Origin of the sequence: Pollutibacter soli (assembly GCA_029269725.1) — a bacterium.
Classification (GTDB): Bacteria; Bacteroidota; Bacteroidia; order Chitinophagales; family Chitinophagaceae; genus Pollutibacter; species Pollutibacter soli.
This window is the reverse complement of the sequence record JARJHS010000001.1, coordinates 403701-1175171: the sequence shown is the minus strand read 5'-3', so window position 1 is coordinate 1175171 and position 771471 is coordinate 403701. Positions and strand designations below refer to the sequence as shown.

Here is a 771471-nt window from a genome sequence, read left to right as displayed (position 1 = left end):
AGCAGGTGGAGAAAATTTCTGAATTGACTTGTAGAAACTTTTAACAATGCTGAGCTTTCGCTTCGGCACCACAGCCTTTTACATAGCAGTAGTAAGTAGTAAGAAGTAAGTAGTAGTGAGTAGGAGTTAATAGTTATAAGTTAATAGGGCCCGGCATTAAGACAGAGAAAGAATACGGAATACAGAAAACAGAGAAAAAAGATTCGTCAAATCCTGGTTGCCAGAAACAAAGACGAGAATCAAATTTTATTCCAGCAATTGATTCTCGTCTGTATTATATTGACTAACTGCGCCTGATCTGCTGCCTGCTCACTGCTGTCTTCTGCCTGTCACTGCACTTTCGTAATCTTCAGCATATTCGTCGGAAGATGTAATTCAACAGGAATACTACCCGTATTAACGACCACGTTACCAGGTTTAAGAAAACCACGTCCCTGCAGGATCTGAATCTGGTCAGAAACGATATCATCGATACTTTCTTCTTCAGCATAAAAGAAAGCACGGACTCCCCAGCTAAGACTCAATTGTTTTACGAGGCTTTTCTCTTTGGTATAGATATACAACGGTGCACGTGGACGATAACTGCTAAGCATAAACGCAGTATATCCTGTTTGCGTCATACCGATTAAAGCATCTGCATTTGTATCTTCAGCGAGCTTACATGCATTATAGCAAATTGCGTCGCTAAGGAAGGTTGGAGAGTGAGGCAAAGGTTTTAAATCTTCTTCGCGATTGTAGCGGTATTCGTTTCTTTCAACTTCCAGGATGATTTTTTTCATCGTCTGTACCACCAGCACCGGGTGAATACCAGTAGCTGTTTCACCACTCAGCATTACCGCATCAGCACCTTCGAGTACAGCGTTTGCAACGTCTGTGCTCTCACTGCGGTTGGGCTTGGATCGTTCCATCATACTTTCCATCATCTGTGTAGCAACGATAACTGGTTTTGCACGATGGAGACATTTACGGATGATCTGTTTCTGAATCAGCGGAACCTGTTCAACAGGAAGTTCAACTCCGAGGTCACCACGCGCAATCATGATGCCATCCGATTCCAGAATGATCTCCCTGATATTAGTAAGGGCTTCCGGCTTTTCTATTTTCGCAATCACTTTTGTTTTGCTTCTTTTCTCCGCCAGCTTGCTCTTGATTATTACGATGTCTTTTACACTGCGCACAAACGACAAAGCCACCCACTCAAGGTCCTGGGCGATGATAAATTCGAGATCCACCAGATCTTTTTCTGTGAGCGCAGGAAGAGAAATTTTTGTGTCGGGAAGATTGATACCTTTTTTGCTGGAAAGGATACCACCGAGGATTACCTGTACTTTTACGTCACCTTCCTTTGTGATATCAACTACTTTCACTTCGATCTTTCCATCATCAATCATGATGATATTGCCGAGTTTTACATCTCCTGCAAGGTTGGGGTAGGAGACATAAATTTTTTCCAGGTTACCGACCACTTTTTCATTAGTGAAAGTGAGAATATCGCCTTCTGAAACCAGGAGTGAATTGCCTTCGATTTCCCCGATACGGAGTTTTGGCCCCTGAAGGTCACCAAGAATAGCAATGTTATAGGGTTCGGTCGAATTTATCTTGCGGATAAAATCGATGATTTTCGCTTTATCATCATGAGTGCCATGACTGAAATTGAGACGGAATACGTTTACACCGGCTTTAACGAGTTCGAGAAGCTTTTCATAAGTGTCGCATGCCGGGCCGACTGTTGCAACAATTTTTGTGCGGTGCACTGTATGTTCGAATCCAGCTTGCCTGTCCATACTCTGATGGAGATACTTCGATAAATTCTTGCTCATAATCGTAATTCGGTTAATATGCTACTATAAATGACTTAATAGCGTAATTGGTTACGCGGGTTGATGCTTTTTTTTCTGATTCGGCAACTAGCTGGCGAGGATCTTAACGATCTTCATCCATTCTTCGCTCACTTTTTGTTTCGCCTTTACTGCATTATTCAGGGGTGTATAATGCATTCGATTGTTCATGATGCCCACCATGACATTGTGTTTTCCTTCCATGAGGCATTCTACAGCAGAGTATCCCATGCGGCTGGCAATGAGGCGGTCGAGACAGGTAGGAGAACCGCCGCGTTGAATATGTCCTAATATGGCAACACGAACATCGAGGTTCGGCAATCGGCTTTTTATCGTTTTGGCTACTTCATTGCCGCCGCCGAATTCATCACCTTCGGCAACAACTACCAGGTTCACCAGTTTTTTTCTTTTTTCTTTTTCTTCCAGGGACGCCACTAACGCTTCCATATCAGTTTTCCTCTCAGGAATAAGGATATGCTCAGCCCCGGTGGCAATCCCACTATGCAAAGCAATATATCCTGCATCCCGGCCCATCACTTCGATAATGAAAAGGCGATCATGTGCATCCGCCGTATCGCGGATTTTATCGATGGATTCGATAGCTGTATTAACTGCTGTATCAAAACCTATCGTGAAGTCAGTTCCGGCAATATCTTTATCAATTGTACCGGGGATACCGATACATGGAATATCATATTCATTTGAAAAAAGCTGAGCACCGCGGAAGGACCCGTCGCCACCGATGATTACCAGGCCGTCAATGCCTTTTTTCTTCAGATTTTCGTAGGCTTTTTTCCGGCCCTGTGGTTCGTAAAATTCGAGGCAGCGCGCTGTTTTTAGAATGGTACCGCCACGCTGGATGATGTTGGCTACACTGCGGGAATCCATTTCATTGATGTCCGAGTCCAGCATACCCTGGTAGCCGCGAACGATGCCAAAAACATCCATTCCATAATAGCGGCTGGTGCGGACAACGGCTCTGATACATGCATTCATACCCGGTGAATCACCGCCAGACGTCAATACACCGATTTTCGTAACTTTCTTATGTGTTCCTTTCTTCGAATTCAATGGATCGATTTAAAGTATGCTAAATCGTTTAGAATATCTCCTATTTTTAAGGCGCGGCAAAAATACAGTTTTCCACAACTCCACCGGCTGAAGATACACCGGTTTTTAAACATAAATATACCCAAAGGGAGGGGAAGTGATATATTAAAAAATTAAATATTAGTGTTTTGTCAGATCAGAAAAAGAAGATTTTAGTGACCGGCGCAAACGGTCTGCTGGGCTCAAGCCTGGTTCCTTTGCTTGTCTGGCGCGGATTTGATGTGGTTGCCACCGGTCGCGGCGAAAATCGTGTGCTCGATCCACAATTGATTCGTTCCGGCAATATCCAATATGTTCCGCTGGATCTTCTTGATGGTGTTGATATCGAAAAAAAAATAATTTCGATGGCTCCCGACCAGATTGTACATGCCGGCGCGCAAACCCAGGTCGATTTTTGCGAACAAAACCCGGTCGAGTGCTGGAATACCAATGTAACGGCTACAAGGTTCATTATTAGTGCTGCTGAGAAAGTTAATGCCGGCCTGGTGTATGTTTCGACTGATTTTGTTTTTAGTGGAGAAAAGGGAATGTACAGGGAAGAAGACGATCCGGGACCGGTAAACTATTACGGTAGTTCAAAGCTTGCTGCAGAGAAATCGGTTATGGGTAGCTGTTTGAACTGGTCCATTGCAAGAACTGTTTTGGTGTATGGTAATTCAAAACTCTCCCATCGCACAAATATCCTGACCTGGGTCAGAGATGAGCTCACCAGGGGAAAAAGTATAAAAGTGGTAAATGACCAGGTGCGTACACCCACATTTGTTAACGATCTCGCAGAAGGTATATGTTTGATGATCGAAAAAAATGCTTCCGGTATTTTTCATCTATCCGGGAAGGATGTACTCACTCCCTATGAGATGGCTATTGCTGCTGCAGAATATTTTAGCCTCGACACAAGCCTCATTACTCCTGTGGATGCGTCCACCTTTTCACAACCTGCAAAACGGCCTTTAAAAACGGGATTCAATATTGATAAGGCAAAAAGAGAACTGGGTTATTCTCCAACAGCATTTTCTCTCGCGATAAGTAAAGCGTTTAACGTTTTACGTTCAACGTTCAACGTTTAACGTCAAGAAACACTTCCGCAATCATACACCTCGCACTGCCGCCACCGTTGGTTTCTATATTTTCCAGAGGAGAATGAATGATGGGATTGAAATGCTCAAGCTCTTTTACCTGCTCAGGATTCAATGAGTAATAGGCCTGTGAAGACATCACCAGGAATTTTTTGCCTTCCGCATTTTCTACCTGGAGCATATTGCCGGCAAATGACTCCATTTGTTTGTAGCTGATGGCAATGATTTTTTTACCTGATCGGTTAATCGATTCCGTTACTTCTGTTTTTTGTTTTTCATCCCTGATGGAATCAAGACAGATCACTACATATTTATCTGCCACACACATCATCACATTGGTATGATAAATTTCTTTACCCAGCGCATCAACTGAAATGAATGGTATGATATCAAAATCCATCTGTTCGCCAAAATCATTCAATACTTTCAGATCTGTGCGTGGAGAAAGACATGCATAGGCAATTTTATTGTCGCGATCAAGTACCATACTGCCAGTGCCTTCAAGAAATAAGTTATCCTCTTCGTAACCAGTCAGGTCAATGGTATCCGTTACCTGGAACCGACTTTTGATAGAGTCAATAACACCCTGCTTTCTTTCCTTTCTTCTGTTAGTCGCGAACATCGGATACAAACAGATGGTTCCTTTCGTATGAAATGAAATCCAGTTATTAGGGAAAATCGAATCAGGAGTATACGGTTCGGGTGTATCGTCAATAACATTTACATCCATACCATGACTTCTCAGTTTTTCCACAAGCATATCAAACTCCTTCACCGCAAGATCCTGTGCATTTGCGTCGTGCCCCGCCACCTGGAATGAATTATTCACTGCAGTTTCTGGATTATAGCCGAAATTAACCGGCCGGATCATCAATAAGTGAGATGTTGTCTGCATCTGAGTTAAAAGTTTAATGTAGAAAGTTGAAAGTTAGTTCATCGTTCATCGTTGAACAGCCCTTTGATGATTAAACGGAGCTGACTGAAAAGTTATTCATAGTCTATTAATCGTATGGTTGTAATGGTACGTTTGTAATCGTATGGTTGTATTGGTACGTTTGTAATTGTAAGGTTTTAATCGTAAGGTTTTAATCGTAGAGACGCCATGCATGGCGTCTCTACGATTAAAACAACATCAGCATCTCGTATACAATTACTACAACGTCAACATCTCGTATACGATTACTACAACATCATCTTCACGAATACGATTACTACAACATCATCTTCTCGCATACGATTACTGCAACATCATCTTCTCTTATACGATTACAACAACATTAAATTCTCGAATACGCTTACAACCACATCAGCATGTCGTATATATTAAGTTACCTGGAAATCGTATCTGTCAGAAAAACATCAACAACCTGGAATCAGGGTATAACGTTATACGTTAAACGTTATACGTTATACGATTAACGCATCACGTAACAACGGCATACTCATGCAATGAAATCCTCCTCTCGCACGTGAGAGTTCTGCAGAAGGCATCAGTATCAGGGTGTCTTTGATTTTATCTGTTGTTGTTTTGCCTGATTCAAGATCATCGATAAGTTCATCAGCTTTGATTACTGAGAAACCGTTTTCTTTAAACGCTTCGACTGTTTTATCATTCCTGTCATAACCTAACACTACGCCTTCTTTTAACGCCAGCAGGTTGCATGAATCGGTCCATTGTTCTCTTGCATCAAAGGGAAATTCATTGTTGCCTGAATAAATGAACTTCACTTTCTCCTTACAGCCAAGGTCGTTCTTACTCACATCAATCAACAGATCTTCCAGACTTTCAAAATGTTTCGGATGATCGATGTCCTTTTTGTTGAACTGAATGATCCGCAGTTTATCTTCTTTTTTACTTTCGGTAAGGATACGTTGTAAGGTATCCGCATCTTCTCTCCGCAAATGTTTTTTCGAGAAGTGACCCAGCATCACCCAAACATTTCTTTTTACCTGGGTAAATACAGTATCGATATGCATATAATCCCTTTTCTTGGGAATTCTTACAATGCTGATTTTCTTAACAACATTTTTTTCAAAGAGAATTTTAACCACCTGGTAAGCTGCTTCGAGACTCGTTCGTTCACTAACGCCTACGAGCAGGTGATCTTTCGTGACCACCATTACATCGCCACCTTCCAGTGTTACTTTACGGTCATCGCCATCTTTTGGCATCAGGAAATAATGAAACGTCTCCGGTAATTCGATGATATTATTCCTGTATTCTTTGAACAGCGGATGATTGAAGAATATATATTTCACCAGCAAGGCTTCCCTTGTCCGGGCTTTTTTTGCAGGCTTATTCAATAAAATAAAATCATTGATCACAATGCCGATATCCCTTGTAAAAATCAGGTTGGGTACAGGTGGAAACAACATCCTGTCATTGTCAAACGAACCTGTAATGAATATTTTAGCCAGGTGTTTTGCGTCTACTCCCGCAAGTTCTTTTTCCGTTTCATAAGAACAGCTTTCAATGGCACAAACAGAAGCAACCAATTTTCCTTTGATATCTTCCTGCTCCAATATTTCTGCAAGCAGCCATTGTAATTCGACTACTTTTTCGGACCGGAAAAAATCTTCATGATCCGGTTTATAGAAATTTCGTTTGTTCTTCGCCGTATCTACAGATTTTAATTTTCCTTTAATCTTCTCAGGATCCAGGAAATACAGCAGGATCTTGGTATAGAAATCATATTCTTTTCTCCGGATGGTATCCAGGTGAACGATATCTTCAAAAAGCCAGTCCTGTGCCTTTGATGGAACTACTTTGCCCAGTCCGCTATCCGGACTATGTACGAGCAGTCTTTTTAATGTACCGATTTCAGAAGCAACGCCGATTTGAAAGGATTTAGATTTTGACATAAAATGAAAAAATAAAGGGAAAAATAGAAAGTCAGGAACAGCAGATTCTTACCCTAGTCGGGAGAAAAACAAAGAGCGGCGATGCAGGGAGCCGCTATTAAATATGTGTGATGGCTGTTCAGCATTTCTGTTGATGAAGAACAAATGTAGGATTTTTTTAGGATACAGTAGAAGGTAGATAGCAAAGGTCATAGGCAATAGGTAATAGGTAATAGTGAACACGCATAGTAACAGCCAGTTGATAGTTCATAGTTGGTTAACATTAACGACAGTCAATTTTGCAAGGACTTTTTATCCCGCAGATATCGCTGATTTAAATACACACAGATGGACGCAGAAGCTGTCGCGCAAATAACCGTTTTAAATTGTAGAGATGTCATGCATAACTTCTCTGCGATTTAAAACAAGCTTTATGATTTAAAACAAGTTGATTTCACTTGCGCACGATTTATATTTCTGATTTCTTTTTTCATTTTTCATTTTTCAGTTCAGGATTTCCTTCCTGTATTACGTGTCCTTTATTCTGTATCATTCCCATGTCTTTTCCTTTCACAGATCCATAAGCAGAAATCAGTTTCATCCGCAAAAACATCTCTTCAGAGTACCATCCTTCTTCTCTTGTTTTGCGAATGACATCGAGGTGTTCTTTCGTTTGATATGCATAACACTTCATGTGATTTAATGACCGCCATATACTGAACGTGGCTTGTCGGATTGCAGGTGCTTCACCTGTACCTATTGAGAAAAGTAAACCTTCTGCCTCCCTGGATTTTTGATTTGTTTTTGGCACTTCTTTCCAGAATGCACGAAGTTTATTTAACCTGATGGTAGCCCGCGTAAATACAGCCAGCAGTTCAGTATTGTTTACATCGTCGCTTTTCTCCGCCGGTAATACTTTTCCGTCCCAGCTCCCATGACCGGAAAAAATTTTTAAGTGAAATATTGCCGTCTCACATCGGAAGAATTTTATCCAGCCGGAAATCGCTTTTCCGTACAATTTGCGGATCAAAGTATTTGAATCTTTGTCAATTCCGTATAGCACATCAGTTTTTGAAAAAGACATGATCACCCATTGCCTGGTATCGGGACGGAGATCGAAACTGCCATTCAGGCCGGTTCCCATCAATTTATAAAAAACGAAATCGTTTCTGCCGGAAAGAAAAAATCTGAAAAACATCATGGAGAAAAAGCCAGCGATCCCTGACAGTCGGGGATAGTTAATTATCGTGAAATGTACATACATGAATTATCGTTAAACACAATTTTACTAAAAGCATAAAAACAAAAAGCAGAAACGCTTGTGGAGATCATTTCTCCGGCGTTTCCGCTTTTGTATAAGTAAATATTAAAAATCAATTGTTCATTCTGAACATCATCCGGCCACCATTCTGCATTTCGCTCATCGGTTTAATGTCGTATCCCTTAGGAATATCGAAAACTTTGGCATCAATCTGAGGGTCGAGCTGCACTTTGGTAACGACTGAATGCATTTTCATGCCGTTGGATCTTTCGAACTCGTATTCCATCGGGAAACCAGGCAGCTGATCAAGACCGTTCATTCCGGCCATCATCATCATTCCGCGACCACTGCCGCCGCCGAGGCTGAATCCTTCCGGAAGTTTGAAATCGGGACAATACCAAACAGTGGTTTCGTTGATCTCCCCACGCTGCCCTTTGTTTTTCAGGATCGCTTTCCTGCAGGTATAGCCGGCGATTTTTTTGGTTTCATCAACATATTCAATTTCCGGTTTTGAAGGCTGACTTACCGGAATGCCAAGTTTGCGCAGGGAATCTGCACGGGCAGCGCGCACGGAATCCATACGACCACGCATGGCAGCTTCATCAGATTCTGTAGAATAGAAACCTGTTTTCCGACCCATAGCTTCGATCAGCGTCGTTGTCTTTTTATTTTTACGATCAACAATCGTGATATTATTTCCAAAATCTGAGGTGTTCTCTGTCTTGGTCATATCCGGCGTGTAATAGACTATAGTTGTTGCCTCCATTCCACCAGGCCTGGCCAGCATCACATTACCATCGCCCCCACCTCCGCCCGGGTTAGGATTTTCCGGGAATACAATCTCGGTCTGCATTTTAATGATTGCTTTATCAACCGTTTTTGTCTGACAATAAGCATAGGCGGCAAGAAACATACATGCTATCGTCAACAGGTATTTGCTCATCTGGATAAGTTTTTAACTTGAAGATTTCAAAGCTACAATTTGCAGACGTCATGCCAACCATATTTATGTAAAAGGCAGGCTGAATCGACAGCCTGCCTTTTAAAACCGTGCAGTTTTGTTATTTCATTGACGAATTACTCTGACAAAGCCAGTAATGGTATATGCGTGTGGTAAGCCAGTTTTTTTGTATGACTGGTTTTGAATAACCCTTCCAGGAAACTATGCCTTCGGGGCACTGTAATAATAATATCGGCCTGACGGTCCTGGGCAAAAGTGTTGATGGAATCAACAAAATCATACATTCTTACGAATGCATATTCCGGGTTGAATCCGTCGAGGATCTTATTCAGTTTGGCTTTCTCCAGCTGATATTCTTCAGTCAGTTCAACGTAGTGGTCGACATCAACATTAACCACATGTACTTTCGCTTTCACCATTTCGAGGAATTTTCTAAGTTCGGTTACAGGTGTCGTGTCGTCGACATTCTTGAAATCACTGGCGAATACGACATTATCAATTTCCCTGTACACATTATCCGGAGGAATTACCAGCACAGGCGCAATGCGATGGTTGATCACACTTAATGTCGTGCTGCCAATAAAAATTTCTTCCAGTTTTGTGGCTCCGTTAATACCCATAATAATCAGGTCAATAGACTGGTGATGGACCAGTTTCTCAAGGTTGTCGATCAGATCGCCCTCATGTGCAAGAATGGCGATATCCACGCCGGTACCCAACGATTCCAATTCAGCCTTCTGGGTTTTCAGTGTGGCGATAGCAAGATTATTCTTAGCATCTTCATCACTGTATACATCAGTACCTTCTTCTCCGGTGGTAACACCATCGAATACGTTGTATAGTACAACAGACGCATTTTTCACATCCCTTGCGAGCTGAACTGCATAGCGGGCGGCATTTTTCGCTGTGTCTGAAAAATCAGTAGGAACAAGGAATTTTTTCATGCTAGCTAGATTTACCTGGTTTAGTTACTGTTTAAAATAAAAAATTAAAATAGGTCAGATTCTACAAACTGCCAATGTCCGGCGAAAAAATTACCATGACAATTTTCCGGTCCGGAATAGCTTAAAAATTTCAGTACCCGGAAGGTAATAAAATCATTCACTATTTTCGACCCATAATCGATTGTCATGAAAAAGATTTTTCTCCTTTTTTCTCTTTGCCTTTCTTTACACGGTTTTGGTCAGCAGCCGGTGATCCAGGTGATTCCCGAACCTGCGGAGATCAGGACTGGTGAAGGTTTTCTTGTACTCAACCCGTCCTCGTCAATTTCCGTTCCTGATGGTAACCCCGCTCTTGCCAAAGCTGTTGAAAATTTTGCTTTACAGCTATCCGGCGCTACGGGGTTCCGTATTCCTGTGAGATCTGGTGGTGCGAATACCCGTAATGTGGGTAATATTAATATCGAACTGAATAAATCTGCTGATGCGACCCTCGGAAATGAAGGATATAAACTTTCTGTGACCAACGCCGGCGTGAATATTACGGCCAACAAACCGGCAGGAGCATTTTATGCGCTCCAGACGATTCTTCAGCTATTGCCAAAAGAAGCGGTGAGCAAAACACAGGTAAAAGATATCGAATGGAAGATCCCGGTAGTTGAAATCACCGACTACCCACGTTTTGGATGGAGAGGCCTGATGTTCGATGTATCCCGCCACTTTTTTACCAAACAGGAAGTAAAAGATTTTATTGACGATATGGTTCGTTACAAGTACAATCTTCTTCACTGGCACTTAACCGACGATGAGGGTTGGCGCATTGAAATTAAAAGCTTGCCAAAATTAACCGAGGTGGGGGCATGGAATGTAAAACGTACCGGCCATTTCGGAAACTTCGTACCTCCGACAGATGCAGAACCCCGCAATTACGGCGGATTTTACACCCAGGATGATATTAAAGAAGTCGTTCAGTACGCTGCTGACCGTTTTGTAAATATTCTTCCTGAAGTAGATATCCCGGGCCATAGCCTGGCGGCCATTGCTTCCTATCCTGACCTCTCCTGTACACCAGGAGCTGACAAGTACCGCGTACGCTCAGGCGAAAAGATCATGGACTGGCATGCGAACGGATTTACAGCTTTGATCGACAATACACTTTGTCCTGCCAATGAAAAGGTGTATGTATTTCTTGATAAAGTATTTACAGAAGTAGCTCAGATATTCCCGTTTGAATACATACATATGGGGGGTGATGAGTGCGCAAAAAACTTCTGGGAAAAAAGTCCGCAGGTAAAAGCACTCATGCAAAAGGAAAAGTTGAAAGACATGCATGAAGTGCAGGCTTATTTTGTAAAAAGGGTCTCAAAAATCATTACATCCAAAGGAAAGAAAATGATCGGCTGGGATGAAATACTGGAAGGTGGTGATCTGCCAAAAAGCGCTACCGTGATGAGCTGGCGTGGAATGAAAGGTGGAATTGAAGCCGCGAAAATGGGTCATGACGTGGTGATGACGCCAACCACTTTTGTTTACCTGGATTATATGCAGACAGACCCTGCTATTGAGCCACCGGTATATGCAACTCTTCGTTTGAAAACAACCTATTCTTTTGAGCCGGTTCCGGATGGCATCGATCCAAAACTGATCCGGGGCGGCCAGGGTAATATCTGGACAGAACAGATCTACAATACGCGTCATCTTCAGTATATGGTTTGGCCGCGTGCATTTGCCGTTGCCGAAGTGCTGTGGTCTCCAAAAAGCAAGCGAAATTTTGAAAGCTTCGTTCCTAGAGTAGAAGCGCAGTTTGCGAGATATGATCTATTGAACATGAAATATTCACCGGCACTATACGATCCGCTGGTGAAAGTGAAAAAGGGAAGTAATAATGAAATGCTGGTGGATTTTGACCGGGAGCTGAATAACCTGGATATCTATTACAGTTTTGATAATTCCTTCCCGGATAAGTTCTATCCAAAATACGACGGCACTTCTATTCCGGTTCCAGTCGATGCATCAAATCTGAAACTGATAGCGTACAGGGATGGAAAGCCAGTCGGAAGGTTGATTACCCTGACGTCGGCCGAGATGAGGAAAAGAGCAGGAATTAAATGATACAGTTGACGGTAGGCCTAGGAGTGGATAGTCTTTTAGTAAATAGAAAATGCTTTTGCAACCCAAAAACTGTAATGGTAAGGGTTGGCATTTCATAACCGGCCTGCTCATTGTTTACTTTAAACTTCTGCTGCCTGCAGTCTACCATCTGTTAAAAAAATATGGATTTTAAAAACAAAGTAGTTTGGATAACCGGCGCTTCCTCCGGCATAGGAGAAGCATTGGCAAAATCGTTTGCTGATGCCGGAGCGAAGCTTGTGCTTTCTGCAAGACGTATTTCAGAACTTGAAAGGGTAAAAAACGCCCTCAGGTTAGACGATGACCGCTGCCTGATCATTCCGATGGATCTTACTGATCTGACAGGTGCGGAAAACATGGTTCAACAGGTAGTAGAAAAATTCGGATCGATCGATGTGCTTGTGAACAACGGCGGCATCAGTCAGCGTGCAATGGCCATTGATACTGCAATAGAAACCGACAGGGAAATCATGGAAGTAAATTTCTTTGGTGCAATCAGGTTGACAAAACTGGTGTTGCCTGTAATGATTAAACAGCAATCAGGCCAGATCGTAGTGATCAGCAGTGTCGCTGGAAAGTTTGGGTTTTATCTGCGTTCCGCTTACTCGGCATCGAAGTTTGCATTGCACGGATTTTATGAATCCCTGCGGATGGAAGTTTTCAAATATAATATCAAAGTGTTGTTGGTCTGTCCCGGAAAGATTCATACCAATATTTCCGTGAATGCTTTACGTGGGGATGGGCAGAAAAATAATATCATGGACAAAGGGCAGGAGGAGGGTATGCCGGCTGAAGAGTGTGCAGAACGCATACTAACGGGGATCCGTAAGGGAAAATATGAATTGCTGATCGGGGGAAAGGAGGTGATGGCCGCCCAGATTAAAAGGTTTTTCCCGGATTTTTTTACAAATTTTATAAGGAAACAAAAACCGGAATAGACAGCGAAATATAAAATACAGGGCTCAGAATACAAGATACAGGATAAACAGAAACAGGAAACGGAAAGATGGCGGAAAACTGGTAAACTGAAAATCAAAAAAGGACCAGTGATCCCAAATAGTGCGAAGTATTGAATTGGCTCTGACAACCAACCTGCGGGCAGGCTGGTCGACAACTAACAACTTCTGCAGACTTACAATTGAATCCTCAAACTAAGAACTAAGAACTAAGAACTATGAACTCGATAGCAGGTATTCAACAAATCGGAATCGGTGTACCCGACGTCCATAAAGCATTCGAGTGGTATCGTAAAAATTTCGGAATGGATGTTCCCGTTTTCGAAGAAGCTGCAGAAGCTAACCTGATGTTGCCGTATACTGGTGGAATGCCTCACAAGCGTCACGCTATACTGGCAATCAATATGAAAGGTGGCGGCGGATTTGAAATCTGGCAGTATACGAGTCGAACCCCACAGCCTGCAAATTTTGAGATTCAGCTTGGTGACCTCGGATTCAATGTTGCCAAGATCAAATCGACTGATGTCAGGGGCAGTTTTGAATTTCTGCAATCACAGAAAGCTAACTTGCTTAGCCCCCTGGTAAGCTACGCAGGCGGTGCGATCAATGCCTTTTACCTGAAAGATCCATGGGGAAATATTTTCCAGGTGATGGAAGGAAAAGATTGGTTCCCGGGAAAAGGATATCAACTGACAGGTGGTGCAGCCGGATGCATTATTGGTGTTACCGATATTGAAAGGTCAAAACAATTCTATTCAAAAATCCTGGGTTATGATCAATTGATTTACGAAGGAGAAGGAAGTTTTGAGGACTTTGCCGGACTACCCGGCGGGAACAGCAGGTTCAAAAGAGTCATCCTCACACACAGCAAAGAAAGAGTTGGTGCATTTTCGAAATTGCTTGGCTCCAGTGAAATTGAATTAATACAGGTGCTGGACCGAACCCCACGAAAAATTTATGAGAATCGCTTCTGGGGTGATCTCGGATTTATTCATTTGTGTTTTGATATAGGAAGTCAGAAGGAAATGAAACAGCTCTGTGAATCTTCAGGACATCCATATACTGTCGACAGCGGAAATATTTTTGATATGGGTGAAGCTGCAGGGCATTTCAGTTATATTGAAGATCCGGATGGAGCACTGATTGAGTTTGTTGAAACAAAAAAGATTCCCATTCTGAAAAAAATCGGCTGGTATCTTGATCTCACCAAACGTGATCCCACGAAGCCACTGCCGAACTGGATGTTGAAGGCATTGGGACTGACGAGAGTTAAGTAAATAGTAAGTGGTGAGTGGTAAGTAGTAAGAAGGGAACAGCCCGCCAATGGGGATGCAGTGAGCGGGTGTTTATAATGACAGTTGAAAATAAGCAGAGATTCCTGATATGAATTTCTGATTGCAATAATTTACGAGACTTATAAACGACATTAGACCCTCGATCCTGTGTTCATGGTGCGAATGTTTTTAAAGGTTTTTTCATTCTTTGTATTTCTCAGTTTAATGATCCCTTGTCTTTCGCTGTTTGATCTGTTTGTTTACGACAAATCACACACAGTAAGCGTAATTGTAACTTTTGGAACATCGGTTCTCTTTTTCTGCTGACGGGTAAGTATTATAAGAAGTCAATTATACATAAATGACTTTTTACAATACAGGAGAGATATCAGAAGAAACCATTGCCTTCATTTATTGTATATGCAATTATGATTCCGGTAATTACATTTCATGTTTCTTCGTCCGACAATAGCCACATTGCTTGCCCGTGGGAAGATGTTGGGGAGCAGATGTTGAGGGTGTAATTCATTAAAGCAATTAGTAACTCTCCATTATTGGTAGATGAACCCTCACAAATCAAACTTACTGCGTTAACAAATCTGGTTGCTGTTACGCTCACTTCTCACTACTTACTACTTATTACTTCATACCATCTGCTCAAAATATCTGCCAACCAAGCAACGATACTTCTTCTCCGATAATACCTGAACTACTTTTACACAGTCAATCGGAGATAAGAATTATTAAACAGGAAAAAAATGAAAACAACAGGAATTATCGCACTCTTCATTGCAGTGCTGGCAGGATTTAGTTCATGTAAGAAAGATGATATTGAAGCAAAGGTGGGAATCAATGGCGTATGGACAGGAAATTACACAGTAGACCCCTCAACTGAGAAAGGATTTTTCAGTTTGAATTTTAAATCAAATGGTGTTTTGGAAGAGTTGTCTTCAGCAGGCGCGGTTAAAGGAACAGGGACTTGGGAGATGGATAGCAACAATATCATTACCGGATCGTACAAGATGACTGCATCTGGTAACAGATATTCAATCGTGGGTGCTTTCTATCCGCAGCAGAAAAAAGTTTTAGGTAACTGGGGTTATGATGATAGTGCAACTGATGGTGGAACTTACGAATTGTCGAAATAAGTTGGTTATAATTGGTTACAGTTGGTTTAAAAATTCAAGGTGGTGCCGGCGCTGAATATAGAGCGCCGGCTTCTTTATTTTTTATATGAGTCAAACAGAAAAATTAATCTAACCCTTGTCTGCATCATACACCAATCCTGCTTTTGCCCTGATAGCATCGAGTGTGTTCATAAGTTGCAGACTATCTTTCAGCGACATCACGGGACTTTCGTTCAGGCCTTTGTGTAAGCAATCATGCGCGTGACGGATCTGGTACTGGTAACCCCAGCCCGATTCTTTTTCGAAAGGAATATTTTCTTTACTGTCTGGCCTTCCCGGGAAAAATTCAATCGACGTGGATATGGGTTCGTAGAATCTTGAAGTCAGTTTGATCCTTCCTTTTTCTCCGTTGATATCAGCTTCTGTACCCAAATTGGTAAGAAAACTGGAAAGCATCTGTGAGAAGGAACCATCATTGTACCTAAATACAACAGCCATCTGTTCATCAATTCCTTCTTTTGATGGCTTCATCCATGCATCGATTTCATCAGGCATACCCAGCACAGAAAGGGTAAGGAACACATTGTATATGCCTATATCCATTAACGTGCCTCCTCCTAATGCAGGCTTAAACAATCTTTGTGGAAATGATGGATCAGTTGCGAAACCAAAATTCACCTGCATACTCCGGATCTTTCCCAGTTTACCCTCGTTGATCATCGACATGGTCGTGAGGTAATGAGGCACAAACTTAGTCCACATGGCTTCCATCAGGAATACATTATTCTTCCTTGCCGCATCGATCATTTCAGATACCTGCCTGCTGTTCATCGCGAAAGCCTTTTCACATAACACCGCTTTTTTATGATTGAGACAAAGCAATGCATGTTCGTGATGAAGTCCGTGCGGCGTTGCGATGTAAATGATGTCAACATCAGGATTATTTACTAGTTCTTCATAGTTCCCATGAATATATTGCGCGGGGAATTTTTCGGAAAACTCTTTCGCATTTTCCAGCGAACGCGATGCTAGCGCAGTAAGCTTCCCACCACCTGCCAGTTGCAGATCATTTGCGAATTTGTGAGCGATGCGGCCACAGCCCAGGATGCCCCAACGGATATCATTCATGATTGATATTTTTTTGAAGATAAGGCATAAGGTTGAACGTAGAACGTTGAAAGTTGAACGTTAGCTTATAACGGGGCAGTTGTCTCCCGGATTGGCTACAGCGTTTAATGCCGCCTTTATTCGACGTAAAAATTTTGACTATGCAAAACAGAGTCTCATCCGAATACTTTGAAAGCGTCTCAATATTTAGATTTTGTGAGGCTGACCGAAAGTGAAGCCTCCAACGTTTTACGTTCTGCGATCTATGTTGTGCGTTTTACGTTTAACCGATCATTAGTTAGATTCTTTTAGTTCGTCCAACTCAACAGATCTTTTATTTAAAGGCTGGGTTGGTCTGTTGTTGGGCCCGATCCTTGAAGAAAAAGCTTTTATCTGATCGGTAGTCAGAGAAATTTTTTCTTTCAGTATCAGCCATTGAACATTTTCAGTACAAGGTGGAGTGGTCAGCGATCCGATATAATGATAAGCATGGTGGTCCGTTGGAATATGCAGACGAATACTCAGACTGTCTGATGCGTTATGAATACTTTCGCCTTTTTCATCCGGAAGATAACTGATGATTTTATTGAAATTTTCATTTGCTTTTTTCCCTTCGACAAAAAATACGCCGATTACCGCCAGTGAGCCGTCACTTGCCTGGTGAACCATATGCATTTCCATGGGCAAATGTTCACCATCAAGTGTGTGTTCACTTGGTGTATGAAAATGAAATTGCTTGAGTTGATAAGTTTTATTGCCATACCGAAGCGAACTTCCTTCATCAACAGAAGCCTGAATCGTATGGCCATTGTCAATGATTTCATTCATGTGCTCGTTATATGCAATACGCACAGAGGTATTTTTGTATTCGAGGTTCCAAACCGAACCAGTGGTAGTGCCTGATTCTTGAATATCAATTGGTGATTGTGTTTTCCCTTCGCCGCAAGCAGCGTATACCGGCGAAAGAGCGGCCCAGTGTTCTGGTCCGTCATCTCCGTGATATCCCCAATGAACCGGCCGTGGTGATCGATGCGATGAATCTGTTGAATGTAAAGCTGCTTTTTCGTTTGTTTCTTTTTGTTTCGGGGACGAGCAACCGAATAAGTTCAATATTACCGCCGTTATCAGGAAAGAGAAGAAAAGCTTTTTCATTAATTTGAATGACTTCAGTAAATTAATAAGATTTTTCAGATTTAAATTCCGGATACTTATTTTTAAAAACAACACATCGCAGCAGGGTCTGCAAATTCATTTATGTTTGAATTGAATACATATGTTGAGAGAAGGAGAATGTTGGCCGAACAGGTGGGTGAGGGCATTCTTTTCTTCCCGGGTAACATTCAAAGTTCGATGAGTTATAAAGACAATCACTATCCTTTTCGGCAGGACAGCAGTTTTCTTTATTTCTTCGGAATTGATCTGCCAGGATTGGATGCAACGATCGATGCAGCAACCGGAGAAACAATTCTCTATGGTGAAGAACCCACAGAAGATGACCTGGTATGGACGGGGCCGGTAACTCCACTCACAGAAATGGCTGAACGGGTTGGCATAAAAAAAGTTCGTCCATGTGTTCAGCTTCATCGCGACCTGGCTGGCCTAAAGCAGAAGCATAACCGAATCCACTGGCTGCCTCCTTATCGCCCGGAAACATTTTTAAAGATCCAGGAATTGCTGCAGGTCGAAGCAAATGTTGTAACTCTTCTATCATCGGAAGCTTTTATCAAAGCAGTAGTAAGGTTGCGTTCAACAAAATCCGAAGAAGAAGTCAGGGAAATTGAATCGGGTGTAGACTTTACAGTTGATATGCTTCTGCTGGCAATGAAAAATGGTGCTGCGGGTATCCGTGAATGTGAGCTGGCTTCAGCTATGCATAGTTCAGTTATTGCGAAAAATTCTCAGCTCGCGTTTCCAACCATACTCACGGTCCATGGAGAAATACTGCATAACCACTATTCAAACGCCACAGTGAAGCCAGGACAACTGATCCTCTCTGATTGCGGCGCAGAATCACTTATGCACTATGCAGGTGATATGACGCGAACATTTCCTGCGGATAAAACCTTCAACAATCAACAAAAAGAAATCTATCAGATCGTTCTTAATTCCTTCAGACATGCATCGGGGTTATTGTCGCCAGGTATACTTTTCAGAGATGTTCATCTTGCCGCTTGCGAACAGTTGGTCACTGGTTTGAAGGAGCTGGGGATTTTTAAAGGAGATACAAAAGATGCTGTAGCGGCCGGCGCTCATACATTATTATTTCCCTGCGGTCTTGGTCATATGTTGGGACTCGACACACACGACATGGAAAATCTTGGAGAAAAATATGTTGGCTACACTGAGGAGCTTGTACAGAGTAAAGAATTTGGTTTGAAATCATTGAGGCTTGGTCGTGCTTTGGAAGAAGGATTTGTGCTGACTGTTGAGCCCGGCTTATATTTCAATCCCTTTCTAATGGATCTCTGGGAATCGCAGAAAAAGCATGTCGATTTCATTAATTATGGTGCACTAAAAAAATATCGCGATTTCGGGGGTGTCCGAGTAGAAGAAGATTTTTACATCACGGCACAGGGAGCGAGAAAATTAGGCAAACATTTACCGATGGAGATTAGTGAGATTGAAGAATACAGGCGATAAGTGGGGATACAGAATACTGATTGGAGAATACGGAATACAGGAAAGCTGGAAAATGAATTAAAAAGCAGAAACAGAAAAACAGTGTGAAAAAGGCCAATCTGCTGACAATGGTAGGGAGTCATGCTTGACTCTCTACTATTATATTCTATAAACTTCTGCCTGTTGCCACATACATACATTGTAATATTTCTGATACTTTCTGGCTCTGCAAGCTGACGTTTTGAAAACCTGGCAGGTCTATTAGACCTCGCAGGTCTTTTAAACCTCGCAGGTCTATTAGACCTCGCAGGTTTTTTAAACCTCGCAGGTCTATAAACCTTGCAGGTCTTAGACCTCCAAGGTTGTCACTTTAGGTGGTCAATTTCTTCTGCTTTTGGCGATTTACGTAGTTTCAAAAGATAGTGATTCCCTTCTTACAGACCTGGCAGGTCTTTTAAACCTTGCCCGTCTATTAGACCTCGCAGGTCTATAAACCTTGCAGGTCTTAGACCTCCCAGGTTGTCACTTTAAGTGGTCAATTTCTTCAGCTTTTGGCGATTTACGTAGTTTCAAAAGATATTGATTCCCTTCTGACGACCTGGCAGGTCTTTTAAACCTTGCCCGTCTATTAGACCTGGCAGGTCTTTTAAACCTTGCAGGTCTTAGACCTCCCAGGTTGTCACTTTAAGTGGTCAATTTCTTCTGCTTTTGGCGATTTACGTAGTTTCAAAAGATAGTGATTCCCTTCTGACAGACCTGGCAGGTCTTTTAAACCTTGCCCGTCTATTAGACCTCGCAGGTATATAAACCTTGAAGGTCTTAGACCTTCAAGGTTGCCACTTTATGTGGTCAATTTCTGGCAAACATCTGCTTTTGGCGATTTACGTAGTTTCAAAAGATAGTGATTCCCTTCTGACAGACCTGGCAGGTCTTTTAAACCTCGCAAGTCTTTAAACCTTGCCGGTCTATTAGACCTCGCAGGTCTTAGACCTCCCAGGTTCAATTTCCGGAAAAATACCTCAACCTGTACGCATTCATCGCTGTCTCTCCGAGATGATCCGTTAACCGGTGATTAACATAGGCACCGACAACGGCGCCAATCCCAGGTACCAGTTGTAACAGTTTTGCCAGATCGATATAATCGCGGTATTCCTGCTGGAAAGTTCGCCAGTCGAGTGAATTGAGATCTTCAGGCAATTCCGGTGCTGAAGCCCATGACGCCAGTTTCTGGTAAACGAGGTTGCGGTGTTGCTGACTTGAAAAACAGAGTTGAAAAATTCCGAGGATATACAGGCGTTCACGGGTATCCCTGACGTCGTAGCCATACACTGCCGCTATTTCAAGCAGCATCTTCATCTTTATACTCAACCATAACGGAAAGTCAGCCAGTCCCAGTAAAATGCCGCCTGCTCCGGTAATTGCACCCTCTGCAGCAGCCGTGTTTTTATACAGTTTGATTTTCCCTCTTGCCTGTTCCTCCCGCCCTTCAAGATCGATTCCCGTGAGCGGCGGAGGGTTTATGAGTCCTGCGCCCGTCATCATACCTTTTACTGTTTCCCGGATCGCGGCCGTCACCACCTCGTGTACTTTTTCAGGGATATAGGAATTGATCCTGGTCTGTAATTTTTTTGATACTCTTGCCCGCAGGGACGGTTTACGCTGCATCTTCTGCTGCCAGATGCGCATATCCATCGCCGCTTCTTTTTCGTATCTACTGAGTTGATTTAACAGTGCCATACACTTCAAGTTAAACTTTAAATAGAATATTCTTCTTCACATTACAAAATTCGGCAAATTGTACGGCCGGATCCACTCTCTTTTTAACAAATAAAACAACACAAAGTTGAATACTTTTTCACATATTGTGTATAACTCGTATCCGCTGGAACCCGCGCTGGGATTGAGTTTCAGACCGGCTGGATTTTTGTTAATAAAATGGGAGTAATAATGAACACTTAGCGGTGCAGCAAGGTTAATTTGGAAACCTGTTCTGTTATATTTGCCTCCCATCATTTTTTAAAAGGACGACACGTGAGACTAAAGAGTTTAGAAATTAAAGGATTCAAAAGCTTTGCTGACAAAACCACGATCAATTTCGACGAAGGTATTACCGGCATCATCGGACCTAACGGGTGTGGTAAGAGTAATATCGTTGATAGTATACGTTGGGTAATCGGGGAACATAAGATCAGTAACCTTCGCAGTGAGAACCTGGAAAGCCTCGTGTTTAACGGCTCGCGCTCGCGTAGCGCCAGTGGTCTCGCGGAAGTGAGTCTTACTTTCGAGAACACACGTAATCTCCTGCCCACGGAGTTCAATACAGTTACTGTTACCCGTAAGTTTTATAAAAGCGGCGAAAGTGAGTACCGCCTGAACGACGTTCAGTGCCGTTTAAAGGATATACATAACCTGTTCCTTGATACTGGTGTGAGTACAGACAGCTATGCTATTATCGAATTGGGCATGGTGGATGATATTATTAAGGATAAGGATAACAGTCGTCGTAAAATGCTGGAGCAGGCGGCGGGTATATCTATCTATAAAACCAGGAAAAAAGAAGCACGTCTCAAACTAGACGCTACGGAACAGGATCTGAATCGTATTGAAGATTTGCTGTTTGAAATAAATAACCAGCTGAAGATGCTGGAAAGCCAGGCAAAAAAGGCTGAAAAATACTACGAGATCCGCAAGGCATACAAAGTAGTAAGTGTTGAACTGGCGAAAGCCGCTTTGGAAGGATTCAATCTTACGTATAAAGATCTGACTGAGCAACAGCAGACCGAAACTGACCGCAAGCATCAGCTGGAAGCCGCCATCGCAATGGAAGAAGCTGGTTTGGAACAGGAAAAACTGGAGTTCGTTGAAAAAGAAAAGGAATTACAGCGCATGCAACATGCGTTCAATGATTTCCTCGGAACAGTGCGTACGCGTGAGAATGAAAAAAGTCTTGCAAAACAGCGTTTGCTATACCTTAAAGAAAGAGGTCAGTCGTTGCAGGATTTTCTCCAGAAATCAGAGGGCCAGCTGAAAGGTATCGATGAAAGTATTCGTTTCACGAAGCAACAGATGATCGATGAAGAAGCAAAAAAAGTTGCGCTTCAGGACAGGCTGGAAACGCTTCGTGATGAGGTGGATGAAAAGAGGAAGGTGTTTGATGAAAAACGTGCCGGTATCGATATACTGAGAAAAGAAAACCAGGCTTTACAACGTATGCAGTTCGATTCTGAAAAACGTGTAGCCGTTGGTGATACTTCCATTCAGAATTTACAGCGTGCAATACATCAGCTTAGCGATGAACAGAACCAGCGCCAGTTGCAGATACAGCAGGTGGCTGCAGATAAAGATCAACGCGAACAGGAGCTGGAAGAAAAAAGAATAGATCTTCAGCAGCTACAGGAAATTCATGAGCAGACACGCGAACAGATACTCCTCACCCAGGAAGTACTCGAACATTTGCGAGCGCAACTCGCTGATGAAAGTCGCAGGCTTGATGCAAAAAAGAATGAACACGCACTGTTGAAGAGTTTGATAGATTCAATGGAAGGTTATCCTGAAAGCGTAAAATTCCTTCACAATAATCCCAATTGGAACCATACAGCACCGATCCTTTCTGATATCATCTATGTAAAAGAAGAATACAGAACCGCTGTCGAAAATGTACTGGAACCCTACCTGAGTTATTATGTTGTGAATGATCTGCAGGAAGGTTTGCAGGCTGTCCATCTTTTGGATAGTAACCAGAAAGGAAAGGCGAACTTTTTCCTTATGGATAAACTGAATGGTACGCCCGCTAATTACGATATGCATGGGATCGATGGAACCTTCTCCGCAATGGACGTGGTTGAATTCGATCCGAAATATAAAAATCTCGTGAATTACCTGCTGGGTAATGTACTCATCGCAGAAAATGAAGAAGCACTGGCCAATTCAAATGGCCACGTCGTTCTTGAGAAACATGGTAAATATGTAAAGGGCAAATACGCACTCACGGGAGGAAGCGTAGGTCTGTTTGAAGGAAAGAAAATTGGTCGTGCAAAAAATCTCGAAAAACTCGCTCAGGAAATCAGTGCACAGGAGATAGTGGTAAACGATCTGCGTGCAAATATCCAGGCCAAGCACAATGAAGTAATTGGCTACAACGAAAAGCTGAAAGAAAACGCGATCAAACAGACACAGGACCAGATCAACCTATTATCTAACCAGGTGTATGGACTTCAGAATAAACTGGAAAGTCTTCATCAGTCTGAAGAAGCAGCATCGCGCAAGAAAGAAGACCTGGAAGGCCAGTTGCAGGACAATACAGATTCGATGGCTGATGTTCGCGCTGACCTTGATAAGCTGAATGGTCAGCTGGAAGAGCTTGCAGATCAGCTGCGTACTTCTGAAGAGCAATATTCACAGGCGGAACAGGAATATGCATTTTCAAATACAGCATTCAATGATATTAATCTGCAGTACACACGTCAGCAGAGTGTGTTGAATGCATTGCAACAGGAAGCAGAGTTCAAAACAAAACAGATCAATGATCTGCGCCAGCAGGTGGAAACCAGTGGAGTACAGTTGCAGGAAGCGATTGGAAACATTACTGAAACAGAGGTTAATCTCGCGGAAGTAGAGACCAGCCTGGTGGAAATGTTGCATCGCAAAGAAGAAGAGGAACGTAGCCTTAACGAGGCAGATCAGCACTATTACCAATTGCGTAATGTATTAAATGAAAAAGAAAGTGCTGTTCGTCATAAGGTAAAAGAGAAGGACCAGGTGGATCAGTTGCTGAACCTGATCAAAGACAAGGTCAATGAACTTCGTTTACAGCTCGCCGGTATTAAAGAACGCCTGAGTGTTGAATTCAAAGTCGAGCTGGATAACATTATTGATGAAGCGAGGCAGTCAACAGATAGCCAGGAAGAACTTCAGGCAGAAGCTGATAAGATGAAAAAGCGCCTGGAAAATATGGGCGAAGTAAATCCGACAGCTATCGAAGCGTTTACTGAAATGAAGAAGAGATATGACTTCATCGTAGAGCAAAAGAATGACCTGGTAACAGCAAGAGATACATTGATCCAGACCATAGAAGAAGTCGAGTCTACTGCGAATCAGAAATTCCTTGAGACCTTTAACCAGGTTCGTGAAAACTTTCACAGGGTATTTAAAGCCTTGTTTACAGAAGATGATACCGCTGATATGGTCATGATCGATCCGCAGAATCTGGCAGAAACCGGGATTGATATCATCGCCAAGCCAAAAGGTAAAAGACCATCTTCGATCACACAGCTGAGTGGGGGAGAAAAGACGTTAACTGCCACCGCATTGTTGTTTGCGATTTATCTCATCAAACCAGCGCCGTTCTGTATCCTTGACGAGGTTGACGCACCGCTGGATGATGCCAACGTAAGCAAATTCACCAACATGATCCGTCAGTTCAGTAAAGAGTCACAGTTCATCATTGTTACACATAACAAAACAACGATGTCCACAGTGGATATTATTTACGGTGTAACGATGCAGGAAGCGGGTGTTAGTAAACTTGTGCCGGTAGATTTCAGAAATCTGGCTGCGAACTAGTGAGAAAAATTGGTGCTAAAAAATAAAAGATTGACAGCAAATTTGTCAATCTTTTTTTATGCGTTGAACGGAGGAAAATTCTTTGTGAAGAGGAGAATATTCTGCCGCAGGAATGTTTTTTCTCTTGTTTTTTTTCAGAATCGATTTCAAAATTGCTGAAAGCTCCCAGGTATCCCGTCTGCCGCGGCGGATCGGATACCTGGCTAAAAAATTCGCAAACCGGCGTTAGTACTTCAGCTTCCCAAGTCTTCCATTTCCACCCGCGAGAAAAACAGCATTTCCTTTTTTAGCACGACGCACCACATGAAATGATTCTTTACTTATATTCTTCCAGTTTTCTGCGCCGTCAAATGACATATCCACACCAGTTGTACCGCAGGTAATCAATATTTTTTTGTCAATAAACTCAACACAGGAACGATAACCGAAAGGACCTGTTACTGGTTTTTTCCAGGTTTTTCCAAGATCAGTAGAGTAAACACACACATCATTTGCCAGAGCTGGTTTACTAAAATCGCCGCCGGTAACAACAATACGATGAGTTCCGTTACCACGAAACCAGACCGCCACCGAGTTTGCACCACTGCTTTCGGTGCCTTGTTGTAACGGAAGATCATACAAAACGCCACTCAGTAAAATACGCGATTTCAAACCGCCTGTAACCATAACTGCATAGTCACGGTTGAGTTGCCTGATATTTGTTCCGCTGGAGGCAAAGAAAGCTTCACCGGTAACAGGCTTATCGAGTTTGTCGGATGGAAATTTTTTCCAACGGTTGCCGTTATCAATCGATTGTACGATATACAGTTTTCCATCTATCGGATCGCCAACTGCCATACCATGTCCATCGTCCCAGAATTCCATCGCATCCAGGAAAACACCTTTTGTACTGTCCGAATAAACAAGCTTCCAGTTTTCACCTCCATTGAACGTTTTGAGAATATAAGCTGGTTCACTGATACCAAGGATAACTGCGGTCTTTTCATCAAAAGCTTCAATATCACGGAAATCGGTTTTCTCAAATCCTTTCACTGTCATCCAGTTCCAGGTTTTTCCGCCATCGACGGAACGGCCGACAGTTCCATTGCTTCCGCTTGCCCAGATGACCCTGTCGTTCACTATACTGAGTCCGCGAAACGAAGTTTTCAAACCACTTTCAATAATTTCAATCTCCTGCGCATTTCCTTTGAAAACTGAAAGGATTAGGGTAAGAATCGATAATAAAAAAACATTTTTCATAAGACGACAAGATAATAAAGTTCCGGCAGCATAAGCCACTTGTTATATTTGCGACATTCTTGCATATGAGCTACAATTATCTTCCTCTGGACCGTTCCTGGCTGAGTTTTGATCAGCTTCGTAATTATCTTGAATTCAGACAGGAAGTGTCTATCACCTATGATGCACACATGAAAATTGTGCAGTGTCGTGAATACCTTGACAATAAACTCGCGAACAGCGATGAATTGTTTTATGGCATCAATACCGGTTTCGGATTTTTACAACATGTACATATCGACGATTCACAAACGGAACAATTGCAGTCGAATTTGTTGAAATCACATGCCTGTGGGATGGGGGATGAAGTACCGAAAGAAATTATACGAATGATGCTGATGCTTAAAATAAAATCTTTGAGTTATGGTCATTCAGGTGTGCAGATAGATACCGTTAAGCGCTTGATGGAAATGCATAACCAGGAAATTTTTCCTGTAATTTATACCCAGGGTTCACTCGGTGCGAGTGGCGACCTCGCTCCACTAAGTCATATGTGTTTGCCATTGATCGGGCTTGGCGAAGTATATTATAAGAATCAGAAAACAGAAACAGAAACAGTGTGGAAAGGTCTCGGTTGGGAAAATATTCAATTGAAAAGCAAAGAGGGACTTGCCCTGATCAATGGTACACAGTTCATGAGTGCCTACGGGATTTATTGCCTTATTAAATCAAAACAGTTACTGGCCTGGGCAGATTTCATCAGCGCGCTTTCACTTGATGCATTTGATGGAATTACACAACCTTTTGACGCAGCGATTCAACGCATTCGTCCCCACGCCGGACAGGTGAGTACAGCCACCAACTTACGTCAATGGCTAGACGGTAGTGAAATCTGTGTTCAGAAAAAGAAACAGATACAGGATCCTTATTCTTTCCGATGTATTCCGCAGGTACATGGGGCTTCTAAAGATAGTGTTGATCATATACTCGGTGTTTTCCTTCGCGAGATCAATGCGGTTACTGATAATCCGAATATATTTCCGGAAGAAGACCTGATCCTTAGTGGTGGTAACTTTCATGGACAGCCGTTGGCATTGAATCTGGATTTTCTTGCGATTGCGATGAGTGAGATGGCAAATATTTCCGAACGCAGGACGTATCAGTTGATCAGTGGTCAACGAGGTTTGCCGATGTTTTTGGTGAAAGATCCTGGATTGCATTCCGGGTTTATGATTCCGCAGTATACCGCCGCGGGTATTGTTAGTGAGAATAAACAGCTGTGTACTCCGGCCTCGGTAGATTCTATTTCCAGTTCCAATAACCAGGAAGATCATGTGAGTATGGGCGCAAATGCAGCAACGAAATGTCTTCGTGTGATAAATAATGTTGAACGCGTATTAGCGATTGAATTATTGACTGCTACACAGGCATTGGATTTCAGAAGGCCTCTTAAGTCTTCCCCTCAGATAGAAAAAGTAGTTTCAGCATTTCGTGAGAAAGTAAGTTTTATTGCAGAAGATCGTGTGCTGCATGACGACATGATCTCGGCGGTTTCGTTCATAAGGGACTATCCGTTGGTATAACGTAGAACCTGCCTCCGCCGGCAGGAAGGCGTAAAAAGTTGAATGTTTAACGTAGAAAGTTAGCTGTTGAGATTGTAGCAGGTTGTGTGATTGTTATTTCCCGTTTTCTTTCCGGTCTTCCCGACTTTCCGTCTACCGTTGATTAATATCATTGTCGTTGCGTTAAAAAGTATTAGACGGTAAGGCGGCAAGGTCGGGAATGAAGAGGCGGTAAAAATATCTAAGTGAGTTTCTGTTGAATTTATTGAACGGAAGTTACTTGCCTGACTTTTTGATCTTAGATATTACGTTCAACCTAAGTAGTAAATTTATAATCTGATTCTTTTTGTATTCGTAAATAAAAAATAAGAGATCATGGAAACGGCCGCAGCAAGAGGATACGACAAATCAAAATATAAAACACCAACAGGTTCCTCTATTTCATGTAAGGGCTGGATACAGGAAGCCGCATTACGAATGCTTCTGAATAACCTCGATCCGGCTGTTGCTGAACGACCTGATGATCTGATCGTATATGGCGGCAGAGGGAAAGCGGCAAGAAATTTTGATGCACTGGATAAGATCATCAAGGGACTGAAAATTCTGGAAAACGATGAGTCGCTGCTGATACAAAGCGGGAAACCTGTTGCGATTGTAAAAACACATACAGATGCTCCGCGTGTGTTAATCTCCAATTCGCAGCTTGTACCCAACTGGGCGAACTGGCAACATTTTGATGAACTGGAAAAGAAAGGCTTGACGATGTACGGACAGATGACGGCTGGTTCATGGATTTATATCGGCTCCCAGGGAATTGTACAAGGTACTTATGAAACCTATGCTGCAGTAGCCGACAAACATTTCGGCGGAACGTTGAAAGGCACTTTGAATGTCACTGCTGGTCTTGGTGGCATGGGTGGCGCACAGCCGCTTGCGATAACGATGAATGAAGGTGTAGCACTCATTGCAGAAGTGGAACAATGGCGAATTGAAAAAAGGATTGAGACGAGATATTGTGATGAAATGATCCTTGATATCGATACAGCTATTGATCGCGCACTCGAAGCAAAAAAGAAAGGTGAGGCAGTTTCAATAGGAGTATTATGCAATGTCGTTGATCTTCTGCAGAGGTTAATCGATAGGAACATTACTCCAGATACCTTGAGTGACCAGACTTCTGCGCACGATCCGTTAATCGGATACTGGCCGCATGAAATTTCACATGCTCAGGCAAAGCTGCTGCGGGTTGATCATCCGGAAGAATATCTTTCTTATGCGTATCGTTCAATGTATTTGCATGTGCAACTTATGTTGCAATTGATGGATAGGGGAGCAGTCACTTTTGACTATGGAAATAACATACGCGCACGGGCAACCGAATTTGAAAAACGTGCAACAACTGATGATGATGCAGAACTGAGAAGTCGGTTTATTCCTGGTCGTTGTTTTCATTTTCCCGGATTTGTCCCGGCCTATATCAGACCTTTGTTCTGCGAAGGAAAGGGACCCTTTCGCTGGGCCGCTTTGAGTGGCGATCCTGGTGATATCACGGTCACTGATGAAGTTATCAGTAAAATGTTTCCGGATAACAAAGGTTTGCAGCGATGGCTGCGTCTGGCAAAAGAAAGAATTGCTTTCCAGGGATTGCCTGCCCGCATCTGTTGGCTTGGTCAGGGAGAAAGAGAAAAAGCAGGGCTTGCATTCAATGAACTTGTGCGGACGGGAAAAGTAAAAGCACCTATTGTTATTGGTCGTGATCATCTTGATACAGGATCAGTTGCATCACCCAACCGCGAGACAGAAGCCATGCTGGATGGAAGTGATGCAGTCGCTGATTGGCCGGTTTTAAATGCGTTGATGAACACTGCTGGTGGTGCATCGTGGGTAAGTCTTCACCATGGCGGTGGAGTGGGAATGGGATACAGCATTCATGCGGGTATGGTAATCGTTGCAGATGGCACTGCGGAAGCTGAGGCTCGGCTCGCTCGTGTCTTACGCAATGATCCGGGCATTGGCGTTATCCGTCATGCAGATGCGGGATACGAATTGGCGAAAGAGACCGCGGAGAAGAACGGTTTAACGTTGAACCTGCCTTAGCCGGCAGGCAGGCGATGAACGTTGAAGGTAGAAATGTTGTCGCAATCTACCTCAGAGATTGTCGCTTTTCCACATTTTCATTTTCGTACTAATTGGAGAAGTTTGTATTGTCAACGATTAATAACAAAAAAACGGAAACAAATGGCAACAAAGGAATACACCGTAGTTACGACAGAAGCAGAAATCAATGCACCAGTAGAAAAAGTCTGGAAATACTGGACTGAACCAGATCATATCACTCAATGGAGTTTTGCTTCAGATGACTGGCACGCGCCCTGGGCAAAAAATGATTTGCGTATTGGCGGTGCATTTTCTTCCCGGATGGAAGCAAAAGACGGATCTTTCGGATTCGATTTCGGAGGGGTATATGATGATGTACAGGTTCATAAAAAGATTGCCTACACAATGGGCGATGGACGAAAAGTGGAAGCCACTTTTTCTCCGGATGGAGGTAAAACCCGTGTAGTACAGCGCTTCGACGCGGAAGAAGAAAACTCAGTAGAAATGCAGCAGATGGGCTGGCAGGCGATTTTGAATAATTTTAAAAAATATGTTGAGACTAAGTAGGGAGGCAGGGGATTTAGCAGGTAGTGAAAAGTTACAGCGTTTAATTTTTAGAAATTCTGCAATAGTCAACCATCAATTTTTTTATTTTTGGATGGGCGATAAAAAAAATGGTCGGAAATTTTCCCGACCTTTTTTTATTTGGTAATAGTCTGCCGATTTTTTAGTGATAACCGAATTGAAAGCTTGTTACTCCTATCAGACCACTAATTCTCCTGCCTCCTTACTCCTGCCTGCTCACTATTGTTTAGCAATAACAAACATCTTCCCTCCATCAGTCACCGTATACAACTTACCATCTAAATAAGCTACATCCCGGAAACGTTCTTTCTTATCTGCAAGCAGTATTTCTTCTCCCACCACTTTATTATTTTCATCAATCACGATCCTTGCAATGTGCATACTGCTTAAACCACCTATGAAAAGATTGTTCTTCCATTCCGGAATAGCATCTCCGGTATAAAATACAATACCACTTGGAGAAAGCACCGGATCCCAATAATATACAGGCTGCTCCATGCCTTCTTTTTGCTGAATAGCATCACCTATTTTTCCGCCGCTGTATTCAATTCCGTAAGTAATAGTCGGCCAGCCATAGTTTTTACCGGCTTTTATGAGGTTAAGCTCATCGCCACCGCGCGGACCAAATTCCACTTCCCATAAATCACCGGTCACAGGGTGCAATGCAATACCCTGCGGATTTCTATGCCCATAGCTGAATATTTCTGGCATCGCATCTTTCTGATTCAGGAACGGATTACCAGGAGCTGGTTTTCCTTCTTTGGTCAATTTATAAATTTTGCCAAGGCCTGAATTCAGCCACTGTGCCTGCTTCCGTCCTTCGAGAATAGAACGTTCCCCGGTACTTACATACATATTCCCGTCTTTATCAAATGCGATCCTTGATCCATAGTGAAGTGTACTTTTCAGATCAGGGGTTGCCCTGAAAATGACCATCGGATTTTCAACTTTTGATTCATCTGCAGAAAGCTGGCCTTTGGCTACCGCCATCAGATTTCCTTTCCCGTGATCTTCAGAAAAAGTCCAGTAAATAGTTCTGTTCTGAACGAAGTCTGGATCGAAAGCAACATCAAGTAAACCGCCCTGCCCATTGGAGTTGACTTTGGGAAAACCAGTCACTTTTTTCTGCACTTTTCCGTCAGTTCCGAAAATCTGCATAAAGCCGGTCTTATCAGTCACCATCAGTCTTCCGTCGGGCATGGGGACAACGGCCCAGGGACTGCCGATTTTCGTTGCAATTTCATCAACCTTATATGCAGTTTTTGTTTTTACACCACCGATGCGTGTTTGGCCCGCAAATGCCGGTTTGTACTCCGTATTCGCAGTACCTGTTTCAACGGGGGGCAATTGAGTTGTATCCGCAGACGAATTGCTTTTCACGACCTGTGAAGTATCTTTCGCTTCATTGGAAGTTGTTGCATTGCCACAACTGCTCAGCATAAGCGAAACCGTCAAAGGCACGAGATAACTGAAGGATTTGATATCCATTGTATTTTATTTAGTTAAGGCGCAAAAATAGGGAAGCAGAAGTATAACAGTAATCTTAAAACAATTTTAAACAGTCGTTTAACATCAATTGTGAATTATTACTTGTACTGTGCTGAAATCTATACAACCCGCGATCCATGACCACTTACTCAAAATTGGTATAATCTTTTTTTTCATTCTGAAACGGCACAACCCTGCTACTGAATAAGTATGAATTTTTGTTATCTTTTGATCTCAACCGATGTCAGCCATGATAAAATTCCTATCTTCTTTTTTATTTCTTTCAATAACTGTTGCCCTTTTCTCCGGATGCAATGATCATGGCAGCAAAACTGATACCACAGATCCTGCTGCAAAAGAACTGGTACTGGAACAGGATGAGACGGCAGGAACAATATCTGTTTATAAAGCGGGTAGCGACAAACCGATCATAGTTGAAAATGCAAAAGAGAATTTTCGGCCATTTCTTCATCCCATTACCGCTCCTGATGGAAAAGGAGTGCTGACAGAATACAGTCCTGGGCACCATAAACACCAGACAGGTATTTACTGGGGTTTCACAAGAGTAAATGGTAGAGATTTCTTTCACAATCCGGGTGAAGGATACTGGAAGAAAATTGGTGCAAGTATAGTAGAGAAGAAAGGTGAAGAAGTAAAATGGCAAACGATTTATGATCTTTTGAATGAGAAAGGAGAGCCTGAGTTGCGTGAAACGCAGAACTGGAGCATGAAACTCGATAGTGGAAATTATGTACTTACACTGGAATGGAAAGGCGAAGCAAAAACGGATGTGACCATCGGCAAATACGATTATGGCGGACTCTTTGTGAGAATGCCATGGAAAGAAGGAATGAAGGGAGAAGTGATCAATGCGGCGCGTGAAAAAAACGAAAGGGCAGAAGGTAAGCAGGCACTTTGGGTGGATGTTGGTTTGCAGGTAGAAGGTCGCGATGATCTTGCGCATATTGCTGTTTTTGATCATCCCTCCAACAAAGCGTATCCACAGCACTGGCGTGTTGACGGACAGTTAGGATTGGGGGCTGCCCGTTCACGTTTGGCAGATTGGTCGATCCCCAAAGGAGAAACAGAAACTATAAAGTATCAGCTGTATATCTATTCCGGTGAATTGAATGATGTCGTGATGACTGATCGATGGGCAGCATTCAGCGGCCAGAATTCAACTTATGCGCAATGGCTCATCGCCCGCCAGGAAGGTCTTGATGCAAAATTTTTAACTCCTGAAGAAGCAGTAAAGAACATGACGATGAAGCCCGGCTTTGAGACCAATGTATGGGCCTCCGAACCTATGATGACTCAGCCAATGGCATTCTGCTGGGATGATCGCGGACGGTTATGGATAGCCGAAAATAAAGACTATGAGAATCGTGGTCATGGGTTTTCAGATTCCGGAAATAGCCGTATCCTGATCCTTGAAGATACCAACCATGACGGGCGCGCAGATACAAGAAAAGTATTTCTTGAAGGGATTGCATTTCCTGCAGCAATTGCAGTTGGTTTTGATGGAGTTTTCCTTGGTGCACCGCCTAACCTGCTGTTTGTACCAGACAGAAATCAGGACGATAAGGCTGATGTGAAGGATATTGAGGTCAGGCTAACGGGATGGGGTATCCGGGACAGGCACGAAACGTTGAACAGTTTGCACTGGGGGCCCGATGGCTGGCTGTATGGATGCCAGGGTTTTGCAACTCCATCAAAAGTTCGGAAACCCGTTGGCAAAGGCAAATTGTACAGGCACAAAGACCCGTTTCCTGAAAATATTTTAGAAGGAGCGGGCGTAGATATTAACGGCGGTGTCTGGCGTTATCATCCGACAAAAGATATCTTTGAAGTGGTAGCTCATGGTTTCAGTAATCCATGGGGGATTGATTACGATTCCAAAGGACAATTATTCATCAGTGCCTGTGTTATTCCGCATATGTGGCATGTAATTCCGGGAGGAATTTATCACCGGCAGGGTGGACAGCATTTTAACCCTTATGTATACGATGACATAAAAACGATTACTAATCATAGTCATAGATCAGCACATGGTGGCGCAAGGATTTATCAGTCCGATGCATTTCCAGCTGATGAAAGGGGGCGGATTTTTATGGCAAATATTCATGAGCACGGTGTATTATCGGATAAACTTCAACCTTCAGGTTCTGGATTTATTGCCAGTCATGCTGATGATTTTGCGATGGCTAATAATGGTCAATGGGTTGGTTTCAGTATGGAGATAGGGCCTGATGGCGGGGTCTATGTACTGGACTGGCATGATGCCGATATCTGCGGAAACCAGGTAAAGAATTCAGAGACCGGTAGAGTATTCAGAATCATGCCGGAAAAATCGCAAGCAAAAGATTTTGCAGAACGTTATGGTGATCTGAATAAACTGAGTGATGTGGCTCTTGTACAACTGCAGACCAGCGAAAGCGACTGGCATGCGCGAAGAGCGAGGGTAATACTGCAATCGCGTGCGTCAAAAAATACATTGAATCCAGCCGTGAAGCAAAAGGCCATGGAGATTTTCAATTCATCACAGAATCCTGATTATCGTCTTCGTGCATTATGGACATTGCATGTAACAAAATCGCTTTCTGAATCTGAATTGCTGAATGCACTGGATGACAAAGATCCTTATGTACGGGCATGGGCAGTGCAGTTATTATGCGAAGACAAAAAACCTTCAGCAAATTCAACGGCGAAATTTCTGACAATGGCAGCAAATGACAATTCGCCGGTTGTTCGGCTCTACCTGTCCTCTGCTTTACAAAGAATGGATAGGTCGTCCGCATGGAAAGTGGGAGAAGCACTTGCAAAACATGGTGAAGATGCACAGGATCATAATCTTCCGAAAATGGTGTGGTTCGGTATTGAACCATTCGTTGCACAGGAGCCCGCACTGGCATTGAAAATGGCTTCCGAAACACCAATTCCATTGCTTGCGCAGTTTACAGCAAGAAGAGCTGTTGATGCCGGCGCGATGGATGTACTTGTGCAAACGATCAGATCAAACCCAAAGAATAAAGTGCTGATTATGGAGGGCATGTTGAATGGGATGGAGGGACGTACCGATATTAAAGCACCAGCAGGTTGGCAAACCATTTATGCATCCTTGAAAGATGGAAAAGATCGTCAGAGCCAGCTGGCTACAGATATTACTGCTTTGTTTGGAGATACCGAAGCGGCACAGCTGGCTTTGGCAACACTGAAAAATAAATCGCTGACAATTGAACAACGCCGGAAAGCATTGCAGGTACTCACTGCTCAGCAAAGAAAAGAACTGGCAAAAGAACTCCCTGTGCTAATTGACGATCCTCAATTACGAACAGATGCCATCAGATCAATCGCTGCATTCAGCGATAACGGTCTCGGTCAGCTGCTTCTGGCAAAGTACCCAACGCTGAGTGCCACAGATAAAATTACTGCAATTCAGACACTGTATTCGCGACCAGCCTACGGCTGGATTCTTACACAGGCACTGAAAGATGGAAAGATTCCTAAAAAAGATGTTTCTGCAAATGCGGCTCGTCAGCTACGCAGGGTGGTGGGCAGCGGTTTTGTTGAGGTGTGGGGACCCATCGATGAAGCGCCGCGAGACGAAAAAGAATTTCAGAAATACAGGATGATGTTGAATGATGATGCACTGAAAAAAGCTGATATGGTAAAAGGGGCAGCATTATTTCAGAAAACCTGTGGAACCTGTCATAAAATGTATGGAACAGGAGGGGTTGTCGGCCCGGATTTAACCGGTTCGAACCGTTCAAACCTGGAATATCTTCTTTCGAATATCCTGACTCCCGGTGCTGATGTACCAGACAATTACAAACTGGTGGTTGTTACAACGCGAGACGGGCGAACTTATTCAGGTAATATCATCAATGAAAATCAGCGGCAGATCACCATGCGGATTGTAGGTCAGGATGCCGTAGTTATTAATAAATCGTCTATTCAATCCCGTGAGGTCACTCCGGATTCAATGATGCCGCAGGGATTGGTATCTCAGTTGAGTGAGGCAGAGGTAAACGACCTGGTGGGTTATTTACGAACAGCGACGAGGTAGACGGTAAGTAGTAAGTGGTAAGTAGTAAGTAGGGCTTAATTGCTAAAATTAGAAAACAGAATACAGTATACAGAATAAAGGGAGAAAAAAATGAAAATAGAAAACAGTGAATAAATGATTTCGGTTTACGGTATTGTTCCTGTAAATTGTAAATCGTAGAGACCGTGCGTAGCGCCTCTACGATTTACAGTTTACTTATCTGGAATATGATCGTGGCTGTACATTTCCCTCCAGCTTATTGATTTGAAAATCAAAAAACCGCAACATAAGGCTGTTCCCTTCTTACTACTTACTACTTACTACTCACTGATTTCCCAGCGCTTCCTTCACCAATATCACCACTTCGGATCTATGAATTTCGCGGATTATAACGCTAAGTATTCCATTATCGTAATACCTTACCGGCGCAGTTGAACCAACCGGATGTGTTCCTGTATAGTTTCTTCCTTCAGCTTCGGCTGCAACCTGAGCAGTATTCAGGACAACCCGAAATTTTTCTCCCGGGTTGAAAATCTCTGAAGCAATAACAACATCGGCACCACGGAACTCATCCGTTTCAATGCATGGATTTACACAAATGAGGATCTCCTGGTCGTCAAGTATTCTTGACCATGCGATGAGCTCGCGACTTTCCGGAAAACTGAACGGTTTTCCGACAACGCTGGTCTGGCGGGTATATTGACGTCCTTTCCGCAAAGCAGGCCAGTTCTTTCTCGTTTCGCACATAGCTGCTATGCGCACATATGCCGGACTATCCTTATTAAAACAATGTTTTCCTGTAATTCCAAATGCGGCAAAACCGGGAAGTGATTCGTCAAGATTGTTCAACTGATCTCTTATAGGAAGTTCAAAATGCGCTCGTGGATGTTCCGGACCAAACATGGCTTCACGCAAATAACGATCACCCCAGTTTCTGGAATCATTCCATCCAGGAGTATACATCTGTTGCGATTCCGGTGGCCCGGAAAAAGCCTGTTCAGTTCCGTAATAAATACAAGGAATGCCCAGCGTATACAACTGCATGGCAATTGGTGCAACAACTGCATAGTTTTTAACGGATGATTTATCCGGAATAGATGCACTGAACCGGATCTTTTCCCCGATAACATGATCATGATCGTCCAGTATCGAAATATGCCGGTTACCAAAACTGCGATGAGAATCAAAACCTGTTGATTCAGCTTTAAAACTTTCGAGGTACCAATCGCCCGGAACATATCCTTTGCCAGCATATTCCAATGCGACCCGAGCGGAACCAATGTCCAGCGCGGCTTTCAAATTTCGCTGCATTAATGCAGTGTAATCGAGTACATAATCCTGGTTATTGTCGCCACCAGCGATTTCACCAGCCATAAGAAAATTTTTCTTACCTAACGCATCCGCATACTCGAGAATCGATCCGCAGAAATCCCTGGCTTCTTCGAGTGAAATATGTTTGATGGTATCTATCCTGAATCCGTCACAGTCGGTAATTGCTATCCAGTATTTAAAACAGTCTGCCAGGTAATTTAATGTGTCTGCATTATCCAAAGCGAAATCTTTCAGCGAATAGAAATCCGTTCGCTTATGCTCTGCGTGTACGTTTCCGAGATCGTTGTCGTCCAGACTTCCATGGCCTGCACGGGTATAGTTGAACTCCTGCTGTAATTCCCGTGGCCACACACCATCGTCTGGCTGCTGTATATCGCCTGTATAATTGGTAAAAGCAATTTCATCGGCGTTTCGCCAGGAGATCGTCCAACCCTTTGAATCCTCGCGGAATGGATTGCCATAGAAATCTGGAAAATATTTATACGGCGTGTAGCTGACAACTTCGTTTGGAGCAGAATCAGGTTGAAGATAACCCCAGTTATCTCCGGAATGATTGATGATAACGTCAAGGATCACGCGGATACCAATGTTATGTGCATCCTTCACCAGTAACTGCAGATCTTTCCGTGTTCCGAAACGGGGATCAACCTCCAGGAAGTCCTGTATCCCATAGCCATGATAGGTGTCTTTTTTAACCCGTTGTTTATATAACGGACCAATCCATAATGCAGTTATGCCGAGGCCTTTAAGATATTCAAGTTTTGAACGGATTCCATTAATGGTGCCGCCCTGCCATCGCTTCCCTGATTCTGCCCAGTTTCCCCAATGGATATCCTGGCGATTCGTTTCCTTCCGCTTTGCGTCTATTTCGGTTGTAGTTAACAGTTGCCTTGTTTCTTCTTTTCCATCGGAAAAGCGATCTGGCAAAAGAAAATACAGGATCTCGTCGCGCCAGTCCGAGGGGGAGGAGTGATAAGTGTATTCGCCACTGGCGGCTTTACTCAACATCCTGTTGACATCAATCAGGCTGGAAGGCCTTTCTTCATTAATCAGATCAGAAATAGATGGCATAGCGGGTTACTGTTTTGCAGAAATTATTTTCACAAGTAGATAAATTTCCTGCATAAAACCCAATAGCTGGCAGATTGTTCAGCACATTTTTTGAAGTCTTTTAGATCAGACAGCCCCCATCTCCATATACAATTGCAGGAAATCCCAGTGATTCCAGCCCTCAACAATTTTTCCATCTTTTATCCTGGTGATGCTCACGCCGGGAAATGTATACGAGCGCCCGTCCGGTGACGATTTTTTATTTGCCGAAGTCTGAAAATCTGTACCGGTATGTGTGAAACGTGCTTCACAACGAGTTACTACCATATCACCCTCGGCAATCAGATCTTTTATCTCAATCTGAATATCCGGAAATGATTGGAGAAAACCATCATAGAACTTCTTGAAACCTGATACCCCTACGATAGGTTTACGATTCTCGTCGGGAATGCCATGCGGGATACAATCGGGTGACATCAGTTTGTCAATAGCAGATACGTTTTTATTGTTCCAGACTTCCTGAAACCAGGTTTGAACTACTTCAGTGTTAGTCATGATAGTTAAGATTTGGTGTTCTATGAAAGTTACTGAAACATATCATGTATACCTAAAATATCTAAGTTCGTCATTGCCTGAGAGTCAGCGCATCAGGAAGAAAGAGGCAATTTGACATTCAGAAAATCGTTTTTGCTTTATCCGTGTATCGCTAAGTTCAATCTATCCCTATGAAAAAGATTTGTCTTTTCGTTTTTCTCAGTGAAATATTCATGTCGTGTTCAAAAGACAATGACAGGAATTCGAATGGTGAATCGTCTGTTTTTGAAGCGAAAGTGAATGGTATTGATACAAAGTTTGACATCGAATCGGCATCACTTATCCACTCAAAAAATTATGACCGGAAGCGTATGGATATCACGGTTGCATCGATGGATAAGAAAACCAAACTGATACTTACACTAACACAAACGCCTGCACAGGGCCGGGGTATGTCGCTTAAAAATTACCCTATCCGCTTTGGATTAAGTGATGATCCCCTAACCACTGAACTGGATGAAAGCATTGCGCTAATAGATGGTCAGCTGATGCTAGGTGAACAAAAAGATAACGGTTATGCTCTTTTTCCTCATCCGCAAAAAGGAAATGTCATCGTGCTATCATGCGATGAAATTGTCTCTGTTATTTCAGGATCTTTCGAATGTAGTTTACTGAAACAGGGAGATGAGATAATGAACATCACTGAAGGAAAATTTTCAAACATCAGGTACCTGTTTTTGCATGAATAATTATTGTTCAGACAGCATTGTACGACTGAATAGATTGCTGCACAACAAAATCTTTTAATTAAAAAAGGCTGCTCTGGAAGAGTCAGCCTTTTTAATTTGAAGGAAAATTATTTTATAAAGATGCTTTGTCCGCAACTATCACTTCTTTTTCATAAGGACCTCTGAACGATTCTATATCCATCGGGAAATGCCTGGTATACCTGTTGGTCTGATCGAAAAGGTCTTTTAACCAACGCGCAGTCTGTTCAAATCCTTTTCCATCTTTTGCGTCAAAGTCGTTCAATACAAGTCCTTTTGCCTCTTTCATCATCATTTGCGGATCGTCAAGATAATAGTACAGTACTGCCAGGTTAAAGTAACTGGCGTACCTGATCTTACGGTCATGTTTTGAAGATGAAGAATAAACCCTTTTTATTTTTTCGAAGTAATCGATAACCGGTTTTGCTTCTTTCCTCAGACTATCGACGGGAGAATCAGCAGTCATCCTGAAAAAGATATCATTCAATTTAAGAAACGCCTGTCGGTGGGCGTCGTATTCCGGATGTTTCCTGCTATCGACGATCCACATATGATCATTTACATTAACAACCCGGTATCCGAAATTAGAACTGATCCTGTCGCTCAGGTTATGCAATGCATTATTCAGATTACTCTTGAAAAGATCTTTGGTGACTTTTATTGAATTCAGTAAAAAATATCCGGAGGCGATTTGCCTGTTGGGAAACTCAGGGCCACTGTATGTTTTCTTCGATTGTCTGGTGACCAGTTGTTCTTCCCTGATATGTGCACCTTTGTAATCGGTTATTTGTGCAGTGACCGCAAACGTATACACCACTTCCTGGCGATAATAAACTCTTTGGCCGGTAATTTTTCCGTTTTTGTCTTTTATCTGTTCTACTCTTTCTTTTACCTCAACTGCTTCCGGAAGAATATCATCCACTTTTACGTCGACTGTGATATGTCCTCTTGAAGAAAGCTTTTTCCATCCTTCAAGTTCAACAGTTTGTTCGGCATTCATTTCATTGATTATTGACTGCATCATTGATGTACCGGAAACTTTCACATTGTACGTCCGGTAATTGGTATCGAGTCGAATCTGTGGTAATGCCCGGAACTGCGCTGTGAAATTGTAACGATCCAGGTCGACTTTCTTTTGGGCTGTAGTTGCCAATGGCAAGACGATAACAAAGGCCAGAATGAAATTTTTCATGGTATGGAATACTTACCTATAAAACGTCTGGCGGAGGGAAAAATTTTAAGGAATTAATTCAACTAACTAGCGAATACTTAATGAGTTAGAAATTGTAATGGGTTTTTAATGCCAGTAGGGGATCGATTTGGCATAACTTTTTTCAAGGTGGGAAGACGAAAATCAAAATAATTGTAGCTGTTTTGCAGACTGATTTACGGCTGCAAATCCGTTACCAGTAATGGAAAAAACGGGAGATGCCTGGTCACGTGAAGCCACGATGATTTTTGTTGAACCGGCATAAGGAGAGAATGTTTTTTCAACAATTTCCGGGTGATTATTTTCTCTTGACAAATGTGACAGTAAAAGATGGCTGAGTTTTTTTGAGCGATGCTGCAGGAATAATTCGAGCGCCTGGGTATTGGAAAGATGTCCATGACCGCTGCGGATTCTTCTTTTTAAAACAAGAGGATAGGACCCTGTCTCCAGCATTTGCTCATCGTAATTGGTTTCGAGAAATGCTGCATCACATTTTTTAAAATAGTGAATCAGATTTTTACAAACCTTACCGATATCTGTAAAAATTCCAACAGTTAAACCCGAATAACTAACCACAAAGCTGTGCGGATCACAGCCGTCGTGAAATTTAGTGAACGGAGTAATATTGAGTTGACCCGCGGTGATGGTTTGTCCTTCTTCAAAATGGCGACAAAGATTCGCCTTCAATCCTACGCAATAGTTTGCTGTTTTGTTGGTGATGTAAACAGGGATATTAAATTTTGAAGAAAGTGTTGCTACGCCTTTTATATGATCGGTATGTTCATGCGAAATGAAGATGGCCTTTACACTTTTCAGTGACAGACCTAATGAAAGCATTCGTTTTTCTGTTTCCCTGCATGAAATGCCAGCATCGATCAGCACTGCACCTGTCGCGCAGCCGACATAATAGCAATTTCCGTTGCTTCCGGAATTGAGTGATGAGAAGAAGAGAGACATTGAAGAGTATAATGTGTAAAGTTAAACGTAAAACGTATAACGTCAAACGTAAGAGCCCGATGTTGAAAATTATTTACGGAAGTGGAAAGCCAATTCTCCATCTTTTTGTAATTGTATGCTCAACGTTCAACGTTCAACGTTTTACGTTCTGCGTTTCACCTCTTAGCTTCTATCATAAAACGCCGGCGGCTCGATATTTAATGACCTGAGATAAACATATCCCTGGCCGCGGTGATGAATTTCATTATCTATCCAATATTGTACGAATGAATATACCGGTCCTTTCCATTGACCAAAGGCAATATCATTTTCGATGAATCTTTCGTCGGCAGTTTCCTTCCACTCCCGGTTTATCTTTTCTGTTGTTTCATCCCAAAGTGAAAGTAGTTCTGCCTTTGTCGTTGGCTTTGAAGGGACACCTTCGTGTGCAAATTTCATCGATTTCCATTCACCTGTTCTAACGCCAGTTACACCCGGATGAGCCATTCCGATAAATTCTAAAACCAGTTCGGAGAAAGCACGCATTCCGCCGATGGAATAAGTGAAAAGTTTGTCTTCGGGGAATACTTCGATCATCCTGCGCGTCACCCGGCGATGACCTTGCCAGTGTTCGAGAAGTTCCGCAGGAGTATAAATAACGCCTGCTGTTTTTGGGCTTTTGTTGGTTTCTGTCTGTGTCATGATGAGATGATTTTGATGAATAATAATCAAAGTAAAACAGGGTGGGTGACAACCCTATGGCAGCCATTAAAAGTTAGAAGTTATAAGTAGAAAGTTAAAAGTAACAGCCGGCGTCCGGGAGGGTCGTCGTATTTCAAAAATGTCAAAAGATCAACGCTCACTTACTGGTTACCACCGGAGACTGGCTTTCAGAAAAGCTATTCAAATGGCTGAATAAAAAGGGAGTGGCGATTGTGCCACTCCTTGCATTTTGGGAAATCAATTTGCATTTTCTCTGGAAAAATTGCATCATCACACTTCTCACCTTATACCTCCGGATGTTTCCAGGGTCCCCGATAAGCTCTTCTCAGCTTCTCGGTAGCTTCAGGATCATTTTTTACAGTCCGGGTAACAGGATCATACACCAGTGGTCTTTTCAGTTCCATCGACATATTTGCGAGAATGCAGCTGGAAGTTGAGATATGACCCTCTTCGATATCTGCAACGGGTTTTGTTTTGTTGTCGATCGCTTTCAGAAAATCCAGCATATGCAAACGCGTTGCAGGTGCAGCATTTAATTCGATGTCCGCTTCTTTCAGATCCTCCGGATATTTTTCTTTTTCAAACACGCAATCAAAATGAATTTTTTCACCCTTGCCCTGCGGGATGAAATCAGCCTGCATGGTACTTCCTGACAAGGTGCCTTTGTCGCCAAATAATTTAAACGACCATGGATATTCGGGATCAGCAGGACCTCCCCAGGAACGATGTGTCCATACACAATTCAATTCTTCATATTCGAATAATGCACTTTGGGTGTCAGCGATATTACTCTTGCCGGATTTGTCTTCGAAAATTCCGCCCGTGGAACTGATGCGTATCGGCCATCCCAACTTGAGCATCCATCTCACGGTATCCAGCATGTGCACACACATATCCCCCATGATGCCATTTCCATATTCCATAAATGTTCTCCACCAACGCTTGTGTGGCAATCCATCGTACGGACGAAGCGGGGCAGGGCCCGTCCACATTTCATAGTCAAAATATTCAGGAACAGCTTCCACGGGAGGATTACCGTTTGCGCGCATATGATAATAGCAACACATTTCTACATAAGAAACCTTACCCAGTAATCCCGCGTCAACGATTCTCTTTTTTGCATCTATCAAATGTGGCGTGCTTTTTCTTTGTGTGCCTACCTGTACCACTTTGTTATATTTCCTTGCTGCCGCAACCATCGCCTCACCTTCGATAACATCAACACTTATCGGTTTCTGCACATACACATGCGCGCCGGCCTGTAATGCAGCAATGCACTGTAACGCATGCCAGTGATCAGGAGATCCTATCAGAACGATTTCAGGCTTTGTTTCTTCCAGAAGCTTTCTGTAATCGCTATACAGCTTCGGTCTTTTCTTAACCTTCTGCCTTGCTACCACAAGATCAGCTGCACCTTCAAGCATTTTTTTATCCGGGTCGCAGAGCGAAACAACTTCCACCGGTGCAACCTGCATCAGCCGGAAAAGATCACTTTTACCATACCAACCAGTACCGATCAACGCCACGCGACGTGGTGTTGACTGCTTGAAAAAATCCATTCCCTGAACTTCTAAAGCAGTGAGCGCAAGGGTAGCGGAAGCACCGCGCAGAAAATGCCTTCTGTTAATAGTCATATGAGCTGTAGTAAATAGTGTTTAATGTATCGTGACAATTAAAGATAAGTCAGAATTAAAAACAGGTGTTAAAATGATTGTAAGCCAGTTAATGCATATTTAAAAAAAACTGTTTTGTATCTTTTTCAAGCAGGTAAAAGTCGTTCAGATCTTTTAACCACTTTTTAATTCAAAAGTGAATAACTACTGGTGGTGTATTCAAATATTAATTTTAATTTCATTTGATTCGATTATCATCTGCCTCACCAACCACCGATTGAATTTTCCTCTCTCACAATTTTTTTTCTGAACGTTAGGGTATTTCTGATATCTAAAAAGGATTGTAATGAACTTAATTCTGTTAATTTCATTATCGGTCGCAAGTTTGCTGGCCGTGGTGGATTTTCTTTCCGGCAATAAAAAAATGTGGATACGGTTCAGCTGCTGTATCCTTTCCATTGTTTCATTAACCGCGGTCTATCTTATATACAAAGAGGATGCCGGGCGGCTAATTAAAAGCAGATCAGAAGCATCGAACTCGAAACAGCTTTTAGAAAAAGCCGGGACGGTAATGTCGGAGAATTCAGATATACTTTCCGGTGAGCTGGAAAAAATGCATCAGGCCATCATTTCGTATAAGAAATCCGACACAACGGTGAAGCATAGCCTGCTCCGACTGGAGCACCACGTCAGGGTTCTTCAAAACAGTTCCAGGCAGTTACAGGCTGAGATGAAAGAAGTTTATTCTGATAAATCGGCGGATTCGCTCTTTTTACTTCTGCCGGAGCCCTCCGGTGATGATGCCCGCAACTCAAATGTACAGGAGGTGTATTCGGAAGGGAATAATTAGGGGAGTTCATAGTTCATAGTTGTTAGTTGTCAGAAACAGCCAGGCAACAAATACATATATTCTGTCTCCAACTTTATTTAATTTTTGAATTTTAATTGCTGCAGCAACTCTTGATGTACTCGAATCAGTTTTTATTTTTTCAAACCCCAGTCGCAATAGGCAACAAGTGCCTTTCATACACGCAGGTTACGGAGATCTGCTGCCTCTTACAATTTTGATTTCATAGGGGGAGTTCTTAGTTCATTGTTCATAGTTCAGTTGAACAGCCGGGCAACAGGCAGCAGGCAACAGATACATTCATAAAGGCTGCAATTTTATTTAGGTATTGAATTTTGAAGAGCTAAAATCGTTTACTGTTTTGCATGCAATTTTGTTTTCAGTAAAATCAACTTCGAAAAATCATAGCTACTATCAGGGTATGCAGGTCGCGGAGATGAGTTGACTCCTGCCCGTTGCCTGCTCACTATTGCCTCTTTTCCACTATATTCGAACCCGATAATTTGTCATATATGAAAATGAAATTGCTTCCATTGGTAGCCTTAACTGCGTTAGCTTCTGTAATCATCAGTGCATCACCATTTAAAAAATCAGCTTTGCCTGAAGAAAAGTTAGAAGGCCGATGGGATATGACCCTCACCATCGACGGAAAGCCCCGCCCATCCTGGCTCGAAGTACAACATTCAGGAATAAAAACCCTTGTCGGGTATTTTGTGGGAACGGGTGGAAGTGCCAGGCCGGTTTCGAAAATAAATTTCAATGCCGGTAAGTTCAATTTTACAATACCTCCGCAATGGGATGAAGGAAATGATATGGTTATTGACGGGGAATTACAGGGCGATCGTCTCGTGGGTACGGTACTGAACCCGGATGGTAAAACTGTTCCTTTTACAGCTGTCAGAGCTCCTGAGCTTCGTCGTACCAAAGAACCGAAATGGGGAAAACCAATCACACTGTTTAATGGTAAAGACCTAACTGGCTGGTTACCATTGGGTCCGGACAATCAGTGGGTTGTTGAAAACGGTGTGTTACGAAATCCCAGGTCGGGCGTTAATCTTCGTAGTGAAAAGACTTTTGAAGATTTCAAGCTACATGTCGAAGTAAGAATTCCTAAGGAGAGTAATAGCGGAATATATCTGCGTGGACGATATGAAATCCAGATCACCGATAGCAAAGGACAAGCACCTTCAAGCGGTCTTATGGGTGGCATCTATGGATTTATAAAGCCGAGTGATAATATGGCGAAGGATGCGGGTGAGTGGAATGTAATTGATGCTATCCTGATCGGACGTATGGTAACGTTAACGATCAATGGAAAAACCATCATTACTAACCAGGAAATCCCCGGTATTACAGGCGGTGCGCTGGACAGCAATGAAGGCGAACCCGGGCCGATTTATTTCCAGGGTGATCATGGCGCAGTTGAATACAGGAATATCGTGATTACACCTGCTTTGTAGGCATACGATTTGATGCATTCTGATTTCAAAAGGAATCCGGCTGCATCATGGTGGAAATTCAAAAATTACCCGACAATAAAACATTAACAGAAAGCAGGTATGCGATAAGGCATGAGATCGTACATAGTGTCATACATGCGTTTGGCATTATGTTCGGTATCATCAGCATACCTATATTAACAGCATTGGCTGCGCACGAAGCAAATATGCGCGGTATAATCGGCGCGAGCATTTACGGTTTTTGCTTCCTGATGTTGTTTACGTTTTCAACACTCTATCATGCATTTCGTGAGAAGACTGTTAAACGAACGCTTGAAATCTTTGACCATATCAGCATTTATTTTTTAATCGCAGGAACATATACTCCGTTCCTGCTGATTTTTTTATTCAACAGTTTTGGAATAACGTTGTTAGCTGTCCTCTGGGGGTTAACCTTCCTGGGTGTGGTTTTCAAAATATTTTTGACCGGTAGGTATGAAATACTATCTGTAATAGTTTATTTTCTTATGGGATGGATATTGGTAGTGGGGGGGAAAAGATTTTTTCGCGCAATTCCTGCAGATGTGATGACTTTTATCCTGATTGGTGGTGGTCTGTATAGCGTTGGTATTATTTTTTATCTCTGGCAGAAATACAAATGGAACCATGCGATCTGGCATTTCCTGGTGCTTGCTGCTGCCGTTTGCCATTATGTAGCTGTGTTACTGGCGGTGTAATCTCAGGGAGTTTATAAATCATCATAACCGCGTTTCAGGCAGATATAGACAAGATATTCCTGCGGGATGATGGAAATTCCCGCTTTTCGCAACTTCAGGGTTTTTTGGTTCTCGAAAAAACTGTCTTATATCTTAGCACCTAACACTTTCATAGGCTCACGTTCAACTTTAAACGTTAAGCCCCATACATCACCTGACATCTTCCCACCATTTCTTAAACTGTTGCTGCCCATTCTTTAGATAAACAGGTTCGCCGATAATCGGCGTCACCAGCGGTATATGATAGTTGTTGTTTGCCACCGTTATTTTTCTCAGCGGATCATCCCATGCGTGGTTGGACATTGCAAATTTTGAGTTGTGTATGGGGAAAAGACGCTTCGCATGTAAATCTCTCGCGGCTTTCAGCACTTCTTCGGGAAGGAGATGAATGTATTTCCACTTAACATCGTACTGGCCATCTTCAAGTATTGCCAGGTCAAACGGACCAAACTTCTTTCCGATTTCTGCAAAATGTGTATCGTAACCACTATCACCGCCAAGGAAGAGTTTCATGTTGGGCGTCTCGAGAACAAACGACAGCCATAAACTTTTATTCCTCGTAAATCCTCTTCCTGAAAAATGCCTTGCCGGAGTAGTATTGATAATAAAATTTTCGGAGCGGTATTCTTCATTCCAATCCAGCTCAATGAATTTTGAAGGATCAAAACCCCAAAGCTCGAGATGCTCACCTACACCAAGACCAGTGATGATTAATTTCGCCCGGTCTTTTAACTGAACAACAGTTTTATAATCCAGGTGATCATAATGATCGTGTGTAAGAAAAAGAATATCGAGATCAGGAATGTCTTCTGAATGAAAAATATCCGCTCCCGGGAAAGCTTTGTTTGTACCCCTGAGTGGAGATGCATTTCCACTGAATACAGGATCAACCAGCATCCGTTTTCCAGCCAGCTGAATATAATAAGAAGAATGTCCGAACCAGACGAGTATATCTTCCTTCAGCTCGAATTTTCTCAGATCTGGTTTTATTGAAGGAATGACGGAAGCCGGTAATCGCCTTTTATCTTTTTTAAAAAAATACTGATACAGTACTTCGAGATAACTATGACCTTCTGCAAGTGCGGGTGTGTTGCTCAGATTTTGAAACTGTCCTTTGCCGTAGTTAGGAGATTTCATAATCCTGTCAAGTCTTTTACCCTCCGGAAGCCTGCCATAAATCGGATTCTTCATTCGCCTGTTTTTATGGTTCAAAGTAACAGATGGCCATTAAAAATGTTTGTCCGGTAAAATACATTGGCATACTATTTTGAACTGATGGCACGCACGGTCCGTTGAATCAATCCATTCAATTTTGACCCATCCAGCCACCGGGTTACAATCACGAGATCGTGTTCGTTATCGATCACGATATAATTTCCGCCAAAACCATTCGAGTAGTATACTTTTTGGGATACTCCTTTAAGTTCGTCTGTGAGATTAGTCCACCATAGCAAGCCGTAGCCTTTTTCAGCTGCTGAAGGTTGATGTGCTTCGTTCACCCATTGCGAAGAAATCACCTGTTGATCTTTCCATTTACCATTACGTAAAAAAAGCAAACCAAATCTACCCATATCATAACAGTTGATAAACAGACCGCCGCCAAAGTGGCCGCCACCACTGACCGATTGAACTGATAATCCGTCCATAGTCACAAATGAATTGTCGTAACCATACCAGCGCCAGGTAGTACTTGCACCAATAGGATCCATGAATTTTTCTTTCAGGACGATCGGTAGCGGCTTACGCCAGACCTGTAAAAGCGAGTAGGCGAGCAGGTTAACACGAACATCATTGTATTCGAATACAGTTCCTGGTGCATTCCGTTTTCTGTTTTTCCAGTCTTCGATGGTGCCTTCTTTCGGTGGCCGATCGGCCCAGTCGCAAAAACCAAACTGGCACCCGGACCAATCCGATGATTGTGTTAATAAATGTCTCCAGGTAATCAGACTGTTTGTTTTTTCATCAAAACTTCCATCCCATACATAAGGCTGCACACGATCATCGATATTTCTGATTAATTTGTTGTCTACAGCAAGACCTGCAACTGTCGACAAAAAACTTTTAGTAACACTGAATGTCATATCCACCCGCGATGGGTCGCCCCATTCAGCAACGATATACCCTTTGTGTATGATCAGTCCCGCAGCTTTACCTCTTGGTCTTACTGGGCCTGCAATCCGGAAATCCGGCTCATTTGTATATGCTTTTGAAATCGCAATGCGGAGATCTGTTTCCATCTTATTTTCATTGTTGATGGCGAACTGTATTACCGAATCGAGCAGTGCTGCGTTCATTCCAGATTCAGATGAATTCTTTTTTGCCCAGATACTGTCCGGATAATATTGATTCTGCGCAAGCACCATCGTATACACGAAGCCGGACAAACAAAAAGCGAGGATTGAGAGACATCTGGTCATAAACGGGAATTGAAATTCGGAGATCGTGTTTGTAATTGCGTACACGAATTTAATGAGCATGTTTCAATGAACGATAACTCAGGGATAATATAAGCAGATCAAAACCCTGACTAGTCCGAGTGCAAAGAGAAATTAATTGTGGAGGCATTGATAAGCCTTGTCTTTCAACTGCTGAAAGAATTTCGAACGATCCCTTTCTCCGGTACCGCTGATCATGATTGCGCGGCTGGCCAGCATATCAAAATTTTTGAACGCTTTCTCAGTGAATCGAGTATCACTGGTATGCATGGTATGCAGAATATTATAGGAGATGAATACAATTTTCGTTTGATCGAGCTGAACCATGATGGTATTGTTTCCAATGATCAGTTCGTTGATGAAAAACTGGAAGGGTGCCCGGTAACTGAGATCGGTTCCACCGGGGAGAAATTTCTGACCTTTCTCAGCCTGCTGCTGGAGATGCTCCAGCATTTCAATCAAGGATTCAACAACACGTACAAGATCATTTCGAGTTGCAAATACACCTGCCGTGCGATAATACTCTATTTGACTAATGGTACTATTGATACTCTCGTAATTCCATAACTCCATTGAAGGAATCTCATTGTACTCACGCAAAATCTGCAACCCGAATTTGTAATATTCTGCTGATTCCGCATCGTCCATGCTGAATTTCCGCTGGCTGAAAACCGGATCATTTAAAATTGATCTTGACCAGAAAAAAGATTTGAAAGCAGCCATTGCCGGGAAAAGATAGAAATGAAAAATCGGCGCGTCCTTACTGAGGTATAACATTTTTCTTTCACGGAAACTGTTGAAATATTTTAATTGATTCAATAGGCCATTGATATAAGAATTAAAATCGATCTTGTCGTAATTGAGTTCGTTTGCAGTGAATACAACCGAATCATTTTTGAGTTGGAGTATCTGATCAAGAGAAAGCTTGAAATGATTGCAAAGTTTTTGGAGCTCAGAAAAACTTAATTCCGTTTCACCCCTGATCCTGCGGTACGCACTATCATTCCCGATATTTAATAAGCTACTTATCTCGTCAGTAAGTGAAAGGTGTACAGGAAGAAAGGATTTAATATGCGAGAAAAGTTTCTGCTGAATTTCATTGTTTACCATAACGGGGGTGTACTATTTACCGGTCAGTTCACAGGTTCATCAATATTTCAGTTCATTTATTTTCATGACTTTCTCTTACCCTGTCTCTCAACCGGTTGAAAAATTGTCTTCTTAGTTTTTCGCCTGTTCCACTGATCAGGTCAGATCTTTTCATCACCTCCTGTATTCGCTGTTTAACATATGTACAGAATTCAGGATCCTCTGTACGCAGGTAGTTCATTATACTGTGATTGATATAGGCCATCCAGTGTTCGCCGGCACGCACAAGAATATTGTTGCCCCCATGCATGAATTCATTGATGTATAAGTTGAAGCGTCCGGAGTGTTCATCAGGCGCCTTGCCGCTGAAAAATTTCTTACCTGCATCAGCCTGCATTTCGATGTGATCAATCATCCTGATCAACGCATGATATAATTTACTCAGCTCCGAAGGGTCAGAAAAAAGTTGCAGTTCTCTCAGATAACGAAATTGCTGAAGAATCTGGCTGATGTTTTCAAGCGACCATATTTCTGTGCCATCGATTTCCGTAAAACTCTTCGCAGCTTTTACACCCATCCCACTGTATTTGTTCAACTCATCATTGATAGCGAATTTCAGTCGCTGATAGTCAGGATGACCAAACACAGACTTCATCCAGTAGAAATATTTAAATGCCAGTAATTCGGGGAACTGGTAGAAGTAAAAAATCGAAATATCTCTCGTAAAAAAAAATAATTCTGCAGATGATGATTTTTTTATCTGGCTGAGTTCGGCAAAATGTAATTCGAGTTGTTCATTAAAACTCAGGTTACCTTCGCCGATACCATGATCCTGGAAAAGGTAATTCTGCGATTTCTGATGCATCAGTTGGTCAACAGAAATCCCAAAACGAACACAAACACTTTGAACTTCTTCCAGTGTAATGGTTTTCTCACCACGCATCCTTCTGTAAGCACTGTCCTGGCTGATGTTTAATATAGTAGCCAGTTCGCTTACCAACGACTTGTTTGCAGGGTACCTGCTTTTGATTGTGTCGAAAAGTAATTGCTGTATGGACTGCTGGCTCATGGTTTGGCGGAAATCCCGATTTATTAAAATCGCTTTTGCGAAAATTACTAATCACACTAAAAGTAGTATGATTTTTTGCAAAATACCCCCGCGTTTTAACGGCATGGCCTTTTGAATGGACAGTTTTCACCAATTCCTGACCGGAAAGCGCAAAAGGCAGTTAGGGTTCGCCTTTCAGCGACAATAGCTTTGAGTCAGCAAACAAATTGATCTCTCCCGGAAACTTCCAAATCTAACCCGCGTGAATGGAAACATGTAAAACTTCTGTTATGAGAAAGATGGTTGTCAACTCGCTCGCGATCTTCCTGACGGTCAATAATTCCATCGCACAGAATACTGCCTATGGAATTCAGGGTGGACTAGTCATATCAAATATCTCTTGTAATGCTGAGACCAGTCATGGCCACACAACCTATCTCACCGGGTTTTCCGGGGGGGTCTATACAGATTTACAGTTTTCAGGACATCTTTCATTTCAACCCGGATTAAATTTTACAACCAAGGGGGGATATGAAAAAACAAGTGATACTATTGGTGAACTCCGGATAAGAACCCGGACAAATTATATAGAGTTCCCTTTCAATCTGGTTTATCATTTTAAGGAAAAGCAATCGGGATTTTTTACTGGTGTCGGTTTATCACTTGCTTTTGGACTTACCGGCAAAATCGACTATGACTGTAAAGAAAATAGTAATGTATGCACGGACAGATCTGAAAAAGTAAAGTATGGCCTGTCCGAAACTGACCATTTTAAGAGCCTTGATTGTGGGCTCAACATGATTGCAGGTTATGGTTTTCGATGCGGTGTTACGATGAATGTGACTTACTGCTTAGGATTGGCAAACATAGCAACGCTTGAAGGACTACGAAAAACAAATACCTACTTCGCTCTGAAAATCGGGTTTCTGCTCAGACAAAAACACTAGAGTTTTAATCACCTAATATATAGAAACAATGAAAAAGTTCAATCTGCTGCTAACAGCAGCCATGGCATTCTTTTGCAATTTGCATGCACAAAAAACAAATGTTGGTCTTTTCGCAGGTCCCGTTTTTGCCAAAACTAATATGAAGGTTATCGACGAAAAATCGGATTTTACATTTCTTCCTGGCATTTATACAGGTGTTTTCCTGGATATGCCAGTTGGTAAAAAACTGACTGTTCAGTCCGGAGTTAACTATGTACAGAAAGGATTTATGGAAAAATTCGATGACGCCAAGGTAACAATGCGTCTGCATTATCTTGAAATTCCCGTTAACCTGGTTTGGTACTCAGCCTTACAACAGAAGGGTTTTTATGTTGGCGCAGGACCCTCGTTTTCTTTTGGTGTTGCCGGCAGAGCAAAATATAAAGATGGTGGGGAAGAATATTCAGAAAAAGTGAATTTTGGTGAAGATGATGATATGAAAGGCGCTGACATCGCGGGGAATGTCACTACCGGATATACATTCGAAAATGGAATTAGCTTAGGTGCTGTTGCCAATTTTGGATTGATAAATCTTGGAACTTCAGCAGATACAAAAATCCATAACAATTATTTTGCTCTTAAGGTGGGATATGTTTTCAGACAAAAATCAAAATAGAAAACTGTAAAATCTGTACGAATAAAAACGAACCACGGGTCTCTTGCAGCAGTTGCTAACCTCAGCGGCAACCGGAAATTTTCCGGTTTTCCGCGTTTATGCAAGTCGTCAAGTTTTATTGAATTGACTTAACTATATCCATCAGTTGGATTTCAGAGTGCGTTCAAAAAGTTTGTATATCCTTTTGTACTCATCTGTCCAGCTGCTTGGTTCAACAAAACCGTGATCTTCCATAGGATAGGAGGCCAGCTCCCAGTTGTCTTTGCCAAGTTCAATCAGTCGTTGCGCCAGCTTAACAGCATCCTGGTAATGTACATTCACATCAACCATACCATGGCAGATCAAAAGATTTCCTTTGAGACCGGAAGCAAAATAATAGGGTGAGCTTCTCCGGTAGGCGAGGCTGTCCTGGGCTGGTTCATTAAGAATATTTGCTGTATATCCCTGGTTGTAATTTGCCCAGTCGGTTACCGGTCGCAATGCAGCTCCTGAAGTAAAAATGCCGGGTTCATTGAACAAGGCCATCAGCGTGATAAATCCCCCATACGATCCCCCATAAATACCAATGTTTTTAGGATTGACACCATATTTGCTGACGAGGAGTTTTGCTGCATCGACATGATCGCTCAGATCTTTTCCACCCATATGGCGATATATTCCTGTTCTCCAGTCGCGGCCGTAACCTGCACTACCGCGATAATCGATATCAATGACCGTATACCCGTTATCAGCCAGCAAATTGTGAAACATGTATTCCCGGAAATAACTGCTCCACCATTTGTGCGCATTTTGCAGGTAGCCGGCACCGTGAACAAAAATAACTGCAGGCTTCGAAGGATGCGGATGTGCAGGCTGATACAACCTCGCCCAGACTTCAGCTCCGTCTGCTGCTTTAAAACTGATGAGCTCGGGATCGCGCCAGGAATATTTTTTGAATTCTTCGCTCTGCGCGATGTCAGTGATCTGTGTTGCTGCAGATCCGGGTTTGTTTTCCTGGATATACAATTCCCAGGGCTTGTTAGCATATGAATAAAGAATGGCCAATTGTTTCTGATCGGGCGAAATGGTAACCTGGTTAGCACCCGTCATGGTGGTGATGCGCTCCTTTTTACCATCGGCTATTGTTAACCGGTAGTAATGCTTTTCACCTGGATGCACTTCGTTGGTAGTAATATAGAAATATTTTTTATCGAGACTGAGGATCGCCTGCTGTACTTCATATTTCCCGGAAGTGAGCACCATTTTTGATTTTGTTGATTGATTCCAGATGTATAGGTGAGAATATCCGGTGACTTCCGATTGGAACCAGAAATTGTTTTCGTCAATCCATCCGGTACTTCTGAAAAATCCGATGCCGGGTCCACCGATCCAGGCTTCGTCGCGCTGACGATCAATTATACTAAGTTTTCTTGAGGACGTGTCCCAGGAAAGCAGCCAGCGATCTTTGTTGTCCTGAGCGCGGATATCCAGGATGGCGCATTTTCCCGAAGTCGACCATCTGATTCCCGAAACATCCACATCGCGGTTCACGGTTTTTTCTTTTGCCTTTTCGAGTAATTTCGGGTAGTCCTTTACGTAATCAGGCAAATCATGGATACCGGCAATCGAATCCATCCTGATTGCGTACACAGTATCACGTACAGCATCGTATATAAAAAAGTTCGACTTGCCCTGCGGAGCTCCGACTTTTGTCCGACCATTAATATCTGTTGTAAATCCTGATTCTGTTACGAAGGATGGTATGATAGTTCTTTTAGCGCCTGTTGCTGCTTTGAATAAACTGTAACTGATAAATCTTCCGTCAGGGCTGATCTGTAAACCCAGTATCGTTTGATCTTCAGTATAAATGGCTTTGGGTTCACGCATAACGGGAAGTGATTTAGTCCAGGCTTCCTGTGCATCCCGGTTTTCTTTTCGTTGCTTTAATACTTCAAATTGTTCCAGCTGATCGCGCTCGAGCCAGGTTTCCTGTTCATTTGGTTTAATTGATTTTCCGGAAGGCGGAGCGGTGCCTTGTCTGAAATTTGTGAGTTGAGTGTATGTGCCGGACGCAATCGTCCATGAATACAATTGCCGGTCTTTTTGAAAGACAATTTTTGTCTCGTTGAAGCTAAAATCAGGCGCCGATTCAGTGTCCGAGGTTTGAGTGATTTGTTTTGTTAAGCCGGTTTTTTTATCGTGATAAAAAACATCTCCATTGAAAGTATAGGTATAGGCAGTACGTGCCTTATTGTACATGCGGACACCGGTCAAATTAATTGCTCTGGTTTGTTCTGGCGTGGCTTTCTGCGGTTTGTGATTTTTCAGAGTAAAAAAGTACAGTGAATCTGAGGTGGCTTTTTGCGGATTCCAGCGGAAATATATAGTCTGACCGTCTTCGCTCCATTCCGGGTCAGAAGGTGAAGTGCCGATCCATTTTGGATCCTGCATGATTTTTTCGACCGTTAGTTTAACCTGCGGGAAAATCGATAGGGTAGATATCAACGCCATCAGCGTAAAACAACATTTCAACATTTTCAAAAATTAAAGGGATAAATATATTGATAAAAAATGTTGATGCGCGGGTGAAATGATGAGTAGTGTTATCCAGTCAATGAACCTTTATTTAAAGAGTCATTTATTGGAAAATGGGGGCAATATGATTATGCGATTCTCCTGCTATATCGGAGTTACGGCTTTTGACAGGACGCTCCTACGGAGCGATGAATCGGTTCGATGTTCGACATTTCTTGCTACAAACAGGTCGCTCCGCCGGAGCGGAAGAAATGGTGTCGAGTTCCTTATTAAATGCAATTATTTCTTAAAGGTTTTTAAGGACTTTTAATCGTTTTTAAAAGATTGGGTTGAAAACAGACATTTACTCAAGTCTATTTTATTCAGGTTGAAAGGTGTTCCTTTTAGCAACAGAAGGTATCGGCTATTACAGGATGTTTTTTGCTGAACGCCGGGCTGTTTTCCTGTTTGAAATGCCTGCTACAGACAGGGCGCTCCGATGGAGCGGAAGAAATGGTGTCGAGTTCCTTATTAAATGCAATTATTTCTTAGAGGTTTTTAAGGACTTTAATCGTTTTTAAAAGATTGGGTTGAAAACAGACATTTACTCAAGTCTATTTTATTCAGGTTGAAAGGTGTTCCTTTTAGCAACAGAAGGTATCGGCTATTACAGGATGTTTTCTGCTGAACTCCGGGCTGTTTTCCTGTTTGAAATTCCTGCTACAAGCAGGGCGCTCCGATGGAGCGGAAGAAATGGGATGTACTACATATTTGTATTTGGGGGATTCAATTTTTAAATTATTTTGATGAAAACTGATGAGAGACGGTTACGTAAGTTTATAACAATCATTTTATAAGCTGATGCTAAAATTGCGACGTATCTTTCTATAAGTCCTTGCCTTTTCCTTCATGGGAGCATCCTGTTTGTAGAAATATTTATCTAAAACAAGCATCATGTTTGAAGAAAAAATAACCAGGAGGGCACCCCTTTTATCGCTCCGTCAGGATTGTGCAGTGAAATGAACATCAGGATTTAAAACTTCTCCTGCGAAGCACAAAAGAAAAACCTTGCAGTCAAATTTTGAATTACTAAAGGACCTGCCTTTTGCTCCGGAGGAGCATCCTGTCTGTAGAAATATTTATCTAAAACAAGCATCATGTTTGAAGAAGAAATAACCAGGAGGACACCCCTTTTATTGCTCCGTCAGGATTGTGCAGTGAAATGAACATCAGGATTTAAAACTTCTCCTGCGAAGCACAAAAGAAAAATCTTGCAGTCGAATTTTGAATTCGTATGGAACTGCCTTTTGCTCCGGAGGAGCATCCTGTTTGTAGAAATATTTAAATCAAGGCGACCCAATTTATCGCTCCGTCAGGAGCGTCCTCACATCCGTAGGATATATTCGAAATCCGGAGATTTTTCCCGCAGTTCAGGAGAAAAAAAGCAATCTATCAGTTAGGAGATATTTAGAATATCGGCAAATTTTGTTTTTACAAAAAGCCATAATGCCGAATACCAACCATCAGATCTATCTTCAATTTGTATTTGCGGTAAAATTCAGATATGCATTGATTCCTAAACAAAACAAAGAGGAAATTCATAAATACCTGACCGGACTTGTGCAGCATCGAAACGCTAAAATGCTGGCGGTGCATTGTATGCCGGATCATTGTCATTTATTCGTAGGATATCATCCCGCAAAACACATTCCCGATTTTGTAAAAGAAGTAAAAAATGAAAGCAATGAATTTATAAACCAACGTCGATTATCACGAGGAAAATTTGCATGGCAGGAGGGATATGGTGTGTTTTCATATTCAAGGTCTCAGATCGATAGTGTAATCAAGTACGTGAATAATCAGGAAATTCATCACCGAAAGAAGACATTCAGAGAAGAGTATTTGCAATTACTTCAGAAGTTTAATGTCGATTTCGACGAAAAATATCTTTTTGATTTTATTACCGTTTAGAATGTTTGTATGGTTGGCCATTCCCAGAAATCATACCTGTTGTTTTAACAGGACGCTCCTACGGAGCGATGGATCGGTTCGATGTTCGACATTTCTTGCTACAAACAGGTCGCTCCGCCGGAGCGGAAGAGATGATGTCGACTTCCTTACAAATTGCAACTAGAGTTTTTAATAGTTTAAAAGATTGTCGAAAACGATAGTTCGATTTCCTGGTTGACATTCCTGCTACAAACAGGTCGCTCCGCCGGAGCGGAAGAGATGATGTCGACTACCTTACTAATTGCAATTAGCGTTTTTAATAGAGTTTAAAAGATTGTAGAGAACGATGGTTCGACTTCCTGGTTGACATTCCTGCAACAAACAGGGCACTCCGGCGGGGCGGAAGAGATGATGTCGACTTCCTTACTAATTGCAACTAGCATTTTTAATAGTTTAAAAGATTGTCGAAAACGATGGTTCGATTTCCTGGTTACAATTCAAGCAACAAACAGGGCGCTCCGCCGGGGCGGAAGAGATGATGTCGACTTCCTTACTAATTGCAACTAGCGTTTTTATTAGTTTAAAAGATTGTCGAAAACGATGGTTCGATTTCCTGGTTACAATTCAAGCAACAAACAGGGCGCTCCGCCTGAGCGAAAGAATCATTTTCGAACTCATGATGGATTGGAATCAGTTAAAAATAGGGCGGGGACGTCATTTTTAGTTTTTCTATTCTTTACAGGCGTTTACGAATTTGGCGAATTTCTACTTGCGCGGGTTCCAGCCTTTTGCTCAATAAGAGCATCCGGTTTGTAAAAAAAAATCACGAGGACGCCAAACTTATCGCTCTGTCAGGAGCGTCGTGTAAAATTGAACGACCGAATTAAATTTTAAAGATGCGGGCCCGAAAATAAAAAATGCCGGACTTTTTATCCGGCAATTTTCTGGTGGGAAATCAGGGCCTTAAGGTATTTATTTGTCGTTTTTGTAAAGTCTATCCAGCAATATATAACGGGAATCATCAACCGATTTTAATTCTGATTTTGTATCCAGGATCATCACCGGTTGCATCACATCGCCGGCTTTCCCGGCCTGCCACTCCGGCAAACTACCACCATTGGGGTTACCAGTCTTTATAAAGTTTGCAAAATAGTTCTGCATGGTTGTTGACACTTTATAATCATCAGGCGTCCATGCAAAATCGGTCATCAGGTGGAGATTGCCCATGCAATATTCGATCTCGGCAGCGTGTGGCGCACCAATCGGTGGTGGCGCCTTAAATCCACCCGGATCGGCTGAAGTTCCGCCTGCTAATCCTTTGGTGAGATTTTTATCGATCAACGGCGCGGGCAATTTGCTGAACAAATACCTGTACGCAGGCTTTGTACTGTTTTTCAATTGCAACTCATACCATTTCCATGTACTGTAAACAATGAATCTATCAGATCCCAGGTTGGTTGCTGCCCATTCTGCTTCTTTATCGGTCTGATAAGGATATACTTTGAGCACTTCTGCAAAATCCTGTGGATATACCTGCTTAACTTTTTTCTCAAAATTTTCAGCTGAATATGGCGACCCTTGCATGAAAGCCATGCCTGGTATTTCAGCACTGTTCCAGCCTACCAGCAACGGCACCTGAGACTGTTCTTTCGCGCGGAAGATTTCGTTTATGCTTTTGGGTAAAAAATATCCATCAATCACCAGCGGAAATCCAAATCTTTTTGAATCCTGGTAAATCTCAAACAAATCTCTTGTACTTAATTTGCGTAATTCGGCGAGCGTGGGATATTTTGCTTTCTGTGCAAATTCCAGCCCGATCTTTTCAGCATCCTTTAGAGGGACCGGTGCAAGTGTCGGTTCAATTCCTGCACCACTTTCACCGATGGCGCCGGCTATCAGATTTTTTGATAAGGGCGAAGCCATTTGCGCGCTGACGGAAATAGATCCAGCCGATTCACCAGCGATCGTAACTTTTTTAGGATCTCCACCGAAGGCATCGATATTTTCCTGCACCCATTTCAAACTGGCAGCCTGGTCAAGCAAACCGTAATTGCCGGATGCTTTGTACGGCGACTCCGCACTCAGCTCGGGATGCGAAAAAAATCCGAATATGTTCAGACGGTAATTTACCGTCACCACCACGATTCCTTTTTTCGCCATGCTTTCACCATCATATCTTGGCTCTGCACCATCTCCGGCAACAAATCCACCACCATAAAAATAAACCAGTACAGGAAGGCCTTTTGTATCGCGCTTTGCAGGCGTCCATACATTGAGGTACAAACAATCTTCACTCAAACCTTCGGAACGACTTTTCATATCACCAAATACAATTCCCTGTATGGCGCGCGGGCCGAATTTCTTTGTCAGCTTTACGCCCTTCCAGTTCTCCAATGGCTGAGGCGCTTTCCAACGCAAATCACCAACGGGAGGTTTTGCAAATGGAATTCCAAGGTAAAACTGAACTCCGGACCTGGTGTCATAATCACCTTCAATGATTCCGTTTTTGATTTTTGTCTGTACAGCAAAAAAGTTGTTCGTCTGTGCTTCACTCATAGCCAAAGTAAATGTGGTAAGGACGATCAGTATGACTCGTTTCAACATAAATGATCTGTTTATTGTCTCAAAAGGAGACAATAATAAGCATTATTCTGATTCTCTGAATTATTTTTACATTCATCAGACAAAATGAAGAAAAAAATAAAACTCAATCCGGCCATCCGGGCCGATGGCAAAGGCTTCCTTAAAAACCTGGCTTATGATTCAGTGATCTTTGGCTTTTCTGATGGTCAACTGAAGATCCTTTTGATGGAATATCACAATACCGGGCTCTTTGCATTGCCTGGAGGTTTTATTCAGGAAGATGAAGATCTGAATGAAGCAGTAAAGGAGGGGTTAAAAGAAAGGACAGGATTAGATGATATTTTTCTTGAGCAATATTATGCATTTGGTGATCGCAGAAGATTTGATGCATCAGTATTGAAGAAAATATTACTGGCTAATGGAATAAAGCCCGATCCGGATCACTGGATGCTGGGACGATTCGTTACGGTGGCTTATTACGCACTGATCAACTACAAAAATGTTCAGCCAAAACCCGATGTTCTTTCCGATTCCTGTACATGGTACAGCTTAAATGAGCTACCGCTGTTGATACTTGATCACAAGGAAATAGTTGAAAAGGCTTTGAACACCCTTCGCCATAATCTGGACAGGAAAGTAGTGGGAGGCAACCTGTTGCCACAGAAATTCACAATGAATGAATTGCAAAAGGTGTACGAATCCATTCTTGGCCAGGAACTGAGACGTAGTACTTTTCAGCGGAAAATGCTCGGCATGAAAATTCTTCGCCGGCATCAAAAGCAGTTTTCCGGAAAAGCGCACAAGGCACCCTATCTCTACAGCTTTCTGAAAAGGTAATGCCCTGTTATCTATTGCTTTCTTCCGGAAACGCCTGGATCGAAGGTTTTTCATCAGTACCAGTTCTTTCCACATATAATGTCTGTGTCGGATAGGCGAAACCAATCTTTTCGTTTTCAAATTTTTCAAAAATCCGGAACAGTATTTCCTGCTGAGAATTCATATAAGTCATATAATCGGTAGACTCAATAAAAAATACAATTTCAAAAACCAGGCTGAAATCGGCCAGGCTTTTCAGGTGTACCCTGTCAAATGTTGCTGACGGTTGAGACCTGATAATTTCTTCAATCATCTGTGGAATTCTTCTTAACTGCTCAGCGGGAGTTTGATATACCACGCCGATATTCATCAACACTCTTCTTCGCTCGAGTCTTTTGAAATTCTGGATGGTTGATTTCACCAGTTCAGCATTGGGCATGACCAGTTGCTGGCCATCAGGGCTGCGTACATGTGATGTCTTAATACCGATTCGCTCAACAGTTCCGCTGCCATTATTTGTTTTGATAAAATCTCCGATCTCAAACGGTTTATCAAAAAAGATGACGAGATAACTAAAAAGATCCCCCAGGATATTTTGCGCAGCAAGTGCAACTGCGATACCTCCCACGCCAAGCCCTGCAACTATCGTAGTGATATCAAACCCAAGGTTGTCGATCATCATAATTATACCTGCAATCCATACGCAGGTATATATCACCATCAAAATTCCACGAAGTTGCCTGATTCTTTCCTTAGGTTCATTTTTTCTCTCCATGTACACATGCACAGCGCCATGGATAACAAAATTTATCAAACGAACGAGATAATAGGTTGCAATTACAATCAGTGCAACGTTCAGCACATTGTCAAGTTTCGCTGGCAGATTAAGATGGCGGATGATCACAATGTTTCCTGCGAGAAATACAAATGGGAGTGCAAGGTTGCTGATACCTTTTATTATCAAATCATCAAATATGGTATCTGTCTTCTCAGAAAAAGATTGCAGATAATGAATTACCCGGTTTTTAAAAATCCGGACTATAATCCACAACAACAAAATACTACCGAGTGCAATTGAATAATCAAGCACTGTATTTCCCCAATAAACACGCTTTAAAAATTCATCCATAGTCAAACAGTTTACCCCGAGAATTACGTGGTCTGGTACTCCCAGACTGGATCGCAAATATAGACAAAGCCTTTCACCTGTTCAGATGGTGGATTAGCTGTGATGAATTATTTTCGATGTATGCCGAAGCTTCGTGTTGATCGTCTTTTTAAAAAATTGAATACTACAATTGCTGTTGATGGAGTAAGTTTTATTGTTCCTGAAGGCGAAAAATTAGCTATCGCCGGAAGTACGGGCTCCGGAAAAACAACTTTGTTAAAAATAATTGCAGGCTTTTTACAGAGTGATGGTGGAGAGGTTTTTCTTCACGATAAAAAATTATTGGGCCCGGATGAAAAGCTGATGCCCGGCCATCCTGAAATAGCATATCTGTCGCAGCATTTCGAATTGAGAAATAATTATCGTGTCGAAGAAGTTATGGAGTATTCAAACAAATTATCCGGTGATGAAGCTGACGAAATTTTACATATTTGTCGCGTTGATCATTTACTGAAGCGCAAAACAAATGAGTTGTCCGGCGGGGAACGACAAAGAGCCGCGCTTGCAAGATTGCTCCTCACCAATCCAACGGTCCTGCTTCTGGATGAGCCTTTCTCGAACCTGGATAACATCAGTAAAAAAGTGATCCGGGAGGTGTTGGGGGATATGAGACAAAAGCTCCAACTCACTGAAATAATGGTTTCGCATGATCCTGAAGAAATTCTCGCATGGGCTGATCAGATACTGATCATGAAAAACGGAAAACTGATTGAACAGGGAACACCCGAACAATTGTATCGATATCCTTTGTTTGAATATACCGCCTCACTGCTGGGTCGTTACCAGGTGATCCCTGAAAACATTGCTTCCCATCTTGGCCTTAGTCCAATCGATCCCACACAGAATGTTAAATGGATGATCCGGCCCGAAAAAATTAAACTCAGCTCATCACAGATCATCTCACTTACGGGCAAAGTGATATCCCGCCATTTTTTTGGATTACATTTTATAATAGTAGTGAGGGTAAATGATGAACTCTTATCTGTTTTTAGTGTTGATGATTTTAATACCGGAACTATTGTTGAAATCTATATTGACCCTGCAGATTGTTGCAGAATAAGAATGAATAATTAACGATTTTATTCCGGTTGGTGAAAGGATGGACTTTGGTCATAAGTCGTATATTTAAAAAAAATGGAATATGAAAGGTCTGTTGCGCAACAGTTTGTTTCTGTTCTTTTTAGTGATGTCTTCCCGGTCGGTTGGGCAATCTCCGGGCGAAGTTGAGTCTTTGGGATTACCCGGAGATAATCTGAATCTGTATGCGGTATTGAAGATCTTCCAGGAGTCGGAGACGCTTGAAGAGTTTGAGAAAAAGCTGAACGACCCTGAAAATAAAATCAACAATCTCGACCTTGACGGGGATAACAATGTCGACTATATCACTGTTAACGACGAGGTCGAAAATAATGTGCATTCCATTTCACTCAAGGTGGCGACCAACAGGAATGAAATGCAGAATGTTGCTGTATTTGTTGTAGATAACAGTAGCGGACAACCGCAGATCCAGGTGGTGGGTGATGAGGATCTGTATGGGAAGGATTATATTATTGAACCCAACTACGATAACAATGATGATAAACCGGATGCAACACCCAATCCGGGTTACAAGGGAAGTTCAGCTGTGAATAGTGCCGCACCCCAGCAACAGACACAAACTGTAATTGTACAAAAGGAAATTATTACACCTGTACAGATAGCAACCTGGCCCATTATTGTTCACATATACAGGCCTGCGTATGTTGCCTGGCGTTCTCCCTGGTACTGGGGATATTATCCATCCTATTGGCGCCCTTGGCATCCTTATTTCTTCCACTATTATTACGGATATCATTATCATTGGAATTATTATTATCAGGGCTATTATCGCCGCTGGTATCATTATCGTAACCCATGGTGGTATAACCGGTACTATCATCAGCCGGGGTGGCGATACAGATCCAATGTGTATTATAACAGGTATAACCGTGGTGATTTCAGGATGACATATAACCGTCCGGATATGCTTCGGGATGGATCTAATTACTACAGAAAAACATACCCGAATTCACCGGGTTATAACACGAAAGTGCCCCCGGTAAAAGTGCCCGATCGCCGGCCTCCGATTGCAAAACCAAGGCCCTTACCCGTAAATCCTGGTAATGGAAATGTCGGAATAAGGCCGGGCAATAGGCTTCCGCCTTCAACAACCAATCCCTCAAGGCCCGGAAACAAACTGCCTCCGCCGACAACGAATCCGACAAGGCCCGGGAATAAATTGCCACCTTCGACTACAAAGCCGGCAACACCTCCCGGAAATAAACTGCCGCCAGCATCAAGACCGGGTACGAGGCCGCCGACAACAACAAGGCCTGTGACAAAACCGCCGACTACAACAAGACCATTGCCAACGCCAGCTCCAAAACCTGCAACACCGAGGCCTGCTCCGAAACCGGCTCCAAGGCCGGCTCCAAAACCGACGCCCAGGCCTGCACAATAGCGAAGAATAATATTGACATCAATGCCGATTAGTAAAAAAAACATCCGGATAGCCGGATGTTTTTTATTGTTATCAGATTCTGCTATTTATTGTGCGAATCCCATTCAATTTTAAATTACAATGGAATTCTGGTGTCAGCACCTGCACTGACTTAAAAGTGACAAACGCAACGGTTCGACGAAAAACGAACAACGAACAACGATAAACGAAGAACGCCCTCAGCGCTCAGTTATTCAGCGCGCCCTAATTATCAATAGGCACTAGTCCTTGAGTTGCAGATATGCTTTTACCTCGTTATAATTTTTCCAGTCAATTTTTTTACCGCCGGCCATAACACGTGCGGTTTCTTCACCAGGAATTAGCACATAACGGTATTGATTTACTTTAACACCTTGTACGGTGAATGTTGAATAATCATCATCACCGATCAGTTCAATGGTATTCTCATAAAATGCAGAGAGGATATTTACACCATAAGGAATGGACACTACCACGGGATCATTTGAAGCTCCGATATTAAGATATACATGAACTGCGCCTGAATTCATTATTGAAGCGGTCAGTTTTGCAGCGGGTATGGTAGCTCCATAAAAATCCGGATCACCATCACCATTGTCGTCATCACCTTCCGCATATGTAACATCCAGCCACGGTGAATAGATCACATTAGCACCGGGTGGACCTTCTGGTCCCTCAGGTCCTTCTGGTCCTGCGGGACCTGTATCGCCTTTTTGACACGATAAAACAATCATGCTGATTAAAATGATTACAGCGGAAAAGCGGATTGATTTTTTAAGCATAGTAATGGTTTTTGTTATTAGAGATTGAGTCGATGTCTGCCTTACTAAAATACTACACAATCATCAGAGCTGATATTAGTTTGTTGAGATCATGCATTCAGCCCGATAAAATAGGATTAGTAATCGATGAGCAGTTCGCCGGGATATATCTTGCATATGATAATCGAAGGAGAACATCGTATGCTTAATCGATGATCAACAATGCTGATATTTCATTATTTTCCCTCATGCTAAAGCGAAGTATCCGTAAATACGAGATGGTTTTGCTGATGATCAATGGTGTCATCGGTGCTGGAATATTCGGACTTCCTTCAAAAGCGTTCCGGGAAACTGGAAGCTGGAGCCTGGTTGCATTTCTTGTCTGTGCAATCGCTGTATATTTTATCATATTATGTTTTGCAGAAGTAAGCAGCAGATTTGATAAGACCGGTGGGCCTTATGTTTATGCTTTGGAAGCGTTCGGGCCATTGCCGGCATTTGTGACTGGTTGGTTGTTATTGCTGTCACGTTTCCTCACCTATGCGGCACTGATCAATCTTCTTGTTACTTACTTAACTGTGTTTAATCATTGGTTTGGTACGGACCAGGGAAGAGTAATTACCATTACCGGACTAACGCTTATGTTTGGGTTGATCAATCACGTTGGTATCCGCAATACAACTTCAGTAAATAATTTTCTTGCTGTTGGAAAGATGACTGCATTGATCATATTCATTCTTGCTGGATTATTTTTTATAAATCCAGATTATTTTCCAGCTTCTCCGCCTCCTTCCTTTACTACATTTTCTGCCACGGTACTGGTATTGATGTTTTCTTTCGGCGGATTTGAATCTGTACTGGTAAACAGCGGTGAAGTTCAGAATCCCGGAAAGACGCTGCCTTTTGCGTTGCTTGTTGCTCCGTTAATCATTGCAACAACATATCTGTTGATTCAGTTTGTATGTATTGAAACTCTGCCTGATCTTGCCACATCAGAAAAACCACTTGCGGAGGCAGCGGAGAAATTTATGGGCAGGGGTGGAGCGATATTTATTGCCATCGGCGCGCTGCTATCCATAGCCGGCACTCTTAATGCAATCATGCTTGTAGGTTCGCGATTACCTTATGCCTTCAGCCAGGAAGGGCAATTCCCAGGTGTTTTTTCGTTTGTGCATCCGCGATACCATACTCCCACGTGGTCATTGTTATTGTTTCTCGTTGTGACCATCATTGTTTCATTGTACAATACTTTTATTGACGCTGCGACAATCAGTGCTATTACCCGGGTGATGATCTATGCAATTGTCTGTATTGCTTTGATCAGACTGAGAAGAAGATCAACCACAGAGGCAGTTTTTCGTGTACGTTATGGTAATGTGGTGGCTGTTATTGGTTTTATATTGACCATCTGGTTGCTGTCAGGTTCTCCTTTGAATAAAATGCGGGATGTTATTATTTCTGTAGCCGTGGGGATCGTTATTTATTTTTTTGTGAGGAGGAAGAAATGATGGGTAGATAGCAAAGGGCAGCAATTTGTGAATTTTGAAAATAGCGCACATTACCCAATGATGTAATAAAAATAATCAGCGCCATTATTCTTCTCAACCTCTCTTAAGAAAAAAACTTTATTTTAGCATGATTCAATTTTAATATATGAAATCCTTCATTGCCATCATACTAATAATTACTTTTTCAGTTTCCTGTGACTCTTCAAAAAAATCAACGACGGAGTCAGCTTCCGGAGCTTCATTGAAAGGTACTTACTGGAAACTCACTGAACTCGCAGGTACAGCAGTTACCGCAAGGGAAGGTGTGAAAGAAGTGTACCTGAAAATCAGTTCAACAGATTCTACCGTACAAGGCAACGGCGGATGCAATGGATTCGGAGGTAATTACACATTGGGTAATGGCGACCGTATTAAGTTTTCCAGAATGATCAGTACCATGATGGCCTGTGATGGTCTTGATGTTGAGAACTCACTCTACCGCGCACTCGAAAACACCGACAGCTACGTTATCAAGGGTGATACACTCCAGTTAAACCGCGCAAGAATGGCTCCGCTGGCAAGGTTTGTTGCCGTTGCAGGTAAATGAAACGTTTTAGGTATAACGTTACATGTTAAAGGTCCCCGTATTCGGGCATCTCTCTCTCTATTTCGGTGATTTCTGCTCCTTGATTATTCCTGCAGTTTTATGACTTAAAGATGTGTCATGAAACAGAAGCAGATCCATCTGATTAATCCGCTTGCGTCACCACCAGGATTGGATTTCAACTGCGTTATGGCGACACCATTCTATAAGTTAATAAACTGATTTTATGCCTACTCCATTCGATTTGCTGACCGACCCGGTGTCAGTTGCCATTATTGCGATGTATATATTTCTCATGGTATGGGAAGCTGTTTTCCCGGGACGAATATTGCCGCGTATAAAATTCTGGAAGCTCCGGGGTCTTATAGGATTTTTTGTATACTTTTTTCTCTCCGCTTATCTGCCCATCTGGTGGGCGAACTGGCTCCCGGATGCTGCATTGATCAATCTTTCCCGATGGGGTGATATTGGCGGAGCTGTTGCGGGAATACTGCTTTACGAGCTTGGCATGTATGTATGGCATCGAACCATGCATCGAAGTAAATGGCTCTGGCGGATGTTTCATCAGTTACATCACAGTGCGGAACGCCTGGATACCTATGGTGCTTTTTTCTTTAGTCCACTGGATATATTGGGATGGACGGCCCTTGGCACATTGTGTTTTTCAATTTTACTCGGACTCACGCCACAGGCTATAACGATCACGTTATTGTTCACCAATTTTCTCAGCATTTTCCAACATGCGAATATAAAAACCCCGCAATGGCTGGGCTATTTTATTCAGAGACCCGAGAGCCATACAGTGCATCATGCAAAAGGGATACATGCCTACAATTATTCTGACCTTCCATTATTTGATATCATTTTTCGCACGTTTCGTAATCCTGAGAAATACCAATACGAAACTGGTTTTTATAACGGTGCCTCATCGAGGATCGGAGAGATGCTGATTTTTCATGAAGTGGACAAACCGGGGAAAGTAAGTAGAAAGCAGGAGAAGCAGTACGAGGGAGGCGAAAAAGTTGATAGTAGGTAATCGGCAGACAAAGATCGTACGTTGTAAGAGTTTACAGGCCACAAGCCAAATCCGAGGAACGGAAGAAGAAATGATTGGCTCTGATACAACAGAATGTGTCAGGAAATAATAATTGAAGTTCTTCAACAGAGCTATTCATTATGCTATTCTGAAATTATCTTTTGCCTGTTGGCTGGCTGTTCAAACCTGCCTGCAGGCGGGCACGCTAAGAACCATGAACTATGAACTTGTCGTTCCGTACATTTGGCAGGTAACACAAATATGCCAAACGAATTCCTTTTCAACCCTACTGTACTCAACTGGTTCCTGATCTGTCTTGCGGCTTTTATTATAGGTCTCGCCAAGTCCGGGATCAAAGGTCTGGACATGATGAATGTAGCCCTGATGGCCATTGTTTTTGGAGGGATGAGATCCACTGCTATCGTGCTCCCTCTTTTGATTATCGGAGATATTATCGCCGTCTTTTATTATAACCGGCATGCACAATGGTCGCATTTCTGGAAACTCATGCCCTGGATGGTGATCGGAATTCTGCTGGGCGTATGGATTGGTGCTGATCTGAACGAAAAGATTTTCAGCCGGATCATGGCCATTATCATTGTCCTGGTAGCTGTAATTATGATAATACTTGAACTGAAAAAAGATATTAAAATCCCAAATAATCGATTGTTCGTTGCCGTTATGGGACTGATTTCCGGATTTACTACCATGCTCGGAAATCTCGCAGGCCCTTTTGCCAATATTTATTTTCTTGCTTTGAGAATTCCGAAGAATGATTTCATCGGTACTGCTGCATGGATCTTTCTTATTATCAATATTTTCAAACTCCCATTCCAGATAATCTTCTGGAAAAATATCGACGGCAATACCCTGAGACACGATCTCTATCTTCTTCCCCCTTTATTCCTGGGTTTTTGGCTGGGATTGAAACTTGTGAACAGGATCAAAGAAGAAAGCTACCGTAAAGTGGTACTTACGTTAACCTTGTTGGGAGCAGTATTTATTTTTCTGAGATAAATTTTTACTTAAATATTCCCCATAGTCCATCTTGAATGTATTTATATGTTAGTGTACCGCTAATTACTATCCAGAATACAGAAGCGAGAACGGAAACGCCCAGCGCTTTTAATTTATATTTTGTGCCCTTCTGGTTCATAAACTGGTAATAGGCGATCCCGCGATACACTATTTCGAAAAGAAAAAATACTGCAAGAAATATCCGTCCCCATAAAAAAGAATTACTGAAATAGGATAGAGGTATAGTCACTAAAGCATAAAAAATCATAACTGCTCCGACAAAATACATATTAGCTACCAGGTGTTCCAGATAGCTATAAGGCCTTTTTAAATAAAAAAGAAAAACGAACAAAGTAATTAATGGCGTCGCAAATATTTGTATGACGTTTGTATACTTTGTTGTCACTTTATTGAGATTGGCATAACGGGCCGCATACACTTTTTTCTGCTCTTCAGTTAATGAAGATGATTGTCCTGCCGACCCGCTTCTCCCGGGAGGCCGCTGATTCTGGCTGCTTAAGAACGACGTCATGAAAACTGTAAGTGCCGCAACAATCAGCAAAAAATTCAGGGGCTTAAAATATTGCGTCCTTTTACCAGCAAGATATTCGCGGGCCACAACGCCGGGTTTTGTTGCCAGTTTTTTCAACAGAAAAAAGATACCCCTGTCAGCATGCGTAAAATAGTGAACCGCATCATGCGTGATTTCATGAGCACTGATGCGATGTATCTCCATCTTCTGACCACACTGACCACAAAATTTATTGCCGGGAGGGTTAACTGTTTCGCAGTTCAGACAAAAATGATCTGTTAGTTCTTTTACCATATATTTTGGTCAGTAATCCGGGCCTGCTGTTTAAAGTGCGAACCCTATCTTATATTGAATTACAAAGAAAATCTAATATCAACCCCAACAAGGATTTAAAAGTCAATGCGTGAAATTTCTTCCGCCAGGTTTTTTTCAGCTTTCGGTTAAAATTCATACCGCTCCGGGTTGCGTTTCTGTAAAATGCAACAGTTCAACGAACAAGGAAGAACGATGCCAGTTCTCACTTAATCAGCCATCCATAATTAAATGTAAATAAAAAAAGCGATTGGATATCCCTTAAAAAGCTATCAGCCGCATGCAATTAAGCAGCGGCTGAAAAAGCTATAACGGATGGTTCTAAACGATGGATGCTAATTTTTCAATATCGTAAACTCAACGCGACGATTCAATTGCCTGTTTTCATCAGTATCATTTGCAACAACGGGTTTTGATTCACCATAACCGATGGAAATAATACGTTTCGCATTGATGCCTTTCGAAAGAATGTAATCGCGTACTGATTTTGCACGATTATCACTGAGCGTGATATTGTACTGATCTGTACCCTTGCTATCGGTGTGTGCACTCATTTCAATTTCAATAGTCGGATTTTCAGTCAACAATTTGACAACCCGATCAAGTTCAACAAACGATTCCGGCCGTAGATCCCATTTGTCAAAATCGAAGAATACATTATTCAACCTGACCACCTGGCCGATCTCAATCGGAACGAGATAAAGATCTTTATGAATTTCTTTGTATCCGACTTTGATCAGTGAGTCGAGGTTCAGATTTTCTGAAATAGCAAAGAAATGATCCGCAGTTGCCCTGATACTGTAGTTTTTGTCATACGGCAACACAATTTTAAACGCACCATTTCCTGGATCTGAAATTCCGCTTCCGGCTAAATTTCCGTCAGGCAGGGTTTCATATACCAGGTCAGCACTCAAAGGCTCTTTTGTTTTCGCATTGTACACATTGCCACTTACGAGTACGACAGGATTTGGTTTTTCTTTTTCAAGAAGCTTTACACGTACTATATCACTTTCTCCCAGTGATTTGAATTCGCTGGCGAGATAAGCATATTCACCTCCTGCATCCATAGTAAAAAATGCATCCCAGCCGTCCGTATTGATCGGTTCACCGAGGTTAACAGGATCGCTCCACTTCAGCCAGGTTTTGTCCAATCTCTTTGTCATCCAGATATCGTTATCACCAAACCCACCTGGTCTGTTGCTGCTGAAATAAAGTGTTTCTCCATCAGCTGCGAGATATGGCGCCAGTTCATTCGTTTTCGGATTATTTATTTTTTTCCCGAGGTTTTTAGGCTCAGTCCATGTGCCGTCTTCCACCTGAAAACTTACATACAAATCATTTAGTTCACCTTCCACCTGCTCGGACATGTACAACAAAAGTGTTTTACCGTCGTGCGACATAGTTGCGCCTGAAGCGCGGCCACGATCGTAGTTGCCGTAATTTTTTATTCCCAGCATTTCAGGTTTCCCCCAGCTACCATCTTTCTGTTTGTTGCAGATACTGAGTCCGTCACCAAGATATTCACCATCTACAAAGGCGCCTTTGATTAACAGCTGGGTATTTCCCGGACTGATCCAGTATACAGCATTGTAGTGTGTGGTGTTCAGATAGCCGCCCATATGTTTGGCATTTTTCCATTTTCCGGTGATGGTATCCCGTTCGGAAAACCAGATATCCTGGGAATTTTGTACGGATCTGAATTTTGTATTTGCCGGATGATTTTCGCAGATAAAAAACAGCAGGTTGCCATCCGGGGAAACTGTTGGGCGTAACTCTGCCAGCTCAGAATTTACACGGAATCCAAGGTTCTCGATTTTGATAATCGTTCCTTCAGTAATCGTAAGATCTTTTTTCGGTTTGAGAATGTCTCCCGTTGTATCCAGCGCCATTTGTCCATAGGCTGCAGGGAAACAAAGGATAGCAAGTATCCAGATTTTTAGGGTTTTCACAAGAAGGGTTTTAACTCAGCATATAACGGTAAAACCCTGGCTAATCATGTGTTAAATTGTAAGTTTTAAACAATTTTCAGCATTACGTTGAAACGTAAACGCTTATATATTAAATCAATGCACTGAAGTTGTGATTTCGCATTATTTCTTTACACCGGCAAGCCAGAAAAGAGAATTAAGTACGAACTTATTTTGAACGGTGTTGGCAAATTGATATGAAAGTTCCCTGTTTGTTTTTCCTTCATAATCAATATCATTATGACCCATATTGGAATAGATCATCTTGTATTTTTTATTCGTCCACGCCACCGGGTAATATCCGCTATGCCATATCTCATGTTTCTTCGGTCCCGTACCCAAAGGAAAACTTGTTGAATCAATTGAGAGGAGAATCTGGATATCCCTGTTCTGCGTAATGTCTTTTTCCCAACTATACCATTCGTTCGGTGATGACTTAAAGACTTTTGGAAGTCCTTTCAATGCCGGATGCTTTCGGGCTTCCACTTTCAGGTTTGCTGATGTTGGTCGCCATGTGTTTCCTTTATACTGACCCGAACCGATAAATTCATTGTGATACCAGTCCCAGTTTTGTGGATATGCAGATGGCGTTAATGCAAATCCAGCAAAATGAAATCCCATCCAGGCCCCTCCATTTTTCATATACTTTTCAAATGCGGCTCTTTGTTCTGGAGCTTCCGGCCTGGTGTCGAAAAACAATATTACCTGGTATTTAGCGAGAAATTCTGCATTGAGGTTTGTCCAGTCATCAGTGGAGTCGTAAACAAAATTATTTTTTTCTGCCTGTTCAGCGAAAAAACGATTCGCCTCATGCACGAAACTAATATGCGCACGATCCTGTTTCGCTGTAAAAAATCCAACTACACTGAATTTCGGTTGTGCAATTGCGTTTGCCGATAGTAAAGACAATAAAATGGCTATTGCAAATAACCTCCTGGTGAGGGACGGGCATGCGAATCGTTTCATGCGTTAAACGGTTTACGCTTAACGTACAACCTGCCTCTGCCGGCAGTCAGGCGTTAAACGTAATTTCTATTATTTGGTAATAAATTTTGTCAGTGTTTCCGTCTGGGTCGGGTTTGCGCTGGTCACCGGCTGAAGATAGTTCTTTACTTCAGCATAACCACGAAAGAGCGGACCGGAAAGTACTTTCTCAACGCCGCTTCTTTTCACTGTAATCGAAAGTGTTGTAATGGTTGAATTGTTCAGGAAATATTTCTCCCATAACTCCTCGAGGTTTTCATCAGTTACCTGGATATTCTCGACTGAAACAAGCTGATCATCATTCTTAATGCCAAGCGCATTTTTAGATTCTACTTCCGTGAATGCAAATGCTTTTGCATCTTCAACATATTTCAATCCCATACGTCCGGCAAAATATGCGTCTACGCGTTTCACCGGACTGAATTCATAACCCAGCTTCTGGAAGTACTGCGTATATGGAAGGGGCTCTTCACCATCGATATAACGGTTTACAAAATCCTGCATATCCGGATGGGAAGCTTCGATAAATTCAGCAAGAAATGCTGAATCTTTAAATGGCTTACCCGGACCATATTTTTTTGTCAGCGTGGTGATCACCGATTTCAGATCCTTCTGATTGTCTGTTTTTTCCCTGATTAATACATCCAGCATTAACCCGATCAATGCTCCACGGTTATAAACACTGGAATATTTTTTCTGGTTATCACTATCCAGTACATGCTGACTCATGGTAGTCATGGAAAAATTGCCATACTCTTCTGCCTGTTCGATTTTTTCCTGCATGTTTTTGAAAAACTTCTTTTCCGTGATCAGTCCGCTTTTCAACTGAACCAGGTTGGAGAAGTATTCTGTAACGCCTTCGTACAACCAGAGATGGCGCGACATTTTTGGTTCAACAAAATTGAAATACTCTATCTCTTCGCTATGCAGATTTAATGGTGTAAGAATGTGCAGAAACTCATGACTTGCCACATCATTTACCATTGACTTCAACTGGGGTTCGAATGATGTTTCCGGCAGAAAGTAAAGAGAGGAGTAATTGTGTTCCAGAGCGCCATATCCACCACCGTCATTATCTTTCCCTGTCAATGCATTGTCCGGATCTTCAAAATAAAACAGGAACTGGTAGGCGTCAACCGGTAAGCCATTGAAAAATTGCTGCAGGGCTGTTGCTATGGGTTTCAGATAACCGGCTACCTGTTCGCTCGTCACTTTACCTGTTGCCGAATAAACGGAAACATTGATTTTTGTTTCTCCAGCGATAAAAGATGTTGTATCGGGCTTGCTGTAAATAACCGGGTTGTCAGCTAGATAATGATAACCGGGTGCGGTGAATTTATCCTGCTCCGGACTTGCGCTTTCTTTTGTCAGATGCGTACTACCAAAAAATTCTGCAGGTTTATTTACAATGACTTCAAATGGGTTTTGCATGTAACCTTCGAAATAACCAAAAAATGCATGGTTGTTCATCACCACATTTTTCCCTGACTCAATATTGGAACCACCAGGTTGAAACACAAAATCTTTTTCTCTGGTGTCCCAGGTATCATTTACCCGGTAGTTGATCTTCGTGATTTTTGATGCATTCGAAATGCGAAATTGATTTTCATTGATCCTCTTCGTTTTAAGTTCCTTCCCTTTTTCATCCGTCACTTTAAAATCGACAATATACTTGCCGTAGTTCTTCTGACTATAAGATCCCGGAATCACTTTTGGAAAAGAGAAAACGATTTCGTTCTCTTTAATTTTCGGAGTGACCAGTTCAATTTTAACCTGGTCGTTGGTAATATTTTTAATGTCAGCTGTATAAACATATTTTTCCTGTGCAGACAAAATTTGATTTCCCAAAAGGAGGGCCACAATCAAGAAGGCGTTTCTCATGAACAAATTATTTTTTTGCATAAACCGGTCGATGGATAAAATTATATGTAATGTATGATTTGGGCAAGCTTCGGTTGCAGCATATTCATGCGGGTAATGGTTTTAACAGATTTGATGTAATGAAAGTGTCAGGGTTGGCTGAAAGAGTTAAAATGATGCTTGTGAACAGCCAGTTCATAGTTGATTGTTCATAGTTCATAGTTTGAACAGCCAGGCAAAAGGCAAAAGGACCAGCCAGCTGATAGTTTGAAAAGGTTGCGGTCCATTGTTCTTAAAAGGCCCCAGGCCTTGCAATCCAACTGGTCCGATGGAAAATTTCGAAACAGAAGTATTGAATTCAGGTGTTTCAATAATTTCAATTGTTCCTCAACTTCTACTTACAAGTTTGAAACGAACAATTGTGAATCCGTTATCTGTTGCCTGAAGGGAATACAGAATACTAAATGCCGGAAGAAATAACCCGTATTATCTGTTCCTTTTGCCTTCTGCCGGCTTACTATGTGGCTGTTCCCTTCCTACTCCATACTTCTTACTTCTCACTATCTTTGGCTGCTTATGCCTGATAATCCATTGCCTTTTCAGAAGATATTTTTTATCGGTATCGCGGGTACGGGAATGAGTGCGATAGCACAATACCTGCATGGAAGCGGTAAAATCGTCAGTGGTTCTGATCGTTATTTTCAGCCGGGCGTGTTTAACGAAACAAGAGATAAACTGGAAGCAGAAGGTATCAGATGTTTCGAACAGAATGGAGACGGAATAACTGCGGATACTGATCTTGTAGTCGTATCCACTGCGATTGAGGAGACGGTTCCGGAAGTCATTAAAACACGTGAACTCAACATTCCGATTCTGAAAAGGAGCGAATTGCTGGCACGGATAGCCGAAACGAAGAAAACAATTGCTATTGGCGGAACCTCAGGAAAGAGTACGACGGCGGGCATGCTGTATGATATTTTACTTCATGCGGGGCTGCAACCAGGCATCATCAGCGGTGCCGGGTTGATTTCGCTAATCGAGCAGGGCAAAATAGGAAATGCTGCAGTCGGTAAAGGAGAATGGTTGGTGATAGAAGCTGACGAAAGTGACGGTTCAATTGTGCAGTATAAACCTGCCATCGGGGTGCTGCTCAATGTCGATAAAGATCATAAAGACCTGGATGAACTGATGAAGGTGTTTGGCATTTTTAAAAACAACAGTGCACAGTTTATTGTTAACCGGTCCCATCCGTTGGCTGCATCACTGGGTGTAGATGCCGGGAGAGATTTTTCTGCTGATCCGCATATCAGGGCAGGCTACAATGCTGACTTTTTTCATCCGGACGGATTGAGCAGTCGTTTCCGGATTAACGAAACTCCTTTTGTGATTCATACGATCGGGAAGATCAATATGGAAAATGCGTTAGCTGCAGCGGCAGTGGCAAATGTAATTGGTGTGAGCCTCGGGACGGCAGCGGAAGCAGTCAGTGACTATAAAGGCATTTACCGTAGGCACCAGGTGCTTGGAAAGAAGAATGGAGTGCTGGTGATCGATGATTATGCGCACAATCCGGTAAAATGTGCCGGTTCCATTGCTGCGTGCCAGGCTTTGGCCCCAAAAGTTATTGCCTGGTTTCAACCGCACGGATACGGACCGACGAAGTTTCTGAGGAATGATTTTGTGCATGAGATTTCTTCTGTATTAAGGCGGGAGGATGAAATCTGGATGAGTGAGATTTTTTATGCAGGAGGTACCGCGATAAAAGACATTTCTGCGGCTGACCTGATCAATGATCTGAAAGAAAAAGGCAGTCATGCATATTTTGTTTCTGATAGAAAAGATTTGCCTGCTGCCATCCGCGAACATCTGACCGATGATTGCGTTGTACTGCTGATGGGAGCGCGCGATCCTTCGCTCGAAAAATTTGCTGCCTGGTTTTGGGAACAGCTTTAAATTACTTCCAAAGCAGGAAAAAATCATATGGCTGTATTAATTACCGATGTTAAACAACTTGTCGGCGTTCGTCCGGACTCACCGGTTCTTCGTGGATCAGAACTTGCCAATCTGCCTGTCATAGACAATGCATTTCTTGTTGTTGAAGATGATCATATAGCTGATTTCGGAACGATGAAGGAACTGCCGGTGAAGTATGGCCTGAATGATTTTAACGAGGTGATCCCGGCACATCATGGATTGGTAATGCCTGCATGGTGCGACTCCCATACACATCTAGTATTTGCAGCCAGCAGAGAGAATGAATTTATCGATAAGATTAAAGGAATGACCTATGCCGAAATTGCAGCAAGGGGAGGAGGTATACTGAATTCAGCAGAAAAAATCCGTAATGCAGGCGAGGACGAGCTGTTTAATCAAGCTTGGAAAAGACTTGAAGAACTGAAGCGATTGGGTACGGGCGCTATCGAAATAAAAAGCGGTTATGGTTTAACGGTAGAGGCGGAATTGAAAATGCTTCGTGTAATAAAGAGAATTAAAGAAAAAGCAAATATTCCTGTAAAAGCTACTTTTCTTGGCGCGCACACTTATCCACAGGAATTCAGGAATAATCACCAGGGATATATCGATCTTATCGTAAACGAAATGTTGCCGGTAATTGCAAAAGATAAACTTGCTGATTATGTCGATGTGTTTTGTGAAAGGGGCTTTTTCTCGCCGGAGGAAACGGAATTGATCTGTCGTGCAGGCATCAGCTATGGACTTAAACCCAAAATTCATGCGAATCAGCTGAATGTTTCCGGTGGAACTGAGGTTGGCGTTAAGTTAAATGCTGTCAGTGTCGATCACCTGGAAACAATGGATAAAAATGCTATCGAGACACTTGCCGGATCTTCCACCATCGGCACGCTGTTACCCAACGCTGCATTTTTTCTGCGCATGCCGTTTCAGCCTGCAAGGGAATTGATTGATCATGGCTGCGCCATAGCCCTGGCAAGTGATTTCAATCCGGGCTCAGCGCCTTCCGGTAATATGAACCTGGTAGTATCAATGGCCTGTATCCAGATGAAAATGCTTCCGGAAGAAGCCATCAATGCAGCAACAATTAATGGTGCCCACGCTATCGAACTTGGGCATATTACCGGATCAATTACCATTGGGAAGAAGGCAAATCTGATTATTACAAAGCCAATTCCTTCAATTGCATACCTTCCCTATGCCTTCGGTTCAAACCTTGTTGAAAGAGTGATACTTAACGGTGAACCTGTATGACCATAGTTTGTTATTGAATCTTTATCAGTGGGAATACAGATATTGTCCGCATCACTTTTTCATACTGATCCTTCTTTAAATAGTAATTAACTTTCAGGAATCAGATTAGAAATAATCATCCCGGCTGGTGACAGGTATTTTTTATGGTTGAACAGACAAAAAGGAAAACAAATCTGGTATATCATTTCAGGGACAATAAACTTGAAATCCGCGCCGGGGACCGCTCGAACAGCCTTGCCTACCTGAGAGATTTTATTGCATTGATCCGACCGCGCGCTCGCAGATTTGATGATGCGGAAGCAAATATGCAGCTAACATTGAAACTCCTCTATGAAGAGCCAGGTGTTGTTTCCAATCTAAGGCGTGCATTACTTATTAATCTGGTCAATGCAGATATGGTGCCCACATTGACTGACAGTGGAATGGCGCTGTCACGTAGTGTCGGTAAAGAATTGTATGGACGACTTAAGCATAAGTTTATCCCGCCGGTCACGAATCAGAATGATTTTCTTTATGTAATCGATGTTATTTTTTATAAGAGCTATGATTTCAAATGGGTCGAAAAAATCGAGCGTGAGTCATGGCTGAAATTTTTTGAGTTACTCGGGTTGAGTTTTCGTGGTGCTGAGTCCGGCCTGGTAAGGCAGGTAATGGTATCGCTGGAAGTTTTATCTGCACGGGTGGCACAACTTGGATGGGAGAAAGATCTGGCAGACCATCTTCCCATAAATGAAAAAGCGAACCCCTTTATGGTTCAGCTTTACCTGCTGCGGGAATTAAAAATCTGTTATGAAAATGAAGCTCCATGGATAGTAAATGAAAAAGCAGAAGAATTGCTCTCAGCGCTTAAATACTGTCGTGAAACAATCGATCAGATAAAAAAAAATTCCGATCAGTTTGGCGCAAGCCTTGCTCAATCATTTATTTTATACCAGCTGGAGCAAAAGATAGAACGTATGCTATTGCTCGTTGATCTTATTGACACGGATCAGCGTTTTAATATGTCCCGGTTAGTGAATTATTTTTTAGACGTGGTAAGAAATGAAACGAGGAGAAACAGTATTCGTGAACTACTTTCCCAAACTACCGGATACCTGGCCTACCAGATTGCAGAGCAAAAAAGCAGAAAGGGCAGCAGCTATATAACTTCTTCGCCTGCGGAATACCGTAAGATGATTTATAGTGCGATGGGCGGAGGATTGATCATTTGCTTTGTTGCAGTATTCAAAAATCTGCTGGCCTTTTTCAAGATGGCTCCGTTCTGGCAAGGCTTTGCTTACAGTATAAACTATAGCTTAGGTTTTATATTTATAGAGGAAACCAAATCCACCCTGGCAACCAAACAGCCCGCCTTTACTGCAAGTGCTGTTGCTGTTTCTATGGATTCCCGGAAAGCTGACCATCAACCTAATCTTTATAATCTTGCTGTAACGATTTCAAAAGTATCGCGCAGTCAGATTGCTTCATTTGCCGGTAATCTGCTGATAGTTTTCCCGGGAACGTACCTGCTGGCCTGGGCATTCGATGCGATTTTCAAAAAGAAAATTGCGTCCGGACCTGCAGCATTTGAGCTTCTGAAAGCTCAGCATCCATGGGAAAGCCTTTCATTGTTGTATGCCTGCAATACCGGAGTATTCCTGTTTTTAAGTGGCATCATTGCCGGCTATGTACAGAACAAAATGAAATTCGGTAAACTTAGCGAACGAATTATACAGCATCCATTACTTCGATTCAATCTATCAAAAAACAGGCTTGCCAGTATTGCTGCATATTGGGATTCACACGCTGGCAGCCTTATCGGTAATATCACGCTGGGATTTTTTTTAGGTATGGCATCTTCAATAGTAAAAATTTTTGGTATTCCATTCGATATTCGTCATATTACAATTTCAGCAGGTAATGCTTCCATAGGATTATACGGCGTCGGATGGGATCATATTGGTAAGTCATATTTGCTTATAGTATTTTTTGGCATTCTTGCTATTGGCTTTTTCAACTTTTTAGTAAGCTTCACACTTGCCTTTTTTGTAGCTGTGCGTTCCCGTGGCATAAGGCTGAATGAGTACCCTGAGTTTTTCCAGATTCTATGGAAATATTTTAAGGCTAACCCTTTGGATTTTATTCGTCCCCGTAAAAGAATTTCTGAAACGATTGAAACAACAGATATCTAAATTTATCTTCTAAATTGCAAGCCATTGAAATATTTCAAATTCTACAACAGGCAGGACCTGCTCAATCATACCCGACTCCGACGGTACGAAACGAAGCTGGGCGAGAAGCTCAAGGTATTTGACCAGGATCAAAATTACGCAGAGCAACTACGAAATTCTTCAGCAAAATTTGTATTGTTTGGAATCCCGGAATGCATTGGAGTAATAGCCAATCAGGGGATTCCTGGTACTGAAACATTATGGCCTGCGTTTTTCCCTTCTTTTGTAAATATCCAGAGTACGGATAAATTCAATGGCCCGGAGGTTTTACTCGCCGGGCATTTTGATTTTAGTGAGGTACTCGATGTGATCAATAACAATTCCAAAAGCCAGGAAGAAAAGGTAGATGCCTGTCGTCACGCAGTGGCGAATATTATCGATGAATCAGTGGAAGAATTTGTGAAGATGATTGTGGCAGCGGGAAAGATCCCGATAGCTATCGGTGGTGGTCACAACAATTGCTACCCGCTGATCAAAGGAACAGCAAAAGCGCTGGCAAAATCGGGTAACATTCCGCAATCAAAAATAAATGCCGTCAATGTCGATGCGCATGCAGACTACCGGATCATGGAAGGGCGTCATAGTGGTAACGGTTTCCGATATGCGATGGAGGAATCTTATCTCGGTAAATATGCGGTAATCGGGTTGCATGAAAATTACAACCCGCAAAGCATGCTTGATGATTTGTACAGCAATATCAATGCGCAGTATGTTTTTTATGAAGATATTTTCCTGCAGGAACGTTTAAATTTCACGCAGGCGGTCGCCCAGGCGTTCAGCTTTACTGATGATAATATCACCGGTGTTGAGCTGGACCTGGACGCAGTCGAACGCATTCCTTCCAGTGCATCTTCTCCATCGGGCATTTCGGTTATGCATGCCAGACAGTATATGTGTTTCGCAGGGCATCATGGCAAAACCGGGTATGTTCATATTTGCGAAGGAGCGATGATGCTTCAACAGGGTATACTTGATCCGCTGATGGGAAAACTTCCGGCATATCTTGTTGCGGATTTCGTAAAAGCGTCCTTGGATTAAACCTGACACGTCTTAGAGACTGGTAGGTCTAATAAAACGAAAAGCCAATATTGATATAGGTCTGAAATTGTTTTGACTGATCCCCGTACATCACACTGAATTCAATCGGCCCAATAATCGAAAGATATCCTATACTGAGTGCGTGCCCGGAAAGAAAACTGGATTTGACATCCAGGTATTGATGATCGAGCAGATCGTAAAACATGGCATTGGATCGCCAGATCAGGAACAGGTTATTGAATAACTGAAAACGATAACCCAACTGAAGTGATGCGTAGCTGGATGTAGTATTTACTCCTTCAGGATAGCCAGCGAACACCACCTGGTTTCTGAACTGCCTGGTAAGACCGCCGATGTAATAATCATTCTGAAAAAACAAATTGTAATCGTAATTCATTCCTGACTCAGCAAGCGCTGTAATTGTTCCACGCTGACCAACAGGTATGTATCCTTCGAGATAAAAATTAGTCCTCAGATAGTTTTTGTCTTCTAACGAAATGGTATCCGTATTCAGAATCTCCTGACCATTCTGCAGCAGCACGATATTTCCTTTCTGACCATATACCCATTCTACCGAAGCATCTCCGCGCATACCTCGTCGCGGATAGATTTTTCGATCAACAGTATTGTACTTGAACATCAGGTACGATGTGAAAAACCTGGTTCTTCCCTTGGCATCGATATAAGCTTTTATCGACGGAGTATAATCCAGGTATTCATATCTTGAACCAAGACCGATGGTAAACCGATAGTCCATCGAATACATCGCATGAAAGTCTACATTAAAATATCGCTGTCGGTATATCCCGGTTTCCGAATAATTCTGGTATGAAGTAAAGTCCAGGAATTCATAATAAGCAGAAAGTTTTGTTGCAAAATTTTTATGTTTTCCAAAAAACTCCATATGTTCTGCTCGAGCCCGCAGTCGTTCCCCGAGGTTTGCAGTGATCAGTGAACGCGAAGCATCAGTAATAAGGTTGCGAATCGTAAAGTTTACGATCAATGCGAGCCCACTGAATTTATTAAAGTGAACACTCATCTTCGCTGTGGCCAGTGGATTCTCAGAAACTAAAAATTTAATTTTTGTTTTTCCGTCGGGCAGTGATTCCAGTTCATAAGTAATGCGATCATAATACCGGTGACCAAAGCCACGCCTGATCATTAATCCAATATCGTCAGGGCCGTACTCTTTATTAAGTTCGAAACCCATAAACTCCAGGAAAAATTCCTTACTTGTTTTGACCAATCCTTCAATTTCAACTTCTGAAATCAGAACTTCTTTTATTTCCGGAAGGCGGGGACCCGGAGGCGGTTGGTATCCGTAGATAGCATCCAATGAATCTTTCAATTTCTTAAACATCGGATATAGCCTGTTTCCTACGTCAACACCTGTATCGATGATTGCTGCCGACCTGTTGAAAGACCCGGTAGAAAAATTTTCGACCGGCATCGGGATATAGATATCACATAACGGAATTTCTTTTTTTGCATCTTCTGCTGCTTTAAAAAACACTGCATTCATCAGGATAGCAATCGGATTATTCAGTTGGGAGGTGGGGGCTAAACCTGCGGACACATTCACACCGATAACAAAATCAGCACCCATTGCTTTGACGTCTTCCACCGGAAAATTCCGCACTACGCCTCCATCTACCAGCTTCATACTGTCCAATCGAACTGCAGTAAATATAGATGGTATGGCCATACTTGATCGTACAGCCGTAACGATTTCTCCTTTGTCCAAAACAACAGCCTGGCCATTGGCAGCATTTGTGGCAATACATTTGAATGGAATACTAAACTGGTTGAAATCCTTGATACCGAAAACCGGATAAAATACATTCGATAATTTTAACCATAACTCTTCCGACTCCAGTATCCCTGTTTTTATTTTGAATTTACCGCTACGGTAAGGTATTTCAACAGCATATTTTCCATACTCTTCTTTTTCTTCCATGATGATTTCATCCTGGTTGGATTGATTGGTGAGGAGAGTACTCCAATCCATGTCACCGGCCATTTCTTCAATCTGTTTTCCGGAATATCCAATCGCATAAAGTGCTCCGACAATACTGCCCATACTCGTTCCCGTTAAATAGTCCACTTTGATACCGGCGGAATCGATCGCTTTTAAAATTCCGATATGAGCAAGTCCTTTGGCGCCACCGCCACTGAGTGTCACACCAATTTTCGGTCTCTTGCCTTTGATATCCTGGCAGAATGCATCATTTGCCTGCGAGCAAAAGGCCACGAGAAGGATCAGGTTGAATTTGAATTGCTTCATCATAATGTAATGAAGACCTGTTTATGTTTTACTATTTACTGTTCAGCTGATCGATCATGAATGCATATTTCAATGCGGTCAGTTTCTGTCGTTCAAATCTTCCCGATGCACCACCATGACCCGCGCCCATATTGCATTTGAATAAAACAGGCGCATCGCCGGTATTATTATCCCTGATTTTCTGAACCCATTTTGCCGGAGAATAGTAAGGTACCTGCGTGTCATTCAATCCACCCGTAGCCAATATTGCAGGAAACTTTGTTGGCTTAATATTGTCGTAAGGTGACCAACTCAGCATATAGCTGTAAAAAGCATCATCATGCGGATCGCCCCATTCTTCATACTCGAGTGTTGTCAATGGAAGATTGGGATTGTACATATCGGTGATCACATCCATCCACGGAACTTCTGCCAGGATACCTTTGAATAATTCCGGCCGAAGGTTCGTAATGGCGCCCATCAGCATTCCACCGGCGCTTCCACCATTGGCAAACATGCGATCTGCGGAAGTATATTTTTCTTTTTCAAGAAAAGCTGCGCAATCAATGAAATCAGTAAACGTATTTTTCTTTTTTAATTGACGACCATCTTCATACCAATACCTGCCCATTTCCTGGCCACCGCGGATATGCGCAATTGCGTATACAAAACCACGATCAAGTAATGAAATGACAGAGGCATCAAAATCAGCATCTGTACTATATCCATACGATCCATAGGCATATAGTAACATCGGATTGCTCCCATCTTTTTTGAAAAGATTTTTCCTGTATACCAGTGAAACCGGAACAAGCACGCCATCTGTGGCAGGTGCCCAGATTCTTTCAGTCTGGTATAAGGAAGCGTCATAGTTTCCGCCGACTTTTTGTTGCTTCAGCAATTTTTTTTCTTTGGTTGAAAGATTGAAAGTATAGTCGGAAGATGGAGTGGTTAATGAGGTATAACTGTAACGTATACTGTCCTGGTCAAATTGGTCTGTGGCTGACTCAACGTAAGCGACATACGATTGCTCGCCAAAATCTATTTTATACGAACTGTTATCTTTCCGGTTCATTACTGTAACAACTGCAAGACCTTTCACCGTATGTTGTATTACCAGGTAATCGCGGAACATTTCAAAAGATACCAACAGGCCCGAATCCTGCACAGGAACAATGTCTTTCCATGAGTTTATTCCAGTTGATGCAACAGGTGTCTGAGATAACTTGAAATTCTTTGCTTTGTCATTATTAAAAATTACAAACTGATCACCATCAAAATAATCAGGGTAATAGAGAAGATCTTTTTTGCGTTGCTGAATGAGCACAGGAGCGGCATCAGGATTGTCTGCAGGTAAATACCTCGCCTCGGTTGTGTTTGTACTTCCGGAAATAATAAAAATGAATTTATGATTCTGGGAAGCAGATACGGAAACATTGAAAGTGCTGTCCGTTTCCGTATACAACAATTGATCACGCCCAGGATCTGTGCCTAAAACGTGTTTCCATACTTTACAGGGCCGGACGGTATGATCGTTTGTAACATAATAAATTGTCTTGTTATCATCCGACCAGGCAAAATCCCCACTGATATCCGCTAATTTTTCGGGCGAGTAAGTTTGCGTTTTCAGATTAAAAAACTGACCACGGCACTGCCTTCCACCCGTAGTATCTTCTGCATAAGCCAGCCATTGATTATCTCTGCTGATTTCTCTTCCATATACCGAATAAAACTCATATCCTTCGGCGAGGTCGTTTACATTCAGTATGATTTCCTCCGGAGCAGCAGTCGTTTCTTTTTTTCTGCAGTACAGGGGATACTGTTTACCCTGCTCATATCGGGTATAGTACCAATAGCCATTGGATTTTTCAGGAAGAGATGTGTAATCCTGCTCTATCCTGCTCACCAGTTCATTGTAGATCGTGTCCTGCAAAGCCGCCGTATGCTTCAGATATTGTTCAACATAATTATTTTCTGCTTCCAGTTGCTGAATTACAGCGGAATCATCAGGGTTGCTCAACCACTTATAAAAATCTATGCGTTCTTTACCGTGTTCACGAAAAGTGTCTGCGATTTTTTTTGCTCTCGGCTCAACAGCCTGATCTGCTTTGACATCCGGCTTGTCTTTACAGGAAATGAAGGAAAGAAAGAGTATAGCAACGGTCAGAATATATGGGCGATAGAGTTGTTTAATGACAAAACCGTTTGAAAAATACATCTATAAAATTCATTTATATAAAATCTGAAATATACGATGCTTATTATAATTGCATGAATCATTTTATTCTGTAATTTTCCTGCTTACCTGATTTTCACCTTCATTTTTACAATGATTTTCTATTTTCGGCAATCGTAATTTTTTAAACAGATTCATTTCTTCTTATAAATACAATTTCTCTTCTCATGCCAGATTTCCAGGTTAAAAAGAATGCAGAAAAGTTTGATGCAGTAATTGTCGGTTCAGGAGCGGGTGGTGGAATGGCCGCCTATATCCTTTCGAAAGAAGGATTAAAGGTATGCCTGATCGAAGCAGGCCCGATGTATGATCCGGCAAAGAATGTTACACAATTAAAGAATCCCTGGGAATCGCCCAGGCGCGGTGCGAGTACAGCTTTCAGACCTTTCGGTGATTTCGATGCCAGCTATTGGGGCTGGCAGATTGATGGTGAACCTTATACGACGGCAAAAGGCACACAGTGGGACTGGTGGCGTGCACGTATGCTTGGGGGACGTACCAATCACTGGGGCCGGATATCACTTCGCTTCGGACCAAAAGATTTTAAAAGACGCAGTATCGACGGGCTTGGAGAAGACTGGCCCATCAGCTATGACGATATTAAACCATACTATGATCGTATAGACAAGTTGATCGGTGTGTTCGGTTCTGTGGAAGGAATTGATAATGAGCCCGACGGTATTTTTCTTCCTCCTCCAAAGCCCAGGCTGCACGAGCTGATGATCAAGAATTCCGCTACCAAAATGGGTGTTCCGGTTATCCCTTCCCGTTTGTCGATTCTTACCAAAAAAATAAATGATGATCGCGGGCAGTGCTTTTACTGTTCTCAGTGTAACAGGGGTTGTACTGTTCACGCCGATTTCTCTTCCTCCTCTGTACTGGTTCTTCCAGCGATGAAAACAGGAAACCTCACGGTCATCAACAATGCCATGGCCCGTGAAGTTTTGACCGATAGCAACGGACTCGCCACTGGTGTATCTTATGTCGATAAAAATGATTTATCTGAATACCAGGTTTTTGGTCGTTCAGTGATCCTCGCTGCAAGCGCCTGCGAATCGTCAAGGCTTTTGCTTAATTCCAAATCTTCAAGATATCCGAACGGTCTTGCCAACAGCAGCAATGTGGTTGGTAAATACCTGCATGATTCTACCGGCGCAGCAATGGGAGGTTATCTTCCGCAGCTCTTCGGTAGAAAACGTTACAACGAAGATGGAGTCGGTGGTATGCACGTATACTCACCCTGGTGGGGAGACAATAAGAAGCTCGATTTCCCAAGAGGTTATCATATTGAATACTGGGGCGGAATGGGGCAGCCGGCATATGGATTCGGGATGGGTATTGAAGGACAGAATGGTTCCTATCCGGTTAACGGGAAGAAAAAAGAAGCGGGTGGCTATGGCGCATCGCTGAAAGAAGATGTCCGCTTTTTCTATGGTGCAGGTGTAGGTATGGCAGGAAGGGGAGAAGCAATTGCGCTTGAATCTAATTATTGTGAAATCGATCCCAACGTGGTTGACAAATATGGTATACCGGTACTTCGTTTCAATGTTAAGTATACGGATTATGAAATCAAACAGGCCAAACACATGAAGGAGACATTTAAAGAAATCATGCATGGCATGGGAGCAGTGATCACCTGGGGTGATGACGGACCGGACAACAATTATGGTCTCGAATCTCCTGGTAAAATTATTCACGAAGCGGGTACTGCAAGGATGGGCTCTAATCCAAAGACTTCGGTTCTGAACGGATACAACCAGGCACATGATTGTAAAAATCTATTTGTGGTTGACGGCGCGGCCTTCACCTCTCAGGCGGATAAAAACATCACCTGGACGATCCTCGCACTTTCTATGCGCGCTTCGGAATACCTCGTTGATCAGATGAAAAAGAAAAACATCGCCTGATCATTTTAAATGCTACAATCTTTTATCACTTTAAATACTCATTATTGTGGACAGGAGAAAATCGTTAAAAACCCTTGCCGTAGGAACCCTTTCTGCAGGTGTATTGCTTGATGCCTGTAAACCAAAAGATGGTGCTGAAACAGCTGCGAAAGCAGATGCAAAAGCCGCACCTGGTGGATTTACGCTGGACAGGCAGCCTCAGGAGATAAAGCAGTACGAAGAAGTTACTTCATATACTTATTTCACTCCTGCAGAAATGGCGATCATCACCGTTCTTGCAGACATCATCGTACCAAAAGATGAAGTCAGCGGTAGTGCCACTGACGCAAAAGTTCCTGAATTCATCGAGTTTATTGTAAAAGATCAGCCCAGTCACAAAACACCCATGCGAGGAGGACTTCGCTGGCTTGAACTTGAAACATACAAACGTTATCAGAAATCATTTACTGATATCACACCCGAACAGCGTATCGCGATCGTGGATGATATCGCGTATCCCAAAAAAGTAAAACCGGGTCTCGAACAAGGCGTTGCATTTTTTACATTGATGCGCAACCTGACGGTAACCGGTTTTTATACTTCTGAAATCGGCGTGAAAGATCTGGGTTATGTTGGCAATACTCCGAACCAATGGAAAGGTGTTCCGGATGATGTATTGAAGCAGTATAATCTTGCCTACTCAGAGAAAGAACTTAATGAGACTGTAAAATTCGATTGATATTATTAGCAGATAAAAAAATCAATGATCCAGCTATGTCAAAGCAAAAAAAGAACAGATACGAGCGTCGTCAGTTTATCCGTGATGCATCTATGGGCCTCGCAGCATTTACTATTGTACCCCGGAATGTTTTAGGAAAAGGATATATTCCTCCGAGTGACCAGCTCAATATCGCAGGTATTGGTGCCGGTGGAAAAGGGGAAAGTGATCTTGCGGAGTTTGCAAAGAGTCCGAAAGCAAGAATTGTAAGTCTTGTTGACGTTGATGATCGCCAGGCGGTCAAATCCCGCGAGCGTTTCCCTAAAGCGACCTACTACAAGGATTTCAGGGAGATGCTGGAAAAAGAAAAAAACAATATAGATGCTGTAAGTGTATCAACGCCTGATAATACACACGCTGTCGCAGCTTTAGCGGCTATGCAACTGGGTAAGCACGTGTATGTACAAAAACCGCTTACACACGACATCTATGAAGCGCGAATTTTAACTGAAGCGGCTAAAAAATACAAAGTGGTTACACAGATGGGTAACCAGGGTGGTTCCGGCGATGGCGTTCGCAGAACACAGGAAATCATCAATGCCGGTTTGATCGGAGATGTTTATAAAGTGGATTGCTGGACGAACAGACCTGTATGGCCACAAGGTATACCAACGCCTACAGGAAGTTTTGAAGTTCCGAAAGAACTCAACTGGGATCTCTGGCTCGGCCCTGCAAAACAAATGGAATATAATCCTGCATACCTGCCATTCAACTGGCGCGGATGGTGGGCATTTGGTACAGGCGCACTGGGCGACATGGCTTGTCATATTATGGATCCGGTGTTCCGCTGCTTACCGATTGATTATCCTACCGAAGTTGAGTGTAGTGTAGTTACTATCTGGCGTGAAATGTGGAACGACAAACCCTATCTTGACAGCTGTCCTCCTGCATCAATCATACATCTTAACTATCCAAGAAAAGATGGAAAAGGAAATGTAAAAGTGTCCTGGCACGATGGAGGCCTGTTGCCTGAGCGTCCTGATGAACTGAAGCCGGAAGAAGCTTTTGGTAACTGGGATGGTGGTGTTTTATTTGTTGGAACAAAAGGAAAACTGCTCGCAGATTGTTATGGAGCAAACCCAAGATTGTTGCCTACAAAACTGATGAAAGAAAAAACATTACCAAAAGAAACCATCAAACGCGTACCTGAAGGACACTATGTACAGTGGGTGAATGCCGCTATTGATGGATATGGAAAAGGAAAAACGAGTTCGCCGTTTGAATTTGCCGGTCCTTTCACTGAAAGTATCCTGATTGGTAATCTCGCTATCCGCAGCTGGATGATGCAGAATCCGAATCTGAAAGGTTGGGAAGACAAATATCTCGGAAGAAAAAAATTACTCTGGGATGCGAAGAACATGAAGATTACGAACTTCGATGAGGCGAACCAGTTTGTGAAGAGAGATTACAGGGATGGTTGGAAACTGGTGATGTAAGAAGCTACGAACGACGATAGTGAAAGCCGAATGGAGAGCTTAAAATCTCTGGAAATTTTTGGGTACTTTTTGTATCTTTCTCTTATCACAGATATCCATCAGTATCTTTTATAAGTCATTACTTAGCACACAGCAACTACGGGCCGGAGAAATCCGGCCTTCTTTATGCGGGTCTCTGCTTCGCGTTTTATCGACAGCATACCAAATCGACCGCACCCGCGAAGCAGGACTCGCATATCTCTGAATCGCCTGCGGCGAGATTCAAATGAATCACGCGGAGTACGCGAAGAAACAGCCCGCGGAGTACGCGGAGAAGTTTATAGTTGTTAGATTTTTCAATTGCAATTGTTTTTTGAATTTCCTCCGGGGACTTTGCGTGTATTTCCATTGCGTCCTCCGCGTGAAGGTTGTTCGACTCGCCGAAGGCGATTGATTGAAGGCCGAAGGCCAGTTCGCGAATAACGAATTGCCGACACTTATAAATTAAAATTTGAGTAAAGCAATTATATAGAAGTCGTTCTGAATATTTTATGCAATCCTCATATAATGCGAAAATCCTGCACAAGGCAGGATTTTCTATTACAGTTGGTATTGGTTCTTAGTCTTTCCTGTGTAACATCCACAGGAAGAAAAATAAAAAAAACAGCAACAATCCGGTAAAACTATAGAACAGGAAAGTGAGTACCTGCTGCACGGGTGTAAATAACGTCATGGTCAATGCCACGATAAAATATATCACGAACAAAAATATCAGGGTAGAAATTCTTTTATCCATATAGAATTTTAACGGGTCAAATATCTAAAATTATTTTGAAACAAACCAATTATTAAAAAACAGGGCCCGCCGGGTTAAAATTTTTGTTCTGAACATCAAGCTTAGCCTTAGTCAAAACAGTTTTTGCCGCTGCGGATTTTCCTTGTCCCTCGAGTGCTTTTGACAGGCCAATGGTCGACCAACCATTACCGGGATGTATGACGAGGTCTTTACGGAACACCCGTTCAGCATCTGCAAATTTTTTATCCTTCAGCAAAACATTTCCCAGGTACGCTCGCGCAGGAAGGATCCAGTCGCGCGGTTCGTTGTACACCAGTTTTGTTTCTGAATCCACTGCCATAGTCAGCAACTCAGCAGCCTTCATGTATTGGTTTTCAGATTCAGCAATAAAGCCTGACAACATGTTCTCTGCAACTTTTCCAGCGTCATATGCGGAATTAAATGCACCCATTTTGATTTTTAATTTGGGAGTATTTTCCAGGATTTGTTGCATTTTAGTCAGCTCCTGTTTTGCAGATAAGGTTTGCTGCTGTCGGGCGAAAGCCGTACCCCGGCTGAAATGAAAAATTATTTTCGCATAGGCAAGACTGTCAGGGATTTCCGCCATCTGCAGAATATCATTCCATTTACCATACCTGATGAGATCAAAAGCGGGCGTCATGTACATATACTGGATATATTCACCGAATGGTGCATCCCAGGAAAGGTATTCCACCGGAATGTCTGATCTGCAACCCGCAGCTGTCTCTGCACTGAGTTGCGCATCCCCAAACATCATTGCACAGTTAGCCTGCATATGTACATTGTGCAGCTGGTAGAGAAATGCATTGTTAACTACTTCAGGCATCAATCCCAGGTATTCACTATAGCTTTTATTTGCAGCGATGTTTACCTGCATTCCTTTCTCGAAATCACCTGTGCGTATATAAATATGAGAAGGCATATGCACGGTGTGTGAAACTTTCGGGGTAATGCGGGGTAGAACAGTTGCGCTGTGATTTGCTTTTTCTGGATTCAGCGATGCTTCCACCGCATGAATATAATAGTGATTTGCTCCCGGATGATTCGGATTCAGTTTGATCATTTTTTCAAGAACGCCGGTCAATTCAGGTGTCCAGGGTTTGGGCAACGACTGATCATCATACAGATCCCAGGGATGAACGAGCATGATAGCGTCCGCATAAAGAGTACCAACTTCTGCATCATTCGGAAACTGTTTATAGAGGCTTTTCATCGAATTAAGGTACCTGTTGTTCAAATCAGCACGGGAAACTGATGTGTCATTCGTATACCTGACCATCATTGCATTGATCAGGCCTTTTTCTCTCGCGGAAGCAGCTGTTGAAAGAACGCTGGCTTTTTGTGCAGCAAACAATGCATCAGGTGCAGCAGCATATTCAACGTCATTGATGTTTGGTCCATAGGAGAGTGCTTCGCCCCACCAGCACATCGCCGAAGTGGAATCAATTGTTCTTGCTTTTTTAAATGATGCAAGCGCCTCTATGATATGAAAGCTGTAATACATCGTCACGCCCTGGTTAAAATAGAACTGGGCACTGTCACTCTTTGTTGAGATCTTCCATTGATGTTTTCCCCAATCAGGCAGCGGGATCATGGACATGGCATCCTCAGGTAAAAGATTATCCTGGGTAAGGTCCGGATAACATTTCAGGGCCTGTAATTTTTTCTTCTGAATACGGAACAACGGATCTGCATCGGTGAAAGACTGATTTCTGTTGTCCGGTATGAACAGGAAAAAAAACAGGATAAAAAATCCGTGAAAGAAAAAGGTTTGTCTCATTACGGTGAGGTTTATCCGTAAAAGATAATTCCACCTGTCTTTATCACAAAAAAAATCTGGGTGAGCGCCCGGGATGTAAAAAAATTACTACAAATCAGAATTCAACAACAGCATAGGCTTTATTGTCGACATAAGGACCGCCGGGATGGCGTGCGGTGTAATCAAGATTAATCCAGTACTGGCCATTTTCTTCGCGGTAATACAAACCTGAGAACGGCTGATCATAAAATAAATCAGTGATTGCATTCTGAAATTTCAGAAAACTTTGTTTGTCTCCGCAATGTAATTCCGGGTAAACGTGGTCAACTGATAAAACCATTCTGCATTTTGCACCGATGGATCTCATCGTAGAGATCATCAGGATGGTATGGTCATCGCAATCACCCCCAAGGCCGGATTCAATTGTTTCGCGCGCTGTTGCATAATATTCATCACGCTGCGCATCTGAAACATATTTGAAATTGCTGTTGATGTATTTAAAGAGCGAAAGAAATCTTACATAGAAACCATACTTAGGATATGCTTCGTCAAAATTTTCAAGTGAATGTTTCACCGCAAAATTCCGCACCACCGAATCCTTGTGGTTCATTTTTGATTTCATTCCCTTCACCGCCATTTCCACATCGGTGTCGAAAAGGGAGGATTTTATCAGGAATAGCTCTTTCTCTTTCTTGTCCTTGTTCTTCCAATTCTGCATTACCAGGTTCCGGTAATCATTCACCATGCTTTGCAGGTTATAGCTATGGGTAAATATCTGAAACAGGACTACCACCACGACCATGATGAATGACGGGATGATCAGGGGACGAAAAATCCAGAGAATAAAACGTACGAAGAGAAAAGAAATTAAGATGGCGATAAGGAGATCTGCATTGAAACTCCCGATAAGAATAGGGGGAATGACTCTGTTCACCAATGGGGCGAGTGGAATTACGGTTAAAAGCCCGAGTAAGTTAAAGAAGAAATTTCTAGCCAGTTCCCTGTTCTGTTCGTTTGGAGCCATACCTTTTACGTAACGAAAAGTTAGCAACTAAATTTATGGAACACCTGTTAAAATTGGAGGCTAAAACGTTAATCATTTTAGCCTCCTGATCAGTTATCATACTGAATGGCAAACTATTCTGAAACAGGTTTGAAAGAATTTCAGAGATTTTAGTCAGTAGAGCCTACACACTATTCATCCTCCTCCTCTTCTTCATAATTGAAAGCATCCTTATTATAAGTTGCTTCCCATGCTTCAACAGCTTTGTCATCCAAAAGTTCAACTATATCCAGAATCGGGTCAGACTTCCGTTTCCAGATCAGTTTTTCTTCATCTCCGTATTGCGATATGAAAACGCAATGATCACTATCCATGTTAATCCTTATCAGACTCAGGGGAGTATTTTCTTTTTCCTGAATCAGGTAATAACATCCAGACTCCAGCAGGGCAAACGAGTACATACATCTACTGTTTTAAAAGTAAAGATTTAAATTATCAACAGGCCAGCAAGCGATAAATAACGGGTTCGTAGAATTTAACGGGTAGTGCGCAGCTGAGTAGATTGGATATCAGAATCCATAGGAATTCCTGATTTGTATTTGCAATTTACAATTTCAAATGAGTAATTTCCAATCCTTTTAGTTAATTAATTTTTATCCTCAAATCTTATATGTAAGTGGTTGATATACAATTTTTAGCACTCGCGTTTAAACCATTTCGTACATTTACTGATGGATATGTGGTAGAAATTTATTACTAAAGAACTTATCAGTAAGCAGTAGGAGGTAGTAGTGAGCAGGTACAGGCCGGCCGATGACTCCCCTGAATCACGGCTTGTTTGAAAAATTGCACGCGTATTGTTTCGGGTAGAGGCAGGGCCTGACTTAAGAAATACTTATTTTGATCATAATTCTGTTTTGTATTGGTATTAATCCCGCTTCATTCTCTTCACTTCATAATCCTCACTAATTATTAACATCCCGTTGAAAACCGACCGAAAACCGCCCATCTGGTTTTACTATATTTGCGCGCCGGATTTTTTGCTAAAAAAATTAGCGATACATTCGCGGTTCACTTCCTTTAAAAAACCTGATTGAGACTATGGCGAAGGAAAAAGAGTCCACCCTTTTTGAATATAACGAGGAATCCATCAAAAGCCTTGACTGGCGTGAGCATATCCGGCTCAGACCCGGAATGTATATCGGTAAACTTGGCGACGGAAGCAGTCCGGATGATGGAATTTATGTGTTATTGAAAGAAGTACTGGACAACTGTATCGACGAGCATATGATGGGTTATGGCAAGCAGATTGATCTTACCATAGAAGATAATACGGTAACAATTCGCGATTATGGTCGCGGAATTCCCCTCGGAAAGCTGGTTGATGTTGTCAGCAAAATCAATACCGGTGCTAAATACGATAGTAAGGTTTTCCAGAAAAGTGTCGGACTTAACGGTGTAGGTACGAAAGCAGTAAATGCCCTCAGCAGTTCATTTCGTGTTACTGCATTTCGTGACGGAAAAGAAAAGTCTGCTTCGTTTGAAAAAGGTGTTTTAATAAAAGAGGAAAAGGAATCAAAATCAGGGCAATCCAATGGTACGCTGGTAACATTCATACCTGACAATACTGTTTTCCGGAATTTTCATTTTATCCCGGATTACCTGGAAAACCAGCTCTGGAATTATTGTTATCTCAATGCCGGCCTGCTGATCAGTTTCAATGGAAAAAAATTCATCAGTAAAAACGGATTACTGGATTTGCTGAAAAGGAAAACCAATGAAGATGAGATCAGGTACCCGATCATCCATCTCAAAGGAGAGGATATCGAAATAGCGATGACCCACAACAATGAGTATGGTGAAGATCTGTACAGTTTTGTGAATGGTCAATACACGACCCAGGGAGGAACACATGTGGCGGCGTTCAGGGAGTCCCTGGTAAAAACAGTAAGGGATTTCTATAAAAAAGATTACGAGGCATCAGATATACGTGCAAGTATCGTTGCGGCAATTGCTGTTCGGGTGCAGGAACCGGTGTTCGAATCACAGACAAAAACAAAACTGGGTTCATTGACGATTTCTGAGGGAGGTCCGAGCATGAAGAATTTCATGTCGGATTTTCTTACACGTGAACTGGATAATTACCTGCATAAGAATCCTGCTGTTGCAGAAGCGTTGAAAAAGAGAATTGAGCAAAGCGAGAAGGAAAGAAAAGAGCTTGCAGGGATTAAAAAGCTTGCTAACGAGCGCGCAAAAAAAGCCAACCTGCACAACAGAAAACTCAGGGATTGCCGTATCCACATGAATGATGATCCTCCGAATAAAGGCAAAGAAGAATTCATCGCACGTCAGCTTCAGAGTACCATATTTATAACCGAAGGAGACTCTGCCAGCGGATCCATAACCAAATCACGTGATGTAGAAACTCAGGCCGTTTTCAGTTTGCGCGGTAAACCTTTGAACTGTTTCGGGCTTACCAAAAAGATTGTTTACGAAAACGAAGAGTTCAACCTCCTGCAGCATGCGCTGAACATCGAAGATGGCAATGAAGGGTTGAGGTATAAGAACATCATCATTGCTACCGATGCTGATGTCGATGGAATGCATATCCGTTTATTGCTGATGACTTTTTTTCTGCAGTTTTTCCCTGACCTGATTCGTGACGGACATGTATACATTCTCGATACGCCTTTATTTCGGGTGAGGAATAAACAGGAAGTGATCTATTGTTACAACGAACAGGAAAAAGCTGCAGCCATTAAAAAGCTGGGAGCAAAAGCGGAGATTACCCGTTTCAAAGGCCTGGGTGAAATTTCTCCCGAAGAATTCGGAAAATTTATCGGACCGGATATCCGCAAGCAACCTGTATTTCTGGAACAGCATACACATATCCAGTACCTGCTGGAATATTATATGGGGAAGAATACGCAGGAGCGCCAGGAATTTATTGTTTCCAATCTGAAAGTTGAACTGGATAAAGTGGAAGATAACGCTGAGCTGCCAATGGCTGAAGCTTAGGCTGGAATTTCAATTTGACAAAACACAAAACGATTAATCTGTCCATAGATGATACATATAGTATTCAATGCTGCTGATGTTGAGACGCTCGAAAAAGCGATTGAAATGGATGAAAGTCTGAAAGGCGAAGTCTTGCAGGTAAAAGATGATTTTGCAGTTGGCCCTCTGCAGGATATTTTTTCTGAAGTAGGAATTGTTGCCCGTTCTAATTGGTGGGCAGAGATCCTTGCCAACAGCGAATTCAGCGGACTGGCAAAAGAGAATAATATTGATGATCCGTTGCTGGTTTCCTCTTTAAAGGAAAAACTGAATGCTGATGAGAAAGAGGTTTTGTGGATCTGGGCGGCACAGAATAAACATGATGTGAGTGGATATTACTGGCTGATGTCGCAGCTGAAAGATTACCAGGGTAGGGTGTACATTTTGTACCTCAATAATCTTCCATTCATCAATGAAAAAGGGCAGATTTTTTATCCTGAATGGCTGAGCCAGATTCCTCCGAAGGAATTTATTAAAGCAAAAAAACTGGCCCGCCCGATAACGCTGAGCGAGTTTGAAGTTGATCCCGATGAATGGGCTCGTATCTGCAACGAGGGGAAAATGGTGCGAATTCTTGAAGGTGGAAAAAAGCTGGTGCAGTTTGATGAAGATTATTACGATGCAACATTATTAAAACACATTACCGCTGACTGGCAAAAAGCAAGCAAAGTAATACACCACTTTCTTTCAAAAAATAAAAACGCTACCGGTGACGCCTATTTGTTGTGGCGGTTAAAGAAGAACATATCAGAAGGATCTGGCTTTGACGTACAGGGCGAATTGAAAGGAATGAAAGACTTTGAGATCAAATCAAAAGTAGCAGAACAGGTTTAATGAGTAGCTGATATAAAAAGTGTATGACGAATTCGAAGCAATTATTGAATGAAGTAACAGGGATGGAATCCGGTATCCATGGCCAGTACAAAAGCTGGTTCCTGGACTATGCATCTTATGTAATACTCGAGCGTGCGGTACCGGCGATTGATGATGGATTGAAACCCGTACAACGCCGCATCCTTCATGCCATGAAGGAAATGGATGATGGCAGGCTGAATAAAGCGGCCAATATTATCGGGCAGACCATGCAATACCATCCGCATGGAGACGCGAGTATCCAGGACGCGCTGGTGAATTTGGGTCAGAAAGAATTACTCGTTGAAACCCAGGGAAACTGGGGCGATGTAAGGACGGGAGATGATGCGGCTGCACCCAGGTATATTGAAGCGAGACTGAGCAGGTTCGCGTTAGAGGTTGCCTTCAATGCCAAAACAACAGAATGGCAGTTAAGCTATGATGGCCGAAAAAAAGAACCGGTGTCGCTGCCGATGAAGTTTCCATTGGTGCTCGCGCAAGGTGCTGAGGGCATTGCAGTGGGGTTGTCAACAAAAATTCTGCCTCACAATTTTAATGAACTGATTGACGCATCGATCAAATACCTGCGTGGAAAAAAGTTTGAACTGTATCCTGATTTCCAAACGGGAGGAATGGCCGATACCAGCATGTACAATGATGGTAAAAGAGGAGGAAGAATCAGGTGCCGTGCGACAATAGAGGAAGTTGATAAGAAAACACTCGCTATCCGCGATGTGCCTTATGGCGTTACCACAACACAGTTGATGGACTCCATTGTGAAAGCCAATGACCAGGGCAAAATAAAAATAAAAAAGGTAACCGATAACACGGCAAAGAATGTAGAAGTGGCGATCGAATTAGCACCGGGGATTTCACCGGATATCACCATCGATGCGCTTTATGCGTTCACGGATTGTGAAGTGAGTATTGCGCCGAATGCATGCGTTATCGTCAATCAGAAACCTTTGTTCCTGAGTGTTTCTGAACTGCTTAAAATTTCAACTGACCGTACCAGTGAGCTGCTGAAAAGAGAGCTGGAAATTAAGCTGGCAGAACTGCAGGATCAATGGCACTATTCTTCTCTGGAAAAAATCTTCTTCGAAGAAAAGATTTATAAAGAGCTCGAGAAAAAACACGCTACCTGGGACAAAGTGATTGAAGCGATCGCCAAAGCCTTTGAACCGTTTCTGAAAAAACTTAAAAGAGCAATCGCGAAAGAAGATATCCTCAGGCTTACGGAAAAGCCCGTACGAAGAATTTATAAGCTCGATATCGATGAACTGAATGAAAAGATTAAGGGTATCGAGAAAGATATTAAGGACACGAAAAATAACCTGGCCAATCTTGTTGATTTTGCAGTTGCTTATTTCGAAAACCTGAAATCGAAATATGGTGCAGACAGAAAACGCAGAACTGAGCTTAAACCCTTCGACGTCATCAAAGCGAGACAGGTGGCGATTGCAAATGCGAAGCTATATGTTAATCGTGCTGACGGATTTATTGGTACGTCATTGAAAAAAGATGAGTTTGTAGTTGAATGTTCTGATCTCGATGACATCATCGTTTTTACCAGGCGCGGGCAGATGAAAATCGTAAAAGTAGGAGAGAAGGTGTATATCGGAAAGGATATTATTCACCTCGCGGTATTTCAAAAGAATGACGATCGCCTTACTTACAATATGATCTACACCGACGGCGAAACGGGAATTGCATATGCAAAGCGTTTCAATGTCACCGGTATTACTAGAGATAAAATTTATGATCTCACGCGTGGTCATGAAAAGAGTAAAGTCAACTATTTCAGCGCAAATCCCAACGGTGAAGCTGAATCAGTAAGCATTACACTAAGTGCAAACAGTTCAGCACGCAATAAGAATATTGATTTCTATTTTGAAGAAATGGAAATCAAGAACCGATCTTCAATTGGAAACCAGGTAACGAAATATCCGATTCGTTCTATTAAACTGAAGGAAGCCGGGGTATCTACATTGGGAGCATTGAAACTCTGGTTTGATGATCAGTTCGGAAGATTGAATACAGAAGAGAAAGGGGAGTTCCTGGGAAGCTTTCAGCCTGATGAGAAAATTCTTGTCATTTACCAGGATGGTACTTACGAGATTACCGATACGGATCAGAATCAGCGTTTCGATATAAAGCAAATCATTCTTATAGAAAAATTCAATCCTGAAAAACTGCTAACAGCTATTTATCGCGACATGGAAAAATTGCAATTCAATGTCAAGCGATTCAAGATTGAAACAACAACGTTACACAGCAAATTCAGCTTCATCAAAGAAGGCGAAGGGAATATGCTCGAGGCTGTGACAACAGTCGACAAACCGATTGTCGAAATCAAATCCGGTCGGGGTCAGCAGGCGCGCACGACCAAGGTTAAACTGGATGGATTTGTTGAAGTAATGGGATGGAAAGCCGTAGGTAATAAGCTTGCCGATTTCACTAAGAGCACAGAGATGGAATGGGTGCATAAGCCTGAGAGTCCGCAGGGAGAGTTATTTTAGTCCAGGCGTAAAGAAAAAAGAATGTATAGAGATGCAAAGCTTTGCGTCTCTTTTTTTTGCCGTAAGGCAGGATTAAAATGAAGTTGATAAAACAATTGTGTTTGATGGGCTAAAGTCTGGTTTCTTTTTATTGTCGGCATCACCCAGCTAAAGCCGGAAATAGTTGAAATCACCAGTGATTATCATCTCTATTAATAGTTCACACTTTATCAATCACGGGATCGTCAGTTAATAAGCGAAAAACTGAAATCGCATCGATCTGATCATTATTGTGAGAATTCAAAATTGGTTTTTATTGAGGGGCTAAACCAAGTTTCTTAAAATCTTGTATATCCCCAGCTGAAGTTGGGATAATTGAAATAATTATTGACTGAAATTAATCTTAACAAATCTTAGCCTTTCAATTCCCTTGCTTGAGCCAGAGGCTAAAGTGCAAAAAAAGAAATCGGGCTTCAGCCCATCTGATGTTCCCTGGTAAACAAAGATGTTCTTCACTTTTATTTCTGTGCATTTGAATCGCTATCTCATTAAACTGCTGCCATTAAAATTCATAACAAACAATTAAAACACATTATTTAGCTGCATTTTGCAGTCTTTTTTACGACCTGATGCTGACTATTTTGCCATTATCCAAACTTTCCCTGGCAGAAACTGTTTATACCCAGGGTTTCAGCCAATTTCAGTCTTCCACTGCTGTTCAATTCTAATTGTCTTCTAACGCAGTCAGGACCTCTCTTCCCGGTTTGGTTAAACAATTGCTGTATAATTGCGCTGATCCGGGTCAGCTGGAACAATATTTACATAATGAATTGGTGATATCTATGGTAAGTATAATTATACCCGCTTTAAACGAAGGTGCCACAATAAGAAAAGTGATCCAGAGAATCAGGCCCACAGCTTTCGAATATGAAATCATAGTGGTGGATGATAACTCTACGGATAATACTGTGTCAGAAGCGTTAAAAGAAGGCGCTCGTGTTATTACCAGTTCTCACAAGGGGAAGGGTATTTCTATGCACGAAGGCATGATTGCTGCCCGTTACGATATAATCGTATACCTCGATGCTGATATCCTCACCTATCCTCCTGATGTTGTATCCATCTTATCGGATCCGTTGATCAATGATGAAGCAGATTTTGTAAAATCTTTTTTTGACAGGCAGGCTGGTCGTGTAACCCAGCTCGTTGCCAAACCTTTACTCAGTATTTTTTTCCCCGAGCTGGAAAAATTTACCCAACCGTTGAGCGGCATGATCGCTTCAAGAAAAAAATATCTGGAGAGACTTGAATTTGAAAACGACTATGGTGTGGATATCGCGCTGCTGATCGACGCATACAATATGCAATTGCGCATAAAAGAAGTTAGTATCGGATTTATAAAAAATGATATGCAGAGCCTGGAGTCACTGAGTAAAATGTCACGCCAGGTCTCGAGAACAATTTTGCAACGTGCCTCTGTATCATCGATTGAAAACCTGGAAACACTTTCCAATATCCATGCGATCAGCGACGAGATGGATTTCGCAATTAAGGAATCCATTTTGAATCTGCGAAAAATAATGATCATTGATCTGGATATTATTTTAAAAGCAGATTTTAATGAGATAGCGGCATATCATTTTGGCATTGAAGATGATCTCAGGTATATCAATGACACAGCAAGAGATTCAGCAACGAGACTGAGAAAGATTGCTGAACTTTTCAGAGGAATTTCTCTCCCGGAATTGCAGGCTATCGCAGATGAAGTAGATACAATAAAACATGCGGAAGAAGTAATAAAACTGCTTCGACAAAATGGTTATATCACCATTCTTCTTTCAGAAGGATTTGACGTCGTTGCAAACCATATCAAAAACAGATTGGGTTTTGATTATTGCTTTTCCAACAAACTGCAGATGAAAAAAGGTCTGACTACCGGGGTGTTGGAATTTCCAAGATATTTCAGTCACCCTGAGCATGGATTTGACCGCACAAATATCCTTACTTACCTCACGGAGAAATTCAGTATTCCTGAAAAGAATATTGTATTTATCAGCAATTCACTTGAAGATGTTGCTATGCTTCAATCTGCGGGGTTGGGGCTTGCCACACAAACCGCTCCGGAAGAAGTCAGGCTTTGTGTTGATAAGATTTTACCGGATAACAGTTTGTTACCATTGCTTGACTATGCCACATTGGTGGATAAACGAAAACTCGCGTTAAACCGTACCCTGAAAAGATATATGGCCGGAGCCGGAGCTTTGGCGATTGGCGCTATTGCCGGATATTACCTCTATAGAAGAAAAAACGCCGTAGTACTTGCGGGGAAAAGCTGACATCAAATGAGTGAGTCTGCAGGCTGAAAGGCCGGATGTTGTAAAGAAATCACTCCTTGCATACAAAAAGATATGGCTTTAGAAAAGTTTACTTCTCATAGGCTTCAGCAATTGCGTATAGGTTTGCAAATCCTGTTGCAGCAATTCAAACAAACAACGAAGAACAATTAACGAAAAACGATCAACGAACAACGAAAAACGAACAACGAACTATTAGTTCTGCACTTTCTTTCGCCTGATATAAACTGTTCCGTTCCTTGCAAAGTCAGCCGTAGAAAATAGCTCGAACCTGTTGATGCCATCCTCAATAATGACAAGGGCAGTATTAGGCGGGATTGTACCAAGACTTTCTGCGAAAACACTCAGTTCATTCAGTTCAACATTCGGATCAAGACCAACATACAGGTTTATGCCCTGAACGGAAAGGCCACGACTTGTCAATACCGGAACTTTATTGAAGAAAACAGAAATCGTATCGCCATCGATAGTTCCGTTATCGTAAAAAGTCATTCGCAGCGAATCCGATTCGACCTGAAGCTCCTTTATAACCAATGGCTTTCTTTTTTCAAACGCCAGCTGAAGCGGAGTAGGTTCTATTTTTTTCTGTTCGACAATAAATTCGGGGGTAACGACAGGTTCTTCCTCGGCGGGTTTCCAGATTCTTTGCGCGGCTATGCCATCACGTAAGACGCTGTCCGGATTTTTTTCATCAAGATCTTTTGTAAAATTAATGCTAAGGTCAGGACAGGTGTATTTGTATTGCGGATCGCGCAGGAAATAACCTTTCAGGTATGTTCTTTGCTGACTGCTAACCAGGGTTGCTTCAAAATCCATCCTGCAATCCACCGTAGCTTTAGCCATCGAGGTTCTGAAATACATGATCGGAACGTTCTTCAATTCGATCAACCGTGTCTTTGGATTGTAGCGACCACGAACAAAAAAACTCTGGTAACTATTTTTAAAATAGTATCCCATAATACCCTGTACTTCAGACCCTTTCTGTTTTATCGTAAGTTCAGCGAGGTAGTTGTTGTGAGACCCTTCCAATAAAACATCAGCACGACCATACCAACTTCCATCGATTTTTTGTGCAGAAACTGTAAATGTGAGAAGGATGAGGGTAAGGGTGATTGTTGATCTCATAAATGGAGAATGAGTGAAAATATCATGCCATCTGTATAAACCATTGATACTCTGTCGTGTGATCATGCAGATCATCTTTTCAGGTGGCGTTTGATTTCCCTGGCTGCGTCTTTCTGTTTAATGCTTTCTCTTTTATCATGGGTTTTCTTACCTCTCGCGAGCCCTATCTTCATTTTTGCAAACCCCTTATCATTGAAAAAGATTTTCAGGGGAATGATAGTAAATCCTTTCTCCCTGGTTTTGGTATCAAGCTTTTTCAGTTCTCTTGCCGTGAGCAACAGCTTTCTTTCTTTCACCGGATCATGATTGGCATATGTCCCAAACTCATACGGTGCGATGTGCAGGCTCTTTACCCAAAGCTCACCTTTATGGAGAAAGCAATAGCTATCATTGAAGCTTACTTTTCCTGCCCTGATGGATTTTACTTCGGTACCGGCCAATACCATCCCCGCATCGAATTCATCATCGATGAAATAATCAAAATAAGCGGAGCGGTTTTTTAATTCCATCAGTCACGTTGAACGTTTGACGTTTAACGTTCAGCGTTAAACGTTAAGGGTTAATGTTTAAAAAGAAGCAGGAGAGTGCTGATCTTTTCTTTGAGTTGTTTTCTATTGATGATGAGATCCAGAAATCCGTGATTCATTACAAATTCAGAACTCTGGAATCCATCCGGCAGATCTTTCTTAATGGTTTCGCGGATAACACGAGGACCTGCGAAACCAATCATTGCACCAGGTTCGCCGATATTGATGTCACCCACCATGGCGAATGAAGCGGTTGTACCGCCATAGGTGGGATCAGTGCATAAAGAAATATAGGGAACGCCGGCTTCTGCAAGCAGGGTAAGTTTTCCAAGTGTTTTTGGAAGCTGCATTAAAGAGAAAGCGCTTTCCATCATTCTTGCTCCTCCGCTCTTACTGATGATCATCAGTGGTACTTTGTGTTCCCGGCAGTAATCCGCCGCGCGCGCAATTTTTTCTCCCATCACACTTCCCAATGACCCACCGATGAAATTAAAATCCATACAACAGACCATCAGTTCAAAACCATTTACTTTTCCCAGTGCCGCCGTGAGTGAATCATGCAGCCCGGTTTTGTAATAGGCTTCCTCCAACCTTTTCTTATAAGGCTTTAGGTCATTGAATCCGAGATAGTCGATAGATTTTACACCTGCGAAAAACTCAGTATACTGTTTATCGTCAAAAAGTATTTCGAAATAATCGGTACTGCCAATACGGTGATGATATTCACATTTCGGACATACGTACAGATTTTCTTTCAGGTCAAGGGTGGTGCAGGTATACTTGCATTGCGGACATTTGGTCCACAACCCGTCCGGAGCCTCTTTTTTCTCGGAGGTAGACGTGTTGATACCCTTTTTCATCCTTTTAAACCAGCGGCTGGTAGAAGCGTCTGTTTTCCCCGGCTCTCCAGAAAGCTGATCGTCGAAATCTTCCTCAATTTTTAAGGCCATATCACATTTTTATTTGTACCGGAATCACACACTTTCGTACTTCCCGGTAATACTATCAAAGACAGTTCCGGTCCCTAACCAAAACAAATGTAATTAAAAATACTGCAAAAACCGCTTCGGCGATTATTGCATCCAGGGCAATAAAAATAGTCTAGGATCTTGGTTGTCAGGCTATTGTGATATCCTTGTCGAGATACACATCCTGAGTTGCCTGTAGGATTTCCACACCTTCTTTAAATGGGCGCTGGAAGGCTTTTCGTCCAAGGATCAGCCCCATACCGCCAGCTCTTTTATTGATAACAGCCGTATATACTGATTCAGCGAGGTCAGAAGTTCCTTTGGATTCTCCGCCTGAATTGATCAGACCTACACGACCGTTGAAGCAATTCAATACCTGGTAACGGCAAAGATCAATAGGGTGATCAGTAGTCAGTTTTTCATACACCAGTGGTGACGTTTTACCATGCTTGGTTGCCAGGTATCCACCATTATTGGTAGCGAGTTTTTGTTTGATGATGTCTGCCTGCAGTGTTACACCCAGGTGATTAGCCTGTCCGGTAAGATCTGCAGAAGTATGATAGTCTACGCCATCAACTTTAAATCCGTTATTGCGGGTATAGCACCAGAGGATGGTTACCATTCCCAGCTCATGTGCATATTCAAAAGCCTCAGCTACTTCCTTCAGCTGGCGAGCGCTTGGTTCAGAACCCCAATAAATGGTAGCGCCGATCCCTACAGCACCCATATTCCATGCGCTTTTGATGGTACCAAACATCGTTTGGTCGTAGCGGTTAGGAAGGCTTAAAAATTCATTATGGTTAATCTTTACAATGAAAGGAATTTTGTGTGCGTATTTACGGCTCATGATACCCAATACGCCATAAGTAGATGCTACACCATTACAGCCACCTTCGATAGCCAGTTTAATAATTGATTCAGGGTCGAAATAAATCGGGTTAGGAGAGAAGGCGGAGCCTGCACTGTGCTCGATTCCCTGGTCTACAGGGAAAATTGAGCAATAACCTGTATCGGCCAGACGCCCATGACCAAGAAGATCCTGGAAATTGCGTAATACCTGGTTGCTCCTGTTACTGTTGATCCAGATCTTATCAATATGATCCGGTGAAGGAAGGTGAAGGGTGGATTTATCTATAGCGGTGGATTTATGATTGAGGAGGTATTCGGCTTTATCACCTAAAAGATCAAGGAGTCTCTGATTGGCCATGATGGAGTTGGTTTTAGATTTTGGGGCAAATATAGGGGATATGTAGGTTTTACGTTCAACCTGCCTTTGCCGGCAGGCAGGAGTTGAACGTTAAACGTCCAACGCGGGAACATGCAAGGTTCGGAAGTATGCAGGAGCATATAGCAGCCGGCTTCCATACCAACTGAACATTTCACCGGCTACCAATACTATTGCAGATGCAGGAAAGAGCAGCTCAAACTCGCGTTTATGTTTTTCTGAAAAAGGAAATGGTTCAGAAGATAGAAAAATGAGTTCGGGAGAGAATTGCCTGATTTCTTCAATATCAATTTTGGGATATCTCGACTGATCGGAAAAGCAATTTCGGAAACCGGCTTTACTTATCATATCGTTTATAAAACAGTCGCCCCCTGCCACCATTATCGGGTCATACCAGATCAGGTAAGCAACAGATGGCTTGTATTGAGCCTGTTTCAGATTGGAGAAGTTTTCAGAAATAACCTTTACGATCTGATCCGATTTGTTTTTGCGACCAGTGAGCTCTCCAATCGAAGTGATCATTCTTAAAGCGCTTACCAGATCTGAAACATCCGACGTCCAAACCGGCGCAATTTCTCTAAGCAGTTCAACCTGATCTTTTTCATTTTCTTCCTTATTTGCAAAAATCAGATCAGGCCCCAGATCCCGGATTTTTTTGATATTCAGATTCTTTGTACCGCCTATTTTAATTTTTTGATGAAACCATGAAGCAGGCATTGTGCAAAATTTCGTGATTCCCTTTACCTGTTCGTTTAATCCGAAATCATAAAGTAATTCCGTTTGTGACGGCACCAACGAAACAATTCTTTCAGGAAAATTCTGCAATTGAATTTTCTCGCTAATCTGGTCGATGGAAGTGATCATTCAGGCAAAAGTAAGGGGGCAAAAGGTACAGCCAGGCAATAGTTAAGGTAAAAGGCATTCAGAAAAGCCGAAAAAAACGGAAAACGGTAAACTGGGCGTTTCACCGAACAACGAACAACGAACAACGAAACTTTATCCATCCGGTTATTTTCAATGATCTGTTGCCTTCTAAGAACTAAGAACTAACAACTAGCAACTATAAACAAAAAAAAGTCCCGCCTTTTGAGCGGGACAATTCATTTGTCAGAAGCCTTAAATTCTACTGGTTTTTAATAGGATTGATTTTCGTTACCAGGAATTAACCTGAATCTGACAATTTTTTTTTCGGATGGTGTGTACAGGACTTGGATTTTTTTCTTTTGGTTTCTCGGATAAATTGGATACCTGGTTTTTCTGGATAGTGTCAAACAATTCCTATTAGATTGTTTGTGGTTTCTTTCAATGGTAATTGGATTTGTGGTTTCTCAGAATAAAGGGTTTGTTTTGGTTTTTCCGGAAATTGAATCAAACAATTTTTTGTTTGAGGTTTCTGGTGGTTTGGTTCAGTGGAATTGGATTTCAAATTTGGTTTCAGGATAATTGGAAAACTTGGTCTTCAAAATAACATTGGATTTCTCTTGGTTTGTCTAAGACGTTGGATTTTGTTTTGGTTTTTTGGATCTTGGATAATTCTGGTTTTTCGAACTCAACTCAAGTTTTACTTTAAGTCGAATCAGGAATTGGTTTCGGTCTTTCTGGTCAGCAGGAATGCTTAGGATGATATTGGATCTTTAAAAACGGTGCCCGTGGAACGAGCTATTTGAAGAAGATTGTAGAGGAGTAGCTTCACCCTTTCATTGATATTGGATGATAACTTTTTCTTGGATGGTTTTGGATATTGGCGGTTAAGGTGTACTTATCCTTTCAATCAACTTCTGGAACAAAGATAATAGCCCATACATGCGTGTGCAAGAGCATTTTCACTCATTTTTAACACCGCATTTTTTACCTCTGGGATAGGAGATATACAGTATTTACCATTCGTAAATCTACGCGAACAGCTGTTCCTATTTGAATCACCTGAAGCAGTAAAGCGGCTTAATGTTATGATAATGAGCGATGTAAAATTTTGGAACCTATTTGGCAAGAGCCTGCAGAATATCGTACTTGGTTACAATGTGAAAATTCCCACTCTCATCTTTTCCTAATACTGCACCGTTTTCTTTATTGATTAGTGTACTGATTCTTTCCACCGGAGTATTAAAATCAACTAATGGATAAGGTGATTCCATTACCGCTTTAACTTTTTCGTTTCTTATATCAGGGTTGGAGAACACTTTTTGAAACAGTCCGTTCTCACTAATCGCACCTATAGGTTCACTTTCACTGATCACCGGAATATGTTCAATATCATACTTTTTCATTAACTCAACAGTTTCTGCGATTGTGCGATCTGGTTCCACTGAAACCAATCTCTGTCTTACTCCACGACCATTGATGATATCCTTGAATGTTTTCACTTCGAGGAAACCACGTTCCATCATCCATTGATCATTATAAATTTTCGCAACATACCTGCTGCCATGATCATGAAAAATACACACCACAAGATCTCCTTTTTTCAAAGATGATTTGAGTTGCATCAATCCCTGTAAACAGCTACCCGCGCTGTAACCACAAAACAAACCTTCTTCCTTAGCAATCCTTCGCGCCATAATAGCGCCATCCTTATCCGTCACCTGTTCGAAATGATCGATGACCGACATATCATAATTTTCAGGAACAAAATCTTCACCGAATCCTTCCGATATGTAAGGATGAACTTCATTCATATCAATCTCACCGGTATTGAAATATTTTGTGAGCAATGAACCATACACATCGATTGCCCATACTTTAATATCGGGATTCTTCTCTTTCAGAAACTGTGCAGTACCTGTTACCGTACCACCGGTACCTGCAGTACAAACCAGGTGAGTGATTTTTCCATCCGTCTGGTTCCACAGCTCAGGTCCGGTTGTTTCGTAATGCGCTAAGCGGTTTGCCAGGTTATCATATTGATTAGCATGAAATGAATTGGGAATTTCTTTCGCCAGTCTGCGTGCTACAGAATAGTAACTTCTTGGATCATCAGGTTCCACGTTAGTCGGACAGACGATTACTTCGGCACCTACAGCCTTCAGGATATCCATTTTTTCTTTTGACTGTTTATCGGTGGTAGTAAAAATGCATTTGTATCCTTTTACGATAGCTGCCAGAGCGAGACCCATACCTGTATTTCCACTTGTGCATTCTATAATGGTTCCACCAGGTTTCAGCAAACCCTGTTGTTCCGCAACTTCAACCATTTTCACAGCCATCCTGTCTTTGATTGAATTGCCGGGATTGAAATAATCAACCTTGGCAACCACATCACAGGGGAAATCGCGTGTTATTTTATTTAATTTGATCAAAGGAGTATTGCCAATCGTTTCCAGAATATTGTTCCTGATATCCATGCGTGGAATTTTTTTTATAAAGTTAGGCAAACAGGATTCGTTTTCTGAGGTTGATTAAGTCACGAAACACAGCAACGATAAAAAACCATTAGTCGGATGTGTTTTTCGCAGGTGTATTCGTGTTTTACACTTGGAATCGCAGGTTTGAAATTGGATCTTTGAAGTGTTGATGGTATTATCGTTAACAAGGCATGACTGATTGCCCGGGAATGAAAGTCATGCCTGCTTTGCAAAGCATCTTTTGGTGCTGAAATGGATTTGTCAGGATCTTCCCACCAGAAGATCATTCTTCAGCCATTTTCAGCACCACCCATTGGACGGCTGGCAGGTGGGGGAGGGAGGGAGCCCGGCACGGGCTCTGGATATTTAACAGATGTCGATTATCGCAAAATTCCCGACATGTTAACTTTGGTATATGAAAGCATACTTGATTGGAGGGCTTGCCGCAGATGAAAGAGTATTCCGGCACATCCGGTTTCCGGACAACTATGAACCTGTATTCCTGAACTGGATTGTACCTGAAAAAAATGAGAGTCTCGTAAGCTATGCGCGTCGTATGGCCGGGCAAATGGATACCAGTGTGAATTTTATTCTGGTTGGTGTTTCTTTTGGCGGTATGCTTGCTGTCGAAATCAGCAGACTTTTTCCTTCCGATAAAACCATACTCATTGCGAGCGTTCCTGAACACAAACAATTGCCCGGTTATTTCAGATGGATGTACAAAGCAGGTCTGCCTCGTTTCGTTCCCATCAGCCTGATAAAAAATGGTGTGATGTTTCGGCGCCTTTTTACTGCAGAAACCAATGAAGACAAAGACATAATTCGTTCAATGGTGCGGAATGCAGATCCTGGTTTCATTCGCTGGGCTATGATTGCAGCATTGGAATGGGAGGCTGTATCCGAAAGCAGCAATTATGTGCATATCCACGGAACAGATGATTTTGTTTTTCCGCATCGATATACAAAGCCATCACACACGATCATTAAAGGTGGTCATCTAATGGTGATGGACCGCGCCGATGACATCAACTCAATAATTGCTGAAGTTTTATTGGAGAAGCCCGTTTAATCAATGCTGGAGCTTGTTGATCGCAGCATTTTTTCTTTTCGTAAGAAACCTGTCCAGGAGCATCAATCCGAAAACAATATCAGCCATCAGGAACAATTGAACTGAAGTTGAATTGATCCATTTCTTCCAGTCAAGTTTTAATTCAGGAAGTTCAACAGGCATCGGCGTTGATGAAGATGCACTGAAATCAATCTGGGTAAATAAATATATAAGGAAGCCGGCGATTAATACGAGGAAAAATCCGGCAATACCAAAAACGATCTTTTTATTGACATACGATTTAGTCGCTGGAGCAATTTTATACCGCGCAATTTCATCCATTACATTTTTTGAAAAACGCATGGACGGTTGTTCGGTCTCACTGCTCATGAGCAAAGCATTCATCTCTTTTATTTCAAAAAATGTTTTCTTCCATTCTGCGTCCTGGTGAAGTAGTTGTTCAACTCTTATTTTCTCTTCGCCGGAAAGTTGTCCGTCAATATATTCCCACAAGAGCAACTCCATGTTTTTTTCCTGGTCCATATACTCAATTTAAAAAATCCTTTTTAATTAATCAGAGCATTTTCAATTCCGCCGATAATGGCTGTTTAACCTACAAGTTTTACCTACAACTTATAACCTAAAACTTACAACCTTCAACTTTTACCCAAATACGCTAGCTGAATCAGCAATTCCATCTACATACTCGTCAGCGATTTAACCTCTTCTGCGAAATAGCGTTCCATCTTTTCTTTCAATCTTTGTCTCGCCCGGAACAACCTTACTTTAACAGTATTCGGTTCTACCGCAAGTATTCGCGCTATTTCTTCAAGCGTTTGTTCGCCTTTATAAAACAGCGTTATTATCTGGGCGTCTTCAGGCGAAAGCAATTCAATTGCCTTGTTTACCATTTGCCTCCGATGTTTTTCTTCTATCTGATTCGCCTTAAAATCCGATTCCTGGTTCTCCACCTGGATAAAAGTTCCTTCCTGATCTAACGATTGAATGGATAATTTTTTCTTTCGGAGATGGGTAATGCCGGTGTTATGAGCTATGGTATAGAGCCAGGTACTGAATTTGGCGGTGAACTTGAAGTCGGCCAGTGAACGAAATGCTTTTACAAATACATCCTGAGCTATTTCTTCTGAATCCTCTCTTGATCCGGTGAGGCGCATAGCCAGCGTGAAAATATAATGCTGGTATCGCTCCACCAATGTTTTATATGCCTGATGGTCACCCGATAAAACAACTCTGATCAGCTCGTTATCTGTTTGTCCGTTCTGCATGTCCTGCATATATGACTACAGCTTGTTTTTAGAGGTTACATGCTTTATTAAAATTAAACTTTTCAAAAGAGACCTGCGAGGTCTTCAAACCTGCCGGGTCTTAAAACCTCCCAGGTCTTAAAACCTGCCGGGTCTTAAAACCTGTTAGGTCTTAAAACCTGTTAGGTCTTAAACCTGCGAGGTCTTAAACCTGCGAGGTCTTAAACCTGGGAGGTGTTTGTAGTCCAAACACCGACGCCGCCAATTAAGTTGCTGAAAATCAGCGACCTGAAAATTCTTCCAAAATTCTGTAACCTTCCCGAACCACGCGTAGTCTGATATTTCGTAACAAGTTTTTACAAAAACACTAAACACAAATTTTATGGATAGCGGAGAAGTACTTATTCCGATATTGGTTCCACTCGGCGGTATGGCTTTAATATTTGGCATTTTTTACCTGAAGAACAGAGAAGCAACGGCAATGATTGAAAAAGGAATGAACCCTAAGGAATTTGCCAACAGGCCCGCACCTTATCGCAACCTGAAAAATGGTCTTTTATTGCTCGGCGCAGGCATAGGTCTCGCACTCGCCTACCTGATCACACAGTATATCCTGCACGATGACGAAAATCCCGCACTGTGGTTTGCTTTCATCGGCATAGGCGGCGGCCTCGGACTGATCAGCTCCTACAGGATCGAAAAGAGAGAATTACTGGACAAAGAGCGGCTGTAGTTTATAAGTCTGGAAGTCGGAGTTGTTTTATATCAAAGTCATTTCGTAAGAGATGACTTTTTTGCTTTTATATGGCTTATCATAACATAATGCGGGTACGCAGCTATCCCTTTACGGTTGTTGCGAAATAATTTGTTAACTTAATGGCCGAAACCAGAACCCTTTCGAAACTGACCTGCTGATTCCATATTTCTTCCACTTTCACAGACAGTCGTTTTGCTGTTTGTCTCTCAGCACAGATATGGTTCTGTTTCTGTAGTAAGAAAATCACGGAATTCATTGTGGATCCCAAGGCTTAAAAGATTGCTTTTCTGGATTTATTTACCGACCCACCATGTATTCCCGACCTGTGATATTATATGCGCGATATCGGACTAGATACGCTTACCGTCAACGGAGCTGAGAAACCAAAAGACCTCAGGAATTATCTTTTTGTCATCGCTATAGACAATTATGATGAAGCCGAGTTTCCACAAATTCCGCTTTCAGAAGGACCGGTCGAAAAATTCAGGTTTAATAAACTTGATAATGCAGTTTCTGATGCCAATGCTGTAACGAAAGTATTGCTGTCGAAATACAAATTCAATTCGCAGGCGACGGGTAAAAAGCTGGAAGGTTATAACGAAGAAATCATCGAATACGATTCACCGGATGTAAAATGCCTTTACAACAGGAATGCAACTTCTGTCAATATTTCGAAACACATTCAATTCCTTTCTCAGACCCTCACAGAAAAAGACAACCTGCTCATCTATTTTGCAGGTCATGGAGTTGACAAAGGCGGTACTACCGGTTTCATCATCCCTTTCGATGGAATTAAAAGTGACTTGTACCGAAACACATGGGTACGCATTGGCGATCTCTACGAATCTTTCTACGATTTTATAAACAGAAAAAATTGTCTGGATCTGTTGCTCATTCTTGATTGTTGTTTTGCAGGATCGGGAAGTTTAGGTTTTGCATTGGCCAAGCCTTATTTTTTCTCCAGGAGGGCATTGGTTTCATCTTCATTACACCAGAAAGCAAGCGATGGCGCACCCGGCCAGGGCAGTCCGTTCGCTAAAGCACTTTGCAATTTGCTTCAGACAAATACTTATCCGAAATCAGCCATCGATAAAAAACTGTTACAGGAAAAATTCAGCAGGTATTATGTTGAAATGCTGGAAGAAAATCCGAGCCAGGAAATCAGTTACTTCACACTTCCGACAGAATACGGTCAGGGTGAATTTATCTTTGAATTAAAAGATCCTGATGTGCCGCCCGTGGATCAGCTTTCGGTTTCATTCATCAGACATCTGAATTTTATACGTCAGCGTGATGATCTTCTTCGCGATTATAGCCAGGGTGGCAACGATGATTTTATCATCATCACCACCATGTGTTCCAATTTTAACATACACAAACTGCAGGGAAAAGTTTTTTTCGAAGAATTGCGCTACCAGCAAAATATAGATCTGAAATTCTCGCATCATATCGTCCTCGAGCCGGACAAAACCAGCAGCGGTGCCTGGGAGGCATTGGCTGCATCTAAAGGAATAATTACAACGGAAAGCAATTTCAGGCAGCAATGTGCAATAAGTATTTGCGGACAAATACTAAGAGATGAAACGCAGAAAAATCCTGATAAACCATTAATTATCTACCTGGGTTGTAATTTTCAATCTGCTACGCAAAGTGAAAACATCATTCAATTCTGTAAGGAGTTATATGAAGAAATCAATATCGTAAAACAATCAGCGCCCTATCTCAATAAATCCTTCGACAGAATAATACTCGTAATTGCAGAAACAAGAATTGCTGAAACGCCTTTCTTTAAAAGAGATCATTTTGTAAACAAAGTGGGTAATTCAGTAAAAGTGGTGATCTCAGCACCTGTTGAACCGTTGTTTCTCGGCCATGCAAAAAGATGGCTCGATCTATCCAAAAGAGAGATTCAATCGAAAAATCTGCAGTCTGTTGACATGAACTGGTATTTCCAGGATGCACGTAATTATGAGATCGAAAATTTTATTGTTGAAGTGAGTACCAAAATGGGCGTGGACAAATTGAAACTCGAGGAACAACTCTGGCTTTTCTAACGATTAAATGCGCCTTATGCCAAATAATGATGTTTTGATCAGACCATTTCCAACACCGAATCCCGGCATCAAAGGTTCCACCAGCAGGTTCACGGTTGAACTGATAAAAGCAAAAGACAGCAGCGGCAATGAAATTATCCGTGAAAGACTGATGCCAGCTACTCCGGTGATTCCCGTGTCTGAACTTGAATTTGATAAAACAACTGAGACATGGAGTTATGTCCAGCAAAAAGACCATGCCGGTAATCCAAAATTCACAAAGGCAAGACCGATCCCGCCTTACCTGCCTTCGCCGGAGATTAAAGAACTTGTACGTCTCGCACAAATATTGAATCGTCCTGTATTGATTAAGGGGGAACCGGGCAGTGGCAAGACCCAACTGGCACGGTCACTCGCTTTTGAGTGGTATGGCGACGAATACAAAAATCATTTTTTTGAATGGCAGGTCAAAAGCACGTCGAAAGCAGTTGATGGCCTTTATTACTTCGATCATATTGCAAGGTTGCGTGATGCGCAGATTGCGAAAAATCTTTCAACCGACCCAGCGCCGGTAGAACAGGATCTGAAAAAGTACAGAACTTTTGGTCCTATGGGGAAGGCGTTTCTTACATCAACAGCAGAAAATCCTTCCATTTTACTAATCGATGAAATTGACAAAGCAGATATTGATTTTCCGAATGATCTGCTGCTGGAACTCGATGAGCGGCGTTTCACTATTCCTTCTTCGGAAACTGGCGAAGTTATTGAAGCCCGTTATCCGCCAATTATATTTATCACCAGTAACGATGAACGGGAATTGCCCGAAGCTTTCCTGAGAAGATGCCTTTTTATGTACATCCGATTTCCTGATGATTCACAACTGGTCGAAATCATCCGTGCTCATATGCCTGGATTGCTTGAAGAACAGTTTGCCCTGGTCAATATGAGCGCCGATCCCGCCAACGCAAACGGACATCCGAAACAAATGTCGTTTGTCGACCTGGCCATTCGCCACTTTAACCAGCTGAGAGAAGATATCAAAAATGATCCTGCTGATAATAAACGCGTTTCGACTTCAGAGTTACTTGACTGGTTAAGAGCATACCAATTCGATTTAGAGAATCCTGAAAATATTCAATCGAAAGAGGTACGTGATTGGATAAACGATTATAAGAAAAACAAGGCGAATGGTTTGAGTGAAGATTTTGCAGAGAATGGTTTAAAACATCTTCCATTCTATTTCCAGGCGCTGTTAAAAACATACGCTGCAGTGAACAGGCGTGAGCAATCAATAAAAACCACCAAACCTGCATGAGCCTTGCAAGATTACCCTTCTGGAATTTTTTTCATGAGCTCGAAAAGAAGCTCAGCTACGAGCGTTGGATCGACAAATACCAGCAATTCCTGAAGTCATTGGAAGGCGGCCATGTGTCATACGACGAAGACTGGAAACAGTTCAGGCAATTCTGCAAATTCATGTTTCTGCAGGATTTCCGGGATGAGCGTCAGTTTGATACGTTACTGGATGTTGCCATTGAAAAAGAAAAAATTTTCCTGGAGTCGCTTGTGGCAAAAACAAGCCAGGCGACAGATGCTTCAAAAATAAAGCCGGAGCCGAAAAAAGAAAATCCTTCACCTGGTTCTCCGGTAAAAGATAATGTATCCCAACACCATCCACAAATGGATAATGCAGCCGATACATCCATCATGCCGGAGCCCATGGAGCAGGAGGAAACACTTCAGCTTCAGTTCCTGCCGATCCAGGTGGTTGCACATGAGCAGCAGGTTCAGTATTCATCTTCTGAAACAGAGTTTCTGCAGACAGATGAATATTTCCCGGTAACGAGAAGACAAATGGTAAAAGGCTGGCAGTTTTTAAGACTGAAAGAAAAAAGTGATGCAAGAGAGGGAATCGATGTAGAAGAAACTATAAAGCAAGTTGCAAAAGATGGATTATTTCTGAATCCGGTATATAAATCAGGTGAACGTAACCGTGAGGACACATTAATCATTTTTGCCGATTACCGTGGATCGATGGCTCCTTTTCATGAACTCACCAACCGGTTAATCGAAACTGCAAGAAAGGGTGGTGGGCATCCCAGGGTTCCGGTGTACTATTTTCAGAATCATCCCGTCGGATATGTTTTTACCAATCCGAATATGAGCGGGCCGGTAAAGATCAAAGAGGCATTACTGAAAACAAATAGGAATTTTACACTCGCTGTTGTGATCAGTGATGCAGGCGCTGCAAGGGGAAACAGTAATCCGGAAAGACGAAAGTCAAGAACAGAAATCACTGGTGCATTTCTTGATTTTCTTGATGAGACCTGCGCTCATACCATTTGGTTGAACCCCATGCCGATGCACAGGTGGAAAGGAAATGCGGCAGAGCTAATCAGCAAAAAAGTTTTCCTCATGGCACCGGTGCTGGATAGATATGGTGATAAATTCCAGGAAACACTCCGAACAATTTTGAAACATCAGAAACCCGCTTTAATGAACTAATGGTAAGTCAGCTTCCGCCAAATTTTCCAACTGAATCACTTTCCAGTGGCGATCAGAGTAAGATCGAATGGTTCTTTCAACGTTATGTCGATGGCTATTTTGAAGAATATCGCTACGGTCATTTTATTATGGCTGCGTATGCTTCGGTACCTGCCTTGCTGACACCCGACCTGTTGTACAAGACCTGGCAGAATTTCAACGGTTACCGTTGGGCGGGAGCGCCGGTTTCCATCCATCGGGTGGCCGTTTCCGATATACTACTTTCTCCAATGTGCAGGGAAGTGGGGTTGGAGTTGTATGAAATGAGCAGTGAAATCAGGCTTGCATTTTTGAAATGGCTGGAACAGGAAGGAGCCAATCCCATCTGGAAAAAAAGAGAATTGAGGTCGATCGCTGAGATCGCTGCTTTTGTTGAAGAGTATCATCATCTGCCAAATTCAGCTTTATATCGTTGGGGGCCGGAATTCAGTGAATTACAGATTTTGGAGGCGATATCATACACGCGTCCAGAGCAAACTGCTGCCATTCTTCTTTCACGTTTGCAGAAAGCTGCTGAACAGCAACAGGAAACGGAGATGATGCGCACGCTTGACCGGTTTGTCAAAACAGGTAAGCGTCTACGTTACCTGAGTAATGAAGACTCAGACCAGAGCGTTTTGGAGTTTTATGATAAGCATAGTCATATTCTCGAGGCATGGTCGGAACTCGTTCAGGAAAACAGTGAAGGTTTTGTTGAACGGCTTCGAAAAGATAAAACGCTTCTGAGTTACCTGAGTAAAACAGGAAAAGAAGGAATTCCTGTCAGGATCAGTGGAACAGCTGCTGAGAAATTCAAACAGCTTACCAAAAAAAATACCTGGCTGATTGTCGCAGGCGGCACTTCGAGAGAGAAACAAAATCCTGATCAACAGGATATACATCTGAACAACACAACATTTGTACTCGAATCATTAAAAAAACATTTTGATCCGGATGAAGATCACCTGATAAGTCTGACTGATGCAAACTTTATCAAACACTCAGTACTGCAGACCCTGGTTTCAGTTGCGGGTAAGGCAGATAAAAACGATGATGTCATTATTTACTTTTCTGCGGAAACAAAATTCAATGATGATGGCGACCATCTCGAGTGTTTTGATTCCGATCCCGCCTTTGGTGATATGAATGGATGGCTCAGTGCTCAGCAAATCTGTACGATGGGTAAAAGTTTCAATTGTAATTCCGTTACTATGGTTTTACAGATTGATGCTGAAGGTTCCGATCGCTGGCTGGATCCGGCAAATAAAACCAACCTCGTGATTCAATCAGGTGTGAAAAATGCTCGTGATGTAAAAATCGGCGACAAAGTCTGTAGTCTTTTTACCAAAGAACTTTCCATTGTACTGGTGAGTTACGGGCACATTGAAAACATCCGGCAGGTCTTTCTTCGCACACTTGAGGCCGTGCAAAAACATACACCGGCAGATGTGAAAGCAAGGCCTGAAATGATTGGAACGAAAGAAGGGTACAGGAGGATTTTTAAGACGGATAATCCCAGCATGGGCTACCTGCAGGATCTCCTGAGAGACACCGGTTTTTTCCAATTTCATTCCAACGGAAAATGGGATGCTGCTACAGCAGAGGCGCTGACCAGCTTTGCCAGGAGTAAAAATTTCAGTAAGAAAGAATCGCGGCAATTTTATATCTCGGAGTTAGAGCATCTTAAAAAAATAAAAATGGAATCCGCCATTCCGGTCTGGGGATTTGTTTTTTCTGATCCTGAAAAAAAACTGCCTTATATGGCAGAAGAACAACAAAGCCTTCGTCAACTTCTTGAAAGCAGAAAAGAGCAATACGCTTTTGAGCCGGTTTTTTTAGAAGATCCCGATAAAGCAAAAATGGATAAGTTTTTCATGGATTCAAATAACAGAAACAGAATTCAATTGCTTTATCTCGCTGGCTTCGATTTAAATGGTGACCTGGTGTTAAAAGATGGAGCATTCACAATTCAGGATTTCGGCAGAATTATTGACTACCAGGATCAACTGGATATGCTGGTGCTGAATACCTGCAGATCCGACTATTTCGCTGAAATGTCCACCAAGATCGGAGTGAAGTATGCCTTTGGTGTAAAAGGAAGTATCGATGATGATCTCGCCATGCGTAGCGGAATTTATATTATGCAGAAATTGCTGGATGGCCAGCATCTGAACGAAATATTTCCTCAATACTATCGCTAGTTCAATATATGGGAGTAGTATCAAACGATAATAACGGTACTTATGTTTTGAAAAAGGCCATCTGGGCCGCGGAACCGCACATATTTGCATTGAAAGAAAAAAGCGCGGATCTGGGTAAAGAAATCAAAACCAAAAGAAGAATTTTTTTCACCGGAGTAGGTATAGGTTATGCTGATTATCTTCCCTCAGGTGATCTGACTTTTGGAAAAGCAAATGTTGAAAGAATAAACGCTGCCTTAAAAAAATACACCGAAAATCAGAATGGTAATGTCGACTATCTTCCGGGACTATTCTGGGGCGCTGTTAGCAGGAGGGATATGTATTTGCATGGTTTTAGAGAAGCCGGTGAAAATGACATCTGCATAATTTATTATAGTGGCATTTGTCTTGCAAACCCTGTTCTGGAGAAAGGATTTATTGATTTGCTTTTCAGCAACGACAGGGTTGAAGCAGGGAATTTACTCGAAGGAGATAATGAAAGCTTCGGAAGTCATCTTCAACGGGTAACCGAAGGGTTGTCTACAAATATTGTCCTGATCCTGGATTTCGCCAGATCTGTTTTTCTTCCGGATGATACAAGAGAAGTAGTGTTTCCTTCACTGGGAGATAACCGATTATTATGCATTCAGAACTGTTCTCCGCATAAAGTGCGACCGGCGGTTGCTGAAGAAGCCAGTTTTGATGACAACAATATTTTTTCAGAAACGCTGATTGGGTTGCTCGAAGGAGAAGGATTCCATTATTCTTACAAAGAATTTTTTGAGCGCATTGTTTTACGTATGTCGCAATCAGAGGAAACCCGAAGGCCGAAACTCACAGCAATTCCTGAAAGTATTCTTCAATACCGATTGTTTTCTCCAACCATAAAAAATTCATCAGCATATAAAATATATTTTGATGGCTCTGATTCGAAATGGAAGTTAAATGCAGGGGCTAACCAGGGGCTGAGAAATTCTTTGCCATTTATGTCAACGGTTTTCGGATTGCCTGATGGCTCAGAAGTGACTGTCGAGCAAGTGGAAGCAGATCATAGTGTTGTTAGCTTTCCCCCATACTATACTTCAGGTGAATATACTGCGTCATTGATCCAGCAATCTTTCTCGAAAATAAAAGTTGCTATTGCTGAAACAGTTCCCGTGGAACAGAAGCAACAATTACTGGAGATTTTTCATATTGCTGAAATTCACCTGATCGAACTGACAAAAGAGGTTCAGCAGGCGAGATTCCTGATTCATTATATTGAAGGTGGCTTTGCACTGACCTGGCCAACGTATGAAACAGAACATTTCAGTATCAGGTCGATATTCCGGCCGCAACCAGATCCCCATTTGTTTATTGAGGAAATGGAGGCCATCGCCAAATGGCAGGGTGTACTTGAACTGGAAAATCCCGTTTCAAAATTTAGTGATCAGAGCATAGATGTAATTTTCGAAATTGTTGAAGGATACCCATATGATCATTCGATTGATCAGCAACCTGCGATAGATCAAGCAACAAATCCGGATCGGGTTATTCTGCATTATATACGACCCGCTCAGGTTTGGGTTTCACCATCATTCAGATGCCGGATAAAAGTTAATTCAGAATACCGAATTCAGAATACAGGAGCAGGAGGAGAAGCAGAAACAGTGGAGGAGGCAGTGATGCAAAACTATCCGGCTTCGAAAAACTTTTTAAATGAAAGTCCTGCTGCAAATTCCGAAGATGATCCGGCATTGAATGCCGATTGGGAACTTGCTGACAGAATGCACACTGAGACTTTACAATCGGCACCTTATCCAGGTAGGCGAGGATCCCCGGTATCAGCAAAGCCGCAGTTGAAATTGCATATAGCTCAGTTGTATCTCGGTAATCAGTTCAGCATTGGAGGAGGTGATTTTTCGCTTGCGAGAAAAGAAGGGACCGATTATTTTGACTTAAGGTATCAACCTGCAGGACAAACAGTTCAGAGGAATACTATTCCTGTGTCCGTTTCAAATTACCAGATCAGTCATAATATTTTTGAGACGTATAATTATCTCAAGATTTTCATTTCAGAAGAACCAATCGATCTGAAACCGTTATGGCAGCTACCACTGAAAAATGGTAGTGAGCCTGGAACAAAAAAAGAAAGTGTCGCGCCTGAGGTAGAGTCCATACGTTTCCCAAAAGGAGGATGGCATTCGGTGACGATTCCGATTAAGATAACTTATGGGCAGAAGGAGGATATATACCGGTAGTGAGGAGGCAGGCTATATAAGCGATAGAAAAACAGAACAGTTTGATTGTTTGAGATCATTTGAAATTTTCAACTTTTAAAATTGGTCGAGCCTACGGCTCTCTGCTAGTTACTTCGCCATTTGCGGCGGATTGAAATCCGCCGTTATAAGATCGTCGAGGCTCCGCCTCTTTTCCAGAATGATGGAACATTTTTAATTCAATTTTGAAAAGTATATTAAGGACGGCTTTACAATAGAGCCGTAGACTCTACGATTTTTACAGAACATACCGCAGGTATTAGATCATCAATAAAGCGCATGTTCTTTCAAAAATTTAAGACCATTTTTAATTCAGATTTTTTTGAAGCCAGAACCAGCAATACAGGAGAGCTGATGGCCCGACGATTGTATAATCACCGAATATATTACATGGCAAAAGGTGAATCATAGAAGTTTAGAGCCGTATGCCCGATGATTTATACAGAACATATCGCTGGTACTAGATCATCGATAAAGCGCATGTTCTTTCAAAAATTTCAGACCATTTTTAATTCAGGTTTTTTGAAAATAACACCAGCAATACAGAAGGGCTGATGGCCTGACGTTTGTATAATCACCGAATATATTACATGGCATAAGGTGAATCATAGAAGTTTAGAGCCGTATGCCCGATGATTGTTTTAGTACATCTGTTGTTATAAAAATGGGGACGTTGTCCCTTTTCTGAGAATTGCGATGCATGCTGACTCAATCTTTAAGTCGGCGTTACACACAGCAATCTACCAAGGGCGATAAGCTCGGCGATTTTATGGCCACAGAATTTATTCCGTGGCAGAAGGTGGACTATAAAAGTTAAGAGCGATAGGCCAGGTGATTTTTTTTAAGACATTAGTCAAAAATCGGGAAAGTATTTTGCTGAAATAATCAGCAACAAATTCCTTTCACTTTACACCAACCATCTTCCCGAAAGAGGACCTGTATTGGATTTATAGCTTTAGATAACTGAAGCTTGATAATCATCACTACACGCTAACACTCCTGCTATATAACTTTCTTTTGCCGGTAAAAGCGATGTGCTAATAATGGGACTGCATCCTTACACCTGCCTGATAAATACTTGATATCACTGATCAACTCCGCGACTGTTCTGACAACCTGCCTGCCCTGCCGACAGGCAGGCTGACAACTCATAAGTCAGCCACTAACCATCGCGCAGACTTGTTTCTATACGGGAGTGTGCGGTTATTACAAAGTCGCGACAATTTTAGATTTACTCTCCTGCAGTTTTTGAAATCAGCATCAAAGATCCTAGCTTTTCAACCTAATTCAACAAATGCGAAAAACACCGGTATTGATAAGGTCTGCAGCGAGAGTGGCTCTAGGCTTAATGCTCATCTTTGCCGGGTTAAGTCATTTGTTTTTTGCGCGTCATGAATTCATGGCACAGGTACCCCCCTGGATACCTGTTGATCCTGGCCTGGTAATTTTAATATCAGGGGTTGTTGAAATAATCCTTGGGTTTTGCATGATATTCTTTATCAGACAAAAGAAAAATATCGGTTGGATCATCGCAGCATTCTTCATCGCTATTTTCCCAGGAAATATTTCGCAGTATGTAAATGGTATCGATGCTTTCGGATTGAATACTGATGGTCTCAGACTGGCCAGACTTTTTCTTCAGCCGGTATTTGTGTTTTGGGCACTTTGGTCAACGGAAGTGATTTTTGCGGGTACGGACACTAAATGGTAAAACGTCAAACGTATAACGTTGAAAGTTTAACGTTTAACGCCTGCGTGCCGGCAAAGGCAGGTTCAGCGTTTAATCGTATACAGGTTCCAGACAAAACCCAGGTAAAGATTATTCTCATAAAGTTTTTGGTCACTATTCAATGGTAATCTGGTAATATAAATGAATGCAAATTCTGTTTTGAGCCTTGGCGATAATTGAAATTCCGTCTGTACAGCCAACCGGTTATGATCGAAATAATGTTTACCCTGAACACCTGTCATATTTAAAAAAATTTCTTGATAAATCCCGGTTTTAAACTTTGTATTGAAGTCATAGCGCAAACCAATGCGGTTGCGAAACCGTAAAGCATCAGGCTGTGCACCAGTAAACATTCTGTTCTCCACGGCCAGTCTGTCAATAAAATGTAACTGTCGGATCAATTTGTGTTGAAATTCTGCAGATGCAGAAAACCTTATTTCCTCGATCGGTTTTGCATTTTCATCATACCGGTTCCGGATAATGCGGTAATTGGAATAGTATGCAAATGGTGAAATGGAGAATTTCAGATACTTGCTATGCTGATAATGTATCCAGCTTCTGAAGCTATACATCAGGTTCTCATCGATGATATTTCTGTTATCTATTCCGCTTTGGCGCCGATGTTGTAGTTCTGCATCGACTTTCCACTTTGTAGTGGCGGCCAGGCTTACTGTTCCCCTGAACCAGCTATTGTTGTGTTGCGCCTCACCGGTTTGAAGAAAAAATACGCTGGCGAAAATAATGGGCAGTCTTTTGACCACAAGCATGTTCGGATCAATGAGGGAGTTTTTCCCTTAAGAATCCATATACCCAGGTACCTGCGATTGCACTGAACAGTGTTGCCAGGATAACTGTTGTTCCTGCACCGATCTGGGCAAATAACGGTCCCGGACAGGCGCCCGTGATAGCCCAACCGAATCCGAAGATCAATCCTCCATAAACCTGGCCTTTATTGAACTTTTTTGGAGTTATGCTGATGGTTTCGCCATAGATAGTCCGGATATTCTTTTTCTTAATTAACCACACAGAGATCATACCTACCAGTATTGCACTACCAATGATGCCGTACATGTGAAATGATTGCAAACGGAACATCTCCTGGATACGAAACCAGCTGATAACCTCAGCCTTAATTAACACAATCCCGAATAAAATGCCGATCACCAGGTATTTCAGGTTGTGATACCAGCGATGTTGCAAATGACTTTCATTTACACAAATCGTATCCAGGGAACGTGTTGCGAAATCCTTGTCGCTGACTATCGTTTGTTGTAACATGTTTATTTTTTCAGAGGGATAAAACAAAGGGTAATATAAGATTGGCCATGATAAAACCGCCAATTATAAAAGATGCTGTAGCAATCAGGGAAGGCATCTGGAGGTTGGACAAGCCCATAATCGCGTGCCCGCTGGTGCAGCCTCCTGCATAACGGGTTCCGAAACCTACCAGGAATCCACCAACAACGATGAGTACAAAGCCTTTTATTGACAGCAAAGACTTCCAGTTGAATACTTCTACCGGTGCCATATAGTCGAAGTTGGTGATGCCATAGCTGCTCATTTCCTCCACCAGTTTGGGATTGAGGTTAATCGGTGCGGGACCTGACAGATAATATGTGGCTAATCCTGCCCCCACTATAATGCCGATCACAAAAACCAGGTTCCATATTTCTTTTTTCCAATCATATGTAAAGAACGGAATCCGGGCAGGCATGCACGAAGCACATATATGTCGTAGAGAGGAGCTGATGCCGAATGATTTGTTTCCAAGTATTAAAAGTGCGGGTACAATTAAACCAATCAATGGGCCGGCGACATACCATGGCCAGGGATTTTTCAGAAATTCCATCAGTATATATTCCTTTAATTAATTTTTTCCAGTGAAGTATTTTTCAATCCGTCGTTTGCAACTTGTCTTCGGACTTCGTCAATTGGTCCTTTGTCATGCATGTCCCGGACTTTGGTAAAGCGCAGCCTGATGTTCCGCAGCAACCGACGCTCATCAGGGACATCACCGAAAACACCAGCCCCGCGAAAGCGAATAGCCATTCACCGGAAACAATGCCATCTACCGTAATAAATGTTCCCAGCGTCAGTCGCAACACTTTTACCGTGTTCCAGTCCGTAAAGTATTTTCTTAAGCTATTCATAGTGTAACTTTCTAATTAACCACGGTAAGGCGTTGGTTCTTTTTTCTTTTTCAATGTGCTGATCCCGAACAAAGAATACAATGGACAGGTGCCGATCAATGCGGTAACTACAAAGATGACTGCCAGCATACCAGCTACTATGGCGATGGTTCCTGAAATGATACCGGTGAAATACAATACGGCAATGAGCGCTGCAATGATTATTCGAATGATTTTGTCGGATGAGCCCATGTTCTTTTTCATATGTTTTGTTTTGAGTTGACAACCTGATGGACATTCTGCCATGTTCCGCCGTTGATGACATGTTCAAATCCATTGCGCTCCAATATTCTCTTTGCCTCGCTGCTGCGGTTTCCGCTTCGGCAGAAGACTACAATGTTTTCTTTCCCTTTAAATTTTGAAAGTTGTGCAGGAATTTTATCCAGCGGAATATTTACTGCTCCAGGTACACTGCCTGACAAGAATTCAGAGGACGAGCGGACATCAACCAGGAATGGATTTTTCGCAACCGCTTTTTCAAGCTCGCTGTTGTCCTGTTTTCCGAAAAAGTTTTTTAGTATGTCGAACATAATTTAAAGTTTTATTTTAATAATCAGTTGTAGACCTTACTCTGACAGGCGAATGTCGTTACCGGGGTGCTTGTCCTGGCAATAGCGGCAAATCCCCCGGCGATTTCAGTAAAATTTCTGATACCACGCGATTGAAGAATACTGGCCGCTATCATGCTGCGGTAACCACCTGCACAATGGAGATAGAAATGTTTATCGGGGTCAATTTCACCGATCCAGTCATTGATATAAGCAAGTGGTTTATTATACGCATTTTCTACATGTTCAGCAAGGTATTCACTTTCCTTTCGTACGTCAAATACCACGCTTTTCTCAGGTTTGAACTCATGCGCGAACTGTTCGGCGCTAATACGTACAACGGCATCAAATTCTTTTCCTGCATATTCCCATGCAGGGAACCCGTTTTCCAGGTACCCGATCACGTTATCAAAACCTACACGACTTAACCTGGTTACTGCTTCTTCCTCTTTCCCCTGATCTGTAACCAGCAGAATGGGCTGTTTTACGTCAACGATCATGGCGCCGACCCAAGGTGCAAAATCACCTGTCAGGCCGATATTGATGGATCTCGGAATAAATCCCGTAGCAAAATCTTTATTAGACCTGGTATCTAAAATGAGCGCACCGGTAGTTTCCGCGGCCAGCTCAAATGCGTCTGCATCCAATGCATTCAAGCCGTGTTTGAGTACTTCATCGAAACTGTCATATCCTTTTTTATTCATGGCTACATTCATTCCGAAATAAGCAGGAGGTGGCAAAAGACCATCCGTGACAGCTTTGATGAAAGAATCTTTGTCGGGCTGTTTCAATGCATAATTGGTTTTCTTCTGGTTCCCCAGTGTATCCACGGTTTCTTTCATCATGTTCTTTCCACAGGCAGATCCTGCGCCATGTGCCGGATAAATGATAACGTCATCGGCCAGGGGCAGAATCTTATTGTTAATACTGTCATATAGCAACCCGGCCAGGTATTCTTTACTCATATTGGCTGATTTCTGAGCGAGGTCGGGGCGACCAACATCACCCAGGAAAAGAGTATCCCCACTGAATAAAGCCGTTTCCTTTCCATTTTCATCAATAAGCAGGTAGCAGCTGCTTTCCATGGTATGACCGGGAGTATGTAAAACTTTTATTTTTACATCACCGATATTAAAGACCTCGTTGTCTTCAGCTATCACTGCACCGAACTCCGGTTTTGCAGTTGGGCCAAATACAATAGGAGCATTTGTTTTTTTGCTCAGATCAATATGGCCGCTTACGAAATCGGCATGGAAATGCGTTTCAAAAATGTATCGGAGTTTTACCTGATCTTTTTTCAGGCGATCGAGATAAGGTTGTGTTTCGCGCAGAGGATCGATGATAGCAGCTTCGCCGTTGGAGCTGATATAGTAGGCACCCTGTGCGAGGCATCCGGTATAAATCTGTTCCAGTTTCATTATTTGTATTTATAAAGATTTCTAAATGGTTAAAACAAAATTGCGATTTGATTTTTTCGTGTACGGCTACTTTTGTTACACAACCGAATTTATTTTACAATCGTTTCCCTGATAATGATATACAAACCCATCACCAGCACAAACCAGCCAAATACCGGTTTGAGTTTCTGCGCCTGGATCTTTGTTGAAAAATAACTGCCTATAAGAATACCAACGATGGCAATAGAAGCAACGATCAGCAGGAAATGCCAATGAATCTCAGCATGTTTTACTGAGAAGAAAAAGCCGGCAAGTGAATTGACTGCAATGATGAACAAGGATGTGCCCACCGCTGTCTTCATCGGCAGTTTTAACCAGTGAACCAGTGCAGGTATTACGAGAAATCCGCCACCTGCTCCAACGAGCCCGGTAATCAGACCTGTAAACAATCCCTGTAACAGAACAGGCAGAAAACTTATTTTATGAATCGGATGTGCCATTTGTATCGAGTGATGATCCGTTTTAATCATGCTGTAAGACGCCCCGATCATAAGCAAAGCAAAAAGTAGCAGCAGCAGCATGTTTTTGGTGACCATAATATCGCCAATACTGAAAACATGTTCCGGTATTGCAGGGAGTACAAATGCCCTGGTGAGGAATACGGCCGCAACTGATGGCAAACCGAATACAATTGCTGTTGGAATATGTACCAGGCCCTTTCTGAAGTAGGAGAGTGAACCAACTACACTGGTCGCTCCCACAATGAAGAGTGAATTTGTGGTAGCCAGTCCCGCATCAATATGAAAAAGATAAACAAGAACCGGAACGGTGAGGATACTTCCCCCGCCGCCGATCAGCCCCAGGGAAATACCGATGAGTATTGAAGCCAGATACCCTGCTAATTCCATAGACATAATTGATGCAGCAAATTGCATCAACTAATATCCGCAGACGGTAACTTAGGTTACAGAAGCGTAATATTGTTTCTTCCCAATTGAACAAGGTGGTTTTCTTCGAGTTGTTTTAAAAGGCGGGATACCACCACCCGGGCCGTTCCCAGCTCATTGGCAAGCTGCTCGTGAGTGATCGGAATGGTTCTTGAATGCGTCAGTTCGGATTTTTTTCTGAGGAGATTAAGCAATCGCTCATCCACTTTTTTAAATGCTATGGCATTCACCATTTCGAGCAGCTCTTCGAAACGTTTATGGTATAGACGAAAAATATAATCCAACCATTCCGGGTATTCTTTTATAAAAAGAGAAACTTTATCCACGGGCAAAAAGAGGATTTCGGCATCTTCCTCCACTTCAGCTTTTACTTTGCTGGTATCATTGTGCAGTCCGCCAAGGAATGACATGATACAGCTTTCACCGGCTTTGATATAATAAAGCAGAATCTCTTTACCATCTTCATCTGTTCTTATGACCTTCAATGTACCACTCATTACAATGGGTATGGCGCGTATATGCGCATTTTCATTGAGGATGATGCTTCCTGCTTTATAGCTTTTTACTTCTCCGTGCTGATATAATTTTTCAACCAGTTCGGGAGATGTGCGGAACTCGGATATCGCCTGCAACTCTTCCATACATCAAATTTAAAATAAATCAGTACCGGGCAATAAAATCGTAAAATGAGTTAAAGGCTTACCCGGAGAATAAACGTATTGGATATTCCATGCTGGTTCCTAAGATAGACTGTATGGCAAAATTTCCTTCTGAATCCAAAAATAATTCTACCTTTTATAGGCTGGCTATCCAGGGATAACCGGTGTTCCTGCCAAACCAATTCTTCTAAACCTAACATTTACGTTATGAAAAAAATCCTTTCGGCAATTCTTGTAATTGCAATTCTCTCCTGTAACAATAGTAATACAGCTCCGGAAGAAAAAGCAGTTCCGGCCGCTGAAGTTAAATCCAGCACTCCTGCAAATCTGCATGGTTTCAATATTGATTATTCTGCGTCCTTTGAAATGGATTCTGCTGCGAATGTAGAAACTGTTCTTGCACTATGGCGGGAATTTGTAGATGGGGATCTCTCCAAAAGCAGTCCGCATTTTGCTGATACAGTTTCATTTTTCTTTGCAGACGGATCAATGGCAATGGGAGCGAAGGACAAGCTGATAAAGGAAATGCAGCAATACCGAAACTCCATCAAAAAAGTTGAAACAAAAGTGGAAGCGGTGATGGGAGTGAAAAGCACAGATAAAAATGAACATTGGGTGTCGATCTGGGGAGTTGATTTCCGCACAGACGACAAGGGCAAAACAGATACGGTAAGTCTGCAGGAAACATGGGGTTTCAATAAAGACGGCAAGGTGACAATGATGTTCCAGGCTCAACGAAAGGGAATGCTACCACCGCCACCACCCGGGCAATAATTGAATTGTAAATTTTTAAATTGATTTTTGCCGCGGAATTTTCAAACGATACTGCGCGGTTTTCTTTTTGGAGTTACAGGTGATAGGTTATTGGATTGGCAATGAAACGGCCTCCGACCGGGAGAATCTGAACCACATAGTTCACCAAGAAATCATAGGCACATAGAAAAGCCCTATGTGCCTACTGTGCCTTTATGATCTATGTGGTTCAAAATGGCTTAAACGTATTTTAGAAGATATCTCACAACTGTATTCTAAAAACGTCTGCGGATTACTGTCTGCCGTCCAGTATTTTCTCGTATGCCTTCCTCGGTGCGCCATGAAAAAACACCTCACCACAATAAGTATATCCCAGCTTATCCATGATTTTCAACATCGGTACATTATCAAAATTAGTATCCACTTTTATACTGTAGACACCGTGTTCGATGCTGAGTTCTTCAATCTTTTTAAACAGGAGGGTAGCAATTCCCTTCCCTTTCAAAGAATCCGAAACGGCCACACGATGTATCACAACATAATCCTGGTTACTTAGCCATTTTCCTTCGATCTCTTCATACGCCTGTTCAATTCCGAAAATGATTGCCGCATAGGCGATGATTGAATTTTCGTAAATCAGCACATACCCATGACCATTTGCAATATCATCGTCAACTGTCTGTTCATTGGGATAACCCTGTTGCCATTGCTCGCTGCCATCCAGCCTTCGTTGTTCAATGGCCTGCTGAAGAATGTTCCAGATGATACTCCGTTCCGCTATATCTGCTTTTCTTAAAATCATATGGCAAGGTATTTAACGATTGCGATTCTGTTTTTGCTTTTTTGGAGATCGATTCTTTTTCAGGCGATAGATCTTGTCCATATAAGTAAAAGGCAGGAGGGTGGCAAGACCGGAAATATATTTGATTGTTGCAGTGAAGAAATATTTGCAAAGAAAGGGATTTGAATTATTGACGAATACAATAAGCAAGTGATTTTTGAGGGAAAAATCTGAACCACATGAGTTAACATAGGTCACATAGACACATAGAACAGCTTATGTGCCTCCATGTCCTATGTGGTTCAAAAAAACTCACCACCAGAAAAACCCGCCATTTAGTTTTGCTCATTCCTGCATATAGAGGTTGACCTGATGTGCCTTCGTGGCCTATGTGGTTCAAAAAATCCTACACCAGCAAACTCTAGCATAGCAGGAAACGTTTAACTCATTCTTTCAATTCCACTTTCCTGTAATTATCCTGCAACTTCCAATCTATGAACAAATGGCGTGGATCAACATCTACTGCAAATGGCTCTTCAGGAACGGTCACCTGGATGGTTTGCGAACCCGATTTAACCAGGTGTTTCTGCAGATATATTTGTTTGCCTTTTGTATTTCCCACACTGCCGGAAAAAATTCCGATCTCGACCCAGTCCTTCATAGGTGATATTTTTTCATTACCGATACTATCTATAACCAGCTTTTTCGTGTGCAATTGAATCGTCACCTGCCATAGACTGTCACTGATTCTTTTGGCGGCAGCATCGTCCGTCTTAAGCTCCCAAAAAGTATTCGCCTCAAACAAATCGTACAGCAAAGGTTGGAGAGAGTCTGCAGTTACTTCCTTAAACTCACGGTAAAGGTCAAGTGAAGTTGGAAAAGGTATTGTTCCGGCAGGGTACTTTGCAAGAAAATTCCTTAAAGCCTTATCCATGTTATCTCTGCCGATGTACTGTCTGAGCGTATATAACGCAAGAGGACCTTTGCGATAGTTCTGGTACCAGTCATTTGCCTGCAGCAGCGGCAACGCAGCGCGTGTACGTGGGTTTTCATTCTCTTCCCTCATAAAATCCAGTAATTGACGGAGAGCGTCAGCACCATATTTTTCTTCAAAAACACACATGGCGGAATACCATGCCAGGCTTTCCGTAATCAGACCGGCTCCTTCAACACTTGCTGCCTTGATCATATTTCCCCACCATTGGTGCGCCACCTCGTGTGCGACTACAGCACTGACGAGGTCAAAACCTCGTGGGTCAGCTGCTGGTTTCATGAGAAAGAATCCTTCTTCTGTTGTGATATTGATTGGTGCTGCATGGTTTCCAAATGAATTTCCCGGATGAGCTATAAACCGGAGCTGTTGATGAGGGTAGGGGCCAAAATGGGAGGTGTAATAATCCAGGGAAGCCTGCACACTCCGGATCATACGTGTAGGATTTTCGGTTAGCCCCGGAGGATAGTAGATCAGGATCGAAACGCCTTTTGCCGGTTCCGATCTGTTTTCACATTTTCCTTCTGCAAGCGCATAATTTGCTGAGAAAAATGAATACTCATTTCTGATGGGAGCATCAGTCATGTAATGAAAATATCGGCGACCATTTTTTATCCAAACCCTACGCAAGGTTCCGGGTGCTACCACCTGCTGATCCGCATCAGTTCCTATGGTTGCTTCAAACCTGATCTGTTCGGGGAACGGTGCATACTTACGCGCTTCTATATCGTAGAGTGACGGTGAAGCGGCACGTGCCTCCAGGCCAAATTTTTTACGCGAACCAGCGTCATCCAATTCCCGGTAAGGCTGGTAGCCAATTGCGGGGAGCCATTTAATATTTGAAAAGCTGCTGCCATTATCCAGAATATGTGCATCTGCGCCATTATTTGAAAAGCCGCGTGATTTATAATTTACGTCAAAAAAGAGGCGAACAGAATCGCCTGGTCGCAACATGTCAGCCAATCTGTATATGTGGTGACCGTGAATTGTATCGCGTAGCAGTTCTGCCGAAGGCTGGTCAAAATTCTTTAGATGCGTTTCCACACCATCTGCGGTAGCGATATGGATCGAGTCTATGCTTTCCGATGTTTTGTTGAGGAGAACATATTCACCCGTTATCGTTACTTCGTTTTGCTTCGGGTATATCTCAACCTGTAACTTTACCTCTTTCAGCATGGGGCTAGCAGCGTCTATGTACTTCCGGTAAAGTTTTTCATAATCAGCACGCTGCTCACTGAGATCAAAAGCGGTTCTGTATTCATTGACTACATTTGTGTTATAAAAAATGAAGCTTCCGGTCAGAACTAAACAGCAAACCACTGATAAAGTAAACAGCGCTTTTGAGCGCGTGATACGGCCCCGGGCCAGCCGAATTCTTGTAATAATTTTTTTTTCATTTCCACGCATCCAGAATAACTGAACAAGAACTCCCAAAAGCAATGACCACGATATCCAGTAGATTTTAAACCAGAGCCATGGCTTCACGCTTGAACCGAAACCGGCCATGTCCGTGTAGGTCCATCGCGGGCTCGCTGAAAATATAAGAAGCTTGTGTTCAATTCCAAGGCTTGCGGCAGTAGCTATGGAGACATAAGCCAGCAGTGACACTAAATAGGCGAGGTATTTGTGATTTATTAATACCTGCAGGAATAATGCGAGGAGTGCGAAAAGCAGGCAATCCGGCAATTGCATTCCGAACAATATTTTAAAATATAATAACAATTCTATGTTGGTATCCCGACTGGTGATCTGCGTTAGTATTCCTGCGATCATTAACAAGGTCATCCAGATCATCAATACTAAACTCACAGCCAGGAACCGACCCACAAAGAGCTGCCATTCCCTGACCGGCGCGGTATTGGCGATTTCATTCAGACCTGCTTCACGCTCCTGCCAAATCAATTCTCCTGCATAGTAAATCGTCAACATTACGATGATGATCCAGAAGCTTTCCGGTTGAATCACTGGCGCCGTCAGATAATTCAGTATCACATCGGTTCTATGTGTCAAAGGCACATTTCTCGCTTCAAGGTTTGCGGGCAACACGGCCCAGATGATCAGCGCCATGATTACCAACAAGGGAATTCCTGCTTTATTTTTTGCGATCTGCAAAAAAGCTTTACTGGTGATCGTGAGCAACTGTCGCAGCTGACTCACAAAACCAAAATTTCCCCTGATCTCCGGCATCGTTACCCATAGTCCAGGATTTAGTCGTTCAAGAAGTCTTGAACCAGGGTGCGGATGTCTGGTTGTTTTTTCTTTTTGAATATTTTCGTTTGTCCGGAACCGAAAGCGGTAACAGGTAAAAGCCAGGGCGCTGATTGAAATGACGAACCATAGCAGTCGGTTTACCAGGAAGGTCTCCCCATCGAGTATAAGTCGCGAGTTTTTTTCAAGCGGGCTCCAGCTGCTCGTATAACTCATTACAGTGGTGAAACACATTGGATCAATGAGTTCTCCCCATTTTCCCGAATCCGGCATTGCTTGTGCTATAATAAAACCCGCTGTAAAAAGTATCATACCGCCCAGGTAACCTCCTGCTGCACGACGTGTAAGAGTTGCCACTGTGAATTGTATAGCCGTAGCAAAAAATATATTGGGTAATATGATATAAAAAAAACACGCCAGGTAAGCATCGGTGCGCAGAGGCCCCAGAATTTCTTTTTCTGCTCCGGACAATTCCATAGCGGCAAATAAGCCCGCCGGGATAGCGAGAAGTATGATCACATTGAGAGCGAAAGCAGCAAGAAAACGTCCTCCCAGGTAAGCGGTTTTTGCAGTAGGTAATGTCCAGGTAAGTGGATACATGCGTGTGGCCAGGTCCCGGGCTGATGCATCGCCAGCGACTGATGCACCGATCAGCAACCACATCACACAGCATAAAACGGCAACTGAAGCAATAACCAACGGGGAATTCAATAAAAAATATCCTTCCCTTGCGTCATAAATATAATTTCCCATAACCCACAGGTATGCGAATGCAAACACCGTCGAGAAATAGATCCAGGTAGATTTGCGTCGCACCTGGTAATTGAATTCCATTGCAAAAATTCTTTTTAATATCATGGCACGATCTGCTTTGTTTTCTGATGGTAAATGTCCATGTCATAAAATCCCTTTAGTGTACTGAAATAAACATCTTCCAGGTCAGGTTGCACAACTTCAAAACCACTTCCAGGCCTGCTGAGGCTGTAAACATTTACCTTCCCTTTTCCACCCAGCAATCTGGAAGAAACCACCGGGTATTCCTGTTCAAGCACAGGAAGAGAATCTTTATCTGTCAGCTTTTGCCATATTCGTCCCTGTAACATATTTACTGCATCTGCAGGTTTGCCTTCCAGCAGGATTTCTCCTTTGCTGATGATGGCCATGTTCGAGCATATTTCCGCTACATCTGCGACGATATGAGTAGAAAGAATCACTACACTGGTTTCACCAACTTCACTCAGCAGGTTAAGAAATCGCAGACGCTCTCCAGGGTCGAGACCTGCTGTTGGTTCATCTACAATCAGTAGTCCCGGATTGCCTAACAATGCCACTGCAACACCAAAGCGTTGGCGCATTCCTCCAGAGAAGCCGCCTAAACGTTGTTTCCTTTTGTCCCAGAGATTGGTCTGCAGAAGTAAGGCGGCTGTTACTTCCTTTCGTTCGGCACGATTGGTGATTCCTTTGAGGATTGCAAAGTAATCCAGCAGTTCTTCTGCTGTGGACCGCGGATAAACTCCGAATTCCTGTGGTAAGTATCCGAGTGTCCGCCGTACGGGATCCTTTTGTTTCACGACATCTATGTCACCTAAAAAAATCTGGCCTTCATCAGGTTCCTGCAACGTAGCCAGTGTTCGCATGAGTGTTGATTTACCAGCGCCGTTGGGCCCAAGCAGTCCATACATTCCGGGTGGAATGTTTAATGAAATATTTTGTAACGCCTGCACACCGTTGGCATATTTTTTCGAGACGTTTCGAATGACCAGGCCTATTGGATGATGCACCATCTTTTTTAATTTGAATCAGTTATGTGTAAGAAAAAGATTCGAACACGTTTCCATGTTTTCTTAATTGAATTACAAAACAATTGTCAACGGTTGGAACTTAAAAAGGCGATATGCCGGAATGGTAAAGTAATCGGCGAAGCGCCTGATTTCTTCTGTCTTTGTACTGGCAGTTCATTTTGTACCTTTCATAGATCGATAGCGGGTGCCTGTCGATCTGCCGGTCAGAAGAAGACTGAAAAAAATAACTTTGCTCTATGAAGAGAATCAAAAAGGTGTTTGTTGCAGTGCATAGTGTTCTATGGTTTTTGTTCACCTTTTTGGTAGCTATGCAATTATTTGATGACAATGAACATTGGGTTACCATTACAGCTGGTGTAATTGCAACATGCCTGTACGTTTTTTACAATCATTTTAACCTGCTGACCCGATATTCGGGCAGGAAAAAAAATGTTGCTTATTTTCTCAGGATAGCTGGCATCACATTAACCGGTCCGATTCCTTATCTGGTTTTTAATTACAGGAAGCTGGAGAATGGGGAGGCTGCATTTGAGAGTTACATGATGATCCTGGTTTCTTTTGTTATCATTTTTTTATTTCTTGGCTGGCTGGCAAGGGTAACCGAAAATCTGGTGATCAATACCGTCAAAAAAGAACAGCTGGAGAAACAGGCGGTGGAAGCTGAGCTTTATTATCTTAAATCGCAGATCAACCCACATTTTCTGTTCAACACACTTAATAATATTCATACACTCGTTTACAAACAGGCGCCGACAGCTCCGGAGGCAGTCATGCAGCTGGCTTCGCTTATGCGTTATATGAGTTATGAATCAAATGCACCAACAGTTCCGCTGAAAAGAGAGTTGGAATATCTTCAGGATTATATGAGCCTGCAGCAACTCCGGTACAAACAAAATCCGGTCGATATGAAAATTGAAGGAAATACAGAAGCCTGTCATATCGCGCCGTTACTTTTTATCCATTTACTTGAAAATGCATATAAACACAGCCACGCACAGTTAAATCCTGGTGATATTAAGGTGAGCGTGCTGGTAAAAAACAGCGTACTCAGCTTTTCTGTACAGAATCGTATTGGTAAGAAAATTGCCAATACACTGGGTGAACAGGGAGGTATTGGATTGTCCAATGTAAGGAAAAGGTTAGCCCTGCTTTATCCTGAACAGCACCTGATGGAAATTCACGACACCGGTGACCTGTTCACCGTGGTTCTTAAAATTCAAGGTCTTCAAATACAACCTGATGAAAGAAAAGCTCACCTGTTTTATCATTGATGATGAACCTCTGGCACAGGAGATACTGGAGACCTATATTGCGAAGGTTTCCTTTCTCGATTTGAAAGGAAGTTTCTCTGGCCCACTGGAAGCTGCAGGTGCGCTTAAGTCGGACAAGCCGGATATTCTTTTCCTTGATATCAATATGCCAGACGTGGACGGACTCAGTTTCATTCCGATGCTCAATCCCAAACCAGGTATTATTCTTACAACGGCATATGATCAATACGCAATCAAGGCTTTCGAACTCGAGGTGAAGGATTATCTATTGAAGCCTTTTACGTTTGAAAGGTTTTACAAATCTGTGCTTCGTTTATACCAGGAAGAGATTGGGAAAATACAGCATGTCAAAGCAGAAACAAAATCAGAACAGAATAACGGGCAGGATTTTGTTTTTCTGAAAGTGGGTCATCGCATGCAGAAGATAGCTGTTCGTGATATCATTTTTGTTGAGGCCGTGAAAGATTATCTGCGGATACATACGAGTGAAGAAAAGATCATGACGCTATTGAGTTTTGCAAAGCTGGAGGAGTTGCTGCCGCAACGCAATTTTGTGCGTGTGCATCGTTCATTTCTTGTAGCGATTGACAAGATTGATCATATCGAAAAAAACAGGATCCGTATCGGAGAACAGGTGATACCGATCAGTGATACTTATGCAGATGCTTTTCAAAAAAGGTTGAAAGGTTACGGGCAGGAGTAGGGAAGTTATAAGTTGTGAGTTGTAAAGTGGAAAGTTATCTCTTAGTGGCTTGAAAGGTCGCTAAAATAATTGCCTTGCAATTCGTTTTTCGTAGTTCGGCCTTTTTAAAGTCAAACCGCAAAGGAAACAGCCGAGATACAGCCCGCAAAGTAAATACAAAGAGGTTAGATTCTTTACCGGATATTAAAATCAGCCGTTGCGATAACATTATCCCAGCTGAAAATGATTTGCCCTCCGGATTTCGTTTCGTTCAATTCGATAGTGAATACTTCCTGTACTACAGTTCCTTTTTTTACCGGAATTGAAATCCGATAAAGGTCCTTCGTACGATCCGGATTGGTAGGCCATCCGCTCAGATCTGAACTAAGAATCATGAGCCATTCATTCGGTTTGGGTATAGTGTAAACTGAATAAGTCCCTTTCGGAACTGTCGTTTTCCCAAACCGGATATCTTTTTCAAAACCGATGGTGGTTGGACCATTGGCTCCTGTACGCCATAGTGAATCATAAGGTACAATGCCCCCGAATATTTCCCTGCCCCGCTTGTGGGGTCGTCCGTACGTGACTGTTATTTTTGAATTTTTAATGGTCGAAGAGATGGTTTCCGTTTTCGATGGGATCCCGATGCCGGTTGTTTTTGTCATGCGCCTGGCGATCTCGTCGATATTTATCGGAGCATGTTTTTCAACAATATAATTCCAGGGTGTACCGGTACCATCGGCAGAACTGATAAGACCTTCACTATTTGTTGTAAGCTTTGTGTATTCCAGGAACGGCCCCCCAAAAATCATGATGCCATTTTCTTTTTTCTGAATACCTATATCATATACGCCTATGTTATGGTTGATCATTTTCATGGGAAGATAGGAAGATGATGTTTTTGCAAGTCGCATACAGTTCCATTCCATCAATGAGATCAACGGCACCCAGCCACCAACAAAGTCCATATGCTTTGCTGCATGCCTGACAATCCTTTCTGATTCTTTCTCCGGATCGGAGTTGTAATAAGTGCAGGTATCGTCCCGGCAATTCATATTCAGCCGGTATTCGAAAGCGCGGGATTTTGCTTCAAACGGGAGAGAACTGTTCGACGGATTCATTGCTGTTACGTTAAACTCGCGGATCGTTCCGTTGGGATAAAAATGAATGCTGAACTCGCCAATATAATCTTCCGGCACACGTGTAAAAGCTTTGCCGTAGAGGTGATTATTAATTCGCGTATAGGTTTCCACCAGCACGGTATCAACACCCATTCGCCCAATAAAAGTTGCGGTGTATGGTTGATTCTGCTGCGCATTCGTTTCGTAACAGCAAAGGAAGAGAGACAGAACCAATATCTTGATTTCCGGTTTTATGCAAAAAGTTTTCAGGATCATTGCCAGTTATGATTGAGTTTTAAACTTCAGCTTAGCTTCATCACTTGCTAAAAAGTTGCTTCCAGGCATCTTCATATTTATCACCTGCAGTCCAGGTTGGTTGCACCGGATTATCAGCGATGAGTTTCGCAGCAAGAATATATGATCTGATGTATTTCAGAATATAATTCATATCGATGTCGCCGATTTCATCGCTGAGCTGGTGATAACGTTTCATGATGTTTGCATCGAGTTTTGCAACACCCATTCCGTAGGACGGGGCAGGAATGCCTTTGGCTGCAAAACTGACGTTATCGCTTCGGTCAAAAAGGCCCTGTTCCGGTGCAGGATCGCCTGCAAGTGTGAGCCCATAGGCCGCAGTTGCTTTTTTAAGATCAGCATCCGCAGACGTTCTTCCAAGACCAATAACATTCACGCGACCAGTATCATTGTAACCTCCATTGTCAATGTTCAGGTTGTAAACGATTTTATCTAACGCGATGGTAGGGTTTGCAGCATAATACTTACTGCCAAGCATACCCATTTCTTCAGCAGTGAATGCAATAAACAGAATAGAACGTTTTGCCGGATGCTGAGAAAAATATCCTGCAGCATCGATCATTCCTGTAACACCGATTGCATTATCCCGTGCGCCGTTATAAATACTGTCTGACTTTCTTTCTTCCATTTTCGGTGTTGGTGACACACCAATATGATCATAATGAGCGGTAAGAACGATGAATTGATTTTTCAGTTTCGGATCAGTGCCTTCGACCCAGCCGATCACATTTTTTGCACCCAGGTTGAAGGGATGATTGCCACTCACTTTAATGCTGGCAGTCGCTGCATTTTTTACGGCATCCGGTAGTTCGCCGGCAGGGTCATGAACAATGAAGACCGGCAATGAAGAATCCAGCGGATTTTGCGGACGCTGAGCCCTGAAATTCTGTCTGGGCAATTCCCAGTCTTCGGCAGTATGCCAGTATCTTTCCACCAAAGCCAGTGCGCCCAGTTCTTTGAGACGTTTTTGTTTTGCATCCATGAATCTCCTCATTGTCATCACCGGTGAAGAATTGTTTTCACCCATGTTTACCACAACGATTTTACCTTTTACATCGATGTTTGTAAGATCAGCATCAGAGCCAAAATTGGCAAACACTACCGGTGCGTCGATCTCGCTGGCAAACCCACGCGCTTGTACAAAATCTTTTCCGATAGTGTATGTCTTGTTTCCGGCAACAAATGATCCACTGGTCGGAGCGCTGATAAACGGAAGATGAAAAACCTGGAAGTAGTCCTGTGTACCCGGTGTTTCTTTTAATCCAAAACTGCGGAATTGTTCGCTGATGTATCGCGCGGCGATATGTATTTCAGGTCTCGTTGTTCCTCTGCCCATGAGCTCATCCGAAGCAAGGAACCGGAGAGGGGCGAGTGCATGGTTAAAAGGAGTTGAACGGTTGATATCCTTTACAGTTGCTGATTGTGAATAGGTGAAAAGTATAGCAAAGGAAAACAGGAGGGAGAGTGTGGCTCTTCTCATATATGTGGTGCAGTTTGGTGGGAAGATACGATTTTGGCGGTAGGAGCGTCCTGCGAAATGAATCGCATCAATTTAAAAGGACGTTGGTGGATAAATTGCGGACACGATGCTGACGCAATCAAACGGGACGCTCCGCCGGAGCGATATGTTCACTTCAATTTCAATGATCATGCTACAAACAGGGCGCTCCGATGGAGCGATAGAATTCTATTGCGCTGTTGCAAATGACGATCCTAAATTATATGGTTAGTGGAAGATACATTGGTGATGTCAAACCAGGCGCTCCGATGAAAAGGAACAGTGTCGATTGCGTTGCGGGTAAGACCTTTCATAATTCTAATGAATGTTGAATTTCAGGCTGCTGGCAAATAAATTCTTACACATCCCATCATTTTCTGACAATCATTTACCTGCCTTTTTGCTTCATCGGAGAGTCTGTGAACTGAATTGAATTATTTGAACAACCATTGGCTGATAAACTGCATGCACAACCCTGATGAAATCAAACGGGACGCTCCGATGGAGCGATATGTTCGCTTCAACTTCAATGATCATGCTGCAAACAGGGCGTTCCGCTGGAGCGTTAGAAGTCTATTGCGATGTTGCAAATAAAGATCCTAAATTAAGTATCCTGCCTTTTTGCTCCATCGGAGCATCCTGTTTGTAGGAAAAATTGATTCGAGATTTCCCGTTTATCGCTCCGTAGGAGCGTCCTGTAAAATAAATCGAATCAAAAAATAAGAGAAGAAAATTGTCTTTTGGAAAACGTCGATATTCTGTTTCAGTTCATACAAGACGCTACGATGAAGTGGCGTAAACAAATTTCATTTCATGATCAAAAACACCATTTGTTTTTGATATCATCATTTATTTATCTGCCCTCTGCCTCAATGATGATGCACATGTGTAACTGCCTTCTCCTCATACTTCGTACTTCCGTCAATAACTTTAAACATCGCCATCATTCCCGCGGCATGATGCTCAAGGATATGACAATGATACATCCACGTACCCGTACGATGATCCGGCATCCAGGCAATCTTTACTTTGCTTTTTGGTTTTACATTGTAAGTATCCTTCCAGGAGATGAATGCCGGCGCTTTGCCATTCTCCTCAATAACCTGGAAGAAAAATCCATGCAGATGAAATGGATGATCCATCAGACTGGTATTGGAAACTTCCCATACCTGGAGTTCGCCGGCAATCACCGGTTTGTCATTCACATGTGCATGACCATTGATCCGAAAATCTTTACCGTCCCTGAGCCTTGGATCAACAGACATGATTACTTTTCTGGTTATCGCTGAGTCCTGTTTCGCCAGTGGTTCTATCATTCTTAATCGTTCAGGTAAATTCAGTTTTGTTGCCCGACCTTCTCCGACGATGACATTGGCAAATGTTTCCCGTTTTGGTGTCAGAAAAGTGGTTCTGTTATACGCCAATGATTCCATCGGAAATTTTTCGCCCTCTGCAAATGGGCCGACCGCGATATCCACGCGCTCTCCTGGTGTGACTAATATTTCGTTCATCGATACAGGATGTTCCAATAATCCTCCGTCTGTACCAATGAGTTTGAAAGGTTTACCGTCGAGATGCAAATGAAAATACCTGGCGCTTGATGAATTGATTAAACGCCATCTTTCAGTCTGACCACCCTGCATATTTATGACCAGGTTTTCTCTTCCGTTTAACAAAAGCGTATTGCCCTGGCGTCCGTCATGTCTTTCCATCATACGCGGAAGAAACCAGGACGGTTTTGTAAACTCATTCCTGTTATTCAGTTTCATATCATCAATCATGAAAATTCTTTCTTCATCAAATACCGGATCTGTTTCATCATCCACTATTAATGCGCCATACATTCCTCTTTCCATTTGTACTGTCTCATTGGTATGTGCATGATACCAGAATGTACCCGCGTCCGGAACAATAAAACGATATTCAAAAACGCCACCAGGTTCAATCATTTGCTGTACTCCATCAGTCCCATCCATCGACGCAGGCAGACGTATACCATGCCAGTGAATAGTCGTAGCTTCTTCGAGATTGTTCACCAGATGAATGACAAGTTCATCTCCAACATTTGCTCTAAGTACAGGACCGGGAAGTTGTTTATTAAAACCCCAGGCATGGATTGATTTACCCGCAGCAATTTCCCATGTGAATTCACTCGTGGTCAGATGGTATTCGACCGTCTTATTTTTCTGTTTCATAATCGATGGTTTTTTAGTTAAGAAGATTGTTTCACAAAATTGAATTGAATTGTATCGGGTATAAAGACAGTGAAGCGTCAAAAACAGACAAGGTAGTTGTCGGTGGTCAGTTGTCAGAACAGTTCCAGACTGATTGAGCAATTGGTAACAATATCTCATTTACCCTTGCTAAAGAATGATTCTATTGAAATTGAAAACACAAAGTCTTTTTTCTCCTACTGCCTAAACTCATTTTACCCTCTGGCCATTCTTGTCCTTTTCTGACATCATGCTGTCTTTATCATCGCCTAAACCCGACATTAACTTTGATTATCAAATTCACAATAAAAATTATTCAAATGAAAATCATGACCGCATTTTTCAAAAAACCGCAGATGACTGCAGCAGTATTATTTCTTACGCTGTTGTTACATTCCTGTACCAAGGAAGTATTTAATTCCGGTATAACGAAGGAGTTTGTTTTACGGGCCGACTTGTATGGGGCATCTTACAGCATCAAAGTAGGGCTGCCTGATTCCTACAACCCAGCCGAAAAATATGCAACGATCTACGTTCTGGACGGTAAAGAGATTTTTGGATTCGTTGCCAACAAGTGCAAAGAGATTTCTGGTACTTATAACAAAAAGAATGTGCTGGTGGTAAGCATAGGGTATGGTCGCGACCGTAGCATCGATTATACGCCAACAAAAATGAGTTCAGTAACAGGTGGCGCTCCACAATTTCTGCAATTCATCGAAACACAGCTAATTCCAAAGATGGAGCAGGATTTTAACGCAGATACTACCAGGGAAAGTCGCGTGATCCTTGGTCATTCGTATGGTGGTTTGTTTGGAGCTTATGCTTTCGCAATCAATGGCAAAGTGTTTGGTAATTATATTATACTAAGTCCATCACTTTGGTTTGATAAGTATGTGATGCTGGACATGGAAGAAGAAAACAGGATAAATAATAAATACAAAAAACAACTTGTGTTTATGGGTATTGGTGAAAATGAAGAAAAAGACAGAATGCTTGCTCCCTTTGAAACATTTTACCAGGTGTTGCAAAACAATTACTCCAATATTACACTTTCAAAATATTCCGAGAGCAATGCGGGGCATATGCCATCAAGAAATCCAAATATTGTTAAAGGATTGAACTTCTATTTTCAAAATAGATAGGGGATTGGAGTTGGCAGTTTCTATTAGCTATACTTAAAATATTTTTCGCTTCTGCAAAGCCCCCCGAATCCCTGTCCGTATCTGACGCTTAATAGTCCTGTGAGGACAATCAGTCGGGTATAACTTCGTGTCAATCCATTACCTGTAAGTATAGGAGAAACAGAGATCAATCATTTTACTTTTAAAAAGCAATTCTTAAAAAGTGAACGGCTTTCTAATCGACACATGGATTAAATCATAAATAAAATTTGTTACAATGACTTCTTCAATCATAGGAATTTCCCTGGGGTTCATCATCATACTGCTTTTTACAGGTTTGAAGCATATGGACAAGAAACTGGTTTACGGTCTGATACTAACGGCAATCGGCTTTCTGTATGTGGGATTTGCCTGGATGGATTGGCAGGCGTTGATAATAAATATCGTACAGGCAGTATTCTTTCTGTTTTTATCCTACTATGGGGTGAGAAAAGGACTTTATGTACTGGCGGGAGGATTTTTTCTTCATGGTATCTGGGATTGGTTGTATTCATTATTTCAGAATCCAGGTTTGATTCCTCCGCATTATGACTTGTTTTGTTTGTCTATCGATTTCACTTTTGGAATTTACCTGGTCGTTTTACAGCAGGGAGTTGTCAGAGATTCCCGTAAGGAAACATTAGGCAGTTCCGGGCTGTCATTGTAATCTTTGAGCTCAGAATATCGTCTGATTTTATTTAAAACAATTTTTACATTCACTATATGAAAAAGGTCGTTTTTATTATTCCTCCCACGGTTGAATTGCTGGATTTTGCGGGGCCGGTACAGGTTTTTACTGAGGCTAAAGTTCATGGTTATGAAATTGAAATAGAGTTTTACCAATACCAGGAGAATCCCATCAGTACGGCTGGTCTTGGATTTGAAAAACTCAAACATTTCAGTGAAGCAAAATTAAAAGAAGGTGATTTTATTTTTGTGCCAGGGATGGATAATGAATATGTAAACAGTTTTGAATTCAAGGGAGAAAGAGCCTTTTTCAAATGGCTGAAAGAATGTTCTGACAATAAAATTACCTGTTGTTCTATTTGCACGGGCGCATTTGCATTGGGTCATGCAGGGTTGCTGAAGGACACGGAATGTACCACCCACTGGCGAAGGGTGAAAGCGTTACAGGTGCAATTTCCAAATGCAAAAGTGTTAGCGGATATTTTGTTTGTGAAGAGCAATAACGTGTATACCAGTGCAGGCATCAGTGCAGGTATTGATCTGGCATTGGCTATTCTTGAAGATTTAAAAGGACCGTTTTTCACTCATAAGGTGGCAAGAGGCCTGGTGGTGTATCATCGGAGAAGTGGTTCACACAAGCAGCAAAGTATTTATCTTGATTACCGCAATCATATTCATCCGCAGGTGCATGAAGTGCAGGATTATTTGATTGACCATCTTTCCAAAGAAAATAGCATTGAATCTCTTTCGTCACTTGTGGGCATGAGTCCCAGGAATCTCAGCAGGGTTTTTAAAGAGAAAACGGGTTGTACGATTCTCGAATACCTGACGCAGCTGAGACGAGAGTATGCAAATACAATGTTGAATAACCCGGAATATACGATTGAGTATATCGCTTCTAAATGCGGGTTCAAATCGGCCAGGCAATTGCAGAGGATTCTGAAGCAATGATTTTTGAGTTTTAATGCCTTTTCGAAACCTCAGATCGTATTCTTACTTAGCAACTTTTTTCTGAGCCACATAGTTATCATAGTAAAACATAGGCACAAAGAAAATTGCCAGGGCTATCCTTTTGGCTGATCGTTCAGCTTTTGCTTAGATGAAACTTTTTCAATTATACGTTGCTGGAGCTACGTTTATCAAAGTCAAACCGCAATGAAAACAGCCAAGGTACAGCCCGCAAAGAAAATACAAAGAAGTTATAAGTTATAGGTGATTATGTTATAAGTTATCGCTTGCGGTTAAATCAGAATTTCCAATTTGGATAGCTTTCACTTCGTCATTCGAATTTCCTTGGCTGTTCCTTTGCGCAAAGCTTGGCTGTTTTCTTTGCGGTTTGATGTTCCGCAACTGCAGTTAATGTAAAATGGAGAAAAATAAAAAGTATAATGCCGGAATATCTATGTGCCCTATGTTTTTTGCTTCAACAAAATGGCTGCGACCGCAAATCGCTTTCTATACGTCCACAGCACTCTTCTAAAAATTTGTATTTATGGACCGCTGATCACAAAATTACAAGTGGCCTGTCGAAATTCCTGTAGCTGTTCAAGCTCATCAGTTATCTTAAGCAACCAAATAACTAAGCTCAACAGATGCGGAGTTAAACACCTTGTGATCAAATAAATCTTTAACCCATGTTTCGGAATTTTTTAAAGACCGCCATTCGCAATCTCATCAAGAATAAATTCTTCACGACCCTGAATGTGATCGGCCTTGCGCTGGGGATGTCGCTCACTTTGCTGTTTATCGGACTGCTGGCATTCCTGTCGAGGTTCGATGATTTTCACCCTGATGGAGACCGCATATATCGTGTTACCTCACAACTCTACGATAAACAGGAAAACCCAAAGTTTGCATCAGCTCCCGCAGCGCTGACTGAGTATATCAAAGGATTTACCGGGGTGGAAAAAGTAGTCAGGATCCACCGTTCGCTCTATGCCAATGCCGTGTATGGTGATAAGAAAATTGAACTCAACGGGTATTTTGCGGATCCTGGATTTTTTGACATGTTCAATTACCCCTTTTTGAAAGGAGATAAAGCGACCGCTATCAATAATCCAAACACAATCGTCCTTTCCGAGACAGAGGCGACGAAAATTTTTGGTGACGAAGAGCCGACAGGTAAAATCATCGACCTGGAAGGCTATGGGAGCTTCCTGATCACCGGGATTTTCAAAGACCTGCCTGAAAACACCCACATGCATTTTGGCGCTGTTGCATCCTACAGCACTTTGCAATCGTATGGAAAACTGCCTTCTGTGCAGAATATTGATGAATGGACATCCTTCCGTGGATCGTTTGTGTACATGCTTCTCCGGAAAGACGCTAACAAAAATAATATCAACAGTCTCCTGAATCGCATAGCGAAGGAAAGATATGAACAGAAGAATGTTTCCGCCGCTTTTAAATTACAGGCGTTGAATGATATAACCCCGGGCCCTGAATTATCAGATCCTATCGGAGCAAACTGGAGTTACCTGATGCTGTTTATCACGGGCGCCATTACACTGATCGTACTCGTTCCTGCGTGTACCAATTATATCAATTTATCCATCTCTAAATCGCTTGAACGGATGAAGGAAATTGGAGTGAGAAAAGTAATGGGCGGGCGAAAGAAAGAGACCATCATGCAGTTTGTTATCGAATCAGTAACCATTGCACTATTGGCACTCATACTTTCCTTCCTCATTTATGAAATTGTAAGAAAACATTTCCTCGCACAGATGGTAGAAACATCACCGGTCGATCTTTCGCCTACATGGGAAACTTTTGCAGGTTTCCTGGTTTTTGCTGTAATGGTGGGAGCACTGGCAGGGTTGGTTCCTGCGTCTTATTTTTCTAAAATTCCGGCAACAGTGGCGTTGAAGGGCAAAGAAATAAAAACCAGCGGCCGCTCATTGTTTAAAAAATTTGTACTGACGCTTCAGTTTATTATTTCATTAGGGTTCATCATGTCCGTGGTGATCTCGATGCGACAGTATAAATATTCTGTGAATTATGATCTTGGTTTTGACCAGGCGCAGGTAGTGGATGCGAGTTTACAGAATCTCGATCCGCAGATTTTCAAAAATGAGTTTCAGAAACTACCCATGGTTCAACGCGTATCATTATCATCGCATATCCTGGGTATCGGCACCTCTGCAGAACGATATATTAAAACTGCTGATGGACTGGATTCGGTGATGGTCAATTCCATGTCGGTAGATGATGCATTTATATCAAATGTTCAACTACCATTTCTTGCAGGTAATAATTTCAGTGGCAATGCATCTGACAAGTCAAGATTTATTATCGTCAATGAGGAATTTGTGAAAGCGCTGCACCTGAACGAACCTGCAGCTGCAATTAATAAGATAATTACGTTAACAGACAGCAGCGAATTTCGCATTGCTGGTGTGCTGAAGAGTTTTCACTATGCCGGACTGAAAGATGTTATTGCACCATTTTTCTTCGAATATGATCCTGAAAAATTCGCCTATGCCAATATCAGGCTGAAAGCAGATAACGGCGTCGAAAGTATAAAGGCGATGGAACAATTATGGAAAAAAATAGGAGGGCAGGGACCATTCACTGCGCAGTTATTTTCAGACGAGATCAAAGAAGCATATAATTTTTATATCATGGTCATGAAGCTCTGGGGATTCTTAGGGTTACTCGCCATCACCGTAGCCTGTCTTGGGTTATTGGGTACTGTTTCCTTCACCATCAAAAAGCGTGTTAAAGAAATTGGTATCAGGAAAGTGTTAGGGGCTTCAGTAAACAATCTCGTTGTTCTTCTATCCAAAGACTTCGTGATGCTCATGGTTATCGCCAGCATCATTACAACGCCAATCATGTATTTTCTGTTTACACATGTGCTGGCGAATACACAGTATTATAGTATTTCGATCGGATTTTTTGAGGTGTTTGTCAGTTTGCTGATCATGTTGTTCTTTGGACTTCTTACCGTTCTGTCGCAGACACTGACGGCCGCAAATGCAAATCCGGTGGAGAACCTGAAGACGGAGTGATTGTGATGGTACTGATTTGCGCGACTATTTTTGAACCACATAGTTATCATAGAAAAACATAGGCACATAGGAGAATGCTATGTGTCTTCTGTGCCTTATGTGCCCTATGTGGTTCAAATTCCTGAATAAAGTGATCTTAATTTCTTTTGCAAATCGTTTATCAGATTCCTGCGGATTTTTCGAAGTGTTTGTCAGCCTTATCATCTTGTTGTTTTTTGGGCTACTCACTGTTTTATCGCAGACGCTGTCGGCTGCAAATGCAAATCCGGTGGAGAACCTGAAGACAGAGTGATTGTAATGGTGGTGATTTACGCGACTATTTTTGAACCACATAGTTATCATAGAAAAACATAGGCACATAGAAGAATGCTGTGTGTCTTCTGTGCCTTATGTGCCCTATGTGGTTCAAATTCCTGAATAAAGTGATCTTAATTTTTTTTGCAAATCGTTTACCAGATTCCTGCGGATTTTTCGAAGTGTTTGTCAGCCTTATCATCATGTTCTTTTTTGGGCTACTCACTGTTTTATCGCAGACACTGACGGCCGCAAATGCAAATCCGGTGGAGAACCTGAAGTCAGAGTGATTGTGATGGTACTGATTTGCGCGACTATTTTTGAACCACATAGTTATCATAGAAAAACATAGGCACATAGAAGAATGCTGTGTGTCTTCTGTACCTTATGTGCCCTATGTGGTTCAAATTCCTGAATAAAGTGATCTTAATTTCTTTTGCAAATCGTTTACCAGATTCCTGCGGATTTTTCGAAGTGTTTGTCAGCCTTATCATCTTGTTGTTTTTTGGGCTACTTACTGTTTTATCGCAGACGCTGTCGGCGGCTAATGCAAATCTGGTGGAGAACCTGAAGCCCGAGTGATTGTAATGGTGGTGATTTACGCGACTATTTTTGAACCACATAGTTATCATAGAAAAACATAGGCACATAGGAGAATGCTATCTGTCTTCTGTGCCTTATGTGCCCTATGTGGTTCAAATTCCTGAATAAAGTGATCTTAATTTTTTTTGCAAATCGTTTACCAGATTCCTGCGGATTTTTCGAAGTGTTTGTCAGCCTTATCAACTTGTTGTTTTTTGGGCTACTCGCTGTTTTATCGCAGACGCTGTCGGCGGCTAATGCAAATCCGGTGGAGAACCTGAAGACAGAGTGATTGTAATGGTACTGATTTACTTTACATTTTTGAACCACATAGTTATCATAGAAAAACATAGGCACATAGAAGAATGCTATGTGTCTTCTGTGCCTTATGTGCCCTATGTGGTTCAAATTCCTGAATAAAGTGATCTTAATTTCTTTTGCAAATCGTTTACCAGATTCCTGCGGATTTTTTGAAGTGTTTGTCAGCCTTATCATCTTGTTGTTTTTTGGGCTACTCACTGTTTTATCGCAGACGCTGTCGGCGGCTAATGCAAATCCGGTGGAGAACCTGAAGACGGAGTGATTGTGATGGTACTGATTTGCGCGACTATTTTTGAACCACATAGTTATCATAGAAAACATAGGCACATAGAAGAATGCTATCTGTCTTCTGTGCCTTATGTGCCCTATGTGGTTCAAATTCCTGAATAAAGTGATCTCAATTCGTCTTTCGCAATTTCGGCCTTTTTTAAAGTCATACCTCAAAGAGAACAGCCGGGATGCGGACCCACAAAGGGAATAAAAAGAAATTGCAGGTCTTTCTTTGCTGTTCCTTCGAAAATCAGGCTGTATACTTTGCGGTTGGTTGTTCGAAAAGTCTGAATTTAAACTCCCTTTTTAGCCGTCTCTCTTTTCCCTTTGATCAGCATGAGAAAGCTCACCATTCTACCGGATCCGCATAGCCGATTAGTGGTATTGCTGATATTTAAATTCTGCTTACATTCATGAACTGCATGACATGAAGGCCTTTCTCGCCTATGATCCCTTCCCTTTTAATGACCGGAGTGTAACAGAATTTCTATTTGCAATTTTTTGCAAGACCTGATTTTCTGATCGTCGGTGTCGGACATTTAGATTTGATCAATAAAGTGTAATAAAATGAAAAGGCTGTTATTACAAATCTCATTTCTCGTCACTACAGGCTTTTTGTTGAGCTCACCGCTAAACATTGAAGCTAAAGCCAAAGCAACCAACCTCGTCATCTTCAACCCTGGAATCGGAACGGATACACTACCTCCATCGATTGCTGATACCACCCGGTTTCTGAAAGGAAGAAAACAAATGAAAGCATCAAAAATTGTACTGATCACCGGCGGTGCGCTTGCCATCAGCGGAACCATTTTAGCGGCTTACGCTTATTCAGAAGGCACGGATGCGCAAGGCTGGACCGGCCTTGTGCTATTGGTCACTGGTTTGCTTATGATGGTTATTGCTGTACCCATCAGTATTGCGGGGCGTCAGAATGTAAAGAAAAGCGGAATAAGTGTTAAGGCTTATAAGGAATCGCAACGCAGTACGGGAAATGTCCCGGGTAAGCAACCTGCGAGTGTAGGATTGAGCCTCCAATGGAACTCAGGATCGGAAAAGAAAATTGTCAACAAAGCACTTTTTTGATGGCAATGCCAATTATCCTTCTATTCCAGGCTACTCCTCTGTGAATCATCCGTCCTTTGCTTTGTGGTTTGCTGCTGGTTTGGTGTGAATTTATATGCCCGATCTGTTCGTACTTCTGCCATTCAGCATTCGGTATTTTTATGGTCAAAACCAGAGAATAAAAAATAGATAATAAAGTCAATTGTTTCAAAAGCGATACCAGGTATGAAAATCCGGCAACTCCACACATCTTCGGCTGGTAGTTAATATCCGACAAGTACGCACACTTCATTCTTCGGTTGATACCGGACGCTCAACTCGAGCGATATGTTGGTTTCAAATTCGAGGATAGCTGCTACATACAGGGCGGTGCTCTGGAGCGAAAGAAGACGTTGAAATTTGGGAATGACCATAATTAATACACATTCTTAGGACGTTGAATGGAATGTTCATTCAAAGTGTAGGTCGCGATACTTCCTGTCGTAACTGTGCATTCATGTTCCTGTTTTTTGTTCCTCAGGAGCATCCGGTTTGTAGGAAAAAATATCATTTGCTGAGAACCAGTTTTCCGCGCCGCAGAAGCGTTCTGAATGAACGGAATTTATAGAAATGTCATCGTGTCACTGACATAACCAATACGTCGCGAAAGATAAACCAGCAAACAACTTTTGCGTCACTTGCATATTCTTCATGCGCAACTTGTGTTTTTTATTAAGCTTTCAAAGCAAACAACGTTGATGCTAAGGTAGGAGGGGATCGGGTTCATACATTTATATGAGCATCGATATTCATCAACCTAAGTAAAATTACCTGCTGCCTGTTGCCTGTTGCCACTCACGTATCTGCGCCAGGAAAAACTTGATCACTTCCAGGTTCATTTGCCCCGTCGTCCAGTGGCCGATGTTTTCCCATGTTTTGAAAGTGGCATTGATGTTATGCTCTTTATACATCCTTTGACACGCAAGATATCTTTGCTGTACATTATCAGCGATATAGTTGTTGATGAGTCTTCTTTCACTTTCGCTGTAAGCATCATCATACCGGACAGCATCGTTTTCGTCCAGCTTTCCCATGTAGATATATTGTGGAATTGATCTGTAGCTGGCTTCGTCAAATTTTGTTTTAAACAATTTATTGAAGTCGTAGATACCGATAGGGTAGTTGAGCGGGACGCCCCTGAGGTCTTTTACCGGGAACATCAGTTCGCCATTGAATCCGCCGATAGCAAGCGCCTGTATTTTATCAGGATGAATAAATGAAAATCGATTCGTAAATGTTCCGGATGCTGAAAAGCCACTCATGAAGAATTTAGTTTCCATCTGGATATGCATCGATGCCAATACTGTACGTGCATCTTCTACCATGGCTAACAATTGCAGATCCAGTCTTTTCAGGATTGGCGATTTTTCCACCATGACGTCTCTGTCGAGCGCATGTGTGTACATCAGCGAATCCTTCAATGGCCTCGGAAAAATTGGTACCAGCAATGGAATCCTGAGTTCGGTGGAAATATTATTCCCGACTGAACTTTTGGATGCGAGATGAATGGCGTGTTCTGTATGTACTTCAATGCTGTCGGACAATTTGCCGGTGTTGTTGGGTTCCACCAGCAGGAATAGTTTTTTACCTTTAGGTGCTCCTTTCGGAATGAATAAGATGTAGTCGTTATGAAATCCTTTTGCAGGATTTTTTTTGATGATGAGGAGCGTATCTGAGATGAATTTTTCAGGTGTTGTATTTTGGGCTTTTGCAATTGTGCAGGCGAAAAGCAGGATGAAAGCGGTGAGAACTGATTTTAAAAACATGTGTTCAGGTGTTGATACGGAACGAAAATAAGATACAGGTTTTATCTGGAACCGGGATTAGTGTCTATTTGATATTACAGGGTAATGTATTGACCAAAAGCGTGCATCAATTGCAAACATGGTAAAGTCAGAACACAGAGAGATCAGCCGGGGTAAAGCCCACTGAGAAGTACATGAGTCTCGGGCTGCTCCTCTGTGAGACACTCGGTTGTTTCCTCTGTGTTATGAGGTTTTGCTGACAGCTTAAAAAGTCAAACCGCCCACCTGCGCTTCGCTTCGGCGGGCAGGCAAGGAGAACAGCCAGGATACAGCCCGCAAAGGGAATACAAAGAAGTTATAAGTTATAGGTGATGAAGTTATAAGTGATCTCTTGAGAATAATATCAGAATTTCCCTTGTGAAGACATTTAATTAATAGACCATCATACGTCGTCCTCTTGGCTGTTCCTTTGCGAAAACCTTGGCTGTTTCCTTTGCGGTTTGATGTTCCGCTGGTTGATTCCAAAGGCAAACCGAAAATCTCTATTGTGTCCTATGTTCCTTAAATGCCCTATGTGATTCAAAAAAAACTACAAGCTTTGAACCACATAGCGCACATAGGAAACATAGACACAAAGGATAATGCTATGTGTCTTCTGTGCCTTATATGCCCTATGTGGTTCAAAAAAAACTACAAGCCTGAACCACATAGCGCACATAGGAACCATAGGCACATCAGAAGAAACTAATTCGAATCTTCTTCAAAAAACTCCTGCGCTGTGCCCGCCCTTGCATGCTCCTGCAACTGATATATAATCCGCGAAGCCCTGGTGCCATGATGATGTATTTTCTCCAGGTTGATAGCCAATGTATGAATCGCTTCTTTTTTCTCTTCTTCGGAATGCGGATGTTCGATTTCCTCCAGCAAATGCTTTGACACATCCGAAAAATTATTCACAAAGTTCAGCGGGTTCTGAATCTCATGCGCCATGCGGGTAGCCATCACACCAAAGGCAGCCATCTTTTCGGATTGAATCAACTGCTGCTGCGTTGCTTTAAGATTTTCGTATGCCGCAGCGAGCTCTTTATTCGTTTTTTGTTTGGAGCGGTAACGTTCAATAAATACGATAAGCAATAACAGCAATACAACAGCCCCCGCAACAATGGAATTCCGGATATTCCGTTGATGAATATCTTTTTTCTCCTGTTCAGCTTTGGTAGCGGCTTCTTTTTTATCAAAATCATATCGCATGGCCGTTTCCGTGAGCTTCTTGTCTTTTTCCATGCTGTACACAGAATCCTTGATCAGTGTAAAGTTCCGGTAACTTTCCAATGCGCCTTTGTAATTGTTTTCCTGCTCCTGTATTTCACTCAACCGCTCATAGCTCCGGAACAGATTGTTCAGATCACCGATCTCTTTCAAAATGATAATGCCGCGGCTGGTATAATCATTTGCCTGCTGCAACAGAATCGATTTCTTTCGCGGCAGATCACCTGAAATTCTGGGGTTGCTCATGATTATACTATCATTGGCCATCTTCAGGTAAGTGCCGCCGATATTTCCCAGCACCCGGCCGACGCCCATTTTATTCCCGATGTCTTCATTCATCGCCAACGACTCGCGGTAGTAATCGAGTGCTTTCGGAAATTCCTTTTTACTGGCATACACAGCGCCGAGATTACCGAGCGTCCGGGCGATGCCGTTTTTGTCGCCCAGCTCTTCATTCAACTGCAGCGCTTTCAGGTCGTATTCCAAGGCTTTCGCCGTATCGGATAAGTTCATATACAACTCTCCGATATTACCTAAGTTCGAAGCCACCCCGGCTTTATTTCCCAGTTCCTCATCAATCTTATTGGCCCGGAGAATATATTCCAGTGCTTTATTTAAATCTTCCTGGCTGTAATATACCAGACCAATATTGTTGAGTGTCGCCGCGATTTCATTTTTAATATCGAGCTCTTCATTGATCCGCAACGCATCAAAATAATATTTCAATGCATTCGGATAATCGGATTGAAACCAGTACACCACACCGATATCTCCCAGGATCTTTGCTTCGCCGATTTTATCTCCGATCGCCCTGAACTGTTCCCATGATCTTAGTGCATATTCCAGCGCTTTTGCATAATCCGATTTTCCAAAACCATAATTCCCTGCGATCACTTTATTGGCAAATGCTTCTCCTCTTTTCCATTTGATTTTCTGCGCCAGCTGAAGGGCCTGGTTGCCATACTTCAAGCCTTCATCAGGATTGATGGAATAATAACCAAGGCTGATGTCATTCAGCATCATCACTTTGGCGGAATCGTCTTTTGATTGCGGGAGTTGTTTGATGAGTGAATCGATGAGTTGCTGACCTTGCTGGGAGAATGATGTGAAAGCACCAGTGATCATTGCCAGGAGAAGAAAAAACTTTTTCATTATAGTAGCGTGTTTGACTGAGCCATCATTGAATGACGCAAAACTGGTGAATTTTGTGACATTCAGCGATTGAATATCTCATTTTAAAATCAAAACACAGAAAGCACCGAGGAACAGCCCACAGAGTAATACCGGAGCGACGCTCACAGACCTAACAGGTTTTGAAAACCTGTTAGGTCTCATCCTCGGCTGATCCTCTGTGAAACACTCGGCTGTCGCCTCTGTGTTTTGCCTTTTCGCTGGTTAAAATTTCAAGCTGTTTCAATTCGGCCTTTGGCATTCTAAAGTCAAACCGCAAAGGCGAACAGCCGGGAATACAGCCCGCAAAGGAAACAAAAAGAAGCTATAAGTGATAGGTTATAAGTTGTAAGTTTTTCTCGGCTGTTCCTCTGCGCTTCACTTGGCTGTTTCTCTGCGGTTTGATGTTCATTTGATTTTAATCTAAACGCATTCAGCATTCGTCCTTCGCCATTCGTATCTCGACCTTATTCAAAAATTCATTCCACAAAGCGCAAGTCTGCCGGAATCAATGCTGAAGCAACTGCCGGATTGGGAATGTTTTCCCCAGCGAGAAAAAGTTGTCGAGTACCTGCAACTGGCGATCTGCGATAACCCGTGTCCGGCTTATGAAGAGTTACGAAAAAAGGTGGCACCTGCCGTTGAGAAAATATCTGACAATCAAAAAAGCTGGTACAGAAATAGTACTGTGAGAACTCCGATTGATTCTGTGGAGAGAAAGGTGCCTGATTCAGATGAGGAGAATATCTGGTGGTGACTTTCTCATTTATCTAGTTACAAGCAGGTCATATTCCTCATTGAATTTACAAAAGTAGAGCAATTCATTTTCAAATTGGATGAACATTCTAATACGTGAAAGTTTATACTTTTTGTATTCAATTTAATGTCATCGATTAGAGCTAACATCGTTTACGCCCTACTAATTTTTCACTCTTGTTTTCCTGGCTAAAATTTTCAACTTATTCTTGTCAAAGCTTCAAATTAAAATGTACAAATAGTTTGAGATGTTTCCTATGTTGATGCTACATATTTGTTAATAAAATGCACTATTAATATATTTATAATAGAAAATAATTATTACAACTTTATAAAGAAATAAATATATAAATACTCACCTCTCAAACCTCACCGTCCCTACATTCACCACCCCGTTATCTGGTTTACTCCTTTTCACCACCACAAAATACAGATCATGCCTTCCGTCCATCGCCGAAGTCAACGGCGCAGCTACCCAGGCCTTGGTGCCTTTCGCTGTTGTATCAAACGTTGCCGTAGCTATGATGGGCCCGGCGTATGAATCTTTACGGACTTCAATAGCTCCGCCTTTGTCGGAGCTGAGTTCGAAAGAGATCTTTTTGATATGGGTGAGGTCGATATTCTTCAACAGTATATGCGCACCATGACCGCCGCCGCTGAGGTTACGACCGAAGCGCCCAAAGCCGGGATGCGCATCGGCCTGCACAGGTTTGACATCCGCACTGCGCAGACTGATCACTTCATAACCAGTGAGTGCACCTACCAGGCCGGCACCTTTGTCGGCATAGGTTGCAACGATGGTGTACATCCCTGCAGGATCATCGGCCTTGCCTGCATTGAGCTGCAGGTTACCATTCGGTGCAATGTTTTTCGGTTGTACCCGGGCGTCAGCAAGCGAGAGAATATATTTCACCATCTCGCTCACATCCGAAGGCGCGAGCTGCGGATGCGCAGCCATGACATGCTCCTTACCCCAGTTACCACCGCCGCCGGCGATGACTTTCTGACTGAGTTTTGCCAATGCTCCTTTATCATCCTTATACCTTTCCGCTACGGCAGTGTAGGAGGGACCTACGGAAACACTGTTCACGGTATGACAGGCCTTGCAATCATTCGACGCAATCAGTGCCGCACCAGGATGCGGATTCTCTGCGGTTAGTCCTGCACGTGATTTTAATGTGGCTGCGTCATTAGATAAATTGCCTGCATCTTTGTTATAGCTGTAATACACCACAGCTTTACTGCTCAGGTCAGCACCATCTTCTGCATCCGACACTTTTACCGCATAATCAAACACTTCACCCGGCCAGTAAAAACTCTTGTTCTGTTTAGAAGCAATCTCCACTACGGGCATCGCGTTACCTACGCGCACCTGCACGGTATCAGTTGCCTTTCCGCCGTTCAGGTCTTTGGCAGTGAGCACTACTTTGTAATTTCCGGGCTTCGTAAATACATGTACGGGATTAGCCGATGTTGATGTGTCATTTGCATTTTCAAACTGCCATTCGTAGCTCACCACATCATCATCGTCCGGGTCACTGGAACCCATAGACGAAAACAATACACGCAACGGCGCCGGACCGGCAATCTCTTTTGGTTTGGGATAGGCGCGGTTCTCGGAAGTAAGATATACACGCGCAGCAAGACTCGCCTGTGCAGCACTGTCGCGGATAAATGCATTCGCTACCGGCGGACGGTTACCTGTTTTGTATTCGATTTTCACCAGTCGTGCATCATCATTGTCTGCGCCATATACAGAACCGTATTCGAGCATGTACATCACGCCGTCTTTACCAAAGGCAAGATCGATCGGTCTGCGGAAATCACCATTCGCGGCCATGAAGGGTTCGCTGCGCAGATAGTTTTCATCCTTATCGAAACGCAAAGCCAGTACCCAGTTGCGCATCCAGTCGAAAACAAAGAGGGCGCCATTGTAATACTCGGGGAATGCTCCCGCAGATTGCGCTGATGACGCAGATGAAGAAGATCCCGAAGATGTCGCGAATGATGCAGATTTATCGTAAGTGTAAAATTGTCCGGCCATGGCACTGCGACCACCGGCACCCAGCTCAGGAAAACTATCGGAAGCTGCGTAAGGATAAAAGATCATTGCAGCACGTGCAGGTGGTAATTTATTCAGACCGGTATTGTTGGGTGAATTGTTTTCCGGTGCATCAGCAACGAATTTCGGTCCGCCTTTTTTGGTCGCGAAATCCCAGTCGGCATAGGCCTGGTTATTACCCACAAAATAAGGCCAGCCATAGAATCCCGCGGTTTTTGCCTGGTTGAATTCATCATAACCGCGCGGACCACGCTCGGGACTATCATTACCTGCATCCGGACCAATTTCGCCCCAATATACAGTAGATGTCTGCGGATTCACTGCAATACGATAAGGATTGCGGCAGCCCATCACATAGATCTCCGGCTTTGTTTTTTCTGTACCCGGTGGAAAGAGATTGCCTTTCGGTATCGTATAGCTGCCATCGGGTTCGGGATGTATCCTTAATATCTTTCCTTTGAAATCATTGGTGTTGGCGGAAGAACGTTGCGCATCCTGGCTGTAAAATTCTTTTTCGGGCCGTTCATCCATCGGCGAATAACCATCCGAGGGAAAAGGCGTGGTGCTGTCGCCGGTAGAGAGATATAAATTGCCATCCTTATCCCAGGCCAGCGAGCCGCCATGATGCGCGCCGCTGTTGATCTGCACGGGAACTTTCAGCAATATTTTTTCAGAAGCGGTGTCAAGAGTGTTGTCGGCCTTCACCGTAAAGCGCGACAAATAAAAATCGATCGGTTCTGTTTCGGTGGGTGGTGAATAGTAGAGATAGATAAAACGGTTTTTGGAATAATTGGGATCCAGGGTTACGCCGATCAGTCCGGTGCCACCTTTATTCGCAACATCAAAACGATGCACGAGTTTGTTCTTACCGGATTTAACATCATACATGTACAGGTTCGCTGTACTGAGCTCCGTATAAAATACTTCGCCTTCATCAGATACGGCGAGTTCCATCGGAACGCTGAGGTCGTTGACCAGTACGGTTTTTACGAAACGGTTTTCTTCCGGTACTTCAACAGCGTAGGCTTTGTCGTAATCCAGTTTCCCATTGCCCATCGCATACTGCAATCCGCCCCAGAGATGATTCAGAAAAGCGGGATCGGTATAGTTGCTGATCTCATGACCAAGACCGGTATAAAACGCACGACCGCCATCAAAATCATGGTACCAGGAAATGGGGTGGTCGTTGCCGTTAGTGCCGCCTTCGTAGGTTCCTTCATCGAGATTGGCAACTACCTTTATGCCTGAATAAATATTTTTATAGTTGTACCATTCGTCGGTGCGTTCCCAGACGGCAGGTAAACCTTTGGTAGCGATGAAAGACGTATCAGTGATGTGTACATTGGCTTTACGCACATTGGAATTTGATGGATGACTGCTGAACCAGGCACCCACTAGTTTGCCGTACCAGGGCCATTCGTATTCGGTATCGGCGGCAGAGTGAATACCTACATAACCGCCACCGGCCTGGATAAAGCGTTCAAATGCGGCCTGCTGTTTGGCATTCAGGACATTTCTTGTCGTATTCGCAAAAACTACAGCGTCGTATTTTTTTAATTTATCGTCGGTGAAGAGGGTAGCATCAGTGGTGGTATCCACGGCGAAACCCTTTTCTTTTCCCATTTTGATCAGTGCATCATTGGCTGCGGGGATGGAAGCATGCTTGAAGCCGTTTGTTTTGGAGAAGACGAGTATGCGGGGACCTGAATCAGAATTGCAGGCGTCGGCGAAAACGAGGACACTCAGGGTCAGTAAAATAAAGGCAATAGACTTCAGGGCAGAAGAATTAAAATGCATGGCAGCAGTCTGGTTTAGGGATAAATATATCAAAGAAAAGCCAATAGGCAAAAGGCAGGAGGCAATAGGAACAGCCTGGAGGGGGCTGCGGTTTGCGACGAGTGCGTTACGGATGCGCGGCTTCACAAAACATTACCAGTTGTCAACTGCTCAAATTTTGTAGCGAGACGCGCCTTAGATGTCAACAGGTGAATAATTGCTTTTCGTCACGTGCGAGGCAGTCTTCGCTTAATTGCAGGAAATCTGCAGCAAGTAAAGTATCAATTATAATACAAAAAGTCGCGGGACTCGCCGGCTCAGCTTTTGGCAGGTCAAGCAAAATTGCTATTATAGAAATCTGATAAATATTCAGGATATTGCACCAGGAATACACCGCTATCTGAACATCAATTTCAGGACTCACACGACAGAACTGTAAACAGGATTTCTTTCACCTGATTTTCCATACCAGATCTGAACTTGAAAATCCGGAAATCACAAAAGCCTCATTGTTCGTACTTGTCGAACATTCAGAGATTTCTAACCATACTAAATGCTGTTAACATGAGACAGCTGTTTCTTATCATCCTCGCTGTTACTGTACTCACCTGCAGGAAAACAGACAAGTACAACCCTTACAACCGCGCTACGCCATTGCCGTATGTCGATGCAAAAGTGATTGCATCGATCCAGGGGATTGTCGTCGATGAGAACGGGCGACCGTTGGAAAATGCGTACGTACATGCAGGAGCAAAATTTATGGCGACCAATGCTTCCGGGAATTTTTTCTTTGATCATGTGCAGACCGGTAAAAATGCCTCATGGGTTTCGGCTGAGCATGAGGGTTATTTCAAAGGTATCAGGACGTTTATGGCGACGGACGATGGGGTGTATTTTGTAAAAATCCAATTGATACCGCAGACTGTACGGGGTCGGTTTCAAACATCATCGGGCGGTGGTGCCAATATCGGGAACGGAAGTGAAATACAAATTGCTTCCGGAAACCTTTTGTACAAATACTCTGAAGTTGTTTATACCGGAGAAGTAACTGTGACTGGTGCCTATATCGATCCCACCGATCCGAAAATCTCATCGATCATGCCGGGTAATCTCATGGGGCTGGATAGTATCAACAACCTGCAGCAGCTGAAAACTTATGGCATGATGGCGATTGAATTGAAGAGTTCAACAGGAGAGACCCTTGATCTTCCCCCTGGAAAAACAGCAACAGTTAAATTTCCGGTGCCACCATCCATGATTGCTGATGCACCTGCAACGATACCGCTATGGAATTTTGATGATACCACCGGATTGTGGAGAAAAGAAGGTTTTGCAACAAAAGAAGGAAATATGTATGTCGGCAAAGTTGCGCATTTTAGTTTCTGGAACGCTGACGTTCCAGGAGATTTTGTGACACTTACGATGAAGTTAACTAACGGTAAAGGATACGCTCTTCCATTTTACCTGGTTAAACTGGCAGACATTCAGACCGGTGCATTTTCTTTTGGTACAACGGACTCCAGTGGTACCGTCAGTGGTGCTGTGCCACTGAATGCAATATTAAAATTGGATGTTTATAATTTTTGCGGGCAAATTGCCTATAGTCAGCAGATCGGGCCGTTGACAAGGAATACTGATCTTGGAAACATGATGTTGAACATCACTGGTCGCAATCCGATAAAAATCAGTGGCGCAGTAAAAAACTGTTCGGGAGCAAAGGTGAATAATGGCTTTGCAGATATTTTTATTGACGGAATTTATTACCGGTCAAAAGTTTCAGATGGAAATTTTTCCATCGTTATCAATCGGTGTACTCCTGGAAATGTAAATGCGGAAATTACAGCAACAGATCTTGATGCTGGTCAGCGTGCAAATACTTTCACTGCTGAAGTGGGAACCAGTGATCTGTCTCTCGGAAATTTACTGGCGTGCGGTGTGACGTTGGGACAATACGTAAACTTTACGATCAGCGACACCATTTTTACCGGTTTTTCAGATACGGTGGATTCCATCTCGTCTTACCTGTATCCAGGTTTTGGCGGAGGAATATCGGCTTTTCGAAAAAATCAGCCGCGCATCCGAATGTCATCACAGTTAACTCCAAATACTATTCCCGGCAGCAATTATGTTCATGACGTTTACATCAACAATGGCCTATACAACCTGGTAGGAACCGATGGCAGCGTTTATCTCGAAGAAACGGGCGGCAGAAACGAATATTTTTTGGGTGCCATTTCGATCAATATGGGTGATAGTGGTACGTCTTCCGCAAGGTATAAAGTCAGGGTGAATTTTTTGGTGAAGAGATATTGAAGGACGAATGAGTAAGCAGGAAGAAGTAGTGAGTAGGAGCTTCGAGGCAGGAGCCTGCCTGCCGGCCGGCATGTATGGAGGCAGGAACATTAGTTTTTAGTTTATTGCAGCAAACATCCATTTTAAAAATATCTGGTTTGTATGATATCATTCTTTTGTTTGTGCAATGATTTTACAGCATTCGCTGCGTATCACGCATCTAAAATGCACCTGACTATTAAATAAAATGTTGCTGTTGGCAGTGACACTTGCTTTAAGCATTGTCTCAAGGTTAGTTAATTTAGAGCACGTCAGAGGTGAGTCTCCGCTGAATTGCAGGGATCTTATAGTTTGTTAGAAATAGTATAGTCAAAAGTCCGCAGGTTGCCATCATTATAAAAAAAAATCGCAGGCCTGCTGCGATTTTTAGTTCATCATACCAGGTGTTTATTATCTCGAAAATCTTATTCTACTCAGAATATTCTGTGCGACTTTAAATCCCTGCTGTTCACTTTTATCAAGGGTAGCCTGATAATGCAGTCCTCCGTAAAGTCTACTGGTAGAAATATCCTTCATCAGTTGTGTGAAACCGGTATAACTCCTTGTTGGATAATTCAGGTAATCATATGTGTGCAACGTGAACCTGATTTCTTCGCCATAAATGAGATGCAACATCCCCAGTGCAGCACCACCTGTTGTGGAATGTCCTGATGGAAATTCAGGGTGATTAGGTGTTGGAATATAAGTTACGTATGCAGGATCAATATGAGCTTGTATATAAGTCACCGGACGTATCAGGTTGAAAATATACTTATTGGTAAATAGCACATTAGTCGCATCATATTGTGCAATTCCTACTTTCGCATAAGTGAGTGCAGCCTGATCCAGTTTGGGGTTCGTCTGCTCCAGTATCTGCGCCATCAAAGCAACATAAGTGCCGCCGGGTGCATAACCGGGCACATCTTTGAAATAATCCACCAACGCTTTCTGATCATTGGTCAGATTTTTTGAGTTGACATAGACATCATTCACCATGTTCCAGAAATCAGAGCCAACCCTGGTTGAAAATGGAGGGGGTGGCACCAGCTCAGTTCCGTCGTCACTTCCACGCACAAGATCTCTTCGTTGGAAAGTGTATGGCCCGGCAGGAGGAGTTGATGCTGTCGGAACCCATAGTCCATCTCCGGTAGGTGGAACGTAAGGCGGGTTTACATTTGCAGAACCGTCTGTAGCGGCCCATTCAAAAACTCTTTTTGCCACTTCTTTTCCGAATGCAACAGAACGCTGTAATGTAGAAGGACCAGCTTCATCGGCAAAATCGGCCAGCCATTTATTTTCGAGATCGTTGATAGCCGTTTTGTTTGCATCAGCCGTTGATGGAAACAGTTTGCGGTTGATATCAGCAAGTGCCGCATTGGCAGCAGCGCCCCAATGATAGGCTCTCCCTTTTTCGGGATAAGGCATTTCCGGGAAATCGGTCAGCTGACCAACAAGGCTGCGATAAGAAGGCATTCCCGGTACTACTGATTCATACAGAGCAATACCACAATATGCCTGGCAGCGGTCATTGGCCTGGCCCGCAGTTCCGGTGGGGAGCGGAATTTTTTGCATCTGAAGTTGTAAATTGATCCAGTCAACAACAACTGCTGATGAAAAAGTTTTTGTTTGTTGCAAATGGCCGTGATCATCTTTTGGTGGCCAGTATTTCGGATCAAGCGTCCCATCTTTCTGACAGGAATATAATATGCATGCAAAAATTACTGCTACCGTAATTAACGGAGTGATCTTTTTCATATACTCAATTTTTATAGTGACAATCGAACATTTTCATACGATCCGATTTTACCTGCACTGACGTTGATGGCGATGGATGTCTTTTAGGGAGAGAGAGTTTTATTCGACTTCAGCTAACTGCATGACTATTCAGTTGCCGATCTGTAAGCAGACAGGGCATACAATTCGCCATCATTTCCTTAAGAATAGGGTTCAAAATGTTTATCACAAGGCGATTAAATCAAACGCTAAGGGCGTTTTTTGCTAAAGTCTTAAACCGGAGAATCGATAGGGCATGACCCGATAAGTGAATAGCAGAAAAGAACTATTTCTAAATTAGAAAGAATAATCCGATAGTATACCGTTTTTCTTTTGCAATCTTTACTAAAATGAAATTACTATACCACGTTAGTGGTACTGTGAAATCTCACTTAGTAATTGTCATGGCCTGTGTATTTTAACTTTTGACCATAATAGAACGTTCTATAATGTGTGTTGCCGGATGTGCAATGACTAAAATATTTTCTTATGAAGTTTATGAATCTGGTAATAGGAAATGCTTACCAACAGGTATCAGGTCAGAAATGATTTTTTTTCACAACTGCACTGACATTCCGGAAACACAAAAACGTGAAAGTTTAATCTGATTTTTTTTATTGGTTTTGATTGAGTTAACGGGGGATATGAAACAGATTTATCGCTTTTTTATTCTTTCGGTTGTTTTTTCGATTTTAAAAGATAGGGTCTGGATTGCGGCTCTCCAATCGCACAAACCCATTATTCCGATAGTGAAAGTAAAAGCTTTGTATAGAAAATGCAGTGAAGTAAATCAGCCTGCCGGGGTTGCAGAATTCCGGTCTGGTTCAAATTTCGGTTATGCCACATAGGTAGTTTATTTTTTCTTTGATGGTACTTGGAACAATAAAGTCATTTGCACAAAGTAAGGCCGGATTGCGGATTTGAAGAAGAATGGTGAGTCGGTGAAAGTTTACCAGACAGTAACAACAAACCGCCCTTCTGGGCTTCTCTTCGGCGGGCAGGCAAGCATACAGCCGGGGATTTCGCAAAGGAGCCGCCAGGGAATGCTTTCATCATATCGATTGAAAGCTCTTTGTATTTCCTTTGCGGGAAATATACCTGGCTTTTTCTGTTTCCTGTTCCTGATTATTTCCTATGTGTGTTGACTTTTCATTTTGTGATTGTAAAAGTTGACTGAACCTTCCGCCATTAATCTACCGCCTGATACCTTAAAACGTACCCCCAACTCCCGATTTTTAAATACATTTATCCCTGATTTATATCGGATGAGAGAAAATATTCAACAGATCATAGAATCAAGGCAGATAGCTGCGGTCATATTCGACCTGGATGGTACGCTTGTCGACAACAATGCCTTTCATCTTAAATCATGGATGAAATACATTTCCGATCTCGGGATTGTAATTACTGAAGAAGAGTACAATGCAAATATCAATGGTCGCACCAATCACGATGCGGCGGAATATATTTACAAAAGAAGTTTAACAAAGGAAGAAGGTGCGACTTTTGCGCTTGAGAAGGAAGCCGTGTACCGCGAGATGTATGCGCCGCATATCGCGCCGGTGCCTGGATTGATGGAACTTCTGGAGAAATTAAAGCAACTCGAAATACCGATGGCGATTGCTACATCCGGAATTCAGCCCAATATTGATTTTCTGTTTGAGCATATTCCGATCAAAAAATATTTCAGCGTCATTGTCAACTCGGCTCATATTATAAAGGGCAAACCTGATCCAGAAATTTATTTAAAAGCGTCTGCATTACTTGATGTAAGACCGTACAATTGTCTTGTTTTTGAAGATGCTGTTGTTGGAATAAAATCGGCAAAAGCTGCCGGGATGGAGGTCATTGCTTTGTCGACCACTCATCCGAAGGAGGAGCTTTTTCTCGCGGACAGGATAATTGCTGATTACAGGGAGTTGTGACTCATCCCCGGCCCTTTCTCGCTGCGCGAAAGAGGGGAGAAGTTGTTGCGAATTGCTATAGGTTTATTTGTTGGTGTTACGACGGGTGCATTGATACTCTTTGATAATTATAATCGTAGTCGAACACCAACAGATCAGAGTCATCCCCGGCTTCTCTCGCAGCGCGAAAGAGGGGAGAATCTGTTGTGAATTGCTATAGATTTATTTGTTGCTGTTTCGACGGGTGCATTGATACTCTTTGATAATTATAATCGTAGTCGAACACCAACAGATCAGAGTCATCCCCGGCCCTTTCTCGCTGCGCGAAAGTGGGGAGAAGCTGTTGTGAATTGCTATCGGTTTATTTGTTGGTGTTACGACGGGTGCATTGATACTCTTTGATAATTATAATCGTAGTCGAACACCAACAGATCAGAGTCATCCCCGGCCCGCTCTCGCAGCGCGAAAGAGGGGAGAAGCTGTTGTGAATTGCTATAGATTTATTTGTTGGTGTTTCGACGGGTGCATTGATACTCTTTGATAATTATAATCGTAGTCGAACACCACCAGATCAGACTCATCCCCGGCCCTTTCTCGCTGCGCGAAAGAGGGGAGAAGTTGTTGCGAATTGCTATAGGTTTATTTGTTGGTGTTTCGACGGGTGAATTGATACTCTTTGATAATTATAATCGTAGTCGAACACCAACAGATCAGAGTCATCCCCGACCCTTTCTCGCTGCGTGAAAGTGGGGGGCGGACTTGGTTCCGTTGTTGCTGTTTCGACGTGCAAAAGTTAGAATCATACTTTTTAATAAGCCAGGCGAACACCAACAAGATTTCGCTACTGACTCGAATGTTGTTGTTGGTGGGAAATGCTGAAAAGCCGGAATAATCAGAGGGTGTTTCAGTATAAAGTCACCTACGCATTTTATTGAGTGTCTACATGAACCTGTTACCAACTTTACCTGATTTTCGATATCCGGTGTTCCGTTCACCAATACGTGGCCGTTAATAAAAAATGCTCCCGGAAAAGGCAATATTCCGGCTGCTTTTGGGTTTATTAGTGTGCTGAAAATCTGTGATTTAATTAAAACATGATTAGACCGTACCATGAAAAAGTACCTTATCTATCTTTCAATGCTGATACTGATTCTGGGCTGCAGGAAAACAGACCATGATGGTGAACCTGTCCCTCCGCCTGAACCGCCGCCAAATCCCTTTATAGATGTAAAAGTGACTGCATCAGTGCAGGGACGGGTGCTTGATGAAAATGGAAAACCTGTAGAAAATGCGTCTGTGCGTTCAGACCTCTCAACCACCACGACAGATGCGAATGGCATTTTTAATTTAAACAATATTCAGATCGGCAAAACAGCTGGCTCGGTCACTCTGGAGAAAACAGGTTATTTTAAAGGCACCCGCACTTTGATGGTGCAATCGGGAAGTGTGAACTACGTCAATATTGAATTGATTCCGAAGGTCAACAAAGGAAGTTTTACCGCGAGCGCAGGAGGTCTGGTTACAATTGACGGTGGGAGCACTGTAGAGTTCAGTTCCAACAGCATAATCAATACTTCAGGCAATACGGCTTATAACGGAACTGTAAAAGTGAATGCGGCCTGGCTTGATCCAACTTCGAGCGACCTTAATTCCAGGATGCCCGGCAACCTGACGGGTCTTGACTCTGCAAGTCAATTGAAATTGTTGCAGACTTTTGGTATGATTGCCGTCGAGCTGGAAGGAAGTGGCGGAGAAAAGCTGAATATCGCTTCAGGTAAAAAAGCCACCATTAAATTTCCAATCCCTGCTTCACTGTCGGCACAGGCTCCTGAAACTATTCCCCTCTGGTTTTTTAATGACACTACAGGTTTATGGATTGAACAGGGAATGGCTGCCAGGCAGGGAAATTTCTACATTGGGGAAGTGGCTCATTTTAGTTTCTGGAACGTTGACAAACCTGGAGAATTCGTTTCCCTGAAAATGAAACTGACTGATAATGCTGGTCATTCACTGCCCTTTTTTACTGTTCGACTTACAAATACACAAAATAATTCCTCATCGTATGGAGTGACAGATTCAGCGGGTGTAGTCCAGGGACCGGTACCATCAAACTCGCCATTGCGCCGGGAAGTATTAAATTCCTGTGGCGCTGTGATTTCAGAATCGAATATCGGACCTTTCGGCACTGATTCTGATCTTGGTATTGTAGTCTTGACCGTACCTGAAGCGAAGCAGGTAACCATCTCCGGTAGTGCCGTAACATGTTCAGGTAATCTGTTACAGGAAGGTTATACTGATGTTTTCCTGGATGACATGTATTACCGTGCTAAAATCGAAAATGGAAATTTTTCAGTGCTGATCAGTCGTTGCAGCAACTTTAAGGCAACTGCATTAATAACGGTAACGAACACAGAGACGGGCGAAAAAAGCGAACCTTTTAGTTTAGAAGTTGAATCCGGTGAATACCAGTTAGATTATCAGCGGGCTTGTGGCAATACCGCTGATCAGTATATCAACTATACCATTAGTGATACTCTTCAATTCGGCTTTTCGCCTCCGGTAGATTCATTTCTTTCTGGTAGGTATACGGGTGGAGCAACAGTCATAGATGTGAAGCGAAAAGATCAGCCCAGGCCCAATACGTATATTTCATTTACCGGTGAAGCTGCTCCGGGTAAATATCCATTGCATACAGTCAAGGTGAATAATGGAACCTTAAAGCTTGTAATGAAAGATTCGGCCAAAGTGGAAGTTAATCAATACGGAGTGCGGGGCGAATTTATTTCCGGTGGTTTCAATGCGATATTAAGAGATAGTGCCGGTGGACCGAAGACTTATAACGCTAAAGTAATTTTTCGGGTTAAACGAGGCTGATAAGTCCTGAATATATTAAACACCAATCCCCGGTCAAAGCCGGGGATTGTGCATTTCCAGGGAAGAATAGCTGTTTCAAACTTCAGCGATCAGTACTGTACTGCTGATGCCTACTCACATCATTCAGCTATTCTTTTTCACTTCTGTGGTTTTTACACCATCATCCGCTATTTATGGTTACAACAGTAAGTCTGCGTGTTCATCAACAGCCTGCTGTTTATCGCCTGTTAAGCTAAAAACGGCGTAACAATATCCAGCACCGCTTCCATCGTCAATGGTTCATCAAAAGCTTCAGAGGCAGCATTGGCACTGATACCGCTAAAACCAGCGATGTTTATGTTTGCCTGCGTGGTTATTTCTTCTCCATTATACACAGGCTGAACAGCGGCTCCGATTCCTCCGGTATCCTTACCCGTTATCCATGGTTTATTTGTAACACCTGTGTTACGTGCCTGGCGCATCTGGCGAATATGCGATGCATGACGCGCTTCCACCGAATGGATCTGCAATGCAGCAGTAAGTACATCATTGTTGGAAATAAGTTTAGCTGCCTGTCCTTTATAGGCACGCACACCTGTATCCTCGAATGCCTGGGCCACTGCGAGAAATGTATCGTAGTTGGTAAACACATTGGCAAATGCACCACCCGCGGTAAAATCAAAATCAGGTTTGTCGACAGCTGTTCCGTTCAACGCCGCAATCGTTGCTTTGAGTGCAGCTACATGTGCAACTTCGTGATCCCGGATGGTCATGATGGCACCTTGCGCAGGACCAGCAGGGATAAGTCCTGCCGCTGCATAGCCCATCGTATAAAACTCTGACTCGAGGTATTCGAGGGTGAGCGCATAATTCAATACATCAACTATCGATGTGGTTGCCTGTCCATAAGATTTTTTGAACAGACCGCCGAGCGCCAGCGGTACAGCTGTAAGCGCAAGCTTAGCTCCAAGCTTTGCAAAGCCTTTCATCGCAGTCCGGCGTGAATCCATCCTGTCATAAACTTCGGGATCTATTTTTTCAATTTCAGTAATGATATTATTGATATTCATTTTTTCAGATTTTGGGAATTTCGAAAATTTCGGTTATGCTAGGCAGTGGGAAGGTTGCCGCCGTATATTTTTGATGTCAGGAAACCTGAAGCTGCCATCAGCACTTCAGAAGGCGGTAAGGCTTTATCAAGACCATTTGCATCCACAGCGGTATTATCTGCAAAACTGCCGTTGCTGATCAGGTCGCGGATGTAAGCAGCATGGCGTGCTTCAACAGAAACGATTTTCCCGGCGAGGAGAAGATAGTCTTCGGATTGTATCAGTTTACCTGCGCCGTTATAAGCGGCCACACCAAGATCTTCGAAGGTTTTTGCTGCGCCGAGTACCGAACTGCGATCACCGAAATTAATTGAGGAAAAATTCGGTGTAAGCGCAGGAATTGCTGCAGAGCCAAGTGCGGTTTTGAAAAACTCCCGGTGTGCAATTTCATGATCGCGGATATCGGTAAGTAACGCGGTTTCGGACGCGGTTATGCCGCTGAAAGGAGAGGAGATCACCTGGGTGTAGAATGCAGCTTCCAGCTGCTCTAACGCATAGGCATAGTTGAGAATTCCCGGATCGCCGCTGCCCAGGTCGATGGCATCATCTGGTTTGTTATTATTATCATCATCTTTTTTACAGGCTGCAAGAAATGCGGCAGCGGAAGCGCCGAAACCGAGTTGCACAAGGAAATTCCGGCGATGCATTGCTTTCGGCATTTCAATAATGCTGGCTTTTTCAGGAGTGATCAATAGTTCAGCGGACTTTTTTTTCATAACTGAATATTTTTTTGTGGAAAATTGTAACCGTGCAGTTCAGTTTCTTTTCGTGCACATGTCTTCAGTTACGAAAGCCGTTTTGAAATAGTTTCAGCAGCACGGTATTAATTCAGAAAAATATTTCGAAAGTATTTCTGTGCGGAGATTTATACGCGTTGTGGTGATTAATAGCGCACCGAGTACATAGAAAAACAACATTTAAAATCATACCAGATATAACGTACACGCACAATGCTAAAATAGGGAAGCCACCCTGGAAAAGGCGGCCTCCTTTCTGATTCTGCTCTTGAAAGCTTTAACGTTATTATATACGGAGGGAATTTGTGTATGGTTTTCTTCAGGTAAAAGTTAAAAAGGAAAAAAGATCAGCCAGGCCATAGTAAGTAGCAGCAGGCGCCAGGAACAACCGAATACAAGGCACCAGTAAGGAGGCAGAAAGCAAAAGGGAACAACCAGGAAATGGTGAGTATGCAGCAGCAAGCAGGACCAGCCGGCACTTGCGGGTTGGACCAGTGCAACAGAGGGAAAGAAAGAGTGAATTAACTTTGTGAACTTTGTGCCTTCCCGGTGCAGATTTTTTGCACCAAAAAAAACAAAAGGCACACAGATCAATAAAAAAAATCTGTAAAATTTTAGTGTAGAGTATAGGGCTGGCGAAAGATGAATGAACACTAAAATCGTTCTGAAAACCTGCCTATCGGACAGGCAGGCGGTAGCCAGGCTGAAAACCGACAACCAACAACTGCCTTTGCCTTCTGCCTATCCTCCCACTTTCCCAATCACCATCAACTGACTCAGATCCGGCGTAGGACTGCCGCCGGTATTTTCAAGCGTAATTGCAAACTGTTGTGCTGCAGGAATATTTTTCAATTTGCAGATGGTGGCGCAATCGCCAATCATCCCGGCATCGATCGGTTTGCCATCAAGTAATGCCCAGAGCTGGTACTGTTTGCCTGATGGCGGAGGAGGAAGTTTATTGCCGGCGATATACACATCTTTGGTATCCTGTTTCCAGAAGACGATAGCGGAATTGCCGCCCTTCCCTGGAATGCCGGTGCCGCTGAGATCAACTTTTATCATCGATGTATCAGCAAGCATCCGGAAATCGTTTTCCATTTCGCGCATACGGGTATCATACACATCTTTTTGTACATACATCGAACTACGCTCTGCGATGAGATCAGCATTTTCTTTGGCAACAGAACGATACTTCGAGATGTAATAAACATTCAATGCCGCACTTCCGAGTAAAAGCACAATTGCTGCAGCTGCCACTTTTCTTAAAAAAGAATAACGATTAACAACAGCATCTTTCATCTCTACCACAGGTGCAACTGCAGCCTGTTGTTCCTTCGGACTATTCAGCAGCAATTCAGAAAATATTTTCGCCTTAACATCAGGAGGTACAGGAACAGCATTCGCAGCAGCACTGTTTTCCAGTGAAAGCTCGAAATCAGTAATGGCCTGCTGGATCTCGGGGTGTTGCAGCCGGAGCTTTTGCAGCTCCGCTACTTCCGCCGGATCAGCCAGTCCGAGAACATAGCTTTCGATCACGCCACTTTGTATGTATTCCTTTATATCCACTTTACATTTTAATCATTGTTCCCAATTCAGCAATGGCTTTTCTCAACCTCGTTTTCACAGTACCGATAGGAATGCCTAGTTTTCTTGAAATTTCATCCTGGGTATGACCTTCAAAATAGGAAAGTTCCACCAACACCCTATACTCCTCGCGAAGCGAGTGTACGATTTTTCTTAGTCCGATGGTATCTGTATTGGGTGATGCTGTAACTCCGCCTGTGATCAGATCTTCCGTAAGTTCATTGTTTCTTTTATTGTTCTTCCAGCTCTTGCTGCGCATGGTATCGATCGCAGTATTTCTTGCAATAGTCAGCATCCAGGTGAAAAGGCGGCCTTTTGAATCATCATAGGCACTGATCTGTTTCCAGATTTTTACAAACACTTCCTGGAGAACATCCGGCGCAGACTCCACATCCGGCAGAATAGCTACAATCGCTCCGTATAATGAAGCTGAGTAATTATCATAGAGATAACTGAATGCGGTCTGGTCATGCTGCTTCAGCATAATGATCAATTGCTCTTCGCTATATCTCTCGATCGCTTTCAATAAACAAATTTATAGAATCAGGTATCTACAAATACGTATTTGCATACCCGATGGTTCTGTAACCAGGCAATTTTTTTTAAGGAGGCTCTGAAGCTGGTTTACACCATATTATCAAATTGCAGACCACCTTGCTGATTTTTTCTTCCGGTGGTTTTCACGCGTGCCTGCCAGGTGTACACGGTTCCGTCGGCTGCGCGTGTTCTGCGTATCACCTGACTGACATGTATACCTGAAAGCGGGATCTCTTCCTCGCGGATATCGTAGCGTTTATTGCCCGCTTCTTTGTTTTTCAGGATCTGGGTACGCGGTCTGATCCGACTCGCCCCATAGTCCCTGCTGAATCGCGGCATGGCACTTCTCCGGAAAACAATTTCCGCCGAACCCGGGTCTGGCCTTATTGGAATAAACGGTATCCAGTTGGGTGGAACCGTATTTGCGATTTCATAGCGGTAATTGCTTTTCACATCTGCCGGTGGAGGATTATCGGGAGCGGGACCTTCAATACCCGAAAGAAAAAGTTCCAGCGATCTGGCAGCATCATCTGCATCAAGACTTTCACCTGTACCATCCTGGATGGTTTCCTCTATTGCCCATACCAGGTTGCCCATTTCATCGCGGAAGAAAAACACATCTTCATTTTTTAATGACTCGATGGTGTGTTCTGCAAGGACCGGCAAATATAATGAACCCATCATCTGCGAAGAATGCGATGAATCATTTCCAAAAAGCTCCCAGAAGTTATTTTGTTTTACCCCCGGAACAGAAGTTTGCACACCAAAAACATCTGTAATATCAAGCGCTTTTATTTTCGTAATACTTCCTGCGATTGTAGTCAATGGAATGAGCAACCAGTCGTTGCTGAAAATGAGACCGAATTCTGCGAGCAGCAACATCCCAAAATCAGTATTGTCTGTTTTTATATTACTGAAATCAATACTTGTGTCTTCAAAAGCCCACCAGCGCGGTGATGGCATTCCCGGGAAGCTTACTGGTGTCGGGATATAGTTATGCCGTTCAATTGCACGTGCAGGGCTGGTTACATGATCATGCATCTTTTCCTGCCATGAATAATTACTCATCATCTGTCCGTGATATTCGGGCATCTGCACGTAAGGCTGACTGTTATCATCCTGCGTAACGATCATTTCTGCGCTGTATTCCAGACGCGAAGCATCCCAGGCAGATAATGTTTTCGGCGTCGGAATTCCTACCAGTTTTTCTACCCAGGCCGTCCAGGCAACACCCAATTCATCAAGTTTCGGATCCGTTGCGCCGGCAATGACCGATGCTTTTTTCTTTTTCAATGCCTCATACAAAAGAAAACCATCGATCATCCTGCCATTACCGGTGGCAGCTAACCAGGAAGAAAAGTTTTCATTAGAAGATGAAGTCAGTACTTCATTATCGGGCTGATAAATATTAGACGGAGTAGCAAATTGCAAGGCTGGCAATGCCAGAAATTTTTTCCAGATGGTTGTTTTTGCAGCTGACGCCAGCATCGACTTCCATTTCTTTGCAGCCTCGATCCGGATATGCAGCGTAAACAACATCGGCACCGTTTCGATGGTTGTATTCATCGGAACATCCAATGCGGGTTTGAGTTTTGTGCTGCCATTATTTATCCCATATATGCTGTCAGGATAAAATGAAATGGAATCAACAGCTGCAAACGCAGCCGTGCCGGCGTCTTCCGCTCTGAACTCACCCACCTGCCATTGGCGGCCAATCATCCACAGCGGGTCATAAATTTCACAGCGCAAAGCTTCCGCCACATCAGTTATTTCCGCAGATGGTTTGATCTTTTGCCAGAATAATAATGCACTTTCGTCGGCCATGTGATTTAGTTGTTCGTTGTTCGTTGTTCGTTTTTCGTTCGTCGTTGTTTGTTTTTCGTTTATCGATCATCGATTAGACTACCTGTTGTTCTTTCTATTTTCAGACCTTACTTATTATCTTGTTTTTTTCACTATTTCACTGCATACATCCTGATGCTTCAATCATCATTCCCTTTTTCGGCTGTTCAACGAACAACGAAAAACGAACAACGAACAACGCTCTCAAAGTTTTTGCGCAACGGGAGTAAACGAATTTTTCTCAGCAAACGGAACCATTACCGCCGGCAGCAGATGTTTCAACCCCGGATGCAATGTTTCAATTACTTCAGGCCTCACCAACCTGATCTTTGCCAGCTCAAGCGCATCTTCAACAGCTCCGGTTAAAAATTCCCAGGTCCAGTTGCCTTCTGTTTTCGGACACACGGCCAGCAACAACGACTGCGGTGGTTCAGTCCCCGGCTGATCATATTGAAAACTTACTCCCGTATCATTCATTTTTTCGGGAATGAATTCCGGCCATTCATCAATCAATATTCCACTGAATGCCTTTTGCGGAGCAAAGCTTGCGTCGGCTTCCAGCACCAATGACACCTGTGGAAAATCAGTTTCACGCATCGCATCACTGATCTTTCCCCCGATCCAATCCTGGTCGGCATTGTTGAAAGGCAACTGAAGCACCATCGGCGTCAGCGTAATTTTTTCGGGAGAAAGAATCTCTGAAAAATTTAATGCTGATCGATATGCATACATGTTTTTTCTGACAAGAGAAGCTTCCGTGATCCATTGCTCCATTTCTTCTGCACCACAATTTTTGATTTTGCTTCTATTGGTCACAAGCGTTTTCAGATCAACACCATTGACAGGCAGAATCTCCGGCACAGCCAAAACTGTATTTCCCATAAGCGCATTGTATGCCTGTGCCACTTTATCATACACATCAATTTCAGTCTGCCCGGCAGCAATCGAATTGATAATGCCGATGGATTTCTGAAGATTAAATTCAAGTGCAGCTTTCATCTTCTTTCCAGTATCAATTAGTCCGGTTACAGCGGCCGGATCGATTCGAAACAATGCAGGCGCGACTACATCCCTGAGGTTCGCCTGCCAGCTGGTGATGATTGCAGTAAGAAGATTCTTTACAGGTGTTTCTAAGGCGGCTCCGGTTTTATTGGTTCTTGCAGCTGTCTCCACCAGTTTAATATTGCTGTCAAGCGTTTTGATCAATCGCCCAAAAACACCAGCGGCACCTGTTTGCGCTTTTAATAATGCAATCAGCTTTTCAGGTTTAATGGATGGGTAAGATGATTTCTGCACAGGTAATGTGAAATCTTCAGGTAATAATGCCTTGCTGCTTTCCAGCAGTTTTTTTAATGATCTCACAAGCCCTGCACATTCAAATATGCTGATTTCCGTTTTCAGCAATTTCGTACGGTCTTTATAATCAATAACAAATTCAGTTGCCTCAGCAGGTATTGGAAGCGAATTTTTTTTGGTGACAGCCAATTGTATCATCAGATCAAGAGGACTTGCTGTATTTCCTGAAAACTGAGTTGGGAAAAACAAAAGGAAATCATACGGACTGATATCCATTTCCGCCATGCTTAATTTGAAAGTCTGACCACCGGTTTGCACGACGGCGACAATCTTTTCGGGTGCCGGTAACTGTGAGCCCAGCCATTGATTGATCAGAGGGCTCATCGTACTGCGGATATTTCCTTTTTTCGTCCAGCTCGTACCCGAAGCTTTTAAAATGATGCCAACGCGTTGTACGATCGCTTTTCCTTTCTGGGGATTTTTTATGAATTCAGGTGATGAAGGCTGACCTGCATTATTCAAAGTACGCAACGGAGCTGCCATTCGCGCTTTGTTGCCACGAACCGTCTGGTATACACTTTCAGTTAGCAAAAGATCATTTAAAGCATCGAGATAGGATTCCAGTAACAATGCTATTCTTTCAATGATTGGTTTTGACGATACCAGGTCGGGAAATGCATTCAGCCAATTGACCGGATCGGTAGCTCTTTGTTTCAACAGATCCATACCATCGATGGTGGTCATCGGTGAGATGCCGGAATTTCCATCATTACGAACATGTACCGGGAAAATATTCCGCAGATCCTGGAGAATATGATCTGCATTGTTTTCGTGCAGCAGTCTTTCAAAATAATATCCCATTTGCGTTCCGAGAGGAATACCCCGCTGCAATGCTTCCAGCAGGGACATAGCAGTTCGCACTCTTTCTGCATTGAGTTGTATAGAAAGCAATGAAGTTTTGTCATCGTTTTTATGATTGTTGTAACCACTACGCATAATCGCAGCTGCGGATGCATGTGCAAGTGTCGGCGCATGCAGGTATCCATCGGATGCATTGGTATTTACTCCTGGTACCGGTTCAACAATGCCTGATGATATATCTGTTGTCAGATCAGCAGCACTGGATTCTCCTAAATAAAAGAAAGCCCTGTTCCATGTTTTGTTCTGGATGACGCCATTTGCTTTTGCCTGAGGGAAATGAAACAAAGGAATTGCAGCATCTTTCTGGTTTGCAGCAGACGACAACATATATTCCGGTTCGGTATCTTTTATTATGATAGCTGGTTTAGCTGATGGTTTCAGATTCAACAGGTACCCATAACCGCCAAGATAAATCCCTGTGGGCTTTTTCTTTCTGAATGAGTTCAAACGTTGCTGAAATAAACCAGTGACCCATGCGTCCAGTCTGTGACTGCACAGGTCAAAATGCTCACCAAATAATTTTTCAAGATCAGACACGGGCATTTTGCCGAAATAAGACAAAGCATCATATGCTTCCTTCGTGGGTGAGCTTGCTTTGTTTTTTTTGTTTTTATCGATCCAATCAGCAAAACTCAGTCCACCCGTAAAATCAAGTGTGCTTTGCAGCAAGGTCTTTTTATCGGGTTCTATTTTTATTGTACCCGTTAAGGCATATCTATTGATTATGGGTTTTAAGTTCTGCAGGAAAAGATTGGGGCCGTTACTATCTGCGGCATTGAATTGCAAAGCTGTTTTGTGCAGGGGAAGCGCGTCAAAATCTTTTAGCTTCAAAAGTCGCAGACCTTCATTCTTCTCAGCAAGGACCAAGCCTGTTTCCAATACTGTTCTCAGTAATGCCTGGCGGCAAAGTTCTTCAAATAGGGTAGGCTTATACGTTATCGGAGCTGTACCATCAGAAGGATAGTTGTTGTTCCATACATCAATGATCTTTGCTGTAGTCAGCCATTCGAGGTAATTTATTTTCTGACCGGGTAGTGCTGTTATTTTTTCACCAGGAATTCCTTTAATTTTTCCCAATGGAAATTCGATCTGCTGATCCACTTCAGTCTGGTATGATCTTGTCGCTTGCGGGAAGGCATCCATACGCATATTTGAGGCGAGCATGCTACGTTCTACAACAGCAGGTCGGTACAAGGGATCTTCAATCAGGATACCAGCGTCCACCGGACTTTTTGAAAACTGCAGTACAGATAGAAATTGCAGCCCGATCTGCCATGATCGTTCCATTTTGCCGGTAACGGCAGTCGTACCAATCATTTTGAGGAAGGCTTCATCAATCCCTGTACTCTGGCTTGTTGCATTGAGATTTTCAATATTGCTGGTCGCGGCTCTATATATGGGAAGAAGAGCCTGTAAGAAACGTTGCCAGAGTCTGCTGAGCATTTTTTCCTCAGGAGTGGTAGTCGATTCAGCATAAGACCAGTCTTTTAAGGAACTGACAGGAAGCACACCATAAGGTTGATTATTGACTTTCAATACAGGTAGCGTGCCTCGTCCGCTGACATTCGTCACAAAGAATTCCCTAAGGAGATTTCTTGTGGGTTCATCCAGCTCCGGACTAAACAACTGCAATAAATAATAGCCCCATGTTGCTGGCCAGAGTAAACGGTTGAATGTAGTCGCATCATTCAATTCCATCAGGCTGCCATTGGGTAAAGCAAAGTTATTATGTATACTGATGGCACTCTTCAATTTCGCTTCATCGGTATTTGCAGGCAATGCCGTTTTACGGCTGAAATCTGTTTTAAAAAACAAGACTGCTTCTTCTTCTTTTCGCTGCTGTTCACTGTTTTCTTTTTTTACTACGTTGGTTGGAGTTCCCCTGGCTATCAGTTGTGTGCCCGATTCCTGGTATTTATGATTTTCAAAAAGAGTTTCGAGTATCGCGGCAGAATCATTTTCATCTGCTGAACATCGTACACCGGTGACAATGATCTTATCAACTCCTGTTTTATATTCAGGAAAGTCGTTAAGATTGATCCGGATCGCCATCCCGATTTTTTCAGCTGCTCCGAAATCGTGTATCCATTGCAGGTACTCCGGAGTCTGAACTGATTTCCCACTGATCTGCATACCGGAACCAGCTTGTTTGTTCAGTGGATCTTCGACCGGGTCAATGCCAGTCCTGACGGTTTGCGGAATGATATTGCCGATAAATTCTTTGAAAGTGTCATTCTTATAGAGACGTACAACGAACCGCTCTGGTAGGGTGGTAGCAGCAGGTGCATTGGTATAGGCGCCATCCTTCAATTTTCTTACGGGGAAGGCCGGTGTTGCAGGAAGTGCTCCTCCGATGGTGTAGTTTGTTGGAGTCGTCTGTTTCACGATCCAGGCTGCGCGCGGCGCAGTGCTTTTTAACGTAAGCTGTATCCATTCTTCCTGTGCCTCTTTTCCTGCACAAACATTTTTCCAGAACAGCTCTCCGCTTTCCCATTCGCCCATCTGTAAAAGATCATCCCTGTTTTCAATGGAAATTTCATCAGGATAAAAACGGATCCGCAATTCCGGAATATCATTTTTCTTCCGGATGTATTTTCTGCTTACGGGAACCGGTAGAAAAGAGAAGTCATTCAATGCGCCATCAGCATTTCTGAATACGCGATGATGAGAGGGTAATGAGTATGAAAATGTTCCATCAGCATTCTTCACAAACCCGGTATTTTTGAACTGTTCGCTGATCCTGGGAATCGGGTCGATGAATATCACGTCTTTTATATTGATGTTCCGTATTACGTGCTTCACAACAACATAACGCGTTTCGATTCGAATGGGCATGAGCAGGATCGGGATATTGCCGTTGATTTGTTGCAAAGCATCTTTCGGTGAAAGATTATTACCAAATAGCCGTACTGCCTCTTCAAGATTTTGTTTGGCTACAGTTCTTTTCCCTTCCAGAGATTCAAGAACCGCAATTGCTGGTGTTGTTCCATTGGACAGCGACCATTGCTGCAAAGCATCATAATATGCTGCTGTTGCCGCATCAAGCGTTTTTTTTAGCGGCGCAATTTTTTTCTGATGTTCAGTAATGTTTTCCATGAAATATTATTGAATCAGCCTTGCAGCATGTACGAATAATGAAAAAGGTTTTTGATAGAGTAAGGAAGCGATACCATCTGATCTGGCCCGCAGTAATGCATTTGACTGCAGTGCTTTGAAACGGTTGGTACTAACATTGATGCAATGATTCAATGGTACTTCCGTTTCGATAGAAGTCCAGGCGGGGCTATCTGTATCATCCGTATAATCCAGTCCGAACTGAATTTCGCCTGCGCGTTCACGTAACACGAAGTAATAACCGGCACCAGCGTTTTCATTAAGCGCCTTTTCTTTGGTCACATTAAATCCGAAGAACTGGTAGTCAGGATCGATCCTCGCCGAGAATATGGGGCGCTTTAGTGTACCACCGGGAGTTGGCTTTCGTTGTATTCCCACCTGGCCTTCAAGCCATTCAGCTTTCTGCATAAACACCTCGGTATAGGGATATTTCCGGAACAGTTCTCCACGCACAAGCAATACAACTCCATCACCTGTATTCGCAGGACGATTATCACCCAGGTGTTTTTCGTTCCAATTGCGAATGATTTTGATGTCCTTGTATTTCTCCGGGTTATTTGCCGCATCCGGTACGTTCCTGGTATCCCAAAACTGTCTGAACGGTGTTCCATTCAATGGTGCCGGAAATTCCCGCCATAGAAATTCGCGTGAAATCTCATGATTCAATCCCAACATATACGATTCAATAAACTCCTTGTTACTAATCATCATAGCTACACGGTCTACAGGAATTTCACTCAGGCCCGGTAAAATGAAATCAGTAGAAATATCTGCCAGCGGCTCAAACATTGGTTCCGGAAATACCGGACCGGTCTCCTGTGGCTTCGCCCAATCGTCAGGAAGACTTTGCTCGGCATTGAGTCCGGCGACTGCTTTTACCTTCACTGCGATTGTTGATATTGGTTTCACCTGCGAGGCTACCTTGCTGTACAGGAAAGCATCAGACATGATCGGAGGGATAAACGGAATTTGTTTCGGTTCAAAAAGTTTTGCCAGGTTGAAAAGTGCAGATTTGCATTCACTGTAACCTGCATATCCCAATGAATTCAGAAGCGCATCTTTTTGTTTCAAAGGAGAAAGAGGATTAATGATGGGCGAGTGTTGACCTTTTAATAACCGATGCAGGTCATCAAATACCTGCTGCAGCAGATCATGTAGAAAATTTGTTCTTGTTGGGTTATAGAAAATAATTTTCGGCTGTGTTACGATAAAACTGGTATTGATAGCCACGAGATCGGGCGCAGCAGCACGCAAAACAGTTGTATTTCCACCGGGTGGAGGCGCAGCACCTGTTTGCGCCTTGTTAACCGATGTTCTTGATTTTACATTTTTATTTTTTGTAACCAGTTTTCTAAATGAAGCGCTGAATATGTTGGCAAACGTTCTTTCCTGGAAAGCCGTGTTGAAATTTTTTCCATTGGCTGACAAAAAATTATTCATCGGAGCGATAAAACTTAAAGCTGTCCAGGTTTTATCCGCATTTGCCGAAGCATCACTGATGAGCGGCTCAATTTTCCTTGCAAACAATTGGTTACTGAGAACGACGGAATAGTGCCATCTTTCAATTACCTGCTGCAATGCATATCCGGCTTCACGCTGATCCCATGCGCGATCCATCAATGCGTCCTGGTCTTTTTGTACAACAGATGTTCCTTTGCTTGCCGCCACACGAAACACAGGATTCAGGTTGAGTTGATGATACCAGGATTTTGTGTTTGGTTGAGTGAATAAACTTCCGGGATCTGTTTTGCCCAACGCCGGATTTCTGTAAAATGCCCCATACAAAGGCGGAGTAATGATCGGATCATCTTCCAGTGAACCATCTGCATACCATGGATGATCTTCGTCTGGAATTGTCCCGTTCAGATAGGCACCAACGCCCAGGTTCAAAAGGTCGGCTATTGCCTGCACAAACTTTTTATCAGCAGGATTGGTTTCATCTGTTATTTGAGTTACAAGATTGTTGCTGTTATTATTATTCGGATTTCCTTCGTCATCATCCATTCGCAACGCGCTTTCAACTTCCAGTTCACGATCAGGAACGGTATGTGTTAAACCCCAGCCCGGGTTTGTAATCGACATTGTCTTTTTCGCGGCTTTGAGTTTTTTCTTTTCTTCATCGGTGAGGGGTGCAAGTCTCTTCGCCAATGATTCAAAATCCCCGGCACTGTCAGTGGTGAATTGCCATTCGTAATACACAGGAAATTTTACGGAACCCGACTGGTCTTTTGTCCAGGACGGCTGAACATTTGGCGTGTTGTCAATTACAGATGCATCCGCACCCAAACCCGCGAGCCTTCCTTTTTCAAAAGCCGGGACAAGAAAAGCTGTGTAGGTGGTGAGTGGTTTCAGGTGCCGCGGACAAAGTAATCTGGAGCAGCCGGATTCAGGATTATTTCTTAGTCGTTCGGTAACAGTATTTCGTTTGTCCGTTAGCGTGGCTCCTTCAATCTGAAAATTAAGATGCGTATGTGCCCATGCCCACGTGGTTGCAGGGTCAGGAAATGCAGTTTTCATCGCGTCTCCGATGATCTCAATTACAGGAAGCTGTTCGTTTATGGGTGCATTTCTAACGAATTCGTCTGTTTGCAATGCGACAAGCCAGATCCAGGGAGAAAGCTGTAGTGTTTTGTTTTTTAAAGGTGTGTATCGCCATGGAAAATCTTCATCATAAAATTCAATTCCGCATAGAAAATTGGATTCAAAAGTTTTAGTACCCATCCTGGGAATGGTTCGTACTACCATTCTTCGGTCAATTCCTGTTATATCTCCAGGACCATAGAGCTTCACTTGTTTCTCTATCTTATGTACAGTCGCTCCCTGCGGTGTGATGTCCAGGCGCAATGGAATGGAAACAGCAGCATTAGCAGGTGTTTCAGCCGATTGCTGCAGCCCCATAATGCCTCTTCGGAACCACGGAAGAAATGTATATTGAGCAGAAGCCATGATCTTTTTCGTTATTCAGTTACCGTTTGAATAAAAAAATGCTGTGTGGTTTCATTACCATCTACTTTATTTCTTTTTCTTATTTCCCTTGCTGCCACTGCCTTACTGGTAAATGAAGTCGGCACGGGTGACGTGTTCGTTGATGCGTCTACGATAGTATATTTTTCCCGGACAGTCTTTTTCTCCCGGAGCGCAGCCGATTTTTGCATTTTTGTAAAGCTGGCATTTACCAGTGAATTATTAAGCAGCGCAAATTCGAATTCTCCGGCAACCGCGTCGTTTGTTTGTTTCGGTGGGGTGGTCATGCCTTCGAGATCGAGTATATCTGACTCATATACTACTTCAACCGGAGTGAAACCATCAAAAAACGCAATGTCGAGGCCATCAACGCTTACCCCGTTGTCAAACAATTCATATGGTGGAAGATGCAATTGATCCTCTTCTGAAAGCTCGATGAATTGCGCTGCAGCAAAATGATGCTGTACATTTTTTGATGCGATGCCATTGCCGGTTTTATCTTTAAGCGCAACTGTAAAATGGGAAGCTCCGGATGGCCTGCGCCCTCCAAAACGATCCAGCTGAACACCCAATGGCAATGTATGCTGATGAATGATCAACGATTGATTCGGATGAATGATGAGTTCTTTGAGCTCTGTCTTTTTAGGATCCTTCCGGAGACTTACGCCTGGACTCACTTGGAGTTCCAGCGTTTCCCAATGTGCTATGTCGCTGAGATCGGCAATAAGCAATGGCAATACATCCACCTGTTCAATCCTGGTTTCATCATCATCACCCCAGGTTTCTTCCAGTGAAACAGTTTTGCTGAATATCCAGACAGAAAGTCTGAGACTTCCTTTGATATGCCAGGGCGATGGGCCGGAGAAACTTCCATTCACTTCGATCGATGCAAAATCATATCCTTTCCACGATGCTGATAGCAGAAAGTGTACATCGGTCCGGAACTGGAACGGACTCAGCTGGAAGATTGCATCAAAAGAAAGTTCACCACGGATCTGTACACCCCATTTTTTAAACAGGAATAATCCGGCAATACCAAATTGTACGGAGTTACTCGTGATGGCGAAATAACATTCGGCCGTTATCTCCGGATTACCCGAGCGAATAATCACTTTCAGCCTTCTGATAATTGCAGGCAGGTTCAATGCCGGCGGTTCAAAATCCGGATGGAATCCGCCAATCGTTACTGCGAAATCAGGATTGTCATCATACTTAATACGCAGACAGATATCACCTTCAATTTTCAGTTGAAGTAATTTCGAATTAAATAATGTAGCGTCAAAACTGATGAATCGTTTTTCAAAATCGATCGTTGCTGCAAAATTGACCTGCAATTCAAGCACATTGAATTCAGCACCTGCGAGTTTTTTCTTAATTACCGAACGCAGTACACCTATGATGGCGATATAAACAGGTGAGGGGAATTTCAGAATAAGGCCCAGCTCAAGGGAAATGATATTCCGTGGCCCCCAGTTGAGTTTCGCCATCAATCCAAAAACATACTGACCTTCAGCAGGTGGGAAGATGGTATTGATATTGCTGATGATGCCATAGGCATTTTGCAACACATTCTGCGGAAACAGAATATCATCAACAGCATTATTGAATAGACCCTCGCGAAGTTTTTCCAGCTGCAGGGATCGGTTAATTCCAACAATTCCACCTACACCTGAAAGAGTAAAGCCCATGCCCAATTGAATCGGTGGAAATTCAGTACTGATGAGTAACAGGAAGGAGTACCCGCTGTTGTTGCCGGGCAGGCGGGTCTGAATGATGCCAATGGCCGATACCTGGATTTTATTTTTTATTGTGAGTGCCGCAATACCGAAATATTCACCTCTGTCGCGATCGATATACAGGTATCCACCTCCGGTCACAACACCTGCTGCGTTCACTTCGATTCCGATTCCATCCGGTGGTTTGAAATCGAAATCTGCTGTAAGCTCGAGAAGATTTGGTGTTTCCCCGGGCTCCGGTGTTCGTATGACCAGGGCCATACCGGGTTTATCCACCATCAATTTCACCGGGCCAAGTTCTAATCGCCCGGATAAGGAAGCATACAACGACCATTTATCTGCATCAGGCTTTTTTCTGAAACCCAACTGCAACGCGGGTATTGAAACCTTGCCGAATTGCTTATTTAATGGAATGGTAATCTCACCACCGCCGGAACCATCAAGATAAAATCCCCTTTGGTTATTATAACCCATTGCCAGACTGAAATTGATGGTAAATCCTTTTTCCGGAAGTATCCTGTTTAAAAAATTATCACCATCGGTGGGTTGCAGTATAAATTTTCCATCGGATAATTTCAATTCGATGGTTGCTTTTTTCGCTGATCCCTGTAAGTCTATTTCGGCAACAAAAGTGATGGGACCTGTTTCCAGCCGCGTACCTTCCGCCGGACCAACGCTATCCGATTTTTTTTTCTGATCGCCGTTTGCAGATGGCTGATTGAAACCACCGGTAAACCGGATACTTACATTCTGGGGAGTTCCATCGGGATAGTCAATACCTTTCTCCGGAGATATGATGAATGGATTCGATTCTCCTGTTGCCGCGAGTGACCATGACCATTTCCCGCAAGTGAATGATTGATCACTTGCAGTACCTTCAAAAATTGGTGTCACCAGGATGTTTTCACCTTTGCGAAGCAAACTAAAGGCGATGGTACTTTCCGTGCCGGGAATGCGAAACCAGGTGGAAAGAGTATGATTGAGCTCAGCAGCATAATCGGTTACAGAGTCATCTGCATCAAAATTATCAGTAAGATTAAAACCATATACCGCAGGAATATTCAGACTCAGCAAAAAGTCCCTTAGCCTGACCAATAGCAAATCATCCGGTTCGGCTACTATTGCCCGTGAGCGTGATTTCTGTTCAAGGTATTTCTTCTTCAGACTTCCGCCAGGATCATCAAAAAATGCTTTGACTCCTTCTTTGTTGAAATCCAGTCCGCGATATGGGTAACGAATCACCTTTCCGGTGGTGTCTTTTTCGGGACCGGCTCCTTCATTTTCATTTCCAACCTTCAGCCAATCCAGTAATCGCAATCCCTGCACCAGCCACGGAAGAAATATCGCACCGCTTCTCAGCAGCAATTGTTTTCCGAGATGTTTACCCAATAATTCCCATTCCACATCAAGCCCTGCTTCTTCACCCGCAAGCTCCATTGCTTCCTGCCATTTTTTATATTCCTGGTAAAGATCTTTGGCAAGGATTGCACGGTCTTTTATATCATCCCAGGATTTCCAGCTTCCGCGAATGAGTTCTGCAATATTCTCGTACGCAAGTTTAACTTCGTCGGCAGTGTCCATCACTTTATCCAGGCTCGTCATACCCGTATTATCAGGCTTATCCATTTTCCCAAGATCATAACCTGCCATCGAAATGCTGTCGAGCAATAATTTATTTGCCGACATTAAGGAGATGAACAGGTCCATGAAGGTTAAAAACTCTTCAAGAAAACTACTTTTTGATTTTGGTTTTTCTTCTGCCAATTCAAATGGTTTTTACAGTTGGTTTTGGAAACTGCAGATCTTCTGACGAAAGCGGTACTTTAAAGCGGTTCAGCGGAGTGACATTCAATTTCTGCACAGTATCTTTTTTTGAAGGCTCGATATGTACCCAATTGGTTTGAGTTACACCCTGGCGTATTTTCACAATTTTATCCTTGATATGCGCCGCTTTCTTTGAATCACTTTTTCCACGAGTCACCGTCATCGTTATTTTGTTATCGACCGGAGTTGCCGATGTTACGTACATGATTTCATTTTCAACCGTTACATAAAAAGGAGCCGGGGGAAATTTCTTTCCGGCGCCAGTGTCAACCTCCAGTGTTTTTTCTTTATCGTTAACAGCTTTTATCAGTTTTCCTTCGCCTTCCCAATCAAAACTGATCTCCGCAAAGCTGCTTCTGCGCAGGATTTCTGTTGATGGCTTCTGATCAGTGACCAATTTGAAATGTTTGATATCGGTAATATTGGGCACATCTTTTACATTGATAGCACGGAAGAAATCCAGCCGATACATCCACTCCGGTTTTGGTAAAGAGACATCCGGATGAATTTTGTGAGCAGGCAGTAACAATGGTGTATCGATCATCATAGCTGGCTTGAAATTGGGAAACCAGCGTGTACGTGTAACTACTTCGTCTGTTTTTGTCTTATTAAATGCTGCCGGCTTTTTTGCATACCCGATCATGATATCAGGCTCGGGTAACCGCAAACTGCTGTTACCGAAATCGGAGAATTCATATCCGAGTTTGTCGAGTTGCAACAGCTTCCATGCACCAGGCTCATTTCTGAAGCCGCTTGATGTAAGATGAGCAGCGACGAGGTCATGTTGCTTTGTTTCGGTGGTGTTGAGAGGCTTTTCAGCATAATAGGCAACTCTTCCGGCAAAGCTGAAATGCACATCACCTGAAAGAATGACGACTTTTGATTTCCGTGGTTTATCGGGGAAATTTTTGAAAGTCCGTGTTGCAAGTCTCGCAAGCAGTGTCTCGAATAATTTTGAAGCAACCTCCCATGAATCAGCCTGGTCGGGATCATATGCCGTCATCTTCCATCTTGATCCATCAAATCCCATCATATAATGTGCCATCGGAAGTGCAACGGCGCTCAGGTAATTTCTGAACATCGGTATGGTCAATACATTGCATGGCGATATAACAATAGTTAACTCAGGAGGGTCTTTATCGAACGGTGCCGCAAGTTTTATGGGATTATCAGTCTGGGCCGTTATCGATTTTTCGCTGACATGATCCGCGGGACCATAGAAAGACCCGGGAAAACTTCTGAAGGTTCTTGCATCCATCACGATCACTTCGTATTTCGGGTGCCTGTAGGTGAAATGCCATTCCAACGGCTTATCATAAATATCAGGAAATGTATCACCTGGCGTGATCTGTTTATATTTTGCGACCTGCGATCCGAAAGGAATTTTCAGCAGGTTGGCGATGATTTTTTCCTGTGCCTGGTCATTGTAATTTTTATTGATCCAGGCGGAAACCGCATTCAGTAGTTTTGTTCCTGATGAAGTACTGTCCGATAAATTAAATTTTTCAGGCGTGTTTCCCCAGGCCTGGAAAACAGCAAATGATGCAAGCCCATTCTGCATTACACGTCTGCCCATAGGGAATGAATACGCGCGGCGAACCCATTCACGCGTCATGTGCCAATCATCCGTCACCTCATGATCATCAAAAATCATATAGGTAGGAATATTGGCCATTGCTCTGCGTAAGTCCTTTAGATTCGAAACAAAAACAACTGTACTTACAAAATCACAAAGACTGTTGAGGATCTGCAGAAATTTCTTAAATCCGAGTAGTGTTTTTAACTGTGTATCAAATTCTGTGTTTTTTGTTTTTAGCTTTTTTAAACCGAGTTCATAATCCTTTGCAATATCACTCACTTTTGATATCGCAGATTTGAGTTCTGTTAAAAGCGATTTCGAACCCGATGGAATTCCGCTGCCTTCACCCTGTTTGTGCAGGATAGTAAGTTTTGTGGCCCATTGAATGATGGCATCGCTTTTAAAATAGATGGGCCAGATAACGTCCGTCCAGTTCATCAGGTAGGTAGAGAAATAGTCAGCAAGAGAAAAAAGATGAAATCGGGAGGTGGGTGTAAAACCACAGAAATCGTGAATGAAATCCCGGGTTTCCGGCGTTTCACCGTTCACAAATTTCCTCACGAGTTCCGGAAAATTATATGGAATACTATCTACAATGAATGGTCTTGTGGATGTATTGATGCCGCGTTCTCCGGGTTTGACTTTGGATGGATCTACAGTGGTCGTTTCTCCATCTTTAAGAATAATCTTCTCTGCATTTGCCGCTGCAGGCATCAATGCATTTCCAACTTCGATTGTAACATGTTCCAGTATTTCATTAGATTCGTCAGCATAGATCTGATCCCCGCTGAGGAACATCTGGTGCGGTCTGCCAGAGAAATTGTCTTTGATCAGCGTATTGATGCCTGGCAGATTATCCAATGCATCGCTCGACATATTCCTGCAGGATCCATGTATAATATGCAGTTTATTCAGATCCAGCGGAGGCATTACAAATGACGGAAGCTGGTGTCCGGAATAAGTGAATTCATTTCCGGTAAATGCATTCAGGTTTTTATGTAGGTTGAATTTGAGATCATACAAATAAGTGTCGCCGTAATTTGCTTTTTTACCGGAGAGAATTTTTGCCGTAACTAAAGCGATATGCAGTTTTGGACCAAAAGGGAGCGTATTGGCAGTTCCTTCCATGATCTTATCTCCCGCATTACCTCCATTATTTTCAAATACTGAGCAAATGACTTTATCGGATTTTGGTAATGCGATCCAGACGGACGCTGATGTTTCGTCCACCTTGCGTAACAACGGGCCGCAGATGTATTCGTTTACAGGAGGAGCGGGAATTGTCGGTGTTGTTTTAAAGAAATCCGGTTTTAACAGGCGAGCTTCAGTGAAAGGAGCATCTTTACACATCTCCCAACAGGCGGCGATGGCTTTTAAGATTTCCCTGAGATGATCTTTATCGGTGTTATTAATCAGGTTGAATGAGGGCGCCAGAAAAGTGGTGTAATTAGGAATAGCAGTAAGATCATTATTGTCTTCTCCCGCCTGGATAATATTTGCAAGTCCGCTGATAAATTCGTTAAAAAGCATTTTTACTGATGTGTTTTCAGTGGTTGAATGATACCATCAAGCCTTGCTAAACGCTCCGGCGTTGCCGGATTCAGTGAAATTTGCTACTGAGCCAATGAAAATCAGGAAGGGAAGGAGTTGTAGTTCTTTTTTATAACGTGTACAGATCTTCTGACACTTATCTTATCCGCAAGAATTTTCTAAAATAGGCAAATTTCAAAAAATGTTGAAATTTATTTTGAACCCAGATGTACCGCAAACCGGGTAGTAAAAAAAGCAGGGAATATTTCGTGTATCCTATAGCGTTACAATATATACAGGTTTGTATTGGTTTTGATTTGCCGTACTTAATACGATATTTAAATTAAATCTGCGAATTTAATTTTAAAGGGCATTCGTTAATGCACATGCCTATTTTGGAATTTAAACACAGGTAAAAGGAGATTGAGTCCAGACTCCCGTCGATTCGCAGGATGCTCCTGCGGAGGCCACCTCCTTCTTGAATGTAGCTTCAGGAAATGTCAGGGCGGGAGTTGAACTCATTTATCTTCTCAAAACGTCCACAGTCATTACTAAGGTGTTGAAAGGTTGATGGAAAGAAATAATGTTATCACTGTTTATCCTGAAAGGGTGAAGGCAGTATCCGGCCGGGAGAATTTAATACCTGGGCGATACCCATTCCCGGCAACAATTAATGTGAAAAGTGAAATCAGGTGGCACTGCTGTGTTACCTACGTTTTACCGTAAAACACTTATCCGGGCCATCTATTTGGTTTAATCTTGCCACAGGTTTCAAGGAATGGAAAAAGTATTCTAATTCATGTTGTCAAAATTTCCTGGACACCGCTCGGGAATTGTTGCTTTGTATAACATGGACGAAGATTTTCTGGGTTTGTGTGAAGACAATCTGACGAGCATTGAAGCTATGGAGAAGCGTAGGAAAGATCTGATTAAGGACCGGGAGATGGAGCGTGGGTATCTTCAGTTGAACCGTGATCTTGAGAAAGAGATCCTAAATTTCCTTGGTAAAAAATGTTGAAATGCAGTCTTCTTTTTTATTGATTTCTTATCAGGAATTGCTGACTTAGAAATATTCTGTTCTGAAAAGATTCTAATTGTAATTACAGTTTTTACAACAATACAGTGCAATCAAAACCTGCTTATGAAATTAAGACTGATCAATGCAAAATGGCTGGCTGGTTTGTTTATTTTCTTTTGTGCCTGCAATACGGCAGACAAGAAAGCATCAACAGATAATGCAGGGACGCCTCTTGCCGCGTCGGGTGAGTTAGACAGAACGAGCCTGCCAATTAAAGAGCCTATACGACCATTATACAAAGAGCTCGACGCCGCGAAGGCACAGGCTCCGCCGAGATTCCAGGTAACAGCGCCGAAAGGTTCACCGAATGTACTTGTGGTGCTGATCGATGATATCGGGTTTGGCGCGTCTGCTGCGTTTGGCGGTCCGATTAATATGCCTACACTGGACAGGCTTGCAGCCGGCGGATTGAAATACAATCGTTTTCACACCACTGCACTTTGTTCTCCTACACGGGTCGCTTTGCTGACAGGTTATAATCATCACAGCAACAATGCGGGTTCTATTATGGAAACCGGAACCAATTTTCCGGGTAATACGGGAGTACGTCCACAGTCAATCACCCCGATGGCAGAGGTTTTGAGACAAAATGGGTTCAGCACCGCAGCCTTTGGAAAATACCATGAAACACCGCCATGGGAGATCTCTGTTTCGGGTTCGCTTGACCGTTGGCCGACGCATTCGGGATTTGATAAATTTTATGGATTTATCGGTGGTGAAACCAACCAATGGTCGCCCTTGATTTATGATGGTGTTACGCAGGTGGAACATTCAAAGGATCCGGATTATCATTTCACAACTGATATGACTGACAATGCGATCAGTTGGGTACGTTTCCAGCAGGCGCTCACACCGGAGAAACCATTCTTTATGTATTTCGCTACAGGTGCATGCCATGCCCCACATCACGCACCGAAAGAATATATTGAAAAATACAAAGGCAAATTTGATGCAGGTTGGGATAAATTGAGAGAGGAAACACTGGCGAAACAAAAGCAACTGGGTCTTGTACCACAAAATGTGAAACTTGCTCCGAAACCAACGGATATCAAAGACTGGGATAAGCTGTCTGCAGATGAAAAGAAATTGTTTGCGCGCCAGATGGAGACCTTCGCCGGGTTTGGAGAACATACAGATCATGAAATAGGTCGCCTTGTTTCGGCAATCGAAGGACTGGGCGAACTCGACAACACTTTAATTCTTTATGTGGTTGGGGATAATGGCGCAAGTGCCGAAGGACAGATGAATGGCATGTACAATGAAATGACGTATTTCAATGGCGTTCCGGAAACTGTGCCTGACATGTTGAAACATTACGAGGAATGGGGTGGACCATCAACTTATCCGCATATGGCTGCAGGCTGGGCTGTTGCACTGGATGCACCTTTTGCCTGGACGAAACAGGTGGCGTCAGATTTCGGTGGAACCAGAAATGGGATGGTCGCACACTGGCCAAATGGAATTAAGGCTAAAGGAGAAGTCCGATCGCAGTTTACACATGTGATAGATATTGCACCAACTGTTTATGAGGCTTCTCATATCCCTGCTCCCAGAACTGTTGACGGCATCAACCAGGATCCAATCGAAGGCACCAGTTTCTTTTACAGTTTTGATGACGCTGCTGCAAAAGAAAAGCATACGGTGCAGTATTTCGAGATGTTTGGTAACCGGGCCATTTACAGCGACGGCTGGTATGCAAGAACAATTCACCGTGCGGCATGGAACCAGAAACCATACCAGACTTTAGAAGCAGATACCTGGGAATTGTTTAACTTAAACGAAGACTTCAGTCTCGCGACAAATATAGCGGCACAGAATCCTGAAAAATTAAAAGAGCTGCAGGCTTTATTTATGAGTGAGGCCGAAAGGTTGCATGTGCTTCCGATCGATGACCGCCTGTTAATTCGCGCAGATGCAGCAGCAGTGGGCCGGCCAACGATTATGGACGGTCGGACTTCGCTTACTCTCGGGGAAGGTATGAAAGGCATGGGGCCTGACATATTCATCAATCTCAGAAATACATCTTATTCCATCACGGCCGACGTAGACGTAAAAGCCAACGCTAATGGCGTGTTGATTTGTCAGGGTGGACGATTTGGTGGCCTCTCATTTTATATCAGAAACGGAAAACCAGTATTTACATATAACTACCTTGGTTTGGATCAGTATCATGTAACCTCATCACAGGTTTTAAAACCAGGGAAACATTCCATTGTTTACGACTTTACATATGATGGCGGTGTAGGCAAAGGTGGCATCGGAACAATTTCTATTGATGGTGCTAAAGTGGGAGAGGGAAGAATTGAAAAAACACAGCCGGGATTATTTTCTGTGGATGATCTGGCTGATGTCGGAATCGATGAAGGAACACCGGTCGCAAATTATGGCAGCTCAAATAAGTTTAACAGTAAGCTGGAAAAGATCACACTTCAAACTAAAAAATAGTTCTGCAAAAAGTCTCTATTGATTAACCTTCAATTAAGTTAAAATGAAAAAAATACAATTAATTATCTGCGCTTTATTTTGTTCTGTAATCGTCAACGCACAATCAAACAAAGAAGACATCGCATTGATCCAGGCCATGTTTGGAAAAGAAAAGAAAGCGCTGGTGAGCGAATTCATGACTATTCCTGACGCGAAAAAAGATGCATTCTGGAAACTGTATGATGAATATGAAGATAAACGGAAAGCACTCGGTCAGGAAAGGATCAGTCTTATTGAAGCATATGCCGGGGATTACACGTCTTTGGATGATAAGAAAGCTACATCACTAATGACCAGGAAATTTGCGCTGCTGGATAAATTCACAAAATTGCAGCAGACCTACTATACCAAATTTTCAACAGTGATTGGTGGTTTGCAGGCTTCAAAACTTTTCCAGCTGGAAGATTATCTTGAAAATAATATCCGTCTGTATATCCAGGAACAAATTCCTTTTGTAGGTGAACTTGATAAAACAAAAGTCGAACTTCCTGCACCGAAACAATAAGCACTGTTCACTTTTATAAATATAAAAAATGACTTCAAAATTTTCGCGGAAGTTAACCATCCGGTATTTACTGCTCGTAGTCTTTTTAATTTCTGCTCATATTGTTTTTGGACAGGCGCCGCCAACCGTACCAGACACTTCAAAAATGACATATAACCAGATCTCGTCCGGATTGAAGCTTTATGTATTTCCTGCAAAAAATCAAACGCAGCAACAACAGAAAGTGGATGAATTCGAATGTTATAAATGGGCAATGGAACAATCGGGGATAGATCCATTGAACTTACCCAAGGTGGAAGCTCCACCTGCGCAGAAAGGTCCTACCGGCGGAGCTGTTAAAGGCGCAGCTAAAGGTGCTGCCGCAGGTGTTGCTATTGGTGCCATCGCAGGAGATGCGGGGGAGGGTGCCGCTATAGGCGCAGTAGCCGGTGGCCTGGCAGGCAGGCGTGCTGCAAAAAAAGGACAGGCCCAGGCCAACCAGAAAGCAGAAACAGATGCAGCCAATAAAGAACAGGAATTGAAAAACAGTTTTGTCAAAGCTTTTTCGGCATGTCTCGAAGGAAAAGGTTACACTATAAAATAACTGTGTAACCGTGAACCGTAGCCGAAAAAAAATCCGGTTATAAATCATTAAATGTTTTGAATTATGAAGCAATGCATCTATCTGCTGGCGGTTTGTGCCAGTCTTATTTCATGTAATTCAGCTGTTAAGAATAATAATGCGGCAAGTCTTGAAGTTGCTAAAAAATATATGGAAGCTGTTGAGACAAATAATATCGCATTGATGGATTCCCTTCTTGCTGATAACTATATGGGATACGGCCCATCAATAAATGATTCGACGAACAAGGCTGATGCGCTGGCTAACTGGAGATACAATGCGGAAAATATTTATGAGTCCATTAAATATACAAGGCATCAGAATATCGCCGTAACAACAACAGAAGCAGATGAGGCCGATGCGGGCGACTGGGTCGCCAACTGGGCTTATCTCACCATAAAGTACAGGGGCGGAGGAAACGATGTAAATCTTTGGGTGAATGCTACTTACAAAATTGAAAATGGAAAGATTGCCCGGAGCAGAACATTTTATAATGAAGCAGATGTTTTACGTCAGAAAGGCTTTGTATTCGTCCGGGCGGATGAAGTGGAGTAACTGAATGTCCTACTTTAGGAATCGCGCCAGGATTGATGTTCCGGGGGAATTTGTTCCATACCTTTACCGATTAATTGTGCAACATCACGAACTGCTGATGAATTCTGGAATGTTCAAGTTAGGACTGATTTTATGTAGTGCGGTTTTACCTCTTTTAGCCCTGTCACAGGATCAGGTGCCCGTTGATTCTACAGATTCTGTAAATATAGAAACAGTCGATACTATCTGTACTCAACGGGATTTGCCGGATCTGTTACGCAAATGGTTTAACAAGCCTCCGAAAAATTCTGTCAGTGCCGGTTCAATTCTTCTGATACCTATTATCGGATCAAACCCTGCAACAGGATTTATGTTTGGGGTTGGAGGCCAGTATGGATTCAAACTGAAAGGAGCCGAAACAAAATTTTCACTTATTTCAGGAAGTGTCCAGGCGACCACCAAAAAGCAGGCACTGTTTCTTTTGAAAAACAGTGTCTACACTAAAAATAATAAGATCTTCCTGACTGGTGACTGGCGGTACCTGATCTATTCCCAATCTACTTATGGCTTAGGAACAAATGCACCAGAAGGAGGCATACTGGATTACCAGTACGGCTTTGGCGGACAGGAAACATCCATTGATTCTCTTGCTCAGCCTCTCAAATTCAACTTTCTCCGGGTACATCAATCGGCATCCATGCGGATACTGAAAAAATACAAGGGATTTTTTGTTGGAGTTGGGTACTTTCTTGATTACTATTTCAAAATAAAAGATGAAAAGCTAAAACTAAACCCCGGCGATTCACTTATAACCAGTCATTACGCCTACAACAAACTGTATGGGTTCAGTACAGAGAAATACAGTGCCAGTTCTTTCAACCTGAATATTATTTCTGATACCAGGGACAATCAGATCAACGCTTATCATGGGCACTTTTTGATGCTGAGCTGGAGTGGTTCTGCAGAATGGCTGGGAAATAAAAAGAATGCAAGTTTCCTATCAGCTGAATGGCGGAGTTTTCATCCTTTGTCAAAAAGAAATCCCCGACACCAGATCGCTTTCTGGGCCCTGGGTGATTTTTCACATTCCGGTCATTATCCATACCTGATCTTACCTGCAACAGCATATGATCAGCGTAGCCGTAGCGCAAGAGGTTACACGCAGGGCAGGTTCAGAGGTAACAACCTGGTGTATGGTGAAACGGAATACCGGTTCCCGCTCTCTTCCTGTGGTGGCATTCTTGGTGGCGTATTGTTCGCCAATGCAACTTCCGCGAGTTTTCCTGGTCAGTCTCCGAAACTTTTTGAATCCATTAAACCGGGATATGGTTTTGGCCTTCGGGTGATGGTCGACAAAATGACAAGGACCAATCTTGCCATTGATGTTGGTTTCGGCCAGAAATCTTTCGGATTCTACCTTGCAGCATCGGAAACTTTTTAGTAATACCTCAGCAACCCCGGAAGTCATTCCCGAATCGACTGCTGATACACCCACGGGTATTGCGTCGGTATACAGTTAAATGATTGTTGCCTTACTCAGATTTTGTAAACTAGTCAGACAATTCTTTAAGGCCATATCGGGTATTACCAGCCATGAAGAAAAAACAGAATGCGCAAATTGTGGGAACGTATTTGACCCTTCGAAGATGCATAGCTGACAGGTGAAATCTTCATCTTTTCCTTTCAGGAGATCTGTGCCCGGAAAACCGTAAAAAAAAGTCAAGGTCCGATTGACCTGCTGATCAGTTCTGATCAATACAACATTCAAGTGATTATATGACAACTGCGATAAAAATGGATTGATTGATGTCTTCGCAGATGTTTAAGTATACAAAAACTAAGGTTAGAAGGGAGAAATCACCATGAGTCGAAGATATTTTATGGTCAGGAGTAACCAAAGTAGTAAGCGACGGACAATGCCGGGCTTATCAGCTGTATTCAGAATGGGGGTATCGTTTGCTTTAATCAGCACTAATTGTACAGATTTAAGAGCGCAAGACCTGGAGCCGCGGATTTATGCCAACACGCCCAAAGGGATGAATGCAGTTGCGGCTGTTTATGCTTATGTAAATGGCAATGTTGTCACAGATCCGAGTCTCCCGGTAGAAGATTTCAAGATTTCCAGTCATAACATAGGCCTTGCTTATGTACGTACGTTTGGATTTTTTAAAAAATTATCCAGGGTACAGATTTCACTTCCTTATACAATGATGAACGGAAATCTCAAAATCAACGGTAAAGATACCAGCGGTGCCAGGAATGGTTTCAATGATATGCGCATACGCCTGAGCGTCAATGTTATTGGTTCACCGGCACTCGATAAAAAGGATTTCAGGTTTTTTCAACAGAAAACAATTTTTGGTGTAAGTCTTGTAACCTCTGTTCCGACAGGACTTTATTATCCGGAGAAACGAATCAATCTTGGTGCCCATCGTTGGGGATTTAAACCGGAAATAGGTTTGTCGCATCGTTCTAAACGTTTTTATATTGAAGGCTATACGGGCGTCTGGTTTTATACAAACAATAATCAGTTTCTCAGCAATAAAACACTTGAGCAGAACCCAGTATTCAGTATACAGGCCCATGCCAGTTATTATTTTAAAAACCAGATGTGGGTCGGAATTAATGGGAATTGGTTTGATGGCGGACAAACAACCGTTGATGAAGTGCCAGCGGGAGATCTTAAAGACAATTGGCGTTTTGGAGCTACCTGGTCGGTACCGCTGGGAAAATTTCATTCATTAAAATTACAATACCACACGGGTGCATTTACCAAAAGTGGTTTGGATTATGATATGATTTCCGTTTCGTACCAGTATATCTTTTTTTAAAAGCGGAGATATTAACAACACCATTGAGTTAATTTCCTTTACCCCGGTTGACATTACCCCCATTTTTTTTTAGTTTGTGTTCCGGATCTCTGCAATTGGTTTTTTTTACAAGCGCGGAATTTCACTCTGGGTAAAATGCAGAATTTTAAAAGAGTTTATTTTCTGTTGTCAGCAATTCCGTTAGTATGGTTTATCGCTGTGCTTACTTCATTTTTTACAGGTGCTATAATACTCGGACATATACCCAGCGAAGGTTGGGATGATCCAGGTAAGATAGGTATAGACTGGTTCACACCAATTATTTTGTTTGGTATTCTCATTGTTTATATGGCAATCATATCCTGGTTAATGCTTACTGTGGGATTATTATTTTCAAAAGAATCAAGGAACCTTATTTCAAAAAAGGCAATACTGATTTTCGGTGTAGGTGTGATCGGTTTTTTAGTCGCCCGAAATAGTTTTGATGGAAGACTTTTATGGATACTGGATTGATACCTGTGTATGATCGCGTGATCGTGTCAAAAAATCTATTGGTAAATTTTAAAGCTTTAAAAAATTGAAACTGGCAATTCACTATTGAAAATGTTTCCCGAATTGAAATGATCCTATGTAATGAAGGGGCGTAAGATCTTCTAACTGACCTAACAGGTTTTAGAAACCAGTTAAGTCTCATTTCATCCCCACCAACTCCATCAATCCATCTTTATAATTTATACCAACCGGCAAGGTTTTGTTCGTCAACTCAACACTATTACCAAACACTGATTTGATCCTGGAAATGGAAATGATATACGATCGATGTATCCTGATGAATTTTGTTACGGGAAGAATTTTTTCCATCTCGGCCATGGTCTGATGCGTAATCAATGTACTTCCGTCGAGATGGACTTTGAGGTAATCTTTCATCCCTTCGATGTACTGGATATCCTCGTATCTAACCCGGAAGAATTTGCTGCTGGAACGAATGAACAAATGATCTGATGATGGGTTATCTGCTTTTGCATTGCCTGCAAATAGTTTTACATCTTCTATTTTACTTACTGCTTTGGCAAATCGTTCCGTAGAAATGGGTTTCAATAAATAATCAATGACATTGAACTCATAACTCTCCAATGCATACTCCGCATAAGCTGTAGTGAGCACTACTAACGGCGGATGAACAAGTTGCCTGAGGAACTGAAGACCTGTCATCCCTGGCAGCCTTATATCAAGGAACATCAGATCCACATTATTTTTACTCAACGCTTCTGCTGCCTCTCTCGTATTGCGATATACACCGAGTAATTCAAACTGAGGATATCCGGCAAGATGCATTTTGATAACTTCCTGCGCGAGTTCTTCGTCTTCAACAATAATACAGCGGATCAAGCAGCTTTTGTTTTTATCATCAGAGATACTGTAAAGGTATTATTGCTGAGGATAACATCAAGCGTATGCGAATCAGGGTACAGGGATTCGAGTCTTTCGCGCGCATGCACCAATCTTAGCTCACCATTGCGTTCGGTATTGCGATCCGTCTGAATAATATTGAGGTCATATCTGTCGGGGTACAATAACTCAAGCATATTCTTACTTGTGGTAATTCCTTTGCCATTGATCCTTTTGGCTTGCTGCTCAAGGTCTGCATTGCTGCTGTTAATCACATTGAGCAGCAGGTAATCCTCTTTCACCTTTAGCGTGATATAAATAAAAGGCTCGTCAAATGAATTGTCAATCGCATGTTTAAAACCGTTTTCTATATACGATATAAAAAGAAATGGTTCTATCATTATACCGTCCGTATTACCTTCTACATTAAACCGGATATCCGCTTTGTGCCGGATTTTTTCAATCTCGATATAATTATTGATGAACGCAATTTCACGGTTCAACGGAATACGGTCTTCATTGCATTCATAAATTAAATACCTCACTGTATCTGCCAGGCGTACTACAACCTCAGGCGTTTGTTCTGATTTACGAAGACTCAATGCATAAATACTATTGAGTGTGTTGAAAAGAAAATGCGGGTTCAATTGGGAACGCAGATAGCGAAGCTTGAAATACATATTTTCGCGACGTGTTTCCCGTGTGGTTTCAACTGCTTCATCGGTTCTGACGATATAATTGATGGCAACTGATACACTCATGTTCATTGCGATCCATAATGTTTCACGCAGGATAGTCGCCAGATCGAAATGGAAATATTCGAAATAGCCTGGCTCGAGTTGAAACCGATGCATGAAGGTATAGATGCCTAAAAGAATCGTCAGGGCAATCCCGTAAAACAGCAATGTAACTGCAATACTCAGCAATACGCGGTTTTTCACCAGTCTTACGGTTTCCAGTACACGACTATAAAGAAAATATAAGGGAAACAGTATTGCACTTATCAGCACAAGTACAAACCAGAAAGATGGCGCTTTGGGAAAAAAGATAACAGCATTGATCGCAGGGTAGAAGAGGAAAATAAAAAGCCTGTAATAATATATGGCCTTGTTTGCTGGTCTTATGATCCGGTCATTATCGTATTCCATAGTTTTTGGTCGTATGACATTTCAGTAAAACTACATTTGTACCAATACCAGGGAAAAAAATTCGACCAATTTTGTTTTTTAACGGACGAATTACATTCAACGTTTAACGGTAAACGTTGAACGCACAGCGTTTATACCTCCATCAGCTCGCGGTATTTCTTCCGGTATTCCGATGGCGTCAGATGTGTTACTTCCCTGAACTGTTTATTGAAATGAGAAAGGGTTTTGAATCCACATTCCCAGGATACGTCAGCCACACCCATATCTTCTTCAGTCAATAACCTGCAAGCCTGGTGTATACGCAGGTTGATTACAAATTTTGAAAATGGCTGATTCGTTTTCATCGTGAAATAGCGACTGAACGAAGTGGGGGTCATGCACAATTCCGCGGCAATCTTATCTAATCTTATTTCCTGTTTGAAATGATCCATTACATAAGCATAGATCTGACTCATCCGGTCGGCTTCATTCTCGCGGAACGTATTTTCATAAGGTGCTGCAGATATATAGGTGAGGTCCCTGGATGATGAAAGCATGTCCAGTACTTCAAGTATCCTGATCAGCCCTTTGGCGCCGGTGAGATGAAACAGGTCCTGCATCATCTGAATAACGAGTGTTCGGGTTTCTCCGCCGATTTCCAGTCCGCGCACAGATTTCTCCATTAATTTCTTCAGACCGATCAGTTCCTCCTTTTCCAGCAAGCCATGCCCGGGAAATTCTTCTTTTAAATAAAGCACGATTCCGCTGCAGCGCGACTGATCATTTTTATCAAAGAATTTTTCGTCACTTCTCCACAAATGAGGAAGATTGGGCCCGGTAAAAACCAGTTCACCCTTATTGAAAGGCCTTACATCGTCTCCAATAAAACGCGTACCTGACCCTTCTTCTACAAAAAACAACTGGTAATCCGAGTGAAAATGCCAGACAGGATCGAAATGCTTATCCTCCAGTTTCCTGATCAGGAAAAGCTGGTGGGAAGGGATCACCGATTTGCGGACTGCCTGCCTCATATAACTGCATATTTGCCTAAATGTATCATAAAATCGTAAAAAATGGTAAAATAGAGTTAGAATTGGACAAAATAAAGAAATCAGTTCTCGTAAACTTTCGTGACATTGTATCCTTAAACTCCGATAATTGCCATGCGATTACCCCAACTGTTAGCCGTAACATTATTCTCATGTCTCCTGTTTTCCAACTGTAAAACGAAAGACAAACAATCCTCAGGTACGGGCCGGCTGGAAATACTTTTCCTCGGTCACGACAGCAAACATCACGAATCAACATTCCCCGCAGAACAAGTAGCGCGGGAATTGTTTAATGATGGAATCAATCTCTCTTACACAAGCAATCCCGATGACCTGAACAAAGAAAATCTTGATAAATATGATGCGTTGGTACTATATGCCAACTACGACAGCATCACTGACGGCCAGGCAAAAGCGTTGCTGGATTTTGTGAATGGTGGAAAGGGATTTATTCCCGTGCACTGTGCGTCATGGTGTTTCAGAAATAATCCGGAAGTCGTTGAGCTGATTGGTGGTCAATTCAAAACGCATGGTGTTGATTCATTTCCTTCCCATATCATCAAGCCTGAACACCCTGCCGTAAAGGGATTGCAGGAATTCACGACATGGGATGAAACATACGTTCATGATAAGATCAGCAAGAACATCGAAGTACTGATGGAGCGCGTAGATTCATCACATAAGGAGCCTTATACCTGGGTTCGCAATTATGGAAAGGGTCGCGTGTTTTATACTGCTTATGGTCATGATGACAAAACCTGGAAAAATCCGGGCTTTCTGCAATTGCTCAAAGGTGGAATCCTGTGGGCTCTTGGCGAGGATGCCAATGCACGACTTGCACAGGTTTCAAAGCCCAAACTAACTTTCACGGATGCTATCATTCCTAATTATGAAAAAGTAGACCCGCCACCGCAATTCCAGGCGCCGTTACCTGTTGATCAGTCGATGGCATTGATACAGGTTCCGGTTGGATTTGAACTGAAACTTTTTGCTTCAGAGCCGCAGATCCGTAAGCCGATCTATATGAACTGGGATCACAGAGGAAGATTGTGGGTAGTGGAAACGGTTGATTATCCCAATACTGTAAAAGATGATCAGAGCCAGGGTGACGACAGAATTTCGATTCTGGAAGATACTAACGGCGACGGTCAGGCTGATAAATTCACGGTGTTTGCTGACAAGCTGAATATTCCCACCAGTTTTACTTTTTATAAAGATGGTATCATCGTTTCACAGGCGCCTCATTTCCTTTACCTGAGAGATACTGATGGTGATGATAAAGCGGATAAAAGAGAAAACCTCATCACAGGCTGGGGCGTTTTTGATACGCATGCAGGACCATCAAATCTGAAATACGGATATGATAACCAGATCTGGGGTGTACTGGGATATTCAGGGTTTAACGGTGTGATCGGCAGCAATCCCGATACGATGAAATTCAGCCAGGGCGTGTATCATTTCACTCCAGATGGTAAGAATCTGGAATTCCTAGGCAATACGAGCAATAATACCTGGGGGCTTGGTTTCTCGGAGGAAAATGATGTTTTCATTTCAACGGCCAACAACACACACAGTGCATTTTATGCAATACCTAAAACTTACTATAATAAGGTTGCCGGTATGAATGAGACCGGAATTGAAAAACTGGATGGCCATTATGCCATGCACGCCGTAACAAAACATCTGCGCCAGGTGGATGTGCATAATGGATTTACTGCAGCAGCTGGTCATAATCTTTACACAGCGAGAAATTTCCCTAAGGAATACTGGAATAGGATTGCTTTTGTGTGCGAGCCTACCGGTCGCGTGATTCACAATGCCATTATGGAGAAAAGCGGCTCCGGTTTTAAAGAAAAAGATGGATGGAACCTACTCGCCAGCTCGGACAACTGGGTTGGACCCGTGCAGGCTGAAGTAGGTCCTGATGGCGATGTTTGGATCCTTGACTGGTACAATTTCATTATTCAACACAATCCTACGCCAGTAGGTTTTGACAATGGAAAGGGTAATGCCTATATCAATCCTATGCGTGATACCACACGTGGCAGGATTTACAAACTCGTATATACCGGTGGAAAAGAGTCAAAACCATTGAGTCTTGATAAAAAAGATTCAAAAGGTTTGATCAAAGCATTGAGCAACGACAACATGTTCTGGCGCCTGACTGCACAGCGTTTACTTGTTGAAAATGCTGATGCTTCAGTATTGAAAGATTTGTATGATGTGGTTCGTAACAGCAAAGCAGATGAGATCGGGGTGAATGCTGCTGCCACACATGCACTTTGGACGATTCATGGTTTAGGAGCCTTGGATGGCAAAAACGCGGATGCAAATAACCTGGTAATTGAAGCATTGAAAAATCCTTCAGCAGGTGTTCGTAAGGCTGCGATACAAGTGTTGCCTGCAGATGCTTCATTAACTTCGGCTTTCCTGAGCTCTGGTGTTTTGAATGATAAAGACTTACGTGTACGCCTGGCCGCAATTCTGAAAACAGCAGACTTCCCTGCTAATCCGGAAATTGGAAAAACCCTTTTCACACTTGCTGAGCAACCTGAAAATGCAAATGATAAATGGATCGCAAAAGCACTTTTCATTGCGGGTTCAGTACAATCGGATGGATTTATGGAAGCTTATCGTGCCAAAGGCCTTTCTGAAGATGCAGCAATCGGCCAGGCTAACCTGATGCAACGTATTGCGATGAGAAGCAGGTTGAGTGCTATTCAGCTTTCCAAATGGAACAATGTCCCCGTCGGCCGTGCCCCGGAACCAAAGGGTAAGGAAATATTATTCTCATCCAATCTTGACCTTTATAATAAGGACAGAATGTTCGGGATGGTTATCGCGCAGGGAGACAAAAACAACGGTTATGCATTTTATGTTGAGGATGGAAAACTAAAATTCCTTGTCAATCAGAACGGTAAATCAACACAAATTGCAACAAAAGATCCGTTGCCACAGAAGTTTAATGCAAAAGCAAAACTGCTCAATGGTGGTGTGATGCAGATCCTTATTGATGATAAAATTGCAGCAGAAGGGAAAACAAAAGGTTTGATTACTGCTGATCTTGCGCAAGGCATCCGGGTTGGCTTTGACAATAAGAAAGGCAATGAACGTCCGGGTACTTATCCTGAGGATTTCAATTTTGGTGGATACATCAATGATGCATCGCTGGAATTACTTGCACCTGGGGGCGCTGCCGTGGCAGATCTCGGCCCTGCTGCTCAAACCATACTCCTTAGGCCCATTCAGAATGCCATGAAGTTTGATAAAACAAAACTTTCAGCAAAAGCAGGAACTGTCATTGAGATCGTGTTCGACAATATCGATTTCATGCAGCATAATTTCCTGCTGTTGAAACCGGGTAGTCTTGAAAAAGTGGGAGCGGCTGCAGATAAGCTGGCGTCAGATCCAAACGGAGCAGAAAAACAATATGTACCCGCAATGCCTGAAGTGTTATACTCGACTCCGCTCGTTAATCCGGAAGGGAAATTCACCTTGAAGTTTAAGGTGCCGGATACCAAAGGTGACTATCCTTACATCTGCTCTTTCCCAGGTCACTGGAGGATCATGCAGGGAGTGTTAACTGTCAACTAAACACTGACATTCTATGTTGAGCGTATAACGTTGAACGTGGAACGCAGAGGCTGATTAATTTTAAAAAAGTTTCGATTGAGCATACAGTTTGGAGTTAGTACCTGGGTCTGGACATCACCATTTAATGATGCGATTACAGAATCATTATTTGAAAAGATTTCATCGATCGGATTTGATGCAGTAGAGATCGCGGTGGAGGATCCTGGCACATTTGATCCGGTAAAGGTGAAGGCTGCGTTGAAAAAGTACAATTTGAAACCGGTGTTGTGTGCAGCGTTCGGACCTACGCGTGACCTGACACACGAGGATCCCGCTGTGCATGAAAATTGTTTCAGGTATATAAATGCATGTTTTGATATAGCCAATATATGGGAGGTTGATTTTGTAGCAGGCCCGATGTATTCTGCAGTTGGGAAAGCAAGGTTGTTGCCGCCTGAAAAAAGAAAAGCAGAATGGGACCTGGCAGTGAAAAACCTTCGTCATGTTTGCAAAATGGCTGAAGCTAAAGGTCAGCAGATTGCTTTAGAACCTTTAAACCGGTTTGAATCCGACCTGGTGAATACAGTGAAAGATGTATCGCGACTGGTAGATGAAATTGGTCATCCTGCAGCGAAGATCATGCTCGACGGATTTCACATGAATATTGAAGAGCCGGATATTGAAGAAGCTATTGTCACAGCAGGTGATCGATTGATCCACATGCAGGTTTCGGAAAATTTCAGGGGCACTCCCGGTAAAGGACAGACGAACTGGAATGCCTATCGGAAAGGTTGGGAGAGGATAGGATACAAGGGAGTAGTATCGATTGAAAGTTTTACTACAGATAATAAAGAGCTTGCAGGAGCTGTGTGTTTCTGGACACCAAAAGCAGAGAGCCAGGATAAACTCGCAGTTGATGGACTAGCATTTCTTAAAAATCTCATGCAATAGGATCACTCGTTCTGAAAATATCTACAATCGAAACATATGAGTAAAAAAATCAGGGTTGCAATTGTCGGTTTGGGTTTTGGTGCGGAATTTATTCCGATTTACCAGAAGCATAAGGATGCTGAAATGGCGGCTATTTGTCAGCGTAATGCGGAAAAGATGAATGCGGTTGGTGACGCTTTCGGAATAAAGAAAAGATATACAGATTTTGAAGAGTTGCTGAAAGATCCGGATATTGACGCTGTACATATCAATACCCCGATCCAGGAACATGCATGGCAGTCGATAAAAGCCTTGAAAGCCGGCAAACATGTAGCTTGTACAGTACCAATGGCAACCTCCGTAGAAGAGTGCCGCCAGATTGTAGAAGCGGTAAAAGAATCAGGCAAGACTTATATGATGATGGAAACGGTGGTGTATAGCCGCGAATTCCTTTTCGTAAAAGAGATGGCAGAAAAAGGTGAATTGGGAAAAATACAGTTCCTGCGCGCTTCACATCAGCAGGAAATGGCAGGATGGCCCGGCTATTGGGAAGGTCTTCCTCCCATGCACTATGCAACACATTGTGTAGGCCCCGTTCTTGCGCTCGCAAAATCCGATGCGGAATATGTTTCCTGTTTTGGTTCCGGCAGAATTGATGATAACCTGATTTCGAAATACGGATCTCCATTCGCGATTGAAAGCTGTCATATCAAAATCAAAGATTCAGATCTTTCTGCAGAAGTAACACGATCATTGTTCAATACAGCGCGTCAGTATCGTGAAAGTTTTGATGTATATGGCTCGAAAAAATCTTTCGAATGGACGTTGATTGAACATGAACCTTCTGTGATCCACACAGGTGAAGTTCCATCACGTGTAACTGTTCCTGATTATGCCCACCTGCTGCCTGAAGAAATACAGGCTTTCACCACCGGCGGCGTTTATGATGCTGACAGCAACCAGCACTTATCCTTTATTCAGGGTTCTGGTCATGGTGGATCGCATCCGCACCTGGTGAATGAATTTTTATCTGCGCTGCGCGATAATCGTGAGCCTTATCCGAATGCAAAGCAATCAGCCAATATCACCTGCGTGGGTATTCTCGCACATGAATCAGCTATGCAGGGTGGAAAGCTGATACCGCTTCCTGAATTTACATTGAGCAACCAGGTTAAATAAATATTTATTTAAAGGTTAAAGTTGAAGGGTGGCCTGAGAGATTTTTTCTCTTGGGCCAATTTCTTTTGACAGCTGGGTTGCGAACGACGAATTAAGTGAGGAGGCAGGAGGTCACTATGTTTTTTCCAAAATAATTTGAAAATTTAAACAGTTGATTTTCAAATGCAAATTTTCAAGTTATATTCTAAGAGAATTAGTGAATAGTTGCTTAGTGCCAAGCTTTTTATTATAGGTTAAAACTGTTTTTTGGAAGAACGAAAGATAAATTGAAAGCTGTTTTGAGTGCAAGAGCAAATGAAAGTCAAACCGTAAAGAAGCAGCCAGGCAAACAGCCCGGAAAGCAAATACAAAGTTCAAAAAATTAATTTTACAAACACAGTGATAGTTGTTGATCTGGCTGGGCTGTTTCTTCGCGAAACACCTGGCTGTTTGCTTTGCTGTTTGATGTTATGCCCCGGAATTGAAAACTTAAAAGAGAAACTGGCTAAAATACTTACAACTCCACCTTGATTTTCCTCTTTTCTTTGTTCAACACGTATTGCCGTGTTAATTTGTGATACCCAGAATTAATACCGTCTGCAATGAACATCCGGTTTTGCCATATAACTATTTGCATCTTATCGCTGCTTGTACTTTCAGCATGTAACACCGCTGACAAACCTGTGGCGGCGAATGCCGGAGTTGATACTATTTACTCCGGACCAAAATTCAATGAACATATCCGGTCGACAACTGCGCGAACACCTGAAGAAGAGAGGCTGGGATTCAAAGTACCTGAAGGATTTGAAGTCAGCCTGTATGCATCTGAGCCGGATATCGGCAAGCCGATAAATATCACTTTTGATGAACGCGGTCGCATGTGGGTTACTCAATCTTATGAATACCCTTTTCCCGCAACGCCAGGAAAAGGTCGGGATCGTATCACCATCCTGGAAGACACAAATCATGATGGTCGCGCTGATAAATTCAGCGTGTTCTCAGACACGTTGAATATTCCTATCGGAATTCTTCCTTATCGCGATGGAGCATTTGCATTCAGCATTCCCAATCTTACCTTTTATGAGGATAGTGATAACGACGGAAAAGCCGATCATCAGAAAAAACTGATCGGCCCGTTTCAACATCGCGATACACATGGAATGGTTAACAATTTCATCCGCGGATATGATGGTTGGATTCATGCCTGTCATGGATATACCAATCGTTCTACCGTGGCCGGTTCTGATGGTGATTCGATAAGAATGATTTCGGGTAATACATTCCGTTTTAGTCCGGATGGAAAACATGTAGAACATATGACCCATGGAAGGATCAATCCCTTCGGTCTGGCATGGGACGAACGCGGTTATCTGTATTCAACCGATTGTCATACTTCACCGTTGTACCAGCTGATCAAAGGCGGTGACTATTATCAATGGGGTAAGGAAGAGGACATGGGATTCGCACCGGATATGAAACCTATGGAAGACGAAGCAACAGCACTTTGTGGAATTGCCTATTATGGCGACAATCTTTTTCCGGAATCTTACCAGAAAAATTTCTACATAGGTGATGCGGTTTCCTGTCGTGTCTACAGAAATTCATTTTCGTTTAATGGCAGTAGCCCTGCAGGAAAGAAAGAAGAAAATTTTGTGTTGAGTGCTGATCCGTGGTTTCGTCCGGTGGATATAAAACTTGGCCCGGATGGTGCGTTGTACATCGCAGATTTTTACAACAGTATTATCGGGCATTACGAAGTGCCTTTGGATCATCCGAAAAGGGATAAAGTGAGAGGCAGAATCTGGAGAATAACCTACAAAGGCAAAACCAGTCCTTCAATCAATTTATCAACAGCAAACACTGAAGAACTTATAAAATCACTCGACGCAGAAAATATAACGGTTCGCATGAAGGCTGCTGATCAGCTGACGGACAGAATCGGCAAACCATGTTCAGCAACTGTACTGAAGCAATTAAGTTCGCCGCAGGCAAGTGTCAGGGAAAAGGTGATGTTATTATGGGTCTTACAACGAATCGACGCACTTGATGGTGCTGTATTGAATCAGTATACCCGTGATGCCGATGCGTTGTTGCGGTTACATGCGCTTCGGATTGTTGCAGAAAGAAAAAATGAAAGCAATAAAGTCTGGCAGGAAATTGCATTTGTGAACCTCGAAGACCAGGATCCGCATGTACGTCGGGTCGCCACGGAAATTCTTCAGCAATATCCTGACATGGCGTCTGTCGAAAAGCTGATCGACTTCCGTCAAAGCGTACCCGAAACTGACAATCACATGATCTATTCGATCCGGCTCAGTTTGCGGAATATGCTCAGGCATCCTGAACTTATGCACCAGGTGGCATCAAGAGCATGGACACCTGAACAATCAGCAGTGCTTGCCTCAGTGTTGGTAGGTGTGCAAACGAATGAATCAGGAGAACTGATGTATACTTATTTGCAGAAACAGGCGATCCCCGGTGATGAACTGTCAAAAGTAGTTTCGCACATCGCACGATTTACATTGCCAAACCAGGCAACAGAAGTGGTTGACCTTGCAAGATCAAGAAGTGGAGAAAGTATGCAGGCCAACTGGACGGTGTATACGGCTGTTCAAAAAGGGATATCGCAACGGGGAGGTAAAGAGCCGGAGAATATGGCGCAATGGGGCAGAGAAGTAGCATCGAAGATTCTGAATTTTAAAAATCCCGATACTTCAACAGAGGCAAAAAAAGATCAGTATCTCGACATGCGGCAGTTTGCTGTTTCGCTTGCAGGTAAATATAATATCCGTGAGCTTGCGCCTGCAGTAATAGCAACTGCAAACGATACGCTCGCAGATCAGTTTATAAGGATAGAATCTCTGCGCGCACTGGTCAAAATGGATGTCAGTAATGTGAGTCTTGTTCAACAGAATCTGAACAATGCTGAAGCAAAGCCTGATTTTAAAAGACGTTTGGTGACATTGTTGGGAGAATTTCCCGGAGATCAGGCATTAAAAATATTAAGTGGGCTGAACGCACCACCTCCGGATCTGCAACAGCCTTTGATTATGTCCCTTGCATCGATGAATGGTGGGAAGGAAATCGTTTTCGATAAAGTTCGAAAGGGAGAGATATACCCGAGGATTCTCGCACAACCACAGGTGAAGGAAAGAATGTTACTTAACAGTGACGAAAAAATAAAGTCAACTTATGAGAGTTTAATTGCCAATGTTGCTGAGATCAATCGTGAAAAACAGAGCATGATTACCGGCCGCGTTTCCGATTTTAATGCTGCGAAAAACAATACATCACCTGAAGCTGGAAAGACAGTGTTCCAGAAAAACTGCGCGTTATGTCATAGTATCAATAACGAAGGTGGAATGATCGGCCCACAATTAAATGGAGTGGGGAAATGGGGAGCACAATCACTTGCGGAGAAAATACTTGATCCCAACAGAAATATTTCTGAATCGTTCAGAACTTATTCCATCACATTAAAAAACGGAAAGCTATTGTCCGGACTCTTCAGACGTGAGGAAGGGGAGACGATAGTTTTCGCTGATGCCCTGGGAAACGAGTTCTCTGTAAGCAAAAAAGATATTAAAGAACGAAAGGCATCGGTACTGACATTAATGCCGGATCAATTTGAAAATACCATCCCGCAGACGGATTTCAACAATCTGCTTGCATATCTGTTGACGATAAAAAATTAACCAGTCCATATGAAGCTGAAATTAATGTCGATACTGATTTTATCCTGTACTCTGAATAATATTAATGCGCAGGCTGTTAAAGGAAGTAAATCCAATTTTGAAAAGATCACTTTAAGCAATGAGTTTCTTTCGGAGGGTGTGGCAACCGGAGATTTAAACAAAGACGGGAAAACGGATGTCATTGCCGGATATTATTGGTTTGAAGCGCCTAACTGGACGCGACATGAGTTATATCCGTCTCGTGTGTTCAATCCAAGAAAAGAATACAGTAACTCTTTTCTCAATCTGGGAATGGATGTCAATAATGATGGCTGGACAGATGTAGTACTGATTGATTTTCCCGGATTAAAATCTTACTGGCTGGAGAACCCAAAAAATAAACCAGGCCATTGGGTAAGACATGTGATTGCTGATTCCATGGGTATTTCCAATGAGTCGCCTGGTTTTGTTGATATCGATGGTGATGGCAGAATGGATATTCTTTGTGGTGATCCGGCGAAGAGGCAGGTTGTATGGCTTAAAGCTCCCGGCAAAGGACAAACGAACTGGAAAAGATACCCGATCAGTGATACGGCTGCTCCCGCTACTAATCGGTTTTCCCACGGTATCGGCTATGGCGATATCAATATGGATGGTAAAAAAGATATTGTAATTAAAGAAGGCTGGTGGGAAGGACCTAAGGATCCTAAACAACCTGGCTGGGTTTTCCATAAAGCCAATCTTGGTGAGGATTGCTCGCATATGCTGATCCTCGATGTAGATAATGATGGATTAAATGATGTCGTGTCAGCTTCTGCGCATCGGCTTGGCATCTGGTGGTTTAAGCAAACGCGCGATGCCTCCGGTAATATTGATTTTGCCAGAACAACGGCCAGTGAAACAGTTTCTCAGACGCATTCGAATATCCTTGCCGATTTCAACCGCGACGGCCAACCGGACTTTGTGGTTGGAAAACGCTGGCTTGCACATCACGACAGCAATGATCCGGGCACTAACGACCCTGCCTACCTGATCTGGTTTGAATCTACTCCAACGAAAGCTCCTTACTGGATCGAACATGAAATCGATAATGATTCAGGCGCCGGTTTAAATATCGCTGTTGATGATGTCAATAAGGATAAGAAACCGGATATTATTATTGCTAATAAGAAGGGAGTGTTTGTGTTTTTGAACAGGCAGTAGGCAGAAGACGGGTGAGTAGTAAGTAGTAAGTAGGAAACAGCCGGCGTTGCTGTTGAAGGAGATTTGCCTGGATAGAAACAATTACTCTTGTGATAGCAGTTTTATTCATTACGGATGTTATCAAAATAAATTTTAACTCGCAGTTCCTCGGCTGTTATTCATGGCTGCTCCCTCTGCGGTTTGCTGTTCCAATGATTTGAATTTAAACGCTTATACAATTCGCCATTGGACAATATACCCTGCTACTTCCTTAAAATACGGGCTTCAGTTTAAAATAATGGATCATTGTTGATGGATTAGCCTGGGGTAAATATATCCGGTTATAATCTTTAGTAGGAAAGAAGATAGAAGTCATTGTCGATAATCCTTCATCTGCAAAAAGTTCGATAGAACTTACATCAAGAATCACATCAAGATTTATCATCGAAGAGTTTCCAAAACGCGGTACTGTGTGTTTAGCAGCAAAACCTGCATTGAAATTCGACTTACCGGATTTGGTACGATCGATATAAAACTGGTTGGCTGTTTTATCATAGCCAATTACAACGCTCTCACCTGATTCATTACCAAACAACAGACTGAAATCACTTTCTGCAGAAATGGTTGTTTTTATCCGACAAGGTAAACTCATTTTGTCCATTCCTCCTGGTTTCAACGTATGTACTTCCGCAGTGGATGTATATTTTTCGATTTCATCTACCGGTGTTGAAGTGATATATAATTCTGAACCTGTCTTTTTCAATTTTAACTCACGTGCGATAGTTGCTGCACTTCTCCATCTCAACGTAGGAACCACCTGTGCGTAATCCCAGTTACTCATCCATCCGATAAAAATTTTTCTGTCGCCGGTATTCGACCATGTAATTCCCGCATATTCGTCCGGACCATAATCGATCCATTTTGTACTATCAGCGTATGCTTTGAAATTTTTACCATCGAAATCTCCGAGAAAGTATTGCGTGGCCGAACCTTTGTTAGGACCACCGGGATTGATGTTTACAATCAGCACCCAAACATTTTTTCCATTTTCGTCTTTTAAAGAAAACAGGTCCGGGCATTCCCAGACTCCTCCGTGTGCGCCCGCGTTTTTTCCATATTCACTTTCGCGTGTCCAGTTTTTGAGATCAGGGGATGAATAGAATTCAATTTTGTCAACTACTGCCAATGCCATAATCCACTTCGAACTTGGTTCATGCCACATTACTTTCGGGTCGCGGAAGTCGCGGATACCCGGACTTCTCAACACCGGATTGCCGGCAAATTTTCTCCAGGTTTTCCCATCATCAGTACTAAAAGCCAGGCTCTGATTTTCGAAACTATTGCTTCCACTTTTTTCTGCTTCCGCGCTATGACTTGTAAAAATGGCGACAAGCGGCGGATTAGTAGCAGATCCAAATCCTGAACTGTTTCTTTTGTCAACCACTGCGCTGCCGGAAAATATCATTCCTAAAGTATCGGGAAAAATGGCAATCGGTTTTCGTTCCCAGCGAATCAGATCAGTACTAGTAGCATGTCCCCAATGCATGGGCCCCCATACGGTACTATCCGGATAATGCTGGTAAAACAGGTGGTAAATTCCTTTGTAAAATACCATTCCATTGGGATCGTTCATCCATCCTTTTTCCGGAGTAAAATGAATTTTTGGACGATGCTGATCATTTTGTGCAATGGAAGTCAATGAAGAAATGACTAAGATCGACGCAAGGCAGAATCGTAGTATCATAAGTGAACGATGTTGGATGAAAGTTTAAGATAAGATTTTTTAGGCAGCGGGCAGCAGGCACTAGGGAAGATGTACTGTGAACTGAAACTGAAAACTGAAAACGAGGTGTTCAAAACGGACATTCAACATCGATGAGCTATGAGCCGACTGGCTACAAAAAAATACGCTTACAACAACGTGCATGATGCATTTAACCGCAGAGATAGATTAATACAACCTTCGGGAAAGTACACTATTTACTAAAAGTAAACTATTTACTATTTACTGAATCTCCTGCCTTCCTACTTCTAACTCCCCACTTATCAATGACTCACAAACTTCAACCCGACAATCGACATAATCAACGTACAAATAAAAAATATCCTCCAGAAATCTGCAGGTTCTTTGAAGAATAAAATACCTACCAATGCGGTACCTACAGCGCCGATGCCCGTCCACACAGCATATGCAGTGCCGATGGGTAATTTCTGAGTGGCCTTTACAAGCAGAACCATACTCACGGTAAGGCATACCAGAAAACCGGCATACCAGTAAACTGATGCTGAACCCGTGGATTGTTTCGCTTTACCAAGACAGGCTGCAAAAGCAACTTCAAATAACCCTGCAACAACGAGTAAGAACCACGGCATAACAATGAATTAAGCGCACAAAGGTATCAAAGATCAACTGCTTTGGTGCGCTTTTTATATTACAAAACGATGTTCATAGTGGTAATGATCAACAGGTAATTTGGAATTTCAGGTTAATATCGTAACTTCTTAAAAAAGTATTCTGTGCGCAGTCTCTTTCAAATAATGGTGCTGTCCGTGTCAATAACTTGCTTCGCAGATAACAAAACAGTTGTATCCGGATCTGCTTCTGATATACCAGATGTTGCGACTACATATGTCGGTAGAACACCTTGCAGTGAGATATCCAGCGATATTGGTTTGAATCCTCCTGCTGAATGTTTCAAACTCAAATGGAAACTTATTTTGTACCGCGATGCAAAAACATTGAAGCCGACAACCTATCTTCTTCAATCAACATTCAATAGACAAAAAGATATCACCGGAACCTGGTCGGGCGAAACGATTCGCAACAATAATATTGAGCAACCGATGTACTCACTGCATAATGTATTAAATGGAAAAAATCTCACGCTTCTGGTGGGAGATGAGAATGTTTTGTTTTTCGTCGATCCAACAGGTAATCTTTATCCGGGTAATGCAGAATTCAGCTATACGTTAAACAGAAAATAAGAAATCAGCTCCTCACTTTTTTCCGAAAAAATTAGGTAATCCCGAATTATGGCTTAATTTTATTATGTACTACATAAGTATAAAACAACATAATATAGCCAAAAACGATCGCCATGAACTTTTTGACATCCAGATGGAAACGGGTCTCATTTTACCTTCTTTTTTTCCTGCTTATATATGTCACCGGAACGTCGGCTTTTGCACAAAAAGCGTTCACCGACTCCAGCCTCGTTTTTGACCCGGGAGAGAAATTCGCGACGGTAAGAATTCCGGCATTGGTGATGACAAATAAAGGTTCGCTTCTTGCATTTGCAGAAGGTCGTTTAAATGGTCATGGTGATTGGGCGGCGATTGATATTTTATTGCGCAGAAGCACCGACGGCGGTAAAACCTGGGGTGATGTGATAACACTTGTGGAGCATGATAGTAAGAATACGCCGACAAGTAACGCGACCCCGATTGTCGATAAAGACGGTACTATTCATTTTTTGTACCAGCGCAATTATGATCATGCATACTATATAAAATCGACTGATGATGGAAACACATGGTCTGAACCCATTGATATAACTTATGTATTCGAAACTTTCCGTAAAGATTACAATTGGAAAGTAATTGCGCCCGGACCTGGTCATGCGATCCAATTAAAGAATGGCAGATTGCTTGTTCCGGTATGGCTTTGCGAACCGGATAAATCAAGGCCAGGCGGCGATCACCGACCGTCCTGCATCGCAACTATTTATAGCGACGATCACGGTGCAACTTGGAAAAGGGGAGATATCGTTGTAAATAACGGTGACACCGTGCAGGGAATCCGCGTAGTAAATCCCAGCGAAAACGTCGCCATCGAACTTGCTGATGGAAGAGTGCTTTTGAATATGCGTACAGAATCAGTTAACCATGAACGTTTGATTGCTTACAGTAAAGATGGTGCGACGGGCTGGACTAAACCGGTTTTTGATCCTGAATTGTATGATCCTGTTTGTATGGCAAGCCTGATACGTGTTTCAGGCGTGCCAAAAGGAAAGACAAGAATATTGTTTGTTAATCCTGACACCAAAAATGACACGACTGTCGTGAATAAAAACAACTTTCGTAAGCGTGAAAATATCACCGCGTTCATGAGTTATGATGAAGGTGAAACATGGCCCGTAAAAAAATCATTGTTCCCCGGTATATCAGGTTACTCTGACCTGGCAGCCGGGAAAGATGGTACGATCTATTGTTTATACGAACGCCGCGATTCATCGGAGGGTGTTGGTTACAGTAAGTTCAAAGTGGTATTGAAAAAATTTAATGTAGCCTGGCTTACTGATGGAAAGGACAAATAATCATTTTTTAATTCGTCTATAGCAATCAACAATCGCCTGTTGGATGTCGCCCTTTCAGGGCTTCAATTTTCAATTCATCCATTTCGTTGGATGTCGCCCTTTCAGGGCCTCAATTTTCAATTCATCCCTTTCGTTGGATGTCACCCTTCCGGGCTTTTATTTTCGATTAATCCATTTATGTTGGACGTCGCCCTTTCGGGGCTTCAATTTTCAATTCATCCATTTCGTTGGATGTCGCCCTTTCAGGGCTTCAATTTTCGATTCATCCCTTTCGTTGGATGTCACCCTTCCGGGCTTTTATTTTCGATTAATCCATTTCTGTTGGACGTCGCCCTTTCGGGGCTTCAATTTTCAATTCATCCCTTTCGTTGGATGTCGCCCTTTCAGGGCTTCTATTTTCGATTCATCCCTTTCGTTGGATGTCGCCCTTTCAGGGCTTCAATTTTCGATTCATCCATTTCGTTGGATGTCGCCCTTTCAGGGCTTCAATTTTCAATTCATCCCTTTCGTTGGATGTCGCCCTTTCAGGGCTTCTATTTTCGATTCATCCCTTTCGTTGGATGTCGCCCTTTCAGGGCTTCAATTTTCGATTCATCCATTTCGTTGGATGTCGCCCTTTCAGGGCTTCAATTTTCAATTCATCCCTTTCGTTGGATGTCACCCATCCGGGCTTTTATTTTCGATTAATCCATTTCTGTTGGACGTCGCCCTTTCGGGGCTTCAATTTTCAATTCATCCATTTCGTTGGATGTCGCCCTTTCAGGGCTTCAATTTTCGATTCATCCCTTTCGTTGGATGTCACCCTTCCGGGCTTTTATTTTCGATTAATCCATTTCTGTTGGACGTCGCCCTTTCAGGGCTTCAATTTTCGATTCATCCCTTTCGTTGGATGTCACCCTTCCGGGCTTTTATTTTCGATTAATCCATTTCTGTTGGACGTCGCCCTTTCGGGGCTTCAATTTTCAATTCATCCATTTCGTTGGATGTCGCCCTTTCCGGGCTTCAATTTTCGATTCATCCATTTCGTTGGATGTCACCCTTCCGGGCTTTTATTTTCGATTAATCCATTTCTGTTGGACGTCGCCCTTTCGGGGCTTCTATTTTCGATTAATAAATACAACCGCAAAGGAAGTTACCAAACCTGATGAAGTGATCAAGCATTTTGCTCCCAGCCCTGAAAGGGCGACATCCAATAGACAGCAATTCACACATAGTCCCAGCCCTGACAGGGCGGCATCGCCATCGCCCCTGTAAACGTGAAACACGTTTTAACCCCAATCTGCCATCATTATTCTTGGCGAAAACGATCTCTGTTTTTTCACCGACAATATTTCAGAAAAATACGTCCCGACTACGATGATTATACCGTGGCCTGACGACCAATGCCTGTTATTTTTATGATCAATTACAAAACATTGTTATGGGACAATCTCTGGTGCAAAATTATATTCACATTGTTTTCAGTACCAAATTCAGACAACCTTTGATCAAATCAGAATTCCAAGAGGAGCTATACAATTATCTTGGTGGCACATGCAATCAGTTAAATTGTCAATCATTACAGGTAGGAGGGTATTACGATCACATCCACATACTGTGTATGTTATCAAAAAATATAACATTGGTTGATCTTTTGGAGAAAGTGAAATCAAGTTCCTCCAAATGGATGAAACAAAAATCACCAGCACTTAAAAACTTTTGTTGGCAAAACGGATATGGCGCATTCTCGGTAAGCCCATCCCTGGTTAACACAGTCATAAATTATATTAAGAATCAGTATCAACATCATTCCAAAAAAACATTCCAGGACGAATTCCGCGATTTTTTAAAAAATTATAATACTGAGTTCAATGAAAAATATGTCTGGGATTGATATTCCAAATAAACTAGAGCTTCACTATTTTTTTGACTGAATGTGCTTTCTCTTTCTGCCTGGTTTCTGTTGAATATCTTCGACCCAAACCGACACACCTCCCGGCGGACAAAAAAACTCGGCCCAGCCGTCATTGCCAATCTTCACTTTTTCAGGGCGTTTGCCGAGAATGTCAATAAATGTTTTACCTGCGTATCTACCGCCGATTTCCATATATTTCGTTCCTGCGTCCCCGTTAGATAACACTACGGCACAACCGCTGTGCTGATCATCCCCCTCACGCGTCCATCCAATACAGTTGGCATGGTCGAAATAGTCCCGCTGCATTCCATAGGCAGCTTCTTTACGCAATTTTATCATCGTTTCAAGTCCATCCACAATATTCATGAAAATCTCATACTCATATCCATCCTTACCTTTATCCTTATAGATAGATCCGAAAAGATCCGGGTAAAATACACATGGGTAACCTTTTTCCCGAAGAAGTAATAGTGCGTAAGCAATAGGTTTGAACCACGGTTCCACCGGTGCTTCCAGCGACTGCAATGGTTGAGTATCATGGTTAGCGACCAATGTAACCGCTTTGTCGGGACGCACAGATACAAGTGTGTCGTCAAATATGGTCCGCATATCGAAATTGTTCCCCATCCTGGAAGCCCGATGAATATTATGATGAAGCGACGAATCAAAAAGGCTCATGACATTTTGCGTAGCCTCCAGGTATTTCAAAAGCAGGTGCAAAAAGCCGGGCGCCCAGTATTCACCGACAGTAAATAGTTCCTTACCCGTCTGTTCGCGTATATAAGTAAGCCATTCAAGATAAAATCTTGGTGAAATGTGTTTTATTGCATCCAGCCGGAAACCATCGATATCGGTGGTGTCAACATACCATTTTCCCCATTTGTCCAACTCTTCTCGTAGCGCCGGATTACGAAACTCAATATCATTATACATCAGGTAATCGTAATTCCCTTTTTCGTCATCGATCACTTCATCCCAATCGTGTCCCCATTCCTGCAGAATATTGAAAATGGCAGTCTCATTATTTTTTTTATCGAAATCAACACCGGAAAAACACTGATGATCCCAGATGAATTCTGAATATTTTCCTTTGCGCCCTGGAAAATAGAATTTTGTATAGGCTTCTATTTCGTACGGATCGGAAATAGGATGCAAGCGGTTTCCCGGATCCATTTTTACAGCATTGACCATTTCAGTTTCATCACCACCGGCTTTGTGATTGAGCACAATGTCAGCCAGCACCTGGATGCCGTTCTTTTTCAGTTCCTGTATCGCATGCAGATATTCGTCCTTCGTACCGTATTTCGTAGCAACGGTACCTTTTTGGTCAAATTCACCAAGATCGTAAAGGTCATAAACATCATATCCAACACTGTATCCTCCGCCGTTCGCTTTGTATGCGGGCGGAAGCCAGACAGAAGTGATACCAAGAGAGGCAAGGTGTGATGCTTTTTCTGCTACTTCTTTCCAAAGTTTTCCTCCACCCGGCGTATACCAGTGAAAAAACTGAAACATTGTTCCGTTCTGCATATCAATTTGTTGTTTAGGGCAGCAATCGCTCGAATTTTTTCTTTCGGCAAACGCACTGCAAAACCAATACCAGCGGGTTTACTCAGGGAAGTTCTCGGGGAAAATAATCAGCGATTTGTATAGCAAATAGCTGGATTTAAGCTTCAAGGCGGAAAGTGTAGAGTAAAAACATCCGGGGTGTGCGTGTGCATTTTTTTTCCCGCCGGGACGGCTGAGTAAAAGGTTTTCGATCCTCGTAAATCTGCGGAAAAGTAAGTTGTTTAAAGTTGAATGTTTAGAGTAGAAGGGGAAACAGGGCCTTGTTTGAGGTTTTGACTCCCGCGGATGTTCGCAGATACGCAGATAAAATAAGTAATGCGGATCTGCGCCGGTCAGCAAAATCTGCGGGAGCATCCTAAACTTTTTCCCGGAATTCTTCAAAACCCATAATCTCCTCAGGAACACCGCGTGCAAGCCTGATTACTTTTTGTATCCCATCCGGCAGTTCCGACCATTGATGGGTAACATAAATCAAGGTGATATCGGGATTTGAACTTATTTCCGTGATGATAGATTTCAACTGAAGCTGCTGTTCGTCGTCAAGTCCCTGTGCGGGCTCATCTAGCAAAAGCAGTGGTGGATTTTTGATCAGGGCCCGTATCAACAATACCATTCGCTGCACCCCGGCCGGCGCCTGCCTGAATAACTGCCGCGCATAACCGTAAATCTGCAACAACTCCATCCATGCTTTTATTTTTGGGGAATGTGCAGCCTGCTCCATCCGGAATAAACCTATCGTATCATAAAAACCGGATTCGATGATTTGCAGACAGGTCTGATCTGACGGGAAATACTGGTACAATTCTGCTGAAACAAAGCCCGTGTTTTTCTTTATATCCCAGATGGATTCTCCGGTTCCACGTTTTCTGTCGAACAAAATAATGTGATTGGCATATGCCTGTGGATGATCCCCATTAATGAGGCTTAGTAATGTCGATTTCCCGGCACCATTTTCGCCCACGAGTGCCCATTTCTCACCCTGTTTTACCTTCCAGTGCAGTCCGTTAAAAATCACCGCATCGCCATAACGAATCACCACATCTCGCATGTAAGCGATCTGATTGAAACAGCTTTTCCTTCCGGATGCAAGCAGATGATGCAACTGAGTGGCATCAGGTACAAACTGTTCTTTAATTGTTATCCTGAATTTTTCGAATTCATTACGGTTAAATACTTTTTCGAAGCTTCCATTTTTCATTACGGCAACAGCTCCGATATGTAACGGGACTGCTGATGCGGTTGTCGTTATTATTACTGTACATCCTTTCTCGGTCAGTTCCAATAACAACTTGTCGAATACTGCTTTTCCTTCGGTATCAAGCCCCGTGATGGGCATGTCAAGCAGCAATAGTTTCGGATGTTTCAGCAATGCACCTGCGATCAGGAGTCTCCTGGTCTCGCCGGACGACAATTGAATCAATAATTTTTCTTTGAGCCTGTCCGTCTGGAGATATTCATTCAGGTGATTGATTTCATTTTCATCAACATCATGTGTGTACATTAATTTTCCGAGGTACTCTCCAACAGTGATCGTATCAGTAATATCACCTGCATTGAATCGCTGCTGATAATAAAACCCGGTTACACCATCATTGGTTTTGAATCCATGCTTGGTATCCACCAGGGTTGAAATTTTCCACCATTTTTTTGTACCGAAATCATTACCGGCTTTTCCTGCAGCTGTCCCGGCATTAAAATGAAGCTGCCCGGCAAGCAGCTGCAACAGACTTGTTTTTCCCGAACCACTGGGGCCGATGATTGCCCAGTGTGTACCTGGCTTTATCTCCATAGAGATCTTATCCAGGATCTTTTTCCCATAAGCGCTCACCCCAACATCATTCAAAACCAGGAAAGCTTCGTTTCCATCCGTTTCAACCTGTTCTCCGGCATGATTCATTCCGGAAAGTTAACCATTGGAGAATTGCTTAAGCATTTTTCGTAAAAACGAATATTGATTATTTTGCCTTAGCGTCCGATGGCTACATTTCTTAAAAAATATAAACTGATCATTCTTTACGGCTGCTCACTGGCATTGCTATTGGTGATCCTGCGGTGGCTGGAATGGAAAGTGGTGATCATGGATCATTACATGGAAATTTACCTCGGTCTGATCGCTCTGCTGTTTACCTGTCTCGGCATCTGGATCGCTGCAAAACTGACCCGCCCGAAAATTAAAACTGTTATCCAGGAAAAAACAGTAATTGTGCGTGAAGAGATTCCGTTCAAGCAAAACGAAAAAGAACTGGCAAAACTGAATATCTCGAAACGCGAACTGGAAGTGCTCGAACTTATGGCTGGTGGTTTGAGCAACCAGGAAATTGCTGAGAAGCTCTTTTTATCACTCAGCACCATAAAAACGCATAGCTCCAGTCTGTTCGAAAAACTTGATGTAAAGAGACGTACACAAGCCATTGAAAAAGCAAAAGCCCTTAGGCTGATTGCCTGAAATCTCATTCTTTGGTAGGAATTTTAAGGGGAGAAAGTCAAAACCGTACTTTAGTATGAGGGATTTTTATTGAAGTCATTCTAGATTTCCGTAAAATTAAAATTTATGAAAAGAATTATCTGGGTTTACGGAATTATTGCAGGATTGATCGTTGGCGGCTGGTTGTTTGTGGCAACAGCAATAATTGGTCATGAAAGGATAGAGAATGGCATGTTCCTGGGCTACGCCTCGATGGTGCTGGCATTCTCCATGATATTTGTTGCGGTCAAAGCATATCGTGATAAACATCTCGACGGAACCATCAGTTTCGGAAAAGCATTCAGGATCGGACTATTGATAACCCTGATCGCATCAACGATATATGTTCTCACCTGGGAACTGAGTTTCCATTATTTTGTACCGGACTATATGGAAAAATATACCGAAAAAACAATTGAAGATTTGAAGACTTCCGGTACTGACCAGGCCACCATCGACAAACAGGTCACCGAAATGAAATCCTTTGGTGAAATGTATAAAAATCCTTTGATACGCCTGGGATTTTCGTATATGGAAATATTACCCGTTGGTTTGCTGATCTCACTGATAGTCGCATTGATACTGAAAAGGAAACCGGGATCGGTCAGCAGCGTTCCTGCATAGGCCTGATGTCAAAATGTATTACTTAGGGCTTGCTGATTAAGTGATGGCGGGGAGAGTGTTTCGCCTGCCTGCCGGCAAAGGCAGGTTTTTCGTTCATCTTTGTTCGTTGAAGAGGTGTGATTTCCGGAAATGTAGATTAAAGAATTCAAAGTATAAATCTGACGCGGAAGCCAACCAGATTCAACGGGTTTCACCTTTTGACTTTTACATCGATGCATGCACTGGCATCAAAATTCTTTTGTAATTCAATATCCATCAGGATTTGTAAAACAGACAGGAAGTCCAGCTTACCTAAAAATATATTTCGTTGCCTTTCCGCATGTATGTTCCTGCGCAGCATTTTACTTTTAACCTGTAACGTTGAACTTTAAACTTTTAACCTTGAACTTTCACCTCACTGGTGTTTGTTTTCGTATAGCGATAATGGTGATGATCGCGCTCAGGAATAATGATCCCGACATAAAGAGATAGGAAGCCCCAAAATCGCCTTTCAATCCATTGAGATATCCGACCAGGTAAGCCCCGATAAAGGAGCCGAGTGCACCGAAACTGTTGATCAAAGCCATAGAAACACCGGCCACATTTTTGGGGAGTATTTCGGTGATGATAGCGAAAAATGGTCCATAAGGGGCATACATACTGGCGCCAGCGATCACGAGCAAAACAAAGGAAACCCAGAAGCTTTGTGCACCGAGCAGATAGGAGAGATAAAACGCGATAGCGCCAATGGCCAGTAATGGCCAGACGAATATTTTTCTTAGTTGTAGTTTATCTGAGAAGTACGCGGTACAAAGCATGGATAACACAGCAAAGACATACGGAACTGCACTTAACCAACCAGTGGTAACAATGTCCATGTTGGGTGCCGACTTAATAATTGTCGGGAGCCACATCACAAAACCATAAACGCCGATGCTCCAGAGTGCGTACTGTAAACTCAGCAGGATCACAGTCTTTGATTTGAATGCTTCAAGATAATTTTTGACAGGTTTGATGGCTTGCTGCTCTTTTGCCAGTTGATTCAGCAGAGTTTCTTTTTCATCGGCAGGAAGCCACTTTGCATTTTTAGGATCGTCATCGATCCATCGCCACCAGAAAAATGCCCAGATGACAGCAGGTATTCCCTCCAGAATGAACATACCGCGCCATCCCACGGACTTAATGAGATAGCCGGACAGGACGGACATCCATAGAATAGTGACCGGGTTGCCAAGAATAAGAAAAGTATTTGCACGCGATCGCTCGTTTTTTGTAAACCACCGGCTGAGCAGAATTAGCATTGCAGGAAATACAGCGCTCTCAACTACTCCCAGCATAAACCGGATAACGATCAACAGGGTTATGTTTGAAGTGAGGCCAGTTGCGGTAGCCAGTGCGCCCCAACCAATAAGCGACCAGAAGATCAGCTTTTTTGCGCTCCTGTTTGATGCAAATGAAGCTCCTGGAATCTGGAAGAAAAAATAACCGAGGAAGAATAGCGAACTGAGTAAAGATGAAACTGCCGATGTGATATGGAGGTCCGTTGCCATGCCGCCAGCGGCACCAAAACCAAAATTCGCTCGATCAAGATAAGCGAGGCTATAGGTGATAAATGCCATGGGGATCATTCGGTACCAGCGGGATGCGGAACTTGCACTTTTCATTATGGCGGGTTGATGAAGTTTAAACTTACTGAAAATTTTGTCATGACCGATCTCTGCTTTCTTACATACATAGATAAAATTCCAGATCGTAATTTGCGCAACAACATTCATATAGTAATTCAATGCAGACGATCGAACAAACAGGAGATGGTTCCATCACAATCAGGAATACCGGATCGGGTGTAACCTATCACTCAGTTCATGGAGCGATCAGTGAATCTATGCATGTGTTTATCAATGCAGGATTGGATTTTCTGGCAAAAACCAAAACTTCAATCAGCATTTTAGAATTGGGTTTTGGTACAGGATTAAATGCATTGCTAACGTACAGGTATAGTGTTGAAAAAAGCCTTTCCATCTGCTACGAAGCCTTTGAACTATTTCCATTGAAACTGGAACTCGTTGAGCAACTAAACTATTGTTCGTTAGATAACCTGAAGAGCTGCACCTCAGTTTTCAATGAGATGCATAAGGCAGACTGGGGGAGGGTGCGCGTATTTGGAAAAAATTTCGAACTCAAAAAACGAAATGAGGATATTATTGAAGCTGAACTGAATAATAATTTTGATTTGATTTATTTCGATGCATTCGATCCTGTGCATCAACCCCAGCTATGGACTGAAAGCGTATTTCGAAAAATTTACAATGCGTCCAATGAACATGCTGTGCTGGTAACATACAGTAGCAAGGGCGATGTTAGAAGAGCGTTGACTGCTGCAGGCTTTACTGTTGAAAAATTAAAAGGAGCTCCCGGAAAGAGAGAAATGTTGAGAGCGTTGAAATAGGCAAAAGGGAAAAGTAAGGAGGTAAAAGGGAACAGCCAGGTAGGTAATAGTCGCAGGCAATAGGAACAGCCGGCCGCAAACTCTGAGATTTCACCAATCAGCCTGAGCAATACTGAGAGCAACTTTCCACTATTATCGGTAAAATCTTATTGCCTGCTTACTTTTGCCTAACCAGCTTAGAAAAAGGAATATCCATCACCGGGTAAGCTCTCCATCCGGAGAAATCAAAATGCCACCATTCATCCGGATAGATATCAAAACCATTTTCAGTCATTAGTTTTTTCAACAGCTCACGATTTTTAAATTGAGTTGCTGGTAATCCGGGATAATTTGCCGCTGCGCGGTTTTCAAATGCATCCCATGCTGTTGGCATTTCAAGTTCTTTACCCGATTTAAGATCGATAATCGTGAGATCGACTGCGCATCCGCGGTTATGTCGCGAGCCCGAGTAAGGAGATGCAACAAAAACAGTATCTCGAAATGTCTCATAAAATTTTACCGTGACACTGTAAGGTCTGTAAGCATCATAAATTTTTAATCCGAGTCCTTTCTTTTTCAATTCCGCCTGTACTTTTTTCAGAGCTTCAGCTGCAGGTTTGCGTAAATATGCCGCTGCGATATTGTACACTGGTTCCTTCATCAGGTTTTTTGAAGTGGCGTAACGAATATCCAGCGCAATTGTAGGAATGTACTTGTCGAGAGCAACCAGTTCCTGTGATGGATCCTTCTCAACCATGGTAAGATACTCCGCAGGCTCGTTGATTGTCTTCAGTTTATACTTGTTATAGTTCGCGTTGTTCTGTGGTTTTTCCCAGATATGGTATTCCTGAATTTTAGGATCAGCCTCAGGTGATAAAGTGAAGCGAACCATGAGGTCAGCATTCTCACCTTCAAGTATGAAATTTCCTCGTAGTTGATTATCCGGAATCATTTTGGTGACACTAAGAATCTTTCCTGATTTCTTAAATAATTGTGCAGCCTCTTTTCTGAGTGTATCAATAAAATAGTCGGCGAAAAAATTCTCTGCGAAAATGCTGCTCTTTTCTGCATTCTTCCACTCAGGCAGAAATGTTACGAGTTGTTCTTTTCGTTTTTCAAGAATAGATGAAGATGGAAGTTTCCTGGGCTGCAAATCTGCAATCGAAATAATCGTATCAATTATCGCAAGATTAAGGCCTGAAGTTGCCGCATAAGTAAGACTGCTGAATGATACTATGCCAATGCCATAATGTGGAAGAAAAGTCCAGTGAGAACCAAACCCGGGCAATCCTCCGCTATGTCCGATCAATTCTTTTCCATTACAATCCTTTGACCAGCCGAGTCCGAAATTGTAGGAGCTTATGCGCGGGCAAGGTATACCATTCATCTTCTTCGCATAGGCATGGAGGTTACTGATCGGGCCGGGTGCATGCATCTCTCTGACTGAACTTCTGCGAACGAAACCATCATCAGCATCTGTCCGGGGAGGCCATGCCGAGATGTGTAAACTCATATACTTTGCAAAATCCTCAATCGAAGTAAGCATCCCCCCCATGATTCCGTAAGATCCGCTATGAAGCATTTCTTCTTCCTGCCATACATTGTTCACTAACCGGTATCCATGTACCAACTGATCACCAGGAACTTTACTATATTCCCACCAGGTATTATTCATGCCCAATGGCTTAAGAATTTCGTCATTGATATATTCTTCATAATGCCTGCCGGATGCATTGGTGATGATTTTTCCCAGCATCGCAAAACCAAGATTACTGTACTCATAAGATTGTGACGGAATATTTGAAAGACTTAATCCTTTGCTTATAAAGTCCGAAAGCTCTTTATCTGAATCCTGCAATTGCCTGTCACCCCAGGGATTGTCTTCCGGAAAACCGGCAGTATGTGAAAGGAGATTTCTGATGGTTACCGGAGGCGCATCAGAAGTCAACCAGTTTTGATTTGACAATTCAGGAATGAATTTAGTCACAGGATCGTCCAAACGAAGTTTTCCAGCATCACGAAGTTTGATTATAGCGAGCCCTGCAAAACTTTTACTCATAGAAGCAATGCGAAAAACAGAGTTGGTTGTTACCGCTGTTTTTGTCTGCTGGTTATTGGTACCAAACGTTCCGGTATGTATAAGTTTCCCATCGACCACTAAACCATAAGCAAAGCCAGGGATTTTTTCTTCATCTACTTCCCTGCGATACATATCGTCAATAACAGAGAACGCAGACGATATACGTTTGATGCGCAAACTGTCTGTAAATGCTGGCGGTTGAAAGTTATTAATGGAAGTATCTGAAGGATGCAAATAAAACAATACACCTAACATTACCGATGCTATCCCCATTTTTGACAGGATTTTAGTTTTTGTAATTTATTCAAATAAGGAAAGCAATCGTAAACTAAATTGCCTGTCAGGTCAGATAAAAAACAGATATAATATTTCAATTATCCGAGTGGAAAAGTGATTTGTCAGGCTCATGGAACTAATAGGTGCCATTCCAGCTTTGATTCGGGATGACGGTCAGTAACCAACAGAACTCCGTTTCTGAACCGCATTATTCCTTCCCAATTGTCGTTTTCAAACGAAATATCTCTTATCACATTAAAACTTACTTGTTTCTTTCTCACATCTAATACAACAATTCGAGAAAAGCAATCTGTCCTCCAATCAGCAAATCCATCACCTTTTTTTATTTTTTCCTGAGGTTCAAATAACCCGAACTCGCCCTGATAATAATAGTTGATTCCATAGGTCCGCTTGCCATCGTTAAACAAATCCGTTATTCTGAAATCAATAGGATCAACATCGATTCGTTTTCGCTTTTTCAGATGTCTGTCAATTATATATCCGGTTGATTTTCCTGGGTAGCGATTGTATTCAAAAAGCAGCAGTAAACGTTTTTGCTTTGGCAACCATGCCATACTCTCGAAGCCGATATTATGAATAGTGATTGTTGAATCGCCCTGTTTCTTTCTGAGTTTAGGCAAAGCTAATATGGTTGCCGTGTCAAGAATGATTGAACTATCGTTGATGTTTCCACGAACCAGGTAACAGTTTCTGTCTTCATCCAATGTCTCGATTGACAGAAAAATGTCATTATCGACTACAGTCACAGCTTCGAACCCCTGGTAGTAAGGCAACCTGCTTTTTATCTGTTCCAGATAGATCAGTTTCCAGTAATGAATAGTTGCGGTTAACGATTTTCCATCTAATATCTCACCAATGTACGAGGTGTCAATTCCTGGTAATGTGGTTGCAGGATATTGCTGTAGCAGGATCAATTTTGATTTATAGATGCCTAGCCCGGAATATTCATACAGCTGATCATTTAGTGGTTCCGGTAGTGGAATGCGTTTCCCCTGCGCATGCAGATCTGTATGCAGCAGAAAACAAAAACAACTCAAAATGGGGAGCAAAAATTTTGCTGAAGATGTTGGAATCCGCATCGGGTGCTCTTTTATCCTGCATAAATATCTGATTTTATTCTTCCCTCCTTACTGTCTTCCTGTTTAAAAAATAGAAGTACCTGCTCAGGAATAGTTTTTGAACCAGATTGGGCGATAGTTATGTACCTGGTAAAAATATTTTCAATCGGGTAACAAAACAAACCACACAACGATTGCCTGCAGAACATCAATTCCGCGGATGTGGAATTTTTTTCCCGAAATGAATACTTCTTAAATAAAAAATGAATTTCCGCTATGAACATGAAAATGTGGATGGATAAGCTATATCAATGGATACTGGAGTACGGACCCAGGATCGCTTTGGCCATTATACTACTGCTTATTGGATTATGGGTTATCCGGCTGATCAGGAAATGGTTCCATAACAGGTTCCTGAAAAGAAGAGTCGATTCTAATTTCAGGCCTTTTATAGTCAGTTTGGTATCAACAGTTTTGTATATTTTCCTTGGATTGGCAGTACTACAGACGGTAGGTATGCGCATGACAATCTTTGCTGCATTGATTGGAGCAATTGGTGTTGCAGCGGGCCTGGCGCTATCAGGTACAATGCAGAATTTCACTTCCGGAATATTGATTCTTGTTCTCCGACCATTTGAGATAGGCGATACCATTATCGCTCAGGGACAAACCGGAGAAGTAACTGCCATCAAAATATTCTATACGGAAATCATCACAGCTGATAACAGAACAGTCATCATCCCTAACAGCAAACTATCAAATGAACTTATAGTAAATCTCAACAGAACGGGCACCCGCAGAATAGATATCGAAATGAAACTGAATTTCGGGCAGGATCCGGTAAAACTTGAGAATATTGTGAAAGATGTTTTCAGATCAGTACCCGAAATTTCAAAATTACCCGAACCTAAAATGGAAATAACATCGATGGAGGCAGATGGATATAAAGTGATGATGAACGGCTGGGTGAAGTCAGAACATTTTAACGAATACAAATCTGTTGTTCAGCAGCTATTGATTGATCGGTTGAAAGCTGAAGGATTTAAGTTGCCGGGGATGGCATAAAACTGTCAGCTCTTGCCAGATGAATTTTTGGGCAAACTGGCTTTTTCATGATGCTCATTTCTTCGGATTTTTCCCCAGATGTGGTCATGCAAGGTGATGAGCTGCCCGAGGATATATTTTTCCTTCAGACTATTTTTGATAGAGCTGCGCATTACTTTCATTACCACATCTTTTTCTACTTCACCGGTTTCTTTCACGGCAACTAGAAACTCGAGAGCAATAAACGCGACGAACGCACCGATCAGGAAAAGAAAATTCCATTCATGAAGTGAAACTACATGTAATACTTTGTTGAATTTCGGACCGATCCATTGCGCATTGATAGATAAAGAACGTTTTTCAAAATAATCAGCCAGTATACCACCCACCAGCGGACCAAGTGCAGAAAAGAATGAAGTGATGATATTCTTTACTGATAAATACACTATGGAAAAATTAGCCGGAGCAAGTTTGAGTCCGATATTGGTAAGGGACAAATTTATGCCACCGGTGGCAACACCGGTTATGATGTGAATGATAACCAGCAGAATAAGGTTGGCATAGAGTTGCGAATAAATTCCAACAAAGCACCAGGCGATAAGAACGATAATATAAAGCGGCGCATTGATCGCAATGATGGTTTTATTCGAATATCTATCTGCGAATTTTCCCCATAGACGAATTGTAATTATTCCACTGAGCTGACTGATGATTGTTAGTCCGAGTACATATGAAATCGATAAACCCATTGATTTCATAAGAAATACTGTAAAAAATGGCATTGCAATATTCATGGCGAAAACCCAAAGGGAGTTAAAGACCATCAGCCTTTTGAAATTTCCATCTTTCAGCGGTCTTTTGAACAGTTTAAAAATATTTTCACGCGCAAGTACAGATTGTGGCTCGGGCACTTTCGACAAAAGTATTACTCCGAATAAACCAACGATTCCCGCAATAGTGTACATGATGCCGTAGGTATTCAGTTCAGTTCCCGGAAATTTTCTTCGGGTAAAATCCAATGCTAAAGCAAGCATTAATCCAAGTCCTGCATTAAGCATCTGGTTGTTTCCGCTTCGTTTTGCAAAGAAACTGGCCAGTATATTTTCCGGAACCAGGTCTTTCATCCATGAGTTCCAGCTCGGGCCTGCAATCGATCCACATAAATAATAGACAAATAGCAATGATACCAGCAACAGGATATTCATTGTTCCCGTTAACACAATCACAATCCCAATGGATAAAAGAGGAATCCTGGCAAGAATGGAAAAAATAACAGATACAGCCCGCCGGTTGTTGTATTTTCTGACAAGCCAGATGGACACCAATTGAAATATATTGGTAAGCGTTGGAAGGGCCGCCAGAAAACCAATCTGGAAATTTGTTGCTTTGAGAAGGATGGCCATTGCTACAAGGAAAGTACTTCCGGCCAGGGAGCTTCCGGTGATCGTATTCATTACCTCTGTGGCAAGTCCTTCCCACAGGGTAATCTTCATTCCCTTTTTGCGTTCTTCTTCTGTTAACTGTTGTTGCGGAATCAACGGCATATGATATGATAACCGATCTCAATTATCATACCCGCTAAAAAATTGGGTGAAGATTTAATAAACCCTTTAGAACCACATGGCCTATTCAACTCATTCCTGCTGCAGAAGCAAATCTGGTATTGTTTGACAACCAGAGAATCAGTAATGTTTCAAAAATGATGGTAAAAGGAATAACGGAAATGTTCTTAAGGAAAAGAAGCATTGACCACTCAGAAGCAGTCGTCTCCAGTATATTGTTCGTTTTCAGGTGCAATAAAAAACAGGTTTGATAGGCGCTTGCATCAATCAGGTAATTCATCAGAAATGCAAAAAAGCTGTAACCTGAAAGACTAACAATAATGATCAACCATTTCTGCTTAAAAGTTGTAAGTGCGGATCGCAACTGCAGTTTGCGGGATTTTTTCTGTGTAAAAAACCTCAGGATCTGGTTCCACCCTTTCCAAATATTTGATTCGCCAAGTACAAATACAAATAAGAATATTCTGGACGACTGAATAACAACTTCAAGAACGCTGTTAAAGACCGGACTGATCTGTCCAAATCCACCTAATTGCAGAACGCGACCAAAAGCAGCAATTAACCCCAGTGCCAATAAAGTAGAGAAATGATTACGGATAAAGTGGAATGTTTTATAAAGCACAGGCATGTCCTTCGTATACTTTACGGAGATGCTCAGCATATTTTTCATCGGCAAATCTGGGTGAAATGTACTTGCAATTTACCGAAACCAGATTTTCTTTTCTTGTGAAATTTAATTCAGCCAACCGGAAAACCAATCCCCTGTAATCGAATTTGAAATCCTGTTCAACTGAATTGAATATTCATCCTTTGTAATTTAAAAATGATGAATTTTTTCAACCACCACATAGGCCGTCAGAACGGTAAACATCAACACTGAAATCGAGATGAGAATGAGTTGTGGCAGAGATGCAATCCTGAGATTGATTGTCTTGAGAAAGGGAATATTAAATTTCTTCTGTGTGTTGGTAAGATTTAAAGCAACTGCGACAACAATCCCTCCGATAAATAACATGGGTGAAAAGAAATTGAAATAGCTTTTCCTGATACTCGATCTTTCGATCCAATCAATAAGAGTAAAACTATTGGCAATGCCTAATTCAGAAGTCACAATAGACCCGATAACGAAATAACAAACCGGCGTGATTACGATTGCACTGATCAGAAATCTCAACAGGTTATCTTCTCTTGAAGTTGTTTCCAGAATATACATCCCGGCGACAATTCCTACGGGCACAAGTAACAGACTCAGTAAGGGAATAACGGGTGAGCCCAGGTTGGTTACTGCGAACAAAACAGCAATACTAAAAAAAACCAGTCCGGATAAAAATAACACCTGGCGATGTTCCTGTTCAATTAATTTCACTTTTGCTGCAATCGCTAATGATGAGAATATTCCAATGGCGCCTCCAACAAATGCGCCGGCAAACAATATGGTATTTCCGAATGCGAAACCAATAACAGAGCCGATAAAAGTCAGTAATCCACAAAACAGGAGGGAGAGGGTAGCGGTATAAATATACTTTTTCATTGATCGGGCTTTGGTTGATGAAATAATTCAGTTCACATATTTGTCGAAAAATATTTTCGGACAGGTGGTTCACAAGGATATTCTATTCGAAAACTGAACGGTTAAATCAAAGGAGTTAATCGAATGCTACTGGAGTGGAGATCAGGGGATATGGCTATTTGGTGCTGGCGCAATTTTCCCAGAGAAAATTTTCGCGTCTGAAACCGGATGGACGTAGGAGATCGAACCGGAATTCTGACATCAAGATAATGCTGTTTTTCAAAATTTACAATTATCGGGCGAACGCTTTTTCCAGGGCCGGAAATACCGTATTTATTCATCTGTAAAAATGAATTGGTGACCCGTTTCACTTTTTTCCTTGTCCGGACCAGGAAGCATATCTGTAAGGCGAACAGATTCCACCTGCCATTACACGCCGAACTAATCCTTTAGCCATCCGCATGGTCCTTCTTCACCGTCTTTCGAGAGCGCATTCCAGTAATAATCAATCTCTTGCTGACTATCGCGACTAATGGTGATGGCTACTGCTTCATAGAAAACAAATTTGAGTGGCGCAATGCTGTCCATTGCTATGAAAGTTTGATCAAGCAGCCGGAACTGCGCATCACCGATGCTCCGGGTCTTTTATGATATTCAAATTCTTTTTTGCCATAGCGGGTAATAGCGCCCTTTTTCCAGCAAAGATTTCGATATAAGAGTTCGGAGCAGCTTCTGCTTCATTATCGAACCACAGGCGTTGGGTGAGTTTATGACTTGTTTCTCCCATCTTATTTTTTTATCAGTTGTCGGTTATCAGACTTCGGCAGTGTTAATGTTTATATGCAGAAAGTTTCCATCATCCTCTGCATAAAGTACATGAATCTGATCTTTTAAATTGTTAACGTCCTGCAGCTATCCATTTGCATTTCGCTGAATCATCTTATCTATTTCCGGTTTGAAACGATCTGGTATCAAAAGCCTCACAAGTGTATCCTGCAGACGGGTTCTTCTTAAGATGCGGTAAACTGGCAAAGCCATTCTTACTGGCACAGAGCGTTTATAATTTAATAGTCCTCCCACTTTTTTGCTAACCAATTCTTTTTGTATCTCACGAAGTAAAAAATACCTGAAAAGGCCCAAATGTTTGCGATACTGTTTGAATAATTCAAGAGTATGACTACTTAGCACCAGGTTAGTTTCAAGATGTGTTTCATAAGATGATTTCCATTCTTCGTAAGTGGAAGACATATTGGTTAACCGCATATGCTGACCAATGATTCCGAATAGCCGGACAATCTGATCTTTCTCTTCAGTAGTCAGTTTTCTCTTGAGCAATTCGTAGGCGGAGATGGAATAATGGATCAATAAGTACAATACGTCCTTGTATGCTTCAGGAGGAATTTGTCTTCCGCGGCTTGCTTCAACCGATCCGTGAATCGCATTGATTTTACCGATCGCGTGATGCGCCTTATCTCTGTGCGAAAAAATAATCTGCTGTGCATAGCTAACGGTCGAGAATAGCCGACCAATTGGATCTGCAGGCAATTTTCCGGTATAGAACAGCCAGTCGACTTGTTTGTTCAATGCGAATTCAGCTGAAGCTCCAGCAAAAATAAAAAGTGTGATATCAGTAGTCCCCCATATTTCAAGGAGGATTGAGTCGTCGTTTACAAGCCTGTTCATCACCATAATCTTATTTTTTACACGATTAATAATTATACGCTCAAGCGTTGGGCAAGCGTTTTTTTCAGTGCCTTATTTTGCTCGTTTTGAAGGAGCTCCATTTTTTTGGTTTTATTATAACAGATGGTTAAGGGTATAATTCCGATGATGCCAAAAGAGCAATCGAGTATGCGCCAATACATAGGAATGCCCCTGACTTCTCCCGCGATCAGAGCTAAAGGAATGATCAGTATACACGCGATACTTCCGAATTCTATTACCCAGATATTTTTCACCGGATCTTTCAAAGGCCCGATAAATGCGATGGCAATGACGATGTGTGCAAATGCGAGCCAGTCGTACCCATATGCCAGGAAAGGATATTTCTGATTGATATCACGAATTGCATTGTAACATTTCAAGAGCCACAAATAAAATGAGGAGTCATTTTCGGGCCACCAGGAGCAAACCCACCGAAGTTCTGTTTCAATAGGTGATGCAGTAATCCCACTTAAAATAAGAGCAACAATAAAAAAGATGAGCCAGCGCCGGATGGATTTCTGCAAGGTTACCGTACTCATATCTGATTTATTAAAAGTACTTTGAACTACAAAGTAACTTACAAAATCTGAGATTTGCAAGAAATTTTATGCGGGAATATTTCTGCTGATTAATAAATGACTTGCAACTGATTGCAAAATCCATGGCAGAAGAGGCGGTAGGGAGAGCGTCATAGCTACGGGAGTCCGCTGCAAAATCGCAACATCTTTACGGCGAGTCTGCTGCAAAGGTTTTATTTGACCGCTTTGATTATTTGCCAGCCGGATCAAATGCAGCAGCGAGACGAGCCTTGAGCACAACGGAGATGAAAGTTCAGCTATTACTCATCGCCAAAGGCGAGTCTCCGCTTATATGAAAGCTGGTTCCATTTATTTAATCAAACGAGTACTATTAAAACAAACTTCGGGACTCGCAGCGCAAATGATGCTATGATTCCTATGAGGCCGTCTACCTCGTCACCATTATTTTCTTCGTCACGCTGATTCCATCGCCAACGGCCCGTACGAAATAGATCCCCGAGGCCAGCCTGGAGAGGTCAATGGTTTTAGTAACGCCACGCAGATCAGGCATAACAGGTATCTGCATCATCCGCTGACCGGTACTGCTGTATATTACAAGATTAAAAATTACTGAAGAACGGTAGTTGATATATACCGTACCACTGACGGGGTTCGGATAGAATTTCATGTAAAAGAAATCCGGCTGCATTGGATTGGGTGGGGGCTCGATATACCGTTCCTGGCAAATCTCACGGATACTGCAGACTTTCTGCATATCGGTAGATGAATCAGTCATCGCTTTAAAAGCATCGATTTTTCCCCAGCCGGATATATTGTTTGGCAATGCGCCTGTTGTTTGCGTATACGCATCTCCGTAAGCCGTCGATTTTATACGGTGTATAATGTCTTCTCTCGAATACTCTGGATTATATTCCCATAACAACGCAACAATTCCAGCAGTTATCGGGCTTGATGCGCTGGTTCCGGTGAAAGCCTGCGTCGATGAATCAATAATAAAATGATGTCCGAGAAAATCATCAAATCTGCTCCTGCTGGTAATTATATTTTCACCAGGGGATATGATATCGGGTTTGATCCTCCCATCCTGCGTCGGACCATGACTCGTAAAATAAGTGAGCTGGCAACCCGGATAAGTTCTTACCACATCGTTATGAATCGGGCTATAATAACAGTCTCTCGCATTATATGCACCACTTGACAACACTGTAAAAGCGTGTGAAGGAATATTAGTTGTAAAGGAATTATCCGTGGTGATATAAGTTGATTCATTTGGGTAAGGGTTATTTCCAAAGAAATAAATGGGATGTAGATTCATAAAGGGCATCCATCCATGAAGTTCACCTTTGCCTTTAAAAATAAACCTATAAAGATGATCATCAAAGGGTAATCCTGAAGATCCTGAACTGAACTCTTCCACTTTAACGATGAGTTCATCATAATCCGAATTTGCATGTGCCGCCGAAAAAGTAATCCGGGAAGAACCAACCCCGTTTTTAAAATGCGTTGTATAACTTGCCGGTGTCAGCTGTTTGATAAGGTCAGAAATTTTGAAATAAGGTGTTTGTCCAAGTATTGAATCTCTGTCAATATTCGGGTCGCTGAGATTTTTCAATTTTGAATCGGTAAGCGAGACTCTAAGACTATCCGAATATTTATTAGGTATTGAAAAGTACATTTTGCCTTCATAGGCACATCTGAAAAAACCAAAACTGGAGTCTTTATGTACAGGCTTTGCTGACCAATGTTTCCAGGAATTTCCATTATTACCTGCGGAGACACTGACAAGAATATCCGGTTTTTTTTCACAGAATGCGTCAATCGCTCTTTCCACCATCGAATTTCCGTCATGCGGTGCTCCATCCTGTACGCCGAAACTCAGGTTAACTACACATTTCTTCCCGGCTTCTTTCGCTTTTGAATAGATATAGGCAATCCCATCGATTACCCTGTCTGAACGAAGCACCGTATCAGCAAATGTGAACAAAGAAACAACCACGATATCTGCTCCAGTGGCAATGCCGTTTTTGCCGGCAGCCAATCCTGTTACAGAGGTACCATGAAAGGCCCCTCCAAACATTTTTTGAATCTCATAATGAGGCAATGACTTATTTGCAATTTTAATTGCATAATGTTGAAGAGAATCCTTTACCCACTCGTGTCCATAATTAAAACCAGCAGGAGCAACTCCGGCATAGTCCATATTCCAGATTGATTTGATTCTTAGATTTCCTGCACTGTCATAAAAATCGGGATGCGTAAAATCAATACCGTCATCGAGTACTCCGATTAACGTATTCTTACCGGTGAAAGACCTCCCCAGCGGCTGATCTCCCTTATGAATCCGATCTACAGTAACCAGCTTTTTCATGAGCGTGTCCGTCTTCGAAAACAGCAGGGGTAGTTCAATCTTTCTGATCGCCGGGTTTTCAGCGATAGCCATGATGTGAGCCAATGGAATATCTGCTGTCGAAATGCTTCCCGTCTGTGTCCTGATCCGGATACCTGTTTTACCGATCGATTGATAATCTGCTCCTTCCTGCAATTCAATAAAGACAGCAATATAATCCTGCCCGTTTACACTGGTAATGAAACGTTTGTCTTTGACGTTAGAAGACAGATATAGTTTCAGAGAAGCCCCGAATTTGGATTCTGCTTTAGTTTGAGCATGTGTAAAGCCACATAGAAAAATAAGGATTGCGACAATCAGCGTAAATCGCATCAGGGTTGATTTGCAGGTTCAGACAAGAGGCAGGTCATTCATGTTGCTTCTGATCTGGTTTAATTTTCACCATACCCGGCTACCTGCGGTATTTGCCAGAAATTGAGCGGACTATCATATCTTCAAAAAACCACCATTTATATACATGTCAACAGTCATTAAAATGAAAACAATTCAGACCTTTTTCGTTGCGATAATTACCATTTTCCTCGCTGCATGTGCCGGTTCAGAAAACAGGAATGCAGAGAAAACAAAAGTAAAAGATGCAGGATCTCCAACGGAAAATATTCCCTTTACCATAGCGCAAAACTATTTCGTAAAGAGTACATTTACCGGTGAGCTCGCCAATCCGAAAATCACTACAGAAGCGGAATTCAATTCAATTTTCGGAATGGCAACTACCATGGGTTCCGGAGGCAAGCCTACTCCGATCGATTTTGCAAATCAGTTTGTCATTGCGGTTATTCCATCCAAATCTGATTCAACGATATCAATCAGTGCAGATGACCTGTCCAAAACCGGAAACGAAATTCTTTTAAAATATTCTCTCACAAAAGGCGAAAAGCAGAGTTTTATTTCACAATCTTATTTATTACTTGTTGTCGACAGCAAATATTCCGGTGATGTAAAATCGGAGCGCGTCAACTGATTATTCGTATCAATCGATGCCTTCCGACCTTATTGAGCTATCATCGGTTTCTGATCAGTATTTCGCCTCACCATTCAACCTGATTTTCTTCTTCTCTGTTTGCTTTTGAATGCTTTTGAAAATCTGGTTTGAAAAAGAACTATCGACTTTGCCGGATCCTTTCGTTTTGAGATCTTTTACGATATATTCCTGGCGAAGCTTTGAATAATGAGTAAGTTCCTTTTGAAGACTGTCCCGTTTGGCAATTTTTTTGTCAATAAAGACTTTCTTTTCAGCGTCTGAAAGATTTTTCATCTCATCAGGTAATTCTTCTGCTTTGATATTTTCCAGAGTAATGTTTTTGTTTTTGAAGTCTTCAATAAGTTCTTTCCTCCCATAGTAAGTTGTTTTCCCTGATTTGGTGAAGTTGTATTCAGCGCGACGGGCTTTAACGCTCGCTTTGGCTGAATAACTTATGTCCCTGCTTTTTGATTTTTTTATTTCAGATGCAGATCTTTCCTCATCATTGCCATAATATACCCTGGTATCGTCCAGTCCATCCGAAATAAATGCAATAATGGAGTCAAAAGGAGTATTGATTTCAAAATCGTTTGCATCCATATTTACCTGGGAAAAATTTCCCTGGCTGCAGGTGGCAATTTCTTTCCATATTCTCTTCGCGACAGCATCGTTACCCATCAGAATGGTGTTCAAAACAATATCCTTATTCAGTGCATTCTTGCAGCTAACAGGATATTTCACATCATCGCGGTAATTCATGTGCGGGGGACAATCACCTACTAGGAACACCGTACGATAGGTAGAGCCGGCAGTATCCCATTTGAAATGAGATACCGATTCAAATAATGCCTGATTAACACTTTCGGGAGAATCGCCGCCACCATCGGCTACAACTTTCATTAGTTCCGCATAAACAGAATCAAAGTCTTTCGACATTGGAATTTTCCTGGTAACGAATTCATCGCCTTTATCGCGATAAAAGAGGAGGCCCATTTCAATATCAGGTGACGGTTCGGCCTGTGCAAGACTTCCGGCAATGGACCAGATTTTCTCTTTTGCAGCACCGATCAGACCTGCCATACTTCCGGTGGCATCCAATGCAAATACGATCTGAATTTTTGGATTGACTGCAGCAGGAGAATCAGGAACAGGCTTCTTCTCTTCGGGTAGCGGTACCAGTAGACCACTTGCATTTTGTTTGGCTTGTTTTTCAGAGTAGTGAGAAGCGGAGATAATTGCCACGCCTGCGACAATAACAATGATCAGAAATAACCTTTTCATAAGCTGAAGTTTGAGATTTTTCAGCTTTGATTCAACATCAGTTATTTTTGCATAAATGATTCTGTTAAGGATAGATTAAAGCAATGTAACCTTCCGCAAATACATTAGTCAGGCTGATTCCTCGGAGACCTTCTTGAACTTTAAGGCCTGTCAAAACTTCCCGGAACACCATCAGAAGTGGAGTCGGTATTATCAACACTATTGCTTTCTGTGACCGTCAATTTTGAATCCCGGCGACTTTCCTGCAACAATGCAGTAAAAACCGCCATCACCAGGATAGCCATTATGTAAAACAGCAACCGTTTCATAAACCTCTTTTTATCAAAGACGGGTGAGGGCAGGAATTAGCACAGATAAAGCTGTTAAAAATACTCTAATGTGAAGTTGAAACTGAAACGGTGGCGAAATTATGCAGTTGATTATGACTTCAGTTTACCACGTCGTCTTTTAAAGGGAGAATACCCTTTGTCAGAATTTCTTTTCGTTGGCCGGCTTACATTTATTCATGTATTTTTTCTTAGGCTCATCACTAACCAGGTTCAGATGCGCACGTGCATAAGCAATACTCATCTTTACTGCCAGTTCGATACAGTAAATCTTACCAGCTTCAAGTTCCACCTGCAATTCAGAATTGTTTTTTGCCTTAGACCTGAATGTATAAGAACCTCTTATGGCAGTGTTGGCTATAAACCTGGCAGGTCTTAGACCTGCCAGGTTTGATGGTAAGAATCTCCCGGGGCACAGAATTCAATCGTTTTAATGCCATAAAAAAAGTTGCTGAAAATCAAATGGTTGATAAAAACCAGGTTAATTGAACCATGCTTTTGACCACCAACCTCGGGGGTATAAGACCTGCCAGGTTGGGTTTTTATCCTGGCACCAACCAACGGAAGACGATAGCGGCGGCAGCTGTAAATGTTTCACTGAATATCAACTGTTTAAATACAGTTATTGAACGAAGCCTTTATTGGGGCTGGTTAAGCTTTCAATACCAACCTGGCAGGTTTAAGACCTACCAGGTTTCAGACCTGCCAGGTTTTTAAAACCTGCCAGGTTTTATTAAGAAATCTTCAACACCACATGCTTTATATTTTTCCGATCCGCCGTATAAACAATATGCACCAGCCCATCAGAAGTTTGGATTACAGCTGGATAACTGTACTCACCGGATGCATTATTTTCCAGCGTATAAATCTCACGCCAGTAGTAGCCATCAACAGAAATCGTCACCGCAAGTTTATTACGACCTGCTGACCAGTCTTTCCCTTGCCTTGTTGGATTAAACACGAGCACCTGCAGGCCATTACGAAGCGTGACTGCATCTATCCCTGAATTCGGATTGGGCACATCAATCGGACTGAGTCTTGTCCAGCTTTCGCCATTATCGAATGACCATGTCGAGATAACTGCGTTTTGTTTACTGCGACTCAGCATCTGCAATCTTCCTTCTGGGTAAGTGAGAATTGTTGGTTGTATCACTCCAAAATCATTGCACTCAATCTCAACTGTTTCCCAGTTACGGCCAAGGCTATCCGATTTTTCCAGATGGATAGTCCATACTGCTTCATCCGTCGATTCTGTACTGGAGGGATGAAGTATTTCGCCGGTTCTTAGTTGTATCGGTTTGTTTTTTATCGGGCCGAGGATGCCTTCCGGTAATTGTTCCGCAGCAGACCAAGTTTTACCACCATTTGTTGATTGTTTCATCATTCCCCACCATTCTCTCGGATTCGGACCCACTTTGTAAAACAGCATTACGCGATTGCTTTTCGTTAAAAATAATACCGGGTTCCAGCAAGCATATCGTTCTGTTTTGCTCACAATACCATCAGCCACTTGTATAGGCTGCGACCATTTTCCCTGGTCATACCTGGCCATCCAGATGGTTACGTCGGGACTTGATTCAAACGGCCCGCCAAACCAGGCTGCCAGCAGTTGTTTCCCTGGTAATTCGATAATTGTGGCTGCGTGAGAAGCCGCCATCGGCGGGGCATTCATGATCAATTCACTGGACAGCAGTTTTGCCTGCACACTGCTTTGTGAATACACAGAAGAAATGATTGTGTAAAGAATAATAAAAAGGGACACCATTTTTCTGCTCATAAGTGGTCGGGGTTATTCAGGATTGAAAATACTGAACTTATTAAAACTGATGTTTTACGTAAGAATGGGAAGGTTATTGTTTGGAGGCGAGGAAATTTATGCCGCAGAGCGAGACGGCAGACCGTAGAAGTCTTTAGAAAATAGCGAGTAATTCCAGGCTTCATAAATAAAGGGTTTTGGCCAGTCAACCGACAAACAACTGGGAGGCAGGCAGACAACTAACAACGCATCCTGTAGTCATCCTTAAATTCTTAAATATTCAATATCAACATCAATATTGTTCTAAAATTACCTTTTCCTTTCATCGCTTTCAATTCCACATCTTTCAAAAACTGCATTGGCGTTTTTCTGATCAGCCGTATAAAATCCAGATATGAATATATCAGCGAATGGGCGGGTGACGATGGAAGCGCGTGTGCAAAAGGCAGCTCCAGATATTTCCTGCTGGTGATAGAATTTATTAGCCTGGCTGCCTAAAATTTTGGCGAGCCTTGTAAGACCAACAATGGAAATCAAAAATTTGATTAGATTGAAAGATGGTGCCAAATCAGGATTGTTATCGATTGTTTCCATATTTCAGATTTTTCAAACTAATCTCCATTTGTTTTCTCTATATTTTCTTTTCCGGTTGCAGGCAAAGCAATAAGGAAGCTGATACGGACTGGAAAGAATATAATGGTGATCTTTCACGAAGTCATTATTCTGCTTTAAAGCAAATCGACAGCAGTAATCTTCCGAAACTAAAACTTGCCTGGACATATCATTCTGTTGGCAATGACAGCGCTTTGAAAGGAACACAGATGCAGTGCAATCCGATTATTATTGACGGTATTCTCTATGGAGTATCAGCAGATATACAATTGTTCGCATTGAGTGCAGCTACTGGTGTACAGATTTGGAAAACGAATATCCAGGGTAATGAAGGGACACTGAGCAGGGGAGTAACTTATCATTCCGCAAAAGAGGGCGGACAGCTTTTTTGGGGAGCAGGAAGTTATTTGTACTGTATCGATGCAAAATCAGGAGAGTTGGTTAAATCTTTTGGAGCCAATGGACGAATTGATTTGCGTACCGGATTGTATCGAACAAATGCAGGCAATTATCTTCGATCGAATACACCGAATGTAATTTACAAAAACCTGATCATTGTCGGGATGCGTGTAGCCGAAGAAGATGATGCGATATTAGGCGATATAAGGGCATTCGATATTGAGACTGGAAAATTGGTTTGGACTTTTCATACTATTCCTGACTCGTTAGAATTTGGAAGAGACAGCTGGCAGACTGCTGATCCCCGCGTTAGTACCGGCGGAGCAAACTCCTGGGCAGGCATGGCACTTGACGCCGAAAGAGGAATCATCTTTGCTCCCACTGGTTCAGCAACATATGATTTTTACGGGGGAGATAGAAAAGGCGACAATCTGTTTGCAAATTGTCTGCTGGCGCTGGATGCCAGTACTGGAAAACGGCTCTGGCATTTTCAGTTTGTACATCATGACCTCTGGGATCGTGATCCGCCATCGCCGCCTAACTTACTAGCTGTAACGCACAACGGCAGAAAAGTTGACGCTGTGGCCCAGGTTACGAAACAAGGGTATGTTTATATTTTCGATCGCGTAACAGGTGAACCATTATTTCCCATTGAAGAGAGAAAAGTGCGAACAGATGGAATAGATGGTGAATATTATAGTCTGACTCAGCCGTTTCCTTTAAAGCCTTTGCCATTTAACCGGCAGGCTTTTCTTGAGAAAGATGTTAATGAGTGGTCGGCAGATGCTGTAGAAATAAAAAAGATACTGGCAGCTTCAAGAACAGGAGAAGCTTTTATTCCGGTTACTTCTCAGCGGACGATATTTTTCCCGGGAACGGATGGCGGCGCTCAGTGGGGTGGGGCAGCAGTGAGCCCGGATGGCATCATGTTTATTCCATCCAAGCAGATTCCTTGTTACACGACACTTGAGTCTGTATCCAATAGGTTAGAAATTTCCAGCGGAGGTACTCTGTATGCGACCGTATGCGCCAGTTGCCATGGAAAAGATCAGAAAGGAAATGCCGATGGAAGTATTCCATCTTTGATAAATGTTTCGAAAAAATATTCAGCAACGGAGATTGATAAAATTATTGTGACCGGCCTGGGTATGATGCCTTCCATTACAAGTTTGAATGCTGACGAACGTAAAACCATAACCGAATTTTTATCAGGAAAACCGGAAGATGATCATATCATTCAATCGGAAAGAAAATCTGTTTCACCGTACAAACATACCGGCTATAATCGCTGGTTTGATTCTTCGGGATACCCTGTCAGCAATCCTCCCTGGGGATTGCTGACAGCGATCGACATGAACAGCGGTGATCATTTATGGGAAGTGCCATTGGGCGAGTATCCCGAGCTGATAAAGAAAGGAATTCCTCCCACAGGTACAGACAATTATGGCGGGCCTTTGATCACCGCAAGCGGATTGATTTTTATTGCCGCCACGAAGGATGAAAAGTTCCGTGCCTTTGATCAGCGCACCGGAAAGCTCCTATGGCAAACGAAACTTCCGGCTGCAGGATTCGCATCACCATCAACTTATTCTGTTAATGGCAAGCAATACATTGTCATCGCCTGCGGAGGAGGAAAATTGAAACAACGTTCAGGTGATCAGTATGTCGCTTTCAGCCTGGACGAATAACGACACCCATCCTATATTCTTCCGCATTATAGCAGCAGGTAATTTTTATTTCCATCCACCACCAAGAGAGCGGTACAGATCAACAACAGCGTTCAGCCGGTTGCGTTGTACTGCTGCAAGATTCAACTCCGCGAGAAGAGCACTGCTTTGCGCAGTAATCACCTCAAGGTAATTGGCCATATCGCTTTTGAATAATAATTGTGCATTGAAAACCGCACTATTAAAAGTAGACACCTGTGAAGTGGCTATCAGTTGTTGTTGTTTCAATTTCTCATTCTGCACAAGTGCATCTGATACTTCGCGTGTTGCATTTAACACAGATTGTCTGAACTCAATGACTGCCTGTTCGCGTTCCAGTTTCGCAATTTCGTATTGTGTCTTAAGTTCTCTCCTCTTAAAAAGTGGCTGTGCGATTGTACCGGCCGCTAGTCCGAAAAGCGAACCCGGAATGTTGAACCAGTTGCTTGCTTTGAAAGATTCGAGTCCTACACCAGCGGTGATATTCAACGCCGGATACATATTCGCCTGTGCAATTCCAATCCTTTTCGTTGCGATCTGCAATTCAATTTCACTGGATCGAACATCTGGTCGCCTGCTCACCATCGCAATAGGAAGACCAGCAGGCGGATTGTCAGGAATGTCGATATCATTGAGCGAAGCACTGCGCCGAATTTTTCCCGGAAGCTGACCTGTCAGCACCTGCAATGCATTTTCCTGCAATGCAATTCGCTCTTCCAGTTGTGGTAACAACAATTCTGTCGACTGTTTCTGTGCCTCCGCGCGTTGTACTGCAAGCATATTTGCGATGCCTGCATCTTTCAGCAATTTTGTGGCGGTTACAAAAGTGTCATTGAGCGCAAGCGTTTTTCTACTGATCTCCTCCTGCTTATCGAGCATCAGCAATTCATAATACCCCTGCGCAACGGAAGCAATCAGCTGTGTTTGTACAGCCTTTGCTGCTTCATTTGTCTGGAGAAATTGAGCCAGAGTTACTTCTTTCTGCGCCCTGATCTTCCCCCAGATATCTGCTTCCCAGGATAAACCTACCGCCGCCTGGTAGTTTTCGAGATAACTGGAGTTCAGAAAATTTTTTATACTGATCCCATTCAGGCTGTTATCCGAAGGTCGGGTATACTGTCCCGTTACTCTTAAATCAAATTCCGGCAACTGCAGCAACTTCGCCTGTTTCACCTGCTGTTTCGCGATTTCAATTCTTTTTACCGCAATCAGCAAATCCTGGTTATAAGTCAGACTTTTCTGAATCAGATTAAGCAGTGTGGTGTCTGTAAAAAATTGTCTCCATTCGATCTCAGCAATACTGCTGGTGTCAGCAAAACTGACCTGCTGAAATTGCGTTGGTAACTCAAGTTCAGGTCGCTGATATTCTTTCGACAGGTTACAGGAAATGGCAATCATAAATGCAACGAGTGTCGTGATCCGTATATAATGTTTTGATATTTTCGTTTTCATCATCCTTCAAATTGAACTTTAATCAATCGGTTTTCATCTAATCTGCAAAAGCCAAACCTTTCTGTATCCCTTTATTTCTGTTTTTTCTGTAACTGTATAAAAGCACCCTTAATGTCCTGAGCAATTTTTTTCCTGAATTAGTGTTGGATTTCATGGTTGTGATTTAGTTGTTAATCAATTCAGTTTGATTGTGTACCGGAATTGCATCTGTCGTCAAAACTTTCCTATTGCTGACTTTTTCCTGCAGGTATTGAAATACAACAAAAAGTACCGGGATCAGAAATACGCCCAATAAAACTCCGGTCAGCATTCCACCGACAGCTCCGATACCTATAGAATGATTTCCCAATGCAGAAGCACCGTGCGTCCAGATCAGTGGAAGCATACCAACGATGAATGCAAAGGAAGTCATCAAAATTGGCCTTAACCTGAGCCGGGATGCTTCAAGTGCAGCGTCAATCAGACTCATTCCTGCCTTTCGTCTTTGGATTGCATACTCCACAATCAGGATTGCATTTTTCGCCAGCAGCCCGACGAGCATGATCAATCCAACCTGCACATAAATGTTGTTTTCAAGACCAGAAAGAGAAATCAAAAGAAAAACTCCAAAGATTCCTGTCGGTACAGAAAGAATTACAGCAAGTGGAAGAATATAACTTTCATATTGTGCTGCCAGAAGGAAATAAACAAAGAGTATACTCAGCAAAAAGATATAGGCTGTCTGACTGCCGGTATTGATTTCTTCTCTTGTCATACCCGTCCATTCGTAAGTATATCCTCTCGGCAACACTTCTTTGGCAGTTTCTTCGATTGCTTTGATCGCATCTCCTGTACTGTACCCGGGTTTTGGAATTCCGTTGATGGTAACAGCATTAAACAGGTTATTCCTGGTAACGGTTTCGGGGCCATACACACGCTTCAATGTTACCATAGTATTTGCAGGTACCATTTCACCTGCCGCATTCTTAACATAGATATTGTTTAAAGAAGCAGCATCGGCCCTATAGGATACATCTGCCTGCGCCATGACCCGATAATACTTCCCAAAACGATTAAAATCAGAAACAAAACTGCTACCATAGTAGATCTGAAGGGTTTGCAGTAATTCGCTGACGGAAACGCCTAACTGTTTTGCCCTTGCATTATCAATCTCCAGCAGGTATTGTGGATTGCCTGTCGCAAACGTGGTAAATGCATATCCAATTTCCTTTCGCTGCATCAATGCGCCGATAAATGCATTGGTATTGTTTGCCAGTTTATCCAACGGATCATTATTTCTGTCCTGTAACATAAATTCAAATCCGCTGACGTTACCAAAACCCTGGATGGTAGGGAAGGTGAAAAAGAAAGTATTAGCCCCTTTCACCTGGCTTACTTTCTGCGCAAGAGAATTGGAGATCTGGTTGATATTTTCTACCGGCCCGCGTTCACCATAATCTTTGATGCGAATAAAACCTGCACCATAAGAAGAAGCGTTTGCGTTGGTTATGAAATTTAAACCATCAACAGTGTAACGTTTGTATGCCGCAGGTTCGGTTCTGATGATACTATCAATTTCCTCCATGGCCTTATTGGTTCTGTCCAGGGAACTTCCAGGCGCAGTATTTACAGCATATAAAATAAAGCCCTGGTCTTCTGTCGGAATAAATCCTGTAGGTGTTTTTCGTGCAAGGAAAAATGTAATTGCCGAAATGACGACCAAAGCACCAAGAGCAACCCATTTTTGTTTGGTCAGAAACCTCAACGAGCCAACATATCGGTCTGTCATAGATGTAAACCCGGCGTTGAAAGCTTTGAAAAATCTTTTTCCGAAACTTTTTCTTTTCGACTGACCATTCGTTGCTTCATGGGGACTTTTCAGGAACAATGCACACAATGCAGGACTCAAAGTCAGTGCATTTAATGCGGAGATCAGAATAGCTGTCGCAAGTGTGAATGCAAACTGTCGGTAAAATACACCAGCCGGGCCCTGCATAAATCCAACAGGAACGAACACGGCAGCCATGACAAGGGTGATTGAAATGATAGCGCCGGATATTTCATTCATAGACTGAACCGTTGCCGCACGCGCTGATAAGTTGGTGCTCTCCATTTTTGTATGTACCGCTTCAACTACAACGATTGCATCATCCACCACAATTCCGATGGCCAGAACCAATGCAAACAGCGTTAGAAGGTTGATGGTAAATCCAAACAGCTGCATAAAGAAAAACGTTCCTATAATAGCGACCGGCACTGCGATTGCAGGAATCAACGTTGAACGCAGATCCTGAAGAAAAATAAATACAACAAGGAATACCAGTACGAACGCAATCAATAATGTTTCCCGAACCTGGCCAATAGAGGCATCCAGGAATTCTTTTGAATTGTACATGATGGTCGCCTGCACGCCTTTCGGAAGATTATCAGAAAATGTTTTGATCTTCTTTTCTGCAATCGTAAGAATATCATTGGCATTGGAGCCTGCCGTTTGGAATACAGCAAACCCTGAAGTAGCTCCTCCGTTCAATCTGCTGTTTGAAGAATAAGTATAAGATCCAAATTCTACACGGGCAACATCTTTGAGTCGAAGCAGTGATCCATCATTATTGGCTTTGATGATGATGTTCTCGTAATCTTCATTCTTATTCAGCTTGCCTTTGTACTTCAAAACATATTCAAAAGTTTCAGTACTGCTTTCTCCAAACCGCCCTGGAGCTGCTTCCAGGCTTTGATCTCTTATGGCGCTGGTAACTTCTTGTGGAGAAACATTATTTGCAATCAGACGATCAGGTTTCAGCCAGATCCGCATGGAATAGTCGTGAGCGCCGAATATCTGTGCCTGTCCTACGCCCGGAATACGTTGTATTTCAGGAATCAGGTTGATTTTGATATAGTTCTGTAGAAAGGTTTCATCGTACAGACTGTCCTGGCTGGAAAGAGCAACAAACATGATGATACTGTTCTGCGACTTCTGAGTGGAAATACCCGCCTGAACCACTTCCTGCGGAATCTGACTAACGGCCTTAGATACCCGATTCTGAACGTTCACTGAAGCGATATCCGGATCGGTACCCTGTGTGAAAAAAACGGTGAGCGACATCGTTCCATCGTTACTGGAATTAGATGTCATGTACGTCATATTTTCTACACCGTTGATCGCTTCCTCCAGCGGAGTGGCGACTGAACGCGCTACGGTCTCCGCATTCGCTCCGGGATAAACAGCTGTAACCTGTATGCTCGGTGGAGCAATATCCGGAAACAATGTTATCGGTAAAGCGTAGAGGGATATCAATCCAAGAAGTGTAAGTATGATAGAAACGACGGAAGATAATACCGGTCTTTCTATGAATTTCTTTAACATGTGTGCGGTTTAAATTTATTTTTTGAGCATAAACTGCCCGGTCTGATAACATGAATAAAATTTTCATGATCAGAATTAATTGAGATCGAAATCTGTTTTTTTCTTAATCCCTGCTTTATTCGCAGGGTATCAATTTCCTCGAAGGGAATTGATATTTAGATTTACAGCGGTCGCGATTTTAAAAGACTATCGACAGAAACAGGCTCTGGTTTTATGACCACTCCATCTCTGAGTCTTTCGAATCCGGAATAAACAATTTTAGCATCAGGTGCTATGCCGCTTCCCACCAGATAATAATTTCCTGATTTACCAGATACCTGTATGGGTGTACTTACAACTTTATTGCTGTCTGTAAGGGCAAATACAAATACTTTATCCTGCAATTCGAAAGTTGATTCAACAGGAACAATCAAGGCAGTATCAACCAATTTTGGTAACCTGATTTTTCCGGTATTTCCTGATCGCAATAACCCGCCACTGTTTTCGAATGATGCACGAAAACTGATGGAACCCATCTGATCGTCAAACTGACCAGAAACCGTCTCCACTTTTCCTTTCATCGGATATACATTATTGTCGGCCAGTACAAGTTCGACCTCTGGTAATTTTTTAATTTTCTCTTCAATGGTATTGCCCTTGAACTGTTCAGAAAATTGAAGAAAATCTTTTTCGCTGAAAGAGAAATACGCATAGATTTTTTTAATCGACGACAGAACAGTCAGCGCATTTGTTGTTGTAACACCTACAAGGCTTCCGGTTTTAAAAGGGATCCTTCCGATATATCCATCGGCAGGTGCTTTTATCAAAGTATATCCAAGGTCTATCTCCGCGTTGTGCACGAGGGCAACGGCCTGGCTTACAGAAGCGGTTGCAGCATCGTAAACCGCTTTTGCAGTTTTCAGCTGAACTTCGGATATCACATTTGCTGTTACAAGGGGTTCCAGTTTCGACACATTGATTTCTGCATTCAATTGGTTTGCCTTTGCGGCGACAAGACTCGCTTTTGCGTTATTGAGCTGTTCGCGATAGGGGCGATCATTAATCAGAAATAAAGGCTGCCCTTTTTTAACTGCCATTCCTTCGTCGATATAAATTTTTTCAATATACCCATCGACTTTGGGGCGTATCTCTATATCCTGGCTTCCTTCCAGTGTTGCAGAAAATTCCTGGTATATTGTTGCAGGATATTTTGACAGACTAATCACGGGCAATGCTGGTGCCGGAGTTTGTTGTACCATTTCTTTTCCCGTAGAAGAGGTGCACGCATTAACAGTAATCAATATAATGAGAATAATAAGCACCGATAACACACGAACACCGGTAAATGGCTTCATTGTAAGTAGGTTATTTGTTGTTTGTTGATTTCGCATAAAACTTTTTTACACCGGTTTCCCGGAAGGGTTACATTTTCAAATACATATGAGGTTTTTTCAATGCAGGAAATCCGTTACCGGAAAATATCCGCAATTATGGCAAGTGATCATAAATTGGTAACACAAAAATAAAACCTAACACCGTTAACCGAATAGAGCAAAAAAAAATTACTTGCCCAGGTTTTTAATAAGACCTGAAACGGCATCTTCGAGCACCATTTTATTCAGTTCTTCATCAATTTCTGTGTTACCAAGCATTTTGATAGAGATGAGCCCGTGCATCACCGACCAGAATGTGTGATACTTCAGGCAGGAATTAACTTCTGCTTTTTTATTTTGTTTGAGGATTTTTTCAATGGGTTCCTGAACGAGTTCTCTAAATACGGACTGCTGTGGAATACACTTCTCCATTTCACAACCTGATATACCGACCTGGAACATCAACTGATAATATTCCTTGTTTTTGAATGCAAAATTCCAGTAAGCATCAGCGATCGCCATTAACTGTTCGGCCGGATCTTCTGATTTTTTCTTCGCCTGCTGTAATTTTTTTGTCAGTAATTCAAAACCCTGCTTTCCGAATTCCAGAAGGATTGCTTCCTTGTTTTCAAAGTGGTCGTAAACGACAGGTATGCTGTATTCTATGGCATCTGCGATTTTCCGGATGGAAAGCGACTGCCAGCCCTCCTCCTTCACTATCTTCCAGGCAGTAGTGAGGATATCACTACGCATCTGGTCTTTTTGTCTCAGCCTTCTTTCTGCAATACCCATGATATTTACCTAACAGTGTTAGCAAATATAGTGATGTTTTTAAAACCGCAAATAAATTTTCTTTTACCCAATCGGATATTAAGAAAATTTAACAAACAGGAAAATGGATTTCGAAAGAGAACTTTCCCGGTTGAGAGCAGCCCGGTTATTTAGAAAGGATATTTGCCGGCAAGCGCAGGCCCTCTTCATCTTCAAGCACCTTTGCCATAGCTTTCTGCAGTTTTTTCGGAACAGTTGAGGTTTCATCCTCACTGAGGGTCCTCTTTATTTCAACAAAATCGTCATCTTCATCGTAATATCCATAGGCCAACACATACTTATCCTCTGCGTGAAGTCGCAAAGAGATTTCATTATCATCTTCGGTATGAATCCTTACAACTGACCACTGATCGTCATCATCATCAAAATCAAAATGTATTTCAATAGCTTTTTGTTTCTTCAGGTCATTCAACAATTTCCCGACCAGTTCCGCGGGTTGACTTTCGATCAGATTTTCGTATTTCATACACACAGTTTAATACGGCGAAGGTATAACAGGGCGGACAAATTATTTATTATAATATAGTTAGGTCATTAATGATCCAGGCAGTTTTATTGAAGGGGAACCGTTCTATAGAAAGGTTAACGATGTATTCAAATACATCGATTTACTTATCTTTAATTTTCCTCAAATAAGACGAACACATGGCAAATGGGAATGAAATTTCACGACGCATAGCATCGCAGATTTTAATGGCTACGGAGCATAACATCAATTTCAATGCTTCACTCGATCAGGACGACCTGGATTTTGAGAAAATCGATAGTCATGGTGGCGAAAACGACGAGGAAAGATTAAAACGTGAAATGAGTATTTTCTTTGCAGGATATGTTGCTGGTATGTCTGCAGCTGACAACAGGCACAATAGCTATACACGGGGACTGGTGCACGCCTATACACAGGTACTTCCACCTGAAAGAAGAAAAAAATTCAGTGATCTGATTGAATCCGTGTATCATTCTACTCTTGCTCACATTTCAAATCCATTGAATCAGAAAAGAATATCCAGGATTGCAGAAGGTCTGGATCAGGATAAGAAGATGACGATGGAAAGGGCGAGAGAGATATATGATTCGGTAAAAGAGTAATAAGTCTATTCGAAGATTTTCGAAAATTGAGATTTTGCTTATTTCATCTACCGATTGTTACCATACGTATAGATTTTGTAACAATCACTGTTGCCTGTGGTTGTGAGAGATCCTGACCATTAAAATGCGTAACACTATTCTCTTCAGGATCATCGGCAAAGCGATTAAACTCCAATTTGTATTTAGAATTTTCCATTTGCCAAAATTGAGTGCCATGAGTATAATTGAATGCGTTTTTACCTTCTGACTTACTTCAACACAAAACGGTGGATTCTGCATGATTTCGAACAAGCCATTTTTCTTAACGTTACAGTTATTAATCATTTGGATTGAAACTGCTTCCTGAATAATGACCTTGTGCATTAAGTCTACCCGAAGCAATTAACAAACAAAACAGGATTAAATTCGCTCCGGATTTCATAGTGAAAATTTAGTCCTTTGATTGTTCTCCTAACCGAAGTGTACCTCCTTCCTGCCTGGGTGGAAACAAACTAAGGGTCTTATAATGTTCTGTCAGTAAGTCTTGTATCTGACCTCCCCAGGCTACTCCAAGTCTCATCGCGACATCCCTGGACTTCCATTGATCGTGACGTTCAAATGGGTCTGATCGTAAATTGAACAGCAGTGCACTGGGTTTGTTGTAATCAAAAAAACCATCGCGTGTCATCATGTGTGATTTCCAGTTTCCTATCCGTACAGCTGTCAATTCCTTTTCGTTGTAATAAATTTCAAATTTGCGACTCGATGGACCCTGGCCCAACCAGTGGTTGAGGTTATTCACACCGTCAATGAAAACCTTATGGCTTTTCATCAGTTTATCGTGAAGGTCATCAATACCGGCTGCCGCAGCAAGTGTGGTAAAAAGATCAGTATGATCCTGTATGCCGTTGGAAACGGACCCTGCCGGGATTTTTGAAGGCCAGCGAATTAATAATGGGACACGTACGCCGCCCTCCCAGGTTGTTGCTTTTTCACCTCTGTAAGGCGTTGTACCGGCATCGGGATACCAATCGACCATGGCCCCGTTATCGCTGGTGAATACCACGATGGTATTTTCAGCAATCCCTAAATCATCAAGTTTTTTCAGCACTGCACCAATCATCATATCCAATTCCATCATACCGCTGCCATAAATGTCAAATTCGGAAGAATAAGGTGTTGCGAGATTTCTGCGTTCCGGCCGCAAATGCGTGTAAATGTGCATGCGCGTGGGGTTGAGCCACACGAAAAACGGATAACCGGCTTTGACCGACCGTTGCATGAATTCCATTGCACGGTTGTTAAAGTCATCATCTATTGTTTCCATTCGTTTTGGATCAAGTGGCCCGGTATCTTTGATTGTTTGTTTTCCCACTTTGCCAAACCGGCCATCAACTGTTGTATCATCAACACGAGTTGCTTTGCAATCGAGCACACCGCGGGGTTTGTAGCGCTGATCGAATCCGGAGTCTTTCGGCCAGGAAGCCAGATAAGGTTCCTCTTCCGTGTTCAGGTGATACAAATTGCCAAAGAATTCATCGAAACCGTGCACGGTAGGAAGGTGCTCGTTTCGATCGCCCAGGTGGTTTTTACCAAACTGGCCAGTGCGATAACCAACGGATTTAAGTACCTCTGCAAGTGTTGGATCTTTTTCACTTAATCCAACAGGTGATCCAGCCATACCAACAGTAGTTAACCCGGTTCGAATGGGCAATTGACCGGTTATCAGCATTGCCCGACCTGCCGTACAGGAAGGCGCTGCATAATGGTCAGTAAAAAGAATTCCCTGATTGGCAAGACGATCAATGTTAGGGGTTGGTACCATCATACCGTGACTATACGCTCCTACATTCCATATCCCTACGTCATCGGTACAGATGAGAAGTATATTGGGTTTTTTGGATTGCGTTTTCTGTTTTTGTGCCTTACCTACCAGGGGAGTGAGGAACAGCAATAATGCAATTAGTCGTACCATAAGAATTTTTTATTGAGAATAGGATGAAATTGAAGGCACGTAATTTTTGTCGTTTCAGAGGGTGAACAGTCGGAATAGCTTTCGTTCATATTTACTTACCAGATCAAAACTTGATTTACAGCCTGACAGAAAATAGCCATACTGCTGACACAAAGGGCCTTGCCGGCCTGAAGTAATTCTCTATGCCATCAGGTACACAATTGTTGACGGAACAGGCAGTTGAAAACTATCTAAACATGGTTAGAATTTTACTGATTTTGATCAGGTGCGATTATTTTCCGGTGCGGGAAGATGGATGATATTCGTCAGGTATTAATATCTTTTACAAAATTGAGCAGCCTGTATTGAAAGTGGGTTTGAGAAAGCCTGGCATTGATTTGCAAACATGATTTTTTTCGTGTAATCCTTAAAGAAATGCGTATGCCTGCAAAGTGCAGTAAGCTATCAGATACAAAGACAGGATAAAGAATATGTTGGAGCGGTCGTCACATCAGGAAACGCTGTCGAAAGATTATAATGAAATGAAAACGAAATAAGACAGGTAGATCAGAAATCCCCAAACGGAATCATCAAAATCGGAAGGCAGTAATAAGGAATTTACTGAGGAGAATTTTCTGCTTTCAATTATTTAGGGGCAAGATTAAATATTAAGATTCATCGGACCTGATTTGTAAAGTCCCGCTACCACAAACGCACCGGAAACTATTTTGCTATCAGACTTCACTAGGTCTTTTTTCGCCGCAAAGGATTTTATGATTCTCCAATGAACAATTTCACTATTGTTAAAGATGGTTTTCACAGTAAGGTCCTATACGCAAGAAGCGAGATCAAAAAGGAATATCAGACTTGAATTTTAAAATTAGAAGGAGAAATAGAGATGTTGATGAAAAAAATTTATACAACCTGCTGGTCAGGCAAAGTTTCGAAGGGAAAGTGGAATAAAAAAAGCTCTGCAATACAGAGCCTTTCAAACTTGTGCCCAGGACTGGATTCGAACCAGCACACCCTTGCGAGCGCTGCGACCTGAACACAGTGCGTCTACCAATTTCGCCACCTGGGCAGGTGACAAGCCGGAAATCATTGTCAGTTAAACAACGAGCCCCTTCTCGTATTCAGGGTTGCAAATATACGGCTGCAACAGATACGAAAAAAGGAATTTTTGAGGCTTTATAAAGCCGGGGCCTCATACTATAATTCTATCCTCGAGCCTTCCACGGCTATATCAAAATCCACTGCAGAATTATACTTTTCCCTGAGTTGTGTTTTGAGAAGATTCAATTGCTCATCAGAATGCATCGGATCATGATGCGTCAGCAATAACTTTTTTACTTGATTCAGTTTCCCATAGTGAATGGTATCATCCATAGAACTGTGCCCCCAGCCTTGTTTTTTCTGATACTCATCTGTGGTATATTGAGCATCGTGTAATAACAAATCTGCACCGTCTGCAAGGGTTCGCCCGGATAACCAGCGGAGATCTTTCAGTTTTAGCGGATTTGAACCCAGGACAAATTCGTGATCGGGGATATAAGTGAAAACGCTGTCCTGGTTTTGAATTCGAAATCCAACAGTCGGGCCGGGATGAATGACATAATCCGACGACACAGAGAAAGGTCCGATTGTGAACTCGCTCTTTTCAATTTCATGCAAAATCAAATTACATGTCAGGTTGCGAAAGTAAACAGGAAAAAGGGGAGGCGAAAAATACCGTCCCAGTCGCGCCCGCAAACTCTGCGAATTCCCGGCGGGTCCCCAGATATGTACTTCTGCCTCAGGATCGAAAAGCGGTTGAAAAAAACCAAGGCCCTGGATATGATCAATGTGTAAATGCGTCAGTAAAATATCAATTCTTCCCTTCCGCAAATTCTTACTTCGGTTCAGGCCCTGTATACCGGTACCTGCATCAAGCACAAGCATCCAATCGTCCGCATCCACTTCTACGCAGGAAGTATTTCCTCCATACGCAGCTGTATCAGGACTGGTCGTGGGTATGGATCCACGTACGCCCCACAACGTTATGTTCATGCAGTTGAATCTGATCTCCAGAAAATCGCGATGGCACCAAGAAATGTTTTGGCCCTGCCAATAATCGGAAAAGATGTTACAGATATACGTTCAGCAGTTCCCTGCAGACTTTCAATCCAGAAGGTCAGGTGATAGGGCAGTTGAGTCATTAAAGTTTTAACGAGCGGAAGATCTTCTGATGGAATAGAATTACCGTCGTCGTCCTTATTCTTAAAAATAGTTCCCCATTCTTCAACACTCATTTCTCCCGTGTCTTCAAATCGTTTCCCAAGAATATCTTCTGCCGGCTCATTATAAAACAGGAGATTTCCTGTAGTATCCGTTAAAAAAACCGGCGTCGCCAGGCTTTCCGCAAGGTGGCGGGAAAGAATCAGTTCTATGGGATATGCCATAGCTGAAGTTAACAAATTACCAGAAGTAAAAAAGCAACTTTAAACAATCAGAATAAATTGATGCATAAACGAAAAAGCAGCTGACAATTCAGCTGCTTTTTTCAATGGTTTAATCGATGAACGATCAACGAACAACGTCACCGGTTTTATTTTAACCCTATCAATATCTACTTCAAATCAAATCTGTCTGCATTCATCACCTTAGTCCATGCGGCTACAAAATCCCTGACAAATTTTGCTTTTCCATCCGAACTGCCATAAACTTCGGCTATGCTTCTCAGTTCGGAATTAGATCCGAACACCAGGTCCGCACGTGTTGCTGTCCATTTCGGCTGACCGGTTTTCCGGTCGCTTCCTAAATATACTTCGCGGTCTTCGCCTGTGGCTTTCCAGCTTGTGTTCATATCGAGGAGGTTCACAAAGAAATCATTCGTAAGCATGCCTGGAGTTTGTGTGAACACACCATGTTTCGATCCATCAAAATTGGTATCCAGCACACGCATTCCGCCAACCAAAACTGTAAGTTCAGGTGCGGTAAGCGACAGCAACTGGGCTTTGTCGATCAGCAACTCTTCTGTGGATACAGCAATCTTTGTTCTGCGGTAATTTCGGAAGCCGTCAGCCAGTGGCTCGAGATAACCTACAGATTCAATATCCGTTTGCTCCTGCAAAGCATCCATACGGCCAGGGCTAAACGAAAGCTTAACTTCGTGACCGGCATCTTTTGCTGCTTTTTCAACCGCAGCATTACCTGCGAGAACAATCAGATCGGCCAAAGAAATTTTCTTTCCGCCGTTCTGCGCTGAATTAAATTCATCGCGGATTTTTTCAAGTGCACCCAGTACTTTATTCAATTGTGCCGGATTATTTACGGGCCAGTTTTTCTGTGGCTCCAGACGCACCCTCGCACCGTTCGCTCCACCACGTTTATCTGAACCGCGGAAAGTAGAAGCTGAGGCCCATGCAGCAGAAACCAATGCTGACACACTCTGACCTGATGCAAGAATTTTTGTTTTAAGATTTTCTACATCATTATCATCGACCAGTTCGTGATCGACAGCCGGGATCGGATCCTGCCAGATCAGTTCTTCAGCGGGTACATCGGCGCCGAGATAACGTGAACGTGGTCCCATATCACGATGCGTCAGTTTAAACCATGCCCTTGCAAATGCATCAGCAAACGCATCCGGATTATCAAGAAACTTCCTGGAGATTTTCTCAAATCCCGGATCCATGCGCAATGCGAGATCAGTCGTCAACATTGTCGGACGATGCTTCTTACTGCCATCATAAGCATCAGGAATAAATGGGTCAGCATTTTTTGCCACCCACTGGTGCGCACCTGCCGGGCTCTTAGTGAGTTCCCATTCGAATGCGAAAAGATTTTCAAAGAAGTTATTGCTCCATTGTGTAGGAGTTTTTGTCCAGATGACTTCAAGGCCGCTGGTGATGGTATCAGCACCGCGACCGCTGCCATAGCTGTTTGACCAACCCAACCCTTGTAACTCTACATCTGCTGCCTCAGGCTCTTTACCCACATGCGTTGCCGGAGCTGCTCCATGGGTCTTTCCGAAACTATGTCCACCGGCAATTAAAGCAACGGTTTCTTCATCATTCATCGCCATTCTTCCGAATGTATCACGGATATCCTTAGCCGCAGCTATCGGATCAGGATTTCCATCAGGTCCTTCCGGATTTACATAGATTAATCCCATCTGAACAGCCGCCAGAGGTTTCTCAAGATTTCTTGAATGAATTTGACCATCAGCATCGTCATCAGATACTACTACTCCGTGTTTCTTGTCTTCACCGGTAGATCCATTGGCATAACGTATATCACCTCCGAGCCATTTTGTTTCTGAACCCCAGTACACATCTTCATCCGGTTCCCAAACGTCCGGGCGTCCGCCTGCGAATCCAAATGTTTTGAAACCCATGGATTCGAGTGCAATATTTCCTGTCAGGATCATCAGGTCAGCCCAGGATATTTTGTTGCCATATTTCTGTTTAATGGGCCATAATAAACGACGCGCTTTGTCAAGACTTACATTATCCGGCCAGCTGTTCAATGGAGCAAAACGCTGCTGACCAGCACCACCACCGCCACGTCCATCATGTACACGATATGTACCCGCACTATGCCATGCCATACGAATAAACAACGGACCATAATGTCCAAAATCTGCGGGCCACCAATCCTGGGAATCAGTCATCAGCGCATGCAAATCCTTTTTCACCGCTTCGAGATCAAGACTTTTAAACGCCTCGGCATAGTCAAAATCTTTGTCCATTGGATTTGACAATGATGAGTGCTGACGCAGAATATTCAACTTCAGCTGGTTTGGCCACCAATCCTGATTCCTGGTTCCGCCACCACTTACTTTGTTTTTCAGACTTCCGTTGTGGAACGGACATTTACTCATGTCTTGTGAATCTTTTTCCATTTTTAATGTTTGTAGTAACTATTTTATGCGCTTATTCTAATACTCAAAGGCCCGAAAGGCCGACAAACTTATGACATTAGTCAAATAATTACAATCGATATATTTTATTCTTTGATAGACAAAATCTATATAACTGATTTAGGAATTCAATTCCGGAATTTACAAATGAGTAAGGATCGATAGTCTTCTGACAGAAAAAGATGCGCTTAGCCGCAGGCAATTACTGCGTTATAGTCCCATGAACTTAAATGGCTTCGTAACCTGGAAACTCTTTGAAGATTCACCGGAATAATTTTCGTTATTCTGAAGGGATAATTTTTTTACGGGCGCATTCTCTTTAAAATCGAGTTTGCTGAATTCAACCCAGACTACATTTGGATTCAAAACATTTTCAAAATAGTACACGAGATTCTTCTGATCGGAAACAGTACGCCAACGGGTAGACGAAATATTGGGCTCCGTGGGAGAAGAGATGCCGAGCGGAACGGAGCAATTGCGTATGACGCCGAAGACGCTGGCGAGCGCAACTCTTGTATTGTCTGTTTGTGGAATCGCGTTGATATAATAAGATGCGCGAACAAAACGGTCTGCGGCCCGGTTCGTACCTGGCAGCATAATCGTGCCCGGAATATTTTTCCAGTATTGATTTATCGCCAACTGTTCCTCGAAAACAGGTGAATTCGTCATCACGTGATATTCCTTACTATGATGAATAACGAGTTTTCCATTGATGTACTCGAAAATGGCATTATCGCCACTGGGGTCGGAAATAGACAAATGAATGGTGGCAAATTGATCAGAGCCCGGGATCATATCAGAAACAACAACAAACTTTTCCTTTTGTAAATCATCTACTGCTTCAGCAACCGTCGCAAAATTGTCCAGCACATATTGCAGCCAAAGTGAAATCGCCAGCCCTTTCACCTTTCCATTCTTTTCGAACTTTGCATACTGCGATTCCGCCAGCCATAAGAGGTTACCGACAAGCCCTTTTTCATTCATTCCATCCGTGCTTGCGATATCCCATGAACTGGTAATTACGCTTCCATACTTTGATTTCCAGCTGATCGTGTTCATGCCCACTTCTCCGGTTCTCGCGATTCCCCTGGGCAGCACCCATAGATTAGCCGGTATCTCCTCCCGCCAATCCATAGATCTGGCTGTTAGTACGGTTCCGTTCGGTCCGGTATATACCACCCTGGTGCAGGAATGAACGGGCTGGTAGATCAACAGAGAGGCTGTAAGCAGTAGGATTGCCTGGCTGAGTAATCGCATAAGATGGAGTTTTGAGGTTTTGTTAAAGTTATACATTAAATATATTCAACAAATAGTAGGCTCAAAACAATAGATAACTGGAAATAAATAGGAAATTGAAAACAGAAACCGGGAAACTGAAGCGGAAACAGGCTGAGGATGGAGAAGAGGAGTATAGACATACTTTCCACTAAAACCAAGAAACCCTTTCAACCGATAAGCATAAGCGTTGAACTCCCAACCACCTCTTACAACTGGCTTTTCATCTCTTACTTCCCAAAAGATTAACCTGCCTGTTCTCGGCAATGATCTTTTCGAAATCGGGTTTATGCAGACCGGTTTCAGTGATTTCGCGGAGTTTGAACCCGGCTTCCTGAAGAAGATTAATATAGTCGAAGGGCTCCTGGCCGATATCCCGCATCAGGTATGGGCTGAATTCTGTCAAAATATATTCGGTACGCGATAAAAGCTGCTTTGCAGCTTTCAATGCGGTGTACTCATATCCTTCAATATCAATTTTTACGAGTTTCACGTTCCGTTGACCGAATCCTTCTTTGTTTAAAAAACCGTCCAGTGGCACAATAGGTACTTCCGCGGTACCAATGGAATTTTTTTGCCTGATAAAAGAATGCCGTCCTGGATTATAACCCTTATAGAGATAGAGTGTCAGCGTACCTTCTTTGTCACTCACTGCTTTATTGTAGGCCTTAACCGTTGTACGCTTATTTCGCCTGATGTTTTCAGTGAGCAGATCAAAATTGGTTTTGTCCGGCTCAAATGCAAGGATAGTAGGCTTGGTGTCGCGTGTTAGGACAAGAGAATACCAACCGACGTTTGCACCGATATCGATGATCAGATCATCGTTATTAATATCAAGATTACTGGTCAGCCATTTGTTGATATAATCCTCTCCGTAGACACCCTGTTTGTAGTAAACATCTTTGCATGAGCCGTCCCGGATCAGAAATTTCATTTCCAGGTCGTATGGTTCGCTCCTGGCAACAAGAAAACGCTTCCCGCTCAGTCGATGGAATATATACTTTATCCGGTTGAGTGCAAGATTTGTTCCTGGCAATGGATATTTTTTCGTTTATACGGACACGTTAAAATCGCGAAGTGCATCGTTCAGGCTCGTCTTCAGGTCGGTACTTGGCTTACGTTGACCAATGATCAGGGCACAACTTACGTGATATTCGCCCGCTGGGAATTTTTTCGGGTAAGTGCCGGGAATCACGACGCTTCTTGCCGGTACGCGACCTTTATGTTCGACGGGCTCAGATCCGCTGACATCAATAATTTTTGTTGACTTTGTAAGCACAACATTTGCTCCAAGTACCGCCTCTTTCTCCACGATCACCCCTTCCACGACGATGCAGCGACTGCCGATAAAGCATCCATCTTCTACAATTACCGGGCTGGCCTGCAAAGGCTCCAGAACGCCACCTATACCAACACCACCACTCAGATGAACGCCTTTGCCAATCTGTGCGCAGCTTCCCACAGTCGCCCAGGTGTCAACCATTGTACCCTCATCAACATAAGCACCAATATTCACATATGATGGCATAAGCACAACATTCTTTGCTATATAAGCTCCATAACGTGCCACTGCGTGCGGAACTGCTCGCACGCCGAGAGATTTATAATCCTGTTTCAGCAACATTTTATCATAGAATTCCATCGGCCCCACAGTCCAGGTCTGCATCTGCTGAATACCGAAATACATCAGGATAGCCTGTTTCACCCATTCATTTACCATCCATCCATTGGCACCGGGTTCGGCTACACGAAGCTGACCTTTATCAACAGACTCGATTACCGCACGCACCGCAGTTTCATAGGTTTTATCTTTCAATAACTCCCGGTTCGCCCAGGCTGATTCGATCTGTTGCTTCAATTCCATTGCAGATTTTTCGCGAAAATAGGGAAAAGAAGTAAGTAGTGAATAGTAAGCAGTAAGTGAACAGCCAGACAATAGACAACGGGCAGCAGATAATTTCATAATACCCTGATTAATTGCAGTCTTTCCTTAGTTTATTTCTAATTGAGCATAGTCGACACGCTAAAAGACAATAGCTAAGATTGGCATCTTCATATCCTTTTAAGTCATTCAGGAGCTAAAGAATACCTTGCCCTGTTTTTCATAACTTCTTCGTTGATCCTCAACTTCAATGTCTGCAGCTTGTAGAATTGCAGACTGCTACCTATGTGCTACCTCGTGCTTAATTAGAATCCCTACCGACTACTTACTACTACTTCTTACTATTTTCGTTCCATGAAGCAATTCCTCATCATCCAGACTGCTTTTATAGGCGATGTGATCCTGGCGACAGCGTTGATTGAGAAGCTGCATTCATACTATCCTGATGCATCCATTGACTTTCTGTTGCGGAAAGGGAATGAAGGAATACTTGCCGGTCATCCGTATGTAAGAGAACTCATGATCTGGGAGAAGAAAAAAGATAAGTTCAAAAACCTGTTCAGGTTACTATCGAAAATCCGGTCGAAACGATATGACGCGGTGATCAATGTTCAGCGTTTTGCAGCAACAGGGATGCTAACGACATTTTCCCGGGCGAAAACAAAGATTGGATTTGACAAAAATCCCTGGAATCATTTTTTTGATATTCGTGTGCCCCATATCGTGAGTACATCTGACAGGCCCATCCATGAAGTCGATAGAAACCAGGCGCTGATCGAATCTTTCACAGATAAGATTTACGCAAGACCCCGGATGTATCCATCTGCAAATGATTTTGAAAAGGTTTCAAAATATAAAAGACAACCGTTTATTTGTATCGCGCCGGCATCGGTGTGGTTCACCAAGCAATATCCTGCTGGCCAATGGGCTAGTTTTATCGATTCAATACCGAATCCTCCGGAAATATTTCTGATTGGTGCACCGAATGATAAAATTCTGGCGGAAGAAATTATTGAAGCTTCAGGAAGAAAAGGTCGCATTTTTAATCTTTGCGGTCAATTGAGTTTCCTGGAATCCGCCGCGTTGATGAAAGATGCTGAAATGAATTATGTTAACGATTCTGCACCTATGCATATCGCTTCGGCTATGAATGCGCCGGTTGCCGCAGTCTACTGTTCTACTGTTCCTTCATTTGGGTTCGGACCATTATCGGATAAAAAATTCATCATCGAGATTGAAAAAAAACTCGACTGCAGGCCCTGTGGTTTACATGGACATAAAGTTTGTCCGCTTGGCCATTTTCATTGTGCGACGGGAATAAGGGATGAACAGTTGGTGGAGGTCCTGACAGGCAGCGTGCAGCAGGCATCGGGTAACAGACCGAATCAGTAAACTTGTTTTTGGTCAATTTTCAAACGTCATCTGCTTCGACATCATCGGACTATAATTTAATCTTTTGAATTTATTTCATCCCTTTTCTCAAAGCGTCCCATACAGATAAACATTTCTCATCGCAAAAGCCGGCTGTCCTACTTACTACTTACTACTTACTTCTTACTATTTTTGCTCCATGCAAATCGATCTAACCACAGAAGAGTCCGGCTTGTTGAAGAAAATTGCACAGGCGGCTGAAACAATACATGTTCCGGCTTATCTGATCGGTGGTTTTGTGCGTGATAAACTGCTCGGTATACAAGTGAAGGATATGGATATTGCTTGTGTGGGAGATGGGATCAGATTGGCAGAACAAACCTCCGGCCTGTTTTCAGGAAAACCGAAAGTGTCATTTTTTAAAACTTATGGTACAGCGCATATCCGTGTAGGTGAGTATGATATTGAATTTGTTGGCGCCAGGCAGGAAAGTTATAATCGCGATTCCCGCAATCCGCAGGTTCGCCCGGGTACTTTAAAAGATGATCAGCTCCGGAGGGATTTTACGATCAATGCGCTGGCGATTGATCTTACCGGAACGAATTACGGAAACCTCATAGATCCGTTTAATGGAATAGGGGATCTCATATCAGGTATTATACGTACACCACTTGAACCAGGTCAGACGTTTAATGACGATCCGCTTCGTATGCTGCGCGCGATACGATTTGCTTCAGGTCTTGGATTTGTAATAGAGGCTGGTACATTCCAGGGAATAAAAGATCATGCAGAAAGGATAAAAATCATCAGTCAGGAAAGAATTACAGATGAGTTTAATAAAATACTGCTGTCGTCCAAACCTTCTGTCGGACTGGATCTATTGTATAAAAGCGGATTGTTGAAATACATCTTCCCGAAACTCATTGAACTCGTTGGTGCAGAATATATTGATGGCATGGGGCATAAGGATAATTTCTATCATACCTTACAGGTGGTAGATAATATCTCCATGCATACGAAAGATCTTTGGTTAAGATGGGCCGCATTGCTTCATGATATTGCAAAGCCTGACACCAAACGATTTGAGGAAGGCGAAGGCTGGACTTTTCATGGACATGAAGTGGTTGGTGCCAGAATGGTTCCTAAAATATTTTCTGCCTTCAAATTACCCACAGGTGAGAATATGCGTTTTGTGCGCAAACTGGTGGAAATGCATTTGCGACCCATTAGTCTGACAAAAGAAGACATCACGGATTCCGCTATACGAAGGCTACTTTTCGATGCAGGGGAGGACCTGGATGCTTTAATGACCTTGTGTGAGGCTGATATCACTTCAAAGAATAAATTCAAAGTAAAAAAATATCTCTCCAATTTTCAGCTGGTACGTGAGCGATTGAAAGAGGTGGAGGAAAAAGATAAGATCCGTGCATGGCAGCCTCCGGTGACCGGTGAAATGATCATGCAAACGTTTGGACTAGGTCCGTCGCGGGAAGTGGGCGAAATAAAAAATGCAATCAGGGAAGCCATCCTCGAAGGTGACATTCCGAATGATTATGAAGCCGCTTACATGTATATGCTGGAAAAAGGGAAGGAGTTGGGACTGGCTCAGGTTAAACGCAAAACGTAGAATGTTAAACACAAAACATGAAGCGATTAACGTACGCTTTTGAGGTAGTAATCTTTCATGTTTACCGGATTGAACCTGACAGACTAAAAAAACTTTATATCAAGGGGAAGCAAGATCCACATCTTATTTGCATTAAGTTTGATTTTGATAAGCCTGTCAGAGAAGGGCCGTTTCCTTCTGACTCCCTACTTCTGCCTTCTTACTTCGTAATATTTCCTTATTTTGCAATCTATTGTATAACAGCCTGCGGGCTTTGATTACCAATAAACTATGGCCATATTAAAATTCAGGGTATATTTTGAAGAAGATGATAGTGTCTACAGGGATATTGCAATTCGTCATACACAGCACTTTTATGATCTCCATACATTGATCCTGAAAAGTTTTGAATTTGATAATAAACACCAGGCGACATTTTACAGAAGTAACGACAACTGGCAAAGGGGTCGTGAAATCAGCCTGGAGAAATATGACAAATCTTATAAGGTCGATCCGCTGATTATGTCTGAAACCACTATAGGTTCAGAAATAAAAATTCCCAATCAGAAGTTTGTCTATGTATATGATTTCACAAGGAACTGGCCATTCCTGGTGGAGCTGATCAATGTGTCAAAAGAAGAAAATCCTAAACTTACTTATCCTGCACTGGTAAGATCAGAAGGTATTGCACCAAGTCAGTATGGTACACGCAGTCTGCTGGGTGATCGCTTTGTTGATGTCGAAGAGAAATATGATCTGTCTGCAAATGAAGAAGGTTTTGGAAGGGAAGGTGACAGTGATTCAGATACAGAAGAGGATACTACGGGTGGAGGAGAAGAAACCGAGAATACAAACGAAGAAGAATTCTGATAAAAGCCACCGGACGGATCAGACGAAAGTGTGTAAAACGAAATGTGAAGGATGAAATGAAAACAGTTATCCTTTTTTATTGTTGAGGGAGTTGGCTGTTTCTCCTGCCTCCTTTCTCCTTACTCCTGCCTGAAAAATGTCCACAAAAACAGTAATCATCATCGTTGGGCCAACGGCCGTTGGAAAGACCAGTTTATCAGTGTCGCTGGCAAAACATTTCAATACCGAAATTATCTCCGCTGATTCCAGGCAATGCTTTAAAGAACTGAACATCGGCGTCGCCAAACCAACAATTGAAGAGCAACAGAATATACCTCATCATTTTATCAGTTCCCACGCCATCAATGATTTTATTACTGCAGCCGACTTTGAAACCTATGCACTCGAAAAACTGGAAGAAATATTCAGGTCAAAAGATACCGCGATCGTGATAGGTGGTACAGGTTTATACATAAAAGCATTGATGTACGGATTTGATAATATTCCCGAAGTACCACAACTGGTGCGTGAAGATGTACAGGAGTTGTATCAGCATTCAGGTCTTGAAGCATTAAAGACAGCTTTAATTACCGAAGATCCTGAATATGCAAGAACAGGAGAGATGTTGAATCCGCAGCGAATGATGCGCGCTCTGGAAGTAAAAAGAGCAAGCGGTTATTCTATCCGACATTTTCAGCAGGCGTTTCGAACCAAAAGGAATTTCAGGATGATCGAATTGGGACTTGAACTTCCAAGAGAAACTCTCTATGATAAAATCAACCGACGTGTCGATGAAATGATCAGATCCGGTCTGCAACAGGAAGTTCGTGATCTGTATTCATCACGCAATCTCAACGCTCTCCAGACAGTAGGTTATCGCGAACTTTTTGATCAGATGGAGGGACGCCTTACCATTGATGAAGCAATCAACAAAATCAAACAAAATACCAGGCACTATGCAAAAAGGCAGATGACGTGGTTTAAAGCAGACCCGGTGATCACCTGGTTTCATCCGGAGGAACTTGAAAAAATTATAGAATTTCTTGATAAAGAAATTGGGCCGCCGAAAAACGAATAATTATCAAATATAAATTTGTCGTTTGTGTCTTTAAAATCGTAGAGACGTCATGCATGACGTCTCTACGATTTTTGGGCTACCATAGGATAAGTTTATTGCCTGGGTCATTATGCATAAAAGACTCCGGACTAAAATTTAAATCCTACAGTAAGTAGTATATTTCCCACTCCTGATTTTGCAGTAACTGGAGCGAAAAATCCCTGGTCAAGCAGGTATGGATAAAATCCATCAGTAATGATCTGATGCACATAGGTAAGATCGACAAATTTTCCTTTGTTGCGCCAGCCCAAACCACCGCTGATGTTCATCCTGCTTCCGTCAAAACCAATATCATCATATGGATTCGAAAACCACGCAAAACCCCCACGCATCATAAACGTATTGAATTTTAGTTCACCCCCGATTTTCGCGTTGATTGCCGATTTAAATGTCTCATCAATTGATTTATTCAGCGTATTAAAATATTCACCCGCGTTCGCATAATCAGCTTGCGCATCTTTAAATTTATTTCCACGATAATTGATAAACTCAACATCAGCAGAGATAAATCCACGCTGCTGTGTCACATCAGCATTCTCCCTGAATACATAGGAAAGACCTCCGATAAATTTCCAGGGATTAAGATAGCTGTATTGAAAATCTCCGGGATATCCATCATTAAAATCTATCGATGACTGAGATTTTACACCTCCACCTCCATAGTTCTCTACATCAGTCGTGATTTTTGTAGTATACTCATCTTTCAGATTGTAAAATGTCGGTGTATGAACAGCCAGGCCTACACGAAGTTGTTCTACCGGTTTTAGAATCAGACCCAGTTTGAGGTTAATTCCGAGGCCCTTCGTTTTCAGATATTCTTCGGTAATGAAATAGTTGAAATCATTATTTGGATTGTTGCTTTCATCACGTTCTTCGTAAGTACTGTTGCGTTCATATCTTAAATCACTGAAGCCAAGTGTCGCACCGAAATAAAATTTATCCTGCAGGTTTGCTCCCATCGCGATTGCATATTCGGTTATACCGCCGCGTGTTTCGATGCCCTGCTGCTGGCTCAAACCCGATTGAGGCGTTGCCAGGCTCTTATACCCCGCTACGCCACCGCCTGCATTTTGCACCGTATCAATCAGATAAGTATTGAAAGCGAGACTGGCGCCATAAGGAAAATCCGTTGCTGCCTGGTTGGGATCAGTAACATTATTCCTGATGAGTTGCTCAAGATATTTTTCGGAATAAGAACTCTGGTTATTGGAACCCTGGTAAAATTCATTGTTATTGTAGTCGGCAATCCTGTTCACAGCAATACCGACAGTAAAGTTCTTCCATTTGCCATTTCTTGAACCAGGGGCTGCAAAAACAAAACCTGTTGTCCCGAAATTGAACTTGTCCTTGCTGACCGTATTTTCAGTTCCGAGATAACCCAGTTTGTTTTTTGAAAAGCTGTAGCCTGGTGTCAGAACAAATTCATTTGTCTTATACAATCCTAGCCCGGCTGGGTTTATAAACGCAGATGTCAGATCCCCACCTAATGAACCAATGGCGTTACCAATCGCCTGTGAACGGGCAGTACCGCTGGGTTGCGTCCATGAGTACCGAATTGCATCGCTGGGTTCCTGGGCAAGAAGAGTTGAACCGATCAATAAGGTTGAAAAAAACGGAATAATCTTTTTTATCATTGTCGATGATGATTAGATAAGATATTGAAGAAAGAGCGGTACCTGAATACCGCTCTTCAACATTTGATAATTTCCGCAGAATGAGTTTTGGATTATCTGCCGCCACGAGGGAATGACCTTACAGGAGCACTACCGCCACTGCTACCGGAACTGCTCCCTGAAGAGCTTCCGCTGCTGCGACTGCCACCGCTGTTGTTGTCAAAAGTGCGAACGGGATTTGAATTCCTTCCGCTGTTGCTGTTGTTATTATAGCTGCGACCGGAAGAGTTACTGTTTGAATTCGTGTTAATATAACGCCCACCCCTACCTGCATTGCTGCCTGATCCGGTGCTTCCAAATACACGCACCGGTGCATTACTGCCGGAACGTGCAGGATTGTACCTGCCACTATTATATTCGCTGTATCCTCTTTTACCGGTATTGGAATACGTGTTCAGATTGTACACACGTGGTCCGTTAGCGACCGGGTTACGATAAACCGGTTTTGGATTGATAATGATCACAGGATTTCCGTAATAGAACGAGCCAAAGGGATTATTCCACATCCATGGATTATAGCTTCCATATCCGTAATAGCCCCCGTATCCCTTATGACCATAACCCATGCCATAGCCCATTCCGTATCCCATACCATAATACCCCATTCCATAACCCATGCCATAACCAAAACTTAAAGAACTCATGGGCCCGCCATACCAGCTGTTAAGCATGTATGAATTGTTCCAGCGATTATCATTCCAATACATATAGTCATCGTCGAAAGCAGACCAGCGATTTCTATTTACCGCTTTCATACGGAGATAACGACTGCTGACATCTGTGTAACCGTCGTTGCGATCGCCATTATCACTTGTGCTCACATATGCCGCCTTTTCTTTTCCGGGAGAATAATACACGTCATCCGGCGTTTGGCCTGACTTGTATGCGGTACTGCAACTTGTTAAAATTGAAACACCAGCAACCAGGAGTAGAATTCGGGTATTCATCGTACTAAGGTTTAATTGATTAACTATTTCGAAGTTACTACATTTGCGCCGTCTTTTTTGTTAAAAGATGGCCTTCTAATTCTCTTGTAATTGAGTGATTTTTTTCGTTGGCCATTGCACCACAAATGTTAAAGATTCAATAAACATGAGCAAGGAAATAACTTCGAGGGCTGCTGACTATTCACAGTGGTATAATGATCTGGTAATTAAAGGTGGACTGGCAGATTATTCAGCAGTCCGCGGATGCATGGTGATAAAACCCTATGGATTCGCCTTATGGGAAAACATGCGGGACCAGATGGACAGAATGTTCAAGGAAACAGGCCATGTCAATGCTTATTTCCCTCTTTTTGTTCCGCGAACTTTTCTTGAAAAAGAAGAAGGTCATGCCGAAGGGTTTGCCAAAGAATGCGCAGTTGTAACACACTACCGTCTTAAAACTGATCCGTCAAAAAAAGGTCAGTTGATGGTTGACCCTGATTCCAAACTCGAGGAAGAACTTATTATACGCCCTACCAGTGAAACGGTGATCTGGAATGCCTACCGCGACTGGATTAATTCATATCGTGATCTTCCGCTGCTGATCAACCAATGGGCAAACGTTGTCCGATGGGAAATGCGTACAAGGCTTTTTCTGCGCACAACAGAATTTCTCTGGCAGGAGGGGCATACTGCTCATGCCACAGCGGATGAAGCGGTGGAAGAAACACGAAAAATGCTTGATGTATATGCTGAATTTGTTGAGAACTGGATGGCTTTACCGGTGATCAAAGGTGTAAAAACACCCAACGAAAGATTCGCAGGTGCAGTGGATACGTACTGTATTGAAGCACTGATGCAGGATGGTAAAGCTTTACAGGCAGGAACATCCCATTTTCTTGGTCAGAATTTTTCAAAAGCATTCGATGTAAAATACCTGACCAAAGAAAACAAACAGGAATTCGTCTGGGCCACTTCCTGGGGTACATCCACAAGATTGATAGGTGCCCTCGTTATGGCACACAGCGATGACCAGGGCCTTGTTCTGCCTCCGAAGATTGCTCCGCTGCAGGTGGTGATCGTACCGATCTACAAAGGCGTGGATCAGAAAGCGGTCATCGATGAGAAGGTGAAAGAAATTATGCTTAGCCTGAAAAACTATGGCGTGCGTGTTAAATATGATGATTCTGATAATGCAAGACCCGGATGGAAATTTGCCGAGCATGAAATGAAAGGTGTACCTGTTCGCCTGGCTATTGGTCAGAAAGACCTGGAAAATAATTCTGTTGAAGTTGCACGCAGGGATACTAAAGAAAAACAGCAGGTGATTATGGATGGATTGCCCATCTATATCGTACAGTTGCTGGAAGAAATTCAAAACAATCTTTTCGAAAGAGCGAAACAATACCGCGAATCGCATATCACGGAAGTAAACAGTTATGAAGAATTCAAAACTGTACTAAACGAAAAAGGCGGATTTGTTTCCGCACATTGGGACGGCACCGCCGCAACGGAAGAAAAGATAAAGGAAGAAACAAAGGCAACTATTCGTTGTATCCCTCTCAATAATAAGCAGGAAGAAGGCAAATGCATTTACAGCGGGAAAGTGAGTAAGGAGAGAGTGCTGTTTGCAATCGCATACTAGGGGTTTAACGTTAAATGTAGAACGTTGAACGTTTGTCGCTACGGACGTGGATTTCTTACAATATCCGGAAAATACGATTAGTGATAAATGACTGAACACACTTAGGCTCACGTTTTACGTTCAACGTTATACGTTCTACCTTTAACCTACTCCGCTTTGCCCGTGATCATATTAAAATCCTTAATCACTGTTTCCAGAAAATATAGAGGGTCGTAATCCTCGTAGACCATCAAAACCGATTTTGTTTTGATATATGCTTTTTGTAAAACCTGCGCCTGTCCTGTAGGATCGGACTGGTAACGATTGATGACTTCTCTAAGCAGTGAGATATCCATCTCGCTCAGATTGCCCGCAACTTCAAACTGGGGAATATAGTCGAGTGACGCTTCAGAATATATAGTCTCATTGAATCTCGTGGAAGCCTTTGTTCTTACCACTGTAGTACCGGCGAGCATATCACCGACACGTTGTGCACGTTCGGAAAGTGCGACGGTGAGAACGGCTACAACACCGCTGCTCATGGTCAGATCAACCAGGCGAAACATCCAGCGGATGAGGTACTGAGCAAGATTAGGTTGGTTGCCATTCAGACTGATGACACGAATATTTTTAACTTTCTTCCCCAGGCTTTGTCCATTCAGAAAAACCTCGCAAAGCAGCTGATAAAACATGATCGGCAACAAAAGAAAGAAAAAAACAACCACATCATTCCCGAATTGTCTTGCAACACCGAGCAACATGGATACAGTAAAAAAATATGCGATATAAACCGATGCATCCACGAGATAGGCAATAATCCTGTCGCCAATACCTGCAAGTTCATACTCCAGTTCAATATTCTGCGTTGTTTGTATCTTGATTGTTTGCATGCAGATGCAATTTATATCACCTTATGCAGTTGAAACCATTTGTACTGCTGAAAGTTAATGGCGATATAACGAATGGCTTTTCAATTAATTGGTCGGAACGATGATATAGATATATTCCGGAAAATTTCAACGCCGGACTAATATTATTTCGATTGGTGCTTCTGCCTGGCAGTCAATGAGAAAGCAAAAAACAGCTAACAGTTTTTATCTATATTCGTTTTTATGCGTGAGGCTTTATTTCTGAAACTGAACAGGGAGCGTTGGGATCAATATGATAAGGTCCCTACCGAAGATCCGGACGAGCTGGCTGAACGTTTTGTAAGGCTCACAGACGATCTGGCTTTTGCGCGCACATTTTATCCGAAAAGTAAAACTGTAAAGTACCTCAACGGGCTGGCCAGCCGTATTCATCTTTCCATTTATAAAAACAAAAAAGAAAAACAGAGCAGAATTATTACTTTCTGGAAATATGAGTTGCCTTTACTAATGGGCAGTTACCAGAAACAATTGCTTTATGCTTTCATTTTCTTTGTATGTTTTACTCTGATCGGAATTCTTTCAGCATATTACGATGATAATTTTATCCGCCTGATTCTTGGCGACGGTTATGTGGATATGACGAATGAGAACATCGAAAATGGCGATCCTTTCGGGGTATACAAGCAACAGGACCAGACGACGATGTTTATCATGATCGCGGTCAACAATATTTTTGTCTCTTTCAGGGTTTTTGTGATGGGTCTTTTATGGGGCGTAGGTACGGTTTATGATCTGTTTAGAAATGGAGTCATGCTGGGATCTTTTGAATATTACTTTTTCTCAAAAGGGGTAGGCTTCGAGTCAATATTGGTGGTTTTTATTCATGGTACCCTGGAGATATCTGCAATAGTCATTGCAGGCGCTGCGGGGCTTGTGTTGGGGAACAGCGTTCTGTTTCCGAGAACGTATACCAGGATACAGTCCATGATGCTTGGTGCAAAAGATGGAATAAAAATTATGATCGGCCTGGTACCTGTATTTATAGTGGCAGCATTCTTTGAAGGTTTTGTGACGAGATATACGGGAATGCCTTTGGGACTCAGCCTTTTTATCCTTATCGGTTCCCTGACATTTATCATATTATATTTTGTAATTTACCCTATCCGGCTGCGGCGAAAAGTATTGGGTAATCACCAATTAAATTCAAATCATGGACACAGTGCTTACCCTTCGTAAAGTCAGGGACTTCGGGCAGTCGCTCGGTGATACCATTCAGTTTATAAAATTGAACTGGAAAAAGCTGTTTACGCTCTATCTGGTTTTTGCTGTTCCCTTTTTACTGGTGGCAGCATTGGTGGGCGCCAGTGCGTTTGCTGATTTCTTTCAGAACATCGGTGGTTTTACTTCACCTGTCCTGGAAGGTGTTTCCGGCAATTCCATCATTGCTTTTTTTGGCGCAATGCTGCTGTATGCTTTATCTGCAGGTGCATTCGGGACTTCCGTATACCTTTATATGAAGCTGTATGATCAAAATCGGGGCAAACAACCCGAGATTAACGAAATTGGCAAGTTGTTTTTCCCTAAGCTTTTATCCAACTTTGGATACACCGTCATAGCAGGAATTATCTTTTGCGGATTTGCATTCATCGCCATCATCCCGATTATTGGTTTCCTTGTAGTTTTCTTCGGATTTTTTTATGTCGCGATTTCACTGAGTCTCTTATACCCAATCAATACCATCGAAACCAATGGTTTTGGTGTTCCGTTACAAAGATGCTTTTCACTGATCCGGGGGAAATGGTGGTATACTTTCGGATTCCTGATCATACTAATGCTGATCTTTTATTTTTTCTCAATGATTATCGGTATGGTCGTGAACCTGATATTCGGCATTTCATCATTAAACTTTCTCGAACCAGATAAAAGTCTTTTCACAAAAAGATATTTCCTCATTACCGGTCTTTCATCCGTTGTACAGCAGATTTTTTACCTGCTGATTTATGTAGGTATCGGCATTCATTATTTTTCACTCCGCGAAGAAAAAGAAGGCACAGCTCTTGATGAACGACTCGACCAGCTGGGCAGCAATGATGCTCATGGACAGATTGAAGAACAATATTAAGATTACATGAGCCAACGCATTTTTTTGTTTTTCTTTTGCTGTGTTGTTGTTTTTTTAACAAGTCTGCCCGGGAAAATTTCGGCGCAGCCTGTGTTGAAAAAAGATTCGAGTCATCTTACGGTTACTACATTTTCAGAAGCCAACCTGGAAGATTACCGCAGCAAAAGAGAATTTCAATACGAAGTGAAGGAACCCACGCTGAATGCATGGGATCGTTTCTGGATCAGGTTCTGGGACTGGGTTGCAAAGCAGTTCGACAAAAAAGGTGTTTTACTGAGTTTTAGAATTCTGTTCTGGTCGATTATAGCAGCAATACTTTCTTTTGCAGTAGTGAAAATTGTGGGTATGGAAAAGATCAGGTTGCTGATCCGTGGGGAAAAATCCGGGCTTGGAGAATTTACCGTTTCAGAAGAAGATATTCATGGTATTGATTTTAAAAAGTCTATTGCCAAAGCTGTTGAGGAAAAAGATTATCGCGAAGCTGTTCGTTTGCAATACCTGCAGTCACTGAAACAATTGTCTGACAGATCATTGATCAGCTGGGCTGCACATAAAACCAATATCGACTACGCGTCAGAGTTATCTCAGTCAGGACTTTCAGGTGGGTTTAATCAACTCACCCGCTTTTATGAGTTTGCCTGGTATGGAGAATTCATGCCTATCGAAGAAGACTATCATAAAATAGCAGGTATATTTCATCACTTCAATCAACAGGTCAGCTGATGAAATGGATGAAATGGTATATCATCATTATCCTGGCTATACTGGCCCTGTATATCCTGGCAGAGTATAAACGTCCTCAACCCATTGATTGGACAGAATCATTTGATAAGCGTGATAAAATCCCCTATGGTACTTACGTTTTACATAAGGAAGCAAAATCACTTTTTGGAACGGACCTTATTGACGTTTCAGAGCCGATGTACAACCACATGAATGAAAATGAAGATAGCGGGGAAGTGTATGTGGTCATTACAAAAGATCTGAAAACTTCGAAGGCCGATGAAAATGAATTGTTGAATTATGTTGCCAACGGAAACACAGTTTTCCTCAGCGCTTTGTCATTTACAAGCAGTTTAGAGGATACGCTTGGGTTTAAACAGGAAGAATATTATTTCACCGATTCATCCGGAAAAAATCCGCCAGCTATTTCACTTGTCAATCCTGAATTCAGCCAGGATTCATCTTTTAGTCTGGCCGATCATGCGATTGATGGACATTTCTCCAGATTTGATACATCAAAGAGTCTGGTATTGGGAATGACCAGCTTTAATAAAGTGAACTTTCTCCGGATAAACATTGGTGAGGGGGTAATTTACATTCATGCCGCCCCAAAAGTTTTTACAAACTACTTTATACTGAAGGATAATAATGTTGCCTATGTCGAGGGAGTGCTCGCTTATCTTCCGAAAGTGCCAGACTTATTATTGTGGGATGATTTTTATACCAGCGGAAGATATGGCAATGGTCAGTCGGTTGAAAATTCGGATACGCCATTACGGGTGATCCTCTCCAGGCCCGCATTACGAAATGCGTATTTTGTGGCGTTGGCAACGATCCTGATATATCTGCTTTTTCAATCCAAGCGCAGACAAAGAATAATACCGATTGCGTTACCAGTGAGAAATGCAACACTGGATTTTGTAGAAACTATATCCAGGGTTTATTACAATCAAAGAAATCACCTCAACATTGCGTTGAAGAAGGTAACATACCTTCTTGATCACATACGAACCAATTACAATCTACAAACGCAAAACCTGGATGATGCTTTTATTGATCAGCTCTCAGCCCGGTCGGGGGTGGAGAGAGAAAGGGTGTCTGCAATCATTCAACAAATACACATGCTTCGGGCATCAACTTATATTTCCGGACAAGAATTACTACAATTCAGCAAAGCTGCTGATGAATTTAAAAAAGCAATAACAGGATGATAGAACAACAGGACGAACCCGTTTTCGAATCAAGAACAGATCTTTCGGTTCTATTTGAAGCGGTAAATAAAATCAAACAGGAAGTTGGAAAAATCATTGTCGGCCAGACGCAGATGATCGATCAACTCATCGCTGCGATACTAAGCAACGGACATGTGCTGATTGAAGGCGTGCCGGGAGTTGCGAAAACGCTGACTGCAAAATTGCTCGCGCGATCATTGGAAATTCCATTTTCCCGGATACAGTTTACGCCGGATCTTATGCCGAGTGATGTGTTAGGCACTACTATCTTCAACCCGCGCGATTCAGGATTTGAATTCAGACCTGGTCCGATTTTCAGCGGTATCGTTCTGATCGATGAGATCAACCGGTCACCGGCCAAAACGCAGGCCGCATTGTTTGAAGTGATGGAGGAACGTCAGGCAACAGTAGACGGAAAAACACACCCGATGCATTTGCCGTTCATGGTAGTTGCAACCCAGAATCCTGTTGAACATGAAGGTACTTATCGTTTACCTGAAGCGCAGCTGGACAGGTTTCTCTTCAAGATCAACGTTCCTTATCCTAACCTCGAAGAGGAAGTTGGCATCCTGAAAGGACATCATGAAATGCAGCACGGAACCCAGCTCGATCAGATCCAGCCTGTCTTGAACAGAGACCAAATTCTTTTTCTTCAGCAACAGATACGAATGCTGCATGTAGAAGAGAAACTGCTGCGTTTTATTGCAGGACTGATCACATCAACAAGAAATAACAAAGCCATATACCTGGGTGCATCGCCGCGTGCCACCATTGCGGTGCTGAATGCTTCAAAAGCAATGGCGGCTATGCATGGGCGTGATTTCGTCACTCCCGATGACATTATCAGTGTGCTTCCACCGGTTTTGCGTCATCGTATTATTCTGACACCTGAGAAGGAAATGGAGGGTGTTACTACAGATGATGTCATAAAATTGATGATCCAGTCTGCAGAAATCCCACGTTGATGAAAGGTTTCGCACGGGCATATATCAAACCACTTTACTTCAATGGCAGGTTTTTCCTGGTGATGGCCTTTGTTGCCATCCTGTATACCTGTTCATTCTTTTTTCCGTGGATGACTATCCTGCCGCAGCTACTACTACTTACTGTTGTTGTGCTCACACTGGTCGATTATATTTTCTTATTTCGTTTGCGTGAGGGTGTCAGTGCCTCAAGAATTATTCCTGACCGGTTGAGTAATGGCGACGAGAATCCGATATCAGTTCATGTAGAAAACAGGTATCCATTTGCAATCAAAGCTGGTATCATTGACGAATTGCCGTTTCAGTTCCAGGAAAGAAAATTTTTCTATGAGATTACAGTTCCAGGAAATCGTGCAAATAAGTTGAACTATTCTTTGCGCCCGGTAAAGAGAGGAGAATACAGTTTCGGTAACCTGAACATATTTGTGACTGGCCCACTAGGATTACTGAAACGGCGATTTCAGTTCGAGGCGGACAGGATGGTGGCGGTATATCCGTCGTTTCTACAAATGAGAAAATACCAGCTTCTTTTTATCAGTAATCGATTTGCTGAGATCGGGCTCCGAAAAATCAGGAAGCTGGGACACAGCATGGAGTTTGAACAGATCAGGGACTATGTAAAAGGAGATGATATCCGAACCATGAACTGGAAAGCAACAGCCAGGAGAAACCAGCTCATGGTAAATGCTTTCACTGACGAAAAAAGTCAGCAGATATATTGTGTGATTGATAAAAGCAGGGTGATGAAAATGCCCTTTGAAGGTCTGAGTCTTCTGGATTACGCAATCAATGCATCTCTTGTGTTGAGCAATATCGCTTTATTGAAAGAAGATAAAGCCGGGCTGATTACCTATTCTGAAACACCAGGAACTTTTTTACAGGCAAACAGGAATTCAGCGCAGATGAATGCCATCCTGGAAGTATTGTACAAACAGAAAACAAGATATCTGGAAAGTAACTACGAAAAGTTATATGGATTGATCCGCCAGAGAATTACTCAACGAAGTTTAATCGTGCTATTCACCAATTTTGAATCGGTATCTTCTCTTCAGCGTCAAATGAAATTTCTTCGAAAGATTGCAATGCATCATTTGTTACTCGTCGTGTTTTTTGAAAATACTGAACTAAGTACATTGATCAACAGCGATGCCAATGACCTGGAACAGGTATATAACAAAACCATCGCAGAAAAGTTTGCGTTTGAAAAGAAGATGATTGTACGCGAGCTGCAACAGTATGGTATCATGTCGATTCTCACTGCTCCGAAGGATCTTACGATTAATACGGTAAATAAATACCTGGAGATTAAAGCGCGCAAGGGAATCTAAATAAAGTATGAGGTAAGAAGTCAGAAGGAAGAAGTACTGATTTCTATCTTTACTTCTCCAATTCGGAAAAGTTTAAGAATAAGTTTTCAAACTCGGTGATTCAAGAAAATTGTTCGATTCAAATTCAATTAAAATCAATCAATTGGTTTTTACACAGAGAAAAGTCGACGACTCAAAGCAAGTTACGTTTTTCTTTTTTTTGCTTTTTTGATTTTAATTTCAGGATGCAGACATTCAAAACAAAAGACCTCCCGGGTAAATCCCAACTTAAAAACGCCTGCTAATTTTCCCGAATGATATGGGTCACCATACAATAGAAAATCGTCAACAGACACCTTGTATTGGCTATCCTGCCTCCCAACTCCTAACTCCTCACTAAATAATAAACACACGTCGTTACAAAATCCCGGAACCACGGAATTCCGGCAATAATGTCAGCCTGTTTGCGAGGTTTAATTCCAAACTTGTATTTATAGATCGGGTTGAAAAGAAAGAATGTTTTATTGGTAATTGAATATCCGGAAGTCTTTACCAGTTTCTCAAAACGTTCGATTGAAATTCCAGTGGATTTAACTTCAATCAATTCATCAATAATCGCCTGGTGTTCTCCAAACATTCTCAAAACACCTTTGTATAATGGATTCGGCAGCAGGTGTACATAGGGGAGCATGGATAGAAATTTATTGTTGCATACTTGCTGATGTCCGCCATGCGGCATGTACCATGGAGGAAATCCAAAGAAGACCTGGCCACCAGGCTTCAGAAATTTTTTCATGTAAGGGATGAATATTTCCTGGCGTGGTATGTGTTCGATCACATCTTTCAGAATGATCAGGTCAAATTTTCCGTGATATTCCTTCAGTGCTTCATCATCGTAGATGTTCTTATTGATGATTTCTACTTTATCATCAGTGATATAGTTCGCAAGTAATTCCCTGGCATAACCTGCTTTTATTTCGTCGAGTTCAATACCCACAGCGGTGTTTCCTTGTTCCAGAAAAGGAATGAGAACGCCACCTTCACCACATCCTATATCAAGGATGTGCAGGTCCTTCTTTTTTTCAAGTCCTGAAAGAATAAAGGGAATAAGGAATTCCCGGGCATTATCTACCTGCTGCTGGTATCGGACTTTATAATCTGTATGCTGGGCTAATGTCATAGGATCTGCAAAAAAATGAAGTGCAAAATTATAAAGCAAAAGGCAGTAAAAAAAGATTGACGGGTTACATTTGCAGAAATTCCCGAATTGACACTCCCACCATGGCAGTTGCCCTATGCTGAGGGCCAGATGTTGCTGATCGATAAACCGATGCGCTGGACCTCATTTGATGTTGTGAAAAAGATCAGGATCCTGACAGGAATCTCAAAAATCGGTCATGCAGGAACCCTAGATCCCTTAGCCACCGGGCTTCTTATCGTTTGCACAGGTAAATTCACTAAAAAGATCAATGAATATATGGCACAGGAGAAGGAATACACCGGGAGGATTATCCTGGGGGCCACAACACCTACCTACGACCTTGAATCGGAACCCGAGAATTTCAAATCCCTGGAAGGAATCACAGAAGAGGCCATTCATTCGGCTACAAAAAAATTCCTGGGTACGATCGAGCAGGTGCCGCCTATTCATTCTGCGATAAAAAAAGAAGGTAAGCCAGCATACCTGATGGCAAGGAAAGGCCAGGATGTGAAACTGGAACCTCGAAAAATAACCATTTCCGGGTTTGAGATCACGAAGATTGATCTTCCTGTGGTGGAATTCAAAGTAACGTGCTCCACGGGAACGTATATCCGAAGTCTTGCTTTTGATTTCGGAAATGAACTCGGCTGCGGAGGCTATCTGGGCGGCCTGGTGAGAACAAGGATAGGAGGGTATAAACTCGAAAATGCACAAAGTCTTACCGATTTCGAAGCCAATCTGAAGCTGAGGCAATAGTAAGGAGGAAAAAGGCAAAAGTGAACAGCCAGAAGATAGTTTTATGATTTCAACTGCCAGCTTGCTTTTGATATTTCTGAGGTGATTTTAAACCTGATGGTGCAACGTTCTACGTTTAACGTTTTACGTTAAACATTTTAAATTCGGCCACCGGCCTTAGAATGGATATCCAATCGCAAACTGCAGTGTCGGCCGGTTCCATCGCCCTGGGATGAACCAGCCATAAACTTTGTCGGAGTAGAACTTTTCGGCGTTGGCACTCCCCGTATTATAGGGCCCGTATCGCGAGTCCTTGATCGGGAAACCAAGATCAAATCGCAATAGAAAATATTTGAAGTCCATACGAACGCCGAAACCTGCGTCCATACATAGGTCTTTATAAAAACGACTAAAATTCAATTCGGCTCTTGGCAGACCACCATTCAGGTTTTTGCGGTACCAGATATTTCCAACATCAGCAAATACAGCACCATTGAACCAGAATCCAAACAACTGGAACATCGCGAATCGATATTCGACATTTCCCTCCATTTGAACGTCAGCATATTTATCACTGAAATTTCCATTTGCGACAGTATCGTAAAATATATTCGACCCGATACCGAGTTTACGGATCTGCCATCCCCGCATACTGTTAGGCCCGCCTCCAAAATAGCTTTTGAAGAAGGGTAGTGTTACGTCATCTGTGCGGCTTTCCGTTTTGAATGCGATACCATACCCGCCAAAAACACGGAAATGCAGACTCGATTTCTTATATGCAAAAATCAATCGGTAATCTACATCCATCTTTATAAATCGGTAGAGATTACTTAAAGATTTACCCTCTGCAGTCGCATTCTTGAAAATTGCTCCCGCCAATATGCCGGAGGTCTCAGCATAGATACGCAGGAGGTTAATATTCGTTTTGCGGTATGGATTGAAATTCTTGTTCCAGCTCGCATTCGATCCAATAATCAAACCATCGTTATAAGTGTACAATAACAATGGATAGTCCAGTATCGCATCAATAAATAAACTATCCGGACGGAAGCGTGTAAACTCAACATTCACAGGCTTGAAAGTCCAGGTGACACCCGGTTTAGGCTTCCATTCATATGCAAGGAAAGTGTTGATCGTTCTCAGACGATAGTATTGAAACCTGTCGATATAGGAAACATCTGCAGAAATGATGGTTCGCGCATTGCGATCATTCCAGGCGAGCTTCTTTTTGAAGGGCGCAACTACCCAGGGAATGATTAACCTGTTGGTAAGCGTAACTTCTGAAGAAAGAATTTTCGTGAAATCATTAAACTCGATACCTGTGCGCAGATTATTTTCCAGCTGAATGGTTTTGTGCGCAATGTTGCGGTGACGCAACGCGAAGTTTAGCGCCAGTCCGATTCTTCCGGATCCGACCTGTATCAATTGCGAGCTGTTTAATAAACTACTTCCTTCCAGATCCACACTAAAATACTTTTTCTTTTCACGATACAGTAACATCGAGTAATTGATGGTTCGATTGCTGTCAATAACTGTTGAATTGAGGTTGATATTAGACCATGCACCAAGCCTGTTGAAATTGTTTAATGTACGTCCATAGTTTAACAGGGAATACATTTCTCCCGGTCGCAGTTCGATTTGCTTTGATACAAAATGTGAGTTGAAGGTCCGGTGATAGGAGATTACTTTTATTCCATCAAAGTTTCTGACTCGCCCTTTTCCGGACAGGGAATCATTGGATTCCAGATCGGGATAAACGGTAAATTCCCCGACAGAGTACACGTCCATATGTGTGGAATCCCTGATCGCATTAAGCCTTATGAAAATATCTACTTTGGGATCCTGCTTTCTCTGTTCTTCAATTTCAGCAAGGCGCCTCACATATTCAAAAGGGTCGAGTGTCGGATCGATAAGTTCATTATAACTGGTATCAACTTCCGCGATAATGTCATCTCTGCTGAATTTATAATATCCGTTGTTGTGAAAAGTATCAACGATACGACTCAACTCCTGGTCAATCGCACCATATTCAAATGCAGCACCCTGTTTTAGTTTTGAATCCTTTCTGTATTTAAGTACCAGGTTCAGCAAACTTGAATCATAAATATTGTAAACGATTGTATCGATGCGATATAATTTTCCCGGCTCGACAGTATAAGTGACTTTAATCCGTGATTGCTTCTTATGCTTTTTGAGCGTGGTGTCGAAAGTGATCGTACTGTTCCTGTACCCGATACTGCTCATCAGGTTGGTCATATTGACGACAGACTGCTTAATCGCATTACTATCAAACCTGACAGGTTTTGAAATAACAGGAACGGGTATAACCCATGGAAATTTTGGCCAGGGAATTTTGCTAACGGCATTTGTAAGTGCGCTGTCTTCGATCTGGCCTTCAAGGGACCGGCGCATATCCGTTTTTTTATCGCCCTTAACATTACCCTTGATTTTTACGCTATTTTCGAAAATAAACGGAACGCCCGGAGTGGATTTTTTTACAACGGTACATGAAAAAACCGTAACTATCAGGAGCAGGAAAGAAAAGGTCTGGATAATTGGTTGCTTCATGTGCCGGAATGGGGCTTAACATTAAAACCCTATGCTGGTTAAATCAAAAATCAAATATATTCAAAGTTTATCCCATAAAAAATTCAGGGACGAATATGGTGCATTTGTAATTGAAGGGCCAAAAATAGTTGAGGAATTTATTCATCAATCACCTGAACGGGTACTGGAAGTATATAGTTTAGTTAATTGGCTGAAGGAACAGAAAAGTCTGTTAAAAAAGCTCGGAGAAAATCAGGTAATCGAAATTGATCAATCGCAGCTGGAAAGAATTTCGGCTATGCCTGCCCCCAACCAGGTGGTAGCCGTTATTAAGAAAGATAAGGAATTATTTTCTCCTCCGGCTACGGATAAAATAAGCATTGCTCTCGATGGTATTCAGGATCCGGGAAACCTGGGTACCATCATAAGAACTGCCGACTGGTTTGGAATAACGGATATCTATTGCAGCGAAAACAGTGCAGACGTTTATAATAATAAAGTTGTACAGTCCTCTATGGGCAGTTTGTTGCGGGTTAAGGTACATTACCTCGACCTGGTGAAGTTGCTGGGAGAAAACAAAGTACCGGTATTCGCGGCTACGCTTGATGGTAAGGATATCCGGGAAACGATCAGCGGAAAAACCACAGGGCTGATCATTATAGGCAACGAATCTAAAGGGGTCAGAAAAGAATTGCTAAGGCTTGAAGTAACACAGATCCGAATTCCTTCTTTTGGCAATGCTGAATCGCTCAACGCAGCAGTTGCTACGGCGATTATTTTATCCAAAATAAAATTGTGAGATTAATTACCTGAACTGAACCGCTTTGGCCGGGCTGATCTTTCTGCTGATCAACGAAGGAATAAGAAGAACTAGAAAACATACGAAAAAAGTGCCGACGACGACTGCTGCGATCTGCCACCAGATCAACTCTATCGGAGCTTCGCGCATATAGTAAGCCTCTTCATCCAGCTTAATAAAACCGGTTTTCTTTTGAAGAAAACTAATGCCCAGCCCAAGTATCAAACCGCCGATTACGCCAGCAATCGTTATCAAAGATCCGTAGAACATAAAGATCCGCTGAACATTCCAGTCAGTAAATCCAACAGCTTTCAATACACCGATCATTCTTGTTCTTTCTAATACAAGAATAATCAGGCAGGTGATGAGATTGATGAGTGCAACAGTGATCATCACCGCAAGCAATATATACTTGTTTGTATTTTGAAGATTCAACCAGTCAAAAATCTCAGGATAGATTTCCATCATTGTACGGCTGTTCCATCCGATCGGAAGAATCTCGTAAATCTCATTTGAGTTTTCTGCCATACGGGTATAATCCTTCAGGCGAACTTCATATCCTCCGATCTGATCAGAACTCCAATTGTTGAGGCGTTGGATCAAACGAAGATCTCCTAATGCAAATGTTTTGTCGTATACGTCTATCCCGGTTTTGAATAAACCAGTTATTTTAAGTTTACGTGTCCGCGGCTTTTCTTCGCCCGGCTGGATGAAATAGATCAGCAGTTCGTCATTGGTTTTTAACCCCAGCCTGTTGGCTATATATTCTGAAATCACGATCTCCGTAGCATAGGAAGTATCAGAAAATTGCATCCAGCGGCCATGCGTCAGGAACTGATCCAACTCTTCAAAATGATAACCGGAATCAATGCCCTTAAACAAAACACCTTCAATGGACCCGTTGGCGTTGAGAATAGCAGACTTGGTTGCGAAACGCTGAACAAAAGCGACGTTGTTCATTGCCGCAATTTCCTGTTCAATGGTATCATTTTTATTGATAGGACTTTCTTCTGCAATACTCACTTTCAATGGTTCAAAATGCTGAACACGTATATGTCCCCAGAAGCTGAACACTTTTTCGCTCACTACTTTCTGAAAGCCATTGATGAACGCCAGAGATAAGATCATGGCAGCTACGGAAATAAGTGTGGCTGTGATGGCTAAACGAATGATAAACCTTGAAAATGACTTTTCACGATTGAGAGCGATTCTTTTAGCAATAAACAGGGAGGTATTCAAACCTTTGTAATTTTATTTACGCCGGCTAAAGCAGGCATTTGATTTGAAGTAAATTTGTGAAGATAAATGTTTTCTGATGAGAATAATTCTAATATCAGTGCTTATTGCTGTTTCTGTGCCGTCCTTACTGTTAGCCCAGCGGGACCCCGAAAAGATATTTATGTCGAATATTCATACGGTAAAACTCAACGGATTTGGCAACCAGCTTGCTTACCCTATACTGGCTTTAAACAGTGCTGATAAACTGGAACTGAATTTTGATGATCTCGATGCAGACGTCAAATATTACTATTATACATTCGAGCTTCGGAATGCCGACTGGAGCCCGGTACAGATGAGTTTCTTTGATTATGTAAAGGGATTCACACAGGTAAGAATAAATACATACAGGAATTCTTCGATTTCTCTCACCAGGTATACACACTACCAGGCTACTTTACCCGACAGAAATTCTGTTCCGACAAAATCCGGCAACTATGTACTCAAAGTTTTTCTCAACGGAGATACGTCACAACTGGCCTTTACAAAACGAATTCTCATTGTCGATAACAGGCTGCCGGTAGGAGCAACAATTCTTCAGCCTACCAACCAGCAATATTTCTATACACATCATCGGTTACAGGTGCAGGTAAGTACTGCGGGGATGGACATCCGTTACCCGCAACAACAATTGAAATTGTTGATTGTGCAGAATTATCGGTGGGATAACCGGCTGATGATTTCTTCACCTACATTTCTAAGGCCGGACATGGTGCAATACAACAATGAACTGGAAATGGTAATGCCCGCCGGCAAAGAGTGGCGCTGGCTTAACCTGAGAAGTTTCCGGTTACTGGGGGATAGGGTGTCTTCTCAGAAAAATACAGACAGCAGTTATAATCTTTTTGTAAAGGAAGAAATGCCGCGACCAGCTAACCAGTATATGTTTTTTAATGATATCGAAGGTATGTTCATCAGCGAAACAACAGAAAATATCAATCCTTACTGGAACGCCGACTATGCACATGTACATTTCACTTTTCTTCCGCCGAATGGAGTACCGTACCAGGGGAAGGATCTGTATGTATTTGGAGAGATCACCGGTTATGGTAAAAACGAAGGTGCGAAACTGAATTTCAACGAAGAAAGAAAAACATACGAAACCACTTTGTTTCTAAAACAAGGATACTACGACTATATCTATACCCTCAGAGATAAGAACGATGCCTCCGGAGCTTTCAGTTCCGATCTCACCGAAGGAAATGCATGGCAGGCAGAAGATATTTATTATGTCCTCGTATATTATCGCGAACTCGGCGGCAGATATGATCAGTTGTTGGGCTTTGCGAAACTGAATAGTCAGTTTAATCGTCCGGGAGCATTTTGAATTTAGCAGGGAGGCAGAATTTGGCAGGCAGTTTCATTATTTACAAAAACGCCAATGTCTTTTATGGCAATAACCTATCAGAAATATCACAGTAACAACCTCATTTGAAGACGCAAAGCCTGCCCGAAGTTAATCTTTGAGCATCCTTGGAGCCCTGGCTTCTTCCAGGCAAAAAAAGTTATATAACAGCTGACTTAGTAGAAGCAGATATTATCAGGAAATTGATGTTGATTGCTGATAAAATGCAGATTTAATAATTGCAAATTGGTTTTAGTCAAATCTCATTTCTTCAAACAAGACATTGGCTCTGTTTTGAAAATTTCATAATGGATTTTGAAACGGAAGCTGGTTTCTGAACTATTGACTACTAAACTTCTGCCTGCGAACTCCTGTCACTTTACCTGGCTTTATTGTTTGTTTGACTTTCCCTATATTTGCGCCCGGCAGGTCTTACACGACCAGCTCCTGCTGAACTCCCCCAGGGCCGGAAGGCAGCAAGGGTAGGTGGTTGAGCGGTGCGATGTAAATCACCTGCCGTTTTTTTCTTATTTTCCGCTGTAAAACAGCTTTAAATACGCTTCAACCAGTTTGCGATGAAATTTTTTATAGACACTGCGAATCTCGCTCAGATAAAAGAGGCTAATGATCTTGGAATTCTTGATGGTGTTACTACCAATCCATCACTGATGGCTAAGGAAGGCATCAATGGAAAGGACGCCATCTACAAGCACTATAGTGATATTTGCGAGATTGTTGATGGTGATGTAAGTGCTGAAGTTATCTCCACCGATTTCAAGGGCATTGTAGAAGAAGGAAAAGTTCTCGCAGCAATTCATCCAAACATTATCGTTAAGGTACCGATGATCAAAGATGGTGTGAAAGCTATCAAATGGTTTTCTTCCAACGGGATCAAAACGAATTGTACCTTAGTTTTCTCTGCCGGGCAGGCTATACTTGCTGCGAAAGCAGGCGCCACTTATGTTTCACCTTTCGTTGGTCGTATCGACGACAGCGGATGGGATGGAATGGAACTGATCTCCCAAATGTCCCATATCTACACGCTCCACGGATATAAGACAGAAATCCTCGCTGCTTCAATCCGTTCTGCTTTACACATCATCAAAGCCGCCGAAGCCGGAGCTGATGTTTGCACCTGTCCTTTGGATTCCATCCTTGGATTGCTGAAACATCCGCTGACTGATATTGGATTGGCAAAATTCCTGGAAGACGCGAAGAAGTTATAAGATTGAACGTATAAAGTTTAACGTAAAACGTTCAACGTAATACGCCAGCTTAAGCGAAGGATAGCTGTTTCCTTTTTTTTGACCATTGCCTAAGCGGATTCTGGCATTCAACTTTTAGCAGTCCCAAGCTAACCCGAGAGTACCTTTTCCCTTATATTGACATTTCCACTTTCGGATTCTGACGTTCCATCTGTAACGTTCAAGATTAAACTAACCTCATTACAGCTTTTCCATTTTATCAATCATTTCCAAAAGGGAACTCCAGCGTTCTACGTTCAACGTTCCACGTTTCACGTAAATGAAAAAAGGCCGCCCTGATCAGAGGCGGCCTTTGCTAAATTAATATTTAATGCGTTAGAAATTGATGAAAGCTCTTATTCTTTAAGCCATCTGAATTCTACGCGCCTGTTTAACCAACGAGCTTTGCGATCGTCCTTGCCGTTCACAATTTCCTCAGCTACCGGGCAACATTCACCATACGCTTCACCTTCAATTCTTGCCCTGTCTACTCCTTTTTTAACCAAATAATTTATACATGATTTCACACGCTCATCTGCAAGCTGCAGGTTATAAGCAGCAGATCCTTTCGAATCAGTATAACCATTCACTAATAACCGCAACGAAGGAGATTCGAGCATCAGTTGTGCTAATGTATCGAGGCTCCGGTAATAGCTGCTGTTAATAACTGCTTTGTCAAACGAATAATGTACTGTCGTTGCAAACTCACTGGCGTCGTAATTCAAAAGTCTTCTTTCCACCGGATTTCCTGTTTTCCGCCTTTCCCTCGAAGTCATCTCACGTTCACTTTCATCCCGGTCCGGAGATTTTCGGCTCCCCTTAACCGATAGCTCGTCTGATGTTCTTTGCAACGCATTCTGCCCTGCACTGTTATCTACAAAAGGCGGAATGGCCGATTCACTCCTCACGATTCTGAACTCCACACGCCTGTTCATAAATCTTCCTCTCGGATCATCAAGTCCATTTCTTGTTTCTGAAGCAATTGGCAGTGTTTCACCATATGAGGTGCCGGTAACACGATCTGCATCAATGCCTTTATTCACAATATACTGTACAACTGCCTGCACCCGGTCCTGGCCTAAAAGCCCGTTGAACTCATTGGTGCCCAGACCGTCGGTATGGCCACCCATTTCTATTTTTAATGAAGGATATCTTTCCATGATACTAACTATTGAATCTAAATAAGGATAATATTTTTCTTTGATGTCTGATTTTCTGAAGTCAAAATGGATCATCTGTCTGTTGATGTCTCCAATGAACTTGTCTAAATCGGGGTCATGAATCGGCGGAGGTTTTCCGACGTCAGGGTCATGATCGGGTGGTGGTTTTCCTACATCCGGATCATGAATTTCCCCGTTTGTTGAATCAGGCGGATCCGTTCCGGTTAAATCCACGTCTGGATTTTTCCGCGTTTCCGTTAAAAACATCGTGTCAACCGTTAAGCTGTCGCGACCTGTTTTTATCCCGATGTTATACTCACCGGTTACAGAATCAAAACCAGGATTGTTCGCTTCAATCTGAATCTTCTTTGTGTCAGTCAGATCAAAATGATAGTGCCCGTCTTTGTCTGTAATGGCAATTGTTTCTTCGCCGTTTTCTTTTCCTACATCTTTTAATGTGATGGTAGCACCAGGGATCGGATGCCCGGTTACCCGGTCAATTACAATACCGGTAATGTGCTGTTCATTGTCTCTGTTGAAAGCGAATACTTCCAGGCAACAATCAGATCCGCGGTCAGAACTGAACCAACCATTTTTCCACAACTCATCGTCGTCAGTACTGATAAAATACATATCATCTTTCGGAGAATTGACGGGACTTCCAGGGTTGACTACTGACTGCCACTGACTTGCCGGAATTTCTCCCTGCGCAGCATATATATCGAATCCACCCATTCCTGTGCGTCCATTACTTGAAAACACCAGGTTCTGTGTATTCTGATGATAGTATGGTGACATGTCATCACCACTGGTATTAATTGACTTTCCAAAATTAATTGCTTCCGTAGCAGACAAACTGCTATCGAGAGGAGCGTACCAGATGTCGTAGTTACCTGATCCACCTGGTCTGTTCGATGAGAACAGCATGTATTTTTTATCGGGAGTTATAAAAGGCTGGGTGCTGTTAAACCCGGGGAGATTGAAAGGTGCTCCTAATTTTTCAGGCTTGCTCCATCCACTTGCGGTTTTGTCACTGCGGTACAGATCGGAAATTCTCTTTCCTTTCTTGTCCGTCCACCGGGTAAAGAACATGGTACGACCTTCATTAGTAAATGTGGCGAGGCCTTCATGATAACCTTTCTGGGATTGGATCTGAAGCATTTGCATGCTATCCATAATTGTTCTGCTTTCAACAGAACTGTACAACCTCGCGAAATAGGCATATTTTCCTTTTCTCATGGCTGCACTATCTACATAGATGGAAGTAAAAGCTACCGCTTTCGCACCGGGTACAACAAGCGCATAAGCAGATTTATTCTTCTCATTAATTTCAGGACGGACGAACACATTCACAGTTTGATTTTCCTCCTGGCCCTTGATGAACTGAAGGTTACTCAGTTCCAGTTTTGCACTTTCTTTCCATTCATCTTCATTAGGATATGTTTCAACAAAAGTGGTTAGGACGTGGAATGCTTCTTCAAATTTCTGATTCGTTCTGAGTGTTACACCATACCAATATTCAGCGAGTGGGTTGTGATCAGGAAGTGCAATTACTTCTTTATACCATTTTTCTGCCTGGTTAAAATCATGTGTTAAGCGATGACTTTCTGCGAGGTAAAAAAGTGCTTCCTGGCGGGTAACATTTTTTGTACTCGCTTTTTCTTTTCCTCTTTTGCTCACCGCAAATGGATCGGTGACAGCGGGTGGTGGCTCTTCCGCTGATAAATATTTTTCATACAGCTGAGCTGCTTCAAAATACTTTTTGTCATTAAAGTATTTCTCGGCTTGCGCATAGGTGCTGTTGGTAGGCATCACCTGCGCATGGGTTGTAAAGCAGATAAATCCAAATGCAATCAACAGCAATTTTTTTTGCCACCTCCTGTTGATTGTTTTGTTTTTACAGCGTATGAAAAAAGGGTGCATAGAATATTGGTTAGATCGCGATTATTAGAAACGAGGGCAATAGAAGGGCTTGGTCTCAGGAACATCATTACCACGCCATCCCGTAAACGAAAGTGAGACTTCCATACTGTTTCGGCCGGTACTGTTAACGTTTTTATCTAATGAACTTACATCGTAACTAAGGCCTACAGTCAGTCCCTTGTGATAAAAACCTGCAAAAGGTGAGAATGCATCATTCAAACGCACATTCGCTCCAAACATTATATCCGTAGTTGGACTTGCTGATAGCTGGATATATGCACCGAGCATCTTTTCCTGTGCATTTCCCTGTCTCATATACAATGCATTGGGTACGATATCAAACATCTCGTTCACATTGATCCGCGCACCTGCATGTATGCTGTGCCGTATGGGAAGTCTTTGTTTTCCATCATTAGATAGATAAGGATCCTGTGGCCGGGTGAGATGAAATGCAGAGTAGCCTCCAAAGAAGTGTACTCGTTTATTCGGCGATCCGTCATAGTATACAAGCCCTGCCCCTGCATCAAATGCTGTTGCTGCCGATGTATAAAATATCTCACCTGAATTTGCTGCGGGGTTGTATCCCACACCAGCCGTCCACTGATCACCAAACTGCAAAGCATTGATATTAAAACGGCGGTCCAGTACGCCAGCCTGTAAAGCCATAACGATGTGATGATCGCCAAACTGAACTCCGGTATATGCAGCAGTTATATATCCATTGGTAAACTTATAGGCTTTACCAGCCGAATACTGATGGAGAAGGTTGACACCAAAATTGATATTTTTATCGGTTACCACTTCACCTGCTACACCCATCGTCGTCAGTGTATTTCCATACTGACTGCGCCATATAGCAGATGCACGATATGTACCGTCAACCGCGCCCGTCAGAGCCGGATTTAATGTCATCGGCTGAATAAAATACTGCGAGAAATGTGGATCTATCTGGGCCTTTACCACACGTGGTACCAGGGCTGTAAACAGCCAGGCAGCAACAATGACGGGGATCCGGGTTTTCATATTGAATATTTTAGATATTGGATTATCGTATCAGGTTGATCGTTCCCTTCCTGGTGATTACAGCATTATTGTACATAACCGCTCTCACTGTATACACATACACTCCGGATGGTTGTGCTTTTCCTTTGAATGTGCCATCCCATCCTTTCTGATTATCTGTAGTGAACAGTAACAGTTCACCCCATGAATTATATACACGTATTTCAACTGCTTTCACCGAAGTGCCATATACCCTGAACACATCATTATGTCCATCCTGGTTTGGTGTAATCGCATTAGGAATAAAGAAGTCTTTCAGGTCATGGTTAATCTTGATCCAGATGGAGGCAGTATCTATACAACCTTCAACCGATTTCGCAACAACAGAGAAATACTTCGCACTGTCATTCATTACAAACGATTGTGTCGTTGCAGTCTGGTTCGGTAAAGACTGCTGAGGCAGCCATGCAATTACTGAATATGATTGATTTGATAATGTAGTCAGCAATACTGTTGAGCCGATCGGCACATTGGTATTATCAGCATTCAGCTGAATATCGAAACTCCTGATCTGCACTTTGGCCGATGCTTCACTTGTACAACCTTGCGGACTGGTTGCGATTGCAGTATATGTCGTTGTACCTGAAGGACTCACCGTGACGGGATTTCCTGAAGGCAGATTCTTCCATGTGATGGTGTTTCCTGGTGAGTTGGCCAGCAGTGTTGCTGTTCCGTTTTTACAAATGATCGTATCGTTGCTAACAGTAATCTTTGGCAGGTCATTGATAGCAACTTTCACTGCTTTAAGATCTGTCTGGCAGCCTGCCGCGAGATATCCCCTGATATAATAAGTACCACTTATTTTTACTGCAGCTGGTTTATCAAGTACTGTTGTTCCTCCTGCATCGCTGTAGTAACGGAAGCTCAAGCCGCTTGTGCTTCCGGTGGTGACTGTCGCTGCAGTCAGATCGACTGTATTCGGTGCACACACCGCAGCAGGGTTTACAACTACCAGGACGGGAATACCTTCAATCGTAACTTCTGTTGTAGCAGTGTTTGAACAGGTTCCATTGGAGAAACTATAGGTAACCGTGTATGTACCTGGTGTACTTCCGGAGATATTCAACGCTCCTGTAGATGCATTTATCTTCAATCCTGCCGGCGCGCTGTACACACCACCTGTTTGCCCTGTCTGTGTCACTGTTGCTGTAGTTGTATTGGCAATACAGAACGGACCTGCATAACTGATGGTAGCTTCAGGGAGACTATTGATATTTACTGTTACAGCCTCCAGCGAAGATTCACATCCATTCGCTGCAATTCCACGGATATAATATGTGCCGCTTACACTGACAGCATCAGGATTCGAAAGAACATTGGTTCCCGCAGCATTGCTGTAATATTTATAGGTTAATCCTGCAGCACTGCCCGTTGTGACTGCAGCTGCAGTGAGATCCACTGTTGCAGGTGAACAAACTGCTGCCGGGTTGGTGATTACCAGTGTTGGTTTATCCTGGATAGCGATGCTGGTTGTGGCAGTTCCTGCGCAGGTCCCATTGGTAATACTGTATGTTATTGTATAAGTGCCAGGTGAACTGCCAGCAATGTTGACTGCTCCGGTTGCTGAATTTATCAACAAACCTGCAGGACTTGCACTGTAAGTTCCACCGCCCTGGCCGGTTCGGCTAACGGTCACCGTTGTTGTGTTGCTTATGCAATAAGGCGAACCTGCGTAACTGATGGTAGCTGTCGGCGCTGCATTAATCGTCACTGCCACCGCCTGAACGTTGCTGAGACATCCGTTTGCTGCTTTACCTCGGATATAGTAAGTTCCGCTTGTGCTGATAGATGCCGGGTTAGTTAGTACAACTGTTCCTGCTGCGTCGCTATAATACTGGTAAGTCAAACCTGCCGTACTTCCTGTTGTAATTGCAGCCGATGTGATATCCACAGTTGCAGGTGCACAGACGGCAGCAGGATCTGTAATTACCAATGTTGGCAAATTCTGTATCGTCACGCTTGTAGTTGCTGTATTTCCACAGGTTCCATTGGAGAAATTATACGTAATGGTATAAGTTCCAGCAGAACTGTTTGCAATATTGAGTTCCCCGGTATTGGTATCGATCACCAGTCCTGCAGGACTTGCGCTATAAGTTCCGCCACTCTGACCGGTGCGGTTAACGCTCACCGTTGTTGTGTTGCTGGTACAATACGGTGAACCCGCATAACTGATAGTGGCTGTTGGTGCTGTATTGATTACAACAACAACAGGTTTAATAACAGAGCATCCTGTTGCTGATATTGCTTTAATGTAATAGGTTCCGCTCGTACCAATTGCATTTGGATTTGCAAGGGCAATAGTTCCTGATGCATTTGTATAGTATTGCAGTGTTAATCCAGCTGAACTTCCTGCTGTGATTGCAGCCGAAGTAATGTCTACCGTTACTGGTGTACATACAGGCACCGGATTAGTAATCACCAGTGTTGGTAAATCCTGAATGGTAATGCTGGTGACAGCAGTATTTGAACAGGTTCCATTGCTGAAACTATAGGTGATGGTATAAGTTCCAGGTGTGCTGTTCGCAATATTTAATTCACCAGTACTGGAATTAATTACCAAACCTGCAGGACTTGCACTGTAAGTTCCCCCTGACTGGCCAGTGCGTGTAACGTTCACCGTTGTTGTATTGCTTGTGCAATATGGCGAACCTGCATAACTGATGCTTGCAACAGGGGCTGCATTGATCACTACTGTAACCGGTTTAATATCGGCACATCCGGTTGATGATACAGCTTTAATATAGTATGTTCCGCTGGTACTGACAGATGTCGGGTTTGAAAGAGCTATCGTGCCAGCCGCATTGGTATAATACTGGAGTGTCAAACCAGCTGAACTTCCTGCTGTAATTGCAGCCCCAGTAATGTCGACCGTTGCAGGTGAACAAACAGGAGCGGGATTCGTGATGACCAATGTCGGTTTATCCTGGATAGTAATACTTGCTGTTGCTGTGTTTGCACAGGTTCCATTGCTGAAGCTATACGTGATGGTATAGTTACCGGGTGTACTGCCAGCAATGTTAAGCGCACCTGTTGTTGTATTGATCACTAAACCTGCAGGGCTGGCGCTGTAAGTACCGCCACCTTGTCCGGTACGTGTAACGTTCACCGTTATTGCATTGCTTATGCAGTAAGGAGAGCCATCATAGCCGATATTGGCTATCGGTGCAGCATTAATGGTTACAACGACTGGTTTAATATCTGAACAACCTGATGCTGAAATAGCCAGGATATAGTATGTTCCGCTGACACTGATGGCAGTTGGATTTGCAAGGGCTATGGTACCGGCAATATTGGTAAAATACTGCAATGTCAGTCCAGCTGAACTACCTGCGGTAATCGCAGCCGCGGTTATATCAACTGTTGCAGGTGCGCAAACCGGGGCAGGATTAGTAATGACCAATGTTGGTTTATCCTCGATGGTTATACTTGTGGTGGCTGTTCCCGGGCAGGTACCGTTAGTAAAGCTATATGTGATAATATAATTACCTGGAGTACTTCCAGCGATATTGACTGCGCCTGTTGTTGAGTTGATCAACAACCCTGCAGGACTCGCACTATAAGTACCACCGCCCTGGCCGGTTCGGGTAACGCTCACCGTTGTTGAACTGTTTATACAGAATGGTGAACCAGGGTAGCTGATGTTGGCAACAGGAGGAGTATTGATTGTTACAACGACTGCCTTTATATTGCTGAAACATCCGTTTGCAGCGCGGCCACGGATATAATATGTTCCGCTGGTGCTGATCGATGTTGGATTGGTCAGAACGATTGTGCCAGCAGGATCTCTGTAATACTGATAAGTCAATCCTGCTCCACTTCCTGCAGTGATCGACGGAACGGTAATGTCAACTGTTGCTGGCGCACAGACGGGTGCGGGATTAGTTACCACCAGTGTTGGTACATCCTGTATGGTGATACTGGTTGATGCTGAACTTACACAGGTTCCGTTGGTAAAGTTGTACGTGATGGTATAGGTTCCAGGTGTACTGTTAGCAATATTGAGTTCACCGGTATTGGTGTTAATTATCAGACCGGCAGGACTTGCAGTGAAAGTTCCACCACTCTGGCCCGTTCGGTTAACGCTCACCATTGCTGTATTACTTGTACAATATGGTGAACCGGAATAGCTGATAGTTGCCGTTGGTAAAGTATTTATCGTTACCATGACAGGTTTAATAGTAACACATCCTGTCGCTCCCGTCGCTTTGATATAATATGTTCCGGCAACATTGACTGATGTTGGGTTGGTTAGTACAATCGTACCTGCTGCATCCCTGTAATACTGCAATATCAATCCTGACGCGCTGCCGGCGGTAACCTGTGGCAGGGTAATATCTACACTTGCCGGCGGACACACCGGTGCCGGATTATTCACGACCAGCAATGGCGGAGCCAGGATGGTAATGCTGGTTGTTGCGGTATTTGAGCAGATGCCGTTTGTGAAGCTGTAGGTAATTGTATAAGTTCCGGGCGTACTTGCTCCGGGATTAATTGCGCCGGTAGTTGAATTGATCACCAGGCCCGAAGGACTTGCACTGAAAGTTCCACCGCCCTGACCGGTTCTTGAAACGTTTACAGTTGAAGCAGGACTGGTGCAATATGGCGAACCAGCATAACTGATGGTGGCAGTTGGTAAGGAGTTGATCGTAATGGTTGTTGATGCTGTTGAACTACATGTACCATTTGAAAAACTATAAGTTACAACATAAGTACCCGGAGTACTGCTCACGAGGTTCACTTCTCCGGTTGTTGGGTGAACAACCAGGCCAGATGGACTCGCACTGTATGTTCCCCCGGTCTGACCTGTTTGTGTAACACTCAATGTTGTTGCAATATTTGAGCAGTACGGCGTACCAGGGTAACTGATTGTTGCGACTGGTAATGCGTTGATAGTCACCACAACAGCCTGCAGATCCGTATAACATCCATTGGCAGCTCTTCCCCGGATATAATAGGTTCCGCTGGTACTGACAGATGTGGGATTTACAACCGGAATTGTTCCTGCCGCATCGCTGAAGTATTGGTAAGTGAGTCCTGAAGCACTTCCTGAAGTTATCTGAGGACGGGTAATATCAACAGTCGCCGGCGAACAAACCGGTGGCGGATTGGTGACTACTAAAACCGGTACGTTTTGGATCGTAACACTGGCCGTCGCGGTGCCATTGCATATGCCGTCAGAAAAACTATAAGTAATTGTATAGGTACCTGGAACGCTGCCTGCAGTATTGATTTCACCCGTAACTGAATTGATCACTAACCCTGCCGGACTTACCGTGTAAACCCCTCCGGCCTGGCCGGTTTGCGTTACGCTTATCGTCCTTGTCGGATTTATGCAGTAGGGAGATCCCGCATAGCTGATGCTGGCAGTTGGAAGAGTCCTTATCGTAATCGTTGCAGTTGTGGTACCGGTACATGTCCCGTTGGTAAAACTATATGTAACAACATAAGTTCCCGGGGTGCTGCTGGCCAGATTAATCTGACCTGTTGTTGAGTTGATATTCAATCCTGCCGGAGTTGCACTATAGATACCGCCTGCTAGTCCTGTACGCGTAACATTAATCGTCGCACCGCTATTGATACAATACGGTGTTCCGGGATAATTGATGGTGGCGAAAGGAGCAGGGTTAATAAGTACCGTAACAGGTTTAATATCAGTGCAACCAGCAGAAGATGTGCCTTTGATATAATATGTTCCGCTTACAGAGATTGAAGTCGGGTTCAGCAATGCCACAGTACCTGCAGCATCTGTGAAATAAGTATAAGTTAAACCAGGAGTACTGCCGGCAGTCACCTGGGGTTGGGTGATGTCAACCGTAGCGGGTGAACAAACAGGCGAAGGTGAGGTGATCACCAATACAGGTTTGTTGAAAGTATATGCCGGATCCTTGCTGTAAAGGATCGTTGTAGTCTGATTGGTTGAAAGGATCAATACCGTTACAGGACATGGTGTTCCGGTTGATGAACATGTACCGCCGTATTTTATAATCGCGTTTTCAACGATGGCAATACTGTTACCAGCTGATAGGGTAGGAACGTTTGCCGCAGGTACAGTAAGCGTTACAGTGAACACAACGGAATCACCGATAGCGAGTCCAGCGCCAGTTACAAATTCATAAGCCCCATCGGAGTTAATGCCAGAGTAAGAACTTCCGGAAGGGTTATGCAGATAATTGGCCGAACCAGTATTCATTTGCCATGGACCGGGAAGATCAATCGTAAATCCATCTGCGCTGGTAGTTGCAAATGCTCCAAGGTTGACAATTTTAAATCTGTAAGTGCTTGTCAATTCGCCGGTTGCACAATTTAAAAGAGCTGTATTAGCGCTTGAATTGATAGTGTACCGATTTGTTGAGGTGGGAATACCGGTAATATTTACCATCTGTGCCTGCTGGATTGGAGATCCGATAGCAAGGCCGCAAAATGATTGTCCGGTTGAATTGAAACGGAAACTACCACCACTTGCAAAATCACAGGAAGTTGTCAGGCCAAATTTCACCCGGAAGCTTTCATTATCAAATAATTCAGCTATTTCATCTGAAGGAATTGTGAAGGTAACAGTGGCTCCATTGACGCTCACCGAGGCATCGGGAATGCTTATAAATGCGCCGGAACCCGCAGGGTATTGAAGCTGAAAACTACCCGGAACATATGATGAACCTGTACCTCCGGGCAGAAATGTCTGTACTGCCAATGACTTAACAGCACCCATTCCGGTATTTACCGTTTCCAGTTCATAAGTAAGTACATCACAGAAATCATGCGTTGGTAGGCTTGAAGGTCCGGACACCAGCGTTGTTTGTAAACTTGGTTGAAGCCCGGTCACATTTAATGATAATTCTTTTTTATATACCGCAGAAGCTGCCGAAGTGGGGTATCCGGTATTAGCGCAATCATACCCGTAGTAAAGTTTCAGACTCTCTTTAGCACAACTGTTGTAAGTGGCATTGATCCGGTAATAAACACTTGTTTGCCCGAAAGTGCCCAGCTGGTAAATCCCGTTTCCATTTGCCGTAACCGTATTCAACACAGTTCCGCCAGCACCAGATAAGCGTTCTACCCGGGTGATTGTTATATTCCCACCGGATGCTTTAGCCATCCAGACGCGTAATGCCTGGGCATCGGAAGCATTTGCGATCTGTACCTCCCAGTTTACCTGGTTGTCAATGGATACTGGCTGAGTGTTGGCTGATGTTCCGGATATTGATGGAAGAGAGTTATAAATGCTATCTGTCTGATCCACAGTGAAGTCAGGAAGTGAAGAGCCACCGGTCGCCGTCTGACGAAGCGTGAAGCGTGGCACTAATGTGCTGATTGCCTGACAATTAGGACGAATTATAACAGATCCAGTCAATTTACTGCCCTGGTCGCCCCTGATGAAAGTTCCGTTCTGGAAAAGGGAGGCGATATCAAATACCAGTAATCCACCTGACGTGCTGGAAGGTAAAATAGTTACTGTTTTACTGGCAGTTTTGTTGATTCCTGTTGTATATGTATATGTTAATGAAGCACTTACAAAATCATAGCCGGCTGGAAGAGTATATGTCATCCGCTCATAAATACTCAGTGGTCTGTATTCAAAGGCAAATGGTTTGTTTCCTGCATCATTTTGTGCGGGGGAAAGTTGAAGAAGATTATCGATTACAGTGGTGATGGTGCCGCCACCGATCGAAGAAGAAATCCCTGTGGTGGATTGGGTGAAACCTACCAGGTTAATTACACCAGATGGTTTATTTCCACAATGGTATTGACTGGCCGGGGCCGGATCGGCCAAATCGCTTACATACAGGCCGTTATTGAATTTTACCGAATTCAACACCGAGCCGGCATTGCCTGAAATTTTATAGTAGATAGAGATTACAACAGAATCATTATCAACAAATTTTGTATATCCGGCAGGGAGTGGTTTGCTGGCCTGTAAAGCCGGTATACTGAAATCAACCTTTCTGACTGCGGAACTGATGTTACCGACAGATAGGTTGTTGCTGGTGTAAAATGGCACATTGCTTCCCGAACTGAATAACTCAACCCGGGCATATAAATTTGTAAAGAAGTTATCCTGGCTCGTAATGGAGTCGATGGCATATCCATGAGTAAATCCGCCAACAGGTGAGGAGGCACCCATCTGAATCCTTCCACCAAAAGCTGCAACTATTGTATCACCCTGCATTGCCAGATCTGAACGGACTTTGGACATATCTACAGAACCTGATGGATCCGGAGCGCCATTATTATTATTGTCGGGGAGTCCGAAATTCCTGCGATTTAGCGTGAATGAGCTGAATCTGATTCCACCATTTGGTCCGCAAATAGGGGCCGGGCAATTGGTATTCAGAGGATCATGACGTGAAAAGATAAGTTCCTCCTGGGCGCAGGAAGACAAATTTTTGAGATATGCATTTAAAACCAGGGGCGTACCAGAAGAAGCAACTGCGCAGTTCAGACTGATTTGTCCAACATTCAGAAAGCTGTTTTCAAGATCTCCAAATGAAAAACCGGAACTGAAAGTATAGGTGGCCCGGATGGTTCGTGTGCCGGGGTTATAATTGAACAGGGATGGACTGGCAAGCGTCGCACCAGACCCCTTGTTTAAATTAAAATTTGAAATATTTCCTGTAAACAAAACATTTTCAGGTAATTGAAACTCAAAGCGGATAGAAGACGCTGTCGCACCGGTTTGTTGATAAAGGTCAGATTCTGCAAAAGGAATATGATAGCTTAAAGTATAATTGGTTGCTGCTTCAAGCTTTGTCGGGAATATAGGCAGTGCCGTCAACTTTGTTTCCTGTGGCAGTCTTACAAAGGACGATACAGTGCTTGTGCGCGTGTCGCATCGTCCTCTGAAGCTATAACTCAATACAGATCCTGCCGTATACATCACATCGTTAACGGCTGAATTTACCATCGGTGCCTTTTCATTATACCGTACATAGAAGGTATCGCCTGGATTGAGTTGGGTAACTCCAAATCGAATGTTTGAATTCATCCCGCTCAGAGAAGCAGCAGGAGTTGTAAAAGTTTGAGATTGGCTTAAAGCCAGGTTACTCCAGGTTCCATTAACTCCCAATTTGAACTGAAAACCCTGGAAACCAGACTGGCTGCTTTGAATATCGTTAGCCGCATTAAAAGTCTGCAATGCAGGCGAGCTGGTTTGTGTTGTCGAAAATAAGTTTACCACAAGGTCGCGCATGGGGGCACTTCCGGTATTCACAAACCTGATGGTCTGTGGGTATACTACACCACGGCAACTTAAATCCTGTTGTTCCGGAACAATCTTCAGTTCGGGTAAATATGAAAAATTCAGCGTTGCCCCCGCTGTTGAATTACTCGAAATATTGCCGGTCGAACAGACCATATTGTCACACCCGAACCATGCACCAAGCCTTGATTCCAAAAGACAGTCATTGACGAGCGAAACGTTTTCTATGAGTGAAATGCTTTGATCCTTAGCCAGTTCTGCACCAGTAAGGGTGAAAATCGAGACCGTGTCTGTTCCTATAACTGTTTTGCTGGTTAGGAAATTCCAGCCGCCACTAACTGAAATGCCTTTTACAAACAACCCGTTTCCACTGGTGTCAGCGAGCGTAATATTGGATACTGTTCCGAGTCCCTTATTGGTAATGGTGATCGTACGTGTGTACATATCGCCAACCGCACCGATATAACTTTTGTTGGTGACGTTGCTAATGCTGAGTGCAGCACTTTTTATATTGAAACTGTTGGTAGTCGAGTTACTCTGAGGGCTACATGCTGAATTCAGCGTGTATACAGCCTGGTTATTAGCTGTTGAGGGATTGGCCAGCGCATCACAACTTGCATAAGCACGATAGCTGATAATGGTGAAACCCGGTGTTTTTGGGATATTGGTGACAGTAAAGTTTGCTGTATTCCCGGACACCGCAGATTCGCTCACAGTTCCTGTTCCCCCGGAAATAGCAGCAGATCCGGCAACATAAACAAATCCTGCCGGTAACTGAACGCTGATCGTTCCAGACGGGCAGGCATTGAGTCCGCCAACTACTTTCACACTAAAAGTTGCTGAGCCGTTGCAAACATTGATAGGAGTTGCAGGAGCACCGAAACCAGGCTCTAAAGCCTGGGCTGCTAGTTTTGATGCACATAAAAGCATCACGGCTCCCATTAATATGGTAGTCACAATCTTCCTCATCTAAACAGTATGGATTTAAACAATACCTTTTTTGAAAAAAGCTATTGCCCACAGGCCAGAGTTAAACCTGTGCAGTGTTGAAAAAAAATCTCTAGATGATCGTTAACGCCGATGAAGAACAGACTGGTGACTTAAATCTAAACCTGTAGTCTTTTTCATGGAGAAAACTGCAGTAACATGATACAGCAGCGGCAGGTAAATTTTTTTCATTTTTTCAAAAGATTTGGATTCGGGATTTGATTTGCTTTCCAATCTAAACATCACGTGGATGATTGGGTTGGAAACAATTAGAAAATTTACTTCTATTGTAAAAAACAACTTTAGGTAGTAAATTATTGCAGAATATCATTTTTTTTATAAAAAAATACCATTAGCAAAAATAAATTCACACAAAAATCCCCGACTAACACCCAGCCGTACCTGAAATTGTTGATTAATGTCAAACTTAGTTGCTCTTGCTTCCCTGGGCGAGCTGATTAAGTGAGGGCTGGCGGTGTTTTCGTTCATCGTTGTTCGTTGTAAAGTTGTGATTTGCTGAAATGTTGAATAAAAGGATCCGAAGTATGAATCTGATTGAACGCCAACCAGATGCAACGGATTTCGCGCTTTGACATTTGCATTCATACAGACATTGCATCAAAATCCTTTAGTTTAAATTGATGAGACACAGGCGGAGAAACTTTTCCAAACATCACTTCTATAAATGCAATCAATATTAAGATAAGAGGCAAATAAATTGATTCCATTACCGAATTCTGTAACCGAAAATAAAAACGACTTTGCAAAGAATATGCTCTGCAAAGTCGCGACTATCGTTTGAGGCTCAACGCTGAATTCTAAAAATTGAAACTTTTTCCGGCTGTTTTTCCTGGCCAGGTGTCTGATCTGAAAGGAGCAACAGGCAAACCCGATTTATCAAAAAGATTCAGATCAGAAGGGTCATCTGCCCAACCATAACGCACAGCAACAGGACTGTTGACGTTATCACTCATGACGATGATATCACCATTTTCAATCCATGCACGTGCATAATGCCATTGTTTATCAGCACCTGCAAGTTCAAAACCATTGATGTAGCCATACTTGTTATCAACCTTCCAACCACCATTGACGTTTTTGAAATGAAGTTTTGCCTGTGTTCCGTTTAAATCGACTTTATCTATTTCCGGCGACGCATACGCAACTGTCTTATTGTAGGTTTTGGCCAATGCAATCGCAGCAAGTCGCTTGCCTACGTCCTGTTTATTACGCGGATGGATATCTTTTGATTCACCAATATCAATAATTACGGCCATACCGGTATTGGGTAAACGCAATGTATAAGTCTGTGCTTCACGAAGTTCTGCCCATTCGCTGCCGCCATTGCTGCTGGTGCCACCACCCGCCTGGTAGTTGGCAAGCTGAACAAAGTAAAATGGAAACGCATAACCCCACTGTTTACGCCAGTCTTCGATCATCAATGGAAAACTTGTTCTGTACTGTTCCGCGCGACCAGCGTTTGATTCCCCCTGGTACCAGATGGCTCCTTTTATTTTTGCATGTAAGAGCGGATAAATCATTGCATTATATAAAAGGGTAGGGTAAGCGTTGGGATCAACTCCAGCAGTAGCATTATACATTTTTTCAATCCGGTACCTCCAATCGCCTGCAAGTGAAAGTGTTGTTACTCCAAAATCAACATAAAAATCACCTGGCTCACCATACATTCCACCACCACCGCCGGTATCACTTATTTTTACAACAATCACGTTTCCAGTGCCTTTGATAACGCCTGGCGGCACTTTATATTCTCTCGGTTCGATATAAGAGCTTGTTGCACCGACAAATACGCCATTAACGAAGGTGCTGTCCGTATCATCGATTTTTCCCAGCCTGATTTTTACATTGGAAAGATTAATATCAGCCGGAACATTGAAAGTTTTTCTGAACCAGATCTCTCCATCGAATTCACCAAGCCCGTTACCGTTCCAAAGACCGGGAGCTTGCATTACTGCCCAGGAATTATCATTGTAATCCATCATTTTATATTCATTCACTTCTCCGCGTGTGGGGAGTGTGCCTTGAACGCGGGCCAGTAATTCTTCAGCTTTCTTTTTTCTTTCAGCAATCAATCCATCGAAACTGGTTGGTAATTTAGATTTCATAGATGCAAATTCCGGCGTTGAAAAAAATGAAGAACCGCTGGTCCACGTTTCGACATGTGTTCCCCCCCACGATGAATTCAATAAACCAATGGCTACATGTTCAGAGGCTAACAGATCTCTTGCAAAAAAATAACCGACTGCAGTAAAATTTCCAACCGTTGATGGACTACAAACCTGCCACTCACCTCCGGTTACATCATTTTCGGGTGTGAGACTCACAGTATTGCGCACCTTGAAATGCCTGATCATCGGGTAATTTGCCGCGGCAATCTCTTCCTTCGCATTTTTGGATGCACTTACCGGCCATTCCATATTTGACTGCCCGGAACAAAGCCATACATCTCCCAACATAACATCACTATACTGCACGGTTGTTTTTCCTTTAACCTCAAGGGTGTACGGTCCACCCGCTTCCATTGCCGGCAATGTCAGTAACCAGTTTCCTTCTTTATCAGCTTTCCCGCCTGAGGTTTTACCATTCAGAGTGACAGTCAGCTTCTCATTCTTTGACGCTGTACCCCAAACGTTTATCGGCTTCTGCCGCTGGATGACCATATGATCACTGAATAACTTTGCAGGTTTAGGTTGCGAAAAAGAAGTAATAGCAATAAATAAGGCGAATATCCAGGACATGCATTTTTTCATATGTCAAATTTGGGCATTGAATGTATTGATTTCTGATTGAAGTTGAGATTTGAAAATGGTGATATGCACTTATACCGGGATTGCGGCTCAGGTACTTATTTAACAGCTTGTGAACTGAACTTGCGTTGCTTTTCGAAACCTTCTGCTTTCAACTTGGTGACTGTCAAAACAAAACTTCTATATACTGTTACTCCTACTATATAACTACCTTTTGCCGGGAAGTCTCCAAGACTCGAAGGTTGCTCAAAGATTTGCTTCGAGCTGCCTTACAGTCTTTGAGTCTTAGAGGCTATCGGCAGGATGATCTATGTTATTTTTTAAGAAACATTGGCGTCGCGCTAATAGTGAGACTGCCTCCGTTCTCCTGCCTTGTGCCTATAGATTCCACCAATAATTAAGCTTCAGCACAATTGCCCTGTTACGAACACTGAACGGTGTTTGAAAATAATTATCAGTATAAACAATGAACAAATCCGACGCGGGCCTGTAGCGCCATTGAAACCTGGTGTTGATGTTGACGTTCCGTTGTTGGTTATTGTACTGAACAAAAGTGGTGAAGAACAATGTGTTAGTAAACGTGATATCCAGCCTTGGGCCGATTAGCCAGAACTGCGTTTTATTCCACGGAGCCGGCATCCTTATATCATTATATGATGCACTCACAATAAAACTGACGTAAGGTTGAAACCGGTAACCGATATCTGCCGTCAGGTTCAATCTTGTTCCGTCATTAAAATAACCACCATATCGACCTGTGAATGTATATGTAAATAACGCTTGTGGTTTGGAATAGAACTCGAGACCAAAAGCCTGCCATTGGTGAACGGTTCCGCGCGCCAGTGTATCTTTTCCGGAATTGGTCGGATCGAATGGAGCGAGTAATTTGATATCATCATATGAAACCCAGGCATTGAACATCGCCTGGTTCCTGAAAGTCACCGGGTAATTCAGGATCAAACCCAGGTCAGTTTTCTTCCATGCCTGGTCAAAGAATTCCAGGTAAGTCAGCTTGGGTCCATGACTTACAACAGAGCCCTTGGTGAAAAACAATCTTCCAGCAGTGGGATTTATTTTGATGTATCCCCGCCTGGGTACATAACCCACTTCAGCCGTATAATTCTTTCCAACATATTCGTGAGCCCAGCTGATCGTCCATCGCTTGTCACCATATTGCAAATTCGCTGCGTGTACCCAATCGTCACTATTCACTCCCGGAGAAAAGGACTTGACAATGATGGCCTTACCTGTCCATAAATTATTAGCGGATGCCAGGTTATATTCTAGCCCGATGTTTCTGTTATAGGCTGCCGGACTTGCTTTTGAAGTATCCACAGGCAATCTTCCAACAAAATTCTCTTTGTTGATCATGAGCACGCCAAAATTCGAACGGGCGAAAACTTTGCGTTGTAATGCAACTACTGTGAAATTCTGTGCCGGAAGGCGAATGGAATCCACTTTGCCCGTTTGCATATTCATTATACCCAGCCTCCAGTTCTTGTCAAGTTTACCACTCAACCGAGCTCCAAAAAGTATCGGGGCATTCAATCCTATTCTACGTGAAAAGAATGGCCGGATGGTCGCATATCCGAAATTGGAAAACTGATCTCCGTTTTCAAGGAAAAACTGTCGCCGCTCGGGAAAGAATAATTCAAAACGGTCAAGATTGGTAACCTGCCTGTCCACTTCCACCTGGGAGAAATCCGGATTGACTGTCAGGTCCAGGTTCAGAGATGAAGTGATACCGATTTTTGCATCGACACCAGCCTGAGATTTGTACCTGGCATCGGCATTGTGTTCATAATCCTTTACAACACTGCCGAGCACATAGGGAATCACAGAGATATTGGTACCTGCATGTGGCGGCTCTTCATCCCATTGAAGTATACCGGTGTAGGCGAGCGACGCGCTCGGGAATTGCCTGGGCACCGGAGCCCATCCTGATTTCTCAGCAACGGTAATATCCAACCTGCTGAAATTAACACCCCATCGTTTAATTCCTTTTTTATAACGGATGGTCTTAAAAGGAATCGCCATTTCAAAAATCCAGCGATCCGGATAATTCTTTACATCGGACACCCACTTATTGTCCCAGTTCAGATCTACCTTTCCGCCATCATACATCGTTCCATCCCACTGCGCTCCGGCGGCATTGGCTCCAAACGAAAAACCATTGGTCTGATCATCAAACGGATCGATGAAAACGAGGAAATTATCGTTCTTACTAAAATTGAAATCCCGTCGCAGCGATTCAACGCGATATGGAAAATTATTTTTCTTGTAACAAACCGCGAGCAGATAAATGTTGTGATCATCGTAACACATGCGAACATCAGTGGATACTTTAGCAAAGCTGGTATCCATTGGCGTGATCATAAAAAAATCAGTAGCGAGATCAGCAAAATCCCATTCGAGTGAGTCAGCAACACCATCAATTTTTATTGGCCCTGGAGCCTTTCGCATGTGTATTACGAATTGCTCATTCTTTTTTTGGGCTACCAGGGTACAGACCATAAAAAAAAGCAATACCACTAATCCGGATTTCTTCAGCAAGTTTCGGTGAGTTGAAAAACAAATGTAAAAAAGAATCGGCCTCGTGCAAAAATGAAAACCATGACTCGGTCCCTTTTACCTCGCCATGGTTCATCTTCTGTGTTGTCGTATGTAGAAGTCGTTTATAAAAATTTATTTCTGCACATCCACCCTGAAAAAAAGCACGACAGGTAGCGCGTTATGCACTACCTGTCGTTAGATGCTGATTGTACCTTTATCCTTTTACCGTTCTAAACAAAATTTCCAATCTTTCTTTTATTGACGCTTTTGTGGCGAGCTGAAATCTGTTGTTTGTTATCCTGTTCTGATACTTTGTTCGTTTGCTGCTTATTTCCGTTCTCTATTTTTTTAACGCTCTGGCAACGCTTGCGTTGTCTATACAACATCATCATATTTCAATTCGTTGTCCGCCATTCTTCTTTTTTATTGCATTCCCTCCATCGCATTCGTCTGGTTCTTGTTGCTCTGCCTTTTGAAAATTGACATATCCATTTTACCAAAACGGTACATCAATGATAGTCTTACCATCTGAGGGTTGTTAAGTCTTGCATAGTTCTGTGTGAAATAAGGACTATAGCTATACTGACTTACTGTTCTTGTTCTGAAAATATCAGATACTGTCAGTGTTGCACTCAATGCATTTCCTTTGAAGAAAGATTTTTTCACTGCAATATCAGCACCCCAGTAAGGGCGGATATAACCCTGTGAAGCTGATTGCGCCACACCCATACCGGGAGGGCCCATCTGACCACCACCGCTGTTTACCGGCAGCACAGATTTTGATTGATAATCAGCAGTGACCTGTACTGAAAATTCCTTCTTCATTTTAAAAGTAGTGTTCACTTTCGCAAACCAGCTCCACATGGCATCCTGGCTGGCTTCGTTTACATTCTCAGAATTGATCTTTGAATTATACAGGTTGATATTGGTAGTCAGATCCCACCATTTTTTGATCGGGTTTACTGATGTGAACTCAGCGCCTGTCATATAACTTGAGTTCGCATTGATAAAAGTTGATACGATATCTTCCTTACCAGTTACCGGATTGATCATTGTTGTCAGGTAACGTGTGATCAGATCAGTTGTGTGTTTGTAATAAACTGAAGTCATGATCGTGTGATTACCCTTCATTTTTTTGCTGTAAGAAGCTTCGATGGAAGATGTAAACTCAGGTTTCAGATTGGGGTTACCGACGGAGATATTCAAACTGTCAGTATAATCGACATAAGGAATCAGCTGAAAGAAATTCGGACGATTAACCCTGCGTGTTACACTCATCTGTAATTCCTGGCTCTTCTCGAGTTTGTAAGTAAGGAATAATGATGGGAATAAGCTTATAGGATAATTGTTTTTGAATTCTTCACCAGTATTATGCAAGGTTCCTTTATAAGACGAACTTTCTGCGCGTAAACCTACCTGGTATCCGAGCTTTTTGAAATTACTGGTGAAACTCAGGTAACCTGCATATACGTTATCGTTATTGGAATAATTGTTAGTTGCAGAGGGTACTTCAACATAATCCGGAGCTCCAATGGGTTTGATCAGCGTTTCGTTATTACTCTTTGTAGTTCTCAGCTGTGCCCGCAAACCTGCTTCCAGTTTTGTTGTTCCTTTAAAAGGATGTACATAATCCGTCTGGAAAGTGAAGTTGGTGTTCTTACCATCGCTCAACACTTTCTGATATGATGTACCGTCGACACCGCCGGTTTTGTCATAATAGTTGGTGGTGTACAAACTGTTGCCTTCATTTTTCCCACCGAAAAAGTTGAAATCAGCTGTGAGTTCCTGGCCTTCTTTAGGAAACAACTGTTTGAAACTTCCCTGAACACCATTGGCATTAAACTCACGACTTCCGGAAGTTATGCGCTGACTATTGCTGCTGATGGTTCCGGAAGGATAGAGGCTATCTGTCTGCATATCAATCACATCATTTGGATTGAATTTGCCATGTACTTTTATTCCTGACAGAGAGAATGTTGTTCTGTTCGTCACGAAATAATCGATACCCAGACGTCCAAATAAAAAGCCACCTTTTGTTTTGCTCAGGTTATCCTGGTTAACTGTGGTCAATGGATCTCCTGTCAGATTATTTCTTTCCACTTCGCCAGTATTGCGGTTGCGCATCTGGTTACCCATTGCAGTAGCTGAGATATTAATCTTATTCTGACGAACATTGAAATTACCGCCACCATTCATACCACCGAGTCTGTCCACACCTGCCATCACCATACCGTTATAACCAGATTTTTTGTTTTTCTTCAACACAATATTTAATATACCCGCATTACCACCGGATGCATCATATTTTGCAGAAGGGTTGGTGATTACTTCTACAGTTTCGATTGCATCCGCAGGTATCTGATCGAGCTGAAGTGTTGAAGGGCGACCGTCAACAAAAATCTGTGGTGCTGCATTACGAAGTTTTACATTGCCGTCGATATCCACCTGCACAGTAGGTACATTTTTCATAACGTCAAGTGCTGTACCACCTGTTGTAACGAGGTTCTTTTCAACATTGAATACTTTTTTATCAATCTCCATTTTCACCAATGGTTTCGTTGCAGTAATTACGATTCCCTGGAGTTGTTTTACATCCTGCTTAAGTTGAATATTACCGAGATCTTTATCAAACGCATTCAACATTCCGGAAGGCATTCCACCACCAGCGTTTCCGCTTGCTCCGGGCGTACTACCGCCAGGCGCACCGCCACCCATTTTCATCTGGAAAACGACATCCTTGTCAACAGGTTGAAATCCTGTAGCTGAAATTTTCAATTTCAGTTTCCCCATAATCGGCAGGTCGCTAAAACTGAACTCTCCATTACCACGGGTAGTGAGTCCTTTTATCAGTACTTCCTTTGTTTTCTTTGAAACTGAATCATATTGGTTTCCCATAAGCATCACCGATGCTTCGCCAATGGCCTTTCCGCTGCTGTCCACGATCTTTCCATACACGTGCCCGATTTTCGGAGGAGCTGCTGCACCTTTAGCGGCACCGCCTCCCATGGGGAATTGTGCGCTAGCAGTTAATCCGGTGATGGCTGCGATCAGTAAGAAGATTATTTTTTTCATTTCGGTTGATTTAACGATACAAAAGTATTTCGGATGCAACCCCATTTTTTTCAATTGAGACCAGAGGTGAAAATGTTGCGACGAAGCAGGCAGGAGGCTAAAGGAAGAAGACAACGAGAAGAGCCGGCTCTTGATTATGGAGTGTATTGCCGAGGCGAAAGGCAGCAAATATTAAGCAGTATTATCTTTTTCCTGTATGCCGGATCCTCTATTCCTGCTAAGGCAACAGATAGCAGACCTCCGCAATCATTCATTCAAAATATCAAGTGGTATTTCAGGTAGACTGAAATTACTGAGACACCGAAATTAATGCAGTTGATTTGACATTATCTGTTGCCTGCTACCGTATAACTCAAAAATTGGCGGTTAACAATCAACGGTTTAAATTTTCAAGTTGTGTTGAACAAAAATATTGGCGTCGCGCTGATAGAGAGACTGACTGTTACCTTCTTTGAATTTTTTTATCGCAACCCTGAAATTCATCTGGTTGACCTGAATTTGTCTGTTGCCCGCTTTAAAATTAGCGATACATCGAAATTTATTTTGCCATTGTGAAATTATAGGCTGCATGCTGCCCGCTGCCTGTTGCCTTTTGTGAACTAATAAACTGCAACTATCAACGCCTACTGTCTGTTCCCCAGCAACGCCTGCAGTTCATCCCGGTAATTATCACTAACAGGAAGTTCCAGGTCATTTAAAAAAACGCTGCTTTTACGGACGGCCGTAATAGCGGAGACGGCAACGATATAAGATTTATGGATTCGGAGAAATTCCCTGGCGGGAAGCAAATCTTCGATATTCTTCATGGTAAACCTCGTAATAATTGGTTTTGAAGAACTGAACAAGTTGATGCGTATATAGTCTTTTAATCCTTCGATCCAACGGATATCACCGATCACTACTTTCAGCATACTGTAGTCAGAAGGAACAAAAATAAAATCAAAAGTTTGAGTAGATTTTCCGGCAGCTGCGGTTTTCAGCGAATGTAATTCTTTTGCTTTCTGACAGGCTTTGATGAATCTTTCCAATGGCACAGGTTTTACCAGGTAGTCAACAACGTCCTGGTTAAAACCTTCAAGCGCAAATTTTTCATATGCCGTAATCATAATGATCATTGGCTTTTCGCGCATGGAACTGATCCATTGAAGGCCCGTAATGCCTGGCATCTGTATATCGAGAAAAATAAGATCTACCGTGTTTTTTTCCAGCACAGCCATGGCTTCCATAACATTATTGCAACTTGCTACCAGTTCCAGGTAAGGGACTTTGCTGATATTATCTTCCAGCAATTCAAGCGCTAGAGGCTCATCATCTACTGCTATACATCGGATCATCAGTGCAGTTTGACTTCAAGTAAGATAGTAAAATAATCGTCTTTCGTATCAATTTTCAGCGAATGTTGATTTTGGTAAAGCAGATTCAGTCTGCGTTTGACATTGGTCAACCCAATGCCTGAAGATTTATCTTTTATCTCGGAGCTTTCCGGATTGAATTTATTCTTTACTGTGAAATAGAGTATACCCTTATCCACATTCAGATCGATATGAATCATAGCATTCATGATCATACCAGTGCCGTGTTTAAAAGCGTTTTCCACAAACGGGATAAGCAACATCGGCTCGATCTCATAAGCTTTATCAAAGGGTGAAACATTCACCTGCACATGAACATTTTTCCCAAATCGTTGCTGCTGCAGATCGATATAACTCTGCAGGTATTCTACTTCTTTTTCCAGTGGAACTTTTTCTTCATCAGCTTCATATATCATATAACGCATCAGCGAGGATAATTTGATCAATGAAGGTTCCAGCAGATCTGATTTTTTCCTCGCAAGCGCCACCATATTATTTAATACGTTGAACATAAAATGCGGACTGACCTGCGAACGTAGTAATGATAATTCTGTTTTTAAATTTTCGGTTAGTTTCTCTTTATTTTTTCTGTCAGTCTCCTCCCGATCCCGTATTAATTGATACATTGTACTTACTGCGAAGTAAAAAATATATACCAGGCCCATGATGATGAAATGGCCAACCCATGCGAAATACTCCTTCGGCGTAAGCAGGTCGTGCATCAGTTTTCCCAACAGCAACGTAGCCAGGTAAATCGCTACATGACAAGCTGTAAAAACGGCAAATTTTTTCTGGTAGAAATATCGTGGTATTAAAAAGAGCGCATTGAAATAAAATATAAAAATCCATGACAGAAATCTTACTACATAGGAAGTCATATAGCCAGGATCAGCAAACCTGTTTGCTGCTTCTTTTGGATTTGGACCTCGTAATAAAAACGGAAGTGAGAAAATAAAAACCCACACGACAACGTGAAGGAGTACTGTAAACCATTTTTTACTATACCATGGAGATTCCATCCGCTAAATTTAGCAGGATTTCCGGTTGATTGGCGTGATGAACGGAAATGTTGCGACGAATGGGGAGATATCCGAGAGGAATAATGCGTTGAACGTTAAACGTAGAACGTGAAACGTTCTACGTGAATTACTTTTTCGCCAGATCAGCCACCGTCTTCTTCTCCAGTATCTTCAGTTCAGCATCACGTACGAGAAGCATTGTATCGTGAAGACCGCAATTTTTCTCATCGCAGTTTTTGCAGCGTTCGTAGAAGTAAAGGCTCACACAGGGAAGCATCGCAATCGGTCCGTCGATTTTGCGTATGATGCGTGCGAGTGGAATTTTTGATGGGGGAAGTTTCAGAAAATATCCGCCGCCTTTCCCTTTTTTGCTGTCGAGAATACCATCATTCTTTAGTTCAAGAAGGATATTCTCCAGGAATTTGAGTGGAATATTTTTCTTTTTCGCAATCTCGGAGATAAGAATAGGCCCGTCATTCTGATGTTCCGCGATATACATCAGCGCTTTAAATGCGTATTGGGTCTTTTTATTCAGCATGAAGTTTTCCCTATGTTATTATCGGACAAATTACGTTTTTTATGTTAAACGTTCAACGTTATACGTTCAACGTTATACGTTTAACGTCAGATTCCTAATACTTCCTTCATCCCAAAAACTCCTTTTTTCCCAGGCAGAAACTCAGCGGCCAGCACAGCACCGAGAGCAAATCCGTTGCGACTGTGAGCAGTGTGTATGATCTCGATATCATCAATCGCCGAGTGGTACCGGATATGATGAGTGCCCGGGGCAGGATCAATTCGTTCGCTCGTGACTGATAGCTCATCCGGATTTTCAGTATCGCGATTAACCCAGTATTTTTTGCTTCTGATATTCGCCAAAACTTCTTCAGCCAGGGTAATGGCCGTTCCGCTGGGGGCATCTTTTTTCTGCGTATGATGTACTTCTTTTAATGAAACATCATACTCCGGATGAGAAGCCATCAGTTGCGCAAGCTTCTTATTCAATTCAAAAAATATATTAACGCCAACACTGAAATTACTTGCATATAAAAAGCTTCCATCGAGCTTTTTTGTGAGATTGACAATTTCATCAAACTTATCAAGCCAGCCTGTCGAACCACAAACGAGCGGCACCGATTTTTCGATGCATTTTTTCACGTTCTCAAAAGCGCTGTGTGGCCCGGTGAATTCTATTGCCACGTCGGTGTTTTCCGGAGAGAGATTGTCCCAGGCTTCAGGATTATCAAGATCAATTTTGTGAGATATTCTATGCCCCCTGGAAATCGCAACCGATTCAATGGTTTTGCCCATTTTCCCATAGCCGATCAACGCAATATTCATACTGTCAACCTTATTTTTTTGAAGCGTGAAAGTAACAAAGAAAAAAGAAATCAGCGACCGGCAGAATATCCATTACCAGGTCTTTTCCCGATATTCAGTACGATACTTAGCCCGTTGGTATTGGCCATAGGAGAGTAGCCGGGTTTTATCCTGATGGAGAGATCATCGTTTACGTTAAAATCTTTAAGGTGACCATCCACGGCAGCATCTACAACGTTCAGCCCCCAGAGGATCAGAAAAGCAATCACCGAATAATCCATATTTCTTCTGAAGTCATCCCGGTATACCCGCAGAGATTCTGTAGATAAAGGTTGCAATTGAGGATCAATATTGGAGAAGTTGGCAGTATCTTTTGTATACTTTACGGTATATGCATATCGCGTTTTCTGGTACCAGTTCAGGTTATAAGTGAATGTTACCACGGGCACTGCAAGCGCACCGTAGACAATCGGGATCTTCCAGTATTTTTTGTTGTACGCCTGTCCCCAGCCAGGGATAATAGCAGATCGCAGTGCCGCTTTGGAAGCCGGTGATCTTTTTTTAGCCGTATCGATTTTTGAACTGATGATCGTGTCACCACGGAACCGGAGAGAATCCGGAGTCTTTACATTTTTTTTCAGCGAGTCAGTCGTTGCAATAACAGCCAGCGTATCCAATGGAATCACCTGTGCTTTCAGGCTGATGGTTCCGAGGGATGCAAATAAAATCAGCAGTAGACAACGAAAGAGAAATTTGCTGAACATGATCAGTTGACGGTTACCTTCATCTTTTCGAGAAGGGCATTCAGTTCTTCGAGCGAATAGTAATCGAACAGAATCTGACCATGCCCCTTTTTCTGGTGAACGAGTTTAACTCTCGTGCTGAAATGAGAAGCTAAATTATCTTCAATTTTTTTGAAAGCCGGTGCCAGCGTGGGTTTTACGGTTTTTTTAACAGGCTTTCCATCCTGGTAAAGATTGCGCACCAATTGTTCTGTTTGCCTTACTGACAATCCTTTATTTTGTATTTCATGAAAAACATATAATTGTTTTTCAACTTCGTCTACATTAATGATCGCTCTCGCATGACCCATGCTCAGACTTCCATTACGAACCGCAACAATTATTCCCGGAGGTAATTTCAGCAACCTGATGTAGTTGGTCACCGTACTTCTTTCCTTACCCATGCGCTCCGCCACCTGTTCCTGTGTGAAATTAAGCTCGTCCATGAGTCGCTTATAACTCAACCCGATTTCAATTGCGTTGAGATCCTGGCGCTGGAGGTTCTCCAGTAAAGCGAGTTCCAGTAATTGTTGATCATTGGCTTCACGGATATACACCGGCGCATCCTTGAGGCCTGCAAGTTTTGCTGCACGCAAACGTCTTTCACCTGCAACCAGGCGGTAACGGCCACCCGCAGTTTTTACTACGGTAAGCGGTTGAATAATATCATGCAGTTTTATGGATGCAGCCAATTCCTTCAATGCAGTTTCATCAAAATCCTGCCTTGGCTGTTTGGGGTTGGTATCTATTTCTTCCAGGGGAACGCGGCTCATGCCCAACGTTTTCTGTACTACTTCTTCCTTAAGCGCTCCGGCAGGGGTTTTAAGATCAGTATCTATGCTTTGCAGCAATGACCTGATACCTTTACCGAGCGCATCCTTCTTATTCGTCGGGTTACTACTCATCATTCAGCGTTAAAATTCTTTCTGATTGCTTTATCCGGGTCATGTTATTCTTCTGCAGAATTTCCTTTGCAAGGTTAAGGTAATTGATCGCACCCTTGCTGTCTGCATCATAAAGAATAGCTGGTTTACCCACACTAGGAGCTTCACTCAGCCTCGTATTTCTATGTATGATCGTATCAAAAACCATTTCTTCAAAATGCCTGCGTACTTCATTTACCACCTGGTTGCATAACCGAAGACGGCCGTCATACATCGTCATTAAAATTCCTTCAATTACCAGCTCCGTATTTAGTCTCGACTGTACTATTTTGATTGTATTCAATAATTTCCCTAAACCTTCCAATGCGAAAAACTCCGCCTGTACGGGTACGCATACGCTATCTGAAGCAACAAGCGCATTTACCGTGATCAGACCCAGGGAAGGAGAACAGTCAATGATGATGAAATCGTATTCATCTTTTACGTCACCAAGAATTCCCTTAAGTACAGATTCCCTTTGCGGATGACTGATCATTTCAATCTCGGCACCTACGAGGTCGATATGTGAAGGGATAACAAAGAGATGTGGGATTTCTGTTTTAAGAACCACTTCGCGGGCCTTTACATCATTGATCATGCAATCGTAAAGACTCTGCTGAATATTATGCAAGTCAAAACCAACACCAGTTGTACTGTTGGCCTGAGGATCGGCATCTACAAGCAATGTTTTATACTCCAGCACAGCCAGACTGGCAGCGAGATTGATCGCTGTAGTCGTTTTTCCGACCCCACCTTTTTGATTTGCGATGCCTATAATTCGCCCCATGTATTCGAAATATTTTCAGATAAATTTTTAAAGATCCATCCCGCTTCCAATTTCCGGGAGGATTAATTCAAGTCCGTTACGATTGAACAATTCAAATGCCTTGTCCTTATCGAGCTCTATCGTCCCCCAGGTGTTATAATGTACACCAATTACTTTGTGGCAACTGAGCATATGTGCTGCTCTCACTGCATCTTCGATACCCATCGTGATAACATCGCCAATCGGCATAACAGCGTAATTCAACACTGCAAATGAAGGTATCAGTTGCATGTCAAGACTTAATCCGGTGTCTCCACTATAATAAAGATTTCCCTCCTGCGATTTTATCACAAAGCCCATCGCCGTACCCCCGTAGCTCCCATCAGGAAAACTGGAAGAATGCTGAGCAATCACACATTTAAGTGTTCCGAAATCAAAGTCTGCTTTACCGCCGACATTCATCGGAAAGATCTTTTCAAATCCTTTCTTTTTGAAATATTCATAAATTTCCCAATTGGTAATGATCGTGGCATCGGTGCGTTTAGCAATTGCTTCCGCATCAGCAAGGTGATCAAAATGTGCATGGGAAATCAGGATGAAATCAGCCGGAACCGTCTGAGGATCTATCGCTTTCGCCAGTTCATTCGGTGAGATGAAAGGGTCAAACAGAAGGTGCTTACCTCCAATCTCCAGCGCAAAACAGGCATGTCCGTAATATATAAATCGCATTCCGTTGAACTTCCTTAAAATGTTGGCTAACAAAGATATCGCACTGTACAGTCGCAGATCATACGATACAGAGCAGGTTTTTCTGCTCGTCCTGACAGGTTGACAAAATTACGCTATCGGCACCATTTTAGGGAACAATATATCCACAATAGTTCAGCCCTCCAATCAAAGACAACTAACATTTTATGCGTCGACTTCTTGGCTCCGGAATTTTTGTTCTGATCATACTTCTGATCGACTGGTATGTTTTCCAGTCGGTAAAACTGGTAAGTCAGCATCTTTCTATCAGGTGGAAGACGATTATTTATGGAGCTTACTGGGCGGTTACAGTTTTGGTAGTCGCCTTTATTTTGTTAGGACCTGTGATCAATTTTGATAATATACCGAAGCTGCTTCGAACCTATTTACTGGCAATTGTGATTGGCCTTTTCCTTGCAAAGTTTGTAGCGTCTATCGTTTTTATAGTGGATGATCTTCGTCGTCTGGTACAGTGGGGTGGAGGAAAATTGTATTATGGACTGGTGGCGGATGAAAAGTTTGAAGGTCTCAGTATCAGCCGTTCTGTTTTCCTTTCGTGGCTGGGCCTTGCTGTCGGCGGCAGCTTATTCGGAAGCCTGCTGTATGGATTCGGAAACAAATACAAATACAGAATTGAAAGGTTGAAACTGAGTTTTAAAGATCTTCCGGAAGCTTTTAAAGGAATGAAGATTGTTCACATTTCCGATATCCATTCCGGAAGTTTCACTGATGTCAAAGCCGTTGAAAAAGGAGTGAAAAAAATCCTTGAAGAAAAGCCCGACCTGATTTTGTTTACCGGTGACCTGGTGAATGATCGGGCAGCGGAAATGGATGAGTATATCGAAGTCTTTTCACAACTCACTGCACCGCTTGGTGTATTCAGCACACTCGGTAATCATGACTACGGCGACTATAAACCATGGAAAGATGCTGATGAAAAAGTCGCGAACCTGAATCAGTTGAAAAAAATTCATGCAGACATGGGATGGAAGCTGATGATGAATGAACACGTTCCGCTCGAGAAAAACGGAGAAAAGATCGCATTACTCGGTATTGAGAACTGGGGCGCGAAAGGAAATTTTCCAAAATACGGGCGCATGGCTGATGCCTACGCGGGTACAGAACAATATTCATTTAAAATTCTCATGAGTCATGATCCGAGCCACTGGGATGCTGAGGTGAGAAAAGCCTTTAAGGATATCAATCTTACGCTAAGTGGTCACACGCATGGCATGCAGTTCGGAATTGAAATTCCCGGCTTCCGCTGGAGTCCGGTTCAGTATATGTACAAACAATGGGCAGGTCTTTATGAAGATGATCACCAGAAGTTGTATGTCAATCGCGGATTTGGCTTCCTGGGCTATCCGGGCAGGGTGGGTATTCTTCCGGAAATAACTGTCATTGAACTGGCCTGACCGGCACTTCATCCAATAATAAATTTTTACTGCCGTTAAACCCCGGTAGTTACCGCCCGTCTGAGGCTCTGAAAACTGCAGGGAAACTTATGAAAATGGTCGCTTTACTCGTGGTGATGATGGGTTTGAATATATCCGTCTTCTCTCAAACAGATAGTTTATCGGCGACTAAGGATTCAATTGAACTGGACATGGATCTTCTGAAAGATTTCAAAGCCATGCTTGATTCCATCAGCAACAAAACAAATTTTTTCTCTGTAAGTATCTCTGGTGGCAACCGGTTATTCAGTCTGAAGAACAACAATTTTAATGCTCAGCAGCCAGAGAACCGACTTGCAATAACACCATCGGTTTTTTATTATCATCATTCCGGATTCGGTATGAACGCGACTGCCTATTTCAGCAAACTGGATGGCAAGTCGCAATTCTATCAATATGCTTTTACTCCCTCATATGATTATCTGAAAGGAAAAGCAATTGCTTTCGGAATTTCATATTCCTATTATCTCAAAGAAAAAAAGCTTGAACAATATGCTACGCCCTTCAGTCATGAATTATTCGGCTATATACAAACGAGAAAAGGCTGGCTACGCAGCGGTTTCTCCATCGGATGGGGAAAGGGACAGTATGTAGAAGTACGTCGGCTGGATACGGTTATTTTTACCATACCCCGAAGCATAACCGATACCACCACTGTCGGCCTCCAGGATTTTTCCTTTACCGCTTCTGTGTCTCACCCGTTCGAGTGGAACGGATTGTTTAAACCGATAGATGGACTTTCCGTAATCCCTCAGCTCATGTTGGTGGCAGGCGCACAGCACTTCGACGTCAGCTCAAGTAAAAGATTAACCAGTTCACGCAAATTTGTGACCATCAGCAGAAACTATATTTCTTCAGATCAGGAGAATACCGGTTTGAGAATTCAGTCGGCAGCTTTCGCACTCAGTGTTTCCTATTTCATAGGTGGATTTTCCCTTACACCAAATTATTTTATCAGCTATTATTTCCCCGAAACTGATCGTCCGTTCAGTAATATTTTTTCGCTCACAGCAGCGTATATGTTTTAACAATTGCCTGTTTAACAAATAATTGGAACGATTTTTTCCTGTATTCTGGCAGTTGTTGCGTTATAACTGAAATCAACGAACATGAAAAGATTAATCAGCCCATCGATAATTATCATTCTGCTGTTCTCTGTTTCTGTCCCTGTTTCTTCTTTTGCCCAGGGTTTGAAGTTTGGAATCAAAGCAGGTGCGAGTATGTACAAAATTGACGGCACATCTTTCAAAGACGAATTCCGTTACGGTTATCATGTCGGTGGAGCAGTTGAAATAATGCTTGGCGAAAAAATCGGAATTCAACCAGAAGTGTTGTTCAATCAAAGTAATGTACAAACGGGCTATGCATTTGATACACTTTATCATTCCATCAATGCCGGAATGGTGAAAGATGTAAAATTGAATTACATGACAATTCCTGTTTTGTTAAACATCCGACCAATACCTCTTCTCTCATTTCAAATCGGGCCCCAGTTTGGTATACTGATGTCAAAAGAAAAGTCATTACTGGAAGATGGAAAATCTGCATTCAAAAGCGGAAACTTTTCCATGGTGGGAGGAGTACAGTTGAATATCAGTTTTATTCGCGTGTATGGTCGGTATGGTATCGGATTGAATAATCTGAACGATATCGATGGTAGAGATAAATGGAAAAGTCAGACAGCTCAGTTTGGAGCAGCTGTCATGTTCTAAAAAAAGACGGGAGACGGTGGACAGCAGATGTTAGTAGTCATAGAGGGCGACATTAATCATTGCACTAGTCGGACAAAATATTTGCCTTTAAATAATTAGTTCCCGGATTATTTAGTCGGAAATTTGTTATTAGTTAAGGTGTTCAATGTTTGTCCTGGATATTGATTTCGGATCTGAATACCGTTGACAAGTATTAAAAAGATTACTTGTCACACATGTTGAATTTTGGATATATAAGATATTTACTTTTCGCTGCTGATCATCGTTCTTATACCATCTGCTTTCTAAAAATTTCTGCCGTCTACCTCCACCATCTGCTGTCTGCGTAACACAATAATTTTCTTAGCCCTCTTTACAAAATATCTCAGCAGATTAAGCGATTTTAATTCGGCTCTGATGGCTGGCACCAAACTTGACTAACTATAGTTCCTTATAGTTTTATTAGAGTTTTACCTAAAAAGTGACAGCCTGACGTTAACCAGAGGATTATGAACAAAAGCTCTGTTTTTTTTACCCCGGAGGAAGATATTGATTACATGCCGATCATCCCGCTGAACGACCAGGACGGCGAAAATGCAGATGACACGGCCATTCCAGCTGAACTACCGATACTACCGCTTCGAAATACGGTGTTGTTTCCCGGTGTTGTGATTCCGATCACCGTGGGGCGCGATAAATCCATTAAGGCTGTAAATGAAGCATATAAGACTGACAAAATGGTGGGTGTGCTGTCACAAAAAGACAGTAATATCGAAGATCCCGCTTTTAAGGATCTTGTTAGCCTGGGTACTGTAGCCCGCGTGATCAAAATGATCAGGATGCCCGACGGTGGAACCACTGTGATCATCCAGGGGAAGCGACGCTTTGAAGTGGAGGAGGTTGTCACAGAAGAGCCATTTTTCAAAGCGAAAATTAAAGTCGTTGAGGAAGATGATATCAAAAACGATCAGCAGTTTGACGCTACCGTTAGTTCGATTAAAGACCTGGCCGGACAAATTATACAACTCTCTCCGAATATACCTGCAGAGGCAGCGATCATCCTTAAGAATATTGAGAACCCTTCCTTTCTTGTACATTTTGTAAGCAGTAACCTGAACAGTGAACTTGCCGAAAAACAGCAATTGCTGGAGATGAAGGATACGCGTGCCCGCGCGGAAACGTTGCTGCATATGTTACAGAAGGAACTGCAGTTTGCGGAATTGAAAAATAAGGTTACAACGAAAACCAAAACAGAACTCGATAAACAGCAGCGCGAATATTTTCTGCAGCAACAGCTGAAGAGTATTAAGGATGAGTTGGGTGGAGATGCGAATGATCGTGAGCTGCAGGAAATGAAGAAAAAAGCCGAGGCAAAGAAATGGCCACAGGCTGCAAAAGATCTTTTTCAGAAAGAGATCGAAAAGCTGGAGCGTATGCATCCGGGTACTCCGGATTATTCCATCGTGTTTAATCATGTTGACCTGCTGCTCGATCTTCCATGGGAAGAATATACCGAAGATCACTACGATCTTAAAAAAGCAAAGAAAGTTCTTGATGCAGATCATTATGGTATGCATAAGATCAAAGAAAGAATACTCGAATATCTTGCTGTATTAAAGCTGAAAGGAGATATGAAGAGTCCGATCCTTTGTTTTGTTGGTCCTCCGGGAATTGGAAAAACATCCCTGGGTCGTAGCATATCAAATGCGATCGGAAGAAAATATGTAAGACTGAGTTTAGGCGGTTTACATGATGAAAGTGAAATCCGCGGACACCGTAAAACGTATATCGGTGCGATGCCTGGCAGGGTGGTACAGTCGCTGAGAAAAGTAAAATCCTCCAACCCCGTAATGATCCTCGATGAGATTGACAAAGTGGGCAAAGATCAGCGCGGCGATCCTTCTTCTGCATTGCTTGAAGTTTTGGATCCTGAGCAGAACAACACCTTTTACGATAACTATCTCGAACTCGAGTATGATCTGAGCAAAGTGTTGTTCATTGCTACTGCAAATGATATCAACAATATTCAACCGGCGCTTCGTGATCGTCTTGAAATTATAGAGCTTAGTGGATATGCTGTCGAAGAAAAAGAAGAGATCGCAAAAAGGCATTTGTTCCCCAAGCAAAAAGAACTGCACGGGTTGAAGAATGTCCCTTTGAAAATAAACACTCCTGTACTTGAAGATATCATAGAAAACTATACACGCGAGAGTGGTGTTCGTGAACTGGATCGTCAGCTGGCATCCATTATGCGGGCTACTGCGAGGGAATATGCTGAAAAAGGAAAGGTAAAACCCACCATCACTAATAAAGATGTTCAGCGTATCCTGGGTAAACCGAGATACAATAACGAGATCTACAAAACGGCGAATATGCCTGGAGTGGCTGTTGGTCTTGCATGGACGTATGTTGGCGGTGATATTCTTTTTATCGAGTCAAGTCTTAGTGATGGTAAAGGTGAAATGAAACTGACGGGAAACCTTGGAAATGTGATGAAGGAGAGTGCTTCAACTGCATACACCTGGCTTCAAACTAATGCGAAGAAACTGGGTATCGATCCTGAATTATTTCAGAAAAAGAATGTACATGTGCATGTGCCCGAAGGTGCTGTTCCGAAAGACGGGCCCAGTGCAGGTATTACGATGATGACATCCATCGCATCGGCACTCACCGGTAAAAAAGTAAAACCTTATTTCGCGATGACAGGTGAGAGTACGTTACGCGGACAGGTCCTTCCCGTTGGTGGGATCAAGGAAAAAGTTCTTGCAGCAAAGCGTGCGGGGTTAAAGGAAATCGTTCTTTGCTGGCAGAATCAACGTGATGTCGACGAGATCAATACAGGATTCATCAAAGGTATCAAATTTCATTACGTAAAGACGATGCAGCAGGTGTTTGAGATAGCGTTGAACGGTGAACGTTAAACGTTAAACGTTGAATGCTGAACGTAAAACGTTAGCCCTTGCGGTGAATGGAAGTATATTGTTTTGTGAGAAGCACAAATGTTCCGATGGGATAAGATTCAGGATTTGAATCGGTTGCTACAAACGTTCGCAATAAAAGTATGTTCCGTAGGAGCATATTGTGCCATGGAGACAAACAATAATTGATTGATTGATATCAGGAATTTTCCTGCAATTCAAAATATCTGACTCTGGATCTTTTGAAACTTCGCACCGGATAAGCCTGCGTTTAACGTTCAACGTTATACGTTAAACGTGCATGGTTTCCTTAAACGCCGCCCTGGGTTTCAATCCAAACAATTCAAACATCGAATGGTCATCGTCAAAAGATGGATTGGGCGTAGTCAACAATTTATCACCGGCGAATATGGAGTTGGCTCCTGCCATAAAACAAAGCGCCTGGTCTGACAAACTCATCTCTGTTCTGCCTGCGCTTAGGCGTACCATCGCTCCAGGCATAAGGATCCTCGCAGTCGCAATCATCCTGACCATATCCCAGATATTTACTTTGCCCTGGTTTTCCAGCGGTGTTCCTTTTACTGCCACGAGTGCATTGACCGGAACTGATTCGGGATGTTCCGCCATTGTACTCAGCGTATGCAGCATTTTGATGCGGTCTTCATGCGTTTCGCCTAAACCTACAATTCCGCCACAGCAAACGGAAACACCTGCTTTGCGCACATTATCTAATGTTTTCAAACGATCATCATAAGTGCGGGTAGTGATAATCTCAGAATAGTATTCGTCAGAGGTATCAAGGTTATGATTGTATGCGTACAATCCAGCATCAGCGAGTCGTTGTGCCTGGTTTTCAGTCAGCATACCAAGAGTACAGCAAACTTCCATTCCAAGCTTATTCACCTCTTTCACAAATTCAATCACTCTATCGAAATCACGATTGTCGCGAACCTCTCTCCAGGCAGCGCCCATACAAAACCGTGTTGATCCTGCTTCAGCAGCTTTTCTGGCATAAGAAATAACTTCATCAGTCTGCATTAATGCATGCACGTTTACACCAGTATGATATCGAGCTGCCTGGGGACAATAAGCGCAGTCTTCTGAACATCCGCCGGTTTTCACGGATAGCAGCGTACAGACCTGCACCTCATTACTTTCCTGGTATTCGCGATGCACAGTAGCAGCACGATACACGAGTTCAAGCAGGGGAGTATTATAGATATCTTTTATTTCGTTGAGGGTCCAGTCATTCCTGATTAATGATGCCATAATCTTCTGTTGATACTATTTGAGGGTTGAAAACTAAAAATAACTAAGATTCGTTTTAGGTGTAATACCCAGCACCGTATCATACATCAGCCTGATGGTATTTTCAATATCATCTTTATGGATCATCTCAACAGTGGTATGCATATAACGCAAAGGAATCGAAATCAACACAGAAGGACATCCGTCATTTGCGTATGCGAATGAATCTGTATCCGTACCTGTTGAACGACTCACTGCGCGAAGCTGTACATGAATGTTTGATTTGTCTGCTGTTTTTCTTACATAATCAAGCAGTTTATTGTGAACCGCCGGCCCGAATGCAAGTGAAGGACCTTTGCCGCATGCCACGTCACCTTCGATGATTTTATTAACCATCGGTGTGGTGGTGTCATGGGTCACATCAGTAATGATCGCGACATCTGGTTTTATCCTCCTGGCGATCATTTCCGCACCACGCAATCCCACTTCCTCCTGCACGGCATTTACAACGTATAAAGCAAATGGTAATTTCTTTTTATTTTCTTTGATCAGCCGCGCAACTTCTGCAATCATAAAACCACCAATGCGATTATCCAATGCGCGGCCAATGATATAATCGTATGCAAGTTCATCGTACCCTTCTTCATAGGTAACTACTGCACCGATATGGATACCAAGAGCTTCAACATCCTTCTTATTTCTTGCGCCGCAATCAAGAAACAGATTTTCCACTTTGGGCGCGGGCTCTTTTGTTTCCGGATTACTTAAACGTGTATGTATAGCCGGCCATCCGAAAACTGCTTTCACCGGTCCTTTCTTTCCATGGATCAGTACTCTTTTTGCAGGGGCGATCTGGTGGTCAACGCCGCCATTTCTTTTTAAATAGATCAGGCCTTCACCGGAAATATAATTGACAAACCAGCTGATTTCATCAGCATGAGCCTCTATAACGACCTTGAATTTTTCCTGTGGATTTATAATCGCTGAGGCTGTGCCGTAAGGATCGGTCATAATCTCATCAGCGTAAGGCTTTACATATTCAATCCACAATTTTTGCCCCCAACTCTCGAAACCCGTGGGCGATGGATTATTGATATACTCTCTTAAAAATTTCCATGATTTATCATTCGTGATTTTCTTCGATGCCTTTGGAGGTTTTGCCATAGTTAAATAGAATAAGTTTCAAAAATAATCAAAAACCAATCAGTAACGTCAGCAGGGAACTGAACATCATCATCCCGTCCAATATAAAATAATACAGATAATCAGAGAAATGATTGCGGGCATAATTGTAAAGCAGTGCAACAATGATTCCTGGTATCAACATAAGCATCACATCGACTCCCTGCCAGCTTTTAAAATACAGGAGGGTAGTTACTATTATAAACAATAGTGCAGACCCGTAGAAAAATATTGCGAGCGTTGAACTGTTTACATTTACCGGCAGGCTGCTCAATCCGTTTTTCCGGTCATCTTCATGGTCACGATAATCAAACAATATACAAATGCAATAGATCAGGAAAAATCTGCTCAAAACAAACAGAAACTGCTCCTGCGTATAAGGTATCTCATTCACCAGGAAATATAGTACGGATGTCACATACACCCATACTGTCGTAAGAAAGAGCGTTTTTGCAACTGCAATTTTATTGAGCCGACTGAATATTGGAATTTTTGGTGCGGAATAAATGAATGTAATAAACACTATAAACCCAATCGGGAGCCAGTGTTTCATCAGCGGAATAAAAAAAATAATGGAGCCCGCAATACCGATCATGAGCATAACTAATAACACGCCCCGATGTTTCAGGGTCCAGTCGCCACGTTGGGAAGTCCCTGGTTTTGGACGTGTAAGGAACCAATGAAAATTATAACTGACTAGGGTAGACGAAACAATAAAATAAAGAAAAGTGGAATTGTGTTTTCCTCCGGGGAAAAATTGCATGGTCTGCATCACCATTAATGCAGCACAAACGGCAATATAAATATTTGAGAAGAGTAAGAAATTGAATATCCTTTGAAGCACGGCGACCTCTTAAGGCCTCAATATAATGATTTGCGGAGTTCTTGCTGTGTCGCTTATATTACCCTTTTCATCCTTCATCCAGAAACTGAATACCGCTGTATCCGGCTGCGTACAGCGGGGCTGAAGTTCGAAAGCATAAGTAAATGTAACGGTCACATCACCATCAAAATTCTTCGTTTTGGGAACGTCGCCGGGAATTCTGTATAAAAGAGAATCAGCGAAATTGCTGGTAGGGCATCGCGTAGTCACTTTTTTAACCCAGATGGTATCCAGGAAATCACCTTCTTTGTCGGTAAGTCTCATATTAATGATAAGACCACCGTTCGGAGGAACTATTGTAGAGCTCACATCTTTAAGAGTAAGCTGTGGTTTGCTTTGAAAAGTATCTTTGCCGCAGGAAAACAAAACAATCAGACAGAGGATGATGGATACGCGTTGGAGCATATTGTTTTATTAAACAGCTCAAAAATAACCGATCCGGGGTGAAAAACCTAAGTCAGCCACTGAATCCGGAAATACTATGGTGGATTTTAACATTTTTTCTTTCCCTCAAAAGGTGCAGGAAACTTTTGATTTCCAGTACCATCATAACGCTTTATACAAGGATTATATACACAGGGTATTCGGCGAAAAGCCTGAAATAACAGGACTGACCGACCTTCCATTTCTTCCGATACAGTTTTTTAAATCCCACGAAGTGAAAACTACGGTGTTCGACGCCGAAGTGATTTTTGAATCCAGCGGAACGACCCGGGCGGGGAACAGCAGGCATCATGTAAAATCGGTTGCAGTTTATCGTGAGAGTTTTCTCGCCGGATTTGAACAGTTTTACGGCTCTCCTGAAAATTTCTGTATTCTCGCGTTACTCCCGTCTTATTTGGAAAGATCGAATTCATCATTGATACTGATGGCCGATGATCTCATAAAACGATCGAGTCACCCTAAGAGTGGATTCTATCTCGATCAGCTGAAAAACCTCAGCAAAACAATTCTCGAACTTGAATCATCCGGGCAACCAACAATTTTGCTGGGGGTAACTTTTGCCCTGATGGATTTTGCTGCAGTTTTTCCGATGAATTTAAAACATACAATCATTATGGAAACGGGGGGCATGAAAGGCAGGAGAGAAGAGCTCACCCGAAATGAAGTTCATGCTTTTCTGAAAAACGCCTGGGGATTAAAGGAAATACATGCTGAGTATGGAATGACGGAATTACTGTCCCAGGCATACTCAAAAGGCGATGGGATATTTTACTGCCCACCCTGGATGAAAATTCTCTTACGTGCTGAAGATGACCCCCTGAGCACAACAGATCGTCACGGTAATCCTTTGAAACAAGGCCTGATAAATATTATTGACCTGGCCAATCGTTTTTCCTGTTCATTCATAGCCACCGATGACCTGGGCATATTGCACGAGGATGGCGGCTTTGAGGTTATCGGCAGGATGGACAATAGTGATGTGAGAGGTTGCAGTTTGATGGTGGTCTAATTGAGAAAAAAGAATACCGGATACAGAATATCAGGCATGAAAATCGAAAACTGACTCTTCAAACCTGCCTGGCCGAAGCAAGCTATGGACCATGAACTTTGAACTGGCTGTTCAAACTGAACCGTGAACGGTGAACTATGAACTTTTTCCGTATTTTTCCAGATCTATGATGCTTGCAGAGATTGTCCGGAATATTTTCGCAGATCGGTTCGCGGCACCGGCCCTGGTATTTCGTTCTCCTGGACGGATAAATCTGATCGGTGAGCATACGGATTATAATGAAGGTTTTGTACTTCCCGCCGCTATTGATAAAGCCATCTACCTTGCAATTGCTCCGGCAGAAACCGAAACAGGCACCTGGATCTCGGTGGATTTTGGAGAATCGATTGAAGTCAACCGGTGGCACGATGGCAAGCTCTCTCAGGCATGGGCAAATTATATCCAGGGTATAGTACATGAATTCCGGATTGCAGGACATAAACCTCCCGCATTTAATCTGGTTGTTGCGGCAGATATTCCGATTGGAGCAGGCCTTTCATCTTCAGCTGCCCTGGAATGTGTGGTGGCTTTTGCATTAAATCATTTTCTACGTACCAATCTTGACAGAAAATCACTGGCATTCCTGACCAAAAAAGCCGAGAATGAATTCATCGGTCTGCAATGTGGTATCATGGACATGTTTGCCAGCTTGCATGGAAGAATGGATCACGTGTTGCGACTGGATTGCCGGACACTTCAATACGATTATTTTCCGCTGGAATTAAATGATTATGTACTCCTGTTGCTGGATACCGGAGTGAAACATAGTCTCGCTTCATCAGAATACAATACGCGAAGAGAAGAATGTGCAGCAGGTGTTTCAGGAATAAAAATACGATTTCCTTCTGTTTCCAATCTCCGGGATGTTAATCTCGAAATGTTGGAAGAATCTGCAGAATTCCTTGATAAAATTGTTTATCGCCGTTGCAAATTTGTGATCTCGGAAAACAAACGGGTATGGTTAACCTGCGACGCATTGACCAAGGGTGACTTCGATACCGTTGGAGAATTGATGTACGCATCACATGAAGGTCTCCAACATGATTACGAGGTCAGCTGCACCGAGCTTGATTTCCTGGTGGATGCGGTGAGAAATGATCCGGCAGTTGCAGGAGCACGCATGATGGGTGGCGGATTTGGTGGATGTACCATTAATCTTGTACTTAAACAGGAAGTGCCCGCGCTTGTAAATAAGTTAGCTTCGGCATATCAGCATTTCTCCGGAAACGCTCTTCGATATTATGAAGTAGTTACCGGCGACGGTACCCATGCAGTAAAAATTCAATCGCTTGTATAATGATAAAAAACAGAATTCTTCAATTTGTAATTTTATGTTTCGCCGGTGTTGCATGTGTGCTGCCGGAATCTGAAAAAAAGGATATGGAAAAAAAGACAGAGTCGTCGTCGCTATTTACGGATTCTCTCAATGGAAAAAAAGTCGAACTGTTTACATTGAAAAACAGTTCCGGTATGCAGGTATCTCTCACCAATTATGGCGCAACTATTGTAAGCATTCTTGTGCCGGATAAGACCGGGAAGAATGCAGATGTGATTCTTGGATACGACAGCATACAGGGATATTATAATGGAGGGGCATTTTTCGGATGTGCAGTTGGTCGTTATGCGAACCGTATCGCTAAGGCACAATTCAGCCTGAATGGAAAAACTTACCAGCTTGCAGCAAACAACGGTCCTAATTCATTGCATGGAGGCAAAGTAGGGTTCAATAAATATGTATGGGATGCGAAACAAACCGGCAATGCTGTTGAGTTCAGCATGACCAGCAAAGATGGTGATGAAGGTTATCCGGGTACGCTGAAGGTAACGCTTACGTATACACTTACTGACAGCAATGAACTGAAATTGGATTATACTGCATCAACCGATCAGGCAACAGTACTGAACTTGTCGAACCACGCCTATTTTAATCTTGCTGGTATTGGCTCGGGAAAAATCCTGGATCATAAGATGCAGATTTTTGGTAACTCTATTACACCTGTTGACAGCACTTTGATTCCGACAGGAAAATTGATGCCTGTAAAGGGAACCGCTTTTGATTTTCTTGAACCCCATACCATCGGTGAAAGAATTGATGCAAAAGAAGAGCAGATCATTTTTGGTGGAGGTTATGACCACAACTATGTACTTAAAGAAAAAGATGATCTCGAACTAAAAAAAGCGGCAGTTGTTATAGAGCCGAATTCAGGCAGGGTAATGACGGTGTTCACAACGCAACCTGGTGTACAGCTTTATACCGGAAATTTTCTGAATGGAAATGAAAAAGGAAAAGGTGCGACTTATGATCACAGGACCGGTTTTTGTCTGGAGACCCAGCATTTCCCGGATTCGCCAAATCAGCCACAATTTCCTTCTGTAGTTCTTCAGCCTGGGGAAAAATGGGCCAGTCAGACCATTTACCAGTTCTCAGTTCAGAAATAAATTTTAAAAACAAAAGATTGTTTAGTTCTGTCAAATTTTGACTAATGAAATATTTGTTGGGTTACGATATAGGATCTTCTTCGATAAAAGCCTCATTACTGGATATTGAAACAGGCAAAGCAGTTGCTTCTGCTTTTTCGCCCTCTGTCGAAATGGAAATGATGGCGCCTAAACCTGGCTTTGCTGAGCAGGAACCTGAAAGCTGGTGGAAGGAAGTACAAAATGCTACAGCACTACTTAAAAAACAAATTGCGTTTGCTCCGGAAGAGATCGCGTCGATTGGCATTTCCTATCAGATGCATGGAATGGTGGTTGTCGATAAAGATCTCCATCCTGTAAGGCCATCTATCATTTGGTGCGATGGCAGAGCTGTGGAGATCGGAAACAAAGCATTTAAAACGATAGGTGAGCAGTTCTGTCTTGAACATTACCTTAATTCACCGGGAAATTTCACCGCTTCAAAATTGAAATGGGTGCAGGAGAATGAACCGGATAATTATAAACGCATATACAAAGTGATGTTGCCGGGAGATTATATCGCTTTAAAACTCACAGGCGAAGTGTCTACTACGGTTTCCGGGTTATCTGAAGGCATTTTCTGGGATTTCAAAAACGCAGCAAAAGCCGATGATTTATTGAAATATTACCAGATTGATGAATCGCTGTTGTCACCACTGGTTCCCCAGATGGGTGAACAGGGTCGGGTGTCAAAAACGGCTGGAGACATCCTCGGAATAAAAGCGGGTGTGCCTGTCAGTTATCGCGCAGGTGACCAGCCAAATAATGCATACTCGCTGAATGTTTTACAGCCTGGCGAAATCGCAGCAACAGCAGGTACATCCGGAGTTGTTTATGGTGTTACGGATAAAGTATCCTGGGATCCGCAATCAAGGGTGAATAGTTTTGTACACGTAAGTCATACTGCTAAAGATCCGAGATATGGAATCCTGCTTTGTGTAAATGGCACCGGAAGTCTGAACAGCTGGCTTCGCAAGAATTTTTTCAGTGACCTTTCCTACGCACAAATGAACGGCCTTGCCGGGAAAATTGCACCGGGAGCAGAAGGGATCAAATGTTATCCTTTTGGCAACGGCGCGGAACGCGTTCTTGTCAATGCTGACCCCGGAGCTGCTTTTGAGAAAATCAATTTTAATATCCATAACCGTGCTCATATAGCGAGGGCAGCGCAGGAGGGAATCGTATTCGCTCTTCGGTATGGTGTGGACATCATGAAGGAGATGGGAATGGAAGTGAAAAAAGTACGCGCCGGATATACCAATATGTTTTTGAGTGAAGTGTTCTCGACTGCATTCGCAAATACCATGGGATGCGAAGTGGAACTGTATAATACCGATGGTGCGCAAGGCGCAGCCCGCGCAGCGGGTGTTGGTGCCGGAATTTATACATCTTTCAGTGAATGCTTCACCGGAATGAACAAACTTTACAGTTTTGCACCGGAGGCGGGCATGCATACCCGCTATGAAGAGTTGTATAGAGATTGGAAAGCAGGGTTAAAGTTTTAGCCTGCTATGACTACCGAAAATGTAACCGGATTCGAAGGTAAATGGGAAAAACGATGGCATCCATTGCGAAGGGAATGGATCGTTTATGCAGGTCATAGAAACAACAGACCCTGGAACTTTGGATTGAAATCTGCAAGTACTAAGTCCGAGGCTTACGATCCCGGATGTTATCTCTGTCCACGCAATAGTCGTGTACACGGAAACGCAAATCCAGACTATAGGGATGTTTTCATTTTTGATAATGATCATCCGGTCGTTGGATTAAATGCTCCTGCTATTGATGAACATCATGCCGTTCTGCACAATGGTTTGTACCAGCGGGCTGCTGCAACAGGCATCGCGCGGGTAGTCTGCTACGATCCCAGGCACAATCAATCATTAACTGATCTTGAGGTTGACCAGATAGCTACTGTATTTTCTGCACTTCGCGACCAGATGAAGTTCTTTGCAGAACATCCCGCTATAAAATCTGTGCTGATATTTGAAAATAAAGGAGAGATTGTCGGTGTATCGAATCCGCATCCGCATTGCCAGATCTATGCAACCGATTTTGTATTTAATCTTTTTCAGAAAGAACTGGATGCAGCAAAAGCATGGCGAAATGAAAAGGGATCCAACATTTTTGCCGACATCATCGCTGCTGAGCAAAAAGATGAGATCAGGATCATTGCAGAAAATGAACATGCCATTGCCTTCATTCCTTTTTTTGCCCGGTTTGCTTATGAAGCATATGTTTTTCCAAAGCGAAAACATGCAACACTGATCACGATGAGTGATGATGAATTGAAAGGACTGGCGGCTGCATTTCAGATATTAACCAGGAAGTACGACGCAAATTTTAATACTTCATTTCCCTACGTGATGGCTTTTGCACAAGCGCCTGTTGATGGTGAATTGTATGATGACTATCACATGCATCTGCTACTTTGTCCACCGTTGCGACAACCGGGACTTCAGAAATTTCTTGCTGGTCCGGAAACAGGAGCAGATACCTTTATGGCCGATACAATCCCTGAAGAAAAAGCCGCCGAACTTCGGCGTATAACGTTGAACGTTGAACGTTAAACGTAGAACCACAAAATTGAAATGCACATTATTTAACGCAGAGTTTTTTATGGCAACTTTTTTTTCAACTGGAGGGAAAATATATACGGCAGAAGCATCCGGCAGAATGGATGTGATGGGAGGTATTGCTGATTATTCCGGCTCGCTGCTGTTGCAGATGCCTATTTCAGAAAAGACAAAAGTGCAGATGCAGCCTGCAAAAAATAAATTATTCAGGATTCTTACGGAGACTTCGGATGGCAATGAGAGAAGATTTGAGTGGATCTGGAACATTGATGATGAAGATGATTTCGCAACAGCCGGTCAGAAAATACGGAAAGAAGCCGGCGCTTCATGGCCGGTATACATCCTGGGATGTTTTGTTCTTCTCAGGAAAAAGAAAAATCTGGAAATTACAGGTGCCGATATCCTTATCAGCTCACAGATTCCTTTGGGAAAAGGAGTGTCTTCATCAGCAGCTATCGAAGTAGCTGTCTTAAGAGCTATATCCGCTGCGTGGGATGTTTCTATCGATGCGATGGAAATGCCGCTGTTTGCGCAGGAAGTAGAAAATGCAATTGTGGGAGCAGCCTGCGGGCTCATGGATCAGCTTTCTGTTTGCTTCGGAATAGAAAATCATTTACTGCCGATTATCTGTCAACCTGCAGAAGTTTATTCGCCTGTGAGAATTCCAAATGAAGTTCGTTTTACCGGAATTGATAGTGGTGTCAGACATGCCGTTGGTGGAAGTGATTACCGCACGGTCCGCACGGCAGCGTTTATGGCATATTCGGTTATAGCACACAGTGAAGGTGCGAGCGTCTCAGATATCCAACAAGCAAGGGACAGCAGGAATTGGACGGCACTTCCCTTCAAAGGATTTCTTGCCAATATCAGTCCTTCAAGATTTGAACAGGAATATGCATCGATTTTACCGGAAAAAATAAGCGGAGAAGAGTTCATTATCAGGTATGGCTCAACTCCCGATGCAGTGACCCGGGTGGAACCGGAAAGAGAATATGCTTTACAAAGTTGTGCCCGTCATCCGGTTTACGAAAATCACCGGATTCAAACTTTTCTCCAGCTCCTTCTGCAATTAGATCCAGATCAAAATCCTGCGTCAACTTTAGTGTTACTCGGAGAATTGATGATGCAAAGTCATGCAGGCTATAGCTCCATCGGTTTAGGGAATAAACACACCGATCATATCGTTGAACTCGTAAGAAAATCCGGAGTAGAAAACCAGGTCTATGGAGCGCGGATCAGTGGGGGTGGAAGCGGTGGAACAGTAGTGACGCTCAGCTATGGAGAAGAGGGCTTTCTGGCTGTGCAGGATATTTATCACCGGTGCCAAAATAAATATGGTCAAAACCTTTTTTTCTTCTCCGGGAATAATGATGGATCAGTATCTTTAGCGCCTTAAAAATTCATCACAAGGCAGCTGAATAATTTCGGTAGAAATTTCTTTCCGGTAAGTCATTCGAATGTTTGCTGTTGAAAAAAAACCTATATGAGTGTAACAATTGGTAACAAAGAGTATTTTCCTGGCATTCCACAGATAAAATATGAAGGCCCGGAATCAGACAATCCACTGGCGTTTAAATGGTATGATGAAAACAGAAAGATAGCCGGTAAATCGATGAAGGAATATTTTAAATTCGCTATTGCTTACTGGCATAGCTTCTGTAATACGGGTAACGATCCTTTTGGCCCCGGTACAAAAACTTTTGCGTGGGATGCTGCTCCTGATGCCGTTACCCGCGCTAAAGATAAAATGGATGCAGCTTTCGAATTCATTACCAAGATTGGCGCTCCTTACTATTGCTTTCATGATATTGACCTGGTAGATGAAGGCAGTTCACTGAATGAATATGAATCGAACCTCGCGGCTATCGTTGACTACGCGGCAAAAAAACAATCTGTAAGTGGTGTAAAACTATTGTGGGGAACTGCAAATGTTTTCTCGAACCCGAGATATATGAACGGTGCTTCTACCAATCCTGATTTTACTGCTCTTGCATGGGCCGGTACCCAGGTAAAAAATGCTCTCGATGCAACGATAGCATTGAAAGGTGAAAACTATGTTTTCTGGGGTGGTCGTGAGGGTTATATGTCTTTGCTCAACACCGATATGAAACGTGAACAGGAACATCTTGCACGTTTCCTGCATATGGCAAAAGATTATGCTCGCAGCAAGGGTTTTAAAGGTGTTTTCTTTATCGAACCCAAACCATGTGAGCCAACAAAACATCAGTACGATTTTGACAGCGCAACTGTAATCGGATTTCTCCGTCATTTCGGTTTGGATAAAGATTTCAAAATAAATGCTGAAGTGAACCACGCAACGCTGGCAGGTCATACTTTCCAGCATGAACTCCAGGTAGCCGCTGATGCAGGCATGCTCGGCAGCATCGATGCCAACCGTGGTGATGCGCAGAACGGCTGGGATACTGATCAGTTCCCGATGAACCTGAATGAGCTGACGGAATGCATGCTGATCATCCTGGAAGCTGGTGGCTTTGCTGGCGGAGGGGTAAATTTCGATGCAAAAACCCGTCGCAACTCAACGGATCTCGAAGACCTCTTCCACGCACATGTTGGTGGTATGGATGCATTTGCACGTGCAGCAATTACAGCTGAAAAAATTCTGAATAATTCTCCTTACAAAAAATTCCGGAAAGACAGGTATTCTTCATTTGATTCCGGAAAAGGTAAAGAATTTGAAGAAGGAAAGCTTAAACTGGAAGATCTGCGTGATTTCGCTATCGCCAACGGCGAGCCGAAACAAACCAGTGGACGCCAGGAGTGGCTGGAGAATATTGTTAATCAATATATCTAGGCAGGAGTAAGGAGGCAGAAGGAGTTGTTAGTGACCACTGACCAGGTAGTTTGCACAGGAATTCAACATCGGCAGCCCTTTACTTTTAACCTTCAACATTATACTTTAAACCCGAAAAGTGAATAGTTTGTAGATTGCAGCTATTCACTTTTTTTATTTTGATCGTGCCTTAATTACAATATGATTCCTATGTCCAGGTCAAATTTCCCATTCCGTTTTGTATCGGTTTTTATTGCTTTGCTTTTGTTTGTGAATGCTTTTGCTCAGCAGGCTACGCTGGTTATAAAAAATGCAAAGGTCAGTACACTCGATCCTAAACAACCGGACGCGGAAGCGATCGCTGTGGATGGCGATAGAATTGTTTTTGTAGGCAGTGATGCAGATGCAGCAAAATTTATTTCCCCGCAAACAAAAGTGATCGATGCAAAAGGCCAGTGGGTAACTCCGGGTTGGATCGAAGGTCATGGTCATATCCATGGTATGGGAGAATCTATGATTGCCCTCAACCTGATGAATGTAAAAAACTGGGATGAAATTATTGCTCTTGTAGACAGTGCTGTGAAAAAAGCAAAGCCCGGCGACTGGATTGTCGGAAGGGGATGGCACCAGGAAAAATGGGTTCCCGCTCCGGTAAGAAATCATTTAGGATATCCCTATCATGAAACACTCGATAAGGTATCACCGAATAATCCGGTACTCCTTTCCCATGCCAGCGGACATAGTGTCTATGTGAACAATGCGGCCCTTCAACAGTCAGGCATAACCAATAAAACAAACAATCCTTCCGGCGGAGATATTGTTAAGGATGCAGATAAAAAGATTGTTGGTGTTCTGGAAGAGCGGGCTCAGAATCTTGCGTGGATTGCTTTTGAAAAATGGAACAACAAACGGCCTTTTGAAGAAAGAAAAGCGGAGTGGGTGAGAAGTATCGGTCTTGCGGAAAATGAATGTCTTCGCAATGGCGTCACCAGTTTTGTTGATGCGGGATCTTCATTTCAGCAAGCGGAAGGGATGCGACAGCTGGCCGAAGCTGGTAAGTTGCAGATTCGCCACTGGCTGATGATCCGTAGTGGAATTACGGCCCTGGAATCAAACTCAAATGTGTTCAATATCAAGAATGCCGGCAATCATCATCTTACAATAAAAGCTATTAAAGTTTCTCTCGATGGTGCATTAGGTTCTTATGGCGCATGGCTCCTGGCACCTTATGCAGACAGAAAAGATTTTTATGGACAGAATACTTTTGACACAACAGAGCTGAAAAAGATCGCCGCTTTCGCCTGGAAAAATAATCTTCAGCTTTGTGTGCATGCGATCGGCGATAAAGCCAACAGGAAAACGATTGATATTTTCGAGAGCCAGATCAGTATCGCACCTTCGCGCGACCATCGCTGGCGTATCGAACACGCGCAACACGTTAATCCGCTTGAAATACCAAGATTCAAATCCAACCATATTATAGCGTCTATGCAAGGCATTCATTGCACCAGCGACGCGCCTTTTGTTCTGAAAAGACTTGGTGCAGAACGAGCTGAATCCGGTGCATACATGTGGCGTAGCTTTATTGACGAAGGCGTTTTGGTAAACAGTGGCACCGATGTACCGGTGGAAAATATTGATCCCATTGCTAATTTCTATGCATTGGTTACGCGCAAACTCAAAGACGGATCAGAATTTTATCCAAAACAAAAAATGACAAGGCAGGAGGCATTGTATTCTTATACTCTTGCAAATGCAATTGCCGCTTTCGAGGAAAAAGACAAAGGCTCATTCGAAAAAGGAAAACTTGCAGATATCGTTATTTTCTCAAATAATTTGTTGACCTGTTCTGAAGAAGAAATACAAAAAACAAAAGTATTGACGACAATCGTTGGTGGAAAAGTTTTATATGAGCAATGATGGTATGAAATTTTTACTGCCGGAAATGTAAGAGTTCTAAAGATTGTTGATAAAAATTCTATAGAGAAACAAAAAAATGCAACTCAGTATACATGCTACTTACGAAGAGATGAGTCAGAAAGCGGCAGAAGCTGTGATCCGTTTGGCGGAGACTTTAACAGAACCATTGATCTGTTTCCCATCAGGAAATACACCTGTTCTTTTTTTGCAAAACATCGTGAATCATTTCAAAGAAAAAAATGAAACACCGAATTGGTACTTTATAAGTTTAGATGAATGGCTTGGTGTTCCCGCAACAGAAAAAGGCAGTTGCCGCCAGTTCCTTGATGAGCATTTTTTCCAACCTTTAAGCATACCCGAAAACCGGATATTCTTTTTTGACGGACTTTCTCCTGATCCGGAAGCTGAATGCAGAAAAGCAGAGCAGTGGCTCGACATCAGGGGAAATATAAAGATTTGTGTTTTAGGATTAGGTCAGAACGGCCACCTGGGTTTGAATGAACCTGGCTCCGATTTTGGTTTAAAAATGCAGATTGTTTCGTTGACAGAAAGTACCATAGTCGGTGGCCGGAAATATTTTTCAAATCCCGTAGAGCTCAACTCCGGAATTACTCTTGGATTAGCCACAATAATGAATGCAGGCACTGTATTTCTCCTTGTAAACGGCTCCAAAAAGGCCGCTATTCTTCAACATGTACTGGAAGGAACCGTTACTCCGCAGATACCGGCGACCATTTTAAAAGAACATCCTGATTGCTGGGTTTACATGGATGAAGAAGCAATTCAACAGCAAAATCACGTATACTGACCATCCGTCAGATCGTGTAGTATTTTCTACACTATTTCCATTTGACTTTTCATTTTCCAGTTTCATAAAACGATATGCGCAATAGCGCGCGCTCAGATTTATTTTGTCGGGCTGGCATTTCATTTATTGTAAATGATGCTATACAATTTGCGTTGCATGAAAACAATCAGATCCATTTCACATAAACAATATGTAGCAATCCATAAAGACCCGAAGAAATCAGCTGACCTTGCCGACCTTAAATATGTCACAGAAGGTGAAAAAGGAATCAGCAGGATAAAAAAAGCAAATGGGTTTCAATACTACTACAAAGGAAAAACGGTTAAAGATGAGAACACCCTGATGCGTATAAAAAAACTCGCTATACCACCATCCTGGACAGATGTTTGGATCTGTAATTCAGCGGGAGGCCATATACAGGCGACGGGAAAAGACCTGAATGGAAGAAAGCAGTATCGTTATCACGCCAATTGGAATTCGCTCAGAAACGATACTAAATTTCACAAACTGATTGAATTTGGAAAGGCGCTACCATTGTTGCGTCGCAGGATACGAAGAGATCTTAGAAATAAAGACCTGAATGCTGAAAAGGTTATCGCGGCTGCCATCTCCACAATGGAAGAAACATCGATCAGGATAGGAAATGCAGGATATGAAAAATTATATGGATCGTATGGCCTTACAACGTTAAAAGATCAGCACGTTGATATAAAAAGCGAGTCGGCAGATTTTGTTTTCAAAGGGAAAAAGGGGATCTCTCACCGGCTGAAACTTAAGAACAGGCAACTGGTCAAGATCATCAGGCAATGCCGGGATATTCCTGGTAAAAATTTGTTTCAATATTTTGGAGAAGATGGCAGCAGGAGAACGATAGATTCGGGTATGGTGAACAATTATATAAAAGAGGCTGGGCAGGGAGATTTCTCCGCAAAAGACTTTCGAACCTGGACAGGAACAGTAAAGGCATTGGAGTCGTTTTGTTGCATGGATGAAGCACATACCGAAAGTACAGTCAAAAAAAATGTATTATCTGTTCTCGATGATGTCAGTAAAAAGCTGGGCAATTCAAGATCGGTTTGCAGAAAATATTATGTACATCCTAAACTTATACAATTGTATGAAGAAGGTAAACTGATGTCTTATGTACAGAAACTCAGTTGTAAAGAAGCTGGTACATTGGCGGGGCTCCAAAAGAATGAAAAGGTTTTAATGAAAATTCTTTCAAAAATGTAATTCAGATTTTACCGTTTGAACTTCCAGCTTTCAGGAATGCGGATTTTTCTTTTTTTAAGAAAGATTTTTCTTCCTATTGTTCGTTTTCTTCACTTTCATTTTTCTGTTCTGAAGATAAATTTTGATGGCGGATCCGGTGAATGTCAAAACTCACTGAAAGATGTTCTATGTTCTACCGTCAGAAATATTTTCAGAAACTAAGAAGGCTCACAGAAATGTACAGGCGCGAATACCTTGCAAAACAAAAGTCGAAAACAGCAGGTATTCCAAAAACGGATGTGTACAGAAAACAACCGCCACCAGGTTCTTATCTTTGCACGATGTCATATTTCAGGAATTTGCTTGAGTTGTTAAAGATTGAACAGGATGCAGATCGAAATGCATATGAGGAACTGACGAAAGGGATATCTGTTCAGAACAAACGAGCCGAAGGGGTTTGCTGGTACCCTATTGCCATCCGGGATACTGTTCCCGGCAGAGGCGATTATCTCACTATCGAACTTGAAAGAACCACGCACCAGGAAATTATACATCAGCTCAGGTCAGGTGTACCGGCAAAATTGTTTTCCAATCATAATCCTGAACAGGATTTTATTGAGGGCGTAATTGGCTGGCAAAGTGGTGACCGGATGAAATTATCGACGCAGGAAGAAGAATTACCAGATTGGTCGCGCGATGGAAAACTCGGAGTTGAATTGTTGTTTGACGACAACAGTTATACCGAGATGAAAAGAGCTATACAACTGGCTGATTCGATCTCGGAAAAAAAGTCAGAAGGAAAACTGATACGCATCTTAACCGGCACAGAATATCCGGGTTTTTCAAAATCAGAGATTACGTACGCAAATAATTTGCTTAACGAGGTACAGCAGATTGCCGTTCAGAAGATACTTGATGCAGATGAACTGGCCATTGTACACGGACCTCCGGGTACCGGCAAGACAACGGTACTTGTCCAGGCAATTAAAGCTTTGTTGAATAATTCTGATCAGCAGATTTTGGTCACAGCACCAAGTAATGCAGCAGTTGATCTTCTTACTGAAAAAATTGCTGATGAAGGAATCGAGGTTGTTCGCATCGGTAATCCTGTTCGTGTGTCGGAAAAAATGCAACAATATACGTTGGATCAGAAGCTGGTAAATCATGCTATGTACAAAGAGATCCGCAAGATGCGGAAGCAGGCCATAGAGTATCGTGATATGGCACAGAAATACAAAAGAAATTTCGGGAAGGCTGAACGCGAACAGCGAAAAGCTCTTTTTGATCTTGCAAAGACAATTCTGAATGATGCATATAAATCGGAGCAGTACATACACAACGATGTGCTTGACAAAGCGAAAGTAATTACATCAACACTGGTAGGTGCAAATCATTCTACCATCCAGGATCGGGTGTTCCACACCGTTATTACCGATGAGGCAGCGCAGGCGCTTGAACCTGCTGCCTGGATACCCATCCTGAAAGCAAAAAAGATAGTAATTGCCGGTGATCATCAGCAATTACCACCGGTAGTCAAATCAGAAGAGAAAGCAGGAGAAGGGTTGTTTGTTACTCTGATGGAAAAGCTGGTAAATCTTCATCCGCAGGCAGTCATCATGCTCGAAGAACAATACCGGATGAATGAGAACATAATGCATTTTCCATCGAGGGAATTTTATAATAATAAGCTGAAGGCACATCCTTCAGTAGCAAGACAATTGCTTTTTCCTGACGATCATCCTTTCGTTATGGTAGATACTGCAGGATGTGGTTTTGAAGAAAAAGATGAGGCCGCAAGCCGATCCAATCCCGAAGAAGCGGATCTTCTTATCCGCCACCTGGCGGGCACGATTGAACGTTATTTTCAGTATAACCCTTCAGGTGAGTTTCCTTCTGTTGCCATCATTTCCCCTTATAAATTGCAGGTGGAATTTCTTCGACAGCAAATGAATCATACTCCGATGATGAAAGTGCACGGCAGCAAAATAAGTATTAATACGATAGATAGTTTCCAGGGACAGGAACGGGATATCGTTTATATCAGTATGGTGCGTTCTAACAGTGATGGGAAAATTGGTTTTCTCTCCGAATTGCGCCGCATGAATGTAGCCATGACACGTGCAGCAAAAAAACTCGTCATCATTGGTGATGGAGTAACTCTTGGACAGTTCCCTTTTTATGAGGATATGATCAGTTATACCCAACAGATCGACGGGTGGCAAAGTGGCTGGGAGGTCATGACTTGAAAGTGAAAAGTTGAAAGTTAAAACCGGGTTATGATTATTTCATCTTAGGTTTCGGGAAAGGGTAGTCGAAGAATGGCTGGTAAACTCAATTCATTTCAATGATCTCCGGAGCGAGGAGATCAGGATTTGAAGGTAGGTATTACTGGATCTTTCAGGGTCGCTACCATTCCAGTAACGACCCATCAGCCGGATTTTCAACAGGATTAATTCGGTTTAATGACTTGCCCGGTACTTGCGCCAAAGACACTTTTCCTGAAGCCAAATTCAAGCTGTTTCATTGTCACTGGCATTTCACCGGGAAAGAAGGGAAAATATTGAGGTGAGTTTTCAATCACAGTAGGACTAACTGCATTGATACGAATACCATTTTCAAGTTCAATCGCTGCTGCCCGCACAAATCCTTCAACTGCCGAATTTGCTGCGGAGGCATTGGCAAAATTCTTTTGAGGTTCGCAAGTTAGTGCACCTGTAATAAGAGTGAAAGAGCCTTTTGGATTGATGTAGTGCTGCCCAATCAATACTAAGTTGATTTGCCCCATCATCTTGCCTTCTACACCTACCCGGAAAGTTTCTTCGTTCAGGTTCTTCCACGGACCGACATATGTAGGACCTGCGGTACAAATCAGTGCATCGAAAGCACCTATTTTTTTGTACATCTTTTCTATTGCTGCCGGTGACGTTATATCCACCTGCACATCCGGACTGTTCCTGTCCGCACGAACTACCTGATGCTCTTTTTCAAATGAATTGGACAAATAAGTGCCCATAGTGCCTGAGGCACCTACAATTACAATTTTCATACTTAATTTTTTAATGATTTACTATAGAATAGCTTTTTCAAAGCTTCAATACGTGGCAGGTTCATTAGGAGTAACGACCTTCGGAATAACCCGCCAACGGTAAAGAATAAATGTTGTGAGAACCACGGATACCAAACCTGGAATGCTTGCTTCCAATCCAAAATTTCCACCAGAAAGCCAAACCGGAGCATTATGAAATAACGGCTTCATTATACTTGCCTGCACATTACCACTGACACCAAACCCCAATAGTGTTCCCTGCACCCAATTTGCCATGAAGTGAAAAGTTATTGGCATGATAAGGCTGTTGGTTTTTACATAAGCAAGACCAAACATCAACGAGGCAATAAAGATGTTGACAGACGCCAGTATTTTGATGTTACCAGTCATACCTGGATTATTAATATGGGTGAGCAGAAAATATGCTGCTATAATTAGCTGAGCTATCCATAAACCAGTGCTCTTTCTTAATCGTTGAAATACGAAACCCCTGAACAGAAACTCTTCAGCAATTGCAGCTGCAATCAACGACCAGGTGGTATTTAGTATAGAAGAAAAGTCGCCGCTACCTTGCTGCCAATGAATGTATCCGAACATGGATAGACAAGCTGCTGGCACTAACATTAACAGGGCTCCGGCAACCAACCCAAATAAAGCGTTTTTAATCAGCGTAAAATTCATATAACCCAACAATTCAGACATAGGCTTTCTTCGCATACCCTGGCTAATCCAGGTGGCGAGGATTACAACAACCGCCTGCTGAGTGATGGTTACTTCCCTGCTAAAGTGCTGTGAAGCTAATATCAAAGGGAAGGTGAATGCCGCCAAGACAAGGAAGAAAATGCCTATCCACCACATATCTCTTAGTTTCTTCTGGTTGTCGAAAAAAATATTCATACGATTGGTTTTCCTGTTGTTTGAATAGGTGTGAATACTATCCCCGCTTCTGCCTGGAATTTCTTACGCCAGCTTTTGAAACCTGGACACTGATGTTGAGCATCCTGTTATACCGCACGACATCGTTTGAGATGTTTGCCAGGCCATACCCGTAACGAACATCTAAGGTCAGTGTTGATTGCTTCATGGTAAAATTATAACCAACGCCTGCCTGAAAGCCAAAATCCCAGCGTTTAAAATCTGCTCCTGAATTACCAAATGATACTTTAGTCGTTGTTTCTGATGATGTGCCTGAAGCAGCTGTCTTCAGCAGACCACCAACATTATAGCCCGCATAAGGACCTGCATTCAGATATAGTTTGTTGATATGTAAGCGTGCTAACAAAGGCAGCTCTAAACTGGTTATCCGTAATGTTGACTTTGCACCGGTAAGTGGATTATTTTCTTTTAATGCGCCGCCTTTGATAGCGAAATAGATTTCGGGGACAATCGAAAACATGGGTGTAATACCAGCCTGGTAAGAAAAGCCTGCCTGCACTCCCCGATAATTTTTTTTATACGGATTAAGTCCGGCATTTGCCGTGCCGTAATTGAAATTTGTTGACAGGGAATTGATTGAAATACCAAACTTGTTCGTCTGTGAATACGAGCTGAACATAAGTAACAATGACAGTATCATTACTGATATTAGCTTTGCCGGTTTAATTGTTTGTTGCATGACTATTTGTTTTTTTGTTATGTTGATTTTTTTGTAAGGGCAATAATTTCCCAGCCCATTTTGTAGGTCATTTTTTTGAGTAAGTCTTTTGGGCTTGATTTCTGAAAGGCTAATCCCGAATCAGGTGGCAGCCGTTAAATTAATAGGACAAAGCTAATATCAGGAACCGGGCAGGTGGTAGGACGATTTTGAGTTAGAACAGCACTTATGTCAAGTTGGTTTGATAAACGTGTTTGGTAATGTCAATCCATCCACTGCATCACTACTTTTCCTCTTGTGCGCATGGCCTCGATATAGCGCAATGCCTCTGGTATTTCTGTATAACTGAATAATTTATCAATCTTAGTTTGGACTTTCCCCTGTGCTACCCATTCGGCTAATGTCTGTAAGTCTGTTGCTTCTGCTGTAAACTGGAATAATGGAAACCTGCCAAACAGTTTACGTATAAGAGTTGAAAGCATATGGGACATTGTTGTAAATCCGACCATTACGCCTCTTTTGCCCATTCTCTTATAATCAGCATAAGTAAGGTTGCCGTTTGTATCTATGATTAAATTGTAACTACCATTATGCTGATGAATGTTTTCCTTGTCATAAGGGATGACCTTATCGGCACCTAAAGACTTCACGAAGTCCGCGTTCCTGCTGGAACATACAGCTGTTACAGTTGCGCTATGTGCCTTTGCAATCTGCACAGCAAAATGACCAACGCCACCAGAAGCTCCATTTATTAGAACGGTTTCTCCCGCTGTTATCTTACCCTGTGTAACAACTGCCTGCAGTGCAGTTAAGCCGGCAACAGCAACACCTGCCATTTGTGTAAAGCTGATGCTGGCTGGTATTTGCCCACACACTGCCTCGGTTACACTTACGTACTCTGCAAAAGCACCGCCCATCAATGTCTCACCAAATACACGATCGCCAACTTTACATCTGTTTGTTTTAGCACCGGTTTCTACTACAATGCCAGCAAAGTCAGCTCCGGCAATTTTTTCCTTTGGCTTGAAAAGACCAGAGGTAAATCTTGCAAAAAAAGGCTTACCCCGTAAAATATGCCAGTCAGCTGGATTGGCAGAATTAGCAACCACTTTTACCAAAATGTGATCATCTTTCACAATTGGCTTATCGACTTCCTCTAATTGAAGGACTTCAGGACCGCCGTATTTTCTTTTTGTAAAGGCTTTCATTTTACTATTTTTTTGCGCCATGGATCAAACTCTGTTTTAACTATCACAGCTGGTGGGAACTCTTTAAAGTCTTCCATCAAAATCAGATAGACCAAAGGGTCATTGGCCTAACCAGGAGCATAGTTTCTACTGCGAAATAACAGATTGCTTTTGTTTGAAAAAATCTTTACTCGCCCTGTTGATATGAAAAAGATTTATCCATGTTCCCAGGGCGCAGATCGGCAGATGGTCCATTCAACACCGCAGGTCACCTCTTAATGTGCTATCTCCTTGTGTACACATTCGCCTGCTCTTCCCATTTGCTTTACCGCTTTATTTCCGATATATGCTTTTGATTTTTCTACTGACATTACATCAAAGCCCTGTTATCTGGTGACCAGGCATGGAACGGTACGTATAGGAATCAAAAGGGTCGTTTATGTGCATATTTCTAATTTCAAACCTTGCGGTTTTAATATTTAAGTAGTCAAACTACATTTCACTATACTAAAATTTATTTTCAAGTACTTTTAGTTTATTCCGGGTCTCCGGTACTTCTGCGATTTCAAGCGCTTTTTTATACCAGACTACAGCATTTATTTTATCATTGGTTGCTGAATAAAAGTCACCGAGACCATCATAGACATTTGAGCTTTTTGGATAACTTGAAACATTCATCCTGAACAGATATTCAGCCTTTGTATACTGCTTTGTATTCAATGAGTAGTAAGCAAGACCATTCACTAAACTTTCTGGCGGCTTGACGATGTAACCAAGCTGCCTGGATACAGATTTATAATGAGCATCCAGCAATGTATCTAACCTCAGGTTTTTGTTTTCCAAAAAGCTGGGATACAGATCAAATTTATAATAGCTGAAAATATAGCGGAGGGCATCGTATTCAGCTATGAAAGAAACTGAGTTGTGATTGTCATCAGCATAATATTTATAATCAAAGACTAAGTTGTTTTGAAGATTATCCTTTATGCTCCTGATCAGTTGCATATTGTATCTTATCAATTCTGTGTTTTCGGTTGTGTCTTGCTGCACAGCACTTGTATCTACGCCTTTTTCCATGCGATTGGCAATCGCTAAAAACAGTTTTTTATCAGCGAAATTATTTGCCGTAAGGGCTGCTTTACTTTCATTTAAAAGACTGTGATTATCCCACCATAAGCTTGCATCTATTGAAACGTATGCGTTAAATAGATCCTTATGGTGTACCAATGTATTCATTACCGTTAACCCACCTAAAGAGTGCCCCATAAGTATGCGATAAGGAGCAGCCGGATATGTTGATTGAATAACAGGTAAAAGCTCACTTTCGATAAACGACATAAATTTATCACCGCCTCCGGAATTTTCCTCACGACCATCGATTACGGTGTTTTTGATAGCTGGAGTCAAATCCTTTATCCTGTTCGTATGTAAAATCCCGACAACAATCATTTGCGGAATAATGTTGGCGCCACTTAAATAATCAACCATGGCAACAACAGACTTGAAATGAATTTCACCATCTAAAACAAAAATAACCGGATATATCCTGGTTCCCTTTTCTTTATCGGGATTGTAAACCCAGGCAGTTCGTTCTTCCTGAAGAATTTTTGATTTAACGCTAACAACATCGGCAATGATTATTTCTTTTTTTTCCTGGGCAAATAAGTTAGAAGAAACAAGCATTAAGAAAAGCACTATTAAATATTTGTTGTTCATTTTACTTGTGTTTTAAAACCGATATTTAATCAGCTGAACACTCTTAGGAAATTCTTTTCTGGTCAAGTGCAGAAATACATACCCTGGAGCTCATGATCAGGAATAATAAGAACGTACTGCAGCAAAAATTTAAGGAAGATGAAAAGGGATAATATTATCGTTTTTGTTTCATGGAAAATCCATTAACATAATTGTGCCTTCCTGAATTATTACTGCTTAAATAGCAGGAGCTGAGCTGTCTGCATTATTCAAAAATCCTCTTCTATCAGCTCCTTATTTACCATCAAACCAGTAGTTGTACCCATTGACACTGCATTCGCTACCGTACGGATACGGGTTGTGTTATCACCGCAGGCATACAAGCCATATACGGTAGTGCGGTGTGCCGGATCAATTTTAATGTACCCTTCCTGGGTCAATTCGCATCCTGACTCTTGCGGAATAGAAGTGTGCTGAACGAAAGGAAGACGGGCATACATTGCTCTTAACGACGCATTAGTACCATTGGTAAACAAGATGTTTTGGATGTAGCCGTTGATGTTTTCCAATTTACTGATTTCCGATTCAATAATTTTGATACTATGCGCAGTAAGCTTAGTCTGCTGTTGCTCTGTCAGCGTTGACTTTCCATTTGTGTAAACAGTCAGGTTATTTGTCCAGTTTGAGATCAAAGAAGATAGCTCATATGCTGTATCCCCATTGGCAAAAATGCCCGTTTGTTGATGCCTTACTTCGTAGCCATGGCAGTATGGGCAGTGAAGCACACTAATACCCCAACTTTCTGCGAAGCCAGGAATAGACGGCATGATGTCCCTGATACCGGTTGCAAATACTAATTTACGAGCGGTGAATTCCTCGCCATTGTGAATTTGAACGCCAAAGCCTCGTTCAGTTTTGAAACAAGCCGTTGCTAAACCTTCGAGAAAACTCACCGAGCTATACATCCGCACCTGTTGTTTGGCAAGACGGGCAATTTCTTCAGGTGTTTTACCATCATTGGTCAAAAAATTATGTGAGTGAGGCGTTTGCTTATTGCAAGGACTTCCACTGTCTATTACTAGTACATTTCTTAGTGCTCTGCCTAATGCCATTGCCGCTGCAAGTCCTGCATAACTACCTCCGATAATAATGACATCAAATATTGCCGGCTGCTTCATATTTCATTATTTGTAGCACCTGATAATGGCATCGGGACCGTTATTCCACTTAATGCAATTCCAGGTTGCTTTATAAAATCACTTACCATCCAAACCAACCAAAATAGTATTAATGATTTTAACGTCATTGCGTTTCTATTTTGAAGATTTTTTACCTGTGGCTTTTTGAAGAAGCAAATCCACGAATGGCACGCCGACAAACATCATCCAGGGAACTAATGAGATCGTGAGAATGAATGTTCTCTGATACAAAGGGAGAGAAGACAGTTGTTGACCGAACAGGAACAGAAATAGTGTGATGGAAGGATAGATTACCAACCAAATTTTAAGTGACATCAGAAGTCTTGCTTTTGCTTTCATTTTGATTGTTTTTTGGTTAACTGAACGAACACAAAATTAGGACTGGCAATTAGGCCTTTGGCAGGACGCCTATGAAGTTGAACAGGACTTATTTGAAGTTCTTCCTGAAAGCCTCGGGGGATTGCCCTGTATGTTTTTTAAAAAAGCGGATGAAGTAAGATGGGTCTTCATAGCCCAGCTGGTCTGCCACTTCCTTCACCTGGGCGGGTGTTGCAATCAGGTGACGTTTCGCTTCGAGGATAATTTGGTCATTTATAAGATCGGATACAGTTTTCCCTACAGAAGTCTTCACTATTGAATTGAGTTGGTAAGGCGAAAGGCTCAGTAGGTCAGCGTAATCAGAAACATTTTTCATGCCGGCAATGTTTGTTTCCAACAAACGAACAAATTCTTCAAATCGCTCCTGAATGTATCCGCTTTCGCTTTTTACAATGCTGTTTTGATTTTTGCTTTGCCGTATATACTCAAGGAAGAAAAGGTCAAGGTTTGCTTTGATGGCTTCGATATATCCTTCCTGCTTCAAAAAATATTCATCAAAGATGTTCGCCAGGATTACATGTAGTTTTTTAAACCTTGCGTCTTCTATCTCGCAATAGTTTTTCCCCGATGCCTTTTTCCATCGATGCTCTGCAATAGTATTCTTTGGCTGATAAAATGATAAATCAAACTCGAGCAAAAAACCTGTCGTGTCAGCAGTAAGTTCAAGCCTGTGTACCTGGCCCGGACGTAGAATGAAGACAGCATTGGATTGAACGGGATACTGCACAAAATCTATTTCATGAATGCCACTTCCGCTGTGTACTGCCAGAACAAAATAGAAATCATGTCTATGCAGGTCATGAACCAGGTCTTTGCCATTTAGTACCTGTTCCAGGTCACGTACACTGAAACGACCGGCACCGTTATGCAGCCTCTGCGCAGATGCTATATGCCTGACTGGTATGGTTTTCATGTCACAACTAAGTTAACCTTTTTATTTCCTTTTAGCACTTTGATGGACCACGCTTGCCTGTAGTGCTGGCAGAATCTATCGGATCGAGTGCTATGCCAACATGCGACTTTCATATGTTGCTGAGTTGACTTATTACAATTTGCCGATCATCTTAACTATGATTCTCAAAACCAGGGGCATCAACTATCCGGTCACGTTAGCAACCGGGCGCTGATCTCCACTTCCTGCATTCGAAACCGCTTACTTTTCAGGTCAGTTGTACGCATTAAACTTTATTCCTTACATTAGCTTATCCGCTTGTCATCTCTTTTCCGATAGATCGACCCCGCTTAAACTTTGATATCTGTACCCGGCTCCGATTGGATTCTGTTCACGTTTTTTTCATATTAAGCTAAATGAAAGTGAAATACTATTCCTTACGCAAGCCGTTGTTTTGTTCTTTATTTGTTATAGCGCCGTTTGTTGCTGCCGTTGCACAAAAATCAAAGAAAATGGCCGCTTCTCCAGCAGCCTGGAAAGCAGAATTGGTGAAGGAAATTGATGGTAAGCAAAAGATGGCCCAGGAGATGGTGGACATGATTTTCAGCTTTGCTGAACTAGGGTTCCAGGAATTTGAAACTTCGGCTTATCTTAAAAAGATTCTTCGGGAAAATGGGTTTACCATAGATTCAAGTATTAATGGAATACCAACTGCATGGATAGCGAAATGGGGCAACGGAAAGCCTGTCATCGCCATTGGAAGTGATATCGATTGTATTCCGAAAGCTTCTCAAAAGCCAGGGGTAGCTTATCATGATCCGATTATACAAGGTGCACCAGGGCATGGGGAAGGCCATAATTCCGGTCTGCCGCTGAATATTCTTTCTGCCCTTGCATTGAAAAAAATAATGGAAAGGGAAAAGATTCCGGGAACGCTTATGTTATGGCCTGGAGTTGCCGAAGAACAGTTGGGAACCAAAGCTTATTATATCCGGGATGGATATTTCAAAGATGTCAACGCCTGTATTTTTACCCATGTTGGAAGTAATCTCGCGACGGGCTATGGCGACAATGGTTATACGGGTCTGGTCTCTGTAAAATTTACTTTCAAAGGTCAGGCAGCGCATGCAGCGGGAGCACCCTGGCGCGGAAAGAGTGCACTGGATGCTGTTGAGCTTATGAATACGGGATGGAACTTTCATCGGGAACATATGGAGCCCACCCAGCGTTCTCATTATGTAATCACGGATGGGGGTGATCAGCCGAATGTAGTACCATCAGAAGCATCGGTCTGGTATTTTATCAGGGAACGTACTTATCCCAAAATCATGCAAAACTTCAGGGATTGTATTAAAATCGCTGAATCATCTGCAGCGATGACGGGAACAACAATGACATACCAGGTGCTGGGCAGCGCCTGGCCGACACATTTCAACCAGCCGATGGCGGAAGCAATGTATGAGAACATAAAGCAGGTAGGCCTCCCCGTATGGAGCAGGGAAGATCAGACACTTGCCGTTGCTATTCAGAAAGAAGTGCGGTCGGGAGCACCAACAGATAGCTTTCCAGGGTTACCAACACAATTATCTCCACTGTTTTTACCCAGAGATCCAAGCTTTAACCTGATGGGCGGCTCGGATGACATCGGAGATATTTCCTGGAATATACCAACTGTCTCTCTGTATTATCCATCCAATGTACCCAATCTTCCGGGGCATCATTGGGCAAATGCCATCACCATGGCAACGCCTATTGCCTATAAAGGTGTGATCTCCGGAGCAAAGGCTGAAGCGATGACTTTACTGGATCTTTTTATTAATCCTGTGCTGCTGGATTCCGCAAAAGCTTATTTCGTTAACGTACAAACGAAAATGACAAAATACGAACCCATCATTTCTGAAAAAGACAAACCGGCCAATGGTTTGAACAGGAAAATCATGGAAGAGTACAGACCGGAGATGAAAAAATATTATTACGATCCCTCCAGGTATAAAACATACATGGAACAATTGGGCATAAAATACCCAACAGTGAAACCAGGTTCTGATCAGTAGGTTTTTAACAACCGCTTATCCAACAACAGCTGTGCCGTTCAGTGCAATCGTAGTGAAATCTGTAACTTGCACAGTTTTACACTGATATGAAGACCTATTTTCGCCTGCTTTCTTTTGCAAAACCATTGGGCAGATATGCCATACCTTATATTCTGTTTACAATCCTTTCAGTAATATTTGGTACCCTGAATCTTGCATTGGTAGCACCATTACTGAATACGCTTTTCAATCCGGAAAAAAGCCAGGTCGTAAAAAAGCCTTCGGGTTTTTTCGACATTTTCAACCAGTTCAACTACTACGCTTCGCTTGCCAACCAGCATTTTGGGATCTATAAAACCCTGATGATTGTATGCGGTGTGATCATTCTGTCGGTTTTTCTTGGCAACTTCTTTCGCTATTTATCGCAGCGAACCATGGAAAATCTCAGGATACAGACCCTGCTTAATTTAAGGAAATCAGTTTTTGACCACGTTATGAATCTGGACATCGGATACTTCAATAATGAACGAAAGGGAGATATCATTTCCAAAGTTGCATCTGATGTGCAGGTGGTGCAGTTCTCGGTTACAGGTACCCTTCAGGTGATATTTAAGGAACCTTTAACACTGATCGCCTATCTCGTTGTCCTGTTCGTAATCTCATACAAACTGACATTGATGTCAATGCTGATCATTCCGATTGCAGGTTTGGTAATCGCCAGGATTGTAAAAAGATTGAAGCGTGACGCTGCGGATGCGCATATCAGTTATGGTACGATGATCAGTTACCTGGATGAAGCGTTGAATGGCATCAGGGTGATCAAGGCTTTCAATGCCAAAGACTTTATCACCAAACGATTCGACGATGAAAATGAAAAGTATTCCCGTATTGTAAAATCGATGGCCAGGCGTCAGCAGCTGGCTTCGCCTGTGTCGGAATCGCTGGGGGTATTGATGGTAGGAGGAATTGTATTGTATGGAGGGTGGCTTATCCTCGGCGGTAACGAAGGATTGAATGCAGCGAGTTTCATAGCATACATTGCCATCTTCTCGCAGGTGATGCGTCCGGCAAAAGCAATCACTGATTCATTCAGTAATATTCACTCCGGCCTGGCTGCAGGGGAACGTGTTTTGGGTTTGATTGATGAAAAACCTGTGATCAGGGATAAGCCTGGTGCACGTGAACTTACCTCATTCAACGAGTCAATTAAATTTGAGAATGTCTCATTCAGATACAATGAAAGAATAGTTCTAAACAACATCAATCTTGAAATTCCGAAGGGTAAAACGATTGCGCTGGTAGGTCCTTCTGGTGGAGGTAAATCAACATTGATGGATATGATTCCGCGCTTCATTCAACCATACGAAGGGAAAATACGTGTTGATGGTACAGATATCCAGGATTACAGTTTGCGGTCTTTACGTTCGATGATGGGTATAGTGAGCCAGGATTCAATTCTTTTTAATGATTCTATCTACAATAACATCGCTTTTGGACAATCTGGCATTTCAATTGATCAGGTAATTCAAGCGGCGAAGATTGCCAATGCCCACGATTTCATCCTTTCCACTGCCAATGGTTATGAAACAAATATTGGTGATAGGGGAGTGAAGTTGTCTGGAGGACAGCGGCAAAGAATTTGCATTGCTCGTGCTGTACTCAATAATCCACCTGTAATGTTACTGGATGAAGCTACGTCAGCACTGGATACTGAATCAGAAAAAATAGTGCAGGAAGCACTGAATAATTTAATGAAGCAACGAACCAGTCTGATTATAGCTCATAGGCTGAGTACAATTCAACACGCGGACGAAATTGTAGTAATTGAAAACGGAAGAATCGCGGAAAGGGGTACTTACCTCGAACTGATCGAAAGACAGGGGCTATTCAGACGGCTAACAGAAATGCAGGCTTTCAGTACAGCCCCGGTTTAATTCCAATTTTAAAGAACGAATGCGGCCGCCAATGGAAATACACCTTTATGACAAAAAGAAAAACGGTCGGATTATTATTAGCGACGTACAATTGGCCTCAGGCATTGAATCTGGTTCTGGAAAGTGTATTGAAACAAACACGGCTACCTGATGAAATCTTAATTGGCGATGACGGTTCCAATGAAAAAACATGGGAGGTTATTGAACAGTTCAGCAGAAAGGCAAACATTCCCATACACTACGAATGGCAGGAGGATCGCGGTTTTCGCAAATCCATCATCTTAAATAAGGTGATGAAAAAAGCAACGGCGGACTACATCATCCAGATCGATGGAGACATCATCCTACACAGGAAATTTATTGAAGATCATTTGCGCAATGCGGAAGAAAATCGTTTTGTGCAGGGATGTCGCGCACTTCTCGGTGATGACCTTACAAGAAATCTTTTGAGAGGTAAGGAGCAACCGCTACACTTTTTGAGTTCGGATATCCACAATCGATTCAACGCGATGCGCGTTCCCGCTCTTTCCTTTCTGATGCGCTCCGCCGGGGATCAGCCACAGAATATTAAGGCATGCAATATTGCTTACTGGCGCGAAGACTTTGTATCAGTAAACGGATACGACAATGCCTTCGACGGCTGGGGATGGGAAGACGATGAGTTTGCTGCAAGACTGATCAACAAAGGCATTTATAAAAAGAGATTAAAGCTCGCTGCTGTTTGTTATCATCTTCAGCATGGATGTCATTCACGATATTCTCTGGAAAAGAACCAGGGAATGTTTTTTAAGACGCTTCAGCTGAGGAGAACGATGGCGGAGAATGGACTGGCGCAGGTGTAGATTGAACGTAAAACGTATAACGTTGAACGTTAAACGTTGGCTTCTTATGACGCAGTTTGTTTTCTAGATACTTAGCGCATTCTGTTTTAACGTTTGCCTTTTTTCAGCAACTCTTCTATCGCTATACGTCGGCGTTTTACGTTCCACTTTTAACGTTGAACGTAAATGGCTGCCAGCATCGCGAGCGGATACAAGATCCACTTCACAATCCGATAGGTATTCGTCTTGTAAAAACCTGATTTGTTTATGGCTCCATCATAGTGAAAACGCAGGCCAAGCTGATCAAATCTGCCTCGTTTTATTTTTCCCCATACCACACCGGTTTCCTGCGCCAGTCGCATGAGTGTTGTGTACAAGATGACGGCGAGTGATGCACCAGGTTGTCGTTTTTGAACCTGTGCCAGGTTGGCTAGAAATTCAATGATGATCGACATGGCAGTGAACAACAAAATAACGGGTACCCAAGATGGTTTGATTATAATTGAAAGGCACAGGGCAATGAGTATTATTAGAATCGTTTCTGGCGTGTTAAAAAAATCGCGGTAAGTATTTTTAGGATTGAGCTGAACAAGCCAACTGTTGCCAATCCCATAACGGAAGGGTTTATACAGATCCGGTTTCCCATCGTTCCACCAGGGATGCCAGGCTTTTGCTTCGGGTAATGTTTTGAAATTTTTGAAGCCATTATTTTCGCGGATTTTAAAACAAAAATCTACATCTTCGCCACCGCCGGTCTTGGGAATGATTGTTGAGTAACGGATATTTTTTACTGCCGACCTTCTGACCATGAAACTTGCAGTTGCTGCCCATGCAAAAGAAGTTTTGTGTTTCGAAATAAAGAAAATATCAACGGCACCACTCGCTAACTGGGCAGCAGCAAATGCAGTGGGAGCCGGCGGCAATTCGATCAGACCGATAAACCCAATTTCTTCCGGCTGGTTCAGTGCAGCGTCCATATAAATACTGAGCAGGTTTTTTTCCACCCGGATGTCATCGTCGAGAAAAAGCACCCAGTCTCCATGACCGGCTTCCATACCACGGTTACGCGTAGCGGCAGATCCAAGATTCCGGTCATTCACAAGAACTACCAGTTCAAAATTTCCCCTGGCATACCTTATCGAGTCGGGAACGGGCCCCGGTTGATCTTTAACAAGTATAAATGTAGTCTTCACCTGGGGAGGAATATCCATGGCCAGCATCGGAAGTATATATTCCGGGTTCATTCGAAACGACGGAATCACAACATCAATACTGCTGATATAGTCACTCATATCAATTGCGCAGGATTTTTTTCTTTATCATTTTAAAACGATACCTCAGGTACATACCGAGGCCCATACTTTCTTTGATGATATCCGGTTTGTCCTTTTCAAATAAAGAATCTGAATTGACAGAAGAAAATCCGGTTACGTTGTACCGTGCAATCAGTAAGGGCACATACTTTCTTCTGAAATCCTGATCACCCCAGGCCCTTATATTCAAAGCATAATCTGCGGATACTTTATATTTCAGTTCATACTGATATTTTTTAAAAATACCGGCAGGATAGAGAATCACCTGGTGATTCATGCAATGTTTTGCAAGGCGGTATTTGGAGAATTTTCCGATCAGCAATATGAAATTAACGGGTCCGGGTAACCGATGAAAAGGTTCGCTATCGCCATAATAAATGGTTTTAGGATCTCTCATTTGCTTTGCAAGCTGACTGAAACCCGGCAACAGTAAATCATCACTTCCCATAAAATAAAACCAGCGGCCATTGGCCAGTTTTGTACCCCGGTTCAATGCATCGTAAATACCTCTATCTTTTTCCTGGTGAAAAATGACAGGGAAAGAGGTGAAATTGCGCACGAGTTTTTCCGTATCGTCTGTGCTTCCACCATCAACTATTACAATTTCGATTGACCGGAATGTTTGAGATGCAATAGAGGCAAAACACTCAGGCAGAAGTTCCGCCGAATTGTAAGTTGCAATGATAATACTAACCGCAGGTTGATACTGATGTGCCATTGTTGCGCGTGCAAAAATACGTTTCATAACGCAGTTCAGTTCATTTCAACAATCTGTTAATGACTTTCACAACTCGGCATCTGTTCTTGTTTTAATTTTACGGAATGCAGGATGGAATTGCTGTAATAGTCTGTACTTATAATGGGGCAGCCAGGATTGAAAAAACCCTGGAACACCTGGCTGATCAGAAATTTTCTGCACCAATTTCATGGGAAGTAATTGTTGTTGACAATGCCTCAACAGATCATACCGGGCAGCTGATTGACAGCTTCAGAAATATTTTTCACGAACGAGGTGTCGCGTTCAGGACAGCCACTGAACGCAAAACCGGAAAGATTCACGCGCTGACGCTCGGTGTTTCAAAGATCAGTTTCAGCAATTTTATTATCTGCGATGATGACAACAGGTTAGCTGCGGATTATGTTGAAAAGATGTATCAGCGACTCAATTCAGATGATAAAATTGGTGCAGTCGGCGGACAGAGTGATCCCATATCCGAAAAAGAAATTCCTTCATGGTTCTGGAGCACTGCAGGTGATTATGCTGTCGGAAAACAGGGGAAGCATACAGGGGATGTTACAGTACGGGGGTATCTCTGGGGTGCGGGACTCGGTTCTAAAACCAGGCTTTTTCATGAGATGTATGAGGGCTTTCCGTCCCTGCTGACAGGAAGAAAAGAATCAACACTGTCGGCCGGAGAAGATGGCGAATACTGCATCCGGTTGGTGGCTAAAGGTTACAGGCTTTTCTATGATGAACAGCTGCACTTCGACCATTATATTCCTCCGCACCGCCTTACTGAAGATTACCGGAATGCGGTAATAAAGGGAATTCAATCTTCGATGGATATAATAGATAAGTATGCTGAGGCGATCAGTATGCGGCAGAAAACAACTCACCGGCCTCTGAATAGGTGGAGACTGAACCTGGTTACTCCATTCAGAATATGGCTGACTAAAAGTGAAATAAAAAAGAAACGACAACGAAATAAATGGCAGTTTTTGCTGCCAATGGAGCAGACAACAGATCAGGACATGCAGCAGATCAAAAAATTCATGGGCATCATGAGATGATGCAACGCCACAACAAAAGAGCGTATCATTGCCAGCGACAGTCGATTTGTACTGAATTACTGCATTCACCAATACCTTAGATTTGAAAATATGATCACAGTAACCAAACCTTTTTTTCCGCCGATCGAAGAATTTTTCGGTTACGTGAAACAGGTATACGACAATAACTGGCTAACCAATAATGGTCCGCTGCTTGTACAACTGGAAACCAAACTGAAAGAAAAGCTGGATGTTCCACATTTATTGGTAACATCAAATGGAACAATCGCCATCCAGATTGCGATCAGGGCTCTTGAACTGGAAGGAGAGATTATCACCACTCCTTTCAGTTATGTTGCTACAACATCTTCGATTCTTTGGCAACATTGTACACCAGTATTTGCCGATATTGATCCATTTACATTTAATATGGATCCATCGACGATAGAAAAACTGATCACTCCCGAAACCACAGCAATATTGCCGGCGCATGTATTTGGTAATTCATGTGATATTGATGCGATACAGGAAATTGCGGACAGACACAGTCTCCGCGTGATTTATGACGGAGCGCATTGCTTTGGAACAAAATACAAAGGCGAATCGGTTTTTAAATCCGGAGATATTTCTACAGCAAGTTTTCACGCTACAAAACTGTTCAATACTGCAGAAGGTGGTGCGGTAATTACCAATAACCCGGACCTGAATGCGAAGATGGAATTTCATAGAAATTTCGGACACAATGGTCCGGGAATATTTGAAGATGTAGGTATCAATGGAAAGAATTCTGAACTGCATGCGGCTTTTGGCCTGGCAAATCTTCCTTATGCCGATGAGATACTGGGTAGATTGAAAGCACTTTCGATATACTATGATGTACAGTTGAGCGGAATACCTTTGCAAACCCAAACCATCAATCCCGACTGCGAATACAACTACGCCTACTATCCAGTAATTTTTCCTACGGAAGAAATTTTGCTGAAAACATTCAATGCTCTCCAGGTAGAAAATGTGTTCACGCGCCGTTATTTTGCACCATCGCTAAACAGACTAAAATTTGTCAAGGGTAATCCTGCTCCTGTTTCAGAAGACATCAGTAGGCGCATACTTTGTCTTCCATTATATTTTTCATTGACAGAAAAAGAGATTGAACGAATTACATCAATCATTCGTAAATCCTGGAGGAACTGAAGATGAAGGTTGGAATCATGCAACCATACTTTTTTCCTTACATCGGATATTTCCAGTATATCTGTGCAGTCGATAAGTTTGTCTTTTATAATGATGTTGCGTTTATTAAGCAGGGATGGATCAACCGTAATCGTATTTTGGTCAACGGAGAACCATCTTTATTTACAGTTCCTGTTGAACAGATCAGTTCTTTCAGATCGATCAGGGATACAAAAATTCACACTTTGAGTTTTTCCAGATGGAAAAACACCTGGTTAAAAACAATTGAACAGAATTATAAAAAGGCAATAAATTTCAGGGATGTTTTTCCATTGATAAATGCGGTGATCAATGAGTCAACTGGCACAATCGGAACCCTTGCTGAAATTTCTGTAATGAAAGTTCTTGACTACCTGAATATTCCATTACCGGAATTCCTGCAAGTGGAATCGTTTCAGAATGATCATTTGCATGCGCAGGAAAGAGTGCTTGATATCTGCAAACAATTAAATGCTGAAGTCTATATCAATCCGATGGGCGGTACGGACCTGTACAGCAAAGAAGATTTCAGAAAAGCAGGACTTGAATTGTTCTTTATCCAATCAAAACTTACACAATACCAGCAATTCAACAAAGCCTGGACGCCGTCACTTTCCATTATTGATGTTTTAATGCACAACACTTCCGAAGAAATCAACGGGATGTTACTCAATTATGAACTGGTATGAAAGCAATCGGGGGATATTTCGAATGGGAAGAACCGCAGCAAGGTAAAGAGTGGCATTCAAAAGCGCTACGACTCAACAGCGGAAGAAATGCGCTTGAGTACCTTCTTCGAACAGGAAAGTTCAAGAGTATTTTTTTACCGGACTATTGCTGCGATGTGCTCAGCAAGAAAGCTGAACACCTTAACGTAAGAATAATTAAATATGAAGTCAACGAAAGAATGGAAATCGCGGGCACGATACAGACGCCCGGCGATAAAAGTCTTTTCCTGGCAGTTAATTATTTTGGATTAAAAAATGAATACATTGCCGGATTAAAAGCGAAATTTCAACACCTGGTTGTTGACAATGTGCAGGCCTTTTTTGCAGAACACATCAATGGAACATCGTCTTTTAATTCAGCGCGAAAATTTTTTGGTGTTCCTGATGGTGCATATCTCTATCCATTTAATGATCCTGATTTGTACCTGGAAGAAGATGATTCTTCCGCCCGCATTCAGCATTTATTTGACCGCCTGGAAAAATCTCCTGAAGCAGGATATGAAAAATACCTGGCTAATGAACAACTGATGGGAAATATTCCTCTGCGAAAGATGTCTGCTATAACCAGCGGAATTCTTCAGTCATTGGATTACAATAGGATTATAAAAAAGCGAAGGGAAAATTATCAGTTTTTGCATGAAAATATTGGTCAGCAAAACGAATTCTCTGCTTCATTGCCCGTAAATGCAGTACCCATGGCATATCCTTTTCTCAGTATCCGAAAAGGAATTCGTGAAAAAATGATCAAGGATCGGATTTTCATACCAGTGTTATGGCCAGAGCTGAGAACAAACGCTGCGGAAAAAAGTCAGGCATATAGATTTGCAGAATATCTTTTGCCATTGCCGATAGATCACCGGTTAAATATCAGTGACATGGATCGAATCATCAAACTGATTGCATGAAAAGAGTCTTTTTTATAGGGAATCGTCTTCCGGTTTTCCAGGTCCTGCTATCAAGAAAAAGCAAATATCATTTTGAACAGTTGTGGGTACCTGAAAACAGTATATTGCACAGGCACTTGCCACATTTTGATGTACCGTATTTTCAATTTGCTGAAAATGAAAACTCGAAAGCTGCGCTGGAGAAGGCGCTTCTGGCAGGTGGATATGATATGGTTATTTCCAATGGATGTCCCTTCATTCTCCCTGTGGAAAAAATAAAATCAACATTTCCGGATGCATTGCTGATCAATACTCATCCAACTTACCTGCCTGAATTGAAGGGAAAAACTCCGTTGAACGGAGTGTTGTATCTGGACTATGATTTCATTGGAGCAACCACACATTTTATGAATGCTCATGCAGACGAAGGCGATATTATTTACCAGGAGAAAGTTGATATTACACCCGATATAGACCAGGGTTTGATTTATTTTATGTCATTTAAACTGGAAGGCACGGTTTTTTCATCAGCGCTGGATTTACTCGAATCCGGTAATTTTATGATAACAGGCAATCCACAACAGGGGAGAGGTACCTATTTCAACCGCAGGTCCCCTCTGTTTTTACCCGATTTCAATCAGGATTCCGACGCAGATATCGTAAAGAAGATAAGATCTGTGGGAATAAATACACAAGGCGTGACGATCGAAATCCACGGTCAGCGGTGGAGACTTTTTGAGGCCGACATTATTTACAACAGCTGGATACTGGATAATTTTAGAAATCATCAACCAGGTGATTTACTTTTGGAATACAGTAACAAGATTCTTGTAAAAACCCGTGAAGGGATTGTTCGCTTCAGCGTCGAAAAAGACAATTTATGAAACCGGTGATCAGTGTAATGATGCTCGCTTATAATCATCAATCGTTTATAAGAGAAGCATTGGACAGTATCCTTATGCAGATCACTGATCTCCCATATGAAATCGTTATAGGCGATGATGCCTCACAGGATAATACCCCGATCATTCTCGAAGAGTATCGTGAAAAATATCCAGATATTATCCGGGTCATCAGCCATTCCAAAAACATCGGTGCAATGAATAACCACAAACAGACCATGCAGGCCTGTCGCGGTGAATATATTGCCATTTGCGAAGGAGACGATTACTGGTCAGACCGCCATAAATTAAATAAACAACATGCGTTACTGGATTCAGTTCCGGAATTAAGTTTTGTCTGTCATCGTGTTGACTACTATTACCAGAAGGAAAAAAGAATGGAACCCTGGGGCGCCGAATATTTTACTCCAGGTCAGCAATACAGAAAAATCACTCTCGATACTTTATTTGAACCCTACCTGGTGCGGACAGTCTCCGTTATGTATCGTGCATCTGCGATCAACAATGATGTTGCAGTCAATCAGGATTTTTTCAAAGATCTTTTTCTTTTTGCAATGCTGCTTGCCAATGGAGAAGCATGGTTCGTCAATGATAATATGGCTGTGTACCGGATTCATGACCAAGGCATCTGGTCAGGACAAGGCAGTGTCAGAAACCTCTACTCTAATGCGATGACGGGCATTCATCTCAACCGGTATTTCAAAGGAGAAAATGCCACCATAAATCTTTACACATACCACCAGTTGAAAAATCTTTTTGCCGCATTGGAAAAAGAAACTTCTCCAAATTACAGGATGATCGATGAAATAAGCAGGCCTCTGCTTCAGCATTTTGGCCATCATCTTCGCTGGAATAAAAAATTAAAGCACAGGTGGATCTGGTTGAGGAGCAAAGCTGCACTTATGCTACGTTAAACGCAGAAAGTTCAACGTTTAACCCAATAGTCCTGTAACAGGAATTTGCTTTTTTAATTCACTGCTTTCGAAAGCAAGTTCGATTATCCGGATTACATTATGTGCCTGTGATGCTTTTTCCGAAACAGGTGCACCATTGCGAATAGCCTGGTAGAGATTACGGTAGTAATCTCCAAAATCCCCTTTCAATGATGGATATATTTCACGTACGACCTTACCATCGATTTCAGTATGAATGATACCGTATTGTGATTCAGGTTCATGGCACCACTCGGCTCCAACTGGTAATTCACCGGCTTTTAATCTTTCCTCCTGCGGATCTTCGCCGCTTTTTATATAAGATCCTTTTGTTCCATGCATCATGTATCTCGGACCCATTTCGCGGATAAGCATTCCAGAATGCAAAGTCACTTTCAGAAAACCATAATCGAGATCAACAGCGAAATAGTCATCAACAAGCGAATAAGATTTCTGCCTGCGGATATCCGCATAAATATTTTTAGGATGACCAAATAAAACAAGCGACTGATCAATCAGATGAGAACCCAAATCATAAAATACACCGCTGCCCGGTACTGCTTTCTCCCGCCAGATTCCAATGGTTCTGGGATCCGGCCGGTACCGGTCGTAATGGGAAACAAATTCATGCAATTCGCCCAGTAAGTTTTTCTCCAGGATATCCTGCATTGTACGGAAATCTGCCACATAACGGCGGTTATGGTATACAGATAAAATCTTTCCCGAACGTTCTGCCAACTCTACCAGTTGTTTCGCTTCAGCAGAAGTATTTGTAAAAGGTTTTTCTACCACCACATTTTTACCGGCTTCCAGTGAAGCCTTTGCATATGGAAAATGAGTTTCGTTGGGTGACGTGATAACGATCAACTCCACTTCGGGATCGTCAAGAAGAGTCTCAAAACTATTGACTACTCTCACTCCTGGATATTTTGATTCTGCTTCTTTGGTTTTTCGCTCAACAACGCGGATCAGTTGGTATTCCGGTTGGGTCGTAAGAAAGGGTGCATGAAAGGTTTTAGAAGATATTCCAAAACTAACCAGTGCGGTGCGGATGGGGTTGATCGCCATGCTTTTTGTGGTAAAAATAAGGAAGTGGTGTGAAGGATAATGTCGCCGTGTTCAGCCTGCAGGTTTTAGTTGAAAAATATGTCCCCTAATTAGTAAGTAATCAGAATTAATATGTAGCTATACGCAAATTCAATCCCTTACATTCAAGATTTTTTTTTAAAATATTTTAATTTAATTTTAATGCAGAATAATTAAGCGAACTAATTGTAACCCAAATATTAGTGACATTTGCCTCAACCAAGGGTTTATCAACTGGCCTTTCAAAAAATATTATTTCGCACAAAATTTCGGAAAGGCAAATTTTAGGATTAATTTTTTTAGATAGCTTTACGCACCTTTTTTCGCCGTACTTTATTTTCACTACCGTAGCATCCCTCTTATTCTCCGCAAAAGCTTTTTCTTTTTTTTAATGCCTGGATCCGGACCTTTTTATGCAATCTGCATCCGTGATTGCTATTAGCCATTATCCTAAATGGTCCCGGTTTCCAGCCTGAGGCTAACAACAACCAACTAACTGTATTTTATGATGAATATATTGAGGCAATCAATGCAATTTGCAATGAGGAAGGCGTTCCTCGTCGTCAGTATTCTAATTTCCACTTTCTTTTCCTTAAAAGCCCAGTTCAGCTTTAATCTCGCGCAGCTCCAGGGTACATCGTCCCAGGTTCCGACTACATTGGATTTTGGTCCGGACGGGAAGTTATATGTCGGCGAACAGTACGGCACGATCAAAATTTATACGATAAGTAAAAATGGCAACAGCTATTCGGTTACCAATACGCAGACGGTAACATTGATTCTGGACATGCAAAACCACAATGACAATGGTGCCAATTTTAATTATAACGGTAGCGGCTACAAGGCGAGGCAAATTACCGGTTTGATGGTATTGGGAACGGCTGCAAATCCTGTAATGTATGTTGCCTCCAGCGACGCGCGAATTGGCGGAGGTGGTAATGCAAACGACGAACAACAGGACACCAATTCGGGAACCATCTCAAAACTTACCTGGACAGGCAGTGCATGGGATAAAGTAGATCTGGTCCGTGGCCTTCCAAGATCTGAAGAAGCACACGCGCCAAACGGAATGCATCTTGATCCTTCCACAAATACATTATATGTGTCAGTAGGTGGAATAACCAATGCTGGCAGCCCGTCGAATAATTTTGTGTTTACCTGTGAATACGCTTTATCCAGTGCGATCCTGAAGATCGACATGAACGTCATCAACAGTCTTCCAGTGAGAGGCTCAGGAAACAGCAAATACATTTATGATCTGCCCACACTTGATGATCCTACCCGTACTAACATTTCAAACCCTGATTACAATGCATCATTGCCAGGTTCGCAGCAAACCATTGACCAGGGCGACCCGTGGGGAGGAAATGACGGACGCAACATGGCCAAACTGGTACCGGGTGGTCCGGTTCAGATCCATTCACCGGGTTACCGAAATGCTTATGATATAGTGGTGACCCAAACACCAGGTAAAGAAGGAAGGATGTACACCATCGACAATGGTCCGAACCAGGGATGGGGTGGTTATCCGAAAAATGTCAATACACTAAATATCACTAATGAATATCAGTCTTCCGAGCCAGGTTCTACCAACCCGACCGGAAGTCTTCCCACTGTAAACAACCTCGATAATCTGCACCTGGTGTCAAAACCAGGTATGACACCTATTTACGGAGGACATCCAAATCCGTTACGGGCAAATCCTGCGGGCGCCGGCTTATATTACAAAACGGGCGGTTCGAGAGTTTTCAGCAGTTCCCCAACATCAGATTGGCCACCAGTACCCCTGAATATGGCCGATACCCGTGAGGCAAATTACCTTGTTGCAGGCCAAAACGATGGTTCCCTAACTACTTTTATCTATTCCACGAATGGAATGGCCGAATACGTATCTCCCAATTATTTTAATGGAGGTATAACCGGCGATATATTCACCGTTGATCTTAATGGCACCGTATGGCGTTTAAAATTTAACGCTGCGGGAACTGCCGTTACCACAAAAGAGTCATTTGCTTCAGGCTTCGCTACAAATCTCCTGGACATTACTATACAGGGTGCAGGTGAAGCTTTTGATGGAAGTATCTGGGTAACAGATTACGGCGGAAACAAAATTTTTGTTTTTACTCCCGCAAGTGGCGCCACCGGAAACTGTACTGGTAATAATACCAGCTGGACATTAGATGATGATGGTGACGGATTTAAAAATGCCGACGAAGCGGACAACGGAACAAATCCTTGCAGCGCAATCAGTTTCCCGCCAGATCTTGATGGTGATAAGCTCTCCGATAAAAATGACCCGGACGACGATAACGATGGAATTAATGATATCAATGACGCATTCTACCGTGATGCCACAAACGGCATGAACACCCCAAATACTATTCAGTATCCATTCCTGAATGGTAATCCCGGCACCGGTCTCTTTGGGCTTGGGTTTACCGGACTGATGATTAATAATTCTGCTAATCCTGCTCAGTTATTCAATCCTGAAGATCCGGGATTGATTATGGGTGGTGCGGTTGGATTAGCCAGCTTCCCGGCTGATGCAGGAAAAGCTTCTTCGAACAACCAGATGAATGGCTTCCAGTTCGGTTATACCATACCGGCATCTCCGATACCCTTCTCTGTACAGTCCAGTCTTATCGGGCCATTCTTCAACAGTCAGAATGCATCATCACTCAATTCAAACCACAGACAGGGAATCTATATTGGAAATGGCGACCAGGATAATTTCCTTGCTATCGCTCTTTCCGGAGCAACTGGCGGTGGCACACCAGGCCTGAGGTTGTTTGGTGAGAGTGGTGGAAACGAAACGATAAATTTATTTACACCGGTCTCAAATATACTTTCTGCAACCAACATCTATTTATACCTCGATGTTAATCCTTCTTCCAGCCTGGTAACTGCCAGCTACAGTACAAATGTCAATACGAATAAGGTAATACTCGGCAGCTTCACGGTTACGGGTAACCTGGCTTCGAAATTGAATGGCAACGCAGCCATTGCAGTTGGGCTGATTGGTTATTCTGGAACATCTTCTACCTACCAGGCACAATATGATTTTCTTGATATTCTGCCGATCAACGGTCCCACAGTTGTAACTCCGGTACCAAACCAGGAGATTACATTGGGGACTGCAAGTAAAGACATCAATATTGCCAATACATTCGCTGACCCTGGTGGTGTTGAAAATCTAACATTCAGCATCAGCGGAAATACCAACACTTCACTGGTGACAGGCGCATCCTTTAATGGCACTACTCTTACCCTTAATTTTTCAAATTCAACCGGTACCAGCCTGGTAAAAATTAAAGCAACGAATGGAAGTGGCCAGACTGCGGAAGATGAATTTTTAGTGACTGTTTCAGATCCGTCAAATCCAGCGCCACAAGTTGCCAATGCAATTTCTGATCAGAATGTAAATGCAAATACGCCAAATGTGGTGGTTTCATTTGCCAATACTTTCTCTGATGATGGCGGGCCGGGCAATCTTTCCTATAGTGTAACTGCAAATAGTAATTCAGCTCTGATAACAGGAACAACAATAAACGGCACTGATCTTACTTTGAATATTGCCTCTGGCATGACGGGCGCATCGACCATCAGGCTGAGAGCTACAGATGCTCAGGGTCAGTTTGTGGAAGATGAATTCATTGTGTCGGTAAGTCAGTCCAATTCAGCGCCAGTTGTTTCAAATCCGATCACCGATAAATCAGTGACCGTGAATACAGCAAGCCTGGTAGTTTCGTTTTCGAATACGTTCACTGATAACGGAGGTGCAGGCAACCTGAACTTTGGTGTTACGGGCAATACCAATACTTCACTCATCACGAACACTTCGATCAGCAGTACAAATCTTACACTGACAATAGCGGCAGGCCAGACCGGATCATCAACCATCAGGCTGAGAGCAACTGATGCAGGAGGTCTTTTCGTGGAAGATGAGTTCGTCGTAACTGTAACCGGTGGTACCGGTACTGCAGTGAAACTGATCAACGCAGGCGGCTCTTCGGTTACTTTCAATGGACAAACCTGGGGAGCCGATAACAGCTTCAGTGGTGGTTCAACTTATTCAGTGGGCAATGCAATTGCCGGAACAACCAACGATGCGATTTATCAGACAGAACGGTTCGGAAACTTCAATTACTCTATACCGTTAACGAATGGTAGTTATACCGTGATACTTCATTTCGCTGAGACCTATTTCACTTCAAACAACGCACGGGTGTTCAACGTGTCGATAGAAGGGCAGACCGTTCTGTCCAACTATGATATCCATGCGAAAGCAGGAGCGAATACTGCCACAACTGAGCAGTTCAATGTGAACCTGACTGATGGAACGATCAATATCAACTTCACCACAGTCACGAACAATGCAAAAGTCAGCGCGATTGAAATCCTCAGCAATACCGGTGGGCCAGCAAATACCGCTCCCGTAATTGCAAATGCAATAACAGATAAATCGGTAACGGTGAATACGCCAAGCCTTGTAGTTGGCTTTGCAAATACTTTCTCTGATGACGGAGGAACAGCCAGTCTGGTTTACTCTGTAACAGGCAATACCAACACATCGCTGATCACCAATGCTTCCATCAACGGTACGAATCTGACGCTCACAATAGCAGGAGGTCAGACGGGTATGTCGGCCATTAAACTGCGTGCCACAGATGCACAGGGATTATTTGTGGAAGATGAATTCAACGTAGCTGTAAATTCTGCCGCCAATGCGGCGCCTACGGTAGCGAATGCTATTACGGACAAATCAGTGGCGATAAACAGCGGAAGCCTGGTTGTTGCCTTTGCGAATACTTTCAGTGATGATGGTGGTACTGGCAGCCTGACTTATAGTGTCACAGGAAATACGAATACATCCCTGATCACAAATACTTCGATAAACGGTACCAATCTTACGCTCACCATAGCTTCCGGTCAGACTGGCTCTTCAACCATCAAACTCAGAGCGACAGATGCAGGAAGTCTTTTTGTGGAAGATGAGTTTATTGTTACTATGACCGGCGGAGGCCCGGGCACTGTCGTGAAACTGATCAATGCTGGTGGCCCGGCAGTGACATTTAATAGTCAGACCTGGGGAGCTGATAACAGCTTCAGCGGTGGTTCGACTTATTCAGTGGGTAATGCAATTGCGGGAACAACCAATGATGCCATCTACCAGACGGAACGGTTCGGCAATTTCAATTATTCGATACCGTTAACCAATGGCAGCTATACGGTAATTTTGCATTTCGCCGAGACCTATTTCACGACGAATAATTCGCGCAAGTTTAATGTTACCATTGAAGGGCAAACCGTGTTGTCCAGCTATGATATACATGCAAAAGTAGGCGCCAACACTGCAACTACAGAGCAGTTCAATGTCAACTTAACTGATGGAACGATCAATATCAATTTCACCACAGTTACGAACAATGCGAAGGTCAGTGCGATCGAGATTCTCAGCAATTCGGGCGGACCAACAAATACAGCGCCCGTGGTTGCCAATGCGATCACTGATAAATCGGTAACGGTGAACACTCCAAGTCTTGTTGTAGCCTTCTCAAATACTTTCAATGATGATGGCGGAGCAAACAATCTGACCTATAGTATAACAGGTAACACGAATACAACACTGATTACCGGTACTTCAATCAACGGCACCAATCTTACGCTCAACATCGCAAGCGGCCAGACGGGTATGTCGGCCATTAAACTGCGTGCCACAGATGCACAGGGATTATTTGTGGAAGATGAATTCAACGTAGCAGTAAATTCTGCTGCCAATTCAGCTCCAATAATTGCAAATGCAATAACAGATAAATCAGTAACCGTTAATACAGCGAGCCTGGTAGTAGCTGTTGCCAATACTTTCAACGATGATGGAGGGGCAGCTAATCTCGTACTAAGCATAAGTGGCAATACCAATACTGCTTTAGTGACCGGTACATCGTTCAACGGAACAAACCTTACACTCACATTTGCAGCAAATATTACAGGTTCTGCGAATATCAAAGTGAAGGCAACGGATGCGCAGGGATTGTTTGCAGAAGATGAATTTGTTGTAACGGTGACCAGTGCGCCTGTAGCAAATTCTATTCTCATCAACAGCGGAGGACCTGCAGTAACCCTGAGTGGAAGGAGCTGGGCGGCAGATAAAAACTTCAGTGGTGGCACCTCTTATTCTTATGGTTCAGTTGCCATCAATGGCACAGTGGATGATGCCCTTTACCAGACTGAGCGATTTGGCAATTTCAATTATGCAGTGCCTGTGACGAATGGCAGTTACACAGTTAAGCTGCATTTTGCCGAGACCTATTTCACTACCAGCAATTCACGTAAGTTCAATGTGAATATTGAAAATGGTAAAGGAACGCTTAGCAATTACGACATATATGCTCAGGCTGGTGCAAACACTGCAAAAGTCGAAACCTTTAGTAACATTTCGGTAACCGACGGAACGCTGAATATCGCGTTCACCACTGTCACGAATAATGCGAAAGTCTGCGCGATTGAGATCATTCCAAACAGCAGTACACGTATAGCCGCACCTGATGCATCATTTGATGCAATACTAACTGCCGACGAAGTGAAGCTGAGCTGGAAAAACCTCCCGGAAGATCAAACGGGGGCGGTGACAATCGAACGTTCACCGGATGGCATTCAATTTGAAGAACTCGAAACGATTGAACCATCAGCAAGAAAAACGCAACATTCAGGTGAGTATGTTGATATACGTCCGTTCAAAGGAATATCATACTACAGGCTGAAAACGCACAGCACTGATGGAATAATACGCTATTCCGTTGTTCGTTCAGTGGTATTCAACCTGGAATCATCAGCGTTCCTGATTTATCCGAACCCGAATACGACCACCGGTCTCGTGTTTATGGAATTCCCACTGAAAAGTCCGAATGAAACAATTTCAATAAGGATCCTCACCGTACAGGGTGCTGAAATTTATCGCGGGTTAAAGATTGAACGTGGCACACGCACGATCATGAGTTTCCGACTGCCACCTTCACTCAGGCCTGGCACCTATATCGTTGAAATCGATCAGAACGGTACAAAACGACATGCAAGGCTGGTGGTAAATTAGAACCGGGCATTAACACTAATATTCGTCAAAGGCTATTGCAGTTAAGTGCAGTAGCCTTTGACGTTAGATAAGCCTGTCATGTCTTTTGTAAAATAATAACCCTGCTGCGGTTGATCTGAAAAAGTATCGCCCGGTTTCAGAAATTCATGTTCCCTGGTTTTGCAAAATTTTTCAATTTGCTGATAAAAATACCGGCGATTATTTGCTAATCAGGATATCTTCCACTTACTTTGTACTTCAAAGTACTTTAAATGTCGACCACGCAACAAAATCTGGAAGCCCTCAGGGATATCCGGAAAATGATGGAAAGAAGCAGCCGTTTTATAAGTCTGAGCGGATGGAGTGGTATTGCTGCCGGCACCTGTGCACTGATTGGGGCGGGAGTAGCCTTACAGCGAATCAGGGACTTTTACAATAAAGAAATCCAGTCTCCTGATGCCTGCATGGAATGCCTGCAGAAGGATCTGATAACAATAGCTGCACTTGTTCTTATCGGGGCAACTGTTACTGCATTTTTTTTCACATTTTTAAGGAGCAAAAGAGAAGGCGTTCCTATCTGGGGTACCGCAGCAAGACGTCTGGTCTGGAATACATTGTTGCCAATGGCTGCCGGTGGTTTTATCATTCTCAAATTGCTCGATGTACAACAATATGAAATGATTGCAGGATCATCATTAATCATTTATGGTCTGGCGTTAGTAAATGGCAGTAAGTACACTCTTGGTGAAATACGTTTTCTTGGTTACGCAGAAATCCTTCTTGGTATTATATCTTTATGGCTTACTCCACAGAATGGAATTTATTTTTGGGCAGTTGGTTTTGGTGTGATGCACATTTTATACGGAGTAGCCATGTGGTGGAAATATGAAAGAAAAACAAACAGCTGACCAAACGGAATATAGATTTGTATCGATGAAGAATCCGATTGAAAATCTTAATAAAGTTTTTGACAGCAGGATACGCCTTGGAATTATGAGCGCCCTGATGGTGAATCCATCTGTTAACTTCAATGAACTAAAGGAAATTATCCAGGTTACAGATGGCAACCTCGCTAGTCACCTGAAAACACTCGAAGAAAACGCGTATGTCAAGGTGCAGAAAGGATTTATTGGTAGAAAAACAAACACATTATATTCCGTAACAAAATCGGGTGAAAAAGCATTTAAATCCCATCTTGATGCACTGGAACAAATGATCAAAAATATCGGGTAATATTTTTTTGCCATTACACTTTGAATTACAAAGTACTTTTAAATATGATAAACTGGAACCTTGTAGGCATTGTTGCACGGCTTTGGTTTCTGACCTGCCTGTTTTCATCCATACTATTTTCGATATCGTTGCAATTCATGCTCGATGGCGAATGGAGCATTGCTCTGCTGGTATTTCCCATGGTGTATATCGCATCATCACCAGTACTTCCAATATTATTGATTGCACTGTTTCTGATCAACAGGAAAGTTTCATACTCCCATCGAAAGCCATTTATCTTCCTGATATTATGCATGACAATCTGTTTTTTGTATGGCATCACTGCAGCTGTGCTGCTTAACTCATTGAGTTCGCAACACGAAGATGGTTTTCACTTTTTCAAGACCGCTCTTTTGTGCTGCGCGATACTTTGTTCAAGTGCAAGACTCGCAATATTTATTAATGCTACACTCATCGGAAATTTTTTCAACTCATTATCAGCTCCAATCAATTATTTACAAACATTACATATGGAAACATCACACCCGCAGGCACAACGACCTGCACCGCAAGAGCCTGTAAAGTCCAATCCCCTGATGAAAGCCATCATCACTGCATGTCTCATTGTTGTACTCATGATCCCGACTTTGCTGATCGACAACCTCGTTTCTGAAAGAGAAAAAAGAAATGAGACCGTGGTTACTGAAGTGAGCAATATGTGGGCCTCTTCACAAACCATTTCCGGGCCGTTTGTTTACGTTCCCTACAAAGCCTGGGTCACAAACGATCGTGGTGTTCGTGAAATTGAGGAAAGACATTTCTGGTTGATTCCCGAAGATCTCAGCATCAGTGGAAATGTGAAACATCTCATCAGGCAAAAATCGATTTACAAAGTGATGCTGTATAATGCCAGTCTGTTATCGCAGGGCCAGATCAAATTTCAACTACCGAAAGATGTTCCCGCTGAATTTGTCGATTGGGATGACACAAAAATCTGTTTTGGCCTGACAGACTTTAAAGGCATTGAAGAAAAAATTATTGCTGAAATCAACGGTAATTCTCTCGAATTTACACCGGGCCTGCCTTCCCACGATCTTGCGAAAACAGGCCTTTCTGCTCCGTTAGATCTGAAAAATCTGAGTAATGGAATCATCAGTTTTAAAATGCCCCTGAAAATAAAAGGCAGCGAACAATTACATTTTATCCCTCTTAGCGGGAACAGTTCGTTTGAACTCAGTTCCGACTGGAACAGTCCCTCATTTGATGGCAACAATTTACCAGCGGAAAGAACAATCACTGATAAAGGATTTACGGCGAGCTGGAAATTTAACAGAGCGAATCTTCCGTTCAATACCATACTAAGTTCAGTTGGCTTCGAACCCGAAAAACTAGCATTTGGTGTAACACTTCTTCAACCATCAGATCAGTATGTAAAGACAGATCGCTCAGTTAAGTATGCGATACTCGTTATCGGTCTTACGTTTGCCCTGTTTTTTATTGTTGAACTGTTGCAGAAAAGACCAATGCACCCTGTTCAATATATCCTGATCGGATTGGCCCTGGTGATTTTCTACACCTTACTTCTTTCATTCAGTGAGTTCATCGAATTCGATTCCGCTTATGGTGCCGCCGCCATTGCGACAATTACATTGATTACATGGTATTCGGCTATGCATTTCCGTAAACTGATGCCGTCAGTAATTCTATGTGCAGCCATGACGACACTCTATGGATTCATCTTTGTTCTCATCCGTTTGGAAGATACTGCATTACTGATCGGAAGTATCGGACTATTCATCATCCTGGCCGTTGCTATGTACTTCAGCAGAAAAGTGAACTGGTACAATAAGGAAACACTTTCAACCGCTGCTGCCTGATATTAAAAACCCATGAAGCACACGAAACAGCCTGCATGTCATTTGCAGGTTGTTTCTTAACCCAACTGCTGCATATCCTAACTTTAGTCAGTAAACCGACTTTACCCGGACAAGAAAAATAAATCTATGCAACGCAGTTATAACTTCTTTTATGCTTTCCGATATGCTTTTAACGGCCTGCTGCTATTCTTCAGAAAAGACACAAATGGAAAAATTGAATTGTTGTTGGCATTGGGTGTAATTGTCGCCGGATTTTTATTGAAAATATCCTCAATGGAATGGATAGTACTGTTGATTTGCATTTCCATTGTTCTTGCAACTGAAATGCTGAATACAGCAATTGAAAAACTCTGCGATCTTGTAGAACCGAATCTGCATCCTGTAATCAACCAGGTAAAAGATATTTCTGCAGCTGCTGTTCTTCTGGCTTCAGTGATCAGTGCAATCGTTGGTATCATTATTTTTTTACCTAAACTTTTTTCGATATGAAACAATCCAAATACAATGCACTTTTGCGGATGTTATCGGTGTCGGTGGTGTTTACATTTGTCATTCTGATTATCCGGATATTTTTTACCGGTAATCTGCATTACGCAAATTATTTCTGGAACATTTTCCTGGCTTCCATTCCGGTACTATTTGCATCTCTTTTATTGAAACGGAATTGGCATTTGCTCTTAAGCGCGTTTTTCTTTGTTTCCTGGCTCTTATTTCTCCCGAATGCTCCTTACCTTATCACCGACCTGATTCATTATGAGCCACGAAAGGATTTCCCGGGATGGGCAGATATTTTATTGGTAACATCTGCAAGCTGGAACGGATTGTTACTCGGATTTATATCGATTATGATGATTGAAGATTGGTTATCAATCTATTTCAAAAAAAATTTGCAGAATTTAATAGTCATAGTATGTCTTGCCCTTACAGGTTATGGCATATACCTTGGACGGTACCTCCGATACAACACCTGGGATATAATCACAAATCCGGTTCCATTATTTTATGATACGATGAGCACTATAATGGCACCTTTTCATCATCCGAGAGCCTGGGGGTTCACAATTCTGTTTGGCTCAATGTACGCAATCTTCTATTACACTTTAAGACAACTGTCAACCATGCGAAATCCGTGAATGCTTCTAATTAATTCATATTCAGGGATTAACTTGTATTGATGAAATAAGCACCCTGAATTTGGGATCAATTAATCAGGATGAAACGAAGTGGCGGATGTCTTTATAAATCAGGCATTCGTCAACGTTAATGTGGATAAATCCATTATTATTATTTTTTCGCACATTTAATTTCTCATACCACTTCCTACAATCATATTTTTTTTTAATTTTACCGAACCTGTCCAATCCACGCGAAACGCCCTACCTAAGTGCTCCTCTTTAGTTCGCAAATTTTCACCTGATTTCTGATTCTTGTTGGCTCCAATCCTAGTTCAGTGTCTACAAACTGGTGGCATCTGGATAAACCATTTTCCTAAAACTAGCTGTTACCATGATTAAATTATACCAATCCGTCAACTGTAGAATGAAAAAAATTTACCTGCTACTGGGAGTAATATTTTTATCTCTCACATCACTCCAGGCACAATACAATTTTACGCTCGCACAATTACAGGGAGCTAACAATCTTCAGAACCCGACTTCGCTGCAATTCGGCCCGGATGGCAAATTGTATGTGAGTATGGATGTGGGAAGAATAATGGTGTACTCTATCAGTAAAAATGGCAACAGTTATTCAGTAACAAATTCGCAAACCATCGATCTTGTTCTGGCGATTCAAAACCATAACGACGATGGGAGTAATAATAACAACCAGTCCGTCCGCCAGGTTACCGGTATACTTGTGGTAGGTACGGCCTCAAATCCTGTTATTTATGTTACATCAAGTGATCCGAGAGTTGGGGGCGGTGGTACTGCGGGAGATGTAAACCTGGATACCAATTCAGGAGTCATTTCAAGGCTGACCTGGAATGGAAGTTCCTGGGAGAAGGTCGATATAGTGCGTGGGTTACCGAGATCCGAAGAAAATCATTCTAACAACGGTTTACAGCTCGACGCTTCAACAAATACACTATATGTAGCTGTTGGTGGAAGTACCAATGCAGGAGGCCCTTCAAACAATTTCGCTTTTATTACTGAATATGCTCTTTCGGCTGCAATTCTCAAAATAGACCTGAACACTATTAACAGCCTCCCGGTAAGAGGTTCCGGCAATAGCAAATACATCTATGATCTTCCTACTCTGGACGACCCGACAAGGACAAACATTTCTAATCCAGATTATAATCCTTCTTTACCAGGTTCACCCCAAACCATTGATCAGGGTGATCCCTGGGGCGGCAATAACGGAAGAAACCAGGCCAGGCTGGTGGAAAATGGGCCTGTACAGATACACTCTCCAGGGTATCGCAATGCATATGATATCGTAATCACAAAAGCGCCTGGAAAGGAAGGAAGGATGTACACCATCGATAATGGCGCGAACCAGGGATGGGGAGGATATCCAAAAAATTTCAACTCATCAAATGTAACCAACGAATACCAGTCTTCTGAACCAGGCTCCAATGGGTCCACCAATGGATTCCCTGGTGTAAATAACCTGGATAATATGCACCTGGTGTCGAAGCCCGGAATGAGTCCGATTTATGGTGGCCATCCAACGCCGATTCGCGCTAATCCCGATGGTGCAGGTTTATACTACAGATCCGGATCTTCAGGTACATTTAGTCTTTCGCCAACTTCCGACTGGCCTCCGGTTCCTTCAAGCATGGCTGATCCGCGCGAAGGCAATTTTTATATGCCAGGCGTTGATGATGGTGCATTGACTACGTTTACTGCTTCCACTAACGGAATTACAGAATATCTCTCGCCAAATTATTTTAATGCCCAGTTGGTGGGTGACATTTTTACAGCTGATTTTAATGGTAACATCTGGCGGATGAAGATGAGCAATGATGGTACCTATATTGTGTCGAAAGAAGTATTTGCTTCCGGTTTTGGTTCGAATCCGCTGGATATCACCGCACAAACCGCTGGTCAGGTTTTCGATGGAAGTATATGGGTTGCTGATTACGGATCCCAGAAAATTTTCATTTTTACACCGGATGGAAGCAGCACGGGAAATTGTACCGGAAATACGACGAGCTGGTCGCTGGATGATGATAATGATGGATATAAAAATGCAGATGAAGCCGACAATGGAACCAACCCGTGTAATCCATTAAGCTTCCCTTCAGATTTCGACGGTGATTTTGTGTCAGATAAGAATGATACTGACGATGACAATGATGGTAAACCTGATATTGTTGATCCATTTCATCACGATGCAACAAACGGATTAAACACTCCGACGACAATACTGTATCCATTCCTTAACGGAAATCCCGGTACCGGCCTTTTTGGAATGGGACTAACCGGGTTGATGGTCAATAATAGTACAGATCCTGATGCGCTGTACAATCCAAATGATCCCGGGCTGATCATGGGGGGTGCAGTGGGTCTTGCCAGTTTCCCTGCCAATAACGGAAAGGCATCAACGAATCAGCAGATGTACGGATTTCAGTTCGGGTATGCTGTTTCTGCCAGCTCTCCACCATTCTCAGTTCAATCGAGCCTGATCGGGCCTTTCTTTAGTGGTCTCTCAGAAGGTTCCCTGAACGACAACCATCGTCATGGTATTTTTATCGGAACCGGTGACCAGGATAATTTTCTTGCGATTGCACTTTCAGGCGCTACGGGTGGCGGTACTCCGGGTATCCGGATATTTGGAGAAAATGCAGGTGGCACAACTTTCAACACTTTTTATTCCGTATCGGGAATTCTTTCTGCAAGTAATATATTCCTGTACCTGGATATAAACCCTGCGACGAAGGTAGTTACTGCCAGGTATAGCACGAATGTCAATCCAACCATTGTAACATTGGGAACATTTACTGTAACTGGCGCACTTGCAACAAAACTGCAGGGTCCTGATGCAATCGCGGTAGGTTTGATTGCCCATTCAGGCACAACAACAACTTTCCAGGCTCAGTATGATTTCATGAATATTGTTACTACCGCACCAGCGTTGGTCAATCCGGTTATCGACCAGGAAATCCTGTTGGGTACAGTTTCTAAAGTGATCAGCCTGGCAAATGTGTTTACCGATGACAATGGTGTTGCAAACCTTAGTTTCAGCGTCAGCGGAAATACAAATACAGCGCTTATACCGAGCGCAACTGTCAGTGGAACTAATCTGACATTGACCTTTGCTTCCAATGCACAGGGTACTGCAAAAATCAAAATAAAAGCCACAGACAACACCGGACAGTTTGCCGAGGATGAATTCAATGTGAATGTATCCGCAAATGTTCCTCCTGTGGCAAAAATAAACGCCGGTGGTCCGGCGCTCACCCAGGGAAGCTGGAGTGCTGATCAATATTTTAGTGGAGGTAACACATTTGGTACAAGCGATAATATTTCCAATACAGATAATCCAGCTTTATATCAGACGGAGCGATGGGGAAATATGTCTTGCAATATACCTGTGGCCAACGGAAGCTATACTGTAAAACTGCATTTTGCAGAGATATTCTTCACTACCACAGGAAAAAGGGTGTTCAATGTGAGCGCAGAAGGGCAACCGATGCTGACTAACTACGACATTGTAGCAGATGCGGGTGGTGGTTTTAAGGCAATCATTAAATCATTGACCAATATTAATGTCAGTGATGGAACACTTAATCTCGTGTTCACAGGCGTTGTCGATAATGCGAAAATCTCTGCTATTGAAGTGGTACCGCAAATAACGGCTAACACGCCTCCGGCTATCACGAATCCGATTCCTGATCAGCTGGTAGTGAAGAATACGGTAAATGTAGCGATGAGTTTGGCAAACACGTTTAGTGATAATAACGGTGTGGGTAACCTGATTTTTACAGTTACAGGAAATACAAATACTGGTCTCATCACAAATGCAGTTGTCAACGGCACAAACCTGACATTGACGATCGCTTCAAACCTTACTGGTTCATCGGATATAAAAGTAAGGGCTACTGACGCACAGGGATTGTTTATCGAAGATCAGTTCAGGATTACTGTAACGAACACGCCACCGGTGGCTACAAAACTCATCAATAGCGGCGGAACTGCAGTTACTTTTAGCGGGCAGACCTGGCAGGCAGACAACAGCTATTCCGGCGGAAGTACATTCTCCACCACCGAACCCATCGCCGGAACAACCAGCGATGCATTGTACCAGAGCGAACGTTTTGGCAACTTCAGCTACAGCATTCCTGTAGAAAATGGTGGCTATACAGTTAAGCTGCATTTCGCAGAGGTATTCTTCGAGGCATCCAATCTGCGTAAATTCAATGTCAATATTGAGAATGGCCAGGGCACACTTACCAACTATGACATCTTTGCAAAAGTCGGCAAGAATGTAGCGACTACAGAACAGTTCGTTGTAAACGTTTCTGATGGTGCAATAAATATTTCATTCACTTCAGTACTTGATAATGCAAAAGTTTCAGCCATAGAAATAATCAGCACCACTCCGGCAAATACTGCTCCGGATCTTACAACACCAATACCCGACCAGGTGGTGACTGGGGGAACCGCTTCCAAAGTCATCAGTCTTGCAAACGTTTTTACTGATGATGCTGGCGCTGCTAACATGACACTTTCTGTAAGCGGAAATTCGAATACGGCCCTGGTCACTGGTGCCGTAATCAATGGTACGAACCTGACATTAACTTTCGGAAACGGTGTGAATGGCATTTCTACTATTAAAGTGAAAGCAACTGATGCAGGTGGATTGTTTGTTGAAGATGAGTTTGTGGTAACTGTTACTGCAGTCAATACTGCTCCGGTTGTCAGTGTCCCGATTCCGGATCAGCAGCTTATCAGCGGTACAACGAACAAAGTGATCAGTCTCTCAAATACTTTCACTGATAACGGCGGACCGGCCAATATAACGTTGTCGGTTACCGGAAATACCAATGCAGCTTTAGTGACAGCGGCGACGATCAGTGGTACCAACCTTACAATTTCCACTGGCGCTGGTAAAACCGGTACTGCAACCATTAAAGTAAAAGCTACAGATTCCCAGGGTCTTTTCGTTGAAGACAACTTTGTGGTAACAGTAGCAGCGAATACAAAGCCAGTGATTGTATCGCCTTATCCGGATGTAGTTTTTGGTTTAGGGCAACAGACATCCGCAGTGATTAACCTGGCTAACGTGTTCGACGATGATGGTGGAAAAGGCAATCTGGTATTATCAGTTCCGGCTTATACAAATCCTGCGATGATTCCGACTGCCCAGATCACCGGAACGAGTCTGACCATCACGTTCGCTGCAGGAGTATCAGGTGCATCTACATTCAGAATTCGTGCGACGGATGCGCAAGGTGCAATGGTCGAAGATGTATTTATCCTGAGAGTGTTGACAGGCCCGCCGACGGTTGCCAATCCCATACCTGATCAGACGGTAACGCAAGGCACAACTTCTAAAGTGATAAGTATTGCAAACACATTTGCAGATAACGGCGGTGTGGCCAACCTCACATATACGATCGCAGGTAATACAAATACGGCGATGATCCCGACAGTCACTATCAGCGGAACAAATCTTACACTCAATTTTGCCGCAGGCCAAACAGGTGTAGCTAATGTGAAAGTGAAAGCAACTGATCTCGCCGGGCTATCAGTAACTGATGAATTTAAAGTTACGATCAGCGCTCCTTTGGTTCCACCAGTAGTTACTACGCCAATTCCGGATCAGTCTGTAAACATGAATACACCTTCACTGGTTCTTGGTTTACCAGCTAACTTCAGTGATGACGGGGGAGTCGCAAATCTCACATTCAGTGTGAGTGGAAACACAAACACTGCGCTGGTAACATCTGCATCATTCAGTGGCACCAATCTGACGCTGACTTTTGCTGCAAACCTTACTGGTACAGCGAATGTGAAAGTAAAGGTGACCGATGCGCAGGGACTTTTTGTTGAAGATGAATTTAAAGTTACGGTCGTAAGTATACCTGTTGTCAACCCGACACTTATTAATGCAGGCGGACCTGCTGTAACATTCAGTGGACAAACATGGTCGGCAGACAAAAACTTTAATGGTGGTTTGCTTTACAGTTATGCCAACGCCATCGCAGGAACAACAAACGATGCAATTTATCAGACCGAGCGCTTCGGTAATTTCAACTACGCTGTACCTGTTACAAATGGCAGTTATACAGTCAAGTTGCACTTTGCTGAATGTTTCTTCTCTGTTGCGAATGCCCGTAAGTTTAATGTCAACATTGAAAACGGCCAGGGTGCATTGACTAATTATGACATCTATGCACAGGCCGGCGCCAGCACTGCAAAAGTTGAAACCTTCAGCACAATAAATGTTACTGACGGCACATTGAACATCACATTCACCAGTGTGATAGACAATGCCAAAGTATGTGCTATCGAGATTATACCGAATAATAACACCCGGGTAGCAGAACTGAACGCTTCGTTCCAGGCAAATCCTGCAGCCGACCAGGTATTATTGAGCTGGATCATGCCGGATCAGCAAACGGATATTCTAACGATCGAGAAATCAAGAGATGGGGTCCAATTCGAAGTATTTGAAACATTACAGACTTCTCCGAGAAAAACTGTGAATTCAGGAGCTATTACAGATATTCTGCCATATCAGGGAGTATCATATTACAGGTTAAAATCATTAGGTAAAGATGGCGTCACGAGGTATTCATTAACCAGGTCCGTCGTGTTCAACATGAAAGCATTAGGCTTCATGTTGTATCCAAATCCAAATACAACCGGATTGGTCTTTATGGAGATCCCGGCGGTAACTGGAAAAGAAAACCTGAATATCAGGTTGCTCACTATACAGGGAGCTGAAGTATACCGCCAACTTAAAGCAGATCGCAGCAGTAATCTGTTATTGAGAATGCAATTGCCGGGATCAATAACTCCAGGTACTTATATTCTTGAAGTGGATCAGAATGGCAAAAAATATCACTCGAGGTTAATCATTAATTAATGGGTCTGTTCAACCAGGTCAAAGGCTGCCTATACCGGCAGCCTTTTTTGCTGTTTAAAGTTTAATGTGAATAGTTCAAAGTTTAGTACTGGCCGAACCATCAACTTTAAACGATACACTATTATAAACTATGAACTATAAACCTTTTTACACTTTCAACTTTCGACTTTCAACCTTCAACTTCCATCTTTTTTCCTAAATTGATGTCTGTCGAAATCGTTTGCTATAATGAACAGAAGAAAATTTATCAGAACTGCCGCCATGGCTCCGGCAGCATTTACCATTCCCCTATGGCTTAATGCAATGGGTTCTGCTCAGAAATTTAAGATCGGCGCCTGTGACTGGTCTCTTGGGAAAAACAGCAATATTGAATCCTTTGCTTTAGCAAAACAGATTGGCCTGGATGGCTTGATGATCAATATGGGTTCAGCCTCCAACAACCTGCATTTAAGAAAACCCGAAGTACAGAAACAGTTTCGCGAAAAATCCAAAGAAACAGGCGTTAAGATATCAAGTCTCGCTATTGGAGAACTTAACCAGGTTCCGTATAAGTCCGATCCTATAACAGAGGAATGGGTGTGGGACAGTGTACTTACTGCAAAAAACCTGCAGGCCCCCGTTGTATTACTTGCTTTCTTCAGTAAAAATGATTTGAGGAACGATCCTTCCGGAAAAGCTGAAGTGATACGGCGTTTGAAGAGAGTTGCTCCGCATGCCGAAAAACATGGTATCACCCTAGGCTTGGAAACCTATTTGAATGCGGCTGAGCATATGGAGATCATTGACCGCGTTGGTTCAAAAGCAATCAAAGTATATTTTGATTTCAGAAATACCGAGGATGCCGGTTATGATCCTGTGATCGAATTCAAAAAATTGGGCAGGGATCAGGTTTGCGAATTGCATATGAAAGAAAACGGTTTGCTTTTGAGTGAAGGTACTGTTGACTGGAAACGTGTTGCCGATTCCATCGGCGAGATGAATTATTCAGGCGATGGCTGGATGCAGATCGAATGGGCAAAACCGGACAAAGCCGACCTCATTGAATCTTATAAACATAATCTCGCGTTCCTTAGGAATTTTTATTAATCAAAACCGATGTCATCATCTTCGTTGCGTATACCAGCTGTTGCTTACTTGCTGTCTTTCATTTTTATTTTTAGCTGTACGCAAAAGGGAAAAGATCATAATCAGACCGGGCTTGTCCTTCCGGATGATCTTGAAGCAACTTTATGGGCCGAAACTCCACTGCTTTATAATCCTACCAATATCGATGTTGACGGTAGGGGACGGGTATGGGTAACCGAAGCTGTCAATTACCGGAATTTTAAAAATGATAGTCTTCACCACCTGCATCGAAACGGTGGTGATCGGGTAGTGATACTTGAAGATACTGATGGCGATGGGCACGCCGATACATCAAAAGTTTTTGTACAGGATAGCGACCTCGTAGCCCCTGTTGGTTTAGCCGTAATTGGAAATAAAGTTTATGTTTCCTGCTCCCCGAACCTTATTGTATATACTGATACTAACGGTGACGACAAACCGGACAGCAAAGAAATTTTTCTCACTGGCTTCGGTGGATTTGATCACGATCACTCACTACATGCGGTATATGGCGGAGCGAACGGAGCTCTTTATTTCAATACAGGTAATGCAGGACCACATATCGTAAAAGATAAATCCGGTTTTACACTGCGTTCAGGTAGCATGTACACTGGTGGCACTCCGTATAACAAAAAGAACGAAGCAATGATTAGTGATGATGGAAGCAAATGGGTGGGAGGGCTCGCGCTGCAGATTCAACCTGATGGTACAAAGCTTAAAGTGCTCGGGCATAATTTCCGGAACGCCTATGAAGTATTTCCGGATAGTTATGGAAATCTATGGCAAAATGATAACGACGACCAGGTATTAACCTGTCGTTTTTCGTGGATTCCGGAATCTGGTAATGCCGGATATTTCAGCACTGACGGTAGCCGATCATGGCAGGCCGACCAACGGCCTGGCCAGGATATGTTTACTGCGCACTGGCACCAGGATGACCCGGGAATAATGCCTGCAGGATTCAATACCGGCGCAGGTTCCCCGACTGGCGTACTGCGGATTGAAAATTCAGAATTGGGAGAAAAGTACAGGGGAATGTTGCTCAGCGTAGATGCAGGAAGAAACGTGGTATTCGGATTTAATGCAGCAATAAATGGATCAGGATTAATGCCGGTGAATAAACAAAATCTGGTGACGTCTTTACCAGCAGATAATGAACTGTATGTATGGGACGATAGTTCCGCCAATAGTAATAAAACCAATTGGTTCAGGCCCAGTGATGCCGCTCTTGGAACAGACGGAGCTTTATTTATTGCCGACTGGTACGATCCGGTAGTAGGAGGTCACCAGATGAATGATAGCCTCGGATATGGTCGCATTTATCGCATCACACCCAAAAACAAAAAACTTACTTCACCACAGATCAACCTTGAAACTGTTGACGGACAGGTAAAGGCACTGGCAAACCCGGCTATACATGTGCGTTATCTCGCAGCGGCAAGGCTACGTAACGAAGGAGACAAAGCGAATAAACAACTCAGCACATTGGTAAATGGTAATGACCCTTTTCTCGCCGCAAGGGCGATATGGATTCTTGCCGCAGGAAGTGATGATGCAAAAAAGATGGTACATCTGTCATTACAAAATAAAGATCCAATGCTTCGTGCAACTGCGCTTCGTGCATTGAGATATTACGGAGTTGATATAAAGCCCATGGTGACTCAACTTCAGCATGACAGTTCCGCCTTTGTTCGCAGAGAGTTGATTGTTGCAATAAAAGATTCGGGGTTATCAGTAAAAAGAGAATTGCTGGTACCATTAATCAAATCATATAAAACCGGTGATCGCTGGTACCTTGATGCGCTTGGCCAGGCGATGGATGACAATTCCTCCTGGTGGTATGATACTTTACAACAGGTGTATTCAGTATCAGAACGGAATCAATGGCCGCAAGAGATGTCAGACTTAGCCTGGAGATTGCATAGCAGTAATGCATCAGACGATATTGCAAAGAGAGCTTTGGATTCAACATTGCCGGTGGATAAGCGCCAGCAGATGCTTACTGCACTGGCGTTCATTCCAACGAAAGAGTCGGTGGATTATATGTTGCAACTATCCAAAAGCCCAGATTCAACGATTGCAGCTGATGCGTTGTATTGGCTATCATTCAGGCAGGGCAATGAATGGCTTGCACTTACTGACTGGTCGAAAATTCCCCTCAATACCGCAGCAGAGAGAAAAAAAGCGATACTTAAAGTGAAACAGCAGATCATGATGGACGAACGTCAGTCGGATTATGAGAGAAGGGCGGGAGTACGTTCACTGGCACTTGATTCGGTAGGTGGAAAACAATTAATTGCGATGGTTGCCGGCGAAACGCTGCCGGCTAAGCTTTCAAAATTTGTACAGGAATTTATTTTTTATAATCCTGATGCTGCAGTTCGGATTCAGGCAGGGCGATATTTCACGCGTCCGGGCCAGGTGAAGAGTTATAATATCGATAGTATTCTTATGCAGCAACCTGATGCAGCAAAAGGCAAACTTTTGTTTCAGCAAAACTGTACAGTATGCCATAAGGCAGGTGATATAGGAAACAGCATTGCACCGGATCTTACGAAGATCAGTAAAAAGATGGATCCTCCCACCTTGCTTGATGCAATTGTCAACCCGAACGGTGCGATTGTTTTCGGTTATGAACCATGGCTGGCAAATACAAAGGATGGTCAGTCAATCTACGGTTTCCTGGTTTCTCAGGATTCAAATTTTGTTGTGATAAAAGATATTTCCGGCGAACAACATCGGTTAAAAACCACTTCGATAACTTCATTAAAAAAACAGGATAAAGGATTGATGCCTGATCCGGGTTCAATGGGTTTAACCAATAAAGATCTGGCTGATATTACCGGATATCTGAAATCAATGGCCAATTAAAAAAATCAACTCAATAAATCCCTCGTAAGTTTTTCGATATACTTGCTGATCCTTACGATATATCGGTATTGCATTTCATGGTTATCAGACACGGGCTCAATGCCGGTAATTATTTTCTGTTCTTTCATTTTTTTACCCGGGATGGTACCTTCGATAATAGTGCCGGCATTTTTTTGCATGAGGTCTTCATCAATCAGCCGCGACGCTGTCAGAAGATGATGCTTTGCTTCCCTGAGCAAAGTTTCTTTATGATGCACGTTTTCAGCCACTGTATTCTTCAATAACCGGGTAATCAGCATATTCGTATGGGCAAAAAGCAGGTTGTGAGCAGTTATACAACGATATACTATAATCAGTTTTTCCTGTCTGCTGTTAGAAGCATATTGTAGTCGCTGAAATGCATCGTTTAAGGAATCCAATGCCTTTGATGTTTCTTTTTTTAGAATTTCGTAGTTGTTATCGATAATGATTCTTTGTTCGTCGGAAAAACTTATCGCACCTATATATTTTCTGTTTGCATCAATGACACTTTTAAGAATCATCTTTGTGCGACCTCGTTCACCAATCAGTGGAATTGAAAGAACAGCAATAAAAGCAATTGATGAGCCAGTTAAGGTGTCAACAATTCTGTCGATTGCAATTGTACTGAGATCGCCGGGATTTAACAGGTGAAGTCCGATTACAATGTATACCGTAATAAAAAATGAACTGAAAAAATAGCGGATCCGCATCAGGCTGTATGCAGCCGTCATGCAGAGAATGATTATTGCAATAAGTGCTATGCTATTCTTTAATACTATCAGGATGGCAATAGCAACAACAGCTCCCGTCAACGTTCCCGTTAGTCTCTGTAAATTTCTACCTTTTGATAAATGGTATGTCGGCTTAAGTATGGCCAGTACCGTGATCAGGATCCAATAGCTGCGATCTGAAGGAAAGTAAAGTGACACTATGTATCCTAAAAGCACCGCCAGTACCAATCTTAATGCATGTCTGAAATAATCAGAACTAAAATTGAGATTTTCAAGAAATAGTTGAACTGCCGGCTTCTGATCGACAATTGACTCGTGATAATCGTCGTTAAGTTTCCCTTTCAATTCACGCATAACTTCAGGATCTTCGTAATCAGGTCTAACAGCCACATAATTATGTACATTGATGCTATCGTTCAAGCCGAGTTTGCTTTGATCTGGATTTTCATATGAACTTATATAGGATTTTATCGGGTCAATCTGATTGTAGTATTGTTCAAGTTTTTCCAGCCGGGCCGTTATCTCAGCCATAGATCCGGCATCTTTTCTTCCCTGGATTTCGATACCGATTTGATACATCTCATCGGCCATTAATAAAAATGTGTCCCTGAACTTTTTTCTGGCTTCTGGCGAATAACCTTCGTATAATATCCTGTACTCCCGTTGCGCAGCAACAATTTTTGCGAACAATCGCTTTGTTTCCACGAAACCAACAAGCGCAATTTTAGCTTTATCATTAACCGCGTGAACAGAGTTAAATTTTCTGTACAATAACTCCCGCGAAAGAATTTGTTTAGTATAGATCTGCGACTGATTATTGAAGAGCATCTTATACATCTTCGGATCATTCAGTTCTGCATTATAAAAATTCGCGTTTAGCTTAAGGTAGGCCGCCATTGAACTGATATAATCACCTGTCGATTGATGCATCAAACGGAATGGATTGGTGCTGTACAGGAAAATACTCCAAAGGAAATACCAGCACCCACCCAGCAAACCCATGGTAGCATTGATCAGTGACTGTTCCGCACCCGCGTGGTGACCCAGCGCAATCACCATAACGAACATCACCACCAGGCCGATAGTACCTGCCCGTGCGCTGTATATTCCCCACATAGCAAAAAAGAATGTGAAAACCAGCAATTCGATAGCCAATAACCAGGGAACAACCTGGCTGATGCCAACCAGGGTTGTAAAAATGAAGGTCAGCACAATGGTTAGAAGTACTCCTGCTCTTCGTTGATCTGAAGGGCCTGGAATATCAGAAAGGCTTGTGAATAATGCACCAATGGCAAATGCAATTCCGGTTGTTATCAGTCCAAATGAAGAAAAAATCAGGATAGGAATGATCGTTGCGGATGCAATCCGCAAACCTTCTGCAAAATAATAACTGCTCGTGAAATGATAGTATCGGTCAAAATACCCTTTCAATCATTTTGATTTGGTTGATCAAAATCAGGTAAGGCTGGCTATCGTTGTTCGTTGATCGTTGTTCGTTTTTGGTTCAGGATCGGCAGGTTGTCCCTTTTGCCTGGAACAGAAAAAGAAAACTGAAAACTTAACAGTATAATATTCAGACACCGGCTGTTTTCTATCGGCTATTGCCTCCTGCTATTGCCTGGCTGTCCCCTCCGAAACCCGGCCTTTCCTTACCCCATCGCATACACGATAATATTCACTCCAAACTTAGTATTGTCTTCTGCGAGGAAACGTTTGTTACGAAAATCATAATCCCATTCGCAACCATAGTCTTTGTTACTATACAATACGGCCATGCGTCCATTGATTTCAATTGCTTTCAGATAATCATGGATCAGATCATCACCCCAACCATTGAGCTCGAAACCGGTATTGGGCGGTCCTTTTTCGAACTTAAAGAACGATGAATATATTTCGTGGTTATTGGGGATCTTCTTTAATGCATCATTGCCAAACAGTCTGCCCATCTGTGATTCAAATGATTTAGCAAATAGTCCATCAATATCATGATTGCAGTCGTCAACAAAAACAAACCCTCCATTCTCTACATATTTTTTAAAATTCGCGGCTTCCCCGGAATCAAACTGAACGAGCTTATGACCACTCAGATAACTGAATGGATATAAAAAAAGATCATTTCCATGAAGTTCTACCACTTTTTCCTGCGTGGCAATTGGAATAGTTGTGTATTCCAGAAGGGAATTAAGCATGTTCGCAGGCATGCGCTGATCTGTATCCCAGTCGCCGGAACGGTATTTTATTCTTGTAAAAGTGAATTTCGATCCCAAAACTGGTACCAAAATTAGGTTTGGAACCGGCTATAAAGAGAATTTATTTTTAAACGCTCAGTTAAATACCATTACCTGATAGCATAAAGGCTATTCAATAAACATGTTAAATGTGAAGCCGGGATCATCGGATTCTATTTTTAAACTTTATCTCCATAAAGGTGATTTCAATTCGCTCTTCGTCCTTCTTTCCCGCCCTTCCTATCCCCGTTCATCAGAATTCGCCAAACATTGCTGATTTTTTTCTAATTTTCTCCCTTCGCATTGTCGATTTACTTAATGAAAACTGACGTCATTGGAGAACCTTCAGCAAACTGTGGAATCATTACTGGAAAAGCTTTCCGGTCTGAAAAAAGAAATACAAAAAGTAATTGTAGGTCAGGACTCTGTTATTGAAGAAATACTGGTAAGCCTGCTCGCTGGCGGCCACTGCTTACTTGAAGGGGTGCCCGGTCTGGCGAAAACATTAATGGTGAGAACGCTTTCAAGATCGCTTGATTTGTCATTTCGCCGCATTCAGTTCACACCCGATCTGATGCCTACAGATCTGATCGGTACAGAGATTCTCGAGGAAGATCATGCCACCGGCAAACGTTTTTTCAAATTCAATAAGGGTCCGCTTTTCGCACATATTATCCTGGCTGATGAGATCAACCGAACTCCACCAAAAACGCAATCCGCTTTGCTGGAAGCCATGCAGGAATTCGAGATTACCTATGGCGGACAGACTTATGCTTTGGAGCGACCATTCTTCATCCTGGCAACACAAAACCCCATTGAACAGGCGGGTACTTATCCGCTCCCTGAAGCTCAACTTGACCGATTTCTCCTGTACATAAAAATCGGATATCCAACAGAAGCAGAGGAAATTGCGGTGCTGGCAAACACCACAGGTAATAAATTCACTTCTGTGCAAACGATACTCGACGGGAATGAAATCAAAACAATCCAGAAGCTCGTAAGAGATGTCAGTATCAATGATGATCTCATCACTTTTGTAAGTCGCCTCATCAGGGCGACAAGACCTGATACCAGTTCATCATCATTTGTAAAGGAATGGGTGAGGTGGGGTGCCGGTCCAAGGGCAGGGCAGAGCCTGATACTGACTTCAAAAGCCAGGGCTTTGCTTCGCGGGCGATATAGTGTACTTATGGAAGATATTCATGCGATGGCTTACCCTGTATTACGACATCGCATTTTGATGAATTTCAAAGCAGAAGCTGAAAACCTGAGTTCCGATGCTGTTACAAGGGAACTGATTAAATCCGTTCACCGGCCGGAAACGGTTATACGTTGATGTTATCGATCTTATTGACTCCTGAACAAACTTCATTGCCATCTGAATCGGAATTAATGATCCTGTTCAATTATTTTTTATATGAGCCGATTACTTGATCCTGCTGTAATGATGTCATTAAAAAACCTGCCGCTCGCGGCCAGGACAACTATCGACGGATTCACTTCAGGTATCAACAAGAGCAAAGTGAAAGGGCCGGGTCTTGAGTTCAGCCAATACAGAAGCTATGAACCTGGCGATGATCTTCGCTGGCTGGACTGGAAACTTTACGCGCGCTCTGATCGGTATTACATACGTGAGTCTGAAATCGATACCAGTATATTTGTTCGTTTTGTGGTCGATGCCAGCGCGTCTATGCTGCACCGTGATGGCGATTTTACAAAGATTGATTATGCGCGATACCTTGTAGCAACACTCGGATGGCTTGCCTATCAACAAACTGATGGTATCGGTTTATACGTTCTTCAGGATAACAAATTATTCAGCCTCCCGGTGAAAAATGATTTTCAGCATCTGAACAGGTTTTGTCATCGGCTGGAGCAGATTGAACCCGGCGGAAAGTTTACGACTCCTGTTCAGTATCGTGATCTGTTCAGCGGATCTTACAGAAGAGAACTGTTGATTTTCGTTACCGATCTGTACCAGGAAGAAAATGAGATCATGCAAATGCTGGATGGACTTTCTGCGCAGCGGCATGAAATAATTGTATTTCACATTATGGCTCAGAATGAACTGGAGTTTGACTTTAATGATTATAACGCACTCGAAGATCTGGAAACAGGCCAGCAGGTAGTCTATGATGGATTGCAGGATAAAACACAAATGAAGCACCAGATGCAGGAATATTTCACACGAATGAAAAAAAAGATGGTCGAAAAAAATATTTATTACAGGATGATGCGAATAGATGAACCCCTGGAAGTTGCGATGCGTGATTTCCTGAAGCAAAGAAATCAATTTAAATCCTGATCGTTGATTAGTTTTTTACAACCACAATGGTTATGGGCGACAGCTGCAATCGCTGTTCCTGTACTGATTCATTTCTGGAACGTCAGCAAGGGTCGTGTGCTCAAAATCGGAAGTATAGCATTCATACCTGCTTCATCGAGAAAATCGAGTAACCGTCTTCAACTTTCGGAGTTGCTGCTGTTAATGCTTCGATGCCTGTTCATCCTGCTGATCAGTTTTTTCATGGCGAAACCTTATCTGACGAATTCATCTACAGAAAAAAAAGAAGCAGGATGGATAATTGCAGGTTCCGATGTATACGAACAAACTATTTCCAATCACCAGGCACTTATCGATTCCCTCCAGAGAAACGGGTATGTTTTTCGTAAATGGGATACTTCCCTTTCCGTCATGAATCAAAAAAAATGGAGTGAAGATCTTAAAAACCATAATAATGAAGTTGCCATCAAACCATGGGAATTGGTTCAACTGATCAATAAGAAAGCTGCAAAGGATTTTCCTGTTTTCATTTTTTCAAATAATCAATTGAATCTATACCACGGGAAAAGACCGCCTTCCCATGCAGCTATCCATTGGATTTTTAGTCAATCACCGCCACGTTCAACAAAATACATCAGTGGAGCAAGATTGATTTCAGAAGATAGTGTTGATGTTGTGATAGCGACTGGAACTTCAGGTGAACTCAATAAGACAAAAGATAAAATCAGCTTGACAAATCCACCGTCCTCTTATAAAATAAAAACCGAAGCTGATCAGATTTATTTATCCTATGATGATAATGCTCCGGTAATTGCTGACACCGCTCCCGGAAAAATGATAATCGTAGATGAGCCAGGAAAAACTGATGGGAAATATCTGAAAGCGGCCCTTGAAGCCATTGCATCCACTACGGGAGTCAGGATGGAAATTACATCAGTTACGACTGGCCAATCAATTGCTGATCATGCAGATTGGATATTCTGGCTCAGTGAACAAATAATTCCAGAGGAAATAAAGGCAAAGCAGGTACTCGTATATGCGTCCGGCGAATTCATTGAGAACAATTCTGTTCTTCAAATAAATGGAGATTATAAATCAACAGGAGGCGAAGTACAATTGTTCAGGGCTTTTAAAGATCGGATGGAAAACAATGCCGGAAATATGCTGTGGTATGATGCTTCAGGAGATGCAGTGCTGTATCGCGATTCAGCCAATGCATCGAAATATATCCTTCGCACAAAATTCAACCCGGCATGGACGGATCTTATCTGGAATGAGTCTTTTCCGTACCTCATTTATTCGTTGATACTGAAAGAGCCCGGTCAGGAAATTAATCAGAAATACGATCCGCGAATGGTTGATACAGGGCAGGTAAAAACGTCATCAGCGTATACAGGAAAGGGTATTTCTGAATTTTCCGTTACGGAATCAGTTCTTCCGCGATGGATATGGTGGATACTATTGGTCACCATCTGCATTGAAAGAATAGTGGCATTACATTCAAAAGCCAGACTGCAGTGAACAAGGCTCCGGTAAATATCATTTTTCAGAAAATACGTGACGCATGGGTGCGAAGCACGTGGCTGGCATGGATCATCACCGCCATCAGCATCAGTCTGGTTATGGGATTTTTTTTATCGTATTTATTTGGCATATCATATCTCTGGCTTATTCCTGTGACAATTATCCTCGCCGTCCTGCTGATCAGAATTGACAAATCCTGGAAAATTGATGTAATCGATGTAGCGAGATTCCTGGATAGAGAATATCCGGAACTGGAAGAAAGCAGCGTGCTGTTACTTAATAACACAGATGATCTGAATTTTCTTCAACAGATACAGATGCAGAAGGCAATGAGCCGGCTACAACGGATTTCGCATCCGCAGCGAACAAATCCAAAACTGAAACTTGCATTTGGAGTATTGGCTATTTCGGCGCTTGTAATTTCTGTAATGGCATTTGCAACAAAAAATTCACTCCCCAAAATAACAGGTGAATCGCCAGTAGCTGAAGCGAAAACTGAAACAGTTAAAAGACCGTTGATCGTAAAATCAATTGATGTTTGGGTAAGACCGCCAGCATATACCGGGATAAAAGAGCAACACCAACGAGGCGGTTCAATTAAAGCCTTACCCGCTTCTAAACTCCGATGGGAAATCAATGTTTCGGGTACTATCCACGCAATTGAAATTGTCGTCAATGATTCAAAACGAATTTCTGCACAATCATCGGGCGGTGCTGAAAATTGGGAAATCAGATCTGAGATGCCCGGACAAGGTTACTACCAGGTTAATTTCAGTGGACAATCCTCGCCGCTTTACCAGATCGAATTAATCACAGATCAGTCTCCGGAAATCAAAGTTCAATCACCGGCCCCTGATTTATTAATCCGTTATGGAGATCCTGAAAGATTTAAACTTAATGCGCTGATAAAAGATGATTACGGGATATCCGCAGCAAAAGTATCCGCAACTGTTTCGCGTGGAAGTGGAGAAGCTGTAAAATTTGAACAAAAGAATATCCCGACCGGCATTCATTTTTCAGCTCACGCACGGGAATATCAAATCAACCAACAGATAGATTTGAAAAGTCTTGGCATGATCCCCGGAGATGAACTTTACCTGTTTGTCAGTGCTGTTGATAATAACAAGCAGGAAAAACGTTCTGATATATTCAGGGTAATTCTTGAGGATACAGCGCAGCTTTTCAGTATGGAAGGACTGAATTCAGGTCTTGATATCAAACCGGAATTTTTCAGAAGTCAGCGGCAGATCATTATAGAAACAGAACAATTGCTTCGTGATCAACTTAATATTTCAAAAGAGCAATTCCAGGAAAAATCCAATAGCCTCGGAATAGATCAGAAGCTGTTACGGCTCAGGTACGGGAAATTTCTCGGTGAAGAATCTTCTACATATGAACATGAAGGAGATGGTCACGAAGATGATGCTACCGGAATACCTGATAACAATGCTGATATCCTGAGTGAGTATGGTCACTCACATGATAATGCCGAAGATGCAACTTACTTTGATGCTGAAACTAAAAAGCAACTCCGTGCGACGCTCAATGAAATGTGGAAGTCTGAATTGCAGCTGCGAACCTACAAACCAAAAGATGCTTTACCCTTTGAATATGAAGCATTGCGTTTATTGAAGGACCTGCAGCAGAAATCAAGAGCTTATGTAGCAAAAACAAATCTGAAAACAACACCGTTAAAACCAGAAACAAGGCTAACCGGCGACCTTAGGGAAATTGTACAACCGGTTTACAGCATTTTTAATGAATATAAGCCATCTCCAGACGACCCCGTACGTAATGCTCTTGGCACTATGAATGATTTGATGGCCGGAAAGTCATTTAATTCTTCGGACCTGGAAGAGTTAAGAAAAGCCCATCTTGTATTAAGCAGGAGAGCGATGGATGCCCCGGCTGACTATCTCGCCGCATTAAAATCTCTCAGGACAATTTTACCGGCGCTGGAATCCAATCAACCTGTTCAATCCGCAGATGTAATTAAAGTATCAAAGGCCTTTCAATTGATGTTGACCGATCCGTCAGCAACGCCGTCTTTGAAAACACCAGTCGATAAAATATTATCTGACATTTATTTCAGCAACCTGAAAAAACTGCAGCACTGATGGAGATGATGCAGATCATTTCAGCAATCGTTATTCTCGCGGCCATCATTTACTTCTCGTGGCGGGAACACAGGAGAAAAAATCCGAAGCGACGCGTTTTTCGCATGCTTGCCACTCTTGTTTGCTTTGCATCAATATATTGTTTGTTGTACCCGGTTACCTGGACGGGTAAAAAATTTACCGATGGAAAAAGGTTGGGCATCATTTTAACTGAGGGTTATTCCCAGGACAGTATTCAATCTGCAATTGAAAATAACGAGAGTGCATTGGTAATTGAAGGAGCAGATCTTTTCAAAGCACCGGCAGATATTTCCCATTTTCAATTGTTCGGATATGGGTTTCCGATAGGTACCAGGTTTTCCGAAATGCCGTCGGTTATTTCATTCAATCCCACCCGGGAAAGCGAGGGTGTTACTGCTGTCTACTGGAATCAAAAAGTAATCACAGGTAATGAATTGCGGGTTCAGGGCCGGTACCGGAATTCCTCTCAAAATATGGTTACGTTAAAATTATCTGTATTCGGCAAAGTTGAAGATTCTGTTCTGATACAGCCATACGCCGCTTTTAATTTTACACTGAAATCTATCCCGCGTTTTAATGGTCGTGCAGTGTACCAATTGTTTGCCTTATCTGGAAAAGATACTCTTGAGTCAAACGCTGTTCCGGTAAAGGTTATCAGCGCAGATAAGCCAACGATCATTATGCTTTCATCGTCACCAGGCTTTGAGCAGAAATTTTTCCAGGATTGGCTTTCTGGCGAAAGTTTCTCAGTGATCTCGAGGGTCCGTACCAGTAAAGATAAAATTGAAAGAAAATACCTGAACGTTTCAAAACAAACACAGCAACAAACACTGCTGAATCAAATCAGATCTGCAGATGTATTGATTTGCGATACGGAAGAATTCGATCGTCTGAGTTCATCAGACAGGCAATCGGTCTTCAATTATGTTTCTGAAACCGGGCTCGGACTTCTGATCACTGCCGATAGTATTTTACCACGGCAAGATATATTGAGGAAATCATTTTCATTAACTGCTGCAAATAAAATATCAAATAGTATCAAATTCAAACCGGGAGAAAATAAAAGTCTTGTTGCTGTCCCTGCAGATGGCCACGCCCGATTTTTAAAACAGTCAGAAAATAGCATTTCTATAATCAGGGATTCTGCTGACAGGGTATTAGTTGGTCAAATAAAATACGGCAGAGGAAGCATAGTGATCTCTCTGATGCCTTCATTGTATCCACTTGCACTCAGTGGAAATCAGTTTGCATTTGCTAAGCTATGGACTACAATTATCAACGCTGCTGCGCTGAAAGACAACAGACGCGAAAGAATTGGCACCGACACACGTTTTCCGGTTGTTGATGAAGAGATGAGTTTTACATTGATTTCCGGCGATAATAACGCAAAAAAATTGTCTGTAGATAATGTTAACATTGCACTTGAGCAGGATGCAGATCCTGGTGGATTTTACAAGGGAAAATACTGGCCAGAAAAGGAAGGATGGCTCGATAAGATCACCAGTAATTCAGACACTGCAAGCGTATATATTTACAGCGACAAGGATTGGAAAAATATCAGGATGCAGGAACGGATTAATTATACAAAACAATTGATTAAAAATAATGCTGATAAAAGGGAAACCCTTTCGCCGGCAATCAGCCATAGAAAAAAATTACCGGATGTTTTTTTATATCTAATGCTTATATTGAGTACTGTTTTTTTATGGATTGAAAAAAAGTTTGCCTGAGCAAAGGTTTTTCAATTCTGATGACATCCAACCTGCTGCGGAAAGTATTGTTCTGTTTTTCTTATCACCCAAAAGATTATACATTGAAAAGAAAAGAATTTCTTCAATTGTCTGCTATGAATGTCGGGGCAATTATGATTCCCCGGTTTATGCAGGCTGGAAAGCAGATTGATGAATCTGCTTTATTAAACGATGGTATCGATGTAAAGGTTAAAAAAGAACTTTCGGATACCGCTTTGAATGCTGCTAAATCAAAGGGAGCAACATACACTGATGTAAGGATCGGAAGATACCTCAACCAGTTTGTTATTACCCGCGACAAAAGAGTGCAGAATGTCGCTAATACCGAATCTTTCGGCGTTGGTATTCGGGTAATTGCCAATGGCTGCTGGGGATTTTCTGCAACCAATGAGGTTACCAAAGATGGTGTAGCCAAATGCGCGGAAAGAGCAGTTGCCGTTGCAAAGGCAAATTCAAAAATCAAAGCGAATGTGGTGAATCTTGTACCACAGAAAGGTTATGGACAGGTTTCATGGAAAACACCGATCGAAGTCAATGCGTTCACTGTTCCCGTAAAAGATAAAGTCGATCTTTTATTGAAAGTAAATGATCTCGCCGTACAGGGTGGTGCAAGTTTTATCAATGCAGCAATTCTTGCTGTAAATGAACAGAAATATTTTGCATCTTCTGACGGTTCTTATATTGACCAGGACATACACAGGATATATCCAACATTTACAGTTACCGGTGTAGACAAAGCCAGTGGAAAATTCACAACACGTGCTTCGTTCAGTTCACCGGTAGGTATGGGTTACGAATACCTGACTCCAAGTGATTCAGAAAAAGTAAAAGGAATTGTAACAAGGTATAAAGACCGTTATGATATCATCGAGGACGTGAAGGCAGCAACTGAAGATGTAAAACAAAAACTGACAGCACCTTCGGTTGAGCCCGGTAAATATGATCTCGTTCTTGATCCTTCGCATCTCTGGCTCACTATTCATGAATCTGTAGCGCATCCGACAGAACTGGACCGCGTACTTGGATATGAAGCAAACTATGCAGGAACAAGTTTCCTTACATTAGATAAACTGAAATCCGGCAATTTCAAATTTGGTAGTGATATCGTAAATATCAAAGCCGACAAACTGCAGAAGGGATCTCTTGGAGCAGTTGGTTACGATGACGAAGGTGTTGGTACCAAAGAGTGGGACATCATCAAAAACGGCGTGTTGGTTAATTTCCAGGCCATACGCGATCAGGCTCATATACTCGGCCTAAAGGAATCACAGGGTTGCTGTTATGCGCAGAGCTGGGCTGATGTTCAGTTCCAGCGAATGCCGAATATTTCGCTGCTGCCGGGCAAAGAAAAGAAATCAGTCGATGATATCATCAGGGGAGTCGAAAAAGGAATATATATCATCGGCAACGGATCATTCAGTATTGATCAGCAACGCTATAATTTCCAGTTCGGCGGACAAACATTCTACGAAATCAAAAACGGAAAAATTACAGGCATGCTGAAAGATGTGGCTTACCAGGCCAATACGCAGGAGTTCTGGAATTCCTGTTCTGCAATAGCCGACAAATCAGATTATCGTTTGGGTGGTGCATTCAACGATGGCAAAGGTCAGCCTGGTCAGTCAAACGCTGTTTCACATGGTTGTGCAACAACGCGTTTCAATGGGGTCAACGTAATTAACACAGCAAGAAAAATCTAAAATTCTTATGGCAATATATTCAAAGGAAGACGCGCAGAAACTATTGAAAAAAGTGTTGTCGTACTCGAAAGCCGATGAGTGTGAAGTAGCGCTGAGTGGCGATGAAAGTGGCAACATCCGTTATGCATTGAATGCAGTTTCAACGGCTGGAGATATTTCTACACTATCCCTATCCGTTACTTCAACTTTTGGAAAAAAATCCGGCAGTGCATCCATCAATGAATTTGATGATGCTTCGCTGGAAAAAGTAGTAAGGCGTTCCGAAGAACTTGCGCAGCTCGCTCCTGAAAATCCGGAGTACATGCCGCTGCTCGGTCCGCAAACATTTAAAGACAGCATCACTTATAACGCAAACACGGCAGCAATGACGCCGGATACACGTGCTGAAGCTGTTGCAAAAAGTATTAAGGTTGCAGAAGAAGCAAAACTGGAAGCTGCAGGATTTCTCGAAAATTCAACTTCATTCAATGCAGTTGCGAATTCAAAAGGTCTGTTCGCATATAATACAGATACGAATGTGAATTTCACCATCACCATGCGTAATTCTGCGGGTACGGGTTCAGGTTATGCTGCCAGAGGTTTTAATGATGTAAGCAAACTGGACACTTATTCCGCAACAAAAATTGCTGCACAGAAAGCAACGGGATCTGTAAACGCAAAAGCGCTTGAGCCAGGAAAATATACGGTAATTCTTGAGCCTGTCGCCGCTACCTACATGATGGAAAATATGTTCCGGAGTCTCGATGCACGAAGTGCAGATGAGGGGCGGAGTTTTATGAGTAAACCGGGTGGTGGCAACAGGATAGGAGACAGACTGATGGATGAAAAAGTAACGATCTACTCAGATCCTTTTCATCCTGAACTTCCGGCCGGTACCTGGACGCGCGATGGACTGCCTCTGGAGAAAACTACCTGGATCGATAAAGGTGTGGTAAAAAATCTTTCTTATTCCCGTTACTGGGCCCAGAAGAAAAATGTGGCGCCTGTTCCTTTTCCTTCCAATATCATTATGGAAGGTGGAGATGCTTCACTTGAAGATCTGATCAAAAGCACAGAAAAAGGAATTCTTGTTTCCCGCTTATGGTATATCCGTATGGTGGATCCACAAACACTTTTACTCACCGGGCTTACCCGCGACGGTACTTTTTATATCGAAAACGGACAAATCAAATACCCGGTAAAAAATTTCAGGTTTAACGAAAGCCCGGTGATTATGCTCAACAATGTAGAGGCGCTCGGTAAACCTGAACGCAGCATCAGTGTTGAGTCTTACAGGAGCTACCTGGTACCTCCGATGAAGATCAGGGACTTTACGTTTACGTCGTTGTCTGACGCTGTGTAAAGTATTACGTTGAACGTTGAACGTTAAACGCTGGCCTATGCAGATGCGGTGTTCTTCCAAAAATTGAAAGAATTCCTTTCTCGCATACGCCAATTATTTTATGATGGTAACTGCATCGGATAAGCATTCGTTATACGTTCAATGTATAATGTTGAACGTATAACGAAGGCCTATGTGGGTGCCGCGATTCTTCATTAATTGAAAGAATGCTCGACCAACACAGGCGGATCTTTTTATGATGTTAGCTACATCGGATAAACATTCGTTATACGTTCAATCTACAATACAAATGTTGGACGTATTACGCAGGTCTATGTGGGTGCCGCGATTCTTCATTAATCGAAAGAATGTTCGACTAACACGGGCCTATCTTTTTTGATGTTAGCTACATCGGATAAACATTCGTAATACGTTCAACGTACAATACAATGTTCAATGAATAACACAGGTCTCCGTGGGTGTTGCGATTCTTCATTAATTGAAAGAATGCTCGACCAACACAAACCTATCTTTTTATGATGTTAGCTACATCGGATAAACATTCGTAATACGTTCCATGTACAATACAAATGTTGAACGTATTACGCAGGTCTACGTGGTGCCGCGATTCTTCATTAATTGAAAGAATGCTCGACCAACACAGGTCGATCTTTTTATGATGTTATCTACATCGGATAAGCTTACGTTCAACGTTTAACGTCTGACGTTTTACGTTCTACGTTTTCCCTTTTCTGGGTATTCTACATTGTCTGTCATTTTTGTCATTACCACTTGTCCTGCTTTAACAATAATCGCCAGCCGCAGCTACCCAGGCTTTCCGCATCCTTAAAGGCCAGCGTTAAACGGTCAACGTTTTACTTCAGGCCTCCTGCGGAATGCTTGCGTCTTCCTGTTCCCTCTTCCGCCTTTCGTAAAAAAAGCCTGACCAAAACATACTTCTCATTAAGCCATTACCTAAATTGTACGTCTGATCGTATTCACAAAAACTATTAACCATTGAAACGTAAAGAATTTCTATCCATGGCTGGCATGGGTCTGGGGTCATTGATGATTCCTGGACGGGCATTGCTCGGAAACCCATTGCCACTTGATGCTCCCTGGTATTACGGGGATCCAGCCGCAAAAAAACTTTTAGCAGATGTGGCCTTGAATGCAGCCCGGTCCAAAGGTGCCACCTACACCGACGTTAGAATCGGCCGCTACCTGAACCAGTTTGTCGTTACCCGCGAAAAAAATGTGGAGAACGTCGTTAACACCGAGTCCTATGGTATCGGAATAAGGGTTTTGGCAAATGGTGGATGGGGCTTTGCTGCGACTGACCGTATGGACAAAGATTCGATCGCAAAGACAGCCGAGCTTGCCGTGGCCATAGCAAAAGAAAATTCAAGACTGTTGTCTGAACCAGTGCAGCTCGCACCACAGAAAGGATATGGAGAAGTCAGCTGGAAAACGCCGATCAAAAAAAATGCATTCGAAGTTCCTATCAAGGAAAAAGTCGACCTGTTATTGTCTGTTAATGACGCAGCAATGCAAGGTGGTGCAAACTATATGAACAGTATCCTGTTCTTTGTCAATGAACAAAAATATTTTGCATCAACAGATGGCTCATATATCGACCAGGATATTCATCGCATCTGGCCAACATTTACCATAACGAAGATTGATGAGAAGTCAGGAAAATTTGAAACAAGAAATGCATTGAGTGCTCCTGTAGGTCGTGGTTACGAATATGTAATTCCGCAAGCCGCCGATAAGATCAAATTGCCACAGGCAACTTTGTATCGCGATAGCTATGACATGATGGAAGACGCACGCGAAGGAGCGAAACAGGTTGCTGAAAAAATGAATGCCAGATCTGTTGAGCCGGGTAAATATGATCTCGTTATCGATCCCACAAACCTGTTCCTGACGATTCATGAATCTGTCGGTCACCCGTCAGAGTTAGATCGCGTTTTAGGCTATGAAGCAAACTTTGCCGGAACCAGTTTCCTGACCCTTGACAAATGGAAATCCGGCAATTTCAATTTTGGTAGTAAGAATGTTAATATCAAAGCGGATAAAACGGAAGTGGGAACGCTTGGTGCTGTTGGATATGATGATGAAGGCGTACAAACCAAACAATGGGATATCATTAAAAATGGGATACTCGTAAACTACCAGGTGATCCGTGACCAGGCTCATATTCTTGGGTTGAAAGAATCACAGGGATGTTGTTATGCGGATAACTGGAGCAGCGTTCAGTTTCAGCGAATGCCGAATGTTTCTTTACAGCCCGGTGCTGCAAAAATGAGTCCGCAGGACATCATTAAAAATGTGAAAAAAGGAATTTATATCATTGGAGAAAGTTCCTATTCCATAGATCAGCAACGTTATAATTTCCAGTTCAGCGGACAGTTGTTCTATGAAATTAAAGATGGTAAAATCGTTGGAATGCTGAAGGATGTTGCCTACCAGGCAAACACACAGGAATTCTGGAATGCCTGCAGTGCAGTTGCAGACAAATCTGATTATCGCACAGGTGGTTCCTTCTTCGATGGGAAAGGACAACCCGGACAGATTAGTGCAGTATCGCATGGAGCATCCACCGCAAGGTTTGATGGAATCAATGTTATTAACACAGCAAGGAAAATTTAATTCTTATGCCCATCTTAACAAAAGACGAAGCAGAAACATTATTGAAAAAAGTACTCAGCTATTCAAAAGCTGATGAATGCGAAATAAATCTCAGCGGTGGCGACAATGCCAATATCCGCTATGCACGTAATTCAGTTTCCACCAGCGGCGCGACTAGTCAATCCACATTGCAGGTAGCATCTGCATTTGGCAAAAAGCTCGGTATAGCGACGATTAATGAATTTGATGACGCCTCACTGGAAAAAGTAGTGAGAAGGGCAGAAGAACTGGCCAGGCTCGCTCCTGAAAATCCGGAGTATGTGCCCTTCCTGGGTCCGCAGCAGTATCAGCCTGCATCAAAAACATTTGTAGATGCAACAGCTGCAATGGATCCTAAAATGCGGGCAGATGCTGTAGAAAAGAGTTTGAAAATTGCAAAAGATAATAAGTTGATTGCAGCAGGATTTATGGAGAATAGCGCCGGCTATTCAGCTATGATCAACTCGCATGGGCTGTTTGCATACAGTACCGCGACCAATGTTAATTTCAACGTCACTCTGCGCACAGAAGATGGTAAGGGTTCCGGATATGCATCCAAAGGTTATAATGATGTAAGCAAACTGGATGTGGAAGCGGCAACAAGAATTGCTGCACAGAAAGCCGCCAATTCAGCTAATGCAAGAGCGCTCGAGCCCGGAAAATACACCGTGATTCTTGAACCGGAAGCAGCAATTGTTCTGCTTGAAAATATCTTCTTCAACATGGATGCACGATCTGCAGATGAAGGAAGAAGTTTTATGAGTAAGCCGGGAGGTAAAACTAAAAAAGGGGAGAAGCTGGTGGATGAACGCATCACCATATATTCAGATCCTTCTAATCCTGAATTGCCCACCCGTAGCTGGAATGGCGACGGGATGCCACAGGAAAAAGTGTACTGGATCAATAAGGGAATCATGCAAAACCTCTACTATTCCAGGTACTGGGCCCAGCAAAAAAATGAAAAGGCCATTGCTTTTCCTGATGGTGTAATTGTCGCGGGCGGTACTTCTTCACTGGAAGACCTGATTAAAAGCACAGAAAAAGGAATTCTTGTTTCGAGATTATGGTATATCCGTTCTGTTGATCCGCAAACATTGCTGGTAACTGGTTTAACACGCGATGGAACTTTCTATATTGAAAACGGACAGATCAAATTCCCGGTGAAAAATTTCAGGTTTAATGAGAGCCCGATCATCATGTTAAATAACCTGGAGGCACTCGGAAAATCTGAAAGAACCGTTAGCGGAGAGTCGGGTATTCATGCGTTGGTACCACCGATGAAGATCCGAGATTTTACATTTACATCTTTGTCGGATGCAGTGTAGAAAGTTCTTAGTTCTTAGTTCTTAGTTCTTAGTTCTTAGTTCTTAGTTCTTAGTTAAACAGCCAGTTCACAGTTTACAGTTTTCTGTTTCTGTGGACTGGTTTTTTTTTCAAACTGGCTGTTTTCTCCTACTATATAACTTCCTTTTTGCCGGGAAGTCTTTAAGACTCAAAGATTGCTCTAAAATTTGCTTCGAGCTTCCTTACAGTCTTTGAGTCTTAGAGGCTATCGGCAGGATGATCTGTGTTATTTTTTAAGAAACATTGGTGTCGCGCTAATAATGAGACTGCCTCCTGACTAAAAAGGCGGAGATAGAAATCTCCGCCCAACCAACTATTAACTGTGTTTGGTTTGTATGAAACTCAGTACCCGGGATTCTGCACAAGGACATTTTTACTCAGGTCAATCTGCCTTTGTGGAATGGGATAAACTTCGTGTTTGCCCGCCGTGAAAGAAGCTGATCCAAAGAATGGACGAATGTTCCTTTCAAAGTCGAGGTATTTATTTAATACTGTTGCAGCATCACCCCAACGCACCAGGTCGAAGAAGCGATGGCCCTCCATAGCAAACTCAAGCTTTCTTTCAAACTTCAGTGCTTTTAAAGCAGCTGCTTTATCAGTCCATGTATCGTTATACAGCCCGACTTTATAGTTGGCTGCCGGTGTTGTTGTTCCATCTAGTACCACCCAGCTGGAAGGTTTTGCAGCTCTTGCACGAACTTCATTTACCAGGGCTCTTGCTTTTTCTAAAGAACCCGCTTCGATTTCCGCTTCAGCCAGCATCAGAATAACATCAGAAAAACGAATCAGGTTGGTGTTGATAGCGGTAACGGTACTCGCCCAGAATGAACCATCAGTTAATGTTCCTTTCTGAGATTTATAATACACGTTCTTCTTAGTATTGTAAGGTCCGCCATAAGCCTGGTCACGCTGCCAGGAAATACCCTGGTGCAGTCCCCAATCGAGGTAAGGAATTCCTCTTCTGCCTACTGCCCAGTCCAGACGGGAATCTATTGTTCCTGCATAAGGAGTAAATGGTTGAGTGATCTGGATGCCTTCGTCACTCGTAACCTGTGGTGCAGCGTTATAATTATCAGGATTTGGCAAACCGGAAGTCGCATCAACTTTAAAAGAATTTACCAGGTCCTGTGAAGGCTGGAAAAATCCACAACAGTCAAAAGGACCACCATAAGGGGCGTTCAATACATCACCGTAGTTTGCATTGGCAGCGCCTGCAGCATCGTTTACAGAACTCTGTACTGCAAATACTGACTCGCGGCTGTTTTTGGTTGCGGCATTAAAATTGTCCTGGTATTTATCCAGCAACATATATTTCAGGCCCAATGACGTCGTACCGTTGGTATACACATCATTGAGGACTGTCAATGCATTTGAAAATTTCTTTTCAAACAAAAGCGTCTTTCCAAGATATGCACCAGCTGCCCATTTGTTTGCGCGGCCGACATTAGGCATTGTTCCCGGCAGGTTATCGTAAGCATACTGAAAATCTGCTTCGATTTGAGGCCAGATATCGGATGTGTTCGGAACGTTAACTTTTTCATTTGGCACGGTGAACTCAGCCATTGTTTCGTCTATATATGGCGCATTACCCCACATCTTTTTAGCTTCGAAGTGATAGTGACCACGAAGGAAACGCGCTTCAGCTGTAATCCTTACCCTGTTGGCATCTGATACGTCCGTTGCCTGTGCAAGAATTTTCAGTACTGTGTTTGTACGCATTACACCTTCATAAACTGCTTTCCATTTTACATTGAAATAATTGTTGGTAGCGTTGGCAGTGAACGTTTCAATGGGGCCGATATCCGGCTGATCACCTGCCCATGTACCCTTATGGGCATCTCCGCCAACTATACTACCAAACACCCAGTTGGATGCCGCTGATTCCCAACCACCGATACCATTGGAGTTCTGATATCCGTCCAGCAAAGAATATGCACCGATCAATAATTGGTCAACACCTTTTTGGTTGGCCACCACCGGTTCACTAAGTGCACCAACCAACGGTCGGTCGAGGAAGCTTTTGGAACACGCATGGAACACATACGTCATTACAGCTCCCGATACTATTAATAATATGATGAATGATTTTTTCATACAAGCTCAGGTTTAAAATATCAGAAATTAATATTGGCTCCGAAGATGATTTGTTTAACAGCAGGGTAAGTGCTCGCATCAATAAAAGCAGCCCTGTCATCTGTACTAATAATCTCAGGATCCAAACCAGTGTACTTGGTTATAGTGAACAGGTTTACCGCCTGTACATAGAAGCGCACCCGATCAATTCTAACCTTGCTGGTCAGATTTTGTGGTAACGTATAACCGAGACTCAGGTTGCGCAAACGCAGGTAAGAACCATCTTCCATATAGTAAGAAGTCGGGTTTGCATTAGAGCTGAAAGTACTGGTCAATTCCTGCATTGGGATTTTTGCATTCGGGCGGCTACCATCAGGGAGCCAGCTTTCGTACAAAGTAGATTTGAGTTTGTTACCCAGACTTGATTGATAGAAATCAAGACCAAATTTTGAATAGTTGATTACGTCACGTCCCTGTACACCGTAGAAGAAGGCAGTAAGATCAAATCCTTTATAAGTGAATGCAAGGTTCAAACCATACGAGAATTTCGGATTTGGATTACCATAGAAAACTCTGTCGTCGGGAGTAATTGCGCCGTCACCATTGGTATCCTGGTATCTTAAACGTCCCGGAGCTTTATCTGTCTGAGTAGGAGCTTTTGCCACTTCATCAGCATTCTGGAAAATACCGAGCACTTTATAACCATAAAAAGAGTTCATCGGGTGACCCACAGCGTTACGTGTGAACACACCGCTGATCCTGTTCTGCTCGTTCAGGGGGCTGTTGTAGTCGAAGAACGTTACGCCATCAGCAATTTTAGTGATTTCGTTTTTATAAGTTGTAAAGGTCAATGTTCCTTCAAAACGAACACCAGATCCTTTAGCACCAAACCATGCACGCTGTGTAACAGACAGGTCAACACCTGTATTCTTCATACTTGCAATGTTGATGAAAGGAGGATTACCTGACGCAGTACCGCCGGAAGTTGCAAGCTGTTCCACCTGGAAGAGAAGATCCTGTGTTTTCTTAGCATACCAGTCGAAACTGATATCAGTGTTTCCATTGAATAAAGTCGCATCAAAGCCAATATTTGTTGTGATGTTGGTTTCCCATTTTCCTTTCTGGTTACCGATGAACTGAAGATAGAAACCTGTAAGTGTTGATGTGCTGGTTCCGTTCAGATCGTAGTTAGCAGCACCGTTGCTGTTTACGAAACGGGTGTACTGGTTCGCCGGATCGATACGTTGATTACCCATTGTACCATAGCTTCCCCTGATCTTTAAATCGTTGATCCATTTAACATCCCGAAGAAATGCTTCTTCAGAAACCCTCCATCCGAGTGAACCGGAAGGGAAGATGGCATACCTGTTGTCAGAACCAAATCTGGAAGAACCATCACGACGGATAGTAAAGCTTGCGAGATATTTGTTTTTGAATGCATAGTCAACTTTTCCGTAGATGGAAAACAGCGCAGATGGCTGGCCCATTCCACCACTGGAAAGCTGATTTGATGCACCAGTATTAGTTGTGATATAATCGTAGTTGTTGTAGATAAAGAAATTGTCTCTTGAACCTGTGAGTGATTCAGCAAGTTCTTCAACTGCTTCTGTACCTGCGAGAGCCATGATATCATGATCTCCGAAACTCTGTTTGTATGTGACCTGGTTTGTCCACGTCCATGAACGTGAGCGGCTGAATGTTGTAGTCAACCTTGGATTTCTTGCATTCTCTGCACCTTCATACTCAATGGTGGGATAAGCGCGGGAGTTGAAGTTGCCATAACCACCACCGAAGCTGGAACGGAAAGTGAAGTTTCTAAAGAAATCGATTTCCGTGTAGACGTTACCAAAAATGTTGAAGTTCTGGTTACGGTTCTGTGCATTTCGTTTCCTTATTGCATAAGGATTATCAGCGGTACCTAATCCATTACCTTTTGTACCTGCAAAATCACCTTCTTTAATAGTATAAACAGGAATAATAGAAAGAATATCGCGGGACAAGGCGATAGTTGATGCTTCAGTATTGTTATCAGCTGTATTTGCATCAGAGAAAAGTATCTGGAGATTCTCACCGATCCTGATGTGACGACCAACAGCGAATTCTGTGTTCATCCTTGCCGTATAACGACGATAGAAATTCTCTACAACGATACCATCCTGGTTGAAATAGTTCAAGCTGAAGAGGTATCGACTTTTATCTGCAGTACCGCCGGAGATATTGATATTCTGATCAATGATCGGAGCAGTCTGTGTGACCTGGTTCCACCAGTTTGTTCCTTGCTTATTTGCCTTAACAATCAGGTAAGGAATATAAGACGCATCACCCAGGTTTGCATAATTCAGATCATAAAGAGCAGGATTTGCAGCTGGGTCTCCTTCCATTACACCTGAAAAAGTACCGGCAAGAATATAATCCGGGAGCCTTGGTGTTGCACCATTTCCGTACTGTACACTGCTTGGGGTGCCACCAGTTGAGTTCTTGGTAGCGAGCCACAACAGGTCAGCCTGTTCCTGTGGATTGAGGAGTTTTTCAGAGTATCCCTTTCCAGGGAACTGCAAACCATAATAACCGCTGTAAGAAACACGCGCTTTTCCGGACCTTCCTCTTTTGGTCGTAAGGATGATCACACCATTTGATGCACGTGAACCATAGATCGATGCAGAAGCTGCATCTTTCAGAACCTGCATTGATTCGATATCATCAGGGTTGATACCGTTGATGGAACCTGTCGGCACTCCATCTACAATGTACAAAGGATCATTTCCGGTGAAAGATGCGTAACCGCGGATCCTCACTTTGGAAACCTGGCCCGGTGCACTGTTGGAAACAACAGTAACACCTGCAGCACGACCCTGAAGCTGGTTCTCAGCAGAAGAAGCTGGAATTGAAGTAAGATCAGAAACCTTTACCACGGCTACCGATCCTGTGATGTCTTTTCTTCTCTGTGAAGAGTAACCTGTTACCACTACCTCATTGAGGTTATTGGTAACTTCCACCAGCGTAACATTGGCAGTGCCCGAACTGGCGTTCACTTCAACAGTCTGAAATCCTACAGAAGAAATAACAAGTGTTGTGGATCCTGCAGGAAGTGAAATCTGGTAACTACCATCGTCACCCGAAGTTGTGGCGACGTTGGAGCCCTTTACGGTAATAGTTGCACCGGTTACCGGCTTGCCGGTATTGTCGGTCACTTTTCCACTAACCCGGGTCTGCGCATGTACTGTGACCTGGCACAGCACAAACAGCAACAGCAGTAGCGGATTGATTAGTTGTTTGAATTTAATTGACATAAGCAGCAATTTTTCGTTTGATAGTTTTGGGTTAAGAAATTGGTTTATGATTAACTACTAAGTCCTGCATTTTGCGGATGACAATCCCCGCCACATTATCGAGTTCTTTTCCTGTCACTTCGATTTTCAGTATTCCGTTTTTCCAGGTCCAGTTTATAGTTGATTTTTTTGCTCCGATTCCTTCACCGTTGACTGATGATGGTTTTGCATTCATAGGAATGCTGATCCAGCCAGCATCGTATGGCACTACAACCAGCGCATTCGTTGAAAAAAGATCAGCACCTGTTTGAGATACCACCGACCATCTTCCCTGCCATTGCATTTCCTTCAATTCTTTTGGCGCATACGGTTCCGGAGAAGTTCTCAGCGATACGGCTGTAAGCCGGCCGTTCTCCATCCTTCCCCAGCAATTCAATACCGGTGGTTGATTTGGATTTCCTGTTGTACTGTTCAACCACAACGGCTGCCAGTTCCTGGTTTTTCGATACCAGGTGTTAATTGCGTATCTGCGATTGAGAAATTTTAACGGCACAGGATTATTATCGAGATGACTCGGTAAAACTGATCCCGGATGACCGAGAACAAAACTGTTAAGTATTACTTCATCATCGTCAACCCATGAGTAAGAAGAAGAACCGCTGACGACAGTATTCCAGTCAGCTAACAGTGACGCCCACACGCTCCATTCTGCATGTCCGCCTTTTACATCATAACCAAGATCTCCCTGGTCGTCCATGGACACTACGTCTGTATAGGGCAGATACATGGGGTTGATGCTGTAATACATGATTGCCACCTTCGGATCAACCGATTTTGCAGCAGCGTAAATAAGCTTAAGCAACTCAAAAGAATATTTCTCTCCACGATAAGCAGGATCTGCAGGTACACCCATATTAGGATCCGGCAACCCATAACCGAAATCGAGCTTGATAAGAGAGGGACGGATCGCTTTCATGATCCGGATGGTTCTTTCAGTTATAAAAGCGCGTGTTTTTGCAGAACTGATGTCAAGGCAATAATAGCCTTCACCCCAGGGGTTGAAGGCCCAGTTACCCTTGGCCGGTTTTCCATATTTATTCAGGATCAGATCCTGGTTGGTAAGACCAGCACTAAAGGGATCGGCAATCCAGGCAACAGTCTCCCAAATGCCTACCTGCATTCCCTTGGATCTGATAAATGAAATATCCTCATTGAACTGAGGAAAGCGTTTTAACGAGGGAGTACCCGAACCCTGGCTGTCTTCCCACGGATCATCCAGCACAACCATGCCCGAATGCAGCGAATCTGCGAGTTCGGCAATAGGGCGTATAGGATACTTCCTATCCTTCCACATGCCCCATGTATTCCATACCGAAGCAACAGAATCTACAGAAGCAGTGCGGTTCGGTTTTGAAAAGGAAGAAAAGTATTGCCGGATGGAACTGTAAGCATCTTCGCCTACCGTTAACCGTAATGGATTCTTCCAAACGCGTTTTGAACTGGTCTGTGCTCCCCAAAGATCTTCGCGATAGAGAAGCTGAATGCAACTGCTGGTAGCTGCGAGTGTGAGCCCAAATGCAGCATCAGGTAATTCACCTGCGCCGATCGTTACAAAACCCTTTTCCATACCCATAGAAGCGAAAAGGGTAGGACGCGGAAAAGCAGCGCCGTAAGGCGCGCCGATCGATGTGGCAAAAGATCCCAGGGAGATTGTGGTATTTCCAAAATCCCACATCCTGAAATAGCTCTGTACCGGGCCTTCTTTAGCTCCCGGAATGCAATAATTCCCTGCACGCCAGTCAGGCATGAAAGGTCTGTCCCATACGGGCATCACAGCCGCAGCGGAAGTATCCATCTTTGACGTTCCGAAATACATTTCTATAATAGCAGGTGCTTTCGTTTTCCAGTTAATTTCCAGCGATTCGATCTCCAATCCCCAAAAGGCTGAATTCACTTTTAAAACCCCCTCTCCAAACGCCGGTAATACAATCGGAATCAATTGAGAGGTGCCTGGTGATACTGAATAACCTGGCTTTATACCAGCTTTTACATAAGCCTTACCACCGCTTGTTTGTAACCAAAATGACGGCATCAGACTTCCCTGCCACAACACAGCCCCGGAAGCAAGGTCTTTTACACCTGCTTTGTCACTCTCTACATCCCAATCCAGGCGCCACTTCTTATCTGCGGAATTCCAAACAATATTTTTTTGAGCATGCCCTTCTTTAAAAACAAGAAAGGAGCTCAGAATCAAAACAGTACAATAGAAAAAAGATCCACGGCAAACAGTCTTAGTCATCTTCCCCGGTCAGTTATTTTTGAGTGTTACATCTTCTTCTTTTACCAGAAAAGAAGCATTGTCGGTAATCTTCTCCGGAACTATATACATGAATGCATCGTCCGGTACCATTTCAATCGGTGAAATACATGAGGTTGAAGTTTCATTATATGGTTTGTTGTTCTGGCGGTTGTAAACCGAGATCAATGACCATCGTGCTTTATCTGATAGGTTAGCTTCCGAACGATGAAGAATATTCGGATGAAAAAAAAGTGTGTCCCCGGGCTTAAGCTCTACATAAACCAATGGCATTTCTTTTAATGCCAGTTCGACATACCGCATGGAGGCACCCACCTGTTCTCCCGAAAATCCATGCTCTATGCGTCCCATTTTATGCGACCCCGGTATCACCTGGAGGCACCCGTTTGCTTTATTTGCTTCTGTCAGCGCAACCATTACGGAACACATCTGTTCCGGAAAAAGAAATTCATTTTTATACCAGTACCCGTAGTCCTGGTGCCACTCCCACGCTCCGCCTGTTTTTGGTTGCTTTTGCATCAGTTTGGAATGAAAATGACAAACCAATGAATCACCATCCATAAGAGAATCAACGGTTTCTACAATTCTCTTGCTTCTGGTAAGTAAACCGTAAATATCATTTCCGGGAGTGAACCAAAGTGTCAGCTTTGTCTTTTTGCCCGTTTGATCATTAAGGTCATAGGCATGTTGTGCCATTACCTGGTCTTCCATTGCTACTTTATAGAGTTTTTCGATTTCTTCCTCAGTAAACAAGGAAGGAACAATGATATATCCCTGCTCCTGGTAGGTCTGTACCTGTTCAGGACTGATTTCAAAACCCATAAAGCAATTTCGTTTTTGGAGATAATCCGATAAAAATAGCCAGCAACCGGACTTTATTTTTCCATCTGATTATCCAAACATTGTATTTTGTTTTCCTTATTCCCTTAATTTGGAGTCGAATCGGGAGAATATTTCACCAATTGAGCCATTATGAAAGCAATGTTCGAGCATCTTCCTGTGGGAAAGGAAGAGTCATTTTTTGTCGCCGCCTTTGAATGTCCCTATTTTGCGACGCCCTGGCATTATCATCCGGAATTCGAGTTGGTACAGGTGGTGGAAAGCGTTGGAAAAAGATTTGTCGGCAATACGACCTCGGATTTTTCACATGGTGATATCTCGTTCCTTGGACCGAACCTTCCTCATCTGTACAAAAATCCGGCGGCCTATTATGAAAAAAATGAGGACCTGAAGGCCCGGTCGATCGTTATACATTTCACCAGGGATTCAATCGGGAAGGATTTTCTTAGCCTGCCACAATCCAAAAGAGTAAATCAATTGCTTGAAATGTCGGCCCGTGGACTCGATCTTCGGGGAAAAACAAAAAAGGAAATCAATGAAAAAATGCACAAGATCGTTGAGGCGAATGGTTTTCAAAGATTGATCCTGCTTCTTGAAATACTGGATATTCTTTCACAATCGGGCGACCTGGATTTTATTTCAGATGAATATTTCTGGCGATCAAATCTCCAGGATGCCGACAGGCTCAATAAAGTATTCAATTACATACTTCAGCATTTTCATGAAGATATCAGGCTGGAAGATCTTGCTTCACTTGTGTACATGACAAGGACATCTTTCTGCAGATTTTTTCTCGAGAGAACAAAAAGGACTTTTTCAGATTACCTGAAAGAAGTGCGTTTGAATCACTCAGTAAAATTATTGCTGGAGAAAAATCATACCGTTGCCATGGCGGCAAATAAAAGTGGATATAATAATCTGTCCAATTTCAACCGGATGTTTAAGGTGAAATTTGGAATGAGCCCACAAAAATTCAGGCAACATTATTTCGAGAAGAATTAATGAGTATAAAATGTCGCCCGCAGATATTCGCGGATGGACGCAGATTTTTTTAATTTGGATAGGTAAACGCCATCCGTGAGAAAATTTTCTTGACCAGGAAGTCGCAATTAAATAAAGCTGTACTAAATATTTTATCTGCGTATATCAGCGACAATCTGCGGGCGAAAATTCTATTTAGCCGGCGTAGGAGGGGGACGTTTTATTACAAGGCTATCAGCAGGATATTGTGCTTTGAGCATATCCATCTGAGCCTGCGCCCAATTAACAAGTGTCTGACGTTGCTCATCACTGAGTTTTGCTTTCGGATGCATTCCGAGCCAGGTATAAGAACTTAAAGGCATTTCATGTTCCTTTACCGTTTCGATAATTTCTTCAAACTTGTGATTCTGCCCTGCGATTTTCCTTTGTGTAAAGTTTGAAAAATTCAATTCACTTTTCCCTTCCTTAACATGATTATTCATCCATGCAGCGACTGGTTGTACCTGCGAATACCACGGATATTCTGTATAGTTGGAGTGACAATCGTAACATCCGTCCTTCAATACCTGCTCCACATTTGCCGGTAGAGCATATTTGGTTGAAATATGATAAGTATTATCGTTTGATTGATTTTTTTCCGGCCTGAAAAATTGTGCGATTATCAACAGGACAATCAATACAATGAGGATTTTTCTGATCATTTTGGAGGGTTGATATTTTTCAGAAATTGATATTATTCAAGATAGGATTTTTACCCGTAATCATGCAACCACAGGATCCTCATCAGTCAAAGTTTTCCAGATAATGTCATATACCTGTGTAGCATCAATCTCAGCCTTGTTCTGCAATTTGTCAGCCGCAATAACTGCATGATATTCTGACGCCTCACCAATATTTCCATGCGAGCCTTTTATCAGTTGCGCATCGAGCGGAATCACATCCATCACATAACGAAATCCTGCTTTTTTCCTGAGAAGTTTATACCCTGCACGAAGTTTGGAACTCATGAACATTTCCACCGGATCATATCCAGGCTTCTTATGAATGTCTACACACCTCGCATAGTCAGGTGCTTTGTTATCATCCAGCCAGAAATAATAGGTAAACCAGCTGCCGTTTTCTGCAACAAGTACAAAATCCCCCGAACGCTCATGATCGATATGATATGCTTTCTGTGCCTCTTTATGCAGGATATGTTTAATTCCAGGTATGGTACTAATCTTGTCAAGCAACTTGCCCCGAACGGAGGGATCATTGATATATATGTGCGCAATCTGGTGATCGGCAACGGCGAATGCTTTTGAACCACCAGCATCCAGCAACTCAAGACCTCGTTCTTCACGGATCTGCAATAGCCCTAAATCACGCAACACACGATTGATATGAATCGGATTGTTGACGGGTGCGATTCCATATTCAGAAAGTAAAATCACTGAAGCACCATGGCTTTCATAATAGCCGACCAGCTTGCTGACAACCTGGTCTATTTCCTTAAGATCCTTTGAAATTTTTGAAAAATCAGGTCCGAATTTCTGCAGACAATAATCCAGATGAGGGAGATAAATAAAAGTAAGTGTCGGGTTGTATTTCTGATCAGTGTAAACCGAAGCTTCGGCTATCCATTGGGTTGATTTAATATCTGCCCCTGGCCCCCAGAACTGAAACAATGGAAACTGACCGAATTTTTGCTGCAGTTCATCCCTGAGCCCAGCCGGATGTGAATAACAATCCGGCATCTTTCTTCCATCTGCAAGGTAGTTAGGTCTTGGAGTTACATTGTAATCCGTAGTTGAATACATATTGTACCACCAGAACATATATGAACAGGTGAAAGAAGGATCGAGCTTTTTTGCTTTGTCCCATATCTTTTCACCATTAACAAGTTTGTTTGACTGTTTCCAGAATTTAATTTCTGAATCAATACGATCGTACCAACCGTTTCCAACGATGCCTGTTTCAGATGGCCAAAGCCCTGTTACGAAAGTGGATTGGACAGCAGTAGTCACTGCAGGTAACATAGGACGAATGGTTGTTGCAGGATGATTCGCCATGTACCCGGAAATAAAAGGTGTGTATTCTCCGATTACAGAATTTGATAACCCTACAATATCAATAACGACGGTTTTCTTCATGTGCAATGATGCAAGGTTTAGTTTTCAAGGATTGATTTTGCCCAATTCAGTTCTTTGATGATGGATTGTTCAATAGGTAAACGGAGCTGCCCCGGAATAACTTCCCAGGTATATGTTTCTACTTCCAACTGATGAGTAAAAGGAGATTTTTTTTGTAATTCCAAAACTTCTGTAATCGCATCCTGTGTGGATTCCAGGTCACCAAATTTCTTTTCGGCTATGGGTACATGAAAGTGTGCCCGCCATTCAGTTTCGGTCGCTGGTTGAGCATCGTTTAGAGCATCAGGAAGATCCCTGTATCTTTTGATATGCCCATTATTCTTTGCAACGACCTGGTGGAGGTACACAGGTTCGTTAAATTTTCTGAAAGCATCAATAACGGATTTCCTTGTATCTGGATGCGCAGGAAGTATGGCTTTCAAAGCGGCACTCACCTGGATCTTTCCAATCTTAATTCCATTCTCCCTGAATTTTTCAACCATCTCTGTCAGGGGTTCATACCCAACAGCGAAATGACAAACATCATAACAGATACGGATATGCGTTTTCACCATTTCTTCTGCGTGATGGGTCGGAACATCAAATTCAGTTTGTATCAGAGGCACCGCTACTGCTAGCAATTCATTATTAAACCACTCGAGAAATTCTGTTCCGGTTTCTAAAATCCCATCGGGCTCAGGTTCGATATCCAGATGCATAACCACTCCTGAAAAATTGGCAATCTGGACGAGATACAGGGCTATTTCAGCAATGCAGGCTGTTCCGGTTTCGCGTGCTTTTTGCTGCGCAGCATCGTTTTCAAACCAATAACGATAACTGATCGGAGATGTAGATACGCCACCCTCCATTCCTTCCGGCAAAAGATTCATGAGTATATCAAATAACCGTTTCGTATACGTTACCCGTTCCCGGGTCGTCCAATCGGGTGCATGCACCTGTTCTTTAACCCTGGTATGATGAAATCCACCATAAGGGAAACCATTCATCGTGAATACATACGCTTTCTGATCTTTCAGCCAGTTGCGGAACTCTTCAAGATTTGCCGTCTTGATCAGTTCTTCGCTTGCAATATTTGATAAACGAAGTCCAATGCCCATGGGCTCATCAGGAGAAACTGCTTGTTTTATTTCCGGAAAATATTTTGTCAACGCATCAAAATGATCGGTCCAGTTTTCACCCGCATGTATATTGGTGCAATAGCTGAGATGTCCGTGTTTGGTGTACATAAACAGGAATAGAATGAATTTCTGAAAAAAAGTACCAAGAAAAAACCGGAAAGGAATCAGGCTGTGACCTTTCTTGAATAACCGGCTCCACTGATGGCATGAAGTTGTTCTCCCGCCTGTTCCAGCAATCCCGGATCCATTTCATTTACTTCCACGCCTTTACCGATATCACTAAGTAACATTATTGTCAATCTACCGCCAAGGTGTTCCCTGAATTCTTCCAGGCCCTGCAGCAGGGGAGAACCGGACTCTTTCACCTGCATCAATGGATGAGTTATCTCGAACCCAAGATCGCGGATCAACTGAATAATTCGTTGCGCCTTGTCACCGTCAAGCCTACCCGAAATTGCAGAGTACAAAGTGTCCAGTGCAATTCCCATGGCTACTGCTTCCCCGTGAAGAACAGTAAATTGAGAAAGCTGCTCAAGCTTATGTGCACTCCAGTGACCAAAATCCAATGGGCGCGAAGAGCCTAACTCAAAAGGATCTCCGCCGGATATATGTTCTAAATGTAATTCCGCACATCTCTTCACCAGCTGGTTCATCACATTCAGATTACGGTCTTTTAATGCTGCCACATTATCCTCGATCCAGTAAAAGAAGTCAGCATCTTTTATCAGGGCTACTTTTATGGCTTCTGATATCCCCGAACGCCAGTTGCGGGTATCGAGACTCAATAACAATTGTTCGTCATTGAAAACGGCAACAGGCGGAACAAAACTTCCCAAGAAATTTTTCTTTCCAAAATAATTGATGCCATTTTTCACGCCAACGCCGGAATCATTCTGAGATAATACGGTTCCTGGCACGCGGATATGTTTTATACCTCTGTGAGCAACAGCTGCGGCATAACCAGCTAAGTCCAAAACAGCTCCACCACCAACTGCAATGAGGTAGGAGTGTCGGTCAATACCATGATTGTGTACGGCTTCCAGAATCTGGTTAAAATAGATATTATTGTTTTTTGCAGCCTCACCACCGGGAACAATGATCAGATCAGAAACCAGTTGAAAAGAATCAGCATTACTGAAATAATTCCTGATTTTTTGTGGGATGGAAGGGTTGGCAGTGACCAGGCCTTCGTCAAGGACAAATAAAATTTTCGCCTCAGTGCCACTTTCTTTTCTTTCAGCAAGAAAATTCTCCAGTAATTTGTTTGATTCTGCAAACAAGTCCGAAGTAAAAAAAACCTTGTAATTGAATTGAACACTAAATCTCTGCTCGAGGTAATTCATACGCAAATTTACAATTCAGCACATTTTTTTCGAATAGTATTCTGTTAATTGCCAAGCTCAGGTTACGGCAAATGCCTTAGCCAAAATTATTGAAAGCGGCAATAACAATAACATGATAAATGCAAGCGGCAGTTGACCTACTGCACAAGCCCAGGATGCATTCATCAAAATCAGCCCGAGTACTCCTGCCTTTACGGATTTTCCGATATTAGGACCATTTGGTTGCTTCATCGCTTTGACGAGCGGTATATATATCATCATACTAAATAAAGCCAGAAACAAAATAGTAAAGGCCATTGGTTTCCACCAAACAAAATTTGTGATGTCCCAACCCCATCCAATTTTTTTATTCAAATTCTCTTGCCCCGCATAATTACCAGCAAATAACGCGATACTAATAATCACAGCAGCATACATAACGGCAGCCAGGTAAATATGTTTTCTGGAGCCGCCATGAACCTCGCCGCGGCTGATTAAAGTAATTGCTGCGATGTAAATTATGGGAATGGTACCCAACCACCACCAACTCTGCACCCCAAGTGGAACCACACTGATCCCAAGCAACAAATTCAGGCCTCTGCAAAGCCCCATATTCAACGGACCTGCAATCTTATGATGTTTTGAATATTTGTCATAAACCAGGGCGGCAACAGCAATTCCCGTAGCGAGCAGACCAGAGGTCAATTGCCATCGGAAGGCAGCCAGAATGCCTCCTACAAGCAATAATAATCCTAAAATTGAAGCCTGGTTTATGGTTACGTCACCACGTGGGATAGGTCGCTCAGGTCTTTCTTTTTTATCGAGTTCTGCATCAAAAACATCATTAAAAACAACTCCGCCTCCGTACAACCCAATCGTCGATAGACAAAGAAGCAACACGGGTTGCCAGCTGACGTCCTTCTCCATGTCCAAAAGCAAAAAGCCGGAAATGGCGATTCCGGCAAGAACATCTGAAACTGCGGTAACAATATTGGCTGGCCGCATCAGCTGAAGCATGGCTTTAATCCTGCTCAATATTTTTTTTAATTTATGATGATGGAAGATTTATCGATTCTTGGAGCCTGGCCACCTCGCAAAACGGTGTTACCACTGAACTTTTGCGACTGATCAATATATTTTACCAAAGCGAAATCAGCTTCGTCGATCTGACCGCTTTGTCCAAAAGCGGTTATGGCATTCCGATAGGTAACCATTTCAATATCTGCATCAGAAATTCCTCTTGACTTCATCAAAGAAGCTGTTTTGGGAATTGCAAGCGGATCGCTTATGCCCCAGTCTGCAGCGGAATTGATCATGATTCTTTCCGTACCGTACTGTTTTACTATTTCAACCATTCTTTCATTACCCATTTTTGTAAACGGATATATGGTGAATGCAGCCCAGAAACCACGGTCCAATACTTCCTTTACTGTCTCTTCATTATTGTGGTCGACAATTACCGTATATGGGTCAAGACCATGCTCAACAGCGATATCCATGCTTCGTTGCGTTCCTCTTTTTTTATCGCGATGCGGCGTATGAATCTGTACAGGTAAAGAAGCTTCTTTCGCCATGTCCAGTTGAATGCGATAGTATTTTTCTTCTGCTTCCGTCTGATCATCAAACCCGATTTCTCCAATTCCAACAACACCTTCTTTATAAATGAAAAGTGGGAGCAACTCTATCACCTGCTCGGCAAGAGAGACATTGTTTGCTTCTCTCGAATTCAATCCGATGGTAGAATAATGTTTGATACCAAACTGGGACGCCCGAAATCTTTCCCAACCCAGCAAGCTGCTGTAATAATCACGGAAAGTATCGATCCCGGTTCGTGGCTGGCCGAGCCAGAAAGCTGGTTCGATGATCGCAGTAATGCCCGCATCTGCCATTGCCTGGTAGTCATCTGTCGTCCGCGATGTCATGTGGATATGCGGATCAAAAAACTTCATCCCGCGGATATTATCAAAATTGGCAGGAGTATATGTTTCTTCAGTTTCCTTTATTCTTTTGGAAGGGTCGTGGCACATCGCAATTGAATTAATTATTTGGAGATTATAAACTTTCGTTGATCAGGCTTTTCCAGCTTAGTGTTTCGAGTATATTAGTAGTTCCGGCAGCCTCTGCTACCAGCTGCTTCGCCGGCGCAAATTCGCTTTGCGAACAGGCAAGTATAGCCGCTTTTTTCTCTACGTGGTCGCCTTCACTGTACACTTTGCGCAGATCTGAAAAATTATTGTTATTAATGAAACGACTTACCAGGCGCCAAAGCTGTGGATTCACCTTGCGGTGGGCCTGCCAGCGTTCATGCGCATAGTCGGTCAAAATATCAGCTAGATGTTGATTTGCGCGCTTGTCCAGGCCCGTTATCCTGTCAACATTTTTATCTGTAAAAAATGCTTTCATCACCAACTGGTTCCAGGCGGATTCAGAAAGCCATTGCGCAGGGTAGGGGTTTTCGTACATCACAGCTTCCAGCACAGTCGCTATATTATTCCTTATTCCTTCGGAACATCTAAGCACCCAACGCTCAGGAAACTTCAAGTACGGCAATGCACTGTACAACGCAACCAACTCATTCATTTCCGCAGTGAGAAATAATTGCTCGATCTTTCGAACATAGGTGTCGGAACTGGAAGTATCGATCTGCGTCAGTATCCACACACGAGCCAGACGATCAGCTGTCCAATCCTGTAATCCAGCTCCGGGAAGATTTTTCTCCAGTTCAACCAGTTGAGCAGAAGTTGGAGTGATTGGTTTTTTACCTGTTTTCCTGGGGATTAAAACAAAACAATGATTCAGTTTGGCAGCACCGGGTTCAGTTCTGATTTGTTGTGCCTGGTCTTCGAGCCAGGTCCATGCATCCGGTGATACTTGACTTTTCAGAATTTCGGCGAGCAAATGTTCCATAATTCCGCGGTTAAGCAGCTGGTAATTAAGCTGATACTAATCAATGGCCGGTAAAGTTAGGATTTATCAGGATTACTGTATCTGACTTTAATTCTGTTACCTGCTGATTTCTATCAAACCATTTTCAGGTTATCAACGGTTATCATGAAGGATAATTGTTGATTTTATACAATCTCCAGCCAATGAAACAGTTGCAAGTGTAGCTCCTCCCGGCAAGTTTAATTTCAAAGTTCAGAGTTAATACTTCCAGGCATAATCTTACCTGGACTCGGCGAATTGAAAACAATCTTAATTTCATTTCATGAAAGCAGAAAAAGCAATTTTGGCCGGGGGATGTTTTTGGGGCGTGGAGGAATTAATTCGGGCATTACCGGGTGTCAAAAAAACTGTAGTGGGATATACCGGAGGTAATGTTCCAAATGCAACTTACCGTAATCACGGAAACCATGCGGAAGCAATTGCAGTGACATTTGATGCGGATGAGATTTCCTACCGTGACTTACTGGAATTCTTTTTTCAGATCCATGATCCTACCACCAGAAATCGCCAGGGTAATGATATCGGGACCTCTTACCGGTCTGCGATCTTTTTTCAGAATGAAGAGCAACAGAAGATTGCCAGGGAACTAATTTCAGAAATGGAAGCTTCGAAAAAATGGCCTGGTAAGATTGTTACTGAAGTTGTCCCGGCAACAGACTTCTGGGATGCAGAAGAAGAACACCAGGATTATCTGCAGAAACATCCGCATGGGTATACCTGTCACTACATCCGTCCGGAATGGCAACTTGGATGATAGCTTTTTGAGTGTTTGACAATACCATCGAGTCGACAACATCAATTAAAACTTTTCAACCAGATATTTCTAAAAAGTAATACAGACCAATAATCAAGTAATTCAATATGGCCGTTAGTATTTTTATTCCGTCATAAAAATGGCTTTGCAAAAGCGTCAATTACCCTGATTTAAATTATGAATGATTATCCGAATCCTAAAAAGAATGGAAAAAACCGAGATTGAATTACTGGAAATTATCGCGGTCCAATCCAAACATTAACCGCCAAAACCAATTTCACAGTCACAGAAAATTTTTAGTCGTCGGGATTTTGGACTAGAATTTCGTATTGTGGATTGATACTAATACTTTGATAGATGCCTTCACCAGAAACCGATTGACAAGGGAAGGCCATATCAAGTATTGGGGCTGGAGGAAGTCTCAAAGGTTTGAAAATTAGGATTATTTCATCTCCCTTTCAAAGTTCTCTTGTTTTGACCCTGCTTCAAAGCTAACTTCCCAAAAGTTCAAGTTTCTATTTTTTATTTCAAATTTTTCTGCTCTGGTACCAAAGAAGTTATTGCGATTATCAAACTGAATGTTCCAGTTATGTATTCAAATGTTGTATGTGTTTTAGGTTCAGCCATTTTTATTACAACATAAAAATAAAATCCAAACACAATCAAACAATTGGAAAAACTAACAGATAATAACAATTAATACAGCAAAAAAACTGTAGACAATGAAGATGAAAAGGCACAAATATTGTTATAAAAATGCAAAACTATGCGGTGACTTAACTTTGACGATTTGCAACCGTCAAATCTGATATCGAATCAGCAAAAACCATATCTATCGATGAAATCCTTTTTCTGCATTTTACTATCCCTTTTATCTATACAGGTTTTTTCGCAGACTTCGAAGAAGGACAATACAACTAAGAAAACAGATCAGTCTGTAACCCAGAAACCACCGGTAAGGGTTGCTAAACCAAAGGATACACTCTTTGTCGATGCTGGAAATGATCAATCTTTGTCTCCCGATACAAAGTCCACATTGCTTTGCGCAAAAGTGAAAACTCCGACAGGTGAAATTAAATCATATTCCTGGGCACATTTGTATGGTCCGGGAACGCCGGCATTCAGCAATGCGGAGGATTCGTCTACAAATCTCACAAACCTTAAACCTGGAACTCATCGGATAGAAGTGACCGTAACTGATGCAACCGGTCATATTGCGAAAGATCGCATGAATATCGTCATTCCTTCGGGCCCTTTCGTCGATACAGTTTTCGTATACATTTCAGGAGGGCAATCGAATGCAGATGGTCGAGCACATGGCGATTCGCTTCCTTATCGAAATAAGCTTGGACAGGTGCCCGGCGTTGAAATATTTAACTGGCCTGATCGCACAATGCGTCCTTATGAAGTTGACAGGTATAATGGAGGAGCATCCGTTGGTGTACCGAGATTCTGGGGCGGAGATATCGTAGTAAAAAAAGTTTTTGATTCAATAAGGCTCGGAAATTTCGGTGATAGCGTTGTCCATTTCAAATGCACACTGGGTGGCACATCGATAGGTCCTTATCGTGGCGCCACCGGGAATTGGATTGTACCCCAGGACTCCGTAGTTCCTGGAAAGATCCGAATTACAGATTCACTTGTTACCCGTTGGGCAGCATTCAAAGCCATGTGGAACGGGCGTGGATACTTTGTAAAACCCGTAGTACTGATGTGGCACCAGGGGGAAGGTGATGTTGCGATGGGATCATTGTATCGGGAAAGAACGGATCGATTGTTTACATTTTTCCGGGAAAATGTATTTGAAGATCCACACTTACCAATTGTAATGGGAAGCATCCCATCGAATTCCAGGGCATTTAACCGGGAAGTTGAATCGGCCAAAAGATCTATGTCAGTTAATGATCCGAATATCTACACAATCAATCTTGATGGGGTGCCGATGCATCCTGATAACCTGCATATCACCGCTGCAGGTCAGATTTATTTTGGCAATGAAATGTATCGGATTATTAAAAATTTTGCCCGATAGGTTGAACTTCTTCAGTCGATACTCTTTCCCGGTATGATATCAATCCATGCTCTTCACCCTTATATTTCTGAATCGCACTACTGATCCATGACCAAGAAATCCGATATGGCCTTTCGCTCTTTTTAGCCCGGGATGATTTTGTTTATCCATCGTACCATTTGCACCAGCATCAGCAATATCGCCGTCGAGTATCACTTCATTGTTCAAAACAACTTTGATTTTCGTTCCGCGAACAGTCACTTCTTCATAATTCCATTCACCCAGTGGTTTAAGATATCCTCTTTTCGCTGGTATAACACCGTAAACAGACCCATGATATTGATAGGGCTTCAGATTCTTGTATATCTCAGCTTCGTTATCGAGAATCTGTAATTCCATTCCCGTATAGGCTGCGTCACCTTCCAAAGGTGCACGAATACCCAAACCATTATTTGCACCTGGTGTCAACTGAAATTCGAAACGGAACACAAAATCGCCATATTCATCTTTTGTAAAAAGATTTCCGCCACTTCCATCACCGGGTTTTACAACAAGGTCGCTGCCTTCAATAACATAATCTTTCACATTGCCAACCCACTGACTCAGATCTGAACCATCAAACAATACTTTATATCCCTCATTGATTTCTTCAGTACTCAACTTAAATGGCTCCGGTCTTGTAATTTCTTTTATGTAGATATTTCTGTAAGCCACATAAGTTCCGTGTGCCTGTAATTCTATCTGCTCTTTTGCAAATATGGGCAGGCTTCTGTCCCAGTAATTTTCTAATTGAACCTGGTCAACAACAAGTTTGCCATTTAGATAGACGGTAACCTTATCACCCTTCATGATGATGTGAAAATTATTCCATTCACCAATCGCATTGTCAGCAACAACCAATGGTTTTGAAGAATTTTTCTGATTGTTGTACAGGCCTCCGGAACCTACCTGTGCTCCAACATCCCTGCGCGTAGTGTCCCAGATCTGCACCTGCGGAGTACCACGGAGATAAATACCAGCGTCGCCTTGCGGCGTTATTTTCCAGTCAACAAACATTTCAAAATCGCCGTACATTTTTTCTGTTGCAAGATTGTCCCCATGGCCGGTAAAAATCAGCAGTCCATCTTTGACAGCCCATCCTTCTCGCATTAATTTGTCTGCTGCAGCCTGTTTTTTCAGCAGGGTATCTTTTGGCATAGTGGCACGCTGATGTGGATTGCCCACTAAACCTTTCCACCCTGTAAGATCTTTGCCATTAAACATGGCTTCAAAACCATTTGATTTAGGGAGTTCAGCAAGGTGGGCTCGGATAGCTTTCTTTTCATAATCACTATCCTGGCCACTCAACAACTGGATACATTTGTTGAGGTAGGCTTCAACGATAGGCCCATTAAAAGATTTATCTGATAATGCGATTCTCATCACCGCATTCGCTGCCTGTTGCTGAACAGCCGTAGTATCGAGCCATTGCCCGGCGAACACGAGAGCAGGGAAGGTGCGTATGCGTGCAGTTTCCCGCAGAATACGCTGACGTTGCCCATCATTAGTGGTTAATGCCATGGCATCAATCAGCATTAACACTTTCTGATCAGGAGGATAATTATTTTTTGCCACCAGGTCTATATAACCATTAAGCGCCTGTTGAGCGATATCACCTGATGTGTTTTGTCTTGCTATATTCAGAAGAAAAAGAGGTGCTTCGGGAAACGTTGATTTCGACAATGCTGCCACAGCAGCAGCTTTCGCCTGATCGTTTCCGGTAGAGAACGATTGGGAGATTGCTTTGTATGCATCTGAACCTCCAATACCAGCCAATACTTCCAGATAATAAATCTGCTTTTCAACTGATTCAGATCGCATTTGTTTAATGATAATCGTACTTCGTGCAGCAGTATCCTTCATGCCGGATGTGGCTTCACTCATTGCTTGTTGCAGATAGGGAATATTCGCCGGGGATGCCGTTTTAACAAGATTGAAAACAGCCTGTTGATCGTTTGCAGAAACAACCGAAGGCAAAGCTTTTACTGCAGCAGTTCGGACTATCTGACTGCTACCGTTCGCAAGACCGATTATTTTTCCTGCGGACTTATCTGCTTTCCTGGCAGCCAACACCTCAATCAGAGAAACCTTGCCCGCATCCGGTACTGCATCAAAATCATTTAAGACGGGAATGGAAATATCAGCAGATGGTATCCCCAGGAGAGCATTTTTAACTGCATTCGTTTCGGCTTCTCCGGAATTTTTGAGTTGATTGATTAATACGGGAATTGCTGCCCCTTTTCCTGTGAGCGCAACTGAATTAATGGCCGCTAGCCGAACTCCTTCATCCGAGGCTGATAAATATTTCTGCAGTTCCGGCATTAATGACGGATCTCCCGACTTGCCAAGATAATTAAGAAGTTGAATTGCCGCACCCGGAGAAGCCGAAGAAAGTTGTTTTAGCCATTCAGATTTTGTACCCGGGCTTTTCATTTTTTCTGTGGCACGCAATGCTGCTGTCCTGTAAATAACATCTTCACTTTTAGCTGCATCATACAACACCGGTAGTGCTTTATCTCCTTTAGCTTCAGCAAGTAATTGCATTGCAGCAACTTTTACAGGCAGCTGATCTTTACCGTTAGCATTATTCATCAGCTTCTCTGCGAAAGTGGCTGCAATATCTTTGCGACCACTGTTGCTGACTTCACGGATATAATTGAGATAGGCGGCAGTTGCACCCGTCTGGTCATATCGATATCCCTGTTTCGCAGCTGCAGCTTCCAACACACCCGATGCTGTAGTGTCTCCGATAGATGCAAGGGCATATAACGAAACTTTTGCAACATTTGCATCAGTTGATTTTGTCAATGCAATAATCTCTTTAACGGCAGGGGAATATTTTGCATATCCCAGGGCTTCAATCACAGAAAGTAAAGCCTTTCCTTTCGCCTGTTTTAAAGCAGTCATTAAAGTTTTCTCGGCAAGAGGAGTATTGATTTGAGCTAATGCCCTTGCCGCATTTCCGGCCAGTGCAGAATTTGTTAGTAATGGTTTCAGGCATGCAACGGCATCATCCTTTCCGATCAGCTGAAGTTGCTGAATAATAAAATCAGCCGCCAAAGCATCTGGCATTTTTGATAATGCCTGGCAATAAGTTTTTACTGCTTCTGCTTTTTGTTTTTCATTTCCAGGAAGTGAAACATAACTTGTATAGCCATTCAAAGCATACTGTAATCTCGTATTATCTCCCTTGCCCTGCGCGGACAACATCATAGTCATTTCCAGCAGACCACTGCCTCCGAGAGCAGCCATTTCCTGCATAAGATTATTCTGCTGGTATTTATTCTGCACAGGAAATTTTGCCAGCAGATCAGCAATTTTTGTGCTCTGCGCACGTCTGTCCCCCTGGGCAAAAAGAATAGACTGAAAAGACAGCAACAACAATATAAGGCTGATTAATTTTTTCATTTGAATATCAATGACTATAGTACTGTAATTGAAAAATATTTTTTCCGGAAGCGAGAAAAATCAGACGAGAGATAGAAAGAGGAGACAGGTGTAATGTAATACTTCGATAGTTAACATAAAACCTATTACTTACGCCTTACAACTTTAAACTCTCTTTCATACTTCGTCATTCGTACTTCGAACTTTTAAATGACCCATGGTGCTCTCAGCGGCGGACTTAACAAACGATTTGCTGCTTCATCATCAATAAACTCCTGCTTCACCGGATCGAATTTCAACGAACGTCCGAGCTGTAAAGCGATCTTACCCATGTTTACAATGGTGCAGGATCTGTGACCGTTTGTTTCATTCAATGCAAAAACTTTTCTGGTTTTTACTGACTCCGTGAAACTGGTGATCTGCGGCTCCGAATCCGGAAAGGCAGCCAGCTTTTTCCAGATGTCCGGAATATCTGATTTGAAACCAGGATATAATTTGCCTTTCGGTCCTTCGATGTAAGGAACATTTACATCTCTTCCTTCTCCATCCAGAATAATTTTACATCCATCTGCATACGTGTACTCGATCCGTCGCCAGGTACCAACAGCATCATAATGCTGTTGCTCGGCATCGATCTCAACACTAACAGGACTTGTGTCATCTTTATCGAGAAAGTACTGGATCGGGTCAATATAATGTTGTCCCATATCGCCTAATCCACCACCATCATAATCCCAATATCCGCGAAAGGTTTGATGCACTCTATGCTGATGATAAGGCTTGTAAATGGCTGGTCCGAGCCACATTTCGTAATCCAGTTCTTCGGGCACAGGCATGGCTTCCAGGTTGGTTTTGCCTACCCAGAAAAATTTCCAGTCGAAGCCGGTATGCCGGCTCACGGTCACTTTCAGCGGCCAGCCAAGCAATCCACTCTGTACCAGTTTTTTGATGGGTTTCACGGTTGTACCCATCCCGTAGAAATTATCTTCAAACCTGAACCAGGTATTCAGCCTGAACATTCGTCCATATTGGTTAACGGCTTCGACTACACGCTTTCCTTCCCCAATGGTTCTTGTCATCGGCTTCTCACACCAGATGTCTTTACCGGCACGAGCAGCATCGATGGCCATAATTCCATGCCAGTGTGGAGGAGTGGCAATATGTACGATATCCACTTCAGGCAGAACAATCAATTCCCGGTAATCGGAAAAAGTTTTCACACCCTTATCTACCATAGCGGCTGCTTCCTGTAAGTGTTTTTTATCGACATCACAGATAGCTACCACGCGCGTTCCGGCATAGGGAATATGACCCCGACCCATTCCGCCTACTCCAATGATGGCTTTGGTAAGCTGATCACTCGGCGCGAGAAATCCTTTTCCCAACACATGGCGGGGTACAATAAAGAATCCCGCAGCCGCAAGGGCACCTGATTTAATAAATGACCGGCGCGATGACTGTTTTTTTTCGTTCATATAATCAAGACTTAGACTTCGAAAATTTTTGAGGGTGAATTCCAGGTGAGATGGCGCGGCAATATAAGGATTCGTCGGCTAGAACAATAGACATTGCGTATTCAGATGTCTCTATTGTAAAAAAACTATAGCTCCCGGAGACTTAATGGCCGGAACAGGAATCCCGTCCGACAGGCTGTAGTTTGATCTGAACAGCTTGCGCCTTATCAGCGGGGGCGGGGAACCTGAACAACTTTACATCAAATAGAAAAACCCCTGGAAACCAGAGGTTTTTTGTGCCCGGAACAGGAATCGAACCTGCACATCCTTGCGAATACCAGATTTTGAGTCTGACGCGTCTACCAATTCCGCCATCCGGGCTTAATGGGGGTGCAATATTAGGAAATTGATGGTTAAAACAGAAATAACGGGTAAAGAATCGGGAGAATTCTATGTGACAGGTGATAACCTTGGCAAAAATACCTGCCAGGTTTAAGACCTAGGAGGTTTTAAACCTGGCAGGTCTTAGACCTCCCAGGTTGGGCATTCGAAAGCAAGATTTTTAATCGAGCTCAGGGGTTAAGAAAGTCCGGCACGCATTTTTTCCTCACAAAAGGCCAACCTTGGTACAGCTAAACCTCCTAGGTCTAAGACCTAGAAGGTTTTAAACCTGGCAGGTCTCAGACCTCCCAGGTTGGCACCTTTCGAGGTTTGAGGTTACGGCTGCAAGCGCTATTTTTATCCCTTATGACTATCATAGGACTTATCCGTGAAGAAAAAATTCCGGCAGATAACAGAGTGGCTCTTACTCCCGCGCAATGTAAGTGGATTCATAAAAACTCAAATGAGGTAAAAGTAGTAGTTGAAAGTTCTGAAACTCGGTGTTTTTCTGATAAGGAATATCGGTCGGCAGGTGTTGAAATAGTTACCAACCTCGATCACTGTGATATCCTTCTTGGGATTAAAGAAGTGCTCAAAGAAAAACTGATCCCTGGCAAAACCTACCTGTTTTTTTCACATACACGAAAACAGCAACCCTATAACCGCAAACTTTTTCAAACCATCATCGATAAGAAAATTACCCTGATCGATTATGAATGCCTCGAACACGACGATGGAACGCGAATTATCGGATTTGGCTTTTTTGCAGGCATCGTAGGAGCGCATAACGGATTAATGGCCTACGGAAACAGAACCGGATCATTCACGCTCAACCGCGTATTCAAACAACGCGATTTCCGTGAACTGATACACACTTATTTCGGCCTGAAAGTGCCAAATATCAGGATTGCCGTAACCGGATCGGGCAGGGTGGCACATGGTGTTCTGGAAATCATGAATCTTGTCGGCATACACGAGGTTGAACCGGATGAATATCTGGAAAGAGATTTTAACTACCCCGTATACGTGCAATTAAAAGGCGCTGATCTTTATCGTCAGAAACTGTCAGGAACTTATAACCGAAATCATTTTCATGAGCACCCGGAAGAGTATGAATGCATCTTTAAAAAATATGCATTCTGCACTGATATCCTAATGAACGGAGTGTACTGGGACAAAACGATTCCGAGGCTTTTTGAAAAAGAACTGATCCGCGACGCAAAGTTTAAAATAACAACGATCGCTGATATCACTGATGACGCTGATGGTTCCGTGCCCATCAACCTCGGTGATCAAACTATTGAAGATCCTGTTTACGGAGTGAGTAAAACAGATTTTTCAAAAACAAAACCCTATATCGATGGATCGATTGATATTGTTGCTGTAGGGAATCTACCGAACGAATTGCCCAGAGATGCTTCAAGGTATTTCGGTGAACAGCTGATAAAATATATTCTTCAGGATCTGGTTAGCGGAGGTAACTCAGTCATTGAAAAAGCAACGATGGTTAAAGCCGGTAAAATCACGGAACCTTTTGAATATTTAACCGAATATGGAAGTTCTAAGGAATGATGATTACAGATGGAGGTAATAATCTTTCAACAAAATTGAGAATTCTGAAGTATAATTCCGCTCTGCATCTTTTATAGTGATTTCACTTTCGATAGTCTTATCACCTTTTTTATTCTGAAATACGAGTATCGAACGAAAGTAATTATGGGCTGGCGTTTGTTTTAATTTCACTTCTTCAAACACAGATAGGGAAAACCGAAAACCGATATTTTTTATGGAGCCTGTTTCTGACGCAGGAACCAGCACTGCGAAAAATCCATCTGGCTCCAGCAGAGAAATTACTTTCCAGAATAGATTCTCAAAATTCAGTGAAGACTGATGATGAGCAATATTTCTTTTTGCATCAGGACTTTTCAACTGGTTATCGTAAAAAGGAGGATTGGAAATGATTAGTCCAAACTTTTTTTCTGTAGTATAATTTTTTATGTCAAGATGAATTACGTGCAGTCTTTCAGACCACGGAGAACTTTTGATATTTCCGATGCACTGATTACATGCATTTTCTTCAATCTCAATCCCTGTAATTTCAGCACAGGATTTCTGTGCAATCATCAGCATCAGCAATCCTGTACCAGCTCCGATATCAAGGATGTTTTTAGTCTGTGAAAATTCCTGAGCAGCTATCCAACCTCCAAATAAACAGGCATCAGTCGTAACCTTCATCGCGGATCTGTCCTGATTGACTGTAAATTGTTTAAATTGAAAATAACTGTTAGGCATAGACTAAGATAACCTTTCAGAATTACCAGGAGGCTTTTGCTGATGGCGATACCGAAAGATCGCTGAATTGCTCATCAAGGTATTGATAGTACCCTGTCATTGCGATCATAGCCGCATTGTCGGTGCAATATTCCAATGGGGGAATAAAAGTTTTCCAACCAGATTCTTCACCTAACGATTTAAAAGCATTTCTCAGACCTGAGTTTGCAGCTACTCCGCCCGCAAGACAAACCTGTTTGACGCCAGTTTGTGCGACTGCTTTTTTTACTTTTTTAAGAAGTATTGTGATAATTCTTTCCTGTATTGAAGCAGCAAGATCCGGGAGATTTTTTTTAATAAAATCTGCATCCTTTTTCTCCTGGGCCTGTAAAAAATACAGGATGGAAGTTTTTACGCCGCTGAAACTAAAATCCAGGTTGGGGATTTGCGGTTCTGCAAAAATGAACTCAGGTTTGCCGGTTTTTGCAAGCTTGTCAATAAGCGGCCCTCCGGGGTAGGGAAGACCTAATAACTTTGCTGATTTATCGAAAGCTTCTCCCGCTGCATCATCGATGGTTTCACCGATCACCTCCATCTGGTTTGGCGCTGAGCACATAACGATTTGAGTATGTCCGCCACTCACCGTGAGACATAAAAACGGAAAATCCGGCTTCTGTTCAGGAATCATGTTGGCAAGAACATGCGCCTTCATATGATGAACAGAAATAATTGGAATATTCAAAGAGAGCGCAAACGATTTAGCAAATCCGGAGCCGACCAGCAAAGCTCCTATAAGGCCTGGGGCAGAGGTAAATGCGACTGCGTTCAGCTGCCGGGCATTTATTCCGGCTTTTTCTAATGCTTTCTGTACAACGGGAACGATATGCTGCATGTGTGCACGTGAGGCAAGTTCAGGCACAACACCTCCGTACTGTCGATGAACTTCCTGGGTTGCAATGACATTTGAAAGTATCGTTCCGTCCTGACAAACAGAAGCTCCGGTTTCATCGCAGCTTGATTCAATCCCTAGTACAGTGATGGGTTTATCAGACATACCTGCTAAGGTACATTGGTCACACTAATAACATGGATTAAGGATTCTGTGCCGGAAATTTTCTTTGCAGGTTCATAACAGATCTTCACTTTGGCTCCTGCAATAAGAATTACATTGCTGTCGTCAATTTTGGGATAGTAAATCCTGTGATCTGCGCTTTCGATAACGAGAATACGACCTTTTTCAATGGTGGTATCCTTTACTATACCTGAAAGTTCGTTATTGCAGACCTTCACAACTTCGCTATTGGAGAAGAGGTACATCGCCGAAGAAACGAGCAATGCCAGTAAGGAGTAAATCAGCTTGATCATAGGTAATGGGTTAATGGATTAAAAGTCTTTTCTTAACGGATCTGATAAGACGCATTTCTCTATGATTTAATTAACGGTGTAATAGCCAGTTAATTTTTCGTCACAGGAAGCCATAAAATAAATACAAAAAATCTGCGAATGCAAGACCCTTTGACCGACTGCCTGAGTAGGTTAACTGACAAACATTAAAATTCTATTGTTAATCAATCAGATAACTGGACCGGTCATTGGATTCTAATACTGTTTTAATCAGTACTTCATAAGGAAGATGGAGGGGAGGAGTTTGACCTTATGAAAAATGCTACTTTCTTAAAACTTAATAGTCAGTAGTTTAATCAGGCCTTCAACTCCGCTTGAAGATTTCTGTAAGATTAGTGATTTTTTTTCAAAAAATGCGAAAATATAATTTCAATTTATTTTGATCGGATGGCCACCACCGGATCCATGCGGGCTGCGATCGACGCTGGTATGATCCCGGCCAATACTCCGATCAGTACACATAGGAAAATGGCCATTCCCAACAGGCCCGTTGAAATGGCCACAGGAAAATTAAATATTGAAGTGGCCAGTTTGGTTATTCCGAACACCAGCATAAGCCCGATAAGTCCTCCAAGAATACAGATGAACGCAGATTCAAGCAAGAATTCTGTAAGTATAGTTCCCTTGTTTGCACCTATTGCTTTTTTTAACCCTATAAATGGCGTTCTTTCTCTTACAGTGACAAACATAATGTTGGCAATACTAAAAGTTCCGACGATCAGACTCAGTAAACCTATAAACCAACCCCCAAGGTTAACCGAACCAAAAAATCCACTTACAGCCTTGCTGAAATCACTAACCGCATTTAAAGTGAAATTGTCTTCATCAAGTGGTCCGAGTTTTCTTAATCCTCTCATTACACCTTTAAGTTCATCACGTAACGCATCGACGCTGATATTATCCTTTCCTAATACCATGATAACGGGATTGGAATATTTCTCTTCGAACATCTGTAAAAAGAAACGATAAGGAACAAGGATACAGCGATCATATTCCCAACCACCAATTATACTTTTACCTTGCTTTTTTATTACACCAACTATTCTTGCATTTTTGCTCTTTAATTTAACCTCTTTGCCCAGCGCATTCTCTGCTTTACCGAAAAGCTTCTCTGCATTTTCATAACCAATGATAATGTTCGGAGAGCCGTAATTGAAATCATATACGTTTAAATACCTGCCGTAAGCAATATCAACTGGCTGAACAGCATTGAACTCTTCTGATACCCCGTAGTACTGGACATCACTCAACATATCGTTTTTGTATTCAACATTGAATGTGGTACTGAGGTTAAAGCATATGTTTTTTATCGCTGATGATTTTTCCTTGATGAAACGCATCTCAGAAAATTTCGGTTCAGGACGTTTTACATATTTCCACCAGGGATAATCGGGACCACCGGAGTAATCCCATTTATCGATGTAAATGGTATTTGAACCAAGCGATTTGATGTCGTTCTGTACGTTTCTTTCCAGGCTCGTCACAATAGAAAGAACACCAATAATGCAGAAAATCCCAAAGGTCACTCCGAGGAGTGAAAGAAAAGTGCGAAGCTTATTATTTTTAAGTTCAAGCAACGCAAGCCTGAAGCTGTTGTAAATAATCTTGAAGGTTTTCCGCATCCTGCAAATGTAGCCGGTCTTTAAATCAACCGGAAATTTTTTAGGTAAATGGAATCAGCAATGGATCAATGGGTAATCAGTCGTGAAGTGGTCTTTTTTTGATCATTCCTCCCTTGGTATCCTTGATGCTCTGCCTTACCACGAAAGCATTCGGATCAATCACCATGATTTCTGTTTGCAACCTTGATATTTCCAACCTGGTTATTACAGTGAAAATGATCTCTATATCCTCTGTCACATAGCCTCTTTTTCCAAAACCACTGGTACCCTTGTATACAGTTATACCGCGTCCCATTTTTTTCGTAATCATCTCAGCTATCTCATGACTTTTGGGTGAGATGATCGTAACGCCCGTATATTCTTCGATACCCTCAATAATAAAATCGACTGTTTTCGAAGCAGCCAGGTACGTTAACATAGAATACAATGCGTTTTCGACGCCTAATATGTAAGCTGCGCTGAGAAAAATAAAGAAGTTGATGATCATGATAATATCACCAATAGTCATGGTAGTCCGCCGGCTCACGAATATGGCCAGGATTTCGGTTCCATCCAGCACTCCTCCACCTCTTACAGCCAGACCGATTCCTGCGCCAAGGAAAAAGCCACCAAATACCGCTACGAGTAGTTTATCCTTAGTGATTTCCGGATAGGGAATAAATGCTACGGCTGCGGCGAGGCCTGCAATGGCGAAGGCTGCCTTTATGAAAAAAGACCATCCGAGGGACCGGAAGCCCATATACAAAAAAGGGAGGTTGATTACAATCAAAAAAATTGAAACCGGAATTCCGGTAACATTATCCAGTATCAGCGAAATGCCCGTTGCGCCACCATCAATAAATTTTGCAGGCAACAGAAAACCTTTCAATCCAAATCCCGCAGCCAGGAAACCACAGGTGAGAAAAAAAATGTCTTTTATTGAAGCCTGCAAAAACACCCGTAATTGAAACGCATTTTTTGCCGCCAGATACTTACTGTCTCCCTCCGGGCCAATAGGATATTTATTTCGGAAAAGCCTTCTATATAGATTTTTTTCGCCGTCCATGACACGTAAAATAATGAATTCATTAAATACTGCATCTACCTTGTTTTAAGTCTTTGTTATTATGTGCATTGGCCGATATAGGCTACCTTTGCCGCCCAAAAGAAAGCTGGTTATATTATGAAGTTTGACGGGGAAATCAATAAAAGGCGAACATTTGCGATCATTTCTCACCCTGATGCAGGAAAGACTACGCTTACAGAAAAATTCCTGCTTTTCGGTGGCGCGATTCAGACTGCAGGTGCCGTTAAGAGTAATAAGATCCGCAAGCATGCTACCAGCGACTTTATGGAGATTGAACGTCAGCGTGGTATCAGTGTCGCGACGAGCGTAATGAGCTTTGAGTACCGGGGTGTATTAATCAATCTTCTGGATACGCCTGGTCACAAGGATTTTGCGGAAGACACCTATCGGACCCTTACAGCTGTTGACAGCGTTGTGCTCGTTGTAGACTCTGTAAAAGGAGTTGAGGAACAAACCCGGAAACTCATGGAAGTATGTCGTATGCGGGATACTCCTGTAATCGTGTTCATCAATAAACTCGATCGCGATGGAAAACAACCCTTCGATCTGCTAGATGAAATTGAAAAAGAATTAAAAATTCATCTGCATCCGCTTTCGTGGCCGATCAATATGGGAAAAGATTTTAAAGGAGTATATAACCTCTACGAAAAAAGTCTTCTCCTTTTTAATCCAAACCAGAAAGCAACGGAAGATGATATTGTTCCTATAAAGGATCTCAACGATCCGATTCTTCCGAAGCTGGTCGAGGAAAAAAATGCAAATCAGCTGAAAGAGGATGTAGAACTGATCGAAGGTGTATACGGAGAGTTTCACTCTGAACCTTACCTTGCCGGGAAAACGGCTCCGGTATTTTTCGGCAGCGCCATTAACAACTTCGGAGTAAAGGAATTGCTTGACACATTCATTCAGATCGCACCCGTTCCCAGAAGCCGCGAAACGAGCGCAAGAGTAGTTGATGTCCATGAAGATAAATTCAGCGGCTTTGTCTTTAAAATACATGCCAATCTTGACCCTCGTCATCGCGACAGGATTGCATTTCTGCGTGTCTGTTCAGGTAGGTTTGAAAGGAACAAATTTTACACGCATGTGCGCCTCGAAAAAGATGTCAGGTTCAGCAATCCATATAGTTTTCTTGCGCGGGAAAAGGATGTAATACAGGAAGCATTTCCCGGTGATGTGGTGGGTTTGTTTGACACGGGAAATTTTAAAATCGGGGACACGCTTACAGAAGGAGAAAAATTTTATTTCACCGGCATCCCAACCTTTTCTCCGGAGATCTTCCGTGAAGTAATCAACAAAGACCCGATGAAGACAAAGCAACTGGAAAAAGGGCTGTTGCAATTGACGGATGAAGGAGTTGCGCAATTATTTACTCAGCATTTTGGCAACAGAAAAATCATTGGCTGTGTAGGTGATCTTCAATTTGAAGTAATTCAATATCGTTTATTGCAGGAATATGGAGCTTCTGTTCAGTTTAACTCACTTCCATTTTATAAAGCCTGCTGGATCACTTCTGATAATAAGGCAAAAATGGATGAATTCACGAGGTTCAAAACTGCGAATGTGGTAATGGATAAAGATGGTCACCTGGTTTATCTCGCACAGAGTGAGTGGTTCCTGAATACGGAGATTTCAAATAATCCGGAAATTACATTTCACTTCTCATCGGAGATACATAAATGAGTTGAACGAAAAACGTATAACGTTTAACGCGGCCCAAGCGCTGCAGTTAGTTCTATTAATCGCAAAAACTAAAAGCAGAAAATTTAAAGCGAAATGTTTAACGTGAGCGTATGCTCCGCGATTACTTTCCCTGTTCAGTAGAATACTTGCAAATGAATGCGCTAACGTTCTACATTAAACGTTCAACCACTCAGAACTTCTGAACCACGCCAGTGTAGTTGAATGGCGTAATTGCTTTCAGTTCCTTTTTCACCTTAGAGGAAATTTTCAGTGAACCGATAAATTCGTGAATGTTTTCTTTCGTGATCTGAGCATTACCGCGGGTGAGGTCTTTTAATGCCTCGTAAGGTTGCGGATAATTTTCCCGGCGAAGAATAGTCTGTATCGCTTCAGCAACTACGGCCCAGTTATTATCCAGATCTTCATGAATCGCGGATTCATTAAGTACTAGTTTGGTCTGACCTTTCTCAATCGATTTGAAGGAAAGTATGGTATGCGCAAAAGGAACACCTAGATTGCGTAGAACGGTTGAATCGGTAAGATCTCTTTGTAATCTTGAAACAGGAAGTTTTTCAGAGAGATGTGAGAATATCGCATTCGCGAAACCAAGGTTTCCCTCTGCATTTTCAAAGTCAATCGGGTTTACTTTATGGGGCATGGCAGATGATCCGACTTCTCCTTTTTTAATTTTCTGTTTGAAATAATCCATGGAGATATAGGTCCAGATATCACGGCAATAGTCGATCAGAATTGTATTGATTCTTTTCATCGCATCGAAATGCGCGGCCAGGTAATCGTAATGTTCTATCTGAGTTGTGAACTGCTGGCGTTGGAGCCCGAGTGAATCTTCGCAAAATGTATTTGCAAAATTTATCCAGTTGATATTCGGAAACGCAACGACATGTGCATTAAAATTTCCGGTGGCGCCACCAAATTTGCAGGAGTAGGGAATTTCATGCATCAGGCGCAGCTGCTGATCCAGCCTTTCAGCAAATACCATCATTTCCTTACCTAATCGCGTAGGCGAAGCGGGCTGGCCATGTGTACGGGCCAGCATCGGTATGTTCAACCATTGCGTTGCAAGCTTCCTGATTTCCATCGCCAGGTTACTTATGCCAGGGAAGTATTCATTTTCCAGCGACTCCTTCCAAAGTAAGGGAATAGCTGTGTTATTGATATCCTGGGAAGTGAGACCGAAATGAACCCATTCTTTCAAGGCAGACAATTTCAGCGCGTCGAGTTCTTTCTTGATAAAATATTCCACCGCCTTTACATCATGATTGGTAATTCGTTCAACATTCTTGATTTCCTGCGCGCGTTCCGGAGTAAAGCTCAGGTACAGATCTCTTAAAGATTTAACCTGTGCGGGCTTCAGAGAAAAAAACTTTTTCGACGACAAAGCAATGAAATACTCAATTTCTATTCTAACCCTGTAACGGATCAGGGCAAATTCTGAAAAATATTCTGCGAGTTGCTGTAATTGGTTCCTGTACCTGCCATCTGCCGGTGAAATAGCTGTCAATGCCGATAAATCCATATATGTCGAAAGTATTGAATGCAGGATGCTGGGTGAGTCTTCCTGCAGTTTTTATCGTAAATTTGCGCCCAAAAATACAGCAAACACATTGGACAGGAAAATAAGGATCGGCGCTGTAAACTATCTGAATACCAAGCCCTTACTACATGGGTTGAAGATTGCGCCCGTACACCATGCCATTTCGCTTACGCTCGACTACCCGGCTCACATCGCAACAATGCTTTTAAATGATGAGATCGATCTTGGTCTCGTGCCCGTCGCCATATTACCCAAACTGAAAAATCCCCATATCGACTCAGACTATTGTATTGGCTGTGATGGCGAGGTTTCTTCAGTGGCCATTTTCAGCGAAAAGCCGATTGAAGAATTAAAAACCGTTTTGCTGGATTACCAGTCACGTACATCTGTTGCACTTGCGAAGATCCTGATAAAGCAATACTGGAAACTGGAACCTGTTCTTGTAGATACCAGGGGCGAAGAATTTCGCCATGAGATCAAGGGCACAACAGGCGGCCTGATTATAGGAGACCGGGCATTGGAGCAACGACATATTTCCGCATATCATTATGATCTTGGACAAGCCTGGAAAACATTTACCGGATTACCATTTGTTTTTGCGGCATGGGTTAGCAACAAACCGCTGGACCCGGAATTTGTAAGGGAGTTTAATGCCGCAAACAAAGCTGGCATAGAACATTTCAAAGACATTATTGACAAAAATCCTTTTCCGTATTTCGATCTTAACGAATATTACTCGAAGTACATCAGTTACGATCTGAATGAAGAAAAACGAAAAGGATTGAATCTTTTCCTTGAAATGTTAAAGACCTCAACAACAAGTTCAGTTTCCGGATTAGTACCATAACCTGGCTTCCACTGCACGTAAGTATTTCCTTGTTGAAGCACATACCGGATTTCTTTTTTCGGTTGCGGGTATACGAAAGATTTTATTCCAGGTACCGATAAATCCGCTGAAGTCCCATCCGGATTTGCGGAGGTATTCAAGCGACCACATGAATGCTGTTGAGTAGAAATAAATCAATGGCAGATGTCGCCAGGCCACTTTTGATTTATTAACCCACATCATCGCCAGTTTTTCTTTTTTAGGTTGACGACCTAATGGAGATTCTTTATGTAACATAATTATCCTGTCAGAATAACGGATACCATAACCTGCATCAAGAAGTCGATAGCTCAGGTCATATTCTTCCATCCCGTAGAAGAAATCTTCAGGATACATCCCAATGTTATTGAGGGCTTCTCTTTTTATTGCGTGAGCACCGCCGGCATAATAGTAAGTAGGGAAGGAATGCAAATTGTTGTACTTACTAAAATTCTTGTGGGGAAGTGCATTCACCTGCATTTCGTGTGTTGAGTAGTATAGTACTTTGAACGAGATGATTGCCGAAGACCTGCCAAGTGTTGGTTTTTCAATTTCCTCAAGCAGGTTTATAAGACAATCCTTGTTTCCCATTTCTGCGTCGTCATCAAGCATAATCAATATTGGCGCTGTACTCTGGGTAATGGCAAAATTGCGCCCGCGGGCAACACCCAGATTTTCTTCTGAGTAGATGTATTTGAAGGGGAATGTCGTGTTCTGTTTGATGAAGGACTCAGCTTCCGAGTAACTAACCTGGGAAGAGTTGTTAATGATGATTATTTCCTCCAATAATGATGCTGCTTCGTTAAGCTGACAGATATTTTTTACCAGCGCCAGGAGATCTTCCGGCCTGTTATAAGTGATGATAATAAACGCCAATGGTTTCAAGCAACATTGTTTTGAGCGTTAACCAGGCTGCGCCACTCAGCTTGAAATTTTTCAATGCTGAAATTTTCCTGGGCTAATCTGTGATTCGATTCGGCAATTTTCTTCCGGTACACTTCATCTTTCAATAACAACTTCAGAAAATCCAATGACTGTCTGACTATTTCGGCCTCGTTGGTGACAGAAGTAAATATTATACCATTTTCCGGTTGTTTAATTCTGTTGGGAATATCACCCACCGGAGTCGCCATTACTATACAACCATAAGCCATACCTTCCATGATTGCCATTGGGAAACCTTCTTCAGAAGAAGTGATCAATATAACATCGCTTTCTCCATAAAATCTATTCATTTCGTCGACCGATATTACCCTACCAACCAATCGGATTGCATCTTTAAACTCCGACGGAACTGCATCTTTTATTTCGCCGACAAAAGTAAACTGAGCGGAAAGTTTTTCTTCTTTTGCAGCCGCTGCGATTTTCGCAGCGAGTTGAACACGTTTCTCCGGAGTAGATCTTCCGGAATACAACACTTTTACTACTTCGAAGGAACGGGTTTTATAATTAGTTTCAGCCGGCACAACAATTCCATTCGAAATAAACTTTATTTTATTTACATATTCCTGTGGCACATTCAGTCGAAGGTATTGATCTTTATACTGCTCTATTGCCTTCGTACTGATCATCACGGTTTGCCTGTAAAAAGGTAGAAAGGGTATTCTGATCGCAGCAAAAGAATTAAATGAATGGATAAGTTCTATCTGGGGAATTTCCTTTTTTATCCAGGGCGAAATCTTATACGCAAAATTGCATTGACCATTGATCACCAGCGGTTTTTTCTTTTGCCTGTTGATATGCGCACTGATCAAGCCACGCCAGACCAGGTTTTTCCAGTACTTTTTTTTGTTGTCAGTGTAGGGAGATATGTCAAGGATTTTGTGACCGGATTTTTGAAACTCTGATTTGAAACCTTCATCATTTGATTTCCTGGTGAACAACACAACACATTTCCTGTCCCTGAAACTATTGACCAGGGCTGCATGCACTTTTTCTGCTCCGCCGGTATGATAAAACGGAAAAAAGAAATAAATATCAAATTCCTCCTGAAGTGGATTCTTTAGCGCAATATCGCGTCCAATACCAACGAAAATCCTGATCAGGATGTCCTCAAGCTTTCTTTTTATAAGAAATATCCTGAAGCTCATCATGACTTTATTAAATTTTTAATTTGCTTTCCTGCTCCGCGAATCACATCATAAAATGAAAACAACATAGTTCGAACGATAAATTCGTTTACATGTTTATGCCGGACTTCATTTTTGAAAAATCTCCATTTGGTATCGGCAAGTTTGAAAAAAATGTTCCGCTGCCTTTTCCGTGTATATGACCCTGCAAGTATCCTGTGCAGCAAAAGAGGTTCTTCTATTTTATGGATTATTTTGCCTGCGGCAAATAATCTTAACCAAAGATCATAATCCTCTGCCTGGTCCTGGTCCTGCCGGTATTTAAAATCTCGCAGCACGCCGGCCCTGGCCATTATGCTCGGATGTGCGATACAGTTGTTAAAAGGCATAAATTCCCTGAGCTGTTCATAGCTGAGCATTTCCTTATCTTCTTTCCAGAAACCAGTCTTGTTTCCTTTATCATCAATAAGCAGAACAACTGATGCAATAAGGTCGACTTCAGGATGCGAGTCGAGGTAGGAGACCTGTCTTTCAAACCGGCGATCAACAGCAATATCATCACCGTCCATCCTTGCGATATACTTGCCTTTCGCTTCATCAATACCGCGGTTCAAAGTAAAAACAAGACCCCGGTTTTTCTCATTAACGAGATGGCGGATACGCGAATCGGAAAACGATTTTATAATTGACGCTGACTCGTCTGTTGAACCATCGTCGATCAGGATCAGTTCAAAATCAGAAAAAGTCTGTTGCAGTATACTATCCATTGCTTCCCGTAACCAGGCAGCACTATTATAAACAGGCATGACCACACTAACTACTGGTTCCTGCATGGATGAAAATTAACCATATTCGAAAAACATTGTCCCGTTCGTTTGATCATAACGGAACTTCCAGTCTTCCTATCAGGCTTTTGCGGAATATTCCGGCTTGTTTTTCCGATACTCCAGGAAAATACCTGCTGCGAAAAGTATGAGCAGGATAAACTGAGTAATGGTAGTAACCCTGCTTCCAAGTGTATATGATGATGGTTCAAACCTGAAAACAATATGATGTTTACCTGCAGGTACTGCCAATCCGCGAAGTACATAATCAGTTTTTACAATAGGTGTTTCCTTCCCATCAATAAATGCTTTCCATCCGCGGTCATAAAATACTTCACTGAAAACGACAAACTGATTTGCGGCAGACTGGAAATTATAAGAGATGACATCATTTTCATTTTTTTCCAGTTTGACCGTCGCGGTAGAATCGGACTGAGGCTGGAATGGAATATCTTTCTTATACATCTCCTGTACAATAGCTGTAGAATCAGGTCTGAAATCATTCAGCGCGAGCATTTCCTCCCGCGGTGAAGGAACATACCGGATATCCTTTACAACCCACGCATTACCCAGTGCTCCAGGGTTTTGCTGCGCAACCGGTTGCCCTTTCTCATCCGGACTGATTACATATTTTGTATTCAGCATATTCAGCACATTCACATTCAGAGGCTGCCTGGAAAGTTGATTCTCCAACAGATCCTGGTAAATGCTCAGCTTTGCAGCATGGTATCCACCGATTGAATTGTGATGGTAAGAAGTTATGGCATCATTGGCAAAGTCTCCACCATTACTCAGATTCAACACCCGATAATAAGGATCCGGATCTTTTTTGATCTGTAAATCGGCTGCTGTCGGCTGAAACATGCCGTCATAATCTTCGGGTTCTATAAAAATGTCGCTGTTTAAAAACCGGGATGCGACGCCAATCGTGTCAATACAAACCAGCAAAGCCATCACTACCATTACAGGCAATGCTTTTAGTTTTCCGCGGAGATAGAAGAACAATAATGCAAACGCGGCTCCGACAAAAAACAACGACCTGAACAGATCTTTTCCGAAAAGGCTTTTTCTATCGGAAACAACTGCCTCCATGATGTCCTTACCCAAGCCTGGATCATTAGGTGAAATCTGGGATAATTGCTGTTGAATCCCTCTTTCAAAGCTGGATTTATAGTCGGCTGAGATGTAAAGAAAACCGGCAAGCAAAAATATTCCTGCCATCACGATGCCGGCTAAACGCAATTGCTTCCAAGCTTCGGCTTTATCATATGTGCCAAAAATAAAACGCTGCAGAACCATCACTCCTATCAATGGGAACGTAAGCTGCGGAATAACAAGAATAATTGACGGTGCCCGGAATTTATTATTCATCGGCAGGTGCTCAAACAAAAATGTGTTAAAGCCCGCAAGATTTTTACCCCATGACATAAACAATGCGAGTATGGTAATGCCCAGGATCCACCATTTGTGGTGCGTTTTCAGAAAGATCATTCCAAACACAAATAAGAAACAGAATATCGCGCCGAGATATACCGATCCTGAATGACCAGGCTGATCCCCCCAATAGGATCTGAATGTTGAGTACAATTGATTCATCAATTGACCAGGCAATCCTTTCTCCTGCATTTTTTCAACCAGCTTTGATTCTTCTCCCAGAGGCTGTGGACTACCGCCATAGGCACGCGGTACCAGCAAGGTAAAGCTCTCGGCTTTTCCCATACTGCCGTACAGGAAAGCATAACCGGTGTCGAGGCCGCCTTTTTTTACTGAAGTCTGAACGGAATCAATAGTATTTATCGATGCCTGACCTCCGCGTATGGTAGCTTTTGAATAATCATAGGTGGTAAAGAGCATTACAGCATTGGTCAGAATCCCCACGACTCCCGCGGTTATTGCAAATGCTGATGCGATAAAAAAATGAGAGAGTTCTTTTCTTTTTAAATAATAAATAAAATTTCCAACGACCATGAAAGCGGCAAGCAACAGGAAGTAATAAACGATCTGGTAGTGATTATGATAAATGAGGATGGAACTGAATAACGCAGTGAACGCCGATCCCAGCCAGTACTTTCGATCATAAACCATAAATAGGCCACCCAGCAATGCCGGCAGATAGGCCATGGACAGCATTTTTGTATCATGGCCGGTAACTACAAGTATAGGACTATAACTGGCATAAGCATATCCAATAGCACCGAGTGCGGCAATCCAAGGATTCACTCTCAGCACAATTCCAAGGAAATAAAATCCGAGACAGGCGAGTATAAAAAAACGATATGGCTTAGGTATAAATAAGGAAAATGCTTCGTTCGCCCAATAGGAGATATAGTTATTATTATTTGTTGCGATCTGAAATCCGGGCATACCACTAAACATGCTTTTTGTCCAGAGTGGTGCAACACCATTATGCGTATCACGGTAATCCTGTATATCCTTGCTCATGCCCTTCCAGTGCATGACGTCGCTTTGCTGAAGCACTTTACCGTCGAGCGCAGGGCGGCAAAAAATCACAGCAATAATTACAAATGATAAAACTGCTACCAGGTGGGGGAGAACATTTTTGAAGCGCACATTTTTCATGCGGACAGGCATTTTAGTGCGGCAAATATAGTCTGTAGTCGGGAGCTGACGAAGCGTCAACAGCCAAAATAGTGGGAAGTCAGGGGTCGAAGGCCCCGGGCCAAAACACAGAACTTGTTAACTCGTTGAAAGGTTGACCTTTTTTATCTGGATAGTTGAGCCGGGATGCAGATAATTTTCTCAATGAAATCCAGGATAATGTTCGGGAGCGCTGATCGCTGCGATCTGCTGCCCGCTGCCTGAATCATAACTACATTCTATCAACTCCTTCTTATTACTTACTCCTTACTTCTTACTATATTTATTTTAATGATACACGCAATTATCAAGGACCGACCAACAAGACTATTCATTATCCTGGCCGGTTTTTTTGTGGCCAATGCAATTATCGCCGAAATCATCGGGGTTAAGATATTTTCACTTGAAGAAACCCTGGGTTTTCCTAAAGCAGATTTCAAGTTGCTGGGAACTGACCATTTGTCCTTTAATCTTTCGGTAGGGGTATTGCCATGGCCGGTAATCTTTGTAATGACAGATATTGTAAACGAGTATTATGGTGTAAAGGGCGTGCGTTTCCTTACTTTACTTACAACGGCATTGATTTCATTTGCATTTATCGTTTTTTATTTTGCGATCAAAGCTGCGCCCGACACCAGTTTCTGGCTGGGATCCTACACCAATGATGGAGTACCGGATATGCAGGCGGCCTACCGCGCAATATTCGGGCAAGGAATGAATATTATCATCGGATCATTAACAGCATTCATCATTGGCCAGCTGATCGATGCATTCGTATTTCGCGGAATTAAAAAACTGACGGGAGAAAAAGCCATCTGGGCCAGAGCAACCCTGAGCACAGTGGTTTCTCAATTTATCGACAGCATTGTTGTTACTTACGTAGCATTTCATTTGTTCCGAGGTGTTCCGGTGGGCAGAACAATGGCATGGGCTTTCACAGCATATGCATATAAATTTATAATTGCTATTGCTTTTACTCCACTGGTTTATATTATTCACTGGGGAGCAGAAAAATATCTTGGTAAGTCTACTGCGATGGAGATGAAAAAGCAGGCACTTACAGGAGTTTAATGTATAAGGTTTAACGTTAAACGCAGACCTAAACGGATGCAGATGGTTTTATTATTGGCAAAAGGTTCAGCATCGAAAAAATCCTGCCGGGTTTAAGTTCCTTATCCAGAAAATCAGTGTTGTCTTGAACTTTCCTTCGCCCAAAAAGAAACGCGCGGTTTGTAGAAAAATAAAAATTAATAAAAACTGTTTTTTCGTTCCGATAGGAGCGGCCTGCCTTAATTACCGAACGATAATAGAGAGAGAGTTAGGACAGTGCGGAAGAAAAATGATAAAATAAAATTAAATCAATACTTCTCCTTAATCATTCGTGCAACAACTTTATCAATCGGCAACGTAACAGCCGCATCGGAAAAATCATCCCATTCGATCAACCGGAATGTTTCTGTTTCTCCGGTTTCCTCATAGATAAGCAACTGCTCCTCATCAAACTGAAAAGCTCCTGAACGCATCGGTTTGGGTATAGGTTCCAGCGCCTTCACGAGGTAATAAATAGAAATGATCTGGTGCTCGGGGTTAAAAGCCGACATCTGGAAAAAATCTGTTGTATACAAATGTTCCAATACTTCAACTTCTATATCCAGCTCTTCCTTAAATTCTCTTTTCAGACACTCACGTGTACCCTCGCCGAATTCAAGCCCCCCACCGGGAAACTTAGTATAATAGCCACCACGGATAAACTCATCACTCACCAATACCTGCTTCTTTTCGTTGATGAGCAAACCATATACCCTGAGATTGAACATATCTTCTGAAGATTGAAATAGTTAGAACCATTTTTTCCTGACAAAGAAAAATGCCATCACTACCGAGATGGTCAATGCAAGAACAATCGGAATATAAAACGCATGCGGTTTGTCCTGGAATGGAATTGGAACATTCATTCCATATATGCTTGCAACAAGCACCGGAAATTGAAGAATGATCGTTATACCCGCCAGTCGTTTCAAAACAAAATTCTGGTTATTTGCGATGATGCTGGCAAACGCATCCATGGTACTGCTCAGGATATTTGTATAAACATTTGCCATTTCAAGTGCCTGGCTCATGTCGATAATCTGGTCGTTCAGGAATTCTCTTTCCTCATCATTAAGCCCAAGGAAATTGGTACGTTCCATCTTAATCAGCACAAGCTCATTGCTCCGCAAAGCAGTTACGAAATAAACAAGGCTTTTCTGAATACGCATCAGCTCAAATAATTCTTCATTTCTGCTTGCTTCATACAATTTTTGCTCAAGCAAATTCCTGCGATGGTTAATTTCCTTCAGGTATTCCATAAAGGTTTGTGTGATCTTTTCAAAGATCTTCAACACCATCATGTTTCTTTTATCGGGATTTCTTTTCTGAAAAGAATACAGGAATTTTTTAATCGCACCATTCTCGAAGGAATTCACCGTTATGATCTGGTTATGTGTAAGAATAATACAGATCGGGATCGTGATATAGAATGCATCACTGTCGTTAAATGAATTATTTTCTGTAGGGGTCTTAATTACCACCAGCTTTACATTATCCGCAAGTTCCATTCGTGGCCTTTCATCGATATCCAGTGAGTCCTGCAGAAATTCGATGGGAACATCCAGCGTTTCAGAAACGTCAGTAAACTCTTCCTGTTTGAAAGGTGGAAGTATATTGACCCAGGTACCATTTTCCGGTTTATCGACCGCTGTGGTAACCCCATTGATATTATGGAAAAGCTGGATCATGGGTGAGTTGATTAAATAAGAATCTCGCCAGCAGCCAAAGGCTTCTGAATCAATTACGATTTAAATGAAAAGAACGATGCTTTTGAAATTGCGCGCTAAGGTATGATTCCCGTGAAATCCCGATGTTAAAGTATTAATCTTTCAACCCGACTTCACCCTTGTAAACGAATTCAGCCGGACCACTCAGCCAGATATTCGTGAATTTATTATCATCGATTCTGTCGAATTCAACGCTCAGTTTTCCTCCAAGGGTCGAAACATCGACCTGGTTAAAACCTGTATCATTATGCGCAGCCATCAATGCACTGGCGGTAACACCGGTTCCGCAACTGTATGTTTCATCTTCAACACCACGCTCATACGTGCGGACAAAAATGGTGTGTTCATCAATATTTTCAACAAAATTGACATTGATGCCTTCAGCAAAATATTTCTTGCTGTTGCGGATAGACTGACCTTCCTTGACAACATCGTAACGATTTACGTCGGAGATAAACTTTACATAATGAGGTGATCCTGTATCCAGAACAAAATGATCGCCGATGTAGTTCACTTGTTCTACATCCTTCATTTTCAGTCTCACTATGCCATTTAAGTCAATCTCTGCCTGATGTACACCATCTACTGCGAGAAACTTATAGGTTGGTCTGTGTATACCCAGATCGTATGCAAATTTTACCATGCACCGGCCACCGTTTCCACACATGCTTCCTTCACGGCCATCAGCATTATAATATTTCATTGAAAAATCATAGCCCTTTGCATTACCCAGCAACATCAATCCATCAGCGCCAATGCCGAATCTTCGTTCACAGAGATGTTTGATTTCTTTAGAACTGAAATGTCCGTTCATTGTTTCCCGGTTATCAATGATGATAAAGTCGTTGCCGGTTCCCTGGTACTTATAAAACGAAATGGTCATATTCAACAATTGTCATTCATTAAAACGTAAGGATAACAAATGCATTATCCAGACGCAAATGGAGTTTAAGCGGAATTCAATATGACAAGGCAGGTAATAGCCCGGTTGCACAGGCTATCTTAATATTTCGTTGAAAAACAGCAAGCTGCCGGCAAAGGTATTCAATAATTTTCTCCCGCAAGAATTGTTAAAGTTTTAACGATCAGATTCTCGATACTTTTCGACGGATTGTCAGAAAACTTCTTTGTGATCCTGTTAGCAACAATTGAACTGATGGACAGACAGCGGTGACCCAGCGCTTTCCCCAGTCCATAAATCGCCGCAGTCTCCATCTCAAAATTGGTCACCCTGAAATTTCCATACCGGAAGGAAGTGAGGTGATCAACAAGATAGGGCTGAGCCAGGCCCAATCGAAGAACGCGCCCCTGGGGACCATAAAAACCAGGACAGGTAACTGTCATTCCATGATGAAACCCTCCGAAAAACAAATTCATCAACCGGGTATTTGCGGGCGTCAGGTAGGGATAAGAGAGATGATTATCGAGTTGAGTCTGTGTCACAAAAGCCTGGAGAATATCATTTTCTGCCACAGAAGTTTCAACGCTGTAAAAATGCATTAGGTTATCGAGACCTATGCCATGAGTACTTACCACAAAACTGTCTGGCGGAATATCTTCCTGCAATGCACCGGACGTTCCGACCCTGATTATATTTAAAGATTTGAGTTGCGTTTTTGGAACCCTGTTGTCGAGATCCATATTATGCAGAGCATCGAGCTCATTGATTACGATATCAATATTATCGGGGCCGATACCGGTCGATACTACTGACAGTCTTTTTTTACCGATGTATCCGGTATGCGTGATAAACTCCCGGTGCTGACATTTATATTCAATGGAATCAAAATGTTTACTCACATTATTGACGCGACCGGGATCACCAACCGTTATAATTGTATCTGCCATTTCTTCGGGGCGTGCATCCAGGTGATACATTGCTCCCCGTTCATTGAGTATCAGTTCTGATTCGCCGATCCTGTTCATATTCAATCCGGATATAGTGAATTCGATTTGCTGAGTAATGGCTAAAAGTACTATTTTTGCGCAGCTTTTTCCTTAAGGAACCGGCGAAAACAACCAGGTGCTGTGGCCGAGTGGTCAGGCAGAGGTCTGCAAAACCTTGTACAGCAGTTCGAATCTGCTCAGCACCTCAAAGCGAAGGATCTTACCTTCGCTTTTTTAATGAAATAATCCCATGGCAAAATATTCCCGATGGATCGGCATCATTTCATTCCTTTTGTTGGTAGCTGCTTGTTTTATGCCCTGGGCGTACTATGCCGATCTGGATAAGAACTTCACGGGCTTTTATTCAGAAAAAAACATCTATGGAGCCCCTGGCAAATTCCTTCTCATCACTGCCGGCATCAGCGTTCTGTTTACTATGCTTCCCGCAGTATGGATGAAAAGGGTTGCCATTTTCACAAGCGCAGTAAATGTTGCTTACGCGATAGTCGTCTATCTCCGTTTCAGTGCTTGTTACCAGGGTTACTGCCCGGAAATAAAAGCAGGTCTTTTGCTTATGATGGTAAGTGTAGTATTGATCCTGACTGCTTGCTTATTTCCTGCCGGGAAGATCAATCCGGAAGATCAGAATGCCATCGTGGTAAAGGAAGAAAAGGCGTAGAAAGAGTAACGTTCACCCCAACACGAAAAGCAGGATTTCTCAGTCCTGGCAGGCGGGTAATTTATTTTTCTCCCGGGGAGCATTTATGTACTTCACATGTTATTCACGCTTTCCCCGGGGCAAGCGTCAATCCGCTGAAATGACCGTATTTTTGCCGACTTATCGTTGAATATGGATCAAAAGGAAACCGAAAGAGTAAATTGTCTGATCATTGGTTCGGGGCCTGCAGGATACACTGCGGCGATTTATGCTTCAAGGGCAAATCTAAAACCCGTGCTCTACCAGGGAATTCAACCTGGCGGTCAGCTGACTATTACAACCGAAGTTGAAAACTATCCGGGTTATCCTGATGGGATACAAGGGCCGGAGATGATGGTCGATTTTGAAAAACAGGCAGTGAGAATGGGCGCTGATATTCGCTTCGGGCTTGCAACAAAAGTGGATCTGACCACACAGCCATATAAAGTCTGGATCGATGATGAAAAGATCATTGAATCATATGCATTGATTATTGCCACAGGCGCCTCAGCGAAATGGTTGAATCTGGAGAGTGAGCAGCGACTGAATGGTAATGGTGTCAGTGCCTGCGCTGTGTGTGATGGATTTTTCTTCCGCAATAAAGAAGTTGCAATAGTTGGTGCAGGAGATACTGCTGCAGAAGAAGCGTTGTACCTGAGCAAACTTTGCAGTACAGTACACATGATCGTGCGTAAAGGTGAAATGCGCGCCAGTAAAGTAATGCAGGAACGTGTTTTTAAAACAGCCAACATAAAAATCTACTGGCATTCAGAAACTGAAGAAGTATTAGGTAATCTTCGTGTAGAAGGTGTCAAAATAAAAAACAACGAAACAGGAGAGTCGCAGACGATTCCTGTACAGGGATTTTTTGTTGCCATCGGTCACCAGCCCAATTCAGACATCTTCAAAGACTGGATCGATATGGATGAAACGGGATATATCAAAACAGTTCCCGGCACCAGCAAAACCAATATAGAAGGCGTATTTGCCTGCGGCGATGTGCAGGATAAAATTTACCGCCAGGCAGTAACGGCCGCGGGTAGTGGATGTATGGCTGCCCTCGATGCGGAAAGATACCTGGGCGAAAAGGGAATTCACTGAAGATCGCACCAGTAACGGCCAGGATTGAAATCCGCGCATGATTTCAAAGCAAACTGATGGAACAACTGATTACTATTGTTTTTATACTCGGGTACCTTGCTATCGCCGGGGAACATTTCATAAAAATCAACAAGGCAGCTTCCGCATTAATTACGGGTGTTTTGTGCTGGACGATTTATATACTTTCAGCAAACGATGTTCACCTGGTCAATGAACAATTGCTTGAACACCTGGGTGATGTGGCAGGAATTCTGTTCTTTCTCCTTGGCGCTATGACGATTGTTGAGTTGATTGACGCGCATGATGGATTTCAGGTGATATCGGAAAAAATAAAGACGACCAACAAAAGGACGCTTCTTTGGATTGTCGGCTTTCTTGCGTTCTTTCTGTCTGCTATACTGGACAATCTCACCACCACCATTGTAATGATTACCTTATCGGGAAAATTAATTGACAGCAGAGAGAACCGGCTGTTTTTTGCAGGGATGATCGTGATCGCTGCTAACGCGGGTGGCGCATGGTCGCCTATTGGTGATGTTACTACTACAATGCTATGGATCGGAGGCCAGATCACGTCCGTGAAAGTCGTTTTTAGTGTGCTGTTACCATCGCTGGTCTGTCTGCTTGTGCCGCTGATTATGACTTCCCGAAAAGTAAAAGGACATGTGACCCCAACGGCAACTGATCCCGATGAGATCGCTGCAATGGCTCCTTCGTCACACCGGAACCTGGTTATGATATCAGGCGTTGCGGCACTGCTTTTTGTACCGGCTTTCAAAACATTTACTCACTTGCCTCCTTTCATGGGCATGTTAATTTCACTGGGGGTGATGTGGATAGTTACTGAAATGATTCATCATGGTCGTGACGAAGCGGACAAACACAAACTGTCGGTAAATTTTGCGCTGAAAAAAATTGATACACCAAGCATCCTGTTTTTCCTGGGCATTTTGTTAAGCGTAGGCGCGTTGCAAAGCATTGGTTTGCTTACCAGGGCAGCTGGCTTTCTTTCGGATGCTATCGGTAATGAAAATCTGATAGTAGTATCCATAGGCTTGTTATCATCTATTGTTGATAATGTGCCATTGGTTGCTGCATCTCAGGGAATGTATTCACTTGCACAATATCCGACGGATGATTCCTTCTGGCATTTTATGGCATACTGCACCGGTACTGGCGGAAGTGTTCTGATCATCGGATCAGCGGCAGGTGTTGCTGCTATGGGTATTGAAAAGATTGAATTTTTCTGGTATCTTAAGAAAATTTCAATTCTTGCACTGTGCGGATATTTAGCGGGTGCAGGTTTTTTTATTTTGCAGAAGATGATTTTAAATTAGCTGAGGATTGCTGATTAAGTGAGAACTGGCGGTTTTGTTCGTTGTTCGTTCTTCGTTCTTCATTGTTCGTTGTTCGTTGAAAAGCTGCGTTTAAAGAAATGCAGAATAGAATGATGCGAGGTTTAAACCAAAGCCGAAGTCAACCAGGTACAGGACATTTCACGTTTTGACTCTTTAATCCACCCAGGTGCTGACACCAGAATTCCTTGGCAATTCAATATCGGTTCGTGTTTGCAAATTACAGCAGACCGTGGCCCGTTTTAAGATCAGGGAACAGGATTATCAATCCACAAATTTCTAATATCCGAAAAGTTCAGTCTTTGTCTTTGGCCTCCTGGATTCCTGCCAGTTAAAATTGCGAAGTTTCTTTTTGTCTTCAGGGATCTGACCCATAGGATAGGTCGTTCCTTCAACCGAATTTACCCAGGCTACTTTCTTTAATTCTTTCTCTGCAAAGTACATACTGATGGCATCAGCTTTTGCATAATTCATCCCAACATAAGCACTGTCAGCGTCCTGCATATAATACACGCTTTCTGCATTTCCTTTTGCACGCATGTAATCAATGTTACCATCTTTAAAAAAACCATTTAACCTGTTTCCACGGATCTGGTTATAAAATGATTGCCTGGTCTTATTTATTGAAAACCCATTTTCAAAAACCATCAGCAAATCCGGTTTTTTATTTTTTGTAAAAAGATAGATTGTGTCTCCGGAAATCTGATTGTCTATCGACCAAAGCAATGGATCGCGGTATAATCTGAATACAGAGTCTTTGGCTGAATAATACAAGGAATCACAAACACCCTGCAGCGAATCTGAAAATATTCTTACATGATGAAATGCCTGGAAAAAACGGATGCTATCAGTCGCCTCTTTACGAATGAGGCGAGGACCAGCAATCGTATCTCTACGGATGGGAGATGTAGAATCGGCTGATACCATCTTTAGAGAAGTGTCAGAAACAATTGTCGGTAACGAATCTTTTTTTGCAACCAGGCTATCTGTTTTTACCGCGCTATCAGTATAAACTGAAATGGAATCCGCCATCATGGCTGAATACAGAGTATCAGCAGCGATATATAGAGAATCGCCGTTTTGTTCCAGTATCATCACCGGCTTTTCTGTCGCAACAACATCCTTTGTATTGCTGTTGAAACGGGTAGCTCCTGCAAGAATAGTTGCACCTTGTGCGGTATCACGATACAGAACATTCCCGGCGGCGATACCTTCTCCCGTTTTCTTATCGTAATTGATATTATCTGCAATGATTTGCTGTGTGCTGTCTTCAATTATCGGCCGCTCACCAAAACTGGCATTGCCGTTTCTCAGATCATAAAATCCACTTGAGGTTTTAATAACAGACTGACCATCGCGTATGGTAGTCGGCGCGACAAATGTCGCCATTTCATTCTCGATACTGTACAACAAAGTATCAGTAGCCATCGTATACTCAGGATCAACAAGCCTTACATTCTTTTTAAAATATACCTCTCTTGTATCTGCATAATAAAATCCTTCCCGGCTGGTGAGTACAGATTTACCATTGACTACTTTACCACCATTGAAATATGTTCCTGTTTTAGAATTAAGATCATACTCCAGTTCATTCGTCGTAAGTACTCCTTTACCATCGGTAAGTTTTACATTCTTTTTCAGATAAGCCACCCGCGTATTTCCAAGGTATTTCAGGTATTGAGAATAAGTATGGATACTATCAGCATCATTGATATGAATATTTCCGAATGCCTCTACCTGGTTAAGAATCTTGTCCTGGATAGCGCTGTCACAGGAAAAAATGGTTTTGCCCTGTTGCATGAGTACATTCCCGGTAAGGATATGCAGCTCTGTTGTGTCGTTGGTTTTGACAAGGCGATATTTATCGGCACGGAGTAACCTTACGATTTTACCTGTATCAGTACCAGGTTTTAATGTATCTGCTGCCGCAGGCACAATCGGAGGCTGTTGAGCACTCAGGTTTTCATTGCTGCAGAAAATGAATAGGAAAAGAAAAATCATTGATTGGAAAACAGACTTCATCACTTCGGTACTTTTGTGGCAGAGTCACTCAATGGAGTCATCAGTGGCTCAGACTTGTCTTTTTTACCAAATACAGAAACGTTTATATAGCGTTTTGGATGAAGCCGGATATCCTGCAATAAAATATTCAGGCTGTTTGAAGTTGAAGTTAAGTTCTGATAAAGCTTTTTGTCATTCATAAGTAATCCCAGTGTACCATCGCTGTTATTTACTTTCGCTAAGGTGCTATTCAGATTACCTATTGCTGCCTGCAAACTTGTTAATGTTTTCTCAAGTTCAAGATGCGCAAGATTACCAGTCAACTTATCGACGTTGCCGATAATCCTCGTGATGGTGTCGTTGTTATTTTTCAGATTTCCGGTAAACGAATTCAGATTGTTTAACGACTTCGCAAGAGCACCCGTCTGTGCATTCAGCAGTGCATTTAATGATGCAGTTGACACGGCGAGATTAGCAACGATTCCCTGGATATTATTTTTTGTTTTCGGATCGAAAATGGCACTTACCTGCTCAAGCAAAGAATCGAGCGATTTCAATGTGCCGTTTACCTGCGTCACTGTCGGACCAAGTGCACCTTTTAATTCTGACAATATTCCGGAAGAGGGATTGGTCTGAATGGTATCTCCATCCCGGGCGTATTCTGTAGATGTACCCAGGATAATATTAATTGATGATGAACCCAGCGGATTTCCTTCGATTACGGCAATGGAGTTTTTAGGAATGTTGATTTTTTTTGTAATGTGCAATCCAACGACTATCGCGCTGATGTTTGGATCTCTCTCTTCCATCTCAGCAACATTGCCTACCGGGAGTCCATTGATTTTTACAGCGTCAGAAGAATTTAATGCATCGACCTTATCAAATACAGCATAGAGGATATCTTTCCTTTCAAAAAGTTTCTTGCCTTTAAGGAAGTTAAAACCGAGAATCAGCAGGGTAATAGCAATTGCCGCCAGGACACCGACTTTAGTTTCGTTAGATATCTTCATAAAAAAAAATATCGCAGGACTTCATCAGCATGGGGTTAAAAAGGAGCTGGTCCTGCAACCTGACAAAAATAGAAAAACTTCTTAAGGCTGCCGCATCTATTCAGCCTTATCAGCGCTTTTTTGATGACGAACTTGTAAGTGCAGCAACTTGTTTTTGTTGCGAGTTGTTTTTTTGTGGTGGCACGGTTTTATTGAGAGACGTAGCGGGACTGGTTTCCACAGCACTATCGGTTGCGCTCGGCCGTGGGCTATCCATTACCGTCTTGTAATTCTTTATTGCATCTGCCATTGCCCTTACCATTTCTTTCTGGCCGCTCTCACTGTTCAGGTATTCTTCTTCTTCAGCATCGGTAATGAAACCTGTTTCAATTAACACAGCAGGCATATTTGTTGCCTGAAGCACCCAGATACCTTTATGATTACGCTGCAACACACCAAGACTTTTGCGTCCGATCTTATCAAATTCTGTTTCAATCATCGAACCCAGCCTTATACTGTTTCTGAAAAATTTCTGCGTCCACAACCTTGCTTTGATGATGGCCTCAGGGCTTTCAGGATCCGGAACATCTTCAACCTCTGCCTCAGATTCGAAACGAACATCATTCTGAATTCCGCTGGCTTTTTCATCACCTCTGTCAGCCGCGAAAACATAAGTAGATGTCCCATGAGCTGGATTTGGAGTTGACCAATACCTGTACACCGGTTCTTTGCGGGTTCTCTTCTTTCTGTTTTTACCTTTGCCGGTATAATAAGTTACCGTTTTGTAACGAACGAGTTCTTTGTGTTGCCTCGGCGGTGCTGCATTCACGTGGATACAGATAAATAGATCTCCGTTTTCTGAATTTGCAATCTTGGCCTTCTCACGAACATTGTGGAATATGTCCGTACGTCTCGTCATCACGATCCGTGTATCAGACATTTCTGATTTAAGTATCTCTTCAAGTTTCAATGCAAGTTCGAGAGTAATCTGAGCTTCTGTGCTGAACTTGCCACGCGCCCCTGCATCAGAGCCGCCATGGCCTGCATCAATAATAATAGTCTTGATCCTTGATGTTGATTTGCCTGTTTGCGTGTATGATATATGCACAAACAGCGCAGAAAATAGCAGCGTGAGGGCAAGGCTTAAAACTTTTTTTTGCATGCTGAACGTCGACTAATAATGGGTTGGTTAAAGATTAATCTTCACAATTACTTACCAGTTTTATATTTATTTTTGTCCGCCTGCTATGACGAACAAGAGAAGCAAAGTTAGACGAAATTTATATTACCTCCTGATTTTGCCGCTCATTGCTTTGACTGCAATAACGTTACAGGTTAAAGGTTTTACACATCCACACACTACAATTGGGAATAATTTAACAGGGGAGAAGGACACGATTCCTCCTCCGGTGAAGGCTGATACGATACCAGTGAAACCTGTGATTTCCGATAGTCTCCGCAACAGAAATGACTCCATCAGGGCAGGTCTTATTGATACAACGATTAAACAAAAAGTTGATACGTTCAATTTTAAAGCTTCCAGGGATTCCATCGATGCACCGATCGAATATAAAGCCACGGACTCGATGGTGCTGATGGTTGATACCAAACAAATTTTATTATATGGAAGATCTGAAGTGAAGTATACCGATGTAACGCTGTCAGCACCTTATATCGCGCTTGACCAGACAACACAAATGGTAACTGCAAGAATGGATAAAGATTCCATTGGTAAGATTGCCGGAATGGCGAAACTAACGCAGGGTGGTACTACAACGGTGAGTGACAGTATCCGTTTCAATTTTGAAAAGCAAAAGGGTATTACCTATAACTCATTTTTTCAACAGGATGAGATATACAATTTTGCCGAAAAGGTTAAGAAGGTGGATGCACAAACTTTTTTTGCAGCAAAAGGAAGGTTTACGACCTGTAACCTGGATACACCCCATTTCGCATTCCGGTTTAAGAAGGCAAAATTTGTAAATAAGAAAGTAGCAGTAACTGGTCCGGTGCATCCTGAATTTGAACAGGTACCGGTTCCGCTTTATCTGCCGTTTGGAATTTTTCCGTTAGCGACGGGGCGACGTTCAGGAATTATACCCCCACAGTTTACCGTAACCGAAGATTTTGGTATAGGTCTCGAAGGGTTTGGATACTATAAAGTGTTCAACGAATATCTTGACGCAAAAGCCTGGGCCGATCTGTATTCGTATGGAAGCTGGAGATTAAACCTGTCCCCGAGTTACCGTATGCGTTACCGTTACAGCGGAGCGTTTACGCTCAGTTATCAGAATACAAAATTTGCATTCAAAGGTGATCCTGACTACTCCCAGACAAAAAGCTTTTTTGTAACCTGGAACCATACCCGCGATAGCAAGGCCCGGCCCGGAACAAGTTTCAGTGCGAGTGTAAATGCAGGAAGCAGTAAATATCTGTCCTTGATTCCAAACAGTGCTTTGGTAAGTGCTGGTGGATCCACTGGTGGTACGGTTGGAGCCAGCGGCGGATATCTGCAGCCAATCAATTTTACCAACCAATTGCAGTCTTCGATAAGCTATCAGAAATCCTGGATCGGAAAACCATACAACCTTACAGTTAACCTCAACCATCAGCAGAATACACAGAAACGATTAGTAAATCTGAACCTGCCTGATATCGGATTTGTTGTAAATACTGTTTACCCATTTCAACCAAAAGAAATGGTGGGTGCCGGAAAATGGTATGAGAAACTCGGTGTGGGTTATAACGGAAGCTATAAAAGTCTGATCTCTTTTTATGATACCGCCTTTCAGTGGAAGCAACTCATTGACACATTACAGTGGGGAGCTTCGCATGATATTCCCATTCAGCTGAGCTTACCTGCATTAGGTCCTCTCCAGATCGGACCAAACTTTTCTTATCGTGAAAGATGGTACGCGCAAAAGTTTATCCGGAACTGGAATAATACCACTGAAAAACTCGACACAATAATTCAGAAGGGATTTTATGCAGCCCGCGAAATATCGATGGGCATATCCCTTAGTACTGCCGTGTTCTCCACCTTCCAGTCAAAAAAGAAGGATGGGAAAGTAGAGGCAATACGGCATACCATGCGGCCACAAATTGGTATCAATTACAAACCAGATCTGGTTTCCCAATATTACTACCGCACCCAGGTTGACACCCTGGGTAGACAAATGTTATTTTCCTATTTTGATGGAAGTATATACGGGCCATTTTCGCCAGGACGAAGTGGTGGTATCAGTTTTGGAATAGATAATAATATTGAAGCGAAAGTGAGATCGAAATCGGACACAGGAGAAGCGGAGTCAAAAAAAGTAAAGATCCTGGATGGATTTGGAATTTCCGGCGGTTACAATTTCCTTGCTGATAGTTTTAAACTTTCCACTTTTAATATTTACGCACGCAGTTATTTATTTGATAAGATCAACATTACAGCAAATGCAACATTGGACCCCTATAAAACAGATCCGTTTACCGGTCAGAGACGGGATATTTATGCCTGGCAGGGCGGAGATGGTTTTTCATTGGGGTCAATCGTAAACGGAAGTCTGAACATATCTACCACATGGCAGAGTAAAAAGAAAGATGAGAATAAGAAATCAATCGACGAACAAATCAAGGAAAGTGGTGAAGATCAGCTGACCCAGGATCAGATGATGCAACAAATGGAGTATGTAAGGCGAAACCCGGCGGAGTTTACAGATTTCAATATTCCCTGGTCGGTAAATATCGGTTTGAACGTCAGCTTTGCGAGGGTACTTCAACCGGATTATACTTTTAATACAGAATTTTCATCCAGTTTAAATTTCAATGGCGACTTCAACCTGACACCGAAATGGAAAGTAGGTGCCAATGGATATTATGATCTCAGAGCACTGCAGATGCAATCTTTCACTATGTTCATCTCCCGCGATCTGCATTGCTGGCAAATGTCGATCAATGTAACACCGATTGGTCTGTATCGTTCTTTTAATATTTCTATCAGTCCAAAGTCGGGGCTGTTGAGGGATTTAAAGGTGAACAGAACGAGGTATTTCTATACTGAGTAAGTAGGGAACAGCCGGTGGTCAGTGAGATAATTTTCTTCGAGATAGTGGTGATCCTGTTTCAGGCACAGCAAGCAGGCAACAGAAAATTGCAGTGAGCATTTTTTATCCGTCAACCGGTTGAACTTTAAAAATTAAGCAGGCGAGAGGTAGAACTGGCGGCGTTCTTCTTTGTTCGATGAACCGCTGCGTTAAGCGAAAAAAACTTTGTATAATATTTAGTGTACAGTTTACATTTTATAAACCTGGTTGCTTCGATCTGCTGCCTGCTGCCTCAGGATCGTGCTCCTCATAATATTGCCACATCGTTTCAAAAACTTTCTTCTTCAAATCGTCGGACGTATCGGTATCGGTTACACGCAATGGAGGGAGAAAATGCATTTCCAGCTTTCCCGGCCAGAAATAAAATGATTTATCCGAGGGCAGCATTTTGGTTGTGCCGTAAATGATGACAGGCAATATTGGTTTGCGCGAATCAGTCGCCAACCGAAAAGCACCATCGTGAAACTCTTTTAAAGGCTTATTCGTTTTATTTCGCGTGCCTTCCGGATAGATCACCATATGCATTCCCAATTCGAGCACCTGGCGCATTTTTAGAAAACTGTCGCGACGGCTATTCGGATCTTTACGGTCAACTAATATCGAACCCCGACGATAGATGATTCCAAAAATGGGAATCTTTCCCATTTCACTTTTTGCGATCGTCATATTGGGTCCCGGAATTCTTGCAGTCGTCAGCGGTACATCCATCAGAGAATTGTGGTTTGAAACCACGATATAATTCTCCCCAGGAGCAAAATTTTTTCTGCCATAAATTTTGAGTCTCACACCTACGAGAAAAAAGAAGACGGACATCCAATGTCTGTATATAGTAGCCATAGAAGCCGTGCGCTTCGGTTCTGGCTGTCCGTTGGTAAGCCAGAGTGGAATCAACACCAGCAACATTGTTGTAATAAAAATGATTGCCACCCAAAGCGCATAAATTCTACCCAGGATATCTTTGATCATAAGCTGTGCAAATGTATATCGCAGGATGCGTTAAAAAGTAAAATTCTGGTAGACAAAACATCCCGGACAATCAAAAAAAGAGCACCTGTAAATTACAATCGAAAATTTAGCTATCAAGCCATGATTCCACTTTGATCGAGGATGTCCGGATTTAAATCGGAAACCTACATGCCTATGCCAACGACCAGTCAATAGGTTGAACTCCGGCTTTTACCAATTGCTCGTTGGTTTTTGAAAATGGTCTGCTTCCTAAAAATCCATAATTCGCGGAGAGAGGTGAGGGATGGGTCGATTTCAAAATAAAATGCTTTGAAGTGTCAATCAGGTTCACTTTCTCCTGGGCAAATTTGCCCCATAAAACAAAAACCACATGTGATTTAAGTGTCGAAATCTTCCTGATGACCGCGTTAGTGAACTCCGACCAACCGGCATTGGCATGACTCATCGGTTCGCCCGCACGTACTGTAAGAGCTGCATTGAGCAGCAGGACACCCTGGTCGGCCCATGGCGTCAGGTCACCATTGCTCATGTTCACCTGCAGGCCGAGATCAGATTGTAATTCTTTAAATATATTGACCAGGGAAGGTGGCGGCTTGATTCCTTTGGGCACTGAAAAACTGAGTCCATGCGCCTGGCCTGGTCCATGATACGGGTCCTGACCGATAATTACCACTTTGACTTTATCGAAAGGAGTATGGTTAAATGCATTAAAAATATTCGTACCCGAAGGGTAAATGGTTCGTCCGGCCTGCTTTTCGGCCTTTAATAATCTAACCAGTTCAGTAAAATAGGGGGCATCGAATTCATCTTTCAAAACTTCTTTCCAGCTGGGTTCAATCTGTACATTCATGAAGTCGACTAAAGGTTTGCCCGCAAGCTAAAAAAAATTATCTTTGCGCCCAACGTAAAACGATTCACGTTCAACGTTGAACGCGAGAGCATGAATTCCGAATAGAAGTTGATTATTTCAGCCACACTGCTTAGCAGAACTTCGTACTTCATACCTCTCACTTCTTACTTGAATTGGTCCGGTAGCTCAGTTGGATAGAGCATCAGCCTTCTAAGCTGAGGGTCATTGGTTCGAATCCAATCCGGATCACGGGAAAAAAGCTCCAGGTATTTTGGGGCTTTTTTCATCCCCAAAACCAGAGAAAAATGCGCTGATGAACATGTAATAATACATTTCCTGGCAGTCGATTTTCTCTTGATTGTCATTAACTGACAAAATAATTTGCGTGTTGTAGTTTGAATCTTGAGAAAAATCCACATGCGCTTTGGAGGAATGGTAATTCCATCGCCAATTTGAGAGATGTCATCATATTGCTACATACTATACAGCGTAAAATTAGACAAGTATTATGTTGGGTCGACTAATGACCTCGAAAGAAGAATGACAGAGCATAACCGTGGTAAAGAAAGATTTACTAAGACGGGATCTCCTTGGAAACTGGTTTACCAGGAAAAATTTGATGAGTTGATACTTGCAAGACGTCGGGAACTAGCTATAAAAAAAATGAAAAGCAGAACAAGCATTCAGAAACTTATTAGCGGTGTTGGATAGAGCATCCCGATTTCTAATCGGGAGGGTCATTGGTTCGAATCCAATCCGGATCACAAAAGTCGTTAAGGGTTTCAAGAAATTGAAACCCTTTTTTATTTTCCTGTTTTTTCTCTCCGGCAGACAAATCGCCAAATTTGAATCTAACCTATCACCTTCAACTAAAAACCTTCCACTCTGTCCTGTTTGTTTTTTGTAACTTTAACCTATGTCATCAGTTCAGACCATCCAGGATTTTTATAAGCAAAAGATGGATTGCGTGCCGGACAATATCAGGAAAGATATCGGCCACTTCAATGTTTTTCGTTCTGAAGATTTTTCAGGAAAAAATGCCGGTCCGGTTCCATACAGTCGGAAGGATTATTATAAAATCTCTCTCGTGCAAAACCGGATGCGGTACCACTATGCGGATAAATCAGTTGAAGTAAAAAAAGCCGCAATGCTGTTTTCCAATCCGATGATACCTTATGCATGGGAACGACTCGAGGATACGCAACGAGGGTATTTCTGTGTATTCACAGATGAATTTCTTGACCAGATACCTAACATCAAGGAATACCCGATTTTCAAACCCGGACAGGTTCCGTTATTTGAATTGAATGAAGAAGATATTCCGGCAATACGTTCAATTTTTGAACAAATGTTTACGGAGATCAATGCTGATTATGCATTTAAATACGATCTACTGCGCGCGCTTGTACTTCAGCTCATACATAAGGCAATGAAGTTGAAACCGCAGGAAGTGATTCAGCAGCAAAATCATTCTGCCAATGATCGGATTACTTCTTTATTTACAGAATTGCTCGAGCGACAGTTTCCAATCGAATCTCCAGTACAACGAATGAAGCTTCGAATGCCTGTCGATTATGCTTCCCATCTTTCGGTACATATTAATCATCTCAACAGGGCACTAAAAACAGTCACCGGGAAAACAACTTCCCAAAATATTTCAGAGCGTGTTTTACAGGAAGCAAGGACATTGCTGAAACATACCAACTGGAATGTTTCTGAAGTGGGGTACAGTCTCGGCTTCGATGAACCGTCACATTTCATTTCTTTCTTTAAAAAAAATATGCAGCAGACGCCCCGACTTTTCAGGTCGGAACCGATTGTTTGAATTTTTATATTATTCGTTTGAAGACGGCTACCAGCCAACCCAAACTCCTTCTGAACTTTGTTCTTCAAATTAATCAGAAGAACAATGAAATACAATTATGTAGGAGAGACAGGCTTGATGGTATCCGAGCTTTGTTTTGGTACAATGACTTTTGGCGGACAAAATGCAGGAGTTTGGGATAATATCGGGAAACTTCAGCAACAGGAAGTAAACTCATTAATAAAAAGCGCATTTGATGCCGGTATCAATTTCTTTGATACTGCCAATATCTATTCCTACGGTCAATCTGAGCAATTACTAGGGCAGTCATTGAAAGATCTATCTGTCCCCAGGGATCAGATTATCGTTGCTACAAAAGTGCTTGGCCGCATGGATGATCATCCAAACAGTCTTGGACTTTCACGTTACCATATATTTAATTCCGTTGATGCGAGTCTGAAACGATTACAGCTGGATCATCTGGATATTCTTTATGTACATGGTGTTGATCCAAAGACTTCTGTTGAGCAGAATGTACATACACTTAATGATATCGTGAATACAGGAAAGGTCAGGTATATCGCCATTTGTAACTGGCCCGCCTGGATGGTTGCTGAGGCACAAACGATCGCGCATTATCGCGGCTGGCAAAAATTTATCGGCTTGCAATATTTCTATTCGGCGGTAACCAGGGATATCGAACAGGAATTGGTGCCGATGGCCCAAAAGCAAAACCTTTCCATATTTCCATGGAGCCCTTTGGCAGGAGGATTTCTCAGTGGGAAATTCACCCGCGAGCAATCCAGCGCTGGTTCAAGAAGAGATGTTTTTGATTTCCCACCCATTGACAAAGAAAAAGCTTACGATCTTGTTGATCTTTTCAAAACAATCGGTGACCAATACAATGCCTCAGTAGCACAGGTCGCATTGGCATGGGTCCGACAGCAACCGGGCATCACGAGTACCATCATCGGTGCAAAAACAATCGGTCAGTTAAACGATAATATCTCTTCTGTAAAATTTGATCTGTCAGCAGATGATCTTCAAAAAATAGATCAGGTGAGTCCGTTGCCTAAATTATACCCTGCATGGATGGTAAAACAGCAGTCATCTTACAGGCAATAACGCAAATTTGTCACGACGAGGGAGATCAGCTATAATAGATTCAATATAATTCTGTTGAAACCCGCATCCCGTAAGGATTTTGTATATTCAATACAAATTAAGCGGACAGATGGAAGCGGTTCAACCTCAACTACCAAAACGACACAGCCGCTGGGTACGTGTAACGCACTGGATTATCACGATCAGTTTTTTTCTACTGACCTTTACCGGATTTATGATCCTCATGGTTCATCCAAGACTGTACTGGGGTGAAGTAGGTAATGATCTTACACCTGCTATTTTTGAATTGCCCATCAGCAGAAATTATAAACACGGAGGCTGGACATCATCTACAGCATTCTTCAATAACGAAAACTCACCGGTGACTGCGGGGCGTACCTATGATATCTTTAACCAGAATGGTTGGGCCCGCAGTCTTCATTTTTTATCAGCATGGTTTCTTGTATTGACAGGACTCGTTTATTTTATTTTCGGATTTACTTCAGGGCATTTTCGCAAAAATTTATTTCCGGGTAAAGATTCATTTTCAGTGTCCAGTATCAAAACGGATGTGAAATCGCATATCAGTTTACAATTTCCAAAACCCAGCGGCGGACCAACCTATGGAAGTTTACAGAAGCTGACTTATAATCTCGTTGTCTTCTTTTTGCTTCCACTGACGATCATGACGGGATTCACGATGTCGCCGGCAATAACTGCGGCATTTCCTTTTCTTTTGAAAATCTTTTTTGGTGCGCAGTCGGCACGTACCATCCATTTTTTCTCCTCTGTAAGCCTTGTGCTTTTTGTGCTACTCCATCTGACCATGGTGGGTATGACCGGATTCAAAAAACATATAAAAGCAATGACCATTGGATCATAATAACAAAGCGAGTCGTATTCTCACAAGAAGAGAAGCATTAATCACCAGCCTGGGAGTGATTGGTGGAATACTATCGCTGCCCGGATGTAAACGACCTGCACCACCCACTTACGGCAATATTCTCCGCATGGGGGATGATTTTACCTATTCAGCTCAACGTTCATTATTGCCGGAATTATCGCTTGCGAAAGAATATAACCTGGGTGATATTTCCTCTTTCCCTGCGACCGGGACAATCAATCCCGGTGATTCTTCAAAGCCCGGTTTTAACGAAAATTACAGCAAAGCTCTGGATACAAATTTTGATCAATGGCGGATGCCAGTGGAAGGAAGTGTCGCCAAGCCACGAAGTTTCTCTCTTCATGAACTGCAGTCATTCCCCGTAAGAAACCAGATTACGAAACATACCTGTGAAGAAGGGTGGACCGCAATTGCGCAGTGGCACGGGGTGCAACTCAGTCGCATTTTGCAGGCTGTCGGAATAAAACCCTCTGCAAGATTTGTAAACTTTCAGACTTATGATGGCTGGACGGACAGTATTGATATGATCGATGCTTTTCATCCGCAGACAATTCTTGCATATGGAATGAATGGAAAGAACCTCCCGATTCCTCATGGTGCACCTGTACGTCTTCGGGTAGAAAAACAAATCGGGTACAAAAGTTTTAAGTACATAGAAAAGATAATTATCACGGATGAATTTGTAGATACCGGCGACAGCGGCTGGGCCTGGTACGTAGGGATGTAGAACGTACAACGTTGAACGTTGAACGTAGAAACCTGATATTTTAGAGAAGAAAGGTATTAGCAACCAGATTCCATCCACAAGAGCTAACGTTTTACGTTTTACGTTCTACGTTTAACGTTATCGTGTCCATAATTTATTCGAAAGTACTTTCCCCAAAACTTCTTCCTTATAATTACGGCTGACAGGAATTCGGTGGTTTGGAAGAACGACCTCATTATTTTCTATCGTTTGGATTTTAGGAATCGAAACGATATATGATTTGTGTACACGGATGAAAGAGTGACCTGCAAGATTCTGTTCCACATTCTTCATGGACAAAAGCGTGATGAATTTTCCTTTGACCGTCACTATGCTGATATAATTTTGCATCGCTTCGATATATAAAATTTCATCGAGAAAAATTCTTTCGTACCTGGACTCACAGCGTATAAAAAAATAATGCCTGTCGAAATTATCCTGCGGGGACACTTTATCTGAGTTTCTATTTTTTAGAAGATAAAAATCCTTTGCTTTTGAAACTGCTTTGAAAAATCGGTTAAACGTGATGGGCTTTACCAGGTAATCTATTACATCAAACTGAAATCCTTCCAATGCATAATTAGGGTATGCCGTTGTAATTATCACCATCGGCAAATCCCTGGTCAATTTCAAAAACTCAATGCCATTCATTACAGGCATCTGGATATCCAGGAAAATGAGATCGATCTTTTCTTCGGAAAGAATTCTGCTTAACTCAACAGGATTATTACCCGTCGCAGCAAGCTCCAGGAAATCGATTTCCCTAAGATAGTTGACCATACATTCCCTGGCCAAAGGCTCATCATCAATAACAGCACAGGCTAAATTCATACTAAATTTTTCACAGCGAGTAAGAATATGATGGTGTAGTTTCTATAATCCGGTTGATCTGTTGCGCTTCTCTTTCCAAAACAATCATCAGTTTCACACTGTATTTTTCATTGGTTTCAAAAATATCAAGCTGATGTTTTTTGTCATACAGGAGCTCGAGCCTTCTGCGAATATTCTTTAAACCAAGACCCTTATACTTTGATGACTCTCCAGGTAAACGGTGATGTTCCGAAACAGAATTTGAAGTTTCCAAAAACAGGCAACTTTCACTTATCCCTATCTGAATATTTATTTCATTCTTCCGGTCATTGAACTTTGAAACATGCTTAAATGCGTTTTCAATAAAAGGCATAAGAATAAAAGGAGCAATCCTTACATCATCACCGCAGGAAAAATTTACATTGATATTCAATTCCACATTCTTTTCCTGCCGGAGTTTTTCGAGCCCGATAAAATTTTCGATATAATTCATTTCCTGTTTTAGTGATATCCATGACTCATTGCAATCATACAGCTGATAACGAAGTAAATCTGAAAATTTCGCCAGCGACTCCGATGCCATATCGGGGTTCTTATGGATTAGAACGAAAATCGAATTGATACTATTGAAAAGGAAATGCGGATTGAACTGTGTTTTTAAAAACCTGAGTTCAGATTCCAGCTTTTCTTTTTCGAGGATCTGTTGTCTATTTTTAGATTGAATCCAGTTTTTTGTGAGTTTAACACTAAGTGCCAAAGTAAGCGCTGCAGTTGCTGACGCCATCGTATTGGTCTTGAAAAAATACATGTATTCGTGCGGTTGTTTTCCATAAAGCTCAAACATGGAAGTTCCGGAAACCCATGAACTGAATGGATAGCCCAATACGATCAGCGAACCCGTGAGTAAGGCTGTGACTGCAAATAAAATTATAAAGGATTTAATCTTCCCTTTTTCCAGAAAGTGCGGCAACAAATAGTATAAAACGAAGTATGCGCCAAGGGCTTCAAAAATAACATAGAAGAGGAATTTGTATACATATGCTGAATGAAAAATATTATTGAATACCATGGTCAGGCTTCCAATGGTAATGGTCCACCAAAGAACATGATAGATAAACCAGAATGGCAGGTGATAGATTTTGTATTTTATCACCCATTCAATCGCTGATCGGTTTTTTTTCATCCATTTCGTTTTTCAAAACGATTAAAAATATTAAAATTCCTGTGGACCATTTGTTTTCAATCACAAACGGTATGAGAATATTGACAAAAGGGTGTTTGGAGTTGACAAAAGGAATTTTCCGGGTATTCGCAGGTACTTGCACAAAAAAAGTAAGCAAATCTGCATTTGGTAAAAAGATGCATGCCGTTGAGCATATAGACTTTCTTACAGCATAAATCCGGCTTTTCTTTAACGAAAACCGACTTATGCGATACCTGGCAATACTGGCATTCTGTACATTTTGCATTCTGAAAAGCTTTGCGCAGGTATCTGGAAGGGTAGTAGATTCATCAGGGTCTGCTCTTTCATTCGCAACGGTTTCCATTTTAAGTTTGCCGGACAGCACGCTGCTCAGTTCGTTAGATACAGATTCAACAGGAAAGTTTACAACCCCGCGATTACATCCGGGGAATTATGTTATCCGGATTTCCTTCGCAGGATTTCAACCTCAGCAACTTGCTGCAATAAGCATATCTACCCTTGATGCAGCGGTAACCCTTGGGGACATTCCGCTGAAAAGAGCCAGCCAATCGTTGCGGGAAATTGTAATCCACAGGAACATACCACAGATATTGCAAAAACCCGAAGGCTTAGTAGTTCAGGCAGGCAATAGTGTGATGACACGTGGAAGCACCGTTTTACGGGTATTGGAACGATCACCAGGTGTTGTAATCAATCCGCGGGATAATGCGATCACTTTAAATGGAAAAACCGGTGTACAGGTGATGCTTAACGGCCGGCAGCTTCGGTTATCCGAAAACGATATTATCGGCCTGCTTTCCGGGATGAATGCTGATGATATTGCCTCAATAGAACTACTGGATAGTCCCGGTGCAAAATATGATGCCGATGGAAGCGCAGGCATCATAAACATCACTACAAAAAAATATTCGCGTGTGGGGACATACGGTAATATTTCGTTCACGGCGGGGTATGGATATCGCGGAAAACTCGCTTCCGGATCCAGCCTGTCTCATGTGAGCAACAAGACACATTTATGGATTTCTTACAATTATGCATTTAACAGCTCCTATAGTGATATGTACATAACAGGAACCCAGTCAATGCCGGTATTCGGGGGTGACGCTTCTACTGTATTTCATGACACAACCAATACGAAAACAAATACCCATAATATTGTCACTGGAGCAGAATATAAATTCACAAAAAAGACGACACTTGGAATCAACTTAAATTTCAGTTCCCGAAGCAATCACAGGAATAACCTGAACGATGCCTACTATAATATTCTTCCGGATTCAATGCTTCATTTCAGAGGATTGAATAAAGGTAATATTCAATGGAAAAACCTGATCAGTTCATTGTATGCAGAACACCAGATCAGCACAGGAAGTAAGCTATCGCTAAATGCTGATTTTTTGTTTTATCATAACGAAAGTCCCTACCAGGTGGAGAGTTTTTTTAAAAATGAAAACAGCGTTCAGGTGGAAAATGAGAATGACCTGTTTGCCCCTGCACAACAAGGATATGCAGACAGCAGAATACAGGTACTCGTAGGTAAAGTTGATTATTCAAAAAAAATTTCCGATAAGCTGCGGCTGGAAACTGGTTTCAAAGGCACATGGACTACCAGTTGCAGTATATCAGGCATGCAGAGCTTTGTGGACAGCAACTGGACTTCAAATCCCCTGATGAATAACAATATCGGAATGAATGAAAACATATCCGCGGGGTATGCAATAGTTACAATGAAATTAGATGAAAACACCAACGTTGCAGCTGGTTTGAGGTATGAATATTCTATTACTGAAATGCGAAACAAATTTTATGATACTCTTCTTTCAGTACGAAAGCTTGGAGTTTTTTTTCCCGATATTTTTTTAACCCGAAGGCTCAATGAAAACAGTGAGTTACAGATTTCATATACGAAACGGATCAGTCGGCCTGCTTATAATGATTTAGCCTCTTATGTAAGTTACAGTGATCCTACCGCAGCCTATACTGGCAATCCTTTTTTGCAACCGGCGATTATTCACAATCTGAAATTCGGATATAGCCACAGGACATTCTCCGCGGCATTGATTTACAGTCGCGAAAGCAATGCGATTTCCCGGTATCAGCTGACCGAAAGCGTGGACGGAAAGATTTTATTTATTTCTCCACAGAATCTATCAAGGCAGGAGTTTTTGAATTTACAAATAACTGTTCCGGTAAACATCGGAAAATGGTGGTTGATGAATTACGGATTTACCGGCGGCTACAGAGCGTACCGTGCCGGTTATACGAGGCAACCACTCCATAACAGTTATTTTGGATATTCAGCCAATGCCAACTGGACCTTTAAATTCAATAAAAGATATTCCTTTGAGTTATCAGGATTTGCCAACAGCAATTCTTTCAATGGAACAGTGAGGCAGCGTGGGTTTGCTGTTTTGAATGCAGGAATTAAAAAAGAATTCAACAAGCAGAAGGGAATACTGCAACTAACGGTTGAGGATATTTTTACTAAACAGCAATACCATGTAAAATATGGAACACTGACGGAAGAAGTGTTCAATATAAAAAGCAACGTAACCTTCAGAACAGAGTCCGCAAGATTTCCGATTTTCAGAATCAACTATAGTATTCCATTCGGAAACAATAATGCCCAAAGAAAAGAGAAAAACTTTTCTGCTGCGGAACAGGAGAGAATAATAAAATGATTATTTGAAAATATTGGAAAGGCTGCACGAATAATAAATAGGATCAAAAAAATTAATCACATCAACTAAGTATTTTTATCAAAAATCGCGGTTATTTCCGGTAGTCAATTGGATTCCGGCTCTACTTCAATATTGATTGACCGTGTTTCTGTTTCGATCAAAATAACGATTGTCTCTTTTTGCTCTTTCGGATGAATTACAACTGCGGGTTTGGACTTTCTGACCGTTGTTACTTTCCTGGGATAACCCTGTACAACTACAGTCGAATTTGATGATGGTGTGGTTGAGACTTTTTTATGGGAATAGGACGTGTCAAAAGTTGCACCCCCATGTTCATCATTCCATTTTGGATAAGCCGGGGTATAAGTATAACCACTCACATAGGTATCAGCATCCTGATTGTATTGATCACTCTTTGATTTTGATCCCTCCGTTTTTTTTGCGCGAGCCTTTTTCGTTCCCCAAACCATGACATCGCCCGGTGTTGCCAGTTGTACAAATGCTTGTCCGTTAACAGTAGTCCTCAAATTACCCATCGCCTCAAATTTTTCGGCAACTTTTGGATCAGCGGGGGGTGCTTCAACATTTTGCAAGGCTTCTGTACTTCCACCAAATGCAGCGGCAGGGGCTTCCGCAATTGCCAGACCTGTTTCGGGCATAAAGAATGAATGAAGTGAAGCCGCTGTCCTTTCAGGGATTCTCCTTATCGCAACGCCTCTTGTTCTCTGCAGGTTTCTTGTATTGTTTAATTCGTTTCGGTAAAGGGCAGTCATTTTCTGAAGGAACCAGGGAGAAAACGCATAACCTGCATCTTTTAATTCCTTTATCTTATCGAGATACGCGTTATACTCTTTACTTCCGATTTTACCTTTTTGAGACTGATAAACTGATCCTAAAACAGAATCAGCATATTTCTGCTGTTTAAAATCGAAACTGTAAGTATAGTTAATATTGTTTTCTAATTCTGCTTCGGTCGATGCGATCCTTGCATCCGGAGAATAAAAACGCAAATTCGTCGATGCCGGTGGTTCGGCTGGTGCTGCAGGTGAGTGCACAAAAATCGAAGGTAGCGGGTTTTGAACGGTCGCTCTTCTTTCAGAAGAAGGTACCAGACTGCCTTCACGAAGTACTGGTTTTATGTTCTTTTTCACAGCAACCATTTTTGAAGAATCAGTCGACGCAAAATCTTTCCTTATAAGATCAACCACAGTTGGTTCAGGCGCAGCGTCAGAGACAGCTACGGGATCAGCATTGTTTATTGATCTCGCATACATTTTTTGATTTTCAGGCATCGGATCCAACCATGCCAGGGTGCTGAGCAAAAGCGAAATAAAAAACAGGGCAACAATTTTCTCTTTATACTGAAAAGTATTCGTCTTAATATTCAAAATTCTTTTCACCCTGTTCAGAAGAACTCCATCATGCCCTGTCGCTGCGACCGCTAACACCAGTTTCTGTTCCTTTCTCATTTTCTCAAGACTAAGCAGGGCAGAGGCGTAATTCTGAGGATTTTTATTATACGACACAACAAAATCATCACAGAACAATTCTCTTTCCTTCTTAAGGCTTACAGTCAAGAGGTGGGCAAAAGGATTGAAAAACAAAATTGTTTCCATGATTGCGACAATCATGTTAAGTAAATAATCCTGTCTGCGTATGTGAGCCAGTTCATGGAGGATAATAGCTTCAACCTGCTCTGCAGAAAGATTTGTGATTGTAGCAACAGGAAGTAAGATTACCGGTTTTATAAAGCCGATGGTTGCCGGCACATCAATTACCTCGCTGAAGAAAAGCTGGATATCAGAAGGTAATTGCATTGAGTCCAAAAAAGAATCCAGCTTTTTATTGAAATATTCTCCTGCACCAACAATACCTGTCGATCTCAGACTTTGCGTGTAGGCATAAGCGTTAATAAATCTGATGGCGAGAAAGAAAAGAACAATGATATATCCTGCGGAAAGAAAAGGAACAAATTTGTCAAAAAGGCTGTACAAGGCTGAAAGGTCAGTCCACCTGGTAGTATCCGTGTTAAGAAGATCGATAACTGCGGGATCTGCACCGGTCAATGGCAGTTGTTCAATGTATTTTGTAAAAAGCTGGTAGTGATTGAACTGTTGTAAAAATGTAACTACAAACCAGATAAACCCGCCAGTAAACAACACCAGTGCGCCACTGTAACGAATGGCCGGCTTTTGATTTTTGTGGAGTCCGAAAAACAATTGAAACACCAGCCACAACGCGCCCATTTGCCAGAGGGAATGAGCAATTGCCCATCCCAAAGCATACAATACAGCTGTTGAATTGAACAGATTCGATTCCATAGAAAAACGTTAGTCCTTTCTGAGATTGTCCAGCAGTTTTTGAATTTCATCCAGTTCTTCACGACTGGTTTTGTGGTTACCGAGGGCCTGCATGACCAGTTGTGTAGACGATCCGGAAAAAACATTATCGATCATCTTACCCAGCAGATGCTTTTGTGTTTTTTCCCTGGATACCGCCGGCATGTATATATGGGTTTTGGAAGAATCATCCCGGCTGACCAGCCCTTTTTCGAACATGATCTGTAAAAGTTTCAGGGCAGTAGTGTAGCCAATATCTTTTGTTTTAGATATTTCTTCATGCACCTCCCTTACAGTGGCTGATTTCTTTTCCCAGAGTACCTGGAGAATCTCCAATTCACTTTCCGTAGGCTTTATTGATTTGCTTCCGCTCATAGTATACGATTTTTATCGTAATCAAATATACGATTGTGTTCGTAAAAACAATTTACCAGTCATACTTTTTTATTTTTTATTGTAAACTGAGTATACTGTAGCTTATACATGAAATGATCTATATTAATACCAAAATAGATTAAATGACGCTCGATAGCATTCTGCATTACATAGATAGAATGATCGTAAAACCTGGTCAGAAAGTGTCTTTGAATAAATTTGCCACAGACTACGATCACGATCAACTGGATAAACCAGTAGGCGAGGCTCTGCTGAAACTGGGAATTCAAAAACTATCAGAATTACAGGATGTTCTTTACGCTGAGAACAAATACAGGGTTCTGATTGTGTTACAGGCAATGGATGCGGCAGGGAAAGACGGTGCAATCAAACACGTAATGTCCGGACTGAACCCACAGGGAGTTAAAGTTCACAGTTTTAAAACACCGTCAACCAATGAACTCGATCATGACTACTTATGGCGCCATGAGTTAGTGCTACCTGCACGTGGAGAGATTGGCATTTTTAATCGATCGCATTATGAGAATGTGCTCGTTACAAGGGTTCATCCGGAATTCATTCTCAATGAAAATATTCCTGGAATTAATTCTGTGCAGGACATCGATGATGAGTTTTGGGAAAGACGTATGAACCAGATCAATCGTTTTGAAAAAAACCTCCAGGAAAACGGTATGGTGATCATGAAATTCTTTCTTCATCTTTCAAAAAAAGAACAGAAGAAAAGATTTATCGAACGCATCGACGACAAAACAAAAAACTGGAAATTTTCTGCATCCGATCTGCATGAACGAGTGCTATGGGATAAATATATGGGTGCTTATGAAAAAATGCTCACGGCAACTTCTACGAAAAAAGCTCCGTGGTATGTAATTCCTGCAGATGACAAGTGGTTTTCCAGGCTGGCAATAGCAGCTGTGATTTATCGTACCCTGGAAAAACTTGATATGAAATATCCGCAGTTAAATGCCAAACAAATGGAAGACCTCAAACTCGCAAAAGAAGCGCTGATGAAGGAAAAAAAATAACGATCAGTAAATAAAAAAGCCTTTCCCGACGGAAAGGCTCTTTTGTTTTCAGACATTGATATTTTAATTCAATGCTGCTTTAGTATTTTCATTTGCTATTGTAACAGTCTGATTTTTTTCAACATTTTTATCTTCTTCATAACGAGCAGAAACTGTTTTCTTTTCTGAAGATATCATTTCAGATTTTTCTTCAGTCTGCGCCTGTACCGGAGTTTTGATCATGATCTCTTTCTTAGTTTCAGTCTTACCATGAGCGCCGCTGGTACCATGCATTTGTGCAAGAGTAGGAGCAATTACCAATGAAACAATGGACATCAACTTGATCAGGATATTCATTGACGGTCCGGACGTGTCTTTGAATGGATCACCAACAGTATCACCAGTCACTGATGCTTTGTGTGGATCGGATTTTTTGTAGTACATCTGGCCGTTGATTTCAACGCCTTTTTCGAATGATTTTTTTGCGTTATCCCATGCACCTCCTGCATTGTTCTGGAACATTCCCATCAGTACACCACTCACTGTTGCACCTGCGAGAAAGCCGCCAAGCGCTTCAGGACCGAGTAAAAATCCAATAATCAATGGAGAAATGATAGTAATAGCACCCGGAAGCATCATTTTCTTGATAGATGCATCAGTAGAAATAGCAACGCATTTATCATATTCAGGGCGACCGGTACCTTCCATAATTCCGGGAATCGTCTTAAACTGGCGACGAACCTCCTCTACCATCGACATTGCCGCTTCACCCACAGCGCGGATGGCAAGAGAAGAAAATATAAAAGGAATCATTGCTCCAACAAACAGTGAGGCGAGAGTTTTGGCTTTGTAAATATCGATTCCATCGATACCTGCAACGCCAACGAAAGCTGCGAAAAGTGCAAGTGCTGTCAGCGCTGCTGAAGCAATTGCAAAACCTTTACCCGTTGCTGCTGTAGTGTTACCTACGGCATCGAGTACATCTGTTTTTTCACGCACTTCTTTCGGAAGCTCACTCATTTCAGCGATGCCACCAGCGTTATCAGCGATAGGTCCGAATGCATCAATAGCCAGCTGCATGGCAGTGGTTGCCATCATACCTGCTGCTGCGATAGCAACACCGTAGAGACCTGCACATTCATAAGAACCCCAGATACCACCGGCAAGTACAAGGATCGGAAGGAAGGTTGATTCCATTCCGACAGCTAGACCACCGATCACGTTCGTTGCATGCCCCGTTGATGACTGGCGAATAATGGACAACACCGGACGTTTACCCATTGCCGTGTAGTACTCAGTGATAATACTCATGAGAGTACCTACTAGCAGGCCAACTGCAATGGCTCCTGCAACGCCCCATTTGGTGAACTCATGTCCGCGAAGCGTCAGTGTTTCGGGAAGTATGTAATACACAAGTACAAAAGATGCAATAGCCGTCAATATGATAGACCCCCAGTTGCCCATGTTAAGGGCTTTCTGTACTGTTTCAGTATTCACACCAGCGGAGTCGCTGATGCGAACAAAAAAGGTACCTACGATGGAAAGCAGAATTCCTACGCCTGCAATCAGCATTGGCAGCAGGATAGGGGAGAACCCACCAAAGTTATCAGCTGCACTGGTCTCCTGCCCGAGTACCATTGTGGCCAGTACAGTCGCCACATAGGAACCAAAAAGATCAGCACCCATACCCGCAACATCGCCCACATTGTCTCCAACATTATCAGCAATGGTAGCAGGGTTTCTTGGATCATCTTCAGGAATACCAGCTTCTACTTTACCTACCAGGTCAGCTCCAACGTCGGCAGCTTTTGTGTAGATACCGCCACCTACGCGTGCGAAAAGCGCGATAGATTCCGCTCCAAGTGAAAACCCTGTAAGAACTTCGATAGTACGAAGCATACCAACAGAATCAACAGAAGCGTCAGCGGCGAAAATCATTTTAAATATTATGAACAAACCACCAAGACCGAGTACAGCGAGACCGGCAACGCCAAGTCCCATGACAGATCCTCCGGTAAAGGATACATTCAATGCTTTGCTTAAGCTTGTTCTGGCTGCATTTGCAGTACGTACATTGGCTCTGGTTGCTACGCGCATACCGATATAACCAGCAACTGCACTGAATACTGCGCCTATTACGAATGATACCGCGATAAGCCAGTGAGAGTTTGGATTGGCACTGGCCATAACGGCGAGTAAAATGCCAACGATCACCACGAAATATCCGAGAATTTTCCACTCTGCTTTGAGAAAAGCCATCGCTCCTTCAGCGATATAATTGCTGATCTCTTTCATCCTGTCATTACCGGCATCCTGGCGGGAAACCCAGTTAAACTTCAAAAGCGTGTACAACAATCCTATGAGCCCCATTGCGGGCACGAGATAAAGCAGTTTGTCCATGTGCAAAGAGTCTTAAACTTTAATGTTATCGGGTCAATTTCCAGAGCTGGTTTTCAGCCTTGGCAGGGCGGCAAAAATATAGCTTTCAAAATGAAATATGCAAGGAAATGTTATTTTTTTTAACACCTGAAAAACGCCTGAAATTCAGGCCGAATCCCTGTTCCCGGACAAAAAGAAGTAGGGACGCATTGATTTGCGTCCCTACAGATTTATTCATTCAACCATGGGAATTTCCCCAATTATTGTTTCATGATTTTTTCGTTGATCAAAGTTGATTTACCAGCAATCTGGAGTACATACACACCAGAAGGCAAGGTGCTGAGATCATTGAGACGAACCTGGTTGGCACCATTGGTCAGATTCTGATTTATTGATTTTACTATTCGTCCGCTTTGGTCGATCAGACGGATTGATACTGTTTCTTTCACATCAGATACCAGATTGATCACGAGGTTGGAAACAACCGGATTCGGAGAGATCACGAACCTGTTGTTGCTGCCAGATGATTTCACCAGGATTGTTTTACTGTATTCAAACTTAGTATCCAGGTCAACCTGTTTCAATCTGTAATACGATACTGCAGACTTCAATGGAGCAGCATCAGTAAATCCATAGTTCTGAGTGATCTGTGAATTACCAGCTGCAGATACTGTTCCGATAGTTACAAAGTTCGAACCATCAGCACTACGCTGTACATCAAAATGACTACTGTTGCTTTCAGTTGCTGTCTGCCATTTCAGGTTAACAACGTTGTTTGCAACCTGGCCGGTGAATGACAGATAAGTAACCGGCAGAACGCTCAATACAAGCGCGCTGAAATCTGATGTATTTGCAGGACCAACAGCAGCATCCATTGCGATCGCTGCAACATTAGCCCCAACTGTAAAACCAGGAACAGAAGCCAGCGGAACAACAAATTCAAAATTATTCAGTGTACATGTTCCACCAACACCATCACTTTCAGAAAGTGAAGTTCCGCCACCGAAATCAATGCCAGGAGTTCCTTCGGTCGCACTGAAAAGATATGTAGTTAATTCACCGAAAGGACGATCTGCATAACCAAAAGTTGTTGCGCCTGTGGTTACATAGAAATCCATTGTAAGTCCTGCGTTTACCCATCCTTTGATGTGCAGGTTTGTTCCGATCACCTGTACTGAATCAATGACTGGTCTGTTCAGATTTTGATTCGGACCTGTTGTTGGGCTTGCGCAATTGATCGGGTTAAGAGTATTAGTTGAGTTAAGTGCAATACTAACGCCCGGCCCACCACTGCCATTGTTGTTTTCAAAAGAATTCGCTGAAATGCGGTTCAATGTGATCGGACCACCTGAAGCATCGTCAATAATGAGCCCGGATCCGCTTGAACTGTTAGTAATTGTATTTCCTTCAAAAACCGCATTGTTGCCTATTCCATCATTACCGATAATGTTTTTAGTAACGGGCACAGTTGCACTGAAATTACTAAACTTGATACCAACAAAGTTTGAATCTATTGTGTTTGCAATGATGCTGTTACTTACCGAAGCTGAAGTGTCACCACCTGCAGTGATGGATGCAGTGACATTGTTCCAGATAAGGATACCTTCAACAGCATGTTCAATAGTGTTACCAACGATAGAATTATTGTGCGTATTTTCGAGACTCATCCCTGAGCCGCTGATAGCTGCTGTTGCACCGGCGGGAGTATTGCCAATCACATTACCGGACACCAGATTAAATTTGGCTATATCTCTAACGGTGATTCCTTCAACCGCGTTACCTACATAATTCGTTAGAAAGGTGCTCAATGTATCATCAGGACTTGCTCCAACCACACCGCCAATAGTATAAGAGTTAAGAAGAATGCCTGCACCGGTTATGGGAACTGCAGTTGTACCATCAGCTGCAATACCGACCCAGTTTCCGCGGATTCGAATATTTTGCTGACCAAGACTTTCGATACCAGTCGCGCAGTTACCAAAGACGTTTCCTTCGTTCGCACGTGTTGCACCTTCGTCGTAACCCAGGTCCTGGGTTCCTATGATGGATCTTCCAAATTGACCCTGCGCACCTGGTGAATAACCAAGGTAGATACCAGAGCCTGCAATTGCAGTGCCGGTACTTGTAACGCCATCAGCAGCCACACCAAAATAACATCCCCAAACCCTGTGGCCATTTGTATAATCAGCAAAGCTGATTCCATGACCGCCGGAATTTACAAGGCTAAGACCTGCGAAATTGCATAGATCAGACTGTACATCGAAAATAGGGTTAGGAAAACCACCTCCATCAATCTGTACAGAGATCGTGCGTGCACCGATGGCTCCTTCCGCAGAAGAAGGTTCTGAATATCCATTAAAGAAAATAGTTTTTGTAATGGCCGGCAATGGAGATGCCAGCGTTATAATAAACGGAGCAGTACCAGGTGAAAAATCAAAATTGATATAATTTCCGGCCGGAGGCGCCGGGTTTGCGTTTATCGTTTCAATGGCCTCCCGTAGAGTACCAGGTCCGGAGTCTGCCGTGGAGGTAACGGTAATGGTTAGCTGCGCATAAGAGGCAGAGCCGATTAACAAAAAAGCAAACAGGAATACCTGGGAACGGAAAATTCTGGTGTAGAACTCTTTCATACTAATTTCTTTTTTTTAGATGTAGGGAAACATCATTGCCTAATCGCAAAAACATTTCGGAAAATGGTTCAGAGGATGTTCGGTGATAATTGGAGGCCTTAAATAGGAAGGATTTGAAAGCACCTGCTGTAAAAGGTCTGAAATAGGAATGGAACTTTAACTTAGCACCCTAGACGAAAAGGTCTAAAATAGGAAAGGGATGAGGCGTAGCACCGTTTAGTATGGCCTACAAAACTAAAAACTTTCGGCTGAAATGCAAATGTTTTCAAAACTTTGTTCTCAAAAAAGCCAATTCTCATCAAATTTTAATATGGCCGTGGAAATGAATGAGATAAGATCAAGGGCCGTCATGGCCTCCTGAGATAACGTTTTCGCTGCCAGGTCCCCGGCCATGCCATGGACATATACTGCCAGCACACAGGCATCGTCAAAAGAATAACCCTGGGCCAGAAAGGATGTAAGCATGCCTGTCAATACGTCCCCCGTACCCGCAGTTGCCATTCCCGGATTGCCCGTACTATTAAAAACCGCCCTTCCATCCGGTAATGCAACCAAAGTCCGGTAACCTTTAAGTATAATATGGATTTTAAGCTCTTTTGCCTTTTCAATTGCCAACTGTATTCTGGCATACCCATTTTCAGATTTGCCGAAGAGCTTCTCAAACTCTTTGACGTGTGGTGTTATCGCAGAATGAGAAGGAATTTCTCGTATCAGACCTGGATGATCTGCGATACAATTAATCGCATCGGCATCGATGACAATGGGCAATTGTTGCCTGAATAGGGTGCCGAGTATCGATGTATACTGGTCATTTTTCCCCCAGCCTGACCCAACTCCGATCGCCTGGAACTTTTCAGATCCGTCCAGAATGGACGCCCATAGATCAGTATTATGAATCTCAAACACAGCTTCCGGCACAGCGACTTGCAGAATAGGGTAGGAGTTTTCTGAACAGAAAACCGAGAGTTTTCCCACACCGGAATGCAGACAAGCGCGACTGCTCAGGATCGCTGCACCTAACATTCCATAAGATCCGTTCATGAGGGCAGCGTGTCCGTAAGTCCCCTTATGCGAAAATGATTTTCTTTTCTTTAAAAGCGGCTGGATTGATTTCCAATCTGAATAACTGTACTTACTATCATTTGATGATTCGAATCCGGCATGCAGGCCAATATCAAGAATCACTGTCTGGCCCGTATAATTTTCATTTTCAGGAATCATGAAAGCCAGCTTTGGGGACTGGAAACTAAGCGTAAAATCCGCCCTGATAATGGCATCTGTACCTGACCATTGATCAGCAAGCAATCCGCTGGGTAGATCAATCGCAATTTTTTTGTTGGGAAGAGCATTGATTTCATTAATCAATTCTGCGATTTTTCCTTCGGGCGACTTGCTTAAACCAGTCCCGAAAATTGCGTCTATTAAAATTGCCTCAGTTGGAATAGAAGGCAGCTGTTCACTATTAATCCCTTTAGCAGCGGTTTCTTTAATTCTATTGAGATTAATTAAACAATCACTTGAGAGTTCCCTGTTTTTTGGATTGATAATGAAGTAGTACACTCTTTTCCCCTTTACACTCAGCATTCTTCCAATGGCCAGGCCATCGCCACCATTGTTACCAGTGCCACAGAAAATAAAATAGTCGTTTTGCCTGGGAAAATGTTCAAGCAGCCACTCAACGCAACGTATGGCCGCTCTTTCCATTAAATCAATGGAACTGATGGGTTCATTCGCGATCGTAAACCGATCCCATGCCCTGATTTGTTCTGCGGAAAAAATTTTCATCAACTCGGAACTGTTCCTAAAAATAGGTCAATCCCCTGATGAAAGATCACTCATCGCCTTCAGCTTCTGTGGAATAGCCATCAAATGCGCTGAAAATTTTCTTTGCATCGTAAATGCGACGATTGTATTTGTTGCCCAATACAATTACAGTTGCAGAATCTCCGGTGAGCCTGCTGAATACTGTATTGTTGCCATGCCACCATCCATTGTGATAGATGATTTTTTTACCATTCGGGTATTGATACATTCGCCAGCCAAGTCCATAATTTTTGATACCTGGTTTTTCGAAACTGTATCCGGCATAAGCGCTATCTAAGGTAGATTGCTTGAAGAGATTGCCATAGGAGAGAGCATAATCCCATTTAAGCAGGTCGCGTGGTGTGCTGTAAATATTTTTATCTCCGTTAACTGCATCGAGGAAAGTAAATGCCTCCTGTTTGTTTCTCCAGTTATATGATGGTAATACATCTTTTGCCTTTTCAATAGAGAAAACGAAAGTATGATTCATACCCAGCGGAAGGAAGAATGTTTCCTGGAGATAGTTTGTATAAGTTCTTCCTGAAACTTTTTCAATGATCAATGCAAGCAACGCATAGTTTGTATTGCTGTATGAAAAACGACGATCAGCTTTTGCAACATTCAGTTTTTGCTTGTTGTCGATCATAAACTGAAGGATATCCTGGTTCTGAACGATCCTCTTTTTATCCCATCCCAGTTCTTCCATGAAGTGCACATAGTTGGGTAAACCACTGCGATGATTCAGCAGTGTTTTGATAGTTACACCTTCAAATGGAAATCCGGGAAGATAATTGGCAACATTGTCATTGAGTTGAAGGCGACCTTCTTCCCAGAGTTTCAGCACCGCCATTCCGGTGAAGGTTTTTGAAACCGATGCCAGGTGAAATGAAGTTGCTGAATCAATCAGTTCTTTGCTCCAATGATTCTGATACCCATCATAGCTTTCAAAAACGATCTGTCCCTTCTTTGCTACCAGGATCCCACCATTGAAACGGGAAGGCTTCAACGATGATTCATAGAAGTTGTCGGCAGCATTAAAAATTTTCCTGAATTCCTGCTGATCAATATTACCGGGGATTATTGCAGGGGTAATGGCCAGCGTATCTGCCGGGTCTCTCTTTAATTCATACTTATCCGTAGTTGCATAACAACCAGATAGTAATACTACAATAAGGGCGGATAGAAAGCGGTTTTGCATATAGGTATCGTTATTGGATAACGACAGATATAGATTATTATTATTTTCGCGCTAAAGATACGTACAACTACTATGCCAGAGAAGAAAAGTACTAGTTACCCAAAGGAGAAGATCAAGATTTTATTTTTAGAGAATATCAGTGAAACCGCTGTTAATCTTTTCAGAGAAGCGGGGTACACAGATATCAGGAAAATTGGCGGTGCTTTAACAGAAGAAGCGCTTATTGAAGAGATTAAAGATGTGCATTTGCTGGGCATCCGGTCGAAAACGCAGATCACAAAAAAAGTTCTCGATCACGCAGATAAATTGCAGGCGATCGGATGTTTTTGTATTGGCGTCAACCAGGTGAATCTGAAAGCGGCTACGCAGAAGGGTGTGGTCGTTTTTAACGCTCCATACAGCAATACGCGTTCTGTGGCCGAACTGGTAATCGGCGCTTCGATTATGCTTATCCGTAAAATACCCGCCAAGAATAAAGCAGCTCATGAAGGTATATGGATGAAAGATGCAAAAGGCAGCTTCGAGTTGCGTGGCAAAACACTCGGTATTATCGGTTATGGAAATATCGGGTCACAGGTGAGCGTGCTCGCCGAAGCTTTTGGAATGAAAGTGATTTTCTACGATACAGTAACTAAACTTCCGCTGGGAAATGCAACCTCAGTAAAGTCACTCAAAGACCTGGTCAGCAAAGCTGATATTATCACGCTTCATGTTCCCGAAACAGCGCAGACTAAAAATATAATCAATAAAAATCTGCTTAAACATTTCAAAAAAGGTTCGATCCTTCTCAACTACGCCCGTGGCGAAGTAGTAGAGCTGGAAGCGCTCCGCAAAGCTATTCTTGATGGAATAGTGGGTGGCGCTGCTATCGATGTTTTCCCTGTTGAACCGGAGAAAAATGGAGATGTTTTCCAGACGCCTATGCAGGACCTTCCTAATGTGCTTCTTACACCACATATCGGCGGTTCCACTGAGGAAGCACAGAAGAACATCGGGGAAGATGTCAGCAGCAAATTGTTTCAGTACCTGGAAATGGGAATGAGTATAGGCTCTCATACTGTTCCTCCCATCAGCCTGCAACCGCAGGAAGGGACACATCGCATCCTGCATATTCACAACAATGTGCCTGGCGTACTTTCCGAGATCAATAGTAAACTGTCTGAACATAAGATCAATATATTGGGTCAGTACCTGAAGACCAACGATGAAATCGGGTATGTGGTGCTGGACGTTGACAAAAAATTGTCCCGGGACGCTCTCAATCTTTTGAAAAATGTTAAGGAAACTATTAAGACCAGGTTGCTGTATTGACCCTTATTTCTGAAAGATCCGGATTTATAAAAGCAAAGGAAAAAATTATGATGCAGGAGGTATTACATTCCTTTGGTTTTGATCCGGAGCAATTTGAACTCAGCCCTTTAGGAAGCGGTTTAATTCACCAAACATGGCTGGTGAAAGCTGGTGGTGTTGGATCCTATGTTTTGCAGGAAGTCAACACCTCCGTTTTTAAAAAACCTGGAGATATTGCCGCAAATATGGACCTGCTGGAACAGCACTTACGCGAGTTTCATCCGGCGTATTTTTTACCGCTTCCTATAAAAACCCTGACCGGTAAGCCGTTTGTGCAGCTCAAAGGCGAAACGTTCAGGATGTTCCATTTTGTCCGGAATTCACACGCGTTCACACGATGTGAAACACCGCAACAGGCCTATGAAGCTGCACGTCAGTTCGGAAACTTTACCGCTGCTTTCAGTCACTTCAATGCAGAAAAACTTAATCTGACGATTCCTGGTTTTCATGATCTTTCACATCGATGGGCTCAGTTCCAGTATGCCATAAAAAACGGAAGTAAGGAAAGATTGAAAAAGAATCAGAACGATATTGATTTGTTTTCAAAAGGGTATTCAATTGTTGAAACTTTCGAATTGATCAAATCCGACAAAGACTTTAAACAGCACGTCATTCATCACGACACCAAAATCAGCAATATTCTTTTTGATGATATGGATAAAGGAATTTGTGTGATCGACCTTGATACAGTGATGCCTGGCTATTTTATCAGCGACCTCGGAGATATGATGAGAACGTATCTTTCGCCCGCTGATGAAGAAGAAAAAGATTTTAGCAAGATCTCCATACGCACGGAATATGTTGAAGCGATACTGAAGGGTTATCTCGAAAAAATGTCAGTTTGTCTTTCGGAAAAAGAGATTCGATATTGCTTTTATTCAGGTGAGTTTATGATTTACATGCAGGCATTGCGTTTCATGACTGATCATCTGAACAATGATCAATACTATGGAGCCAGGTATGAAAATCATAACCTGGTTCGGGCATTGAACCAAATCTGTCTGCTGGAACAATACAGGAAAATAAAGCCGGAATTTCAAAGCGTTATGGCTTCTTTTGGTTCTCCTTCTTAGGCAATTTATAAATTGTTGTGTCTGACGCCAAAATAGGAACCTGGTAACCACCGGTGTCGATACCGGCTTTTGGAAAGAGTAGCTGAGCATTTTGATAACTTGATGGAGTTACACCGGATTGAAAAAGAAATAGCTGTTTTAATGATCTGAGATCTTTAATACTTTCCAATCCTTTATAAGTTACCGGAGTTCCGACAAGATTCAGATACTCCAGATTCTGTAATGAATTCAATTTTGAAATTGTTGTGTCATTGACATCACTATACTGTAAATAAAGTTTGCGCAAAGCCTGGAGTTCTCCGATCTTTTGCACAGAGCTGTCTGAAATTTTTTTTCCACTCAGGTTAAGAAAAAGTACCTGGTCTTTCAGGTCACTCACTAAATGCAATATTGAATCTGAACTACCTCTTGTGTTTAAAAAACTTACTGACAGGTAGTTATTATTGGGATCGATTTTTTGAACAAGAACGCCGCTCTTTTTTAAGCTATCAAGTAGAGTGAGCCGTGCAGCAGCGACCTGTGTTTTTGGGATAATCAATTCTTCTTTTGGCGAAATCTGCCCGCTGGTTTGAAAGCCAAGAAGCATCGATTTGATACTGTCAGTTTGCGCATATTCCATCACCTTTTTGTTGAAATCAGCGCCGGTTTTTATCCACCAATGTAGCAGTTCCAGTTCATCAGGAGTTAATTGTTTTTTTTCTTTTGGCGGCATATGATCATCATCATTCAACGGTAGCAGGATTCGTTTAATCAGTTCGCTTTCTTCAGGTGAACCAGCCTTGATAACCAAACCATCTTTCCCTCCCTTCAAAATAAATTCTTCGCGGTCCAGTCGAAGTTTTCCTTTCTGTTTATCTGGACCATGACAGCTGACGCATTTCTTATTGATGATGCGCATCACAAGATCATCGTAAACTTTTGCTTCCTGTACATTGGTGATAGGGGTTTCCGAAACTTCTGCAACGTCAATTCCTATTGCCGTTTTTACTGATTCCGGCAGATTTTTCGTGAGAAAACCGGAACCGTGAGTAAGCGTTCCACCGAGGTGTCCGGTCACCACAATTGTTGCGAGTAGAAAAATACAAAGCCCTTTATAGATTGTACTGCTATATCGAAATCTGAAATTATCTTTTTTTAATACCCATGCACTTGCTGAAAAAAAGGCTGTGATGATGCCCATCCATTTATGCCTTGTCAGTATTTCAATATCATACTCACCTCCGGATGCAAGTAATAATCCGGTAATACACGAAATGATTGCTGTGATTGCTGAAAGGAAAAGTAGTGGAAGTATGGCTGATTGAAGGGCTCGGTACTTATTAATTCCTGAAATCAATTCAAACAAAATTGCCACCAGCAAAATGCCGATAGGCAGATGGACTATAAGCGGATGAAAACCTCCGAAGAATGCACTCATAACTGATGGGTTGCTTTGGAATCAGGATGCATATCTTTTTCTTAGCAAGTGCATCATGTATGCATTGATCTCCCATTGGGCACCAAGCGGTTGTCGCGTATACGGGAGCGTTGGCATATAATCCGGCGGACCAAATTCCGTGAGTATCGTCATGAGTTTGCCTTCTTTCTTTTTACGCTCGATCACTTTATCCCACCAGCTGAAATGCGCATTTACAGCATTCAGCCATTCGGGTGCACGTGGATCATTTACCTGAGGACCTTCAGGATGACCAATGCGGGCGTGAATATGTTCCACACGAGGCAGAACAATATCCATAGTTTCTGCCTGGTCAGCCAAAAGACTTTCATGAACATTGCACCAGTGGGAAACGTCGAAGGTTAAACGAAGTTCTTTAATCTTCTCAGCGAAATTTCGTGTAATGTGTGCAGCAAACATGGCTCGGCTGCGATGAGTTTCATGATATATCGGAACTCCGGTTTCGGTATTTGCTTTTGTTGTGATATCAACCAGCTGTTTATTCTGATCAAAACTAAAATAATCACGACCGGAATGACAGTTAATATACACCGGTTTCATGGCAGTTGCTGCTTTTATCGCAGCAGAAAATTGTTCCTCGTGTTTCTGAAAAGCAGAATCACTGCCACCGGCAAGAAGTCCCAGCAAAAGTCCGTTGGCTTCAACAATTTGTTTGAGCTCAGTTCTTACTTTTTCTTCACCGGGTACCCACACTTCAATGCCATCATAACCTTCTTTTTTTGCTTTCTTGCAAAAGCTGTCAGTATCTCCTGCAAAGCCCCAATTCGTAGCCATAATTTTCAGTTCAAATCCAGGTCTTTGATCCTCATATCGAATTGGAGACGAAAAACTTTCGAGTTGATGTAAGGCCAGCGATGAACTCACAAGACCTGCACCTTTGATGAATTTTCTTCTTGAAAAAGGCATGCAATAAATTGAATTAAAAATGGGTTGAAAAAGAATTGAATTAATCTATGCAACTATTTCCTGTATCACGTTCCCGGCAACATCAGTAAGCCGGAATGGTCGGCCCTGGAATTCATAAGTCAGTTTTTCGTGATCAAAACCCAATTGATTTAAAATAGTCGCCTGTATATCGTATACCGAAACTTTTCCATCTACAACATTATAACCGATAGGATCTGTCTCGCCGAAGCTGATGCCTTTCTTTATTCCACCACCTGCCATCCACATAGAGAAAGCATCTGCATGGTGATCACGACCTTTGAATGGATTCTGTTTGCCTTCGCGGTTTTCCTGCATAGGTGTGCGACCGAATTCACCACCCCAGACAACAAGTGTTTCGTCCAGCAAACCACGTTGTTTTAAATCCAGGATGAGAGCCGTCATTGCCTTATCTACAGATCTGCACTTGTTGATGAAGCCTACATCAATAGCACCATCTTCACTCGTACCATGCATATCCCATCCCCAATCAAAAAGCTGAACAAAACGAACTCCTTTTTCAACGAGCTTTCTTGCAAGCAGGATATTATTCGCAAATGAAGCTTTTCCTGGTTTTGTACCATACATATCGTGAATATACTGTGGCTCATCATTGATATTCATAATTTCCGGTACGGCGATCTGCATGTTATACGCCATCTCGTACTGCGAAATCCTCGACAGAATTTCAGGGTCACCGAATTCTTCGTATGCTAGCTTGTTTACCTCATTAATTGCATCGATCGAGGCACCACGCAATTCACGATCCATTCCTGCAGGATCTTTAATAAATAATACCGGTTCACCAACAGACCTGCATTGAACTCCCTGATAAACAGAAGGTAAAAATCCACTTCCCCATACACTTTTGCCAGCATCCGGATTGTTTCCACCAGACGTGAGTACAACGAAACCCGGAAGATTTGCATTCTCAGATCCCAAACCATAAGTCACCCAGGACCCCATACTTGGCCTGCCAAGTCTCGGGCTTCCGCTATGCATCATAAGCTGTGCGGGCGCATGATTAAATTGATCAGTAGTTACGCCTTTCAAAATACTCACCTCGTCAACAACACTACGGAAATGCGGAAGATTATCTGATAACCAGATGCCACTTTCACCATACTGTTTGAATGCAGATTGTGGTCCTAACATTTTGGGAACACCACGGATGAATGCAAATTTTTTTCCTTCAAGAAATGATTCCGGACAATCTTTTCCGTCGAGTTTATGGAGATCAGGTTTGTAATCGAACAACTCCAGTTGCGATGGCGCACCAGCCATATGCAGGAAAATAACTGACTTCGCTTTTCCCGTGAAATGTGGCGAACGAGGAATCATCGGATGCGCGGGGTCAAACATGGGTGGTGCGGATATAACATCTTTTTTCGAACCCAACCAATCGCATCCTGCAAGAAATGAACCCAGTGCCATCATGCCGATGCCCGTGCGACTTTCTTTCAGAAAATGACGCCTTGTAACATTGCGAAGTGCATGCTCGCTTGCCTGTTTTAACCATCGTTGTTGTTTATCTTCTGTTCTTCCCATGGGATCAGTTTTTTGTAATCACTTCATCGAGATTCAACATCGCATTAGTGACAACCACCATTGCTGCAGTCACAGGTTCATTGAACTCATTTTGAATTCCAATCATTTCACAGGTACTGACGCTGTCTGCTTTGAATTTAATATATGAAGTGTTGTACAATCGTTCAAGTATCAGGTATCGGTTTGAAGGAATCGGCTTTCCTGCAATTTTTTCGTAACCGGCTGATATCATTTTCTTCACATCATCTTTATATTCTTTTCGAAGATCACACGCAAGGTGTCGGGACGCTTCAACATAAACAGAATCATTCAACGTTGTCAACGCCTGTAACGGGGTATTTGTGCGTACTCTTCTTGCAGTACAAACTTCGCGTGCAGCTCCGTCAAAGCTGATCATAGAAGGATAGGGAGCCGTTCTTTTCCAATATGTGTACAATGCGCGCCTGTATTGGTCTTCACCATAACTTTTTATCCATAAACGACCATTATAAGGAGATAGCCAGATACCTCCGGGCTGATAAGGCATCACACTTTTCCCATACATTTTTTTACTCAATAGACCTGACACCTCCAGCGCCTGGTCGCGAATCTGTTCCGCACTCAAGCGCACTCTCGGCCCACGCGCATACCATTTATTAAACTGATCTTGTTGAAGCAATTCTTTACTCACTCTGGAATCCTGGCGATAAGTGGCAGACATCACCATTTCCTTCACCAGTTTTTTTACACTCCAGTTATATTCGTGTACAAATTGCCAGGAGAGATGATCCAATAATTCGCGGTGCGTTGGAGGAATTCCCTGCGTACCCATGTCTTCAAGTGTTTCTACAAGGCCCTGTCCGAAAATCTGCTCCCATAACCTGTTCACCATCGTTCGTGCGGTTAATGGATTTTTTGGATCGGTGATCCACGCAGCAAGCCCCAACCTGTTGGCTGGCGCATTTTCGGGCAGTGGTGTCAGTGAGCCTGGTACGCCGGGAGTAACTTCGTCACCGGAAACCATCCAGTTTCCTCGTACAAATACATGTTGCTTTCGTTTGAGATAATCCGGGTTATCCAGCATCACGGGGGTAATCTCAACATTTGGTGAACGAAGCAAACTATCATACCACGAACTGGCTGAATCAAAACCTGGTTTATCCTTCCCAGGGAATGGATTCGTGAAATAAAACCAATCGAATTGCAAACCGTTATCAATTTCTTTTTTGAGTTCTTTGCTGTAATATTTCAGATAAACATCATGAATACCCGAAGTTGGAGTAATTGCAGAATTTAGAAAATCCCAACCTTTATTGGCTTTCGGGATCTTGATTTTTGCGATTTCAGTACCATTCAAACTGTCGAGGCAGAGCGTAAGTTCACCATCTTTGGGCCATGCCATGTACCGGATTAACATCTGGTTTTTGTTGGTGAGATCAATATGATTCAAGCGTGCTGATGAAGTTTTCCTCATTAAGAGCCACTTGGTATCTGAAAGCTCACTGTTGACAAACTGATCAGCTGTAAGCCCGTTAATTGCAGGTTGCCATGTTTTTAAAAACCATGTTATCTCATTGGCATCTTCACTGGAAAGATTGCTGGTTGACCAACTTTTCAGTTTCTCAAAAACGGTACTGTCCTTTTTCTTGTACTCATGAAACAACGGATAATCAGCATAGGTATCCTCATCTCGTGAATTATTAAAGTAAGCCATGAACTTGTAATACTCATCATGCTTAAATGGATCGTAAGGATGACTATGACATTGCACGCATGCAAACGTGGAACCCATTAATACTTCCCAGGTGGTATTCACACGATCAATAATAGCTGCGATACGGAATTCTTCGTTGTCTGTTCCACCTTCATCATTGGTCATACTGTTCCGATGAAAAGCAGTAGCAAGAATTTGTTCGTCGGTTGCGTTTGGCAATAGATCGCCAGCTAATTGTTCAGTGAGAAATTGATTATAGGGTTTGTCTTCGTTAAAAGCTTTAATCAGCCAGTCGCGGTAGCGCCAGATGGAACGACTATCATCACGTTCATAACCTTTGGTATCAGCATAACGGGAAAGATCGAGCCACATAGCCGTCCATCGTTCACCATATTGTGGTAATGCAAGCAAAGTGTCAACAAGCCTTTCATACGCTTCTGATGAAGTATCACCAAGAAACTGATCAGCTATTTTTTTGGGTGCAGGCAATCCGGTCAGATCTAAAGAAACTCGGCGCAATAGTGTTCTCTTATCTGCCTCTGCGGTTGGCTTCAGTTTATTTTCTTCAAGCTTTTGTCGAATGAAGGCATCAATATCATTTTTAACCCATGGATCTTTTTTCGAGATCAATCCAAAAAATGATTCCTGCTCCGGCACTTTCTGCTGCTGAACGGGAACGTATGCCCAGTGATCGCCCCATTTTGCTCCTTCTTTAATCCACCTTCTCAGCAAATTGATCTCATGCTCAGACAAAGGCTCCTTATGATAGGGCATTCTTTCATCATCATCCTTTAATGTCAACCTTCGTATCATTTCACTCGCATCGGGATCGCCTGGTACAATCGCCCGTTTTCCAGACTCTGTAGTATCCAGTGCTTCATCTCTGAAGAGCAATGAGAAGCCGCCTTTCTTTTTCACACCGCCATGGCACGTAATACATTTTTTATTCAGGATTGGTTTGATATCCGTATTATAACTTACTGCAGGCGCTGAAAGCAGGAAGGAAAATGCTGCAATAGCAATAACGATGACCAGGGGAATTAACCAGTATTTTCTCTTTAGCACGGCAATCTTTTCTGTACAGTAAATTTAATTTATTGTAAACGAACCTCTAAATATGAGACGTTAAACCTTGGCGTTTTAAAAAGGTTTATTGTTTCTGAACGGATAATTTTCTCAACAGCTCATCAGATATATCCGCTGCACTTACACCATATCCATTGACCAGCAATCCTTTCATTTTTCCATCGTGTGACTCAACAGTATAAACAACTGATTCATCAGCAGGATCGGAGTTGCCTTCAAAACGATGGTAATCTGTTATTTCAAATTGTTCAGGATTCAGACAGATGCCGTTCTGCACGCATTCTATCTTGTCGAAAGCGATATTAAAGTCCAGGCTGTAGCCGTCATTTTTCAAACCGGCGATTGCCTCACTCAAAGTGTCGTATGCCTTCATTATTGAATCTGTTTAAAATCAGGTAATCGATAAAGTAATAATACAGTAAGTTACGTCATGTACTAATTGAAGGGGTGGAATCATTACATTTTCATGATTATATAAACCCGATTTTGGCGGATATTTGCGAACTTATTTACATAGTATATGGCTCGAAGGGGAAGAAGCGATGCTCCGGAAGTAGAAACGGATAAAAAGATAAAGCTCAACAAAGAGAGCTGGAAGGAAGCATTGTTGGTTTTTAAATATGTGAAACCTTACCAGAATAAATTTATACTGGGTTTGGTTGTCATTCTGCTTAGCAGCCTTACAACGCTCGCGCTGCCTTATTTTTTCAAATTTCTTATCGATAGCGCAGAAGCATTAAAACAGGGAAAAGAGGCTACGAGTCCGGGTTTGATTGCAGCTGCGATGTTCGGAATTCTGCTTATTCAAATGGGTTTGTCTTATTCGAGAGTTAACCTGTTTACAATAGTCGGAGAAAATGCATTGATGGATCTTCGCTCTGATGTTTATAAGCGCATTATCCAATTACCAATGGATTTTTTCGCACAACGGAGAGTAGGTGAATTATCAAGCAGGATAACAGCAGATCTCTCACAGATCCAGGATGCTGTGACTTTCATGCTGGCGGAAATTCTCAGAGGGATTCTTACACTGATTGTAGGCATTGGACTGATTTTGTTCCTTTCTCCGAAACTAACGCTGATTATGTTGTCGGTCGTACCGGTTCTTGTGGTGACAGCGGTCCTTTTTGGCAAATACATACGGAAGATTTCAAGAAAAGCGCAGGATCAGCTGGCTGACTCTAATATAATAGTACAGGAAACACTTTCCGGTATAAGTAATGTGAAAGCCTTTTCCAATGAATGGTTTGAAACCAGCAGGTACACCAAAAGCCTGAGATCCGTCGTTGACCTGGCAATTCGAAACGGCAGGGCCCGTGGTCTTTTTATTTCATTCATGCTTTTCAGTTTATTTGGCGCAATCATCCTGGTAGTGTGGTTTGGTGTTGGGTTGATGCAGAAAGGAGAACTCAGTTTTGGCGATCTGACCGCATTCGTAGTATATACTTCTTTTGTCGGGGGCAGTATGGCTGGTTTTGCGGATCTGTACAGCAATCTCCAGAAAAGTTTGGGTGCGACACAACGTGTGAGGGAGCTTTTAAGAGAAGATATAGAAAAGGTGAATATTGTTGAGGAACAGGTTGATCAGAAAAACATAGTGAATGGCCATGTTGAATTCAGGAATGTTGCATTTGCCTATCCGTCGAGATCCGAAGTTCAGGTATTGAAAAACGTTTCCCTGACTGTTCAACCTGGTCAGCAGGTTGCGCTGGTTGGACCTAGTGGCGCTGGAAAATCGACGATTGCTTCATTGCTGCTGCGGTTTTATGAGCCGGATAAGGGTCAGATTTTGTTTGATGGCCGTTCGTCGGATGATATTCCTATTTCTCAGCTCAGGCTCCAAATGGCTGTGGTTCCCCAGGATGTTATGCTTTTTGGAGGAACAATAAGGGAAAACATCGCTTATGGAAAACCGGATGCAACAAACGAGGAAATTACGGAAGCGGCACGAAAAGCATATGCAGATGAATTCATCAATAGTTTCCCCGAAAAGTATGAGACGATTGTAGGCGAGAGGGGCATAAAACTGTCCGGGGGACAACGCCAACGAATTGCGATCGCCCGGGCAATCCTCAAAGATCCTGCGATTTTGATATTAGACGAAGCCACCAGTTCATTGGATTCCGCCTCGGAATTCCAGGTTCAGGCAGCGCTTGAAAACCTCATGCAAAACAGGACGAGTTTCGTCATAGCGCATAGGTTGTCAACTATCCGCAATGCGGATCAGATTGTTGTACTTGATAAAGGCTTAGTTCGCGAAACCGGCACACACGAGGAACTTATGCAGCTCGACGACGGGCTTTATAAAAATCTCAGTCACTTTCAGCTGGAACTGGATTAGACCTGGCAGGTCTAATAAACCTGGGAGGTCTAAGACATCCCAGGTTAGATTCTGGAAAGAAAATTTCTCTTAGAATAAAAATTCCAGTTCAGTTTCACAGAATATTGGCAATCAGATTTCTATCCAATGAATCTGAAGTGAAATTGATTCTTCACAAGCACAGACAGTGGAAATTCTGCTTTATAATTTACCTATAATTTATATTATGTTAAATAGCCTCACGGTCAAGCATTTATAAAAAACTGGCTAAGCTTCTATTCAACAGCCGAATACAGTAGATTAGCTGAAAAAATTATGGATGAATTACTGAGTAATCTGGAAAATCAACTTGAGGGCGCAGAAAATTACAAACAGCTAATCTCCGACAGAATCTGCGAACTTGTCCCGGATGTTGCGCCCTATAAAAAGGGTTTGGAGTTTGTAAAGGCTGAAAATGGAATGTACGCCCTCGATCCTAATTGCCTTCCTCCGGAACTTTTTCAAAAAGTGATGCAGGCACTTGACTAACAAAAAGCTTGTCCGTTTTTATATCGTAACAAACAGTTTTTACTGTCTTTTCTTCCTCGCCTTGCGGCGTACCCAGTAAAACAGTTTTTTCTAAAGGCTTTCCGCTTTCCATACTTATGGCTTTTAAAAAAAACATAAGCCATAAGTACCACAGTGGCCGGAGCTAAGTAACATAATATACCCTTATAATCTCGGGTCTAATACGTTACCCCTTCCCGTCAGATCAAAATATTGTAGTGCTGTCGAACAAATTTTGATCTGACGGGAAGGGGTAAACGAAGGAAAAAGGTAGCTCGCTTATAAGGTCGATTTTATGTTAAACAGGCGCTTCGCTTAGATTCAGAAAATATTTCCCTACGCTCCTGAAGAAAGTCAGACTGATGCAACAGACTCTGCAGGTGCAGGAAAAAATACTCTTAAACATTCAAAAAGCGGTTGAAGATGTGAATCATAATATTCAACTGAGGATCTCAGATTCTACGACTCACAAAGCGAAATAGCTTTGAGTAGTTATTTAATCATTTCCTGGTGGCGCCACAATTCCTTGAAGGCATCGCTTCCCGACATCAGTTCCTGCAGCGATCCCCGTGCAATTACTTCACCATGCTGCATTACATAAATGGTATCAAAAAAGCGCAGCAAATGAAGACGATGTAGTGCTGACACAACCACCTTATCCTTTGCAGCCGCAAAAAGCGCCTCATAAATATGCAATTCCGTTTTTGGATCAACGCTACTGGTTGGTTCATCCAGCAAAATGATATCACTATCTTTTGCTGCAAACCAACCGCGCGCCAATGCCAGCCGCTGTTTCTGCCCGCCAGATAAATTGACTCCCTTTTCCACGATATTGCTTTGTAATCCCTTCGGCAATTGCCGGATGACATCTTTGAAGTGTACTAACTCTGTGATATGATCAATTTCAGCAGCCTCATAGGGTAATCCAAGCGTAATATTATACTCGATTGTATTTTCAAATATCTCAGGTTCCTGTGGAAACAATGTTACATGTTCTGCAATGAGCGATAATCCTTCTTTTTGCACCTCCCCATCTACAGTAACAATTACACCAGGTTCCGGTGAATATAAGCCTCGCAGAATAGCCAGCAGCGTGCTCTTCCCGCTACCACTTTCACCTATCAAGGCAATTTTCTTCCCGCGTTCAAGATCGAGTTTTATGTTCTTTAAACCAGCCATCATGAAATTATCTTTCCCGTTTCCGGAAATCTCCCGATGTTTTTCATGTATAAAATTCAGATGATCGATTTCTATTTTCTGCCATGTTTCAGGCAACGGACCCGGTCGTTCAGGTAAATGATGTCGGGCATAAGCATCAGGAATAATCATGGCTGTTCGTACATCAGTTGCATACCTCACAACATCCGTGTACAAATAAGCCATATTATGAAATACGCTGGTAAATCTTTCAACATAACCAGTAAGTGTGACCAGTCCTCCCAATAAAAAAGTTTGTCCAGGGGTATAATTCTGCCATACATAACCAACAAGAATCACAGCATAAATTACTCCTACCAGCATATCAGTTACAAACCATTTCCATTCATTGATCAGCGTATTCTTTTTAAATGCAGGAAAGATATGTTGTACCCGAACGAGCAGTGTTTTTTCAAGCCTGTCCTGCAATCGTAAAGTGATAACTGTAATTACATTGGAAAGACTATCAAACAATGTTGACGAAACCACATGTTCTCCTTCATTTACCTGGTCAAGCGTTTTTATATATGGTCTGTCGAAAAGCAGGATGATCCAAACGACAATCGAACCGAGCAAAACAGCAACTCCCCCAAACAGTGGGGAAAAATAAAGCATCGCTGCAAATGAAAAGATGAATTTGAACAGCGTGTGCAGGTACTCAAATCCCCTGTCAAAAAAATTACGCAAAGCTTCGTGTGCCTTGCGAACACGATTGATGGTGGACCCGGAATGATGATCCTGGTGCCACTTTACAGGCAAACGAAGTGATTTATGGTAAAGCTCCTGCAGAAAGTTTCTGCCGATATTAAATGCCAGTTTTCTTTCAACTATCCGCGATGGGCCATGAAAAACCCAATCAAAAAATTTCACCGCGAGATATAAGCCAGCATATATCCAGGCATGTTTCAGAACATCAGCTCCGTTAAGTTGTATGTCATTGATGAATATGCCCCATATCACCGGGTATAAGGAGGATACTACATTGCTGAGCATGAAAAAAATATAGATCAGCACGTATTTTCTGCGATCGGCACGGGCATATTTCCATGCTGTCTTAAGCAGGAAAAAATAAGGATTCTCCTGAGTTTTTACCGTGTTTTCCATCTGCAGAAATTAAATTCAAACACTATGCTGTCTGGTGCGCAATAATAAACCGAACCAGGTCTTCGACTGTAATACCTGCCCGGCTTGCAGCGTCCCGGATATCATCACGGGAAACATTCGCAGCAAAAGATTTTTCTTTCAGTCGCTTCAACACGCCCTTCATTTCCATCCCCAGGTACCCTTCAGGTCTCATTAATGAATAGGCGTGTATTAGCCCTGATAACTCGTCGAAAGCATAGAGCATCTGGTCCATCCGGCTTACAGGTTCAACCCCAAAATGTGCAGGTCCATGTGAAGCGATTGCCCGTATGATCTCCGGATCGACGTTTCTTGATTCAAGTTCTTCGATAATCTTTTTACAGTGCTGTTCGGGCCATTGATCCCAATCGGCGTCGTGCAGCAGTCCGGCCATTTCCCATTTCCAGCTTTCAGCTTCATCGAGTCCTTCCTTCTCTTTCGCCCAGCAATTCATAAGATTTCCCACCTGTCTTACGTGCAGCCGTAGACGCTCATTTTTTATCCAGTCATCCAGTAATGCAATGACTTCCATACGGGTCATGACATTACCCGCATTTTCCTTCTTTCCGAATTCTGTTCTTCCAAGGTTGAGTTCTGACATGATATACTTATTGCTGAAATTACAAAAGGGAAAGCAGATCACTTTCCCTTTTGAATTATCTAATTATTTATGATTGTATTAGCCGTGTGCTTTGTCAGCTTCATCATATTTCTTCTGATAGAAATCGGCTTTTGTTTTGTCTTTTTTCTTTTCATAACTGTATGTCAGCAAACTACAGGCAGATTTGAAATTTGACCTTTCGCTCGTTTTCAGTTTACCCTGGGAATCATATGCGTTGAACACTTTTTCCAGTTGTGGAATTGCTTTATCAGCAACAGTTGCAATTTCAGCATTCAGATCGGCTTTCTTTTTCACATCTTCAGGTTTTGCACCTTTGATTTTACTTGCTTCTTCCTCCATGTAAAGCATCTGGTTATAATAGTGCTTTCCAAGAGAGAGCCGCGCTTCAGTCGCATCAGGCTTCAGTTCAATTGCTTTGGTGTACAACGATTCAATTTTCTTTGATTTCTCATTGTAATCAGCCGGCCTTTTTGCTGCATCCGTTACGTGAGTTTCATTGAAAAGTGTTGACGCATAGTCCAGGATAACATCATAATTATCGGGACTTGCAGCAAGTATCTCCTCGTATTTTTTATTCAGAGCAGCAGCATCTCCTTTTCCACGGATATAATCCAGCTCAAGCAATGGCAGGTAATCATCATTTGGATAAAGCTCACGACCCAACCCTATATATTTCATCATGTTTGCTTCATCTTTCTTATCATAATAGTGTTTGGCAAGATAGCGATATGAAGTAACCTGCTCTGGTGTTGCACCAACTTTTGCATCTGCGAGTTTTGCAAAATAAGTCAGCGCTTCGTCATCTTTTTTTGCATTCATTGCAGATAGTGCGCTGTAGTAAGTCAGTGTTGTATCAAGTTTATATAAACCCCAGCCCTGGCTGAAAATATAATCTCCAACAACTCCGGTACTTTTAAAGGTGTTGAGTGCCTGGTCGTATTTTTCTTCATTATATAAACCCGCCGCCTCGTCGAAGCCACTGGAATAGAGAGAGAATATAGGCTGATACTGATCTACGGTCATGTAGAGTTGCGCCTGGTTCTTATCTATTTCAATTGATTTCTTAAAGGCATCAAGTGCAACAGTTCGAGCATCCGGATTAGCTGCCCGTTCGGCGGGGTTTGCAGCGATTGCTGAATACACTTTGCCCTTTACATAATATGCTTCAGCGTTCTTCTGGTTTTTTGGAACTGCGAGAAACTTCTCAATATCAGTTTTTGCTTCTGTCAATTGATTTTTTGTGAGTGATTCCTTGATCTTTTTCAGATCCTGGGCATTCACGGAGAATCCTGCTATAATGAGTAATGATAAAAACAAGCCTTTCTTCATGGCAATGTATTTTAATTAAAAAGTTACTGTACTGTTGGTTCCGTATCACCTGACGGCTCAACAGAACCCTCTCCTGCCGACTGATCCGTCGGTTCTACCGAACCATTGACTGCCGATGCATCAGATAGTTTAACCGAACCATCGACTACTGATTCATCCGTTGGGTTTACGATCTGTTCTTCATCCAACTGGGTAATAGCTGCAATCTGATCTGTTTCATCAAGACGGATCAGTTTCACACCCTGTGTAGCCCTTCCCTGCTCACTGATACTGCCAACCGACATCCTGATCGTTACACCCGACATGCAGGTGATCATCAGATCTTCTTTTTCTGTTACATCCAAAATGCCTACCAGATTTCCGGTTTTACTGGTTACGCTGATGGTTTTAACACCTTTACCACCTCTGTTGGTAATCCGGTATTCTTCGATGGCCGTTCTTTTACCAAATCCTTTTTCGGAAACCACAAGTATTGTCCGGCTCTTGTCCTCTTTGTTTACGCAGATCAATCCGACAACTTCATCATCAGCATTATCAACTTCTATACCAGCTACTCCGATTGCGCCTCTTCCTGTTGACCTTACTTTTTCTTCGGGGAAGCGAATCGCCCGGCCGCTTTTTACGGCCAGCATTATTTCAGAATTTCCATCGGTTAGCCTGGCTTCGAGGAGTTGATCACCATCGAGGATTGTTATGGCATTAATTCCATTAGCACGGGGTCTGCTGAAATCTTCGAGGTCCGTTTTTTTGATGATACCTTTCTTGGTACAAAGTACGATATAATGTGAATTTACAAATGCTTCGTCCTCGAGCTTTTTTACATCTAATATCGCTCTTATCTTATCGTCAGAAGGCAACTGAATCAGGTTCTGTATCGCCCTGCCTTTACTTTGCTTATCGCCGTCCGGTATCTGGTAAACTTTTAACCAGAAACACCTGCCCTTTTCTGTGAAAAACAATAAAGTATGGTGGGTACTGGCTACGAAAAGATGTTCGATCCAATCCTCCTCCCTCGTCCGGCCACCAATACTGCCACGACCACCGCGTTTTTGTGCGCGGTATTCGTCTGCAGGTGTGCGTTTAATATAGCCAAGGTGAGAAACAGTAATTACAACATCTTCTTCTTTAATTAGATCAATTAAACTCACTTCATCATCGAGATAGGTGATCTCAGAACGACGGGTATCGCCGAACTTCTCTTTTACTTCCCTGAGCTCAGTTTTTATCACATCAAAACGCATGGCCTCATTGGCAAGTAACTCTTTCAGATGCGCTATGAGTTTCATTATCTGGTCGTACTCTTCTTTAATCTTATCCCGCTCCATGCCTGTAAGGCGCTGTAAACGAAGTTCAAGTACTGCTTTCGCCTGGATCTCTGACATTCCAAAACTGGTCATCAATCCCTGTTTTGCGGATTCCGGATTGGTCGAGTTGCGGATCAGTGCAATGACCTCATCCAGGTGATCAAGAGCGATGATATAACCTTCGAGTATATGGGCTTTTTTCTCAGCTTCCGAAAGTTCGAACCTGGTTCTTCGAACTACCACTTCATGCCTGAAATCGACGAATTCCGAAATCAGGTTTTTAAGGTTCAATGTTCGCGGACGGCCTTTCACCAACGCCACGTTATTGATTCCGTAGGACGTCTGCAAGTCCGTGTACTTATACAACTGATTGATAATTACTGCCGAGACTGCATCCCTTTTCAGATCAACAACGATTCGCGTACCTTCTTTTTCGGTGGATTCATTGTTTACATGAACAATGCCTTCAATTATTTTATCGTTCACCAGCTGTCCGATCCTGGCTGTCAGCACGTCCCGGCTCACCTGATACGGAACTTCAGTAATGATAATCGTTTCGCGACCACTGGCTTTGGTTTCGACATTTATTTTTCCCCTTAGCACTACCCTGCCCCTTCCGGTATGCATGGCCGCCTTTACACCTTCCATTCCATAGATGATTCCGCCACCGGGGAAGTCAGGTGCCTTTACATAATTCATCAGCTCATCAATGGTAATGTCGCGGTTATCGATATACGCTATACAACCATCAATTGCCTCAGAAAGGTTGTGAGGCATCATGTTCGTTGCCATACCTACCGCTATTCCGCTGCTTCCATTAACTAAAAGTTGGGGCACCCGGGTAGGCAATACCGTTGGCTCCTGGAGGGAATCATCAAAATTGAGTTGAAAATCAACTGTTTCTTTTTCGATATCCTGTAAAAGAAAAGCAGCCATTCTTTCCATACGCGCTTCCGTATACCTCATTGCCGCCGGTCCATCACCATCAGCCGAACCAAAGTTTCCCTGGCTGTCAACCAAAGGATAACGCATGTTCCATTCCTGGGCAAGACGAACAAGAGCATCATATACAGAACCATCACCATGCGGATGGTATTTACCCAGCACCTCCCCTACGATACGGGCACATTTCTTAAATGCTTTGTTGTAGTCAATACCCAGCTCGTTCATCGCATGCAGAATCCTGCGATGTACTGGTTTCAATCCGTCCCGTACATCAGGCAATGCACGTCCCACGATTACACTCATAGAGTAATCGATGTAGGAAGATTTCATCTGCTCCTCAATATTCACAGGTATTATTCTGTCATTGTCTCTGGTCTCTTCCGGCAATAATTGATCGTCCATAATTTTTTCGTTACGATGGTTGACTTTTCAGGTGTGCAAATTTACCTGAAAATGCCCGTAAAACACGGTGAGTCAGGAGCTTTTTGGCTCTATTTTATCCACTCTTGTGAATTTAAAACGGACACTCGTCGATTGAAAAAATCCATTGACAGAAATTCAATCGGCTAACCGGCATAAAAACAACATTTGTTCGTTTTATGAAAAGACACATCCGCACCCTATTTGTAAAGTTTTGCTAGAGACACCCCTGCTGATCAACTAATATTCAGGGAATTATCTTACATTTAAAGTCGGATGGAAATGGATCGATATTTACTGTTGAGAAGTAATGTTCAAACCGGGCCTCATACATTCGAGAACCTGGTGAAACTGGGTCTTAACTCTCAGGACCTGATATGGATTGACGGAAGGAGCAATTCATGGAGATATCCAACCGAAATGGATGAATTTAAAAAGTTTATCTCTTCAACATCAAACACGGACATCGGCTTTGACAAACCACCAATGTCAAGGACAAGGTTGCAGAACGATTATATCTTAATAAAAGGATTAACTGAAAAATCGGTTATAGGTAACCGTCATATACCGGAGCAGGAGTTATTCGAGTTTCCAACGCTAGCCAGATTTTTCATGGCTGAAAAATACCGTGAGATGCCTGCGCCTGTGGCGTTGATACAGGAAACGAAAATGCTTGAACCTTTGTTCAAAGCAGATGATGCGAATATTCCGAAATCAAAAGTCTGGGTCTCATATCCATCAACTGCAACTAAAAAAAGGGTTGTAGTAATAAGAAGTATAACCGAAAAGCAGAAGGAAGAAAAGAAAGCAGCTCCCGTAATCACAATTGCACGACCGGCAGCGGCTGTGCTTATTAAAGAAATCAAAGATAAAGAGGTCGCTGAACTGAAACCAGTGGTAACTACTCCGCCTGTTGTTATACGAATCGGTGAAACTTTTGCGCCGGTCGATGAAGTTCCTGTTTCACAGGCACACGAACCCGCGGGGATGGTTATCAAAAATGGTTTTGCTGCTATTCAGCATCGACCGGAAAGCTTCAGTTTTAGCCAGGAACCGGTTATTGAAAAAATTCATTTTGCAGGCAGTCGTTTCCGTAAGCCGTTTTCGTTTTCGCTTCAATCTCTTGCAGTGGCTGTTGCGCTGGCTTCATTAATGATGGTCGGTTTGCTGATCGCAAATTCAATTATCAATCCTGCATATGAATTGAAAACATTAAACAGCAATAGGTCAACGATTCCGGAAAAGGCTGAAAAAAATAATGCTGGTGCCGCCGTGTCTGCATCAACTGTACCTATAGCAGTTCCTGTGGCAGATCCTCCGCCTTTAACTCCCACTAACTTACAGGTTGAAAATAATGGGCCACCGGCAGCAGAGAATAAAACAACAGCTGAGGAAAAAAAAATCGTGGTTTCAAAAAAAACAAAAGATAAGAAACCGGTACCTGCTATGGTCGCACCGGTAATGGCTCCTACTGAAGAAATAATAACTGCAGACGAATCAGGTACAAAAAAAGAAGAAACAAATAACGAAGCTGTTGAGAAAGAAGGTTCAATAAAGAATATTGCACAACTGGTTCAGGTTAAAATGAGCGAATACAGAACCGGTTTATTTGGCGGAATAAAAGAATTTGACCTTGTTGTAAAGAACAATTCAAATTATCCACTGGACCACGTAACAGTGGAATTGACTTATATACAGGCCAATAAGAAAGTTTACAAAACTGAAACTGTTCAATTCGCATCTATCGCGCCGCAATCTCAAAAGTCAATTGAAATTCCCAAATCAGCACGTGGCGTAAAAGTTGAATCAATGATCAGGAGTATCGCTTCAGGCGAACTTAGTTATTCGAAATAAGTCACTCTCCGCGTATTTTTCCTTCGATTTCATTTCCCCCCACGTTAATCCACTACTGGTATTTTTTCATCAGGTATTAAAAAAGCATTCTTCCGTCTTTCCCTAACTTAGTGATCAGAAAGATTGGAAATGAAACATATTGTACTGTTCGGAGCGGGTAAATCGGCTACAGTTTTAATTGATTTTCTTTTAGGTCGTGCTGAAAGACACGATTTTCATTTACATGTGGTGGATGCAAACCTGGAACTGGCTGTCGCTAAGACCAGGGATAATGCTAATGCATCAGCATATGGAATTAACAGTGACGAAGAGAAGCAGATAGACAGCCTTGTGGAAATGGCGGACCTGGTGATTTCGCTATTACCTCCCCATTTGCATTTGTCGATTGCAAAAAAATGCATAGAGTTCAAAAAGCATTTCCTCAACGCTTCATATGCAACCCCGGAAATAAGGGAGTTGAATGTTGATGCAGAAAAACTCGGACTTATCTTTCTATGTGAAATGGGACTGGACCCCGGGATTGATCATATGAGCGCAATGTGGATGATCGACGGAATTCGCGCACGTGGAGGAAAAATCACCTCTTTTAAATCGCATTGCGGAGGACTTGTTGCGCCTGAAAGTGACGACAATCCCTGGCATTATAAAATCAGCTGGAACCCAAGAAATATTGTTTTCGCCGGAAAAGATGGCGCCTCGTTTCTGCAAAACGGTGTAGCTATCAGGGAGAATTATTACCAGCTATTCAGACCGGAAAGGCAGGTAAGCATTCCTGGTGCTGGTAACTGGAGTTGGTATCCGAATCGGGATTCACTTTCATATATATCGTTATACGGACTTGAAGGTATTCAGACATTTATCAGGACAACTTTAAGGCATCCGGACTTTGCCTTTGGCTGGAAGAACCTCATTGATTTGAAACTAACCGATGAAAAAATAATGTACGATACGGATGGCATGAGTTTATCTGCATTTTTTCAGATTCATTTCGACCGCAATGGTTTTTCCGAATGGCTGCAGGAAACATTGTCAAAGCGTTTCAATAATACCAAAGAACATCTCGAACACCTGATTCAAATGATTGAATCGGGGAAAAGTTTGTCGAATTCCGATACCGATTTACTGAAGGATTTTCTCGTTGTTGATGAGCTTGGAAAACTCCATGACATGAATATGGAAAAAGTAAAAAATTCAGCCACAACCAAGATGGTTTCAGAAATGAATGAGGCCAATCTTGCGCTGAAACAATTATTTTATCTCGGGCTGGATTCGCCGGAACTTATCAATCGCGGAACCTGCAGTGCAGCGGAAGTGCTATTGTACATACTTGAAAAAAGGCTGGCATTATCTCCGGATGACAAAGACATGATCATTATGCTCCATGAAATTGATTACGTGCAAGACGGCGCAAAGAAGTCGATGGCCAGTCATTTTATAGCAAAAGGAAAAGATGGATTATATACTGCGATGGCCAGAACCGTCGGGCTTCCACTGGGTATTGCGGCATTAAAAATACTTGACGGTACGATTTCCAAACCCGGCGTACAGATTCCCATTCATTCTGATATTTATTTGCCCGTGCTTGCGGAACTGGAGAAAGAAGGTATACGGTTTGTACACAATTTTTAAGCGGAACCGGGCGAACAATTGATAACGGAAAAAATTATTTGTGTAGCAAACTGATAAGATCTTTCACTCCTTCCGTAGCAGGTTTCTCTATAAAAACAGCATTGCCTGGGCTAACGATGTCGGGAATTTTTCTATCAATTACATAACGCGGAGTCTGCCTCGCAACATAGTGAATCAGGCCCGCTGCAGGATACACGAGCATAGAAGTGCCCACAATTACAAAAATATCTGCGGCGGAAGCGATCTCAGCAGCAGTTTCAATTAAGGGAACAGGTTCCTCGAACCAAACAATTGCTGGTCTTAGCTGGGCACCATCTTCAGCAAGATCACCTATTTTAATCTCATCCCGGACCGGGTACAAAAGTTGAGGATTTCTTTCACTGCGCATTTTAAAAATCTCACCATGCAAATGAATAATCTTAGTACTACCAGCGCGTTCGTGCAGATCATCGATATTCTGCGTTATTATGGTAACATCGAAATCATTTTCCAGCCCGGCAAGTCCAAAATGCGCAGCGTTAGGTTTTGCTTCACGTACATCCTTCCTTCGTTCGTTATAGAATTGAAGCACTAAAGAAGGATCTTTTCTCCAGGCTCGCGGTGTTGCAACGTCCTCAACTGCATAACCTTCCCATAGGCCGTCAGAATCGCGGAACGTTTTCAGTCCGCTTTCGGCACTGATTCCTGCACCTGTGAGCACAACGAGTTTTTTCTTTTCCATAAGACAAATCGAAAATTATTTCTCACCTGCCATTTTCATAATCGTCTTCCACTCATTATCAGTTACTGGTTGCGTGCTCAGACGACTGATGCGAATCAGGGCCATTTCTGCCAGCGATTTTTCAGCTTTTATCTGATCAAGGGATACTGGCTTCTTTAATGTTTTAACCGGCGCGATGTCAACGGCAACCCAGGCTTCATCAGTAGTTGTCGGATCCTGGTAGGCTTCCTTGATAATCTTCACAATACCGACAATCTCCAGCCCCTTATTGCTATGGTAGAAAAAACACTCATCACCTTTTTTCATTGCTCTCAAATGCAAACGTGCTGCATAATTTCTGATCCCGCTCCATACTGTTTTTTTATCTGCGAGCATCTGGTCCCATGAATATGCTGTCGGTTCTGATTTCAAAAGCCAATGAGCCATGTAGTTTTTGGTTTGTAGTTAACGGTTTATAGAGAGGCCCGAGACAAAAGTAAGGAGGCGGGAGAAATACAATCGCAGGAAATTGTCTTTAATAATTCGTCCTTCGGCCTACCCTAGTATCCGCTCGCCAATACATCTGCCAGATGCAATGATTTCACTTGAATATTTTTATTCTCAATTACTCCCTGAATGTGCATCAGACAACTAACATCTGTGGAGATTACATAACGAGCACCGGTAGCCGAGATATTACCTGCCTTTTGATCTCCCATTGCCAAAGAAATAGATTCAAATTTAACAGCAAAACTTCCACCAAAACCACAGCAGGTTTCAACATCGCTCATTTCTGTAAGTTGAAGCCGTTTCACGTGTTGCAATAGTTTTCGCGGCTCTGATTTAATACCATATTCACGAAGACCGGCGCAGGAATCATGATAAGTAGCTAACCCTTCGAAACTTGCTCCAAGATTTTCGACTTTTAAAATGTTGACGAGAAAATCACTGAGTTCATATACTTTTTTTGTGAGGCGCTGAATGTTCCAGGATAGTGCTGATGAGCTAAAGATTTCATTATAATAATTCCGGATAAACCCTGCACAGGATGCGCTTGGTGTCACAATAATTTCGCTATCGTTAAAATCCGAAAGAAATTTTTCACAGACAGCTCTTGACTCTGCTTTAAATCCGGCGTTGTACGCCGGCTGTCCGCAGCAGGTCTGGTTTGTGTTGTACCCCACGGTACACCCTGCTTTCTGCAGCACTTTCACCGTGTTGAATGCTATATCAGGATATAGCTGGTCCATAAAACAGGGTATAAAAAGAGATACCTTCATTTCGGTAGTTGATTTTTTACCAATCCAGCCAATACTATTTTCCGAATGACTCCACCAGCTCCATCATTGCTATCGCTGTAAGTGCTGCTTCCTCTCCCTTATGTCCGTGTTTACCACCGATTCTCTCCTTTGCCTGTTTATCATTCTCTACTGTCAGAACGCCAAATATTACTGGTACGGGCAAAATAAGATTCAACTGCGAAACTCCGTCTGTTACTGCTTTGCACACATAATCAAAATGCGGAGTATCGCCTCGGATCACGCAACCAAGTGTCACAAATGCTCCTGCTGCATCTTTTTTTCTACCGACTTCCTCATAATATTTTTTGACAGCGAAGGGAATCTCCACAGCACCCGGAACGGTGATCGACCTGAATGGTATTTTTTTCTCTTTCAGAACTTTTATACATCCCTTCTCCAGTTCGTCTACTATTTCAGGATTCCAGTTCGTTCTTACGATAATAACTGCGCGGGCTTTTTCCAGTTTTGATTTTCCTTTATCTGAAGTGAGCCTGCTATTCCCTTTTGATGCCATATAATCTATTAAAATTAACCAACCGTTAAAAATCAAAAAAGGCGAAAAGTGCCAACTCACCCCTCACCTTTTTCTTCTTAAATGTCTATGATTATTCGTTCACACCAAGACGGGCAAGATATTTGTCAACCAGGAATCCTTTTTCAGACTTTGGATATTTCTCTTTTATCTGCTTATACATTTCAGCGGCTTCCTTTGTTTTACCACTCAGTTCAGAAAGCAAACCTGCCCTGAAAAGATATTCAGACGACAAAGACTGGTCATATTCGAAAAGAGTACCCGCTTTCTTGTATGAAGAAATTGCTTCTTCACTTTTCTTCAATTCAGAATATGCATCACCCAGAAGGCCAGCAACTTTCGCTTCAACCTGTTTTGCTCCATTAGCGTTAAAGTCTTTCAGGTATTTAACAGCGTTGTTGAAATCGCCCAGCTGAAGATAACATTCACCTGCATACAATTTTGCCAGGTTGCCTGTTTTGGTACCATCGTATTTTTTGATCATTTTCAAAAATCCCGAAGTGCTTACATCGCCATTAAGAGCAAGTGAGAGTGAGTCTTTTCTGAAATAGGCTTCTGCTTTGAATATTTCCTCCTGCGCTTTCTCCTCTTTTGGCAGCTGAATGAAATATTTATAACCAAGGTAACCGCCTGCAAGAACGATGATCGCGCTACTAATGATCAGGACCAGTTTGCTGTTTTTCTCCCAGAATCCACGGGCACTGCGGACCAGTTCATCCTGTTCCGTATCCTGAACTTTTTTTTCTGACATCTTTAAGTTGAGTTTAAATGAAAAAAGTATAGCCGGAGACTATACGATGGTGTATATTAATTTTTATTAGTCTACAATGAAAGGATAATCTTCCTGTACGTAAACGTCTTTCAGCAGTTCGTTATCATCCGGCCATGGGCTTTCCTCAGCGAATTGTACTGATTCTTCCACTTCCAGCCGAACACGTTCAATGATCTTGTCAATTTCTTCTTCACTTACACCAAACTCGTTGAGTAATGTGGCCTTTGTAACTTCGATGGGATCCTTGCTCTTGTATTCTTCTACCTCTTCTTTGGTGCGGTATTTCTGAGGATCACTCATGGAATGTCCTTTGTAACGATAGGTTTTCATTTCCAGCAGTGTTGGTCCATCACCCGCACGTGCGCGCTTAACCGCTCTCGCCACAGCTTCGTGCACAGCTTCCGGACTCATGCCATCAACTGAATCGCCAGGCATATCATAAGCATCAGCCAGCTTATAAATATCAACAACATTTGAAGTACGGGCAACTGAGGTACCCATCGCATAGTTGTTGTTTTCGCAAATAAAGATCACCGGTAGTTTCCACAGCATCGCCATGTTGAAAGTTTCATGCAGCATACCCTGGCGTGCGGCTCCATCCCCGAAAAATGTAAGAGAGACATTATCAGTGCCTTTATATTTTTCAGCGAAAGCCAAACCTGCACCGGTTCCAATCTGAGCACCAACGATGCCATGACCTCCAAAGAAAGCTTCCTTAAGGCCGAAAAAGTGCATACTTCCACCTTTCCCTTTAGAGCATCCGGTCGCTTTTCCATATAATTCTGCCATACAGGCTTTGGCACTGATCCCTTTAGCAATGGCAAGACCATGATCACGATAAGCAGTAATAAACGGATCTTCAGGACGCGTCGCCGTCATACAACCTGCAGCCAGGGCTTCCTGGCCAATGTACAAGTGACAAAAACCCCTGATTTTCTGCATACCGTACAACTGTCCGGCCTTTTCTTCAAAACGACGTAACAAAAGCATCAGTTCATACCAGTAGAGATAAGTCTCTTTACTGAATTTCACCGTTGAAGTTTTTGTAGTACCCACAGATTTGATTTTGAGGGGCAAATATAGGATGAAAAAGGCAATCCTGCACAAGGATAAAATGCTGTCTGACATAAGAATTTCCACTAATTCAGACATTGTTTTTCCCGGTAACCGGTTAGATAACCATGTATTTCCCGTGTTATTAGAAAAACCATTGATCTGATCCTGAATCGTTTGAAATTTCAGATCGAAAACTGTTGAAGTATACCGCTTAAAATGAGCTTTCAGAAAGCTTAAGTTTGCCAATAATTTACTCTTGCTCCACTTAGAACATATCAGCCTTACTCAATTCCGTAATTATGACAAGGTCTCTTTCGGGTTTCCGGGAAGAATTACGGCATTCTGCGGACCCAATGGTGTCGGGAAAACAAATATCCTCGATGCCATCTATTACCTGTGTTTTACACGGAGTTATTCAGGAAGAACAGATAGTTCATCCGTAAGGATCGACAGTGCCGGTTTCAGGATTGATGGCCGGTGGAACCGTGATGGGCAACATCATTCAACCGTGTGTATTTTGCGGGAAAGCGGAAAAAAAGAGTTTCAAGTTGATAACGAATCCATCACGCGTTTTTCCGGGCATATCGGTCATTACCCTGCTGTAATGATCACTCCCGATGATATCGAACTCATTTCCGGTAGCAGCGAGGAGCGGCGACGATTCATTGATACCCTGCTTTCTCAGCTTTACCGGGAATATCTCGAGCACCTGATCCGTTACGGCAAATTGCTGACTGAAAGAAACAGCCTTTTGAAGCGAATGTCTGAAGGAGTAATGAACGATTCCGGATTACTGGATGTTCTTGATGAGCAATTGATAAATCATGGCAATGCTATTTTTCTATTCAGAAAAAATTTTAGTGCTGAGTTCATCTCGGGAACCAGTCAATACTATCAAAATATTTCCGGTGGAAATGAGAAGATCAGTATTTCTTATCGTTCGGTTTTAACGGAACATTCTTTTGAGCAGGTCCTGAAAACAAATCGTTCAAAAGATCTTGCATTGCAAAGAACTTCCAGTGGTGTGCATCGGGACGACCTGGAAATATTCCTGGGTGAATTTCCGTTTAAAATGGTGGCTTCGCAGGGACAAAGAAAAAGCTTGCTCTTTGCTTTAAAGCTGGCTGAGTTCGAAACGCTAAAGGCTATGAAAGGCTTTTCACCGTTGCTTCTGCTGGATGATATCTTTGAAAAACTCGATGAACAAAGAATGATGAATCTTTTGCATTGGGTTTGTGAGAAAAATGAAGGTCAGGTTTTTCTAACAGATACACACCAGGAAAGAATCAGATCAATAATGAATAAATTCAAAATTGAGTACCAGTTGATAATACTGGAATAGTTTTATTTTTCGGACCTTCATTCAAATTTATTCATGCCTTCAGAACTTTCACTAAAAGATGCCATCAACCTTTACCTCAGGAAAAGCCGCCTGGACAGTAAAGTGCGTTCATATAAAATTGAGGATGTTTGGGGGGAAATCATGGGGAAAACCATTGCCAGGTATACTGATAAGATTCAGATTGTACAGGGCACTTTGTTTATCTCAACTACAGTCGCTCCACTGAAAAACGAACTGACTTATCAGAAAAGCCAGATCATAAAAAGAGTGAATGAAGCTCTGGGTGAAAATGTGATCCATGAAGTGGTAATCAGGTAATCAGATGATATCAACACATCCGAATAAAAAAACCTTCCGGAAATGGGGAAGGTTTTTCTTATTTCCTTACATGCTATACTGAAGCGTGAATATAATGTTGTAATTGCTCAATCTGGTCTTTCTGTGCGAGCATGGTTTCTTTAACAACGTCAATAATGGAAATGATACCGACATATTCTGTTCCCGAAAAAACAGGAATGTAACGGATATTATGATTGGTCATAATCTCCATACAATCCTCCAAAGAACTGTCCGGGCCAACGCGGGGAAGATATTCCGACATAATCTCGCCTACCCTTAGCTCGCTGGAACTTTTACCATGAAGTATCACTTTACGGGCATAGTCACGTTCGGTGAACAGCCCCAGGTAGCTATCCTTTTCCATCACCACGACTGAACCGATATTTTTTTCAGCCATTGTACGGAGTGCTTCCAGCACGAGGGTATCAGGGGTTACTGAAATGTTGCTCAGTCCTTTCCTTTTAAAGATGTCAGAAACTTTTTTCATTTTGGCAATTTTGTTGAAGAATCAGGTTTTAGCTGTTAATTCAATTTACAAAATTTATCCTTTACGGAAAAGCAATTTATCCAGATTTTACCCTCGGGTCAACCACCCGGTAGAGCAGATCTGCCAGGAAATTGATGATAACAAAAATCGCTGCTGTAAGGAGGATGCTGCCCATCACCACGGGATAATCCAGTTTCTCCAAAGCGTCTACGGTTGTTTTACCAAGCCCTTTCCAACCGAATATATACTCTACGAAAAATGCGCCTGCAAGAAGTTCGGCGAACCAGCCCGTTGCCGCCGTGATCACAGGGTTGAGTGCATTTGGTAAAGCATGCCTGAAAATGATCGTTCTCTCTTTTAAACCTTTTGCTTTTGCAGTCCGGATAAAATCCTGGTTCAACGTGTCCAGCATAGCGCTTCTTGTCAGCTGGGTGATGATTGCCAATGGCCTGATACCGAGGGTTATCGCAGGTAGAACAAGGTTTCTTAACTGCAAAACCCTTCCATCAAAAGGATCTTCATCGTAAAGACTGCCGGTCATATGAAGACCTGTGTATTTCGATAGAAGAAAACCAAAAAGATAAGCGAGAATTATTCCGACAAAAAATGACGGAGCCGATATTCCTGCAATGCTGCTGAGTATAGCAGTACGATCAATCCATGTACCCTTTCTTACCGCAGCAAAAACACCCAGAGGTATACCTGCCAGCATTGCGATGATCATGGCTGCAGTAGCGAGAATAAGGGTTCCGGGTAATACATCGATTAAAATATTTCCTACCTGTTTTTTTGATTGATAAGACCGCCGGAGATAGGGAATTTTTATGCCGATTTTTTTTTCTCCACCGATAAAAAATCCCTGGAGAGGTTTTTCCTTTATTTCAGCTGCAGAATGAATACCAATTGGTGATATGTCATTCACATAATACAGGAATTGCAGATGCCGGGGTTGATCCAGATACAGTTCCTTGCGGATATTTTTTAATGTCGCAGAATCCCCTGTCTGCCCAAGTATCATCCTCGCCGGATCACCGATACCCTGGAATAAAACAAACACAAACACCACAACCCCCAGCATCACCAGGATAGCATAGAATAGTTTTTTTAGTAGAAACGGAATCAATTCATTACGGTTATGCCCAACAGTTATTTATTACCAAGTGATTTTGCAGCATCCTTAAAATCAGCCCATGACCACTTATGCATTACTGTTCCTTGATCGAGCAAATAAAGAGCCGGATCTGTTCTTGCCGCAGTTTTTATTGCTACCAGATCGCCCTTCAGCACCTTTAGATCCTGCAGCTTCCAGTAGCTAAGTCCGTTCTGTGTTGCAGTTGCATCAGCAGTTACAACAATTACAGGAATCTGTGCTGATTTTATCGCCGTTGCAATTTGCTGTAGATTTTCTCCAAACTTCCATGCTTTAGGTTCTGCCGGTGGAGTCTTTATAAACAAAACAGCCATCTTTCCTGGTTGTGTCAGTATCGCCTGCGTAGTATCATTACCGCTTTCGGTGATCATTACAAAATCTTTTATCGGCGGCTGCGCATTTCCTTTTCGTACAACTTTGTCATAACGCTTAACGAACTTATATGCCGAATCATTAAAATCTTCCGGGAAATGATCAGCGTCGAATTCAACCTGTTTCGAATCTTTCTCATAGACAAACTGAATCACCGTACTGTCCGGAATTGAGCCTGGAGGTATCTTCATATTTTCAGCAAGGTTGCTTCCTTTGCGGAATGGCAAACAATCAAGAATCGGCAAATGACGAAGAACATATAACTGGATGAGGAATGAAAAAAGCGTCGTTGCTGTAAGAATTACAAAGGAAGCTTTTGAGGTCAATGAAGGCTTTACTTTATCACGGTAATAAAATAGTACAAAGATTAGCGCGGTTAGTATCAGATCTTTTATAAATGATTCCTTCGCTGTCAGTTTTATGCAATCGCCGAAACAACCACACTCCCGGATTTTACCAGACAGTAAGGCGTAACCGGTAAGGAATGTAAAGAATAAAATCAACAATAATAATAACCATGCAAACAACCTGAACCTCCATCCCACCAGTACGGCTACACCGGCAATTATTTCAAATGCGATCATCAAAACAGATAGTGCAAGAGTAAAATCATTAAAAGAATCCCATCCCCACACTTCAAAAAATTCCTGCATTTTATAACTCAATCCCAGGGGATCATTGGCTTTGATCAGCCCGCTGAAAATAAACAGTACGCCAGTGATCAGTCTCGACAGAAATAAAACGATTCTCATTTCAGGACAGGTTTGGTTTTCAAATGATGATTGATATTGAATTTGTCAGTTTGTATGTTTTCCTTCTCCGATCAGGATCAACGCGAACAATGCATAATTAATGATGTCAGTAAAGTTCGAATCGACACCTTCACTGATCAAAGTACGTCCATCGTTTGCAAGAATCTGTCGGATACGTTGAAGTTTCATCAGGATGAGGTCTGTAAAACTTTCCTGGCTCATATCCCGCCAGGCTTCGCCATAATCATGATTTTTTGCAAGCATAACATTTCGTACCTCCCCCGCATAAGTACGATATAATCTTTCTGCTTCGGCTGCGGGCACTTCTTCGATCTGATCAGTGCCTATTGCCAGTTGAATCAACCCAATGATTCCGTAGTTCACTATAGCTATGAATTCGGAATGAATATCGTCACCCACTTTTCTTTCTTTCACTTCCTGCAAAGTCCGTATCCGCCTGGCTTTTATAAAAATCTGATCGGTAATTGAGATCGGTCGGAGTACCCGCCATGACGTTCCGTAGTCTTTTGTCTTCTTTAAAAAAATATCCATGCAGGAATTCAGCGCCTTGTTGTATTGCGATTCAGTATTACTCATCATCTGGATTGTTGAAAACCACGGGCCGGAAAACAAATCGTGGCAGTAGCCGCCTGGTCTTATCTTTATCGTCAAAAATAACGAACTCGGGATAATGTACTCGCTCAATTTAAAGGGAAGATTATGGAAGGTCAACCGGCCTTTGGTGATGGGGATTATTAATATCACGCCTGACTCTTTTTATAGTCACAGTCGCTTTGACAATCCTGATCTTGTTTTGAAAAAAGCTGAACAAATGCTGGCCGAGGGTGCAGATATCCTTGACATTGGCGCGCAAAGCACCAGACCCGCCAGTGACCTGATATCGGCTAAAGAAGAACTCAGACGTTTAATTCCATCAATAGAACTCATATCTGAAAAAATCCCGCGTGTTGTTATTTCTGTCGATAGTTTTTATGCTGAGGTAGCCTCCCGGTCAATTGAAGCCGGGGCATTAATAGTGAACGACGTAAGTGGTGGTACAATTGACAGAGATATGCTGGAAACAGTTTCCGGTTTACATGTTCCCTACATATGCATGCATATGCCAGGAACTCCGCAAACTATGAACACTTTGAATTTTTATGGCGATGTTACCAATGATGTTACTGGTTTTCTTGCACAACGAATCAGTGCTTGCCGAAAAGCTGGAATTGTGGATGTTATTGCTGATCCGGGCTTTGGCTTCGGAAAAAATCCTGATCAGAATTTTGAATTGTTAAGCAAACTTGACCGGTTGCAGGTGTTGCGAGTACCCGTGCTCGTAGGCTTATCGCGTAAGTCAACCATTTACAAAACGCTGGGAATAACTGCAGAAGAATCATTGAATGGAACCACGGTGCTGAACACAATTGCCTTGTTGAAAAAAGCAGCCATCCTCAGAGTACACGATGTAAAAGAGGCTGTGGAAGCTGTAAAACTGGTATCACATCTGATTAACTAGGGATTGCTGATTAAGTGAGAACTTGAGGCATTCTTCGTTCATCGTTGTGCGTTGTTGGTTGAACCGCTGCTTTTGCAGAAACTCAGCATCAGGGATGAGAATTTTAACAGAAAGCTGAGTAAACTGGTGCAAGGAATTTCACGCCTTGAGTTTCAAATCCGTGGAGATGCTGATAACAGATCACCTTTGTAATTCAACATTGAATGGGGTCCGCACATCAGACAGCAGGCCGCAAATAGAAAGACCTGCATCAGCAGAGGCAGGTCTTTTTATATTATGTTACGACTTTTATTCTTTTTCCTGTGGCTGCGGTTGCGGCATCTGGAACTGCGGCTGACGCTGAGGCGCATCCTTTACGTCCACTACCTCGATGTCAAAAATCAAATTTTCATTTGGCTTGATTGAAGGAGGACTTCCCTGCGGACCATAGGCAAGAAGAGAAGGAACAAAAATTCTTCCTTTTCCACCCTGGTTGAATACGGTTATACCATCGAGAATTCCGGCAACAGCACCCTGCTGTTTCGCCACAAAATAGAACGGTTCCATTCCATGTTTATTAATCTGTTTAGTGCTGTCGATATTCGAATCAAAATACTGACCGTCGTAGTTATAACAGTTGTATTTAATACCCACCATTTTACCGGAATCAGCTGCTATACCAGTGCCTTTATTCTGGATCTCAACAAACACTGTATTATTTACTTTCTGTGCATTGATTTTATTAGCAGCGAGGTATTTTTCAATCTTCGCAAGGTCACGATCCTTGAAGTTTTCCATTTCTTTCTGGTAATCTGCAATAGCAGCTTCTCTGCCGGTAATACCATCGAGAATTTTGAAAGTCATTTTCAGCTTGTCACCTTTTTTCATAAAGCCGGGCATAGGCCCTTGTGCACGTGTAGCCAGGGAATCATACAATTGAAAACAAACGCCGCTGTCCCCTACCCTCATCATTGGAAGCAATTCAGAAAAATCATGGTAACGACCTACTGAATCAACCTCATCATATCCTGGAACAAAATTGTAGCTGCTGGTAATAACTGAATCGCCATGGGTGATCTTGTAATTGAATTTTACATAGTCACCTTTCTTCAGTTCCTTTCCCTTCCCATCAGAAATGATTTTATACTCAAGACCAGTCTTGGTTTTCTCATACCCGATGTTCTTGCACGATCCGATACATATGGCCGACAAAACCGCCAGCAACAGCATTGTTTTTTTCATTGTTTGTTTATTGTAATTGTAAAGCGTTTTCTTGTATAGCTTCTTTGAACTGACGTATGTTTTCATCAAGTGAATCGAGGCTGCGACCTCCTGCAGCATTGTAATGGCCGCCGCCGCTGAAATATTTCCGGGCGAAACTGTTACAATCGAAACCGCTTTTGCTTCTGAAAGACCATCTTCTTTCTTCATCGCGGTCGATGAGCAGAGCAGCCATTTTGATTCCCTGGATGGACAATGGATAGTTTACCAGGCCTTCAGTATCACCTGTGCGTATGTGGAATTTCAAGAGATCCGTCTTGGGAATTGCTATCAGTGCTGTATTAAATTCATAAAACACCTGCATCCTGTTCAGCAAAACATGACCAATAAAACGAAGCCTGTTCTCCAGGAAATTGTCATACACCTCTTCATGCACCATAGCATGGTTCAGACCGCGTTTTTTCAGTTCAGCTACCATCAGGTGCACGCTCGGAGTAGTCACGGAGAAACGGAAAGATCCGGTATCCGACATTACACCTGCATATAGACATTCAGCGATCGCTGTGTTGATCCTGTCTCCATGGCCGGAATCGACAATAAAGTCATAAATCATTTCCGCAGTGGAACTTTTTGGGATTATACTGATCCCGTAATCAAAACATTCCGTTTGTGGAGCTTCGTGGTGATCGAGTAAAATCTTTGCAGCCTTGATGGTTTTGATTTTGGCCTCCATCCATTTGGTGCGATGCAGATGATTGAAATCCAGGCAGAAAAGCCAGTCGGCATCCTCCAGGAGACGGTCAGCTCTCTCCTTCTGGGCCTCATAATCAAGTACTGAATCGCAGCCGGGCATCCATTTCAGGAAGTCGGCCCAATTGGTTGGCGATATCACTGTAACCTCATGCCCGAATTGAATCAGGAAATGATACAATCCGAGAGAAGAGCCCATTGCATCGGGATCGGGCTTCTGATGCATTGTAATGACGACCTTGCGCGGCAATGTCAGCAGGGGAAATATTTCGTAGATAGGCTTCATTTGCGAGGCGCAAAGGTAATGATCTGCCTCTAATTATTGCTCCCGCTCAGATTGAATTCCGGATATTTTAACCAGGCACATAAATTCCTTTACCTTTGCGCCCCATATATAAAGACATCAATATGCAAAAAAGAACCTTTACGATGATTAAGCCAGATGCCTTCTCAAAAGGTAATTCAGGTGCTATCCTCCAACAGATCGAGAAAGCCGGATTCAGGATTGTTGCCATTAAAAAAACCTGGTTGTCAGCAGAAAAAGCAGGAGAATTTTATGCGGTTCATAAAGAAAGACCCTTTTATGGTGAACTCGTTGAATTCATGAGCAGCGGACCGATCATAGCAGCTATTCTTGAAGGTGACAATGCTGTTGAATCTTTCAGGAAACTGATCGGGGCAACTGATCCCGCAAAAGCAGCTGAAGGAACCATCCGTAAATTATATGCTGAAAGTGTTGGCAAAAATGCGGTACATGGCAGCGACAGCGATGAAAACGCCAAAATTGAAGGGAACTTCTTTTTCAGCGGACTTGAACAATGGTAATATATTAGGATGTTATAGGGAAAGCGATCCGCCATGGCAGATCGCTTTTTTTTATGCAACTGAAAGCTGACTTCGCCGAAATTCAAATTTGCGCATTTACAGCTGGTTGCAAAATGCGGTGTTTAAGCGGTGCCAGCGGTTGTCGAAGTAAAGTTTCTTCAAAATCAACAATAAACCGGGATGCCGATATTAGATATGTCTGAAAAAATCTCAGGTGGTAATTTGAAGACATCTGAAAGCCGCAGAATCCCCTCTTGAACAGGATTTAAAAATATTGACAGACTTTGAATAGATTAAATCTCTGATACCTATTTGGCTGAAATGCACAAAATCATGTACGTTTTTGGATGCGGTACAATAATACTATCGAAAGATTGTTTTTAACTCTGAAGGTTTGTTCTTAAAGTAATCGTGATAATCATTTAAATATCAACAAATAATCATACGAAAAAATATTTTTCATTTTTGTTCATTGAATTAAACCACTGATTATTTTTATCCGTACAACGCTTACTGAATGAAACACCAACTACTGTGCCTGGTATTCCTGGCATCACTGTCTGTACACGCTCAATATTACTATCCCGACTTCGGTAGTCCATCTATTCCCGATTATGAATTTTCTGTATGTTCTTTTGATAAAGATGCAGAAGCGGTATATCTAAAAAAGGAAGCAAAGGTTCATCCCGACCAGGATTATGGTATGATCACTGTGCACAGGGTAAGAATGAAAATTCTGAAAGAGAGTGGAATAAAATATGCTGATATTAAAATTCTCTACGCCCATGAAAATGATTTTGAAGCCATTTCTGATATCAAAGCAGTCGTGATCAATGGCAGTGGCGGTAATCTGAAAAGATCTGAACTGTCATCAAAAGATATCTACCGAAAAAAAATTTCAGCGTACCACTCAAATGTGATTTTCACATTACCCGAGGTTCACAAAGGAAGCATTATTGAGTATACCTATACCAGTATGCGTAAATCGTATCGGTCTATTGACTACTGGTATTTCCAGGAAGAAATTCCTGTTATTGAAAGCAATTTTCATTTTGTGATTTTGCCCAATGCAGAATTTAATTATCGTGTACGGAAAAGCGATGGCTATACATGTGATGTGAAGAACGATACACAGGAAGGTTCTGTCAGTTTTTCCATGCGAAACCTGCCCGGTGTTCCCGATGAAGTGTACATGGATTCGAGAAAGGATTATTTGCAGAAAGTGGAATTGCAGCTTGCATCATATAACAGCCGTGGTTATAAGGACAAGTTTGTAAGTTCCTGGCAGGAAGCTGTTAAAGAACTTACAGAATCCGAAAGTTTTGGAAAAGCAATCAGGCATTTTTCATCAGGAGATAACGAGGTGAAAACGGCAATGACAATGGCTGATTCCTATGAACGCATGGCCTATCTGTATGGCGTTGTGAAAACAAGACTCAACTGGAACCAGTATGTAGGCATTTATAGCAGTGACCGTCTCAAAAAAGCCTGGGATTCGAAAAAAGGCTCAGCGCAGGAATTAAATATGATTCTCACGAGCATGATGAAATCTGCAGGGCTCAATGCCTCGCCTATGCTTGTCAGTGAGCGGGACCATGGAAAGGTGGATGTAAATATGCCTTATCTCAACCAGTTTAATAAAGTTATCTGCTATGTGGAAATCGGGAAGAGCAGCTATTTCCTGGATGTCACCGACAACTATAATAATCTCAAACTGGTACCGGAAAGTTTGTTGAATACAGAAGGATTTCTTGTAGACAAAAAAGGAGCGGCATTTATTACCATAGGAGATGACAATCACCTTGAGAAAAAGATTGTAAGTATATCAGGCAAACTTAGCAGTAATGGGATGCTGGAGGGGCAGCTGGCGGTATCCGAATACGATTATTCCCGTGCACACGCCAAAAGCTGGATCAATCATGATAAAAGCGGATATGTGAACACCATGTTCATTAAGCCTTATAAGGATAATGACATTGCCATCGACACTTTTTATGTCGAGAATATGGATAACGACAGTGTTGCGCTCAACCAAAAAATCAAATACAGGCTTTCTGTAAAACCCAACGGCGATTATCTGCTCCTCAATGTCAACCTGTTCTCAGGAATGGAAAAAAATCCATTCATCGCGAATCAACGTTATACGGACATCAATTTCGGCAGTAAGAGAGCATACTCGTTTTATATCAATTACGAGCTGGACAATAACCTGAGCGTTGATGCACTACCCAAAAATATGTCTCTTACTACAGAGGACAGATCGATCAGGTACCAGCGTATTCTTGAACTAAGTAAAGATGGCCGGAGAATTTCCGGTGTGGTGAAAATTGAAATATTAAAACCCAATTTCAATGCCGGTGAATATCCCGCATTGAAAGAATTTTATAAAAAGATGCATGCACTTATCGAAGAACCTGTGCTGGTGAAAATGACAACTACTGCGAAAAACTGACCTGAACAAAAGATTTACTTACAATAACAATCACCACAAACACCATGTTATGAGAAAGATTCTATTGCTTGCCTTTACATTTCTTTGTGTACAAAGCATTGCTTTCGCACAAAAAGACAAAGACAAAAACAAAGAACAAGGAGTAATGCCATTCGGGGAAGTAGCCAGGACTGATCTCGAATTGAAAAATTCTGCAATCGACAAAAATGCGGAAGCAGAAGTAATTTTTGAAACACAGGAACAGGAAGTAAACATATTCAGCGGAATCGGTGAAGTAAAGCTCCGTGTTCACAGAAGATTAAAGATCTACAATGAAAAAGGATTGGATGAAGCGAATGTAAAGATTTCCTATATCGCAAAAAACGGTTTACAGAATGTATCAAAACTGGAGGCGCAAACCTATAACCTTGACGCTTCAGGTAATGTGGTGATTACAAAGCTGGATAAAAAATCGATGTACACGAAAAAGCTCGACAATTATGAATCCGAAATAATTTTCGCAATGCCAGAAGTGAAAGTCGGTTCAGTTATTGAATTTAAATACGTACTTGAATCGAGAGAGATCTATGAAATGGATTATTACTTCCAGGAAGCTATTCCTGTAAGGTATAATCGCTTCCGTCTGGACTATCCACAGGAATTCCAGGTAGCGACAAATTTCATGACGAATCAACCTTACGCAGAAGATAAAATTGAAAAAGGCAACCGCGTCGTACATAATATGTCGATGACCAATTTGCCTGGGTTAAAAAATGAACCTTATATCAGTTGTTACAAAGATTACTGGCAAAAAGTTGTGATCGATTTTGTGCGTTATTATAATCCTGCGATTAATATTAACCGCAGTCTTAAAAGACAATGGCCGGTACTTGTTCGTGATCTTATGGAAGATGAAGATTTCGGAGTACAGGTTAAGAAAAATATCCCAAGAACTTCTGATCTCGATGCGCAGCTAAAAACTTTAGATAGCGATTTTGATAAAATGATCGCTATTCACAAGTACGTGAAAAAAAATATGGTCTGGGATAATATGTATAGCATCTGGGCGCTGGAAGGAGTAAAATCTGCATGGTCAGGCAAAAAAGGAAATAGTGGCGAGATTAACCTTATCCTGACCAATCTATTGAAAGAAGCAGGTTTGAAAGCCTACCCGATTTTATTAAGCACGCGTTCAAATGGTGCCATCAATACTGCAAGCCCGGGATACGGCCAATTTAATACGGTGATGGCTTATGTAATTATAGGCGATAAAATATACGTCCTGGATGGAACTGATCAGCATACGCCATCTACCTTGATACCAGAGAAAGTGATGGGTACCGAGGGTCTCGTCATCAGCAAAGTAGATCTTGATAAGAATCTTTCAGAACAGGATTGGGGTTGGGTAACATTATGGGATCCTAATCAGAAATATTCCGCACGTTCTCATGTGACGGCGAAGGTTACGGAGGCAGGTGCTATTGATGGTGAAGCTTTCGTTGATTATTTCGGTTATGCGAAAGTGAAGGAACTGAACAGCTGGAAAGACGGGCAGGAGAAATTTGTTGAAAACCATTACACCAATGCCTACCACGGTATCAGTGTAAAAGAATTTAATGCTTCAAACATGGATAAGGATTCACTTCCCATGAGCCAGAAACTGAAGTTCACGATGCCGCTGAACAACAGTGGCGATTACAGCTATTTTTCTGTAAACCTGTTTTGTGGTTTGGAGAAAAATCCGTTCATAGCCGATCAGCGCGTTTCAGATATTTTCTTTGGGCATAATCAAACATATACTTTATCAGGTACAATTTTCCTTCCCGAAAATTATACCCTGGAAGAGCTGCCAAAAAATACAAAAATGATCATGCCTGATACCAGCATTATTGTCAGCAGGGTTGCGCAGATGTCTGGTAACGCATTGCAATATCGTATTACACTTGAATACAAACGTCCTGCATACGGACCTGATGAATATGATTACGTATGGGACTTCCACAAGAAAATGTATGCGATGCTGAATGAACAGATTGTTCTTAAAAAGAAATCCTGATCACTATGAAAACTTTCAAGACATTATTCGTTGCTCTTGTCACATTGGCTTCCTGGTCCGGTCTAAGCGCCCAGGTCGGTCAGGCAAAAGTGAACCTGTTTGATGCAAGCACCATTCCTGATGATTTGAAAAAGGATGCATATAAAGTAAAGAGAGATGAAAAGGTTGAAATAGAATTATCTCAACCTGACAAAGGATCAATTAAGACCTACAGTATCATTACCATTCTGGATTCAAAAGGTGCCGATGAACTGATCTTTCATGAGTATGCTGATAAATTCAGAATTCTTGAGGATGTGGATATCAGGTTTTTTGATGCCAATGGAAAACTTATTTCCAGACACAGCAAAAAAGATATGATTACAAGCTCGGCTGGTTCCGGACTTGTTGAAGATGGAAAAGGCTATTATCTCCGTCTGAATACAACAAACTATCCGGTGACTGTTGAAGCAACCACTGTCTATACTATCAGGACGTCGTTGCAGCTACCTTCATATTACCCACAGTTGCCTTACCAGGCCGTTGAAAACTCACAGTTCATCATAAAGTATGCGACTTCTTTGGGTGTAAAATACAAAACGTATAATGGCACAATGAAGGCGGAGGAATCATCAACAGATCCGAAATACCTGACCTACCGGTTTAATGTCAGAAATATTCCGGCAAAAAAATACGAAGAGAACTCAGGTCCGTGGACTCAGTATTTTCCGCATGTAAGGTTTAATTCCTCACGTTTTACTTTTGATGGGTTTCCCGGCGATTTATCCAGCTGGAAAGAACTAGGGAACTGGTACAACAGACTGGCATCTTCTGTAAATAAATTATCAGAAAAAAATCAACAGGAAATTCAACAGATGGTAAAGCACCTGCCATCAGATATCGAGAAGGCCCGCTTTCTTTATAACTACCTGCAAAGAAATTTCAGGTATGTAAGCATACAGTTGGGTATCGGCGGTTTTCGCCCCTTCCCTGCTGATTTTGTACATGATAAGAAGTATGGTGATTGTAAAGGCCTGAGTAATTACCTGGAGGCGTGTTTATCGGCTGTGAAAATAAAAAGTTATTCTGCCTGGATAAACGCTGGCGCTGACCGGCCCGCCGTTGATCCGGAGTTCCCATTCGACCAGTTCAATCATCAGATCCTTTGTGTATTGATTGGGAAAGATTCCATCTGGCTTGAATGCACAAGTAATTATAATGATTTCGGACATCTTGGAAATTTTACGGAAAATAGAAATGCTTTGCTCATGACAGAAAATGGAGGTGTATTGGTGAAAACACCAAGAAGCAAACCGGTGGAGAATATGTCCACAATGATTACGAAGGTAAAGTTTGCTGAAGATGGTTCCGGTGATGTTCATGCAACACAATATTCTACCGGTGAATACAAATACGCACAAATAAATATTTCGAAGGAAAGTGCAGAGGTACAGAAAAATGTTATGATCAACAGGATGGGATTTTCCAACCCCGATGAATACGAAATAAAATACCTGGATCAGGATAAGCCCGCAACAAAAACAGAGTACAGCCTTACACTCGAGAAAATACCGGACTTCATTGCCGGATCAAAGATGTTTATTCGTCCGAGGATGTACAAATTCTGGGGAGTAAAAATGCCTGCTGTTGAAAAAAGAAATAACGACTACCTGTTTGATTTTCCCCTCAGTAAAAAAGACACAACCATGTTTGTAATTCCTGAAGGATATGAACTTGATGTACTTCCTGCACCCAAAAACCTCACATTCGAATATGGTAAGTACGAATCAAGTTACTGGTACGATTCTGCCAACAGAACAGTTTATAGTAGTGCAAGCCTGGTTCTGAATCAATACAGGATTCCGGCATTGAGGTACAACGATACGAAGACTTTCATGGATAAAATCCTTGAAGATGAAAACCAGAAACTAATTATCAAAAAGCTATAGATCAAAAAAAAATTAAAACCCGATTCCCGATTTTTCATTTTTGGCATAGTCTTGGTTATATACTTAGCATCTTTCTCAAGGGTTTAGGGTTGAAACTAAAGGGGGCTCATTTCCATGAGCCCTTTTGCTTTTGTATACTTTCTGTTTTCACAACAAATTGATTATAAATAAAAAAGATGGCTCCGATATATCGGGACCATCTTTGCAATGCATTCAAACACGTAATGGATTAAAAAACGGGGCGCGGACAACCGGTGCCGGAACCTCTTCCTCCAAACATATCACCACCCAATCTGAAAGTTGCGGTAACGCCGGAGAAATAGTACCAGTCTTTTGCGGGTTTGCCTCGCGTAGTTCCTTCTGCCGGATATACTGGATTTCCATTTTTAACTTCGCCACCCCGGTAAGCAAGTTCAACAGCCTTGTTCCCTTTTGCTGCCCGGAGTATATCTTCATCAACGTAATTGAGACTCAGATCATCAAGATAATCAGTAAATGTTTTTCTCAAACCAATCTCCCACCCGATATTGATGTTTTCCGTAACCCGGAACTTGATGCCTGCTCCAAACGGAATCACAAACTGGTTCAGGCTATAAGGTTTCCTGTCAGGGTACTGGCTCAATCCCTGACCTTCGGTACTTAATGGTTTTAGATAATACTTCATCCCCAAACTATCATTAGTATATGGATTATGATGAAAGAAACCAATACCTGCTGTTACATATGGGTTGATCCGGGCTTCTTCAATATTTAAAAAGTGATACTGCCCCATAACAGACAGTTCCACGATATTATTAGAAAAATCGAGATTTCTTGCCAGAAGGTAGGGATCAGAATTGTCCTTATCCGTTGCCGATAGCCTCGTGAAAGAAAACAATCCTCTTACGGAAATATGATTCGTAATAGCGTAACTCATACCCAACCCGACAGCTGGTTTTGAGCCATGGAACGTGTATCGCTGTTCCTTTATATCACCCTGGTAATTTGAAAGGCCTCCGAAAAGTTCAACACTAAGGCGTTGTGCTTTGGATCCAACTGCAATACAACAGATTGCAACAAAAACGATTAGTTTTTTCACGCGATCATTTTTTTGAGAACGGATTAAGGTACTAACTAAGTATAAACTGAATTGTTAAGATATCAGAAGGCGGCATTCAGGCAACAAAAATCCTGCCTTTGAATAGAGGATTAAGCACTTATTTATGCACCGGGTGTGCATTACTGTGGTTCGGTGCAAATATAGACACAGGTCCTCAGATTTGCAACCGTAACTGATCAGTTGTTTAACAGTGAAATGCAGAAGTCTCCGTTGTGATTCCATTAACAATCTTCCAAATGGGATATATTTAGATGAGTTCCGGTTTCTTCAACCTTTCAAAAAACCATTTAATATGAAAAAGTATGGTGCTGAATTTCTCGGTACGTTCTGGCTTGTATTTGGCGGATGCGGAAGTGCACTGTTTTCTGCAGCAATTCCTCCGATGGGAATCGGCTATATCGGTGTATCGTTTGCATTCGGGCTGACGGTATTGACGATGGCTTATGCCGTTGGTCCGATTTCAGGAGGGCATTTCAACCCTGCAGTAACTCTCGGCGTATTTGCCGGCGGAAGAATTTCCTCGAAAGAAGTATTACCCTACATTGTTTCCCAGCTCCTGGGAGCTGTCGCCGCTGCTGCACTTTTATATGTGATCGTTACAGGAAATGTAGAGCCATATGTTTTTGATAATACTAAGCCTGGGGCATTTGCGGCGAATGGCTACGGTGATCTTTCCCCACATGGGTATAATCTGAAAGCTGCATTTCTTGCAGAGTTCATTCTGACCATGTTTTTTATTCTCATTATTCTGGGAACTACGGATGCAAGGGCTAATGGAAAATTTGCAGGTTTAGCTATCGGCCTTGCTCTCGTATTGATTCACCTGATTTCAATTCCAATAACAAATACTTCGGTTAACCCTGCCCGTTCTACATCACAGGCGATCTTTGCGGGAGGCGGATTTTTGTCGCAGCTTTGGTTGTTCTGGGTGGCGCCCATCGCCGGAGGTATTGTTGGGGGATTGATTTATAAGGGATTTTTTTCTAAAGAATGATCACAGTAAATCTTATAATAGAAAGCCTTCCCGATGAAGGCTTTTTTTAATAGACTCTGAACACCAGGAGGTATTTAGGCAAATGCTGTTTGTTGCATAAATCCTCGTGGATATTGAATTACACTGGAATTTTTGATGTCAGGTCCTGCATAGATGAAAAAGTCAAAGCGTCAAAACCATTGCATCTGGTGTGCGTCCACATCAGGTTTATGCTTTGAATCCTTGTTATACATTTCTGCAAATCACACCACTTCATCGAACCACGATGAACGAAAAACGTCGTCTGCCCCTTACTCCGGCCCCCATTTAGGTGTATATAATAATTGGTATTTTTTAGGAGTCAGACTGGTAATTGATTTGAACTGCGTTTGCTATATTCCTTGACTAATTTTCTGAAAATCAAAGAAATAAAATCGAGTATCCAGGCGTTTTCTGCCTTTTCCTGTCAGCTACTTAATTGAACACCACCATGAGAAACGTACTCTTATCATTTTGCCTTCTCGTTACATGTTTTGCATGCTCCAAACAAACATCACCAGAGGAGCCAATTGTTCCTCCGCTGGCAAAACCTGAATTAAATCGTAGTGAAATCAATTTCACCGGCATAAAAGGTTCTGTTGATTCAATTTTGATTTCTTCAGCTGGCAAATGGGAAGCAGATCAGCGATCTATTCCCGAATGGATCAAACTCTCCGACAACAATGGTGAGGGAAATAGTAAAATTTATCTTACAGTTATTTCAAATAACGCCGCCGGGATCAATAGGCTGGCATATGTGATATTCAGATTGATTGCAGACACCTCAAAAAAGGTTTCACTTCGAATTCATCAGGAGGCACGCGAATGGAAAAGTCGCACTTCACAATTTCCTGGAAATTTGCGCGAAAATCCATTTGTTTTTGAAGTGGGGAATATGATTTTTCTGGGTTTAGGAAAAGGAAACTTTTCTCCGGAAACCACCTACCAGAAAGACTTCTTCTTGTATAACCCTTATAACAACAGCTGGGCGACTGCCGGAATTTTTCCAGGGCCATCCAGAGGTGAAGGTCTCTCTTTTTCAATCGATGATAAGGCTTATATTTTTAAAGGCAAAACCTTCATCTGTACTGAGCTTAATAATCCGATGGCATGTAAGACAACTTTCTTTCATGACCTTTGGGAATTCACCTGGCAAAACCTTGGCTGGAGAAAAATCGGTGAATTTCCAGAGATAAACGTTGACCAATACTCTCAGGTTCATAAGATCAATGGAAAAATCTACTTAGTAAATCAGACACAGATCATCGAATTCAATCCTTCAACTTATCAATTCACCACGATTAACCTGAGAAACAACATGTCCAACTGGCTTGGTACAGGTTTCGCAATTGATGATAAAATTTTTGTTATTGCCGCTACAAATCCTTCATTCCCAACACCGGATTTTACGAGCAATGTGTATTGTTACGACCTGTCCGAAAATACCTGGACGCAGAAAAATCCATTTCCGGGAAAAGGCCGCAGATATGCCATAGGCTTTACGCTGGAAGGAACAGGATATATCGGATTTGGAGTGGGAAATCATTATTCGCCGGGAAATGTATCCGAGATAGTCGGCGAATATTTAAATGACGTCTGGCAATACAATGCAGACAATGATAGTTGGAAAAGCATTTATACCCACGAAAAGACTTTTTTATATCGGCCCGTTTTTACAACACTATCAGGGGATCGCCTATTTTATGGAGGCATAGCTCAGCCACTATCATCATCAAATGATTGGAATACCTATTGGTATTATTGAGGATTCAGGATGCGGCTTAAAACGACAACTGATTTTGAAAGTCAGATCTGTTTGTTCTACTAAAATCATTCAGAAAATCGCTAAGGGATGACTGTGAGCGACCTTTTAAACGGGACTCGTCCTGTCTGCACGATGCTTTTGCGGTAAAACTTGTCAAAATCGAAAAAAGAAAACCCGCCATCGCTTTCGCTCTGGCGGGCTTTGTCGGGAAGACAAGATTCGAACTTGCGACCCCTTGCACCCCATACAAGTGCGCTACCGGGCTGCGCCACTTCCCGAACTAAAATTCTGAGGGATGGCGAAGTTACAATTTTCTCCAGAAAATTCACCCGATTGACGGATTAATCCAGCTCAGGCGAAGGACTCAATCCATTTTTTCAACAGTCATTTAGGCAACAAGGATTATCTTCGCGCAATTTATTTTCCATGTCGATTCTCATCCGGAAAGCAATAATTGTAGATCCAGACTCTCCTTTTCATCGCTCTGCAAAGGATATTTTTATTCAGGACGGTATTATCCGCAAAATCGCGGATGAGATAACTGATCCCGCAGACCAGCTAATTGAACAGGAATTTCTCCATTTATCTCCCGGGTGGGTTGATATTTTCACCCATTGCTGCGATCCGGGTTATGAGTACCGGGAGACCCTTGAAACCGGTGCAAGAGCGGCGGCTAAGGGTGGGTTTACGCACATATTTGTTGTTCCCAACACCAGGCCGGTAGTTCACGACAAAAGCATGGTGACCTATATCGCTGAAAAGCAGGTATCCGTACCGGTCAGCCTCCATCCATTGGGTGCAATCACGCGCGACGCCCAGGGCAAGGAACTCGCTGAAATGTATGACATGTACGCTGGTGGGGCAATTGCCTTCTCTGATGGCTGGAACCCGATTCAGTCGGCAGGCCTGATGATCAAAGCACTTCAGTACATTAAAACTTTTGATGGGATCATTCTTCAGATTCCTGATGATAAATCGATAGCTCCACAAGGACTGATGAACGAGGGTGTTATATCAACAAGACTGGGTCTTCCTGGGAAACCAGCAATGGCTGAAGAACTGATGGTAGCAAGAGATATTAAACTGGCGCGCTATACAGGTTCTCGTCTGCACTTCACCGGAGTTACAACAGCTAAATCGCTGGAATATATTCGCCGGGCAAAAGCTTCAGGTATAGATATTACCTGCTCCGTAACACCGCAGCACATGTATTTCACCGATACCGATTTGCAGGGATATGATACCAATCTCAAAACAGAATTACCCATCCGCGGTAAAGAAGATGCGGAAGCATTGAAAAATGCCGTACTGGATGGCACAGTTGACTGCATCAGCTCTCACCACCATCCCCTGGCCTGGGACCAGAAAGTTTGTGAGTTTGAATATGCAAAACCGGGCATGACAGGTCTTCAAACATTGTTTGGAGCTGCCGGCGCATTGGAAATTCCTACTGAGACTATCATTCGTAATATAAGTCTTAACCCACGAAAAATATTCAGACTTCCAGCAGCATCCATTGTTGAGGGAGAAATCGCCGACATTACACTTTTCCAGCCCGAAACCCGGTACAGTATTGAACAAAAAGACTTAGTTTCCAAATCCATCAACACACCTTTTCTTGGGAAAACATTGACCGGAAAGGTTTTGGGGATCATTCATAAAAACAAGATCTTGCTTCAATTCTAAACGAACAAACTCTACGTCATGGAAAAAAAACCTGTCACACATTTTATTGCCGGGATTATCATCGCTGCTGTGATGATTGTTTATTCACTCGTGCTAATGTTAATGGACCTATCAACAAATCAGGCCGCTGGTTTTGTCAGCTATGTTATTCTGCTGGCAGGAGTCATCTATTTTGTTCTCCAGTATGCGAAAGCAATGGATAATACGCTGACCTTTGGTAATTTGTTTTCATACGGATTTAAATCTACTGCCATTGCTACGCTCATTCTGTTGGCGTTCCAGGTAATTTTTTTCGTTGCTTTCCCGGAGTACAAAGATAAAATCACCGAAATGAGCCGCGAGAATATGATCAAACAGGGTCAGCTATCGGAAGAGCAGATTGACCAGGCAATGGCGATGATGCAAAGATTTTTCTGGGTGGGTTTGATCGGTGGTACTGTATTTTTCTGTTTGATTATAGGAGCAATCGCTTCATTGATCGGAGCGGGGCTGGCGAAAAAAAATCCCCAGACTCCTTTCCAGAATCCTCTCTAAACCGTTTGAATGGAAATCAGCGTAGTTATCCCTTTGAAGAATGAAGAAGAATCACTGCCCGAGTTATGCGAATGGATAGTTCGCGTGATGAGGGAGAATGGATTTACCTATGAAATTATTATGGTTGATGACGGAAGTACAGACCTCTCATGGCAGGTTATTGAATCACTTACTTCAGCTAATGAAAATATCAAAGGGATAAAGTTCCAGCGCAACTACGGAAAAAGTGCAGCTTTGAATGAAGCTTTTAAAGCGGCGCAAGGAAATGTGGTTATTACGATGGACGCAGACCTGCAGGATAGTCCGGACGAAATTCCTTCTCTCTATAAAATGATCGTTGAAGATGGTTTTGACCTCGTAAGCGGATGGAAGAAAAAACGATACGATAATGTAATTACAAAAAATCTCCCGTCGAAATTCTACAATTCAATTACACGGCGGATGTCAGGAATTGTACTCCATGATTTCAACTGCGGCCTCAAGTCCTATCGTAAAAAGGTAGTGAAGAGTATTGAAGTATATGGGGAGATGCATCGTTATATCCCAGTGCTTGCCAAATGGGCTGGTTTCAGAAAAATCGGTGAAAAGGTAGTTGAGCACCGACCCAGAAAATATGGTGTAACTAAATTCGGCTGGGAACGTTTCATAAACGGTTTTCTTGATCTGACCTCAATTATGTTTATGGGGCGATTCGGAAAAAGACCCATGCAGTTTTTCGGATTGTGGGGCACCATTGCTTTTCTGATAAGTTTTATCTTCATTCTGTACCTGGTCATTTCAAAAATCCTGTACCCTCAATATGCTTTGACCAATAAGCCGGCATTTTATCTGACTATGGCAGGCATGATTTTAGGCACTCAATTGTTTCTTGCCGGATTTTTGGGTGAAATGATTTCAAGGAATTCGGCTGATCGTAACAGTTACCTGGTAGAACAGCGCCGCGGTTTTACCAAATAATTAATATTCCGCCACAATATATTTGTCTGGCAATTTCGTTCTGGCACCTGATCAGCCTTTTCATGCAGCAACAAAAAAAAATTGTGATTATAGGGCCCGCCTATCCCCTTCGTGGGGGATTGGCCAGCTATGACGAACGTCTGGCACGCGAGTTTACTGCTCACGGCTACGAATCAACGATATATACCTTTTCGTTACAGTATCCGGGTTTTTTATTTCCAGGGACGTCTCAATATTCCAGTGAGCCACCTCCACCTGATCTGACTATAAAGGTAGTGATCAATTCCATTAACCCGGTTAACTGGATTATGACAGGGAATGAGTTAAAGGCGTTTAAACCGGATATTATAGTGGTTCGTTATTGGTTGCCATTTATGGGCCCATGCCTGGGCACTATTCTTCGACAGGTAAGAGGCAACAGGTTTACACGGATTATTTGTATTGCCGACAATATCAACCCGCATGAAAAAAGGCCGGGTGATAAAATTTTCACCAGGTATTTCGTTAAACCGGTCGATGCATTTATTACAATGAGCAAGAAAGTAATGAATGATCTTCTGAAAGTAACAAGGTCACAACCGGCTGAATTCGTGCCGCACCCGCTGTATGATAATTTCGGTGAAGCAGTTTCAAAATCAATAGCGAGAAAAGCCCTGGATTTACCCAATGATGGTTCGCGAATAATTTTGTTTTTTGGTTTTATCCGTGCATATAAAGGTCTTGATCTTCTGCTGAAAGCAATGGCTGAGCCAGGTATAATCAACGCAGGAATCAAACTCCTCATAGCCGGCGAGTTTTATGACGATCGAAAAATCTACCTGGATCTGATAAAAGAATTAGGAATATCTGACGAGGTGATATTACGAACTGACTTTATACCGGATAGCCAGGTTCGTTTTTATCTCTGCGCAGCAGACCTGGTGGTGCAACCATATAAAAATGCAACGCAAAGCGGTGTTACTCCCCTCGCCTATCATTTTGAGAAGCCGATGGTCGTCACTAATACCGGCGCATTACCGGATATGGTACCACATGAAAAAGTAGGACTTGTTGCAGAGCCCGATGCAGAGTCAATTGCGAAGCAGATACTTCGATTCTATGAATTAGGCGAAGACTTTTTTTTACCTCATCTTCGCGAGGAAAAGAAAAAATATGCCTGGAGCCAAATGGTAAAGGCAATCGAAGATCTGGCCTATGGTATTCAGAAGTAAAGCTCCCTTAAGGATCGGACTTGCAGGCGGCGGAACTGATGTGAGTCCTTACTGTGATTTATACGGAGGCGCAATTCTCAACGCATCCATTTCTCTTTTTGCAACCGCACATATTGAAACGCTTAATGAACCGGTAGTTATTTTCGAAGCCGCTGATAGAAATGAAAGCGAAACTTATCCCAAAAAGGATTCATTACCATTGACCGGCAAACTTGATTTGCTCAAAGGTGTTTACAACAGGATTCAGAAAGATTATGGCATATCGCAAACGGGTTTCAGACTCACTACGCATGTTGATGCCCCCGCTGGTTCAGGTCTTGGCACTTCTTCAACGCTTGTGGTTGCAATTATCGGTGCATTTGTGGAAATGCTGAAACTTCCCCTGGGTGAATATGATATCGCCCATTATGCATATGATATTGAACGAAGAGACCTGCAACTTGCAGGTGGAAGGCAGGACCAATATGCTGCAACTTTTGGCGGAGTAAACTTTATGGAGTTTTATGCCGATGACAAGGTGATTGTAAATCCCCTTCGGATAAAGAGTCAGTACCTGCAGGAACTGGAAAACAATCTCCTTCTTTACTATACCGATAGCAGCCGCGAATCTGCAATGATTATAAAAGAGCAGCAACTGAATGTGGAAAAGAAGGACAGTCAGTCCGTAGATGCAATGCATATGCTCAAAGAACAGAGCCGCAGAATGAAGGAAGCCTTACTAACCGGAAAGCTGGAGCAGATCGGCGAAATTCTTGATTTCGGATTCAGACAGAAACGCATGATGGCTAAAAATATTTCCAACTCCCGCATTGAAAATATATACAGCGCTGCAATAAATGCTGGCGCTACCGGTGGAAAAATATCGGGAGCAGGCGGTGGCGGCTTCATGATATTTTATTGCCCCGGCACCAAACGCTATACTGTAATGGATGCACTTCGTACTTTTGGTGGCGAAATAAAACCTTATACGTTTAGTAAAAGCGGCCTGGCAACATGGTCGGTGTGATTCTTCGGTGTCTTGTTAATTTCTAATGTATGACAGATAAAATCAAATCACTGATTAAATCGTCTATTGAAGTAAAACAACAACTGTTGACAGACGATGTCATTCTTAAAAATATAGAATACGTAGTTGAAAAAACGATCAAATCATTAAGAAATGGGAATCGCCTTTGGTTTTGTGGTAACGGCGGCAGTGCTTCCGATGCACAACATCTTGCTGCGGAATTCACGGGAAGGTTTTATCTGAACCGCATTGCGCTGCCCGCAGAAGCATTGCATTGCAACACATCATATCTTACTGCTGTTGCTAATGACTATAGTTATGATGTGGTTTATTCGAGATTGGTAGAGGGCGTTTGTAATCCGGGTGATATCCTATTCGGACTTTCAACATCCGGAAATTCCGGAAATATCATAAAAGCATTTGAAGTTGCCAGGACAAAAAATATCATGACTGTTGGTTTTACCGGGGCCACCGGTGGCAAAATGGTTTCTGTTTCAGATGTATTATTTAATATGCCTTCAAAGGATACGCCAAGGATCCAGGAATCACATATCCTGATTGGCCATATCATTTGTCAACTTTGCGAGGAGCTTTATTTTTCATAACTAACCAATGAGGACAGACGAAGTTGTAATACTTGCCGGAGGACTTGGAACAAGACTAAGCAAAACAGTTCCGGGAGTACAAAAATGTATGGCGCCAGTGAATGGCCTTCCCTTTCTTTACTTCCTGATAAAATACCTAAACCAATACAATACCAAACGTTTCATATTATCATTAGGACATCTGCATGAAAATATACAAGGATTTGTGGACTCCCATTTCTCCGGGCTTGATGTGGTGTATTCAATTGAAACGTTTCCGCTAGGTACAGGAGGCGCAATCAAGAAAGCTTTGGGCAAATCGGAGTCAGAATCGGTGATCGTGATTAATGGTGATACATTTTTTAATGTTGATCTCCACAGGCTGAAAACAAAATTCAGATTGGCACATTGCGATTGCATGATCGCGCTGAAACCGATGAAAGATTTTGATCGATATGGAACTGTTGAAACAAGTAACGGGAAAATAATCGCATTCAAAGAAAAACAAAGATATGCTGAAGGTCTGATCAACGGAGGGATTTATATCATGAAGAATGATCTTCTGGCATCAGACAACTTCCCTGAAGTTTTCTCTTTCGAAAAAGACTACCTGGAAAAACAAATCGATACGGATAAAATTTATGGTGAAGTGTTCGATGAATATTTTATAGACATCGGTATTCCTGAAGATTATTATCGGGCACAGGAAGAGCTCAGGCAATTTATATAATTTCTGATCGGATGGGACAAGACAATTTTATACTGCCGAAAATCAACAAAGAATGGTCACTTTTTCTTGATCGTGACGGCGTAATCAATATTGAGAAAGAAGATGATTATGTACGCAACAGTTCTGAATTCCGGTTTTGCTTCAATGCACCAAAAGCAATTGGTCAATTGACCGCGATGTTTGGAAGAATTTTTATTGTTACAAACCAACGTGGAGTAAGTAAGGGTTTAATGACAGAAAATGATCTGATTGAAATCCACCAGGGCATGCTGAAAGAAATTCAAATGGAAGGTGGTTCAATCGACAGGATTTACTATTGTATTGATTTGGAATCCACCAGCCCCAATAGAAAACCCAATCCGGGCATGGGTTTGCAGGCAGTCGCCGATTTCCCTGCAGTCGATTTTAACAAATCGATTATGGTGGGTAATGCAATGAGTGATATGGAATTCGGCAAGAATCTTCACATGCTAACCATTTTCATCCCCTCGGGAAAACCAATGTTGGCGCTGCCAAACAGCCTGATTGATGCAGTGTTTCCTGATCTGTTTTCACTTGCTAAAGCTTTGCAAAAAAAGAAAGATGCACAATAATTTTAGTGCAACTTTGTTGTATGATGCATATGCTGCGTAAACCTTTCTATGTCATAATATTGTCTGCAGTTTTTACGATTGGCACCCTATCATTTTCCTGTGCGCAAACCGGCACTGCTTTTCGTACAGAAATGCGCAACAGGGAAGATTCACTAAAAGTTCTCGCCACAAAAATTGTTCAGGAACGTGAAGCCGGTGACCGGTTTATTGCAGATAGTGCATTCACAAGGATGCTTGTACGCGCACTGAAAGTCCCCTATTCCTTTTCTTATCCTTTCGACTCAGTAGTATCAATCTCTAAGATGTATGCACCGGACAGTACATTCAGAATATTTACCTGGCAGGTATCAAAGGACGAAGCTGTTCATCGCAGGCATGGCGCCATTCAGATGAAGACAAATGATGGCAGGTTAGTATTATATCCTTTGATAGATCGCACCGCAATGATTGAAAATGTAGTTGATACGATTACTAATCATGAATGGTGGGTTGGTTCAATTTATTATCGCATCGTGCTCAAAGAATTCCAGGGAAAAAAATATTACACGCTTCTGGGTTACGACGAACATACCATCAGAAGTACTAAAAAAAGAATTGAAGTACTCACGTTCAACGGAGAAAATAAACCAGTATTTGGAGGAAAATATTTCAGTTTCGCGCAGGATACTGCCAGAAAACCAACACAATCCAGGTTCTGGATCGAATACAAAAAACAATCAAATGCAAGATTGCAATTTGATGATGAGATGGATATGATCATTTTCGACCACCTCATTCCGGAAAATAATGAAGAAGGTAAATTATACACCTACATACCTGATGGTGATTATGAGGGATTCCGCTGGCAGAATGGACAATGGGTTCATATCGAAAAAGTCTTTACACAGAAATTAAAAGATGGTGAAGCACCTGTTGGAGCTCCCGTATCAGAAGACAAACTGGGGAAGAAAGTAACTCCTGCTAAAAAGCCTGCAAAGCAATAACAATTTCGGATCGTTACAATTGAACCTTAAAGTTTTCAAAAAAGGAACGGGTCAGTACTGGTTGGACTGACCCGCTGTGATTTTCCCTCGTTTCTAATTAAAGTTAAGCTTGGTTAGCTACGGCTGATAGAGGCATTGTAAAAATACCATCTCCGGATTTTCAGCAATACGTGAAAAACACCCTATTTCATATATATGTTGAGTTAATGTATTTTCCTGATTTCTGAAATACCTGTGATTTTATCTCACTCATTCATCGACGGAAAAAGTACGCTTATCGAAATCCTGACAACATTCTGTAATCTTTAATAGATTGATTGTGATCGGACTGTAAAAATCCCGTTGACGAATTTCGAACTTCTTCGATTTAGCATCGTTGTATTCCCCATTACGGCAATGTAGATTTGCGTCGTACCAGACGTAAGAATACGATCGCAAAGATGGTAATGTTTCGGTCTGGCAGCTTTACCTCTAAAATTTTCAGAAATGTTCAATTTGTACCCTAACAGACCCGCAGTAAAGATTTTATCTACTATTGTCGCCATTTTCTTTGTTTTCACTTCAATGGCACAATGCCCGTCCGGATCAGTAAGTCCAACACATAATACCACTTATGGATCAGGTATTAAAGTGTGTTTATCCGGTACATTCAACGGAACTATCACTATAAATAACGGTGCAGAACTTATCATTAACAACGGTGCAACATTCACCGGTCGCGTATATGCAAATTCAGGATCGCTGATCACAGTTAATGCCGGCGGCACATTTACACCTGGCAACTTAGCCAATTTTGCCGGAAAGATCGTTAACGCCGGTACAGCTGTTTTTGGAAGCGCTTCCGGTGCAGCCAATGGAGCTATTTTTGAAAATAGTGGTGTGATGTCTTTCAATAATGGTTTCAACTATTATGGTACAGGCACCCAGATAAAGAACCTGGAAAATGCAACGATGTACTACAATTACAATTTCCAGTTTCCATCGGGTGGCGTCTTCTCTAATAATGGAACACTGTATACAAAAAACTTCACTGTGTCTTCCGGCGCACAATTTCTGAACCGTGGGAAGGCTTATATCATCGGTAACCTTTCACTTGATGGCAAACTGGTTAATGATTACCTGATTGTTGTAAAAGGTAATACCAGTAAACAGGCGTCCGACTCACTGATCAATTATAGTATGATGGTGTTCGACGGAAACGCCAATTTCAACGGTGGTGTTCGCAATGAAGGGTTGCTTTGGTTTACTTCAGGTAATACCCGCTTTCACAATGGATCTCTGATACAAAACAATCCAAATGCACTGACTCGTGTAAACAGCCATGTGTTCTATAATAATGCGGCAGTAAGCGGTGTTGGTGGATTTTATAGCGCAATTACACCTGTACATAGTGACGGAAGCTTCAAGGGTAGCAGTGGGACCAATACTTTGATGACAAATTTCCCTGCTTCATCAATCACTAATAATTCATGGAGTCCTTCTTCAAATACAAATCTCAACGGAGTTTCATCGGCAAGCTTCCCTTTGTTTGATACTTTAAATTATATAGGTAGTTGGGCAAATCCGGCTTCTCCCTATGCACAGCCTTCAATGCTTCCCATTGTAATGAGCGATTTCAGTGCATCTCCGCAAGCATCAGCTGTACTTGTGAACTGGAATACACTTTCCGAAGTAAACGGGCAGTATATGGTTCTTCAACATAGTACGAATGGCAGTAAGTTCAATGACCTGTATACAGTTCAGTCAAACGGTTCAAATACGTCAAACAAATACCAGTACAAACATCTTACTCCTTCAGCAGGAACAAACTACTATCGTATCATGATGGTTTCAATGGACAACGGAATTAAGTACACCGGAGTTGTCGCTGTAAAATTCGCGACTGCCTTAAACAAAAGCGACGCTAAAGTGTATCCGAACCCATTCACTACGCAACTCCAGGTGAAATACACCGTTAGTTCGCGTAATATTGTGTCGATAAGATTGATCAGTTCCGAAGGTAAAATTGTAATGAACAAGTTGGTTGCGAATGAAACTACAGGTAATCATACAGTGTCGTTAAATCCTCCCGCAGGTTTAAAACCAGGTATTTATTTCATGGAGATCAATACCGGAGAAGGCATTGTTCAGCAGAAAATAGTGAAGCAATAAGGAAAGTCTAAACAAAAAAACCTGCTCGCGTGAGCAGGTTTTTTTTATTTGAGTTTAGATCCGATTTAAGCGTCTACCAGGAAAGTTCCAAGATCAATCAACTCTCCTTTTCCCATCCTGAATGCCTCTAATGCTTCGATATCAACATCATCCATCACTTTGCTGCGGAAAATCTCTGAGCCGTTCTTAAACAAGACAAAATAAAAATCAAGCGAAGTTTCCCTGATGGGATCATTCCGGTCAAATTTTCCAGGATTGAAACGGATATGAATTTTTCCATTCCCATCCAGCCCCGATTCACCCAGGTAATCATCCTCTATAAAATCTTTATCGAATAACCTGACATTGTATTCTTTCCCTGTTATCGGAGTATCTGTCCCGCGTGCAATAAATCTTGCACTGACTTCAATATCCATTTCTTTTCCAAGAGAGTATTTTGCCATCTGAATTCAATTGAAGTATTAAAGATTAATCATCAAGTTTCAAAACAGCGAGAAAAGCTTCCTGGGGAACTTCAACGTTTCCAATCTGCCGCATTCTCTTCTTACCTTCCTTTTGTTTTTCAAGAAGCTTTCTTTTACGACTGATGTCACCACCATAACATTTCGCAGTAACATCTTTTCGCATTGCAGAAATATTTTCACGCGCTACGATCTTTGCCCCAATTGCGGCCTGGATTGCAATCTGGAACTGTTGCCTTGGCAAAAGTTCTTTCAGTTTCTCACATAATTTTCTTCCAAATTCCTGCGCGCGACTTCTATGAATCAATGCGCTTAATGCATCCACTTTTTCACTATTCAGCAGGATATCCATTTTCACGATATCACTTTCCCTGTATTCCAATGGATGATAATCAAAAGATGCATAGCCTCTCGTTTGACTCTTCAGCTTATCATAAAAATCAAACACGATTTCTGTCAAAGGCATTTCGAAAATCAACTCCACTCTGGTTTGAGTGAGGTAACTCTGGTTAATCAGGATACCTCTTTTACCCAAACAAAGCGTCATGATGTTGCCTATGTATTCCGGCTTGGTGATGATCTGCGCTTTGATAAAAGGCTCCTCGATGCGATCCATTTGTGTAGGATCCGGCATCTCCGTTGGGTTATTAACATTGATCTTCTCTCCGCGTGTTGTATATGCAACAAAGCTAACGTTAGGAACTGTTGTGATCACCGTCTGATCAAACTCACGTTCCAGTCTTTCCTGGATGATTTCCATGTGTAGCAAACCAAGGAAGCCGCAGCGGAAACCGAAACCAAGCGCCTGGGATGTTTCCAGCTCGAAAGTGAGAGAAGCATCGTTCAGCTGCAATTTTTCCATACAGTCACGCAGTTCTTCGAAGTCATCAGTCACCACAGGGAAAATGCCGGCGAATACCATCGGCTTTACTTCCTCAAAACCCTGTATTGCTTCAGCAGGATTAGCGGCGCTGATAATCGTATCACCCACCTTCACTTCTTTTGCATTTTTTATTCCAGTGATGAGGTAGCCAACATTGCCGCAATCCACTATCTGTGTTTGCTGCATTTTCAATTTCAGGATACCGACTTCATCAGCATCATATTCCTGATCAGTGGAAACAAATTTGATCTTTTCGTTCTTGCGTATACTTCCATTAACAATCCGGTAGTACACTATGATTCCGCGGAAGGGATTGAAAACACAATCGAAAATAAGCGCCTGTAGCGGAGCCTCAGGATTTCCCTTTGGCGATGGGATACGCTCAACGATACCTTCAAGAATTTCTGTAATACCGATTCCTGCTCTTCCGCTCGCAAGAAGAATATCTTCTTTTTTACATCCGATCAATTCAATGATCTGATCAGTCACCTCTTCAATCATGGCACCATCCATATCAATCTTGTTGATCACAGGTATGATTTCAAGATCGTTCTCAATCGCCAGGTAAAGGTTTGAAATCGTCTGTGCCTGAATTCCCTGCGTCGCATCCACCAGAAGTAAAGCACCCTCACATGCTGCCAGTGCACGGCTGACTTCATAGCTGAAATCAACGTGACCGGGAGTATCAATCAGGTTAAGTGTATAATCTTCACCATTTTTGTATTTGTAATTGATTTGAATGGCATGGCTTTTTATTGTAATGCCTTTTTCTCTTTCAAGATCCATGTCATCCAGAACCTGATCCATCATGTCTCTTTCACTGATGGTATTTGTTGCCTGCAGCAGTCGGTCGGCCAGTGTACTTTTTCCGTGATCAATATGGGCGATAATGCAAAAATTCCTGATATTCTTCATAACCATGCTCCCGGGTAAAATGATTTGATTTTGTCCCCTCCCGGCCGGGATGCAAAATTAACTCATTTTGGCAGTATTGCACTAACGTAGTTGTTTGCGAATGAGCTTTAACTTACTTTCGTGACAAACCCTTCGGTATGGACCTGAAAGCCCTTTTTGATAAAGCTGTCGACGAAAGCAAATCTCTCAGTGAAAAGCCCAGCAACGACACTTTATTGGCGCTGTATTCACTGTATAAACAAGCCACTGAAGGTGACAATACACTTGATCCTCCGGCAAATCCTTTTGATTTTGTGTCCAAGGCTAAATATGAGGCATGGCTGGGAGTAAAAGGAAAGACTAAAGACCAGGCAATGAAAGAATATGTTGACCTGATTGAAAAACTTAAAAATTAGGCCGGCCGAAAATTTTAACAGGCGTAATCAGCACTTTCTCGAAGCGGTAAAAAGATATTATTATCAGCGCATTAAAGACTACCGTCCCCGTTAGGCTGGCGAGCGCTGCACCGGCAATTCCCCACGCAGGAATCATGATGAAGCAACATAGAGCAGTTACCATCACATTTATAAACATGCAAAATGTTGCTGTTTTCTCTCTGCCGGAAACAATAAAAAAAATTGCAGCAGGACCTGAAAAAGCAGTTACCAGCTGCGATATTCCAAGAATCAACAGTGGTAAAAATGCAATTCTGAAATTAAAGCCATAAAGACCAAGCAGCCATTTCCCAGCAAATAAAATCAGGATAAACAAAATAACACAGCCCGCAAACGTGAGCCTTGCACCATTTTGAATCAATTTGTATGTCTCTGATTTATTTTCCCGGAAATGTTGCCTGGCGAGGAAAGTAGGTGCCACGAGGTTGATGATTATTGCAGGGTAGCCTACAATTTCAGCAATTTTCATCGCAACATTATAATACCCTACATCTTTTACCTCCGATATTAGTCCAACGCTCAGGATATCCAGGCGCGTTGTTAAAAAATATAGTATGGTAAGCAAGAGAAAATATCCATTCCTGCCAAATCTCAATTGTTCAAATGATACCGGATTGGAATAGGGCTTATGTCCTAATCCCTTCTTGGTAAGAAAAAAAAGATAGCAAAAACTGATAAAAAGACTGATTGCCGATATGACAATGAGTTTGTAAATGATATCAGAGCCAGGCCCGAAAGAATTTGCCAAAGGAACAATCAGCAATAAGAAGACGAGTGGCCTGATTACTTTTTCTGCAAGCTGACTTTGAACAATAGTACCATATCCGCGCAGGAAAGAGCTGTAGTTGCTATTTAATGCATGCAGTATTATCAGCCAAAGTCCAACCGAAAATACCGCCGCATTTTCATGTAATCCTGGTATTGGTAACAGATTTATTATGCTGTAAAAAATGACGACTACGATTACCGATGCAATAATAATTCCTGCTGTTGATATCCGGAGAATTTTCCGTAGTGATCCATAGTCCTCACTGAGATGCATAGCCGGCACCACAGCCAGATGATAGTCGTCCATCCCTATCTGCGCAAAAATTGCCAGTACGGCAAGCCAGCTAAATAAAAGACTGTATAACCCATATATTTCATCGCCAAACCATCTTGCAATCAGAACATTTCCACCAAATGTGAGTATCACTGCCAGAAAATGAAGGATAAAAACTTTAGAGCTTTTGTCAAGTACTGTTTGTATGTTAGCGCTTGCAGTATCTTTAAAAAACAGTTTGGTCAGGAATGCTATTATTCTGTTCATGCAAAGAATCTAAATATTTCCTGACACACGAGCACTATCAGTTAAAACAAAAAACTTAGTGGCAGTAGATTTATTGTGAAAATAGCAATTTACGATATTATTCATATTGAACAGGTGATCCCTCTCCTGAAGGTTGCGGATAAACTTAGCCTGGAACTGCTGCTTTTTACAAATGAAGAATTCCGGAATGACTTATTACTTCGTATTCCCGATCTGAATAAAAAATTTTCTGTCTTTTTTAAACCCACCGCAGAACGTGAATATCCATTTATGCAAAGAGCTATCGAAGAAGCGGGGAGGGAAAATGTGCGTGTTTTTTTATTAAACAGCATCGATAGTAAACACCTGCTTTGGTATAGATTGATGAAGACTTTACCGGAAGTTATTTTTTTGAACACACTTCACGAAATAAATAATCTTTTTACTGATATTTTCACAATTCACCCAAAGAAACTGATAAGGCAGTGGGGCAAAAAAAAATTCATACAAAGAATTGATGGTTTTGCACTAAATACGCCAGCACTACTTTCAAACATCAGTACCCGAAATCTTACACAGAAAAAACTCTGGTTATTTCCACAGGCAATATTTGATGAAAATGATATCAGGTATCCTGATCCCGGAACGGCGCTAAAAATTGTTTTACCTGGCACAATAGATGTAAGAAGGCGCGATTATGATTTCGCTCTCAATGTCTATGAAAAATTACTTGCAAAAGAAAATGCCATTCCACAATTGTATATCGCGGGCCCACCAATAGGTGATTATGGTAGAAAGATAATTGAACGTGCCATCGAAATCAATACGCGAGGTGGAATGATTCTTTACAGTAATGAAATAATCCCGGAATATGAATTCGATAATATTGTGAACAATGCGCATCTGTTATGGTCGCCGCAACAACTTAACACTTCCATAAATGACGGGATACAGGAGAGATATGGCGAAACAAAGAATTCAGGCAACACACATGTGGCACTGAGATTTGCACGACCCATGCTTATACCTGCAAAAATGAAAACTGCATTAGCGGAACAAAAAAGTGTCTTGTATTATTCTGGTCTTCAAAACTGTGTGGATTTGATTTCAATGCTGACAGAACATCCTGAAAAATTACTGGAGTTGCACGGGGAAGCAATAATAGAATCCCGGAATTTCAGCGTTGATGTAGTCGCTGAAAAATTCCGGGATATAATAAATTACTATCAGTCGAGGGCGGTTACTTAAACGGATTTCTTTAACGCCCTGATGATCGTTACAAATTCTGATGCCACCAATGATGCACCGCCAACAAGTCCTCCATCAACATCAGGCTGTGAAAAAATTTCCTGTGCATTACTACCTTTTACACTTCCTCCATACAGGATGGAAATCTGATCTGCAATTGGCTGACCATATTTTTTTGCGAGAACCTGCCTAAGCCAGTGATGCATTTGCTGTGCCTGCTCTGCAGTAGCGGTTTTACCGGTTCCGATTGCCCATATAGGCTCGTAAGCAATTACTATTTTCAATACTTGTTCAGCGGACAGATGAAACAGGCTTTCACTGATCTGTCCAGCGACAAATTCATTTTGTGTTCCTGCTTCGCGCGTAGGCAATGATTCACCGCAGCAGAAAATAGGTGTGAGATTATTTTCCAATGCAAGATTAATCTTCTCTGCAAGTATACCGTTGGTTTCATTGAAATATTCGCGGCGCTCAGAGTGACCGATGATAACATATTCGGCACCGACGGACGCTACCATTTCAGCGGAAATTTCCCCTGTGAATGCGCCCGATTTTTTATGATAGATATTCTGAGCACTTACACTATATCCGGGATTGTTCTTAACTTTTTTACGGGCACTGCGTATATAAAGCGCCGGTACTGCAAACACTACTTTTTTACCTGCTTCAGGTGTAGGTTCCTGTGAAATAATTTCTTCAATTAGCTGTTTTCCCTGTTTAAAATCCAGGTTCATTTTCCAGTTGGCTGCTGCGATCTGGGATCTCATGAATAGTTATTGTTTTTGGTAAATATTGGTTAGAGTTTCAATCATTTCTTTTGTCAGGGACTGTCCTTTAAATGCCATCCAACTATTTATTTCTATGACGACTTTTTCAAAATCATACTTTATTTTTCCATCTTTTCCCCAGGAGAAACTGGGGATGAATTTAGGTGTTAATTCCTGGCCATCGAAAATATTTGAACAGATTCCGGTAACGGTCCCGGTATTGAAAGATGTGTTGATGGCCGCCCTGCTGAAATCACCCATAATGAGTCCGCATTTATTTCCGGCAAATTCAAAATCCTTTTTGTACATAGACCATAACTTCACCTGGCCTGCAGTATTCTTCATGTTTGACGAGGTAGTACCCGCCCCCAGGTTACACCACTCGCCTACTACTGAATCTCCGAGGTAACCATGATGGGCTTTATTGGAATTCGCCATCATCACCACATTTTTAATTTCACCGCCTACAACACAATTGTGACCAATCGAAGTTGCTCCATATATACTTGTGCCTGCTTTTACAACTGTCTTACGCCCTATAAACAATGGTCCTCTTAGCATTGCTCCATCCATGATCAACGCGTCCTGGCTGATAAATACAGGTCCGTCTTTTGAATTAATGAAACAATGCTCCAACATGGCGCCTTCTTCTATGAAAACAGGAAATGATCCAATTGATTTTACATGCGATGGCAGCTCAGCAGATATGCGCTGACTTGTGGCAAGCCTGTAATCGAACAGAATTGCTTTTTGGTTCAGCTGGAAAATCTGCCATGGCTTTTCAATAAGTGTGTATTTACCCAGATATTCATTGACTGGAATCGATAAATCAAACTCATTAAAATCAGGCAATGCATTTTCCGGCAACGACAAATCCGAACCTGCAGATGCTGTTTCAAGGCCTTCACTTTCATATCGGCAACGAATACCCGAAATCCTCTCCCATCTTTCACGAAAAGTGAAAAATCCCATGGGGATATCTGCCACCTTTCTCACCAAAGAAAATGGTTGCAAAGAGTTCGAACTTTCATTACAGGAGAATACTAACGAAGGCATCTATATTCAGCGATCGGTTTACAGGTATATCAATAAAAATAACTTAATTCAGAATAAATCAATCGGTCTTGAAAAGTGAAAACCCTCCGGATGGGAGGGTTTTATCTTCAAAAGGGAGCAAATTATTTTTTCTTCTCGTATTTCTTTTTGAATTTGTCAATACGTCCAGCTGTGTCAACCAACACATTTTGCCCGGTAAAGAATGGATGTGAAGTGTTTGAAATTTCCATTTTTATCAATGGATATTCTTTGCCGTCTTCCCATTTCAAAGTTTCCTTTGAAGGAGCAGCTGAGCGGGTGAGGAATGTATAACCGTTACTCATGTCTTTGAAAACCACAAAACGGTAACTTTCCGGATGGATACCTTTTTTCATAATTTTTGTTTTAAGGCCGCATGGATTTTTGCCATGTCGTTTTAGAAATGAGCGGCGAAGTTACGTCGTTAAATTCAGGTAAACAAATGATTTCCAGCCTCAGTTGCGCATATTTTCATACTGGAGAGGAATGCCAATGTCCGAAGCCCTGCAGAGGGCGATAACTTCCTGAAGATCATCGATTTTCTTACCAGTCACACGTACAGTCTCGTCCATAATCTGTGCCTGTACCTTAAGACCAGAATCCTTAATCAGCTTAACCACCTTCTTGGCGTCCTCCATCTTCAGACCATTTCGTACAAGAATTTCATGTTTGAAAGTCTTACCACTGGGGTAAGGTTTTTTGCTTTGGTCAAAAGCCTCAGGTGCTATGCCCTGCTTATGGGCGCGGTTAATCAATACCTCAATCAGCTGACGCAATTTCATTTCATCTTCTACTGTAACAGCGATAGTAAATTCTTTTTTATTCAGATTAATCTCTACCGGTGAACCCTTAAAATCGAACCGGTTGGAAATTTCCTTAGTTGTTACGTTGACTGCGTTGTCTAAAGCCTGTGTGTCAACTTTACTGACGATATCAAATGATGGCATGCCGTTTAGTTTTTTGTAAAATTAAGGCAAGATGAAGAAGTTTGAAGGCAGTCTCACTATTAGCGCGATGCCAATGTTTCTTAAAAAATAACATAGATTATCCTGCCGATAGCCTCTAAGACTCAAAGACTGTAAGGCAACTCGAAGCAAATCTTTGAGCAACCTTCGAGTCTTGGAGACTTCCCGGCAAAAAGGAAGTTGTATAGTAGTAGGGACGCAGAAGAATTAGCAGTAAGTGTTCAGTAACAAGCTTCATGTTTGTAATTTCAAATATTTGAGAACCGACGCACCGGACATTGGCTGTTTCTTTTGCCCCCCACAATACAGTGAGGGCCTGTTTGCTATTGCGTTGCTGTTCCCTTCGCCCCATAAAAAAAGATCCCGTTGAGAACAACAGGATCGCCTAACGTCATGAGAAACGAACAAAAAAAGTTTAGCTGCTGCTACCGTTTTTAATACGATTCAGCTCTTCAGATGCACCACCGGTTTTCCTTGAACGCTGCTCTTTGATCGGTTTTCCAAATCTCCAGGTGAAGGAGATATTAGCTACGCGACTATCACGCACGTTCCTGAATGTGGCCATTGTATTTTCAAAATTGATGCTTCCTTTTACCTTCTGTGTGTAGAATACGTCGCGCAAACTCACTTTCACAGTACCTTTTCCTTTCAACACCTGCTTTGCCCCACCGATATACACCTGTCCCATCGGTTCAATCAGTATCTGACCTTCGATACCTTTTGATCTGTACCATCCACTCATTTCAGCACTCCAACCATTTTTGAACTTAAGCTGGTTATTGAAATTGACCATCCAGTTGGTTGCTTCTACATCGAGCATTTCCTTATTGATCTCACCGCGGTAATGACTGTAATTAACATTTGTGTAGAGCACCATAGTCCACCATTTCTTAATGGGATATTGCACACTTACAGACAAGCCAGCATTCTGACGGAAACCAATATTTCCCTGTCTTACGATCGTTGCATAATTTTCCTCACCATTCGGATTCTTCGCCTGTTCAAAAGTTTCTGTCTGAAAATTCGTCGTGTAACTATAGTTTGCTGTAGTGGTCAGGAACTCTTTGAATGTGTGTGACAGCTCGATGTTGTCGGTGTACTGAGGCAACATAAATGGATTACCAGACTGATAGGTGTATTTATCTAGGAAGAACAGAAATGGATTAAGATCCTGGTAGTTGGGCCTGTCTATTCTTCTGCCATAATTCAAACCTAACTGGTGGTTCTTTGCCACTTTATAACTGAGATAAACTGTCGGGAAGAAATTACCATACGTTCTTTTGAATGATGAATCCTTCACAGTCGGATTACCGTACTGAAGACCATTGATCCTTGTATGCTCATATCTTAAACCTGCCTGTACACCGAATTTTTTGAATTGCCTGTTTACATTGATATATGCTGCATTAATATTTTCCTCATAATTGAACTTATTTGTTTTCGAGAGATCCGGCGCTTCCGCACCTTGTTCAAGAATGTAATAAAAGGCCGAGTTATTGGTATTTACAAAGGATGTTTTTATACCTGTTTCGAATTTATACGACTTAAATATATTCTGTGAGTAATCCACTTTACCGGTGAAAATGTTGATGTTAACCGGAAGATCTCCGCGCAGAAATTCATTGTACATAGGATCCCATTTTGGATCGTACGTAGTATTAACGAGGTTTTGCTTTGTCTTTGAATTATACGTAACATAGTCAAAGTCAGAAGTAATTTCTTTACCTGTACTGTCGAACTGGTGGCGGAGATTCAGGTTGAAGCTGTTATTTGTCCAACGATTATCATTTCTGCTTTTTGCGTAAACTATTGAATCGGTTGTTCCGTGAGGATCCTGCAAATAACTTGTACTGCTGTTAGTGAATAATTCAGGATTGATAAATCCGCTCGCAACAAAACCGATGGTGGTTTTTTTCGAAAGATAATAATCTGTACCAACCTTCAGAGTGAAGTTGTCTGAATTGGTACGCATCCTGTTGTAAGATTCAAAGATTGCATTTAGATCTCCAGTTGCCGGATCCTTAAATTTCCTGTTGATATCAAGATTCTGAAAACCATTCCACTTGCTATAGCCCCCGTTTGCAAATACATTGAATTTGCCGGAGCGATAGTTGATGTTGAAATTGTCATTAGTTTTCCAGTAAACACCCTGTCCGTAGTTTAAAGTCGCGCTACCATTAAATCCTCTTTGTTTATTCTTTTTGGTTTTGATATTGATGATACCGGAGTTACCAGCGGCATCATATTTCGCGGATGGGTTTGTCATGATTTCTATAGTCTCAATCGAGCTCGCCGGCATACTCCTGAGCAGGTTGGCCAGTTCATTTGTTCCCAGGTACGTAGGACGGCCATCCAGCATGATCATCACCTGTTGTTTTCCTTTCAATGCAACAGCACCATCTTTATCTACGGTAACTCCCGGAGATTTTTCCAATACATCCATTGCCGTGGAACCTGCATTCGAAATCTGCCCCTCCACATTTACAATCATCCTGTCGATTTTCTGTTCTATTATTGGCTTTCGCCCGGACACTGTCACTCCCTCGAGCTGCTGAGTTGATTGGGCCATTTTTATCTCACCCGCATTGAAAACCGGTTGCTGATCATTCAGGGTTATTACCTGGCTGCGATATAACTTAAGTCCGGCAGCTGTAATTTGGATCAGATAGTCACCTGCCTCTTTAATGGAAACCGAAAAACCTCCGTCCGCACCGCTCACTTCGTTTTTAATAACTGATGAATCTTTGGTTTTCAATATGCTGATGGTTGCAGCCTCAATTGCCTGTTCTGTTGAATTTGATACTTTCCCTTTAATTACGTAACTCTTTCCCTGGCTGAAACCCAAAAATGTAAGCAATAAAAAAAATCCCGTCGTGATGATAAGTTGCAATTGTTTCATTTTCTCGTGCTTTAGTACCTTTCAATATATATTACAGTTCAAAAGTAAGTACCATGCTATGCATAGTAACTTGTTTAATGTCGGATGGCTGATTTCTGTGATTTCCGGAAGAATTACAGACATGCATGGTACGCCTCTGTTAAAGAGAAGTTACAGAATCCGGAACCTGATTGGATGAAAGGTGAATAATGGCTTTTAATGGAAATATGCCTCTTATTAAGAAATTTCCTATATCAGGCAGTTCTTACCCGGCCCCGATAGAACCAAAGGATAAGTCCGCCAAGAATGAGAAGAGTTGATATTAATTCGGCTTGTGTGGGATGAAAACCAAATAAGTTATAGGTTGTATTGACCCGAATCTTTTCAATAAAAAAACGTTCAAAACCATTGAGCACCAGATATACGGCAAAAAGACGTCCGGAAATCTTAATTCTTTTACGGAGAAACCAAATCGCCAGGAATAAGATTGTGCAGGTAATGATTTCATACAATGTCGTCGGAAAAACTGGTGGGACCAGTTGATTGCAATAGTTACCGGTGCATCCGGGAATAGCAACCCCCACCTCATTTACATTGTGAGGAAAGTTGTATGCCCAGAACCAGTTTGGTAAAAATTCGGAACCATGGAAATAGGCATGAGGAATATTTTTCAGATCTCCGAACTCCGCAATAAGGTATTTGCTGAAGTTGCCTGAAGTATTCAGGCTACTTTCAAAAGCGCCTTTTGCAGCAGGAATGATATCTCCGTCTGCCGAAACAGTATACGCGCTATTAAATATCCCCCAGTCGCCATCACCGGAAACATGACAACCGATTCTTCCGATGGCATAAGCGATCATTAAAACAGGTGCAGTCGAATCCAGAAGATGCCATAGATTGATATGTTTTCTTCTGGCGTAAGTAAGAATGCAAATTGCGGCCAGTATCAAACCACCATAAAATGTAAGGCCACTCGGTGATAAAAGATTCGCTATCGGATTTTGAATGAAGCGATCCCAGTTCTCCAGGTTGTCAAAAATTTTCGCACCGACAAATCCAGCAATCGCCCCGATAATTATGATGTCCCCTACTCTTTCGTGTGGCCAGATCCTGATCTTTCTTTCCTCGGGAGAAGGAAGCTCCTGTTTCTTTTTCTCGCGATACTTAACCCAGGAAAAAAGCGCCGCCAGTAATATTCCACCAATCCAGCTTCCTTTCGAAGAAAATATGTATTCCTGTGGATTGGTATCTGAATTATTAAAAAAAACACCAATGATTTTATAGCCGACTATAAACCCAAAAATGATATTGAAAATAAGATCAGACAGCTTTACTTTTTCACCAACAACAACGGCTTCCTCCTTAAATGAAAGTAATCCCTGTTTCTCCTTTCTTTTTAATTCTGAAGTAAGCATCAGGGCCGAAACAACAAATGCGATTGCAACAAAAAATCCGAAAGAGTTAATGTACTGAGTGAAATTCCAGGGGGTAATATTAAATGTCTCCTTAAGAAAATAGTAAAGGTTGGGATACATGAAAGTCGCAGCTGTTTAATCCACAATGATAGTCGAAAAATGAATAAGTATAAATTAAATAGTCCCTTACCGGGACTATTTAAAACTATTCAACTATAAGACAAAGCAAAAACTAATTACAGTATTCGTCGAATGCTGCTATAAGATTCTGAGCGATCAATTGAGCCGGACGTCCTTCAATCTGATGACGTTCGATCATGTGCACGAGTTCCCCATTTTTAAACAAGGCGATGGCTGGTGAAGACGGAGGATAAGGAAGCAAATGCTCACGCAACTTACTTACCGCATCGATGTCATAACCAGCGAAACTTGTGGTGAGAAAATCAGGTTTTTTAGGACTGTTATGAACAGCCATCAATACGCCTGGTCTCGCAGAACCTGCTGAACATCCGCAAACTGAGTTAATCATAACGAGCGTGGTTCCCTGTTTCTTCAGTGATTCAGTCACTTCCTCAGGCGTCAATAATTCAGAGAAGCCATTCTCTGTCAACTCCTCCTTCATTGGAGTCACTATCTGTGTTGGATACATATGATCGAGTTCTTTTTTATTTGAAATACAAAATTACACGAATGATGAATTGAATGAACAAGCAAATTTGTCAGTAAAATTTATAGCTGAGCGCCAAATTGTCTTCAATCTGATACTGACAATGCCATTCTGAGCATCGATTTTCAAGTGGTATCTGGTTTGTTGAAGAAAAAGAAACAATAAAAATCATCGAGCTATGACACTGGTAAAATTTAATCAAAGACCGTTTGAGAAATCTTTCAATAGCATTTTTGAAGATCTTTTTCAACATTTCCCTGCTACCGGCGCAAACACAAAAGATTGGAGTTTGAACGGAAATGCTCCTGTAAATATTAATGAAACAAAGGAAGCTTATCAGCTGGATGTGGTAGCCCCTGGGTTCGACAAAGCGGATTTTAAAATCAATGTCGATCAGAACATTTTAACCATTTCCGGTGAAAAGAAAACCGCTGAAAAAACAGAAGGCGAAAAGCAGATCAGAAAAGAGTATGGTTTCAAATCATTTAAAAGATCATTTACTCTTGATGAGGCTATCGACGATGCAGGGATTTCTGCAAAATATGAAAACGGTGTACTGAACGTAACGCTTCCTAAAAAAGAAGAAGTTAAAGTAACTCCTAAGGAAATCAGTGTGCAGTAATTGCTGCTGATCCTCATATATAGTTTAAAAACGAAGTGAACAGGATCTGTGAACAGCCCCTCTTTTTCAAGAGGGGTTTATAATTATATTATTTATTTAAGAAAATCGTTGTAGAGTTTGCCTTAATTTCGCCGCGCATTCTTGAACTAAAACCTCACGTATTGAGAAAGCTTTTAATATTCTCTATCCTATTGATGATCCTTGGTTCTGTGCGATCCCAGGAAGTACAGCATAAAGACACGATTCCGCACAAAAGCGATACCATACAGCATGCTTTACCGGTTGACACCACCTTACGGATCATCAACCTCAACCCCTATTTTACCATCCATGTTGATTCGATCTTTCAGTATGGCATGGAGATAAACCGGCCAAAGGAATATTATTACTGGTTCCTGAGAAATGCTCCCGTGGGTGTTCGCATTGACAGAACTTCCGGGCAATTGTATTTCAAGGCTGACAAGTCGTTTTTCCGTAGTGGAAAACTTAAATACGATGAACCCTATCGTGTGGAAATCGGAGTTCAGAATTTGTTCTTTCCTGCTGATCGGGTTGATACAAGTTTTAACCTGTTATTTTACAGCACTGAAATAAATTCATCAAAATTGAAACCGACAATTACCCAGACTCAGTATAATGAGGAGGGCGATTCTATCCGGTTCAAAGTGCAATGCGAAGCGGGTACCTTCCCTTTTGAACAGATTACCCTGAGCACAAATATTCCTATTTCAAATTATACGCTTGTAAAAAGGTGTGATGATGAATTTTCCTGGATGATCCCATATGATTTTATCCGGGATAATGATACTGCAAAATCTAAAACACTTCTGGTTCAGTTTATCGGGTCTGATAAATTTCAGAACAAAGACACGGCTACATTACGATTTGTGATCAGGCCGGGAATTAACTATCCGCAAAAATATGCCGAGCACAAAGTGGTCGCCGATGAGATGGCGAAATACATTAAGAATCTGAAGTTGACTTTCTACGTGATCACCAAGAATGTAAAGACCAACAAAAATGCCCGTGCTACGTTCGACATCACTGGTTCTACAACAGCATTGGCCGGCACCGTACTTTCCACTGCATCAGATGATCCCGGCACTCAGGATATAGGAAAGATTTTACCAAGCATAGGTCTGACGATGGTTCCTGTTAAAGAAGCCGTAGCTCCAAGTAAAGTGCAGGAACAGAATACCGCCGCACAAGTGAGAGCCACCATCAAACGTCTTGAATATGTTTATTCAGAAGGTGCGCTTGTTGGTGACCGTGACCCTGATCTTCTTGCAAAGACAAAAAAACTCCGCGACGAATTAAAGCAGGCGCAATTGCAGCTGGTCGATTTACCAATCGTCGATTTCGATACACGTTATTCCCAGGAAGAAGCAGATAAATACTTCAATAATCCGAAAGTAAATAAGAAGTATAAGCTGAAGGTGAATTAAGTAAGGAAGTAGTAGGTAATTAGTAGAAAGCAGTGAGCAGCAGCAGATCGGTGTAGTCTGTACTTAAAACAATTGATAGTTTTCAGGTTGGTGCCCCTGCTTCTGGTTCCAGATTATTAATAACAATTACTCACAGGGAGTTTTCCTTCGCGTATCGATCAGATACTGAATTTTCCACTGACCTTTAATACGTACAAGGTGAAATGAATTCACTCCGCAATGACTGAAATTTCCATTGAAGTAGAATTTATAGGGCGTCCAGACAAGGGCCAGATCAGCGTCAATTTTTACCGTTTCAAAAACAATACGTTCATCTGCCGCTCCTGATTTCAGACCTCCAATAGAAGTTGCGAATTGTTTCACTGACTCATTCCTGATGTACTTCTCCCCTACTTTATTTTGCGCAATGGTTTGCAGAATAGCACTATCAGCAAATGTTGCCACAAGTGCCTCAGGGTCTGCTGCCTTCATCGCAGCAAAAAGATTATTGACCACAGTTTTCACCGAGTCTTCACTGGATTGTGCTTTGGTTGCAATGGAAATAAACAGAATAGCGGAAAATAAAAGAAATTTTCTCATGTTGATCATTTGATTGACAAATAAAGTCAAATCCAAAAAGTCATCCGCGCATTTGTGTTATGCGGCAATTATTTGATATAACCGAGAATCTTCAACATACTCTGCGCACTCTGTTCTTTTGCATATACCCAATCCACCAGTTTACCGCTTTTATCTTTTTCGATAATGATGTGTTTCGGAGATGGAATCATGCAGTGTTTTATGCCACCATATCCACTGATCTGGTCCTGGTATGCACCTGTATGAAAGAATCCAAGATATAGCGGTTCATTCGGGGTTTCGCCATTGAGCTTTGGCAGGAAAACTTCATTGATATGCTCTTCCGAATCGTAGTAATCATGACTGTCGCAGGTGATTCCTCCCAACACCACACGCTGGTATTCATTATTCCATTTGTTTACGGGCAATAACAGAAATCGTTCACCGATTCCCCAGGTATCTGGCAGTGTCGTGATAAATGACGAATCAATCATGTACCATATCTCGCGATCATTCTGAACTTTCTGACCAATCACACTGTAGATATGTGCCATGCTCTCTCCCACAGTAAAACTTCCGAATTCCGTAAAGATATTCGGCATTGGCACTTTCGCTTTTTTACAGGCTTTTTTAATGTTTCCCACAATTTCGGTGATCATAAACTGGTAGTCATAATCGAATCCCAGTGAATGTTTAATCGGGAAACCACCGCCAATATTTATTGAGTCCAGTTCAGGGCAGATTTTTTTTAGCTGGCAATACAGGTTAACAACCTTATTTAATTCACTCCAGTAATAGATATCATCTTTGATACCCTTGTTCAGGAAAATATGCAGCATTTTCAGTTGAAACTTATTTTCATAGCCTTCAATCTGATCTACATAAAACTCGAGGATATCTTTTGCTCTTAATCCCAGTCTTGAAGTATAAAATGGAAATGTCGGCTCTTCCTCTGCCGCAACCCTGATTCCAAGTTTGAACGGAACTTTCACACTCCGTTTATAAAGATCGAGTTCATCTTTATTATCAAGTACGGGTATCACATTTTTGAACCCATTATTCAGCAGCTTCGCAATACGGCTGGTGTATGATTTCTGCTTGAATCCGTTGCAGATAATAAAAATATCCTTGTTGATTTTTTTCTTTTCATATAGCCTGTTGATAATCTCAATATCATAAGCATATGATGTTTCAAGATGAATATCATGCTTTAATGCTTCTTCCACCACGAAAGAAAAATGGGAACTTTTTGTACAGTAGCAGTAATGATATTTTCCTTCGTATTTGTGCTTTTTGAAAGCATTCACAAACATCTGCTTTGCCTTATTGATCTGCGACTCGATTTTTGGCAGATAGGAAAGCTTCAATGGTGTTCCATATTTTTCAATAATGGCACGGAGGTCAACACCGTTAAAAAATAAATTAGAGTCATGAATTTCGAAACCTTCCTGGGGAAAATAAAAGGTTTGCTTTACAAGGTCCGTATACGTATTGCTCATCCGGAGAATGCGTTATAGAGTTGTTTGCCTGGTTGTTTGTTTACTTTCCGGTGCTGCCGGATTTTTTCTGGGTACAAATGTAAATTTTTGCTGTATCAGTTGCATAAAAAAACCGGATACCTGAGTATCCGGTTTTTTTCAAATTTTCCTGATTATTTAACTGAAGCAACGAGGCTTTTGAAACTTGCAGGCTCGTTCATGGCAAGATCTGCCAGCACTTTGCGATCAAGATCAATTCCTTTTGCTTTTAGTTTGCTGATGAATTCAGAATAAGTCAAACCTTCTTCGCGAACAGCAGCATTGATACGCACGATCCAGAGACTGCGGTATTCGCGTTTTTTCAGTTTACGACCTACATAACGATATTGAAGACCTTTTTCAAGAACGTTTTTAGCAACGGTGTAAACATTTTTCCTTTTGCCATAAAATCCTTTGGCTTCCTTTAAGATTCTTTTTCTGCGTGCCCTTGAAGCAACTGCATTCACTGAACGTGGCATATAAAAATTTTTTTGTTGTTAATGGAAATGGACCCGGTTATTTCAATCTCAGCATTCTTTTTACAAAATCGAGATTAGCATGATTCACCTGACCTTCGATTCTCAAAGCACGTTTACGTGATTTTGATTTTTTAGTGAGCAAGTGACCGCGGGTTGGTTTCCGGTAAGAAATTTTGCCGGTTGCAGTGATCTTGAAGGTTTTTTTGGCCCTTGAATGGGTTTTTACCTTAGGCATAATTATTTGTTTTCCTGTTTACCCTGCTGGTGCCTCCGAACAGACGGAGATCTTTTGGAACCTTTTGGGCTAATACCACTTCTGAATAATCTCAAAAATGGAGCGCAAAGTTAAGGGTTTTACGCATAAAACCCAGCAAAATTCTGGCAGAACTTTTAATTTCCCGCCTTCCATTCATTATTGGATATCTCAAAGTCAGGAAATATAGCATCGGGATCAATTACCACGCTGGTAACTTCTTCCTTTGTAGGCAAAAGGACTTTTATTTCACTATTGTTCTGCCATACTTCCACGGGAAGCGTTTTCCGTCCTTTTTGCCCGCTTTTGGTTGTGTACTCCAATATAACCGGCATGGCCATCTGGTCTAAATTCTGCACAGTTACCAAAGATCCGCTAGCAGGATTGCCCTGGAAACTTTCCACCTTTACTACAGCCTGGTCTAGTTTATAATTCTCCAGGAACATTCCTTTCCAGAACCAGGCTAAATCCTCGCCTAATGAGTTTTCCATACTACGGAAGAAATCCCATGGAGTCGGATGCTTGAACGCCCAGTCAGCTGTATATTTTCTGAAAGCCCAATCAAATCTCTTTGCTCCGACTATATTATTCCGAAGTATACTTAAAGCATAGCCGGGCTTGGCATATAAAGCAATTCCGATGTTTCTTTCTTTCATACCATCAGGCGTATAAAAGATCCCTTCTGTCTGGGGATTAAAGAGGCTTTTGGCATAAGCGGACCCGTTTATTTTACCCTCCGCATACTCACCTTTATTGAAATCCTGCGAAGCAATAGTATTAATGAATGTATTGAAGCCCTCATCCATCCATCCGAATCTTCGTTCGTTTGTGCCCACAATCATCGGGTACCAGGTATGGCCAAACTCATGATCTGTCACCCCCCAAAGGGAAGCGCCTTTTGCATTGGCATGGCAAAAAACAATTCCAGGATATTCCATACCGCCGATATTACATGCTACATTGGTTGCGGCCGGATATGGAAATACAAACCATCTTTTTGAATAGTTTTCTATGCTCGCCTTAGTATACTCTGTACTTCTTCCCCATGCACCATTTCCCGCTGATCCGGGAGGATAAACGGATTGCGCAAGTGCTGTTTTCCCATCAGGCAAATTGATTTTAGCAGCATCATATATAAATGATTTTGATGAAGCCCACGAAAAATCTCTTGCATTCTGTATTCTGAATTTCCAGGTGATTTTTGCTTTATTAGGTCTGGAACCTGCCTGCCCCACTTCCTGTTCACTACGAATAACCACGGTTGCATCACTCTGTTTTGCTTTGTTGAAGCGTGTGACTTGTTCTGCTGTCAATACCTCAGCCGGATTGAGTAGCTCACCGGAAGCAACTACAATATGACTCGAGGGCGTTGTAATATTAACATCAAAATCTCCGTATTCAAGATAAAATTCTCCGGCCCCGAGATAGGGATCGGTATTCCATCCGCGAACATCATCAAACACACACACCCTTGGATACCATTGAGCGATTGCATATATATCTCCCTGTGGTGTGGAATGAATTCCAGTACGGTCGGCACCATATTTTGGAACGATGTACGAATATTCGATAGTGAGCTTAACTACGTCGCCACCGGGTTTCATCGGCTTCGCTAATTTGATCTGCATGCGTGTATCCGTCATTATCGTGTCTGCATTGCCGTTAGTACCAGCAACCTTTACTGATTTAATGCGATACCCGCCATCATTGAAAGGGTTTTTAGGGTCGCCATATCGACTTCTCGACAACGGATTCAGCTTAGCAAATCCCCGCGATGAGGGATTGAAAAGATTCTGGTCCAGCTGAAGCCATATATACGGAACCGTAAGCGGACTATTATTTTTATAAGTGATCGTTACCGATCCCGACACTTCATTTTTTGTATCATCAAGTTCTGCAGAAATCTGGTAATCTGCACGATTCTGCCAATAGGAAGGACCCGGTTCTCCTGTTGCTGTCCGATAACTGTTTGGCGTTTGAGGGTAAAAGCTGGGGGCAAAAAGTTTATGTGGGTCATAGCCCTGTCCCGCTGTCGTATTTGCCACTGTATTCACAGATGTCTGCGCAAGACCGGAGCTTAACAAAATGCTGAGGCCTGCAAAGAAGCCACTCACTACTTTAATCATGGTATTTAACGTTATTGATAGAAAACAAATTCGGGATATTTAAAACGCAATTCAATAGAGCTAAGTGCAATTATAACAAGCTTTCCAGCATTTTTTTCCCTTCGGCTTTCAATGCAGCATCATCCGCAGTCCGGGGAGGTAATTTGATCATTCTGTTGAGTACTTCTATCGATTTATCACTTTTGCCAGCGGCTTTATAGGCTTTTGCCAGTTCCAGGTAGTTAGCAACAAACCATGGATCAAGCCGCCTTACTTTTTCAAAATTTAAAAGTGCAACTTCTAAAGATGCTGAGGGCAAACCACCATATAATACCTTCAGAGCAGCTTTCTCAGCAACATTCTTCGAAGATATATCCATATTCCATTTGCCGAGTAAATGTGTAGCATACACATGGTCCGGAGATATGGCAATCGTCGAATCAGCCTGTGTTTTGAGGTCGCGCATATAGGCAGCCCGCTCTTTTCCGCTTGAAACTGAGGCCATCTTTTCCGCTGCCAGTGCCATTACATAGTGCGACTGAGCACTGTCTTTTGCAACTGCCAAAGCTGATCCGGCATATATTTTAGCCGCTTCAAAATATTCAGATTGTTTCCTTTTGTCTTTTTCTCGCGCCCCAATGATACTATAGGATTCACTGGTTGCCACCAGGGCACTGAAATCATTTGGCGATAGTCTCAATGCTTCCATGTATTTCTGGAGAGCCTCGCCATCTTTCATATTTTTTCTGAGGACATTTCCCTCCGTCACCAGGTATGTAACGCCCTGCGCAACAGAGATGTTGATAAATCCCAGGAGTGCTATCAGAACTATAAATTTCATGCTCACAGGTCGAATTTTTTTTGATACCGGATTCCCGGCTGACCCTGAAAATTAAGAATCGGGGCTTGTAATTTACTTATGGATATGTTAATTTCCAGAATTTGCGGGAAGGTAGTTTTTAAATCCTCTGCAATATCCATGGCAAGGCTTTCCAACAGTTTCCCAGGTGTTTTCAGCCTCGTTTTTATAATCTGGAAAACTTCTCCATAATTGATGGTTTGGTCCAATCTGGAAACTCTTTCCTTCTCTTGATACCGAAGTTCAATATTTACTACCAGCTCATTCCCGGTACGATGTTCCTCATCGAATAAACCCTGGTACGCATGAAACCTCAAATCATGTAAAAAAACTGTAATCATTCCAAGTAATTTATTCCAGCCTGATTTTTTTCTGCATCAGCCAGAAACGCGAAAAATCCGCATCAAGTAAAATGCTGTCTGATTTGATTTCATGATTTAACCTGAAATTAGTGAAGGTTGAATCGTGCAGATTGAAAAGATAAATTTCAGGTATCCATATCTGTCCGGTCTCGTTGGTATTGACAAGGCCGAGCACAAAAGAATTATTGTCCAGCCAGTCTGCGGTTTCCACCACCTGCTGCGTACCATTGTACATCAGTTGCCTGGAAGAATTATGCTTTTTATCTGCAATGATCACTTCCTGATCAGGTCCTCCCCCACGCATGACCTGGTTGCCATTTTCATCAGGCTCTATATTTCGTAAATAAGACCAGAAATCAATCAGCTTTGTACTATCGGGAGAATACGCAGTTACTACTTTAAAAACAGATTCATTCGTAACCCCCGAAGAATTATTCATTTCCTCCATGTGAAGTACGACGCCCGATGCTTTGAAGTTTATTAATTGAAAGGCAGAATCAAACTGCTGATAATAGTTAATCCAACTACTGAGATTTGGTGGAAGCGTCTTTATCGCCAGCGTATCATTTTCTTCGTACGCGGAACTAAGTGTAGGATCTTCTTTCTCTTTATTGTACTCATCATCTTCGTTCCTGCTTTTGCAGGAAAAAATAAAAACTGAAACTGTGATAAATGCGAAAAAAATCAGGCCGGTTTTTCTTAAAAATCTGGTATTGCTAAAAATCATTATTCATTATCAATTCAGGTCCCGAAAAAAAGGTAAGCGACAAATATCGCAGTTATAATTCCTACCAGGTCGGCAAGCAACATGGAAGGTAGCGCATATCTGGTGTTTTTTATTGATACAGATCCAAAATAAACAGCAATCACATAAAAAGTTGTATCGCTTGATCCCTGGAAAACGGCAGATAATCTACCTGGGAATGAATCTGCACCATAAGTTTCCATCGTGGAAATCATCATTCCTCTTGAACCACTTCCGCTGAGTGGCTTCATTAAGGCTGTTGGTAATGCTTTTACAAATTCAGTATCTACCCCCAGCATCGTAAAAAAACTGGTAAGCCCATCAATGATGAAATCAAACGCTCCTGAACTGCGAAGCACACTGATGGCCACCAACATGGCCACCAGGTAAGGGATAATCTTGATGGCAATTTCAAATCCACCTTTGGCTCCATCAATGAATGCCTCGAACACATTGACTTTTTTAATCAGACCTCCGACCAGAAATGCAAAAAAGATGAGTATAATGATTGCATTACTAAGAATCGCAGAAAACCTTTCAATCCCGGGTTGATCAAGGAAAACTTTCATGTACCAGATCAGAGAGGCAATGAGTGCCGAAATCCCGAGTACCCATCCGATAATTACCGGTTGAAGCAGATTTATCTTTTGGCGGAAAGAGATGATGATCAAAGCGGCTACAGTAGCCGCAAAAGTGGCGATCATACAAGGTATGAATATATCAGTCGGATTTGCTGCTGGTGGTTTTACGGCAGCTCGCATAGCAATGATACTAACAGGAATTAAAGTCAGCCCAGACGCATGCAATACCAAAAACATCAGTTGCGCATTACTCGCTTTTTCTTTTTCAGGATTCAACTGCTGTAAGCTTTCCATAGCCTTCAATCCAAATGGCGTGGCTGCATTATCCAGCCCCAGAAGATTGGCTGAAAAGTTCATCATCATATGTCCCATGGCGGGGTGATTTCTGGGAACTTCAGGGAATAATTTGCCGAAAAACGGACCGACGATCCGCGAAAGAAACCGTATGGCTCCTGCCCTTTCCCCGATATTCATAAAACCAAGAAAAAGCGTCATTATTCCTATCAGCTTAAACGAAAGATCAACGCTATCCCCCGCGGACTTGAAGATTCCGTCTACAATTGTTTTGAAAATCAACGCATCGCCCGTAACTATCCACTTAAAAAAAGCGATAATAAAGGCAATGAGGAAAAAAGCAAGCCATATGTAGCTAAGAACCATGTTTCAATATTAATAAGTGTTCAAGATTCGGGTTTTTTAGGGATTAACCAAAACTATTCTTGCATCAACATCGGCCCTTTCGCGTTATCTTTGCCGCCGCAAAAAATAGTTTACCAATAATTTATATACATGGCATTACAAGCCGGAATCGTGGGATTGCCCAATGTAGGAAAGTCAACCCTGTTTAATGCATTAAGCAATGCAAAAGCGCAAGCGGCCAATTTTCCTTTCTGTACAATTGAACCTAACGTCGGAGTCATCACTGTTCCGGATGAACGACTGATTACGCTGGAAAAACTGGTTAAGCCCAATAAAGTTGTACCAACTACTGTTGAGATAGTTGATATCGCTGGTCTTGTAAAAGGTGCCAGCAAGGGCGAAGGATTAGGAAACCAGTTCCTGGGTAATATCAGGAGCACTGATGCCATCATACACGTATTACGTTGTTTTGATGATGATAACGTAATTCATGTCGACGGTAATGTACAACCGGTGCGGGATAAAGAAGTAATTGATACGGAGCTTCAGCTGAAAGACCTTGACAGTGTCGATAAGAAAATTGCTAAAGTTGAAAAAACAGCAAAAGGTGGCGATCGCGAAATTCTTCACAGTCTTGAAATACTGCAACTGATGAAATCGCACCTGGAGCAGGGAAAAAATGCGCGCTCATTATCTCTCACTCCGGAAGACAAAAGCAAATACATCGATGATATGTTTTTGCTTACTATGAAGCCCGTAATTTATGTGTGTAATGTCGATGAGAAAAGTGTGATCACAGGAAATAAACATACAGCGGCTGTTGCAGATGCCATTAAAAATGAAAAAGCAGAAATACTTTTTATAAGTGCTGCTATTGAAAGTGAAATTGCGGTGATGGAAAGTTATGAGGATCGTAAAATGTTTCTTGACGATTTGGGTCTGAGTGAAAGTGGAGTAAATCGCCTGATAAAATCAACCTATCGTTTGTTGAACCTCATTACCTATTTTACCGCGGGTGTTCAGGAAGTCCGCGCGTGGACGATCACGAAAAATATGCTTGCGCCACAAGCGGCAGGCGTAATCCATACGGATTTTGAAAAAGGATTTATCCGTGCAGAAGTAATACGCTATGCTGATTTTGTACATTATGGTTCAGAAGCAGCCTGTCGTGATGCGGGAAAACTTGCGGTACAGGGAAAAGATTATGTGGTGGAAGATGGAGATATAATGCATTTCAGGTTCAACGTTTAGAGTTGAACGCATAACGTTGAACGATAAACGTAAACAGCCGGCTTCAGATGGGGCCGGCTGTTTGTTATATAAGGTTATATGCATCTACTGTGGACGAAGTACCTGATCGATGATGTGATAAACTCCGTTTACCGCATGTCTGTCTTTGGCGACTATATTTGAAAAGGTTGCATTCGCCAGACCTTTGACACCTAAATCAGATGAAATAATGATAGGCGGTGCCGGATTAATGACGGTAGCCAGAAATGTACTTATTGGCGTTGGTGTTGCAGGAAAATTTACAGAAAAAGCTCTCGAAAATTTTACAGAAAAAGCCGGCGGTGGTGTACCACTCAGAATATGTACGTGATAGCCAAGGAGCCCCTGCATTGTCGCCACTGGAATAAAGTTGAATGCCGCGGGATCCGGAGGCAACCCATATGCTGCCAGCAGATTCTGGAATGCCTGGTTGTTGGGTGCAAAAATGGTAAGACTATACAGCGGGTTGGCGAGATAATCAGCAAACTTTGTACCTGCAGCTCTTCCCGAATCAGCCCGGGCAACTGCAGCAAGCAGATATCTCATTTCGGGATCACGTGATAATGTGTCTAACAGCACTCTTGTTGGCGGTGCGATTAACACCGGTGGATTGTGCATGATACCATTAGCAGCTTCAATATCCTTCCCTATGATCGGAATATTATTTACCCATACATTACTCCCGCGCCGCGAAGGATATGTGGTAAATTTTACAAATGGAATAGTATTTGGAGCAGGGAAAGTAAAAGCAGTTGGTAATTCTACATTTGGGTAATTCTCAGAAATATCACCAGTACCTAATTTCAACCCGGGAATGATATGGTATTGCACCAGTGCGGTAACTGTTGATTGAGGTAATAATCCGATCACGGTTTCATTCGGAATACCTGATGCAATGAAAGCATCATTTTTTGGTGCAAATAATGTGAAGGTTCCGGTTTTATTTGACAACGCAGTCAACATACCAGCCCTGGTCACTGCAGCTTTCAAAATCGAATATTCCGGGGCATTCAACAGATCAGCAATGGAATTTCCTTTCGGATCTGACTGTGTAATAGGAACGGGATCCGGCACGTCCTTATTACATGAAAAAAATCCGATTATCATTACAATCGCAGCGATTGCCGCTATCTGTTTATATTGAAATTTCATTTTCATATTCAATGATGTTTTCCTGTACATTGATTAAAAAATATTGTAGCCAAAAGAAACATAGTACAATCCGCCGATTGATGGATTCGCCATGGCTGTGACATAATATTGATTCAAAATATTGTTGGCTCCGATTCTGACAACTGATTTTATATCCGGAATTCTGTAACTGAACTGCGCATCCAGGCAGTGGAATGCGGGGACAGTGCCATTGGCAAGGTCACTTTCATAAAAGAACGCATCCTGCCAACGGTAAGCCAGATTAAATCCAAGTCTTTTGTTTTTGCCAAAAGCATTATTTCCTACAACAACGTTCGCTCTGTAATTAGGTGCATTGAAATACGAAATGTATCCTGCTTCAACATTGGAAAGATGATCGGAAGAAAAATTTGAGTTAACAAAAAATCCATAGTCAAATCTGTAGTCGAGGCTCACACCAAAACCGTAAGTTTTGACTTTTGTAGGTGAGTTGACAGGAACTGATATGTTTCTCCTCGTTGCAGGATTGAGTACATCGGTCGGTTGTGGGTTTGCTGTTGTTGATTGAAGAACAATTATCCTGGTTATGAAATCCTGGTATTGTCCCCAATACCCGTAAGCGTCGATCAACAGCCTTTGGTTTGCTAACAGTCCCCGATAACCGAATTCATAAGAGGTAACCATTTCAGGTTTGAAATCTCCAAAACTCTGCACTTTCAACTGACCGGAATTTTGCAGATCCGTAAGTGAGTAAACAGGGTTACCTGTAAAATTGTAAAATTCCTTCAGCTGAGGCACACCCCCGATCAGGATACCACCACCAACGGCAAGATTGATCCATTGCTGTTGTGTTGACGGGAAACGATATGCCTGCTGATATGAGAAACGAATATTATTGTTATTGGCGACTTTAAATACTGCCGTTGCTCTTGGAGTGAAACGTCCTTTGAAGTTGGAGTTTTTGTCATACCGACCCGACAAGGTGATTTTTAAAAGATCATTAAAAAAGGGTTTGGTTAACTGAGCGTACATACCCCACTCATTGATGGGAATTTTTCCCGCTGAATCAGCAAACAGCGTTCCCTGTGAGTTTAATACGAACCTTCTGTAATTACCACCCACCAGCAGGTCAGCAAATTTCCCTGTCAGGTGTGAGAAATTATACTGTCCTTCCAAAGCATACAGGTCGGTTCTGTCAAGAAATAATCCACCACCCTGGGAAATCGGTCTTGACCTTACTGAATCGTAAATTTTATTGAATCGATCGGACCCAGGTTGAGGTCTCCCGGCATCGGCAACATTTCTAGCCGCAGTATGCGCATCCTGGTCGGACAATCCGTTAAGTTTTGCGGTCAGATAGGCCTGTCCATATTGTGGAAACCATGCAGCCACTGAAGGTTTCCATGCTTCATTAAATATCCTGGTGGTAATCGTTGTATTGTATGACTGACCTGAATTTTCCTGCGTGGTGTATGCACGGAAAAACCAGTTGGTATGATTTAGTTCGAACTTATATTGCCCCATTTTCAGATCCTTCAGGGAATATCGGTCTGAACCGGTGTAAACAGTATTTCCTGTTCCGAAATAACCCATCAAAACGGCTTCGAGTGAATTGGTGATTTTATAGTTTAGTGAGCCTCCGAGTTTAAAATTAACTGTATTCGGATCTGTCACGTCCCGTTCATTGTAACCGGTGCGTGAAACAAGAATCGGGTTTGTTGTAAGTGTGGAAACATAAGGTCCCAGGGAAGGTAACGCTGCTGCTACACCATTCAACACGGCCCTGATGTCACCAGAAGTTTCATCACCGTAAACATTTATTCCATCATAGTTGGGATCTGTTCCCCTGGTGCCAGGAACGACTTCACCACCGGTGCCTGTACGCTTTACATTTCTACGATCTGCTGCCAGCCAGTCTTTTGCCTGAATGAACTCACTGGTTATTTTGAAGGCGAAGCGGTTACCAATTTTTTGAGCCCATCGCAGGTTCCAGTTATGATACATTGATGGATCGCGGTATTTCCCATCGGTATGCATAATTCCTTCCTTTATCTGGAAAGAAAGCCCCTGGTATTTGAATGGATTTTTACTGTTCACCAGGAGTGTACCGTTCATACCCCCCGGACCGTACAAAGCAGATGATGCACCCGGCAACAATTCCATGCTTTCAACATCCAGTTCGGATAAACCAATAACGCTGCCTACGGAAAAATTCAATCCGGGGGCCTGGTTATCCATTCCATCCATGATCTGGTTGAAACGCGTATTACCGCTACCCGCAAATCCGCGTGTAGTAACCGTTTTAAAAGTAAGACTGGAGGCTACCATGTCCACACCTTTGAGGTTGGAAACAACGTCGTAGTAATTAGCTGCCGGTGCATTTCGTAGTGCGGTATTGCTCACCCTTTCTACTGATACAGGCGACTCGAGGATTCTCTGTGGTAAACGAGTTGCGGAGATTACAACTTCCTGGCCCAATGCTGCAGACTGACTCATTGATATATCAGAAATTGCTCCGGGTTGGGTGACATTCAGTTCCAGGAATTCAAAACCTACTGAAGTGAAAACAAGCGTTAGCGGATATTTCTGTGTAGCGGGCAAGGCTAACCGAAAATTTCCATTCTCATCAGTAAAAGTTCCGTAGTCCGAATTCTTAACCGTCACCGATACGGCACTCACAGGATCTTTTGTTGCCGCGTTTCGTACTTTACCGGTAATGATTGATTGTTGGGAAAAAACTAAGGTTGGAAGCAATAACAGCAACACAGCTGCAAGGCCGGTAATTTTATTCATAAGCAAGTTCGTTTTGAGTACAAATCCCAGACAATTTAGGGATTGTTGCAAATACCGAAAAATTAATTTAGCACCCTTTAGCAAACCATTTTCCCGGGCAGTTCCACTTTGCGAAATCAACCCGCAGGCTTATTTTAGCGTATGAGCAGGTTTCAGTTTCCAAATCAAACAAATTACTATAGCGGTAAGGTAAGAGATGTTTATTATATCAAAGATAATTGGTTGGTTATGGTCGCCAGCGACCGAATTTCCGCCTTTGATGTCATCCTTCCCTACCCAATTCCTTTCAAAGGACAGGTTCTAAATCAGATTGCGGCATATATGCTTAAATCGACATCTGATATATGTCCGAACTGGCTCGTGGATACTCCGGCGCCTAATGTCTCCATCGGAAAAAAATGTGATCCCATAAAACTGGAAATGGTAGTTCGTGGAAATCTTGTCGGGCATGCGTGGCGGACCTATAACTCCGGACGCAGAGAACTTTGCGGGGTTACACTGCCTGATGGTCTTCATGAAAATGATTTTTTCCCTGAGCCAATTATAACTCCGGCAACAAAAGCAGAAGCCGGGCATGATGAAGATATTTCTGAAGAAGAGATACTCAATCAAAAAATTGTATCCAGGGCAGACTGGGAGATATTGAAAACATATACACTGGCCTTATTTCAACGCGGAAAAGAAATTGCTGCAAAACAAGGACTTATTCTTGCAGATACAAAATATGAATTCGGCAAAATAGATGGCGTAATTTACCTGATGGATGAGATTCATACGCCCGATTCATCAAGGTATTTTTATGCTGAGGGATTTGAAGAGCGGCAGAAATCAAAAGAGAAACAAAAACAACTTAGCAAGGAATTTGTAAGAGAGTGGCTGATCGCGAATAATTTTATGGGAAAGGAAGGACAGACTGTTCCGGAAATGACGCAAGAGTGGATCAAAACAATTTCTGAGAGATATATAGAACTTTATGAAAAAGTAACCGGATCGAAGTTTGTGCCACAATCACTCAGCAAGGATGAAACTTTTGATCTGGTGGTTGCCAGCCTCAATAAACTTGCTATTACTAACTAGCGGCAACAAGCAAGCGAAGAAATTTTCCAGAAAAATCTCAGGTGTCCTTTTCGGATGCCTTTTTTATTTCTTCCATCCGCTGCCTTGATTTGTTGAAAATATTCCTGCCTTTATCTTTTCCTTTTCTTCTTTCTTTTTGTTCCTCTGACGGAAGATTGATAAAATCAAGGCATTCATTACTGCAACAACCCTGGAGTTTCTCTTTACAACTTTCGCACTGAATAAATAACAAATGGCAACCACTGTTAGCGCAGTTAATATGTGTATCGCATGGTTGACCACAGATATGACATTGAGCGAGAATATCGTCTGTAATACGTTCGCCTAATCTCTCATCGAAAACAAAATTCTTTCCAATGAATTTATTTTCAAGCGACCCCTCCTTTACCTGTTTGCTATAATTAATAATTCCCCCTTCCAGGTGAAAGACATTTTTAAATCCTTTGTGCAACATCCATGCGCTTGCCTTTTCACAGCGTATGCCGCCCGTACAGTACATAATGATGTTTTTATCTTTCTTTTCTTCCAGCATTTCCACTACCATCGGCAGCTGATCGCGAAATGTATCGCTGGGTACTTCAATCGCATTTATGAAGTGACCAACTTCAAACTCATAGTGATTGCGCATGTCCACGATAACAGTTTCAGGATCTGTTGTCAGTTTATTAAACTCTTCCGCATTAACATAACCACCTTTGTTCTGCATATCAAAAGCAGGATCTTCGATCCCGTCAGCAACAATTTTTTTCCTTACTTTAATATCCAGAACATAAAATGAATTTGGACTTTCTTCCACCGCTTTGTTGAGTCTCGTATCTTGAAAACCCGGCTGTGAGTTTAAAAAATCGATGAAATTTTTGTGTTCATTTACCGGCACATTGATCTGCGCATTTACACCTTCAGTTGCAATGTAAATCCTGCCAAAAACCTTAAGACCATTTAGTTTTTTGTACCATTCATCGCGGAGATGTTGGGGATCCGGTATGGCTGTATACCGGTAAAATGAAATGGTTGTGCGGGGTGTGTTGTCCAGAATTGCGCGCTCTTTCAGTTCCTTGCGGGAAACGCGGTTGTGTAATACTGCCATGAGGTGATTTTAATTCCAATCTCGAGGAATCCCGGTTGCATGCCGGGCAAAATCCTAAAGCGCAGCAAAGGTAATGAATTAGTTGGCAGGCAGGGGTCGGGAGGCAGGAGGCAACAGCCGTAGTTATTGGTTGTAAATAAGAAATTGCGTGAACTCACTTCTTACCCAGAAATCCTCTTTTAACGATGCCTGCTATTTATCAGATACATCTGAATTTCATAGCTGAACAATGAACCTTCCGGCCGGAAGGCAGGACATGAACTACTTCTGACCTACCAACGGTTCCTGCTGACTCAGGCAATGAAAACTTCCCAATCCCCATATAATTTCAGTAGAATCGATTCCGATTACTTCCCGGTCAGGGAAACAGGCTTCAATTATTCTGATAGCTCTTTCGTCTTTATCGCTGCGGAAAGTGGGAACAATCACAAACCTGTTGGCGATGTAAAAATTTGCGTAGGATGCAGGCAAACGCTGATCTTCCCAAACCACAGCATCAGGCATGGGAAGTTCCACAATATTGAGTTGTTTGCCATTCAACAAGCGCATTTTTCCCAGGTCTCTCAAATTGGTTTGCAGCAACCCGTAATTTTCATCAGATTTTTTTTCTTCGATAACTGTAATCACCGTGTCTTCATTTACAAAACGAACAGTATCATCAATGTGACCATCAGTATCATCGCCGACTATGCCTTCTTTCACCCAAAGAACCTGTTCCTGTCCGTAGTAATCAAGCAGGAATTGTTCGATCTGTTGCTGAGTAAGATGTGGATTTCTGTTTTCATTTAGTAAACAACAGGTTGACGTAAGTACAGTCCCTGCCCCGTTAAATTCAACCGAGCCACCTTCCATTACGATCCCCGGATGATATACGGGTAAACCCAAAGCCTGTGCAACCAGTGTTGGAATGACATCATCAAGATCGAACGGGGGATATTTATTTCCCCATGCATTATAGCCCCAATCCACCACCGCTTTTTTTTCGCGTGCATTTGGGTTAATAAGAAAGGCAGGTCCATGATCTCTGCACCATGCATCATTTGTTGGGTGCATAAAGAATTCCACTGACATCATATTCACGTCTGCATTCAACAGCTGACTGATCGCAAAGTTTTTCATGTCTTCAGAACCAACATTGATCCTGACTTTTTCACTTTGAGCAAGTTTTTTAACGAAATATGAATAATAGGGAAAGATCGCATCGATTTTTCCGGGCCAGCTCGCTTCCTTATGTGGCCAGCTCAACCAGGTTGCTTCATGCGTAGCGAATTCTGCAGGGAAATAATATCCAGCTGCCTTGGGCGTAATGCTCAGATCAGTTTCCGGAACAAGATGCTTCACTCTTGATTTCAGTTTGAAAATGGTCAGAAAATACTATCGCACTACCCTACCTCTTCATCAATATATCGCTTTGTAATCGGCTGATAGGAATCGATTCTCCTGTCGCGGAGAAACGGCCAGTGTGTACGGTAACGGTCTGTCGACCGGGTATCTATTTCATGAACAATTACTTCCTCATTATCATGGGAAGCCTGGTATAAAATTGTGCCAAACGGATTTGCAATAAATGAACCTCCCCAGAATTTCATAGCGCCATTCTGTTCAAGACCTACCCGGTTTACACTCACCACATGAACACCATTGGCTACAGCATGACTTCTCTGTATCGTTTGCCATGCGCCATATTGTTCCGTGTTTGTAGCTTCATCCTGAGATGCTGCCCATCCGATCGCGGTAGGATAAAACAGGATCTCTGCTCCCATCAGTGCAGTAATGCGTGATGCTTCCGGATACCATTGGTCCCAGCAAATCAACACACCAATTCTTCCGAACCTGGTATCAAATATTTTATATCCGAGATCGCCAGGAGTGAAATAAAATTTCTCGTAATAAGCGGGATCATCAGGAATATGCATTTTCCTGTACTTACCAATGTACTTTCCATCAGCATCAAGAACAGCTGTGGTATTATGATAAATACCTTGTGCTCTTTTTTCAAAAAGGGAAGCAATAATTACAATACCAAGTTCACCAGCTATTTTAGCAAGCGCCTCGGAGGAAGGACCAGGAATTGGCTCCGCCAGTTTGAAATTTTCGTAATCCTCAACATCACAGAAATAAAGCGAGGTGAATAATTCCTGCAGGCAAACGATCTGTGCTCCCTTTGCGGCAGCTTCGCGAACTTTTGCAACTGCCTTGTCGAGATTCGCCTGTTTGTCTGCAGTACAGCTCATCTGCACCAGCCCAACTTTTACTTTTCCCATGATCTGAATTTGAGCGGCAAAAATACAACGTTTTACGTTACACGTCGAACGTTTAACGTTTAGGTTTCATTAAGCACCAGTGCATCCAACCGGCTTATTCCGATCTTTTTTTCTGTGATGAATCCTTCGCCATATTTAACTCCGATGCGTTTCCCCAACATTCGTGCCCTTGCAATTACGCTGTCGAGAAAATCAGGAGTGGAGATATAAGTCTGCGGACCTTCATTCCCTGAAGGGTCAGTGAAGAATTGCGTTGAATACGCTTTAATCGCCTCCATCCTTTCCTCGAAGGACTCACTGATGTCAATGATCAGATCAGGTTCGTGATACCAATCCTGCAGATAATGAAGAACATATTTAGGTCGCCATTTCGTTTGTGCGACACCGTTTTCATCCTTCGTTTCGATTTTTGCAAGACCGGAAAGAAACGCCGCGTCCCTGATCAGGTGCCCTGCGCGTCCATGATCCGGATGTCTGTCGTCAAGGATATTTGCAAGAATGATTTCAGGTTGAAATTTCCTGATTGCGGAAATCAGTTGCAACTGGTGTTTTTCGTCATTGACAAAAAAACCATCACGCATTTTAAGATTTTCCCTCGTCAGCACTTTCATGTGTTGTGCCGCCAGAGCCGCCTCTTTATAGCGTGTTTCAATTGTACCTCTTGTTCCTAATTCTCCCTGAGTAAGATCAATAATTCCTGTGCGTTTGCCCAGACGTTGTTCATTGAGTAAAGTACCGGAGCAGCCAAGTTCAACATCATCAGGATGAACGCCAATGGCGAGTATGTCAAGTTTCATGGTTGAAGACGCAAAATTTTTACGAAGATAAGGCACGTTTAACGTTGAACCTGCCTTTGCCGGCAGGCAGGTGTAAAACATCAGCTATCATGGTACATCCTCATCACTTCCTGAACGATCGGTTCCATTTCCGCATCTTCATCATTGGGATTGTAATGTTGCTTCAGACTGCTGCCGAACAGCCAGGCGATAGATTGCCAGAACTGTGCAGAGGCTCCGCCCTTGTATTCTCTGATGATTTCATAGCAGGTATTTTTTGTCTGGCGATTGATGAGCTTCATCAGAATTTTCCCCTGGTAGACGGAGAGCTTCGTCAGGGGATCACCGAATTCTTTTTTTAATTCTTTTTCACGGCTTCGGATATACGCTTTCCGTTGCTTTGGGTCAGGTATATTCGCGAGATGTTCATTAATGTCGATAAATATCAAACTGGCTTTTCTTGCATAGGGATAAGTAACGTAGACGGCATTACGTAACCGCGTCCACTTCCTGTATTTTTCTCTTTGTTCAGGAGTCATTTTCCCCCATACGTAAACCCCCTGCAATTCTGCATAGGTCATGGTATCCTGTCCAACAATAATAATGGGAACACTTAAAGTATCATTTCGTCCGGAGCTGGTTTCCTGAGCAAAAGATGATGAACCGATGAATAAAAACATCAGTACACATGTGAGGGTTGACATGGTATGTTTCCAGGCTCCAATTTGCATCAGACAACAAATTACTTCAATAACTCAGGAATTCATAACCATTCCACGAAAACATTGAGGTTGAACTGTTAAGATTTTAAGTGGAACGTTACCTGCTCCTCACCCGATCCGCGTACGATTAAATCTGTAAACCATGCTCACCATAAATCCAATGACCATGAAGATCGTTCCTAACCAAAGAAGGTTGATCATCGGGAAATTGAATGCCTTTAAGGTGATATAGCGCATAACAGCATCGGATTCTTTTATTCCGACCTGAATTTCGCCGGAATTCTTTTTAATCAGGTTGAAGATTACGCTCTGAGATATGACAGTATCAGTTTTAACGGTAGGCTGATTGTCCTTTACAAAATAAGCCGGCTGTACCTGGAACTCTCTTCCATCCTTTGCATACACCGATACTTCTGAAAGCCATGCACTGTCTACCACCGGCAAATCTTTGTTGTCATATTTGTTAGCAGAAATAATCCTGTTGACTACGGCAAACCCGTTGGAGTAGAAAACAGTATCTCCGGCTTTGACTGTTCTCATCCTGAATGTTGCAGTATCGGAAATGTTATCAGGATTCAACCATGAGGTAATATAAACGAATACGTCGTGGTGGATATAATGTTTTGATCCGGGGTTCGATGAAAGATTGGTGCCCTCACCTGATTTTACGAGGAAAGCATTGGGCTGTACATAGAAATCCTTTTTGCTGTTGCCCGTAGAATCAAGTTCGCTGAATCGGATCTTGAAATATACCCTGTTGTTTTTCTTTTCCGTTGAATCACCTTCGTAAGTCACCATGTATTTTCCCATTGGCGTTGGTATGCCATGGATCAAAGTGAGGTTTTCCAGTGGATTTTCATCTCTTCCTTTAGCATCCTTTAGTCCAGGCATCGCAATACCTGTACGATTCAAAGAGAGCAATTCCTTATTCGCAGAGGAAATTAAAATGCCTACAATCATCATCCCAAAGCCAACATGGGCGATTGCTGCACCAGCAGCTTTGAGATTCCCTTTGAGTACAGAAAATATGTAAGCTCCATTCGCGATTGCAGCAAAAATGGCCGCCCACAAACAAAGATGAATAGCAACCAGAAATCCAGCGCCATGTCTGTCGTAGTCAATTCCACCAACAAAACTGATGATAGCTGACACAACAATTGCAATAATTGCTGGTAAAGCTATTTTTGAAATAAAGTACTGGCGAGTTGTGCCTTTGTATTTTAAAAACTGACCAAATGCAGAGAGAAATGTGATAACCAATGCCACCATGATCATTACACGGTTGTACACGTATTCTACATTCTCCCCGATCGCCCATTGGGTCCCGAAAAGTTTGTTGATAAAAGGCAGCGATGTAAGTATGATGACGTATATCGCCGCAACAAAAAACAAAAGCGATCCTACAAACATCCAGAATTCACGCGAATGCATGTTTTCTTCATTCCTTACAACAGGTATGGACTTCCTTCTGCGTATGTAAAGTATTACCGGTATTGCGGCAAAAACGCCTATCATTAATAAAAGATGCCAGTAAAGTGAGTTGCCTTCCCCGGTAAAAGAATGTACTGAAGTGTCGCCCAACACGCCGGTACGTGTAAGAAAAGTAGAATAAATGACCAGCAGAAAACTGATCGGAATAAAAAGATAGGTTGCCTTGAGTGAAAACCCGGTACTACGGAAAATCAGCATTGTATGAATGCCTGCAACCAGCGTTAGCCAGGGCACCATTGATGCATTTTCAACCGGATCCCAGGCCCAGTAACCCCCAAAGGTCAGTGATTCATATGCCCATGCTGCTCCCATCATCACACCAAGGCCGAGTACTCCACCACAGAAAAGAGCCCAGGGCATTGCGGGAGAAATCCACCCTTTATGATCATTTTTCCATAGCCCTGCTACTGCATAAGCAAATGGTACCAGCGATGAAGCAAAACCGAGAAACACAATAGGTGGATGAATGACCATCCAGTAATTCTGCAGGAGAATATTTAATCCGTTTCCATCGCGAAGATATTTGATGAGATACTGAGGGTCTTTGAATATTTCGGCGTCGGGAAATTCATTCCTCATCAGTACAAACGGGCTTGAACCCAGCCTTACATCAAAGAAATAGATACCGGTTAAAAATGTTGCAAGGAACAATTGTACCAGTGATGCCATCGTCATTACTGGTGCTTCCCACTGTTTAGCGGTGCGCAACAAAACCAAACCAATCACACTGTTCCAGAAACTCCAGAGCATAAAACTTCCTTCCTGTCCTTCCCAAAAACAACTCAGCAGGTATTGCATATCCAGGCTGCGTTTGGAATGCTGATGCGCATATTTATACTCGAAGTAGTGATTATAGATGATCAGGTAGAGGGTAATAAAAATGGCAAATACAGCAATTGCATTCAGTACAAACGCCGTTCGTCCCATTTTCTTCCAGCTTTCTGCCTCAATGGGTGTTCTGGCAACTGTCGATTTATAGAATGCCATTGTCGCAACCAGTGATGCTGCAAATGCCAGCAATGCGACAAAGTGGCCGATCTGGCCAATAACTAAATGTTCACCTTCGTACGGCATGATATAGGTTCAGGGAGTATAAATTAATACTTCTTTTCATCGGTTGCAGGCGTATTTGCCTCTGATGATGAAGTATTCAATTGCTTCATTTGCTGAGTAGGATCGTCTTTGTATTTGGAAGGACATTTCAGGAGAATTTCCTTACACTGAAAAACCTCTCCCTGCATTTTACCTTTAAGTACAATGCGCTCGCTGTGTTCAAACTCCGTCGGTTTGGAATTAAGATAGACAACTTTTGTTTTTGAACCCAGCGAATCAATGGCGTAAAAGCTCAGGTAATTGGGGTCCTTGATCGGGTCATACTCTACCGGACTGGTCTTATCCAGTTTGGCAATCAGGTGTACAAATTTTCCTTCTTTGTTTCTTGCCGAAGCGATCGAATCATAAGTGGAAATATCCTGCATCATGGTTATTAACCCGGCAATAACCACGGCAATCGCCACGAGCATAATGATCTGCAGTTTCTTCATGAGTCTGCTTTGTTAAAAGCATTGCAAATTTAGTTGAAAAATGCAGTCGAAATTTCAATACATGGATAAAGATTGTTAAAGCTGGGATTAGAATTTAGGGGTTAGTTATTAACATTGGCTTTCCCGGACTCTCCAATTGGAATAACGACGGGGGATTTCCGGGAAATAGACTAACCCTGCAATTTCTATTTTTTGGTGCTTTCCCAATCTAAACTAACTTGCACCCTTTCCTGTAGAAAACCGCAAGATTCGATTTGGCGGAATTGTCAATAATTTTCGAGCTATTATGGCTGATCTTTCGCTATTTGACCACAACGCAGCTGGCAACCCCAATAACAACATATTTGGCCTCCCTTTTACCGAAGATGATGCCAGCCTGGTATTGGTACCTGTTCCCTGGGAAGTTACTGTAAGTTATAAAGCCGGAACTGCCCGTGCGCCGGAAAGGATGTTTAAATCAGGACTTCAGATCGATATATTTGATGAGGATATGCGCGATGTATGGAAAAAAGGTTTCTATATGCGCGAGGCCGATAAGAAGATCCTGCTCAAAAGCGATTATCTGCGCAAAGAAGCTGAACTCTATATCAATTATATTTCCCAGGGTGAAAATATCTCCAATAATAAGTTCATGTGTAAAACCCTTAAGGAAGTCAATGAGGGTAGCATGTTTTTGAACAAATGGGTGTTTGACCAGACCTCAGAGTTGTTAGAAAAGGGAAAACTTGTTGGAATTGTTGGCGGAGACCATAGTACAGCTTTAGGATTTCTAAAAGCACTTGCAGAAAATCACTCATCGTTTGGGATCCTGCAAATAGATGCCCATTGCGACCTTCGCGAAGCCTACGAAGGCTTTACCCACTCTCACGCTTCTATCATGTACAATGTACTTAAGGAAATTCCCCAGGTAACAAAAGTAGTACAAACCGGTATCCGCGATTTCAGTGATGGTGAATTTCAATATATTAACAAAAGTGAAGGTAGAATTTCAGCATTTACAAGTAAACAGATCAGAGAGCGTATATACTGTGGCGAGACCTGGAACAGGATCGCTGAAGACATTGTTTCAGAATTACCGGAAAAAGTATATGTGAGTTTTGATATCGATGGTCTTGATCAGAAACTTTGCCCCTATACAGGCACACCAGTACCAGGCGGGTTTGAGTTTGATGAGATCAATTTTCTTTTAAAAAAACTCATCTCCAGCGGCAAAAAGCTGATCGGTTTTGATCTCAGCGAAACGGGTATCAGCAGTAATGAATGGGATGAGAATGTCGGTGCGAGGGTACTGTTCAAATTGTGTCATTTCATGGTGGCTTCCAATTAGATTTTTATGGCCGCCCATCAATATGTTTTTTCTGTAAGAGATCAATCTGCGAAAAGACAGCGTACTACAATCAATCTTCTTATTATTCTCGGCATTATAATTTTCCTCGTTCGGTATTACAGGGACCTGAGCATTCTCAACCTGATCGCAGCAATATTGATCACCTCAATGTTTTTCTGGAATATATTCACTGTGAAATTCAGGATTCCGGGACATTTCACTCTTCTCATCATCGGACTTGCACTAATATTGATTCCGCTTTTTAACCTCATGGGGATTTTGTTTTTAGTATTGGCTTTTGTTGCTTACAGATTGGCCCGTCCTACAAAAGTGAGTATTGGCGAGGAAGGAATCGAGCTGATTTCTTTATGGAAACGGCAGATCATGTGGCAGGAAATACAACACCTTATTTTAAAAGATGGACTGTTAAGTATTGAGCTGGCCGGAAATAAACTTCTTCAATTGGAGCTGGCTGAAGATTCCCGCGTCAGTGAGCCGGAGTTCAATGCATACGTGAAGAGTAAAAGAAATATTTGATTGGCAGATTGAATTACCGGTTACCCCGGGATTCGTTTGGAAATAATTACATAACCTTTTATGGAATCTGTTACCTAACGCATCACAGTCGAAAAGCTGCATATGAGTCCAATTGCCGTCTCCGTAATCCATCCGGATTTTCAGCAGGTAAAAAAAGCAGGAAGACCTCTGCATCTGTTAGCTGCTATCCTGATTGTTGCAAATGCATTTCTTTACGTTCAGCTCCCCGATGCGAGCAGGTTTTATTTCTGGGCTCAGTTATTGGTAGCTGCAGACATACTTGTGTTGATTGTCGCCGGAAAAGATCTGATGTCGGATTCGCCAAGATTCAACTTGTTTTTCAGACTCACTGAGGTAATTGTATTTTCTACCTTTTGCATTTTGCTTTTAATAAGACAGGATTGGATTGCAGGAATTATCCAGGCCATCGTCGCAGGATCATTTATTTACCTTTTTTACAATGAGAAAAAAACGATCGACAAAGAGAGAATTTCAATACAACACTTAGGCATCAACATTCCCGGGATTCCCAACGATATCTTTATTCCCTGGGTGGAAATTACTGATGTGGAAATAACGAACGCCGAAATCATAATGATCACTCGCTCAGAAAAGATCTACAGGTACGAACTCAATAGAGAACTTTCAGTGGATGACCTGGAGATTATTAGTCAGTATAAAGGATACTATTTGAAGAATTAGTTCATATTTCATTTTCATTTTCTGAGGCACCGGGCAGAGCAGCAGATCATTTTTTCTCATATTAATGAGATTCTGTGTTACTCCAATTTCAAATTGTGCGCTAATATTTTTTTTGATTTTTTTAATCGCTTGTACCGGGATATCTATTGCCTGCCGCGTATTTTTAAAATTATAGTTTTAAAAGCCGGCTGTTCACTCCTGCCTTCTGCCTCTTTACTCCCGCCTTGCCACCAAACTTTCAATTCTAAAAATTAAACTTTGAACTAAATTTGCGCATGAGTTTTTTGCGCAAATCCCCGTTCGTGCTGTATTCTGACGGAAAGGGTAATATTTTTGAAGACAGGTCATTGTACGCGATCGGGCGAAGCGGTTGGGATGCTTTTGAAGTAGAACTCGCTTCATGGATCCCTCTTCCCGAAGGCGGTTCCTTATACGAACTACCCGATCGGCGCGGAATAGGCATTGATGTCAGAACCGGTGAGATGCGGCTTTGCGAAAAAGGATGGGCCGTTGCTGCTTTTATCCCCCCGGCGCACACTGGCCTATACCTCGCAGCTTTTGAATCAAAACCCGAAGCGGAAACATTGCCTTTGTTTTGTTACACTGCAGCCGGATGGTTTAACAATCAATTTTATGTGACTGCGTTGAGGATTGAACAGGATATCCGCCAGGAATCTGCAGGATATCACGAGAATGAGATTGAACACGGTGTGGAAAAATTGCTGAAAGCCTATCCGCATAACAGACTTGTAAAACATCTTGCAGAAAATTGCTGTCTTACTTATCACTGTCCTGCCGCAAGAAATTTTTTTATAGGAAGATGGGAATGTCCGGTGCCTTCATCACCGGCATGTAATGCCAATTGCATCGGCTGTATTTCTTTTCAACCTTCGGATGAAACGATTACTTCGACACAGGACAGACTTCAGTTCAAACCGTCTGCCGAAGAGATCGTTGAATTTACCGTGCCTCACCTGGAGACGGCGCCCTATCCGATTGTCAGTTTTGGACAAGGTTGCGAGGGCGAACCTTTGCTCATGTGGGAAACGATCCGGGAAAGCATAACCGAAATGCGTAAACATACTTCAAAGGGAAGTATCAATATAAACACAAATGGCTCAAAACCCGATGCAGTGCGAAAGTTATGCGAAGCGGGATTGAATTCTATTCGTGTAAGTACCAACTCTGCGCGGAAACATATTTATGAAAAATATTACCTCCCTAATAACTACGTGTTCGAAGATATTGTGGAAAGCCTGAAAGTGGTAAACAGCTTCGGTGGATGGACCTCTATCAACTATTTTGTGTTCCCTGGTATGACTGATAGCGAAGAAGAATATGAAGCGCTGCGTAAGCTGATCCGCGAAACAGGTTTGAAAATGATCCAGTGGAGAAATTTTAACATTGATCCTGATTGGTATCTCGGAAAGATTCGTGTGACTGACACGGGAAATGCATTCGGTATTGCCAATATAATGAAGGAATTAAAAGAAGAGTTTCCTGATCTGAAATATGGCTATTTCAATCCGCCAATAGAGCGGATCAAAGGGGATTTTGCAGCTGATTTTGCGCATTGATGATAAATTGCCGGTTGCCAGTTATCAGCATAAGTGCAGAACGTTTAATATATTGTAAAAAGTGAAGTAAGGATAGGTAATCGGTGCGTCTTTCAAACTATTACCGTTCAGCTGGCTGTTTCAAAATATGAACAATGAACTTTGAACTCACTACCAGCCAACTAATGTCATCTGATAACTTTTTTCGCATACTCCTAACATAATAGGTTTTAGATTTGTACTTACTACCCATCTCATGAACGATTTCGAAAGACAAAAGAATCTGAAAGCCGGCACCATCACAGGTATCATCTGTGGTCTGTTGATTTTTCTGGCCTTAATAATATCCTGGGCTCCTCCTGCACCTCAGCAGATTCCGGAAGAAGAAGGAATTGAAGTAAATCTGGGAAACAGCGAGACAGGGATAGGTGATGTGCAACCTTTAATTCCCGGGCCTCCGGCTGCAGAGGAAAAGGAAGTCAACACTCCTCCCAGGACCCAGGTTACTGCTGCGGATCCTTTGAAAGAAGTGGAAACTAACGATAACGATAAAGAAGCTCCGGAAGCTGTGATTCCCAAACCCGTTAAACCAGAGCCCAAAGCGACAAAAGTTCCCGAAAAGGAAAATGCTGCACCGGTAAAACCAACGACAACAAAGCCACAGGTGGTGGATAATCCAAAGCCGGCTCCGCCAAAACCAAAGAATGTATATAAGGGAGGTGACGGATCCGGAAGCGGTGGTAACAATGCAGATACCTGGAATAACAGTAAAAACCAGGGGGTAGCTGGTGGTAAGGGTGACCAGGGCAAAATAAACGGCAATCCGGATTCTGATAGTTATACCGGGAGTGGTGGCTCAGGTAAGAGTGGTGTTTCCATTTCACGCGGATTGACAGGTCGATCTTTCAGAAGTCTGCCTTCTTTTGAAGATGAGTTTAATGAAAATGCAAAAGTTGCTGTTGATATCCGTGTTGATAAAGCAGGAAATGTTTTAAGTGCAACTTATCAGCCCCGCGGCTCTACAACATCCGACGCAGGCATGCGCGAGATCGCACTTCGCAAAGCAAGGCAGTTAAAAATGAATGCAACTTCAACGGGTAGTGACGAACAACTCGGTACCATCATTTTCAATTTCAGATTGAAAAATTAGTCTTTCAAAAAATCGTAGCAGAGAATTTCTTTTAAATTTTTAAGCTGGTAAAAGGGTTACAGAGCGTATATTTTTGATCCCGTCCTTACTCCAAACTGATACCCGTAACACCTATCACCCACCACTTTAAACTTTCGAGTTTAAACCTTCTACGCTTATCTTTACACTTTTCACTGCTCCTGACTTTTACTCCTTACTGTAAATGACTTATACGGAAACCCTCGATTTTCTCTATCAACGTCTTCCGATGTTCAGTCGTATCGGAACCGCAGCTTATAAAAAAGACCTGGGAAATACAATTGCGCTTTGCGATGCTCTTGGTAATCCGCAGAATCAATTTAGATCAATTCATATTGCCGGCACAAATGGCAAAGGATCTGTAAGTCATATGCTGGCTTCCGTTCTGCAATCAGCAGGATATTTGACGGGTCTGTACACTTCGCCACACCTGGTTCATTTCGGGGAACGGATCAGGATCAATGGTGAAATGATCAATGAAGAATTTGTGGTTGATTTCACGGAAAAAGTAAAGCCACTGATCGATAAAATCGAACCGAGTTTTTTCGAATTGACGGTAGCTATGGCGTTTTACTGGTTTGCGGAAAAGCGGGTAGATGTTGCCGTTATTGAAACGGGCTTGGGTGGAAGACTTGACAGCACGAACATCATTTTACCTGAGTTATCTATCATCACCAATATCAGCTGGGATCATGCAAATATCCTGGGAGATTCGCTGAAAAAGATCGCGGGAGAAAAAGCAGGCATCATAAAACCGCATACACCGGTAATTGTTGGAGAAACTGATGTTCAAACCAAAGATGTTTTTAAAGAAAAAGCAGACGAATGTTCCTCTCCTTTAATTTTTGCCGATCAGCAATATATGGTCGCAGATTGGAAATATGAACATCATCATTTGACAGTGACTGTGGAAGATGAGTTAATTCACGAAAGGCAAAACATCGAACTTGACCTCACCGGATTTTACCAGACCAAAAACTTACTACCGGTACTTTCTGCGATACCGATACTGCACAAGCGTGGATTTAATATCAGCAAAGAGCACATAAAGTCCGGATTGCAAAATGTGAAAAAATTTACAGGACTTCATGGTCGATGGGAACTGATCCATCAAAAGCCCGATATCATTCTTGATGTAGCACACAACGAAGCGGGAGTCAGGCAGGTAGTTACTCAACTCGAGTTAATGAATTACGAAAACCTGCACATTGTGTTAGGCATGGTTCGTGATAAAGATATAAATCCGGTATTGAATCTGTTACCAAAAACTGCAAGGTATTATTTTTCAAAAGCACAGATTCCAAGAGCACTTTCTGAAACTGAGCTTCAACAAAAAGCCAGCGAATACCATCTGACAGGTGACATATTTGCCGATGTGAATATTGCTATTCAGTCTGCAAAAAATCATTCAAAAAACAATGATCTCATTTTAGTTTGCGGCAGTGTGTTCCTTGTTGGCGAAGTTAATACTGCTAAATTTTAATTGATTTATTTCAATTCCTAATATTCCTTGTTCACGTAACTATCAGAGGAACTATTCTGACCGTAACGTTTTCACTGGATTCAATCTTGCTGTCTTGATTGCCTGGTAACTTATGGTGATGAGTGTAATTGCTGTAGCACAAACGGCTGTTTCAACGAATAGCCACCATGAAATTCCTGTGCGGTATTCAAATTTCTGCAACCATTGATTCATCAGCAAATAGGCAACCGGGGCCGAAATCAGACAGGCGATCAAAACCAGCCATACAAAATCAACAGAAAGCAGACGCCACAGTCCTGCAACAGACGCACCAAGTACTTTTCGAATACCAATTTCCTTGACACGGGTTTCAGCCATATATGAAGCTAGTCCCAGTACACCAAGACAACTGATAAGCACAGCAAGTATTGCGAAGAAAGTCGCCAGGTTTCCTATTGTTTCTTCTTTACCGAACTTGCGTGCGTATTCCTCGTCGGCAAACTCGTATTCAAACGGTACTGCTGGTACAATGTTCTTAAATACTTTTTCGACAACCGGTAAAGCTTTACTCATACTAACCTTTGGATCGATTTTAATGTTGATCCAGCTGGTGGACCCATTATGTCCTTTCAGAAAAAATATCGCCGGTTCAGTAGAGCCGTAAGGGGATTCCATAACCGGATCTTTAATCACTCCGAGAATTTTATAATTTAATACACGGCTCTTATCAGTCCACCAATACCAACTAACGGGTTCGCCTATGGGATTTTCCAGACCCATAAATTTTAAAGCGGACTCGTTGATAACAATTCCTGATGAATCTGTGAGAATCGCAGGGTCGAAGTCGCGCCCCTGGATAAATTCCCATCCAATGGTTTTACCATGAAGAGCAGAAACCGCAAGTGTTCCGAAACTTTGATCCCAGTTTGGCTCATGGTTTCCCCACTGCCATCCGTTGTTATTAGAATACATTTGAGTTGCGGGCCCCATCGATTCCGAAACTTCATAAACCGTTCCCGTTTTTTTTAATTCATCCCGGAGAATCTGATACTTGCCTGTAAAATCATCAGTTCTTTTATGTACCATTATCAAGCCATTGCGATCGTATCCAACCGGGCGATCTTTTGCATACTGGATCTGGCGATATACAACCGCCGTACCTATGATCAGGATCACAGATATGGAGAACTGGAAAACTACCAGGACTTTCCTGGGAATAGATGTTATCTTACCCGTTTTAAGTGACCCCTTCAATGCCCTGATGGGGTTAAATGATGAGAGATAGATCGCTGGATAAAAACCTGCGAGCAGACTTGTAATAAAAATGATCAGTATCACCGAAACCCAGAACCATGCACTGGTAAAAGGGATTCGAACCTGGTCAGTTGTAATTTTATTAAATAGCGGAAGAATAAGTATTGTAAGCATTAACGAAACAGCAAAAGAGAGCACAACGATTAAAAATGATTCAGTAAAAAACTGTGTTATTAAACGGCTTCGGTCGGAACCAATGGTTTTGCGGACGCCGATTTCTCTTGCTCTTTTTTCGGCCCGGGCTGTGCTGAGATTTATAAAGTTGATACATGCTAAAAACAATACAAATGCTCCAATCGCTCCTACCAATTTGATCATGAGTAAAGGTTGCATCTGGCCTTGCCGAACGTAAGTTGGATGCAGGTGCCAGTCACTCATAGGATAAAGAGTCAAAGCGGCATTCTCTTTTTTTCTCTGTTCGATATCTTCAGGTGCAAAATGCAGTGCGTTCCTGATTTTACCCGATACAACATCATAGGTCTGATCTTCGGGAACCTCAACATAGATTCTTAAAAAATGATTTCTCCAATCTGTTAAAGCTCTTTGCTGGATCCATTTGTTTTCGGTAACAAACAAACTCCATGGAGTAAAAAATTTTACATCACTGAATGTCGTATTCCCGGGAAAATCTTCATACACCCCCGTTACTTTTACATCACTGCTGTTATTGAGTCGCACGGTTTTATTGATTGGATCCGCATCACCGAACAACGCGATTGCAATTGATTTCGATAATATTATTGAATGCATTGGCTCCAATGCCTTGCGGTTACCTCTGATCATTTTCAATGTCAGCATTTCAGCAATTTCCGGATCAGCAGATAAACCTGCCGACAAAATTTTTGTATCTCCGGCAGTAAGAATTTTTTCCATTGAAAATGTTGTTCTTACAACATGCTTGAAATGCTGATTGTAATTTTCCCTCAGAGCGGTGCTTAAAGGAAATGTCATTGTTGTGGCCAGGTACGGTTCCCCATTTTCCTGCCGGATTCCCGACTCCGCAACCTGAGCAACGCGATCATAATTTTCGAAATATTGATTGTAGGACAATTCGTGGAAGATCCATAATCCATTTAAAATTGCCACCATCATTCCGATGGCAAGACCGCCAATATTAATAGCTGAGTAGCCCTTCTGGCGCAGTAAGTTGCGCCAACCGATGGTGAAATAAGTTTTATGCACGGCGATTGTTTTAAGATTAAACTTTCCAAGCGGTTTTATATATTCCGGTCTGAAATGTTTAATAACGGACCAAACAAATTTCCACCTGGCCCTTTGAGGGAATTGTATTGCCTCTTTATCAAAAATTTCGATCAGGTCACCCTCGACTTCTTCGATACAATCTTCCCGACAAAACCATCGGAGAAATGCAGATGCTTTTGCTGGTGGCCGAATCATCCGAAAGAAATTTTGGGAATGCGTTTATAGATACTGTTTCTCAATTCGTATTGAGTATCCAGCATTTTCTTTCCGAGTGCAGTAACTACATAATATTTTTTCCTCCTGCCACCGCGATCACTGGTAATCCCGCCATAACGGGACCTTACAAATCCCTTGTTCTCCATCCGCTTCAAAGCCACGTGAACGGCGCTTATGTTTAATGATTTCCCAAGTTTTGCCTCGAGCTCATCCAGTATCGAAACCCCATAAGCTTCGTCATGCAAAGCCGCCACCATTAATAAAACGAGTTCTTCAAATTCGCCGAGAGAATGGTCAATCATTTTATAGAATTTGCTTAACAAAATAAATGTAATTCATTTGTTTCACATTTGTTAAGTAAATTTTTACAGGAATGCAGATTCTCTTCCCGGCGGCTAAACAGACGGTTGAACGGAAACGAAAAGTGAAATTCAAAGGCAGTTAAAAATTGAAATAACAGCGTACCGGTAATCAGTAGTCGATTTCACCCAGTTTTTCCAAAGCATAAAACAGCGCAGTCACGTGCATGCTTTGGACAATCTCTTTATTTCTGAGTAAAGATTTCACTTCATCCAGGCTGAGCAGTAGTACTTCGATATCTTCATTCGCATCAAGTTCCTGAACAGTGACTTTTTCACCGCCTGTCGCCAGGAAATAATGCATCAGATTATTATGTGTTGAAGGATTGGCAGATACTCCGCCGAGATACTCCATTTTTTCAAATTGATAACCGGTCTCTTCGAGCATTTCTCTTCTGATAGCATCTTCGAGACTTGCATCCGTATCATCCACACATCCACCAGGAATCTCCAGTATTGTTTTACCTAATGCATGACGATATTGTCTTTCAAAAATGAATTGGCTATCCTTTGTCAAAGCCACAGCCGTCACCCAGGTTGGAAATTCATATACATAATATGGCGACACGATTCTTCCGTCAGGCCTTTCGCACGTGTCTTTGCGCACAGTAAACCATAGGTCTTTGAAGAGGTATTCTGATTTAAGCGTTTTCCATTCCATTATGGTAGTGAGGAGTAAGTAGCAGTTGATAGTTTTAGTTTATAGTTCGTGATCACAATGACAGTGATGAGTAGTTTCAACACCTTTACACAGTCAGGTTTTGAATTCGCACAACGCATGCGTTGTCTCTCCTTCTAGTCTCAAACTTATGAACTTTGATTTCCGTGGTTCAACCCCATCCCATTCTCTCCCTCAATCGATTTATATGTGCCGTGTGATGGCGACCATGCCAGGCATATTGCGTGAACAGGTACCAGACAGACATTTCCTTTTTGCTTTCCGGATGAAATACTTTTCTTTCCCACTCATCCTGCCTGATATTATTCACTATTACAAACCAACGCTGGTGTAGTGCATGTAACAAAGTGAGACTAACGTTGATGGGAACCTCGTCTATATCGGCCAAATTCGCCCAGGCAACTTCGTCATAAGGTTTTATCGTTGGGAAATCTTCAGTCAAACCGAGTTTGATTCTCGTGTAGCCATTCATGTGACTATCCGCCACGTGATGTACAACCTGCTTGACGTTCCATCCTCCTTCGCGATATGGTGTTTGTAACTGATGCTCGTCCAGGTTTTGAACAGCAGCTTCGAGTGCCTGGGGTAAAAACCTTATATCAGCAAGACAGCTCTCGCGGATTTTATCTGAATATGCAACAGGTTGAAAGGTTCCAATAGGATATCTCAGGTCTATCGTTTCAGGCATATTATAGCTTTACAATTTCAACAAGTTCAACATCGAAAATCAATGCTGCTCCTCCCGGGATCGCGCCACTTCCCTGAATACCGTAACCGAGGGGGTAAGGGACATACAGCATATATCTTGATCCGGGAGTCATCAGACCAACGCCTTCAGTCCATCCCGTGATCACATCAGTTAAAGCAGTTTCATATGGTTGACCTCTATCTCTTGAGCTATCGAATTTCTGACCGTTAATCAGTGTACCGGTATAATGTACCTTAACAATGCTCGTGGGTACCGGATGTTCCCCCGATCCTTCTTTTAATACTTCATATTGCAGGCCGCTGGCAGTCTGTTTCACGCCAGGTCTTTTCGCATTTTCAGCGAGAAATTTTTCACCTTCATCAATGGTCGGCTGAATTTTTTTCTTCGCCATTTTTGAGAGCTCACGACGGATCAGCTGATCCGCCTGTTCAGGACTCATTAATGGTTTATTTTTCAGCATATCTTCAAATCCCTGGCCGAGCATTTTGGCATTAATCTCAGTCACCCCCTGCATCTTGAAAAAATTTCCGTCCAGCATACCAATAGCATAGCTACAACTGTCCATAGTCGTTTTCAATCCAGAAGAAGAGCCTGCCACAGATGCTGGCTTTGTTGATCCTGCCGGTTTTGATACGGGTTTATTTGCGGGTTTTGTAGTCTGGGCAAAGAGAGCATATCCTGATACGACAAATACAGAGAGCACAAAAGTTTTTTTCATATTCGATTTTTAAGATCAGATATTGGATAGAAGCCTCCTAAAGGGTAACACATATCCATTTTTAGTCGTTGCGAAAATAATACTTATCAATTTTACCGGTTGTATTTTAACCAGTTTAATAGTTATCCGGATTTTACAGGTACAAAATCATTGAAATATCGGCTGTTTCGAAAGGCGCATCTTTTACTTCACGATGCTCGAAACCATATTTCTCGTAAAGTTTTATAGCTTCTTTCAAACGATGATTTGAAAATAGGCTAAGATGATCAGCACCAAGTTTTTTTGCCTTTTCAATACATTTCTCAATCAGCATTTTGCTTATTCCTTTCCCGCGATGCGCCTCCGCGACAGTCATTTTTGCCAATTCAAAACCATGATCTCCTTCTTTGATAATTGCTGCAGTTCCGATGACTTCATCTTTTTCCACAGCAACAAAAATTGCTCCACCCCGATCGATAATCGTTCCCTGTGGATCATCAAGAATCATCAGGTCATGACTTTCAGTGAGATTAAACTGATCCAGCCATTTCCTGTTGAGATCGTAAAAGGCTTTGGCATGAACTGCGGTATAGTCTGTAATTTCAGGCATTTTCTCTTTGCAAAAAAGATTCAAGTTCTTCCATCATTCCTTTGCTTCCAATAAACAGGGTGCTTCGCTGATGTAATTCTGTTGGCACGATATCCAGTATTCTCACCTTTCCATTGGTTGCTTTTCCACCAGCTACTTCCACAATAAATGCAAACGGGTTACATTCATAAAGTAACCTCAATTTCCCTTTCGGTTTATCTTTTGTTGCGGGGTACATAAAAATACCACCTTTAATCAGGTTACGATGGAGATCAGAAACCATACTGCCGATATATCGTTGCGTATACGGGCCACCGGTTTCTTTTGTTTTTTGCTGACAGACCTGTATGTAATCCTGAACGGGTTTCTCGTATTGAAAAAAATTTCCGTGATTAACCGAATATATTTTACCGAATTCAGGACATTGAATATTTGGATGACTCAGTGAAAATTCCCCGATGGATGGATCGAGCGTAAATCCATTTACTCCACGCCTAGTTGCATAGACTAACATGGTTGATGAACCGTACACAATATATCCGGCTGCAACCTGGTTTATACCAGCCTGTAGAAAATCTTCTCTCGAAACAGGTTGACCTTTTGGCGTTACCCGACGATATACGCTGAAGATGGTTCCGATCGAAACATTTACATCGATATTTCCGCTTCCATCCAACGGATCAAACATGCAAACATATTTTGAATTATTGCTGACGGGATCATCAAAAGCGATAAAATCATCCAGCTCTTCACTACCAATACCAGCGCAGCTGATTCCATGCTTCAGTACTCCCATTACCTGGTTATTTGCATATACATCCAGTTTTTTTACATCTTCACCCTGCACATTGATTTCACCTGCATCTCCCAATATGTCTACCAACCCGGCTTTATTCACTTCTACATTGATTCTTTTTGCAGCAAGACCCAGGTCACGAAGAAGATTTGAGAGTTCTCCTGTCGCGTGAGGAAAGGCCCGCATCTGTTGTATAGTGAATTCATCCAGCGTTAAAATTTTTCGGTTAACCATCATAAACAATCATTGAAGTTTTTTCAGAAATTAAGGGCCATTCACTGGCTTGTGATTACATTATTTATCTGGGATAAGTAATAATTTGCACGATATTACCGGATTTTATCCAACGGTTTAACCATATATGAAAGTATTCAAATTCGGCGGAGCCAGTGTAAATTCTATTGAACGTATTCAGAATGTGGCAAAAATCCTTACCAGTTACAGGGATGAAAAAATTCTGATCGTGGTATCGGCAATCGGCAAAACCACGAACTCGCTTGAGAAAGTGGCTGAAGCGTTTTATTCAGGAAACTCCCAGGAAGCTCTTCAGCTATTCAGACAGGTAAAAAAAGCCCATTCGGATATGGCCAAATACCTGCTTGTAAAAACAGCGTTGAAAGCGGAAGAAAGACTGGAGTCTTTTTATACAGAAGTTGAATGGCTTTTGCATGATAAACCCGTTCGTGATTATGATTACTATTACGATCAGATTGTGAGCATCGGAGAATTATTATCCACTACGATATTCAGTGCGAGCCTTGAAGAAGCTGGTTTGAAAAATGAATGGATTGATGTAAGAGATATTTTCAGAACAGATGATAATTTCCGGGATGCCAGCATCAATTGGAACTACACGTCAAAGCAGGTAATCGAAAAGGTTATTCCGTTATTTGAAAAGTGTCCCTTCGTCGTAACGCAGGGATTTATCGGATCAACCGATGAAAATGAAAGCACTACCCTCGGACGTGAAGGAAGCGATTACTCCGCTGCAGTTTTTGCAAATATCCTTAATGCGGAAAGTCAAACGATATGGAAGGATGTGGAAGGTGTAATGAATGCAGATCCAAAAATTCAACCGGATGCTGTATTTCTGAAAGAACTGAATTATGATGAAGTAATAGAGATGGCTTATTATGGTGCACAGGTGATTCATCCAAAAACCATCAAACCTTTGCAGAACAAAGGAATTCCATTGATCGTAAAATGTTTCCTGGATGCGAGTCTTCCCGGAACGATTATTCATAACAATGCTGTCAACTCACTTCCGCCAATTATTATATGGAAATATAACCAGGTAAAGGTGGATCTTCATACAACTGATTTCTCTTTCGTGAATGAGAAGCCAGCAGGACTTTTGTACCAGATGCTGAATGATCTTAAGCTCAAACCCAACCTTACTCAAAGCGGAGCAGTGAGTATGCATTTATGTATTGATGATAATCCCGAAAGGCTGGAAAAACTCGCTATAAAAGCCTCTGAATTATTTGACGTAGAGCTTGAAAAAAATCTGACACTTTTAACCATCAGGCACTATAGTGATGAAGTAATTCAGAAACTTTCTGCAGGCAAAACAATTTTACTCCGCCAGCAAACTCCAGAAACAATACAGATGCTGATGAAGTAATATCAACGTGGTAGTAAAAAAAGCGACCGGAGAACCGGTCGCTAGTCTGGTAGATACATCATTTATGTGTCAGCTTGATAAGTTTTAAAAATTTCACTATCCGGATGGTTTGTGGATTATGCAAAACTTAAAAACTAGGTTTGGTTTTTCAATATTGAATTTTCAAACGGTGTTCAAAATGATGAATCAAATGGTTTCACGACTACCATGTCGTATGATCAGAGGATATTGGTATTTCCATGTTTAAACGCAATAATTGTACAAGGATTATATAATGTGAATAAATATTCCCAGTTCGTATGGCAACTGAAAATAATGTCGCCTAATTATCAATCATTTCTACAAAATAATATTTTTAAAATGCGTATTTATACGACATGACAATTGTCAATTTTTTTCCACATTTTGTAACGCTGGAAAAGTAATACTATCCATCAGACCAAAATTGCGGGGCAGCAGTTTAGCGATCAGTTTCTTATTAATATTTCCTTTCGAATAAAAAAAACTCTCGGTATAGTCGTCTTGATTTTCATAATGATTGAAAACCATTTTTAATTCCTCGCTATTTTTAAAACTGACATGAACATAAAAAATAAATTTGCCATCGTCTGTTTTCAGCGCTTTGTTCATATAAGCATCCTGAAAATCATCAATTTGGTCGGGACGGCTTCGGATAAGATATTGTAAGTAAAGGATATAAACTTCAGACGTATAGTCCTCCATAAATTCAAGAACCTCTTTGGAGGCCGATATGTTCTTTTTACATAGGATAAAAATTCCCTCCTGCGGAATCGAATCAGAAGGCCTGCAGATTAAAATGCCGCTAACCACATTGATTTCGCCACGCAATTTTTGCATAAATAATCTCTGGGGCAAATCACAATTATTGATTAAAGAATACAAAATACAAAATATAAATCCTGTCATCAGTTAACAAGGTTTATATGCCTCCACTGGCACAGGCATGATGTGGTCTGAGAACCTGTCCGAACAGCAGTTCCAGCAGTGAATAATTTAATGTTAGTATGCAAATTTTCAAGGAAGGTTTCATTTACTTTAATGGAAGGATTTCTTTTCCACATTTTGAATGTTTCGAGTTCGGCAATATTGAAATCTTCTGTTTTTTCTCCTCAGGATTGGGAAAAAAACGTAACCAGATTGATGCAGGATTTGACCAGTTTATGTAATAAAAAAAGCCTGAAAAATTCAGGCTCAAATGGAATTGATAAAGTGTGATATGAAGTTTAATACATCACGTAATCCCCGCTTGTATTAACTGCTATTACGGGAAGTTTTTTTGTTTTTTCAAAATGATCATAAACAAGCTTTAAACGCGCTTCAAATTCTTTCAGCTCGTTATCATTTCTGGTCTGATTATTAAGAAAAGCGACACTCTTGGCTACATTAAACCTCACAGGGAAAATATGAACAGGGATAAAATCCTGTCCTGATCCTTTTGCATGTGACGACAAAATATACAGTTCTTCAATCTGGGAATTAGTGATCGGTATACATCCCTGGGTAACGCAACTACCATGAATATAAATATCACCCCCAGGCTGCGACATATCGGAAAGTACTTTATCTGATGCATTGGGATAATTCAAACCAAGTGAAAGGTGATAGGCACTATTGTGTTTGAATTCGTTGATATAATATATACCCTCCGGAACCTGGTAATCCCCCTGGATTCTTTTGGGTCCCAGTGAACCAGCAAGAGCACAAACTTTATAAACTTTGAACAGTTGGTATTGCTCGTCGGGATTGTTACGTATCCAGACTTCAAGTTCACTGTCATATTTGAAAGACCTGATGTAAATGTCTTTCGCCGGCCACTCTAATTTTTTGGAAGCAAATTGCTTGCGAAGAGTATCTTCTTTTCTGCGGAAAACATCAGCCACCTTATTAAAAGACTTCTGATAATTCACAAAGGAATTTTGCGCATTGCCCTCGCTTATCGCAACAATGAGCACACAAACAATGATTGTCAGTTTTCTTTTCATAATGATGGGTACCTTCAACTTAATCGTGCTAAGCAAAGGAATCGTACAAAAATAGCCGCTAAGCCTCCTTAAATATAATCCCTGATATCCACATTTGAAACTAAAATGTGAATAATCTTGACAATTTTATAAATTTCCTCGCAATTCCTGTTCACGTTCAATAGCTTCGAATAGTGCCTTAAAATTTCCTTTTCCGAAACTTTTTGCACCTTTTCTCTGAATTATCTCGAAGAACATAGTCGGGCGGTCCTGGACCGGCTTAGTGAAAATCTGCAAAAGATAGCCTTCATCATCCCTGTCAACAAGGATTCCGAGCTCTTTCAACGGCTCAAGAGACTCATCGATCTCTCCCACCCGATCCAATAATTCTTCATAGTAAACTGCGGGCACCCGTAGGAATTCTACCCCGCGTTTCTGCAACTCCGATACGGTATGGATAATATTATTGGAAGCAAGTGCAACATGCTGTACCCCTTCCCCATTGTAAAATTCCAGATACTCTTCAACCTGTGATTTCTTTTTCCCTTCAGCAGGTTCATTAATTGGGAATTTCACATACCCGTTCCCGTTACTCATTACCTTACTCATCAGGGCTGAGTATTCGGTAGAGATATCTTTATCGTCAAAACTCAATATGTTCCTGAACCCCATAACATCTTCATAAAATTTCACCCACGGGTTCATCTGGTTCCAGTTTACATTTCCGACGCAGTGATCAACGTGCAATAATCCTGTTTCTTCATTCTTAAAATCAGGGGTTTCCCATTTACGGAAGCCCGGCAGAAATACTCCATCATAGTTCTTTCGTTCGATAAAGAGATGCTCCACCTCTCCATAAGTATGTATTCCGCTGATTATCACTTTACCATCCTTATCTGAGAATTCTGTTGGTGGTATCGATGACTTACCGCCACGGCTTGTTGTTTCCGTCCAGGATTTGGTGGCGTCGTCCACACGCAGTGCTATCACTTTGATTCCGTCGCCATGACGATACACATGGTCGGCAATGGTATTTTTCTCATGGAGTGCTGTAGTAAGCATCAGCGTTATTTTTTGCTGACGCAGAACATAGCTCACTTTATTCTTATCTCCGGTTTCCGGACCGGAGTATGCAAGCGGCTGATAGCCAAAAGCGGTACGATAATAATGCGCGGCCTGCTTAGCATTACCTACATAGAGCTCTATATAATCTGTTCCTTCGAGTGGGAGAAAATCTACATTTGAATTAACGCTCCTGCGAGCATTGGTAATTGATTCCATTTTGGGGTCTTTGATAAATGAAGAAAAACTTACAGTCAGAAAATAAAAGACCGTCAGCTGGCCATCGCGAGGGATTCCATGAGCAGAAAATATCCTCCACGCTTGTCTTCAAATATTTTATATGGATAGTCAGGTACCAAGGGATAACAAAGATAGCATTTCAAACTGCGAAACAAAAGCTGAAGTTGCGGCTGTTTACTATCTTCACGCCCGGAAAAAAGAATATATGACGAAAGCCGGAATTTTAGGTGGCGGTCAGTTGGGACGTATGTTATTACAGCAGGCAGCAAATTATCCGGTGGAAACCTGGGTACTGGAAAACGATCCGCATTGCCCCGCTGCACACCTTTGCAATCATTTTGTGCTGGGGAGTATTCGTTCTTATGATGATGTTTATGCTTTTGGTAAAAACCTGGATGTTCTCACAATTGAAATAGAGAATGTAAATATTGAAGCGCTTGAAACATTAGAGGCGGAGGGATTGAAAATTTTTCCCGCTCCGGCTGCTTTGAGAATTATCAGGGATAAGATTGTTCAGAAACAATTTTATCAGGCCAACAGCATTCCGACACCTGAATATGTAGTCACTCAAAACCTGGAAGAACTCGCAGAGTATCAAGCTTTTCTTCCTGCAGTTCATAAATTATCAACAGGAGGTTATGATGGTCGTGGCGTTCAGGTTCTGAATAAAAAAGAAGAACTGAATCTTGGTTTTAATGAACCGGCAATCCTGGAGAAAAAAGTTGATTTGCAGAAAGAGATCGCGATGCTGGTGGGAATGAATTCCAAAGGAGAAACAGTGATTTATCCACCGGTTGAAATGGTTTTTGACAAATACTTGAACCAGCTGGATTTCCAGCTTTGCCCTGCGGATATTTCAGAGAAGGCCATGTGGAAAGCGGAAGCAATCGCGCTTTCTGTAGTCAGGCAACTTCAATCACCAGGCTTTTTTGCGATCGAAATGTTTATTGACAGGGAAGGAAATGTGCTGGTGAATGAAACTGCACCCAGAGTTCACAACAGCGGGCATCATACCATTGAGGCACATTACAGTTCGCAATTTGATATGCTTTGGAGAATTGTATTGAATCTGCCCATGGGAAATCCGGATGCAATTCTTCCTTCTGTCATGGTGAACATCGTTGGTGAGCCGGATGCTAAAGGACCCGTAGTTTATAGCGGCCTCGAAGAAGTTTTGCAGATCGATAATGCTTTTATTCATCTCTATGGAAAGGCAGAAACTAAACCTGGTCGGAAAATGGGGCATGTGACAGTCATCAGTAAAGAAAGGCAGGAGTTATTGCACCAGGCAAGCAAGATTAAGAGACTTTTGAAAGCCGGCGATGGTAAGACAATTGTTTCTGATCCTGGTTCCAAATAAAAAATAAACGGCTTTAATATTCGTGGCGACAAAAAAGAAAAACGCAGAAATTCAACCAGTGGTTGGAATTATTATGGGAAGCGACAGCGATTTACCTGTAATGGAACCTGCAGCAACCGAGCTTAAAAATTTTGATATCCCCTTTGAACTTACAGTTGTTTCCGCACATAGAACACCCGCCCGGATGGTAGAATATGCCAGCAAAGCTGCGGACAGGGGGATCAAAGTGATAATCGCGGGAGCAGGAGGAGCGGCACACTTACCAGGAATGGTTGCCTCCCTTACTACTTTACCGGTAATTGGAGTTCCGGTAAAATCGTCAAATTCCCTTGACGGGTGGGACTCACTGCTTTCGATTTTGCAAATGCCAAATGGAATTCCTGTGGCAACTGTTGCGGTAAATGCATCTAAAAATGCAGGGATACTCGCTGCATCAATTCTTGCGCTAAGCGATGATAAGCTGGCCGCAAAAATGAAAACTTTTAAAACCGGAATGGAGAAAGAAGTTTTGAAGAAAGCTTCTGTTTTGAAAGATAAAAACTGGCCCAATTATTTTGATCAATGATCAATATTCTGCAATGAAATATACGGTTGCTCAGTTAGCGGGAATGATCGATCATTCGCTTTTGCATCCCACCATGACCTCGGCCGACCTTGAAAAAGGTTGCGCAATAGCAGCAAAAGCAAAAACCGCTTCAGTATGTATCAAACCATATGCTGTGGAAAAAGCAGCTGAATGGCTGGCTGGCAGTGGTGTTCTTGTATGTACGGTTGTAGGATTTCCGCATGGAAGTAACCTTACGTCGATAAAGGTTGAGGAAACAATTAAAGCGTGCGAAGAAGGCGCCACTGAAATTGATATGGTCGTGAATATTGGCAAAGTACTGGGTGAAGAATGGGACTATGTGAGTGCGGAAATACAAGCCATTCAGGCGGCCGCAACAGGGAGAGGAGCCATAATCAAAGTGATTTTTGAAATCGATTATTTGCAGGAAAAGCATAAAATCAAACTTTGCAAAATCTCCAGTGATGCTGGCGTTGCTTTTGTAAAGACCAGTACAGGATATGGCTATGTGAAAAACGCGGACGGACATTTTGCCACAAAAGGAGCTACTCCGGATGACGTTCGATTGATGAGAAAATACTCCTCGCCAAACGTTGGCGTAAAGGCGGCAGGTGGAATTCGTACACTTGCTGACATGCTTTATATCATCGAGTGTGGGGCAACAAGGATCGGTGCAACTGCAACAGAAACGATGCTCAGCGAAGCAGCAAAAGTCATCTCGGGCGAGTTACAATTGAATGATCTTCAGAAAGGTAGTGGTGGCTATTAAATATTAAATTTAATCAAGGCAAAGTATTCCAAACGCCTGATCAAATGCTGAAGAACACTGAACTACCTGGTCGATAAAAGCCTGTCCGTACATTCCAAACCAGGGCATAAAATTGTCAACCCTTTCCTGTAACCCGTTCTTAGGGAAAAGTTCTTCTTTGATTTTTTGAAGCTGACGTTGCTGCGTTTCATAATTTCTTTTTTCCGCTCGCAATAACTTTTTCTCGAGGTTCCTCAGCTCTTTAATCGCCCGGTGTTCGAGAGCGGCGACATGTTGCAATAATGTAGCGTCAACTTCTCCCGCAGCACTTTTAACCTGTTCGTAAAGAGAATGAAGTTTAGATATCTCTTCTTCGAGCGATAATTTTTTGGTAGAATGTTTTTTTACATAACCATTCATCAGATCCAGATCGGGCTTAAACAGATCCGAAATTTCCCAACCCAGCTTATTAACTTTATGCTGTTGCTCTTTTGAGAGCACCAGGAAACTGTTTCGCAAAACGATAACCGGATAAGGAACATGATAATGCTTAAACAAAGGTTTAAGTTCCAGCCAATATGCAATCTCTGAACCACCGCCGACAAACAAAATGTTCGGAAGTATGATCTCCTGGTAAATTCCACGAAGCACAACATTTGGACTGAACTTTCCCGGCTCTTGCGAGATCAACCGGTCGATTTCATCGGTTGAAAATTCACGGTCTGATCCATCGACACAATACCTCTCCCCTTTTTCAGTCAATCGATCCCTTTTATCGTCTTCAAGAAAGAAAAGATTAATCTCCCGGGGATTTACCTGGATCTTATATTGTTTCCCTAACTCTTTATTTGAATTTTCCAGTAGCTGATTTGCGGTGTGTTTGAAAAGATCGTCTCTAAATATATCCACCATCTTCGCCTTCAACCTTGCATCATCCGGCTGCAATACAAGTAACCCGTGATTTCCAAACAGATGATTCAATAAAATAGTAGTAGCCTCCGCGATAGTTTTACCTTCTGCATATGCGTCTTTGATAATAGAAATCAGGTCTGATCCGAAAGGATAGGAAGCCATCTGTCTCAGAATCTCATCTCGGATCTTCAGCAGATCTTTATCTACTTTCATCCTGCCAACTGCACCACGCTGTTCCGTGTTCCAGCGATATTTTACACCATTGACATTGATCTGTCCTAACTCTTCAAGATCATTGTCTTCACTTCCGATATAAAATACAGGTACAAAATGAAATTCAGGAAACTCTTTGGAAAGATCAGCAGCAATACGGATGACGTGTGCTGTTTTGTAAATGGAATACAAATAGCCAGTGAAAATATTCGGCTGATGGGCTGTACAGATTGTAAAGCAATTTTCCTTTTCGAGAAAACTGATATTCACCGTCTGCAATTCAGTCGTAGTGTATTTTGAGTATTGCTCGCGGAAGATTTCCGAAATCAGTTTCCTGTCGGTGCCAAATTGCTGCCTTTCCCTGATGGCGTTTTTTATGCCACTGATATCAACGCTATGCTCAAAAAAAGTTCTGAGCTCCGGCTTATTATCCAGGTAATCTAAAACGAGATCCGAAAACTGAAATGTGTCGCGGTAAGGGATTTGGGTAACCGTACAGTCCACCAGGAAAAAATTTCGGCTAATGTCGCAAAAAAATTGCCTTCCCTGTTTTAATTGTCAAAATATTAACGAGAGCTAATGTATCGTCACAGTCTAACGTTGACGATAAATCGGAAGATATTAATCACACGACTTCACCTTCAAGATCGTGATCGAATGCCCTGGTAATTTTCACGTTTACAAATTCACCGACAGGTAAAAGCTTTTTAGAAGAAATTATAACTTCATTATCAACTTCAACACTATCCATTTCTGTCCTTCCAAGATATCTTCCGGCTTCTTTTCTATCGATAAGTACTTTGAATGTTCTGCCTATTTTTTCCAGGTTTTTCTCATAACTGATATCCTGCTGCACATCCATGATTTCCTGCGCGCGCTCTTCTTTTTCTTCCTGTGTCAATAAATCAGGTAGTGTAAAAGCGGATGTATCATCTTCATGAGAATAGGTAAAAACACCAACACGGTCGAACCTCATCTTGCGGAGGAATGTTTTCAGCTCTTCAATGTCTGAAAGGTCCTCACCGGGAAAACCAGCGATCAATGTTGTTCGCAAACAGATCTCCGGTATACGATTCCTGATCTCTCCAATCAGTTCTTCCATTTCTTCGCGCGTTATCTGCCTTTTCATTGCCTGCAGCATTTTGTTGCTTGCATGTTGCAGAGGCATGTCAAGATAGTTGCAGATATTTTCCCGCTCTTTCATTACATCGATAATCTCAAGTGGAAATTTAGAAGGATATGCGTAATGCAATCGGATCCAATGCAATCCTTCGATATTAGCAAGTGCATTTAATAAATCAGGAAGCGCTCTTTTCCGGTAAATATCGAGACCATAATACGTGAGTTCCTGTGCGATCAGCATGATCTCCTTAACACCGGATTTTACCAATCGCTTCGCTTCAGCAACCAGTTCTTCCTGCGAGCGACTGACATGTTTTCCGCGCATTAATGGAATTGCGCAGAAGCTGCACGTCCTGTTGCAACCCTCGCTGATTTTCATGTAAGCATAATGACGAGGGGTACTCAGCAATCTTTCTCCAACCAATTCCGCTTTGTAATCTGCATCAAATTGTTTCAGGATCAATGGTAATTCCATGGTACCGAAATAAGCATCCACTTCGGGAATCTCATTTTCAAGGTTGGCTTTGTATCGTTCGCTAAGGCAACCCGTTACATACACTTTTTCAAGTCTTCCTCTCTTCTTTAGTTCCACTTGTTCCAGTATCGTCTGAATACTTTCGTCTTTGGCTTTATCAATAAAACCACAGGTGTTTACAATTACGATGTTATGATCCAACTTTTTGTTTTCGTGAACAACATCAATATCATTAGCCCGGAGTTGGCCACTCATTACTTCGCTGTCGACGAGGTTCTTGCTGCATCCCAAAGTAATTATGCTCACTTTATCTTTCTTTATCGTCCGGGTCTTCATTTCTTATCTGTGATTTTCAATAATTTAGAAATATCAAAATATTTAATATAGAAATTTGAACAAAGGATGAAACAAGCGGCAAAATTCTGCTTTTTACGCAAAATTTACGAGGCTGTTTAAAGATTTATGTAAAGAATAACGGAACAGTTCATCAATTCCGCCAAATTTTAACATTTCGCGAAAGTGTTATGCATTGATATTCCAAATGATTATCAATAACTTTACATACAAGACAAAAATCTATAGTGTGTTTTGGTGAAGTGCAGTTAGGCTTATTAATCGTATTGGTATTTCGAATCCCGTCCACGATCTGATTGTCTCCGCTTACCACAGCAAACTACACAGAGGGAATTATTTAGCTCCTTATAAATTTTTGTCCGTATCTAAAATTTAAACCCATGCCCGGATGTCATTATTGGCTTGTCCGGGATCATATGATATATGGTGGGTTAGGTGTCAATCAACTTCAGAAACAGCCCTCTGTTCCCAGGGGGCTGTTAATTTTTATATGACTAGTAATAGGTTTAAGAAAGTTTCTAAATTCTATTCTCTAACTATCACTTCTATTGCCTGTCGTTTAAATTAAACAAGCTGTCTACAAATTCTTTCTTATCAAATACGAGTAAGTCGTCCATTTTCTCACCAACACCTACAAATTTCACGGGAATTTTAAACTGATTTGCGATAGCGAGTACAATTCCACCTTTTGCCGTTCCATCCAGTTTTGTAATTGCCAAAGCTGTCACATCAGTGGTTGCGGTAAAATGCCGGGCCTGTTCCAAAGCATTTTGCCCTGTGGATCCGTCAAGAACCAACAAGATTTCATGAGGGGCGTCTGGTATTACCTTCTGAATTACTCTTTTAATTTTTGCCAGTTCCTCCATCAGGTGCGCCTTGTTATGCAGACGGCCGGCGGTATCTATCAATACAACATCAATATCTCTTGCAACCGCACTATTGACCGTATCAAAAGCAACGGAAGCGGGATCACTACCCATTTCTTTTTTCACGATGGGAACTGCTGCACGTTCACTCCATATGGTCAGTTGATCAACTGCAGCGGCTCTGAAAGTATCAGCAGCTCCTAATAAAACCTGCTTCCCTGCCTTCCTGAAATTGTTTGCCAGCTTCCCAATGGTTGTTGTTTTACCGACGCCGTTTACACCAACCACCAGTATGACGTAGGGTTTTTTGCCGGTTGGAGTATTAAAGTCCTGGTAGGACTTCTCTGGTGCATCAACCAGAAGATTTTCAATCTCTTCTTGAAGTATTTTATTAAGCTCACTGGTATTCAGGTATTTATCCTGAGCGACGCGCTTTTCAATTCGCTCAATAATCTGGATTGTCGTGTCAATTCCAACATCTGCACTTACAAGGGCTTCTTCCAGGTCATCAAGCACGTCTTCATCAACAGTACTTTTTCCCGCGATCGCCTTTGTAATCCTGGAAAGAAAATTTTCTTTGGTTTTTTCAAGTCCTTTATCCAGGCTCTCCTTTTCCTTTTTTCCAAATAACTTGTCGAACAGACCCATAATCTTAATTATAAATACAAGTCATACCTGAGCAAATAATCATTATGAATTTCGCCATAAAAATCGAACAGCGTGGTTTCATAAATAACAAATCCTGACTTTCGGTAAAACTGTACTGCTTTTGTATTTTTTTGCCAGATCTGCAACCAGATCACCTGGTATTTGCTTTTCCTGGCCATCTGCTTAATCACATTCATCAATTCTCTTCCGACGCTATTTCCCTGGTATTCCTTGAGGATATAAATTCGCTCGATTTCAAGGCATTTTAGTCCGCTGATGCCCCTCGGCATACGATCGTTTCTGAGTTTGGTAAATCCTATGGGATTCCCTTCAAAGCGTGCGATATAAAAATGCAGATCCTTGTCGGCTAATTCTTCAGCAATTTTTTCCTCCGTAAAATACTCTTCCATGTATTTTCCCATATTGTTCCGGATGCCCAGTTCAGCATAGGTTTCAACAAAAGTTTTTCTTGCAACATCCATGATCAATGTTGCATCGGCAGGTCCTGCTTTCTCAATAACCAGGCTTTGGCTCATTTGGTTCAGATAAAAACAAAAGCCGTTCCGATGAATTCCGGAACAGCTCGACGTTCATTTTCCCCCAGCCTTAATTAAGAGGCCAGGTATTCCTTAATCTTGTCTTTATGAACAATAGATTCTTTGAAAGTATACGCACCGGTTTTAGGACTGCGTACAGCCTTGATCACCTTTGAGTAGTTTTTTGCTTCGGCTGCTGCTTTCTGATCTTTGGTCTTAATGGCCGTTTTTGCTGCTTTTGCCATGACTATTTAATTTCCTTGTGAACAGTATATTTTTTCAATATCGGATTGTACTTCTTCAACTCCAGGCGTTCCGGAGTATTCTTCTTGTTCTTTGTTGATACGTACCTGCTGGTACCTGGCTGTCCTGAAGTTTTATGCTCAGTACATTCCAGAATCACCTGCACACGTGAACCTTTCTTTGCCATTATTAATGAATTTAACAGATTTTATTTTAGATATGCACGCCTTCAGCACGCATTTCTTTTACCACATTGTACAGACCTTTCTTGTTGATTGTACGGATAGCTTCTGAAGATAGTTTCAGTGTTACCCACTTGTCTTCTTCAGCAAGAAAATATCTCTTCGTCTGCAAATTGGGCAAAAACCTGCGCTTGGTTTTAATATTGGAATGCGATACACGATGTCCCGTGATTGGCTTTTTACCCGTTACCTGACATACTCTGGCCATGATCTGAATTTTTAGGGAGTGCAAAGGTCGCAATATTATTTCAAACTCCCAAATGATTTTATGACAGATTTTCAGCTGAAAATCATTGGTACATGAATTGGTAAACAGCAATAGAGGTCAAAAATAAAACGAATGTCTTTGATCTTTTGCAGTTAATTTCGCGCTCATCTTTCAACAATTAATCAGCAAGATTTATGGCATACGATGTTATCGTTCTTGGTAGCGGACCCGGTGGATACCCGGCAGCTATCCGGGCGTCACAGTTAGGATTTAAGGTTGCAATTATTGAAAAGGAAAGTCTTGGCGGTATTTGCCTCAATTGGGGTTGTATTCCCACCAAAGCTTTATTAAAGAGTGCCCAGGTATTCGATTATCTGAAGCATAGTGCAAGCTATGGCATCAATGCTGCCGAGCCTGCGGTTGATTTTCCGGCCGTGATTAAGAGAAGTCGTGGCGTTGCAGATAAGATGAGTCGTGGCATCCAGTTCCTGATGAAGAAGAATAAGATTGATGTGATCATGGGATTTGGCAAGCTTGTGGGCAAAGGTAAAATTGAGGTGACTGGAGCCGATGGTAATAAACAAACTTTGGAAGGAAAATATATCATACTGGCAACCGGAGCACGCAGCCGCCAGTTGCCTTCCATGCCGATTGATGGTAAAAAGATCATCGGCTATCGCGAAGCGATGGTTCTGCCGACACAGCCAAAATCAATGATCGTTGTGGGAAGTGGAGCAATTGGAGTTGAGTTTGCAGATTTCTATCATACCCTTGGAACTCAGGTTACTGTAGTGGAATTCATGCCCCGTGTAGTTCCGGTGGAAGACGAAGAGATCAGCAAAGAGCTCGAAAAACAATTGAAGAAAAAAGGAATTACAGTGCTCACAAATAGTGAGGTTACCAAAGTAGATACAACGGGGAATGGTGTAAAAGCAACGATCAAATCGGCTTCCGGGGAATCTGTTATTGAGGCTGATGTTCTTTTGAGTGCTGTTGGTATTGCTGCCAACATTGAAGGTATCGGACTGGAAGAACTGGGGATCAAAACTGAAAAAGGAAAGATCTCTGTTGACAAAAGCGGTGCAACCAATGTTGCAGGAATCTATGCCATTGGTGATGCTGCACCTGGCCAGGCGCTGGCGCACGTCGCAAGTAAAGAAGGTATTACCGTTGCAGAAAACATCGCCTACCTGGAAAAGAAATTCCCGCATAAACCAGAGCCGATAGATTATAACAATATCCCGGGTTGCACTTACTGTTCACCTGAAATCGCTTCTGTTGGCTACACTGAGAAAGCGGCGAAAGATGCAGGTTATGAAGTTAAGGTGGGTAAGTTCCCTTTCATCGCGAGCGGTAAAGCAAGTGCTGCTGGTAATACCGATGGTTTCGTAAAAGTTATTTTCGATGCCAAGTACGGCGAATTTCTCGGTGCCCATATGATTGGCCAGGGAGTAACAGAATTAATAGCAGAAGTTGTTGCAGCAAGAAAGCTGGAAACGACTTACCACGAAATTCTTGGAGCGATACATCCCCATCCAACGATGAGTGAAGCAGTGAAAGAAGCTGTTGCAGTGGCGTATGGCGAAGCAACTGATATTTAGGCAGGAGTATGGAGAATGGAGGCAGGAGAGAGAATCTGTGTTTAAAAATAAGCTCCTTCAAAATAAATAAGAAAGCCGGACAATAATCGTCCGGCTTTCTTATTAGACAAATTCGAATTATTGATTTGAGCTGCTGAATACCTTTTTCAGCAATTCGGTTGTTCTTGCAACAGGATCTTTACGAATCAGTTTTTCTTCTTCACCGACCTGGAAGAAAATTCCGGCCAATGCTTTCTCAGTAACAAAAGACACAAGATCCGGATTCACTTTTTCCTTACTGAATTGATTATAGGCTGTAAAAACCGCGTTCCAGTATTTTGTAGCGTCGACTTTTTCCAGTGAATTTTCAATCACAGGACGGAATGCTTCGGTTAATGCAGTTGTTGTTTTTCCTTTCAGATAATTTGTAGCCGCATAATCACCGCCTTTAAGAATCCCCATTGCATCCTGTATGCTCATCTGTTTGATGGCGTTTACAAAGATTGGCGCTGCAGATTTTGCAGCATCCTCTGCAGCACGGTTCATGGATAAAATTGCCTGGTCTACCTGTTTTCCCATGCCGAAACTTCTGAGTTTCTGTTCCACTTTTTTTGCTTCTTCCGGCATCAGGATTTTGATGGCTGCGTTTCCAAAATAACCATCCAGAGCGGACAACTTTCCAGCACCAATTTCTGCCCCTTTCGACAAAGCCTCTTTTAACCCGGATGCAATCTCGTCAGTTGACAAACCTGTTTTACTCCCGGTATTTATTACATTATTCAAGATTGAATTGCCTTCTGATTTAGTTGAGTCGCTGCTTTTACCACCTAATTTTTTAAGTATCTGGGCCGAAGCAGGCTGAAAAGAGAAGGAAGCTAATAAAAGGCTAATACCGAGAATTTGTTTCATTTTCATGATTTTACAGGTTTGGATCCGATACAGAACGCACGGACAAGACTAATTCTTATACAGACGAAATTCTGAATGAAAAGTTTAATCCTTATCTCCGGGAAACCTTGTGTCAAATAACAGATTTCGAACTGATTTACAGCATTTTAAAAAGTTAATCAGATGCTGCCTGCGAAAAAATCGTGCTCAGTATTTGCCTTTATAACTATTGTTTAACAAAACGTGTAGAGAGGTTTTCTGAATCACTTCCAACCCGTATATAGTATACACCGCCAGAAAGTTTTGATACATTAATTGAATGTTGTCTCAGATTCAGTTTTCCGGACATTACCATCTGGCCTGACTGATTAAAAATGAAAAAGTATTTTCCAACCCAGTTTTCATCGTTTGTTGTAGTAAGTGTCAGGGAAGAACTTGAAACAGGGTTTGGATAAACCTTCATTTTACCTGAAAATTCAGAAGAAGTTGTTGGCGATGGAGTCAGGTTCCATGGTTTGTCGAGTCCACGGGATTCCAGCATTGCGTTGCGCGGCATATCTTCTTCAAACATCGAACGCATCATGAAGACCTGGCCGATGGTAAACATTCCCATACAGGCGTCATTGGTGAAATCCATAAAGTTCATGAACATATCACCATTTGCACCATTATCACAACCTGCATTAATCCTGGGAAATGACGGGCAACCGGTATTGTGCGAACGCTGCTTGGGAGTATCAAAAACATCATCATCTCCGCAGGTAATATCACCCCAAAGATGTTTCAGATTCAGCCAGTGACCGACTTCATGTGATGCTGTTCTTCCTTTATTAAAAGTAGGCATTAATTTACCCCGGCTTCCAAAGACATTCGGCCTGATTACTACTCCATCTTTTTCAGCGAGGCCGCCAGGAAATGATGCATAGCCAAGCAATCCGCCACTCAGGTTGGCGACCCAAATATTGAGATAGCTTTTGGAATCCCATGCTGTGCTTCCACCATGTCCGTCGTACTTCACCAGATCATCGTCTAACCACATCATCCTTCCGCTTTTCTTTCGGATTATTCCTGTAGTAGCTCTGCCTTCCGGATCAGCAGTTGCCAGCTGGAAATGTATTCTTGCTTCACCGGCACGGTTTACAAATACGTTCGGCACTTTTGCAAAATCACTGTTTGTCTTATTGAAATCCGCATTGAGAATATCAATCTGTGATTGGATCTGGTCGTCAGAAATATTTCCCGCGTCATCGCTGTACACAACATGAACAACTACGGGGATATAAATCGTATCCCATGAATTAACGGTACGCATCATAAATGATGAAGTACGTAACTGATCCTGTAATGATTTCGATTTCGTTTGAATGCGTGAAAGCTCCGAAGCGATCCCGGGATGTTGCATGCGGATTTTTTCCTGGTATGTTGCAGACTGGCAACGTTCCTGGGCAGGCATCTGAATAGCGATCAGCATTGCTGAAAGCAATATGGCTAAAGTCCTCATGTGTTACAGATTTAGGTAAGTATGAGGTCCTTCAAAGAGGTAATGGAGGAATGATCAACAGGATTGGAAATTCCGATTGTTACGACTGGCGTATCAAAGTATTAATCAAAGGTGGTGTAGTAATTGATAAGATTGGATCGGAATTCGGATAGAGGGGATTTCAACTACACGTCCGATCAACCGGATAGATCCGGTAAATGAAGAATTGATCTGGTTGTCAGAAGTGATAAGCAACACAAATAAAATATTTAATTCCGGCATTTGCAAGTGGTATTCAATGTTTTAATTCACAATACTCCAGCAATTTTCTCAACAGGTTGAAAAGCAAAAGTTTAGATAAAAAATAGTTTGATTTTCTGATTGGATTTCTAAGTTTTAAATTTGATCTATTTTATATGAGACTGTTCCTCCTGTTATCATTCCCGATCCTTCTTAGTTCTATCAGCAGCTGCGGTGGTAACGAATCTAAACCGGCAGATGTAGTACCGAATGCAAGTGGCGTAGCTGAGCCAAAAAACATTGGTTATACTGTCGTTGGAGTTTTTCCTCATGATACTTCTGCTTTCACACAGGGCTTTGAATTGTATAAAGGCAAAATGCTCGAGAGCACCGGGCTGACCGGTCGCTCTAGTCTGAGATATGTAGATTACAAATCAGGGAAAATTCTCAGATCGAAAAAAATACCCGACAGCATTTTTGCCGAAGGTATCACCGTGCTGAACGATACTTTATATCAGCTTACTTATCAGAATAAACAGATCCTGGTATATAAGCCCGATGATTTTACACTAGTAGATAAAAGAAGCTGGTCAAGCGAAGGTTGGGGAATAACCAATGATGGAACGAATCTGTATATAAGCGACGGCTCGGATAAAATTTATGTTGTTCGTCCCGCGGATATGAAGCTGATGAAAGTAATTGGAGTCAGAGATCATTATGGTCCCGTGAATAATGTGAATGAGCTGGAATTCATTAATGGTTTTATCTATGCCAACAGGTGGGGAACTGATTTTATAATGAAAATTGATCCGGCATCCGGCATTGTGGTAGGAAGAATTAACCTTGATAGTATCCTACAGAAAAATACAAAAGACGATCTCTCCTATCTTACCAAACCGGGAACCGTAGCCGACAGTGGCGCAGTACTTAATGGAATTGCCTGGGATCCTGCATCAAATAAAATGATCATTACTGGAAAACTGTGGCCGGCAGTTTTTGAAATTCAACTTTCCGAATAATCATTCCTTCAAAGAAGTATTGCTTACTCTCAGGTATAGTCGTTCCTATTTTAGAATAGAACGACCCGGCCGATTTTGCGATTCGTCATTCATTCAGGAATCAGAAGGGCGAGCTTACTATTAACTGCTTTAAAATTCAATAATAACAGTCAAACAACCTGATTTCGTTATTTTCGCGAACCAACTTTAACTGAAAACCTCCATTCATGAGCCTTGTTGATTCATTCGAAAAGATTCCCGTTGCGATATTCGATAATGATAAAAACGCTTCAGCGTTCGTTGCCCGGGAGATATCAGATCTTATACGACAGAAACAGAAAGAAGGTAAACCCTGTGTCCTGGGACTGGCTACCGGCTCAACGCCAAAAACACTTTATTCAGAACTTATCCGCCTTCATAAAAATGAAGGATTAAGTTTTAAAAATGTAATCACATTTAACCTGGATGAGTACTACCCTATCGAACCGGAAGCGCTGCAGAGTTATAACAGGTTCATGAAAGTGCATCTTTTTAATCATATCGACATCGATCCCGGAAATACGCACGTACCTGATGGTACCATTGATAAAAATGATGTTCGCGCCTATGCGTCAACGTATGAAAAGAAAATTGAGCTCGCCGGCGGGATAGATCTGCAGGTTCTTGGAATAGGTTTGAATGGTCATATCGGTTTTAACGAACCTGGTTCCAGTCGCCATTCTGTTACTCGCCTGGTTGCGTTGGACAATACGACCCGTCTTGCAAATGCTTATGAATTTGCCAGCATTTCGCAGGTTCCGCGACTGGCAGTTACCATGGGTATCAACACCATTCTTCGTGCTAAAAGAATTGTATTGCTCGCGTGGGGATTACATAAGGCACCCGTGATCAGAAGAGCTGTGGAAGGTCACGTAACCGAACAGGTACCGGCATCAATACTACAGGAACATTCTCACTGCACATTTGTACTCGATGAAGTTGCGGCACAGGAACTGACCCGTTTCAAATCTCCATGGTTGACTGGCGAAATTGAATGGAATGAAAAAACCATTCGGAAAGCTGTATGCAATATGGCACTCGCTGCAAAGAAGCCAGTGTTGATGCTAACCAATGATGATTACAACAACTACGGTTTAAGTGATCTTTTAGTTAAGCTGGGTAATGCGTACGATATCAATCTCTATGTATTCAACGGTATGAGGGATACGATCACCGGATGGCCCGGAGGCAAACCGATGGAAGACATTCCGCGTCACCCGGAAAGAAAAGAACCGAACTCAAAAAGAGTAATCATATTCTCACCCCATCCGGATGATGATATCATTTCGATGGGCGGAACTTTTATACGCCTGCATGAGCAGGGTCATGACGTACATGTGGGATACCAGACATCAGGAAATATTGCAGTAAGTGATGAATTTGTAATCAGGCAGATCGATTTTGCAGTTGAGTTTGACGAGATTTTTGGTATCGATAAAAGTCGCGCCGCCGGAATCTGGAAAGACGCGCAGAAATTTATCCGTGAAAAAAAATCACATCAAAAAGACTCCGAAGAAATCAGAACTATAAAAGGACTGATTCGTCGTACTGAAGCAAGAGCAACCTGCCGCTATGTAGGAATAAAAGATGAGAACATTCATTTTATGAATCTTCCATTTTACGAGACTGGGTTAATTGAAAAAAACCCCCCGGGTGAAGAAGATGTCATCCGTCATATGGATCTGATCAGAAAGGTAAAACCACACCAGATTTTTGCTGCCGGTGATTTTGCTGATCCGCATGGGACACATAAAGTATGTTTTGACATTATGATGGAAGCATTGAGGAGATTGAAAGCAGAAAATGATCCTTCAATAAAAGATTGCTGGCTTTGGTTGTATAGGGGTGCCTGGGCTGAATGGGATATCTGGGATATTGACATGGCAATTCCAATGAGTCCCGACCAGGTAATTCAAAAAAGAAACGGAATATTTATTCATCAGTCACAAAAGGATGGAGTCGTTTTTCAGGGAAGTGATAGCCGGGAATTCTGGCAAAGAGCCGAAGAGCGTAATGCATATACCTCTGACTTGTACGACCAATTGGGTCTGCCCAAATATGCGGCGATGGAAGCCTTTGTTAGGTGGGAATACTAGAATCAGTCGGGAGGCAGGTGATCGGAGGCAGGAAACCAAAAGACCCAAACCAAATGCTGAAGTAAGGATGTGAATTTTAATTTATAAGGGGCCGGAAAAGATATAGTTTTTGAGTGTAGTTGTTTTACGATCAAAGTGTTTTATAAACACTTTAGACTATAACTCTAATTGCCTTCTGCCGTCTGACTAATACGTCTTTTTAGTTTTCTGTTTCTCAAAAATCTCCTATATTTGCAACCCCAATTTGAGGGAATGGCCCTGTAGCTCAATTGAATAGAGCATTTGACTACGGATCAAAAGGTTTCAGGTTTGAATCCTGACAGGGTCACAGTACGTTGTGTATAAATAAAAAAGCCCAGGTACGAAACCAGGGCTTTTTTATTTATAATGAAAACTCAAATGCAATTTTTACATCCGAATATCAATTGAATGTTAAGCTGTAGTTTTCCCGTTTATTTTTTTCCCTTTTTATCTATTGTTTCGTTTTTGTCTTTCGTTCCGAATAGTCTTTTAAAGAAAGACTTTTTCTCTTCCTTTTTGTCAACACTGCCGATACTCACACTGTTTTCTAAAGCCGGGTATAAGGCCTCTATAAATGCATTTCGAAGCAGCTGCCCAATCAAAGACCATATATCTATTTCCGGTTTATCAGCACGTCCGACAAATTCAGCGCGCGTTGCAACCTGGTCCTTGATTTTGTTTGTCAGCACCCACCCCACCGCTTCTACCAGGCTTTCCCACAGAAATTTTACCGGGTTATCCTTGTCCTCTTTCCAACTGGCAACTTTTAAATCTTTGATTATCGGTTTGGTATAGCCTGCGATCTTTCCATCCTTAGCAGCAGCTTCTGTGTACAGACTAATGGTTCCTTTTTCAACATCAAAATTTCCATAAGCCTTTAGAAAGTCGTTGAGCTTTACCAGTGTTACCGCTGTCATTTTTGTATTCATATCAAAAGTCGGAACCTTATTCAACGGGTTCAGCTTCATATTCAACGTAACATCTCCGTCGTAGACTCTAGCGGTTGCCAGCGCCGTTGATGGTAAATCGTTTTTTTTCCGTTTAGCATTGGAGAGGTTTTCAGCCAGGATATGAATATTCTCTGGATGTAAATCAACTTTGGGTGAAGAGTGAAAATCACGATAGTGAATTTCACCATTATTGATTTCAAACCTGTTCAACCTGAACGGAATAAGTTTGTCTATAACAATGGTCCAGTCTTTATCAATTTTTGTTTGTGAACTTTCCCTGGAAGGTCCTTTGACAAAATTCAGTTTGGGGTTTTCAGTTTCAATTTCTGCGACAATTTTTCCATGAAACAGAGTTTTCCATTCCACAGATAAATCAATTAAGTCTGCCTGAAAAAAAGGAACGGGCACATTGCCTCCAGTTTTATCCAGCTTGATTTTCTTAATCTGGTAGGCGCCCCTCCATAAAGCGATATCAATATCTTCGACGTGACCAACATATCCATCGATCATAGTCAATTGCCTGTTCACATACTTCAAAACGATTGAAGGAAGAAAAAGGCGAAACACGATCAACGCCGAAATCAACAAACCCAGACTGATGAGAACAATCTTTTTCTTTTTTGAATAATTTTTCCAGCCCATCCTTTTCCTGGAAGGGGTTAAAAAATCATTCCCTGGGTCAGGTTTTTAAGGAACTTATTTTTTCGTGGCTGATGGTGATTTCTTTGGAGCTTTAGGAGTGGTCTTTGCGGCATCGGGTTTAAATGCACCTTGAGGTTCTCCCGGATTTCTTTCGTTGTATCCGCGTTTTACTTCGCCGCTTTCCGATTCGGTACTTGTTGTTCTGGAGTTATTTTTTTTCATAAAAACTTTAATTCCTCCTTTATTCAATTATTATACCGCACCAGAAGAATGTCATCCGAAGTATTTTCAGCTGTTTCAAAGCTGATGATCTGAGATGGATAATACGGGCAAAGAAAATTGTTTTCAGCAGAATGAACGTTGTGAACAAGGCATTTTTCGTCATTGAAGATGACAAAACCATCTTTGTCTGTTCTTTTCCCGCTCAATTGATTTTCTAAAATTACTTTTTGGTATTTTTTAATCGTCCGTGAAGGTTCACCGGCATGCTGTACAAAATCGGCAAATTTTCCGTTGCGAACATTTCCTATCGCTGCAGCCTGGACTGGAATGGCTGTTTCCGATTTATTATACTCTTTGGAAAGCGTCTGATCAGGTTTTGTTTGGCTGTGTGCAATAATAATAAATACGATAAGAGAAAAAAGGACAACAAGATCTTTCATTATAGGAGAATATGATTTTAATAAGCGAAAATTCTATGCCAACATTATAGTGCGAAAAGGATTTAAGAATTCATTCATAATTTCCCCGCATGAGTAAAACTTTCCCCAAAAATCATTTCGCAACTTCGGCTAAGCATCGCGTTATTAAAGATAATTTTTTTTCTAACATGTTAGCCCAAAGGCGGAACAAAATAAATTTTTACCTGCTGTTCCTTTTTCAGACTGAAACCAAAATCACTTTTTCTAAAGCTATACTCTCATGAACCGGATACTATATTTACGTCTATCCGTATACGTTATTTTAACTTTTTCCTGGTGAATCAACTTCGGATCGGCAGATTTTCGTCCCTACATAAATTACTTATTCATGCCTATATTTAATACCAGAATTTTAAAAAAGATAATATGAAGAAATGGTTAGTTGCAATTTTGCCGGCGATGTTATTTTTTACGACAGGAGTTAAGGCGCAGCGGCCTGGCGGCTTCCGTGGACCTGAAGGTCCCAAAAATCCAGTCGTTGAATCTTTTGTAAAAGAGGCCACCGAAAATTCACAACTCGAAGCAATAGCCCAGGAGTTGATGGATTTCATCGGACCTCGCCTGGTGGGTACACCGCAGATGAAACAGGCGCATGATTGGGCGGTATCAAAATATGCAGGTTGGGGAATCACAGCGAGGAATGAGAAATGGGGCGAGTGGCGCGGTTGGGAAAGAGGCGTGACACATATCGACATGATTGCTCCAAGAGTAAAATCTCTTGAGGGAATGCAACTGGCCTGGAGTCCGGGCACGGGTGGTAAAACGGTAACAGGCGAAGTCATTGTTTTTCCTGATCTCGCAGATTCCGTTGCTTATGCCGCGTGGCTTCCGCAGGTAAAAGGAAAATTTGTAATGATATCAATGCTTCAGCCCACCGGTCGTCCGGATTATAATTGGGAGGAATTTGGAAAATCTTCTTCTGTAGAAAAAATGAAAAAAGAACGCAATGATCAGACTGAAGCCTGGAATAAGCGTTTAAGTAAATCCGGCTTTAATCTACGTACGTTGCCCATAGTTCTCGAAAATGCTGGCGCTATTGGAGTGCTTCAATCCAACTGGTCAAGAGGATTTGGTGTAAACAAAATTTTTGGTGCATACACTAAAAAAGTTCCGCAGGTGGATATTGCACTGGAAGATTATGGACTGTTGTACAGACTGAGTGAGAAGGGACACAAACCAAAAGTTTCACTGCGTGCCGATTCAAAAGAACTAGGGGTTCAACCAACTTTCAATACCATAGCAGAAATTAAAGGAACAGAAAAGCCGGATGAATATGTGATGTTGTCTGCGCATTTCGATTCATGGGACGGAGGTACCGGCGCTACTGACAATGGTACGGGTACCATCACTATGATGGAGGCAGCCCGCATTCTTAAAAAATTGTATCCAAATCCAAAACGTACTATCCTTATTGGTCATTGGGGAAGTGAGGAGCAGGGATTAAATGGTTCGCGTGCATTCGTTGAAGATCATCCTGAAATTGTACAGCATATCCAGGTTCTTTTCAACCAGGACAATGGCACGGGAAGAGTAGTAAATCTTAATGGACAGGGTTTTCTGAATTCTTATGATTACCTGAGCAGATGGCTCACGCAAGTGCCACGCGAAATCCGTGATACCATCGATACGCGTTTTCCCGGTAATCCTGGAGGCGGCGGTTCAGACTATGCTTCATTCGTAGCTGTTGGAGTTCCTGCATTTTCACTCAGTTCTCTTAACTGGAGCTATGGAACCTATACCTGGCATACGAACCGGGATACCTATGATAAAATCGTGTTTGATGATGTACGGAGTAATGTTATACTCACTGCGATACTCGCATATATGGCCAGTGAAGATCCGGAAACTGCATCACGCCAAAAAAGTGTCTTACCATTAAATCCCAGAACAGGCAAGCCGGGTAACTGGCCGGAGCAAACCAAGGCCACGAGAAAAGGAGGTCTGTAGTTTATCGAAACTTATACACTAAAAGACCCGGCGCGATCCGGGTCTTTTTTCTGATTGAAGAAATTATTCTTCTGACTTTGAAAGGAAAAGGTAACTGTGATAACGTTGCCCAAGAGTTTTATAAAACAGCAACAATGCTGTAAGAAGTCCAAAATAAAATGAAAGCATATTTGCCGAAGGGTAACAGAGATATAAAAAGATGCCGATCAAAGTGAACCTGATATATTCCAGGAAAAATATCCAGCGGCGCTGTTCAATCATTGCCCCGGTTGTTATCAGGCTCAGAATAATAAAGACCGCTGCTATCCCGAGTTTTATCGGAGTGAGGTAATATTCAAACAAAATCACCAGGAACAAAAGAAAAAGTGAAATGATCGTCTGCCACCGGATGTAATTCTGTTGAGTATTTGTTTGTTGCCAGCATCGTTGCTTACGGGACAGCTTTCTTTCCAAACTGGTTCTGATCCTGGGATCAATATCCTCGGGCTTACCAAAAATGATTTTTAATTTCTGCCTGACATTTTTTGACATCCGGAGGGACACCAGCATCTCAAGTAAAAAATGAAAATGCTGCCATAAGAAACTATGGCTCCCTAGTGGTTTGGTGAGGCCATAAACAGGCTTTGATTTTTCTTCAGCAAAAGTGCCAAAAAGTTTATCCCAGATGATGAGGACATCACCATAATTCCTGTCCAGGTATTCCGGATTTGAACTGTGATGTACGCGATGATGTGATGGCGTAACAAGAAAATATTCCAGCCAACCTAACTTTCCTATCAATTGCGTATGTGTGAAAAAAGGATAAGTACCATGAATCATTAGCATAACTGTAATCATCAATGGAGGAAATCCTAATAAAGGTTGTACTGACCAGAACAGGCAACGAGCCGCTGCCTGGAAAACGGTTATCCTTGCAGAAACTGTATAATTGAAGTCAGTGCTTTGATGATGCACAACATGCACACTCCAGAAGATATTTATTCGGTGTCCGAATCGATGATACCAGTACCAAACAAAATCTGTAGAGATAAATAAGAAAAGCCAGGTTATCCAGCCCGGACTAAAATCAAAGAGGGCGTAATTCTTATACAGCCAGGAGAAAAAGTAGAAAAACAATCCGGTGGTAAAAAGGTCAGATAATCTTTCAGCGATCCCGATGTTGACATTGGCCACTGCTTCATCAAAAGAAAAAAGATGTTGCTTGTTTTTCTTTAGACCTGCATAATATTCCAGCCCCATCAGGCCGGTAAAAATGGATACAGCGAGAGCCAGGCAGTTCAGGTGCATCACCAGTTATTTGGGTTGGCCAGGTACCAATGTTATTTCAAGCTGTTTTGTGCCTGAACTATAGTTTCGGATTTCTTTATTGTACCGGTGATGTTGCACGGTTACCTTTACGGGAAGTTTTTGCCAGGTTTTAATTACGAACTCCCCGGTTGAATTTGTAAAAGTTTCCTCTTCACCCTGAACAACAAAAACATGTGCTCCGGAAATATTCCGGTGTGAAACAGAATCAGTCACTTTACCATACACCGTCACTGGTAAGAACCTGTTGATATCTGAATATGTCAGGATCATACAACAAATAGTCAGGATGAAGCTGTAATTAAAAATCATATAGAATTATTCTTTGGACGCCTGGTAAAGCTCATACCATTCCTGGTGTTCGAGCTTTACGTCGAAAGCATCAGCAATATGCCTGATGCGGCTTTCATTGGTTGAACCAATAAGTGGTAAAGCCCCGATTTTAAGCAACCATGCGATTGCTACACTTTCAAAATGTGTATTGTATTTATTCGCCAGTTCTTCAAGTTTACCACGTACGCGTAAAGGTCTTTTATCCGAACTTTCAGCAATGAATCCCTGCGCAAGGGGCGAAGTCGCCAAAGGACGCATATACCGCTGTTTTATATAATCAATCTGCCCGTTATCGAATGCTGATGTGTTCAGGAGATTCAGTTCAATATGGTTTGTAACAATAGGAATTTCCAGGTAGGCGCTCAATAACTGGTGCTGGAAAACTGAAAAATTCACGATACCAATATTTCTGATCTTTCCTGATTCTTTCATTTTTCTCAACACATAAGCAGTCTCTTCCAGATGACATAAGGGATCAAAACCATTTAACAGGAAAATATCGATATAGTCAGTCTTCAGTTTCAATAAAGAATTATCTATACTGTTTATCACATGTTCCTTTGTGCCATTATTATATTTAATGCGAACATCCGGCCTTGAGGGATGTGGCAGCAATAAACCACATTTAGTAAACAGAACCACATCTTCACGTTTTACAGAAGAAGCTGACAATACCTTACCGAAAACTTCTTCACACTGATACCCTCCGTATATATCTGCATGGTCAAATGTATTAATACCCAAATCCAGGCAGAGGTTGAAAATTTTCTCAATTTTCGCGACTGTAATGTCTTCATCCTTCCAACGATAAAATCCATAAATAGCAGGTGATACTTTAGGCCCGACATCACTCAGATAAATTTTTTCCATGCTGTAAAATATTTCCAATCAAGTTATGGCAATATTGGATGATTACCATAAACGACGAAAAGATATCATTGATTTAATAGTCTACCAAAAATATAGACTATTTTAACAACTTTGTTTTTTATATGAAATTTTTTTTGTCATTTTTTGAAATTATATTTGTCTATCATTTTAGTAGAGTTTTAAAAGTTCAGTTAATCATAAAATACATCAACATACCCGGAATAAATAATTCAGGACCGGAACACTGGCAAACCCATTGGGAAATTTTATACGGAAAGGATATGGTGAGAGTGAATCAAAACAACTGGTCACATCCTGAAAAACATTCCTGGGTAAAAGGCCTGAATGATACAGTGATGAGTCAAAGTGATGATGTTATATTAATTGCGCATAGCCTTGGCTGTATTACTGCAGCTCATTGGGCTGAACAATTCGTTGCAGAAAATATTGTTGCGGCTCTTTTTGTTGCACCCGCAGATGTTGAAAACAGCAGCAGCGAAAAACTGAAGTCGTTTGCGCCTTTACCACAACTGCCGCTGCCCTTCCCTACCATTGTAGTGGCGAGCACAAATGATCCGTATGCGGAGATTACCAGAGCTGCGGAAATGGCTAATATATGGGAGGCTGAGCTAGTAAAAATTGGCAACGTGGGACATATCAATGCATCTTCCGGAATCGGAATCTGGAACCAGGGTCTTGATATCCTTCAATGGCTGGAAAAAAGCAATCGGAACAGACACTTGCTTTCTGCCTGACAGAAATTCGAATCTGTTTCGCCAGATTCGAAGCAGAACTACCTGAGATTCAGTAGAAATTGCGGTTGAAATATACCTGATGCGTACTTTCATGCGTTCTAGTCCGGAACGCATTTTTTATTAAAAAGCATTAACATGCGACAGTTCGCCAGGTTTTTAATCTTTTTGACATTTGTTTTCTACTCTTCCGGACCTATTGCAGCACAGGATTCATTGGCGGTTGATACGGTCGTCAAAACGACAAGACCACTGGAAAGTACCGGCAAACCTGGCAGGTATTTCAAGCCAAAAGCAGTGATTTTACCTGCTACTCTATTACTGTATGGCTGCCTGAAACCAGTAATTCCGGCTATTCAGCATCTTGACGAACAAATCTGGGATGACGTTCAGAAAAATCATCCTGACTTCAGAACACACGCTGACGACTACCTGATGTGGGCTCCCTCCGCGTCATTGTATATCATGGACGCCTTCAAGGTGAAAACAAAAAACAGGTTTTATGAACACCTGATTATTGATGCCAGCTCAATTGCCGTGACGGGAGTAATTGGTTTTGTTATGCGAAAGATTTCCGGTGGAATTGAAGAATATAATACGCATGACACATGGTTTCCATCGGGTCATGCTGCAAATGCATTCAGAGGCGCTGAAATTGTGTTCCAGGAATTAAAAGATTCTCATCCATGGTTGAGTTATAGTGGATACCTGTTCGCCACTACAGTCGGCGTATTAAGGATCTACAACAAAGCGCATTTACTATCCGAGGTTTTAGCAGGTGCAGGACTCGGAATTCTGTCGACTAAGCTTACTTATTTTGTTTTCGATAAAATCAAATACAGTAAAAAAAGGACCGAGAATTATAAATTCTGATCGTAAAACGTAAAACGTTGAACGTTTTACGTTTTAGTACGGTAATGACAACAAAAATCCTATCGTGAAATTTGCATCCCAGTCAAACACAAATGTGTCGGTGCCAGTAGCGTCCTGTATGGCTTTATAGATATTTAATCCACTTTTTTGTTTTGGTGTTTCGGCTTTATAACCAGCGGGAGCTTTCAGTACTGTATACCTTTCTTCTCCCTGGCGATGTTGCTTTGCAAGTTCAAAAGGAACACCACCGATAATAAAACACACTTCCCTGTTGCCTTTTGGGATACCAGAAGCTTTTGCTTTTACATCGTTGTACACCTGGTCATCACTCAATTCCTTTTCATAATACTTGGCACCATTGGTTTCAACGGCGCTGATATTAGTTCCATTCATCCAGGAAATTTTTGTGTTTCCTGAACCAATATCAGTAACAAAAGCGCTGTTTGCATAAGTAGAAGGCAGTGCGCTTTTCAATGCAAACTTGCCCTCCTGTTCAGGTGTAACAAGGTTCACTACAAATCCCATTTTTTTCAGCTCGCTGCTGATAATCCCGGTTTTCGGAATTTTCTGCGCACCAGAACTGATGACAAAGTGCACGTTCCTGGATTTTACACCTTTATCGAACATCCCGCTGATATACTTTTTCAAGCCTGCGCGAATATCATCAGTGGTAGCTAATCCTTCGTAGACCAACGACTGTCCGAAATCTTTTGATTTAATATCCCAACGTCTTTCCTTATCCATTTCAATCACAAAAGAATTAAACCCAGTAGCGCCTACTTCCACCACACCCTTTATTTCTCCGTTTACTGGCTTCTCCGGTTGAAAGGCAAAAATTCTGCTTTCTTCGGGTTTTGTTGTTGAGGATGATGATTCATCAGATTTTGATGGTGTTTTTTCGCCTGATGTTTTTGCTGGTTCAGTAACAGATTGGTCAATCGGACCATTGTTCATAAACCAGCCGTCATTGATTGCGAAATAGCCAATAGCAATAATCGGTGCTGCAATAAGGATTGCTTTAAAAGGCCAACGCAAACGACTCCAGGTGGATGTTGATGCCATGTTTATTTTTCTTTAGTTTTTGTTTCGGTTAAAAATAGTTCGTAGAATTAATTCAATAAAGAAAATCCTTTGTCAATTTTTTCTTCTGGTTTCAGCTCATAGCCAGCACTTCCTACCAAAGGAACATTTAATACGGTGAGATTCCTCTGGTCTACTTTTTTCACAAACTCATCCAGTTCAGCCTGGGAAGGGGTACCCCCAACCGTTATGTTGTTATTCTGGTCAAGAAACTCGAGGTTTGAACGAATCGAAGCAATATTCTGGCTGATCGCCTGTGTTGCGGCAGACATTGCCTCCTGGAACACCCAACCATCTTTTATGTTGAACACATCTGCAAGTCCTTCTGTAGCGTTCTTCATTTTCTGCGTCGCTTCCAGTTTCTTATGCAGAATTCGGATGGAACTATCCAGGGTGCTTACATAAATCCTGGCAGCACTTTCATTGTCCTTCAACACCTCAATCACTTTCGCAAACTGGTTTGCATATTGTGCATAACTGCGTGCATTGTGCTCTTCCGCTTCACCTTCCTTGCCAAGCAAGAATGCTTTTGTACGGGTTTCTTTAGATATGCGGTTCAGGTCATTTGATTTCTCCGGCTGTTGCTGCTTCGCAGCATCTTCTGCCTGCGTTTCCAGTCTGGACGCATCTGCAGCGAGTTTTTTCACCAGTGAATATTTCTCCTCAGCAGTTTTCTGTGCCTGTGTACCACTCTGGATCATATCGATCCTGACGCCATCTACATGGGTAATCTTATCTTTTACACGCCTCAGGGTATCTTTCGCATCGTTGAGCAGAAGCTGAAGTGCCGTAACCGGATTATTTCTCACGATTGCTTTTTCGCTTTTAAACAATAGCATTTTACCGAGTCGATGCAACACCCCAACAATCTTCGGCATAAGCAGTAATAACACCACCAGTATTATACTGAATGTTACAAACAGAACAGACTTCTGTGCAAATGCCAACAGCGTATCCACGTTCTTGAAAAACCACCAGGCACCACCAATGATCAAAGCCCAGTACAATATGGAAGCCAGTGTACGATTTCCTTTTGTCTGTACTTTTTCCGGTGTGGGCAATTTATCTCCGAGCACCTGGAAAATAGGCAACTGATTCTTTAATTCTGCCGGAATAACCGTAAGCGCATTGGATGATTGACTCATATGTTTAATTTATTACCTGTTGAATAATTTGTCGCACTTCCTGCATTTCAGCAAGCACGATATTTACAGAAGCACCGCCTTCACGGATTTTGTCCTCTATGTTTGACAGACGCGGTTGAAAATTTTCGTCGATATTCTGGCGCTCCAATTTCTTTGCTTCCAGTTTTTCTTTCAGGCTGGCTATTTCCTGTTCGAGCCTGTTGATCTCAATGGTCAGATTGGATTTAAACTGCTCTTTATCTTTTTCAAGCTTTGCTTTTTCTTCCTGTCTTTTCGCCGTCTCAGCATCCAGAATCTTCCGTAACTCCGTCATATAAAAATTACCTGACTCCTCCAGTTTCGCACGGTTCAAAGTTGGATCTGCAAAGCGAAGAGAAGTATACGCAGCTTTGATATTATTGCTGTTCACACCTCCCATTTCAACAGAAGCATTCCACACTTCAAAGAAATCACAACCGGGCCGGTTCATTTTCTCCAGAAGCTGGTATACCCGGAGTTTCATATCACTTGAAGGTGCGGCAGTTTCGTTGTTGACTGCAATTTTCGGTTGTTCCTGTACGGGAGCAACATTTACCGGCTTTTCCGGTGATGCAGATGGAGCCTCATTGCCAGTGAAAATTATTTTTTTCAGGCCACGCAAAATTCCTTCTCCGATTCCTGGTTTATTTTCCTGCATAATTTTGATTATTAACTACTCAGAAGAGTTTACGCTTATTTCTAATTTTGAAGCGAACATAAAGACCAAAAGACGTACACCGATTCAAAAACGTTGTAAGTATATTATCAGAATTTTTCCAGCTCCTAATTTCTTTTCAGATAATCGATTACGGTACAGATCAGACAGCGGGTTTTCTTAAGGCAATGTGTGGTTAAATGTACAGGAAATACTAGTAAAAGGCCATTACAGGATACCAGTTTTTCCCGGTCACACAACCTTCATAGAAAATTTGCCGTTAATTAAATTCAGGTGGAAATTGGCAAAACCACCCTTGCGGTTTTGATTCTGAAGCTTTTTAAAATTTATCGTTTACCGGGAGACGCAGCATTGCAGGGGGATCGATAGTCTTGAAACCGATTTACGCGATATCATTTATCCCGTCACATCTTACCAAAGATTTGATATAAAAAAGATGCGTTTTCTCTGGTTCTGAACAAATCTGTTGTAATATTATAGCCTAATAATAAGATTTACCCATGAGAAGATTGTTTTTGTTCCTTTTGCTGCTGTTGGGTTTTTCGGTAGTAAATGCACAACAAAAGAAGAAGGTTGCACCGGAGCATTGTGCGACAATGCCGTACCTGGAAAAGCAATTCAGTCAATCACCAGCATTGAAGGAACGTTTTATCAGGCAACGTGAAGAACTGAATGAGAAACTCAGGAGAGAAAAGAACAATCGCCTGCGGGAAATGAGGGTAAATACCGTGATAACTATTCCCGTTGTATTTCATGTCGTGTTACCAAATCCTAATCTGGTAACTACAGCTCAGCTACTTCATCAACTGGATTCTCTTAATAAAGACTTCAGTGGCACGAATGGAAGTGCAGCAAATATTCCATCCTGGTTTTCCCCTTTAAAAGGAAGTACAGATTTCCAGTTTTGCCTTGCTCAGAAAGATCCCCGTGGTGAAGAAACCAATGGTATCCATCGGGTAACAACGACAGTACAGGAATTTGGGGTAAACAACGGCGTGAAACTAACCAGCCAGGGAGGTACGGATGCCTGGAACACCGAGAAATACCTGAACATCTGGGTAACCGCCTTATCCGACGGGATTATCGGATTCGGAACTTTTCCCGAGTCGACAGATCCTGAATTTCAGGGCGTAGTAATTGATTACAGATCGCTGCCCAATGGAAGTTATGCTGAGTATAACCGCGGCAAAACGCTGACACACGAAATGGGCCACTATTTCGGAATCTATCATATCTGGGGAGATGACGATGGTGAATGTACCGGAACTGATTATATCGATGATACACCGAACCAGGCCGACGCTACAGAAGGTTGCAAAACCGGTAAAGTGACAGACAGTTGTTCTGGTCCGGGCAATGGTATCATGTACCAGAACTTTATGGACTACAGCTATGACCGATGCCTGATGATGTTCACTTCAGACCAGGTATCCCGCATGCACCAGGTTTTTAATCAATACAGGTCAAGCTTATCATTATCAGATGCTTGTTCGCCTCCGGTAATTTATGATGTTGATGCCTGGCTGACTTCGCTTATCAGTCCTGAGCAAAGAATTTGTTCTGAAACTTTCGCACCAGTGGTGGTACTTAAGAACAGGGGAAATCAGACTTTAACAAGCGTGAAGATCAATTTCCAGATCGATGGCCAGGCGCCGGTAGTCTACACCTGGACAGGCTCCCTCGCGAGAACTGCAGAAACAGTAGTAACAATGAACAATATTACAGCTACTGCAGGTAAACATGATTTCCTGATTTATACTTCAAACCCGAACAATACTGACGACCAGAATAAAGTGAATGACACTTTAGGAGGAAGTTTCCAATATTATCCACCAGTGACTGAAATCAGTGAAAGTTTTGAAACTTATGAAGCACTGCCTCCTGGATGGGATGTTGTAAATCCTGATGGTTTGATCACCTGGCAGAGAAAAAGTGGTTATGGAAAGACCGGAACGGCGAGTATGTTTATAAACAACTTTGATTATGAACTTTTCCCAAGTACGGATGATTTGCGACTGCCGGAATTTTCGCTTCCGCCAATGGATTCCGCGTTCCTGAGTTTTTGGGTTGCTGCTGCTGCTTTTTCACCATTAAATACCCAGAATAACAATTGGGATACCTTGGAAGTATTGATCAGTACCGATTGCGGTAAAACTTATACCAGCGTATATAAAAAATGGGGTGAAAGCCTGGTTACCAGAACCACCCCGACGACCATTGCTTATGTACCAAGGTCCAATGAATGGCGGAAAGATTCTGTAAGTCTGCAAAACTATATCAACAAAGGAAATATTCTTGTGGCATTCAGGAATACCACAGGATACGAAAACAATGTGTACCTGGACGATATTAATCTGAGGAAAGTTAACATCAATCCAAATCTGAAAGCAAAAGGATTTTTGGTAACTCCGAATCCTGTCAGGGATCGGGTGACAATACAATTCTATCCTGTTCCTGCGACACTGAAGGCAATACAACTTTTTAATTCTACCGGTCAGAAAATGGCTGAAATAAATGTAGGTGCCAATCCGGGTGTTTACTATCAGTTCCAGACTGCCGGAATGGTCAGGGGAATATATTTTGTGAGGGCTGTGTTCACAGATAAAGTAGAAGTAAGAAAAATATTGAAAGAGTAGTTTTAACGCTTAAACAAATCGTTTTAAACTTAAAAAGTCAACCGGCAAATCGGTTGACTTTTTTTCTATCATATCTGCTATGATTTCTCCGATCACCGGAACAAATTTGAATCCATGTCCACTAAAACCGCAAGCGATAAGGATATTATTATTTGCTTCAGGTAGAAAATCGATTATAAAATTTTCGTCGGGACTATTTGTGTACAGGCAGTTTTTTGTGTGAACAACCGCGTCTCTGAGTTTTGGGAAATAAGCTGAAACGAATTGTCTGATCAATTCCATTTCGGCATGATTTGTTGTAAACGATCTTTTATCGGGATCAACAATTTCACCGGGGAGGTGTCTTGCCATTTTAACGCCCGAAAAATTGCCCTGCTGATCAGTAAAACCGGGAAAGCCATATAATAATCCGAATTTTTTATCACTGATAAACCAGCAAGGCATTCTACTGATATCAAAGGTTTGCTGATCCTGCGGGAAGAACCAGGTAAGCAATTGTTCTGTAACCTTTAAGTCGGGGATGTATTTCCGAATCAGTTTTGACGTCCAACTTCCTGCCGTGAATACAAGCTTCTGGCAGGAAAAAGTTTGCGAATTTGTTTTGACTTCAAATCCTGAATTTCCTTCAGACCAGGATACGACAGGCTCACGGTAACGTATAACTGCGCCATATTCCTGCGCAGATTTTGAATATTGCCGGATCGTTTCTTCCGGCAATACAAATCCAGCATCAGGTTCGAAGATAGAATGCATTCCTGGAGGAATATTTCCTATGTGATCAAATCCTTTTGTTTCGGTCAGTGGATTGGTATCAATGACGACATCGTAAGAGTCTGCGGCATATTTGACACCTTTCAACACAGGGTCATCCTGATCCCCAAAATACAGGATGCCAGTTTTATAATAGAGTTTTGTCCTGGTAGCTAGTTCCAGTTCTTTCCATAGCTCATAGGATCGCCTGAGCAGCGGAACATAATCAGCATGTTCGTAGTATGCTTTCCTGATGATCCTGCTCTGACCGGTATGCGAACCGAATTCGTGAACGCGATCGAATTGTTCAAGGCCGAGGACGCGAATTCCTCTTTTTGCAAGTTGATAACAGGCGGATGTTCCCATAGAACCTGCACCAATAATAATCACATCATATTCATTTCCGTTTCTGGTCATCTGACAGGTTATAATCGCGGCGGCTGTGGTTTGGTAGGATTGGAAAACAGATCACTTCCTTTAGTGTTGAATTTGCGACGATAAACTTTATCAACACAGGTAACATACAGGATATTCCTGTCCTTTCCTCCGAAGCAAAGATTGGACGGCGTCTTCCATGGAAATGGCAGAATCGCATTAACTCTTCCGGTCTGGTCCATAATCTGTACTCCTGTTCGTGTAGTAACCCATACCCGTCCGGCAGTATCGCATTTAAGTCCATCAGACCATGCATTTTCATCTGCATCTGCTACATGTAACCAACCATACTTCTGCTTGTTTGCAAGCGTTCCATCCGGAAGGATGCTGTATACCCAAACCCAGTGTGAAGCTGATTCTGTGACATATAATTGAGTCTGATCCGGCGAAAGTGTGAGTCCGTTTGGAAATCTCAATCCTTTATCAACTTCGATTTTAGTACCACCAGGTTTTATCAGAAATAACCTCCCGGGATTCTGAATACCATCCGGTGAAGTGATGTACATATTACCATTCACAGCAATTGCAATATCATTTCCGGAAAGACTATCGGAAACGATCACCCGTTTGCCGTCTGTTGTATACCTGATGACTTGTTTTGTACCTCCTGCTGTTTCTACGCGTGAACCATCAGGTGCAAATGCAGTTCCGCTGGATTTGTCCGAAGCTGAATTGATTACAACCGGTTGCCCATTTTCAATCACTTTATAGGTTTTTGATGCGGGTATATCCTGGAAGAAAAAAACACCATTCTTATCTGCGATTGTTCCTTCTGTGAAACCGTATCCCTCGCCTACCAGCTCCCAGCCTTCATTTTCTAAAATAACCTGTTGCAGAAAAGCATTTTGTGATTTTCCTTTCTGAACCGGCCTTGGCCAGTCTTTCCATAACCAACGCATCGCATCCGGGAAAACCGCTTTTCCATGTGCACCGTTATGGGCGCCCTCTCCCCAAACATGATTGACTTCATAACCTGCAAATACAAGTGCTCTTTCCATCATTTCATTTGCCTTCCACCAATCCCCGGCGTATATATTTAAATCGTTTGTTCCATCCTGTAAAAAAACACGAATAGGTTTCGGTTCTGTTTTCCTGATAAGTGTGGGATACCGATCTGCTCCGCGCAATCCAACATAGGTACCAATAGCGCTAAACACTCTCGAGAACGCATCCGGACGCTCCCAGGCGGCCGTAAAGGCGCAGACAGCACCACTGCTGGATCCGCCAATCGCCCGATCATTGCCGTTTTTTGAAAGGCGTATTGCCCTGCCGTCTGTAGCCTTTTTCTTTTCCACTTCCGGAAGTAATTCTTCAAGAAGAAAACGCGCATAGTTATCACCCAACCCATCATATTCATAGCTTCTGTTGAAACGATCTAATGCAGTTCCGTTTACTGCCTTAACCTTTCCATGCATCACAAAAACGCCAATAGTAACCGGCATTTCCTTCCTGTGAATAAGGTTGTCCATGACGACAGGCGCATTCCATTGAATGCCGTCCTGGTTTACGTACACGCATGCAGGTTGATCTGCTTTGTATTGTGCCGGGATATATACCCAATATTCCCGGGTAGTCCCGGGGAAAAACTTTGAGGAATCAAATGTGAATTTCAACACCTCTCCTTTCGGTACATCAGCATGCACTACCGATGCCGGATCTTCCGGGTAAGTTTCGGTTTTGGTTTGTGCTGATGATAGAAGGACACGGAAACAAAACAGAACGCAGAATACTTTTCTCATTGGCATATTTTTCTATGGAGTTTAAATGTATTACAAAGTATTGAACCTCAGCAGGCCCATTCAAAGATGATTTGTTTGCTATTAGTTTTCATCAGCCTAAGTCTGATTTTTGCTGTTTTTTATTTCCTGAACTGAAAGATTTTGTAAATTACCAGAGCCGATTGCGATCTGTGAATTCAACCCAAACCTAAATGACAGAAAAAGCAAGAACATTCGGCCTGGTATTAACGGGAGTATCCAACGAGCCGTTTTCAGAAGATGCCGCCTGGCTCAGGCATCACGGTAAGCCACAGTTGTATTTTGTATTCGATCTCCTCAGTGAAATTTGCGAAAAGGTTTTTATTGTTTGCGACAAAATTCAGAAGAACAGGATCTTTTCCTATTACCCAAGTATTGTTGTGAAAAAAGAAAATACGTTGGAATACCTTCCGGTGGTAAATGAATTTTTCAAACAAAATCCGGGGTCCGGATTGCTCGTAACAGGTACGTGCTTCCCTGATCTGACAAGGAAAGAGCTGGGAGATTTTTATGCTGCTATTGATCCATCCAAACCAATTGCAATATTCGATCCAGTAAAAGTTTCATTTCAACCATTGATCGCCTATTATCCGCCGGAATCAAAATATGATGTTGAAAAAAGTATTGCAGACGGAATTTTTTCTGCATCGGAGTTTCTTGAAAAAATCGATGCGATAAAATTTATCCTGCCCTCAGACATTTCAATTCATTCATTCAATAGAAATGAACCTTTAAGCAACAGTTTTTCAATGTTTATTCCTCCCAAAAATTCCGGTACCACTACATCTCCTGGTCTATTGCGCAGATGATCGAAATCGCGGATCCGATTGTATTGAACCCGGATCGATTCCGGTCAATTTGATGGATAATTGTCGAAGACTTTCATAGTTTCCCTGGAAATGACATGTAGTCTGCGTATAAGATGCTGACTGATTTTGTTTCAGATTTAGTGCTGGAGAAGAAGATTCGATCTCGAAGAATGGTCCCATTTGTGAACCATCGCCCAGCGGACCATCATTGTATGCATTAACCGCATCTCCGCTGTAAGGCTCCTTCTGCATTTCCCATTTACTATTTACATAAGGCGCGTCATGATTCACTTCGGGTATAACGACTGTCAATACTAAATTTTTAAAATCAAATGCGGCAGCGATATTTTTTGCAACGACCGGACTCACACCAATTTTCGATCTGAATTTTCCATCACATAAAAAAACCAACGAACTATCTGAGACGAACAGCCGATTACCAGGAATGCTGCCAAAATAGTCATCAGTAATCGAAGCCCTGGACCCCGCGCCGGATCGGAACGGAATCATTACAAAAGTTTCCGGTGAAGGAGTAAACATCCCGAGAAGCCACACTGACAGCAACCCTCTATCGCTCCCCCAATCGTTTCTACCAACATTTGCAATAGTGTTTACTGTTGTGTAGGCAACCGATTTTACATCCGAAGAAATATCTGAATGTAACAACCTATTGATATCTTTTGTCTCCAGTAGCTGAACCTTCCGCGTTATGTCGATGCTGAAATTTTCTCCGGAGTAATTCTTAAATTCCGCATGCTTAAATACGGTAACAGAAAAGCTATCTTTTGACAGAACTTCGTATGGATCAATATCAATGAACGATGGCACCCGCCAATTGCGAAAAATAAACGAGTCATTGTTTTTGAAATAGATCGAATATTGTCCACCTTCGGGCCCCATCCAGAAACGTTCTTCACCTCCCACGGGGTTAAATTGATTACTTTTTCCGGCGCTTTCCAAAAGTTTATAATTCAGCCAGCCAAAACTCAAACCTGTATCACCTGTTGCAGTACTTGTGAATACCCGTCCCTGGTATTCGGGAGAAATCAACACACGTGATTCTCCATCACCAGAAGAAAGCTCCACCAGTTTTTTCCCGCGCTGGATGAGAAAATTCTTATCGTATCCATATGTTCCCTGCTGACGATTAATCACATCTCCACCTGGTTTTTTCACATCAGAAACACAGGCAAAAAGCAGGAAAGTCATGCAGCAACCGAAGAAGAAAAAAATATATTTCACCGGAAAGATTTTTGCTGAAGCTATCTAATTTTTTAAATAAGGCACATCGGCAAGAGAAGACTGTAATGATGGACGCGAGTTAGTCGGTCCCGTTTAAACTCTGAAAAATGTGGATATTGGTGGACAATACTACTGATAAGTTCAGACCATCCGCTCTGGTTATTCATTTCCTGAAGGTTGTCAGCCAGGATTTTTTTAGTAAAGAATTTTATTACGACTCAGAAAAATAATAGTCAGCCAAAGTTGGTATGGTTTATGCGTAACTGATGAAATGGAAAGTCAATTTGCGAATTAACCACAGTTCTGCTGAACTGCTTTTTTAATGATTGACTATCCCGCTAACCTGGTAAACCCGGTATGCTGTGCATTCAGCAGTTCCAGTGCAAACCTCTCCATCATCTGTTTCAGGCTGATGTTTTTCCCCGTTTCCATTCCTTAGAGAAATTTAATTGATATTATCGCGGTTCCGGTCATTTGCTGGTGAAAACTGCTCTATGTCCGAATATCATTCGGATGCTAATTGTCACGCATATTTAACTAACGGTATCGTACAGGCGAATATAGTTTTTTAAATAATCAGTTTGAGTATACTGGAGTCTACAACCTGAGATGAAATTCCACATTTTTTTTATTTCATTTTTACCAGGAATATATATTTCAATGTCTTTGAAAACACTATAAACTCAAATCGAAAATCATTCACAATCAAGTATGTGACTTGAATGATAGAAATGAAAACGTAAATAAAAATGGGTTTCAGATGCATTCGGGTAATTCTTTCTGTCGTGAGGTTTGATAATTGCAAACACATACACAATGCATATTGGTGATGTGTGAATCCGTAGCCATTGAAACATATCTGTTGACCAGCAAACATTCACTTCTAATAAATCAATATTCATGAACCGTTTAACCGTATCCGGTAGCGTCCGGATCCAACGCCAGGTAATAAACTATGATTCAATTTTACTCTCTTTTGTATTTTTCCTGATCTATCTTATTCCTTCAGCAGCTTCATCAAAAAATCATGTTGACCCATATAGCCTATACTTCGGGTTTAGCAGCAGAATGAAGGCTGCAATCGGAAACTGGGAATATGTATATACTTCTGACGGTAGTAATCCGACCGCAAGACATGAATGCAGTTATGTCGAGGCAAATGGTAAATTTTTCCTTTTAGGTGGCCGAGGAAATCCAGGCACCTATATGTATGATCCCGCAACAAATAAATGGACACAGAAAGCCAACTTTCCAAACAACAGGGAAATTCACCATTTCCAGGGTGTATACTACAATGGAAAGATATATGTCATTTGCGCTTTTACGGGTGGATTTCCGGATGAAACACCTGTAGGTGATATTTACATATATGATATCTCTTCTAACAGCTGGTCTGTACTTGCCAACCAGATTCCTTCAGCAAGAAGACGCGGTGCTGCAGGTGCAGTTGCTTATAATAACAAAATATATATCGTAGGAGGTGCCAAAGTTGGCCACATGAGTGGTTGGGTTAGTTATCTCGATGAATTTAATCCTGCAACAAATGCATGGACAACATTGGGAGATGCGCCGCATGCACGTGACCATTTTCAGGCCCAGGTAATCAACGGTAAAATGTATGTTGCCGCAGGCAGAAGATCTAACTATCCAACCAGTACTTACGAACCAACAGAGCCGACTGTGGACGTATATAATTTTGCAAGCCAAAGCTGGACCACTCTCCCATCTTCATCAAATATTCCTACAACCCGTGCCGGTACTGCCACTGTTGCTCTCAATAACGAACTCTATGTTATTTGTGGTGAAAGCGGAACGAACGGATACCACAGAGAAGTACAGGTTTTCAATCCCAATACCGGCGCATGGCGCTCTCTGGCCAACACGTTGCAGGGCAGAAATGGACCCGGTGGTGTTGCTTATAATGGAAAAATTTATATCGTCAATGGGATGGTGAATGGAAATGAAGTAAATACACAGGAAGTATATACCGTTGCTGAAACCGGAAATCAAAGTCCTTATATCAGCAATGAAATAGCGAATGTTTCTGTAACAAAAAATACGGTATCAAGTATGGTGCCGCTATCCGGAGTTTTTAATGATGATGGAGGGGCTTCCAATCTGACATACAGCGTTACCGGAAATACGAATACCGCAGTGGTATCCGGAGTTTCGGTTTCCGGAACAACAGTAACAGTCCGATATGTTCCCAATGCGGTGGGTAGTTCAACCATTACCATCCGCGCCACTGACGCTGCAGGTGCATATGTGCAGGATGCATTTACTGCGACTGTCACCGATCCGGGATCGGCACCGGCTTTCAGCCTGTACATCAATAGCGGTGGAAATGCGGTTACTTATGGAAGCCAGGCCTGGGTTGCTGACAGAAATTTCAGTGGCGGATCTGGCTATTCGACAGGAAGTGCCATAAATGGAACGAACAGCGATGCGGTATATCAAACGGAGCGTTATGGAAATTTCAGTTATGCGATACCGGTATCTTCCGGTTCATACACGGTAAAACTACATTTTGCTGAAATATTCTTCACTTCAGCTGATAACCGATTGTTCAATGTGAATATAGAAAACGGTAAAGGGACATTGTCCAACTATGATATTTTTGCCGAGGGTGGGCAAAATACAATGATCGTAAAAGAATTCCCTGGTATCACAGTAACAGATGGTACTTTGAATATTCAGTTTACATCGGTAAAGGATAATGCAAAAGTTTCAGGAATTGAAATTGTGAGTGAAGGGACAGGAGAAACACCTTCCAATGCTGCACCAAAAGCAAATGCAGGTGCTGACAAAACAATAACACTCCCTGCAAACTCAACGGTATTAAATGGTACAGGTACCGATGCTGATGGAACAATATCAGCTTATACCTGGACGCAGGTGAGCGGACCCAGTACTGCTACTTTCAGTAGTAAAACCGTTGCAGCTCCAACGATCAGTAAATTAAAAGAAGGTACTTATTCATTCAGTTTGATCGTCACGGATAATGATAATGCAAAAAGCGCATCTGATGTGGTTAATGTAACAGTGAATCCAGATAATGGAGGAAACACTCAACCTGCCGCAGGTCTTACATTGGTTAATGCAGCAGAGGATAACGACCTGTTCACTCTCAATAACGGGACAGTAATCAATCTTGCATCCATACCTTCTTCTTCGGTAAATGTGAGGTTGAATGCTTCAGGTGGCGCATCAATAACTAAAGTTGAGTTTGTTCTCAGTGGAAAACAGAGCTACAGCAGTTCTGAATCTGTGGCTCCGTATGCATTATTCGGGGATAATAATGGCGACTATAATAACTGGACAATTGTCGTAGGAAGTTATACGCTCAAATCAACCACCTATATTAACGGTGTGGCACAAACGCCGATCACGATTAATTTTTCTGTTATCAATGATGCTTCCTCTGCGAGAACAATGTCTTCATCTTTAACACAAAGCCAGGTGAACGGATATGTTGAAAATCCATCATTCCGGATTAATCCTGAAACTGGCGGGTTTGATATGAAGGTTACGCCTAATCCTGCAATTACAAACTTCAATATCCGGCTTACCGGAAACACTTCTGAAAAAATGAACCTGCAGGTGGTGGATTTCCAGGGAAAAGTAATTGAGTCAAAATCCGGCATAGTGCCTGGTACTAATTTTTATCTCGGTGACAATTATCCGAAAGGAGTTTATTATATACATGTCATCCAGGGCAGAGACAAAATAGTCAGAAAAGTAATGAAACTCTGAAAACCCCCAGATGTCCGATACTTGCAAGTATCGGACATCTGGCGAAGTTCGACATTTGCAACTCCCGTTTCTCAGTATTTTTCACGAGGAACGGGAGTTTTTTTCTTTTAAATTGCAGTTAGTACACACTGCATTTATTCAACTTTTTTACAATAGAACTTTGCATGAAGATTAGAAATCTGTTTCTCCTGTTTTGTTTTTCTGCTGCGATGCTCACTGTTCATTCGCAACCGACACAGAAGCCAGTATTGCATGGAAAACACTGGATGGCGATCACCGGTAAGCCTCTTGCTGCAACAGCAGGTGCTACGATTTTTAACCAGGGAGGTAATGCAGTCGATGCGGCCTGTGCGATGCTCGCTGCTACCTGCACCATGTGGGATGTACTAAGTTGGGGAGGTGAAACCCAGGCACTGATTTACAATCCGAAGACAGGAAAAGTTATTGGTATTAATGCACTCGGAGTGGCGCCTACTGGTGCGACTCCAGCATTTTTCAAAGGAAAAGGGCTCAACTATCCTCCTGAATATGGACCACTGGCAGCCGTTACCCCGGGCACACCAGGCGGACTTTGCTATATGCTTGCTGAGTTTGGAACAAAGAGTCTGAAAGAAGTCCTTGCGCCTGCAATGCAGCTGGCAGAAGGATATCCGATTGAAGCGCAGACAGCAAATGCGATTGAAAGAGGAAAAGCAAGGATCAAAGAATGGCCGTATTCAAAAGCAGTTTTTCTTACACATCCCGGTGAAAAAAGAGAAGCACCAGAAGCAGGTGAGATTTTCAAACAGCTTGATTTGTTACAAACGCTTTCTAAAATGGTAGAGGCAGAACAACAGGCATTGAAAAAAGGAAAAAGCAGGAAAGACGCTATTTATGCTGCGATGGATCGTTTCTATAAGGGAGATATTGCGAAAGAAATCGTTAGAGGCGCTAGAGAACAGGGAGGTCTGTTCACAGAAGAAGATCTTGCAAAATGGAAAGTGAAGACTGAAGAGCCATTGAAAGTAAATTATAAAGGAATTGATGTGTACAAACTTTCGCAGTGGACACAGGGGCCGATGATGTTGCAGGCGCTGAATATTCTTGAAAATTTTGATCTGAAATCGATGGGTTATAACAGTGCGAGGTATATCAACACTGTTGCACAGGCCATGCAACTCAGTTTTGCTGATCGCGATTTTTATTATGGAGATCCGGCATTTTCTCCGGAAGAACCGATGAAGGGATTGCTATCAAAAGAATATGCCAAAGAGAGAGCAAAACAAATCAATCCGGAAGCCAATGATGAAAAAGCCGGACCCGGCGATCCTTATCCCTTCGAAGGGAAAACAAATCCATACTCCAACTACCTGAGCAAATGGGGTGTCGCTTCGGTTACGCCTTTAAGTGATGAATGGAGAGAACAGCTTCGCCTGGGAACAACTTCTGTTGAAGCTGCTGATAAAGAAGGTTGGGTGGTGTCGATAACGCCCAGCGGCGGCTGGTTGCCGGCTACTATTGCCGGAAGAACAGGAATCGGAATGAGCCAGCGTATGCAGAGTTTTGTATTGGATTCATCTGAAAACCCCTTTAATGTCGTTGAGCCAGGTAAACAACCCAGGGTTACATTAACGCCAACGATGGCAATGAAAGATGGCAAACCTTATTTGTCATTTGCTGTTCAGGGCGGAGATACACAGGATCAGAACCTGTTGCAGTTTTTCCTGAATATGGTTGAATTCGGAATGAATGTACAGGAAGCTGTTGAAGCACCAAATATCAACACCGACCAGCTTCGGTTATCCCTTGGCGGTAACGATCGCAAACCAAAACCAGGATCATTATTGTTGCAGTCTGCCACCCCTGATTGGATCAGGAAAGAACTCCGTAAAATGGGATACAAACTGACTTTTGAAGACCGTACTTCCGGACCAATCAATGCTATTTATTTCGACTGGAAACACGGTAGTTTCTGGGGTGGTTCGAGTAATCATGGTGAAGACTATGGAATCGGCTGGTAACGAAAATCATTGTTGATGGAAACGGAAATTGATGAAATACCTGCCTTTTCTGAATGGACAATACAGTGTTGCACCGGGTTTATTTCCTTTCAGCAGAACGGATCAGGCGCCGTATAACATTTTCTTTCATATCGATCACAATTACAAGAGATATATAACCAACAAAGAAGTATGCAGAAGGGAAAATCTGAAAAAATACCATCCTGATTTTCCTGTTTCAAAAGAAACATTGACTCCGGTTACTGAATTTATACTTTCAAAAATGATCAGCGAAAATCCTGATTCGTTTGAAGCGTTTGAAAATTCGGGTTCTAAAGGAATTTACAACCTGATCACCAATGAAATTATTCAATGGGATACATCATCTGATAAAATTCGCGGTGATAAATACGTGAGTGTCTTAGATGCTTTGTGCTCTCAGCTCCAGGAAGATTTTGCTATATGGCAATTGACCGGAGATGAAAATAAAATGATTGCACTGCACATCTGTGCTCCTAATCACTGGGCGGCTGAAGATAAGATCGGTCGCGGGTTTGACGCTGTTCACGAACCCGTACCCGGCATGGAAAAGCAACGGCCGCATGTACAAAAAATGTTACAGTCGGTTGTAACGAAGGGGCCGTTCTTCAGGTTTGCCTGGGGGATTTCAACGGACGACAGATTGAATCATCATCCAATTGTACCGCACGGCATGTCAGCAGCCCTATGGCATGGCAGAAAAGTAGGTCAGCACAGTCCGCTTTTTATCAGGACGGAGAAGCAAAACCTCATCGGCTTCCCGGAGATCAATGCATTTCTTTTTACGATCAGGACTTATTTCTATCCCGTAGATGAACTTAATGTTCTGGAAAAGCAGAAGTTGATCATGGCTGTAGAAACAATGTCAGAAGATTCGTTGGTGTATAAAGGACTTGTTGGAAAAAAGGATACATTGAAGAGGAGGATTCTGGAATAATGGTGTTTATTCACTTCCATGGTAATTTTTGGGAAGACAATTTAATAAACAACATCGAACCGGCCTTCTCTGATCTGCACTTTTTTACCATATTCATTGGTGGCATCAAACCAGAATCGACCAGCTAAAATTCTCCTTGAAACATCATGTTTTGTGATAAATAGTTGTCCGCTATCTGCATTTCGGACTATAAATTCATTTAAAGATCCATTAGGATAATTTCGAAATTCGCCAATTGGAAAGCCCTTTTCAATTTTAAATGGATATGTGCTATCCTGATCCAGCCACAGACTGTCGGTTCCGATGCTCATGGACGTCAGAACCGTTGCTTTATTGTCAACAGCGGAAATATTCAGGAACCAACCTTTACCATGATTATCGTCCAAGTAAATATATTGTGCATATAACACAATCTCTCCCCAACTATCCCTTGGAACAAAAATTTCACCATTTACCTTACATCCAAAAGCCATTGCTCCATAGGTTGTTTCCGGCGGCAATTGCTGAACCGGTTCTTCCTTTCTGCATTTTGAAAAGGAAAATAAATAGAGGAGAACTAGTAAAACGGGGATTACGGCGATCTTTTTCAAGGCAGCTGAAGCTTGCCTCTGAAATCAGGAAAGTTATTCCGGGCAAAAAATAAGATCCAGGACTCGCAAGAAACAATAACTTTATTTCCGGACCACACCAAAATCAGGATGCTATTCCTGCTGATCTTTAATCATTTTCACTGTATGATCATCCATCCAATCCCAGTCGATCTCCACTCCCAGCCCGGGACCGGTCGGACAATGCTGGTATCCCTCCGCATCAATCTCCAGGGGATTGTTTTTTAAACCAAACCTGAACATGGGATGATGTGATTCCATAAAACGCGTCAGGCGTGTTGCACAGCCTACATGAAGATTGGCAATATCGAGTAAAGGTGCTGCAGCAGTATGAATTTCAAATTCGTAACCCATCAATTCACACATGGCTATCGCCTTCATCACACCGGTAATTCCACTTTTGTGATGTACATCGCCGCGGATGATATCGATCGCGCCATCGGTCATATAGTGTGGTAGTTCAAAAACGCCAACCGTTTCCGCAGCAAGGACAGGTGTTCTAACGGCCTGTGATAATTTTTTCAATTGAAGAATATGTGCATCAGGAAACGGCTCTTCAAACCATTCGTATTTCAATTCATCCAACGCATAACCGATTTTTAAGGCGTCTTCAAAACTGAGAACAGCGGAAGAATCCAGCATTAATGGAAAATCGTCGCCAGCAACTTCCCTTGCTTTCTTCAGTTTTGGAATATCAATTTTTGAACCGCCAGACAATTGCAGTTTCACCCCACGAAATCCCTGGTTGATTTTTTTCAGGATCTGTTCAGCAACATCATCAATAGTCAGAACGGTTTGTGGTGGACAACTGCTGTAAGTCGGAATTTTGTCACGCACTTTGCCGAGTAATGTTGCAATCGACATTCCAGCAACTTTCCCTTTGATATCCCATAATGCAACATCAAGATTTCCCCAGATAGCTTCACGGAAATTATAAAGATGCCGTTGTTTTTTCCTGAACTCCTGCCAGATGGCTTCATGATGCAGCGGATTTTTTCCCACCAGGTCGTGATAATAAATATCATGTACTGCATGAGCAGATGGCCTCCCCTGACCTAATGGTCCATAATCCATTGTATAACCTTCAACACCTTCCGTTGTGTGAATGGTTGTCAACGGAAAATCAAAATACGGTGTATAGCCCGGAGGTATTGGGTTTGGCGCGTACCAAAGGTCTGACGATTGTCTTACGATTCTTGTTGTAATTCCGCTTATCCGCATCCGTTATATCATTTAGATCACCCTGTTGATGAGGGGCTGTTTATTGAAATAGTTGTTGAGATTATTGATTGTGAGCTGGCAGAATCTTTCTGCAAATCCATTGGTTAATCCCGCGCTATGTCCGGTGATCAGTACATTGTCACCCAGCTCCCAAAGCCTGCTATCTTTTGGTAAAGGCTCAATATTTGTAACATCGAGCCCTGCTCCCGCAATTTTGTTTTTTGTCAATGCATTCAACAATGCTTCTTCATCGACATTTGATCCTCTGGAAATATTATAAAAGTATGCAGACGATTTGCATGCACTGAAAAATGCATCACTGAAATGCCCGGCATTTCCGGGACTGGCAGGAATTGTCAAAAAAATATGATCAGCATCTGTGATCGCTTCATGGAGGCGTTCAAAATCAAAATACCTTGTAGCTGAATTCTTGTCTGCATTATTTATAGACCTGACAACAGCAATCGATTTCATTCCAAGTCCCTCACAGCGTTTTTGTATTGCTTTTCCTATTTCACCCATTCCGATGATGCATGCAGTTGCTCCCTCAATCTCGCTTGCATACGGCAAATGTCTCCGGAACTCTTTATGATCTTTATCATGTACATGCACCGGTATTCGACGAACCAATGCAAACATCATTGCAATCGCATGTTCAGCAACACCGATGGTATATAAACCTTTACCTGTACACAATGCAAAATTTTCTTTTGTTTCCAGACCAAGATTCTGATAATTATCCCATCCGCTACTACCAATCTGTAAAAATCCAAGCCTTGAATTTTTTATCCATTCCGGCTTTGGCCAACCGATACAAATATCTGCAGACTTCAATGCTAAAATATATTCTACAGGTGTCGCCCCCTGACTAATGATTTCAATTGTTCCTAAAACATTGACAGAACGACGGATTCTGTCGATTTGTTCTTCGTTAAAATCGTCAACCCCTATTAAAATTTTGAATGACATTTCAATTTTATTTTCAAATCCCCGGATTGAAATCCGGATTCAACATGTTTTTTTCAAACCCCGGATTGAAATCCGGGGCTATAAGATCATCGTCCCTACGGGACTTTATAGTATACGTTTGCTCTGCATATCTAAATGTTGATATTATCTGCTACTCTTTGAATCTACTGCCCAGCCTGCCGGCAGGCTGGCTCCCATCTCCTGCGTACAGCCCTGAAGGAAGGTCTCAGGCTGCATGATGCGATAGATAGAAATCTGCGACATGATACAACCTGATCAGCTTCCAAATACCCCTAAAACTAACCGTTATGACAACAAAAGATTTATTTAGCCGACAACAACGTTTTCTTCGTAGGAAATTTTTTCAGATCTGATTCTTTGACCGTAAAATACACGACACGCTGCCAGCGATGCGGCATAAAAATGTGTATCTGCCCCTGGTCAACAAATGCATCGATATAACTGCACTGATAATTTCTGAAATGCGATGGATATGACTCTGCCAATGCATTCAATAAAAATAATTGCGGCTCCGTCCAGCTATGTCCATTATCATAAGAAAGCGAAAACCACAATTCGGATCTGTCCATCATGATTTCCCTCTTTGTGCCGCTCAGGCCTGTATAATTCAGGTCATGATGCCGATTGTGATGAAAAGCGATCAGTGTTTTGTTATCAGAAAGTTTGTACAGCATTGGCGGCGCATCAGGTTGTACGAGTGGTGTTGGTTTCAGTTCCGACCATGTTTTACCATCATCACCGCTGTATGCTGACCAGAAATGGCCTTCCGGGGTACGCGTCATCAGAAATACGCTATCTCCTTGTAAAGCCAGCGGGCGACCTTCATCCATTCGACCGAAACCTTTTGCATGCCAACCGCCATGTCTTCGGCCGGGTAATAATTCCCAGCTTTTTCCCTGGTCAGTTGAACGAAGTAAATACTGGCGGGTGATCAAAGGCTTGTAGCTCCAGTCGCCTTCATGCGAGCCGAGTATCCAGGTGCCTTTATCGGTCTCGGTCATGCGCATTACCGACATTCCTCGAAAACCGGAGTCGTTCTTCGGTTGAATTATTCTCACTTCGGACCAATGAAACCCGTCATCATCGGAATAACGGAAACCTATAGGCGAATTTTCCTGCAAGCCGTTTTCGGGATTATAAAGTGTAACAATCGGTTGCGTTCCAAAGGCATAAATTCGTGAGCTGCCTTTGGGAATGAAGGGTATAAAGCCATGCTGGTTGTAATCGATATCGAATGCTATGACTGCCGGCTCCCATGTTTTTCCTTTGTCACGGGAGCGCATCGAAAGCATGTCATTTACTTTCTTCCCTTTTGCTGGCCCGTAGTGACCACCATCGGGAAACATCAGTAAATAATCACCTTTGGGGGTTACCGTAGCACGTGTCTCGTAAAGACCTCCCATCCGGTTACGCGCCTGGTGAATTAGTTTCGCATTTACCCAGGGGAAACTTGCTATACCAATGTCTTCTTTCACCTGCAAACCGCCCGGAAGTTTCTTTGTTGAATAATTTTTATCCTGGATATTGATCGTATCCGCGATACGGTCGGTAGTATCGATTGCCTGCGCGACCACAGTATTACTGCATATCATCAACAGAATTGCCTGTAATAATTTTTTTCTCATGGCGGGGTGAGTTGAGTTTTGTTATAACTGTACTTTAAAAAATTCCGGTAGATGGTATTTAGCGCGGTCAGCCACTTTCTTTACCACATCAGGAGGGATCCAGCGATATGGCCAACGCAATCTTGTTCCTATATCAGACCAGCCGCCGACCGCGGCAAGGAGTTTATCGAGCGCCGGATTTGAGAAACCGGCATTCTTAAATGGCACGATACATTCTTCAAAAAAAGCGAGTATCCTTTCCTGCAAGCTGATAGCGCTCCTGATATCGGTTTGCATCTGGTTCCACCAATCCTGTGCTGCTTTGGGATTAATACACGCTACATTCGAATAAGCGCCGTCGGCAACGCCTGTTGCAAAACCTGTAGCAAGAAAATGCCCTGGTACAAACACGGAAAATGAGTCGATGCTCCATTTCATCTGCCTAAACCAATCTTCATTTCCACCTGCTAGTTTCACACCAATCAATTGCGGAAATGTTTTTGATAATTCCTGCAGGTCTGATGGATTCAATACCTGTTTTGCGTGAGGCGGATTATACAGTACGAGTGGAATATCAGCAGCTGCGTCAACCATCCCTGCTATGAAGTCAGTTCTCTCCTTAGAATTTGGTGTTACCCAATCAGGAAGAATGATCTGAAAAGCTGAAGGATTCAATGATCTGGCTCTTCGCAATCTTTCCAATGAAATCAACGGAGAAGGATGGCTCGCACCAATCTGAAAAGGCATTCCGGCACGACGACATTTTTCGGCCATCAATTCCTGTATCTTATCAAACTCTGCTTCTGATTGATTGTGGAACTCCCCTGCTGTACCATTGGAGTATATGCCATCAATCTTTGCTGCGGTCATGTAATCCAGTTCATTTCCCAATCGTCCGAAGTCGATGGAATTGTCTTCGTTGATGGGTAACAGTAAGGTTCCCCAGTTTCCTTTGAGATTTTTAGCTGTAAGCACAATCCTGTTTATTTTTGCGTATACTTTGTTTCCTATGTGCCTATGTGGTTCAAATTTTTTCCGCACTACATCGGATGAACATAGAACACAGGGGTTATTTTTTATTTTTTACAATCTGGAAAAGTCGATTTCTTCGAAAACAATTCCTTCATACGGCTTAGCTACTCCGGCTTCATAAAAGCAAGCGAGATTACCATTGGGAAGTACGACAAGATTTGAATATGCTGATGGACCGGCGTAAAGCTCCACCTTCTTTTTCCAGGATTTACCTTTGTTGGTGCTTAGCTTCACTGTCATATTCGATCTTGATTTTTGATTTGCCGGATTCGAAAAAGCGAGCATTGGTTTTTTCCCTGGATAGTTGTACCAGATCAAACTACCCTGGCAAATGGGTTCAGGCAGTTGCATATCCCAATGCTGATCTTTCCAGGACTCCCCACCATCATCACTGATGGCTACCTGGCGGAATTTTTTCAACTTCCCATAGTTACGCATGTTCAACATCAGCTTACCACCAGGCAATTCTGCTACTGTACATTCATTTACAGAATCCATCGGCGTGGTACCACCGAGTGTCCAGCTGACACCTCCATCATCTGAATGAATAGAATGAGAATAATATTTTTTTGAAGCAGCTTCAATATGATCGCAAGGGATTACAAGTCTGCCTTTATGTGGGCCTTCACGCATTTGAATACCGTTGCACGGACCGGTCGCATACCAGGTCCAGTCTGCTTTCTTTGTAGTTGATGTGATTTCTTTAGCTGCAGACCAGGTCACGCCATCATCGGCAGAATTGAGAACATACACTCTTCGGCTATCCTTGCTCGTTTGAGCGATGATGTCCCTTTCATGATCCGTTCCAAGGTTCCAGGTAGTAACCAGAACAATGTTGCCTGTACTTTCATCCACCACAGGTGCCGGATTACCGCAGGTATTTTCAGCATCATTCCAGACCAAGATGATATCGGACCAGGTTTTGCCTCCGTCCATTGATCGTTTTAGAACGATGTCGATATCACCTGCATCACCGCAATTCTTCACTCTTGCTTCTGCAAAAGCAAGCATTGTATTCTTTGTAGATTTTACAATCGCCGGAATTCTAAAACAATTGTAACCCGCTTCACCTGCCTTGTAAATACTATTCAGCGTTTGTGCATTCAGAAATTGTACGCTGAGCATCAACGAAACAACAAAAAAGAATTTTTTAGTTACAGATATCATCAGATGTTTTTTGAAAAATGAAAAAATCTTTCCTTACCAGCGATCGGCTGTTCTCTCCTGCCTCCTTACTCCTGTCTCCCATCTAAATGTTTGTTTCAAACTCCTTCACCTCAGTAAACCTTGTTTCTCCTTTCACTAATCTGCCCAACCTGGGTCTGCGATTATTATATACTTCCACAGCATCAGCATCGGCATAACGCAGGAACAGAATCCTTCGATCACGATCTTTCGAAAGATTACCATCTGATTTGTGTAACATCCAGCAATTAAATATCAGTGCATCTCCGGCACGCATTTCCATTGGAACTGCGAGACTGTCATCCGCTTCAACAATGATCTCAGATTTCTTTTGTTTTTCTTCTTCCGTCTGATTTACACGTATCTGTCCACCCGCGTGACTACCAGGAATCAACCATAAACAACCATTCCCCTGATCAGTATCATCGAGGGCAGTCAAAGTAGTAAGGGCATTGTACGGTTCAAGCTCACCATAACCATTGTCCTGGTGCCACCCAAATGGTTTTGTATTGCCAGCCATTTTAAAAGTGAGTTGCGATGTAGCACCTTTTATATTCGGCCCGATAATTTGTGCAGCCATATCAACCAACGGACCTTCGAAATAATAATCACGGACAGCAGGCGCCTGGTGATGAATATTTACAAGCAAAGAATTCTGCAACCACGACTTAGCCGGATCGAATGCCTGTTTCTCTGCATTCCAGGCAGTCATACATTCCCTGCGCATTTGATCAAGACCTTCAGCAGTAAGAATATTCTTAATGACGAGATAACCATTCTCCTTGAAGATGGCCAGCTCTTCAGAAGTTAGATCACGATAATTAAAGAAATTTCTGTGCAGTGACATTTTCAATATGATTTAGATTATTTGATTCTTGTAAGTTTCACCGGGTAGGTTTTGCCCGAATTCCATTGGGGTACATAAATATTTTCTTCATCGTCTACGCATACATCATGCGGATGTAGAAAAGTGTGATCTGCTTTTTTCTGCAATTGAAGCACACCGTTAGTATATACAGGTTCAGTACCACCCGGTGTTGAAATCACCTTATTGTTTTTATCAAGGATGGTAATATATCCTGAGTTGTTCAACGTATTCATTTCTGATCTGAAAACAGCGCCGTAAATGTTTTCGCCATGAACCACCGGCCGGCAAATAAATGATCCGGGAAGTTTTGTGGTTGACAGGTATTTTCCATCGAGGGTAAAATGCTTTAACGCATTGTGGTTACGGGATGTAATGATCAGGGATACAGCATCCGGATTTCGATTGTCTATGGCAATACCATGTACGCAATCAAACTGTTCATCTCCATTACCCAGACCTCCCCAATGCCTGATATATTCACCTTTTGAATTGTACTGAATGACAAACTGCAAACCGTATCCATCAGTAACATAAATATCACCATCAGGCGCAACCGCAGTTTCAGTAGGTTTGAATTGCTCACCGGACGTGTATTCCTTTATCTCTTTCGGTACACTCATAACCATCACTTCCTCACCATCCAGCGTAGTTTTGAAAACCTGCTGTCTGTCAGTATCAGTAATGAACAGGAATTCCGTTCCATTTTCGTTACAGATCGATAAACCATGCGCGCCAGGATATGTAGTGCCCCAACTGGCGGTTATTTTTCCTGATTTATCATAGATCAGGATATTATTCCTTGTGTCGTTAGTTAGCATGAACAAACGCCCTTTACTATCCATCACCATTTCGTGGCAATCATTCACAGGATATTTTGCAGGATGCTGTATACCCCAGTTTTTATCAATTGTATATCGATGTGAATTATGACCGATGATTTGTTCCATTACTTTACTTTTTCCCTGATTTCTTTTGCGAGTTTTTCCTGGTATTCCTTTTTTGCTGATGCGTCTTCCTTTGCTTTTTCAGCATAGTATATAAAGCCAAGGGCTTTGCGGCTACGATCCTGACTATTGTTACCGTCTGCACGATGGATCGTCATTGAGTGATGCACCAAAAGATCACCCGCGTTTGTTTCGAACCAGACTTCATTAGCTTTATCATCATCGGTGCCGAAATCCGAAATCCCCTGGGAGAAACCGAGTGTTTGTGTTCTCGTATGCTGACGCATACCTTTATTGTTCGACCCTTTAATATATCTGACACATCCGTTTTCTTCGTCCACATTTTCAAGACCCAGCCACATCGTTACAGCTTCATTCGGTTCGAGCATGAAATAATATCCATCCTGGTGTGGTGGTGTTGGCTTGCCAATCTTTGGAGGTTTGTTGAAATACTGCATGTTTTTTCCAATGACGGCATCTTCCAATAATATCGATGCGAGTTCTTCAAATTTGCTTTCGAACATCATCGAATGAAACAAGGCATCGTCATCATAAAGTGCCTGGATCTGTTTAAGAGAAGTTTTATCTTTGTGATCCTCATAGAAAGCTTTTTCCGGCGGCATGGACGGCACTTTTTCACTGATCAGTTTATCCAGGTGTTCACGAACTTCGCTTAGCTCTGCATCGTTCAAAAATCCTTTCATCACCACAAAACCATCTTCGCGGAATTGTTTGACGAGTTGTTGCTTTTGCAAATCTGAAAACATGATTTATTTGTAAAGATGTTATATCGAAAAAAATCATCGAGCCTCTGGCTCTTAGCATCGGTTAGCATTCGCTTTACCCAGGAATAAATTCCGCGGTTAAAAGAAAATCGAGCCTTCGGCTCTATAAGATCGTCGAGACTACGGCGCTTTATCTATATTAATTGACATTCATTTTTCCCGCGGAATAAATTCCGCGGCTAAAAAATAATCGAGCCTACGGCTCTATGATATGCCGAGCCTACGGCTCTTTATCTATTTTAATTAACATTCATTTTCCGTGGAATGAATTCCGCGGCTATAATATAATCGAGCCTATGGCTCTAAAATATTATCGAACCTACGGTTCTTGCCCATCGCTTTTGATCGATCTATTCACAGAAGTTTACCTAGAACGTATAACGTTTTACTTTTTACGTTTTACGTTTTACGTTCTACATTTAACGTTTAACGTTCATAAAGCACCGGATTCAAAGGCCCTTCAGGTACGCCTCCAATCGGATATCCTGAACACCAACTGTTCCAGTCGTTGACCTGGTAACTATTCGATGGCTTTTTTATGCGTATATCCTTATCCATGTAAATCATCGTCATTACCTCCCGCGGTTTTGTTGATTTATTCGGACCAGCACGATGAAACAACCAGCCGGCATGATAACTGAGTTCGCCTAATTCGAATGGTGTGTCATTCATATTGAAATTTCTCTTCCTCAATTCTTCCTGCAGGATGTTTTCACTTTCATCCGAAATTTCTATATCGCGACCTATTTCAACTGACTGACTTTTTTCTGCAAAAGCAAGCGGGCCCATTTCCATCGGCGTATCCTGGAATGGAATCCATGCAGTGATTGTTTTTGGTGTGTCCAACGGCCAGTAGAACTGATCAGCATGCCAGGGGGTTATACCTCCCGAGGGTTCTTTGTACAATGCCTGGTCATGATAAAGACGAACTCCATTTACCTGCATCAGGTCCGCAGCAATCTTTGCAAGCCTTTTTGAGAATACAAAATCTTTTACCGTGTCATTTTCACGCCAGATATTCATGATCTGAAGAAAAGCCTTTTCATAAGTTGTTCTTTCCTCCATCGGTTTTTCCAGCGTATTCAATCTTTTCACTTCACTCGTTATCACATTACCATAAAACTTCAGTAATGGCGAGCTGAGCACATTTTTGATTTTGATATAGCCATATTCGGAAAAGAAGTCAACCATTTCCGGTGTTATAGTAAAGGGTGCATTCAGTTCTTCGGTGAATGCTTTTTCGGCTGTTGTCGTTGAGGCTGTTGTCATGGCTCTAAGTTTTTGTTATTGATGCGTTATACTGCAGCAATATCGTCATTCTTAATGGTATCGTGTTTTGAACATCCAGGAATGACAATAACAAACAAATCAGCATTAATCATAGGTGCAAACAGTCTTCCCGCTTCACCGGAAAGGAGCCGGATACCTTTTAATTTTTAATAGCCCCGCCCGAAATCCACCGGATTTTTCAGCGGGATATTTTTTTTAAATCTTTCCAGGTTTTCAAGAAAAAATTGTGCGATACCAAAATATTCGCTCACATTTCCACCACCCGAGTGCTGACTCAAAATCGTATTTCGGCAATCCCAAAGCGGATGATCTGCGGGAATAGGTTCTTCGGCAGTAACATCGAGCACAGCTCCGCCCAGCTTCCCTTCATTTAATGCATCGATCAATACCTGCTCATCTTCTACCAGGTTGCCCCTGCCTACATTGCTGAATATGGCGCCCTGTTTCATGGCGCGGATCATCTCTGAAGTAAACAAACCTTTGGTTTCTGCAGTGCCTGGTAAACATCCGATCACGATATCAGCCCAACCCAGTTCTTTCAGCAAATCATCCGTTGTACGGATAGTTGCCTCCGGTGCAGTACGTGCATAGATCTTTATTTCGCAATCAAAACCACTCAGAATTTTTGCAACTCTTTTTCCAATATTTCCGTATCCCAGTATTACTACTTTTTTATCCTGCAGCAATTGCAGATGTGCACGCAAAGTATATCCCACCCATTTTTTCTCTTTCTTCAACACACCGAAATTATCCATGCCTCTATACAGCGCCATGATTCCACCAACAGCAGTTTCAGCACATGGCTGTGAATAATAATCCTGCATATTTGTTATCGCAGCAGGGATTTTTATATTTCTGTAGTATTCAAAGCCCGTTGAATACAATTGCACCCATTTCAGATTATTCGCTTTTTCCAGCCATTCAACGGGTTTCGGATTGCCTAAAAGAATATCCGCCTTTAACAATGTTGCCAGCTGTTCTTCTTTTGATTCAATCTCGTCTTTGAAAACAAAAAGATCTTCAGGCGATCCATAAGTTAACTGGTCCTTTTGCTCTTCATTGAATGGTGTGTCTACGTAAATCAACATAACTGCCGTTTTTAATTTTATACAATTGCTGTTTCAGCAGTTCGTTTGTCAGGAAAGATCAAGCTAAAAATATACCCGATGATTACGCAGCCGAATACTGCGAAAAGAGGATATAAAAAGAAATTGATCTGATCCGATTTCTGAACAAAGTATAAGCCGATACTACTGAACAAAAAGCCCAGTAAGATACCACGGCTGTTGATTTTCGGGAAAAATATTCCAGCCATAAACATTCCGGCAAGACAACCTCCGAAAAGACCAATGATTTTTAAGTACTGATCCCAGATCGATGCATTCTGCAAATACACGAGATACAATGCGATCAGGCTGCCCAGGACACCGAGTACCATCGTAAATAATTTGGCAAACCGCAGGCATTGTTTGTCTGTTGCTTCTTTTTTCCAGTTCTTGTAAAAGTCAGTTGTGACAACAGTCGCAATTGAGTTCATGCTGGAACTGATCGTTGACATTGTCGCTGCGAATAAACCAGCGATAACAAGTCCTGACAGTCCCGCTGGTAATTCCTGGGAGATAAACCAGGGAAACACATCATCTGTGCGACCATGCGGGTTCAGTTCCGTTGGATTATGCCTGAAGAAAACCCAGAGTGCTGTACCAACACCAAAGAAAATCAGTGTTGCAGGAATCACCACCAATGCATTTGTATAGATTGATTTCCGTGCTTCTTTTTCTGTCTTCGTAGTAAGATATCTTTGCACCACCACCTGGTCGGAAGTATAGGTGACCAGGTTTGTGAGAAAAGCGCCGACGGCCACTACCCAGAGTACGGGTTGCGACATCGCCCATCCCATATTCGCTATGCGGAATTTATCATGCGCATTCGCTTCTTTCACAAGAGCAACAAAGCCGCCATCATTGTGGTAAGTAATGAAAAGAAAGCTGGCCAATGCGCCACCGAGTAAAACAAATACCTGCATGACTTCCGTCCATACCACGGCTTCTATTCCGCCCGCAACACTATAAGCTGTGGTGATCAATGTAGTCAATAAAATACAGGCGAAGATGTTGATCCCGGTAACTGTACTTAATACCAATGCCGGAAGATAGATCACAACACCAAGGCGACTCAATTGAAAAAGTACGAACGTCGCGCTGCCGAGCAGCTTTACCTTTTTATTGAAGCGTATTTGCAGATACTCATATACGCTCGTAATTTTTAGCTTCCTGAAATATGGCAGATAGAACCAGGTTACAATGGGCGCCACAACAAGGATCATGATATTATTCATGATAAAGACCCAATCTGTGGCAAATGTTTTTGCAGGAATTGCGATGAATGTAAGCGCACTGAGTTTTGAACCAAATATGCTGAGGCCCGCTGCCCACCAGGGAATTTTTTGTCCTCCGAGAAAGAAATCACCGGTGGTATCACCCATATTTCTTGACACATAGTAACTGATACCAGCAACTGCACAGAAGTATAGCGCAATTACCAGCCAGTCGAAGCCACCGAATTTTCCTTTAGGTTGTTCAGGCAAAGCAACAAGAACCTTATTTGTTCTTACTGCTGGTCTTGCTTCGCCGCCTGCGATGACTACTTTACCATTCCATGTCGTTAACGGTGTTGTCACCGGCGCGTATACGCTTCCGTGAGGATTCGTTTCCGCATCTTCTTTTTTAACCACGGGCATTTTGCCCGTCACCGACCATGTGTCTGTAATCGTATTGTAGGCCAGGATCTCACTTCTGAAACCCGGATGCCCATCTTTTAATTCCTGAACCCTCGATGCATTCTCACCATCATCACCTCCAAATAAAATCAGATGAGATTGACCAGCATTATAAGCCGGAGATGGAGCAGCTGCCAACGGATTCGGAAGGTCAGCAAGCTTTTTCCAGCCTTTCAATTTATCATAACACCATGCATCTTTCAGGTACTCTCTATGTGGAAGCGAATCAGAGGGAGTGATTTCCAGTTTCACGCCGCCAAAAACGTACACCTTACCATCAACGGTACCCGCAGTTGCAAGCATTCTCGAAGCAGCTGGAATTGTATCCAGAATATTCCACTCTTTACCTGATTTCAGATCCAGACTCCAGAAAATATTTTGCGTTAAGCCCGTTGGAGTGGCAATACCACCCTGTACATAAAGAACATCACCGGCAACAACACCACACGCGTTAAGCAGTGGCCCGGGCATGGATGGAAATGTTTCTGTACTTATTTTACCATTGTTATATTTAAGCAGGTATACTTCCGCAAAGTTTTGTTTTGCATCACCACCTCCAATACAAAGAAGCCCATTGTCGTAACTGAGTGAAACACCATACCCCATTGGTTTTGGAAGTTTCCCAACGAGTTTCCAGATTCCTTCGGGTTTATCCAAAGCATAGATATAGTCATACCATGTTTTGGTTCCGTTTGTCCAGGGCCTTTTTCCTCCAGGGAAATTTGTACCGCCAGCTACCAAAAGAGTTCCATTACTCACACCTGCATAAGACCCTGCAAAACCATCGGCATCAGGTACAGGTTCCAATTGACTCCACGAAAAATAGTTTTTGTCCAACTTGTCCTGTGCCTGGTTACGCATACTCTGCAAACAAATCAATAAAAAGAATAAATATTTCAAACGGGGCATTCGTAAATTTTTGTGGCCTACAATCTAAATCATCCACTCTGGCAGATCGGATTATTTTTCGATTAGATATTCAGCCCATTGGTCATGCAAGCGCCTTTTTTGCCTGCGGTACTTTTTCAAAAAATCCGATCGCGCTCAATTCTTTCTGAAATTGCTCATATGCCTGTTGGGATAGAGTTGTCAGTGGCAGACGAGCCGGCCCGAGATCCCACCCCAGCATTTTCATAATCGCCTTTTGTCCGGGGATCGGTGGATATTTGACAAGTATTCTGATGAATTCCACTATCCATGCATGATTCTCCTGCGCCTCTGCAATTTTTCCGCTATTGAAAAGTTCGATCGTTTTCAGGTAGACAGGCGCAGCGAATGTGTATGTACTTCCGATAGCAGCCTTCCCACCGACTACCAATGCCGGTAACAGCAGTTCATCCAATCCGAAAAGAATTTGGAACCTGCCTTTCTGGTAATTCAGACATGCCTGGAATTCATGAATTGTGGAAGCAGTGTATTTGATCCCTGCGAAATTGGGAATTTTTGTTTCAGCGATCTTTAAAAATTCAATCATATCCATACTTACGCCGGTAAGATGTGGAATATGATAATAATAAAAAGGAAGTTTCGGCGCTGCACTGGCAATCTCTGCCATACAATCTGCCAGATTCTGAACGTTGATTGGTTTAAAATAGAACGCTGCAACAGAAGACACGGCATCGGCGCCAATCTCTTCAGCGTGCGCTGCAAGAATTTTTGCATCCGCAATACTGCTGTGACCCACATGAACAACAATCAATAATTTTTTTGCTGATGCCTTTACAAAAGCCTCACTCACTCTCATTCTCTCTTCTGTGGTCATATTCGGACCTTCACCATTACTTCCACATACGAATACACCGGTTACTCCATCGTTGTATAATTTATCAACGAGTTCTGGTATCATACCATAATTAATCGATCCGTCTTCAAAGAATGGTGTAAAACAGGCAGCAATTAAACCATCAAGTTTCTTCATACAGTTTTGTTTACTTAGCAGCGGTGCTATTTCTTTTTGAGATAAAATCTTTTCCTTCCGTCATCCATTCCAGGTTAAACCTTCGAACGACGACGCGGTACACCCAATCATTATCATTTCCATTACGGATTTCGTACAGGGCGTAGATTGTTCCATTTGAATCGACCTGCAGATCAGAATAACCCGATCCTTTTTCATGCAGGACTTTTGAAACAGGCCAGGTATTTCCTTCATCATAGCTCATGCGAACTGTAATGTTTTCCCTCGGCCGATATACTTTTTGAGATTTTCTTGTACTCACTGAATTGTTGCGACTGTCCGGGTTTGCAAAAAGTATCCTGGTCTTATCGTCATTACTTCCGGAAAATCTGACCATGCTGGATTGACAAACAGGTTCGAAAAGATGGTTGTCAAAATATGGCCTAGTCCAGTTGGTAGCGCCATCCGGACTAATGGCAACAACTCTCCGATTAGCCAGCGCTTCATTGCGCATATTGATCATTACTCTTCCATCAGCCAGTTCAATGAGAACTGATTCGCTCGGATTAAATATGCTGTCCGCAGAATTATTTGAAGCGATATCACCGTTATTAGCGATGATGCTTCCGCGCTTCCAGGTGTTCCCGTTGTCATCGCTATATACTGTTACTACACAGCTTGGACGATGATCACCACCCGGGATGTTTTTGTTGGGAATACATAACCATGCCGGCACTACCAGGCGACCTTTTCTTAATTGAATGGCATGTCCCGGGCCGGGCGCAACTACTTTCCAGTTATACTCACTTTTAAATGCATCGAATGCATAAGTAATATCTTTTGCCTTGCTCCATGTTTTTCCTTCGTCAATCGATTTTAAATAGAAGACATTTGAATAGTTATTCTGATAAATCAAATGAACAGTGCCGTTTCTGTCAGCGATCGGAGTGATATTACTGGTTGGTTTGCCCTTGGTGAACGGCATGAGAACTTTCGAATTCTCCCATGATTGTCCCCCATTTGTACTTCGCCTGTATACGAGGTCCATTTCATCATGATCCTTTCCTTTTCCGTACCTGCCTTCTGCAAAAGCGAGTATTGTACCTTTCTTTGTAACCAGGAGGGCAGGGCAATGATATATCGAGTATCCATCGCGGTTAGGCTCAAATAAAAGTAATGTATCTGTAAAGGCCGCCTGTTGAGCATTGGAACCAAGGGTCCAGAAAATCAACAATGAGCACATCATTGCACAACACTTGATATTTGATATTCTCAACATCCGTATTTATACTTGTTACATTCAGGTGTGGTTATCCTGCACGTCAGGCACCGACGTTAAACGTTAAACGTTCAACGTTAGTAGCCTGCAGTCTGCTCAATAAGTTTGTTATTTGCCAGCACGGTCGTGTTCAACGGCCAGAATAACGGTGTCGTCTTTCCGGCAAGGTTGGGTACATAATTGTATACATTGATTGTACCTCCGTAGTGGAAACGTACCAGATCGAACCAGCGCTTGTTTTCGAAAAACAGTTCGCGGGCGCGCTCATCAAGAATCTCTCTTTCCACAGCCGCTTTATCGAGTGAGCCTGTGTACTCTCCTATGCCGGCACGTACCCGCACCTTATCGAGATACGTTTTTGCATCAGTTGTATTTCCCAATGCCGCATAAGCCTCCGCCTTCATCAGGTAAAGATCTGCAAGGCGATAAATGATCAGGTCGTTGTCAGGAACGCGATCTTCAGGATATTTTGTACCCGGATATTTTGTGATCCATGAAATTTTTGTTGTAGTTGCCGTACGTTCAGTAACCCAGGTATATGGAATTCTTTTGTCGGTCGGATTTACATTAAAGATGGACCTTGACAATGGACTGATCTGGTAGGCCCCCTGGCCATTCGCGGAGCTTGCAGTTGTTGGTAAGCTATCAATATTAACAGCACCTGCAACGATATTAATGAATGGAAGTGCATTCACTACATAGTTATTGCTGGTTTCATCACGGTTATAAAATGCTGCGAGAATAACTTCCGGATTTGAAGAGGCACGTAATCCAACAACATTCTTGAAATCTGCATTTAAAGCGACGCCTGTTGTTTCAACTTCTGTAATTGCAGCAATTGCATCATTGAAATCAGCAGCTCCGCCACCCAATACTTTAGCACTCCATAGTTTCGCATCGGCCTTTAAAGCCTGCATTGAACCATAGGCAAAGCGATATTTTGAAGGATAACTATTGGGTGTAAAATTGGGTAGTGATCTGACCAGGAGTATCGCAGAATCAACGTCGCTGATGATTTGTTTCATCACATCTGTAGCAGGTGATCTTGGCAACAATGGTACGTTGTCATTTACAACAGCTGTTAACATCAGCGGCGCGTCACCGATCACGCGTGTGAGGTGAAAGTAAAAATAAGCGCGCAATGCATATGCCTCTGCCATGATCCTTGTTTTGGAATTAGGATCAGTAGTAAATGTAAAGTCCTTTATTTTCTCCAGCAACAGGTTACAGTTACCGATCCCACGAAACCAGGGGTCATTATAATTTATGGCTCCTGATGTTGGTGACAGCTCCTGCGACCAGGCAACAGTGAAACGTGCGTTGGAGGCACTGATCAGCTCCTCGCCTCTTTCCATTCCATAAGTAACGTTGTTGGTTATTGCACGCATGAAAGTGTAGATACCTGTAACGTAAGGTTCAAAATCACCTTCATTCTTAAAGTAATTTTCTTCGGTTATGGCCGACTGTGGTGTAACCGTCAGCATCTTTTCACAGCTGGTCAGGAATACTGCTGATGATAAAATGATCGCTATATCTCTGATAAATTTTTTCATAACATTGTTTTAGGCTCTGTTCTGCAATCGTTTTACAATTAGAATCTGATGGTTGCTCCGAGCGTGTACTGTCTTGGCCTTGGATAACCTACTGCATCAAAACCTGTATAAGTTTCAGGATTGATTCCTGTGTATTTTGTCAGGTAACCGATATTGAAAATGCTTGCGAAAACATTCATGCCGGTTGATTTGATTTTCTTCATGATTCTTGCAGGGATATCGTATGCCAGTGTGATTTCACGGAATGCGAGGAAGTCACCTTTTTCAGTCATTGCAGATACATCAGAACCATATGAGTTGTTGTTGCCGAGTGTACCCAACCTGATGTAATTGCGTTGTCCGAAATCGAAATCAGCAAAAGAGAACCTTGCATATTGTTTATCCTGGTCGCCTTCTTTCTGCCAGATATCCGGACCAACAGCCTGCTCAGGAGCACCTTCGTTAAATGCGCGACCCTGGCCCAGTGAACGTGCCAGCGCACCATTACTGATCATGTGACCAAGTGCATAATCCATATTAAAGCGAAGCGAAATTCCTTTGTAGGTGAAAGTATTCTGCCATCCACCGGTGATATTCGGAGTTCTGTAACCGATGAAAACCTGATCCTTTGTATCGATCACACCATCACCATTCACGTCGTTGAAAATAAAGTCACCGGCATGTTTACCATTGGTAATACCCTGTGGAGATGCCAGGAGATCTTTTGTTTTTGCATTCCATGCCTGAGCGTCAGCTTCAGTTGCAAAAACTCCGAGTACCTGGTAAACATAGAATGCATACGGTCTTTCTCCTTCTGCGATTCCTCCAACTTCAACATTGGCCTTTGCTTTCGGGTCGTAAACGATATCACCACCCTGCCTGTTTTTCAGACGGCCGTTGTCAGGAAGCTCAAGTACTTTCTGATTGTTTTTTGCAAAAACGAAGTTGGTTCTCCAGGTAAAATTTTTCGCTTGTATTACGGTTGCGCCGAGTTCGATTTCGATACCTTTATTCTGCAACACACCATTGTTGTATGTTATAGAAGGGAAAGGAGATTCAGATGGTAATGGTTTTGAGGCTAAACGATCTTTGGTAAGTTTGTTGTACCAGCCGAGAGTCAGAGTGATCCGGTTTTTGAAAAATCCTGCATCAAGAGCGAGATCTGTTGTTTCTGTTGTCTCCCAGATCAAACCAGGGTTTGAAAGGTTGGTACGAAGGATGCCTGCTCCACGCGCATAGTCAACTGCACCATATCCGCCATATGTATCTGTGATGCTCAGGTCACTCAAACCTGCTGTACCCCAGCTACCACGAATTTTCAGCATACTGATCGGCTTCACATTAAACCATTCTTCACGATGGATGTTCCAACCAGCGGAAACCGATGGGAACATTGCCCATTTATTTTCCGGAGCGAAATTCGAGAAACCATCTCTTCTCAACGAAGCACTCGCGAGATACTTACCATCGTAATCGTAGTTCGCCTGGCCAAAGAAGCTCGCAGACCGGGTTTCGCCAAGTGTCGTTCCAAAGTTGGTAACATTGGAAACTGTCTGTCCATTCAAAACTGTAGTGGCTGGTTCACTGATCGTGTACACGTAATCGTTGGTAGCACGTTGTGAACCGATTGTTGTTGTGGACCGCCTGTTAATGGTATAGTTAAATCCAGCAAGGGCAGAGAAGTTGTTTTTCTCGCCGATATGAAAATCGTAGCTCAGGATCTGATCGATCATGAACTGCCGGGTATTATCTGCATTGCTGTTTTTCTGTCGCTGTGTTGAAGGTTGAATTTCGTTTGCCGGTGTAGCATCTCTTTTAAACATGTACGTGTAATCGTTCATCAGATAAGAGAATGAAGGACGGAAATGCAGACCTTTAATAATAGTGATATCTCCTCCCAGCCTTGTTATGAATCTTTCAGTTTTCACACGCAGATCATCATAATAGAGTGTGTGAAAACGATTTCTGGCCGAATACAATTCTCCGAGATGAGGACGGCCATCATCGCGGGTCAGGCGGATCAATGGAGTAAGACGCGTACCGCGCGTAAGATCGTTCTGGAATGCTTCAACATAATTGGGTTGTACATTCTGGTAATTCACCATCGCATCAATTCTTGCATTCTTAGCCACTTTAAAACCGAAATTTCCAAGGATGTCAAATCTTTTATACCGGGTACCTGCGAAAACACCTTTCTGATCGGTATAAGAAGAAGAAATGTTGTAATTGGCCATTTCGCTTCCGCCATCGATAGCCAGTGTGTTATTCTGTGAGAGACCGGTTTCCCATAATTTTTCCTGGTAATGATTATCTGCAAAAATCAATCTTGAACCGGGATTGATCGGATCATCCATAGTTCTCCAGCCACTTGCTAAAAGTTTATCAACATACGCCTGGCCTTCTACTGCCACGAGGTTATCATATAACGCCGTCGTGTATACGAAGTTGCCGTACTGACCTGGTGTTGTAAAGCTTCTGGTACCAGCTGAAAAACCAGCATTGTAAAGCAGGTTATTTTTATCCAGCGGGTCTTTTGTATTGAATACGGTTGTTCTTGCCAATGTCAGGTAACGCTCCGCATCGAGATAATCGTAATCACGCAACTGTGTTTCCCAGGTTGTCCTGTTATTGAAGGTGATGTTCATTTTCTGGTTGAACTTGCCACCTTTTGTTTTGATCACGATCACACCATTCGCACCGCGTGCTCCATAGATTGCCGTTGAAGCAGCATCTTTCATTACCTGGAATGATTCTATATTATCAGGGTTAATATCATCCATGGATCTGAATACACCATCGATTACTACCAACGGACCGGTATTGTCAGCACCACCCACCGGATTACCGCCGCTGTTTCCAAGACCGCTACCATAAACATTGAGTTTTGTACCACCGCGGATGATGATATTTGTTGCTCCCGCACCTGGCTGACCGGAAGTAATGGGAACTGATACACCAGCGAGCTTACCCTGCATCGCCTGCACGGGATTCGGACTTGGCCTGTTCTTCAATTCGTCGACTCCGAGTTTTGCCACTGAAGCCGATGTCTTAGAACGGGTTTGTGTTGTATATCCGATTACCACAACATCTGTTAGTGTCTGGTTTTCGGAACGCAACACGATGGTAGAGATTCCCTGGCTGACAGCCACTTCATGCGGTATAAAACCAACACTCGTAAATACGAGTACAGACTCATTGCCCGGGGCAGTAATTATGAAACTACCGTCGTTGGTAGTGGTGGTACCTGTGTTGGTACCTTTTACTTTCACGCTCACATTGCCGACGCCGTTACCAAGACTGTCAGTAACACGTCCACTCACCTTAACGGATTGTGCATTAGCGATTGAGTGAAAATAAAATAAGGCTGCGATCAGGGGTAATATCCGCAGCTTTAAAAAAAAAGACCATTTCTTTTTCATAAGCAAGAAAGCATTTTGAATCGTTGGTTAATTTTTCGATCGTCTTTTTTGTAGTTATGTACTACATAACAAAGATGGAAAAATATTTTCTTTTTCCAAATTAATTTGAAAAAGACCTTTCTAATCCGGTGCCAAATCACAGTTTAGGCGTTGATAAATAATTAGTTGTATTGGATTAAATTTTCAGAATAATAATGAATCAAAAAATCAAATTAGATATTTATGTAGGACATAAAATGAATTATAAATACTTTTGGGCGCTTATCAGATGAATATGAGATTCCTATCTGTACATCGCCATATACTGCCTGTTATTTTTCTGTTTCTGCTTACTGTTTCTGTTTCTGCTCAATCATCCAGGCCGAATATTATATTAATTGTTTCGGAGGACAACGGTCCTGAACTTTCCTGTTATGGCGAAAAAGTATTGCAAACTCCCTTCCTCGATAAACTGGCGCAGGAAGGTGTACGATTCACCAATGCATACACTACCTATTCGCTCTGCAGCCCTTCACGCAGTTCGATATTCACCGGTTTGTATCCGCATCAGAATGGTCAGACAGGTTTGGCGACACATAAGTATCATATGTATCCCGGTATAAAAACCCTGCCTGTGTTTTTACAGAATGCAGGTTACCGCACCGGGATCATTGGGAAAATTCATGTTAATCCGGAATCTGAAATTCCATTTGATTTCCATGCGATCGACAATGCAAATTTTGCCAGGAAGAATATGATGGAATATATACGCCAGTCGCAAAAATTCATGAATGCTTCAGATTCTCCATTCTTTCTGATGGTGAATTTTCCTGATGCACATTATCCTTTGGTTCGGCAGGCTGAAGGAATGCCAGCAAAACCTATCGATGGGAAGGATCTGAAAACAACATTATCATTTGTCGGAACAAAAAGCGATCGGCTGCTGAACTATACAGCGGATTATTACAACAGCATGGAGCGAATGGACGAATTGTGTGGACGATTGTTTAAAGCAATTGATTCTGCAGGGAAAAGCTCCAACACTCTGATCATTTATCTCGGTGATCATGGGGCACAGTTCTCCAGGGGGAAGGAGTCAAATTATGAAGGTGGGATGAAGATCCCCCTGATTATGGGAGGTCCATTGGTAAAGAATAGAAACAGCGTAAATAATGACCTCGTTTCTGTTGTTGATCTTCTTCCGACGATTATGGATTTTGCTTCAAAACCGGTAACAGAAAAAATTGCTGGTCACTCACTGCGACCTATACTCGAAGATGTACCGGATCCATTGGTGAGGAAATACCTTGCAACTGAATGTGACGGTGGTACTTCAATATTCTTCTACCCTACCCGCGGGATTCGAAATCACCGTTACAAACTCATTCACAATCTTCGTCCGGGTGTAGAAAACCCGAAATACTTTTTATATGCACGTCATTTCAACGAACATTTTTATGGAGGTACGGAAGAACCTGAATTGCGTTCAGCACCCGATTCCGTTCGTCGCGCTTATTATCGCTGGCATTTCCCTCCTGAATATGAATTGTATGATCTTGATAACGACCCGGCTGAATGGAATGATCTGGCCGAAAAACCGGAAATGCAACAGGTGCTTCGTGAATTAAAAAAAGCACTTCAGCAATGGCAGAAAGAAACCCGTGATCCGCTCGCTGATCCTAAATTGCTGAAAGCATATATTGATGAAATGGAAGCGGTGAAAGTGAAGTACCCCAATCATGGATATCAGAAAAATAAGGAGTTTGAGTGGAAATTTACTGAGAGGTTTGAAGAGTATGTGAGGAAAGGCAGGAGAAAGGAGTAAGGAGGCAGGAGAATTAGAAACTAGCAGATAGTAAAGCCTTAGACTCAATTCTTTTATTTGATTTGGCAATAGGTAAATTGAACGTAAAAAAAAATGAATTTCTTAGCCAATTTTTAATCCAAAAATTTGTAGAGACAGACATGCCTTGTCTCTACAAATTTCAATGCAGGTATCGATTGATTTTTCACCTTTTTATTTGTTCAATAGCAACTGAACGATTCTGAAATTTGTATTTGTTCCTTCGTAAAATTGTTTTGACACCATGCATGGCGTGTATACAATTTTAAAAAACCTGACATCTGATGTCTAAGGAATTTGCATAAACTATTTAAATTCGAGTTGATTCTATTTCTGAAGCTTTTCCCTGCTGACTAATTCTCCCGCCTCCCTACTGATGCCTCTCTACTTCAATTTCTTAAAATGATGCTCCAGATGCAAAAACATTCCCTGGCGGAAATCTTCTTTACCGCCTTTGCGAAGTATATTGACAAGATCAAGGTGAGAAACCTTTCCTATGATAGGAACTTTTTCTAACGATACCAGGTAACCGAAAATCGGCAGTAACATATTCTGAAAACGCTGCAGGGTGTCATTTCCCGTCATTGTGTATAACTTTCCGTGAAATGCGATTTCATTCTTAATCCTGAAACTATGCTGGCCTGCAGTAATTTTCTGATTTTTTGCTATTTCTTCCAGTTCGTCAACATCTTCTTTTTTCATCCGGAGATACAGCAAATCGGCAAGCCCCATTTCCAGGGTGAGTCTTAGTTCAAAAATATCGCGGAGTGTGTTTTCATTGATGAACATGGGATCAAGGACGCGCTCGAAGGAACCCATAATGTCGGGACTGGCCAGAACCATCCCGCGTTTACGTTTTGTTTCAATCATTCCCAGCATACGAAGCCTGCTTAATGCTTCACGTACAACGTTCCTGCTCACACCGAGCGACTCGGCGAGTTCAATTTCTTTTGGCAATGCATCACCCGGCTTAAATGCTTTCTTTTTCAGAAAATCACGCAGACGGATCTCTACAATATCCGCCATTGTTTTGTGTGCGATGCGTTCAAGATCGTTGCTTAATCCGTTCGTCTGCATAATGACTGAGTAGTCCGATGTTTTGTTTAAATGTACTACAAAATAGAAAAAACTAAGGTATCGTTAAAACCTCTGCATTACAAAAATACGGAGCATTATACATTCCGATCGCTGAAAACGCTCATGGAGAGCGAGTTTCAGGCTATCTCACGATGCCATAAATTTCTTCGTCGCAGCCGATGGGTGCACCCGGAGGAACCGGAAGAAAAATTGTCGGCTTTGCTTTTTCCGGAGCTTTGATTCTTTCCAGAGCAAGTATTAAATGCCCTGCGTATACAGGATCAGTGGTGGCAGCTTTTCTGGAATTGATCCAGGATTTCAGATTATTCAAAGTTTGCTGTGCGATTGCGGAAGAAGGAAATGCAAGTTTATCATCAACAGTTGCATTCAAAAGATAAGTCAGTAATATCTGTTCCGTCTGAAGCTGAATCAATTTTTCCAGACCGGTTTTCCTTGGGGCCTTCCAAGTATTCTCAATAAGACGATTGAGTACTTCCGTCAGAGAAGGGCCGCCTTCAGTCTCTTGCTGAACAATCCTATTGATTCTTGCCGGATGAAAAATAAATGACAACGGAAAATCTGCGCCTGACTCTGCAGGACTTAACTGATCCAGCATCAGGCCTGTTCGCTTCCTGAAGAGTTCTCTCCCGAAATCGTAGCCCGCCGGCCTTGGCGGTATCAACGCTGCTGCAGGAGCAGGAAGTTTTAATACCGAAGGATCGATACATTTTATCAAAGCGTCAAGTGCCTTCATTTGTTCGGCCTTACTCACCATTTTCGTGTATGGTTGTACGTCACCTTTCAATTTATAAGCGTACATTCTTCCGCCCAATACTTTCACGGCTGATTCTACCTGGTATCTGTGGAAAAAATAAATAGGTACAAGTACATCTTCCAGCATTGACAAAGGAAAACCGTCACGGATATTTTTCTCTCCGAAATTTGCCAACGCTTTTTCCCTGATTTGCAACACACGGAGCAATTCGGAGGAAGCATCTGTTCCATTATCCCAGAGATGCGCCTGTGGATGCAGGCCACCGGGGTCCCGGGAATCACGGTCAGAAATAAACTGTAACCCTTTCTGTGAACCGTCATTAAGAATTTTATTCAATGCCTGCGATTCGTTTGTACCAACCGGGAAATCCTGGTAACCCCAGGTGATGGCCATCTTATCCCACTCACCTATTTTATGATCGTACGCATCAGACAAATCAATTTCACCAGCTGCATTTAGTTTTACCAACGGATGCGGATAATCCATAACGCTCGCACGATTGGAAACACTTGAAGCATAATTGTGCATGATACCCAGCGTATGCCCGATCTCATGTGCCGACAGTTGTTCTAATCTTTCCAAAGCCATTTTCAGCATTTTATCATCAGCCGGAACACCTGTTTCAAAGGGTGCCAATAATCCCTGCGCAATCAGGTAATCCTGTCGGACACGCAACGACCCCAGTGAAACCTGTCCTTTGATAATTTCTCCCGTTCTGGGATCTGTAACAGACATGCCATAACTCCATCCTCTTGTTGATCTGTGCACCCAGTTGATCACGTTGTAACGGATATCCATAGGGTCTGCAGTGTCTGGTAAAATTTTTACCTGGAAAGCATCCTTGTAGCCAGCTGCTTCGAAGGCCTGGTTCCACCAGTTTCCTCCTTTCAATAATGCTGTTCTTATCGGTTCAGGCGTTCCGTTATCGAGATAATAAATGATCGGTTTTACAGCTTCACTTACTGCTGCTGAAGGATCTTTCTTTTCCAATCGATGCCTGCAGGCGAGATATTTTACAATCGGCTCAGGTACCGGTGTACTATAGTCGAAATAGGTGACAGGATAAAATCCGCTTCGCGGATCAAACAACCTTGGCTTATACCCACTGTCAGGTAATTGCACAAAAGAATGATGCATTCTGAGCGTGATAGCTTCCGAAGATGGCGCAACTTCATTCACATAATTGCCTGTGATACCATCTGCATTTACCCAGGTCAGGTCTGCTTCCAGTTCCGCATTCAACGGGAAATTTTTCAACCCGTCTATGTAAATAACCGACCTGCTTTTGTCAAGCGTGTAATTTCCCTGCTGTCCGCGTCTCAGCCGATTAGTCACCTGCATCGCATCACGCATCAGGAAATCAGTTGCATCGACAAGATACCTGCCCGAAGTTTCTGCTTCTACTGTAAACCCCCAGAGCGTTGATTTTGCGAATGAATTTTCAACTGCATTTTTCTCTTTCAGATCGCCACTTACGGCACGAAATCCATAATTGGGCTCAACGAGTAGAATTTTTCTTCCCGTTTTCGTAAACTTCACTACCCTGCCACCACCTAAAAGCCCGCGATCGAGTCCAATATCATTAGAGCCCAATCCACCAGGCAAAGACATCACATATAAAAATTCCTGGTCAAGTCTGCTGATTTCCATCCAGATTTTTCCCGAAATTTCGTCCCAGTAATAGGGAATATACCCCTGAAACTTTTTCATTTTTGCAACCTTCTCATCGATTGAACCAGGAGGCTGTGCAATTGTGAATAGCGGGAAAAGCAAAAAAATCAGCAGAAATTTTTTCATGCAGTCAGTTTAAATGTTCTGTGTTCTGGTTTTGAAAATTGACAATCAGCTCTGATCTTACTCAAAGTTTTCTCAAATGACTAACTGCAAATACACGACGAGGTGATTTGCAGTTACACAGCAAAAATTGAAGCGTGAAAATAAACGAAGAAAATATTAATCAGCCCGTGACTCAGCAATTTTTTTAAACCTGTCCATGATATTAGGCATCATGGAAAGATATTTTTTGCCGATGAGGTTCCACCAGAAAGAACCAAGTGGGCCTTCCATCCAGATCTCATTAGTGATCATGGTTTTCTTGTTGTGATACCCGATCAGGCGACGGATGTATAAATGAGCCAATGGAAGTTTCGTATCCATGGTGTAAGTGAAATTGGGCTTGCAGGACGTAATCTTGAATTTTGACTTCGGTCCCTTGCCAGGTGTTACCACACCCTGGGCATCGGTTGCAAAATCTCCGCTGATGTCCGCATCCTGTACAGAAGCATCCCAGCTCTTCCAGTTTTTCACATCTGTAAACAAATTCCAGATGCGTTCCGGGCTTGCTGTCGTGAGAATTGAATGTACGTATTCCATAAAATCGAATTAAAACAACGCTGCAATCTGTGTCAAATTCCTCAATTAGAATAGCTCTTTTTTGATGATGTTGATAAGTTCTTATTATTTTGTTCGAAATCGTTCAAATTCAATCAAAATCCCGTTAGAAGATTAATTCAGTATTAATTAATTGTTATCAATAACGGGTTTGACAATAGCTAAACCCTTAAATTCCGCTTCGATATGAAAATTCAGTGCTGGACCATCGGTAAAAATAACGAGGCTTATGTGAGCCCGGGAATTGAAGATTTTACGAAAAGGATCAACAGGTATTACCCGTTTCAGTGGGTGATCATTGCGCCACCGAAAAATGCAGCGTCCATGACATCTGAGGAATTGAAAAAACAGGAATCAAAGCTCCTGCTTGACCGGCTTACAAAAGAGGATTATCTTGTTGCGCTGGATGAGAATGGAAGGCAAATGGATTCGGTTACACTAGCTGATTTCGTACAGAAACGCGCAAACGAAAATTGCAGGCAAATGATTTTCCTGATCGGTGGTGCTTTTGGTATTCATGAATCTCTAATTGCAAGAGCGGATTACAAATGGTCATTATCTGCTTTAACATTTCCACATCAGCTCGTGCGTTTAATTTTAGCGGAACAGGTGTACCGGGCCTGTACGATTCAGCGAAATGAAAAATATCATCACTCCTAGAACGGAAAAAATGTAATAGAATGGATTTACCAGTTACTATAGCTATCATAGCCATCACCTGTCTCGCTTCATTTCCCGCTTTCTCCAATGAAAAACTGAAAGATGACTTGTTATTCTGGCCTTACCAGATCAAGAAACGTAACCAGTTTTATCGCTTCATCACTGGTGGTTTTTTACATGCTGATACTGTTCACCTGATCTTTAACATGATCTCGCTTTGGTCTTTCGGAGCCGCGCTGGAGAAATTCCTGTTTCCGAAATTATTCGGCACAATGTCAATAATGCTTTATATCGTTCTGTACCTGACAGGAATTGTGGTCGCATGCATTCCTGATTATTTCAAATACAAAGATCAGTATGGTTACCGGGCCCTTGGTGCCTCAGGTGCAGTTTCGGCAATTGTGTTCGCTGCCATCATTATCGAGCCTACCAGCACCCTGCGTTTTTTATTTATTCCTTTTGATATCCCCGCATATATATTCGGATTGATTTTTCTTGGTCTTTCAGCTTATCTCGCAAGAAAGGGACAGGGAAACGTTGGGCACAATGCACACTTCTGGGGGGGCATCTGGGGGATTGTTTTCACCTGGCTCGCTGCACGCTCGTTCGCACATAAAGATCTTTTCAAAGATTTTCTCGAGAAAGTGTTTTAATAATGAATGCTTATTCTCCTGAATTGAGCAATTCGAATTGAAGAATCGATTCAGATCCTCCGGTTATTTTAAATCGGTTATCAATCCGGTAACCAACAACCCATACTATTCTTTTATCCGATTCAATTACCAGGATTTTTTCTTTTTGATTTTTTGACAATTTCAGGTCGATAAAAAAGCGTGAAAGCTTTTTCTTTTTTGTCATTCCCAGCGGGTAAAAATAATCTCCTGTTTTCCATTTGCGGAGAATCAGGGGATATTTTATGTCCTTTTCATCGACGAAAACAGTGGAGCTATCCTGATCTAAATTATGAATATGTTTTAGTCTTGAAATATTCAACATACCGCCGCTGAATTCAATATGCTCATCACCAGCTTCAATGACCCTGTCATGAAAATGTTCATCTTTTAATGCAGAAATCACCAACCATTTCCTGTTGCGTAACAGCCGGTGAGTCCCTGATGAAATCCATCGACCGGTTTCACTATCCATCAATCCGATTGCATCATTGAGCTGACCAGCACTGAATCCAAATGGAGATATCAACTCAAATAAAATAGTTCTTACCGGATCGGATAAACGCAGTTTTTCCACAGGTATCATCCATTCTTCATCTTTTCTAAAAAGCAATTTTTTTCTGTATTGATCGATAGCCTGTTGATATATTTTTTCCGATTCCTTAAATCTTTGAATATTCGCGGCAAGATTCTGTTCAATGCCAGTGATGATTTTTCCAGCTAAAGGGATTAACTCATGCCGGATGAAATTACGTGTGTATTTTGTTGAAGAGTTAGAAGAATCTTCCACCCATGTTATACTGTTTTCTTTTGCATACTGCTCAATTTCTTTTCTTGAGAAGTCCATTAATGGTCTGATGATAGAATCCCGTTTTCGGGGAATACCGCGCAATCCACTGATGCCACTTCCCTGGAAGAAGTGAAATACCATGGTTTCAATATCATCATCGAGCTGGTGAGCTGTCAGGATAAAGCATCTTTTATTCGGAGGCGATTTCTTTCTACCGACTGCATCCTTCTCTTTGGATTGATCCGTAATCTCTTTTCGTACTTCCTCGAACCACTCATACCTTAATTTTCGCGCAGCCTGCTGGATAGAAATTTTATTTGATACAGCAAACACATTTGTATCGAATTGCTTTACAAAAAACGGAACCTTGTATTTTTCTGCAAGTTGCTTTACGAAATTTTCGTCGCGATCACTCTCTGCCCCTCTCAATTTAAAATTGCAGTGCGCTATATAAAAGTCAAAACCGGATCGGTACAACAGATCGCATAAAACAGTTGAATCAAGGCCTCCGCTCACCGCAACAATTAACAGATCATTTTTAGTGAACAGTTCTTTTTGGTGAACAACATCTTTAAATTCCTGTACTGTCAAAAGAATTTTGATTTATTTTTTATCAGTGTTTATATATGAATCTCCCGTTGCAATTCCTGATGAATCTCATACCAGCAAGAGTCGGCTTTCAACCATAAACTAAAAACGCTTCCTTACTATTTACCTGCGGCAGGCAGGCTTCTTACTACTTACTGATTTCAATCTATCAGATCAATTGCTGTCTGCAACTCTCCTCTTGCATGAAAATCTTTCAATGAATCTGCCTGGTGAATTCCTCTTTCGTAGACCTCAAGCGCTTTTTCCGCGTTTCCTGTTTTTTCATATAAACGACCCAGGTGAAGATAAGAACCGATATACGCCGGATTATCTGCAATTACACTATCAAGTATTTCGATCGCTTCATTAACCGATCCCAACTTGATCATTTCCATCGCCAGCGCATGCCTGCTGAAATAGTCCTGAGGATCAGCAGCTATGAATTTTCTGAGTTGTGAAATCCGATCCATTAGCGAAAATTAATCAGTTCAAATTGTGGAAATCTGCCTTCAACTATTATATTTGTATTCAAATTGGTTGCATAAACAACCTTAATGAGTTTAAGGACATCAACTTAATCGCCTGTCATGAAAATACTCGTTTGTATAAGCAAGACCCCTGACACAACCGCAAAAATAGCCTTCACTGATAACAACACGAAATTCGCTGCGGATGGAGTACAATGGATTATCAATCCTTACGATGAATGGTATGCATTGGTAAGAGCGCTGGAGCTCAAAGAAAAAGATGCATCCACCGTTTTACACCTGATCAATGTTGGTGGAGCAGATGCAGAGCCGGTCATCCGCAAAGCACTTGCACTTGGTGGTGATGAAGCCATCCGCGTGAACTCAGATAGCCGTGATAGTTTCACGATTGCTTCACAGATTGCAACTCACGCAAAATCTGTAGGGTACGACCTTATATTAACCGGAAAAGAAACTATTGATTACAATGGTTCTTCCATTGGCGGCATGGTGGCAGAGCTACTGGACATGCCTTACATCTCCCTGGCAACAAAACTTGAATTGAGCGGTACAACGGCAACGGTCACACGGGAAATTGAAGGCGGCGAAGAAATTGCTGAAGTAAGTCTGCCGCTGGTGGTTGCGTGCCAGAAAGGAATGGCGGAAGCAAGAATTCCCAATATGCGTGGTATTATGGCAGCACGAACAAAACAATTGAAGGTGATTGAACCGGTTGCGGTGGAGGCTTTAACAAGCATCAGTTCTTTCGGCCTTCCACCAGCAAAAGCCGGAGTAAAAATGATTCCTGCGGAGCAGGCAGAGGAACTTGTAAGACTCTTACATGAAGAGGCCCGTGCCATCTGATTTCTTTTTTCAACAAAACCATTATTGCTATGTCAGTTCTGATATATATCGATCACGCAGACAATCAGGTAAAAAAATCTTCTCTGGAAGCGCTGAGTTATGGCTCAGATCTGGCGAAACAACTGGGAACAGAAGCTGATGCATTGATCCTGGGGACAGTTGAAGATGATCTCGCATTACTCGGTAAGTATGGCGTCAGGAATGTGTACCAGGTGTCAAATCCGCAGCTGAATCAACTGGATGCACAGGTTTTCACTGCTGTGATTGCTGATGCAATTTCAAAAACAGGTGCAGACACCATTGTATTTTCAGGGAACGCAACTGGTAAAGCAGTAGCGCCACGTTTGTCGGCAAGACTCAAAGCCGGCCTGGTTACCGGAGCTGTTGCATTGCCTGATACAGCCAATGGCTTTACTGTTAAGAAAACGGTTTTCTCAGGGAAGGCGTTTGCTTTTGTACAATTGCTTTCACCAATAAAAATCATTTCCGTTAATCCCAATTCATATAGTGTAAAAGAGGGATCAGGTTCTGCTGAAATATCCTCTTTAGACATCACCGTTCCTGCACCAAAAGTAAAAGTAACGGCTACGAATAAGGTAAGTGGATCGGTACCCTTGGGCGAAGCTGAAATAGTAGTAAGCGGCGGTCGTGGATTAAAAGGCCCGGAGAATTGGGGAATGATCGAGGAACTCGCGGGATTACTTGGTGCTGCAACGGCCTGCAGCAGGCCGGTAGCCGATTCGCATTGGCGTCCTCATCACGAACATGTGGGTCAGACCGGGTTGGCAATTGCACCGAATCTCTATATCGCTGTTGGTATATCCGGAGCAATACAACACCTGGCTGGTGTAAACAGAAGTAAAGTGATCGTTGTTATCAACAAAGATCCTGAAGCGCCTTTCTTCAAACAGGCCGATTATGGTATTGTCGGTGATGCTTTTGAAGTTATGCCGAAGGTGATCGATGCTGTAAAAAAGCTAAAAGGAAAATAATCATCAGAATTTAGCATCAACAAATTCCCATTCTTTGATGTGGGAATGTTGATGCTCTTTTTTTACAATAGCATCAAACTGTCGCAGGATTTCCGGATGGTCTTTGGCAAGATCAGTTGTTTCAGAAATATCCCTGCTTAAGTCGTACAGCTCCCAAATGGTACCCGGATTTGCTTTCATGTTCCTTTTTACACCTTTCCATTTACCCAGTCTGACTGCAACCTGGCCACCCTTCTCAGGGAATTCAAAATAAAAGCTTCTTTCCTTTGGTGATGAAACCTTACCTACCAGCAACGGGAGAAAACTCAAACCATCGGATTTCTCTGCTTTTACTTTTAACAGGTCTGCAATAGTTGAGAGCATGTCCACCTGGCTCGCCGTTGATTCAATTATTTTCCCTGGAGAAATCCGTCCCGGCCACCAGGCAATCATTGGCACCCGTATACCGCCTTCATACAAATCCTGCTTACCACCACGAAGAGGAAGATTGCTTCCGAAAATTTCCCGGTTGAAACCTCCTGTGTTGAATGTAGCAGCGTTATCGCTCGTGAATAAGACAATGGTATTGTTCAACAGGCTATTTTCTTTTAGAGAAGCAAAGATAACCCCAACCATACTGTCAAGGTAAGAGATCATTGCGGCATAGGTTGAATAAGGGTATAACGTGGAAGCATACCCGTTTTGTCCACGATAGGGTTGTTCGTCTTTAAATGAAGCCTGGTATTGTTTTAGTTTTTCAGCAGGTATCTGCAATGACAGATGAGGTAGAGTAAAAGGCAGGTATAGAAAAAAAGATTTTGATTTGTTTTTCCCTAGAAAATCTTTTGCCTTCAGTATTTCTTTCTCCGGGGCATAATCATTTCCGGTAAAAACTTTGAAACTATCGGGATGGTTTTCTGAACTACTCAAAGTACGATGGACATCAATTTCTCTATTGTTCAAACTATCCCATTTTCCATTTTCCCACAAATGGGTAGGATAATGATTGTGCGCCTGTTTCTGATCCAGGTATCCATAAAAATAATCAAAGCCCATTTTATCTGGTGATCCTGAACTGCCGTAAATTCCCAGCCCCCACTTTCCGATGGCCCCCGTAGTATATCCATATTGTTTAAGAAGATGGGCCAACGTAAAAGTTCCTTCTGCCAATGGCATCTGTCCGCCTTCATGTGCGTCCTCAAATCCGCCCAGTTCATAATTGCCACGGATATAAGAGTGACCGGAGTGTCGGCCGGTTAACATTATACATCGGGCGGGGGCACATACAGGACTTCCTGTATAAAAATCGGTAAACCTCGCTCCAGCCGCGGCCATTATATCAATATTGGGAGTATTGATTTTCGTTTGCCCGTAGACGCCTGTTTCATTGTATCCAAGGTCATCAGCATATATGAGAATGATATTGGGTCGGCTACTCTGAGAATGTGCGTTAAGTGCTGCTGATAGTACAACAAGAAAAACAGGGATCAGGGTGATAAACCGGTGCATAACAGATCTGATAATAGTGTATAAATTTCTACTCAATACGTAACAAAATAGTCTAAATCCCCGATCTGTTTTTATTATAACAGGAATATGAACCCCAGGCAGTTACAGGAGGGAAATTTGCAATACAAACCGCGTGGATATTGATTTTTCTCTTTAGAAATTTAACGTACTTTCGTACACTTATATGAAGAAAATCGAACTGGAAATTGTTGCACTTTCCCACTCCATTACACAGACACATTCCTATGCTGTGGTGTTGGGTGAGGTGAATGGACTACGCCGTTTGCCGATTGTTATCGGAGGATTTGAAGCCCAGGCTATTGCTGTTGCGCTTGAACGCATGCAACCCAGCAGACCTCTCACTCATGATCTTATGAAAAATTTCATGATGGCTTTCAATGTTGAACTTCATGAAGTAATCATTTGTGATCTCCAGGAGGGCATTTTCTATTCCAAACTCCTTTGTTCAAATGAAAATGATACAGTAGAAATTGATTCCCGTACGTCCGATGCACTGGCACTCGCCGTGCGTTTTGGTTGTCCCATTTATACGTACGAAAACATTCTTGAAAACGCTGGAATTCTGATGGAAGATACCGGTACGAAAAAGAAAAAAGCAGTCGTATCCACAACAAGCGAGGAAACGACAGCACATGATGATTTAAAAAATCTTTCTGTTGAGGAACTGAACACATTGTTGAATGAAGTACTCGAGCAGGAAGATTATATACGCGCAATAGCCATCCGCGACGAGATCAACAGCAGAAGAAAAAAATAAACCGGGCATGGTCTTGTTTCCCAATGCAAAGATTAACCTTGGTCTTTATATCACGGGAAGAAGAGCTGACGGATTTCATGATCTTGAAACCATTTTCCTTCCCATTCCTTTCAGAGATTCGATCGAATTAATCAAAGCAACTGATCCTTCAAAAGGTGATTTTCAATTTGGAACCAGTGGCCTTTCAATCGAAGGACCGGAAGAAAAGAATCTTTGTTTCCGGGCCTGGCAAATACTAAAAAAAGAATATTCACATATTCCCGCGCTTGAATTTCATTTGCTGAAACAAATTCCCATGGGCGCCGGCATGGGAGGAGGTTCATCAGACGGAGCATTTACGCTTCTGCTCATCAATAAAAAATTTGATCTGCAGATCCCCCGGAAAAAGTTGATTGAATATGCGTTACAACTGGGTAGCGATTGCCCTTTCTTTATCATCAATCAGCCGGTATTTGGTTCAGGACGTGGCGAAATCCTGGAACCGATAGATATTCCCTCCTTGAAAGGATACCATATTGTTGTTGTATTTCCTTCGATATCAGTTTCTACATCATGGGCGTTCAGCAGAATTAAACCCGGAAAGCCGGAAAAATCCTTGAAAGAAGCCATTCTTTATCCCCTTGCCGAATGGAAATCAATCATCAAAAATGATTTCGAGGCCCCGGTATTCGAGGCCTACAAGGAGATTGCTGATATCAAATCGACACTTTATTCAGCTGGAGCACTTTATGCCTCACTATCTGGTTCAGGATCTACGGTGTTCGGGATCTATAACGAACATGATTTTAAATTGCCGGAATTCCCTGGCCATTATACCGTCCGGACTATGGAACTTTTACCGGGCTGATACCTTTTCCTGATTGGCCAGAAAATTGTATCTTCGGAGCAATTCGTTATCATATCAAGTCTCTGCAGCAAATATCATCCTTTCTTTCATCCAACCTGGATTTACTCAACCACTAACGGTTGCAGATACCTGCTGTCCAGAATTTCCTTTTTAATCAGTTTAAAAATCAGACTATGCAATCGTTAATGCCGGTTACGGCAAACTCACAATATTTTATTGAGCTGGAAGAAAAATACGGAGCTCATAATTATCACCCGATTCCTGTGGTTTTGAAGGAAGGCCGTGGTGTATTTGTGTATGATGTTGATGATAAAAGATATTTCGATTTCCTGAGTGGTTACTCAGCGGTCAACCAGGGGCATTGTCACCCTGAAATAGTTGAAGCTCTAATTTCACAGGCGTCAAAACTTACGCTGACATCGAGGGCTTTTTACAATGATCAATTGGGAGAATATGAAAAATTCATCACAGCGTTTTTCGGTTATGATAAGGTGTTACCGATGAACACCGGTGTTGAAGCCGTTGAAACAGCACTCAAACTTGCGAGGCGGTGGGGTTATAGAATAAAGGGCATCCCTGAGAACAAAGCAAAGATCATTGTTTGCGCAAATAATTTTCACGGCCGCACGAGCACGGTAATTTCTTTCAGTACCGATCCTTCTTCCACAAAAGATTTTGGTCCTTTTATGCCAGGTTTTGAGATCATACCGTATAACGATTTACGTTCACTGGAGATCGCCTTACAGGATCAGGATGTTGCAGGGTTTCTTGTTGAACCGATACAGGGCGAAGCTGGTGTTGTAGTGCCGGATGAAGGGTATTTGCAGAAAGCAAAACAGTATTGCAGCGATGCACGCGTATTATTTATTGGCGATGAAATTCAAACGGGTTTAGGCCGCACCGGTAAAATGCTTTGTTGTGATCATGAGAATGTTCGTCCGGATATTCTGATACTTGGAAAAGCATTAAGTGGTGGAACATTACCTGTAAGCGCAGTCCTTGCTGATAATGAAATCATGATGCTGATCGCACCAGGCGAACACGGATCAACCTATGGCGGAAATCCTTTGGCATGCCATATTGCAATTACGGCTCTTTCGGTTTTAAAAAACGAAGGGCTGGTTGAAAATGCCGCTGCGATGGGCGAACTTCTTCGAAATGAACTCAGGGCTCTTGCATCACCTGCTATTTCTACGGTCAGGGGAATGGGTTTGCTGAATGCGATTGTTATAGACCATGCAGATAAAGAAGCGGCCTGGAGCTTTTGCCTGGAACTGAAAGAAAACGGACTTCTTGCAAAACCAACGCATGGCGACAAAATCCGTTTCGCACCGCCTTTAACTATTACCCGCGATCAGATGCTTGAAAGTGTTGAAATTATTCGCAAAAGTTTGCACGTTCTGGTGTAAAAACTATGCAAAAGCACGCGTCAATCAGGCTAATTTATGGTCTGAAAGGCTTAATTTTTGTAAATTCGCTGCCCAACTGACCAATGATGATTGAAGAAAAGTCGCTGAATTTTCTTGAAGAGATTATAGAAGAGGATCTGAAAGCCGGAAAGCATGTTAGCATCCATACCCGTTTCCCCCCGGAGCCCAATGGCTATCTGCATATCGGGCACGCCAAAAGCATTTGCCTGAACTTCGGTCTGGCTGACAAATATGGCGGTAAAACCAATCTCAGGTTTGACGATACCAATCCCATTACTGAAGAAGCTGAATATGTTGAGTCGATAAAAGCTGATTTACATTGGCTCGGCTTCGACTGGGAGGAAGAAAGATTTGCTTCAGATTATTTTGATACGCTTTACGATTTTGCCATTGAACTGATCCGCAAAGGTCTTGCCTATGTAGATGATTCCAGTTCAGATGAAATTGCTGCTACCAAAGGCAGCCCAACAGTTCCCGGAATTGAAAGTCCTTTCCGCAACAGATCTGTGGAGGAAAACCTGAGCCTGTTTGCAGAAATGAAGAATGGCAAGTACCAGGACGGTGAAAAAGTGCTGAGAGCTAAGATCGATATGTCATCTCCCAATATGCACATGCGTGATCCGATCATGTACAGGATCAGGCACGCACATCATCACCGTACAGGTGATAAATGGTGCATATACCCGATGTATGATTTTGCGCACGGGCAGTCGGATTCCATTGAAAAAATCAGTCACTCCATCTGTACACTTGAATTCGAGGTACACAGACCGTTATACAACTGGTACATTGAAAAACTCGAAATATTCCCTTCTCACCAGTATGAATTTGCCCGATTAAACATGACCTATACGGTGATGAGTAAACGCAAATTACTTCAGCTGGTCAATGAAAATTATGTTGATGGATGGGATGACCCCCGAATGCCTACACTATCAGGTATGCGCCGCCGTGGGTATCGTCCTGTTGCCATCAGAAACTTCTGTGATCGGATAGGAGTTCAGAGGCGGGAGAACATTATCGATGTTGGATTGCTAGAATTTTGTGTACGCGAAGATCTGAACCAGATCGCGTTAAGGCGCATGGCAGTACTGGATCCAATAAAACTGATCATCACCAACTACCCCGAAGGCCGGTCCGAAATTGTGATGGGAGAAAACAATCCCGAAGCTCCCGACCAGGGCGGGTTTCGTGAGATCCCTTTCAGTCGCGAGCTCTGGATCGAAGCTGAGGATTATATGGAAGTGGCAGCGAAAAAATGGTTTCGACTTGCACCGGGAAATAAAGTTCGTCTGAAAAATGCATACATCGTTGAATGTACCGGAAGTAAAAAAGATGAAAACGGAAAAGTAACGGAAGTGTACTGTACCTATATCGAAGGGACAAGAAGTGGTCAGGATAATTCAGGATTAAGTGTGAAAGGAACCATTCACTGGATCTCTGTCGATCATGCAGTACCGGCAGAGATAAGACTCTACGATCGGTTGTTCAAAGTGGAAAATCCAGGTGTTGAAGAGGGCGATTTCAAAGATTATATCAATCCGGATTCATTGCAGATTCTCACCAATGCCTGGGTAGAGCCATCCTTGACTGCTGCAAATCCTGACGATCACTACCAGTTCATCCGCAAAGGATATTTTTCATTGGACAGCAACAAAAACGCAGATGGAAAACTGGTGTTTAATCGCACAGTTACTTTGAAAGATGCCTGGGCAAAAGAGGTTACGAAAACGAAGAAGTAGACATTTCGACCGGTGATTCAAAAAGATATTTTCAAGCCCCGCAGTAAGCTGCGGGGCTTTTTTGCCGGGAAGTCTCTGAGACTCAAAGATTGCTCTAAGATTTGTTTCGAGCTGCCTTACAGTCTTTGAGTCTTAGAGGCTATCGGCAGGATGATCTATGTTATTTTTTAAGAAACATTGGCGTCGCGCGAATAGTGAGACTGCCTTCCAACTGCTCCCCGACATAAATGTCAGGGCTATTTACTGATAACAATCGTCCTGAATTGCGATCCATACCCACCAAAATAACCCAATGCATTGTTGGAAATATTTGAAAGAATCTTTACCGGATTTGAGAATGGATTACCGATACTCTGATAGCTGAATTCAGAAGTTCGCCAGAAATCATATACCGCTTTATCAATTGCAGAAAGTTTCATTGTGACCGTATCTCCCCTGGTAAAAAACACATCGTCTTCTTCCAGCTCCACATTCTTATTGATCCCACGATCAACCGGCAGAATATAAGTGGTTCCATCGATCACCTGGTCATCATACACCGAATTGAGACCCGGGAAGAATGGTTGTGAATTCACCTTGGTGTAATAGCGGACATAATCACCATAACCAGGACGATCCGTTGCTTTGATCATCAGCTTTGTTTTATTGGAATCCTCAGGATCGATGACCGGGATGGGTTCCCACCAAAGGGAATCGATAATCTTGGTTGTGTCGGGGATCGTGGTATTCGCTTTAAAAACCTCACCGCCAGTATTTATCTCTAAGGAATAACTCACTCCCAACTGTCCAAAGATCGCGGTTGAAGGGTCATTTCTATTGTTTGTGTAAAAGTAAAGTGTGTAGCCCTGTACATCGACTATAGAATCTTCAACGAGCTTATGTGTCCTGGTGCCGTCGCTGATAAAAATTTCAGCATTATGTACAAATGAAGCGGCTAGTATCTCCGGGTTAATCTTGCTGAAATAATTCAAACTGTTGGACAGTACAACAAAAGGAGGCTGGTTATTTTCAATGCTGGCCTCGACTACGATTTTGGGTTCAGGATCATTCAGATCGATGGTGATGTCTTTTTCGCAGGAAACGAAAAAGAGAATACACAATACAGTATACGGAATACGGGATAGAGGCAGGAAAAAAGTATTACGAGGATTAAACTTCAGGCGCTTCATATCGATAGATCAACAAAGTTATCTCAAACGGGTTCAAATAAAAAACCCCCGCAACATTGCGGGGGCCAAAAATGTATCTGTGAGATCAGCCAAGATATGCTTTCAAAGCATTGCTGTACCTGGCTTTCTGGAGTCGTTTAATGGCTCTTTCTTTGATCTGCCTGATTCTTTCTTTCGTGAGATCATATTTCTGACCGATCTGCTCAATGGTAACACCATTTTCACCGTCCAGTCCAAAATATGCGTTCACGATTTCCGCTTCACGCGGGCTGAGGGATTTTAGGACCCTTCTGATTTCGGCACGGAGTGAATCCTTAATAACATCGTCGTCAGTATCATCACCACCCTGCAGTAAATCGCCCATCGCTACATCTTCTGCTTCATGCACGGGGGCATCGAGTGAAGTGTGACGGGTGTTGCTCTGAAAGATGTTGTTGATTTCTGTTTCGCTCATTTCGAGCAATTCAGCGAGTTCTTCTGTTGAAGGTTCTCTTTCGTGTTCCTGCTCGAAAGCCATATAGGCCTTGTTCGCTTTGTTATAGGTGCCAATTTTGTTTTGAGGCAGGCGGACTAATCTACCCTGCTCTGCCAACGCCTGCAGGATGGACTGGCGAATCCACCAAACGGCGTATGAGATGAATTTAAAACCCTTGGTTTCATCGAAACGCTGGGCTGCTTTAATCAAACCGAGGTTACCCTCGTTGATGAGATCGCTAAGAGAAAGCCCCTGGTGCTGGTACTGCTTAGCTACAGAAACCACGAACCTTAAGTTCGCCTGCACCAATTTGTCTAACGCCTTCTGGTCATTCATTTTAATGCGCTGAGCCAGAGTCGTCTCCTCTTCAGGAGTGATCATGGAAATCTTGGAGATTTCCTGCAAATACTTTTCTACCGCCTGTGAGTCGCGATTCGTAATTTGCGTTGCTATCTTAAGTTGCCTCATACAAAATAAATAAAATTGAAGTATCCTCTGATACTAAAACGTTTCACTCGATCTTTTAGACGGTTTTCGGGCAGATTAAAGTGTAAACGAAATGTTATAATTCATTTACTTCCGGTGTAGCCAGCAAATGTAAACACTGAATTCTGTTTTTCATAGCGTCGATGTAAAAAAAGGCAAAGATTCTTCAACAATCCGCCAAACCGGTGTTTACGATAACCTTTGCAGTTATGACAAATTTCAAATGAAATTGTTCGTAACATTTTTCGCAAACATTAATTTCGCCGGATGCGAATTGACTTCCGTTCCGATACTGTGACAGTCCCTACCCCCGCAATGCTGCACGCCATGCAGAAAGCTCCCCTTGGCGATGATGTTTTTGGTGAAGATCCTTCCGTAAATGAGCTGGAGCGGTTTGCTGCTGACCTTTTCCGGATGGAAGCCGCCGTTTTCTGTCCTAGCGGTACCATGACCAACCAGATTGCAATCAAATGCCATACCCAGGCCGGCGATGAAGTGATCTGCGATGAAAGCTCTCATATCTATCAGTATGAAGGTGGAGGCATAGCATTCAATTCCGGCTGCTCCGTGAGATTGATCCATGGCGACAGGGGAAGGATTAATGCTGACCAGGTGGCTGCTGCCATCCAGCCAGATGATGTCCATCGACCAGTGACTCGCCTTGTTTCTCTTGAAAATACATCGAATCGCGGTGGTGGTAGCTGTTATGAAATGAAAGAGATGGAAGCCATTGGCGAACTATGCCGTTCTAAAGGACTTTCTTTCCACCTGGATGGAGCCCGGTTATTCAACGCTATGGTAGCCAAAAATGAAAAGCCGGAAACCTATGGAAAATTATTTGACAGCATATCGATTTGTCTGAGTAAAGGGTTGGGAGCTCCTGTCGGAAGTCTATTGTTGGGCAAAGCGCCCTTCATTAAAAAAGCCCGCAGGATAAGAAAAGTTTTTGGTGGAGGGATGCGACAGGCCGGAATGCTTGCTGCTGCCGGATTGTATGCCCTGAATCATCATGTGGATCGCCTGAAAACAGATCATGAACAAGCTGCCTTGCTTGGTGCCGCCATTGCAAAAAAAGATATGGTCGCGGAAATGCTTCCTGTCGAAACCAATATCATCATTTTCAGATTGAAACCTGGTTTAACAGCGCCGGAACTTGTAAAACTCCTCGAAGGAAAGGATGTTCTGGCTTATGCTATCACACCGGAGAAAGTAAGATTAGTTGTTCACCTGGACATCATTCCAGCAATGCTTCAGCAAACCATTAATATTATTGAAAGTATTTAACATATGTTTCCAAAGATCAATCCCACAACCACATCCGCCTGGCAGGAACTTAAAGGACATCGCGAAAGACTCGGTCAGAAAAGAATAAGTGAACTTTTCAAAGAAGATCCGGATCGGTTTTCAAAATACAGTCTGATTGACGGTGATCTGTTGGCTGACTTCTCTAAAAACCTCATTGATGATCGCGTAAGAGAATCGCTTTTTCGCCTGGCGCAGCAATGTCAGTTGCCTGCAGCTATGGATGCGTTCTTTGGTGGCGAACTGATCAACGCAACGGAAGGACGTGCAGTGCTTCATCCTGCACTCCGAAATATGAGCGGAGAACCGGTACTCACCCAGGGAAAAGACGTAATGCCAGAGATACGCGCCGTGCTTAAACAGATGCAGGACTGTTGTACTGCCATCCATACCGGTACATGGAAAGGATATACGGGGAAGAAGATTAAATATATCGTAAATATCGGCATCGGTGGATCTGATCTTGGTCCGGTGATGGTCACTGAAGCTTTGAAGCCATACTGGAAAGAGGGCATCAGCGTACATTTCGTATCAAATGTTGATGGTACACATATCGCAGAAACACTGAAACTGGTAACACCGGATGAGACTTTATTCCTGATCGCCTCTAAAACATTTACTACCCAGGAAACCATGACCAATGCGCAAACCGCACGTCAATGGTTTTTGAGGTCAGCAGGTGATGAAGCACATATCGCGAAACATTTTGCAGCGCTTTCAACCAATGAAACAGAAGTTGTAAAATTCGGAATTGACAAAGCGAATATGTTTGTATTCTGGGATTGGGTTGGTGGTCGATACAGTCTTTGGAGTGCAATCGGCTTGTCGATAGCGCTTACTATCGGTTACGAAAATTTTGAAGATCTGCTCAAGGGTGGTCATGCGATGGATGTTCATTTCAGGACCCGCAGTTTTAAAGAGAACATTCCTGTGAACATGGCTCTGACGGGACTATGGTACACCAATTTCTTTGGTGCACAATCGGAAGCAATTTTACCTTACGACCAGTATATGCACAGGTTCTCTGCCTATTTCCAGCAGGGAAATATGGAAAGTAACGGCAAGTCAACCGATCGGGAAGGAAACAGGCTTCAATATTCATCAGGTCCCGTGATATGGGGAGAACCAGGGACCAATGGCCAGCATGCATTTTACCAACTGATCCACCAGGGAACGGTATTAATTCCCTGTGATTTTATAGCTCCGGCCATCAGTCATAACCCTATCGGTGATCATCACCCGAAATTGCTGTCAAACTTTTTCGCGCAAACAGAGGCGTTAATGAATGGAAAATCGGCTGAAACAGCCGCTGCCGAAATGTCAAAGCTTTCCGAAGAACAAAGAAATGCCCTGGTGCCTTTTAAAATATTTGAAGGGAACAGGCCAACAAATTCATTCCTGGTAAAAAAGATTACCCCTTACGAATTAGGCCGCCTGATTGCTGCTTACGAACACAAGATTTTCGTACAGGGAGTAATCTGGAATATTTACAGTTTCGACCAATGGGGAGTTGAATTAGGAAAGCAACTGGCGAATAAAATCCTGCCCGAATTGCAGGATTCGGCGTCTGTAAGCAGTCACGACAGTTCGACCAATGGACTGATCAATCAATATAAAAAGTGGGTATCCGCTTAAATTAATCTGATTGTAATTATGTAATCTGCCTTTTCTCTGCATCCGTTGTTAACAGGCAACCATTAAACAACAGATTATGAGATATTTATTGATAACTGCGAGTCTGCTGTTCGGCTTCGCGTCGGTAAAATCACAGTCAGGGGTTCCCGTAATTAAAAGAACAGATACGCTGATTCACAGATCAGATGTCATCAGGAATAATTTAAGCGGGCAGCGAATTTTAATTCACCGTGAAGATGGTATAGTATATCAGATGGAGCAGGATGGAATGCCCTGTTTCGCTCCGAAAAAATCCAGGGCTGCAAGCATCCCGAATGTGTTTGCACCGAAATCCCCGTTCAACTCCGATCATCCAATGCCGTCGGTTCCACCGAAAAAAGGTTTGCCCAAATATGTGCCGAAGAAGCCAAAGACTTTCTGATGTGATTATCAGCGATGAATTAGTTTCTCAGTCCATAGCTCATCTCCTATCCTGCACGAAAGAAAATACAAACCTGGTAACAGGGATTTGTTTTCCAGATCGAGATGAATTACACTTTGTTTATCCGGACGAATCTGTTGTTGAAATACCAGTTTCCCATCAGCACTTATCAGCCGGAAAAATGCTTTCTTCGTGAGTGTTTTTTGTAAACGGATACTGATTTTAGTGTCAAATGGATTTGTGATTATTTTGATATTAGCGGACTTCACCTGCACTACTTTAACTTCAGAATAACTGAGCTTTCCATCGTGATCAACCTGCCTTATCCTGTAGTACCAGTTTCCCTCGCCAGGGTCCGTATCATTAATTGAATAATCACTTGCATTGCCTCTTGGATGTACTCGCCTGATCTCTTTGAATTCATTACCAATGGAGGCTCGTTCAATTATGAAAAAAGACACGTTCTTTTCATCTACTGTTTTCCAGCGAAGCACCACATCCGCCTGATGCGCTGATGCACTAAAAAATGAATAATACACCGGCAACACCGTGTGATCATTAATGATCACAGGAAAATCTTCGGCCTGCCCATAGACAGGATTATAACATGCTGAGTTGATACTGAACGCTGCGTTATAAGCTGTCGACAATTCTTCGGTTACTCTTAGTCGTAACACAGTATTTGTCTGTGCAGTCAATGGCACCGTTAATGTGTTGCTCACGGTCAGGTTCATGACATTCGGCGGTCCGATATTATCGCCATAATAAAATCCTTCTGTCGTATTGTCAAAACTATTATTGTTATTGTAATCGATCCATCCGCGTAATTGTTCATAGTTCACAGACAGAGGCTGCATTTGAAAATTGTACGTTTGCCCACGAACAAGTTGGATTAAGTTCATACAATTTGATGAACCATCCACATATCCGCCATCCGCCATGGATGTACCTGATATAATTCGTCGACCCGCAAGATTAAAACTGATCAATCCTGCAAAGTTATTTGCCAGACCGGTAGCAGAGGTTAACGGAGTACATGAAGCTGCTGCCGGCGCAACGAATGGCGACAAAGGGTATGAGGCCGAAATCGCCCAGGATTGTGTCAGAGAAACCCTGTACTGCCCCCCGGTTACTGCCAGCATCCTTGCTTTTTGATCTGCAGTAAACAACGTTGAGCAATTTGTATAGTTCATATAATTGTGCTCGGTATTGATATGATAATTTGTACCTGTACAACTGTTCACTCCTGTTCGGCAAACACCAGTTGAGGGTTGAGTGACGGGATCTGTGTCGCAGATTTCGTCTCCATCATTTAAACAATCCGCATTTGTCGGACAAGTAGCAGTGGTACCGTCCTGGAATGGATGATATAGCCCGAGTGCATGACCAAGTTCATGCGGAAGCGTCTTCCTGTTTACCTGCATTTGTGATGCCAGTATTACTGTACCGTCCAGCGTTGATGGGGCTCCCGGGAGGTAAGCGAATCCACCAATAAAACTACCTCCGATAGTACCATCATGATTATCGATTTCATTGACAACCCAGATGTTGTAATATTTTGCAGGATCCCATCGGATGAGGTTTTTTACTGTTAACTGAGCCGCGCCCCCAGTTAGATTTACGTTCACGCCATTAGACACATAATTCGGAATAACCGATCCATTCGTTCGCGTAATGCCCGAACTCACATTGCAAAGCAAGTCCCTGGTTGCCAGCACAAAACGAATTTCAAGATCTCCGACACCTTCTGTCCCAGCCTTGGTACCACTGTAAATTGCGTTCAGGTCATTAATTGTATTCTGTATCTGAGCGTCGGACGGATTGTAAGCGGTGCCAATAGCACCACCGGTATGAATCACGTGAACCACTACGGGTATAGTATACAGTACCGCCGACGGTGCTAGCGTTCTTGAAGATTTTTTCTTAAGAATCTGGCTTTTAATGATTTGCTTTTGTTCTTCGATCCTTTTGCGGTAGGCCGCATCGGTTTTTAGCGCTTCCTGGTGTAGTTTATCAAATCCGCAGATCTCCTGACCGCTGACGATTCCGTATACACACATGCCTATAAACAAACAGATCAGTCGGTTTTGCATAGTTCGGATTAACGATCCCCTATTACGTAAAAAGAAGAATTTTATTTTGGGGCGGCGGGCAGCAGATATATAGCCGCTCCTTGTTGGTGTTACCCAACACTAAGCTTTGAGGACACTTTGTATCCAGGAACACCAACAAGTATACTAAATTCTACTCCTGTATTCTATATTTCTGTCTCTCTCCTTGTTGGTGTTCCCAACACTAAGCTTTTGGGACACTTTATATCCAGGAACACCAACAAGTATACTAAATTCTACTCCTGTATTCTATATTTCTGTCTCTCTCCTTGTTGGTGTTCCCCAACACTAAGCTTTTTGGGACACTTTATATCCAGGAACACCAACAAGTATACTAAATTCTACTCCTGTATTCTATATTTCTGTCTCTCTCCTTGTTGGTGTTCCCCAGCACTAAGCTTTTGGGACACTTTATATCCAGGAACACCAACAAGTATACTAAATTCTACTCCTGTATTCTATATTCTGTCTCTATCCTTGTTGGTGTTAACCAACACTGCGCTTTTGCGATACTTTATATCCGGGAACACCAACAAGTATACGATGTAGCCGGCGAACGAGAAACGAAGAACGAACAACTGTCTGCTCAAACTATGAACTATGAACGACGTACTGGCTGTTCCTGACAACCGGCAACTAAAAAAAATTCCCGCAGTCGATGCTGCGGGAACCTTAGTTATTTTGTTTAATCAGGCCCGAATTACCATTTGTCAACCTCTTCAGTAGCTGAATTATCAGCAGGAGGAGATACAGTCTCAGGAGCAGTTTCAACAGCAGCAGTAGCTACAGCAGCAGCAACTGTTTCTTTTCCATTTACATGTTCTGCTTCACCTGAATATTCGCCATCACCATCATTATCGTGGTTGAATGCATCAAAATCAAAATCAGGCATCAGATCAGTTTTTACATGATCCACAGCTTCTGTTAATGCTTTAATGAATTTGTTGAAATCTTCTTTGTAAAGAAAAATTTTGTGCCTGTCGTAGCCATCATCATTAAATCGTTTACGGCTCTCCGTGATTGTCAGGTAATAATCATTTCCACGGGTAGTTCTTACATCGAAGAAATAGGTCCTTCGTTTCCCTGCTCTGATGCGTTTACTGTAAACGCTCTCCATTCTTTTGTCGTTATTTTCGTACGCCACAATTATTGGTTTTGTTTGTTGTTTGACAATCACTAAGACGGACAAAGATAAAATTGTTTTTGAATTGTCAAAATTTCAGTGACAATTTATTGCAACACATATAAATCAGCGCTAATCCGCTACAGCACCGTTTTTCGACGGATTGTCAGATTCCTGGTTTTGCAGAAAAAGTTCTGAGTAATATCCATTCATCGCCATCAGCTCCTGGTGGCTGCCCTCTTCAACGATCATCCCATCTTCCAGTACTATGATCCTGTCGAAGTCAGATAAAGAAAAAACACGATGTGTGACAATGATCGCCGTTTTATCATCGAGAAAATCATGAAGGTTATTCAGGATCATTTTTTCCGTTCTCGCATCCACTGCACTAAGACAGTCATCGAACAAAAGAACATCAGCTTTTTTTGATATTGCTCTGGCTATCGAAAGTCTTTGTTTCTGACCTCCACTAAGCGTGACGCCCCTTTCTCCGATCATTGTTTTGTACCCGTCACTGAACCCCGCAATCTCCTTGTCAACCACGGCATAATGCGCTGCTTTTTCTATTTCAGCCGGCGACGTTTTGAAATTACTGAAACTGATATTATTGGAAACGGTATCACTGAACAGGAAAACATCCTGTGGAACATAGCTGATATTTTCCCTCAGTTTACCCAGGTCTAAGTCTCGGATATCGTTGCCATTGATCAGTATAACTCCCTGTTGGGGGTCGTACATACGGAGAAGCAACTGTGCTATGGTTGACTTGCCACTGCCTGTTCTTCCAACCACAACTATTTTTTCGCCGCGTCTTATTCTTAGATTAAAATCACTAATGGCTTTTATGCCAGTATGCGGATAAGTAAACTCTACATTTCTAAATTCAATTTCATTGATCTCGGTGAACTCAGGGGCGTTTTTTCGGTTACGGATCGCAGGTACTGTCAGCAGAAATTCGTTCAATCTTTTTTGCGAGGCACTTGCCCGTTGTATCATACTGGCTACCCACCCGATCGCACTTACCGGAAAACTAAGCATGTTGATATAAACAACAAATTCTGCTATCGTCCCAGGTGAAACTTTATGATTTAACTGATAAATGCCACCGATGAAAATCGTTATCAGGGTACTTAACCCGATCAATAAGCCGATCGAAGGAAAATAGATTGCTTCCACTTTAGCCAGGTTAACTGCACTTTTGCGGTAGGCCTCACTGTTATTTTTGAAAAATCCCAGCATCGCATTTTCCTGGACGAAGGATTTGATAACCCGGATACCGGAATACGATTCCTGCGCATTGGTAGTGAGATCACTCAGTTGAGACTGAATCTGCTCGCTCCTCCTGTTGATAATATTATTGACATAGTAAATCGCAACTGCGAGGATCGGTAATGGTGACAACACATATAACGACAGCTCAACATCTTTGCGCAGCATATAAAAAAGACTCAATGCAATTAACGTAACCAGATTACATAGATACATGATTGCCGGTCCGACATACATTCTAACCCTGCTAACATCTTCTGCCATGCGGCTCATCAGATCACCTGTGCTATGTGTTTTGTAAAACTGCGTGTCCAGCTCCTGGTAATGCCTGTATACTTCATTCTTCTGATCGAATTCGATATGACGGCTCATCACGATCAGCGTCTGGCGCATCAGGAACATAAAAAATCCGCGAAGAAGCGCCGATGCCAGTAAAAGAATACCGCAGAATAAAATGAGTCTTGAAAATCCAATACCTGCGTTTTCAAAAAGGCTTATAAACCATCGGATAACAGGATCGTAATACGTTTTCGTTCCGGCATCAACGGGTAATCCTTTTATTAAACCCAACTGATCCTGTACCTTATCCACCACATAACCTGTCAGTTGTGGCGCCAGAATGCCGAAATAGTTGGAAATGATGACGAAGAAAATGCCCAGCACCAATCGCTTCCTGTATTTCCAGAGATATTTATTCAGGGCCTTCAGATGTTTCATGACGGGCAAAGGTAAGGAGAGAGTAGAAACAGAATACAGAATGCTGGACACAGCATACCGGAATTAAAAAAGAGGTAAATAACAGAAAAATGGAACAAATGCAAAAATTAGAAGGCAATAAGGCAAGATGACGATTTCCTGCAGGGAAAAGGGATGCGTTTTCCTATATAAAACAATCATTAATTAACAACCATTTATCGTTTGTAATTTTCCTTTTTTCATAACGATTGGGACTTCCATCATTTCGATCAATACACCGGCAAAGAGCCTGAAGCAACATGGGAATATGGAGCCAGATATGCGGATGCCTATGCTCTAACACTCATTCGAAGGAATTATGATCTGCATGTTGGTGCTGTCCCCGGCCTTCCCGGAAAGGTCCTTGCTTTTCTTGCAAGCCGGATCGCAGCCAGCCTTCCGGTAACCGGAATTTATACCTGGTGGGGCAGAAAAAACAAATCCCAGATAACCGTCACCGCGAACAACAATGGAGGCGCTGCCTGTATAAGGAATTCTACCTATTTTTTTCCATGCAAAAAGACCATGCTTCCAACGGTATAAGCATCCAGTTGCGAAGCAAACCGGTTGACCATGGCAACGATCGCAGATGAAGACATGCCTATGCCAATCTCCTTGTTTTTTTGCAGAAAAGCAATGTATTTGCGACTGAATTTTCGGTCGGTTGTCAAAGCAGATATAAAAAATTTACCACCGGGTTTCAGTGTTTTGAAGATGCAATCAAGATAATGTTCCTTATTGTCGAACAAGTGTAACATACCAAACGAAAGGAGCGTATCAAAACTCTCTCTAAAGGGAAGATTGAATAGATCTGCAAGTACATAACTGACATTACTGCGATGGATACCTGTATTTTTCAACATGCGCTTCCTGGCAATCTGCAGCATCTCCTTTGAGTTGTCAACCAGGATTAAGTCCTGCTTAAAACTTGAATAAAACCGGGCAGTATGTGTTAAACCACCACAACCGACATCAATGATCTTCCCTTCTGCTTTTTCGACTGCCTGCTTAGCGAACCTCGCATAATCGCAAGGACTCGTTCCCCACGCCAGTTTATTATACCACGTTGTACTTACCAGGAATTCGTATAAACGCGCTTTTGTATCATAAGAACTTCCATCCGGTATATTTCCGTAACGATGAATTCCTCCTTCGACCAATGTCAATTTTTCCAGCATCACATTCAGTTGTTAGTACAAAGCTAACGACTGTTCGCAGCGCGGAACATCAGAAATGATTGAACAGTACGAATACTGGAATGAACTGTAGAAAAAACAACATAAATATCCCCTTTAAAAATGCTGATCAGGTTCTCCAGCGCTTTGCATTCATGAGCAGGATCATTGAAATCATGGTGAAAATGAGATGGGCAACTGCGTCAAGGAGGTAAACAGACCCAATGGTGTTATTGGTGAGATAATATAAATCGATTGTACTAAGAGCAATCGCGCTTGTTAACGAAAGAATCAATATCGGTAACGGATTTCCTCTGAAAAATAGTCCTGAAATCAGGCAGATAGAAATTGCGATCACTAATGCGGCTACTGTTTTCACCAGCCAGAAATCTGTTTTACAACCGGAAATTACCATGAGACTTTTGATGTCTGCAATAGCCCGGAGAGATGCAACAAGTGTGTAAATACTTTGCAGGAGGATCAATAATCAAAACGCTTTCGGATATCCCGCTTTTGAGTTACTGATGCTGTCTCTGTACCATACCGGCTAACCTGGAATCTATTAACCGATTAAGAGTCTGGAGATTTTGAATTGCATCGCCTATTGTATTGTTGAAATAGGCAAAAACTGTTTTCCCGGTTTGAATCCATTGAAAAATTTTCTCCGCCCATTGATTTAGTATTTCCGTAGAATAGCTTCCGCGGTAATCCCCGGCCGGTCCATGGAAACGAATATAAATTGTGTTGTTGTGTAATTGAGATATTGGCGTGATCGATTTCGGCTTATCATGGATGACAAGAGAAATATTTAAACTTTCTAAAAGTGAAAGAACCGGATTACAATACCATTTTATATCTCTGAATTCAACACAAATCCGCCAATGCTGTTCTTCATTTAATTCGGAAATGAAAAACAGAAGCTCCTGCAACAATGCAATATCAAAATCTGTTTTAGCCGGAAATTGTACCAGCAAACAACCTTTCTTATGACCTGCATTACCGATAACAGCAAAAAAATTACGAATTAAATCTTTGTCAGTTCCTGCAGGCTTCTGATGTGTAATTTCCCTGAATAATTTAAAAGTGAATCTGAAAGAGTCCGGTACTGTTGCCGACCAGTTTGCTATCGTTTTCCCAAGGGGAATTTTATAAAACGAACTATTGACTTCAATACTATTGAATAAAGAAGCGTAATAAGTTAACCTGCTCCTGTCTTCAAATTCATCAGGAAAAAATTGCTTATTAGGCACAGGTAGAAGGAGGCCACTGGTACCTGAAAAATATCTGCGGGAGAAATACCCGCTATCAAAACCCGTTGACATTTTCATCAATATTTACCGTTGCATATCATGTGCCAGCCAGTTTATCAGCAAAAAATTCCGGGTGTTCAAGCCTGCTCCGGGAATTCTTCCAGATTTAATGAAAAGTTGAACATTAATGTTGATATTTGAAGCAGTTTCTTCCTCATCCTTGCTTTTAATAGTTTGCCTCATTTGTCTTTCTACAGGATCTTATTAGTAACAACTATGTTTCCCGTGCCCGAATGAACTGAGATTTTCAGCTAATCATCTATTCTTAAAACCATTCCATCATGAAAAGAGTCGTTAACATCGGAGCATTATTAATGTCAATTGCAATTCTTGCCTCCTGCGTCAGTCAAAAAAAGTATAAGTCAGCAGTTGCACAGGCAGCACAACTGCAAACACAGGTGAATGACCTGAACAATCAGATCAGCGGCCTTCAGAAACAGGTGACCGACCTTACTGATAAGAATAAAGCCATCAGTTCCGAATTTGCAGGTTATAAAGCAGGATGTGAAGATTGCCAGCAAAAACTCACTGCAGTAAGGGCTGCACTTGCGGAGCAATATAATACGATGGCCGAAGTAATGAGCAGGTTGAGCACAGCGCTTGATAATTTCAAAGCCAACGGTGTTGAAGTATATTCCAGGAACGGAAATATTTATGTCAGTCTCTCCGAAGATCTGCTTTATAAAAGTGGAAGTTCAAAACTTGGAGAAAGCGGTAAAGCAGCGCTCGGTTCGCTGGCAAAAGTGTTGAACGACTATCCAAAGTTGAAAGTTATTGTTGTTGGGAATACCGACACCGTAAGAGTAAAAGGAGTTGCTGACAACTGGAGTCTCAGCACAGAACGCGCAAATGGAGTTGTGCGGATCCTTGTTAAGGATTATAGCGTAGATCCAGCAAGACTGACTTCAGCAGGACACGGAAAATTTGATCCGATCGGTGACAATGCTACCGATGAGGGCCGCGCAAAAAACCGTCGCACCGATATCATCCTGAATCCGGATATGGAAAGGATCTGGAAAGAGGCAGAAGCACAGAAGCAATAGCTTTTTCAGAAATAATCAGAATAGAAAAGGTCAATGCAATCGCCTGCGATAAACAGGTGATTGCATTTTTTATATCATTAGTGAGAATATCAAAATTTTCATCGACAATATTATTTAATAATAAGAAAACATTTCACAATCCAGACTCTACACTACTACCGACGAACCAGCTTTCAACTTTACACCTTCAGCTGTAAACTTCCATGCTTTTCTGATCATCTCCCTTAATTTTAGCGGATGACATCCACCTACTATCAACTGGCATTGATGATTGCTGGTATCGGTCTGATTGTATGGGCAACGGCTGTAAAAAAATGGAATGCATTTTTTGCGTTACTCATTGCTGCCTTGTTTGTAGCCATTTTCAGCGGAATGCATCTCGCCGATATTGCTGCTTCATTGAAGAAAGGGTTTGGTCAGACGATGGAAAAAATAGGGTTGCTGATCCTTCTTGGAACAACGCTTGGTGTAATACTGGAGAAGACGGGCGCCACAGTCAGTATGGCCAATGCCATTTTAAGAAGAGTGAATGAAAAAAATGCGCCAGCAGCAATTTCAATCATTGGCTTTATCATCGGGCTTCCGATATTCTGTGATAGTGGATTTATAATTCTAAACGGGTTAAATCATTCATTGGTAAGAAAATCAGCATATAAAATGCCGGTGATGGCCGTAGCATTGGCGACATCCCTGTATGCCGTCCATTGTCTTGTACCTCCGCATCCCGGTATAACAGCAGCAGTGGGCACAGCGGGAGCAGATATCGGAATGGTAATGCTGTTTGGAATAGCCCTTTCTATTCCCGCTGCATTGTTTGGATATTTCTGGAGCATACGCCGCAGGAAAAACATGCATTCTGCAGACAACAACTTAATGCATGAAGAGGAAATTTTCCCTCAGCTTCCCTCTGTGACAATGTCATTTTTGCCCGTGATCCTTCCAATTTTGCTGATCAGCCTTAAATCGATTTTATTGCAGACCGGCATTGCAGGTATTGATGCAAACAGCATTCTTCTTCGGATCGTTTCCTTTTCAGGAGAGCCGGTTATTGCGTTGATGGCAGGAATAGTCTCTTCATTATTTCTTATCGGAAAAACAAACAAAAAAGAAATCGGTCATTGGCTGAATGCCGGTGTTGAAAAAGCCGGAACGATACTTGCCATCATTGCCGCAGGTGGGATGTTTGGTGAAATTTTAATGGCCACAGGTATGGGAAAAAACCTGGGTATCCTGCTGAGTGGTTTTTCGTTTGGAATATTCTTTCCTTTTCTTATTGCAGCAATATTAAAAACCGCCCAGGGTTCAAGTACCGTTGCGGTGATCACTTCGGCTTCAATCGTTGTTCCAATGCTTGGTGATCTTGGATTACAATCCTCGATGGGAGTCACTTTATCCGTTCTGAGTATGGGTGCAGGGAGTATGGTGATCAGTCATGCAAATGATGCTTACTTCTGGGTGATCAGCAGGTTTTCACAACTGGATACTTCAGTTACGCTTCGTGTGTATAGTATGGCCACATTGTGGATGGGTGCACTTGTACAATTCTTTATCTGGCTGTTAAGTTTATTCCTGCTTTGATATTTACGCCACGTTTTTATGAAACAAATTCGACTTCCGGCAGATCAAGTTTACATTTCCTGTTAAAAGACTGAACGACGTATTGTGTCAGCTCGGGAGATTTTCCCTCATCGTGCATATGCATGAAAAAATAAATTTCATCGATACCAGTATCAAGCCATTTTTTAATCCGGTTGGCCCATTGATCGATCCGCTTAAAATCTGTCGGATGCAGACTATTGCCGACAAAACGTATAAAGGTTTTTGGAGTCGTCAGATTCATATGCAACACATCTCTTCGTCCTGCAGTATCTGTAATTACTGATCCGATATTCAACTCACGCAGCTTAGCATAATATCGATCCATCAGTTTCCTGTCCCTGTAAAAATCAGCCCATCTTTCCTCAATAAAAAAAACAATATCCTTAGGAAGAGATTCCAGGTAACGAAAAAAATCTTTTTCACCCTGCTCATCCCATTTAATTTTTTCATCGTGCGTAATGAATACAGGCCCCAGTTCATTTTTTAATGTGCGTATATATTTCAAAAAGTCTTTCGTAACTGAATCCCTCGTTGGTGAATGCTTCATAAAACTCATTCCCCTATGAGCTTTGGGACAAAATCTGAAAGCAGGATTGTCCACCTCCTTCATCCACTCCTTAAATTTTTCAGGTCCGTAAATTTTATAATGCGTAGCGTTGAGTTCAATGGAATCATAGTGCTTCCCGTAATAGTGTAGAAAATCTTTCTCTTTTGTACCTTTTGGATATATTTTCCCGATCCATTCCCTTCTTCCCCATTTTGCGCACCCGAGAAATACCTTACCCCCGCCCTTCCCTTTTTTCAGGACGACGGAATTATTTTTAGGTTCTGCCGGAAGTTTGAAAATTACTTTCTCCAGTTCTTTTTTTGTTAAAGCACCAAATTCCATGAGTCAATAATAAGTTGGTCCGAAATTTAAAACGCTTACCAGGTAACATTGGTTTAATACAATATACAAAAATGAAAATTGCAACATTTAACGTGAATGGAATCAACGGAAGATTAGACAACCTGCTTCGCTGGCTGAAGGAATCTGATCCTGATGTTGTCTGCCTCCAGGAACTCAAAACGGTAGATGATAAATTTCCGGAAACAGCGATCAATGATGCCGGTTACCACGCGGTCTGGCACGGACAGAAAAGCTGGAACGGAGTAGCCGTTCTTTCCAAAACCGAAATCAAAGAAGTCAGACGCATATTGCCTGGAGATCCCGCCGATAGTCAAAGCCGATATCTTGAAGTTATCATAAATAATATCCTGCTGGTTTGTATCTATCTTCCTAACGGGAACCCCTATCCCGGTGAGAAATTCGATTATAAACTAAAGTGGTTCCGGCGGCTCACCACGCAGGCAAAAAAATTGCTTACGCATGATGTTCCTGTGATTATTGCCGGTGATTTTAACGTGATGCCTACTGAGCTTGATACATATAAACCACAGAAGTACATCAACGATGCATTGTTTCGTATCGAGATTCGCGATGCATACAAAGCTTTGCTTGAATCAGGATATACTGACGCTATCCGAAAACTTTATCCAAAAGAAGCTATCTATACTTTCTGGGATTATTTCAGGAAAGCCTGGGAGCGAAATGCTGGTTTAAGAATCGATCATTTCCTGTTGAATAAAAAAATTTTAAGCCGCCTGAAAGCGGGAGGTGTGGACCGCGATGTGCGGGGCTGGGAAAAAGCAAGTGATCATGCACCTGTCTGGATTGAATTGAAGTGAAAAAAAATTTTCAAGGCGTACGGGATGCAATGATCGTTTCCAGTTCAACAATCAAAGGAACCTGCCCGGGATTTATTTTCAGTTTCGCAACATCAGCTATAAACCACATGGCTCTGTCGATTTCAGGAAAGCTTTTTTTCTTGCCGGAACGCGGCGGCCATTCCATTTCAAATGAATTGCTTTTGATTCGATTGGCGTCGATATCCATTTCCAGCGCCCAGGCATGAATTATTTTTCCGCCTTTGAGTCTGGCTGGTGCCAGTGAAATAAAGTCACCATCTGCTGTAAACCCGGTCTCTTCAGTAAACTCTCTTTTTGCAGCCTCCAGTACGTCTTCTTTTTCATCATATTCCCCTTTTGGAATCGACCAGGCGCCTGCATCCTTTTTTGCCCAGAAAGGCCCGCCCGGATGAACAAGAAATACTTCGGTGCTCGATTCAACAAAACGATACAATAATATGCCGGCACTGCCTGTTGCCATGTCAGAACATTTTTGATTTTTGCAACCGAACTTTGTAAGGAAGAATATCAGATCCTTTCAGTTCCTGCCCCTGCCTATTTTTTCTGATCAAACGGAATATAGTACTCCCATTGCCATGGAGTGTACATATCACCGATACATTGCTCAAGAAGATATTTGAAAATCCCTTCTGCATTATCACTATTGGACATAATAACCATACCCGTGCCTTTCTCAAAAAACAAAATTGAATAATGCTGGAAGCCATCGCCATGCCCTTCTTTAAATGCGGCCCAGCCATATGGAGATTTTAACAAGCCCCAGCCAAGTCCATAAGACAATTCAATTTTATCATTCCAGTCGCCTTCCGTTTCTGACATGGGCCCAAACTGAGATTTCGATCTGATCCTGATTTGCGGCCTGAACATCTCTTTATAAGAAGCAGCAGAAATTATCTTCCTGTTCAGGACGGCTGTTACAAATTTCGAATAGTCGTCCAGAGTAGTTTCGAGTGTACTGGGGCCCCGAGGCGCATTGTCTTTATCTTTCGGGTATACCTTGCCGGCAGAATCGTGACCACTCGCGTAATCTGCTTCATATTGTTCCTGCCATTTGTAACTGCTGGAATTCATTCCCAGTGGGAGAAAGAGTTTTTCTCTTGCAATATCTTCCAGCGATTTGTTTGTCATCCTTTCAATTACTACCTGCAGGTACACCAGTCCTTCACCTGAATAACTGTATTTGCTGCCAGGTTCAAACCTGATCCGCAATTTCTGATCAGGCTCGAACCATCGCCAGTTGGGAAAACCTGTGGTATGACTCAAACACATCCTGGCTGTTATTTTCTTATATCGTGGATCATCTCTCAACGCGGAAAAGTCTTCGTGCCAGACTTTATGTTCATACTCATATATCGGACGAGGTAAATAATTCTGTAGCGGCGTATCCAACGAAATAAGTTTTTCATCCACCAGTTTCAAAACGATCACGGCGAAAACTGCTTTGCTCAAAGAAGCACCATACATATTGGAAGAAACATTCAGTGTCTTTCCTGTTTTTGCATTGGCAAGGCCATAAGCTTTTTCAAATACAGCTTTTTTCCTGTTATAAATGGCGATCTCCATCCCGGTGACGTTCGCTTTATCTATCAGTGCCGCAACCGATTTTGTGAGAGAATCCTGGCTGATCAGCGAGCCATTCAGCCGTGTGATTCTTATTTGTGAAAAGCATTTCATTGCAATAACCATCACCATTAAAAAAAATACGAATCTCATAGAAACCATTTTTGTGTAAGGTTGAATGTCGCTTGAGAATGGTAGCAACTACCATTGTTCCTGAAGTTAAGAAAGCATACACTGTTATGAAAAATTATAATTTTATAGGAAAGGTGAGATTGCTTGCCAGTAAAACTTTTGATCATAATATTATAAAAACAGAAGTAAACGCAGAAATTCGGTTGTTGGTAACCGTTAATATGGTAAATCACGGCGATTTCCGATGATGGTTGTTGCTCCTGCCCTGAAAAGATCGGAAGCTTCTGCGCCATGGTGGCCGGGTTAAAAAACCCGGCCAGGTGTAAAAAAATGATTATACATTTACGCATGATTGCAGTCACGGTTTCTTCTGCTTTAGGGAAACTTCTTCACCAATCTGAAGACCTCCATAAACCTCCGCACAAGAAGAAATACCACGCATTGCTCCAATGGCTTGAATCACATCGCTCAAAATTAGTTGCAACTTTTCCGGGTATTGAAGATGAGATGATGCAGGTGCATTTTGTGCTTCGTTCCGATGAATACATTACCGATTCAATGCTGGAGGAATTCCGTCGTCTCCCAGGCGTAGAAGCTGCCTACCGTAAGCCGGAAGACAGCTTGCCGGAATAGTTTCTTTAACCTCTAAAATACCGATTATGGCAAAAGCAAAATCGAGCCAGGCCCCGGCGTCTGCTGAAGGCAGTGAGCTTATTGTGATTGTTCAACCCGATTCAAGTCTCCGCTCGGATGGCTTGACAGTCTCCTCTGCGACAGGAAAAAAAGTGAGCGGAATCAATGCGGTACTTAAAAACCACAAAGCCAGTCTCATTCCTATTTTCGGACCGGGAAACCGGTTGTCGCGCAGTACAGTCGCGTCTTCTGCAAGTTTTGAGCAGGCAGGCATTGATCCGGCCTCTTACTATTTCGTTGACGCTCCCGGGAACCTCAACACATTGGCAAAAGCGTTGCTCAGTGAAGGCATCGTTGAAGCTGCCTATGTAAAACCTCCTGCTGAACCTCCTGTGATCATCGATGAAAGTATTCCCGGGCCGGCACTCTCAGAAGATGCACCCCCCGTTACTCCCAGTTTTGTATCAAGACAATTGTACCTGGATCCGGCACCGGGTGGCATTGATGCAGAATATGCATGGACGCTTGCTGGTGGAAAAGGTGACGGTATTCGTATCATAGATATTGAAGGAGCCTGGCGTTTTACCCATGAGGACCTGAAACGAAACCAGGGAGGTGTAATCGGCGGTGTGCAATCAACAGATATCAGCTGGCGCAATCATGGTACGGCGGTAGCAGGCGAATTTGGTGGTGACGAAAATCCCTTTGGCATAACCGGGATCAGTCCAAACTCAAACGTAAGAGCCATCTCCATTTTTGGCGGTCTTGGTTCGGCAGCTGCTATCAGGAAAGCTGCTGATTCTTTAAGTAAAGGCGACATCATTCTTATTGAACTGCATCGCCCGGGCCCCCGTCATAATTTCCAGAACAGAACTGACCAGCTCGGTTACATTGCAGTAGAATTCTGGCCTGATGACTATGCTGCTATTTTGTATGCAGTTGGCAAAGGCGTAATTGTTGTAGAAGCTGCAGGGAACGGCGCTGAAAATCTGAGCGATGTTTTGTACAATACAAGGCCAGTTGGTTTCCCGACGACGTGGAGAAATCCTTTCAATCCAGCCAACCCCAGTTCAAATGCAGTATTGGTTGGTGCAGGAGCGCCACCACCGGGAACGCATGGCCGAAATCACGGAACTGATCGCTCAAGGCTTGAATTCTCGAATTATGGAGCAAGACTGGATGTACAGGGATGGGGTCGTGAGGTAACATCGACAGGATATGGAGATCTGCAGGGTGGAGCTGATGAAGATTTCTGGTACACTGATGTTTTCAGCGGAACTTCCAGCGCATCACCGATTGTAGTTGGTGCAATTGCATGTATCCAGGGAAGATTGCGAAACCGTGCTAAAACGCTACTCACGCCAACGACAGCCCGGAATATTCTTCGCACGACAGGTTCTCCGCAGCAGGACACGGCCGGGAGACCAGCGACTCAACGCATCGGAAACCGGCCAAACCTGAAGCAAATCTTTACAGCACTTGGTATCGGGGGTGTAAGGATAAAAATTGTCAAAGACGTAAAAGAAAAAGAAAGAAAAGAAATTATAAAGGAAGGAAAAGACACCAAGGAAAAAGATACCAAAGAATTGAAGGATGTAAAAGAAAAAGAAATGAAGGAATTCAAGGAAAAGGAAAAGGACACCAAAGAATTAAAAGACAAAGAAAAAGAAATAAAAGAAGTGCTGGAAAAAGTCAAAGACTTCAAAGAAAGAGAAAAACCTGTCGAAACCGGCGGCGGCATTTTACATCCCGAAACGGGAGCATCCACAGAAGAACGATTACAGAATCTCGAATCCCTGGTACAACAACTTTCGCATTTCATAAGTGGCGAGAACAGGCCCGATCTGCAATCGTCTTTATTCGATACTGGCGAAGAAGAAGATGAGTTTCAGAAAAACAGCAATGACTCAAAAAATTACAAGGATAGTAAGGATATAGAAACAATCTGAAATAATGATTTGCATGTTGTTGAATAGTGACGATTTGCCTGGAAGATGGCTTTTCCGTTCGTTGAAAAACGCAGGAACAATGGACATTAAACTGATTTCTGCGGAGGAGTTGGTTTACGCTCCGGTATTCGATTGCGGCTATCAAAACGGGAAAGCTTTCTTCTCAGTTGAGCTTGCCAGTGGATTTGTTTTGTCCGACCAAAACGTTACTGCAACAATCAACAGGATCAGTCATCTCCCATTACAACATGTAGAAAGATTTAAAACGGAAGACCGTGAATATGTCTCCGCAGAGCTTATATCGAATTTTGCATTTCTGTTTTCTATTCTGCCACATATCGTTTTTAATAACACCAGTCCTTCCGGCTTCTGTGGAAGGGTACGTTCTGATATCGAATGGTTGTTGCTGGCAAAGAAAGCCGGCTTTGAAACTTCAGCTTTCGTGTATGAAAACAAAATCACGGATAAGTTGTCACCAGTAAAAAATGATGCCCTGAAAAATCTGTTGTACTTCAATGGACGATGTTATGGAGATAACGCTGTCTTATCTTCCAGCGCTGTAACCATCTGCAAGGAGTTTGGAGAAATCAGTGCCGAAAATATTATTGAGATCTGGTTTTATGAGGATGAGAAAAGACTCCATTTTCATAGCGCAACTGTTCATCCTTCATTTCATAATGCCGGTACCGAATTCATTGATGATCTAAACAGCCTCCTTTAAATGATTTTATTATATGGCATACCAGGAGATGGACCGCTCGAACTGATCGCAGATACGCTCGAAGCAAAAGGCATGGATTTTTTCCTAGTCAATCCCCGACAATTCAAATTACTGGATTTTATTTTTTTCTATGATGGAAAGCATTTCGGAGGGGAGATTTCGATCGGAGCTGATTCATATCCTCTTGATAAAATTACAGGTATATATAACCGTGGCTTTGACTTTGAGCTCGTACCTGAAGCAAAAGATCTGTTTGAAACTGATACTTTCAGCATGTATCAGAAAATGTTTAACCTCTTTAATCAATGGATCGAAGTTTCAGAAGCAAGGGTTATCAACAGGGCTTCTGCCATGGCAAGTAATGCATCAAAGCCGTATCAACTTTCGCTGATAAAATCCTTTTTCAAAATCCCCGACAGCCTGGTAACAAATTCAATTCGATCGCTGAACAGTTTCAGGGAAAAATACAGGGAGATTATTTATAAATCCTCAAGCAGTATCAGGTCAGTCGTAAAATCAATAGAGCACGGAGATACAGGAATGGACTTTCATTCAATCAGAAACTGCGCAACACTTTTCCAGGAAAGATTGGTTGGCACGAACTATCGTGTACATGTTATTGATAAAAAATTGTTTGCCATAAAAGCAGAAGCTGAAACTGTAGACTACAGGTACAGCTCGAGGGAAGGAAAGGAAACAATTTTGGAAGAGATAAAGTTGCCTGCATCTATTTCAAAAAAATGTCTTGCTCTTGCAAACGCATTAGGGCTTGCATTTGCGGGTATAGATCTTTTTCTGACGGATAATAGTGAATGGTATTGTTTTGAAGTAAATCCCAGTCCGGGTTTTAGTTATTTCGAGAATAATACCGGAGTTCCGATTGCGGATGCGGTGGTTGAGTATCTGGCTGGAGTTAAAAGTTAAATGGCGAAAGTTGAAGGTTGAAGGTTGAAGGGTGAAGGTAGGATTAGGTAGTTTGAAGGATAAGTCGCTTTGCTTCTGGATTTTCGGAATGCAATCAGGCAAAATATTTTACCGTTTCTTCATTACCGCCCTTACCGTACCGTCTACGTCTTTTAATAGTAACAAAGATGATATTACTCAGAGGTAGACGGGAAATACGGTAATAACGGAAAGAATACGGGAAGATATATATGCAGGAATCGAGCTACAATGAATTAGACTCCAGCCCAAATCCAGATTGAATTATCACCTACACTACCTATTCCTAGGTTGAAGGTATGAACAGCCGGCGAATGTAATGCATATTCGAAATTGCACTTACAAGTTTTTAATCTTGATATTCCGGAATGAAACGCCGTTGAGCCAATCCTGCAATGCAATATGACCTTTAGTTGATTTGCTGTACTGCGGGAAATTTTTGAAGCCACTGTTTGCTACTGAATCTGTCCAGGCCTGTGATTTGAAATCTTCTATTGCCGTAAGTACATCATTTACATAAAATTCGATTTTGCCATTCTGCTGAAGAATTCTTCCCTTGTTCCATTGTCCGGCAGAAGCCTGCGCTGCAGGATTTTTTTGCGGCGCAAATCCGTACAGACAACCTGACCTCTTTTTAAGCTGATCAAAATCATGATGTGCACTATCCAGAAGCTGGTATTCGGGTCCTGTCGTCCATGCTCTAGGATATTCCGGCTTCTCTACAACATTGATAAATACTCCGCTATTGCCACCCTTGCTGATTTTCCAATCAAAATGAAGATCGAAGTTTTCAAACTCTTTATCCGTGAGCAGATCCGCAGGTGCAGCAGTATCTTCCGGACTGCAATAGAGCTCGCCGTTTTTAACGAGCCAGGCAGTGGTTGTTTTGCTTCCGTTGTACACATGCCAGCCATCAGAAGTAACGCCATCAAATAACAATTCCCAACCTTCAGATTTCTCTTTGTCGGTTAGTTGATTGTTCAATACAGATCCTGAATTACAGGAAAAAATGGCCGGGGAAAAACTGAAACTGATTATAAAAACGGGCAGGAAGATTTTCATATTAATTATATCAATCGTTTAACCTGAAAAGTTAATAACTGCGGGTGGACTGACAAAATGAAATTGCTTTTGGCGTTGAGTCTGACTCTCCTTTATACTTGATTTCATCGGGCTGATTTTTTAATGATTAAGTAAACAATCGTAGAGTAAGAATGCCTGCAAAGATTAAATACATTAGCAATATCATTTTTACACTTCAAATTGCGGAGTCAGACAGAGCGTAAAAGTATTACTAATAACGAGTTAATGGCATGTCACAGCAAACAACCAATACAAGAATAATCCGTGCGACTGCTGAAAAAATTTATGAGGCTCTGACAAATCCCGATGCTTTGAAGCAGTGGCAGGTTCCTGGTGATATGACTGCAAAGATTCACCGATTCGATTTACGTGAAGGTGGCGGATATGAGATGAGTTTATTTTACCCCGAGAGTGAAAGTGCAGTGAAGGGCAAGACATCAACGAAAGAAGACAGGTTCACTGCCCGATATCTCAAACTTATTCCGGATAAAAAAATCCTGCAGGCAATCGACTTTCAAAGTGATGATCCTGCTTTCTCGGGTGAAATGATTCTTGAGATAAATTTGGAGGAAGTTGCTGATGGCACAAAAGTCAGTTTTCATTTTACAAATATTCCTGCTGGAATCAATCCGGCAGATAATGAAGAAGGTACGAGGGAGTCACTGGAAAAACTGGCGGTATATATTGACCATAGTTCTGAATAAAAATATGTAAAGCCTGCTTTCGGAGCAGTTTCAGTTAAAATTGAAGTTCATTATTTGTAATAATTTTTAATCAGCGGAACGATTACTAATAAATAGGTGATTCTTTTCTCTTCTTCAATCGCTTTCATCTTTTAAATATTCTCCGCACTCCGCGTAACGGCTGTTCCTATTGCCACAGGCGATATAAATTAAGTTTAACTTCTTTTGAATTAAATTTGATTCCTTTTGTCGGTACACATGATTAGCATGAAAACACTGCTCACCTTCCTGCTGCTGGCTTCTGTATCCTGTTATGGGAAAAAAGTTTACACTCTTTCAAAAAACGATTTTATTTACCAGTTCAGAGATACAACAAATCTGTTGCAGGTGCATTGTATCAATGAGAAAGGGTTAAAAGTTTGGTTACACACTACCGCACAGACCATCCTTGTTGCAAAAATGCAGGAAAGCAGAGAGAAAAAATTGATTCTTTACAAAGTGACATTGAAAGGCGACGCAATTGAGGCTATCGAGTATAATGTTTGGATACCTTCAAAGAAAATCATCTCAATAAATATCGACAGCGTTCATTCCTTTGAGATAGAGAAAAACGGATTCCAGGAATACGAGCGACCTTATTTTAGTTTAGACAGCGCCAGGGCTCTGTTGAAATTCAAAAATGATTCACTCGCAAACGCGTATACAGGTGGTGAGGAATTTGTGATTTACATGAAAGAAAAAAACAACCCTGCTGCCGATACGATTGCAATTATTGAAAATGCGTGCTATCATTTGAAATTTAAAGACGGCAATGATGCAGAATTCGGCGTGGTATATAAGATAACAAAGGATTCAATATCTGTATCCAATCGATTTAATGAAGCAATAGCAAAAAGAGATAAAAAAGAATACAGGATTTACAATTACGCCATCAGCGATCTGGCGGAATTAAGCGTATTTAGATTCAAAGGACAAAAGTTCAGGACACTGAAATTTACAGATTACGATATCCTGGTCTCAACCGTTCCAAAAGCGGATCATGGTTGCCCATGCTGGTTTTCCCTGGTCCGGTACAACGGTGAAGTTTATTTTTACAGGTACTGGCGAACTGAAAACGGTTTCGCAGGAATATCTGAACAGAATGGAAGACCGATCTGGCTTGAGCGATAATACTCTGACACCATGTAGTTGTTGCAAATAACATAAAATAATACGGCGAAGAAACGGGCATTATTTTAAGTGAGATATGTATATTGAATTGTGGAAGTTGCTGAAAAGGTTGTCGTAATAAAAATTTGTCCTGGTTAACAGCATCGGTAAAGATCCAATGCTGCAGTTTGAATCTTAATAATGAATCAGCACTACTCTGTAAAAATTTAAATAACGATTTGCAATGAATAAGATCCGCTTTTTGTTTGTTTTAATGTTAGCGACCAGTGGTACAATCGCTTTTGCAGCTTCAGTAGACTCGATTGATGTGTCGAGCACGGTGATGAATAAAACGTATAAGGCTGCTGTCGTACTTCCGGAGTCCTATGCAAAAAGTAAAGCTGCATACCCCGTGTTGTATTTGTTGCACGGTGGAGGTGGTCATTTTCGTGACTGGCTGACTTCTACCCCAGACAAAATGCTGGTAAAAAATCTTTCTGATCAATACAACATTATTATCGTTATGCCGGAAGGCGAAACATTCAGCTGGTACCTGGACAGTCCTGTTGACAAAGGCTCCCAATTTGAGACCTACCTTACGAAAGAGGTCATTAATAAAATTGACAACAATTACCGGACTGTGCGCAGCAATAAAGGACGTGTAATTACCGGGCTCTCCATGGGTGGGCACGGAGCACTATTCCTTGCAACCCGGCATCCGGAATTGTTTTGTGCTGCAGGCAGTATGAGTGGGGCATTGGATATGAACACCGAAAACTGGAAAATACAATCTGATTTTTCTTCGCGCGTCAAAAAAGGATTTCAGCAGATTGTCGGCGACACCTTAAACTCAGCGTTGTATGGCAGCTACTCAGTGGTGAATATGGTAGACAAAATTAAATCCAATGGATTGAAATTGATCATCGACTGTGGTGTAGACGATTTTCTCGTCGAAGCAAACCGTGAGCTGCATCGACGCCTGGTCTATAGTCGTACTGCACACGATTATACTGAAAGGCCAGGTGGACATACCTGGGATTACTGGCAAAATTCACTTCCTTATCACCTGGTATTCTTTGGTCGGATACTGAAGGAAAATAGTGTTACCGTACAATAAGTCCCACTCTATATCATAAAATTATTTCTATGCGAATGAAAAACCTTTGCCTTCATATATTTTTTTTTTTTATTGTTTCGTTTGCGAAGGCTTCATCTGTCGATACTATCGAAGTACACAGCGCCGCGATGAATAAAACGCTGAAGGCTGCCGTTGTACTGCCGGCAGGGTATAAAAACTCAACCGAGCTCTTTCCCGTTCTTTACCTGCTGCATGGTGGCCAGGGAAGTTTTCGCGATTGGCTCACACAGCCTCCGGATAAGATGTTGTTACATCGCCTCGCAGATCAGTACAATATTATTATCGTTACGCCGGAAGGCAATACCACCAGTTATTATTTTGACAGTCCACTCGATAAAGGAAGTCAGTTTGAGTCTTTCATTTCAAAAGAAGTCATTGCAAAAATTGAAAGCAGCTATCGTGTTATCAAGGAGAAAAAAGGACGGGTTATAGCGGGACTGTCGATGGGCGGTCATGGTGCGATGTTCATCGCTGCCCGCCATCCTGAATTATTTGCAGCAGCGGGAAGCATGAGTGGTGTAATGAATATTGATACACGAACATGGAAAGTGCCTCCAGCTTTTGCTAAATCAAGGTCTGAAAACTTCGCCCGATTGCTAGGTCCGCCAAAGGACACCGTAGCACCATATATCGATTACACGATTGTTGGTATGGTGGACAAACTTAAGGCCAACGATGTGAAACTCATTTTTGATATTGGCGTCGATGATTTTCTGATTGACAATAATCGTGACCTGCATCGCCGCCTTCTGGCGAATGGTACACCTCATGATTACATTGAGCGTCCCGGAAAACACGAATGGTCATATTGGGAAGCGGCCCTGCCTTATCAGATGCTCTTCTTTAACGCGGTGCTTAAATCTACCGGTGCTAAAGCAAAGAGATAGGACGCCAGGCTGATGTTTGCTGATAGTTAAGGAATAAATGAATTTGCCTCTGGAAAAATGAAACTCGTAGCCATCAGCTACCTCGTCGCCTTTGTTACGGAATATACCAGGCTATAATTTTAACTGGGGATTTAAATTTTTTCGCAAACTTATTTTTATTCAATGGTCAATCCTCTTGGTCCAAAAAGATAGGAGGACGATGCAGGGCCATCTAAAGTGGCTACGCTTTGGGTTTGGCCAGCAATTGGAGAAACCCTCCCAACTGTCGAAACTTTCCTGATTAAATTATTAAAGGCGTCTGCAACATAAATATTGCTGGATTTGTCGACGGCAATTCCATGGGGTTTATTGATAGCGGCGATATTTTAAGATCATTTGCCCTGTTGATTTTCTGAAATTCTTCTTCGGAAAATTTTTCAGGAATGGAAATCATTGTATTCAGTTCTATTGTAATTCGAATTTGACGATGATTTTTCCAGTACCTAATACTTTTTTAAGGCCGGTGACATTTTCAATTTTGCCCAACCGGGTGTAGCTATAAGAACTATTCAGATTTTCATAAAACAAAACCAGACAGTTATTGCCATACAGCATTAAGTCGCCGGCCATAATAGTTCCAGCAGGTGCAGAATCGGTAGGCAGGGTGGATGAAAAATAAAAGAATTTCTCATTGGCATTCAGCTCGCTCATTTCGATAGTCAAAGGCAACATAGATTTGAATTTTCTAACTGTTGGATTATCATTTAGTGATACTATAAACACAGCTGATCCAATGGTAATTTTCATTTTACTTAGTGTTGAATCATTGGGGTTGCCATTGTCGTTATTGATGTAAGTTTCAGTCTGATCATTTTTATAACAGCCCGCATGGCAAAACATAAAGGCTGTCGTTGCGACGACTATAAACAATAAATGCTTCCTAAAATTGATCTTCATCTTAAATACTGTTCTGCACTCACTTTTTCCATCCATGTTACAACCGATCCATTTACTTCTTCCTGTATGGCGATATGACTCATCGCTTTATTTATCGTTGCACCATGCCAGTGCTTTTCACCGGGTTCAAAATAGATTACATCACCAGGCGCTATTTCCAAAACTTCGCCCCCGTCCTTCTGTGCCCAGCCTAATCCGGAAATAACAATCAGGGTTTGTCCCGCAGGGTGAGTATGCCAGGCGGTCCTTGCACCTGGTTCAAAAGTTACCAGCACCCCGGCTGCTTTGGTTGCTTCCTGTTTCGAAAACAAAGGATCTATTCTTACATTTCCCGTGAACCAGTTTTCATTTCCAACAATGGATGCCTGAGTGCCGTTTTTTATGACTTTCATATTATGTCAATTAGAATTTAAAGTATCAAAGACCTGTGTATTCTTCATCCGTTACCGCCTGCTTCCAGTCAACGATTCCCTTACCTGTATTAGGCACGATATACATTTGTTGCATCCCGACATCGGGACTGGCTCCATGCCAATGCAAAACGTTGGGCGGGCATTTTACTACATCACCCTTTTTCAGTTTTTGTTTTGGCTGATCTTTTATTTGATGATAACCTTTACCATCAAGTATAATTAAAATCTGCCCACCGGGATGCAAATGCCAGTTACTTCTTGCACCCGGTTCGAAATATACGTTACCGACAAGGGTATTATAGATACTATCTGGTTCAATTAAACCTGTATTGAATGCATTGCCGGTAAAATTGGTCGAAGGCCCCTTTTTACCCTCAGGAAAAATTCCTTTGCTGATCCTGCCTTCTGTTTTCAATTTCAGATTGCTACAACTATGCAACAACGTTATTGAAACGGCGGAAAAAAGGATTGTCCTTATAGAAATATTATTTTTCATATTGCGTTTTTTCTTGTGAATAAGCCATGATCATTTGAACAATGATATTTTCCTCTCCTTATTTACTTCAGATTTTCCTTAAAAAATGATTCCAGTTTCCCAAACGGTATCTTATTAGTCTGATCATATAAATCCACATGAACCGCGTTTGGAATGATCATTAGTTCTTTTGGTTCTGCCGCAGCTTTAAATACATCTTCGCTGAAATACCTGGAATGAGCATTTTCTCCGGCAATCAGGAGCAACGGCCGCGGTGAGATTTCTTTGATATTACTAAGGATTGGCATATTCATAAAAGACAAAGCATTGGTCGCCGTCCACGAACCATTGGAATTAATTGAACGCGGATGAAAACCGCGATCTGTTTTGTAATAGTCAAAATACTGTTTTACAAAGTCGGGCTCGTTGCCTATCAGAATTTCGGGCAGGCCTCCAGGTGACATTGATGTGGAATCATTAGCAGCATCTTTCCAGCGTTGTTCACCCAACTGTTCAAAAGTACACGTACGTTGTTCTGCTGTAAGCGCATCGAAATATCCTTTCGACATAAGTCTTGTCATGTCGTACATACTGGTCGTTGCAACAGCTTTCACGCGTTTGTCAACTGCAGAAGCATTCAATGCAAAGCCTGCAAAACCGCAGATGCCGATGATGCCGATTCTGTTCCTGTCAATTTTTTTCTGTATCCCGAGAAAATCAACTGCCGCACTGAAATCTTCCGTGTTGATATCCGGTGAAGCGACATTTCGTGGTTCGCCGCTGCTCTCCCCGGTATAGGACGGATCAAAGGCCAGGGCCGCAAATCCGCGCTCAGCCATCTGGTTGGCATAAAATCCTGATGCCTGTTCTTTCACCGCTCCAAACGGTCCGCTGATTGCAACAGCAGCAAAAGAACTATCGCTTTCCATTGGCAGATACAGGTCGCCTGAAAGTACAATACCATAACGGTTTTTAAATTTTACTTTCTGCCTCGTTACTTTTTCGCTTAGCGTAAACGTATATTGTTCTGTTGAATTTATTATAATCATATCATTGGATTTTTCCTGATTCCGCTTCTCCATACATGATTGTCCGGAGAAAATAAAAGCCACAACTGCTGTCACGAATACTTTAGACATTGAATTGTTGAATTAGATAGATTTGATAATTTTTGCGGGAACTCCTGCTGCAACAGTGCCGGCGGGCACGTCTTTGGTAACAACTGCACCAGCAGCGACAACAGCATTTTCTCCTATGGTTATCCCCGGAAGTATAATAGCACCCGCACCAATCCAGGCGTTTTGTTTAATGTGAACTTTGCCCGGTATTAATGATTGCCTTTCAGCGGGTGATAATGGATGTCCTTCTGAAGTAATTTTCACACCCGGACCAATCAGAACATCGTCTTCAATCACAATTCCTCCAAGTGTCAGAAAAGTACAATTGAAATTGATGAATACATTTTTACCGATGCTGAAGTGTTTACCATAATTGATATAGATGGGCGGAAAAATGCCGACTGTTTCATCAATCACAGTCCCGGTAATTTCGCTGAGTTTTGATCTTATTTCCTCGGGATTGAAAGAACTGTTTAATTGCTGCAGCAATCGAATGGTATCGTAGGAAAAATCGCGCAGATCTTTCACGTTGGGATGAGCGGGGCTTACTGTTAACCCACTTTTCAGATCATCAAAAATTGTATTGCCGGTACTCATTTTTTTTGAATTTGATGGTACAAAATTACACTGTATCCACTTCTTATTTGTTACACCAATTACGCCAATAATGTCAAATATGTCTTATCTTGGTTTTCGTAATCAGAGAAAATGTCGAAAGGCGAGTTGTCCCGGATTTTACTTTCAGATATCACAGGAGAAAGAAATCTCCCGCATGATTTTTTCAGATGTTATCATACACACCTGTACTGTCACCGGGGAGATGTAAAGTTTTTATTTAACGATCAATTGATGGTATGCAAAGGCGGACAATTTTTATTCTGGTTTGCCGAAAGCAGGTTATCTGGTCTGCAGTTTTCGAAGAATTTCAAGGCTACTATACTCCTGGTGGAAAAGGATTTTTTGATGGAAAATATTCCTGACCAGAGCTGGAGCATCAATGCACAGCTGCACTCGAGGATGTATCCTGTAAAAACAAATATCAGCAAACAGGACAAAGAAAAAATCCTCACCAATTTCAAAAGACTCAATGAACGCTTCCTCGAAACCAACCACCGCTTTTATGAAGAAACACTGGGATTGCAAATGCAGTTATTCATCCTTGAGATGTGGGACACGTTCGCCAGTGAATATGATCAACGCAAACACAGTCTGCAAACGGGCACTCTTTATGAACGTTTCATTCAATTGCTTTCACAGTTTTGCATGCAACACAGAGAGGTACAATTTTATAGCGAAAAGCTGAATATTACTGCGAAATACCTTAACCACCTTTGTAAAATTCATTCGGACATAACGGCTTCCGAATGGATACAGCGCCATGCTAAAGAACGCATCATTATTCTTCTTCAGAACAGAAATTTCAGTATCTCCGAAATCGCGGATGAAATGGAATTCAGCAGCCGATCCTTTTTTACGCGTTATGTAAAAAAGTTGCTTGGAATGACGCCAAATGAATATCGGGCAAGGTTGAGGTGAGGAGGAACTGAATTCAAACAACCGCAATCCAGCATCTACTTAATCTCATATCAATTATTGATCGTTTTGAACTCAATAAATAATTCGTGCTTTTCCATCGCATTCAGTGCATGTATTGAGTAAAGTTCTAATGAACTACTATTTTCCTGATTTTGCAATTGGCCTGGTCAGCGACAATTATATTTCCTTCATTATCGAAAGCTAAACCAGTAGGCCAGCTGAATTCAGCTTTCTCAACAGGACCATCTAAAAAGCTTCCAAATCCGCTTGCTTGCGTTTTGCCTGTGCCTGCAAATGTAGAAACTACACCAGAAGTGGTGATTTTTCGGATCTTATTATTGCCAAAGTCTGAAAAAAATAAATTGTCATTTTCATCGATGATCAATCCCCTAGGCCCACAAAGAAAAGCCGAAGATGCAGCGCCATCTAAAGTGCCAATACTTTTGGGTTGGCCGGCAATTGTTGATACTATTCCGTCAGCGGAAATTTTTCTTATCAGATGATTGTAATCGTCTGAAACATAAATATTGCCGGATTTGTCAATCGCAATGCCATCGGGTTTATTGAACGAGGCAGAAAGTGCCGTGCCGTTTTTGAAATCAGCTGCGCCATTTCCGGCGATAGTATTTACTGTATTTGTTGCAAGTGAAATGCGTCGAATTCGATTGTTATTGTATTCAGACACAATTAAATCACCATTGGCAGCAACAGCAATTCCAGTCGGACCGCTGAATCTTGACTCGGTCAGGGACCCATCTGCATATCCTGCATCCCATCCCGCTACTGTGGAGACAATTCCATCTGGTGTTATTTTCCTGATCCGGTGATTGGATTTATCCGCCACAAATAAATTACCATTTGCATCAATCGTTATGCCCTGAGGATTATTGAATGAAGCATCTTCCCCCTGTCCATCCGCAAATGTCTGGTAATTGTTACCTGCTAATGTAGTTACCTGCCCTTGAACAGAAATTTTTCTGACTCTATGATTTGCCTGGTCGGTAACATAGATATTTCCGGCCTTGTCAATCGCGACACCGGTCGGGTAATTAAAGGCAGCTTCGACAGTATTACCATTCAAATATCCCCGGCCTGCCCCGGCCACAGTGACGACACTATCGGAGGGTGTACTTGTGCTATCAGGGGCAGAAGATTTGGAACAACTAATAAATAATAATAAAGAAAAAAAGGACGGAATTAAATGATGTTTCATCTGTTCTGTTGTGGTGATCTTCACATGATAAGCACAATGATAGTAAAAAAAATTAACGGCCGAAATGCATCAGCATTGTATTTCGGTGTAAAAAATAATGCATGAGAAATTTTAATCATTCTTGAAAGTATGCATTCTTAATTGTAGTCTGCCACATGCAAATGAAGGTATCTCACGGAAAATTCAGAAGAACAAAAGACAGGCGACCATTTGAGCTGCGGTTACCAGAAAACTTCAGAACAATATCAAAAACATGTGATGACCATCAGTTTTTCAAAAGTCTTAAAGAACAAAACCGGTGGAACTAAAACGGCCATATTTGATAGCTATTCCCTGTTAAACTGAAAATAGGATTCAAACACATTCTAAATCATTTTGAAGTTCAACCTCCGCACCCTATTTTTGCGCCGGAGAGATGGCAGAGCGGTCGAATGCGGCGGTCTTGAAAACCGTTGACTGTCACAGGTCCGGGGGTTCGAATCCCTCTCTCTCCGCACTAAAGGATATCAAAGAGAATCAAATCCCTGCAAAATCAACGTTTGCGGGGATTTTTCATTACTGTGGGTTAATTGACCTGGCCAGTTTTCCGGAAAAATTTTTAATCGAGATCTTCAACCATAGCTTTCCGGATTCAGGAGGACAGCAAGAATTTTTAATTCATTGGTTCTGCGGAAACAAAATTTCTAAAGCAGTTTCTATTCAGGAGATTCGAATAATAATAGAAACCCCAAAAAATCAGCCCGCAAATTGCGGGCTGATGATTTATTTACACACTTTTAGGATAATCTTTCAATACTCATTATTGTAGCAGATTAAGATGGTCCTTGTTTCCAAATACAGGATCTGAGTAAGCAGGAATGCGTGCTCTTAGATCCGCGTTCTCTACTTTATGAGCGCGGAAATTCTGAAACAGTTTGTTTGTTTTTTCTGACAGCGAGATGACCAGGTAATGTTTCAAGTCAGGATTATTAGAAACCGGCTGAATAGTAATGTAATCTTCAAACGTGTCTTTCTCGGTTTTCCAAATGCTTTTTACAACATCTCTCCAGTGAATATTCTTCAGGTAAAAAATTGAAACATTGTTCATAGTTCGGGTTTTTAGAATAAGCCATCAGCAAATTTCATTCCCGCTGTTTTACAGTAAAATTCAGCGGTAGTAGGCCAGAAACCGCGATATTCCCACCATCAACAGAAAGTAATTTTTATAACTGCAGGAAATTTTTAACTTTCAACCTATTTAAAAAACGTTTTTTGCACATCCTTTATCAGAAGAATAAAAATAATTTATGAAACGCAAATACCCGAGCGTAGCCCTGATCGGTTTCACCGTCGCCTTGTTTGCCTGCAATGCTCAACAGAAAGAATCTGCCAGCGTCGTTGACAAGGAACAAATAAAAAAGGAGATCCAGGCCAAAGAAGATGAATTTGCTGCAACTTATAATGCAGCTGTAGTTAAAGACATCGGCTATTATGCAGATGATGCACAAAGCTTTTTTCAAAACAGGCCTGCACTGGTAGGAAAAGAAGCAATCGTGGAATTTTTAAAAGCCGATGTAGAAGGAACGGGTGGAAAACACAAAATTTCTTTCAAGACAAATGATGTATTTGTATCAAACGATGGAAATCTCGTGGTGGAAGTCGGCTATTTTACGGTAGTGGATTCTACCAATACCGGCATTAATAAGGGCAATTACATGAGCGTTTTTGAAAAACGAAATGGGAAATATGTATGCGTGAGAGACATGAGTGCATCAGATATTACACTTCCTGAAGAATAAGAACATAAGAAATATCAAACGGTCAGATGAAAGAGCATTTCATCTGACCGTCGTGATTTTATATTAAAAGTGAATTGACTAAAGAAGATTAGCGTCTCCTTCCTCCCCCACCTCCGCGCATGCCACCGCCTCCCATACTACGACCGCCCCCGGATGAAGGCCTGCTGGACATTGTTGATCTGTTGGAGGTCGTTGCACGGCTGGATGTTGAAGCACGGTTGGACGTTCCTGCACCAGCCCTGTCCAGGCTACCGGTCGATGGCCGATTAGAGGTGCCGGCAGAAGGGCGATTGGAAGTGCCCGCTGACGGGCGGTTGGATGTTCCAGCCGTGGGCCGGTTTGCTGATCCGGTTCCATAGCTCCCATTCTTCCTGTTATTCGCAACCGTATTCGAAGTATTACGGCTGTTATTATAATGATTGATCTGATTTCTGTTTCCCGTATTGATAATGACATTATTGTTACCACCATGGTAATGTCCTCCATAATACCCTCCATGATAGCCCCAATGATTGGAGCGATAAATACCTACAGCCATCACTGTCGCAAATCCAAACCAGGGTGGATAAAATCCATAGTAGTATGGTGGAACATACGGTACATATGCAGGTGAATAAATGTATTGCACCACCGGAGGAGATTGAACAACCGTCACTTGCTGAGCCGGTACGTTTACGGTGACAGGATCAGCCCCGACATATCCAGGGTTTGCTGTGACGGATGAATTTCCCTTCGGCTCAATGACATAATCTTTTCCATATAAATCTTCGTCACCAACCATCTGTATAGACACTTTATCCTTTTTGTCTTTGCTGACCAGTATCACGGCCACATCCTGGGTTTCCGTTTTGGCAACATCTACCTGGAGTATAAATGAAAATGCGTCACCATCCTTCTTGGTAACAACCTTTATAAAATCTACCTTCTTATCGAGGTTTAAGTCGAGATTATTTATGCCTGTTTTTTCGTCGTTTAAAGATTTCTCAAAGGCTTCAATGGTTTTTGATTTCTGAAACAATGTCAAAACTGCATAGAGATCCAGGTTATCTCCAGGCAAGCCTAATAACTCAGTAGAGTCGGCACTGTCCTGGGCGGAAAGAGGCTGACTCAGCAAGCTGATCGCCATTATCAGGAATGGCAACAAACATTTTTTCATTTATAGATTGTTTAATCAAAAGAAAGTGTTACAAGTTAGGCAATACTATTCATACGACAGTAGATTAACCAGGTTGGCGGTGTCCTCAGAATAGGGTTATACTGTTAAATGAAAATGAGTTCAGCGGTTCATTTGCACTTTCCATTTTCAGGTATATTGATCCAAACCCTTTAAAGAAATAGGTTTAATACGACAATTTCAGGAATAGCAGGATCCGGGTTTTTCAACAGATAAAATACTGCCAGATTTGCGTCAAAACTAAATATGATCAATTTTCAAATCACTCCCCTGGACCACACTCTCTTAACTTATTTATTTGAACTCGACGAGAAGGAACTGCAACATCTGGGCGCTGTAAAAATGACTGCAGACAGAAACACAGGTTATCCCTGCAGGATTAGTCTGACCAATGCCGGGATAGGAGAAGAAGTTATTCTTTTACATTACAAACATCATCAGACTGACTCACCATACCAGGCATCCGGACCAATCTTTATCAGGAATAACGTAAAAAGCGCAAAACTGGAAGTAAATGAAATTCCAGCAATGCTCACCGATAAATTACTATCCATCAGAAGCTATACTAACAAGGGAATGCTGAGAAAAGCGGATGTTATTGACGGCAAGGAACTGCGGCAAGCATTAATCACCGCCTTTACGAACGCGGAGATAAACTATATACATATACATAGTGCTAAAGAAGGTTGCTATCATTGTACTGTAAATCGTACAACACCTGAACACAAGAAATCATCTTAACCGGCATGGCCTTTAAACGTTAAATAGTCGCAATACTTTTGATAAACTCCGGTTGCTCCGGGTTTAGTAGATCCCCGATACTGGTATTCATCAAAGTCCGCTGTAAATCCTGTTTAAATGAAACCATTTTTTCATGTAAAGGACATGGGTGACTGGGATTGCATTTTTTAAGGCGAAGGACACAATTATCAAACTGAAGTTCGCCATTGGTTAACGCAACCAGATCAAACAGGGTGATGGACAAGGTTTCCTTATTTAAAGAGAAACCACCATAAGGACCCTTTGTGGAATCAAGAACTCCTTTTTTTACAAGTTTCTTCAGCACCTTGCTCAGAAAATGTTTAGGGACCATCAGTTCCCGGGAAATGTCGTCCACACGAACTTTCGATTTTTCATTGTTGATCAGGGCCAGGTATAGAATCGCCCGGATAGCATAGCCCGATGATTTTGAAAATATCATAAACGCTTGAATAGATTCAGAACGCCAAACCTATAACCGGGACAGTTTTTTCCATCTGATCAAAATCATCCCACCGATTAATGTTCATCAGTTGTAAATGATCCTGATCGGAAAAGGCACGGTAATCTTTTTGTTTAAAGATCCATCAAAGGGGAGTATACAAAAAGAAGAATGAAGTGTTGGGATGTGTAATATGTACATTAAAAAACATGATCTATATTATATGATATCTGGCTTTATTCAGGTTCATTCCAAAAATAATATGACATTGATCATTATCATGTGCACGGTTGATACGGATCAGTTGTTAAATTAGTCATGAAAAATATTTTTGTTTCATAAGAGATATATATGTCTTTTATGATTTCACCTTCAATTCATCACAATGAAACTCCATTTACGATTGACTACTGTATGCTTAGTCGGAGCAATTTTGTTTTTAGGATCATGTAACAATGAAGGGAAGTCCGGGGAAGAAAAATCTTCCGAAGCGCAGGATAAGCCAGCTGATCAGGCGGAAGTGCACGGAACAGAAATGAAAGCGGGAGATATTGAATTGACCACGCCATTAAATCAGCAATGGGTAACCGCTGGTAAAGGCATTTACGAATTAAAATGTCAATCCTGTCATAAGCTTACTGATGAGAGACTGGTTGGACCTGGTTGGAAAGATGTAACTAAAAGAAGACAGCCTGAGTGGATCATGAACATGATCACCAATGTGGATATGATGCTCGAAAAAGATCCTGAAGCTCAGAAATTACTCGAGCAATGTCTTGTCCGTATGCCTAACCAGAATATATCAAAAGACGAGTCGAGGCATATCCTCGAATTTATGCGATCTAATGATGGGATACAATAACATGTAAAGCCATTCTTTTCATTTAATAATTATCAATATGAAATTTCATCACTTCAAAACCTCCGCGGTTTTGATACTGGGCTTCTTTTGCCTTCTATCAATCAACAGTTGTAAACCCAAAACTGCTCAATCGGCCGCTGTAGGTGACGCCACCAAATCATTTATTGCTCCGGGTCAACACGATGAATTCTACAACGTTGTTTCCGGAGGTTTCAACGGCCAGATCGGGATATACGGAATCCCTTCCGGCAGATTGTTCCGGATAGTACCGGTATTTTCTCAATCAGCAGAAAGCGGTTATGGATTCAGTGAAGAAACAAAACCCATGCTTAATACATCACACGGTTTTGTTCCATGGGATGATCTTCATCACATCGCTCTTTCTCAAACAAAAGGCGAACATGATGGCCGTTGGGCTTTTGCGAATGGAAATAACACGCCCCGTCTCGCAAGAATCGACCTCAGCACGTTCCGTACGGCGGAAATCCTGGAGATCCCTAACAGCGCAGGCAACCACGCTTCTCCTTTTATCACCGAAAACTCTGAATACGTTGTTGCTGCTACACGCTTCAGTGTACCGCTCGATGATCAGAACGGTGATGTTCCTATTAATACCTACAAACAGAATTTTAAAGGATCCATCAGCTTTGTATCAGTAAACCCAACAACAGGTGAAATGAACATTGCCTTCCAGATCCGTACCCCGGGAGTCAACTTCGACTTATCAAGAGCTGGTAAGGGCAAATCCAACGGATGGTTTTTCTTCAGCTGTTATAATTCTGAAAAAGCCAACACATTGCTCGAACAGAATGCTTCACAAAGGGACAAAGATTTTGTAATGGCAGTGAACTGGAAAAAGGCAGAAGAATATCTGAAAGCTGGCAAAGCAAAAAAACAAACTGTGAAGTATGCTCATAATATGTATGATGAAAAAACACATGCAGCCACCACTTCCATGAAAACTGATGTTTTTGTTCTTGATCCTGCTGATTGCCCCGGGATGTTGTTCCTTATTCCCTGTCCAAAATCTCCTCACGGAACAGATGTTGATCCTTCCGGCGAATACATTGTTGCGTCAGGAAAACTGGCAGCGAGCATCCCTGTTTTCTCTTTTGCGAAAATTCAGAAAGCAATTGACGATAAAGCATTCGATGGCGACTACGACGGAATACCTGTTATCAAATACGAAGCTGCTTTGCAGGGTGAAGTAACAAAACCTGGTCTCGGCCCTTTGCACACAGAGTTCGATGGAAAAGGTAATGCATACACTTCCATGTTTGTGTCTTCTGAAATCGTGAAATGGAGCCTGAAGGACCTGCAGGTACTTGATCGTGTACCAACGTATTATTCTGTCGGTCACTTGTCGATACCTGGCGGACCAACTGCGAAACCTCATGGGAAATACATGATCGCCTATAACAAGATCACAAAAGACCGTTATCTGCCGACAGGACCTGAACTGACTCAGAGTGCGCAGTTGTATGATATCAGTGGAGATAAAATGAAACTCATTCTTGACTTCCCTACTACAGGCGAACCGCATTATGCTGAGGCATTACCAGCAACCCTGATAAAAGACAAACAACGAAAAATCTTCAGGATCGAAGAGAATTCACATGCATTCGTTTCTAAAGGCGAAGGTCAATCGAAAGTAGAACGAAAAGGCAACCAGGTTCACGTGTGGATGACAGCCATACGTTCGCATCTTACTCCTGACAATATTGAAGGCGTGAAACTGGGCGACGAAGTTTATTTCCATGTCACCAACCTCGAGCAGGACTGGGATGTACCACATGGTTTTGCCATCAAAGGTGCGAACAATGCAGAGATACTGATCATGCCTGGTGAAACACAAACATTGAAATGGGTTGCAGACAGAACCGGAATATTTCCTTTCTATTGTACAGATTTCTGTTCTGCACTGCACCAGGAAATGCAAGGTTATCTCAGGGTATCACCTGCGAATTCAAATGTTGCTTTACTCTTTAGTACCGGTACAAATAAACCTGCTGTATCAGCAGAAGGAGCGCCGGCCGCTGAAACTTCAAAAGCGCCACCAGCAAAATAAATGGCTCCAACAAGGCGCATGAAGCGCATGCGCCTTGTCTATTTTCTTCCACATGAAATGTTTTGAAACCAGGATTATGAAAAAGATGAGTACAGCTTCACGCATGATTATAGCAGTTGGCTCACTGGTCATGTCCGTATTGTTCTTTGTTCCGGTCTGGTCTATTTATCTGATCGCGCCGCAATACCCTGAAGGACTATCCATGCAGATCTGGCTGAATAAGTTATCAGGACAGGTGGACATCATCAACGGACTCAACCACTACATCGGCATGAAACATATCAGGGAAGAAATGTTTCCTGAATTTTCGTACCTCATTTACATTCTGGGATTCTTTATCCTGTTTGGATTGATCATATCGTTTACCGGTAGCCGAAAACTCCTGATTACATACCTCGTTACTGCGATGTTTGCAGGCATCGCAGCGCTGATAGATTTTTACCTGTGGGGCTACGATTATGGACATAATCTTGATCCCGCAGCTGCGATCAAAGTTCCTGGCCTTTCCTACCAACCTCCATTGCTCGGCCATAAGAAGCTGCTCAATTTTGATTCCTACTCCTATCCCGATACCGGCGGCTGGATTATATTGGCAGTGACAGGTATTTTCTTTATCACCTGGTTTTTCGAATGGCGAAAAAACAAAAAACGACAATCAATGACGAGGTCCATTAAAAGCGCTAGTGTCGCAGTTGCCGCAATAGCATGCTTCTTTATTTCCGGTTGTAATCCAAAACCTGAAAAAATAAACCTGGGAAAAGACAATTGTGCTGAATGCAGGATGACCATCATGGACCCTAAATTCGGTGCTGAAATAGTCACCAGGAAGGGCAGGATTTTCAAGTTCGATGATGTCCATTGTCTTGCAACATTTATGCAAAGACGCAGTGTTGAAATGAACGAGATACACCAGACATTATTCGTTGACTATAACAACAATGCTGGATTTATTACAGTATCCTCTGCAGAGTTTGTTGTGAGCAGTCAATTAAAAAGTCCGATGGGAGGAAATGCTGCAGCTTTCAAAAATGCTGCAGAAGCAAAGAAGAAAGCCGAAGAAATTGAAGGCAGTAAACAAACCAACTGGGCCACTCTTTATAATATACTGGTGAAATGAAATGGCCGCTGATCATATTGAATATTTGCCTTTTCGCACAGGCGAGCGGAAACACAATCACAGTTGGGAAAAATGCCCCGATTACTACTCTTCGCCAGGCAATACAGATTGCCAATGCCGGAGATACTATATTGCTTCAAAAGGGCATCTATAAAGAAGGAAATATCCTGATCAGTAAACCTGTTTTCCTATTCGGTATCGGCAATCCGATTCTTGATGGTGAGAATAAAAATGAAATTCTAACACTCACCGGGAAAAATATAGTTATCACCGGAATTCAGTTTGCAAATGCGGGCTATTCTTCCATGAATGACTATGCTGCAATTAAAGTAATTGATGCAACAGGAATTTTAATCGAAAAGAATATAATTACCAATGCATCGTTCGGAGTGCATATGGCCAATACCATTAATTCCGTCATAAGAAATAATCAAATTGTTGGCACAAATAAATCCGAACATCTTTCAGGCAATGGAATTCATCTCTGGAAATGTGATCAGATGCTGGTGGAATCAAATTCTATAAGCGGTCATAGGGATGGCATTTATTTCGAATTTGTCACTGCATCGACAATCAAAAACAATCAGAGCAAAAAAAATGTGAGATATGGCCTTCATTTTATGTTTTCCAACAACGATGCTTACCTCGGAAATACATTTGAAAATAACGGTGCTGGAGTTGCGGTGATGTATAGTAAAGAAGTGCGAATGGAAAACAACTTCTTTCACAAAAACTGGGGTGCTAGCGCTTATGGAATTTTACTGAAAGACATCAGCAACAGCCATATCCTGAACAATCGCTTCGTTCAGAATACAGTCGGCATTCACATGGAAGGAAGCAGTCGCATTGAGATAGGGAAAAATGTTTTTGAATCAAATGGATGGGCGCTGAAAGTACAGGCCAGTTGCGATGATAACAGTTTTTTCAATAACAATTTCTACGGAAACTCTTTCGACGTAGCCACTAACGGGACTATGGCGCTGAACAGATTTAGAGGCAACTACTGGGATAAATATGAAGGATATGATCTCAACAAAGATGGCACTGGTGATGTTCCTTATCACCCGGTCAGTATGTACGCGATGGTGGTAGAGCAAAGCCCTTCAACATTGATATTAATGAGAAGTTTCATGGTCACACTGCTGGACAAAGCAGAAAAAGCCATGCCCAGCCTGACTCCGGAACACCTGGCGGACAATGCGCCTGTGATAAAACCTAATAAGTTATGATCAGGATTGAAAATATTAATAAGAAATTCAAAAAGCTCCAGGCGCTGAATGATATCAGTGCAATCTTCAATCGTGGCCAGGTGATTTCCCTGATCGGGCCTAACGGTTCCGGTAAAACGACGTTGATCAAATCCATACTTGGTCTGGTTAAAGCAGATAGTGGGAATATTTTCATCAACGGAAAACAGATCAATGGTGATCCTTCCTACCGCAGCCAGATTGGATATATGCCCCAGATCGGAAGGTACCCGGATAATATGCAGATTGGTCACCTGTTCAGGATGATGAGAGATATCAGGAAATTATCAGAGTCAGATGTAGATGCTGACCTTCTCGTAAAATTCAACCTGATGTCCATCTTCGAAAAACCTATGCGCACATTAAGTGGAGGAACAAGGCAGAAAGTAAGTGCTGCACTTGCATTCTATTTCAATCCCGCAATACTGATCCTTGATGAACCCACGGCGGGCCTTGATCCGCTTTCATCAGAAATTCTGAAAGAAAAAATCATGCAGGAAAAGAAAAAAAACAAACTGATTCTTATCACATCACATATCCTGAGTGATCTGGATGAACTTACCACGGATGTAATGTACCTGCAGGAAGGCCGCATGGTTTTTCTGAAAGACATCAACGCACTCCGACAGGAAACAGGAGAAGATAAACTGGGCAAAGTGATCGCCCGCGTCATGAGAGACAATAAAAAGAATTCGCTCTGGATCGATGAAGTGCTGGCAATGAAATCTTCCGATTGATGAGTTACTAACTTTTCAGGGGAATTAAAACAATGAAATTATGCTCAAGCTCACCCGATATGTATTGTATGACATTTTACGAAGCAAAATCGTCATCGCGTATACATTGTTTCTGTTCGTAGTATCATTCGGTTTTTTCCAGCTGGAAGAAAATCAAAGTAAGGCAGTGTTGAGTTTGCTGAATATTGTATTAATCGTCGTGCCATTGATAAGCATGATATTTACGACTATTCACTATTACAATTCCTACGAATTTATTGAACTGATGTTGTCTCAGCCTTTGAGCAGAACCAGGATTTTATTAAGTGAGTTCACAGGTGTTTCTTTATCGCTCATCAGCGGATTTTTAATCGGTGTAGGAGTTCCTGTTTTGTTCTTTTCATTCAATTCAATAGGAATTTCGCTTCTTCTTGCCGGAGTTGCATTGACCCTGATATTTACTTCACTGGCTTTTCTTGCTTCAGTAAAATCCAGAGATAAAGCCAGAGGCATAGGAATGGCTTTATTGCTTTGGTTTTATTTTGCCCTGATATATGATGGTTTAGTGTTACTGATACTTTTTAGTTTCAGTGACTACCCCACCGAAAAACTAACTCTTGTGCTGTCTGCATTTAATCCAATAGATCTTGGCCGGATTTTTATCATGCTGCAAATGGATGTCAGTGCGTTGATGGGATATACCGGAGCGTTGTATAAAGAGTTTTTCGGAAGCGGCAACGGAATTCTTTTTACTGTTGGAATTATGTTCTTGTGGATCATATTACCTATGTTTGCGGCCGCAAAGATTTTTAAAAACAAGGATCTTTAGGATGGTCTCCTATCGAAAATATCATCCATTAAAATATATCATCAATTCAGTTTTGATTCTGTTGCTGATGATGCAAACCTCCAATACCTGGTTTGTCGTTATGGCATTCCGGATCAATATTGATTACATCAAAGCAAATCTTTGCGAGAACCGGGATCGTCCAAAACTGAAATGTGGCGGTAATTGTGTTCTGATGAAAAAGCTGAAAGAAAAAGAATCTAAAGAACAGGATCCCTCCGGTTCTTCAAGGGTTGAATTCAGCTTACAGATATTATCTTCAAAATCATTCTTTGCAACAGTAGAAACAGTAGAGCCTGACTCACAGGTTACTTATTGCTCTCCTGCAAATTCAAGCAAGCCCGTTGACAATTCACTGGGTATTTTCCATCCACCATCTGCCTGATCATCTCCATCATTACACTGTTTAGCTTCTAAAAACTATTGCAGCCTTGCATTACCATGCCATTGCGTATGGGTTGCATTGCTTTACTTAAATGTGAATTGTATGTCACGCATATACAGATTTGTTGCTATTGTATTAATCATCTGCCTATCGTCTGGCGCGATTGGACAGGAAATATTCAAAGGGAAAATTATCGATGCAACCACTAAGGAACCAGTTGCGGGCGCTTCTATACATTGCTCTGCTGGTTGTTCCTGTGGATGTATTACAAATTCGCTGGGCGAGTTTGAGTTAAAACCAAGAGCCAATTGTTGTGTATCCTTCCGGATTTCTTCCCTGGGTTACCAGCCGCAAACCATCAATACAAATTCTTCGGCGACCATCGTGAATCTCCAGCTGGAAAACACTGTTTTACAATCTGTAGTGGTAACAGCGAATCGGGAACTGACTAAAAGATCTTCAGCGCCTGTTGCCATCACAAGCATCTCATCAAAAATGATCCAGGATGCGAAACCAATTACGGTTGACCAGGTGCTCAATAAAGTGAGTGGCGTGTACATGGTCAATCTCGGCAACGAGCAACATAGTATGAGCATCAGGCAACCAATGACAACGAAAAGCCTTTTCCTGTACCTGGAAGATGGAATTCCGGTAAGAACTACTGGTTTATTCAACCACAATGCCTTGCTGGAAATGAATATGGCCGCTGTTAAAAATATTGAAGTAATCAAAGGACCATCTTCTTCTCTCTACGGTAGCGAAGCTATCGGTGGCGTAGTTAATTTTATCACTATCGCACCAACTGCGCTACCTGTCGCAAAGTTATCGTTACAGGGAAACACCATCGGCTATAAAAGAGCCGATCTGCAAACTTCATTCAGCTCAGGCAAATGGGGCTTCGCATTGAGCGGATATTATGCAGACAAAAGAAACAGCTTTATCCAGTACACTGATTTCCACAAAGCAAATCTGACTGCGCGTATCGACTACAGATTCAGTGAAAAAACGACTTTGGTAAATAGTGTCACCTGGCTGGATTACTACAGCGATATGACGGGCAGTATCGACAGTGCAGATTATGCAGATAAATCATTCGAAAGTACTCAGACCTTCACCTATCGGAAAGTGAATGCATTGCGCTACCGATCTACACTTACTCACATCTGGAATAACAACTGCAAGACCAATGCGTCTGTTGTTTTCAGAAATAACTCAATCGGCCAGAATCCAGCATATGCCATAAGGAATGATTACCGGAAACTATCCAGTGGAACCTGGGTCGGACAAAAAGATCTTGCACATGGAGAGATCAACGAATCTGCTTTTAAAAGTTATGCAGCCATCATTCAGCACAGGCAAAATCTGAACTGGAAAAAAGCGGTATTCATTGGTGGGATAAATGTTGATTTGAGCCCATCTACTTATTCTGCAGATTACATACGTATCAACAGGGATACTGTTTCAAATATCTATACCAGTTACAAGCCTACTGATAGTGTACTTACCAATTACAGAACAGCCATGAACAACTACGCATCATTTATCAATTTTGAGTTTAATCCGGTGGAGAAACTCAGGGTTGTGGCTTCACTCCGATACGATTTGTTCCGTTACAATTTTGACAATCATCTTAAACCATCTTCTTATAGTGGATCACCTGACACTGTAAATTATTTTAGCAGGGTAAGTACAAAAATTGGATTCACTTATAATCTTTCATCATCGATAGGTTTCTACGCCAACTACAGTGAAGGCTTTGTGCCGCCGCAGGTGACAGAGATGTACAAAGGAGTAAAAGTTCCTGAACTCAAACCATCAGTATTCTACAATTACGAAGTAGGTGGTTGGGCAGAAATCATCAAAGGGAAAATGAGTGCAGACCTCAGTGTGTATATGCTGAAAGGAACCAATGAAATTATCTCCGTACGAATGGATGATGGAAGCACACAAAATATGAATGCAGGTCGAACCCTGCATAAAGGAATAGAATTGGGATTGAACATAAATCCTGTGTCCAGTATCAATATTCGTTTTAGTGGAGCATTGAGCAGACATGAGTTTGTTGACTTTGTAGAAAAAGGCAGTTCATATAACGGCAACCTGATGAACGGCGCCCCTGCCTGGATGCACAATGCTGAGATCTGGTGGAAACCTGCATTTGCAAATGGTCTTAGACTCGGCCTTGAATGGCAAAAACTCGGTAGCTATTTTATGGACCCGTTGAATACAGTAAAATACAATGGATACGATGTGTTTCATTTTCGCGTCGGATACAAATGGCGCGCAATGGAAGTCTGGATGAATGTGATGAACGCAACAGGTAAATACTATGCCTATACAGCGAGCAAAAGCAATTCAGGTTATAGTTACACTCCGGCAGAACCAAGGAATTTCAACATGGGTATCAGTTATGATTTTGGTCACCTGTTTAAAAGCAAATAAGTCATGCGTTATTATTATATCAACATACTCATCGCCTGCTGCATTTTATTTTCTTATTGCAATACTGGCAGCAGTAAAACCAAAACAGCTTCGTCAACAATACAATCCGGAGTGGCTGTGAAAGTCGACACATTCCCCGCAGAGTGTCCGTTTCTGACAAAGGACAATCATAATAATGTTGTTCTTGGATGGGCAAGGTCAATCAACGATTCCGTTTCTGTTTTTTGTTATGCTGTTTCACCCGACGGCGGAAAATCGTTTGGAGAAACCATTGTCATTCCCGGAAGCGACAACCTGAAAGCGCATGCTGAGAATCTTCCCAAGATAATTTACAAACCTTCGGGAGAAATCATTGCGTTATGGGGAGCTTCAAATCCTGACCCGAGAAATAAATACTCTGGTTTGGTTTATTATACTCAATCATTTGATCATGGAAAAACCTGGAACAAAGCAATACCACTGGTAACTGATACTTCAGGTTACGATCAGCGATATTATGATGTAGATCTTCTTCCTTCCGGCGAAGCTGCCATCACCTGGCTGGATAACCGAAAACAATCCGCTGCCGATGGATCTGCATTATATTTCGCCAGTACATCAGGCAGGTCGGGTTTTAAAAATGAAAGGATGATCACTGAAGGATGTTGCCAGTGTTGTCGGACAGATTTGTTTATCGATAGCAGTGGTAGAATTCACGTACTCTACCGTGGAATTATACAGGATAGTATCCGGGATATGTTGCACAGTGTATCAACCGATGGTGGAAATAAATTTTCAGATCCCAGGTTGATCAGCAATGATCGTTGGATACTGCGAGGCTGTCCGCATACCGGACCTGCCATGACTGAAAATAAAAAGGGAATTCATTTTGCCTGGTACACCGGTGGCAATAACAAAGGTTGTTACTATACACTATCCGGAGATAACGGCGAGAGCTTTGTACCAAGGCAACAGGTCAGTAATGCAGGGTCGCACCCCCAGATTACAACAACACCATCTGAAAAGCTGATCATCGTTTGGGACGAATTTGTAAACGCGGGTGATGCACCAAATAAAAGAATCGCTGTTCAGATCAAAAACCCTGATGGAGAAGATGAGACCCGTGGATTTGTAACATCTGACAGTACCGATTCTTCATATCCTGTTGTGGCATCTACAAAAAACAATGGGGCCGTTATTGCCTACCTGAACAAGGAGAACAAAAAAACATATGTGATGTTTCAGCGCGTTGACTGGTAAAAGACCTAACAGGTCTTTAAGACCTGTTAGGTCTGATAAACCTGGCAGGTCTTTTAAACCTGGGAGGTTTAGCACCCCCAAGGTTGTCCATATTTTCACCGAAATTGCGTGCAAACTCCCAAATATTGATGTGTTTTTACCGGGAGTGTCTTCCGGAAAGCAGAACCTGGTAGGTCTAAGACCTACCAGGTTTATAAAACCTCGCAGGTGTTAGTGCCAGATTCCCGCAACTGATTTCCGTTCAGCGGAATGATTAGGAAATATTATCTCCTGGTTATAAATTATTTCCCAGGTAACAGGCATTGCTTTTTTCAGCATATGACTTACACCACATATTTTTTCCTGGGAATCAGTTATTGCATTCAAAACATCCTGTTGATGCCCGGGATCTCCGGATAAGGAATATATCATGTGAATAGCGACATACTCCAGCGGTTGTTGCTTGCTGAGCTCTCCCCTGACTTTCATTTGAAAATCCGATAAAAAAATTCCGGACTTACGCAAAAGCGCGACAACATCCATTCCGGTACATCCGGAAAGGGCTGTCAAAATAAAGGGCTTGGGAATTGGTCCTTTATCCTCTCCTCCCACTCTTGCTGGTGCATCCATAACAATAGTATGTCCATTCACGTCCGCATTGAACTGCATCTTTCCTTTCCAGGTAGTTTCAATTTCATGATGTGCCATAATAAAGGTCGTTGCTGCAAAATTGGCGGTTGACTTTCGTTATGATGCTGACCTTGATCATGTGTTATTTGCCACCTGGATGATTTTGATCAGGAAGTCAAAATTCCCTTTTATTAAAAGCATTTAAATACTTTTATTATCTAGCTTTGTACAAGATCGAAAAACTATTCAATATGATTACCGAAAACGAACAGATACTTAATGTTACGACATTACCTGCAGGTCAAAAACATCCTGCCATTTTTCAACGTTTTGATGATTTGAAAGAAGGAGAAAGTTTTACCATTCACAATGACCACGATCCGAAACCTCTTTATTACCAGTTGCTGGGAAGACAAGGAAATATTTTTACATGGAACTATCTGGAAGAAGGACCCGAATCGTGGAAGGTAATTATAGGCAAGAAAAATGCTGATGAACGCGATGAGACCATCGGGGAAATAGCAGCAAAAGACCTGGCCAAAGTAAGAATATTCAAAAAATATGGACTCGACTTTTGTTGCGGCGGAAGAAAGACGGTGAAAGAAGCATGCATGGAAAAAGGAATTGATGTGGTACAGGTTGAACGGGATCTGACGCAGACATCTGAGATATCGCAGGTCAGTTCACTACCCTATAACCAATGGAAAGCAGATTTCCTTGTGGATTTTATTATCAATACACATCATCGCTATGTTCGAAACACGTTGCCGGAATTACGAATGTATATTTCGAAAGTTGCAAGAAAACATGGCGAAGAACATCCGGAATTGCAAAGAGTTTATGACCTTGTAGAAATGGTAAACGAAGAGCTATTGTCGCATATGATGAAAGAAGAAACTGTTCTTTTCCCATATATAAAGGAATTGGTAACTGCCGGTGAAAACAAAATTGTAAGAGGCCCATTTGGTTCTGTTGAAAATCCTATCAGTGTAATGGAAAAAGAACACGAATCTGCCGGCGAAGCATTAAGTGAAATCAGGGCACTGACTAGCAATTACACTTTGCCAGAGGGAGCATGCGCTAGTTTCAGTGTACTATATAGAATTCTGGAGGAATTCGAAAATGATCTGCATATCCATGTTCACCTTGAAAATAATATCCTGTTCCCGAAAGCAATTGCCCTCGAAAAAGAATCCTATTCATGAAAGACCGTCTCCCACTTAAAAGGCACCAGGCTCTTGTAGAATTTTCCCGTGACCATCATTATGGATTATTACTGGTTTGGAAAATAAAACAGGGCCTGGCCAATGCCATCGATCCGGAGCGGATCGCTAATTATGCTGTATTTTTTTTTGATCACGACCTGAAGAAACATTTCAGCGAAGAAGAGTCAGATCTTTTTCCATTATTACCAGTAGATAATTTACTTAGGCTACAGGCGGAAAATGATCATACACGCCTGACTTACCTTATTGAAAATATTCGTCAAAATAAATCCAACAGGATATTGCTCGCCGCATTTGCGGATGCATTAAAACTTCATATTCGTTTCGAAGAACGGGAATTATTTGAGGCAATACAAACGGTATTACCAGATATTAATTATGAAATCAATTCACCTGGTGCCCATAAATGCAACAGTGATCCTGACGCTGATTGGCCGGATATTTTCTGGATGCCAGAGAATGCAAATACAAAAAAAGAAAAGTAATATTCAACTCAAACTCCAGGGCGCATAGACACCCGTAGTCTACACGGATTACTATAATTTTGTTTTGAGTATCAAATATTTTCAAAGAGATACAGATGTTGAGCCTGACCTGTAAAACAGCTGTGAAAGCAGTATTGTTCCTTGCATCAAGAAACAAAACCGGTACGAATGCAGGAATAAAAGAAATAGCCGAGAATATTGAAGGAAATGAACATACTGTAGGGAAGCTTCTGCAAACCCTGGTGAAAGAAGGTATTATCAATAGTGTGAAAGGCCCTTTCGGGGGGTTTCATATAACAACGCAGCAGCTGAAAAAGCCTATCATAACTATTGTAGAAGCCATTGATGGAAAAAATGTTTTTAAGGAATGCGGCCTCGGATTGAGCAGGTGTTCTTCAACACATCCCTGCCCTATCCATAATGAATTTAAAATTGTCCGTGATCAATTGCAGGCGTTGTTTCTTCAGAAAAAGATTATCGATCTCTGTGAAAATGTAAACCTGGGACTGGCGCATTTATTCTAAAATCAACTCCAAAATACAAGGTGAAAATTTTACCTGTTTCCACTTCTGCCTGTCGTACTCACAGAATCCTGCGGCATAGAATCCTGCGGTAATGTTTGCATCGAAGATGTATCCGGAGATGCCGGCCCAATTGTCGCGGAATCGCTGTTGTCAAAACTTTTATCACCACCTGTACCACATGCAGAGAGGGCCATTATTGCAATGGATCCCAACATTAGAATCTTTTTCATCTCAGTAATTTTTTGTTACTTAATGTTCCTTTTGTTTCTCCTGTCGAAAGAAACATATACCATGCCACCAACGTTTTAACTAATTTCCCTCCTGATATAATCCACAGATTTACCCAGCATGCCGGTTCTGCGTACGAGCTTCATCACAATCGCTGAGTTTTCCCAATGCGATATCACATTTCATTAACGAAAACATTATTTTTAGCCGTTGATGATAACGAGAACGAAGAACAATTTTAATGTCAACTGAAATCCCTGTACAGAATAACAAATCATTTTACTGGATCCTGACAGTATTTTTATTCAGCTCGATTTTACAGGATCTGCTGCATCTACCCCCTCCGTTCGGAAAAATTCAGTTGGCTGAAATTATTTTCGTCCCCTTTCTCTTGTTTTATCCTTACCATATTATTAAACGCTTCCGAACAGGAGGAACCGAAAAGCGTCTTCTCCTATTTCTATCTGTTTATCTATTAGTCAATTTTGCAGGCGCAATAAAAAGCGGCTCGATACCATCTTTATTTGAAACAGCAGGTCGGTTTTATCTTGCACTTTCTTTTGTGATGATCGTCATCTATTTCGATCAGTTTTCCAGGCAGGAACTGATTTTCTATTTCACAAACATTTGCTTCGCGATGAGTTGGATCCTTGCATTGCTTGGTATCAGCGGATATTTAGTGCAATTGTCAGGAATGGAGAATAGTTTTGTTATTCGCCTGGACGACTATCCGTATATCGGTACAGTATTTCGATTGAAAGGACCCACCTTTACTCCGACCATGTTTTGCACCCTGCTCACGCCTGGAATTTTTCTAGGACTATTCAATTTTAAAACTCTGCATTATCGCCCTTCAATAAAAAAAATACTTTTCGCTGTAATTCTGATTGCTGCATTTTTTAGCTTCTCAAAATCATTTTTCATTATTCTTTGGGGAATTTTTCTGTGGTGGCTATACATTAAACAATGGCTTAAGGCTCCGATTGCATTGCTGACTTCTATCCCACTGATCATTTTTCTTTTTATTGCAACACATTTTGTATTTGCAGAACCGGGCACAGAAAAATACGAACGGTATATGCAAACAACTTTCATAAGTGATCAATCCGCGTTTGAAGTTGGAAAATTGAAGGCGCTGGAAACATCTTATTACCTGAATAAAAAAATTGCCATCGGGATATTTCCTCAACATTTTCTTATCGGCATCGGACCCGGAAATTTTAATTCTGTTGTTGATGATTATAAATCGATGGGTATGTATCCTGAAAGATTTTTCAGCTATGATCCACATTCAGCATGGTTGGGCGCAATTGCTGAAAACGGAATTCTGGGTTTTTTTGCTATTTTGCTTTTCATACTTATACTTTATTTACCGTTGACAAAGTTTTCGCGTTTCGCCAAATATGAAGAACGCTGTGCTTGTTTTATCATCTTCAGCTTCTTCATAATCGAAGGAATTGCGACCGATATCTTCAATTTTCGTCACCTGTGGATATTCTTCGCAGTTTGCTTTTTAATACTGAGAAAATCATCTGTAAAAACAGAATTCCAGGACCCTGTCTCATGATGTCTTTTAATTCTGTTTTTATCTCAGAGGAAAGTTGCAGCTAAATTGATTTTCTGCTGAGTTTAACTTATGTTGCGTCTGCGCTCATGAATCATAGTACCATCCAGATAAGACTTGCATTTATTTTTTGCAAATCCCTGATCAGGGAAGCCTGGCAATCACCGCAAAAGTCTGAGCTTCTCGGCCAGCATCCTGTCTCCTGCCAACTGGGGAAAATTCTTCTTCGCATTGCAGATGAAAATCCGGAATTGCAGGACCATGGATTGCTGGAATTAATCACGCTTCATAATCGTTTGCACGAACAACTGAACAATCTTCCGAATACATTCAATCCAGGAGCAATTTCAGATAACCTGATTCAAGCAAATCCCCACGAATCACTATTCATCAGGATGGAAGAATTGGTTGTAAAGTTGGAGGAGTTTATCGGGGAGAAAGAGATTGAATTGTCTGATCATACCGATCTGACGGAATATTCTGCTGAGCAATTGAAAACCTTTTTACTTACGATTGATCAACATCTCAGCGCAAAAGTGCAGGAACTGGAGACGCATAAACGAATTTCACAATTAAAGGATACGGGTCTCAGAAGTATTGTGGAACAGGCTCCTTTTGGAATCGCGATATTGAGCGGAACTGATATGATTGTTGCGATGGCCAACAAAGTATATCTTAAAATTGTCGACAGAAAAGCAACTGAATTTATTGGGCGCTCACTTTATCAATCACTGCCGGAAGTAAAAGAACGAATTGATCCGATCCTGCAGCAAATATCAAAGACCGGCGTTCCCTTTTACGGAAATGAATTTGAAGTAATGCTGAGCCGTTTCGGCAAAACAGCAAAATCCTATTTCAATTTTGTTTATCAACCATTGTTCGAAGCCGATGGTTCGATACACCGCATCATGGTTGTGGCGGTTGACGTAACGCAGCAGGTGGTCGCGAGGCATCAATTATTGGAAAGTGAACAACAATTTCGAAATATGGTAACCAATTCGCCGATTGCGATGACCATATTTCGGGGCAACGATTGGGAGATAGAGATGGCCAACCAAACTATGCTCGAGAAAGTGTGGCGACGCGAACTATCAACTGTACAGGGTCGAAAACTACTTGAAGTATTTCCCGAACTCAATGATCAGAGATTTCCAGCTCTTCTGCGAAGAGTTGAAACCACTGGTGAACCGCATCGCGAATCGGAAGCAATGGCTTTTGTAGAAGGAGATGACGGCCTAAAAAAATTCTTTCTGGATTTCGAGTATGCGCCACTGTTTGGTAAAGATCAGTCGATTGAAGGATTAATGGTTAGTGTATATGATGTCACAGAAAAAGTTGAAGCCAGGAACCAGATCCAGGATGCAGAAAAAAAATACCGCAACCTCATTGATTCTCTCCCTATCGCCGTTTATACCACGGACGCAAACGGATTTATTGATCTATATAATCAAGCTGCAGCAGAGTTATGGATGTACACACCAGAAACGGGTAAAGTCCGTTGGGGTGCATCAAAAGCATTGTATTACACCGATGGGTCAAAAGTGGAACGCGAAAATTCTCCGGTTGCAAAAACACTGAGAAATGAAAAGCAACCACCGACGGAACTGATCATCGAGCGACATGATGAGAGCAAAAGACATGTGATTGTATATCCACAGGCAAGGTATGCCGCGGATGGAAAAATCAATGGAACTTTGAATGTGTTGATTGACATAACAGATCGTATACAGGCGGAAAAAGAATTGCGACTGAGCGAGGAACGTTTTCGTGTTCTGGCAGATGCAATGCCGCAACTGATCTGGACTGCCGATGCGTCAGGAAGTGTCAATTATTACAGTCAGACCTTTTATGATTATTGCGGACTTACTTATGAAGAAATCAAAGGGGGCGGCTGGGTTGTTTTCATTCATCCCGATGACCTTGCCGGAAATATTGAAGCCTGGAGTGAATCGATAAATACAGGAAAGCCATATTATTTTGAACATCGTTTCCGCAGGTATGATGGGGAATACCGCTGGCAGATGACGAGGGCGATTCCATTAAAAGATGAAAACGGCAGCGTGCGACTTTGGGTAGGAACCAGTACTGATATCAATGACAGAAAGCTATTTATCGATCAACTGGAACTACAAGTGCATCAGCGGACAATCGAACTCAAACACGCAAATGAAGAATTGATCCGTTCCAACAACGAATTATCTCAATTTGCCTATGTCGCAGGGCATGATCTGCAGGAACCGCTCCGAAAAATCCAGACTTTTATCTCCTATATTCAGCGTGTAGACGAAGCCAATTTATCAGCAACTGGAAAAAATTATTTCGAAAGAATCCATTCTTCCGCGTGGCGGATGCAGCAGCTGATCATCGATATGCTCACTTTTTCCCAGGTGAACAATAACCAACGCCATTTTGAATCTGTCGACCTCAGCAGGGTAATCGCGAATGTGAAAGCACAGATCCATGAAAGCATCGAGGATAAAAAAGCGAAAGTGGTGGTAGGACAACTTCCTGTCATACGTGCCGTGTTTTTCCAGATGGAACAGCTGTTTACAAATCTGCTGAGCAATGCTCTGAAGTTTGCCAGAAAGGATGTCACGCCGGTAATCGAAATTTCTGCAACAGCTGTCGATGCAAAAGATGTAGCCGGCTCAGATGCTGTTTTGAAGCAATATGTAAAAATTGAAGTAAAGGATAATGGGATAGGTTTTGATCCCCAGTTCAAACAGAAAATATTCCAGGTATTTCAACGATTACATACCAGAGAAGAATTCGAAGGAACCGGCATTGGCCTGGCCATTTGCAAGAAAATAGTCGAAAACCACGAAGGATTTATTCATGCAGAAGGAAAACCTGATGAAGGAAGCATATTTACTATTTATCTTCCCTCATAATTTTAATTTTAAATTTATTCAACCACAACCCGGCTGTCATATGAAGATTACACTGCCCATCACGATCCTTTTCTTTGTCATCAGTTTTTTCATCATTCGTCAGCTATTGAAATGGAACGAGGATCTGAGCAACGGTATGGCTGAAAAGAAAATTCATGCCTGCAACTGGGAGCCTGCCGAAAAATGCCAGGAAGCTGTACAGTACTGGCGCGATGATGCAGAACGAACTTCCATCGTAAAGAAGATCGTTGGACTCGATCTTTTATATATGTGCATCTATGGCAATTTCCTCGCATTTGCTCTTCAAACACAATCCAGGAAACCTCAACCAGAATGGTTGCGCAAGTGGCTCCAGATTGGGATACCTTTTATAATCGTATTTACGCTGATTGCAGCCTTCCAGGGCGTCACCATTTACAGACTCGTCACCGACCTCGACAGCCAGACTTTTGATCGCCGGCTGCTCACAAAAATAAAATGGGTGCTGTGCACCATCGGGCTACTTCCATTGATATTGAGTTTGCTGCCCTTCAAAGCAAAGCAACCATGAAGGAGAATAGAGGATAGACGATACGGAATACAGGGAAAAACATAAACGAAACTGAAAACGGAAAACTGTTGGCCGGTCTTTCCACTGTTACTTTTTTCAGCTTGCGGTTTCACTTCTTTCCCTGCTGCCCAATCAGAAAAAATAAGAAGAAAAAAGAAAACGAAACTTTCCATTTCATCATCAAAGTTGGGCTGCATCCGTTGCCTGCAGCCTCATTTAACGCACCTGATATTTGCTGGCCATTGCCTATCAGGATCGCCTCGCCCGCGTAACTGTGCAGGAGACTATTGAACTGTGTTTTAAAATATCATGTGTATCAAACATGTCACACTTATCTTTTGGTACCACTTCTCAAACCTTCTGCCGCTTTCTCTCAGTACTCATTAAATCCAGGTGGGCTATAGACCGTTGATCTCGCCTGGCTCCCTCAATCTGCCACTGTCCGATTTCAACACAGAATACCGGCAGATGTTTCTTGCCGCTTTTGGGTTCCGGCAAAACATCTTTGTGAATGACCCAGTCCTGCCAGCCACCTTTGACAAGGTCACCAGAAATAATAATGAGCGTATCAATACTCAGCTTTTCAACAATGAGTTTGTTAACTCAGCCGCCATTTGATTTTCTCTAATCCTGACTTTATCTTATGAAAGCGCCGCCGGTAGTGACACGTACTTTCCAACGCGCAAAACTTTCTTTGAAACTCTGCTTCGCATAAAGAGGTAGATCCGGAGCTTATCAAAACTGAACTGTTTTTGCTTTTTAATTGAACCGGGCAGGTCGGGATAACGGTTTTGATCAGTGAATTGCGCGAAAGAAAAAAAGGAAAGAAAAGGATTGAAACCAAAGTAGCCTTTTTCATAACCAGTAACTCTTTTTCCAGGTTTTGAGAAACTGAAATTTTGTATAGACAACCATTTAGAATGTTTTGTTAAGAACAAAATATTCAGCTGGTTTGGCCCGGAGATTGACGTCTACATACACCCCATTTACACCGACACTTTTTTTTTAAATAGCTTGATTTTCATTGGGGTCGGTATGATTTTTTAAAATCATTATTCATGCTGCTTTCTGAAACACATATATCCCGGCTGGTCCCTGAAAAAACTTTTCTGAGACCAATCAAGTCCGAATCAACAAACAAAATTGTGTCGACAACTTTGCATCATCTGAAAGTCTTTTCAGAGGCGACTTTTGAAATAAAACATTTCATAGAAGAGGAGACAATTGTCGAGATAAAGAAAATTGAGCGGCCAATGCTCCTCCCTGAACCGCCTGTTGCGTTTTTGAAGCCGAAGAAATTCGATTATTTCTGATGTTTTACTGTAGAGGCCTTTCACATATTTTATGGTTACCACAGTACAGCAGTGGAATTTTTGCTCAGTGAATGAGTTAGAAATAGATCCTCTTTTATTTGATTTACTTTTCTTACACACCTCAAATAGTACGGGTTACTTCTTATTCGTTTTTAATATTTGCATTGTTTAACTCTTTATATCCTTAACCCAAACAAAACAACTTTCTTTTTCCCGGGAATTTTCTCAGTTTATTGATAACCCTTTTTGCATTGCGCGGGGCATGTGTTTTGTTGATATCCTTTTCAAAATTCCTAACATTCTCAAAATTTACGATTATGCCAAATGCTAAATCTGGGACTGCTAAAAGCAAAGCCAAAAAACCATCAATCAAGAGAGAGCCCGTACGTGGACATTCACAGCTGGAAAAATATTTTATGGATTCGCTGAAAGACATCTACTGGGCTGAAAAAGCATTAACTAAAGCGTTGCCAAAAATGCAGGAAGCTGCCACTACAGAAGAATTGCAGTCTGCAATCGAGGCACATCTTACCCAAACCGAGGAGCATGTAAACCGTCTTGAACAGGTATTCGAAATATTAGGCGAAAAGCCTCAGGCTAAAAAATGTGATGCAATGGAAGGCCTGATTAAAGAAGGTGATTCCATCGTTGAAGAAACTGAAGAAGGCAGCATGACCCGCGATGTTGGCATCATTATGGCCGCCCAAAAAGTTGAACATTATGAAATCGCTACTTATGGAGGTCTCGTACAACTGGCGATAACTATGGGCCGCGATGATGCTGCAAAAATTCTTGCTGCGACATTGGAGGAAGAAAAGCAAACCGATGCGGATCTTTCTGAAATCGCCGAAAATGATATCAACTGGGAAGCTGAACAGGAAGGATCTTCTGAAGAAGAATAATAATCTGTATCAGTATTATATTCGTTCAGCCACCCATTGAGGTGGCTGAATGCTTTTTAACTGATTGATTACATCATTAATTGCTGAGTGATTGATATTAAAAAGACCAGCAATCAGCCGGCCTTACTACTTTAAATGAAGGGATCAATTACGATTATCCTGATCTTCTTCTGCCAGCAGATTTTGTTCTCGTTTGCTTAGATGCTGACTTCTTAGCCGCTCTTTTTCCTGGTGATTTTTTTGCAACACGTTTTGTAGTCGAAGATCCTGCTGTTGATCGTTGTGAGGAATTCTTAGTGGTTGCCCTTTTTGTTGCTGATTTTTTTGTAGCTGACTTCCTGCCTGCTTTTTTGGGAGCGGATTTTTTGGAAATCGCTTTTTTGGGGACTTTTGCACCTGATTTCCTGGCCTCAGAAAGGCCTATTGCAATGGCTTGTTTACGACTGGTTACTTTTTTTCCGCTTCTCCCACTTTTTAGTTTGCCTTCTTTCATTTCATGCATCACTTTCTCGACTTTGTTTCCTGCTTTTTTTGAATATCTGGGCATGTTGTGTTGTTTTTTATTTGTTTTTGCAATGCTTGTGCCATAGCTCGGTTTTAGCAAATTTTTGTACACCTGCAACGGGGTTGGGAACATGTTTTGCATCTATCTGCATGATAAATCAATTACCTAACCACAAAACGCAATTATGAAAAAGCTGATAATGTCTGCTGGTGTAATCGTTCTGATTTCAGTCAGCACCAACGCACAGATCACCGACAAATCAAAGCCGACGGATAAGTCAAAAACCAGTTTAAATTACTATAAGGATATTAAGACGGGTGATCCATTAAACCTCCGGCTGGATTCTATAACGGGTATGGTTGTAAACAAAAGTTCAGGTTTACCTGTGGACTTTTTCGTCAATACACAAACAGGAGATACTGTTTCCTCCCAGGGATATATCGTAAACAACATGTTAACTCAAAAAGATGGTGTTTATAAATTGAACGACACAAAAGTTTCCAAACGTGGTAAACAGTGGATGGATGTGAGCACCAACCAGGAATTGAAATATGATAAAGCATGGCCGATGAAGCATACCGAGAGTGCAGATCCAACAAAACCTTCAGAGCCGAATAAACCATAGCATTTCTTCTACAGGCCGACCCGAAAAGGTCGGCTTGTTTATTCCGCAATTTTGCATTAACGATTAATCGAAAATATACCAGGGATCATTACTTAATGTCAGTTTTTTGATGTTCAAACTTTTCTTCAGACATAGAACGCAGAGCACTGAGCATTAGTTTTTTCTGCACCTTTAGCAGAACGAAGGGATTGGCACAGTTGTGGCAGTAAATATCCATATTGCCATAATGAAATTCGATTATGAAATCCACATTTACCAATCTCAACGATCAAAGCTATCCGGGACATTTCGTGCATCCGGCAGACCAGCGGGAGATCATCGAAGGCGATGATCAGATGACTACTGGTTTGTGGAAGAAATTACCTATAGTGATCCATGAATCTGAAACGGGCATTTCAATCGATGTAACCCTTCCCGGTATGAAGCGTGAGGATTTTCTTGTGACGGCCAGTGATAACGTACTAACTATCGCGGATATCCGAAATCCGAATGTGGAGAAAGAAGCTCCCCGGCTTTCACCGTTCACGAATCATCCGCCAGCTTGTTTTATCCGGCAGATACACCTTCCGGAATCGGCAGATCCTGAATTTTTAAGCGCAGAGTATGCTGACGGTGTATTAAGAATGGTTATCACGAAACATCAATCCCGTTCAGAGAACCGGTATTGTAAAATCGCCGTTTATTGATCAGTTGAAATACAAAAGAGCCAATGCTGGTAGCGACAACTACCGGCATTTTTTATTTGCGAAGTATTCTCAATAGACTCGAACATGCAAGGGCTGTTCTCTCCTGCCCTGCCGGCCGGCAGGCAGGCTCCCATCTCCTGCCTCCTGGCTCTTTAATCAGCTTATGGCCGGTAGATATTTTTCTCTTAGTTTTAACCGGTTTTTCATACCCATGAACTTAAATTGAACCTTATGTCCAACAGGAGAAAGTTTATTCAGCATACAGTACTTGGTTCTGCAGCCATTATAGGCTCCTCATCACTATCAGCGAAATTAAAATCAGGTGCCACTGGACAAAAGCCATTGGTAGTTTCTACATGGGATTTTGGAAAAGCTGCCAATGCAGCTGCCTGGGAAATCCTGTCGAAAAAGGGCTCATCGCTTGATGCAGTTGAAGCAGGAGTGAAGGTTGCTGAAGCCGATGAAAATAATCAAAGCGTGGGCTATGGTGGTTTGCCGGATCGTGATGGCCGTGTTACACTGGATGCATGTATTATGGACGCACAATATCGTTGCGGATCTGTCATGTGTCTCGAGTATATAAAGCATCCGATCTCTGTTGCCAGGATGGTGATGGAGAAAACGCCACATGTGGTATTGGTCGGTGATGGAGCACTCGAATTTGCACTCGCAAACGGATTTACCAAAACGAACCTGCTCACGGAAAAAAGTAAAAAAGACTGGCAGGAATGGCTGAAGACTTCGAATTATAAGCCTGGCATCAATATCGAAAACAAATTGTATAAATCTGATTCTCTACCGGGTGGAAAAGACAATCATGATACCATCGGGATGATCTGCATTGATGCAAACGGCGACCTCGCTGGAGCATGCACTACCAGCGGACTTGCCTACAAAATGCATGGGCGCGTGGGCGATTCTCCCATCATTGGCGCTGGCTTATATGTCGATAATGAAATTGGTGCGGCTACTTCAACAGGCCTGGGTGAAGAAGTGATCAGGATTGTCGGTTCTCATCTTGTTGTCGAACTGATGCGACAGGGATTAAATCCGCAGAATGCCTGCAAGGAAGCGGTTTCGCGTATCCTTAAACGTAGTCCGCAAAAAGCAAAAGAGATACAGGTGGGCTTTCTGGCCATAAACAAAAAAGGAGAATCAGGCGCATTCGCACTGCAACCCGGATTCAGTTATGCAGTCAGGTCTGAAAAAGAAAATACTGTCCTTCCATCTAAAAGTCATTTCTGAAAATATCTTATGAGTGATCAAGCGATACTTGAAGTCTGTGCATTTCATGTCCAGTCCTGTATTATTGCGGAACGTGCCGGTGCAAAACGTGTGGAGCTTTGTGATAACCCGATCGAAGGAGGTACAACACCCAGCTATGGAACAATAAAACTCGCAAGGGAAAAAATCTCTATTGATCTCTACCCTATCCTGCGGCCACGCTCCGGCAATTATTTTTACTCTGATGATGAGTTTAAAATTCTGCTGGATGATATCCGGGTTTGCAAGGAATTGGGCTGCAATGGTATATCTGTCGGGATTCAGAAGATCAATAGTGAAATTGATGTTGACCGGATGAAGAAGGTTGTTGAACTTGCCTGGCCGATGGGTGTAACGAGCAACCGTGTAATCGATGCAGCTCCCGATGCATTCAAAGCTTTGGAAGAACTGATCAACGTCGGCTGCGAAAGAGTACTTACATCCGGTCAAAAATCAGGCGCTCCAACAGGTGCTGAAACTTTAAAGAAACTTGTTGAACAAGCTGGTGGACGAATCATTGTTATGCCAGGTGCCGGGGTTAATTCATCCAACATTGCTGAGTTGATGGCGCATACCGGTGCCCGTGAGTTCCATTCATCTGCACGCCGGGCCATGCCGAATCCCGTGCTGTATCTTAATCCGGAAATCTCTGATTATGGCAATGTTTATATTGCTGATGAGAAAGAAGTGAAAGCGATGGTTGAAGCGTTAAACGTCAAACGTTAAACTTTCCACGTTTAACGTTTCATCTGCCAGGCCTTTGGCTTTGTAAACGCTCTTAACCCCTGATGTGATAAAGTTGCGCCGAAACCGGAATGATGTCGCCCGCTCCAGGGCACAGCAGCGCTTACGCGATCGCAACAGTTCCAGTAACCAGTACCAACATCCAGCTTTCGCAGGATATGCTGAGCGCGGATTTCATCCCTGCTGTAAACAGCGGCAGTGAGGCCGTATTCCGTATCATTCATCAACTCAATCGCTTCATCATCGTTCTTTACTTTCATAATGCCGATGATTGGTCCGAATGACTCTTCTTTCATTACCAGCATATCATGATTGACATTCAGCAATACTGTAGGTTCGAAATAATTTCCTTCCCGTTCTGCGGTTTTTCCGCCTGCCATCAATATTGCACCTTTTTCAACTGCGTCTTTTACCTGCGCTTCAAGCACACGTAATTGCGCTTTGCGCGTTAGTGCACCGATATATACGCCCGAACTCTGGGGATCTCCCATTTTAAATCCACCAACTTCCTTTACAAATTCATCCACATACTTATCGTACACTTTCTCGTGTACATAGATACGTTCCACAGCGCAGCAACTTTGTCCGTTATTGTAAAATGCACCATCGGCAGTACCCGCAGCGATCGCTTTTATATCTTCAATATCATCCGTGACATATAAAGGATCCTTACCGCCGAGTTCAAGCTGACAGGGAACCATTTTCTTCGCTACAGCTTCATAAATTGATTGTCCGGTAGCATAGGAGCCTGTGAAGTAATAACCATCAAAGGACAGGTCGGTGAGAATGCGGCCAACATGACCTTCACCGATAGCTAATTGAAAAACATCATCAGGCACGCCCGCCTTTTTAAGCAAACGTTCGACATGCTGGCCTGTCAGCGTGGCAAATTCTGAAGGCTTGTACATTACTCCGTTCCCAGCAAGCAGAGCTGGTATCCATACATTTACTCCAACCAGCCACGGATAATTCCAGGCGGAAATATTACAGATGACGCCCAATGGTTCGTAAGAAATTTTCTCGATTATGTCCTTTGATTCAGTCATCACTTCGTCAGACAGGTACTGCTTTGAATGATCACACAACCACGTGATCCTCGTACGTGCACCATTGATTTCGTTGACGGCCTGCGATAATGGTTTGCCTGTTTCTTCGGTCAGGCTTTTTGCAATCACCATCCTATCTTCCTCCAGTAACTGGTGAAATTTCCTGATAACTAAAATGCGTTCATCGATGGAAAGCTCCCGCCATGATGCAGCACCTGAACGGAGAATATCCAGTTTTCTTTCCAGTGATTCGCGATCGTCCTCCAGGATGGTAGTGATGATTTTTCCTGTTGCGGGATTTATAATATTCATGAATAATTTCGTTTGATTTGGTTCAGGCTTTCAAAGCATACCTCATGGCTTCATCCATAAAACTTTGCTTTACTGCGGTCACCATTTTGCTTTGCTGATCAAACATCCTTTCGGGATGCCATTGTACCAGAAATATCCATCCGTTTTGTTCGGGGTCTTTTTTCTCAATAGCTTCCACTGTCCCGTCTTCAGCAACAGCGGCAACCACCAATCCGTTACCAATCTTGTCAGCAGATTGATGATGATTGCTGTTAACTGAAGATTCCAACTGGTTACTCAATCTGAACAGGTAAGATGTGGGATCAATTTTTATTTGATGATGACGGTCAAGCCCGTCCGGCAATTTGGAATGATTGAATTTCCCCCACGTGATGACATCAGGGATAAGGGTTCCTCCAAAAAAAACATTTACAAATTGAAGCCCCCTGCAAACTCCCAATACCGGAATATTTTTCGTCGATGCAACCGTCATCACCTTCCATTCAAATTCGTCTCTTCGAAGACTTACATCATCGACATAACAATAATTAATATACTCTGCCTTGTTATACATAGAAGGATGCACATCTTCTCCACCTGATAACAATACCCCGTGACATCTGGCAATATCATCAACATCAGGGTTTTTATAATCCAGTTTGATAACCTCCATATCCGGAAGCTCTGCAATAACCCATCTGTAATAGTTTTCGTATTTGCTGCATTCTGTTATTCCGATGGTTAAGCGCTTCATGGTATTCGTTGTTCGTTGGTCGTTGTTCGTTTTTCGTGTAACGTTAGAGCGCCTCAGTGTATAGCCTCAGGAAGTCTTCCCGGGTTACTGGTTTCGGATTATTGGGATGTGCAAAATCGGCAAAGGCGAGATCAGCGAGTATTTCCAGGTGTTTTTGCTGAACATCAGCGCCGCGCAGTTTTTCGGGTATCCCTAATTGTTCGTTTAGTGAGAACAAATATTCCACAACCGCATCGCCTGATTTTTCTTTCAGACCCAACGCTTCAGCCATACGCGAAAATTTCTCTTCAAAGCCTTTAATATTGAAACGCATACCATAAGGAAGATTGATTGCATTGGCCAGGCCATGATGTGTGTCCAGCAATGAAGACATAGGATGAGCCAATGAATGAACCACGCCCAACCCTTTCTGGAATGCAATTGCTCCCATCATACTTGCCATCAGCATATTACTACGGGATTTTATGTCTGGCCGGAGTACTGCATCAGCAATCGATCTGCTGATCAGGTGCATTCCTTCCAGCGCGATCCCATCACAAATAGGGTGATAGTCTTTCGCGAGATATGCTTCCATATTATGAGTCAACGCATCCATCCCTGTAGCCGCTGTTATAGCGGGTGGTATATCCATCGTCAGTGCAGGATCTGCAAAAACAATCCTGGCTATAAGTTTTGGGGAAAACAGGATTTTTTTCTGATGAGTTTCATCATCTGCAATGATCGCGCTTCTCCCAACCTCTGAACCGGTACCCGCGGTCGTGGGAACCGTAACAAACCAAGGCACATCACCTGTTACATAAACATCACCACCTATAAGATCATCATATTTGAAAAGATCTTCACGATGATACACCCTTAATACGATTGCTCTTGCAACATCGAGCGCTGCCCCACCCCCAATACCAATAATCACATCATGAGGAGAAGCGTCCCAGGCCTCTGTTCCGCGGTACACATCAGATTTTACTGGATTTTTATGGATGTCACTGAATACATCAACGCGAAAACGTTTGTTATCCAACGACTGCAGGATCGATTTAAAAAAAGGCAGACCCGCGATAACGGGATCTGTTACAATCAGCGGATGTTTCAACTGATTTTTTTCCAGATAACCCGGCAGTTCCTCTATAACACCGGGGCCAAACCTGATCGTTGTCGGAAAATTAAACTGGCTGATACCGCTCATTAAGTATTTTTTGTTGTGGACAATGCAGAATAGATACTGATCTGTTCTAATGATCAGATAATTTCAAAATAACGCCTCTTCTCCCAATCAGTCACCGCTTTAGCATACTGTTTCCACTCCCATTCCCTCGTTGCTGTAAAATGTGCGACGAAGTTTTCACCAAAAAGTTCTTTTGCCAATGCAGATTTCTTCATAATGCTGGTAGCTTCGCCAAGGTTAGCAGGTAAAACACCATACTGCTTTTCGGAATAGCCACTTCCTTTCGTTGGAGGTTGCCCGAGTGACAATTTATTTTTGATACCGTAAAGACCAGCTGCAAGACAAGCCGCCATCGCGAGGTATGGATTGGTATCCGATCCCACTACTCTTGTTTCTAACCGGCAGGATTTCTTACCTGCAGGCAATGATCTTAATGCGACCGTTCGGTTATCTACCGCCCAGGTGAGCGTTGTTGGAGCCCAGGCTCCCTCGACCAATCGTTTATAACTGTTAACCGTAGGCGCAACCATAGGAAGTATCTCAGGAAGACATTTCAGCTGGCCTGCGATATAGGAACGCATCAGGCCGCTCATATGATCCGGCTCCTGCTCATCATAAAACAGGTTGATGGTTTTATCAGCATTCCACAGGCTCTGATGTACATGCCCGCTGCAACCCGGCAGAGACTCACTGATCTTCGCCATAAAAGTTGCAGTAATACCAAGCTTTGATGCTATTTCTTTTACGGCTGTTTTGAACAACACCGCCCTGTCTGCCGCGTCCATTATTTCAGCGTAAGCAATAGCAGCCTCATAAACTCCGGGACCCGTTTCCGTATGTAAACCTTCCAGAGGAACATCAAATTGAGCAAGCTGACTGAACAACGCCTCCATGAAATCATTCCGATAGCTGCTTCGCAATAAACTATAGCCAAACATTCCCGGAGTAAGTGGTTTCAGATTAGTAAAATTTTTCTCTTCAATAGTTTGAGGTGTTTCCTCGAAATTGAACCATTCAAACTCCTGCGAAAAAAACGGTGCGAAACCTGAAGAATAACATTCAGCAGTAATTTTTTTCAGCAGTTGCCTCGGGCAAATAAAATGCGCACCATTTTCCTGTATTGCACAGTCACCCAATACAAAGGGCACACCATTTTCCCAGGGAATTTTTCTAATTGTCGCCATATCCAGCTGCACTAACGTATCCGGGTAACCGGTATGCCATCCGGTGAAAACGGAATTATCATATGCGGCATCATTCATATCCCATCCAAATACAACATCACAGAATCCAAATCCATTTTCAGCGACCCCTTCAAATTTTTCGATAGATACGTACTTGCCACGCAACACACCATCGATATCTGCAATGGCCAGTTTTACTTTTCCGGCAGGATGCTGTACTATCCATTCAGGAACCTTGCTCATGCTCTGTTGTTTTCGTGAACAATTTAAATAAGATAAATCCCGTGAGCAGTATTGCAAAATACAACAGTCCTAGGTATAGATTGTAGACCATCATTGCAATAAGCGAAAATATAGCAATCACCAGTGCTATCGCAGGAAACCAGGGATAACCAGGCGTATGAAAAGGCCGGGCCAGTTCAGGAGATTTTTTTCTCAACCTGAACAATGATAACATCGAAATAATGTAAAGCGTCAGTGCGCCGAACACAGAAATAGTAATTATCTGTCCCGTTCTTCCGCTTAGCAGGGCGATGATGCCAATAACCATATTACCCAGCAATGCATTGGCCGGGGTTTGAAATTTCGGCGAAATGCGACCCAGTATTCCGGGAAGATTTCCCGCTTTACCCATTTCATATGTTGATCTGCCTGCCGCAAGAATTAATCCGTGAAATGATGCAATCAATCCAAAAAGCCCTACCGTGATCAGAAGATGATACATCAGGCTGTTATCCCCTGTTATTATTTTTAACGCCAGCGGCAAAGGCGAATCTGAAGTAGTTGTTTTAGATACATCAGTATAAACAATACTCTCCCATCCATTAATAGCAGCAGCCGAGTAGAATACAAGTATACAGAGGATCACCAGCGTGACCAGCGACCAGCCAAATCCTTTACTTATGTCTTTTTGAGGCTGAAGTGATTCTTCAGCTACATTGGCAATTCCTTCTATTCCAAGAAAGAACCAGATTGCAAATGGAACAGATGCAAATACTCCCGCCCATCCGTTGGGAAATGCATTCTGACTAAACTTTTCTGTCGACGTATGCGGCAACGTTAGTCCGCAAAACAAAAGTAATTCCGCAACGGCAAGTACTGTCACAAAGGTTTCAAAATTTGCAGCAGCTTTTACACCATAAATATTCAGACAGGTAAAAATGATGTATGCGATAATTGCAATCAATATCACAGGCACAGAAGGGAAAAAAGCATTGAAATAGGCGCCAACAGCAGCTGAAATTGCCGGCGGTGCAAACACAAATTCAATGATTTGTGCGAGCCCTGCAACAAAACCCATATTTTTTCCAAATGCAGCACCTGCATAGTCAAACACGCCACCGGCTTTCGGTATTGCACAGGCGAGTTCCGCATAGCTGAATGAAAAACAGGTATACATCACGATGATGAATACTGTTGCAATTGCCAGCCCGTAAGTCCCGCCTTGCTCAAGCCCGAGATTCCATCCAAAATACATCCCGCTGATTACATAACCGACACCAAGCCCCCAGAGAGATAGCGGAGTCAGCGTTTTTTTAAGCGAAGTAGTGTTGCTGGCCAATATTCCGGATTTGAATTCTGAATGTCCTTACGGGAATTAAAATTTACTGCAGCAGATCGGGAGTTAAGTAGTACACCCCCCATTCGCTCAACGTTACCGCCACCGGAGATTTTGTTATCCTGACACGCAGCTTATTTGTTGTAACCGGATTTTCAAGATACAGTATTCTGCTCGCACCAATACTCGTTGCAGTTGCAATTTCTTTCCAGCTGCCATCCATCCACGCTTCACAAACTACTTCTTCAATGCGTTGACCAAGAGCAATATTCTCTCTCAGTCGTATGATGTTTACGGTTTGCGCGTTTTTCCATTCAAGTGTCAGCTCAGGATTTTTTGCACTATCATCTGAACACCAGTAAGTCTGCATTTTATTATCAACCAAACCTGCAACACCAAAATTTTTTGAATCCTTATTCCTGGTATTACTGGCAAGTATGGTTGCTTTTGATGCAAGATTTTCCTTGTACATGGAATTGATAATTTTTCCCAGTGCTGCGAGGTTTTTTACATCATTGTTGTGTAATTGTCCGCGCCTGTCGGGTGAAATTCCCAGATCAAGCGCTGCTCCTCGTCCAACGCTTTTGAGGTAGAGATCAAAAAGTTTACGGGGCGATTTTACAGTGCTGTCTTCTTCCGGATGATAGAACCATCCTTTTCGAAGCGGAACATCGCATTCCGCCGGTATCCAGAATTTTCCATTACGTGTGCCCTCCGGAGAAAGATCATCACGAACTTCTCCTGGTCCGACTTTCGTTTTCCCCTCTAGTGGGGTCGGCGTAAATGTTGCCCAGGAAGTTGCCCCGGCTTCACCTCGTTCATTTCCTACCCAACGGACATCCCATCCCACATCGCTGAATATACTTGCACCTGGCTGCATTTTCCGTGTTATTGCCCAGGTCGTATCCCAGCCATAATATACAGACCGATCTATCTTCCTGGATTCCTTAGCTCCACCATAATAACCGTCGCCTCCATTTGCCCCATCATGCCAGCTCATAAACAAATCACCATAGTTGCTGTACAACTCTTTCAATTGATTCCTGTACGTCTGCACATAGGCTTCAGTTCCATAGGCAGGATTATTTCTGTCCCACGGAGAGCAATACACGCCAAACTTTATTCCATTGGCTTTACACGCCTGTTGAAACTCTTTCACCATATCTCCTTTGCCGTTCTTCCATGGGCTTTTTGAAATATTATAAGGAGTCGTTTTCGTCGGCCAGAGACAGAATCCATCATGGTGTTTTGCTACCATGATAAAGCCTTTGAAGCCGCCCGCTTTCACAGATTTTACGATCTGATCAGGATTAAAATCAGTAGGATTAAAAATAGATGGGTCAGCATCACCATAACCCCATTCTTTATTTTCGAATGTTGTAGGCGTAAAGTGCATGATCACATACATTTCGGTTTCATGCCATTGGAGTTGCCTCGCAGAAGGTAAAACGCCGTAGGGTGCTGGCGGGCCGGATTGTGAAAAAACGGAAAGACCTGAAAACAATAGAACAAAAAAAGCTGTATAACGCATCTGTTATTTTTTCTCGGTGAAACTGATCAGGGTACCAATACCAGTAATGGATATGCGAACTTCATCCCCTTCCTGCAGCGTGAAACTGTCAGGAGGTACAATACCCGTGCCTGTCATCAGGTAAGCACCGTATGGAAAATCTGATTCACGAAACAGAAATTCTACCAGCTCCTCATGCGATCTTTTCATCTGATCGATGGTGATATTTCCATCAAACATGTCCTGGCCTTTTCGAATGATGTGCAGGCGGATGGTCGCATCTCTTGGAATTACTCTTTCCTTAACCAGCAGACAGGGGCCCAGTGCAGCGCTGTATTGATACGATTTTGCCTGCGGAAGATATAATGGATTCTCGCCTTCAATACTTCTTGAACTGACATCGTTTCCAACGGTATATCCTTCAATGGTACCTGCTGATGACATAAACAAGGTAAGCTCAGGTTCAGGCACATCCCAGGCAGAATCCCGGCGTATGCGGATCTTACCCCGGTGCCCTGTAGTACGATGCGCCAGCGCCTTGAAAAATATTTCGGGTCTTTCGGCATGATAAACCTTATCATAGAAAGTTCCGCCACCCGCGTCTTTGGACTCTTCCATCCTGGCAGTGCGACTACGAAAATAGGTAACACCAGCGGCCCAGATCTCCTGAGATTGAATCGGCGGCAGAAATGATGTGTCAGGCTCAGGCGCAACAGAAGGCTTAAATGATGCGAGTTTTTCTTTCAGCCACGCAAACAGGCCTTCGCGGTTAACAAACTCATCCCAGTCGGCATTGGATTCATAATACTGACCCTCATGTTCTATCAGAATAGATGAAGACGTCCTGTATAGTTTCATATATTTTAAAATGTCTTCGAAAATATTATAATTTCTGCACTACTCACATGTATATACAATTGGCTATCTTTTTACTAATTTCATCCGCAAAAATTCATCATGATATTTTCTCTTGAAGGCAGGTCGGCAATTATCACCGGTGGTGCAAGTGGAATCGGTCTTGCCATTTCAAAATTGTTTGCGAGCCAGGGCGGAGATGTCCACATCCTGGAATTGAATGGAGCCCTTGCGGAAGAAGTTGCTTCAGAAATAAGAAGTTCTGGATATAAGGCTACTGCACACGAAGTGAATATTGCCGATCAGGAAAAAGTGAAAGCAGTAATTCAAACAATTGCAGATACCGGAGGCGTTGATATTCTGGTTAACAATGCAGGTATTGCTCACGTTGGAAATGCACTCAATACAACAGAAGCAGATTTCGACAGAATCCTCAATGTTAACATTAAAGGGCCATACAATTGTATTCATGCAGTATTGCCGTTTATGCTGGCAAAATCCAGGGGTGTAATCCTGAATATGGCATCAATTGCAGCCACGATCGGCATTCCGGATCGCTTTGCTTACAGCACCAGCAAGGGTGCTGTAATTTCGATGACATTAAGTGTTGCAAAAGATTATCTCAAACAAGGCATCAGGTGTAACTGCATTTCCCCGGCGCGGGTGCATACACCCTTTGTTGACGGATTTATCAGTAAAAATTATCCTGGCAAAGAACAGGAGATGTTTGAGAAGTTATCAGCGACCCAACCCATCGGGCGCATGGCAAAACCGGAAGAAATTGCCTATCTGGCGTTATACCTTTGTAGTGAGGAAGCAGGTTTTATCACCGGATGCGATTATGCTATTGATGGAGGATTTACGAGGCTGAATAATTAGTGAGGAGTAAGGAGTGGGGAGGCAGGATATTTAGAAAATAGACGAAAGTGTCAGGCATCAAATTAAGGATATCATAAACAAGATAAAGCTGGTCACATTGTATTGCAGACAGTATTAAAACTGTTTTTAACGCTTGATACTAATTTCTCTTCGTTAAAAATCCTACTATATAACTTGAAAATTTACAGTTGAGACTTAACGATCTAAATCTTCAAGTTAGTTTAAACAGCAACATTTGCGTCGCGCTAAAGGTGAGACTGCCTCCTCACTCCGGCCTTCTGCCTGGCTCTACTACGTCTCTCGTCCTTTTTCTCTATATTTCCATTTCATTTTAAATAACCTTAAAACAAAATCAACGTGAAGCTATTCCGCTTTGGGAAAGAAGGTGCAGAAAAAACGGGCGTCGTACTGCCTTCCGGAAAATCTATCGATGTAAGTGCATTCGGCTCCGATTATAATGAAAGTTTTTTTCAGAATGATGGTGTCGCCTCATTAAAAGAATGGCTCGAAAAAAATGAACAGAATTGTCCGGAGGTGAGCAGCGCGGAAAGAATCGGCTCATGTGTGGCAAGACCTTCAAAAATAATCTGTGTCGGCCTTAACTATGCAAAACATGCGGCAGAAAGCGGAGCAGACATACCCAAAGAACCCATTCTTTTTTTTAAGAGTACAACGGCTTTATGCGGACCTTTTGACAATGTTATCATACCCAGGAATTCTGAAAAAACAGACTGGGAAGTTGAGCTCGCGGTGGTTATAGGTAAGCGGGCTTTGTATGTCGACGAAAAAAATGCATTGGACTACGTTGCCGGATATTGTGTGCATAACGACTACAGCGAACGCGCATTTCAACTGGAACGCGGCGGACAATGGGTAAAAGGGAAAAGCTGTGACAGCTTTGCGCCCTTGGGTCCATGGCTTGTAACTCCGGATGAAGTAAAAGACCCGCACAATCTTCGGTTATGGCTGGAGGTTAATGGAACACGTGTACAGGATAGCAGTACTTCAGATCTGATCTTTAATATTCCTTTTCTCATCAGTTATATTTCGCAATTCATGACCCTGCTGCCGGGTGATGTAATTACTACCGGTACGCCTTCGGGTGTAGGCCTTGGAATGAAGCCGCAGAAATACCTTGTCGCCGGCGATCATGTAAAACTCGGAATAGAAGGTCTTGGCAAGCAGGAACAGACAGCAGTAAACGCCAGATAAATTTTTTCTGCAATATGACCATCGATTCACATCAGCATTTCTGGAAATTCAATGAGGTCAGGGATGCCTGGATAACGCCCGATATGGAAGTGATCAGAAAAGATTTTCTTCCTGACCAGTTGTTGAAAATTTTTCAGACGAATGCGGTTGATGGATGTGTTGCCGTACAGGCAGATGAATCGGAGGATGAGAATAAATTTCTGTTGGGATTGGCATCGGAATATTCTTTCATAAAAGCTGTTGTCGGATGGTTGGATTTTAAATCCCCTGCGATTGAAGAAAAACTGATCCATGCGAAAAAAGAGAAGAAATTAAAAGGTTTCAGGAATATCATACAGGGGAAACCAGATGAACTTTACCTCACCAATGCTTCATTCAAAAACGGATTGAAATGGCTGAGTTCATTTAACCTGAGATATGATTTACTCGTATACCAGGATCAGTTGCCTTCATTAAACAGGTTTGTCGAGAATTTTCCTGATCAGTTTTTTATGCTGGATCACCTGGGTAAACCTGCAATAAAATACAAAGAGATCAAGCGTTGGCGTGAACAGATCCGGATTCTTTCAAAGCATCCCCTCACCTATTGTAAATTGAGTGGAATGGTTACTGAAGCGGATTGGAAACATTGGAAATATGAAGATCTTTCACCTTATCTTGAAATTGCGGCAGAATTTTTCGGAGTTGAGCGATTGTGTTTTGGATCAGACTGGCCGGTATGTTTGCTTGCAGCATCTTATGGAGAAGTACAGGGAATATTAACGCGTTTTCTTGGCCAGGTTTCAGAGGAAGAAAGAAAAAAAGTGATGGGAGGAAACGCCATTCGTTTTTATCAAATCGATTAATATGGATTTACAATTAGAAGGAAAGATCATTGTTGTAACCGGTGGTGCGAAAGGCATTGGTGATGGAATTGTAAAAGTGCTTGCTGGAGAGGGTGCCTTACCTGTGATTATTGGACGAAATAAAGAAGATAATCTTAAGGCACTCGATGAAATTTCACACAAAGGCAATCATGTTGTTGCGGAGCTCACCAATCCTGATGAATGCAAAAAAGCAATCGATGCCGTATTGAATATGTATGGTCGTATCGATGGTCTTGTCAATAACGCAGGAGTAAATGACGGAGTTAACCTTGAAAATGGAGATTATGATCGGTTCATGGCATCGCTGCATAAAAATCTTGTACATTATTACCTGATGGCACATTGGGCATTGCCATCGTTGATTCAGTCTAAAGGAGCAATCGTAAATATATCTTCAAAAACGGCGGAAACCGGCCAGGGCGGAACGTCTGCATATGCTGCTGCTAATGGTGGCCGTAATGCATTGACAAGAGAATGGGCCGTCGAATTGTTGAAATATGGCGTACGTGTGAATGCGGTTATAGTGGCTGAATCATATACGCCACTATATGAAAAATGGATCCAGACATTGCCTGATCCTGATGAAGCACTGAAGAGGATAACGGATAAAATTCCGCTCGGTCAGCGAATGACGACCACAGAAGAAATCGGATCGACGGTTGCATTTTTATTATCAGAGAAATCGAGCCATACCACCGGTCAGCTGATACATGTTGATGGCGGATATGTTCACCTCGATCGTGCTTTATAATTTTTTAACTCGCTGCGTTTAACGTTAAACGTTAAACGTAATACGTAGAACGTTAAACGTCGCCATATATGAAATCAAAAAACCCTTACCTGCTGGCTCTGATATTAGTAACCAGTTTATTTTTTCTATGGGGTCTCACTTATGGGTTGCTGGATGTATTGAATAAACATTTCCAGGAAGCTTTAAACGTTACCCGGCAGAGATCGACATTATTGCAGGCCGCATATTTTGGTGCTTACTTTACTATCGCATTACCAGCCGGATTGTTTATGAAGAAAGCTGGATACAGGAAGGGAATTATATTCGGCTTACTCTTATTTGCGTTAGGCGCATCTTTGTTTTATCCTGCTGCGGAAATGAGTTCGTTTTCATTTTTTCTTTTGGCGATATTCATCCTCGCATCTGGAATTACTTTTCTGGAAACTGCAGCAAATCCATATGTTACTGTTTTAGGAGATCCCAAAACATCAACCTTCAGGTTGAACCTGTCGCAGAGTTTTAATGGTGTTGGATCTTTTGTCGGACCGATTATCGGAGGTGCTTTGTTTTTTAGTGAGGGTGAACCGACCACTGCCGAAACCAACAACCTGCAATCCGTTCAACTTGTTTATGTTTTGATAGCTGTTGTAGTATTGATCGTGGCATTGATTTTTTTCAGGACACCGATGCCTGAAGTGAAAGAAGAGGAAAAAGTAGAGAGTACGGTGATGAAGGCTGAGACCACTCTTTTTCAGCACAGCAATTTCAAACATGCAGTAGTGGCCCAATTTTTCTATGTTGCTGCGCAGGTTGGAATTGCTGCGTTATTTATCAACTACTGCACTGAAAAAGGATTGGGTATTTCAAACCAGGATGCATCTTATCTTTTGTTTATCAGTCTCCTGCTTTTTACTATCGGTCGGTTTACCGGTACAGCAATCATGCGCGCCGTGCCTCCGAATAAATTGCTCGGTGTTTATGCCATCATCAATATTATTTTATGTGCCTTTGTAGTTTGGGGTTCAGGTAAACTTTCGATTGGTTCGTTGATGGCTATATTCTTTTTCGAATCGATCATGTTCCCGACCATTTTTGCGTTGGGTGTAAAAGATCTCGGAAAGCATACAAAAAACGGGTCTTCTTTTATCATCATGTCTATTGTTGGCGGTGCATTGGTACCTGTGGTTATGGGATACCTTGCCGATCATTACAGTACACCTACTGCCTTTATCGTTCCGTTGATTTGTTTTGGGATCGTTGTGTTTTTTGCATTTTCCGGATACCGTGTAAAAATAAGTTCATGAAAAAATTCTGTCTTGCCCTGGACCTGAAGGATGATGCTGTACGGATAGCAGAATACGAACGAATCCATCGTAATATATGGCCGGAAGTAAAAGAGCATATACAAGTCTCCGGAATTCAGTTGATGGAACTCTACAGGACAGGTACTCGTCTGTTCATGATCATAGAAACCGATGACGATTTCAGTTTCGAAGCGATGGCGGCGAAAGAAGCAAAAGATCCACGCCTGCAGGAATGGGAAAATTTCATGTGGACTTTTCAGCAACCCCTTCCCTGGGCGAAGTCAGGCGAAAAGTGGATTTTAATGGATAAAATATTCAGCAGCAGGTGAACCTTGGCAAAAACACCTGGGAGGTCTAAGACCTCGCAGGTTTAAGACCTTGAAGGTTTTGAAGACCTAGGAGGTCTTAGACCTCCCAGGTTCACTTTCACAAATGACTTTCTGTTATTATCACGCTATTTCCTGAGGATTTACACGAAGTTTTCGTGAAAATATGAACAACCTCGGGGGTGCTAAACCTCCTAGGTCTAGAAGACCTGCCAGGTTTAGAAGACCGGCGAGGTTTTAAAAGCCTGCCAGGTCTTTCGCAGAGCGCGTATCCAAAGCTGGAATTTGCATTTTTACTTCTTTGCCCTTATAGCTTACCACTACGGGCTCGCCGGTAGAGGAATAGATTTTACAATCAGCGAGTTTACCATCTTTCCAGGATAACTCCACAATATAGCCACCACGTGCTTTAAGACCAATAATCCTTCCGGCAGGCCACTCCGGTGGCAACGCAGGAAGCAACTCAATTTTGCCGTTATGCGATTGAATCAACATTTCTGCAATTCCTGCAGTGCCGCCGAAATTTCCATCGATCTGGAAAGGTGGATGATTATCGAAAAGATTGGGCAAAGTCGATTTGTTCAGAAGCTGGCTTAAATGATAATATGCAGTCGGACCGTCCTTTAACCGCGCGTAAAAATTGATCATCCATGCACGACTCCAACCTGTATGACCACCGCCATATTTTAAACGATGCTCGATGGTAACTCTTGCTGCACGCATCAAACTTGTATCTTTTGTTAGGGTTGTGCCCGGATAAAGACCAAATAATTGCGACATATGCCGGTGCCCCGGTTCCTCTTCGCGATAATCCCTGATCCATTCCTGAATGCCGCCATAACTATTGATCTTAGTCGGCGGCAATTTCTTTTCCACTTCATTCATCCTTTGAATATATTCATTAGTCAAACCAGTGACCGATGCAGTTGCGCGCAAAGCGCCAAACAATTCGCGGATAATCTGAATGTCAATCGATGGACCATAGGTAACCACGTTGCGATAGACGGTATCCACGGGAAGATAAAATCCATTCTCGGGAGACATAGATGGCGCTGTTACCAACTGTCCATCGGGGTCATGAACGAGAAAATCCAGTATAAAATCTGTTGCCGACTTCATTAACGGATAAGCATAGTTGACGAGGTATTTTCGATCACGCGTGAAATCATAATGATCGTATATACTCAATGCCATCCAGGCTCCTGCTAGCGGACTCGTCGCCCAGATCGGATCAGTATTGATTGCGGTACGACCGTAGATATCAGTAGTATGATGCATCATCCACCCGCCAGCGCCATACATTTTCTCTGCAGCACTTTTACCGGGTGGAATCATCGCCTGCATAAAATTGGCGAGTGGCTGCGCACTCACGCTAACATTGGCGAGATCAACAGGCCAGTAATTCATCTGGAGGTTGATGTTAGTATGATAATCACTTTGCCAGGGCGCGTTGAAATATGGATTCCACTTGCCTTGAAGATTGGCAGGTAATTTTGCAGGGTAACGACTGCTGGAAAGAAGCAGGTATCTTCCATACTGAAAGTACAAAGGCACTAAACCCATGTCCTTTCCGCCATCATTAAACCACCTTAGTCTTTTATCCGTCGGGAGTTCAGGGTGTGTTTCACCGCCGAGTTGAAACTGCAAACTGCCGAACAAAGGCTGATATTCTGCAAGATGTTCTTTCTTTAAAGCAGTATAATTTTTCCTGCTGTTTTTTGCAATAATGGATTCACAGATTTTCATCGGTTCGATCGCCGGATCCGAATCCAGTTCAGTCAAATTGTAATCCGATGCGGCTGTGAAAACAATCACAAATTCAGTAGCATCCCGAACTTCAAGTTTATTACCTGCAACTGTAATCTTTCCCCCGGTATTCTTTACTTCTGCTATGGCTGCAAATTTCATGTGATCGCCTATCGGTCCGAACTTCACAGGTTCATTCTCATCTTTAATCCGGCCATTCATCAGAAGACGGTTGCCCCTTGCCGTTATCACTGCATCGCGTTCCCTTTCCAGCGATATATTACAATTGATTTTTCCCCCAGGTATCGAAACTCTTATCACCATCATATCCGCAGGTGAAGAAATAAAAATCTCCCCGGTCAGTTTTCTTCCATTTCGTGTAAAACTGGTGGTGTGAACCGACTGCCCGATATCGAGAGACCTTTTATAATCAGTCGTGGCAGCGGCGCTATCCATCCATTCGATAAAAAGATCTCCAAGTGTTTGGTATGACCTGATTTCTGGCGGCGTTCCGAGCATATATTTTTTAGTCAGATCATAAGCTTCCTTATTTTTCTCTTTAAATAGCAATTCCTGTATCTCTTTCAGATGAGATTTCGCGCCAGGGTTGATATCGTCTACACGCGTGCCGGCCCAGATCGTTTCCTCATTCAATTGAATCTGCTCCTTGCCTGTTTTTCCATAAATCATAGCTGCAAGCCGCCCATTCCCAACCGGCAAAGCGTCTGTCCAGATTTTTGCTGGCTGTTCATACCACAATACCGGTTGTTCCTGCGCATGCAATTGTCCTGATAAAACCACTACCAAAAGAATCCAGGAGAAAAAGGAAAATTTCATCTTTTTATAAAAATCAATGGGTTCGAAATCGTGCAGCTGCACGATTTAAGAAATAAATTCATTACCGGGGTAACGCAAAGGCAATATAACTCCCGCCGCTTTTTGTTCCCAGTTTTCCGCCACCGCAGGCAATCAACAAATACTGTGTTCCCTGGTGTACATATACTGAAGGTGTTGCAAAACCTGGTGCGGGAAGTTCATATTCCCATAGTTGCTTTCCCGTTTTTTTATTGAAAGCGCGAATCTTACCGTCACGTGTAGCCGCAATAAATAACAATCCGCCGGCTGTAACAACAGCTCCTCCATAACTTTCAGATCCGGTTTCAATGCCCTTCGCTTTGAATTCTGCATATTCACCAAAAGGTTGTTTCCAGACATACTCTCCTGTGTTCAAGTCGATGGCATTCAATGTTCCCCAGGGCGGCTTCACAGCAGGATATCCTTCTTTACTTAAAAATTTATTATACCCGGTGATACCATAAGGAAGACTGAGAAAACTATCGACAGCCTGCGCAGGGAAAGGCTTTTCATCATCGTCTTTCTTATTCAGCAACATACCGATAATCGCGTTCCTCTCCACTTCTTTCAACTGATTAAAAGATGGCATCATCCTTCTTCCTGTTTTCAACAATCCAGCGAGCGATGCAGCATCATATTTTTTGTGAACTGTATCCAAGGCAGGAAAACTTCCGCTACCTTTTTTATCAGGTCCGTGACAAGTCATGCAATACTGGCTATATAACCGGTTCGCAGCCTGTTTGAAATTTTCCTTTTTGGGAGTGAGCGGTTTGTCAACCATCGTTAGCACCCAGGCCATTTCATTTGAATTGATATAAATGATGCCCGTTTCCGGATCGTACGCCGGACCTCCCCACTCTGCACCACCATCAAAACCCGGAAAAATAATAGTTCCCTGTTTAGAAGGAGGAGCATACATGTGATCTTTTCTGTAACTCGCCCATCGTGTTTTTACATCCTGGAACGACGAATCAGGCAATAAATTATTCAATTCCGATTCAGGAAATGATTGTCTCGCAAATGGAGCAGGCTTTGAAGGCATTGGCTGAGTAGGCGACATTTTTTCACCACTGAGTTCTGTATCGGTAGGTACAGGTTGTTCTGTTACAGGAAACAGTGATTTACCTGTCTCACGATCCAATACCCATAGAAATCCGGATTTTGCAGGTTGAGCAACAGCATCAATTTTTTTGCCGTTATGCGTCACCGTTATCAATGCCGGTGGTGTAGGTAAATCGCGATCCCAGACATCGTGATGGATCTGCTGAAAATACCATTTCAATTTTCCGGTTGTTGCATCCAGTGCAAGTAAGCAATCTGCATATAAATTGTTGCCCGTTCTTTTTCCACCATAAAAATCAAATGAAGCGGAACCCGTAGGAACGAAAACAATACCACGTGTTTCATCGAGGCTCATTCCGCTCCAGTTGTTGGCGCCACCAATGCGCAGGTAGGCTTCCGGATTATCCCAGGTTTCATGGCCAGGCTCACCGGGATGAGGGATCGTATGAAATATCCAGACCTGTTTCCCGGTACGAACATCAAACGCACGAATATCACCAGGCACTGCTGCAGGGCCTTCATCAACGCGACTTCCCATAATGAGAATATCTTTATAGATCATCACAGGAGAAGAGTTCGTGATGAAAAGATCATCTACATTTCTATGAAAGCCGGAATGAACATCAAGTCTTCCGCTGTCAGCAAAACTGCTTACGAGTTTTCCTGTTGTTGCGTCTACACAATGCAGAAAGGAACCCGCAGTATAGAATATTCGTTTTTCTTCTTTGCCATCACTCCAATAGCTTACTCCGCGACTATTGTTCATATTGAAGAATGATCGCTTTGAACCGGGAATAGAATCGAAGGGATTAAAGACCCATTTAGGAAGTCCGGTTCCGGCGTCGGCTGCAAAGAGTTTCAATTGCGGAGAAACGCCATATACGATTCCATCAACAATGATCGGATTACACTGGATCTGGGAATGGTTGACGCTGTCAGCATCGCCAGTATTGTATTCCCAGGCTTTGGTAAGGAGATGAACATTTGCAGTATCGATCTGGGAAGCTTCAGAATAATGGTTTATGGCCCGCTGTCCACCAGCAACGGCCCAATCGAGATCTTTTTGTTTGTTTTGAGAACAGGAAAAGAAAAATCCGGTGAGGATGACAAGCAGTAGTTTTTGCATCAGCCAAAGTACTGATTTTGGGTTAAACGTACAACGCTGAACGTTCAACGTTTAACGTTCAACTTTCCACCTCTCCCGCTTCTTCTTTATCCTTCACCGCAATCAGATCTTTCAACTCAACTGTTATTGGCACAACGCCTAATTGCACAATGGCTTTCTTTCCACGTATCTCCGTAAGTAATCCTACCTGGTTATTTTGTTTCATTAACACCTTTCCCCCTTCGCGCGGTTCTTCATTCAACTCCACGTATTTCTCGTCGAATTTTTTCTTCACTTTTTCGCTGACCTGTTTTTCTTTTTGCTTGAACAGAAGGGCCTGCATCTGGCGCATGATATCTTTTTTATCACTGTCAGATTCTGCGCGGCGCCAGTCGAATACCAATTGACGAAGCTTTCGCTCCATGTCTTTCAAATAGGCGATGCGTTCTTCGGTTATACGGTTCTGTTGTTTGAGCAATTCGACTTGTTGCCTGTGTTTCTCTTTATCCAGCAACTGGGTCATTTCTTTTTTTAACTTCTCATTCTCTTTCAATAAGCTCTGTAATTCTTTTTCCTTCTGTTGAATTTTTCGCAGATCCTGTTCAGTTGCGTTTAAGAGCTTGTCGAGCTTAAAATGATTGTCATCCACCAACTGACGCGCACGATTGATCAACTGTGGATTCAATCCTATTCTCTCGGCAATTGAAAAAGTATAGGAACTCCCGGGCTTACCAATATTGAGTTGGTACAGAGGCAAAAGATTTTTCTCGTCAAATGCCATCGAACCATTCACGATGCCAGCTGTTTTGCTGGCCATTACTTTCAGGTTCAGGTAATGCGTGGTTACAATACCAATCGCATGTTTTTTCAGTAACTCTTCAAGAAACACTTCCGCAAAAGCACCACCCAGATCAGGATCGCTTCCACTTCCTAATTCATCAATAAAGAACAACGTTCTTCCATTCGCCTGCTCCATAAAAGACTTCATATTCTTCAAATGAGCACTATAAGTACTCAATTCGAACTCTATGCTCTGCGTATCGCCTATATGAATCATCAGTTGTTTGAAAATCCCGAAACTGGAATCGGGATGAACAGGAACAAGCAAACCGCTTTGCACCATGAGTTGTAATAACCCAACGGTTTTTAATGTAACTGTTTTTCCACCAGCATTTGGACCAGAAATTACGAGTATCCTGTTTTTATCATTCAGTTGAATATTGACAGGTACTACAGGCTTGCCGTTCTTTTTGTTATAAAGAAATAATAATGGATGATAGGCTTTTATCAGGTCGATTCCTGAGCGATCAGAAATCTGCGGATGAACTGCATGTAAGTCTGAAGCCAGTTTGGCCTTTGCCCTTATAAAATCAAATTCACCTGCGATGGTAAACCAGGTTTTCAATAGAGGCGCATGCGATGAGAGTAGTTCAGTCAGTTTTCTCAGAATGCGATACACTTCTGCGCGTTCTTCGTTCTCGAGAGAAAAAATATCATTATTGAGTTCGATGGTTTCTTCCGGTTCGATATAGGAGGTTCTGCGTGTGTCACTTTCCCCATGGAGAATACCCTTCACCTGTCTTTTGTGCTCGGCATAAATCGCAACAACACGACGGCCGTTAAGAAATGCTTCATCAATATCTGCAGTATATCCTGACTTACTGAGTTTTTGAACTATCCTGTCAAACAATCTCCGGAGTTCCCCACGTTTCCGGTATAAACTCATTCTTATCGACGACAACCCTTCTGAAGCATTGTCTTTTACAACGCCCTGCTCATCGAGTATTTCATCAATCTGCTGAAGAATTATTTTTTCGTAGTGTGTTGAAGAAATCACACGGTATAAAGATTCGTACGCCGATTGGCGGTCAGCATCGAACCATCTGAAAATATCTTTTGTATTTTCAGCGAGACGCCTGACCTGCAAAAAATCTTCTGCACTTAATACGGCTCCTGGAATACCGAGCAGCTGAAGTTCACGGGAAATATTCTGGATAAAATCATTGGGGAATGGTTGCCCCTGCTGAAGAATATATAAGTATGACTGACTTTGTTGTAATTCGGTTTCTATGTATTCCTTGCGTGTGTGCACACGGAGATCCAACGCTTTTTCTTTTGCGTAGATGGTCCTGGTATGTTCGGCAAGGAGGTGCCGTACTTTATCAAACTCCAGTTGAACGCCTGCAGATTCGGGAAATAACTTCATGAAAGTCGATCAGTAAAACCGGTAAAGTTAGTATGAAAAAGGAAAATAATCTGTTCCAGATTATCACCACTGCTCACTTAACGTATTGTTAAAACCGTACATTTACATGGAACATTATATCAGTATTAAGTTAAATGCGTTGGAGATAAGATATCCAACACGGAACTTTGTAGACGCATGAACTAAATTTACTTGAGGCAATGATAAAGTCAGTTTTCGCAGGAATTGCGGTGCTCACCGCAGCTCTTTTTTCGTGCACGCAACACGAATCTCCCGGGTCGACCCAGTTTACAAACGCGAAATATATTTCAAATATGAATACAGAAACCATCACGCTTGGTTCTGGATGTTTTTGGTGTACAGAAGCGATCTTCCAGCAAATGGAGGGCGTAGTGAAAGTACAGAGTGGATACAGTGGAGGCCATGTGGCAAATCCAACTTATGAGCAGGTATGTGAAAAAAATACCGGGCACGTAGAAGTTGTACAGCTTACTTATGATCCTTCAAAGGTTAGTATTGACGAAATTCTTGAAGTTTTCTGGCAGACACATGACCCTACCACGATGGACCGCCAGGGTAATGATGTAGGCCCGCAATACCGCAGCGCGATATTTTATCATAATGAAGATCAGCATAAGAAAGCCGTTCATTATAAAGAAGAATTGGATAAGAGTGGTGCCTTCGGAAAACCCATTGTTACCGTGATTGAAAAGTTCAAAAACTTTTATCCGGCAGAAGATTACCATCAGAATTATTACAAGAACAATCCAAATCAACCGTATTGTTATTTTGTAATCAGGCCCAAGCTGGAGAAGTTTGAAAAGGTGTTTAAGGCTAAAGCGAAACAGTGAGTAGTAAGTAGCAAGTAGTAAGTAGGGAACAGCCGGCGGTTGATTGATTTATGTTCCTGATGTAATGAAAAAAAGTAGCAGATTCAGCTGAATGTTGAATAAATCGGTGCCTTGATATGTTTCAGGACCCTTAAAATCGTAGAGACGTCATGCATGACGTCTCTACGATTTTAAGGGTCAATGATTTTTAGTAATCGATATCATTTTGATTTTTTTATAAAAATGCAGGGACGCCAGGCATGGCATACCTACATTTTTGGGTGAATTGATTGTGATCAATTTGGAAGTGATTATAAACTTTAAACTGGCTGTTCAAACTATGAATTATGAACCTGCCTGACGGCAGGCTGGCTGTTTCAATTGTGAACGGTGAACTGTGAGCTGTAAACTTCACCCGGCCTTCCCTTTCCTCACCCTCCTCAACTCCAGCATATTCAAACCATTCGGTCCAAACCCGCTGATATTGGGGCTTACAAGATGTATTGCCATATCATACCAAAGTGGAATGACCGGAGCTTCGTTCATTGCCAGCTGATCCATTTTTCGGTACAGTTGAAGTCGTAATGAATCGTTGGTTTCCTGTATCGCCTCTTCATATAATTGATCATACTGTTTATTACTGAAGCGTGTGTTGTTGGGAGGCACCGGGTTTTTACCATAGAATACACTGAGATAGTTTTCAGGATCGGGATAATCGCCAATCCAGCTTCCGCGGAAAAACAACACCTGTTCACCGGCGATCTGTTCAAGCAATGTACTTCTCTGTACCGTTTCCAGCTGAACAGGAATTCCGGATTCTTCGAATTGCCTCACGATAAAAGCGCCGAGTTCAGCATATACGGGAGTTGTGATCAACTTGGTAACCGGCAATCCCTTACCGCCAGGAAATCCTGCTTCTGCAAGCAAGGCAGCTGCTTTTGATTTGTCATAAATGTAACCCTGTACCGAACCCTTATCAAACCCCGGTAATGCATCAGGAACAAAACCGTTTTCCGCAGGTGTACCAATGGAATTGCGCAGGTACAACATCATCTTTCTCTTATCTATCGCGTAGTTCATTGCCTGACGAACCTGCCGCAAACGCAATGGTGAATTTTTCAGAAGCGGACTATTGTCGTCCGAGAGAAAACCCAGGTATTCCGTATTCAGATAGGGATGTTTAAACAACTGAATCTTTCCTTCCCACTCTTTCTTCAATCCTCCGTTCCGTGTTAGTATTTCATCTTTAAAATTCGGATCGATATCATTGATAAAATCCAATCGACCCTGCTGGAACTCGAGGAATTCAGCCGTTTTATTGTCCAGGAAAGAAACCTTTACAGCATCGAGATACGGCAAGGTATAACCGCTTTCATCTTTTTCATAGTAATTTTTATTTTTAAGCAGAATCATCGTCTGCCCTTCATCCCAGGACTTTAGCTGAAATGGTCCGGTACCTACGGGATGGCGTCCAAAATCCTTTCCATATTTTTCAACAGCTTCATGCGGAACAATCGAACAGTATTGCATGCTTAATATTCCGAGTATCGGATGACAGGGCCTGATCAATCTCAACTCGAATACAGAATCATTCACGGCAACAAAAGGATCATTTGTTGCAACTCTGCTGTTAAATATCCAGGCACCTGAACTGGCAACTGCAGGATCGATAATTCTGTTGAAGCTGTAAACTACATCTGCAGCAACCAGTTTCCTGCCTCTTCCACCGGCGAAAACAGCATGATCCTGAAAATTAACATCGTTTCGAAGAAGAAACTTATAGATGAGCCTATCCTCAGAAAGTGTCCATTCTTTTGCAAGAGCCGGTACAATATTTAATTGGCTGTCGACCTCAGTTAATGTATTATACAATTGATGTACTGCCCACATCACCGGCTGATTTTTTGCATAGGCAGGATCAAGTGTGCGGATGCCTTCAGGTTGATTGTAATAAAAGGTATCATTTCGGGAATCAGGGTTCCCACTGCATCCGGAAAGGGTATAAATACAAACAATAATTGAAAGGCTGACCGTTCGTAAAAGAATCATTACAGGTATTGTGGATAAGCCCATAAATTTATAGCTTATTCCGGCTGAAAGGTCTGCCGGATAAACAATTTACATCAATGAGAAAACCTTCAAAAATCTGCCGTACCCTTGCAGCTCCATTGTTTTTTCTGAGTCTGACTTTCATCACTACTGGTATACAGGCACAACTTAACGGACAAGCAAAATCATATTCAAAACAGGATACTTTACGTGGTACGATCAATGAAGATCGTGGGTGGTGGGATGTAAAACACTATGCGGTTTCTGTTACGCCGGATTATAACTCCAGAAAAATCTCGGGAAATGTGGTGATGGGTTTCCAGGTGATAAAATCAGGCAATCGAATGCAGATTGATTTGCAGCAACCAATGGAACTCACGGCAGCAACATGGAATGGGCAGCCACTGCAGATCACGCGGGATGGGAATGTTGCTTATCTGCAATTTCCTAACACACCAGCGATAGGTTCAGCACAGGAAGTAATGCTGGAATATGCCGGCGGACCAAAGGTTGCGAAAAATCCGCCATGGGACGGCGGTTGGATTTTTGTAAAAGATAAAGCCGGAAATCCATGGATGAGTGTGGCTTGCCAGGGCCTTGGTGCCAGTGTGTGGTTCCCATGTAAAGATCACCAGAGCGACGAGCCTGACAGCGCTACTTTAAGTATAACGGTGCCGGATACACTGACAGCCGTGGGCAATGGTCGCCTTCGTGAAAAAAAACTGGCTGGCGAAGGAAAGATCACCTGGACCTGGGCGGTCACCAACCCAATCAACAGTTATAATATCATTCCTTACATTGGCAAATATGTAAACTGGATTGAGAATTATGCCGGGGAGAAAGGGAACCTGGATTGCAGCTATTGGGTGCTGGATTATAATCTCGAAAAAGCAAAAACGCAATTTCAGCAGGCACCGCTGATGCTCAAATGCTTTGAATACTGGTTTGGGCCATATCCTTTTTATGAAGATGGATTCAAGCTGGTTGAATCGCCTCATCTTGGTATGGAACATCAGAGTGCAGTGGCTTACGGTAACGGCTACCAGAACGGTTATCGCGGACGCGACCTTTCCGGATCGGGATACGGGTTGAAATGGGATTTTATCATCATTCATGAAAGTGGTCACGAATGGTTTGGAAACAATATCACTTCAAATGATATCGCCGATATGTGGCTGCATGAAGGTTTTACCAATTACAGCGAAACCATTTATACGCAATGCCAGAGCGGGAAAGAAGCAGGATTGGCCTATGTAAGCGGAACAAGGGCTTTGATACAAAACAAGAGCCCGATCATCGGTCCTTATGGAGTAAATGAAGAAGGCTCAGGTGATATGTACTATAAGGGAGGCAACCTGATCCATTATTTCAGGCAGTTCTTCAAAGACGATGAAGCATTTCGCCAGGCATTACGCGAAATGAGTTCGACCTGGTATCATACAACGGCAAACACTGCTGATATCGAAAAATACTGGAGCAAAAAAGCCGGTCGCGATCTTTCAAAATTATTTGATCAATACCTAAGACATATTCTTATTCCAAAACTGGAATACAGTGTGAAGGGAAAAACATTAAGTTACCGCTGGACAGATTGCATTCCAGGATATGATGTACCGGTGAAGATTAGTATCAATGGCGGTGAATCGCAGTGGATTTATCCTGGTACAGCATCAAAAGATCTGAAACTGAAAAGCAATATTCAATCCGTAAAAGTGGATCCGAATTTTTATGTAAGAGAAGAACAGGTACCTGCGGTGAATAGCAAGGTAAAGAACAGCTCACTCAATTAGGTTTAACGTAGAACGTTGAACGTTTAACGTTGAACGTTGATACTCGCGATTGGTTTGTGTTTGATGATTTGCCGGGGGAATTTAATTAAACAAACAACATCCTGATAAGCCTGCGTTTTACGTTCTACGTTTTACGTTATACCCAAAACTTACCACTTAATCCTTAGCTACTGCTTCTCCTTTCGGCCTTCCGGCACCGACATATTTCCTGCTCCAATATTGATCATCAAGATCGCTGATCGTGACTCCGTTGGAGGTTGAAGCATGTACGAACTTATTATTGCAGAGATAGATGCCGACATGCGAAACTCCGCCGCGCGTATTGAAGAATACGAGATCCCCGGTTTGAAGACGGGCAGATTTTATGCTGACGCAGTGCTTCTTCTGTTCGCGGGCAATCCTGGGGATTTCGATATTATAGACAGCAGAAAGCAAACCCTGGGTAAAAGCTGAACAATCGATTCCATCAGTCGAGTTTCCGCCATAGCGATATGGCGTACCCCACCAGGAATCAATATAATCCAGCAGGTCCTGGTTATTAAGTTCTTCCACATCGACATCCAGCAGGATCGCGTATTTGAACTGTTTTGGTAACGATTGCTCAATATTCGCCATATTACCAATTTCCACCTGGTAGCTGTAATTGTCTTTCAGATCGGGCAGGTTGGGCTCCGATTGTTTGGATTTTCCGCTTCCTGATGAGGAAACCGAGATATTTTCAATAAAAGGGGAACCGTTAGTCCGGTGACTGGCAGATGTTCCGGCTGCTTTTTTCTGGGCCGAGCAGCTGAATAGAAATACTGGCAGGACCAGTATGGCCATGTAGGGTTTCAGAAGTTTCAAGACCGTCCGTTTAGTCAAACAAAATAATAAATGCATCCCCGATATGCAAGTTTTGTGGAAAATCAAACGCGACATACGCCTGATTATTACCGAACTTCGTGTGTTTCTGCACAAATTTAAGACCATCTTTAACAAATGAACAGGTTCTCTCATTTGCATGTCCATACCCAGTACTCTTTACTTGATGGTGCTGCCTCAATTCAAGCGTTATATTCGAAAGCGATCAAAGATAATATGTCTGCCCTTGCCATCACCGATCATGGTAACATGTTTGGTGTATTTCAATTTGTTGCTGAGGCATATAAACATAAGGTTAATCCTGATGATAAAAAAAGTCCGCTGAAAGTAAAGCCTATTGTTGGCTGCGAATTTTATATCACCACTGATCGTACACGAAAAACTTTTTCCAAAGAAGAAAAGGATCCGCGTCATCACCAGATTCTTCTTGCCAAAAATGAAACTGGCTATAAGAACCTGGTGAAACTGACTTCATTGGGTTTTATCGAAGGCATGTACGGAAAGTATCCAAGGATTGATAAAACCCTGATACACAAGTATCACGAGGGGTTGATTGCAACCACTTGCTGCCTTGGCGCGTTGGTTCCGCAGACCATTCTGAAAAAAGGAGAGGCAGATGGTGAAAACGAGTTCAAATGGTGGCTGAATATTTTCCAGGAAGACTATTACGTCGAATTACAACGGCATGGCCTACCCGAACAGGAAAAGGTAAATAAAGTGCTGTTAAAGTTTGCGAAAAAATATAATGTGAAGGTGATTGCATCGAATGATTCGCATTATGTTGATCAGACCGACTTCAACGCACATGATATTTTGCTTTGTATTAACACAGGCGAAAAACTGGCAACTCCGGCGTTGAGAGAGTTTACAGATGACGATGTTCTTGCAAAAAACAAACGCTTTGCATTTCCGAATGACCAGTTTTATTTCAAAACGCATGATGAAATGCTTTCCGGGTTTTCCGACCTGGAAGAAGCGATCGATAATACAAGGGAGATTGTTGATAAGGTTGAACTGCTGGATTTGAAAAGAGATATCCTTCTCCCCCATTTCCCAGTACCAAAAAATTTCTCTACACAGGAAGACTACCTGGAACACCTGACCTGGGAAGGTGCCAATAAAAGATATAGCGAGATTACTCCGGAAATCGATGAAAGAATCCGTTTTGAACTGTTCACCATCCGAACCATGGGGTTTGCGGGATACTTTCTGATCGTGTCTGATTTCATTCGAGCCGGTCGCGAGATCGGTGTGTTCATCGGACCCGGTCGCGGATCCGCTGCGGGAAGCGTAGTAGCCTATTGTGTCGGCATCACTAATATTGACCCGATCAAATACAATCTTCTTTTTGAAAGGTTTCTGAACCCGGATCGTAAATCGATGCCGGATATAGATACTGATTTTGATGACGAAGGCCGCCAGAAAGTGATCGATTATGTTGTTGGCAAGTACGGACAGAACCAGGTGGCGCAGATCATCACCTATGGCACAATGGCTGCTAAACTGAGTATCAAAGATGTGGCGCGTGTGATGGATCTTCCGTTGGTAGAGTCGAACATTCTTACCAAAATGGTTCCTGAGCGCCCGGGTATTTCTCTGAAAAGAATTCTGCACGCGCCTATCAGTGGTGAGAAAAGTCTGGAAGAAAAAGAATCACTTTCTGCAGATGAAATTGAGAATGTAAAAAAGATAAGAGATATCTATAAGGCTACTGAAGATGTAAGAAGCCAGGTATTACATGAAGCAGAAATTCTTGAAGGTTCTGTTCGCAACACAGGCATACATGCGGCGGGTATCATTATCGCACCAAAAGATCTTACTGAATTAATTCCTGTCTGTACAGCAAAAGATTCGAGCCTTTGGGTAACACAGATTGAAGGAAGTGTGATTGAAGAAGCAGGCGTAATCAAGATGGACTTTCTTGGATTACGAACGCTGAATATCCTGAAGACTGCGCTCGAACTTATCAAATTAAATTATGGATTGGAAATCGATATCGATACGATTCCATTGAATGATGAAAAGACTTTTCAACTATATCAGAAGGGAGAAACAATCGGAACCTTTCAGTTTGAAAGTCCGGGCATGCAGAAGTATCTGCGTGAATTAAAGCCTGACCAGTTTGACGATCTTATTGCGATGAACGCATTGTATCGTCCGGGTCCGCTTGCTTACATTCCGAACTTTATTGATCGTAAACATGGACGGGAAACGATCACCTATGATCTACCGGAAATGGAAGAATACCTGCGCGAAACTTATGGTATTACAGTATACCAGGAGCAGGTAATGTTGCTTGCGCAAAAGCTGGCCGGTTTCAGTAAAGGTGATGCGGATGTACTTCGTAAAGCGATGGGTAAAAAACAAAAGGCTGTACTGGATAAAATGAAAGGGCAGTTTATTGCGGGTGCTTCTGCTAAAGGTTTTGCGGTAGACAAACTGGAAAAGATCTGGACAGACTGGGAAGCCTTTGCGCAATACGCGTTTAATAAATCGCATTCCACTTGTTATGCATTCGTTGCTTACCAGACCGCTTATCTGAAATCACATTACCCGGCGGAATTTATGGCTGCGGTATTGAATCATGCAGGTAATATTGAAAAGATTACATTTTTCATGGAAGAATGTAAACGAATGGGATTGAAAGTACTCGGCCCTGATATCAACGAATCACTCAAAGGCTTTGCAGTAAATAACAAAGGTGAAATACGTATCGGGTTGGGTGGACTTAAAGGCGTGGGTGAAGCCGCTGTAGAATCGATTATCGAAGAGAGAAAAAAACGCGGTCCGTTTAAAACCGTTTTCGATCTTGTGAAAAGAGTCAATCAGCGTACGGCAAACAAGAAATCGCTGGAGAGTCTTGCAACTGCTGGAGCATTTGATTTTTATCCTGATCTGCACAGGGCACAATATTTTCATGTGGCAGATGGAGAAACGGTTTCTGGCTTGGAAAAAATCATTAAATACGGAAATATCTGGCAGAGTCAGTCCACGAACAATGCCAACACATTGTTCGGTGATCTTCCGGTGATGCATGACATCCCGCCGCCAAAGATTCCTGATTGTCCAACCTGGTCATTGACGGAATTGCTGGATAAGGAGAAAGAAATCACGGGGATGTTTCTAAGCGGACATCCGCTGGATCACTATCGTTTTGAAATGAAGCATTACGATATCACTTCTGTTGCCGCTTTCAATGAATTCAAAGAGTCTATTGCTACGCAGCCACAGCCAACAAAACCTTTCAGGCTGGCTTGTCTTGTCACCGGTTCACAACATAAACTTTCAAGAACAGGTAAGAAGTATGGCGTATTGAACCTGGAAGATTTTTCAGGAAAATTCGAACTGACGCTCTTCGGAGATGTTTATGTGAAGTATGCCAATTATTTCGTGACGGGTACCTGCGTTTTCATCACCGGGAAGTTTGAAAAATGGGAAAGCAGGAATGAATGGAATTTCAGGGTGTCAGAGATCTGTTTGCTGGAGACGATAAGAAAAACGCTTACCCGGCAGATGCAGCTGCATATCAATCCCAATCTTTTCACCGAACAGCAGCTGGAATTTCTTGAAAGAAATGTTAAAACGCATCCCGGCAAAGCGCGCTTAAAGTTTGTTTTTCAAGAACTTAAAGGTGATAAACAAGTGGTATTTCATAGTCGTGACAAAGGCTTTGAAATGAATGACGAAATGGCTGCGTTTTTATATGAGAATCCTGACTTATCTGTAACAGTCGAAACGATATCCCCCAATTGATGACAATGCTTCATGTATGTCAAATTGGACTTAACTTTGATAAATTACAGGAAACAGTAAACAGAAAACTGAATAGAAAAGCAGGACTGTGAACTGATAACAGACAACTGACAACTTAAAAAATTAAATACTCTATCAATGGCAAAAGAATTCAACGACAACAATTTTCAAACTGAAGTTTTATCTTCTGAAAAATTATCCATGATTGATTTTTGGGCTGAATGGTGTGGACCTTGTCGTGCGATCGGTCCGATCGTGGAAGAAATTTCAAAAGAATATGAAGGGAAGGTGAATGTCGGTAAAGTGAATGTTGACCATAATCCTGAATTATCGATCAACTACGGTATAACTTCTATTCCAGCTATACTATTCATAAAAGATGGCAAAGTGGTTGATAAGCTCGTAGGTGCACAACCTAAAGGTAACTTCCTGAAGAAGATTGAAGCACATATGGCGTAATCGACGACATTAAAAATTAATAGTACCCCGGTAGTTGTACCGGGGTTTTTTTATTTCAAGTATTGTAGAAAGTATTAAAGCTATTGCAGGAAGGCCTCAAATATAAAGCGCAACTATTTTATTGGTTGCGCTTTCCATTTTGAAAAATAATTCTGCTTAATATTCTTTTGCCAATTCAGCAATTTCCTGCTCATTCAGCGCTCTGTCATAAATTCTCAGATCATCTAACTTTCCTTTGAAAAACGCGGGAAAGCCTTTCACGAAAGATCCAATCACCAACTGCCCCCCTGTACATTGTTTTAAAGAAGTTGACGGACGTGTTATCGCATGTTTAAGTTCTCCATTGATATACATGCGTTCGCTTCCATTGTCAAAAATGCAGACGATGTGGTACCAGTTATTGGGTTGAATGGACTGCATGGAATAAACAAGATCTTCCGCATTGATACCTGCCGAAGTTGTACAATTGCCGGTGTTGGGTACTACTCCAAACTGTGCTGCATTGAAACCTTCATAAATTCCGCTTCGAGCATTCACGGACCAGCTCAGACCGGTATTACTTTCTGCATCGTTGAGGGTATAGTCTTTTCTTTTGTTAACTAAAGCCTGGATCTCAGTCGATGATGTGTTGTAGTAAGCAGAGATAGTAATTGCAGCAGGTGAAAGATTGCTCGTTTCATTTGCAATCACATAGTCATCAACGCCATCGAATTCAGCAGCGCTGTTAGCTGTTCCCGCTTTATCGGTGGAATAAGCAAGTCCGCCGTGAATTGTACCATGATTGTTCCTGCCACTGGAATCTGCAACATTACCATCGAATTTGTAATATGCAATCAACCCATCTTTTAACTTGACATATTCTACACATTCTTTACAAACTACATCTTCACATTCATCTTTCTTACATGAGAACAGCGCTGCGGTAAGCATTAGAAGTGCGGAATAAAAAATGATCTTTTTCATAGTTCCCTGTTTGTTTTATTAATTACAGTTTTCAATTTTTCTGTTCCTTATTTTATTAGTGTAATCAAACCCTTTTCATTTATGTTTCCGCAATCTGAGATCACCTTAAGGTAGTAGGCGAAATTTCCATTGGGTTGCACATTTCCTTTATAAGTTCCATCCCAGCATTTTAACGGGTCTTTGGAATGGAAGACTCTCTCCCCCCACCTGTTATATATCGCAAGTTCAAACGAAGTTGCGCCGGCGGCAGACTTCACACTGAAGCAATCATTCAAGCCATCTCCATTCGGTGTAAATGCATTGGGTACAAATATTTTTCCTGCCGGGCCAACAATTACTTTGGCAGATAAGCTATCCACACAACCATCGGGGCTGATACCTTTTACAGTATAGTTAGTAGTGAATTGTGGTTTTGCAACAGGATTAGCAATAGATGCATTTGTTAAACCTGACGCGGGACTCCAGGTATAACTCTCAGCTCCTGCTGCACTCAATTGAACTGAGCCACCCGCACACACAAGAGATTCGGAAGGCGAGACATTCAGCTTTGGCAATGGATTCACAACAACTATTACCGTATCCTTTCCTGAACATACGCCAGCTGAAGGTGATGTTACAACATAACTGGTAGTTACCGCAGGATTGGCGATTGGGTTTGCAATACCTGAAGACGACAATCCTGTTGATGGCGACCAGGCGTAGTCAGACGCACCACTTGCAGAAATATTGACTGACTTACCATAACACGTAGTCAGATCCGCGGAGGCTTTTATCGCGACCGTTTGTTTCACATCTATTGTAACAGATCCGGACGACTTACATCCGTTGATGTCCGTCACCTCAACTGCATACGTTGTTTTTATTGCTGGACTCGCTCTCGGATTTGAGATGGAACTGCTTGACAATCCGGTCGCAGGTAACCATGTGTATTGAGATCCGCCACTTGCCGATAACTGAACGGTCGTTCCGGAACAAATCATTGTATCACCCGGACTTAAATTGATTACTGGATTTGCATTAACTGTAACAACAACCGTATCCTTTCCCGAACAGGCACCAGCAGAAGGTGAATTAACAATATAGGAAGTAGTCTGAGAAGGAGTAGCCACCGGATTGGCGATACTATTTGATGATAGACCCAAAGCGGGAGTCCAATGATAATCAGTTCCACCTGTCGCCGCAAGATTTGCAGATTTCCCGGAACAAAGAATTGCATCGGCAGATGCTTTTACATTCGCAAATGCTGAAACTGTAATCTGAACGTCACCTGTATCAATACATCCATTACTACCGGTAACGGACACCCTATAAACAGTTGTCGCCGTTGGATTCGCGATAGGGTTAGCAATATTGACATTACTCAATCCCGTGGCAGGAAACCAATGATAGCTGGCGCCTCCTCCTGAGCTCATTTGAATACCTGCAAAACCAGGTTTGCCTACACAATACAAAGTATCGTTGGTAACTATCACTGCCGGTTTTGTTTTCAGTGTAACAACCACAGTGTCACTGGCCGGACAAATGGAGTTATCAATATTCGATACTACATAAGTAGTAGTTTTCGTAGGAAACAATATTGGCGACAAACTGGTTGCATCAGAAATATCGGTAGATGGAGACCATCGTATTTTTTCCGAACCCGTGACGTTCAGTTGTAAACTTGCTCCCGGACAAATTGCTGTGTCCGGATTCGCAACTAATGCACCGATTTTGTTTTTCACATCAACTGTTACAGAATCCCGGATTAAAGTTGTTGTATTAAAAGAAATATCATCCAGACCAAAATCATTTCCAGTCGACGTAGACAGATTTGTGCTGAATATTGATATTGCTGCTGCAGTCACACTTTCTGAATTCCAGTTGAATGAAACCCGGGTCCATTTATCATTGTTGCCTGCAACAGTGGAATAGCTACCGATAATTTGATTGTTAATTTTTACTCCTACAGCAGGTTGATTGCCTGAGGAATTCGTATAAATCCAGAAGGAGAAACTATAATTTGTATTTTTGAATACCGTTGCATTGCGATACCAAACTCTACTATCCTGCGCCAGGGGTGCATTAACCATAAGCAAATTTCCAGTCCCATTTGTATGGTCACCACAATTTGAACAGAACGCCGTATTCCACGCCTGCGGATTG

The 771471-nt window shown here is 42.3% G+C and carries 595 protein-coding genes, 7 tRNA genes, 1 other RNA gene and 1 pseudogene (1 of these 604 cut by a window edge); 269 read left to right on the top strand and 335 right to left on the bottom strand.

Annotated elements, in window-relative coordinates; genetic code table 11:
• Window positions 1-329: 329 nt before the first annotated feature.
• On the bottom strand, window positions 330-1820 hold the full coding sequence (pyk, locus tag P2W82_RS04710) for a pyruvate kinase (RefSeq protein ID WP_336514690.1): 1491 nt from the start codon (window positions 1818-1820) through the stop codon (window positions 330-332).
• 87 nt (window positions 1821-1907) lie between these two features.
• Window positions 1908-2909 carry a 6-phosphofructokinase gene (gene pfkA, locus P2W82_RS04705; RefSeq protein ID WP_336514689.1) on the bottom strand — a complete coding sequence of 334 codons (1002 nt, stop codon included), beginning with the start codon at window positions 2907-2909 and terminating at the stop codon, window positions 1908-1910.
• A 167-nt stretch (window positions 2910-3076) separates the two neighbouring features.
• On the opposite strand from pfkA, the gene P2W82_RS04700 reads away from it, so the two are divergent.
• Complete coding sequence (locus tag P2W82_RS04700) at window positions 3077-4015, top strand: SDR family oxidoreductase (RefSeq protein WP_336514688.1); 939 nt, start codon at window positions 3077-3079, stop codon at window positions 4013-4015.
• Here the strand turns inward: P2W82_RS04700 and ctlX are convergent.
• From ctlX to P2W82_RS04675, 5 genes are all read right to left on the bottom strand, one after another.
• A complete protein-coding gene (gene ctlX / locus P2W82_RS04695) occupies window positions 4005-4919 on the bottom strand; it encodes a citrulline utilization hydrolase CtlX (RefSeq protein ID WP_336514687.1) in 915 nt (304 codons plus the stop codon). The genes P2W82_RS04700 and ctlX overlap by 11 nt on opposite strands.
• A 512-nt stretch (window positions 4920-5431) precedes the next feature.
• Complete coding sequence (locus P2W82_RS04690) at window positions 5432-6886, bottom strand: arginine deiminase family protein (protein ID WP_336514686.1); 1455 nt, start codon at window positions 6884-6886, stop codon at window positions 5432-5434.
• 469 nt (window positions 6887-7355) lie between these two features.
• A complete protein-coding gene (locus tag P2W82_RS04685) occupies window positions 7356-8129 on the bottom strand; it encodes a spheroidene monooxygenase (protein WP_336514685.1) in 774 nt (257 codons plus the stop codon).
• 109 nt (window positions 8130-8238) lie between these two features.
• Window positions 8239-9069 (bottom strand): DUF4412 domain-containing protein, encoded by an 831-nt coding sequence (locus tag P2W82_RS04680; protein ID WP_336514684.1) that lies wholly within the window; start codon window positions 9067-9069, stop codon window positions 8239-8241.
• A 134-nt stretch (window positions 9070-9203) separates the two neighbouring features.
• A complete protein-coding gene (locus P2W82_RS04675; protein ID WP_336514683.1) occupies window positions 9204-10031 on the bottom strand; it encodes a universal stress protein in 828 nt (275 codons plus the stop codon).
• A gap of 186 nt (window positions 10032-10217) precedes the next feature.
• Between P2W82_RS04675 and P2W82_RS04670 the strand changes: the two genes are divergently transcribed.
• The 4 genes from P2W82_RS04670 (at window position 10218) to P2W82_RS04655 (ending at window position 15536) form a co-directional block, all read left to right on the top strand.
• Window positions 10218-12140 (top strand): beta-N-acetylhexosaminidase, encoded by a 1923-nt coding sequence (locus tag P2W82_RS04670; protein ID WP_336514682.1) that lies wholly within the window; start codon window positions 10218-10220, stop codon window positions 12138-12140.
• Between the two features lie 161 nt (window positions 12141-12301).
• Window positions 12302-13096: an SDR family oxidoreductase gene (locus P2W82_RS04665; RefSeq protein ID WP_336514681.1), complete on the top strand. Its 795-nt coding sequence runs from the start codon at window positions 12302-12304 to the stop codon at window positions 13094-13096.
• A gap of 236 nt (window positions 13097-13332) precedes the next feature.
• Window positions 13333-14391 (top strand): VOC family protein, encoded by a 1059-nt coding sequence (locus P2W82_RS04660; RefSeq protein WP_336514680.1) that lies wholly within the window; start codon window positions 13333-13335, stop codon window positions 14389-14391.
• A gap of 755 nt (window positions 14392-15146) precedes the next feature.
• A complete protein-coding gene (locus P2W82_RS04655; protein WP_336514679.1) occupies window positions 15147-15536 on the top strand; it encodes a hypothetical protein in 390 nt (129 codons plus the stop codon).
• Window positions 15537-15644: 108 nt separating this feature from the next.
• Here P2W82_RS04655 and P2W82_RS04650 read toward each other — a convergent pair whose 3' ends face one another.
• The gene (locus P2W82_RS04650) at window positions 15645-16643 is read right to left on the bottom strand and encodes a Gfo/Idh/MocA family protein (RefSeq protein ID WP_336514678.1); all 999 of its coding nucleotides are present in this window, start codon (window positions 16641-16643) and stop codon (window positions 15645-15647) included.
• A 273-nt stretch (window positions 16644-16916) separates the two neighbouring features.
• Window positions 16917-17774, bottom strand: a complete 858-nt coding sequence (locus P2W82_RS04645) for a carbonic anhydrase (RefSeq protein WP_336514677.1) — start codon at window positions 17772-17774, stop codon at window positions 16917-16919.
• A gap of 102 nt (window positions 17775-17876) precedes the next feature.
• Between P2W82_RS04645 and P2W82_RS04640 the strand changes: the two genes are divergently transcribed.
• A complete protein-coding gene (locus P2W82_RS04640) occupies window positions 17877-19262 on the top strand; it encodes an aminopeptidase P family protein (RefSeq protein ID WP_336514676.1) in 1386 nt (461 codons plus the stop codon).
• A 978-nt stretch (window positions 19263-20240) separates the two neighbouring features.
• Here P2W82_RS04640 and P2W82_RS04635 read toward each other — a convergent pair.
• On the bottom strand, window positions 20241-20978 hold the full coding sequence (locus P2W82_RS04635) for an EcsC family protein (protein WP_336514675.1): 738 nt from the start codon (window positions 20976-20978) through the stop codon (window positions 20241-20243).
• Window positions 20979-21272: 294 nt separating this feature from the next.
• Here P2W82_RS04635 and smc point away from each other — a divergent pair, with 294 nt between their 5' ends.
• Window positions 21273-24803, top strand: coding sequence for a chromosome segregation protein SMC (smc, locus tag P2W82_RS04630; RefSeq protein ID WP_336514674.1), 3531 nt, complete (start codon window positions 21273-21275; stop codon window positions 24801-24803).
• 225 nt (window positions 24804-25028) lie between these two features.
• Here smc and P2W82_RS04625 read toward each other — a convergent pair whose 3' ends face one another.
• Window positions 25029-26042 carry a WD40/YVTN/BNR-like repeat-containing protein gene (locus P2W82_RS04625; RefSeq protein ID WP_336514673.1) on the bottom strand — a complete coding sequence of 338 codons (1014 nt, stop codon included), beginning with the start codon at window positions 26040-26042 and terminating at the stop codon, window positions 25029-25031.
• A 65-nt stretch (window positions 26043-26107) separates the two neighbouring features.
• On the opposite strand from P2W82_RS04625, the gene hutH reads away from it, so the two are divergent.
• The 3 genes from hutH to P2W82_RS04610 all read left to right on the top strand — a co-directional run bounded on the left by hutH (window position 26108) and on the right by P2W82_RS04610 (window position 30247).
• Window positions 26108-27604 (top strand): histidine ammonia-lyase, encoded by a 1497-nt coding sequence (gene hutH, locus P2W82_RS04620; protein WP_336514672.1) that lies wholly within the window; start codon window positions 26108-26110, stop codon window positions 27602-27604.
• 354 nt (window positions 27605-27958) lie between these two features.
• Entirely contained in the window at window positions 27959-29680 is a 1722-nt protein-coding gene (gene hutU, locus P2W82_RS04615) for a urocanate hydratase (protein WP_336514671.1), read from the top strand.
• Between the two features lie 141 nt (window positions 29681-29821).
• A complete protein-coding gene (locus P2W82_RS04610; RefSeq protein WP_336514670.1) occupies window positions 29822-30247 on the top strand; it encodes an SRPBCC family protein in 426 nt (141 codons plus the stop codon).
• A 237-nt stretch (window positions 30248-30484) separates the two neighbouring features.
• On the opposite strand, the gene P2W82_RS04605 is transcribed toward P2W82_RS04610, so the two are convergent.
• A complete protein-coding gene (locus P2W82_RS04605) occupies window positions 30485-31753 on the bottom strand; it encodes a PQQ-dependent sugar dehydrogenase (RefSeq protein ID WP_336514669.1) in 1269 nt (422 codons plus the stop codon).
• Window positions 31754-32003: 250 nt separating this feature from the next.
• Between P2W82_RS04605 and P2W82_RS04600 the strand changes: the two genes are divergently transcribed.
• Window positions 32004-35819, top strand: a complete 3816-nt coding sequence (locus P2W82_RS04600; RefSeq protein ID WP_336514668.1) for a PVC-type heme-binding CxxCH protein — start codon at window positions 32004-32006, stop codon at window positions 35817-35819.
• A 303-nt stretch (window positions 35820-36122) separates the two neighbouring features.
• Here the strand turns inward: P2W82_RS04600 and P2W82_RS04595 are convergent, their stop codons facing one another.
• Both P2W82_RS04595 and P2W82_RS04590 read right to left on the bottom strand, forming a co-directional pair.
• A complete protein-coding gene (locus P2W82_RS04595; protein ID WP_336514667.1) occupies window positions 36123-38201 on the bottom strand; it encodes an alpha-amylase family glycosyl hydrolase in 2079 nt (692 codons plus the stop codon).
• A gap of 105 nt (window positions 38202-38306) precedes the next feature.
• Entirely contained in the window at window positions 38307-38735 is a 429-nt protein-coding gene (locus P2W82_RS04590; protein ID WP_336514666.1) for an ester cyclase, read from the bottom strand.
• 170 nt (window positions 38736-38905) lie between these two features.
• On the opposite strand from P2W82_RS04590, the gene P2W82_RS04585 reads away from it, so the two are divergent.
• Window positions 38906-39463: a hypothetical protein gene (locus P2W82_RS04585; protein WP_336514665.1), complete on the top strand. Its 558-nt coding sequence runs from the start codon at window positions 38906-38908 to the stop codon at window positions 39461-39463.
• A 112-nt stretch (window positions 39464-39575) separates the two neighbouring features.
• Here the strand turns inward: P2W82_RS04585 and P2W82_RS04580 are convergent, their stop codons facing one another.
• The 4 genes from P2W82_RS04580 to P2W82_RS04565 all read right to left on the bottom strand — a co-directional run bounded on the left by P2W82_RS04580 (window position 39576) and on the right by P2W82_RS04565 (window position 43984).
• On the bottom strand, window positions 39576-40673 hold the full coding sequence (locus tag P2W82_RS04580) for a hypothetical protein (protein WP_336514664.1): 1098 nt from the start codon (window positions 40671-40673) through the stop codon (window positions 39576-39578).
• Between the two features lie 162 nt (window positions 40674-40835).
• Window positions 40836-41648: an MBL fold metallo-hydrolase gene (locus P2W82_RS04575; RefSeq protein WP_336514663.1), complete on the bottom strand. Its 813-nt coding sequence runs from the start codon at window positions 41646-41648 to the stop codon at window positions 40836-40838.
• Window positions 41649-41810: 162 nt separating this feature from the next.
• A complete protein-coding gene (locus P2W82_RS04570; protein ID WP_336514662.1) occupies window positions 41811-42329 on the bottom strand; it encodes a DinB family protein in 519 nt (172 codons plus the stop codon).
• A gap of 305 nt (window positions 42330-42634) precedes the next feature.
• A complete protein-coding gene (locus P2W82_RS04565; RefSeq protein WP_336514661.1) occupies window positions 42635-43984 on the bottom strand; it encodes a Gfo/Idh/MocA family protein in 1350 nt (449 codons plus the stop codon).
• Window positions 43985-44309: 325 nt separating this feature from the next.
• On the opposite strand from P2W82_RS04565, the gene P2W82_RS04560 reads away from it, so the two are divergent.
• The 3 genes from P2W82_RS04560 to trhA all read left to right on the top strand — a co-directional run bounded on the left by P2W82_RS04560 (window position 44310) and on the right by trhA (window position 46986).
• The gene (locus P2W82_RS04560; RefSeq protein ID WP_336514660.1) at window positions 44310-44813 is read left to right on the top strand and encodes a hypothetical protein; all 504 of its coding nucleotides are present in this window, start codon (window positions 44310-44312) and stop codon (window positions 44811-44813) included.
• A 509-nt stretch (window positions 44814-45322) separates the two neighbouring features.
• A complete protein-coding gene (locus tag P2W82_RS04555; RefSeq protein ID WP_336514659.1) occupies window positions 45323-46270 on the top strand; it encodes a 3-keto-disaccharide hydrolase in 948 nt (315 codons plus the stop codon).
• A 47-nt stretch (window positions 46271-46317) separates the two neighbouring features.
• On the top strand, window positions 46318-46986 hold the full coding sequence (trhA, locus tag P2W82_RS04550) for a PAQR family membrane homeostasis protein TrhA (protein ID WP_336514658.1): 669 nt from the start codon (window positions 46318-46320) through the stop codon (window positions 46984-46986).
• A gap of 189 nt (window positions 46987-47175) precedes the next feature.
• Here trhA and P2W82_RS04545 read toward each other — a convergent pair whose 3' ends face one another.
• The 4 genes from P2W82_RS04545 to P2W82_RS04530 all read right to left on the bottom strand — a co-directional run bounded on the left by P2W82_RS04545 (window position 47176) and on the right by P2W82_RS04530 (window position 51618).
• Window positions 47176-48216, bottom strand: coding sequence for an MBL fold metallo-hydrolase (locus P2W82_RS04545; protein ID WP_336514657.1), 1041 nt, complete (start codon window positions 48214-48216; stop codon window positions 47176-47178).
• 71 nt (window positions 48217-48287) lie between these two features.
• Entirely contained in the window at window positions 48288-49442 is a 1155-nt protein-coding gene (locus P2W82_RS04540; RefSeq protein ID WP_336514656.1) for a serine hydrolase domain-containing protein, read from the bottom strand.
• 132 nt (window positions 49443-49574) lie between these two features.
• On the bottom strand, window positions 49575-50570 hold the full coding sequence (locus P2W82_RS04535; RefSeq protein WP_336514655.1) for a hypothetical protein: 996 nt from the start codon (window positions 50568-50570) through the stop codon (window positions 49575-49577).
• 52 nt (window positions 50571-50622) lie between these two features.
• The gene (locus P2W82_RS04530; protein WP_336514654.1) at window positions 50623-51618 is read right to left on the bottom strand and encodes a helix-turn-helix domain-containing protein; all 996 of its coding nucleotides are present in this window, start codon (window positions 51616-51618) and stop codon (window positions 50623-50625) included.
• A 269-nt stretch (window positions 51619-51887) separates the two neighbouring features.
• Between P2W82_RS04530 and P2W82_RS04525 the strand changes: the two genes are divergently transcribed.
• Entirely contained in the window at window positions 51888-52544 is a 657-nt protein-coding gene (locus P2W82_RS04525; protein WP_336514653.1) for a porin family protein, read from the top strand.
• Window positions 52545-52572: 28 nt separating this feature from the next.
• Entirely contained in the window at window positions 52573-53199 is a 627-nt protein-coding gene (locus P2W82_RS04520; RefSeq protein ID WP_336514652.1) for a porin family protein, read from the top strand.
• A gap of 141 nt (window positions 53200-53340) precedes the next feature.
• Here P2W82_RS04520 and P2W82_RS04515 read toward each other — a convergent pair whose 3' ends face one another.
• Window positions 53341-55713 (bottom strand): S9 family peptidase, encoded by a 2373-nt coding sequence (locus P2W82_RS04515; RefSeq protein ID WP_336514651.1) that lies wholly within the window; start codon window positions 55711-55713, stop codon window positions 53341-53343.
• Window positions 55714-57198: 1485 nt separating this feature from the next.
• On the opposite strand from P2W82_RS04515, the gene tnpA (P2W82_RS04510) reads away from it, so the two are divergent.
• Window positions 57199-57663, top strand: a complete 465-nt coding sequence (gene tnpA, locus P2W82_RS04510; protein ID WP_336514650.1) for an IS200/IS605 family transposase — start codon at window positions 57199-57201, stop codon at window positions 57661-57663.
• A gap of 951 nt (window positions 57664-58614) precedes the next feature.
• On the opposite strand, the gene P2W82_RS04505 is transcribed toward tnpA (P2W82_RS04510), so the two are convergent.
• Window positions 58615-60246, bottom strand: coding sequence for a carboxylesterase/lipase family protein (locus P2W82_RS04505; RefSeq protein ID WP_336514649.1), 1632 nt, complete (start codon window positions 60244-60246; stop codon window positions 58615-58617).
• Window positions 60247-60330: 84 nt separating this feature from the next.
• Here P2W82_RS04505 and P2W82_RS04500 point away from each other — a divergent pair, with 84 nt between their 5' ends.
• Window positions 60331-61062: an NUDIX hydrolase gene (locus P2W82_RS04500; protein ID WP_336514648.1), complete on the top strand. Its 732-nt coding sequence runs from the start codon at window positions 60331-60333 to the stop codon at window positions 61060-61062.
• Between the two features lie 7 nt (window positions 61063-61069).
• Here P2W82_RS04500 and P2W82_RS04495 read toward each other — a convergent pair whose 3' ends face one another.
• Window positions 61070-62170 (bottom strand): mechanosensitive ion channel family protein, encoded by a 1101-nt coding sequence (locus P2W82_RS04495; protein ID WP_336514647.1) that lies wholly within the window; start codon window positions 62168-62170, stop codon window positions 61070-61072.
• A 120-nt stretch (window positions 62171-62290) separates the two neighbouring features.
• Between P2W82_RS04495 and P2W82_RS04490 the strand changes: the two genes are divergently transcribed.
• Window positions 62291-63283 (top strand): ABC transporter ATP-binding protein, encoded by a 993-nt coding sequence (locus tag P2W82_RS04490; RefSeq protein ID WP_336514646.1) that lies wholly within the window; start codon window positions 62291-62293, stop codon window positions 63281-63283.
• 67 nt (window positions 63284-63350) lie between these two features.
• Window positions 63351-64688 carry a hypothetical protein gene (locus tag P2W82_RS04485; protein WP_336514645.1) on the top strand — a complete coding sequence of 446 codons (1338 nt, stop codon included), beginning with the start codon at window positions 63351-63353 and terminating at the stop codon, window positions 64686-64688.
• A gap of 260 nt (window positions 64689-64948) precedes the next feature.
• On the opposite strand, the gene P2W82_RS04480 is transcribed toward P2W82_RS04485, so the two are convergent.
• On the bottom strand, window positions 64949-65488 hold the full coding sequence (locus P2W82_RS04480; RefSeq protein ID WP_336514644.1) for a hypothetical protein: 540 nt from the start codon (window positions 65486-65488) through the stop codon (window positions 64949-64951).
• 227 nt (window positions 65489-65715) lie between these two features.
• On the opposite strand from P2W82_RS04480, the gene P2W82_RS04475 reads away from it, so the two are divergent.
• The 4 genes from P2W82_RS04475 (at window position 65716) to P2W82_RS04460 (ending at window position 69611) form a co-directional block, all read left to right on the top strand.
• Window positions 65716-66975 carry an APC family permease gene (locus P2W82_RS04475; RefSeq protein WP_336514643.1) on the top strand — a complete coding sequence of 420 codons (1260 nt, stop codon included), beginning with the start codon at window positions 65716-65718 and terminating at the stop codon, window positions 66973-66975.
• Between the two features lie 145 nt (window positions 66976-67120).
• A complete protein-coding gene (locus P2W82_RS04470; RefSeq protein ID WP_336514642.1) occupies window positions 67121-67561 on the top strand; it encodes an META domain-containing protein in 441 nt (146 codons plus the stop codon).
• A 223-nt stretch (window positions 67562-67784) separates the two neighbouring features.
• Window positions 67785-68594, top strand: a complete 810-nt coding sequence (locus P2W82_RS04465; protein ID WP_336514641.1) for a sterol desaturase family protein — start codon at window positions 67785-67787, stop codon at window positions 68592-68594.
• Between the two features lie 261 nt (window positions 68595-68855).
• Window positions 68856-69611, top strand: coding sequence for a sulfite exporter TauE/SafE family protein (locus tag P2W82_RS04460; RefSeq protein WP_336514640.1), 756 nt, complete (start codon window positions 68856-68858; stop codon window positions 69609-69611).
• Window positions 69612-69615: 4 nt separating this feature from the next.
• Here P2W82_RS04460 and P2W82_RS04455 read toward each other — a convergent pair whose 3' ends face one another.
• From P2W82_RS04455 to P2W82_RS04440, 4 genes are all read right to left on the bottom strand, one after another.
• A complete protein-coding gene (locus P2W82_RS04455; protein WP_336514639.1) occupies window positions 69616-70437 on the bottom strand; it encodes a DUF3667 domain-containing protein in 822 nt (273 codons plus the stop codon).
• 353 nt (window positions 70438-70790) lie between these two features.
• Window positions 70791-72404, bottom strand: a complete 1614-nt coding sequence (locus P2W82_RS04450) for an OmpA family protein (protein WP_336514638.1) — start codon at window positions 72402-72404, stop codon at window positions 70791-70793.
• A 141-nt stretch (window positions 72405-72545) separates the two neighbouring features.
• Entirely contained in the window at window positions 72546-73388 is an 843-nt protein-coding gene (locus P2W82_RS04445) for a ThuA domain-containing protein (RefSeq protein WP_336514637.1), read from the bottom strand.
• 69 nt (window positions 73389-73457) lie between these two features.
• On the bottom strand, window positions 73458-75287 hold the full coding sequence (locus P2W82_RS04440; RefSeq protein WP_336514636.1) for a M61 family metallopeptidase: 1830 nt from the start codon (window positions 75285-75287) through the stop codon (window positions 73458-73460).
• A 498-nt stretch (window positions 75288-75785) separates the two neighbouring features.
• Between P2W82_RS04440 and P2W82_RS04435 the strand changes: the two genes are divergently transcribed.
• The 4 genes from P2W82_RS04435 (at window position 75786) to P2W82_RS04420 (ending at window position 81739) form a co-directional block, all read left to right on the top strand.
• Window positions 75786-77219, top strand: a complete 1434-nt coding sequence (locus tag P2W82_RS04435; protein WP_336514635.1) for a UDP-N-acetylmuramate--L-alanine ligase — start codon at window positions 75786-75788, stop codon at window positions 77217-77219.
• 27 nt (window positions 77220-77246) lie between these two features.
• Entirely contained in the window at window positions 77247-78491 is a 1245-nt protein-coding gene (hutI, locus tag P2W82_RS04430; protein WP_336514634.1) for an imidazolonepropionase, read from the top strand.
• Window positions 78492-78634: 143 nt separating this feature from the next.
• Window positions 78635-80662, top strand: coding sequence for a site-specific recombinase (locus P2W82_RS04425; protein WP_336514633.1), 2028 nt, complete (start codon window positions 78635-78637; stop codon window positions 80660-80662).
• Between the two features lie 24 nt (window positions 80663-80686).
• The gene (locus tag P2W82_RS04420; protein ID WP_336514632.1) at window positions 80687-81739 is read left to right on the top strand and encodes an arginase family protein; all 1053 of its coding nucleotides are present in this window, start codon (window positions 80687-80689) and stop codon (window positions 81737-81739) included.
• Between the two features lie 28 nt (window positions 81740-81767).
• Here the strand turns inward: P2W82_RS04420 and P2W82_RS04415 are convergent, their stop codons facing one another.
• Together P2W82_RS04415 and P2W82_RS04410 are read right to left on the bottom strand one after the other, a co-directional pair.
• Window positions 81768-84026, bottom strand: a complete 2259-nt coding sequence (locus P2W82_RS04415) for a patatin-like phospholipase family protein (protein WP_336514631.1) — start codon at window positions 84024-84026, stop codon at window positions 81768-81770.
• A gap of 28 nt (window positions 84027-84054) precedes the next feature.
• A complete protein-coding gene (locus P2W82_RS04410) occupies window positions 84055-86220 on the bottom strand; it encodes a S9 family peptidase (RefSeq protein WP_336514630.1) in 2166 nt (721 codons plus the stop codon).
• A gap of 185 nt (window positions 86221-86405) precedes the next feature.
• Here P2W82_RS04410 and P2W82_RS04405 point away from each other — a divergent pair, with 185 nt between their 5' ends.
• From P2W82_RS04405 to P2W82_RS04395, 3 genes are read left to right on the top strand one after another with little or no spacing between them, the layout of a single operon-like run.
• Window positions 86406-88145 (top strand): GMC family oxidoreductase, encoded by a 1740-nt coding sequence (locus P2W82_RS04405; protein WP_336514629.1) that lies wholly within the window; start codon window positions 86406-86408, stop codon window positions 88143-88145.
• A 46-nt stretch (window positions 88146-88191) separates the two neighbouring features.
• Window positions 88192-88863: a gluconate 2-dehydrogenase subunit 3 family protein gene (locus P2W82_RS04400; protein WP_336514628.1), complete on the top strand. Its 672-nt coding sequence runs from the start codon at window positions 88192-88194 to the stop codon at window positions 88861-88863.
• A gap of 35 nt (window positions 88864-88898) precedes the next feature.
• On the top strand, window positions 88899-90338 hold the full coding sequence (locus P2W82_RS04395; RefSeq protein WP_336514627.1) for a Gfo/Idh/MocA family protein: 1440 nt from the start codon (window positions 88899-88901) through the stop codon (window positions 90336-90338).
• Window positions 90339-90936: 598 nt separating this feature from the next.
• On the opposite strand, the gene P2W82_RS04390 is transcribed toward P2W82_RS04395, so the two are convergent.
• From P2W82_RS04390 to P2W82_RS04375, 4 genes are all read right to left on the bottom strand, one after another.
• Window positions 90937-91113, bottom strand: a complete 177-nt coding sequence (locus tag P2W82_RS04390) for a hypothetical protein (RefSeq protein WP_336514626.1) — start codon at window positions 91111-91113, stop codon at window positions 90937-90939.
• A gap of 52 nt (window positions 91114-91165) precedes the next feature.
• The gene (locus tag P2W82_RS04385) at window positions 91166-92914 is read right to left on the bottom strand and encodes a tetratricopeptide repeat protein (protein WP_336514625.1); all 1749 of its coding nucleotides are present in this window, start codon (window positions 92912-92914) and stop codon (window positions 91166-91168) included.
• Between the two features lie 94 nt (window positions 92915-93008).
• Window positions 93009-93917, bottom strand: coding sequence for a transglutaminase domain-containing protein (locus tag P2W82_RS04380; RefSeq protein WP_336514624.1), 909 nt, complete (start codon window positions 93915-93917; stop codon window positions 93009-93011).
• Window positions 93918-94087: 170 nt separating this feature from the next.
• Window positions 94088-94357 (bottom strand): hypothetical protein, encoded by a 270-nt coding sequence (locus tag P2W82_RS04375; protein WP_336514623.1) that lies wholly within the window; start codon window positions 94355-94357, stop codon window positions 94088-94090.
• A gap of 640 nt (window positions 94358-94997) precedes the next feature.
• Between P2W82_RS04375 and P2W82_RS04370 the strand changes: the two genes are divergently transcribed.
• The 4 genes from P2W82_RS04370 (at window position 94998) to P2W82_RS04355 (ending at window position 102639) form a co-directional block, all read left to right on the top strand.
• Window positions 94998-96914: a DNA topoisomerase IV subunit B gene (locus P2W82_RS04370; protein ID WP_336514622.1), complete on the top strand. Its 1917-nt coding sequence runs from the start codon at window positions 94998-95000 to the stop codon at window positions 96912-96914.
• Between the two features lie 48 nt (window positions 96915-96962).
• Window positions 96963-97787, top strand: coding sequence for a DUF1835 domain-containing protein (locus P2W82_RS04365; RefSeq protein WP_336514621.1), 825 nt, complete (start codon window positions 96963-96965; stop codon window positions 97785-97787).
• A gap of 23 nt (window positions 97788-97810) precedes the next feature.
• Window positions 97811-100324, top strand: coding sequence for a DNA gyrase/topoisomerase IV subunit A (locus P2W82_RS04360; protein WP_336514620.1), 2514 nt, complete (start codon window positions 97811-97813; stop codon window positions 100322-100324).
• A gap of 821 nt (window positions 100325-101145) precedes the next feature.
• Window positions 101146-102639, top strand: coding sequence for a glycosyltransferase (locus P2W82_RS04355; RefSeq protein WP_336514619.1), 1494 nt, complete (start codon window positions 101146-101148; stop codon window positions 102637-102639).
• Window positions 102640-102852: 213 nt separating this feature from the next.
• Here P2W82_RS04355 and P2W82_RS04350 read toward each other — a convergent pair whose 3' ends face one another.
• The 6 genes from P2W82_RS04350 to P2W82_RS04325 form a co-directional block, all read right to left on the bottom strand.
• On the bottom strand, window positions 102853-103782 hold the full coding sequence (locus tag P2W82_RS04350; RefSeq protein WP_336514618.1) for a hypothetical protein: 930 nt from the start codon (window positions 103780-103782) through the stop codon (window positions 102853-102855).
• A gap of 71 nt (window positions 103783-103853) precedes the next feature.
• Window positions 103854-104291 carry an SsrA-binding protein SmpB gene (gene smpB / locus P2W82_RS04345; protein ID WP_336514617.1) on the bottom strand — a complete coding sequence of 146 codons (438 nt, stop codon included), beginning with the start codon at window positions 104289-104291 and terminating at the stop codon, window positions 103854-103856.
• A gap of 50 nt (window positions 104292-104341) precedes the next feature.
• Window positions 104342-105259 carry an acetyl-CoA carboxylase, carboxyltransferase subunit beta gene (gene accD / locus P2W82_RS04340; protein WP_336514616.1) on the bottom strand — a complete coding sequence of 306 codons (918 nt, stop codon included), beginning with the start codon at window positions 105257-105259 and terminating at the stop codon, window positions 104342-104344.
• Window positions 105260-105425: 166 nt separating this feature from the next.
• A complete protein-coding gene (locus P2W82_RS04335; RefSeq protein ID WP_336514615.1) occupies window positions 105426-106484 on the bottom strand; it encodes a class I fructose-bisphosphate aldolase in 1059 nt (352 codons plus the stop codon).
• Between the two features lie 90 nt (window positions 106485-106574).
• Window positions 106575-107366, bottom strand: a complete 792-nt coding sequence (locus tag P2W82_RS04330) for an ABC transporter substrate-binding protein (protein WP_336514614.1) — start codon at window positions 107364-107366, stop codon at window positions 106575-106577.
• Window positions 107367-108481: 1115 nt separating this feature from the next.
• On the bottom strand, window positions 108482-109843 hold the full coding sequence (locus P2W82_RS04325; protein ID WP_336514613.1) for a pyridoxal-phosphate dependent enzyme: 1362 nt from the start codon (window positions 109841-109843) through the stop codon (window positions 108482-108484).
• A gap of 415 nt (window positions 109844-110258) precedes the next feature.
• On the opposite strand from P2W82_RS04325, the gene P2W82_RS04320 reads away from it, so the two are divergent.
• Window positions 110259-110912, top strand: coding sequence for an alpha/beta hydrolase (locus P2W82_RS04320; protein ID WP_336514612.1), 654 nt, complete (start codon window positions 110259-110261; stop codon window positions 110910-110912).
• Here P2W82_RS04320 and P2W82_RS04315 read toward each other — a convergent pair whose 3' ends face one another.
• Entirely contained in the window at window positions 110913-111434 is a 522-nt protein-coding gene (locus P2W82_RS04315; RefSeq protein ID WP_336514611.1) for an anti-sigma factor family protein, read from the bottom strand.
• Between the two features lie 155 nt (window positions 111435-111589).
• Entirely contained in the window at window positions 111590-112186 is a 597-nt protein-coding gene (locus P2W82_RS04310) for an RNA polymerase sigma factor (protein ID WP_336514610.1), read from the bottom strand.
• A 352-nt stretch (window positions 112187-112538) separates the two neighbouring features.
• Here P2W82_RS04310 and P2W82_RS04305 point away from each other — a divergent pair, with 352 nt between their 5' ends.
• From P2W82_RS04305 to P2W82_RS04275, 7 genes are all read left to right on the top strand, one after another.
• A complete protein-coding gene (locus P2W82_RS04305; RefSeq protein ID WP_336514609.1) occupies window positions 112539-112889 on the top strand; it encodes a DUF6249 domain-containing protein in 351 nt (116 codons plus the stop codon).
• 359 nt (window positions 112890-113248) lie between these two features.
• Window positions 113249-114967: a caspase family protein gene (locus tag P2W82_RS04300; protein ID WP_336514608.1), complete on the top strand. Its 1719-nt coding sequence runs from the start codon at window positions 113249-113251 to the stop codon at window positions 114965-114967.
• A 16-nt stretch (window positions 114968-114983) separates the two neighbouring features.
• The gene (locus P2W82_RS04295; RefSeq protein ID WP_336514607.1) at window positions 114984-116261 is read left to right on the top strand and encodes an AAA family ATPase; all 1278 of its coding nucleotides are present in this window, start codon (window positions 114984-114986) and stop codon (window positions 116259-116261) included.
• Window positions 116258-117451 carry a hypothetical protein gene (locus P2W82_RS04290; protein ID WP_336514606.1) on the top strand — a complete coding sequence of 398 codons (1194 nt, stop codon included), beginning with the start codon at window positions 116258-116260 and terminating at the stop codon, window positions 117449-117451. Before P2W82_RS04295 ends, P2W82_RS04290 begins: the two co-directional genes overlap by 4 nt.
• A complete protein-coding gene (locus P2W82_RS04285) occupies window positions 117451-119670 on the top strand; it encodes a hypothetical protein (protein ID WP_336514605.1) in 2220 nt (739 codons plus the stop codon). Before P2W82_RS04290 ends, P2W82_RS04285 begins: the two co-directional genes overlap by 1 nt.
• 8 nt (window positions 119671-119678) lie before the next feature.
• Window positions 119679-121889 (top strand): hypothetical protein, encoded by a 2211-nt coding sequence (locus P2W82_RS04280; protein WP_336514604.1) that lies wholly within the window; start codon window positions 119679-119681, stop codon window positions 121887-121889.
• A gap of 1312 nt (window positions 121890-123201) precedes the next feature.
• Window positions 123202-123618 (top strand): DoxX family protein, encoded by a 417-nt coding sequence (locus P2W82_RS04275; RefSeq protein WP_336514603.1) that lies wholly within the window; start codon window positions 123202-123204, stop codon window positions 123616-123618.
• A gap of 62 nt (window positions 123619-123680) precedes the next feature.
• Here the strand turns inward: P2W82_RS04275 and P2W82_RS04270 are convergent, their stop codons facing one another.
• From P2W82_RS04270 to P2W82_RS04230, 9 genes are all read right to left on the bottom strand, one after another.
• Window positions 123681-124403, bottom strand: a complete 723-nt coding sequence (locus P2W82_RS04270; RefSeq protein WP_336514602.1) for a DUF2490 domain-containing protein — start codon at window positions 124401-124403, stop codon at window positions 123681-123683.
• Between the two features lie 7 nt (window positions 124404-124410).
• Window positions 124411-124914, bottom strand: coding sequence for a DUF6691 family protein (locus tag P2W82_RS04265; protein WP_336514601.1), 504 nt, complete (start codon window positions 124912-124914; stop codon window positions 124411-124413).
• A 10-nt stretch (window positions 124915-124924) separates the two neighbouring features.
• Entirely contained in the window at window positions 124925-125485 is a 561-nt protein-coding gene (locus P2W82_RS04260) for a YeeE/YedE family protein (RefSeq protein WP_336514600.1), read from the bottom strand.
• Window positions 125486-125528: 43 nt separating this feature from the next.
• Window positions 125529-125786, bottom strand: a complete 258-nt coding sequence (locus P2W82_RS04255) for a hypothetical protein (RefSeq protein WP_336514599.1) — start codon at window positions 125784-125786, stop codon at window positions 125529-125531.
• A 15-nt stretch (window positions 125787-125801) separates the two neighbouring features.
• Complete coding sequence (locus P2W82_RS04250) at window positions 125802-126029, bottom strand: YgaP family membrane protein (RefSeq protein WP_336514598.1); 228 nt, start codon at window positions 126027-126029, stop codon at window positions 125802-125804.
• Window positions 126026-126355 carry a rhodanese-like domain-containing protein gene (locus P2W82_RS04245; protein WP_336514597.1) on the bottom strand — a complete coding sequence of 110 codons (330 nt, stop codon included), beginning with the start codon at window positions 126353-126355 and terminating at the stop codon, window positions 126026-126028. The genes P2W82_RS04250 and P2W82_RS04245 overlap by 4 nt, the downstream gene beginning before the upstream one ends.
• A gap of 23 nt (window positions 126356-126378) precedes the next feature.
• Complete coding sequence (locus P2W82_RS04240) at window positions 126379-127791, bottom strand: MBL fold metallo-hydrolase (RefSeq protein ID WP_336514596.1); 1413 nt, start codon at window positions 127789-127791, stop codon at window positions 126379-126381.
• Between the two features lie 89 nt (window positions 127792-127880).
• Window positions 127881-128678 (bottom strand): sulfite exporter TauE/SafE family protein, encoded by a 798-nt coding sequence (locus P2W82_RS04235; protein ID WP_336514595.1) that lies wholly within the window; start codon window positions 128676-128678, stop codon window positions 127881-127883.
• Window positions 128679-128734: 56 nt separating this feature from the next.
• A complete protein-coding gene (locus P2W82_RS04230) occupies window positions 128735-129358 on the bottom strand; it encodes a Crp/Fnr family transcriptional regulator (protein WP_336514594.1) in 624 nt (207 codons plus the stop codon).
• A gap of 225 nt (window positions 129359-129583) precedes the next feature.
• Between P2W82_RS04230 and P2W82_RS04225 the strand changes: the two genes are divergently transcribed.
• On the top strand, window positions 129584-130150 hold the full coding sequence (locus P2W82_RS04225) for a hypothetical protein (RefSeq protein ID WP_336514593.1): 567 nt from the start codon (window positions 129584-129586) through the stop codon (window positions 130148-130150).
• 271 nt (window positions 130151-130421) lie between these two features.
• Here P2W82_RS04225 and P2W82_RS04220 read toward each other — a convergent pair whose 3' ends face one another.
• From P2W82_RS04220 to P2W82_RS04210, 3 genes are all read right to left on the bottom strand, one after another.
• Window positions 130422-130931, bottom strand: coding sequence for a GNAT family N-acetyltransferase (locus P2W82_RS04220; protein ID WP_336514592.1), 510 nt, complete (start codon window positions 130929-130931; stop codon window positions 130422-130424).
• 424 nt (window positions 130932-131355) lie between these two features.
• Window positions 131356-134967, bottom strand: coding sequence for an ABC transporter permease/M1 family aminopeptidase (locus P2W82_RS04215; protein WP_336514591.1), 3612 nt, complete (start codon window positions 134965-134967; stop codon window positions 131356-131358).
• Window positions 134964-135893 (bottom strand): ABC transporter ATP-binding protein, encoded by a 930-nt coding sequence (locus tag P2W82_RS04210; protein WP_336514590.1) that lies wholly within the window; start codon window positions 135891-135893, stop codon window positions 134964-134966. Before P2W82_RS04210 ends, P2W82_RS04215 begins: the two co-directional genes overlap by 4 nt.
• 254 nt (window positions 135894-136147) lie before the next feature.
• Between P2W82_RS04210 and P2W82_RS04205 the strand changes: the two genes are divergently transcribed.
• Together P2W82_RS04205 and P2W82_RS04200 are read left to right on the top strand one after the other, a co-directional pair.
• Complete coding sequence (locus tag P2W82_RS04205; protein WP_336514589.1) at window positions 136148-137182, top strand: sensor histidine kinase; 1035 nt, start codon at window positions 136148-136150, stop codon at window positions 137180-137182.
• Window positions 137151-137885, top strand: a complete 735-nt coding sequence (locus P2W82_RS04200) for a LytR/AlgR family response regulator transcription factor (protein WP_336514588.1) — start codon at window positions 137151-137153, stop codon at window positions 137883-137885. The genes P2W82_RS04205 and P2W82_RS04200 overlap by 32 nt, the downstream gene beginning before the upstream one ends.
• Before the next feature lie 173 nt (window positions 137886-138058).
• Here the strand turns inward: P2W82_RS04200 and P2W82_RS04195 are convergent, their stop codons facing one another.
• The 3 genes from P2W82_RS04195 to P2W82_RS04185 form a co-directional block, all read right to left on the bottom strand.
• On the bottom strand, window positions 138059-139261 hold the full coding sequence (locus tag P2W82_RS04195) for a DUF2911 domain-containing protein (RefSeq protein WP_336514587.1): 1203 nt from the start codon (window positions 139259-139261) through the stop codon (window positions 138059-138061).
• Window positions 139262-139301: 40 nt separating this feature from the next.
• Window positions 139302-140780 (bottom strand): M28 family peptidase, encoded by a 1479-nt coding sequence (locus P2W82_RS04190; protein ID WP_336514586.1) that lies wholly within the window; start codon window positions 140778-140780, stop codon window positions 139302-139304.
• Between the two features lie 887 nt (window positions 140781-141667).
• On the bottom strand, window positions 141668-142993 hold the full coding sequence (locus P2W82_RS04185; RefSeq protein ID WP_336514585.1) for a multicopper oxidase family protein: 1326 nt from the start codon (window positions 142991-142993) through the stop codon (window positions 141668-141670).
• A gap of 338 nt (window positions 142994-143331) precedes the next feature.
• Between P2W82_RS04185 and P2W82_RS04180 the strand changes: the two genes are divergently transcribed.
• From P2W82_RS04180 to P2W82_RS04165, 4 genes are all read left to right on the top strand, one after another.
• Window positions 143332-144153 (top strand): alpha/beta hydrolase, encoded by an 822-nt coding sequence (locus tag P2W82_RS04180; protein WP_336514584.1) that lies wholly within the window; start codon window positions 143332-143334, stop codon window positions 144151-144153.
• Window positions 144154-144409: 256 nt separating this feature from the next.
• Window positions 144410-144838, top strand: coding sequence for a DUF6010 family protein (locus tag P2W82_RS04175; protein ID WP_336514583.1), 429 nt, complete (start codon window positions 144410-144412; stop codon window positions 144836-144838).
• Window positions 144839-144894: 56 nt separating this feature from the next.
• Window positions 144895-145809: a GlxA family transcriptional regulator gene (locus tag P2W82_RS04170; protein WP_336514582.1), complete on the top strand. Its 915-nt coding sequence runs from the start codon at window positions 144895-144897 to the stop codon at window positions 145807-145809.
• 683 nt (window positions 145810-146492) lie between these two features.
• Complete coding sequence (locus P2W82_RS04165) at window positions 146493-148868, top strand: ABC transporter permease (protein ID WP_336514581.1); 2376 nt, start codon at window positions 146493-146495, stop codon at window positions 148866-148868.
• Window positions 148869-149768: 900 nt separating this feature from the next.
• Here P2W82_RS04165 and P2W82_RS04160 read toward each other — a convergent pair.
• The gene (locus P2W82_RS04160; protein WP_336514580.1) at window positions 149769-150239 is read right to left on the bottom strand and encodes a hypothetical protein; all 471 of its coding nucleotides are present in this window, start codon (window positions 150237-150239) and stop codon (window positions 149769-149771) included.
• A gap of 663 nt (window positions 150240-150902) precedes the next feature.
• Between P2W82_RS04160 and P2W82_RS04155 the strand changes: the two genes are divergently transcribed.
• Window positions 150903-151418, top strand: coding sequence for a hypothetical protein (locus P2W82_RS04155; RefSeq protein WP_336514579.1), 516 nt, complete (start codon window positions 150903-150905; stop codon window positions 151416-151418).
• 242 nt (window positions 151419-151660) lie between these two features.
• Here the strand turns inward: P2W82_RS04155 and P2W82_RS04150 are convergent, their stop codons facing one another.
• From P2W82_RS04150 to P2W82_RS04140, 3 genes are all read right to left on the bottom strand, one after another.
• Complete coding sequence (locus P2W82_RS04150) at window positions 151661-151810, bottom strand: hypothetical protein (protein ID WP_336514578.1); 150 nt, start codon at window positions 151808-151810, stop codon at window positions 151661-151663.
• Between the two features lie 393 nt (window positions 151811-152203).
• Window positions 152204-153202 carry a hypothetical protein gene (locus P2W82_RS04145; RefSeq protein ID WP_336514577.1) on the bottom strand — a complete coding sequence of 333 codons (999 nt, stop codon included), beginning with the start codon at window positions 153200-153202 and terminating at the stop codon, window positions 152204-152206.
• Between the two features lie 723 nt (window positions 153203-153925).
• Window positions 153926-155602, bottom strand: coding sequence for a tetratricopeptide repeat protein (locus P2W82_RS04140; RefSeq protein ID WP_336514576.1), 1677 nt, complete (start codon window positions 155600-155602; stop codon window positions 153926-153928).
• A gap of 529 nt (window positions 155603-156131) precedes the next feature.
• On the opposite strand from P2W82_RS04140, the gene P2W82_RS04135 reads away from it, so the two are divergent.
• A complete protein-coding gene (locus P2W82_RS04135) occupies window positions 156132-156377 on the top strand; it encodes a hypothetical protein (protein WP_336514575.1) in 246 nt (81 codons plus the stop codon).
• A gap of 354 nt (window positions 156378-156731) precedes the next feature.
• Here P2W82_RS04135 and P2W82_RS04130 read toward each other — a convergent pair whose 3' ends face one another.
• Window positions 156732-160235, bottom strand: a complete 3504-nt coding sequence (locus P2W82_RS04130) for a ThuA domain-containing protein (protein WP_336514574.1) — start codon at window positions 160233-160235, stop codon at window positions 156732-156734.
• Between the two features lie 181 nt (window positions 160236-160416).
• Window positions 160417-160638 (bottom strand): hypothetical protein, encoded by a 222-nt coding sequence (locus P2W82_RS04125; protein WP_336514573.1) that lies wholly within the window; start codon window positions 160636-160638, stop codon window positions 160417-160419.
• 140 nt (window positions 160639-160778) lie between these two features.
• Here P2W82_RS04125 and P2W82_RS04120 point away from each other — a divergent pair, with 140 nt between their 5' ends.
• Complete coding sequence (locus tag P2W82_RS04120; protein ID WP_336514572.1) at window positions 160779-162527, top strand: carboxypeptidase-like regulatory domain-containing protein; 1749 nt, start codon at window positions 160779-160781, stop codon at window positions 162525-162527.
• A 429-nt stretch (window positions 162528-162956) separates the two neighbouring features.
• Here the strand turns inward: P2W82_RS04120 and P2W82_RS04115 are convergent, their stop codons facing one another.
• On the bottom strand, window positions 162957-164300 hold the full coding sequence (locus tag P2W82_RS04115) for a vanadium-dependent haloperoxidase (protein ID WP_336514571.1): 1344 nt from the start codon (window positions 164298-164300) through the stop codon (window positions 162957-162959).
• Between the two features lie 662 nt (window positions 164301-164962).
• Here P2W82_RS04115 and P2W82_RS04110 point away from each other — a divergent pair.
• From P2W82_RS04110 to P2W82_RS04095, 4 genes are all read left to right on the top strand, one after another.
• The gene (locus P2W82_RS04110) at window positions 164963-165166 is read left to right on the top strand and encodes a hypothetical protein (RefSeq protein ID WP_336514570.1); all 204 of its coding nucleotides are present in this window, start codon (window positions 164963-164965) and stop codon (window positions 165164-165166) included.
• A gap of 417 nt (window positions 165167-165583) precedes the next feature.
• Window positions 165584-166243 carry an HAD family hydrolase gene (locus P2W82_RS04105; RefSeq protein WP_336514569.1) on the top strand — a complete coding sequence of 220 codons (660 nt, stop codon included), beginning with the start codon at window positions 165584-165586 and terminating at the stop codon, window positions 166241-166243.
• A gap of 516 nt (window positions 166244-166759) precedes the next feature.
• Window positions 166760-166966, top strand: a complete 207-nt coding sequence (locus P2W82_RS04100) for a hypothetical protein (protein WP_336514568.1) — start codon at window positions 166760-166762, stop codon at window positions 166964-166966.
• Between the two features lie 366 nt (window positions 166967-167332).
• Window positions 167333-169096, top strand: a complete 1764-nt coding sequence (locus tag P2W82_RS04095; RefSeq protein WP_336514567.1) for a carboxypeptidase-like regulatory domain-containing protein — start codon at window positions 167333-167335, stop codon at window positions 169094-169096.
• A gap of 227 nt (window positions 169097-169323) precedes the next feature.
• Here the strand turns inward: P2W82_RS04095 and P2W82_RS04090 are convergent, their stop codons facing one another.
• The 9 genes from P2W82_RS04090 to P2W82_RS04050 all read right to left on the bottom strand — a co-directional run bounded on the left by P2W82_RS04090 (window position 169324) and on the right by P2W82_RS04050 (window position 189848).
• Complete coding sequence (locus P2W82_RS04090) at window positions 169324-170145, bottom strand: ferritin-like domain-containing protein (protein ID WP_336514566.1); 822 nt, start codon at window positions 170143-170145, stop codon at window positions 169324-169326.
• 38 nt (window positions 170146-170183) lie between these two features.
• The gene (locus tag P2W82_RS04085; protein WP_336514565.1) at window positions 170184-170900 is read right to left on the bottom strand and encodes a ferritin-like domain-containing protein; all 717 of its coding nucleotides are present in this window, start codon (window positions 170898-170900) and stop codon (window positions 170184-170186) included.
• A gap of 762 nt (window positions 170901-171662) precedes the next feature.
• A complete protein-coding gene (locus P2W82_RS04080) occupies window positions 171663-172487 on the bottom strand; it encodes an anti-sigma factor (protein ID WP_336514564.1) in 825 nt (274 codons plus the stop codon).
• Between the two features lies 1 nt (window position 172488).
• Window positions 172489-173031: an RNA polymerase sigma factor gene (locus P2W82_RS04075; RefSeq protein WP_336514563.1), complete on the bottom strand. Its 543-nt coding sequence runs from the start codon at window positions 173029-173031 to the stop codon at window positions 172489-172491.
• A 98-nt stretch (window positions 173032-173129) separates the two neighbouring features.
• Complete coding sequence (locus tag P2W82_RS04070) at window positions 173130-174866, bottom strand: hypothetical protein (protein ID WP_336514562.1); 1737 nt, start codon at window positions 174864-174866, stop codon at window positions 173130-173132.
• Window positions 174867-175088: 222 nt separating this feature from the next.
• Window positions 175089-180197, bottom strand: a complete 5109-nt coding sequence (locus tag P2W82_RS04065) for a hypothetical protein (RefSeq protein WP_336514561.1) — start codon at window positions 180195-180197, stop codon at window positions 175089-175091.
• 6 nt (window positions 180198-180203) lie between these two features.
• Window positions 180204-183161: a hypothetical protein gene (locus P2W82_RS04060; RefSeq protein ID WP_336514560.1), complete on the bottom strand. Its 2958-nt coding sequence runs from the start codon at window positions 183159-183161 to the stop codon at window positions 180204-180206.
• Between the two features lie 11 nt (window positions 183162-183172).
• Window positions 183173-186679, bottom strand: coding sequence for a DUF6603 domain-containing protein (locus P2W82_RS04055; protein WP_336514559.1), 3507 nt, complete (start codon window positions 186677-186679; stop codon window positions 183173-183175).
• Between the two features lies 1 nt (window position 186680).
• The gene (locus P2W82_RS04050; protein ID WP_336514558.1) at window positions 186681-189848 is read right to left on the bottom strand and encodes an alkaline phosphatase D family protein; all 3168 of its coding nucleotides are present in this window, start codon (window positions 189846-189848) and stop codon (window positions 186681-186683) included.
• 799 nt (window positions 189849-190647) lie between these two features.
• Between P2W82_RS04050 and P2W82_RS04045 the strand changes: the two genes are divergently transcribed.
• From P2W82_RS04045 to P2W82_RS04010, 8 genes are all read left to right on the top strand, one after another.
• A complete protein-coding gene (locus tag P2W82_RS04045; protein ID WP_336514557.1) occupies window positions 190648-190866 on the top strand; it encodes a hypothetical protein in 219 nt (72 codons plus the stop codon).
• 123 nt (window positions 190867-190989) lie between these two features.
• Window positions 190990-193371, top strand: a complete 2382-nt coding sequence (locus P2W82_RS04040; RefSeq protein ID WP_336514556.1) for an arylsulfatase — start codon at window positions 190990-190992, stop codon at window positions 193369-193371.
• 43 nt (window positions 193372-193414) lie between these two features.
• Window positions 193415-193915 (top strand): hypothetical protein, encoded by a 501-nt coding sequence (locus P2W82_RS04035; RefSeq protein ID WP_336514555.1) that lies wholly within the window; start codon window positions 193415-193417, stop codon window positions 193913-193915.
• A 28-nt stretch (window positions 193916-193943) separates the two neighbouring features.
• Window positions 193944-194498: a hypothetical protein gene (locus P2W82_RS04030; RefSeq protein ID WP_336514554.1), complete on the top strand. Its 555-nt coding sequence runs from the start codon at window positions 193944-193946 to the stop codon at window positions 194496-194498.
• 63 nt (window positions 194499-194561) lie between these two features.
• A complete protein-coding gene (locus tag P2W82_RS04025; RefSeq protein WP_336514553.1) occupies window positions 194562-195071 on the top strand; it encodes a nuclear transport factor 2 family protein in 510 nt (169 codons plus the stop codon).
• Window positions 195072-195180: 109 nt separating this feature from the next.
• On the top strand, window positions 195181-196491 hold the full coding sequence (locus P2W82_RS04020) for a BamA/TamA family outer membrane protein (protein WP_336514552.1): 1311 nt from the start codon (window positions 195181-195183) through the stop codon (window positions 196489-196491).
• Window positions 196492-196966: 475 nt separating this feature from the next.
• On the top strand, window positions 196967-197881 hold the full coding sequence (locus P2W82_RS04015; RefSeq protein WP_336514551.1) for a transporter: 915 nt from the start codon (window positions 196967-196969) through the stop codon (window positions 197879-197881).
• Between the two features lie 135 nt (window positions 197882-198016).
• A complete protein-coding gene (locus P2W82_RS04010) occupies window positions 198017-198373 on the top strand; it encodes a hypothetical protein (protein WP_336514550.1) in 357 nt (118 codons plus the stop codon).
• A gap of 177 nt (window positions 198374-198550) precedes the next feature.
• Here the strand turns inward: P2W82_RS04010 and P2W82_RS04005 are convergent, their stop codons facing one another.
• The 3 genes from P2W82_RS04005 to P2W82_RS03995 all read right to left on the bottom strand — a co-directional run bounded on the left by P2W82_RS04005 (window position 198551) and on the right by P2W82_RS03995 (window position 201407).
• Entirely contained in the window at window positions 198551-199249 is a 699-nt protein-coding gene (locus P2W82_RS04005) for a LytR/AlgR family response regulator transcription factor (protein ID WP_336514549.1), read from the bottom strand.
• Window positions 199246-200397, bottom strand: a complete 1152-nt coding sequence (locus P2W82_RS04000; protein ID WP_336514548.1) for a sensor histidine kinase — start codon at window positions 200395-200397, stop codon at window positions 199246-199248. Before P2W82_RS04000 ends, P2W82_RS04005 begins: the two co-directional genes overlap by 4 nt.
• Window positions 200398-200528: 131 nt before the next feature.
• Complete coding sequence (locus P2W82_RS03995; protein WP_336514547.1) at window positions 200529-201407, bottom strand: AraC family transcriptional regulator; 879 nt, start codon at window positions 201405-201407, stop codon at window positions 200529-200531.
• A gap of 132 nt (window positions 201408-201539) precedes the next feature.
• On the opposite strand from P2W82_RS03995, the gene P2W82_RS03990 reads away from it, so the two are divergent.
• The 5 genes from P2W82_RS03990 to P2W82_RS03970 all read left to right on the top strand — a co-directional run bounded on the left by P2W82_RS03990 (window position 201540) and on the right by P2W82_RS03970 (window position 211963).
• Window positions 201540-205019, top strand: coding sequence for a PVC-type heme-binding CxxCH protein (locus P2W82_RS03990; protein ID WP_336514546.1), 3480 nt, complete (start codon window positions 201540-201542; stop codon window positions 205017-205019).
• A 75-nt stretch (window positions 205020-205094) separates the two neighbouring features.
• Window positions 205095-205949: a sugar phosphate isomerase/epimerase family protein gene (locus P2W82_RS03985; RefSeq protein ID WP_336514545.1), complete on the top strand. Its 855-nt coding sequence runs from the start codon at window positions 205095-205097 to the stop codon at window positions 205947-205949.
• A gap of 36 nt (window positions 205950-205985) precedes the next feature.
• On the top strand, window positions 205986-207107 hold the full coding sequence (locus P2W82_RS03980) for a Gfo/Idh/MocA family protein (RefSeq protein WP_336514544.1): 1122 nt from the start codon (window positions 205986-205988) through the stop codon (window positions 207105-207107).
• Between the two features lie 581 nt (window positions 207108-207688).
• On the top strand, window positions 207689-210781 hold the full coding sequence (locus P2W82_RS03975) for a PVC-type heme-binding CxxCH protein (RefSeq protein ID WP_336514543.1): 3093 nt from the start codon (window positions 207689-207691) through the stop codon (window positions 210779-210781).
• Between the two features lie 9 nt (window positions 210782-210790).
• Window positions 210791-211963 carry an FG-GAP repeat domain-containing protein gene (locus P2W82_RS03970; RefSeq protein ID WP_336514542.1) on the top strand — a complete coding sequence of 391 codons (1173 nt, stop codon included), beginning with the start codon at window positions 210791-210793 and terminating at the stop codon, window positions 211961-211963.
• 250 nt (window positions 211964-212213) lie between these two features.
• Here P2W82_RS03970 and P2W82_RS03965 read toward each other — a convergent pair whose 3' ends face one another.
• Complete coding sequence (locus P2W82_RS03965) at window positions 212214-213686, bottom strand: glycoside hydrolase family 32 protein (RefSeq protein ID WP_336514541.1); 1473 nt, start codon at window positions 213684-213686, stop codon at window positions 212214-212216.
• Between the two features lie 302 nt (window positions 213687-213988).
• The gene (locus tag P2W82_RS03960) at window positions 213989-214315 is read right to left on the bottom strand and encodes a DMT family transporter (protein ID WP_336514540.1); all 327 of its coding nucleotides are present in this window, start codon (window positions 214313-214315) and stop codon (window positions 213989-213991) included.
• Window positions 214316-214492: 177 nt separating this feature from the next.
• Here P2W82_RS03960 and P2W82_RS03955 point away from each other — a divergent pair, with 177 nt between their 5' ends.
• The 3 genes from P2W82_RS03955 (at window position 214493) to tnpA (P2W82_RS24765) (ending at window position 218131) form a co-directional block, all read left to right on the top strand.
• Window positions 214493-214927: a hypothetical protein gene (locus tag P2W82_RS03955; RefSeq protein ID WP_336514539.1), complete on the top strand. Its 435-nt coding sequence runs from the start codon at window positions 214493-214495 to the stop codon at window positions 214925-214927.
• A gap of 113 nt (window positions 214928-215040) precedes the next feature.
• Window positions 215041-216258, top strand: coding sequence for a sialidase family protein (locus P2W82_RS03950; RefSeq protein WP_336514538.1), 1218 nt, complete (start codon window positions 215041-215043; stop codon window positions 216256-216258).
• A 1420-nt stretch (window positions 216259-217678) separates the two neighbouring features.
• The gene (gene tnpA / locus P2W82_RS24765) at window positions 217679-218131 is read left to right on the top strand and encodes an IS200/IS605 family transposase (protein ID WP_419555691.1); all 453 of its coding nucleotides are present in this window, start codon (window positions 217679-217681) and stop codon (window positions 218129-218131) included.
• A 24-nt stretch (window positions 218132-218155) separates the two neighbouring features.
• On the opposite strand, the gene P2W82_RS03945 is transcribed toward tnpA (P2W82_RS24765), so the two are convergent.
• Together P2W82_RS03945 and P2W82_RS03940 are read right to left on the bottom strand one after the other, a co-directional pair.
• Window positions 218156-219682, bottom strand: a complete 1527-nt coding sequence (locus tag P2W82_RS03945) for an alpha-amylase (protein WP_336514537.1) — start codon at window positions 219680-219682, stop codon at window positions 218156-218158.
• A gap of 394 nt (window positions 219683-220076) precedes the next feature.
• Window positions 220077-221618: an ATP-binding cassette domain-containing protein gene (locus tag P2W82_RS03940; RefSeq protein ID WP_336514536.1), complete on the bottom strand. Its 1542-nt coding sequence runs from the start codon at window positions 221616-221618 to the stop codon at window positions 220077-220079.
• Window positions 221619-221696: 78 nt separating this feature from the next.
• Between P2W82_RS03940 and P2W82_RS03935 the strand changes: the two genes are divergently transcribed.
• Together P2W82_RS03935 and P2W82_RS03930 are read left to right on the top strand one after the other, a co-directional pair.
• Window positions 221697-222167 carry a response regulator transcription factor gene (locus tag P2W82_RS03935; protein ID WP_336514535.1) on the top strand — a complete coding sequence of 157 codons (471 nt, stop codon included), beginning with the start codon at window positions 221697-221699 and terminating at the stop codon, window positions 222165-222167.
• Window positions 222168-222272: 105 nt separating this feature from the next.
• Window positions 222273-222809, top strand: coding sequence for a DUF4199 domain-containing protein (locus tag P2W82_RS03930; RefSeq protein WP_336514534.1), 537 nt, complete (start codon window positions 222273-222275; stop codon window positions 222807-222809).
• A gap of 389 nt (window positions 222810-223198) precedes the next feature.
• Here P2W82_RS03930 and P2W82_RS03925 read toward each other — a convergent pair whose 3' ends face one another.
• On the bottom strand, window positions 223199-224452 hold the full coding sequence (locus tag P2W82_RS03925) for an MFS transporter (protein WP_336514533.1): 1254 nt from the start codon (window positions 224450-224452) through the stop codon (window positions 223199-223201).
• A gap of 122 nt (window positions 224453-224574) precedes the next feature.
• On the opposite strand from P2W82_RS03925, the gene mnmC2 reads away from it, so the two are divergent.
• On the top strand, window positions 224575-225237 hold the full coding sequence (mnmC2, locus tag P2W82_RS03920) for a tRNA (5-methylaminomethyl-2-thiouridine)(34)-methyltransferase MnmC2 (protein ID WP_336514532.1): 663 nt from the start codon (window positions 224575-224577) through the stop codon (window positions 225235-225237).
• Between the two features lie 157 nt (window positions 225238-225394).
• Here mnmC2 and P2W82_RS03915 read toward each other — a convergent pair whose 3' ends face one another.
• On the bottom strand, window positions 225395-227569 hold the full coding sequence (locus tag P2W82_RS03915) for a serine hydrolase (RefSeq protein ID WP_336514531.1): 2175 nt from the start codon (window positions 227567-227569) through the stop codon (window positions 225395-225397).
• A 131-nt stretch (window positions 227570-227700) separates the two neighbouring features.
• Window positions 227701-228672 (bottom strand): hypothetical protein, encoded by a 972-nt coding sequence (locus P2W82_RS03910; RefSeq protein WP_336514530.1) that lies wholly within the window; start codon window positions 228670-228672, stop codon window positions 227701-227703.
• Window positions 228673-228927: 255 nt separating this feature from the next.
• Between P2W82_RS03910 and P2W82_RS03905 the strand changes: the two genes are divergently transcribed.
• Window positions 228928-229716 carry a mechanosensitive ion channel family protein gene (locus P2W82_RS03905; protein ID WP_336514529.1) on the top strand — a complete coding sequence of 263 codons (789 nt, stop codon included), beginning with the start codon at window positions 228928-228930 and terminating at the stop codon, window positions 229714-229716.
• A 5-nt stretch (window positions 229717-229721) separates the two neighbouring features.
• Here P2W82_RS03905 and P2W82_RS03900 read toward each other — a convergent pair whose 3' ends face one another.
• The 8 genes from P2W82_RS03900 to P2W82_RS03865 all read right to left on the bottom strand — a co-directional run bounded on the left by P2W82_RS03900 (window position 229722) and on the right by P2W82_RS03865 (window position 237729).
• The gene (locus P2W82_RS03900; RefSeq protein ID WP_336514528.1) at window positions 229722-231239 is read right to left on the bottom strand and encodes an MFS transporter; all 1518 of its coding nucleotides are present in this window, start codon (window positions 231237-231239) and stop codon (window positions 229722-229724) included.
• A gap of 85 nt (window positions 231240-231324) precedes the next feature.
• Window positions 231325-231918 carry a hypothetical protein gene (locus P2W82_RS03895; RefSeq protein ID WP_336514527.1) on the bottom strand — a complete coding sequence of 198 codons (594 nt, stop codon included), beginning with the start codon at window positions 231916-231918 and terminating at the stop codon, window positions 231325-231327.
• Between the two features lie 156 nt (window positions 231919-232074).
• A complete protein-coding gene (locus P2W82_RS03890) occupies window positions 232075-232788 on the bottom strand; it encodes a hypothetical protein (RefSeq protein WP_336514526.1) in 714 nt (237 codons plus the stop codon).
• Window positions 232789-233208: 420 nt separating this feature from the next.
• Window positions 233209-233355 carry a VOC family protein gene (locus P2W82_RS03885; RefSeq protein ID WP_336514525.1) on the bottom strand — a complete coding sequence of 49 codons (147 nt, stop codon included), beginning with the start codon at window positions 233353-233355 and terminating at the stop codon, window positions 233209-233211.
• 37 nt (window positions 233356-233392) lie between these two features.
• Window positions 233393-233554: a hypothetical protein gene (locus P2W82_RS03880; RefSeq protein ID WP_336514524.1), complete on the bottom strand. Its 162-nt coding sequence runs from the start codon at window positions 233552-233554 to the stop codon at window positions 233393-233395.
• A 125-nt stretch (window positions 233555-233679) separates the two neighbouring features.
• Window positions 233680-234456 (bottom strand): oxygenase MpaB family protein, encoded by a 777-nt coding sequence (locus P2W82_RS03875; RefSeq protein ID WP_336514523.1) that lies wholly within the window; start codon window positions 234454-234456, stop codon window positions 233680-233682.
• Window positions 234457-234482: 26 nt separating this feature from the next.
• The gene (locus P2W82_RS03870) at window positions 234483-235010 is read right to left on the bottom strand and encodes a hypothetical protein (RefSeq protein WP_336514522.1); all 528 of its coding nucleotides are present in this window, start codon (window positions 235008-235010) and stop codon (window positions 234483-234485) included.
• Window positions 235011-235437: 427 nt separating this feature from the next.
• Window positions 235438-237729 carry a S8/S53 family peptidase gene (locus P2W82_RS03865; RefSeq protein WP_336514521.1) on the bottom strand — a complete coding sequence of 764 codons (2292 nt, stop codon included), beginning with the start codon at window positions 237727-237729 and terminating at the stop codon, window positions 235438-235440.
• A 163-nt stretch (window positions 237730-237892) separates the two neighbouring features.
• Between P2W82_RS03865 and P2W82_RS03860 the strand changes: the two genes are divergently transcribed.
• Window positions 237893-238378, top strand: a complete 486-nt coding sequence (locus tag P2W82_RS03860) for a hypothetical protein (protein WP_336514520.1) — start codon at window positions 237893-237895, stop codon at window positions 238376-238378.
• A 54-nt stretch (window positions 238379-238432) separates the two neighbouring features.
• Here P2W82_RS03860 and P2W82_RS03855 read toward each other — a convergent pair whose 3' ends face one another.
• The 5 genes from P2W82_RS03855 to P2W82_RS03835 form a co-directional block, all read right to left on the bottom strand.
• Window positions 238433-239659 carry a vWA domain-containing protein gene (locus P2W82_RS03855; protein WP_336514519.1) on the bottom strand — a complete coding sequence of 409 codons (1227 nt, stop codon included), beginning with the start codon at window positions 239657-239659 and terminating at the stop codon, window positions 238433-238435.
• 140 nt (window positions 239660-239799) lie between these two features.
• Window positions 239800-239967, bottom strand: a complete 168-nt coding sequence (locus P2W82_RS03850; RefSeq protein WP_336514518.1) for a hypothetical protein — start codon at window positions 239965-239967, stop codon at window positions 239800-239802.
• 160 nt (window positions 239968-240127) lie between these two features.
• Window positions 240128-240283, bottom strand: coding sequence for a hypothetical protein (locus tag P2W82_RS03845; protein WP_336514517.1), 156 nt, complete (start codon window positions 240281-240283; stop codon window positions 240128-240130).
• Between the two features lie 435 nt (window positions 240284-240718).
• Window positions 240719-241762, bottom strand: coding sequence for a sialidase family protein (locus tag P2W82_RS03840; protein WP_336514516.1), 1044 nt, complete (start codon window positions 241760-241762; stop codon window positions 240719-240721).
• Window positions 241763-242050: 288 nt separating this feature from the next.
• On the bottom strand, window positions 242051-242335 hold the full coding sequence (locus tag P2W82_RS03835) for a hypothetical protein (RefSeq protein ID WP_336514515.1): 285 nt from the start codon (window positions 242333-242335) through the stop codon (window positions 242051-242053).
• Between P2W82_RS03835 and P2W82_RS03830 the strand changes: the two genes are divergently transcribed.
• A complete protein-coding gene (locus P2W82_RS03830; RefSeq protein ID WP_336514514.1) occupies window positions 242326-244440 on the top strand; it encodes a pyrroloquinoline quinone-dependent dehydrogenase in 2115 nt (704 codons plus the stop codon). The genes P2W82_RS03835 and P2W82_RS03830 overlap by 10 nt on opposite strands.
• A 45-nt stretch (window positions 244441-244485) precedes the next feature.
• Here the strand turns inward: P2W82_RS03830 and P2W82_RS03825 are convergent, their stop codons facing one another.
• The 5 genes from P2W82_RS03825 to P2W82_RS03805 form a co-directional block, all read right to left on the bottom strand.
• The gene (locus tag P2W82_RS03825; protein WP_336514513.1) at window positions 244486-245913 is read right to left on the bottom strand and encodes an efflux transporter outer membrane subunit; all 1428 of its coding nucleotides are present in this window, start codon (window positions 245911-245913) and stop codon (window positions 244486-244488) included.
• A 160-nt stretch (window positions 245914-246073) separates the two neighbouring features.
• The gene (locus tag P2W82_RS03820) at window positions 246074-249253 is read right to left on the bottom strand and encodes an efflux RND transporter permease subunit (protein WP_336514512.1); all 3180 of its coding nucleotides are present in this window, start codon (window positions 249251-249253) and stop codon (window positions 246074-246076) included.
• A 161-nt stretch (window positions 249254-249414) separates the two neighbouring features.
• Window positions 249415-250623 (bottom strand): efflux RND transporter periplasmic adaptor subunit, encoded by a 1209-nt coding sequence (locus P2W82_RS03815; protein WP_336514511.1) that lies wholly within the window; start codon window positions 250621-250623, stop codon window positions 249415-249417.
• 171 nt (window positions 250624-250794) lie between these two features.
• Window positions 250795-251397, bottom strand: coding sequence for a TetR/AcrR family transcriptional regulator (locus P2W82_RS03810; protein WP_336514510.1), 603 nt, complete (start codon window positions 251395-251397; stop codon window positions 250795-250797).
• 145 nt (window positions 251398-251542) lie between these two features.
• Entirely contained in the window at window positions 251543-251902 is a 360-nt protein-coding gene (locus P2W82_RS03805; protein WP_336514509.1) for a hypothetical protein, read from the bottom strand.
• Between the two features lie 179 nt (window positions 251903-252081).
• Between P2W82_RS03805 and P2W82_RS03800 the strand changes: the two genes are divergently transcribed.
• A complete protein-coding gene (locus tag P2W82_RS03800) occupies window positions 252082-252525 on the top strand; it encodes a hypothetical protein (protein WP_336514508.1) in 444 nt (147 codons plus the stop codon).
• Between the two features lie 43 nt (window positions 252526-252568).
• On the opposite strand, the gene P2W82_RS03795 is transcribed toward P2W82_RS03800, so the two are convergent.
• The 9 genes from P2W82_RS03795 to P2W82_RS03755 form a co-directional block, all read right to left on the bottom strand.
• Window positions 252569-252721: a hypothetical protein gene (locus P2W82_RS03795; RefSeq protein ID WP_336514507.1), complete on the bottom strand. Its 153-nt coding sequence runs from the start codon at window positions 252719-252721 to the stop codon at window positions 252569-252571.
• Between the two features lie 234 nt (window positions 252722-252955).
• Entirely contained in the window at window positions 252956-254479 is a 1524-nt protein-coding gene (locus tag P2W82_RS03790; protein ID WP_336514506.1) for an arylsulfatase, read from the bottom strand.
• Window positions 254480-255455: 976 nt separating this feature from the next.
• Window positions 255456-255539, bottom strand: a tRNA-Leu gene (locus P2W82_RS03785).
• Window positions 255540-255667: 128 nt separating this feature from the next.
• Window positions 255668-256504, bottom strand: coding sequence for an MBL fold metallo-hydrolase (locus tag P2W82_RS03780; protein ID WP_336514505.1), 837 nt, complete (start codon window positions 256502-256504; stop codon window positions 255668-255670).
• Window positions 256501-256896: a PAS domain-containing protein gene (locus P2W82_RS03775; RefSeq protein WP_336514504.1), complete on the bottom strand. Its 396-nt coding sequence runs from the start codon at window positions 256894-256896 to the stop codon at window positions 256501-256503. Before P2W82_RS03775 ends, P2W82_RS03780 begins: the two co-directional genes overlap by 4 nt.
• A gap of 167 nt (window positions 256897-257063) precedes the next feature.
• Complete coding sequence (gene katG / locus P2W82_RS03770) at window positions 257064-259340, bottom strand: catalase/peroxidase HPI (protein WP_336514503.1); 2277 nt, start codon at window positions 259338-259340, stop codon at window positions 257064-257066.
• A 228-nt stretch (window positions 259341-259568) separates the two neighbouring features.
• On the bottom strand, window positions 259569-260615 hold the full coding sequence (locus P2W82_RS03765) for a linear amide C-N hydrolase (RefSeq protein WP_336514502.1): 1047 nt from the start codon (window positions 260613-260615) through the stop codon (window positions 259569-259571).
• A 241-nt stretch (window positions 260616-260856) separates the two neighbouring features.
• Window positions 260857-261669, bottom strand: a complete 813-nt coding sequence (locus P2W82_RS03760; protein ID WP_336514501.1) for an FkbM family methyltransferase — start codon at window positions 261667-261669, stop codon at window positions 260857-260859.
• A gap of 15 nt (window positions 261670-261684) precedes the next feature.
• Entirely contained in the window at window positions 261685-262596 is a 912-nt protein-coding gene (locus tag P2W82_RS03755; RefSeq protein WP_336514500.1) for a 2,3,4,5-tetrahydropyridine-2,6-dicarboxylate N-succinyltransferase, read from the bottom strand.
• A 273-nt stretch (window positions 262597-262869) separates the two neighbouring features.
• Here P2W82_RS03755 and P2W82_RS03750 point away from each other — a divergent pair, with 273 nt between their 5' ends.
• The 4 genes from P2W82_RS03750 (at window position 262870) to miaA (ending at window position 267419) form a co-directional block, all read left to right on the top strand.
• Window positions 262870-263907 (top strand): glycosyltransferase family 9 protein, encoded by a 1038-nt coding sequence (locus tag P2W82_RS03750; RefSeq protein WP_336514499.1) that lies wholly within the window; start codon window positions 262870-262872, stop codon window positions 263905-263907.
• Window positions 263908-264085: 178 nt separating this feature from the next.
• Window positions 264086-265513, top strand: coding sequence for a CCA tRNA nucleotidyltransferase (locus tag P2W82_RS03745; RefSeq protein WP_336514498.1), 1428 nt, complete (start codon window positions 264086-264088; stop codon window positions 265511-265513).
• 270 nt (window positions 265514-265783) lie between these two features.
• Window positions 265784-266362 (top strand): IS1096 element passenger TnpR family protein, encoded by a 579-nt coding sequence (locus P2W82_RS03740; protein ID WP_336514497.1) that lies wholly within the window; start codon window positions 265784-265786, stop codon window positions 266360-266362.
• Between the two features lie 136 nt (window positions 266363-266498).
• Window positions 266499-267419 (top strand): tRNA (adenosine(37)-N6)-dimethylallyltransferase MiaA, encoded by a 921-nt coding sequence (miaA, locus tag P2W82_RS03735; protein WP_336514496.1) that lies wholly within the window; start codon window positions 266499-266501, stop codon window positions 267417-267419.
• A gap of 128 nt (window positions 267420-267547) precedes the next feature.
• Here miaA and P2W82_RS03730 read toward each other — a convergent pair whose 3' ends face one another.
• Both P2W82_RS03730 and P2W82_RS03725 read right to left on the bottom strand, forming a co-directional pair.
• Window positions 267548-269092, bottom strand: coding sequence for an OmpP1/FadL family transporter (locus tag P2W82_RS03730; protein WP_336514495.1), 1545 nt, complete (start codon window positions 269090-269092; stop codon window positions 267548-267550).
• A gap of 92 nt (window positions 269093-269184) precedes the next feature.
• Window positions 269185-270078 (bottom strand): hypothetical protein, encoded by an 894-nt coding sequence (locus P2W82_RS03725; RefSeq protein WP_336514494.1) that lies wholly within the window; start codon window positions 270076-270078, stop codon window positions 269185-269187.
• Between the two features lie 145 nt (window positions 270079-270223).
• Between P2W82_RS03725 and proS the strand changes: the two genes are divergently transcribed.
• A complete protein-coding gene (proS, locus tag P2W82_RS03720) occupies window positions 270224-271702 on the top strand; it encodes a proline--tRNA ligase (protein WP_336514493.1) in 1479 nt (492 codons plus the stop codon).
• 146 nt (window positions 271703-271848) lie between these two features.
• Here proS and P2W82_RS03715 read toward each other — a convergent pair whose 3' ends face one another.
• On the bottom strand, window positions 271849-272571 hold the full coding sequence (locus P2W82_RS03715) for an RDD family protein (RefSeq protein WP_336514492.1): 723 nt from the start codon (window positions 272569-272571) through the stop codon (window positions 271849-271851).
• A 222-nt stretch (window positions 272572-272793) separates the two neighbouring features.
• Between P2W82_RS03715 and P2W82_RS03710 the strand changes: the two genes are divergently transcribed.
• The 6 genes from P2W82_RS03710 to P2W82_RS03685 are packed head-to-tail and all read left to right on the top strand — an operon-like array spanning window position 272794 to window position 278938.
• Entirely contained in the window at window positions 272794-273786 is a 993-nt protein-coding gene (locus P2W82_RS03710; protein WP_336514491.1) for a stage II sporulation protein M, read from the top strand.
• The gene (locus tag P2W82_RS03705; protein WP_336514490.1) at window positions 273761-274672 is read left to right on the top strand and encodes a hypothetical protein; all 912 of its coding nucleotides are present in this window, start codon (window positions 273761-273763) and stop codon (window positions 274670-274672) included. Before P2W82_RS03710 ends, P2W82_RS03705 begins: the two co-directional genes overlap by 26 nt.
• 6 nt (window positions 274673-274678) lie before the next feature.
• Entirely contained in the window at window positions 274679-275395 is a 717-nt protein-coding gene (locus tag P2W82_RS03700; RefSeq protein ID WP_336514489.1) for a DUF4129 domain-containing protein, read from the top strand.
• Window positions 275395-276606 (top strand): DUF4350 domain-containing protein, encoded by a 1212-nt coding sequence (locus tag P2W82_RS03695; RefSeq protein WP_336514488.1) that lies wholly within the window; start codon window positions 275395-275397, stop codon window positions 276604-276606. The genes P2W82_RS03700 and P2W82_RS03695 overlap by 1 nt, the downstream gene beginning before the upstream one ends.
• Complete coding sequence (locus P2W82_RS03690; RefSeq protein ID WP_336514487.1) at window positions 276603-277592, top strand: AAA family ATPase; 990 nt, start codon at window positions 276603-276605, stop codon at window positions 277590-277592. Before P2W82_RS03695 ends, P2W82_RS03690 begins: the two co-directional genes overlap by 4 nt.
• A complete protein-coding gene (locus tag P2W82_RS03685; protein WP_336514486.1) occupies window positions 277592-278938 on the top strand; it encodes a DUF58 domain-containing protein in 1347 nt (448 codons plus the stop codon). Before P2W82_RS03690 ends, P2W82_RS03685 begins: the two co-directional genes overlap by 1 nt.
• Before the next feature lie 364 nt (window positions 278939-279302).
• On the opposite strand, the gene P2W82_RS03680 is transcribed toward P2W82_RS03685, so the two are convergent.
• A complete protein-coding gene (locus tag P2W82_RS03680; protein ID WP_336514485.1) occupies window positions 279303-280097 on the bottom strand; it encodes a class I SAM-dependent methyltransferase in 795 nt (264 codons plus the stop codon).
• An 87-nt stretch (window positions 280098-280184) separates the two neighbouring features.
• Between P2W82_RS03680 and truB the strand changes: the two genes are divergently transcribed.
• Window positions 280185-280874: a tRNA pseudouridine(55) synthase TruB gene (truB, locus tag P2W82_RS03675; protein WP_336514484.1), complete on the top strand. Its 690-nt coding sequence runs from the start codon at window positions 280185-280187 to the stop codon at window positions 280872-280874.
• 156 nt (window positions 280875-281030) lie between these two features.
• Here the strand turns inward: truB and P2W82_RS03670 are convergent, their stop codons facing one another.
• Window positions 281031-283421, bottom strand: coding sequence for a BamA/TamA family outer membrane protein (locus P2W82_RS03670; RefSeq protein ID WP_336514483.1), 2391 nt, complete (start codon window positions 283419-283421; stop codon window positions 281031-281033).
• Window positions 283422-283452: 31 nt separating this feature from the next.
• Between P2W82_RS03670 and P2W82_RS03665 the strand changes: the two genes are divergently transcribed.
• Window positions 283453-284199 carry a TrmH family RNA methyltransferase gene (locus P2W82_RS03665; protein ID WP_336514482.1) on the top strand — a complete coding sequence of 249 codons (747 nt, stop codon included), beginning with the start codon at window positions 283453-283455 and terminating at the stop codon, window positions 284197-284199.
• A gap of 6 nt (window positions 284200-284205) precedes the next feature.
• On the opposite strand, the gene P2W82_RS03660 is transcribed toward P2W82_RS03665, so the two are convergent.
• Complete coding sequence (locus tag P2W82_RS03660; RefSeq protein WP_336514481.1) at window positions 284206-285438, bottom strand: ABC transporter permease; 1233 nt, start codon at window positions 285436-285438, stop codon at window positions 284206-284208.
• 76 nt (window positions 285439-285514) lie between these two features.
• Here P2W82_RS03660 and P2W82_RS03655 point away from each other — a divergent pair, with 76 nt between their 5' ends.
• The 3 genes from P2W82_RS03655 (at window position 285515) to fsa (ending at window position 288048) form a co-directional block, all read left to right on the top strand.
• Window positions 285515-286804 (top strand): type IX secretion system plug protein, encoded by a 1290-nt coding sequence (locus tag P2W82_RS03655; protein ID WP_336514480.1) that lies wholly within the window; start codon window positions 285515-285517, stop codon window positions 286802-286804.
• 441 nt (window positions 286805-287245) lie between these two features.
• Window positions 287246-287344, top strand: an RNA gene (ffs, locus tag P2W82_RS03650) — signal recognition particle sRNA small type.
• 53 nt (window positions 287345-287397) lie between these two features.
• Window positions 287398-288048, top strand: a complete 651-nt coding sequence (gene fsa, locus P2W82_RS03645) for a fructose-6-phosphate aldolase (protein WP_336514479.1) — start codon at window positions 287398-287400, stop codon at window positions 288046-288048.
• Between the two features lie 374 nt (window positions 288049-288422).
• Here the strand turns inward: fsa and P2W82_RS03640 are convergent, their stop codons facing one another.
• The 14 genes from P2W82_RS03640 to P2W82_RS03575 form a co-directional block, all read right to left on the bottom strand.
• The gene (locus tag P2W82_RS03640; RefSeq protein ID WP_336514478.1) at window positions 288423-291149 is read right to left on the bottom strand and encodes an OmpA family protein; all 2727 of its coding nucleotides are present in this window, start codon (window positions 291147-291149) and stop codon (window positions 288423-288425) included.
• A 24-nt stretch (window positions 291150-291173) separates the two neighbouring features.
• Window positions 291174-292172, bottom strand: coding sequence for a PorP/SprF family type IX secretion system membrane protein (locus P2W82_RS03635; protein ID WP_336514477.1), 999 nt, complete (start codon window positions 292170-292172; stop codon window positions 291174-291176).
• Window positions 292173-292194: 22 nt separating this feature from the next.
• On the bottom strand, window positions 292195-302376 hold the full coding sequence (locus P2W82_RS03630; protein ID WP_336514476.1) for an Ig-like domain-containing protein: 10182 nt from the start codon (window positions 302374-302376) through the stop codon (window positions 292195-292197).
• Between the two features lie 836 nt (window positions 302377-303212).
• Entirely contained in the window at window positions 303213-305165 is a 1953-nt protein-coding gene (locus P2W82_RS03625; protein WP_336514475.1) for a sialate O-acetylesterase, read from the bottom strand.
• 375 nt (window positions 305166-305540) lie between these two features.
• Entirely contained in the window at window positions 305541-307625 is a 2085-nt protein-coding gene (locus P2W82_RS03620) for a carbohydrate binding family 9 domain-containing protein (protein ID WP_336514474.1), read from the bottom strand.
• A gap of 513 nt (window positions 307626-308138) precedes the next feature.
• On the bottom strand, window positions 308139-310787 hold the full coding sequence (locus P2W82_RS03615) for a TonB-dependent receptor domain-containing protein (protein WP_336514473.1): 2649 nt from the start codon (window positions 310785-310787) through the stop codon (window positions 308139-308141).
• Between the two features lie 623 nt (window positions 310788-311410).
• Window positions 311411-312121: a LytR/AlgR family response regulator transcription factor gene (locus P2W82_RS03610; protein WP_336514472.1), complete on the bottom strand. Its 711-nt coding sequence runs from the start codon at window positions 312119-312121 to the stop codon at window positions 311411-311413.
• Window positions 312121-313158, bottom strand: coding sequence for a sensor histidine kinase (locus P2W82_RS03605; RefSeq protein ID WP_336514471.1), 1038 nt, complete (start codon window positions 313156-313158; stop codon window positions 312121-312123). Before P2W82_RS03605 ends, P2W82_RS03610 begins: the two co-directional genes overlap by 1 nt.
• Before the next feature lie 127 nt (window positions 313159-313285).
• Window positions 313286-313696: an RrF2 family transcriptional regulator gene (locus P2W82_RS03600; RefSeq protein WP_336514470.1), complete on the bottom strand. Its 411-nt coding sequence runs from the start codon at window positions 313694-313696 to the stop codon at window positions 313286-313288.
• Window positions 313697-313782: 86 nt separating this feature from the next.
• Entirely contained in the window at window positions 313783-314499 is a 717-nt protein-coding gene (gene dapB / locus P2W82_RS03595) for a 4-hydroxy-tetrahydrodipicolinate reductase (protein ID WP_336514469.1), read from the bottom strand.
• 50 nt (window positions 314500-314549) lie between these two features.
• Window positions 314550-315242, bottom strand: a complete 693-nt coding sequence (locus P2W82_RS03590) for a DUF5683 domain-containing protein (protein WP_336514468.1) — start codon at window positions 315240-315242, stop codon at window positions 314550-314552.
• 2 nt (window positions 315243-315244) lie between these two features.
• Window positions 315245-316165 (bottom strand): ParB/RepB/Spo0J family partition protein, encoded by a 921-nt coding sequence (locus tag P2W82_RS03585; RefSeq protein WP_336514467.1) that lies wholly within the window; start codon window positions 316163-316165, stop codon window positions 315245-315247.
• The gene (locus tag P2W82_RS03580; protein WP_336514466.1) at window positions 316158-316970 is read right to left on the bottom strand and encodes a ParA family protein; all 813 of its coding nucleotides are present in this window, start codon (window positions 316968-316970) and stop codon (window positions 316158-316160) included. Before P2W82_RS03580 ends, P2W82_RS03585 begins: the two co-directional genes overlap by 8 nt.
• A gap of 27 nt (window positions 316971-316997) precedes the next feature.
• Entirely contained in the window at window positions 316998-317678 is a 681-nt protein-coding gene (locus tag P2W82_RS03575; RefSeq protein WP_336514465.1) for a metal-dependent hydrolase, read from the bottom strand.
• A 185-nt stretch (window positions 317679-317863) separates the two neighbouring features.
• Here P2W82_RS03575 and P2W82_RS03570 point away from each other — a divergent pair, with 185 nt between their 5' ends.
• The 4 genes from P2W82_RS03570 to lon all read left to right on the top strand — a co-directional run bounded on the left by P2W82_RS03570 (window position 317864) and on the right by lon (window position 323762).
• Window positions 317864-319111 carry a metallophosphoesterase gene (locus P2W82_RS03570; RefSeq protein WP_336514464.1) on the top strand — a complete coding sequence of 416 codons (1248 nt, stop codon included), beginning with the start codon at window positions 317864-317866 and terminating at the stop codon, window positions 319109-319111.
• 89 nt (window positions 319112-319200) lie between these two features.
• Window positions 319201-320178, top strand: coding sequence for a hypothetical protein (locus P2W82_RS03565; protein WP_336514463.1), 978 nt, complete (start codon window positions 319201-319203; stop codon window positions 320176-320178).
• Window positions 320179-320259: 81 nt separating this feature from the next.
• The gene (locus P2W82_RS03560; RefSeq protein WP_336514462.1) at window positions 320260-320862 is read left to right on the top strand and encodes a porin family protein; all 603 of its coding nucleotides are present in this window, start codon (window positions 320260-320262) and stop codon (window positions 320860-320862) included.
• A gap of 488 nt (window positions 320863-321350) precedes the next feature.
• Entirely contained in the window at window positions 321351-323762 is a 2412-nt protein-coding gene (gene lon / locus P2W82_RS03555) for an endopeptidase La (RefSeq protein WP_336514461.1), read from the top strand.
• Between the two features lie 288 nt (window positions 323763-324050).
• On the opposite strand, the gene bioB is transcribed toward lon, so the two are convergent.
• The 4 genes from bioB to P2W82_RS03535 are packed head-to-tail and all read right to left on the bottom strand — an operon-like array spanning window position 324051 to window position 327477.
• On the bottom strand, window positions 324051-325028 hold the full coding sequence (gene bioB / locus P2W82_RS03550) for a biotin synthase BioB (RefSeq protein WP_336514460.1): 978 nt from the start codon (window positions 325026-325028) through the stop codon (window positions 324051-324053).
• Window positions 325029-325061: 33 nt separating this feature from the next.
• Window positions 325062-326171: a M42 family metallopeptidase gene (locus tag P2W82_RS03545; RefSeq protein ID WP_336514459.1), complete on the bottom strand. Its 1110-nt coding sequence runs from the start codon at window positions 326169-326171 to the stop codon at window positions 325062-325064.
• A gap of 28 nt (window positions 326172-326199) precedes the next feature.
• Complete coding sequence (locus P2W82_RS03540; RefSeq protein ID WP_336514458.1) at window positions 326200-327033, bottom strand: UbiA prenyltransferase family protein; 834 nt, start codon at window positions 327031-327033, stop codon at window positions 326200-326202.
• Window positions 327034-327042: 9 nt separating this feature from the next.
• The gene (locus tag P2W82_RS03535) at window positions 327043-327477 is read right to left on the bottom strand and encodes a hypothetical protein (protein WP_336514457.1); all 435 of its coding nucleotides are present in this window, start codon (window positions 327475-327477) and stop codon (window positions 327043-327045) included.
• 76 nt (window positions 327478-327553) lie between these two features.
• Here P2W82_RS03535 and P2W82_RS03530 point away from each other — a divergent pair, with 76 nt between their 5' ends.
• The 11 genes from P2W82_RS03530 (at window position 327554) to P2W82_RS03480 (ending at window position 342574) form a co-directional block, all read left to right on the top strand.
• Window positions 327554-328525 (top strand): LuxE/PaaK family acyltransferase, encoded by a 972-nt coding sequence (locus P2W82_RS03530; protein ID WP_336514456.1) that lies wholly within the window; start codon window positions 327554-327556, stop codon window positions 328523-328525.
• A 130-nt stretch (window positions 328526-328655) separates the two neighbouring features.
• A complete protein-coding gene (gene galK / locus P2W82_RS03525; RefSeq protein WP_336514455.1) occupies window positions 328656-329861 on the top strand; it encodes a galactokinase in 1206 nt (401 codons plus the stop codon).
• Between the two features lie 83 nt (window positions 329862-329944).
• On the top strand, window positions 329945-331003 hold the full coding sequence (locus tag P2W82_RS03520) for an aldose epimerase family protein (protein ID WP_336514454.1): 1059 nt from the start codon (window positions 329945-329947) through the stop codon (window positions 331001-331003).
• Between the two features lie 44 nt (window positions 331004-331047).
• On the top strand, window positions 331048-332526 hold the full coding sequence (locus P2W82_RS03515; protein ID WP_336514453.1) for a xylulokinase: 1479 nt from the start codon (window positions 331048-331050) through the stop codon (window positions 332524-332526).
• Between the two features lie 6 nt (window positions 332527-332532).
• Window positions 332533-333591: a galactose-1-phosphate uridylyltransferase gene (gene galT / locus P2W82_RS03510; RefSeq protein ID WP_336514452.1), complete on the top strand. Its 1059-nt coding sequence runs from the start codon at window positions 332533-332535 to the stop codon at window positions 333589-333591.
• 49 nt (window positions 333592-333640) lie between these two features.
• Window positions 333641-334993: a GHMP family kinase ATP-binding protein gene (locus tag P2W82_RS03505; protein WP_336514451.1), complete on the top strand. Its 1353-nt coding sequence runs from the start codon at window positions 333641-333643 to the stop codon at window positions 334991-334993.
• An 87-nt stretch (window positions 334994-335080) separates the two neighbouring features.
• A complete protein-coding gene (gene xylA / locus P2W82_RS03500) occupies window positions 335081-336409 on the top strand; it encodes a xylose isomerase (protein WP_336514450.1) in 1329 nt (442 codons plus the stop codon).
• Between the two features lie 189 nt (window positions 336410-336598).
• The gene (locus P2W82_RS03495) at window positions 336599-338308 is read left to right on the top strand and encodes an amidohydrolase (protein ID WP_336514449.1); all 1710 of its coding nucleotides are present in this window, start codon (window positions 336599-336601) and stop codon (window positions 338306-338308) included.
• A 76-nt stretch (window positions 338309-338384) separates the two neighbouring features.
• On the top strand, window positions 338385-339116 hold the full coding sequence (locus P2W82_RS03490) for a glucosamine-6-phosphate deaminase (protein ID WP_336514448.1): 732 nt from the start codon (window positions 338385-338387) through the stop codon (window positions 339114-339116).
• A 156-nt stretch (window positions 339117-339272) separates the two neighbouring features.
• Complete coding sequence (locus P2W82_RS03485) at window positions 339273-340349, top strand: DNA topoisomerase IB (protein WP_336514447.1); 1077 nt, start codon at window positions 339273-339275, stop codon at window positions 340347-340349.
• A gap of 167 nt (window positions 340350-340516) precedes the next feature.
• Entirely contained in the window at window positions 340517-342574 is a 2058-nt protein-coding gene (locus P2W82_RS03480; RefSeq protein ID WP_336514446.1) for an AAA domain-containing protein, read from the top strand.
• A gap of 203 nt (window positions 342575-342777) precedes the next feature.
• Here P2W82_RS03480 and P2W82_RS03475 read toward each other — a convergent pair whose 3' ends face one another.
• From P2W82_RS03475 to P2W82_RS03440, 8 genes are all read right to left on the bottom strand, one after another.
• A complete protein-coding gene (locus P2W82_RS03475) occupies window positions 342778-343374 on the bottom strand; it encodes a short chain dehydrogenase (RefSeq protein ID WP_336514445.1) in 597 nt (198 codons plus the stop codon).
• A gap of 45 nt (window positions 343375-343419) precedes the next feature.
• A complete protein-coding gene (locus tag P2W82_RS03470; protein WP_336514444.1) occupies window positions 343420-344271 on the bottom strand; it encodes a CPBP family intramembrane glutamic endopeptidase in 852 nt (283 codons plus the stop codon).
• A 37-nt stretch (window positions 344272-344308) separates the two neighbouring features.
• A complete protein-coding gene (locus P2W82_RS03465) occupies window positions 344309-344989 on the bottom strand; it encodes a porin family protein (protein WP_336514443.1) in 681 nt (226 codons plus the stop codon).
• 242 nt (window positions 344990-345231) lie between these two features.
• Entirely contained in the window at window positions 345232-346197 is a 966-nt protein-coding gene (locus tag P2W82_RS03460) for an NAD(P)-dependent alcohol dehydrogenase (protein ID WP_336514442.1), read from the bottom strand.
• Window positions 346198-346662: 465 nt separating this feature from the next.
• Entirely contained in the window at window positions 346663-347871 is a 1209-nt protein-coding gene (locus P2W82_RS03455) for an alpha/beta hydrolase-fold protein (RefSeq protein ID WP_336514441.1), read from the bottom strand.
• A 248-nt stretch (window positions 347872-348119) separates the two neighbouring features.
• Window positions 348120-349028: an NAD(P)/FAD-dependent oxidoreductase gene (locus P2W82_RS03450; RefSeq protein ID WP_336514440.1), complete on the bottom strand. Its 909-nt coding sequence runs from the start codon at window positions 349026-349028 to the stop codon at window positions 348120-348122.
• A 135-nt stretch (window positions 349029-349163) separates the two neighbouring features.
• Window positions 349164-349388, bottom strand: coding sequence for a putative antibiotic biosynthesis monooxygenase (locus P2W82_RS03445; RefSeq protein WP_336514439.1), 225 nt, complete (start codon window positions 349386-349388; stop codon window positions 349164-349166).
• Window positions 349389-349476: 88 nt separating this feature from the next.
• Window positions 349477-350340 (bottom strand): AraC family transcriptional regulator, encoded by an 864-nt coding sequence (locus P2W82_RS03440; RefSeq protein WP_336514438.1) that lies wholly within the window; start codon window positions 350338-350340, stop codon window positions 349477-349479.
• Between the two features lie 491 nt (window positions 350341-350831).
• Here P2W82_RS03440 and P2W82_RS03435 point away from each other — a divergent pair, with 491 nt between their 5' ends.
• The 3 genes from P2W82_RS03435 (at window position 350832) to P2W82_RS03425 (ending at window position 355128) form a co-directional block, all read left to right on the top strand.
• Window positions 350832-352373 (top strand): amidohydrolase, encoded by a 1542-nt coding sequence (locus P2W82_RS03435; protein ID WP_336514437.1) that lies wholly within the window; start codon window positions 350832-350834, stop codon window positions 352371-352373.
• Window positions 352374-352459: 86 nt separating this feature from the next.
• Window positions 352460-354286 (top strand): ABC transporter ATP-binding protein, encoded by a 1827-nt coding sequence (locus P2W82_RS03430; RefSeq protein ID WP_336514436.1) that lies wholly within the window; start codon window positions 352460-352462, stop codon window positions 354284-354286.
• Window positions 354287-354333: 47 nt separating this feature from the next.
• Window positions 354334-355128, top strand: a complete 795-nt coding sequence (locus P2W82_RS03425) for a glycosyltransferase family 2 protein (protein WP_336514435.1) — start codon at window positions 354334-354336, stop codon at window positions 355126-355128.
• A 149-nt stretch (window positions 355129-355277) separates the two neighbouring features.
• Here P2W82_RS03425 and P2W82_RS03420 read toward each other — a convergent pair whose 3' ends face one another.
• Window positions 355278-356399, bottom strand: coding sequence for a glycosyltransferase family 2 protein (locus P2W82_RS03420; RefSeq protein ID WP_336514434.1), 1122 nt, complete (start codon window positions 356397-356399; stop codon window positions 355278-355280).
• 1 nt (window position 356400) lies between these two features.
• Complete coding sequence (locus P2W82_RS03415) at window positions 356401-357165, bottom strand: glycosyltransferase family 2 protein (RefSeq protein ID WP_336514433.1); 765 nt, start codon at window positions 357163-357165, stop codon at window positions 356401-356403.
• Between the two features lie 77 nt (window positions 357166-357242).
• Between P2W82_RS03415 and P2W82_RS03410 the strand changes: the two genes are divergently transcribed.
• The 6 genes from P2W82_RS03410 (at window position 357243) to P2W82_RS03385 (ending at window position 362827) form a co-directional block, all read left to right on the top strand.
• Window positions 357243-358211, top strand: a complete 969-nt coding sequence (locus P2W82_RS03410; RefSeq protein ID WP_336514432.1) for a glycosyltransferase — start codon at window positions 357243-357245, stop codon at window positions 358209-358211.
• A 90-nt stretch (window positions 358212-358301) separates the two neighbouring features.
• The gene (locus P2W82_RS03405; protein WP_336514431.1) at window positions 358302-359381 is read left to right on the top strand and encodes a DegT/DnrJ/EryC1/StrS family aminotransferase; all 1080 of its coding nucleotides are present in this window, start codon (window positions 358302-358304) and stop codon (window positions 359379-359381) included.
• Window positions 359382-359383: 2 nt separating this feature from the next.
• Window positions 359384-360088, top strand: a complete 705-nt coding sequence (locus tag P2W82_RS03400; protein WP_336514430.1) for a WbqC family protein — start codon at window positions 359384-359386, stop codon at window positions 360086-360088.
• Entirely contained in the window at window positions 360085-361032 is a 948-nt protein-coding gene (locus P2W82_RS03395; protein WP_336514429.1) for an aspartate aminotransferase family protein, read from the top strand. The genes P2W82_RS03400 and P2W82_RS03395 overlap by 4 nt, the downstream gene beginning before the upstream one ends.
• The gene (locus tag P2W82_RS03390) at window positions 361029-361895 is read left to right on the top strand and encodes a formyltransferase family protein (RefSeq protein WP_336514428.1); all 867 of its coding nucleotides are present in this window, start codon (window positions 361029-361031) and stop codon (window positions 361893-361895) included. Before P2W82_RS03395 ends, P2W82_RS03390 begins: the two co-directional genes overlap by 4 nt.
• Window positions 361892-362827 carry a glycosyltransferase family 2 protein gene (locus tag P2W82_RS03385; protein ID WP_336514427.1) on the top strand — a complete coding sequence of 312 codons (936 nt, stop codon included), beginning with the start codon at window positions 361892-361894 and terminating at the stop codon, window positions 362825-362827. The genes P2W82_RS03390 and P2W82_RS03385 overlap by 4 nt, the downstream gene beginning before the upstream one ends.
• An 18-nt stretch (window positions 362828-362845) precedes the next feature.
• Here P2W82_RS03385 and P2W82_RS03380 read toward each other — a convergent pair whose 3' ends face one another.
• Window positions 362846-363913 carry an oxidoreductase gene (locus P2W82_RS03380; RefSeq protein ID WP_336514426.1) on the bottom strand — a complete coding sequence of 356 codons (1068 nt, stop codon included), beginning with the start codon at window positions 363911-363913 and terminating at the stop codon, window positions 362846-362848.
• A 523-nt stretch (window positions 363914-364436) separates the two neighbouring features.
• Between P2W82_RS03380 and P2W82_RS03375 the strand changes: the two genes are divergently transcribed.
• The 9 genes from P2W82_RS03375 to P2W82_RS03335 all read left to right on the top strand — a co-directional run bounded on the left by P2W82_RS03375 (window position 364437) and on the right by P2W82_RS03335 (window position 386104).
• Window positions 364437-371021: a malectin domain-containing carbohydrate-binding protein gene (locus P2W82_RS03375; protein WP_336514425.1), complete on the top strand. Its 6585-nt coding sequence runs from the start codon at window positions 364437-364439 to the stop codon at window positions 371019-371021.
• A gap of 251 nt (window positions 371022-371272) precedes the next feature.
• Complete coding sequence (locus tag P2W82_RS03370; RefSeq protein WP_336514424.1) at window positions 371273-371908, top strand: hypothetical protein; 636 nt, start codon at window positions 371273-371275, stop codon at window positions 371906-371908.
• Window positions 371909-371933: 25 nt separating this feature from the next.
• A complete protein-coding gene (locus P2W82_RS03365) occupies window positions 371934-372233 on the top strand; it encodes a winged helix-turn-helix domain-containing protein (RefSeq protein WP_336514423.1) in 300 nt (99 codons plus the stop codon).
• Between the two features lie 44 nt (window positions 372234-372277).
• Window positions 372278-374089, top strand: a complete 1812-nt coding sequence (creD, locus tag P2W82_RS03360; protein ID WP_336514422.1) for a cell envelope integrity protein CreD — start codon at window positions 372278-372280, stop codon at window positions 374087-374089.
• Window positions 374090-374215: 126 nt separating this feature from the next.
• Window positions 374216-374578, top strand: coding sequence for a diacylglycerol kinase family protein (locus P2W82_RS03355; protein ID WP_336514421.1), 363 nt, complete (start codon window positions 374216-374218; stop codon window positions 374576-374578).
• Window positions 374575-375222 (top strand): DUF1361 domain-containing protein, encoded by a 648-nt coding sequence (locus P2W82_RS03350; RefSeq protein ID WP_336514420.1) that lies wholly within the window; start codon window positions 374575-374577, stop codon window positions 375220-375222. Before P2W82_RS03355 ends, P2W82_RS03350 begins: the two co-directional genes overlap by 4 nt.
• Before the next feature lie 406 nt (window positions 375223-375628).
• The gene (locus P2W82_RS03345) at window positions 375629-382129 is read left to right on the top strand and encodes a malectin domain-containing carbohydrate-binding protein (RefSeq protein ID WP_336514419.1); all 6501 of its coding nucleotides are present in this window, start codon (window positions 375629-375631) and stop codon (window positions 382127-382129) included.
• A 228-nt stretch (window positions 382130-382357) separates the two neighbouring features.
• The gene (locus tag P2W82_RS03340) at window positions 382358-383215 is read left to right on the top strand and encodes a sugar phosphate isomerase/epimerase family protein (protein WP_336514418.1); all 858 of its coding nucleotides are present in this window, start codon (window positions 382358-382360) and stop codon (window positions 383213-383215) included.
• A gap of 9 nt (window positions 383216-383224) precedes the next feature.
• The gene (locus P2W82_RS03335) at window positions 383225-386104 is read left to right on the top strand and encodes a PVC-type heme-binding CxxCH protein (RefSeq protein ID WP_336514417.1); all 2880 of its coding nucleotides are present in this window, start codon (window positions 383225-383227) and stop codon (window positions 386102-386104) included.
• 5 nt (window positions 386105-386109) lie between these two features.
• Here P2W82_RS03335 and P2W82_RS03330 read toward each other — a convergent pair whose 3' ends face one another.
• Both P2W82_RS03330 and P2W82_RS03325 read right to left on the bottom strand, forming a co-directional pair.
• Complete coding sequence (locus P2W82_RS03330; protein ID WP_336514416.1) at window positions 386110-388287, bottom strand: FUSC family protein; 2178 nt, start codon at window positions 388285-388287, stop codon at window positions 386110-386112.
• 218 nt (window positions 388288-388505) lie between these two features.
• A complete protein-coding gene (locus tag P2W82_RS03325; RefSeq protein WP_336514415.1) occupies window positions 388506-389135 on the bottom strand; it encodes a DUF4159 domain-containing protein in 630 nt (209 codons plus the stop codon).
• Between the two features lie 283 nt (window positions 389136-389418).
• On the opposite strand from P2W82_RS03325, the gene P2W82_RS03320 reads away from it, so the two are divergent.
• The 9 genes from P2W82_RS03320 (at window position 389419) to P2W82_RS03280 (ending at window position 403800) form a co-directional block, all read left to right on the top strand.
• Complete coding sequence (locus P2W82_RS03320; protein WP_336514414.1) at window positions 389419-390420, top strand: AAA family ATPase; 1002 nt, start codon at window positions 389419-389421, stop codon at window positions 390418-390420.
• Window positions 390421-390501: 81 nt separating this feature from the next.
• Complete coding sequence (locus P2W82_RS03315; RefSeq protein WP_336514413.1) at window positions 390502-391389, top strand: DUF58 domain-containing protein; 888 nt, start codon at window positions 390502-390504, stop codon at window positions 391387-391389.
• Between the two features lie 3 nt (window positions 391390-391392).
• Window positions 391393-392889: a BatA domain-containing protein gene (locus tag P2W82_RS03310; protein WP_336514412.1), complete on the top strand. Its 1497-nt coding sequence runs from the start codon at window positions 391393-391395 to the stop codon at window positions 392887-392889.
• On the top strand, window positions 392886-395009 hold the full coding sequence (locus P2W82_RS03305) for a DUF4175 family protein (protein WP_336514411.1): 2124 nt from the start codon (window positions 392886-392888) through the stop codon (window positions 395007-395009). Before P2W82_RS03310 ends, P2W82_RS03305 begins: the two co-directional genes overlap by 4 nt.
• Window positions 395009-396760 carry a hypothetical protein gene (locus P2W82_RS03300; RefSeq protein ID WP_336514410.1) on the top strand — a complete coding sequence of 584 codons (1752 nt, stop codon included), beginning with the start codon at window positions 395009-395011 and terminating at the stop codon, window positions 396758-396760. The genes P2W82_RS03305 and P2W82_RS03300 overlap by 1 nt, the downstream gene beginning before the upstream one ends.
• Before the next feature lie 20 nt (window positions 396761-396780).
• Window positions 396781-398481, top strand: a complete 1701-nt coding sequence (locus P2W82_RS03295) for a TldD/PmbA family protein (RefSeq protein WP_336514409.1) — start codon at window positions 396781-396783, stop codon at window positions 398479-398481.
• A 7-nt stretch (window positions 398482-398488) separates the two neighbouring features.
• Window positions 398489-399823: a TldD/PmbA family protein gene (locus P2W82_RS03290; protein ID WP_336514408.1), complete on the top strand. Its 1335-nt coding sequence runs from the start codon at window positions 398489-398491 to the stop codon at window positions 399821-399823.
• Between the two features lie 996 nt (window positions 399824-400819).
• Window positions 400820-402457 carry a TldD/PmbA family protein gene (locus tag P2W82_RS03285; RefSeq protein WP_336514407.1) on the top strand — a complete coding sequence of 546 codons (1638 nt, stop codon included), beginning with the start codon at window positions 400820-400822 and terminating at the stop codon, window positions 402455-402457.
• A gap of 5 nt (window positions 402458-402462) precedes the next feature.
• On the top strand, window positions 402463-403800 hold the full coding sequence (locus P2W82_RS03280; protein WP_336514406.1) for a TldD/PmbA family protein: 1338 nt from the start codon (window positions 402463-402465) through the stop codon (window positions 403798-403800).
• A 361-nt stretch (window positions 403801-404161) separates the two neighbouring features.
• Here the strand turns inward: P2W82_RS03280 and P2W82_RS03275 are convergent, their stop codons facing one another.
• From P2W82_RS03275 to P2W82_RS03260, 4 genes are read right to left on the bottom strand one after another with little or no spacing between them, the layout of a single operon-like run.
• Window positions 404162-405913, bottom strand: a complete 1752-nt coding sequence (locus tag P2W82_RS03275; RefSeq protein ID WP_336514405.1) for a RagB/SusD family nutrient uptake outer membrane protein — start codon at window positions 405911-405913, stop codon at window positions 404162-404164.
• A 20-nt stretch (window positions 405914-405933) separates the two neighbouring features.
• On the bottom strand, window positions 405934-409182 hold the full coding sequence (locus P2W82_RS03270) for a SusC/RagA family TonB-linked outer membrane protein (protein WP_336514404.1): 3249 nt from the start codon (window positions 409180-409182) through the stop codon (window positions 405934-405936).
• A 31-nt stretch (window positions 409183-409213) separates the two neighbouring features.
• Complete coding sequence (locus P2W82_RS03265; RefSeq protein WP_336514403.1) at window positions 409214-411460, bottom strand: alpha-amylase family protein; 2247 nt, start codon at window positions 411458-411460, stop codon at window positions 409214-409216.
• A gap of 9 nt (window positions 411461-411469) precedes the next feature.
• A complete protein-coding gene (locus P2W82_RS03260) occupies window positions 411470-412300 on the bottom strand; it encodes a phytanoyl-CoA dioxygenase family protein (protein ID WP_336514402.1) in 831 nt (276 codons plus the stop codon).
• Between the two features lie 150 nt (window positions 412301-412450).
• Here P2W82_RS03260 and P2W82_RS03255 point away from each other — a divergent pair, with 150 nt between their 5' ends.
• Window positions 412451-413320 carry an AraC family transcriptional regulator gene (locus P2W82_RS03255; RefSeq protein ID WP_336514401.1) on the top strand — a complete coding sequence of 290 codons (870 nt, stop codon included), beginning with the start codon at window positions 412451-412453 and terminating at the stop codon, window positions 413318-413320.
• A 170-nt stretch (window positions 413321-413490) separates the two neighbouring features.
• On the opposite strand, the gene P2W82_RS03250 is transcribed toward P2W82_RS03255, so the two are convergent.
• From P2W82_RS03250 to P2W82_RS03220, 7 genes are read right to left on the bottom strand one after another with little or no spacing between them, the layout of a single operon-like run.
• Complete coding sequence (locus tag P2W82_RS03250; RefSeq protein WP_336514400.1) at window positions 413491-414000, bottom strand: heme-binding domain-containing protein; 510 nt, start codon at window positions 413998-414000, stop codon at window positions 413491-413493.
• A 60-nt stretch (window positions 414001-414060) separates the two neighbouring features.
• Window positions 414061-415431: an alkaline phosphatase family protein gene (locus tag P2W82_RS03245; protein WP_336514399.1), complete on the bottom strand. Its 1371-nt coding sequence runs from the start codon at window positions 415429-415431 to the stop codon at window positions 414061-414063.
• A gap of 17 nt (window positions 415432-415448) precedes the next feature.
• Window positions 415449-416657: a metabolite traffic protein EboE gene (eboE, locus tag P2W82_RS03240; RefSeq protein WP_336514398.1), complete on the bottom strand. Its 1209-nt coding sequence runs from the start codon at window positions 416655-416657 to the stop codon at window positions 415449-415451.
• 56 nt (window positions 416658-416713) lie between these two features.
• Entirely contained in the window at window positions 416714-417892 is a 1179-nt protein-coding gene (locus P2W82_RS03235; RefSeq protein ID WP_336514397.1) for a 3-dehydroquinate synthase, read from the bottom strand.
• Window positions 417893-417949: 57 nt separating this feature from the next.
• Window positions 417950-418906: a UbiA-like protein EboC gene (gene eboC, locus P2W82_RS03230; RefSeq protein WP_336514396.1), complete on the bottom strand. Its 957-nt coding sequence runs from the start codon at window positions 418904-418906 to the stop codon at window positions 417950-417952.
• Between the two features lie 8 nt (window positions 418907-418914).
• Window positions 418915-419898: a TatD family hydrolase gene (locus tag P2W82_RS03225; RefSeq protein WP_336514395.1), complete on the bottom strand. Its 984-nt coding sequence runs from the start codon at window positions 419896-419898 to the stop codon at window positions 418915-418917.
• A gap of 25 nt (window positions 419899-419923) precedes the next feature.
• A complete protein-coding gene (locus P2W82_RS03220; protein WP_336514394.1) occupies window positions 419924-420778 on the bottom strand; it encodes an EboA domain-containing protein in 855 nt (284 codons plus the stop codon).
• Window positions 420779-421079: 301 nt separating this feature from the next.
• On the opposite strand from P2W82_RS03220, the gene msrA (P2W82_RS03215) reads away from it, so the two are divergent.
• Window positions 421080-421571, top strand: coding sequence for a peptide-methionine (S)-S-oxide reductase MsrA (msrA, locus tag P2W82_RS03215; RefSeq protein WP_336514393.1), 492 nt, complete (start codon window positions 421080-421082; stop codon window positions 421569-421571).
• A gap of 838 nt (window positions 421572-422409) precedes the next feature.
• Window positions 422410-423603: a sialate O-acetylesterase gene (locus P2W82_RS03210; RefSeq protein WP_336514392.1), complete on the top strand. Its 1194-nt coding sequence runs from the start codon at window positions 422410-422412 to the stop codon at window positions 423601-423603.
• 39 nt (window positions 423604-423642) lie between these two features.
• Here the strand turns inward: P2W82_RS03210 and P2W82_RS03205 are convergent, their stop codons facing one another.
• From P2W82_RS03205 to P2W82_RS03195, 3 genes are all read right to left on the bottom strand, one after another.
• Window positions 423643-427029, bottom strand: coding sequence for a DUF1080 domain-containing protein (locus P2W82_RS03205; RefSeq protein WP_336514391.1), 3387 nt, complete (start codon window positions 427027-427029; stop codon window positions 423643-423645).
• A gap of 185 nt (window positions 427030-427214) precedes the next feature.
• Window positions 427215-428483 carry a Gfo/Idh/MocA family oxidoreductase gene (locus P2W82_RS03200; protein ID WP_336514390.1) on the bottom strand — a complete coding sequence of 423 codons (1269 nt, stop codon included), beginning with the start codon at window positions 428481-428483 and terminating at the stop codon, window positions 427215-427217.
• A gap of 276 nt (window positions 428484-428759) precedes the next feature.
• Window positions 428760-428843: transfer RNA gene (locus P2W82_RS03195), tRNA-Leu, on the bottom strand.
• A gap of 366 nt (window positions 428844-429209) precedes the next feature.
• Here P2W82_RS03195 and P2W82_RS03190 point away from each other — a divergent pair.
• Complete coding sequence (locus P2W82_RS03190; RefSeq protein ID WP_336514389.1) at window positions 429210-430415, top strand: NAD(P)-dependent oxidoreductase; 1206 nt, start codon at window positions 429210-429212, stop codon at window positions 430413-430415.
• A 3-nt stretch (window positions 430416-430418) separates the two neighbouring features.
• Here the strand turns inward: P2W82_RS03190 and P2W82_RS03185 are convergent, their stop codons facing one another.
• From P2W82_RS03185 to P2W82_RS03165, 5 genes are all read right to left on the bottom strand, one after another.
• Window positions 430419-431135, bottom strand: a complete 717-nt coding sequence (locus tag P2W82_RS03185) for a tRNA1(Val) (adenine(37)-N6)-methyltransferase (protein WP_336514388.1) — start codon at window positions 431133-431135, stop codon at window positions 430419-430421.
• Between the two features lie 22 nt (window positions 431136-431157).
• Entirely contained in the window at window positions 431158-432168 is a 1011-nt protein-coding gene (gene tsaD, locus P2W82_RS03180; RefSeq protein WP_336514387.1) for a tRNA (adenosine(37)-N6)-threonylcarbamoyltransferase complex transferase subunit TsaD, read from the bottom strand.
• Between the two features lie 5 nt (window positions 432169-432173).
• Complete coding sequence (locus tag P2W82_RS03175; protein ID WP_336514386.1) at window positions 432174-432479, bottom strand: hypothetical protein; 306 nt, start codon at window positions 432477-432479, stop codon at window positions 432174-432176.
• A 413-nt stretch (window positions 432480-432892) separates the two neighbouring features.
• Complete coding sequence (locus P2W82_RS03170) at window positions 432893-434140, bottom strand: ABC transporter permease (protein WP_336514385.1); 1248 nt, start codon at window positions 434138-434140, stop codon at window positions 432893-432895.
• Window positions 434141-434216: 76 nt separating this feature from the next.
• A complete protein-coding gene (locus P2W82_RS03165; RefSeq protein WP_336514384.1) occupies window positions 434217-435185 on the bottom strand; it encodes a YitT family protein in 969 nt (322 codons plus the stop codon).
• Window positions 435186-435302: 117 nt separating this feature from the next.
• Between P2W82_RS03165 and P2W82_RS03160 the strand changes: the two genes are divergently transcribed.
• Window positions 435303-436889, top strand: coding sequence for a peptide chain release factor 3 (locus P2W82_RS03160; RefSeq protein WP_336514383.1), 1587 nt, complete (start codon window positions 435303-435305; stop codon window positions 436887-436889).
• A gap of 190 nt (window positions 436890-437079) precedes the next feature.
• Here the strand turns inward: P2W82_RS03160 and purB are convergent, their stop codons facing one another.
• Window positions 437080-438426 carry an adenylosuccinate lyase gene (purB, locus tag P2W82_RS03155; RefSeq protein WP_336514382.1) on the bottom strand — a complete coding sequence of 449 codons (1347 nt, stop codon included), beginning with the start codon at window positions 438424-438426 and terminating at the stop codon, window positions 437080-437082.
• An 88-nt stretch (window positions 438427-438514) separates the two neighbouring features.
• Between purB and P2W82_RS03150 the strand changes: the two genes are divergently transcribed.
• Window positions 438515-439291, top strand: a complete 777-nt coding sequence (locus tag P2W82_RS03150; RefSeq protein ID WP_336514381.1) for a menaquinone biosynthetic enzyme MqnA/MqnD family protein — start codon at window positions 438515-438517, stop codon at window positions 439289-439291.
• On the opposite strand, the gene P2W82_RS03145 is transcribed toward P2W82_RS03150, so the two are convergent.
• The 4 genes from P2W82_RS03145 to P2W82_RS03130 form a co-directional block, all read right to left on the bottom strand.
• Window positions 439280-440194 (bottom strand): glycosyltransferase family 2 protein, encoded by a 915-nt coding sequence (locus P2W82_RS03145; protein ID WP_336514380.1) that lies wholly within the window; start codon window positions 440192-440194, stop codon window positions 439280-439282. The two genes, P2W82_RS03150 and P2W82_RS03145, sit on opposite strands and share 12 nt — an antisense overlap.
• A complete protein-coding gene (locus P2W82_RS03140; RefSeq protein ID WP_336514379.1) occupies window positions 440191-441402 on the bottom strand; it encodes a glycosyltransferase family 4 protein in 1212 nt (403 codons plus the stop codon). Before P2W82_RS03140 ends, P2W82_RS03145 begins: the two co-directional genes overlap by 4 nt.
• Window positions 441399-442211: a glycosyltransferase gene (locus P2W82_RS03135; protein WP_336514378.1), complete on the bottom strand. Its 813-nt coding sequence runs from the start codon at window positions 442209-442211 to the stop codon at window positions 441399-441401. The genes P2W82_RS03140 and P2W82_RS03135 overlap by 4 nt, the downstream gene beginning before the upstream one ends.
• A 72-nt stretch (window positions 442212-442283) precedes the next feature.
• Complete coding sequence (locus P2W82_RS03130) at window positions 442284-444782, bottom strand: YfhO family protein (RefSeq protein WP_336514377.1); 2499 nt, start codon at window positions 444780-444782, stop codon at window positions 442284-442286.
• A gap of 309 nt (window positions 444783-445091) precedes the next feature.
• Here P2W82_RS03130 and P2W82_RS03125 point away from each other — a divergent pair, with 309 nt between their 5' ends.
• Entirely contained in the window at window positions 445092-445871 is a 780-nt protein-coding gene (locus P2W82_RS03125) for a queuosine precursor transporter (protein ID WP_336514376.1), read from the top strand.
• Window positions 445872-446158: 287 nt separating this feature from the next.
• Here P2W82_RS03125 and P2W82_RS03120 read toward each other — a convergent pair whose 3' ends face one another.
• The 4 genes from P2W82_RS03120 to P2W82_RS03105 form a co-directional block, all read right to left on the bottom strand.
• Window positions 446159-446617 (bottom strand): NUDIX domain-containing protein, encoded by a 459-nt coding sequence (locus P2W82_RS03120; RefSeq protein ID WP_336514375.1) that lies wholly within the window; start codon window positions 446615-446617, stop codon window positions 446159-446161.
• Between the two features lie 21 nt (window positions 446618-446638).
• Window positions 446639-447577: a magnesium transporter CorA family protein gene (locus P2W82_RS03115; RefSeq protein WP_336514374.1), complete on the bottom strand. Its 939-nt coding sequence runs from the start codon at window positions 447575-447577 to the stop codon at window positions 446639-446641.
• Between the two features lie 133 nt (window positions 447578-447710).
• Window positions 447711-448499 (bottom strand): diaminopimelate epimerase, encoded by a 789-nt coding sequence (gene dapF / locus P2W82_RS03110; RefSeq protein WP_336514373.1) that lies wholly within the window; start codon window positions 448497-448499, stop codon window positions 447711-447713.
• 161 nt (window positions 448500-448660) lie between these two features.
• Window positions 448661-449542 carry a nucleoside phosphorylase gene (locus tag P2W82_RS03105; protein WP_336514372.1) on the bottom strand — a complete coding sequence of 294 codons (882 nt, stop codon included), beginning with the start codon at window positions 449540-449542 and terminating at the stop codon, window positions 448661-448663.
• A 96-nt stretch (window positions 449543-449638) separates the two neighbouring features.
• On the opposite strand from P2W82_RS03105, the gene P2W82_RS03100 reads away from it, so the two are divergent.
• The 4 genes from P2W82_RS03100 (at window position 449639) to nhaD (ending at window position 452638) form a co-directional block, all read left to right on the top strand.
• Window positions 449639-449709, top strand: a tRNA-Cys gene (locus tag P2W82_RS03100).
• Window positions 449710-449753: 44 nt separating this feature from the next.
• Window positions 449754-450182, top strand: a complete 429-nt coding sequence (locus P2W82_RS03095; RefSeq protein ID WP_336514371.1) for a hypothetical protein — start codon at window positions 449754-449756, stop codon at window positions 450180-450182.
• A 171-nt stretch (window positions 450183-450353) separates the two neighbouring features.
• Complete coding sequence (trxB, locus tag P2W82_RS03090; RefSeq protein ID WP_336514370.1) at window positions 450354-451301, top strand: thioredoxin-disulfide reductase; 948 nt, start codon at window positions 450354-450356, stop codon at window positions 451299-451301.
• Between the two features lie 56 nt (window positions 451302-451357).
• Entirely contained in the window at window positions 451358-452638 is a 1281-nt protein-coding gene (gene nhaD, locus P2W82_RS03085; RefSeq protein WP_336514369.1) for a sodium:proton antiporter NhaD, read from the top strand.
• A 297-nt stretch (window positions 452639-452935) separates the two neighbouring features.
• On the opposite strand, the gene P2W82_RS03080 is transcribed toward nhaD, so the two are convergent.
• The 3 genes from P2W82_RS03080 to P2W82_RS03070 form a co-directional block, all read right to left on the bottom strand.
• Entirely contained in the window at window positions 452936-454678 is a 1743-nt protein-coding gene (locus P2W82_RS03080) for an OstA-like protein (RefSeq protein ID WP_336514368.1), read from the bottom strand.
• Window positions 454678-455667 (bottom strand): MlaD family protein, encoded by a 990-nt coding sequence (locus P2W82_RS03075; RefSeq protein ID WP_336514367.1) that lies wholly within the window; start codon window positions 455665-455667, stop codon window positions 454678-454680. The genes P2W82_RS03080 and P2W82_RS03075 overlap by 1 nt, the downstream gene beginning before the upstream one ends.
• A 109-nt stretch (window positions 455668-455776) precedes the next feature.
• Window positions 455777-456808: an N-acetylmuramoyl-L-alanine amidase family protein gene (locus P2W82_RS03070; RefSeq protein ID WP_336514366.1), complete on the bottom strand. Its 1032-nt coding sequence runs from the start codon at window positions 456806-456808 to the stop codon at window positions 455777-455779.
• Window positions 456809-456944: 136 nt separating this feature from the next.
• Between P2W82_RS03070 and P2W82_RS03065 the strand changes: the two genes are divergently transcribed.
• Entirely contained in the window at window positions 456945-459698 is a 2754-nt protein-coding gene (locus P2W82_RS03065; RefSeq protein WP_336514365.1) for a putative LPS assembly protein LptD, read from the top strand.
• Window positions 459699-459932: 234 nt separating this feature from the next.
• On the opposite strand, the gene P2W82_RS03060 is transcribed toward P2W82_RS03065, so the two are convergent.
• Both P2W82_RS03060 and ung read right to left on the bottom strand, forming a co-directional pair.
• Entirely contained in the window at window positions 459933-460703 is a 771-nt protein-coding gene (locus P2W82_RS03060; RefSeq protein WP_336514364.1) for a lysophospholipid acyltransferase family protein, read from the bottom strand.
• 172 nt (window positions 460704-460875) lie between these two features.
• Entirely contained in the window at window positions 460876-461553 is a 678-nt protein-coding gene (gene ung / locus P2W82_RS03055) for a uracil-DNA glycosylase (protein WP_336514363.1), read from the bottom strand.
• 175 nt (window positions 461554-461728) lie between these two features.
• Between ung and P2W82_RS03050 the strand changes: the two genes are divergently transcribed.
• From P2W82_RS03050 to P2W82_RS03025, 6 genes are all read left to right on the top strand, one after another.
• A tRNA-Arg gene (locus tag P2W82_RS03050) sits at window positions 461729-461802 on the top strand.
• A gap of 210 nt (window positions 461803-462012) precedes the next feature.
• Window positions 462013-462264 carry a GIY-YIG nuclease family protein gene (locus tag P2W82_RS03045; RefSeq protein WP_336514362.1) on the top strand — a complete coding sequence of 84 codons (252 nt, stop codon included), beginning with the start codon at window positions 462013-462015 and terminating at the stop codon, window positions 462262-462264.
• A gap of 205 nt (window positions 462265-462469) precedes the next feature.
• Window positions 462470-463378, top strand: coding sequence for a helix-turn-helix domain-containing protein (locus tag P2W82_RS03040; protein ID WP_336514361.1), 909 nt, complete (start codon window positions 462470-462472; stop codon window positions 463376-463378).
• Window positions 463379-463462: 84 nt separating this feature from the next.
• Window positions 463463-464482: an aldo/keto reductase gene (locus P2W82_RS03035; RefSeq protein ID WP_336514360.1), complete on the top strand. Its 1020-nt coding sequence runs from the start codon at window positions 463463-463465 to the stop codon at window positions 464480-464482.
• Between the two features lie 109 nt (window positions 464483-464591).
• Complete coding sequence (locus P2W82_RS03030; protein ID WP_336514359.1) at window positions 464592-465344, top strand: cytochrome b/b6 domain-containing protein; 753 nt, start codon at window positions 464592-464594, stop codon at window positions 465342-465344.
• The gene (locus P2W82_RS03025; RefSeq protein WP_336514358.1) at window positions 465334-466092 is read left to right on the top strand and encodes a molybdopterin-dependent oxidoreductase; all 759 of its coding nucleotides are present in this window, start codon (window positions 465334-465336) and stop codon (window positions 466090-466092) included. Before P2W82_RS03030 ends, P2W82_RS03025 begins: the two co-directional genes overlap by 11 nt.
• 117 nt (window positions 466093-466209) lie before the next feature.
• Here the strand turns inward: P2W82_RS03025 and P2W82_RS03020 are convergent, their stop codons facing one another.
• Window positions 466210-466941, bottom strand: coding sequence for a LytR/AlgR family response regulator transcription factor (locus P2W82_RS03020; protein WP_336514357.1), 732 nt, complete (start codon window positions 466939-466941; stop codon window positions 466210-466212).
• A gap of 10 nt (window positions 466942-466951) precedes the next feature.
• Window positions 466952-468103, bottom strand: a complete 1152-nt coding sequence (locus P2W82_RS03015; protein ID WP_336514356.1) for a sensor histidine kinase — start codon at window positions 468101-468103, stop codon at window positions 466952-466954.
• 245 nt (window positions 468104-468348) lie between these two features.
• Between P2W82_RS03015 and P2W82_RS03010 the strand changes: the two genes are divergently transcribed.
• The gene (locus P2W82_RS03010; protein WP_336514355.1) at window positions 468349-470805 is read left to right on the top strand and encodes a TonB-dependent receptor; all 2457 of its coding nucleotides are present in this window, start codon (window positions 468349-468351) and stop codon (window positions 470803-470805) included.
• 104 nt (window positions 470806-470909) lie between these two features.
• On the opposite strand, the gene P2W82_RS03005 is transcribed toward P2W82_RS03010, so the two are convergent.
• Both P2W82_RS03005 and P2W82_RS03000 read right to left on the bottom strand, forming a co-directional pair.
• Window positions 470910-473126 carry a M56 family metallopeptidase gene (locus P2W82_RS03005; RefSeq protein WP_336514354.1) on the bottom strand — a complete coding sequence of 739 codons (2217 nt, stop codon included), beginning with the start codon at window positions 473124-473126 and terminating at the stop codon, window positions 470910-470912.
• 9 nt (window positions 473127-473135) lie between these two features.
• Window positions 473136-473519 carry a BlaI/MecI/CopY family transcriptional regulator gene (locus tag P2W82_RS03000; RefSeq protein WP_336514353.1) on the bottom strand — a complete coding sequence of 128 codons (384 nt, stop codon included), beginning with the start codon at window positions 473517-473519 and terminating at the stop codon, window positions 473136-473138.
• A gap of 143 nt (window positions 473520-473662) precedes the next feature.
• On the opposite strand from P2W82_RS03000, the gene P2W82_RS02995 reads away from it, so the two are divergent.
• Entirely contained in the window at window positions 473663-474565 is a 903-nt protein-coding gene (locus P2W82_RS02995) for a polyphosphate kinase 2 family protein (protein ID WP_336514352.1), read from the top strand.
• A gap of 63 nt (window positions 474566-474628) precedes the next feature.
• Here P2W82_RS02995 and P2W82_RS02990 read toward each other — a convergent pair whose 3' ends face one another.
• The 4 genes from P2W82_RS02990 to P2W82_RS02975 all read right to left on the bottom strand — a co-directional run bounded on the left by P2W82_RS02990 (window position 474629) and on the right by P2W82_RS02975 (window position 482554).
• Complete coding sequence (locus P2W82_RS02990; protein WP_336514351.1) at window positions 474629-476944, bottom strand: sodium-translocating pyrophosphatase; 2316 nt, start codon at window positions 476942-476944, stop codon at window positions 474629-474631.
• A gap of 239 nt (window positions 476945-477183) precedes the next feature.
• The gene (locus P2W82_RS02985; RefSeq protein ID WP_336514350.1) at window positions 477184-479553 is read right to left on the bottom strand and encodes a T9SS type A sorting domain-containing protein; all 2370 of its coding nucleotides are present in this window, start codon (window positions 479551-479553) and stop codon (window positions 477184-477186) included.
• Window positions 479554-479832: 279 nt separating this feature from the next.
• Complete coding sequence (locus P2W82_RS02980) at window positions 479833-481338, bottom strand: NAD(P)H-hydrate dehydratase (RefSeq protein WP_336514349.1); 1506 nt, start codon at window positions 481336-481338, stop codon at window positions 479833-479835.
• Between the two features lie 46 nt (window positions 481339-481384).
• Window positions 481385-482554 carry a serine hydrolase domain-containing protein gene (locus P2W82_RS02975; RefSeq protein ID WP_336514348.1) on the bottom strand — a complete coding sequence of 390 codons (1170 nt, stop codon included), beginning with the start codon at window positions 482552-482554 and terminating at the stop codon, window positions 481385-481387.
• Between the two features lie 72 nt (window positions 482555-482626).
• Here P2W82_RS02975 and serA point away from each other — a divergent pair, with 72 nt between their 5' ends.
• The gene (gene serA / locus P2W82_RS02970; protein WP_336514347.1) at window positions 482627-483865 is read left to right on the top strand and encodes a phosphoglycerate dehydrogenase; all 1239 of its coding nucleotides are present in this window, start codon (window positions 482627-482629) and stop codon (window positions 483863-483865) included.
• A 47-nt stretch (window positions 483866-483912) separates the two neighbouring features.
• Window positions 483913-484977 (top strand): phosphotransferase enzyme family protein, encoded by a 1065-nt coding sequence (locus tag P2W82_RS02965; RefSeq protein WP_336514346.1) that lies wholly within the window; start codon window positions 483913-483915, stop codon window positions 484975-484977.
• Here the strand turns inward: P2W82_RS02965 and P2W82_RS02960 are convergent.
• The 5 genes from P2W82_RS02960 to P2W82_RS02940 all read right to left on the bottom strand — a co-directional run bounded on the left by P2W82_RS02960 (window position 484949) and on the right by P2W82_RS02940 (window position 492057).
• Window positions 484949-486394, bottom strand: a complete 1446-nt coding sequence (locus P2W82_RS02960) for a c-type cytochrome domain-containing protein (RefSeq protein WP_336514345.1) — start codon at window positions 486392-486394, stop codon at window positions 484949-484951. The genes P2W82_RS02965 and P2W82_RS02960 overlap by 29 nt on opposite strands.
• A 21-nt stretch (window positions 486395-486415) precedes the next feature.
• Complete coding sequence (locus P2W82_RS02955) at window positions 486416-487339, bottom strand: sugar phosphate isomerase/epimerase family protein (protein ID WP_336514344.1); 924 nt, start codon at window positions 487337-487339, stop codon at window positions 486416-486418.
• 45 nt (window positions 487340-487384) lie between these two features.
• Window positions 487385-488905 (bottom strand): DUF1501 domain-containing protein, encoded by a 1521-nt coding sequence (locus P2W82_RS02950; RefSeq protein WP_336514343.1) that lies wholly within the window; start codon window positions 488903-488905, stop codon window positions 487385-487387.
• A gap of 4 nt (window positions 488906-488909) precedes the next feature.
• Window positions 488910-491663 carry a DUF1553 domain-containing protein gene (locus P2W82_RS02945; protein WP_336514342.1) on the bottom strand — a complete coding sequence of 918 codons (2754 nt, stop codon included), beginning with the start codon at window positions 491661-491663 and terminating at the stop codon, window positions 488910-488912.
• An 85-nt stretch (window positions 491664-491748) separates the two neighbouring features.
• On the bottom strand, window positions 491749-492057 hold the full coding sequence (locus tag P2W82_RS02940) for a phosphoribosylpyrophosphate synthetase (protein ID WP_336514341.1): 309 nt from the start codon (window positions 492055-492057) through the stop codon (window positions 491749-491751).
• Between the two features lie 147 nt (window positions 492058-492204).
• Here P2W82_RS02940 and P2W82_RS02935 point away from each other — a divergent pair, with 147 nt between their 5' ends.
• The gene (locus tag P2W82_RS02935) at window positions 492205-494025 is read left to right on the top strand and encodes an ABC transporter ATP-binding protein (RefSeq protein WP_336514340.1); all 1821 of its coding nucleotides are present in this window, start codon (window positions 492205-492207) and stop codon (window positions 494023-494025) included.
• 454 nt (window positions 494026-494479) lie between these two features.
• Here P2W82_RS02935 and P2W82_RS02930 read toward each other — a convergent pair whose 3' ends face one another.
• From P2W82_RS02930 to gyrA, 5 genes are all read right to left on the bottom strand, one after another.
• Window positions 494480-494644 (bottom strand): hypothetical protein, encoded by a 165-nt coding sequence (locus P2W82_RS02930; RefSeq protein ID WP_336514339.1) that lies wholly within the window; start codon window positions 494642-494644, stop codon window positions 494480-494482.
• A 398-nt stretch (window positions 494645-495042) separates the two neighbouring features.
• On the bottom strand, window positions 495043-496851 hold the full coding sequence (locus tag P2W82_RS02925; protein WP_336514338.1) for an ABC transporter ATP-binding protein: 1809 nt from the start codon (window positions 496849-496851) through the stop codon (window positions 495043-495045).
• A 22-nt stretch (window positions 496852-496873) separates the two neighbouring features.
• On the bottom strand, window positions 496874-497470 hold the full coding sequence (locus P2W82_RS02920; protein ID WP_336514337.1) for a hydrolase: 597 nt from the start codon (window positions 497468-497470) through the stop codon (window positions 496874-496876).
• A gap of 78 nt (window positions 497471-497548) precedes the next feature.
• Complete coding sequence (locus P2W82_RS02915; RefSeq protein WP_336514336.1) at window positions 497549-498820, bottom strand: tetratricopeptide repeat protein; 1272 nt, start codon at window positions 498818-498820, stop codon at window positions 497549-497551.
• A 23-nt stretch (window positions 498821-498843) separates the two neighbouring features.
• Window positions 498844-501471, bottom strand: coding sequence for a DNA gyrase subunit A (gene gyrA, locus P2W82_RS02910; RefSeq protein WP_336514335.1), 2628 nt, complete (start codon window positions 501469-501471; stop codon window positions 498844-498846).
• Between the two features lie 300 nt (window positions 501472-501771).
• Here gyrA and P2W82_RS02905 point away from each other — a divergent pair, with 300 nt between their 5' ends.
• Both P2W82_RS02905 and P2W82_RS02900 read left to right on the top strand, forming a co-directional pair.
• Window positions 501772-503343, top strand: a complete 1572-nt coding sequence (locus P2W82_RS02905; RefSeq protein ID WP_336514334.1) for a hypothetical protein — start codon at window positions 501772-501774, stop codon at window positions 503341-503343.
• Window positions 503344-503472: 129 nt separating this feature from the next.
• Window positions 503473-504972, top strand: a complete 1500-nt coding sequence (locus tag P2W82_RS02900) for a saccharopine dehydrogenase C-terminal domain-containing protein (protein ID WP_336514333.1) — start codon at window positions 503473-503475, stop codon at window positions 504970-504972.
• A gap of 34 nt (window positions 504973-505006) precedes the next feature.
• Here the strand turns inward: P2W82_RS02900 and P2W82_RS02895 are convergent, their stop codons facing one another.
• The 6 genes from P2W82_RS02895 to pdhA all read right to left on the bottom strand — a co-directional run bounded on the left by P2W82_RS02895 (window position 505007) and on the right by pdhA (window position 509267).
• Entirely contained in the window at window positions 505007-505693 is a 687-nt protein-coding gene (locus tag P2W82_RS02895; protein ID WP_336514332.1) for an SIR2 family NAD-dependent protein deacylase, read from the bottom strand.
• Window positions 505694-505708: 15 nt separating this feature from the next.
• Window positions 505709-506119, bottom strand: coding sequence for an EVE domain-containing protein (locus tag P2W82_RS02890; protein WP_336514331.1), 411 nt, complete (start codon window positions 506117-506119; stop codon window positions 505709-505711).
• A 113-nt stretch (window positions 506120-506232) separates the two neighbouring features.
• Window positions 506233-506952: a (Fe-S)-binding protein gene (locus tag P2W82_RS02885; protein ID WP_336514330.1), complete on the bottom strand. Its 720-nt coding sequence runs from the start codon at window positions 506950-506952 to the stop codon at window positions 506233-506235.
• Between the two features lie 34 nt (window positions 506953-506986).
• Window positions 506987-507487: a 6,7-dimethyl-8-ribityllumazine synthase gene (ribH, locus tag P2W82_RS02880; protein ID WP_336514329.1), complete on the bottom strand. Its 501-nt coding sequence runs from the start codon at window positions 507485-507487 to the stop codon at window positions 506987-506989.
• 91 nt (window positions 507488-507578) lie between these two features.
• The gene (locus P2W82_RS02875; protein WP_336514328.1) at window positions 507579-508256 is read right to left on the bottom strand and encodes a tetratricopeptide repeat protein; all 678 of its coding nucleotides are present in this window, start codon (window positions 508254-508256) and stop codon (window positions 507579-507581) included.
• A 66-nt stretch (window positions 508257-508322) separates the two neighbouring features.
• Window positions 508323-509267 (bottom strand): pyruvate dehydrogenase (acetyl-transferring) E1 component subunit alpha, encoded by a 945-nt coding sequence (pdhA, locus tag P2W82_RS02870; RefSeq protein WP_419555698.1) that lies wholly within the window; start codon window positions 509265-509267, stop codon window positions 508323-508325.
• Between the two features lie 322 nt (window positions 509268-509589).
• Between pdhA and recF the strand changes: the two genes are divergently transcribed.
• A complete protein-coding gene (gene recF, locus P2W82_RS02865; RefSeq protein WP_336514326.1) occupies window positions 509590-510675 on the top strand; it encodes a DNA replication/repair protein RecF in 1086 nt (361 codons plus the stop codon).
• Between the two features lie 33 nt (window positions 510676-510708).
• The gene (locus tag P2W82_RS02860) at window positions 510709-510993 is read left to right on the top strand and encodes a DciA family protein (protein ID WP_336514325.1); all 285 of its coding nucleotides are present in this window, start codon (window positions 510709-510711) and stop codon (window positions 510991-510993) included.
• 73 nt (window positions 510994-511066) lie between these two features.
• On the opposite strand, the gene P2W82_RS02855 is transcribed toward P2W82_RS02860, so the two are convergent.
• The 4 genes from P2W82_RS02855 to P2W82_RS02840 all read right to left on the bottom strand — a co-directional run bounded on the left by P2W82_RS02855 (window position 511067) and on the right by P2W82_RS02840 (window position 514375).
• Window positions 511067-511501 carry a CBS domain-containing protein gene (locus tag P2W82_RS02855; RefSeq protein ID WP_336514324.1) on the bottom strand — a complete coding sequence of 145 codons (435 nt, stop codon included), beginning with the start codon at window positions 511499-511501 and terminating at the stop codon, window positions 511067-511069.
• 76 nt (window positions 511502-511577) lie between these two features.
• Window positions 511578-512624: an ABC transporter permease gene (locus P2W82_RS02850; protein ID WP_336514323.1), complete on the bottom strand. Its 1047-nt coding sequence runs from the start codon at window positions 512622-512624 to the stop codon at window positions 511578-511580.
• A 23-nt stretch (window positions 512625-512647) separates the two neighbouring features.
• The gene (locus tag P2W82_RS02845) at window positions 512648-513775 is read right to left on the bottom strand and encodes a BT_3928 family protein (protein WP_336514322.1); all 1128 of its coding nucleotides are present in this window, start codon (window positions 513773-513775) and stop codon (window positions 512648-512650) included.
• Window positions 513776-513820: 45 nt separating this feature from the next.
• Window positions 513821-514375, bottom strand: coding sequence for a DUF1599 domain-containing protein (locus P2W82_RS02840; protein WP_336514321.1), 555 nt, complete (start codon window positions 514373-514375; stop codon window positions 513821-513823).
• 91 nt (window positions 514376-514466) lie between these two features.
• Here P2W82_RS02840 and folP point away from each other — a divergent pair, with 91 nt between their 5' ends.
• The gene (gene folP, locus P2W82_RS02835) at window positions 514467-515294 is read left to right on the top strand and encodes a dihydropteroate synthase (RefSeq protein ID WP_336514320.1); all 828 of its coding nucleotides are present in this window, start codon (window positions 514467-514469) and stop codon (window positions 515292-515294) included.
• 288 nt (window positions 515295-515582) lie between these two features.
• On the opposite strand, the gene P2W82_RS02830 is transcribed toward folP, so the two are convergent.
• Window positions 515583-516515 carry an FKBP-type peptidyl-prolyl cis-trans isomerase gene (locus P2W82_RS02830; protein WP_336514319.1) on the bottom strand — a complete coding sequence of 311 codons (933 nt, stop codon included), beginning with the start codon at window positions 516513-516515 and terminating at the stop codon, window positions 515583-515585.
• 7 nt (window positions 516516-516522) lie between these two features.
• Complete coding sequence (locus P2W82_RS02825) at window positions 516523-517530, bottom strand: DHH family phosphoesterase (protein WP_336514318.1); 1008 nt, start codon at window positions 517528-517530, stop codon at window positions 516523-516525.
• 122 nt (window positions 517531-517652) lie between these two features.
• Between P2W82_RS02825 and P2W82_RS02820 the strand changes: the two genes are divergently transcribed.
• The 4 genes from P2W82_RS02820 to P2W82_RS02805 all read left to right on the top strand — a co-directional run bounded on the left by P2W82_RS02820 (window position 517653) and on the right by P2W82_RS02805 (window position 524484).
• Window positions 517653-518069, top strand: coding sequence for a nucleoside-diphosphate kinase (locus P2W82_RS02820; protein ID WP_336514317.1), 417 nt, complete (start codon window positions 517653-517655; stop codon window positions 518067-518069).
• Window positions 518070-518586: 517 nt separating this feature from the next.
• Window positions 518587-520521, top strand: coding sequence for a DUF3857 domain-containing protein (locus P2W82_RS02815; RefSeq protein ID WP_336514316.1), 1935 nt, complete (start codon window positions 518587-518589; stop codon window positions 520519-520521).
• A 49-nt stretch (window positions 520522-520570) separates the two neighbouring features.
• Entirely contained in the window at window positions 520571-522556 is a 1986-nt protein-coding gene (locus P2W82_RS02810; protein ID WP_336514315.1) for a DUF3857 domain-containing protein, read from the top strand.
• A 5-nt stretch (window positions 522557-522561) separates the two neighbouring features.
• Window positions 522562-524484 carry a DUF3857 domain-containing protein gene (locus tag P2W82_RS02805; RefSeq protein ID WP_336514314.1) on the top strand — a complete coding sequence of 641 codons (1923 nt, stop codon included), beginning with the start codon at window positions 522562-522564 and terminating at the stop codon, window positions 524482-524484.
• A 229-nt stretch (window positions 524485-524713) separates the two neighbouring features.
• Here P2W82_RS02805 and P2W82_RS02800 read toward each other — a convergent pair whose 3' ends face one another.
• Window positions 524714-525562, bottom strand: a complete 849-nt coding sequence (locus tag P2W82_RS02800) for a DUF6089 family protein (RefSeq protein WP_336514313.1) — start codon at window positions 525560-525562, stop codon at window positions 524714-524716.
• A gap of 313 nt (window positions 525563-525875) precedes the next feature.
• On the opposite strand from P2W82_RS02800, the gene aqpZ reads away from it, so the two are divergent.
• On the top strand, window positions 525876-526577 hold the full coding sequence (aqpZ, locus tag P2W82_RS02795; RefSeq protein ID WP_336514312.1) for an aquaporin Z: 702 nt from the start codon (window positions 525876-525878) through the stop codon (window positions 526575-526577).
• Window positions 526578-527046: 469 nt separating this feature from the next.
• Complete coding sequence (locus P2W82_RS02790) at window positions 527047-528360, top strand: hypothetical protein (RefSeq protein ID WP_336514311.1); 1314 nt, start codon at window positions 527047-527049, stop codon at window positions 528358-528360.
• Between the two features lie 204 nt (window positions 528361-528564).
• Here P2W82_RS02790 and P2W82_RS02785 read toward each other — a convergent pair.
• A tRNA-Pro gene (locus P2W82_RS02785) sits at window positions 528565-528638 on the bottom strand.
• Between the two features lie 148 nt (window positions 528639-528786).
• On the opposite strand from P2W82_RS02785, the gene P2W82_RS02780 reads away from it, so the two are divergent.
• The 10 genes from P2W82_RS02780 (at window position 528787) to P2W82_RS02735 (ending at window position 538795) form a co-directional block, all read left to right on the top strand.
• On the top strand, window positions 528787-530046 hold the full coding sequence (locus P2W82_RS02780; RefSeq protein WP_336514310.1) for a dihydroorotase: 1260 nt from the start codon (window positions 528787-528789) through the stop codon (window positions 530044-530046).
• A gap of 18 nt (window positions 530047-530064) precedes the next feature.
• Window positions 530065-530580 carry a DUF4199 domain-containing protein gene (locus P2W82_RS02775; protein WP_336514309.1) on the top strand — a complete coding sequence of 172 codons (516 nt, stop codon included), beginning with the start codon at window positions 530065-530067 and terminating at the stop codon, window positions 530578-530580.
• 9 nt (window positions 530581-530589) lie between these two features.
• The gene (locus P2W82_RS02770) at window positions 530590-531537 is read left to right on the top strand and encodes a glycosyltransferase family 2 protein (RefSeq protein ID WP_336514308.1); all 948 of its coding nucleotides are present in this window, start codon (window positions 530590-530592) and stop codon (window positions 531535-531537) included.
• Window positions 531538-531599: 62 nt separating this feature from the next.
• Entirely contained in the window at window positions 531600-532748 is a 1149-nt protein-coding gene (locus P2W82_RS02765) for a glycosyltransferase (RefSeq protein WP_336514307.1), read from the top strand.
• Window positions 532732-533754, top strand: a complete 1023-nt coding sequence (locus P2W82_RS02760; protein ID WP_336514306.1) for a GHMP family kinase ATP-binding protein — start codon at window positions 532732-532734, stop codon at window positions 533752-533754. The genes P2W82_RS02765 and P2W82_RS02760 overlap by 17 nt, the downstream gene beginning before the upstream one ends.
• Window positions 533755-533783: 29 nt before the next feature.
• Window positions 533784-534359 carry a D-sedoheptulose-7-phosphate isomerase gene (locus P2W82_RS02755; protein ID WP_336514305.1) on the top strand — a complete coding sequence of 192 codons (576 nt, stop codon included), beginning with the start codon at window positions 533784-533786 and terminating at the stop codon, window positions 534357-534359.
• A 7-nt stretch (window positions 534360-534366) separates the two neighbouring features.
• Window positions 534367-535068, top strand: a complete 702-nt coding sequence (locus tag P2W82_RS02750; protein WP_336514304.1) for a nucleotidyltransferase family protein — start codon at window positions 534367-534369, stop codon at window positions 535066-535068.
• Window positions 535069-535079: 11 nt separating this feature from the next.
• Window positions 535080-535661 carry a D-glycero-alpha-D-manno-heptose-1,7-bisphosphate 7-phosphatase gene (locus P2W82_RS02745; RefSeq protein ID WP_336514303.1) on the top strand — a complete coding sequence of 194 codons (582 nt, stop codon included), beginning with the start codon at window positions 535080-535082 and terminating at the stop codon, window positions 535659-535661.
• A 20-nt stretch (window positions 535662-535681) separates the two neighbouring features.
• Entirely contained in the window at window positions 535682-536644 is a 963-nt protein-coding gene (locus tag P2W82_RS02740; RefSeq protein ID WP_336514302.1) for a hypothetical protein, read from the top strand.
• A 486-nt stretch (window positions 536645-537130) separates the two neighbouring features.
• The gene (locus P2W82_RS02735; RefSeq protein ID WP_336514301.1) at window positions 537131-538795 is read left to right on the top strand and encodes a T9SS type A sorting domain-containing protein; all 1665 of its coding nucleotides are present in this window, start codon (window positions 537131-537133) and stop codon (window positions 538793-538795) included.
• A gap of 65 nt (window positions 538796-538860) precedes the next feature.
• On the opposite strand, the gene P2W82_RS02730 is transcribed toward P2W82_RS02735, so the two are convergent.
• Complete coding sequence (locus tag P2W82_RS02730; protein ID WP_336514300.1) at window positions 538861-539238, bottom strand: hypothetical protein; 378 nt, start codon at window positions 539236-539238, stop codon at window positions 538861-538863.
• A 25-nt stretch (window positions 539239-539263) separates the two neighbouring features.
• Window positions 539264-541060, bottom strand: a complete 1797-nt coding sequence (gene lepA, locus P2W82_RS02725) for a translation elongation factor 4 (RefSeq protein ID WP_473741690.1) — start codon at window positions 541058-541060, stop codon at window positions 539264-539266.
• 131 nt (window positions 541061-541191) lie between these two features.
• Here lepA and P2W82_RS02720 point away from each other — a divergent pair, with 131 nt between their 5' ends.
• Window positions 541192-541449: an acyl-CoA-binding protein gene (locus tag P2W82_RS02720; protein WP_336514299.1), complete on the top strand. Its 258-nt coding sequence runs from the start codon at window positions 541192-541194 to the stop codon at window positions 541447-541449.
• Here P2W82_RS02720 and P2W82_RS02715 read toward each other — a convergent pair.
• The gene (locus P2W82_RS02715) at window positions 541439-542797 is read right to left on the bottom strand and encodes a lipopolysaccharide biosynthesis protein (RefSeq protein WP_336514298.1); all 1359 of its coding nucleotides are present in this window, start codon (window positions 542795-542797) and stop codon (window positions 541439-541441) included. The two genes, P2W82_RS02720 and P2W82_RS02715, sit on opposite strands and share 11 nt — an antisense overlap.
• 75 nt (window positions 542798-542872) lie before the next feature.
• On the opposite strand from P2W82_RS02715, the gene P2W82_RS02710 reads away from it, so the two are divergent.
• On the top strand, window positions 542873-544024 hold the full coding sequence (locus P2W82_RS02710) for a hypothetical protein (protein ID WP_336514297.1): 1152 nt from the start codon (window positions 542873-542875) through the stop codon (window positions 544022-544024).
• On the opposite strand, the gene tpiA is transcribed toward P2W82_RS02710, so the two are convergent.
• The 7 genes from tpiA to P2W82_RS02675 all read right to left on the bottom strand — a co-directional run bounded on the left by tpiA (window position 544021) and on the right by P2W82_RS02675 (window position 551772).
• Window positions 544021-544791, bottom strand: coding sequence for a triose-phosphate isomerase (gene tpiA / locus P2W82_RS02705; RefSeq protein WP_336514296.1), 771 nt, complete (start codon window positions 544789-544791; stop codon window positions 544021-544023). The genes P2W82_RS02710 and tpiA overlap by 4 nt on opposite strands.
• Before the next feature lie 6 nt (window positions 544792-544797).
• Window positions 544798-545787, bottom strand: coding sequence for a glucose-1-phosphate thymidylyltransferase (locus P2W82_RS02700; protein ID WP_336514692.1), 990 nt, complete (start codon window positions 545785-545787; stop codon window positions 544798-544800).
• Between the two features lie 182 nt (window positions 545788-545969).
• The gene (locus P2W82_RS02695) at window positions 545970-546221 is read right to left on the bottom strand and encodes a type B 50S ribosomal protein L31 (RefSeq protein ID WP_336514295.1); all 252 of its coding nucleotides are present in this window, start codon (window positions 546219-546221) and stop codon (window positions 545970-545972) included.
• Window positions 546222-546320: 99 nt separating this feature from the next.
• Complete coding sequence (locus P2W82_RS02690) at window positions 546321-546812, bottom strand: YajQ family cyclic di-GMP-binding protein (protein ID WP_336514294.1); 492 nt, start codon at window positions 546810-546812, stop codon at window positions 546321-546323.
• A 433-nt stretch (window positions 546813-547245) separates the two neighbouring features.
• Window positions 547246-549729, bottom strand: a complete 2484-nt coding sequence (locus tag P2W82_RS02685; protein ID WP_336514293.1) for a TonB-dependent receptor domain-containing protein — start codon at window positions 549727-549729, stop codon at window positions 547246-547248.
• Between the two features lie 233 nt (window positions 549730-549962).
• The gene (locus P2W82_RS02680; protein WP_336514292.1) at window positions 549963-551243 is read right to left on the bottom strand and encodes a prolipoprotein diacylglyceryl transferase; all 1281 of its coding nucleotides are present in this window, start codon (window positions 551241-551243) and stop codon (window positions 549963-549965) included.
• A gap of 112 nt (window positions 551244-551355) precedes the next feature.
• Entirely contained in the window at window positions 551356-551772 is a 417-nt protein-coding gene (locus P2W82_RS02675; protein WP_336514291.1) for a BrxA/BrxB family bacilliredoxin, read from the bottom strand.
• Between the two features lie 196 nt (window positions 551773-551968).
• On the opposite strand from P2W82_RS02675, the gene P2W82_RS02670 reads away from it, so the two are divergent.
• Entirely contained in the window at window positions 551969-552412 is a 444-nt protein-coding gene (locus tag P2W82_RS02670; RefSeq protein ID WP_336514290.1) for an Hsp20/alpha crystallin family protein, read from the top strand.
• Between the two features lie 161 nt (window positions 552413-552573).
• Window positions 552574-553857 carry a hypothetical protein gene (locus tag P2W82_RS02665; protein ID WP_336514289.1) on the top strand — a complete coding sequence of 428 codons (1284 nt, stop codon included), beginning with the start codon at window positions 552574-552576 and terminating at the stop codon, window positions 553855-553857.
• A 126-nt stretch (window positions 553858-553983) separates the two neighbouring features.
• On the opposite strand, the gene P2W82_RS02660 is transcribed toward P2W82_RS02665, so the two are convergent.
• The 9 genes from P2W82_RS02660 to P2W82_RS02620 form a co-directional block, all read right to left on the bottom strand.
• Complete coding sequence (locus P2W82_RS02660; protein WP_336514288.1) at window positions 553984-554436, bottom strand: nuclear transport factor 2 family protein; 453 nt, start codon at window positions 554434-554436, stop codon at window positions 553984-553986.
• 68 nt (window positions 554437-554504) lie between these two features.
• Entirely contained in the window at window positions 554505-555914 is a 1410-nt protein-coding gene (locus P2W82_RS02655) for a type III PLP-dependent enzyme domain-containing protein (RefSeq protein ID WP_336514287.1), read from the bottom strand.
• Between the two features lie 152 nt (window positions 555915-556066).
• On the bottom strand, window positions 556067-556411 hold the full coding sequence (gene rplT / locus P2W82_RS02650; protein WP_336514286.1) for a 50S ribosomal protein L20: 345 nt from the start codon (window positions 556409-556411) through the stop codon (window positions 556067-556069).
• Window positions 556412-556448: 37 nt separating this feature from the next.
• Window positions 556449-556646, bottom strand: coding sequence for a 50S ribosomal protein L35 (gene rpmI, locus P2W82_RS02645; protein ID WP_336514285.1), 198 nt, complete (start codon window positions 556644-556646; stop codon window positions 556449-556451).
• A 155-nt stretch (window positions 556647-556801) separates the two neighbouring features.
• A complete protein-coding gene (locus P2W82_RS02640; protein WP_336514284.1) occupies window positions 556802-558790 on the bottom strand; it encodes a M1 family metallopeptidase in 1989 nt (662 codons plus the stop codon).
• A 70-nt stretch (window positions 558791-558860) separates the two neighbouring features.
• Window positions 558861-559610, bottom strand: a complete 750-nt coding sequence (locus P2W82_RS02635) for a hypothetical protein (RefSeq protein ID WP_336514283.1) — start codon at window positions 559608-559610, stop codon at window positions 558861-558863.
• A 2-nt stretch (window positions 559611-559612) separates the two neighbouring features.
• Entirely contained in the window at window positions 559613-559969 is a 357-nt protein-coding gene (folB, locus tag P2W82_RS02630) for a dihydroneopterin aldolase (RefSeq protein WP_336514282.1), read from the bottom strand.
• 10 nt (window positions 559970-559979) lie between these two features.
• Window positions 559980-560717, bottom strand: coding sequence for a hypothetical protein (locus P2W82_RS02625; protein WP_336514281.1), 738 nt, complete (start codon window positions 560715-560717; stop codon window positions 559980-559982).
• Between the two features lie 14 nt (window positions 560718-560731).
• Window positions 560732-561976, bottom strand: coding sequence for a nucleoside recognition domain-containing protein (locus P2W82_RS02620; RefSeq protein ID WP_336514280.1), 1245 nt, complete (start codon window positions 561974-561976; stop codon window positions 560732-560734).
• A gap of 129 nt (window positions 561977-562105) precedes the next feature.
• On the opposite strand from P2W82_RS02620, the gene ychF reads away from it, so the two are divergent.
• Window positions 562106-563206 (top strand): redox-regulated ATPase YchF, encoded by a 1101-nt coding sequence (gene ychF / locus P2W82_RS02615; RefSeq protein ID WP_336514279.1) that lies wholly within the window; start codon window positions 562106-562108, stop codon window positions 563204-563206.
• 84 nt (window positions 563207-563290) lie between these two features.
• On the opposite strand, the gene P2W82_RS02610 is transcribed toward ychF, so the two are convergent.
• The gene (locus P2W82_RS02610; RefSeq protein WP_336514278.1) at window positions 563291-564382 is read right to left on the bottom strand and encodes a fasciclin domain-containing protein; all 1092 of its coding nucleotides are present in this window, start codon (window positions 564380-564382) and stop codon (window positions 563291-563293) included.
• A 27-nt stretch (window positions 564383-564409) separates the two neighbouring features.
• Window positions 564410-567148, bottom strand: a complete 2739-nt coding sequence (locus P2W82_RS02605; protein ID WP_336514277.1) for a TonB-dependent receptor — start codon at window positions 567146-567148, stop codon at window positions 564410-564412.
• Between the two features lie 141 nt (window positions 567149-567289).
• Here P2W82_RS02605 and P2W82_RS02600 point away from each other — a divergent pair, with 141 nt between their 5' ends.
• Window positions 567290-568225 (top strand): phosphoribosylaminoimidazolesuccinocarboxamide synthase, encoded by a 936-nt coding sequence (locus tag P2W82_RS02600; protein WP_336514276.1) that lies wholly within the window; start codon window positions 567290-567292, stop codon window positions 568223-568225.
• Between the two features lie 37 nt (window positions 568226-568262).
• Here the strand turns inward: P2W82_RS02600 and trhO are convergent, their stop codons facing one another.
• The 7 genes from trhO to P2W82_RS02565 all read right to left on the bottom strand — a co-directional run bounded on the left by trhO (window position 568263) and on the right by P2W82_RS02565 (window position 576109).
• Entirely contained in the window at window positions 568263-569312 is a 1050-nt protein-coding gene (gene trhO, locus P2W82_RS02595) for an oxygen-dependent tRNA uridine(34) hydroxylase TrhO (protein ID WP_336514275.1), read from the bottom strand.
• 261 nt (window positions 569313-569573) lie between these two features.
• The gene (locus P2W82_RS02590; protein ID WP_336514274.1) at window positions 569574-570653 is read right to left on the bottom strand and encodes an agmatine deiminase family protein; all 1080 of its coding nucleotides are present in this window, start codon (window positions 570651-570653) and stop codon (window positions 569574-569576) included.
• Between the two features lie 41 nt (window positions 570654-570694).
• On the bottom strand, window positions 570695-571576 hold the full coding sequence (locus P2W82_RS02585) for a carbon-nitrogen hydrolase (RefSeq protein ID WP_336514273.1): 882 nt from the start codon (window positions 571574-571576) through the stop codon (window positions 570695-570697).
• A 59-nt stretch (window positions 571577-571635) separates the two neighbouring features.
• Entirely contained in the window at window positions 571636-572373 is a 738-nt protein-coding gene (gene bshB1 / locus P2W82_RS02580) for a bacillithiol biosynthesis deacetylase BshB1 (RefSeq protein WP_336514272.1), read from the bottom strand.
• 80 nt (window positions 572374-572453) lie between these two features.
• A complete protein-coding gene (locus tag P2W82_RS02575; RefSeq protein ID WP_336514271.1) occupies window positions 572454-573083 on the bottom strand; it encodes a DUF4294 domain-containing protein in 630 nt (209 codons plus the stop codon).
• 99 nt (window positions 573084-573182) lie between these two features.
• On the bottom strand, window positions 573183-575639 hold the full coding sequence (ccsA, locus tag P2W82_RS02570) for a cytochrome c biogenesis protein CcsA (RefSeq protein WP_336514270.1): 2457 nt from the start codon (window positions 575637-575639) through the stop codon (window positions 573183-573185).
• Window positions 575640-575662: 23 nt separating this feature from the next.
• Complete coding sequence (locus P2W82_RS02565) at window positions 575663-576109, bottom strand: cytochrome c maturation protein CcmE domain-containing protein (RefSeq protein WP_336514269.1); 447 nt, start codon at window positions 576107-576109, stop codon at window positions 575663-575665.
• A gap of 286 nt (window positions 576110-576395) precedes the next feature.
• Between P2W82_RS02565 and P2W82_RS02560 the strand changes: the two genes are divergently transcribed.
• From P2W82_RS02560 to P2W82_RS02535, 6 genes are all read left to right on the top strand, one after another.
• Complete coding sequence (locus P2W82_RS02560; RefSeq protein WP_336514268.1) at window positions 576396-577436, top strand: agmatinase family protein; 1041 nt, start codon at window positions 576396-576398, stop codon at window positions 577434-577436.
• 6 nt (window positions 577437-577442) lie between these two features.
• On the top strand, window positions 577443-577973 hold the full coding sequence (locus P2W82_RS02555) for a hypothetical protein (RefSeq protein ID WP_336514267.1): 531 nt from the start codon (window positions 577443-577445) through the stop codon (window positions 577971-577973).
• 102 nt (window positions 577974-578075) lie between these two features.
• Window positions 578076-578675: a hypothetical protein gene (locus P2W82_RS02550; RefSeq protein ID WP_336514266.1), complete on the top strand. Its 600-nt coding sequence runs from the start codon at window positions 578076-578078 to the stop codon at window positions 578673-578675.
• 302 nt (window positions 578676-578977) lie between these two features.
• A complete protein-coding gene (locus tag P2W82_RS02545) occupies window positions 578978-580252 on the top strand; it encodes a radical SAM family protein (RefSeq protein WP_336514265.1) in 1275 nt (424 codons plus the stop codon).
• A gap of 235 nt (window positions 580253-580487) precedes the next feature.
• Entirely contained in the window at window positions 580488-581381 is an 894-nt protein-coding gene (locus tag P2W82_RS02540; RefSeq protein ID WP_336514264.1) for a hypothetical protein, read from the top strand.
• A 202-nt stretch (window positions 581382-581583) separates the two neighbouring features.
• The gene (locus P2W82_RS02535) at window positions 581584-582882 is read left to right on the top strand and encodes a bifunctional folylpolyglutamate synthase/dihydrofolate synthase (RefSeq protein WP_336514263.1); all 1299 of its coding nucleotides are present in this window, start codon (window positions 581584-581586) and stop codon (window positions 582880-582882) included.
• Window positions 582883-582933: 51 nt separating this feature from the next.
• Here the strand turns inward: P2W82_RS02535 and P2W82_RS02530 are convergent, their stop codons facing one another.
• From P2W82_RS02530 to fbp, 7 genes are all read right to left on the bottom strand, one after another.
• Complete coding sequence (locus P2W82_RS02530; RefSeq protein WP_336514262.1) at window positions 582934-585573, bottom strand: FtsX-like permease family protein; 2640 nt, start codon at window positions 585571-585573, stop codon at window positions 582934-582936.
• Window positions 585570-585896: a PadR family transcriptional regulator gene (locus tag P2W82_RS02525; protein ID WP_336514261.1), complete on the bottom strand. Its 327-nt coding sequence runs from the start codon at window positions 585894-585896 to the stop codon at window positions 585570-585572. The genes P2W82_RS02530 and P2W82_RS02525 overlap by 4 nt, the downstream gene beginning before the upstream one ends.
• 169 nt (window positions 585897-586065) lie before the next feature.
• Entirely contained in the window at window positions 586066-586614 is a 549-nt protein-coding gene (locus P2W82_RS02520) for an NUDIX hydrolase (RefSeq protein WP_336514260.1), read from the bottom strand.
• Between the two features lie 169 nt (window positions 586615-586783).
• Complete coding sequence (locus tag P2W82_RS02515; RefSeq protein WP_336514259.1) at window positions 586784-587320, bottom strand: YfiT family bacillithiol transferase; 537 nt, start codon at window positions 587318-587320, stop codon at window positions 586784-586786.
• A gap of 1 nt (window position 587321) precedes the next feature.
• The gene (locus P2W82_RS02510) at window positions 587322-588059 is read right to left on the bottom strand and encodes an FKBP-type peptidyl-prolyl cis-trans isomerase (RefSeq protein WP_336514258.1); all 738 of its coding nucleotides are present in this window, start codon (window positions 588057-588059) and stop codon (window positions 587322-587324) included.
• A 133-nt stretch (window positions 588060-588192) separates the two neighbouring features.
• The gene (locus P2W82_RS02505) at window positions 588193-588648 is read right to left on the bottom strand and encodes a GNAT family N-acetyltransferase (RefSeq protein WP_336514257.1); all 456 of its coding nucleotides are present in this window, start codon (window positions 588646-588648) and stop codon (window positions 588193-588195) included.
• Complete coding sequence (gene fbp / locus P2W82_RS02500; RefSeq protein ID WP_336514256.1) at window positions 588641-589660, bottom strand: class 1 fructose-bisphosphatase; 1020 nt, start codon at window positions 589658-589660, stop codon at window positions 588641-588643. The genes P2W82_RS02505 and fbp overlap by 8 nt, the downstream gene beginning before the upstream one ends.
• Window positions 589661-589784: 124 nt before the next feature.
• On the opposite strand from fbp, the gene P2W82_RS02495 reads away from it, so the two are divergent.
• On the top strand, window positions 589785-591047 hold the full coding sequence (locus P2W82_RS02495; RefSeq protein ID WP_336514255.1) for an aspartate kinase: 1263 nt from the start codon (window positions 589785-589787) through the stop codon (window positions 591045-591047).
• 387 nt (window positions 591048-591434) lie between these two features.
• Here P2W82_RS02495 and P2W82_RS02490 read toward each other — a convergent pair whose 3' ends face one another.
• The 3 genes from P2W82_RS02490 to hppD all read right to left on the bottom strand — a co-directional run bounded on the left by P2W82_RS02490 (window position 591435) and on the right by hppD (window position 594310).
• Window positions 591435-591974, bottom strand: coding sequence for a hypothetical protein (locus tag P2W82_RS02490; RefSeq protein WP_336514254.1), 540 nt, complete (start codon window positions 591972-591974; stop codon window positions 591435-591437).
• Window positions 591975-592291: 317 nt separating this feature from the next.
• Window positions 592292-593050, bottom strand: coding sequence for a L,D-transpeptidase family protein (locus tag P2W82_RS02485; protein ID WP_336514253.1), 759 nt, complete (start codon window positions 593048-593050; stop codon window positions 592292-592294).
• A 126-nt stretch (window positions 593051-593176) separates the two neighbouring features.
• Entirely contained in the window at window positions 593177-594310 is a 1134-nt protein-coding gene (gene hppD, locus P2W82_RS02480) for a 4-hydroxyphenylpyruvate dioxygenase (protein ID WP_336514252.1), read from the bottom strand.
• A gap of 121 nt (window positions 594311-594431) precedes the next feature.
• Between hppD and P2W82_RS02475 the strand changes: the two genes are divergently transcribed.
• The 3 genes from P2W82_RS02475 to deoC are packed head-to-tail and all read left to right on the top strand — an operon-like array spanning window position 594432 to window position 597025.
• Window positions 594432-595691 (top strand): 5-(carboxyamino)imidazole ribonucleotide synthase, encoded by a 1260-nt coding sequence (locus P2W82_RS02475; protein ID WP_336514251.1) that lies wholly within the window; start codon window positions 594432-594434, stop codon window positions 595689-595691.
• Window positions 595692-595713: 22 nt separating this feature from the next.
• Entirely contained in the window at window positions 595714-596256 is a 543-nt protein-coding gene (gene purE, locus P2W82_RS02470) for a 5-(carboxyamino)imidazole ribonucleotide mutase (RefSeq protein WP_336514250.1), read from the top strand.
• Between the two features lie 13 nt (window positions 596257-596269).
• On the top strand, window positions 596270-597025 hold the full coding sequence (gene deoC / locus P2W82_RS02465) for a deoxyribose-phosphate aldolase (RefSeq protein ID WP_336514249.1): 756 nt from the start codon (window positions 596270-596272) through the stop codon (window positions 597023-597025).
• 9 nt (window positions 597026-597034) lie between these two features.
• Here the strand turns inward: deoC and bshC are convergent, their stop codons facing one another.
• The 7 genes from bshC to rpmB form a co-directional block, all read right to left on the bottom strand.
• Window positions 597035-598633 carry a bacillithiol biosynthesis cysteine-adding enzyme BshC gene (gene bshC, locus P2W82_RS02460; RefSeq protein WP_336514248.1) on the bottom strand — a complete coding sequence of 533 codons (1599 nt, stop codon included), beginning with the start codon at window positions 598631-598633 and terminating at the stop codon, window positions 597035-597037.
• Window positions 598634-598754: 121 nt separating this feature from the next.
• Window positions 598755-600062 carry a 30S ribosomal protein S12 methylthiotransferase RimO gene (rimO, locus tag P2W82_RS02455; RefSeq protein WP_336514247.1) on the bottom strand — a complete coding sequence of 436 codons (1308 nt, stop codon included), beginning with the start codon at window positions 600060-600062 and terminating at the stop codon, window positions 598755-598757.
• A gap of 563 nt (window positions 600063-600625) precedes the next feature.
• Window positions 600626-601594 carry a signal recognition particle-docking protein FtsY gene (gene ftsY / locus P2W82_RS02450; protein ID WP_336514246.1) on the bottom strand — a complete coding sequence of 323 codons (969 nt, stop codon included), beginning with the start codon at window positions 601592-601594 and terminating at the stop codon, window positions 600626-600628.
• 8 nt (window positions 601595-601602) lie between these two features.
• Window positions 601603-602130 (bottom strand): GNAT family N-acetyltransferase, encoded by a 528-nt coding sequence (locus P2W82_RS02445; RefSeq protein ID WP_336514245.1) that lies wholly within the window; start codon window positions 602128-602130, stop codon window positions 601603-601605.
• Window positions 602131-602204: 74 nt separating this feature from the next.
• Window positions 602205-602375, bottom strand: coding sequence for a DUF4295 family protein (locus P2W82_RS02440; RefSeq protein ID WP_336514244.1), 171 nt, complete (start codon window positions 602373-602375; stop codon window positions 602205-602207).
• Window positions 602376-602377: 2 nt separating this feature from the next.
• Complete coding sequence (gene rpmG, locus P2W82_RS02435) at window positions 602378-602560, bottom strand: 50S ribosomal protein L33 (RefSeq protein WP_336514243.1); 183 nt, start codon at window positions 602558-602560, stop codon at window positions 602378-602380.
• Between the two features lie 26 nt (window positions 602561-602586).
• Window positions 602587-602823: a 50S ribosomal protein L28 gene (gene rpmB, locus P2W82_RS02430; protein ID WP_336514242.1), complete on the bottom strand. Its 237-nt coding sequence runs from the start codon at window positions 602821-602823 to the stop codon at window positions 602587-602589.
• 194 nt (window positions 602824-603017) lie between these two features.
• Between rpmB and lpdA the strand changes: the two genes are divergently transcribed.
• Complete coding sequence (gene lpdA, locus P2W82_RS02425) at window positions 603018-604424, top strand: dihydrolipoyl dehydrogenase (RefSeq protein WP_336514241.1); 1407 nt, start codon at window positions 603018-603020, stop codon at window positions 604422-604424.
• Window positions 604425-604541: 117 nt separating this feature from the next.
• Here lpdA and P2W82_RS02420 read toward each other — a convergent pair whose 3' ends face one another.
• The gene (locus tag P2W82_RS02420; protein WP_336514240.1) at window positions 604542-605312 is read right to left on the bottom strand and encodes a DUF4197 domain-containing protein; all 771 of its coding nucleotides are present in this window, start codon (window positions 605310-605312) and stop codon (window positions 604542-604544) included.
• Between the two features lie 205 nt (window positions 605313-605517).
• Window positions 605518-606792 (bottom strand): M43 family zinc metalloprotease, encoded by a 1275-nt coding sequence (locus tag P2W82_RS02415; RefSeq protein ID WP_336514239.1) that lies wholly within the window; start codon window positions 606790-606792, stop codon window positions 605518-605520.
• 395 nt (window positions 606793-607187) lie between these two features.
• On the opposite strand from P2W82_RS02415, the gene P2W82_RS02410 reads away from it, so the two are divergent.
• The 3 genes from P2W82_RS02410 to P2W82_RS02400 all read left to right on the top strand — a co-directional run bounded on the left by P2W82_RS02410 (window position 607188) and on the right by P2W82_RS02400 (window position 610472).
• Complete coding sequence (locus P2W82_RS02410; RefSeq protein ID WP_336514238.1) at window positions 607188-608030, top strand: glutaminyl-peptide cyclotransferase; 843 nt, start codon at window positions 607188-607190, stop codon at window positions 608028-608030.
• Between the two features lie 206 nt (window positions 608031-608236).
• The gene (nagB, locus tag P2W82_RS02405; protein ID WP_336514237.1) at window positions 608237-610144 is read left to right on the top strand and encodes a glucosamine-6-phosphate deaminase; all 1908 of its coding nucleotides are present in this window, start codon (window positions 608237-608239) and stop codon (window positions 610142-610144) included.
• A gap of 254 nt (window positions 610145-610398) precedes the next feature.
• Window positions 610399-610472: transfer RNA gene (locus P2W82_RS02400), tRNA-Arg, on the top strand.
• Window positions 610473-610596: 124 nt separating this feature from the next.
• On the opposite strand, the gene P2W82_RS02395 is transcribed toward P2W82_RS02400, so the two are convergent.
• From P2W82_RS02395 to P2W82_RS02385, 3 genes are read right to left on the bottom strand one after another with little or no spacing between them, the layout of a single operon-like run.
• The gene (locus P2W82_RS02395; protein ID WP_336514236.1) at window positions 610597-611757 is read right to left on the bottom strand and encodes a DUF748 domain-containing protein; all 1161 of its coding nucleotides are present in this window, start codon (window positions 611755-611757) and stop codon (window positions 610597-610599) included.
• Between the two features lie 54 nt (window positions 611758-611811).
• Window positions 611812-611979 carry a hypothetical protein gene (locus P2W82_RS02390; RefSeq protein ID WP_336514235.1) on the bottom strand — a complete coding sequence of 56 codons (168 nt, stop codon included), beginning with the start codon at window positions 611977-611979 and terminating at the stop codon, window positions 611812-611814.
• 23 nt (window positions 611980-612002) lie between these two features.
• Window positions 612003-612419 carry a hypothetical protein gene (locus P2W82_RS02385; RefSeq protein WP_336514234.1) on the bottom strand — a complete coding sequence of 139 codons (417 nt, stop codon included), beginning with the start codon at window positions 612417-612419 and terminating at the stop codon, window positions 612003-612005.
• A gap of 405 nt (window positions 612420-612824) precedes the next feature.
• On the opposite strand from P2W82_RS02385, the gene P2W82_RS02380 reads away from it, so the two are divergent.
• On the top strand, window positions 612825-614405 hold the full coding sequence (locus P2W82_RS02380; protein WP_336514233.1) for a M20/M25/M40 family metallo-hydrolase: 1581 nt from the start codon (window positions 612825-612827) through the stop codon (window positions 614403-614405).
• 63 nt (window positions 614406-614468) lie between these two features.
• Here the strand turns inward: P2W82_RS02380 and P2W82_RS02375 are convergent, their stop codons facing one another.
• Genes P2W82_RS02375 through P2W82_RS02365 form a run of 3 tightly spaced genes read right to left on the bottom strand, consistent with a single transcriptional unit; the run spans window position 614469 to window position 616913 of the window.
• On the bottom strand, window positions 614469-615692 hold the full coding sequence (locus P2W82_RS02375; RefSeq protein WP_336514232.1) for a sterol desaturase family protein: 1224 nt from the start codon (window positions 615690-615692) through the stop codon (window positions 614469-614471).
• A 6-nt stretch (window positions 615693-615698) separates the two neighbouring features.
• Entirely contained in the window at window positions 615699-615983 is a 285-nt protein-coding gene (locus P2W82_RS02370) for a carboxypeptidase regulatory-like domain-containing protein (protein WP_336514231.1), read from the bottom strand.
• Between the two features lie 45 nt (window positions 615984-616028).
• On the bottom strand, window positions 616029-616913 hold the full coding sequence (locus P2W82_RS02365; protein ID WP_336514230.1) for an aldo/keto reductase: 885 nt from the start codon (window positions 616911-616913) through the stop codon (window positions 616029-616031).
• Between the two features lie 122 nt (window positions 616914-617035).
• On the opposite strand from P2W82_RS02365, the gene P2W82_RS02360 reads away from it, so the two are divergent.
• Both P2W82_RS02360 and P2W82_RS02355 read left to right on the top strand, forming a co-directional pair.
• A complete protein-coding gene (locus P2W82_RS02360) occupies window positions 617036-617668 on the top strand; it encodes an RBBP9/YdeN family alpha/beta hydrolase (protein ID WP_336514229.1) in 633 nt (210 codons plus the stop codon).
• A 135-nt stretch (window positions 617669-617803) separates the two neighbouring features.
• Window positions 617804-618538: a phosphatase PAP2 family protein gene (locus P2W82_RS02355; RefSeq protein ID WP_336514228.1), complete on the top strand. Its 735-nt coding sequence runs from the start codon at window positions 617804-617806 to the stop codon at window positions 618536-618538.
• A 33-nt stretch (window positions 618539-618571) separates the two neighbouring features.
• Here the strand turns inward: P2W82_RS02355 and P2W82_RS02350 are convergent, their stop codons facing one another.
• Genes P2W82_RS02350 through P2W82_RS02340 form a run of 3 tightly spaced genes read right to left on the bottom strand, consistent with a single transcriptional unit; the run spans window position 618572 to window position 621439 of the window.
• Window positions 618572-619600 (bottom strand): hypothetical protein, encoded by a 1029-nt coding sequence (locus P2W82_RS02350; protein ID WP_336514227.1) that lies wholly within the window; start codon window positions 619598-619600, stop codon window positions 618572-618574.
• Window positions 619601-619647: 47 nt separating this feature from the next.
• On the bottom strand, window positions 619648-620763 hold the full coding sequence (locus P2W82_RS02345; protein WP_336514226.1) for a hypothetical protein: 1116 nt from the start codon (window positions 620761-620763) through the stop codon (window positions 619648-619650).
• 4 nt (window positions 620764-620767) lie between these two features.
• Window positions 620768-621439 (bottom strand): hypothetical protein, encoded by a 672-nt coding sequence (locus P2W82_RS02340; protein ID WP_336514225.1) that lies wholly within the window; start codon window positions 621437-621439, stop codon window positions 620768-620770.
• Window positions 621440-621957: 518 nt separating this feature from the next.
• Here P2W82_RS02340 and P2W82_RS02335 point away from each other — a divergent pair.
• The gene (locus P2W82_RS02335; RefSeq protein ID WP_336514224.1) at window positions 621958-624093 is read left to right on the top strand and encodes a M43 family zinc metalloprotease; all 2136 of its coding nucleotides are present in this window, start codon (window positions 621958-621960) and stop codon (window positions 624091-624093) included.
• Window positions 624094-624102: 9 nt separating this feature from the next.
• Here P2W82_RS02335 and solA read toward each other — a convergent pair whose 3' ends face one another.
• Window positions 624103-625260: an N-methyl-L-tryptophan oxidase gene (gene solA / locus P2W82_RS02330; protein ID WP_336514223.1), complete on the bottom strand. Its 1158-nt coding sequence runs from the start codon at window positions 625258-625260 to the stop codon at window positions 624103-624105.
• Window positions 625261-625268: 8 nt separating this feature from the next.
• On the bottom strand, window positions 625269-627017 hold the full coding sequence (locus tag P2W82_RS02325; protein WP_336514222.1) for an SMP-30/gluconolactonase/LRE family protein: 1749 nt from the start codon (window positions 627015-627017) through the stop codon (window positions 625269-625271).
• A gap of 191 nt (window positions 627018-627208) precedes the next feature.
• Between P2W82_RS02325 and P2W82_RS02320 the strand changes: the two genes are divergently transcribed.
• Window positions 627209-627844, top strand: coding sequence for a glycosyltransferase family protein (locus P2W82_RS02320; RefSeq protein ID WP_336514221.1), 636 nt, complete (start codon window positions 627209-627211; stop codon window positions 627842-627844).
• Here P2W82_RS02320 and P2W82_RS02315 read toward each other — a convergent pair.
• Window positions 627830-629086, bottom strand: a complete 1257-nt coding sequence (locus tag P2W82_RS02315) for a DUF6786 family protein (RefSeq protein WP_336514220.1) — start codon at window positions 629084-629086, stop codon at window positions 627830-627832. The genes P2W82_RS02320 and P2W82_RS02315 overlap by 15 nt on opposite strands.
• Window positions 629087-629986: 900 nt before the next feature.
• Here P2W82_RS02315 and P2W82_RS02310 point away from each other — a divergent pair.
• The 3 genes from P2W82_RS02310 to P2W82_RS02300 all read left to right on the top strand — a co-directional run bounded on the left by P2W82_RS02310 (window position 629987) and on the right by P2W82_RS02300 (window position 635794).
• A complete protein-coding gene (locus tag P2W82_RS02310) occupies window positions 629987-632839 on the top strand; it encodes a Kelch repeat-containing protein (protein ID WP_336514219.1) in 2853 nt (950 codons plus the stop codon).
• 164 nt (window positions 632840-633003) lie between these two features.
• Window positions 633004-634839: a gamma-glutamyltransferase family protein gene (locus tag P2W82_RS02305; RefSeq protein WP_336514218.1), complete on the top strand. Its 1836-nt coding sequence runs from the start codon at window positions 633004-633006 to the stop codon at window positions 634837-634839.
• Window positions 634840-634870: 31 nt separating this feature from the next.
• Window positions 634871-635794: a heme-dependent oxidative N-demethylase subunit alpha family protein gene (locus tag P2W82_RS02300; RefSeq protein WP_336514217.1), complete on the top strand. Its 924-nt coding sequence runs from the start codon at window positions 634871-634873 to the stop codon at window positions 635792-635794.
• A gap of 41 nt (window positions 635795-635835) precedes the next feature.
• Here the strand turns inward: P2W82_RS02300 and P2W82_RS02295 are convergent, their stop codons facing one another.
• The 16 genes from P2W82_RS02295 to P2W82_RS02220 form a co-directional block, all read right to left on the bottom strand.
• Window positions 635836-636384 (bottom strand): Riean_0653 family protein, encoded by a 549-nt coding sequence (locus P2W82_RS02295; RefSeq protein WP_336514216.1) that lies wholly within the window; start codon window positions 636382-636384, stop codon window positions 635836-635838.
• 111 nt (window positions 636385-636495) lie between these two features.
• The gene (locus P2W82_RS02290) at window positions 636496-637623 is read right to left on the bottom strand and encodes a mandelate racemase/muconate lactonizing enzyme family protein (RefSeq protein WP_336514215.1); all 1128 of its coding nucleotides are present in this window, start codon (window positions 637621-637623) and stop codon (window positions 636496-636498) included.
• 12 nt (window positions 637624-637635) lie between these two features.
• On the bottom strand, window positions 637636-638592 hold the full coding sequence (locus tag P2W82_RS02285) for a D-2-hydroxyacid dehydrogenase (protein ID WP_336514214.1): 957 nt from the start codon (window positions 638590-638592) through the stop codon (window positions 637636-637638).
• Window positions 638593-638915: 323 nt separating this feature from the next.
• Window positions 638916-640238: a sialidase family protein gene (locus tag P2W82_RS02280; RefSeq protein ID WP_336514213.1), complete on the bottom strand. Its 1323-nt coding sequence runs from the start codon at window positions 640236-640238 to the stop codon at window positions 638916-638918.
• Window positions 640239-640259: 21 nt separating this feature from the next.
• The gene (locus tag P2W82_RS02275; protein ID WP_336514212.1) at window positions 640260-641192 is read right to left on the bottom strand and encodes a dihydrodipicolinate synthase family protein; all 933 of its coding nucleotides are present in this window, start codon (window positions 641190-641192) and stop codon (window positions 640260-640262) included.
• A 108-nt stretch (window positions 641193-641300) separates the two neighbouring features.
• Complete coding sequence (locus P2W82_RS02270) at window positions 641301-642416, bottom strand: sialidase family protein (RefSeq protein WP_336514211.1); 1116 nt, start codon at window positions 642414-642416, stop codon at window positions 641301-641303.
• Between the two features lie 82 nt (window positions 642417-642498).
• Window positions 642499-643281: a phytanoyl-CoA dioxygenase family protein gene (locus tag P2W82_RS02265; protein WP_336514210.1), complete on the bottom strand. Its 783-nt coding sequence runs from the start codon at window positions 643279-643281 to the stop codon at window positions 642499-642501.
• Between the two features lie 17 nt (window positions 643282-643298).
• Window positions 643299-644249 (bottom strand): 6-bladed beta-propeller, encoded by a 951-nt coding sequence (locus P2W82_RS02260; RefSeq protein ID WP_336514209.1) that lies wholly within the window; start codon window positions 644247-644249, stop codon window positions 643299-643301.
• The gene (locus P2W82_RS02255) at window positions 644249-645013 is read right to left on the bottom strand and encodes a phytanoyl-CoA dioxygenase family protein (protein ID WP_336514208.1); all 765 of its coding nucleotides are present in this window, start codon (window positions 645011-645013) and stop codon (window positions 644249-644251) included. Before P2W82_RS02255 ends, P2W82_RS02260 begins: the two co-directional genes overlap by 1 nt.
• Before the next feature lie 444 nt (window positions 645014-645457).
• Window positions 645458-646300 (bottom strand): phytanoyl-CoA dioxygenase family protein, encoded by an 843-nt coding sequence (locus P2W82_RS02250; RefSeq protein WP_336514207.1) that lies wholly within the window; start codon window positions 646298-646300, stop codon window positions 645458-645460.
• Between the two features lie 167 nt (window positions 646301-646467).
• Window positions 646468-647409, bottom strand: a complete 942-nt coding sequence (locus P2W82_RS02245) for a D-2-hydroxyacid dehydrogenase (protein ID WP_336514206.1) — start codon at window positions 647407-647409, stop codon at window positions 646468-646470.
• Between the two features lie 17 nt (window positions 647410-647426).
• On the bottom strand, window positions 647427-650009 hold the full coding sequence (locus tag P2W82_RS02240; protein WP_336514205.1) for a sodium:solute symporter family protein: 2583 nt from the start codon (window positions 650007-650009) through the stop codon (window positions 647427-647429).
• Between the two features lie 82 nt (window positions 650010-650091).
• Window positions 650092-651018 (bottom strand): dihydrodipicolinate synthase family protein, encoded by a 927-nt coding sequence (locus P2W82_RS02235; RefSeq protein WP_336514204.1) that lies wholly within the window; start codon window positions 651016-651018, stop codon window positions 650092-650094.
• Window positions 651019-651028: 10 nt separating this feature from the next.
• A complete protein-coding gene (locus tag P2W82_RS02230) occupies window positions 651029-652243 on the bottom strand; it encodes a sialidase family protein (protein ID WP_336514203.1) in 1215 nt (404 codons plus the stop codon).
• A 110-nt stretch (window positions 652244-652353) separates the two neighbouring features.
• A complete protein-coding gene (locus P2W82_RS02225; protein ID WP_336514202.1) occupies window positions 652354-653829 on the bottom strand; it encodes a RagB/SusD family nutrient uptake outer membrane protein in 1476 nt (491 codons plus the stop codon).
• Window positions 653830-653867: 38 nt separating this feature from the next.
• On the bottom strand, window positions 653868-657227 hold the full coding sequence (locus P2W82_RS02220; protein ID WP_336514201.1) for a SusC/RagA family TonB-linked outer membrane protein: 3360 nt from the start codon (window positions 657225-657227) through the stop codon (window positions 653868-653870).
• Between the two features lie 274 nt (window positions 657228-657501).
• Between P2W82_RS02220 and P2W82_RS02215 the strand changes: the two genes are divergently transcribed.
• Entirely contained in the window at window positions 657502-659031 is a 1530-nt protein-coding gene (locus P2W82_RS02215) for a sulfatase family protein (protein ID WP_336514200.1), read from the top strand.
• Window positions 659032-659433: 402 nt separating this feature from the next.
• Here the strand turns inward: P2W82_RS02215 and P2W82_RS02210 are convergent, their stop codons facing one another.
• The 3 genes from P2W82_RS02210 to P2W82_RS02200 form a co-directional block, all read right to left on the bottom strand.
• Window positions 659434-660126, bottom strand: a complete 693-nt coding sequence (locus P2W82_RS02210) for a FadR/GntR family transcriptional regulator (RefSeq protein ID WP_336514199.1) — start codon at window positions 660124-660126, stop codon at window positions 659434-659436.
• 142 nt (window positions 660127-660268) lie between these two features.
• Window positions 660269-662698 (bottom strand): zinc-dependent metalloprotease, encoded by a 2430-nt coding sequence (locus tag P2W82_RS02205; protein ID WP_336514198.1) that lies wholly within the window; start codon window positions 662696-662698, stop codon window positions 660269-660271.
• Window positions 662699-662854: 156 nt separating this feature from the next.
• On the bottom strand, window positions 662855-663274 hold the full coding sequence (locus P2W82_RS02200) for an SRPBCC family protein (RefSeq protein WP_336514197.1): 420 nt from the start codon (window positions 663272-663274) through the stop codon (window positions 662855-662857).
• Window positions 663275-663478: 204 nt separating this feature from the next.
• Between P2W82_RS02200 and P2W82_RS02195 the strand changes: the two genes are divergently transcribed.
• Window positions 663479-663952 carry a 23S rRNA (pseudouridine(1915)-N(3))-methyltransferase RlmH gene (locus P2W82_RS02195; RefSeq protein WP_336514196.1) on the top strand — a complete coding sequence of 158 codons (474 nt, stop codon included), beginning with the start codon at window positions 663479-663481 and terminating at the stop codon, window positions 663950-663952.
• 20 nt (window positions 663953-663972) lie between these two features.
• Window positions 663973-664605 (top strand): rhomboid family intramembrane serine protease, encoded by a 633-nt coding sequence (locus tag P2W82_RS02190; RefSeq protein ID WP_336514195.1) that lies wholly within the window; start codon window positions 663973-663975, stop codon window positions 664603-664605.
• 10 nt (window positions 664606-664615) lie between these two features.
• Here P2W82_RS02190 and tilS read toward each other — a convergent pair whose 3' ends face one another.
• Together tilS and P2W82_RS02180 are read right to left on the bottom strand one after the other, a co-directional pair.
• Complete coding sequence (gene tilS, locus P2W82_RS02185) at window positions 664616-666004, bottom strand: tRNA lysidine(34) synthetase TilS (protein ID WP_336514194.1); 1389 nt, start codon at window positions 666002-666004, stop codon at window positions 664616-664618.
• A 158-nt stretch (window positions 666005-666162) separates the two neighbouring features.
• Complete coding sequence (locus P2W82_RS02180; protein WP_336514193.1) at window positions 666163-666471, bottom strand: tetratricopeptide repeat protein; 309 nt, start codon at window positions 666469-666471, stop codon at window positions 666163-666165.
• A 117-nt stretch (window positions 666472-666588) separates the two neighbouring features.
• Here P2W82_RS02180 and P2W82_RS02175 point away from each other — a divergent pair, with 117 nt between their 5' ends.
• Entirely contained in the window at window positions 666589-667332 is a 744-nt protein-coding gene (locus P2W82_RS02175) for an electron transfer flavoprotein subunit beta/FixA family protein (protein WP_336514192.1), read from the top strand.
• Window positions 667333-667361: 29 nt separating this feature from the next.
• Window positions 667362-668324: an electron transfer flavoprotein subunit alpha/FixB family protein gene (locus P2W82_RS02170; RefSeq protein WP_336514191.1), complete on the top strand. Its 963-nt coding sequence runs from the start codon at window positions 667362-667364 to the stop codon at window positions 668322-668324.
• Between the two features lie 3 nt (window positions 668325-668327).
• Here the strand turns inward: P2W82_RS02170 and P2W82_RS02165 are convergent, their stop codons facing one another.
• Window positions 668328-669812, bottom strand: a complete 1485-nt coding sequence (locus tag P2W82_RS02165; RefSeq protein ID WP_336514190.1) for an arylsulfatase — start codon at window positions 669810-669812, stop codon at window positions 668328-668330.
• Window positions 669813-669996: 184 nt separating this feature from the next.
• Here P2W82_RS02165 and P2W82_RS02160 point away from each other — a divergent pair, with 184 nt between their 5' ends.
• The 4 genes from P2W82_RS02160 (at window position 669997) to P2W82_RS02145 (ending at window position 674609) form a co-directional block, all read left to right on the top strand.
• On the top strand, window positions 669997-670590 hold the full coding sequence (locus P2W82_RS02160) for a bifunctional nuclease family protein (protein WP_336514189.1): 594 nt from the start codon (window positions 669997-669999) through the stop codon (window positions 670588-670590).
• A gap of 7 nt (window positions 670591-670597) precedes the next feature.
• The gene (gene ispE / locus P2W82_RS02155; RefSeq protein WP_336514188.1) at window positions 670598-671437 is read left to right on the top strand and encodes a 4-(cytidine 5'-diphospho)-2-C-methyl-D-erythritol kinase; all 840 of its coding nucleotides are present in this window, start codon (window positions 670598-670600) and stop codon (window positions 671435-671437) included.
• 173 nt (window positions 671438-671610) lie between these two features.
• A complete protein-coding gene (gene rocD / locus P2W82_RS02150) occupies window positions 671611-672846 on the top strand; it encodes an ornithine--oxo-acid transaminase (RefSeq protein ID WP_336514187.1) in 1236 nt (411 codons plus the stop codon).
• Between the two features lie 83 nt (window positions 672847-672929).
• The gene (locus tag P2W82_RS02145) at window positions 672930-674609 is read left to right on the top strand and encodes a glutamine--tRNA ligase/YqeY domain fusion protein (RefSeq protein ID WP_336514186.1); all 1680 of its coding nucleotides are present in this window, start codon (window positions 672930-672932) and stop codon (window positions 674607-674609) included.
• Between the two features lie 236 nt (window positions 674610-674845).
• Here the strand turns inward: P2W82_RS02145 and P2W82_RS02140 are convergent, their stop codons facing one another.
• Window positions 674846-675778, bottom strand: coding sequence for a DUF4249 domain-containing protein (locus P2W82_RS02140; protein ID WP_336514185.1), 933 nt, complete (start codon window positions 675776-675778; stop codon window positions 674846-674848).
• Window positions 675779-675863: 85 nt separating this feature from the next.
• On the bottom strand, window positions 675864-676721 hold the full coding sequence (locus P2W82_RS02135) for a sigma-70 family RNA polymerase sigma factor (protein ID WP_336514184.1): 858 nt from the start codon (window positions 676719-676721) through the stop codon (window positions 675864-675866).
• Between the two features lie 285 nt (window positions 676722-677006).
• On the opposite strand from P2W82_RS02135, the gene ltaE reads away from it, so the two are divergent.
• From ltaE to P2W82_RS02120, 3 genes are all read left to right on the top strand, one after another.
• The gene (ltaE, locus tag P2W82_RS02130; protein ID WP_336514183.1) at window positions 677007-678023 is read left to right on the top strand and encodes a low-specificity L-threonine aldolase; all 1017 of its coding nucleotides are present in this window, start codon (window positions 677007-677009) and stop codon (window positions 678021-678023) included.
• A gap of 3 nt (window positions 678024-678026) precedes the next feature.
• Window positions 678027-679676 (top strand): glucose-6-phosphate isomerase, encoded by a 1650-nt coding sequence (gene pgi, locus P2W82_RS02125; protein WP_336514182.1) that lies wholly within the window; start codon window positions 678027-678029, stop codon window positions 679674-679676.
• A gap of 76 nt (window positions 679677-679752) precedes the next feature.
• Window positions 679753-680097, top strand: coding sequence for a hypothetical protein (locus P2W82_RS02120; protein ID WP_336514181.1), 345 nt, complete (start codon window positions 679753-679755; stop codon window positions 680095-680097).
• 8 nt (window positions 680098-680105) lie between these two features.
• Here P2W82_RS02120 and P2W82_RS02115 read toward each other — a convergent pair whose 3' ends face one another.
• The 3 genes from P2W82_RS02115 to P2W82_RS02105 form a co-directional block, all read right to left on the bottom strand.
• Window positions 680106-682190 (bottom strand): M43 family zinc metalloprotease, encoded by a 2085-nt coding sequence (locus P2W82_RS02115; RefSeq protein WP_336514180.1) that lies wholly within the window; start codon window positions 682188-682190, stop codon window positions 680106-680108.
• A gap of 718 nt (window positions 682191-682908) precedes the next feature.
• Window positions 682909-683352, bottom strand: coding sequence for a DUF3276 family protein (locus P2W82_RS02110; RefSeq protein ID WP_336514179.1), 444 nt, complete (start codon window positions 683350-683352; stop codon window positions 682909-682911).
• Window positions 683353-683463: 111 nt separating this feature from the next.
• Window positions 683464-685317: an ABC transporter ATP-binding protein gene (locus tag P2W82_RS02105; RefSeq protein ID WP_336514178.1), complete on the bottom strand. Its 1854-nt coding sequence runs from the start codon at window positions 685315-685317 to the stop codon at window positions 683464-683466.
• A gap of 312 nt (window positions 685318-685629) precedes the next feature.
• Here P2W82_RS02105 and P2W82_RS02100 point away from each other — a divergent pair.
• Window positions 685630-685878 (top strand): annotated as a pseudogene (locus P2W82_RS02100) (PepSY domain-containing protein); the annotation flags it as partial.
• On the opposite strand, the gene P2W82_RS02095 reads toward P2W82_RS02100, so the two are convergent.
• The 3 genes from P2W82_RS02095 to P2W82_RS02085 form a co-directional block, all read right to left on the bottom strand.
• Complete coding sequence (locus P2W82_RS02095; protein WP_336514177.1) at window positions 685836-686513, bottom strand: class I SAM-dependent methyltransferase; 678 nt, start codon at window positions 686511-686513, stop codon at window positions 685836-685838. The pseudogene P2W82_RS02100 and the gene P2W82_RS02095 sit on opposite strands and share 43 nt — an antisense overlap.
• A 127-nt stretch (window positions 686514-686640) precedes the next feature.
• The gene (locus P2W82_RS02090) at window positions 686641-686994 is read right to left on the bottom strand and encodes a hypothetical protein (protein WP_336514176.1); all 354 of its coding nucleotides are present in this window, start codon (window positions 686992-686994) and stop codon (window positions 686641-686643) included.
• 34 nt (window positions 686995-687028) lie between these two features.
• On the bottom strand, window positions 687029-687832 hold the full coding sequence (locus P2W82_RS02085; RefSeq protein WP_336514175.1) for a DUF72 domain-containing protein: 804 nt from the start codon (window positions 687830-687832) through the stop codon (window positions 687029-687031).
• Between the two features lie 269 nt (window positions 687833-688101).
• Here P2W82_RS02085 and P2W82_RS02080 point away from each other — a divergent pair, with 269 nt between their 5' ends.
• Together P2W82_RS02080 and P2W82_RS02075 are read left to right on the top strand one after the other, a co-directional pair.
• Complete coding sequence (locus tag P2W82_RS02080; RefSeq protein WP_336514174.1) at window positions 688102-688863, top strand: OmpA family protein; 762 nt, start codon at window positions 688102-688104, stop codon at window positions 688861-688863.
• Window positions 688864-689100: 237 nt separating this feature from the next.
• Complete coding sequence (locus tag P2W82_RS02075; RefSeq protein ID WP_336514173.1) at window positions 689101-690441, top strand: GntP family permease; 1341 nt, start codon at window positions 689101-689103, stop codon at window positions 690439-690441.
• A 16-nt stretch (window positions 690442-690457) separates the two neighbouring features.
• Here P2W82_RS02075 and P2W82_RS02070 read toward each other — a convergent pair whose 3' ends face one another.
• Window positions 690458-691351, bottom strand: coding sequence for a DUF72 domain-containing protein (locus tag P2W82_RS02070; protein ID WP_336514172.1), 894 nt, complete (start codon window positions 691349-691351; stop codon window positions 690458-690460).
• A 71-nt stretch (window positions 691352-691422) separates the two neighbouring features.
• Here P2W82_RS02070 and xth point away from each other — a divergent pair, with 71 nt between their 5' ends.
• Complete coding sequence (gene xth, locus P2W82_RS02065; RefSeq protein ID WP_336514171.1) at window positions 691423-692190, top strand: exodeoxyribonuclease III; 768 nt, start codon at window positions 691423-691425, stop codon at window positions 692188-692190.
• Window positions 692191-692200: 10 nt separating this feature from the next.
• Here the strand turns inward: xth and P2W82_RS02060 are convergent, their stop codons facing one another.
• Together P2W82_RS02060 and P2W82_RS02055 are read right to left on the bottom strand one after the other, a co-directional pair.
• Entirely contained in the window at window positions 692201-692671 is a 471-nt protein-coding gene (locus P2W82_RS02060; RefSeq protein WP_336514170.1) for an NUDIX hydrolase, read from the bottom strand.
• A gap of 74 nt (window positions 692672-692745) precedes the next feature.
• Window positions 692746-693924: a serine hydrolase domain-containing protein gene (locus P2W82_RS02055; RefSeq protein WP_336514169.1), complete on the bottom strand. Its 1179-nt coding sequence runs from the start codon at window positions 693922-693924 to the stop codon at window positions 692746-692748.
• A gap of 309 nt (window positions 693925-694233) precedes the next feature.
• Here P2W82_RS02055 and P2W82_RS02050 point away from each other — a divergent pair, with 309 nt between their 5' ends.
• The 4 genes from P2W82_RS02050 to P2W82_RS02035 all read left to right on the top strand — a co-directional run bounded on the left by P2W82_RS02050 (window position 694234) and on the right by P2W82_RS02035 (window position 698130).
• Entirely contained in the window at window positions 694234-694536 is a 303-nt protein-coding gene (locus tag P2W82_RS02050; protein WP_336514168.1) for a hypothetical protein, read from the top strand.
• Between the two features lie 26 nt (window positions 694537-694562).
• A complete protein-coding gene (locus tag P2W82_RS02045; protein ID WP_336514167.1) occupies window positions 694563-696485 on the top strand; it encodes a S8 family serine peptidase in 1923 nt (640 codons plus the stop codon).
• 79 nt (window positions 696486-696564) lie between these two features.
• Window positions 696565-697206, top strand: coding sequence for a hypothetical protein (locus P2W82_RS02040; protein ID WP_336514166.1), 642 nt, complete (start codon window positions 696565-696567; stop codon window positions 697204-697206).
• The gene (locus P2W82_RS02035) at window positions 697207-698130 is read left to right on the top strand and encodes an ATP-grasp domain-containing protein (RefSeq protein WP_336514165.1); all 924 of its coding nucleotides are present in this window, start codon (window positions 697207-697209) and stop codon (window positions 698128-698130) included. It abuts the gene before it with no gap.
• A 357-nt stretch (window positions 698131-698487) separates the two neighbouring features.
• Here the strand turns inward: P2W82_RS02035 and P2W82_RS02030 are convergent, their stop codons facing one another.
• On the bottom strand, window positions 698488-699210 hold the full coding sequence (locus P2W82_RS02030; protein ID WP_336514164.1) for a 3-keto-disaccharide hydrolase: 723 nt from the start codon (window positions 699208-699210) through the stop codon (window positions 698488-698490).
• A gap of 251 nt (window positions 699211-699461) precedes the next feature.
• On the opposite strand from P2W82_RS02030, the gene P2W82_RS02025 reads away from it, so the two are divergent.
• From P2W82_RS02025 to P2W82_RS02010, 4 genes are all read left to right on the top strand, one after another.
• Window positions 699462-699935 (top strand): SRPBCC domain-containing protein, encoded by a 474-nt coding sequence (locus P2W82_RS02025; protein WP_336514163.1) that lies wholly within the window; start codon window positions 699462-699464, stop codon window positions 699933-699935.
• Between the two features lie 246 nt (window positions 699936-700181).
• The gene (locus tag P2W82_RS02020; protein ID WP_336514162.1) at window positions 700182-701084 is read left to right on the top strand and encodes a hypothetical protein; all 903 of its coding nucleotides are present in this window, start codon (window positions 700182-700184) and stop codon (window positions 701082-701084) included.
• A gap of 223 nt (window positions 701085-701307) precedes the next feature.
• A complete protein-coding gene (locus P2W82_RS02015) occupies window positions 701308-702180 on the top strand; it encodes an alpha/beta hydrolase (RefSeq protein WP_336514161.1) in 873 nt (290 codons plus the stop codon).
• Window positions 702181-702209: 29 nt separating this feature from the next.
• Complete coding sequence (locus tag P2W82_RS02010) at window positions 702210-703088, top strand: alpha/beta hydrolase (protein ID WP_336514160.1); 879 nt, start codon at window positions 702210-702212, stop codon at window positions 703086-703088.
• 155 nt (window positions 703089-703243) lie between these two features.
• Here the strand turns inward: P2W82_RS02010 and P2W82_RS24760 are convergent, their stop codons facing one another.
• The 6 genes from P2W82_RS24760 to P2W82_RS01985 all read right to left on the bottom strand — a co-directional run bounded on the left by P2W82_RS24760 (window position 703244) and on the right by P2W82_RS01985 (window position 706627).
• Window positions 703244-703441: a hypothetical protein gene (locus P2W82_RS24760; protein ID WP_419555695.1), complete on the bottom strand. Its 198-nt coding sequence runs from the start codon at window positions 703439-703441 to the stop codon at window positions 703244-703246.
• A 91-nt stretch (window positions 703442-703532) separates the two neighbouring features.
• Window positions 703533-704024 (bottom strand): cyclophilin-like fold protein, encoded by a 492-nt coding sequence (locus tag P2W82_RS02005; protein WP_336514159.1) that lies wholly within the window; start codon window positions 704022-704024, stop codon window positions 703533-703535.
• Entirely contained in the window at window positions 704021-704416 is a 396-nt protein-coding gene (locus P2W82_RS02000) for a (R)-mandelonitrile lyase (protein ID WP_336514158.1), read from the bottom strand. Before P2W82_RS02000 ends, P2W82_RS02005 begins: the two co-directional genes overlap by 4 nt.
• 25 nt (window positions 704417-704441) lie before the next feature.
• On the bottom strand, window positions 704442-704933 hold the full coding sequence (locus P2W82_RS01995) for a cupin domain-containing protein (RefSeq protein ID WP_336514157.1): 492 nt from the start codon (window positions 704931-704933) through the stop codon (window positions 704442-704444).
• Between the two features lie 62 nt (window positions 704934-704995).
• The gene (locus P2W82_RS01990; protein ID WP_336514156.1) at window positions 704996-705961 is read right to left on the bottom strand and encodes an alpha/beta hydrolase; all 966 of its coding nucleotides are present in this window, start codon (window positions 705959-705961) and stop codon (window positions 704996-704998) included.
• A gap of 102 nt (window positions 705962-706063) precedes the next feature.
• A complete protein-coding gene (locus P2W82_RS01985; protein ID WP_336514155.1) occupies window positions 706064-706627 on the bottom strand; it encodes a DapH/DapD/GlmU-related protein in 564 nt (187 codons plus the stop codon).
• A gap of 111 nt (window positions 706628-706738) precedes the next feature.
• On the opposite strand from P2W82_RS01985, the gene P2W82_RS01980 reads away from it, so the two are divergent.
• A complete protein-coding gene (locus P2W82_RS01980) occupies window positions 706739-707566 on the top strand; it encodes a helix-turn-helix domain-containing protein (RefSeq protein ID WP_336514154.1) in 828 nt (275 codons plus the stop codon).
• 127 nt (window positions 707567-707693) lie between these two features.
• Here P2W82_RS01980 and P2W82_RS01975 read toward each other — a convergent pair whose 3' ends face one another.
• Window positions 707694-708779 carry an NHL repeat-containing protein gene (locus P2W82_RS01975; protein ID WP_336514153.1) on the bottom strand — a complete coding sequence of 362 codons (1086 nt, stop codon included), beginning with the start codon at window positions 708777-708779 and terminating at the stop codon, window positions 707694-707696.
• Between the two features lie 409 nt (window positions 708780-709188).
• On the opposite strand from P2W82_RS01975, the gene P2W82_RS01970 reads away from it, so the two are divergent.
• A tRNA-Ser gene (locus tag P2W82_RS01970) sits at window positions 709189-709273 on the top strand.
• Window positions 709274-709578: 305 nt separating this feature from the next.
• On the opposite strand, the gene P2W82_RS01965 is transcribed toward P2W82_RS01970, so the two are convergent.
• Window positions 709579-709866 (bottom strand): hypothetical protein, encoded by a 288-nt coding sequence (locus P2W82_RS01965; protein WP_336514152.1) that lies wholly within the window; start codon window positions 709864-709866, stop codon window positions 709579-709581.
• A gap of 199 nt (window positions 709867-710065) precedes the next feature.
• Between P2W82_RS01965 and P2W82_RS01960 the strand changes: the two genes are divergently transcribed.
• The gene (locus P2W82_RS01960) at window positions 710066-710557 is read left to right on the top strand and encodes a YybH family protein (protein ID WP_336514151.1); all 492 of its coding nucleotides are present in this window, start codon (window positions 710066-710068) and stop codon (window positions 710555-710557) included.
• Between the two features lie 88 nt (window positions 710558-710645).
• Here P2W82_RS01960 and P2W82_RS01955 read toward each other — a convergent pair whose 3' ends face one another.
• On the bottom strand, window positions 710646-711713 hold the full coding sequence (locus tag P2W82_RS01955) for a dermokine domain-containing protein (RefSeq protein WP_336514150.1): 1068 nt from the start codon (window positions 711711-711713) through the stop codon (window positions 710646-710648).
• Between the two features lie 264 nt (window positions 711714-711977).
• Here P2W82_RS01955 and P2W82_RS01950 point away from each other — a divergent pair, with 264 nt between their 5' ends.
• Window positions 711978-712472, top strand: coding sequence for a DUF1203 domain-containing protein (locus P2W82_RS01950; RefSeq protein WP_336514149.1), 495 nt, complete (start codon window positions 711978-711980; stop codon window positions 712470-712472).
• 19 nt (window positions 712473-712491) lie between these two features.
• Here the strand turns inward: P2W82_RS01950 and P2W82_RS01945 are convergent, their stop codons facing one another.
• Window positions 712492-712932, bottom strand: a complete 441-nt coding sequence (locus P2W82_RS01945) for an RrF2 family transcriptional regulator (protein WP_336514148.1) — start codon at window positions 712930-712932, stop codon at window positions 712492-712494.
• 385 nt (window positions 712933-713317) lie between these two features.
• Here P2W82_RS01945 and P2W82_RS01940 point away from each other — a divergent pair, with 385 nt between their 5' ends.
• The 9 genes from P2W82_RS01940 to P2W82_RS01900 all read left to right on the top strand — a co-directional run bounded on the left by P2W82_RS01940 (window position 713318) and on the right by P2W82_RS01900 (window position 723855).
• Window positions 713318-713794 carry a c-type cytochrome gene (locus P2W82_RS01940; RefSeq protein WP_336514147.1) on the top strand — a complete coding sequence of 159 codons (477 nt, stop codon included), beginning with the start codon at window positions 713318-713320 and terminating at the stop codon, window positions 713792-713794.
• 37 nt (window positions 713795-713831) lie between these two features.
• Window positions 713832-715862, top strand: coding sequence for a Sec-dependent nitrous-oxide reductase (gene nosZ, locus P2W82_RS01935; protein ID WP_336514146.1), 2031 nt, complete (start codon window positions 713832-713834; stop codon window positions 715860-715862).
• Between the two features lie 76 nt (window positions 715863-715938).
• Entirely contained in the window at window positions 715939-716979 is a 1041-nt protein-coding gene (locus P2W82_RS01930) for a nitrous oxide reductase accessory protein NosL (protein ID WP_336514145.1), read from the top strand.
• The gene (locus P2W82_RS01925) at window positions 716976-718208 is read left to right on the top strand and encodes a nitrous oxide reductase family maturation protein NosD (protein ID WP_336514144.1); all 1233 of its coding nucleotides are present in this window, start codon (window positions 716976-716978) and stop codon (window positions 718206-718208) included. The genes P2W82_RS01930 and P2W82_RS01925 overlap by 4 nt, the downstream gene beginning before the upstream one ends.
• A complete protein-coding gene (locus P2W82_RS01920; protein WP_336514143.1) occupies window positions 718205-718963 on the top strand; it encodes an ABC transporter ATP-binding protein in 759 nt (252 codons plus the stop codon). Before P2W82_RS01925 ends, P2W82_RS01920 begins: the two co-directional genes overlap by 4 nt.
• Window positions 718964-719003: 40 nt before the next feature.
• Window positions 719004-719771: an ABC transporter permease subunit gene (locus P2W82_RS01915; protein ID WP_336514142.1), complete on the top strand. Its 768-nt coding sequence runs from the start codon at window positions 719004-719006 to the stop codon at window positions 719769-719771.
• 1 nt (window position 719772) lies between these two features.
• Window positions 719773-720174: a hypothetical protein gene (locus tag P2W82_RS01910; protein WP_336514141.1), complete on the top strand. Its 402-nt coding sequence runs from the start codon at window positions 719773-719775 to the stop codon at window positions 720172-720174.
• 102 nt (window positions 720175-720276) lie between these two features.
• Window positions 720277-722616 (top strand): TonB-dependent receptor, encoded by a 2340-nt coding sequence (locus tag P2W82_RS01905; protein WP_336514140.1) that lies wholly within the window; start codon window positions 720277-720279, stop codon window positions 722614-722616.
• Window positions 722617-722619: 3 nt separating this feature from the next.
• Complete coding sequence (locus tag P2W82_RS01900) at window positions 722620-723855, top strand: exo-alpha-sialidase (RefSeq protein ID WP_336514139.1); 1236 nt, start codon at window positions 722620-722622, stop codon at window positions 723853-723855.
• 210 nt (window positions 723856-724065) lie between these two features.
• Here P2W82_RS01900 and P2W82_RS01895 read toward each other — a convergent pair whose 3' ends face one another.
• Window positions 724066-724542 (bottom strand): OsmC family protein, encoded by a 477-nt coding sequence (locus P2W82_RS01895; protein ID WP_336514138.1) that lies wholly within the window; start codon window positions 724540-724542, stop codon window positions 724066-724068.
• Between the two features lie 173 nt (window positions 724543-724715).
• Here P2W82_RS01895 and ric point away from each other — a divergent pair, with 173 nt between their 5' ends.
• The 3 genes from ric (at window position 724716) to P2W82_RS01880 (ending at window position 726699) form a co-directional block, all read left to right on the top strand.
• Window positions 724716-725669 (top strand): iron-sulfur cluster repair di-iron protein, encoded by a 954-nt coding sequence (ric, locus tag P2W82_RS01890; protein ID WP_336514137.1) that lies wholly within the window; start codon window positions 724716-724718, stop codon window positions 725667-725669.
• A complete protein-coding gene (locus P2W82_RS01885) occupies window positions 725666-726175 on the top strand; it encodes a hemerythrin domain-containing protein (protein ID WP_336514136.1) in 510 nt (169 codons plus the stop codon). Before ric ends, P2W82_RS01885 begins: the two co-directional genes overlap by 4 nt.
• 95 nt (window positions 726176-726270) lie before the next feature.
• On the top strand, window positions 726271-726699 hold the full coding sequence (locus P2W82_RS01880; RefSeq protein WP_336514135.1) for an RrF2 family transcriptional regulator: 429 nt from the start codon (window positions 726271-726273) through the stop codon (window positions 726697-726699).
• Window positions 726700-726728: 29 nt separating this feature from the next.
• Here P2W82_RS01880 and P2W82_RS01875 read toward each other — a convergent pair whose 3' ends face one another.
• Complete coding sequence (locus P2W82_RS01875) at window positions 726729-726929, bottom strand: hypothetical protein (protein ID WP_336514134.1); 201 nt, start codon at window positions 726927-726929, stop codon at window positions 726729-726731.
• 239 nt (window positions 726930-727168) lie between these two features.
• Between P2W82_RS01875 and P2W82_RS01870 the strand changes: the two genes are divergently transcribed.
• The 3 genes from P2W82_RS01870 (at window position 727169) to P2W82_RS01860 (ending at window position 731932) form a co-directional block, all read left to right on the top strand.
• Window positions 727169-728494, top strand: a complete 1326-nt coding sequence (locus P2W82_RS01870; RefSeq protein WP_336514133.1) for an O-antigen ligase family protein — start codon at window positions 727169-727171, stop codon at window positions 728492-728494.
• 86 nt (window positions 728495-728580) lie between these two features.
• Window positions 728581-731382 (top strand): PAS domain-containing protein, encoded by a 2802-nt coding sequence (locus P2W82_RS01865; protein WP_336514132.1) that lies wholly within the window; start codon window positions 728581-728583, stop codon window positions 731380-731382.
• A gap of 40 nt (window positions 731383-731422) precedes the next feature.
• Window positions 731423-731932 (top strand): hypothetical protein, encoded by a 510-nt coding sequence (locus P2W82_RS01860; protein WP_336514131.1) that lies wholly within the window; start codon window positions 731423-731425, stop codon window positions 731930-731932.
• Between the two features lie 351 nt (window positions 731933-732283).
• On the opposite strand, the gene P2W82_RS24755 is transcribed toward P2W82_RS01860, so the two are convergent.
• Window positions 732284-732523 (bottom strand): ARPP-1 family domain-containing protein, encoded by a 240-nt coding sequence (locus P2W82_RS24755; RefSeq protein ID WP_419555694.1) that lies wholly within the window; start codon window positions 732521-732523, stop codon window positions 732284-732286.
• 1039 nt (window positions 732524-733562) lie between these two features.
• Between P2W82_RS24755 and P2W82_RS01855 the strand changes: the two genes are divergently transcribed.
• Entirely contained in the window at window positions 733563-734147 is a 585-nt protein-coding gene (locus P2W82_RS01855; protein ID WP_336514130.1) for a YciE/YciF ferroxidase family protein, read from the top strand.
• Window positions 734148-734301: 154 nt separating this feature from the next.
• On the opposite strand, the gene P2W82_RS01850 is transcribed toward P2W82_RS01855, so the two are convergent.
• Window positions 734302-734694, bottom strand: a complete 393-nt coding sequence (locus P2W82_RS01850; RefSeq protein WP_336514129.1) for a DUF6496 domain-containing protein — start codon at window positions 734692-734694, stop codon at window positions 734302-734304.
• Between the two features lie 142 nt (window positions 734695-734836).
• Here P2W82_RS01850 and P2W82_RS01845 point away from each other — a divergent pair, with 142 nt between their 5' ends.
• The 4 genes from P2W82_RS01845 to P2W82_RS01830 all read left to right on the top strand — a co-directional run bounded on the left by P2W82_RS01845 (window position 734837) and on the right by P2W82_RS01830 (window position 737952).
• Window positions 734837-735277, top strand: coding sequence for a hypothetical protein (locus P2W82_RS01845; RefSeq protein WP_336514128.1), 441 nt, complete (start codon window positions 734837-734839; stop codon window positions 735275-735277).
• Window positions 735278-735516: 239 nt separating this feature from the next.
• Complete coding sequence (locus P2W82_RS01840; protein WP_336514127.1) at window positions 735517-735963, top strand: Hsp20/alpha crystallin family protein; 447 nt, start codon at window positions 735517-735519, stop codon at window positions 735961-735963.
• A gap of 231 nt (window positions 735964-736194) precedes the next feature.
• Complete coding sequence (locus tag P2W82_RS01835; protein WP_336514126.1) at window positions 736195-737208, top strand: glycosylasparaginase; 1014 nt, start codon at window positions 736195-736197, stop codon at window positions 737206-737208.
• A 9-nt stretch (window positions 737209-737217) separates the two neighbouring features.
• Window positions 737218-737952 (top strand): copper homeostasis protein CutC, encoded by a 735-nt coding sequence (locus tag P2W82_RS01830; protein ID WP_336514125.1) that lies wholly within the window; start codon window positions 737218-737220, stop codon window positions 737950-737952.
• A gap of 11 nt (window positions 737953-737963) precedes the next feature.
• Here P2W82_RS01830 and P2W82_RS01825 read toward each other — a convergent pair whose 3' ends face one another.
• From P2W82_RS01825 to P2W82_RS01795, 7 genes are read right to left on the bottom strand one after another with little or no spacing between them, the layout of a single operon-like run.
• Window positions 737964-739328, bottom strand: a complete 1365-nt coding sequence (locus P2W82_RS01825) for an aldehyde dehydrogenase family protein (RefSeq protein ID WP_336514124.1) — start codon at window positions 739326-739328, stop codon at window positions 737964-737966.
• Window positions 739329-739350: 22 nt separating this feature from the next.
• Window positions 739351-740061, bottom strand: coding sequence for a gamma-glutamyl-gamma-aminobutyrate hydrolase family protein (locus P2W82_RS01820; protein WP_336514123.1), 711 nt, complete (start codon window positions 740059-740061; stop codon window positions 739351-739353).
• Between the two features lie 43 nt (window positions 740062-740104).
• Window positions 740105-741247, bottom strand: a complete 1143-nt coding sequence (locus P2W82_RS01815) for an iron-containing alcohol dehydrogenase (protein WP_336514122.1) — start codon at window positions 741245-741247, stop codon at window positions 740105-740107.
• A gap of 53 nt (window positions 741248-741300) precedes the next feature.
• Window positions 741301-742653 carry a glutamine synthetase family protein gene (locus tag P2W82_RS01810; protein ID WP_336514121.1) on the bottom strand — a complete coding sequence of 451 codons (1353 nt, stop codon included), beginning with the start codon at window positions 742651-742653 and terminating at the stop codon, window positions 741301-741303.
• Window positions 742637-743971, bottom strand: a complete 1335-nt coding sequence (eat, locus tag P2W82_RS01805; RefSeq protein WP_336514120.1) for an ethanolamine permease — start codon at window positions 743969-743971, stop codon at window positions 742637-742639. Before eat ends, P2W82_RS01810 begins: the two co-directional genes overlap by 17 nt.
• 43 nt (window positions 743972-744014) lie before the next feature.
• Complete coding sequence (locus tag P2W82_RS01800; RefSeq protein WP_336514119.1) at window positions 744015-745499, bottom strand: alpha-L-fucosidase; 1485 nt, start codon at window positions 745497-745499, stop codon at window positions 744015-744017.
• 3 nt (window positions 745500-745502) lie between these two features.
• Window positions 745503-746336 carry a fumarylacetoacetate hydrolase family protein gene (locus tag P2W82_RS01795; protein ID WP_336514118.1) on the bottom strand — a complete coding sequence of 278 codons (834 nt, stop codon included), beginning with the start codon at window positions 746334-746336 and terminating at the stop codon, window positions 745503-745505.
• A gap of 99 nt (window positions 746337-746435) precedes the next feature.
• On the opposite strand from P2W82_RS01795, the gene P2W82_RS01790 reads away from it, so the two are divergent.
• The 6 genes from P2W82_RS01790 (at window position 746436) to P2W82_RS01765 (ending at window position 751653) form a co-directional block, all read left to right on the top strand.
• Window positions 746436-747212 (top strand): SDR family NAD(P)-dependent oxidoreductase, encoded by a 777-nt coding sequence (locus P2W82_RS01790; RefSeq protein WP_336514117.1) that lies wholly within the window; start codon window positions 746436-746438, stop codon window positions 747210-747212.
• A gap of 357 nt (window positions 747213-747569) precedes the next feature.
• A complete protein-coding gene (locus tag P2W82_RS01785; protein ID WP_336514116.1) occupies window positions 747570-748424 on the top strand; it encodes a fumarylacetoacetate hydrolase family protein in 855 nt (284 codons plus the stop codon).
• Window positions 748425-748438: 14 nt separating this feature from the next.
• Window positions 748439-749269: an amidohydrolase family protein gene (locus P2W82_RS01780; protein WP_336514115.1), complete on the top strand. Its 831-nt coding sequence runs from the start codon at window positions 748439-748441 to the stop codon at window positions 749267-749269.
• 1 nt (window position 749270) lies between these two features.
• Complete coding sequence (locus P2W82_RS01775; protein ID WP_336514114.1) at window positions 749271-750041, top strand: L-fucose dehydrogenase; 771 nt, start codon at window positions 749271-749273, stop codon at window positions 750039-750041.
• Window positions 750042-750109: 68 nt separating this feature from the next.
• Entirely contained in the window at window positions 750110-751324 is a 1215-nt protein-coding gene (fucP, locus tag P2W82_RS01770) for an L-fucose:H+ symporter permease (RefSeq protein ID WP_336514113.1), read from the top strand.
• Window positions 751321-751653 carry an L-rhamnose mutarotase gene (locus tag P2W82_RS01765; protein ID WP_336514112.1) on the top strand — a complete coding sequence of 111 codons (333 nt, stop codon included), beginning with the start codon at window positions 751321-751323 and terminating at the stop codon, window positions 751651-751653. Before fucP ends, P2W82_RS01765 begins: the two co-directional genes overlap by 4 nt.
• A 234-nt stretch (window positions 751654-751887) precedes the next feature.
• Here the strand turns inward: P2W82_RS01765 and P2W82_RS01760 are convergent, their stop codons facing one another.
• The 3 genes from P2W82_RS01760 to P2W82_RS01750 form a co-directional block, all read right to left on the bottom strand.
• The gene (locus tag P2W82_RS01760; protein WP_336514111.1) at window positions 751888-754233 is read right to left on the bottom strand and encodes a glycoside hydrolase family 95 protein; all 2346 of its coding nucleotides are present in this window, start codon (window positions 754231-754233) and stop codon (window positions 751888-751890) included.
• A gap of 61 nt (window positions 754234-754294) precedes the next feature.
• On the bottom strand, window positions 754295-756439 hold the full coding sequence (locus P2W82_RS01755) for an outer membrane protein assembly factor BamB family protein (RefSeq protein WP_336514110.1): 2145 nt from the start codon (window positions 756437-756439) through the stop codon (window positions 754295-754297).
• A gap of 58 nt (window positions 756440-756497) precedes the next feature.
• Window positions 756498-758624 (bottom strand): endonuclease MutS2, encoded by a 2127-nt coding sequence (locus tag P2W82_RS01750; RefSeq protein WP_336514109.1) that lies wholly within the window; start codon window positions 758622-758624, stop codon window positions 756498-756500.
• A 200-nt stretch (window positions 758625-758824) separates the two neighbouring features.
• On the opposite strand from P2W82_RS01750, the gene msrA (P2W82_RS01745) reads away from it, so the two are divergent.
• A complete protein-coding gene (gene msrA, locus P2W82_RS01745; RefSeq protein ID WP_336514108.1) occupies window positions 758825-759475 on the top strand; it encodes a peptide-methionine (S)-S-oxide reductase MsrA in 651 nt (216 codons plus the stop codon).
• Between the two features lie 390 nt (window positions 759476-759865).
• Here msrA (P2W82_RS01745) and P2W82_RS01740 read toward each other — a convergent pair whose 3' ends face one another.
• The gene (locus P2W82_RS01740) at window positions 759866-761527 is read right to left on the bottom strand and encodes an ABC transporter substrate-binding protein (RefSeq protein ID WP_336514107.1); all 1662 of its coding nucleotides are present in this window, start codon (window positions 761525-761527) and stop codon (window positions 759866-759868) included.
• Window positions 761528-761580: 53 nt separating this feature from the next.
• On the opposite strand from P2W82_RS01740, the gene P2W82_RS01735 reads away from it, so the two are divergent.
• Window positions 761581-763293, top strand: a complete 1713-nt coding sequence (locus P2W82_RS01735) for a M1 family metallopeptidase (protein ID WP_336514106.1) — start codon at window positions 761581-761583, stop codon at window positions 763291-763293.
• A gap of 156 nt (window positions 763294-763449) precedes the next feature.
• Here the strand turns inward: P2W82_RS01735 and P2W82_RS01730 are convergent, their stop codons facing one another.
• Window positions 763450-764136, bottom strand: a complete 687-nt coding sequence (locus P2W82_RS01730; protein WP_336514105.1) for a C40 family peptidase — start codon at window positions 764134-764136, stop codon at window positions 763450-763452.
• A gap of 135 nt (window positions 764137-764271) precedes the next feature.
• Between P2W82_RS01730 and dnaE the strand changes: the two genes are divergently transcribed.
• The gene (gene dnaE / locus P2W82_RS01725; RefSeq protein WP_336514104.1) at window positions 764272-767907 is read left to right on the top strand and encodes a DNA polymerase III subunit alpha; all 3636 of its coding nucleotides are present in this window, start codon (window positions 764272-764274) and stop codon (window positions 767905-767907) included.
• 138 nt (window positions 767908-768045) lie between these two features.
• Complete coding sequence (gene trxA, locus P2W82_RS01720) at window positions 768046-768366, top strand: thioredoxin (protein WP_336514103.1); 321 nt, start codon at window positions 768046-768048, stop codon at window positions 768364-768366.
• Between the two features lie 156 nt (window positions 768367-768522).
• On the opposite strand, the gene P2W82_RS01715 is transcribed toward trxA, so the two are convergent.
• On the bottom strand, window positions 768523-769329 hold the full coding sequence (locus tag P2W82_RS01715; protein ID WP_336514102.1) for a LamG domain-containing protein: 807 nt from the start codon (window positions 769327-769329) through the stop codon (window positions 768523-768525).
• 47 nt (window positions 769330-769376) lie between these two features.
• Window positions 769377-771471, bottom strand: the 3' portion of a protein-coding gene (locus tag P2W82_RS01710; protein WP_336514101.1) for a T9SS type B sorting domain-containing protein. It continues 1262 nt past the right edge of the window; the window shows 2095 of its 3357 coding nt (coding positions 1263-3357); the start codon falls outside the window, past its right edge; the stop codon is at window positions 769377-769379.

What these genes read in the sequence shown, in the direction of transcription:
- P2W82_RS03425 (WP_336514435.1), top strand. Translation starts at nt 354,334, where the DNA reads ATGACAAAAAGAAAAACGGTCGGATTATTATTAGCGACGTACAATTGG.
- pyk (WP_336514690.1), bottom strand. Translation starts at nt 1,820, where the DNA reads ATGAGCAAGAATTTATCGAAGTATCTCCATCAGAGTATGGACAGGCAA.
- P2W82_RS01880 (WP_336514135.1), top strand. Translation starts at nt 726,271, where the DNA reads ATGTTGAGCCTGACCTGTAAAACAGCTGTGAAAGCAGTATTGTTCCTT.
- trxA (WP_336514103.1), top strand. Translation starts at nt 768,046, where the DNA reads ATGGCAAAAGAATTCAACGACAACAATTTTCAAACTGAAGTTTTATCT.
- P2W82_RS03535 (WP_336514457.1), bottom strand. Translation starts at nt 327,477, where the DNA reads ATGCTCCAACGCGTATCCATCATCCTCTGTCTGATTGTTTTGTTTTCC.
- P2W82_RS04675 (WP_336514683.1), bottom strand. Translation starts at nt 10,031, where the DNA reads ATGAAAAAATTCCTTGTTCCTACTGATTTTTCAGACACAGCGAAAAAT.
- P2W82_RS03530 (WP_336514456.1), top strand. Translation starts at nt 327,554, where the DNA reads ATGGTGGATTTTAACATTTTTTCTTTCCCTCAAAAGGTGCAGGAAACT.
- P2W82_RS03000 (WP_336514353.1), bottom strand. Translation starts at nt 473,519, where the DNA reads ATGAGCGGAAGCAAATCAATAAAGCCTACGGAAAGTGAATTGGAGATT.
- P2W82_RS03700 (WP_336514489.1), top strand. Translation starts at nt 274,679, where the DNA reads ATGAGCCAACGCATTTTTTTGTTTTTCTTTTGCTGTGTTGTTGTTTTT.
- P2W82_RS03990 (WP_336514546.1), top strand. Translation starts at nt 201,540, where the DNA reads ATGCGATTACCCCAACTGTTAGCCGTAACATTATTCTCATGTCTCCTG.
- P2W82_RS04195 (WP_336514587.1), bottom strand. Translation starts at nt 139,261, where the DNA reads ATGATCCTGAAAACTTTTTGCATAAAACCGGAAATCAAGATATTGGTT.
- P2W82_RS04460 (WP_336514640.1), top strand. Translation starts at nt 68,856, where the DNA reads ATGCCAAACGAATTCCTTTTCAACCCTACTGTACTCAACTGGTTCCTG.
- lpdA (WP_336514241.1), top strand. Translation starts at nt 603,018, where the DNA reads ATGGCATACGATGTTATCGTTCTTGGTAGCGGACCCGGTGGATACCCG.
- P2W82_RS03730 (WP_336514495.1), bottom strand. Translation starts at nt 269,092, where the DNA reads ATGATAAAAAAGATTATTCCGTTTTTTTCAACCTTATTGATCGGTTCA.
- P2W82_RS02815 (WP_336514316.1), top strand. Translation starts at nt 518,587, where the DNA reads ATGAAACACCAACTACTGTGCCTGGTATTCCTGGCATCACTGTCTGTA.
- P2W82_RS04660 (WP_336514680.1), top strand. Translation starts at nt 13,333, where the DNA reads ATGAACTCGATAGCAGGTATTCAACAAATCGGAATCGGTGTACCCGAC.
- xth (WP_336514171.1), top strand. Translation starts at nt 691,423, where the DNA reads ATGAAAATTGCAACATTTAACGTGAATGGAATCAACGGAAGATTAGAC.
- accD (WP_336514616.1), bottom strand. Translation starts at nt 105,259, where the DNA reads ATGGCCTTAAAAATTGAGGAAGATTTCGACGATCAGCTTTCTGGAGAG.
- P2W82_RS02995 (WP_336514352.1), top strand. Translation starts at nt 473,663, where the DNA reads ATGACGCTCGATAGCATTCTGCATTACATAGATAGAATGATCGTAAAA.
- P2W82_RS02390 (WP_336514235.1), bottom strand. Translation starts at nt 611,979, where the DNA reads ATGAAAAAAAATAACTCCAGAACAACAAGTACCGAATCGGAAAGCGGC.
- P2W82_RS03655 (WP_336514480.1), top strand. Translation starts at nt 285,515, where the DNA reads ATGAGAATAATTCTAATATCAGTGCTTATTGCTGTTTCTGTGCCGTCC.
- P2W82_RS04110 (WP_336514570.1), top strand. Translation starts at nt 164,963, where the DNA reads ATGAAACAGATTTATCGCTTTTTTATTCTTTCGGTTGTTTTTTCGATT.
- P2W82_RS02790 (WP_336514311.1), top strand. Translation starts at nt 527,047, where the DNA reads ATGAGAAACGTACTCTTATCATTTTGCCTTCTCGTTACATGTTTTGCA.
- P2W82_RS01905 (WP_336514140.1), top strand. Translation starts at nt 720,277, where the DNA reads ATGTCACGCATATACAGATTTGTTGCTATTGTATTAATCATCTGCCTA.
- bioB (WP_336514460.1), bottom strand. Translation starts at nt 325,028, where the DNA reads ATGGCATCATTAATCAGGAATGACTGGACCCTCAACGAAATAAAAGAT.
- P2W82_RS01960 (WP_336514151.1), top strand. Translation starts at nt 710,066, where the DNA reads ATGAAACGCAAATACCCGAGCGTAGCCCTGATCGGTTTCACCGTCGCC.
- P2W82_RS04120 (WP_336514572.1), top strand. Translation starts at nt 160,779, where the DNA reads ATGAGACAGCTGTTTCTTATCATCCTCGCTGTTACTGTACTCACCTGC.
- P2W82_RS04015 (WP_336514551.1), top strand. Translation starts at nt 196,967, where the DNA reads ATGCCGGGCTTATCAGCTGTATTCAGAATGGGGGTATCGTTTGCTTTA.
- pgi (WP_336514182.1), top strand. Translation starts at nt 678,027, where the DNA reads ATGTTTCCAAAGATCAATCCCACAACCACATCCGCCTGGCAGGAACTT.
- P2W82_RS03980 (WP_336514544.1), top strand. Translation starts at nt 205,986, where the DNA reads ATGAGTAAAAAAATCAGGGTTGCAATTGTCGGTTTGGGTTTTGGTGCG.
- P2W82_RS04505 (WP_336514649.1), bottom strand. Translation starts at nt 60,246, where the DNA reads ATGTTGAAACGAGTCATACTGATCGTCCTTACCACATTTACTTTGGCT.
- P2W82_RS01765 (WP_336514112.1), top strand. Translation starts at nt 751,321, where the DNA reads ATGAAAAAATTCTGTCTTGCCCTGGACCTGAAGGATGATGCTGTACGG.
- trhO (WP_336514275.1), bottom strand. Translation starts at nt 569,312, where the DNA reads ATGGCAGTATTACACAACCGCGTTTCCCGCAAGGAACTGAAAGAGCGC.
- P2W82_RS04205 (WP_336514589.1), top strand. Translation starts at nt 136,148, where the DNA reads ATGAAGAGAATCAAAAAGGTGTTTGTTGCAGTGCATAGTGTTCTATGG.
- P2W82_RS04690 (WP_336514686.1), bottom strand. Translation starts at nt 6,886, where the DNA reads ATGTCAAAATCTAAATCCTTTCAAATCGGCGTTGCTTCTGAAATCGGT.
- P2W82_RS01750 (WP_336514109.1), bottom strand. Translation starts at nt 758,624, where the DNA reads ATGAAGTTATTTCCCGAATCTGCAGGCGTTCAACTGGAGTTTGATAAA.
- P2W82_RS03825 (WP_336514513.1), bottom strand. Translation starts at nt 245,913, where the DNA reads ATGATGAAAACGAAAATATCAAAACATTATATACGGATCACGACACTC.
- bshB1 (WP_336514272.1), bottom strand. Translation starts at nt 572,373, where the DNA reads ATGAAACTTGACATACTCGCCATTGGCGTTCATCCTGATGATGTTGAA.
- tnpA (WP_419555691.1), top strand. Translation starts at nt 217,679, where the DNA reads ATGGGACAATCTCTGGTGCAAAATTATATTCACATTGTTTTCAGTACC.
- P2W82_RS04625 (WP_336514673.1), bottom strand. Translation starts at nt 26,042, where the DNA reads ATGAAAAATGTTTTTTTATTATCGATTCTTACCCTAATCCTTTCAGTT.
- P2W82_RS03185 (WP_336514388.1), bottom strand. Translation starts at nt 431,135, where the DNA reads ATGCCTAACAGTTATTTTCAATTTAAACAATTTACAGTCAATCAGGAC.
- P2W82_RS04575 (WP_336514663.1), bottom strand. Translation starts at nt 41,648, where the DNA reads ATGTCTCTCTTCTTCTCATCACTCAATTCCGGAAGCAACGGAAATTGC.
- creD (WP_336514422.1), top strand. Translation starts at nt 372,278, where the DNA reads ATGATAAACTGGAACCTTGTAGGCATTGTTGCACGGCTTTGGTTTCTG.
- P2W82_RS03850 (WP_336514518.1), bottom strand. Translation starts at nt 239,967, where the DNA reads ATGAAACGGTTGCTGTTTTACATAATGGCTATCCTGGTGATGGCGGTT.
- P2W82_RS03755 (WP_336514500.1), bottom strand. Translation starts at nt 262,596, where the DNA reads ATGAAATTATCTGCTGCCCGTTGTCTATTGTCTGGCTGTTCACTTACT.
- P2W82_RS03740 (WP_336514497.1), top strand. Translation starts at nt 265,784, where the DNA reads ATGGCCATATTAAAATTCAGGGTATATTTTGAAGAAGATGATAGTGTC.
- rpmI (WP_336514285.1), bottom strand. Translation starts at nt 556,646, where the DNA reads ATGCCTAAGGTAAAAACCCATTCAAGGGCCAAAAAAACCTTCAAGATC.
- P2W82_RS04475 (WP_336514643.1), top strand. Translation starts at nt 65,716, where the DNA reads ATGCTAAAGCGAAGTATCCGTAAATACGAGATGGTTTTGCTGATGATC.
- P2W82_RS02180 (WP_336514193.1), bottom strand. Translation starts at nt 666,471, where the DNA reads ATGGATCGGATTTCACAACTCAGAAAATTCATAGCTGCTGATCCTCAG.
- P2W82_RS03935 (WP_336514535.1), top strand. Translation starts at nt 221,697, where the DNA reads ATGGCTACATTTCTTAAAAAATATAAACTGATCATTCTTTACGGCTGC.
- P2W82_RS02895 (WP_336514332.1), bottom strand. Translation starts at nt 505,693, where the DNA reads ATGGAAAAGAAAAAACTCGTTGTGCTCACAGGTGCAGGAATCAGTGCC.
- P2W82_RS04175 (WP_336514583.1), top strand. Translation starts at nt 144,410, where the DNA reads ATGACTTCTTCAATCATAGGAATTTCCCTGGGGTTCATCATCATACTG.
- P2W82_RS04655 (WP_336514679.1), top strand. Translation starts at nt 15,147, where the DNA reads ATGAAAACAACAGGAATTATCGCACTCTTCATTGCAGTGCTGGCAGGA.
- ribH (WP_336514329.1), bottom strand. Translation starts at nt 507,487, where the DNA reads ATGGCATCAAAAGGGAATAGCAGGCTCACTTCAGATAAAGGAAAATCA.
- P2W82_RS02255 (WP_336514208.1), bottom strand. Translation starts at nt 645,013, where the DNA reads ATGTTTTCAGATTTGCAAAAGCAACAACTCGTCAAACAATTCCGCGAA.
- miaA (WP_336514496.1), top strand. Translation starts at nt 266,499, where the DNA reads ATGTCCACAAAAACAGTAATCATCATCGTTGGGCCAACGGCCGTTGGA.
- P2W82_RS01830 (WP_336514125.1), top strand. Translation starts at nt 737,218, where the DNA reads ATGAGTGATCAAGCGATACTTGAAGTCTGTGCATTTCATGTCCAGTCC.
- P2W82_RS03220 (WP_336514394.1), bottom strand. Translation starts at nt 420,778, where the DNA reads ATGGAACATTTGCTCGCCGAAATTCTGAAAAGTCAAGTATCACCGGAT.
- eboE (WP_336514398.1), bottom strand. Translation starts at nt 416,657, where the DNA reads ATGTACACCAAACACGGACATCTCAGCTATTGCACCAATATACATGCG.
- P2W82_RS04585 (WP_336514665.1), top strand. Translation starts at nt 38,906, where the DNA reads ATGAAAAAGATTTGTCTTTTCGTTTTTCTCAGTGAAATATTCATGTCG.
- P2W82_RS03925 (WP_336514533.1), bottom strand. Translation starts at nt 224,452, where the DNA reads ATGAAAAGTGCAAGTTCCGCATCCCGCTGGTACCGAATGATCCCCATG.
- P2W82_RS04040 (WP_336514556.1), top strand. Translation starts at nt 190,990, where the DNA reads ATGAAATTAAGACTGATCAATGCAAAATGGCTGGCTGGTTTGTTTATT.
- P2W82_RS04335 (WP_336514615.1), bottom strand. Translation starts at nt 106,484, where the DNA reads ATGGCCAATCAGAGACTCCTTGATCTTTTAGGTGATAAAGCCGAATAC.
- dnaE (WP_336514104.1), top strand. Translation starts at nt 764,272, where the DNA reads ATGAACAGGTTCTCTCATTTGCATGTCCATACCCAGTACTCTTTACTT.
- P2W82_RS02040 (WP_336514166.1), top strand. Translation starts at nt 696,565, where the DNA reads ATGGACATTAAACTGATTTCTGCGGAGGAGTTGGTTTACGCTCCGGTA.
- P2W82_RS02740 (WP_336514302.1), top strand. Translation starts at nt 535,682, where the DNA reads ATGATGCATATGCTGCGTAAACCTTTCTATGTCATAATATTGTCTGCA.
- P2W82_RS03015 (WP_336514356.1), bottom strand. Translation starts at nt 468,103, where the DNA reads ATGAAAAAAAACCGATCAGCGATTGAATGGGTGATAAAATACAAAATC.
- P2W82_RS03640 (WP_336514478.1), bottom strand. Translation starts at nt 291,149, where the DNA reads ATGCACCCTTTTTTCATACGCTGTAAAAACAAAACAATCAACAGGAGG.
- P2W82_RS03045 (WP_336514362.1), top strand. Translation starts at nt 462,013, where the DNA reads ATGTCATCATATTGCTACATACTATACAGCGTAAAATTAGACAAGTAT.
- P2W82_RS04085 (WP_336514565.1), bottom strand. Translation starts at nt 170,900, where the DNA reads ATGAAAAAAAAGTCCGCTGAACTATTGATCACTCCTGAAAAAGCCAGC.
- P2W82_RS02310 (WP_336514219.1), top strand. Translation starts at nt 629,987, where the DNA reads ATGAACCGTTTAACCGTATCCGGTAGCGTCCGGATCCAACGCCAGGTA.
- P2W82_RS01845 (WP_336514128.1), top strand. Translation starts at nt 734,837, where the DNA reads ATGAAAAAGCTGATAATGTCTGCTGGTGTAATCGTTCTGATTTCAGTC.
- P2W82_RS02030 (WP_336514164.1), bottom strand. Translation starts at nt 699,210, where the DNA reads ATGAAAATCTTCCTGCCCGTTTTTATAATCAGTTTCAGTTTTTCCCCG.
- P2W82_RS03605 (WP_336514471.1), bottom strand. Translation starts at nt 313,158, where the DNA reads ATGGAATCTCCATGGTATAGTAAAAAATGGTTTACAGTACTCCTTCAC.
- P2W82_RS04155 (WP_336514579.1), top strand. Translation starts at nt 150,903, where the DNA reads ATGAAAAGGCTGTTATTACAAATCTCATTTCTCGTCACTACAGGCTTT.
- P2W82_RS02565 (WP_336514269.1), bottom strand. Translation starts at nt 576,109, where the DNA reads ATGAAGAAACTGCAGATCATTATGCTCGTGGCGATTGCCGTGGTTATT.
- P2W82_RS02325 (WP_336514222.1), bottom strand. Translation starts at nt 627,017, where the DNA reads ATGAGAAAAGTATTCTGCGTTCTGTTTTGTTTCCGTGTCCTTCTATCA.
- P2W82_RS01815 (WP_336514122.1), bottom strand. Translation starts at nt 741,247, where the DNA reads ATGAGCGGTATCAGCCAGTTTAATTTTCCGACAACGATCAGGTTTGGC.
- P2W82_RS04140 (WP_336514576.1), bottom strand. Translation starts at nt 155,602, where the DNA reads ATGAAAAAGTTTTTTCTTCTCCTGGCAATGATCACTGGTGCTTTCACA.
- P2W82_RS04270 (WP_336514602.1), bottom strand. Translation starts at nt 124,403, where the DNA reads ATGCTTGTGGTCAAAAGACTGCCCATTATTTTCGCCAGCGTATTTTTT.
- P2W82_RS03575 (WP_336514465.1), bottom strand. Translation starts at nt 317,678, where the DNA reads ATGCGATTTATATATTACGGACATGCCTGTTTTGCGCTGGAGATTGGA.
- P2W82_RS03475 (WP_336514445.1), bottom strand. Translation starts at nt 343,374, where the DNA reads ATGAAAATTGTAATTGTAGGTGCCTCAGGCACTATGGGCACTTATTTG.
- P2W82_RS02445 (WP_336514245.1), bottom strand. Translation starts at nt 602,130, where the DNA reads ATGAGCCAAAGCCTGGTTATTGAGAAAGCAGGACCTGCCGATGCAACA.
- P2W82_RS02985 (WP_336514350.1), bottom strand. Translation starts at nt 479,553, where the DNA reads ATGAAAGAGTTCTACACCAGAATTTTCCGTTCCCAGGTATTCCTGTTT.
- P2W82_RS04310 (WP_336514610.1), bottom strand. Translation starts at nt 112,186, where the DNA reads ATGCAGGACATGCAGAACGGACAAACAGATAACGAGCTGATCAGAGTT.
- P2W82_RS02670 (WP_336514290.1), top strand. Translation starts at nt 551,969, where the DNA reads ATGACACTGGTAAAATTTAATCAAAGACCGTTTGAGAAATCTTTCAAT.
- P2W82_RS01810 (WP_336514121.1), bottom strand. Translation starts at nt 742,653, where the DNA reads ATGAGCAAGGTTCCTGAATGGATAGTACAGCATCCTGCCGGAAAAGTA.
- tpiA (WP_336514296.1), bottom strand. Translation starts at nt 544,791, where the DNA reads ATGAGATCCCAGATCGCAGCAGCCAACTGGAAAATGAACCTGGATTTT.
- P2W82_RS03040 (WP_336514361.1), top strand. Translation starts at nt 462,470, where the DNA reads ATGTCATCAGTTCAGACCATCCAGGATTTTTATAAGCAAAAGATGGAT.
- P2W82_RS03635 (WP_336514477.1), bottom strand. Translation starts at nt 292,172, where the DNA reads ATGAAAACCCGGATCCCCGTCATTGTTGCTGCCTGGCTGTTTACAGCC.
- P2W82_RS03965 (WP_336514541.1), bottom strand. Translation starts at nt 213,686, where the DNA reads ATGATACTACGATTCTGCCTTGCGTCGATCTTAGTCATTTCTTCATTG.
- P2W82_RS03010 (WP_336514355.1), top strand. Translation starts at nt 468,349, where the DNA reads ATGCGATACCTGGCAATACTGGCATTCTGTACATTTTGCATTCTGAAA.
- P2W82_RS02485 (WP_336514253.1), bottom strand. Translation starts at nt 593,050, where the DNA reads ATGAAAAGAAAACTGACAATCATTGTTTGTGTGCTCATTGTTGCGATA.
- P2W82_RS03780 (WP_336514505.1), bottom strand. Translation starts at nt 256,504, where the DNA reads ATGAACATAACGTTGTGGGGCGTACGTGGATCCATACCCACGACCAGT.
- P2W82_RS04495 (WP_336514647.1), bottom strand. Translation starts at nt 62,170, where the DNA reads ATGGATGAATTTTTAAAGCGTGTTTATTGGGGAAATACAGTGCTTGAT.
- P2W82_RS03300 (WP_336514410.1), top strand. Translation starts at nt 395,009, where the DNA reads ATGGAGATGATGCAGATCATTTCAGCAATCGTTATTCTCGCGGCCATC.
- P2W82_RS02715 (WP_336514298.1), bottom strand. Translation starts at nt 542,797, where the DNA reads ATGAACAGAATAATAGCATTCCTGACCAAACTGTTTTTTAAAGATACT.
- P2W82_RS04145 (WP_336514577.1), bottom strand. Translation starts at nt 153,202, where the DNA reads ATGTTTTTAAAATCAGTTCTCACCGCTTTCATCCTGCTTTTCGCCTGC.
- gyrA (WP_336514335.1), bottom strand. Translation starts at nt 501,471, where the DNA reads ATGGACGATCAATTATTGCCGGAAGAGACCAGAGACAATGACAGAATA.
- P2W82_RS01895 (WP_336514138.1), bottom strand. Translation starts at nt 724,542, where the DNA reads ATGGCACATCATGAAATTGAAACTACCTGGAAAGGAAAGATGCAGTTC.
- P2W82_RS01820 (WP_336514123.1), bottom strand. Translation starts at nt 740,061, where the DNA reads ATGAAGCGCTTAACCATCGGAATAACAGAATGCAGCAAATACGAAAAC.
- P2W82_RS02760 (WP_336514306.1), top strand. Translation starts at nt 532,732, where the DNA reads ATGGTATTCAGAAGTAAAGCTCCCTTAAGGATCGGACTTGCAGGCGGC.
- P2W82_RS03265 (WP_336514403.1), bottom strand. Translation starts at nt 411,460, where the DNA reads ATGACTAAGACTGTTTGCCGTGGATCTTTTTTCTATTGTACTGTTTTG.
- P2W82_RS03275 (WP_336514405.1), bottom strand. Translation starts at nt 405,913, where the DNA reads ATGAAAAAATCATTCATCATATTATTAATAGTATCGGGAGCTGTAATG.
- P2W82_RS02120 (WP_336514181.1), top strand. Translation starts at nt 679,753, where the DNA reads ATGAGATATTTATTGATAACTGCGAGTCTGCTGTTCGGCTTCGCGTCG.
- ftsY (WP_336514246.1), bottom strand. Translation starts at nt 601,594, where the DNA reads ATGGGTCTGTTCGACAAGTTATTTGGAAAAAAGGAAAAGGAGAGCCTG.
- P2W82_RS03120 (WP_336514375.1), bottom strand. Translation starts at nt 446,617, where the DNA reads ATGTTCAATCTCAGGGTATATGGTTTGCTCATCAACGAAAAGAAGCAG.
- P2W82_RS02635 (WP_336514283.1), bottom strand. Translation starts at nt 559,610, where the DNA reads ATGAAATTTATAGTTCTGATAGCACTCCTGGGATTTATCAACATCTCT.
- P2W82_RS03680 (WP_336514485.1), bottom strand. Translation starts at nt 280,097, where the DNA reads ATGACATTAGCCCAGCATACAGATTATAAAGTCCGATACCAGCAGCAG.
- P2W82_RS03715 (WP_336514492.1), bottom strand. Translation starts at nt 272,571, where the DNA reads ATGCAAACAATCAAGATACAAACAACGCAGAATATTGAACTGGAGTAT.
- P2W82_RS02560 (WP_336514268.1), top strand. Translation starts at nt 576,396, where the DNA reads ATGGCTGATCTTTCGCTATTTGACCACAACGCAGCTGGCAACCCCAAT.
- P2W82_RS02240 (WP_336514205.1), bottom strand. Translation starts at nt 650,009, where the DNA reads ATGCCCCGTTTGAAATATTTATTCTTTTTATTGATTTGTTTGCAGAGT.
- P2W82_RS03445 (WP_336514439.1), bottom strand. Translation starts at nt 349,388, where the DNA reads ATGAAAGCAAAAGCAAGACTTCTGATGTCACTTAAAATTTGGTTGGTA.
- proS (WP_336514493.1), top strand. Translation starts at nt 270,224, where the DNA reads ATGAGCAAGGAAATAACTTCGAGGGCTGCTGACTATTCACAGTGGTAT.
- P2W82_RS01990 (WP_336514156.1), bottom strand. Translation starts at nt 705,961, where the DNA reads ATGATTATAATAAATTCAACAGAACAATATACGTTTACGCTAAGCGAA.
- P2W82_RS03790 (WP_336514506.1), bottom strand. Translation starts at nt 254,479, where the DNA reads ATGGTACGACTAATTGCATTATTGCTGTTCCTCACTCCCCTGGTAGGT.
- P2W82_RS03670 (WP_336514483.1), bottom strand. Translation starts at nt 283,421, where the DNA reads ATGAAGCAACCAATTATCCAGACCTTTTCTTTCCTGCTCCTGATAGTT.
- P2W82_RS02490 (WP_336514254.1), bottom strand. Translation starts at nt 591,974, where the DNA reads ATGACAGGATTTATATTTTGTATTTTGTATTCTTTAATCAATAATTGT.
- P2W82_RS04525 (WP_336514653.1), top strand. Translation starts at nt 51,888, where the DNA reads ATGAGAAAGATGGTTGTCAACTCGCTCGCGATCTTCCTGACGGTCAAT.
- rimO (WP_336514247.1), bottom strand. Translation starts at nt 600,062, where the DNA reads ATGAAGACCCGGACGATAAAGAAAGATAAAGTGAGCATAATTACTTTG.
- P2W82_RS01835 (WP_336514126.1), top strand. Translation starts at nt 736,195, where the DNA reads ATGTCCAACAGGAGAAAGTTTATTCAGCATACAGTACTTGGTTCTGCA.
- P2W82_RS03430 (WP_336514436.1), top strand. Translation starts at nt 352,460, where the DNA reads ATGAAGACCTATTTTCGCCTGCTTTCTTTTGCAAAACCATTGGGCAGA.
- P2W82_RS03460 (WP_336514442.1), bottom strand. Translation starts at nt 346,197, where the DNA reads ATGGCGCAAAAAAATAGTAAAATGAAAGCCTTTACAAAAAGAAAATAC.
- P2W82_RS02840 (WP_336514321.1), bottom strand. Translation starts at nt 514,375, where the DNA reads ATGATGAGTAATACTGAATCGCAATACAACAAGGCGCTGAATTCCTGC.
- ung (WP_336514363.1), bottom strand. Translation starts at nt 461,553, where the DNA reads ATGAATGTACAGATTGAACCCAGCTGGAAAGAAGTTTTGAAAGATGAA.
- P2W82_RS03585 (WP_336514467.1), bottom strand. Translation starts at nt 316,165, where the DNA reads ATGAGTAGTAACCCGACGAATAAGAAGGATGCGCTCGGTAAAGGTATC.
- P2W82_RS02585 (WP_336514273.1), bottom strand. Translation starts at nt 571,576, where the DNA reads ATGGGAAAAGTAAAAGTTGGGCTGGTGCAGATGAGCTGTACTGCAGAC.
- P2W82_RS04230 (WP_336514594.1), bottom strand. Translation starts at nt 129,358, where the DNA reads ATGGAAGAGTTGCAGGCGATATCCGAGTTCCGCACATCTCCCGAACTG.
- P2W82_RS03315 (WP_336514413.1), top strand. Translation starts at nt 390,502, where the DNA reads ATGAGCCGATTACTTGATCCTGCTGTAATGATGTCATTAAAAAACCTG.
- P2W82_RS02885 (WP_336514330.1), bottom strand. Translation starts at nt 506,952, where the DNA reads ATGAAGGTATCTCTTTTTATACCCTGTTTTATGGACCAGCTATATCCT.
- P2W82_RS04300 (WP_336514608.1), top strand. Translation starts at nt 113,249, where the DNA reads ATGCGCGATATCGGACTAGATACGCTTACCGTCAACGGAGCTGAGAAA.
- P2W82_RS04150 (WP_336514578.1), bottom strand. Translation starts at nt 151,810, where the DNA reads ATGGTCATTCCCAAATTTCAACGTCTTCTTTCGCTCCAGAGCACCGCC.
- xylA (WP_336514450.1), top strand. Translation starts at nt 335,081, where the DNA reads ATGAGTGTAACAATTGGTAACAAAGAGTATTTTCCTGGCATTCCACAG.
- P2W82_RS02305 (WP_336514218.1), top strand. Translation starts at nt 633,004, where the DNA reads ATGAAGATTAGAAATCTGTTTCTCCTGTTTTGTTTTTCTGCTGCGATG.
- P2W82_RS04165 (WP_336514581.1), top strand. Translation starts at nt 146,493, where the DNA reads ATGTTTCGGAATTTTTTAAAGACCGCCATTCGCAATCTCATCAAGAAT.
- ltaE (WP_336514183.1), top strand. Translation starts at nt 677,007, where the DNA reads ATGCGAATTGACTTCCGTTCCGATACTGTGACAGTCCCTACCCCCGCA.
- P2W82_RS02935 (WP_336514340.1), top strand. Translation starts at nt 492,205, where the DNA reads ATGGCTCGAAGGGGAAGAAGCGATGCTCCGGAAGTAGAAACGGATAAA.
- P2W82_RS03095 (WP_336514371.1), top strand. Translation starts at nt 449,754, where the DNA reads ATGGCAAAATATTCCCGATGGATCGGCATCATTTCATTCCTTTTGTTG.
- P2W82_RS02960 (WP_336514345.1), bottom strand. Translation starts at nt 486,394, where the DNA reads ATGAGTGCATTCTTCGGAGGTTTTCATCCGCTTATAGTCCATCTGCCT.
- P2W82_RS04035 (WP_336514555.1), top strand. Translation starts at nt 193,415, where the DNA reads ATGAAAAAAATACAATTAATTATCTGCGCTTTATTTTGTTCTGTAATC.
- P2W82_RS04245 (WP_336514597.1), bottom strand. Translation starts at nt 126,355, where the DNA reads ATGTTCGACATACTAAAAAACTTTTTCGGAAAACAGGACAACAGCGAG.
- P2W82_RS02510 (WP_336514258.1), bottom strand. Translation starts at nt 588,059, where the DNA reads ATGAAAAAAACTTTTGTGCTCTCTGTATTTGTCGTATCAGGATATGCT.
- P2W82_RS04465 (WP_336514641.1), top strand. Translation starts at nt 67,785, where the DNA reads ATGCCTACTCCATTCGATTTGCTGACCGACCCGGTGTCAGTTGCCATT.
- hutH (WP_336514672.1), top strand. Translation starts at nt 26,108, where the DNA reads ATGAGCTACAATTATCTTCCTCTGGACCGTTCCTGGCTGAGTTTTGAT.
- P2W82_RS03795 (WP_336514507.1), bottom strand. Translation starts at nt 252,721, where the DNA reads ATGGAAAATTCTAAATACAAATTGGAGTTTAATCGCTTTGCCGATGAT.
- hutI (WP_336514634.1), top strand. Translation starts at nt 77,247, where the DNA reads ATGGCTGTATTAATTACCGATGTTAAACAACTTGTCGGCGTTCGTCCG.
- P2W82_RS04235 (WP_336514595.1), bottom strand. Translation starts at nt 128,678, where the DNA reads ATGGAATTAGCAGGGTATCTGGCTTCAATACTCATCGGTATTTCCCTG.
- P2W82_RS04665 (WP_336514681.1), top strand. Translation starts at nt 12,302, where the DNA reads ATGGATTTTAAAAACAAAGTAGTTTGGATAACCGGCGCTTCCTCCGGC.
- P2W82_RS04265 (WP_336514601.1), bottom strand. Translation starts at nt 124,914, where the DNA reads ATGTTACAACAAACGATAGTCAGCGACAAGGATTTCGCAACACGTTCC.
- P2W82_RS03900 (WP_336514528.1), bottom strand. Translation starts at nt 231,239, where the DNA reads ATGCCGTTGATTCCGCAACAACAGTTAACAGAAGAAGAACGCAAAAAG.
- solA (WP_336514223.1), bottom strand. Translation starts at nt 625,260, where the DNA reads ATGACCAGAAACGGAAATGAATATGATGTGATTATTATTGGTGCAGGT.
- P2W82_RS02950 (WP_336514343.1), bottom strand. Translation starts at nt 488,905, where the DNA reads ATGGGAAGAACAGAAGATAAACAACAACGATGGTTAAAACAGGCAAGC.
- P2W82_RS02735 (WP_336514301.1), top strand. Translation starts at nt 537,131, where the DNA reads ATGTTCAATTTGTACCCTAACAGACCCGCAGTAAAGATTTTATCTACT.
- fbp (WP_336514256.1), bottom strand. Translation starts at nt 589,660, where the DNA reads ATGATGGTTAACCGAAAAATTTTAACGCTGGATGAATTCACTATACAA.
- nagB (WP_336514237.1), top strand. Translation starts at nt 608,237, where the DNA reads ATGAGCCTTGTTGATTCATTCGAAAAGATTCCCGTTGCGATATTCGAT.
- P2W82_RS01915 (WP_336514142.1), top strand. Translation starts at nt 719,004, where the DNA reads ATGCTCAAGCTCACCCGATATGTATTGTATGACATTTTACGAAGCAAA.
- P2W82_RS03600 (WP_336514470.1), bottom strand. Translation starts at nt 313,696, where the DNA reads ATGCTGAATAAAAAGACCCAATACGCATTTAAAGCGCTGATGTATATC.
- P2W82_RS03190 (WP_336514389.1), top strand. Translation starts at nt 429,210, where the DNA reads ATGACTATCATAGGACTTATCCGTGAAGAAAAAATTCCGGCAGATAAC.
- P2W82_RS03765 (WP_336514502.1), bottom strand. Translation starts at nt 260,615, where the DNA reads ATGCGATTACTCAGCCAGGCAATCCTACTGCTTACAGCCTCTCTGTTG.
- P2W82_RS03685 (WP_336514486.1), top strand. Translation starts at nt 277,592, where the DNA reads ATGAAAGGTTTCGCACGGGCATATATCAAACCACTTTACTTCAATGGC.
- P2W82_RS03975 (WP_336514543.1), top strand. Translation starts at nt 207,689, where the DNA reads ATGAACATCCGGTTTTGCCATATAACTATTTGCATCTTATCGCTGCTT.
- smpB (WP_336514617.1), bottom strand. Translation starts at nt 104,291, where the DNA reads ATGGAATTAAAAAACCGCTCCGCTTATTTTGATTATTTCATCGATGAT.
- P2W82_RS03280 (WP_336514406.1), top strand. Translation starts at nt 402,463, where the DNA reads ATGCCCATCTTAACAAAAGACGAAGCAGAAACATTATTGAAAAAAGTA.
- P2W82_RS02415 (WP_336514239.1), bottom strand. Translation starts at nt 606,792, where the DNA reads ATGAGGACTTTAGCCATATTGCTTTCAGCAATGCTGATCGCTATTCAG.
- P2W82_RS04350 (WP_336514618.1), bottom strand. Translation starts at nt 103,782, where the DNA reads ATGAGATCAACAATCACCCTTACCCTCATCCTTCTCACATTTACAGTT.
- P2W82_RS04275 (WP_336514603.1), top strand. Translation starts at nt 123,202, where the DNA reads ATGCGAAAAACACCGGTATTGATAAGGTCTGCAGCGAGAGTGGCTCTA.
- P2W82_RS01840 (WP_336514127.1), top strand. Translation starts at nt 735,517, where the DNA reads ATGAAATCCACATTTACCAATCTCAACGATCAAAGCTATCCGGGACAT.
- P2W82_RS03245 (WP_336514399.1), bottom strand. Translation starts at nt 415,431, where the DNA reads ATGAAGAAAACCGTCGTTATTGATATTGTAGGGTTATCAAATTCTGTA.
- P2W82_RS04305 (WP_336514609.1), top strand. Translation starts at nt 112,539, where the DNA reads ATGGATAGCGGAGAAGTACTTATTCCGATATTGGTTCCACTCGGCGGT.
- P2W82_RS02860 (WP_336514325.1), top strand. Translation starts at nt 510,709, where the DNA reads ATGCCTTCAGAACTTTCACTAAAAGATGCCATCAACCTTTACCTCAGG.
- P2W82_RS01945 (WP_336514148.1), bottom strand. Translation starts at nt 712,932, where the DNA reads ATGATATTTTCAAAATCATCGGGCTATGCTATCCGGGCGATTCTATAC.
- P2W82_RS03915 (WP_336514531.1), bottom strand. Translation starts at nt 227,569, where the DNA reads ATGGGGATAGCATCGGTAATGTTAGGTGTATTGTTTTATTTGCATCCT.
- P2W82_RS01865 (WP_336514132.1), top strand. Translation starts at nt 728,581, where the DNA reads ATGAATCATAGTACCATCCAGATAAGACTTGCATTTATTTTTTGCAAA.
- P2W82_RS04225 (WP_336514593.1), top strand. Translation starts at nt 129,584, where the DNA reads ATGAAAAAAATCCTTTCGGCAATTCTTGTAATTGCAATTCTCTCCTGT.
- dapF (WP_336514373.1), bottom strand. Translation starts at nt 448,499, where the DNA reads ATGACCATTTCGTTTTATAAGTACCAGGGAACCGGCAACGACTTTATC.
- P2W82_RS04045 (WP_336514557.1), top strand. Translation starts at nt 190,648, where the DNA reads ATGTTGTCAAAATTTCCTGGACACCGCTCGGGAATTGTTGCTTTGTAT.
- P2W82_RS04535 (WP_336514655.1), bottom strand. Translation starts at nt 50,570, where the DNA reads ATGGTAAACAATGAAATTCAGCAGAAACTTTTCTCGCATATTAAATCC.
- P2W82_RS03345 (WP_336514419.1), top strand. Translation starts at nt 375,629, where the DNA reads ATGAAAAAAATTTACCTGCTACTGGGAGTAATATTTTTATCTCTCACA.
- P2W82_RS03250 (WP_336514400.1), bottom strand. Translation starts at nt 414,000, where the DNA reads ATGATCAGAAAAATCCTCATTGTATTGATTGTCCTGTTGATAATCGCA.
- P2W82_RS03620 (WP_336514474.1), bottom strand. Translation starts at nt 307,625, where the DNA reads ATGCGAAAGGCTCCAGGGCCAATAAAAATTGATGGTGTTGCTGACTCA.
- P2W82_RS02345 (WP_336514226.1), bottom strand. Translation starts at nt 620,763, where the DNA reads ATGAGTCAATCATCCAATGCGCTTACGGTTATTCCGGCAGAATTAAAG.
- P2W82_RS03930 (WP_336514534.1), top strand. Translation starts at nt 222,273, where the DNA reads ATGAAAAGAATTATCTGGGTTTACGGAATTATTGCAGGATTGATCGTT.
- P2W82_RS04515 (WP_336514651.1), bottom strand. Translation starts at nt 55,713, where the DNA reads ATGTTGAAATGTTGTTTTACGCTGATGGCGTTGATATCTACCCTATCG.
- P2W82_RS04395 (WP_336514627.1), top strand. Translation starts at nt 88,899, where the DNA reads ATGTCAAAGCAAAAAAAGAACAGATACGAGCGTCGTCAGTTTATCCGT.
- P2W82_RS04330 (WP_336514614.1), bottom strand. Translation starts at nt 107,366, where the DNA reads ATGATCACTTCCATCGACCAGATTAGCGAGAAAATTCAATTGCAGAAT.
- P2W82_RS03435 (WP_336514437.1), top strand. Translation starts at nt 350,832, where the DNA reads ATGGCCGCTTCTCCAGCAGCCTGGAAAGCAGAATTGGTGAAGGAAATT.
- aqpZ (WP_336514312.1), top strand. Translation starts at nt 525,876, where the DNA reads ATGAAAAAGTATGGTGCTGAATTTCTCGGTACGTTCTGGCTTGTATTT.
- P2W82_RS03565 (WP_336514463.1), top strand. Translation starts at nt 319,201, where the DNA reads ATGAAAATGGTCGCTTTACTCGTGGTGATGATGGGTTTGAATATATCC.
- P2W82_RS01760 (WP_336514111.1), bottom strand. Translation starts at nt 754,233, where the DNA reads ATGAAATTTTCCTTTTTCTCCTGGATTCTTTTGGTAGTGGTTTTATCA.
- P2W82_RS03865 (WP_336514521.1), bottom strand. Translation starts at nt 237,729, where the DNA reads ATGCGATTTACGCTGATTGTCGCAATCCTTATTTTTCTATGTGGCTTT.
- P2W82_RS04170 (WP_336514582.1), top strand. Translation starts at nt 144,895, where the DNA reads ATGAAAAAGGTCGTTTTTATTATTCCTCCCACGGTTGAATTGCTGGAT.
- P2W82_RS02625 (WP_336514281.1), bottom strand. Translation starts at nt 560,717, where the DNA reads ATGATTTTTAGCAATACCAGATTTTTAAGAAAAACCGGCCTGATTTTT.
- P2W82_RS03175 (WP_336514386.1), bottom strand. Translation starts at nt 432,479, where the DNA reads ATGATCAAGCTGATTTACTCCTTACTGGCATTGCTCGTTTCTTCGGCG.
- P2W82_RS01775 (WP_336514114.1), top strand. Translation starts at nt 749,271, where the DNA reads ATGGATTTACAATTAGAAGGAAAGATCATTGTTGTAACCGGTGGTGCG.
- P2W82_RS03455 (WP_336514441.1), bottom strand. Translation starts at nt 347,871, where the DNA reads ATGAACAACAAATATTTAATAGTGCTTTTCTTAATGCTTGTTTCTTCT.
- P2W82_RS02010 (WP_336514160.1), top strand. Translation starts at nt 702,210, where the DNA reads ATGCGAATGAAAAACCTTTGCCTTCATATATTTTTTTTTTTTATTGTT.
- P2W82_RS04560 (WP_336514660.1), top strand. Translation starts at nt 44,310, where the DNA reads ATGAACTTAATTCTGTTAATTTCATTATCGGTCGCAAGTTTGCTGGCC.
- P2W82_RS02355 (WP_336514228.1), top strand. Translation starts at nt 617,804, where the DNA reads ATGCGACAGTTCGCCAGGTTTTTAATCTTTTTGACATTTGTTTTCTAC.
- P2W82_RS04200 (WP_336514588.1), top strand. Translation starts at nt 137,151, where the DNA reads ATGAAAGAAAAGCTCACCTGTTTTATCATTGATGATGAACCTCTGGCA.
- P2W82_RS04060 (WP_336514560.1), bottom strand. Translation starts at nt 183,161, where the DNA reads ATGGCTTCTGCTCAATATACATTTCTTCCGTGGTTCCGAAGAGGCATT.
- rocD (WP_336514187.1), top strand. Translation starts at nt 671,611, where the DNA reads ATGCAATCGTTAATGCCGGTTACGGCAAACTCACAATATTTTATTGAG.
- P2W82_RS02005 (WP_336514159.1), bottom strand. Translation starts at nt 704,024, where the DNA reads ATGAAGATCAATTTTAGGAAGCATTTATTGTTTATAGTCGTCGCAACG.
- P2W82_RS01875 (WP_336514134.1), bottom strand. Translation starts at nt 726,929, where the DNA reads ATGAAAAAGATTCTAATGTTGGGATCCATTGCAATAATGGCCCTCTCT.
- P2W82_RS04520 (WP_336514652.1), top strand. Translation starts at nt 52,573, where the DNA reads ATGAAAAAGTTCAATCTGCTGCTAACAGCAGCCATGGCATTCTTTTGC.
- P2W82_RS02360 (WP_336514229.1), top strand. Translation starts at nt 617,036, where the DNA reads ATGAAATTTTTTTTGTCATTTTTTGAAATTATATTTGTCTATCATTTT.
- P2W82_RS03870 (WP_336514522.1), bottom strand. Translation starts at nt 235,010, where the DNA reads ATGAGTACGGTAACCTTGCAGAAATCCATCCGGCGCTGGCTCATCTTT.
- P2W82_RS03075 (WP_336514367.1), bottom strand. Translation starts at nt 455,667, where the DNA reads ATGAAGATATCTAACGAAACTAAAGTCGGTGTCCTGGCGGCAATTGCT.
- P2W82_RS03405 (WP_336514431.1), top strand. Translation starts at nt 358,302, where the DNA reads ATGATCACAGTAACCAAACCTTTTTTTCCGCCGATCGAAGAATTTTTC.
- P2W82_RS02975 (WP_336514348.1), bottom strand. Translation starts at nt 482,554, where the DNA reads ATGCAAAACCGCTTTCTATCCGCCCTTATTGTAGTATTACTATCTGGT.
- P2W82_RS01790 (WP_336514117.1), top strand. Translation starts at nt 746,436, where the DNA reads ATGATATTTTCTCTTGAAGGCAGGTCGGCAATTATCACCGGTGGTGCA.
- P2W82_RS02965 (WP_336514346.1), top strand. Translation starts at nt 483,913, where the DNA reads ATGATGCAGGAGGTATTACATTCCTTTGGTTTTGATCCGGAGCAATTT.
- P2W82_RS01825 (WP_336514124.1), bottom strand. Translation starts at nt 739,328, where the DNA reads ATGAATATTATAAATCCCGCAACAGGAAAAATCATCACTACCATCCTG.
- P2W82_RS02225 (WP_336514202.1), bottom strand. Translation starts at nt 653,829, where the DNA reads ATGAAAAAATTTATCAGAGATATAGCGATCATTTTATCATCAGCAGTA.
- P2W82_RS02680 (WP_336514292.1), bottom strand. Translation starts at nt 551,243, where the DNA reads ATGTATCCCAACCTTTACTATTTTCTTAAGGAGACATTTAATATTACC.
- P2W82_RS02285 (WP_336514214.1), bottom strand. Translation starts at nt 638,592, where the DNA reads ATGTCATTCAAAATTTTAATAGGGGTTGACGATTTTAACGAAGAACAA.
- P2W82_RS02780 (WP_336514310.1), top strand. Translation starts at nt 528,787, where the DNA reads ATGTCGATTCTCATCCGGAAAGCAATAATTGTAGATCCAGACTCTCCT.
- P2W82_RS02980 (WP_336514349.1), bottom strand. Translation starts at nt 481,338, where the DNA reads ATGAAAATTTTTTCCGCAGAACAAATCAGGGCATGGGATCGGTTTACG.
- P2W82_RS03625 (WP_336514475.1), bottom strand. Translation starts at nt 305,165, where the DNA reads ATGAAAAAATGCATGTCCTGGATATTCGCCTTATTTATTGCTATTACT.
- lepA (WP_473741690.1), bottom strand. Translation starts at nt 541,060, where the DNA reads ATGGTTATGAAGAATATCAGGAATTTTTGCATTATCGCCCATATTGAT.
- nosZ (WP_336514146.1), top strand. Translation starts at nt 713,832, where the DNA reads ATGAAATTTCATCACTTCAAAACCTCCGCGGTTTTGATACTGGGCTTC.
- P2W82_RS03105 (WP_336514372.1), bottom strand. Translation starts at nt 449,542, where the DNA reads ATGAACAGGATCGGCGAATCAGAACTGATACTCAATGAACGGGGAGCA.
- P2W82_RS02515 (WP_336514259.1), bottom strand. Translation starts at nt 587,320, where the DNA reads ATGCCTGAAACGATAGACCTGAGATATCCTATTGGAACCTTTCAACCT.
- P2W82_RS04645 (WP_336514677.1), bottom strand. Translation starts at nt 17,774, where the DNA reads ATGAAAAAGCTTTTCTTCTCTTTCCTGATAACGGCGGTAATATTGAAC.
- P2W82_RS03910 (WP_336514530.1), bottom strand. Translation starts at nt 228,672, where the DNA reads ATGCGGATTCCAACATCTTCAGCAAAATTTTTGCTCCCCATTTTGAGT.
- P2W82_RS03160 (WP_336514383.1), top strand. Translation starts at nt 435,303, where the DNA reads ATGAAGTTTGACGGGGAAATCAATAAAAGGCGAACATTTGCGATCATT.
- P2W82_RS04390 (WP_336514626.1), bottom strand. Translation starts at nt 91,113, where the DNA reads ATGGATAAAAGAATTTCTACCCTGATATTTTTGTTCGTGATATATTTT.
- P2W82_RS03960 (WP_336514540.1), bottom strand. Translation starts at nt 214,315, where the DNA reads ATGCCGTGGTTCTTACTCGTTGTTGCAGGGTTATTTGAAGTTGCTTTT.
- P2W82_RS02690 (WP_336514294.1), bottom strand. Translation starts at nt 546,812, where the DNA reads ATGCCATCATTTGATATCGTCAGTAAAGTTGACACACAGGCTTTAGAC.
- P2W82_RS03890 (WP_336514526.1), bottom strand. Translation starts at nt 232,788, where the DNA reads ATGAAAAAGTATATTTATACCGCTACCCTCTCCCTCCTGTTTTGTGGA.
- P2W82_RS04355 (WP_336514619.1), top strand. Translation starts at nt 101,146, where the DNA reads ATGGTAAGTATAATTATACCCGCTTTAAACGAAGGTGCCACAATAAGA.
- P2W82_RS01885 (WP_336514136.1), top strand. Translation starts at nt 725,666, where the DNA reads ATGAAAGACCGTCTCCCACTTAAAAGGCACCAGGCTCTTGTAGAATTT.
- P2W82_RS01755 (WP_336514110.1), bottom strand. Translation starts at nt 756,439, where the DNA reads ATGCAAAAACTACTGCTTGTCATCCTCACCGGATTTTTCTTTTCCTGT.
- rplT (WP_336514286.1), bottom strand. Translation starts at nt 556,411, where the DNA reads ATGCCACGTTCAGTGAATGCAGTTGCTTCAAGGGCACGCAGAAAAAGA.
- P2W82_RS02250 (WP_336514207.1), bottom strand. Translation starts at nt 646,300, where the DNA reads ATGACAACAGCCTCAACGACAACAGCCGAAAAAGCATTCACCGAAGAA.
- P2W82_RS02085 (WP_336514175.1), bottom strand. Translation starts at nt 687,832, where the DNA reads ATGTCAACGGGTTTTGATAGCGGGTATTTCTCCCGCAGATATTTTTCA.
- pdhA (WP_419555698.1), bottom strand. Translation starts at nt 509,267, where the DNA reads ATGCTTTTGTTACGTCGTTTTGAAGAAAAGGCCGGACAGTTGTACGGT.
- P2W82_RS01795 (WP_336514118.1), bottom strand. Translation starts at nt 746,336, where the DNA reads ATGAAACTATACAGGACGTCTTCATCTATTCTGATAGAACATGAGGGT.
- P2W82_RS02365 (WP_336514230.1), bottom strand. Translation starts at nt 616,913, where the DNA reads ATGGAAAAAATTTATCTGAGTGATGTCGGGCCTAAAGTATCACCTGCT.
- P2W82_RS03855 (WP_336514519.1), bottom strand. Translation starts at nt 239,659, where the DNA reads ATGAAAAGGTTATTTCTGATCATTGTTATTGTCGCAGGCGTGGCAATT.
- P2W82_RS03745 (WP_336514498.1), top strand. Translation starts at nt 264,086, where the DNA reads ATGCAAATCGATCTAACCACAGAAGAGTCCGGCTTGTTGAAGAAAATT.
- P2W82_RS03235 (WP_336514397.1), bottom strand. Translation starts at nt 417,892, where the DNA reads ATGAATTACCTCGAGCAGAGATTTAGTGTTCAATTCAATTACAAGGTT.
- P2W82_RS03385 (WP_336514427.1), top strand. Translation starts at nt 361,892, where the DNA reads ATGAAACCGGTGATCAGTGTAATGATGCTCGCTTATAATCATCAATCG.
- P2W82_RS03020 (WP_336514357.1), bottom strand. Translation starts at nt 466,941, where the DNA reads ATGAATTTAGCCTGTGCTGTTATTGATGATGAGCCTTTGGCCAGGGAA.
- msrA (WP_336514393.1), top strand. Translation starts at nt 421,080, where the DNA reads ATGAAAGCAGAAAAAGCAATTTTGGCCGGGGGATGTTTTTGGGGCGTG.
- P2W82_RS02900 (WP_336514333.1), top strand. Translation starts at nt 503,473, where the DNA reads ATGAAACATATTGTACTGTTCGGAGCGGGTAAATCGGCTACAGTTTTA.
- P2W82_RS04385 (WP_336514625.1), bottom strand. Translation starts at nt 92,914, where the DNA reads ATGAGACAAACCTTTTTCTTTCACGGATTTTTTATCCTGTTTTTTTTC.
- P2W82_RS02730 (WP_336514300.1), bottom strand. Translation starts at nt 539,238, where the DNA reads ATGGCAAAATACTCTCTTGGAAAAGAAATGGATATTGAAGTCAGTGCA.
- P2W82_RS02105 (WP_336514178.1), bottom strand. Translation starts at nt 685,317, where the DNA reads ATGAAACATCTGAAGGCCCTGAATAAATATCTCTGGAAATACAGGAAG.
- P2W82_RS03880 (WP_336514524.1), bottom strand. Translation starts at nt 233,554, where the DNA reads ATGGGAGAAACAAGTCATAAACTCACCCAACGCCTGTGGTTCGATAAT.
- P2W82_RS03805 (WP_336514509.1), bottom strand. Translation starts at nt 251,902, where the DNA reads ATGAAATACGAAAATCTGATCGAAAGTCAACCCGCGGAACTGGTCGGG.
- purB (WP_336514382.1), bottom strand. Translation starts at nt 438,426, where the DNA reads ATGGATTTATCGGCATTGACAGCTATTTCACCGGCAGATGGCAGGTAC.
- P2W82_RS02290 (WP_336514215.1), bottom strand. Translation starts at nt 637,623, where the DNA reads ATGCGGATAAGCGGAATTACAACAAGAATCGTAAGACAATCGTCAGAC.
- P2W82_RS04635 (WP_336514675.1), bottom strand. Translation starts at nt 20,978, where the DNA reads ATGGCACTGTTAAATCAACTCAGTAGATACGAAAAAGAAGCGGCGATG.
- P2W82_RS02200 (WP_336514197.1), bottom strand. Translation starts at nt 663,274, where the DNA reads ATGGAATACGTACATTCAATTCTCACGACAGCAAGCCCGGAACGCATC.
- P2W82_RS04010 (WP_336514550.1), top strand. Translation starts at nt 198,017, where the DNA reads ATGCAGAATTTTAAAAGAGTTTATTTTCTGTTGTCAGCAATTCCGTTA.
- P2W82_RS03415 (WP_336514433.1), bottom strand. Translation starts at nt 357,165, where the DNA reads ATGAAACGTATTTTTGCACGCGCAACAATGGCACATCAGTATCAACCT.
- P2W82_RS03135 (WP_336514378.1), bottom strand. Translation starts at nt 442,211, where the DNA reads ATGCAGGAACCAGTAGTTAGTGTGGTCATGCCTGTTTATAATAGTGCT.
- P2W82_RS02890 (WP_336514331.1), bottom strand. Translation starts at nt 506,119, where the DNA reads ATGGCTCATTGGCTTTTGAAATCAGAACCGACAGCATATTCATGGGAC.
- P2W82_RS02875 (WP_336514328.1), bottom strand. Translation starts at nt 508,256, where the DNA reads ATGTCAGAAAAAAAAGTTCAGGATACGGAACAGGATGAACTGGTCCGC.
- P2W82_RS02370 (WP_336514231.1), bottom strand. Translation starts at nt 615,983, where the DNA reads ATGATCCTGACATATTCAGATATCAACAGGTTCTTACCAGTGACGGTG.
- P2W82_RS02145 (WP_336514186.1), top strand. Translation starts at nt 672,930, where the DNA reads ATGATGATTGAAGAAAAGTCGCTGAATTTTCTTGAAGAGATTATAGAA.
- P2W82_RS02495 (WP_336514255.1), top strand. Translation starts at nt 589,785, where the DNA reads ATGAAAGTATTCAAATTCGGCGGAGCCAGTGTAAATTCTATTGAACGT.
- P2W82_RS02050 (WP_336514168.1), top strand. Translation starts at nt 694,234, where the DNA reads ATGATTATACATTTACGCATGATTGCAGTCACGGTTTCTTCTGCTTTA.
- P2W82_RS04570 (WP_336514662.1), bottom strand. Translation starts at nt 42,329, where the DNA reads ATGACACAGACAGAAACCAACAAAAGCCCAAAAACAGCAGGCGTTATT.
- P2W82_RS02830 (WP_336514319.1), bottom strand. Translation starts at nt 516,515, where the DNA reads ATGAAAAAAACAATGCTGTTGCTGGCGGTTTTGTCGGCCATATGTATC.
- P2W82_RS01950 (WP_336514149.1), top strand. Translation starts at nt 711,978, where the DNA reads ATGATCAATTTTCAAATCACTCCCCTGGACCACACTCTCTTAACTTAT.
- P2W82_RS01975 (WP_336514153.1), bottom strand. Translation starts at nt 708,779, where the DNA reads ATGAAACATCATTTAATTCCGTCCTTTTTTTCTTTATTATTATTTATT.
- P2W82_RS03205 (WP_336514391.1), bottom strand. Translation starts at nt 427,029, where the DNA reads ATGAAAAAATTAATCAGCCTTATATTGTTGTTGCTGTCTTTTCAGTCT.
- P2W82_RS02540 (WP_336514264.1), top strand. Translation starts at nt 580,488, where the DNA reads ATGAACGATTTCGAAAGACAAAAGAATCTGAAAGCCGGCACCATCACA.
- P2W82_RS03290 (WP_336514408.1), top strand. Translation starts at nt 398,489, where the DNA reads ATGGCAATATATTCAAAGGAAGACGCGCAGAAACTATTGAAAAAAGTG.
- P2W82_RS02140 (WP_336514185.1), bottom strand. Translation starts at nt 675,778, where the DNA reads ATGAAGCGCCTGAAGTTTAATCCTCGTAATACTTTTTTCCTGCCTCTA.
- P2W82_RS02195 (WP_336514196.1), top strand. Translation starts at nt 663,479, where the DNA reads ATGAAAATTCAGTGCTGGACCATCGGTAAAAATAACGAGGCTTATGTG.
- trhA (WP_336514658.1), top strand. Translation starts at nt 46,318, where the DNA reads ATGGTGGAAATTCAAAAATTACCCGACAATAAAACATTAACAGAAAGC.
- P2W82_RS04485 (WP_336514645.1), top strand. Translation starts at nt 63,351, where the DNA reads ATGAAAGGTCTGTTGCGCAACAGTTTGTTTCTGTTCTTTTTAGTGATG.
- P2W82_RS04290 (WP_336514606.1), top strand. Translation starts at nt 116,258, where the DNA reads ATGAGCCTTGCAAGATTACCCTTCTGGAATTTTTTTCATGAGCTCGAA.
- lon (WP_336514461.1), top strand. Translation starts at nt 321,351, where the DNA reads ATGAACAAAAGCTCTGTTTTTTTTACCCCGGAGGAAGATATTGATTAC.
- P2W82_RS03115 (WP_336514374.1), bottom strand. Translation starts at nt 447,577, where the DNA reads ATGATCCAGCTTTTCCATAATATCAATGGGGTTACCACAGCGGTCGAT.
- P2W82_RS04530 (WP_336514654.1), bottom strand. Translation starts at nt 51,618, where the DNA reads ATGAGCCAGCAGTCCATACAGCAATTACTTTTCGACACAATCAAAAGC.
- P2W82_RS04445 (WP_336514637.1), bottom strand. Translation starts at nt 73,388, where the DNA reads ATGAAACGATTCGCATGCCCGTCCCTCACCAGGAGGTTATTTGCAATA.
- P2W82_RS03610 (WP_336514472.1), bottom strand. Translation starts at nt 312,121, where the DNA reads ATGATCCGATGTATAGCAGTAGATGATGAGCCTCTAGCGCTTGAATTG.
- P2W82_RS03200 (WP_336514390.1), bottom strand. Translation starts at nt 428,483, where the DNA reads ATGAACGAAAAAAAACAGTCATCGCGCCGGTCATTTATTAAATCAGGT.
- P2W82_RS03775 (WP_336514504.1), bottom strand. Translation starts at nt 256,896, where the DNA reads ATGGCATATCCCATAGAACTGATTCTTTCCCGCCACCTTGCGGAAAGC.
- ychF (WP_336514279.1), top strand. Translation starts at nt 562,106, where the DNA reads ATGGCATTACAAGCCGGAATCGTGGGATTGCCCAATGTAGGAAAGTCA.
- P2W82_RS04215 (WP_336514591.1), bottom strand. Translation starts at nt 134,967, where the DNA reads ATGATATTAAAAAGAATTTTTGCAATGGAATTCAATTACCAGGTGCGA.
- P2W82_RS01855 (WP_336514130.1), top strand. Translation starts at nt 733,563, where the DNA reads ATGCCAAATGCTAAATCTGGGACTGCTAAAAGCAAAGCCAAAAAACCA.
- P2W82_RS03750 (WP_336514499.1), top strand. Translation starts at nt 262,870, where the DNA reads ATGAAGCAATTCCTCATCATCCAGACTGCTTTTATAGGCGATGTGATC.
- P2W82_RS02165 (WP_336514190.1), bottom strand. Translation starts at nt 669,812, where the DNA reads ATGCACCGGTTTATCACCCTGATCCCTGTTTTTCTTGTTGTACTATCA.
- P2W82_RS03860 (WP_336514520.1), top strand. Translation starts at nt 237,893, where the DNA reads ATGAAAACAATTCAGACCTTTTTCGTTGCGATAATTACCATTTTCCTC.
- P2W82_RS03255 (WP_336514401.1), top strand. Translation starts at nt 412,451, where the DNA reads ATGAAAGCAATGTTCGAGCATCTTCCTGTGGGAAAGGAAGAGTCATTT.
- P2W82_RS03875 (WP_336514523.1), bottom strand. Translation starts at nt 234,456, where the DNA reads ATGGTGATGAACAGGCTTGTAAACGACGACTCAATCCTCCTTGAAATA.
- P2W82_RS04255 (WP_336514599.1), bottom strand. Translation starts at nt 125,786, where the DNA reads ATGAATAGCTTAAGAAAATACTTTACGGACTGGAACACGGTAAAAGTG.
- P2W82_RS03440 (WP_336514438.1), bottom strand. Translation starts at nt 350,340, where the DNA reads ATGAAAACCATACCAGTCAGGCATATAGCATCTGCGCAGAGGCTGCAT.
- P2W82_RS03570 (WP_336514464.1), top strand. Translation starts at nt 317,864, where the DNA reads ATGCGTCGACTTCTTGGCTCCGGAATTTTTGTTCTGATCATACTTCTG.
- P2W82_RS01965 (WP_336514152.1), bottom strand. Translation starts at nt 709,866, where the DNA reads ATGAACAATGTTTCAATTTTTTACCTGAAGAATATTCACTGGAGAGAT.
- fsa (WP_336514479.1), top strand. Translation starts at nt 287,398, where the DNA reads ATGAAATTTTTTATAGACACTGCGAATCTCGCTCAGATAAAAGAGGCT.
- P2W82_RS03080 (WP_336514368.1), bottom strand. Translation starts at nt 454,678, where the DNA reads ATGAAGTCTGTTTTCCAATCAATGATTTTTCTTTTCCTATTCATTTTC.
- P2W82_RS02765 (WP_336514307.1), top strand. Translation starts at nt 531,600, where the DNA reads ATGCAGCAACAAAAAAAAATTGTGATTATAGGGCCCGCCTATCCCCTT.
- trxB (WP_336514370.1), top strand. Translation starts at nt 450,354, where the DNA reads ATGGATCAAAAGGAAACCGAAAGAGTAAATTGTCTGATCATTGGTTCG.
- P2W82_RS02260 (WP_336514209.1), bottom strand. Translation starts at nt 644,249, where the DNA reads ATGGAACAAATCATCGGTCATAATTCACATCGATATACAATTGATAAA.
- P2W82_RS04070 (WP_336514562.1), bottom strand. Translation starts at nt 174,866, where the DNA reads ATGGCCGACGAAAGTGCATTATTATTCTGGCAAAAGATCAAACCATCT.
- P2W82_RS02395 (WP_336514236.1), bottom strand. Translation starts at nt 611,757, where the DNA reads ATGGGCTGGAAAAATTATTCAAAAAAGAAAAAGATTGTTCTCATCAGT.
- P2W82_RS04180 (WP_336514584.1), top strand. Translation starts at nt 143,332, where the DNA reads ATGAAAATCATGACCGCATTTTTCAAAAAACCGCAGATGACTGCAGCA.
- P2W82_RS03390 (WP_336514428.1), top strand. Translation starts at nt 361,029, where the DNA reads ATGAAAAGAGTCTTTTTTATAGGGAATCGTCTTCCGGTTTTCCAGGTC.
- P2W82_RS02550 (WP_336514266.1), top strand. Translation starts at nt 578,076, where the DNA reads ATGAGTCCAATTGCCGTCTCCGTAATCCATCCGGATTTTCAGCAGGTA.
- P2W82_RS01735 (WP_336514106.1), top strand. Translation starts at nt 761,581, where the DNA reads ATGAGAAAACCTTCAAAAATCTGCCGTACCCTTGCAGCTCCATTGTTT.
- P2W82_RS04410 (WP_336514630.1), bottom strand. Translation starts at nt 86,220, where the DNA reads ATGTATTTTTCAAACGGTTTTGTCATTAAACAACTCTATCGCCCATAT.
- P2W82_RS03130 (WP_336514377.1), bottom strand. Translation starts at nt 444,782, where the DNA reads ATGAAAAATGTGCGCTTCAAAAATGTTCTCCCCCACCTGGTAGCAGTT.
- P2W82_RS01850 (WP_336514129.1), bottom strand. Translation starts at nt 734,694, where the DNA reads ATGCCCAGATATTCAAAAAAAGCAGGAAACAAAGTCGAGAAAGTGATG.
- P2W82_RS04370 (WP_336514622.1), top strand. Translation starts at nt 94,998, where the DNA reads ATGGCGAAGGAAAAAGAGTCCACCCTTTTTGAATATAACGAGGAATCC.
- serA (WP_336514347.1), top strand. Translation starts at nt 482,627, where the DNA reads ATGCCAGAGAAGAAAAGTACTAGTTACCCAAAGGAGAAGATCAAGATT.
- P2W82_RS04610 (WP_336514670.1), top strand. Translation starts at nt 29,822, where the DNA reads ATGGCAACAAAGGAATACACCGTAGTTACGACAGAAGCAGAAATCAAT.
- P2W82_RS02135 (WP_336514184.1), bottom strand. Translation starts at nt 676,721, where the DNA reads ATGAGGCAACTTAAGATAGCAACGCAAATTACGAATCGCGACTCACAG.
- P2W82_RS03260 (WP_336514402.1), bottom strand. Translation starts at nt 412,300, where the DNA reads ATGGGTTTTGAAATCAGTCCTGAACAGGTACAGACCTACCAGGAGCAG.
- P2W82_RS04030 (WP_336514554.1), top strand. Translation starts at nt 193,944, where the DNA reads ATGACTTCAAAATTTTCGCGGAAGTTAACCATCCGGTATTTACTGCTC.
- P2W82_RS04490 (WP_336514646.1), top strand. Translation starts at nt 62,291, where the DNA reads ATGCCGAAGCTTCGTGTTGATCGTCTTTTTAAAAAATTGAATACTACA.
- P2W82_RS02080 (WP_336514174.1), top strand. Translation starts at nt 688,102, where the DNA reads ATGAAAAGAGTCGTTAACATCGGAGCATTATTAATGTCAATTGCAATT.
- rpmG (WP_336514243.1), bottom strand. Translation starts at nt 602,560, where the DNA reads ATGGCAAAGAAAGGTTCACGTGTGCAGGTGATTCTGGAATGTACTGAG.
- tsaD (WP_336514387.1), bottom strand. Translation starts at nt 432,168, where the DNA reads ATGTCTGATAAACCCATCACTGTACTAGGGATTGAATCAAGCTGCGAT.
- P2W82_RS04580 (WP_336514664.1), bottom strand. Translation starts at nt 40,673, where the DNA reads ATGAAAAATTTCATTCTGGCCTTTGTTATCGTCTTGCCATTGGCAACT.
- P2W82_RS04320 (WP_336514612.1), top strand. Translation starts at nt 110,259, where the DNA reads ATGAAAGCATACTTGATTGGAGGGCTTGCCGCAGATGAAAGAGTATTC.
- P2W82_RS03590 (WP_336514468.1), bottom strand. Translation starts at nt 315,242, where the DNA reads ATGTTCAGCAAATTTCTCTTTCGTTGTCTACTGCTGATTTTATTTGCA.
- dapB (WP_336514469.1), bottom strand. Translation starts at nt 314,499, where the DNA reads ATGAATATTGCGTTGATCGGCTATGGGAAAATGGGCAAAACCATTGAA.
- tnpA (WP_336514650.1), top strand. Translation starts at nt 57,199, where the DNA reads ATGCCGAATACCAACCATCAGATCTATCTTCAATTTGTATTTGCGGTA.
- P2W82_RS03370 (WP_336514424.1), top strand. Translation starts at nt 371,273, where the DNA reads ATGTCGACCACGCAACAAAATCTGGAAGCCCTCAGGGATATCCGGAAA.
- P2W82_RS01985 (WP_336514155.1), bottom strand. Translation starts at nt 706,627, where the DNA reads ATGAGTACCGGCAATACAATTTTTGATGATCTGAAAAGTGGGTTAACA.
- P2W82_RS03950 (WP_336514538.1), top strand. Translation starts at nt 215,041, where the DNA reads ATGAACTTTTTGACATCCAGATGGAAACGGGTCTCATTTTACCTTCTT.
- P2W82_RS02750 (WP_336514304.1), top strand. Translation starts at nt 534,367, where the DNA reads ATGAGGACAGACGAAGTTGTAATACTTGCCGGAGGACTTGGAACAAGA.
- P2W82_RS02920 (WP_336514337.1), bottom strand. Translation starts at nt 497,470, where the DNA reads ATGTCAGAACTCAACCTTGGAAGAACAGAATTCGGAAAGAAGGAAAAT.
- P2W82_RS02605 (WP_336514277.1), bottom strand. Translation starts at nt 567,148, where the DNA reads ATGAATAAAATTACCGGCCTTGCAGCTGTGTTGCTGTTATTGCTTCCA.
- ctlX (WP_336514687.1), bottom strand. Translation starts at nt 4,919, where the DNA reads ATGCAGACAACATCTCACTTATTGATGATCCGGCCGGTTAATTTCGGC.
- P2W82_RS02235 (WP_336514204.1), bottom strand. Translation starts at nt 651,018, where the DNA reads ATGAAGAAACTTGATGGTTTAATTGCTGCCTGTTTTACACCATTCTTT.
- P2W82_RS04065 (WP_336514561.1), bottom strand. Translation starts at nt 180,197, where the DNA reads ATGGAAAACATTACTGAACATCAGAAAAAAATTGCGCCGCTAAAAAAA.
- P2W82_RS02385 (WP_336514234.1), bottom strand. Translation starts at nt 612,419, where the DNA reads ATGAAAGATCTTGTTGTCCTTTTTTCTCTTATCGTATTTATTATTATT.
- P2W82_RS01860 (WP_336514131.1), top strand. Translation starts at nt 731,423, where the DNA reads ATGAAGATTACACTGCCCATCACGATCCTTTTCTTTGTCATCAGTTTT.
- P2W82_RS03480 (WP_336514446.1), top strand. Translation starts at nt 340,517, where the DNA reads ATGTTCTACCGTCAGAAATATTTTCAGAAACTAAGAAGGCTCACAGAA.
- P2W82_RS02270 (WP_336514211.1), bottom strand. Translation starts at nt 642,416, where the DNA reads ATGATATCTGTAACTAAAAAATTCTTTTTTGTTGTTTCGTTGATGCTC.
- P2W82_RS02675 (WP_336514291.1), bottom strand. Translation starts at nt 551,772, where the DNA reads ATGTATCCAACACAGATAGTGACTCCAATGAAGGAGGAGTTGACAGAG.
- P2W82_RS04240 (WP_336514596.1), bottom strand. Translation starts at nt 127,791, where the DNA reads ATGAAACTGGAACAGATTTATACCGGATGCCTCGCACAGGGTGCCTAC.
- P2W82_RS04440 (WP_336514636.1), bottom strand. Translation starts at nt 75,287, where the DNA reads ATGAGAAACGCCTTCTTGATTGTGGCCCTCCTTTTGGGAAATCAAATT.
- P2W82_RS04250 (WP_336514598.1), bottom strand. Translation starts at nt 126,029, where the DNA reads ATGAAAAAGAACATGGGCTCATCCGACAAAATCATTCGAATAATCATT.
- P2W82_RS04050 (WP_336514558.1), bottom strand. Translation starts at nt 189,848, where the DNA reads ATGCTTTTTAACGAATTTATCAGCGGACTTGCAAATATTATCCAGGCG.
- P2W82_RS02160 (WP_336514189.1), top strand. Translation starts at nt 669,997, where the DNA reads ATGAAGAAAATCGAACTGGAAATTGTTGCACTTTCCCACTCCATTACA.
- P2W82_RS03030 (WP_336514359.1), top strand. Translation starts at nt 464,592, where the DNA reads ATGGAAGCGGTTCAACCTCAACTACCAAAACGACACAGCCGCTGGGTA.
- P2W82_RS04545 (WP_336514657.1), bottom strand. Translation starts at nt 48,216, where the DNA reads ATGAAGAATCCGATTTATGGCAGGCTTCCGGAGGGTAAAAGACTTGAC.
- msrA (WP_336514108.1), top strand. Translation starts at nt 758,825, where the DNA reads ATGATAAAGTCAGTTTTCGCAGGAATTGCGGTGCTCACCGCAGCTCTT.
- P2W82_RS04455 (WP_336514639.1), bottom strand. Translation starts at nt 70,437, where the DNA reads ATGGTAAAAGAACTAACAGATCATTTTTGTCTGAACTGCGAAACAGTT.
- P2W82_RS03800 (WP_336514508.1), top strand. Translation starts at nt 252,082, where the DNA reads ATGGCAAATGGGAATGAAATTTCACGACGCATAGCATCGCAGATTTTA.
- P2W82_RS03140 (WP_336514379.1), bottom strand. Translation starts at nt 441,402, where the DNA reads ATGATGAGCTTCAGGATATTTCTTATAAAAAGAAAGCTTGAGGACATC.
- P2W82_RS02845 (WP_336514322.1), bottom strand. Translation starts at nt 513,775, where the DNA reads ATGAGAATCGTTTTATTTCTGTCGAGACTGATCACTGGCGTACTGTTT.
- hutU (WP_336514671.1), top strand. Translation starts at nt 27,959, where the DNA reads ATGGAAACGGCCGCAGCAAGAGGATACGACAAATCAAAATATAAAACA.
- P2W82_RS02280 (WP_336514213.1), bottom strand. Translation starts at nt 640,238, where the DNA reads ATGAGAAAAAAATTATTACAGGCAATTCTGTTGATGATATGCAGTAAT.
- P2W82_RS04540 (WP_336514656.1), bottom strand. Translation starts at nt 49,442, where the DNA reads ATGACCAGATGTCTCTCAATCCTCGCTTTTTGTTTGTCCGGCTTCGTG.
- P2W82_RS01900 (WP_336514139.1), top strand. Translation starts at nt 722,620, where the DNA reads ATGCGTTATTATTATATCAACATACTCATCGCCTGCTGCATTTTATTT.
- P2W82_RS02000 (WP_336514158.1), bottom strand. Translation starts at nt 704,416, where the DNA reads ATGAAAGTCATAAAAAACGGCACTCAGGCATCCATTGTTGGAAATGAA.
- P2W82_RS03355 (WP_336514421.1), top strand. Translation starts at nt 374,216, where the DNA reads ATGCAACGCAGTTATAACTTCTTTTATGCTTTCCGATATGCTTTTAAC.
- P2W82_RS03885 (WP_336514525.1), bottom strand. Translation starts at nt 233,355, where the DNA reads ATGGACAGCATTGCGCCACTCAAATTTGTTTTCTATGAAGCAGTAGCC.
- P2W82_RS04380 (WP_336514624.1), bottom strand. Translation starts at nt 93,917, where the DNA reads ATGGCTCCAAACGAACAGAACAGGGAACTGGCTAGAAATTTCTTCTTT.
- P2W82_RS03690 (WP_336514487.1), top strand. Translation starts at nt 276,603, where the DNA reads ATGATAGAACAACAGGACGAACCCGTTTTCGAATCAAGAACAGATCTT.
- ric (WP_336514137.1), top strand. Translation starts at nt 724,716, where the DNA reads ATGATTACCGAAAACGAACAGATACTTAATGTTACGACATTACCTGCA.
- P2W82_RS03070 (WP_336514366.1), bottom strand. Translation starts at nt 456,808, where the DNA reads ATGCAAAAAAAAGTTTTAAGCCTTGCCCTCACGCTGCTATTTTCTGCG.
- P2W82_RS04210 (WP_336514590.1), bottom strand. Translation starts at nt 135,893, where the DNA reads ATGGTGCATCATCCAATAGGCCTGGTCATTCGAAACGTCTCGAAAAAA.
- P2W82_RS03665 (WP_336514482.1), top strand. Translation starts at nt 283,453, where the DNA reads ATGCTGGTTAAATCAAAAATCAAATATATTCAAAGTTTATCCCATAAA.
- P2W82_RS02440 (WP_336514244.1), bottom strand. Translation starts at nt 602,375, where the DNA reads ATGGCAAAAGCAGCAAAAACGGCCATTAAGACCAAAGATCAGAAAGCA.
- P2W82_RS03810 (WP_336514510.1), bottom strand. Translation starts at nt 251,397, where the DNA reads ATGGGTATTGCAGAAAGAAGGCTGAGACAAAAAGACCAGATGCGTAGT.
- P2W82_RS02020 (WP_336514162.1), top strand. Translation starts at nt 700,182, where the DNA reads ATGAAAACACTGCTCACCTTCCTGCTGCTGGCTTCTGTATCCTGTTAT.
- P2W82_RS01955 (WP_336514150.1), bottom strand. Translation starts at nt 711,713, where the DNA reads ATGAAAAAATGTTTGTTGCCATTCCTGATAATGGCGATCAGCTTGCTG.
- galT (WP_336514452.1), top strand. Translation starts at nt 332,533, where the DNA reads ATGACTACCGAAAATGTAACCGGATTCGAAGGTAAATGGGAAAAACGA.
- P2W82_RS02655 (WP_336514287.1), bottom strand. Translation starts at nt 555,914, where the DNA reads ATGAGCAATACGTATACGGACCTTGTAAAGCAAACCTTTTATTTTCCC.
- P2W82_RS03490 (WP_336514448.1), top strand. Translation starts at nt 338,385, where the DNA reads ATGCAACTCAGTATACATGCTACTTACGAAGAGATGAGTCAGAAAGCG.
- P2W82_RS03125 (WP_336514376.1), top strand. Translation starts at nt 445,092, where the DNA reads ATGATACACGCAATTATCAAGGACCGACCAACAAGACTATTCATTATC.
- nhaD (WP_336514369.1), top strand. Translation starts at nt 451,358, where the DNA reads ATGGAACAACTGATTACTATTGTTTTTATACTCGGGTACCTTGCTATC.
- P2W82_RS03815 (WP_336514511.1), bottom strand. Translation starts at nt 250,623, where the DNA reads ATGCGAAATCAACAAACAACAAATAACCTACTTACAATGAAGCCATTT.
- P2W82_RS02520 (WP_336514260.1), bottom strand. Translation starts at nt 586,614, where the DNA reads ATGGAATGGAAAACGCTTAAATCAGAATACCTCTTCAAAGACCTATGG.
- P2W82_RS04565 (WP_336514661.1), bottom strand. Translation starts at nt 43,984, where the DNA reads ATGACTATTAACAGAAGGCATTTTCTGCGCGGTGCTTCCGCTACCCTT.
- P2W82_RS01930 (WP_336514145.1), top strand. Translation starts at nt 715,939, where the DNA reads ATGAAAAAGATGAGTACAGCTTCACGCATGATTATAGCAGTTGGCTCA.
- P2W82_RS02230 (WP_336514203.1), bottom strand. Translation starts at nt 652,243, where the DNA reads ATGATGTGCTCATTGTTGATTTTCTGGACCCTTGGTTCCAATGCTCAA.
- P2W82_RS02695 (WP_336514295.1), bottom strand. Translation starts at nt 546,221, where the DNA reads ATGAAAAAAGGTATCCATCCGGAAAGTTACCGTTTTGTGGTTTTCAAA.
- P2W82_RS02265 (WP_336514210.1), bottom strand. Translation starts at nt 643,281, where the DNA reads ATGTCACTGCACAGAAATTTCTTTAATTATCGTGATCTAACTTCTGAA.
- P2W82_RS03400 (WP_336514430.1), top strand. Translation starts at nt 359,384, where the DNA reads ATGAAGGTTGGAATCATGCAACCATACTTTTTTCCTTACATCGGATAT.
- P2W82_RS02410 (WP_336514238.1), top strand. Translation starts at nt 607,188, where the DNA reads ATGAGACTGTTCCTCCTGTTATCATTCCCGATCCTTCTTAGTTCTATC.
- P2W82_RS03820 (WP_336514512.1), bottom strand. Translation starts at nt 249,253, where the DNA reads ATGTTAAAGAAATTCATAGAAAGACCGGTATTATCTTCCGTCGTTTCT.
- P2W82_RS02060 (WP_336514170.1), bottom strand. Translation starts at nt 692,671, where the DNA reads ATGGCAACAGGCAGTGCCGGCATATTATTGTATCGTTTTGTTGAATCG.
- P2W82_RS03840 (WP_336514516.1), bottom strand. Translation starts at nt 241,762, where the DNA reads ATGAGCAGAAAAATGGTGTCCCTTTTTATTATTCTTTACACAATCATT.
- P2W82_RS03945 (WP_336514537.1), bottom strand. Translation starts at nt 219,682, where the DNA reads ATGCAGAACGGAACAATGTTTCAGTTTTTTCACTGGTATACGCCGGGT.
- P2W82_RS02095 (WP_336514177.1), bottom strand. Translation starts at nt 686,513, where the DNA reads ATGCTGGAAAAATTGACATTGGTCGAAGGAGGAATTCATCGTTACGGA.
- P2W82_RS04090 (WP_336514566.1), bottom strand. Translation starts at nt 170,145, where the DNA reads ATGAATATCAATAATATCATTACTGAAATTGAAAAAATAGATCCCGAA.
- P2W82_RS04555 (WP_336514659.1), top strand. Translation starts at nt 45,323, where the DNA reads ATGAAAATGAAATTGCTTCCATTGGTAGCCTTAACTGCGTTAGCTTCT.
- P2W82_RS02350 (WP_336514227.1), bottom strand. Translation starts at nt 619,600, where the DNA reads ATGGCATCAACATCCACCTGGAGTCGTTTGCGTTGGCCTTTTAAAGCA.
- P2W82_RS01715 (WP_336514102.1), bottom strand. Translation starts at nt 769,329, where the DNA reads ATGAAAAAGATCATTTTTTATTCCGCACTTCTAATGCTTACCGCAGCG.
- P2W82_RS03005 (WP_336514354.1), bottom strand. Translation starts at nt 473,126, where the DNA reads ATGGAATCGAATCTGTTCAATTCAACAGCTGTATTGTATGCTTTGGGA.
- P2W82_RS02320 (WP_336514221.1), top strand. Translation starts at nt 627,209, where the DNA reads ATGACAGAAAAAGCAAGAACATTCGGCCTGGTATTAACGGGAGTATCC.
- P2W82_RS02640 (WP_336514284.1), bottom strand. Translation starts at nt 558,790, where the DNA reads ATGATTAAAGTAGTGAGTGGCTTCTTTGCAGGCCTCAGCATTTTGTTA.
- P2W82_RS02915 (WP_336514336.1), bottom strand. Translation starts at nt 498,820, where the DNA reads ATGAAGAAAGGCTTGTTTTTATCATTACTCATTATAGCAGGATTCTCC.
- hppD (WP_336514252.1), bottom strand. Translation starts at nt 594,310, where the DNA reads ATGGAATCAATTACCAATGCTCGCAGGAGCGTTAATTCAAATGTAGAT.
- P2W82_RS03970 (WP_336514542.1), top strand. Translation starts at nt 210,791, where the DNA reads ATGAAGCTGAAATTAATGTCGATACTGATTTTATCCTGTACTCTGAAT.
- P2W82_RS03365 (WP_336514423.1), top strand. Translation starts at nt 371,934, where the DNA reads ATGAAGAATCCGATTGAAAATCTTAATAAAGTTTTTGACAGCAGGATA.
- P2W82_RS02620 (WP_336514280.1), bottom strand. Translation starts at nt 561,976, where the DNA reads ATGGTTCTTAGCTACATATGGCTTGCTTTTTTCCTCATTGCCTTTATT.
- P2W82_RS01780 (WP_336514115.1), top strand. Translation starts at nt 748,439, where the DNA reads ATGACCATCGATTCACATCAGCATTTCTGGAAATTCAATGAGGTCAGG.
- P2W82_RS01925 (WP_336514144.1), top strand. Translation starts at nt 716,976, where the DNA reads ATGAAATGGCCGCTGATCATATTGAATATTTGCCTTTTCGCACAGGCG.
- P2W82_RS01940 (WP_336514147.1), top strand. Translation starts at nt 713,318, where the DNA reads ATGAAACTCCATTTACGATTGACTACTGTATGCTTAGTCGGAGCAATT.
- P2W82_RS03470 (WP_336514444.1), bottom strand. Translation starts at nt 344,271, where the DNA reads ATGAATATTTTTTTCGACAACCAGAAGAAACTAAGAGATATGTGGTGG.
- P2W82_RS04105 (WP_336514569.1), top strand. Translation starts at nt 165,584, where the DNA reads ATGAGAGAAAATATTCAACAGATCATAGAATCAAGGCAGATAGCTGCG.
- P2W82_RS02810 (WP_336514315.1), top strand. Translation starts at nt 520,571, where the DNA reads ATGAGAAAGATTCTATTGCTTGCCTTTACATTTCTTTGTGTACAAAGC.
- P2W82_RS02770 (WP_336514308.1), top strand. Translation starts at nt 530,590, where the DNA reads ATGGAAATCAGCGTAGTTATCCCTTTGAAGAATGAAGAAGAATCACTG.
- P2W82_RS01910 (WP_336514141.1), top strand. Translation starts at nt 719,773, where the DNA reads ATGGTCTCCTATCGAAAATATCATCCATTAAAATATATCATCAATTCA.
- P2W82_RS02930 (WP_336514339.1), bottom strand. Translation starts at nt 494,644, where the DNA reads ATGGAAAGCGGAAAGCCTTTAGAAAAAACTGTTTTACTGGGTACGCCG.
- P2W82_RS02775 (WP_336514309.1), top strand. Translation starts at nt 530,065, where the DNA reads ATGGAAAAAAAACCTGTCACACATTTTATTGCCGGGATTATCATCGCT.
- P2W82_RS02215 (WP_336514200.1), top strand. Translation starts at nt 657,502, where the DNA reads ATGAGATTCCTATCTGTACATCGCCATATACTGCCTGTTATTTTTCTG.
- P2W82_RS03295 (WP_336514409.1), top strand. Translation starts at nt 396,781, where the DNA reads ATGACATCCAACCTGCTGCGGAAAGTATTGTTCTGTTTTTCTTATCAC.
- folP (WP_336514320.1), top strand. Translation starts at nt 514,467, where the DNA reads ATGTACTCGCTCAATTTAAAGGGAAGATTATGGAAGGTCAACCGGCCT.
- P2W82_RS03560 (WP_336514462.1), top strand. Translation starts at nt 320,260, where the DNA reads ATGAAAAGATTAATCAGCCCATCGATAATTATCATTCTGCTGTTCTCT.
- P2W82_RS03995 (WP_336514547.1), bottom strand. Translation starts at nt 201,407, where the DNA reads ATGAGGCAGGCAGTCCGCAAATCGGTGATCCCTTCCCACCAGCTTTTC.
- P2W82_RS02070 (WP_336514172.1), bottom strand. Translation starts at nt 691,351, where the DNA reads ATGGAATTTGGTGCTTTAACAAAAAAAGAACTGGAGAAAGTAATTTTC.
- P2W82_RS04680 (WP_336514684.1), bottom strand. Translation starts at nt 9,069, where the DNA reads ATGAGCAAATACCTGTTGACGATAGCATGTATGTTTCTTGCCGCCTAT.
- P2W82_RS02745 (WP_336514303.1), top strand. Translation starts at nt 535,080, where the DNA reads ATGGGACAAGACAATTTTATACTGCCGAAAATCAACAAAGAATGGTCA.
- mnmC2 (WP_336514532.1), top strand. Translation starts at nt 224,575, where the DNA reads ATGCAGACGATCGAACAAACAGGAGATGGTTCCATCACAATCAGGAAT.
- P2W82_RS02825 (WP_336514318.1), bottom strand. Translation starts at nt 517,530, where the DNA reads ATGAAGCCTATCTACGAAATATTTCCCCTGCTGACATTGCCGCGCAAG.
- P2W82_RS03580 (WP_336514466.1), bottom strand. Translation starts at nt 316,970, where the DNA reads ATGGGGCGAATTATAGGCATCGCAAATCAAAAAGGTGGGGTCGGAAAA.
- P2W82_RS03495 (WP_336514449.1), top strand. Translation starts at nt 336,599, where the DNA reads ATGTCCAGGTCAAATTTCCCATTCCGTTTTGTATCGGTTTTTATTGCT.
- P2W82_RS03375 (WP_336514425.1), top strand. Translation starts at nt 364,437, where the DNA reads ATGATGAATATATTGAGGCAATCAATGCAATTTGCAATGAGGAAGGCG.
- P2W82_RS02025 (WP_336514163.1), top strand. Translation starts at nt 699,462, where the DNA reads ATGTCACAGCAAACAACCAATACAAGAATAATCCGTGCGACTGCTGAA.
- P2W82_RS04685 (WP_336514685.1), bottom strand. Translation starts at nt 8,129, where the DNA reads ATGTATGTACATTTCACGATAATTAACTATCCCCGACTGTCAGGGATC.
- P2W82_RS03380 (WP_336514426.1), bottom strand. Translation starts at nt 363,913, where the DNA reads ATGGCGATCAACCCCATCCGCACCGCACTGGTTAGTTTTGGAATATCT.
- P2W82_RS01800 (WP_336514119.1), bottom strand. Translation starts at nt 745,499, where the DNA reads ATGCGTTATACAGCTTTTTTTGTTCTATTGTTTTCAGGTCTTTCCGTT.
- P2W82_RS02375 (WP_336514232.1), bottom strand. Translation starts at nt 615,692, where the DNA reads ATGCACCTGAACTGCCTGGCTCTCGCTGTATCCATTTTTACCGGCCTG.
- P2W82_RS04470 (WP_336514642.1), top strand. Translation starts at nt 67,121, where the DNA reads ATGAAATCCTTCATTGCCATCATACTAATAATTACTTTTTCAGTTTCC.
- P2W82_RS02175 (WP_336514192.1), top strand. Translation starts at nt 666,589, where the DNA reads ATGAAAATACTCGTTTGTATAAGCAAGACCCCTGACACAACCGCAAAA.
- P2W82_RS04435 (WP_336514635.1), top strand. Translation starts at nt 75,786, where the DNA reads ATGTGGCTGTTCCCTTCCTACTCCATACTTCTTACTTCTCACTATCTT.
- P2W82_RS04415 (WP_336514631.1), bottom strand. Translation starts at nt 84,026, where the DNA reads ATGATGAAGCAATTCAAATTCAACCTGATCCTTCTCGTGGCCTTTTGC.
- P2W82_RS02115 (WP_336514180.1), bottom strand. Translation starts at nt 682,190, where the DNA reads ATGCAAAACCGACTGATCTGTTTGTTTATAGGCATGTGTGTATACGGA.
- P2W82_RS04405 (WP_336514629.1), top strand. Translation starts at nt 86,406, where the DNA reads ATGCCAGATTTCCAGGTTAAAAAGAATGCAGAAAAGTTTGATGCAGTA.
- P2W82_RS03450 (WP_336514440.1), bottom strand. Translation starts at nt 349,028, where the DNA reads ATGAAGCAGCCGGCAATATTTGATGTCATTATTATCGGAGGTAGTTAT.
- P2W82_RS02990 (WP_336514351.1), bottom strand. Translation starts at nt 476,944, where the DNA reads ATGGACAAACTGCTTTATCTCGTGCCCGCAATGGGGCTCATAGGATTG.
- P2W82_RS02045 (WP_336514167.1), top strand. Translation starts at nt 694,563, where the DNA reads ATGGCAAAAGCAAAATCGAGCCAGGCCCCGGCGTCTGCTGAAGGCAGT.
- P2W82_RS04095 (WP_336514567.1), top strand. Translation starts at nt 167,333, where the DNA reads ATGAAAAAGTACCTTATCTATCTTTCAATGCTGATACTGATTCTGGGC.
- P2W82_RS04020 (WP_336514552.1), top strand. Translation starts at nt 195,181, where the DNA reads ATGTTCAAGTTAGGACTGATTTTATGTAGTGCGGTTTTACCTCTTTTA.
- P2W82_RS02190 (WP_336514195.1), top strand. Translation starts at nt 663,973, where the DNA reads ATGGATTTACCAGTTACTATAGCTATCATAGCCATCACCTGTCTCGCT.
- P2W82_RS03165 (WP_336514384.1), bottom strand. Translation starts at nt 435,185, where the DNA reads ATGGACGGCGAAAAAAATCTATATAGAAGGCTTTTCCGAAATAAATAT.
- P2W82_RS01920 (WP_336514143.1), top strand. Translation starts at nt 718,205, where the DNA reads ATGATCAGGATTGAAAATATTAATAAGAAATTCAAAAAGCTCCAGGCG.
- fucP (WP_336514113.1), top strand. Translation starts at nt 750,110, where the DNA reads ATGAAATCAAAAAACCCTTACCTGCTGGCTCTGATATTAGTAACCAGT.
- P2W82_RS03270 (WP_336514404.1), bottom strand. Translation starts at nt 409,182, where the DNA reads ATGTCAATTAAATTCAAACAACTAATCAATCCGCTACTGCTGTTGCTG.
- P2W82_RS04590 (WP_336514666.1), bottom strand. Translation starts at nt 38,735, where the DNA reads ATGACTAACACTGAAGTAGTTCAAACCTGGTTTCAGGAAGTCTGGAAC.
- P2W82_RS02925 (WP_336514338.1), bottom strand. Translation starts at nt 496,851, where the DNA reads ATGGAAAACACGGTAAAAACTCAGGAGAATCCTTATTTTTTCCTGCTT.
- P2W82_RS02940 (WP_336514341.1), bottom strand. Translation starts at nt 492,057, where the DNA reads ATGAAGGCATACGACACTTTGAGTGAGGCAATCGCCGGTTTGAAAAAT.
- P2W82_RS03395 (WP_336514429.1), top strand. Translation starts at nt 360,085, where the DNA reads ATGAAAGCAATCGGGGGATATTTCGAATGGGAAGAACCGCAGCAAGGT.
- P2W82_RS02720 (WP_336514299.1), top strand. Translation starts at nt 541,192, where the DNA reads ATGGACCTGAAAGCCCTTTTTGATAAAGCTGTCGACGAAAGCAAATCT.
- P2W82_RS04190 (WP_336514586.1), bottom strand. Translation starts at nt 140,780, where the DNA reads ATGAGAAGAGCCACACTCTCCCTCCTGTTTTCCTTTGCTATACTTTTC.
- P2W82_RS04600 (WP_336514668.1), top strand. Translation starts at nt 32,004, where the DNA reads ATGATAAAATTCCTATCTTCTTTTTTATTTCTTTCAATAACTGTTGCC.
- P2W82_RS02170 (WP_336514191.1), top strand. Translation starts at nt 667,362, where the DNA reads ATGTCAGTTCTGATATATATCGATCACGCAGACAATCAGGTAAAAAAA.
- P2W82_RS02660 (WP_336514288.1), bottom strand. Translation starts at nt 554,436, where the DNA reads ATGAGAAAATTTCTTTTATTTTCCGCTATTCTGTTTATTTCCATTGCA.
- P2W82_RS04360 (WP_336514620.1), top strand. Translation starts at nt 97,811, where the DNA reads ATGACGAATTCGAAGCAATTATTGAATGAAGTAACAGGGATGGAATCC.
- P2W82_RS01995 (WP_336514157.1), bottom strand. Translation starts at nt 704,933, where the DNA reads ATGAAAAATAATATTTCTATAAGGACAATCCTTTTTTCCGCCGTTTCA.
- P2W82_RS03705 (WP_336514490.1), top strand. Translation starts at nt 273,761, where the DNA reads ATGGACACAGTGCTTACCCTTCGTAAAGTCAGGGACTTCGGGCAGTCG.
- P2W82_RS04160 (WP_336514580.1), bottom strand. Translation starts at nt 150,239, where the DNA reads ATGATAAGGCTGACAAACACTTCAAAAAATCCGCAGGAATCTGGTAAA.
- P2W82_RS04500 (WP_336514648.1), top strand. Translation starts at nt 60,331, where the DNA reads ATGAAGAAAAAAATAAAACTCAATCCGGCCATCCGGGCCGATGGCAAA.
- P2W82_RS02300 (WP_336514217.1), top strand. Translation starts at nt 634,871, where the DNA reads ATGAAATACCTGCCTTTTCTGAATGGACAATACAGTGTTGCACCGGGT.
- P2W82_RS02055 (WP_336514169.1), bottom strand. Translation starts at nt 693,924, where the DNA reads ATGAGATTCGTATTTTTTTTAATGGTGATGGTTATTGCAATGAAATGC.
- ispE (WP_336514188.1), top strand. Translation starts at nt 670,598, where the DNA reads ATGGTCTTGTTTCCCAATGCAAAGATTAACCTTGGTCTTTATATCACG.
- P2W82_RS04285 (WP_336514605.1), top strand. Translation starts at nt 117,451, where the DNA reads ATGGTAAGTCAGCTTCCGCCAAATTTTCCAACTGAATCACTTTCCAGT.
- P2W82_RS03225 (WP_336514395.1), bottom strand. Translation starts at nt 419,898, where the DNA reads ATGTGCCACGACCCTTCCAAAAGAATAAAGGAAACTGAAGAAACATAT.
- P2W82_RS02335 (WP_336514224.1), top strand. Translation starts at nt 621,958, where the DNA reads ATGAGAAGATTGTTTTTGTTCCTTTTGCTGCTGTTGGGTTTTTCGGTA.
- P2W82_RS04650 (WP_336514678.1), bottom strand. Translation starts at nt 16,643, where the DNA reads ATGAATGATATCCGTTGGGGCATCCTGGGCTGTGGCCGCATCGCTCAC.
- P2W82_RS02855 (WP_336514324.1), bottom strand. Translation starts at nt 511,501, where the DNA reads ATGAAAAAAGTTTCTGACATCTTTAAAAGGAAAGGACTGAGCAACATT.
- katG (WP_336514503.1), bottom strand. Translation starts at nt 259,340, where the DNA reads ATGGAAAAAGATTCACAAGACATGAGTAAATGTCCGTTCCACAACGGA.
- P2W82_RS04130 (WP_336514574.1), bottom strand. Translation starts at nt 160,235, where the DNA reads ATGCATTTTAATTCTTCTGCCCTGAAGTCTATTGCCTTTATTTTACTG.
- P2W82_RS02555 (WP_336514267.1), top strand. Translation starts at nt 577,443, where the DNA reads ATGGCCGCCCATCAATATGTTTTTTCTGTAAGAGATCAATCTGCGAAA.
- P2W82_RS03505 (WP_336514451.1), top strand. Translation starts at nt 333,641, where the DNA reads ATGGCAACTTTTTTTTCAACTGGAGGGAAAATATATACGGCAGAAGCA.
- P2W82_RS03835 (WP_336514515.1), bottom strand. Translation starts at nt 242,335, where the DNA reads ATGGAAACAATCGATAACAATCCTGATTTGGCACCATCTTTCAATCTA.
- P2W82_RS02755 (WP_336514305.1), top strand. Translation starts at nt 533,784, where the DNA reads ATGACAGATAAAATCAAATCACTGATTAAATCGTCTATTGAAGTAAAA.
- P2W82_RS01740 (WP_336514107.1), bottom strand. Translation starts at nt 761,527, where the DNA reads ATGGGCTTATCCACAATACCTGTAATGATTCTTTTACGAACGGTCAGC.
- P2W82_RS04220 (WP_336514592.1), bottom strand. Translation starts at nt 130,931, where the DNA reads ATGATTTTAAGAAAAGCAGATATAGCGGAACGGAGTATCATCTGGAAC.
- P2W82_RS03615 (WP_336514473.1), bottom strand. Translation starts at nt 310,787, where the DNA reads ATGAAAAAAATAATCTTCTTACTGATCGCAGCCATCACCGGATTAACT.
- P2W82_RS04640 (WP_336514676.1), top strand. Translation starts at nt 17,877, where the DNA reads ATGTTTGAATTGAATACATATGTTGAGAGAAGGAGAATGTTGGCCGAA.
- P2W82_RS04425 (WP_336514633.1), top strand. Translation starts at nt 78,635, where the DNA reads ATGGTTGAACAGACAAAAAGGAAAACAAATCTGGTATATCATTTCAGG.
- P2W82_RS03340 (WP_336514418.1), top strand. Translation starts at nt 382,358, where the DNA reads ATGAACAGAAGAAAATTTATCAGAACTGCCGCCATGGCTCCGGCAGCA.
- P2W82_RS04260 (WP_336514600.1), bottom strand. Translation starts at nt 125,485, where the DNA reads ATGGAATTTCTGAAAAATCCCTGGCCATGGTATGTCGCCGGCCCATTG.
- P2W82_RS03335 (WP_336514417.1), top strand. Translation starts at nt 383,225, where the DNA reads ATGTCATCATCTTCGTTGCGTATACCAGCTGTTGCTTACTTGCTGTCT.
- P2W82_RS02245 (WP_336514206.1), bottom strand. Translation starts at nt 647,409, where the DNA reads ATGTTGATTTACGTAGACACACCATTCAATGAAGAGCAAAAGGACCAG.
- P2W82_RS02505 (WP_336514257.1), bottom strand. Translation starts at nt 588,648, where the DNA reads ATGCCTGAAATTACAGACTATACCGCAGTTCATGCCAAAGCCTTTTAC.
- P2W82_RS04185 (WP_336514585.1), bottom strand. Translation starts at nt 142,993, where the DNA reads ATGAAACAGAAAAATAAGACGGTCGAATACCATCTGACCACGAGTGAA.
- P2W82_RS03905 (WP_336514529.1), top strand. Translation starts at nt 228,928, where the DNA reads ATGAACATGAAAATGTGGATGGATAAGCTATATCAATGGATACTGGAG.
- P2W82_RS02380 (WP_336514233.1), top strand. Translation starts at nt 612,825, where the DNA reads ATGAAGAAATGGTTAGTTGCAATTTTGCCGGCGATGTTATTTTTTACG.
- P2W82_RS03060 (WP_336514364.1), bottom strand. Translation starts at nt 460,703, where the DNA reads ATGATCAAAGATATCCTGGGTAGAATTTATGCGCTTTGGGTGGCAATC.
- P2W82_RS04115 (WP_336514571.1), bottom strand. Translation starts at nt 164,300, where the DNA reads ATGAAAAAGATCACTCCGTTAATTACGGTAGCAGTAATTTTTGCATGC.
- P2W82_RS01870 (WP_336514133.1), top strand. Translation starts at nt 727,169, where the DNA reads ATGTCAACTGAAATCCCTGTACAGAATAACAAATCATTTTACTGGATC.
- P2W82_RS03420 (WP_336514434.1), bottom strand. Translation starts at nt 356,399, where the DNA reads ATGAGTGACTATATCAGCAGTATTGATGTTGTGATTCCGTCGTTTCGA.
- P2W82_RS02805 (WP_336514314.1), top strand. Translation starts at nt 522,562, where the DNA reads ATGAAAACTTTCAAGACATTATTCGTTGCTCTTGTCACATTGGCTTCC.
- P2W82_RS02600 (WP_336514276.1), top strand. Translation starts at nt 567,290, where the DNA reads ATGAGCAGGTTTCAGTTTCCAAATCAAACAAATTACTATAGCGGTAAG.
- P2W82_RS03210 (WP_336514392.1), top strand. Translation starts at nt 422,410, where the DNA reads ATGAAATCCTTTTTCTGCATTTTACTATCCCTTTTATCTATACAGGTT.
- P2W82_RS04025 (WP_336514553.1), top strand. Translation starts at nt 194,562, where the DNA reads ATGAAGCAATGCATCTATCTGCTGGCGGTTTGTGCCAGTCTTATTTCA.
- P2W82_RS02220 (WP_336514201.1), bottom strand. Translation starts at nt 657,227, where the DNA reads ATGAAAAAGAAATGGTCTTTTTTTTTAAAGCTGCGGATATTACCCCTG.
- P2W82_RS02610 (WP_336514278.1), bottom strand. Translation starts at nt 564,382, where the DNA reads ATGAAAATGAAATTTCAATATAAACAGATAGCGGCAATCGCTGCGATT.
- P2W82_RS02340 (WP_336514225.1), bottom strand. Translation starts at nt 621,439, where the DNA reads ATGCAGGAAAATAAACCAGGAATCGGAGAAGGAATTTTGCGTGGCCTG.
- P2W82_RS03630 (WP_336514476.1), bottom strand. Translation starts at nt 302,376, where the DNA reads ATGAGGAAGATTGTGACTACCATATTAATGGGAGCCGTGATGCTTTTA.
- P2W82_RS03725 (WP_336514494.1), bottom strand. Translation starts at nt 270,078, where the DNA reads ATGAATACCCGAATTCTACTCCTGGTTGCTGGTGTTTCAATTTTAACA.
- P2W82_RS03895 (WP_336514527.1), bottom strand. Translation starts at nt 231,918, where the DNA reads ATGCTGAGCATCTCCGTAAAGTATACGAAGGACATGCCTGTGCTTTAT.
- P2W82_RS02035 (WP_336514165.1), top strand. Translation starts at nt 697,207, where the DNA reads ATGATTTTATTATATGGCATACCAGGAGATGGACCGCTCGAACTGATC.
- P2W82_RS04670 (WP_336514682.1), top strand. Translation starts at nt 10,218, where the DNA reads ATGAAAAAGATTTTTCTCCTTTTTTCTCTTTGCCTTTCTTTACACGGT.
- deoC (WP_336514249.1), top strand. Translation starts at nt 596,270, where the DNA reads ATGAAATATACGGTTGCTCAGTTAGCGGGAATGATCGATCATTCGCTT.
- P2W82_RS04480 (WP_336514644.1), bottom strand. Translation starts at nt 65,488, where the DNA reads ATGCTTAAAAAATCAATCCGCTTTTCCGCTGTAATCATTTTAATCAGC.
- P2W82_RS03485 (WP_336514447.1), top strand. Translation starts at nt 339,273, where the DNA reads ATGAAAACAATCAGATCCATTTCACATAAACAATATGTAGCAATCCAT.
- rpmB (WP_336514242.1), bottom strand. Translation starts at nt 602,823, where the DNA reads ATGGCCAGAGTATGTCAGGTAACGGGTAAAAAGCCAATCACGGGACAT.
- P2W82_RS04325 (WP_336514613.1), bottom strand. Translation starts at nt 109,843, where the DNA reads ATGGATATCAGGAACAATATTCTGGAAACGATTGGCAATACTCCTTTG.
- P2W82_RS02420 (WP_336514240.1), bottom strand. Translation starts at nt 605,312, where the DNA reads ATGAAACAAATTCTCGGTATTAGCCTTTTATTAGCTTCCTTCTCTTTT.
- P2W82_RS04295 (WP_336514607.1), top strand. Translation starts at nt 114,984, where the DNA reads ATGCCAAATAATGATGTTTTGATCAGACCATTTCCAACACCGAATCCC.
- P2W82_RS02525 (WP_336514261.1), bottom strand. Translation starts at nt 585,896, where the DNA reads ATGATTGACCATTCTCTCGGCGAATTTGAAGAACTCGTTTTATTAATG.
- P2W82_RS03035 (WP_336514360.1), top strand. Translation starts at nt 463,463, where the DNA reads ATGAAATACAATTATGTAGGAGAGACAGGCTTGATGGTATCCGAGCTT.
- P2W82_RS03170 (WP_336514385.1), bottom strand. Translation starts at nt 434,140, where the DNA reads ATGCGGAAAACCTTCAAGATTATTTACAACAGCTTCAGGCTTGCGTTG.
- P2W82_RS04375 (WP_336514623.1), bottom strand. Translation starts at nt 94,357, where the DNA reads ATGTACTCGTTTGCCCTGCTGGAGTCTGGATGTTATTACCTGATTCAG.
- P2W82_RS03410 (WP_336514432.1), top strand. Translation starts at nt 357,243, where the DNA reads ATGCAGGATGGAATTGCTGTAATAGTCTGTACTTATAATGGGGCAGCC.
- P2W82_RS02015 (WP_336514161.1), top strand. Translation starts at nt 701,308, where the DNA reads ATGAATAAGATCCGCTTTTTGTTTGTTTTAATGTTAGCGACCAGTGGT.
- P2W82_RS03940 (WP_336514536.1), bottom strand. Translation starts at nt 221,618, where the DNA reads ATGAATCATGCCGGAGAACAGGTTGAAACGGATGGAAACGAAGCTTTC.
- P2W82_RS03520 (WP_336514454.1), top strand. Translation starts at nt 329,945, where the DNA reads ATGGAAAAAAAGACAGAGTCGTCGTCGCTATTTACGGATTCTCTCAAT.
- P2W82_RS02210 (WP_336514199.1), bottom strand. Translation starts at nt 660,126, where the DNA reads ATGCAGACGAACGGATTAAGCAACGATCTTGAACGCATCGCACACAAA.
- P2W82_RS02535 (WP_336514263.1), top strand. Translation starts at nt 581,584, where the DNA reads ATGACTTATACGGAAACCCTCGATTTTCTCTATCAACGTCTTCCGATG.
- ccsA (WP_336514270.1), bottom strand. Translation starts at nt 575,639, where the DNA reads ATGCCGTACGAAGGTGAACATTTAGTTATTGGCCAGATCGGCCACTTT.
- P2W82_RS03545 (WP_336514459.1), bottom strand. Translation starts at nt 326,171, where the DNA reads ATGGCAAAACCTCCAAAGGCATCGAAGAAAATCACGAATGATAAATCA.
- P2W82_RS03465 (WP_336514443.1), bottom strand. Translation starts at nt 344,989, where the DNA reads ATGCAACAAACAATTAAACCGGCAAAGCTAATATCAGTAATGATACTG.
- P2W82_RS02905 (WP_336514334.1), top strand. Translation starts at nt 501,772, where the DNA reads ATGGATCGATATTTACTGTTGAGAAGTAATGTTCAAACCGGGCCTCAT.
- P2W82_RS03695 (WP_336514488.1), top strand. Translation starts at nt 275,395, where the DNA reads ATGAAATGGATGAAATGGTATATCATCATTATCCTGGCTATACTGGCC.
- P2W82_RS03350 (WP_336514420.1), top strand. Translation starts at nt 374,575, where the DNA reads ATGAAACAATCCAAATACAATGCACTTTTGCGGATGTTATCGGTGTCG.
- P2W82_RS02820 (WP_336514317.1), top strand. Translation starts at nt 517,653, where the DNA reads ATGCAAAAAAGAACCTTTACGATGATTAAGCCAGATGCCTTCTCAAAA.
- P2W82_RS04315 (WP_336514611.1), bottom strand. Translation starts at nt 111,434, where the DNA reads ATGGACCAGGAAAAAAACATGGAGTTGCTCTTGTGGGAATATATTGAC.
- P2W82_RS02475 (WP_336514251.1), top strand. Translation starts at nt 594,432, where the DNA reads ATGGATAGTCAGGTACCAAGGGATAACAAAGATAGCATTTCAAACTGC.
- P2W82_RS02205 (WP_336514198.1), bottom strand. Translation starts at nt 662,698, where the DNA reads ATGAAAAAATTTCTGCTGATTTTTTTGCTTTTCCCGCTATTCACAATT.
- P2W82_RS01980 (WP_336514154.1), top strand. Translation starts at nt 706,739, where the DNA reads ATGTCGAAAGGCGAGTTGTCCCGGATTTTACTTTCAGATATCACAGGA.
- P2W82_RS04000 (WP_336514548.1), bottom strand. Translation starts at nt 200,397, where the DNA reads ATGGAATACGATAATGACCGGATCATAAGACCAGCAAACAAGGCCATA.
- P2W82_RS02685 (WP_336514293.1), bottom strand. Translation starts at nt 549,729, where the DNA reads ATGAAACAATTGCAACTTATCATCACGACGGGATTTTTTTTATTGCTT.
- P2W82_RS03515 (WP_336514453.1), top strand. Translation starts at nt 331,048, where the DNA reads ATGAAATATTTGTTGGGTTACGATATAGGATCTTCTTCGATAAAAGCC.
- P2W82_RS04605 (WP_336514669.1), bottom strand. Translation starts at nt 31,753, where the DNA reads ATGGATATCAAATCCTTCAGTTATCTCGTGCCTTTGACGGTTTCGCTT.
- P2W82_RS04595 (WP_336514667.1), bottom strand. Translation starts at nt 38,201, where the DNA reads ATGCCATCTATTTCTGATCTGATTAATGAAGAAAGGCCTTCCAGCCTG.
- P2W82_RS02075 (WP_336514173.1), top strand. Translation starts at nt 689,101, where the DNA reads ATGACATCCACCTACTATCAACTGGCATTGATGATTGCTGGTATCGGT.
- P2W82_RS04365 (WP_336514621.1), top strand. Translation starts at nt 96,963, where the DNA reads ATGATACATATAGTATTCAATGCTGCTGATGTTGAGACGCTCGAAAAA.
- folB (WP_336514282.1), bottom strand. Translation starts at nt 559,969, where the DNA reads ATGATTACAGTTTTTTTACATGATTTGAGGTTTCATGCGTACCAGGGT.
- P2W82_RS02955 (WP_336514344.1), bottom strand. Translation starts at nt 487,339, where the DNA reads ATGCCTTTTTCAAGAAGAAAATTCATCAAAGGTGCAGGTCTTGTGAGT.
- P2W82_RS04280 (WP_336514604.1), top strand. Translation starts at nt 119,679, where the DNA reads ATGGGAGTAGTATCAAACGATAATAACGGTACTTATGTTTTGAAAAAG.
- P2W82_RS02575 (WP_336514271.1), bottom strand. Translation starts at nt 573,083, where the DNA reads ATGCAAATTGGAGCCTGGAAACATACCATGTCAACCCTCACATGTGTA.
- P2W82_RS03710 (WP_336514491.1), top strand. Translation starts at nt 272,794, where the DNA reads ATGCGTGAGGCTTTATTTCTGAAACTGAACAGGGAGCGTTGGGATCAA.
- P2W82_RS04135 (WP_336514575.1), top strand. Translation starts at nt 156,132, where the DNA reads ATGCTGAAGCAACTGCCGGATTGGGAATGTTTTCCCCAGCGAGAAAAA.
- P2W82_RS02530 (WP_336514262.1), bottom strand. Translation starts at nt 585,573, where the DNA reads ATGATTCGGCCACCAGCAAAAGCATCTGCATTTCTCCGATGGTTTTGT.